The organism is Variovorax sp. WS11 (genome assembly GCF_010499245.1).
Classification (GTDB): domain Bacteria; phylum Pseudomonadota; class Gammaproteobacteria; order Burkholderiales; family Burkholderiaceae_C; genus Variovorax.
Map to the genome: position 1 here is coordinate 1 of NZ_JAAGOW010000002.1, position 897,235 is coordinate 897,235.

The 897,235-nt window shown below is 67.9% G+C and carries 824 protein-coding genes, 6 tRNA genes and 23 pseudogenes (1 of these 853 cut by a window edge); 397 read left to right on the forward strand and 456 right to left on the reverse strand.

Going from position 1 to position 897,235, the window contains the following annotated elements; all coding sequences use genetic code 11:
- Positions 1 to 329: 329 nt before the first annotated feature.
- A complete protein-coding gene (locus GXN78_RS20525; protein ID WP_146162955.1) occupies positions 330 to 1,184 on the forward strand; it encodes a hypothetical protein in 855 nt (284 codons plus the stop codon).
- Between the two features lie 111 nt (positions 1,185 to 1,295).
- On the opposite strand, the gene GXN78_RS20530 is transcribed toward GXN78_RS20525, so the two are convergent.
- Entirely contained in the window at positions 1,296 to 1,979 is a 684-nt protein-coding gene (locus GXN78_RS20530) for a nitroreductase (protein WP_106554244.1), read from the reverse strand.
- Positions 1,980 to 2,068: 89 nt separating this feature from the next.
- Positions 2,069 to 2,962, reverse strand: a complete 894-nt coding sequence (gene gcvA / locus GXN78_RS20535) for a transcriptional regulator GcvA (protein ID WP_106554243.1) — start codon at positions 2,960 to 2,962, stop codon at positions 2,069 to 2,071.
- A 159-nt stretch (positions 2,963 to 3,121) separates the two neighbouring features.
- Between gcvA and GXN78_RS20540 the strand changes: the two genes are divergently transcribed.
- Complete coding sequence (locus GXN78_RS20540; protein ID WP_146162954.1) at positions 3,122 to 4,225, forward strand: glycosyltransferase family 2 protein; 1,104 nt, start codon at positions 3,122 to 3,124, stop codon at positions 4,223 to 4,225.
- A 13-nt stretch (positions 4,226 to 4,238) separates the two neighbouring features.
- Here the strand turns inward: GXN78_RS20540 and GXN78_RS20545 are convergent, their stop codons facing one another.
- Positions 4,239 to 4,940: a GntR family transcriptional regulator gene (locus GXN78_RS20545; RefSeq protein ID WP_106554241.1), complete on the reverse strand. Its 702-nt coding sequence runs from the start codon at positions 4,938 to 4,940 to the stop codon at positions 4,239 to 4,241.
- A gap of 258 nt (positions 4,941 to 5,198) precedes the next feature.
- Here GXN78_RS20545 and GXN78_RS20550 point away from each other — a divergent pair, with 258 nt between their 5' ends.
- Genes GXN78_RS20550 through GXN78_RS20565 form a run of 4 tightly spaced genes read left to right on the forward strand, consistent with a single transcriptional unit; the run spans position 5,199 to position 10,195 of the window.
- Positions 5,199 to 6,524, forward strand: coding sequence for an MFS transporter (locus GXN78_RS20550; RefSeq protein ID WP_106554240.1), 1,326 nt, complete (start codon positions 5,199 to 5,201; stop codon positions 6,522 to 6,524).
- Complete coding sequence (gene hydA / locus GXN78_RS20555; protein WP_258186938.1) at positions 6,514 to 8,046, forward strand: dihydropyrimidinase; 1,533 nt, start codon at positions 6,514 to 6,516, stop codon at positions 8,044 to 8,046. The genes GXN78_RS20550 and hydA overlap by 11 nt, the downstream gene beginning before the upstream one ends.
- A complete protein-coding gene (locus GXN78_RS20560; protein ID WP_106554238.1) occupies positions 8,039 to 9,427 on the forward strand; it encodes an amidase in 1,389 nt (462 codons plus the stop codon). The genes hydA and GXN78_RS20560 overlap by 8 nt, the downstream gene beginning before the upstream one ends.
- Before the next feature lie 27 nt (positions 9,428 to 9,454).
- Entirely contained in the window at positions 9,455 to 10,195 is a 741-nt protein-coding gene (locus GXN78_RS20565) for an aspartate/glutamate racemase family protein (protein WP_106554237.1), read from the forward strand.
- Between the two features lie 12 nt (positions 10,196 to 10,207).
- On the opposite strand, the gene GXN78_RS20570 is transcribed toward GXN78_RS20565, so the two are convergent.
- The 11 genes from GXN78_RS20570 to GXN78_RS20620 all read right to left on the reverse strand — a co-directional run bounded on the left by GXN78_RS20570 (position 10,208) and on the right by GXN78_RS20620 (position 22,134).
- Positions 10,208 to 11,146, reverse strand: a complete 939-nt coding sequence (locus GXN78_RS20570; RefSeq protein WP_106554236.1) for an SMP-30/gluconolactonase/LRE family protein — start codon at positions 11,144 to 11,146, stop codon at positions 10,208 to 10,210.
- A gap of 13 nt (positions 11,147 to 11,159) precedes the next feature.
- Entirely contained in the window at positions 11,160 to 12,140 is a 981-nt protein-coding gene (locus GXN78_RS20575) for a branched-chain amino acid ABC transporter permease (RefSeq protein ID WP_106554235.1), read from the reverse strand.
- Positions 12,141 to 12,153: 13 nt separating this feature from the next.
- Positions 12,154 to 13,029: a branched-chain amino acid ABC transporter permease gene (locus tag GXN78_RS20580; protein ID WP_106554234.1), complete on the reverse strand. Its 876-nt coding sequence runs from the start codon at positions 13,027 to 13,029 to the stop codon at positions 12,154 to 12,156.
- Between the two features lie 36 nt (positions 13,030 to 13,065).
- Complete coding sequence (locus GXN78_RS20585) at positions 13,066 to 14,259, reverse strand: ABC transporter substrate-binding protein (RefSeq protein WP_106554233.1); 1,194 nt, start codon at positions 14,257 to 14,259, stop codon at positions 13,066 to 13,068.
- Positions 14,260 to 14,287: 28 nt separating this feature from the next.
- Complete coding sequence (locus GXN78_RS20590; RefSeq protein WP_106554232.1) at positions 14,288 to 15,481, reverse strand: ABC transporter substrate-binding protein; 1,194 nt, start codon at positions 15,479 to 15,481, stop codon at positions 14,288 to 14,290.
- Between the two features lie 32 nt (positions 15,482 to 15,513).
- A complete protein-coding gene (locus tag GXN78_RS20595) occupies positions 15,514 to 16,224 on the reverse strand; it encodes an ABC transporter ATP-binding protein (protein ID WP_106554231.1) in 711 nt (236 codons plus the stop codon).
- Positions 16,225 to 16,995 carry an ABC transporter ATP-binding protein gene (locus GXN78_RS20600; protein WP_106554230.1) on the reverse strand — a complete coding sequence of 257 codons (771 nt, stop codon included), beginning with the start codon at positions 16,993 to 16,995 and terminating at the stop codon, positions 16,225 to 16,227.
- 211 nt (positions 16,996 to 17,206) lie between these two features.
- Positions 17,207 to 18,766 carry a DHA2 family efflux MFS transporter permease subunit gene (locus GXN78_RS20605; RefSeq protein WP_106554229.1) on the reverse strand — a complete coding sequence of 520 codons (1,560 nt, stop codon included), beginning with the start codon at positions 18,764 to 18,766 and terminating at the stop codon, positions 17,207 to 17,209.
- A gap of 15 nt (positions 18,767 to 18,781) precedes the next feature.
- Positions 18,782 to 20,092, reverse strand: a complete 1,311-nt coding sequence (locus tag GXN78_RS20610) for an efflux RND transporter periplasmic adaptor subunit (RefSeq protein WP_106554228.1) — start codon at positions 20,090 to 20,092, stop codon at positions 18,782 to 18,784.
- Positions 20,093 to 20,123: 31 nt separating this feature from the next.
- Positions 20,124 to 21,566 (reverse strand): efflux transporter outer membrane subunit, encoded by a 1,443-nt coding sequence (locus GXN78_RS20615; protein ID WP_239142908.1) that lies wholly within the window; start codon positions 21,564 to 21,566, stop codon positions 20,124 to 20,126.
- A 16-nt stretch (positions 21,567 to 21,582) separates the two neighbouring features.
- The gene (locus GXN78_RS20620) at positions 21,583 to 22,134 is read right to left on the reverse strand and encodes a MarR family winged helix-turn-helix transcriptional regulator (RefSeq protein ID WP_106554226.1); all 552 of its coding nucleotides are present in this window, start codon (positions 22,132 to 22,134) and stop codon (positions 21,583 to 21,585) included.
- A gap of 75 nt (positions 22,135 to 22,209) precedes the next feature.
- Between GXN78_RS20620 and GXN78_RS20625 the strand changes: the two genes are divergently transcribed.
- Positions 22,210 to 23,994: an ABC transporter transmembrane domain-containing protein gene (locus GXN78_RS20625; protein ID WP_106554225.1), complete on the forward strand. Its 1,785-nt coding sequence runs from the start codon at positions 22,210 to 22,212 to the stop codon at positions 23,992 to 23,994.
- Between the two features lie 14 nt (positions 23,995 to 24,008).
- Here the strand turns inward: GXN78_RS20625 and GXN78_RS20630 are convergent, their stop codons facing one another.
- The 26 genes from GXN78_RS20630 to GXN78_RS20755 all read right to left on the reverse strand — a co-directional run bounded on the left by GXN78_RS20630 (position 24,009) and on the right by GXN78_RS20755 (position 48,336).
- Positions 24,009 to 24,452: a DUF1178 family protein gene (locus GXN78_RS20630; protein ID WP_106554224.1), complete on the reverse strand. Its 444-nt coding sequence runs from the start codon at positions 24,450 to 24,452 to the stop codon at positions 24,009 to 24,011.
- A gap of 7 nt (positions 24,453 to 24,459) precedes the next feature.
- Positions 24,460 to 25,053 (reverse strand): NUDIX hydrolase, encoded by a 594-nt coding sequence (locus tag GXN78_RS20635; protein ID WP_106554223.1) that lies wholly within the window; start codon positions 25,051 to 25,053, stop codon positions 24,460 to 24,462.
- A 1-nt stretch (position 25,054) separates the two neighbouring features.
- On the reverse strand, positions 25,055 to 25,360 hold the full coding sequence (locus GXN78_RS20640) for a DUF2818 family protein (protein WP_106554222.1): 306 nt from the start codon (positions 25,358 to 25,360) through the stop codon (positions 25,055 to 25,057).
- 4 nt (positions 25,361 to 25,364) lie between these two features.
- Positions 25,365 to 26,852 carry an NADH-quinone oxidoreductase subunit NuoN gene (gene nuoN / locus GXN78_RS20645; protein WP_106554221.1) on the reverse strand — a complete coding sequence of 496 codons (1,488 nt, stop codon included), beginning with the start codon at positions 26,850 to 26,852 and terminating at the stop codon, positions 25,365 to 25,367.
- Between the two features lie 14 nt (positions 26,853 to 26,866).
- Positions 26,867 to 28,345 carry an NADH-quinone oxidoreductase subunit M gene (locus tag GXN78_RS20650; RefSeq protein WP_106554220.1) on the reverse strand — a complete coding sequence of 493 codons (1,479 nt, stop codon included), beginning with the start codon at positions 28,343 to 28,345 and terminating at the stop codon, positions 26,867 to 26,869.
- A 27-nt stretch (positions 28,346 to 28,372) separates the two neighbouring features.
- Complete coding sequence (gene nuoL, locus GXN78_RS20655) at positions 28,373 to 30,406, reverse strand: NADH-quinone oxidoreductase subunit L (protein WP_106554219.1); 2,034 nt, start codon at positions 30,404 to 30,406, stop codon at positions 28,373 to 28,375.
- A gap of 9 nt (positions 30,407 to 30,415) precedes the next feature.
- A complete protein-coding gene (gene nuoK, locus GXN78_RS20660) occupies positions 30,416 to 30,724 on the reverse strand; it encodes an NADH-quinone oxidoreductase subunit NuoK (protein WP_106554218.1) in 309 nt (102 codons plus the stop codon).
- On the reverse strand, positions 30,721 to 31,368 hold the full coding sequence (locus GXN78_RS20665) for an NADH-quinone oxidoreductase subunit J (RefSeq protein WP_106554217.1): 648 nt from the start codon (positions 31,366 to 31,368) through the stop codon (positions 30,721 to 30,723). Before GXN78_RS20665 ends, nuoK begins: the two co-directional genes overlap by 4 nt.
- 38 nt (positions 31,369 to 31,406) lie before the next feature.
- Positions 31,407 to 31,925 (reverse strand): NADH-quinone oxidoreductase subunit NuoI, encoded by a 519-nt coding sequence (nuoI, locus tag GXN78_RS20670; protein WP_106554216.1) that lies wholly within the window; start codon positions 31,923 to 31,925, stop codon positions 31,407 to 31,409.
- An 11-nt stretch (positions 31,926 to 31,936) separates the two neighbouring features.
- The gene (gene nuoH, locus GXN78_RS20675; RefSeq protein ID WP_106554215.1) at positions 31,937 to 33,013 is read right to left on the reverse strand and encodes an NADH-quinone oxidoreductase subunit NuoH; all 1,077 of its coding nucleotides are present in this window, start codon (positions 33,011 to 33,013) and stop codon (positions 31,937 to 31,939) included.
- Positions 33,010 to 35,157, reverse strand: coding sequence for an NADH-quinone oxidoreductase subunit NuoG (gene nuoG / locus GXN78_RS20680; protein WP_106554214.1), 2,148 nt, complete (start codon positions 35,155 to 35,157; stop codon positions 33,010 to 33,012). Before nuoG ends, nuoH begins: the two co-directional genes overlap by 4 nt.
- 14 nt (positions 35,158 to 35,171) lie before the next feature.
- Entirely contained in the window at positions 35,172 to 36,515 is a 1,344-nt protein-coding gene (gene nuoF / locus GXN78_RS20685; RefSeq protein WP_181360459.1) for an NADH-quinone oxidoreductase subunit NuoF, read from the reverse strand.
- On the reverse strand, positions 36,512 to 37,042 hold the full coding sequence (locus GXN78_RS20690) for an NAD(P)H-dependent oxidoreductase subunit E (protein ID WP_106554213.1): 531 nt from the start codon (positions 37,040 to 37,042) through the stop codon (positions 36,512 to 36,514). Before GXN78_RS20690 ends, nuoF begins: the two co-directional genes overlap by 4 nt.
- 8 nt (positions 37,043 to 37,050) lie before the next feature.
- Entirely contained in the window at positions 37,051 to 38,304 is a 1,254-nt protein-coding gene (locus tag GXN78_RS20695) for an NADH-quinone oxidoreductase subunit D (protein WP_106554212.1), read from the reverse strand.
- 7 nt (positions 38,305 to 38,311) lie between these two features.
- A complete protein-coding gene (locus GXN78_RS20700) occupies positions 38,312 to 38,920 on the reverse strand; it encodes an NADH-quinone oxidoreductase subunit C (RefSeq protein WP_106554211.1) in 609 nt (202 codons plus the stop codon).
- A gap of 13 nt (positions 38,921 to 38,933) precedes the next feature.
- Positions 38,934 to 39,413 carry an NADH-quinone oxidoreductase subunit B gene (locus GXN78_RS20705; protein WP_021008163.1) on the reverse strand — a complete coding sequence of 160 codons (480 nt, stop codon included), beginning with the start codon at positions 39,411 to 39,413 and terminating at the stop codon, positions 38,934 to 38,936.
- Positions 39,414 to 39,425: 12 nt separating this feature from the next.
- On the reverse strand, positions 39,426 to 39,785 hold the full coding sequence (locus GXN78_RS20710) for an NADH-quinone oxidoreductase subunit A (RefSeq protein WP_106554210.1): 360 nt from the start codon (positions 39,783 to 39,785) through the stop codon (positions 39,426 to 39,428).
- A gap of 57 nt (positions 39,786 to 39,842) precedes the next feature.
- A tRNA-Leu gene (locus GXN78_RS20715) sits at positions 39,843 to 39,927 on the reverse strand.
- A gap of 158 nt (positions 39,928 to 40,085) precedes the next feature.
- Complete coding sequence (secG, locus tag GXN78_RS20720; RefSeq protein ID WP_106554209.1) at positions 40,086 to 40,508, reverse strand: preprotein translocase subunit SecG; 423 nt, start codon at positions 40,506 to 40,508, stop codon at positions 40,086 to 40,088.
- A 41-nt stretch (positions 40,509 to 40,549) separates the two neighbouring features.
- Positions 40,550 to 41,302, reverse strand: coding sequence for a triose-phosphate isomerase (gene tpiA / locus GXN78_RS20725; RefSeq protein WP_106554208.1), 753 nt, complete (start codon positions 41,300 to 41,302; stop codon positions 40,550 to 40,552).
- Between the two features lie 14 nt (positions 41,303 to 41,316).
- On the reverse strand, positions 41,317 to 42,315 hold the full coding sequence (locus tag GXN78_RS20730) for an NAD(P)H-quinone oxidoreductase (RefSeq protein ID WP_106554207.1): 999 nt from the start codon (positions 42,313 to 42,315) through the stop codon (positions 41,317 to 41,319).
- 79 nt (positions 42,316 to 42,394) lie between these two features.
- Positions 42,395 to 44,704 (reverse strand): polyribonucleotide nucleotidyltransferase, encoded by a 2,310-nt coding sequence (gene pnp / locus GXN78_RS20735; protein ID WP_106554206.1) that lies wholly within the window; start codon positions 44,702 to 44,704, stop codon positions 42,395 to 42,397.
- Positions 44,705 to 44,923: 219 nt separating this feature from the next.
- Positions 44,924 to 45,190, reverse strand: coding sequence for a 30S ribosomal protein S15 (rpsO, locus tag GXN78_RS20740; RefSeq protein ID WP_007837783.1), 267 nt, complete (start codon positions 45,188 to 45,190; stop codon positions 44,924 to 44,926).
- A 90-nt stretch (positions 45,191 to 45,280) separates the two neighbouring features.
- The gene (gene soxR / locus GXN78_RS20745; RefSeq protein WP_106554205.1) at positions 45,281 to 45,772 is read right to left on the reverse strand and encodes a redox-sensitive transcriptional activator SoxR; all 492 of its coding nucleotides are present in this window, start codon (positions 45,770 to 45,772) and stop codon (positions 45,281 to 45,283) included.
- An 88-nt stretch (positions 45,773 to 45,860) separates the two neighbouring features.
- Positions 45,861 to 47,027 carry a pyridoxal phosphate-dependent aminotransferase gene (locus GXN78_RS20750; protein WP_106554204.1) on the reverse strand — a complete coding sequence of 389 codons (1,167 nt, stop codon included), beginning with the start codon at positions 47,025 to 47,027 and terminating at the stop codon, positions 45,861 to 45,863.
- 25 nt (positions 47,028 to 47,052) lie between these two features.
- Complete coding sequence (locus tag GXN78_RS20755; protein WP_106554203.1) at positions 47,053 to 48,336, reverse strand: branched-chain amino acid ABC transporter substrate-binding protein; 1,284 nt, start codon at positions 48,334 to 48,336, stop codon at positions 47,053 to 47,055.
- A 119-nt stretch (positions 48,337 to 48,455) separates the two neighbouring features.
- Here GXN78_RS20755 and GXN78_RS20760 point away from each other — a divergent pair, with 119 nt between their 5' ends.
- Both GXN78_RS20760 and GXN78_RS20765 read left to right on the forward strand, forming a co-directional pair.
- Positions 48,456 to 48,827, forward strand: a complete 372-nt coding sequence (locus GXN78_RS20760; RefSeq protein ID WP_106554202.1) for an Hsp20/alpha crystallin family protein — start codon at positions 48,456 to 48,458, stop codon at positions 48,825 to 48,827.
- 215 nt (positions 48,828 to 49,042) lie between these two features.
- Positions 49,043 to 49,789 (forward strand): alpha/beta hydrolase, encoded by a 747-nt coding sequence (locus GXN78_RS20765; RefSeq protein ID WP_106554201.1) that lies wholly within the window; start codon positions 49,043 to 49,045, stop codon positions 49,787 to 49,789.
- Here the strand turns inward: GXN78_RS20765 and tsaD are convergent.
- Entirely contained in the window at positions 49,734 to 50,786 is a 1,053-nt protein-coding gene (gene tsaD / locus GXN78_RS20770; RefSeq protein WP_106554200.1) for a tRNA (adenosine(37)-N6)-threonylcarbamoyltransferase complex transferase subunit TsaD, read from the reverse strand. The genes GXN78_RS20765 and tsaD overlap by 56 nt on opposite strands.
- Before the next feature lie 99 nt (positions 50,787 to 50,885).
- Between tsaD and GXN78_RS20775 the strand changes: the two genes are divergently transcribed.
- The 4 genes from GXN78_RS20775 (at position 50,886) to GXN78_RS20790 (ending at position 55,494) form a co-directional block, all read left to right on the forward strand.
- The gene (locus GXN78_RS20775; protein ID WP_106554199.1) at positions 50,886 to 52,175 is read left to right on the forward strand and encodes a nitrate regulatory protein; all 1,290 of its coding nucleotides are present in this window, start codon (positions 50,886 to 50,888) and stop codon (positions 52,173 to 52,175) included.
- 331 nt (positions 52,176 to 52,506) lie between these two features.
- Positions 52,507 to 53,751, forward strand: a complete 1,245-nt coding sequence (locus tag GXN78_RS20780) for a CmpA/NrtA family ABC transporter substrate-binding protein (RefSeq protein ID WP_106554198.1) — start codon at positions 52,507 to 52,509, stop codon at positions 53,749 to 53,751.
- Between the two features lie 10 nt (positions 53,752 to 53,761).
- Positions 53,762 to 54,691 carry a nitrate ABC transporter permease gene (ntrB, locus tag GXN78_RS20785; protein WP_106554197.1) on the forward strand — a complete coding sequence of 310 codons (930 nt, stop codon included), beginning with the start codon at positions 53,762 to 53,764 and terminating at the stop codon, positions 54,689 to 54,691.
- The gene (locus tag GXN78_RS20790; RefSeq protein ID WP_106554196.1) at positions 54,688 to 55,494 is read left to right on the forward strand and encodes an ABC transporter ATP-binding protein; all 807 of its coding nucleotides are present in this window, start codon (positions 54,688 to 54,690) and stop codon (positions 55,492 to 55,494) included. Before ntrB ends, GXN78_RS20790 begins: the two co-directional genes overlap by 4 nt.
- A 21-nt stretch (positions 55,495 to 55,515) precedes the next feature.
- Here GXN78_RS20790 and GXN78_RS20795 read toward each other — a convergent pair whose 3' ends face one another.
- Positions 55,516 to 56,793 (reverse strand): type IV pili methyl-accepting chemotaxis transducer N-terminal domain-containing protein, encoded by a 1,278-nt coding sequence (locus GXN78_RS20795; RefSeq protein WP_106554195.1) that lies wholly within the window; start codon positions 56,791 to 56,793, stop codon positions 55,516 to 55,518.
- A gap of 269 nt (positions 56,794 to 57,062) precedes the next feature.
- Between GXN78_RS20795 and GXN78_RS20800 the strand changes: the two genes are divergently transcribed.
- Positions 57,063 to 58,340: an MFS transporter gene (locus GXN78_RS20800; protein ID WP_106554194.1), complete on the forward strand. Its 1,278-nt coding sequence runs from the start codon at positions 57,063 to 57,065 to the stop codon at positions 58,338 to 58,340.
- A 32-nt stretch (positions 58,341 to 58,372) separates the two neighbouring features.
- Here the strand turns inward: GXN78_RS20800 and GXN78_RS20805 are convergent, their stop codons facing one another.
- A complete protein-coding gene (locus GXN78_RS20805) occupies positions 58,373 to 60,079 on the reverse strand; it encodes a bifunctional protein-serine/threonine kinase/phosphatase (RefSeq protein WP_106554193.1) in 1,707 nt (568 codons plus the stop codon).
- Between the two features lie 64 nt (positions 60,080 to 60,143).
- On the opposite strand from GXN78_RS20805, the gene nirB reads away from it, so the two are divergent.
- From nirB to GXN78_RS20865, 12 genes are all read left to right on the forward strand, one after another.
- A complete protein-coding gene (gene nirB, locus GXN78_RS20810) occupies positions 60,144 to 62,576 on the forward strand; it encodes a nitrite reductase large subunit NirB (RefSeq protein WP_106554192.1) in 2,433 nt (810 codons plus the stop codon).
- Positions 62,577 to 62,599: 23 nt separating this feature from the next.
- Positions 62,600 to 63,379, forward strand: coding sequence for a type IV pili methyl-accepting chemotaxis transducer N-terminal domain-containing protein (locus GXN78_RS20815; RefSeq protein WP_106554191.1), 780 nt, complete (start codon positions 62,600 to 62,602; stop codon positions 63,377 to 63,379).
- Positions 63,380 to 63,389: 10 nt separating this feature from the next.
- Positions 63,390 to 63,815, forward strand: a complete 426-nt coding sequence (gene nirD, locus GXN78_RS20820; protein ID WP_106554190.1) for a nitrite reductase small subunit NirD — start codon at positions 63,390 to 63,392, stop codon at positions 63,813 to 63,815.
- A gap of 21 nt (positions 63,816 to 63,836) precedes the next feature.
- Entirely contained in the window at positions 63,837 to 66,632 is a 2,796-nt protein-coding gene (locus GXN78_RS20825) for a nitrate reductase (protein ID WP_106554189.1), read from the forward strand.
- Positions 66,633 to 66,730: 98 nt separating this feature from the next.
- Positions 66,731 to 67,645, forward strand: coding sequence for a DNA-binding protein YbiB (gene ybiB / locus GXN78_RS20830; RefSeq protein ID WP_106554188.1), 915 nt, complete (start codon positions 66,731 to 66,733; stop codon positions 67,643 to 67,645).
- Complete coding sequence (gene cobA / locus GXN78_RS20835) at positions 67,642 to 68,433, forward strand: uroporphyrinogen-III C-methyltransferase (RefSeq protein ID WP_106554187.1); 792 nt, start codon at positions 67,642 to 67,644, stop codon at positions 68,431 to 68,433. Before ybiB ends, cobA begins: the two co-directional genes overlap by 4 nt.
- A gap of 79 nt (positions 68,434 to 68,512) precedes the next feature.
- The gene (locus GXN78_RS20840) at positions 68,513 to 69,643 is read left to right on the forward strand and encodes a sterol desaturase family protein (RefSeq protein WP_106554388.1); all 1,131 of its coding nucleotides are present in this window, start codon (positions 68,513 to 68,515) and stop codon (positions 69,641 to 69,643) included.
- Positions 69,643 to 70,887: an NAD(P)/FAD-dependent oxidoreductase gene (locus GXN78_RS20845; RefSeq protein ID WP_106554186.1), complete on the forward strand. Its 1,245-nt coding sequence runs from the start codon at positions 69,643 to 69,645 to the stop codon at positions 70,885 to 70,887. Before GXN78_RS20840 ends, GXN78_RS20845 begins: the two co-directional genes overlap by 1 nt.
- A gap of 96 nt (positions 70,888 to 70,983) precedes the next feature.
- Entirely contained in the window at positions 70,984 to 71,196 is a 213-nt protein-coding gene (gene rpsU / locus GXN78_RS20850; protein ID WP_007833691.1) for a 30S ribosomal protein S21, read from the forward strand.
- A gap of 102 nt (positions 71,197 to 71,298) precedes the next feature.
- On the forward strand, positions 71,299 to 71,748 hold the full coding sequence (locus tag GXN78_RS20855) for a GatB/YqeY domain-containing protein (protein ID WP_106554185.1): 450 nt from the start codon (positions 71,299 to 71,301) through the stop codon (positions 71,746 to 71,748).
- 2 nt (positions 71,749 to 71,750) lie between these two features.
- The gene (locus tag GXN78_RS20860; protein WP_239142836.1) at positions 71,751 to 72,203 is read left to right on the forward strand and encodes an NUDIX domain-containing protein; all 453 of its coding nucleotides are present in this window, start codon (positions 71,751 to 71,753) and stop codon (positions 72,201 to 72,203) included.
- 134 nt (positions 72,204 to 72,337) lie between these two features.
- A complete protein-coding gene (locus GXN78_RS20865) occupies positions 72,338 to 73,066 on the forward strand; it encodes an alpha/beta fold hydrolase (protein WP_106554183.1) in 729 nt (242 codons plus the stop codon).
- Between the two features lie 3 nt (positions 73,067 to 73,069).
- Here the strand turns inward: GXN78_RS20865 and pmbA are convergent, their stop codons facing one another.
- Positions 73,070 to 74,440, reverse strand: coding sequence for a metalloprotease PmbA (pmbA, locus tag GXN78_RS20870; RefSeq protein WP_106554182.1), 1,371 nt, complete (start codon positions 74,438 to 74,440; stop codon positions 73,070 to 73,072).
- 66 nt (positions 74,441 to 74,506) lie between these two features.
- On the opposite strand from pmbA, the gene yjgA reads away from it, so the two are divergent.
- Both yjgA and mog read left to right on the forward strand, forming a co-directional pair.
- Positions 74,507 to 75,163, forward strand: a complete 657-nt coding sequence (yjgA, locus tag GXN78_RS20875) for a ribosome biogenesis factor YjgA (RefSeq protein WP_106554181.1) — start codon at positions 74,507 to 74,509, stop codon at positions 75,161 to 75,163.
- Positions 75,160 to 75,756 carry a molybdopterin adenylyltransferase gene (gene mog / locus GXN78_RS20880; RefSeq protein WP_106554180.1) on the forward strand — a complete coding sequence of 199 codons (597 nt, stop codon included), beginning with the start codon at positions 75,160 to 75,162 and terminating at the stop codon, positions 75,754 to 75,756. The genes yjgA and mog overlap by 4 nt, the downstream gene beginning before the upstream one ends.
- Before the next feature lie 13 nt (positions 75,757 to 75,769).
- Here the strand turns inward: mog and cysE are convergent, their stop codons facing one another.
- Together cysE and GXN78_RS20890 are read right to left on the reverse strand one after the other, a co-directional pair.
- Positions 75,770 to 76,543, reverse strand: coding sequence for a serine O-acetyltransferase (gene cysE / locus GXN78_RS20885; RefSeq protein WP_106554179.1), 774 nt, complete (start codon positions 76,541 to 76,543; stop codon positions 75,770 to 75,772).
- Between the two features lie 35 nt (positions 76,544 to 76,578).
- Positions 76,579 to 77,343 (reverse strand): RNA methyltransferase, encoded by a 765-nt coding sequence (locus GXN78_RS20890; protein ID WP_106554178.1) that lies wholly within the window; start codon positions 77,341 to 77,343, stop codon positions 76,579 to 76,581.
- Positions 77,344 to 77,465: 122 nt separating this feature from the next.
- On the opposite strand from GXN78_RS20890, the gene GXN78_RS20895 reads away from it, so the two are divergent.
- Genes GXN78_RS20895 through GXN78_RS20905 form a run of 3 tightly spaced genes read left to right on the forward strand, consistent with a single transcriptional unit; the run spans position 77,466 to position 81,828 of the window.
- Positions 77,466 to 78,491 carry an inositol monophosphatase family protein gene (locus GXN78_RS20895; protein ID WP_106554177.1) on the forward strand — a complete coding sequence of 342 codons (1,026 nt, stop codon included), beginning with the start codon at positions 77,466 to 77,468 and terminating at the stop codon, positions 78,489 to 78,491.
- Positions 78,491 to 80,722, forward strand: coding sequence for an FUSC family membrane protein (locus GXN78_RS20900; protein ID WP_106554176.1), 2,232 nt, complete (start codon positions 78,491 to 78,493; stop codon positions 80,720 to 80,722). Before GXN78_RS20895 ends, GXN78_RS20900 begins: the two co-directional genes overlap by 1 nt.
- On the forward strand, positions 80,722 to 81,828 hold the full coding sequence (locus tag GXN78_RS20905; RefSeq protein ID WP_106554175.1) for a mechanosensitive ion channel domain-containing protein: 1,107 nt from the start codon (positions 80,722 to 80,724) through the stop codon (positions 81,826 to 81,828). The genes GXN78_RS20900 and GXN78_RS20905 overlap by 1 nt, the downstream gene beginning before the upstream one ends.
- Here GXN78_RS20905 and pcaQ read toward each other — a convergent pair.
- Positions 81,811 to 82,770: a pca operon transcription factor PcaQ gene (pcaQ, locus tag GXN78_RS20910; RefSeq protein WP_239142837.1), complete on the reverse strand. Its 960-nt coding sequence runs from the start codon at positions 82,768 to 82,770 to the stop codon at positions 81,811 to 81,813. The two genes, GXN78_RS20905 and pcaQ, sit on opposite strands and share 18 nt — an antisense overlap.
- A 174-nt stretch (positions 82,771 to 82,944) precedes the next feature.
- Here pcaQ and GXN78_RS20915 point away from each other — a divergent pair, with 174 nt between their 5' ends.
- The gene (locus GXN78_RS20915; protein ID WP_239142838.1) at positions 82,945 to 83,940 is read left to right on the forward strand and encodes a tripartite tricarboxylate transporter substrate binding protein; all 996 of its coding nucleotides are present in this window, start codon (positions 82,945 to 82,947) and stop codon (positions 83,938 to 83,940) included.
- A gap of 35 nt (positions 83,941 to 83,975) precedes the next feature.
- Here the strand turns inward: GXN78_RS20915 and GXN78_RS20920 are convergent, their stop codons facing one another.
- Positions 83,976 to 84,473, reverse strand: a complete 498-nt coding sequence (locus GXN78_RS20920) for a MarR family transcriptional regulator (protein WP_106554172.1) — start codon at positions 84,471 to 84,473, stop codon at positions 83,976 to 83,978.
- A 116-nt stretch (positions 84,474 to 84,589) separates the two neighbouring features.
- On the opposite strand from GXN78_RS20920, the gene GXN78_RS20925 reads away from it, so the two are divergent.
- The 3 genes from GXN78_RS20925 to GXN78_RS20935 are packed head-to-tail and all read left to right on the forward strand — an operon-like array spanning position 84,590 to position 87,880.
- Positions 84,590 to 85,573, forward strand: a complete 984-nt coding sequence (locus tag GXN78_RS20925) for a tripartite tricarboxylate transporter substrate binding protein (protein ID WP_106554171.1) — start codon at positions 84,590 to 84,592, stop codon at positions 85,571 to 85,573.
- A gap of 11 nt (positions 85,574 to 85,584) precedes the next feature.
- Positions 85,585 to 86,553, forward strand: a complete 969-nt coding sequence (locus GXN78_RS20930) for a Bug family tripartite tricarboxylate transporter substrate binding protein (RefSeq protein ID WP_106554170.1) — start codon at positions 85,585 to 85,587, stop codon at positions 86,551 to 86,553.
- Positions 86,554 to 86,563: 10 nt separating this feature from the next.
- On the forward strand, positions 86,564 to 87,880 hold the full coding sequence (locus tag GXN78_RS20935) for a sulfatase-like hydrolase/transferase (RefSeq protein ID WP_106554169.1): 1,317 nt from the start codon (positions 86,564 to 86,566) through the stop codon (positions 87,878 to 87,880).
- Between the two features lie 13 nt (positions 87,881 to 87,893).
- On the opposite strand, the gene GXN78_RS20940 is transcribed toward GXN78_RS20935, so the two are convergent.
- Complete coding sequence (locus GXN78_RS20940) at positions 87,894 to 88,871, reverse strand: AraC family transcriptional regulator (RefSeq protein WP_106554168.1); 978 nt, start codon at positions 88,869 to 88,871, stop codon at positions 87,894 to 87,896.
- A gap of 71 nt (positions 88,872 to 88,942) precedes the next feature.
- Between GXN78_RS20940 and GXN78_RS20945 the strand changes: the two genes are divergently transcribed.
- The 8 genes and pseudogenes from GXN78_RS20945 (at position 88,943) to GXN78_RS20980 (ending at position 97,534) form a co-directional block, all read left to right on the forward strand.
- Entirely contained in the window at positions 88,943 to 89,500 is a 558-nt protein-coding gene (locus GXN78_RS20945; protein WP_106554167.1) for a PadR family transcriptional regulator, read from the forward strand.
- Between the two features lie 5 nt (positions 89,501 to 89,505).
- On the forward strand, positions 89,506 to 90,339 hold the full coding sequence (locus GXN78_RS20950) for a siderophore-interacting protein (RefSeq protein ID WP_106554166.1): 834 nt from the start codon (positions 89,506 to 89,508) through the stop codon (positions 90,337 to 90,339).
- A 117-nt stretch (positions 90,340 to 90,456) separates the two neighbouring features.
- Entirely contained in the window at positions 90,457 to 90,972 is a 516-nt protein-coding gene (locus GXN78_RS20955) for a hypothetical protein (protein ID WP_106554165.1), read from the forward strand.
- 150 nt (positions 90,973 to 91,122) lie between these two features.
- Positions 91,123 to 91,455: an XRE family transcriptional regulator gene (locus GXN78_RS20960; protein ID WP_106554164.1), complete on the forward strand. Its 333-nt coding sequence runs from the start codon at positions 91,123 to 91,125 to the stop codon at positions 91,453 to 91,455.
- Positions 91,456 to 91,537: 82 nt separating this feature from the next.
- Positions 91,538 to 94,162, forward strand: a complete 2,625-nt coding sequence (mutS, locus tag GXN78_RS20965; protein ID WP_106554163.1) for a DNA mismatch repair protein MutS — start codon at positions 91,538 to 91,540, stop codon at positions 94,160 to 94,162.
- Between the two features lie 5 nt (positions 94,163 to 94,167).
- Positions 94,168 to 95,016, forward strand: coding sequence for a proteasome-type protease (locus tag GXN78_RS20970; protein WP_106554387.1), 849 nt, complete (start codon positions 94,168 to 94,170; stop codon positions 95,014 to 95,016).
- A 342-nt stretch (positions 95,017 to 95,358) separates the two neighbouring features.
- Entirely contained in the window at positions 95,359 to 95,862 is a 504-nt protein-coding gene (locus GXN78_RS20975) for a hypothetical protein (RefSeq protein ID WP_106554162.1), read from the forward strand.
- A 395-nt stretch (positions 95,863 to 96,257) separates the two neighbouring features.
- Positions 96,258 to 97,534: pseudogene (locus GXN78_RS20980) on the forward strand (IS256 family transposase).
- 87 nt (positions 97,535 to 97,621) lie between these two features.
- Here GXN78_RS20980 and GXN78_RS41340 read toward each other — a convergent pair.
- A pseudogene (locus tag GXN78_RS41340) lies at positions 97,622 to 98,899 on the reverse strand (IS1182 family transposase).
- Positions 98,900 to 99,882: 983 nt separating this feature from the next.
- Here GXN78_RS41340 and GXN78_RS20995 point away from each other — a divergent pair.
- The 3 genes from GXN78_RS20995 to GXN78_RS40875 all read left to right on the forward strand — a co-directional run bounded on the left by GXN78_RS20995 (position 99,883) and on the right by GXN78_RS40875 (position 104,946).
- On the forward strand, positions 99,883 to 101,013 hold the full coding sequence (locus GXN78_RS20995; RefSeq protein WP_164255600.1) for a hypothetical protein: 1,131 nt from the start codon (positions 99,883 to 99,885) through the stop codon (positions 101,011 to 101,013).
- Between the two features lie 57 nt (positions 101,014 to 101,070).
- Entirely contained in the window at positions 101,071 to 101,760 is a 690-nt protein-coding gene (locus GXN78_RS21000) for a hypothetical protein (protein ID WP_146163233.1), read from the forward strand.
- Positions 101,761 to 102,390: 630 nt separating this feature from the next.
- The gene (locus GXN78_RS40875) at positions 102,391 to 104,946 is read left to right on the forward strand and encodes a hypothetical protein (protein ID WP_181360711.1); all 2,556 of its coding nucleotides are present in this window, start codon (positions 102,391 to 102,393) and stop codon (positions 104,944 to 104,946) included.
- A gap of 104 nt (positions 104,947 to 105,050) precedes the next feature.
- Here the strand turns inward: GXN78_RS40875 and GXN78_RS21010 are convergent, their stop codons facing one another.
- Entirely contained in the window at positions 105,051 to 106,205 is a 1,155-nt protein-coding gene (locus tag GXN78_RS21010) for a porin (RefSeq protein WP_106561365.1), read from the reverse strand.
- Between the two features lie 98 nt (positions 106,206 to 106,303).
- The gene (locus tag GXN78_RS21015; protein ID WP_164255602.1) at positions 106,304 to 106,471 is read right to left on the reverse strand and encodes a hypothetical protein; all 168 of its coding nucleotides are present in this window, start codon (positions 106,469 to 106,471) and stop codon (positions 106,304 to 106,306) included.
- A gap of 64 nt (positions 106,472 to 106,535) precedes the next feature.
- Here GXN78_RS21015 and GXN78_RS21020 point away from each other — a divergent pair, with 64 nt between their 5' ends.
- Entirely contained in the window at positions 106,536 to 107,192 is a 657-nt protein-coding gene (locus GXN78_RS21020; RefSeq protein ID WP_106561364.1) for a nuclease-related domain-containing protein, read from the forward strand.
- On the forward strand, positions 107,189 to 107,878 hold the full coding sequence (locus GXN78_RS21025) for a response regulator transcription factor (RefSeq protein ID WP_106561363.1): 690 nt from the start codon (positions 107,189 to 107,191) through the stop codon (positions 107,876 to 107,878). Before GXN78_RS21020 ends, GXN78_RS21025 begins: the two co-directional genes overlap by 4 nt.
- 29 nt (positions 107,879 to 107,907) lie before the next feature.
- Here the strand turns inward: GXN78_RS21025 and GXN78_RS21030 are convergent, their stop codons facing one another.
- From GXN78_RS21030 to GXN78_RS21055, 7 genes and pseudogenes are all read right to left on the reverse strand, one after another.
- Positions 107,908 to 108,732, reverse strand: a complete 825-nt coding sequence (locus tag GXN78_RS21030; RefSeq protein WP_106561362.1) for an undecaprenyl-diphosphate phosphatase — start codon at positions 108,730 to 108,732, stop codon at positions 107,908 to 107,910.
- A gap of 68 nt (positions 108,733 to 108,800) precedes the next feature.
- Complete coding sequence (locus GXN78_RS41345) at positions 108,801 to 109,769, reverse strand: autotransporter outer membrane beta-barrel domain-containing protein (RefSeq protein WP_239142839.1); 969 nt, start codon at positions 109,767 to 109,769, stop codon at positions 108,801 to 108,803.
- Positions 109,676 to 110,146, reverse strand: coding sequence for an autotransporter outer membrane beta-barrel domain-containing protein (locus GXN78_RS41350; protein WP_239142909.1), 471 nt, complete (start codon positions 110,144 to 110,146; stop codon positions 109,676 to 109,678). Before GXN78_RS41350 ends, GXN78_RS41345 begins: the two co-directional genes overlap by 94 nt.
- A gap of 44 nt (positions 110,147 to 110,190) precedes the next feature.
- A pseudogene (locus GXN78_RS42220) lies at positions 110,191 to 110,730 on the reverse strand (hypothetical protein); the annotation flags it as partial.
- A 421-nt stretch (positions 110,731 to 111,151) separates the two neighbouring features.
- On the reverse strand, positions 111,152 to 111,802 hold the full coding sequence (locus GXN78_RS21045) for an aspartate/glutamate racemase family protein (protein ID WP_106561433.1): 651 nt from the start codon (positions 111,800 to 111,802) through the stop codon (positions 111,152 to 111,154).
- A gap of 77 nt (positions 111,803 to 111,879) precedes the next feature.
- Positions 111,880 to 112,785: a transporter substrate-binding domain-containing protein gene (locus GXN78_RS21050; RefSeq protein WP_106561432.1), complete on the reverse strand. Its 906-nt coding sequence runs from the start codon at positions 112,783 to 112,785 to the stop codon at positions 111,880 to 111,882.
- A gap of 20 nt (positions 112,786 to 112,805) precedes the next feature.
- The gene (locus tag GXN78_RS21055; protein ID WP_106561431.1) at positions 112,806 to 114,146 is read right to left on the reverse strand and encodes an aspartate aminotransferase family protein; all 1,341 of its coding nucleotides are present in this window, start codon (positions 114,144 to 114,146) and stop codon (positions 112,806 to 112,808) included.
- 122 nt (positions 114,147 to 114,268) lie between these two features.
- Here GXN78_RS21055 and GXN78_RS21060 point away from each other — a divergent pair, with 122 nt between their 5' ends.
- Positions 114,269 to 115,141, forward strand: coding sequence for a MurR/RpiR family transcriptional regulator (locus GXN78_RS21060; RefSeq protein ID WP_164255606.1), 873 nt, complete (start codon positions 114,269 to 114,271; stop codon positions 115,139 to 115,141).
- Positions 115,142 to 115,241: 100 nt separating this feature from the next.
- Here the strand turns inward: GXN78_RS21060 and GXN78_RS21065 are convergent.
- From GXN78_RS21065 to GXN78_RS21080, 4 genes and pseudogenes are all read right to left on the reverse strand, one after another.
- Positions 115,242 to 116,399, reverse strand: a pseudogene (locus GXN78_RS21065) (efflux transporter outer membrane subunit); the annotation flags it as partial.
- Between the two features lie 272 nt (positions 116,400 to 116,671).
- Positions 116,672 to 119,929: pseudogene (locus GXN78_RS21070) on the reverse strand (efflux RND transporter permease subunit); the annotation flags it as partial.
- Positions 119,930 to 119,947: 18 nt separating this feature from the next.
- Positions 119,948 to 123,070 carry an efflux RND transporter permease subunit gene (locus tag GXN78_RS21075; RefSeq protein WP_106558719.1) on the reverse strand — a complete coding sequence of 1,041 codons (3,123 nt, stop codon included), beginning with the start codon at positions 123,068 to 123,070 and terminating at the stop codon, positions 119,948 to 119,950.
- Between the two features lie 13 nt (positions 123,071 to 123,083).
- The gene (locus tag GXN78_RS21080; RefSeq protein WP_106558718.1) at positions 123,084 to 124,370 is read right to left on the reverse strand and encodes an efflux RND transporter periplasmic adaptor subunit; all 1,287 of its coding nucleotides are present in this window, start codon (positions 124,368 to 124,370) and stop codon (positions 123,084 to 123,086) included.
- 234 nt (positions 124,371 to 124,604) lie between these two features.
- Here GXN78_RS21080 and GXN78_RS21085 point away from each other — a divergent pair, with 234 nt between their 5' ends.
- The 4 genes from GXN78_RS21085 to GXN78_RS21100 all read left to right on the forward strand — a co-directional run bounded on the left by GXN78_RS21085 (position 124,605) and on the right by GXN78_RS21100 (position 127,394).
- Complete coding sequence (locus GXN78_RS21085) at positions 124,605 to 125,126, forward strand: DUF6622 family protein (RefSeq protein ID WP_106558727.1); 522 nt, start codon at positions 124,605 to 124,607, stop codon at positions 125,124 to 125,126.
- Between the two features lie 65 nt (positions 125,127 to 125,191).
- Entirely contained in the window at positions 125,192 to 125,485 is a 294-nt protein-coding gene (locus GXN78_RS21090; RefSeq protein ID WP_106558717.1) for a 2TM domain-containing protein, read from the forward strand.
- Positions 125,482 to 126,555, forward strand: a complete 1,074-nt coding sequence (locus GXN78_RS21095; RefSeq protein WP_239142840.1) for a histidine kinase — start codon at positions 125,482 to 125,484, stop codon at positions 126,553 to 126,555. The genes GXN78_RS21090 and GXN78_RS21095 overlap by 4 nt, the downstream gene beginning before the upstream one ends.
- The gene (locus GXN78_RS21100) at positions 126,552 to 127,394 is read left to right on the forward strand and encodes a LytTR family DNA-binding domain-containing protein (protein WP_106558716.1); all 843 of its coding nucleotides are present in this window, start codon (positions 126,552 to 126,554) and stop codon (positions 127,392 to 127,394) included. The genes GXN78_RS21095 and GXN78_RS21100 overlap by 4 nt, the downstream gene beginning before the upstream one ends.
- Positions 127,395 to 127,463: 69 nt before the next feature.
- On the opposite strand, the gene GXN78_RS21105 is transcribed toward GXN78_RS21100, so the two are convergent.
- Positions 127,464 to 127,814 carry a hypothetical protein gene (locus GXN78_RS21105; RefSeq protein ID WP_106558715.1) on the reverse strand — a complete coding sequence of 117 codons (351 nt, stop codon included), beginning with the start codon at positions 127,812 to 127,814 and terminating at the stop codon, positions 127,464 to 127,466.
- A gap of 137 nt (positions 127,815 to 127,951) precedes the next feature.
- Here GXN78_RS21105 and GXN78_RS21110 point away from each other — a divergent pair, with 137 nt between their 5' ends.
- Positions 127,952 to 129,751 (forward strand): glutamine--tRNA ligase/YqeY domain fusion protein, encoded by a 1,800-nt coding sequence (locus tag GXN78_RS21110; RefSeq protein WP_106558714.1) that lies wholly within the window; start codon positions 127,952 to 127,954, stop codon positions 129,749 to 129,751.
- A 14-nt stretch (positions 129,752 to 129,765) separates the two neighbouring features.
- On the opposite strand, the gene GXN78_RS21115 is transcribed toward GXN78_RS21110, so the two are convergent.
- Positions 129,766 to 130,704: a succinylglutamate desuccinylase/aspartoacylase family protein gene (locus GXN78_RS21115; protein ID WP_106558713.1), complete on the reverse strand. Its 939-nt coding sequence runs from the start codon at positions 130,702 to 130,704 to the stop codon at positions 129,766 to 129,768.
- Positions 130,705 to 130,829: 125 nt separating this feature from the next.
- Between GXN78_RS21115 and GXN78_RS21120 the strand changes: the two genes are divergently transcribed.
- Positions 130,830 to 132,497 (forward strand): N-6 DNA methylase, encoded by a 1,668-nt coding sequence (locus GXN78_RS21120; RefSeq protein ID WP_106558712.1) that lies wholly within the window; start codon positions 130,830 to 130,832, stop codon positions 132,495 to 132,497.
- A complete protein-coding gene (locus GXN78_RS21125) occupies positions 132,494 to 133,909 on the forward strand; it encodes a restriction endonuclease subunit S (RefSeq protein WP_164255608.1) in 1,416 nt (471 codons plus the stop codon). Before GXN78_RS21120 ends, GXN78_RS21125 begins: the two co-directional genes overlap by 4 nt.
- A gap of 36 nt (positions 133,910 to 133,945) precedes the next feature.
- Here GXN78_RS21125 and GXN78_RS21130 read toward each other — a convergent pair whose 3' ends face one another.
- From GXN78_RS21130 to GXN78_RS21145, 4 genes are all read right to left on the reverse strand, one after another.
- Positions 133,946 to 134,233 carry a putative quinol monooxygenase gene (locus GXN78_RS21130; protein ID WP_164255609.1) on the reverse strand — a complete coding sequence of 96 codons (288 nt, stop codon included), beginning with the start codon at positions 134,231 to 134,233 and terminating at the stop codon, positions 133,946 to 133,948.
- Positions 134,234 to 134,319: 86 nt separating this feature from the next.
- Positions 134,320 to 135,489 (reverse strand): Fic family protein, encoded by a 1,170-nt coding sequence (locus tag GXN78_RS21135; RefSeq protein ID WP_164255612.1) that lies wholly within the window; start codon positions 135,487 to 135,489, stop codon positions 134,320 to 134,322.
- 58 nt (positions 135,490 to 135,547) lie between these two features.
- Positions 135,548 to 136,504: a ribosome biogenesis GTPase YlqF gene (gene ylqF / locus GXN78_RS21140; RefSeq protein ID WP_106558709.1), complete on the reverse strand. Its 957-nt coding sequence runs from the start codon at positions 136,502 to 136,504 to the stop codon at positions 135,548 to 135,550.
- A 60-nt stretch (positions 136,505 to 136,564) separates the two neighbouring features.
- Positions 136,565 to 137,455: a LytTR family DNA-binding domain-containing protein gene (locus GXN78_RS21145; protein WP_106558708.1), complete on the reverse strand. Its 891-nt coding sequence runs from the start codon at positions 137,453 to 137,455 to the stop codon at positions 136,565 to 136,567.
- Positions 137,456 to 137,596: 141 nt separating this feature from the next.
- On the opposite strand from GXN78_RS21145, the gene GXN78_RS21150 reads away from it, so the two are divergent.
- Together GXN78_RS21150 and GXN78_RS21155 are read left to right on the forward strand one after the other, a co-directional pair.
- Positions 137,597 to 138,778 carry an acyltransferase family protein gene (locus tag GXN78_RS21150; protein WP_106558707.1) on the forward strand — a complete coding sequence of 394 codons (1,182 nt, stop codon included), beginning with the start codon at positions 137,597 to 137,599 and terminating at the stop codon, positions 138,776 to 138,778.
- An 82-nt stretch (positions 138,779 to 138,860) separates the two neighbouring features.
- Entirely contained in the window at positions 138,861 to 139,451 is a 591-nt protein-coding gene (locus tag GXN78_RS21155; RefSeq protein WP_106558706.1) for a cell envelope protein SmpA, read from the forward strand.
- 4 nt (positions 139,452 to 139,455) lie between these two features.
- On the opposite strand, the gene GXN78_RS21160 is transcribed toward GXN78_RS21155, so the two are convergent.
- The 4 genes from GXN78_RS21160 to GXN78_RS21175 all read right to left on the reverse strand — a co-directional run bounded on the left by GXN78_RS21160 (position 139,456) and on the right by GXN78_RS21175 (position 141,751).
- Positions 139,456 to 140,394 (reverse strand): aminotransferase class IV, encoded by a 939-nt coding sequence (locus tag GXN78_RS21160; protein WP_106558705.1) that lies wholly within the window; start codon positions 140,392 to 140,394, stop codon positions 139,456 to 139,458.
- Complete coding sequence (locus GXN78_RS21165; RefSeq protein ID WP_106558704.1) at positions 140,391 to 140,864, reverse strand: MerR family transcriptional regulator; 474 nt, start codon at positions 140,862 to 140,864, stop codon at positions 140,391 to 140,393. The genes GXN78_RS21160 and GXN78_RS21165 overlap by 4 nt, the downstream gene beginning before the upstream one ends.
- Entirely contained in the window at positions 140,854 to 141,273 is a 420-nt protein-coding gene (locus tag GXN78_RS21170; protein WP_106558703.1) for a nuclear transport factor 2 family protein, read from the reverse strand. Before GXN78_RS21170 ends, GXN78_RS21165 begins: the two co-directional genes overlap by 11 nt.
- A 100-nt stretch (positions 141,274 to 141,373) precedes the next feature.
- A complete protein-coding gene (locus tag GXN78_RS21175; protein ID WP_106558702.1) occupies positions 141,374 to 141,751 on the reverse strand; it encodes a response regulator transcription factor in 378 nt (125 codons plus the stop codon).
- Between the two features lie 145 nt (positions 141,752 to 141,896).
- On the opposite strand from GXN78_RS21175, the gene GXN78_RS21180 reads away from it, so the two are divergent.
- Positions 141,897 to 142,913, forward strand: a complete 1,017-nt coding sequence (locus tag GXN78_RS21180; protein ID WP_106558701.1) for an ornithine cyclodeaminase — start codon at positions 141,897 to 141,899, stop codon at positions 142,911 to 142,913.
- Here the strand turns inward: GXN78_RS21180 and gshA are convergent.
- On the reverse strand, positions 142,908 to 144,485 hold the full coding sequence (gene gshA / locus GXN78_RS21185) for a glutamate--cysteine ligase (RefSeq protein ID WP_106558700.1): 1,578 nt from the start codon (positions 144,483 to 144,485) through the stop codon (positions 142,908 to 142,910). The genes GXN78_RS21180 and gshA overlap by 6 nt on opposite strands.
- 185 nt (positions 144,486 to 144,670) lie before the next feature.
- Between gshA and GXN78_RS21190 the strand changes: the two genes are divergently transcribed.
- Entirely contained in the window at positions 144,671 to 145,921 is a 1,251-nt protein-coding gene (locus GXN78_RS21190) for a DUF2252 family protein (RefSeq protein WP_106558699.1), read from the forward strand.
- Here GXN78_RS21190 and GXN78_RS21195 read toward each other — a convergent pair.
- Positions 145,884 to 146,576, reverse strand: a complete 693-nt coding sequence (locus GXN78_RS21195; RefSeq protein ID WP_275407606.1) for an alpha/beta hydrolase — start codon at positions 146,574 to 146,576, stop codon at positions 145,884 to 145,886. The two genes, GXN78_RS21190 and GXN78_RS21195, sit on opposite strands and share 38 nt — an antisense overlap.
- A gap of 176 nt (positions 146,577 to 146,752) precedes the next feature.
- Here GXN78_RS21195 and GXN78_RS21200 point away from each other — a divergent pair, with 176 nt between their 5' ends.
- Together GXN78_RS21200 and GXN78_RS21205 are read left to right on the forward strand one after the other, a co-directional pair.
- Entirely contained in the window at positions 146,753 to 148,090 is a 1,338-nt protein-coding gene (locus GXN78_RS21200) for an MFS transporter (protein WP_106558697.1), read from the forward strand.
- Entirely contained in the window at positions 148,077 to 149,183 is a 1,107-nt protein-coding gene (locus GXN78_RS21205) for a M14 family metallopeptidase (RefSeq protein WP_106558724.1), read from the forward strand. The genes GXN78_RS21200 and GXN78_RS21205 overlap by 14 nt, the downstream gene beginning before the upstream one ends.
- Before the next feature lie 10 nt (positions 149,184 to 149,193).
- Here GXN78_RS21205 and GXN78_RS21210 read toward each other — a convergent pair whose 3' ends face one another.
- Positions 149,194 to 149,583 carry a hypothetical protein gene (locus GXN78_RS21210; RefSeq protein WP_106558696.1) on the reverse strand — a complete coding sequence of 130 codons (390 nt, stop codon included), beginning with the start codon at positions 149,581 to 149,583 and terminating at the stop codon, positions 149,194 to 149,196.
- A gap of 95 nt (positions 149,584 to 149,678) precedes the next feature.
- The gene (locus tag GXN78_RS21215; protein ID WP_106558695.1) at positions 149,679 to 152,513 is read right to left on the reverse strand and encodes an autotransporter outer membrane beta-barrel domain-containing protein; all 2,835 of its coding nucleotides are present in this window, start codon (positions 152,511 to 152,513) and stop codon (positions 149,679 to 149,681) included.
- A 151-nt stretch (positions 152,514 to 152,664) separates the two neighbouring features.
- Between GXN78_RS21215 and GXN78_RS21220 the strand changes: the two genes are divergently transcribed.
- Both GXN78_RS21220 and mnmH read left to right on the forward strand, forming a co-directional pair.
- Entirely contained in the window at positions 152,665 to 152,883 is a 219-nt protein-coding gene (locus tag GXN78_RS21220; protein ID WP_106558694.1) for a hypothetical protein, read from the forward strand.
- Positions 152,883 to 153,932, forward strand: a complete 1,050-nt coding sequence (gene mnmH / locus GXN78_RS21225) for a tRNA 2-selenouridine(34) synthase MnmH (protein WP_106558693.1) — start codon at positions 152,883 to 152,885, stop codon at positions 153,930 to 153,932. The genes GXN78_RS21220 and mnmH overlap by 1 nt, the downstream gene beginning before the upstream one ends.
- On the opposite strand, the gene GXN78_RS21230 is transcribed toward mnmH, so the two are convergent.
- Positions 153,924 to 154,841, reverse strand: a complete 918-nt coding sequence (locus tag GXN78_RS21230) for a DUF808 domain-containing protein (protein ID WP_106558692.1) — start codon at positions 154,839 to 154,841, stop codon at positions 153,924 to 153,926. The two genes, mnmH and GXN78_RS21230, sit on opposite strands and share 9 nt — an antisense overlap.
- A 22-nt stretch (positions 154,842 to 154,863) precedes the next feature.
- Entirely contained in the window at positions 154,864 to 155,382 is a 519-nt protein-coding gene (locus GXN78_RS21235) for a GNAT family N-acetyltransferase (protein WP_106558691.1), read from the reverse strand.
- Between the two features lie 78 nt (positions 155,383 to 155,460).
- Between GXN78_RS21235 and GXN78_RS40880 the strand changes: the two genes are divergently transcribed.
- Positions 155,461 to 155,610 (forward strand): hypothetical protein, encoded by a 150-nt coding sequence (locus GXN78_RS40880; protein WP_181360615.1) that lies wholly within the window; start codon positions 155,461 to 155,463, stop codon positions 155,608 to 155,610.
- The gene (locus tag GXN78_RS21240; RefSeq protein WP_106558690.1) at positions 155,607 to 155,909 is read left to right on the forward strand and encodes a 2Fe-2S iron-sulfur cluster-binding protein; all 303 of its coding nucleotides are present in this window, start codon (positions 155,607 to 155,609) and stop codon (positions 155,907 to 155,909) included. The genes GXN78_RS40880 and GXN78_RS21240 overlap by 4 nt, the downstream gene beginning before the upstream one ends.
- Here the strand turns inward: GXN78_RS21240 and GXN78_RS21245 are convergent.
- Positions 155,906 to 157,210 (reverse strand): MFS transporter, encoded by a 1,305-nt coding sequence (locus GXN78_RS21245; RefSeq protein WP_239142842.1) that lies wholly within the window; start codon positions 157,208 to 157,210, stop codon positions 155,906 to 155,908. The two genes, GXN78_RS21240 and GXN78_RS21245, sit on opposite strands and share 4 nt — an antisense overlap.
- A 47-nt stretch (positions 157,211 to 157,257) precedes the next feature.
- Here GXN78_RS21245 and GXN78_RS21250 point away from each other — a divergent pair, with 47 nt between their 5' ends.
- Positions 157,258 to 157,899 (forward strand): RluA family pseudouridine synthase, encoded by a 642-nt coding sequence (locus GXN78_RS21250; protein WP_106558689.1) that lies wholly within the window; start codon positions 157,258 to 157,260, stop codon positions 157,897 to 157,899.
- A gap of 19 nt (positions 157,900 to 157,918) precedes the next feature.
- On the opposite strand, the gene GXN78_RS21255 is transcribed toward GXN78_RS21250, so the two are convergent.
- The 5 genes from GXN78_RS21255 to egtB form a co-directional block, all read right to left on the reverse strand.
- A complete protein-coding gene (locus GXN78_RS21255) occupies positions 157,919 to 158,356 on the reverse strand; it encodes a universal stress protein (RefSeq protein WP_106558688.1) in 438 nt (145 codons plus the stop codon).
- A gap of 107 nt (positions 158,357 to 158,463) precedes the next feature.
- Positions 158,464 to 159,207 (reverse strand): 2OG-Fe dioxygenase family protein, encoded by a 744-nt coding sequence (locus GXN78_RS21260; protein WP_106558687.1) that lies wholly within the window; start codon positions 159,205 to 159,207, stop codon positions 158,464 to 158,466.
- Positions 159,204 to 159,485, reverse strand: a complete 282-nt coding sequence (locus tag GXN78_RS21265) for a DUF427 domain-containing protein (RefSeq protein ID WP_106558686.1) — start codon at positions 159,483 to 159,485, stop codon at positions 159,204 to 159,206. The genes GXN78_RS21260 and GXN78_RS21265 overlap by 4 nt, the downstream gene beginning before the upstream one ends.
- Positions 159,486 to 159,521: 36 nt before the next feature.
- Complete coding sequence (gene egtD / locus GXN78_RS21270) at positions 159,522 to 160,508, reverse strand: L-histidine N(alpha)-methyltransferase (RefSeq protein ID WP_106558685.1); 987 nt, start codon at positions 160,506 to 160,508, stop codon at positions 159,522 to 159,524.
- Positions 160,508 to 161,758: an ergothioneine biosynthesis protein EgtB gene (egtB, locus tag GXN78_RS21275; RefSeq protein ID WP_106558684.1), complete on the reverse strand. Its 1,251-nt coding sequence runs from the start codon at positions 161,756 to 161,758 to the stop codon at positions 160,508 to 160,510. The genes egtD and egtB overlap by 1 nt, the downstream gene beginning before the upstream one ends.
- 168 nt (positions 161,759 to 161,926) lie before the next feature.
- Between egtB and GXN78_RS21280 the strand changes: the two genes are divergently transcribed.
- From GXN78_RS21280 to GXN78_RS21305, 6 genes are all read left to right on the forward strand, one after another.
- Positions 161,927 to 163,273, forward strand: coding sequence for an NAD(P)/FAD-dependent oxidoreductase (locus GXN78_RS21280; protein WP_106558683.1), 1,347 nt, complete (start codon positions 161,927 to 161,929; stop codon positions 163,271 to 163,273).
- 43 nt (positions 163,274 to 163,316) lie between these two features.
- The gene (locus GXN78_RS21285) at positions 163,317 to 163,694 is read left to right on the forward strand and encodes a nuclear transport factor 2 family protein (RefSeq protein WP_106558682.1); all 378 of its coding nucleotides are present in this window, start codon (positions 163,317 to 163,319) and stop codon (positions 163,692 to 163,694) included.
- A gap of 59 nt (positions 163,695 to 163,753) precedes the next feature.
- Positions 163,754 to 164,164, forward strand: a complete 411-nt coding sequence (locus tag GXN78_RS21290; RefSeq protein ID WP_106558681.1) for a VOC family protein — start codon at positions 163,754 to 163,756, stop codon at positions 164,162 to 164,164.
- Positions 164,165 to 164,227: 63 nt separating this feature from the next.
- Entirely contained in the window at positions 164,228 to 164,650 is a 423-nt protein-coding gene (locus GXN78_RS21295; RefSeq protein ID WP_106558680.1) for a GNAT family acetyltransferase, read from the forward strand.
- Positions 164,647 to 165,132 (forward strand): RidA family protein, encoded by a 486-nt coding sequence (locus GXN78_RS21300; RefSeq protein WP_106558679.1) that lies wholly within the window; start codon positions 164,647 to 164,649, stop codon positions 165,130 to 165,132. Before GXN78_RS21295 ends, GXN78_RS21300 begins: the two co-directional genes overlap by 4 nt.
- A 55-nt stretch (positions 165,133 to 165,187) precedes the next feature.
- Entirely contained in the window at positions 165,188 to 165,577 is a 390-nt protein-coding gene (locus GXN78_RS21305) for a lysozyme inhibitor LprI family protein (RefSeq protein ID WP_164255615.1), read from the forward strand.
- 18 nt (positions 165,578 to 165,595) lie between these two features.
- Here GXN78_RS21305 and GXN78_RS21310 read toward each other — a convergent pair whose 3' ends face one another.
- The 3 genes from GXN78_RS21310 to GXN78_RS21320 all read right to left on the reverse strand — a co-directional run bounded on the left by GXN78_RS21310 (position 165,596) and on the right by GXN78_RS21320 (position 168,206).
- Positions 165,596 to 165,886 (reverse strand): hypothetical protein, encoded by a 291-nt coding sequence (locus tag GXN78_RS21310; protein WP_106558677.1) that lies wholly within the window; start codon positions 165,884 to 165,886, stop codon positions 165,596 to 165,598.
- The gene (locus GXN78_RS21315) at positions 165,870 to 166,448 is read right to left on the reverse strand and encodes a type II toxin-antitoxin system HicB family antitoxin (RefSeq protein WP_106558676.1); all 579 of its coding nucleotides are present in this window, start codon (positions 166,446 to 166,448) and stop codon (positions 165,870 to 165,872) included. Before GXN78_RS21315 ends, GXN78_RS21310 begins: the two co-directional genes overlap by 17 nt.
- 66 nt (positions 166,449 to 166,514) lie before the next feature.
- Entirely contained in the window at positions 166,515 to 168,206 is a 1,692-nt protein-coding gene (locus GXN78_RS21320; protein ID WP_106558675.1) for a long-chain fatty acid--CoA ligase, read from the reverse strand.
- 187 nt (positions 168,207 to 168,393) lie between these two features.
- Here GXN78_RS21320 and GXN78_RS21325 point away from each other — a divergent pair, with 187 nt between their 5' ends.
- From GXN78_RS21325 to GXN78_RS21365, 9 genes are all read left to right on the forward strand, one after another.
- Positions 168,394 to 168,834 carry an OsmC family protein gene (locus tag GXN78_RS21325; protein ID WP_106558674.1) on the forward strand — a complete coding sequence of 147 codons (441 nt, stop codon included), beginning with the start codon at positions 168,394 to 168,396 and terminating at the stop codon, positions 168,832 to 168,834.
- A 42-nt stretch (positions 168,835 to 168,876) separates the two neighbouring features.
- A complete protein-coding gene (locus tag GXN78_RS21330) occupies positions 168,877 to 169,842 on the forward strand; it encodes a tripartite tricarboxylate transporter substrate binding protein (protein WP_106558673.1) in 966 nt (321 codons plus the stop codon).
- A 78-nt stretch (positions 169,843 to 169,920) separates the two neighbouring features.
- Positions 169,921 to 170,715: a GntR family transcriptional regulator gene (locus GXN78_RS21335; protein WP_106558672.1), complete on the forward strand. Its 795-nt coding sequence runs from the start codon at positions 169,921 to 169,923 to the stop codon at positions 170,713 to 170,715.
- Positions 170,712 to 171,503 carry a transporter substrate-binding domain-containing protein gene (locus tag GXN78_RS21340; RefSeq protein ID WP_106558671.1) on the forward strand — a complete coding sequence of 264 codons (792 nt, stop codon included), beginning with the start codon at positions 170,712 to 170,714 and terminating at the stop codon, positions 171,501 to 171,503. Before GXN78_RS21335 ends, GXN78_RS21340 begins: the two co-directional genes overlap by 4 nt.
- A gap of 12 nt (positions 171,504 to 171,515) precedes the next feature.
- Entirely contained in the window at positions 171,516 to 172,178 is a 663-nt protein-coding gene (locus tag GXN78_RS21345; RefSeq protein WP_106558670.1) for an amino acid ABC transporter permease, read from the forward strand.
- A gap of 9 nt (positions 172,179 to 172,187) precedes the next feature.
- Positions 172,188 to 172,841, forward strand: a complete 654-nt coding sequence (locus GXN78_RS21350) for an amino acid ABC transporter permease (RefSeq protein ID WP_106558669.1) — start codon at positions 172,188 to 172,190, stop codon at positions 172,839 to 172,841.
- A complete protein-coding gene (locus tag GXN78_RS21355) occupies positions 172,825 to 173,610 on the forward strand; it encodes an amino acid ABC transporter ATP-binding protein (protein ID WP_106558668.1) in 786 nt (261 codons plus the stop codon). Before GXN78_RS21350 ends, GXN78_RS21355 begins: the two co-directional genes overlap by 17 nt.
- A 30-nt stretch (positions 173,611 to 173,640) precedes the next feature.
- The gene (locus GXN78_RS21360) at positions 173,641 to 174,219 is read left to right on the forward strand and encodes a DUF1439 domain-containing protein (RefSeq protein ID WP_106558667.1); all 579 of its coding nucleotides are present in this window, start codon (positions 173,641 to 173,643) and stop codon (positions 174,217 to 174,219) included.
- A complete protein-coding gene (locus GXN78_RS21365) occupies positions 174,216 to 175,205 on the forward strand; it encodes a glycerophosphodiester phosphodiesterase (RefSeq protein ID WP_106558666.1) in 990 nt (329 codons plus the stop codon). Before GXN78_RS21360 ends, GXN78_RS21365 begins: the two co-directional genes overlap by 4 nt.
- Before the next feature lie 20 nt (positions 175,206 to 175,225).
- Here the strand turns inward: GXN78_RS21365 and GXN78_RS21370 are convergent, their stop codons facing one another.
- A complete protein-coding gene (locus GXN78_RS21370; protein ID WP_106558665.1) occupies positions 175,226 to 175,699 on the reverse strand; it encodes a Cd(II)/Pb(II)-responsive transcriptional regulator in 474 nt (157 codons plus the stop codon).
- A 55-nt stretch (positions 175,700 to 175,754) separates the two neighbouring features.
- Between GXN78_RS21370 and GXN78_RS21375 the strand changes: the two genes are divergently transcribed.
- Positions 175,755 to 176,405 (forward strand): cation diffusion facilitator family transporter, encoded by a 651-nt coding sequence (locus GXN78_RS21375; RefSeq protein ID WP_106558664.1) that lies wholly within the window; start codon positions 175,755 to 175,757, stop codon positions 176,403 to 176,405.
- Positions 176,406 to 176,498: 93 nt separating this feature from the next.
- Positions 176,499 to 177,527 carry a P1 family peptidase gene (locus GXN78_RS21380; RefSeq protein WP_106558663.1) on the forward strand — a complete coding sequence of 343 codons (1,029 nt, stop codon included), beginning with the start codon at positions 176,499 to 176,501 and terminating at the stop codon, positions 177,525 to 177,527.
- A gap of 117 nt (positions 177,528 to 177,644) precedes the next feature.
- On the opposite strand, the gene GXN78_RS41360 is transcribed toward GXN78_RS21380, so the two are convergent.
- The 9 genes and pseudogenes from GXN78_RS41360 to GXN78_RS21410 form a co-directional block, all read right to left on the reverse strand.
- The gene (locus GXN78_RS41360) at positions 177,645 to 177,857 is read right to left on the reverse strand and encodes a hypothetical protein (protein WP_239142843.1); all 213 of its coding nucleotides are present in this window, start codon (positions 177,855 to 177,857) and stop codon (positions 177,645 to 177,647) included.
- Positions 177,854 to 178,279: an Asd/ArgC dimerization domain-containing protein gene (locus GXN78_RS41365; RefSeq protein ID WP_239142844.1), complete on the reverse strand. Its 426-nt coding sequence runs from the start codon at positions 178,277 to 178,279 to the stop codon at positions 177,854 to 177,856. Before GXN78_RS41365 ends, GXN78_RS41360 begins: the two co-directional genes overlap by 4 nt.
- Positions 178,213 to 178,623 (reverse strand): hypothetical protein, encoded by a 411-nt coding sequence (locus tag GXN78_RS41370; RefSeq protein ID WP_239142845.1) that lies wholly within the window; start codon positions 178,621 to 178,623, stop codon positions 178,213 to 178,215. The genes GXN78_RS41365 and GXN78_RS41370 overlap by 67 nt, the downstream gene beginning before the upstream one ends.
- A 90-nt stretch (positions 178,624 to 178,713) precedes the next feature.
- Positions 178,714 to 179,103, reverse strand: coding sequence for an ATP-binding cassette domain-containing protein (locus GXN78_RS41375; protein ID WP_343231030.1), 390 nt, complete (start codon positions 179,101 to 179,103; stop codon positions 178,714 to 178,716).
- A 29-nt stretch (positions 179,104 to 179,132) separates the two neighbouring features.
- Positions 179,133 to 180,812, reverse strand: a pseudogene (locus tag GXN78_RS21390) (peptidase domain-containing ABC transporter); the annotation flags it as partial.
- 7 nt (positions 180,813 to 180,819) lie between these two features.
- Positions 180,820 to 182,097, reverse strand: coding sequence for an HlyD family efflux transporter periplasmic adaptor subunit (locus tag GXN78_RS21395; RefSeq protein WP_106558661.1), 1,278 nt, complete (start codon positions 182,095 to 182,097; stop codon positions 180,820 to 180,822).
- Between the two features lie 6 nt (positions 182,098 to 182,103).
- Entirely contained in the window at positions 182,104 to 182,805 is a 702-nt protein-coding gene (locus tag GXN78_RS21400; protein ID WP_164255617.1) for a hypothetical protein, read from the reverse strand.
- Between the two features lie 89 nt (positions 182,806 to 182,894).
- Positions 182,895 to 183,119 carry a hypothetical protein gene (locus GXN78_RS21405; RefSeq protein ID WP_106558660.1) on the reverse strand — a complete coding sequence of 75 codons (225 nt, stop codon included), beginning with the start codon at positions 183,117 to 183,119 and terminating at the stop codon, positions 182,895 to 182,897.
- A 73-nt stretch (positions 183,120 to 183,192) separates the two neighbouring features.
- Positions 183,193 to 184,008 (reverse strand): LuxR C-terminal-related transcriptional regulator, encoded by an 816-nt coding sequence (locus tag GXN78_RS21410; protein ID WP_164255619.1) that lies wholly within the window; start codon positions 184,006 to 184,008, stop codon positions 183,193 to 183,195.
- 131 nt (positions 184,009 to 184,139) lie between these two features.
- On the opposite strand from GXN78_RS21410, the gene GXN78_RS21415 reads away from it, so the two are divergent.
- Positions 184,140 to 185,462 carry a TAXI family TRAP transporter solute-binding subunit gene (locus tag GXN78_RS21415; RefSeq protein WP_164255747.1) on the forward strand — a complete coding sequence of 441 codons (1,323 nt, stop codon included), beginning with the start codon at positions 184,140 to 184,142 and terminating at the stop codon, positions 185,460 to 185,462.
- Here GXN78_RS21415 and GXN78_RS21420 read toward each other — a convergent pair.
- The 3 genes from GXN78_RS21420 to ettA form a co-directional block, all read right to left on the reverse strand.
- Positions 185,459 to 185,809, reverse strand: coding sequence for a hypothetical protein (locus GXN78_RS21420; protein WP_146163103.1), 351 nt, complete (start codon positions 185,807 to 185,809; stop codon positions 185,459 to 185,461). The two genes, GXN78_RS21415 and GXN78_RS21420, sit on opposite strands and share 4 nt — an antisense overlap.
- A 129-nt stretch (positions 185,810 to 185,938) precedes the next feature.
- On the reverse strand, positions 185,939 to 187,042 hold the full coding sequence (locus tag GXN78_RS21425) for a PQQ-dependent sugar dehydrogenase (protein ID WP_164255621.1): 1,104 nt from the start codon (positions 187,040 to 187,042) through the stop codon (positions 185,939 to 185,941).
- Positions 187,043 to 187,348: 306 nt separating this feature from the next.
- Positions 187,349 to 189,010 (reverse strand): energy-dependent translational throttle protein EttA, encoded by a 1,662-nt coding sequence (gene ettA / locus GXN78_RS21430; RefSeq protein ID WP_106561436.1) that lies wholly within the window; start codon positions 189,008 to 189,010, stop codon positions 187,349 to 187,351.
- 246 nt (positions 189,011 to 189,256) lie between these two features.
- Between ettA and GXN78_RS21435 the strand changes: the two genes are divergently transcribed.
- The 7 genes from GXN78_RS21435 to GXN78_RS21465 all read left to right on the forward strand — a co-directional run bounded on the left by GXN78_RS21435 (position 189,257) and on the right by GXN78_RS21465 (position 199,631).
- Complete coding sequence (locus GXN78_RS21435) at positions 189,257 to 190,477, forward strand: methyltransferase domain-containing protein (RefSeq protein ID WP_164255623.1); 1,221 nt, start codon at positions 189,257 to 189,259, stop codon at positions 190,475 to 190,477.
- 223 nt (positions 190,478 to 190,700) lie between these two features.
- Entirely contained in the window at positions 190,701 to 192,479 is a 1,779-nt protein-coding gene (locus GXN78_RS21440; RefSeq protein WP_239142846.1) for a DEAD/DEAH box helicase, read from the forward strand.
- Between the two features lie 917 nt (positions 192,480 to 193,396).
- Entirely contained in the window at positions 193,397 to 193,642 is a 246-nt protein-coding gene (locus GXN78_RS21445; RefSeq protein WP_164255625.1) for a hypothetical protein, read from the forward strand.
- A gap of 466 nt (positions 193,643 to 194,108) precedes the next feature.
- Positions 194,109 to 194,462 carry a hypothetical protein gene (locus GXN78_RS21450; RefSeq protein ID WP_164255627.1) on the forward strand — a complete coding sequence of 118 codons (354 nt, stop codon included), beginning with the start codon at positions 194,109 to 194,111 and terminating at the stop codon, positions 194,460 to 194,462.
- Positions 194,463 to 194,668: 206 nt separating this feature from the next.
- Positions 194,669 to 196,375, forward strand: a complete 1,707-nt coding sequence (locus GXN78_RS21455; protein WP_239142911.1) for a bifunctional metallophosphatase/5'-nucleotidase — start codon at positions 194,669 to 194,671, stop codon at positions 196,373 to 196,375.
- A 498-nt stretch (positions 196,376 to 196,873) separates the two neighbouring features.
- Positions 196,874 to 198,610, forward strand: a complete 1,737-nt coding sequence (locus GXN78_RS21460) for an IS1634 family transposase (protein ID WP_106561502.1) — start codon at positions 196,874 to 196,876, stop codon at positions 198,608 to 198,610.
- Between the two features lie 511 nt (positions 198,611 to 199,121).
- The gene (locus GXN78_RS21465) at positions 199,122 to 199,631 is read left to right on the forward strand and encodes a hypothetical protein (protein ID WP_146163248.1); all 510 of its coding nucleotides are present in this window, start codon (positions 199,122 to 199,124) and stop codon (positions 199,629 to 199,631) included.
- Positions 199,632 to 200,151: 520 nt separating this feature from the next.
- Here the strand turns inward: GXN78_RS21465 and GXN78_RS21470 are convergent.
- Positions 200,152 to 200,418 carry a hypothetical protein gene (locus GXN78_RS21470; RefSeq protein WP_164255629.1) on the reverse strand — a complete coding sequence of 89 codons (267 nt, stop codon included), beginning with the start codon at positions 200,416 to 200,418 and terminating at the stop codon, positions 200,152 to 200,154.
- Positions 200,419 to 200,724: 306 nt separating this feature from the next.
- Between GXN78_RS21470 and GXN78_RS41380 the strand changes: the two genes are divergently transcribed.
- Both GXN78_RS41380 and GXN78_RS21480 read left to right on the forward strand, forming a co-directional pair.
- The gene (locus tag GXN78_RS41380; protein WP_239142847.1) at positions 200,725 to 200,898 is read left to right on the forward strand and encodes a hypothetical protein; all 174 of its coding nucleotides are present in this window, start codon (positions 200,725 to 200,727) and stop codon (positions 200,896 to 200,898) included.
- Positions 200,879 to 202,930, forward strand: a complete 2,052-nt coding sequence (locus tag GXN78_RS21480; protein ID WP_106561492.1) for a recombinase family protein — start codon at positions 200,879 to 200,881, stop codon at positions 202,928 to 202,930. The genes GXN78_RS41380 and GXN78_RS21480 overlap by 20 nt, the downstream gene beginning before the upstream one ends.
- A gap of 34 nt (positions 202,931 to 202,964) precedes the next feature.
- Here GXN78_RS21480 and GXN78_RS41385 read toward each other — a convergent pair.
- Positions 202,965 to 203,966 (reverse strand): annotated as a pseudogene (locus GXN78_RS41385) (IS4 family transposase); the annotation flags it as partial.
- A gap of 54 nt (positions 203,967 to 204,020) precedes the next feature.
- On the opposite strand from GXN78_RS41385, the gene GXN78_RS21490 reads away from it, so the two are divergent.
- The 3 genes from GXN78_RS21490 to GXN78_RS21500 all read left to right on the forward strand — a co-directional run bounded on the left by GXN78_RS21490 (position 204,021) and on the right by GXN78_RS21500 (position 205,867).
- Positions 204,021 to 204,239 (forward strand): hypothetical protein, encoded by a 219-nt coding sequence (locus GXN78_RS21490; RefSeq protein WP_106561535.1) that lies wholly within the window; start codon positions 204,021 to 204,023, stop codon positions 204,237 to 204,239.
- Positions 204,240 to 204,350: 111 nt separating this feature from the next.
- The gene (locus GXN78_RS21495; protein WP_146163256.1) at positions 204,351 to 204,566 is read left to right on the forward strand and encodes a hypothetical protein; all 216 of its coding nucleotides are present in this window, start codon (positions 204,351 to 204,353) and stop codon (positions 204,564 to 204,566) included.
- Between the two features lie 171 nt (positions 204,567 to 204,737).
- A protein-coding gene (locus tag GXN78_RS21500) for an IS3 family transposase (protein ID WP_106561489.1) occupies positions 204,738 to 205,867 on the forward strand; the annotation gives its coding sequence in 2 pieces (ribosomal slippage) (positions 204,738 to 204,996 and positions 204,996 to 205,867; 1,131 coding nt in all).
- A gap of 398 nt (positions 205,868 to 206,265) precedes the next feature.
- Here GXN78_RS21500 and GXN78_RS21505 read toward each other — a convergent pair.
- Positions 206,266 to 207,213, reverse strand: coding sequence for an IS110 family transposase (locus GXN78_RS21505; protein ID WP_239142912.1), 948 nt, complete (start codon positions 207,211 to 207,213; stop codon positions 206,266 to 206,268).
- Between the two features lie 192 nt (positions 207,214 to 207,405).
- Between GXN78_RS21505 and GXN78_RS21510 the strand changes: the two are divergent.
- From GXN78_RS21510 to GXN78_RS21530, 5 genes and pseudogenes are all read left to right on the forward strand, one after another.
- Positions 207,406 to 208,645: pseudogene (locus tag GXN78_RS21510) on the forward strand (ISL3 family transposase).
- 457 nt (positions 208,646 to 209,102) lie between these two features.
- The gene (locus GXN78_RS21515; RefSeq protein ID WP_239142848.1) at positions 209,103 to 209,603 is read left to right on the forward strand and encodes a transposase; all 501 of its coding nucleotides are present in this window, start codon (positions 209,103 to 209,105) and stop codon (positions 209,601 to 209,603) included.
- Positions 209,587 to 209,874, forward strand: a complete 288-nt coding sequence (gene tnpB, locus GXN78_RS21520) for an IS66 family insertion sequence element accessory protein TnpB (protein ID WP_164255636.1) — start codon at positions 209,587 to 209,589, stop codon at positions 209,872 to 209,874. Before GXN78_RS21515 ends, tnpB begins: the two co-directional genes overlap by 17 nt.
- Positions 209,875 to 209,942: 68 nt before the next feature.
- The gene (locus GXN78_RS21525) at positions 209,943 to 211,535 is read left to right on the forward strand and encodes an IS66 family transposase (protein WP_164255638.1); all 1,593 of its coding nucleotides are present in this window, start codon (positions 209,943 to 209,945) and stop codon (positions 211,533 to 211,535) included.
- A 40-nt stretch (positions 211,536 to 211,575) separates the two neighbouring features.
- Entirely contained in the window at positions 211,576 to 212,181 is a 606-nt protein-coding gene (locus tag GXN78_RS21530) for a plasmid pRiA4b ORF-3 family protein (RefSeq protein ID WP_164255640.1), read from the forward strand.
- An 89-nt stretch (positions 212,182 to 212,270) separates the two neighbouring features.
- On the opposite strand, the gene ugpC is transcribed toward GXN78_RS21530, so the two are convergent.
- The 6 genes from ugpC to GXN78_RS21560 form a co-directional block, all read right to left on the reverse strand.
- Positions 212,271 to 213,341: a sn-glycerol-3-phosphate ABC transporter ATP-binding protein UgpC gene (ugpC, locus tag GXN78_RS21535; RefSeq protein ID WP_106555646.1), complete on the reverse strand. Its 1,071-nt coding sequence runs from the start codon at positions 213,339 to 213,341 to the stop codon at positions 212,271 to 212,273.
- A 121-nt stretch (positions 213,342 to 213,462) separates the two neighbouring features.
- Positions 213,463 to 214,314: a carbohydrate ABC transporter permease gene (locus GXN78_RS21540; protein WP_106555647.1), complete on the reverse strand. Its 852-nt coding sequence runs from the start codon at positions 214,312 to 214,314 to the stop codon at positions 213,463 to 213,465.
- Positions 214,311 to 215,180, reverse strand: a complete 870-nt coding sequence (locus GXN78_RS21545) for a sugar ABC transporter permease (RefSeq protein WP_106555648.1) — start codon at positions 215,178 to 215,180, stop codon at positions 214,311 to 214,313. Before GXN78_RS21545 ends, GXN78_RS21540 begins: the two co-directional genes overlap by 4 nt.
- A gap of 96 nt (positions 215,181 to 215,276) precedes the next feature.
- Entirely contained in the window at positions 215,277 to 216,653 is a 1,377-nt protein-coding gene (locus tag GXN78_RS21550) for an ABC transporter substrate-binding protein (RefSeq protein WP_106555649.1), read from the reverse strand.
- 61 nt (positions 216,654 to 216,714) lie between these two features.
- Entirely contained in the window at positions 216,715 to 217,461 is a 747-nt protein-coding gene (locus GXN78_RS21555; protein ID WP_106555650.1) for a FadR/GntR family transcriptional regulator, read from the reverse strand.
- 6 nt (positions 217,462 to 217,467) lie between these two features.
- Positions 217,468 to 218,427: a 2-hydroxyacid dehydrogenase gene (locus tag GXN78_RS21560; RefSeq protein ID WP_258186966.1), complete on the reverse strand. Its 960-nt coding sequence runs from the start codon at positions 218,425 to 218,427 to the stop codon at positions 217,468 to 217,470.
- A gap of 164 nt (positions 218,428 to 218,591) precedes the next feature.
- Here GXN78_RS21560 and GXN78_RS21565 point away from each other — a divergent pair, with 164 nt between their 5' ends.
- Genes GXN78_RS21565 through GXN78_RS21580 form a run of 4 tightly spaced genes read left to right on the forward strand, consistent with a single transcriptional unit; the run spans position 218,592 to position 222,652 of the window.
- A complete protein-coding gene (locus GXN78_RS21565; protein WP_106555652.1) occupies positions 218,592 to 220,328 on the forward strand; it encodes an IlvD/Edd family dehydratase in 1,737 nt (578 codons plus the stop codon).
- Positions 220,329 to 220,356: 28 nt separating this feature from the next.
- On the forward strand, positions 220,357 to 221,250 hold the full coding sequence (locus GXN78_RS21570; RefSeq protein ID WP_106555653.1) for a 2-dehydro-3-deoxygalactonokinase: 894 nt from the start codon (positions 220,357 to 220,359) through the stop codon (positions 221,248 to 221,250).
- Positions 221,247 to 221,888 carry a 2-dehydro-3-deoxy-6-phosphogalactonate aldolase gene (locus tag GXN78_RS21575; protein WP_106555654.1) on the forward strand — a complete coding sequence of 214 codons (642 nt, stop codon included), beginning with the start codon at positions 221,247 to 221,249 and terminating at the stop codon, positions 221,886 to 221,888. Before GXN78_RS21570 ends, GXN78_RS21575 begins: the two co-directional genes overlap by 4 nt.
- Positions 221,885 to 222,652: an aldolase gene (locus GXN78_RS21580; RefSeq protein ID WP_106555655.1), complete on the forward strand. Its 768-nt coding sequence runs from the start codon at positions 221,885 to 221,887 to the stop codon at positions 222,650 to 222,652. The genes GXN78_RS21575 and GXN78_RS21580 overlap by 4 nt, the downstream gene beginning before the upstream one ends.
- On the opposite strand, the gene GXN78_RS21585 is transcribed toward GXN78_RS21580, so the two are convergent.
- From GXN78_RS21585 to GXN78_RS21600, 4 genes are read right to left on the reverse strand one after another with little or no spacing between them, the layout of a single operon-like run.
- On the reverse strand, positions 222,634 to 223,335 hold the full coding sequence (locus GXN78_RS21585; protein ID WP_106555656.1) for an SDR family oxidoreductase: 702 nt from the start codon (positions 223,333 to 223,335) through the stop codon (positions 222,634 to 222,636). The genes GXN78_RS21580 and GXN78_RS21585 overlap by 19 nt on opposite strands.
- A gap of 40 nt (positions 223,336 to 223,375) precedes the next feature.
- On the reverse strand, positions 223,376 to 224,779 hold the full coding sequence (locus tag GXN78_RS21590) for an MATE family efflux transporter (protein WP_106555657.1): 1,404 nt from the start codon (positions 224,777 to 224,779) through the stop codon (positions 223,376 to 223,378).
- A gap of 13 nt (positions 224,780 to 224,792) precedes the next feature.
- Positions 224,793 to 226,052, reverse strand: coding sequence for an MFS transporter (locus tag GXN78_RS21595; RefSeq protein WP_106555658.1), 1,260 nt, complete (start codon positions 226,050 to 226,052; stop codon positions 224,793 to 224,795).
- Positions 226,045 to 226,509, reverse strand: coding sequence for a MarR family winged helix-turn-helix transcriptional regulator (locus GXN78_RS21600; protein ID WP_106555659.1), 465 nt, complete (start codon positions 226,507 to 226,509; stop codon positions 226,045 to 226,047). Before GXN78_RS21600 ends, GXN78_RS21595 begins: the two co-directional genes overlap by 8 nt.
- 57 nt (positions 226,510 to 226,566) lie before the next feature.
- Here GXN78_RS21600 and GXN78_RS21605 point away from each other — a divergent pair, with 57 nt between their 5' ends.
- Positions 226,567 to 227,106: a PaaI family thioesterase gene (locus GXN78_RS21605; protein WP_181360508.1), complete on the forward strand. Its 540-nt coding sequence runs from the start codon at positions 226,567 to 226,569 to the stop codon at positions 227,104 to 227,106.
- Between the two features lie 6 nt (positions 227,107 to 227,112).
- Here the strand turns inward: GXN78_RS21605 and GXN78_RS21610 are convergent, their stop codons facing one another.
- Positions 227,113 to 228,315: an iron-containing alcohol dehydrogenase gene (locus GXN78_RS21610; protein WP_106555661.1), complete on the reverse strand. Its 1,203-nt coding sequence runs from the start codon at positions 228,313 to 228,315 to the stop codon at positions 227,113 to 227,115.
- A 145-nt stretch (positions 228,316 to 228,460) separates the two neighbouring features.
- Between GXN78_RS21610 and GXN78_RS21615 the strand changes: the two genes are divergently transcribed.
- Entirely contained in the window at positions 228,461 to 229,276 is an 816-nt protein-coding gene (locus GXN78_RS21615) for an IclR family transcriptional regulator (RefSeq protein WP_106555662.1), read from the forward strand.
- Positions 229,277 to 229,283: 7 nt separating this feature from the next.
- Here GXN78_RS21615 and GXN78_RS21620 read toward each other — a convergent pair whose 3' ends face one another.
- From GXN78_RS21620 to GXN78_RS21645, 6 genes are read right to left on the reverse strand one after another with little or no spacing between them, the layout of a single operon-like run.
- Positions 229,284 to 230,267 carry a tripartite tricarboxylate transporter substrate binding protein gene (locus GXN78_RS21620; RefSeq protein WP_106555663.1) on the reverse strand — a complete coding sequence of 328 codons (984 nt, stop codon included), beginning with the start codon at positions 230,265 to 230,267 and terminating at the stop codon, positions 229,284 to 229,286.
- 31 nt (positions 230,268 to 230,298) lie between these two features.
- Positions 230,299 to 231,279 carry a tripartite tricarboxylate transporter substrate binding protein gene (locus GXN78_RS21625; RefSeq protein WP_106555664.1) on the reverse strand — a complete coding sequence of 327 codons (981 nt, stop codon included), beginning with the start codon at positions 231,277 to 231,279 and terminating at the stop codon, positions 230,299 to 230,301.
- 16 nt (positions 231,280 to 231,295) lie between these two features.
- The gene (locus GXN78_RS21630; protein ID WP_106555665.1) at positions 231,296 to 231,913 is read right to left on the reverse strand and encodes a 2-hydroxychromene-2-carboxylate isomerase; all 618 of its coding nucleotides are present in this window, start codon (positions 231,911 to 231,913) and stop codon (positions 231,296 to 231,298) included.
- A 24-nt stretch (positions 231,914 to 231,937) separates the two neighbouring features.
- Positions 231,938 to 232,666: an SDR family oxidoreductase gene (locus tag GXN78_RS21635; RefSeq protein WP_106555666.1), complete on the reverse strand. Its 729-nt coding sequence runs from the start codon at positions 232,664 to 232,666 to the stop codon at positions 231,938 to 231,940.
- Positions 232,667 to 232,702: 36 nt separating this feature from the next.
- Complete coding sequence (locus tag GXN78_RS21640; RefSeq protein ID WP_106555667.1) at positions 232,703 to 233,656, reverse strand: nitronate monooxygenase family protein; 954 nt, start codon at positions 233,654 to 233,656, stop codon at positions 232,703 to 232,705.
- A 15-nt stretch (positions 233,657 to 233,671) separates the two neighbouring features.
- The gene (locus GXN78_RS21645) at positions 233,672 to 235,231 is read right to left on the reverse strand and encodes an AMP-binding protein (protein ID WP_106555668.1); all 1,560 of its coding nucleotides are present in this window, start codon (positions 235,229 to 235,231) and stop codon (positions 233,672 to 233,674) included.
- A gap of 298 nt (positions 235,232 to 235,529) precedes the next feature.
- Between GXN78_RS21645 and GXN78_RS21650 the strand changes: the two genes are divergently transcribed.
- The 5 genes from GXN78_RS21650 to gloA all read left to right on the forward strand — a co-directional run bounded on the left by GXN78_RS21650 (position 235,530) and on the right by gloA (position 240,139).
- The gene (locus GXN78_RS21650) at positions 235,530 to 236,582 is read left to right on the forward strand and encodes a Fe(3+) ABC transporter substrate-binding protein (protein ID WP_239142850.1); all 1,053 of its coding nucleotides are present in this window, start codon (positions 235,530 to 235,532) and stop codon (positions 236,580 to 236,582) included.
- A gap of 47 nt (positions 236,583 to 236,629) precedes the next feature.
- Positions 236,630 to 238,228, forward strand: coding sequence for an iron ABC transporter permease (locus GXN78_RS21655; protein WP_239142914.1), 1,599 nt, complete (start codon positions 236,630 to 236,632; stop codon positions 238,226 to 238,228).
- Positions 238,225 to 238,899, forward strand: a complete 675-nt coding sequence (locus GXN78_RS21660) for an ABC transporter ATP-binding protein (RefSeq protein ID WP_106555670.1) — start codon at positions 238,225 to 238,227, stop codon at positions 238,897 to 238,899. The genes GXN78_RS21655 and GXN78_RS21660 overlap by 4 nt, the downstream gene beginning before the upstream one ends.
- A gap of 98 nt (positions 238,900 to 238,997) precedes the next feature.
- A complete protein-coding gene (locus GXN78_RS21665; protein ID WP_106555671.1) occupies positions 238,998 to 239,687 on the forward strand; it encodes a glutathione S-transferase family protein in 690 nt (229 codons plus the stop codon).
- Positions 239,688 to 239,728: 41 nt separating this feature from the next.
- Positions 239,729 to 240,139, forward strand: coding sequence for a lactoylglutathione lyase (gene gloA / locus GXN78_RS21670; RefSeq protein ID WP_106555672.1), 411 nt, complete (start codon positions 239,729 to 239,731; stop codon positions 240,137 to 240,139).
- A 6-nt stretch (positions 240,140 to 240,145) separates the two neighbouring features.
- Here the strand turns inward: gloA and GXN78_RS21675 are convergent, their stop codons facing one another.
- The 4 genes from GXN78_RS21675 to GXN78_RS21690 form a co-directional block, all read right to left on the reverse strand.
- Entirely contained in the window at positions 240,146 to 240,871 is a 726-nt protein-coding gene (locus GXN78_RS21675) for a haloacid dehalogenase type II (protein ID WP_106555673.1), read from the reverse strand.
- Positions 240,868 to 241,512, reverse strand: a complete 645-nt coding sequence (gene eda / locus GXN78_RS21680; RefSeq protein ID WP_106555674.1) for a bifunctional 4-hydroxy-2-oxoglutarate aldolase/2-dehydro-3-deoxy-phosphogluconate aldolase — start codon at positions 241,510 to 241,512, stop codon at positions 240,868 to 240,870. Before eda ends, GXN78_RS21675 begins: the two co-directional genes overlap by 4 nt.
- Complete coding sequence (edd, locus tag GXN78_RS21685; protein WP_106555675.1) at positions 241,503 to 243,341, reverse strand: phosphogluconate dehydratase; 1,839 nt, start codon at positions 243,339 to 243,341, stop codon at positions 241,503 to 241,505. The genes eda and edd overlap by 10 nt, the downstream gene beginning before the upstream one ends.
- Positions 243,342 to 243,456: 115 nt before the next feature.
- Positions 243,457 to 243,984, reverse strand: coding sequence for an OmpA family protein (locus tag GXN78_RS21690; protein ID WP_106555676.1), 528 nt, complete (start codon positions 243,982 to 243,984; stop codon positions 243,457 to 243,459).
- 111 nt (positions 243,985 to 244,095) lie between these two features.
- Here GXN78_RS21690 and GXN78_RS21695 point away from each other — a divergent pair, with 111 nt between their 5' ends.
- Both GXN78_RS21695 and GXN78_RS21700 read left to right on the forward strand, forming a co-directional pair.
- The gene (locus GXN78_RS21695) at positions 244,096 to 244,767 is read left to right on the forward strand and encodes a gamma-glutamylcyclotransferase (protein ID WP_106555775.1); all 672 of its coding nucleotides are present in this window, start codon (positions 244,096 to 244,098) and stop codon (positions 244,765 to 244,767) included.
- 2 nt (positions 244,768 to 244,769) lie between these two features.
- Positions 244,770 to 245,309, forward strand: coding sequence for a superoxide dismutase family protein (locus GXN78_RS21700; protein WP_106555677.1), 540 nt, complete (start codon positions 244,770 to 244,772; stop codon positions 245,307 to 245,309).
- 37 nt (positions 245,310 to 245,346) lie between these two features.
- Here GXN78_RS21700 and GXN78_RS21705 read toward each other — a convergent pair whose 3' ends face one another.
- On the reverse strand, positions 245,347 to 245,898 hold the full coding sequence (locus tag GXN78_RS21705; RefSeq protein ID WP_106555678.1) for an NTP transferase domain-containing protein: 552 nt from the start codon (positions 245,896 to 245,898) through the stop codon (positions 245,347 to 245,349).
- Positions 245,899 to 245,940: 42 nt separating this feature from the next.
- Here GXN78_RS21705 and pdxH point away from each other — a divergent pair, with 42 nt between their 5' ends.
- Positions 245,941 to 246,588 (forward strand): pyridoxamine 5'-phosphate oxidase, encoded by a 648-nt coding sequence (gene pdxH / locus GXN78_RS21710; RefSeq protein WP_106555776.1) that lies wholly within the window; start codon positions 245,941 to 245,943, stop codon positions 246,586 to 246,588.
- Between the two features lie 38 nt (positions 246,589 to 246,626).
- Positions 246,627 to 246,905, forward strand: coding sequence for a type II toxin-antitoxin system Phd/YefM family antitoxin (locus tag GXN78_RS21715; RefSeq protein ID WP_106555679.1), 279 nt, complete (start codon positions 246,627 to 246,629; stop codon positions 246,903 to 246,905).
- Here GXN78_RS21715 and GXN78_RS21720 read toward each other — a convergent pair.
- Entirely contained in the window at positions 246,902 to 247,849 is a 948-nt protein-coding gene (locus GXN78_RS21720; RefSeq protein ID WP_106555777.1) for an AEC family transporter, read from the reverse strand. The genes GXN78_RS21715 and GXN78_RS21720 overlap by 4 nt on opposite strands.
- A 122-nt stretch (positions 247,850 to 247,971) precedes the next feature.
- Between GXN78_RS21720 and GXN78_RS21725 the strand changes: the two are divergent.
- Positions 247,972 to 248,989 (forward strand): annotated as a pseudogene (locus GXN78_RS21725) (aldo/keto reductase).
- A gap of 30 nt (positions 248,990 to 249,019) precedes the next feature.
- Here the strand turns inward: GXN78_RS21725 and GXN78_RS21730 are convergent.
- The 4 genes from GXN78_RS21730 to msrA all read right to left on the reverse strand — a co-directional run bounded on the left by GXN78_RS21730 (position 249,020) and on the right by msrA (position 252,161).
- A complete protein-coding gene (locus GXN78_RS21730) occupies positions 249,020 to 251,071 on the reverse strand; it encodes a TonB-dependent receptor (RefSeq protein WP_239142915.1) in 2,052 nt (683 codons plus the stop codon).
- A 136-nt stretch (positions 251,072 to 251,207) separates the two neighbouring features.
- Positions 251,208 to 251,441, reverse strand: coding sequence for a hypothetical protein (locus GXN78_RS41390; RefSeq protein ID WP_239142930.1), 234 nt, complete (start codon positions 251,439 to 251,441; stop codon positions 251,208 to 251,210).
- A complete protein-coding gene (locus tag GXN78_RS41395; protein ID WP_239142851.1) occupies positions 251,419 to 251,586 on the reverse strand; it encodes a hypothetical protein in 168 nt (55 codons plus the stop codon). The genes GXN78_RS41390 and GXN78_RS41395 overlap by 23 nt, the downstream gene beginning before the upstream one ends.
- A 20-nt stretch (positions 251,587 to 251,606) precedes the next feature.
- On the reverse strand, positions 251,607 to 252,161 hold the full coding sequence (gene msrA / locus GXN78_RS21740) for a peptide-methionine (S)-S-oxide reductase MsrA (protein ID WP_106555683.1): 555 nt from the start codon (positions 252,159 to 252,161) through the stop codon (positions 251,607 to 251,609).
- A gap of 106 nt (positions 252,162 to 252,267) precedes the next feature.
- Here msrA and GXN78_RS21745 point away from each other — a divergent pair, with 106 nt between their 5' ends.
- The 8 genes from GXN78_RS21745 to GXN78_RS21780 all read left to right on the forward strand — a co-directional run bounded on the left by GXN78_RS21745 (position 252,268) and on the right by GXN78_RS21780 (position 261,362).
- Complete coding sequence (locus GXN78_RS21745; protein WP_106555684.1) at positions 252,268 to 252,945, forward strand: TetR/AcrR family transcriptional regulator; 678 nt, start codon at positions 252,268 to 252,270, stop codon at positions 252,943 to 252,945.
- Complete coding sequence (locus GXN78_RS21750) at positions 252,942 to 254,093, forward strand: efflux RND transporter periplasmic adaptor subunit (RefSeq protein WP_106555685.1); 1,152 nt, start codon at positions 252,942 to 252,944, stop codon at positions 254,091 to 254,093. Before GXN78_RS21745 ends, GXN78_RS21750 begins: the two co-directional genes overlap by 4 nt.
- A gap of 12 nt (positions 254,094 to 254,105) precedes the next feature.
- Positions 254,106 to 257,339: an efflux RND transporter permease subunit gene (locus GXN78_RS21755; protein ID WP_106555686.1), complete on the forward strand. Its 3,234-nt coding sequence runs from the start codon at positions 254,106 to 254,108 to the stop codon at positions 257,337 to 257,339.
- Positions 257,340 to 257,387: 48 nt separating this feature from the next.
- On the forward strand, positions 257,388 to 258,071 hold the full coding sequence (locus tag GXN78_RS21760) for a protein-L-isoaspartate O-methyltransferase (protein ID WP_106555687.1): 684 nt from the start codon (positions 257,388 to 257,390) through the stop codon (positions 258,069 to 258,071).
- The gene (locus tag GXN78_RS21765) at positions 258,071 to 258,409 is read left to right on the forward strand and encodes a rhodanese-like domain-containing protein (RefSeq protein WP_106555688.1); all 339 of its coding nucleotides are present in this window, start codon (positions 258,071 to 258,073) and stop codon (positions 258,407 to 258,409) included. The genes GXN78_RS21760 and GXN78_RS21765 overlap by 1 nt, the downstream gene beginning before the upstream one ends.
- A gap of 22 nt (positions 258,410 to 258,431) precedes the next feature.
- The gene (locus tag GXN78_RS21770; protein ID WP_106555689.1) at positions 258,432 to 259,955 is read left to right on the forward strand and encodes a TolC family outer membrane protein; all 1,524 of its coding nucleotides are present in this window, start codon (positions 258,432 to 258,434) and stop codon (positions 259,953 to 259,955) included.
- Positions 259,956 to 260,092: 137 nt separating this feature from the next.
- Positions 260,093 to 260,824 (forward strand): MBL fold metallo-hydrolase, encoded by a 732-nt coding sequence (locus GXN78_RS21775; protein ID WP_106555690.1) that lies wholly within the window; start codon positions 260,093 to 260,095, stop codon positions 260,822 to 260,824.
- A 37-nt stretch (positions 260,825 to 260,861) separates the two neighbouring features.
- Positions 260,862 to 261,362, forward strand: a complete 501-nt coding sequence (locus tag GXN78_RS21780) for a CDGSH iron-sulfur domain-containing protein (protein WP_106555691.1) — start codon at positions 260,862 to 260,864, stop codon at positions 261,360 to 261,362.
- Between the two features lie 34 nt (positions 261,363 to 261,396).
- Here the strand turns inward: GXN78_RS21780 and GXN78_RS21785 are convergent, their stop codons facing one another.
- The 4 genes and pseudogenes from GXN78_RS21785 to GXN78_RS21800 form a co-directional block, all read right to left on the reverse strand.
- Positions 261,397 to 262,038: a hypothetical protein gene (locus GXN78_RS21785; RefSeq protein ID WP_106555692.1), complete on the reverse strand. Its 642-nt coding sequence runs from the start codon at positions 262,036 to 262,038 to the stop codon at positions 261,397 to 261,399.
- A gap of 108 nt (positions 262,039 to 262,146) precedes the next feature.
- Entirely contained in the window at positions 262,147 to 262,512 is a 366-nt protein-coding gene (locus tag GXN78_RS21790; RefSeq protein ID WP_106555693.1) for a nuclear transport factor 2 family protein, read from the reverse strand.
- A gap of 88 nt (positions 262,513 to 262,600) precedes the next feature.
- A pseudogene (gene ycaC / locus GXN78_RS21795) lies at positions 262,601 to 263,215 on the reverse strand (isochorismate family cysteine hydrolase YcaC).
- A 91-nt stretch (positions 263,216 to 263,306) separates the two neighbouring features.
- Positions 263,307 to 264,173, reverse strand: coding sequence for a pirin family protein (locus GXN78_RS21800; protein ID WP_106555695.1), 867 nt, complete (start codon positions 264,171 to 264,173; stop codon positions 263,307 to 263,309).
- A gap of 125 nt (positions 264,174 to 264,298) precedes the next feature.
- Here GXN78_RS21800 and GXN78_RS21805 point away from each other — a divergent pair, with 125 nt between their 5' ends.
- From GXN78_RS21805 to GXN78_RS21825, 5 genes are all read left to right on the forward strand, one after another.
- Complete coding sequence (locus GXN78_RS21805) at positions 264,299 to 265,204, forward strand: LysR family transcriptional regulator (RefSeq protein ID WP_106555696.1); 906 nt, start codon at positions 264,299 to 264,301, stop codon at positions 265,202 to 265,204.
- Positions 265,205 to 265,404: 200 nt separating this feature from the next.
- Complete coding sequence (locus GXN78_RS21810; protein ID WP_106555697.1) at positions 265,405 to 265,896, forward strand: thermonuclease family protein; 492 nt, start codon at positions 265,405 to 265,407, stop codon at positions 265,894 to 265,896.
- Positions 265,897 to 265,927: 31 nt separating this feature from the next.
- A complete protein-coding gene (locus tag GXN78_RS21815) occupies positions 265,928 to 266,893 on the forward strand; it encodes a serine/threonine protein kinase (protein WP_106555698.1) in 966 nt (321 codons plus the stop codon).
- A gap of 28 nt (positions 266,894 to 266,921) precedes the next feature.
- Complete coding sequence (locus tag GXN78_RS21820) at positions 266,922 to 267,899, forward strand: hypothetical protein (RefSeq protein WP_106555699.1); 978 nt, start codon at positions 266,922 to 266,924, stop codon at positions 267,897 to 267,899.
- 10 nt (positions 267,900 to 267,909) lie between these two features.
- Complete coding sequence (locus tag GXN78_RS21825; protein ID WP_239142852.1) at positions 267,910 to 269,244, forward strand: adenylosuccinate synthetase; 1,335 nt, start codon at positions 267,910 to 267,912, stop codon at positions 269,242 to 269,244.
- 2 nt (positions 269,245 to 269,246) lie between these two features.
- On the opposite strand, the gene GXN78_RS21830 is transcribed toward GXN78_RS21825, so the two are convergent.
- Entirely contained in the window at positions 269,247 to 270,563 is a 1,317-nt protein-coding gene (locus GXN78_RS21830; protein WP_106555701.1) for a hemolysin family protein, read from the reverse strand.
- 24 nt (positions 270,564 to 270,587) lie between these two features.
- On the opposite strand from GXN78_RS21830, the gene GXN78_RS21835 reads away from it, so the two are divergent.
- Entirely contained in the window at positions 270,588 to 271,448 is an 861-nt protein-coding gene (locus GXN78_RS21835) for a symmetrical bis(5'-nucleosyl)-tetraphosphatase (RefSeq protein ID WP_106555702.1), read from the forward strand.
- Here GXN78_RS21835 and GXN78_RS21840 read toward each other — a convergent pair.
- The 4 genes and pseudogenes from GXN78_RS21840 to guaD form a co-directional block, all read right to left on the reverse strand.
- Positions 271,441 to 272,907, reverse strand: a complete 1,467-nt coding sequence (locus tag GXN78_RS21840; protein ID WP_106555703.1) for a DEAD/DEAH box helicase — start codon at positions 272,905 to 272,907, stop codon at positions 271,441 to 271,443. The two genes, GXN78_RS21835 and GXN78_RS21840, sit on opposite strands and share 8 nt — an antisense overlap.
- A gap of 97 nt (positions 272,908 to 273,004) precedes the next feature.
- Positions 273,005 to 273,883, reverse strand: a pseudogene (locus GXN78_RS21845) (neutral zinc metallopeptidase).
- 316 nt (positions 273,884 to 274,199) lie between these two features.
- The gene (dcd, locus tag GXN78_RS21850; RefSeq protein WP_106555705.1) at positions 274,200 to 274,766 is read right to left on the reverse strand and encodes a dCTP deaminase; all 567 of its coding nucleotides are present in this window, start codon (positions 274,764 to 274,766) and stop codon (positions 274,200 to 274,202) included.
- Between the two features lie 57 nt (positions 274,767 to 274,823).
- Positions 274,824 to 276,113, reverse strand: a complete 1,290-nt coding sequence (guaD, locus tag GXN78_RS21855) for a guanine deaminase (protein WP_106555706.1) — start codon at positions 276,111 to 276,113, stop codon at positions 274,824 to 274,826.
- A gap of 195 nt (positions 276,114 to 276,308) precedes the next feature.
- Here guaD and GXN78_RS21860 point away from each other — a divergent pair, with 195 nt between their 5' ends.
- From GXN78_RS21860 to GXN78_RS21875, 4 genes are all read left to right on the forward strand, one after another.
- Positions 276,309 to 277,454 carry a glycosyltransferase family 1 protein gene (locus tag GXN78_RS21860; protein ID WP_164255642.1) on the forward strand — a complete coding sequence of 382 codons (1,146 nt, stop codon included), beginning with the start codon at positions 276,309 to 276,311 and terminating at the stop codon, positions 277,452 to 277,454.
- The gene (locus GXN78_RS21865; protein ID WP_106555708.1) at positions 277,451 to 278,113 is read left to right on the forward strand and encodes a hypothetical protein; all 663 of its coding nucleotides are present in this window, start codon (positions 277,451 to 277,453) and stop codon (positions 278,111 to 278,113) included. Before GXN78_RS21860 ends, GXN78_RS21865 begins: the two co-directional genes overlap by 4 nt.
- Before the next feature lie 116 nt (positions 278,114 to 278,229).
- Entirely contained in the window at positions 278,230 to 278,532 is a 303-nt protein-coding gene (locus GXN78_RS21870) for a hypothetical protein (protein ID WP_239142916.1), read from the forward strand.
- A complete protein-coding gene (locus GXN78_RS21875) occupies positions 278,532 to 279,098 on the forward strand; it encodes a DNA-binding protein (RefSeq protein WP_164255644.1) in 567 nt (188 codons plus the stop codon). The genes GXN78_RS21870 and GXN78_RS21875 overlap by 1 nt, the downstream gene beginning before the upstream one ends.
- Here the strand turns inward: GXN78_RS21875 and GXN78_RS21880 are convergent.
- Positions 279,049 to 280,137, reverse strand: coding sequence for a BMP family ABC transporter substrate-binding protein (locus GXN78_RS21880; RefSeq protein WP_106555709.1), 1,089 nt, complete (start codon positions 280,135 to 280,137; stop codon positions 279,049 to 279,051). The genes GXN78_RS21875 and GXN78_RS21880 overlap by 50 nt on opposite strands.
- A gap of 196 nt (positions 280,138 to 280,333) precedes the next feature.
- On the opposite strand from GXN78_RS21880, the gene GXN78_RS41400 reads away from it, so the two are divergent.
- Both GXN78_RS41400 and GXN78_RS21895 read left to right on the forward strand, forming a co-directional pair.
- A complete protein-coding gene (locus GXN78_RS41400; RefSeq protein WP_239142853.1) occupies positions 280,334 to 281,152 on the forward strand; it encodes a DUF1266 domain-containing protein in 819 nt (272 codons plus the stop codon).
- Positions 281,153 to 281,206: 54 nt separating this feature from the next.
- Positions 281,207 to 282,136, forward strand: a complete 930-nt coding sequence (locus GXN78_RS21895) for a GntR family transcriptional regulator (protein WP_106555711.1) — start codon at positions 281,207 to 281,209, stop codon at positions 282,134 to 282,136.
- A 39-nt stretch (positions 282,137 to 282,175) separates the two neighbouring features.
- Here GXN78_RS21895 and GXN78_RS21900 read toward each other — a convergent pair whose 3' ends face one another.
- The 5 genes and pseudogenes from GXN78_RS21900 to GXN78_RS21920 all read right to left on the reverse strand — a co-directional run bounded on the left by GXN78_RS21900 (position 282,176) and on the right by GXN78_RS21920 (position 289,715).
- The gene (locus GXN78_RS21900) at positions 282,176 to 283,900 is read right to left on the reverse strand and encodes an ABC transporter ATP-binding protein (protein ID WP_106555712.1); all 1,725 of its coding nucleotides are present in this window, start codon (positions 283,898 to 283,900) and stop codon (positions 282,176 to 282,178) included.
- Positions 283,897 to 284,707: pseudogene (locus GXN78_RS21905) on the reverse strand (ABC transporter permease). The gene GXN78_RS21900 and the pseudogene GXN78_RS21905 overlap by 4 nt, the downstream one beginning before the upstream one ends.
- Positions 284,704 to 285,648: an ABC transporter permease gene (locus GXN78_RS21910; protein WP_106555714.1), complete on the reverse strand. Its 945-nt coding sequence runs from the start codon at positions 285,646 to 285,648 to the stop codon at positions 284,704 to 284,706. Before GXN78_RS21910 ends, GXN78_RS21905 begins: the two are co-directional and overlap by 4 nt.
- A gap of 10 nt (positions 285,649 to 285,658) precedes the next feature.
- A complete protein-coding gene (locus GXN78_RS21915; RefSeq protein WP_164255649.1) occupies positions 285,659 to 288,361 on the reverse strand; it encodes a C45 family autoproteolytic acyltransferase/hydolase in 2,703 nt (900 codons plus the stop codon).
- A 14-nt stretch (positions 288,362 to 288,375) separates the two neighbouring features.
- Positions 288,376 to 289,715, reverse strand: a pseudogene (locus GXN78_RS21920) (aspartate aminotransferase family protein).
- 217 nt (positions 289,716 to 289,932) lie between these two features.
- Between GXN78_RS21920 and GXN78_RS21925 the strand changes: the two are divergent.
- The gene (locus GXN78_RS21925; RefSeq protein WP_106555716.1) at positions 289,933 to 290,676 is read left to right on the forward strand and encodes an EAL domain-containing protein; all 744 of its coding nucleotides are present in this window, start codon (positions 289,933 to 289,935) and stop codon (positions 290,674 to 290,676) included.
- A 32-nt stretch (positions 290,677 to 290,708) separates the two neighbouring features.
- On the opposite strand, the gene GXN78_RS21930 is transcribed toward GXN78_RS21925, so the two are convergent.
- From GXN78_RS21930 to GXN78_RS21945, 4 genes are all read right to left on the reverse strand, one after another.
- On the reverse strand, positions 290,709 to 292,592 hold the full coding sequence (locus GXN78_RS21930) for an ATPase, T2SS/T4P/T4SS family (protein WP_106555717.1): 1,884 nt from the start codon (positions 292,590 to 292,592) through the stop codon (positions 290,709 to 290,711).
- Between the two features lie 115 nt (positions 292,593 to 292,707).
- Entirely contained in the window at positions 292,708 to 295,815 is a 3,108-nt protein-coding gene (locus GXN78_RS21935; protein ID WP_239142854.1) for a PAS domain-containing protein, read from the reverse strand.
- A gap of 40 nt (positions 295,816 to 295,855) precedes the next feature.
- Positions 295,856 to 296,692 carry a DMT family transporter gene (locus GXN78_RS21940; protein ID WP_164255651.1) on the reverse strand — a complete coding sequence of 279 codons (837 nt, stop codon included), beginning with the start codon at positions 296,690 to 296,692 and terminating at the stop codon, positions 295,856 to 295,858.
- Positions 296,693 to 296,705: 13 nt separating this feature from the next.
- Complete coding sequence (locus tag GXN78_RS21945) at positions 296,706 to 297,245, reverse strand: GNAT family N-acetyltransferase (RefSeq protein WP_106555719.1); 540 nt, start codon at positions 297,243 to 297,245, stop codon at positions 296,706 to 296,708.
- 257 nt (positions 297,246 to 297,502) lie between these two features.
- Between GXN78_RS21945 and GXN78_RS21950 the strand changes: the two genes are divergently transcribed.
- A complete protein-coding gene (locus GXN78_RS21950; RefSeq protein WP_106555720.1) occupies positions 297,503 to 297,889 on the forward strand; it encodes a hypothetical protein in 387 nt (128 codons plus the stop codon).
- Here the strand turns inward: GXN78_RS21950 and GXN78_RS21955 are convergent.
- Positions 297,886 to 298,812: a LysR substrate-binding domain-containing protein gene (locus GXN78_RS21955; RefSeq protein WP_239142855.1), complete on the reverse strand. Its 927-nt coding sequence runs from the start codon at positions 298,810 to 298,812 to the stop codon at positions 297,886 to 297,888. The genes GXN78_RS21950 and GXN78_RS21955 overlap by 4 nt on opposite strands.
- 78 nt (positions 298,813 to 298,890) lie before the next feature.
- Here GXN78_RS21955 and GXN78_RS21960 point away from each other — a divergent pair, with 78 nt between their 5' ends.
- Positions 298,891 to 300,054, forward strand: coding sequence for an MFS transporter (locus GXN78_RS21960; protein ID WP_181360510.1), 1,164 nt, complete (start codon positions 298,891 to 298,893; stop codon positions 300,052 to 300,054).
- Positions 300,051 to 300,671, forward strand: coding sequence for a pyridoxamine 5'-phosphate oxidase family protein (locus GXN78_RS21965; protein ID WP_106555723.1), 621 nt, complete (start codon positions 300,051 to 300,053; stop codon positions 300,669 to 300,671). The genes GXN78_RS21960 and GXN78_RS21965 overlap by 4 nt, the downstream gene beginning before the upstream one ends.
- 12 nt (positions 300,672 to 300,683) lie before the next feature.
- On the opposite strand, the gene GXN78_RS21970 is transcribed toward GXN78_RS21965, so the two are convergent.
- The gene (locus GXN78_RS21970; protein ID WP_106555779.1) at positions 300,684 to 301,616 is read right to left on the reverse strand and encodes a LysR substrate-binding domain-containing protein; all 933 of its coding nucleotides are present in this window, start codon (positions 301,614 to 301,616) and stop codon (positions 300,684 to 300,686) included.
- A gap of 81 nt (positions 301,617 to 301,697) precedes the next feature.
- On the opposite strand from GXN78_RS21970, the gene GXN78_RS21975 reads away from it, so the two are divergent.
- Entirely contained in the window at positions 301,698 to 302,963 is a 1,266-nt protein-coding gene (locus tag GXN78_RS21975; RefSeq protein WP_106555724.1) for an MFS transporter, read from the forward strand.
- Here the strand turns inward: GXN78_RS21975 and GXN78_RS21980 are convergent, their stop codons facing one another.
- From GXN78_RS21980 to GXN78_RS21990, 3 genes are all read right to left on the reverse strand, one after another.
- The gene (locus GXN78_RS21980) at positions 302,964 to 303,989 is read right to left on the reverse strand and encodes a GSU2403 family nucleotidyltransferase fold protein (RefSeq protein ID WP_106555725.1); all 1,026 of its coding nucleotides are present in this window, start codon (positions 303,987 to 303,989) and stop codon (positions 302,964 to 302,966) included. It lies immediately after the preceding gene.
- A gap of 57 nt (positions 303,990 to 304,046) precedes the next feature.
- Positions 304,047 to 305,108, reverse strand: coding sequence for an adenosine deaminase (locus tag GXN78_RS21985; RefSeq protein WP_106555726.1), 1,062 nt, complete (start codon positions 305,106 to 305,108; stop codon positions 304,047 to 304,049).
- Positions 305,109 to 305,188: 80 nt separating this feature from the next.
- Positions 305,189 to 305,992, reverse strand: coding sequence for an IclR family transcriptional regulator (locus GXN78_RS21990; RefSeq protein ID WP_106555727.1), 804 nt, complete (start codon positions 305,990 to 305,992; stop codon positions 305,189 to 305,191).
- 182 nt (positions 305,993 to 306,174) lie between these two features.
- On the opposite strand from GXN78_RS21990, the gene GXN78_RS21995 reads away from it, so the two are divergent.
- Genes GXN78_RS21995 through GXN78_RS22010 form a run of 4 tightly spaced genes read left to right on the forward strand, consistent with a single transcriptional unit; the run spans position 306,175 to position 309,661 of the window.
- The gene (locus GXN78_RS21995) at positions 306,175 to 306,942 is read left to right on the forward strand and encodes an ABC transporter substrate-binding protein (protein WP_106555728.1); all 768 of its coding nucleotides are present in this window, start codon (positions 306,175 to 306,177) and stop codon (positions 306,940 to 306,942) included.
- Between the two features lie 3 nt (positions 306,943 to 306,945).
- Positions 306,946 to 307,614 carry an ectoine/hydroxyectoine ABC transporter permease subunit EhuD gene (gene ehuD, locus GXN78_RS22000; RefSeq protein WP_106555729.1) on the forward strand — a complete coding sequence of 223 codons (669 nt, stop codon included), beginning with the start codon at positions 306,946 to 306,948 and terminating at the stop codon, positions 307,612 to 307,614.
- Positions 307,611 to 308,366 carry an amino acid ABC transporter ATP-binding protein gene (locus tag GXN78_RS22005; RefSeq protein ID WP_106555730.1) on the forward strand — a complete coding sequence of 252 codons (756 nt, stop codon included), beginning with the start codon at positions 307,611 to 307,613 and terminating at the stop codon, positions 308,364 to 308,366. Before ehuD ends, GXN78_RS22005 begins: the two co-directional genes overlap by 4 nt.
- 11 nt (positions 308,367 to 308,377) lie before the next feature.
- Entirely contained in the window at positions 308,378 to 309,661 is a 1,284-nt protein-coding gene (locus tag GXN78_RS22010) for an FAD-binding oxidoreductase (RefSeq protein WP_106555780.1), read from the forward strand.
- 154 nt (positions 309,662 to 309,815) lie between these two features.
- Here GXN78_RS22010 and GXN78_RS22015 read toward each other — a convergent pair whose 3' ends face one another.
- From GXN78_RS22015 to xdhA, 9 genes are all read right to left on the reverse strand, one after another.
- Positions 309,816 to 310,823 (reverse strand): aromatic ring-hydroxylating dioxygenase subunit alpha, encoded by a 1,008-nt coding sequence (locus tag GXN78_RS22015; RefSeq protein WP_106555731.1) that lies wholly within the window; start codon positions 310,821 to 310,823, stop codon positions 309,816 to 309,818.
- 59 nt (positions 310,824 to 310,882) lie between these two features.
- Positions 310,883 to 312,052 (reverse strand): BMP family ABC transporter substrate-binding protein, encoded by a 1,170-nt coding sequence (locus GXN78_RS22020; protein WP_106555732.1) that lies wholly within the window; start codon positions 312,050 to 312,052, stop codon positions 310,883 to 310,885.
- Between the two features lie 48 nt (positions 312,053 to 312,100).
- On the reverse strand, positions 312,101 to 313,021 hold the full coding sequence (locus GXN78_RS22025; RefSeq protein WP_106555733.1) for an ABC transporter permease: 921 nt from the start codon (positions 313,019 to 313,021) through the stop codon (positions 312,101 to 312,103).
- A complete protein-coding gene (locus GXN78_RS22030) occupies positions 313,021 to 314,175 on the reverse strand; it encodes an ABC transporter permease (protein ID WP_106555734.1) in 1,155 nt (384 codons plus the stop codon). The genes GXN78_RS22025 and GXN78_RS22030 overlap by 1 nt, the downstream gene beginning before the upstream one ends.
- Entirely contained in the window at positions 314,168 to 315,706 is a 1,539-nt protein-coding gene (locus GXN78_RS22035; protein ID WP_106555735.1) for an ABC transporter ATP-binding protein, read from the reverse strand. Before GXN78_RS22035 ends, GXN78_RS22030 begins: the two co-directional genes overlap by 8 nt.
- 82 nt (positions 315,707 to 315,788) lie before the next feature.
- The gene (locus GXN78_RS22040) at positions 315,789 to 317,135 is read right to left on the reverse strand and encodes an NCS2 family permease (protein WP_239142917.1); all 1,347 of its coding nucleotides are present in this window, start codon (positions 317,133 to 317,135) and stop codon (positions 315,789 to 315,791) included.
- Positions 317,136 to 317,227: 92 nt separating this feature from the next.
- Positions 317,228 to 318,181 carry a LysR family transcriptional regulator gene (locus GXN78_RS22045; protein ID WP_106555737.1) on the reverse strand — a complete coding sequence of 318 codons (954 nt, stop codon included), beginning with the start codon at positions 318,179 to 318,181 and terminating at the stop codon, positions 317,228 to 317,230.
- 82 nt (positions 318,182 to 318,263) lie between these two features.
- Complete coding sequence (gene xdhB / locus GXN78_RS22050; protein ID WP_106555738.1) at positions 318,264 to 320,690, reverse strand: xanthine dehydrogenase molybdopterin binding subunit; 2,427 nt, start codon at positions 320,688 to 320,690, stop codon at positions 318,264 to 318,266.
- 2 nt (positions 320,691 to 320,692) lie between these two features.
- A complete protein-coding gene (xdhA, locus tag GXN78_RS22055) occupies positions 320,693 to 322,291 on the reverse strand; it encodes a xanthine dehydrogenase small subunit (protein ID WP_106555739.1) in 1,599 nt (532 codons plus the stop codon).
- A gap of 189 nt (positions 322,292 to 322,480) precedes the next feature.
- On the opposite strand from xdhA, the gene GXN78_RS22060 reads away from it, so the two are divergent.
- Positions 322,481 to 323,170 (forward strand): alpha/beta fold hydrolase, encoded by a 690-nt coding sequence (locus GXN78_RS22060; protein ID WP_106555740.1) that lies wholly within the window; start codon positions 322,481 to 322,483, stop codon positions 323,168 to 323,170.
- A 9-nt stretch (positions 323,171 to 323,179) separates the two neighbouring features.
- Here the strand turns inward: GXN78_RS22060 and GXN78_RS22065 are convergent.
- The 5 genes and pseudogenes from GXN78_RS22065 to GXN78_RS22085 form a co-directional block, all read right to left on the reverse strand.
- Positions 323,180 to 324,468 (reverse strand): annotated as a pseudogene (locus GXN78_RS22065) (four-carbon acid sugar kinase family protein).
- A 2-nt stretch (positions 324,469 to 324,470) separates the two neighbouring features.
- Positions 324,471 to 325,739 (reverse strand): ribulose-bisphosphate carboxylase large subunit family protein, encoded by a 1,269-nt coding sequence (locus GXN78_RS22070; RefSeq protein ID WP_106555782.1) that lies wholly within the window; start codon positions 325,737 to 325,739, stop codon positions 324,471 to 324,473.
- 8 nt (positions 325,740 to 325,747) lie between these two features.
- Positions 325,748 to 326,287 (reverse strand): VOC family protein, encoded by a 540-nt coding sequence (locus GXN78_RS22075; RefSeq protein ID WP_106555741.1) that lies wholly within the window; start codon positions 326,285 to 326,287, stop codon positions 325,748 to 325,750.
- Between the two features lie 23 nt (positions 326,288 to 326,310).
- Entirely contained in the window at positions 326,311 to 328,197 is a 1,887-nt protein-coding gene (locus tag GXN78_RS22080) for a TRAP transporter large permease subunit (protein ID WP_106555742.1), read from the reverse strand.
- 2 nt (positions 328,198 to 328,199) lie between these two features.
- Complete coding sequence (locus tag GXN78_RS22085; RefSeq protein WP_106555743.1) at positions 328,200 to 329,219, reverse strand: TRAP transporter substrate-binding protein; 1,020 nt, start codon at positions 329,217 to 329,219, stop codon at positions 328,200 to 328,202.
- Between the two features lie 115 nt (positions 329,220 to 329,334).
- Here GXN78_RS22085 and GXN78_RS22090 point away from each other — a divergent pair, with 115 nt between their 5' ends.
- The 3 genes from GXN78_RS22090 to GXN78_RS22100 all read left to right on the forward strand — a co-directional run bounded on the left by GXN78_RS22090 (position 329,335) and on the right by GXN78_RS22100 (position 331,142).
- Complete coding sequence (locus GXN78_RS22090; RefSeq protein ID WP_106555744.1) at positions 329,335 to 330,390, forward strand: LacI family DNA-binding transcriptional regulator; 1,056 nt, start codon at positions 329,335 to 329,337, stop codon at positions 330,388 to 330,390.
- An 84-nt stretch (positions 330,391 to 330,474) separates the two neighbouring features.
- On the forward strand, positions 330,475 to 330,762 hold the full coding sequence (locus GXN78_RS22095) for a DUF1778 domain-containing protein (RefSeq protein ID WP_106555745.1): 288 nt from the start codon (positions 330,475 to 330,477) through the stop codon (positions 330,760 to 330,762).
- Positions 330,759 to 331,142, forward strand: a complete 384-nt coding sequence (locus tag GXN78_RS22100; protein ID WP_106555746.1) for a hypothetical protein — start codon at positions 330,759 to 330,761, stop codon at positions 331,140 to 331,142. The genes GXN78_RS22095 and GXN78_RS22100 overlap by 4 nt, the downstream gene beginning before the upstream one ends.
- On the opposite strand, the gene GXN78_RS22105 is transcribed toward GXN78_RS22100, so the two are convergent.
- Genes GXN78_RS22105 through GXN78_RS22120 form a run of 4 tightly spaced genes read right to left on the reverse strand, consistent with a single transcriptional unit; the run spans position 331,100 to position 336,859 of the window.
- Positions 331,100 to 332,047: a dihydrodipicolinate synthase family protein gene (locus GXN78_RS22105; protein ID WP_106555747.1), complete on the reverse strand. Its 948-nt coding sequence runs from the start codon at positions 332,045 to 332,047 to the stop codon at positions 331,100 to 331,102. The two genes, GXN78_RS22100 and GXN78_RS22105, sit on opposite strands and share 43 nt — an antisense overlap.
- 19 nt (positions 332,048 to 332,066) lie before the next feature.
- Positions 332,067 to 333,821, reverse strand: a complete 1,755-nt coding sequence (locus GXN78_RS22110) for an IlvD/Edd family dehydratase (protein WP_106555748.1) — start codon at positions 333,819 to 333,821, stop codon at positions 332,067 to 332,069.
- A 31-nt stretch (positions 333,822 to 333,852) separates the two neighbouring features.
- A complete protein-coding gene (locus GXN78_RS22115; RefSeq protein WP_106555749.1) occupies positions 333,853 to 335,865 on the reverse strand; it encodes a DUF4965 domain-containing protein in 2,013 nt (670 codons plus the stop codon).
- 1 nt (position 335,866) lies between these two features.
- Entirely contained in the window at positions 335,867 to 336,859 is a 993-nt protein-coding gene (locus GXN78_RS22120) for a tripartite tricarboxylate transporter substrate binding protein (RefSeq protein ID WP_106555750.1), read from the reverse strand.
- A 305-nt stretch (positions 336,860 to 337,164) separates the two neighbouring features.
- On the opposite strand from GXN78_RS22120, the gene GXN78_RS22125 reads away from it, so the two are divergent.
- Positions 337,165 to 338,163, forward strand: coding sequence for a Gfo/Idh/MocA family oxidoreductase (locus tag GXN78_RS22125; protein ID WP_164255755.1), 999 nt, complete (start codon positions 337,165 to 337,167; stop codon positions 338,161 to 338,163).
- On the forward strand, positions 338,163 to 338,873 hold the full coding sequence (locus GXN78_RS22130) for a GntR family transcriptional regulator (RefSeq protein WP_106555752.1): 711 nt from the start codon (positions 338,163 to 338,165) through the stop codon (positions 338,871 to 338,873). The genes GXN78_RS22125 and GXN78_RS22130 overlap by 1 nt, the downstream gene beginning before the upstream one ends.
- 86 nt (positions 338,874 to 338,959) lie before the next feature.
- On the opposite strand, the gene GXN78_RS22135 is transcribed toward GXN78_RS22130, so the two are convergent.
- From GXN78_RS22135 to folC, 9 genes are all read right to left on the reverse strand, one after another.
- Positions 338,960 to 339,036, reverse strand: a tRNA-Asp gene (locus GXN78_RS22135).
- Positions 339,037 to 339,106: 70 nt separating this feature from the next.
- Positions 339,107 to 339,182, reverse strand: a tRNA-Glu gene (locus GXN78_RS22140).
- A gap of 52 nt (positions 339,183 to 339,234) precedes the next feature.
- Positions 339,235 to 339,310, reverse strand: a tRNA-Ala gene (locus GXN78_RS22145).
- Positions 339,311 to 339,345: 35 nt separating this feature from the next.
- Positions 339,346 to 340,728 carry a glutamate--tRNA ligase gene (gltX, locus tag GXN78_RS22150; protein WP_106555753.1) on the reverse strand — a complete coding sequence of 461 codons (1,383 nt, stop codon included), beginning with the start codon at positions 340,726 to 340,728 and terminating at the stop codon, positions 339,346 to 339,348.
- A 4-nt stretch (positions 340,729 to 340,732) separates the two neighbouring features.
- Entirely contained in the window at positions 340,733 to 341,947 is a 1,215-nt protein-coding gene (locus GXN78_RS22155) for an O-succinylhomoserine sulfhydrylase (protein WP_106555754.1), read from the reverse strand.
- Positions 341,948 to 341,951: 4 nt separating this feature from the next.
- Positions 341,952 to 343,469: an amidophosphoribosyltransferase gene (gene purF, locus GXN78_RS22160; RefSeq protein ID WP_106555755.1), complete on the reverse strand. Its 1,518-nt coding sequence runs from the start codon at positions 343,467 to 343,469 to the stop codon at positions 341,952 to 341,954.
- An 18-nt stretch (positions 343,470 to 343,487) separates the two neighbouring features.
- Complete coding sequence (locus tag GXN78_RS22165) at positions 343,488 to 343,973, reverse strand: CvpA family protein (RefSeq protein ID WP_106555756.1); 486 nt, start codon at positions 343,971 to 343,973, stop codon at positions 343,488 to 343,490.
- Between the two features lie 6 nt (positions 343,974 to 343,979).
- Positions 343,980 to 344,849, reverse strand: a complete 870-nt coding sequence (locus GXN78_RS22170; protein WP_106555757.1) for an SPOR domain-containing protein — start codon at positions 344,847 to 344,849, stop codon at positions 343,980 to 343,982.
- Positions 344,850 to 344,912: 63 nt separating this feature from the next.
- Positions 344,913 to 346,220 (reverse strand): bifunctional tetrahydrofolate synthase/dihydrofolate synthase, encoded by a 1,308-nt coding sequence (gene folC / locus GXN78_RS22175; protein ID WP_106555758.1) that lies wholly within the window; start codon positions 346,218 to 346,220, stop codon positions 344,913 to 344,915.
- A gap of 34 nt (positions 346,221 to 346,254) precedes the next feature.
- Between folC and GXN78_RS22180 the strand changes: the two genes are divergently transcribed.
- From GXN78_RS22180 to argG, 4 genes are all read left to right on the forward strand, one after another.
- A complete protein-coding gene (locus GXN78_RS22180) occupies positions 346,255 to 346,608 on the forward strand; it encodes an ArsC family reductase (RefSeq protein ID WP_106555759.1) in 354 nt (117 codons plus the stop codon).
- A gap of 74 nt (positions 346,609 to 346,682) precedes the next feature.
- Complete coding sequence (locus GXN78_RS22185) at positions 346,683 to 347,225, forward strand: hypothetical protein (protein ID WP_106555760.1); 543 nt, start codon at positions 346,683 to 346,685, stop codon at positions 347,223 to 347,225.
- Between the two features lie 120 nt (positions 347,226 to 347,345).
- Positions 347,346 to 347,669 (forward strand): pyrimidine/purine nucleoside phosphorylase, encoded by a 324-nt coding sequence (locus GXN78_RS22190; RefSeq protein WP_106555783.1) that lies wholly within the window; start codon positions 347,346 to 347,348, stop codon positions 347,667 to 347,669.
- A 17-nt stretch (positions 347,670 to 347,686) separates the two neighbouring features.
- Positions 347,687 to 349,021 (forward strand): argininosuccinate synthase, encoded by a 1,335-nt coding sequence (gene argG, locus GXN78_RS22195; RefSeq protein ID WP_106555761.1) that lies wholly within the window; start codon positions 347,687 to 347,689, stop codon positions 349,019 to 349,021.
- A 66-nt stretch (positions 349,022 to 349,087) separates the two neighbouring features.
- Here the strand turns inward: argG and GXN78_RS22200 are convergent, their stop codons facing one another.
- The gene (locus GXN78_RS22200) at positions 349,088 to 349,888 is read right to left on the reverse strand and encodes a hypothetical protein (protein WP_164255653.1); all 801 of its coding nucleotides are present in this window, start codon (positions 349,886 to 349,888) and stop codon (positions 349,088 to 349,090) included.
- Positions 349,885 to 350,937 (reverse strand): UDP-N-acetylmuramate dehydrogenase, encoded by a 1,053-nt coding sequence (murB, locus tag GXN78_RS22205; RefSeq protein ID WP_106555763.1) that lies wholly within the window; start codon positions 350,935 to 350,937, stop codon positions 349,885 to 349,887. Before murB ends, GXN78_RS22200 begins: the two co-directional genes overlap by 4 nt.
- Before the next feature lie 44 nt (positions 350,938 to 350,981).
- On the opposite strand from murB, the gene GXN78_RS22210 reads away from it, so the two are divergent.
- Together GXN78_RS22210 and GXN78_RS22215 are read left to right on the forward strand one after the other, a co-directional pair.
- On the forward strand, positions 350,982 to 351,467 hold the full coding sequence (locus tag GXN78_RS22210) for a YajQ family cyclic di-GMP-binding protein (RefSeq protein WP_106555764.1): 486 nt from the start codon (positions 350,982 to 350,984) through the stop codon (positions 351,465 to 351,467).
- Positions 351,468 to 351,474: 7 nt separating this feature from the next.
- Positions 351,475 to 352,115: pseudogene (locus GXN78_RS22215) on the forward strand (TIGR02281 family clan AA aspartic protease).
- Here GXN78_RS22215 and GXN78_RS22220 read toward each other — a convergent pair.
- The 3 genes from GXN78_RS22220 to GXN78_RS22230 all read right to left on the reverse strand — a co-directional run bounded on the left by GXN78_RS22220 (position 352,112) and on the right by GXN78_RS22230 (position 354,285).
- Positions 352,112 to 352,465, reverse strand: a complete 354-nt coding sequence (locus GXN78_RS22220) for a RidA family protein (protein WP_106555766.1) — start codon at positions 352,463 to 352,465, stop codon at positions 352,112 to 352,114. The pseudogene GXN78_RS22215 and the gene GXN78_RS22220 sit on opposite strands and share 4 nt — an antisense overlap.
- 14 nt (positions 352,466 to 352,479) lie before the next feature.
- The gene (plsY, locus tag GXN78_RS22225) at positions 352,480 to 353,115 is read right to left on the reverse strand and encodes a glycerol-3-phosphate 1-O-acyltransferase PlsY (protein WP_106555767.1); all 636 of its coding nucleotides are present in this window, start codon (positions 353,113 to 353,115) and stop codon (positions 352,480 to 352,482) included.
- Positions 353,116 to 353,223: 108 nt separating this feature from the next.
- Positions 353,224 to 354,285: an aldo/keto reductase gene (locus tag GXN78_RS22230; protein ID WP_106555768.1), complete on the reverse strand. Its 1,062-nt coding sequence runs from the start codon at positions 354,283 to 354,285 to the stop codon at positions 353,224 to 353,226.
- Between the two features lie 86 nt (positions 354,286 to 354,371).
- Between GXN78_RS22230 and GXN78_RS22235 the strand changes: the two genes are divergently transcribed.
- From GXN78_RS22235 to GXN78_RS22265, 7 genes are all read left to right on the forward strand, one after another.
- Entirely contained in the window at positions 354,372 to 355,304 is a 933-nt protein-coding gene (locus GXN78_RS22235) for an alpha/beta hydrolase (RefSeq protein WP_106555769.1), read from the forward strand.
- A 57-nt stretch (positions 355,305 to 355,361) separates the two neighbouring features.
- A protein-coding gene (gene prfB, locus GXN78_RS22240) for a peptide chain release factor 2 (RefSeq protein WP_106555770.1) occupies positions 355,362 to 356,466 on the forward strand; the annotation gives its coding sequence in 2 pieces (ribosomal slippage) (positions 355,362 to 355,442 and positions 355,444 to 356,466; 1,104 coding nt in all).
- A 39-nt stretch (positions 356,467 to 356,505) separates the two neighbouring features.
- Positions 356,506 to 359,199, forward strand: a complete 2,694-nt coding sequence (pepN, locus tag GXN78_RS22245; protein WP_106555771.1) for an aminopeptidase N — start codon at positions 356,506 to 356,508, stop codon at positions 359,197 to 359,199.
- 24 nt (positions 359,200 to 359,223) lie between these two features.
- A complete protein-coding gene (locus GXN78_RS22250; RefSeq protein WP_106555772.1) occupies positions 359,224 to 360,231 on the forward strand; it encodes a class 1 fructose-bisphosphatase in 1,008 nt (335 codons plus the stop codon).
- Positions 360,232 to 360,242: 11 nt separating this feature from the next.
- Positions 360,243 to 360,318: transfer RNA gene (locus tag GXN78_RS22255), tRNA-Thr, on the forward strand.
- Between the two features lie 359 nt (positions 360,319 to 360,677).
- A complete protein-coding gene (locus tag GXN78_RS22260) occupies positions 360,678 to 362,897 on the forward strand; it encodes an AAA family ATPase (protein WP_106555773.1) in 2,220 nt (739 codons plus the stop codon).
- Positions 362,894 to 363,823 carry a hypothetical protein gene (locus tag GXN78_RS22265; protein ID WP_146162999.1) on the forward strand — a complete coding sequence of 310 codons (930 nt, stop codon included), beginning with the start codon at positions 362,894 to 362,896 and terminating at the stop codon, positions 363,821 to 363,823. The genes GXN78_RS22260 and GXN78_RS22265 overlap by 4 nt, the downstream gene beginning before the upstream one ends.
- 174 nt (positions 363,824 to 363,997) lie before the next feature.
- Here the strand turns inward: GXN78_RS22265 and GXN78_RS22270 are convergent, their stop codons facing one another.
- Positions 363,998 to 364,918, reverse strand: a complete 921-nt coding sequence (locus GXN78_RS22270) for a hypothetical protein (RefSeq protein ID WP_146163000.1) — start codon at positions 364,916 to 364,918, stop codon at positions 363,998 to 364,000.
- Positions 364,919 to 365,005: 87 nt separating this feature from the next.
- On the opposite strand from GXN78_RS22270, the gene GXN78_RS22275 reads away from it, so the two are divergent.
- Positions 365,006 to 366,001, forward strand: coding sequence for an IS30 family transposase (locus GXN78_RS22275; protein ID WP_106561524.1), 996 nt, complete (start codon positions 365,006 to 365,008; stop codon positions 365,999 to 366,001).
- Here GXN78_RS22275 and GXN78_RS22280 read toward each other — a convergent pair.
- The 5 genes from GXN78_RS22280 to GXN78_RS22300 all read right to left on the reverse strand — a co-directional run bounded on the left by GXN78_RS22280 (position 365,919) and on the right by GXN78_RS22300 (position 374,462).
- Entirely contained in the window at positions 365,919 to 366,542 is a 624-nt protein-coding gene (locus GXN78_RS22280) for a hypothetical protein (protein ID WP_146163055.1), read from the reverse strand. The two genes, GXN78_RS22275 and GXN78_RS22280, sit on opposite strands and share 83 nt — an antisense overlap.
- A gap of 104 nt (positions 366,543 to 366,646) precedes the next feature.
- Positions 366,647 to 367,342, reverse strand: coding sequence for a SprT family zinc-dependent metalloprotease (locus GXN78_RS22285; RefSeq protein WP_106557094.1), 696 nt, complete (start codon positions 367,340 to 367,342; stop codon positions 366,647 to 366,649).
- Positions 367,339 to 370,632 carry an HsdR family type I site-specific deoxyribonuclease gene (locus GXN78_RS22290; protein ID WP_106557095.1) on the reverse strand — a complete coding sequence of 1,098 codons (3,294 nt, stop codon included), beginning with the start codon at positions 370,630 to 370,632 and terminating at the stop codon, positions 367,339 to 367,341. The genes GXN78_RS22285 and GXN78_RS22290 overlap by 4 nt, the downstream gene beginning before the upstream one ends.
- Before the next feature lie 13 nt (positions 370,633 to 370,645).
- Positions 370,646 to 371,950 (reverse strand): restriction endonuclease subunit S, encoded by a 1,305-nt coding sequence (locus GXN78_RS22295; RefSeq protein ID WP_106557096.1) that lies wholly within the window; start codon positions 371,948 to 371,950, stop codon positions 370,646 to 370,648.
- Positions 371,943 to 374,462, reverse strand: a complete 2,520-nt coding sequence (locus GXN78_RS22300) for a class I SAM-dependent DNA methyltransferase (RefSeq protein WP_239142856.1) — start codon at positions 374,460 to 374,462, stop codon at positions 371,943 to 371,945. The genes GXN78_RS22295 and GXN78_RS22300 overlap by 8 nt, the downstream gene beginning before the upstream one ends.
- Before the next feature lie 77 nt (positions 374,463 to 374,539).
- Here GXN78_RS22300 and GXN78_RS22305 point away from each other — a divergent pair, with 77 nt between their 5' ends.
- A complete protein-coding gene (locus GXN78_RS22305) occupies positions 374,540 to 374,944 on the forward strand; it encodes a hypothetical protein (protein WP_106557098.1) in 405 nt (134 codons plus the stop codon).
- 245 nt (positions 374,945 to 375,189) lie between these two features.
- Here the strand turns inward: GXN78_RS22305 and GXN78_RS22310 are convergent.
- A tRNA-Arg gene (locus GXN78_RS22310) sits at positions 375,190 to 375,264 on the reverse strand.
- 456 nt (positions 375,265 to 375,720) lie between these two features.
- Here GXN78_RS22310 and GXN78_RS22315 point away from each other — a divergent pair.
- Positions 375,721 to 376,212, forward strand: a complete 492-nt coding sequence (locus GXN78_RS22315; RefSeq protein ID WP_239142857.1) for an AlpA family phage regulatory protein — start codon at positions 375,721 to 375,723, stop codon at positions 376,210 to 376,212.
- A 261-nt stretch (positions 376,213 to 376,473) separates the two neighbouring features.
- Here GXN78_RS22315 and GXN78_RS22320 read toward each other — a convergent pair whose 3' ends face one another.
- The 6 genes from GXN78_RS22320 to GXN78_RS22345 form a co-directional block, all read right to left on the reverse strand.
- Entirely contained in the window at positions 376,474 to 377,100 is a 627-nt protein-coding gene (locus GXN78_RS22320) for a hypothetical protein (RefSeq protein WP_146163057.1), read from the reverse strand.
- Positions 377,101 to 377,866: 766 nt separating this feature from the next.
- The gene (locus GXN78_RS22325; protein ID WP_146163058.1) at positions 377,867 to 378,070 is read right to left on the reverse strand and encodes a hypothetical protein; all 204 of its coding nucleotides are present in this window, start codon (positions 378,068 to 378,070) and stop codon (positions 377,867 to 377,869) included.
- A 117-nt stretch (positions 378,071 to 378,187) separates the two neighbouring features.
- The gene (locus GXN78_RS22330; RefSeq protein ID WP_106557102.1) at positions 378,188 to 379,555 is read right to left on the reverse strand and encodes a replicative DNA helicase; all 1,368 of its coding nucleotides are present in this window, start codon (positions 379,553 to 379,555) and stop codon (positions 378,188 to 378,190) included.
- Positions 379,542 to 380,402 carry a hypothetical protein gene (locus tag GXN78_RS22335; RefSeq protein ID WP_164255658.1) on the reverse strand — a complete coding sequence of 287 codons (861 nt, stop codon included), beginning with the start codon at positions 380,400 to 380,402 and terminating at the stop codon, positions 379,542 to 379,544. The genes GXN78_RS22330 and GXN78_RS22335 overlap by 14 nt, the downstream gene beginning before the upstream one ends.
- Entirely contained in the window at positions 380,399 to 380,719 is a 321-nt protein-coding gene (locus tag GXN78_RS22340) for a hypothetical protein (protein WP_106557105.1), read from the reverse strand. Before GXN78_RS22340 ends, GXN78_RS22335 begins: the two co-directional genes overlap by 4 nt.
- Positions 380,720 to 381,350: 631 nt before the next feature.
- The gene (locus GXN78_RS22345) at positions 381,351 to 382,691 is read right to left on the reverse strand and encodes a site-specific integrase (RefSeq protein ID WP_106557107.1); all 1,341 of its coding nucleotides are present in this window, start codon (positions 382,689 to 382,691) and stop codon (positions 381,351 to 381,353) included.
- Between the two features lie 444 nt (positions 382,692 to 383,135).
- Between GXN78_RS22345 and GXN78_RS41975 the strand changes: the two are divergent.
- Together GXN78_RS41975 and GXN78_RS42225 are read left to right on the forward strand one after the other, a co-directional pair.
- A pseudogene (locus GXN78_RS41975) lies at positions 383,136 to 383,804 on the forward strand (PAS domain S-box protein); the annotation flags it as partial.
- On the forward strand, positions 383,802 to 384,551 hold the full coding sequence (locus GXN78_RS42225; RefSeq protein ID WP_343231031.1) for an ATP-binding protein: 750 nt from the start codon (positions 383,802 to 383,804) through the stop codon (positions 384,549 to 384,551). The pseudogene GXN78_RS41975 and the gene GXN78_RS42225, both read left to right, overlap by 3 nt.
- Before the next feature lie 143 nt (positions 384,552 to 384,694).
- Here GXN78_RS42225 and GXN78_RS22355 read toward each other — a convergent pair whose 3' ends face one another.
- From GXN78_RS22355 to GXN78_RS22365, 3 genes are all read right to left on the reverse strand, one after another.
- On the reverse strand, positions 384,695 to 385,228 hold the full coding sequence (locus GXN78_RS22355; protein WP_106557109.1) for a hypothetical protein: 534 nt from the start codon (positions 385,226 to 385,228) through the stop codon (positions 384,695 to 384,697).
- 200 nt (positions 385,229 to 385,428) lie between these two features.
- Positions 385,429 to 386,799 (reverse strand): 3-deoxy-D-manno-octulosonic acid transferase, encoded by a 1,371-nt coding sequence (locus GXN78_RS22360; protein ID WP_106557195.1) that lies wholly within the window; start codon positions 386,797 to 386,799, stop codon positions 385,429 to 385,431.
- 19 nt (positions 386,800 to 386,818) lie between these two features.
- Positions 386,819 to 388,201: a phosphomannomutase/phosphoglucomutase gene (locus tag GXN78_RS22365; protein ID WP_106557110.1), complete on the reverse strand. Its 1,383-nt coding sequence runs from the start codon at positions 388,199 to 388,201 to the stop codon at positions 386,819 to 386,821.
- 113 nt (positions 388,202 to 388,314) lie between these two features.
- Here GXN78_RS22365 and GXN78_RS22370 point away from each other — a divergent pair, with 113 nt between their 5' ends.
- From GXN78_RS22370 to GXN78_RS22380, 3 genes are all read left to right on the forward strand, one after another.
- Complete coding sequence (locus GXN78_RS22370; RefSeq protein WP_106557111.1) at positions 388,315 to 389,862, forward strand: AlkA N-terminal domain-containing protein; 1,548 nt, start codon at positions 388,315 to 388,317, stop codon at positions 389,860 to 389,862.
- 17 nt (positions 389,863 to 389,879) lie between these two features.
- The gene (locus GXN78_RS22375; protein ID WP_106557196.1) at positions 389,880 to 390,377 is read left to right on the forward strand and encodes a methylated-DNA--[protein]-cysteine S-methyltransferase; all 498 of its coding nucleotides are present in this window, start codon (positions 389,880 to 389,882) and stop codon (positions 390,375 to 390,377) included.
- An 83-nt stretch (positions 390,378 to 390,460) separates the two neighbouring features.
- On the forward strand, positions 390,461 to 391,363 hold the full coding sequence (locus GXN78_RS22380; RefSeq protein ID WP_258187002.1) for a DMT family transporter: 903 nt from the start codon (positions 390,461 to 390,463) through the stop codon (positions 391,361 to 391,363).
- A gap of 3 nt (positions 391,364 to 391,366) precedes the next feature.
- Here GXN78_RS22380 and GXN78_RS22385 read toward each other — a convergent pair whose 3' ends face one another.
- Positions 391,367 to 392,149 (reverse strand): IclR family transcriptional regulator, encoded by a 783-nt coding sequence (locus tag GXN78_RS22385; protein ID WP_106557112.1) that lies wholly within the window; start codon positions 392,147 to 392,149, stop codon positions 391,367 to 391,369.
- A 135-nt stretch (positions 392,150 to 392,284) separates the two neighbouring features.
- Between GXN78_RS22385 and GXN78_RS22390 the strand changes: the two genes are divergently transcribed.
- Positions 392,285 to 393,304, forward strand: a complete 1,020-nt coding sequence (locus GXN78_RS22390) for a TRAP transporter substrate-binding protein (protein ID WP_106557198.1) — start codon at positions 392,285 to 392,287, stop codon at positions 393,302 to 393,304.
- 14 nt (positions 393,305 to 393,318) lie between these two features.
- Positions 393,319 to 393,762 carry a type II 3-dehydroquinate dehydratase gene (locus tag GXN78_RS22395; protein ID WP_106557199.1) on the forward strand — a complete coding sequence of 148 codons (444 nt, stop codon included), beginning with the start codon at positions 393,319 to 393,321 and terminating at the stop codon, positions 393,760 to 393,762.
- Here the strand turns inward: GXN78_RS22395 and GXN78_RS22400 are convergent.
- On the reverse strand, positions 393,759 to 394,391 hold the full coding sequence (locus GXN78_RS22400; protein WP_239142858.1) for a DUF1345 domain-containing protein: 633 nt from the start codon (positions 394,389 to 394,391) through the stop codon (positions 393,759 to 393,761). The two genes, GXN78_RS22395 and GXN78_RS22400, sit on opposite strands and share 4 nt — an antisense overlap.
- 55 nt (positions 394,392 to 394,446) lie before the next feature.
- On the opposite strand from GXN78_RS22400, the gene GXN78_RS22405 reads away from it, so the two are divergent.
- The 10 genes from GXN78_RS22405 (at position 394,447) to GXN78_RS22450 (ending at position 402,100) form a co-directional block, all read left to right on the forward strand.
- Positions 394,447 to 395,169 carry a c-type cytochrome gene (locus tag GXN78_RS22405; RefSeq protein WP_106557200.1) on the forward strand — a complete coding sequence of 241 codons (723 nt, stop codon included), beginning with the start codon at positions 394,447 to 394,449 and terminating at the stop codon, positions 395,167 to 395,169.
- A 5-nt stretch (positions 395,170 to 395,174) separates the two neighbouring features.
- Positions 395,175 to 396,449 carry a cytochrome c gene (locus GXN78_RS22410; protein WP_106557114.1) on the forward strand — a complete coding sequence of 425 codons (1,275 nt, stop codon included), beginning with the start codon at positions 395,175 to 395,177 and terminating at the stop codon, positions 396,447 to 396,449.
- A gap of 88 nt (positions 396,450 to 396,537) precedes the next feature.
- On the forward strand, positions 396,538 to 396,957 hold the full coding sequence (cueR, locus tag GXN78_RS22415) for a Cu(I)-responsive transcriptional regulator (RefSeq protein WP_106557115.1): 420 nt from the start codon (positions 396,538 to 396,540) through the stop codon (positions 396,955 to 396,957).
- Between the two features lie 55 nt (positions 396,958 to 397,012).
- Positions 397,013 to 397,420 carry a hypothetical protein gene (locus tag GXN78_RS22420; protein WP_106557116.1) on the forward strand — a complete coding sequence of 136 codons (408 nt, stop codon included), beginning with the start codon at positions 397,013 to 397,015 and terminating at the stop codon, positions 397,418 to 397,420.
- 121 nt (positions 397,421 to 397,541) lie between these two features.
- Positions 397,542 to 397,880, forward strand: coding sequence for a hypothetical protein (locus GXN78_RS22425; RefSeq protein WP_239142859.1), 339 nt, complete (start codon positions 397,542 to 397,544; stop codon positions 397,878 to 397,880).
- Entirely contained in the window at positions 397,877 to 399,292 is a 1,416-nt protein-coding gene (locus GXN78_RS22430) for a TolC family protein (protein WP_106557117.1), read from the forward strand. Before GXN78_RS22425 ends, GXN78_RS22430 begins: the two co-directional genes overlap by 4 nt.
- Before the next feature lie 24 nt (positions 399,293 to 399,316).
- Positions 399,317 to 400,732, forward strand: a complete 1,416-nt coding sequence (locus GXN78_RS22435; protein WP_106557118.1) for a copper oxidase — start codon at positions 399,317 to 399,319, stop codon at positions 400,730 to 400,732.
- A gap of 41 nt (positions 400,733 to 400,773) precedes the next feature.
- Complete coding sequence (locus tag GXN78_RS22440) at positions 400,774 to 401,268, forward strand: cupredoxin family protein (protein ID WP_106557119.1); 495 nt, start codon at positions 400,774 to 400,776, stop codon at positions 401,266 to 401,268.
- 71 nt (positions 401,269 to 401,339) lie between these two features.
- Positions 401,340 to 401,693 carry a copper-binding protein gene (locus GXN78_RS22445; protein WP_106557120.1) on the forward strand — a complete coding sequence of 118 codons (354 nt, stop codon included), beginning with the start codon at positions 401,340 to 401,342 and terminating at the stop codon, positions 401,691 to 401,693.
- A gap of 77 nt (positions 401,694 to 401,770) precedes the next feature.
- A complete protein-coding gene (locus GXN78_RS22450) occupies positions 401,771 to 402,100 on the forward strand; it encodes a four-helix bundle copper-binding protein (protein ID WP_106557121.1) in 330 nt (109 codons plus the stop codon).
- Between the two features lie 2 nt (positions 402,101 to 402,102).
- Here the strand turns inward: GXN78_RS22450 and GXN78_RS22455 are convergent, their stop codons facing one another.
- Both GXN78_RS22455 and GXN78_RS22460 read right to left on the reverse strand, forming a co-directional pair.
- Complete coding sequence (locus GXN78_RS22455; RefSeq protein WP_106557122.1) at positions 402,103 to 404,319, reverse strand: heavy metal translocating P-type ATPase; 2,217 nt, start codon at positions 404,317 to 404,319, stop codon at positions 402,103 to 402,105.
- Between the two features lie 142 nt (positions 404,320 to 404,461).
- Complete coding sequence (locus GXN78_RS22460) at positions 404,462 to 405,262, reverse strand: CHAP domain-containing protein (RefSeq protein WP_106557123.1); 801 nt, start codon at positions 405,260 to 405,262, stop codon at positions 404,462 to 404,464.
- 157 nt (positions 405,263 to 405,419) lie between these two features.
- Between GXN78_RS22460 and GXN78_RS22465 the strand changes: the two genes are divergently transcribed.
- The 6 genes from GXN78_RS22465 (at position 405,420) to GXN78_RS22490 (ending at position 412,269) form a co-directional block, all read left to right on the forward strand.
- Complete coding sequence (locus GXN78_RS22465) at positions 405,420 to 406,424, forward strand: tripartite tricarboxylate transporter substrate binding protein (RefSeq protein WP_106557202.1); 1,005 nt, start codon at positions 405,420 to 405,422, stop codon at positions 406,422 to 406,424.
- Between the two features lie 23 nt (positions 406,425 to 406,447).
- Positions 406,448 to 407,245 (forward strand): enoyl-CoA hydratase/isomerase family protein, encoded by a 798-nt coding sequence (locus GXN78_RS22470; protein ID WP_106557124.1) that lies wholly within the window; start codon positions 406,448 to 406,450, stop codon positions 407,243 to 407,245.
- Positions 407,242 to 409,335, forward strand: coding sequence for an acetate--CoA ligase family protein (locus tag GXN78_RS22475; protein WP_106557125.1), 2,094 nt, complete (start codon positions 407,242 to 407,244; stop codon positions 409,333 to 409,335). The genes GXN78_RS22470 and GXN78_RS22475 overlap by 4 nt, the downstream gene beginning before the upstream one ends.
- 29 nt (positions 409,336 to 409,364) lie before the next feature.
- Positions 409,365 to 410,354, forward strand: coding sequence for a tripartite tricarboxylate transporter substrate binding protein (locus tag GXN78_RS22480; RefSeq protein ID WP_106557126.1), 990 nt, complete (start codon positions 409,365 to 409,367; stop codon positions 410,352 to 410,354).
- A 17-nt stretch (positions 410,355 to 410,371) separates the two neighbouring features.
- Positions 410,372 to 411,349, forward strand: a complete 978-nt coding sequence (locus GXN78_RS22485; protein ID WP_106557127.1) for a D-2-hydroxyacid dehydrogenase family protein — start codon at positions 410,372 to 410,374, stop codon at positions 411,347 to 411,349.
- 74 nt (positions 411,350 to 411,423) lie between these two features.
- Entirely contained in the window at positions 411,424 to 412,269 is an 846-nt protein-coding gene (locus GXN78_RS22490) for a GNAT family N-acetyltransferase (protein ID WP_106557128.1), read from the forward strand.
- Here GXN78_RS22490 and GXN78_RS22495 read toward each other — a convergent pair.
- Positions 412,263 to 413,192, reverse strand: a complete 930-nt coding sequence (locus GXN78_RS22495) for an MBL fold metallo-hydrolase (RefSeq protein WP_106557203.1) — start codon at positions 413,190 to 413,192, stop codon at positions 412,263 to 412,265. The genes GXN78_RS22490 and GXN78_RS22495 overlap by 7 nt on opposite strands.
- Before the next feature lie 261 nt (positions 413,193 to 413,453).
- Here GXN78_RS22495 and GXN78_RS22500 point away from each other — a divergent pair, with 261 nt between their 5' ends.
- Complete coding sequence (locus GXN78_RS22500; RefSeq protein WP_106557129.1) at positions 413,454 to 414,236, forward strand: helix-turn-helix domain-containing protein; 783 nt, start codon at positions 413,454 to 413,456, stop codon at positions 414,234 to 414,236.
- Between the two features lie 192 nt (positions 414,237 to 414,428).
- Complete coding sequence (locus GXN78_RS22505; RefSeq protein ID WP_106557130.1) at positions 414,429 to 416,633, forward strand: LTA synthase family protein; 2,205 nt, start codon at positions 414,429 to 414,431, stop codon at positions 416,631 to 416,633.
- On the opposite strand, the gene GXN78_RS22510 is transcribed toward GXN78_RS22505, so the two are convergent.
- The gene (locus GXN78_RS22510) at positions 416,584 to 417,552 is read right to left on the reverse strand and encodes a LysR family transcriptional regulator (protein ID WP_106557131.1); all 969 of its coding nucleotides are present in this window, start codon (positions 417,550 to 417,552) and stop codon (positions 416,584 to 416,586) included. The two genes, GXN78_RS22505 and GXN78_RS22510, sit on opposite strands and share 50 nt — an antisense overlap.
- 121 nt (positions 417,553 to 417,673) lie before the next feature.
- Here GXN78_RS22510 and GXN78_RS22515 point away from each other — a divergent pair, with 121 nt between their 5' ends.
- The 9 genes from GXN78_RS22515 to GXN78_RS22555 all read left to right on the forward strand — a co-directional run bounded on the left by GXN78_RS22515 (position 417,674) and on the right by GXN78_RS22555 (position 427,894).
- Positions 417,674 to 418,867: a PQQ-dependent sugar dehydrogenase gene (locus GXN78_RS22515; RefSeq protein WP_181360554.1), complete on the forward strand. Its 1,194-nt coding sequence runs from the start codon at positions 417,674 to 417,676 to the stop codon at positions 418,865 to 418,867.
- Positions 418,864 to 419,514: a c-type cytochrome gene (locus tag GXN78_RS22520; protein WP_106557132.1), complete on the forward strand. Its 651-nt coding sequence runs from the start codon at positions 418,864 to 418,866 to the stop codon at positions 419,512 to 419,514. Before GXN78_RS22515 ends, GXN78_RS22520 begins: the two co-directional genes overlap by 4 nt.
- 16 nt (positions 419,515 to 419,530) lie before the next feature.
- Entirely contained in the window at positions 419,531 to 421,684 is a 2,154-nt protein-coding gene (locus GXN78_RS22525; RefSeq protein ID WP_106557133.1) for an indolepyruvate ferredoxin oxidoreductase subunit alpha, read from the forward strand.
- Positions 421,685 to 421,762: 78 nt separating this feature from the next.
- Positions 421,763 to 423,358: an indolepyruvate oxidoreductase subunit beta family protein gene (locus GXN78_RS22530; RefSeq protein ID WP_106557205.1), complete on the forward strand. Its 1,596-nt coding sequence runs from the start codon at positions 421,763 to 421,765 to the stop codon at positions 423,356 to 423,358.
- A 22-nt stretch (positions 423,359 to 423,380) separates the two neighbouring features.
- On the forward strand, positions 423,381 to 424,379 hold the full coding sequence (locus GXN78_RS22535) for a tripartite tricarboxylate transporter substrate binding protein (RefSeq protein WP_106557134.1): 999 nt from the start codon (positions 423,381 to 423,383) through the stop codon (positions 424,377 to 424,379).
- A gap of 7 nt (positions 424,380 to 424,386) precedes the next feature.
- Positions 424,387 to 424,800: an acyl-CoA thioesterase gene (locus tag GXN78_RS22540; RefSeq protein ID WP_106557135.1), complete on the forward strand. Its 414-nt coding sequence runs from the start codon at positions 424,387 to 424,389 to the stop codon at positions 424,798 to 424,800.
- Between the two features lie 117 nt (positions 424,801 to 424,917).
- Entirely contained in the window at positions 424,918 to 426,828 is a 1,911-nt protein-coding gene (locus tag GXN78_RS22545) for a galactose oxidase-like domain-containing protein (RefSeq protein WP_106557136.1), read from the forward strand.
- A complete protein-coding gene (locus tag GXN78_RS22550; RefSeq protein ID WP_239142860.1) occupies positions 426,828 to 427,298 on the forward strand; it encodes a hypothetical protein in 471 nt (156 codons plus the stop codon). The genes GXN78_RS22545 and GXN78_RS22550 overlap by 1 nt, the downstream gene beginning before the upstream one ends.
- Positions 427,295 to 427,894, forward strand: coding sequence for an SCO family protein (locus GXN78_RS22555; protein WP_106557137.1), 600 nt, complete (start codon positions 427,295 to 427,297; stop codon positions 427,892 to 427,894). The genes GXN78_RS22550 and GXN78_RS22555 overlap by 4 nt, the downstream gene beginning before the upstream one ends.
- Before the next feature lie 12 nt (positions 427,895 to 427,906).
- On the opposite strand, the gene GXN78_RS22560 is transcribed toward GXN78_RS22555, so the two are convergent.
- From GXN78_RS22560 to GXN78_RS22570, 3 genes are all read right to left on the reverse strand, one after another.
- Entirely contained in the window at positions 427,907 to 429,325 is a 1,419-nt protein-coding gene (locus tag GXN78_RS22560; RefSeq protein ID WP_106557138.1) for an 8-oxoguanine deaminase, read from the reverse strand.
- 104 nt (positions 429,326 to 429,429) lie between these two features.
- On the reverse strand, positions 429,430 to 429,849 hold the full coding sequence (locus GXN78_RS22565; RefSeq protein ID WP_106557139.1) for a surface-adhesin E family protein: 420 nt from the start codon (positions 429,847 to 429,849) through the stop codon (positions 429,430 to 429,432).
- Positions 429,850 to 429,927: 78 nt separating this feature from the next.
- Positions 429,928 to 430,413, reverse strand: coding sequence for a PTS sugar transporter subunit IIA (locus GXN78_RS22570; protein ID WP_164255660.1), 486 nt, complete (start codon positions 430,411 to 430,413; stop codon positions 429,928 to 429,930).
- A 314-nt stretch (positions 430,414 to 430,727) separates the two neighbouring features.
- On the opposite strand from GXN78_RS22570, the gene GXN78_RS22575 reads away from it, so the two are divergent.
- Both GXN78_RS22575 and GXN78_RS22580 read left to right on the forward strand, forming a co-directional pair.
- Entirely contained in the window at positions 430,728 to 432,449 is a 1,722-nt protein-coding gene (locus GXN78_RS22575; protein WP_239142861.1) for a tannase/feruloyl esterase family alpha/beta hydrolase, read from the forward strand.
- Between the two features lie 170 nt (positions 432,450 to 432,619).
- A complete protein-coding gene (locus GXN78_RS22580; protein WP_106557142.1) occupies positions 432,620 to 432,940 on the forward strand; it encodes a hypothetical protein in 321 nt (106 codons plus the stop codon).
- 30 nt (positions 432,941 to 432,970) lie between these two features.
- Here GXN78_RS22580 and GXN78_RS22585 read toward each other — a convergent pair whose 3' ends face one another.
- From GXN78_RS22585 to GXN78_RS22600, 4 genes are read right to left on the reverse strand one after another with little or no spacing between them, the layout of a single operon-like run.
- Positions 432,971 to 433,939 carry a tripartite tricarboxylate transporter substrate binding protein gene (locus tag GXN78_RS22585; protein WP_106557143.1) on the reverse strand — a complete coding sequence of 323 codons (969 nt, stop codon included), beginning with the start codon at positions 433,937 to 433,939 and terminating at the stop codon, positions 432,971 to 432,973.
- Between the two features lie 38 nt (positions 433,940 to 433,977).
- Positions 433,978 to 434,358 (reverse strand): VOC family protein, encoded by a 381-nt coding sequence (locus tag GXN78_RS22590; RefSeq protein WP_106557144.1) that lies wholly within the window; start codon positions 434,356 to 434,358, stop codon positions 433,978 to 433,980.
- A complete protein-coding gene (locus tag GXN78_RS22595; protein ID WP_106557145.1) occupies positions 434,355 to 435,344 on the reverse strand; it encodes a hydroxymethylglutaryl-CoA lyase in 990 nt (329 codons plus the stop codon). The genes GXN78_RS22590 and GXN78_RS22595 overlap by 4 nt, the downstream gene beginning before the upstream one ends.
- 11 nt (positions 435,345 to 435,355) lie before the next feature.
- Positions 435,356 to 436,516, reverse strand: a complete 1,161-nt coding sequence (locus tag GXN78_RS22600; protein WP_106557146.1) for a CoA transferase — start codon at positions 436,514 to 436,516, stop codon at positions 435,356 to 435,358.
- 121 nt (positions 436,517 to 436,637) lie between these two features.
- Between GXN78_RS22600 and GXN78_RS22605 the strand changes: the two genes are divergently transcribed.
- From GXN78_RS22605 to GXN78_RS22615, 3 genes are read left to right on the forward strand one after another with little or no spacing between them, the layout of a single operon-like run.
- Positions 436,638 to 437,585 carry a LysR family transcriptional regulator gene (locus tag GXN78_RS22605; protein ID WP_106557147.1) on the forward strand — a complete coding sequence of 316 codons (948 nt, stop codon included), beginning with the start codon at positions 436,638 to 436,640 and terminating at the stop codon, positions 437,583 to 437,585.
- 14 nt (positions 437,586 to 437,599) lie between these two features.
- Entirely contained in the window at positions 437,600 to 438,739 is a 1,140-nt protein-coding gene (locus GXN78_RS22610; RefSeq protein WP_106557148.1) for a patatin-like phospholipase family protein, read from the forward strand.
- 60 nt (positions 438,740 to 438,799) lie between these two features.
- Positions 438,800 to 440,566, forward strand: coding sequence for an adenylate/guanylate cyclase domain-containing protein (locus tag GXN78_RS22615; RefSeq protein ID WP_204162268.1), 1,767 nt, complete (start codon positions 438,800 to 438,802; stop codon positions 440,564 to 440,566).
- Between the two features lie 22 nt (positions 440,567 to 440,588).
- Here GXN78_RS22615 and GXN78_RS22620 read toward each other — a convergent pair whose 3' ends face one another.
- On the reverse strand, positions 440,589 to 441,464 hold the full coding sequence (locus GXN78_RS22620; protein ID WP_106557150.1) for a methyltransferase domain-containing protein: 876 nt from the start codon (positions 441,462 to 441,464) through the stop codon (positions 440,589 to 440,591).
- A gap of 110 nt (positions 441,465 to 441,574) precedes the next feature.
- Between GXN78_RS22620 and GXN78_RS22625 the strand changes: the two genes are divergently transcribed.
- The 5 genes from GXN78_RS22625 (at position 441,575) to GXN78_RS22645 (ending at position 447,698) form a co-directional block, all read left to right on the forward strand.
- Positions 441,575 to 442,264 carry a helix-turn-helix domain-containing protein gene (locus tag GXN78_RS22625; RefSeq protein ID WP_204162269.1) on the forward strand — a complete coding sequence of 230 codons (690 nt, stop codon included), beginning with the start codon at positions 441,575 to 441,577 and terminating at the stop codon, positions 442,262 to 442,264.
- Positions 442,265 to 442,406: 142 nt separating this feature from the next.
- On the forward strand, positions 442,407 to 444,239 hold the full coding sequence (locus GXN78_RS22630) for an FAD-dependent oxidoreductase (protein ID WP_106557151.1): 1,833 nt from the start codon (positions 442,407 to 442,409) through the stop codon (positions 444,237 to 444,239).
- Positions 444,240 to 444,298: 59 nt separating this feature from the next.
- Entirely contained in the window at positions 444,299 to 446,161 is a 1,863-nt protein-coding gene (locus GXN78_RS22635) for a 2-oxoacid:acceptor oxidoreductase subunit alpha (protein ID WP_106557152.1), read from the forward strand.
- Complete coding sequence (locus tag GXN78_RS22640; RefSeq protein WP_106557153.1) at positions 446,158 to 447,213, forward strand: 2-oxoacid:ferredoxin oxidoreductase subunit beta; 1,056 nt, start codon at positions 446,158 to 446,160, stop codon at positions 447,211 to 447,213. Before GXN78_RS22635 ends, GXN78_RS22640 begins: the two co-directional genes overlap by 4 nt.
- 44 nt (positions 447,214 to 447,257) lie before the next feature.
- The gene (locus GXN78_RS22645) at positions 447,258 to 447,698 is read left to right on the forward strand and encodes a CBS domain-containing protein (protein ID WP_106557154.1); all 441 of its coding nucleotides are present in this window, start codon (positions 447,258 to 447,260) and stop codon (positions 447,696 to 447,698) included.
- Between the two features lie 12 nt (positions 447,699 to 447,710).
- On the opposite strand, the gene GXN78_RS22650 is transcribed toward GXN78_RS22645, so the two are convergent.
- From GXN78_RS22650 to GXN78_RS22700, 11 genes are all read right to left on the reverse strand, one after another.
- Entirely contained in the window at positions 447,711 to 448,430 is a 720-nt protein-coding gene (locus GXN78_RS22650; RefSeq protein ID WP_164255662.1) for an aspartyl/asparaginyl beta-hydroxylase domain-containing protein, read from the reverse strand.
- Positions 448,424 to 449,197, reverse strand: coding sequence for a hypothetical protein (locus GXN78_RS22655; RefSeq protein WP_106557207.1), 774 nt, complete (start codon positions 449,195 to 449,197; stop codon positions 448,424 to 448,426). Before GXN78_RS22655 ends, GXN78_RS22650 begins: the two co-directional genes overlap by 7 nt.
- Positions 449,198 to 449,413: 216 nt before the next feature.
- On the reverse strand, positions 449,414 to 450,703 hold the full coding sequence (locus tag GXN78_RS22660) for a transglutaminase domain-containing protein (protein WP_106557156.1): 1,290 nt from the start codon (positions 450,701 to 450,703) through the stop codon (positions 449,414 to 449,416).
- Positions 450,704 to 450,773: 70 nt separating this feature from the next.
- Positions 450,774 to 450,995 (reverse strand): RHS repeat domain-containing protein, encoded by a 222-nt coding sequence (locus GXN78_RS22665; protein WP_106557157.1) that lies wholly within the window; start codon positions 450,993 to 450,995, stop codon positions 450,774 to 450,776.
- Between the two features lie 149 nt (positions 450,996 to 451,144).
- A complete protein-coding gene (locus GXN78_RS22670; protein WP_106557158.1) occupies positions 451,145 to 451,591 on the reverse strand; it encodes an SRPBCC family protein in 447 nt (148 codons plus the stop codon).
- A 97-nt stretch (positions 451,592 to 451,688) separates the two neighbouring features.
- Positions 451,689 to 452,072 carry a hypothetical protein gene (locus tag GXN78_RS22675; RefSeq protein ID WP_106557159.1) on the reverse strand — a complete coding sequence of 128 codons (384 nt, stop codon included), beginning with the start codon at positions 452,070 to 452,072 and terminating at the stop codon, positions 451,689 to 451,691.
- Positions 452,073 to 452,115: 43 nt separating this feature from the next.
- Positions 452,116 to 453,627: an efflux transporter outer membrane subunit gene (locus GXN78_RS22680; protein ID WP_106557160.1), complete on the reverse strand. Its 1,512-nt coding sequence runs from the start codon at positions 453,625 to 453,627 to the stop codon at positions 452,116 to 452,118.
- A gap of 13 nt (positions 453,628 to 453,640) precedes the next feature.
- A complete protein-coding gene (locus tag GXN78_RS22685) occupies positions 453,641 to 454,771 on the reverse strand; it encodes an ABC transporter permease (protein ID WP_106557161.1) in 1,131 nt (376 codons plus the stop codon).
- Positions 454,772 to 454,782: 11 nt separating this feature from the next.
- On the reverse strand, positions 454,783 to 455,904 hold the full coding sequence (locus GXN78_RS22690) for an ABC transporter permease (RefSeq protein WP_106557162.1): 1,122 nt from the start codon (positions 455,902 to 455,904) through the stop codon (positions 454,783 to 454,785).
- Between the two features lie 31 nt (positions 455,905 to 455,935).
- Positions 455,936 to 457,678: an ATP-binding cassette domain-containing protein gene (locus GXN78_RS22695; protein ID WP_239142862.1), complete on the reverse strand. Its 1,743-nt coding sequence runs from the start codon at positions 457,676 to 457,678 to the stop codon at positions 455,936 to 455,938.
- Between the two features lie 11 nt (positions 457,679 to 457,689).
- Positions 457,690 to 458,715 carry an HlyD family efflux transporter periplasmic adaptor subunit gene (locus tag GXN78_RS22700; RefSeq protein WP_106557164.1) on the reverse strand — a complete coding sequence of 342 codons (1,026 nt, stop codon included), beginning with the start codon at positions 458,713 to 458,715 and terminating at the stop codon, positions 457,690 to 457,692.
- Between the two features lie 108 nt (positions 458,716 to 458,823).
- On the opposite strand from GXN78_RS22700, the pseudogene GXN78_RS41410 reads away from it, so the two are divergent.
- A pseudogene (locus tag GXN78_RS41410) lies at positions 458,824 to 459,366 on the forward strand (TetR/AcrR family transcriptional regulator); the annotation flags it as partial.
- Between the two features lie 238 nt (positions 459,367 to 459,604).
- On the opposite strand, the gene GXN78_RS22710 reads toward GXN78_RS41410, so the two are convergent.
- From GXN78_RS22710 to GXN78_RS22730, 5 genes are read right to left on the reverse strand one after another with little or no spacing between them, the layout of a single operon-like run.
- A complete protein-coding gene (locus tag GXN78_RS22710) occupies positions 459,605 to 460,804 on the reverse strand; it encodes a CoA transferase (protein ID WP_164255666.1) in 1,200 nt (399 codons plus the stop codon).
- Positions 460,805 to 460,820: 16 nt separating this feature from the next.
- The gene (locus GXN78_RS22715) at positions 460,821 to 461,801 is read right to left on the reverse strand and encodes a tripartite tricarboxylate transporter substrate binding protein (protein WP_106557167.1); all 981 of its coding nucleotides are present in this window, start codon (positions 461,799 to 461,801) and stop codon (positions 460,821 to 460,823) included.
- 23 nt (positions 461,802 to 461,824) lie between these two features.
- Complete coding sequence (locus tag GXN78_RS22720) at positions 461,825 to 462,703, reverse strand: amidohydrolase family protein (RefSeq protein WP_239142863.1); 879 nt, start codon at positions 462,701 to 462,703, stop codon at positions 461,825 to 461,827.
- Complete coding sequence (locus GXN78_RS22725; RefSeq protein WP_239142864.1) at positions 462,700 to 463,707, reverse strand: tripartite tricarboxylate transporter substrate binding protein; 1,008 nt, start codon at positions 463,705 to 463,707, stop codon at positions 462,700 to 462,702. Before GXN78_RS22725 ends, GXN78_RS22720 begins: the two co-directional genes overlap by 4 nt.
- Before the next feature lie 51 nt (positions 463,708 to 463,758).
- On the reverse strand, positions 463,759 to 464,631 hold the full coding sequence (locus GXN78_RS22730) for a CoA ester lyase (protein WP_106557169.1): 873 nt from the start codon (positions 464,629 to 464,631) through the stop codon (positions 463,759 to 463,761).
- A gap of 113 nt (positions 464,632 to 464,744) precedes the next feature.
- Between GXN78_RS22730 and GXN78_RS22735 the strand changes: the two genes are divergently transcribed.
- Complete coding sequence (locus GXN78_RS22735; RefSeq protein WP_164255668.1) at positions 464,745 to 465,650, forward strand: LysR family transcriptional regulator; 906 nt, start codon at positions 464,745 to 464,747, stop codon at positions 465,648 to 465,650.
- 9 nt (positions 465,651 to 465,659) lie between these two features.
- Here the strand turns inward: GXN78_RS22735 and GXN78_RS22740 are convergent.
- From GXN78_RS22740 to xdhC, 4 genes and pseudogenes are all read right to left on the reverse strand, one after another.
- Positions 465,660 to 466,652 (reverse strand): annotated as a pseudogene (locus GXN78_RS22740) (substrate-binding domain-containing protein); the annotation flags it as partial.
- A gap of 2,627 nt (positions 466,653 to 469,279) precedes the next feature.
- Positions 469,280 to 470,608 (reverse strand): glycerate kinase, encoded by a 1,329-nt coding sequence (locus GXN78_RS22745; protein ID WP_106557173.1) that lies wholly within the window; start codon positions 470,606 to 470,608, stop codon positions 469,280 to 469,282.
- Positions 470,609 to 470,664: 56 nt separating this feature from the next.
- Positions 470,665 to 471,873, reverse strand: coding sequence for a urate hydroxylase PuuD (locus GXN78_RS22750; protein WP_106557174.1), 1,209 nt, complete (start codon positions 471,871 to 471,873; stop codon positions 470,665 to 470,667).
- Between the two features lie 183 nt (positions 471,874 to 472,056).
- On the reverse strand, positions 472,057 to 472,872 hold the full coding sequence (xdhC, locus tag GXN78_RS22755) for a xanthine dehydrogenase accessory protein XdhC (protein WP_106557175.1): 816 nt from the start codon (positions 472,870 to 472,872) through the stop codon (positions 472,057 to 472,059).
- A gap of 53 nt (positions 472,873 to 472,925) precedes the next feature.
- Between xdhC and GXN78_RS22760 the strand changes: the two genes are divergently transcribed.
- Complete coding sequence (locus GXN78_RS22760) at positions 472,926 to 473,459, forward strand: hypothetical protein (RefSeq protein WP_106557176.1); 534 nt, start codon at positions 472,926 to 472,928, stop codon at positions 473,457 to 473,459.
- On the opposite strand, the gene uraH is transcribed toward GXN78_RS22760, so the two are convergent.
- Complete coding sequence (gene uraH, locus GXN78_RS22765) at positions 473,444 to 473,806, reverse strand: hydroxyisourate hydrolase (protein ID WP_106557177.1); 363 nt, start codon at positions 473,804 to 473,806, stop codon at positions 473,444 to 473,446. The two genes, GXN78_RS22760 and uraH, sit on opposite strands and share 16 nt — an antisense overlap.
- Positions 473,807 to 473,880: 74 nt before the next feature.
- On the opposite strand from uraH, the gene GXN78_RS22770 reads away from it, so the two are divergent.
- The 7 genes from GXN78_RS22770 (at position 473,881) to GXN78_RS22800 (ending at position 482,425) form a co-directional block, all read left to right on the forward strand.
- Entirely contained in the window at positions 473,881 to 474,558 is a 678-nt protein-coding gene (locus GXN78_RS22770; protein ID WP_106557178.1) for a GntR family transcriptional regulator, read from the forward strand.
- A gap of 10 nt (positions 474,559 to 474,568) precedes the next feature.
- A complete protein-coding gene (gene puuE, locus GXN78_RS22775; RefSeq protein WP_106557179.1) occupies positions 474,569 to 475,522 on the forward strand; it encodes an allantoinase PuuE in 954 nt (317 codons plus the stop codon).
- Between the two features lies 1 nt (position 475,523).
- Positions 475,524 to 477,302, forward strand: a complete 1,779-nt coding sequence (gene uraD / locus GXN78_RS22780) for a 2-oxo-4-hydroxy-4-carboxy-5-ureidoimidazoline decarboxylase (RefSeq protein WP_106557180.1) — start codon at positions 475,524 to 475,526, stop codon at positions 477,300 to 477,302.
- A gap of 1 nt (position 477,303) precedes the next feature.
- Positions 477,304 to 478,539, forward strand: a complete 1,236-nt coding sequence (locus GXN78_RS22785; protein WP_106557181.1) for an ArgE/DapE family deacylase — start codon at positions 477,304 to 477,306, stop codon at positions 478,537 to 478,539.
- 97 nt (positions 478,540 to 478,636) lie between these two features.
- On the forward strand, positions 478,637 to 479,668 hold the full coding sequence (locus GXN78_RS22790) for a methionine synthase (RefSeq protein WP_106557182.1): 1,032 nt from the start codon (positions 478,637 to 478,639) through the stop codon (positions 479,666 to 479,668).
- A gap of 25 nt (positions 479,669 to 479,693) precedes the next feature.
- Positions 479,694 to 481,145, forward strand: a complete 1,452-nt coding sequence (locus GXN78_RS22795) for an NAD(P)/FAD-dependent oxidoreductase (protein WP_106557183.1) — start codon at positions 479,694 to 479,696, stop codon at positions 481,143 to 481,145.
- 353 nt (positions 481,146 to 481,498) lie between these two features.
- On the forward strand, positions 481,499 to 482,425 hold the full coding sequence (locus GXN78_RS22800; protein ID WP_106557184.1) for a hypothetical protein: 927 nt from the start codon (positions 481,499 to 481,501) through the stop codon (positions 482,423 to 482,425).
- A gap of 218 nt (positions 482,426 to 482,643) precedes the next feature.
- Here the strand turns inward: GXN78_RS22800 and GXN78_RS22805 are convergent, their stop codons facing one another.
- On the reverse strand, positions 482,644 to 482,952 hold the full coding sequence (locus GXN78_RS22805; RefSeq protein ID WP_106557209.1) for an acylphosphatase: 309 nt from the start codon (positions 482,950 to 482,952) through the stop codon (positions 482,644 to 482,646).
- A gap of 201 nt (positions 482,953 to 483,153) precedes the next feature.
- Here GXN78_RS22805 and GXN78_RS22810 point away from each other — a divergent pair, with 201 nt between their 5' ends.
- The 4 genes from GXN78_RS22810 to GXN78_RS22825 are packed head-to-tail and all read left to right on the forward strand — an operon-like array spanning position 483,154 to position 486,992.
- Positions 483,154 to 484,617, forward strand: coding sequence for an NCS1 family nucleobase:cation symporter-1 (locus GXN78_RS22810; protein WP_239142919.1), 1,464 nt, complete (start codon positions 483,154 to 483,156; stop codon positions 484,615 to 484,617).
- Positions 484,618 to 484,631: 14 nt separating this feature from the next.
- Positions 484,632 to 485,390, forward strand: coding sequence for an aspartate/glutamate racemase family protein (locus GXN78_RS22815; protein ID WP_106557186.1), 759 nt, complete (start codon positions 484,632 to 484,634; stop codon positions 485,388 to 485,390).
- 59 nt (positions 485,391 to 485,449) lie between these two features.
- Positions 485,450 to 486,208: a GntR family transcriptional regulator gene (locus tag GXN78_RS22820; RefSeq protein ID WP_106557187.1), complete on the forward strand. Its 759-nt coding sequence runs from the start codon at positions 485,450 to 485,452 to the stop codon at positions 486,206 to 486,208.
- A gap of 31 nt (positions 486,209 to 486,239) precedes the next feature.
- Positions 486,240 to 486,992, forward strand: coding sequence for a TSUP family transporter (locus tag GXN78_RS22825; protein ID WP_106557188.1), 753 nt, complete (start codon positions 486,240 to 486,242; stop codon positions 486,990 to 486,992).
- Positions 486,993 to 487,003: 11 nt separating this feature from the next.
- Here GXN78_RS22825 and GXN78_RS22830 read toward each other — a convergent pair whose 3' ends face one another.
- A complete protein-coding gene (locus GXN78_RS22830) occupies positions 487,004 to 487,525 on the reverse strand; it encodes a GNAT family N-acetyltransferase (RefSeq protein ID WP_106557210.1) in 522 nt (173 codons plus the stop codon).
- Between the two features lie 5 nt (positions 487,526 to 487,530).
- Complete coding sequence (locus tag GXN78_RS22835) at positions 487,531 to 487,989, reverse strand: GNAT family N-acetyltransferase (protein ID WP_106557189.1); 459 nt, start codon at positions 487,987 to 487,989, stop codon at positions 487,531 to 487,533.
- A gap of 115 nt (positions 487,990 to 488,104) precedes the next feature.
- On the opposite strand from GXN78_RS22835, the gene GXN78_RS22840 reads away from it, so the two are divergent.
- Positions 488,105 to 489,502 (forward strand): FAD-containing oxidoreductase, encoded by a 1,398-nt coding sequence (locus tag GXN78_RS22840; protein WP_106557190.1) that lies wholly within the window; start codon positions 488,105 to 488,107, stop codon positions 489,500 to 489,502.
- A gap of 395 nt (positions 489,503 to 489,897) precedes the next feature.
- Here GXN78_RS22840 and GXN78_RS22845 read toward each other — a convergent pair whose 3' ends face one another.
- The 3 genes from GXN78_RS22845 to GXN78_RS22855 are packed head-to-tail and all read right to left on the reverse strand — an operon-like array spanning position 489,898 to position 493,513.
- Positions 489,898 to 492,090, reverse strand: a complete 2,193-nt coding sequence (locus GXN78_RS22845) for an alpha/beta hydrolase domain-containing protein (RefSeq protein ID WP_106557191.1) — start codon at positions 492,088 to 492,090, stop codon at positions 489,898 to 489,900.
- Positions 492,091 to 492,128: 38 nt separating this feature from the next.
- Positions 492,129 to 493,094, reverse strand: a complete 966-nt coding sequence (locus tag GXN78_RS22850; RefSeq protein ID WP_106557192.1) for a tripartite tricarboxylate transporter substrate binding protein — start codon at positions 493,092 to 493,094, stop codon at positions 492,129 to 492,131.
- A gap of 50 nt (positions 493,095 to 493,144) precedes the next feature.
- On the reverse strand, positions 493,145 to 493,513 hold the full coding sequence (locus GXN78_RS22855) for a hypothetical protein (RefSeq protein ID WP_106557193.1): 369 nt from the start codon (positions 493,511 to 493,513) through the stop codon (positions 493,145 to 493,147).
- A gap of 428 nt (positions 493,514 to 493,941) precedes the next feature.
- Here GXN78_RS22855 and GXN78_RS22860 point away from each other — a divergent pair, with 428 nt between their 5' ends.
- Positions 493,942 to 495,153, forward strand: coding sequence for an IS110 family transposase (locus GXN78_RS22860; RefSeq protein ID WP_106561508.1), 1,212 nt, complete (start codon positions 493,942 to 493,944; stop codon positions 495,151 to 495,153).
- An 11-nt stretch (positions 495,154 to 495,164) separates the two neighbouring features.
- Here GXN78_RS22860 and GXN78_RS22865 read toward each other — a convergent pair whose 3' ends face one another.
- Complete coding sequence (locus tag GXN78_RS22865; RefSeq protein WP_106557644.1) at positions 495,165 to 496,547, reverse strand: acyclic terpene utilization AtuA family protein; 1,383 nt, start codon at positions 496,545 to 496,547, stop codon at positions 495,165 to 495,167.
- Between the two features lie 109 nt (positions 496,548 to 496,656).
- Here GXN78_RS22865 and GXN78_RS22870 point away from each other — a divergent pair, with 109 nt between their 5' ends.
- Positions 496,657 to 497,568 carry a LysR family transcriptional regulator gene (locus tag GXN78_RS22870; protein WP_106557643.1) on the forward strand — a complete coding sequence of 304 codons (912 nt, stop codon included), beginning with the start codon at positions 496,657 to 496,659 and terminating at the stop codon, positions 497,566 to 497,568.
- Between the two features lie 34 nt (positions 497,569 to 497,602).
- On the opposite strand, the gene GXN78_RS22875 is transcribed toward GXN78_RS22870, so the two are convergent.
- Positions 497,603 to 499,036: a PLP-dependent aminotransferase family protein gene (locus GXN78_RS22875; RefSeq protein ID WP_106557642.1), complete on the reverse strand. Its 1,434-nt coding sequence runs from the start codon at positions 499,034 to 499,036 to the stop codon at positions 497,603 to 497,605.
- Between the two features lie 246 nt (positions 499,037 to 499,282).
- On the opposite strand from GXN78_RS22875, the gene GXN78_RS22880 reads away from it, so the two are divergent.
- From GXN78_RS22880 to GXN78_RS22955, 17 genes are all read left to right on the forward strand, one after another.
- Positions 499,283 to 500,377: an ABC transporter ATP-binding protein gene (locus GXN78_RS22880; protein WP_106557641.1), complete on the forward strand. Its 1,095-nt coding sequence runs from the start codon at positions 499,283 to 499,285 to the stop codon at positions 500,375 to 500,377.
- 58 nt (positions 500,378 to 500,435) lie between these two features.
- Complete coding sequence (locus tag GXN78_RS22885) at positions 500,436 to 501,464, forward strand: ABC transporter substrate-binding protein (protein ID WP_106557640.1); 1,029 nt, start codon at positions 500,436 to 500,438, stop codon at positions 501,462 to 501,464.
- A 6-nt stretch (positions 501,465 to 501,470) separates the two neighbouring features.
- Positions 501,471 to 502,727, forward strand: coding sequence for an ABC transporter permease (locus GXN78_RS22890; protein ID WP_106557639.1), 1,257 nt, complete (start codon positions 501,471 to 501,473; stop codon positions 502,725 to 502,727).
- A 17-nt stretch (positions 502,728 to 502,744) separates the two neighbouring features.
- Complete coding sequence (locus GXN78_RS22895) at positions 502,745 to 503,563, forward strand: ABC transporter permease (RefSeq protein WP_106557638.1); 819 nt, start codon at positions 502,745 to 502,747, stop codon at positions 503,561 to 503,563.
- A 223-nt stretch (positions 503,564 to 503,786) separates the two neighbouring features.
- Positions 503,787 to 505,271, forward strand: a complete 1,485-nt coding sequence (locus tag GXN78_RS22900; protein ID WP_106557637.1) for a nucleobase:cation symporter-2 family protein — start codon at positions 503,787 to 503,789, stop codon at positions 505,269 to 505,271.
- Between the two features lie 262 nt (positions 505,272 to 505,533).
- The gene (locus tag GXN78_RS42230) at positions 505,534 to 505,761 is read left to right on the forward strand and encodes an RHS repeat domain-containing protein (protein WP_106557636.1); all 228 of its coding nucleotides are present in this window, start codon (positions 505,534 to 505,536) and stop codon (positions 505,759 to 505,761) included.
- Positions 505,762 to 505,842: 81 nt separating this feature from the next.
- On the forward strand, positions 505,843 to 508,875 hold the full coding sequence (locus GXN78_RS22910; protein WP_106557635.1) for a transglutaminase domain-containing protein: 3,033 nt from the start codon (positions 505,843 to 505,845) through the stop codon (positions 508,873 to 508,875).
- Positions 508,876 to 509,049: 174 nt separating this feature from the next.
- Positions 509,050 to 509,325 carry a hypothetical protein gene (locus tag GXN78_RS22915; RefSeq protein WP_146163073.1) on the forward strand — a complete coding sequence of 92 codons (276 nt, stop codon included), beginning with the start codon at positions 509,050 to 509,052 and terminating at the stop codon, positions 509,323 to 509,325.
- A 360-nt stretch (positions 509,326 to 509,685) separates the two neighbouring features.
- Positions 509,686 to 509,952 carry an RHS repeat-associated core domain-containing protein gene (locus GXN78_RS41415; RefSeq protein ID WP_239142865.1) on the forward strand — a complete coding sequence of 89 codons (267 nt, stop codon included), beginning with the start codon at positions 509,686 to 509,688 and terminating at the stop codon, positions 509,950 to 509,952.
- Positions 509,874 to 510,062 carry a hypothetical protein gene (locus GXN78_RS41420; RefSeq protein WP_239142931.1) on the forward strand — a complete coding sequence of 63 codons (189 nt, stop codon included), beginning with the start codon at positions 509,874 to 509,876 and terminating at the stop codon, positions 510,060 to 510,062. The genes GXN78_RS41415 and GXN78_RS41420 overlap by 79 nt, the downstream gene beginning before the upstream one ends.
- On the forward strand, positions 510,059 to 510,415 hold the full coding sequence (locus tag GXN78_RS22925; protein ID WP_164255670.1) for a hypothetical protein: 357 nt from the start codon (positions 510,059 to 510,061) through the stop codon (positions 510,413 to 510,415). The genes GXN78_RS41420 and GXN78_RS22925 overlap by 4 nt, the downstream gene beginning before the upstream one ends.
- A 127-nt stretch (positions 510,416 to 510,542) precedes the next feature.
- On the forward strand, positions 510,543 to 511,811 hold the full coding sequence (locus GXN78_RS22930) for a metallophosphoesterase (protein WP_106557632.1): 1,269 nt from the start codon (positions 510,543 to 510,545) through the stop codon (positions 511,809 to 511,811).
- Entirely contained in the window at positions 511,808 to 512,848 is a 1,041-nt protein-coding gene (locus tag GXN78_RS22935) for an effector-associated domain EAD1-containing protein (RefSeq protein WP_106557631.1), read from the forward strand. The genes GXN78_RS22930 and GXN78_RS22935 overlap by 4 nt, the downstream gene beginning before the upstream one ends.
- Positions 512,849 to 512,870: 22 nt before the next feature.
- Positions 512,871 to 513,833, forward strand: coding sequence for an effector-associated domain EAD1-containing protein (locus GXN78_RS22940; protein ID WP_164255672.1), 963 nt, complete (start codon positions 512,871 to 512,873; stop codon positions 513,831 to 513,833).
- Between the two features lie 26 nt (positions 513,834 to 513,859).
- Entirely contained in the window at positions 513,860 to 514,840 is a 981-nt protein-coding gene (locus GXN78_RS22945; protein WP_106557630.1) for a MoxR family ATPase, read from the forward strand.
- Positions 514,833 to 516,023, forward strand: a complete 1,191-nt coding sequence (locus GXN78_RS22950; RefSeq protein ID WP_106557629.1) for a VWA domain-containing protein — start codon at positions 514,833 to 514,835, stop codon at positions 516,021 to 516,023. Before GXN78_RS22945 ends, GXN78_RS22950 begins: the two co-directional genes overlap by 8 nt.
- A complete protein-coding gene (locus GXN78_RS22955) occupies positions 516,020 to 518,968 on the forward strand; it encodes an LON peptidase substrate-binding domain-containing protein (RefSeq protein WP_106557628.1) in 2,949 nt (982 codons plus the stop codon). The genes GXN78_RS22950 and GXN78_RS22955 overlap by 4 nt, the downstream gene beginning before the upstream one ends.
- Positions 518,969 to 518,978: 10 nt before the next feature.
- Here the strand turns inward: GXN78_RS22955 and GXN78_RS22960 are convergent, their stop codons facing one another.
- The 9 genes from GXN78_RS22960 to GXN78_RS23000 all read right to left on the reverse strand — a co-directional run bounded on the left by GXN78_RS22960 (position 518,979) and on the right by GXN78_RS23000 (position 526,874).
- A complete protein-coding gene (locus GXN78_RS22960; protein ID WP_106557627.1) occupies positions 518,979 to 519,836 on the reverse strand; it encodes an aldo/keto reductase in 858 nt (285 codons plus the stop codon).
- 92 nt (positions 519,837 to 519,928) lie between these two features.
- Complete coding sequence (locus GXN78_RS22965; RefSeq protein ID WP_239142866.1) at positions 519,929 to 521,161, reverse strand: type II toxin-antitoxin system HipA family toxin; 1,233 nt, start codon at positions 521,159 to 521,161, stop codon at positions 519,929 to 519,931.
- Between the two features lie 10 nt (positions 521,162 to 521,171).
- Complete coding sequence (locus GXN78_RS22970) at positions 521,172 to 521,495, reverse strand: helix-turn-helix transcriptional regulator (protein ID WP_239142867.1); 324 nt, start codon at positions 521,493 to 521,495, stop codon at positions 521,172 to 521,174.
- A 144-nt stretch (positions 521,496 to 521,639) separates the two neighbouring features.
- Entirely contained in the window at positions 521,640 to 522,707 is a 1,068-nt protein-coding gene (gene dmpG, locus GXN78_RS22975) for a 4-hydroxy-2-oxovalerate aldolase (protein ID WP_106557624.1), read from the reverse strand.
- The gene (locus tag GXN78_RS22980; RefSeq protein ID WP_106557623.1) at positions 522,704 to 523,663 is read right to left on the reverse strand and encodes an acetaldehyde dehydrogenase (acetylating); all 960 of its coding nucleotides are present in this window, start codon (positions 523,661 to 523,663) and stop codon (positions 522,704 to 522,706) included. The genes dmpG and GXN78_RS22980 overlap by 4 nt, the downstream gene beginning before the upstream one ends.
- Positions 523,660 to 524,445, reverse strand: coding sequence for a fumarylacetoacetate hydrolase family protein (locus tag GXN78_RS22985; protein WP_106557622.1), 786 nt, complete (start codon positions 524,443 to 524,445; stop codon positions 523,660 to 523,662). Before GXN78_RS22985 ends, GXN78_RS22980 begins: the two co-directional genes overlap by 4 nt.
- Positions 524,442 to 525,257: a 2-keto-4-pentenoate hydratase gene (mhpD, locus tag GXN78_RS22990; protein ID WP_106557621.1), complete on the reverse strand. Its 816-nt coding sequence runs from the start codon at positions 525,255 to 525,257 to the stop codon at positions 524,442 to 524,444. The genes GXN78_RS22985 and mhpD overlap by 4 nt, the downstream gene beginning before the upstream one ends.
- A gap of 85 nt (positions 525,258 to 525,342) precedes the next feature.
- Positions 525,343 to 525,867, reverse strand: coding sequence for a heme-binding protein (locus GXN78_RS22995; protein ID WP_106557620.1), 525 nt, complete (start codon positions 525,865 to 525,867; stop codon positions 525,343 to 525,345).
- A 32-nt stretch (positions 525,868 to 525,899) separates the two neighbouring features.
- On the reverse strand, positions 525,900 to 526,874 hold the full coding sequence (locus GXN78_RS23000; protein WP_106557619.1) for a tripartite tricarboxylate transporter substrate binding protein: 975 nt from the start codon (positions 526,872 to 526,874) through the stop codon (positions 525,900 to 525,902).
- Positions 526,875 to 526,993: 119 nt separating this feature from the next.
- On the opposite strand from GXN78_RS23000, the gene GXN78_RS23005 reads away from it, so the two are divergent.
- Positions 526,994 to 527,926, forward strand: coding sequence for a LysR family transcriptional regulator (locus GXN78_RS23005; protein ID WP_106557618.1), 933 nt, complete (start codon positions 526,994 to 526,996; stop codon positions 527,924 to 527,926).
- On the opposite strand, the gene GXN78_RS23010 is transcribed toward GXN78_RS23005, so the two are convergent.
- The gene (locus GXN78_RS23010; protein WP_106557617.1) at positions 527,923 to 529,149 is read right to left on the reverse strand and encodes a porin; all 1,227 of its coding nucleotides are present in this window, start codon (positions 529,147 to 529,149) and stop codon (positions 527,923 to 527,925) included. The two genes, GXN78_RS23005 and GXN78_RS23010, sit on opposite strands and share 4 nt — an antisense overlap.
- A 255-nt stretch (positions 529,150 to 529,404) precedes the next feature.
- Here GXN78_RS23010 and GXN78_RS23015 point away from each other — a divergent pair, with 255 nt between their 5' ends.
- Positions 529,405 to 530,457, forward strand: a complete 1,053-nt coding sequence (locus GXN78_RS23015; RefSeq protein WP_106557616.1) for a LacI family DNA-binding transcriptional regulator — start codon at positions 529,405 to 529,407, stop codon at positions 530,455 to 530,457.
- A 21-nt stretch (positions 530,458 to 530,478) separates the two neighbouring features.
- The gene (locus GXN78_RS23020; RefSeq protein ID WP_106557615.1) at positions 530,479 to 531,444 is read left to right on the forward strand and encodes a C-terminal binding protein; all 966 of its coding nucleotides are present in this window, start codon (positions 530,479 to 530,481) and stop codon (positions 531,442 to 531,444) included.
- Between the two features lie 42 nt (positions 531,445 to 531,486).
- On the opposite strand, the gene GXN78_RS23025 is transcribed toward GXN78_RS23020, so the two are convergent.
- From GXN78_RS23025 to GXN78_RS23075, 11 genes are all read right to left on the reverse strand, one after another.
- Positions 531,487 to 532,491: an aminoglycoside phosphotransferase family protein gene (locus GXN78_RS23025; protein WP_106557614.1), complete on the reverse strand. Its 1,005-nt coding sequence runs from the start codon at positions 532,489 to 532,491 to the stop codon at positions 531,487 to 531,489.
- Positions 532,488 to 533,615: an alcohol dehydrogenase catalytic domain-containing protein gene (locus GXN78_RS23030; protein WP_106557613.1), complete on the reverse strand. Its 1,128-nt coding sequence runs from the start codon at positions 533,613 to 533,615 to the stop codon at positions 532,488 to 532,490. The genes GXN78_RS23025 and GXN78_RS23030 overlap by 4 nt, the downstream gene beginning before the upstream one ends.
- A 92-nt stretch (positions 533,616 to 533,707) precedes the next feature.
- Positions 533,708 to 534,931, reverse strand: coding sequence for an amino acid ABC transporter substrate-binding protein (locus GXN78_RS23035; protein ID WP_204162271.1), 1,224 nt, complete (start codon positions 534,929 to 534,931; stop codon positions 533,708 to 533,710).
- 64 nt (positions 534,932 to 534,995) lie between these two features.
- Positions 534,996 to 535,526: a carboxymuconolactone decarboxylase family protein gene (locus GXN78_RS23040; protein WP_106557612.1), complete on the reverse strand. Its 531-nt coding sequence runs from the start codon at positions 535,524 to 535,526 to the stop codon at positions 534,996 to 534,998.
- Positions 535,527 to 535,546: 20 nt separating this feature from the next.
- A complete protein-coding gene (locus tag GXN78_RS23045) occupies positions 535,547 to 536,551 on the reverse strand; it encodes a VOC family protein (protein WP_106557611.1) in 1,005 nt (334 codons plus the stop codon).
- Positions 536,552 to 536,599: 48 nt separating this feature from the next.
- The gene (locus GXN78_RS23050) at positions 536,600 to 537,187 is read right to left on the reverse strand and encodes an NADPH-dependent FMN reductase (protein ID WP_106557610.1); all 588 of its coding nucleotides are present in this window, start codon (positions 537,185 to 537,187) and stop codon (positions 536,600 to 536,602) included.
- A 64-nt stretch (positions 537,188 to 537,251) separates the two neighbouring features.
- On the reverse strand, positions 537,252 to 538,544 hold the full coding sequence (gene eno, locus GXN78_RS23055; protein WP_106557609.1) for a phosphopyruvate hydratase: 1,293 nt from the start codon (positions 538,542 to 538,544) through the stop codon (positions 537,252 to 537,254).
- Positions 538,537 to 539,148, reverse strand: coding sequence for a cupin domain-containing protein (locus tag GXN78_RS23060; protein WP_106557608.1), 612 nt, complete (start codon positions 539,146 to 539,148; stop codon positions 538,537 to 538,539). The genes eno and GXN78_RS23060 overlap by 8 nt, the downstream gene beginning before the upstream one ends.
- On the reverse strand, positions 539,138 to 539,845 hold the full coding sequence (locus GXN78_RS23065; RefSeq protein WP_106557607.1) for an ABC transporter ATP-binding protein: 708 nt from the start codon (positions 539,843 to 539,845) through the stop codon (positions 539,138 to 539,140). The genes GXN78_RS23060 and GXN78_RS23065 overlap by 11 nt, the downstream gene beginning before the upstream one ends.
- On the reverse strand, positions 539,835 to 541,616 hold the full coding sequence (locus GXN78_RS23070) for an ATP-binding cassette domain-containing protein (RefSeq protein ID WP_106557606.1): 1,782 nt from the start codon (positions 541,614 to 541,616) through the stop codon (positions 539,835 to 539,837). Before GXN78_RS23070 ends, GXN78_RS23065 begins: the two co-directional genes overlap by 11 nt.
- Positions 541,607 to 542,455: a branched-chain amino acid ABC transporter permease gene (locus tag GXN78_RS23075; RefSeq protein WP_106557605.1), complete on the reverse strand. Its 849-nt coding sequence runs from the start codon at positions 542,453 to 542,455 to the stop codon at positions 541,607 to 541,609. Before GXN78_RS23075 ends, GXN78_RS23070 begins: the two co-directional genes overlap by 10 nt.
- A 240-nt stretch (positions 542,456 to 542,695) precedes the next feature.
- On the opposite strand from GXN78_RS23075, the gene GXN78_RS23080 reads away from it, so the two are divergent.
- A complete protein-coding gene (locus tag GXN78_RS23080) occupies positions 542,696 to 543,493 on the forward strand; it encodes a fumarylacetoacetate hydrolase family protein (protein ID WP_106557604.1) in 798 nt (265 codons plus the stop codon).
- A gap of 72 nt (positions 543,494 to 543,565) precedes the next feature.
- Here the strand turns inward: GXN78_RS23080 and GXN78_RS23085 are convergent, their stop codons facing one another.
- Both GXN78_RS23085 and GXN78_RS23090 read right to left on the reverse strand, forming a co-directional pair.
- Positions 543,566 to 544,618 carry a lysophospholipase gene (locus GXN78_RS23085; protein ID WP_106557603.1) on the reverse strand — a complete coding sequence of 351 codons (1,053 nt, stop codon included), beginning with the start codon at positions 544,616 to 544,618 and terminating at the stop codon, positions 543,566 to 543,568.
- Between the two features lie 137 nt (positions 544,619 to 544,755).
- Positions 544,756 to 545,673: a LysR family transcriptional regulator gene (locus tag GXN78_RS23090; protein WP_164255674.1), complete on the reverse strand. Its 918-nt coding sequence runs from the start codon at positions 545,671 to 545,673 to the stop codon at positions 544,756 to 544,758.
- 121 nt (positions 545,674 to 545,794) lie between these two features.
- On the opposite strand from GXN78_RS23090, the gene GXN78_RS23095 reads away from it, so the two are divergent.
- From GXN78_RS23095 to GXN78_RS23105, 3 genes are read left to right on the forward strand one after another with little or no spacing between them, the layout of a single operon-like run.
- Complete coding sequence (locus GXN78_RS23095) at positions 545,795 to 546,754, forward strand: tripartite tricarboxylate transporter substrate binding protein (RefSeq protein ID WP_106557601.1); 960 nt, start codon at positions 545,795 to 545,797, stop codon at positions 546,752 to 546,754.
- A gap of 17 nt (positions 546,755 to 546,771) precedes the next feature.
- The gene (locus GXN78_RS23100) at positions 546,772 to 547,806 is read left to right on the forward strand and encodes an alcohol dehydrogenase catalytic domain-containing protein (protein WP_106557600.1); all 1,035 of its coding nucleotides are present in this window, start codon (positions 546,772 to 546,774) and stop codon (positions 547,804 to 547,806) included.
- Positions 547,799 to 548,416 (forward strand): DUF4286 family protein, encoded by a 618-nt coding sequence (locus tag GXN78_RS23105; RefSeq protein ID WP_146163072.1) that lies wholly within the window; start codon positions 547,799 to 547,801, stop codon positions 548,414 to 548,416. The genes GXN78_RS23100 and GXN78_RS23105 overlap by 8 nt, the downstream gene beginning before the upstream one ends.
- Here the strand turns inward: GXN78_RS23105 and GXN78_RS23110 are convergent.
- Positions 548,391 to 549,704, reverse strand: a complete 1,314-nt coding sequence (locus tag GXN78_RS23110; RefSeq protein ID WP_181360573.1) for an FAD-dependent oxidoreductase — start codon at positions 549,702 to 549,704, stop codon at positions 548,391 to 548,393. The genes GXN78_RS23105 and GXN78_RS23110 overlap by 26 nt on opposite strands.
- The gene (locus GXN78_RS23115; RefSeq protein ID WP_106557598.1) at positions 549,704 to 550,702 is read right to left on the reverse strand and encodes a tripartite tricarboxylate transporter substrate binding protein; all 999 of its coding nucleotides are present in this window, start codon (positions 550,700 to 550,702) and stop codon (positions 549,704 to 549,706) included. Before GXN78_RS23115 ends, GXN78_RS23110 begins: the two co-directional genes overlap by 1 nt.
- Positions 550,703 to 550,811: 109 nt before the next feature.
- Here GXN78_RS23115 and GXN78_RS23120 point away from each other — a divergent pair, with 109 nt between their 5' ends.
- The gene (locus tag GXN78_RS23120; protein WP_164255676.1) at positions 550,812 to 551,708 is read left to right on the forward strand and encodes a LysR substrate-binding domain-containing protein; all 897 of its coding nucleotides are present in this window, start codon (positions 550,812 to 550,814) and stop codon (positions 551,706 to 551,708) included.
- 8 nt (positions 551,709 to 551,716) lie between these two features.
- On the opposite strand, the gene GXN78_RS23125 is transcribed toward GXN78_RS23120, so the two are convergent.
- The 3 genes from GXN78_RS23125 to GXN78_RS23135 form a co-directional block, all read right to left on the reverse strand.
- Entirely contained in the window at positions 551,717 to 553,345 is a 1,629-nt protein-coding gene (locus tag GXN78_RS23125; RefSeq protein ID WP_106557596.1) for an FAD-dependent oxidoreductase, read from the reverse strand.
- Between the two features lie 7 nt (positions 553,346 to 553,352).
- Positions 553,353 to 554,333 (reverse strand): tripartite tricarboxylate transporter substrate binding protein, encoded by a 981-nt coding sequence (locus GXN78_RS23130; RefSeq protein ID WP_164255678.1) that lies wholly within the window; start codon positions 554,331 to 554,333, stop codon positions 553,353 to 553,355.
- Between the two features lie 290 nt (positions 554,334 to 554,623).
- Positions 554,624 to 554,857: a DUF2789 domain-containing protein gene (locus tag GXN78_RS23135; RefSeq protein WP_106557594.1), complete on the reverse strand. Its 234-nt coding sequence runs from the start codon at positions 554,855 to 554,857 to the stop codon at positions 554,624 to 554,626.
- A gap of 13 nt (positions 554,858 to 554,870) precedes the next feature.
- Here GXN78_RS23135 and GXN78_RS23140 point away from each other — a divergent pair, with 13 nt between their 5' ends.
- The gene (locus GXN78_RS23140) at positions 554,871 to 555,146 is read left to right on the forward strand and encodes a hypothetical protein (RefSeq protein ID WP_164255680.1); all 276 of its coding nucleotides are present in this window, start codon (positions 554,871 to 554,873) and stop codon (positions 555,144 to 555,146) included.
- Entirely contained in the window at positions 555,143 to 555,718 is a 576-nt protein-coding gene (locus GXN78_RS23145; protein ID WP_164255682.1) for a nitroreductase, read from the forward strand. Before GXN78_RS23140 ends, GXN78_RS23145 begins: the two co-directional genes overlap by 4 nt.
- A 94-nt stretch (positions 555,719 to 555,812) precedes the next feature.
- Here GXN78_RS23145 and GXN78_RS23150 read toward each other — a convergent pair whose 3' ends face one another.
- Positions 555,813 to 557,027 carry an aromatic ring-hydroxylating dioxygenase subunit alpha gene (locus GXN78_RS23150; protein ID WP_164255685.1) on the reverse strand — a complete coding sequence of 405 codons (1,215 nt, stop codon included), beginning with the start codon at positions 557,025 to 557,027 and terminating at the stop codon, positions 555,813 to 555,815.
- 217 nt (positions 557,028 to 557,244) lie between these two features.
- On the opposite strand from GXN78_RS23150, the gene GXN78_RS23155 reads away from it, so the two are divergent.
- Complete coding sequence (locus tag GXN78_RS23155; protein WP_164255686.1) at positions 557,245 to 557,925, forward strand: TetR/AcrR family transcriptional regulator; 681 nt, start codon at positions 557,245 to 557,247, stop codon at positions 557,923 to 557,925.
- Here the strand turns inward: GXN78_RS23155 and GXN78_RS23160 are convergent.
- A complete protein-coding gene (locus tag GXN78_RS23160; protein WP_239142868.1) occupies positions 557,915 to 559,741 on the reverse strand; it encodes a sigma-54-dependent Fis family transcriptional regulator in 1,827 nt (608 codons plus the stop codon). The genes GXN78_RS23155 and GXN78_RS23160 overlap by 11 nt on opposite strands.
- 259 nt (positions 559,742 to 560,000) lie before the next feature.
- Here GXN78_RS23160 and GXN78_RS23165 point away from each other — a divergent pair, with 259 nt between their 5' ends.
- From GXN78_RS23165 to GXN78_RS23195, 7 genes are read left to right on the forward strand one after another with little or no spacing between them, the layout of a single operon-like run.
- Positions 560,001 to 561,476, forward strand: a complete 1,476-nt coding sequence (locus tag GXN78_RS23165) for a benzaldehyde dehydrogenase (RefSeq protein ID WP_106557590.1) — start codon at positions 560,001 to 560,003, stop codon at positions 561,474 to 561,476.
- 33 nt (positions 561,477 to 561,509) lie between these two features.
- Positions 561,510 to 562,277, forward strand: coding sequence for a coniferyl-alcohol dehydrogenase (locus GXN78_RS23170; protein ID WP_106557589.1), 768 nt, complete (start codon positions 561,510 to 561,512; stop codon positions 562,275 to 562,277).
- Positions 562,278 to 562,319: 42 nt separating this feature from the next.
- On the forward strand, positions 562,320 to 564,008 hold the full coding sequence (locus GXN78_RS23175) for a DUF1302 domain-containing protein (protein ID WP_106557588.1): 1,689 nt from the start codon (positions 562,320 to 562,322) through the stop codon (positions 564,006 to 564,008).
- Positions 564,009 to 564,030: 22 nt separating this feature from the next.
- Positions 564,031 to 565,389, forward strand: coding sequence for a DUF1329 domain-containing protein (locus GXN78_RS23180; protein ID WP_106557587.1), 1,359 nt, complete (start codon positions 564,031 to 564,033; stop codon positions 565,387 to 565,389).
- Complete coding sequence (locus tag GXN78_RS23185; protein WP_106557586.1) at positions 565,389 to 566,486, forward strand: YCF48-related protein; 1,098 nt, start codon at positions 565,389 to 565,391, stop codon at positions 566,484 to 566,486. The genes GXN78_RS23180 and GXN78_RS23185 overlap by 1 nt, the downstream gene beginning before the upstream one ends.
- Before the next feature lie 23 nt (positions 566,487 to 566,509).
- Positions 566,510 to 568,948, forward strand: coding sequence for an MMPL family transporter (locus tag GXN78_RS23190; RefSeq protein WP_106557585.1), 2,439 nt, complete (start codon positions 566,510 to 566,512; stop codon positions 568,946 to 568,948).
- Positions 568,945 to 569,934, forward strand: coding sequence for an alpha/beta hydrolase (locus GXN78_RS23195; protein ID WP_106557584.1), 990 nt, complete (start codon positions 568,945 to 568,947; stop codon positions 569,932 to 569,934). Before GXN78_RS23190 ends, GXN78_RS23195 begins: the two co-directional genes overlap by 4 nt.
- Before the next feature lie 36 nt (positions 569,935 to 569,970).
- Here the strand turns inward: GXN78_RS23195 and GXN78_RS23200 are convergent, their stop codons facing one another.
- Together GXN78_RS23200 and nac are read right to left on the reverse strand one after the other, a co-directional pair.
- Positions 569,971 to 570,699, reverse strand: a complete 729-nt coding sequence (locus tag GXN78_RS23200; protein ID WP_239142869.1) for an enoyl-CoA hydratase/isomerase family protein — start codon at positions 570,697 to 570,699, stop codon at positions 569,971 to 569,973.
- Positions 570,700 to 570,768: 69 nt separating this feature from the next.
- Positions 570,769 to 571,692 (reverse strand): nitrogen assimilation transcriptional regulator NAC, encoded by a 924-nt coding sequence (gene nac, locus GXN78_RS23205; RefSeq protein WP_106557582.1) that lies wholly within the window; start codon positions 571,690 to 571,692, stop codon positions 570,769 to 570,771.
- A gap of 89 nt (positions 571,693 to 571,781) precedes the next feature.
- Between nac and GXN78_RS23210 the strand changes: the two genes are divergently transcribed.
- Complete coding sequence (locus tag GXN78_RS23210) at positions 571,782 to 572,750, forward strand: LysR substrate-binding domain-containing protein (RefSeq protein WP_106557581.1); 969 nt, start codon at positions 571,782 to 571,784, stop codon at positions 572,748 to 572,750.
- Between the two features lie 3 nt (positions 572,751 to 572,753).
- Here GXN78_RS23210 and GXN78_RS23215 read toward each other — a convergent pair whose 3' ends face one another.
- The 10 genes from GXN78_RS23215 to GXN78_RS23260 all read right to left on the reverse strand — a co-directional run bounded on the left by GXN78_RS23215 (position 572,754) and on the right by GXN78_RS23260 (position 584,116).
- Entirely contained in the window at positions 572,754 to 573,458 is a 705-nt protein-coding gene (locus tag GXN78_RS23215; RefSeq protein ID WP_106557580.1) for an aldolase/citrate lyase family protein, read from the reverse strand.
- A gap of 15 nt (positions 573,459 to 573,473) precedes the next feature.
- Complete coding sequence (locus GXN78_RS23220; RefSeq protein ID WP_106557579.1) at positions 573,474 to 574,277, reverse strand: SDR family oxidoreductase; 804 nt, start codon at positions 574,275 to 574,277, stop codon at positions 573,474 to 573,476.
- Complete coding sequence (locus GXN78_RS23225; RefSeq protein ID WP_106557578.1) at positions 574,274 to 575,959, reverse strand: hydantoinase B/oxoprolinase family protein; 1,686 nt, start codon at positions 575,957 to 575,959, stop codon at positions 574,274 to 574,276. The genes GXN78_RS23220 and GXN78_RS23225 overlap by 4 nt, the downstream gene beginning before the upstream one ends.
- A 9-nt stretch (positions 575,960 to 575,968) precedes the next feature.
- Positions 575,969 to 578,059 carry a hydantoinase/oxoprolinase family protein gene (locus tag GXN78_RS23230; protein WP_106557577.1) on the reverse strand — a complete coding sequence of 697 codons (2,091 nt, stop codon included), beginning with the start codon at positions 578,057 to 578,059 and terminating at the stop codon, positions 575,969 to 575,971.
- Between the two features lie 36 nt (positions 578,060 to 578,095).
- Positions 578,096 to 578,839: an ABC transporter ATP-binding protein gene (locus GXN78_RS23235; RefSeq protein WP_239142870.1), complete on the reverse strand. Its 744-nt coding sequence runs from the start codon at positions 578,837 to 578,839 to the stop codon at positions 578,096 to 578,098.
- A 1-nt stretch (position 578,840) separates the two neighbouring features.
- Positions 578,841 to 579,614, reverse strand: a complete 774-nt coding sequence (locus tag GXN78_RS23240; protein WP_106557576.1) for an ABC transporter ATP-binding protein — start codon at positions 579,612 to 579,614, stop codon at positions 578,841 to 578,843.
- Positions 579,604 to 580,638, reverse strand: coding sequence for a branched-chain amino acid ABC transporter permease (locus GXN78_RS23245; RefSeq protein WP_239142871.1), 1,035 nt, complete (start codon positions 580,636 to 580,638; stop codon positions 579,604 to 579,606). Before GXN78_RS23245 ends, GXN78_RS23240 begins: the two co-directional genes overlap by 11 nt.
- 23 nt (positions 580,639 to 580,661) lie before the next feature.
- Positions 580,662 to 581,534: a branched-chain amino acid ABC transporter permease gene (locus GXN78_RS23250; RefSeq protein ID WP_106557574.1), complete on the reverse strand. Its 873-nt coding sequence runs from the start codon at positions 581,532 to 581,534 to the stop codon at positions 580,662 to 580,664.
- A gap of 34 nt (positions 581,535 to 581,568) precedes the next feature.
- Positions 581,569 to 582,777 carry an ABC transporter substrate-binding protein gene (locus GXN78_RS23255; protein ID WP_106557573.1) on the reverse strand — a complete coding sequence of 403 codons (1,209 nt, stop codon included), beginning with the start codon at positions 582,775 to 582,777 and terminating at the stop codon, positions 581,569 to 581,571.
- 130 nt (positions 582,778 to 582,907) lie between these two features.
- Positions 582,908 to 584,116, reverse strand: coding sequence for an aspartate transaminase (locus tag GXN78_RS23260; protein WP_106557572.1), 1,209 nt, complete (start codon positions 584,114 to 584,116; stop codon positions 582,908 to 582,910).
- A 201-nt stretch (positions 584,117 to 584,317) separates the two neighbouring features.
- Here GXN78_RS23260 and GXN78_RS23265 point away from each other — a divergent pair, with 201 nt between their 5' ends.
- Positions 584,318 to 585,319, forward strand: a complete 1,002-nt coding sequence (locus GXN78_RS23265; protein ID WP_106557571.1) for a D-glycerate dehydrogenase — start codon at positions 584,318 to 584,320, stop codon at positions 585,317 to 585,319.
- A gap of 16 nt (positions 585,320 to 585,335) precedes the next feature.
- On the opposite strand, the gene GXN78_RS23270 is transcribed toward GXN78_RS23265, so the two are convergent.
- From GXN78_RS23270 to GXN78_RS23285, 4 genes are all read right to left on the reverse strand, one after another.
- Entirely contained in the window at positions 585,336 to 585,911 is a 576-nt protein-coding gene (locus GXN78_RS23270; RefSeq protein WP_164255688.1) for a Crp/Fnr family transcriptional regulator, read from the reverse strand.
- A 111-nt stretch (positions 585,912 to 586,022) separates the two neighbouring features.
- A complete protein-coding gene (locus GXN78_RS23275) occupies positions 586,023 to 587,249 on the reverse strand; it encodes an acyl-CoA dehydrogenase family protein (protein WP_106557569.1) in 1,227 nt (408 codons plus the stop codon).
- Positions 587,246 to 588,916 carry an AMP-binding protein gene (locus GXN78_RS23280; protein WP_106557568.1) on the reverse strand — a complete coding sequence of 557 codons (1,671 nt, stop codon included), beginning with the start codon at positions 588,914 to 588,916 and terminating at the stop codon, positions 587,246 to 587,248. The genes GXN78_RS23275 and GXN78_RS23280 overlap by 4 nt, the downstream gene beginning before the upstream one ends.
- 96 nt (positions 588,917 to 589,012) lie before the next feature.
- The gene (locus GXN78_RS23285) at positions 589,013 to 589,906 is read right to left on the reverse strand and encodes an MBL fold metallo-hydrolase (RefSeq protein WP_106557567.1); all 894 of its coding nucleotides are present in this window, start codon (positions 589,904 to 589,906) and stop codon (positions 589,013 to 589,015) included.
- An 18-nt stretch (positions 589,907 to 589,924) separates the two neighbouring features.
- On the opposite strand from GXN78_RS23285, the gene GXN78_RS23290 reads away from it, so the two are divergent.
- The gene (locus tag GXN78_RS23290) at positions 589,925 to 591,307 is read left to right on the forward strand and encodes an MmgE/PrpD family protein (protein ID WP_239142872.1); all 1,383 of its coding nucleotides are present in this window, start codon (positions 589,925 to 589,927) and stop codon (positions 591,305 to 591,307) included.
- Between the two features lie 20 nt (positions 591,308 to 591,327).
- Here the strand turns inward: GXN78_RS23290 and GXN78_RS23295 are convergent, their stop codons facing one another.
- Complete coding sequence (locus GXN78_RS23295) at positions 591,328 to 592,113, reverse strand: IclR family transcriptional regulator (protein WP_239142873.1); 786 nt, start codon at positions 592,111 to 592,113, stop codon at positions 591,328 to 591,330.
- Positions 592,114 to 592,280: 167 nt separating this feature from the next.
- Between GXN78_RS23295 and GXN78_RS23300 the strand changes: the two genes are divergently transcribed.
- From GXN78_RS23300 to GXN78_RS23325, 6 genes are read left to right on the forward strand one after another with little or no spacing between them, the layout of a single operon-like run.
- Positions 592,281 to 593,735: an FAD-binding oxidoreductase gene (locus tag GXN78_RS23300; RefSeq protein WP_106557565.1), complete on the forward strand. Its 1,455-nt coding sequence runs from the start codon at positions 592,281 to 592,283 to the stop codon at positions 593,733 to 593,735.
- A 10-nt stretch (positions 593,736 to 593,745) separates the two neighbouring features.
- Positions 593,746 to 595,107 carry an adenylosuccinate lyase gene (gene purB / locus GXN78_RS23305; RefSeq protein ID WP_106557564.1) on the forward strand — a complete coding sequence of 454 codons (1,362 nt, stop codon included), beginning with the start codon at positions 593,746 to 593,748 and terminating at the stop codon, positions 595,105 to 595,107.
- 55 nt (positions 595,108 to 595,162) lie between these two features.
- A complete protein-coding gene (locus GXN78_RS23310; protein WP_106557563.1) occupies positions 595,163 to 596,152 on the forward strand; it encodes a tripartite tricarboxylate transporter substrate binding protein in 990 nt (329 codons plus the stop codon).
- A gap of 14 nt (positions 596,153 to 596,166) precedes the next feature.
- Positions 596,167 to 597,051, forward strand: a complete 885-nt coding sequence (locus GXN78_RS23315) for a sulfurtransferase (RefSeq protein WP_239142874.1) — start codon at positions 596,167 to 596,169, stop codon at positions 597,049 to 597,051.
- A 60-nt stretch (positions 597,052 to 597,111) separates the two neighbouring features.
- Positions 597,112 to 598,089, forward strand: a complete 978-nt coding sequence (locus GXN78_RS23320) for a tripartite tricarboxylate transporter substrate binding protein (protein ID WP_106557562.1) — start codon at positions 597,112 to 597,114, stop codon at positions 598,087 to 598,089.
- Positions 598,090 to 598,095: 6 nt separating this feature from the next.
- Complete coding sequence (locus GXN78_RS23325) at positions 598,096 to 600,405, forward strand: molybdopterin-dependent oxidoreductase (protein ID WP_106557561.1); 2,310 nt, start codon at positions 598,096 to 598,098, stop codon at positions 600,403 to 600,405.
- A 17-nt stretch (positions 600,406 to 600,422) separates the two neighbouring features.
- On the opposite strand, the gene GXN78_RS23330 is transcribed toward GXN78_RS23325, so the two are convergent.
- Together GXN78_RS23330 and GXN78_RS23335 are read right to left on the reverse strand one after the other, a co-directional pair.
- Positions 600,423 to 600,716 (reverse strand): GYD domain-containing protein, encoded by a 294-nt coding sequence (locus GXN78_RS23330; protein WP_106557560.1) that lies wholly within the window; start codon positions 600,714 to 600,716, stop codon positions 600,423 to 600,425.
- A gap of 258 nt (positions 600,717 to 600,974) precedes the next feature.
- On the reverse strand, positions 600,975 to 602,384 hold the full coding sequence (locus GXN78_RS23335) for a PLP-dependent aminotransferase family protein (protein WP_106557559.1): 1,410 nt from the start codon (positions 602,382 to 602,384) through the stop codon (positions 600,975 to 600,977).
- Between the two features lie 342 nt (positions 602,385 to 602,726).
- On the opposite strand from GXN78_RS23335, the gene GXN78_RS23340 reads away from it, so the two are divergent.
- From GXN78_RS23340 to GXN78_RS23375, 8 genes are read left to right on the forward strand one after another with little or no spacing between them, the layout of a single operon-like run.
- Positions 602,727 to 603,209 (forward strand): MSMEG_0572/Sll0783 family nitrogen starvation response protein, encoded by a 483-nt coding sequence (locus tag GXN78_RS23340; RefSeq protein WP_106557558.1) that lies wholly within the window; start codon positions 602,727 to 602,729, stop codon positions 603,207 to 603,209.
- A gap of 14 nt (positions 603,210 to 603,223) precedes the next feature.
- Positions 603,224 to 604,276, forward strand: coding sequence for a Nit6803 family nitrilase (locus tag GXN78_RS23345; protein ID WP_106557557.1), 1,053 nt, complete (start codon positions 603,224 to 603,226; stop codon positions 604,274 to 604,276).
- Positions 604,239 to 605,309 (forward strand): MSMEG_0568 family radical SAM protein, encoded by a 1,071-nt coding sequence (locus GXN78_RS23350; RefSeq protein ID WP_106557556.1) that lies wholly within the window; start codon positions 604,239 to 604,241, stop codon positions 605,307 to 605,309. The genes GXN78_RS23345 and GXN78_RS23350 overlap by 38 nt, the downstream gene beginning before the upstream one ends.
- Before the next feature lie 2 nt (positions 605,310 to 605,311).
- Complete coding sequence (locus GXN78_RS23355) at positions 605,312 to 605,872, forward strand: MSMEG_0567/Sll0786 family nitrogen starvation N-acetyltransferase (RefSeq protein WP_106557555.1); 561 nt, start codon at positions 605,312 to 605,314, stop codon at positions 605,870 to 605,872.
- The gene (locus tag GXN78_RS23360; protein ID WP_106557554.1) at positions 605,869 to 606,939 is read left to right on the forward strand and encodes an AIR synthase related protein; all 1,071 of its coding nucleotides are present in this window, start codon (positions 605,869 to 605,871) and stop codon (positions 606,937 to 606,939) included. The genes GXN78_RS23355 and GXN78_RS23360 overlap by 4 nt, the downstream gene beginning before the upstream one ends.
- Positions 606,932 to 608,137 carry an MSMEG_0565 family glycosyltransferase gene (locus GXN78_RS23365; RefSeq protein WP_106557553.1) on the forward strand — a complete coding sequence of 402 codons (1,206 nt, stop codon included), beginning with the start codon at positions 606,932 to 606,934 and terminating at the stop codon, positions 608,135 to 608,137. The genes GXN78_RS23360 and GXN78_RS23365 overlap by 8 nt, the downstream gene beginning before the upstream one ends.
- 12 nt (positions 608,138 to 608,149) lie before the next feature.
- Positions 608,150 to 608,434 carry an MSMEG_0570 family nitrogen starvation response protein gene (locus GXN78_RS23370; protein WP_106557552.1) on the forward strand — a complete coding sequence of 95 codons (285 nt, stop codon included), beginning with the start codon at positions 608,150 to 608,152 and terminating at the stop codon, positions 608,432 to 608,434.
- A 42-nt stretch (positions 608,435 to 608,476) separates the two neighbouring features.
- A complete protein-coding gene (locus tag GXN78_RS23375; protein WP_106557551.1) occupies positions 608,477 to 609,787 on the forward strand; it encodes an MSMEG_0569 family flavin-dependent oxidoreductase in 1,311 nt (436 codons plus the stop codon).
- Positions 609,788 to 609,805: 18 nt separating this feature from the next.
- Here the strand turns inward: GXN78_RS23375 and paoC are convergent, their stop codons facing one another.
- The 3 genes from paoC to paoA are packed head-to-tail and all read right to left on the reverse strand — an operon-like array spanning position 609,806 to position 613,607.
- Positions 609,806 to 612,016 carry an aldehyde oxidoreductase molybdenum-binding subunit PaoC gene (gene paoC / locus GXN78_RS23380; RefSeq protein ID WP_164255690.1) on the reverse strand — a complete coding sequence of 737 codons (2,211 nt, stop codon included), beginning with the start codon at positions 612,014 to 612,016 and terminating at the stop codon, positions 609,806 to 609,808.
- 2 nt (positions 612,017 to 612,018) lie between these two features.
- Positions 612,019 to 612,969 (reverse strand): xanthine dehydrogenase family protein subunit M, encoded by a 951-nt coding sequence (locus GXN78_RS23385; RefSeq protein ID WP_164255692.1) that lies wholly within the window; start codon positions 612,967 to 612,969, stop codon positions 612,019 to 612,021.
- A complete protein-coding gene (gene paoA, locus GXN78_RS23390; RefSeq protein WP_106560856.1) occupies positions 612,966 to 613,607 on the reverse strand; it encodes an aldehyde dehydrogenase iron-sulfur subunit PaoA in 642 nt (213 codons plus the stop codon). The genes GXN78_RS23385 and paoA overlap by 4 nt, the downstream gene beginning before the upstream one ends.
- Before the next feature lie 263 nt (positions 613,608 to 613,870).
- On the opposite strand from paoA, the gene GXN78_RS23395 reads away from it, so the two are divergent.
- The 6 genes from GXN78_RS23395 to GXN78_RS23420 all read left to right on the forward strand — a co-directional run bounded on the left by GXN78_RS23395 (position 613,871) and on the right by GXN78_RS23420 (position 621,973).
- Complete coding sequence (locus tag GXN78_RS23395) at positions 613,871 to 615,214, forward strand: C4-dicarboxylate transporter DctA (RefSeq protein ID WP_106560857.1); 1,344 nt, start codon at positions 613,871 to 613,873, stop codon at positions 615,212 to 615,214.
- Between the two features lie 8 nt (positions 615,215 to 615,222).
- On the forward strand, positions 615,223 to 615,921 hold the full coding sequence (locus GXN78_RS23400) for a GntR family transcriptional regulator (RefSeq protein WP_106560858.1): 699 nt from the start codon (positions 615,223 to 615,225) through the stop codon (positions 615,919 to 615,921).
- Between the two features lie 39 nt (positions 615,922 to 615,960).
- Entirely contained in the window at positions 615,961 to 617,028 is a 1,068-nt protein-coding gene (locus GXN78_RS23405; protein ID WP_106560859.1) for an AI-2E family transporter, read from the forward strand.
- 144 nt (positions 617,029 to 617,172) lie between these two features.
- Positions 617,173 to 617,583: a DUF2141 domain-containing protein gene (locus tag GXN78_RS23410; protein WP_106560860.1), complete on the forward strand. Its 411-nt coding sequence runs from the start codon at positions 617,173 to 617,175 to the stop codon at positions 617,581 to 617,583.
- 10 nt (positions 617,584 to 617,593) lie between these two features.
- Complete coding sequence (locus GXN78_RS23415) at positions 617,594 to 619,096, forward strand: carotenoid oxygenase family protein (RefSeq protein WP_106560861.1); 1,503 nt, start codon at positions 617,594 to 617,596, stop codon at positions 619,094 to 619,096.
- Positions 619,097 to 619,384: 288 nt separating this feature from the next.
- Positions 619,385 to 621,973 carry a galactose oxidase early set domain-containing protein gene (locus tag GXN78_RS23420; protein WP_164255694.1) on the forward strand — a complete coding sequence of 863 codons (2,589 nt, stop codon included), beginning with the start codon at positions 619,385 to 619,387 and terminating at the stop codon, positions 621,971 to 621,973.
- Positions 621,974 to 622,031: 58 nt separating this feature from the next.
- On the opposite strand, the gene GXN78_RS23425 is transcribed toward GXN78_RS23420, so the two are convergent.
- The 9 genes from GXN78_RS23425 to GXN78_RS23465 all read right to left on the reverse strand — a co-directional run bounded on the left by GXN78_RS23425 (position 622,032) and on the right by GXN78_RS23465 (position 631,543).
- Entirely contained in the window at positions 622,032 to 623,129 is a 1,098-nt protein-coding gene (locus GXN78_RS23425; protein WP_164255696.1) for a cupin-like domain-containing protein, read from the reverse strand.
- 111 nt (positions 623,130 to 623,240) lie between these two features.
- The gene (locus GXN78_RS23430; RefSeq protein ID WP_106560864.1) at positions 623,241 to 624,758 is read right to left on the reverse strand and encodes an aldehyde dehydrogenase family protein; all 1,518 of its coding nucleotides are present in this window, start codon (positions 624,756 to 624,758) and stop codon (positions 623,241 to 623,243) included.
- Between the two features lie 31 nt (positions 624,759 to 624,789).
- The gene (locus GXN78_RS23435; RefSeq protein ID WP_106560865.1) at positions 624,790 to 625,833 is read right to left on the reverse strand and encodes an ABC transporter substrate-binding protein; all 1,044 of its coding nucleotides are present in this window, start codon (positions 625,831 to 625,833) and stop codon (positions 624,790 to 624,792) included.
- 12 nt (positions 625,834 to 625,845) lie between these two features.
- Entirely contained in the window at positions 625,846 to 627,030 is a 1,185-nt protein-coding gene (locus tag GXN78_RS23440) for an FAD-dependent oxidoreductase (protein WP_106560866.1), read from the reverse strand.
- Positions 627,027 to 628,445 (reverse strand): FAD/NAD(P)-binding oxidoreductase, encoded by a 1,419-nt coding sequence (locus GXN78_RS23445; protein ID WP_239142875.1) that lies wholly within the window; start codon positions 628,443 to 628,445, stop codon positions 627,027 to 627,029. Before GXN78_RS23445 ends, GXN78_RS23440 begins: the two co-directional genes overlap by 4 nt.
- Positions 628,442 to 628,756 (reverse strand): (2Fe-2S)-binding protein, encoded by a 315-nt coding sequence (locus GXN78_RS23450; protein WP_106560867.1) that lies wholly within the window; start codon positions 628,754 to 628,756, stop codon positions 628,442 to 628,444. The genes GXN78_RS23445 and GXN78_RS23450 overlap by 4 nt, the downstream gene beginning before the upstream one ends.
- Positions 628,753 to 629,547 carry an ABC transporter permease gene (locus GXN78_RS23455; protein ID WP_106560868.1) on the reverse strand — a complete coding sequence of 265 codons (795 nt, stop codon included), beginning with the start codon at positions 629,545 to 629,547 and terminating at the stop codon, positions 628,753 to 628,755. Before GXN78_RS23455 ends, GXN78_RS23450 begins: the two co-directional genes overlap by 4 nt.
- Positions 629,548 to 629,552: 5 nt before the next feature.
- Positions 629,553 to 630,431 carry an ABC transporter permease gene (locus GXN78_RS23460; protein ID WP_239142921.1) on the reverse strand — a complete coding sequence of 293 codons (879 nt, stop codon included), beginning with the start codon at positions 630,429 to 630,431 and terminating at the stop codon, positions 629,553 to 629,555.
- A 23-nt stretch (positions 630,432 to 630,454) separates the two neighbouring features.
- Positions 630,455 to 631,543 (reverse strand): ABC transporter ATP-binding protein, encoded by a 1,089-nt coding sequence (locus tag GXN78_RS23465; RefSeq protein WP_106560869.1) that lies wholly within the window; start codon positions 631,541 to 631,543, stop codon positions 630,455 to 630,457.
- A 219-nt stretch (positions 631,544 to 631,762) separates the two neighbouring features.
- Here GXN78_RS23465 and GXN78_RS23470 point away from each other — a divergent pair, with 219 nt between their 5' ends.
- Positions 631,763 to 632,581 (forward strand): IclR family transcriptional regulator, encoded by an 819-nt coding sequence (locus tag GXN78_RS23470; protein ID WP_181360695.1) that lies wholly within the window; start codon positions 631,763 to 631,765, stop codon positions 632,579 to 632,581.
- 56 nt (positions 632,582 to 632,637) lie between these two features.
- On the opposite strand, the gene GXN78_RS23475 is transcribed toward GXN78_RS23470, so the two are convergent.
- From GXN78_RS23475 to GXN78_RS23485, 3 genes are read right to left on the reverse strand one after another with little or no spacing between them, the layout of a single operon-like run.
- Positions 632,638 to 632,952, reverse strand: a complete 315-nt coding sequence (locus GXN78_RS23475) for a type II toxin-antitoxin system RelE/ParE family toxin (protein ID WP_106560870.1) — start codon at positions 632,950 to 632,952, stop codon at positions 632,638 to 632,640.
- Positions 632,949 to 633,221: a YlcI/YnfO family protein gene (locus GXN78_RS23480; protein ID WP_106560881.1), complete on the reverse strand. Its 273-nt coding sequence runs from the start codon at positions 633,219 to 633,221 to the stop codon at positions 632,949 to 632,951. Before GXN78_RS23480 ends, GXN78_RS23475 begins: the two co-directional genes overlap by 4 nt.
- A 47-nt stretch (positions 633,222 to 633,268) precedes the next feature.
- Complete coding sequence (locus GXN78_RS23485; RefSeq protein WP_106560871.1) at positions 633,269 to 634,171, reverse strand: LysR family transcriptional regulator; 903 nt, start codon at positions 634,169 to 634,171, stop codon at positions 633,269 to 633,271.
- 111 nt (positions 634,172 to 634,282) lie between these two features.
- Here GXN78_RS23485 and gcl point away from each other — a divergent pair, with 111 nt between their 5' ends.
- The 4 genes from gcl (at position 634,283) to GXN78_RS23505 (ending at position 640,737) form a co-directional block, all read left to right on the forward strand.
- Positions 634,283 to 636,076: a glyoxylate carboligase gene (gene gcl / locus GXN78_RS23490; RefSeq protein WP_106560872.1), complete on the forward strand. Its 1,794-nt coding sequence runs from the start codon at positions 634,283 to 634,285 to the stop codon at positions 636,074 to 636,076.
- Between the two features lie 19 nt (positions 636,077 to 636,095).
- Entirely contained in the window at positions 636,096 to 636,875 is a 780-nt protein-coding gene (gene hyi / locus GXN78_RS23495; protein WP_106560873.1) for a hydroxypyruvate isomerase, read from the forward strand.
- A 37-nt stretch (positions 636,876 to 636,912) separates the two neighbouring features.
- The gene (locus GXN78_RS23500; protein WP_106560874.1) at positions 636,913 to 637,815 is read left to right on the forward strand and encodes a 2-hydroxy-3-oxopropionate reductase; all 903 of its coding nucleotides are present in this window, start codon (positions 636,913 to 636,915) and stop codon (positions 637,813 to 637,815) included.
- Positions 637,816 to 637,938: 123 nt separating this feature from the next.
- Positions 637,939 to 640,737 (forward strand): hypothetical protein, encoded by a 2,799-nt coding sequence (locus GXN78_RS23505; protein ID WP_106560875.1) that lies wholly within the window; start codon positions 637,939 to 637,941, stop codon positions 640,735 to 640,737.
- A gap of 178 nt (positions 640,738 to 640,915) precedes the next feature.
- Here the strand turns inward: GXN78_RS23505 and GXN78_RS23510 are convergent, their stop codons facing one another.
- Together GXN78_RS23510 and GXN78_RS23515 are read right to left on the reverse strand one after the other, a co-directional pair.
- Positions 640,916 to 641,236 (reverse strand): hypothetical protein, encoded by a 321-nt coding sequence (locus tag GXN78_RS23510; RefSeq protein ID WP_146163201.1) that lies wholly within the window; start codon positions 641,234 to 641,236, stop codon positions 640,916 to 640,918.
- 177 nt (positions 641,237 to 641,413) lie between these two features.
- Entirely contained in the window at positions 641,414 to 641,920 is a 507-nt protein-coding gene (locus GXN78_RS23515; protein WP_164255599.1) for a hypothetical protein, read from the reverse strand.
- Between GXN78_RS23515 and GXN78_RS41985 the strand changes: the two genes are divergently transcribed.
- The 4 genes from GXN78_RS41985 to GXN78_RS23535 all read left to right on the forward strand — a co-directional run bounded on the left by GXN78_RS41985 (position 641,860) and on the right by GXN78_RS23535 (position 645,212).
- Positions 641,860 to 642,225, forward strand: coding sequence for a DUF5372 family protein (locus GXN78_RS41985; protein WP_275407595.1), 366 nt, complete (start codon positions 641,860 to 641,862; stop codon positions 642,223 to 642,225). The genes GXN78_RS23515 and GXN78_RS41985 overlap by 61 nt on opposite strands.
- A 116-nt stretch (positions 642,226 to 642,341) precedes the next feature.
- The gene (locus tag GXN78_RS23525; RefSeq protein ID WP_239142877.1) at positions 642,342 to 642,851 is read left to right on the forward strand and encodes a helix-turn-helix domain-containing protein; all 510 of its coding nucleotides are present in this window, start codon (positions 642,342 to 642,344) and stop codon (positions 642,849 to 642,851) included.
- A 128-nt stretch (positions 642,852 to 642,979) separates the two neighbouring features.
- On the forward strand, positions 642,980 to 643,147 hold the full coding sequence (locus GXN78_RS23530; protein WP_164255698.1) for a hypothetical protein: 168 nt from the start codon (positions 642,980 to 642,982) through the stop codon (positions 643,145 to 643,147).
- Complete coding sequence (locus GXN78_RS23535; protein ID WP_164255700.1) at positions 643,137 to 645,212, forward strand: recombinase family protein; 2,076 nt, start codon at positions 643,137 to 643,139, stop codon at positions 645,210 to 645,212. Before GXN78_RS23530 ends, GXN78_RS23535 begins: the two co-directional genes overlap by 11 nt.
- On the opposite strand, the gene GXN78_RS23540 is transcribed toward GXN78_RS23535, so the two are convergent.
- A complete protein-coding gene (locus GXN78_RS23540; protein ID WP_106561516.1) occupies positions 645,189 to 645,833 on the reverse strand; it encodes a hypothetical protein in 645 nt (214 codons plus the stop codon). The genes GXN78_RS23535 and GXN78_RS23540 overlap by 24 nt on opposite strands.
- Positions 645,811 to 646,224 carry a type III secretion system chaperone gene (locus tag GXN78_RS23545; protein ID WP_146163249.1) on the reverse strand — a complete coding sequence of 138 codons (414 nt, stop codon included), beginning with the start codon at positions 646,222 to 646,224 and terminating at the stop codon, positions 645,811 to 645,813. The genes GXN78_RS23540 and GXN78_RS23545 overlap by 23 nt, the downstream gene beginning before the upstream one ends.
- 168 nt (positions 646,225 to 646,392) lie before the next feature.
- Between GXN78_RS23545 and GXN78_RS23550 the strand changes: the two genes are divergently transcribed.
- Positions 646,393 to 647,751, forward strand: a complete 1,359-nt coding sequence (locus GXN78_RS23550; RefSeq protein ID WP_164255346.1) for an IS701 family transposase — start codon at positions 646,393 to 646,395, stop codon at positions 647,749 to 647,751.
- Between the two features lie 100 nt (positions 647,752 to 647,851).
- Here the strand turns inward: GXN78_RS23550 and GXN78_RS23555 are convergent, their stop codons facing one another.
- The 3 genes from GXN78_RS23555 to GXN78_RS23565 all read right to left on the reverse strand — a co-directional run bounded on the left by GXN78_RS23555 (position 647,852) and on the right by GXN78_RS23565 (position 650,404).
- Positions 647,852 to 648,295, reverse strand: a complete 444-nt coding sequence (locus GXN78_RS23555; RefSeq protein ID WP_106560487.1) for an FHA domain-containing protein — start codon at positions 648,293 to 648,295, stop codon at positions 647,852 to 647,854.
- A 133-nt stretch (positions 648,296 to 648,428) separates the two neighbouring features.
- Positions 648,429 to 649,229, reverse strand: coding sequence for an alpha/beta fold hydrolase (locus tag GXN78_RS23560; protein ID WP_181360683.1), 801 nt, complete (start codon positions 649,227 to 649,229; stop codon positions 648,429 to 648,431).
- Positions 649,229 to 650,404: a DUF3182 family protein gene (locus GXN78_RS23565; RefSeq protein WP_106560488.1), complete on the reverse strand. Its 1,176-nt coding sequence runs from the start codon at positions 650,402 to 650,404 to the stop codon at positions 649,229 to 649,231. The genes GXN78_RS23560 and GXN78_RS23565 overlap by 1 nt, the downstream gene beginning before the upstream one ends.
- A gap of 154 nt (positions 650,405 to 650,558) precedes the next feature.
- On the opposite strand from GXN78_RS23565, the gene GXN78_RS23570 reads away from it, so the two are divergent.
- Positions 650,559 to 650,738 carry a hypothetical protein gene (locus GXN78_RS23570; RefSeq protein WP_106560489.1) on the forward strand — a complete coding sequence of 60 codons (180 nt, stop codon included), beginning with the start codon at positions 650,559 to 650,561 and terminating at the stop codon, positions 650,736 to 650,738.
- A gap of 5 nt (positions 650,739 to 650,743) precedes the next feature.
- Here GXN78_RS23570 and GXN78_RS23575 read toward each other — a convergent pair whose 3' ends face one another.
- The 5 genes from GXN78_RS23575 to flhB are packed head-to-tail and all read right to left on the reverse strand — an operon-like array spanning position 650,744 to position 658,082.
- Positions 650,744 to 651,481 carry an RNA polymerase sigma factor FliA gene (locus GXN78_RS23575; RefSeq protein ID WP_106560490.1) on the reverse strand — a complete coding sequence of 246 codons (738 nt, stop codon included), beginning with the start codon at positions 651,479 to 651,481 and terminating at the stop codon, positions 650,744 to 650,746.
- Positions 651,439 to 652,347 carry a flagellar biosynthesis protein FlhG gene (locus GXN78_RS23580; RefSeq protein ID WP_181360684.1) on the reverse strand — a complete coding sequence of 303 codons (909 nt, stop codon included), beginning with the start codon at positions 652,345 to 652,347 and terminating at the stop codon, positions 651,439 to 651,441. The genes GXN78_RS23575 and GXN78_RS23580 overlap by 43 nt, the downstream gene beginning before the upstream one ends.
- Positions 652,348 to 652,402: 55 nt before the next feature.
- Positions 652,403 to 654,853 carry a flagellar biosynthesis protein FlhF gene (flhF, locus tag GXN78_RS23585; protein WP_106560491.1) on the reverse strand — a complete coding sequence of 817 codons (2,451 nt, stop codon included), beginning with the start codon at positions 654,851 to 654,853 and terminating at the stop codon, positions 652,403 to 652,405.
- Complete coding sequence (gene flhA, locus GXN78_RS23590) at positions 654,850 to 656,946, reverse strand: flagellar biosynthesis protein FlhA (RefSeq protein WP_106560492.1); 2,097 nt, start codon at positions 656,944 to 656,946, stop codon at positions 654,850 to 654,852. The genes flhF and flhA overlap by 4 nt, the downstream gene beginning before the upstream one ends.
- Entirely contained in the window at positions 656,943 to 658,082 is a 1,140-nt protein-coding gene (flhB, locus tag GXN78_RS23595) for a flagellar biosynthesis protein FlhB (protein ID WP_106560493.1), read from the reverse strand. Before flhB ends, flhA begins: the two co-directional genes overlap by 4 nt.
- Positions 658,083 to 658,316: 234 nt before the next feature.
- Here flhB and GXN78_RS23600 point away from each other — a divergent pair, with 234 nt between their 5' ends.
- Positions 658,317 to 658,598, forward strand: coding sequence for a type II toxin-antitoxin system Phd/YefM family antitoxin (locus GXN78_RS23600; RefSeq protein ID WP_106560494.1), 282 nt, complete (start codon positions 658,317 to 658,319; stop codon positions 658,596 to 658,598).
- Positions 658,595 to 659,014: a type II toxin-antitoxin system VapC family toxin gene (locus tag GXN78_RS23605; protein WP_204162279.1), complete on the forward strand. Its 420-nt coding sequence runs from the start codon at positions 658,595 to 658,597 to the stop codon at positions 659,012 to 659,014. The genes GXN78_RS23600 and GXN78_RS23605 overlap by 4 nt, the downstream gene beginning before the upstream one ends.
- A 22-nt stretch (positions 659,015 to 659,036) precedes the next feature.
- Here the strand turns inward: GXN78_RS23605 and cheZ are convergent, their stop codons facing one another.
- The 19 genes from cheZ to fliE form a co-directional block, all read right to left on the reverse strand.
- Positions 659,037 to 659,690 carry a protein phosphatase CheZ gene (cheZ, locus tag GXN78_RS23610; RefSeq protein WP_106560496.1) on the reverse strand — a complete coding sequence of 218 codons (654 nt, stop codon included), beginning with the start codon at positions 659,688 to 659,690 and terminating at the stop codon, positions 659,037 to 659,039.
- A 1-nt stretch (position 659,691) separates the two neighbouring features.
- The gene (gene cheY / locus GXN78_RS23615; protein WP_106560497.1) at positions 659,692 to 660,090 is read right to left on the reverse strand and encodes a chemotaxis response regulator CheY; all 399 of its coding nucleotides are present in this window, start codon (positions 660,088 to 660,090) and stop codon (positions 659,692 to 659,694) included.
- A gap of 39 nt (positions 660,091 to 660,129) precedes the next feature.
- Positions 660,130 to 661,206 (reverse strand): chemotaxis response regulator protein-glutamate methylesterase, encoded by a 1,077-nt coding sequence (locus GXN78_RS23620; RefSeq protein ID WP_106560498.1) that lies wholly within the window; start codon positions 661,204 to 661,206, stop codon positions 660,130 to 660,132.
- Positions 661,203 to 661,817: a chemoreceptor glutamine deamidase CheD gene (cheD, locus tag GXN78_RS23625; RefSeq protein ID WP_106560499.1), complete on the reverse strand. Its 615-nt coding sequence runs from the start codon at positions 661,815 to 661,817 to the stop codon at positions 661,203 to 661,205. The genes GXN78_RS23620 and cheD overlap by 4 nt, the downstream gene beginning before the upstream one ends.
- A gap of 58 nt (positions 661,818 to 661,875) precedes the next feature.
- Positions 661,876 to 662,733, reverse strand: coding sequence for a CheR family methyltransferase (locus tag GXN78_RS23630; protein WP_164255702.1), 858 nt, complete (start codon positions 662,731 to 662,733; stop codon positions 661,876 to 661,878).
- Between the two features lie 60 nt (positions 662,734 to 662,793).
- Positions 662,794 to 664,101, reverse strand: coding sequence for an HDOD domain-containing protein (locus tag GXN78_RS23635; RefSeq protein WP_106560500.1), 1,308 nt, complete (start codon positions 664,099 to 664,101; stop codon positions 662,794 to 662,796).
- A gap of 18 nt (positions 664,102 to 664,119) precedes the next feature.
- Complete coding sequence (gene cheA / locus GXN78_RS23640) at positions 664,120 to 666,156, reverse strand: chemotaxis protein CheA (protein ID WP_106560501.1); 2,037 nt, start codon at positions 666,154 to 666,156, stop codon at positions 664,120 to 664,122.
- Positions 666,157 to 666,188: 32 nt separating this feature from the next.
- Complete coding sequence (gene motB, locus GXN78_RS23645) at positions 666,189 to 667,130, reverse strand: flagellar motor protein MotB (protein ID WP_106560502.1); 942 nt, start codon at positions 667,128 to 667,130, stop codon at positions 666,189 to 666,191.
- 18 nt (positions 667,131 to 667,148) lie between these two features.
- Positions 667,149 to 668,009, reverse strand: coding sequence for a flagellar motor stator protein MotA (motA, locus tag GXN78_RS23650; protein WP_106560503.1), 861 nt, complete (start codon positions 668,007 to 668,009; stop codon positions 667,149 to 667,151).
- A 46-nt stretch (positions 668,010 to 668,055) separates the two neighbouring features.
- The gene (flhC, locus tag GXN78_RS23655) at positions 668,056 to 668,721 is read right to left on the reverse strand and encodes a flagellar transcriptional regulator FlhC (protein ID WP_239142922.1); all 666 of its coding nucleotides are present in this window, start codon (positions 668,719 to 668,721) and stop codon (positions 668,056 to 668,058) included.
- A 92-nt stretch (positions 668,722 to 668,813) separates the two neighbouring features.
- Complete coding sequence (gene flhD, locus GXN78_RS23660; RefSeq protein ID WP_239142878.1) at positions 668,814 to 669,152, reverse strand: flagellar transcriptional regulator FlhD; 339 nt, start codon at positions 669,150 to 669,152, stop codon at positions 668,814 to 668,816.
- Positions 669,153 to 669,431: 279 nt separating this feature from the next.
- On the reverse strand, positions 669,432 to 669,728 hold the full coding sequence (locus GXN78_RS23665) for an EscU/YscU/HrcU family type III secretion system export apparatus switch protein (protein WP_106560506.1): 297 nt from the start codon (positions 669,726 to 669,728) through the stop codon (positions 669,432 to 669,434).
- Complete coding sequence (locus GXN78_RS23670; protein WP_106560507.1) at positions 669,725 to 671,026, reverse strand: flagellar hook-length control protein FliK; 1,302 nt, start codon at positions 671,024 to 671,026, stop codon at positions 669,725 to 669,727. The genes GXN78_RS23665 and GXN78_RS23670 overlap by 4 nt, the downstream gene beginning before the upstream one ends.
- Before the next feature lie 16 nt (positions 671,027 to 671,042).
- Entirely contained in the window at positions 671,043 to 671,372 is a 330-nt protein-coding gene (locus GXN78_RS23675; protein ID WP_239142879.1) for a flagellar protein FliT, read from the reverse strand.
- 32 nt (positions 671,373 to 671,404) lie between these two features.
- Positions 671,405 to 671,812: a flagellar export chaperone FliS gene (gene fliS / locus GXN78_RS23680; protein WP_106560508.1), complete on the reverse strand. Its 408-nt coding sequence runs from the start codon at positions 671,810 to 671,812 to the stop codon at positions 671,405 to 671,407.
- Positions 671,813 to 671,825: 13 nt separating this feature from the next.
- Positions 671,826 to 673,277, reverse strand: a complete 1,452-nt coding sequence (fliD, locus tag GXN78_RS23685; RefSeq protein WP_106560509.1) for a flagellar filament capping protein FliD — start codon at positions 673,275 to 673,277, stop codon at positions 671,826 to 671,828.
- Between the two features lie 28 nt (positions 673,278 to 673,305).
- Entirely contained in the window at positions 673,306 to 673,662 is a 357-nt protein-coding gene (locus GXN78_RS23690; protein ID WP_106560510.1) for a flagellar protein FlaG, read from the reverse strand.
- Positions 673,663 to 673,804: 142 nt separating this feature from the next.
- Positions 673,805 to 675,352 (reverse strand): flagellin, encoded by a 1,548-nt coding sequence (locus GXN78_RS23695; RefSeq protein WP_106560511.1) that lies wholly within the window; start codon positions 675,350 to 675,352, stop codon positions 673,805 to 673,807.
- A 172-nt stretch (positions 675,353 to 675,524) separates the two neighbouring features.
- Positions 675,525 to 675,848 carry a flagellar hook-basal body complex protein FliE gene (fliE, locus tag GXN78_RS23700; RefSeq protein ID WP_106560512.1) on the reverse strand — a complete coding sequence of 108 codons (324 nt, stop codon included), beginning with the start codon at positions 675,846 to 675,848 and terminating at the stop codon, positions 675,525 to 675,527.
- Positions 675,849 to 676,144: 296 nt separating this feature from the next.
- Here fliE and fliF point away from each other — a divergent pair, with 296 nt between their 5' ends.
- From fliF to fliJ, 5 genes are read left to right on the forward strand one after another with little or no spacing between them, the layout of a single operon-like run.
- Positions 676,145 to 677,845: a flagellar basal-body MS-ring/collar protein FliF gene (gene fliF / locus GXN78_RS23705; RefSeq protein WP_106560513.1), complete on the forward strand. Its 1,701-nt coding sequence runs from the start codon at positions 676,145 to 676,147 to the stop codon at positions 677,843 to 677,845.
- Complete coding sequence (gene fliG / locus GXN78_RS23710; protein ID WP_106560514.1) at positions 677,842 to 678,837, forward strand: flagellar motor switch protein FliG; 996 nt, start codon at positions 677,842 to 677,844, stop codon at positions 678,835 to 678,837. The genes fliF and fliG overlap by 4 nt, the downstream gene beginning before the upstream one ends.
- Before the next feature lie 2 nt (positions 678,838 to 678,839).
- Entirely contained in the window at positions 678,840 to 679,610 is a 771-nt protein-coding gene (gene fliH / locus GXN78_RS23715; RefSeq protein WP_239142880.1) for a flagellar assembly protein FliH, read from the forward strand.
- Complete coding sequence (fliI, locus tag GXN78_RS23720) at positions 679,610 to 681,016, forward strand: flagellar protein export ATPase FliI (protein WP_106560515.1); 1,407 nt, start codon at positions 679,610 to 679,612, stop codon at positions 681,014 to 681,016. The genes fliH and fliI overlap by 1 nt, the downstream gene beginning before the upstream one ends.
- Before the next feature lie 20 nt (positions 681,017 to 681,036).
- The gene (gene fliJ / locus GXN78_RS23725; protein WP_106560516.1) at positions 681,037 to 681,492 is read left to right on the forward strand and encodes a flagellar export protein FliJ; all 456 of its coding nucleotides are present in this window, start codon (positions 681,037 to 681,039) and stop codon (positions 681,490 to 681,492) included.
- Here fliJ and GXN78_RS23730 read toward each other — a convergent pair.
- Complete coding sequence (locus GXN78_RS23730; RefSeq protein ID WP_164255704.1) at positions 681,461 to 682,027, reverse strand: hypothetical protein; 567 nt, start codon at positions 682,025 to 682,027, stop codon at positions 681,461 to 681,463. The genes fliJ and GXN78_RS23730 overlap by 32 nt on opposite strands.
- Positions 682,028 to 682,497: 470 nt before the next feature.
- Between GXN78_RS23730 and GXN78_RS23735 the strand changes: the two genes are divergently transcribed.
- From GXN78_RS23735 to fliR, 8 genes are all read left to right on the forward strand, one after another.
- Positions 682,498 to 682,872, forward strand: a complete 375-nt coding sequence (locus GXN78_RS23735) for a flagellar hook-length control protein FliK (protein WP_164255706.1) — start codon at positions 682,498 to 682,500, stop codon at positions 682,870 to 682,872.
- 99 nt (positions 682,873 to 682,971) lie between these two features.
- Positions 682,972 to 683,463: a flagellar basal body-associated protein FliL gene (gene fliL, locus GXN78_RS23740; protein ID WP_106559862.1), complete on the forward strand. Its 492-nt coding sequence runs from the start codon at positions 682,972 to 682,974 to the stop codon at positions 683,461 to 683,463.
- Positions 683,464 to 683,469: 6 nt separating this feature from the next.
- The gene (gene fliM / locus GXN78_RS23745) at positions 683,470 to 684,471 is read left to right on the forward strand and encodes a flagellar motor switch protein FliM (RefSeq protein WP_106559861.1); all 1,002 of its coding nucleotides are present in this window, start codon (positions 683,470 to 683,472) and stop codon (positions 684,469 to 684,471) included.
- On the forward strand, positions 684,464 to 684,907 hold the full coding sequence (gene fliN, locus GXN78_RS23750) for a flagellar motor switch protein FliN (protein WP_106559860.1): 444 nt from the start codon (positions 684,464 to 684,466) through the stop codon (positions 684,905 to 684,907). The genes fliM and fliN overlap by 8 nt, the downstream gene beginning before the upstream one ends.
- Positions 684,904 to 685,392 (forward strand): flagellar biosynthetic protein FliO, encoded by a 489-nt coding sequence (gene fliO, locus GXN78_RS23755; protein WP_106559859.1) that lies wholly within the window; start codon positions 684,904 to 684,906, stop codon positions 685,390 to 685,392. Before fliN ends, fliO begins: the two co-directional genes overlap by 4 nt.
- On the forward strand, positions 685,392 to 686,147 hold the full coding sequence (gene fliP / locus GXN78_RS23760) for a flagellar type III secretion system pore protein FliP (protein WP_106559858.1): 756 nt from the start codon (positions 685,392 to 685,394) through the stop codon (positions 686,145 to 686,147). Before fliO ends, fliP begins: the two co-directional genes overlap by 1 nt.
- Before the next feature lie 18 nt (positions 686,148 to 686,165).
- Positions 686,166 to 686,435, forward strand: coding sequence for a flagellar biosynthesis protein FliQ (gene fliQ / locus GXN78_RS23765; protein ID WP_106559857.1), 270 nt, complete (start codon positions 686,166 to 686,168; stop codon positions 686,433 to 686,435).
- Between the two features lie 3 nt (positions 686,436 to 686,438).
- Positions 686,439 to 687,236 carry a flagellar biosynthetic protein FliR gene (gene fliR / locus GXN78_RS23770; RefSeq protein WP_106559856.1) on the forward strand — a complete coding sequence of 266 codons (798 nt, stop codon included), beginning with the start codon at positions 686,439 to 686,441 and terminating at the stop codon, positions 687,234 to 687,236.
- 227 nt (positions 687,237 to 687,463) lie between these two features.
- On the opposite strand, the gene GXN78_RS23775 is transcribed toward fliR, so the two are convergent.
- The 6 genes from GXN78_RS23775 to GXN78_RS23800 all read right to left on the reverse strand — a co-directional run bounded on the left by GXN78_RS23775 (position 687,464) and on the right by GXN78_RS23800 (position 693,483).
- Entirely contained in the window at positions 687,464 to 688,312 is an 849-nt protein-coding gene (locus GXN78_RS23775; RefSeq protein WP_146163153.1) for a hypothetical protein, read from the reverse strand.
- A gap of 99 nt (positions 688,313 to 688,411) precedes the next feature.
- Positions 688,412 to 689,290: a hypothetical protein gene (locus GXN78_RS23780; protein ID WP_146163152.1), complete on the reverse strand. Its 879-nt coding sequence runs from the start codon at positions 689,288 to 689,290 to the stop codon at positions 688,412 to 688,414.
- A 39-nt stretch (positions 689,291 to 689,329) separates the two neighbouring features.
- The gene (locus GXN78_RS23785; protein WP_146163151.1) at positions 689,330 to 690,679 is read right to left on the reverse strand and encodes a hypothetical protein; all 1,350 of its coding nucleotides are present in this window, start codon (positions 690,677 to 690,679) and stop codon (positions 689,330 to 689,332) included.
- Between the two features lie 54 nt (positions 690,680 to 690,733).
- A complete protein-coding gene (locus GXN78_RS23790) occupies positions 690,734 to 691,201 on the reverse strand; it encodes a hypothetical protein (RefSeq protein ID WP_106559852.1) in 468 nt (155 codons plus the stop codon).
- Positions 691,202 to 691,395: 194 nt separating this feature from the next.
- Positions 691,396 to 692,370, reverse strand: coding sequence for a hypothetical protein (locus GXN78_RS23795; RefSeq protein ID WP_106559851.1), 975 nt, complete (start codon positions 692,368 to 692,370; stop codon positions 691,396 to 691,398).
- A gap of 9 nt (positions 692,371 to 692,379) precedes the next feature.
- A complete protein-coding gene (locus GXN78_RS23800; protein WP_146163150.1) occupies positions 692,380 to 693,483 on the reverse strand; it encodes a hypothetical protein in 1,104 nt (367 codons plus the stop codon).
- A 273-nt stretch (positions 693,484 to 693,756) separates the two neighbouring features.
- On the opposite strand from GXN78_RS23800, the gene GXN78_RS23805 reads away from it, so the two are divergent.
- The 5 genes from GXN78_RS23805 (at position 693,757) to GXN78_RS23825 (ending at position 699,404) form a co-directional block, all read left to right on the forward strand.
- On the forward strand, positions 693,757 to 694,503 hold the full coding sequence (locus GXN78_RS23805; protein ID WP_106559849.1) for a protein-L-isoaspartate(D-aspartate) O-methyltransferase: 747 nt from the start codon (positions 693,757 to 693,759) through the stop codon (positions 694,501 to 694,503).
- A 7-nt stretch (positions 694,504 to 694,510) separates the two neighbouring features.
- A complete protein-coding gene (locus GXN78_RS23810) occupies positions 694,511 to 696,916 on the forward strand; it encodes an SAM-dependent methyltransferase (RefSeq protein ID WP_106559848.1) in 2,406 nt (801 codons plus the stop codon).
- 32 nt (positions 696,917 to 696,948) lie between these two features.
- On the forward strand, positions 696,949 to 697,890 hold the full coding sequence (locus GXN78_RS23815; RefSeq protein WP_204162273.1) for an aldo/keto reductase: 942 nt from the start codon (positions 696,949 to 696,951) through the stop codon (positions 697,888 to 697,890).
- Positions 697,891 to 697,893: 3 nt separating this feature from the next.
- Positions 697,894 to 698,523, forward strand: a complete 630-nt coding sequence (locus tag GXN78_RS23820; RefSeq protein ID WP_106559847.1) for a DUF6064 family protein — start codon at positions 697,894 to 697,896, stop codon at positions 698,521 to 698,523.
- 167 nt (positions 698,524 to 698,690) lie between these two features.
- Entirely contained in the window at positions 698,691 to 699,404 is a 714-nt protein-coding gene (locus GXN78_RS23825) for a carbonic anhydrase (protein WP_106559846.1), read from the forward strand.
- Between the two features lie 9 nt (positions 699,405 to 699,413).
- Here the strand turns inward: GXN78_RS23825 and GXN78_RS23830 are convergent, their stop codons facing one another.
- From GXN78_RS23830 to GXN78_RS41990, 11 genes are all read right to left on the reverse strand, one after another.
- The gene (locus GXN78_RS23830) at positions 699,414 to 700,214 is read right to left on the reverse strand and encodes an alpha/beta fold hydrolase (protein WP_239142881.1); all 801 of its coding nucleotides are present in this window, start codon (positions 700,212 to 700,214) and stop codon (positions 699,414 to 699,416) included.
- A 115-nt stretch (positions 700,215 to 700,329) separates the two neighbouring features.
- Entirely contained in the window at positions 700,330 to 700,677 is a 348-nt protein-coding gene (locus GXN78_RS23835) for a hypothetical protein (RefSeq protein ID WP_106559845.1), read from the reverse strand.
- A gap of 97 nt (positions 700,678 to 700,774) precedes the next feature.
- The gene (locus GXN78_RS23840; RefSeq protein ID WP_106559844.1) at positions 700,775 to 701,089 is read right to left on the reverse strand and encodes a cytochrome C oxidase subunit IV family protein; all 315 of its coding nucleotides are present in this window, start codon (positions 701,087 to 701,089) and stop codon (positions 700,775 to 700,777) included.
- Positions 701,090 to 701,101: 12 nt separating this feature from the next.
- Positions 701,102 to 701,809, reverse strand: coding sequence for a heme-copper oxidase subunit III family protein (locus GXN78_RS23845; protein WP_106559843.1), 708 nt, complete (start codon positions 701,807 to 701,809; stop codon positions 701,102 to 701,104).
- Positions 701,810 to 701,825: 16 nt separating this feature from the next.
- Positions 701,826 to 702,458 carry a bb3-type cytochrome oxidase subunit III gene (locus tag GXN78_RS23850; protein ID WP_106559842.1) on the reverse strand — a complete coding sequence of 211 codons (633 nt, stop codon included), beginning with the start codon at positions 702,456 to 702,458 and terminating at the stop codon, positions 701,826 to 701,828.
- A complete protein-coding gene (locus tag GXN78_RS23855) occupies positions 702,455 to 704,227 on the reverse strand; it encodes a cbb3-type cytochrome c oxidase subunit I (protein ID WP_106559841.1) in 1,773 nt (590 codons plus the stop codon). Before GXN78_RS23855 ends, GXN78_RS23850 begins: the two co-directional genes overlap by 4 nt.
- 98 nt (positions 704,228 to 704,325) lie before the next feature.
- The gene (locus tag GXN78_RS23860) at positions 704,326 to 705,462 is read right to left on the reverse strand and encodes a cytochrome c oxidase subunit II (protein WP_106559840.1); all 1,137 of its coding nucleotides are present in this window, start codon (positions 705,460 to 705,462) and stop codon (positions 704,326 to 704,328) included.
- A gap of 38 nt (positions 705,463 to 705,500) precedes the next feature.
- Positions 705,501 to 706,016 carry a DUF1269 domain-containing protein gene (locus tag GXN78_RS23865; RefSeq protein WP_106559839.1) on the reverse strand — a complete coding sequence of 172 codons (516 nt, stop codon included), beginning with the start codon at positions 706,014 to 706,016 and terminating at the stop codon, positions 705,501 to 705,503.
- 95 nt (positions 706,017 to 706,111) lie between these two features.
- Complete coding sequence (locus GXN78_RS23870) at positions 706,112 to 706,996, reverse strand: methylglyoxal synthase (RefSeq protein WP_106559864.1); 885 nt, start codon at positions 706,994 to 706,996, stop codon at positions 706,112 to 706,114.
- 87 nt (positions 706,997 to 707,083) lie between these two features.
- Positions 707,084 to 707,569, reverse strand: coding sequence for a histidine phosphatase family protein (locus GXN78_RS23875; protein WP_106559838.1), 486 nt, complete (start codon positions 707,567 to 707,569; stop codon positions 707,084 to 707,086).
- A gap of 102 nt (positions 707,570 to 707,671) precedes the next feature.
- Positions 707,672 to 707,806: a hypothetical protein gene (locus GXN78_RS41990; RefSeq protein WP_275407598.1), complete on the reverse strand. Its 135-nt coding sequence runs from the start codon at positions 707,804 to 707,806 to the stop codon at positions 707,672 to 707,674.
- Here GXN78_RS41990 and GXN78_RS23880 point away from each other — a divergent pair.
- On the forward strand, positions 707,805 to 708,155 hold the full coding sequence (locus GXN78_RS23880) for a hypothetical protein (protein ID WP_106559837.1): 351 nt from the start codon (positions 707,805 to 707,807) through the stop codon (positions 708,153 to 708,155). The genes GXN78_RS41990 and GXN78_RS23880 overlap by 2 nt on opposite strands.
- A gap of 141 nt (positions 708,156 to 708,296) precedes the next feature.
- Positions 708,297 to 709,037: a response regulator gene (locus tag GXN78_RS23885; protein WP_106559836.1), complete on the forward strand. Its 741-nt coding sequence runs from the start codon at positions 708,297 to 708,299 to the stop codon at positions 709,035 to 709,037.
- A 24-nt stretch (positions 709,038 to 709,061) separates the two neighbouring features.
- On the opposite strand, the gene GXN78_RS23890 is transcribed toward GXN78_RS23885, so the two are convergent.
- Positions 709,062 to 709,799, reverse strand: coding sequence for an SDR family NAD(P)-dependent oxidoreductase (locus GXN78_RS23890; RefSeq protein ID WP_106559835.1), 738 nt, complete (start codon positions 709,797 to 709,799; stop codon positions 709,062 to 709,064).
- 139 nt (positions 709,800 to 709,938) lie between these two features.
- On the opposite strand from GXN78_RS23890, the gene GXN78_RS23895 reads away from it, so the two are divergent.
- From GXN78_RS23895 to GXN78_RS23935, 10 genes are all read left to right on the forward strand, one after another.
- Positions 709,939 to 710,880: a LysR family transcriptional regulator gene (locus GXN78_RS23895; protein ID WP_106559834.1), complete on the forward strand. Its 942-nt coding sequence runs from the start codon at positions 709,939 to 709,941 to the stop codon at positions 710,878 to 710,880.
- Between the two features lie 146 nt (positions 710,881 to 711,026).
- Positions 711,027 to 711,740: an SDR family oxidoreductase gene (locus tag GXN78_RS23900; protein WP_106559833.1), complete on the forward strand. Its 714-nt coding sequence runs from the start codon at positions 711,027 to 711,029 to the stop codon at positions 711,738 to 711,740.
- Between the two features lie 24 nt (positions 711,741 to 711,764).
- Complete coding sequence (locus tag GXN78_RS23905) at positions 711,765 to 712,001, forward strand: 4-oxalocrotonate tautomerase family protein (RefSeq protein ID WP_106559832.1); 237 nt, start codon at positions 711,765 to 711,767, stop codon at positions 711,999 to 712,001.
- A gap of 113 nt (positions 712,002 to 712,114) precedes the next feature.
- Entirely contained in the window at positions 712,115 to 713,053 is a 939-nt protein-coding gene (locus GXN78_RS23910) for a LysR family transcriptional regulator (RefSeq protein ID WP_106559831.1), read from the forward strand.
- A gap of 235 nt (positions 713,054 to 713,288) precedes the next feature.
- On the forward strand, positions 713,289 to 713,849 hold the full coding sequence (locus tag GXN78_RS23915) for a thioredoxin family protein (protein ID WP_106559830.1): 561 nt from the start codon (positions 713,289 to 713,291) through the stop codon (positions 713,847 to 713,849).
- Between the two features lie 7 nt (positions 713,850 to 713,856).
- Positions 713,857 to 713,979, forward strand: coding sequence for a hypothetical protein (locus GXN78_RS41995; RefSeq protein WP_258187251.1), 123 nt, complete (start codon positions 713,857 to 713,859; stop codon positions 713,977 to 713,979).
- Complete coding sequence (locus GXN78_RS23920) at positions 713,976 to 715,274, forward strand: ATP-binding protein (RefSeq protein WP_106559829.1); 1,299 nt, start codon at positions 713,976 to 713,978, stop codon at positions 715,272 to 715,274. The genes GXN78_RS41995 and GXN78_RS23920 overlap by 4 nt, the downstream gene beginning before the upstream one ends.
- On the forward strand, positions 715,271 to 717,070 hold the full coding sequence (locus GXN78_RS23925) for a cytochrome c biogenesis protein CcdA (RefSeq protein ID WP_106559828.1): 1,800 nt from the start codon (positions 715,271 to 715,273) through the stop codon (positions 717,068 to 717,070). The genes GXN78_RS23920 and GXN78_RS23925 overlap by 4 nt, the downstream gene beginning before the upstream one ends.
- A gap of 119 nt (positions 717,071 to 717,189) precedes the next feature.
- Complete coding sequence (locus tag GXN78_RS23930; RefSeq protein ID WP_106559827.1) at positions 717,190 to 718,161, forward strand: cupin domain-containing protein; 972 nt, start codon at positions 717,190 to 717,192, stop codon at positions 718,159 to 718,161.
- A gap of 53 nt (positions 718,162 to 718,214) precedes the next feature.
- On the forward strand, positions 718,215 to 719,630 hold the full coding sequence (locus GXN78_RS23935) for a serine hydrolase domain-containing protein (RefSeq protein WP_106559826.1): 1,416 nt from the start codon (positions 718,215 to 718,217) through the stop codon (positions 719,628 to 719,630).
- 5 nt (positions 719,631 to 719,635) lie between these two features.
- On the opposite strand, the gene GXN78_RS23940 is transcribed toward GXN78_RS23935, so the two are convergent.
- The 3 genes from GXN78_RS23940 to GXN78_RS23950 all read right to left on the reverse strand — a co-directional run bounded on the left by GXN78_RS23940 (position 719,636) and on the right by GXN78_RS23950 (position 725,923).
- Positions 719,636 to 719,923 (reverse strand): hypothetical protein, encoded by a 288-nt coding sequence (locus GXN78_RS23940; protein ID WP_106559825.1) that lies wholly within the window; start codon positions 719,921 to 719,923, stop codon positions 719,636 to 719,638.
- Positions 719,924 to 720,142: 219 nt separating this feature from the next.
- Positions 720,143 to 720,430 carry a DUF3606 domain-containing protein gene (locus GXN78_RS23945; RefSeq protein WP_146163155.1) on the reverse strand — a complete coding sequence of 96 codons (288 nt, stop codon included), beginning with the start codon at positions 720,428 to 720,430 and terminating at the stop codon, positions 720,143 to 720,145.
- Positions 720,431 to 720,874: 444 nt separating this feature from the next.
- Positions 720,875 to 725,923 (reverse strand): non-ribosomal peptide synthetase, encoded by a 5,049-nt coding sequence (locus tag GXN78_RS23950; RefSeq protein ID WP_106559824.1) that lies wholly within the window; start codon positions 725,921 to 725,923, stop codon positions 720,875 to 720,877.
- Positions 725,924 to 726,294: 371 nt separating this feature from the next.
- Between GXN78_RS23950 and GXN78_RS23955 the strand changes: the two genes are divergently transcribed.
- Both GXN78_RS23955 and GXN78_RS23960 read left to right on the forward strand, forming a co-directional pair.
- Positions 726,295 to 726,510, forward strand: a complete 216-nt coding sequence (locus GXN78_RS23955) for a hypothetical protein (protein ID WP_106559823.1) — start codon at positions 726,295 to 726,297, stop codon at positions 726,508 to 726,510.
- A 226-nt stretch (positions 726,511 to 726,736) separates the two neighbouring features.
- Entirely contained in the window at positions 726,737 to 729,118 is a 2,382-nt protein-coding gene (locus GXN78_RS23960; RefSeq protein WP_106559822.1) for a galactose oxidase-like domain-containing protein, read from the forward strand.
- A 5-nt stretch (positions 729,119 to 729,123) separates the two neighbouring features.
- Here GXN78_RS23960 and GXN78_RS23965 read toward each other — a convergent pair whose 3' ends face one another.
- Entirely contained in the window at positions 729,124 to 730,362 is a 1,239-nt protein-coding gene (locus GXN78_RS23965) for a glycosyltransferase family 1 protein (protein ID WP_106559821.1), read from the reverse strand.
- Positions 730,363 to 730,487: 125 nt separating this feature from the next.
- Positions 730,488 to 730,910, reverse strand: coding sequence for a hypothetical protein (locus tag GXN78_RS23970; RefSeq protein ID WP_146163148.1), 423 nt, complete (start codon positions 730,908 to 730,910; stop codon positions 730,488 to 730,490).
- Positions 730,911 to 731,150: 240 nt separating this feature from the next.
- Between GXN78_RS23970 and GXN78_RS40895 the strand changes: the two genes are divergently transcribed.
- Complete coding sequence (locus GXN78_RS40895) at positions 731,151 to 731,807, forward strand: hypothetical protein (protein ID WP_204162274.1); 657 nt, start codon at positions 731,151 to 731,153, stop codon at positions 731,805 to 731,807.
- A gap of 1,600 nt (positions 731,808 to 733,407) precedes the next feature.
- Here the strand turns inward: GXN78_RS40895 and flgL are convergent.
- The 19 genes from flgL to flgB form a co-directional block, all read right to left on the reverse strand.
- Positions 733,408 to 734,619: a flagellar hook-associated protein FlgL gene (gene flgL / locus GXN78_RS23985; protein WP_106560162.1), complete on the reverse strand. Its 1,212-nt coding sequence runs from the start codon at positions 734,617 to 734,619 to the stop codon at positions 733,408 to 733,410.
- Positions 734,620 to 734,653: 34 nt separating this feature from the next.
- On the reverse strand, positions 734,654 to 736,612 hold the full coding sequence (flgK, locus tag GXN78_RS23990; RefSeq protein WP_106560163.1) for a flagellar hook-associated protein FlgK: 1,959 nt from the start codon (positions 736,610 to 736,612) through the stop codon (positions 734,654 to 734,656).
- A 106-nt stretch (positions 736,613 to 736,718) separates the two neighbouring features.
- Positions 736,719 to 738,296, reverse strand: coding sequence for a methyl-accepting chemotaxis protein (locus GXN78_RS23995; RefSeq protein ID WP_106560164.1), 1,578 nt, complete (start codon positions 738,294 to 738,296; stop codon positions 736,719 to 736,721).
- An 86-nt stretch (positions 738,297 to 738,382) separates the two neighbouring features.
- Positions 738,383 to 740,134 carry a methyl-accepting chemotaxis protein gene (locus GXN78_RS24000; RefSeq protein WP_106560165.1) on the reverse strand — a complete coding sequence of 584 codons (1,752 nt, stop codon included), beginning with the start codon at positions 740,132 to 740,134 and terminating at the stop codon, positions 738,383 to 738,385.
- Positions 740,135 to 740,159: 25 nt separating this feature from the next.
- Positions 740,160 to 741,725, reverse strand: coding sequence for a methyl-accepting chemotaxis protein (locus tag GXN78_RS24005; protein WP_106560166.1), 1,566 nt, complete (start codon positions 741,723 to 741,725; stop codon positions 740,160 to 740,162).
- Positions 741,726 to 741,756: 31 nt separating this feature from the next.
- Positions 741,757 to 742,281, reverse strand: coding sequence for a chemotaxis protein CheW (locus GXN78_RS24010; protein WP_106560167.1), 525 nt, complete (start codon positions 742,279 to 742,281; stop codon positions 741,757 to 741,759).
- Between the two features lie 52 nt (positions 742,282 to 742,333).
- A complete protein-coding gene (locus tag GXN78_RS24015; RefSeq protein WP_239142882.1) occupies positions 742,334 to 743,929 on the reverse strand; it encodes a methyl-accepting chemotaxis protein in 1,596 nt (531 codons plus the stop codon).
- Between the two features lie 39 nt (positions 743,930 to 743,968).
- Positions 743,969 to 745,990: a methyl-accepting chemotaxis protein gene (locus tag GXN78_RS24020; protein ID WP_106560168.1), complete on the reverse strand. Its 2,022-nt coding sequence runs from the start codon at positions 745,988 to 745,990 to the stop codon at positions 743,969 to 743,971.
- 16 nt (positions 745,991 to 746,006) lie between these two features.
- Positions 746,007 to 747,707, reverse strand: coding sequence for a methyl-accepting chemotaxis protein (locus GXN78_RS24025; protein WP_106560195.1), 1,701 nt, complete (start codon positions 747,705 to 747,707; stop codon positions 746,007 to 746,009).
- Between the two features lie 92 nt (positions 747,708 to 747,799).
- A complete protein-coding gene (locus tag GXN78_RS24030; protein WP_106560169.1) occupies positions 747,800 to 748,306 on the reverse strand; it encodes a chemotaxis protein CheW in 507 nt (168 codons plus the stop codon).
- Between the two features lie 25 nt (positions 748,307 to 748,331).
- On the reverse strand, positions 748,332 to 749,315 hold the full coding sequence (gene flgJ / locus GXN78_RS24035) for a flagellar assembly peptidoglycan hydrolase FlgJ (RefSeq protein WP_106560170.1): 984 nt from the start codon (positions 749,313 to 749,315) through the stop codon (positions 748,332 to 748,334).
- A 10-nt stretch (positions 749,316 to 749,325) separates the two neighbouring features.
- Complete coding sequence (locus GXN78_RS24040) at positions 749,326 to 750,408, reverse strand: flagellar basal body P-ring protein FlgI (RefSeq protein ID WP_275407599.1); 1,083 nt, start codon at positions 750,406 to 750,408, stop codon at positions 749,326 to 749,328.
- A gap of 165 nt (positions 750,409 to 750,573) precedes the next feature.
- Positions 750,574 to 751,263 (reverse strand): flagellar basal body L-ring protein FlgH, encoded by a 690-nt coding sequence (locus GXN78_RS24045; RefSeq protein WP_106560172.1) that lies wholly within the window; start codon positions 751,261 to 751,263, stop codon positions 750,574 to 750,576.
- A complete protein-coding gene (flgG, locus tag GXN78_RS24050) occupies positions 751,263 to 752,045 on the reverse strand; it encodes a flagellar basal-body rod protein FlgG (protein WP_106560173.1) in 783 nt (260 codons plus the stop codon). The genes GXN78_RS24045 and flgG overlap by 1 nt, the downstream gene beginning before the upstream one ends.
- Before the next feature lie 31 nt (positions 752,046 to 752,076).
- On the reverse strand, positions 752,077 to 752,823 hold the full coding sequence (flgF, locus tag GXN78_RS24055; protein WP_106560174.1) for a flagellar basal-body rod protein FlgF: 747 nt from the start codon (positions 752,821 to 752,823) through the stop codon (positions 752,077 to 752,079).
- A 22-nt stretch (positions 752,824 to 752,845) separates the two neighbouring features.
- Positions 752,846 to 754,057: a flagellar hook protein FlgE gene (gene flgE / locus GXN78_RS24060; protein ID WP_106560175.1), complete on the reverse strand. Its 1,212-nt coding sequence runs from the start codon at positions 754,055 to 754,057 to the stop codon at positions 752,846 to 752,848.
- 70 nt (positions 754,058 to 754,127) lie between these two features.
- Complete coding sequence (locus GXN78_RS24065; protein ID WP_106560176.1) at positions 754,128 to 754,808, reverse strand: flagellar hook assembly protein FlgD; 681 nt, start codon at positions 754,806 to 754,808, stop codon at positions 754,128 to 754,130.
- A gap of 33 nt (positions 754,809 to 754,841) precedes the next feature.
- Positions 754,842 to 755,258: a flagellar basal body rod protein FlgC gene (flgC, locus tag GXN78_RS24070; protein ID WP_106560177.1), complete on the reverse strand. Its 417-nt coding sequence runs from the start codon at positions 755,256 to 755,258 to the stop codon at positions 754,842 to 754,844.
- Positions 755,259 to 755,270: 12 nt separating this feature from the next.
- Complete coding sequence (gene flgB, locus GXN78_RS24075; RefSeq protein ID WP_106560178.1) at positions 755,271 to 755,678, reverse strand: flagellar basal body rod protein FlgB; 408 nt, start codon at positions 755,676 to 755,678, stop codon at positions 755,271 to 755,273.
- A gap of 162 nt (positions 755,679 to 755,840) precedes the next feature.
- On the opposite strand from flgB, the gene flgA reads away from it, so the two are divergent.
- The 4 genes from flgA (at position 755,841) to GXN78_RS24100 (ending at position 759,560) form a co-directional block, all read left to right on the forward strand.
- Positions 755,841 to 756,542, forward strand: coding sequence for a flagellar basal body P-ring formation chaperone FlgA (flgA, locus tag GXN78_RS24080; protein WP_239142883.1), 702 nt, complete (start codon positions 755,841 to 755,843; stop codon positions 756,540 to 756,542).
- An 80-nt stretch (positions 756,543 to 756,622) separates the two neighbouring features.
- Positions 756,623 to 756,919, forward strand: a complete 297-nt coding sequence (gene flgM / locus GXN78_RS24085) for a flagellar biosynthesis anti-sigma factor FlgM (RefSeq protein ID WP_106560179.1) — start codon at positions 756,623 to 756,625, stop codon at positions 756,917 to 756,919.
- Between the two features lie 5 nt (positions 756,920 to 756,924).
- Entirely contained in the window at positions 756,925 to 758,793 is a 1,869-nt protein-coding gene (locus GXN78_RS24095; RefSeq protein WP_239142884.1) for a flagellar protein FlgN, read from the forward strand.
- A complete protein-coding gene (locus GXN78_RS24100) occupies positions 758,790 to 759,560 on the forward strand; it encodes a hypothetical protein (RefSeq protein WP_106560181.1) in 771 nt (256 codons plus the stop codon). The genes GXN78_RS24095 and GXN78_RS24100 overlap by 4 nt, the downstream gene beginning before the upstream one ends.
- A 160-nt stretch (positions 759,561 to 759,720) precedes the next feature.
- On the opposite strand, the gene GXN78_RS24105 is transcribed toward GXN78_RS24100, so the two are convergent.
- Positions 759,721 to 760,830 (reverse strand): tripartite tricarboxylate transporter substrate binding protein, encoded by a 1,110-nt coding sequence (locus GXN78_RS24105; protein WP_106560182.1) that lies wholly within the window; start codon positions 760,828 to 760,830, stop codon positions 759,721 to 759,723.
- Positions 760,831 to 761,170: 340 nt separating this feature from the next.
- Here GXN78_RS24105 and GXN78_RS24110 point away from each other — a divergent pair, with 340 nt between their 5' ends.
- Complete coding sequence (locus GXN78_RS24110) at positions 761,171 to 761,437, forward strand: hypothetical protein (protein ID WP_106560183.1); 267 nt, start codon at positions 761,171 to 761,173, stop codon at positions 761,435 to 761,437.
- A 73-nt stretch (positions 761,438 to 761,510) separates the two neighbouring features.
- Here the strand turns inward: GXN78_RS24110 and GXN78_RS24115 are convergent.
- Positions 761,511 to 761,884, reverse strand: a pseudogene (locus GXN78_RS24115) (VOC family protein).
- A gap of 190 nt (positions 761,885 to 762,074) precedes the next feature.
- Between GXN78_RS24115 and GXN78_RS24120 the strand changes: the two are divergent.
- Positions 762,075 to 762,554 carry a VOC family protein gene (locus GXN78_RS24120; RefSeq protein ID WP_106560184.1) on the forward strand — a complete coding sequence of 160 codons (480 nt, stop codon included), beginning with the start codon at positions 762,075 to 762,077 and terminating at the stop codon, positions 762,552 to 762,554.
- A gap of 16 nt (positions 762,555 to 762,570) precedes the next feature.
- Here GXN78_RS24120 and GXN78_RS24125 read toward each other — a convergent pair whose 3' ends face one another.
- The 3 genes from GXN78_RS24125 to GXN78_RS24135 form a co-directional block, all read right to left on the reverse strand.
- Entirely contained in the window at positions 762,571 to 763,140 is a 570-nt protein-coding gene (locus tag GXN78_RS24125; protein WP_106560185.1) for a GAF domain-containing protein, read from the reverse strand.
- A 96-nt stretch (positions 763,141 to 763,236) separates the two neighbouring features.
- On the reverse strand, positions 763,237 to 764,007 hold the full coding sequence (locus tag GXN78_RS24130) for an MHYT domain-containing protein (protein WP_106560186.1): 771 nt from the start codon (positions 764,005 to 764,007) through the stop codon (positions 763,237 to 763,239).
- 141 nt (positions 764,008 to 764,148) lie between these two features.
- The gene (locus tag GXN78_RS24135; protein WP_106560187.1) at positions 764,149 to 764,898 is read right to left on the reverse strand and encodes a TerC family protein; all 750 of its coding nucleotides are present in this window, start codon (positions 764,896 to 764,898) and stop codon (positions 764,149 to 764,151) included.
- Between the two features lie 67 nt (positions 764,899 to 764,965).
- Here GXN78_RS24135 and GXN78_RS24140 point away from each other — a divergent pair, with 67 nt between their 5' ends.
- On the forward strand, positions 764,966 to 765,430 hold the full coding sequence (locus GXN78_RS24140) for a DUF995 domain-containing protein (protein WP_106560188.1): 465 nt from the start codon (positions 764,966 to 764,968) through the stop codon (positions 765,428 to 765,430).
- A gap of 13 nt (positions 765,431 to 765,443) precedes the next feature.
- Here GXN78_RS24140 and GXN78_RS24145 read toward each other — a convergent pair whose 3' ends face one another.
- Both GXN78_RS24145 and GXN78_RS24150 read right to left on the reverse strand, forming a co-directional pair.
- Positions 765,444 to 766,997 carry an amidase family protein gene (locus tag GXN78_RS24145; RefSeq protein WP_106560189.1) on the reverse strand — a complete coding sequence of 518 codons (1,554 nt, stop codon included), beginning with the start codon at positions 766,995 to 766,997 and terminating at the stop codon, positions 765,444 to 765,446.
- A 2-nt stretch (positions 766,998 to 766,999) separates the two neighbouring features.
- Positions 767,000 to 767,983, reverse strand: a complete 984-nt coding sequence (locus GXN78_RS24150; RefSeq protein ID WP_106560190.1) for a tripartite tricarboxylate transporter substrate binding protein — start codon at positions 767,981 to 767,983, stop codon at positions 767,000 to 767,002.
- A 137-nt stretch (positions 767,984 to 768,120) separates the two neighbouring features.
- On the opposite strand from GXN78_RS24150, the gene GXN78_RS24155 reads away from it, so the two are divergent.
- The 7 genes and pseudogenes from GXN78_RS24155 to GXN78_RS24180 all read left to right on the forward strand — a co-directional run bounded on the left by GXN78_RS24155 (position 768,121) and on the right by GXN78_RS24180 (position 774,568).
- Positions 768,121 to 769,032, forward strand: a complete 912-nt coding sequence (locus tag GXN78_RS24155; RefSeq protein WP_106560191.1) for a LysR family transcriptional regulator — start codon at positions 768,121 to 768,123, stop codon at positions 769,030 to 769,032.
- Between the two features lie 236 nt (positions 769,033 to 769,268).
- Positions 769,269 to 770,516 (forward strand): FAD-dependent oxidoreductase, encoded by a 1,248-nt coding sequence (locus GXN78_RS24160; protein ID WP_106560198.1) that lies wholly within the window; start codon positions 769,269 to 769,271, stop codon positions 770,514 to 770,516.
- Positions 770,517 to 770,535: 19 nt separating this feature from the next.
- Positions 770,536 to 770,847 (forward strand): hypothetical protein, encoded by a 312-nt coding sequence (locus GXN78_RS24165; RefSeq protein ID WP_106560192.1) that lies wholly within the window; start codon positions 770,536 to 770,538, stop codon positions 770,845 to 770,847.
- 178 nt (positions 770,848 to 771,025) lie between these two features.
- A pseudogene (locus GXN78_RS42235) lies at positions 771,026 to 772,165 on the forward strand (filamentous hemagglutinin N-terminal domain-containing protein); the annotation flags it as partial.
- 18 nt (positions 772,166 to 772,183) lie between these two features.
- Positions 772,184 to 773,545 (forward strand): hypothetical protein, encoded by a 1,362-nt coding sequence (locus tag GXN78_RS24170; RefSeq protein ID WP_308812447.1) that lies wholly within the window; start codon positions 772,184 to 772,186, stop codon positions 773,543 to 773,545.
- Positions 773,526 to 774,119 carry an EndoU domain-containing protein gene (locus GXN78_RS24175; RefSeq protein ID WP_164255710.1) on the forward strand — a complete coding sequence of 198 codons (594 nt, stop codon included), beginning with the start codon at positions 773,526 to 773,528 and terminating at the stop codon, positions 774,117 to 774,119. Before GXN78_RS24170 ends, GXN78_RS24175 begins: the two co-directional genes overlap by 20 nt.
- Before the next feature lie 5 nt (positions 774,120 to 774,124).
- Positions 774,125 to 774,568 (forward strand): hypothetical protein, encoded by a 444-nt coding sequence (locus GXN78_RS24180; protein ID WP_164255712.1) that lies wholly within the window; start codon positions 774,125 to 774,127, stop codon positions 774,566 to 774,568.
- Positions 774,569 to 774,830: 262 nt separating this feature from the next.
- On the opposite strand, the gene GXN78_RS24185 is transcribed toward GXN78_RS24180, so the two are convergent.
- On the reverse strand, positions 774,831 to 776,108 hold the full coding sequence (locus GXN78_RS24185; protein ID WP_106561513.1) for an IS256 family transposase: 1,278 nt from the start codon (positions 776,106 to 776,108) through the stop codon (positions 774,831 to 774,833).
- A gap of 231 nt (positions 776,109 to 776,339) precedes the next feature.
- On the opposite strand from GXN78_RS24185, the gene GXN78_RS24190 reads away from it, so the two are divergent.
- From GXN78_RS24190 to GXN78_RS24200, 3 genes are read left to right on the forward strand one after another with little or no spacing between them, the layout of a single operon-like run.
- Positions 776,340 to 777,251 (forward strand): hypothetical protein, encoded by a 912-nt coding sequence (locus GXN78_RS24190; protein WP_106559988.1) that lies wholly within the window; start codon positions 776,340 to 776,342, stop codon positions 777,249 to 777,251.
- 27 nt (positions 777,252 to 777,278) lie between these two features.
- Positions 777,279 to 777,698 carry a hypothetical protein gene (locus tag GXN78_RS24195; protein ID WP_146163159.1) on the forward strand — a complete coding sequence of 140 codons (420 nt, stop codon included), beginning with the start codon at positions 777,279 to 777,281 and terminating at the stop codon, positions 777,696 to 777,698.
- Between the two features lie 57 nt (positions 777,699 to 777,755).
- Entirely contained in the window at positions 777,756 to 777,974 is a 219-nt protein-coding gene (locus GXN78_RS24200) for a hypothetical protein (protein WP_106559986.1), read from the forward strand.
- A gap of 32 nt (positions 777,975 to 778,006) precedes the next feature.
- On the opposite strand, the gene GXN78_RS24205 is transcribed toward GXN78_RS24200, so the two are convergent.
- Positions 778,007 to 778,921: a DUF3883 domain-containing protein gene (locus tag GXN78_RS24205; RefSeq protein WP_106559985.1), complete on the reverse strand. Its 915-nt coding sequence runs from the start codon at positions 778,919 to 778,921 to the stop codon at positions 778,007 to 778,009.
- A gap of 152 nt (positions 778,922 to 779,073) precedes the next feature.
- Between GXN78_RS24205 and GXN78_RS24210 the strand changes: the two genes are divergently transcribed.
- From GXN78_RS24210 to GXN78_RS24225, 4 genes are all read left to right on the forward strand, one after another.
- On the forward strand, positions 779,074 to 780,369 hold the full coding sequence (locus tag GXN78_RS24210; RefSeq protein ID WP_106559984.1) for an acetyl-CoA hydrolase/transferase C-terminal domain-containing protein: 1,296 nt from the start codon (positions 779,074 to 779,076) through the stop codon (positions 780,367 to 780,369).
- Between the two features lie 397 nt (positions 780,370 to 780,766).
- Complete coding sequence (locus GXN78_RS24215) at positions 780,767 to 780,964, forward strand: hypothetical protein (RefSeq protein WP_106559983.1); 198 nt, start codon at positions 780,767 to 780,769, stop codon at positions 780,962 to 780,964.
- 24 nt (positions 780,965 to 780,988) lie between these two features.
- Positions 780,989 to 783,196, forward strand: a complete 2,208-nt coding sequence (locus tag GXN78_RS24220; protein WP_106559982.1) for a phospholipase C, phosphocholine-specific — start codon at positions 780,989 to 780,991, stop codon at positions 783,194 to 783,196.
- 234 nt (positions 783,197 to 783,430) lie between these two features.
- The gene (locus tag GXN78_RS24225; protein ID WP_106559981.1) at positions 783,431 to 784,426 is read left to right on the forward strand and encodes a hypothetical protein; all 996 of its coding nucleotides are present in this window, start codon (positions 783,431 to 783,433) and stop codon (positions 784,424 to 784,426) included.
- Positions 784,427 to 784,456: 30 nt separating this feature from the next.
- On the opposite strand, the gene GXN78_RS24230 is transcribed toward GXN78_RS24225, so the two are convergent.
- Positions 784,457 to 784,654, reverse strand: a complete 198-nt coding sequence (locus GXN78_RS24230) for a hypothetical protein (RefSeq protein WP_106559980.1) — start codon at positions 784,652 to 784,654, stop codon at positions 784,457 to 784,459.
- Between the two features lie 126 nt (positions 784,655 to 784,780).
- Positions 784,781 to 786,466, reverse strand: a complete 1,686-nt coding sequence (locus GXN78_RS24235; RefSeq protein ID WP_164255714.1) for a phosphatidylserine/phosphatidylglycerophosphate/cardiolipin synthase family protein — start codon at positions 786,464 to 786,466, stop codon at positions 784,781 to 784,783.
- 201 nt (positions 786,467 to 786,667) lie between these two features.
- Between GXN78_RS24235 and GXN78_RS24240 the strand changes: the two genes are divergently transcribed.
- Positions 786,668 to 789,643, forward strand: a complete 2,976-nt coding sequence (locus GXN78_RS24240; RefSeq protein ID WP_106559978.1) for a PAS domain S-box protein — start codon at positions 786,668 to 786,670, stop codon at positions 789,641 to 789,643.
- 19 nt (positions 789,644 to 789,662) lie between these two features.
- Here GXN78_RS24240 and GXN78_RS24245 read toward each other — a convergent pair whose 3' ends face one another.
- Positions 789,663 to 790,628 (reverse strand): hypothetical protein, encoded by a 966-nt coding sequence (locus tag GXN78_RS24245; RefSeq protein ID WP_106559977.1) that lies wholly within the window; start codon positions 790,626 to 790,628, stop codon positions 789,663 to 789,665.
- A gap of 146 nt (positions 790,629 to 790,774) precedes the next feature.
- On the opposite strand from GXN78_RS24245, the gene GXN78_RS24250 reads away from it, so the two are divergent.
- Positions 790,775 to 791,509: a response regulator gene (locus GXN78_RS24250; protein WP_106559993.1), complete on the forward strand. Its 735-nt coding sequence runs from the start codon at positions 790,775 to 790,777 to the stop codon at positions 791,507 to 791,509.
- A gap of 21 nt (positions 791,510 to 791,530) precedes the next feature.
- Here GXN78_RS24250 and GXN78_RS24255 read toward each other — a convergent pair whose 3' ends face one another.
- Genes GXN78_RS24255 through GXN78_RS24290 form a run of 8 tightly spaced genes read right to left on the reverse strand, consistent with a single transcriptional unit; the run spans position 791,531 to position 799,765 of the window.
- Positions 791,531 to 792,568, reverse strand: a complete 1,038-nt coding sequence (locus GXN78_RS24255) for an L-idonate 5-dehydrogenase (protein ID WP_106559976.1) — start codon at positions 792,566 to 792,568, stop codon at positions 791,531 to 791,533.
- A gap of 23 nt (positions 792,569 to 792,591) precedes the next feature.
- Positions 792,592 to 793,872 (reverse strand): TRAP transporter large permease subunit, encoded by a 1,281-nt coding sequence (locus GXN78_RS24260; RefSeq protein WP_106559975.1) that lies wholly within the window; start codon positions 793,870 to 793,872, stop codon positions 792,592 to 792,594.
- Positions 793,869 to 794,453 carry a TRAP transporter small permease gene (locus GXN78_RS24265; RefSeq protein ID WP_239142887.1) on the reverse strand — a complete coding sequence of 195 codons (585 nt, stop codon included), beginning with the start codon at positions 794,451 to 794,453 and terminating at the stop codon, positions 793,869 to 793,871. Before GXN78_RS24265 ends, GXN78_RS24260 begins: the two co-directional genes overlap by 4 nt.
- 8 nt (positions 794,454 to 794,461) lie before the next feature.
- A complete protein-coding gene (locus tag GXN78_RS24270) occupies positions 794,462 to 795,490 on the reverse strand; it encodes a TRAP transporter substrate-binding protein (RefSeq protein ID WP_106559974.1) in 1,029 nt (342 codons plus the stop codon).
- Between the two features lie 50 nt (positions 795,491 to 795,540).
- Entirely contained in the window at positions 795,541 to 796,689 is a 1,149-nt protein-coding gene (gene dgoD / locus GXN78_RS24275; RefSeq protein ID WP_106559973.1) for a galactonate dehydratase, read from the reverse strand.
- Between the two features lie 9 nt (positions 796,690 to 796,698).
- Entirely contained in the window at positions 796,699 to 797,946 is a 1,248-nt protein-coding gene (locus tag GXN78_RS24280) for an enolase C-terminal domain-like protein (protein WP_106559972.1), read from the reverse strand.
- 36 nt (positions 797,947 to 797,982) lie between these two features.
- Positions 797,983 to 798,951, reverse strand: a complete 969-nt coding sequence (locus GXN78_RS24285) for a tripartite tricarboxylate transporter substrate binding protein (RefSeq protein WP_106559971.1) — start codon at positions 798,949 to 798,951, stop codon at positions 797,983 to 797,985.
- A gap of 43 nt (positions 798,952 to 798,994) precedes the next feature.
- Entirely contained in the window at positions 798,995 to 799,765 is a 771-nt protein-coding gene (locus GXN78_RS24290) for an SDR family oxidoreductase (protein WP_106559991.1), read from the reverse strand.
- Between the two features lie 199 nt (positions 799,766 to 799,964).
- On the opposite strand from GXN78_RS24290, the gene GXN78_RS24295 reads away from it, so the two are divergent.
- Complete coding sequence (locus tag GXN78_RS24295) at positions 799,965 to 800,753, forward strand: GntR family transcriptional regulator (RefSeq protein WP_106559970.1); 789 nt, start codon at positions 799,965 to 799,967, stop codon at positions 800,751 to 800,753.
- Between the two features lie 19 nt (positions 800,754 to 800,772).
- Here the strand turns inward: GXN78_RS24295 and GXN78_RS24300 are convergent, their stop codons facing one another.
- Genes GXN78_RS24300 through GXN78_RS24310 form a run of 3 tightly spaced genes read right to left on the reverse strand, consistent with a single transcriptional unit; the run spans position 800,773 to position 804,291 of the window.
- Positions 800,773 to 801,915, reverse strand: a complete 1,143-nt coding sequence (locus GXN78_RS24300) for a zinc-binding dehydrogenase (RefSeq protein ID WP_106559969.1) — start codon at positions 801,913 to 801,915, stop codon at positions 800,773 to 800,775.
- A gap of 37 nt (positions 801,916 to 801,952) precedes the next feature.
- Positions 801,953 to 803,395, reverse strand: a complete 1,443-nt coding sequence (locus tag GXN78_RS24305; protein WP_106559968.1) for a coniferyl aldehyde dehydrogenase — start codon at positions 803,393 to 803,395, stop codon at positions 801,953 to 801,955.
- Positions 803,392 to 804,291, reverse strand: coding sequence for a sterol desaturase family protein (locus tag GXN78_RS24310; RefSeq protein ID WP_106559990.1), 900 nt, complete (start codon positions 804,289 to 804,291; stop codon positions 803,392 to 803,394). Before GXN78_RS24310 ends, GXN78_RS24305 begins: the two co-directional genes overlap by 4 nt.
- Positions 804,292 to 804,469: 178 nt before the next feature.
- Between GXN78_RS24310 and GXN78_RS24315 the strand changes: the two genes are divergently transcribed.
- Positions 804,470 to 805,390, forward strand: coding sequence for a LysR family transcriptional regulator (locus tag GXN78_RS24315; protein ID WP_106559967.1), 921 nt, complete (start codon positions 804,470 to 804,472; stop codon positions 805,388 to 805,390).
- 46 nt (positions 805,391 to 805,436) lie between these two features.
- On the opposite strand, the gene GXN78_RS24320 is transcribed toward GXN78_RS24315, so the two are convergent.
- The 6 genes from GXN78_RS24320 to GXN78_RS24345 all read right to left on the reverse strand — a co-directional run bounded on the left by GXN78_RS24320 (position 805,437) and on the right by GXN78_RS24345 (position 812,017).
- A complete protein-coding gene (locus GXN78_RS24320; protein ID WP_164255716.1) occupies positions 805,437 to 805,739 on the reverse strand; it encodes a hypothetical protein in 303 nt (100 codons plus the stop codon).
- A gap of 305 nt (positions 805,740 to 806,044) precedes the next feature.
- Complete coding sequence (locus GXN78_RS24325; RefSeq protein WP_146163157.1) at positions 806,045 to 806,353, reverse strand: hypothetical protein; 309 nt, start codon at positions 806,351 to 806,353, stop codon at positions 806,045 to 806,047.
- A gap of 37 nt (positions 806,354 to 806,390) precedes the next feature.
- Positions 806,391 to 807,107: a hypothetical protein gene (locus GXN78_RS24330; protein ID WP_106559965.1), complete on the reverse strand. Its 717-nt coding sequence runs from the start codon at positions 807,105 to 807,107 to the stop codon at positions 806,391 to 806,393.
- 190 nt (positions 807,108 to 807,297) lie between these two features.
- On the reverse strand, positions 807,298 to 808,221 hold the full coding sequence (locus GXN78_RS24335) for a DmsC/YnfH family molybdoenzyme membrane anchor subunit (RefSeq protein ID WP_106559964.1): 924 nt from the start codon (positions 808,219 to 808,221) through the stop codon (positions 807,298 to 807,300).
- Positions 808,218 to 809,102, reverse strand: coding sequence for a 4Fe-4S dicluster domain-containing protein (locus GXN78_RS24340; protein ID WP_275407600.1), 885 nt, complete (start codon positions 809,100 to 809,102; stop codon positions 808,218 to 808,220). The genes GXN78_RS24335 and GXN78_RS24340 overlap by 4 nt, the downstream gene beginning before the upstream one ends.
- Positions 809,099 to 812,017, reverse strand: a complete 2,919-nt coding sequence (locus GXN78_RS24345) for a molybdopterin oxidoreductase family protein (protein ID WP_106559963.1) — start codon at positions 812,015 to 812,017, stop codon at positions 809,099 to 809,101. Before GXN78_RS24345 ends, GXN78_RS24340 begins: the two co-directional genes overlap by 4 nt.
- An 85-nt stretch (positions 812,018 to 812,102) precedes the next feature.
- Here GXN78_RS24345 and GXN78_RS24350 point away from each other — a divergent pair, with 85 nt between their 5' ends.
- Positions 812,103 to 813,005: a LysR family transcriptional regulator gene (locus tag GXN78_RS24350; protein ID WP_106559962.1), complete on the forward strand. Its 903-nt coding sequence runs from the start codon at positions 812,103 to 812,105 to the stop codon at positions 813,003 to 813,005.
- A 3-nt stretch (positions 813,006 to 813,008) separates the two neighbouring features.
- On the opposite strand, the gene GXN78_RS24355 is transcribed toward GXN78_RS24350, so the two are convergent.
- Positions 813,009 to 813,968: a bifunctional enoyl-CoA hydratase/phosphate acetyltransferase gene (locus GXN78_RS24355; RefSeq protein WP_106559961.1), complete on the reverse strand. Its 960-nt coding sequence runs from the start codon at positions 813,966 to 813,968 to the stop codon at positions 813,009 to 813,011.
- A 20-nt stretch (positions 813,969 to 813,988) separates the two neighbouring features.
- Entirely contained in the window at positions 813,989 to 815,743 is a 1,755-nt protein-coding gene (gene xsc / locus GXN78_RS24360) for a sulfoacetaldehyde acetyltransferase (protein ID WP_164255718.1), read from the reverse strand.
- A 212-nt stretch (positions 815,744 to 815,955) separates the two neighbouring features.
- Here xsc and GXN78_RS24365 point away from each other — a divergent pair, with 212 nt between their 5' ends.
- From GXN78_RS24365 to GXN78_RS24395, 7 genes and pseudogenes are all read left to right on the forward strand, one after another.
- Positions 815,956 to 816,786 carry an IclR family transcriptional regulator gene (locus GXN78_RS24365; protein WP_106559959.1) on the forward strand — a complete coding sequence of 277 codons (831 nt, stop codon included), beginning with the start codon at positions 815,956 to 815,958 and terminating at the stop codon, positions 816,784 to 816,786.
- A 13-nt stretch (positions 816,787 to 816,799) separates the two neighbouring features.
- Positions 816,800 to 817,774 (forward strand): AAA family ATPase, encoded by a 975-nt coding sequence (locus GXN78_RS24370; RefSeq protein WP_106559958.1) that lies wholly within the window; start codon positions 816,800 to 816,802, stop codon positions 817,772 to 817,774.
- Between the two features lie 10 nt (positions 817,775 to 817,784).
- Positions 817,785 to 819,509: a cobalt chelatase gene (locus tag GXN78_RS24375; RefSeq protein WP_106559957.1), complete on the forward strand. Its 1,725-nt coding sequence runs from the start codon at positions 817,785 to 817,787 to the stop codon at positions 819,507 to 819,509.
- A 215-nt stretch (positions 819,510 to 819,724) separates the two neighbouring features.
- On the forward strand, positions 819,725 to 821,413 hold the full coding sequence (locus tag GXN78_RS24380; RefSeq protein WP_106559956.1) for a histidine kinase: 1,689 nt from the start codon (positions 819,725 to 819,727) through the stop codon (positions 821,411 to 821,413).
- 11 nt (positions 821,414 to 821,424) lie between these two features.
- On the forward strand, positions 821,425 to 822,111 hold the full coding sequence (locus GXN78_RS24385; RefSeq protein WP_106559955.1) for a response regulator transcription factor: 687 nt from the start codon (positions 821,425 to 821,427) through the stop codon (positions 822,109 to 822,111).
- A gap of 77 nt (positions 822,112 to 822,188) precedes the next feature.
- Complete coding sequence (locus GXN78_RS24390) at positions 822,189 to 822,713, forward strand: winged helix-turn-helix domain-containing protein (RefSeq protein ID WP_146163252.1); 525 nt, start codon at positions 822,189 to 822,191, stop codon at positions 822,711 to 822,713.
- Positions 822,670 to 823,254, forward strand: a pseudogene (locus GXN78_RS24395) (IS630 family transposase); the annotation flags it as partial. The gene GXN78_RS24390 and the pseudogene GXN78_RS24395, both read left to right, overlap by 44 nt.
- 261 nt (positions 823,255 to 823,515) lie before the next feature.
- On the opposite strand, the gene GXN78_RS24400 reads toward GXN78_RS24395, so the two are convergent.
- The 15 genes from GXN78_RS24400 to GXN78_RS24465 all read right to left on the reverse strand — a co-directional run bounded on the left by GXN78_RS24400 (position 823,516) and on the right by GXN78_RS24465 (position 835,359).
- Positions 823,516 to 824,172, reverse strand: a complete 657-nt coding sequence (locus GXN78_RS24400) for an isoprenylcysteine carboxylmethyltransferase family protein (RefSeq protein ID WP_146163117.1) — start codon at positions 824,170 to 824,172, stop codon at positions 823,516 to 823,518.
- A gap of 69 nt (positions 824,173 to 824,241) precedes the next feature.
- Positions 824,242 to 825,150 carry a type II secretion system F family protein gene (locus tag GXN78_RS24405; protein WP_106559037.1) on the reverse strand — a complete coding sequence of 303 codons (909 nt, stop codon included), beginning with the start codon at positions 825,148 to 825,150 and terminating at the stop codon, positions 824,242 to 824,244.
- 9 nt (positions 825,151 to 825,159) lie between these two features.
- Entirely contained in the window at positions 825,160 to 826,152 is a 993-nt protein-coding gene (locus GXN78_RS24410) for a type II secretion system F family protein (protein WP_106559038.1), read from the reverse strand.
- 9 nt (positions 826,153 to 826,161) lie between these two features.
- Positions 826,162 to 827,532, reverse strand: a complete 1,371-nt coding sequence (locus GXN78_RS24415; RefSeq protein ID WP_106559039.1) for a CpaF family protein — start codon at positions 827,530 to 827,532, stop codon at positions 826,162 to 826,164.
- A 15-nt stretch (positions 827,533 to 827,547) separates the two neighbouring features.
- On the reverse strand, positions 827,548 to 828,621 hold the full coding sequence (locus GXN78_RS24420; protein WP_239142925.1) for an AAA family ATPase: 1,074 nt from the start codon (positions 828,619 to 828,621) through the stop codon (positions 827,548 to 827,550).
- A gap of 94 nt (positions 828,622 to 828,715) precedes the next feature.
- The gene (locus GXN78_RS24425) at positions 828,716 to 829,174 is read right to left on the reverse strand and encodes a TadE/TadG family type IV pilus assembly protein (protein WP_106559041.1); all 459 of its coding nucleotides are present in this window, start codon (positions 829,172 to 829,174) and stop codon (positions 828,716 to 828,718) included.
- Positions 829,171 to 829,623 carry a TadE family protein gene (locus GXN78_RS24430; RefSeq protein ID WP_106559042.1) on the reverse strand — a complete coding sequence of 151 codons (453 nt, stop codon included), beginning with the start codon at positions 829,621 to 829,623 and terminating at the stop codon, positions 829,171 to 829,173. Before GXN78_RS24430 ends, GXN78_RS24425 begins: the two co-directional genes overlap by 4 nt.
- Before the next feature lie 13 nt (positions 829,624 to 829,636).
- Positions 829,637 to 830,908, reverse strand: coding sequence for a pilus assembly protein TadG-related protein (locus GXN78_RS24435; RefSeq protein ID WP_239142888.1), 1,272 nt, complete (start codon positions 830,906 to 830,908; stop codon positions 829,637 to 829,639).
- Between the two features lie 72 nt (positions 830,909 to 830,980).
- Positions 830,981 to 831,193, reverse strand: coding sequence for a Flp family type IVb pilin (locus GXN78_RS24440; RefSeq protein WP_106559043.1), 213 nt, complete (start codon positions 831,191 to 831,193; stop codon positions 830,981 to 830,983).
- Between the two features lie 114 nt (positions 831,194 to 831,307).
- The gene (locus GXN78_RS24445) at positions 831,308 to 831,586 is read right to left on the reverse strand and encodes a hypothetical protein (protein ID WP_106559044.1); all 279 of its coding nucleotides are present in this window, start codon (positions 831,584 to 831,586) and stop codon (positions 831,308 to 831,310) included.
- Positions 831,587 to 831,598: 12 nt separating this feature from the next.
- Positions 831,599 to 833,125 carry a type II and III secretion system protein family protein gene (locus tag GXN78_RS24450; protein WP_181360632.1) on the reverse strand — a complete coding sequence of 509 codons (1,527 nt, stop codon included), beginning with the start codon at positions 833,123 to 833,125 and terminating at the stop codon, positions 831,599 to 831,601.
- 25 nt (positions 833,126 to 833,150) lie between these two features.
- Positions 833,151 to 833,996, reverse strand: a complete 846-nt coding sequence (gene cpaB, locus GXN78_RS24455; RefSeq protein ID WP_106559046.1) for a Flp pilus assembly protein CpaB — start codon at positions 833,994 to 833,996, stop codon at positions 833,151 to 833,153.
- A gap of 36 nt (positions 833,997 to 834,032) precedes the next feature.
- Positions 834,033 to 834,617, reverse strand: a complete 585-nt coding sequence (locus tag GXN78_RS24460; protein ID WP_106559047.1) for an A24 family peptidase — start codon at positions 834,615 to 834,617, stop codon at positions 834,033 to 834,035.
- 56 nt (positions 834,618 to 834,673) lie between these two features.
- Positions 834,674 to 834,820 (reverse strand): hypothetical protein, encoded by a 147-nt coding sequence (locus GXN78_RS40900; RefSeq protein WP_181360633.1) that lies wholly within the window; start codon positions 834,818 to 834,820, stop codon positions 834,674 to 834,676.
- Between the two features lie 320 nt (positions 834,821 to 835,140).
- Positions 835,141 to 835,359, reverse strand: a complete 219-nt coding sequence (locus GXN78_RS24465; RefSeq protein WP_106559048.1) for a hypothetical protein — start codon at positions 835,357 to 835,359, stop codon at positions 835,141 to 835,143.
- Between the two features lie 266 nt (positions 835,360 to 835,625).
- Here GXN78_RS24465 and GXN78_RS24470 point away from each other — a divergent pair, with 266 nt between their 5' ends.
- The 5 genes from GXN78_RS24470 to GXN78_RS24490 all read left to right on the forward strand — a co-directional run bounded on the left by GXN78_RS24470 (position 835,626) and on the right by GXN78_RS24490 (position 840,952).
- Positions 835,626 to 836,423: an IclR family transcriptional regulator gene (locus GXN78_RS24470; protein WP_106559049.1), complete on the forward strand. Its 798-nt coding sequence runs from the start codon at positions 835,626 to 835,628 to the stop codon at positions 836,421 to 836,423.
- Positions 836,420 to 837,421 carry a tripartite tricarboxylate transporter substrate binding protein gene (locus tag GXN78_RS24475; protein WP_106559050.1) on the forward strand — a complete coding sequence of 334 codons (1,002 nt, stop codon included), beginning with the start codon at positions 836,420 to 836,422 and terminating at the stop codon, positions 837,419 to 837,421. The genes GXN78_RS24470 and GXN78_RS24475 overlap by 4 nt, the downstream gene beginning before the upstream one ends.
- 29 nt (positions 837,422 to 837,450) lie before the next feature.
- Positions 837,451 to 838,896, forward strand: coding sequence for an aldehyde dehydrogenase family protein (locus GXN78_RS24480; RefSeq protein ID WP_106559051.1), 1,446 nt, complete (start codon positions 837,451 to 837,453; stop codon positions 838,894 to 838,896).
- Positions 838,893 to 840,407: an AMP-binding protein gene (locus GXN78_RS24485; RefSeq protein ID WP_106559052.1), complete on the forward strand. Its 1,515-nt coding sequence runs from the start codon at positions 838,893 to 838,895 to the stop codon at positions 840,405 to 840,407. Before GXN78_RS24480 ends, GXN78_RS24485 begins: the two co-directional genes overlap by 4 nt.
- Positions 840,408 to 840,574: 167 nt before the next feature.
- The gene (locus GXN78_RS24490) at positions 840,575 to 840,952 is read left to right on the forward strand and encodes a helicase SNF2 (RefSeq protein ID WP_106559053.1); all 378 of its coding nucleotides are present in this window, start codon (positions 840,575 to 840,577) and stop codon (positions 840,950 to 840,952) included.
- A 164-nt stretch (positions 840,953 to 841,116) separates the two neighbouring features.
- Here GXN78_RS24490 and GXN78_RS24495 read toward each other — a convergent pair whose 3' ends face one another.
- Positions 841,117 to 842,649, reverse strand: coding sequence for an FAD-binding oxidoreductase (locus GXN78_RS24495; RefSeq protein WP_106559054.1), 1,533 nt, complete (start codon positions 842,647 to 842,649; stop codon positions 841,117 to 841,119).
- Positions 842,650 to 842,827: 178 nt separating this feature from the next.
- On the opposite strand from GXN78_RS24495, the gene GXN78_RS24500 reads away from it, so the two are divergent.
- Positions 842,828 to 848,686 carry an autotransporter outer membrane beta-barrel domain-containing protein gene (locus tag GXN78_RS24500; RefSeq protein WP_164255720.1) on the forward strand — a complete coding sequence of 1,953 codons (5,859 nt, stop codon included), beginning with the start codon at positions 842,828 to 842,830 and terminating at the stop codon, positions 848,684 to 848,686.
- A gap of 1 nt (position 848,687) precedes the next feature.
- On the opposite strand, the gene GXN78_RS24505 is transcribed toward GXN78_RS24500, so the two are convergent.
- From GXN78_RS24505 to GXN78_RS24525, 5 genes are all read right to left on the reverse strand, one after another.
- Positions 848,688 to 849,047: a hypothetical protein gene (locus GXN78_RS24505; protein ID WP_106559056.1), complete on the reverse strand. Its 360-nt coding sequence runs from the start codon at positions 849,045 to 849,047 to the stop codon at positions 848,688 to 848,690.
- Between the two features lie 77 nt (positions 849,048 to 849,124).
- Complete coding sequence (locus tag GXN78_RS24510) at positions 849,125 to 849,538, reverse strand: roadblock/LC7 domain-containing protein (RefSeq protein WP_106559057.1); 414 nt, start codon at positions 849,536 to 849,538, stop codon at positions 849,125 to 849,127.
- Between the two features lie 10 nt (positions 849,539 to 849,548).
- Positions 849,549 to 850,067, reverse strand: a complete 519-nt coding sequence (locus GXN78_RS24515) for a GTPase (RefSeq protein ID WP_106559058.1) — start codon at positions 850,065 to 850,067, stop codon at positions 849,549 to 849,551.
- A complete protein-coding gene (locus GXN78_RS24520; protein WP_106559059.1) occupies positions 850,064 to 850,705 on the reverse strand; it encodes a hypothetical protein in 642 nt (213 codons plus the stop codon). Before GXN78_RS24520 ends, GXN78_RS24515 begins: the two co-directional genes overlap by 4 nt.
- Positions 850,706 to 851,220: 515 nt before the next feature.
- Positions 851,221 to 852,066, reverse strand: a complete 846-nt coding sequence (locus GXN78_RS24525) for an IclR family transcriptional regulator (RefSeq protein WP_106559060.1) — start codon at positions 852,064 to 852,066, stop codon at positions 851,221 to 851,223.
- Positions 852,067 to 852,159: 93 nt separating this feature from the next.
- On the opposite strand from GXN78_RS24525, the gene GXN78_RS24530 reads away from it, so the two are divergent.
- The 3 genes from GXN78_RS24530 (at position 852,160) to GXN78_RS24540 (ending at position 855,979) form a co-directional block, all read left to right on the forward strand.
- Positions 852,160 to 853,803 (forward strand): choline dehydrogenase, encoded by a 1,644-nt coding sequence (locus GXN78_RS24530; protein WP_106559061.1) that lies wholly within the window; start codon positions 852,160 to 852,162, stop codon positions 853,801 to 853,803.
- A gap of 56 nt (positions 853,804 to 853,859) precedes the next feature.
- A complete protein-coding gene (locus GXN78_RS24535; RefSeq protein WP_106559062.1) occupies positions 853,860 to 855,194 on the forward strand; it encodes an MFS transporter in 1,335 nt (444 codons plus the stop codon).
- A 71-nt stretch (positions 855,195 to 855,265) separates the two neighbouring features.
- Positions 855,266 to 855,979, forward strand: a complete 714-nt coding sequence (locus GXN78_RS24540; RefSeq protein WP_106559063.1) for a glutathione binding-like protein — start codon at positions 855,266 to 855,268, stop codon at positions 855,977 to 855,979.
- Between the two features lie 28 nt (positions 855,980 to 856,007).
- Here the strand turns inward: GXN78_RS24540 and GXN78_RS24545 are convergent, their stop codons facing one another.
- Both GXN78_RS24545 and GXN78_RS24550 read right to left on the reverse strand, forming a co-directional pair.
- Complete coding sequence (locus GXN78_RS24545; protein WP_106559064.1) at positions 856,008 to 856,436, reverse strand: hypothetical protein; 429 nt, start codon at positions 856,434 to 856,436, stop codon at positions 856,008 to 856,010.
- The gene (locus GXN78_RS24550) at positions 856,433 to 857,266 is read right to left on the reverse strand and encodes an alpha/beta fold hydrolase (protein ID WP_106559065.1); all 834 of its coding nucleotides are present in this window, start codon (positions 857,264 to 857,266) and stop codon (positions 856,433 to 856,435) included. The genes GXN78_RS24545 and GXN78_RS24550 overlap by 4 nt, the downstream gene beginning before the upstream one ends.
- Positions 857,267 to 857,516: 250 nt before the next feature.
- On the opposite strand from GXN78_RS24550, the gene GXN78_RS24555 reads away from it, so the two are divergent.
- Complete coding sequence (locus tag GXN78_RS24555) at positions 857,517 to 858,542, forward strand: LysR family transcriptional regulator (RefSeq protein WP_106559066.1); 1,026 nt, start codon at positions 857,517 to 857,519, stop codon at positions 858,540 to 858,542.
- Here GXN78_RS24555 and GXN78_RS24560 read toward each other — a convergent pair.
- The 4 genes from GXN78_RS24560 to GXN78_RS24575 form a co-directional block, all read right to left on the reverse strand.
- Complete coding sequence (locus GXN78_RS24560; RefSeq protein WP_106559067.1) at positions 858,454 to 859,359, reverse strand: ABC transporter permease subunit; 906 nt, start codon at positions 859,357 to 859,359, stop codon at positions 858,454 to 858,456. The two genes, GXN78_RS24555 and GXN78_RS24560, sit on opposite strands and share 89 nt — an antisense overlap.
- Complete coding sequence (locus tag GXN78_RS24565; protein WP_106559068.1) at positions 859,352 to 860,140, reverse strand: ATP-binding cassette domain-containing protein; 789 nt, start codon at positions 860,138 to 860,140, stop codon at positions 859,352 to 859,354. Before GXN78_RS24565 ends, GXN78_RS24560 begins: the two co-directional genes overlap by 8 nt.
- A gap of 12 nt (positions 860,141 to 860,152) precedes the next feature.
- Positions 860,153 to 861,109, reverse strand: a complete 957-nt coding sequence (gene tauA / locus GXN78_RS24570; protein ID WP_181360634.1) for a taurine ABC transporter substrate-binding protein — start codon at positions 861,107 to 861,109, stop codon at positions 860,153 to 860,155.
- A gap of 189 nt (positions 861,110 to 861,298) precedes the next feature.
- Entirely contained in the window at positions 861,299 to 862,834 is a 1,536-nt protein-coding gene (locus GXN78_RS24575; protein WP_106559070.1) for a PLP-dependent aminotransferase family protein, read from the reverse strand.
- A 118-nt stretch (positions 862,835 to 862,952) separates the two neighbouring features.
- Here GXN78_RS24575 and GXN78_RS24580 point away from each other — a divergent pair, with 118 nt between their 5' ends.
- The 11 genes from GXN78_RS24580 to GXN78_RS42250 all read left to right on the forward strand — a co-directional run bounded on the left by GXN78_RS24580 (position 862,953) and on the right by GXN78_RS42250 (position 873,817).
- Positions 862,953 to 863,360: a nuclear transport factor 2 family protein gene (locus tag GXN78_RS24580; RefSeq protein WP_106559071.1), complete on the forward strand. Its 408-nt coding sequence runs from the start codon at positions 862,953 to 862,955 to the stop codon at positions 863,358 to 863,360.
- 21 nt (positions 863,361 to 863,381) lie between these two features.
- Positions 863,382 to 864,830, forward strand: coding sequence for an FAD-dependent oxidoreductase (locus GXN78_RS24585; protein ID WP_106559072.1), 1,449 nt, complete (start codon positions 863,382 to 863,384; stop codon positions 864,828 to 864,830).
- Positions 864,831 to 865,538: 708 nt separating this feature from the next.
- A complete protein-coding gene (locus GXN78_RS24590; protein ID WP_106559073.1) occupies positions 865,539 to 867,146 on the forward strand; it encodes an ABC transporter substrate-binding protein in 1,608 nt (535 codons plus the stop codon).
- 15 nt (positions 867,147 to 867,161) lie between these two features.
- Entirely contained in the window at positions 867,162 to 868,130 is a 969-nt protein-coding gene (locus GXN78_RS24595; protein WP_106559074.1) for an ABC transporter permease, read from the forward strand.
- Complete coding sequence (locus GXN78_RS24600) at positions 868,127 to 869,035, forward strand: ABC transporter permease (protein WP_164255722.1); 909 nt, start codon at positions 868,127 to 868,129, stop codon at positions 869,033 to 869,035. Before GXN78_RS24595 ends, GXN78_RS24600 begins: the two co-directional genes overlap by 4 nt.
- A gap of 2 nt (positions 869,036 to 869,037) precedes the next feature.
- The gene (locus tag GXN78_RS24605; protein WP_106559076.1) at positions 869,038 to 870,096 is read left to right on the forward strand and encodes an ABC transporter ATP-binding protein; all 1,059 of its coding nucleotides are present in this window, start codon (positions 869,038 to 869,040) and stop codon (positions 870,094 to 870,096) included.
- Positions 870,093 to 871,124, forward strand: coding sequence for an oligopeptide/dipeptide ABC transporter ATP-binding protein (locus GXN78_RS24610; RefSeq protein WP_106559077.1), 1,032 nt, complete (start codon positions 870,093 to 870,095; stop codon positions 871,122 to 871,124). The genes GXN78_RS24605 and GXN78_RS24610 overlap by 4 nt, the downstream gene beginning before the upstream one ends.
- A 52-nt stretch (positions 871,125 to 871,176) precedes the next feature.
- On the forward strand, positions 871,177 to 872,847 hold the full coding sequence (locus tag GXN78_RS24615; RefSeq protein WP_106559078.1) for an amidohydrolase: 1,671 nt from the start codon (positions 871,177 to 871,179) through the stop codon (positions 872,845 to 872,847).
- A gap of 1 nt (position 872,848) precedes the next feature.
- Positions 872,849 to 873,082 (forward strand): GTP-binding protein, encoded by a 234-nt coding sequence (locus GXN78_RS42240; protein ID WP_343231026.1) that lies wholly within the window; start codon positions 872,849 to 872,851, stop codon positions 873,080 to 873,082.
- 58 nt (positions 873,083 to 873,140) lie between these two features.
- The gene (locus GXN78_RS42245) at positions 873,141 to 873,302 is read left to right on the forward strand and encodes a hypothetical protein (protein ID WP_343231027.1); all 162 of its coding nucleotides are present in this window, start codon (positions 873,141 to 873,143) and stop codon (positions 873,300 to 873,302) included.
- A complete protein-coding gene (locus tag GXN78_RS42250; protein ID WP_343231028.1) occupies positions 873,299 to 873,817 on the forward strand; it encodes a GTP-binding protein in 519 nt (172 codons plus the stop codon). Before GXN78_RS42245 ends, GXN78_RS42250 begins: the two co-directional genes overlap by 4 nt.
- An 84-nt stretch (positions 873,818 to 873,901) precedes the next feature.
- Here the strand turns inward: GXN78_RS42250 and GXN78_RS24625 are convergent, their stop codons facing one another.
- From GXN78_RS24625 to GXN78_RS24640, 4 genes are all read right to left on the reverse strand, one after another.
- Positions 873,902 to 874,345 (reverse strand): hypothetical protein, encoded by a 444-nt coding sequence (locus tag GXN78_RS24625; RefSeq protein ID WP_106559080.1) that lies wholly within the window; start codon positions 874,343 to 874,345, stop codon positions 873,902 to 873,904.
- Positions 874,346 to 874,519: 174 nt separating this feature from the next.
- Positions 874,520 to 875,398 carry a YihY/virulence factor BrkB family protein gene (locus tag GXN78_RS24630; RefSeq protein ID WP_164255725.1) on the reverse strand — a complete coding sequence of 293 codons (879 nt, stop codon included), beginning with the start codon at positions 875,396 to 875,398 and terminating at the stop codon, positions 874,520 to 874,522.
- 502 nt (positions 875,399 to 875,900) lie between these two features.
- Positions 875,901 to 876,221 carry a DUF3761 domain-containing protein gene (locus GXN78_RS42000; RefSeq protein WP_106559082.1) on the reverse strand — a complete coding sequence of 107 codons (321 nt, stop codon included), beginning with the start codon at positions 876,219 to 876,221 and terminating at the stop codon, positions 875,901 to 875,903.
- 160 nt (positions 876,222 to 876,381) lie between these two features.
- The gene (locus tag GXN78_RS24640; RefSeq protein ID WP_106559083.1) at positions 876,382 to 876,612 is read right to left on the reverse strand and encodes a DUF3072 domain-containing protein; all 231 of its coding nucleotides are present in this window, start codon (positions 876,610 to 876,612) and stop codon (positions 876,382 to 876,384) included.
- A 138-nt stretch (positions 876,613 to 876,750) separates the two neighbouring features.
- On the opposite strand from GXN78_RS24640, the gene GXN78_RS24645 reads away from it, so the two are divergent.
- Positions 876,751 to 877,650, forward strand: coding sequence for a 1-acyl-sn-glycerol-3-phosphate acyltransferase (locus GXN78_RS24645; protein WP_164255727.1), 900 nt, complete (start codon positions 876,751 to 876,753; stop codon positions 877,648 to 877,650).
- Between the two features lie 139 nt (positions 877,651 to 877,789).
- Positions 877,790 to 878,692: an ABC transporter substrate-binding protein gene (locus GXN78_RS24650; RefSeq protein ID WP_239142926.1), complete on the forward strand. Its 903-nt coding sequence runs from the start codon at positions 877,790 to 877,792 to the stop codon at positions 878,690 to 878,692.
- Positions 878,693 to 878,698: 6 nt separating this feature from the next.
- Here GXN78_RS24650 and GXN78_RS24655 read toward each other — a convergent pair whose 3' ends face one another.
- The 4 genes from GXN78_RS24655 to GXN78_RS40905 form a co-directional block, all read right to left on the reverse strand.
- The gene (locus GXN78_RS24655) at positions 878,699 to 879,211 is read right to left on the reverse strand and encodes a hypothetical protein (protein ID WP_106559086.1); all 513 of its coding nucleotides are present in this window, start codon (positions 879,209 to 879,211) and stop codon (positions 878,699 to 878,701) included.
- Between the two features lie 12 nt (positions 879,212 to 879,223).
- Positions 879,224 to 882,460: a hypothetical protein gene (locus GXN78_RS24660; RefSeq protein WP_146163118.1), complete on the reverse strand. Its 3,237-nt coding sequence runs from the start codon at positions 882,458 to 882,460 to the stop codon at positions 879,224 to 879,226.
- Positions 882,461 to 882,531: 71 nt separating this feature from the next.
- On the reverse strand, positions 882,532 to 883,119 hold the full coding sequence (locus GXN78_RS24665) for a septal ring lytic transglycosylase RlpA family protein (protein ID WP_239142890.1): 588 nt from the start codon (positions 883,117 to 883,119) through the stop codon (positions 882,532 to 882,534).
- A 20-nt stretch (positions 883,120 to 883,139) separates the two neighbouring features.
- On the reverse strand, positions 883,140 to 883,292 hold the full coding sequence (locus tag GXN78_RS40905; RefSeq protein ID WP_106559088.1) for a hypothetical protein: 153 nt from the start codon (positions 883,290 to 883,292) through the stop codon (positions 883,140 to 883,142).
- Positions 883,293 to 883,454: 162 nt separating this feature from the next.
- On the opposite strand from GXN78_RS40905, the gene GXN78_RS24670 reads away from it, so the two are divergent.
- The gene (locus tag GXN78_RS24670) at positions 883,455 to 884,519 is read left to right on the forward strand and encodes an RNA methyltransferase (protein ID WP_106559089.1); all 1,065 of its coding nucleotides are present in this window, start codon (positions 883,455 to 883,457) and stop codon (positions 884,517 to 884,519) included.
- Here GXN78_RS24670 and GXN78_RS24675 read toward each other — a convergent pair.
- Together GXN78_RS24675 and GXN78_RS24680 are read right to left on the reverse strand one after the other, a co-directional pair.
- Entirely contained in the window at positions 884,509 to 885,585 is a 1,077-nt protein-coding gene (locus GXN78_RS24675) for a hypothetical protein (protein ID WP_106559090.1), read from the reverse strand. The genes GXN78_RS24670 and GXN78_RS24675 overlap by 11 nt on opposite strands.
- Before the next feature lie 43 nt (positions 885,586 to 885,628).
- The gene (locus GXN78_RS24680; RefSeq protein ID WP_106559091.1) at positions 885,629 to 886,645 is read right to left on the reverse strand and encodes an AraC family transcriptional regulator; all 1,017 of its coding nucleotides are present in this window, start codon (positions 886,643 to 886,645) and stop codon (positions 885,629 to 885,631) included.
- Between the two features lie 143 nt (positions 886,646 to 886,788).
- Between GXN78_RS24680 and GXN78_RS24685 the strand changes: the two are divergent.
- The 6 genes and pseudogenes from GXN78_RS24685 to GXN78_RS24710 form a co-directional block, all read left to right on the forward strand.
- Positions 886,789 to 887,622, forward strand: a pseudogene (locus tag GXN78_RS24685) (TauD/TfdA family dioxygenase); the annotation flags it as partial.
- Positions 887,623 to 887,715: 93 nt separating this feature from the next.
- A pseudogene (locus GXN78_RS24690) lies at positions 887,716 to 888,776 on the forward strand (3-keto-5-aminohexanoate cleavage protein).
- A 19-nt stretch (positions 888,777 to 888,795) separates the two neighbouring features.
- Positions 888,796 to 889,767: a tripartite tricarboxylate transporter substrate binding protein gene (locus GXN78_RS24695; RefSeq protein WP_106557312.1), complete on the forward strand. Its 972-nt coding sequence runs from the start codon at positions 888,796 to 888,798 to the stop codon at positions 889,765 to 889,767.
- Positions 889,768 to 889,836: 69 nt separating this feature from the next.
- Positions 889,837 to 890,808 (forward strand): quinone oxidoreductase, encoded by a 972-nt coding sequence (locus GXN78_RS24700; protein ID WP_106557311.1) that lies wholly within the window; start codon positions 889,837 to 889,839, stop codon positions 890,806 to 890,808.
- Positions 890,809 to 890,837: 29 nt separating this feature from the next.
- Positions 890,838 to 892,466: a 3-(methylthio)propionyl-CoA ligase gene (locus GXN78_RS24705; RefSeq protein ID WP_106557310.1), complete on the forward strand. Its 1,629-nt coding sequence runs from the start codon at positions 890,838 to 890,840 to the stop codon at positions 892,464 to 892,466.
- Positions 892,467 to 892,503: 37 nt separating this feature from the next.
- On the forward strand, positions 892,504 to 893,733 hold the full coding sequence (locus tag GXN78_RS24710) for a porin (protein WP_106557309.1): 1,230 nt from the start codon (positions 892,504 to 892,506) through the stop codon (positions 893,731 to 893,733).
- A gap of 50 nt (positions 893,734 to 893,783) precedes the next feature.
- Here the strand turns inward: GXN78_RS24710 and GXN78_RS24715 are convergent, their stop codons facing one another.
- From GXN78_RS24715 to GXN78_RS24730, 4 genes are all read right to left on the reverse strand, one after another.
- Positions 893,784 to 895,298, reverse strand: a complete 1,515-nt coding sequence (locus GXN78_RS24715; protein ID WP_106557308.1) for an ATP-binding protein — start codon at positions 895,296 to 895,298, stop codon at positions 893,784 to 893,786.
- Complete coding sequence (locus tag GXN78_RS24720) at positions 895,299 to 896,105, reverse strand: alpha/beta hydrolase (protein WP_106557307.1); 807 nt, start codon at positions 896,103 to 896,105, stop codon at positions 895,299 to 895,301. It abuts the gene before it with no gap.
- A 65-nt stretch (positions 896,106 to 896,170) separates the two neighbouring features.
- Positions 896,171 to 896,863 carry a hypothetical protein gene (locus tag GXN78_RS24725; protein ID WP_106557306.1) on the reverse strand — a complete coding sequence of 231 codons (693 nt, stop codon included), beginning with the start codon at positions 896,861 to 896,863 and terminating at the stop codon, positions 896,171 to 896,173.
- 43 nt (positions 896,864 to 896,906) lie between these two features.
- Positions 896,907 to 897,235, reverse strand: the 3' end of a protein-coding gene (locus GXN78_RS24730; RefSeq protein ID WP_106557305.1) for a potassium transporter TrkG. Its footprint extends 1,138 nt past the window's final position; 329 of the gene's 1,467 nt are visible here — the last part of the coding sequence; the start codon falls outside the window, past its right edge; its stop codon occupies positions 896,907 to 896,909.

An 897,235-nucleotide genomic window follows, 5' to 3' on the forward strand; every position in this document is an offset into this window, starting at 1 on the left:
GCTCGTGCTTGACCTGCTGCACCGAGTCGTCACGCTCTCCGTAGCGGTTCTCCAGTTCCGTCAGCAGATTCTTCAACTCGCAGAGGTATCGGGACATGTTCGCGCTCCTCGCCGGGGAAGGGCTGTGAACATACTGCAGTTACTCGAGGGGGTCGTAACCAAACCCATCGCGGGAGGAAGCTCGGTCTTCGATCCGGCCATGCAGGTGGCGGCCCCGCTACCGACCAAGCGAGTCGCCCGCTCCGGTCATCTCGATTCGTCAAGTAGCATCGGCCCGCCCCGCGTCGATTGGGGGATGGAAAGGTCAAATGCGTAGGTACATGCGGTGGGTGGCTCTGCAGGCCGTCATCATTCTTCTCGCGGGTTGCGAGGGCGTTGCGCCGAGGCATTTGCGCACAGCGACTTCAGCGCCCACGCTCGAACTGAAAGAGAGCTTCGATTGGGGCAAGGAGTACCTTTTCGGGAACCGTAGCGCCGACGGGATCGCCCGGGGCGTGTACCGCCCGGTGGGACAGGATGCCGGCGGGACTTTTTTCATGGGGCCTCGAGGCGCCATCACACAGAAGGCCGTCGCCACCGAAGGCGGAAAGCCGCTTGCGGACGCGCCGCTCGTTGCAATGGACGGTGGGATCTATCTGCCGAACGATTCCTCGCAACCGGCAAAGATCTTCATCGTGTTGGGCGCAGTCAGGATGTACAGGAACGGCACGGCCTTGCCGCCTGCAAGGCGCGAGCCCGGGCAAGATATCGACCTCATGTCCTCGCAAATCGCCATGAGCCCGAACCCCGTAGCCGCCGGCGTCGGGGCGGCCATCGGATACGGCATCGTCGCGGAGCTCGACCGGGCGTCAATGGGCAACTTCCGGATTCAGATGCACCAGCCCGATGGACATGCATTGCGCAAGGCCCTTTCGAGCGCAACCTTGCAAGCTGCGCCAGCGCCAGGCCCATCCCCCTCGGCACAGAGCACGCCTATTCCGATACCAACTGCCAGCACGCCCCTTGCGGCGGGCAAGGACACCTACAACGCGGAGAAGCTCGCAAGGTCAGGTAGCTGCAACACCCAGCCTCGCGCAACGATGATCGCAACGGGTCCGGGCTTCGAGACCTACAGCGTTCCATGCGCTGATGGGCGCGTTTGGCAGGTGCGCTGCGAGTTTGGCAATTGCAGTGTCGCGCCGTAGCTGCGCCGCAGCCGTCATGCACGTCTGCAGAAACTGCACAGATGATCAAGACGTTTCGGCGACAGTGGGAGCCGGTGGTGCGGAGGTCGGGCTTCGCACCCTGAGCGCAGTTCAGAGGCCGTGGAACCGAGCGAAGCCGGACACCGGCTCGCGTTCCGTACTGAGCTGGTTGGCCGGCGCGTCCGCATCGGGATAGCCAAGCGCCATGCCGCAGACCACGATCTCCGAAGCCGCGATGCCGAGGTGCTCGCGAACGATCCGGTGGTAGCGCGCAAAGGCCTGCTGCGGGCAGGTCGCCAGTCCGTGGCCCAGGGCAGCGAGCATCACGCCATGCAGGTACATGCCGAGATCCAGCCATGCGGCCTGCCCGTCCAGCGCGCGGTCGAGCGTGAAGAACAGGCCGACCGGCGCGCCGAAGAACTCGTAGTTGCGCCCGTACTGGCGGGCCATGGCCTCGCTGTCGCCCTTGGCGATGCCCAGCAGGCCGTACAGATCCTTGCCCACCTTCCTGCGGCGTGCGAGGTACGGGTCCTGCCACTGCGTCGGGTAATAGGTGTACTCCTCGGCGTGGCCCTCTCCACCGGCTTCGTGCGCCTCGAGGAAGGCGCGGCTGAGCCGGTCGCGTGCCTCACCCGCGCAGACGTGCACCTTCCAGGGTTGCGTGTTCGAGGCGCTCGGGCTGCGCGCCGAGTCGGCCAGCACGGCCTCGACCAGGCGCCTGTCGACAGGGTCGGACAGAAAGCTGCGGATGCTCCTGCGTGCATGCAGGGCGGCAATGACGTCCAGTTCGTTCATGACCGGATGATCATTGAATCCCGCGAGACGACAAAACGAGTTCTGGGCCGCTTTCGCTTGAGCAGAGCGCAAACGAGCGATCGGAAGGCTCAGCCCTTCCTGAACTGCTCCATCATCCAGAGCCTGAAGGTCTTCATGTGCGCCGGCTCGTCGCGATGGCTCGGCGTGAGCAGGTAGTAGGTGAAGTCGCCCATGTCGAGCGTCTTCTTGAAGGGCATCACCAGCCGGGCCTCCTCCAGGTCCTTCTCGACCAGGAAGAGCTGCGCCATCGCGACGCCCTGCCCTTCGATGGCCGCTGCGTAGCTCATGGCCGAACTCTCGTAGGTCATGCCGGCGCGCGGGTCGAGTTGGCTGGCGCCACCGGCCGCTTCCAGCCAGTAGGCCCAGTCGTCCGGCCGGGCGATGGTGTGCAGCAGCGTGTAGTGCGCCAGGTCGGCCGGACGCTTGAGCTTCGGCCCCTTCTTCAGCAGCTCGGGGCTGGCGACCGGCGCCAGGATGTTGTCGAGCAGCCGCAAGCTGTGGGTGCCGGGCCAGTTGCCGTCGCCCAGGCGGATCGCGCCGTCGATGTCCTCCTTGCGGAAGTCCACCGGCTCGAGCGAGGCCTTCAGCAGCACCTCGACGTCCGGGTGCGCGGCATGGAAGCCCGACAGCCGCGGGATCAGCCAGCGCATCGCGAAGGTGGTGTAGGCGCGGATCCTGAGCTGCTTGCGCTGGCTGCGCCGCTTGAGGCGACGGGTCGCGTCGCGCAGCGACTCGATCGCACGTGCCACCGCGCGGTAGTACTCGGCGCCCTGCCGCGTCAGGGAAATCTGCCGGTGCCCGCGCTTGAGCAGCTGCAGGCCCAGCGTCTCTTCGAGGCTCTTGATCTGCCGGCTGACGGCGCCGGGCGTGACGCTGAGCTCGTCGGCGGCCAACGTGATGCTCATGTGGCGTGCGGCGGCTTCGAAGGCGCGGATGGCGTTGAGGGGCGGCAGGCGATCCATGCCGGGACCTTAGTCTTCGATTGAGCTGCGCTCAATCGTGGAATGCCTCTATCACTGGGCCGTCCGTCCGTGCGCCGTACGCTGTAACACTTGCGATGCACTCGCCATCCGGAGGCACAATCCGGGACGCCGCCCTCGTGGCCCTTGGGGACGCCTTTCGTGAAAGCAGCAGAGATCCCGCCCGTTGCAATGTTCGCCATCGAGCCCATGGCTCTGAACGAGCTGCCGGCCGCGCCGCAGGTCAGCATCGCCATCATCTGCTTCAACTACGGCCGCTTCCTGCCCGAGTGCCTGGACAGCTGCCTGGCCCAGACCGCGCCGGCGGACCAGATCGTGGTGGTGAACGACGGCTCGACCGACGACACCGCGCAGATCCTGGACGGCTATGCCGCGCGCTTCCCACAGGTCCTGCCCATCCACCAGCTCAACGGCGGCATCTGCGTGGCCACCAACGCCGCTCTCGCGGCCTGCACCGGCGAGGTGGTGCTGCTGCTCGATGCCGACGACGCCATGGCGCCGGAACGCATCGAGAAGGTGCTGGATGCACTGCGCCGGCGGGTGGACGGGCATCTTCCGGGGTGGACGCACAACGGCATGCAGCGCTTCTCGGAGGGGCAACCCCATCTGGGGCACGCGCCGTACTATCCCGGCGGGCGCGCCCCCCAGGGCTGGCTGGCTGGCGAGACCTTGATGGCGGCCTCCTGCCCCGTGCTTTCGCTGACCTCGGGCCTGGCCTTCCGGCGCGAAGTCCTCGATGCCATCGGCCCCCTGGATGCCGACCGCATGATGTACCAGGACCTGCAGCTGTGCACCGCCGCGGCGCTGATCAGCCCGAGCGCCTGGATTCCCGAGCCGCTGACGCGCTACCGCGTGCATGGCGCCTCCGCGACCAAGGGCTCGATGGTGTCCGTGGAGCAGATCAAGGCAATGCGGCGGCGCGCCGCGCGCTTCGACGTGTGGTTGCGCGCGCAGCTCGAACGCCGCCGGCCCGGCGCCTCCGCGCTGTGGCGCCCCCTGGACGACCAGGGCGGCTATCTGTGGCTCAGCTTCCTCGAGCGTTGGCTGTCCGGCGAAGGCAAGGACCTCGGCCTGCTGCGGCGGGCGCTGCGCCACCCGGACACGCGCCAGGGGCCGCGGCAGTACCGCATCTACTACTACGGCAGCCTGCTGCTGACGCGCGGGCTGTTCGTCTCGTACTCGCGGCTGATCTTCGGGGCGAGCCCGCTGAAGACCGTGCTGCGCAGGCTGCTGCGGCGGGCCTGAGCCGGCGCGCCGCTCAGGCGAACACGGCGCGGAAGTCGATCTCCTCGTCCGCCGGCATCTCGAGACGCAGCGTGTTCTCGACGTGCGTCAGATGCTCGATCATCAGCATGCAGGCGCGTTCGGCATCGCCCTGTTCCAGCGCGTCGACGATGGCGTCGTGCTCGTGGTGCGGGCAGGCCGGCATGCCAGGTGCGTCGTAGAGCGCGATCACCAGGCAAGTCAGCGAGCACAGCTCGCGAAGGCACTTGTGGAGGTACGGGTTCTGGCCGAGTTCCGCGATCAGCAGGTGGAACTGGCCCGAAAGCCGGATGGTCGCGCGCCGGTCATTGCGCTCACGCGCCTCGCCTTCCAGCGCGATGTTCTTGCGCAAGCGCGCGAGCTGCTCGCGCCGCACGTGCCCGCACAGGTCGCGCAGGAGCGCCGGCTCCAGCAGGCGACGGGCGTTGAACACCTGGCGCGCCTGCTCGACCGTCGGGCTGGCGACGAAGGTCCCGCGATTGGGCTCGACGGTGAGGATGCTGTCGTGCGACAGCCTGCCGAGCGCCAGCCGGATCTTGGTGCGGCTTACGCCGAACACCTCCGACAGCTTCTCCTCCACCAGCTTGGTCCCGGGCGGCAGCCGATGCTCCCAGATGGCCAGGAGGATCCGCTCGCTGATCTCCTCGACGGAAAGTCCACCGGTGTTTTCTGTGTCTGTGCTGGCGATCTTGGCCATTGTCTCGATTCCTTTTGAACGTCAGGATTCGATGAATTGTATGGCGGTTTTGTGGCCAATCCCTCCTAGATTCGAATGCGATCACCTCCTACTTTCGCTGGAGACGTCAGGAACTTCGGGTTATCCATTAGACAAATCCGAAGAACATAAATGTTTTTTGCGATGTACAAATTTCTTCTTGATTGCACATCGGTTATCGCCTATCTTTCGGCCAGCGCCACCCATCCAGCCCCCTCAACCCATCACGGAGACAAGCGAATGCATGCAACCATGCCCATCGGCGGGACAGCCGAACGCGAAGCCAGCCCCTCATCCACCAAGCGCGTGGCGGCCGCCAGCCTGGCAGGGACGACGCTGGAGTTCTACGACCACTTCATCTACGGCTCGGCCGCGGCCCTGGTCTTTCCGAAGCTGTTCTTCCCGCAGAGCGAGCCCCTGGTGGCGACGCTGCTGTCCTTCGCCAGCTACGGCGTGGCCTTTGTCGCGCGGCCGCTCGGCGCGGCGGTGTTCGGGCACTTCGGAGACAAGCTGGGCCGCAAGTCCATTCTTTTCATCACGCTGCTGATGATGGGACTGGCGACCTTCCTCATCGGCTGCCTGCCCTCTTATGGCCAAGTCGGCATGCTGGCGCCCATCCTGCTGGTGGTGCTGCGCATCATCCAGGGCCTGGCGCTCGGCGGCGAATGGGGCGGCGCGGCCATCATGGTCAATGAGCTCGACCCCGAAGGGAAGCGACGCGGCCTGCTCGGGGCCGTGGTGCAGATCGCCGCGCCGATAGGCCTGCTGCTGGCCAACGGCGCCTTCGCGCTCGTCACTTGGCAGGTGTCGGACGAGGCCTTCCTGTCATGGGGCTGGCGCGTACCCTTCCTGATGAGCGCCATCCTCGTGGGCGTGGGCCTCTACATCCGCATGAACGTGGCGGAGTCCAAGGTCTTCGAGAAGGAGGCCAAGGGCCATGAAGAGCACGCGCCGATCAAGGAGGTGCTTCGCCACTACAAGCCGCAGCTCGCCATCGCCTTCTTCGCGCGGCTGGGCGGCGACATCGCCTTCTACGTGTTCACGCTGTTCCTGCTGTACTTCGTGCCGACGCAACTGGGCCTGCCCAAGTCCATCGCGCTCAATGCGGTGCTGCTGGGTGCGGTGGCGCAGATGATCTTCATCCCGGTGGCCGGCTGGCTGTCCGACCGCATCGGCCGCCGGCCGGTGCTCATGATCGGCGGCATCGGCGGCGCGCTCTGGGCCTTGCCGTTCATGCAGATGGTGCAGACGGGCAATCCCGTCGCCATCATGGCGGCGTCCTTCGTGGGGATGGTGCTGGTGTCCTTCATGTTCTCGCCGCTCGCCTCCTTCCTGCCGGAACTGTTCGCGACCCGTGTGCGGGTGACGGGCGCCTCGCTGGGCTTCCAGTTCGCCGGTGTCTTCGGCGGCGCGCTGGCGCCGATCATCGCCACCGGGCTGATCGCGCAGTTTCATTCGACCACGCCGGTGGCCATCTATCTCGCCGTCGTCTGCGCGCTGATCGCGGTGGCCGCCTTCGCGGCCCGCGAAACCGCCCGCATCGATCTCAAGGACGCTGGTCACTGAGTCGGGCTCCACAACCAAGGAAACGCAGATGCAAAGCTTCGACACCGTCATCCGCAACGGCCTGGTCGCCACCGCCTCGGAAACCATGCAGGCCGACATCGGCATCCGCGACGGCCGAGTGGTCGCCCTCGGGCAGGAGCTCGCGCGCGGCCGCGACGAGATCGATGCCCGGGGCAAGCTGGTGCTGCCCGGTGGCGTCGATGCCCACTGCCACCTGGACCAGCCGATGGACGAAGGCCTGCGGATGGCCGACGACTTCCTGAGCGGCACGCGCTCGGCGGCCTGCGGCGGCACCACCACCGTGATCCCCTTCGCGGCGCAGATCAAGGGCCAGTCGCTGCGCGCCGCGGTCGAGGACTATCACCGGCGCGCCGGCCGCAAGGCGGTGGTGGACTACGCCTTCCACATGATCGTGACCGACCCGACGGAGCAAGTGCTGCGCGAGGAGCTGCCGGCCCTGATCGCCGAGGGCTACACCTCGTTCAAGATCTACATGACCTACGACGACATGAAGCTGGACGACCGCCAGATCCTGCGTCTGCTCGCGGTGGCGCGCCGGCACGGGGCGCTGGCGATGATCCATGCCGAGAACGCCGACTGCATTGCATGGCTGACCGAGACGCTGGAGGAAGCCGGACACACGGCGCCGCTGTACCACGCCGCCTCGCGGCCGATGGCCATCGAGCGCGAGGCGACGCATCGCGCCATCACGCTGTCGGAGCTGGTCGACGTGCCGATCCTGATCGTGCATGTGTCGGGCCGCGAGGCCATCGAGCAGATCCGCTGGGCCCGCGGCCGCGGCATGCGCCTCTATGCCGAGACCTGCCCTCAGTACCTGTTCCTCAGCGCAGACGACCTGGGCGGCGGCTACGAGGGCGCCAAGTGCGTCTGCAGCCCGCCGCCGCGCGCCAGGGCCAACCAGCGCGTCGTCTGGGAGGGGCTGTCCGACGGCCTCTTCACCATCGTCTCGTCCGACCACGCGCCGTTTCGCTTCGACGACGCGCAGGGCAAGAAACCGGGCGGCAAGGAGGTGGCCTTCCGCCACATCCCCAACGGCATCCCGGGCCTGGAGACGCGGCTGCCGCTGCTGTTCTCTGAAGGCGTGCGCACGGGACGCATCACCCTCAACCAGTTCGTGAGCCTGACGGCCACCAACCCGGCGCGCCTCTATGGCCTGCATCCGCGCAAGGGCACGATCGCGATCGGCTCCGATGCCGACATCGCGATCTGGGACCCGAACAAGGAGGTCACCATCGAGAACCGAATGCTGCACCACGACGTGGACTACACGCCTTACGAGGGTATGCAGGTCACCGGCTGGCCCGTGACCACTCTCGTGCGCGGCGAGCGCGTGTGGGACCAGGGCCAGCCCTGCGCACCCTCGGGCCACGGCCAGTTCCTGCCTTGCGGCAAGCCCGAGATGGCTCGACCCAAGCCCGGCGAAGCGGCGGGCGACGGCCATTACGTAGGCAACCTGCCCGACGCGCTGGCCAAGCTCGCGAAGGCGGTCCCGCATGCTTGAGCTGGACGCAGCGCGGATCGCGCAGCAGGTGCGCGCCGGTGGGCTCGACCCGGCCGCGGTGGTGGCCGCCTTCAGGCAGCGCATCGAGGCACGCAACGGCGAGCTCAATGCCGTCGTGGGCGAGGTTCCCGCGTCACTCGACGCAGACATCGAGGCTCTGCGCACGCGCATCGCCCGCAGGGAAGCGCTCCCGCTCGCCGGCGTGCCGGTGGTGGTGAAGGACGTGATCTGGGTCCGGGACCAGCGGGTCACCCAGGGCTCGCTGCTCTTCAAGGACTTCGTCGCGCCGTGCGACGCGCTGGCGGTCGAGCGCCTGCGCGCCGCGGGCGCGCTGGTCATCGGCATGGCCAACAGCTCCGAGTTCGCCTGCAAGGGACTGACGACCAATAAGGTCTACGGCCTCACCCGTCATCCCATGGACCCGGCGCTGACGCCGGGCGGCTCCTCCGGCGGCTGCGCGGTCGCGGTGGCCGCGCGCATGGCGCCGCTGGCGCTGGGCACGGATGGCGGCGGCTCCAGCCGGCGCCCGCCCGCGCACGTGGGCGTGGTCGGTTTCAAGCCTTCCTTCGGCGCAATCCCCGACCCCTTCGGATTCCCGCATGCCTTCATCGGGCTGCAGTGCATGGCGCCGATCGCCCGCAGCGTGGGCGACGCCGCGCTGATGTTCGAGGCGATGGCAGGCCCCGATGCGCGCGATCCGGCATCGATGCTGATGTCCGAAGGCAACCCGCCGCGCGATGCGCGGCAGCTGCGCATCGCCTTCAGCCCACGCCTCGGCCTGGAGGCACCGGTCGACGAGGACGTGCAGGCCTGCATCGCGCGCGCCATCGATGCGCTGCGCTCGGCGGGCCTGAAGATCGAGGACGAAGACCCGGCTTGGCCCGAAGGCGCGAACGAGGACGCGCTGATGCCGCTGCAGCACACCGGCCTCGCCCATCTGTTCGGCGAAGCCTGGCGGCGCGACCCGTCCTTCTTCGACCCCGACATCGGGCGCCAGATCGAGCGCGGGCTGCAGTGGTCCGGCGCCGACGTGGCGCGCGCGCGGGCCGCGGGTGCCGCCATCGCCTCGACACTGGCCGGATGCCTGGCGCGTCACGACCTGGTCCTCTGCCCGACCGCGCCCTGCGTCGCGTGGCCAAACGACCGGCTCGGGCCCACCCACATCGGCGGCCAGGCCGTCGAACCGCGCGCCCACGCCGTCTTCACGCCCTTCGTCAACCATGCGATGGCCGCGGCCATCTCCATCCCCTGTGGCCAAGGCCGCGACGGGCTGCCGGTCGGCCTTCAGCTGATCGCCGCACGCGGTCGCGACCGCCAACTGCTCCACGCTGCGAAGGCCATCGAGGCGGTGCTGGCCGAGTCCGCCCTCGCGCCGGCATAGTCGCCCATCGATCTGAAGGAAACCGCCATGCGCATCCTCGTCCTCAATCCGAACACCAGCCAGGGCATCACGGACCGGCTGATGAGCGCCGCGCTGCCCGCCGCGGCCGCCGGCACGGAGCTGGTCCCACTGACCGCCCCGCGCGGTTTCCCCTACATCGCCACCCGCGCGGAGGCCCAGATCGGCGGCGCGGTCGCTCTGGAGATGCTGGCCGAGCACCATGAGGGCTTCGATGCGGCCATCATCGCGGCCTTCGGCGACCCGGGATTGTTCGGCGCGCGCGAGCTGTTCGACATTCCGGTGGTCGGCATGGCCGAGGCCGCGATGCTGACCGCCTGCATGCTCGGCAAGCGCTTCGCCATCGTGACCTTCGCGCAGGCGCTCGGCCCCTGGTACGAGGAGTGCGTCGAATCGCACGGCCTCACGGGCCGGCTGGCAGGCATCCGCATGCTCGAGGGCCGCTTTGCCTCCATCGCCGATGTGCAAGACGAGAAGGAACAGCTGCTGGTGGACCTCGCGAACCGCGCGGTCGAGGAGGACGAGGCCGATGTGGTGATCCTTGCCGGCGCGCCGCTGGCGGGCCTGGCCGACAAGGTCAAAGACCGGATCCCCGTGCCCGTGGTCGACCAGATGGCCGCCGCGGTGAAGCAGGCCGAGGCGCTGGCGACGCTGCGCGTACGCAAGGCCAGCGCCGGCACCTTCCGGCGGCCCGCGCCGAAGCCGGCTATCGGACTGTCGGAGGCGCTCTCGCGGCGCTTCAGCCCCTGAGACCGGGGTCGCTCACCCGCCGCGCACGCCCTGCGTGTTGACGTAGAGCGCGTAAAGCGACTGGCTCGCCGCCATGAACAGCCGATTGCGCGCCGGGCCGCCGAAGCAGACATTGGCGCAGCGCTCCGGCAGCGCGATGCGGCCGATGGGCGTGGCATCGGGCGCGAACACCATCACGCCGTCGCGGCCCTCGCCGGTGCCCCAGCCGGCCCAGAGGTTGCCGTCGACGTCGCAGCGGAAACCGTCGGGCGAGCCCTGCGGATCGGCCTGCACGAACACGCGGCCGTTCTTCAGGCCCTGGCCGTCTTCGCTCAGATCGAACACGCGGATGCGCCGCGGCGTGCTGCCCGACTCGACCACGTACAGCAGGCGCTCGTCGGGCGAGAAGCACAGGCCGTTGGGGCGCTCGATGTCGCTGCAGACCACGGTGGCCTTGCCTGTTTTTCCATCGACGCGGTAGACGTTGGTCGGCAGTTCGGGCTCCGCCGCGTGGCCTTCGTAGTGGCCGAGGATGCCGAAGGGCGGATCGGTGAACCAGATCGAGTCGTCCGACTTCACGACGATGTCGTTGGGCGAGTTGAGGCGTTTGCCCTCGAAGCAGTCGAGGATCACGGTGATCGAGCCGTCGTATTCGGTGCGCGTCACGCGCCGCGTGCCGTGCTCGCAGGAAAGCAGCCTCCCCTGCCGGTCGCGCGTGTGGCCGTTGGCGAAGTTGGAGGGCTTGCGGAAGTGGCTGACGGCGCCCGTTTCCTCGTCCCAGCGCAGCACGCGGTTGTTGGGGATGTCGCTCCACAGCAGGCAGCGGCCGTCGCCGAACCACACCGGCCCCTCGGCCCAGCGGAAGCCGGTCGCCAGGCGCTCGACCGCGGCGCTCGTCAGGCGGTATTTGGCGAAGCGCGGGTCGAGGATCTCGATGGCGGGGTCGGGGTAGCGCTGGGCAGGCTGCCACATGCGGGCCTCCGCTTCAGCGCCGGCGCGACATCAAGGCGATGATCTCCCCCATGACCCCGCGCCGGAAAGCCAGCACGCAGATCACGAAGATCAGGCCCGTGACCATGGTGACCGACTCGCCCAGCGTGCCGAACCACTCGATGGAGGTCAGGCTGGCCAGCAGGTGGCCGAACTCGCCGATCTTGTTCTCCAGCAGCACCACCACTGCCGAGCCGACCAGCGGGCCGGAGAGCGTGCCCAGGCCGCCCACCAGCGTCATCAGGATCACCTGGCCCGAGGCGGTCCAGTGCACGTCGGACAGCGTGGCGAAGCCCAGCACCAGGGTCTTGAGCGAGCCGGCCAGGCCCGAGAGCGCGGCCGAGATCACGAAGGCCAGCAGCTTAAAGCGACCCACGTCGTAGCCCAGCGAGAGCGCGCGCGGCTCGTTCTCCTTGATGCCCTTGAGCACCTGGCCGAAGGGCGAGTGGATGGTGCGCACGATCAGCAGGAAGCCGATGACCACGATCACCAGGGCCACGTAATACATGGTCAGGTCGTTCTGCAGATCCAGCACGCCGAAGAGCTTGCCACGCGGCACGCCCTGCAGGCCGTCTTCGCCGCCGGTGAACTTGGCCTGCAGGCAGATGAAGAAGACCATCTGCGCCAGCGCCAGCGTGATCATCGCGAAGTAGATGCCCTGGCGGCGGATGGCCAGCACGCCGAAGACCCAGCCCAGCAGTGCGCCGGTGAGCGTGCCGGCAATGAGGCCCAGCTCGGGCGTCAGGCCCCACGCCTTCATGGCCTCGCCCGCGATGTAGGCGGAGCCGCCCAGAAAGGCCGCGTGGCCGAAGGACAGCAGGCCCGTGAAGCCCAGCAGCAGGTTGAAGGCCGAGGCGAACAGCGCGAAGCACATGAGCTTCATCACGAACACCGGGTAGGCGCCGAGGAAGGGCGCGGCAATCAGCCCGAGCAGCAGCAGGCCGTAGAGGACGAGAGAGATGTTGTTGTTCTTCATCACGCGGGCCGCTTCACTTCTCTTTGCCGAACAGGCCGGCCGGCCGGATCAGGAGCACGATGACCATGATCACGAAGACGACGGTGGACGAGCCCTCGGGATAGAAGACCCTGGTGAACCCTTCGATCACGCCCAGGCCCAGGCCCGTGAGGATGGCGCCCATGATCGAGCCCATGCCGCCGATCACCACCACCGCGAAGACGACGATGATGAGGTTCTGCCCCATCAGCGGCGAGACCTGGATCACCGGCGCCGCCAGCACGCCGGCGAAGGCGGCGAGCGCCACGCCGAAGCCGTAGGTCAGCGTGATCATCAGCGGCACGTTGACGCCGAAGGCCTCGACCAGGCGCGGGTTCTCGGTGCCGGCGCGCAGATAGGCGCCCAGGCGCGTCTTCTCGATCACGAACCAGGTGGCGAAGCAGACCACCAGCGAGGCCACCACCACCCAGGCCCGGTAGTTGGGCAGGATCATGAAGCCGAGGTCGGTGGCGCTCGCCAGCGCATCGGGCGTGTCGTAGGGCAGGCCCGAGACGCCATAGACGGAGCGGAACACGCCCTCGATCAAGAGCGTGAGACCCAGTGTGAGCAGCAGGCCGTAGAGATGGTCGAGCTTGTAGATCCAGCGCAGCAGCAGCCGCTCGATGACCATGCCGAAGAGGCCGACGACGATCGGCGCCGCGATGAGCATCACCCAGTAGTTGATCCCGAGGTAGTTCATCGCCATCCAGGTCAGCACCGCACCCAGCATGAACAGGGCGCCGTGCGCGAAGTTGATGACGTTGAGCAGGCCGAAAATCACCGCGAGCCCGAGGCTCAGGATCGCGTAGAACGATCCGTTGACCAGTCCGAGGAGGAGCTGGCTCAGCAGGGCAGGCAGCGAAATTTGCATACGGGGAAGAACGATGAGCGGGATCGGTGGGTCAGCTTATTTCCAGAGGGCGCACTTGGACTCGGCCTTCGTCGTGAAGACCTGGTCGCCCGGCAGCTTGCTCACGACCTTGTAGTAGTCCCAGGGCTGCTTCGACTCGGCCTGGCTCTTGACCTGCACCAGGTACATGTCGTGCACGAAGCGCCCGTCCTCGCGGATCTGGCCCTTGGCGTAGAAGTCGTCGATCGGCGTCTTCTTGAGCTGCGCCATCACCTTGTCGGCATCGGTGCTCTTCGCGGTCTGAATCGCCTTGAGGTAGGTCATGGTGGCCGAGTAGTCGGCGGCCTGGATGTCGGTCGGCATGCGCTTGGTCTTCTCGAAGAACTTCTTGCCGAAGGCACGCGTCCTGTCGTCGAGGTTCCAGTCCCAGCTGGTGGTGAGCAACAGGCCTTCGGTGTTCTTCAGGCCCAGGCTGTGGATGTCGGTGATGAAGACCAGCAGTCCCGCCATCTTCATCGTCTTGGTGATGCCGAATTCCTTGGCCGCCTTGATCGCGTTGATGGTGTCGCCGCCCGCGTTCGCCAGGCCCAGGATCTGGGCCTTGGAGTTCTGCGCCTGCAGCAGGAAGGAGGAGAAGTCGGAGGCGTTGAGGGGATGCTTGACGCCGCCCACCACCGTACCGCCCTTCTCCTTCACCACCTTGGCGGTGTCGCCCTCGAGCGCCGCGCCGAAGGCGTAGTCGGCTGTCAGGAAGAACCAGCTCTTGCCGCCCTGCCCCACCACCGCGCCGCCCGTGCCCTTGGCGAGCGCGACGGTGTCGTAGGCGTAGTGCACGGTGTAGGGGCTGCACTGCTCGTTGGTGAGCGCCGAGGTGCCGGCGCCGTTGACGATGAAGACGCGCTTCTTCTCCTGCGCCACCTTCGCCATCGCCAGGCCGGTGCCGGAGTTGGTGCCGCCGAAGAGCATGGTCAGGCCGGCCGTGTCGATCCACTCGCGCGCCTTGGAGGCGGCGATGTCGGCCTTGTTCTGGTGGTCGGCCGTGAGCAGCTCGATGGGCTGGCCGTTGACCTTGCCGCCGAAGTCGTCGATGGCCATCTGGATGGCGGTTGCGCCGTTGCGGCCTTCGACGTCGGCATAGAGGCTGGACATGTCGGTGATGAAGCCGATCTTGACCTTGTCCTGGGCCTGCGCCGCGCCTGCGGCCATGGCGAGGCCGAGGACCACGGCCGATAGTGCGAATCTGTTCTTCATGTGTTCTTTCGTCGGCCGCGAAGCGCGGTCACTTCCAGAGGGCGCACTTGGACTCGGCCTTCGTCGTGAAGACCTGGTCGCCCGGCAGCGTCTTGACCACCTTGAGGTAGTCCCAGGGCTTCTTCGACTCGGACGCGGCCTTGACCTGCACCAGGTACATGTCGTGCACATAGCGGCCGTCGGCGCGGATCTGGCCCTTGCCGAAGAAGTCGCTGATCGGCATCTTCTTGAGCTGCTCCATCACCTTGTCCGCATCGGTGCTCTTGGCGGCCTCGACGGCCTTCAGGTAGGTCGTGGTGGCCGAGTAGTCGGCGGCCTGGATGTCGGTGGGCATGCGCTTGGTCTTGTCGAAATAGCGCGCGGCCCACTTGCGCGTGTCGTCGTTCAAGTCCCAGTACCAGCTGGTGGTGTGCAGCAGACCCTCGGTGTTCTTCAGGCCCAGGCTGTGGATGTCGCTCAGGAAGACCAGCAGGCCCGCCACCTTCATCGTCTTGCCGATGCCGAATTCGCGGGCGGCCTTGATGGAGTTGATGGTGTCGCCGCCGGCGTTGGCCAGACCCAGGATCTGCGCCTTGGAGTTCTGTGCCTGCAGCAGGAAGGAGGAGAAGTCGGAGGCATTGAGCGGATGACGCACCGTGCCCACCACCGTGCCGCCCTTTTCCTTGACGATGCGGCTGGTGTCGGCTTCCAGCGCGTGGCCGAAGGCGTAGTCGGCGGTCAGGAAGAACCAGCTCTTGCCGCCCTGCTCGACCACCGTGGCGCCGGTGCCCTTGGCGAGCGCGACGGTGTCGTAGGCGTAGTGCACGGTGTAGGGGCTGCACTGGTCGTTGGTGAGCGCCGAGCTGGCGGCGCCGTTGTTGAAGTAGACGCGCTTCTTCTCCTGCGCGACCTTCGCGGTGGCCAGCGCGGTGCCGGAGTTGGTGCCGCCGAAGATCATGGTCACGCCGGCCGTGTCGATCCACTCGCGCGCCTTGGAGGCGGCGATGTCGGCCTTGTTCTGGTGGTCAGCGGTGAGCAGTTCGATGGGTTGGCCGAGCGCCTTGCCGCCGAAGTCGGCGATGGCCATCTCGATCGCGGTGGCGCCGCCCTTACCCTCGAGGTCGGAGTAGAGGCTGGACATGTCGGTGACGAAGCCGATCTTGACCTTCTCCTGCGCCTGCGCGCCGGAAGCCAGGGCCAGGGCGCCGACGGCCAGCGCGATCGCGGTGAATGCAGTCTTCATGGTGTCTCCTTCAAGCAAAAAAATGAATGGGATCAGACGCCGAGCAGTTCGTGCAGCGTCGGCATCTTGGCGTCGAGCTCGGCCGCGCCGAATTTTTCGACGATGCGACCGTGCTCCATCACGTAGAACCGGTCGGCCAGCGGTGCGGCAAAACGGAAGTTCTGCTCCACCATGACCACCGTGTAGCCCTTGCCGCGCAAGGTGTGGATCATGCGGGCCAGGGCCTGCACGATCACCGGGGCCAGTCCCTCCGAGATCTCGTCGAGCAAAAGCAGCCTGGCGCCGGTGCGCAGGATGCGCGCCACCGCCAGCATCTGCTGCTCGCCGCCCGACAGGCGCGTGCCCTGGCTGTTGCGGCGCTCGGCCAGGTTGGGGAACATGGCGTAGATCTCCTCCACCGACATGCCCTTGTCCGCTCCCTTGAGTGCGGGCGGCAGCAGCAGGTTCTCTTCGGCCGAGAGGCTGGCGAAGATGCCGCGCTCCTCCGGGCAGTAGCCGATGCCGTGGTGCGCGATGCGGTGCGTGGGCATGCCGATGGTCTCGGTGCCGTGGACCTTGATGCTGCCCTTTCGCGCGCCGGTCAGGCCCAGGATGGCCCGCATCGTGGTGGTGCGCCCTGCTCCATTGCGGCCGAGCAGCGTGACCACCTCGCCGGGCTGCACGACCATGTCGACACCATGCAGCACATGGGATTCGCCGTACCAGGCGTGGAGGTCCTTGATTTCGAGTGCAGGAACGCTCATTCAATGGGCTCCCTGCAACTGGCCGTCGGTGGTGCCCATGTAGGCTTCCATCACCTGCGGGTTCCGCGAGACCTCGGCGTACGGGCCCTCGGCCAGCACGGCGCCGCGCTGCAGCACCGTGATGGTGTCGGCGATGGTGGAGACCACGCTCATGTTGTGCTCCACCATCAGGATGGTGCGACCGGCCGAGACGCGCTTGATCAGCTCGGCCACGCGGTGCACGTCCTCGTGGCCCATGCCCTGCGTGGGCTCGTCGAGCAGCATCAGCTCGGGTTCCATCGCAAGCGTGGTCGCGATCTCGAGCGCGCGCTTGCGGCCGTAGGGCAGGTTCACGGTCTGCTCCTCGGCCAGTTCCTCGAGGCCGACCTCGGCCAGCAACGCGCGGGCGCGGGCGTCGAGCGGCTTGAGCGTCTTCTCGCTCTTCCAGAAATGGTAAGAGGTGCCGAGCGCGCGCTGCAGGCCCAGGCGCACGTTCTCGAGCAGCGTGAGATGCGGAAACACGGCGGAGATCTGGAAGGAGCGGATGATGCCGCGCCGTGCGATCTGCGCGGGGCGCTCGCCCGTGATGTCCTGGCCGTTGAAGAGGATGGTTCCCGAGGTGGGCTCGAGGAACTTGGTGAGCAGGTTGAAGCAGGTCGTCTTGCCCGCGCCGTTGGGCCCGATCAAGGCGTGAATGGAGCCGCGCACCACCTTCAGATCGACGTTGCTGACGGCGGTGAAGCCCTTGAAATCCTTGGTGAGCTGGCGTGTCTCGAGAATGATGTCGCTCATCTCGCGCGGTCGCCCGGGTACTGGCAGGAAAGATCGGTCATGCGGTTCATCTGAGCGCGCCACCATGGCTGCGCGGAACGCATTGTTTGCAGCCGCAGCAACACTTGCCTACTGGGGCAAATGCCTATGCTGCACCGCAACCAGCGTCAGGCGCACGAAAGCCCGCCACGTCCGCGCAAGGACGTGGCGGGCGGACCTTGCCGCAAGGTGCTCAGTGCGCTCCGGCGGCAGCGTCCGATGCGCCGGTGCCGCGCGCGGGCTTCGCGAGCCACACGAAAGGAATCAGCAGAAGGAACAGCACCGCCGATGCATAGAACACATCATTGGCCGCCAGCATGAAGGACTGCTGGTCCACCATGCGGTTGATCTGGCCCAGCACCTGTTCGGCGGAGAAGCCGCTCGCACTCAGCCCGGCCATGGCGCTGTTGGCGGCCGCGCTTCCCGCGTTGACCGACTCGACCAGTTGCGCATGATGCAGCGCTGCGCGGTTCTCCCACAGCGTGGTCGCGATGGAGGTGCCCATCGCACCCGCGGTGATGCGCGCGAAGTTCGACAAGCCCGAGGCCGCCGCGATGCGGTCGGGCGCGAGGCCCGAGAGCGTGATCGTCACCAGCGGGATGAAGAAGAAGGCCATTGCCACGCCCTGGATCACGGTCGGGATCATGATGGTCCAGAAGTCGGCCTGGGTGTTGAAGTTCGAGCGCATCCACAGCACCAGCGCGAACACCAGGAAGGAGAAGGTCGCGTAGCGGCGCGGATCGATCTTGCCCACGGTGAGGCCGACCATCGGCGAGAACACGATCGCCAGCAGCCCCACCGGCGCCATGATCATGCCGGCCTGCGTGGCGGTGTAACCCATGAACTGCTGCAGCCACAGCGGCAGGATCACCACGTTGCCGAAGAACAGCCCGTAGGCCACCGCGGTGGCAAGCGCGCCGGACCAGAAGTTGCGCCGCTTGAAGAGCGACAGGTCCACCACCGGATGCTTGTCGGTCAGCTCCCACACCAGGAAGAAGGCGAAGCCGACCACCGCCACCACCGCCATCGCGACGATCTCGGGCGAATGGAACCAGTCGAGCTCCTTGCCCTTGTCGAGCATGAGCTGCATCGAGCCGACCCACAGCACCAGCAGCGCCAGGCCGATGCCGTCGATCGGCACCTTGCGCGTGCTGCTCTCGCGCTTGTGGAAGATGCCCCAGGTGATGCCGGCCGCGAGCAGGCCCACGGGGATGTTGATGTAGAAGATCCAAGGCCAGGAGATGTTGTCGGTGATCCAGCCGCCCAGGAGCGGCCCCATGACCGGCGCGACCAGCGTGGTCATCGACCACATCGCCATCGCGAGGCCGGCCTTGGCTTTCGGATAACTCGACAGCAGCAGCGTCTGCGACAGCGGGATCATCGGCCCGGCCACGAAGCCCTGCAGCGCGCGGAAGGCGATCAGCGTGGTCATGTTGGGCGCGAGGCCGCACAGCCACGAGCTGACGATGAACAGCAGCACGCTGGCCATGAACAGGCGTACCTGGCCGAAGCGCTGCGTGAGCCAGCCGGTGAGCGGCACCGCGATCGCGTTGGCAACGGCGAAGCTGGTGATGACCCAGGTGCCCTGCGTGGAGCTCACGCCCAGGTCGCCGGAGATGGCCGGCAGCGACACGTTCGCGATCGAGGTGTCGAGCACGTTCATGAAGGTCGCGGCCGAGAGCGCGATCGTGCCCCACAGGCGGGCCGAGCCTTCGAGCGGCGGATGGGCGGCGGGAGCCGCGGCGGTGGCCATCGTGCGCGCCTTCGCTCAGATCGGGTTCACGTGCGAGATGACCGAGCCGGCAGGGGGTGCTGCGCCGTGCGGCTGCTTCGCCGCGCCGGCGAGCGCCGGGGCGCGGCCCAGGTTGGCGGCGATGATGCGCTGCACCTCGGCGTCGGCGCCCTGGTCGAGCTGGCTGTAGACCTGCGTCTGGGCCAGCGCGGTCGCGCGCGGCGCATCGGCCAGCGTCTTGCCGCCCTTCTGCCGCACGTCGACCTCCACGTCCATCGACAGGCCCACGCGCAGCGGGTTGGCCTTGAGCTGCTCGGCGTCGAGCGCGATGCGCACCGGCACCCGCTGCACCACCTTGATCCAGTTGCCGGTGGCGTTCTGCGCCGGCAGCAGCGCGAAGGCGGCGCCGGTGCCCACGCCCAGGCCGGCCACGTGGCCGGTGTACTCGACCTTCTTGCCGTAGACGTCGGCCGTGAGCTTCACCGGCTGGTCGAGACGGATGCTGCGCAGCTGCACTTCCTTGAAGTTGGCGTCGACCCACACCTGGTTGAGCGGCACGATCGACATCATCGGCGTGCCGGCCGCGACGCGCTGGCCGAGCTGCACGGTGCGCTTGGCCACGTAGCCTTCGACCGGCGCCGGCAGCGCCACGCGCTGCGTCGCGAGGTAGGCCTCGCGCACCTTGGCGGCCGCGGCCTGCACGCTGGGGTGCTGCTCGACGGTGGTGCCTTCGGTCAGCGACTGGTTGCTGGCCAGCTGCTCGCGCGCCGCGATCACGCCGGCCTGCGCCGCGGCCAGCGCGCTCTTCGCGTTGGCCAGCGCAGTCTCGGCATGGTTGAGCTCTTCCTTCGACACTGCGCCGTTGCCCGTCAGCGCCTGGCGGCGCTTGAGGTCGTCCTGCGCGCGGGCGATGTCGCTCTGGGCCTTCACGATGTCGGCCTGGCGCAGCGAGACCTGCGCCGCCAGCGAGCCGTTGTTGGCATAGAGGGTGCGCACCTGGCGCACCGCCTGGCCGAGCGCCGCCTCGGTCTGCTCGAGGGCCACCTTGGCATCGGCCGGGTCGAGCTGCACCAGTGGTTGGCCGGTCTTCACCAGGTCGGTGTCGTCGGCCATGATGGCCATCACGGTGCCGCCGATCTGGGGCGTGATCTGGATCACGTTGCCCTGCACATAGGCGTTGTCGGTCGTTTCGTAGCGGCTGGCGACCAGCCATTCGTAGGCGCCCCAGCCGGCGCCGGCGACCACCACCGCAGCGGCGAGCGCGGTGAGCGCGCGACGGCGCTTGTTGTTGCCGGGGGCCGGTGCATCAACGGCGGCGGTGTTGGTGTTGGTGTTGCTGCTGTCCATGGGAATGTCCTTCGGATTCGCGCGTGGCTGTTCAGGGATGACGGGTCGCGGGCTTGGCTGCCGCGGCGGTCGTTTCGGTGTCGGGCTGCCAGCCGCCGCCCAGGGCGCGGGCGAGGCCAACCTGGGTCTCGAGGGCGCGTGCGGCCAAGTCGACGGCCTGGCGGCGTTCGGCGAGCACGGTGGTCTCGGCCGTCAGCACGTTGAGGTAGTTGCCGAGGCCGGCGCCATAGCGCTGCACGGCGATGTCGTAGGCCGACTCGGCGGCGCGTTGCGATGCGGCCTGCTCGGCCTGCTGGCGCGCGACCGACTGCACGCTGCTGACCTGGTCGGCCACGTCGCGCACCGCGCCGAGCACGGCGGCGTTGTAGCTCTCGATCGCGCCGTCGAGGTCGGCCGTCTTGCCGCGCAGGTTGGCGCGCAGCCGGCCGCCCTCGAAGATGGGCAGCCGCACGGCCGGGCCCACGCCCCACTGCTCGCTGCCCGACTTGGTAAGGTTGCCGAAGCCGAGGGCGGAGAAGCCGGCGAAGGCCACCAGGTTGATGTTCGGGTAGAACTGGGTCTTCGCGTTCGCCACGTCGCTGGTCGCCGCCTCGACGCGCCAGCGCGCGGAGGCGATGTCGGCGCGGCGGCCCAGCAGGTTGGCCGGGATGGTCGGTTGCAGCGCGATCGGGCGGATGCCGGCGAGCTTCGGCGCGGCCAGGCCCTGAGCGGTGCCGGGCTTGGCGACCAGCGCGTCCAGCGCGTGCTGGGCGATCTCGATCTGCTCGTTGAGCGCCTCGATCTGCTGGCGCGCCTGCGGCAGGCCGCCTTCGCTCTGGTATTGCTCGAGGCGCGTGTCCAGGCCGGCGGAGACGCGGTCGCGCACCAGCTTGAGGGTTTCCTCGCGCTGCGTGAGCGTGCGCTTGGCCACGGCGAGCTGGTCGTCCAGGCGCGCCCACTGGAAATAGGCGCGGGCCACGTTGCTGGCCAGCAGCACGCGGGCCGCATCGGCATCGGCCGCCGCGGCATTGGCGGCGCCGACCGCGCTCTCGATGGCGGTGCGGTTCTTGCCGAAGAAGTCGAGCTCCCAGCTCGCGTTGAGCTGCAGCGTGCCCAGCTCCTGGATCGAGCCGCCGAGCGGCGCGGGATAAATGGAGTTGCCGCTGAACTTCTCACGCGTGAGGTCGAGCTGGCCGTCGAGCTTGGGCTTGCGGGCGGCTTCGGCCACGCCGACCGCGGCCTGGGCGCGTTCGAGGCGGGCGCGCGCGACCTGCAGGTTGGGGTTGCCCTGGAGGGCCTGGTCGACCAGGGCGTTCAGCTGGGCGTCGCCGAAGCCCAGCCACCACTGGCTGTCGACGGTGGGCGCGGCCAGCTCGGCGGCCTGGCTGGACAGGCCCAGCGAATCGGCATCGCGCAATTTCGCGTGCGAATCGATGTGGCCCATGTCGGCGCAACCGGCCAGGAACAGCGCCGCCGCGGCGGCCATGGCGGTCATCGGGCGCCGTGCGAATTCAGGAAGAAGCGGGATCATTCTTTTCTCCACGGGCCGCAACGGCCTGGGCGTTGTCGAGGATGCGGTGCAGGAAGCCCTTAAGCTCTTGCCACTCTTCGCGGCTGAAGCCGGCCAGCACTTCGTTCTGCACGCTGCACAGCACATGGGGCACCTGGCGCGCGGCTTCGCGGCCCTCCTCGGTGAGTTCGATGTTGACCACGCGCCGGTCCGACAGGGAGCGCACGCGCCGGCATAGGCCCTTGGCTTCCAGCCGGTCGAGCAGCCGCGTCATGGCGCCGGTGTCGAGCTGGCATTCACGCGCGAGCTCGGCGACGGTCTCCGCATGGCCCAGGTAGAGCTTGAACAGGGGTGCCCACTGCGGGAAGGTTGGCCCGCTGGGCTCGGACATCTTGTTCGAGACGAGCTGGCCGACGATGGTCGTGATGCGGCGCATCATGTGGCCGACGCTTTGCTCGGCGAGGTAGCCCTCCGGCTTGTAGAAGTCGGGAATGGCCGGTGATCCCTCAGCGGGCACCGGCGCATCGGCTTCCGGACGTGTTGGCTGGGACATGTCGCGATATTAGTTGTCATGACAGTAATTGTCAAGGCGACCTTTGAAAGGGCAAGCGTTGATTAGAATCCGCTCATGGTTTCCCCTGCCTCGTCTTCGGCCGCCAAGGGCGCGCCCCGCTCGCTTTCCGGCCTGGCGCCCTTCCTGCGGCCTTACCGTGCCCAGATCCTCCTGGCGGCGGTGTTCCTGGTACTGGCGGCCGCCACCACTCTGGTGTTTCCGGTCGCCCTGCGCAGCCTGATCGACGGGGGCCTGATCGTGGTCGACCGCGGCGCGCAGACGATGGCGCTGCGCGACCATTTCCTCGCCCTCTTCGGCGTCGCCGTGGCGCTCGGGGTCTTCTCGGCGGCGCGCTTCTACACGGTGAGCTGGCTGGGCGAGCGCGTCACGGCCGACCTGCGCAACGCGGTCTATGCCCATGTGTTGCGCCAGAGCCCGGCCTTCTTCGAGACCACGCAGACCGGCGAGGTGCTGTCGCGGCTGACGGCCGACACGACGCTGGTGCAGACCGTGGTCGGCTCCTCGCTCAGCATGGGGCTGCGCAACGCGGTGATGGGCATCGGCGCGCTGGGCATGCTGGTGTGGACCAACCCCTACGTGATGGTGCAGGTGCTGGGCATCCTGGTGCTGGTGGTGCTGCCCAGCATGTGGTTCGGGCGCCGGGTGCGCCGGCTCTCGCGCGCCAGCCAGGACCGGGTTGCCGATTCGAGCGCCATCGCGGCCGAGGTGCTGAACGCCATCCCCGTGGTGCAGAGCTACACGGCCGAGGCGCGCGAGGCGGCGCGCTTCGACGCCTCCACCGACAGCGCCTTCCGCACCGCCGTGCGCCGCACCAAGGCTCGCTCGGTGCTGGTGGCCTTCATCATCATCGCCACCTCGGCCGCCCTGCTGTGGGGGCTGTACCAGGGCACGCAGGCGGTGCTGCGCGGCGACATCACCGCCGGGCACCTGGGGCAGACGGTGGTGTACGTGATCATCCTGGCCAGCGCGGCGGCGGTGCTGGGCGAGGTTTACGGCGACCTGCTGCGCGCGGCCGGCGCCACCGAGCGGCTGATGGAGCTGCTGCATGCCAGGCCAGCGATCGTGTCGCCGACGCGGCCCGCGCAGGCGGCGGTGCCGGTGGCCGGGAGCGCCGTGCGCTTCGAGCAGATCGGCTTCCACTACCCCTCGCGCCCCGGCACGCCGGCGTTGCGGGACTTCAGCCTGGACATCGCACCCGGCGAGACGGTGGCCCTGGTGGGATCGAGCGGCGCGGGCAAGAGCACGGTGTTCCAGCTGCTGCTGCGCTACTACGACCCGCAGTCGGGCCGCATCCTGCTCGACGGCGCGCCGCTGGCGAACCTCGCCCTCGACGCCCTGCGCACGCGCATCGGGCTGGTGCCGCAGGACGCGGTGATCTTCTCGGCCAGCGCCTTCGAGAACATCCGCTACGGCCGGCCCGAGGCCAGCGCAGAAGAGGTGTACGCCGCGGCGCGCGCCGCCTTCGCCGACGGCTTTCTGCGGGCCCTGCCCGAAGGCTACGACACCTTCCTAGGCGAGCGCGGCGTGCGCCTGTCAGGCGGCCAGCGCCAGCGCATCGCGATCGCGCGGGCCATGCTCAAGAACCCGCCGCTGCTGCTGCTCGACGAAGCCACCAGCGCGCTCGATGCGGAGAGCGAGCGCATGGTGCAGGCGGCGCTGGAATCGGCGATGGCGGACCGCACCACGCTGGTCATCGCGCACCGGCTGGCGACGGTGCAAAGGGCCGACCGCATCATCGTGCTCGACCACGGCGGTATCGTGGAACAGGGGACGCATGCCGCGCTGGTGGCGCAAAACGGTGTCTATGCGCGCCTGGCGGCGCTCCAGTTCGCTGCCTGAAGCAGCAAGCGCGACTACTGAAGCGTTTCCTTGAGCGCTGGCGGCAGGGGCAGCGAGAAGACCGAAATGCCTTCGTCGATCAGGTCCTTGGCTTCCTCGCGCGTGGCCTGGCCGCGGATGCCGCGCTCCTCGGCCTCGCCGTAGTGCATCTTGCGTGCCTCGGCGGCGAAGCGGTCGCCGACGTCCTCGGTCTTGGCCATCACTTCGCGCACGGCGCGCATCCAGCGGCCCTCGGGCGAGTCGCTTTGAACGACAGCGGGCACCGGGGCAGGCTCGGCGGGCGGCTTGGCGTTGCCGAGATTCAGGCGCGGCGCGGTGAGCAGCTTGGTGATGGCCGTGTCGCCACACAGGGGGCAGGACACCAGGCCGCCGGCGAGCTGCGTCTCGAAGTCGCCGTTGGACGCGAACCAGCCCTCGAAACCGTGGCCGTGCGCGCATTGGAGGTTGAGGACCTTCATGCGCGGATTATGGTCCGGCGGGCGGGAGGTCGGCGCTTTTCCAGTCGAGCGCCCATGCGCCGGACAGGACGTTCTGCAGCCAGACCGTGCAGGTCAGCGTCTTGGCATCCGACACGGTGCCGTCGCGGCACCAGTCCAGCAGTTGCGCAGGGGTGGCCGCGGTCAGCTCGACGAATTCCTCATGGTCGAGCTGCTGGCTGCCAACCGTGAGGCCGCGCGCGAAGTAGATGTGGATGATCTCGGTCGAATAGGCCACTGCCAGGTGCATGGCGCCGGCATGGGCCCACTCCCGTGCGGTGTAGCCGGTTTCCTCCTGCAGTTCGCGCAGGCCGCAGACCAAGGGGTCTTCGCCGGGGTCGAGCTTGCCGGCCGGAAACTCGGTCATGACCCGGTCGAGCGGATAGCGGTACTGGCGCACCATCGCCACGCGGCCGTCGTCGAGCAGCGGCACCACCACCACCGCGCCGGGGTGGACGATGTACTCGCGGGTCGCAGTCTTGCCGTCGGGCAGGCGCACGGTGTCGCGCTTGGCCTCCAGGAAGTTGCCCTTGAAGAGCAGCTCGCTGGCGATGCCCTCTTCCTTCAGATGCGCGTCGTCCATTTCATTTCCGATGCTTGAGGAGGTAGCGCCAGGTGAAGCCCGGGAACGCGAGCACGAGGAACAGCGCCCCGGTGACGGCGTAGAACTCCCAGCCTTGCGGCGCGATCTGGCCGGCGCGGCGCTCGAACAGGAGCCCGATGCCGCCGGCCGCGAAGTAGAGGATCACCAGCTCGCCCAGCCGCAGGGCCAGCGACTTGGCACGCGCCGCGAGCGGCACGATGCCGAGCAGGCGCTCGTTCAGGAAGGGCAGATTGGCCGCGAGCAGCGCGACGAGCAGCACCACCCAGACCGAGGCACCCTGCGACACCGCCTCAGCCGGCCAGCGTGGCCACGATGGCCCGGGCGCACAGCGACATGAGGCCGCCAGGCACGATGCCCAGGATCAGGATCAGCGCGCCGTTGACGGCCAGCACGGTGCGCACGTCGCGCGGCGCCGAGACGGTGGTCGCCGTCACCGGCGCGTCGAAGTACATCACCTTGACCACGCGGATGTAATAGAAGGCGCCGACCAGCGACATCACGACCGCGAACACCGCCAGCGCGATGTACAAGCCCTGGCCGGAGGCGATCAGCGCCTGCAGCACGGCCAGCTTGGCGTAGAAGCCGACCAGTGGCGGGATGCCCGCCAGCGAGAACATGGCGATGGCCATCACCCCGGCATAGAGCGGGCTGCGCTGGTTGAGGCCGGCGAGATCGGTGATCTCCTCGCTCTCGAAGCCCTCGCGCGCGAGCAGCAGGATGATGCCGAAGCTGGCCAGCGTGGTCAGCACGTAGGTCACGATGTAGAACATCGAAGCGCTGTACGCGAACTGCGCGTTGTAGGTGCTGTTGTTGACCACGCCCGCCACCATGCCCAGCAGCATGAAGCCCATCTGCGAGATGGTCGAGTAGGCCAGCATGCGCTTGAGGTTGGTCTGCGCAATGGCCGCCAGGTTGCCCACCAGCAGCGAGGCGATGGCCAGCAAGGCCAGCATCTGCTGCCAGTCGAACGCGAGCGGCAGCAGCCCCTCGACCAGCAGGCGGATGATGATGGCGAAGGCGGCCAGCTCGGGCGCCGCGCCGATCATCAGCGTGACGGCCGTGGGCGCGCCCTGGTAGACGTCGGGCACCCACATGTGGAACGGCGCAGCGCCGACCTTGAAGGCCAGGCCGGCGACGATGAACACCAGGCCGAAGACCAGCACCTGGTGGTTGACCTTGCGGCTGGCGATGGCCTTGAAGACCTCGGTGGTGTCGAGCGAGCCGGTGGCGCCGTACATCATCGACAGCCCGTAGAGCAGGAAGCCGCTGGCCATGGCGCCGAGGACGAAGTACTTCATCGCCGCCTCGCTGGCCACCGCGTTGTCGCGCCGCAGCGCGACCAGCGCGTAGCTCGACAGCGTGAGCAGTTCCAGGCCGAGGTAGATCACCAGGAAGTTGCTGCCCGAGATCATCACGAAGATGCCCAAGAGCGAGAACATGCTCATGGTGAAGAGCTCGCCGCCGCGCAGCATGCCGCGGTCGGCCGCGTAGGGACGGCCATAGACCAGCGTGACCATCAGCGCCACGGAGGCGAAGCACTTGAGCCAGTTGCCCATCGGGTCGCTCACGACCATGCCGCCGAAGCCGTAGTGGCTCGTGGCGTCGGTGGCCTGCATGCCGGTGAGGACGGCCACCACGGCCAGCGTGAGCAGGGTCAGCACGTAGGTGCGCGTGCGATGGGTGTCGGTCGTGGACAGATCCACCAGCGCGATGATGCAGGCCATGACCAGCAGCACCATCTCGGGGTAGACCGTCATCCAGCTGAGTTTGTCAATCATCTCGTATCTCTTGGTCAGCCTGGAATCTTGGACGTCTGCACGTGGCGCAGCAGCTCGCTCACCGAGGCGTTGGTCGCGTCGGTGAAGGGCTTGGGATACAGGCCCATCCACAGCACCGCGATCGCGAGCAGGGCCAGCATGAGGAACTCGCGGGCGTTGATGTCGTCCAGCTCCTTCACGTGGTCGTTGCCCACCGGGCCCAGGTAGACCCGCTTGTACATCCACAGCGTATAGGCCGCGCCGAAGATCAGCGCCGTCGCCGCGCCCACGCCCAGCCAGAAGTTGGCCTTCACGGCGCCGATGATCACCATCCATTCGCCGACGAAGCCGGCGGTTGCGGGCAGGCCGCAGTTGGCCATGGCGAACAGCAGCGAGAAGGCCGCGAACTTGGGCATGGTGTTGACCACGCCGCCGTAGTCGGCGATCTCGCGCGAATGCACGCGGTCGTACAGCACGCCGATGCAAAGGAACATGGCGCCCGACACGAAGCCGTGCGCGATCATCTGGACGATGCCGCCCGAAATCCCGATCTCGTTGAAGATGAAGAAGCCCAGCGTGACGAAGCCCATGTGGGCCACCGACGAATAGGCCACGAGCTTCTTCATGTCCTGCTGCACGAGCGCCACCAGGCCGACGTAGATCACCGCGATCAGCGACAGCGCGATCATGAGCCAGGCCCATTCGTGCGAGGCATCGGGTGCGATCGGCATCGAGAAGCGCAGGAAGCCGTAGGCGCCCAGCTTCAGCATGATCGCCGCCAGCACGGCCGAGCCGCCGGTGGGCGCCTCGACGTGCACATCGGGCAGCCAGGTGTGGACCGGCCACATCGGCACCTTGACCGCGAAGGCCGCGAAGAAGGCGAAGAACAGGAAGGTCTGCTCCCTGGCCGTCAGCGGCAGCTTGTGCCAGCTCAGGATGTCGAAGCTGCCGCCCGAGCGGTTGTACAGGTAGATCAGCGCGACCAGCGTCAGGAGGGAGCCGAGCAGCGTGTAGATGAAGAACTTGAAGGCGGCGTAGATCTTCTTCGGACCGCCCCAGATGCCGATGATCAGGTACATCGGGATCAGCGTCGCCTCGAAAAAGACGTAGAACAGCACGCCGTCCAGCGCCGAGAAGGTGCCGATCATGAGGCCCGAGAGGATCAGGAAGGCGCCCATGTACTGGTTGACGCGCTCGGTGATCACCTCCCACGCCGAGATCACGACGATCACCGTGATGAAGGACGTCAGCAGCACCAGCCACAGCGACAGGCCGTCGAGGCCGACGTGGTAGTGGACATTGAAACGTTCGATCCAGCTGCTCTTCTCGACGAACTGCATCGCGGCGGTGCCGTTCTGGAAGCGCGTGTAGAGCGGCACGGTGGCCAGGAAGCTCACGATCGAGCCGACGAGCGCGATCCAGCGCACGATGCTCGCGTGCTGGTCGCGACCGATGGCCAGCAGCACGGCGCCGAAGACGATCGGCACCCAGATGGCAAGGCTCAACAAACCCATTTTTGCTTTTCTCCAGTGGCGCGCGGTTTATCTGTTGAACCAGACGAAATACGTCATGAGGATGAAGATGCCCAGGAGCATCGCGAAGGCGTAGTGATAGATGTAGCCGGACTGCATCCAGCGGACGACGCCGGCGATGCGGCCGATCGCTTTCCAGGAGCCGTCGACGATGGCGCCGTCGATGATCCCCTGGTCACCGCCCTTCCACAGGCCCGTGCCCAGCGCGCGCGTGCCGCGTGCGATCAGGTGCTCGTTGATCCAGTCCATGTAGTACTTGTTCTCGAGCAGGCGGTAGACCGGGCCGAAGGCGCGCTTGATGGCCTCCGGCAGCGCCGGGTTGATCAGGTACATGTACCAGGCCAGCACCACGCCGGCCAGCGCCAGCCAGAACGGCGCCGCGGTCAGGCCGTGCAGGGCCATGGCCATGGGGCCGTGGAAGGCCTCGGCCAGTTCCTTCATCGCGTGATGCTTGCCGGCGTCGACGACGATCGCATCCTTGAAGAACTCGCCGAAGAGCATCGGCTGGATGGTCATGTAGCCGATCACCACCGAGGGAATGGCCAGCAGCACCAGCGGGAGCCAGACCACCCACGGCGACTCGTGCGGCGTGGAGTGATCGTCGTGGTGGCCATGGTCGGGCTCCGCGTCCGGCTCGTGATGGTGCGCATCCGGGTTCTGGTCGTAGCGCTCCTTGCCGTGGAAGACCAGGAAGTACATGCGGAACGAATAGAAGGCCGTCACGAACACGCCCGCCAGCACCGCCCAATAGGCGAAGCCGGCGCCCCAGAGGTGGCTCTCGTGCACTGCCTCGATGATGCTGTCCTTCGAGTAGAAGCCCGCGAACAGCGGCGTGCCGATCAGCGCCAGCGAGCCCAGCAGCGAGGTGATCCAGGTGATGGGCATGTACTTGCGCACCCCGCCCATCCAGCGGATGTCCTGGTTGTGGTGCATGCCGATGATCACCGAGCCGGCGCCGAGGAACAGCAGCGCCTTGAAGAAGGCGTGCGTCATCAGGTGGAACACCGCCACCGAGTAGGCCGAGGCGCCCAGCGCCACCGTCATGTAGCCCAGCTGCGAGAGCGTGGAGTAGGCCACCACGCGCTTGATGTCGTTCTGGATGATGCCCAGGAAGCCCATGAAGAGCGCCGTGATGGCGCCGATCACCAGCACGAAGGACAGTGCCGTGTCGCTCAGCTCGAACAGCGGCGACATGCGCGCCACCATGAAGATGCCGGCTGTCACCATGGTCGCCGCGTGAATCAGCGCCGAGATGGGGGTCGGGCCTTCCATCGAATCGGGCAGCCACACGTGCAGCGGGAACTGGGCGCTCTTGCCCATGGCGCCGATGAACAGGCAGATGCAGATCACGGTGATCAGCATCCACTCGGTGCCGGGGAAGCTCAGCTTGGCCAGTTCATCAGCCCTGGCGAAGGCCTCGCCGTAGTTCAGCGTGCCGGCATAGGCGGCGATCAGGCCGATGCCGAGGATGAAGCCGAAGTCGCCCACGCGGTTGACCAGGAAGGCCTTGAGGTTGGCGAAGATGGCGCTCGGCTTGTTGTACCAGAAGCCGATCAGCAGGTAGGACACCAGGCCCACGGCTTCCCAGCCGAAGAACAGCTGGAGCATGTTGTTGCTCATCACCAGCATCAGCATGGAGAAGGTGAAGAGCGAGATGTAGGCGAAGAAGCGGTTGTAGCCCTCGTCCTCTTCCATGTAGCCGATGGTGTAGATGTGCACCATCAGCGAGACGAAGGTCACGACGCACATCATCATGGCCGTCAGGCCGTCGACCAGGAAGCCGACCTCCATCTTGATGCCGCCGACCACCATCCATTCGTAGATGGTGGCGTTGAAGCGGGCGCCGTCGGCCACCACGCTCTTGAGCGTCATGGCCGAGATGACGAAGGCGATGAACACGCCCAGGATGGTCATCGAGTGCGCGGCGCGGCGGCCGAAACGGTTGCCGCCGAACTTGGTGCCGAACAGGCCGGCCAGCAGCGAGCCGACCAGCGGCGCCAGGGGAACCGCGAGCAGCGCGGATGCGGAGAGAGTTGCGCTCATGTGAATGCCCTAGCCCTTGAGCGCGTTGAGTTCGTCGACGTTGATGTTCGACTTGTTGCGGAACAGCAGCACCAGCAGCGCCAGCCCGATCGCGGACTCGGCCGCGGCCACGGTCAGGATGAAGAACACGAAGATCTGGCCGTGCATGTCACCCAGGAAGTACGAGAAGGCGACGAAGTTCACGTTGACCGCAAGCAGCATCAGCTCGATGCACATCAAGAGCACGATCAGGTTCTTGCGGTTCAGGAAGATGCCGATCACCGACAGCGCGAAGAGCATCGCGCCCAGCGAGAGAAAGTGTCCGAGCGTGATGGTCATGCCTTGGTCTCCCCGGCTGCAGGCGCTTCGTCGACCACGGGTTGCGCGGCCCGCGTCACGGGCATCTGCACGATGCGCACGCGGTCGCGCGCTTTCACGCGCACCTGGTCGGAGGGGTTCACGTACTTGCTGTCCTTGCGCGTGCGCAGCGTGAGCGCGATGGCGGCGACGATAGCCACGAGCAGGATGACGGCCGCGATCTCCAGCGGGTAGAGGTATTCGGTGTAGAGCAGCTTGCCGAGCTCCAGGGTGTTGGAGGTATCGGGGCCGGTGGCCATCGGACGGCGCGGCTCGGCCAGGCGGAAGCCGCCCATCAGCACCGCGGCCATCTCCAGCGCGATCAGCGCGCCGATGCCCGCGGCAAGCGGGAAATGCTTCCAGAAACCCTGCCGCAGCGCATCGACGTTGATGTCGAGCATCATCACCACGAACAGGAACAGCACCATCACCGCGCCCACGTAGACCAGCACCAGCGAAATCGCAAGGAACTCGGCACGCAGCAGCAGCCAGATGGCCGAGGCCTGGAAGAAGGCCAGCACCAGGTACAGCGCCGCATACACGGGGTTGCGCGAGGTGATCACGCGGAAGGCTGCAAACAGCAGCACCGCGGAGAACAGGTAGAACAGACCGGTCTTGACGTCCATGGATCGGTTTCGTTATTTGTTATCGGGCCAAGTCCGCCTCAGCGGTACTTGGCGTCGGCTGCCTTGTTGGCAGCGATTTCTTTTTCGTAGCGGTCGCCCACAGCCAGCAGCATGTCCTTGGTGAAGTACAGGTCGCCGCGTTTCTCGCCGTGGTATTCGAAGATGTGGGTCTCGACGATGGAGTCGACCGGGCAGCTTTCCTCGCAGAAGCCGCAGAAGATGCACTTGGTCAGGTCGATGTCGTAGCGCGTGGTGCGCCGCGAGCCGTCGTCGCGCACGTCCGATTCGATGGTGATGGCGAGCGCCGGACAAACGGCTTCGCAGAGCTTGCAGGCGATGCAGCGCTCCTCGCCGTTCTCATAACGGCGCAGCGCGTGCAGGCCGCGGAAGCGCGGCGAGAGCGGCGTCTTCTCTTCCGGGAACTGCACCGTGATCTTGCGGCTGAAGGCGTACTTGCCCGTGATGGCCAGGCCCTTGAACAGTTCGACCAGCATGAAGCTGGACAGGAAGTCCTTGAGAGAGAACGGCGCGGTCGACGTTGCGGTGTGCGCAGACATGGCGATTCCAGTTATTTCCAGATATTGAAGGGGGTCTGCATCCAGGCGCCGACCACCACCAGCCACACCAGCGTGACCGGGATGAAGATCTTCCAGCCCAGACGCATGATCTGGTCATAGCGGAAGCGCGGGAAGGTCGAGCGGACCCACAGGAACATGGTGACCACGACGAAGGTCTTGAGGCCCAGCCAGATCCAGCCGGGGATGAAGCCGAGGAAATCGAAGGGGGGTAGCCAGCCGCCGAGGAACAGGACCGCGCACAGGATCGAGACCAGCCACATGTTGGCGTACTCGGCCAGGAAGAACATCGCGAAGCTCATGCCCGAGTACTCGATCATGTGGCCGGCGACGATTTCCGACTCGCCTTCCACCACGTCGAAGGGATGGCGGTTGGTCTCGGCCAGGCCGGAGATGAAGTAGACGACGAAGATCGGCAGCAGCGACAGCCAGTTCCACGACAGGAAGCCGATGCCCATCGAGGCGAAGTGGCCCTTGCCCTGCCCCAACACGATGTCGGTCATGTTGAGGCTGGCGGAGACCATGAGCACGACCACGAAGCAGAAGCCCATCGCGATCTCGTAGCTCACCATCTGCGCCGAGGCGCGCAGCGCACCGAGAAACGCGTACTTGGAGTTCGAGGCCCAACCGGCAATGATCACGCCGTAGACCTCGAGCGAGGTGATGGCCATGACGAACAGCAGGCCGGCGTTGATGTTGGCCAGCGCGACCTCGGGGCCGAAGGGGATCACGGCCCACGCGGCCAGGGCCGGCATGATGGTCATGATCGGGCCCAGCAGGAACAGGCCCTTGTTGGCGACCGTGGGGAGGATGATTTCCTTGGTCAGCAGCTTCAGCGCGTCGGCAATGGGCTGCAGCAGGCCCAGCGGGCCGATGCGGTTCGGGCCGAGGCGGATCTGCGTGAAGCCGATGGCCTTGCGCTCCCACAGCGTGAGGTAGGCCACGGCGCCCATCAGCGGCAGCACCACGACGACGATCTTGATCAGCGTCCAGATCACCGGCCAGGCGACCGCGGTCCACCACGGGGCCGCGACCAGGCCAAGGCCAAAGCCATGCAGGGTGTCGATCATGCGAGCACCTCCTCGGCTTGCGCGGCGCGCGCATCGGCGGTGAGCTGCAGCGAAGGCGCGCGGCGCACGATCGAATCGAGCTGGTAGATGGCGGCGACGACCGGCGCCGCGGCGTCGGGGACGCGCTCGCCGTCGGGGCGAGCCGCGGTGGCGTTGCTCAGCCTGTCAGCCGGCACCAGGCCGGGGGCCAAGCCGGTGTCGGCCAGCACCTCGGTCGCCGACTCGAAGGAGAAGCCCGGCAGGCCCAGCAGGTTGGCCAGCACGCGCAGCACCTTCCAGGCGGGGCGCGTTTCGCCCAGCGGCTTCACCACGGCATGGAAGCCCTGCACGCGGCCCTCGGCGTTGACGAAGCTGCCGGGCGTTTCGCTGAAGGGCGCGATCGGCAGCAACACATCGCTGAAGTCGAGGTTGGCCTTGAAGGGGCTCAGCGTCACGACCATCTGGGCATGCGTGAGCGCATCGGCCGCCTTGGTGCCGGCGGCCGAATCGAAGACCGGCTCGGTGTTGAGCAGCAGCACCGCCTTGAGCGCACCTTGCAGCATCTCGCCGGCGTTCAGGCCGGCATCCATGGGCAGTGCACCGACCAGTTGGGCACCGACGGTGTTGGCGGCCTCGGTCAAATAGCCGACGGTGGCGCCGGTCTGGGCGCCGATCCAGTTCGCCAGCGCCAGCAGCGCGCGGGCTTCGACATGGTGGGCGGCCGCGTTGCCGAGCAGGATGGCCTTGCGCTCGCCGCCGAGCAGCGAGACAGCGATGGCCTTGGCCTGGTCGCCAGCTTCGGCAGAACGGGCGATCGGCGCCGCGGCGCCGGTCGTCGCGGCGACCGCGGAGGCGATCTCGGCGAGTGCATCGATCCAGTCTTGCGCCGGCACGCGCACGGCATTCGTCACGGGCATGGCCCAGGCTTCGTCGTCGGCCAGCAGTTCGGGCGAGGTGAGCGCACTGAGCGCCCCACCCTTGCGCACCGATTGACGAATGCGCTGCGCGAACAGCGGATGGTCCTTGCGCAGGTTGCTGCCGATCACCAGCACGCGCTGGAGCTGCGACAGCGACGCGACCGAGGTGCCCAGCCAGCGCACGCCCTCGAAGGCACCGAACTCGGCGTTGCGCAGGCGATGGTCGATGTTGGCGCTGCCCAGGCCCTGCATCAGCAGCTTGGCCAGGTGCAGCTCTTCCAGCGTGCTGTGCGGGCTCGCCAGCGTGCCGATGCTGTGCGCACCATGGTCGGCCTTGATCTGCTTGAGGCCGTTGGCCACGTACTCGAGCGCGGTCTGCCAATCGACCTGCTGCCACTGGCCGCCCTGCTTCAGCATGGGCTGCGTCAGGCGCTCGGGGCCGTTCAGGGCCTCATACGAGAAACGGTCGCGGTCGGCGATCCAGCACTCGTTGACGTCCTCGTTCTCCAGCGGCACCACACGCATCACGCGGTTGTTCTTGACCTGGACGATCAGGTTGGCGCCGGTCGAATCGTGCGGGCTCACCGACTTGCGGCGCGACAGCTCCCAGGTGCGGGCGCTGTAGCGGAAGGGCTTGCTGGTCAGCGCACCGACGGGGCAGATGTCGATCATGTTGCCCGAGAGCTCGGAATCGACCGAGCTGCCGAGGAAGGTCTCGATCTCGGCATGCTCGCCGCGGTGCGACATGCCGAGCTCCATCACGCCGGCCACTTCCTGGCCGAAGCGCACGCAGCGGGTGCAATGGATGCAGCGGCTCATCTCTTCCATGCTGATGAGCGGGCCGACGTCCTTGTGGAAAACCACGCGCTTCTCTTCCTCGTAGCGCGAGGAGGAGCCGCCGTAGCCCACCGCCAGGTCCTGCAGCTGGCACTCGCCACCCTGGTCGCAGATGGGGCAGTCCAGCGGATGGTTGATCAGCAGGAACTCCATGACCGACTGCTGGGCCTTGATGGCCTTGTCGCTCTTGGTGCGCACGATCATGCCCTGCGTCACCGGCGTGGCGCAGGCCGGCATCGGCTTGGGCGCCTTTTCGACGTCGACCAGGCACATGCGGCAGTTGGCCGCGATGCTGAGCTTCTTGTGATAGCAGAAGTGCGGGATGTAGGTGCCCGCCTTGTCGGCCGCATGCATGATCATGCTGCCTTCGACGATGTCGACCTTCTTGCCGTCGAGTTCGATTTCAACCATGTTTGTTTTCTCGCTCAGGCCTTGACCGGTGCCTTCGGGACGTAGCCCGGAATCAGCGCCTCGAACTCGTGGCGGAAGTGCTTGATCATCGCGCGCACCGGCATCGCGGCGGCATCGCCCAGCGCGCAGATGGTGCGGCCCTGGATGTTGTCGGCGACCGAGTTCAGCAGGTCCATGTCGGTGGGTTTGCCGTGGCCGTTGTGGATGCGGTCCACCACGCGCCAAAGCCAACCCGTGCCTTCGCGGCAGGGGGTGCACTGGCCGCAGGACTCGTGCATGTAGAAGTACGACAGGCGCTTGAGCGACTCGACCATCGAACGGCTGTCGTCCATCACGATGACGGCGCCCGAGCCCAGCATGGAGCCGGCCTTGGCGATGGAGTCGTAGTCCATCGTGCACTCCATCATGATCGCGGCCGGCAGCACCGGTGCCGAGGAGCCGCCGGGGATCACGGCCTTGAGCTGGCGGCCCTTGCGCACGCCGCCGGCGAGCTCGAGCAGCTTCGAGAAGGGCGTGCCCATCGGCACTTCGTAGTTGCCGGGCAGCTCGACGTCGCCGCTGACCGAGTAGATCTTGGTGCCGCCGTTGTTCGGCTTGCCGCACTCCAGATACGCCACGCCGCCGTTGTTGATGATCCACGGCACCGCGGCGAAGGTCTCGGTGTTGTTGATGGTGGTCGGCTTGCCGTAGAGGCCGAAGCTGGCCGGGAACGGCGGCTTGAAGCGCGGCTGGCCCTTCTTGCCTTCCAGCGATTCGAGCAGCGCCGTCTCTTCACCGCAGATGTAGGCGCCGAAGCCATGCGACGCATGCAGCTGGAAGCTGAAGCTGCTGCCCAGGATGTTGTCGCCCAGCAAGCCGGCCGCCCTCGCCTCTTCCAGCGCCTCTTCGAAGCGCTCGTAGGTCTGGAAGATCTCGCCGTGGATGTAGTTGTAGCCCACGCTGATGCCCATCGCGTAGGCCGCGATGGCCATGCCCTCGATCACGATGTGCGGGTTGAACTGCAGGATGTCGCGGTCCTTGCAGGTGCCCGGCTCGCCCTCGTCCGAGTTGCAGACCAGGTACTTCTGGCCGGGGAACTGGCGCGGCATGAAGCTCCACTTCAGGCCGGTCGGGAAGCCCGCGCCGCCGCGGCCGCGCAGGCCGGAGGCCTTGACCTCGGCGATCACCTGCTCGGGCGTCAGGCCTTCGCTGAGGATCTTGCGCAGCGCTTTGTAGCCGCCGCGCGCTTCGTAGTCGGCCAGGCGCCAGTTGGTGCCGTCGAGGCCGGCGTAGATCTGGGGCTCGATGTGGCGATCGTGGAAGCAGGTCTGGACGCCGGTGGCCTGGAACTGCGAGAGCACTTGCTCGGGCGTCATCATTGCGCGCCCTCCGTCTTGGCGCCGCGCAGGCCGTCGACCAGCTGATCGAGCTTTTCGTTGCTCATGAAGCTACACATGGTGCGGTCGTTGACCAGCATCACGGGCGAATCGGCGCAGGCGCCGAGGCACTCGCTCTGCTGCAGGGTGAACATGCCGTCGGCGGTGGTCTCGCCCATCTTGATGCCGAGCCTCTTCTCGAGGTGCGCCAGCGCGACCGCGCCGTCGCGCAGCTGGCACGGCAGGTTGGTGCAAACGTTGAGCTTGAACTTGCCCACCGGCTGCTGGTTGTACATGTTGTAGAACGTCGTGACCTCGTGCACCGCGATCGGCGCCATGCCGAGGTAGGCCGCGATCTCACGCTCGCGCTGCATGCTGACGTAGCCCTCGTCCTTCTGCACGATCGTGAGCAGGGCCATCACGGCCGACTGCTTGCCCGCGGGCGGGTACTTGGCGACCTCGCGCGCGAAGAGCGCCAGGGTGGCGGCCGACAGCGGCGCCTGGGTGCTGTGGGTGGTGTCGGGAGTCATTCGTTCGCTCACCTGTCGATTTCGCCGAAGACGATGTCCATGGTGCCGATCACCGCGACCGCGTCGGCGATCATGTGGCCGCGCGACATCTCGTCGAGCGCCGCCAGGTGCGGGAAGCCGGGGGCTCGGATCTTCAGGCGGTAGGGCTTGTTGGCGCCATCGCTCACGAGATAGATGCCGAACTCGCCCTTCGGGTGCTCGACGGCGGCATACGCCTCGCCCTCGGGCACGTGGAAGCCTTCGGTGAAGAGCTTGAAATGGTGGATCAGCTCCTCCATGTTCGCCTTCATCGATTCGCGCGCGGGCGCGGCCACCTTGTGGTTGTCGGTGATCACCGGGCCGGGGTTGGTGCGCAGCCAGGCCGAACACTGCTGGATGATCCGGTTGGCCTGGCGCATCTCTTCCACGCGCACCAGATAGCGGTCGTAGCAGTCGCCGGTCTTGCCGACCGGCACGTCGAATTCCATCTTGTCGTAGACGTCGTAGGGCTGCTTCTTGCGCAGGTCCCACTCGACGCCGGAGCCGCGCAGCATCGGGCCGGTGAAACCCAGGTTGAGCGCGCGCTCGGGCGTCACCACGCCGATGCCGACCGTGCGCTGCTTCCAGATGCGGTTGTCGGTGAGCAGGGTCTCGTACTCTTCGACCATCTTCGGGAAGCGCTTGCAGAAGTCGTCGACGAAATCGAGCATCGAGCCCTGGCGGTTCTCGTTGAGCTTCTCGATCGCCTTGGCGTTCTTGATCTTGCTGACCTTGTACTGCGGCATCGCGTCCGGCAGGTCGCGGTAGACGCCGCCCGGACGGAAATAGGCCGCGTGCATGCGCGCGCCCGACACCGCCTCGTACAGGTCGAACAGGTCCTCGCGCTCGCGGAAGCAGTAGATGAGCATGTTCATCGCACCGCAGTCGAGGCCGTGCGCGCCCAGCCACAGCAGATGGTTCAGCAGGCGCGTGATCTCGGCGAACATCACGCGGATGTACTGCGCGCGCAACGGCACCTCGAGGCCCAGCATCCGCTCGATGGCGAGGCAGTAGGCGTGCTCGTTGCTCATCATCGAGACGTAGTCCAGCCGGTCCATGTAGGGCAGCGACTGGATGTAGGTGCGGCTCTCGGCGAGCTTCTCGGTCGCGCGGTGCAAGAGGCCGATGTGCGGATCGGCGCGCTGGATCACCTCGCCGTCGAGCTCGAGCACGAGGCGCAGCACGCCGTGGGCTGCAGGGTGCTGGGGTCCGAAGTTCAGCGTGTAGTTCTTGATGTCGGCCATGTCGGTCTCAGTGCAATCCGCCGTAGTTGTCTTCGCGAATCACGCGCGGGGTAATCTCGCGCGGCTCGATCGAGACCGGCTGGTAGATCACGCGCTTCTGCTCCGCGTCGTAACGCATCTCGACGTGGCCGGAGACCGGGAAGTCCTTGCGGAAGGGATGGCCGATGAAGCCGTAGTCGGTCAGGATGCGGCGCAGGTCGTCGTGACCCTCGAACACGATGCCGTAGAGATCGAAGGCCTCGCGCTCGAACCAGGTCGCGGCGCTCCAGATGCCGGTCAGCGAATCGACCACCGGCAGGCCCTCGTTGGGCGCGAAGACCTTGAGGCGAACGCGCTGGTTGAGGCTCACGGACAGCAGGTGAGAGACGACGCAGAAGCGCTCGCCCTCCCATTCGCCTTCACGATAGTCGGAGTAGTCCATGCCGCAGAGGTCGATCAGTTGCTCGAACCTGCAACCGGGCGCATCGCGAAGCAGGCGCGCGGCCTCGAGGTAGTCGGCGGCAGGAACCACCACCGTCACCTCGCCGAGCGCCAAAGACACGCTCTTGGCCTTGGCGCCGAGCGTTTCCTGGATCTGCTTCTGCAGTGCCTCGGGAGCAATGGCAAAGTCGGTCATCGTCTCTCGCTTCTCAGGCACGTGCAATGGTGTTGGTCCGGCGGATCTTCTGCTGCAGCTGGATGATTCCGTAGAGCAGCGCCTCGGCCGTCGGCGGGCAGCCCGGCACGTAGACGTCGACGGGCACGATGCGGTCGCAGCCGCGCACCACCGAGTAGCTGTAGTGGTAGTAGCCGCCGCCGTTGGCGCAGGAGCCCATCGAGAGCACCCAGCGCGGCTCGGGCATCTGGTCGTAGACCTTCCGCAGGGCCGGCGCCATCTTGTTGCACAGCGTGCCGGCCACGATCATCAGATCGGACTGGCGCGGGCTCGGGCGGAACAGCATGCCGAAGCGGTCGATGTCGTAGCGTGCGGCGCCCGCATGCATCATCTCCACCGCGCAGCAGGCGAGGCCGAAGGTCATCGGCCAGAGCGATCCCGTCTTGGCCCAGTTCACCACCGAATCGTAGGTCGTGGTGACGAAGCCTTCCTTCATGACGCCTTCAATGGCCATCGTGGTTCCTTGTCATTCCCAATCGAGCGCACCCTTTTTCCATTCGTAGACGAAGCCCACGACGAGGATGGCGAGAAAAATCATCATGGCCCAGAAGCCGACCGGTCCGATCTGCTTGAGCGCGATCGCCCAAGGGAAGAGAAAGGCGATTTCGAGGTCGAAAAGAATGAAGAGAATCGCCACGAGGTAGTAGCGCACGTCGAACTTCATGCGCGCGTCTTCGAAAGCCTCGAAGCCGCATTCGTAGGGCGAGTTCTTTTGGGTGTCGGGCCGATTGGGGCCGAGGATGTAACCGAGAACCTGGGGCGCTACGCCAACACCCACTCCGACCAGGATGAACAACAGGACGGGGAGGTAGGAATCGAGGTTCATCGGGGTCTTTTACCGCTTAACGCCGACAGGAAGATGAAGCCTCCTGTCGGCGAGATTTGGTGCCGTCGGCGAGACTCGAACTCGCACAGCTTTCGCCACTACCCCCTCAAGATAGCGTGTCTACCAATTTCACCACGACGGCGGTGTTTGCATGTCCGGATGGCATGAGGAACCTGTGAGGTTTTGGCTTTCCGGACAGCTTTAGAGTTTACCCTGAAACGGAGCCGTTTTCTTTTGGTGACGCACTGAAAACGAGAAGGAACATCGAGTCGCTTATTCGCGCGGCCCAAAGGCACTGGCTCACTTGGTCGGGATCTGCGCGGCGCCCGAGGCCGGTGCGGCCGGCGCCGGTGCACCGGAAGCCGGCGCGGCAGGCGCATTGCCGGTAGGAATCTGCGATGCCGGGCCCGATGCGGCTGGTGCAGGCGCCGGAGCCGGCGTGCCAACCACGGCTCGCTCGATCAGGCTGCCGCCGCCGGTGGGGCGCGAATGGCTGAAGTAGGCCAGCAGCAGAGTGCACGCGAAGAAGACCGCGGCCAGCACGCCGGTGGTGCGCGAGAGGAAGTTCGCGCTGCCGCTGGCGCCGAACAGGCTGCCCGCGCTGCCGCTGCCGAAGGCGGCGCCCATGTCGGCGCCCTTGCCGTGCTGGATCAGGATCAGCCCGATCATCGCGAGCGCTGTGAGCATCTGCACGCTCACGAGGATGTTGAGGACCACGTTCATTCGTTCTAACTCCTAAGTTCGTTTTCGCGGCAGCGCTGTATTCAGCGTGCCGCAGCAATGATCTGCAGAAAGTCGGGGGCCTTGAGAGAGGCGCCGCCGATCAGGCCGCCGTCGATGTCGGGCTGGGCCAGCAGCTCGGCCGCGTTGGCCGCGTTCATGCTGCCGCCGTAGAGGATGCGGATACCGGCCGCGTGTTCGTTCGCGGCATGGTGCAGCTGCGCGCGCAGCAGCGCGTGCACCGACTGCGCCTGCTCGGGCGTCGCGGTCTTGCCGGTGCCGATGGCCCAGACGGGCTCGTAGGCGACCACGATCTCGCTGATGCAATGGCCGTTGACATGGATCACGGCCGCCAGTTGGCGCTTGACCACTTCCTCGGTGTGTCCCGCTTCGCGTTCGGCCAGTATCTCGCCGACACACACGATCGGCATGATGCCGTTGGCAAGCGCGGCGGCGGTCTTGGCCGCCACGAGCTCGTCGCTCTCGCCGTGGTACTGGCGGCGCTCCGAATGGCCCACGATCGCATAGCGCACGCCGAAGTCCTTCAGCATCGCTGCCGACTGCTCGCCGGTGAACGCGCCCTGCGGCTGGGCCGACAGGTCCTGCGCACCCAGCGCGATGGGCGATCCGGCCACCAGCGATTGCAGCTGCGCCAGGTACGGCGCCGGCACGCACACCGCGACCTCGCAGGCCGGCACGCCCACACCCTGCAGCAGCGCCTTCACCAGCGTCTCGTTGGCAGCCAGGCTGCCATTCATCTTCCAGTTGCCGGCGATGAGTTTCTTCTTCGTCGTCATGTCTTTTCCGTCGTTCACCAGGTCAGCACGATCTTGCCGATGTGCTGGTTCGTTTCCATCAGCGCGTGCGCCTGGGCGGCGCCGCTGGGCTCGCCGCCGGCCGCGAACACGCTGTGGATCACGGGCTTGACGGCGCCGCTCTCCAGCAGCGGCCACACCTTCTCGCGCAGGGACTTGGCGATCGCGCCCTTGAAGGCGACCGGCCGCGGCCGCAGCGTCGAGCCGGTGATCGTCAGCCGCCGACGCAGCACCAGGCCCGCGTTGAATTCGCTCTTGGTGCCGCCCTGCACCGCGATGATCACGAGCCGGCCATCCTCGGCCAAGCATTCGACCTCGCGCGGCGCATAGGCGCCTGCCACCATGTCGAGGATGACGTCGACTCCCTTGCCGCCGGTCAGGCGCTTGGCCTCCTCGGCGAAATCGGCTGTCTTGTAGTTGATCGCATGGTCGGCGCCGAGCTTTCTGCAGGCTTCGCACTTTTCGTCGCTGCCCGCGGTCGCGATCACGGTGGCCCCGAAGGCCTTGCCGAGCTGGATCGCAGTCACGCCGATGCCACTCGTGCCGCCCTGGATCAGCAGGGTCTCGCCCTTCTGCAGACGGCCGCGGTCGAACACGTTGCTCCACACGGTGAAGAAGGTCTCGGGCAGCGACGCCGCCTCGGCATCGCTCCAGCCCTTGGGCACCGGCAGGCACTGGGCCACCGGCGCTGTGCAGAGCTGGGCGTAGCCGCCACCGGCGATCAACGCGCAGACGCGATCACCGACCGCGAAGCCGGCCTCCTTCATGGCCGCGGCATCGCCCGAGACGATCTCGCCGGCGACCTCGAGGCCTGGCAGGTCCGAGGCGCCCGGCGGTACCGGATAGTTGCCGGTGCGCTGCAGCACGTCGGGGCGGTTCACGCCGCTAGCGGCCACGCGGATCAACACTTCGCCCGCACCGGCCACCGGCGCCGGCCGCTCAGCCTCGCGCAGCACCTCGGGTGCGCCGAAGGAAGTGATTTCAATGGCTTTCATGCTTTTCTCGGCTGAAACACCCGCCCTCGCGGGCGGGCGCAGGGTTGAACGACGGCAAGGGCGTCACCGCCCTCGCCTCTCAAGCCTGGCGGTCGCCGCCGTTGGGCTCTTGCGGACGCGAGTCCTGCTCGACCGCCACGGCCTGCTCGCCTGCCGGCTCGCCGCTCTCGGCACGGGGTGCGCGCTCGCCACGGGGCGGCCGGTCGCCGCGGTCACCGCGGTCACCGCGGTCGCCACGGTCACGGCGCTCGCCACGCTCCTCGCGCGGCGGACGCTCGCTGTACTCCATGCCGGCCGGACGCTCGGTCAGCGCCTTCATGGACAGCTTGACACGGCCCTTGTCGTCGGTCTCGAGCACCTTGACCTTCACGATCTGGCCTTCGCTCAGGTAGTCGGTCACCTTCTCGACGCGCTCGTGCGCGATCTGGCTGATGTGCAGCAGGCCATCCTTGCCGGGCAGCAGGTTGATCAGCGCGCCGAAGTCCAGGATCTTGGTGACCGGGCCTTCGTAGGTCTTGCCGATCTCGACTTCCGCCGTGATCTGCTCGATGCGCTTCTTGGCCTCCTCGGCTCTGGCCGGATCGGTCGAGGCGATGGTGATGGTGCCGTCCTCGTCGATGTTGATCTGGGTGCCGGTCTCCTCGGTCAGCGCGCGGATCACCGAGCCGCCCTTGCCGATCACGTCGCGGATCTTCTCGGGGTTGATCTTCATCGTGAACAGGCGCGGCGCGAAGCTGGACACCTCGGCCTTGGCCTCGCCCATCGCTTCCTGCATCTTGCCAAGGATGTGCATGCGCGCTTCCTTGGCCTGAGCCAGGGCGACCTGCATGATTTCCTTGGTGATGCCCTGGATCTTGATGTCCATCTGCAGCGCGGTGATTCCGTTGGTCGTGCCGGCCACCTTGAAGTCCATGTCGCCCAGGTGATCCTCGTCGCCGAGGATGTCGGTCAGCACGGCGAAGCGGTTGTCTTCCTTGATCAGGCCCATGGCGATGCCGGCCACGTGCGCCTTCATCGGCACGCCGGCGTCCATCATCGAGAGGCAGCCGCCGCAGACCGAGGCCATCGACGAGGAGCCGTTCGACTCGGTGATTTCCGACACCACGCGGATGGTGTAGGGGAACTCTTCCTTGGTCGGCAAGCAAGCGACGAGAGCGCGCTTGGCGAGCCGGCCGTGGCCGACTTCACGACGCTTGGTAGAGCCCATGCGGCCCACTTCGCCGGTCGCGAAGGGAGGCATGTTGTAATGGAACAGGAAGCGGTCTTCGTACTCGCCGGCCAGCGCGTCGATGCGCTGCGCGTCGCGCTCGGTACCCAGCGTGGTCACCACCAGCGCCTGCGTCTCGCCGCGCGTGAACAGGGCCGAACCGTGGGTGCGGGGCAGCACGCCGTTGCGGATCTCGATGGGGCGCACGGTGCGGGTGTCGCGACCGTCGATGCGCGGCTCGCCCGACAGGATCTGGCTGCGCACGATCTTCGACTCGATGGCGAACAGCAGGTCGCTGACCTTGCCCGCGTCGAAAGCCTCGCCGCTTTCCTTGAGCGACTCCATCACGCTCGCGTTGGATTCGCGCAGGGCCTGCGTGCGGGCCTGCTTGCTGCGGATCTGGTAGGCGGCGCGCAGCTTTTCCTCGGCCAGGCCGGTGACCTTGGCGACGAAGGCTTCGTCCTCGGCCGGCGGCTGCCAGTCCCAGACGGGCTTGCCGGCTTCACGCACGAGTTCGTGGATCGCGCTGATCGCGATGCCGGCCTGCTCGTGGCCGAACACCACGCCGCCGAGCATGATTTCCTCGCTCAGTTGCTGCGCTTCGGATTCGACCATCAGCACGGCCGCTTCGGTGCCGGCCACGACCAAGTCCATCTGCGACTCCTTGCGCGCGGTCTGGCCCGGATTCAGCACGTACTGGCCGTTGACATAGCCCACGCGCGCGGCGCCAATCGGGCCGTTGAAGGGAATGCCGGAAATCGACAGCGCGGCGCTCACGCCGATCATGGCGGCGATGTCGGCATCGACCTCGGGGTTGAGCGAGAGCGTATGGATCACCACGTGCACCTCGTTCAGGAAGCCCTCGGGGAACAGCGGGCGGATCGGGCGGTCGATCAGGCGCGAGGTCAGGGTCTCGAGCTCGCTGGGCTTGGCTTCGCGCTTGAAGAAGCTGCCGGGGATCTTGCCGGCCGCGTAGGTCTTCTCGATGTAGTCGACGGTCAGCGGAAAGAAGTCCTGGCCCGGCTTGGCGGACTTGGAGGCAACCACGGTGGCCAGCACGACGGTACCGTCGATGTCGACCACGACGGCGCCGCTGGCCTGGCGGGCGATTTCGCCGGTTTCCATGACGACGGTCTTGTCGCCCCACTGGAAGGTCTTGGTGACTTTGTTGAAGAGGCTCATGTCTAGCTCCTGTTTCTTGTGGGCGGATCGGCCTGCGGCGGTCGCAGGTTCCGCGGGGATGGAGCGCTTTTCAGAACACGATGCCATTCCAGGGAAGCTCAGGGAGAACTCCATTGGAATGACACAGCTTCGCTCTGTACGGCACTCCTGGTTCGATTCGCGAAGTAAAAAACGCCTGAGCTAGCGGACTAACCCAGGCGTTCCTTCATGCGAATCAGCTTACTTGCGCAGACCCAGCTTGGCGATCAGCGCGGTGTAACGGTCGGCGTCCTTGGACTTCAGATAGTCGAGCAGCTTGCGGCGGCGGCTCACCATGCGCAGCAGGCCGCGGCGACCGTGGTGGTCCTTGGCGTGCGTCTTGAAGTGCGGGGTGAGTTCGTTGATGCGGGCGGTCAGCAGTGCGACTTGCACTTCGGGGCTGCCGGTATCGTTGGCGGCGCGGGCGTTGTCCTTGACAACTTCGGCCTTGATGGAGGCTGCGATCATGTGATGAGTTTCCTGTTCCGGGATGTTTGACTTGCGGCGAGCACTGGAACTGCGCCCGCCGTGCGCCTTGCGGCATGCAAAGCCTTGGGATTATACATCGGCACCCCGCTCGGGCCGGGGCGGCTTGCCTGCGGCGGCCAGCCGGTGCGCCCCCGGGCCCAGCGAGCCGAGCTGATCCGCGGGATTGCGCAGGCGGCAGCGGTCGATCGACAGGCAGCCGCAGCCGATGCAATCGGAGAGCGAATCGCGCAGCATCTCGAGCTGGCGAATCCGGCCGTCGAGTTCCTCGCGCCAGGATTTGGACAGCCTAGCCCAATCGTCCCGCGTCGGCGTCCGGCCTTCGGGCAGCCGGGCCAGCGCCGCGCCGATATCGGCGAGCGGAATGCCCACCCGCTGCGCGACCCGGATGACGGCGATGCGCCGCAGCGCGTCGCGCCCATAGCGGCGCTGGTTGCCGGGCGTGCGCCGGCTGCGGATAAGGCCCTCGCGCTCGTAGAAATGGATGGCGGAGACCGCCACGCCGCTGCGGGCGGACAGCTCGCCGACGCCGAGCTCGCCGGCCAGCATGTGCTTTTCCTGCATCTTCGGATCCCCAGGGGCTGCGACCTCAACTAATGTTGAGATTCTAGGGCTGCACGCAAAGCCCCTGGCCGAGCCTGCACAAAGCTGCTCAGGCCCCGGCTTGCGCCGCCAACCATCTCCTCAGCCGCCCCACGCCCTGCACCAGCCGCTGCGGGTCCCTGGACGCGAAGCACCAGCGCAGCCAGCCCTGCGCTTGCGGGGCGAAGGCGTTGCCGGGCGCCAAGCCGAGCCCGGCCTCGGCCACCAGGCGCTTGGCCAGCGCCAGCGAGTCGTCGAACCCCTCGAGGCGGAAGAAGGCATACATGCCGCCGCGCGCCGGCGCGACCTGCACGCCGGGAAGCTCGGCCAGCAGGGGCACCAGGGTGTCGCGGCACGTCTTCAGGTGGGCGACCACGCGCGGCGTGATCTCGGCGCTGTGCGCCAGCGCCGCGATGCCCGCGCGCTGGGTGAACACGCTGGTGCAGGAGGTGTTGAACTCGATCAGCTTGCCCATGCCTTCCACCAGTGCAGGCGGCAGCACCAGCCAGCCCAGGCGCCAGCCGGTCATGAGGAAGCTCTTGGAGAAGCTGTGGACCACGACCAGCCGGTCGTCCGGCGCCGCCACGTCGAGGAAGCTCGGCGCGCATCCGTTGGATGTCGGCTCAAAGTAAAGCCGCTCGTACACCTCGTCGGCGAGAATCCAGGTGCCCGTGCCCCTGCAATGGTCGAGGATCGCCTGCTGCTCGGCGCGCGTCAGCGTCCAGCCGGTCGGGTTGTTGGGCGCATTGAGAACCAGCAGCTTCGTCGCCGGCGTCACCGCCGCGCGCAACGTGTCCAGGTTCAGCGTCCACTGCCCTGCACGCGGCACCAGCGCCACGCTGCGCACGCGCGCTCCCAGGATCGCGGGCTGCGCCGTCAGGTTGGGCCACACCGGCGTGACCGCCACCACTTCGTCGCCGGCGTCGACCAGCGCCTGCACCGCCAGCATCAGGGCGCTCACGCCGCCCGAGGTGATGGCGATGCGCGCAGCGTCGATGGCGGGGTGCAGCCCGCTCATGTAGCGCGCGACGGCCTCGCGCAGTTCCGGCAGCCCGAGGTTGTGGGCATAGAAGGTTTCACCTTGCTGCAGCGACGCGATGGCAGCCTGGCGGATCGGCTCCGGCGTCACCTCGTCGCCTTCGCCGAACCAGAAGGCCAGCACGTCGGCACGGCCCATGCCGGCATTGGCGACCTCGCGGATCTTGGAGGCTTCGAGGTTGTGGATGGCTTCGCGCATCTTGGGCTGTTTCCTTTTTTACGATTCAGGGGCGCTGCATCTTGCAGCTGGTGGGCATCTCGGCGCGCTCGGCAGGGATGGTGCGCACCACGCGGAAACCGTAGCCGGATCCTTCGACATCGAACTTGACGCCGGGACTGCCCTGCCGGTCCATCACGCCTACCACCAGGGACTGCTGGAACTGGTGATCGGCAGCACGCATGCGGCCGCTCTGCCCAGCCAGGCTGACCTCGGCCTTCTCGAGCGCACGGGCGACGGCCACGGTGTCGGTGCTGCCGGCACGCTCGAGGGCCTGCGCCAACGCCTCGACCAGGAGCTGCATCCGCATGTGCACATAGTCGTCGGCCGGCTTGGGGAAGCGCTCGCGGAAGGCGCGGTAGAAGCCCTCGGACTCGCGCGTCTGCACATTGGGCAGCCAGTCGGCCACCGCGACGACGCGTCCGATGCCGGCGTCGCCGATGGCCGCCGGCGCGCCGAGCGCATTGCCATAGAAGGTGTAGAAGCTGCCGTTGAAGCCCGCCTCGCGCGCCGCTTTCACCAGGAGCGTCAGGTCGTTACCCCAGTTGCCCGTGACCACGGCCTGCGCCCCGCTCGCAAGGATTTTACTCGCGTAGGGAGCGAAGTCCTTCACGCGGCCCATGGGATGCAGCTCCTCGCCGACGATCTGCACATCGGGCCGCAGCGCCGCGAGCTGGCGCTTCGACTCGCGCAGCACAGACTGGCCGAAGCTGTAGTCCTGGCCGATGAGATAGGCGCGCTTGAGCGCAGCGTCGTTCTTCATCACGTCCATGAGCGCGGTGACGCGCATGTCGGCATGGGCATCGAAGCGGAAGTGCCAGAAGCTGCAGCGCTCGTTGGTGAGCACCGGGTCCACCGCCGAGTAGTTGAGGAAGAGCACGCGCCGGGAGGCATCGCGCTCGTTGTTCTTCTCGACGGCGTCCACCAGCGCCGCGGCCGTGGCCGAGGAGTTGCCCTGGAGCACGATGCGCGCGCCGTCGTCGATCGCCGCGCGCAGCGCCGACAGGGCTTCCTCGTTCTGGCCCTTGCTGTCGTAGCGGTCCAGCTGCAGAAAGCGCGCACCGCCGGGCAGCTTGACGCCGCCGCGCGCGTTCACGCGCTCCACCGCCCACAGCAGGTTGCGGAACACCGCTTCGCCGGTGTTGGCGAAGGGCCCGCTCATGCTCTCGACCAGCGCCAGCCGGATCGGACTCGCGGACTGCGCTTGCACCGCAGGCACCGTGGCCGCGCATAGCGTCGCGGCCGCGAATTTCAAGGCCCTGCGGCGGCAAATAAACCTGGAAGAACGCATCTTGAAACGCCTCCCGCCGCGCCTAGATGAGACGGCAAGCGGCACTCTGTTGAAAGGCCGCGCAGTGTAAGGGACACACCTTTCTTGTCCCCATTGTGTTCATTCAGGAGTACCTCACCATGTTTTTCGAACCCGCCCTCCGCGCCACCCGCTTCGCCCCGCGCGCCTACGACCGCAGCTTCGAGCGCTTCGTCAACGACGCGTTCTCCGCAACGCGCCGCTCGGTCAACGTCGAACAAGACGAGAAGAGCTGGACCGTCACCCTCGACGTCCCCGGCTTCGCGCGTGAAGAGCTGACGATCGGCATCGAAGGTGCCGTCGTGCGCATCGAGAGCAAGGCCGACGCCAAGCGCAAGTTCAAGGCGGCCTACGAGCTGCCGCAGGACATCGACGTCGCGGCCAGCGAAGCCAAGCTCGAGAACGGCGTCCTGACCCTGAAGCTCGGCAAGCTGGTTCCAGTCAGCAATGTGTCCCAGCTCACGATCAACTGATCGGACACAAACGTGTTTCAGAAACACTGAAGGCGCAAGAAGCTGAACGGGCCGGTAACTTTTTGTTGCCGGCCTTTTTCATTTCTGAACACAAAATGTGTTCAAAGAACGTCACATTTGTGGCGTTTTTTCGATGCTTTCTTCCTCGTTTTGAGCGATTGGACCGCTCGAGCTGCGCACGCAGCAAAAGGTCACACGCGCTTGATGAAGCAACCATGAAAACGCACCTGAAACCTGCCAGTAACGAATCTCGCTCGGACACCCTGCTCGTCTTCCTGCCGGGCGCCTTCCTGAAGCCTGAAGAGTTCGAACGCGAAGGTTTCATCAGCGCAGTCCGGGAGCGTGACCTGGCGGCCGACGCCCTGCTGGTCGATGCCGACGTCTCCTACTACTACGACCAGACCTTCATCGAGCGGCTGCACCACGACATCCTCCAGCCGCAGCGCGCCCTGGGCTACAAGTCGCTGTGGCTGATCGGCATCTCGATCGGCGGCTTCGGCGCCCTGATTCACGAACTGGCCAAGCCCGGCGCCGTCGACGGCATCGTGGCGCTGGCGCCCTATCTGGGACGCCGCCCGCTCGGCGCCGAGATCCACAAGGCCGGCGGCCTGCGCGCCTGGAAGGCGCCTGAAGGCCCGCCGCCGGACCAGGAGGTCGATCGCAAGCTCTGGCCTTGGCTGCAGCAGTACGCCGCCGCCAAGCCGGCCACGGAACTGCCGCCGCTGTACCTGGGCTTCGGGCTGGCCGACCGCTTCGCGTCCAACCACCGCCTGCTGGCCGAGGCGCTGCCGGCCGGCCGCGTCTTCACCACCGAAGGCGGCCACGACTGGCCGCAGTGGTCGCAGCTCTGGCGCAAGATGCTCGACGTGCTGCCGCTGCCCGCGCGCAGCGCCCGCAGGAGCGTGCCTACCCGAACTGCGGCTCCGGCGCACCCAGCGACGCCAGTGGCCATCGCGGCTTGACGTCGAAGGCGTAGCGATCCGTCGCGGCCTGCAGGCCGGACTGCAGCCGCATCGCGGCGGCCATTGCGATCATCGCGCCGTTGTCGGTACACAGGTGCAGTTCGGGGTAGTGCACCCGCACCCCGCGCTTGGCGCAGGCCGCATCCAGTTGCTGACGCAGCTCGCGATTGGCGCCCACGCCGCCGGCGACCACCAGGCGCTTCAGGCCGCTCTGTGCGAGGGCCGCCATCGATTTCTTCAGCAGCACGTCGACGATCGCGGCCTGGGTCGAGGCCGCGAGGTCGGCCTTGCGCGACTCCAGCTCATCGCCGAGCTTGCGGGCCTGGGTCAGCACCGCCGTCTTGAGCCCCGCAAAGGAGAAGTCGAGGTCGCCGCTGTGCAGCAGCGGCCTCGGGAGCTTGAAGGCCCCGGCATCGCCCTGCTCCGCCAGCTTCGCGAGCCACGGGCCGCCGGGATAGGGCAGGCCCATCAGCTTGGCGCTCTTGTCGAAGGCTTCGCCGGCCGCGTCGTCGATGGTCTCGCCCAGCAACTCGTAGCGCCCTACCCCATCCACCCGCATCAGCTGCGTGTGGCCGCCGGACACGAGCAGCGCCACGAAGGGAAATTCCGGTGGATCGGCGCTGAGGAAGGGCGACAGCAGATGGCCCTCGAGGTGATGCACGCCCAACACCGGCTTGCCCAGGGCAGCCCCCAGGGCGCAGGCCACGCCCGCGCCCACCAGCAGCGCACCGGCCAGCCCTGGCCCGCGCGTGTAGGCGACGACGTCGATATCGGCCAGCCCGTGGCCGGCCTCCGAAAGTACCTGCTGGGCCAGCGGCAGCACGCGCCGGATGTGGTCGCGGCTCGCCAGCTCCGGCACCACGCCGCCGTAGGCCTGGTGCATCGCGATCTGGCTGTGCAGCGCATGGGCCGCCAGGCGCGGCAGGCCGCTGGCGCCCGACTCGACCAAGGCCACGCCGGTCTCGTCGCAGGACGATTCGATTCCCAATACAAACATGCGACGAGTGTAGGGGCCCGGATCTGCCGGGGCACGATTGTTGCTGCATGTCCTTAGGATGGGCCACCGGCCCGCCGCCCCGCCCCGCCCCACACCACGATGAAGTCCGGACTGAGTTTTCTGATCGCCGCGCTGCGTTGCGAGATCGACGAACTCGATCAGCTCGCGCGCACCAGCGCGCTCGTCGGCACCATCGGCCGCCTGGTCCATGCGCTGCAGCGCGAGCGTGGCCTCTCGAACGTGCTGCTGGCCTCGGGCGGGCGGCGCTTCGTGGCGCAGCGTGAAGCGCAGATGGCTGTCTGCCTGCGTGCGGAAGAAGCCGTGCGCAACACCTTCGACCGGCTCGACACCGAGGCGGTGCGCATCGGCAACGGCGCGCGCCTCTTCAGCCGCATCGCCTGGGTCCTGCCCGGCCTGGATGCGCTGCCCGAGCTGCGCCGCCGCATCGGCGCAATGGAGCTGTCGGCCGCCGACGCCACGGCCGCCTTCGTCAAGTTGGTCGCCGGCCTGCTGGCCGTGGTGTTCGAGGCCGCGGACGGTGCTACCGACCCGGAGATCTCGCGCCTCCTGGTGGCCATGTTCAATTTCATGCAGGGCAAGGAATTCGCGGGCCAGGAACGCGCCTGCGGCGCCGCGGCCTTCGCCTCCGGCCGCAACGACGGCGCGCGCCAGCAGCAATGGTTGCACCTGATCGAGTCGCAGGAGCGCTGCTTCCAGGTCTTCGCCGATTTCTCGGGCCCGGCGCTGGGGGAGCTCTGGCGCACCAGCCAATCCGCCCCGCAGCTGGCCGAGCAGGAACGCCTGCGGCGCATCGCCTGCGCGGCGCCGACGGGCGTGAGCCTGGACGCCGAGCTAAGCCAGGTCTGGTTCGACTGCTGCAGCCGCCGCATCGATGCGATGCAGGCCATCGAGGAGCGCCTGGCCGCCGACCTGCGCCTGCTCTGCGAACAGAAGACGGCGCGCGCCCGGGCGGAGCTGCACGCCCATGAAGCGCTGCTCGCCGAGCTGGCGGTCGAGCCCGGCGAGGCAGTTGCCGCATTCTTCGATGAGCTGCCTCCGGCCGACACAGAGGGCAGCCCGCCGCGCGCCCTGTCGGCGGCCGCGCCCATCGGACGCCAGCTGGAACGCTCGGTGCTGGAGATGGTGCAGGAACAGTCGCACCGCCTGCAGGCCATGAGCGACGAACTCGAGACCGTGCGCGCCGCGCTCAACGAGCGCAAGCTGGTGGAGCGCGCCAAGGGCCTCTTGATGGCGCACCGCCGGCTCAGCGAGGAGGAAGCCCACAAGATGCTGCGCCGGACCGCGATGAGCCAGGGCCGCCGGCTGGTCGAGGTGGCCGAATCGGTGCTCTCGATGGCCGAGTACCTGCCTGGCGATCCCGTGCGCTGAGCATCCCGGTCTGAATTGGTGCGCTGCACAACAAGGGTGCCAAACGGAGATCGGGAAGAGACAACCGCGCGCGCCTTTCCAGCTGAGCTTCTCGCGCTACCGATTCGATAGCAACCCGAGGCGCAACCTCACTGGCACGCGCCTTGCTTTGAAGAGCTTGCATAGGCCCGCAAGGGTCTTCAGGCAGGCGGCATCCAACGGCGGGTGCGGGCCACCACAACCGGACAAAGGCGTCCCCATCCCGCAAGGGCTCGTTCACGAGCGGCTCCTGCGTGGTGTGGACGCCTTTTTGTTTTTTGCCTTCTCGTCTTTCACCTTCGGAGTGCGCCCCATGAACGATCTGCTGAAACCGAAACTGAGCCGCCGCCGCATCCTGCAGGCTGCCGCCGTTGGCGCCGTCGGGCTCGACCCCGCCCTGCGCGCTGCCGTCTGGGCCCAAGGCTCCGACAAGCCCGAGAAGGAGGAGGTCAAGATCGGTTTCATCCCGCTCACCGACTGCGCCAGCGTGGTAATGGCCTCGGTGCTGGGCATCGACAAGAAGTACGGCGTGAAGATCGTGCCCAGCAAGGAAGCCAGCTGGGCCGGCGTGCGCGACAAGCTGGTCAACGGCGAACTCGACATGGCCCATGTGCTCTACGGCCTGATCTACGGCGTGCACCTCGGCATCAGCGGCCCCAAGAAGGACATGGCCGTGCTGATGACCCTCAACAACAACGGCCAGGCGATCACGCTGTCGAAGAAGCTGGCCGACAAGGGTGCGGTCGACGGCGCCTCGCTGGCCAAGCTGATTGCCACCGAAAAGCGCGAATACACCTTCGCCCAGACCTTCCCGACCGGCACCCACGCCATGTGGCTTTACTACTGGCTGGCCTCGGCGGGCATCGACCCCTTCAAGGACGTGAAGAACATCGTGGTGCCCCCGCCCCAGATGGTGGCCAACATGCGTGTGGGCAACATGGACGGCTACTGCGTCGGCGAGCCTTGGGGCCAGCGCGCCATCATGGACGGCATCGGCATCACCGCTGTGACCACGCAGGACATCTGGAAGGACCATCCGGAGAAAGTGCTGGGCACCACCTCTGACTTCGTCAAGAAGTACCCCAACACCGCACGTGCGGTGACGGCCGCGATCCTGGAGGCCGGCAAATGGATCGACACCGGCCTGCAGAACAAGAACAAGATGGCCGAGACCATCGCCGACAAGAGCTACGTCAACACCAGCGTGGACGCCATCAACCAGCGCATCCTGGGCCGCTACACCAACGGCCTCGGCAAGAACTGGGACGACCCCAACCACATGAAGTTCTACAACGACGGCGCGGTGAGCTTCCCCTACCTGTCCGACGGCATGTGGTTCCTCACGCAGCACAAGCGCTGGGGCCTGCTGAAGGAGCACCCCGACTACCTCAAGGTCGCCACCGAGATCAACCGCATCGACATCTACAAGCAGGCCGCGGCGGCCACCAAGACCTCCGTGCCCAAGGACGCGATGCGCACCAGCAAGCTGATCGACGGCGCGGTGTGGGACGGGAAGAACCCGAAGCAGTACGCCGATTCCTTCAAGCTGCACGTCTGAGGAGCAAGCCATGGTCAGTGCCGTCTTTCACTCGCCGCTCGAAGCCGCCGCCGGGCATGTCGCCGCCCCCGCGATCTCCAAGAGCATCGCCTCCGCGCCATTGGCCGCGGTGGCGCCCGTGCAGGAGGCGCCCGAGCGCACCCCGCGCACGCCGCGCGACTTCAGCTGGATCTGGCTGCGCGTGCTGCCGCCGATTCTGGGCTTCGGGCTCCTGGTCCTGGTCTGGGAACTGGTCGCGCTGAAAAGCACCAACGGCTTTCCGTCGCCGGGCACCGTCTGGCAACAGGCGCTGACCGTGTTCAGCGACCCTTTCTACAGCAAGGGCCCCAACGACCAGGGCGTGGGCTGGAACGTGCTCTCCTCGCTGCAGCGCGTGGCGCTGGGCTTTGGGCTGGCGGCGGCGGTCGGCATCCCGGCGGGCTTCGCGATCGGCCGCTTCAGCTTCCTCGCGCGCATGTTCAACCCGCTGATCAGCCTGCTGCGTCCGGTCTCGCCGCTGGCCTGGCTGCCGATCGGCCTGCTGGTCTTCAAGGGCGCCAACCCGGCCGCCATCTGGACCATCTTCATCTGCTCGATCTGGCCCATGATCATCAACACCGCGGTAGGCGTGCAGCGCGTGCCCAGCGACTACATGAACGTGGCGCGCGTGCTCAATCTCTCCGAGTGGAAGATCCTCACCAAGATCCTGTTCCCCGCCGTGCTGCCCTACATGCTCACCGGCGTGCGCCTGGCGGTCGGCACCGCCTGGCTGGTGATCGTCGCCGCCGAGATGCTGACCGGCGGCGTCGGCATCGGCTTCTGGGTCTGGGACGAATGGAACAACCTCAACGTCGCCAACATCATCATCGCGATCTTCGTGATCGGCATCGTCGGGCTGGTGCTCGAGTTCGCCCTGATCCGGATCGCCACGGCATTCACGTTCGAAGAGGTGAAAGCATGAGCGATTCGAAGTTCATCCAGATCGAGGGCGTGGAGCAGCGCTTCAAGACGCCCAAGGGCAGCTTCCTGGCGCTGCGCGACATCGACCTGCACGTCGCCAAGGGCGAGTTCATCACGCTGATCGGGCACTCGGGCTGCGGCAAGTCCACGCTGCTGAACCTGATCGCCGGGCTGGCCACGCCCACGCAAGGTGCGCTGCTCTGCGCCAACCGCGAAATCAAGGGCCCGGGCCCGGAGCGCGCCGTGGTGTTCCAGAACCACTCCCTGCTGCCCTGGCTCAGCTGCTACGAGAACGTCTACCTCGCGGTGGAGCGCGTGTTCGCGGCCACCGAGAACCGGGCGCAGCTCAAGGCGCGCACCGAAGCGGCGCTGGCGCTGGTCGGCCTCACGCCTGCCGCGCAAAAGCGCCCCGGCGAGATCTCGGGCGGCATGAAGCAGCGCGTGGGCATCGCCCGCGCCCTGTCGATGGAACCCAAGGTGCTGCTGATGGACGAGCCCTTCGGCGCCCTCGACGCGCTCACCCGCGCCAAGCTGCAGGACGAGCTGCTGGCCATCGTGCAGAAGACGCACAGCACGGTCGTGATGGTCACGCACGACGTCGACGAGGCGGTGCTGCTGTCCGACCGCATCGTCATGCTCACCAACGGCCCGGCCGCCACCATCGGCGAGGTGCTGGCGGTCGACCTGCCGCGCCCGCGCAACCGCGTCGAGCTGGCGGAAGACCCGGTCTACGTCCACGCCCGCAAGGCCGTGATCGACTTCCTCTACACGCGGCAAGCGCACGTGGAGAAGGCCGCGGCCTGACCCGCACCGCCGAACACCGGCTCAGGACATGATGACCTGCAGACTGTGTTCGTACGAGGCGGTGAGCCGGTCGAAGGTATCGGCGAGCACCTCCGTGGCGCGCACCAGGTCGGCGCGGCCCTCGGCCCGGTCGGCCTGGCGCACGCCGCGCACCAGCCGCAGCCACTCGTCGCGCGCGCCGCTGAGCGCGGCGCGGATCTCGGGCGAGCTCAGCGGCGCGCGTTCCAGCTCCAGCAGCGAGGCTTCGAAGGCGTCCATCGTCGATGCCAGCTGGGCGCTCCACGCCCCCTCCGGCAGCATCGAGGCAAGCAGCGCGTCCTTGGCCAGGCGCTGCGCCCGCATGCGCTGCCGGCCGCAGAGATTGACGATGCGCAGCGCCCGCCGGCCGGCCGAGGACTCCAGCACGTCCGTGAGCGCCTCGGCAGCGTTCAGCAAGGCCTCGGCACTGGCATCGATGTCGGTCAGCGCCGCAGGTCCGGGCCGCGCTGCCAGTGCCGCGTCCAGGGCCTCCCACGCCGAGCGCACCGCACCCAACGCCTGCATGCTGGTCGCGTCCAGCGGGAGGCCGGCGAGATGAGCGAGGTTGTCCTTGACCCGTTCGACCGACTCGGTGCGCAGCGTGCGGCTGCGGCGCGCATCCACGCCCGCGAGCGCCTGCGCCGCCAGGCGCACCAGCCGCTGCGAGAGCATGCGCAGCTGGCCGGCGCGGTTGATGGCCTCGGCCCACTGCGCGGCCTCGACCACCGAGCGCGAGAGCTCGCCGACGCGCAGGTTGGCATGCATCGCCGCGCCGCGCAGCAGCCCGAAGGCGGCGTCCTCGCCGATGCCGCGCGCCGTCATCAGAAGCCCCTTGGCGCGGTCCACCCACTTGCGCTCGTCGAGGTGTGCGAGCGAGCGCGCCAGTGTGTCGCGCAGCGCCGCCTCGCGCTGCCAGCGCGCCTGCGCACACGCGAGCACGGCGCGCAGGGTCGACGCATCCAGGGTGTCAGCGCACGACCAGGCCTGCACGCCCAACCCGACGAGTTCTTCATGCACCTGCGGCGGCAGCGGCTCGCTGACCACGACGACCGGCAGCGGCGGCGCGCCGGCCCAGGCCTGCAGCGCGGCCTGCAGCCCGGGGATCGATGCCGGCTCGTGAACCAGCACCTGCTGCGGCGCGAGCAAGGCAGCCTCCTGCACCATCGTGTCGCAGGTGGCCCATCCGATGGCCGCCGCATCCGCGTCCGCCAGGATCTGGCGCAGTGCTTTGGACGGCGCATCGGCAACGGGATCGGGCAGGACGAGCAGGAGTCGGTTCATGGGAGGTTGGCCTCAGGCGCTCGGAGCATAGGCGAAGCGCTGGGTGGGTGGCAGGCACGCGTCTTGCGTGTCAGAGGGCGTGGTGTAACGAAGCACCGCTTTGGTGAAGTCCTCGGCCAGCGCGCCGACCCGGATCCCGGCAGGGAGCCGCTCACCGCCAGTCCATCCCGCCGCAGCCCGGCGGGACACCCCCCTTTCATCGCCCATCCACGCAGCCGCGCCACGGTTGCGCGGATGCTTTTCGCATAGCCATCGCCACCGCCAACGCCATGTCCAGCTTCAAGTCCTTCCTGCGCTCCGGGCACGCACCCACCCTCTTCGCGGCATTTTTCTACTTCATGTTCTCGTGCTGCATCTGGGTGCTGAACGGCGCGATGGCGCCTTTCATCAGCGAGACCTTCCAGCTCACCCCCGCGCAGAAGGGCCTGATGTTGTCGATCCCGATCATCGCGGGCGCGCTGATGCGCTTCCCGCTCGGCATCCTGTCGCAGTACATCGGCCGCAAGAACGCCACGCTGGTGGAAATGGGCCTGATCGCGGTGGCGATGCTGTTCGGCTTCTTCATGGTGCACAGCTTCAACGACCTGCTGGCGATGGGCGTGCTGCTGGGCATCGCGGGCGCCAGCTTCGGCGTGGCCCTGTCGCTGGGCTCGGGCTCCTTCCCGCCGCAGAACAAGGGCCTGGCGATGGGCCTGGTGGGCGCGGGCAACGTGGGCACGGCGCTGTCGGTGCTGGTCGCACCGCCGCTGGCGCAGTGGCTCGGCTGGCAGGCCGTCTACGGCGTGGCGGCGGTAGCCATTCTGGTCCCGATGGCGGTGATGGCGCTCTTCGCGCAGGAGCCGCCGGACGTCGACAGCCACGCCAGCCTGCGCGAGCACATGGCCTGCCTGTTCGAGAAGGACGGCTGGGCCTTCAGCCTGATCTACGGCATCACCTTCGGCGGCTTCATCGGCCTCATCACCTTCCTGCCCTCCTACTACTACGATCAGTTCGGCGTGAGCAAGGTGCAAGCGGGGCAGCTGACGATGCTGGCGGCCTTCATGGGCGCCGCGGTGCGCGTGATGGGCGGATGGATCTCCGACCGCTGGGGCGGCGTCAACACGCTGACGCTGGTGCTGGTGGTGTCGGCCGTCACGCTGGCGCTCATCGGCTTCACGTCGAGCTCGCTGGCGCTGACCACGCTGCTGCTGATCGTCTGCTTCGCTGCGCTGGGCGCGGGCAACGGCGCACTGTTCCAGCTGGTGCCGCTGCGCTGGCCCACCACCACGGCGGTAGCCGGCTCGATGATCGGCGAGATCGGCGCCCTGGGCGGCGGCCTGGTGCCCAATGCGATGGGCCTGTCGAAGCAGTACCTCGGCAGCTACACCTGGGGCTTCGTGCTGTTCGCGGTGCTCGCCCTGGTGATGCTGGGCGTGATGCGGTTCATGCAGATCCGCTGGACCCGCACCTGGGCAGAAAAAGGCGGCCGCGCGCGCACTGCGCCGCACGCCGCGAACCACGAGGCCGATCGACCGGTGCGCCCCATGCGCCGCAGCGCCGGACGGTAGTGACCATGCGCCGCCCCTTCCCCCTCTCGCGCTCAGCGCGGCAGGAACAGAAGCCAGTAGACGAGCAGCGCGTTGAAGAGCAGCGACGCGGCCAGCCCGAGCTTCCACAGCAAGGCCGGATCGCGCCGCGCGAGCGGCGTGGCGGCCGGCGCGCCGACCGGGCGGGCGGCGCCGCGCTCCAGCGCGAGCAGCATCTCCTCGGCGGTCTCGAAGCGCTGCCGCTGATCGCGCGCCACCGCCTTGCGCACCAAGTGGTCGAGCCACATCGGCACGTCGGGCCGGATGCGCGACAGGGCGGCCGGATCGCGCCGGTAGCGCGCGCCCTGGTAGGGCTCGATCTCGCCGTAGGGCAAGCGCCCGCACAGCCACTGGTACAGCACCACGCCCAGCGCGAACAGGTCGCTGCCGGCATCGGGCAAGGCGCCCTCCCATTGTTCCGGGTTCATGAAGCTGGGCGTGCCCGCATGCAGCTCGCGCTGTGCCGCGCCTTCGCGGCCGGACAGCGCCACGCCCAGGTCGAGGATGCGCCAGTGCCCGTCCTCGCCCAGGTGCAGGTTGCCGGGCTTGATGTCCCGGTGCACCACGCCATGGCGGTGCAGCCGGCCGAGCGCCTTGCAGATCTGCGTCGCGGCCTCGACCACCTGCGCGACGCTCGGGCGGGCGCCCGCGCGCAGCATCTGCTCGATGGTGCGACCGCCATGCCAGTCGAACACGGTGTAGAGCGCGCTGGCGTCGTCGCCGCGCTCGTGCACGCGCACGAAGCCAGGCTCGCCGCGGGCGCCCACCCGCAAGCCCAGCCAGGCCTCGTGGGCGAGCATGGCGCGTTCTTCGGGGTCGCTGGCGCGCGAGGGGTGCAGGGTCTTGATCGCCACCAGCGCGCGGGTCTGCGCATCGCGGGCCTGGTAGAGGCGATGCACGCCGGTGTCGGCGACCAGCGCGGTGATCGCGTAGCCGTCCAGCACATCGCCCACTTTCAGCGCGACGGGCGGCGCCAGCCGCCGCGCATCGCCCAGCTCGTCGTGCAGCTGGCGCGCGTCCAGGCCCAGCACGCGGATGACCAGGGCCGTGGCGTTGTCGCGGGTGCCCGCGGCGATCGCGGCGTCGACCAGGGCATCGCTGGCCTGCTGCGCGCTGGTGGCCAGCGCGATCTCGGCCACGCGCGCGGGCTTCAGCACGCCATGCACCCCGTCGGTGCTGAGCACGAAGCAGTCGCCTACGCGCAGCTCGCCCTGCAGGTAGTCGACGCGCACATGGTCGTCCAGCCCCACGGCGCGCGTCAGGCGGCTGCGCAGGTCCGGATGGTCCAGCGCGTGGTCGACGGTCAGCGGCGTGGCCGCGCCCTCGCCCTTGCGCACGCGCCAGGCGCGCGTGTCGCCCACGTGGGCCAGCGTGTAGCTCTGGCCGTGCAGGGCCAGCGCCGTGAGCGTGGTCATGGCGCCGTCGTGGCGGCGGCGCCGGTTGTGGTCGGCCAGCCAGGCGTTCTGGGCGGCGATCAGCCGGTCCATGGCCACCGTCGGCTCCCAGGTGTCGGGCGTGGCGAAGTAGTCGCCCAGCAAGCCGATCACGGTGGTCTGCGCCGCCTCCAGCCCGTGGCCGCCGGACGAGACGCCGTCGGCGATCGCCGCGATCAGGCCGCGCGACTCCTCCCCGCGCGGCGCATGCACCGCGCCGGCGAAGTCCTCGTTCTGCGGGCGCGGCCCGCGATGGCTGCTGTAGCCGATTTCAACCTCGAAGCTCATGGCGCGCGATTGTCTACGCAAGCCATGGCCACCCAATTTGCTTGAGTCCAGAAAGGTCCACCCCATGAAGAAGATGAAACTCGTGATGGTCGGCAACGGCATGGCCGGCGTGCGCACGATCGAGGAGCTGCTCAAGATCGAGCCCGAGCTCTACGACGTCACCGTCTTCGGTGCCGAGCCGCATCCCAACTACAACCGCATCCTGCTGTCGCCGGTGCTGGCCGGCGAGCAGACGGTGGACGAGATCATTCTCAACAGCTGGGAGTGGTACGCCGAGAACAACATCACCCTGCACGCCGGCAAGAAGGTGGTGGAGGTCGACCGCGTCAAGCGCATCGTGCGTGCCGAGGACGGCACCGAGGCCGAGTACGACCGGCTGCTGATGTGCACCGGCTCCAATCCCTTCATCCTGCCGGTGCCCGGCAAGGACCTGAAGGGCGTGATCGCCTACCGCGACATCGCCGACACCGACTACATGATCGAAACCGCGAAGACGCACAAGAACGCAGTCGTCATCGGCGGCGGCCTGCTGGGCCTGGAAGCCGCCAACGGCTTGATGCTGCGCGGCATGAACGTCACGGTGGTGCACGTCATGCCCTGGCTGATGGAGCGCCAGCTCGACGACGTGGCGGGCAAGCTGCTGCAGAAGTCGCTGGAGGACCGCGGCCTGAAGTTCCTGATCGGCGCGCAGACGCAGGAGCTGGTGGGCAGCGAAGATGGCCGCGTGAAGGCCATCCGCTTCAAGGACGGCACCGAAGTCGCGGCCGACCTGGTGGTGATGGCCGTGGGCATCCGCCCCAACGTGGACCTGGCACAGAAGATGCGGCTGCACTGCGACCGCGGCATTGTGGTCAACGACACCATGCAGACCGTGACCGACGCACGCATCTACTCGGTGGGCGAATGCGCCGCGCACCGCGGCATCGCCTACGGCCTGGTCGCGCCGCTGTTCGAGCAGGCCAAGGTGGCGGCCAACCACCTGGCGCACTTCGGCATCGGCCGCTACTCGGGCTCGCTCACATCCACCAAGCTGAAGGTGACGGGCATCGATCTGTTCTCCGCCGGCGACTTCATGGGCGGCGAGGGCTGCGAGGAGATCGTGATGAGCGATCCCTTCGGCGGCGTCTACAAGAAGCTGGTGATCAAGGACGACAAGCTGGTCGGCGCCTGCCTCTACGGCGACACGGTGGACGGCAGCTGGTACTTCAAGCTGCTGCGCGACGGCCGCAGCGTGCACGACATCCGCGACAAGCTGATGTTCGGCGAGTCGAACATCGGTGACACCGGCCACGAGGGCCACAACAAGGCCGCCTCGATGCCCGACGACGCCGAGGTCTGCGGCTGCAACGGCGTCAACAAGGGCACCATCTGCAAGGCGATCAAGGACAAGGGCCTGTTCACGCTGGAAGAGGTCAAGAAGCACACCAAGGCCAGCGCCTCCTGCGGCTCCTGCACCGGCCTGGTGGAGCAGATCCTGATGTTCACCGCCGGCGGCGACTACTCGGCCACGCCGAAGAAGAAGGCCATCTGCGGCTGCACCGATGCCAGCCACCAGGACGTGCGCGACGCGATCCGCAAGGAGCACTGGCTCGGCCACGCGGAGGTCTACCGCGGCATGGGCTGGCGCACGCCCAACGGCTGCTCCACCTGCCGGCCGGCCATCAACTACTACCTGATCTCGACCTGGCCCAAGGAGGCCAAGGACGATCCGCAGAGCCGCTTCATCAACGAGCGCAGCCACGCCAACATCCAGAAGGACGGCACCTATTCGGTGATCCCGCGCATGTGGGGCGGCCACACCACGCCGGACGAGCTGCGGCGCATCGCCGACGCGGCCGACAAGTACAAGATCCCGACCGTCAAGGTCACCGGCGGCCAGCGCATCGACCTGCTGGGCGTGAAGAAGGAAGACCTGGCCAACGTCTGGAAGGACATCGGCATGCCCTCGGGCTTTGCCTACGCCAAGTCGCTGCGCACGGTGAAGACCTGCGTGGGCAGCGAGTGGTGCCGCTTCGGCACCCAGGACTCGACCCAGATGGGCAAGGACCTGGAGCGCGCGCTGTGGGCCATGTACTCGCCGCACAAGGTCAAGCTCGCCGTCTCGGGCTGCCCGCGCAACTGCGCCGAGGCCGGCATCAAAGACGTGGGCGTGATCGGAGTGGACTCGGGCTGGGAGATCTACGTGGGCGGCAACGGCGGCATCAAGACCGAGGTGGCGCAGTTCCTGTTCAAGGCCAAGACCGCCGAAGAGGTGATGGAGTATTCGGGCGCCTTCCTGCAGCTCTACCGCGAGGAGGGCTGGTACCTCGAGCGCACGGTGCACTACATCGGCCGCGTGGGCCTCGACTACGTGAAGAAGAAGATCCTCGAGGACGCCGAAGGCCGCAAGGCCTTGTGGGAGCGCCTGCAGTTCGCGCTGGACGGCGAGCCCGATCCGTGGTTCGAGTCGAGCCAGGCCTCGGTCGACGTGCGGCAGTTCACGCCGCTGACGGCGTGAAGACGGCGAATCGGAGAAACGGTTTGAAAAGACGCCTCTTCATCGCCTCTACCGCCCTGGTCGGCCTGGGTGCACGCGCCCAGGTGGCCGATCTCAACGACGCCATCAACAAGGCCGGGCGCCAGCGCATGCTGTCGCAGCGCGCGAGCAAGGCCTACCTGGCGCTTGTGCAAAACGTGGAGACGCGCAACGCCCAGCAGGTGCTGGAGCGCTCCATCGCCCTGTTCGACCGCCAATTGGTGGAGCTCAAGACCTTCGCGCCCACCCCCGCCATCCGCGGCACCTACGACGCGCTGGATACTGCCTGGAGCGACTTCAAGAAAGAACTGAGTGGCCCCGCGCCGAGCAGGAACGGGGCGGCAAGGATCGTCAAGCTGGACGCCGCCGTGCTCGGTCTGGCGCACCAGGGCACGACGCAGTACGAAGCGGCCTCGGGCAAGTCGGTGGGCAAGCTGGTCAACATCGCCGGCCGCCAGCGCATGCTGTCGCAGCGCATGGCGAAGTTCTACCTGGCCAATGCCCTGCAGATCGACCCGAGCGGCGGCGCGGCCGAGATCGGCAAGGCGCGCACGGAGTTCGTGGCTGCGCTGGAAACCTTGCGCACTGCGCCCGAGGCCACCGCGCAGATCAAGGAAGAGCTGGCGCTCGCCGACGCGCAGTGGGTGTTTTTCAACCACGGCCTTCAGCGCATGGAGGGCGATGGCGCATCGCCCAAGCTCATGTCCGACGTGTTCGTCACCAGCGAGAACCTGCTGACGATCATGGATCGCATCACCGGCCTGTACTCCAACCTCAAAACCTAGAGAGATCCCCATGAGCGAATGGAAAGCCATCTGCCGCGTCGACGACATCCCCGTGCTCGGCGCACGACGCGTGGCCCGGCCGGCGGGCATGGACGTGGCGGTGTTCCGCAACGCCGAGAACCAGGTCTTCGCCCTGCTCGACCGCTGCCCGCACAAGGGCGGGCCGCTGTCGCAGGGCATCGTGTTCGGCACCAGCGTGGCCTGCCCGCTGCACAACTGGGCGATCGGCCTGGACGACGGCTGCGCGAAGTCGCCCGACGAGGGCTGCACGCCGCGCTTCGCGTGCAAGGTCGAAGGCGAGCAGGTCATGCTGGACGCACGCGAGCTGACAACGCTGGCGCTCGACCTCTCTCCGCCTCGCGCGGGCCCCGGCGCTGCGACGGCCGGCAAGCTCGGCGACGAGAGCTTCGATGTGCAGGCACCCCACGGCATGTAGGCGCGGCAAGGCGTACGACCCATGAACGAAACCCGCTCCACCTGCCCCTACTGCGGCGTGGGCTGCGGCGTGATCATCGAGTCCGATGGCGCGCAGATCACCGGCGTGCGCGGCGACCCCGACCACCCGGCGAACTTCGGCCGCCTGTGCACCAAGGGGTCGACCCTGCACCTGACGGCTAGCGCGGCGGTCACGCGGCAGACGCGCCTGTTGCAGCCTATGCGGCGCGCCGAGCGCGGCGCAACGCCGCAAGCCATCGGCTGGGATGCAGCCCTCGACACCGCCGCCGACAAGTTCGCCCAGGTCATCCGCGAGCACGGCCCCGACGCCGTCGGCTTCTACGTCTCCGGCCAGCTGCTGACCGAGGACTACTACGTCTTCAACAAGCTCGCCAAGGGCCTGATCGGCACCAACAACATCGATACCAACTCGCGCCTGTGCATGAGCAGCGCGGTGGCCGGCTACAAGAAGACGCTGGGCGCCGACGCGCCGCCGGCCTGCTACGACGACTTCCAGCACGCGCAGTGCCTCTTCATCACCGGCAGCAACACGGCGTGGGCGCATCCGATCCTGTTCCGCCGCATCGAAGATGCGAAGGCGGCCAACCCGGCGATGAAGATCGTCGTGGCCGATCCGCGCCGCACCGACACCTGCGAGATCGCCGACCTGCATCTCGCGCTGCAGCCCGGCACCGACGTGATGCTGTTCCACGGCATGCTGCACCTGATGCTGTGGGAAGGCTGGACCGATGCCGCCTACATCGCGGCCCACACCACCGGCTTCGACGAGCTCAAGCGCACCGTGCGCGACTGCACGCCCGAGCGCGTGGCGCAGGTCTGCGGCATCTCCAAGGACGACCTGCTGGAGGCCGCGCGCCTCTTCGCCACCTCGCCGGCCACGCTGAGCCTCTATTGCCAGGGCCTGAACCAGTCGAGCTCGGGCACTGCGAAGAACGCGGCACTGATCAACCTGCACCTGGCGACCGGGCAGATCGGCAAGCCGGGCGCCGGCCCCTTCTCGCTGACCGGCCAGCCCAACGCGATGGGTGGCCGTGAAGTGGGTGGCCTGGCCAACCTGCTGTCGGCGCACCGCGATCTCGCCAACCCCGCGCACCGCGCCGAGGTGGCTGCCCTGTGGGGCGTTCCCGCAGTGCCCGAGAAGCCAGGCAAGACCGCGGTCGAGATGTTCCAGGCCGCGGCCGACGGCGAGATCCGCGCGCTGTGGATCGCTTGCACCAATCCGGCGCAATCCATGCCGGACCAGGCCACCGTGCGGCGCGCGCTCGAGCGCTGCGAGTTCGTGGTGGTGCAGGAAGCGTTCTCGACCACTGCCACCTGCGACTACGCCGACCTGCTGCTGCCGGCCACCACCTGGGGCGAGAAGGACGGCACCGTCACCAACAGCGAACGCCGCGTCTCGCGCGTACGCAACGCCGTGGCGCGCCCCGGCGAGACGCGTGACGACTGGCTGATCGCCGCCGACTTTGCGCGCCGGCTCGAAGCGCGCCTCGGGCGCACGGACACGCTCTTTCCCTATCCCGACGCCGAATCGGTGTGGAACGAGCACCGCGAATCCACCCGCGGCCGCGACCTCGACATCACGGGCATGAGCTACGCCATGCTGGAGGCCGCGCCGCAGCAATGGCCGCTGCGCGAGGGCGAATCCGCCGGCCGCGCGCGCCTCTACGAAGACGGCGTCTTCCCCACGCCCGACGGCCGCGCCCGCTTCGTCGACGTGGCCTACAAGCCGGTGGCCGAGCCGCGCGATGCTCGCCATCCCTTCTCGCTCACCACCGGGCGCCTGCGCGACCAGTGGCACGGCATGAGCCGCACCGGCACGTTGGGCCGGCTGTTCGGCCACGCGGCAGAGCCTTCGGTGCAGATGCATCCGCAGGACATGGCACGCCGCCAGCTGCGCGAAGGCGAGCTGGTGCACGTCACGTCGCGGCGCGGCTCCATCGTGCTGCCGGTGGCCGGCAGCACCGACGTGGGCCTGAGCCAGGCCTTCATCGCCATGCATTGGGGCGGCGAATACCTGAGCGGCCGCTCCAGCACCGGCGAGCGGCTGGCGGGCGTCAACGCGCTCACGACGCCGGCCTTCTGCCCCGATTCGAAGCAGCCCGAGCTCAAGCACGCGGCCGTCAAGATCCTCAAGGCCGAACTGCCCTGGACCCTGCTGGCCGTGGGCTGGCTGCCTGGCGATGCCGCCCTGCGCGTTCACGAGGCCTTGCGCGCGCTGATGCCCTCCTTCGTGTTCGCGAGCTGCGTGCCCTTCGGCGCCGGCGGCGCCCTGGAAGGCGGCGCAGCGGAACGCACCGGCGTGCTGTTCCGCGGCGCCGCCTACGAGGCGCCTCCGGACGAGGTGCTGGCCCGCATCGAGGAGCTGCTGTCGCTGCACGGCGCCGACAGCCTGCGCTACGCCGACAGGAAGCACGGCCAGCGGCGGGCGGCGCGGCTGGTGCGCGACGGCCAGGACGCGCACCTCGAAGCCTTCCTGCTGGCCGGCGACACCCGCGCCGAGGCCTGGATCAAGGCGCTGCTGCAGGACCGCCTGCCCGCCCAGGCTTACGGTCGCCAGCTGCTGAAGCCGGGCTCGACCGCCCCGGCCGGCGTTTCGGCGCGCGGCAAGGTCGTGTGCAGCTGCTTCGGCGTCACGCAGACCGCGATTGCCGAGCGGCTGGCGGACACGCCAGGCACGGACGGCGAGCGCCTTGCCGCGCTGCAGGGTGCGCTGAAGTGCGGCACCAACTGCGGCTCCTGCCTGCCCGAGCTCAAGCGCATGGTGCGTGCGAGCCCCGCCCTGGCGACCGCGCCATGAAGCCCGCGATGCACGGCGCATCCCTCGCCCCTGCTGCACGCCGGGGCATAAGCGACCGCGCCGTGCGGCATAAGCCTTGCGGGACAATCCGGGCACCCATGGGAATCAGCCACTACATCAAGGAAATCGGCCGCGGCGCGCGCGGCGCGAAGCCGCTGGACCGCGCGCAGGCCTGCGACCTGTTCGGCCAGGTGCTCGACGGCACCGTCACCGACCTCGAGACCGGCGCCTTCTGCCTGGCCATGCGCATCAAGGGCGAGACGCCCGAGGAGATGGCGGGCTTTCTCGATGCCACGCACGCGCGCTTGGCGCGCTTCCCGGCCACCGGCCGGCCGCTGGCGGTGCTGCCCAGCTACAACGGCGCGCGCCGGCTGCCGGTGCTGACGCCGCTGCTCGCGCTGCTGCTGGCGCGCGAGGGGCTGCCGGTGCTGGTGCACGGCGCGGCCACCGAGTCGACGCGGGTGCTGTCGTCCAACGTGCTCGCGGCGCTCGATGTGCAGCCGCTCGAGCACATCCGGCCCATCGCCGACGGCGAGGTGGTGTTCGCGCCGACCGCGCTGCTCAGCCCCGGCCTCAAGCGCCTGCTCGACGTGCGCCGCGTGGTGGGCCTGCGCAATCCCGGGCACAGCGTGGTGAAGCTGATGCAGCCCTGCGAAGGCGATTGCGTGGTGGTCGGCAGCTACACGCATCCGGCCTATGCGGAATCGATGGCCGCCACCTTCGAATTGATGGGCACGACCGCCCTGCTCTCGCGCGGCCTGGAAGGCGAGAGCGTGGCCGATCCGCGCCGCACCGGCCAGGTCGACGGCTTCGTCAAGGGGCGACGCATCGCGCTGCAGGCGCAGCAGCCCGGCACGCTGTCCGAGGTGCCGGGCCTGCCGGCCGACATCGATGTCCACACAACCGCCGACTACACGCGCCGCGTGCTGGCCGGCCAGGCGCCGGTACCGGACGCCATCGCGCAGCAGGTCCGCCACGTCCTGCAACTGAGCCACGACATGGAGCAAGCATGAGCCTTCTTTCCCTTCACGGCAGCTGCACGCTGGTCGGCGCCGGCCCGGGCGACCCCGAGCTGCTGACCATCAAGGCCGTCAAGGCAATCCAGGCGGCCACCGTGCTGCTGGTGGACGACCTGGTGAGCGAGGAGATCCTCGCGGCCTACGCGCAGCCCGGCGCCCGCATCATCCACGTGGGCAAGCGCGGCGGCTGCAAGAGCACCCCGCAAGCGTTCATCGAGCGGCTGATGATCACCGCAGTGCGCGAGGGCGAGACGGTGGTGCGCCTCAAGGGCGGCGACCCCTTCATCTTCGGCCGCGGCGGCGAGGAGGTGGAGCACCTGCGCGAGGAAGGCATCGAGGTGAAGGTGCTCAACGGCATCACGGCCGGCCTGGCTGCGGTCACCGCGCTGGGCGTGCCGCTCACGCACCGCGACCATGCGCAGGGCGTCGTCTTCGTGACGGGCCATGCCAAGACCGGGCATGCGGCCGCCGAGCATCCCACCGACTGGCGCCAGCTGGCGGCCACGGCGCGCGATGCACGGTTGACGCTCGTGATCTACATGGGCGTCTCGGGCGTGGCCCATATCCAGGAACAGCTGCTGCACGGTCTGCCCGGCGAAACGCCCGTGGCCGTGATCCAGCACGCCAGCCTGCCGCAGCAGCGCCATGTCGCGACCACGCTGGCGCACCTGCCGCGTGACGTGGTGGCCGCTGGGCTGGGCAGCCCGGCCGTGATCGTGGTGGGCGATGTGCTGCGCGGCCTGGCGACGGCAGGCCTGCCGGCCACGCGCTTCGGCACCTGAATCGGCCATTCGGCCGGCCCGATTGCAGGGCCCGCCGACCTAGAATCTTCGACCTGAAGAACAACGGGCGGAGATGGGCATGCTGGAACTCGAGAAACTCAACGAATTCGTCGAGAGCCACGGCGAGCTGCAACGCGGCCGGGGCCTGGTCACCGGGACGATCGCGTTCTCGCTGGCCGTCCTGTGCTTCCTGGGCGTGCTGGTCTTCCACTTCCCGCAGTACCTGAGCACGCCCGAGCTGCGCCGCAGCTACAACGTCGACGTGATGCGCCTCGTGCTGCTCACGGCCATGGTCATCGCCGGCGGAATGGCGCTGGTCAACATCATCTTCAACCGCTCGCGCTGGCTCTCGGCCTTCGCCTTCCTGCTGGTGGCGGCCGCGGCGCTGCTGGGCGGGCACAAGGTGCCGGTCAACGACTTCGCCGACAACACGCCCTACATCGGGCTGGACTGGTTCATCCTCGACCTGCTGGGCTCCTCGCTGATCTTCATCTTCATCGAGAAGCTGTTCGCGCACCGCAAGGAACAGCCGGTGTTCCGCGCCGAATGGCAGACCGACTTCCACCACTTCGTGGTCAACCACATGATCGTGGGCTTCGTGCTGCTGGCCACCAACTTGCTGGTGCACAAGCTCTTCGGCTGGGCCGCCAACGACGGCGTGCGCGGCTGGATCGCGGGGCTGCCCTTCTGGGCCGGGCTGCTGCTGATCATCCTGGTGGCCGACCTGGTGCAGTACTGGACGCACCGCGCCTACCACGAGGTGCCGCTGCTGTGGCGCCTGCACGCGGTGCACCACAGCGTGAAGAGCATGGACTGGCTGGCCGGCTCGCGCCAGCACATCCTCGAGCTGCTGATTACGCGCACGCTGGTGCTGGCGCCGATCTACGTGCTGGGCTTCAGCAAGGAAGTGATCGACGCGTACATCGTGGTGGTGGGCTTCCAGGCCGTCTTCAACCATGCCAACGTGAGCGTGCGCCTGGGGCCGCTGCGCTACGTGATCGTCACGCCCAACTTCCACCACTGGCACCACAGCCAGGACGACGAGGCGATCGACAAGAACTACGCCGCGCACTACGCCTTCCTCGACTATCTCTTCGGCACCGCGGTGAAGAGCACCCGGCTCTGGCCCGAGCGCTACGGCGTGGTGGGCGACTACGTGCCCAACGGCTTCTTCAAGCAGCTGAAGTTCCCGTTCTTGTGGAAGGGCTGATGGGGGCCGCGAGCGCATTCGACGCCATCGTCGTCGGCGCCGGCGCGGCCGGCCTGTTCTGCGCCGGGCTGGCCGGCCAGCGCGGCCTGAAGGTGCTGCTGATCGACCATGCCGAACGCATCGGCGAAAAGATCCGCATCTCCGGCGGCGGCCGCGCGAACTTCACCAACCGCGACCTCGACGTGCGCGCGCCGCAGCGCCACTTCATCGGCGGCAACCCGCATTTCTGCCGCTCTGCCCTGTCGCGCTACACGCCGCAGCAGTTCATCGACCTGGTCCAGCGCCACGGCATCGCCTACCACGAGAAGCACAAGGGCCAGCTCTTCTGCGACGGCGCCTCGCAGCAGATCATCGACATGCTGCTGGCCGAATGCGCGGCCGGCGGCGTGGCGCACTGGCAGCCCTGCAGCGTCGGCGAGATCGGCTTCACGCCGGGCGAGGGCTACCGGCTCCAGACCAGCCGCGGCGAGGCGCACGCCCCCCGGGTGGTGGTGGCGACCGGTGGGCTGTCCATTCCGCAAATCGGCGCCACCGACTTCGGCTACCGGCTGGCCACCCGTTTCGGCCTGCGCGTCGTCACGCCCCGCCCTGCCCTGGTGCCCCTGACCTTCGGCGGCGAGGCCTGGGCGCCCTACGCCGACCTGGCCGGCCTCGCCCTGCCGGTGCAGATCGCGACCGGCAGCAAGAAGGAGCGGACGGTCTTCCTCGAGGATCTGCTGTTCACCCACCGCGGGCTCTCCGGCCCGGCGGTGCTGCAGATCTCCAGCTACTGGCAGCCCGGTGCGCCGCTCGACATCGACTTCGCGCCGGGCGTGAACATGCAGGCCGCGCTGGCCGAAGCCAAGCAGCGCTCCCGCAAGCGCATCGCCAACGAGCTCGCCGGCCTGGTACCGACCCGGCTGGCCGACGCTTGGGTGGGGCAGGACGCCGCGCTGCAGCGCCCGATCAACGAAGCGGCCGACCGGGCGCTCGCGGCGCTGGCCGAGCGCATCGCCCGTTGGCAGATCACGCCCAGCGGCACCGAGGGCTACAAGAAGGCGGAAGTCACGGCCGGCGGCGTCGACACCCGGGACCTGTCCTCGCAGACCATGGAATCGAAGCAGCCCGGCCTGTATTTCATCGGCGAGGTGGTGGACGTCACCGGCTGGCTGGGCGGCTACAACTTCCAGTGGGCCTGGGCCAGCGCATACGCCTGCGCGCAGGCACTGGAAGCGAATGCCAATCACGCTATAATGCCCGGCTAACTTTGGCCACCCCTCAACGGCCCACCCTTTTCGTGTTGAGGAAACCCGGCCCGGGGCCGATCTTCCCCAGGCCAAATTCAAGCAACCGATTTTTAAATGACCACCATCCGCGTTAAAGAAAACGAACCCTTCGACGTCGCGCTTCGCCGCTTCAAGCGCACCATCGAAAAGCTCGGCCTGCTGACCGACCTGCGCGCCCGCGAGTTCTACGAGAAGCCGACCGCCGAGCGCAAGCGCAAGAAGGCCGCCGCCGTCAAGCGCCACTACAAGCGCGTGCGCAGCATGCAGCTGCCCAAGAAGCTGTACTAAGCTGGCACCCGCCGCGTCGGCCCACACCGACGCCCGTTCTGAGCCGCGCCAGGGACAACCTGCCGCGGCTCTTGTCTTTTCCGCCCTCTCGAAAGCAAAGCCATGAGCCTCAAGGACCAGATCACCGAAGACATGAAGACCGCGATGCGCGCCAAGGACTCGGAGCGCCTGGGCACCATCCGCCTGCTGCTGGCTGCCCTCAAGCAGAAGGAAGTCGACGAGCGCATCGAGCTGGACGACGCGATGGTCGTCGCCATCGTCGACAAGCTGGTGAAGCAGCGCAAGGACTCGGTCGCCGCCTTCACCCAGGGCGGGCGCACCGACCTCGCCGACAAGGAGGCTGCCGAAATCAAGGTGCTGGAGGCCTACCTGCCCCAGCGCATGGGCGCCGATGAGATCGCCGCCGAGGTCAAGGCGATCGTCGCCGAGCTCGGCGCCAAGGGCCCGGGCGATATGGGCAAGGTGATGGGTGCCGTCAAGACCCGGTTGGCCGGCAAGGCCGACATGGGCCTCGTCAGCGCCGCGGTCAAGGCCGCGCTTTCGGGCGGCTGAGCGTGCCGGCGCAACAGGTGCTCAAGGCCTGCGCCTGCCTGGTCGACGACCGGGACCGGCTGCTGGTGTTCCTCCACCCCGGCGACGCCGGCATGCAGTTGCCCAAGGGCACCGTCGAGCCCGGCGAATCGCCCGAGGACGCAGTCCGGCGCGAGTTGCTGGAGGAATCGGGCATCGTCTACGACGGCGAGCTGGTGCCCCTGGGCACGCTGGATCGCGAGTGCGAGGCCGGCATAGAAGGCAACCGGGAAAAGACCTCCCAACTCTGGCACCTGTTCCTGATGCGCGCGCAGGCGCCCCTGCCCGAACACTTCGAGCACACGGCCAGCGGCAGCCCCGAGGAACACGGGCTCGTCTTCCGCTTCAGCTGGCTGGCGCCCGATGCGCCGCTCGACGGCTTCACAGCACCCTACGTCCGCGTCATCGACAAGGTACGCGCCGCACTCGCGCAATAGTTGGCGGCCGACCGGGCACGCCCTATAGTTCGCTCGGCCGCACAGGCCGGAGTACGCGCATGGAGCCCCTCACCGCCAGCGGCCAGGCTCCGTCGCCGCTCCCTTGCAGCCCTTACAACCACGAGGAGATTGAAATGGCGGACACCTACGTTCTCGTTCACGGCGCATGGCACACGGGCGAATTGCTGGAGCCCGTGGCCGAGACCATCCGGGCCCAGGGCCACACCGTGCACTGCCCCACGCTGGCCGGCAACCGGCCGGGCGACTCGCGCGCGACCACCGGCCTGGCCGACGCGGTGCAGTCGCTGGCCGACTTCATCACTGAGCGCAATCTGCGCGATGTGCGCCTGGTCGGCCACAGCTACGGCGGCATGGTGATCTCGGGCGCGATGAGCCTGGTGCCGGAACGTGTGCGCCGGCTGGTGTACTGGAACGCTTTTGTGCCGCTTCGCGGCCAATCCCTGGTCGACCTGGTGCCGCCTCACTACAAGGCCATGTTCGACGGTATCGCGGCGCAGAACGACGGCGCGATCACGCTGCCCTTCCCGATCTGGCGCGACGTCTTCATCAACGACGCCGACCTGGCCACGGCCGAGCGCGCCTATGGGCTGCTCAACCCGCACCCCTACCGGACCTTCACCGATCCTCCAGCCCTGAACGCGGAACTGGCGGAACTCCCGGTGGGCAAGTCCTACCTGAACTGCCAGCAGGACATCGCGCTGCCGCACAGCCTGCCCTGGCATCCGCGCCTGTCGGAGCGCCTGGGCCTGTTCCGGCTGGTCGAGTGCCCCGGCAGCCACGAGCTGTGCTTCACCGATCCCGCGCTGCTGGCGCGCAAGATCATCGAAGCCGGGCGTGACTAGCGATCAGCTGCCAGCGACCTTCATCCGGTTCACCAGCAGCGAGCCGGTGGTCTTGGCGCCGTAGTTGTAGACATCGGCGCCAACTGCGTCGATGCCCATGAGCATGCTCTTCAGGTTGCCGGCGATCGTGATCTCCTGCACCGGAAATGCGATCTTCCCGTTCTCGACCCAGAAGCCGCTGGCGCCGCGCGAATAGTCGCCGGTCACGTAGTTGACGCCCTGCCCCATCAGCTCGATGACGAACAGGCCGGTGCCCAGCTTGGCGAGCATGGCCTCGAGGTCGTCGCCCTTCTTCGTGCGGCGCGAGCTCAGCGTGAGGTTGTGCGAGCCGCCGGCGTTGCCGGTGGTCTTCATGCCCAGCTTGCGCGCCGAATAGGTGCTCAGGAAGTAGCCCTCGAGCCGGCCGCCGTCGACCACCTTGCGCTTGCGGGTGGCCACGCCTTCATCGTCGAAGGCCGAGCTGCCCTTGCCGCGCAGGATGTGCGGGTCTTCCAGCACGTCGATGTGCGAGGGCAGCACCGGCTTGCCCAGCGAGTCGAGCAGGAAAGTGCTCTTGCGGTAGAGCGCACCTCCGCTGGTCGCCTGCACCAGCGCGCCCAACAGTCCCGCGGCCAGCGGCGACTCTAACAGCACCGGGCATTCGGTGGTCTTGATCTTGCGCGACTTCAGGCGGCTCAGCGCCCGCTCGGCGGCATAGCGCCCGACGGCCTTGGGGCTCGCGAGCTCCTCGGCCGAGCGCATCGAGCTGTACCAGGCGTCGCGCTGCATGTCGTCGCCTTTGCCCGCGATGGGCGCCACCGAGACCGAATGGCGCGAGCTCGCATAGCCGCCGCGGAAGCCGCGCGTGTGGGCGCTGAAGAAGTGGCTGTGTTGCGCCGAGACGCCGGCGCCCTCGCTGTTGGTGATGCGCTTGTCGGTCGACAGGGCCGCGGCCTCGCATTCCAGCGCCAGCGCGGCGGCCTGCTCGCTCGTGATGTCCCAGGGGTGGAACAGGTCCAGGTCGGGCTGCTCGGTCGCGATGTCGGCCTCGTCGGGCAGGCCGCTGACCGGGTCCTCGGCCGTGAAGCGCGCGATGTCGTAGGCGGCCTGGACCGTCTGGGCAATGGCCGCCTCGGAAAAGTCGGAGGTGCTGGCATTGCCGCGGCGGTGGCCCACGTAGACCGTGACGCCCAGCGACTTGTCGCGGTTGCGCTCGACGTTCTCGAGCTCGCCCTTGCGCACCGAGACGCTGAGGCCGCAGCCCTCGGACGCCTCCGCGCCGGCATCGGTGGCGCCGAGCTTCCTGGCGTGCGCCAGGGCCGAGTCGACCAGGTTTTCGAAGAAGGAACGGCTGTAGGCGAAGCCGGAGTCGGCGCGCGAGGAAGAGGTGCTCATGTGGCGGCTATGATACTTGCGCCCTCCGTTTTCGACGGAACGGCTTACGGCTTAACGATTGCCTCTATGCCCCGCAAACCCAAGAAAGGCTACTTCGTCCGCGGCACCTTTGTCGCCGAAGGCAGCGAACTCGATCTCGAGCTCAAGCGCGAGCTCAAAGGCAGCGACGCGGCGAGCAAGACCGACCTCAAGCGCGAGAGCGCCGAACTGCAGACGCTGGGCGAAGCCCTGCTGGGCCTGCGCGCCGGCCTGTTCGACAAGCTGGAACTCGGGGACAAGCTGCGCGACGCCATCGACGAAGCCAAGCGCATCACCAACTTCGAGGGCAAGCGCCGCCAGATGCAGTTCATCGGCAAGCTGATGCGCGGTCTCGACGCCGCCACGCTCGATGCCATCCGCGCGGCGCTCGACGAGCAGAACCGCGGCCCCGCGCAGGAAGCCGCCATCCTGCACGACGCCGAGCGCTGGCGCGACCGGCTGATCGCCGACGACGACGGGCTGGGCGGCTGGATCGAAACCCATCCCGGCACCGACGCCCAGCAGCTGCGCGCGCTGGTGCGCCAGGCGCGCAAGGACCTCAAGGAAGGCCCGCCCGGCGAGGCACCGCGCCAGGGCAAAGCCTACCGGGAGCTGTTCCAGCTGCTGCGCGCGCAGCTCGAAGTCCATGGCACCGCGGACCATGCGGCTGAAGCCGCGGCGCAGGCGCGAGAGGAAGACGCGTGAGCAACCCTCCCGACCCTGTTCGCATCGGCATCGTCTCGATCAGCGACCGCGCCTCCAGCGGGGTCTATGAGGACAAGGGCCTGCCCGCACTGCAGGAATGGCTGCAGCGCGCCTTGCGCAATCCCATCGAATTCGAGCCTCGGCTCATCCCCGACGAACAGGCAGCGATCAGCGCCGCGTTGATCGCACTGGTCGACGCCGGCTGCTCGCTCGTGCTGACCACCGGCGGCACCGGCCCGGCCCTGCGCGACGTGACGCCGGAGGCCACGCTGGCCGTCGCCCACAAGGAGATGCCGGGTTTCGGCGAGCAGATGCGGCAGATCAGCCTGCGCTTCGTGCCGACCGCCATCCTGTCGCGGCAGGTGGCGGTGATCCGCGACCAGAGCCTGATCATCAACCTGCCGGGGCAGCCGAAGTCCATCGCGGAGACGCTGGAAGGGCTGAAGAACCCCGACGGCACCCAGGCGGTGCCCGGCATATTTGCGGCAGTGCCCTACTGCATCGACCTGATCGGCGGGCCTTATCTGGAAACGGACGAGGCGGTGTGCAAGGCATTCAGGCCCAAGTCGGCGATCCGGCCTTCGACTCCCTGAGGGAGCCAGACAGTCACTTGCCGACCAGTTCGGTCAGCCGCTGCGCCTCGAAGCACTCCTTGGTCGCCGCCTCTCCCGGCACGCAATCCTTCTTCCCCGGCTGCGCCGACAGTGTCTCGATCGCCTGCCACAGCAGCGCAATCTGATGCTCCTGGCTCGACGCGTTGTCGATCAGGCTCCGCATGGCCAGCGACAGCGGGTCGTCTTCTTGCGTGATCCCGTAGGCCTCGAACTTCCTGCCGGTGCTACTCGAATCGCCAACGCTTGCCGTCCTGGCCGGAATGATGCGCGCCGGGATCCCGACGGCGGTCGCCCCCGCGGGCACGGGCTTGATCACCACCGCATTGCTGCCGATCTTGGCCCCGTCGCCCACCACGAAGCCGCCCAGCACCTTGGCCCCGGCGCTCACCACCACATCCTTGCCCAGCGTCGGATGCCGCTTCGCGCCCTTGTAGAGCGAGGTGCCGCCCAGCGTCACGCCCTGGTAGATCGTGCAGCCGTCGCCGATCTCGGCCGTCTCGCCGACCACCACGCCCATCGCATGGTCGAAGAACACGCGATCGCCGATGACCGCGGCCGGATGGATCTCGATGCCGGTGAGCCAGCGCGAGCCGTAGGAGACGAAGCGGCCCACCCACTTCAGGCCGTGGCCCCAGCACCAGTGCGCCATGCGATGCAGCACCAGGGCATGCAGGCCGGGGTAGAGGGTCAGCACTTCCCAGCGCGAACGCGCCGCCGGATCGCGGTCGAGGATGCACTGGATGTCGGAGCGCAGACGCGAGAACATGGATGTTCTTGTGATGACGATATGGGCTGCGCAGTCTAAGGGCTGGGGTCATCGCGCACCGGCGATGGGGTTTTGTAGCTCCCGCCCCCTGCCGCATCGGCCATGGCTTTGGCGATGCCGCGCAGGATATGGATCTCCTCCGGCGTCGGCTGGGCGCGGTTGAAGAGCTGCTGCAGCCGCGGCATCAGCTTCTTGGGTGCCTCCGGGTCCAGGAAGCCGATCTGCACCAGCGAGCGCTCCCAGTGCTCCAGCATGCCCGCCACGGCCCGTGCGTCGGCGGCCAGGACCGGCGCGGTCGTCTCGCGCACCCCGAAGCCGCCCAGCGCCAGCCGCCATTCGTAGGCGATCACCTGGATCGCGGCGCCCAGGTTCAGCGAGCCGAAGGCCGGGTCGGTCGGGATGCTGAGCGCCACATGGCAGCGGTACACGTCCTCGTTGCGCATGCCGAAGCGCTCCGAGCCGAACAGGAAGGCCACGTGCTGCTCGTCCCCCGCGGCCAGCGGCCCCAGGTGCTCGCGCGGCGTGCGCGTCGGCGGGCCGAAGTCGCGCGGCACCATCGCGGTGGCGCAGAGGTGGGTGACGCCGTCGAGCGCCTCGTCCAGCGTGTCGACGATGCGGGCCCGCTCCAGCACGTCCAGCGCTCCGCTCGCGCGCTGGATGGTTTCCTCCCGCCGCAGCACGTTGGCCCAGCGCGGCGCCACCAGCACCAGCTCGTCGAAGCCCATGGTCTTCATGGCGCGCGCGGCGGCGCCGACATTGCCGGCATGGCTGGTCTGGATCAGGATGAAGCGGGTGCGCATGAGCTGGCTGAAGAGGGAGCCGGCCGAAGGCCAGGTCCGACCCGGTAAAATCCGCAATTCTCGCCGCCCGCATCGCCGGGCCGCCTTCTCAGGGCCCCGCCCGCCGTTCTTCCCACAATCCGATGTCTTCTCCCAACCTGCACCCCATGCTCAACGTGGCCGTCAAGGCCGCCCGCGCCGCCGGCGCCATCATCAATCGCGCCGCGCTCGACATCGAGGCGGTGCGCATTTCGCAGAAGCAGGTCAACGACTTCGTGACCGAGGTCGATCACGCGAGCGAGCGAGCGGTCATCGAAACGCTGCTCGGCGCCTACCCGGGACACGGCATCCTCGCCGAGGAATCGGGCACCGAGCACGGTGCCAAGGATTCGGACTTCGTCTGGATCATCGATCCGCTGGACGGCACCACCAACTTCATCCATGGCTTCCCGGTCTACTGCGTCTCGATCGCGCTCGCGATCAAGGGCAAGGTCGAGCACGCCGTCATCTACGACCCGACCCGCAACGACCTGTTCACCGCCACCCGCGGCCGCGGCGCCTTCATGAACGAGCGCCGCATCCGCGTGAGCAAGCGCGTCAGGCTGAACGAGTGCCTGATCACGACCGGCTTCCCCTTCCGCACCGGCGACAACTTCAAGCAGTATCTGGCCATCATGGCCGACCTGATGCCGCGCGCCGCCGGCCTGCGCCGCCCCGGCGCCGCGGCGCTGGACCTGGCCTACGTCGCCGCCGGCTTCAGCGACGCCTTCTTCGAGACCGGCCTCAACATCTGGGACGTGGCGGCCGGCTCGCTGCTGGTCACCGAAGCCGGCGGACTGATCGGCAATTTCACGGGCGAGCCCGACTTCCTCGAGCAGCGCGAGTGCCTCGCCGGCTCGCCGCGCATCTACGGCCAGCTGGTGCCGCTGCTGGGCAAGTACTCGAAGTTCGCGAGCGTGGACGACAAGTTTGCCGCCAGCGAGCGCGTGCGCGCGGTCGATCCTTCGGCAGGCAGCGTCTACGCGCGCAGCACGGTGCATGCCGATACGGCTGTTGCCGAAGCAGCGGCCGAAGCCGCAGCCGCCGCCCCGGCACCGCGCAAGCTCACCCGCCTGCGCCGCGAAGAAAGCCCCGCAACGCCCGCCGCGGGCGACCCCGCCGCCGAGTGATGCAGGCGCAGCGCGCCGCCACCGAACGAGGCCGCGCCGCGCTGCGCGTGGCGCTCTCCCACTACGTCGCGAACGGGCTGTCGGTCGCCTTCGGGCTGCTGCTGATCTCGGGCGGCGTCCACCTCGCGCTGGGCGTTGCAGCTGCTGCCGCCGCCGGGGTCGGCGTGATCGTGACCGCGCCGCCCGACCTGCCCGGCCCGCGCCGCGGCAAGTTCTGGCAGATGGTGCCCTCCCCGTTGGTCGGGCTGCCGCTCTTCTTCTGCGTGCAGCTGCTGCATTCGGCGCCGCTGCGCCTCGGCCTGCTGCTCGTGCCCGCCACCTTCCTGGCCTTCGTGGCCATGGCCTGGGGCAAGCGCGGCATCCCGATCGCCATCGCGATCATGTTCTCGATGATCTTCTCCATGGCCACGCCGACGCCCACCGGCATGCACGAGGCCGTCGAGCGCACGCTGTACTTCGGCCTGGGCGCCGGGCTCTACGTGATCTACGCCCTGCTCGCGAACCACGCGCTCAACGGCCGCTACCGGGTGCAGGCGATGGCCGACCTGCTGTCCTCGCTGGCCGCGCTGATGCGCACCGAGGCGGGCCAGTTCAACCCCAGGGACGATTCCGGCGACGTGCGCGAGGTGCCCGCTCCGCTGCTGGGCCAGCTGCTGCGAGAGCAGGCGGCGCTGGCCGATCAGTTGCAGGCCACGCGCGACATCGTGCTCGAATCGCCGCGCACGCCGCGCCGGCAACGGCTCGCCGGCATGCTGGTCACGGTGCTGGAGCTGCGCGACATGCTGCTGGCCAGCGAGCTCGACCTCGATGCGCTGAAGGCGCACCCCGGCCATGCCGCCGCGCTGTGCGAGATGCAGCGCGTCCTCCTGGAGCTGGCCGACGAAACGGTCGCGCTGGCCGACGCTCTGCTGCTAGGCCGCCAGCCCGACCCCGCGCCCGACCGCCGCCCGGAGCTGGCGGCCATCCATCTCGAGGAAGACGCGGCGCACCCGCCCTTTTCCACCGGGCCCACGCCCGCCATGCTCGCGCGCGGGCTGGCCAGCCGCATCGGCCACATCAACGACGAGGTGCTGCGTCTCGTGGGCCTGGCGCGCGGCGAGCTCGAGCCCGATCTCGCGGTCGTGCGAGCTAACTGGCAGATGTTCGTGAGCCCCACCGACTGGTCGCTGATGCCCTTCCTCACGCTGTGGCGCTGGGACGCGCCGCCGCTGCGCCATGCGATCCGCGCCGCGCTCGCGGTGGCCGTCGGCTACGCGATCGCGGTCATGCTGCCCTGGGGATCGCACGACTACTGGATCCTGCTGACCATCGTGGTGGTGCTGCGCGGCAGCCTCTCGCAGACTCTGGAACGGCGCAACAGCCGGGTGGCCGGCACGCTGCTGGGCTGCGTGGTCGCCGTGGCGCTGCTGTCCACGCATCCCAGCGCACTGGGGGCGCTGATCGCGATGACCGCAGCGCAGGCCGTTGCGCACGGCTTCGCAGTGCGCAAGTATCTGATCACCTCGGTGGCCGCCACCGTGCTGGGCCTGCTGCAGGCCCATCAGCTCAACGTCGGCATGAGCCCCACCTTCGCGCTCTTCGAACGGGTGGCCGATACGCTGATCGGCGCCGGCCTGGCCTGGGCCTTCTGCTACGTGCTGCCCTCGTGGGAGCGCAGCCAGATCCCCTCGCTGGTCGCACGCACCCTCACGGCGCAGGCGCGCCATGCGCGGCTCGCCCTCGGCCTGGGCCAGCTGCGCGCCGTGCAGACCAGCCCCGAGCTCGAATGGCGCCTGGCGCGCCGCGAGGCCTACGACAGCCTCTCGGCGCTGGTCCAAGCCACGCAGCGCTCGCTCTCGGAGCCGCGCGCGGTGCAGCCGCCGCTGGAGCCGCTGGAGCACCTGCAGGCGCACAGCTACCAGCTGCTGGCCCAGTTGAGCGCGGTGAAATCCATGCTGGTGCTGCGGCGCGACCGGCTCACGCCGGCCGAGATCGAGGGCCCGCTGCAGCGCGCGGCCACGCGCATCGAGGCCAACATCGGCAGCACGCCCACCACCGGCCCGGTCATGCCCGAGAGCGCCGCCGCGACCACGGTGGCCGAATCCATCCCCCTGCCCGATCCCTTCGACAACGACGTCAGCCCCTGGCTGCTGCGCCGGCTCGATATGGCGATCGGCATCTCGGCGCAGCTGCGCGACGACGCGGCGCGCATTCTTCAACCCCCCATCCTCGACACCCCCAAGATCGCCTGATGAACAAGCAGATGCTGCTCGCCCATCCGTGGTTCGGGCCCTGCCTGGCCGCGCTCATTGCAGTGCCCCTGGCGCTGCTGGCCCACCGCATCGGCGGCATGGTGCTGCGGCGCCTGACGCGCCATGCCCCCGTGCTGCACGCCATGCTGGTCAAGATCCAGATCCCCGCGCGCTTCGCGCTGCCGCTGGTCGCGCTGCAGATGGTGTGGCAGGCCGCACCGGACGACCTGCGCTTCGTCGACAGCGTGCGCCACCTCAACGGCCTGCTGCTGATTGCGGCGGTGACCTGGTTGGCCGTGCGCGCCGTCAACGGCATCGCCGACGGCGTTTTGTCCAAGCATCCCCACGACGTGGAAGACAACCTGCAGGCGCGCCGCGTGCTCACCCAGACCCGCGTGCTGGCGCGCACCGCCGACAGCGTGCTGCTGGTGGCCGGCGCCTCGCTGATGCTCATGACCTTCCCCGGTGCGCGCCAGGTCGGCGCCAGCCTGCTGGCCTCCGCAGGCGTGATCGGCATCGTCGCCGGCCTGGCCGCCAAGCCGGTGTTCAGCAACCTGATCGCCGGGCTGCAGATCGCGCTGGCGCAGCCGCTCCGCATCGACGACGTGCTGGTGGTCGAAGGCGAATGGGGCCGCGTGGAGGAGATCACCGGCACCTTCGTCGTGCTGCGCATCTGGGACGACCGGCGCCTGATCCTGCCGCTGTCCTACTTCATCGAGAAGCCCTTCCAGAACTGGACGCGCAGCAGTTCGCAGCTGCTGGGCTCGGTCTTCATCTACGCGGATTACGGCATGCCGCTGGCGCCGCTGCGCGAGGAGGTCGAGCGCATCGTGAAGTCGGCGCCCGAGTGGGACGGCCGCTTCTTCAACCTGCGCGTGACCGACGCCACCGAGCGCACGATGCAGATCCGCGTGCTGTGCACGGCTGCCTCCTCCTCGCTCGCCTTCGACCTGCGCTGCACGGTGCGCGAGGGGCTGATCGCTTTCATGCAGCGCGATTACCCACAGTTCCTGCCCCGGCTGCGCGTCGAGGGTGATCCGCAGCCGCAGGCGGACGCCGCGGCGGATCGCTCCGCTCCGCGAACCGCCTCAGCGCGCGCCGGCTGAGCGGCGCGCGCGCCCGGGCCGGGCTGCGGCGGCCAGCGCTCCGGCGCGTTGCCGCACCACCTCGTGGATGGCTTCGATCAGGAGACGAGCGCCCTCGCTTGCATCACCGACGCGCCGCACAGTGAGCCCGACCGGGCCCTCGGTGCTCGCGGTGTCGATGGCCAGCCGGCTCAGTTCGCCGCGCGCAAGAAAGCCGTCGACGGCCCCCTGCGGCGCGAACCACACTGCATCCGTGCACTGCAGAAGGCCGAGCGCGAAGCTGGTGTCGGTCGCCTCCACCAGGCAGCGCGGGGGCGCCATGCCCTGCGCCACAAGGAAGGCATCGGCCGTGTGGCGGATCAGCGTGCCAGACACCGGCAAGACGAGCGGATGATCCGCCAGTGCTTCGAGCTTCGGTCGCCGCGGCGCCGCGAGCGGATGGCCGGGCCGCGCCACCAGCAGCAGCGGCTCGCTGTAGAGCTGCTCGAAAGCCAGGTCGGCCATTGCCGAGGCCTGGGCGAGGCGTCCCAGCACCAGGTCGATCTCGCCCTGGCGCAGCTGCGTCATCAGCTGCGCGTTGGTGCCGCTGGCCACGCGCACCCGCAGCGCCGGGGCCCGCGCATGCAGCGCCGCGATGGCCGCGGGCAACAGGTGGGCCGCCATGTTCGGCAGGGCGCCAACGGCCACTTGCAACTGGTCGAGCTCGGGCTGGTCCAGCGCCAGGCTCAGCCCTTCACGCAGCCCGCGCAACGCCACCACCGCGTGGCGCACCAGCACGTCGGCGGCCGCCGTCAGCTCGACGCCGCGCCGCCTGCGCAGCAGCAAACTGCGGCCGACGATGTCCTCGAGCTCGGCGATGGTCTTGGAGACCGCCGGCTGCGTGAGCGCCAGCGCCTTGGCGGCACGCACCAGGTTGCGCTCCTGGGCCACCACCACCAGGCACTGCAGATGTCGCAGCTTCAAGCGAGAAAAATTTATAGCTGACATGCACGGTTCCCCTGTTGCCGGAGATTTTAAATATAACCATCCGGAATAGCAGGCAGAACAGCTTTCAGTTGTGTGGCGATGCGAGCGCTCCTAGAGTCGACCTGTTGCGCCCCACGCCGCGTGCGGGCGCCCGAACCCGGAGACAAACACATGAACCGCCCTGCTTCCTTCGGCGCGATGCGCCGACTCGGTCTCGCGGCCGCCTGCGCCACGCTGGCCCTCGGGCTCGCCGGCCCGCCCGCCCATGCCGACACCGCCTACCCCGCCAAGCCGGTGAAGTTCATCACCAACTTCCCGGCCGGCGGCCCGCTCGATATCCTCGGCCGCGCGCTGGGCGACGCCCTGCAGAAGGATCTGAAGCAGCCCTTCGTGGTGGACAACCGGCCCGGTGCAGGCGGCAACATCGGGGCCGACGCGGCGGCCAAGAGCCCGGCCGACGGCTACACGGTGCTGCTGTCGATCGACACCACCTTCACCATCAACCCGCATCTCTACGCCACGATGCCCTTCGCGGCGAAGGACCTGAAGCCGCTGATGATCTTCAGTTCCTCGGGCCTCGCTTTTGGTGTCGGCTCCTCGGTGGACGCGAAGACGCTGCCCGATGTCATCAGCCAGGGCAAGGCGCAGCCCTTCACCTTCGCCTCTGCGGGCAACGGCAGCCCGGGCCACATCGCCGCCGAGATCTTCTCGAACGCGACCGGCGCGAAGATCACGCACGTGCCCTACAAGGGCAATGCGCCGGCCGTTATGGCGTTGCTGTCGGGCGAGGTGCAGGCCGGCATCCTCGCCACGCCCGGCCTGCTGCCGCAGCTGCAGGCCGGCAAGCTGCGGGCGCTGGCCGTCACGGGCCGCCAGCGCTCGCCGCTGCTGCCGCAGGTGGCCACCGTGGGCGAGCTCGGCCTCAAGGACCTGGAGTTCGAGGTGCTCTACCTCGCGATGGTGCCGGCGGCAACGCCCGAGCCGGTGATGCAGACCCTGCGCGGCGCGCTGCAAACCGCACTGGCCTTGCCGGAGCTCAAGAACCGCCTGGCGGCGCTGGACATGGTGGCGCTGGGCGAAACCGGCGCCGCCGCGCAGCAGCACCTGGACGCCAGTCGCGCGCGCTACGGCCGGATCGTCAAGGCCACCGGCATGAAGCTGGACTGACGCCGATGCACACGCAGCCCCAGCGGCACAGTGTCTCAGCCCGCGCCGCGCCGGCCGCGGTCGGCCTTCGGCAGCACCGCCTCGCCGGCGAGCTGCTCGGCGCGCGCCTGCAGTTGGCGCAGGGCCTCGTCCAGGCACGCCGCCTGGTTGGCGTCCAGTGCAGCCAGGAGGTCGGCGTTGATGCGCGTCACCAGCGGGTGCAGCTCGTCGTACACCGTCTGCCCGCGCTCGGTGAGTTGCAGCAGCACCTGCCGGCGGTCGCCGGCCGGATGCGTGCGCGACAGCAGGCCTTTCTCGACCAGGGAGCTCACCGCCTTGGACGTACGCGCCCGATCGAGCTGGGCATGCTCGGCCAATTGCGAGGAGCCCAGCCTGCCGCGGCTCGCCAGCGTGGCAATCAGCCGCCATTCGCGCCGCGTGATGCCGAAGCGGCCTTCACACAAGCGGATCACCATGCTGCCCGCCACGGACAGGAGGCGGGACAACCGGTACAGCAGCAGCTCGTCGAGGGATCTGCGCGCGGGGTCGCTCATCTAGTGGTTAGTCCGGGGAATGGTTGATTTGAACAATCGAATGCCCCGACTCTAAATTCGATCGATGCCGCCGCACGGCTGCGGCCGAACGAACAGAGAGACCGGAGACATCACCCATGCACACCTTCACCCTTCGTCGCCGCCGCGCACTCGCCGCCCTGGCCGCCGCAACGCTCGCCCCGCTCGCGCAAGCGCAGGCCTTCACGCCCGGCCAGCCGATCAAGGTGCTGATCGGCGTGCCCGCCGGCGGCACGCAGGACGTTCTGACGCGCGCCATCGCGCACGAGGTGCGCGACTCGCTGGGCCCGCTGGTGGTCGACAACCGCTCCGGCGCTGCCGGCCGCATCGCGGTCGAGGCGGTGAAGACCGCGGCGCCCGACGGCCGCACGCTGCTGCTCGGCACCGCCAGCATGATGACCATGTACCCTCATGCCTACAGGCAGCTTTCGTACGACCCGGTCAAGGACTTCGTGCCGATCGTCAACGCGGCGCGCTTCGAGCTGGCGCTGGTGGTCCACAAGGACGTGCCCGTCAACACGCTGCCCGAGTTCATCGCCTGGGCCAAGGCCCAGGGCGACAAGCTGAGCTTCGCCTCCTACGGCGCCGGCACGCCCTCGCACTTCCTCGGCGAGATGCTCAACGGCGCCGCCGGGTTGAAGATGGTGCACGTGGCCTACCGCGGCTCGACGCCGGCGCGCCAGGACCTGATGGGCGGCACAGTGCCGGTCTACTTCGACACCGTGGGCGGCGCGCTCCAGCTGCAGGCCACCGGGCGCGTGAAGGTGCTGGCCACCAGCGGCGACAAGCGCTCGCCGCTGATGCCCAGCCTGCCCACTTTCGTCGAGGCCGGCTACAAGGACGTGGTGGCCGCGGCGTGGTTCGCCTACTACGCCCCGCGCAACACGCCGCAGCCCATCGTCGACAAGCTGCGCGCCGAGTTCACCCGGGCGGTCAATGCGCGGGAAGTGCGCCAGCAGTTGCTGCAGAACGGCATGTACCCGGTGGGCGACGGACCCGAGGCGCTGCTGAAGACCATGCGCGAGGACACGGCGCGCTGGGGCGGCATCATGCGAGCCGTGAACTTCACTGCCAACGACTGAACAAGCACAACATGCTCCAACATCTTCTGCGCCGCCTCGCCGGCATCCTCACCCTCAGCGCGCTGGCGGCGACCGCCGCTTTCGCCCAAGCCCAGGACGGCCCGCTGCGCATCGTCGTGGGCTACGCGCCCGGCGGCGCCACCGACCGCGTGGCGCGCATCGTGGGCGACAAGCTCCAGGCCAAGCTCGGCGTACCGGTGGTCGTCGACAACAAGCCCGGCGCCGGCGGGCGCCTCGCGGCCCAGCAGGTCAAGGCCACGCCCGCCGGCCAGAACGTGCTGATGCTGGCCAACCCCGCCGTGATGGTGGTGGCGCCGCTGGTCTTCAAGGACAACGGCTATGACGCCGAGCGCGACTTCGTGCCGGTCTCGCATGTCAACGACTACGAGTTCGCGCTGTCGGTCTCGACCGCGGTGCCGGTGCGCGAGCTGTCGCACCTGCTGGCCTGGATGCGGGCGAATCCCGACAAGGCCAACGTCGGCGTGCCCGCCACCGGCAGCCTGCCGCACTTCTTCGGCCTGATGGTGGGCGAGAAGGCCAAGGTGCGGACCGAGGTGGTCGGCTACCGCGGCTCGGCGCCCCTGCTGACCGACCTGATCGGCGGGCAGGTGCCGATTGCCGTCGACACGTTGGACGTGGTCATCCCGCAGCACCAGTCCGGCAAGGTGCGCATCCTCGCGATGTCCGGCGCGAAGCGCTCGCCCTTCGCGCCCGAGGTGCCGACCTTCAAGGAGGCCGGGCTCGATCTCGTCGCGCTGGGCTGGAACGCCTTCTTCGCACCGGCGAGCATGCCGCGCGAGAAGGTCGCGCGCTACGCACAAGCCATCCGCGAGGTCATGCAGGACCCGGACACGGCCCGCCGCTTCAAGGATTCGCTGATGAGCCCGGTCGTCAGCACGCAGGAGCAGACCGCCGCCATGCTCAAGGCCTACCGCGCGCAATGGGCACCCGTGGTCCAGAAATCCGGCTACCAACCCTGACCCCCCTCACATGCAACGTCCCAACATCATCTTCATCGTCGCCGACGACCTCGGCTTCGCCGACCTCGGCTGCTACGGCGGGCGCGATGCCGCCTTCGGCCCCGTGTCGCCGGTGCTCGACGGCCTGGCCGCCAAGGGCGTCCGCTTCACGCAGGGCTATGCGAACTCGCCGGTGTGCTCGCCCACGCGCTTCGCGCTGATGACCGCGCGCTACCAGTACCGCCTGCGCGGCGCGGCGGAGGAGCCGATCAACAGCAAGAGCCGCGGCAGCACGACGCTGGGCCTGCCGCCCGCGCACCCCACCCTGCCTTCGCTACTGCGCGATGCGGGCTACCGCACGGCACTGATCGGCAAATGGCACCTGGGCTTTCCGCCCGCCTTCGGGCCGCTGCGCTCGGGCTACGAGGAGTTCTTCGGCCCGATGTCGGGCGGGGTCGACTACTTCACGCACTGCGACTCGGCCGGCCGCCACGACCTGTGGGCGGGCGAGGAAGACAAGCAGGAAGAGGGCTACCTCACCGACCTGCTCTCGCGCCGTGCGGTCGACTACGTGGAGCGCATGGCGAGCCAGCAGGCCCCCTTCTTCCTGAGCCTGCACTACACGGCGCCGCACTGGCCCTGGGAAACGCGCGAGGACGAGAGCCGCGCGCCGGCGGTGAAGAACAAGCTCTTCGACCTGGCCGGCGGCAACATCCATGTCTACCGCCGCATGATCCACCACATGGACGAGGGCATCGGCTGGATCATGGCCGCGCTGGAGAAGCGGGGCATCGCCGACAACACGCTGGTCGTCTTCACCAGCGACAACGGCGGCGAGCGCTTCTCCGACAACTGGCCGCTGGTGGGCGGCAAGATGGACCTGACCGAAGGCGGCATCCGCGTGCCGTGGATCGCGCACTGGCCCGCCGTCATTCGCGCCGGCAGCGAAACTGCCCAGCATTGCATGACGATGGACTGGTCCGCGACGATGCTCGAAGCAGCCGGTGCCCAGGCCGATCCGAACTACCCGCTGGATGGCGTGTCGCTGCTGCCGGTGCTGCGCGATGCGACGACAGGCTTCCGCCGCCCGCTGCACTGGCGCATGAACCACCGCGGCCAGCGCGCCCTGCGCGACGGCGACTGGAAGTACCTGCAGGTCGATGGCAACGAGTACCTGTTCAACATCCCCGCCGACGAGCGCGAGCGCGCCAACCAGGCCGGCCGCGAGCCGGAGCGGCTGGCCAAGATGCGCACGGCCTGGGAGGCATGGAACGCGAGCATGCCTGCCATCCCGGACGATGCGACGGTGAGCCTGGGCTACTCGTACAAGGACATGCCGCAGCGCTGAACACGAGACCGCGCTACAGCGGCCGCACCGGCATGCACAACATGCAGTTGAAGGCCCCCGTCTTCTCGTCCATCACGAAGTCGGGACCGTAAACCTCCAGCGGCGCGCCGTCGGCGGCCTGCCAGCCGCTGTCCGGCAGCCATTCGCACAGCCGCATCCAGGCGGTGTGGATCTCCGTCGGCGGGCCGATGAATTCGCAGCGGGCATAGCGCCCGCCAGGCAAGGTCTGCACGCCGATCTCGCCCGCGGGCCGGAAGCCCTCGTCGACCTCGATGCAGGCGTCGTAGCGGCAGCGCGCGGGCGGCGTGACGTCGTGGCTCACGCCGTACATCGTGCGGCGCGGCTGCATCAGCCCCTGTTCGCCGCACCAGGCGGCGAAGCGCTGCCACAGCCGCGTGATGTTCGAATCGCCATAGGGCCCGACATGGCGCATGTAGGCCACGCGCACCGCCGGCAAGGTCTTGAGTTCCACTTTCATGTCGCTGTCTCCGGGTTGGGGAACATGGCCCTGGGGCCAGGAACCCTCATCCTGGCGGAAGGCCGCCATCACGGCTTGCTGCGACTTGCGATCGGCTTGATGAATCTTGCTGAGCTCGACGCGATGGCGCTCGGCCCAGCCGCGGAAGGCGCCGCGCCGCCAGTCCGTGGGCGTCGCGCCGAAGCGCGCGCTGAAGGCGCGCGTGAACACCGGCGCCGAGCCGAAGCCCACGTCCAACGCGATGGCCAGCACGGGCTCGGGCGGCAGGCCGAGCAGGCGCGCCGCCGCCACCTCCAGGCGCCGCCGCCGCACGCAGTCGGCCAGGGTCTCGCCCGTCATCGCCTGGAACACGCGGTGGAAATGCCAGGCCGAGAAATGCGCCACCCCGGCCAGCGTGGCGAGATCCAGCGGGTCCGCCAGGTGGCCGTCGATGTGGTCGATCACGCGGTTGATGCGCGCGACATAGGTGTGGCGAGGGCCATTCACGGGCCACCCCACCGCGCGCAGGGCCATGCGCGCGCCTTGACTAAGACACTATTTAGATATATCTTTTCTAAATCCGATATACACATCCAACGACCCTCATGCGAGCATTTCGACACTTTCCACACGGCCATCCCCGCGGCGACCATGGCGACGGCCTGAGCGGCGGTCGCGGTGGCCGTGGTGGCGGCGGCCGAATCTTCGGCCACGGCGGCCTGCGCTTCGCGCTGCTGCAGCTGATCGCCAACAAGCCCAGCCACGGCTACGAGCTGATCAAGTTCATCGAGGAGCGCCTGGGTGGCCGCTACAGCCCGAGCCCGGGCATCGTCTACCCCACGCTGACGCTGCTCGAAGAACTGGGCCATGTCAGCGTCGACACCGCCGAGGGCGGCAGCCGCAAGCGCTACACCATCACCGAGGCCGGGCGCGAGTTCCTCGCCGCCAACCGCGAGATCACCGACGAGATGATGGCCCGCATGAGCGGCGGCGTCGACGGCGCCGGGCCGCGCGCCGGCCGGCCGCCGCAGGTGGTGCGCGCCATCGAGAACCTCAAGCTCGCGATGCGCCTGCGCCTCGCGCGCGAACCACTCACCGAACAACAAGCCCACGAATTCGCCGCGGTGCTCGACAGCGCCGCTCAACAACTGGAACGCATCTGAACCCTATGACTGATTTGCCCTCTCCCTCCTCCCTCCCCGACCGTCTGCCGCGCCGCGTGCGCCACGAGTTGCGCTTTCGCAAGCTCGAAGTGCGCGCCGTCCAGCGCGTGGCGCCGCACCTGGTGCGCATCACGCTCGGCGGCGAGGAACTCGCGGGCTTCACCAGCCCCGGCTTCGACGACCATTCGAAGCTCTTCTTTCCCGATCCGAAGACCGGCGCCCTGCTCCTGCCGACGGTCGGACCGGACGGCCCTTCCTGGCCCGAAGGCGCCAAGCCCGCCATGCGCGACTACACGCCGCGCCGCCACGACGCGGTGGCCGGCACGCTCGACTTCGACTTCGCCCTGCACGAGGCCGGCCCGGCCACCCGCTGGGCCGAGCAGGCCCGCGTGGGCGACGTGCTGGGCGTGGGCGGGCCGCGCGGCTCCTTCATCGTGCCGACGGATTTCGACTGGCACCTGCTGATCGGCGACGACACCGCACTGCCCGCGATCTCGCGCCGCCTGGCCGAACTGCCCGCAGGCGCGCGCGTGCTGGTGCTGGCGGAGGTGGACCACGAGGCCGACCAGATTCCGCTGCCGACCCGGGCCGACCTCATGCTGCATTGGGTGCATCGGCGCAACGCCGAGCCCGGCACCGGCAGCGCCCTGCTCGACGCACTGCGCGCGCTCACCCTTCCGGCAGGAGATTTCCATGCCTGGATCGCCTGCGAATCGGCCGTCGCCAAGGCCTTGCGAGCCCACCTGGTCGCGGAACGCGGCGCAAACCCGAAGTGGATCCGCGCCTCGGGCTACTGGCGCCGCGGCGCCATGGCCGCGCACGACACCATCGAGGATTGATGCGCCCGCGCAACTGGCCGAACGCGCTATGCCATGCCGCCGTTTGACACCTCTTCCTCGCGCGACCAGAATTTCAATTGAGTACTTAATGACTATTCGTCCGCGAGGGATTCAGAGATGGAGATCGGACTTGCCCAATGGCAGTTCCTGCTGGCACTGCTGACGGGCGCGCTGCTTCTGTTCGTCGTCATGTGGATCGCCTGGCACCGTGTCTCCGAGCGGCGCGAGGCCGAGCGCCGCATCGCCGCGGCGCGGGTTCGCTCCGGCCACGTGCCGCTGGAGATCCCGACCGTGCGCGGCGGACTGACCCACGCCGGCGATTCGGTGCCCGACACCCTGCCCGAGTGGTTCATCCAGGGCAAGGGCGAGCATTCCATCGTCGACGAGCAGCCGCGCATCCGCGTGCGCTTCGTCGACCCGCACGGCCGCAAGGCGGAGTGCACGATGCAGGTCGAGCACCTGGACCTGCAGAAGAAGATCCTCACCGGGCATAGCGAATTGCCCGGCGACACCTACCGCATTCCCCTGCACATGATCACCGGGGCGCGCATCGCCGAGTCGGGGCAGCGCTTCAACATCGACACCTGGGTGGATGCCGTGCGCGTTGCGCGGCGGCGGCGCGGGCAGATCTGACTGCGCGCCGACTCTTTCCCCTTTTCCCGTTCTCGCTCTGCGGCCTGCCGCGCTCGCCTTGGCGACGTGTCGGAGGCGTCTCGCTTGCATCATCCTTTGTATAAAATTTTGTACAGATGAAGCGGTTGTTGCCGCCGCAAGGACAAGAAAATGACGACCGATACCGAGATTCGCCATGTAACCCGGCCGGGGGCCAATCTGTTTCTGGAGCTGGGCTTTTCACCCGAAGAGGCCAAGCGCCTGCGCGCTGCCTCGCGCAAGCAGATCAATGACACGAGACTCCTGAAACAGCAACTGATGGACGAACTGTCCAACTGGATCGCGGACCATCACCTGAAGCAGGCCGACGCGGCCGAGATCCTCATGGTGTCGCGGCCCCGCGTGTCCGACGTGGTCAACAGGAAAACGGCCAAATTCACCATCGATACGCTGGTCGAAATGCTGAGCCGGATCGGCAAGCCCGTCAGGCTCGCGATCGGCTGATGCGAGGCCCGAGACACCCGCGCCCGTTCTTTATGATGCGGGCCCGGCCGCCTTTGTGGCCTCGCACCGACCCACTGCCCTGATGACCCTCCCCGCGACAGCGCCCCACACGCCCATGATGAGCCAGTACTTGGCTCTCAAGGCGGACCATCCCGACACCCTGTTGTTCTACCGGATGGGCGATTTCTACGAGCTGTTCTACGCCGACGCCGAGAAGGCCGCGCGCCTGCTCGACATCACGCTGACGCAGCGCGGCCAGTCGGCCGGGCAGCCGGTGGTGATGTGCGGGGTGCCCTTCCACTCGGTCGACACGTACCTGGCGCGGCTGATCAAGCTCGGCGAGTCGGTGGCCATCTGCGAGCAGGTCGGCGAGGTGGGCGCGGCCAAGGGGCCGGTGGAGCGCAAGGTGGTGCGCGTGGTCACGCCCGGCACGCTGACCGATGTCGAGCTGCTGCAGGACAAGAGCGACTCGCTGCTGCTCGCGGTGCATGCGGGCAGCCGCAACTTCTGCGGCCTGGCCTGGCTCAGCGTCACCGGCGCCGAGCTGCGCCTGGCCGAATGCCCGGCCGATGCGCTGGAAGCCTGGATCGCGCGCGTCGGGCCGAGCGAGCTGCTGTACAGCGCGGAGGTCACGCCCGGCTTCGAGCAGCGCCTGAAGGCAGCGCGCAACGGCGCGGCCTTCACGCTCTCGGTGCGCCCGGCCTGGCAGTTCGATGGCGGCCTGGGCGAGCGCAAGCTGTGCGAGCAGATGGGCAGCAACAGCCTGGCGGCATGGGGCGCGGAGGCGCTGGCCAATGCCCACGCCGCAGCGGCCGCGCTGCTGGGCTACGCCGAGCACACGCAGGGCCGCGCGCTGTCGCACGTGCAGCGGCTCGCGGTCGAGCGCGACGGCGAGCTGATCGAGCTGCCGCCCACCACGCGCCGCAACCTGGAGCTGGTGCAGACGCTGCGCGGCGAGGATTCGCCCACGCTGTTCTCGCTGCTCGACACCTGCATGACGGGCATGGGCAGCCGGCTGCTCAAGCGCTGGCTGCTGGCGCCGCGCCGCGACCGCAGCGAAGCGCAGGCGCGGCTGGAAGCCATCGCGGCGCTGCAGGCCGCTCCCCTGGGCAGCACTGCGGCGCCGTGGCGCCTGCTCCGCGACCGCCTCAAGAACACCAGCGACGTGGAGCGCATCGCCGCGCGCATCGCGCTGCGCCAGGTGCGCCCGCGCGAGCTGGTCGCTCTGCGCATGGCGCTGGCCAAGGCGCACGAGCTCGCACCGGCACTGCCCGACGCCTCACCGCTGCTCACGCGAATGGCCGAGCAGCTCGCGCCGCCGCCCGGCTGCGTGGAACTGCTGGTGGCGGCCATCCACCCCGAGCCCTCCGCACTGGTGCGCGACGGCGGCGTCATCGCCACCGGCCACGACGCCGAGCTCGACGAGCTGCGCGCCATCAGCGAGAACAGCGACGCCTTCCTGGTGCAGCTCGAGGCCAGCGAGCGCGAGCGCACCGGCATCTCGAACCTGCGCGTGCAGTTCAACCGCGTGCACGGCTTCTATATCGAGGTCACGCAAAGCGCGCTCTCCAAGGTGCCGGACAACTACCGCCGCCGCCAGACGCTGAAGAACGCCGAGCGCTTCATCACGCCCGAGCTCAAGACCTTCGAGGACAAGGCGCTGTCGGCGCAGGACCGCTCGCTGGCGCGCGAAAAATGGCTCTACGAGCAGCTGCTCGATGCGCTGCAGCCCTCGGTCGCTGCGCTCACGCGGCTCGCCGGCGCGCTGGCCGCGCTCGACGCGCTGTGCGCGCTGGCCGAGCGCTCGCATACGCTGCACTGGCGGCCGCCTTCCTTCGTGACGCACCCCTGTATCGAGATCGAGAAGGGCCGCCATCCGGTGGTCGAAGCCCGGCTGGCCGAAAAATCATCGGGCGCGTTCATTGCGAACGACACGCGCATGGGCCCCCAACAACGCCTGCAGGTGATCACCGGCCCCAACATGGGCGGCAAGTCCACCTACATGCGGCAGGTCGCGATCATCGTGCTGCTCGCCTCCATCGGCTCGCACGTGCCGGCCGATGCCTGCCGGCTCGGGCCCATCGATGCCATCCACACCCGCATCGGCGCGGCCGACGACCTGGCCAACGCGCAGTCGACCTTCATGCTGGAGATGACCGAGGCCGCGCAGATCCTGCACGGCGCCACCGCCCATTCGCTGGTGCTGATGGACGAGATCGGCCGCGGCACCAGCACCTTCGACGGCCTGGCGCTGGCCGCCGGCATCGCGGCGCAGCTGCACGACCGCACGCGCGCCTTCACGCTCTTCGCGACCCACTACTTCGAGCTGACCGAGTTCCCGGCCACGCACCATGGCGCGGTCAACATGCACGTCAGCGCCACCGAGGCGGGGCGCGACATCGTGTTCCTGCACGAGATGCAGCCGGGGCCGGCGAGCAAGAGCTACGGCATCCAGGTCGCGCGCCTGGCCGGCATGCCGGCCGCGGTGGTCAACCATGCGCGCCAGGCGCTCGAGGCCCTGGAGGCCCAGCAGCAGCAGGCTCGCGCCCAGGTCGACCTGTTCGCGCCGCCGCCCGCGGTGGAGGCGCCGCCGGCGAGCGCCGTAGAATCCGCGCTGACCGCGCTCGATCCCGACACCTTGAGCCCGCGCGAGGCGCTCGAAGCGATCTATACCTTGAAGAAACTCCACGCGCGCGAGCACGGATGAACCCCATGACTTACTGCGTAGGCATCAAACTCAACGCCGGCCTGGTGTTCCTCTCCGACTCGCGGACCAACGCGGGGGTGGATCACATCAGCACCTTCCGCAAGATGATCGTCTACGAGCAGCCGGGCGACCGCGTCATGGTGCTGCTGTCGGCAGGCAACCTGAGCATCTCGCAATCGGTGCGCGAGATTTTGCAGATCGAGGAACTGCGCGAGGTACGCGAAACGGGCGAGGACGGCGAGGACGGCCAGCCCATCACCATCTGGAACGCGAAGAGCATGTTCGACGCCGCGCGCGTGCTGGGCTCGGCCGTGCGCCATGTGTACGACCGCGACGCCGAGGCGCTCAAGCACGCCGGCCTGGAGTTCAACGTCTCCTTCATCTTCGGCGGGCAGGTCAAGGGCGAAGGCATGCGCCTGTTCCTGGTTTACGCAGCCGGCAATTTCATCGAAGCGACCACCGAAACGCCCTATTTCCAGGTCGGCGAGTCCAAGTACGGCAAGCCGGTGCTCGACCGCGTGCTGACGCCCGACACTCCGCTGGACGAGGCCGCCAAGTGCGCCCTGGTCTCGATGGACTCCACCATGAAGTCCAACCTCTCGGTTGGCCTGCCGTTGGACCTGGTGGTGTACGAGGCCAATCGCCTCCAGACCGACAAGGTGGTCTGCATCGACGCCGACAACCCGTACTACCGCATGGTTCACAACAGCTGGGGCCAGAAGCTGCGCGAGGTTTTCGACAGCATCGAGGACCCGGTCTGGGACGACACCTACGCCGAGCATCCGCTCAAGATGCCGGCCACGCGCCACAGCCCGCTGCGCAAGATCTCGACGCCGGAAGAAAAGCTCATCTGATCGGCTGACGAGCCGGCTGCGAGAGGATTAATCCGCACCGGGATCAACGATGGCGGGCCAATGGCCCAAGCTGTCAATGAACACATGATCCACGACAGCTAACCTGGGCAGGCACGCAGCAATTCGCCAGGAACCGGGCACGCACGCGGAGCCGGCGCGCGGCCTGAAGCGGGCCACACCCAGCACTCCGCGCCGTGAGCCACCGCGCGGCGGCGACTTGGCTCCTCCGGGCCTATCGACCTGACGAGCGAAAGACAACACTGAAGTCAAGCCGGTGATCGAGCGAGACCGATCCCGAGGCCAGATTCCAGAGTCGTCTCGCATCCGTTCAGGAGCTTCGCCGTGACAAGCACGACACTCGACACCGAACTCATGCAGCGCGCATTGCACGAGATCGACCAGTTGCTCTCAGCGCTCGAAGCGCCTGCCAGGGCGCATCAATGCCTGCCGCGCGACGAATTCTCCGCAGCACCTTACGAACAGCCGGGCGCCCGGCAGGCACCGACGCCGTCGGCGGTGTATTTCTGCCTGACCTCCGCGAGTGCGCTGCTGGAGGTGACCCGCTCATTGCTGAGCCACCTCGACGTACTTCCGGCGGACACCCGCCCGGCGAACTGGAGCTCGCTGAGCGCGGCGTCCAAGGCGGCCGGCCAGTCGGCCTTCCTGGCTTCCGTGATGCTGGCTGCCCCCCAGGCAAGCGATGCTGCACCGACCTCCCCGGACGACATGTGGGCACCTACGCGAGCCTGCCGCCCTGCTGCCGCGCCAGTGCCGCCAAGGGGCGCATCGGTCGGCATGAGCTTCAAGATGAAGCTTCGAAACCTGTTCGATGCAGTCGCCGCCTAGCAGGCGGAAGCCATCGATTCGCAGAGGCCCGTGAGGCCTTCCCACTAGCCCCTCTCCGGGACTAGGAGTCCGCGCGGCAGAAGTTTTTCTGCGCGGAGGTGAGCCCCGCGTTGAGTTCGTGCACGGCGAGGAAGGGTTGGCGCTGCGCCTTGGCTGTTCCTGAAGCTCCCGGACAGGGTCTATTTGGCCTGCCAGAGGCGAGGGGCACGCGTGTGCCCCCACTGTGGGCTTATCTGACCATCAAGGTGCTCATGCGCCGCAGGTTCAGCGCCAGGCACACGAGCTTGAACTCGGCCTTGACCTTGTTCAATCCCCGCAGGCGAGCCTGTCAAAAATTTTGTGTTCGAGGCATAGCATGACGACCAGGAGCATGTATGCCAGTAAGCAAGACGAAGATGAAGAACGCGGCGATCGCCGCCAAGATGGCGGCGCTGCCGTCGATTCCGAAGGAGTTGATTGACCAGTTCGTCACCGGCCCCATGACCGGTGACGCAGTCAATGAGGCGACGGCCGCGTTCAAGAAGGCGCTGATCGAGCGCGCCCTGGGTGCCGAGATGTCGCACCACCTGGGCTACCCGAGCGGCGCGAGCAAGCCCGAGGCCAGCGGTGGCAATCAGCGCAATGGCAGGAGTGCCAAGACGGTTTTGGCCGGTGACGGGCCACTTCGCATCGAGGTGCCGCGCGACCGCGAGGGCTCCTTCGAGCCAGTGCTCATCCCAAAGCACGAACGCCGGTTCACCGGCTTCGACGACAAGATCGTGGCCATGTACGCGCGCGGCATGACCATGCGCGAGATCCAGGGCTTCTTGATGGAGAGCTACGCGGTGGAGGTGTCGCCCGAGTTCATCAGCTCGGTCACCGACGCCGTCATGGCCGAGGTCGGAGCCTGGCAGGCCCGGCCGCTGGAGCCGATGTACCCGGTGGTTTTTCGACGCCTTGCGCGTGAAGATCAAAGAAGACGCGGTGGTGCGCAACAAGGCCATCTACTTGGCCTTGGGGGTGCTGCCCGATGGCACGCGCGACATCCTCGGCCGCAATGGATCGAAGGCACCGAGGGCGCCAAGTTCTGGATGAAGGTATTCAACGACCTGAAGACCCGCGGCGTGGTGACATCCCTCATCGCCGTCACCGATGGCTTGAAGGCATGCCCGAGGCGCTGGCGGCGGTGTATCCGGCTACCACGTTGCAGACCTGCATCGTGCACCCGATACGCAACTCGCTGGACTACGCGAGCTGGAAGGACCGCAAGCTGCTGGCCGCGGCGATCAAGCCAATCTACACGGCCGCGAGCGCCGAAGCGGCCGAGGCCGAACTCGATGCCTTTGCTCAAGGCCCCTGGGGTATCAAGTTCCCGACCGTGGTCGCGGCTTGGCGCCGTGCGTGGGATCGGGTGATTCCGTTCTTCGCGTTTCCGCCGTCCATCCGCCGGGTGATCTACACGACCAATGCCATCGAGAGCATCAACGCGCAGTTGCGCAAGATCATCAAGTCGCGCGGCCACTTCCCCAGTGATGACGCGGCCTCCAAGCTGATCTGGCTGGCGTTGCGCAACATCACGACCGACTGGGGGCGCGCGGCGCACAATTGGAAGGAGGCGATGAATCAATTCGCGATCCTCTACGAAGAGCGCTTCACGCACGCGGCCCAAGGCAACGCAAAATCAGGAGGTTGAACCATGAATACATGGCTCAACCGGGGCGCCTCCGGCGGCCTGGCGGGGGCCTGAAGACATAAGAAAAAACAATCGAGAACAAATCAATCAACCGGCCTCGAACACAAAAATCCTGACAACTCCCCGCAGGCTGAACTGCCGGAAGCCCAGCACGCTCTTGATCCACCCGTTGGGCGCCTCCACGATCCACTTCCTCTTGCGGTAGGCCGCTTGGCCTGGTGGCGTCTTCAGCCTGGCATCCATCGCTGCAGTGCGCGGGTATTGTTCGGCGTCGATGTCCAGCGCCTGCTTGCCCTCTCGGCCCAATGCCACGATCAGCTCGCTCGGGCTGTCCTTGAGCTGCTCGAACACGGCCTCCGAGCGGAATCCCGCATCCGCCAGCACCTGTCGGGCGTCCTCGCCCAGGTTGGCCTTCACCGCCGCCAACAGCACCGGCAGGCGGTCACTGTCGGCGGCGTTGTTGCTCAGCTCCGCGGCCACCACGAGTTGCGCGGCCTCGTCCACCGCGGTGTGGGCGTTGTAGCCGTAGTCGTAGCCGCCACCTGAGCGTTTCATGATCCGACTGTCCGTGTCGGTGAAGCTCTCCTGGGCGCTGTCCTTGGGAACACCGAAGTCGCGCTTGTAGCGCCCGCCTTTTGGGCTTGCCGTCCTTGTCACGGGTTTGCGCTCGTCGTCGGCGCTGCGCCCGCGGGCCGCATCGGCCTCGCGCTGGCGTTGCTCAGGCGCAGCTTGGCCTCGGTGATCGCCTTGAGCCGGTCCTCACGGCGCTTGATCTCCCCCGGGGATGTCCAGGTCGGGTTCGTTCTTCTCCAGGTCGTCGGCGGCACACGCTCGGTTGAGCAAGCCATCGATCTGCGCCTTGAGTTCGCCCTCGGCCTTGACCATCCTGTCATAGCTCACGGCCTTGTGGCGGCTCGCGTTGACCTTGAGCTTGGTGCCGTCCACCGCCACGGTGCCCAGCTTGACCAGGCTGCACTCGCGCGCCAGGCGCACCACCTGCACGAACAACGCCGCCAGTTCCTCCAGGTGCAGTGCCCGGAAGTCCGAGAGCGTGCGGTGCGCCGGGTAGTTCTCTGCACCCAACACCCGCAGCGCAACGTCTTCGTGCAGCTTGGCCGCGAGCTTGCGCGAACTGAAGGTGCCGGTGGCGTAGCCGTAGATCAGCACCTTGACCATCATGGCCGGGTGGAACGGCTGATTGCGCGGCCCACCCTTGGCGTATCGCGCATGGAAGGCGCTCAGATCCAGGCTGTCGACGCTGTCGCTGATGAAGTACGCCAGGTGCCCTTCGGGCAGCCAGTCTTGAAGTGCGTCAGGAAGCAGTCTTTGCTGCTGAGGCTCGTAGGGCAGGTAGCTGATGGGCATGCGCCCAAATCTATCAAGCATCTGCGCGCTCGTCACGCTTCTGCCGCGCAGGCTCCTAGCCCCCTTCCAAGTTTTCTTCGCCAAGTTCTTTGCGCCTCCGCATGGCGCAGGGAGACTTTTTTTTCATTTTTTCTACTAGGAGACACAGCTTGAAAAAGATAGACAAAAGCGCCCTTCTGCTACTGGTTGCAGCAGGAGCGCTCGCGGGTTGCGGGGGTGGAGGGAGCGGCCCGAGCGGCGGCTTCGTCCCATCGCAAGGCGCGGATGCCATGCCGGCTTCGACAGCTGCTGCGTCAGCTGACGCTACAGCCGCATCGGCAGTCGAGCCGGCCGCGGACAAGGAGGCAGAGGCGCTCAGCAAGCTCGACGCCTCGTGGATCAAGGTCGCCAACGAAGGCCAGACAGTCAGCCTGGCCACGTTGACGGTGGTGCAATACGGCGCGAACTCGTCCTGGACCAGCAGGAAGCTGTCCGGCACGGTGGCTTGCGACAACGCCACCTTTGGCGACCCGCTGCAGTTTGTGGCGAAGGCGTGCTATGTGCAAACGCCTGCGCCCGCTCCTGCCCCTGCTCCGGCTCCCGCACCGGCTCCGGCTCCCGCACCGGCCACTGGCCCAGCAGCAGGAACCGTGCTCTCCAAGGAAGGCTCCTCGTTCACGGTGCCTGCCCCGACACTCGTGAAGTACGGCGCCGACACTCGCTGGGTCACCAAGACTGTCACTGGAACAGCCGCTTGCACGAACGCATTCTTCGGCACCGACCCCGCGTTCATGACAGCGAAGTCATGCGTCGCTGTGGCCCCCCCGCCACTGCCCCTGCTCCCGCCCGGCGCCCGCACCTGCACCTGCACCTGCACCTGCACCTGCACCTGCTCCTGCACCTGCTCCTGCTCCTGCTCCTGCTCCTGCTCCTGCTCCTGCTCCTGCCCCCGGCTCCTGCCCCGGCCCCGGCCCCGGCCCCGGCCCCGGCCCCGGCACCTGGCAGTGCCCCTTTCTGGCGACATCGTGGACAGCGCCGGCACGGTGGTACCCAGCGCCTACGCGGCGATGGCCTACAAGTTCAACTCCGACGCGGGCGTGATCTACAAGTACGGGACGCCCGCGATCAAGAGCGGCGTGCAGACACTGCAAGAGCGCGCGGACGTCGGCACGATGAGCGGCATCGGCTCGGTCTACCAGTTGGGCCGCGAGGACTCGACGAACAACATGTACGTGTCGATCCACGCTGCCGCCATCGGCGTTCCCACCTCCGGCCAGAGCGTAGAGAGCTCCGTGGCCTGGCTCCAGAACTCGGCCACCGACCGGCGCACCTTCCAGCAGCGCCCGCAGTTGCTGTGGCAGCAGCGTCGGCTACTGCCGACCTCCATCGACGACTACGTTTCCACGGGCGTGCTGGCGAAGAACGATGCGGCCGACCTCCCGGTGTGCGAGCACCGCGGCGAGAACGCGGCGGACTCCCCCGCCACGCGTCTGTCCTTGGTGTGTACCCAGGGCAGCCCGACCAAGCCGGCCAAGCTGTACACGGTGGGCACTCTGACTGCACAGAACCGGGCCTCGACCTCGTTCAAGCTCGGCTTCGTGCCGACCGCCGTCACGGTCACCGGGGGTGGAGAATTCGCCCTGGTGTCAGGATGGGACGTGCCGAACACAAAGGGGCAGGTGGCCATCGTCTCCCTCGGCTCGGCCCCGCAAGACTGGAAGCCGGGACAGGCCCGCTACGACTGGTGGCACGGCTGGATGGACATGATGCACCCGGGCTTCCCCGACCAGGGCAACTACGTGTTCATGAAGGTCATCGGCTACGTCGATCTGCCTTCGGACATGAAGGCGCCCACCGCCATCGCCGCGACCACCGGCATTCACCCCTACACGTCGATGTTGAAGTACGACGCCAGCGGCAACATCTCCAACTTCCAGATGCTGAACTCGCCGATGGCGAACAACCGGGCGAAGATGCTGCCGGGCGGCGAGGACTACGAGCGCTATGCCAAGGGCGGCGTTGCCGTGGTGGTCTCCAAGAGCGAGAAGCGGGCGGCATTCATCGACCTGAGCCCGCTCTTCAAGTACACGAACGACATGTACCTGGGCAGCGCCGCCTCCAACCTGGAGACGTAGAACGTCGGTCTGGCCGCCAACCAGTGGCCGTACCTGCTGGCTGACAAGCCGCAGGCAATGCCGACAGTCGTGAAGACCTCCGCGCTGACCAAGCGCCCGACCGCCCTTTGGACCAGCGCCACCCGCAGCTACTGGAGCAAGGACGAGCAGCAGCGGATCCCCAACTACCCGTTCTGGCAGACCGTGCCGCAATACGCTCGCGCCGCCATCGCCGTCGAGGGCGGGGAGCTGCAGCTGTTCTCGCTCGGCCGCTACGCCGCAGGCGTCAAGCCGACGACGCCGGCGCCGGCGGACATCCAGCAGGTGGGCACGGTCACGGGCGTGGGGGACAACATCACGCACATGGCGGCCGCCAAGGACTACGGTGGCGTGGCCGATCCGATCAACGACCTGATCCTCTTCACCGACCGGGCCAACCGCCGCTGGGGCTGGGTCAAGCTCGCGAACACCGGCGAGACCGCAACCACGGGCAGCGTGCTGCGCACGATGGAGGACTCGCGGGTCGACCCGATCATGGTCACCATGGCCGACAACTACTCGACCCAGGGCAACGTCCTGACGGTTGCCGACTACGCGGGGGCGAGCATCGCCAACTACCGCTTCGGCGACATGATCTACCCCGACAAGAGCAGCGGCTTCTGCACCCAAGCGGGGGCCTGCCCGACGTACACATACCTGGGAGAGTTCGCCGGCAAGCTGGCGTTGCCGTTCAAGCCGACGTTGGTACACAGCTCGAACGTGCCGTGATGCGCTGAATTCACCGCCAATCCAAGGCCCCAGCTTCGGCTGGGGCTTTTTTTTAGCTATTTCAACTTATCGGAATTAAGTATTCATTGGGCGCGTGGAAGCGGCGCAACGTCTTTAAACTAATTTCTTAAGGAAATTGTTTCATCAGGCCGCTATTCGATATCCCGCGGCCACGGCGTGAACAAGTGCCTGTCTTGCCGCCTTTGATTTCGCGCAAAGAAGATCGCTGAATCGACAATAACGTCAATCCAGCAATTTACTGAAATTAAGGGCAACACCAGACGACGTGCAGTACATGCAGCTTACCTAAGTACTCAAAAGAACCGATGTAAGTCGGTTGCAGCTCTGACGATCGAATCGCAGTGGCACCGCGACGAGGAAAGGCGACACGTGGGCGTTCTCTTTGAAGAACGATAAGGCTGTCGCCGCGGTCCAGTTGGGTTCGATGTCCGGGGGCCTCAGGCCCCACACCACGCACAGGGTCGAGCACGAACAACGTGCCGCATCCCTCTAGCCCACGGGGCGATCAGCCTCTCCCGTTCCAGCAATTTCTTTAGCAATTTCTTTTGCGCCCTTTGCAGGCGCAAGGGATTTCTTTTTTTCGTCCACAGGTCGACCAGGAGATTCAGTGTGAAAAATATCAACAAAAGCGCGCTTCTGCTTTTTGTTGCAGCAGGCGCACTCGCGGGCTGCGGAGGGGGCGGAAGCGGCTCAGGCGGCAGCTTCGCTCTCCCCCAAAGCGCGGATGCGTCCACAGCTTCGCCGGCTGCAACGACGACTGCATCGGCAGTCGAGCCCGCCGCAGACAAGGAGGCAGCGCTCGGCAAGCTGCTCGACGCGAGCTGGGTCAAGGTCGCCAACGAGGACCAGGGGTTCAACCTGGCCGCGCCGACGGTGGTGCAATACGGCGCGAACTCGACCTGGACCAGCAAGCAGCTGTCCGGCGCAGTGGCCTGCAACAACGCCACCTTCGGCGACCCGCTGCCGTTTGTGGCGAAGGCGTGCTATGTGCAACCCGCTGCCGCGGGAACCTTGCTCGCCACCGAAGGCGCCTCATTCACGGTGGCTGTTGCGACACTGGTGAAGTACGGCGCCGACACGCGCTGGGTCACCAAGGAAGTCATCGGATCGGCGGCCTGCACGAACACGTTCTTCGGCAAGGACCCTGCGGTCATGACGGTGAAGTCATGCATCTCGGCCGGCCCTGCGACGGCTGCGGCTCCAGTGCCGGCTCCCGCTCCCGCTCCTGCTCCTGCTCCTGCTCCTGCTCCTGCTCTTGATCCCATTCCCAAGCCTGCTCCCGCGCCCTTACCCATCGCCGGCGACGTGGTGGACAGCTCCGGCGCGATCGTTGCAAGCGCCTACGAGAGCATCGCCTACAAGTTCGGCCTGCCGGAGGGCGTTGCGTACCGCTTCGGGCCGGCGGCCAGCAAGACCGGCGTCGGCACATTGCCTTTGCAAGCAGACGTGGGCGCGATCAACCACGGGCCAGGCAACGATCTCTACTACCAGCTCGGTGCGGAAAACAACGCCGCGTACAACTACTACGTGAGCATTCATGGCGCGGCGATTGGCACGCCCGCCAGCGGGAGCTCGTTGTCGAACGCGCTGGGATGGTTCCAGACGCAGGCGACCGACCGCGTGACCTTCATGCAACGCCCGCAGTTGTTGTGGCAAGACCGGCGACTGCTGCCGAGCGCGATCGATCAGTACTACGCCTCGGGCGTGTTGTCGCCGAACGACCCCGCAGACCTGCCCATCGTCGAAGACCGCGGCGAGAACGCAGCGGACAGCCCATCGACGCGCCTCTCACTGATTGCGACGCAAGGCAGCCCGACGAAGGCGGCGACGATCTTCACGGTCGGCACCTACACCGCGCAGAACCGCGCCAGCGTCAAGCTCGCCCTCGGCAAGGTGCCGACCGCCATTTCCGTGACCGGGGGCGGCGAGTTCGCCTTCGTCACCGTGTGGGACACCCTCAACCGCAAGGGCCAGGTCGCCGTGATCTCGCTCGGCGGCAGCTGCCAGGGCTGCACGCTCAATGGTCCCAAGTACGACTGGTGGCACGACTGGATGGACATGGTGCATCCCGGCTTCTTCAACCAGGGCAACTACATCTTCATGAAGGTGCTCGGCTACGTCGATCTGCCTGCCAACATGACGGCGCCGACATCCATCAAGGTGACGACCGGCATGCACCCGTATGCGGCCGTCGTGTACACCGGCAACGGTGGCTTGTCGGGCATGGCCAAGGAAGCCTCGCCGATGGCCAGCAACCGGGCCAGGCTCCTGCCCGGCGGCGAGTACTACGAGAAGTACGCCAAGGGCGGCGTGGCCGTGGTGGCCTCGAAGTCGGAGAAGACCGTGGCCTTCCTCGACCTCGGCCCGCTCTTCAAGTACACGAACGAGATGTACCTGGGCAGCGCCGCGAGCAACCTGGAGACACAGAACGTCGGACTCGCCTCCACCCAGTGGCCTTACCTGCTCGCAGATCGTCCGCAGGCCACACCGACGGTCATCAAGACGATCACGCTGGCCGACAAGCCGACGAGCGTGCTGACGACCTCGACCTACAGCCACTGGAGCAAGGACGATCGCCGTCGCATGGCGCCGCCGAACGACATGTACTGGGAATCGAATCCGCACTACCCACGCGCATGGGTTGCCACGGAGAACGGCAAGCTGCACATGTACGCCCTGGGGGCGTATGTGCAGGGGCCCAAGCCGGCGGCCGGCGCGCCCGCCGAGATCGCGGAAGTCGGCGTCGTGACAGGACTCGGCAGCAACGTCACGCACCTGGCGGCGGCCAAGGACTACCCGAACCAGACGGATACCCTCAACACGATGCTGATCTTCACCGATCGGGCCAATCGCAAGTGGGGCTGGGTGAAGTTCGCCGGCGACGGCAACAGCGGCACCATCCTGCGCACGATGGAAGACTCCCGCGTCGACCCGATCATGGTGACGATGTCCGACAACTACTCCACGCGGGGCAACATCGTCAGCGTGGCGAACTACAGCGGCCAGAGCATCGACAACTACCGCTTCGGCGACCTGGTCTACCCGGACACCAACTTCTGTTCCGCGGCGGGTGCCTGTCCGACGCTTGCATCCAACGGTGAGTACGCCGGCAAGCTGGCCCTGCCCTTCAAGCCGTTCGCGGTGCACGCGTCGAACGTGCCGTGACGCGCTGAGCCCGTAGCCACCAAGGACAGCAGCCGCCGATGCATGCGACGCATGCATCGGCGGCTGCACAAGACATGGCCCGCCGCAGCGGGCCATGCGCGCTATCAGAACGCGTGGCGGATGCCGAAGTCGTAGCCGGTGGAGCTGCGCGGCAGGCCCGCGCCGTAGCTCACGCCGCCGTAGCCCGTGGTGCTCGCGGAGACCAGGCTGCCCGTGTAGGCCGCGTCGTTCTTGTTGCTGACGCGAGCGACGGTGGCGTAGAGCGCGGTGCGCTTCGACAGGTTGTGGACGTAGCCGATGGCCAGCTTGTTCACGCGCGGGTCGTCGCCGGTGAGACCGTAGGCGCCCTCGTTGTAGCGCACGGTGGAGTACGACGCGCGGATCAGGCCCGGGCCCACCGGCATGGTGGCGCCGAGCAGGTAGCCGTTGTAGCTGTCGTGGTAGGTGACGGCCGGGATCTCGAACTTGTTCTGCACGCTGGAGAGCTCGCCGAACAGCTTGACCATGCCGAAGTCATACGAGGCGCCGAGGTTGACCGTCTGCACCTTGCGCGTCAGCGCGGTGGTGTCCACCGCAAGGTTCTGCCCCGCCGAGACCGCGATGTCGAGCGGGCCGTTCGCATAGCCGAAGCGGCCACCGATGTAGCGGCCGGCATTGGTGTTGGTGGTGGTCGTGGTCGACGAGGTGCTGGTGTCGGTGTTCTCGTGGAAGCTGTACTGCAGCTGGCCGTAGAAGCCGCCGAGGTTCGGCGGCAGGAAGTAGCCGATCGAGTTGCTGGCACGCACGTAGTTGGCGTTGTTGATGCCGGTGCTTCCGCTCACGGTGCTGATCACGTTGGTGCCCGAGCCGTTCGTGCCGAAGGGATCGAAGACCGTGTCGTTCCAGAAGGTGGGCGTGTAGTCGCGGCCCAGGCGCACTTCACCGAAGCCGCCGGAGAGGCTGACGGTGGAGCGGCGGTTGAAGGTCGAGACGCCGGTCGCGCCGTCGTCGTTGGTGATCGGCGCTTCGAGCCAGAAGCTGGCAGCCAGGCCACCACCCAGGTCTTCCGTGCCGCGGAAGCCGAGGCGGCTGGAGTTGTAGCCCGAGTTGGCGAGGCTCCATTTGCTCTGCGTGACGCTGACGCCGGTCGCGGCATTGCGCGAGGTGGCGGATTGATAGGTCACGCCCGCATCGACCACACCGAACAGGGTAACGGACGATTGAGCAGCTGCCAGGCCGGTCACGGCCAGAGCGGCGATCGCGGTCAGTGATTTTTTCATTCAGGGTTCTCCGGTTTCAAGCGATCCTTGCGCAGCGACGGAACCATGGCCCGATTGCCATGCCGAAGCCGCTCAAGGTGTCATGTCGCCGCTCTTCATCAAGCAGCTGAGGGCATGGTCTCGTTCAAATCCGGAGGAATCTGGTAGTTGCGGCCCGGCGCACATGAAGTGTTGCTTGCATGCAGCACACGCAGGCCATCGAGCCGGTTCAGCGCTTCATCGCCGCCTTCAAATTTCTCCCCATTCGACGGAAATGATTCCGTCATGATCAGCCTCAATCACACGACATCGCGTCCATCGCGGACCCCTCTGCCGGATGGCGAAGCGGGCATGAGCATCGTTCTGCCGCAACCCATGAAGACGGCAGCGGCATCGCTGGGCGTGCAGCAGATCGTCAGCGCGTTCAAGCCCGCCTTTCCGCATCTGCGCGTGCTGCGCGACCTCGTCATTCCGATGCCCGAGGGATGCGCCGTGCGCAGTGCGCGCATCGACGCAGTGCTGGTGTGCGAATCCGGCGTTTACCTGTTCGAGATCAAGAGCTGGCGCAACGCCTTCGTCTACCGCAAGCAGGCGGAGCCTGCGCCGCCGCGCTGGTTCCTGCGCCTGGACGGCTGCACCAAGGCACGGGAAATCGGAGACCCGGCATGGCAGGGCGGCCACAAGGCGGCGCGCCTGCGCAAGCTGCTGCCCGACGACCTGCGGCTGCAGTGCTTCGTGCTGCTGCCCTGCGACGGCGTCAAGCTCGAAGGCGCCATACCGGCCGCCATCCTCACCCGGCAGGACCTGCCCTACATCGCGCGCCTGGCCAGGAACAACGGACGGCGCAGCGCGCGACCCTGCCGACTGCTGGATACCGCGGGCATCGAACAGACGGTGCAGCGGCTCATCGACATCCAGGGCGAGCTGACGCTCGAGCAACACCTGCAGGACTGCCGCGAGCGATTCGAGCGCGCACCGGCGCTGTCCCGCGAAGGCGCAAGCCGATGAGCCGCATCCTGCTGGTGCAGGAAGGGCACGACGCCGCTTTGGCGCTGCTCGACGAACTGCAGCGCGCCGGGCACGATGTCGAGCCGGTCGAGGACGGCGCCGCGGCCCTGCATCGTATGCTGACTTCGCCGCCCGAACTCACCTTGCTCGGCATCGACCTGCCGCAGATCGACGGCCTGCGCATCCTCGAGACGGCGCGCAACAGCAGCGACCAGCCGATCATCGTGCTGACGGCGCGCAGGCAGGAGGCCGACCTGCTGCGCGGCTTCGAGCTCGGCGCTGACGACTATGTCTGCACGCCCTACTCGCCCAGAGAGGTGGCCGCGCGCATTCGCACGGTGCTGCGCCGCCGCGCGCAACAGCTCCGCGCGGCAAACCGGCCCGTGCCGATCGCCATCGGGAACCCTCCGGGGACCGTCGTGCTGGAGGGACAAGCGCTGCCGCTCACGCGCCGCGAGTTCCTGCTGCTGCGGGCACTCTCGCGGGAGCCCGGGCGGGTGTGCTCGCGATCGGAGCTGCTCGAGGCTGCGTTCCCCTATGCCCTGGAAACCAACGAGCGCACCGTCGACGTGCACATCAAGAATCTGCGCAAGAAGCTCACCGTCGTGTCGCCGGCGCACCGATGGATTCGTTCCATCTACGGCGTCGGCTTCGTGTGGGACGCGCCGGCGAGCGCCGATCATTGAGCGGCGGCACCCGCGCGACGGCCCAGCGCCTATTCCGCCCACACCACGGCCCCGCTCCACGCGGTGGCCAGCACCACGATGCCGAAGGCGATGCGGTACCAGGCGAAGGGCACGAAACTGTGGCTGCTGATGTACTTCAGCAGCCAGCGCACGCAGAGCCAGGCGCTCGCGAAGGAAAAGACGAGACCGACCGCAAACATCGGCAGGTCCGCCGCCGACAGCAGCGCCCGCTCCTTGTAGAGGCTGTAGGCGCCGGCGCCGATCAGCGTCGGGATCGCGAGGAAGAAGGAGAAGTCCGTCGCCGCCTTGCGCGACAGGCCCAGCAGCATGCCGCCGATGATGGTCGCGCCGCTGCGGCTGGTGCCCGGGATCATCGCGAAGCACTGCACCAGGCCGACCTTGAGGGCGTCCCAGGGCGTCATGTCGTCCACGTGCTCCACACGCACCGCGCCGGGCGGGCGCTTCTCGGCCCAGAGGATGATGAAGCCGCCGATGATGAAGGTGCTGGCGACCACCACCGCGGTGAACAGGTGCGCCTTGATCAGCTTGCCGAACAGCAGCCCCAGCACCACCGCGGGCAGGAAGCCGATCAGCACGTTGAGCACCAAGCGCTGTGCCTTGTGCTGCCGCGGCAGCGCCACCAGGGTGGAATGGATCTTCTGCCAGTAGACGATGATCACGGCGAGGATCGCGCCGGTCTGGATTGCGATGTCGAAGACCTTGGCCTTGTCGTCGTCGAAGCCCAGCAGCGAACCGGCCAGGATCAGGTGGCCGGTCGACGAGATGGGCAGGAACTCGGTCAGTCCCTCGACGATGCCCATGATGGCGGCCTTGGCCAGCAAAACGATATCCACGCGCGCTCCTTTTAAGAGCGCCGATTATCGCGAGGAGGCCGGTCAGGCTCCGTTCAGCACGCCTTGCTCTACCAGCGCACCTTGAGACCCACGGAACCGTTGAGCTGCGACTTCACGCGGGTGTCTCCTCCCGATGCCCACAGCTTGCCGAGCTCGCCATAGAGGCTGGTCGATTCGCTCAGGCGCAGCGTGAAGCCTGCGGCCAGCTCGGTGGAGGTGCTGCCGGTGCTGCTGGCGATGGCCGTGCTGGCGGCCGCGTTGATGAAGCGGGTGCTGTCGTTGCCGCCCGAGGCGCGGTACAGGTTCACCCGCGCATAGGGCTGCAGGCGGCCTGCACGCGTGGCGATGTCGCCCTTCACGCGCACGCCCACGCGGGCGAGCCAGTTGCCATCGCGCTCCTGGCGCACGCGGGCGCCGGTGATGTCGACGTCGTCGAGGTCCAGGCGCTGGTGCACCAGTTGGACCTGGGGCTGGATCTGCCAGCCTTCGCCGAGCGCGAAGGACTGGCCGATCTCCAAGGAAGTGCTCAGGCTGCTGCCCTTGCCCTTGGTGCGCAGGGTGGTCTGCGGCTTGACCTCGTAGCGGTGGCGTCCCGCCTGCAGCACGGCATCGGCGTAGAAGCCGCTGTCGTTGCTGTAGGTGGCGTAGCCGCCCAGGTACTGGCTGCGCAGGTCGTTGCTGCCGACGGCCAGGTTGTCGATGCCGCGGGCGAAGCCCTTGACCTGGAGCTCGCCGTCGAGCTGGCCGACGTAGAGGCCGGCGCGCCAGTTGGGGGCGGTCCACAGGTCGGTGCCGGCTTGCAGGCCGCTGAGGCGGCCATCGCTTTGAGGGCTGACGGTTCCGCTTTGCTGGATGTTGAGGCTAGTGCTGAGCACGCGGCCCCAGGCGCGGCGCTCACCGGTTGGGGAGGTTGCAGCGCCGCCTTGGGCGCCGGCAGCCGTCTTCACATCGTCGTCGCCGATGCGCTGATGCAGGTTGCCGAGCATGGCCAGGTTGCCCTGGCGCAGCTGCTCGGGCAGGGCTGCGAAGAGAGGCACTTCAGCACGGTAAGTGGGCACCTGGATGGGGGCCGCGGTTGGAGCCGGCGGTGGGGAAGGCGGAACCGCGGGTGCTGGAGGTTCCCGGGCGCCGGCGGGACCGGGGGTGCCGGGGTGCCGGGCGGGGCCGGCGGAATGATCGTGCTGGTGGAGCGCAGATACCAGTTCTCTCCTGCACCCGCGGCATCGCCAGCCTGCAGGCGGTATTCGTAGGCGCCCGCATCCACATGACCACCCTGCAGGGCGAAGGCATCTTGGTGCTCTGCGCGGTGGTGGTGGCGCCATTGAGGGCGCTCACGAGCTCGATGCCGTTGCCGCTGGTGAGGGGCACCCAGGCCGCCGAGATTGACGACCTGCACGGTAGACCGCGCCCGCATTGAAGGCCGTGCCGCCGGTGGTAGTTGTTGAAGCCCGTCAATATCAGCGTCCCTGCGCCGGTTTTGGTGAGGGCACCCGCGCCGCTGACGACGCCGCCGCTCGCGGTGAGATCGACATCGGTCTGAAGGGTGCCGCCGCCCGCGCCGAGGTTGACGCCGCGCGCGGTGGTGAAGGCACCGGTGGTGCGCAGGTGCCGCCATCGAGGTTCAGCGGGCCAGGGCTGCGCCCAGATTTTGATCTGCAGAGATCGACAGTGCGCCCCTGCGACGGTGGTGCCGCCTGCGTAGGTGTTGGTCCCCGTCAGCGTCAGCGCGGCAGTGCCGGTGCCGGTCTTGGTCAAAGAGCCGCTGCCGGCGAGGGAGGTCAAGGCTTGCATCGCCGGACTGATCGATGAAGAGTGCGGCGTTGTTGGTGATGGCGCCGCTGCCGAAGCTGGTGGCCCCGCCGCCACCGCCACCGTCGCCGCTGAGATCGCTCGATCCACCTGATGCATCTGGAACCGCCGACGAACCGCCCGGCGGCGACCCCGTCGCGCCCCCTCCCTCGCCCCCTTCGAGCCCCCCGAGACTGCGCGCCTGCGCATGCGCCGTTGTCGCGGCGCCCAGGGCCAGCACGACGATGCAAGCCCTCGCGATGCGTGAAGCGCTGCTGCTGCTGCATTTGCCGCGCGCGCGGGCGTTCTCGGGAGCAGCCACCCAGGCGCCCAGCGCGGGGTTCCAAAGACTGCGATACGTTCTGTTCATGGGCGGTCCCGGGTCGTTCTCGGGCCATCCGTGCGACACGCACGTGGTGGGCAACGCCGTCTGCGTAGCGACCCATGGCTCCGACCACGCGCCGGAAACTCAGGCCGCAGTTTGTAGAACCAAGGGGCAGGCGACCATGAAATGGTAGAAATGCCAGGCGGCGCAGTCAGGACAAAGCGAGAAAAAGCGAGAATTCATCCGCAATCCGGCCTGCCCGTCCGAGCACCGGCATCCGCACAGGGACCCGGAGGCCGACGCCTGTTATGAACGCCTTGTCAGGCGCGTGCGCAGGGCTCTCACCGCGCTGTCGACCGTGGTCAGCACCGGCAGCCCGGAAGCCGCCTCGCAGGCTGCACGGGCGCGTGCCATGCTGAACTGGGCAAGCGCAATGCGGGTACAGCCCTTGTCGCGCAAGGCATCGGCTTGCACCGCGATGCGCTCATCGTGCGTCCGGGTGTCGCCTGCGTTGAGCGCGTCGAGCGCCCCTTCGGCCAGCGCGAGCTCGAGCTCGACGTCGGCCGGAAATTCCGGCGGCATGGATTCGAGCGTTGGCCCGAAGGTGGCAATCAGCCCGAGCTTGCCAGCGCCGGCCGCTGCCTCCGCGATCATGGCCTCGTTGGGCTTGAGCACCGGAATCCCCGCATGCCGCCGCGCCACCGCCTCGATGCACGGCCCGAAGGCCGAGCAGGTGAAGAGAATGCCCTGCGCGCCGGTGTCGACCGCGTACTGCGCCAGCCGCTGAAAGCGCTCGTGCATCGCCGCGTCCAGCCCTCGCCCTTCGCGCGCCAGGTCGGCCGAGAGGCTGTCGTCGAGCAGGTTCATCCGCAGCGCCTCGGGCCAGTCACGCTCGAAGCCGGCGTTGATGGGAGCCACCGAGTGAGCGAGCGCGTGGATCAGGGCGATGCGGGTCACTGGAGTACCTTCGCTTTCAGCTTCGGTGCTATTCGCCTTGGGAGCGGCCCGGCGGCTCATGAGCGAGAGCTCCAGCCTCAGATGCCCTTCGACGACGGATTGGCAAAGCCCTCCTTCGTCTCGGCGTTGAGCGGGTAGTTGATGTTGATGTTCTTGGGCGGGATCGGCGACATGAACCACTGGTTGTAGAGCTTCTCCATCTCGCCCGACTTCATCATGCCACCGACCACACGGTCGACCAGCGCCTTCATCTGCGGATCGTCCTTGCGGAACATCAGCGCCTGGTTCTCGGTGCGCAGGCTCTCGCCGGTGATGATGAAGTCCTTGGGGTTGCGCGCATTGGCCATCTGCCCGGCCAGCAGGATGTCGTCGAGCACGAAGGCCTGGGCGCGGCCGCTCTCCACCAGCAGGAAGGAGTCGGTGTGGTCCTTGCCCGCGAGGTTGTTCACTTCCAGGTTGCGGCCCCTGTCGGCCTCGCGCAGCAGGCGAAAGGAAGTGGTGCCGGTGGTGGTGACCACCGTCTTGCCCTGCAGGTCCGCGATGCTCCTGATGCCCGAATCGGCCTTCACCAGCATGCGCACGTTGTAGCGGAAGATATCCGGCGAGAAGGCCACCTGCTTCTGGCGCTCGACCAGGTTGGTGGTGGAGCCGCACTCGATGTCCACCGTGCCGTTGGTCACCAGCGGAATGCGGTTGGCCGAAGTCACGGCCTGCCAGCGGACCTCGATGGCCGGCATCTTCAGCTCGGCCTTCATCGCCTCGACGATGCGCTTGCAGATCTCGATGCTGTAGCCCACCGGCTTGAGGTCGCTGTCCAGGTAGGAGAAGCCGAAGGAGGATTCGCGGTGCCCGATGGTGATGGCGCCGCTGGCCTTCACCTTGGCCAGCGTGCCGCCCTCCTGCGCGTGCGCCGCGCCCAGGGGCATCAGGGTGAAGGCGGCCGCGAAGACGGCGCCGGCGATCTGCAGGCGTGGGAAGGCCATGGAAAACTCCTCGAGGGTGGTTAGGAATTCGTGGTGGCGGCGCGCACGACGGCGTCGACGGACGCGGCCAGCCGCGTCGCGATCTCGCGCAGGTCGTCGCGGCTCGCGATGAAGGGCGGCGCGAGCAGCACGTGGTCGCCCAGCTTGCCGTCGACCGTGCCGCCGAAGGGGTAGCACAGCAGGCCCTGGGCCATGGCTTCCTTCTTGATCTGCACGTGCAGGTTCAGGGCCGGGTCGAAGGGCGCCTTGCTCGCGCGGTCGGCCACCAGTTCCACGCCCCAGAAGAAGCCGCGGCCGCGGATGTCGCCCACGTGGGGATGTGCGCCCAGCGCCTCGCGCAGCATGGCGCCGAAGGCCTCGCCGTCGCTGCGCACCTTGGCCAGCAGGCCGTCGCGGTGAATTACCCGCTGCACCGCCAGCGCGGCAGCACAGGCCACCGGGTGCCCCAGGTAGGTGTGCCCGTGCTGGAAGAAGCCGCTGCCCTGCGACATCGCCTCGACGATCTTCCCCTGCGCCAGCACCGCGCCGATCGGCTGGTAGCCGCCGCCCAGGCCCTTGGCGATGGTGACCAGGTCGGGCACCACGCCCTCCTGCTCGCAGGCGTAGAGCGTGCCGGTGCGACCCATGCCGCACATCACCTCGTCGAGGATCAGCAACACGCCGTAGCGGTCGCAGACCTCGCGCACCGCCTTGAAGTAGCCCGGCACCGGCGTCAGCACGCCGGCCGTGGCGCCGCCCACCGTCTCGGCCACGAAAGCGATCACGCTGTCGGGGCCCTGCCCCAGGATCGCCGCCTCGAGCTCGTCGGCGAGGCGCCGGCCGTACTGCTCGGGCGTTTCCCCGGCACGCTGCTCGCGGTAGGGATAGCAGGGCGAGACATGCGTGGCCGGCACCAGGATGGGCGCGAAGGGCGCGCGCCGCCAGGCGTTGCCGCCGACCGCCAGCGCGCCCAGCGTATTGCCGTGGTAGCTCTGGCGCCGGGCGATGAAGTGGGTGCGCTGCGGCTGGCCGATCTCGACGAAGTACTGGCGCGCCATCTTGAGCGCCGACTCCACCGCCTCCGAGCCGCCGCTCACCAGGTACACGTGGCTCATACCCGCAGGCGCGGTGCGGATCAGCTCGTCGGCCAACTGCTCGGCCGGCTCGCTGGTGAAGAAGCTGGTGTGGGCATAGGGCAGCTTGTCGATCTGCGCGTGCATCGCGGCGATCACGTCCGGGTGGCCGTGGCCCAGCGAGGACACCGCGGCGCCGCCCGAGGCGTCGAGGTACTCGCGGCCCTCCGCGTCGCGCAGGGTCATGCCGCTGGCGGCGACGGCGAGCCTGGGCGTGTGGCGGAGATGGCGGTGGAAGACGTGCGTCATGGCTGAACTGGCATGGAACTAATGTGTTGTTCGAATTATTGTTTGGAACATTTGTTCCGTCAACAGCATCATGCAACAGCGCTGTTCCATCCGGTACATTCGTTCCAACCGGAGACCAGACCATGGGCGTCAAAGACGATCTGCGCCAGCGCTACGAGAGCCTCAGCCCTGCCCTGCAGCAGGTCGCCAAGCATGTGCTCGACCACCCGAACGAGGTGGTCACCAGCTCGATGCGCAGCGTCGGCACGCGCGCCGGCGCCACGCCGGCCACGCTGGTGCGCTTTGCGCAGCACCTGGGCTACGCGGGCTGGCCGCAGTTCAAGGATGCGGTGGCGGCTGAGATGGGGCTCGGGACTTCGGACGCCTACGGCGCGCGCGCCAAGACCCTGATCGGCCGCGCCCAGGACCAGGGCCTGGCCGGCGAGATGTTCGAGGTGCAGCGGCGCAACCTGGACAACACCCACCGCCAGAGCGAGGCCGCGCTGCAGCGCGCCTGCGCGGTGCTGGAGAAGGCGAACGCGGTGCACGCGGCGGGCTTTCGCGCGTGCTTTTCGATCGCCTTCTCCTTCGTCTACGTGTACCGGATGTTCCGCGCCAGCGTGCACCTGGTCGACGGCCAGGGCGGCTCGCTGGAGATGCAGCAGCGCGCCTTTGCCAAGGGCGATGCGCTTCTGGTGGCGAGCTTCGTGCCCTACTCGCGCGAGGCGCTGCAGGTGGCGCAAGCGGCGAAGGCGGCGGGGCTGCGCATCGTGGCGGTTACCGACAGCATCGCGTCGCCACTGTCGCTGCTGGCGGACGAGACGCTGCTGTTCGCGATCGACAGTCCCTCGTTCTTTCCCTCGGTGGCAGCGGGGGTGGCGGTGACCGAGGCGCTGGTGGAGATGCTGGCGAGCCGGGCGGGGAAGCCGGTGATACGGCGGATCGATGAGGCGGAGGCCCAGCTGTTCGAATCAGGCGCCTACCTGCAGCCCGCCGCGCCTGCGGGGGGCGCTTGAGGTGCGCGACGTCTTGGTCGCCATCCACTCCGCCTGCCACCCCCCCACCCAATCCCTGGATCAACCCCACCGCCGCGTTCTGCCGGCTCACCTGCAACTGCAGCACCGTGCGCCGCGCATTGAGCGCCGATACCTGCGCCGTCACCACGTCGGTATAGCTCACCTGCCCCTGCCGGTAGCGATTGAGGAACTGCTGCTCGCTGAGATCCGCCGCCGCCGAAGCCTCGCGCCGCAATCCTTCCTGCTGCGCCAGGCTCGCACCCGCGGTGAGCTGATCCTCGACGTCCTGGAAGGCAGTGAGCACGGTCTGGCGGTAGCGCGCCACCGCGGCCCCGTGCGCCGCCTTGGCCTGGTCGACCTGCGCCCCGATGGCGCCGGCATCGAACACCGTCTGCGCCACCGACAGGCCCAGCGACCACAGCGTGTTCGAGGCGTTGAACAGATCGCCCACCCGGCTCGCGCTGCTGCTGAGCGCGCCGCTCAAACTGAAGCTCGGGAAGTAGGCGGTGCGCGCGATGCCGATCTGCGCGTTGGCCGCCGCCACCGCGCGCTCGGACGCGGCGATGTCGGGCCGGCGCTGCAGCAGCGTCGAAGGCACGCCGGCGGGAATGCCGGGCACGGTGGGCTTCCAGTCCGCCGCGGGCAGGCTGAACTCGGCCGGCGCCGCGCCGACCAGCACCGCGATCGCATGCTCCAGCGTGTCGCGGGTGCGCTTCAGCGCCACGCGCTCGGCCTGCGTGTTGACGTAGAGCGTTTGCGCCTGCAGCACGTCGGTCTGGGCCGCGATGCCGGCGTTGTAGCGGTTGCGCGCGATCTCCAGGCTTCGCTGGTAGCCCTCCAGCGTGACCTCCAGCAGCCGCAGCTCGGCATCGGCCTCGCGCAGCGAGAAGTAGTTGGTCGCGAGCTCGCCCACTGCCGACAGGCGCGCGGAGGCCAGGTCGGCCTCGCTGGCCTGCGCGCTGGCCTGGGCGCCGCCCACCGCCTGGCGCAGCCGGCCCCAGACGTCGGGCGCCCAGTCGGCCCGCAGCGCGGCGCCGGAGGCGGTGCTGGGCGAGGTATTGCGCGCGCCGGAACGGGTCGCGCTGCCGCTGGCCGAGACCGTCGGGAACAGCGCCGCGCGCTGCTCGCGCACCACCGCCTGGGCCTGCGCGTAACTGGCCACGGCCGCGGCGATGTTCTGGTTGGAAATCTGCACGCGCGCGGCCAGTTCGTCGAGCGCGGGGTCGCCGAAGAGCTTCCACCATTCGCCGCGGTCCAAGGCGTCGGCGGGGGCGGCGGGGAGCCAGCCTTCGGCGGCGGGGGCTTCCCTTCCACGCGGAGGGCGTGGCGGTGGAGGGGTTGCTCGTAGGTCGGACCGATGGCGCAGCCTGCGAGCGCGAGAGGGCCAGAAGCACGGCGGCAGCGCAGCGTGTGCGTCGGTCGAGCGAAAAATTCGGGGGCGGTCATGGGCGTTGCGAGGTCATCAGGGTCGGTGCCCTCACCCCAGCCCTCTCCGGGAGGAGAGGGAGCAAGAGAGGGGTCGGGGGCAAGCGAGGGGTCGGTCGCCTCGCGGCTCAGGTACTTCTCGTTGGCCGGGCGGCGGCGCACCTTGTCGAGCAGCACGTAGACCACCGGCGTGGTCAGGAGGGTCAGCAGCTGGCTGGCGATCAGGCCGCCGATGATGGCCACCCCCAGCGGCTGGCGCAGCTCGGCGCCCTCGCCGAAGCCGATGGCCAGCGGCAAGGCGCCCAGCGCGGCCGCCAGCGTGGTCATCAGGATGGGGCGGAAGCGCAGCAGGCAGGCCTCGCGCACCGCCTCCACGGCGCTCAGCCCGCGGGCGCGCTCGGCCTCGAGCGCGAAGTCGATGATCAGGATCGCGTTCTTCTTGACGATGCCGATCAGCAGGAACACGCCGATCAGCGCAATGATCGAGAACTCCATGCGGAACAGCAGCAGCGCCAGCACCGCGCCGACGCCGGCCGAGGGCAGCGTGGTCAGCACCGTGATCGGATGCACCAGGCTCTCGTAGAGCACGCCCAGCACGATGTAGATCACGATGAGCGCCGCGAAGATCAGGAACAGCTGCTGCGCCTGCGACTGCTGCGCCGCCAGCGCGGTGCCCTGGAAGCTGCCGCGCACGTTGATCGGCATGGCGATGTCGGCCTCGGCCTGGGCCACGACGCGGCGCGCGTCTGCGATGCTCACGCCGTCGGCCAAGCTGAAGGAGATGGTGCTCGCGAGCTCGGTGTCCTGGTGGTCGATCGAGCTCGGCACCGCGCGCTCGCTGAGCTTGGAGAAGGCGGCGAGCGGCACCATGGGCGTGGCGATGGTCGCGATCTGCTGGCCCGCGGAAGAGGTGCGCGAGGCCGGGTTGGCCGAGGTGGTGGTCGACGTGCCGGTCGTCGCGTCGGCGTCGAAGTCCACCGAGCTGACCGTGCTCGCGCCGCTCGCGCTGGTGACGGTGTTGAGCGTCGAGGGCACGTAGAGGTCCTTCAGCACGATCGGCGCGCGCTGGAAGCGGGGCGCCCACTCCATGATCACCGAGTACTGGTTGAGCTCGTCGTAGATGGTGGCGACCGAGCGCTGGCCGTAGGCGTTGTAGAGCGCGTTGTCGACCGCGCTCGAGGTGACGCCCAGGCGCGCCGCGGCGTCGCGGTCGACCTCCACGAAGGTCTCGACGCCGTTGGCCGAATCGTCGCTGTCGATGTCGGTCAGCGCGGTCTCCTGGCGCAGGCGATCGGCGAGCTTGGCGGTCCACTTGCGCAGGTCGTCCAGGTTGTCGCCCTTGAGCGTGTACTGGTAGCTGGAGTTGCTGGAGCGCCCGCCCATGCGCAAGTCCTGCACCGGGAACAGGAACACGCGCAGGCCCGTGAGCTGGTTGAGCTGCGGCCGCAGACGGTCGATGACGACCTGCGTCTTCTCGGTGCGCTGCGCAAGCGGCTTCAGGTTGACGAACATGAAGCCGCCGCCCGCGCGGCCGCCGCCCGAGAAGCCGACCACCGTGGCCACCGCCGGGTCCTTGCGGATGATGTCCACCGCCTGGCGCAGCTTGTCGGCGACGGCGGCCGAGGAGATGCTCTGGTCGGCGCGGATGCCGGCGTTGAGCTGGCCGTTGTCCTGCTGCGGGAAGTAGCCCTTGGGGATGGCGTTGAAGAGGTAGACGTTGAGTCCGATCACGGCCAGCAGCACCACCATCACCATGCCTTTGCTGGCGAGCGCCCAGTCCAGGCTATGGGCGTAGACGCGCAGCGTCCACTGCCAGGCGCCCTCGAAGCGCCGGCCCAGCCAGGTCCGCACGCGCCCGTGCTTCTTGCCCGGCCCCTCCTCCGCTTCGCTGCGCAGCAGCATGGCGCAGAGCATGGGCGTGGTGGTGAGCGAGATCACCAGCGAGATCAGCACCGAGGCCGAGAGCGTGACCGCGAACTCGCGGAACAGCCGGCCCACCTGCCCGCCCATGAACAGCAGCGGGATGAACACCGCCACCAGCGACAGGCTGATCGACAGCACCGTGAAGCCCACCTCGCGCGCGCCGCGCAGCGCCGCCTCGATGCGGTTCATGCCGGCCTCGACATGGCGCGCGGTGTTCTCCAGCACCACGATCGCGTCGTCGACCACGAAACCGGTGGCCACCGTCAGCGCCATCAGGCTCAGGTTGTTGAGGCTGAAGCCCAGCAGGTGCATCACGCCGAAGGTGCCGAGCAGCGAGACCACGGTCGCCACCGCCGGAATGATGGTGGCGCGCGCCTTGCGCAGGAAGAGGCCCACCACCAGCACCACCAGCACGATCGAGATCATCAGCGTGGTCTCGATCTCGCGCAGCGAGGCGCGGATGGAGTTGGTGCGGTCCGACGCGATCTGGATGTCGATGTCCTGCGGCAGCTGCGCGCGCAGCTCGGGCATCAGGTCGCGGATGCCGTCCACCGTGTCGATGATGTTGGCGCCCGGCTCCTGCGTGACCAGTATCACCACCGCGGGCTCGCCGTTGAACAGGCCCAGCGTGCGGGTGTTCTCGACGCTGTCGATCACCCGCGCCACGTCGCCCAGGCGCACGGGCGCGTCGTTGCGCCATGCGATCACCAGGTCGCGGTAGTCGGAGGCGCGGCGGCCCGGCGCGGGTGTGTAGATCTGCAGCCGGCGGTCGCCGCTCTCGATCGCGCCCTTGGGCCGGTTGGCGTTGTTGGCCTGGATGGCGGCACGCACGTCCTCGCTGCTGATGCCCATGCGGTTGAGCGAGAAGGGCTCCAGCTCCACCCGCACCGCCGGCAGCGAGCCGCCGCCGATCTCGACCTCGCCCACGCCCTCGACCTGCGACAGGCGCTGGCTCACGATGTTGGACACCGCCTCGTAGATCTGGCCCGGCGTTCGGGTCTTGGAGGTGAGCGCGAGGATCATCACCGGCGCCGAGGCCGGGTTGCGCTTGCGGTAGGTCGGGTTGCTGCGCAGCGTGGCAGGCAGGTCCGCGCGGGCGGCGTTGATGGCGGCCTGCACCTCGCGCGCGGCGCTGTCGATGTTGCGCTTGAGGTCGAACTGCAGCGTGATCCGCGCCGAGCCGTTGGAGCTGGTCGAGGTCAGCTCGTTGACGCCCGGGATGATGCCCAGCCGCCGCTCCAGCGGCGTGGCCACGCTGGAGGCCATGGTGCTGGGACTGGCGCCCGCGAGGCTGGCCTGGACCGAGATGGTCGGGTAGTCGACCTGCGGCAGCGGCGACACCGGCAGCACGAAGAAGGCGACGATGCCGGCCAGGGCGATGCCGATGGTCAGCAGGACCGTGGCGATGGGCCGTTCGACGAAGGGGCGGGAGAGGTTCACGCGCCGCCCTCCCGAAGCTCAAGCGGCGTGCGCGGCATCACGCTTCCCCCGGAACCTGCGCCCCATCCGATCGAAGGCCAGGTAGATCACCGGCGTGGTGAACAGCGTCAGCACCTGGCTCACGACCAGCCCACCGAAGATCGCCAGGCCCAGCGGCCGCCGCAGCTCCGCGCCCTCGCCCCATCCGAACATCAGCGGCAGCGCCGCGAACAGCGCCGCCAGCGTGGTCATCAGGATCGGCCGGAAGCGCAGCAGCGCCGCCTGGTGGATCGCCTCCTGCGGCGACTTGCCTTCATGCCGCTCGGCGTCGATCGCGAAGTCGATCATCATGATCGCGTTCTTCTTCACGATGCCGATCAGCAGGATGATGCCGATGATCCCGATCACGCCGAGGTCGTTGCCCGTCACCATCAGCGCCAGCAGCGCACCCACGCCGGCCGAGGGCAGCGTGGACAGGATTGTGAGCGGATGGATGTAGCTCTCGTAGAGCACGCCCAGCACGATGTACACGCACACCACGGCCGCCAGGATCAGCCACAGCTGGTTGGTCAGCGACTTCTCGTAGGCCCCGGCCGCGCCCAGGAAGTTCAGGCGCACGCTCGCGGGCAGGCCGATCTCCTTGGCCGCCGCGCGGATCGCCCAGACCGACTTGCCCAGCGCCACGCCGGGCGCGGTGTCGAAGCCCACGGTGGCGGCCGGATACTGCGCCACACGCGTGACCTGCAAGGGCGCCAGCTGCTCACGCACGGTGGCCAGCGCGGACAGCGGCGTCGGCGTGCCCGCGCCGGTGCGCAGCTGCAGGTTGCCCAGCCCCTGCGGCGAGGCGAGCGCCTCGCGCTGCGCCTCCAGGATCACGCGGTACTGGTTGGTCTCGGTGAAGATGGTGGAGACGATGCGCTGGCCGAAGGCGCTGTAGAGCGCATCGTCGACCGAGCTGGCCGTGACCGAGAGGCGCGAGGCGGTGTTGCGGTCGATGTCCACGTAGGCGGCCAGGCCCTGCGCGCCGGCATCGGTGGTGGCGTTGCGCACCTGCGGCGTGCTGCGCAGCTGCTCGACCAGCTTCCTCGCCCAGTCGTTCACCACGGTGGTGTCCACGCCCTCGAGCGCGACGCGGAACTCGGTCGGGCCGGTCTCGGCGTCGATGGTCAGGTCCTGCGTGGGCTGCAGGTAGAGCATCACGCCCGGCACCGCGCGCACCCGATCGCGCAGGCGCTGCATCACGCTGGCCTGCTCGTCGCGGTCCGAGCGCAGGTTGATCAGCATCCGGCCGGTGTTGAGCGCGGTGTTGTTGGCCGCATCCACGCCCACCACCGAGCTGAGGCTGCGCACGTCGGGGTCGGCCAGGATGGCCTCGGCCGCGGCCTTCTGCAGCTCGGCCATGCGCACGAAGGACACGTCCTGCGCCGCCTCGATGCGCGCCTGCAGCTGCCCGGTGTCCTGCGTCGGGAACAGGCCCTTGGGGATGGCGACGTAGAGCAGCACCGTCAGCGCCAGCGTCAGCAGCGCCACCACCAGCGTCGCCGGCTGGTGGCGCAGCACCCATTGCAGCTGGCGGTCGTAGCGCGCGATCACGCGCTCGAAGAAGTGCTGCACGCGCGCGCCGAAACGGCCGCCCTCCTCGGCCTGGGGCCGGAGCCAGCGCGCCGACATCATCGGCACGAGCGTGAGCGAGACCACGGCCGAGATCAGGATGGTGATCGCCAGCGTGACTGCGAACTCGCGGAACAGCCGCCCCACCACGTCGCCCATGAAGAGCAGCGGGATCAGCACCGCCACCAGCGACACCGTCAGCGAGATGATGGTGAAGCCGATCTGCGTCGCCCCCTTGAGCGCGGCCTTGAAGGGCGGCTCGCCCTCCTCCAGGTAGCGCGCGATGTTCTCGATCATGACGATCGCGTCGTCCACCACGAAGCCGGTGGCGATGGTCAGCGCCATCAGGCTCAGGTTGTTAAGGCTGTAGCCCAGCAGGTACATGATGCCCAGCGTGCCGATCAGCGAGATCGGCACCGCGATGCTGGCGATCACGGTGGCGCGCAGGCTGTGCAGGAACAGGAAAATCACCAGCACCACCAGCACCACGGCCAGCGCGAGCTCGAGCTGCACGTGATGCACCGAGGCGCGGATGCCGGTGGTGCGGTCGCTCAGCACCTCGACCTTCAGCGCGCCGGGCAGCGAGGCCTCGAGCTCGGGCAGCTGCTTCTTGATGGCGTCGACGGTGCCGATGACGTTGGCGCCCGGCTGGCGCTGCACGTTGAGAATGATCGCGGGATAGAGGGCTGCAGCGGCCTGGTCGTCCCTCGACTCCGCACGCGCCGCCGCCCAGGCACCCAGCTGCGTGTTCTCCGCCCCATCGACCACCCGCGCGACGTCGCTCATGCGCACCGGCGCGCCGTTCTTCCAGGCGACGATCAGGTTCTTGTAGTCGGCCGCGGCGACCAGCTGGTCGTTGGCGTTGATGGTGTAGGCGCGCTGCGGCCCGTCGAAGCTGCCCTTGGCGCTGTTGGCGTTGGCCGCGGCGATGGCCGTGCGCAGCGTGTCCAGGCCGATGCCCACCGAGGCCAGCGCGTTGGTGTCGGCCTGGATGCGCACCGCCGGACGCTGCCCGCCCGACAGCGACACCAGGCCCACGCCGGCCACCTGGCTGATCTTCTGCGCAAGCCGCGTGTTGACCAGGTTCTGCACCTCGGTCAGCGGCATGGTGTTGGAGCTCACGGACAGCGTGAGGATGGGCGCGTCGGCCGGGTTGACCTTGGCGTAGACCGGCGGCGCCGGCAGGTCGGCCGGCAGCAGCGAGCCGCCGGCGTTGATCGCGGCCTGCACCTGCTGCTCGGCGACGTCGAGCGTCTGGTCGAGCGCGAACTGCAGGGTGACGATGGAAACGCCGTTCGAGCTCACCGTGCTCATGCGGTCCAGCCCCGCCATCTGGCCGAACTGGCGCTCCAGCGGCGCGGTGACGGTGCGGCTCATCACCTCGGGGCTGGCGCCCGGGTAGAGGGTCTGCACCTGGATGGTCGGGTAGTCCACCTGCGGCAGGGCCGCCAGCGGCAGGAAGCGGAAGCCCACCAGCCCCGCGAGCACGATCGCGAGCATCAGCAGGGCGGTCGCCACCGGCCGCTCGATGAAGGGGCGCGATGGGCTCATCGGCGTCGCTCCTTCACTGCGGCGGCGCTTGCCGGCGGCGGCCCTCGCCGCGCGGCCCGCGCGGGCCCGAGGCGCCCTGGCGCGGGCCGGCCGCCGGCTTGTCGCCCTGCAGCAGCACCTGCGCGCCGTCCTTGAGGCGGTCGCCGCCTTCGGTCACCACCTTCTCGCCGGGCTCCAGGCCCTCGGTGATCGCTGCCAGCTCGACCGTCGACTCGCCGCGCTTGACCGGGCGCATCGTGACCGTGCGGTCGTCGTTGATCACGTAGACGTAGCTGCCGGTGGGCCCGGTGCGGACCGCGGTCACCGGCACGACGATCGCGCTGAGGGTGCGCAGGGTCATCTGCACGTTGACGAACTGGCTGGGGAACAGCGTGGTCTGGGCGTTGGCGAATCGCGCTTTGCCCCTGACCGTGCCGGTGCTGGTGTCCACCACGTTGTCGAGCGTGGAGAAGCCGCCGGTGTCCAGCGTGGTGCTGCGCGTGCGGTCCAGCGCCTTGACCGGCAGCGCCACGCCCTTGGCGAGCTGGGCCTGGATGTCGGGCAGGCGGTCTTGCGGCACGGCGAATTGCACGTCGATGGGATTCATCTGCGTGATCACCGCGATGCCGGTGCTCGCATTGGCCGTCACCGTGTTGCCGGGGTCGACGGTGCGCAGGCCGATTTTCCCGGCCACCGGCGCAGTGATGCGCGTGTATTCGACGTTGAGCCTGGCCGCGGCCTCGGCGGCGCGATCGGTGATCACCGTGCCTTCGAGCTGCTTGACCAGCGCGGCCTGGGTGTCGACGTCCTGGCGGGCGATGGAGTCCTGGGTCAGCAGCGTGCGGTAGCGCGCCAGCGTCACGCGCGCAGCCTCGAGCTGCGCCTCGTCGCGCACCCGCGTGCCCTGGGCCTGCATCAGCGCCTGCTCGTAGGGGCGCGGGTCGATGCGGGCCAGCAGCTGGCCCTTGGTGACCGTCTGGCCCTCGGTGTACAGCACCTCGGTGAGCACCCCGCCGACCTGCGGCTTGAGGGTGATGGTCGCCAGCGGCGTCACGGTGCCCAGTGCATCGATGGTCACCGGCAGCTCTGCACGACGTGCCACCGCATGGCCGACGGTGGAGCCGGGTGCGCCGGAGCCGCTGCGGCCGGCCACCGGCTCCCCCGAGCGCTTGATGAGATACCACGCCCCGCCGCCCAGGGCCAGCACGAGCAGCAGCGCGGCCAGGCTGCCCAGCCAGCGCCGCCGGCGCGACGGCGGCCGCGGCGCGGGCGGTTCGGCGAGGGAGGCGGTGGCAGCGGGCTCGGGGATGGGGGAAGACATCGGCAACAGGGCAGTTCGCAGGCAGCCCGTAGTGGAGCGCCGAATCGTAGCGCCCAGTTCTTACGGACCGTAAAGCCCCGGTAAAGCCGGCGTTGAGCTTTGCGTCCGGCGACAGCGGATTGCAACTCGCGCCGGCCGGCTGCAGCTCGTCGCAAGCGCGTGGCGGGGCCGCGGGCCCGCCGGCACAGTCCGCCCATCGACGCATCAACCCCTTCAAGGAGAAACAACATGCAGATGCTGACCCAGATCCTGACCCACACCCCGCGCTGGGTGTTCGCCCTCTTCGCCCTGCTCGTGTGGATGGGCGCCAGGCAGCTGCTCGCCGGCAGCGTGAGCCTGACCCGCGTGACGCTGCTGCCGATCGCCATGACCGGGCTGTCCTTCTACGGCATGCTCTCGGCCTTCGGCGACTCGCCGCTCGCCCTGCTCGGCTGGGCCGGCGCGGCCACCCTGCTGCTGCTGACGGTGCAGCGCTGGCCCCTGCCCGCCGCCGCGCGCTTCGACGCGGCGACCCGCACCTTCCACCTGCCGGGCAGCGCGGTGCCGCTGGCGCTGTTCATGGGCATCTTCTTCACCAAGTACGTGGTCGGCGTGCTGCTGGCGATGCATCCGGAACTGGCGCGCCACGAAGGCTTCGCCCTGGGCATCGGCACGCTCTACGGCGCCTTCAGCGGCATCTTCGCGGCCCGGACGCTGCGCCTGTGGAAGCTGGCCATCCGCGAGGACCGCGAAGCCCTGCCGGCGGCCGGTGTCTGAGCACGGAAACGCGACGCAGCCCTGTTCTTCCGCAAGAATCTCCTATCTCTTCAAGAGGTCTCACCATGAACGACGACGCCCTTTCCTCCAACGACCGCACCGAACGCCTCGCCCGCCGCCGTGCCGGCGCCAAGATGGGCTGGTACATCCATGCCACCGTCTACGTGCTGGTCAACCTGTTCCTCGTCATCCTGGCGAGCTCCCGCGGGCAGAACTGGGCCATGTACCCGCTGCTCGGCTGGGGCCTGGGGCTGCTGATCCACGGCGCGGTGGTGTTCTTCGTCGCGCCGGGCGGCAACTTCTACGACCGGCTGCTCGAACGCGAGCGCAAGGCGCTGCGCGGCGGAGACCGCGGGTGAGCGGCACCCTGTCGCGCAACTTCTCGCCGCAAAACCTCCGGCACGTGCTGCGCCACGGCATCTCGACCGCCGGCTTCTGCTGCGTCATCGCGGTGGGGCTGGCGATCTCGGGCCGTGGTGCCTGGGCACCGCAGTTCGTCTATTCGCTCTCGATCGGACTCATCAGCTGGCTGGTCGTCGACATCGGCCGGCTGCTGCTCGCGGGCCGAACCTCCAGGCCCTGGCCGCAAGGGTGGCGCGGCGTGGTGCTGGTCATCGTGGGCATCGTGGTCGGCTTCCTCGGCGGCAACGTGATCGGCGACGCCTGGACGGGCAAGCCCCTGCTGGAATTCCTGAGCTTCTCACGGGACAAGCTCGCCTCCACGGTGCTGATCACGGTGGTGGCCGGCGTCGTCATCTGCTACTTCTATTACAGCCTCGGCAAGAGCAAGTACCTCGAAGGCGAGATCGCGCTGGCCCAGCGCGACGCCACCGATGCGCGCCTCAAGCTGCTGGAGACCCAGCTCGAGCCGCACATGCTGTTCAACACGCTGGCCAACCTGCGCGTGCTGATCGCCACCGACCCGCCGCGCGCCGTGGCCATGCTCGACCGCCTCAACAGCTACCTGCGCGTGACCCTGAGCGGCTCGCGCGCGCTTGCACATCCGCTCGCGGCCGAATTCCAGCGGCTGGGCGACTACCTGGAGCTGATGTCCGTGCGCATGGGCCCGCGGCTCGCCTACCGGCTCGAGCTGCCCGATGAGTTGCGCGAGGTGCCGGTGCCGCCGCTGCTGCTGCAGCCGCTGGTGGAGAACGCGATCCGCCACGGACTGGAGCCGAAGGTCGAGGGCGGCGAGATCGCGGTCGGCGCGCGGCGCGACGGCCGGCGCCTGGTGCTCGAGGTGCGCGACACCGGCGTGGGCATCGCCATCGATCCGCACGACAGCACGCCGCGGCCCGACAGCGGCTTCGGCCTCTCGCAAGTGCGGGAACGCCTCGCCACCGCCTACGGCGAGCAGGACGGCCTGCAGCTGGCAGCAGGCCCGGCCGGCGGCACCTGCGTCACCATCAACCTCCCCCTCTCCGCATGAAGACCACCGCCCTCATCGCCGAAGACGAACCCCTGCTGGCCCAGGCCCTGCGCGCCGAACTCGCCGCCGCCTGGCCCGAGCTCGAAGTGCTCACTACCGTGGCCGACGGCCGCAGCGCAGTGCGTGAGGCGCTCGAGCTGCTGCCCCAGGTGCTGTTCTTCGACATCCGCATGCCGGGCCAGGACGGCCTGGCCGCCGCCGCCGAGCTGGCCGACGCCTGGCCGGCCGACGAGGCGCCGATGCCCCAGTTGGTCTTCGTGACGGCTTACGACGAATACGCGGCCCGGGCCTTCGATGCCCAGGCCATCGACTATGTGCTCAAGCCGGTGCAGCCCGAGCGGCTGCGACGCACTGTCGCGCGGTTGCAACAGGCGCTGGAGCCGCAACGCAACGGCGCCGTGTCCAGCGCCGAGGATGCGCTGGCGGGCACGCTCGCGCAGTGGCGCCAAGTGCTGGCCGCGGCCGCCGGCGCGGGGGCGCTTCCGGGTGCGGGCGGCACGGCGCCGCTCAAGCTGATCGCCGCCAGCGAGGCCGGCACCGCAGGCAGCACGGTGCGCATGGTGCCCATCGACGAGGTCCTGTACTTCGAGGCTGCCGACAAATACGTGCGCGTGCTCACCGCCGCCCGCGAATACCTGATCCGAACCCCCCTCAAGCAACTGCTGCCGCAGCTCGATGCGGGCGTTTTCTGGCAGGTGCACCGCGCCACGGTGGTGCGCAGTGATGCCATCGAGTCGGTGCACCGCGACGAGGCGGGCAAGCAGCACCTGATGCTGCGCGGGCGGGCGGAGAAGATCCCCGTCAGCCGCCTCTACGCGCACCTCTTCAAGGCTATGTGAGCCCCCATGAAAAAACCGGCCGAGGGCCGGTTTTTTCATGTGACAGCAGGCAATCGTGGCTGTCTGCGCTCAACGCCAGTGGCCGTGGCCGTGACCGTGACCGTGACCGTGGTGACGGTAGTAGCCGCGCGGCGGACCGTAGTAAGCGGGCGGCGCCGCATAGTAGACAGGGGCCGGACGGTAGTAAACCGGCGGCGGCGGGGCGTAGTAAACCGGGGCGGCCGGACGGTAGTACACAGGCGGCGGCGGTGCGTAATACACCGGAGGAGCCGCCACGCCGACAGCCACGCCGGGAGCGCTGATGCCGACCGACCAGCTCACGTCGCCGCGAGCATTGGCCGAAGCGGCAGTGAACAGGGCGCCCGCTGCGACAGCGCCGGCGGCAGCCCATTTGAAGAAGGTGGATCGGGTGAGGCTCATGGTGTGGATCTCCTTATTGAGGGGGACGCATGCGTCCATGTCCGTATTGAACGCAGCAAATGTCACCCCGGTTCACACTGCACAGTGAAGAACGTTGCAAAACGTAACGCCTCCAAGCTGCCACCTAGAATGAAGAGATGACTTCCGCTGCCGACCACGACACCTCCAAACCCAGCAATTTCCTGCGCCACGTCATCGAAAACGACCTCCAACAGGGCAACTACGCCGGCCGCCGCTGGGGCGGCTCCCCCGGCGACGCCGCGCACCACGCCCAGGGCATGCAGGACCCGGCCCGCGTGCGGCTGCGCTTTCCGCCGGAACCCAATGGCTACCTGCACATCGGCCACGCCAAGAGCATCTGGCTCAACTTCGAACTGGCCCGCGAGTACGGTGGCGTGTGCCACCTGCGCTTCGACGACACCAACCCCGAGAAGGAGGAGCAGGAATACGTCGACGCCATCCGCGATGCAGTGAAGTGGCTGGGCTACGACTGCAGCCTGGCCGACGATCCGGCCCGGCCCGGCCAGCCCAACGAGCACGTCTACTTCGCCAGCAACTACTTCGACTTCATGTACCGCGCGGCCGAGTACCTGATCGGCGCCGGCCTGGCCTACGTCGACGAGCAGAGCGCCGAGGAGATCCGCGCCACCCGCGGCGACTTCAACACGCCAGGCACCGACAGCCCCTTCCGCAGCCGCACGCCGGACGAGAACCTCGCGCGGTTTCGCGCCATGCGGGACGGCCAGCTGCCCGACGGCGCCGCCGTGCTGCGCGCGAAGATCGACATGGCCAGCCCCAACATCAACATGCGCGACCCGGCGCTCTACCGCATCCGGCGCGCGACCCATCACAACACCGGCGACACCTGGTGCATCTACCCGATGTACACCTTCGCCCACCCGATCGAGGACGCGCTGGAGCAGATCACCCACAGCATCTGCACGCTGGAGTTCGAGGACCAACGCCCCTTCTACGACTGGCTGCTGGACCGCCTGGCCGAGGGCGGCCTCATCGCCTCGCCGCACCCGCGCCAGTACGAGTTCGCGCGGCTCAACGTGACCCACGTGATCACCAGCAAGCGCCGCCTGCGCCAGCTGGTCGAGGAAGGCCATGTCGACGGCTGGGACGACCCCCGCATGCCCACCCTGGCCGGCCTGCGCCGGCGCGGCTACACGCCCGAGGCGCTGAAGCTCTTCTGCGAGCGCTCCGGCGTCACCAAGTCAGGCGGCTGGATCGACTATGCGAGCCTGGAGGCCGCCCTGCGCGACACGCTGGATCCGGCGGCGCCGCGCGCCATGGCCGTGCTCGACCCGGTCAAGCTTGTGATCACGAACTGGGACGAGCTGATGGGCACCGGCTTCCTCGACGAATGCACGGCACCCGTGCATCCGCACCACCCGGAAATGGGCAAGCGCAGCTTCAAGCTGGGCCGCGAGGTCTGGATCGAGCGCACCGACTACGAGGACGTGCAGCCCAAGGGCTTCTTCCGCTTGTTCCCAGGCAACAAGGTCCGGCTCAAGTACGGCCATGTCATCGAATGCACGGGCGGCACGCGCGATGCAGACGGCAAGCTCACCGAGGTGCAGGCCAAGCTGGTGCCGGACACCAAGAGCGGCACGCCGGGGGCGGACGCGATCAAGGTCAAGGGCAACATCACCTGGGTGGCGGCGGCCGATGCGGTGCCTGCTGAAGTGAGGCTGTACGAGCGCCTGTTCGCGGCGGCGCAGCCCGGTGCCGGCGAGGTGCAGGACGAGCTGAACCCGAGCAGCCTGGTGGTGACGCAGGCCTATGCCGAACCGGCACTGGCCAACGCCACCGCTGGCCAGGCCTTCCAGTTCGAGCGGCACGGCTACTTCGTGCCGGACAGCCGTCAGGGCGCAGACGCCCGATTGGTGTTCAACCGCGCGGCCGGCATGAAGGACAGTTGGGGAAAGTGATGAATTCGCGGCGGCTACAGCGGCCGCGTCAGATACACCCCTTCCCGCCCCACGATCGGCACCCTCGCCGGCATCAGCACCGTGCAGTCCTCGCACGGCGCGCGGATCTCCTCGTCGCCGTCGACCGCGATCAGCTCGCCCTTGGCAAACACTTCGAAGCCGACGAGCGGCCGCACGAAGCGGAATTCCGGCGTCTTGACCATGCGCGTTTCCAGCAGCTCGAAGCGCCGCTGCGGCCCGGGTGCCGGGGCGTCGGCCTCTCGCTCGACCAGCCCGAAATGAGCCAGGAAATCGAAGGTCACCCCCACCGCCGTATCCGCCGTGGCCTGCAGAAAATGCTGCCCGCACTCGGCCACCAGCGCCGCGCCGGCCGGCCCTTCGTCCTCGCCGTGGTGGCCGTGCTGGATCAGCGGCGTGCCCGAGCCCAGGCCCTTGGGCATCACCAGGTGCACCGACGGCCGTCCGATCGCCACCGCCACCGCCGCGTTGCGCGCGAAGGCCGGGTAGACCCAGAAGGGCACCACGTCCTGGCTGGTGGAGTGCAGGTCGAGGATGTGGTCGGCCGCGGCCACCACCGGCCGCAGTTCGCGGGCCCGGCGCAGCTCGGGACTGTCCTCGGCCCCCTCCAGCCATTCGTCGGACCAGATGCGGTTGAGGTTGTGCACCAGCTGCCGGTTCTCGAAGGGCTTCTCCGCGTCGAAGGCGTTGTAGGCCTCCACATGGGCGAAGCTCACCGTGAGCGTGCCGATCCTCGGGCGCACGCCCTCGTCGAGCAGCCGGGTGGCAGCCACCATCCCGCAGATCTCGTTGCCGTGCGTCAACGCGTTGATCAGCACATGCGGGCCCGGGTTGCCGGATTCGAAGCGGTGGACGTAGTCGACGCCGGTGTTGCCCTGGCGGTAGGCGGAGAGATCGCCCTGGGCGACTTCGAGGCGCGGGAGGATCGGGGGCATGGCGGACGGCGCTGCGGCCTTGCGATACGAAGCCTTTAGTTTGCTACAGCCGGGGGCAACGGAGACCTCCCATTTGCCTCGTAGACTCGCGACCCAAGCAAAATTATTTCGAGCCCCCTCCCCTCATGCCCCTGACTGCCGACATGCGACGGTCGATCGACCAGATTCGCGACTATCTCTTTGGTGGCGGCTACCCGGATCCCGTCGGCAACACCGAACAGCTCTGCTTCCTGTTCTTCTTCTACCTGGTCCAGGGCATCGACGCCGAAGCCTGCGCGCGCGCACGGGCACTCGACGTCCCGTTCCGCAGCCTGTTCGACGGCGAATGGGAGCTGCGCAATCCCGCCAACGCCCAGGTGCCGGCCGTGCGCGAAGGCGTGCTGCCGATGACCGTGCTGCACACCGGTCAGCCTTGCATCCCACGCGACCGCTTCCGCTGGTCCTGGTGGGCCGAGGCGCTGTCGGGTGAGGTGCTGGTGCGCTTCGTGCGCGACGAGGTCTTCCCCTTCTTTGCCGAGATCGGCGAGGCCTCGGCTCACGATTTCATGCGCGGCGCCCGCCTGGGCATCGACGAGCCGACGGTGCTGACGCAGGTCATCCGCCTGGTCGGTGACCTGCGCCTTGACCAGGCCGATGCCGACACCAAGGGCGACCTGTTCGAGCACGTGCTGCGCCAGATGAAGCAGGCCGGCGAGCTGGGCCAGTTCCGCACGCCGCGCCACGTGATCCGCGCCATCGTCGAGATGATCGATCCGAAGGTGGGCGAGACCGTCTACGACCCGGCCGCCGGCACCGCGGGCTTCCTGGTGGCGGCCTACAACCACATGCGGCTCGCGCACTCCTCGCCGGAAAGCATCGTGGAAGCAGAGCTCGAGGGCAAGACGCACCGCCGCGGCCTGGGCGACCAGCTCACCGAAGCGCAGCTCGCCACCCTGCAGCGCGGCAGCTTCTTCGGCAACGACGTCGACCCGAAGATGGTGCGGCTGGCCACCATGAACCTCACGCTGCGCGGCCTGGGCCATGTGCGCATCCTGCAGCGCAACGTGCTCACGACCCTCCTCGACGAGAAGGTCAAGACGCGGCTGGGCCTGCCCGGCGAAGGCTTCCACGTGGTGCTCGCGAATCCGCCTTTCTCCGGCCGCATCGACAAGGATCGCATCGTCGACGAGGTGAAGCTCGGCAGCACCAGCGCCACCGAGCTGCTGTTCCTCAAGTACATGCTCGACAGCCTGCGTCCCGACGGCCGGGCCGCGGTGGTGGTGCCCGAGGGCGTGCTCTTCGGCGCCACGCTGGCGCACCGCGAGCTGCGCAGCCAGCTGATCAACCAGCATTGCGTCGAGGCCGTGATGAGCCTGCCCGGGGGGGTGTTCCAGCCCTACTCGGGCGTGAAGACCTCGGTGCTCTTCTTCCGCCGCGGCGGCCGCACGCAGCGCGTGCAGTTCCTGCACGTCGAGGACGACGGCTACCGGCTGGATGCCAACCACGACACGCCCACCGAGTCCGACGACCTGCCCGCGCTGGCGCAGGCCTTCATCGGCCGCGAGGCGGCCTGGGCCCGCTGGCAAGCGCGCGATCCGGAGGCCGAGTGGCACGAGAAATGGTGGTTCGCCGACGCCGCGGCGCTGCGCGCGAACGACCTCAGCCTCTCGGCCAGCCGCTATCGGCCGATGAGTGCCTCGCAGATCCAGCACCAGGATCCGCGCGAACTCCTGGACGAGCTGGCTGCGATCGAGTCGGAGATCGAGAAGGAAATCGAGACGCTGCGCGCGCTGCTTGCGGAGATGGACCCATGAGTGATGCCCTGCCCCCCGAAGACGCGCTCGCCGCAGCCGCAGCCGCAGCCGCAGCCGCAGCCGCAGCCGCAGCCGCAGCCGCAGCCGCAGCCGCAGCCGCAGCCGAAGGCGAAGGCGAAGGCGAAGGCGAAGGTGCTCCCGCGAGCACCGCATGCCCGCCCGAAGACGCTCGCACTTCCGCGCGCAATTTGGAGCCTTTTCCGGCGAACCCTCCAGCCCGCAAGGCCACGCTGGGCGAAGTCTGCGAGATCAATCCCAGGCTGCCGAAGGACCACGGCCTGCAGGAGGACAGCGAGGTCGCCTTCGTCCCGATGGCCGCGGTGAGCGAGATCAACGCCGACATCGCCCAGCGCCTGACGCGGCCCTTTGCCGAGGTGAGAAGGGGCTACACCCCTTTCGCCGAGGGCGACGTGCTGTTCGCGAAGATTTCGCCCTGCATGGAGAACGGCAAGGTGGCCCTCGCGCGCGACCTGGCCGGCGGCCGCGGCTTCGGCTCCACCGAGTTCCACGTGCTGCGCGCTCGCGAGGCCGTGCTGCCCGAGTGGATCTACTACTTCCTGCGCCAGAAGCGCTTCCGCAACGCAGCGCGGCGCAGCTTCACCGGCACCGCCGGCCAGCAGCGCGTGCCGGCCGCGCACATGGCCGGCGCTGCCATTCCGGTGCCCGAGCTGGCCCATCAGCGCCGCGTGGTCGAGATGCTCGGCTGTTCCGACGGCATGGTGCGCCTGCAGCGCCGGTCGCGCGCGCTCACCGAGCTGGTGGCCCCGGGCCTGCTGGCCGACTGGTTCGGCGACCCGGCGAGCAATCCGATGGGCTGGCCGGTGGTGAAGCTGGGCGAGCTGCTCGACGGCATCGACAGCGGCAAGAGCCCGCGCTGCCACGACCGGCCGAAGACCGAGAACGAATGGGGCGTGCTGCGCTTGAGCGCGCTGAAGAACGCGCTCTACGACGAGTCCGACCACAAGACCCTGCCCGCGACCGAAGTGCCGGACACGCGCAACGAGGTGCGGGCCGGCGACCTGCTGATCAGCCGCAAGAACACGATGGAACTGGTCGGCACGCCGGCCTACGTGTGGGAGACCCGCGGCCGGATCCTGCTGCCCGACCTGATCTTCCGGCTGCGCCAGCGTCCCGACGCGGGGGTGCATCCGCTCTACCTGTGGGCGATGCTGCGGGCGCCGGCCGTGCGCAGGGGCTTGAAGCTGCTGGCCAGCGGGACCGCTGCCTCGATGCCCAACATTTCCAAGGAGCGGCTGCGCACGCTGCGGGTGATGGTGCCGTCGGCGGACCTTCAGGAGGCTTTTGCGCACCGGGTGGCTGGGCTGCATGTGGTCGCGCAGCAGCAGGACGCCGCGCTGATCCGTGCGAAAGCCATCTTCGAGGCGCTGCTGGCGCGCGCCTACGAATCGTAGCTGCCGCCCCGCTCTAGTCGTAGCTGCCGCCCCGCTCTAGAGAAGCCGGCTGTACGCCACGATTTCAGGCGCGCCCGCCAGAAGCGGGCTCGCCGCGGCGATCGCCGCGCCGACATGCAGGCTCTGCATGTGCGCCTCGGCATCGGCCCTGTCCTTCCACTGCTCCACGGTCTGAAAGATGTGCGGAGCTCCGGTCTGCTGGAACAGCTCGTAGCCCATGCAGCCGGCGTCCTGCCGCGACTTGGACGCCAGCTCGACGAGGATGCCTTTCGCGAGCTCGGCGACCTCGGGTTTGACGGTGATGCGTGCGAGGACGTAGTGCATGGGAGGCTCCACCCGGAATTGTTGTTGAGGCACATCTTGACCCGGCGCCGCGGCCACGTGGCCCGGAGTTTCCCGGTGCGATCGCCTCAGATGCGGTTCGAGTTCAAAGGCACCAGCGCATAACGCGTGCCACGCCCCTGTCCGCTTCGCTCCAGCAAACCGGCCTCGGCAAGCTGCGTGAGCTCCCGATAGGCGGTCGCACGCGACACGCAGGTGATCGCCGTGTATTTCTCGGTGCTCATGCCGCCCGCAAATCCCTGGGGCTGGGCATCGAAGAGCTTGTTCAGCACCTTGCGCTGGCTGGGCGTCAGCTCGGGATGAGTGGCCTGGAGTTCGAGCCAGAAGGCGCTCTTGCGCGCCGCCGTCTGCATCTGGTCCAGGGTGGCGAGACAGGCCTGCTCGACGCGCGCCGCGAACCATTGGACCCAGGGCGTCACATCCATGCCGGGACCGCGGCTCCCAGTCTGCAGCTGCGCGTAGTACCCCTGGCGATCCAGCCAGATCTGCTGCGATAGGCTGAACAGGCGCTGGCTGCTGCGCATGTCCTGGGCCAGCGCCAGGTCGCTCAGTGCCCTGCCGATGCGGCCGTTGCCGTCCTCGAAGGGGTGAATGGTTTCGAACCACAGGTGCGCCACGGCTGCGCGCACGATACCGTCGATGCCCGAGCGCACCTTGTCGTCGTTGAACCAGTCGATCAACGCTTGCATTTGCGACGGGACGTCCCGGGAAGGCGGTGCCTCGTAGTGCACGGTGTCGGGCTTGCCCAGCCTGGGCGTCACGATCTGCATGGGTTCGGGGTGCGTCCGGTACGCGCCGGTCACGATGCGGGTGATGCCGCTGCGGCCATTCGGGAACAGCGCAGCGTGCCAGTCGAAGAGACTGGATGCCGCGAGCGGCCCCGGCCATTGCGCCATCGCAGCCTCGATCACGTCCAGTGTGGCCTCGGCGCGGGGCTCACGCTGCGTCGGGCGCGCGCGGCTGCTCTGGGTAAGGCCGAGGCGGCGCGCGGCCGATGCGCGCACCGAATTGATCTGGAGCAACTCGCCCTCGATCTGCGCTGTGGCCACGGCTTCCAGCGCCCATTCCGTGAGTTGCAACTCGCCGAGATCGACCAGTTGCAGCCCGCTCGCCATGCCGAGCATGCGGCCCTGCGCCACGCGCGCAGATGCCAGAGCGGGCTGCAGCGCCTGAGCGTCGAACTTGAAATGGGGCCAATCGGCGCTTTGCCAGATCCACATGAAGCGCATCTTAGCCATTTGCGCTTCACATTTGAAGCGCAATTCATCGCTTTTCGCTTCCGCCCAGTAGCCGCGTTTAGGCCGCGTCGGGCGGCGCCTCCTCGCGACCCGGTGCGCGCTTCTTCCCTCGCCCTCGCGCCTCCTTCTTCGCCTGCCGCTCCGCATCCAGCAACTGCCCCGCCGCCAGCCATTGCCCGAACTCCTCCGGCGTCTCCAGCGTGATCCGCCCCAGGCTGGCGCTGCGGAACTCGTTCATCACGATCTCGGCGGCCTTCTGCAGGTTCACGCGGCCCTTGCCCAGCAGGGCGCCGCGCTGGCGGCCGATGGCCTCGAGCACTTCCTCATCGCCGAGGCCGGCGACCGCGTCGAGCTTGAAGCGGGCCTCGAGCAGCCCCGCGTAGTGCCGCTTCAGATACCCCAGCAACTCCAGCGCCACCAGCTCCTCGTCGAAGGCGTTGCGGCCGATGGCGCCGCTGGCCGCCAGGTTGTAGCCGCTCTGCGCCACGATGATGCGCGGCCACAGCATGCCGGGCGTGTCCCAAAGGTAGAAGCCGTCGGCCAGCACGATGCGCTGCTCCAGCTTGGTGACACCGGCCTCGTCGCCGGTCTTCGCCTTGCGGGTGCCGACCAGGGTGTTGATTAGCGTGGACTTGCCGACGTTGGGGATGCCGCAGATCAGCACGCGCATCGGCTTGGCCATGCTGCCGCCGCGCTGCGGCGCCAACTGGCGGCAGGCCTCGATCAGCTGGCGCGCCGGCGCTGTCTGGCTGGCATCGAGGCCGATGGCGCGGGTGGCAGGCTGCGCGTTGTAGTGGGCCAGCCAGAGCGCGGTGCGCCCGGGGTCGGCCAGATCCTGCTTGTTGAGCACCTTGAGGCCCGGCTTGTGGCCGGTCAGCTCGGCCAGCATCGGGTTGGCGCTGGAGCCGGGCAGGCGCGCGTCGAGCAGCTCGATGACCACGTCGATCTCGGCGATGCGCTCGGCGATGGCCTTCCGGGTCAGGTGCATGTGGCCGGGGAACCACTGGATGGCCATCGGGGACTTCTTTCTTGCTCGGGATCGGGGGAGCCGGCGATTGTCGCCGCTCGCCCCCTCTCAGGCGCGCAGCGCGTCGCGGTAGCGCCGGCTGCAGGGGATGCGGGTGCCGTCCTGCATCAGCAGGCGCGCATCGCCGCCGTCCAACGGCTCGATCTCGGCCACGCGGTCCAGGTTGGCCGCATAGCTGCGATGCACGCGGGCATAGCGCGCCGGGTCGAGCTGCGCGAGGAAGTCGGTCAATGTGGCGCGCAGCAGGTAATCGTGGCCCTTCACCCGCAGGCCGACGTAGTTGCCCTGGGCCTGCAGCCAGTCGATATCGCTGGCGGCAATCAGGAATTCGCGCCGCAGCTTGCGCACAAGAAAGCGCTCGGGCCGCGCCGGCGGCGGCTGCTCCGGCGCGGGCAGTGCGGTGCCGGCGGGCTCCTCCGGCGGATCGAGCACGCGTGCCTCGCCCTGCAGCCGCAGCATGAAGAGGCGGTAGCTCAGGATCGAGATCAGGAACAGCGCGTAGACACGCACGTCCTTGAGGTATTCGTACACCCACTGCTCGGCCCCGCCGAAGTCGTAGCGGCCGCCGGCCCAGGCATAGACGGCCTGGCGCAACACCACCATTCCCGCCACATGCAGCAGGCTGAAGACCACGCTGCCCACCAGGTGCCAGGGCAGGTTGCGGGCGAAGCCGGCAAAGCCGAGCGGAAAACGGCGCTCGAAGGCGACCACGGCCGGCACCAGCGCCAGCAGCACCAGGTGGCTGGACAGCTCCCAGGTCACCGGCTGCCAGGTCGGCAGCGCCCGGCCGGCGCGATCGGCGTCGATCACCGCGACCACGCAGTTGAAGGCGGCTTGCAACGCCATCAACAGCACCCAGAAGGCGACTTCGGCGCGCCGGCGGTAGGGCTGGTAGCGCTCGAACAGGTTCTTCGGGGTCTGGCCGGGGGTCGCGGGCATGGCGGCATTCTCCTGAATCCGGGCCCGGATTCGTCCCCGCGGGCCGCCGTTCGTCCCAAGAGCCCGGCGGATCGTCACTTCGGGGCCCCTCGAGGCACGGGCCGCGCCCAGCATGGCTGCCTTCGAACACCTGGAGCCACCATGACCCCCGAATCCCGACGCCACGACATCGATGCGCTGCGCGCGCTGGCCTTCGGCCTGCTGATCCTCTACCACGTGGGCATGTACTACGTGGCCGCCTGGCCCTGGCACCTCAAGAGCCCGTATGCGGCAGCCTGGCTGCAGACGCCCATGCAGGTGGTGAACATCTGGCGCATGGACCTGGTGTTCCTGGTCTCGGGCGTGGCGCTGGGCTTCCTGTTCCGCGGCCGGGACCCGTTGGCCCTGATCCGGCAGCGCGCGCTGCGCCTGATGCTGCCGCTGGTCTTCGGCATGACGGTGGTGGTGCCCTACCAGGCCTATGCCGAGGCGCTGGCCCGCGGCCTGGTGACGCCCGGCTTCGTCGACTTCATGCTGCGCTACCTGGCGATGGGCCCCTGGCCGAAGGGCGCCTTCGCCGGCTCGGACTTCGGCATGACCTGGAACCACCTGTGGTACCTGCCCTACCTCTTCTTCTACACCGCGCTGGTGGCGCTGCTGCAGCCCTTGCTGGGCTCGGCCGCCGGGCAGCGGCTGCGCGCCGCCTTCACCGGCTTGCGGCGCTGGCGGCTGCTGGTACTGCCGGCCCTGCCGCTGCTGCTGTACGCGCTGACGCTGGCGCCGCGCTTCCCGGCCACCCACGACCTGCTCCACGACGGCTACCTGCACCCGCTCTATTTCACGGTCTTCCTCTACGGCTACTGGATGGGCATCGATGCCGGCCTGTGGCGCGAACTGGAGCGCCTGCGCGGCTGGGCACTGGCGCTGGCGGTCGGCTTCGTGGCCGCCTACCTGCCGCTGCGCGCGGCGGGCGCCGAGGCCTGGCTGCTGCGCGGCCTGCGCGCCTTCTACCTGTGGACGGCGATCGCCGCCATCCTGGGCTTCGCCCGCCGCTATCTGGACCGTCCCTGGCCCTGGCTGCACTGGGCCAACGAGTCGGTCTACCCCTGGTACATGCTGCACCAGACTCTGATCGTGGCCGGCGCCGTGCTGCTCGCGCCCTGGCGGCTGGGCCCGGTGCTGGAGCCTGTGCTGCTGGTCGCCTTCACGGTGGGAGGCTGCTGGATTCTCACGGACGGGCTGATCCGCCGCATCGGCTGGCTGCGCCCCCTGTTCGGGCTCAAGCCGCGAGGCGCACCGCAACCCGAAGATCCGCGCCGATTTCGAGACTTTGTAGCGCGCTGAACATGTAACAAGCCCCCTAGAATCCCCGCGCTGCGCGCCGCACGGCCCGCAGCGCCCGACAACAACCAAAGAGAAAGTCCCGATGTTCCAGCGCTTCGCCCTGGCCGCCGTCCTGGCAGCCACCCTTCCCCTGTCCGCCGCCCATGCCCAGCGCCCTGCGCCGGCGCAAGGTCCCATGACCGACGGCTACCTGTGCTGCAACATGCGCAGCTACGGCAAGCAGATCAGCGACATCAACTACGACGAGCAGGGCATGAGCATCGTGGCCGTGGGCACGCGCGCACGCATCACGGGCTACGACTTTCGCTGGGTCGACTTGGACGTCGGCGGCCGCCCGCAGCGGCTCAAGAACGACTACAGCCGCGACCTCCCCAGCATTCCGTTCGGGCAGCGCTACGTCGTGGCCGAGGACCCGAAGATCAAGCTGGCCGGCTACCCTGAAAAGACGCGCGCAGCCATCGCCGCCATGAAGGTGACGCCCGGCATGACGCGCGAGCAGGTGCTGATGGCGCTGGGCTACCCCATCAGCAGCGAGAACCCGAAGCTGGATGCGCCCGTGTGGCGCTACTGGCTCGACACCTGGGCGGAATACCAGGTGGTGTTCGGCACCGCCGGCGTGGTCGACAAGGTGGTGGCCGACCCGGCCGTGCTCACGCGCGTCTCGCTGCCCTGACGGCTCAGCGGCTGCCGTAGTCGATGGGCTGGCTGTACGCGGGATCGCGGTGCCAGTCCCAGTAAGTGGCGAGCAGCTGCTGCGTGACCGGCCCGGGCCGGCCGGTACCGAGCACCTGGTCGTCCACCCGCGTCACCGGCAGCACGCCGCCGCCCGAACTGGTGAGGAAGGCCTCGTCGGCGCCGCGCAGTTCCTCGGCCGGCAGCGCGCGCAGTTCGAGCCGCAGGCCCAGCGAGCGGGCGATCTCGATCACGGTGCGACGCGAGATGCCCTCGAGCACGCCCTCCTCCGGCGTCACGAGCCCACCGTCCCTGACGCAGAAGATGTTGAAGCCGGGCCCTTCGACCACGTGGCCTGCGGCATCGCTCAGGACCACCGTGTCGGCGCCGGCATCGAGCGCGCCGAGCAGCCCCATCGTCAGGTCGTTCCAGTGGTAGTTCTTGGCCTTCGGGTCGACCGAACTCGCGGGAATGCGCTGCACCGCGCTCACCTTCAGGTGCAGGCCGCGCTCGCGCTGCGCCTCGTTGGCGATCCAGACGAAGGGCACCGCGAAGGCGTAGAAGCGGTTCACCGCCTGGCGCGGGTCGCGCGAGCCCCAGGGCGGCTGGCCGCGCGTGACGATCATCTCCACATAAGAACGGCGCAGGCCGCTGCGCCGCACGCATTCGGCCAGCACCTCGGCGATCTGCGCCGGCGCGAGGCCGGGGTCGAGGCGGAAGCGCTCGCAGCTGCGCATGAAGCGCTCCAGGTGCGCATCGAGCCGGAAGAAGGCGCCCTCCCACACCGTGACCACGTCGTAGGTGGCGTCGGAGCGCAGGAAGCCCCAGTCGGTGATCGGGATCGCGGCCTCGGCGATCGGGAGATAGGCGCCGCGCACATAGGCAACGCCGTCGGCCAGTGGATTGGGATCGGCAGGCACGTCTTGGAGCTCCTTCGGTTTCATGCGCGCTTCGCCGCCTTGCGGACGGACGAAGGCGCGGGCAGCGCGGGCTTGCGCACCGCGCGCGGAGTCTGTGCGGGGATGAGCGGCGGCCGCTGCCCGGTGTGCATCCAGGCATCGTAGAAGTCGATCTTCTTCTCGACCAGCGTCAGCGCGCGCTTCGACTCGGCGATGGTCGCGTTCACGCGCTCCCGGTGGGCGGCGAGCAGGTCGCGGCGCTGGCGCAGGCTGCGGCTGCCCTGCATCACCAGCACGGTGTACTCGCGCATCTCGGCGATCGACATGCCGGTGGCGCGCAGGCGCTCCATCAGGTCCAGCCAGCCCACATGCAGCTCGCCGTAGACGCGCCGGCCGCCCTCGTCGCGCGCCACGCCGGGCACCAGGCCCTGGGCCTCGTACCAGCGGATGGCGTGCACGCTGCGGCCGGTGCGCGCGGCCAGCTCGCCGATGCGCAGGCTGGGGCTAGCCGGCACGCGCAGGCGCCTCCAGCACGGCGTCGACCAAGGCAGTGTCGAGGTACTCCGTCAGCGACACGACCTTGCCGCCGGCCAGGCGGTAGATGAAGCAGTACTCGTTGTCATAGCGCTGCCCGGATTTCGTGCTCACCTCGCCGCGGCATTGCACGACGACCTGGTCGTCCTCGGCGATGAAGGACTCGGCGGTGTTGCGGTAACGGCCCTCGAACTGGGCGTACAGGGGCGTGAGCAGCCGGTCTTGCACCACCTGCCGGCCCTCGTAGGTGCCCGACCAGGCGGTGCGCCCCTTCATGATCCAGCGGAAGTCCTCCGCCAGGCTCTCGATGAAAGGCCTGCCGTTGCCCTGGGCGAGCTCGGCGTGGATGTGCTGGACGATCTGCTTGTTGCTATTGGCGCTGGCGTTCATGGCATGTTTCCTTTGGATGGACCGGACGACCCGGTTCATTCATTGGAAATGCTGGAGCGCACTCTAGGTCAAGCGCGCCGCGAACTCAACGCCGTGCGGCTCAATTCCTGCGGCTCAGCCGCTCGCAATAGTCGAGCAGCAGCTCGATCTCGGCCGACTTGTCGAAGAAGGCATCCGCGCCCAGCGCCTTGGAGCGCGCCCGCATATCGGGCGTGGCGTAGTTGCTCAGCACCACCACCTTCTGATGCGCGCTGCGCCGGCGCACGGCATCGACCACGCCGAGTCCATTGCCCTGCTCGAGGAACAGATCGACGATGGCCATGTCCCAGCCGTCGCGATGATGGGCCAGCCAGTCCACGGCCTCGCGCTCGCCGGCCGCGTGCGCCACCACGGTGGCGTCCGCAATGTCTTCCAGGAAGCCCACGAGGTTTTCCCGAATCACGGGGTTGTCTTCAACCAGGTAGGTCTTGAAAGTCATGGCGGGCGGAGAAGCGAAAGAGTTGTCGTCTGCTTTTTCTGGCTTGATGTCATGATGAACCGCAGCCGGCAGCGGCCGGTGGGTCATCGGGTTCAACGCGGGTAGGCAAAGGCCTACCTGACTAATACGAAGGTTTTGCTCAGGTATGGCAACAACACGTTTCGTCGATATCCAGGCGTTATCGGCCCTGGTTCGAACCATGGGAGTGCCGCGCTTCCTCGAGACGCTGGCCCAGACCCTTCGCGAAGATTTCCTGCGCTGGCCCGACTTCGACAAGTCGGCCCGTCTGGCCAGCCATTCGCCGCTGGGGGTGATCGAGCTGATGCCGGTGTCGGACGCCACGCACTATGCGTTCAAGTACGTCAACGGCCACCCCGCCAACACGGCCCGCGGCCTGCCCACGGTGATGGCCTTCGGCGTGCTGGCCGAGGTGGAGACCGGCTTCCCGCTGCTCCTTGCCGAGCTCACGCTGACCACCGCGCTGCGCACCGCCGCCATGTCGGCGCTGGCGGCGCAGGCGGTGGCCCGCCCGGGCGTGCGCAGCATGGCGCTGATCGGCAACGGCGCGCAGGCCGAGTTCCAGGCCCTGGCCTTCCACGCGTTGCTGGGCGTGGACGATCTGCGGGTCTACGACCTCGATCCGGCCGCCACCGACAAGCTGGAGCGCAACCTGGCGGCCTATCCGGCGCTGCGCGTGCAGCGCGCGGCCGGCATCGCCGAGGCCGTGCGCGGCGCCGACATCGTGAGCACGCTGACCGCCCGCAAGGCGCGCGCGACCATCCTCACGCCCGACATGATCGAGCCGGGCATGCACATCAACGCGGTCGGCGGCGACTGCCCCGGCAAGACCGAGCTGCACGTGGACGTGCTGAAGGCCTCGCGCGTGTTCGTCGAGTACGCGCCGCAGACGCGCATCGAGGGTGAAATCCAGCAGTTGCCGGCCGACTTCCCGGTGGTCGAGCTGTGGCGCGTGCTCGCGGGCGCGGAGCCCGGCCGGCAGGACGAAGTCGAGGTCACAGTGTTCGACTCGGTGGGCTTCGCGCTGGAGGACTACTCGGCGCTGCGCCTGGTCCACCGCCTCGCAATGGAGCACGGCCTCGGGCAGGACGTCGCGCTGGCGCCGCCGGACGGCGACCCCAAGGACCTGCTGCGCCTCTTATAGCGCCGCCGGCTGGCTGGCCATGTGCGGCGCGTCGATCCAGTGCTTGCGGAAGCCCAGGCGCGCCGGCGAGACGTATTGCTCGCGGTAGAGCTCGAAGGGCATGGTGTCGGCAGCCTCGATCTGCTTCTGCGCCTCGACGGAGTCCCGCGACGCGCGCTCGAACAGCGCCTGCTGCTCGGCGCTGAAGGGCAAGGCCAGCAGCGCGGCACGCGTCTCCTCGGAGCGCGCACGCACGAAGCCGACGAAGGAATCGTCGTGCGATTGCGCCATCGCCTCGAGCACCCGCGCCGAGGGCAGCCCGGCCGGCTCGGCCAGCGCCTTGCGGGCGGCGCGGATCGCCTCGGCGTGGCGGCTCCCGCCATGGGCCGCATCGAGCGCGTCGGCGATCGGTCCGAAGGCCTCCAGCAGCTCGGCGCCCCATTCGGTCAGCCCTTGCTCGCGGCCGCTGCGCAGCAGCTTCAGCCCCGGCTCGCGCCCGCGCGCGGCCGTGAGGTTCTGGTTGTGGGCCAGCTCGGCGATCTCGTCGCGGGTATCGGGCGGGCTGTCGGCCAGCAGGCAGTGCAGCAGGAACACATCCAGGAAGCGCATGGTGGAGGCGTTGATGCCGATGGGCTCGAAGGGGTCGAGGTCCATCAGCCGCACCTCCACGTACTCCACGCCGCGCTCGCGCAGCGCATGCAGCGGCCGCTCGCCCGGGAAGATCACGCGCTTGGGCCGGATCGTGCCGTAGAACTCGTTCTCGATCTGCAGCAGGCTGGTGGCGAGCTGGTTGTACTCGCCGCCCAGGTTCTGGATGCCGATCGTCTCGTAAGCCGACCAGGGCCGCGTCAGCGCGTCCTGCAGCGATGCGGCGTAGCCGTCGAGGCTGTTGTAGCTCACGGCCAGCGAGGCCTGGGCCTCGCTCTGGTAGCCCAGTCGTCCCATGCGCAGCGAGGTGCCGTGGGGCATGTGCATGCTGCCCTCGCCCAGCGGCTTCAGTTCGTGCGCGCGGCCGGCCACGAAGGTCGAGCACACGGCCGGCGAAGCGCCGAACAGGTAGAGCAGCAGGAAGGCATGGCGGCGGAAGTTGCGGATCAGCGCGAAGTACTGCTCGCTCGACACCTCCGGCAGCGACCAGTTGTAGTGGATGCCCGAGATGGTCTGCATGCGCCGCCCGTAGCGGTGGCTCAGGCCCATGCGGTAGACGCTCTTGGCGCGGCCCACGTTCGAGGAGCCGTAGCGGCCGATCGGGATGGTCTCGTCCGGCGGCAGGCCGCAGGGCATGCTCGACACCCACAGCCGCTCGTCGCCGGCCTCGGCCAGCACGCGGTAGGTGAACTGGTGGACCTGCGTGAGCTCGGCGAGGCAGGCCTCGACGTCGGCATGCACGCCGGTGATGAGCTCCAGCTGCGATTCGCTGAAGTCGGTGGTGATGTGGGGGTGGGTCAGGGCCGACCCGAGGGCGGCCGGATGCGGCGTCAGCGCCAGCTTGCCGTCGGGCTGGGCGCGCAGGCTCTCCTTCTCGATCCCTCGGCGGACTCCCTTCAGGCGCGCGGGTGTCAGCGCTCCCAGGCGCTCCTGCAATTTGCTCATGTCGTTATGACCCGTGAATCTTTGTGGGGCGGAAGGTAGCACGGCGGCAGACAGCCTGCTGACACCCGGTATTAAACGCCGGAACAGCCTTTCTGCTATAGCCGGGAACACCCAATGCTTCCTGCTGCGCGCCCCCTGCTAGCATGCGCCGGCGCCGGCACGCCGCCGGCAAGGAGGAGAGAGCCATGGTCGATGTGGTGCAGAGCGTCCTGTCGTTCAATGCGGGGCGCGACCCCGATCGCCTCCAGAAGAAGTACAAGGCCATGCGCAAGGACGCCTTCGTCTTCCTGCGCGGCAGCTGCCACCGCTTCTACGAAACCCTGGCTCCGGGCGCCCTGCCCGCCTCGCCGCTCGGCTGGGTCTGCGGCGACCTGCATCTCGAGAACTTCGGCAGCTTCAAGGGCGACAACGGGCTGGTCTACTTCGACATCAACGACTTCGACGAGGCCGCGCTCGCGCCCACCGCGTGGGACCTGGTGCGATTGCTCGCCAGCGTGCGCGTCGGCGCGGCCAGCATCTCGCTGCGCAAGCCCGAGGCGCAGCATCTTTGCCGGAGCTTCGTCGACGCCTATGCCGAGGCCCTGGCGCTGGGCGAGGTGCGCTGGGTCGAGCGCGACACGGCCAAGGGCCTGGTCGGCACGCTGCTGAAGGGGCTGCGCGAACGCAAGCTCGCGCGCTTCCTCGCCGATCGCACGCGGCTCAAACGCATCGACGGCAAGCAGGTCCGCCGCCTTGTCACCGACGACAAGGGCAGGAACAAGAAGCCCATGCCCGTCAGCGACGAGCAGCGCGAGCAGGTGAAGCAGCTGCTGCGCGCCTTTGCCAAGACCCAGCCGGACCCTCGCTACTACCGGGTGCTGGACGTGGCGCGGCGCGTCGCCGGCACCGGCAGCCTGGGCATGGAGCGCTACGTGATCCTGGTCGAGGGCAAGGGCTCGGGCGGCAGCCATGCGCTGCTCGACCTGAAGCGCACGAGCGCCTCCTCGCTGCTGCCGCACGTGGCGACGGCCCAGCCGGCCTGGCCCAGCGAGGCCGAGCGTGCGATCGCGCTGCAGCAGCGCGTGCAGGCGGTGTCGGCCGGCCTGCTGCAGCCGCTGCACATGAACGGGCGCAGCCTGGTGCTGCGCCACCTGCAGCCCTCCGAGGACCGGGTGACGCTGGACCGATCGGCGCAGTCGCTGAAGTCGATGGAGCAGGTGCTGCGCACCATGGGCCGCATGGTGGCCTGGGGTCAGCTGCGCAGCGCGGGCCGCCAGGGCTCGGCCATTGCCGACGAGCTCATCGCCCATGCCAGCGACCGGCGCTGGCGCCAGCCCCTGCTCGATGCCTCGCGCGCCTGCGCGGCGGAGGTGGAAACCGATTGGAAGACCTACCGCGAGGCCTACGACGACGGCGTCTTCAGGCTGTGGCCAGAACCCGAAGCAAAAAGCGGTTGAGGTCGGCGATTTCTTCCATGCACACCGAGTGCTCCATCGGGTACTCGTGCCATTCGACGGTGTAGCCCAGCGCGGCCAGCGCATCGCGCGAAGCGCGGGCGCGTTCGATCTGGACCACGCCGTCGCGCGTGCCGTGGCCGAGGAAGATCGGCGTCTTGTGGTTGGCCGCATGGCGCTCGGCGGCCGTGGTCGCCGCCAGCGGCAGGTAGCCGGAGAGCCCGACGATCCCGCCCAGCCGCTCGGCATGGCGCAGCCCGGTCAGCAGCGCCATCGCGCAGCCCTGGGAAAAGCCGGCGATCACGATGCGATCGGCGGCGATGCCGCGCTGCTTCTCGTTGGCGATCAGCGCCTCGATCGAGGCCTGCGAGCGGCGCAGGCCGGCGTCGTCCTCGCGCTTGACCAGATCGGCCGCGGCGATGTCGTACCAGGCCGGCATGCGGTAGCCGCCGTTGATGGTGACCGGGATCACCGGCGCGTTGGGGAACACGAAGCGCACCGCGCCGACGGCCGACAGGTCGAGCTCGTTGGCGATGGGCACGAAGTCATTGCCGTCGGCGCCCAGGCCGTGCATCAGCAGGATGGTGGCGGTGGGGTTCGGGCCGGTTTCGATTTCGATGGGGCGAGGGACATGGGTGGGTGAAGTTGCCTGGAAGATGCCGAGTGTGCCGCATCGGCCTCGGCGCAGCCCGGCGCGCAGGGTCCGCTCAGGAGCGCGTTGGGCTTCACAAGAACATATAGTTACCGACTTCGTTGAATTAATTGTCTTTGCATGAGCACGGCCAATGCCTAGCATCCCGGCGCGGCAGCCACCCCAGTAACAACAGGAAACAGATGACCTCGCAACTCTCGCCCATGAGCCGGCGCAAGACCATCGTCGCCACCACCATCGGCAACGGCCTGGAGTTCTTCGACTTCACCATCTACGGCTTTCTCGCGCTGGTGATCGGCAAGCTCTTCTTCCCCACGCTCGACGGCTACGGCCAGCTGCTGCTGACGGTGGGCACCTTCGGGGTCGGCTTCATCATGCGGCCGCTGGGCGGCATCGTGATCGGCGCCTACGCCGACCGCGCGGGGCGCAAGAAGGCGATGACGCTGACCATCTTCCTGATGGCGCTGGGCTGCGCCATGATCGGCTTCGCGCCCACCTACGCGCAGATCGGCGTCGCAGCGCCGCTCCTGATCGTGCTGGCGCGGCTGATCCAGGGCTTCTCCGCCGGCGGCGAGGTCGGCGCCTCCACCACCCTGCTGGTCGAGCACGCGACGCCGGCCAACCGCGGCTACATGGCGAGCTGGCAGTTCGCCAGCCAGGGCCTGGGCATCCTGCTCGGTGCGGCGGTGGCCGGCGGCCTGACCGCGGCGCTCGGCCCGCAGGGCATGGAAGCCTGGGGCTGGCGCGTGCCCTTCTTCATCGGCATGCTGATTGCGCCGGTGGGCATGTACATCCGCCGTCACCTGCACGAGTCGCTGGAAACCGCGGGCACGCCCGCCGCCTCGGCCGCGCGGCGCAGCAGCCTCGCCGAGGTCTGCGGCGAGCACGGCAGGACGGTGCTGGCGGCCATCCTCAGCGTGCTCGGCGGCACGGCCGCGGCCTATGTGGTGACTTTCTACATACCGACCTACGCGGTGCGCGAGCTGGGCCTGCCGCCGACGGTGGCGCTGTTCGGCGCCGTGCTCACGGGCCTGCTGTCCTTCGTGCTGTCGCCGCTGGTGGGCCTGGCCTCCGACCGCGTCGGGCGCAAGCCGCTGATCGTATGGGGCCGCATCGCGATGGCGCTGCTCATCTATCCCGGGTTCTGGTGGCTCAACGCCGCGCCCTCGGCAGCGGTGCTGTTCATCGTGGTCGGGCTGCTGAGCACGGCGCTGGTGGTGCAGACCGTGCCCACCATCACCATGCTGCCCGAGATGTTTCCCAAGCATGTGCGCGCCAGCGGGATGTCGCTGGTCTACAGCGTGGGCGTGGCGCTGTTCGGCGGCTTCTCTCCCTTCGTCAGCACCTGGCTGGTGGGCGCCAGCGGCAACAAGCTGGCGCCGGCCTGGTACCTGCTGGGAATGACGCTGGTGTCGCTGCTGGGCCTGCTCTGGCTCAAGGACTTCACCGGGCGCGACATCGACGATGCCGCGGCCCACCAGCCGGACGCCGAACCCTCTGCAAGGACTGCCCGTGCCTAGCAGCGCCGCCACCCGCCATTTCTCCGGCACCTACGCCGAGGCCCGCCGCAAGTTCCTCGAAGCGGCCGAGGCGCGCAGCGCGCGCATCGAGTCCTTCGTGCTCGAGGCCCACCGCGGCGCGCTGGGCGAGACGCTGGCGACCGACACCGCCTACATCGGAACGCCGGGCGCCGCGAAGCTGCTGATCGTGAGCTCCGGCACGCATGGCCCCGAGGGCTTCTGCGGCTCGGGCTGCCAGGTCGCGACCCTGCACGACGAGGACCTGCTCGCGCGCTTGGCCGCGGCGCAGGTCGGGCTGCTGCTGGTGCACGCGGTCAATCCGCACGGCTTCTCGCACCTGCACCGCACCAACGAGGACAACATCGACCTGAACCGCAACCACATCGACTTCGGCGCGCCGCTGCCGGTCAATGCGAGCTATGCCGAGGTCGAGCCGCTGGTGCTGCCGGCGCAGTGGCCGCCCAGCACCGAGGACGACGCGGCCATGAACGCCTACATCGAGCGGCACGGCATGCGGGCCTTCCGCGCCGCGGTCACCGCCGGCCAGTACGGCTCGCCGCACGGCCTGTTCTACGGCGGCACCGCGCCCTCGTGGAGCAACCGCACCATGCGCGGCATCCTGCGCCGTCATGGCACCGCCGCCACGCACATCGGCTGGATCGACATCCACACCGGCCTCGGCCCCTATGGCCACGGCGAGAAGATCTACCCGGGCCGCAACGCACCGGCCGACCTGGCGCAGGCGCGCGCCTGGTGGGGGGCCGACGTGTTCGCACCCTTCGACGGGCAGTCGGCCTCGGCCGACGTCTCGGGGCCGGCGGTCTCGGCCGTCTACGACGAATGCACGCAGGCCAGCGCGGCGCTGATGGGCCTGGAGTTCGGCACCCTGCCCGACCAGGAAGTGCTGCTGCGCCTGCGCGCCGACACCTGGCTGCGCAGCCATCCCGAGGCGCCGCAGGCGCTGAAGCTCGGCATCCGGCAGCAGTTGCGCGAGGCCTTCTACTGCGACAACGACGAGTGGAAAGGCATGGTGCTGGGGCAGGCGCGGGTGGTGCTGCTGCAGACCCTGCAGGGCCTGAAGCACGCGGCTTGAGGCGCGCCGCTCAGCGCGCCGCCAGCTCGCGGCACTTCTGCAGGTTGGCGTTGAAGCGGGCCGGCAGCCCGGGCTCGCAAGCATCTGCCGTGGTCATGATGCGGCACATGCCGACCACCAGGAAATCGGACACCGCCTCGGTGCACATCGGATAGCGGCCGAGGGCCGGGTTGTCCTGCGACCTGAAGCCCCAGCTGCCGGAGAAGTCGAGCATGCGGCCCATCGCCTCCTCGAAGTAATCGCGGTCGCGGGCCGCGATGGCCGCTTCCATCTGTGGCAGCTCGGTGCCGAGGAAGCTCATGGCGGCGGCGGGGAAGCGGTCGGCGGGCTGTTGCTGGGCGCCGGCCACGGAGGCGGCGAGGCACAAGGCGGCGAGAAGGCAATGGCGTGGGAGTCCCATGGTCTCAAGGTCTGCAATGGCTTCGAGGGTGGCCCGCCGGTCGGCGGGCGCGAAAGCGCTATTGGAACCCAAGACGGCCGGGACTCCGGCGAGGCCTACCAGCGCAGCTTTACACCGACCGAGCCCTGCACCGAGGACTTGACCCGCGCATCGCCGCCGATCGCGAACACGCGACCCAGTTCGCCGTACAGGCTGGCGGCCGGCGCCAGCGCCAGCGTGAAGCCGCCCGCCACCTCGGCCGCGCTGTAGCCGCTGGCGCTGGCGAAGCGGGTCGAGCCCGCCGGGCCCACGAACTCGGCGACGTCGGCGCCGGCACCGGCGCGGTAGAGGTTCACCCGTGCATAGGGCTGGAGCCGGCCCGCGCCGATGGCGAAGTCACCCTTGATGCGCACGCCCAGGCGGCCGATCCAGCCGGCGTTGCTGTCCTGGCGCACGACGGCGCCGGCGATGGACACGGCATCGAAGTGCGCGCGCTGGTAGATCAGCTGCGCCTGCGGCTCGACGGTCCAGCGCTCGGACAGCGCGAAGGACTTGCCGGTCTCGATCGAGGCCGTGAAGCTGTCGCCCTTGCCGGAGGCGCTGGGGTTGCCGTCGGGCCGCACGGTGTAGCGGTGGCTGCCGCCCTGGATCACGGCGTCGGCGTAGAGGCCGCTGGCGTCCATCCAGGTGGCGTAGGCGCCGAGGTAGCGCGAGCGCAGATCGTTGGAGCCGACGCGGCCGAAGGTTCCGCGCGCATTGCCGCTCACGTCGGCGCTGCCGTCCAGAAAACCGAGGTAGAGGCCGGCGCGCCAGTTGCCACTGGCCAGCAGGTCGGTGCCGGCTTGAAGGCCGCTCACTTGGCCGCGGCTGTGCGCATCGGCGATGCCGTCCTGGCGGATGTTCAGGTCGCTGTAGACCGCGCGCGCCCAGGCGCGGCGAGACGTCGGGTCGTTGCCGGCCACCGCCGCGTCCTCGTCGCCGATGCGGCGGTGCAGGTTGCCGAGCATGGCGAGGTCCGCCTGGCGCAGCTGCGCGGGCAGCGCGGCGAACAGCGGGACCTCGGCCCGATAGGTCGGCACCGCGACCGGCAGCACGGGGAGCTTGACGGTGGTGAAGGGGTCGGACGGGTTCTGCGGCTCCGCGGGGCTGGCAGGTTCCGCGGGACGGGCTGGATCGATGGGATCGGCCGGCGTGGCCGGCGTGGCTGGCGTGGCTGGCGTGGCTGGTGTCGCCGGTGTGGCCGGCGGCTGCACGGTGGTCGTCGAGCGCAGGTACCAGTTCTCGCCCGCGCCCTGCGCATCGGCAGCGTAGAGGCGGTATTCATAGGCGCCCGCATCCACATGGCCGTTGGCCAGCGTGAAGGCGTCGCGCGTGGTCTGGGCGGTGGTGGTGGCGCCGTTGCGCGCGCTCACCACCTCGATGCCGTTGCCCGTGGTCAGGGCGCCCAGGCCGCCGAGGTTGGCGATGCGCAGCGTGGTGTTGCCGCTGGCGCTGGCGCCCGGGCCGCTGAGCACCAGGCGATCGCTCAGGCTGTTGCTGCCGCCGAGCACCGTGCCCAGCTTCAGCACGCCGCCCTGGCCCACGTAGGCGCCGGTGACGGTGAGCGTGCTGCCGGCCTGGGTGCTCAGCAGATTGACGGTGCCGGCGTTGTTCAACGACGCCACGCGCTGGTCGAAGCCGGCCGTATCGAGCGTCGCGCCGGCGGCCACGCTGTGCGCGGAAGCGGCGCTGAATGTATTGGCGGCTCCCGCCTTCAGGGTCCCGGCCGCGACCGTGGTCGCGCCGGTGATCGCCTGCTCGCGCATCAGGGTCAGCCGGCCGGCCCCCGTCTTCTCGATGCCGCCCGTGCCGGAGAGCAAGCCGGTGTAGCTCGCGTCGTTCGGCTGCGCGAAGCGCACCAGGCCGTTGTCCGTGATCGCCAGCGGCGCGAACTGCGCGGAAGTCTGCAGCGTACCCGCCGCATCCACCGTCATGCTGCCCGTGTAGCTGCTGGCATCGGCGCCGAGGATCAGCGTGCCCGCGGCCACGCGGGTGCTGGTGATGCCGGAGCCCGGCAGCGCGTTGTTGAAGGTCCAGGTGCCGCTGTCCCGCTTCACCAGGGTTTGGAAGTTCGACAGCGTATGCGCGAAGGTGTCGGTGCCCGTGCCGTCGAGCGTCAGCAGGTTGCTGCCCCCGCCACCATTGATGGCGCCGGTGATGGACGAGCCGGTATGCACGTGCAGCGCGTCGTCGCCGTTGGCGAAGTTCAGCACGCCGATCAGGCTTCCCTGGTTCGTGAAGTCCACGGCCATCGTGCCCGACACGCCCAGGATGTTGCCCGCGCCGCCCTTGTACTCGATGACGCCGGTGGCGCCGTTGACCACCGTGTTCGAGCCGCTCGAGGCCTCCAGCCAGATGGCGGCGCCGCCGGCTTGCGAGCGAACCTCGCCGTGGTTGACGATGAGGTTGCCGGTGCCATGCGGGTTGATGGCTTCCGCGTTGTGCGCCGTGCCGTTGGAGAGCACCTTGGCGCCCTCCTCGATGGTCAGCGTGGTGTTCGAACGGAACTCGATGGTGTTGGCGCCCGTGCCGTAGTGGCCGTTGGCGCTGCCCGCGGCATTGTTCTGCACGGTCGCATTGCGCTGGACCCGGATCGTCCCGTTGTCGCCCATGCTGATGGCGGGCAGGTCCGTGGTGCTGATCACGGCGTTGGGCTGCACATCCACCGTGCCGCCGGGCGTGGCGTCGTAGCCGCCGATGACGACGAAAGTCTGCGGCGTTCCCGGCGTGCAGGTGATGGTGCCGCCGCTGGGGCCGCTGCAGTCGGCGGCCGCGCTTCCGGCCAGGCCCAGCAACGCCAGGGCCACGATCGGCGCCTGGGTGCTCGATTTGCCCAGCCCGCGTGCCATCTCGGAGGCCACCGTCCAGAGCCTTTGCGTCGGGTTCCAGACCACCCGGAAAACGCGATTCATACAATTCTTTCGTATTACATTGAATACTTAAGAATGTAGTTCTTAGGTTCACATCTTCTAAGGAAGTACTTCACAGAATCGGGGACGGATACTCGGGCTTGGTGCACTTCACGGCGGCAAGCTGTGCTACCCGGCCCCCGTAAACTCGGGCATGGCTTCCAGACCTTCCAGGGCCCCCCGCATGTTCGAGCGCGGCCTGTTGTGCATCTTCATCGGCGCGGCCGTCCTGATCGCGCCCCATTTCCTGACATCGCCGCACTGGCGAGACATGATCGCCGGCGCCAACGTGGTGGGCTGGTTCGCGCTGGTGCTCGGCATCGCCCTCGTGGTGGTGGACCTGGTCCAGCGCGCCAGGGGCAAGGCCCGCTGATGCGCGCACCGGCACCCGTTGGCGTGGAGGACCGCGATCGCTTCGATACGCTGATCGACGCGCGCTCGCCGGGCGAGTACGCCATCGACCACATCCCCGGCGCCATCAACTGCCCGGTGCTCGACGACGAGGAGCGCCGCATCGTCGGCACGCTCTACAAGCAGCAGGGTGCCTTCGAGGCGCGCCGCGTCGGCGGCGCGATGGTGGCGGCGAACCTCGCGCGGCACCTCAAGGAGCGCTTCGCCGATCAGCCGGCCGGCTGGAAGCCCTTGGTCTACTGCTGGCGCGGCGGCCTGCGAAGCGGCTCGATGGTCACCTGGCTGCGCCTGGTGGGATGGGACGCGCAGCAGTTGGCCGGCGGCTACAAGAGCTGGCGCCGCCACGTGATCACGCAGCTGGCCCTGCTCTGCCCGCAGCTCGACCTGCGCGTGCTGTGCGGCGCCACCGGCAGCGCCAAGACGCGCGTGCTGCAGGCGATGGCGCTGCAGGGGCAGCAGGTGCTGGATCTCGAAGGCTTCGCGGCCCACAAGGGCTCGCTGCTGGGCGCCTTGCCCGGCACGCCGCAGCCGTCGCAGATCGCCTTCGAGACGCGCATCGCCGAGCTTCTGGAGCGGATCGATCCGGCGCAGCCGCTCTACGTGGAGGGCGAGAGCCGGCGCATCGGCCGCCTCGACGTTCCGCTGCCGCTGGTGACGCACATGCGCGCCAGCCGCTGCATCGAGATCGAGGCCACGCCGGAGGCCCGACTGGCCTACCTGCTGCGCGACTACGCCTACCTGGGCGACGACCCCGAAGCGCTGTCGCGCCAGCTCGGGCTGCTGAAGGAACTGCACGGCAAGGCCGTGATCGGCCGCTGGCAGCAATGGGCCGCCGCGGGCGAGCTGCCGGCCCTGTTCGCCGAGCTGACGGCGCTGCACTACGACCCGGCCTACAAGCGCTCGCAGGCCAGCCATTTCGAGCGCTGGGCCGAACGGCAGGCCGTGACGGCCGACGATCTTTCCGATGCGGCCATCGACGCGCTGGCGCGCCGCGTGGCGGCGCTAGGCTAGGCTTTTCTTTCTCCCGAACGCCTTCTTGCCGACCTCGACCGCGGCCAGCACGATCGCGCCGGCCACGATGCCGACGCCGGCGTTGACGCCCATCGAGCCCAGGCTGCCCAGCAGGCTGCCCGCGCTCACCGCCCAGGCTTCGACCGCATGGCCGAGGGCCGGCACGCCGTGCACCAGGATGCCGCCGCCCACCAGGAACATGGCGGCCGTGCCGGCGATGGAGAGCGCCTTCATGAGCCAGGGCGCAGCCGCCAGGATGCCCCGGCCCAGCGCCTGCGAGGCGGCGCCTTCGCGCCGGCTCAGGTAGAGCCCGGCGTCGTCGAGCTTCACGATGCCCGCGACCAGCCCGTAGACGCCGATGGTCATGATCAGCGCGATGCCGACCAGCACCGACAACTGCGTGGTGAAGGGCTGGCCCTGCACCGTGCCCAGCGTGATGGCGATGATTTCCGCCGAGAGGATGAAGTCGGTGCGCACCGCGCCCTTGATCTTGTCCTTCTCGACCGCGACCAGGTCGACGGCGGGATCGGCCAGCGCCTGCTCGAGCTGCGAGACGTCGGCCGCATGCTCGTCCTTGTGCAGGAACTTGTGGGCCAGCTTCTCGCAACCCTCGAAGCACAGGAAGGCGCCGCCGATCATCAGGAGCGGCGTCACCAGCCAGGGCAGCCAGGTGCCGATGAGCAGCGCCGCGGGCACCAGGATGGCCTTGTTGATGAAGGAGCCCTTGCACACCGCCCACACCACCGGCAGCTCGCGCTCCGCCTTCACGCCGGACACCTGCTGCGCGTTCAGCGCCAGGTCGTCACCCAGCACGCCGGCGGTCTTCTTGGCAGCGACCTTGGTGAGGATGGAAACGTCGTCGAGGACGGTGGCGATGTCGTCGAGCAGGAGCAGAAGACTGGAGGCCATGAATGCGCTTGTTCTTGAGGGGTCAGGCGACGTTTCGCTTGAGGCGGATCTCTTCGATCTTCGTGCCGCCCAATGACGTCGTCTTGGCAGTCTTCATCTCGCGCTTGAAGCCGGCCAGCTCGTAGAAGCGCAGTGCGCGGTCGTTGCGCAGCGGCACCCAGACGGTGACCAGCGTGCAGCCCTCCTCCTCCAGGCCGTCGCGCGCGGCATCCCACAGCGCCACGCCCACGCCCTTGCCCCAGTGCTCGGGCGTCACGTAGAGGGCCCAGATCTCGCCGGTGGTCGAGGGCGTCTTGGGGTCGCGCGAGCGGTCGAAGCCGACGAAGCCCACCACCTCCTCGCCCAGCACGGCCACGTGCACCTGGGGCTCGCTGAACTCGATGGCCTCGCGCCATTTGGCCTCGCGCGTGGAGGGCGCCAGCGCGCGCAGCTGGTCTTCGGGAAGGATGTCCACGTATGCGGCACGGGCAGAGGCAACGTGGACGTCGGCGATGGCCTTGGCATCGCGCATGGCGGCGGGGCGAACTTCGTAGTCGGACATGAAAGCTGGGAAACGATCGATAAAGGGTTGTATTGTCGCTGCCTCGCTAAACTGATTCACCACTCATCGGAGGAACACATGCCCAAGGGACAGCAACGCAGCAACAAGGAATCCAAGAAACCGAAGAAGGACACGTCGCCGCCGAAGGCGCCGGCTGCCGGCTTCGAACCGGTCCGCACGGTCACGACGGCGGTCATTCCGCGCGGCAAGATCAAAAACAAGGAATGAGCGGCGGCGCGCCGCAGACCACGGCGCAGATCGAGCCCGGCGGCTTCCGCTTCGAGACCGAAGCGGGCCGCACCTTGCTGCAGTCCGCCGAATCCGCCGGCATCGAGCTGCCCAGCTCCTGCCGCAACGGCACCTGCCGCACCTGCATCTGCCGTCTGCTCGACGGCGAGGTGCGTTACCGCATCGAATGGCCCGGCCTCAGCCGGGAGGAAAAGGCAGAGGGCTGGATCTTGCCCTGCGTGGCGGAGCCGCTAGGCGACGTCAGGCTGGACGTGCCCTTGGCCTTCTCGCACTTCTAGGGGCTCTGGGAGCCCTGGGAGCCTTGGGAGCCCTGGGAGCCTTGGGAGCCCTGGGAGCCTTGGGTATCGGACCTGACCAGCCGATCGCGCGCCGCCAGCGACGGGAAGAGCCGGAACCAGGCCAGCGCCACCAGCACGGTGCCGACGCCGCCCACCACCACCGAGCCCACCGGCCCGAGCAGCGCCGCGGTCGCGCCCGACTCGAACTCGCCGAGCTGGTTGCTGGCGCCGATGAAGATCGAGTTGACGGCGCTCACCCGCCCGCGCATCGCGTCCGGCGTTTCCAGCTGCACCAGCGTCTGCCGAATCACCACGTTGACCATGTCGGCGCCGCCCGAGACGGCCAGCGCCAGCAGCGACACGATGAAGCTGCTCGACAAGCCGAAGACGATCATGCATACGCCGAACATGGCCACTGCGATCAGCAGCGCGCGGCCCACGTGCCGCTCGATCGGCCGCCGCGTCAGCAGGATCGAGGCAACGAGCGCCCCGACCGCCGGCGCGCTGCGCAACAGCCCCAGCCCCCAGGGGCCGGTGTGCAGGATGTCCTTGGCGAAGATCGGCAGCAGCGCGACCGCCCCGCCCAGCAGCACCGCGAAAAGGTCCAGCGAGACCGCGCCCAGCACCGGCTTGCGATGCCAGATGAAATTCACGCCCGCCAGCACCGTGGCCAGCGAGACCGGCTCGCGCGGCGGTGGCGCGTGGTCGTAGCGCACCTGCACCACCAGCAGGCTGCCCATGGCGAAGAAGAGCAGGCTCGCTGCATAGACCACGCCGGTGCCTCCCGCGAACAGCAGGCCGCCCAGCGCCGGGCCGCCGATGATCGCGCCCTGCATGCCGGCCGAGCTGAAGGCCATGGCACGCGGCAGCATCAGCGGCGGCACCAGCAGCGGCGTCAAGGCCTGCTGCGCCGGCATCTGGAAGGCCCGCACCGCGCCGAGCACCAGCGACAGCCCGAGCAGCAACGCGCGCGTGTCGTGGTGGCCATGGACGGACAGGAGCAGCGCCAGCGCGACCAGCCCCTGCACCGCGAAGCAGGCCGCGACGATGCGGCCGCGATGGCGGCGGTCGACCACGTGGCCCGCGAGCAGCGCCAGCAGAAGCGCCGGCACGAACTGGTAAAGCCCCACCAGCCCGAGGTCCCAGGCGCTGCCGGTCAGCTCGTACATGTGCCAGCCGATCGCAACCAGCAGCATCTGGCTGCCCGCGGTGCCGAAGAGCCGCGCGGTCCACATCCGCATGAAGGGCCGCTCGCGCGTGAGATCGGAAAAATTCGGCGAGGCGGCGGCGGGGACGGACATCGGGTCGAGGATAGCCCAGCCTCGAAGCCTCATAGACTCGCTCGGCCATGAATGCGCTCGCCGTGATCCACGAGGACGCTGACCTGCTGGTGCTCGACAAGCCCGCCGGCCTCCTGTGCGTGCCCGGCCGCGGCGAGGACAAGCAGGACTGCCTGAGCGCCCGTGCGCAGGCGCGCTGGCCCGACGCGCTGGTGGTGCACCGGCTCGACATGGCCACCAGCGGCCTGGTGCTGATGGCGCGCAATCCCGCCATGCAGCGCGCGCTCGGCGATGCCTTCGCCGGGCGGCGCGTGCACAAGCGTTACGAGGCGATCGTCGATGGATTGCTGCCGGTGTCCGACGCGTGGTCGCTGATTGACGCCCCGCTCATCGCCGACTGGCCCAACCGCCCGCTGCAGAAGATCGATGCGCAGAACGGCAAGCCCAGCAGCACGCGCTGGCGCGTGAAGCGGCTCCTGCCCGAGCGCGATGCCACGCATCTGTGGCTGGAGCCGCTGACCGGCCGCAGCCATCAGCTGCGCGTGCACCTGCTGTCGATCGGCCATCCGATCCTCGGCGATGCGCTCTACGGCAGCGAGGCCGTGCAGCGGCGCGCGGACCGGCTGCTGCTGCATGCGAGCGAACTCGAGTTCGCCCATCCCGCCGATGGCCGGGTGCTGCGCTTCGAGAGTGCGCCGCCTTTCGCCTGAGTGGTGTCTTGTCCGGTGCTCAGCCCTTGACCACGAGCACCGGCACCTTGGCGTCCTGCAATACGCGCTGCGTGACGCTGCCCAGCAGCAGCTTCTCGATGCCCGAGCGCCCATGCGAGCCCATCACGATCAAATCGGCCCCGATCGCATCCGCGGTGTCGACGATGCCTTCGTGCACCACATGGCCGTCGATCACGCGCTGGTCGCTGTGCAGGCCTTCGGCGGCCAGCGCGGCGACGCCGCGTGCCAGCGCCGCGTTGGCGCTGCTGGTGGCGGCCGCCAGGTATTCGTTCTGGCCCAGCGCATAGTCGGCGCCGACGCCGATGAAGGGGTAGTTGTCGACCACGTGGATCAGGGTGATGCGGCTGCCGAAGGCCAACGCGAGCCCGCTGGCCTTGCTGACTGCGAGCATCGACGTTTCGGACCCGTCGATCGGAACCAGGATGTGATTGAACATGACAGACCTCGTTTGTTCACATGACGGCTCGCAGCCGAACCGGGCCCTGAATGTACATCCAAGGAATGGAACCGGACGTAGGACTGCTACGGACCGGCAGGTGGTGCTCAATCGCCCTGGAAGGAGCCTGCGCGGCAGGTCACGACCAGGGTGTCGCGCCAGCCCGGCTGGCTGTCCACCAGCGGCTGGATCGGCGTCGATTCGTGGATCACGCGCGCATCGTCGATGACCATCAGCGTCCACGGCTCCGTCATCGTGAAGCGTTCGCCGCGGCGGCCCGCGGCCTCGAACACGCGGGTTTCGCCGCCTTTGATGTTGTGACGCCCGACCAGCGCCACCGCCACCAAATCGACACCGTCGCGGTGCGCGCCCTCGGGCGTCGGCCGGCCGATGCCCTCGGCCGTGTCGATGCGGAACTGGTGCGCTTCCACGTACCAGCGCTGCGTCCCGCGCAAGCCGTTCGCCACCTCGGCGAGGCCCTTGATGAGCGCCTGCCAGGCCGGCTGCACGAGCGTGCCGGATTCCATCGGCGCGAACCAGCGCTGCATGCCGCCATGCAGCGCGTTGTACTCGACCGGCTGCCAGTGCGCGCGGTGCGGGACCTGCTCGATGATCGCGTCCTCGACCGTGAAGCAGGCATGGCGCCGCGTACGGTAGCGGCCGCCGTCCTTCAGGTATTCGTCCAGCGGCAGCTGGTTCCAGTCGGCATGCAGCACTTCGAGCTGCGCGAGCGGGCTGCCCAGCCACTCGGCCACGCCCTGCGGGCTCAGCACCGCGTAGCCGTCCTGGCGCAATGCGGGAACGAGCCGGTCGACGGGTGTGAAGGGCGGGTCGAAGTTCCCTGCGCTCACTCCGACACCTTCACGCCCTTCCAGAAGGCGACGCGGTCGCGCACCATCTCGGCCTCGGGCTTGGGGTCGGCGTAATACCAGACGGCGTCGGTGTTGAGTTCGCCGTTGACCAGCAGCGAGTAGTAGCTGGCCGTGCCCTTCCACGGACAGGTGCTCTTGTGGTTGCTGAAGCTGACGTAGTCGCGGTTGAGCGCGCTCGCCGGGAAATAGTGGTTGCCTTCGACGAGCACGGTGTCGTCGCTCTCGGCGATGGTGACGCCGTTCCAGGTTGCTTTCATCCAGGTCTCCAAGGCCCGCCCGATGGCGGGACGGAGCTATTGTGCCGCGGGCGACTGCAGCCAGTGCACGCTGAAGAGTCGCTCGGGGTCGGTCCACACCGCCGCCGGCTTGAGCCCCGCCTTCACGGCCAGCGCATGCAGGCCCTCGACGGTGAACTTGTGCGAGTTCTCGGTGTGGATGGTCTCGCCCTCCTCGAAGTCGAAGCGCTGGCCGTCCAGCCTGACGCTCTGCGCGCGGCGGCTCACCAGGTGCATCTCGATGCGGCGCAGGGGCGCGTTGTAGAAGGCCGCATGCGTGAAGCCCTCGAGGTCGAAGTCGGTGCCGAGCTCGCGGTTGGCGCGGCGCAGCAGGTTGAGGTTGAAGGCCGCCGTCACGCCCTGCGCGTCGTTGTAGGCGGCATGCAGCCGCGCCGGGTCCTTGACCAGGTCCACGCCGAGCAGAAGGCCGCCGCCGCGGAGCAGGCGCTGCGCGAGCTGCAGGAAGGCCAGCGCCTCCTCGGGGCTGAAGTTGCCGAGCGTCGAGCCGGGGAAAAAGCCCACGCGCTGGCCCAGCCCCTCGCCGCGCGAAGGCAGCACCAGCGGCATGGTGTAGTCGGCCACCACGGGCTGCACCGCGATCTGCGGGTAGTCGGCACGCAGGCGCTGCGCTGCACCTTCGAGATGCTCGCCCGAGATGTCGATCGGCACATAGCGCCGCGGCACATGCAGCGCGTCGAGCAGCAGCCGCACCTTGGTGAGCGAGCCCGCGCCGAACTCGACGACGTCGGCGTTCGGTCCGATCTGCGCCGCGATCTCGGGCGCGCATTCGGTGAGGATGCGCATCTCGGTGCGCGTCGGGTAGTACTCGGGCAGATCGCAGATGCGGTCGAAGAGCTGCGAGCCGGCCACGTCGTAGAAGAACTTGGGCGAGATGCTGCGCGGGCTGCGGCTGAGGCCCTCGAGCAGCTCGCGGCCGAAGTCGGAGAGCGGCGCTGCGCGCTGTGCGCTGCGGAAGGCATGCAGGCTCAATGCAGGAATAGCCATCAGAGATCCTTCGCGAGCCGCAGCCCGGAAAACTGCCAGCGCGCGGCCGGCGGGAAGAAGTTGCGGTAGCTGGGCCGCGCATGGCCCGCGGGCGTGGCCACGCTGCCGCCGCGCAGCACCAGCTGGCCAACCATGAACTTGCCGTTGTATTCGGCGGCCACGCCCGACAGCGGACGGAAGCCCGGATAGGGGTCGTAGGAGGAGCGCGTCCACTGCCAGACCTGGCCGCTCATCTGCGAGATGCCGGGCGCATCGTGCGCGGCCTCCCACTCGAACTCGGTGGGCAGCCGCGCGCCGGCCCACTCGGCGTAGGCGGCGGCTTCGTAGAAGCTCAGTTGCGAGACCGGCGCCTCGGGCTCCAGCGGCCGCACGCCGTGCAGGCCGAAAACGTGCCAGCCTGCGGTCGCGCCGTGATGGACGAGGCGCGGATCGTCCGGCGCAAGCCAGTACGGCGGATGGCGCCAGCCCTGTGCCTGCACCGCGGCCCAGCCGTCGGAGAGCCAGAGCTCGGGCCGCTGGTAGCCGCCGTCGGCGATGAACTGCGCGTACTCGCCGCAGTTCACCGGCCGGTCCGCGATCGCGTGGGGCTGCAGCAGGGCCGCGTGGCGCGGCGTCTCGTTGTCGAAGCTGAAGCCGCCGACGGCATGACCGACCTCGACCACGCCGCCCGGCCGCGAGAGCCAGCGCATCGCCGGCGCCACCGAGGCCAGCCGCAGCGCCGGCGTGGGCGCCGCGCGGTAGGCCGGCAGCAGCGGATTGCAGGACAGCGCGTGCAGGATGTCGGTGAGGATCAGCTCCTGGTGCTGCTGCTCATGGTTCAGGCCCAGCTCGATGATCGGCGCAATCGCCTCCCAGTCCGTGTCCTCGCCGGCGCCGGCGAGCAGCGCATCGACCGCCTCGTCCACATGGCGCCGGTAGGCCTGCACCTGCTCGAGCGAAGGCCGCGTCAACAGCCCGCGCTGCGGACGCGGGTGGCGCGGCCCGAGCGCCTCGTAGTAGGAATTGAAGAGGTAGGCAAAGGCCGCATCGAAGACGCGGTAGCCCGTCGCATGCGGCTGCAGCAGCACGGTCTCGAAGAACCAGGTGGTGTGCGCCAGGTGCCACTTGGTCGGGCTGGCGTCGGGCATCGACTGGATGCACTGGTCCTCGGCCGAGAGCGGCGCCGCCAACGCAAGGCTGAGCGCACGCACCGATTGAAAACGATCGCGCAGCTCGTCCGCCGCCGGCCTGGCCGGCTGGATGAGGTTCATGGGGTCTCCATTGTGGATCGGAAGGTTTTTAGCCCATGCACGGAGGTCAGCGCCGTAGGACAAGGGCCCGCAGCGCGGCACCCCGACCGCAGCGCGTGGCCCCCGTCGAACGCGCCACTTTGGCACAAGACGCCGGGACGTGCACGGCGGCTGCGTATCATCCGGCGCATGAGCATGCCCCCCTCCCCAGGCCGCCCCAGGATCGTGATCATCGGCTGCGGCTTCGGCGGCCTCGAGGCGGCGCGCAAGCTGCAGCACGCGGCGGTCGACATCACCATCGTCGACAAGACCAACCACCACCTGTTCCAGCCGCTGCTCTACCAGGTCGCGACCGCCGGCCTGGCGGCGCCCTCGATCGCCGCGCCGGCGCGCCTGCTGTTCCGCAGCCAGCCCAACATCACCACCCTCCTCGGGGAAGCGACGCGGATCGATCCCGCCGCGCGCGAAGTCCATCTGGCCGACGGCACCCGCCTGCCCTGGGACCACCTCATCGTGGCCGCCGGCGCGACCCACAGCTACTTCGGGCACGACGACTGGTCGACCCTGGCGCCCGGCCTCAAGACCCTGGCCGATGCTTTCGAGATCCGGCGCCGCATCCTCATGAGCTTCGAGGCCGCCGAGGTCGAGCCCGACCCGGTGCGCCAGCGCGCCCTGCTCACCTTCGCCGTGATCGGCGCCGGCCCGACCGGCGTGGAGATGGCCGGCACGCTGGCCGAGATCGCGCGGCACACCCTCCGCGGCGAGTTCCGCCGCATCGACCCGCGCACGGCCGAGGTGCTGCTGATCGAGGGCGGCCCGCGCGTGCTGCAGGCCATGCCCGAGGTCCTGAGCCAGCGCGCGCTCGAGCAGTTGCAGAAGCTGGGCGTGCAGGTGCGCCTCAACGCCCGCGTGACGGCGGTCACGCCCGGCGGGCTGGAGGTGGAATCGCCCTTCAGCGACGGCGGCGCCGGCACCGGCACCCATCGCATCGCCTGCCATTGCGTGATCTGGGCCGCCGGCGTGGCCGCCTCGCCGCTGGGCCGGCTGCTGGCCGAGGCCACAGGCGCCGAATGCGACCGCGCCGGCCGCGTGAAGGTGCAGCCCGACCTCAGCCTGCCCGGCCATCCGGAGATCAGCGTGGTGGGCGACCTGGCCGCCGCCATGAGCCACCGGCCCCGCAAGGACCCGACGCCCGTGCCCGGCGTCTCGCCCGGTGCCAAGCAGGCGGGCCGCGCCGCGGCGACGAACATCCTGCGCCGCATCGCGGGCAAGGAGACGGTCCCCTTCCGCTACCGCGACTACGGCAACCTCGCCACCATCGGGCGCAACTCGGCCGTGGTCGACCTGGGCACGCCGCTCGGGCCGCTGCGCTTCTCGGGCCGGCTGGCCTGGCTGTTCTGGCTCTTCGCGCACGCCTATTTCCTGATCGGCTTCCGCAACCGCATCGTGGTGCTGATGGACTGGGCCAGCGCCTACTGGAGCTTCCAGCGGCATGCGCGGGTGGTGGCGGAAGTGCGGGGCCGGGGCGAGTCCTGAGCGAGCCGCATCAGTTTCATTGTGTCGAAGCGAAAGGAAGCTTATGAGTACGACGATGGAAGTGGCCAACAAGTTGGTCGCGCTGTGCAAGGAAGGCAAGTTCGAGGAGGTCGTGAGCACGCTGCTGGCCGACGACGTGGTCAGCGTGGAGGCCGCCGCCCCGCCCGGCATGCAGCGGGAAGCGAAGGGCCTCGCGGCCGTCAGGCAGAAGGGTGAATGGTGGACCAGCAACCACGAGGTCCACTCCTTCGAGGTCACGGGGCCCTGGCCGCATGACGATCGCTTCATCGTCGGCTTCCGCTTCGACGTCACCTTCAAGCCCGAGGCCAAGCGCTTCACCATGGACGAGGCGGCGCTCTACACGGTGAAGAACGGCAAGGTCGTGCGCGAGGAGTTCTTCTACGAGATGGGCGGCGTGTAGCGGCCGGTGATCTCGTTCGACGTCTCCCGTATGGGGCGCACGGTGACTGAGCGCACGCCATGATCCACATCCGCGACATCGACCACATCGTGCTGCGCGTCGTCGACCCCGACGCGATGATCCGCTTCTACTGCGACGTGCTCGGCTGCACGGTCGAGCGCCGGCAGGAGGCCATCGGCCTGATCCAGCTGCGCGCCGGACGCTCGATCGTGGATCTCGTGCCCGTCGATGGCGAGTTGGGCCGCGCCGGCGGCGCGCCGCCGGGCCGGGAAGGCCGCAACCTCGACCATTTCTGCCTTCGCGTCGACCCCTTCGATGAAGCGGCGATACGCGGCCATCTCGCGGCCCACGGCGTGCAGGCTGGACCGACCGAAGCGCGCTACGGCGCGGAGGGCCGCGGCCCTTCCATCTACCTCCAGGATCCGGAGGGCAACGTGGTCGAGCTCAAGGGTCCGCCCGATGGCGTCTGAACGGCTGCGCCGGCCTGCCGGCCAGGCGACACTCGCCCTCTTCCTGACTCGCCCTTTGTCCTGATGAAGATTCGCTCTTTCCAGCCCGCCGACGAAACCGGCGTGATCGCCCTCTGGCAGGCCTGCGGCCTCACGCGCCCATGGAACGACCCGCACCGCGACATCCAGCGCAAGCTCGGCGAGCAGCGCGAGCTCTTCCTGGTCGCCATCGGCGACGAAGGTGCGCTCCTCGGCTCCGCGATGGTGGGCTTCGACGGCCACCGCGGCTGGGTCTACTACCTCGCGGTCTCGCCCGGGCACCGGCGCATGGCCATCGGCCGCGCGCTCATGCACGAGGCCGAGCGCTTGCTCATCGAGCGCGGCTGCCCGAAGATCAACCTCCTCGTGCGCTCGTCGAACGCCGAGGTCGTCGCCTTCTACCGCAAGCTCGGCTACACGCAGGACGATGTGATCAGCCTCGGACGCCGTCTCATCCACGATACATGACACAGATCGAACGCAAGCTCCAGTCGCTCGGCCAGGCCCTGCCGCCGCCCCTGCCCATGCCCGCCGGCGTGGTGCTGCCCTTTCCCTGGGTACGCATCGTGGGCAACCGGGCCCTGGTCTCGGGCCACGGCCCGCAGAACGCCGACGGCTCGCTGGCCACGCCGCTCGGCAAGGTCGGGCGGGAGCTCACGCTGGAACAGGGCCACCAGGCGGCGCGCCTGACCGCGCTCGGCATCCTCGCGAGCCTGCAGCGCGCCCTCGGCGACCTGGACCGCATCACGGCCTGGGTGCGCGTGTTCGGCATGGTCAACGCGGCGCCGGGCTTCGACCGCATGCCGGCGGTGATCAACGGCTTCTCGGAACTGATCCTCGAGCTTTACGGGCCCGAAGTCGGCGCTCATGCGCGCAGCGCGGTCGGGCTGGCCGAGCTGCCCTTCGGCATTCCGGTGGAGATCGAGGCGGAGGTCGAATTCCAGCCGTAGTGGATCCGCCCGGCGCAGAATACGTGCTCCGACCCCAGCGATCGCGGAGTACAAAATGAAGAAGCTGTCCTGCCTCGGCACCGCCCTGCTCCTGCTTCCCGGCATCGTCTTCGCCCAGGAGCCGTGCAGGACCCGCAACACCGCCGAGATCAACCAGTGCGCCCAGCAGGCCCTGGCGCGAAAGGACAAGGAGCTCAACGCCGCCTACCAGTCGCTGATGAAGTCGCTCGAGTCCGACGGCAAGAACGACGCCGTCGACTACGCCGGCACCCGCAAGCTGCTGCAGCAGGCGCAGCGGGCGTGGGTCCAGTTCCGCGACAACGACTGCAAGGCCAAGTACATGCTCAACGCCGGCGGCACGGTGCGCGACATCGCCGCGCTCGGCTGCCAGATCGAGCATACCGAGCAGCGGACCAAGCAGCTGAGGGATTGGCTCAAGGCTTGAGGACGCCGGCAGGAGCCATCAGTCGCCCCGCCCAGATACGATTCGCTTGGGCTTCTTGGCTGGGTTCACTTTGGAGGCATCGACGGACATCGGGGCAAGCCTGTCGATCCTGGTTAAACCAACGGTCTTGACTCCGATGGCAGCGCCGGGAAGCCGTTGATCGTCTTGCCCCACTGAACCAATTCCAACCTGCAACTCGAAAGCGATCTCGTAAAAGCCTTCGTGCAAGTCGTGATGCTTGACGAGAATTTCCGCCAGCTCAGTCAGGCTATGCGTGTACCGCTCAACAGACTTAGTGGAGCTGGACATCAAGGCTCTCCCACCGAGTGGTCTGAGTTGAGCTGGCGATTCCCTCGCTCACGGGGGATTCCAGCACCAGGCGATGCAGATGTTCCACCTTCCGGGCTGACGTGCCGCGATCGTTCACGTAGCCGTGGAGAGCCTCGGCGACGATGGCATTCAGCGTGCGACCATCGGTCGCCGCCAACATGGCCAACGCCTTGTGGCACGCTGGCTCGATGCGGACATTGAACACGCCCGTGAACGATTTTTGAGGTGCCTTGCCGATCTGCTTGCAAGTATCGACATAGTCATCCACCGCGGCTTCGAACTCCTGCTGAAGCTTCTTGACCGTCGGAGCCTCGTACGTCACCAGATCCCCAATGAAGAGGATCTTGCCGCGCAGTACGCCGCGTTCCATGTCCAGATCGGCGCTCCCAGCGTAGTCCTTGTATTTGAGGATGGTCATTGTTGATCCTTGAAGCATCTCGTAGCCCACCGATGAAAGCACTGCACGCAACTCATCCCACTTCAGATTGGCGGGGGTCGGCGTTCGGCATAGTTTTTCCAGCGCTTTTTCTTGCTTCGACATGGGCTAGTTCATTGCGAGTCGCAGTGTAACTAGTTTTTAGTGACAAGTGTACCGCCCGCGCCCACGTCAGCCCTTGTTCTCCGCCTCCTGCAGCAACCGCCACATCACCTTCCCGCTCCCGCTCTTCGGCAGCACATCGACGAACTGCACGGCGCGCGGGATCTTGTAGACCGCCATGTTCTCGCGGCACCAGTCGATGATTTCCTGCTCGGTGGTGTTCTTGTGGCTGGCGCGCAGCACCACCACGGCCTTGACCGATTCGCCGCGGTAGGCGTCCTTGGTGGCGATCACGCAGGCTTCCTGGATCGCCGGGTGGCGGAACATCAGCAGCTCGACCTCGGCCGGCCAGACCTTGAAGCCGCTGGCGTTGATCATGCGCTTCAGGCGGTCGGTCATGAAGAAGTAGCCGTCCTCGTCCATGCGGCCCATGTCGCCGGAGCGGAAGAAGCGCTTGCCCTCGAACTCGACGAAAGCCGCCGCGGTCGCATCGGGGCGCTTCCAGTAGCCCTGGAACACCTCGGGTCCGTGGATGATGATCTCGCCCGATTCGCCGATGGGCATCTCCTTCAGCGTGTCGGGATCGACCACGCGCGCGTCGGTGCTCATGAAGGGGATGCCCAGGCACTGCTGCTTGGGGTTCTCGAACGGGTTGGTGTGCGAAGGCGCCGCGGTCTCGGTGAGCCCGTAGCCCTCCTGGTACTTGAGCCCGTACTGCTCGTACAGACGCTGCGCCACCGCCTGCGGCATCGCAGCACCGCCGCCGCCGATGTGGACCAGGCTCGTGAGGTCGAAGCTCGCGAAGTTGGGGCTGCCCAGCAGGTCGATCACCATGGTGGGGATGTTGGTCCAGCTCGTGACCTTGCGGCGCGAGATCAGCCGGCCCGCCACCTCGCGGTCCCAGCGCGGCATGACGACCAGCGTGCCCGCGCTGATGATCACCGTGTGCAGCACGCTCACCACGCCGGTGATGTGGAACATCGGCACCACCGCCAGCACCACCGTCTCCGACGAAGCCAGGCCCCAGAGCTGGCAGGCGTAGGCGTTGTGCATCAGGCTGGAGTGATGGTGGACGCAGCCCTTGGGCAGGCCGGTGGTGCCGCTGGTGTAGGGCAGCAGCGCCATGTCGTTCGCACCCACCTCATGCGCGGGCGGCGCGTGGCCGGCGGCCAGCGCATCGGTCCAGGCCATGACCTCGCCCCCGGCCAGCGCGGGCAGCGGGTGGCGCGTGAACAGCCAGTCGCGCCAGGCCGGCGGCGGCGCCTCGTCGCCCTGCGCCTCGGGGTCGAAGGCATCGGTGAACTGCGTGACGATCAGGTGCGCCAGGCGCTCGCCGGGGGCCAGCGCGTCGCTGGCCTTGGCGAGCTCAGGCGCCAGGTCGCCGGTGGTGATGGCCACCTTGGCCTCCGGATCGGTGATGTAGTGCTTGAGCTCCTCGGCCCGGTTCATCGGGTTGACCGGCACCACCACCGCGTTGGCGCGCAGGATCGCGAAATGCGCGACCACCAGCTGCGGGCAGTTCTGCATGTCCAGCACCACGCGGTCGCCGCGCTTCACGCCCAGCGCGTGCAGCGTGCCCGCCAGCCGCTCGGCCTGCGTCGCCAGCTCGCGGTAGGTGGTCTCGCGGCCGAAGAAGACCAGCGCCGTCTTGTCGGGAAAGCGCTCGGCAGAGGTGGCAAGGTTGTGCCACAGCGAGGTGGCGGGAACGGTGAGCGAGCGAGGCAGGCGCTGCGGCCAGAACTTGTAATGCGGACGATCCATACGGGCTCCAATGGGACGGGCAAGCCTACGATGTCACACGAGCCCGCCCCATCGGGGAAGCCCCGACGGCGTCACATCGGTGACTCCCCGCCGCGAGATGCTCTGTCCAGGCCGGCCGACAGACAGCCGGCCCGTTCTGCCGTACAACGGCGGATCCTTCTTCATCCCCCACCACCGAGGAGCTCACATGGCAGCAGACAAGCGCGCGAGTGTTCACTGGGAAGGCGCCGGCAAGACCGGCAAGGGCCAGATCAGCACCGAGACCGGTGCCCTCAAGAGCTATCCCTACGGCTTCAAGAGCCGCTTCGAGGACGACCGCACCGGCACCAATCCCGAGGAGATCCTCGGCGCTGCGCATGCGGGCTGCCTCACGATGGCCCTGGCCTTCGCACTCGAGGGCGCGGGCTTCACCGCCACTCGCATCGACACCCAGGCCGCGGTGCGCCTGGCCAAAGACGGCCCGGGCTTCAAGATCGACCGTATCCAGCTCGAACTGGAAGCGGTGATTCCCGGCATCGACGAGGCCAAGTTCCAGGAGCTGGCGGCCGGCGCCAAGGCCGGCTGCCCGCTGTCGAAGGCGCTGGCCAGCGTGCCCGAGATCACGCTGAAGGCCACGCTGAAATCTTGAGCAAACGCTGTTTATGATCGTCCGCCCACAGAGGAGACGAACATGAACAGCAGCAGCAAGACACTGGTCGCGGCCTGGTGCCTCGCCGCCTCGGCCGCGGCCCTGGCGGCCTTTCCTGAAAAGCCCGTCAAGATCGTGATCGGCTTTCCGGCCGGCGGCCCGCTGGACCAGCACGCGCGCCTGCTCAGCGACAAGCTGCAGGCCGTGCTCGGGCAGCCGGTATTGATCGACTACAAGCCCGGCGCCGGCGGCTCCGTGGGCGCCGACGCCGTGGCCAAGAGCCCTGCGGACGGCTATACCCTCATGCTCGCCAACACGGGCGTGGCGGTGATCAACGGCGCGCTCTACAGCAAGCTGCCCTACAACACCCTGCGCGACTTCACGCCCATCGCGCGCACTGCGATGCAGCCGCTGGCGCTGCTGGTCACGCCCAAGCTGCCCGTGAACAGCCTCCAGGAGTTCGTGCGCTATGCCAAGGCGCGCCCCGGGCAGATCAACTACGGCTCGGCAGGCAACGGCGGCATCAGCCACTTGGTGCCGGAGATGTTCAAGACCGCCACCGGTCTCTACATGGTCCACATCCCGTATCGGGGCAGCGCGCCCGCCTTTACCGACCTGATGGGCGGCCAGGTGCAGTTCATGGCCGAATCCATTCCGCAAGCGGCCAACTACCACAAGCAGGGCAAGGTGCGGGCGCTGGCCGTTACCAGCGCGGCGCGCAACCCCGCCCTGCCCGACATCCCGACCGTCATCGAGTCCGGCATCAAGGGCTTCGAGGTGGTTGGCTTCTACGGCTTTCTCGCGCCGGCCGGGACGCCGAAGGAGGTGGTCGCGAAGCTCACCGACGCCTTCCGGCAGGTGCTGAGCAATCCGGAGGTGCGCGAGCGCATGACCAGCCAGGGCGCCGACCCGGCCTTCCTGGGCAGCGAGGAGTTCGCTCGCTTCCTGGCCGCGGAGACTCCGCGTTGGGAGAAGGCCGTCAAGGCCTCGGGCGCCAGGATGGACTGATGTTGGGCATCCGGTGCGCCTGATTGGTGCACAGATCTTGCATACAAGCAGGCATGAAACCTGCTGGTATGCAGGCCCATGTCCATCACCGCTCCCGAGATCAGTGCACGCATCATCGAAGCGGTGATGGCGCAGAAGCTCGCCCCGGGCGCGCGCCTGGGCGAGCAGCAGCTCGCGATACTGTTCGACTGCAGCCGCACCATCGTGCGGGAGGCGCTCACGCGCCTGGCGGCGCGCGGTATCGTCACGGTGAGCGCCCGGCGCGGCTGGTACGTGATCGAGCCCTCGCAGGACGAGGCGCGCGAAGCCTTCGAGGCGCGCCGCGTGATCGAGTCCGGCCTGATCCGCAGCGCCGGCCGCATCGGCAAGGACGCGCTGCGCTCGCTCAAGACGCACCTGCAGCGCGAGAAGGCCGCGCTCAAGGGCAGCGACGTCGGAACGCGCAGCTACCTGCTGGGCGACTTCCACGTGTGCCTGGCAGAGTGCCTGGGCAATTCGCTGCTGGCCGACACGCTGCGCGACTTCACCGCGCGCACCACGCTCATCGCCATGCTCTACCAGTCCTCGCACGACGCCGCGCAGTCCTGCGAGGACCATGTGCGCATCGTCGCGGCGCTGGAGCGCGGCGACACCGCCGGCGCCGAGGCGCTGATGGTCGAACACATCGGCACCGTGCAATCGGCCCTGCGCGTGCAAGCCCAGGCCGACCCGCTGGCCCAGCTGCGCGATGCGCTCGCACCGCTTCAGGGCACGCCGCCCGGCGCCAAGCCCAAGGCACAGCTCTTGCGTAGCCGGGGCAAGACCAAGACCCAGGCCTCCGGCGCCACACCCTCACCCGACGACTCTTCGACTTACCTAGGAGCCCTGTTATGAAGATCTCGAAGCGCCAGTTCGCGCTGACCCTCGCCTCGGCCGCCCTGCTCGCCACCGGCGCCGCCCAGGCCCAGAGCGCGCTCGACAACGTGCTGAAATCCAAGACCCTCAAGGTCGCCATTCCCACCGACTACCCGCCCTACGGCTTCGTCGGTCCCGACATGGCGCCCCAGGGCCTCGACGTCGAGATGGCCAAGCTGATCGCCGCCAAGCTGGGCGTCAAGGCCGAGCTGGTGCCCGTCACCAGCGCCAACCGCATCCCCTACCTGCAGACCAAGAAGGCCGACCTCGTGATCTCCACGCTGGGCAAGAACGCCGAGCGCGAGAAGGTGATCGACTTCACCGCCGCCTATGCGCCCTTCTTCCAGGCCGTGTATGCGTCGAAGAACCTCAGCATCAAGGGCTTTGCCGACATGGCCGGCAAGAGCGTGGCCGTGACCCGCGGCGCGATGGAAGACCAGGAGCTCGCCAAGGTGGCGCCGGCCAACGTCGACTACAAGCGCTTCGAGGACAACAACGCCACCATCGCCGCCTTCGTCGCCGGCCAGACGCAGACCATCGCCACCAGCGCGGCCGTGGCCGGCAACATGATGCAGAAGAACCCGCAGCTGGGCGCCGAGTACAAGCTGCTGCTGAAGGACAGCCCCTGCTTCGTCGGCATCGCCAAGGGCGAGGACGCACTGAAGGCCAAGGTCAACGAGATCATCGCGGCAGCCAAGAAAGACGGCACGCTCGATGCCATGTCGAAGAAGTACCTCGGCAAGGAAGCCGGCGACCTGCCCCTCTGACACCGCACCGCCATGGGCATCGAGTTCGACTTCGGGGCCGTGCTCGGCCAATGGCCGCTGCTGGTCAGGGGCATCGTGTGGACGCTGGGCCTCACGCTCGTCGCCACGCTGATCGGCATGGCGGTGGGCATCGCCTGCGCCTGGGCCCGCGCGAGTGGGCCGGCCTGGCTGCGCTGGATCGTCGGCAGCTACGTGGAGCTGATCCGCAACACGCCCTTCATCGTGCAGCTCTTCTTCATCTTCTTCGGACTGCCGGCGGCGGGCTTCAAGCTCTCGCCCGAGGTGGCCTCGGTGATCGCGATGGTGATGAACCTCGGTGCCTACGCCACCGAGATCATCCGCGCCGGCATCGAGGCCACGCCGCGCGGGCAGATCGAAGCCGCCGTGAGCCTGGCGCTGAACAAGGTGCAGGTGTTCACGCGCGTGGTGCTGCCGCCGGCGCTGAAGACGGTCTGGCCCGCGATGGTGAGCCAGATCATCATCGTGATGCTGGGTTCGGCCGTGTGCAGTCAGATCTCGACCGAGGAGCTGAGCTACGCGGCCAACCTGATCCAGAGCCGCAACTTCCGCGCCTTCGAGGCCTTCATCATCGCGACCGTCATCTACCTGGCGCTGTCGGTGTCCGCACGGCGGCTGCTCAACTGGGCAGGGCCGAAGTTCTTCTTCGGTAAATAGGGCCACAGCATGGTCGAGTTCTCCCTCTGGGACATCCTGCGCAACCTGCTGCTGGCCTTGCGCTGGACGGTGGTGCTCTCGCTCATCGCCTTCGTCGGCGGCGGCGTGGTGGGCGGCTTGCTGCTGTTCCTGCGCTTGTCGGGCGGCCGTGTCGCCGAACGGCTGATCGGGCTCTATGTGCAACTGTTCCAGGGCACGCCGCTGCTGATGCAGTTGTTCCTCGCCTACTTCGGCATCGCGCTCTTCGGCATCGAGGTCTCGGCCTGGACCGCGGCTTCGGTGGCGCTCACGCTCTACACCAGCGCCTTCCTCACCGAGATCTGGCGCGGCTGCGTGGCCGCCATCCCCAAGGGCCAGTGGGAGGCCTCGGGCAGCCTGGCGCTGAGCTTCGGCGAGCAGATGCGCCATGTGATCCTGCCGCAGGCCACGCGCATCGCGATCGCGCCCACCGTGGGCTTCCTGGTGCAGGTGATCAAGGGCACGGCGCTGGCCTCGGTGATCGGCTTCGTCGAGCTGACCAAGGCCGGCAGCATGATCTCCAACGCCACCTTCAAGCCCTTCGTGGTCTTCAGCTGCGTGGCCCTGCTCTATTTCGCGCTGTGCTTCCCCGTGAGCCTGTACGCCAAGAACCTCGAAAGGAAGATCCATGGCGCTCGTCGCTGAAGCTCCCGTCGCTGCCGCAGAAACCGCGAGTCTCGCGCCCATTGTCCGCATCACCGCGCTGCGCAAGGCCTATGGCAGCAACGAGGTCCTCAAGGGCATCGACCTCGAGGTCAAGCGCGGCGAGGTCATCGCCATCATCGGCAAGAGCGGCTCGGGCAAGAGCACGCTGCTTCGCTGCATCAACGGTCTCGAAGCGTTCCAGGAAGGCTCGCTCACGGTCGACGGCAAGCCGCTGCTGCACGAGAGCGCGATGGCGATGCGCGAGCTGCGGCAGCACGTGGGCATGATCTTCCAGAGCTTCAACCTGTTCCCGCATCTCTCGGTGGGCCGCAACGTGATGCTGGCGCCGACGCTGGTGAAGAAGCGCAGCAGCCTGGAAGCCGCCTCGCAGGCCCGCAAGCTGCTCACCCGCGTGGGCCTGGAGCAGAAGTTCGACGCCATGCCCGACCAGCTCTCGGGCGGCCAGCAGCAGCGCGTGGCCATCGCACGCGCCCTGGCGATGGAGCCTGCCGTGCTGCTGTGCGACGAGATCACCTCGGCGCTCGACCCGGAGCTCGTGGGCGAGGTGCTGCGCGTCGTCGAGTCGCTCGCCGACGAGGGCATGACGCTCCTGATGGTGACGCACGAGATGAGCTTCGCGCGCAAGGTCAGCGACCGCGTGATCTTCATGCACCAGGGACGCGTGCACGAGATGGGGCCGCCGGCCGAGCTGTTCGGCAATCCGCAGACGCCCGAGCTGAAACAGTTCCTTTCGTCGCTTCACGATTGAACCATCGGGCTGTGGCAAGCTCGCAGCGGTATGCAGTACCGCTCCTTCTTGCCGCCGTCCCGCCGCCTTGTTCTGCGCGCCCTGCTCGGTGGCGCCGCATCCGCCCCCATCGCAGCGCTGGCGGGCTTCAACTTCTTCACCAGCGAATACACCGCGAGCCGCGAGGAGCTGCAGGCGCAGATCGCCAAACGCTTCCCGGTGCAGCAGCGCTATGCCGAGATCTTCACCGTCGCCTTGCGTGATCCGCAGCTGGGCCTGGACGCCCGCGCCAATCGTGCCGCGATCACGGCTGTGCTGAGCATCGCGAGTCCGCTCTTGCGGCCCTCGACCGTGGAGGGCGTGGTCTCGGTCAGCAGCGCGCTCAGGTACGACGTACCGGCCCGCGCGCTGCGGCTCGATCAGCCCAAGGCCGAGCGGCTCGAGCTGCAGGGCGTGACCGGGCGCGATGCCGAGCGCCTGCAGCAGATCGGCGCCGTGGTCGCGCAGGAGCTGCTGCGCGACCAGCCGCTGCGCACCTTCACCGCCGAAGAACTGACGGTGGGGCGCAAGACCTACGAGATCGGTGACATCACGGTGCAACAGGACGGCATCAAGGTTCAATTGAAATGAAGCTCATCCACTGCGCACCCTGGCTGCTCGCCGCATCGCTGCTCGCTGCATGCTCGGCAATTGCGCCCACGCCGACGCGCGACTTCGACCTCCAGGCCCACCGCGGCGGCCGCGCGCTCGCGCCGGAGAACACGCTGGCCGCCTTCGACAACGCGATGGAGTTGGGTGTGACCACGCTCGAACTCGACATCGGGCTCACCGCCGACGGCGTGGTGGTGATCTCGCACGACACGGTGCTCAACCCCGAGCACACGCGCGATGCGAGCGGCGCCTTCCTCACTGCCAAGGGCCCGGCAATCCACGCGCTGACGCTCGCGCAGTTGCAGGCCTACGACGTCGGACGCATCGACCCCGCCACCAACTACGGCAAGCAGTTCGCCCTGCAGGTGCCGCGCGACGGCGAGCGCATCCCGACGCTGGCCGCGCTCTTCGAGCGGGTGCGCGCACGCGGCGCGACGCAGGTGCGCTTCAACATCGAGACCAAGCTGGACCCGAGCCGGCCCGAGGAGACCGCAGCACCGGACCCGATGGTGCGCGCGCTGCTGGCCGAGATCGACAAGGCCGGCATGGGTCCGCGCGTGACCGTGCAGAGCTTCGACTGGCGCACGCTGGCCCTCGTCGGCCAGTGGGCGCCGCAGCTGCAGCGCGCCTATCTCACGACCGGCCGCACGCTCAGGGACCCGCGCTGGACGTCCGGCCTGCGGCTCGAGGACTTCGGCTCGGCGCCGCGCCTGGTGAAGGCCGCGGTCGGCAACAGCCCGGGCCCGGTGATCTGGTCGCCGGCCTTCGCCGACCTCACGGCCGCGCAGGTCCAGGAGGCGCAGGCGCTGGGCTTCCATGTCGTGCCCTGGACAGTGAACCAGCGCGCCGACATGGCGAAGCTGATGGACTGGAAGGTCGATGGCCTCATCACCGACGACCCGGCCCTGCTGCGCGACCTGATGCGCGAGCGACGCATGCCGCTGCCGGCGCCTGCGAAGCCCTGAGCGTTCTCGCGGCAGCGACACTAGACGTGGCGCGTGGCCCGGGTCCCGCGCGCCTCGCCCGAGGGCTGCGCGTCGGCGCGCGCATGCAGCGTCTCGATGATGTGGCATTGCGCATCGCTGCCGTCGCAGCAGTCGCGCAATGCGATCAGCTCCTTCTCGAGCGAGCGCAACTCGCGCAGGCGCTCGCGCACATGGCCCAGGTGCGTGTCGAGCGCCACGTTGGCGGCGGCGCAGTCGGCCTTGCTGCGCAGGTCCAGCCCGAGCAGCGCGCGCACCTCGTCCAGCGACATGTCCATGGCGCGGCACAGTCGGATGAAGCGCAGCCGGTGCACGTCGGCATCGGTGTAGAGCCGGTAGCTGTTGTCGCCGCGGGCCTGCGGTGCGACCAGGCCCTCCTTCTCGTAGTAGCGGATGTTGGTGGCGCTCAGGCCGCTTCGGGCCGCGGCATCGCCGATGCGGTAACCCTGATCTGAGGGCGGGATTGCGACAGGCATGGGTTGACCTTCCAGTGACTTCAAGCTTTCCAATGCTGCCATCACTGGAGAAACCATGTCTGCGAGCTGCTGCGAACACGATCACGACCACGAACACCTCACCGCCACCGACACCCCGCGCTACCGGCGCGTGCTGTGGGTGGCGTTGGCCCTCAATGCGGCGATGTTCGCGGTCGAGATCGGTGCCGGCTTCCGTTCGGGCTCGGTCTCGCTGCTGGCCGATGCGATCGACTTCTTCGGCGATGCGGCCAACTACGGCGTGACGCTCGCCGTGCTCTCGATGGGCCTCGCCTGGCGCGCTCGCGCGGCCGTGCTCAAGGGACTCAGCATGGTGGGCTTCGGGCTCTTCGTGGCCGGCAAGACGCTGTGGTCGGCGACGCAAGGCGTGCCGCCCGAGGCGGTGACCATGGGGCTGGTGGGCGCGCTGGCGCTGGGGGTGAACGTGGCGGTCGCCCTCATGCTCTACGCCTTCCGGGAGGGCGACGCCAACATGCGCAGCGTCTGGCTGTGCTCGCGCAACGATGCCATCGGCAACGTGGCGGTGATGCTCGCGGCCCTCGGCGTCTTCGGCACCGGCACGGCCTGGCCCGACCTGGCGGTGGCCGCGGTGATGGCGGCGCTGGCGCTCAGCGGTGGCTGGTCGGTGCTGCGGCAGGCACGCGGCGAGCTCGGCCGCGCTGATGCGGGCCGGGCGAAGCGCGCCTGAGCCGCCGGGCCGCTCCCCAGGCGAATAGCACCGCAGCCGAAGGCGAAGGTACTCCAGTGAGCCGCCGGGCCGGCGGTTCCATAATCGTCGGCGATGTCCCATCAGCCCTCCTCTCCTTCCTCTTCCCCGGCGCCGCGCGCGGGCGCCATCACCGACGTCGCCGGCATCGAGGTCGGCCATTTCAGCGACCCGCGCCGGCCCACCGGCTGCACCGTGATCCTGGCGCGCGAAGGCGCCGTGGCCGGCGTGGACGTGCGCGGCGCCGCGCCCGGCACGCGCGAAACCGACCTGCTCGCGCCCGGCAACTTCGTCCAGCAGGTGCATGCCGTAATGCTCGCGGGCGGCAGCGCCTGGGGCCTGGCGGCGGCCGAGGGCGCGATGCGCTGGCTGGAGGAGCGCGGCATCGGCCTCGACGTGCGCTTCGGCACGCTGCCGATCGTGCCGGCGGCCGTGCTCTTCGACCTGCCGCTCGGCGACGCGCGCATCCGGCCCGATGCTGCGGCCGGTTACGCAGCCTGCGAGGCCGCATCGGCGGCGGCGCCGGCCGAGGGCAATGTCGGCGCCGGCAGCGGCGCACTGGTGGGCAAGCTCTTCGGCGTGCACCGGGCGATGAAGGGCGGCATCGGCACCGCCTCGGTCACCGTCAATGGCGTGACCGTCGGCGCCCTGATCGCCTGCAACGCGCTGGGCGATGTGCTCGACCCCGACACCGCGCAGGTGGTGGCCGGCGCCCGCACCGAGGACGGCCGGTCGCTGCTCGACACCCGCCGCGCCCTGCTGCACGGCGAGCTGCCGCAGCCGCTGCTGGCGGGCACCAACACCACGCTGGGCGTGGTTGCCACCGACGCCCGACTCACCAAGGTGCAGGCGAACCGCCTCGCGGCCGTGGCCCACGACGGCCTGGCGCGCGCGATCAACCCGGTGCACACCATGAGCGACGGCGACACCCTGTTCGCGCTCGCCACCGGGCGCGTGCCGCTCGAGGGCGACGCGCCGGGGATGACGGTGCTGGGCACGATGGCGGCGGAAGTCGTGGCGCGGGCGACGCTGCGGGCGGTGCTGGCGGCGCGCACGGTGCGGGTTGCGGGGAGCGTGTTTCCGAGCGCGTCGGAGCTGGGTTAGACGCACTTCTCGACCGTCGGGCACGGCCGCAGGCCAGAAATGTGGCGGGCGGGGCAGATCCTCGCGATCACGCGCCGACGCAGTTCGCTCAACGGGCGCGCGAAACGGTCTTGGACTTCAGGGCCACACCGACGCGCCGTCCAGCCCGGCCGTCTCCGGTAGGCCGCACATCAGATTCGCGTTCTGCACGGCCTGGCCGGCCGCGCCCTTGCCGAGGTTGTCCACAACGCCCATCGCAATCACAAGCTCGCGCTCCGGATCGGCGGCGTAACTGACGAACGCAAGGTTCGAGCCGGTGGCCCATTTCGTGTGCGGCGGCTTGTCCGTCACGCGGACGAATGGCCGCCCGGCGTAGAACTGCCTAGCCGCGTCGAAGCATTCTCGCTCGTCACCCGGCCACGGCAGTAGATCGTAGCGAGGATGCCGCGGGTCATCGGCACGAGGTGGGGTGTGAACACCAGCCCGCCCGAGTTGCCCCCGCCGCTCAGGCGCCCGATCGTTTTCTCAATCTCGGGCATATGGACATGCTTGAGCAGGCCGTAGGGCGCCAAGTCCTCGTTCACATCGGCGTAGCCGAACTTGTTGTCGCCGCCGCCCCGGCCGGCGCCGGAGACGCCGGTCTTGACGTCGATCACTATGTTGCTCGGCTCGATCAGTTTGTCGGCCAGCAGCGGTGCCAGCGCGATCAGCGAGGCCGCGGGGAAGCAGCCGGGGTTGGCGATGCGGCTCCTGCCTTGATCTGCTCGGGCCACACGTCGGCCAAGCCGTAAGCCCAGCCCTCGGCGTAGCGATGGTCGCCACCGATGTCAACGATCTTCACTTCCTTCGGTACGCACGCCAGTGCGTCGGCCGAAGCGCCGGTCGGCAGCGACGCGAACAGCACGTCGAGCTTCGGCAGTGCGCTCGGGTCCCACTTCTCGATCACAAGATCGGCCAGCTTGGCCGGTGCGCCAGGAAAGCGGTCGCAAAGGCGGCTACCCGCACTGCCATCGCCAGCGGCATAGACCAGTTCGAACGACGGGTGGCTCGCGACGAGGCGCATCGCCTCACCGCCGCCGTAGCCGCTGATCCCGACGATGCCGACGCGAATACTCATGGTGCTGCTCTGTCGCTGGTATGAGCGGCAAAGTGTAGCGGGGCCAGTCACACCCAACGCAGCTGAGTCCGGCCGAAGATGGCTTCGACCTCACCCATGGAGACGATCGCAGTGGAGCAGATGGATCACACGCCCCATCGCTTCCAGGGTCTGCGGACGATGGGCGATCACGATGCGCGTGATATCCAGGTGCTGCACCGCGCTGTTGACCACGCTTTCGGTCGCAGTGTCCAGATGGCTCGTCGCTTCGTCCAGCAACAAAATCCGCGGGCGCTTGTAAAGCGCCCGTGCCAGCACAACCCGTTGGCGTTGACCACCCGACAAGGCGCTTCCCATGTCTCCGACGAGCGTGCTGTAGCCCATCGGCATGCGAGCAATCTCGTCATGCACGGAAGCCAGCTGCGCGACCTCTTCGATGCGAGCGTGATCGGGCTGGGCATCGAACAGGCAGATGTTCTCGGCGATCGAGCCGGCGAACAGGCGGTCGTCTGCATGACCACGCCGATCTGCTCACGGTAACGCCACAAGCCGAGCTGCCGAAGCGGGACGCCACCCACGCTGACGCTGCCCTCCTGCGGCTCCAGTTGTCCCAGCATGACCTTGAGCAAGGTCGTCTTCCCGCAGCCCGAAGGTCCAGCGATCGCCACCGATTCGCCGGGCTCGATCTTCAGGCTCACATCCTTCAGGATCCAGGGATCATCCGACGCGTACCGAAAGCTGACATTGCACAGTTCGATGGAAGCGGCAACGCCTTCCTGCGAACGATGAAGGGCAGCATCGCGCATTGATTCCCGCTCGGCCAACACGATGTCGGCGAGCCGCTCGGTTTGCAAGCCCAGCATCTTGAACGACAGGAGCTGGTCAACCAAGGCCGATGCCCGGCTGACGAACTGCGTCCTGTAGCCCAGGAACGCGATCAGCATGCCGACCGACAGCTGGCCACCCAGGACGAGCCGCGCACCCAGATACAACACCGCGGCGTTCTCCAGCACCATCAGCATGGCGTTGAGCGAACTGAAGGACATCATCTGCCGCTGTACCGCCAACCCGGCATTGGTGCTCGCGACCGCGAGGTTCATATACCGGCGCTGCCGGTCTTCCTCGCGGTTGAAGAGCTTGAGCACCTGAATGCCGCGCACGCTCTCCATGAAGTGACTCTGCTGCTTGGCCGAGCGCACGATCTGCTCCCCGCTGGCACTGCGAAGCGCGCCGTAGCGCAGGACGCGAATCAGGGTGTAGAGCAGAACCACGCCGCCGGCGACTGCCGCCAGTTGCGGGCTGTAGAACAGCATGACGATCAAGGTGATCGTAGCCATGATGCCGTCGACGACGACCCCCACCATGCCGCCGGTCAGCGCTTGCTGCAGTGCGCCGATGCTCCCGAAGCGCGAGACGATGTCGCCCAGGTGCCGCTTCTCGTACCAGGCCATGGGCAGGTGCAGCAGATGCGCGAAGCTGCTGCTCGTCCATTGCAGATTCAGTGTGGTCGTCAGGTGCAAGAGAACTCTTGCGCGCACCCAGCCGGCCGCAACCTGGAAGCTGCCCACGAGCACCAGCCCCGCGATCAGCACCGCGAGCAGGTCCGCATCGCCGGAGACCAGGACGTCGTCGATCACCCATTGCGAGAAGAAGGGCAGCACCAGGCCAAACGCTTCCAGCGCGGCTGCGAGAACGAGCACCTGCACCAGCGAGCGGCGCAGACCGCGCGCCTTTGCGAGAAGCGTACCGAGCCGCAGTTGCTGCCGCTCTTTTCGTGGCTTGAACGAGAGGCCCGGAACCATCTCCAACGCGATGCCCGTGAACGAGCGCCCCGCCTCATCGTGCTTCAGCGTTCGCGAGCCGTGTGCCGGGTCCAATATGTCGATGGACTCACGACGCACACGCTGGAGCACGACGAAATGCTTGAGGTCCCAGTGCAGGATGCAGGGTGTTTCCAGCTTGTCCAGATCTTCCAGGCCGAGCCGCAAGGGTCGGGTTTGAAACCCCAGTGCCTCGGCGATCTTCATCAACTGCGCCAGCGTCGCGCCCTTGAGAGAAACCGCGTACCTGGCACGCAAGCTCGGCAGATCCGTGTCGTAGCCGTGGTAGCCCGCCACCATCGCCAGCGAGGCCAGGCCGCACTCGGCGGCCTCGGTCTGCAGCACGAGACGCAGCTTGCGGCCGAAGCCGAACTGAAGACCTTCGAGCATCGATGGATCAGTGAATCCAGTTGCCCGAGATGGAGAACAGCGGCTCGAACACCCATTCGAGCAGAGTGCGCGTGTCGAGAATCAGGTTGGCGTCGAAGCCCATGCCCGGCTGAAGGGGTTCTTCCTTGCCATAGGCCGACACCGACTTCTTCGTGAGAGCGAGGCTCGCGATATAGAACAACTCGCTCGGCGCTGCAGCAGGTGGCGGGTACGGCAACTCGCTCCCGCTCACGGCGACCCGGGACAACTTGATCACGCGTGCCTCGTGGCTTCCGAACTTTTGATAGGGGAAGGCCTTGAACTGCAAAAGGGCTCGGGTTCCCAGGCGCACGAAGCCGGCCGCCCTGGAAGGGAGGTACACGTCCGCCTGCAGCTCCGATCCTTCCGGGATGAGGTTGAGCAAGGGCTGGCCGGGCACTGCCAGCTTGCCCCGGTCCGTCAGGATTGCGGTCACCACCCCAGCCTGGGGCGACTTCAGCAACAACTCGCGCCGGGACTCGTTCTCGACGCGATCCTGCTCGATCGAAGAAAGAGCGCGATCGTTCGCCGCCAGCGCGTTGAGGTGCTTCACAGGCAGCGCTGCCACGTCGGCCTCGACCGCGCCCGTGTCGCGCAGCAAGCTGGTCTCGTTGCGACGAATCGATTCGAGCGCTGCCAGATCGGCCATGCGCTCCTGTTCCTTCTGCTGCAACGCCATGTCGGAGACAAACTTCGCAGCGTGCAGTTCGCGCTGCCTGGCGAGCATCTGGTCGGTGAGGCGAATCCGTTCCTGTTGAAGCGACAAGGCCGTTCGTACCTGCGCCAACTCGGTCCGCAGGTTGATCAGCCGATCGCTGAGTGCTTTGCGCTGTTGATCGTGAAGTTCATCGAGCTTGGCCCGCTCCTGCCTCAACGACGTGCGGCGAAGCTGAAGTTGCTTGTCGATTTCGATCGACGCATCGCCGGCGCCCGTGAAGCGCTCGGAGTTCAGAACAGCCAATGTTTCGCCGAGCGCGACACCCTGACCTTCCACGACCGAGAGCCGCGTCACGATGCCGGCTTGCGAAGCCGTCACTTTGACGATTCCGGCATTGGGTACGAGATAGCCGCTGGCGCGAATCTTTCGGGTGTATTGACCGACAACCAGGTAGAGAAGCAAGCTCGCGGCAAGGACGGCAAAGCCAATGGAAAGTGCAACGAAGGAAAGAGGCCTGCTGACGACGATTTCTCCGAGCCATGCGTCTTGGCGCGCCGCAAAAACCTCTGAGCGAAAAAGCGGATTCTCAACGGACGAATGAGACTCCATGACTCCTTATCGTGAATCCAGAGTCGAGCCACCGACATGAGGGGGCGATGAGTTTTCAGAGATGAATTTCTCTTTTACTGCGCCCAAAAATTCTTCCACCACAAACGACTCAGTCAACCCGCAGCTGCCGCACACGCGAAGACGGTATCTAGGATTTTTTAGCCATTCCGCAAAACCCAGAGGCAACACGCTAGGAAAAATACCACCACCCGCGTTAACCTCTGTCAAATAATGATCACCACCCCCACAATTACGGCAATGACGCTTCAGTTCATCGGTCGGCATGTCACCTCTTCTTATAGATGCTTTTAGAAATTGAGGCCGATTCGGTCTCAATTGTTTTACGAAATATCGCTCACGGCCCGCCTGCGGGATCGCCCATTTGGTTGACTGAAGGCATGGATGATCCACCTTGGCCGCCCTGAGCACCAACTGAATTACCGAGCGCGTTGACTCCGGCTGCAATTGCGCCAAGCGCTGCAGCCATCGCGCCAGCCGGTGTCGCGGCCCCAGCCAATCCAATAGCTGCTCCGATTCCTCCGATCGCCGAAGCAATCGCTCCGAAGGGACTCGCACTGCTGGAAGAATCCGAGCAACCGCCGGTTCCACATCCTCCATCGCCGCAGCTCGAGCCGTCTCCAGCGCCGCAGCCTGCTTCACCTCCGTAGACGAGCAACAGTTCATCGTCGGTGAGATTTCGAATTCCACTGGATCTCGTCGCCATTTTTTTCTCTTTCCCTTGATTTCTCATGAAACAAATTTCTCATGAGATTTGACCGCAAAATTGCAACCAAATTTCAGTCACCCTCACTCATCAGTTTTACCTTCAGCGATTTGAAGAATGCACCCAGTGCAACCGCCACGATCACTCCAATTGCACCACTGCCGTAATGAGCAGCAAACTCCCACGGGAAGATAAACGGAAATATCCATTGACTCACCGCAACCATCGAACAACCCAACAACAGCAGCACCGCAATCGCCTTGAACAACAAGACTACTTTCGTGGCAAGACTGGTCATTGACCCCCTTCAGGTCGGCTGTCGGCGATGCATCGCCTCAAGACTCGGATTTGGCGCGAAATGCGCCGCGGCCTCAATCCCCCGATCGGGTTATTCGAAATGACCCGATCGGGTCAAAGCCGTTCACGCGCGAGGGCACCGATGGCTGCGCCGCGCCCAACGCCCCGCCGGCCAACACCCGGTGCGCCAACTCCACGCGGTTCCTCGCGTCGGTCCGTTTCATCAACACGGCGAGCTGCCGCTTGATGGTCTCGCCGCTCTTGCCGAGTTGCCGGCCGATCTCCTTGTTGGTCATGCCTTGCAGCAGCAAGTCGAGCACGGCGCGCTCGGCGAGCGTGAACGCCGGCAAACGGGCAACAGAGTTGGAGGGGGCGTGGGCCTGCTCACAGCGATAGAGGCTGCTGAGCGCGGCATGCATCGCCGGCATCACCCGCTGCTGCAGCGCATGGCGATCGGCAACCGCCTCCGGTCCCACGTCGTAGAAGGCGGCCGAAGTGAGCACGCGGTCGTTTCTCTCGCCCTCCAGATGCGAAAACGCCAGCAGGTTTCGCCAACCGGCGCGCCGGAAGGTCGTGCGCCACAAAGGGTCGATGTCAGCCCCTTGATCCTGCTCGACGTCGAAGAACTCGGGCCCGCCAGACTGGATCAGCCGCGTCAGGATCGGGCTTCGCACATTGCCGCCCACGCAAGCAATCGCGGCCTGGTAGGCGGGCGGCAAGCCGAAGCTCCAGGTCTGGATGGCCGAATAGCCGCCGGAATGCGGGACCGACTGCCCGCACAAAACCGCAGCGCTCGGCAAGACGGTGCTCAACAGCTCCTCGACCCACCACGTCAAGCTGTCGGCATCACTGATCAGCCGCGCGGCACTGGCCAGTACATCCCTGGACATTCGTGTTGTCATTTTTTGTATCCCTGAAATTCGTCGCGCTTTGTAACCGAGCCCGCCCAAAAAGCCAATCAGAAATGCTGCTGTAGCGCCCAGCCGAGTTCCTACCCGCCCACCGTGCCTCGCTCCGCCTCATCCTCCCTCCATTCGCGACCCGATCGTCTCCCACCGGCCCGGTGGTGTTCATCGTGATCGGCCTCCTGATCGCCGCCTACTGGTGGCTGGACCCGCAGCCGCCCAAGCACGTGACGCTCGCCACCGGCCCCGCGGGCAGCGCCTACGCCGAGTTCGGCAAGCGCTACGCGGCGGCCCTCAAGTCCAACGGCATCGAGGTCGTGCTCAAGCCCACCGACGGCTCGCAGGACAACCTGCAGCTGCTGCGCAGCGGCGGCGCCGACGTGGGCTTCGTGCGCGGCGGCAGCGCCGAGCCGGTGGCCGACGAGGAAGCGGGGCTGACTTCGCTGGGCAGCCTGTTCTACGAGCCGCTGTGGTTCTTCTACCGCGCCGACGCGGCTCACGCGATCGACCGCAAGACCGGGCGGCTGAGCTCGATCGCCCAGTTCAAGGACCTGCGCATCAACGTCGACAAGCCCGGCAGCGGCGTGCCGGAGATCATGGAACGGATGTTCCGTGCCAACCACATGGAGCCGCAGGCACTGCAGCTGTCCAACCTCGAGCAGACGCCGGCCACGGAGGCGCTGCAGGCCGGACTGCTCGACGTGATCGTGCTGGCCTCGGCACCGCAGTCGCCGCTGGTGCAGCGGCTGCTGCGCGCACCGGACATCCGGCTCATGGAGTTCGACCAGAGCGACGCCTACTCGCGCCGCTTCGCATTCCTCCAGCCCGTCACGCTGCCGCGCGGCGTGGTCGACCTGGCGACCGACCTGCCGCCGCAGGACAAGGCGCTGCTCGCGGCCACCACCTCGCTGCTGGCCAGCGAAAAGACGCATCCTGCGCTGCGGCAGCTCTTCGCGCAGAGTGCCCAGACGCTGCACAGCGGCGCGGGCTGGTTCAACCGCGCGCGCGACTTCCCGAACACCCGCACCAGCGAGCTGCCCGTCAGCCCCGAGGGCGACCGCGCCATCAACGGCACGCCGCCCTTCTGGCAGCGCTACCTGCCCTTCTGGGCCAGCAACCTGGTGGAGCGCATGTGGCTGGTGCTGGGCGGCCTGCTGGTGCTGATGCTGCCGCTCAGCCGCGTGGTGCCGCCGCTCTACCAGTTCCGCGTGCGGCGGCGCGTGTTCCGCTGGTACGCGCGGCTGCGCGAGGTGGAGCACAAACTGGAAGCCGGCAAGGGCGAGCGCGAGGCGCTCATCGAGGAACTGGACAACCTCGACCGCGTGGTCAACAAGGTGGCGGTGCCGCTGTCGTATGCCGAAGAGCTCTACGCGCTGCGCAACAACATCTATGCGGTGCGCAAGCGGGTGCTGGCCCGGATGCCGCAGCATGCCGGCTAGGCGGAGTCTGTGCGCGGCCGGCGCATCGCCTCGGGCACCGGCTGCATTTGCGCATGCGCGCGCCGTCGGCGGTACGCGATCCAGGTGACGACGCCGCAGCCGGCGAGGTTGATGAGCGACACCGCAACGAGAAAGGCATCCGCGACCACCAGGGTGCCGTACAGCAGTGCAGTGAGGTGCGACACGCTCCACGATCCCCAGGTCGTCAGCGAGATCGACTGCGCACCGTCGCGGCAGCGCCAGACCACGACGATCTGCGGCACGTAGGTCAGCACGCGGCAGGCGTTCGTGAGCAGGTAGGCCCAGCCGATGGCGGCCAGCCAGAAGTCCGGTGGCAGGTTCTTCACGATCACCCCCCTTCGACTGCATGTCGATCGATCGCAGTGGGTCGATGATGCGGATGAACGAGTGGGCACACATCCTCCCGCCAAGGGAGGGCGCCACGGCGCGGCGCCGGGCTATCGAATTCGCAGGGCTCAGCGCTCCAGCCGCAGCAGCTTGCCGTTGCTGCTGTCCGTCAGCAGGTAGAGCCAGCCGTCGGGCCCCTGCCGCACGTCGCGAATGCGCTCGCCGCGATCGGCCAGCAGGCGCTCGCGCGCGGTCACCGTGTTGCCGCTGAGCGTGAGCCGCCACAGCGCCGTGCCCGCCAGCGCGCCGACGAAGAGGCTGCCCTTCCAGTCGGGCAGCGCATCGCCGCTGTAGAAGGCCATGCCGCTGGGCGCGATGGAGGCCTTCTGCGTGCCGGGCGTCCAGGCCGAGCCGTCGATCTTCTCCCAGTAGCTCAGCGGCTGTTCCATGCCGGCCTTGGCGGTGCCTTCGCCGACCTGCGTAAGGGTGCCGTACTCCTGTCCGTAGCTGATGATCGGCCAGCCGTAGTTCCTGCCCGGCAGCGCGAGGTTGACCTCGTCGCCGCCCTGCGGGCCATGCTCGTTCACCCACAGCTCGCCAGTGGTGGGATGCAGCGCCGCGCCCTGGGCATTGCGATGGCCGTAGCTCCAGATCTGCGGCTGCGCACCGCCCACGCCGAAGTTGGGATTGCCCGGCGCCGGCGCGCCGTCGGTGCTGATGCGCATCACCTTGCCGTGGCCGCGCGTCAGGTCCTGCGAGAAGCCGCGCTGGTCGTTGTTCAAGCGCTCGCCCAGGGTGATGAACAGGTGGCCGCTGCGGTCGAAGACGAGGCGCGATCCGAAGTGCGCACTGCTCTGCGCCTTGGGCAGCTGGCGAAAGATCACGACCAGGTTGCTCAGGCTGCGATTCGCCGTGTCGAGCTCGGCGCGCGCGACCGCCGTGCCGTTGAAGCTGGCGTCGGTGCCGTCGCGCTCTGCATAGCTGAAGTAAATGCGGCGATTGGTGGCGAAGGCCGGGTCCACCGCGACGTCGAGCAGGCCGCCCTGCCCCACCACCTCGACCGCCGGCAGGCCGCTGACCTGGTCGGCCCCGCCGTTGACCGGCGTGCCGTCCGCATTGCGCAGGCGCAGCTGGCCGCTGCGCTGCGTCACCAGCAGCTTGCCGTCGGGCAGGAAGGCGAGGCTCCAGGGATTGGCGAATCCGCTGGCCAGCTCGACCACCTTGACATTCATCGGGCCGGGCACCGGCGCAGGCGCAGGTGCAGGTGCAGGTGCAGGTGCGGGCGCAGGTGCCGGGGCCGAATAAACAGCAAGGCTGGCGCCACGGCGCCGGTGCAGGAATTAGCCGACCGCTGACCCCGAAGGCGTTGATCGCCACGCTGCTTACCGCCGCCGCCTGCAAAGCCGCGAAGAAGGGTCACCGCCGTCATCTGCGCCGTGCTGCACCGCAATATGTCACTCCTTCAGGCACGTCCTGCGCGCCAGATTTGAAGTGTGGACGCCGGATTTCAAACCGGCGCTGTCAGCGCACGCCGTTTCTTACTTCAGCGCCTTGAACCGCATCCGATGCGGCTTGGCGCCTTCCTCGCCCAGGCGCTTCTTCTTGTCGGCCTCGTACTCCTGGTAGTTGCCGTTGAAGAAGGTCCATTGGCTGTCGCCCTCGGCCGCGAGGATATGGGTCGCGATGCGGTCCAGGAACCAGCGGTCGTGGCTGATCACGAGCACCGAGCCCGCGAATTCGAGCAAGGCGTCTTCGAGCGCGCGCAGCGTCTCGACGTCCAGGTCGTTCGAGGGTTCGTCCAGCATCAGCACGTTGCCGCCGGCGATCAGTGTCTTGGCCAGGTGCAGCCGGCCGCGCTCGCCGCCGGAGAGCGTGCCGACCTTCTTCTGCTGGTCGGCACCGTTGAAATTGAAGCGGCCGGCATACGCGCGGCTCGCCATCTGGAACTTGCCGACGTTGATGATGTCGAGACCGTTCGAGATGTCTTCCCACACCGTCTTCTCGTTGGCGAGCGCATCGCGGGTCTGGTCGACGAAGGCCATCTTGACCGTCTGGCCGACCACCACCTCGCCGCTGTCGGGCTTTTCCTTGCCCGCGATCAGCTTGAAGAGCGTGGACTTGCCGGCGCCGTTCGGGCCGATGATGCCGACGATGGCGCCGGCCGGGACCTCGAAGCTCAGGTTGTCGATCAGCAGGCGGTCGCCGAAGGACTTGCTGACGTTCTTGAACTCGAAGACCTGGTTGCCCAGGCGTTCCGCCACGGGGATGAAGATTTCCTGCGTCTCGTTGCGCCGCTGGTATTCGTAGTCGGACAGTTCCTCGAAGCGGGCCAGGCGCGACTTGCTCTTGGCCTGGCGCGCCTTGGGGTTCTGGCGCGACCATTCGAGTTCCTTCTTCAGCGCCTTGGCGTGGGCTTCCTCGCTCTTCTGCTCTTGCGCCAGGCGTTCGCCCTTCTGCTCGAGCCAGGTGCTGTAGTTGCCCTTCCACGGAATGCCACGGCCGCGGTCGAGCTCGAGAATCCACTCGGCCGCGTTGTCGAGGAAGTAGCGATCGTGGGTAATGGCCACCACGGTGCCCGGAAAGCGCTGCAGGAACACTTCGAGCCACTCGACCGATTCGGCGTCCAGGTGGTTGGTGGGTTCGTCGAGCAGCAGCATGTCGGGCTTGGACAGCAGCAGCCGGCACAGCGCCACGCGGCGCTTCTCGCCGCCCGAGAGCACGCCGATGTTGGCCTCCCACGGCGGCAGGCGCAGCGCGTCGGCGGCGATCTCGAGCTGGTGCTCGGAGTCGGTGCCGGCGGTCGCGATGATGGCTTCGAGTTCGGCCTGCTCGGCCGCCAGCGCGTCGAAGTCGGCGTCTTCAGCGCCGTAGGCCACGTACACCTCTTCGAGGCGGGCCTTGGCCGCGTAGACCGCGCCCATCGCTTCCTCGACCGACTCGCGCACGGTGTGCGCCGCGTTGAGCTTGGGCTCCTGCTCGAGGTAACCGATCGTGAGGCCGGGCATCGGCAAGGCCTCGCCTTCGATTTCCTTGTCGAGGCCGGCCATGATCCTGAGCAGCGAGGACTTGCCCGAGCCGTTCAGGCCCAGCACGCCGATCTTGGCGCCGGGGAAAAAGGAGAGCGAAATGTCCTTCAAGATCTGCCGCTTGGGCGGCACGGTCTTGCTGACCTTGTTCATGGTGTAGACGTACTGGGCCATGGCTATGTCCGTTCGATGATGGGAGCTGCTCGGGGTGGCCGGGAAACCTGGCAACGATCTTGCGCGAGGATCGATTGCGAGTCAGCCTTGCATGGCAGGCGCTTGCTGCTGCAGCGCGATTTCCGACCGGGTCTGCCGTCAAGTCTAACGCAGGCCCCTCGAAGGGGTGCTCGAGCCGCTGCTATTCTTTGGGCCGTCCGGGCCTGCGATACCGTCCGGCGCCGGCCATACCCTCTTCTCCATTCCATGAGCGCCACGCCCACCCACGACGCCTTCGAACAGGCCCGGCAGCTGTTCCTCCAAGGCCTGAAGGACTTCGAGGAAGGCCGCTTCGAGGCCGCCGAGCAGCGCTTCCGGTCTTCGCTGGCCCTGCTGCCGGGCCGCGTCTCGACCCTCGTGAACCTTGCCGCGACGCAGCTGAAGCTGGACCGCCCCCAGGATGCGCTGGCCACGGCGGAGCAGGTGCTGGCACTCGAGGCCGGCAACGCCGATGCCTGGTTCCACAAGGCCGGCGCCCTCGGGCAGCTGAACCGCCACCCGGAGGCCCTGCTCGGCTACGAGAAGGCGATCGCGCTGGCCCCGCAGGGTGCTGCTGAACTCTGGTTCCGCCATGGCCAGACTCTGCAGGCGCTGGACCAGCCCGTGCGCGCCCTCGCCTCCTACGAACGCGCGCTGGCCGCCAACCCCGGCCTGGCGCAGGCCTGGAGCAACCGCGGCGGCATCCTGCGCGAGATGAAGCGCAACGAGGAAGCCGCCGACGCCTTCCGGCAAGCCCTGGCGCACGGCGCCGATCCCGAATTGCACCAGTACTACCTGGCCTCCGTCTCGGCGCAGTCCGTTCCGCCGGTGGCGCCGGGCCACTACGTCGAGACGCTCTTCGACGACTACGCAGAGCAGTTCGATGCACACCTGGTGGGCACGCTCGGCTATCGGGCGCATGACACGCTGGTCAAGCATCTGGCAGCGCTGGGCCGCGGGCCTTTCCGCTGCGCCCTCGACCTCGGCTGCGGGACGGGCCTGTGCGCCACCTTGCTCAAGCCGATGACGCAAAGGCTCGAAGGCGTCGACCTGTCCAGCCTGATGCTGGACAAGGCACAGGCCCTCGGGCTCTACGACCGTCTCGTGCATGCGGACATCGTGGACCATCTGCAGGGCACCGAAGAGCGCTACGACCTGGTCACCGCGGCCGATGTATTCATCTACGTCGGCGACCTCGAACCGGTCTTCGCTGTGCTCGACCGCGCACTCGAAGCCAAGGGCGTCTTCTGCTTCTCGGCCGAATGCGCCTCCGGCGAAGCCGTCGACTTCGAGCTGCTGCCGAGCCTGCGCTATGCCCATTCCGAACGCTACCTGCGCGCGCTGGCTGCGCGGCACGGATTCGATCTGCTGCAGCTGATTCGTGCCCCCATCCGCGAAGACCAGCGCGAGCCCATCCACGGCATGTACGTCTATCTGGCACGCCGATGACCCCTGGATTTCGCTGGGCAAAGCCGAGTCGTGCGACAATCCGTGACGTTGCCGGGTCCAGTTGCCCGCAACACCGGCTCCCTGCCGGGGACGAAGAAGGCCCAACCCAGGCTCTCGCGCTCCACTCCTGACCCCTATCTGCCCCTACTGACCCCGCGTCAAAAGACATTTCGCGTGGGTGGGCCGGTACCACCGCGCCGTGGAAGGCGCTTGTCTGAACTCAATGAACTTTGACGATCTGAAGCTGGCTCCCGCCATCTTGAAAGCCGTGCACGAGCAGGGCTACGAAACCCCCACCCCCATCCAGGCCCAGGCCATTCCCGCAGTGCTCGAAGGCCACGACCTTCTGGGCGGCGCCCAGACCGGCACCGGCAAGACCGCTGCCTTCACCCTCCCCCTGCTGCACAAGCTCACGATGAGCCGCAGCGCCACCAACAAATTCGGCGGCACCGGCGTGCGCGCCCTGGTGCTCACTCCCACCCGCGAGCTCGCGGCCCAGGTCGAGGAATCGGTGCGCACCTACGGCAAGTACCTGCAGCTGAGCTCCACCGTGATCTTCGGCGGCGTCGGCATGAACCCGCAGATCAGCAAGCTCAAGAGCGGCGTCGACATCCTGGTGGCCACCCCCGGCCGTCTGCTCGACCTGCAGCAGCAGGGCATGCTCGACCTCTCCACCGTGCAGATGCTGGTGCTCGACGAGGCCGACCGCATGCTCGACATGGGCTTCATCCACGACGTGAAGAAGATCCTCGCGCTGGTCCCCGCCCAGAAGCAGAGCCTGCTGTTCTCAGCCACCTTCAGCGACGAGATCCGCGACCTGGCCGCCACGCTGCTGAAGGACCCGCAGAGCATCCAGGTCACGCCGCGCAACACCACGGTGCAGCGCATCGCGCAGGTGATCCACCCGGTGGGCCGCGGCAAGAAGAAGGCCCTGCTCGCCCACATCATCAACGAGCACGACTGGAGCCAGGTGCTGGTGTTCACCCGCACCAAGTTCGGTGCCAACAGCGTGGCCGAATTCCTCTGCAAGAACGGCGTCCAGGCGATGGCGCTGCACGGCAACAAGAGCCAGAGCGCGCGCACGCAGGCACTGGCCGGCTTCAAGAGCGGCGAGATCCGCGCCCTGGTGGCCACCGACATCGCGGCCCGCGGCATCGACATCGACGAGCTGCCGCACGTGGTGAACTACGAGATCCCCAACATCAGCGAGGACTACGTCCACCGCATCGGCCGCACCGGCCGCGCGGGCGCCAGCGGCGAGGCGGTGAGCCTGGTCTGCCTGGACGAAGAAGGCTTCATGCAGGAGATCGAGCGCTTCACCAAGCAGCAGATCCCGGTCAAGGTCATCGAGGGCTTCGGCCCCGAGGAAGGCGAGCGCGCCGAGCCCATCGCGATGGGCCGCCAGACCCTGTGGGGCGGCGCCGGCCGTCCGCCGAGCCGCGACGTGATGCAGGCGGCTGCCAAGGCGGCGCGCCAGGAAATGATGCAGCGCATCCGCGACAACAAGGCGGGGCAAGGCGAGCGCGGCGGTAGTGGTGGCAATGGCGGCAATGGCAACGGCAACGGCGGTCAGCGCCGCGGCGGCCAGGGCGCACCGGCGGGCCACGGCACGGCGGACAGGGGTCAGGGCCAAGGCCAGGGTCAGCGCGCCCAAGGCGGCCGTGGCCGGGCCGGCGCAGGCCCACGCGCCCCCACCATGCCCTCATCACGCAGAACCACTGCCACACGAAGAGCGCCAGCCCGCCGCCACGGCAGCGCACCACAGCCCCACGCAGGCCGACGCGCACTGGCGCACCAGCGTGCCGAGGCGATCGCCATGGCGCGGCAAGGCCAGCCTGATCGTTGCGCACCAGCGTCGACAGCTTCGGCGGTCGCGGGCGGTCGTGGCGGCGGTGGCGGCAGTGGTGAGCCGCGGTTGCTCTCCGGTGGCGGCGGCGGTCGCTCCGGCGGCGGCTGGCGGTGGCGGTGGTGGCGGCTGCGGCTGACGGTGGCCGCTCGCTGACCGCTGAGCCAGCGAGCCTGCGGGACTCCAGACTCCCACACCTGGGCGCTTCGGCGCCCTTTCGCTCGCGCGTGGAGTCGTCAGCGCTCACGCAGTGAACTAGCGAAAAGTTCTCAGTCACCACACCTGCGGCCTTTGGCCAGTAACCTGAAATCCAACGAGTTGGAGCGGCTCATGTGTTCCAAAATGTAGGCATGTTATTTACCCAATGCTTGTATTTGACCTATTAATGTAGGCATACACATCCATGTCGTGCCAGATCGTGGCTCACCGCCACCATTACCTGCGAAGGTCTACCGCGAGGCTCCAAGGTCAGCAAAGCGCACGTAGCCAATCTGTCGAACCTATCGGCCCGCGCAAAGATCGAAACCGCATTCGAGCAGCCCTGCGCGCGGCAGACGCGCCCCACACAGCCGCTCACGCAGTGCCAGGAGATCACCGTCGCGTTCACGTAGCCATATACGAAGCCGTTGGCGAGGCTATACTGGCAGCTGGGCTTCGCCTCGGTGCTACCTCCAAGCCCTGCCGCGAGCCGCGGTGACCCTAATTTGCCGCTGGTGGCCTCGCGCATCGCAACGCCGCAATACCAAGTTGGCCACCCGCGCTGGTATGCAACGCTGGCCGGGACTTCGGTATCGCCGACGCCGACGGGCGGCACCTGTACGCGGCGATGGACTGGCTGCTCGCGCGCCAGGCCGCGATCAGAAGAAACTCACCGCACGCACGCGTCGCCGAGGGGCTGGCCACGGCACCCTGGTGCCCAGCACGACCTATCGTCAGTACTGAGACGCTTATTTGCCCTCTGGCCAGGCCTCGGCTATAGCCGCGACAGCAGAAGGGCCTGCTGCAGATCCAGCACGTACCTGCTCCTGCCGATGCGCGAAACGCCCGCTGGCCGTGTCGGTGTACGGAGCAGTGTGGCCGACAGCCTGACCTTGCTGCCCGAGGTCAAGCGGCTGCGCGAGTTCGACGTCGAACAACTGGTGATGGTGGGTGACCGCGGCATGATCTCAACAAGGCGATCCGGAGATGCGCGCACGCCGCGGGTCGAGGGCGTGGGCTGGATCAGTGCGCTGAAAGGCGCTCGTCTCGATTCGCGCGCGCTTTGCTGGTCAGGCAGATTACCACCACGGCTTAGTTTGTTCGACGTGCAACCTGCTTGAACTGACTCGCCAGGACTACCCGGGCGAGCGCCTGGTGGCATGCCGCAATCCGGAACTCGCTGAAGCTGCGCACGCGCACCAAGCGCGGGACCACCTTTCGCCGCCACCGAGGACCAATCTGCAGTCAAGGCCGGGTGGTGCACTCAGGCTGGCTGGGCGCGACGAGATCAGCTTACGCGTGGGCAGGGTCGTCCAGCCAGTACAAGGTCGCATAAGCACTTCGAGCTGGTGATTGGCGACAACGCCTTCACCTTCACGCGCAAGACGAGACGCCATCGCTGCAAGGGCGGCACTGGACGGCGCCCCATCATCATCCGCACCTCGGTGCCAACGACGCAGATGGACGCGTCCCAGTGCGTGCCGCGCAACTACAAGGCGCTCGCCAACGTCAGGCGCGCGTTCCGCTCCACATCAAGACGATCGATCTGGTGCGCCCGATCCACACCACCGCACCACCGCTGATCGGGTGCGCGCGCACATCTTCCTGTGCATGCTGGCCTACTACGTCGAGTGGCACATGCGCGAGGCTTGGGCGCCGCTGATGTTCGCCGACACGGATCAACAGGCCAAGGCCGCGCGTGACCCGGTGGCGCCGGCTACGCGATCCAAGGCGGCGCTGGCCAAGGTGGCCCGCCACATGCTGGATGACGGCACGCCGGTGCATAGCTTCTCGACCCTCATGGCCGAACTCGCCACCATCGTGCGCAACACCTGTCGCACGCCCAACGCCGGGGCCGACGCGCCGACCTTCGAGGTGCTCACTACACCCAACGTGCAGCAGCAGCGAGCGCTCAACCTCATCCAGCAGATCCGGTTGTAGACAGAAGCCGGACTCCCGAACTCACGCCAAGTGCTTGTCGTGCAAAGGCAAACTCGCTCGACGGCTTCAGGAACTTCGGACTAGCATGCGCGCACAAGGAGCGGAGCCGTCCCATGCCCATCTCGCCGAAGCGCGCCGCACTCGCCTGCGCTGTCACCGCCGCCCTGCTCGCCGCCGTTGGCTGCGGCAGCCCCGGCGGCATCTCGATGCCCCCGTCCATCCCGACCGCGCCGGGACAGGTGCAGGTCAAGCTGATCGGCTTCAACGACCTGCACGGCAACCTGGAGCCACCCAGGCTCGCCATCAGCGCGCCCGCGGCGGGCGGCGGCACGGTCCCGGTGCCGGCCGGCGGGGCGGCCTACATGGCTTCGGCCATCGCCGCGCTGAAGGCGAAGAACCCGAACCACGCGGTGGCGTCGGCCGGCGACATGATCGGCGCCTCGCCGCTGGTCTCCGCCCTCTTCCTCGACGAGCCGACCATCGAGGCGGTGAACGAGATGAAGATCGACTTCAACGCCGTCGGCAACCACGAATTCGACAAGGGCCAGACCGAGCTGCTGCGCATGAAGAACGGCGGCTGCGCCAGGAACACGCCGCTCGCGCCCTGCCGCGTGAACAAGTCCTTCCCGGGCGCCAACTTCGGCTTCCTCGCGGCCAACACGGTGAAGCGCGACGGCAGCACGCTGTTCCCGGCCACCGGCATCAAGAGCTTCACGCAGGGCGGCGCGACCGTGAAGGTGGGCTTCATCGGCATGACGCTCAAAGGCACGCCGACCATCGTCTCGCCCGCGGGCGTCGCCGGCCTGAACTTCAAGGACGAGGCCGACACCGCCAACGCGCTGATCCCGCAGCTCAGGTCGCAAGGCGCCGACGCCATCGTCGTCGTGATCCACGAAGGCGGCATGACCTCCGTGGGCTACAACGACAAGCGCTGCACGGGCCTCTCGGGCGACATCCTGCCGATCCTCGAGCGCCTCGACGCGCAGGTGGACGTGGTGATCTCCGGCCACACCCATCGCGCCTACATCTGCGACTACGGCAGGATCAACGCCGCCAAGCCCTTCCTGCTGACCAGCGCGGGCCAGTACGGCACGCTCCTGACCGACATCGACCTCACGATCGACACACGCACGCGCAAGGTCACGGCCAAGTCGGCCAGCAATGTGATCGTGCAGGGCGAGGCCTTCACCAGCGGCGCCAACACGGTCGCGACCACAGACCAGTACCCGAGCTTCGCCAAGAACCAGACGATCGCCGCGCTGATCTCCAGCTACGCCGGCGTCGCCGCGCCGCTGGTGCAGCGCGTGGTGGGCCGGCTCGCGGCCACCGCCACGCGCACCCAGGTGGCTTCGCGCGAGAACGTGCTGGGCAACCTGATCGCCGATGCCCAGCTGGCCGCCACCGCCGCGCCGGCCAAGGGCGGCGCCCAGATCGCCTTCATGAACCCGGGCGGCGTGCGCGCCGACCTGGCGCCGGCGGCCAACGGCGACGTGAGCTACGGCCAGATCTTCACCGTGCAGCCCTTTGGCAACAGCCTGGTGGTGAAGACGATGACAGGTGCGCAGATCAAGGCCGTGCTCGAGCAGCAGTTCAACAGCGGCACGAACACCGTCGCGCAGCCGCGCGTGCTGCTGCCGTCGAAGTCGTTCAGCTACAGCTACGACCTGTCGAAGCCGGCGGGCTCGCGCATCAGGGCGATGGTGCTGAACGGCACCGCGATGAGCGATGCCGCCCGCTACCGCGTCGCGATGAACAGCTTCCTGGCGACCGGCGGCGACAACTTCACCGTGTTCACCCAAGGCACGGAGGCGCTGGGTGGGGATCAGGACATCGATGCGCTGGAGGCGTACATCGCGGCCAACAGCCCGTTGGCACTGCCGGCGGCCAACCGGATCACGAACCTGGCGCCTTGAATAGAGGAGCTGACCGAAGGCGAGGTGATGAGATATGAAGGCTATCGCGGGCTCGAAGATGCGGTAGGTGCTGCCTCCGCGCGCCCGCATTGACGTGAACTTTCTCCTGCTGTTGTGTTGCGGGGTGCTGGTTATGATCCGCGCCGAACAAATAGCAACACTTTGAAACGGGGGAATTCATGAGCTACCGCTGCGGCGCCGTAGTCGAAAAACATCGTGGTCAAGCTGGCGCGGCAGCGCGCAAGCGCCTGGGCAGTCTTGCGCTGCTGATCCTTTTGCTCGTTTCCCAGTGGCTCGCCATCCTTCCGGCACAAGCGGAAGTAGCGCCGGTCACCGAGTCGGAAATTAGACCGAAGTTCCCGCCCTCTGTAGTTACTCCAACTACGGCAAGTGCTTGTCGCTGCTGATGAATCCTCCTCTCTGGAGGATTTTTTTGGATGATACATGTAGTCACTAAATTGACTTGAAGTTTGATGATATGTGACTAGAGTTGTTTCCATGGCAGCCCGAACCGGTACCGCTCATGTCGTCACTACGACGCGCACCTACAAGGACCAGGTCTATCGCACCCATCTGCTGCGCCGCAGCTACCGCGAGGACGGCAAGGTCAAGAACGAGACCCTGGGCAACCTGTCGCACCTGCCCGATGAGCTCATCGAGATCATCCGGCGCTCGCTGCAGGGCGAGACCTTCGTGCCCGTGTCCTCGGCGTTCCAGATCACGCGCTCGCGTCCCCACGGCCATGTGCAGGCAGCAGGCGCCGCGATGGCCAGCCTGGAGATGGCCTCGCTGCTGGCCTCCAAGCCCTGCGCCGAGCGTGCGCTGGTGCTGGCCATGGTGGCCGCGCGCATCGTCGCCCCGCACACGAAGCTCGCCACCACGCGCTGGTGGCACACCACGACACTGGCCGAGGACTTCGGTGTCGCCGACGCCGATGAGGATGATCTGTATGCGGCGATGGACTGGCTGCTCGAGCGCCAGGATCGCATCCAGAAGAAGCTCGCCTCGCGCCATCTGAGCCCCGGTGGCCTGGTGCTGTACGACCTGTCCTCCAGCTACTTCGAGGGCAGTTGCTGTCCGCTGGCCAAGCTTGGCTACAGCCGCGATGGCAAGAAGGGCCTGCTGCAGGTCAACTACGGCCTGCTCACCGATGCGCGCGGCTGCCCGCTGGCCGTGTCGGTGCACGAGGGCAACGTCGCCGACAGCCAGACCTTGATGCCCGAGGTCAAGCGGCTGCGCGAGGACTTCGGCATCGAGCAGCTGGTGATGGTGGGCGACCGCGGAATGATCTCGAACAAGGCCATTGACGAGATGCGCGAGAGCGACGGCATCGCCTGGATCACGGCGCTGAAGAGCGTCTCGATCCGCGCGCTGGTCGAGCAAGGGCAGCTGCAACTGGACCTGTTCGACGAGCGCAATCTGCTCGAGCTGAGCTCGCCGGACTATCCGGGCGAGCGCCTGGTGGCATGCCGCAATCCGGAGCTTGCCAAGCTGCGCACGCACAAGCGCGAGGAGTTACTGGCGGCCACCGAGGCCAACCTCGAGAAGATCAAGGCCCGCGTGGACGCGGGCAAGCTCGCCGGGAAGGATGAGATCGGCTTGCGCGTGGGCAAGGTGATCAACCAGTACAAGATGGCCAAGCACTTCGAGTTGGCCATCGGCGACACCGCCTTTACCTTCGCGCGCAAGACAGACGCCATTGCCGCCGAGGCGGCGCTGGACGGCATTTACATCATCCGTACGTCGGTGCCGCCCACACAGATGGACTCGGCCGACTGCGTGCGCAACTACAAGGCGCTCGCCAACGTCGAGCGCGCGTTCCGCTCGCTCAAGACGATCGACCTAAAGGTGCGCCCGATCCACCACCGCACCGCCGATCGGGTACGGGCTCACATCTTCCTGTGCATGCTGGCCTACTACGTCGAGTGGCACATGCGCGAGGCTTGGGCGCCGCTGATGTTCGCCGACACCGACCGGCGCGCCAAGGCCACGCGTGACCCGGTGGCGCCGGCCACGCGTTCCAAGGCGGCGCTGGCCAAGGCAGCCCGCCACACCCTGGACGACGGCACGCCCGTGCACAGCTTCTCCACCCTGATGGCCGAGCTCGCCACCATCGCGCGCAATACCTGCCGAGCCCCACAGGCCGGCCCCGAGGCGCCGACCTTCGAGGTCCTCACCACGCCCAACGCCAAGCAGCAGCGCGCGCTCGACCTCATCCAGCAGATCCGCCTGTAGACAGAAGTCGGAACCCCGATCTCACGCCAAGTCCTTGTCGTGCAAAGGCAAACGCGCTTCGCGCTTGGGGGAATCTCGGATTAGAGCATGCGGCTTCAACAACACGCCGAGGTCCATGGACTGCTCGAGCTATGAGTCGGTGTTCAGTGCGGTGGACGCCTTCTGCAAAGAATGGTCGAACATGCAGGCGTATCTGGCTTATTCCACCTCCGGGTACTCCAACAATGGGCTCGTTGCCCACGATTAATACAAGATCAACTGTAGGAACTCACTCAACCCGCCGGGCGTCAATTCGGGTTGGGAAGGCGGATTTCTTCGGATTGAAAGAACCGCGCAATGCACAGGCAATGGGTGGCAGCTCGCCTTGCCGACGAGAGTTTGCACAAGGCCGGACACGGCGCGATCTTGCCGTCCTGGCGACGCGGGCAGCAGCACTCCTTTCCCCATACTTCCCGCCACTTCCGAAAAGTACCGCAACGAACTCGACTGGAGCGACAGCGGACCTGCGCCCTTGAACCCGATGATGCAAGAGAATAACGAGCGCGCCGAAGCCGAGCCTGCTGACGCTGTGACACGCGGAGTACTTCGTCGCGCGCTTGGGTTGCTCGTTCTTGCTCTGTTGCCAATCTCGATCGCCTCGTGTGGCAAGTCAGGCTCTCCTGCTGAAGACAACGTCCGGCAGCAGTTGGTCGGAACTTGGCTTAGCGAGATCGACTATGAGGGGGCCAAGATCCGCGCCGTCACTGATATGACCCAAGACGGCGCATTCCGTGAACTCGAGCGAGCGGTCGATTCAAAGGGGATGTCTACGGAGGCCTCGTATGGTGGAGAGTGGTCTTTCGATGGCATAAACTTCAAAAGAAAATACACAAGCAAAGATGGCCGGCTGCTTTCCAATTCCAAGTTCGAGTACGCAACTTACGCCGTCCGCATGTCCAAGAACAACGAATTTGTCGGCGTGGACAACGTTCAACAAAGAACTGTTCAGTTCGCTCGCACCAGCGCTGGCACGCGACCTTAACGTCGCGAGATCTGATTGTCTGGGACGGCTTCTCGCCCAACACCACCCGCACCTGGAACTGGGCTAGTACGGCACACCGAACCGCCTGTATGTGCATGGCGAACTCGACTTCTTCTATGCCTGCGACGAGGATGGAACGCTGCTTGGCGAGAGCGGCAAGGACGGCACGAACAGCAGCGGCGCGGCGTTCTACCTCTGAGTGCCGACTTCCAGCGGGCCGATCTCGGTCATGACTTGAAATGGAAACACAACTATGGTTTTTCTCGCAATCACGATCACTGGTCTCACAATACTGTTCGTTTATGGCATGAAGCTTCTGAATCGACGCGGTATATGGGAATCGGCTGGCTTGGGCCGGGGTCCAGGCGGGCCGATGATCTCGGGAGTGCAATCGATGGGCACGCGCGTCGGCGCGTGGTGGTCGAATGATGCGTAAGGCGAGTGGCGCCGCTTGACCATCCGCGGCGAGCGCTTGTTCAGCGTGCGGGTGGCGCGGATCCGGGCGCAGGCTTCGAGCAGTTCATTGAACCACCGTCGTCGACGCCTCGGGCGCGCTGGGGGGAAAGGCCCCGGAGCGGGGCTGTGCGCGGCGAAGCAGCTGCACATGCCCTGTGAAGGACAGCTCGGCGTGTGCCATTCGATGCCGTGTGGCGCCCTGATGCAGCAGCCAGCGCACCGAGTAGTGCGCCAGCACCCAACCATAGAACTCCTGGCGCACGAGCTCCGCGGTCTTGCTGCGCAGCACGCGGCGGCTCTGTCGCAGGTGCGTCTTGAGCTCGTCGAACAAGGGGGCGACATTCTGCCCGTCAACATCTCTCGCATGACATCGTAGTGCGCTACCGCTTCCACCCTCTTGTGGGTGGGAGCCTCGCGGTGGTCAGGGTGCACGACGTCTGCGGCGAGCCCTGCTACGTCATCCGGCGGCACGATGGCACGACGGTGTCCGTCCCCGCGTGGATGACCGAGCTTTCGGCGGGCGACGTGCAAATCGTCGAGCAATCGCGCTTGCCGCTTGCAACGCTGCTGGAGCTGCGCCGCTGGGTATCGACGTTCCTATCCTCACGGGTTTGCACAAACCCTACAGGAGAGCGCGATGCCGCCACGCCCGATGGCCCAGACAGTGCTGTTCGACGACGCCGAAGAGCAACCTCTGCCACAACTGCCGCAGGACGTTCAGATCCATCTGCTGCAGCAGATGGTGCAGTGGATGCGAGTCGTCGCCGTGGCGATCAACAAGGGAGAACGCGATGAACAAGATCACCGCTGAGCATCTGTCGCGGCGGGCGTGCGTGTATGTTCGCCAATCGACGCCGGACCAAGTTCACAACAACCTCGAGAGCCAGCGTCGGCAGTACGCGCTGGTCGATCGTGCTCGGCAACTGGGATGGGAGCGCGTGGAGGTCATCGACGACGATCTTGGCCGCTCCGGTTCAGGCACGCTGCGTCCGGGCTTCGAGCGTTTGCTGGGGTTGCTGTGCGACGGCGAGGTCGGCGCGGTGCTGAGCATCGAAGCGTCGCGCCTGGCGCGCAACGGGCGCGACTGGCACACGTTGCTGGAGTTCTGCAGCGTCGTGGGGACGTTGCTCATCGATGCGGATGGCATCTATGATCCCGCGCAGATGAACGACCGGCTGCTGCTGGGCATGAAGGGCACGATCAGCGAGATGGAGCTGGCCAGCTTTCGGCAGCGAGCGCACGAAGCAATGAAGCAAAAGGCCAAACGCGGGGAGCTTTTTATGGGCGTACCCATCGGCTACGTGCGCACCTTCGATGACCGCCTCGAGAAGGATCCCGACGAGCGCGTGCGCGCGGCCATCTATCTGGTGTTTCGCAAATTCGCCGAACTCGGCAGCGCCCGGCGCGTGTATTTCTGGCTGGGTAAGCAAGGCATCGAGATGCCGGCTGTGACGAGCGCCGGCGGCGCCGAACGAATCGTGTGGAAGGTCCCACGCTACCACAGCGTGCTGAGCCTGCTGCAGAACCCGATCTACGCAGGTGCTTACGCATACGGTCGCAGCAAGACCAGCGTGCGCATCGAGGATGGACGCAAGCGTGCCGTGCGAACCTCCCATCGCAAGCCCGAGGACTGGTCGGTGCTGATCCTCGATCATCACGAGGGCTACATCGACTGGGACGCGTATCGTGGCAACCAGGAGTTGATGGCTCACAACACCAATGGACGCGGCAGCGCGGTGCGCGGTTCGATCAGGAGCGGCAGCGCGTTGTTGTCGGGACTGCTGCGCTGCGGACATTGCGGGGCCAAGCTGTGCGTAGCCTATCCAGGCCCGACCAGCATCCGCTATCAATGCACCACGCGTATCCTCAGCCGCGACCATGCCTGCTGTGTCATGTTCGGCGGCCTCGGCGCGGATCGACTGGTGGGCGAGCAAGTGCTGCGCTGCCTGCAGCCGCTGGGACTGCAAGCGGCGCTGCAGGCCATCGATCAGCTGCAAAGCGTCGAGGACGAACGGCTGGCCCAGAAGCGTCTGGCGCTGCAGCGGGCCCGCTACGAGGTCGACCGTGCGCAGCGCCAGTACGATGCCGTGGACCCCGCCAACCGTCTTGTCGCTGGGTCATTGGAGCGGCGCTGGAACGACGCTTTGAGCGTGCAATCGCGGCTCGAGGCAGAGGTCGCGGAGTTGATGCAACAGCGCCCTGATGCGCTCAGCGACGAAACCAAGCAAGCCCTCATGTCGTTGGCCGAGGATGTGCCGCGGCTATGGGACCACCCGGACACCACGCCCGATGTCAGGAAGCGCATCGTGCGCACCGTGATCAAGGAGATCGTCGTGACCTCCGAGGGTGACTCGGTGCGCTTCATCGTGCACTGGCAAGGCGGTGATCACACCGAGCTGTGGTTGAAGAAGACGCCCACGGGTGCGCATCGCTACGTGACGAGCGCCGAGACGATCGAGCTGATCGCTTCGCTGGCTCGCCTGCAGCCCGACGAGCGCATAGCCGCCACCATCAATCGACTGGGCCACCGCACGGCGCACGGGCATACCTGGACCGCTACGCGCATCTGTTCGATCCGCAATGGCCACGGCATCGCGCCGTACCGCCAGGGCGAACGTCAGGAACGTGGTGAGCTGACCGTTGATGAGGTCGCCGCCGCTTTGCACGTCACGCCGACCACCGTGCTGCGACTGATCCGCCAGAAGGACCTTGCGGCCAAGCAAGCCTGCCGCAACGCGCCGTGGACCATTCGCCAGGCCGATCTCGATGAATTTCTCGCCGCCCGTGCCGAGCCAGGCCCGTCAACTCACGTCGCGGGCCAGCTGGCCCTTGATATTCAATGACATACGAAGGAGTGCAGTATGAAAGGCAGTCGAACACGCCCTCGATCTCCCAGCGCTGGTGGTACACCGCTGCCAGTTCCAACGCCGGGGCGACCTGCGGGTCCAGCAACGTGGTCAGCAGTCGGTAGCGCGGTTCTGCATCGGCCAGTCCCGGCAAGGCGTACTCGATGACGCGCACCACGATGGCTTGGCTCGTCGCCTCACTGCGGCTCACACCGGTGGGATGGATGGCACTGAGGTACGAACCATCGTCGAGCATGCGATGCACCGGCAACTGGCGGTTGCCCACGCAGCGCCAGAGCAACTGCGCGCCGGTGGCTTGCGCCTGCTGCCAGTGCTCGAAGCCGTTGAACCCCCGGTCGGCCAGGCACAGCATGCCCGGCCCCAGCCGGGGCAACAGCGGCTGGAACAGCTCCCACTCGCCGCTGCGGTAGGGCCCCAGGTTGGCGCCCAGGATCGCGTGCGTCGCGCACTCAACCAGCACCGCGCATCGCGCCTGCGGGTAGCCGGCATGGCCGATTCGGCTGCCCGGGTAGCCGAAATGCGCCGCGTTCTCGGCCTCGTCAGGCAGCTCGAAGGTGCTGCCGTCAATGGCGACCAGCCTCAGGCCGGCATAGAACGCGTGGGAATGAGCCTGAGCGTCAGCCATGGGCACACAGCAGCGCTCGACCAGTTCACGCATCGGCGCCGCGCCGATCTTGCTGCGCAAGCCGCTGATCGAGGACTTGGTCACCCGGGGTGGCTCGGCAGCCCCGGCGGCCCAGGCCAGGCCCTGCGACACGGCGGCGAACACTTCCTCGTACGCGGCCTCAGGGTACAGGCTCAGAGCCATGCAGTAGTACGCCCCTGCTACCGCCGGAAAGCTGCGCACGCGCTGCGAATTGCAGCCGTGAGCATCGAGCACCGCATTCACCACCTCGGCCGGCACGACCCGCGCCAGCAGGCTGGCACTCAGAAAGTCGGCCAGCCTTGCTCCACTTCCCAGGACCGCCTTGGTTCGCGCCATGCTCGACTCCGTCGTTGGGACGGCAGTCATTATGCATCAAATATCTCTATCCGAACAGTATTGGGTCTAGACAACGCTCTGCAAATGGCCGCAGCGACGGGAGTCTTCGTGTGGTGCGGTGCGGACGCAATATCAGAGCTTGACTATGCAAGCCGCAAATATCCAGGCTTGTCCCGATTCAACTACGAACTCACCGATAACGAGGCGGATGTCATGGCAGATGCATTGGAGACGATCGGTGAACACCATCCCGGTGAAACGGTTTGGATTGAGAGGATGCAGCCCAAGCAAGCCCAAGCTTGAAAGCAGCATCGTGTCAACGCCCCGATGAAGAAGCATCAATGGGCTTGCACAAGAACAGCGACGGTCAACTTCGCCGCATGCTTGATGCGGTCAGACCATAGGGGCACTTCGATGAAGGTGGAACTCGGCATTGGTGTCCTTGGCGTCCTCATTGGATTGGCCTTGATGCTGACGGGCCAACGCATGTGTCGAGGCACTTGCTGGATCGACGATGTGTTCAAAATGCTGCTTCCCTCTTCCTACGAGTCGTTGGCAGGCGGTTTACCGGCGCTCCTGGCTGGCTTGGCCATCATCGCCCATGCTCTCTACAAAGGTGCGAAGAAGTAGTGTTCAACTTCGCTCGTTCACCAGAGCTTCTGGGGCGTACGCGAGATCCAGGAATTTTGGTCTGGTGAGTCGTTCCAGAGGGCAGAGGTGGCGCCGGAAATCCGAACACACCGATAAGTGGTCAAACTGCGATATCACCCCGGGCCCGAGGCCCGAGAAAGCAGGAAGACCATGAGCAAGAGACCGCGTAGGAACCACTCACCGCTGTTCAAGGCCAAGGTGGCTCTGGACGCTATCAAGGGCGAGAAGACGCTGGCGGAGCTGGCCAAGCTGCACGATGTGCACCCCAACCAGATCGTCGATTGGAAGAACCAGTTGCTCGACCGAGCCGCCAGCGTGTTCGGTGCCGAGTCGGCACCGCAGCCGGCGATCGACCTGAAGGAGCTGCACGCCAAGATCGGGCAGCTCGCCCTGGAAAATGATTTTTTATCCGGCGCGCTCACCAAGGCCGGCATGCTGAGCGCAAAGCGATGATTGACCGCAACCATGCCCTGCCGATCAAGCGGCAAGCCAAGTTGGTGGGCATCAGCCGAGGGAACGTGTACTACCTGCCGCGTGGTGCCTCACAGGCCGATCAGAGGTTGATGAAGCGCATCGACGCGATCAACCTGGCGCACCCTTTCGCAGGCAGCCGGATGTTGCGCGACATGCTCAATCGCGAGGGCTTCGAAGTCGGGCGCCGGCACGTGGCCACGCTGATGCAGCGCATGGGCATCGAGGCGCTGTACCGCAAGCCCAACACGAGCAAACGGCACCCGACCCACAAGGTCTATCCGTACCTGTTGCGCGGGCTGAAGATCGAGCGTGCCAACCAGGTGTGGGCGACCGATATCACCTACATCCCGATGGCATGCGGCTGGGTCTATCTGTGCGCGATCGTGGACTGGGCAAGCCGGCGAGTGCTGGCGCACCGGGTGTCCATCAGCATGGACGCCTCGTTCTGCGTGGAGGCGCTCGAGGAGGCCTTCAGCAAGTACGGCAGGCCCGAGATCTTCAACACCGACCAGGGCAGCCAGTTCACGAGCGAGGAGTTCACCGAAGCGCTGAAGACTCGAGGCGTGCAAATCAGCATGGATGGCCGAGGGGCATGGCGCGACAACATCTTCGTGGAACGGTTTTGGCGCTCGATCAAATACGAAGAAATCTATCTGCATGCCTATGACTCGGTCGCCCAGGCCAAGGCAGGTATCGCGCGCTACATCGACTTCTACAATGTCCGGCGACCTCACTCGTCGCTGGACAAGCGAACGCCCGAAGAGTTCTACTTCGCGACGCTGCCGGCGATGAAGGAGGTTGCCTGATGGGTTGAACCATGAGTACATGGCTCAACCGGGGCGCCTCCGGCGGCCTGGCAGGGGCCTTCTATGAGGACTCAAATGTTGTCAAGCGTCGATGGCGGTCGGGCTGTTGTGGAACGGACTGAACGAGGCGAAGACGCGATCACGGGTCGGGGTCTGACGAAAGATTCCAGCCAACGCTGAAACAACCTTCTATCCGTGTCGGGCGTGTTGCCCGGCACCACATGCAACATGCGCGCCCTGCGCTTGGCTGACCCCTGTTACCGACGCTCCCCATCTGAAAGAACGGTCACTGCGTGGTGACCCAGCCCCTGCACGGGCGCGTCGAACCTGCGATCGTAGCGTGAGACGTCTCCTCCAATTCGTCGCGTCGAGGGAAGATCCTTCTCTGTTGCGGGGGTCTACACCGCCGGCTTGAGCGATGCACCGGCTGGAATCTCGCCGTGTTCGGTGTAGCGCCAGAGCGCCACCGCCAAACGGCGTGCCAGCGCGATGATGCCGATGCGTCGCATGCGCTTGCCGCCGCTGCCGAAGCGCCGCTTGAACCACTGGCTCAGGTCGCTGTCAGGCTGGTAGCGCAGCCAGCTCCATGCCAGTTCCACGAACAGGGTCCGCGCTCGCTTGTTGCCGGCTTTGCTGATGCCTTGCTCGATCTGGATGTCACCGCTGGCATAAGGGCTTGGCACCAAACCCAGACATCCCGCCACCTGGCGTTGATTGGCAAAGTGTCGCCAACCAAACAACTCCTTGACCAGGACCCAGGCCGTCGGGATGCCGATCGCGCGCAGCCTGGCCAGTTGCGCCACTTGCGGCTGCTCGTTATCGCTGACCTGCTTGCTCTGCACCGCTTGCAGTTCGCGTATCTGCTGCTTGACCACGACCAAGCGTGCGTACTCGCGCTCGATCTCGGCGCGCAGCGCCGCCGGCACCTGCTCGTGGTGGCTGCTCCACCAGCGGCTCCAGTCTCGTCCGCCGACGTGCTGCACTCGCAGGTTGTGCAGCATCAGTAGCGACCCGATGCGATTGGTGTGCGACGTGCGTTCGCTCGACAGACGCTGCAGTTCGCGGTGCAGGCGGCGATCGTCTTCCTGCTGAACCGTAGGCTCGTGCAACACCGACCACACCCGTGTCTCGCCAGCGTGCCACCGCTGCAGCATGCACAGCAATTTGTCGCCGTCGAGTCGGTCGGTCTTGGCGCGCCGGGCGCGCCGGTTGACCTCGATGCTGGCGGAGTCCACTACGATGTTGTCGACACCGTGCTCACGCAGCCTGCGGTGCAGCCACCAGCCGTCGCGGCCCGCCTCATAGCAGCTGTGCACCGCGGCTTCCGCACTCAGTCCGAAACGCATCTTGGCCTTGCCGATGCGTTCCAGCACCGCGGCCTCATCTCCGGCGGCCACCGTGCAGCGACTCGGTCGCTGGCTGCTGTTTCCGAGTGTCAACTTCCAGTGTTTGTCACCGAGCTCCAAGCTCAAGTAAGCCTCTCTTGAATTTCGAGTGGGTAAGATTTCGCCTGGCTGAACTCTGCGAGGGGTTGTGCGATGACTGCCAAGCTGTTCGAAGCGGCGCTCGGGATTGCTGCGCCCTGGTCGGTGAATTCGGTTGAGTTCGACGAAGGCGCCAAGCTGCTGACCGTGTTGGTCGACTTCGAACCCGGAACCCACTTCGCAGTTGCCGGGTATGAGGGTACGCACCCCGTGCATGACACGGTGGCAAAGACCTATCGACACCTGAACTTCTTCCAGCACGAGTGCCACCTGCACGTGCGCACGCCACGCGTCAAGCTGCCCAACGGCTCGGTTCGCCTGGTCGAGCCCGATTTCGCCGGACGCCTGTCGGGCTTCACGCTGCTGTTCGAGGCACTTGTCCTGATGCTGGCGCAGCAGATGCCTTTTGCGGCGGTTGCACGCATCGTGGGCGAGTCCGCCTATCGGGTCATGGAAGTTTGCAATCGCTACGTCGAGATGGCGTTGGGGCTGGCCGACTTCAGCGATGTCACTGCGCTGGCCATCGACGAGACCTCGCGTGCCCGGGGGCACGACTACGTGACCTTGGCCGCCGACGCAGTCGCCCGCCGAGTGCTCTTCGTCACCGAGGGCCGCGACGCCCAAGCCATAGCGGCACTGGCCTGCGATCTCGAGGCTCATGGCTGTCCGCCGCAGCAGATCAGCTCGGTGAGCATCGACATGTCCCCGGCCTTCATCAAGGGCGTGAGCGAGGAGTTGCCCAACGCTCAGATCACGTTCGACAAGTTCCACGTCATCTGGCACGCCAACACCGCAGTGGACAAGACACGGCGCATCGAACAGCGTACCGACAGGTCCCTCAAGGGCATGCGCTGGACGCTGCTCAAGGCAGCGCAGCTACAGCCTCACGCCCGAGGCCGCCGCCGATCTCTACGCATTGATCACACAGCCGAGCCTCAAACGCACGGCCCGAGCTTGGCTCTACAAGGAGCAGCTGCGAGAGATCCTGGAGCGCAGGCAGGTCAACGTGATGCGCGCCATGCTTCGGTACTGGAGCACCTGCGTCATGCGCTCGAAGGTCCAGCCGATGAAAGAAGTTGCCGCGCTCGTGCGCCGCCACATGGACGGCATCGTGGCCTGGTCGCAGACGCGTCAGACCAACGGCTTTCTCGAGGCCATCAACGGCCTGTTCCAGGCTGCCAAGCGTCGCGCCCGCGGCTTCGTGCGCCTGTCCACTATCAAGACGGTCATCTTCCTGATCGCCGGCAAGCTCGACTTCCAAGCCATCAACCCTCACGCTGGGCAACCCACTTGATTTTTAACAGAGCCTCAAGTAAAGATCAAATGCAGTCGGCCTATCCTTGCCTTGAAGGGCCGTCTCAGATGCAGTCATGTTGCGCTCCTTCGGTTCGTTGCCTGAGGACTCCCGTTCTAGCGCAGCAGGGCTCGCGTGTCGCAGGGAGTCCTCCATAGCATCTGAAGATTGAAAGATCAAACCCGCAGCCAATCCACTTATCTCAGGTCAAAGCGTGTTCAGACAACCGGAGCCGGCTCTGGCCGACGACGGAAACACGCCGTCCTACGATCTTGCGCGGCTCCTTGTCGCGCACGATCTAACGCAGCTGAGACATCAACGACCTTTCCGAAGCGGCGCCCCACCCGCATCAGCTTTGGCGATGGTGCGACGGGGCGAGGTATGCGTCCGGCAAAGTCACATTGAATTGGCATAGCCGGACGAGGATGCTTGTGTCCACGAACAAATGCGTGGACATATGGACACTTCTGAGATCGGACCCGAAGACGTAGCCGCTGCGGCCAGGCGCAGTTGGCGGCGGCATTCCGCGGAATTCAAGGCGCGGGTGATCGAGCTGGCGCGGCAGCCTGGCACCTCGGTGGCTGCCGTGGCACTGGCCAACGGCCTGAACGCCAACATGCTGCGTCGCTGGGTTCATGAGGCGGCGGCCGGCGGTGGTGCATCGAAGACCGTGGCACCCAGCGTTGCTCCGACCCTGGCGAGCTTCGTGCAGTTGCCGATGCGCGAGCCCGAGCTTCACCCCGCGCCCGACGCTCGCCCGGTGCAGCTGGCAATGAACGCTGCGGCCACGCAGCAGCCCGCCGACGTCACAGTGGAGATCCACCGCAGCGGCACCACCGTGCATGCCAGGCTGCCACTGGACGAGCGCAGCGCCGCGTGGCTGCGCGAGGTGCGGGTTGATCCGCGTCGATGCGGTGTGGCTGGCCGTGCAACCCCTGGACATGCGCCTGGGCACTGAAGCCGCGTTGGCTCGCGTGGTCGGCGTCTTCGGTGCTGCACATCCCAACCATGCCTACCTCTTCACCAACCGACGCGCCAACCGCATGAAGGTGTTGGTGCACGACGGCATCGGCGTGTGGCTGGCCGCCCGGCGGCTCAACGCCGGCAAGTTCGTCTGGCCCGCCGACACGGCCACCACACTGCAACTGACGCGCACGCAGTTCGACGCGCTGGTGCTCGGCCTGCCGTGGCAGCGGCTGGGCGATGCCGGGATCATCAGAGTGATCTGAACACGGCCGCTGGCAATTGCCGTATGTGCCGATGCGCCGGGCGCGGCGCTGCGGCACGATGACGCTCCATGATCGGTGCGCAGCAACTGGACGCCTTGGACCCGCAGACGCGGCAGGCGATGCTGTCGCTGATGGCTGAGCTGGCCGCCCGCGACGCGCAGCTCCAGAAGCGTGATCACGAGATCGCCTTCAAGCAGGCGCTGATCGACAAGCTCACGTACGAGATGGCGGTGCTCAAGCGGTTGAAGTTCGCCGCCACGAGCGAACGCTTCGCCAGCACTCTGTCGCCCGAGCAGAAGAGCCTGTTGGAAGAGACGCTGGACGCGGACCTGAGCGAACTGAGTCGAGAGATCGAGCAGCAGCGCGGTGACGGGGATGGCAAGGGCAAGGCCGACAAGAAGAGCCCCAAGCGTGCCCCATTGCCACCACACCTGCCGCGCCGCGACGTGCCGCACGAGCCGGCCGACACGAACTGCGGCTGCGGGCAGGCGATGCAGCGCATTGGCGAGGATGTGGCCGAGAAGCTGGACTACCAGCCGGGTGTGTTCACGGTCGAGCGGCATGTGCGCGGCAAGTGGGTATGCCGCTGCTGCCAGAAGCTGGTGCAGGCGCCGGTGCCCGCGCACGTCATCGACAAGGGGATCCCGACGGCGGGGCTGCTGGCGCAGGTGCTGGTGGCCAAATTCATGGACCATCTGCCGTTGTACCGGCAGGAAGCTGTCTTCGCGCGTGCCGGTCACCTGATCGCCCGCTCGACGCTGGCGCAGTGGGTGGGCGAATGCGGCGCGCAGCTGCAGCCCCTGGTGCAGGCCCTGGCCGACGAACTGCGGCGCCACCTGGTGCTGCACGCCGACGAGACGCCGGTGGCGATGCTCAAGCCCGCGCAGCTGCGAGACGGCAAGACGCATCGGGCCTACATCTGGTCGTACTGCACGCCGAGCACGAACCCGACCAGGGCGGTGGTGTACGAGTTCTGTGAGACCCGCAGCGGCGAGAACGTGCGCGAGTTCCTGCAACTGGACACCCCGCAGGCATGGAAGGGCACGCTGGTGACTGACGGGTTCAGCGGCTACTCGGCCTGCGTCGAAAAAGGCGTGACCTCAGCACAATGCATGGCACACGCCAGGAGGAAGTTCAACGACCTGTGGGCCAACCATCGCAGCGAAGTCGCCCGCTTGGCACTGCGCTACCACCAGTGCCTGTTCAGGATCGAGCGGGAGATCGAAGCGCTGCCCGGCGACGAGCGACGGCGGATCCGGCAGCGCAAGTCACGCCGGGTGCTGGCCGTCTTCCATCGCTGGCTGCTCGCGCAGCGGCAGTTGGTGCCGCCCGGCTCGGCCACCGTCAAGGCCATCGATTACAGCCTCAAGCGCTGGAAGGAGCTCACTCGCTTCGTCGAGGACGGCGACGTGCCGATCTCCAACAACTGGGTCGAGAACCAGATCCGGCCGATTGCCCTTGGCAGAGCGAACTGGTTGTTCGCCGGCAGCCTGCGCGCGGGCAAGCGGGCCGCGGCGGTCATGAGCCTGCTTCACTCGGCACGCATCAACGGGCACGACCCCTACGCGTACCTCAAGGACGTCCTCGAGCGACTGCCAACGCACTCGGCCAGTCGGATCGACGAGTTGCTGCCGCATCGCTGGACGCCGCCTGAGGGCTGAACGCGCCGGCGGCGCCAACCCCGCCTGCTACGCTGCGGCGATGGCCACACGCAAAACCGCTGCACGCAGGAAATCCAAGCCCAAGCACGCTTACCGACTGCTGGTGAAGCTCGAGGGCAGCGAGCCGACCGTCTGGCGGCTGATCAGCGTGCCCGGCCACATGACGCTGGCCGATCTGGACCGCATCATCCAGGCGGCGATGGGCTGGACCAACAGCCACATGCACCTGTTCGCCATCGACGGCAACCTGTACGGCCTCCCTGATGACGAGTGGATCGACGACAAACCCGTACTGCCCGACGATGAGTTCACCCTCGACGAGGTGGTGGGCACGACGGTCAAAGGCTTCCTGCACGAATACGACCTCGGTGATGGTTGGCACCACGACGTGACGGTGCAGGCGGTCGAGCTCCCTGACGAAGGGCGCAACAGCTGGCCGATGTGCTTGGCCGGCGCGAACGCCTGTCCGCCAGAGGACGTCGGCGGGCTCGGTGGCTATGAGGAGTTCCTGCAGGCCATCGGCGATCCGTCCCACGAGCAGCACGACGCAATGTTGCGCTGGTGCGGCGGTCCGTTCGACCCGAAGAGCTTCGACATCAACTCGGCCAACCGAGCTATCCGCGACTGGCTGTCCGAGCGCCTCTGAGCCGGCTCAGGCAGGAAGGGAGGCGTCAAGTGTGATGGCCGGACGGATACGGGGCGAGTGTCCTGCATCAACCCGCTCGCCGCCCCGCCTCAGTTCAACCGCCGCCCACTCTGCCGGTCGAACAGATGCGAGCTGTCGGGACGAATGACAAGACCGATCGTGTCGTCCGGCTCCGCCTGCACGCGCCCGTGCACCACCAGGCTCAGCTTGGCCTCCCCCACCTGCACCAGCAGTTCGGTCTCGTTGCCAGTGGGCTCCACCACGATCACACGAGCCGGCACGCCGCTGCCGGCATCGCCCAGCACGATGTCGCCGGGACGGATGCCGTAGTGCACCGCCTGGCCTTCCGCCGCCTGGCTCGCGGCCGGCGCCGGCCAGTGCGCACCGTGGGCCTCGACGCTGACGCCCGCGCCGTTGCGCCGAAGCACGCCCTCGACCACGTTCATCGACGGCGAGCCGATGAACTGCGCGACGAACAGGTTGTCGGGGCGGTCGTAGAGCTCCAGCGGCGTGCCGATCTGCTCGACGATGCCGTCGTGCATCACCACGATGCGGTCGGCCATGGTCATGGCCTCGATCTGGTCGTGCGTGACGTACACCGTGGTGGTCTTCAGCCGCTGGTGCAGCGCCTTGATCTCGGCGCGCATCGCCACGCGCAGCTTGGCGTCGAGGTTGGACAGCGGCTCGTCGAACAGGAACACCTTGGGATCACGCACGATCGCGCGCCCCATCGCCACCCGCTGGCGCTGCCCGCCCGAGAGCTCCCGCGGGTAGCGGCCGAGCAGTGCATCGAGGTTGAGGATCTTCGCGGCATTGGCCACGCGCTGCTCGGTGACCCCCTTCTCGGCATTGCGCAGGCGCAGGCTGAAGCCCATGTTCTCGCCCACCGTCATGTGCGGATAGAGCGCGTAGCTCTGGAACACCATCGCGATGTCGCGGTCCTTGGACTCGAGCTCGTTCACCACCCGGCCGTCGATCAGGATCTCGCCGCCGGTGATGTCCTCCAGGCCGGCCAGCATGCGCAGCAAGGTGGACTTGCCGCAGCCCGAAGGGCCGACCAGCACGACGAATTCGCCGTCGGCGATGTCGAAGCCCAGCCCATGCAGGATGTCGACCTTGCCATAGGACTTCTTGACGTTGTTGAAGGATACGGATGCCATGTCGATTTCTCTCTGGGTTACCTTCGGGAAACACCGCGGAACCGGCTTGGCCGGGCCGCTGGTGTTGCCCCCTCGCAGGGGGTTGGCGTAGCGACACGAAGTGCGCGGAGCCTAGGGGTGGTCAACTTTTTACGGCGCCGGCCGTCAGGCCACCGACCATGTAGCGTTTGAAAGCGTAGTAGATCGCTGCCGGCGGCAGCGCATAGACGAAGCCGGTGGCCATCAGCAGTTCCCAGGGCGAATCGTCGGCCGCCAGGAAGTTGCCCAACGCCACCCCGAGCGTGATGTCGGTTTCGTTGGACAGCAGCAGGAAGGCGTAGAGGTATTCGTTCCAGGCCAGGAGCAAGGCATAGGTGCCTACCGCCACCATCGAGGGCACCATCAGCGGCAAATACACCAGGCGAAACAGTTGCACCGGCGTGGCGCCGTCCATGCGCGCGGCCTCGTCGAGTTCGTAGGGCAGCTTGTCGGACGCCTGCTTGAGCACCCAGATGCAGTAAGGCGAGGCGATGGTGACCATCGCCAGGATCAGTGACCACTGGTTGTTGAGCAGCCCGTAGTTGGCCATGGTCTTGTACATCGGCACCGCCAGGAACGCGGCCGGGATGAAGTAGGTGAACAAGGCCATGTTGAGCACCGTGCGCCCGCCCCGCACCCGCAGCCGGCTGATGGCGAAGGCGGCGGTGGTGGCCACGATCAAGGTGATCAGGCCGACCGCGATCGCAATGATCAGCGAGTTGCCGAGTTGCTGCCAGAAGTGCGAGAGGTAGAAGTGCTTCTGCTGGAACACGGTCTCGAAGTTCTGCATCGTCGGGTTCTTGGGCCACAGCCGGCCCGAGGTCGCCGACTCGCGCTCCGAGATCGCGAAGATGAACATGTGGTAGACCGGGATGATGGTCCACAGGAACACCGGGATGCCGATCAGCAGCAGCTTGGCTTCGGCGGTGACGGAGCGAAGGGTCCATCGCTTCATTTGGACAACCTCTTCATCATGAAATACACGAGCGGCAGCACCAGCGGCAGCGCGACCACGATCGAGGCCATGGCCACATCCATCTGGTCGAGCCGCAGGTAGCGGATGCCCAGGGTGGCCAGCACGTGCGTGAGGTCGGCCGGCCCGCCGCCCGTGAGCAGGTAGACGCTGTTGAAATCGCCCAGCGTCCAGATCGCCGACAAGATGGTCGACGTGATGTAGAGCGTGCGCATCGCCGGCCAGGTGATGAAGCGGAATTTCTGCCAATTGCTCGCGCCGTCGACCGAGGCAGCCTCGTACTGCTCGCTCGGGATGGAGAGGCGCCCGGCCACCAGGATCAGCGTCCAGAACGGCAGCGACTTCCATATGTGCATCAGCATCGACAAGGACAGCGCCAGCGTCGGATCGTTGAGCCAGTTGGGGCCGTCCAGTCCCGTCAGGCGGAAGATCACCGAGTTGATGACGCCCCACTCCGGGTTGAGCATGAAGCGCACCGACAGGATGGTCGGGATCGAGGGCACCGCCCAGGGCAGGATGAACACCACCGACAGCGCCTTGATCCACCAGCGCGTCTTGATGAAGAAGCCCGACAGCACCAGCGCGGCGATCATCTTGAGATTGATCGCCACGATCAGGAACACGATGGTGTTGATGGCACTGCGGAAAAAGATCGGGTCATCGAACAGCTTGGTGTAGCTGGCCGGGTGCCGGGCCAGCCACAGGCCGTAGCCCACCGGGTACAGCACGAACACGATGAACACGAGCAGGTAGGGCACGACGAACAGGCGCCCCCAGAATTCCCAGCGGGACAGGCTGCGGGACGCCGGCGCCGCAACGTTCGGCAATGCGGTGACAGCTTGAGTCATGGTTCAGTTCACCCCGATGTCGTTCAAGCGGAAATGTGGATGGATGGATGGGACGGACGGCCGCGGCACCGAGCCGCGGCCGGACCACGCGAACGCTCAGCCCGCAACCGCCTTGATGCGCGCGATCATCTCGTCCACGGCCTTGTCCACCGGCACCTTCTCGTTGAGGATCCGGTTCGCCGCCTTGGCCCACACGTTCTCGTTGTTGAGCACCGTGAACTTGTAGTTCTTGGTGAACTCGAATGGCGACGTGCCGGCCATGAACTGGTTGTAGACGGCCGTGCGGTGCGGGTCCTGCTTCCAGAAGGCGCTTTGCTGCGCCGCCTTGGTCACCGGGAACCAGCGCCCGAGCGAGCCTTCGACATACGGCGTGAGATTGGCGTCGTCGAGCAGGAAGGCGACGAACTTCTTCGCGGCCTCCTTGTTCTTGGCGTCCTTGAAGATCACGCCGGTCTTCACGGCCGCGCGGTACACCATCTTGGAGCCATCGGGCTTGTTCGGGAAGCCTGCTGTCGCAATCTTCTCGGTGTAGTTCACCTTGGCGGCGTCGCGCTGCGCTTGCGTGAGAGATTGATTGTTCGAAGCGTCGAGTTGCGTGGCTGCAATCGAGATCGTCGCGTTGTGCGTGAGGATCGTCGTCTTGTTGGCAAAGGCGACGTTGTTGTCCGGATCCTTCCAGTTGGTCGCAGACGGCGGCGCGCAGCCCTTCGAATACACCTGCGTGTAATCGGTCAGCGCGTTGATCAGGCCCTGGCGCACCGCCGGATCATCGACCAGCAATTTGCCCGCGTCGTTGACCAGCTTGACGTTGTAGGCGTCCATGAACGTCAGGAACGAGAAGAACGAGTCGCTCGAGTCCACGCCCAGCGGCTGGCCGATCCCGAAGCTGCGGGTACCCGACTTTTGACGGTAGGCTGGTTGCACCTTGTCACACCAGAAGCTCCAGTAGCCTTTCCAGTCGGTCGGGATGTCGCTTTCCTTGAAGCCTGCCTCGGCCAGCATGTCCTTCCAGTACTGGATGTGCATGGTCTGCTGCTTGATCGGATACGCGTAGTAGGCCCGGCTCTTGGTGGTGTCGTTGTAGAGGAAGGTGGTGGCCAGCGCCGCGGGCTCGAACTTGGCGCGCATCGGGTCGAGGATGCTGGTCACGTCTTCGAGCTTGCCGTCGTAGGCCCACTTGGCCGTGACCTGGAAGTCGTAGACGTCGCCATAGGCCACATCGGGCGGATTGCCGGCGTCGAGCGCAGCCACCGACTTCGGAACCATTTCCTGAGGCGCGTAGAGCGACAGTTCGACCTTGATCTTCGGGTTCTTGGCTTCGAACTTCTTGATGGCGGAAAGCAGCGCGTCGTCTTCCGCCTTGTAGAAGCCCTTGCCCCACCAGACGGTGAGCTTCTCCTGGGCGGCCGCCTGGCCGGCGATGGCCAGCCCCAGCGCTGTCAGCGCTGGAATCACGAGTGTCTTGAGTTTCATGCTTTGTCTCCTCTTCGGTGGGATGCTCGATCCACGAGCGGGGGCTAAAAAATGGAAGGCCTCAGGCGGCCGCCTTGACCCGCGGCGGCGCGCGGCCGTGGCGCGGCGGGCTGCGGCGCAGGGAGAGCACCTCTTCGATGTCCTCGCGCGCGCCGTCGATCAGCTTGACGATGGCGCGCTCGGCGCGCCCCGGGTTGTGGGCAATGACGGCATCGAGCACCGCGCGATGCAGCGGCAGCGACAGGGCCGGCCCGTCCTTCTTGGCGGTGGAGAGCTCGAAGCTGGTGCGCAGCAGCGCGTCCAGCGCCTTGCTCATCTGCGCCAGCATGCGGTTTTGCGCGGCCGCCAGCAGGCCGTGATGGAAGCGCAGGTCGTTGGTGACGTAGTCGCCACCCTCGTCGATGGCCTGCTTCATGCCCGCGTAGGCCACTTCGATCTTCTCGATGTCGGCCGCACTGGCGCGCTCGGCTGCGAGCCGCACCGCCGCCGGCTCGACCACCCGCCGCAGGTCCAGCAGGTCGCGCAGGAATTCGGGCGTGAGGCCGGCGCGCGCCTGCCAGGTGATCACGTCGGGGTCGAACCAATTCCAGCGCTCTTCGGGCAGCACGCGCGTGCCGACCTTGGGACCGGTGACGATCAGGCCCTTGGCCACCAGCGACTTCACCGCCTCGCGCACCACGGTGCGGCTCACGCCGAACTCCTCGCACAGCAGGGGCTCCGCGGGCATCGGCGCGCCGATCGCATAGCGGCGCGACACGATGGCCTCGCCGAGCAGGTCGAGGGTGCGGCCGTGGATGTTCTTGCTCATACCTTCTCAGGCGCCGACGGGCGTCAGCAGGGGCGTGCCCGCGAAATGCGCGCGCAGGTTGTCGAAGGTCAGTTGCGCCATGGCCTCGCGCGTCTGCTTCGTGCCGCTGGCCATGTGCGGCGTGAGCACCACGTTGGGCATGGCGCGCAGCTCGGCAGGCACCGTCGGCTCGTTCGCGAAGACATCGAGCGCAGCGCCGGCGATGACGCCATTCGACAATGCCGCGATCAGCGCCGCTTCGTCGACCACGCTGCCGCGCGCGACGTTGATCAGGTAGCCCTGCGGCCCGAGCGCCTCCAGGACGCGCGCATCGATCAGCCCGCGCGTGGCCGCGCCGCCGGGCGTGATGACGACCAGGAAGTCGACCGCGGCGGCCAGCGCCACGGCGTCGGGGTGATACGTGTACTCGACGCCGGCACGCGGCGAGCGCGCGGTGTAGGCGATCTGCATGCCGAAGGCGCGGGCCCGGTGCGCGATGGCCTGGCCGATGCGGCCCATGCCGACCACGCCCAGCCGGGCGCCCGAAACCTTGCGGCTCAGCGGGAACGGGCCCTGCGGCCACTGCCCGTCGCGCACGAAGCGATCGGCCTGCGGGATGCGGCGCGCGATCGACAGCAGCAGGCCGATGGCGAGATCGGCCACGTCGTCGTTCAGTACCTCCGGCGTGTTGGTGACGGGCACGCCGCGCTCGTGCGCCGCGGGCACGTCGACGCCGTCGTAGCCGACGCCGAACACCGAGATCATTTCGAGCGCCGGCAGGCGCTCCATCAGCGTGCGCGGCACCTTGGCCTCGCCGTTCGCGACCACGGCACGGATGCGCGGGGCGGCGGCGGCGAAGGCGTCCGGGTCGTTCATGTGGATGCGGTCGTGCACGACGTACTCGCGTTGCAACGCCTCCATCAGGAAGGGCATCAGCGGTGCGACCACCAGCACCTCGGGACGTGCGTCGTTCAACGAATGGGGCACTGCCTTGTCTCCTGCTGGGGGTGGGCTTTCGGCGGCAAGTCCGCTCGAAAACCCTGCTTGTGTTTGCCTCTTGCGGCTTATCATATGATGATTGAAATAACGGTCCGGCAGGACAAACCCTGATTCGCCGAGGCCTCGATTGGCACCCCGCCGGAGACAACACGATGAGCAGTCCACGCCGCAAGCCCACCCACGAACTGCGCAGCCAGCAATGGTTCGGCCGCAACGACCGCGACGGCTTCATTTACCGCAGTTGGGTCAAGGGCAAGGGCGTGCCGCACGACCAGTTCGACGGGCGTCCGGTCATCGGCATCTGCAACACCTTCAGCGAGCTCACGCCCTGCAACTCGCACTTCCGCACGCTGGCCGAGCAGGTGAAGATCGGCGTCTACGAGGCCGGCGGCTTTCCGCTCGAGTTTCCGGTGATGTCGCTGGGCGAAACGCTGCTGCGCCCCACCGCCATGCTGTATCGCAACCTCGCCAGCATGGACGTGGAAGAGAGCATCCGCGCCAACCCGATCGACGGCGTTGTGCTGCTGATGGGCTGCGACAAGACCACCCCCGCGCTGATGATGGGCGCCGCCAGCGTGGACCTGCCCACCATCGGCGTCTCCGGCGGCCCGATGCTCTCGGGCAAGTGGCGCGGGCAGGAGCTCGGCTCGGGCACCGGCGTCTGGCAGATGAGCGAGCAGGTGCGCGCCGGCACGCTGAAGCTGCAGGAGTTCTTCGAGGCCGAGAGCTGCATGCACCGCAGCCACGGCCACTGCATGACCATGGGCACGGCCAGCACCATGGCCAGCATGGTCGAGTCGCTGGGCATCGGCCTGCCGGGCAATGCGGCCTACCCCGCGGTGGACGGCCGGCGCAACGTGCTGGCGCGCATGGCCGGGCGGCGCATCGTCGACATGGTGCATGAGGACCTGCTGATGTCGAAGATCCTCACCCGCGAGGCGATCGAGAACGCGATCAAGGTCAACGCGGCGATCGGCGGCTCGACCAACCTGGTGATCCACCTGCTCGCGATCGCGGGGCGCATCGGCGTGGAGCTCACGCTCGACGACTTCGACCGGCTGGCCTCCGATCTGCCCTGCCTGGTCAACCTGCAGCCCTCGGGGCAGTACCTGATGGAAGACTTCTGCTACGCGGGCGGGCTGCCGGTAGTGATGAAGGAGATCGCGCAACACCTGCACAGGGACATCGTCACCTCCACCGGCCAGAGCGTCTGGGACAACGTCAAGGATGCCGAGAACTACAACCCGCAGGTGATCCAGCCCCTGGCCAGCCCCTTCAAGGACAAGGCCGGCATCTGCGTGCTGCGCGGCAACCTCGCGCCCAACGGCGCCATCATCAAGCCCAGCGCTGCGACGCCCGAGCTGCTGGTGCACAAGGGCCGCGCGGTGGTCTTCGAGAACGCGGACGATCTGCACAAGCGCATCGACGACGAGGCGCTGGACATCGACGAGCACTGCATCATGGTGCTCAAGAACTGCGGCCCCAAAGGCTACCCCGGCATGTCCGAGGCCGGCAACATGCCGCTGCCGCCCAAGGTGTTGCGCAAGGGCATCACCGACATGGTGCGCATCAGCGATGCCCGCATGAGCGGCACCGCCTACGGCACCGTGGTGCTGCACACCGCGCCCGAGGCAGCGGCCGGCGGACCGCTGGCGCTGGTGCAGGACGGCGACATCGTCGAGCTCGACGTGCCGAAGCGCCTGCTGCACCTGCACGTGAGCGACGAGGAGCTGGCGCGCCGCCGCGCGCAATGGACGCCGCCGAAGCCGGCGCTGGACTCTGGCTACTGGAAGCTCTACGTGGACAATGTGCTGCAGGCCGACCAGGGGGCCGATTTCGGATTCCTGCGCGGCAAGCGCGGTTCCTTCGTTCCCAGGGACAATCACTAGGCTCAACTCTCGCTTTCAACGGTCCGGTATGCATCTGATCGCCATCGACTGGGGCACCAGCTCCTTGCGCGGCGCATTGCTCGACGGCAAGGGGCATGTGCTCGAGGAACGCAGCCACCCGCGCGGCATCCTCACGGTGCCGCCGGGCGGCTTTTCTGCGCTCTTCGAGGAGCTGTTCGGCGACTGGATGCGCCCCACCGGCAGCTTCTGTCTGATCTCGGGCATGGCCGGCAGCAAGCAGGGCTGGGTCGAGGTGCCCTACTGCCCCTGCCCCTCGGGCCGGGTCGAGGTGGGCAATGCCATCGTCGAGATCGAGCCGGGCCGCATTGCGGTCGTGCCCGGCATGAGCGACATGCACGACGGCGTGCCCGACGTGATGCGCGGCGAGGAGGTGCAGATCTTCGGCGCCATGGCGCTGGCCGGCCTGTCCGACGGCCTGTTCGTGCTGCCCGGCACGCACAACAAGTGGGTCACGGTCAAGCGCGGCCGCGTAACCGGTTTCCGCACCTTCATGACGGGCGAGTTCTACGCGCTGCTGAGCCAGCACTCGATCCTGGCGCGCACGCTGGACGCGCAGGCGCCGCTGGACGAAGTCGCCTTTCTCGAAGGCGTAACGCAGGCCGACAACGGCCAGGGCCTGCTGCACAACGCTTTCGGCGCACGCACGCTGGCGCTGTTCGACCGCATGCCGGCCGGCGAGCTGGCGAGCTATCTGTCCGGGCTGCTGATCGGCGAGGAGCTGCGCACCCAGTCCATCCACGCCGGCGACCTGGTGCTGATCGGCAGCCCCGCGCTGACCCAGCGCTACCTGCTGGCGCTGGAGATCTCCGGCAACACCGCGCGCACGCTGGGCGCCGAAGCCACCTGGGCCGGCCTGCATGCGCTGGCGGCTATTCATCTCTCGAACAAGGCAAGGTCATGACGCCTCCCTACGAGCAGTTTTCCACCGCCCTGCAGCAGCTGCCGCTGGTGGCCATCCTGCGCGGCCTGAATCCGGCCGAAGCGCCGGAGATCGGCGACGCCATCGTCGGCGCCGGCTTCCGGCTGCTCGAGGTGCCGCTCAACTCGCCCGAGCCGCTCAAGAGCATTGCGCTGCTGCGCGAGCGCTTCCCCGGCGCGCTGGTGGGCGCCGGCACGGTGCTCGACGCGCAGCAGGTGCGCGAGGTGCATGCCGCCGGCGGGCAGCTGATCGTCGCGCCCAACTTCAACCCCGAGGTGCTGGCGGAAGCGGCGCGCCTCGGGCTGGTGAGCCTGCCTGGCGTGATGACGCCCACCGAGGCCTTCGGCGCCCTCGCGGCCGGCGCCGCCGGGCTCAAGCTCTTCCCGGCCGAGATGGCCTCGCCGGCGGTCGTCAAGGCCCTGCTCGCGGTGCTGCCGCCGGGCACGCCGCTGCTGCCCGTGGGCGGCATCACGCCGGCCGGCATGCAGGCCTGGCGCCAGGCCGGCGCGGCCGGCTTCGGCATCGGCTCGGCGCTCTACAAGCCGGGCAAGAGCGCGGCCGCGGTGCGCGAGGCGGCGATGGAGTTCGTGGCGGCCTTCAATGGGAGCCTGCGGATATGAGTCCTGAAGCCGAGTACGCCAGCCCCGCCATCCGCACCTTGCGCGAAGACCTCGCCTTGGCGCTGCGCGCCGCCGCGCACCACGGCCTCTCCGAAGGCGTGTGCAACCATTTCAGCGTCGCCCTGCCCGGCGCACAGGACCGCTACCTGATCAACCCGCGCGGCCTGCACTGGAGCGAGATCGGCCCCGAGGACATCGTGCTGATCGACGTGCATGGCGAGGTGCTGGCCGGGCGCCACCGCGTCGAGCCCACCGCCCTCTTCATCCACGGCGCGGTGCACCGCGTGACCGGCCGCGCGGTGGTGCTCCACTGCCACATGCCCTACGCGACCGCGCTGACACTCACGACCGATCGCGCACTCGACCCGACGCTGAGCCAGAACGCGATGCGCTTCGTGGACCGCATCGCGATCGACGCGACCTACAACGGCCTGGCGCTGGACGACCGCGAGGGCGAGCGCATCGCGCACGCGATGGCGGGCAAGGACATCGGCTTCCTGGCCAACCACGGCGTGATCGTGGCCGGCACGAACATCGCGCATGCCTACGACGACCTCTACTACCTCGAGCGCGCTTGCCTGCACCAGGTGATCGCGCAATCCACCGGACGGCCGCTCGCACCGGTCGATGCGAAGCTGGCCGCGCAGGTGGCGGCACAGATCCAGGGTGAGCGCGAGCAGTCCGATCTGTTCTTCGAGGCGCTGCGCCGGCTGCTGCCCGCGCCGCGTACCGAGCGCCCTCTTCTTCAGCGCGCCGCAGCGTAGGCCGGTGGCGTCGCGACAAAGCCCTGCTTCACCTGCCGAGCCGTCGCATCCGCCAGCACCTCCGGCTCGCCCGCTTCCACCGCGGCCAGCGTCTGACGCGCCACATCGTCGGGCGAGGTCTTGTCGCCCGGCACATGGCTCGCCATGTCGGTATCCATGTACCCCACATGCACGCTGACGACCTGCGTGCTCTGCGCAGCGAGCTCGTTGCGCAGGCCGTTGCTCAGCGACCAGGCGGCCGACTTCGAGGCGCTGTAGGTGGCCACGGAGGGGAAGCTGATCCAGCTCAGCGCCGACAGCACGTTGACGAGGGCGCCGCCGCCGTTCTTCGCCAGGACTGGCGCGAAGGCGCGGCTCACGGCCCAGAGGCCGAAGAAGTTGGTGCCGAACTCGGCCCGCGCCGCTTCCAGCGCGCCCTCCGAGAGCAGCCCCGAACCGCGCGAGATGCCGGCGTTGTTGATGAGCAGCGTGACGTCGCCGCAGGCCTGCGCGGCGGCTTCGATCTGCGCCGGCTGTGTGACGTCGAGCGCAACGGGCACCACGCCTTCGAGCGCGATGGACTTCGGGTCGCGTGCCGCCGCATAGACCTTCTTCGCGCCGGCCGCCAGGGCCGCCTTCGCATAGGCCAGGCCCAGGCCTCGGTTGGCGCCGGTAATGAAAACGACAGCGTCCTTGATCTGCATGTAGAAACTCCAAAAGAATGAGAGGGGATAACGGAGGAAATCAGGAGGCCCCGACCCGCCGTAGCAGCCCGGTCGTGCTGCGCGGCCAGCCCACCGGCCCGAACCAGGAACCGCCCGCGATGGCCCCGGCGATGACGACTCCGTAGACCACCAGCGCCACGGCCTGGGCCATGAAGACGTGCACCAGCTCGCCGCTCCAGCGCAGCGCCAGCCAGCCGCCGAGCGCGGCGACTGCCAGCCGCGCCACATTGCCCAGCACCGGCCACAGGAGCCGCCCCGCGCCCTGCGAGGCGAAGTACAGCACCAGGCCGACACCGAAGAAGCCATAGAAGGGCCCCACGGCGCGCAAGTACTGCGTGCCGGCGTCGAGCATCGCTGGGTCATTGCCGAAGAGCATCAACCAGGGGCGCGGGAACAGCGCGGCCGCCAGGCCCACGGCCTCGGCCATCGCGAAGGCCATGACCACGCCGACCCAGGTGGCCCGCAATGCGCGCTCGCGCTGGCCGGCGCCGATGCAGGTGCCGACCATCGCCAGCAGCGGCGCGCCGAAGCCGAAGACCAGCGGCACCAGCAAGTACTCGAGGCGCGAGCCGGTGCCGTAGCCTGCGATCGCGCCGGCGCCGAACTGGCCCGTCAGCGCGGTGGCAACCGCGATCGAGAGGTTGACGCAGACGGTGGCGATCGAGGAAATCAGTCCCACGCGCAGGATGTCGCGGAACAGCGGCCAGCGCAGGCGCACGCCCGCGAACGAGAGCTTCAGGTAGCTGGCGCTCGAACGCAAATAGGCCAGCAGCGCCAGCGACCCCACGAGGTAATAAAGCAGCAGCGCAATTGCGCCGCCCGCGATGCCGAGCGCCGGGATCGGGCCCCAGCCGAAGATCAGCACCGGCGACACGGGCACGAGAAAGAACACGCCCCCCACCGTCACCCTGGCCGGCACCGCCATGTTGCCGGTGCCGCGAATCACCGCCGCCAGCGAATTGAAGAGCCACACCAGCACCGCGCCCGCGAACACCCAGTGCGAGTAGGTCACGGCCGCTTCCAGCGAAGCCCCCTCGCCGCCCATGCGCGCATAGAGCGCGCGACCGCCGACGAGCAGCACGGCGCTGAAGACCAGGCCGAAGCCCAGCGCGACCAGCATCGCGTGCAGCACCAGCGCGTTGGCATCCTCGCGTCGCTTGGCGCCGAGGGCGCGCGCAATGGAAGAAGCGATGCCGCCGCCGACGGCGCCGGCCGAGGTCATCTGCATCAGCATGACGATCGGGAACACAAGCGCCATGCCGGCCAGCGCATCGGTGCCCAGCTTACCGACGAAGTAGGTTTCGATGAGGCCGACCGCGGCCTGCGCGATCATCACCAGCACGTTGGGCAGGGCCAGGCGCAGCAGCGTGGGCGCGATCGGCGCCTCCAGCAGCAGGCGCGCGCGCGCATCGACGGTCGTCATGGCCGCCCGGCGCTCAGGCCGCCGCCTTGGCAGCACGCGATGGCAGGTGTGCCTCGCGGATCGGCAGGTTGACCAGCGCAGCGCCGGCCGCCAGCACGATGTCGATGTACCAGACCCAGTCGTAGCTGCCGGTGGCCTCGAAGATGGTGCCGCCCAGATAGGCGCCGAGGAAGCCGCCCACCTGGTGCGCCAGCATCACGATGCCGAACAGCATCGCCATGTTGGCGGGGCCGAACATCTTGGCCACCAGGCCCACGGTCGGAGGCACGGTCGAGAGGAAGGTCACGCCCATCACGGCCGCGAAGAGCAGCATGACCAGCGTCGTCTTCGGCGCCAGCAGGAAGATGAGCACGGCCAGGCCGCGCGTTGCGTAGAGCAACGCAAGCAGCGACTTCATGCGCCAGCGCCCCACCGCCCAGCCCATCGCGAGGCTGCCGACGATGTTGAAGAGGCCGATCATCGCGAGCGACCAGCCACCCACTTCCGGCGGCAGGCCACACGCCGCCACCACGCCCGGCAGGTGGGTCGCGAGAAATGCGACGTGGAAGCCGCAGACGAAGAAGCCCAGGCTCAGCAGGCGGAAGCCCGGCAGCGCCAGCGCTTGCCCGACGGCTTCGCGCGCGCTCAGGCGCTTGGTGCCCGAGGCCGCGGCGAGCGCGTTGGAATTGCCCTTGAGCACGAAGACCGCCGGCAGCGCCAGCAGGATCAGGAAGCCCAGCACCTGCATCGCGTTGGCCCACCCGTAGGCCGTGGTGAGGCCGATGGCGATCGGCGCCATCGCGAACTGGCCGAAGGAGCCGCCCGCGTTCACGATGCCGGTGGCCAGCCCGCGCTGCGCGGGCGACACCAGCCGCGCTGTGGCCCCCATCAGCACCGAGGGCCCGGCCATGCCGGCACCGCCCGCGGCCAGCACGCCGATCGCGAAGATCAGGCCGGCGGTGGTGGTCATGAGCGGCGTGATGATGGTGCCCAGCGCCACCAGCAGCACGCCGATGAAGATGACGCGGCCGGTGCCGATGCGATCGGCCACCGCGCCGGCGAAGGGCTGCGTGAGCCCCCACCAGAGCTGGCCGAAAGCGAAGGCCAGGCTGATGCTGGCGACGCCCAGACCGGTCGAGGTGTTCACCGCCGACAGGAACAGGCCCATGGTCTGGCGCACGCCCATGGTGAGCGCGAAGGTGCCGGCCGTGGCCAGCAGCACCAGCCACAGCGCGTAGTGGCGCACGGCGGGGCTGCCCGCGCTCGCGGCGGGCGTGGGATTGGAGTCACTCATCGTTGCCTTCCTCGTCTTTCAATCCGGCGCGCTGCAGCAGCGCAATGCTCTCGTCGATCAGCAGGTGCAGGGCCGCGACGCGCTCGACGCCGAGCATCTCGTTCAGCCCCACTTGCGCGGTGCGCCACAGGCGCTGGGCCTCGGCGCGCTTGACGCGGCCGGCCTCGGTGATGGCGATCAGGCGGCTGCGCGCATCGGGCCCCTCGGTCTGGGTCAGCCAGCCGGCGGCCAGCATGGGCTTGAGGTTGCGCGTCAGCGTGGAGGCCTCGACGTTCATCGCCTGCGCCAGGTCGACCGGCCGCAGTGGGCCCAGGCTCTGCACGTGCGAGAGCAGCGAGTACTGCGTGGTCTTGAGGCCGGCCGCGGCGACGTGCGCGTCGTAGTGCCGAGAGACCATGCGGGTCAGGCGGCGCAGCCTGAAACTGGTACAGCCCTGCGGCTTTGCGATAGCATCCATGGTCGAAGATTGTAGCTACAACCGTTGCATATGCAACCTTTATGTCGGAGAAAGACCTTGACGCAGAACACCACCCTTGAAGCCTGGCTTGCCGAAGAGCGCGAGATCCTCGCGCGCTTGGAGGCCGGCCCCGGTCCCGGCCTGGCCAGCCCCGAGCAGGTCGAAGGCAAGAGCGGGCTCGAGCTCATGCAGGCCATGCTGCGCGGCGACATCCCCTACGCCGCCATCGCCAAGACGCTGGACTTCACGATCCTCTCGGTGAGCCCCGGCGTCGCGGTGTTCCAGGGGACGCCGCTGCCGCAGCACCTGAACCCGCTGGGCACCATCCATGGCGGCTGGGTCGCCACCCTGCTCGACTCGTCGCTGGGCTGCTCGGTGCACACGATGATGCCGCCGGGCCGCGCCTACACCACGGCCGAGCTGAGCGTGAACTACGTCAAGGCCGTCACGCCCAAGGTGCCGCGGGTGCGCGCCGAAGGCAAGGTGATCCATTGCGGCCGCCAGCTCGCGACGGCCGAGGCGCGCCTCTTCGGGCCCGACGGCACGCTGTACGCGCATGCCACCACGACCTGCCTGGTGTTCGAGGCGAAGCGCTAAAGAGGCTCAGGCCGCCAGCCGCAGGATCTCCAGCACCTCGCCCGGCCCGGAGATCTTGCGCGCGTTGCCGTGGATGAAGAGCTCGCGCATGCTGGTGCGCGCGATCATCTCGAACTGGCTTTCATCGACGCCGACGTCGCGCAGCGTCGCGGGCAGGCCCAGCGTCTTCACGAGCTCGGCAAAGGCCTCGGCCGCAGGCAGCCCGGGCCGGCCCAGCGCCTGGGCCAGCTGACGCTGGCGCGCCGCGGTCGCGGGCTCCGACCAGCGCAGGATCGCCGGCATCATCACCGGCGTGCAGTAGTAGTGCGGCACGCCGCAGCTGCCGCCCAGCACATGGCCGATGGCATGGCTCGGGCCCATCATCACGCCGCCCCCGGGGCCGCGGCTGGACAGGCCGTAGGAACAGAGCCAGCTCGCCACCTGGCATTCGGCGCGCGCGGCCAGGCTGGCCGGCTCGGCCCGCCACGCCGGCAGCGCACGCGCCATGCGCGCGATGCCGTCGAGCACCACCGCGTCGGCCAGCGGCGTGGGCGTCGTGGACAGCAGCGCCTCGATGGCATGGTCGAGCGCGCGCGTGGCCGAGCCCAGCCACAGCGACTCGGGCGTGTGCAGCGTCAAGGCCGGATCGAGCACGACGGTGCGCGGCATCATGAGCGGGTGGAAGAAGGTCTGCTTGAGCTTGCGGCGCTCGTCGGTCACCAGGCAGCCGCCGTTGAACTCGCCGCCGTTGAGCGTGCTGGGCACCGCGATCATGCGCAGCGCGGGGCCGTCGAAGACGGGCCGCACGGGCTTGCCATCGTCCCCCAGCTTCACCTCGAAGCGGTCGAGCGCCTCCAGGTGCTCGTCGGTCATGCCGTGGCGCATGCACAGCAGCACCATCTTGGAGGCGTCGATGACGGAGCCGCCACCCACCGCCACCACCAGGTCGGCCTCCGCCGCCAGCGCCGCGGCCGTGGCACGTGCGACCCCGCTGCGGGTGGTGTGCTGCGGGATGCCGTCGAAGGTGGCGGCGTGCCGCTCGCCCAGCGCCTCCTCGATCGCGCGGATGACGCCGGTCTGCGTGCGCAGCGTGCGGCTTGCGACGATGAAGACCCGCCGGCTGCCCAGCCGCGTGGCCTCGGCCGCGATCACACCGGCCGCCGGCTGGCCGAAGACGACGCGCTCGATCGAAGCGAAGTTGTGGGCGCCGGTGGCGATGGTTTGCTCCATGGTCTGTCTCCTGCAAAGAGCACTGCATTTGTTTTGCAGTGCGGTTCATAATTCTGCAATTGTGGATTCGGCGACAGGGCTTCATAGGCCCCAATGCGTCGCGGCGCCCAGATCGATACCGCTGTGCAGAACGCAGGAGACCGTCATGAAGAATTCCCCCGCCTCCTTCGATCCGGACGTGCTGGACAAGGGCCGTGAAGACCGCCATTTCGTCACCGCCCTGGCGCGCGGCCTCGACGTGCTGCGCAGCTTCAAGTCCGGCGAGGAGCGGCTCGGCAACCAGGAGCTCGCGGAGCGCTGCAGGCTGCCCAAGTCCACCGTCACGCGCCTGACCTACACGCTGACCCGCTTGGGCTACCTGCATCACGTCGAGGAGTCGGGCCGCTACCGCCTCGGCATGGCCACGCTGATGCTCGGCGGCACCACGCTGGCGCGGCTGGACGTCAAGGAGATGAGCCGCCCGCTGATGCAGCAGCTAGCGATCGACACCGGCACGCAGGTCTCGCTCGGCCTGCGCGACGAGATGTCGATGCTCTACATCGAGAACTGCCGCGGCCATTCGATCGTGACGCTGCGGCTGGACATCGGCGCACGCATCCCGCTGGCCACCACCGCGATGGGCCGCGCCTACCTGGCGGCCGCGCCGGAGAACGTGCGGCTGGCGCTGGAGGAACGCATCCAGGCGCTCGACCCGATCGCCTGGCCGCGCATCGAGAAGGGCCTGCGCCAGGCCTGCGCCGACCTGGCCGAGAGCGGTTGCGTCGGCTCCTTCGGCGAGTGGCAGAAGGAGATCAACGGCATCGCCGTGCCCTTCCAGCCGGGCGGCGGGCTGCCGCTGATGGTGATCAATGCGGCGGGGCCGGCGCAGTCGATGTCGCGCGACACGCTGCTCGACGAGGTGCGACCCCAGCTTATCGCGATGGTGCGCGAGATCGAGCAGGGGCTGGGCGCGCGGCGCTAGGCGTTGCCTACTTCTCCCGAACGAAGCCGATGGCGTCGAGCATCTGCTTCTCGCGCTGCGTCGACTCGGCCGCGAACTGCTGGTAGCGCGCCGGGCTCATGTAGACCGGCTCCATGTAGTACTGCGCCAGCGCGTTGCGAAAGCCCGGCTGTTCCATCGCCTGCTTGAAGGCGTCGTGCAGCTTGGCCACCACCGCCGGCGGCGTGTTCTTCGGCACCGCCAGCCCCCAGGCGGCGGAAGGCGGCGGGATGTCGATGCCGGCTTCCTTCAGGGTCGGCACGTCCGGGAAGCGGCTCATGCGCTTCTCGCCGAAGGTGACCAGGAGGCGCAGCTTGCCGCTTTCCACATAGGGCCCCCAGCCCGAGGTCTCGGCCGCCGACATCACGTGCGCGCCCACCACCGCCTGCAGCGACTCGGCCGTGCCCTTGTAGGGCACGTGGCTCAGCTGGATGTTCTTGATGCGCGCGACCTGCTCCATCGCCAGGTGCTGCGCGAGGTAGGCGCCGGGCGTGGCATAGGTCAGCTCGCCGGGATGCGCCTTCGCGTAGGCCACGTAGTCGTCCATGCTCTTGATCGGCGAAGCCGCCGGCACCACGATGCCGTAGACGAAGGAGGTCAGGCCGATCACGTAGCGCAGGTCGGTGGCCGGGTTCCAGTTCATGGTGCCGGTGTAGGGCAGGCGGAACAGGTTGGCCGGGATCACGCCGACCGTGTAGCCGTCGGGCTGCGCGCCCTGCAGCAGCTGGGCCGGCATCAGGCCCGCCGCGCCCGGCTTGTTCTCGATCACGACGGGCTGCTTGAGGATCTTCGAGGCGTCCTCCGCCAGCACGCGCATCGGCGAATCGGTGGAACCGCCCGGCGGGAAGCCGAGCATGATCTTGATGGGCCGCGTGGGGAAGCTTGCCGCGTCCTGTGCCCAGGCCGCGGGAGCGCCGAGCGTATGCAGCGCCGCGAGGGCCGCGACTGCCAGAAATCGTCGTGTCGTCTTCATGCTTGTCTCCTTCTGGATGGGCGCTCGCCGTCTACTTGCGGCTCAGCCCGAGGGTCTCGAGGATGTCTTTCTCTCGCTTCATCGACTCGACCGCGAAGCGCTGGTACTGCACCGGGTCGCGGTAGTCGGGTTCCATGTCGAAGCGCGCCAGCGCTTCCTTGAAGGCCGGCATTTCCATGGCCTGCTTGAAGGCGTCGTGCAGGCGCGCCCGCACCTTGGCAGGCGTGCCCTTGGGCGCCACCAGGCCCCAGGGCGAGGTCTGGACGATGTCGATGCCCAGCTCCTTCAGCGTCGGCACCTTCGGAAAGCGCGCCATGCGCTTGTCGCTCCATACCGCCAGCAGGCGCAGCTTGCCGCTCTCGACGTAGGGCACATACGCCGAGGTCTCGGCGGCCGACTGCACATGGCCGGCCAGCAAGGCCTGCAGCGACTCGGCCGAGCCCTTGTAAGGCACATGGTTGAGCTTCACCCCGGCGGCGCGCGAGAACTGCTCCATCGTCAGGTGGTTGGTGGTGCCGACGCCGGGGCTGCTGTAGGTCAGCAGCTCCGGGTTCGCCTTGGCGTAGGCAATGTAGTCGGCCAGGCTGCGGATCGGCGAGGAGGCCGGCACCACGGTGCCGAAGGCATAGCCGCTGAGGCCGATCACGTAGCCGAGATCGGTGGCCGGGTTCCACTTGATATCGGTGGTGTAGGGCAGCCGGTAGACGCCCGCCGGCGCGATGGCCAGCGCGTAGCCATCGGGCGCCGCGGCCTGCAGCAGCTGCGTGGGAATTACGCCGGCAGCGCCGGGCTTGTTCTCGATCACCACCGGCTGCCTGAGGATCTTCGAGACGGCCTCGGCCAAAACGCGCATCGGCGTGTCGGTCGAGCCGCCGGGCGCGAAGCCGATCAGCACGCGGATCGGGCGCGAGGGATAGGCCGCGGGATCTTCCTCCGCGAAGGCCGTCGTCGCGGCCGCGGGATGTGCGAGGGCGAGCGCGCCCATGGCTCGCATGAGCTCACGTCTGTTCATGAAGGCTCCTATGAAGTTAGGCGGCGGCGCCCTGCCGCACGATCTCTTCCTCGACCTCGCGCAGCCGGTCCTTGCCGAAGAAGATCTCGCCGCCGACGAAGAAGGTCGGCGAGCCGAAGGCGCCGCGCTCGAAGGCGGCCTGCGTGTTGGCCAGGAGGAGGCTCTTCACCTCCGGGTCCTGCGTGCCGGCGTAGAGGCGCTGGCCGTCGAGGCCCGCTTCGTTCAGCGTTTGCACGATGACCTCCGGGTCCTCCATGTTGCGGCCCTCCTCCCACATGGCCACGTAGACGGCCTCGACATAGCGCTCGAAGCAGCCCTGCTTCTGCGCTGCCACCGCGCCGCGCATGATCTGCAGGGTGTTGACCGGCCAGAAGGGGTTGTGCCGGTATCGATCGAGCTGGTGCTTCGCGACGAAGCGCTTGATCTCCAGCTGGTCGTAGGCGCGCTTGTTCGGAATGCCCGCGAAGGCCTCGGCCGGGGAGCGGTTGCCGCTGAGCTTGAAGATCCCGCCGAGCAGGACGGGGACGTGCTCGAAGGCCACGCCGGTGCGTGCCTCGATCGCGGGAATCACGCGGTGGCACATGTAGGCATTGGGGCTGCCGAAGTCGAACAGAAACTGGACGGAGACTGTCATGGCGCTGCTCCTTGTTCGTTCTTCTCACCAGCTTTCCAACCAGGGGCGCAGCTCGGTCTCGTGCGTCCACGCGTTGCGCGGCTGCATGTGGATCTGCCAGTAGGCGTCGGCGATGCTTTCGGGCTGCAGGATGCCGTCCTGCTCCTTCAGCGCGTAGCGCTCGGGGAAAGTCGTGCGGATGAACTCGGTGTCGATGGCGCCGTCGATCACCGGATGCGCCACGTGAATGCCCTTGGGCCACAGCTCGCGCGCCATGCTCTGCGCCAGCGCGCGCAGCGCATGCTTGGCGCCCGAGAAGGCGGCGTAGCCGTCGCGGCCGCGCAGGCTGGCGGTGGCGCCGGTGAAGATGATGGTGCCGCGGCCGCGCGGCAGCATCGCCTTGGCGACCTCGCGCCCCATCAGGAAGCCGCCGAAGCAGGCCATCTCCCACACCTTGTGATACACGCGGGCAGTGGTCTCGGTGATGCCGAAGCGCACGTTGGCGCCGATGTTGAAGACCGCCACCTCGATCGGCGCGATCTCGCGCTCGATCTGCTCGACCAGGGCGACCATCTCCTCCTCCTTGCGTGCATCGCTGCCGAAGCCGTGCGCCTGGCCGCCCTCGGCCTTGATCTGGTCGACCAGCGGCCGCAGCTTGTCGGCCTGGCGCCGCGTGACGCAGGCGATGTAGCCCTCGCGCGCGAAGCGGCGCGCAATGGCGCCGCCCGTGGCGTCGCCGGCGCCGATGACGAGGATGGCTTTCTTGTCGCTCATGATTCAGTCTCCTTGGTGATTTCGAAAATCGTGCGCTCAGGCTGCCAGCTGCGCCAGTGCGCCTCGGTACTCGCGCGTCATGCGCCGCACCAGCTCTGCGGTGGGCAGCACTTCGTCGATGTTGCCCACGCCCTGCCCCGCGCCCCAGACATCCTTCCAGGGCTTGACGCGCGTATTGCCGAAGTTCATCGATGACTTGTCGGCCGTCGGCAGCTGCGCCGGGTCGAGTCCGGCAGCCGCGATGCTGCGCGTCAGGTAGTTGCCGTGCACGCCGGTGAAGAGCGGCGTGTAGGTCACCTCGGACGCGGCGCTGTCGACGATCATCTGCTTGTAGGCCTCCTGCGCATTGGCCTCGGGCGTGGCGATGAAGCGCGTGCCGACGTAGGCCAGGTCGGCACCCATCGCCAGCGCTGCGGCCACGTGCGCGCCCGAGGTGATCGAGCCCGACAGCGCGATCGGCCCGTCGAAGAAGCGCCGCACCTCGGCCACCAGAGCGAAGGGGCTCATCGTGCCGGCATGGCCGCCCGCCCCCGCGCACACCAGGATCAGCCCGTCGACGCCGGCCGCCAGCGCCTTCTGCGCATGCTTGACATTGGTGACGTCGTGGAAGACGAGGCCGCCGTAGGCATGCACCGGCGCGACGTAGTCGGTCGGCGCCGACAGGCTGGTGATGATGATCGGCACGCGGTGCTTCACGCACAGGTCCATGTCGTGGTCGAGCCGGTCGTTGGACGGATGGATGATCTGGTTGACCGCGAAAGGCGCGATGCGGCGCGCGGGCTCGGCCTCGCGGGCCGCGTCCAGCGTCGTCGTGATGTGCGCGAGCCATTCGTCCAGCAGTTCCTTCGGCCGCGCGTTGAGGGCCGGGAAGGAACCCACCACGCCGGCCAGGCACTGGGCCAGGACGAGATCGGGGTTGGAGATGATGAACAGCGGCGAGCCGATCAGCGGCAGCGAGAGCTTGTCTTTCAGGAATGCGGGCAGTGCCATGGGAGTCCTCGGGTTTCAGCTTGCAATGCGGCCCGGCAGGGCGGCCAGGGTCTTCAGTTCGCTCTTCAGAATCTTTCCGGTGGGTGCGGCCGGCAGCTGGGCGAGAAAGCGGATCTCGCTCGGCACCTTGTAGGGCGACAGCCGCTCGCGCAGGTACTGGCGCATCGCCTCCTCGCCCGGCTGCGCATCCGACACCAGCTCGACGAAGGCGACCACCTCCTCGTTGTGCTCCACCGTGCGCCCCACCACGGCCGACTGCACCACCGCCGGATGGCTGTTGAGCACCTGCTCGACCTCCACCGGGTAGACGTTGAAGCCCGAGCGGATGATCAGCTCCTTGCTGCGGCCCACGATGTGCAGCGCGCCGTCGGCGTCGCGGCGCGCCATGTCGCCGGTGTTGAACCAGCCCTCGGCGTTGACCGCCTCGCCCGTCAGCGCCTCGTTGCGGTAGTAGCCCTTCATGAGGTTGGGCCCGCGCACCCACAGCTCGCCGATCTCGCCGGCGGCCCGCTCGGCGCCCGAGGCCGCTTCCACGATGCGCGTCTGCACGCCGGGCAGCGCGAAGCCGACGGTGCAATCCTGCCGCGGGGCCTCGATGCGGGTCTGCGCCACGGTGGGCGCGGTCTCGGTCAGGCCGTAGCCGTTGTGCAGCGGCAGCCCGAGCGCGGCCTCGACGCCGGCCTTCAGGCTGGGCGTGAGCGGCGAGCCGACCACGCACACGAAGCGCAAGGCCGGCGCCTCGAGCGCCCGCCCCTTCTCGCGCGCCCAGTCCAGCAGCTTGGCGAACATCGCCGGCACGCCGGTGAAGGCGGTCACGCCCTGCTGCGCCAGCGCCTGCGCCAAGCCGGCCGGCGAGAAGCGCGCCTCCAGCACCAGCGCCGCCCCGCTCGCGATGCAGCCGAGGAACTGGGTCGAGAGGCCCACCACATGGGCCATCGGCAGTGCGCCGTAGATCAGGTCGCCGGGGCCCAGGCGCCGGATGTCGCGTGCGCTGACGGCAGCGAACATCAGGTTGGCGTGGGTGAGCATCACGCCCTTGGGCGCGCCCGAGGTGCCGGAGGTGTAGATCATCGCCGCCACCTGGTCCTTCGCTTCGGGCGCGCAGGGCTCCGGCTGCACCTCGCCGGCCAGCGGGCCGACCCAGAGGGTGCCAATCCCGTCCCAGGACTGCGCGACGGCACCATGCCGCTGCGCGTGCTTCTGCGCATCGGCCGACACATGACAGGTGTAGATGACGCGGCGAGCGCCGGCGTGCGCGATGAAGGTGTCGATCTCGCGCTCCGACAGCCGCGCATTGGCCACGATCGACCAGGCGTCCAGCCGGCTGAGGGCCAGCACGAGCACGCCGATGGCCGCGCAGTTCTCGCCCACCACCAGCACGCGGTCGCCGGCGCGCACCTGCAGCTCGGACAGTTGGCGGGCCGCCGATTCCGAGGCCTCCTTCAGGGCGAGGTAGCTCAGCGAGAGCTCGGCGTCCTTCAGCGCCAGCGCGTGGGGCTGGCTGTGCACCCAGCCGTCCAGCAGGTAATGAATGCGCGTGGGCGCGGCGGCGGGGCCGGGAGAAAGGCTCGTCATGTCTCCATCCTGTGGTGTCGCCTGGAGTGGCGGTTTTGCGGAATCTTATTCCGCTCAGCAGTTTTTGGAGGTCGAAATGACAGTTCGCTCAAAGGGCAGTGCTGCACAGCAGAACAACGATCGACGACGCCCGCGCGAGCCAGGTCCGGGGCCGAAGCAAGGTCGGTCCGGCGAGACGCCACCGACCTCTTAAGGAAATTCGCCCGCCGCCCCGGAGCAACATTGATAATGATTCGTATCAGCGCCCAAGAGGGCCGCCGATCACTGTCACCACATCCAGACCCCGGAGGACCACCCCATGAGCACCGTTTCGCGCGCCCGCCGCGCCCGCACCCTGGCCTGCATCGCCCTTGCCGGCACCGGCTGGCTCTGCGCACCGGCCTTTGCCGCCGAGGAAGTCACGCTCTACACCACGCGCGAGCCCGGCCTCATCCAGCCGCTGCTCACGGCCTTCAGCTCGCAAACCGGCGTCAAGGTCAACACGGTGTTCGTCAAGGACGGCCTGCTCGAACGCGTCAAGGCCGAGGGCGCCCGCTCCCCCGCCGACGTGCTGATGACGGTGGACATCGGCAACCTGATGGACCTGGTCGAGGGCGGCGTCACGCAGCCGGTGAAATCGGCGGCGCTCGAGTCCGCCGTGCCCGCGAACCTGCGCGGCGCCGACGGCCAGTGGTTCTCGTTGTCGATGCGCGCGCGCGTGCTCTATGCCGACAAGAGCCTGCCCCTCACCTCCTTCCGCTACGAAGACCTCGCCAATCCCAAGTACAAGGGCAAGGTCTGCATCCGCGCCGGCCAGCATCCCTACAACACGGCGCTGGTCGCCTCGCTGATCGCGCACGACGGCGAGGCCAAGGCCGAGCAGTGGCTGCGCGGCGTCAAGGCCAACCTGGCGCGCAAGGCCACCGGCGGCGACCGCGACGTGGCGCGCGACATCCTGGGCGGCATCTGCGACGTCGGCCTGGCCAACTCCTACTACGTGGGCCAGATGAAGAGCGCCAAGGAAGGCAGCGACGCGCGCAAGTGGGGCGAGGCCATCAAGGTGATCCGCCCGACCTTCGCCAACTCGAAGAGCGGCGGCACGCACGTCAACGTCAGCGGCGCCGCGGTCGCGAAGAACGCGCCGCAGCGCGCCAACGCGGTCAAGCTGATGGAGTTCCTGGTGTCCGAGCCGGCCCAGGCCTTCTATGCCGAGACCAACTTCGAGTACCCGGTGCGCAAAGGCGTGGCGCTCGACTCGATCACCGCCTCCAGCATCGGCGAACTGAAGGTCGACCCGCTGCCCCTCACCGAGATCGCCAAATACCGCAAGCAGGCCAGCGCGCTGGTGGACAAGGTCGGCTTCGATCAGTGACCGGTCTCAGACCGGTCGGACCGGTCTGGCGGGCAGCGTCGGTCTGCATTGCCCTGGGCGTCCTCGCGCCGGTGCTCAACCTGGCCTGGCTGGCCTTCGGCGCCGACCTCTCGCACTGGACGCACCTCGCCCGGCACGTGCTGCCGCAAGCCGCGCTCAACACCGCCCTGCTGCTGGCCGGCGTGGGCGTGCTGGTGCTGCTGATCGGCACCGGCTGCGCCTGGCTGGTCACGGTCTGCGATTTCCCGGGCCGCCGGGTGCTGCACTGGGCGCTGCTGCTGCCGCTGGCCATGCCGACCTACATCGTGGCCTTCGCCTACCTCGACCTGCTGCATCCCATCGGCCCGGTGCAGGGCGCGATCCGCTGGGCCCTGGGCTTCGACAGCCCGCGTCAGTTCCGGCTGCCGGACCTGCGCTCGATGCCCGGCGCCATCCTGGTGCTCGGCTTCGTGCTCTACCCCTACGTCTACATGACCGCGCGCGCCATGTTCATGACCCAGCCCGCCCACCTGATGGAGGCGGCCCGCACGCTCGGCGAGAACGCGGCCGGCGCCTTCTTCCGCGTCGCGCTGCCGCTGGCGCGGCCGGCGCTCGCCGTGGGCCTGAGCCTCGCGCTGCTGGAAGCGCTCAACGACATCGGCGCCTCCGAGTTCCTCGGCATCCAGACGCTGACGGTGGCGGTCTACACCACCTGGATCACGCGCTCCGACCTCGCGGGCGCCGCGCAGATCGCCTGCGCCATGCTGGTCGTGGTGGTGGCGCTTGTGCTGCTCGAGCGCCACGGCCGACGCCACCAGCGCTTCGGCTCGGCGCAACGCATGCGCGCCATCGAGCCGCGCCGCCTGCACGGCGCTGCCGCCTGGCTCGCCTGCATCGCGGCCGCGCTGCCGGTCGTGATCGGCTTCGTCGCGCCGGCCCTCTACCTGCTCTGGGAAACGGCCAAGCGGCTGCGCCTGGGCGGCGGCATCTCCGACGGTTTGCTCGCCAGCCTGGGCAACACCCTGGCCCTGGCCGCCGGCGTGACGGTGACCACCGTGGCCGCAGGCCTGGTGGTGGCCTGGGCGGTGCGCAGCCAGGGCTCGACCATCAACCCCGCGCGCTGGCAGGCGCGCGCCGCCACGCTCGGGTACGCGCTGCCGGGCACGGTGCTGGCCATCGGCCTCTTGACGCCGGCGCTGGGTTTCGACGCCCTGCTCGGCAGCCTGCTGCGCCAGGAAGGTCTGCCTTTGATGAGCGCCGGCATCGTGCTGGTGGTTGCCTGCGCGATCCGTTTCCTGGCCATGCCGGTGGGCGGCATCGAGGCCGGACTGGCGCGCATCCCGCCGGCCCTCGAACAGGCCTCGCGCCTCCTCGGCGAAAGCGCCGCCGGCACGCTGCGCCGTGTGCACCTGCCGCTGCTGCGGCCGGCGATCGCGGCCGGCGCGCTGCTGGTCTTCGTCGATGCGATGAAGGAGCTGCCCGCCACCCTGCTGCTGCGCCCCGCGAACTTCGACACCCTGGCGACCTGGCTCTACGCCGAGGCCGCGCGCGGCACCTACGAGGAAGGCGCGATTGCAGCGCTGGCCATCGTCGCCGCGGGGCTGCTGCCCGTGATGCTGCTGGCGCGCAACGGGCTGGGCGTGCGGGCCGAGGGCTTGCCGGAATGAGCGCCACCCTGCAGCTCGACGACGTGCGCCTGGCCTACGACGGCGCGCATGGCCTGCACACGGTCGTCGACGGCTTCTCGCTCTCGCTCGACGCCGGCCGCATCGGCTGCCTGCTCGGCCCTTCGGGCTGCGGCAAGACCACCGTGCTGCGCGCGATCGCGGGCTTCGAGCCCCTGCGTGCCGGCACCATCCGCCTGGGCGATCGGCTGCTGTCTTCCGCCGGCGTCCACCTGCCGCCCGAGGAGCGGCGTGTCGGCATGATGTTCCAGGAGTACGCACTGTTTCCGCACCTCACGGCGGCGCAGAACGTGGGCTTCGGCCTGCGGCGGCTGCCGCAGCCCGACCAGCGCGCACGCGTGGCCGAGATGCTTGCGCTGGTGGGCCTGGCCGAGTCCGGCGGACGCTATCCGCACGAGCTCTCCGGCGGCCAGCAGCAGCGCATCGCGCTGGCCCGCGCGCTGGCGCCCTCGCCTGCGCTGCTGCTGCTCGACGAGCCGTTTTCCAACCTCGATGCCGCGACGCGCGAGCGCCTCACCGTCGAGGTGCGCGAGATCCTCAAGGCGGCCGGCCAGACGGCGGTGCTGGTCACGCACAACGAGGCAGAGGCGCAGGCGATGGCCGATCACATCGGCCTGATGCACAACGGCCGGCTCACGCGCTGGACCACTTAGCACAACGCCCGTTTTTGACGATGAGCTTTTTTAGATAAGGTTTTCGAGCCTCGGAAGAATCGCGCTTCCCAACCCCTCCACCAAGACGGAAGCGAACGATGACCCAACCAACACTCACCCTCGTCAGCCACCTGCTGTGCCCCTACGTTCAGCGCGCTGCCATCGCCCTGCGCGAGAAGAATGTCCCCTTCGAACGCGTCGTGATCGACCTGGCCAACAAGCCCGACTGGTTCGTGAAGATCTCGCCGCTCGGCAAGGTGCCACTGCTGCGCGTGCCGCGGCCTGAGGGCGGCGAGAGCATCCTGTTCGAGAGCAACGTGATTTGCGAGTACATCGAGGACACGCAGCCCGGCCCCCGGCTGCATCCCGAAGACCCGCTGCAGCGTGCCGAGCACCGCGCCTGGATGGAGTTCGGATCCGCGATCCTCGCCGACCTGTGGGGCTACGAGACCACGCGCGACGCCGAGGTCTTCGAGCAGAAGCGCCAGGCCCTGGCCGCCAAGTTCGAACGCGTGGAGGCCACGCTGGGCGCAGGCCCCTTCTTCGCGGGCGAGCGCTTCAGCCTGGTCGACGCGGTGTTCGCGCCGGTGTTCCGTTACTTCGAGCTCTTCGACGCGTTGCATGACTCGCACGTCTTCGACAAGACGCCCAGGGTGCGGGCCTGGCAGCGGGCACTGCGGGAGCGCCCCAGCGTGCGCGACGCGGTGGCGCCCGAGTACCGGCAGCAGCTGCGCGCCTTCCTGGAGAAGCACGAGGCGCATCTGCTGACACTCGCGGGCCAAAACTGACACGACAATCCGGAGCCACGACAACTCTCCAACCCCACGACATGCGACTCCTCCACACCATGCTGCGCGTCGGCGACCTGCAGCGCTCGATCGACTTCTACACCCGCGTGCTCGGCATGCAGCTGCTGCGAACCTCCGAGAACCCCGAGTACAAGTACAGCCTGGCCTTCGTCGGCTACGAGGGCAATCCGGCGCAGGCCGAGATCGAGCTGACCTACAACTGGGGCACCGACAGCTACGAGCTGGGCACGGCCTACGGCCACATCGCGCTGGGCGTGCCCGACGCCTACGCGGCTTGCGACAAGATCAGGGACGCGGGCGGCAAGGTCACGCGCGAGCCCGGGCCGGTGAAGGGCGGCAGCACGGTGATCGCGTTCGTGACGGATCCGGACGGGTACAAGATCGAGCTGATCCAGCGTGCCAGCGAGGCCGCCGGCGCAGGGCTGCGTTGACGCCCCTCAGCAGCCCAGCAGATCCGCCAGCGCCCCGATGTCGCGCGCATGCAGCGTGTTGTCGGCGCGCGGCGAGACGTCCTTGGGCCGCTCCGGCCCGAACTCCAGCGGCCGCTCGATGTAGCCGGTGCGCAGGCCGCAGGTGCGCGCCGCGGCGAGGTCGTCGTGGTGCGCGGCCGCCAGCATGACCTGGCTGGGCGTCACGTCGAACACCGCGGCCACGCCGAGGTAGGTGCGCGGATCGGGCTTGTAGGCCTTGAAGACCTCGGCCGACAGCACGCAGTCCCAGGGCAGGCCGGCGTTCTTGGCCATCTCGGTCAGCAGCCCGATGTTGCCGTTCGACAGCGTGCAGATGATGTACTTGCGCTTGAGCCGCGCCAGGCCTTCGACCGCATCGGGCCAGGCCGGCAGCCGGTGCCAGGCCTTGTTGAGCTCGCGCTTGCGGGCGCTGTCGAGTTCGTCGATGCCGAAGTCGCGCAGCACGCCTTCGAGGATGCCCATGTGCAGCTCGTCCAGCAGCGTGAAGCCGCCCTCGCCCGCCGCCAGCCGCTCCATCACGCTCTTCATCGCCGGCTGGTAGCCGGCGCGCCATGCCAGCGCGAAGGCGCTGCCGTCGACGCCGGGCACGATGCGCTCGGCCTCGTCGGCAATGCCGCTGTACCAGTCGACCACGGTGCCGAAGACGTCGAAGGCGATGACCTTGAGCTCGCCCGGATCGAAGTCGCCGTTCATCGTGCCAGTTGGCTGGCCTCGCGCGCCAGCGCCTCGATGCGGCCCCAGTCGCCTGCGGCAATCGCATCGGTGGGCACGATCCACGACCCACCCACGCAGGCCACGTTGGCGAGCGACAGGAACTCGTGCGCATTGGCCGCGGTGACGCCGCCCGTGGGGCAGAACTTCACGTCGCCGAAGGGCCCTTGCCAGGCCTTGAGCATGGCGATGCCGCCGGCCTGCACGGCCGGGAAGAACTTGAGCTCGGTGAAGCCGTCTTCCTGCGCCATCATGATCTCGCTGCCGGTCGCCACGCCGGGCAGCAAGGGCAGGCCCAGGTCGTGGCAGGCCTTGCCCACGGCACGGGTGTAGCCCGGGCTCACGCCGAACCTGGCGCCGGCCAGCGCCGAGGCCTGGGCATCGGCCGCGCTGCGGATGGTGCCGGCGCCGGGCACGGCATCGGGGACTTCCTTGGCGATGATCTCGATGCATTCGAGGGCCTCGCGCGTGCGCAAGGTCACCTCGAGCATGCGGATGCCGCCGGCCACCAGCGCGCGCGCCAGCGGCACCGCGTCCTTGACGTCGTGCAGCACGATCACGGGGATCACGGGCGCATCGCGCATCACCTCGATGGCGGTGATGGTCTTGGTTTCTACAGCCATGTGCAGGCTCCTTCTTCGGCAGTCAAAGCATTGCGGCGCATGCCGGCGAACAGGTCGCGACCCAGGCCGTGGCCGTTGTCGCTGCGCTGCGCGTCGGGCATGGTCGCGGTTTCTCTCTCGGCCCACTCGTCGGCAGGCAGCAGCACCGCCAGCGTGCCGGCCACGGCATCGAGGCGGATCAGGTCGCCGTCGCGCACCTTGGCCAGCGGGCCGCCGGCCGCCGCCTCGGGCGAGACATGGATCGCGGCCGGCACCTTGCCCGAGGCGCCGCTCATGCGGCCATCGGTCACCAGCGCCACGCGGAAGCCCTTGCCCTGCAGCACCGACAGCGGCGGCGTGAGCTTGTGCAGCTCAGGCATGCCGTTGGCCTGCGGGCCCTGCCAGCGCACCACGCAGACCACGTCGCGCTCCAGCTCGCCGGCATTGAAGGCCTGCTGCAGCGCGCCTTGCGAGTCGAAGACGCGCGCCGGCGCTTCGATCACGTGCCGGTCGTCCGGCACCGAGGACACCTTGATCACGCTGCGGCCCAGGTTGCCGGCCAGCAGCTTCAGCCCGCCCGTGGCGCTGAAGGGCGCGGAGGCCGGGCGCGCCACGGCCTCGTTCTTCGAGGGCGCGGCGGGGTGCCACTTGAGCACGTGTTCCTCGGACGGCGCGCCGTCCAGGCTCGGGATGTTCGCGAACTCGCGCAGGCCGCCGGCACGCACCGTGAGCACGTCGCCATGCATCAGGCCGGCGTCGAGCAGTTCGCCGATGACGAAGCCCGGGCCGCCCGCGGCCTGGAACTCGTTGACGTCGGCGCTGCCGTTGGGATAGACGCGCGTCAGCAGCGGCACCACCTCGGAGAGCTCGGAGAAGTCGTTCCAGTCGATCAGGATGCCCGCCGAGCGCGCGACCGCGACCCAGTGGATCAGGTGGTTGGTCGAGCCGCCGGTGGCCAGCAGCGCGGCCATGGCGTTGACGATGCAGCGCTCGTCCACCATCTCGCCGATCGGCGGCATGGCGTAAGCCTCCTTCGCCGCGCGCCCGAGCACCGTGCGCACGGCTTCGCGCGTGAGCGCCTCGCGCATCACATCGCCGGGCTGGATGAAGGCGGTGCCCGGCACATGCAGGCCCATCGCCTCCAGCAGCATCTGGTTGCTGTTGGCGGTGCCATAGAAGGTGCAGGTGCCCTGCGCGTGGTAGGCCTGCATCTCCGCATCGAGCAGGCCCTGGCGGCCGACCAGCCCCTGCGCCGCCTGCTCGCGCACCTTGGCCTTGGCGCTGTTCGACAGGCCCGAGGGCATCGGGCCCGCGGGCACGAAAACGGTGGGCAGGTGCCCGAAGTGCAGCGCGCCGATCAGCAGGCCAGGCACGATCTTATCGCACACGCCGAGCAGCAGCGCCGCGTCGAACATGTCGTGCGTCAGCGCCACGGCCGTGCCCATCGCGATCACGTCGCGGCTGAACAGGCTCAGCTCCATGCCGGGCGTGCCCTGGGTGACGCCGTCGCACATCGCCGGCACGCCACCCGCCACCTGCGCGGTGGCGCCGAGGCGACGGGCCTCGTGCTTCACGATGTCGGGGTAGCCCTGGTACGGCGCGTGGGCCGAGAGCATGTCGTTGTAGGCGGTGACGATGCCGATGTTGGGGGCGCGCTCGCTCACCACCTTGAACTTGTCGCTGGCCGGGATGCCGGCCACGGCATGCGCCACGTTGGCGCAGCCCATGCGGTCGGAGCCGCGGTCGCGCTGGCGGATCTCGGTGAGGCGTTGGAGGTAGGCGCTTCGCAGGTCACGGCTGCGCGCACGGATGCGCTCGGTGACATCGCGGACGGTGGGGTGTGGGGTCATGGGTATGTCGCTCTGCCGGAGGCCGCAGCGGACGCGCGGCCCGAAGGGCGATGGTAACAAGCTCGAATGAAAAAGCCCGGACACGCCGGGCCTATATCTGCGCGGCGCAGTCGCCTTAGTCGACCAGCTTGACTTCGACGCGCCGCGCCTGCGCATCGGTGCCCGAACCGGCGGTCACGGCCGGCTTCTGCAGGTCGATCTTCGCGGCCGGCACGCCCAGGCCGGTGAGCACGTCCCGCACCATCTCCGCGCGCTTCTGCGCGAGCTGCTCGTTGAGGGCCGGGTCGCCGGTGGTGTCGTGGAAGCCCGAGACCACCGCCTTGCGGCCGCCCTCGACGCCCTTGATGACCACGGCCAGCGCCTCGGCGGCGCGCGGAGCCAGGTCGGCGCTGCCGGTGGCGAAATAGAAGTTCACCGTGCCGCCTTCCACGCGAATGCTCGCGCCGTCGGGGATCACCACCGCCACGGTCTCGGTCACCACCGCCACGACCGTCGCCGGCGCGGCGGCCGTGGCCGTGCGCGCCTTGTGGTTCTGGCTGTAGAGCGCGATGCCGATCACGAACAGGATCACCAGGGCGATCAACCCCAGCACGAACGCAAGAATGAAGTTCTGCTGGCTCTCGTCGTCGGCGGTAGCTGACATCGGTCGATCTCCGTAGCTGAGGGGCCGGTAAATAATGGTGCGGTGAACCATGACCGCGAAATTCTAGGCTCGGCTGCGTTGCAGCCCGGAGGCAACCCCGGCCCGCCCGGGCTGGACCCCATGCCAAAGCCCCTGCGCGACCCCAAGCCGATGCTCGATCGCGTGATCGAGGAATGGGGCGGCCACCAGGATCTCTGGCTGTTCGGCTACGGCTCGCTGATCTGGCGCCCCGAGTTCGGCTTCATCGAGCGGCACCCGGCGCGGGTTCACGGCTGGCACCGGGCGCTCAAGATGTGGAGCCGCGTCAACCGCGGCACGGTCGAGAACCCCGGCCTGGTGTTCGGCCTGCTCTCGGGCGGCAGCTGCCGCGGGATGGTGTTCCGCGTGCCGGCGGCGGACGGCCTGGAGACGTTGGGCCGGCTGTGGCTGCGCGAGATGCCCACCGGCGTCTACGACCCCAAGTGGCTCGACTGCACCACCCCGCACGGCTCGGTGCGCGCCCTGGCTTTCACGCTGTCGCGGCGCAGTCCGAACTTCACCGGCAACCTCGACGACGAGCGCTATCGCCATATCTTCGCCAGCGCGGTCGGCCGCTACGGCAGCTCGCTGGACTACGCGCAGCAGACGCTGCTGGAGCTGCGGCGCCATTCGATCCATGACGCGGCGCTCGCGCGCCTGATCAAGCTGGCGGAAGCCAGGTTGTCGGAGTCGCCCGATTGCGGCGGCGCGGCGGCTCCGGTATACCCTGCGGCACTTGCACCCAATTCAACAACCAAGGAGTAGCCATGTCCCGTCGCCTCATCGTCCCCGCCTTCGCCATTGCGGCCACCATCAGCCTGCTGGCGGGCTGCGGTACCCTGGGAGGCAAGGCGAGCGCCACCGCCAGCCTGGCGCCGACCGGGGCGATCTCGCCGAATCCGACCATGGGCAAGGTGACCTTCACCGCACTCGAGCATGGCCTGCGCGTGGCCGGCGAGGTGCGCGGCTTCGCGCCGGGCACGGAGCACGGCTTCCACATCCATGAAAAGGGCGATTGCGGCGACAACGGCAATGCGGCCGGCGGGCATTTCAATCCCGCCGGCGGCACCCATGGCAAGTTCGGCGCGCCCGGCAGCCACGCAGGCGAACTGCCCAGCCTGGTGGCCGATGCGAGCGGCACGGCGCGCTTCAGCGTCGACGTGCACTCGATCTCGCTGACCGACGGCGCTGCCAACAACGTGGTCGGCCGCGCCCTCGTCGTGCACCGCGACCGCGACGACTTCACCTCGCAGCCGGCCGGCAATTCGGGGCCGCGCGTCGCCTGCGCGCTGATCACGCGGAGCTGATTTTTCCGCCTCTCCCGCAAGCGGGAGAGGGAGCAAGTCAGCGTCGCGACAAGAGCAACGCCTCCGCCCGCGCGAGGTCGTCGAGCGTATCGATGTCCGTCACCACGCCGGCATCGTCGACCTCGACCTCCCCCACCGCATTCGTCGCGCGCAAGGCGCGCAGCACGGACACCGCGCCCACGGGCCCCGCCAGCGCCATGAGCGCTGCACCGTTCGATGCCGCGAAGCCCACCGGATGGCCGCGCGCCCCCGCATGCACCGGCTGCACCGCCTGCCATTGCGACAAGGCCAAGGCGATGCGCCGCATCGTCGCCGCCTGCACCAGCGGAAGGTCCGCCGGCAGGATCAGCCAGCCGCCCGCATCCGCCGTCGCGCGAACGGCCGCCGCGATGGAATCGCCCATGCCCGGATGGCCCACGTCCTCCAGGTGCCATGGCAGCCCGCTCTCGCGCACGGCCGCCAGCGTGTGTTCGAGCACCGGCCGCCCGCCCAGCAGGGCCGACAACTTGTGCGCCGTGCCGCCGGACGCGAGAAAGCGCTCTCCGCGGCCGGAGGCAAGGACGATCACGGTGGGTGGCGGCAATTCCATCCCCGCAGTATCCACGGCCGCGCCTGCGCAACAATGCGCCTCATGAGTTCCCCCAACGACACCCTGGCCGCGCTGCGCAAGAGCTACGAGCGCGCCGAGCTGGACGAGACGAGCAGCGCGCCCGACCCGCTGATGCAGTTCGAACGCTGGCTCGCCGAGGCCATCGACGCCCAGCTGCCCGAGCCCAACGCGATGACGCTGGCCACCGTCGGCGGCGACCTGCGGCCCTCGACCCGCATCGTGCTGATCAAGGGCTACGACGCGCGCGGCATCGTCTGGTACACCAACTACGACAGCCGCAAGGGGCAGGAGCTCGCAGGCAACCCCTGGGCCGCGCTGCAGTTCCACTGGGTGGAGCTCGAGCGCGTGGTACGCATCGAGGGCCGTGTCGGCAAGGTCGACGAAGCCGAGAGCGATGCCTACTACGCCAGCCGCCCGCTCGACTCGCGCGTCGGCGCCTGGGCCAGCCCGCAGAGCGAGGTCATCAGCGGGCGCGACGTGCTCGTGAAGAACGCGGCCATTCACGCCGCCAAGTACCTGCTCTCGCCGCCGCGGCCGCCGCACTGGGGCGGCTTGCGGCTGGTGCCCGACCGCTGGGAGTTCTGGCAGGGACGCAAGAGCCGGCTGCATGACCGGCTGCGCTATCGGCGCGAGGATGGGGCGTGGGTGCGCGAGCGGTTGGCGCCTTGAAGGGGCTCCGAAACACCGAAAAGCCAGGAGGATTTCGAATGAAAGTCTGGCCAGCCCACGACGTTGAAAACCGCTTCAGCGAAGTCCTCGACGCTTGCCTGTCTGAAGGCCCCCAGCTGGTAACAAGGAACGGCATTGAAGTCGCAGTGATTGTTCCTGCTGACCTTTGGCGCGCCTTCAATACCGGCAAACAAACATCGCTCAAGGACGTGCTGCTCAGCGAGGTCGGTCGGACCGAGGCACTTGTTCCCCCACGAGGCGCCCTTCGCCGTCGTCGCCCCGCAGCATTCGGCAAGGATCGGCGCTCGTCAACCTAAAGCAACCCCACCAGCGCCATCACGACCGACACCGTGACCAGCGCCAGCGCCGTCGACACCGCCACGCTTGCCGTCACCAAGTCCTCCGCGGTCTTGTAGCGCTGCGAGAAGAGGAAGACGTTGGCGCCGATCGGCAGTGCCGCGGCCACCACCATCACCTGCAGCGGCAAACCGCGCAGGCCCAGCAGCCAGCCGAGCAACGCGACCAGCGCCGGGTGCGCGAGGTTCTTGATCAGCGCCTGCGTCAGCGCAGCGCGCCATTGATGGCCGATGGCCGTGGACGCCAGCGTGATGCCCACCATCACCAGCGCGATCGGGCCGAAGGCCTGGCCCAGCCAGGCGATGGGCTTGTCGACGGACTCGGGCAAGCTCAGGCCGGTCTGCGCGAACAGCAAGCCCGCGATGATCGGCAGCGGCACCGGATGGACGATGGCGTTGTAGAAGGCGCGGCCCAGCGTGCGCAGGATCGGCGTGCGCTCGCCGCCCGGCTGGCGCGCCTGCTCGCGCGCCACCGCCAGCTCCAGCACCAAGGTCGCGCTGGTCAGCAGCACCAGCGAATGCAGCGAGATCAGCGTCAGCACCACCACCATGCCCTCGGGACCGAAGGCCAGGCCGATCAGCGGGATGCCGATCATCACGGTGTTGCTGAAGGTGTTGGCCAGCGCGATCACGGCCGACGTGCGGTTGAAGCCGCGCACCATGAGCGTGGCCGCGAAGATCAGCCCGGCCGCGAGAAAGTAGGCGGCCACCGGCCCCAGCTTCAGCTGCTCCACGTGCACCGTGCTCATGGTGCGGAAGAGCAGCGCGGGCGCCAGCAGCAGGAAGATCAGGTTGGAGAGGTCGCGCACCGCGCCGCCGGTAACCCAGCCCCGCCGCCCTGCCAGGAAGCCCGCGCCGATGAGCAGGACCACGGGCAGAAGCGAGGAAAGGACCGATGAATTCACCGCGCCGAGCATACAGGCGCCGAAGTGCGCGACGCCCGGGCGGGCAGCAGGTTTCGCACGTTCCCTGCGCGCCTGACCATGATGGCTCAGCTCCCCTCCGCCCTCCCCAGGACCCACCCAGCATGAGCTATCCCTCACCACACGCGTCTGGCCGGCACCCCCGTGGTCTCACCAGCCCGCGCCTCGCCCTCGGCACCATGACCTTCGGCCTGCAGACCGACGAGGCGGTCTCGTTCCAGGTCCTCGACAAGGCGACCGAGGCCGGCATCAACTTCCTCGACACCGCCGACGTCTACCCGCTCGGCGGCACGGTCGAGACCACCGGCCGCACCGAGGAAATCATCGGGCGCTGGCTGCAATCGAAGGCCCGGCGCGCGCAGGCGCTTCGTCATCGCGACCAAGGCCGTCGGCCAGGTCGGCCCGAACCCCTGGGACCAGGGCGCCTCGCGCAAGCACCTGCTCGATGCCATCGATGCCTCGCTCGCGCGCTTGCAGACCGACCACGTCGATCTCTACCAGCTGCACAGCGACGACCGCACGACGCCGCTCGACGAGAGCCTGGAAGCGCTCGACACCATCGTCCGCTCGGGCCGCGCGCGCTACATCGGCGTGTCGAACTTCCTCGCCTATCGGCTGGCGCGCGCCATCGGCGTTGCGGAGCTGCACAAGCTCACGCGCCTGGTGTGCGTGCAGCCGCGCTACAGCCTGCTGTTCCGCGAGATCGAACGCGAGCTGCTGCCGTTGGCCGGCGAAGAAGGCCTGGGCGTGATCCCCTACAACCCGCTCGCGGGCGGGCTGCTCACGGGCAAGTACAAGGCCGGCGCCAAGCCGGCGGACAACTCGCGCTTCACGCTCGGCACGGCCGGCTCGATGTACCAGGACCGCTACTGGAACGAGCGCAGCTTCGCGACCGTCGCGCAGTTGCACGCGCTGGCCGACGAGGCCGGCGTGCCGCTCGCAACGCTGGCGGTGGCCTGGGTGATGGCCAATCCGCTCGTCACCGCGCCGCTGCTCGGCGCGAGCCGGCCGGAGCAGCTCGACGCGACGATCGCGGCGGCCGCCTACCCGCTGGACCCCGCCCTCAAGCAGCGGCTCGACGAGCTGACCGCCGAGTACCGCAAGGGCGACGCGCCGCGCTGAAGAACAGCGCGGCGCATCCGCGGCCTTCGATCAGAAGGTCGCCCGCAGCCCCACCTTGAGGCTGCGCCCGGGCAATGGCGCGTCCGGGAAGGCCGTGGTGGTGAGGATCGAGGTCGCGCTGTAAGCCAGCTTGTTGGTCAGGTTGTCGATGCGCGCATACCAGGTGAGGTTGGCGCGCTGCACCTTCATGCGGTAGGTGATGGCCGCATTCCACAAGGTGAAGGCATCCGTCGGGCGCGCGCCGATGCTGGGCACGCGGCGCTGGGCCGCGTAGTGGTCGAAGCCCAGGCGCGCGGACCACGGGCCGTTGCCGTAGGCCAGCGTGGCCCCCACGCGCGCCGGCGAGATGCGCGGCAGCGGCTCGCCGGTGTCGGTGTTCTTCGCGCGCACCAGGTCGCCGCGCCATTGCAGGTCCAGCGTGGAGTCGTCGGCCGGCTTGGCGAAGCCATCGGTGCCCAGCAATCGCAGGTTGCCGCTGGCTTCGAGTCCGCTGAAGCGGGCGCGCACGCCGCGATAGACGTACTCGTCCACCACGTCGGGGAACACCAGGCCCTCCGCGGTTTCCACCGGGCCCGGGTTGATGTTGCCCTCGCTGTCGCGCACATTGCCCGAGGCCTCGAGCCCGATGTAGTTGCGAAAGCGCGTGACGTACGCGTTGACGCGCGCGTTGTTGGCGCCGGACTTCCATTGCGCCCCGAGGTCGAAGCCCACCGACTTCTCCATCTGCAGGTCGGGATTGCCCAGCTCCCACGCCGCGGTCGCCACGTGCGGCCCGTTGGCGAAGAGCTCGTAGTCCTTGGGCGCGCGCTCGGTGTAGGCGAGGTTCGAGGTGAGCTGCCACTGGGGCGTCAGGTCGACCAGCGCGCCGAGCGCCGCGCTGTGCGGATGGAAGTCGCGCTCGCCGACCGCGAAGCGCGTGATGTCCGGGTCGGGCGAGCCGAAGGACGTCACCTTCACTTGCTCGGTGCGCGCGCCGAAGCTCAGGCGGCCCCAGGAGGTGCCCAGCTCCTCGTGCAGGAACAGCGCGTTCGAGCGCGTGCGGCTGTGCGGTGCGAAGGCCTCCTCGCCGTCGGCCGAGAAGCGGCCGGTCTCGCTGCTGAAGCCGATCACGCCCTCCAGACCCGCAATCTTGCGGTGCCGTGCCTCGAGGCGGAAGTCGTGGCTCTTGTTGGCGAAGGTGGTGCCGGGCTCCTGGCCTTCGAACTCGGTATGCCGGTAGTCGGTGTAGCTGAATTTGCCGTGGATGCTGGTGAAGAAGCCGCCGGGCCGCCATTCGCCCTCGAGCGCATAGCGGTCGGACTTCATGTCGATGGTGACATCGTCCTCGGCCACCGTGCCGTAGTTGCTGCGGTAAGTGCTGGCCGAGGCGCCGATCCAGCCCTGGTCGAAGAACAGCGTGCCGCCGATCGCGCCGCCATCGGCCCGGTTGGCCGAGTTGCAGATCTTGCGCGCCAGCCCGGGCCGGCGCGGGTTCTCGCAGTTGAGTTCGATGGGCACCTTGGTGTCGTCCGCGTCGCGGCTGAAGGCGTCGACATGCAGCGCATAGCGGTCGTTGCCGCCTTCGAGCACGAGGCCGCCGCTCTTCTCGCGACTGCCCGTGGCATAGCCGGCATCGACCCGGCCGCCGAAGCCGTCCAGCGGCTCGCTGGGGATGCGGTTGTCGATCACGTTGACCACGCCGCCGACGGCGCTGCCGCCGTACTGCAGGGCCGAGGGCCCGCGCAGCACCTCGATGCGCTCGGTCACCAGCGCATCGACCGGCACCGCGTGGTCGTAGCTCAGCGCCGAGGCATCGGGCGCCGCGCCGCCGTTCTGCAGGATGCGGATGCGGTCGCCATCCTGGCCACGGATCGTGGGCCGGCTCGCGTTGGGTCCGAAGTAGGTGCTGCTGACGCCGGGCAGGTTGTTCAGCGTCTCGCCCAGGGTGGGCTGGGCGCGCAGCAGCAGTTGCTCGCCCGACACCGAGGTGGTGGGCGCGATCAACTCGCTGGCGCCCAGCGGATTGCCGGTGACGGTGACTTCGGGCAGCGCGGCGCCGCCAGTCGCGGCAGAGCTATCGGTTTGCGCCTCCAGGCAAGGCAGGACACGAGGGGAAAAACGGCAAGGCCGACGGCATTGCGCGCGAAATGGGATGATAAGCCGAACACCTGCTGAATCACGAAAGCGGCCGGGCTGCGGCCCTCGCAGGCGGCGCAGCAGCTCGGTCGAAAAGCCGGATTCAGCGAGCGGAAGGCGGGCCGCGCGCGTCGAAGAGCGCGACCCAGCGGGCGAGTGCCTCGCCCTCGAGGTACAGGAAGGTGGCGGCCGGCAGCAGGGCCGGCAGCACCAGGGCCGGCACGCAGAGCGCGGCCGGGCCGTGGGACAGTTGGTCGTAGAGCCGGCAGTCGGCGTCGGTGTGATCGCCGAAGAGCGCCGAGAGGCCGTGGGCGTCATGGCTCGCCCCTGCCCTCATCGACCACGGCGACCGCCCGCGTCTGCGCGGCCGCGGGGCCATGGATCGTGCGGTGCAGCAGCCCCCAGCGTGTCGCGAACCAGAGCGCGAAGGCCAGCACCGCACAGCAGTGCGCGGGCCTGGCGGGACGGGACGCGAGACGCATGAAAGGGGTGCGAGGCAGGCTCAGGCCTTCTTGAGCCTGGAAGCGAAGGTCTTCTGGAACTTCTCGACCTTGGGCCCGACCACGAAGGAGCAATAGCCCTGGTTCGGGTTGTTCAGGAAATAGTCCTGGTGGTAGGCCTCGGCCGCCGAATAGTTGGCCAGCGGCACGACCTCGGTCACGACCGGCGAACGGTAGGTCTTGCTCGCCACGATCTCGCGGATCACTTCCTCGGCCACCTGCTTCTGCGCTTCGTTGCCGTAGTAGATGCCGCTGCGGTACTGCGTGCCCACGTCGTTGCCCTGGCGGTTGGGCGTGGTCGGGTCGTGCACCACGAAGAAGATTTCCAGGATGTCGCGCAGCGTGATCTGCGCCGGATCGAAGACCAGCTTCACCACCTCGGCATGGCCGGTGCGGCCGGTGCAGACCTGCTCGTAGCTGGGTTTGACGGTCTCGCCGTTGCTGTAGCCGGACTCGACGTCCAGCACGCCCTGCACGCGGTCGAAGACCGCTTCCGTGCACCAGAAGCAGCCACCGCCCAGCACGATGGTCTCGGTATTCGGTGATGGCGTGGACATGGAATCTCTCCGGATGGGCTCGAAATTGGCGAACCCCGCATTGTCGCGGCTTGACGGGCCCAGGCGCGCTCACTACATTACTAACCCGTCAGTCATTAAGAAATCGATGCCCGCCTCCCGCTTCATCAGCGACAAGTTTCTGCCCGAGCGCGCGAAGCGCGAGCGCCGCAAGGAGGCGCGCCCCGGAGAGCTGCTGGAAGCCGCGTTGGACCTGTTCGTCGACAAGGGCTTCGCCGCCACACGGGCCGAGGAAGTGGCGGCGCGCGCCGGGGTCTCCAAGGGCACGCTGTTTCTCTATTTCCCGAGCAAGGAAGAGCTCTTCAAGGCGGTGGTGGTCGAGAACCTGTCCGGCCGCTTCACCGAGTGGAACGCCGAGTTCGAGGCCTTCGAGGGCAGCACCTCCGACATGCTGCGCTACTGCATGCGCATCTGGTGGGAGCGCGTGGGTTCGACCAAGGCCTCCGGCCTGACCAAGCTGATGCTGAGCGAGGGCCGCAATTTCCCCGACCTCGCCGAGTTCTATCGCCAGGAGGTGGTGCGGCCCGGGCATACGCTCCTGCGACGCATCATCCGCCGCGGCATCGACAGCGGCGAGTTCGCGCCGGTCGACGTCGACCACGCGATCTACGCCGTGATCGCGCCGATGATCTTCTTGATGCTGTGGAAGCACTCGGCCATGATCTGCGTCGACGGCCAGTCCGAGATCGACCCCGAGAAGTATCTCGAGATCCAGGCCGAGACCGTGCTGCACGGCCTCAGCATGCCGCCGAAGGCGGGCACATGAAACGCGCTTTGAAATGGGCCGCCGTGGCGCTGGCCCTGGTGCTTCTCGCCGCAGGCGTGCTGCGCGCGCTCGAGGCGCGCCGCGCGCAGCAGGCCGCGGCCGCCTCGACCGCGCCGGTCGAGACGGTGGTGCAGCTCGCACCCGCCGACGTGGTGCGCGCGGCGAAGCGCGAGCTGGCGCAGACGCTGGCGGTCTCGGGAACGCTCAGGGCCGTCGACTGGGCATTGGTCAAGGCGCGCGTGCCCGGCGAGCTGGTGGGCCTCGCGGTGCGCGAAGGCGACACGGTGAAGGCCGGCCAGGTGATCGCCCGCATCGAGCCCACCGAATACCACTCGCGCGTGCGCCAGGCCCAGGAACAGGCCGAGAGCGCCCGCGCCCAGGCCGAGGTCGCGCAGCGCACCTACGACAACAACAAGGCGCTGGTGGACCAGGGCTTCATCTCGCGCACTGCGCTCGACACCTCGCAGTCGAACCTCAATGCCGCGCGCTCCACGCATCGCGCGGCGCTCGCGGCTGTGGAGATGGCGCACAAGTCGCTCAGCGACACCGTGCTCGCGAGCCCCATCGACGGCCAGGTGGCGCAGCGCCACGCGCAGAACGGCGAGCGCGTCTCGGTCGATGCGCGGGTGATCGAGGTGGTGGACCTGAGCCGCATCGAGGTCGAGGCCACGATGTCCGCGGCCGACTCGGTCGCGGTGCGGGTGGGCCAGCGCGCGGCGCTGCAGATCGAAGGCAGCGGCGGGCTCGCCCCCGCGGGCGCCGAGCGCACCGTGGGCGCCAGCGTGGTGCGCGTGAACCCGAGCGCGCAGGCCGGCAGCCGCAGCGTCCTGGTCTACCTGCGGCTGGATCGCAGCGACGGCTTCCGCCAGGGCCTGTTCGCGCAGGGCACGCTGGACGTCGGGCGCACCGAGGCGTTGGCGCTGCCGCTGTCGGCGGTGCGCATCGACAAGCCCGCGCCCTATGTGCAGATGGTGATCGAGGGGCGCATCGCCCACCGCCAGGTGAAGACCGGCGCGCGCGGCCAGGTCGGTGGCCAGACGCTGGTCACGGTCCAGGGCGTCGACGAAGGCGCGGTGGTGGTGGCCGGCAGCGTCGGCCCGCTGCGCGAAGGCACCGCCGTGCGCCTCGCACCGGCCACGGCCCCCTGAGGGCTCACGACCATGTGGTTCACCCGCGTCAGCCTGAAGAACCCGGTCTTCGCGACCATGCTGATGCTGGCGCTGGTGGTGCTGGGCATCTTCTCGTACCAGCGGCTGCAGGTCGACCAGTTCCCCAACATCGACTTCCCGGTGGTGGTGGTGATCACCGAATACCCCGGCGCCTCGCCCGAGATCGTCGAGAGCGAGGTGACCAAGAAGGTGGAGGAAGGCGTCAACTCGATCGCCGGCATCAACGCGCTCACCTCGCGCAGCTACGAAGGCCAGTCGGTGGTGATCGTCGAGTTCCAGCTCTATGTGGATGGGCGCAAGGCGGCCGACGACGTGCGCGAAAAGGTGGCGGCGGTGCGGCCGCTGTTCCGCGACGAAGTGAAGGAGCCGCGCGTGCTGCGCTTCGATCCGGCTTCGCGGCCGGTGTGGTCGGTGGCCGTCCTGCCCGATGGCGGCAAGGGCACGCAGCCCAGCGCCGTCGAACTCACCAACTGGGCCGACCAGGTCCTGAAGAAGCGGCTGGAAAACGTGCGCGGCGTCGGCTCGGTCACCCTCGTGGGCGGCACCAAGCGCGAGATCAACATCTACCTCAACCCGCAGGCCATGGAGGCCTTCGGCGTCAGCGCGCAGCAGGTGGTGGAGGCGGTGCGCAGCGAAAACCAGGCGCTGCCGGTGGGCTCGGTGCGCTCGCTCGAGCAGGAGCGCGTGGTGCAGATCGACGCGCGCATGGAACGGCCCGAGGACTTCGGCCGCATCATCCTCGCGCGCAAGGGCGGCGCGCCGATCCGCATCGACCAGGTGGCCAGCGTGCGCGACGGCGCGCAGGAGATCGACAGCCTCGCCCTCTACAACGGCCAGCGCACGCTGCTGCTGTCGGTGCAGAAGGCGCAGGACGAGAACACCATCCAGGTGGTGGACGGCCTGCGCAAGGCGCTGGCGGACATCGGCCCGCAGCTGCCGCCGGGCATGAAGCTGGAGCCCATCGGCGATGCCTCGCGCCCGATCCGCGTGGCGGTCGACAACGTGCGCAAGACGCTGATCGAGGGAGCCCTGCTCACGGTGCTGATCGTCTTCCTCTTCCTCAACTCGTGGCGCTCGACCGTGATCACCGGGCTCACGCTGCCCATCGCGCTCATCGGCACCTTCTGGTTCATGGCCATGTTCGGCTTCACCATCAACATGGTGACGCTGATGGCGCTGTCGCTGTGCGTGGGTCTCTTGATCGACGATGCCATCGTGGTGCGCGAGAACATCGTGCGCCACGTGCAGATGGGCAAGGCGCCCTACCCCGCCGCACTCGACGGCACGCAAGAGATCGGCCTGGCGGTGCTGGCGACCACGCTGTCCATCGTCGCGGTGTTCCTGCCCATCGGCTTCATGGCAGGCATCATCGGCAAGTTCTTCCACGAGTTCGGCATCACCATCGTGGCCGCGGTGCTGATCTCGATGTTCGTGAGCTTCACGCTGGACCCGATGCTGTCGAGCGTGTGGCACGACCCTTCGATTCACACGCACGGGCAGCACGGGCAGCGCAAGGCCGGCCTCTACGACAAGACCATCGGCCGCGTCACCGGCTGGTTCGACCGCGCGACCGATCGCCTCGGCGAGGGCTACCAGTCGATCCTGCGCTGGTCGCTCGCGCACCGGCTCGCGACCGTGTTCACGGCCGTGGGCATCTTCGTTCTCAGCGTGACGATGGTTCCGCTGCTGGGCACCGAGTTCGTGCCCAAGGCCGACTACTCCGAAACCACCATCAGCTTCTACACCCCGGTCGGTTCCTCGCTGGAGGTGACCGAGGGCAAGGCCCGCCAGGTCGAAGGCATCCTGCGCGAGATGCCCGAGGTGCGCTACACCCTCAGCACCATCAATACCGGCGACGCGCAGGGCAAGATCTACGCGAGCATCTACGTGCGCCTGGTCGACCGCAAGGATCGCACCCGCAGCGTGGACCAGATGTCGACGGTGCTGCGCGAGCGCCTGCGCACCGTGCCCGGCATCACCGTCACCCACGTGGGCTTGCGCGACTCGGTGGGCGGCAACAAGCAGATCGAGTTCTCGCTGCAGGGCCCCGACCTGCAGGAGCTGGAGCGGCTCACGCAGCGGGTGATGGAGGCCATTCGCCCCATCCCCGGCCTGGTCGACCTCGACTCCAGCCAGAAGCCCAACAAGCCGACCGTGAACGTGGTGCTGCGGCGCGACGCCGCCTCCGACCTGGGCCTGGGCGTGGCACCCATCGCCGCCGCCCTGCGCACCCTGGTGGCCGGCACCACGGTGGGCAACTGGCGCGCGCCGGACGACCAGACCTACGACGTCAACGTGCGCCTCGCGCCCGAAGTGCGCAACTCGCCGGCCGACCTGGCGCGCCTGCCCTTCGTCAGCACGGCCATGGGCGCCAACGCCGACGGCTCCAGCCGCATCGTGCGGCTGCAGCAGGTGGCCGAGGTGCGCGAAGCCACCGGGCCCAACCAGATCAACCGGCGCGCGCTGGCGCGGGAGGTCAGCATCAACGCCAACGTCGCCAACCGCTCCGCGGGCGAGGTCTCGGCCGACATCCGCCAGGCGCTGGCCGGCATCGCCTTCCCGCCGGGTTACGGCTGGCAGTTCAGCGGCTCGACCAAGAACATGCAGGAGTCCTTCGGCTATGCGGTGTCGGCGCTGGCGCTGGCGATCATCTTCATCTATATGATCCTGGCCAGCCAGTTCAAGAGCTTCCTGCGGCCGCTGGCGCTGATGACGGCGCTGCCGCTCACGCTCATCGGCGTGGTGCTGGCGCTGATGATGTTCGGCTCCACGCTCTCGATGTTCTCGATCATCGGCATCGTGATGCTGATGGGGCTGGTGACCAAGAACGCGATCCTGCTGGTCGACTTCGCCATCCGCGCGCGCGAACCCGTGCTTGCCGCCGACGGCAGTACCGCGCCCGGCTTGCCGCGCGCCGAGGCCCTGCTGCTGGCCGCCCGCGTGCGGCTGCGCCCCATCCTCATGACCACGCTGGCCATGATCTTCGGCATGGTGCCGCTGGCCTTCGCGCTCAGCGAGGGCTCGGAGCAGCGCGCGCCCATGGGCCAGGCCGTGATCGGCGGGGTGATCACCTCCTCGCTGCTGACCCTGGTGGTGGTGCCGGTCGTCTATTGCTACATGGACGATCTTGCCCAATGGGCGAGGCGCATCTGGCGCGGCGAGAAGAAGCCGGCGCAGGGCACGGACACGAAAAGGCTGGCCCCTAAAATCGAAAGTTTGTCTTGAATCGACCCCCTACACCCCCACACACCCGATCGGCACGAGGAACACCCCATGAACGCCACCCACGACCTGGCGCGCCTGCGCTTCAACATGATCGAACAGCAGATCCGTCCCTGGGATGTGCTGGACCTCGAGATCCTGGACCTGCTCGCGCAGATCCGGCGCGAGGACTACGTGCCCAAGGCGCATCGCAGCCTGGCCTTCTTCGACATGGAGATCCCACTGGAAGGCGCCGCCCGCAAGGAGCCCGGCCAGTGCATGCTCTCGCCCAAGGTCGAGGCCCGCATGCTGCAGGACCTGCACGTGAAGAAGCACGAGACGGTGCTCGAGATCGGCACCGGCTCCGGCTTCATGGCCGCCCTGCTGGCGCACCGCGCCGCGCAGGTGCTGACGCTGGAGATCGACCCCGGCCTCGCGGCGGTGGCCGCCGAGAACCTGCGGCGCAACGGCGTGAACAACGTCGAGGTGCGCCAGGCCGACGGCACGGTACCGCTGTCCAGCGGCCCGACCTTCGACGTGATCGTGCTCAGCGGCTCGGTCGCGCGCTTGCCGCAGAGCTTGATGGGCTCGCTCAAGATGGGCGGCCGCCTCGCCGCCGTCGTGGGCGACGAGCCGATGATGCGCGCCCACTTCGTCACCCGCGTGGGCGAAGGCAAGTGGGACATCCTGCAACCCTGGGACATGGTCGCGCCGCGCCTGCTCAACTTCCCGGCGCCCTCGCGCTTTAATTTCTGATGATCGACCAGGTCGCCCCGGGCCGGCTGGCCGACTGGTTCGCGCTCGACGCATCCGCACCGCCGGTGCTGCTCGACGTGCGCGAGCCCTGGGAGAGGCAGACCGCGAGCGTCACGCCGCAAGGCTTCACGCTGGTCGCCATTCCGATGAACGAGATCCCCGCGCGCCTCACGGAGCTCGATCCGGCGCAGCGCATCGCCTGCCTGTGCCACCACGGCGCGCGCAGCCAGCGCGTGGCCGCCTTCCTCGCCCAGAACGGCTTTGCCGAAGTGGCGAACGTCGCCGGCGGCATCGACGCCTGGTCGACACAGCACGACCCCTCCGTTCCACGCTACTGATCCCGCAGATCAAGGACCCTTCATGCCCGTGCCCCGGCTTCTCCCCCTCACGGCGGCCATCGTCGCCGCGATCGCACTGCCGGCGCACGGCCAGAGCCTGATCGACCTCTACGACTCGGCCCGCGGCTACGACGCGACCTATCAGGCCGCCCGGGCACAGTACGACGCCAGCCTGGCGCGCGCCGCCCAGGCCAAGGCCGGCATCCTGCCCAGCGTCGGGCTGTCGGCCGGCGCCTCGCACACCGAGCTGGACGTGAACACACCGGCCGGCGGAGCCAACCGCGGCTTCAACACCCAGACCGCCGGCATCAACGCGACGCAGCCGCTCTACCGCCCCGCGAACTGGGCCACCTACGAGCAGGGCAAGCGCCAGGTCGACATCGCGCAGGCGGTGCTCACCATCGCCGACCAGGACCTGGTGGTGCGCGTGAGCCAGGCCTACTTCGACGTGCTGGCCGCGCAGGACACGCTGTCGCTGGTGCGCGCTCAGAAGGCCGCGGTGGCCGAGCAGCTGGCCGCGGCCAAGCGCAACTTCGAGGTCGGCACCTCGACCATCACCGACACGCGCGAGGCGCAGGCGCGCTTCGACCTGGTGGTGTCGCAGGAGATCGCGGCCGAGAACGACCTGCAGGTCAAGAAAATCGCGCTCGACCAGCTGGTCGGCCGCCCCGGCAGCGTGCCGGTGCCGCTGGCCGCGCCGGTGCAGCTGCCCGACGTGGCGCCGGCCGACATGAACGCCTGGGTGACGCAGGCCGAGGAGGTGCACCCTTCCATCCGCCAGGCACGGCTCGGCCTCGACGTGGCCTCGCTAGAAGTCGAGAAGGCGCAGGCCGGCCACAAGCCCACCCTCGACGCCAACCTGGGCTACAACGTCAGCAACAACCCGCAGGGGACCAGCACCACCACGACCAAGTCGCGCATCAACGCCGCGACCATCGGGGTGACCTTCAGCATGCCGCTGTTCGCGGGTTATGCGATCGAGAACCGGGTGAAGGAAACGCTGGCGCTGGAGGAGCAGTCCCGCTCGGTGCTCGAATCGACGCGCCGCAGCGTGACGCAGGCCACGCGCGCCGCCTACCTGGGCCTGGTCTCCGGCGCCGGCCAGGTGAAGGCGCTGGAAGCCGCCGAGTCCTCCAGCCAGAGCGCGCTCGACGCCAACCGCCTGGGCTACCAGGTGGGCGTGCGCATCAACATCGACGTGCTCAACTCGCAGAGCCAGCTCTACCAGACCAAGCGCGACCTGGCGGTGGCGCGCTACAACGTGCTGCTGGGCAACCTGAAGCTGCGCCAGGCCAACGGCACGCTGACGCCGGACAACCTGCGCGCCATCAACGGCACGCTGGCCACCGACGGCCGGCCTGCGGTGGACATGACCGTGACGCCGCCGCAGCCGCCGGCCTCGCAGCCGGTACCGGGCACGCGCCCGCCCGGCGCGCCGACAGCGATCCCGGTGGTGCCGCCGGTGCCGGTGCCGCCCTTCACGCCGCCACCGCCGGTGATGCCCTCGCCGCCTCCGCCGCCGGTGATCCTGCCGCCGACACGATAGCCTTCGGTCGGCGCAGCCACGCGGCCTTCGCCACGTTGATCCGGGACCCGAAGACCCGGCTGCGCCCGGCCGACGAATCGGAGTAAGGTGGTGCGCCTCGGCGACGCGGTCGCCGCACCACAGCGCAGGAGACACGCATGACCACCGACCCACAGGCTGGCACCAACGTGCAGGAAATCGCGGCCGGCATCTTCCGCATCAACACGCCGGTGCCGCTGCCCGACGGCCAGCTCTTCAGCTTCAACCAGTACCTGGTGATCGATGACGAGCCGCTCCTCTTCCACTCCGGGCCGCGCCAGCTTTTTCCGTTGGTGAGCCATGCCATCGCGAGCGTGATGCCCCTCGAGCGCCTGCGTTACGTCGGGCTGTCCCACGTGGAGGCGGACGAGTGCGGCGCCTTGAACCTGTTCCTGGCGGCTGCGCCGCAGGCCGTGCCCCTGTGCGGCAGCCTCGCGGGCATGCTCTCGATCGCCGACATGGCCGACCGCCCGCCCCGAACGCTCGCCGACCGCGAGGACCTCGTGCTCGGCAGCCACACGGTGCGCTGGTTCGACACGCCCCATCTTCCGCACGGCTGGGAGTGCGGACTGATGATGGAGACGCAGACGCGCACTTTCTTCTGCGGCGACCTCTTCACGCAGCCGGGCAACAGCGAGAAGGCGCTGGTCGATACCGACATCCTCGGGCCCAGCGAAGCATTCCGGCATCAGATGGACTACTACGCGCATGCGCCGCAAACCGCCGCCATGCTGGCCGGGCTCGCGCAGCAGGCGCCGCGCACGCTGGCGTGCATGCACGGCAGCGCCTGGCACGGCGACGGTGCATCGCTGCTGAGCGAGCTCTCGAACGCGCTGTCGGCTGCGCGCTGAGCCCTGCGAGGCCGCGTCGCGCCGGAAGGAGTTGCAAATGAAGCAGGAAACCGTCGCGCCCTTGTCGCGTGAGGCCGGGGGCCCATCCCCGCCGGACAAGCCGAGACCTCGCATCAGGCTGTCACGCGACGGCCCCTATCTGGTCACCATCGATGACCTGACGAACTCGAAAGGGGAGCGGCTGAGCGGCTCGCTCGGCATCGCGTTGTGCCGCTGCGGTGCGTCGCGCAACAAACCGTTCTGTGACAGCTCGCACATCCGGATCGGCTTCTCGGACGATCGACGCCCGGAGCGCACGCCTGCCGGCCAACCCGAGACAGGGCACGACCAGCCCGGCCTCCGTGCGGTGAGTGCGCCCAGCATTCGCATCTCACACAACGGCCCCTACGAGGTCCAGGGCTTCGATCTCGATACCGGGAACTGGCCCGAAGGCGCGTCGCGTGAGTGCTTCTTTCTCTGCCGGTGCGGCGGATCGAAGAACAAGCCCTTCTGCGACGGGACACACCGGCGCATCGATTTTCAGGACGACAGGAACTGACCCCGCGTCGCAAAGCATGCGCCCCCAGGAAGGCCTACCCGGCCCGGCAGCTCCCGAACTCGCAGCGCACGGCCATCGTCTGGCCGTTGCTGCAGGGGATGCTGTGGCGCTCGTAGCCGGGGCCCTTCTCGACCAAGGTGGCCATGGGCAGAACGCTGCAGCGGCGGGCCTTGGCGAACTGCTCGGCGCTGTAGGTGTCGCGCCCGGTGCTGCGCAGCGCGGGCTCGGCGGAGCGCTGGCCCGGCGGCACCCAGGTCACGCGCACGCTCGGGTCGGTGTTGACGTAGCCCTTCTGCGCCAGGCAGTTGAGCATGGAGGTTTCCTGCCTGGAATGCCAGACGCGGCGCTCGGGCGTGTAGACGGCCTTCTGGAAGGCATAGAGGCCGCCGACCACCGCGACGCCGCTCAGCGTCGGGATGCCGGCCATCCAGCCGACGCCGACCACGCCGGTGTCGAGCACGACGAGCGCATCGTCATGCTGACTGGCACGGAAGGGGATGCTGGCGGCCGAGGCGCGGCAGCGGGCCAAATCCTGTTCGTAGGCCGTCGGGTCGCCAGGTGCCTGCACGGCAGGAACGTAGTCCGCTCCGGAACCGGAACCGGGGCCCTCGTTGGGGCGGGTGGCGCAGCCGGCCGCCAGGGCGGCGATGCAGACGATGCTCAGCAGTCTTTTCATGGATGTCCTCGACGGTTCCTCTACTCCGCCGCCGATTGAAGCACACAAATAGTTACTTTCTCAAGCGACTTTTGGCACGCCGGGGCGTCGGCGCCACAGGGCGGGCCCTCAGCCGCGGGCCTTGCGCCACGAGTTCTTGAGCTGGATGCGGCCGTCGCGAAAAGTGAAGTGGTCGCAGCCGTTGGTCTCGATGCGCACGCCGTCGCTGGCCCGGGTGCCGACGAAAGTCCATTCGGAGACGCCCCGCTCGCCGGCAATGAAGTGCCGGGCGCCGAGCCACTGGGCGTCGGGGTGGTCGTGCCAGACGCGGCTGAAAGCTTCGCGTACCGCCTGCGGGCCGACATAGCGCGTGCCGCAGGGCTCGGGGCCGGCGCTGGCCTCGAAGACGCAGTCCTCGGTCATGAACTGCATCAGGGCGTCGATGTCGTGGCGGTTCCACGCGTCGGCGAAAGCCTGGAGGAAGGATTCGGTCATGGCGGTCTCCTCGTTCGGTCGGTCTCGATCCTACTGGCCAGCGGCCTGGCGCGGTTCATTCAGCCGCGCTGCGGGTGGCCGCATCCGATCACTTGGCCAGTTGGCTGTAGCTGGTCATGAGGTTGCGGTAGTCGGGGATGTGGTTGGAGAACAGCGTGCCCAGACCCTGTACGTCGTTGCGCCAGTCGCGGTGCAGTTCGCAGGCCACGCCGAACCAGGTCATCAGCTGTGCGCCGGCCGCGGTCATGCGGTCCCAGGCCGAGTGGCGGGTCAGCCCGTTGAAGGTGCCCGAGGCGTCGGTCACGACGAAGACCTCGAAGCCTTCCTCCAGCGCCGCCAGCGCGGGGAAGGCGACGCACACCCCGGCTCACGACGCCGGCGATGATGAGCTGTTTGCGGCCGGTGGTCTGGACGGCCTCGGCACGAATCCCCAGTTGTCCCAGGCGCTGACTCGCCCGCGGGGATGCACGGGGCCCGGGAAACTGCGCCTGAGCTCGCGCACCAGCGGGCCGTTCGCCGTTCTCGAAGCTGGCGGTCAGGACGTGGGCAGCTTGAAGTACTGCGCCAGGTCGGCCAGCGCGAGCACGTTGTTCTGGAACTTGTCGGGGTCGATGTCACGCACCAGCGACAACAGGCCGGTCTGGTGGTCCACGAAGAGGACGGCAGCCTGGTTCTTGTCGAGGCGGGCGTAGGGCTTGGACATGAGGAACTCCTTGGGATGGATGAGAAAAAGCCCCGCAGGGCGGTGCACCGGATCCAGGGCGCCCCGGCCACCCGGCCGGGCCGCCTGGACCTCAGTGAGGGACCGCGCCGAAGCGGCCGCGGTTGAAGTCCTCGACCGCCTGCGCGATCTCGGCTTCGCTGTTCATCACGAAGGGGCCGTAGCCGACGACCGGCTCGTCGATGAGCTCGCCGCCGAGCAGCAGCAGCGTCGCATCGGTGTCGGCCTCGATCTCCAGGCTGCTGCCCGCACGATCGAACTGCACCAGCTGCGCCTCGCGCACGGTCTCGCGGCCGTTCACGCGCACCGTGCCGCGCAGCACCACCAGCGCCAGGGTGCGACCCTCGGGCAGCTCGAAGCGGGCGGTGCTGCCCTGGTTCAGCCGCAGGTCCCAGAGGTCGATCGGCGTGAAGGTGCGCGCCGGTCCGCGATGGCCGTCGAATTCGCCGGCGATCACGCGCACGCGCCCGGCCTCGCCCGGCAATGCGACGCTCGGGATCTCGCGGTCCAGCAAGGTCTGGTAGCCGGCGTCAGCGCCCTTGTCGCGCGCAGGCAGGTTGACCCACAGCTGCACCATCTCCAGCGTGCCGCCCTGGCGGGTGAAGGCTTCCGAATGGAACTCCTCGTGCAGGATGCCCGAGGCGGCCGTCATCCACTGCACATCGCCGGGGCCGATGTGGCCGCCGGCGCCGGTGGAATCGCGATGGTCCACCTCGCCCTGGTAGACGATGGTCACGGTCTCGAAGCCGCGGTGCGGGTGCACGCCCACGCCGCGCGGCTGGGCGGCCGGCGCGAACTGCGCCGGCCCGGCGTAGTCGAGCATCAGGAAGGGGCTGAGGTGCGCCGCATGGCTCTGGTACGAGAACAGCGAACGGACCGGAAAGCCGTCGCCCACCCAATGCGGACGCGGGGCGCTGTAGACGCCGAGGATCTTCTTCATCACATCTCCTTCGAGCCGGGGAACGACAGGTCCCCCGATGCATGGATGAAGAGTAGGAGCGCGGAGCCCGTTCCGGTAGCGGGCAAAATTTGCCCGCACAGTCCTATGCGAGGAACGATGACGGCATGCGCGATCTGAACGATCTCTACTACTTCGTCCAGGTGGTCGACCACGGCGGCTTCGCGCCCGCGGGGCGGGCCCTGGGCATGCCCAAGTCCAAGCTGAGCCGGCGCATCGCGCTGCTGGAGGAGCGGCTGGGGGCGCAGCTGGTCATGCGGTCCACGCGGCGCTTCTCCGTCACCGAGCTGGGCCAGACCTATTACGGGCATTGCCGAGCGATGCTGGTGGAAGCCGAGGCCGCCGACGAGGCCGTCGCACTCACCCAGTCCGCGCCGCGCGGCATCGTGCGCATGACCTGCCCGATCGCGCTGCTCAATGCACGCATCGGGGACATGGTCGCCGCCTTCATGGTCGCGAACCCGATGGTCGAGGTGCACCTCGAGGAAACCAACCGCCGCGTCGACGTGATCGCCGAAGGCATCGACATCGCCATCCGGGTGCGGCCGCCGCCCCTGCAGGACAGCGAGCTGGTGCTGCGCGTGCTGACCGACCGCGGCCAGTGCCTGGTGGCCAGCCCCGTGCTGCTCGCGCGCCACGGCACGCCACAGGTGCCGGCCGACCTGGCCGGGCTGCCCAGCCTGGGACTGGGTGCGCCGCAGGCCGAGCATGTGTGGAACCTGTTCGGCCCCGAGGGCGCGCAGGTGGCCATCCACCACCGCCCGCGCCTGATCACGGGCGGCATGCTGGTCCTGCGCACGGCGGCGGTCGCCGGCGTGGGCGTGCTGCAGCTGCCGACCATGATGGTGTGCGATCAGATCGCCGCCAGCACGCTGGTGCGGGTGCTGCCGGAATGGGCGCCGCGGCGCGAGATCATCCATGCGGTGTTCGCCTCGCGCCGCGGGCTGCTGCCGGCGGTGCGGGCGCTGCTCGACTTCCTGGCCGAGCGCTTCGAAGAGCTCGAGGAGGACTGAGCCCGCACGGCACGCTAGTCAACTGAATCATTGAAATGGGCGGTGAGGGACGCCCGAGACGGGATGCGATGCAAGGCGCAAAGCGCAGCGATACCCGCAGGTATCGCGAGCATTTGCAACGCCGCAGCGCGCCCGTATCGGGTGGACAGCACCGACCGATTTCAGTGATTCAGTGGACTAGCATCGACGGCTTTGGTTTCATGCTTTCCGCCGCCCTCTTCTGCCTGGTCGTCGCCATCAGCGACGGCGACACCCTCAAGCTCCGCTGCGGCGAAGCCGGCGCCTTTCGCCAGCTCACCGTGCGGCTGCATGCCATCGACGCGCCCGAACTGAGCCAGCCCTTTGGCCGGCGCGCCAGGCAGGCGCTGTCGCAGATCGCCTACCGCAAGACCGCGCGCCTGGACTGCGAGGACGACGAGGACCGCTACCACCGCCGCGTCTGCCGGGTGAAGGTGGCCCCGAACTCGTGCACCGAGGCGCACTGCGCGAAGACGCTGGACGCGGGCCTGGCGATGCTCACCGTCGGCATGGCCTGGTGGTCGCGCGCCTATGCCGACGAACAGAGTCCCACCGAGCGCGGCCAGTACGCCTTCGCCGAGTTCGAGGCGAGGGGCAAGCGCGCCGGCCTGTGGGCCGATCGCCGCCCCGTGCCGCCCTGGACCTGGCGCGCCGCGCATCCGCGCACTCGCTGAATCGCACGGCATCGGATAGGCTTCGGCCCCAATGCCCGCCTTGCTCGCCCTGACCTGCCCCCAATGCTCGGCACCGCTGCCGCGGGCAGCGCGCTGGCGAACGGTGAACTGCGAATGGTGCGGCGCCACCGTCGTGCGCGGCGAGCAGACGGTGGAGCGCGAGCGCTTCCGCGCGGCGCTGCGGCGCGCACAGGCGCATGACGGCGCCGGGCGCCTGCTGCAATGGCGAGGCGCGCGCTATCGCGTGCTGGCCACCCTGGGCGCCGGCGAGCATGCCGAGGTGCTGCTGGCCGAGCGACTGGGCGCCCTGCCCGAACGCGTGACGCTGAAGCTGGCGCGCACGACCGCAGGCGCCGATGCGCTGGCGCGCGAGGCCGCGGCGCTCGCGGCCCTGCAAGCGCTTGCGGTCCCGGGTGCGGCCTACTTTACGCGGCGACTGCCGCAAGCCCTCGGCATCGGCTTGGCCGAGGGTTGGGCCGACGAAGCCCGTCAGGCGCTGGCGCTGCGCCACCCCACCGGCTTCTGGGGCAGCCTGCAGGCCGTGCGGGAGGCCAACGCCCGCGGCATCGATCCGCGCCACGCGGTCTGGATCTGGCGCCGCCTGCTGGACGTGCTGGCCTTCGTGCACGAGGCCGGCTGGACGCACGGCGCGCTGGCGCCCGAGCATGCGCTGGTGCACCCGCGCGACCATGGCGTGCTGATCGTCGGGTGGTCGCGCGCACGACAGCATGCGGGCACGGCCGCGGCCGCGCGCGACCTGATGCAGACGGCCTGGACGATCCGCGCGCTGCTGCACGGCCCCGCCGGCGATGCACCCGGACTCGGCACGCACACCCCGGCGCCGCTGGCCGCCGTGCTGCGCGAATGCAGCGAGGACGCACGCGCCTGCGAGCGCCTCGGCGCACGCGGGATCGAGGCCGCCCTGTCGGCAGCGGCGCGCGAATCTTTCGGGGCGCCGCAGTTCGTCCATTTCGACCCGGCGCCGCCGGGCGCCTGAACCGCTTCACCAGGAGAACGAGGACAGCATGGGCTACGGAAACTACTCGCATGCCGCGCACGCGGCGCTCGTGGCGGACCGCGCGACGCGCTCGGGCGCCGAGGTTTTCAGGCAGAGCGCGACGCACGCGCTGATGAACCCGCATGGCCTGCGGGTGCGCGAGTCGCGCGACAACGCCGACCATCCGAACTCGCTGGGCATCGCCTTCGCGCTCGACGTCACCGGCTCGATGGGCGACATCCCGCAGACGCTGGCGCGGCGCGAGCTGCCCACCTTCATGAAGCTGCTGACGGACTGCGGCGTGGCCGATCCGCAGCTGCTGTTCATGGCCATCGGTGATGCCACCTCCGACCAGGCGCCGCTGCAGGTGGGCCAGTACGAGAGCACCGCCGAGCTGATGGACCAGTGGCTCACCTGGAGTTTCCTGGAAGGCGGGGGCGGCGGCAGCGGCTCTGAAAGCTACGAGCTCGCCTTCTACGTGATCGCGCAGCACACCGACCTCGACTGCTGGGTCAAGCGCGGCAAGCGCGGCTACCTGTTCATGACCGGCGACGAGCTGCCCTACCCGGCCGTCTCCCGCCACCAGGTCGAGGCCCTGATCGGCGAGAAGCTGGACGAGGACATCCCGATCGAGGAGGCGATCGCCGCCGCGGCCGAGACCTGCCACCTGTTCTTCCTGATCCCAGACGCCCAGCGCCGGCGCAACTGCGAGCCGCGCTGGCGCGAACTGCTGGGCGATCACGTGATCTGCATGGATTCGCCCGACGATGCCTGCGCGGTGGCAGCCGGCATCGTGGCGCTGACCGAGAAGGCGGTGCCGGGCCTCGATGGCCTCGCGCAGGTGATGGGCGCGCACGGCATGCCGCGCGAGCGCGTCAACGCAGTCGCCCATGCGCTCGAAGGCTATGCCGCGCTGCTCGACCCAAACGCGCCGCGGCGCGTACACACCGGCGCCAACGGCCCGGGCACGGCGCGCAGCTCGTGGTGGAAGCGGCTGTTCGGTTGATCCGCGCCGCGTGAACACGCGCTACGTCTCGCTGCTGGGCCTGGGCTTCGGCGACTGCGGCAAGGGCCTCTACACCGACTTCCTGGCCCGTGCATGGGGCGCGCACACGGTGGTGCGCTTCAACGGGGGCGCCCAGGCCGGCCACAACGTGGCGCTGGCGGACGGGCGGCACCACACCTTCTCGCAGTTCGGCGCCGGCAGCTTCAATGCCGGCGCCTGCACGTTGCTGGCGAGCCCGGTCGTCGTGCATCCGACCGCGCTCCTGGTCGAGCACGAGGCGCTGCGGCACAGCGGCGTGCCCGACGCCCTGGCGCGGCTGCGCATCGATGCGCGCTGCCGCGTCACCACGCCCTTCCACCAGGCGGCGGGCCGGTTGCGCGAATGGGCGCGCGGGGCCGCGGCGCACGGCAGCTGCGGCGTGGGGGTGGGCGAAACGGTGCGCCAGGCGCTGGCCATGCCGGACACCGCCCTGCGCTACGGCGACCTGGCGCGGCCCTCGCACGCGCTGGAGAAGCTGGAGGCCGTCCGAGAGACGCTGCGGCGCGAGCTCGACGCGCTGCCGCTGCCGGCCACCGAGGCCGCGGCGCAGGAGCGGGGCATGCTGGAGGACCCTACGCTGGCGCGCCGCTGGCTGGCCGCGGTCGAGCCCTGTCTTCGCGAAGCACCGCCCGCCGGCCGCGACGCGATCGCCGCGCAGCTCGCGCGCCCGGGCACGGTGCTCTTCGAAGGCGCACAGGGAGTGCTGCTCGACGAATGGCAGGGCTTCCATCCGCACACCACTTGGAGCACGGTCTCCACCGCCGCCGTCGAGGCCGTGCTGGCCGATGCCGGCATCGCCGCGCCCGTGCGGCACCTGGGCGTGCTGCGCAGCTATCTCACGCGCCATGGCGCCGGACCGCTGCCGACGCAGGATGCCGCGCTCGACCGCCTGGCCGAGCCGCACAACGCCGACGCCGGCTGGCAGGGCCGCTTCCGCCGCGGCCAGCCGGATGCCGTGCTGTGGCGCTACGCCCTCGCGGCCGTGGGCCGGCTCGATGGGCTGGCAGTCAGCCATCTCGATGCGATCGGGCGCACCGGCGGCCTGCGCTGGTGCAGCGCCTACCGGGTGGCCGGCGAGGCGCAGCCCTTGACGGCCTTGCGGCGCGGCGCGGCGCCGGATCTCATGCACCAGGAAGGCCTGACCCGGCTGCTGGCGTCCGCCGAGCCCCTGTACGACGCCCTCGCGGTCGCCGCGCCGGCGGCGTGGATCGAGCGCATCGAGGCCTTGAGCGGCTGCCCGGTGCGCTATGGCGCTTTCGGGCCCGAGGCCGAGGCCGTCCAGGCCTTTCGTCCGCTCGATTTCTGAATTCAGGCGGCCGCGTCGTGCGGGGCCGCGGCGATCGATCGGGCCGTCACCCGGTCGATGCGCTTGCCGTCGAGCGCCACGATCCGGAAGCGCCAGCCCTCGCAATCGATCTCTTCCTCCACCTCGGGCAGGTGGCCGGACACGAAGATCAGCAGCCCCGCCACCGTGTTGTAGCGCCCGCGCTCCTCGTCGGGCAGCTCGCGGATGCCCAGGCGCGCGCGCAGCTCGGCCACCGGCATCAGGCCGTCGAGCTCCCACTCGCCGTCGGGCCGCTTGTGGGCCCAGGCGTCGGCCTGGGTTTCGGTCTGCAGCTCGCCGGTGATGGCCTCGAGCAGGTCGCCCGGCGTCATCAGGCCCTGCACCACGCCGTACTCGTCGACCACGAACACCATGCGCGCGGCGCGCGCGCGGAACTGCTCGAGCAGTTCCATGCCGGTCAGCGTCTCGGGCACGAAGATCGCCGGCTGCGCCGCCTCCTCGATGGTGCCGGGATGCGCCAGGCCCAGCGCCAGCAGCCTTCCCACGCTGATGGTGCCCACCACGTCGTCCAGCGAGCCCCGGCACACTGCATACCAGGAATGGACCTCGTCGCGCACCGCTTCGGCCGACACCTTCTGCAGGGCCTGCGCGACCGTGCCGGAGGCTTCCAGCCACTCGATGTCGGCGCGCGGCACCATCAGCGAGCTCAGGCGCCGGTCGTCGAGGTGGAACACGTTGCGCACCATCTGGTGCTCGTGCATCTCGATCACGCCGGCGTCGACGCCCTCCTCCAGGCTGGCCGAGATCTCTTCCTCGGTCACCATGCGGCCTGCGTTCAGGTCGATGCGCAGCAGCTTCAGCGTCGCGGCCGTGGCACCCGACAGCAGCAGCACGAAGGGCTTGGCGGCGGCGGCCAGCATGTGCATCGGGCGTGCAACGTGGCGTGCCACCGGCTCGGGATAGAGCTGGCCGATGCGCTTGGGCACCAGCTCGCCGAAGATGATGGTGAAGAAGGTGATGCAGCTCACCACCACGGCAGTAGAGACGAAGCTGGCCGTCCCCGGGCCCATGCCCGAGCGCTCCATCCAGGCGGCCAGCGGCCCGGCGAAGGCAGCCTCGCCGACGATGCCGCTGAGCATGCCGATCGAGGTGATGCCGATCTGCACCGTGGAAAGGAACTGCGTGGGCGACTCCATCAGGTCCAGCGCGGCTGCGGCGCCGGCATCCCCCGTCTCGGCCAGCGCGGCCAGGCGCGCCCGGCGGCTGGTGGAGAGGGCCATTTCGGACATTGCGAACGCCGCGTTGAGCGTGGTCAGCAAGGCCAGCAGAAAAACATCCATGGAGGGGGGCGAGAATGAGGACCCATGGCACTCTACCTGATCGGCGATGTGCAGGGCTGCGACGAAGCCCTGGCGCGCCTGCTCGACGACATCGCTTTCTCCCCCAGCCGCGACCAGCTCGTGCTGCTGGGCGACCTGGTCAACCGCGGACCCGATTCATTGGCCGTGCTGCGGCGCGTGCAGCGCCTCGACGGCGCCGCGCAGAGCGTGCTGGGCAACCACGACCTGCACCTGCTGGGCGTGGCCCAGGGCGCGCGCAAGAACGGCCGCAAGGACACGCTGGCCGAAGTGCTGGCCGCACCCGACCGCGAGGCCCTGCTCGACTGGCTGCGCCGGCAGCCGATGGCGCTGCACCGCCAGCTCGCCGACGGCGAACTGCTGATGCTGCATGCGGGCGTGCTGCCCCAGTGGAGCCTCGCGGACACGCTGGCACTGGCGGCCGAGCTCGAATCGGTGCTGCGCGGGCCCGCGCTGACCGAGTTCCTGCAGACCATGTACGGCAACGAGCCCGCGCAATGGAGCGATTCGCTCACGGGCAGCGCGCGGCTGCGCGTCATCGTGAACGCCCTGACCCGGCTGCGTTTCTGCAGCGCGGAGGGGGTGATGGAGTTCGAGACCAAGGACGGATCGGGCGCAGCGCCCGTGGGCTTCATGCCCTGGTTCGACGTGCCGGGGCGGCGCACGGCGGACGTCACCATCGCCTGCGGCCACTGGTCGACGCTGGGCTGGGTCTCGCGGCCCGACCTGATCTCTGCCGATACGGGCTGCGTCTGGGGCGGCTGCCTGAGCGCGGTGCGCATGGGCGCGACGAGCGCGGATCGCGAACTGATCCAGGTGCGCTGCGCGCAGGCGCAGAAGCCGGGCCGAACCGCCTCGCTCAGTTAGGCTGCGGGGCCGCTGCCTTGAACAGCGCGGGCACCTTGCGCTTGCTCTTGATGTTGCTCGAGATGCCGCGCGCGGGCGTGGCCTTGCCGGCCGCCTCCCAGGAGGGCGCGGCCTCGCGCTCGGGGCTTTCGTAAGGCTTCTCGAAGAAGGGATCGCGCGGTGCCGCCGGCGTGCGGTGCGGCCGCGTGTTGCGCCCGAAGCGGGCTTCGCCGTTGCGCTCGCGCGGCTGGTCGAGCACGTCGCGCGCGTCGCCGGCCTCGCCCTCATCGCGCCAGTGGCGGCGGCCATCGTTGATGCGGCCGCGCGGGCGGTCCTCGTCGAACTCCACCGGCTCCAGCTCGATCTTCTTCTTGATCAGCTTCTCGATGTCGGCCACCAGCCGCACGTCGTTGCCGCCGCTGGCGAAGCTCACCGCCAGGCCCGAGGCGCCGGCGCGGCCGGTGCGGCCGATGCGGTGCACGTAATCTTCGGCGTTGAAGGGGATGTCGAAGTTGAAGACTGCGGGGACGTCCTTGATGTCCAGGCCGCGGGCTGCCACGTCGGTGGCCACCAGCAGGTCGACCTCGCCGGCCTTGAAGGCGGCCAGCGACTTCAGGCGCTCGTCCTGGCTCTTGTCGCCGTGCAGCGCGGTGGTGTTGAGGCCTTCGCGCTCGAGCGAGCGCGCAAGCCGCGCGCAGCCCAGCTTGCTGTTGACGAAGACGAAGGCCTGCTTGAGGCCGCGCTGCCTCAGGATCTGCTTGAGCGCACGGCGCTTGTCGTCGTCGCTCACGCTGTAGAAATGCTGCTCGACGGTGGAGGCCGTTTCGTTCGGCCGCGCCACCTCGATGGTGACCGGGTTCTGCAGGTAGCTGCCGGCCAGGCGCCGGATCTCGGGCGAGAAGGTGGCCGAGAACAGCAGCGTGGTGCGCTGCTTGGGCAGGTACGAGAGGATGCGCTGGAGGTCGGGCAGGAAGCCGATGTCGAGCATGCGGTCGGCCTCGTCGAGCACCACGTACTCGACCTGGTTGAGCACTGCGTTCTTGGCCTCGATGTGATCCAGCAGCCGGCCCGGCGTGGCCACCAGGACCTCGACGCCCCTCTTGAGCTCCAGGGTCTGCGGCTTCATGTCGATGCCGCCGAACACCACCGTGCTGCGCAGGTTGGTGTGCTTAGCATAGAGCTTGACCTGCTGCGCCACCTGATCGGCCAGCTCACGCGTGGGCAGCAGCACCAGCGCCCGCACCGGGTGGCGCGCCGGCGAGGTCGAGCTGTTCTCGTGCTTGAGCATGCGTTGCAGGAGGGGCAGCGAGAAGGCCGCTGTCTTGCCGGTGCCGGTCTGCGCGGCGCCCATCACGTCCTGGCCTGCGAGCACCACCGGAATGGCCTGCTCTTGGATCGGCGTCATGGTCTCGTAGCCCATTTCGGCCACGGCCCGCGCCAAGGGCTCGGCCAGGGAAAGATTGGAGAAGGAACTGGTCATGAACCTTCTATTGTCGCACTGCGGCAAAAAACGGGGATGACAGTGCGGTGACTGGCCGTTTCGCTATGTTTTCAATAGCAACAGATCGGGGCCCGAACTAGAGGCTGCGCGCGGCGAACGTGTCGCAGTCCTGGACCTTGCCGCTCTTGTAGCCGGCGCCGAACCAGCGCTGGCGCTGGGCGCTGGTGCCGTGGGTGAAGCTGTCGGGCACCACCGCCCGGCCGGCCGAGCGCTGCAGGGCGTCGTCGCCGATCTTCTGCGCGGCGTTCATGGCCGCTTCGATGTCGCCCGGGTCCAGCCACTTCTTCGACTCCTGCGAATGGTGCGCCCAGATGCCGGCGAAGCAGTCGGCCTGCAGCTCGACGCGCACGCTCAGCGCATTGTTCTGGGTCTGGCTCAGGCGCCCGCGCATCTGGTCGACCTTGCCGGTGATGCCCAGCTCGTCCTGCACGTGGTGGCCCACCTCGTGCGCGATCACGTAGGCCTGGGCGAACTCGCCGGGCGCGCCGAGCTGGTTCTTGAGGGTGTCGTAGAAGCCCAGGTCGATGTAGACCTTCTTGTCGCCGGGGCAGTAAAAAGGCCCCATGGCCGACTGGCCGGTGCCGCAGGCGGTGGGCGTGGCGCCGCGGAACAGCACCAGGCGGGCGGGCGTGTAGCTGCCGCCGTTCTGCCGGAAGACGTCGCTCCACACCACCTCGGTGTTGCGCAGCACGGTCGAGACGAAGGCGTCTTGTCATTGGGTCGGCGGTTTCTGCGCCGGACCCTTCTGCTGCCGCACTGGCCGGCGGTTCGCCGCCGCTCATCATTCCCAGCAGCGTGAGCGGATTGATGCCGAAGATCCGACGATCCGCGATCACCGCCACCGCAATGGTGCTCAGTCGACGCTGTGCCCTCGCCGACGGCAGGCCGCCGAAGCCTCGCCCCTGGCGGTACGGTCCTCGACGTTGTCCGATTGTTCGTTGCCTTCCCATCTCATGACGCTCTCCTTGCCGCCCACCGACGGCTGCCGCTCCCGATGGTACGCGCTCGCTGCGGCGGCGCGTCCCGAAGCGCTCATCCTTCCGCGCGGGCGCCGCGCCCGGACGGCCCGTGCGGCGCGAGCGCTTGCAGGACAGCGCCGCGAAGTCGGTAGGTCCACTGAATCATTGAAATGGTCGGTGAGGGACGCCCGAGACGGGATGCGATGCAAGGCGCAAAGCGCAGCGATACCTCCGGTATCGCGAGCATTTGCAACGCCGCAGCGCGCCCGTATCGGGTGGACAGCACCGATCCGATTTCAGTGATTCAGTGGACTATGCCTTGGGCAGGGTCACGCCGCGCTGGCCCTGGTACTTTCCGCCGCGGTCCTTGTAGCTGGTCTCGCAGACCTCGTCGCTCTCGAAGAAGAGCACCTGGGCGCAGCCCTCGCCGGCGTAGATCTTGGCCGGCAGCGGGGTGGTGTTGCTGAACTCCAGCGTCACGTAGCCTTCCCATTCGGGCTCGAAGGGCGTGACGTTGACGATGATGCCGCAGCGCGCGTAGGTGCTCTTGCCCAGGCAGATGGTCAGCACGTTGCGCGGGATGCGGAAGTACTCGACCGTGCGCGCCAGCGCGAAGCTGTTGGGCGGGATGATGCAGGAGTCGCCGTGGAAGTCGACGAAGCTCTTCTCGTCGAAGTTCTTGGGGTCGACCACCGTGCTGTGGATGTTGGTGAAGACCTTGAACTCGGGCGCGCAGCGGATGTCGTAGCCGTAGCTCGAGGTGCCGTAGCTGATGATGCGGTGGCCGTCCTGCTCGCGGATCTGGCCCGGCTCGAAGGGCTCGATCATGCCGTTCTTCTCGGCCATGCGCCGGATCCACTTGTCGCTCTTGATGCTCATGTCAGGTCCTTCCTAGGGGCCGCTATTCTAGGCAGCGGCCTCCCCACTCGGCCGAGCTCAGGCTGCCAGCGCCTGGGAGATCACGGTGCGCTCGACCAGCCGGTCGTCGCCCAGCACGATCAGCGCGAACAGCAGCTCCTCCAGGCTGTCCGCCCGCGCCGTCTTGCGCGCGAGCATCGGCGTGGCCTTGGGGTCGAGCACCAGGAAGTCGGCCTCGCAGCCGGGCTGCAGGTTGCCGATGGTGCCCGCGAGCCCCAGCGCGCGCGCCGCGCCGCCGGTGTGGCGCCACCACAGTTGCGAGGGCGCGATGCTCAGGCCGGGCTTGGTCTGGCCCTCGCGGCCCACGTAGTAGGCGGCCAGCATGGTCGAGAAGGGGCTGAAGCTGGTGCCGCCGCCCACGTCGCTGGCCAGGCCGTAGGCGCAGCCGATGCGGTCGGCTCCCTCGAAGTCGAAGAAGCCGCTGCCCAGGAACAGGTTGCTGGTCGGGCTCACCGCGGCGGCGGTGCCGGTCTCGCGCATCAGGCGGCGGTCGTCGTCGTCGAAATGGATGCAGTGGGCATAGACGGCGCGCTCGCGCATCAGGCCGAAGCCGCGGTAGACGTCGAGGTAGGAACGGGCGCCGGGGAAGAGCTCGCGCGCCCACTTCACCTCGTCCTTGTTCTCGGCCACGTGCGAATGGATCCAGGTGTCCGGGTACTTCGCGGCCAGCTCGCCCGCGCCGCGCAGCTGCGCGTCGGTGCTGGTGGGCGCGAAGCGCGGGGTGATCGCGTAGCCCAGGCGGTCCACGTTGTGCCATTGGCGGATCAGCGACTCGGTGTCGATCAGGCTCTGCTCGGTCTGGTCGCGTACACCGTCGGGGGAATGGCGGTCCTGCAGCACCTTCCCCGTGATCATGCGCAGGCAGCGGCGCTGCGCCGCCTCGAAGAAGGCCTGCACCGAGGCCGGATGCGAGGTCGCGAAGGTCAGGGAGGTGGTGACGCCGTTGCGCAGCAGCTCGTCGAAGAAGACCTCCGCCACCTCGGCCGCATGGGCCGGCTCGGCGAAGCGGCTCTCGGCCGGGAAGGTGTAGTTCTCGAGCCAGGGCAGCAGCCCTTCGGAGGGCGCGCCGATGATGTCGGTCTGCGGAAAGTGGATATGCATGTCCACGAAGCCCGGGGCGATGATGCGGCCCGGCCAGTGCGTGACCGCCACGCCCGGATGGCGCGCCGCGACGCTGCCGAAGGCGCCGGCGTCCACGACCCGCTGCCGGCCGGCGGCATCCAGGCCGACGACCAGCAGGCCGTCCTCGTCGAAGACGGGCTGGCCGGCGGCATCGAATCGCAAAAGGGAGGCACGGTAGGCTTGCATGGGCTGGGAGGGCAAGGCAGGGAAGCCGGTACGGAATGTGCGAGCGCATAGTGGAGGCAGGGGCTAAGGTATGACAGCCCCGCCGTCCGTCCTGCCCATCCCGGGGTGCCCCTGGCGCTAGAACATAATTCTTCCTTCAACCCCAACAGGAACATCGATGACTTCACGCGACGCAGACCGCCGCGCACGTCCAGCATGAAAGTGCTCCTCATCGGGAACTACGTCCCCGACGGCCAGACCAGCATGCTGGCCTTCAAGCGCATCCTGGAGCGCGAACTTCCCCACGCCGGCTGCGAGCTGCGGGTGCTGACACCCCCGCGGCGGGTGCTGCGGGTCCCCACTTCCTCGCGCCTGTGGAAGTGGCTGGGCTATGTGGACAAATTCATCCTCTTCATCCCCTCGATGGCCCGCCATGTGCGCTGGGCCGACGTGGTGCACGTGACGGACCACTCCAACGGCATGTACATCCCCTGGGTCCGGTCGAAGCCCAACGTGATCACCTGCCACGACGTGATCGCGGTGCAGGCCGCCAAGGGCATGGTGGACGGCTGGGACGTGAGCTGGACCGGCCGCCTGTTTCAGCGGCTGATCGTCAAGGGGCTGGCGGCGGCCGACGTGGTGGCCTGCGTCTCGCACCTGACCCGGCGCGAGCTGCTGGCGCTGGGGCTTGCCGAGGAGCCGCGGGTCACCGTGGTGCTCAACGGGCTGAACGACGATTTCCGCCCGGTGCCGCCCGATGAGGCGCAGGCGCTGATCCGGCGCTTCGGCATCTCCACCGATGACAAGTTCCTGATCCACGTCGGTTGGGACCTGGCGCGCAAGAACCGCCGCAAGGTCCTGGAGGCCTTCATCGCGCTGCACGAGCGCGCGGCTGCGAGCGGGCGGCCCGCGCCGGCCGAGCAGCTGGTGTTCGTCGGCCCCGAGCTGGTGCCGGAGATGGCCGAGCTGGCGCGCGAGCACGGCGTGGCCGACCGGATCAAGACGGTGCAGAAGGTGTCGCACGAGGAGCTGCGCGCGCTCTACGCCAGCGCGACCGCCCTGCTCTTCCCTTCGCTGCAGGAGGGCTTCGGCTGGCCGGTGATCGAGGCCCAGGCCTGCGGCTGCCCGGTCTTCACCTCCGACCTGGCACCGATGAACGAGATCGGCGGCGAAGGCGCGGTCTACGTGGACCCCAACGACGCCGAGGCCATGGCCGCCGCCATCGAGGAAGCCGCGCCGCGCTTCGAGCAGATGCGGCGCATGGGCATCGAGAACGCCTCGCACTACACGGCGCACCGCATGGCCTCGAACTACGTGGCGACCTACCGGCGCGTGCTCGACGAGCGGAAGGTCCGCCTGTGAAGCGCCTGCTCGGGCTGCTGGTGGTCTTCCTGCCCTGGTCGCTGAAGCGCGCGCTACTGCGCCGCTACTGGGGCTACGAGATCGCCGACGGCGCGCGCATCGGGCTTTCCTACGTCTTCCCGGGGCACCTGGTGATGGGCGAAGGGGCCTACATCGGCCACTTCAACGTGGCCATCCACCTGGGCCGCCTCGAGTGCGGCGCGCATTCGGTGATCGACCGCTCGAACTGGATCACCGGCCATCCGCCGGCCGGCGCCCATTTCACGCACCGCACCGGGCGCGATCCGACGCTCTCGCTGGGCGAGCATGCGGCCGTCACCAAGCAGCACATCATCGACTGCACCGACCGCGTCGACATCGGCGCCTTCACCACCATCGCCGGCTACCACTCGCAGCTGATCACGCACGGCATCAACGCGGTGGAGAACCGGCAGGACTGCAAGCCCATCCGCATCGGCACCTACTGCCTGGTGGGCACGCGGGTGACGGTGCTCGGCGGCGCCGCCCTGCCCGATCGCTCGATGCTGGGGGCGGGGTCGGTGCTGAACAAGGCGCACGGGGAGGAGTACGCGGTGTATGCGGGGTCACCGGCGGTGCAGGTGAAGAAGCTGGATCCCGAGGCGGCGTACTTTCATCGGGAGCGTGGGTTTGTGCATTGAGGTGCGACGGTCTGCATGGTTGCTCCTCTGCAGCAAGGGAACGCGCGCCTCGTGATCGATTCCAAGGTTGTCACTTGACAACCTTTGACGACGACACTAGATTCACAGTAATTGAGATGGCACGCGCAAAACATCCAAACAAAGACGTCGAAGCAGCGATTCAGTATGCGGAGGACAACAAGTGGATCGTCAAGGCCGGAGGCCATTGGGGCTTTCTGTACTGCCCCTACAACGACATCGAGTGCCGATGCGGAACGCGTTGTAAGGCCGGCATCTGGGGCACCCCAAAGAACCCCGGAAACCATGCGAAGCAGCTCAAAGCGGTGGTCGACGGCTGCACCGCACGCGAGCAAGCGCAACAGGGAGCCACCGCGCGTACAGGGGACGAATACGGACCCGCAGGCACAGAGAGCAAATGATGGAATACGAGTTCAATCTCAAATTCAAGCTGGCGCCCGAAGACACGGACCATGACCAAGTCATGCAGCGCTTGGCCGAAGCGGACTGCACCGACGCCCTTGTCGGCTTGGGTGTGGCGGGCCACCTGGGTCTGGAATTCATCCGCGAAGCCGAATCGGCCGAGGCTGCCGTTCTAAGTGCGATCGACGACGTGAAGAAGGCCCTTCCGACGGCCCAGCTTGTCGAGGCCGGCCCGGATTTCGTGGGCCTGACTGACGTGGCAGACCTGGTCGGGGTCAGCCGCCAGAACATGCGCAAGTTGATGGTGAACAACCCTGCCGTGTTCCCGTCGCCGGTTCATGGGGGCAGCTCATCGATTTGGCATCTGGCCCAAGTTCTGCAATTCATGCATGAGCGTCAGTACGAGTTCGCGGAGTCGATGTTCGAGGTGGCCCGAACGGCCATGCACGTGAACATCACCAAGGAAAAGGCGCTCCTGGATTCCAAGGTCGGCGCGAGGCTGCGCCAACGGCTCTTCACCGCGCAATCCGCCCCTGCACGCCCTCGACCAGCCAGTCCATCATGAGGACCTGGTCGTCGCGCAGGCCCGTGCCCTTGGCGATGACGACCTTGCCCTCGTTGTCGCGCACGTCCTGCGCCGCGCGGAAGACCTGCAGCTTGCCGCTGGCGATGTCCTGCTGGCGCGCCAGCACCTCGTCCTGCACGGCCTTGGGCACCTTGGGGCCGAAATCGCCGACGCGGATCATCCCCTCCTTCACGCCGCCCCAGGTGTTGACCGGCTTCCAATTGCCGTCGAGCACCGCCTGCGCGCGCTGCGTGTAGTAGCCGCCCCATTGGTGAGTGACGGCGACGATCTGCGCATCGGGCGCGACCTTGCGCATGTCGGAGTGGTAGGCGACGGCCATCTTGCCGCGCTCCTGTGCCGCGGCCATCACGGCGGTGGAGCCGGTGTGGAAGGCGATCACGTCCACGTCCTGGTTGAACAGGGTCATCGCGGCGTCGCGCTCGCGCGGCGGATCGAACCAGGCGTCCAGCCACACCACCTTGACTTGCGCCTTGGGGTCGACGGAACGCATGCCCAGGGTGAAGGCGTTGATGCCCTGCAGCACCTCGGGGATCGGGAAGCCCGCGACGTAGCCCGCGACATGGGTCTTGCTCATGCGCCCGGCCGCGATCCCGGCCAGGTAGCGGCCCTGGTAGTAGCGGGCGTTCGCGGTCGCGACATTGGGCGCGGGCTTGTAGCCGGTGATGGACTCGAACTTCACGTCGGGGAAGTCGCGTGCCACCTTGAGCGTGGGCTCCATGTAGCCGAAGCTGGGCGTGAAGATCAGCTTGTGGCCCTGCTGCGCCAGGTCGCGGATCACGCGCTCGGCATCGGCGCCCTCGGGCACGTTCTCGACGAAGGTGGTCTTCACCTTGCCGGCCAGCGCCGACTCCACGGCCTTGCGGCCCTCCTCGTGCTGCCGCACCCAGCCGGCATCGGTGATGGGCGCGACGTACACGAAGCCGATCTTGAGCGGGTCCGCCCGTGCGGCGGACTGCGAGAAAGAAGGCGATATGAAAAAACAAGCGGCCGCGAACGCGGCGGCGAGGTTTTTGTACATGGTGTTCCTCTACATGGCCCCGGACCAAAAAAATTTGGCGCTGCGGGGCGCAGCGCCGGGGCGTATTTTACCGGGCAGCCCTGCCGCGGGCCCGGCCGGGATGTAAACCTTCTTCGGTCTGGTGCGGCGCCCGCCTGTCCGCATAGACTCGCGCCTCGTTGCCGCTGCGCCGCGGCCCCTCCAGGAGAACAAACACATGGGATTGATGGACAGCATCGGCCATGCGCTGATGGACAACGACAAGCTGCACTTCGCCCCCGAGCCCCGATGCTCGCCCGAGGAGCGATGGCTGGTGGCGCTGAGCGCGCCGCTGTCCGCCTACAACGGCAATTTCGTCAACGCCGTCGAGACCGGCCACACCCAGGAGATGCTGCGCGAAGGCGTGGCCGGCATGTGGGGCGTGCAGGACCGCAAGAGCTTCGAGGAGACGGCCCGCTGGATCACGCAGGAGGGTCACCGCCAGAAGTACCTGGGCACCTGGCGCAGCCTGGTCAAGCTCGACACCGCGCACCAGGCGGCCCCGCTGCTGCTGCGCGCGGTGGCTTCGGTGGTCTTCCCCGGCCTGTTCATGCTCAAGCTGCGCGGCGAGCTCGACTACGAGGCCTTCGCCAGCCAGACCGGCAAGAGCGTCGCCGACATCGCGGAGTTGATGGGCTCCTACAACGACTGGATGGGCGAGCTGCGCCAACCGCTGGGCGTCCAGCCCGCGGAGATCACGGACCTGGTCGTACGGGACGCCGTCCGGTTTCGTCAGCCTGTCGCGCTGGGCGGTGGAGCTGGGCTTTCACACGGAGCGCGGCGAGTTCGCGGGCTTCGCCTCGGGGCTGGCCGGGCCGGTGCGCACGGCGTACGGCAACTGGGCCAAGCTGAGCGCCGCCTATGTGGCGGCGGGCCTGATCTGGAACTACTCGGAAGCCCGGCAGGAAGCGCTGGTCCGCACGAACGCGATGCTCGTGAGCGATCCGCGAAGCCCCTACAAGAGCGTTCCCTTTCATTGAAGTTTCGGTCCCCGTGAGCGTGCGGCCATGCCCGCAGCCGGGTCCGCATCGCAGCGCGATAAGCTCCAGCGATGGCCACCGACGCCCCCGCCACCCGCCTTGCCTTGCTGGCCGCGCGCCGGATCCTCGACCAGGCGATCGCCGGCCGCGTCAAACCGGGTGACCGGCTGACCGAGCTCGCGCTGACCACGAAGCTCGGCATCTCGCGCACGCCGGTGCGCGCTGCCCTTGCCTTCCTGCATCGGCGCGGACTGCTGGACCACGCACCGAACCGCGGCTACTCGCTCGCGGCCCCGCCGTCCGAGCTGTTGCGGGTGCAGCGCACGCTGCCGCAGGATGAGGCCGACAGCTTCTATTACCAGCTGCTGCGCGAGCGCACCGCGGGCCACATCGGCGCACAGGTGACCGAGCGCGAACTCGAGCAGGCCTACGGCGTGCGCGCGACGCTGGTGCGCGAGGTGCTGGTGCGCATGCTGCAGCATGGCATCGTGCGCGGCCGGCGCGGCCAGCGCTGGGAGTTCGCCGAGGCGCTGGATGCCGACAGCGAGCGCGAGAGCTACCGCTTCCGGATGGTGCTGGAGTGCGCGGCCCTGGCCGAACCCGGCTTCCGCATGGACCCGGAACGCCTGGCCGCCTGCAGGCAGCGCCAGCAGGCGCTGATCCACCATGCGACGAAGCGATCGTGGCTCGACTTCTTCGAGGCCAATGCCGAGTTCCACGAATTGCTGGCAGCCTCTTCAGGCAACCGCTTCATGCTGAAGGCGGTCGAGGAGCAGAACCGGCTGCGCCGCATCAGCGACCTGTCGGACTACCCGCTGGTCAGCGTGGAGCGGCTGCGCGAATCCTGCGAGGAGCATCTCGCCATCCTCATGGCCATCGAGCGCGGCCGGCTCAAGGAGGCGGCGCAGCTGATGCGCGCGCACCTGCAGGGCGCGAGCGACATCCTCGAAAAGCGGGTGGCGGGAACGCTGGTCGCACCGGCACCTGCCGCACGCGCTTGAGCGGGGCGCACGCGAGCGCTCCGGCGCCGCGCGTTCGATTCAACCGCCTCGGCTCGCTCCTTGAACCAGTGCCCGGTCGCGCGGCCGTTCGATCGGGATCACGCTGGCGGCCGCCGGCACGGGCGTTGCCTGCGGCGCGCACGCATCGAGCACCGGCGCCGCCTGCAGCAGCGCACGGGTGTACTCGTGCTGCGGATGGTCGAAGATCCGGTCGCGCGTCCCCTGCTCCACGATTCTTCCCGCGGCCATGACCACCACGCGGTCGGCGATCTGCTCCACCGCGGCCAGGTCGTGGCTGACGAACATGCAGGCGAAGCCGTGGTGCTTCTGCAGGTCCTGGAACAGCGAGAGCACCTGGGCCTGGATGGTCATGTCGAGCGCCGACACCGGCTCGTCGGCCACCACGAAGGCCGGCCGGCGCACCAGCGCCCGGGCGATCGCGACGCGCTGTCGCTGGCCGCCCGAGAGCTCGTGCGGAAAGCGCCGGGCCAGCTGCGCCAGGCCCACCTCGTCCAGCGTCTCGCCCAGCCGGCGGCGCAAGGCGTCGCCCTGCAGCTCCGGCAGGTGGCGCAGCGGCTCCGCCACGATGTCGCCGACGCGCATGCGCGGATCGAGCGAGGAGTACGGGTCCTGGAATACCAGCTGGCAGGCCAGCCGGAAGCGGTGCAGCGCGGCCCCGCGGGCGCCCAGGACCTCCTCGCCGCGAAAGAGGATCTGCCCGCCGGCCGCCGGCACCAGGCGCAGGATCGCCCGGCCCAGCGTGGTCTTGCCCGAGCCGCTGCCGCCCACCACGGCGACGGTCTCGCCGGCGTGGATGTCCAGGTCGGTCGGTGCCAGCGCCTGGTGCGGCGGCTGCCGCTTGAAGAGGCCGGTGCGCGTACCCGGATAGACCACCGACAGGCCGCGCACCTGGATCAGCGGCTGGCCCGCACCGCGGCCCGGCTCGGCCGGACCACGGCGCGGCAAGGCATCCACCAGCTGCCGCGTGTAGGGGTCGGCCGGCGCGTAGAGGATCTGCCGCACCTCGCCGGTCTCGACCAGCCTGCCGCGCTGGAGCACGATGGCCCGCTGCGCATAGCGCGCCACCAGCCCCAGGTTGTGCGTGATGAGCAGCACGGCCGTGCCCTCCTCGCGCGCCAGCTCCACCATCAGGTCGAGCACCTCGCGCTGGGTGAGCGTGTCGAGCGCGGTGGTCGGTTCGTCGGCGATCAGCAGTCGCGGCCGCAGCAGCATCACGCTCGCCAGCATGATGCGCTGGCGCATGCCGCCCGAGAACTCGTGCGGGTAGGCCCGCAGGCAATGCTCGGGATCGCGGATCTGCACGCGGCGCAGCATCTCGATGCAGCGCGCGCGGATCTCGGCGGCCGACAGCTGCGTGTGCAGGCGCAGGCCCTCGGCCATCTGCTCGCCGACGCGATGCGCCGGGTTGAGCGACACCATCGGCTCCTGGAACACCATGCCGATGCTGGCGCCGCGCAGCGTGCGCAGGCGCTCCGAGGGCGCCTCGCCGAGGTCCTCTCCGTCGAGCAGCATGCGCCCGCCCGCGCGCCGGATGCCCGTGGGCAGCAGCCCCAGGATCGCGCGGGCCGCCATGGTCTTGCCGCTGCCGGACTCGCCCACGACGGCAAGGAACTCCCCGCGCCGCAGTTGGAACGAGAGGTCCTCGACCACGGCCTGGCCGGTGGCCTCCGTCTCGAGGCGCAGGTGCTGCACGCTCAGCAGTTCATCCTGCGGCGGGGGTGTGAATTCGGGCGTGGGGGTCATGCTTGCGCCATCCGCGGATCGAGGCGGTCGCGCACGGCGTCGCCCAGGAGGTTGATGCACAGCAGGGTCAGGGCGATGCACAGGCCGGGCGCGACGCCGAGCCAGACGGCGGACTCCATGTACGGCCGGGCGCCGGCCAGCATGTTGCCCCAGGTGGGCGCCGGCGGCGGCACGCCCAGCCCCAGGAAGCTCAGGGCGCTCTCGGACAGCAGCACCCAGCCGAACATGCTGGTGGCCAGCACCGCCACCGGCGCCACGCAGTTGGGCAGCACATGGCGGAACATGGTGTAGAGCTCCGAGTTGCCGATCATGCGCGAGGCCTCCACGTACTCCTTCTCCCGCAGCGACAGCACGGTGCCGCGCACCACGCGCACGACGGAGGGCGCATAGGCCAGGCCCAGCGCCAGCACGATGCCCCACTTGTTGGCCCCGACCACCACCATCACGCCCAGCGCCAGCAGGATGCCGGGAAAGGCCAGCAGCGCGTCGTTGACGGTCATCAGCACCCGATCGGTCCAGCCGCGCAGGAAGCCCGCGAGCACGCCGCCGATGCTGCCGAAGACGATGGCGAAGAGCACCGTGAGGAAGGCCACCGTCGCGCTGGCGGAGGCCCCGGCCATGACGCGGCTGGCGATGTCGCCGGAATTCGTCGCTGCCCAGCCAGTGGGACCAGGACGGCGGCTGCAGCTTGGCCCGCAGGTTGATGCCCTGCGGGTCGTAGGGCGTCCAGAAGACGGCGACCACGGCGACGATCACCACCAGGGCGATCAGCACGCCGCCGATGACGGAGTTGGCACGCAGCTTCATTGGATCGAGACCCGTGGGTCGAACAAGGGATAGCAAAGGTCGACCACGAGGTTGATGACCACGTAGATCACCGCCGTGAACAGCAGGCAGCCCTGCACCACCGGGTAGTCGCGGGCGAAGATGGCATCCACCAGCAGCCGGCCCAGGCCGGGCAGCGTGAACACCGTCTCCAGCACCGCGATGCCGCCCAGCAGATGGCCCAGCACCAGGCCGATGAGGGTCAGCGTCGGCGCGAAGGCGTTGGGCAGCACATGGCGCGACAGCACGCGGCGTTCCGAGGCGCCCTTGGCGCGCGCATGCGAGACGTACTCGAGCCGCAGCACCTCGATCGCGCTGGCGCGCGACATGCGCGTGAGGATGCCGGTCTCGATCATCGCCAGGGTGGCGATGGGCAGGATCACGTAGGTCAGCCCCTGCAGGAAGCCCTCGCCGAAGGACACGTAGCCCACCACCGGCAGCCAGCCCAGGTACAGGCCGAAGAAGAGCAGCAGCAGCAGACCGAGCCAGAAGCTCGGGACGGAGAGCAGCAGCGTGGCGCCGGCCACGATGGCCACGTCGAGCGGCTTGTTCTGCTTCCAGGCGGCCAGCAGCCCGGCGGGCACGGCGACCGCGGCGGCAATGGCGACGGCGACCAGCACGATGATCGCGCTGACCTGGAAACGCTCCAGCACCAGCGGCAGCACCGGCAGCCCGTTGGCGATGGACTCCCCCAGGTCGCCGCGCATCACCTGGCCGAGCCAATGGAAGAACTGCGCAGCCAGGGGCTGGTCCAGGCCCAGCTGCCGGCGCAAGGCCTCCAGCTGGGCCGCGTCGGCGCCGTCTCCCAGCATCAGCTGGGCCGGGTCGCCGGGGATCAGGCGGATCAGCGAGAACACTGCCACCGCGACCAGCAGCAGCGTGGGGATCGTCATCGCAATCCGGCGCAACACATAGGCGAACACGATGCGGCTCCTACTGCACGCGCACGTTCCAGAAGCGCGGCTTGTCGGCGGCCCAGGCCTTGTAGCCGACCACGCTCTTGCGCAGGCCCGCGGTGTCGGCGCCGTTGAAGAGCACCAGCATCGGCGCGTCGTCCAGCATGCGCCGATGCAGCTCGTCGAACAGCGCCTGCCGCTTGGCCTTGTCGGCCACGGTCATCGACTCGGCGAGCACGCGCTGCGCCTCGGCGTTGTCCCAGACCTTGCGCGGCTGCGTGCTCTTGGGCCCCGACACGGACTCGTAGCTCAGCGAAGGGTCGAGCCGCGAGGAATAGACGAAGGCCATGCTCTGGTACTGGCCGCGGTTGTAGCGGTCGAGCTGCGTGGCCCAGTCCAGCACCTCCAGCTCGATCTTGATGCCGGCTTCTGCTGCCATGGCCTGCACCGTCACCGCGGCATCGAAGCACACCGGGTAGCGCTTGTTGGTCAGCAGCTTGATCGGCTGCCCCTGGTAGCCGGCCTCGGCCAGGAGCTTCTTGGCCTGTGCCAGGTCGCGCTTGTAGCCCGACTTCTGGACCGCTCCGTAGTAGGGACTGGAGGTCGGCACCACCGAGTTGTTGGGCTTGGACAGCCCCTCGCTCACGGCGCGCGCGAGCTCCGGCGTGTCCACCGCCAGCGCCAGCGCGCGGCGGATGCGCACGTCCTGCAGCAGCGGGTCCTTGGTCTGGAACAGCAGGCCGACGATGTTCATCGAGGGCGAGACCTCGACCTTGACCTCGGGCCGCGCGCGCAGCTCGGGCACGTCGGCCGAGGAAGCGCCGGTGAATGCGTCGATCGCGCCGCTGTAGAGCGCCGTCTTGGCCGCCGAGGCATCGGGAATGACCACGTAGCGCAGCGTCTCCACCTCGGCCTTCTTGCCGCCGGTGAAGCCGTCCATGGGTTCGGCGCGCGAGGCATAGCCCGCGAAGCGCACCACCTCGATGAACTGCCCGCGCCGCCATTCCTTCAGCTTGTACGGGCCCGTGCCCACCGGCTCCTTCCACTTGCCGTCGGCACCGACCGAGCTGCGGTGCATGATGGCCGAGCCGCCGCAATCGGGGCGTGCCATGGTGGTCAGCAGCAGGCCGGTGGGGCGCTCCAGCTTGAACACCACCGTCTTCGGATTGGGCGCCTCCACCGACAGCACCTTGGTCATGCCGCGGCCGTCGAATTCGGGCAGGCAGCGCCAGCCGATGGCGGGGTCGAGAAAGCGCTTCCAGCTCCAGACCACGTCGTCGGCCGCGAGCGGCGCGTCGTTGTGGAATTTCACGCCGTCGCGCAGCGTGAAGGTGTAGGCCAGGCCGTCGGGCGCCACCTCCACCTTGCTCGCCAGCATGGGGCCGACGCTGGTGTCCTCGCGCAGCGCCACCAGGCCTTCGCCCATGTGCATCAGGACGGCATCGGTGTTGTCGTCGCGGTTGACGCCCGGCTCGGTCGAGCGCATGTCCGCGTTGAGTTGCACGCGCAGCGTGCCGGGCTGCGGCTGGGCATGCGCCGATGCCAGCGAGAGCGCCGCGAGGCAGGCGGCGAAGCCGAGGCTTGTGCTTTTCAGGCTTGTGCTCTTCATCTTGTGTCTCCTCTTTCGGTGCGCCCTAGAGCGAATACTCGGTGTAGATGTGTTCCTTGAACGGCGTCGGCGCGATGCGCATCCTTCGCGCAGCGGGGTCGATGACGATGGTCGCGACCGTCGCCGAGGTCGCGCCGCCCGGCCCCGCGCTCGGCGCACGGCAGACGGCGCGCGGCAGACGGCGCGCGGCGAACCGAAGCGGTCGGACAGCGCCTCGATCACGTCCTCCTCGCCCAGCCTGCCGGCGCGCTCGCCGAGGAACTCGCTCACACGCCGGTCGCGGTAGAGCGAATCGGGCGTGGTCTCCAGGCTTTTGTCGTGCACGCGCGCCAGCGCGCCCGGCGTCTTGAAGTGGTTGGCATGCACCAGCACGCCGTTCTCCGGCAGCTGCCAGAACACCTGCTGCGGGCAGGTCTCCAGGCTCACGGCCTCGCCGTCGGCGTGGCTCAGGATCATGTTGTTGGAGATGGTGCGCGCGCTGCGGAACACCACGCCCAGCGCCTGCGCATAGAGCGGGGCCTTGAGGATCGTGCGCCGGATCAGCGGCAGCGGCACGCCGGCCGTGCGGCCGTCCTCCGCACTCTTCAGGAAGTTGCCGGTGAGCGCGATGCCGTGCTCGTTGAGCCCCGCGCGCGCCAGCGTGCCGGCCTCGACGAAGGTGAGGATGGCCGGGCCGCTCGCCGGGCGGATGCGCAGGACCACGCCCAGGTCCACGCTCTCCACGCGCCAGTCCCAGTTCTGCGCATGGATGAGGCGGCCGTCGCGCGCGGCGGCAGGCATCACCACCACGCCGGTGCAGCCATCGGGCGGCTCGGTGGCTTCGAGCTGCTCGTGCGCATAGAGCAGCTCGCTGCGCGCGTTGAGCGCGACGATTTCCTCGGGCTCGACCTCGGCGCCGGCCGCGATACCCTCGATCTCGCGCATCGACTCGGCGTCGAAGGCCTCGATCTGCGGCACGAAGCGGCGCGCCAGCGCCTTGGTGCGCGACCAGTCCAGTCCCACCTTCTCGTAGGCGGCGCGGTAGGTGCGGATGGACAGCGCAATGCGGTCGCCGGCCGCGCGGCCGTACTGCATGCCGCGCTGTTGCGCGTCGCCCTCGATGTCGATCAGCGGGAAAGCGGTGAGCGTCATGGCAGCCGCCTCTTTCATTGAACGGGCGTCTGCGCGCGCATGACCGCGTTGCGCAGGCTGTCGACGATCTGGTCGACCTCGGCGCGCGAGACCACCAGCGGCGGCGACAGCGCAATGCTCTCGCCCACCGGCCGCACCAGCACGCCGGCCGCCATGCAGTCACGCTGCACGGCCTGCGCGCGGGCGCCCGGCTGGCCGGCCCAGGGCGCGAGCTCGATCGCACCCAGCAGGCCCAGGTTGCGGATGTCGACCACGCCCGGCAGCTCGCGCAGCGAATGCAGGCCTGCTTCGAAGTACGGTGCGATGTCGGCCGTGCGCTGCGCCAGGCCCTCCTCGGCATGCACGTCGAGCGTGGCCAGTGCGGCCGCGCAGGCCAGCGGATGGCCCGAGTAGGTGTAGCCGTGCGAGAACTCCACGCCGCTCTCGCTGCCGCGCATGAAGGCGTCGTAGATGCCCTTGCGCACCAGCACGGCCCCCATGGGCACCACGGCGTTGGTCAGGCCCTTGGCCGTGGTCGCGATGTCGGGCACGACGCCGAAGTAGTCGGCGGCGAAGTTCGCCCCCAGCCGGCCGAAGCCGGTGATCACCTCGTCGAAGATCAGGAGGATGCCGTGGCGGTCGCAGATCTCGCGCAGCCGCTTCAGGTAGCCGGCCGGCGGCGGCAGCACGCCGGTGGCACCGGCGACCGGCTCCACGATCACGGCGGCGATGGTGGCCGGGTCGTGCAGCGCGCAGATGGCTTCCAGCGCATCGGCATATTCCAGCCCGTGCGCCGGCTCGCCGCGCGAGAAGGCGTTGCGCTTCAGGTCATGCGTGTGCGGCAGGTGGTCCACGCCGGACAAGAGCGGCCCGAAGGCGTGCGGTGCTTGGCGATGCCGGCCACCGAGATGCCGCCGAAGCCCACGCCGTGGTAGGCGCGCTCGCGGCCGATCAGGCGCCAGCGGCCGGCATCGCCGCGGGCGCGATGGTAGGCCAGCGCCATCTTGAGCGCGGTGTCCACCGACTCCGAGCCCGAGTTGGTGAAGAACACGTGGTCGAGATCGCCGGGTGCCAGCTCGGCGATGCGCGCCGCGAGCTCGAAGGCCGGCGGGTGGCCGATCTGGAAGCTGGACGCATAGTCCAGCGTGTCGACCTGCTGCTTGAGCGCGGCCGAGATCCTCGGATGGCGATGGCCCGCGTTGACGCACCACAGGCCCGCGATCGCGTCGAGCAGCTTGCGGCCGTCGGACATCTGGTAGTGCATGCCCTCGGCGCCGACGATGAAGCTCGGGTCGCGCTTGAACTTGCGGTTGGCGGTGAAGGGCATCCAGTAGGCGTCGAGCCTGGTGGATTCGAGGGTGGCTGCTGCTTGCATGAACGGGTCTCTGGGTGTCGTCGTGCAAGGATCGTAGGCGGGTGAATTGTATTTTTCAATTCTCAAATACAAAAATACGAGGCTCAAAAATACAAAGCGGTGACAGCGGCACAGGCCTCTCGCGACGCACAACGCAGGCACGAAGGGTTAGCATTCACGCTCCGGCGCCGCCCGTTCGGGGCACCTGCCCATCACCGCCCGCGAGGTCCCTATTCCCGTGACTGCCCCCACCCGTGCCGACGCCGCGTCCCCAGGCGACGGCTCGGCGTTCACGATGGCCTTCCAGCCGATCGTGGACCTGGAGCGGCGGGAGATCTTCGCGCACGAGGCGCTGGTGCGCGGCACGACCGGCGAAGGCGCTTCCGAGGTGCTCGGCCGCGTCAGCCCGCAGGACCGCTTCGCGTTCCACGAGGCCTGCCGGGTGAAGGCGATCGAGATGGCCACCGCATTGGGCATGCAATCGAGGCTCAGCCTCAACGTGATGCCCAACGACGTCGCGGGCCAGGAAGCCTGCTTCCGCACCGCCATGGCCACGGCCCTGCGCTGCAACTTTCCCGTTCACCGGCTGATGTTCGAGATCACCGAGGGCGAGCGCGTCGACGACCTGCCCGGCCTCGCCGCCACCTTTCGCACCTTCAAGCGCTACGGATTCACTTCGGCGATCGACGACTTCGGCGCGGCCTATGCCGGCTTCGAGCTGCTCGCGGCCTTCCAGCCCGACGTGGTGAAGATCGACATGAGCCTGGTCCGCGGCATCCACCAGGACCCGGTCCGCATCACGATCGTGAAGGGCTTCGTGGCGACCTGCGACGAGCTGGGCATCCGGGTGATCGCGGAAGGGGTCGAGGCCTGGGATGAGGTCAACGTGCTGCGCGCACTGGGCGTGGAACTCTTCCAGGGCTTCCTGTTCGCGAGGCCCGCGATCGCCGCCCTGCCGACCGTGGCGTGGGACGCCGCCTGACCCTGGCCTGAGGCGGGCCTCGTGCCCCGCACTCAGACGTTGCTGGTCGCGCGCACTTCGTCGATCGTCGTCTGCCCGGAAAGCACTTTGGCGATGCCGTCCTGGCGCAGGGTGCGCATGCCCTCGCGCAGCGCCGCCTGCTGAATCTCCTCGGCGCGGGCGCCGCCTTGCACCAGGCGGCGCAGCCCCTTGGACATCAGCATCAGCTCGTGGATGCCGACGCGCCCTCTGAAGCCGGTGTCCTTGCACTGCTTGCAGCCGGCGCTCGAGAAGCTCATGAGCCGCCCGTCGCGGGCATGGCGGCGCTCCCAGGAAGCGACCACCCCTTCGCGATCGGACGGCGAGGCCTTCACCGCGTAGGCATTCAGGTAGTCGGACACCAGCTCGTCGATCTCCTCCGGGGTTAGGGGGCGGCTGCTGATGCAGTGGGTGCACAGGCGGCGCACCAGCCGCTGCGCCAGTACGGCCAGCAGCGAGTCCGCGAAATTGAAGGGGTCCATGCCCATGTCGAGCAGCCGCGTCACGGTCTCGGGCGCGCTGTTGGTGTGCAGCGTCGACAGCACGAGGTGGCCCGTCAGCGAGGCCTCGATCGCCATCTTCGCGGTCTCGTCGTCGCGGATCTCGCCGACCATGATCACGTCCGGATCGGCGCGCACGAAGGCGCGCAGCGCCTTGGCGAAAGTCCAGTCGATGCGGGGGTTGATCTGCACCTGCCGCAGGCCCGCCTGCGTGATCTCGATGGGGTCTTCCGCAGTCCAGATCTTGCGTTCGGGCGTGTTGATATGCATGAGCGCCGAGTGCAGGGTCGTGGTCTTGCCCGAGCCGGTCGGCCCGACGCACAGCACCATGCCGTAGGGGCGCTCGATGGCCTCGGTGAGCCGCGCCAGGTTGCGCCCCGACAGCCCCAGCGCATCCAGCGCGATGGGCTTGGCCGACGCCAGGATGCGCATCACCACGTCTTCCAGCCCGCTGGTGGTCGGGATGGTCGCGACGCGCAGCTCGATGCGGTGCTGGGGCGAGAACTTGGCGAAGTTGATCTTGCCGTCCTGGGGCTTGCGCTTCTCGCTGATGTCGAGGTCGCACATGATCTTCACGCGCGCGACGATCGCGTTGCGGTAGCTGGGCGGCAGCTCCAGGTAGGTGTAGAGGCGCCCGTCGCGGCGAAAGCGGATGCGGGTCTTCTCGCGCCCGGGGTAGCTCTCGATGTGGATGTCCGACACGCCCTCGCGGTGCGCTTCCTGGATCATGCTGTTGATCATCCGCACCAGCGAGTTGTCCGATTGCTCGATCGGCGCGTCCTCGTCGGCCGGCGCCCGGACCTCCTTCTCGAGGGTCTCCAGCAGCTCGCTGGTGCCGGCCAGGTCGAAGTCGATGCTCATCGGGTCGGCCGCCGCCGGGCGCCCCTCCGCCTGAGCACCGATCTTCTCGTACGCCTTCTGCAGCACATCGTCCAGGTCGCGGCACTGGCCGATCACCGGCACCACCTTCATCTGGCCGATGAACTCCACCTCGTCGATGGCCGCGTGCCGGCTGGCCGGGTCGTCGAGCGCGAGCACGAGGCGGCCCTCGTGGATCATCAGCGGCATCACCTGCAGGCGCCGCGCCACGCCATGGCTGATCTTGCGCAGGGCTTCGGCCGCGGGCGGGAACAGCTGCAGGTTGACCAGCGGATAGCCCATCTTGCGCACCAGCGCGAGCTGCAGTTGCGAGCGGCTCACCACGCCCATGCGCACCAGCGTCTCGCCCAACGGCACGCTGCGGTCGAGCTGCTGCTGCGCCAGCGCGGCCTCCAGCTGCTCTTCCGTGACCATGCCCAGCGAGACCAGCGCCTGGCCGATGCGCATGATCGGCATGCGGCCCTGGGCCTCGAGTTCCTTCAACAACTGATCCGGCGTGACGACTTCCGCAGACGACATGGCTTTGGCCTCTCTTGTTGGGTTTTTCTTGGGGAACTGCAGGGCTCCCAGCAGCGATTTCAGCACAGCTGCGCGGCCCGCACGAGGAGGGCCTCCGCCCTCACTACGAAAGTACTCAGCCTGGGGCGAAGGCGAAGGTGTTGCGCCCCGCCGCCTTCGCGGAGTAGAGCCCGGCATCCGCGCGCGCCAGCAGCTCGGACGGCGTGACGACCGCATCGGAGGGCGCATGGAAGGCGACGCCGATGCTGGTCGTGACCTCCAGCTCGCGGCCGTCGAGCCGGAACGCCGGCGTATGGATGCGCGCGACGATCTTGCGGGCCAGGGCCGCTGCCGCCTCCTGCGCAGCCAGGTTCTCCAGCACGATCACGAACTCGTCGCCGGCCAGCCGCGCCACGGTGTCGGTGCTTCGCACGCTGTCCTTCAGGCGCCGGGCGAACTCGGCCAGCACGCCATCGCCCACGGCATGGCCCAGCGTGTCGTTGATGCTCTTGAAATGGTCGATATCGAGGAACATCAGGGCGAGCGCGCATCCCGTGCCGTCGGCCTTCGCGATGGCTGCCGGCAGCAGCTCGTTGAAGGCCAGGCGGTTCGGCAGGCCCGTGAGGGTGTCCACCCGCGCCAACTCGATCAGCTTGCGCTCCACCGCCTTCAGCGCGGTGATGTCCAGGCTGAGCGAGAAGATGCCGTGCGTCGCGCCGTCGGGGCCGATGTCGGGCACGTAGATGATGTGGGTGACGCGATCGAAATCGCCCTTCTTGGTCGCCGCCTCGAACTCGACGCGCTCGCCCGCCAGCGCGCGCTCGATCATGGCCTTGCGCGACTCATACAGCTCAGGCCCCGCGATGTCGCGGATATGCAGCCCCGCCAGCTTGGCGGGGTCGAGCCCCAGCCACTCCCGGTAGGTGCCGTTCGCGAAAGTGACCTTCTGCTCGCGGTCGATGTAGGTGATCAGCGCCGGCATGTTGTCGGTGATGGTGCGCAGGCGCATCTCGCTCTCGGCCTGGCGCAGCTCCGCCTCCTTCAACGCGGTGATGTTGAAGGTCATGACGTAGAAGCCCAGGACCCGCCCCTGCAGGTCCTTGTCCGGAATCAGGTTGACCTGGAAATGGCCGGTCTTGCCGCGCAGCGGCGCCTCGACCGGGAAGCTCGTCGCCTCCCCCGCCAGCACCCTCGGAAGAAATGGCAGCTGCTGCGCGTACACCGCCTCGCCCACCGCGGAGCGCAGGGTCACGCCGTCGAGCGGGCCATCGCCCAGGCCGGCCATCTGCCGCGCCCGACTGTTGCCGTAGAGGCAGTTCTGATCGCGATCGAAATACCCCACCAGGGCCGGAATGCTGTCGGTGACGTCGCGCAGCCGCTTCTCCTGCTCGCTCAGGGCCTTGCGGATGTTGACCTCGTCGGTGATGTCGAAGGTCATGGCGAACACGCCCTGCACCATGCCGACGTCGTCCTGGTCGGGGATGTAGTGGGCCTTGTAGGTCCGGTCGCCGATGCCGAGCATCGGATCGCCGGCCTTCTCGAAGATCACCGTCTCCCCCGCGAGCGCGCGCCGGTAGTAGGGGGCGACGATCTCGAAGTCCTCCACGCCGCGCTTGTCGGGCATCCACTGGCCGACCATCGCGTCGTCATGGTGCAGCGCCCTCACCTTCGCATTGACGAAGGTGTAGTGCAGCGAGGCGTCGACATGCGACACCAGCGCCGGGATGTTGTCGGCGATGGTGCGGACCTGCGCCTCGCTGTGCGCGAGGCTGAGCTCGGTGCGCTTGCGCTCCGTCACGTCGGAGGTCATCGCGTAGTAGCCGCGGACCGCGCCCGCCCGGTCCAGGTCGGGGATGAGCTCGGTCTGGAAGAAGCGGGGTTCCCCACCGCGCCGGATGGACCCCCGACGCTCGAAGGTCACCGGCTCGCCGGCCAGCACCCGCTGGAGGTAGCGCTCGGGGATGGCGCTCTGGTCGGCGCCGTGCGCATCCCGTACCGGCTGGCCGAGCAGCTCGGCCGCGCTGCGGCCCAGCTTCTCGCACAGGCGTGCGTTCACGAAGGTATAGCGGCCTTGCGCATCAGCGTGCGACACCATCGCCGGCAGGTTGTCCGTGATGTCGCGCAGGAACTTCTCGCTGGCTCGCCGCTGCTGCATCAGCTCGTCGAAGGTCCGCCACAGGTCGCCGATCTCGTCGCGGCCATAGGCGCCGGGCGCCGCGACCTCCTCCGGCGCGGCCTGGGCATCGAGCATGCGCCGGTGCAGGTGCGACAACGGCTGCAGCTGGCCCCGCACCAGGGCCAGCGCGGCGGCCCCCGCCAGCACGGCCAGCACGAAGGCCCCGCCCCAGGCCACGCGCTCGATGGCATCGATGTGCGCGAAGGCCTCGCTGCGCGGGTACACCGCGCCCAGGATCCAGCCGGTCTGCCGGATGCGCTTGAACGCGTAGAGCGCGTGCGCCCCGTCGAGGTCCAGCCCTTCGCTGGTCCCTTCGAAGCCCGCGATCGCGCGCTGGATCTCGGTGTCCGCAGCACTGTCGGCGCCGGCGCGATTCAGCACAAGCGCCGCTCGCGGATGGTCGATCACGATGCCGTCGGCGGAAAGAATGAAGAGGTAGCCCGTCTTGCCGAACTTGACGTCGGCCAGATCCCCCAGGATGTTGCGCTCCTTCAGGTTGATCGAGCCCCAGACCACGTAACGCAGCCCCCCGGCCGCATCCTGAACCGGCTGCGTGATGGCCACCTGCGCCAGACCATTGATCCGGTTGAGGTACGGCTGCGAGATGACGCCGGCGCCGGTGGAGACGGTGTCCGCGAAGTACGAACGGTCCCGAACATTCACACGGCCGATCTGCTGCGCCCCGTTCAGGTTGGCGACGATCTCGCCGTCGAGACCGATGAGCGCGACGTTGTCGAAGGCCTCGCGCAGCGACTGGTGCTGTTCCAGCAGGCCCTGCAGCGGCGCGGTGTTCAGGAAGTCGTGCGACTTCACGCTGTCGGCAAAGGTCTTCAGCAAGGTCCGCCGGCCGATGAACTTCTGGTCGACTGCCTCGGCGATGGCGGAGACGCGCGCCAACTCCTCGCCGGCGATCGACGCCTCCATGCTGGCCTTGACGAGATGCAGTGCGACGGTGGCGATCGCGAAGGTCGCCGCCAGCACCACCGCGGCCACGGCGGCGCTCAAGCGCGTGTTCAGGCTGATGCGGATGTTGCGGAGACCTGGCGATTTCATCAGGATGGGCAGCATAAGCCAGTCGGGCGCACCGGCCGCCGGCCGGCCCGCCGGCTTAGCCTGCGCGAATCAGCATGGAGCCGGCCGTGGCGAGCACGACGGCAAGCAGCACCCGCCGCTCCAGCGGCTCCTTCAGGAACACGACGGCGATGATGGCGGCGAAGATCGCGCTGGTGTCGCGCAGCGCCGCGCTCAATGCGATGGGCGCATGCTGCAACACCCACAGGATCAGCAGGTACGACACCATCGCGGCCAGTCCGGCGGGCACGGCGCGCGGCCACTGCGCGCGCAGACTGCCGGGGGTGGCGCCGGCGCTGCGCTGCAGCCAGGTCCAGACGGCCGCGTTCGCGATGGTCAATGCGGCGCCGTAGGCCAGCGGGGATTGCGCGTGCCGCACGCCCTGCGCATCGCAGACGGCATAGCCGGCCGCGAAGGCCCCCGCGGCCAGGATCCAGCCCAGCGCCGGCCGCGTGAGCGCCCGCCGGCGGCCCGAGCCCAGGGCGAGCATCAACATGGCCGCACTCACCAGCGCGATGCCGAGCATGCCGGGCAGCGCCGGCCGCTCCCCCGCCACTGCGGCGGCCAGCGGCAGCACCAGGAGCACCGACGAGGCCCGCGCCATCGGGTAGACGATGCCGAAGCCCGCATGCGTGTAGCCGCGCAGCAGCGCTGCCACGGCGCCCATGTTCAGTGCCACGGAGCCGATCATCCAGGGCCAGGCTGGAGCGGCCGGCAGCCCGGCCCAGATCAGCGCGGGCACGGCCAGCAGCGCCGAGACCAGCATCTGCGCCGTCATGGCCTGGGCCGGATGCGCACTGGCCTTCACCGCGGCATTCCAGGCGGCGTGCAGGACGGCGCTGAGCAGGGCGGCGGCGACGTAGAGGTTGTCCATGCCGCCGCTGCGCTCAGTCGCCCAGCACGCGGTAGAAGAAGGTGGTGTCGCAGGGCCCGCCCTGCGGCCACAGCGCATAGCCCGGGATCGTTCCGCAGCGCTGCCAGCCACAACGCACATAGAGCCGCTCGGCATCGCCGCTCGCGGTGTCGAGCACCAGCAGCGTTTTGCCGGCCTCGCGCGCGGCCTGCTCGGCCGCTTGCATCAGGATCTCGCCCCAGCCGCGGCGCCGCGCGCGGCGGTGCACCAGCATCTTCGCGACATCCGCCCGGTGCGGCTGGTTCTCCGGCTGCTCGAGCACCAGCTGCACCGTGCCCACGATGCCGGCGGCGTCCTCGGCCACCAGCAGCACGCGCTCGCCGCGGCCCGCGCTTTCGGCCATGCGGCGCCAGAAGGCCAGCGCCTTCGGCATGGACAGCGGCTGCATGAAGCTCACCGAGGCGCCACCCTCCACGCAGTCGATCAGCAGCTCGGCCAGCTGCTGCAGCTGGTCCTCGCCGGCAGCGGCGAGGCGGCGAATGCCGGGGACGGAAGTCGAAGCTTGCAGGGACATGTCATCTCCGGGGCGTGGGCAGGCTGGTGATCGGCGGGGCAATTCCTCCATGGCGGAAGAAAGGTCCACCATACCGGATGGCCGGTCAAGCCGGCGCGAAGCCTGGCGTCGCGCGGCCGCCACCGCATCGATGCAAATGCGCAACTCCGCGTGCGCTCCGGGCAATAGTTCACGCACGTGCCATGCGGCCGTCGCGATGCAGCAGTACGATGCAGGCGACGAACCCCTCAGCGTTCGTGAAGCGGCAGGCAGGTCCTATGAAAGCGCGTGTTGAACTGGGAGCATTTCTAACGGCATCGGTCATCGGCATCTCCCTGCCGGTGGATGCACAGACCACGCGACAGTTCGCGGCGCCGACCGCCGCCGAGCAGCAGGAGGCCGACTTGCGCGTGATCGCGGCACGCTGCGGCACCCCGGCCTTCGAGAAAGGCTTCTTCAAGGACTCCAGGGCGGCCGTCGCGGCCGGGCTGGTCAACAAGCACCGGATGCCCGCCGACGTCGAGAAATCGGTCGAGGCGCTGCGGCGCAGCCCCTTCGTGCTGGTGGCGAGCAACGCGGACTGCCCGAACCAGCTGGCGCAGCTCAAGGAGCTGCAGAAGACACGCCAGGCGGCGATCCACTCCGGGCGCGGGCGCAGGCCCTAGCGCAACGCGTTCTTTTTGCGTTGTGCCGCCGGCGCAGCGCCGCGCAACATCGATTCGAACCACTCCGCCACGCACTGCGCTTGCGGGGCGGCTTCGGGTGCAAGCCCGTAGTAGTAGCGCGTGAGCGGCATACGCAGCGCGGGCAGGCCCGCTTGCAGCCGCCCCGAAGCCAGGTCGTGCGTCACCAGCGAGGTCGGCGCCAGCGCAAGGCCCAGTCCGTCGACTGCCGCCTGCAGCACGAAGTGGAGATGATCGAACTGCAGCCGCCCGGCCGGCTTGTTCCGCGGCGCGCCGAAGCGCCGACGCCAATCGTCCCAATCGCTCTTGCGCGTCCTGGCCGATAGCAGCACATGCGAGGACAGCGCGCGCGGCTCGGCCAGCGGCCGCGACGCGAGCAACGCGGGCGCGCCGACCACCAGCCCCTCGTCCTCGAGAAAGGGATGCACCTGCATCGAGGGCGGCCAGCCCTCGAGGCCGCGCCGCACCGCGATGTCGAAGCCCTCGACGTCTTGCGCCGGCGCCACGGTGCTGGTGACGACCTCAGGTTCGATGCCGGGATAGCGTTCGACGAAGTCCGGCAAGCGCGGAATGAGCCAGCGCACCGCGAAGGAAGGCCGCACGTTGATGCGCACGGCGCAGCGGCCCGATGAGGGTTTGCCCACGGCGCGCGCCGCGGCGGCGATCTGCTGCAGCGCGGGGCCGACCTCGGCGAAGAACTGCTGCCCCTCGGCCGTCAGCGTGACCTGGCGGATGCGCCGCTCGAACAGCGGCACGCCCAGAAACTCCTCGAGCAGGCGGATCTGCCGGCTCACCGCGCTGTGCGTGACATGCAGCTCGGCGGCAGCGCGCGTGAAGCTCAGCTGCCGCGCCGCCGCGGCGAAGGCACGCACGGCGTTGAGGGGCGGCTCGCGGGACGAGGACATGCGTGCGATTTTCTCACGCATGCCCGCGCGGGAATGTCGTTTGTCGAGCGCGGGGCGGCAGCGCACCATCGGAGCCCGATGCCGACAGCCCCCGCTCCCACCGACCTGAACTCGCGCCGCGCCGCGATCGCGCTGGCCCTCGCGCTGCCGGCGGACACCGTGCTCTATTTGCTGCTGCCGATGCACGCCGCCGAGTTCGGCCTGAGCCTCGCCGAGGCCGGCATCCTGCTGGCGGCCAACCGCCTGGTGCGCATCGCAGGCTATGGCTGGGTGGCGCGTTTCTACGCCCGCCGCGGCGACCGCCCCGTCTGCACGCTGGCGGTGGCAGCGGCTGCCCTCTGCGCCCTCGGCTACGCGCTGCTCTCGGGCTTCTGGGCCCTGCTGCCGCTGCGACTCCTGTGGGGGCTGTGCTTCGCGGCGCTCAACCTGTCGACGCAGGCGCTGGCGACGGCGGACCCGGTGGGCGCCGCCCGCCGCAGCGGTCGCTCGCGGGCCTTCATCGCGATGGGCCCGGTGCTCGCGCTGCCGCTGGGCGCGCTGCTCGCGCAGGCCACCGGGCCGCGGCCGATCTTCTTCGTGCTCGCGGCGGTGGCGCTGCTCGGCCTGGCCGTTGCACGGCAGCTGCCTTCGCTGCCGCATCCCGTGGCAGCGCCGGCGCGGCGCTTCCGGCGCCCCGGCAGCCTCGATGCCTGGTCCTTCATGGAAGGGCTCACGCTGGACGGGCTCTTCATCGTCGGCCTCTCCTACCTCGGCCGCGACCTGCTGCCCGGCGGCGCGGTGGTGGTGGCCGGCCTGCTGATGGCCCTGCGCTACCTGGCGGAGATCCTCTTGAGCCCGCTCGGGGGGCGCCTGGCCGACAAGCTGGGGGCCGAGCGCCTGCTGGTGATCCTGTCGTTGGTCACGGCGCTGGCGCTGGTGGGCTTCGGCGCGGGCTGGCTGTGGTCCTGCGCGGCCGCGATCGTGGTGCTGCGCGCGCTGCAATTGCCGCTGCTGCCGCCCATCGTGATGCGGCGCACGCCGGGCCCGGCGCGCGTCCAGGCGCTGGCGGCGCGCGCCGTGTGGCGCGACATCGGCGCCGGCACCGGCCCGCTGCTCGCGGGCCTGCTGCTGCCGCTGGCGCCGCCCCTGTGGCTCTACGGCATCCCGGCACTGCTGCTGGCGCTGGCCGCGCTCGCATGCGGCAGGACGCCTGCGCCCGCACCCTCTCTTCTTGCAACGCCTCCAGGAAAGCGATCCCCATGACCCGGCCTCACACCATCGACACCCTTGCCCAGCTGGAGGCGCTGTTCGGCCAGCCCGGCGAAGCATCGCTGCGCAAGGAAGTGGATTTCCTCCACCCGCATTACCAGGCCCTGATCGCCGCATCGCCCTTCGCCGTGCTCGCCACCTGCAACACCGGCCATCTCGACACCTCGCCGCGCGGCGATCCGCCGGGCTTCGTCGCCGTCCAGGACGAGAAGACGCTGCTGCTGCCCGAGCGCCGCGGCAACCATCGCATCGACAGCCTGCGCAACATCGTGGCGGACCCGCGCGTGGCCCTGCTGTTCCTGGTTCCCGGCGTGGGCGAGACGCTGCGCGTGAACGGCAAGGCTTGCATCACCGTCGCACCCGAGCTGCTGGCGCGCTTCGCGGTCGAGGGCAAGCCGCCGCAGTGCGTGCTCGTCATCCAGGTGGAGTCGGTGTACTTCCAGTGCGCCCGCGCGATCCAGCGCTCGAAGCTGTGGGCCCCGGTGCCGGCCGACGCGCCGCGCACGGTGCCGACGCCGGGCGCCATCCTGGCCGCGCCGACCGCCGGCGAGTTCGATGGCGCGACCTACGACCGCGAACTGCCGCAGCGGCAGAAGAACACACTCTACTGAAGGCGGGGCCGCTCAGGCCGCTTCGAGCCCGCCGCCGCAAACGGCGTCGCGCAGCAGATCGGCCAGCCGCGCGACCGGCGCCTCCGGCTGCGCCTGCGCGCGGTACATGGCCAGGGCCATCGAAGGCAAGGCCGGCAGGCCGGTGCCGGCACGATCCAGCACGCGCACGTGCGCCGGCAGGCCCAGGGCGGTGCGCGCCGACAGGCCCAGCCCGGCGGAGGTCGCGGCCCACAGCGCCGCCAGGCTGGCGCTGGTGAAGGCGTGGCGCCATGGAATGCCGGCGCGATCGAGCACGGCGGTGACGATCTCGCGCAGCGGGCAAGGCGCATCGAGCAGCACCAGCGGCAGGGGCTCGCGGCCCTTCTTCGCGCCGGGTCGCTTGCGCTCGGCCCACCACGGCGCATCGAGCGCCGCGGGCGAGGCCGGGCCCAGCCATTGCAGCGGCAGGCGCACCAGGCGCTCGCCATGGGCCTGCGAGAGCCGCCCCTCCGCTTCCCAGAGCAGCGCCAGGTCGAGCTGGCCCAGCTCGAGCTTCTCGCGCAGATCGGCGCTGCGCGCCACGCAGGCCTCGATGCGCACCTTGGGATGGGCGCGCGCGAAGCGACCGAGGACTCCGGGCAGCACGTGCTCGCCCAGGTCTTCCTGGAGCCCGAGGCGCACCCAGCCCTCCAGATCGACGCCGCGCATCGCGGCCGCCGCCTCGTCGTTGATCTCGAGCAGGCGATGCGCGTAAGCGAGCAGGGTCTCGCCCGCATCGGTGAGCACCAGGCCGCGCCCGGCCTTGCGCACCAGCGGCGTGCCGGCCTGCGATTCCAGCTTCTTGAGCTGTGCGCTGACGGCCGAGGTGGAGCGGCCCAGCCGGTCCGCCGCCCGGGCAAAGCTGCCGAGCGCGATGCCGGTGGAGAAGGTGCGCAGCACGTCGATATCGAACATCACCTGGGCCATGGAGACCATCCTGTTTCTTGGGACGATGGGTTGATTATTTTCTGATTTTCAAAAGCCTTGCAGCCGCCCAGACTGCGACCCATGCAAGCCGATCCTCACTCCCTGCCGCGTCACCGCTGGAAGGTTCTCGCCGCCGGCGTGGCCGCCAACGCCGCCTTCTCCGTCGCCTTCAGCGGCATTCCGATGACCGCCGTGCTGATGCGCTCGGGCTACCGCCTCGACAACGAGAGCCTCGGCCTGGTGCTGGGCCTCATGGGCCTGGGCATCGCAATCAGCGAACTGCCCTGGGGCCTCTTGACCGACCGCTGGGGCGACCGGCCCGTACTGCTGCTGGGCCTGGCCAGCACGGCGTTGGCACTCGCCGTCATGGCCTTGGTCGCCGCGCCCACGCCAGGCCACGTCCCCGGGCTGGGCTTGCTCGGCGCGGGGCTGCTGCTGGTGGGATTGCTGGGCGGCAGCGTCAATGGCGCCAGCGGTCGCGCCGTGATGACCTGGTTCGCCGACGGCGAACGCGGGCTGGCGATGAGCATCCGGCAGACTGCCGTGCCGCTGGGCGGCGGCCTGGGCGCGCTGCTGCTGCCGATGGTGGCGCTGCACGCCGGCTTCGCCGCGCTCTATGGGCTGCTGGCGGCGCTGTGTGCCTTCGGGGCCCTGTTGGCCTGGGCGTGGGTGCACGAGCCACCCGCACAGCCGGCCGCGCGGACAGCCACGCAGGCTGCGGGCACGCGCGAGGGGCCGCTGCGCGACCCGCGCGTGTGGCGCATCGTGGCCGGCATCGGCATCCTATGCGCGCCGCAGTTCGCGGTGCTGTCCTTCGGCACCGTGTTCCTGCACGACTTCGGCCACATCGGCCTCTCGGCAATCACCGCCACCATGGTTGCGGTGCAGGTGGGCGCGATGGCGATGCGCGTCTGGAGCGGGCGCTGGACCGACCGCCGCAGGAACCGCCCGGCCTACCTGCGCGCCTGCAGCGCGATCGGCGTGCTGCTCTTCGCCGGGGTCGGCGTCGCATCGCTCGCGAGGCTGGGCAGCGACTCGCCGGCCGGGCAGACCCTCTTGATGCTGCTGATGGCCGCGAGCGGCATCTGCATTTCGGCCTGGCATGGCGTGGCCTACACCGAGTTGGCGGTGCGCGCAGGCGCGGCGCGCGCCGGCACCGCGCTGGGCATGGCGAACACCAGTGTGTTCGGGGTGTGCTTCCTCACGCCGCTGGCGATCCCGCACCTCCAGGGCTTGCAGGGCTGGCCGCTGGTGTGGTTCGCCGCGAGCGGCTGCGCCCTGCTCGCGCTGCCGCTGCTCGCGCCGGCGCAAGAGGTCCGGGGCCAGCCGCGCGCACAGCCCCTGTGACTACCCGAGGAGTGCTTCGAACTGTTCGAGCGCCTGGGGGTGGGCCGCCAACGCGCGGCGCAACGCAGGCAGCCGCTTCTTCACGGTCTGCCGCACCGCGGCGGGCGCATCGCCAAACGAATCGGACAGCACTTCATCGTGCTGCTCGACCAGGACGGCCGCCAGGGTCGCGGCCTGCACCAGGTCTTTTTCCGCCTTCTCGGGAAAGCTCTGGCGCGATGCGCTGGAGAAGAGCTTGTGCCAGACGAATCGCTCGGGCTGCGGGAGCATCAGCGAGATGCAATGGCCGCCGGCAAGAAGTGCCGCCTGCCGAGGCTCGGCTAGAAGATACGCGTAGTGAGGCACCGTTTGCGCACTCCACATCAGCTGGGGGATCGCAACGGTCTTTCCCAATCTGTCGCCATGCGTCAGCACATCGACCCTCAGGCCGTCGCGTCCTTTTTGCTTGACCGAGGTGGAGGGCGACTGGCTGGGCATGCCGGGCACAGGCACGAAGTCGAGGCGCGTGGCATCCATCGCCTCGAGAAACGACGCCGGCACGCCCAGGGCCAGCTTCTGCCGCGCGGCCAGATCGATGTCCTGCGTCCGAGCGGAGACCGCCTTGGCGCCGAGTTCGTTGAGCCATGCCATGTAGCACAGCGTCCCTACCAGCGTCACGCCCGCGCGCAGGATGGCTCTGTTGTGAAGTTCGACCAGCACACCGGCGACGCCCTTGTCGGCGACCTGGAACTGGAGCTTTCGAAGATCGCGGACCTGGGCGGCGGTCCATTGCGCAAATTCGATCTGGCGTTCGAAGCCTTCAAGCGTCTCGACGTCCCCATCCCTGCCCACCAGTTGCTCGGCCTGCCGGCCCGGGACCGGGTAGTAAACCCTGTACCAGTACGCGTAGCCTGTCCCCTGTCGCTTGACCAGGGTGCCCGGCGTTCCTGCAAGCAGGACGTCCGCCGAGCCTGCACGCTCCTTCAGCTCGGCGTACTGCGTCCTGAATGCCAACTCCTGCGCGCGATACAAGGTGCCTGGTGACATGTCCGAGTTACCCAACAAAACTTAATTTTATTGGGTAAATCCGGCGACGGACTCAACTCAGGCGGCTTTGCCGAACTGCGCAAAGCGCTCGTCCAGCCGCTCCATCCAGCCCGCCTTGGTCGCCGCATCGACGAAGCTGCCCTCGAGGCTGTTGGCCGCCAGTTGCCACGCATGCTTCGCCGTCAGCCCGGTCGCCGCGAACGTCTGGATGAAGTTCTCGTTCATGTAGCCGCCGAAGTAGGCCGGGTCGTCCGAGTTCACGGTCGCGACCAGGCCGGCGTCGAGCAGTTGGCCGAGGTTGTGCTGCGCCAGGTCGGGAAACACGCACAGCTTGAGGTTCGACAGCGGGCAGACGGTCAGCGGGATGCGGTCCTGCGCCAGCCGCTTCATCAGCGCCGGGTCTTTGGTGCTCTGCACGCCGTGGTCGACGCGCTCCACCTTCAGCACGTCGAGCGCGCTCCACACGTAGGCCGGCGGGCCCTCCTCGCCCGCATGCGCGACGAGGTGGAAGCCCAGCTCGCGGCAGCGCGCGAACACGCGCGCGAACTTCTCGGGCGGGTGGCCGAGCTCGCTGGAATCGAGGCCCACGCCGATGAACTTGTCGCGAAAAGGCAGCGCCTGCTCCAGCGTGGCGAAGGCGTCTTCTTCGCTCAGGTGGCGCAGGAAGCACAGGATCAGCGCGGCGCTCACGCCCAGCTTCGACTTCGCGTCGACGCAGGCGCGGTGCAGGCCGTCGATCACCGTCTGCATCGCGACGCCGCGCGCGGTGTGGGTCTGCGGGTCGAAGAACATTTCGGTGTGGACCACGTTGTCGGCGGCGGCGCGCTCGAGGTAGGCCCAGGCCATGTCGTGGAAGTCCTGCTCCTTCAGCAGCACGCTGGCGCCGGCGTAGTAGATGTCCAGGAAGCTCTGCAGGTTGGTGAAGGCATAGGCGCGGCGCAGCTCTTCCACGCTGGCGTAGGGGATGGCCACGCCGTTGCGCTGGGCCAGCGCGAAGATCAGCTCGGGCTCCAGCGAGCCCTCGATGTGCATGTGCAGTTCGGCCTTGGGCATGGCGCGCAGCAGCGCGGGCAGGCGGTCGGGGGGGATGTCGTGGGTGAAGGGGCGCAGGTCGGTCATGGGGCGGTCGCGGGGAAGTGTTCGCGCACAGCATAAGCGCAGCCGGCCGGCTGGCGAACCCCCGCCCCGCGCAGGTGCGCTCAGCCGATGCCGCGCACCGAAGTCGTGAGCGAACGCGCGCACTGCAGCAGCGTCGGGGCCAGCTTGCGCACCGCCTCGTCCAGGGTCCAACGGCTGGTGGGCGCGACCAGGTGCACGGCCGCCACCGGCCGGCCCTGGCTGCCGATCACGGGCGCCGCCAGCGTCATGTCGCCCAGGAAGAGCTCCTCGCTGTTGGTCGCGTAGCCCTGCAGCCGGGTCTGGCGCAGCGCGTCCACGATGTCGTCGACCGCGGTGCGCGTGTGGGCGGTGTGGGCCACGCGCTCCGAGCGCTCGATCAGCGCCAGGGCTTCGTCCTCGGGCAGCGCGCTCAGGTAGGCCCGCCCGGAGGCCGTGCAGTACATGGGGATGCGGCTGCCGATGGGCATGTGCACCGGGACGAACTGCGAGCTGACGAAGCGCGCGACGTAGACCATGTCCAGGCCGTCGGGCTCGGTGAGGTTGGAGGTCTCCGTCGTGACCTTGGTCAGCTCGGACAGGAAGGGGTTGGCCACGTCGATCAGCGGATCGGCGGCTAGGTAGTTGAAGCCGATTTCCATGACCCGCGGCGTGAGCTGGTAGCGCCGCGTCTGAGGATGCTTACGCACATAGCCTAGGCGCTCCAGCGTGAAGACCATGCGCTGCGCGGAGCTCTTGGTGATGTCGGTGGCAGCGGCCACATCGGCCAGCGTCATGGTGCGCCGGCGGGCGCTGAAGGCGCGCAGCACGGCCAGTCCCTTCTCCAGCGACTGGTTGAAAAGCAGGCTGGGGCCGTCGTCGTCGGCGGGTTTCAGGGGGGCGTCCATGGCGGGGTCGAGTATAGCGGCATTGTCTTAAATAATCGCATATCGATACTATCGGTTCGAATAGCGGTTTTCATCTATTGATAAAAGCTTCACATACATCGAATACTGGCATGTCTATTGCATCCATCGAACCGTCCCCGTTTCGGGTCCTGCCCTTCGAATCTTCCTCAAGGAGTCTCTGCATGAATCGCTTCGTCCGTCGCCTTCATCGTTTTGCCGTGGGCCTGTGCGCCACCGCCGCCTTCGGCCTCTCTGCCGCGCAAGGCGCCGCGCCGACCTACAACGTGGGCGCCACGGCGACCGGTGTGCCCTTCACTTTCCTCGACGTGAAGACCAACACCATCCAGGGAATGATGGTCGACACCGTCACGGCCGTCGGTAAGGCGGGCGGCTTCGGCGTGAACGTGCAGCAGACGGTGTTCTCGGCGCTGATTCCTTCGCTCACCTCCAGCAAGATCGATATCGTGTCGGCGGCCATGCTGAAGACGCCCGCGCGCCAGCAGGTGGTGGACTTCAGCGACCCGGTCTACTCGTACGGCGAGGGGCTGATCGTCAAGAGTGACGACACGCGCCCCTACGCCTCGCTCGACGAGCTCAAGGGCGAGGTGGTGGGCGCGCAGGTGGGCACGGTGTTCCTCGACATGCTCAGCAAGAAGGGCATCTTCAAGGAGGTGCGCAGCTACGACTCGGTGGCCGACATGACGCGCGACCTCGCGCTCGGCCGCATCAAGGCGGGTCTCGGCGACCAGCCCATCATCGCCTACCAGCTGCGGCAGGGCACCTTCAACGGCGTGAAGCTGGTCGAGAGCTACAAGGCGGTCAATGTCGGCGACGTGTGCCTGGTGGTGCGCAAGGGCGACACCGAGACGCTGGCGCGCATCAACAAGGCCATCGCAACGATCAAGGCCGACGGCACGCTCGCGAAGATCGTCCAGAAGTGGGGCATCTGAGCGATGGCGGCAGCCGCATTCCTCCAGCATGCCCGTGACTTCCTGCCCATCCTGCTGCAGGGGGCGGTGGTCACGGTGCAGGTGACCCTGCTCTCCTTCCTGCTCAGCAGCGCGCTCGGCCTGGCGCTGGCGCTGATGAAGCTCTCGCCGGTGCGTGCCCTGTCCCTGACCGGCTCGGCGGTGATCAACGTGATCCGCGGCCTGCCCATCATCGTGCAGCTCTTCTACATCTACTTCGTGCTGCCCGAGTTCGGCGTGCAGCTCACGGCCTTCCAGGCAGGCGTGATCGGGCTGGGCATCGCCTACTCGGCCTACCAGGCGGAGAACTTCCGTGGCGGCATCGAGGCGGTCGACGCCGGCCAGCGCGAGGCAGCGCAGGCCATGGGGATGCGCTCGGCGCTGATCATGCGCCGCGTGATCCTGCCGCAGGCCTTCCGCATCGCGCTGCCGCCCTACGGGAACACGCTGGTCATGATGCTCAAGGACTCGTCGCTGGTCTCCACCATCACGGTGGCGGAGATGACGCGCGCCGGCCAGCTGATCGCCTCCTCCACCTTCCAGAACATGACGGTCTACACGCTGGTGGCGCTGCTCTACCTGCTCATGAGCCTGCCGCTGGTCTATGGCCTGCGCCGGCTGGAGCGCCGCTTCGGCGCCGGGAGGAAGCCATGATCACGGTCAGCCATCTCGAGAAGCGCTTCGGCGACCACCGCGTGCTGCAGGGCGTGAGCCTGAACGTCGATGCCGGCGAAGTGGTGTGCCTGATCGGGCCCTCGGGCTCGGGCAAGTCCACGGTGCTTCGCTGCATCAACGGGTTGGAGTCCTACGAAGGCGGCGAGGTGCGGGCCTTCGGCGAGCGGGTCGACCGCCACGGCAAGAACATCCACCGGCTGCGCAGCCGCATGGGCATGGTGTTCCAGCGCTTCAACCTGTTCCCGCACCGCACGGTGCTGCAGAACGTGATGGAGGGGCCGGTCTACGTGCTGCGCCAGAGCCCTGCGCAGGCGCGCGAGGAGGCGATGGCCCTGCTGGCCAAGGTCGGCCTGGCCGAGAAGGCGCAGGCCTGGCCGGCCCAGCTCTCGGGCGGCCAGCAGCAGCGCGTGGCGATCGCCCGCGCGCTGGCCATGAAGCCCGAGGCGATGCTGTTCGACGAGCCGACATCGGCGCTCGACCCCGAATTGGTCGGCGACGTGCTCGCGGTGATGCGCGCATTGGCCGACGAAGGCATGACCATGATCGTGGTCACGCACGAGATGGGCTTCGCGCGCGAAGTCGCCGACCGAGTCTGCTTCCTGCACAGCGGCAGCATCGTGGAGGAAGGCCCGGCCGCGCAGGTGCTGGGCGCGCCGCGCCAGCCGCGCACGCAGGACTTCCTGCGCCGCGTGCTCCATCCCTCGACCGCGCCCGCGGGGGCGGCGTCGTGACGATGGCTTCGATGGCGGCGACGCAGACGCTCCCTCCCTCGCTCTGGGCCGCGACCGCGCCGCCGGCACCGCCGACACCGCCGCTGGCATCCTCGCGCCGGGCCGACGTGCTGGTGGTCGGCGCCGGCTTCACCGGCCTCTCGACCGCGCTGCACTTGGCCGAGGCCGGCGCGCAGGTCTGCGTGCTGGAGGCGCACGAGCCCGGCTGGGGCGCCTCCGGGCGCAACGGCGGGCAGGTCAACCCGACGCTCAAGCACGACCCGGACGATCTGGTGCGCCTGTACGGCGCCGCGCAAGCAGAGCCGCTGATCGATGCCGTCTCCCGCTCGGCCGACCTGGTGTTCGAGCTGATCGAGCGCCATCGCATCGACTGCCAGCCGGTGCGCGGCGGCTGGCTGCAGGTCGCCTATTCGGCGCGCGAAGTCGCGGGCTTGCATGCCCGCGCCGCGCAGTGGGCACGGCGCGGCGTCGCGACGCAAGCGCTGGACCGCGCTGCGGTCGCCGCCCGCCTCGGCACACAGGCCTTTGCCGGCGGCTGGCTCGACGGCCGGGCGGGCGGCATCCACCCGCTGGCCTACACGCGCGGGCTGGTGCGCGCCGCGCAGGGCCTCGGCGTGGCGGTGCATGGCGAAACGCAGGTGACGGGCCTCGAGCGCCAGGGCGCGCAGTGGCACGCCACCACCTCCACCGGCGCAACCGTGATCGCGGACCAAGTGGTGCTCGCGACCAACGGCTACACGGGCCCCCTGTGGCCGGGGCTCGCGCGCACCCTCCTCGCGGCGAACAGCTTCATCGTCGCGACCCAGCCGCTCGAGGGACCGGCGGCCGACGCCATCCTGGCACGCGGCGAGACGGCCTCGACCTCGCAGCGCCTGCTGCTCTATTTCCGCAAGGATGCGCAGGGCCGCCTGCTGATGGGCGGGCGCGGCCATTTCGCCGACCCGCGCGGGCCCGAGGATTTCGCGCACCTGGAGCGCTCGCTCGAACTGCTGTTTCCGCACCTGGGGCCGCTGCGCTACGAATACCGCTGGGCCGGGCGCATCGCCGTGACGCACGACTTCATGCCGCACGTGCACACACCGGCACCGGGCGTCACGATGGCGCTGGGCTACAACGGGCGCGGCATCGCACTGGCGACCAGCATGGGGTGGCATCTGGCTGCGCGGCTGAAGGGCAGCACCGGCGACTTCCCGTTTCCGGTGACGCCGATGCAGCCTATTCCGCTGCACGGCTTGCAGCGTTTCTACGTCGCGGCGGGGGTGGCGTGGTACAGCCTGCTCGACCGGATGGCCTGATAGCCGGGCGGCGCCCAGTATCGGCTCAAGTATCGGCTCGATTTGTCAGTATCGGCCCAGCAATCGGGCCGATACCGGCAGTATCGGCTCGATAGCTTCGCTTCCGCACTCACGCCTTCAACTGCGCGCGTTACCGGCTCGGCATCAGGGAAACTCAGGCCTGGATTGACGAAGGGCGTACGCCGACCGTGATGCCGCGCTCGCGCAGATGGCGGCGGTAGAAGGACGAGGCCTTGTCCGCCGCGGTGTGCAGCTCGGCCCGCAGGTCCAGCGGCAGGCTGCGCGGGCGCTGCGATTCGAGCACGGGCTTGTCCTGCAGGAAGATGGTGTCCTGGAAGGCGCGCAGCTGCGCATCGTCGCGCTCGAAGTCGGCCGTGGCCATGCGGAACCACACGCGGCTGCGTTCGGCTTCCATCGGGCAGATGAAGAGCGCGATCGACTCCTGGTAGTCCTCGATGCCCACGCTTGCGGCATCGGGCACCTTGGTCAGCACCGCGGCATAGGGTGCCGTGACCTCGTAGCGGTACTCGACCTGCGCCGGTGCGGTGGAGTGAATGGTGGACTGCGGCTGCCAGGCCTTGCAGCCGGTGGCGAGCAGCCCTTGGGGCGTGGCCTCGACACGGTAGTCGTCGATCGCCGTCATGTCGCGCGCCCCGAGCCAGCCTTCGTGCACGAAGCCGAAGTGCGCCATGTCCAGGAAGTTCTCGACCAGGCGTGGGGCGCTGGTCTCCACGTCATAGGGCCCGCAGTTGATCTTGCGCAGCCGCGCGTCGTGTTCGGCCGCGAAGGCCGACAGCTCGCCGCCCTCGCCTTCCATGCGGACCCACACCAGGCCATGGGCCTCGCGGGCCGCATGGACGGTGGCGCGATGCGTCGGCGGCGGCACAAAGTCCGGCAGCGCCGGCACATGCACGCTGCGGCCGCCGGCGGCGAAGCGCCAGCCGTGGTACGGGCATTCGAGCGCCGTGCCGCCATCGCAGGGCACCACGCGCCCCAGCGAGAGCTGCGCGCCGCGATGCGGGCAGCGGTCGGTCCAGGCCTGCACGACGCCCGCCGCGTCGCGCCACAGCACGAGGCCTTCGCCCAACAGCTGCACCGCGAGCGGCGCCTGCGCGACCTCGTCGGCCAGCGCGACCGGGTGCCAGAGTTCTTTTTCGATCATCGTGCGAGTAAAAAGAAAAGGGTTGCCCAGGCAACCCTTCCAAGCGAAATCCGACCCGCTTACTTCTTGTCGCCGCCCGGCACCTTGCCTTCCACGCCCTTGACGTAGAAGTTCACACCCGAGAGGAACTTGTCATCGGCGGCAGCGCCGGCAGCCACCAGCTCCTTGCCGTCCTGGCCGACGATCGGGCCCTTCCAGATCGAGAAGCTGCCGTCCTTCAGCCCCTTCTTGACTTCCTCGACCTTGGCCTTGGTCTCGGCCGGCACGTCCTCGGCGATGGAGACGATGTCGATCGCGCCTTCCTTCACGCCCCACCAGGTCTGGCCGGTGGCCCACTTGCCGTCCAGCGCGTCCTGCACCGCCTTGGTGTAGTACGGCGTCCAGTTGATGACGGCCGAGGCCAGGTGCGCCTTGGGACCGTAGGCGGTCATGTCCGAGTCCCAGCCGAAGGCGCGCTTGCCCTTTTCCTGGGCGGTCTTGAGCACGGCCGGCGAGTCGGTGTTCTGGAACAGCACGTCGGCGCCGCCGTTGATCAGCGCGGTGGCGGCCTCGGTTTCCTTCGGCGGGCTGAACCACTCGTTGACCCACACCACCTTGGTCGTGACCTTCGGGTTGACCGACTGCGCGCCCATGGTGAAGGAGTTGATGTTGCGCAGCACTTCCGGGATCGGCACCGAGCCGACCACGCCCAGCGTGTTGCTCTTGGTCATCGCGCCCGCGATGATGCCGGCCATGTACGCGCCCTCGTAGGTGCGGCTGTCGTAGGTGCGCATGTTCTCGGCCGTCTTGTAGCCGGTGGCATGCTCGAACTTCACTTCCTTGCTGTCGTTCGCCACCTTGAGCATCGGCTCCATGTAGCCGAAGGTGGTGCCGAAGATCAGCTTGTTGCCCTGCCCCACCATGTCGCGGAACACGCGCTCGGCATCGGCCGACTCGGGCACGCTCTCGACGAAGGTGGTCTTGATCTTGGCGCCGAACTCCTTCTCGACTGCCTTGCGCGCGTTGTCGTGCGCGAAGGTCCAGCCACCGTCGCCAACCGGGCCCACATACGCCCACGCGACGTTCAGCGGAGCGGCCGGCGCAGGGGCCGCGGCCGTCGGGGCCGGAGCGGGTGCAGCGGGGGCCGGGGCCGGCGCTTCTTCCTTCTTGCCGCAGCCGATGAGAGCGGCCGAAGCGACCGCGGACATGGCAGCGAGCTTGAGCAGGGAACGCTTGTTCAGATCATTCATTGGGAGGAATCCTCGAAGGACGGTTGCTGGAAACAATTGTGAACGGAATTATGAGCCGGGGTAGAAGGGTTTCCCGATGGAAGCCGGCATGTTGATGCGGATGAAAGCCGGGTTGCGCGAGATCAGCGCCAGCACCACGATCGGCGCGATGTACTGCAGCATGCTGAGGAACTGGCTGGGCACGTTCACGCCCGTGCTCTGCAGGTGGAAGCCCAGCATCGAGACCCCGCCGAACAGGTACGCGCCCAGCAGCACTCGCACCGGCCGCCAGGTCGCGAAGGTGGTGAGTGCCAGCGCGATCCAGCCGCGGCCGGCCACCATGCCTTCCACCCACAGCGGCGTGTAGACGGTCGACAGATACGCGCCGGCCAGCCCGCACAGCGCGCCGCCCGCGATCACCGCCATGAAGCGGATGCGTCGCACCGGATAGCCCAGCGCATGCGAGGACTCCGGCGACTCGCCCACCGAACGCAGCACGAGCCCGGCGCGGGTGCGGTAGAGAAACCAGATCAGGCCGATGGTCAGCAGCACTGCGAAATACACCATCGGGTGATGGCGGAACAGGGCCGGCCCGACGAGCGGAATGTCGCCCAGGAGCGGCAACGCGTAGCTGATGCTCTCGGGCAGCTTGGCCTGCACGAAGTTGATGCCCGCGAAAGCCGAGAAGCCGACACCGAAGAGACTGAGCGCCAGCCCGGTCGCGTACTGGTTGGTGTTGAGCCAGATCACCAGCACGCCGAAGAAGGCCGCCAGCAGCGCCCCCGCTGCCATGCCGGCCGCAAAGCCGAGCCAGGTGTTGCCCGTGGTGACCACGGCGGCGAAGCCGGCGATGGCTGCGCACAGCATCATCCCCTCGGCGCCGAGGTTGACGATGCCGGCCTTTTCGTTGATCAGCAGGCCCAGCGCCGCGATTGCGAGCACCGTGCCGGCGCTGAGCGTCGAGCCGAGGAGGAGTGCGTACGATTCCATCAGATGGCTCCTTCCGGGGCTTGGGCTGTGACAGGCGCGTTCAGCGGCGTGCTGGCTTGCAGCGAAGAGGTGCCCGCAGGCGCGGCCAGCGGCTTGGGCGCCGACTTGCGGCGGATGCGGTAGGCGATCAGCGTGTCGCAGGCCAGCAGCGTGAACAGCAGCAACCCCTGGAACACGCCCGTCAGCGACTTGGGCAGCCCCAGCCGCGACTGCGCCAACTCGCCGCCGATGTAGAACATGCTCATCAGGATGGCAGAGAAGATCATGCCCACCGGATGCAGCCGTCCGACGAAGGCCACGATGATGGCCGCGAAGCCGTAGCCCGCCGGCACGTAGGGCGTGAGCTGGCCGATCGGGCCCGCCACTTCCAGCGCGCCCGCCAGGCCGGCCGCGCCGCCCGAGGTGAGCAGCGCGACCCAGATGGCGCGCCGCGCCGAGAAGCCCGCATAGCGCGCCGCCGCCGGCGCGAGGCCGCCCACCTGCTGCGCAAAGCCGGCCCGCGTGCGGAACAGGAACACCCACAGCGCCGCCGCACCCGCCAGCGCGATGATCAGCCCGATGCTCACGCGCGAGCCCTTGATGAGACGCGGGATCTGGGTCACCGCCTCGAAGGTCTTGGTCTGCGGGAAGTTGTAGCCCAGCGGGTCCTTCCAGGGCCCGTAGACCATGTAGCCCAGCAGCAGCGTCGCCACGTAGACCAGCATCAGGCTCACCAGGATCTCGCTGGCGTTGAAGCGGTCGCGCAGCAGGGCGACGATGCCGGCCCACACCATGCCGCCCAGGATGCCGGCCACGAGGATTGCGGCCACGATCCACCCGCCGGTGGTCTTGTCGGCCATCAGCGCCACGCCGCCGGCCGCGATGGCGCCGAAGACGAACTGCCCCTCGGCCCCGATGTTCCAGACGTTGGAGCGGAAGCACACGGCCAGCCCGAGCGCGATGATGAGCAGCGGCGTGGCCTTGACCATCAGCTCGCCCAGCGCGTAGCCGCTCTTGATCGGCTCCCAGAAGAAGACGAGCAGGCCCTTGACCGGGTCCTTGCCGAGCAGCGAGAACAGCACCATGCCGATCAACACCGTGACGGCCAGGGCCAGGATCGGCGAGCCGTAGCTCCAGAAGCGCGAGAGCTGCGGGCGGGGTTCGAGCTTAAGCATGGGCCACCTCTTCTTTCGTTGCCGCGTGGGGCTGGCCGCTCCACAGGCCGCTCATCCACTCGCCGATCTGCGGTACGGTGGCCGCGGCGCGATCGATGGAAGGCGACATCCGCCCCTTGGCGATGACGTGCAGCCGGTCGCTGATCTCGAACAGCTCGTCCAGCTCTTCGCTCACCACCAGCACGGCGCAGCCGGCGTCGCGCAGGGCCAGGATCTCCCCGCGGATCAGGGCCGCGGCGCCCACGTCCACACCCCAGGTGGGCTGCGAGACGACGAAGATCTTCGGGTTGGCGTCGATCTCGCGCCCGACGATGAACTTCTGCAGGTTGCCGCCCGAGAGCGAGCGCGCCGCCGCGCCCGGCCCACCGGCCTTGACCTTGAAGCGCTCGATGATGCGGCCCGCATGCTGCTGCAGCGCGCCGGTTCGAATCCAGCCGCCCCGGCCCACCGCGTTGCTGCGCGTGAGCAGCATGTTGTGCGCCAGGCTCAGCGTCGGCACTGCACCGCGGCCCAGCCGCTCCTCGGGCACGAAGTGCAGGCCCAGCGCGCGCCGCCGGCGCGGGCGGAAGTGCGCGGCCGGCTTGCCGAAGACCTCGATCATCCCGGCCTCGGCGCGCGTGTCTTCGCCGGAGAGCGCATACAGCAACTCCTTCTGGCCGTTGCCCGACACGCCCGCGATGCCCACCACCTCGCCGGCACGCACCTCGAGCGAGACGCCGTCGAGGTCGACCCCGAACTGGTCCTCGCGTGCCAGCGTCAGCTCCTTGACCTGCAGAGCCACGGCCCCTGCATGCACCGGCCGGTGCTGCAAGGGCGGTGGTTCCGCGCCGATCATCAGGCGTGACAGCGACTCGTTGCTCTCGTTCTGCGGATTGCACACCCCCGTCACCTTGCCGCCGCGCAGCACGGTGCAGGCGGTGCACAGCTCGCGGATCTCGTGCAGCTTGTGGCTGATGTAGAGGATGCTGCAGCCCTCGGCCGCCAGCTTCTTGAGCACCACGAAGAGCTTGGTCACGGCCTGGGGCGTGAGCACCGAGGTGGGCTCGTCGAGGATCAGCAGCTTGGGGTCGGTCAGCAGCGCGCGGATGATCTCCACCCGCTGCATCTCACCCACCGAGAGGGTGTGGACCGGGCGCGAGGGGTCGATGTCCAGCCCGTACTCGCCGGCCTTGGCCGAGATGCGCTGCGTGACCTCGGCCAGCGTGAGGCTCTTCTCGAGCCCCAGCCAGACGTTCTCGGCCACGGTGAGGGTGTCGAACAGGCTGAAGTGCTGGAACACCATGCTGATGCCCAGCGCCCTCGCCTCCTGCGGGTTGCGCACGTTGACCGGCTGGCCGTTGAACATCACGCTGCCCTCGTCGGGCTTGACGGAGCCGTAGATGATCTTCATCAGCGTGGACTTGCCGGCGCCGTTCTCGCCGAGCACGGCGTGGGTTTCGCCCGGCGCTACCGTGAGCGAGACGTCGCTGTTGGCGACGACCGAGGGGTAGCGCTTGGTGATGTTCGAGAGCTGGAGTCGTTGGATTGTCATGCCTGTGCCTGGCCTGTGGGTTATCGAATCGCCCTCAACCGCCCCGGCGTCTGGCCCAGGGCGATCGCATTATTTTCTGCCGTCAGTGTCCGCCGATGTAGATGAACTTGAAGAGGAAAACCCCGCCGATCAGCCACACCATCCAGTGCACCTGCCTCGCGCGGCCGGTGAACAGCTTCAGGACCGCATAGGTGATGAAGCCGAAGGCCAGGCCGTTGGCGATCGAGTAGGTGAAGGGCATGGCGAGCGCAGTGACCGCGGCCGGGATCACCTCGGTCGTGTCGTCCCAATCGAGCTCGGTGATATCCCTAAGCATCAAACAGGCCACGAAGAAGAGCGCGGGGGCGGTGGCGTATGCCGGCACGGCGCCGGCCAGCGGCGAGATCGCCAGCGCGGCCAGGAACAACACCGCCACCGTGAGCGCGGTCAGGCCGGTGCGGCCGCCGGCTTGCACGCCGGCTGCGCTCTCCACGTAGGCCGTGGTGCTGGAGGTGCCCAGCAGCGAGCCCGCGAAGATCGCGCCGCTGTCGGCCAGGAGCGACTTGTTGAGCCGGTCCATCTTGCCCGGCACCAGCAGGCCGGCGCGGCGCGCCACGCCCATCAGGGTGCCGGTGGCGTCGAACAGCTCGACCAGGAAGAACACCAGGATCACGTTCAGGATGCCGCCCGACAGCGCCGACTTGATGTCAAGCTGCAGGAAGGTGGGCGCGATCGAAGGCGGTGCCGAGAACACGCCGTGGAAGGTGTTGCCGCCGAAGAAGAAGGACAGCACCGTCACGCCGAGGATGCCGATCAGGATCGCGCCGGGCACCTTCAGCCGGTCGAGCACCACGATGGTGAAGAAGCCCAGCGTCGCCAGCACCACCTGCGGCGTGTGCAGGTCGCCGAGCGTGATGTAGGTGGCCTTGGAGGGCGCGACGATGCCGGCGCTCTTGAGCGCGATGATCGCCAGGAACAGGCCGATGCCCACCGTGATCGCCAGCCGTATGGACTGCGGGATGCCGCGGATGATCAGCTCCCGCAGCCGGAACACCGTGACCAGCAGGAACAGGCAGCCCGAGACGAAGACCGCGCCCAGCGCCGCCTGCCAGGTGAAGCCCATCTGCAGCACCACCACGTAGGCGAAATAGGCGTTGAGCCCCATGCCCGGCGCCAGCGCGATCGGGTAGTTGGCGTAGAAGGCCATGATCCCCGTGCCCAGCGCCGCGATCAGGCAGGTGGCGACGAACACGGCGTCCTTCGGCATGCCCGCGTCGCCCAGGATCGACGGGTTGACGAAGATGATGTAGGCCATCGTCAGGAAGGTGGTGAGGCCAGCCACGATTTCGGTGCGAACCGTGGTGTTGTGTTCCCTGAGCTTGAACATCCGCTCGGCCCAGCCGGTGGCCGGGGGTGCAGAGCTGGTGTCGTGCTCGCTGACATCGAGCATCTGTTGTGTGCGGTTCATCGCGTTGTCTCCGTCTCTCTTGTGGAATGGCGTTGGCAGATGTCGCGACGCCGGGCGCGAGTTGTGAAGGCCGGCTATCCGGAGCCGGTCGAAGAAGCGGCGGGCCTCAGCGAGGCCGCGACCGATTTGGTCCGCTCGCGCAGCCAGCGCGCGGAGCTGGAGGAATGGGTGCGCTCATGCCACAGCTGGTAGTACATGAGGCGCGGCAGCGCGATCGGGCACGGGAGGATCGTGACCGGCAAGCGGTCGAGGAAGCGCTCGCAGTACTGCCGCCCGGTGGTGAGCACCAGCAGGCTGGAGGCCACCATGTCCGGGATCAACCCGAAGTGCGCGCAGCGCGCCGTGATGTTGCGCTGCCGGCCCTGCTCGTCGAGCATCTGGTCGATGATGCCGCGCGCGCCCGGATGCAGCGCCGTCGGCGCCACGTGCTCGGCCGAGAGCCAGCTGTCCAGGTCCCAGCCGCGGCGCACCGCCGGATGGTCCTGGTTGACCAGGCAGACGATCTCGTCGCCGAAGAGCCGCGCCATGTGCAGGTCTTCCGGCGGCTTGAGCCAGTTGCCGATCACCAGGTCGACCTGGCCGAGCGACAGGTGCGCGTGGTAGTCCGAGTCGGACGACAGCGCATGGATCTCGATGCCGCACAGCGGCGCTTGCGCCTTGACCTGCGCGACCAGCATGGGCAGGAAGAGCGGGTCGAGGTAGTCCGAGGCGGCGATGCGGAAGGTGGTCTGCGCGGTCTGCGGATCGAAGCCGCGCGCATCCGAGAACAGCATCTCCGCCGCGCGCAGGATGCTGGCGGCCGGGTCGATCATGCGCAGCCCCGCATCCGTGGGCACCATGCCCGAGCCCGAGCGCACCAGCAGCGGGTCGCCCGAGAGCTCGCGCAGGCGCTTCAGCGCGGCCGAGACGGCCGGCTGGTACATGCCCAGGCGGATGGCTGCGCGCGAGACGCTGCGGTCGGTCAACACGGTATGAAGCACCCGGATGAGGTGAAGGTCGATCTTGTCCAGAAGCGCTTGGTCTCTCATGGGCTGCCCGCAGGGTGATGGGAACGTGCGGGCAGTTATACAGCGCAGCATTCACATCGGGCCCCTTGTTCATTGGGCAGATTCAGGCCGCGGCCGACTGCACGGCCGTCACGGCGCGCAGGATGGATTCGCTGGTGGCCGGCGCGGTCAGCGGCGGGTCCACGCGATGCTCGCCCACCGCCGACACCGCGTCGCGGATTGCGAAGAAGACCGAGAAGGGCAGCAAGAGCGGCGGCTCGCCGACCGCCTTGCTGCGGTGGATCGAGTCCTCGAAGTTCTGGCCCTCGAACAGGCGCACGTTGAAGACCGGCGGGCAGTCGTTGGCCGTCGGGATCTTGTAGGTGCTGGGCGCGTGGGTGGTGAGCAGGCCGGTCTTCGGATGCCACACCAGCTCCTCGGTGGTGAGCCAGCCCATGCCCTGGATGAAGGCGCCCTCGACCTGGCCGATGTCCACGGCCGGGTTCAGCGACTTGCCGGCGTCGTGCAGGATGTCGGCGCGCAGCAGCTTCCACTCGCCGGTCAGCGTGTCGACGATCACCTCGCTCACGGCGGCGCCGTAGGCGTAGTAGAAGAAGGGGCGGCCATGCATCTTGTCCTTGTCCCACGAGAGCCCCGGCGTGGCGTAGAAGCCGTCGGACCAGAGCTGCACGCGGTCGAGGTAGGCCTCGCCGACGACGGTGCTGAAGGACAGCGTGCGGCCGGCGACCTCGACCTGGTCGTTGGCGAAGCGCACCTCTTCGGCCTTGCCGCCGTGGCGCGCGGCAGCGCAGGCGGCCAGCCGCTCGCGGATCTGGCGTGCCGCGTCCTGCGCGGCCTTGCCGTTGAGGTCGGCGCCGGTCGATGCGGCGGTGGCCGAGGTGTTGGCCACCTTCTGCGTGTCGGTCGCCGTGACGCGCACGGTCTCGAAGCTCACGCCCAGCTCGTGCGCCACCACCTGCGCCACCTTGGTGTTGAGGCCCTGCCCCATCTCGGTCCCGCCGTGGTTCACCAGGATCGAGCCGTCGGTGTAGACGTGGACCAGCGCGCCGGCCTGGTTGAAGTGCTTGACGTTGAAGGAAATGCCGAACTTCAGCGGTGCCAGCGCGATGCCGCGCTTGAGCACCGGGCTCGCCGTGTTGAAGGCCGCGATCTCCTCGCGCCGCGCGCGGTAGGCGCTGGTGCCCTCCAGCTCGGAGACCAGCTCATGGATGATGTTGTCGGACACGACCTGGCCGTAGGGCGTGACGTTGCTCTCGCCCTTGCCGTAGAAGTTGACGCGCCGCACGTCCAGCGGATCGCGCCTCAGTTCGCGCGCCACGCTGTCGAGGATGTTCTCGATCGCGATTGCGCCTTGCGGGCCGCCAAAGCCGCGGAAGGCGGTGTTGCTCTGCGTGTTGGTGCGGCCGGAGTAGCCGTGCATCGCCACGTCGGGCAGCCAGTAGGCGTTGTCGAAGTGGCACAGCGCCCGCGTCATCACCGGGCCCGACAGGTCGGCCGAGTGGCCGGCGCGCGAGACCATGCTGATCTCGGCGCCGAGGATGCGGCCCTCGTCGTCGAAGCCCACCTCGTACTCGTACCAGAAGCAGTGGCGCCGGCCGGTGATGAGGAAGTCGTCGTCACGGTCCAGCCGCAGCTTGACCGGGCGCTTCAGCTTGTTGGCCGCCACCGCCGCCACGCAGGCGAAGAGCCCCGACTGCGACTCCTTGCCGCCGAAGCCGCCGCCCATGCGCCGGCATTCGACCTGCACCTCGTTAGCGTGCAGGTGGAGCGCGTGCGCGACCAGGTGCTGCATCTCGCTCGGGTGCTGGGTCGAGCAGTGTACGTGCATCGCACCGCCCTCCTTCGGGATCGCGTAGCTGATCTGGCCCTCGAGGTAGAACTGCTCCTGGCCGCCGACGTCGAGCGTGGCCTTGAGCCGGTGCGGCGCCTTGGCGATGGCGGCCTGCGCGCCGCCCTCATGGGTGCTGCGCACCAGGTGCATCGGCGGCAGCACGTACTGGCCCTTCTCGTGCGCCTGCTGCGGCGTGATCACCGGCGGCTCGGCCTCGATGTCCAGCGCGTCCTTGGCACCGGCGGCGGCGCGGCGCGCGGCGTCGCGCGTCTCGGCGATCACCGCGAACACGGGCTGGCCCAGGTAGCGGATGTCGCCGCTGCAGAGGATCGGGTCGTCGTGAACGATGGAGCCGCAGTCGTTGCTGCCCGGGATGTCGGCCGCGGTGAGCACCGCCACCACGCCGGGCATGGCGCAGATCGCCTCCAGGTTCATGTTCTTGAGCCGGCCGTTCGCCACCGGCGACAGGCCCAGCGCGCAGTGCAGCGTGCCCGCCAGTTCGGGGATGTCGTCGATGTAGGTGGCCTCGCCGGCCACGTGCAGGTGCGCCGATTCGTGCGGGCGGCTGATGCCGACGCGCGCGCCGCCGTCGTGCGCCTTGGCCTCGGCGCGCGCGTCGATGCGCGCGGCAGTGTTCTTCAGGTAGTCGGCGAAGGCTTCGGCCGATTGCAGCAGTGCGGGGTCGAGGGGCTTGTTCATGTTCAGACTCCTTCGGCGGTGGCGAGGGTGTGGGGCATCACGCTCCAGACGCTGGTGGCCTCCACCGGCAATGGATCCTTGGCGCGCGTTTCGAGCCACAGGCGCTGCAGCAGGTTCTGCGCCACCAGCAGGCGGTAGTCGGCGCTGGCGCGCATGTCGGTCAGCGGCTTGAAGTCCTGCGCCAGCGCGAGCTTGGCGGCGTTGACGCTCGCCTGGGTCCAGGGCTTGCCGAGCAGCGCGGCCTCGGCCTGCGCCGCGCGCTTGACGATCGCCGCCATGCCGCCGTAAGCCAGGCGCACGGCCTTGACGATGTCGCCTTCGAGCTCGATGGCGAAGCCGCCGCACAGGGCCGAGATGTCGCAGTCGAAGCGCTTGCTGATCTTGTAGGCCCGCACCTGGCGTTTCATTGCCGCCAGCGGCACCGCCAAGCCCTGCACGAACTCGCCGGGCTCCAACTTGTTCTTCATGTAGTCGACGTAGAAATCGGGCAGCGGCATGCGGCGCACGCGATCGCCACGGCGCAGTTCGATCTCGGCGTCCAGTGACATCAGCACCGGCGGCGAGTCGCCGATGGGCGAGCCGTTGGCCACGTTGCCGCCCATGGTGCCGGCATTGCGGATCGGCGGCGAGGCGAAGCGCAGCCAGACGTCGGTGAGGCTGGGCGCGCGCGCCGCCAGCGCGCGGAAGGCGTTCTCGAGCGAAGCGCCGGCGCCGATGTAGAGCTCGCCGTTCCCACCCTGGCCGCGCTCCTCCACCACCTTCATCTCGGCGACGTCGCCCACGTAGACGATGTCGCCCAGGTCGCGGAACTGCTTGTTGACCCACAGGCCCACGTCGGTGGAACCCGACAGCAGCTGCGCGGCCGGCTTGGCCTCGCGCAGCGCGGCGAGCTGGGCCAGCGTCGTGGGCGCGTGGAAATGGTCCATGCGCTGGCCCAGCGGCGCGGCGTAGTCGAAGCTGGGCTCGTGCTTCAGGCTCTGCAGCGCGGCCACCACGGGCTCGGTGTCCAGCCGCACGGCTGGCAGGTCGAACATGCGCTGCCCGGCATCGAGAATGGGACGGTAGCCGGTGCAGCGGCACAGGTTGCCCGAGAGATCGTCGGCCAGCTGCTGGCGTGTGGGCTGGGTGCCCGCGTCCTGGTGATGCTCGTAGGTGGACCACAGCGACATCACGAAGCCCGGGGTGCAGAAGCCGCACTGCGAGCCGTGGCAGTCGACCAGGGCCTGCTGCACCGGATGCAGGTGTATCGCCGTCTGTTTGTCGCGCGGCGCCCGGTCGCGCTGGCGGGTGCACTGGGCCTTGAGGTCCTCGACCGTGAACAGCGCCTTGCCATGCAGCGTGGGCAGGAACTGGATGCAGGCGTTGACGGTCGAGAGGCGCAGGCCGCCCACCGCCTCCTTCTCGCCCGCCTCGGCGAGCTCGCCGATCACCACCGTGCACGCACCGCAGTCGCCTTCGTTGCAGCCTTCCTTGGTGCCGGTGCAGCGCGCGTCCTCGCGCAGCCAGTCGAGCACCGAGCGGGTCGGATGGACGCCGCTCACGTCGACGATCCGGCCGCGGTGGAAGAAGCGGATGGGTTGGGTGTGGTCGGTCATGCTCATGCTCGTGGGGCGGTCTTCGTTGCGTTCAAGAATCGTGCCTTGCGAAGGTATTCCTTTGCGAGGCGCCAGGCATACGGACGTGCCCATACGGCCTATGTGGGGCTTGCTATATAACGCCCGGGAAAACCCTTGATTCGGGCTGTTTCGGCGCTACAAGCCGCACACTGGGCCCGCCCGATGGAATCCAGCATGAGCCTCCACACGCAACAAATCAACTTCCAGGTCGGCAGCCATGGCACCGTCTCGGGACTGGTGCAGTCGCCGGCCACCCCGGTTGCCTGCTATGTCTTCGCCCACGGCGCGGGCGCGGGCATGGGGCATTCGTTCATGAGCGCGGTGTCGGCAGGGCTGGCGGAGCGCGACATCGCCACGCTGCGCTTCCAGTTCCCGTCGATGGAGCAGGGCAAGAAGCGGCCCGATCCGCCGCCCGTGGCCCATGCCGCCGTGCGCGCGGCGGTGGCGCAGGCGGTCGAACGCTTCGGGCCGCTGCCGCTCTTCGCGGGCGGCAAGTCCTTCGGTGGGCGGATGACTTCGCAGGCGCAGGCGCTCGATCCGCTGCCGGGGGTGAAGGGCCTGGTCTTCATCGGCTTTCCGCTGCATCCGGCGGGAACGCCCTCGACCGGGCGCGCCGACCACCTTGCCGATGTGCAAGTGCCGATGCTCTTCGTGCAGGGCACGCGCGACGAGCTGGCGGACCTGGCCAGCATCCGGGGCGTGGTCTCGAAGCTGGGGGCGTCGGCAGCGCTGATGGAGATCGCCGAGGCCGACCACGCCTTCCATGTGCTGCGCCGGTCCGGGCGCAGCGACGAGGAGGTGTTGACGCAGCTGCTGGATGGCATGGCGGACTGGATGCGGGCCCTGCTGCGCGCGGCGGCCTGAGCGCAGGCCTCAGGCCGCGCCGTGGACCAGGCGCTCGAACACGTCCTCGCCGCCCATCTGCCCGCCCTTGAGCATGAGCTCCATGCCGTCCAGCGCCGGCGCATCGCTGTGCAGCCGGCACAAGGCAGTTCCCGGCCCCAGCGCAGCCAGGTAGGACAGGCCCCAGGCATCCAGCGCCTGGACCGCATGGCTGGACGTGTCACCGCCTGCGACGCCGATGCGCGCGAGCGGCACCAGAGCCAGCACCTGGGCCAGCAGCGCCCCCACCCGCCCGTGCGAGCGCCCGCGCTTCCACGGCGTCGTCGGCAGCGTCCGGGCGCCGCGTGCAGGCAAGGACATGGGAGTCCCGACGAGAGCAGGTCGGCGATCCGTCGCGCGACGGCGGCGCAGCCGGCGCCATCTACCAGCTGCAGCGGCTCGAGCCACACGATCTCGTAGGAGCGCGCGGCACGCATTTGGCCCTCCGTCACCGGCGACAGGCTGCCCGCCAGCACGAGCACCGGACCGCGCGCCGGGGCCACGGCTGCCGGTGCCTGCGGACGCATGGCGAGTTGGGTAGCGACGGCCTGCACGACGCTGCTCGGCCCCACGGCCAGCAGGGACCTCTCGCAGGCGCGTGGCCAGAGCGCGGCACCGAGGGCTTCGAGCTGGCTGTCGTCCGCGAGATCGAACAGCACGGCGTCCGGGCGTTCGTCGACCAGCGCCTGAAGCGCATCGTGCGTCCCACCCGGCGTGCCGTAGGCGGTGTACGGCAGGGACCGTACCTCGGCCAGGCCCTGCAGTGCCAGATGCCGTCGCAGGTCGGACTCGTGCATGGGTGTCACCGGATGCCGGCTCATGGTCGGATGGCGGTCGATGCGGTGCACCTCGCTGCCCGCGCCCGCGGACGCGAAGAGATGGCCGAACAGGCAATAGCGGCCGAGCGCGGGCTGGCCGCCGACGATGGCGGCCCAGGGCTGCGCCACGGCGCGGCGAAGCAGGCGCGCGGCCGCCCCGATGCTGCCGACTTCCGGTGCGCTGTCGAAGGTCGAGCAGGTCTTGTAGTGCAGCACGCGTGCGCCCAGCGTCTCGAACAGTTCGCCGACGGGTCGCAGTTCGGCGCGCATCTCGTCGGGGTTCATCGCGCGCGCCGCCCCGGCGATGCCGACGCAGTCCAACAGCCCCGCCCTTGCCAGGCGTGCCGCATCGGGCTGCTTCAGGAACAGCAGGGCGCGCAGGCCTGCGCGCGTGGCGGTGGCCAGCGTATCGGTGGCGCCCGTGAAGTCGTCGGCGTAGTAGAGGATGGCCGGCGCCGCCACGCTCAGGCCCGCCCGAAGAAGGACAAGGCCCGCGCGAGCTCCGGCGCCTCGCGCGCATGCGCCTCCAGCGTCATGCCCGCACGCGCCGCAGCCCAGGCCTGGCGGATGCTGGCCACGCCGGCGGCAGGGCCGTCCGGATGCGCCAGGATGCCGCCGCCGGCCATGAAGAGCAGGTCGTCGCTGCCCACCGCGGCCCAGGTCGCGGGCACGGTGCCGGCCCACTGGCCGGAAGAGAAGGCCGGCATCACGCGGTCGTCCACGCCCTCGGCCAGCGGCGCGAGGCAGTCGCGTGCGGACGCCACGACCTCCTCGTCGGCCTGCGCGAACTTGCCTTGCAGGCCATGCACGTGCATGTGGTCCACGCCGGCCAGCCGCCACAGGGTTTGGTAGGCCTGGAAAGAAATGCCCAGCAGCGGATGGCGCGACAGCGCGCCGAAGCCGTTGCGGTGGCCGTGCAGCGCGAGCGGCGTGTGGCGACGCAGCGTCTGCACGGCCGAGAAGCCGCACCAGTTGAGGCTGGCCATCACGCAGCTGCCGCCCTCGCGCTCCACCAGGTCGGCATGGCGGCGCATGGCATCGGCCTCGTCGCTGATGTTGAAGGCGACCATGACCTGCCGGCCGGTGCGCTCGCGGTGCGCGCGCACCACCGCCATCACCGCCAGCACGCGCTGCGCCAGCGGCGCATGCGCGGGATCGGCCGAGACCTCGTCGTCCTTGATGAAGTCGACGCCGGCCTCGCAGAGCCGGCCGACCAGCGCGGCGGTGTCCTCGGCCGACAACCCGACGTTGGGCTTGATGATGGTTCCCACCAGCGCGCCGCGCGCCACCCCGGTCGCCAGGCGCGTACCCTCGATGCCGGCGCGCGGCAGCTCGAAACGGCGCCGGTAGCTCGCCGGGAGTTGCAGCGACTCGAGGCGCAGCCCGGTCACTTCGCCGAGGTCGTACAGGTTGCCTGCGACCGTCGCCGCCAGCGTCGGCAGGTTGGCGCCGATGTTGTCGACAGGGAAGGAGATCTCGATCTGCGCGCGGCGCCAGGGCCCGCCTTTCCCCTTCCGCTCGAGCGAGGCATTGGGCAGCGAGGGGGTCTGCGCGGGCGCCAGCTCGGCGATCGATTCGACGCGCGCCCGCGCCCGCTCGCGCAGCGCATCGGTCTCGCCCTCCACCCGCACGAAGGTCCCGCTCGATTGCTCGCCGGCCATCACCTCGGCCACGGCAGCGGGATCGAGCGGCGTCTCGACGAGGTAGCGCGCGCGCAGGCGGTCGGGCGGCATGGCTGCGCTCACAACCGGCTCAGGTCGGGGAAGGCGCGCACCGGGTCGCGGCCGTCCCAGCCGCGCGCGGCGTCGCGGATCAGATCGAACATCCGGCCCTTGGGCCCGGCGACCTCCGACAGCTCGATCACCGTGCCCGGGTGGTACTCGGTGTCGAAGTAGACGAAGCGTCCGCGCACGCCGACCTCGCCGCTCATCACCGGCTTGAAGCCCTGGCCCTGCAGGCGCTCCAGGTCGGCGTCGTAGTCCTCGGTCCAGTAGGCCACGTGCTGCAGGCCGGTGCGGCCGGCTTGCAGGAAGTCGCGGTACATCGAGGGTACGTCGTTGCGCGTCTGGATCAGTTCCACCTGCACGAAGCCGGAGTTGGCGAGCGCCACGGAGTTGTGCGGCGCATGGGCCTCGCCGCGGTAGCGGTAGTTCTCGATGGGCACGCGCGGGTTGTAGAACCACGGGCCCACGCCCAGCGTGCGGCTCCAGTAGTCCATGGCGGCCTCGATGTCGGGCACGACGTAGCCCAGCTGGCGGATCTCGCCGAGGAATCGACTCATTGCAGAAAGCTCCGTAGGAAATGTCAGGTCTTGAGGAAGCCGGTCGAGATCCAGGGGATCGCGACCACCAGCACAAGGCCGGCGAGGAGCGCCAGCATGTAGCCCCCGATGTGGCGCAGCCCCTCGTCCGGGTTGACCTTGCTCACCGCGCAGGCGCCGTAGTAGCCCACGCCGAAGGGCGGCGCGAACAGGCCGATGCCCATGGCGAAGATGACCACCATCGCGTAGTGCACCTCGTGCACGCCGACAGCCCGGGCGATGGGAAAGAGCAGCGGCCCGAAAAGCACGATCGCAGGGATGCCCTCCAGCACGCTGCCCAGCACGATGAAGGCGAGGACCGACACCGCGAGGAAGCCCCAAGCCCCGCCCGGGATGCCCGCCATCCATCGCGCCAGGTCCTGCGAGAAGCCGGACTGCGTGAGGCCCCAGGCCATCGCGGTGGCGCAGCCGACGATGAAGATGATGGCGCCCGACAGCGAGGCCGTCTCCACCAGCATCGGGCGCAGCCGCCCCCAGTCGAACTGCCGATACACCAGCAGCCCGACCAGCGCCGAGTAGACGATGCCGATGGTCGAGACCTCGGTCGCTGTGGCCACGCCCTCCACCACCGCGGCCCGGATCACGAAGGGCAGCAGCACCGCCGGCAGCGCGATGGCGAACAGCCGGGCGATCTGCCGCTTGGTCTGCACCTCGACGCCGCTCAGGTCCTCGTGCCGGTAGCGCCACCACACGACCGCGCACAGCGCGATGCCCAGCACCACCGCCGGCAGCAGACCGCCGGCGAAGAGCGCCGCGATGGAAATGCCCGTGACCGAGCCGATGGTGATCAGCACGATCGAGGGCGGGATGGTCTCGGTCTGCGCGCCGGTGGCCGACAGCAGCGCCACCAGGTCGCCGGGCTTGGCGCCGCGCTTCTTCATCTCGGGGAAGAGCACGGGAGCGATCGCAGCCATGTCGGCGATCTTGGAACCCGAGATGCCGGACACCAGGTACATCGCGCCGATCAGCACGTACGAGAGCCCACCCCGCACATGGCCCAGCAGGCTGGCGAGGAAGCGGATCATCGCGCGCGCCATGCCGGTCATCTCGATCAGCGCGCCGAGGAAGATGAAGAGCGGCACCGCGAGCAAGATCAGGTGCGACATGCCCTCGTCCAGCCGCCCCACCATCACCAGCATCGGCGTGCGCGTGGTGAGCGCCAGGTAGCCGAAGGTGGCGAGCGCGAAAGAGAAGGCGATGGGCACGCCGGCGAACACGGTGGCCGCCACTACCCCCACGAAGAAGATGACGAGATTGAGCTTGCCGAGCGGCGCCAGCAGCGGCCCGGCCAGCCAGAAGACGCCGGCCAGGGCGGCCACGCCCAGCGTGGCGACGGCGATCTGGCCCCAGCTGCAGCTGCGCAGCAGGCGCAGCAGCACCATCGCGATCATCAGCCCGACGCCGGTGGGGATGGCCGCCGCGCGCCAGGCGTTGCTGATCTCCAGGGCCGGCGTGACGATGAAGGCTTCCTCCTGCGCGTATTCGAGCGCCGGCCAGGCCACCAGCAGCAGGAAGGCCAGCGAGGCCGCGAGCGCCAGCGCATCGAGCAGCGCGCGGGTGGACGGCGAGACGCGCTGCACCAGCGCCGTCATGCGCATGTGCTCGCCACGCCGGAGCGCGACGGCCGCGCCCAGCATCGACAGCCAGAGGAAGAGGATGGAGGCCAGCTCGTCGGACCACACCAGCGGCGCATGGAACAGGTAGCGGGCGGTGACGCCCGCGAACAGCACGCAGATCTCGGCGGCCACCAACAGCGCCGCCGCACTCTCGATCGCCAGGCCCAGCCAGCGGTCGGCGCGCTGCGCGAAGCCGCCGAGCGCCTGCGAGGGCGGGCCCAGGGGCGCCGAGTCCAAAGCCGTCAGTCCACTCATCGTCAGGCCAGCTTGCCGACGGTGCCTTCGAGCAGGGCCCAGGCCTCGGTGCCGAAGCGGCCCTTCCACTCGCCGTAGAAGCCCGAGTCGCGCAGCTTGGCGCGGAAGCTGTCGGAGCCGGGCCGGTTGATCGCGAGCCCCTTGGACTCGAGGTCGCCGACCACCGACTCGTTGAGCTTCTTGATGTCCTCGCGCTGCTGCAGGCCGGCCTCGTTGATGGCGCGCGCGACGATGGTCTTCAGGTCTTCCGGCAGCGCCTCCCAGGCGCGGCCGTTGGCAATGAACCAGTAGCCGTCCCAGATGTGGTTGGTGAGCGAGCAGAACTTCTGCACCTCGTAGAGCTTGGCCACCTGGATGATGGGCAGCGGGTTCTCCTGCGCATCGACGATCCTCGTCTGCAGGGCCGAGTACACCTCGCTGAACTGCAGGCTGGCCGGCGCCGCGCCCAGGCCCTTGAACATGGAGATGGACAGCGGGCTCACCGGCACGCGGATCTTCAGCCCGTCCATGTCCTTCGCCGAGGCCACGGAGGCCTTGCTGCTGGTGGTCTGGCGAAAGCCGTTGTCCCACATCTTCTCGAAGGCGTAGAGCCGCGACTTCGCGATGGCGGCGCGCACGTGCGCGCCCAGCTTGCCGTCCATCGCGCCCCACACCTGCTGGTAGTCCGAGAACGCGAAGCCGACCGCGTTGATGGCCGCCACCGGCACCAGCGTTGCGATCACCAGCGCCGAGGGCGTGAAGAACTCGATGCCGCCCGAGCGCACCTGGGCCAGCATGTCGGTGTCGCCGCCGAGTTGGTTGTTGGGGAAGATCTTGATCTCGACGCGGCCCTTGCTTTCCTTCGCGATGCGGTCGGCCGCTTCTTGCGCGCGGATGTTGAGCGGATGAGTCAGCGGCAGGTTGTTGCCGTACTTGTAGGAGAACTCGGCGGCCCGCGCGATACGCGGCAGCGCACTCGCGATGCCGGCGGCAGGAAGGGCGGACAGGCTGCGCAGGACGCGGCGGCGGCTCATCGAATGCATGTGTGTCTCCGGTTTCTGTTCTGATGCGATTTGATGCATCATCGGCTTCAATTTCCTCTGAACGATAGGAGACCTACCCCTCAGCGTCAAATCGCTGGATGATGGTTTTTGATGTATGCCGCATGCTGCACCCGCCCTGCCCGACGACCGCCGCGCCCGAGTGATCGACATCGCGCGCACTGCGAAGGTCTCGACCGCGACGGTCGACCGCGTGCTCAACCGGCGCCCCGGCGTGCGCGACGCCACGGTGCAGCACGTGCTCAAGGCCGCGGCCGAGCTGGACTACCTGCCGGGCAACGATCTCTATGCCGCGCTGGCGCCGCCGCCGCTGCAACTGGTCTTCCTGCTGCCGGCCGGCACCAACCGCTTTATCCGCATGCTAGGCGACATGGTGGGCTATTCGCAGGAGCACTTCGCGCCCTTCAACGTGCGCTGCCGCACGGAGTACATCGAGAGCTTCGACCCGAAGGCGCTGGCGGATGCGCTGCTGCGCCACGGCCGGCGCTGCAACGGCATCGCGGCGATGGCGCTCGAGCATCCGGCGGTGCGCGAGGCGGTGGGCGCGCTGGCGGCACGCGGGGTGCCGGTGATTACGCTGATCTCGGACCTGGCGGATTCGAAGCGTGCCGCCTACATCGGGCTGGACAACCGCGCCGCGGGCCGCACCGCCGCTTACCTGATCGGCCGCTTCATCGGACCGCGCGCCGCCAAGGTCGCACTCATCGCCGGCAGCCTCAGCTACAGCGCGCATCAGGAGCGCGAGGCCGGCTTCCTGCACCTGATCGACGAGATGTTCGCGCGCCTGCAGGTGGTGGGCCTGCGCGAGGGGCAGGACGACGCGCAGAAGAACTACCGCCAGACCCGCGCCCTGCTCGACCAGCACCCGGAACTGGCCGGCATCTACAACATCGGCGGCGCCTCCGATGGCGTGGCGCGCGCGCTCAAGGAGGCGGGCCGCGAGCACCAGGTGGTCTTCGTCGGCCACGGCCTGACGCCCGACACCCGCTCCCTGCTGATCGACGGCAGCATGGACGCGGTGATCACCCAGAGCCCGCAGGTGACCCTGATGAACTGCGTACGCATCTTCGCCAACCTGCGCGACGGGCGCGAGACGCTGGCGGGAGTGGAGAGCACGCGCAGCCAGGTGATCTTCAGGGAGAACCTGCCGTGATGCGTGCGCGAACTCTTGCACAAGCCTTTCCCTCTCGACCTTGTACGGCAATTCACCGTACATTCATCCAAAGGAAAGTTTCCAATGTCGACCAATACCACCCGAACCGAGCGTGTCGAAGCGCGCATTTCACCGGACGTACTGGCTGTCGTCCGGCGTGCCGCAGAGATCGAGGGACGCAGTGTCAGCGACTTCCTCGTCGGGGCCGCGCAGGAAGCCGCGCGTCGCACGATCGAACAGACGCAGTTCATCCGCCTGTCGATGGAAGAGCAGCAACGCTTCGCTTCGTTGCTGCTTGCACCGCCTGCGCTCCCGCCTGCGATGGCGCGCGCGGCGAAAGCCCACAAGAAGCTGATCGCTCCATCCCGGTGAGCGCGCGCTTCCGTATCGAAGCGCTTGCGCCGGCGCATGACCGCGCAGAGTTCGCTTGCAGGTACGAGGCGCTCGACAAGTATTTGCGGGAGCAGGCGTCACAGGACGTGCGACGCCGCACGAGCGCCTGCTATGTCGCCATCGATACGCAATCAGGCGCCATCGCCGGGTACTACACGCTGGCTGCCGGCAGCGTGCCACTCACGGATCTTTCCGAGACGATGACGAAGAAGCTGCCGCGCTTTCCCCTTGTGCCCCTTCACATCACTCAGCAGCAATCCATTGACCTTCGTCCTGCCCATCGCGACCCTCGCGAGGAAGAACTGAACACGCCCAATCAGGGACTGCGTTGCCGATGGCTGGATACGGCCCTCGGATAGCCCGGCATGTCGAACGCAATCGCCTCCAGTTCTGCTTCGACCTTGCGGCCGGTCGCCTCATCCAGCTCGACCAGCGGCGGGCGCACCCGGCGCCATTGCGCATCGCCTGAAAACCTGGCGACTGCGTGCTTCATCGCAGGAATCATGTAGCCACCCTGGAACACATTGCGGACGGCATCGGCCCGGGCCTGCAATTCCGGGCCTTCATGGCTGTTCCAGCCCTCGAACAGGCGATGGATGCCCGCCGGGTTCATGTTCACCGTGGCGCTGATGCAGCCCGCTGCGCCGATCGGCATGGCCGCAGAGAGAAACGATTCGCTGGCGGGGAACACGTCGAAGCCCCCGGCCGCAAAGTTGTCGATCATGGCCTTGGTATTGCCCCAGTCGCCCGAGGAATCCTTGGCGCCCGCGATCACCGTCGGGAAGCGCTTGAGCAGCCGCTCGATCAGACTGAGCGTGATGGGTACGCAGGTGAACTGAGGGATGTGATACAGATAGATCGGCGCGCAGCCGGCGCCGACGCGCTCGATGATCTCCGCGTAGTACGCGAACACGCCATCATCGGAGACGCCCTTGAGGAAGAACGGCGGCAGGATCAACAGCCCGGCGGCACCTGTCTTGCTGGCGTGGCGAGAGAGTGCGACAGCGTCGGGCAGCGCGCAGGCGCCGGTGCCCGGCATCATCCTCGCGGGCGGAATGCCCGCCTCCACCAACGCGTCCGTCAGGGCCAGGCGCTCGGACACGGAGACCGAAGCCGCTTCGGAGTTGGTGCCGAAGATGGCCAGTCCAGCCTTGTTGTCGACCAGCCAGCGGCAGTGCGCGATGAAGCGCGCGACGTCGGGCTCGAGTCGGTGATCGAAGGGAGTCAGTACCGGCGCCAGAACGCCGCGCAGTCTTGTCGTCATGAGCTTCTTTCTTGGAGCACTACCGGGGGACCTTGCCGAGCGAGTGCGGGGCGCGCAGGAAATCGAAATCCACACCCTGATCGGCCTGCGTCACGGACTGCAGGAAGAGCTTGCGGTAGCCGCGCTCGGCGGTCGGTGCCGCCACCGGCGACTCCTTCGCGCGGCGCGCCAGTTCCTCGTCGGACACCAGCAGCGCGATCTCGCGATTGGCCACGCTCAATCGAATGCGATCGCCGTTGCGCACGTGGGCCAGCGGACCTCCGATGGCGGATTCGGGCGTCACGTGCAGCACGATGGTGCCGAAGGCGGTGCCGCTCATGCGTCCATCGGAGATGCGCACCATGTCCTTGACGCCGGCGCGTGCCAGCTTGCGCGGGATCGGCAGGTAGCCGGCCTCGGGCATGCCTGGGGCGCCCTTGGGGCCGATGTTCTTGAGCACCAGGACGTCCTCCGGCGTGACGTCGAGCGCGTCGCTGTCGATCCGCTCGGCGAGGTCCTCGACGTTCTCGAAGACCACCGCGCGGCCTTCGTGCTCCATCAGCTTCGGATCTGCCGCCGATTGCTTGATGATGGCGCCGCCGGGGGCCAGGTTGCCGCGCAGCACCGCGATGGCACCTTGCGGGTAGATCGGCCTGCTGGCCGGCCGGACCACGTCCTGCGGAAACCCCGGGCCGGCGCGTTCGATCTCTTCGCCGAGCGTGCGGCCGGTCACGGTCAGTGCGTCGAGCTTGAGCAGGGGCTTGAGTTCGCGCAGCAGTGTCGCCATGCCGCCGGCCTTGTGGAAATCCTCCATGTAGTGCTGCCCGGAGGGCTTCAGGTCCAGGAGCACCGGGGTTTCGCGCCCCATCAAGTCCAGCGCGGCGAGGTCGATCTCGAGGCCCATGCGGCCGGCAATCGCCGCGAGGTGGACGATGCCGTTGGTCGAGCCGCCGATCGCGAGCAGCACGCGCATCGCGTTCTCGAACGCCGCGGGCGTCAGCACCTTGTCGATGCTCAGGCCGTCGCGCGCCATCTGCACCGCCTGGGCGCCCGTCTGCTCCGCGATGCGGATGCGGTCGGCCGTCACGGCGGGCGGAGAGGCACCGCCCGGCATCGTCATGCCCAGCGCCTCGGCAACGCAGGCCATGGTGCTGGCGGTGCCCATCACCGAGCAGGTGCCGACGCTGGCGACCAGCTGGTTGTTCACATCGACGGTTTCTTCCGCCTCGATGTCTCCGGCGCGGAACTTGGCCCAGTAGCGCCGGCAATCGGTGCAGGCACCGACGCGCTCGCCGCGGTGGCTGCCGGTCAGCATCGACCCGGTGATGAGCTGGATCGACGGGATGCCGGCCGAAGCGGCGCCCATCAGTTGCGCCGGCACGGTCTTGTCGCAGCCGCCGATGAGCACCACGGCGTCCATCGGCTGGGCACGCAGCATCTCCTCGGTGTCCATGGACATGAGGTTGCGCAAGTACATGCTGGTCGGCGCCGCGAAGCTCTCGTGGATCGAGATCGTCGGAAAGTCCATCGGCAAGCCACCGGCCAGCATGACGCCACGCTTCACGGCTTCGATCAACTGCGGCGCGTTGCCGTGGCAGGGGTTGTAGGCGCTGCCGGTGTTGGCGATGCCGACCACCGGCCGGTCCAGCGCCGCATCGGTGAAGCCCGCACCCTTGATGAAGGCCTTGCGCAGGAACAGCGAGAAGCCCTGGTCGCCGTAGCTGGTCAGGCCCTTGCGCATGCCCGAGGTGTCCTTTGGGTCATCGGGCTCGAACGGGAATTTTGGGGTGGGCATGGGTGTGTCTCAGGGGAAAATGCGCCGACGGTCAGTCGGCACGGAACTGGGCCAGCTGGTCGGCCAACAGCTTCATGAAGAAGCCGCCCACCACCGAGCGCGCCTGATTCGCCCGCCGCCTGCCGGTGTGCGCGAAATAGATGTCCGCAAGCGGTACGCGATGGGGCGTTTCGTCGACGTAGCGATGGATCGGCGCGATGAACTCCTTGAAGGTGGCCTTGGACTGCGCCATGGTCGCGACCCAGATCGCCCATTCGGGCTTGGCCGCAGGACTGCGACTGTCGAGCGGGGTTCCATAGTCCAGGCGCTGGGTCGCATAGAAGGCCAACTCCTTGCGCATCACTTCCTTCGGAAAGAGCTCGAGTCCGAAGACGCTGTCCCAGGCAAGGTTGTATTTCTGGCTCCAGGTGCCGGGCTTGTCGAAAGCGAGCCGGTAGTGATCGCCGTCGTCGGCCATGCGCTGCCAGCGTGCGGCGAAGTCCTCGGCGATTGCACGGTATTTGTCGCGGACGTCCTTCTTGCCCAGCATGTCGGCGAGCCTGGCATAGCAGGCGATCGCGACGACCGACTTCGCCGAGAGGTTGACGCTGTGTCCCATCATGCCGGTGAAGTCATCGGTGACCAGCTGGGCCTCCGGGTCCAGGCCATGCTCGACCAGATAGTCGGTCCATCGGCTCAACTGATCCCATTGCGCTGCCGCGTATTCGGCATGGCCTTCACGCAGACACACCGCGGTCGTGAGCGTGAGCATGTTGCCGCACTCCTCCACCGGCATCTGCGCGAGCCCGGTCTGCTCCGGCAAGTGGAAATTCTTGTAGACCTGGCCATTGGCCTTCGGATACAACCCCAGGTCATGTGCGGGAAACGGGTGGGTCCATCGTTCGCTTCGGCAATAGTCGAAGATCGGGTCGAGCATCCCTTTCATCAGCTCCGGGTTCGCGTAGAGGAACAGCGGGGCCGATTTGTAATTGACGTCGACGGTGCCCATGCACGCGTTGCTGAAGTTCTCCTTGGAGAAGAAGAAGGGCCGGCCGTCGGGTGCCGCCACCAGCTTGCAGGCACTGATCGCCTGGCGGTAGGCGAGCGCAACGAGGCTGGCGTACTGGGCGCCGCCGACGCGTTCCGCCTCGGCCAGCAGATGGGCGTCATACGTGTCGCAACGCTCGTGCACCGCGCTGCGGTCCGCGTAGGCGGCATCGAGCATGGACTGCGGCGAGGCGTCTGCATGGCGCCGCCACCAGGCCCGCAGCGGCTCGCCGAAATACTCCACCGAGTACTCATCGTCATAGCCGATCAGCACGACATCTTGGCCCTCACGCTGCACGCTGCACGACAGATCCAGCTTCACCGCCAGCACCGATTCGCCCCAGTAGGTCGACTTTCTCGGCATGGGCAGCAGGTGCTCGTCGCTGAGAACGCCGCGTTCCACGAATGCTGCGCGGCAGTAGTCGATGTCGCCGACGAGTGCCTCTGCATCGCGCGGGACGGCCAGGAGCGCCGTGCCCCAGTCGATGCGCAGATCGTCGCCCGCCTTCTGCAGGATCGCTTGCTCGACGCTGCGAAAGCCGAGGACCCGCAGCGCGTCCGTCTCCGTCTGCTGCCAAGCGACCTTCTGATGGGGCACGTTCACCGCCCACTGCGAGCTCATGTCGAGATAGACATCGACGCGATGTGCAGCGCCGTCGAGGGAGCGCGTGCGCAGGTGCACATAACTGGCAGGACGCGACAACAGTTCCAGATCGTCCAGCAGGAGTGGGCTCAGGAAGACTACCTCCAGCTCCACGGGCCCGGCCTCGAACCTGTAGACGGTCTGCGTCGGCCGAACCTCGAGCGACAGCTGCCTGACGCTGTCGGCAAGCACTTCCGGCCCGCCCATGAACCGCATGGGCTTGCCGTCGACACGCACCATGCCGCACAGCGCGAGCTCCGTGCCGGTCCAGTGCCTGGGCCATTGATCGTAGAGATTGTCGGCAAAGGACCAGCAACTGGTGTAGGGGTCGATGGTGATGAGGGGAACGGCTGGCGGCCGCAGCGGCGAGTTCATTTCAGTCAGCTTTCAGATTGAGTTTCTTGACGACCACAGCCCAGCGCTCGGTCTCTGCGTCGATGAACGCGGAGAATTCCGCTGGCGTGTTTCCGACGGGCACGATGTCCGACTTGGCGAGCGCTTCGATGACGACCGGGTCCTTCATGACGGCGCGCAAGGCCGTGGACAACTTGTCGACGATGGGTTGCGGCGTGCCGGCCGGGGCGAACACACCGTGCCAGGCACTGGCCGCAAAGCCCGGCAGGTAGTCGGCAATGGGCGGCAGTTCGGGCGCGCTCTTGAGTCGCATCGGCGTCGAGACGGCCAGTGCACGCACTCTGCCGGCGTGGGCCTGGGGCAAGGCCGTCACCGAGTTGTCGAACATGAGCTGCACCTGGCCCCCGATGACGTCGACCATGGCGGGGCCGCTTCCCTTGTAGGGGACGTGGGTCATGTCGGTCGCGCTCATCATCTTGAAGAGCTCGGATGCCAGATGGATCGAGGTCCCGGCGCCCGGCGTCGCGTAGAAGACCTTGCCCTGGTTCTTCTTCAGGTAGTCGATCAACTCGGGAACCGACTTGACCGGGAGCTCGTTGTTCACGACCAGCACGTTGGGCACCAGGCTCACCTGAGAGATGGCAACGAAGTCCTTGCGGTGGTCGTACGGCATGGTCTTGTACAGGGACGGGTTGATGCCGTGCGTCGCGACGGTGCCCAGCAGCAGCGTGTAGCCGTCGGGCGGCGCGATGGCCACGCCGGCGCTGCCGGTGTTGCCGCCGGCACCGGGCTTGTTGACGACGACGAAGGGCTTGCCGAGCCGCTCGCCCAGCTTCTGCGCGACGATGCGCGCGAGCACATCCGTCGGGCCGCCGGAGGCGAAGGGAACCACGAGCGTTACGGGGCCGCTCGGATATTTCGCGATGGCCGCGGCGGCGGAACTCTCCTGTGCCGCCGCATGCGACGCGCCGAAGCTCGCCATGAGGATCAGGGCCGACGAAATCAAGGCACGCATGGGTGTCTCCTGGGGGGTTGATGGGATCACGCCATCGTGCGGGCGTTGCCTAAATTATCGATAATCAAAACCACCAGGTCAACCAGATTCGACTTTTCCATCGCAATTCTCAGGGCAGATTCGTGAAACTCCGTTCGACGTACTAGTCCATATTATCGATAATTACCATCGCATTCCGTCCGCACCGCACGCCCCGCCACACACCCGTTGGAGATATTGATGAATCAAGCCCGCCCCCGCCCGATGCCCCGCCCAAATCGCCGAGGCCACACCATGGAGCCGCGGCCATTCGGTCAGCGCTCGCCATTGCGCGTCGGTTTGCGGGCGCGGGGTGGGTCACCCAGCATCACCTCGCCGGGTGGCATCAATGTCGAGATCGCGCCAGCGTGGTTGCCATTGCGGATCCAGATCGTGGGCAGGCAGAGCTTCGAGCGAGCGAGTACGGAATCAAGAGCGTGTTCGACAGTGCCGAGCGGATGCTCGACGACATCGAGCTCGATGCACTCGACATCGCCGCACCCCGTCAATTTCATGCGCAGCTCGTGCGCTTGGCGGCGGACCGGGGCCTTGCCGTCCTCTGCCAGAAGCCGCTCGCGCCTACCTTCAACGAAGCGCAGGCGCTGGCCGACGAGGTCGCATCAAAGTGCAGGCTGATGGTCCACGAGAACTGGCGCTTCCGTCCGCACTACCGCGCCCTTTCGCAGTGGCTCGGTGAGGGCCGCATCGGCGAGGTCGTGCAGGCGCAGATGAACTTCCTGACCTCCGGCCTCATCGCCGACGCCGAAGGCCAGTTGCCGGCGCTCGTGCGCCAGCCTTTCCTCGCCGGGCTCGATCGGGCGCTTGTGATTGAGATCCTCATCCACCACATCGATGCGCTGCGCTTTCTGCTGGGTGACCTGCGGTTGATGCATGCGCGAATCGGCCATGGCAGTGCGGCCGTGCTTGGAGAAGACCGCGCCTTCGCCTGCTTCGAAACTGCCACCGGGGCGCCTGTCGCCTTGATGGCCAATCTCGCGGTGCATGGTCGCGCGCCCGCGCCGCCCGATCGACTCACCCTGATCGGCACTCGCGGCACCATCGAACTGGCCGGAGATGTTCTTCGCTGCGCCGGCGAGCAGCCGTGCGAGCTACGATTCGACATGGCGGCCGGTTATCTGCAGTCCTATGCGTCGACGATTGCGCATTTCATCGATGGCCTGCAGGACGGCAGCGACTTCGAGACGGCGCCGACCGACAACCTGCGCACATTGGGACTTGTCGAGGCCATCTACGCGTCTGGAGGCACTCGAGTGGAGGATCGTTGATGACAAACCAGGCATTGCTGGACGAGCGGGAAGCCGCACCTGCGGAACTGACCGAACCGGCCGACATGGCCAAGCTGCTGGGCGAGGACATCATCTTCGGCCGGCTGGCGCCGGGTGCGCGCCTGACCGAAGACACTCTGATCGCGCGATTCAACGTGACGCGCCATTTTGTCCGTCAGGCCTTCGTGGCACTGGAGCGCACCGGCATCGTGGTGCGGGAGAAGAACAAGGGTGTGAGCGTGCGTTCGCTGAGCTCACGCGAGGTGAGCCAGATCTATGAAGTGCGAGAGCTGCTCCAGCGCCAGGCCGCTTTGCGAATCCCCTTGCCCGCACCGGCGCCCTTGATCGTGGAACTCGAGCGCCTGCACGAGGTGTACGGGCGCCACCTGCGCGCGCGCCACTTCCGCGGGGTGCACGAAGCCAACGACGCATTTCACCTCACGATGTTCGCCGCCTGCGGCAATCCGTACCTGGTGGAATCGATCAAGCACTACATGTGGCTGAGCCTGCCGGTGCGGGCGAAGAAGACGGCCGACTACGAACATGCGCTTGCGTCCGAGCGCGACCACTTCATCATCATCCAGCTGATGAAAGGAACCGACAGCTGGGCGCTCGCGCAGCTTTGCGTCGACCATCTCCAGGGCGCGAAGAAGGACTACCTGCAAACCGTTGCCAATCTTCAGAACTCGGCGTTGGCCAGGAGCGAGTGATCATCGTCGCGCCCCAACGCTGAGTTGAGCCCAGGGCCGACAAAGAAAAACGGCCACAAGCTAAGTGCTTGTGGCCGTTTAAGTTTTGGCGGAGTGGACGGGACTCGAACCCGCGACCCCCGGCGTGACAGGCCGGTATTCTAACCAACTGAACTACCACTCCTGGTAGGCTGCGTTCGCTCTGGATGGAGCCAAGTGCTGCCGACTTGTGCCTTCTTCACTTACGTGAAAACTGGCGACCCTACGGGGATTCGAACCCCGGTAGCCACCGTGAAAGGGTGGTGTCCTAGGCCTCTAGACGATAGGGTCATAAACCTAAGAACCGCGTTGCGATCAACGCTTGGTTTTCTCGACTCCCGAATGGTGGAGGTAAGCGGGATCGAACCGCTGACCTCTTGCATGCCATGCAAGCGCTCTCCCAGCTGAGCTATACCCCCTGTGGGTGTCGAGCCTCAAATTATAGCGTGGAAATTCACGACCCCTGTAGACGTTTCAAAATTTCTTCACGAGAGAAAAGCGCGAGCACGGCATCGAGCGACGGCGTCTGCGCCGTGCCCATCACGAGCACGCGCACCGGCATGGCCAGCGCGGGCATCTTGAGGCTCTGCGCGGCCAGCACTTCCTTGATCGCGGCGGTGATGGACGCCTTGTCCCATGCGACAGTTGCGAACTTGTCGGCCAGCGCGGCGATCGCGGGACGCACCACGTCCGTCACATGCTGCGCGCGATCGGCCTCGCTGGGCTGCACGTCCGCATAGAACGCCGCGGCCCAATCGGCCAGCGCCACCGTCGTGTCGCAGCGATCCTTGAACAGCGCGCAGATGGCCGGGAGCCGCTCGTCGGCGGCGATGCCGCGCTTGCTCAATTGCGCAGCAACCAGCGGTGCGAGTTCGGTATCGGGCTTGGCCTTGATGTACTGCGCGTTCACCCATGCGAGCTTGGCCGCGTCCCATTGCGCCGGACTCTTCGAGAGATGCGTGCCGTCGAACCAGCCCACCATCTGCTCGCTGGTGAACAGCTCGTCATCCCCGTGGCTCCAGCCGAGGCGCGCGAGGTAGTTGAGCATCGCCTCGGGCAGGTAGCCGCCGTCCTCGTAGGCCGTCACGCTGACGGCGCCGCGGCGCTTCGACAGCTTCTGCCCGTCCTCGCCGAGGATCACGGGCACATGGCCGAAGTGCGGCAGCGGCGCGCCGAGCGCGCGGAAGATGTTGATCTGCCACGGCGTGTTGTTGATGTGCTCGTCGCCGCGGAACACGTGCGTGATGCCCATGTCCCAGTCGTCGACCACCACCGCGAAGTTGTAGGTCGGCACGCCATCGGCGCGCACGATGATGAGGTCGTCGATCTCGCGGTTGTTGATGGTGATCGGGCCCTTGACGAGGTCGTCCCAGCTCACGTCGCCCTCGGGCGGGTTGCAGAAGCGGATCACCGGCGGCACGCCTTCCGGAATGGGCGGCAGCACCTTGCCCGGCGCGGGGCGCCAGCGGCCGTCGTAGAGCGCCTTCTCGCCGCGGGCGCGCTGCGCCTCCTTCATCGCATCGAGCTCGGCCGGCGTGCAGTAGCAGCGGTAGGCCGTGCCGGCCGCGAGCATCTGTTCGACGACCTGCTTGTAGCGGTCGAGGCGCTGCATCTGGTAGATCGGGCCCTCGTCGTAGTCGAGCCCCAGCCAGTGCATCGAGGCGAGGATCTGCTCGACCGATTCCTGGGTCGAGCGGGCGACGTCGGTGTCCTCGATGCGCAGCACGAACTGGCCGCCGTAGTGGCGCGCATAGGCCCACGAGTAGAGCGCGGTGCGCGCGGTGCCGAGATGGAGAAAGCCCGTGGGAGACGGCGCGATGCGGGTGCGAACGGTCATGGGGTCAGGTGGGTAGCGTGTCCAGGCCGCGCGAGAGGTCGGTCCGGATGTCGTCGATGTGATCGAGCCCGACCGCCACGCGGATCAGGCCCTGGCCGATGCCGGCGGCGTGGCGCTGCTCTTCGCTCAGGCGGCCGTGCGAGGTGGTGGCCGGGTGGGTGATGGTGGTCTTGGTGTCGCCGAGGTTGGCGGTGATCGAGAGCACGCGGGTGCTGTCGATCACATGGAAGGCGTTGGCGCGCGCCGCCTCGGGCGTGTCGCCATAAACGTCGAAGGAGACCACCGCCCCGCCCTGCCCTGCCTGCTGACGCATCGCGAGTTCGTGCTGCGGATGCGAGGCCAGGCCGGGGTAGTACACGCGCTTCACCCTGGGCTGCGTCTCCAGCCACTGCGCGAGAGCCAGGCCGCCGGCGCAATGGGCCTGCATGCGGATGCCCAGAGTCTCGAGGCCCTTGAGCACGATCCAGGCATTGAAGGGCGACAGCGCCATGCCTGCGGTGCGCACCACGGTGGCGAACACGTCGATGAGCTTCTGGGAGCCGCAGATGGCGCCGGCCAGCACGCGGCCCTGGCCCTCGAGGTACTTGGTGCCGGAATGGATGACCAGGTCGGCGCCGAACTCGGTGGGCCGCTGCAGCGCCGGCGAGCAGAAACAGTTGTCGACCGCCAGCAGCGCGCCCGCGCCGTGGGCCAGGTCGGCCAGCGCGCGGATGTCGCAGACGTCGGTCAACGGATTGGTGGGCGTCTCGGCAAAGAGCAGCCGGGTGTTGGGCTTGATCGCCGCCTTCCATTGCGCCACCTCGGTCTGCGAGACGAAGGTGGTCTCCACGCCGAACTTGCCGAACTCGCGGCCGATGAGGTTGAGCGTGGAGCCGAACACCGAACGCGAGCACACCACGTGGTCGCCGGCCTTGAGCAGCCCCATGCACATCATGAGGATCGCGCCCATGCCGCTGGCGGCGCCGATGGCGGCCTCGGTGCCTTCGAGCGCCGCGAGGCGCTGCTCGAAGCTGGCGACCGTGGGGTTGGAGGTGCGGGTGTAGGTGAAGCCTTCCTCGGTGCCGGCGAAGCGGCGCGCCGAGGTCTCGGCATCAGGCTGGACGAAGCTGCTGGTGAGGAACAGCGCCTCCGAGTTCTCGCCGTACTGGCTTCGCTCGAGCGCGGCGCGCACGGCGAGCGTGTCGCGGTGCAGGCCGGGAGGCAGGGATCGGTCGGTCACGTTCTCAGGTCTCGCTCAGGTTGGGCAGTGCGAGGCGCGAGGAATCCTCTTCGGTTTCCTCGATGCGCGGGCGGTTGCCGTTCATGCGCTTGATGGCCTCGGTGTCGATGTCGCCGGTCACGTACACGCCATCGAAGCAGGAGGCATCGAAGCCGTCGAGCTTCGGCCCGTTGCTTGGCGCGGCCTTGAGCACGGCGCGCTTCATCCCCTCGACGTCCTGGTAGATCAGCGCATCGCAGCCGATCAGCTCGCGCACTTCCTCGACGGTTCGGTCATGTGCCACCAGCTCGTCCTTGGTCGGCATGTCGATGCCGTAGACGTTGGGGTAGCGCACCGGCGGCGCCGCGCTGGCGAGGTAAACCTTGCGCGCGCCGGCCTCGCGGGCCATCTGCACGATCTCGCGGCTGGTGGTGCCGCGCACGATGGAGTCGTCGACCAGCAGCACGTTGCGGCCCTTGAATTCGCTGCCGATCACGTTGAGCTTCTGGCGCACCGACTTCTTGCGCACGCCCTGCCCCGGCATGATGAAGGTGCGGCCGACGTAGCGGTTCTTCACGAAGCCTTCGCGGTAGGGAATGCCCAGCAGATGGGCGAGTTGCGTCGCGCTCGGGCGGCTCGACTCGGGGATCGGGATGATCACGTCGATCTCGTTCGGCGGCAGGGTGGAGATCACGCGCTGGGCCAGCGTCTCGCCGAGGTTGAGCCGCGCCTGGTAGACCGAGATGCCGTCCAGCACCGAGTCGGGCCGCGCCAGGTACACGAACTCGAACATGCAGGGGTTGAGGCTGGGCGACTCGGCGCATTGCTGCGCATGCAGTTGACCTTGGAGGTCGATGAACACCGCCTCGCCCGGCGCCACGTAGCGCTCGAACACGTGGCCGGAGCCCTCGAGCGCCACCGTCTCGCTGGCCACCATGTAGGTACCGTCGGCGCCGCGCCCGATGGCCAGCGGCCGGATGCCGTAGGGGTCGCGGAAGGCCAGCAGGCCATGGCCGGCGATCAGCGCCACCACGGCATAGGAGCCGCGCAGCCGGCGATGCACGTTGCGCACGGCGGCGAAGAGCGTCTCGGAGTTGAGCATGCCGTCGCGCGTCGAGCGGTCGAGCTCGTGCGCGAGCACGTTGAGCAGCACCTCGGAGTCGCTGTCGGTGTTGGTGTGGCGGTGGTCGGTGGAGAACAGCTCGGCGCGCAGCGCGTGCGCATTGGTAAGGTTGCCGTTGTGCACCAGCACGATGCCGAAGGGCGCGTTCACGTAGAAGGGCTGCGCCTCTTCCTCGCTGAAGGCATTGCCGGCGGTCGGGTAGCGCACCTGCCCCAGGCCCACGCTGCCCGGCAGGGCCCGCATATTGCGCGTGCGGAACACGTCGCGCACCATGCCCTTGGCCTTGTGCATGAAGAACTTGCGCTCCAGCAACGTGACGATGCCGGCGGCGTCCTGGCCGCGGTGCTGCAGCAGCAGGAGCGCGTCATAGAGCAGCTGATTGACGGGTGCGTTGCTGACAACGCCGACGATTCCACACATGAAGCGATCCTTTTAGGCTCAGGGCAGGTAGCTTGCCAATTTTTCAGGCAGCGCGGGTTTCAGGCCCTGCAATGCCGCATCCAGAACAGTGGCGCTGCGCGATTCCTGCCACCAGGCCGCGTCGCTCAGCGCGAGCAAATGAACCATGACCGCCGCGGCCAACAGTGCGACCGCGCCGCGCGCCAGGCCGAAGACTGCGCCCAGCAACCGATCCACCGGCCGCAGGCCCACCGCAGCGATGAGCTTGCGCGTGAGCGAGGCCAGCAACCCCACGCCGAAAGCCACCGCCACGAACACCAGCACGAAGCCTGCCGCATAGCGCCAGCTGGCCGCCGGATCGCCGAAGGGCAGCCAGGCCCCCACATCACCGGCGAACCACTGCGCGCAGAAGAAGGCAGCCACCCAGCCGGCCAGCAGGATCACCTCGAACACCAACCCGCGCACCAGACCGAAGAGCATCGACACCACGAGCAGCACGATGGCGATCCAGTCGAGCGCAGTCACGTCCGACTACAAGCTGAGGACGGCGGCCGACAAAGACAAGCCCTTGACCCGGCCCGCTGCCTTGTCCGCCTCGGCGCGCGTGCTGAAGGGGCCGACGCGCACACGCGTGCGCTCGCCGTCGGCCGTCTTCGCGACATGGGCATAGGTCTTGAGACCGGCCTTCTCCAGCTTTTGCCGGACCTCGCGCGCCTTGTCGGCGTCGGCGAAGGCGCCGACCTGGACCACGAAGCGGCCGTTCTCGTCCGCCGCGGCGGTGGGCTTGGCGGCCGCGGCGGCGGTGGTCTTGCCGTCGAGCAGGGCGCGGGCCCGGGCGGCGTCGTCGGCAGCCTTGGCGGCGGCCTTGGTGTCGGGCTTCGCGTCCGCCTTGGCTTCGGCCTTGGGCTCCGGCTTGGGCTTGGGTTCCGGCTTCGGTTCGGGCTTGTGTTCAGGCTTCGGCTCGGGCTTGGCCTCCGCCACGCGCGGCGGCTTGGTCTCGGCCGGCGGCGCGGACGGCACCGGCTTGGACGGCTGGATTTCGGAGCCGTCCGCCATCTCGGTGATCATCTCGCTGCCCGAGGGCTTGGCGGCCACCGGCGGGCTCGACGGGGGTGCCGCCGTCGACGTGGCGGGCGCGGGCGCTGCAGGCAGGGGCAGCGGCTTGGTCTTGTTGCGGTCGGGGATCTCGATCGGGATGTCGACCGAAACCGGGCGCGGCTGGGTGTCGAACAGCAACGGAAAGCCGATCACGCCGACCAGCACCAGCACCGCGGCGCCCACCAGCCGGTGCCGGGCGCGGCGGCGCATCGCCTCGATGCTCTCGGCCGGCGCCGCCGCGACGCCGGTGTTTCGCCCTTCGCTGGCCTGCGGACCGCGGGTGCGGAACTTGAAGAACGCCATGAAATTCGATTCCCTGATGGAGTGCAGCGTGAGGTAGAAAAAAGGCGCCGGAAATCAGGCCAATCAGGAGTCCGGCGACAGGTGCCGGGCCCGCAGACGAGGTGTTCCGTGCTCGAGCACACCACCCACTGTGAAGAACGATCCGAAGACGACGATTCTATCAGCGGGGTCCGCGCGATCGATGGCCGCTTGCAGGGCTTCCATGGGGCCGGCATGCGCGCTCGCCGAGGCATCGGCGCGGGTGTTCTGCGCCTGCCAGCGCGCCTGCAGATCGGCGGCCTTGGCGGCGCGCGGGGTCGGCAGGTCGGTGAAGTACCAGCGGTCGATCATCGGGCCGATGCGCGCGAACATCGGCGCCAGGTCCTTGTCCGCCATCACGCCGAACACGCCGTGGGTGGTCGGGTAGAAGCCCATGGCGTCGAGGTTCTCGGCCAGGGCTGCCACGGCGTGCGGGTTGTGCGCCACGTCCAGCACCAGGGCCGGCTCGCCGGGCACGATCTGGAAACGCCCGGGCAGCTCGACCGAGGCCAGCCCGATGCGCACCGCCTGCGCCGTGACCGGCAGCCGCGGCCGCAGGGCCTCCAGCGCCGCCAGCACGCCGGCCGCGTTGACCAGTTGGTTGGCACCGCGCAGCGCCGGGTAGGCCAGCCCGCTGTAGCGCCGCCCGCGGCCGCTCCAGCCCCACTGCTGCTTGTCGCCCGAGACGTTGAAGTCGCGGCCCACGCGCCAGAGATCGGCGCCGATGGCCTCCGCGTGCGCGATCACGCTCTGCGGCGGCACCGGGTCGCTCACGATCACGGGGCGGCCTGCGCGCATGACGCCGGCCTTCTCGAAGCCGATGCTTTCGCGATCGGGCCCCAGGAACTCCATGTGGTCGAGGTCGATGCTGGTGATGATGGCGCAGTCGGCATCGACCACGTTGACCGCGTCCAGCCGCCCGCCCAGGCCGACCTCGAGGATCGCAACGTCGGGCTTGCTGGCAACCGTGCACAGCAAGAGAGCGAGCGTGGTGAATTCGAAGTAGGTCAGGGCCATGTCGCCGCGTGCCTGCTCGACCGCCTCGAAGTGCGCCGCCAGCGCCTCGGCCTTCACGGCCTCGCCCAAGAGCCGCAGGCGTTCCTCGAAATGCACCAGGTGCGGCGAGGTGAACACCGCCGTGCGGTAGCCCGCATGCATGAGGATGGACTCGAGCATGGCGCAGGTCGAGCCCTTGCCGTTGGTGCCGGCCACCGTGATCACGGGGCAGTCGAAAGCAAGGTCGAGCTTCTGGGCCATCGCGCGCACGCGCTCGAGGCCCAGCTCGATGTTCTTGGGATGCAGGTGCTCGGCGTGCGCGAGCCAGTCGGCGAGGCTTTTCATGGAGCCCGGAATTGTCGCCCACTCGCGGCGCGGGCATCATCGCGGGATGACCACGCTCTACGGCATCACGAATTGCGACACCGTCAAGCGCGCCCGCGCCTGGCTCGACGAACACGGCATCGCCTACCGTTTCCACGACTTCAAGAAGGAGGGCGTGCCCGAGGCCGAGCTCGACCAGTGGCTGCGCGCGCCCGGCTGGGAGGCCTTGGTCAACCGCCGCGGCACCACCTGGCGCAACCTGGACGAAGCGACGCGCGCCTCGGTGGTCGACGCCGCCTCGGCCCGCGCCGCCCTGCTCGCCAACCCCAGCCTGATCAAGCGCCCGGTGGTCAACTGGGGCGCGCGGACCGGCGTTACCACGGGGTTCGATGCCGCCGAGTGGAAAAGCCACACTGTGTAAACGGTTGAACCCGGGGTACCGGATCGCGTCGAACAGGTTCAGGGCCCTCGCGCCCCACCCTCAGGAGTCTTGACATGCGCACCCATCAAAAAACCATTCGCAGCATTGCCGCCCTTTCCCTGCTGGCCGCCCTCGCCGGCACCGCCTCCATGGCCCAGGCGGAACAGGTCTGGGCCCGCGTGGTCTCGGTCACGCCCTCGCACGAGACCACCGGCAACACCCGATACAACGTCACCTACGAGTACGCGGGCCGCCACTACACCACCGTCACCGACACCCGCCCCGGCGCCAGCATCCCGATCGAGCTTGGCGACTACGGCGTCGCCACCACTTCACCCGTCGCACCGCAGCCCGAGATCGCCGGCGGCCCGGTGGATGGCGGCCCCCGCCCCGAATGGAACAACGTGGCGCCCGAACAGGGCGTGGTGGTCTCCGGCGGCGGCGCCCCGGCGTATGCCCCGGCGGCGGTCTACGCGCAGCCGGCGCCCGTCTATTACCCGGCACCGGTCTATGTGGCACCGGCACCCGCGTACTACCCTGCCCCTTACGTCTATCCGCCGGTCGGGCTGTCGCTCAATTTCGGCTATTCGCGCGGCTGGCGCGGCCACTGGCGCTGAGCGCTGCGGGCGGGCCTGCGGGCCCGGCCTAAAATCTCCGGCTTTCCAACCATTGCACGGGTGCGCCTTTGCGAGGGCGCGCGGCCGGCGGCCGAACGCCGGCGCCAGGCCCTTTTCGAGATGAGCACTACCGAATCCCTCCAGAGCGCCACGGTATCGACCAAGGCCAACGTCTACTTCGACGGCAAGTGCGTGAGCCATAGCCTCACGCTGGCCGATGGCAGCAAGAAGTCGGTGGGCGTGATCCTGCCCTCCACCCTCACCTTCAGCACCGGCGCGCCCGAGATCATGGAAGGCACCGGCGGGCGCTGCGAATACCTGCTCTCCGGCAGCAGCGAATGGGTCGCCTCGGGCGCGGGCGAGAAATTCAGCGTGCCCGGCAATTCCAGCTTCCAGATCCGCGTGAGCGGCGAGCCGTACAGCTACATCTGCCACTTCGGCTGAACCGGGATTCGAACAACATGGCCACCATCCTTCAAAACATTCCCGCCGGCCAGAAGGTCGGCATCGCCTTCTCCGGCGGACTGGACACCAGCGCCGCGCTGCACTGGATGCGCAACAAGGGCGCCATCCCCTACGCCTACACCGCCAACCTGGGCCAGCCCGACGAGCCCGACTACGACGAGATCCCGCGCAAGGCCATGCTCTACGGCGCCGAGAAGGCCCGGCTGGTCGACTGCCGCACGCAGCTCGCATCCGAAGGCCTCGCCGCCCTGCAGGCCGGCGCCTTCCACGTGACCACCGCCGGCCTGACCTACTTCAACACAACGCCGCTGGGCCGGGCCGTCACCGGCACCATGCTGGTCGCGGCCATGAAAGAGGACGACGTCAACATCTGGGGCGACGGCAGCACCTACAAGGGCAACGACATCGAGCGCTTCTACCGCTACGGCCTGCTCACCAACCCGGCGCTCAAGATCTACAAGCCCTGGCTGGACCAGACCTTTATCGACGAGTTGGGCGGCCGCGCCGAAATGTCGGCCTTCATGCAGAAGGCCGGCTTCGCCTACAAGATGTTGGCCGAGAAGGCCTACTCCACCGACTCCAACATGCTCGGCGCCACGCACGAGGCCAAGGACCTGGAGCACCTGAACAGCGGCATGAAGATCGTGCAGCCGATCATGGGCGTCGCCTTCTGGAAGGACGAGGTCGAAGTCAAGCGCGAAGAAGTCACCGTGCGCTTCGTCGAAGGCCGCCCTGTGGCGATCAACGGGGTGGAATTCCCCAGCCTGGTCGAACTGCTGCTGGAAGCCAACCGCGTGGGCGGCCGCCACGGCCTGGGCATGAGCGACCAGATCGAGAACCGCATCATCGAGGCCAAGAGCCGCGGCATCTACGAGGCCCCGGGCCTGGCGCTGCTCTTCATCGCCTACGAGCGACTGGTCACCGGCATCCACAACGAAGACACCATCGAGCAGTACCGCGACCACGGCCGCCGCCTGGGCCGCCTGCTCTACCAGGGCCGCTGGTTCGACCCGCAGGCCATCATGCTGCGCGAGACGGCCCAGCGCTGGGTGGCGCGCGCGGTCACGGGCGAGGTCACCATAGAGCTGCGCCGCGGCAACGACTACTCGATCCTCAACACCGAGTCGCCCAACCTCACCTACAAGCCCGAGCGCTTGACCATGGAAAAGGGCGAATCGAGCTTCTCGCCGGCCGACCGCATCGGCCAGCTCACGATGCGCAACCTCGACATCGTCGATACGCGCGAGAAGCTGGGCATCTACACGCAGGTGGGCCTGCTCTCCGCGGGTCAGGGTGCCTCGCTGCCGCAGCTGAAGAACGACACGGACTGAAACTGGTCAGCCGTACGCAGAAGGCGCTGCGTCCTCTGCGTACGGATGATGTGCTCCGCGACCGTCTCAGTCGCCGCCTCCCCCGCAACCGCCCCCGCAGCCCGATCCGCCATCGCCGCCGCCGTCCCCACCACCGGACTCGTTGCTGCCGCCGAAGCTACCCGAGTCGCCCGAGCTGCCATCGCTCGAATCGCCGAAGCTGCTGCCGCAATGGGTGTCTGAACCGGCCTGCCGGTCGATGTCCTTGCAGTCGGGCACATAGCGGAATCCACCCTCGACCCCGAACTTCGCGTCCAGCGCGAACAGCAGCGGCAGCCGGGTCGGCGCGCGCGGATCGATGCTCTCCTCCTTGCAGGTCCAGTACCAGGTCCGGCGCAGCCCGTCGTTGCGGCGCGCGTCCCGCCCCAGCACCTCCGCCGGCGTGTGGTGCAGCAGGCCGCCGAAGGCTGCCGCGCACCAGCGCTGGTAGCCCTGGGTGTGCAGGATGAACTCGTGCCAGGCGGCGTCGACCAGCTTGGACGGCATGGCGACGAACTTGCGGTCGCTGCGCAGGTGCGCCATGAAGAACTGGCGCAGGCCACGCAGGACCAGATCGGTGTCGCGCTCCTGGAGCTGCGGATAGGCGGCGCGCAGCTTGGCGCCGAGGAAGCGCGGAAAGGTGGCCTCGCGCACAAACTGGCGGCGCGAGCTCATCTCCCAGGCCTTGAGTGCACCGCCCAGCACCACGCCGATCGCGATGGCGGAAAACAGCGCCCAGCCTGTGCGCCAGTAAAGCACGGCCACAATGCCCGCCCCCCACAGCAGCCGGCGGCCCCACAGCAACGCCTGGATGCGGCGCCGGAAATTGAGCTGCAGCAGCTCCGTCACACGACCACGGGCTCCGGCTCCAGCCGGATGCCGAATCGCTCGTACACGCTGGTCTGGATGGCCTTGGCCAGGGTCATGACCTCGCCCCCGGTCGCCGGGTGCGCCGGGCCGCCGCGGTTGACCAACACCAGCGCCTGCTTCTCGTAGACGCCAGCATTGCCGACGGTCTTGCCCTTCCAGCCGCAGGCGTCGATCAGCCAGCCGGCGGCCAGCTTGATGCTGCCGTCCGCCATCGGGTAGTGCACGATCTTCGGGTCGCGCGCAATGATGTCGGCGCATTGCTCCGGCGTGACGGTGGGGTTCTTGAAGAAGCTGCCGGCATTGCCGAGCACCCGCCAATCCGGCAGCTTGGCGCTGCGGATGGCGCAGATCCAGTCGAAGATCTCGGTCGGGCTGGGCGTGGAATTGCCGGTCTCGGCCATCTTGCGCTCCAGGTCCAGGTAGCCCAGCACCGGCTTCCAGGGCCGCGGCAGCCGGAAGCGCACCCGCGTGATCAGCGCCCGGCCCGCCAGGCCGAAGCCGTTGACGCCGCCGGCCGCATGCTTGAAGACCGAGTCGCGGTAGCCGAAGGCGCATTGGCCCGCGTCGAGGGTGAAGGCACGGCCGGTGACGAGGTCGATGGCGTCGAGCGAATCGAAGCGATCCTGCAGCTCGACCCCGTAGGCGCCGATGTTCTGCACCGGCGCGCCGCCCACGGTGCCCGGGATCAACGCCATGTTCTCGAGGCCGGGATAGCCCTGGTCGAGCATCCAGCGCACCGTGTCGTGCCAGACCTCGCCGGCGCCCGCTTCGATCACCCAGGCGCGCGGCGTTTCCTCGACCAGCCGGCGCCCCTTGATCTCCACCTTCAGCACCAGCGGCTTGACGTCTCCGGTCAGCACGATGTTGCTGCCGCCGCCGAGCACGAACTTGGGCGCGCCGCCCCAGGCCTCGTCGGCCAGCAGCGCGGCGACGTCCGCCTCGCTCGCGATGCGCACCAGGTGCTGGGCGCGCGCGACGATGCCGAAGCTGTTGTGCTGCTGAAGCGGTACGTTGTGCTCCACGATCATGGGAGAATTGTCGCATTCACACCGTGAGGTTCAGAGGAGAGTCCATGCCGTCTTTCGATACCGTCTGCGAACCCAACCTGCCCGAGGTCAAGAATGCCGTGGAAAACACGGCCAAGGAAATCGGCACGCGCTTCGACTTCAAGGGAACCGCGGCTTCGGTCGAGCTCAAGGAGAAGGAAATCACGCTGGTCGGCGATGCCGAATTCCAGCTCGTGCAGGTGGAGGACATCCTGCGCAACAAGCTGACCAAGCGCAGCGTGGATGTACGCTTCCTCGACAAGGGCGAGGTCCAGAAGATCGGCGGCGACAAGGTCAAGCAGGTGATCAAGGTCAAGAGCGGGATCGAGAGCGAGACCGCCAAGAAGATCCAGCGCCTCATCAAGGACAGCAAGCTCAAGGTGCAGGCCGCGATCCAGGGCGACGCAGTGCGGGTGACCGGCGCCAAGCGCGACGACCTGCAGGCCGCAATGGCGCTGATCAAGAAGGACGTGCCGGACATGCCGCTGTCCTTCAACAACTTCCGCGACTGAGCGCCCGATGAAGGCCCTCCTCCTCCCGATGCTGCTGGCCGCGGTAGGCGGCTTCGCGCAAGCCCAGTCCGTGATGCTCACCGGCACCATCGGCAGCCGCGCCATCCTGATCGTCGACGGCAGCGCGCCCAAGACGGTGGCGGTGGGCGAGACCTTCCAGGGCGTCAAGCTGCTGTCGCTGGCAGCCGAGCAGGCCACGGTGGAGGCCGGCGGCAAGCGCGTGGCGCTGCGCATGGACCAGCCCGTCAGCATCGGCGGCAACGGTGGGGGGGCGGCGGCGGGACGCGCATCGTGCTGCCGGTCTCGAGCGGCGGGCACTTCGCGACGCAGGGCGCGATCAACGGGCGCAGCGTCAATTTCATGCTCGATACCGGCGCCACCACCGTCGCGCTCTCGGCGGCGGACGCGCAGCGCATCGGGCTCGATTTCAGCAAGGGCCAGCCGGTGCGCGTGAACACCGCCAACGGCATCGCCCAGGGCTGGCGGGTGCGGCTGAACTCCGTGCGGGTGGGCGATGTCGAGGTCTACGACGTCGAGGCCATCGTGTCGCAGCAGCCCATGCCCTACGTGCTGCTGGGCAACAGCTTCATCAGCCGCTTCTCGATGCGGCGCGATAGCGACCAGATGGTCCTGGAAAAACGCTTCTAGGCCGCAGCCGCGGTCACGACGATCTCGATCTTGTAGGCCGCATTGGCCATTGCCGCCTGCACCGTGGCGCGCGGCGGCGTGTTGCCGGCGGGAATCCAGGCGTCCCACACCTCGTTCATCGCCGTGATATCGCCGATGTCGGCCAGGAAGATCTGCGTCATCAGGATGCGCGACTTGTCGCTGCCGGCTTCGGCCAGCAGGCGGCCCACCATCGCCAGCACCTGCGCGGTCTGGCCGCGGATGTCCTGCGTGGTGTCGTCGGGCACCTGACCTGCGAGGTAGATGGTGCCGTTGTGGATCGCCATCTCGGAGAGGCGCGGACCGACGTGGAAGCGTTGAAGTTGGGCCATGGGAGCTTTCTTTCTCAAGTCTTGGCTTTGGAGCCCAGCCGGGACTCCGTTCCGGCCGCCAGGCGGCGGATGTTTTCCCGATGCCGCCAGATCAGCAGCAGGCTGATCGCGATCAGCGCGAGCAGCACCTCGCGGGAGAGCGGCCAGGCGATGCCGCCGCCGATCAGGTAGTAGGCCGGCGCGAAGAAGGCCGCCACGATCGAGGCCAGCGAGGAATAGCGGAAGAAGACGGCGATGATCAGCCAGGTGGTGCCGGTGGCGAGCCCCAGCAGCCACTCGATGCCCAGCAGCGCGCCGGCCGCCGTGGCCACCCCCTTGCCGCCCTGGAAGCCGAAGAAGACCGGATAGAGATGCCCCAGGAAGGCCGCCAGCCCGGCCAGCGCCGCGGTGCCCGCCCCCAGTCCATAGGGCTCGCCCAGGTGATGGATCAGGAAGACCGGCAGCCAGCCCTTGACCGCGTCCAGCAGCAATGTCGCCAGCGCGGCGCCCTTGTTGCCCGAGCGCAGCACGTTGGTCGCGCCCGGGTTCTTGCTGCCGTAGCTGCGCGGGTCGGACATGCCGAGCGCCTTGCTGACGATGACGGCAAAGGACAGCGAGCCCAGCAGGTAGGACAGGACGATCGCGATCAACGAAGGCAGATAGGAACTCACGGTGTCTCCAGACGGGTCATGCGGCCGAGGGGCCGCCGGACCGGCCGGCTATTCTGCCAGCGCGCACTGCACCGGTTTCACGCCGAGCAGCCGCACGCAGACCTGTCTTCAGATCGCGGGGTCGCGCATCTCCCAGCGCAGCTTGTCGACTTCCGACAACACGTCGGGCGGCAGCCGCTTGTCCCAGCTGTCGAGGTCCTCCTCGAGCTGGGCCAGCGAAGTCACGCCGATGATGGTGCTCGCCACCTGCCACTTGCTGTGGCAGAAGGCCAGCGCGAACTGCGTGGGCGTCATGCCGATCGCGCGCGCCAGCGCGTTGTAGCGGCGCGCCGCCTCGAAAGACTCGGGCCGGCCCCAGCGCTGCTTGCGCACCGACTCGTAGCGCGCGATGCGCGCGCCCTTCGGCGCATGGGGCCCGGTGATGCCGCTCTCGTCGTACTTGCCGGTGAGGAGCCCGAAGCCCAGCGGCGAATAGGCCAGCAGCGAGACGCCCAGCCGATGCAGGGTCTCGTCCAGGCCGTTCTCGACGCCGCGGCTCAGCACGTTGTAGACGTTCTGCACCGTGGCCACGCGCGGCAGCCCGTGCTGCTCGGCCAGCCGCACGAATTCGTGCACGCCGTAGGGCGTCTCGTTCGACAGGCCGATGGCGCGCACCTTGCCCGCCTTCACCAGGCCGGCCAGCGCCTCGAGCTGCTCGTGGATGGGGGTGCGCGAGGTCTCGCGGACCGGGTCGTAGTACATGTTGCCGAAGGCCGGCACATGGCGCTCGGGCCAGTGGATCTGGTAGAGGTCGATCACGTCCGTCTTCAGGCGGCGGAGGCTGCCCTCGCAGGAGGCCGCGATGTCGGCCGCCGTCATGCCGTTGCCTTCGCGCACCCAGGGCATGCCGCGCGAGGGGCCGGCCACCTTGGTGGCGAGCACGACCTTGTCGCGCACGCCGGGGTTCTTCTCGAACCAGTTGCCGATGATCGTCTCGGTCGCGCCGAAGGTTTCCGCGCGGGCCGGCACGGCGTACATCTCGGCCGTGTCGATGAAGTCGATGCCGCGCTCGAGGGAGCGATGGAGGATGGCGTGTGCGGTGGGCTCGTCCACCTGCTCGCCGAAGGTCATGGTGCCGAGGCAGATCGGCGTGACGCGCAGATCGCTCTGCCCGAGTTGAATTTTTTGCATGCGAGGAATGCTAGCGACTACCGCGCCAGCCTGCTGTCCGCTGCCGGACTGCGCGGCCGGGGGCTCGTCCGTATCATCGATCGGCCATGTACCAAGCCCTCCGCCCCTCCCGCAGCGAGTTCGTCCCCATCCGCAACCTGCGCTACCACGTCCGCCTCTGGGGCACGCCTTCGCCGGCGCGCCCTCCCCTGGTGCTGCTGCACGGCTGGATGGACGTGGCCGCTTCCTGGCAGTTCGTGGTCGACGCACTGGTCGAGGAGCGCCAGGTGATCGCCCCCGACTGGCGCGGCTTCGGCCTGACCGAGGGCGGCGCGGTCGACAACTACTGGCTGCCCGACTACCTGGCCGACCTCGACTGGCTGCTCGACCACTATGCCGGCGACACGCCCGTCGACCTGGTCGGCCACAGCATGGGCGGCAATATCGCGATGCAGTACGGCGGCGTGCGGCCGACGCGGGTGCGCCGCCTGGTCAACCTCGAGGGCTTCGGCATGGCGCCCCTGCAGCCGGCCGAGGCGCCCGGGCGCTACGGCAAGTGGATCGACCAGCTCAAGCGCCTGCACCGCGGCGAGATGGCGCTGGCCAGCTACCCCGGGCCCGAGGGCGTCGCGCGGCGGCTGATGAAGACCAACCCGCGCCTCTCGCAGGACAAGGCCGACTGGCTGGCCAGCCACTGGTCCGTGGCGCGCTCCCAGGCCGAGGGCGGCGAGCGCTGGGAGATCCTGGGCGACCCGGCGCACAAGATCATCAACGCCAACCTGTTCCGCGTCGACGAGGCGCTGGCGCTCTACGCCGCCATCGCCGCGCCGGTGCTGGCCGTGGTGGCTTCCGACGACAGCCTGGACCACTGGTGGAAGGGCCGCTACACCCTGGCCGACTTCCAGGAGCGCCTGAAATCGGTGCGCGACGTGCGCCTGGAACGGGTGGAGGATGCCGGCCACATGCTGCACCACGACCAGCCGGGCCGCGTGGCGGCCCTGATCGAGGCATTCCTTGACGCCAGCAGGGCCGGGCGATAGGCCTGGCCGGGCGTGAGAAAATCCCCGGTTTTCCCCGAACACCGTCAGGATTTCCCCATGGATGCAGAGCAAATCAATCAAATCGGCGCAACCCTCGCGGACCTGAGCGCCCGGACGGTCGACTTACGGAGGTATCTTTGACTACGATGCCAAAGCCGAACGTCTGAGGACGGTCAACGCATCGCTCGAAGATCCCACCGTCTGGAACGACCCGAAGAAGGCCCAGGAACTGGGCAAGGAAAAGAAGGCGCTCGACGACGTGGTCGTCACGCTCGACCGGCTCACCAGCGGGCTCTCGGACAACACCGAGCTCTACGAGATGTCGAAGGAGGAAGGCGACATGGATGGCCTGCAGGCCATCGCCGATGACGCCGCCTCGCTCGAGGAAGACATCAAGCAGCTCGAGTTCCGCCGGATGTTCAGCAACCCGGCCGATCCGCTCAACGCCTTCATCGACATCCAGGCCGGTGCCGGCGGCACCGAGGCCTGCGACTGGGCCAGCATGCTGCTGCGCCAGTACCTGAAGTACGCCGAGCGCAAGGGCTTCAAGACCCAGATCGAGGACGAGACGCCCGGCGATACGGCCGGCATCAAGGGCGCGACCATCAAGGTCGAGGGCGACTACGCCTTCGGCCTGCTGCGCACCGAGACCGGCGTGCACCGCCTGGTACGCAAGTCGCCCTTCGACTCGTCGGGCGGGCGCCACACCAGCTTCGCCAGCATCTTCGTCTACCCCGAGATCGACGACTCGATCGAGATCGAGATCAACCCCGCTGACGTGCGCACCGACACCTACCGCGCGAGCGGCGCCGGCGGCCAGCACATCAACAAGACCGACTCGGCGGTGCGCCTCACGCACATCCCGACCGGCATCGTGGTGCAGTGCCAGGACGGCCGCAGCCAGCACAGCAACCGCGACGTGGCCTGGAAGCGCCTGCGCTCGCGCCTGTACGACCACGAGATGCGCAAGCGCCAGGAAGAGCAGCAGAAGCTGGAGGACAGCAAGACCGACGTCGGCTGGGGCCACCAGATCCGCAGCTACGTGCTGGACAACAGCCGCATCAAGGACCTGCGCACCAACGTCGAGATCTCCGCCACGCAGAAAGTGCTCGACGGCGACCTCGATGCCTTCATCGAGGCCTCGCTCAAGCAGGGCGTCTGATGCAGGCAGCACAACACCAAAATTCCCTGGAGACTCTCGATGCACTTGCGTGATGCCCAAGCCGAGCCCGTGGCGATCCGCCGCGAGGACTACCGCGCTCCCGCCTACTGGATCGACACCGTCGACCTGACCTTCGACCTGGACCCGGTCAAGACGCGCGTGCTCAACCGCATGCGCCTGCGCCGCAACCCGGACCTTGCGCCCGAGCCGCTGCGCCTGGACGGCGACGAGCTCAACCTCGCGCGCGTGCTGGTCGACGGCCAAGGCGCCTCCTTCCGCATGGAAGCCGACCAGCTGGTGATCGACAACCTGCCCGATGCCTTCGAGCTCGAGCTCTTCACCACCTGCGCACCCGCCAAGAACACCAAGCTCATGGGTCTGTTCGTGAGCGAGGACACCTTCTTCACCCAGTGCGAGGCCGAGGGCTTCCGCCGCATCACCTATTTCCTCGACCGTCCCGACGTGATGGCGAGCTACACGGTGACCCTCCGGGCCGCCAAGTCCGCCTACCCCGTGCTGCTGTCGAACGGCAACCTGGTCGAGCAGGGCGAACTGCCCGAGGGCCGCCACTTCGCCAAATGGGTCGATCCCTTCCGCAAGCCCAGCTACCTGTTCGCGCTGGTGGCCGGCAAGCTGGTGGCGCGCGAGCAGCGCATCAGGGCGCGCAACGGCAAGGAGCACCTGCTGCAGGTCTACGTGCGCGCCGGCGACCTCGACAAGACCGAGCACGCCATGGCTTCGCTGGTCAACTCCGTGACCTGGGACGAGGCCCGCTTCGGCCTGCCGCTGGACCTGGACCGCTTCATGATCGTCGCCACCAGCGACTTCAACATGGGCGCGATGGAGAACAAGGGCCTGAACATCTTCAACACGAAGTACGTTCTGGCCAACCAGGCCACCGCCACCGACGCCGACTACAGCAACATCGAGAGCGTGGTCGGCCACGAGTACTTCCACAACTGGAGCGGCGACCGCGTGACCTGCCGCGACTGGTTCCAGCTCTCCCTGAAGGAAGGCCTCACGGTATTCCGCGACCAGGAGTTCAGCCAGGACCTGTGCGCCGAGCCTTCCGCCCGCGCGGTCAAGCGCATCGAGGACGTGCGCGTGCTGCGCACCGCTCAGTTCCCCGAGGACGCGGGCCCGATGGCGCACCCGGTGCGGCCCGACAGCTACATCGAGATCAGCAACTTCTACACCGTCACCATCTACGAGAAGGGTGCCGAGGTGGTGCGCATGATGCAGACGCTGGTCGGCCGCCAGGGCTTCGCGCGCGGCATCACGCTGTACTTCGAGCGCCACGACGGCCAGGCCGTGACCTGCGATGACTTCGCGCAGGCCATCGCCGACGCCAACCCCGACTCGGAGCTGGCGCGCCTCCTGCCGCAGTTCAAGCGCTGGTACGGCCAGGCCGGCACGCCTCGCCTCGCGGCGCACGGCGTGTACGACGCGGCGCAGCGCACCTACACCCTGAGCTTCGTGCAGAGCTGCCCGCCGACGCCGGGCCAGCCCTTCAAGGAACCCTTCGTGATCCCGGTCAACGTCGGCCTGCTCGGACCCGACGGGCGCGAGCTGCCGCTGCAGCTGACCGGCGAGGAGGCCCCGAGCGCAGGCACGCGCACCCTGGTGCTGACGCGCGCGGGCGAGCAGTTCACCTTCGTCAATGTCGAGGCCGAGCCGGTGCCTTCGATCCTGCGCGGCTTCAGCGCACCGGTGATCCTGGAGTACGACTACAGCGATGCCCAGCTGCTCGCGCTCCTGGCCCACGACACCGATCCCTTCAATCGCTGGGAGGCCGCCCAGCGGCTGGCGCTGCGCGCCGCGATCCGGGCGATCCACGCGCCGGTCGCGGGCGCGAGCGAAGCGCCGCTCGATGAGGCCTACCTCGAGGCCATGCGCCGCGTGCTGCGCGATCCCGGGCTCGATGCCGCCTTCAAGGAACTGGTGCTCACGCTGCCCTCGGAAACCTACATCGCCGAGCAGCTCGAAATGGTCGATCCGCAGCGCGTGCACCTCGTGCGCGAGGCCATGCGCGCCCAGCTCGCCGCCGGCCTCTTCGCCGACTGGGAGCAGGCTTACGAGGAGCACCGGGAGACCGGGCCTTACAGCCCCGCCCCGCGCTCCTCCGGCCGCCGTGCCCTGGCCGGCCTCGCACTGTCCTACCTCTGCCTGGCCGCGCGAGCCACGGGCGACGCGGTCTGGCCCGGCAAGACGCTGCAGCGCTTCAAGGACGCGGGCAACATGACCGACCGCTTCAACGCGCTGCACGCGCTGGTGTCCTCCGGCCACGCGCTGGCGGCGCAGGCCTTGGCGCGCTTCCATGCCATCTTCAAGGACGAGGCGCTGGTCATCGACAAGTGGTTCTCGCTGCAGGCCGGCGCGCCCGACCGCGGCGGCGACATCCTGCCGCTGGTCAAGCAGCTGATGAAGCACCCCGACTTCTCGCTCAAGAACCCGAATCGCGCGCGCAGCGTGATCTTCAGCTACTGCAACGCCAACCCGGGTGCGCTGCACCGCCCCGATGCCGCGGGCTACGTGTTCTGGAGCGAGCGCGTCATCGAGCTCGATGCCATCAACCCGCAAGTCGCCGCCCGGCTCGCCCGCGCACTCGACCGCTGGAGCAAGCTGGCCGAGCCCTACCGCAGCGCCGCGCGCGAAGCCATCATGCGCGTCGCCGCCAAGCCTGATCTCAGCAAGGACACGCACGAGGTGGTCACCCGTGCGCTGGCTGCATAAACAATCCCCATCTGGAGTCACTGAATGCTCAAGAGCATTTCTCTCACCCGTTACCTGATCGAACAGCAGCGCGCCGACGGCCTCATCCCGGGCCAGTTGCGGCTCTTGCTCGAGGTGGTGGCGCGCGCCTGCAAGGGCATCAGCCAGGCCGTCAACAAGGGCGCCCTCGGCAACGTGCTCGGCTCGGCCGAGAGCGAGAACGTGCAGGGCGAGGTCCAGAAGAAGCTCGACATCATCGCCAACGAGGTACTGATCGAGGCCAACGAATGGGGCGGCCACCTCGCGGCCATGGCCAGCGAGGAGATGGACAGCATCTACGTCGTGCCCAACCGCTATCCGCAGGGCGAGTACCTGCTGCTGTTCGACCCGCTGGACGGCTCGAGCAACATCGACGTCAACGTCAGCATCGGCACCATCTTCAGCGTGCTGAAGAAACCCGAAGGCTCTCCCGGCGTGCAGGAGTCCGACTTCCTGCAGGCGGGCAGCAGGCAGGTGGCGGCCGGCTACTGCATCTACGGCCCGCAGACAACGCTGGTCCTGACGGTGGGCAACGGCGTCGCGATGTTCACGCTGGACCGCGAGCAGGGTTCCTTCATGCTCACGCAGGAGGACATCCAGATCCCGGCGGACACCAAGGAATTCGCCGTCAACATGAGCAACATGCGGCACTGGGATGCCCCCGTGAAGCGTTACATCGACGAATGCCTGGCCGGCAAGGACGGCCCGCGCGGCAAGGACTTCAACATGCGCTGGATCGCCAGCATGGTGGCCGACGTGCACCGCATCCTGATGCGCGGCGGCGTTTTCCTGTACCCCTGGGACAAGCGCGAGCCCGAAAAAGCCGGCAAGCTGCGCCTGATGTACGAGGCCAATCCCATGAGCTGGCTGGTCGAGCAGGCCGGCGGCGCCGCGACCAACGGGCGCCGGCGCATTCTCGACCTGGAGCCGGGCAAGCTGCACGAGCGCGTGGCTGTGGTTTTGGGGTCGAGGAACGAGGTCGAGCGGCTGACGGGCTATCACGAGCCGCTATAATCGCGGGCTTAGCCGGTGTAGCTCAGTTGGTAGAGCAGCTCATTCGTAATGAGAAGGTCGGGTGTTCGAATCATCTCTCCGGCACCAACACAGATAAGGCTCCGTAGCTATCAAATCGATAGCAACGGGGCCTTTTTCTATGGCGATGTAACGGCCGATGTAAGAGCGTTTTAGGTTGGCAGCAAAATTGCTTGAGATGTCAACAGTTCAGTCTATGCACTATTCACAAGCCGAGCTGCGGATGGTTTGCCTGCCAGACAACTTTGTTGCGTCAAAGTAAGCTGCCGTACCTACTGCTTCTCTGCAGATCTCATCCTCCGCATGTGTGCTGATCGCCGAGTCACTTGCTCAGCAGGCCCAGGTAACGTCCAATCGCACCCGAAGGAACACATCGGTCGGTCGATAGCCCAGAAGAAGCGACACCTCACAACTACTCATCAGCCTCAATGAGGCACGCCTGGATGCGAAAGATAAATCGAGAAATCGTTGACGCTCCGACCTCCCTGCGCACCGGCGCTGTGCGCGAAGCGAAGCTTGAACTACGGCGGCACTACAGGTTACCGCCAGAGCAGCGCCTCAATCGACGCGCCCCTTTCGACCTTGAACTGCTTCAAGCCGAAGACCTGGTGCTGGCCTTGCGTAGGGTTTTCGAGGATCGCTGCGCCTACTGCGAGTCGCAAATTCAAACCACAGTGCGTGGGCTCGATCACTTTCGTCCGATCGCCAGCGCCGCCAACCATTTCGACAAAGTCAGCCCTGACCACTACGGGTGGTTGGCATATGACTGGCATAACCTGCTCGTGTTGTGCCCTTCGTGCCAGAAGGCCAAGCGAAACCAATTCCCAGTTGAAGGGCCACGTGCACCGCTACTCTGCACCTGGAACGAAGCTGTCGCAGCAGAAAACAATCTCCTACTGAACCCGTGCAGCGACGATCCCTTGCGGCACTTCAGGATCCTTCCGGATGGCAGACTTTTTGCACGCACTGACACTGGTTCGTGCACTTTGGAGATAGTCGATCTAAACCGTCCCGCGCTGTGCGAAGCCCGCGGAAGGGTCATTCAGTCCATCCTGTCCGCCCTAAGCCAAGCACTCGACGCTGGCGATCCAATCTCCGAAATTGTCAACAGGACTCTTGCGCCGTCTGCGCCTCATTGGGGGGCGCGGCTTCTGCTCTATCGAAGCATCCGCGACACGTTTCCCGAAACCTACCGCGGCTCGTACTCGTCCTCGTCGGATCGCTTCATGAAGGATGTGGCAAGACTTTTTGACGCCGTTCCTTTGGCGATCATGCAAGAGGCAATGAGGGTCTACACATCCTTCTTGCCTGACAGCTTCGTTGATCTCGGCGAAATTCATTCCGAGGCTCCAGAAAGGCTGCTACAGATTGGCGATGCACCCTCCTCTGCGCGCATAACCGGCATCGCGGTCCGCAATTTCAAGGGGATCGACGACCTAACCATCGAGTTCAGCTCTGAAGGGGAGTCCAGCCGACGAGCGCCATGCGTAATGCTTGTGGGGGAAAATTCCACCGGGAAGAGCAGCGTGTTGCAAGCCATCAGCCTAGCCCTCATGTCGCCCAAGCAGCGCGCTCGATTGGGAGTCGAACCTGAGCAATTTATTAGCCGTGAACGGGCCAGTTGGCAGCTCATCGGTGATCGAGAGCCATACGTGACGGTCAAGCTTGACAGCGGCGCCAAAATTGCCTTGCATGTTCAGGCTGATCCGCCGAATTTTGTTGGCGAAGGCGTCCCGGGCTTAACAGTACTTGCGTATGGCGCGCGCCGCCTAGTCAAGTCGAGTCCCCATACCATCCGCAAGCACTCAGACGGAAAAACTCTGTTCGACCCGCTTGCCACCATCCCAGATCCCACAAGATGGCTCCAGCTTGTCAGCGATGACCACTTCAACGCAGTAGCGCGCGCTTTGAGAGAAGTGCTCGCGCTCCAATTCGACGACAGCATTTTCCGCGACCTTCTAGGGAACGTTCTCGTAAAAGCGCATGGTCGCGTGACGCCTATTGAACGCATGAGCGACGGCTACAAGTCGCTATTTGCAGTAGCGGTCGATGTGATGTGGCGGATGGTCGAGACGTGGGGAAATCTGGAGGACGCGCGAGGGGTTGTGCTGATCGACGAGGTTGAAACACATCTTCATCCGCGTTGGAAGATGCAGGTGATGACCGCTCTTAGAAGGGCAATGCCGCAGGTGCAATTCATCGCAACCACCCATGATCCTCTTTGTCTTCGGGGCATGATTAACGGCGAGGTGCAGGTGCTCGTCAGGGATGAAGATGACGCGATTTTCGCTCTGGAGGATCTTCCAAACGTGCAAGGTTTAAGGGCAGACCAATTGCTCACTTCCGACGTTTTTGGGCTCGCGACCACAACAGACCCTAAACTCGAACAATTGATCGAACAGTATGCAGATGAGGCGGGCAAGACGCAGTCTGATGGCGGCTCTACAAGGCGGCAGATCATTAATGGCATTGCTGCCGACATTTCTGACATGACGGTACTTGGAGACAGCGTTGCAAAGCAAATTGTAGCGGAGGCAATGACAAGATATCTTGCAGCGCGCGTGGAAAGACCAGTCCGAGCAGTCGAGTACCGCGAAGATGCGGTGCGGGCTGTAATTGCGGTCCTTACTCGCACTGACCTTAAATGAGGTACGTCGATCGGAAATCGGTTCCCGTCCCGAAGTCGCTGCGTGATAAAGGCTCTCCTGCCGAGAAAGAGCGAATCCTTGCGATCGAGCATTATGCTCAGCAACCACCCCCTAAGAAAGCATACAAGTTCAAGGTCTACAAGGCGAAAGACGTACAGGAAACACTAGCCCAGCTCTTTCACAACAAGTGCGCGTACTGCGAGAGCAGCTATGGAGCCACTCAACCAGTGGACGTTGAACACTATCGCCCTAAAGGGGCGGTGAAAGGAGAAGCGCATGCTGGCTATTGGTGGCTTGCCTCAAATTGGAACAACCTCCTGCCCTCCTGCATTCACTGCAATCGCGAACATCACCACCAAGCTGTCGAACTTGCTGCAGACGGCACTGCCGTCGTTGGCAGCAAGAAGGTGCTCTATGGCAAGAAGGACCGTTTTCCCGTAGCCGCGGCGAAGCGAGCAACAGGAGACGATGAGGCCAACCTCGCGGCCGAAGGCGCACTGCTGATCGACCCTTGTCGGGACCGTCCAGACTCACACTTGGCATGGCAATCATTTCACACTCACTTGCCGACCGTTGCTCCGGTTCGCCGTGGGGGCATCGAGGACGAGCGGGGCCGCGCAACTATAGACATTTTGGGCCTCAATCGGCATGGTCTCGTCAGTGAACGCGGATACCTAATTCTGGAGATTGCACTAGAGATCTCTCGTATTCGGGACGATCTTCTCCTGGCAATCGCGCAGCCCGCAGGTGAGCTTAGAAAACAGCTACTCGCCAGGGTAGCATCACGACTTGAAGATCTCAGCCGCCATGAAGCACCTGAAAGGCGGTTTTCCACTGCGGCAAGCGCCTACATCTCGGCCGCGAAAGAGACGTTATTGAAGGAATTTGAAGGGGAGCTCCTCCCCAAAACACAGGGCCAACTTTGAGTGTCGCTGAAGAAGCAGATCGATTCAAATTTGGCTCAACCCACAGTTGCACAGTCTCGTTCAAGGCTCATCCTGAACTGCGAAGTACCCTAGACGCGCTGAACCTCGCTACCGCGTGCTGCTAGCCATGCACTGCGTCTCACAGCGCCTCTGCGCGCTCACCCGCGCAAACTTCTAGGGATAGATTTCCCAATGTGCGCGATGAATCCCAGCAGTGTGCGGCGGGACAACCAGCCATTGAGGTACGTTCGCGATTTCTCCCATAGGCCCATACCACCACTGAACGGTTTCATCCACCTCCCAGGAGGTGTCTATCACTTCGTTGTATTGAATGGAGTGAACAAACACCGCCGCTACTGGCCGATCGACCTTGAACGCACCAAGCAAATCTCTGATCCTCTGGTCCCTCAATCGATCGGCCGCTCGTCCTTCATGGGTTTCTACGGCGATGTGAACTATTGATGTCTTGTCCTGTGGCAGTTGCCTCACGGCATCAACGAGCAGCCTTTTCACATCGCGAGCCTTTGCCGCAACCGCCTGGGGTGCGTCGCAGACTCTCGTGCCACCCATGGCCCAAGCTATGTCATCGACAAAACGACCGGATGGCAGCGCTTCGCAACCCGCCACTGTGGAGTACCGGGCCAGGAGCGCCATTGGGCCGTTTGAATTGCGTGGCGCCCAATCGCCTCCAAGCAATGAGCGAAGCATGGAGGAGTTGTGTTTGACCCTGTTGGATTTCATGTGCCTTGCGACGGCTTTGCGATCTATAAGCCTGACCCGAATAGTTGCGTGCTCATCGTCGAGAATGGTCTGCTCCCCCTGCCCAAGCGGGAGCGCACTAGCGAGCACCTCGGTCAAAAAGCTCTCCGGCAATCGAGTAATTTCCTGATGAAAAGCCATATCAATCCAGATCCATTGACCCGAGACTTCCCTGACTAGTGTGGGGATGCCTTCCCACATTCGCAGAAACGCTTGGTGTTCTCGGTCGCTGTAAGTCGGGCGCCGCGACTGACGCTTGCATTCGACATAGAACTCGATTCCATCACGACTTACCAATAGATCAGGCGATTTGGACGGTGGCTTTGCCTCGAGCATCCGTGGCGGCCTCAAATCTGAAGTGCAACACCTCACTCCATGTAAGGTGCTGTAGTGGAAGAAAGACGAGCAACGTACAGGCAGCTGATGCCTGAGGAACGAATGACGATCGCGAGCATGAAGTTGCAGGGCGCGAGCACGCGGGCGATCGCCCGCGTGCTCGCGCGGCCGGCCTCCACGGTCAGTCGCGAACTGCGGCGCAACAGCTGCGCTGAGCTCGGCTACGCGAGCGACACCGCCACGGCTCTGCAGGCGCGACGCCGCCGCACCGCCAGGCCGATGGTCAAGCTCGATGTGAGCAGCGTTACCTGGGGCGTCGTGCTGACCTTGCTGAGCTGGAAGTGGTCGCCCCAGCAGATTGCCGCTACGCTCAGGCGTGTGTACCCCGACGAACCTCAGCGCCACGTCTCTCACGAGACGATCTACACGGCCATCTACGCGCAACCGCGTGGCGAGTTGCGCCGTCAGCTCATCGCCTGCCTGCGTCAGGGCCGCAGTACGCGCTTGCCGCGCAGCCGCGGCACGGATCGGCGCGGCCAGATCCCGGACATGGTCAGCATTCATGTGCGCCCGCCCGAGATCGACGATCGGGTCATGCCCGGACACTGGGAAGGTGACTTCATCAAGGGCACAGGCAACAAGTCCTCGGTGGGCGTTCTCGTCGAGCGCAGCAGCCGTCTGGTGCTGCTCGCGCGCATGGAGGATGCCACCGCCGCCGCGGCGCTGGCCGGCTTCACGGTCAAGCTCAATGCAATCGCCGCGCCCCTGCGCCAAAGCCTGACCTACGACCAGGGCAAGGAGATGGCGCGTCACGCCGAGCTGGCGGCCAACACCGGCGTGCGGGTCTACTTCTGCGACCCGCACAGCCCCTGGCAGCGCGGCACCTGCGAGAACACCAACGGGCTGCTGCGTCAGTACCTGCCCAAGGGTACCGACCTGTCGGTGTACACGCAGCAAGAGCTCGACGCCATCGCCGATAGTCTGAACACCAGGCCGCGTGCTACGCACAACTGGCGCACACCGCTGGAGGTGTTCGCACAAACGCTGGCCAGCTCTCATAAGCCATCAACTTCAGTTCATTGACCCCGGTGTTGCGCTTCGGACTTGAAACCGCCCGTACATTCCATCCGTGCCCTGCGTAAGTCAACGCCACCAATATTTCAAACAGGACTCCGTCTGGCGAGTGCCGAAAGTCTCCGACCACCTCCTTGATCTTCTCGTCAAGCCTTTCAACACGTTCTCTATGCGCCAACGCCTTCCCGATCGCAGTAAGGAACGGCAATGTTCGAGCTGCCTGGTTGGTTTCTTGGCACAGCGGGTCGGTCAGTGCGAGTTCGGCGAGCATCAGATACCAACCGATCTCATCCTGTTGATCTCGAATCGGACGTGTAGCCCACAAAGTAGTGGCCTTAGTTGTTTCCAGGCGCTCAACAATCGCAGATTTGCGCGACTCCCACTCCCCTTCGTCAAGATGCGCTAGAAAAGCATCTAGAGTCGTCCGAAGAGCCTGATCTTCGGGGCTGGTTAAATTGATGCCCATTGCCCGATACAACTTTGCCTTGTCTCGCGCGATTGCTTCCTTGACGCGCTGCTCTGCTGTCCCGCGTCGCCGTGCTTCGCCCATACGCTTCCTTCTCCAGTGTTCACCTATTCGGCGAACAGTTTTCCAAACCTTCATCTGCCGCGTGGCTGGTTCGCAGCACCAAAGGCTAAAGCATTTCAGACGTGTTAGACGCCTTCAACGTCGCTCCCATGTACTGCGAGCCAGTTCTTTCGTTGCTCGTAGTCACGCATCACTCGCTCTATTCGTCTCCAAAACTCCGGCGTGTGGTGTGGCTCAAGCAAATGCGCCATCTCATGGACAACGACGTATTCGGCGATGCGCGCTGGCAGCAGGATCGTCTTCCAGTGGAAGTAGAGCCAACCTCCCTTGCCGCACGAGCCCCAGCGATAGCCGAGGTCCTGCACCCTGACGCCGGCTGGCGCGACCTCCATGCGTGCGACATAGTCCTCCACCTTGGCGGTGATCCAAGGCTGAGCGCGATCGCGATACCACCGAACCATGTGTTCGCGGCCGTCACGCGCCAAAGCTACCGGCATGACGAAGCGCCCTCCCGTGAGCTTTACCGCCGCATCTGCCTCCTTGGCCAACCGAAGGCGGTAGCTGCGCCCAAGGTAAGGGAACCCCTCGCCGTCGGTGAAGACCTTGCGTGGCGCCTCATGCCCGCGCGCATCCTTACGAGCCAGTTGCTTGTAGATCCACATGCGCTTGCGCAGAACGAAGTCACGCAGCCTGGCGTCCTCGACCGTTGGAGGCGCCGCCAGTATCAGGTCACCGGTACGGTCCACAGTGATTTCCAACGAGCGCCGAGCGCTGCTGCGGCGAACCTCGAAGCGAAGATCGTTGACGACCAGATTGCTCATGACTTGCTGAGCCGATGATGGTTGGCGCGCGCCAGCTCCATCAACTTGTCGACCAGCGCCTCGATCTGCGGCGTCGGCAACAAGCGCGAGTGCATCAACAGCTCGAAGAGGCGGCTGCCCAGCGCATCCTGCGCCGGCTGGCGGTTCGGCTTCCAGAAGTTGGGCGTGAGCTCCGCGACGATGGTGTCCACTACTTCGACGGTCAAGTCTGCCAGCTTCGTCTGCTCCGCAGGCGTGATGGCCCGATCCCCCGCGGCCGAGTCCACCATCAGCCGCAGGAACGGGCCGTACTGCTCCGGCAGATCGGGTAGCCGGTCGTCCTGGGCCACTTGCCCGGCCCGGATATCGTCGACCAGCCCCTGCAGGGCGGCAGTCAGCTCATCCCAATGTTCGCCGAGCTGCGCCAACAGGTCGCGCAGGCGCTCGCTGAGGTTGCGGTAGGCCACTGGGTCCTGGTCGGCGTTCTCGCGGATGTGCGCCCGGATGGCGTGCTCCATCTCGGAGGCCTTGGCGCGGTCGTTCGGCTCGCGGGCCACCTTGTCGCCGAAGTCGGCATCGGTCAACGACACCGGCGGGATCTTCGGGTCCACCCCCATCGACACCACATGGTCATCGATGAGCTTGCGCACCTTGGCCCCAACGTCCTTGCCCAGCACTGGCGTGTCGCGGTAGCGGTTGCGGGCTCGGGCGTAGATGAAGGCCAGCAGCTTGGCGTCCGGCGCGAAGGGCAACCCCTCCGCCCGAGGCAGTACCACGTCCAATGTGTCGAGGAACTGCTTGAGCTTGACCGCGAACTCGGCGCGCAGGCGTTCGTCGCCCAACACTTCGACGCAGGTTTCGTGGTCGGTGAGGTTCTCCACGCCCCGACTGCGGAACAAGTCGACCAACCGCAGATGACGGTCGCGCAGCACGGGGATCTCGTCCTTGAGGCTTTGCAGGGCGCCCTCGATGTCCTCGTCCGCATAGACGGCAAGCGCCTGCTTCAGATGGTGCGCCAGGCCGAAGTAGTCCACCACGATGCCGAACTTCTTGCCGAAGCCGGTGCGATTGACCCGCGCGATTGTCTGCAGCAGTTCCGCTTCGCGGATGGGCCGGTCCAGGTACATCACGCCTTCGACCGGGGCATCGAAGCCCGTCAGGAGCATCGACTTGACGATCAGGAAGGCCAGCGGGTCGGTCTTGGTCGAATCCGCGTGCCGCAGCGGCCGCTTGAAGCGCTGGATGCGCTGCTCCTGGGCGGCCGCATCGGTCCACTGCTTCCACGCCGGGTCGTCGTTGTTGCTGCCGGAGATGATGGGCGCGAACTCCAGGGCCCTGAGGAGATCGCGATAGCGCCAAGCCTGCACCTGCCCCTGCACCACAGGCGGGCGCCGGCACAGCGCTTCTTCGTCCAGCCCCTTGTCCTCGGGGCTCAAGGCTTCGGCTTGCGCCAGCAGCTCATCGCGGGCCAACATGAAGGCATCGAGATACCTCACCACCGCGAGCCGGCTGTAGGCCACCACCTGGGCCTTGAAGCCGTTGGGCAGGATGTTGGTCACGTAGTGGCGCAGCATGTCGCGCGCCTTGTCGGCGACGAGCGCGGGCGCCTCGAAGATCTGGCCCTTGGTCGCGTACTTCTGGCGGATGGCTTCCAGTTCTTCGGGGGTGTGCTCGCGGAACAGGTCCTCGAACAGCTCGTCCAGGCTGGCGCCGTCCTTCACGGCCCCGTGCGCGGTGCGGCCCTCGTACAGGATCGGGACGATGGCGCCGTCGGCCTCGGCTTCCCGGATCGTGTAGCGGTCGATGAACTCGCCGAAGATCTCGTGGGTGCGCTTCTTGTCCCCCATGAGGATCGGCGTGCCGGTGAAGCCGATGCGCGCACAGTTCGGGAGGCCCACCTGCAACGCCGCCTGCAGGTCGCCGGCCTGGCTGCGATGGGCCTCGTCCACCAGCACCAGGATGCTGTCGTCGTCGTTGAGCACGTCCAGCGGGCCCGGAGGCTCGCGCGCCTCGGCGCGATGTGGCAGGTCGGCCGCCGTCAGGGGGGGCTCGCCGGCGGCATCCCCACCGCGCTGCTTCTGGATCATGCCGAACACCAGCCCCGGCCCCTTACGGCGCAACAGGGCGCGAAGGGCCGCGGCCGAGGTTGCCAGCTCCACGGTCTCGCCGGTCAGCGCGGCGGTCCCTGAGAGCTGATCTTCCAAATCGGTCCGGTCGGTCACCACCACCACCTTGAAGCGGCGCAATGCGGGGTCGGTGCGCAGCTTGCGGATCAGGAACACCATGGTCAGGCTCTTTCCCGAGCCCTGGGTGTGCCAGACGATGCCGCCGCGCCGGTCGTGTTCGCCGTCCTGCAGCCGGGTCTTGCCGGTGCGCAGGCGTTCGATCGCGAGATGGACGGCGCGGAACTGCTGGTAGCGGCAGACCGCTTTCACCGTCTGGCCGTCGGCGGTCATGAACAGGGTGAAGTGCCGCACCACGTCGAGCAAGTTGGCCGGGACCAACAGGCCAGCGATCAGGCGTTCCTGCTCGGAAAGCGTGATCTTGCCAAGCGACGCGGCCACATCGGCCTCAGTGCGTGGCACGACGGTCTTCCAGGCCGCGTAGTGGCGCATGGCAGCGCCCACGCTGCCCACCCGCGCCTCATCGAAGCTCGTCGCGATCAGGAGCTGGTTGGTGTGGAACAGCGCCTCGTTGCCCTCGTTGTCATCGACCTCGAGGCTCACCTTGCGCTGGTTGGTGTAGCGGCGCAGTTGGTCCACCGCCTCGGCCAGCGGCTCCGGGCATGACGGGCTCTTGCACTCCACGACCACCAGCGGGATGCCGTTCACGAAGAGCACCAGGTCGGGCACGATAAAGGCCTTGCCTCGGTTGTAGCCGGGCGGGCAATCGATCCTGAACTGGTTGATGACGGTGAACTCGTTGCGCTCGGGGTGCGCCCAATCGATGAAGTGGATGGTCTGGCCGCGGCCGCCATCCCAGCCGGGCAGGCCTTCGACCGTGATGCCGCCCAGCAGCAGTTCGGTGGCGACACGGTTGGCCTCCATGAGGCGATGGGTGCCGATGCGGGTGATGGCGCCGACGGCTTGCGAGAGGCGCGCTTCATCGACCCAGGGCACCGGTTGCCCGTCGAGTTCACGCACGTTCAGTTCGTGCAGCTTGCGGCGCAGTGTGGCTTCCTGAATGACCTCGGTGAAGGCGGTGCGGCCGGTCGCGGCGGGATGATCCAGGTCGCCTTCGACGCAGCGCCAGCCGAGGCCGAGCAGTTGTTCGACGAAGGGCTTTTCTACAGTGTCGAGTTCCCAGCCCATGCGTCGGTCTTTTTCAGTCGAGGAGAGGCGCCACGCAGACGCGGCCGGTGAGGAGGTCGTCCATGAGGCCGGCCTTCTGCTCGCGAGATTTCAGCAGATATGCCACGTTCGTCGCCAACGTTCTGTCCAGGGACGCAAGCTTCGCGCAGGCACTTTCCTGCTCCTCGACTGGCGGCAGCGCGAGCACGATGCGCTTGAGGTTGCCGATGTTGACGCGCTGCATTGTTACCCCCTGCTCGAATCCCCGAATCTGTCGGCGAGCGACGGCCCCGTTCAAGCTGCGCATTACAAATGCTCCAATAGCGAGATCATTTCTCGGTCGCAAACGAAAGCAATCGGCCTTGTTTACCGCGGGAGGCAGGTCGTCGGGGTAGCAACAAGCACGCCCTACCGGATAGCGCGCATCTCCAAGTGCGGCAACCAGTACGTCGCCACCCGAGACTTCGTTCCGGTTAAGACTGGCTGCCTTCTGTTCGGACACGAAGGCGCGCTCGTTGTCGTCATAATTGCCAATGCCGATGTTCTGGAGCCGAACAACACGCACGCCGGGTAGATCGACGTAGTGCTCGGTTTTCAGGTTAGAGCCGAACGGGCCATCCACAATCGATTCAGACACCTGATCCACAGCTCGTGCCTCCCATTTCCTCGGAATCCATCCCAAGACCGACTCCTTGTAGAGATGCGGCGCTTCCTTCGGCCGCGGGCGCAGTTCGCCGTTGGCGTCGATGCCACGGGTCAGCAGGTCGTGCAGCAGGCCCTGCTTGACCTGTTCGAACTTTTGAATGATTGCCTCGGTCTGGCGGATGGTGATGTCAAGAGCGTCAAGCACATCGGCAATGGCCACTTGTTGGCCTCGCGGAGGAAGCGAGATTGGCAACAAGACCATATCGCGCTGGAAGATATGAGGGATTGAACTACCAGAAACCTTGTCATCAATTAGTCGCTTGAACTGACTGCCTCGAAGAACATGAAATAGATATCGGTAGTCCAACTGCTCTCCGGGGCGCAGCAGCATCATGGTGCCATTCAGAGTTGCTTTCCCCGGCAGGCAGTCGATGCGTGCAACGCGCCCTATGGTGCCGTCCTTCGTCAGGATCACGTCACCCGGTTCCAGGGCAATTTCCATCGACTCCCTGTAACGATATTCGGTGATGTGATCGCAGGAAGTCCAATCAACTTGGCCATCGCGCACATGCTTCCCGGCGACAAGAAGTGGACCGTCATCGGTGTATTCGGACGAAGCGAGGCCCCGCCAGCCGATCCTCGCCTTCACCTTAGTGTGCTTGCCGAGCGGCTCTACAGGCCAGAGATCAGACATAGCCGAGCGCTCGCAGGAATGAGTCCAATTCCGTCGCGGCACCTTTGCGATCCTGCTCGATGTCGTTCAACGTCACCCTGTATTTGTCCCACCAAGTCTCATACGTCTCAATAACCTGCCGCCGCTGCGCGGAAACATATCTATCCAGGATCGCCTGCATATCGTTGCGCAGGACAGCCAGAAGCAGCGTCGCCGCTCCAGCATCATCCAGAGCATCGACCGCGCCATCGAGCCGCTGCGCGAAGCCCTGTTCCTTGGCCTTGACCTCCTTTTTCAGCGCCACGAGTTGCCGCTTCCACTCCTTGAGCTGCGCGTCGTCTACTGCCAACTCGTCGTCGCTGGGCTCGGCCTCTTCGCCATCCTCACGCTCAACCTTGTCCGGCGTGGCCGCTTTAATTTGGCTGTCCAGTTCGGCCTTGCGCACTTCCAACTCGGCCAGCGCATCTACGAAATCGCCCATCAGGAGCTTCACAAGCTTGTGGCCCAACGGGTTCCCATTGCTTTGATCGTCGTCTATCCCGGTGCGGATGCTGATGCGCCAGGCGTCCACGACGCCCCTGGCGCCGCGCGCCATCAACGTCATGAATTCGTACTTGGCGTCATCCCAGAAGCCGGCCACGATCCCGCGCACCTGAAAGCGTCCAAGCACGCCTGTTGGCTCCAGCGCGGCGCTGAAACTGTGCAGGAGGTCGTTGCGCAGACCGACAAGGCCGGGAGCACCGGCCAGCGCAATGATGCGCGGACTGTGCACCTGCCACCAGGCGTCAAAGGCGTCGCGCACTTCCTGCTCGCGAGCCACGAGGCCGGGATAGGTCTCGATCGCATTCTTGACGGCCTGCCGCGTCGTCAGCTCGGAGCGGAAGTCGAAGTAGTAGGCATCGCGCTCGACAAGCAGCGCCAGCGCGTCCAGGCCGTGCGCCTTGAAGAGTGCAGCCTTGTTCTCCACCTCGGACTTGGGTACACCGCCGACCAGGTGCGCGCGCACGTCATGCGGCTCCGGCGGCGGCACGTTGTCGGCGTAACGCCGGATGTTGAGGTTGCAGTCGTTATCGCGAAGCTCGGCGTTGGAGACGATGGCCGAGAAGCCCGGCACCTCAGCGAAATTCTCGAAAGTGTTGGCGATCTTCTCGATGTGCTCGGGCAGCAGGTGGTTCTGAGCTCGGCCCTCGAAGTATTCGCGGTCGGCGTTGATAAAGAGGACTCTTCCTTGCCGCTCGGACGGCTTGCCGCTGTGATTGCCCTGGCGCTGGCGCATCACCAGCACGCAGGCCGGAATGCCCGTACCGTAGAACAAGTTTGCGGGCAGGCCGATCACGGCTTCCAACAAGTCGGCCTCGATCATGGCCGCACGGATGGCGCGCTCTTCGCCGCCGCGGAACAGCACGCCGTGGGGCATCACGGTAGCGAGTTGGCCGCCGTCCTTGAGCACGGACACCATGTGCTGCAGGAACATCAGGTCAGCCTTCTTAGCTCCCAGCGGTACTTCGCCGTAGCGGAAACGCTCGGCACGGAACTTAGGCGCCCACACCGCTTGACCGCCGCGGTTGGTGTCCGCGGTGCCCCAGTTTATGGAAAACGGCGGGTTGGAGAGCACGCGGTCGAAACGCATAAGCTCCCCGCCTTCGGCATGCTGCGGTTCGGCCAAGGTGTCCTCGTTGCGCAGGTCGGCAGTGCTGATGCCGTGCAGCAGCATGTTCATCTTGGCGATCGACCAGACGGTGCCGTTGGCCTCTTGCCCAAAGAGCTCGGCGCGATTACCGTCCTGGCCGTGTTCGTCGATGTACTCCTTGGCCAGGATCAGCATGCCGCCCGAGCCTACGCAGGGGTCATAGACGCTGTGGTGCTGTTCGGGTTTGACCAGGCGCACCATCATGCGTACGACCGATCGGGGCGTATAGAATTCGCCGCCCTTCTTGCCGGCCGAGTCCGCAAACTCCCCGATCAGGTATTCGTAGGCGGCGCCCAGCAGGTCGGGGAACTCGAAATCCTCGTTGCGCAGGCGGTAGGTACTGAAATGGCTGATCAGTTGGCGTAACTTAATGTCGGGGATCTTGCTCTGGCCCACTTTGCGTGAGAAGTCGATGTGTTCCAGCACCTCGGCCAAGCTCGAGTTGTTGCTCTCCAAGCCGCCAAGCGCACGATTGAGGAAACCGCCCACATCGACGTGAGCCTCGTTGACCAAGTATTTCCAGCGGGATTTGGGTGGTACGTAGAAGGACTGGCCATACCAGCGCTTGAGCTCTGCGCTCTCGCGGGCCTCGGCGTCAGTCTTGCACGCGGTCAACTCGCGCTGCATAACTTCCTCGCGACGCTGATCGAACACGTCGGAGCAGCGCTTGAGGAACAACATTCCGAAGATGTATTCCTTGAACTCGGAGGCGTCCATCTTGCCGCGCAAGATGTCGGCCGCTTTGAAGAGGTGGCGTTCGAGTTGGGGGAGGGTTAGCGGCATAGGGCAATAGTGGCCTCTCGCCCAAAAATCTTGAGTTGGGCGAGGGTAGCTGGTGATCATAGCGGCGCGCCACAGGCCATAGGGCAGCCCCCGATGCTGCCGTCGCTGGGCCCCTGTGCGTGATACGCGCACTCAGAATGCTGCCCGTGGGCGTCGGCCAGTTTTCGGAAGAGCGCATCGCCCAGAGACATTTCAGCTTCTACCCAGATCGGAGATTGGAAATGCGTCATGCCACCTGGATCGCCCAAGCCCGCGAGCACTGGAAGGAGCACCTTCCGAAGATGTACGCGCGCCTGGAGAAGACGGGCAAGCTCGAGCAGGCGCTGACGGAGGCCGCGGAAGCGACGTCCAACGGGATTCGAGCGCTGACGACGCAGGGCGCGACGTGGCAGGAAGCATGGGAGCAAGTGCGCGAGACGTACCTGTTCCCACCGGAGGAACCCGAGCAGAAGCCCCGGATGCGCAAGACGCAGGGCTACCTCGCGCACCGGGAGCTGATGATGGGGCTGTCCCGGATCGGGATGCCGGATGACGACGACTAAGCCCCCGTTGGGGGCGGGCAACGCGCCAGGGGAATCCAAGGAAGCTTGAGTGTCCCATCGCCCCCCTGCGCCAGAAGTGTGGGGTGCGCTTGGTGAATTCAGGCCGGGCTTGCTCCCCTCAAGGGGCGAAGCTCTTTTGGGGAGGCGCTTGTCACGCTGCGGCCCGAGCGGCTAATGGCAAAGAAGGTGGGGAGCCCTTACGTGCCCAAGGTGCGCTCGAGATGAGGTACTTCCGGCCTCGTATCTGGTCCCGCCGCCAGGAATCGAACCTGGATCTCAGCCTTCGGAGGGCCGAATTCTATCCGTTGAAATACGGCGAGAGGTCTGACCTAGGGGTCGACAGCTCTTGATTATCACCGATTGGCCGGCGGCTGCTACCGGCCGCCTTGAAGCTGGGCGAGCGGGGGGAGCGGAACGTGCGGCGCTCGATGACACCCCTCGTCGAACGAGGTCGGTCCCCATCACGCAGGTCTGCATCAGACGTTCCGCTCGAGCATCGTGGCACCGACCAGTTGCGTGGGCGATGCGTGGTCGGAGAGGTGCCCGCTGCCGTGCGCCGGTTGAGCGTTCAGGCTTTCTGGCGGGCTGCTGCTGTAAATCTGAGCTCCGTGCGCGAGGGCATGCATGCAAGCGCGTCGTCCTTCGGATCGGTTGAATTTACGTACGGGACAGCACCTTCCAGGGCGTCACGCGCCTCGAAAGCAGCCCAGTAGGCGTAGGGCACCCCGACATCGAAGACCTTCGGAACACGGACGGCGTTCGATGGCGATAGGCTCATGACGACACCGCAAAAGCGGCACCCATTTAATCTCACCAGCCCATTCTTGCATGAGGAATCGATGAACGGAAACGACAAGATTTGCGAGTTCAAGATCCAATTGTTGGAGCGCGAAATGGCTCGCTTGCGTCGCTGTCGTGCTCTCCTTGACCACGAAATTGAGGAGTGTGCTGGCGAAATTCGTAAGCTTGAAAGGGAGCGTGCCGCGATCAAGGAAGGGAAGCCAGTGTCTGACGCGCGGCCGGCTCTGGTGGTAGGCCAGTCTGCATGGTTCGATAAGCTTTCCGATGATGCATTTCTTCGAATATCAAATCTCGTCCGGAAACCGAGTCGGCGGACCGAGGAAGTACTCCTCCCTTTCTCTGCATCGGCGTTGTGGCGGATGGTTTCTGATGGTAGGTTTCCCCAGCCGATAAAGCTGAGCGCGCGAATCACGGCGTGGCGAGTTCGCGACATTCGCAGTTGGCTTCAGCGGTCCGATCTTCAATAGCGACGCGGGCAGTGCAGGGTGTTATGACATTCAGCAATCGTGCATGACAGGATTCTTGCAGTAGAGGTGCAGCGCAACCAGAGCCCGCTCATGGATGCTCACACCGTCGAGAAGACGCCTGACCGCTGGGTCTACAGCGGGTGGGAGCGCATCGACGAGAGGGGGACGGCAGTGGGTCCGACTTCGCGCAGACCTGGGTGCTAGTACCGGCGCGCGAAACCGTGGAGGGCTACCACGGCAGCGAGCAAGTCTGAGCTCTTTTTACGACGTCGCCGACCTCACACCTGGCTTGTCTTGCACGAGTTTCAATTCGCGCTCGGAAAGCCCCGGGAGCTCGGCAGATTCCATGATGATCTGTCCTGCGTCCATCACATGCTTCCAACTCGTCTCGATCTCGGCAACCAGCGCTGCATCTCGCGGCCGGTAGTTGCCACTCTCAACTAGTTTGCGGTGGCCAGCCGCGAAAATGTATGCCATGGACAGCGCTTGTCTCGCGGCCGGCTCCAAGTAGAGGCAGTTACTCACCCACCAATCTTGACAACCGATCACGACCGGGACCACATCTTCGGAATGGGCGCTGCTGACCAGCTTTTGCCACCACTTGAAGGCCTCCTGATGAGCCCCCAGACGCTTATCGAGAGCCGCCATACGGAGCTGGTGCTTGGCCTTGAATTGCTCCACCGTTATCGAAGTCTGCAACTTGACCTGCTCGACCAACTCGGTGATCTTCTTGATGTCTTCCTTGTCGGCTAGGTTCTTGCCCTTCGCGGTCAGATAGCTTGGAGAGTAGTGCTTCAGCAGCAGGTAGCCGATGCCAACCGCAATCAGAGCACCGTACCCGAGGCCGGTGACGAGGGTCTTGATGTAAGTGATGTCTTCGGGTGTCATGGGGACCATTTTGGCGCGGCGTCGTTGGCGGCCTCCATGAGGCTCCGGACGGTCACTGCCAGGGCGTCGGTCTCGTCCATCTTAATGATGAGCCACATGTGCCGGCGCCGTGCGGGCCGCCGTGGTTCCCCTGGAGGCGGCCCTTGCACATGGAAATGCAGGTGAACCACTGGCCTTGCTTGATATCTTGGGCATCGCTAGAAGCCCGAGCACGTCGACATCCCTGGGTGCGCCACCTCCCGACCTCCGCCAATGCACGCTCCACAGCTTCAGGGGACTGCTGATACGGCTCAACCGGGAAGCCGAAGTGCCCACCTCGCATGACGTGGGGTTGGCGAAGAGGGCAACGCACGCGCTGGCCGTCATCGCCGAAGTCTTGGGCGCGCGTGAGCAGCGCCGGACCGACGCCGCTCGGATCAAGGCGGGTCACGCACGGCGCCCGGCGGGGTCCGAGGAAATTCAGGCATGAGGGGCCTGGGGAAATCGTTGCCTGGCCCAATCGAGCCCGCCACAATGCACAAGATGTCGACCCCACCCCCTCCCCCAAAATCGGCGAGGACTTTCCCGGTATCTTGGACCGCGGAGGACATCGAGCTTCTGCCGGCCCCGCCCGGCTACACATGCGAGCGCAACCGCAAGACGGGCGAGGTGCTGTACTTCAGGAAGGCGCCACCCGGGTGCTTTTGCGGCGGCCCAGAAGTACCCTTCAATCTTGACCTGGACCAGTTCCTCCCGCCGGGGTCAAATTGAAGAGTAAGTGCCGCGACTAGGCTCGCTCCACGCGGTCCAAGTACGCACCGATCGCGTCTGCCCCGGCGCCCTTGGCAGCGAGAAGGCGCAGTTCCTGAACTATGCGCGCGCGAGCAGCAATTTCCTGGCGCAGGCCCTCGGCATGTGCGGCTTGGTTGATGCGGCGGCGAAGCTCACCGGAGATCGGGAGGGTGAGACGGGGAGATTTCGGGGATTTCATGATGACTTGTGAGATGTACGCGCACGGGCGTGTACGCGCGCGAGAAAAAAGGGTTGAATGCGGCCCTCTCGAACGCCGCGGCAAGGCTTCCAGGCACGCCCAAGGTCATGGCGAGGGTCACAGGTCACTCGTGTACTTTCGAGCAGGCGGGCCTTTTGCGACCACGGTCTCGCTCGACTGCTCCCATCGCTGTGTGGGGCCGTCGAAATGCAGAGCGAACTCGCCGGTGCGTCCCTGCCGGTTCTTCGGCACGTCGCACGCGATCAGTTTCGTTCCGTCCTGGCGCGCGTCGCCGGTCTTGTTCAACAGAATCACTACGTCTGCGTCTTCCTCGATCGCGCCCGATTCCTTCAGGTCGCTCAGCACGGCGCGTCCGCTCACGCGCTTCTCGACCTCGCGGTTCAACTGGCTGAGCAGCAGGATCGTGATGTCGAGTTGGCGGGCCAGCACCTTCGTGCCGCGGCTGAGCTCCTCGATCTGGTGATGGCGGCTCTCGCCAGCCTTGCCGGCGGCGCAGAGCTGCAGGTAGTCGATCGCGATCAGCTTCACGTCGTGCTGGCGCTTCAGCATCCGGGCCTTGGCAGCGATGTCCATGAGTGTCAGGGCGGGCTGGTCGTCGATGTGGAACGACAGCTTGCGCACACGCTCCATCGCATCGGTCAGTCGGCCCCACTCGTGGTCCGCCAGGCTGCCGCTCTGGATGTTGTCGAGCCCTATGCGCCCGAGGTTCGCGAACGCGCGCTGCGTCACTTCGAGGCTCTGCATTTCCTGGGAAAAGAACGCGCACGCCTGTCCATCGGCAGCGACGTTCAGGCAGATCTGCTGCGCGAACGACGACTTCCCTACCGACGGTCGCGCGGCCAGCACCACCTGGGCGCCCGGCTTGAGCCCGCCGCCAAGCATTTTGTCGAGCGCAGGGATGTGCGTCGGGATTCCCGGCTCGATCTTCCCTTCCGAAAGGTCGGTGAGGCGATCCAGAAACGTGACTGTCAGATCCTGGATCGGCACGGGCATGCGGCGGACGCGATGCACTTGGAGTTCCTGCAGCCGGGCCTGCGCCTTGTCGAGCCGCTCCGAGACGGGGACACCGGGCGTGACGGCGATGGAGCGCACATCATCGGCCGCCGCCATCAGGCCGCGCATCAGCGAGCGCTCCGCGACGATCTCTGCATGCCGGCGAACTGCGTGCGTGCTGCTGACCGACTGTTGGATCCGGTTCAGTATCGCCAGGTCGATGCCTTCGGCCTGTCCGCTGCTTTCCAGGTGCTCATGCACCGTGATGATGTCCACGGGCTTGCCGGTTAGCACCAGCGAAGAGATGGCGGTGAAGATGCGGCGGTGCACCTCGGCGAAGAACTGCTGTGCGATAAGGATGTCCCCCACGGAATCCCAGGCCGCAGAGTCCAGCATCAGGGCGCCCAGCACGCCGTACTCGGCCTCCGGCGACCAAGGCAAGGCATGGGTCGGGAGTTCATGCGGGTGCATGTTGGTCCTCCTCCTTCCGCACTTGCTCCGGCGGCTTCGACATCCGCATCTCGAGTACGCGGCGCTCCTGCACGCCCACCTTGGACCAGTCGGCGTGTCCCTCTTCGTTGACGTGCCAGAGGTGATACCAGCAACCCTTTACGCTGTTCGCGAATGCCATCGGCCAGTCGAGGTACTTCTTGGCCTTCTGGTTGCTCAGGTGGCGGTCCTTGAAGACCAGCCACGCAACCTCCAACATTTCGCTCGTGATGCCAGCGTCCTGGCAGTAGGCATGGATGGGGTGATCGGGCGAGATCGCCTTACGTTCCTCGGCCTTGCAATGGTCCAGGTATTCTGCGAGCGTGATTGCACGGCGGGGAGAGATAGCCCGCACCTTGCGCGGCTTCTTTTCGAGTTCCTTTGCCTCTGTCTCTGTCTCTGTCTCTGTCTCTGTCTCTGTCTCTGTCTCTGGGCTAGCAAGTTGCTGGCAGGCTGCTTTCATGGCGCTATCAGGCTGCAAGCGCACTGCTGGCGCCACGCTAGCAACCTGCTTGCATCCTGCTAGCAAGACGCTAGCGTCGTGCACTGCGGGGACGAAGAAGCCGGCGTCGAGCAGTGGTCCGAGGCCGGCTTGAATTTCGTCCTCGGACGTGCGGAGGCGGAAGGCCAGTTCTTCGACGCTGGCATCGAAGATGCCGTCAGCCGATTCGGCCGCGAGCAGCCACAGCATGGGCGCGAGTGCCCGGCTGGTCAGCGGCAGGCTTTGGTAGTGGCGGTCATCCAGCAACGTGCGGTGCAGCTTGATCCACGGCGGCGCGCGATCCTTGTAGTGCTGGAAGGAGGTCCAGTTCTTGGGGGCGAGCTTCACTCTGCACCCCGTTCAAGGCGATCTGCGAAGCGCTCAACCGATTTCAGGTTGGGGTGCTGGACCGAGTAAGGGCGGTCAGTGCGAAACACGCGCCACCAGTTGGGGCGCCGCATGTGGGGCTCCTGGTCGATCATGTAGCCGTGTTGCAGGAGGCGCGCCTTCAGTGCGGCCACTAGCGCCTGCGGCAGCAGTTCGGGAAAGAGGTCATCGTTCGCTGCCGCGCTAGCGGCACTCGCGACTTTTTGCTCATCGGAGAGAGCGAGATAGACACCCCGGTTGCCACCCCAGCGCTTGCGCTGAGCATTACCGGCGCTCATGCCTCGGCTCCCAGCAGGCGGCGGAGTTGTTCGACGGGCCACGCCAGGCGGCCGTTGATGCGGATGGGGCGCAGCGGGCCCGTGTCAAAGCAGGCCCAGGCGCGCAGGGTTTGCGGTTGACGAGCCAGATGGAAGGCAGCCTCGCGGGTGGGGATGGCCGCGCGAGTTTCTTGATCGAGAGAGGTAAAGGAAGTCCGAGCAGACACGCTAACGCCTTTCTATGAAGGAGTTCTTGGCGCGTCTTACGCCTGATTGAGGGAATCGTCGTTCTTAAACGACTACCTCAAACTCTACAACACGAAAAGCGAAAAACAACGGGGGTCCACGTCGGTCTACTGCGCGGCACTGCGCGGCGCCGCGCCTCGCGTGGCATCGCCCCAATCTGCACTGCGTGCTTCGTGATGCGCCCCCAGCGTCACCCCCGACAACGCAAGTGCGGACGGCGCCGGGCGCCGGTTGAATGCATCGGGGGGCAAGATGACCTTGCGCAAGCCGGGAGGCCGCAACCTGCCGCGCCATAGGGATGCCAGGTACGCGCCGAGGCAGCGAGTCGATGGATCTCGGGCGCGACATCGGTCGGTGGGGACCCCTGGTGTCTGACCGCCAAGCGGCGTTTCGCTTGCCAACGCCCTCAGGCAGCTTTTCTGGTGAACTGCACCACGTCGCCGTGGCGTTCCTCCTGCCCGGCGTCGAAGTCGAATTGGATGCCGGCCTTGGTGACGATGAAGCGTTCAACCTGCGCCATGTAGGTGCGGAGTTGCTCGATCGTGCGCGGCTTGTACTTCTCGCTCATGCTGCCGGGTCGATGGCCCATGATCTGCGCAATGGCGCCGGCGGGGCAGCCCGCGGCTTCGCCCATCAACGCGAATGTTCGACGCAGGCCATGAATCGTCACATGCGGGAGGCCTTCATGCGCCAGCGCTTCGGTGTGCGCACTGCGCGGGTCCGCGATGCGGCCTTTTATGGCAATCGCGGATGCGAAGACGTGCGGGTTCTTGTCGATGCGCGGGAGCCCTTGAAGCAGGTGCTGCAGGTATGGCGCGAGGGGTAGCGACCGCGTATCGCCCACTTTGTCCGCGATAGTGAGCCGGCCCCAGCGGAAGTCGATGTCGCTCCATTTGAGCGCGGCAAGCTCCTCCCGCCGCGCGCCTGTCAAAAGAAGTCCTTGCAGGTAAGCCGCGGCCGTCCGGTTTCGCAACTGGGCGACGCCGACGAACCATGCCATGAGTTGGCCTTCTTCCAGCGCGTCGGTGCGGCGATTTCCGGCGGCCGAAGGCAGTTGATCCTGCACCTTGGGGTCGCGCGCGGCCAAGGGGTCGACCAGCCCCTCGTAGGCGTCCTCTGTGCCGCACCACCGCAGGAAGCCGGACACGATCTGCACGGCCCGCGCGGCCTGCGCTTCGCCACGTTGGGCCTCCTTTGCGTGCCACGCACGCAGGGCCCGCGGGGTGAGGTCCTTCAGCCGCATGTCGAGCAGCGGCGCAATGGGGCCGGGAAGCGTGAGCCCCTTGCCCCGCTTCTTCGGCTCACCGCCGAGCGACGCCATCTTTTGCATGTCGGCAAGATACCGGGGCTTCCATGCCGCCTTTTTCTTGGGCTTGCCGCGCTTGATGTATTCGGCCCACGCCTCGCTCATCAGCGCAGACTCCCTCCGCTGTGCCACGCGCGCGGCGACATCCTTTGCCGCCGCCTCGGCCTTTACCGCCCGAGGATCGCGGCCTTCGTCGATGTGGCGCTGCAGTTCCCGCGCCTTGGCCTGTGCGTCCGGGATCCGCCACGCCTGGGCGTCGCCGATCGTTATGCGCAGGCTCTTGCCCTGATAGACGCTCTGGAAGATGAAGGCTGGCACGCCGCGAGGCGTGGCGCGCAGTCCGAGCCCGGGCGCCTTGCTGTCCCATAGGAATGCCTGCGCCTTGTCAGGCGGGCACGAAAAGCCGGCGACGCGCGGCGCGGTGAGTGCAATTTTGGCCATGCACCCATTCTCTTACATCGGCCCAGAAAGTAACGTCCGATGTAAGAGAATTTTTGAAATTCAGATCAACAAGGGAACATCGTTCACACCAGTTTTAAGATTTCTCCCTCTGCCGCGTCACTCGAAGATCAACAGGAATCAACCAACACGCATCCATTTATTCGCTCATTCTTAATGAGAAGGTCGGGTGTTCGAATCATCTCTCCGGCACCAATCACAGCAACGAAAGCCTGCTATCTTTACGATAGCGGGCTTTCTTGTTTTGGAGCCATGTAGCCACCATGTAGCCGCCGGTACAGATATCTGGTGCAGCTTGCGCACTCTCCAGCACGGAAGGCGCCCGCCACCACCGCCAGTGCTAGCCAAAACGCGGTTGCGAGGCATCGGCGCCGTCGGCCGCGATAGCGCCAACCGCCGCATGGCGAGCTCGACTGGGCAAGGGCTGCGCTGGAACAAAGCGCCGACGGCATCGAGGTGGTCGATCGCCTTTCGCTGCGCCTGGTCGATGTCAACGCCGCTGCCGCCAAACGCCTTGGCCGCACACGCGAAGAAATGCTCGGTACGCCGCCGTGGTCGTACATGGAAGGCAGCACGCAAGCCTCGTTCGAGGCCTTTTTCGACGAGGTCATCAAGGCGTTCCCGCATTCCCTGTCCAGCGAACAGCGTTACACGCTGCCGAACGGCACGCTGCTGGATGCGGAAGTCGTGCATACCGCCCTGCTGATTCGCGGTCAATGGCTGATGGTCGTTGCAACGCGGGACGTCACCGGGCGCAAGCAGCAGCAGACCCGCTCGACACTGCTGTCCAGTGCATTCGAGTCGAGCCATGATTGCATGCTCATCGTCGATCGCGAGAGCATGCGCCATGTCGATTGCAACGATGCGGTCTGCCGCTATCACGGCATGACCCGCAACGATCTTCTGCAGGATCCGCCATGGACGCTCTGGTCGGACGGCCGGGCGCGCGAAGACCTCGAACGCGAGTACGACGATGCGATCGCCGTGTCGCCGCTGCCGCGGCGCCGCATTGCGCCGACTGCCAGGTCGCGCGCGGGCACACGCGGCGTGATGGAAGAACAGCAGCAGGCCATTCACCTGGACGGCCGGTGGATGCTGGTCATCACCACGCGGGAGGTGCGCGAAGACGCCATCCAGCGGCAAGTCGCCGAACTCACGCGGTCCAACGATGAACTCAAGCAGTTTGCGTACGTGACCTCGCACGATCTCTTCGAGCCGCTGCGCATGATGAGCAGCTATTCCGAACTGCTGCGCCGCCGCTATGGCGACCAGATCGACAGCGACGCCCAGGATTTCATCGGGTACATCGCCGGCGGCGCTGATCGCATGAAGCGCCTGATCGACGACCTGCTCCTGTACTCGCGGGTGGAGCGCTCGGCTGTTCCGGCACAGCAGGTTCGGCTGGATCACGTGCTCGACGACGCGATGGCGAATCTTGCCAACGCGATCGAGCGCTCCGGCGCCGTCGTCGAGCGCGGCCCGCTTCCGGAGGTGACAGGGGAATCCTCGGGCCTGACGCAGGTTTTTCAGAATCTCATCGGCAATGCCATCAAATTCACGGCGCCGGGCACCCGGCCGCGGGTTCGCGTGCATGCGTCCGAAGACGAGGCGAACTGGATCGTCTCCGTGCGCGACAACGGCATCGGAATCGCGCCCGAGTCCTTCGAGCGCATCTTCGTCATTTTCCAGAGGCTCCATGCGCAGGAGCTCTACGAAGGAACGGGCATCGGCTTGACCATCTGCAAGAAGGTGGTCGAAAGGCATGGCGGCCGGATCGAGGTCGACTCCGCGCCCGGACAGGGCACGACGTTCACGGTCTGCCTTCCCAAGACAGCGGTGTAGACGCGCGAGGCCCCTGTCTTCGGGCGGCCAACCGCGCTAATTGCGCGGCCGCATGCTGGAGGTGATGTTGATGGTGCCGGCTTCCCGACGGCTTGCCCGCGGCGAGTGCCGCAGGGACTGCGAAGCGGAAGCCGACATGACAGTCACGCCGCCGGAGCCGCGGTCCTCGGACTGGCTTTCGGCGCCGATACGAAGGAAGGCGCAGCGGGAACGACGTGTGCATCGCTCGCTGCTACCTGCTTCGGCGCCGGCGTCACGCCCCGGGATTGCGCGGGCGCTTGGCCCTGCCAGCAGACATAGCCGAAGTACAGCACCGAAATGGTCGTCGTGACCCGGTACGTAAAGAGCATGGCGCTGGGCGGATGCTTTAGGGCGCGCTCGAACAGGTCATGAACATCGTCTTCGACCTGAGGCCAATCCTGAGAAGAGACGGAGAAGCGATAGCTCGCCTGCATCGAGATCGAGACTCGTGTCATCACCGTCGCCCTGTTCGCGACGAAGCCTGCGACGAAGCCTGCGTTGTAGCCTGGCTTGTGCGGCGCCGGAAGGGGCGAACCCAACATGAAACCGGCATGCAGGACGGTCGTGGTCTGCTTCGCCGAGATGGACACGAAAGCCTCGGAAGACACGGACATGAACGGGGAAGAGCCCCGAGGCTGCTGCTGAATAGCGGTCATTGATGTTTCTTTCTCAGGCCAGGTCCGCGGTAACCCTGTCCGCCTGGTGCTCGAACATCGGAGGGGTCCCCAGATGCCGAACGGCTGCGCAGGTGGCAAGGTGGCCCTTCAGGACATTGAGGACGCGCTCGCCGTTGGGTTCCAAATCGGAGCAGGTTGCGCGCCCGGTGAAGCGGCCGCTGCTGCCCGACGCTATGCGCTCAATCGAAGTTCGGCTCGGTCCGCTCTTCAGCGGCGGCGACCGGCACCGGCGCCGGCGCCGCCTCCGCGATCGAAAGCACCGCGGCCGCCGTGCGCTGCGCCGCGCCGCGATTGGCGTTGGCAAACGCCTGCGCCGCCTCCGCCATCGCCTCGCGCCGGTCCTGGTGCTCGACCAGCTTGAGGGCGGCGGTCACCGCGTGCTCCATGTCGCTCATGCGCAGCGAGGCGCCGGCCGCCAGCGAGAGCTCGGCGGCCTCGGCGAAGTTGTAGGTGGAGGGGCCCATGATCACCGGGCAGCCGCAGGCGGCCGCCTCGATCAGGTTCTGGCCGCCCAGCGCCTCGAAGCTGCCACCCAGCAGCGCCACGTCGGCCAGGCCGTAATAGAGCGCCATCTCGCCGAGCGAGTCGCCCAGCCAGATCTCGGACTCGGCCGGCGCGCCGGCGGTGCTGCGCCGCGCCACCGCGAAGCCGTGCGATTCGATCAGCGCCGCGACCTCGTCGAAGCGCTGCGGATGGCGCGGCACGATCATCCACTGCACGTCGTGCACGCGGCGGGCGATGGACTGCACCGCATCCTGCGCTGGCGGCACCGGCGCGAGCGCGCCGAAGCGCTTGAGCACCTCCAGCAACTGAGCCTCTTCGCCGTCGCGCGAGCTCGCGAGCATGACCACCGGCCGCGGCAGCTGGCCGCGCAGCCGGGCCGCGGTCGCGAGTTGGCGCGCATCGGGGGTGGCGTCGAACTTGAGGTTGCCGTACACGCCCTCGACCTTGGCGCCGAGCGAGACCAGCCGATGCGAATCGGCCTCGGTCTGCGCCCAGACCGCCGCCAGCGAAGAGTAGGCGGGCCGAGCCAGCCAGCCCAGGCGCTCGGCGGAGGCCAGCGAGTTCTCGTTCAGGCGCGCATTGGCCAGCACCAGCGGGATGCCGCGCTCGGCGCAGGCGGCCGTGAGCTCGGGCCAGACCTCGGTTTCCATCAGCACGCCGATGCGCGGCTGGAAGCGGTCCAGGAAGCTCGCCACCGCGGCCGGTGCGTCCCAGGGCTGCCAGACCTGCAGGTCGCCGGCTTCCAGCAGTTTGGCGCCCTCCTCGCGGCCGGTGGCCGTGCCGTGGGTGAGCAGGATGGGGATGCCCGCGTACTGGCGCCGCAGCTCGGCGATCAGGATGCCGGCGGCACGCGCCTCGCCCAGCGAGACGGCATGGACCCAGCACCAGCCGGTGCCGGCTGCGGCCTCGTCATACTGGCCGAAGCGTTCTTCGACCGCATGGGCGTAGCCGGGCTCGGCCACGGCGCGCCGACGCAGCTTGCGCCGCACCAGCGGCTGCGCAAGGGTGGTGAAAGCGCCGTAAAGGCGCAGCAGCAACGAACGCACGCTCGACCAGGAATCAGGATCAGTGCGCAGCTTCGGCGAGGGTCGCATCCGGCTTCACGCCCTTCAGCAGCGCGAGGAAGTCGTGCTGGATGCGGTCCAGCGCCGCCTGGGTCTGGCCCTCGAAGCGCAGCACCAGCACCGGCGTGGTGTTGGAGGCGCGAATCAGGCCGAAGCCATCGGGCCAGTCCACGCGCAGGCCGTCGATGGTCAAGACTTGCGCCGGTGCGTCGAACTTCGCCGCCTTCACCAGCTGATCGACCAGCGCATGCGGCTCGCCCTCGGCGCATTTGACATTGAGCTCGGGCGTCGAGAAGCTGGTGGGCAGGGCGTTGAGCGTGTCGCTCGCGTTGGGCGTCTTGCTCAGGATCTCGAGCAGCCGGCAGCCCGCATAGGTGCCGTCGTCGAAGCCGAACCAGCGCTCCTTGAAGAAGATGTGGCCGCTCATCTCGCCGCCCAGCGGCGAATCGATCTCCTTCATCTTGGCCTTGATGAGCGAGTGGCCGGTCTTGAAGATCATCGGCTTGCCGCCGGCGGCCTCGATCGCGGGCGCCAGGCGCTGCGAGCATTTCACGTCGTAGACGATGGTGCCGCCCGGCACGCGCGAGAGCACGTCCTGCGCGAAGAGCGTCATCTGGCGGTCGGGGAAGATGTTCTGCCCGTCCTTGGTGACGATGCCCAGACGGTCGCCGTCGCCGTCGAAGGCCAGGCCCAGCTCGGCGTCGCCGGAGGCCAGCGCCGCGATCAGGTCCTTGAGGTTCTCGGGCTTGCTGGGGTCGGGGTGGTGATTGGGGAAGTTGCCGTCGACCTCGCTGTAGAGCTCGGTCACCTCGCAGCCGATGGCGCGCAAGATGGCGGGCGCCGAGGCGCCGGCGATGCCGTTGCCCGAGTCGACCACGATCTTGATGGGCCGGGCGAGCTTGATGTCGCTGGCGATGCGCTGGGTGTAGGCCTCCATGACGTCGACCTTGCGCACGCTGCCGCCGGGGGCGAGCTTGGCGCTGTCGGCTTCCATCACGCGGCGCAGGCCCTGGATCTCGTCGCCGTAGATCGCACGGCCGGCCAGCACCATCTTGAAGCCGTTGTAGTCCTTGGGGTTGTGACTGCCGGTGACCTGGATGCCGCTGCTGGCCAGCGTGTGAGCGGCGAAGTAGAGCATGGGGGTGGTGACCGCGCCGACGTCGATCACCTCGACGCCGGTGGCCACCAGGCCGCGGATCAGGGCATCGGCCAGCGCCGGGCCCGAGAGCCGCCCGTCGCGCCCGACCGCCACCGCCTTCTCGCCGGCCGCGCGCGCCGCGCTGCCAAAGGCTTTGCCGAGCGCCTCGGCGACCTCGGCGACGAGCGTGGTGGGCACCACGCCGCGAATGTCATAGGCCTTGAAGATCGATGCACTGAGCTGCATGGGCTTCCTTTGGGGTGAGTTCGAAAATTGAAGACCATTGTAGGCATGCGCACTTGCCGGCAGATGTCCGGAAATGGCTACTCCTGCATGCTGCGCTCCGTATCATTCGAGACATGTCCCTGCCATCCGCCTCCCCCGCCGGGCTCGAGAGCGACGCCTGCTACCTGGCCATGAAGGCCCATGATGCGCGCTTCGACGGCTCCTTCTTCACCGGCGTGACCTCCACCGGCGTCTATTGCCGCCCGGTCTGCCGCGTCAAGCTGCCGCGGCGCGAGAACTGCCGCTTCTTCCAGCATGCGGCCCAGGCCGAGGCAGCCGGCTTTCGCCCCTGCCTGCGCTGCCGGCCCGAGCTGGCGCCGCGGGCGGCGAGCTGGTCCACCGAAGACGCCTCGCGCATCCTCGCGCTGCAGGCGGCCCGGCTGATCGACGAGCCCGATGCCTGGGACGACGACGGCCCCGGCGCCGCCCGCATCGCCGCACGCCTGGGCGTGAGCGACCGGCACCTGCGCCGCATCTTTGAGGCCCAGTTCGGCGTCTCGCCGCTGCAGTACCTGCAGACGCGCCGACTGCTGGCCGCCAAGCAGCTGATCGCCGACACCCGCCTGCCGATGACGCAGGTGGCGCTGGCCAGCGGCTTCGCCAGCGTGCGCCGCTTCAACGCGGCCTTCGTTTCGCACTACGGCCTCAACCCGAGTGCGCTGCGGCGGGCCGGCACCGCGGGCAGAGAGCACGGCGGCGGCTCGGTCGGCGTGCGCCTGGGCTACCGGCCGCCCTACGATGCCGCGGCCATGCTGGGCTTCTTCGCGCGCCGCGCGCTGGGCGGGGTGGAGGCCATCGGCGAAGCCGGCGGCACGCCCCAGCTGGCCCGCACGCTGCGCGTCGCGCAGGGCGAGCGCGTGCATGCCGGCTGGCTGCAGCTGCGCTTCGACGGCGAGCGCGAGCACGTGCTGCTGCAGGTCGGCGATTCGCTGGCCGCGGTGCTGCCGACGGTGATCAGCCGGGTGCGCGCCATGCTCGACCTGGATGCCGACCCGATGACGATCAACGGCGCGCTGCATGCCAGCTTCCCGCAGGGCGACGGGCTGCGCGTGCCGGGCACGGTCGACGGCTTCGAGCTCGCGGTGCGCGCCGTGCTGGGCCAGCAAATCACCGTGGCCGCCGCGCGCACGCTGGGCACGCGTCTGGTGCAGGCGCTGGGCGAGCCCATCGCGACGCCGGTCGCGGGGCTGGACCGGCTGTTCCCGACGCCCGCGGCCCTCGCGGCCGCGAGCGGCGACACGCTGGGCCAGCTGGGCATCGTCCGGCAGCGGCAGGCCGCGCTGATCGCGCTCGCGAAGGAAGTGCTGGAGGGCCGGCTGGCCCTGCATGCCGGCGCCGACGTGCCGGCCACGCTCGCCGCCCTGCAACAGCTGCCCGGCATCGGCGACTGGACTGCGCAGTACATTGCCATGCGGGCGCTGCGCTGGCCCGATGCCTTCCCCGCCGGCGACATCGCGCTGCAGAAGGCGCTGGGGGTGAGCTCCGCGCGCGCTGCGGCGGAGGCCTCGCAGTCCTGGCGGCCGTGGCGCAGCTACGCGGTCCTCCGGGCATGGCACAGTCCCCTGCCTCCCAGCGGGTCCGCGATGGCCGCGCCGCCCGCCCTCGAAAGCGTGTCCGCGTGAATGAGAAAGACAACATCATGAAATTCAGGAATGCCACCCTCCACAGCTGCACGATCGCGAGCCCGCTCGGCGCCGTCACGCTCGCGGCCACCGATGCCGGCCTGGCCGGTGCCTGGTTCGAACGGCAGCGCCACTGGCCCGACACCAGTGGCTGGCAGGACGATCCCGGGCATCCCGTGCTGCGCGAGGCCGCGGCCCAGCTGGCCGACTACTTCGCGGGGCGCCGCCAGCACTTCGACCTGCCGCTGGATCTTTCGCACGGCACGGCCTTCCAGCAGTCGGTGTGGCAGGCGCTGCTGGCCATTCCCGCGGGCCGCACCACCAGCTACGGCGCCATCAGTGCGGGCATCGGCAATCCCGCCGCGGTACGCGCGGTGGGCGCGGCCGTGGGCCGCAACCCGATCAGCGTGATCGTGCCCTGCCACCGCGTGCTGGGCACCGACGGCTCGCTGACCGGCTACGCCGGCGGCCTCGAACGCAAGAGCGCCCTGCTCGAACTGGAAGGTGCCTTGTGAGCGAAGGCGAGTGCACGGCCGCGAACACGGCGCCCCAACCCGTCGCTCCCGCGGCGCCCGCGCGTCCGGCCAGCAAGCGCTGGCTGGTCGACCTGGTGTTGCTGGGCATGCTGTGGGGCGCCTCCTTCCTCTTCATGCGCATTGGCGCGCCCGAGTTCGGCGCCTTGCCGGCGGCCTCGGTGCGGGTCGCGATCGCCATGCTTTTCCTGCTGCCGCTGCTGCTCGCGCGCGGCCAGTGGTCCAGCCTCAGGCAGTACTGGAAGCCGGCGCTGAGCATCGGCGTGCTCAATTCGGGACTGCCCTTCGCCTTCTTCTGCTTCGCGCTGCTCACCATCAACAGCGGCCTGGCAGCAGTCCTCAACGCCACGGTGCCGATGTTCGGCGCGCTGGTCGCCTGGGGCTTCTTCGGCGAGCGGCCCGACCGCTCGCGCAGCCTCGGCCTGGTGATCGGCTTCGCCGGCGTCGCGATGCTGGCCGGGCGCAGCGCGGGCCTGCAATCGGGCGCGGACGAAGCCGCGGCGCGCTGGGCCATCGGCGCCTGCCTCGCGGCCTGCATCTGCTATGCCTTCGCGGCCAGCCTGACGCGCAAGCACCTCTCGGGCGTGCCGCCGCTCGCCACCGCCACCGGCAGCCAGATCGGCGCCACGCTGGCCCTGGCACTGCCGGCCATCTGGCTGTGGCCGGCGCAGATGCCGAGCCTGAAGGCCTGGCTCGCGCTGCTGGCGCTGGGCACGGCCTGCACCGGGCTGGCCTACATCCTGTTCTTCCGCCTGATCGAGAGCGCCGGCCCGGCGCGTGCGCTGACCGTGACCTTCCTGGTGCCGGTGTTCGCGCTGTTCTACGGCGCCGTCTTCCTCGGCGAGCAGATCACGCAATGGATGTTGATGTGCGCGGTGGTGATCGTGTGCGGAGTGGCCTTGTCGACCGGGCTCGTGAAGCTCGGGCGACGGCCTGCGGCGACGACAGCCGCCGCGGGAAAGCCGTAGCGGCTAGGCGCGCTTTTTCAGCAGCGCGGACGCGCCGCTGGAATTGGCCACGTCCGCCGCAGTCGCCAGCAGCGCGGGGCCCAGGCCCAGCATGCGCGCCTGCGTCAGGCGGACCAGCGGTCCGGCGATTGTCACAACGCCGATCACCGTGCCGTCACCCAGGCGAACCGGCGCCGCCATCGCGGCCATCCCGGGCGCGAAGACCTCGGTGATCATCGCGAAGCCGAGCTTTCGCGCATTTCGCAAGTAGCCGAGCAGGGCCTTGACCGAGGTCACCGCCTTCGGCCCGAAGGCCTTGGGAGTGCCGAAGCCCTGCCTGGCGACGATCTGCAGCGCCTCCTCCTCGGGCAGGGTGGACAGCCAGGCGTGGCCGGCGGAACTGCAGGACAGGTTGACCGACAAGCCCATGTCCGGGTCGTAGCGCAACCCCCGCGTGGCACCCTGGGCCTTGGCCACGAAGATGAGCGCATCCCCGTCGACCACCGCCAGACGCACCAGTTCCCCCGACTCGGCCGCGAGGCGATCGAGCAGCGGCTGCGCCACGTCTACCACCCCGCTGTTGCTGAGGAAGCTCAGGCCCAGCGACACCAGCTTGATCGTCAGCGTGTAGCGCCCGTGGCTCTGGTCCTGCCGCACATAGCCGCAGCGCACCAGCTCTGACAGCAGGCGGTGCGTGGCGCTCAGGGGCATGTCGAGATCGGCCGCGAGCGCGGAGAGGGCGCGCCCTTCGGGATGGACGACCAGGTGCTCGAGAACTTTGAAGCTGCGTTCGACGATGGCGGTCATGACGGCGCAACTTTAACTCCAACGCTGCCAAGTGTTTTCACTAGTGGAAATGTTTTCCACTTCATCTCTATGATCGGCGCCTGCGCTTCGACCTCGCTGGCGGCGCGTCCACTTCCCTATTTCCTGGAGTTCATCTTGAAGTTCCTCCTCCGCACGCTCGCCGTGGCCGGCGCCACCCTCGCACTGGTCCACACCGCCCTGGCCCAGGACGCGCAGGAGCGCGTCATCCGCTTCGGCCATCTCAACAACCCCGATCACCCGGTCAGCTTCGGCGTCAAGCGCTTCGGCGAGCTGCTCGCGGCCAAGAGCGGCGGCAAGATGAAGGTGCTGGAGTTCCCGGCCTCGCAGTTGGGCAATGAGATGCAGCAGCAGTCGGCGTTGCAAGGGGGCGTGCAGCAGATGTCGGCCCCCGCGACGACTTCGCTCGCCGGCATCGTCAAGGAGTTCGGCGTGGTCGACTTCCCGTTCGCGGTCAGCTCCTTCGCACAGGCCGATGCGCTGCTCGACGGTCCGCTCGGCCAGGCACTGATCGCCCGGCTGCCCGAGAAGGGCCTGGTGGCGCTGGGCTACTGGGACCTGGGCTTTCGCAACGTCACCAACAGCAAGCGCGCCATCACGAAGCCCGAGGACCTGGAGGGCCTGAAGATCCGCGTCATCCCGAATCCGGTGTTCCTCGACACCTTCAAGGCCTTCAAGGCCAATCCGGTGCCGATGCCTTTCGCCGAGCTGTACGGCGCGCTCGAGGCGAAGGCCGTGGACGGCCAGGAGAACCCCTACTCGGTGATCCTCTCGAACAAGTTCTTCGAGGTGCAGAAGTTCCTGAGCGCCACGAACCACGTGTATGCCGCGAACATCGTGCTCGTCAGCAAGAAGTTCTGGGACACGCTGAGCCCCGCGGAGCAGAAGATGATGCGCGAGGCCGCCGACGAGGCACGCACCTACCAGCGCCAGGTCAGCCGCGCCGCCGCACAGAAATCCGTGGGCGAGCTGCAGGCCAAGGGAATCCAGTTCAACGAGCTCGCCGCCGGCGAGCAGGCCCGCATGCGCCAGATCGCCAAGCCGGTGGTCGAGCGCTTTGCGGCCAGCTACGACCCCGGCGTCGTCAAGCTCTACAACGACGAGCTCGCGCGCATCCGCAAGTCTTCGGCCCCCTGAGCATGTCCCACACCATGAAGTTTCTCATCCTGCACGGCCCCAACCTCAACCTGTTCGGTCGCCGCGAACCCCACATCTACGGCACGACGACGCTGGCCGAGATCGATGCCAGGCTGGCGGCGCTCGCTGCCGAGCTCGGCGTCGCGCTGGAGACGATCCAGTCGAACCACGAAGGCGAGCTGATCGACTTCCTGCACAAGAACATCGACGATGCGGCCGGTGCGCTCGTCAATCCCGCCGGCCTCACGCAGCACGGCGTGCCGCTGCACGACGCCATCAAGGCCATGCCCTTTCCGGTCCTGGAGGTCCACATGTCGAACATCGCCGCGCGGGAAACCTGGCGCGCGCATTCGATCATCTCGCCAGCGGTCAAGGGCACGATCCAGGGACTCGGCCCGCATTCCTATCTGGCGGGCCTGCGCGCGCTGGTCGAGATGCAGCGCGACGCAAAGGTCTAGATCGCGCCCGCCACCACGTTGATCGACAAGGCCAGCACCAGCATGTTGAAGGCGAAGGACAGCACGCTGTGCACGAGCGTGATGCGCCGCATCTCGCGCGAGCGCACCTGCACGTCCGACACCTGCGAGCACATGCCGATCACGAAGGCGTAGTAGAGGAAGTCGTAGTAGTCCGGGTCGAGCTTGCCCGGGAAGTCCAGGCCCGGATCGCGGCCCGGCTGCGCCTGGTAGTAGCGGTGCGCGTAGTGGAAGCCGTAGATCGTGTGGATCATGAACCACGAGCCGGCGAGCGCCACCAGCCCCAGCACGATGTGGCCGATGCGCTCGGCCCCGCCCAGCTGCCCGACCTGCTTGAGCAGCAGCGTGATCGCCACCACGCTGGCGGCGATGCCGCTCACCATCGTGGCCAGTATCAGCGCGCTGGGCTGGTCCAGCGATTGGGCGCGCGCCCGCGTGCTCCGGGCGTCGAAGGTCTCGGCCAGCCACCAGGCCGGCAGCAGGTAGACGGCTGCGCCGAAGCACCAGCCGAGCAGGAAGCGCGTCGCGCCTTCGAGCGGCCAAGCCAGCAGGCTCACCACGATGCCGAGCGCTGCGCCCAGCAACAGCCGCTGCCAGCCAAGCATATGCATGAAATGGATGCGCATGCGGGGCACTGTAGCGTGCGGCGACAATCGCGCACCCACCATGAAGACACGAACCCACTGGCGCGGGCTGCTGCTCGCCGCCTTCAGTCTCTGCGGCATGGCCCATGCCGCCTCCCCAACCCCCTCGCCCGCACGGGTGCCCGACACCATCGAGCAGCGCGTTGCCGCCTGCATCGCCTGTCATGGGCGCGAGGGCGCCAGCACCAACGCGGGCTACTTCCCGCGGCTGGCCGGCAAGCCCGAGGGCTATCTCTACAACCAACTGCTGAGCTTCCGCGACGGGCGCCGCTTCAACGGCGACATGGCCCACATGGTGCGGCACCTCTCCGATGCCTACCTGCGCGAAATCGCGCACTACTTCGCCGAGCTCGATCTGCCCTACCCGCCCGTCTCCACGCGCAGCGACGCCTCGGCACAGAGCCTCGCGCGCGGCAAGGCGCTGGTGTTCGAGGGCGATGCGGCGCGCGGCATTCCGGCCTGCGCGCAATGCCATGGCCAGGCGCTGACCGGCATCGCGCCGGCCATTCCCTCGCTGCTCGGCCTGCCGCGCCTGTACCTCGCTTCGCAGCTCGGCGACTGGCTCAACAACGGCCGCCATGCCCTGCCGCCCGACTGCATGGCGGAGGTGGGACGCAAGCTGAACTCGGAGGACATCAACGCCGTCGCGAGCTGGCTCGCGCTGCAGCCGGTGCCGGCCAACCCCAAGCCCGCGGCCGCACCGCCCGCACCGCTGCCGCTGCCTTGCAGCGCCATGGGGAAGTAACGGCCATGCGACGCACCCTCTACATCCTGCTCGCCCTCGCGGCACTGCTGATCGCGGCCGCGCTCGGGCTCGTGGCCCTCAACCTGCGCGGCGAAGAGCCACTGCCCGAGACGCCGGCCGCCTTCAACGCAACGCCGGCCCAGGTCGAACGCGGCCGCTACCTCGCGCTCGCCGGCAACTGCGCCGGCTGCCACACGACGCGCGGCGGCACGCCCTATGCCGGCGGCGTCGGCATCGAGACGCCCTTCGGCACGGTCTTCGCCGGCAACCTCACGCCGCACCAGGAGGCCGGCATCGGCCGCTGGAGCGCCGCGCATTTCTGGCGCGCCCTGCACAACGGCCGCTCGATGGACGGCCGCCTGCTGTACCCCGCCTTCCCCTACCCGAGCTTCACGCGCGTGACGCGCGAGGATTCGGATGCGATCTACGCCTACCTGCGCACCGTGCCGCCGGCGCCGACACCCAACACCGCCCACAAGCTGCGCTTTCCCTACGACACGCAGGCCGCGCTCGCGGTGTGGCGCGCGCTGTTCTTCGCACCCGGCAGCTTCGTCGCCGATCCTGCAAAGCCACCCGAGTGGAACCGCGGCGCCTACCTGGTCGAGGGCCTGGGCCATTGCATCGCCTGCCACGGCACGCGCAACGTGCTGGGCGCCACCGAGGAGAAGCTGGGCCTCTCGGGCGGGCTGATCCCGGTCGAGAACTGGTATGCGCCTTCGCTGAACGCGAAGCGCGAGGCCGGCGTCGCGGACTGGGACACGCCCCACGTCGTCGCGCTGCTCAAGAACGGCACCTCGCCGCGCGGTTCGGTGATGGGCCCGATGGCCGACGTCGTCTTCCGCAGCACCCAGCACCTGAGCGAGGCCGACCTGAACGCGATGGCGGTGTTCCTCAAGCAGTTGCCCGAAGCGAAGGCGGCGGACACCCCCGCCCCCGAAGCACCCGTGCGCCGCGACGCCGGCGTGATGGCGCGCGGCGCGAAGATCTACGACCAGCAATGCGCCTACTGCCATGGCGACGCCGGCCAGGGTGCCGAGGGTGCCTATCCCGCGCTCGCGGGCAGCCGCTCGGTCAACATGGGCTCGGCCGTCAACCTGGTGCAGGTGCTGCGCCATGGCGGCTTCCTGCCCGCCACCGCGGGCAATCCGCGGCCCTACGGCATGCCGCCCTTCGGCCATGTGCTCGACGACGACGGCATCGCCGCCGTGCTCAGCTTCATCCGCGGTTCGTGGGGCAACGATGCACCGCCGGTCACGCGCGGCCAGATCATACGGCCCTGAAACTCTGCGCGGGGCTTGACCTTGCCATGATGGTAGGGTTGAGACTTTGCCCTGGCCTTCGACAGTGCGAAGGCAAAAAGGAAGCCCAATGAGCCAGGCCCTCCCCGGCACGGAACCCTTCAACATCGGCGAGGCGGCGGCACGCTCCGGCGTCTCGGCCAAGATGGTGCGGCACTACGAGTCGCTCGGGCTGCTGCCCCGCATCAGCCGCACCGACGCGGGCTACCGCCAGTACAGCGACAAGGACGTGCACACGCTGCGCTTCATCCGCCGTGCCCGCGACCTCGGCTTCAGCATGGCCGAGATCGCCGAGCTGCTGAAACTGTGGCAGAACAAGCGCCGTGCCAGCGCCGATGTAAAGCGCATCGCCCTGGCCCATGCGGCGGACCTGCATCGCCGCATCGACGAGATGGCGGGCATGCAGCGCACCCTCGAGCGCCTGGCCGAGTGCTGCCATGGCGATCATCGGCCCGACTGCCCGATCCTCGACGAGCTGGCCGAGCGCTGATGGGCACGCCGCCGGAGCCTATGCGTTGAACCGCTCTCCGCCTAGAATTTCGCCAATGCCTCGCCTTCGCGCAATCCTGCTGTGGCTCATGATGCTCGCGGTCCCGTTCCAGGGATACGCGGCTGCAGCCATGGCGTTCTGCGCGCCGGAGCCGGCGCGGGTGAGCGCCGGCGTGACGCACGACCACAGCCACCACGACATGAGCTCGGCGACGGAGGCCGGGCACCATGGGGCCTCGGGTGCTGACGCCGGCACAGGCCACCATGCGGCTCAGAGCGCCCAGGACGACGCCTCCGGTTCGCTCCACAAATGCGGCAACTGCGCGGCCTGCCATTCCGTCGGCCTGATGCCGACGCTCGCCACCCCCGGTCTCGATGGCCTCCCGCAGGCCGATCTCGCAGAGCCCCTCCACGCCATGGCGACCGTCTCGCCGCGCGTGCCTCACAAACCTCCTCGCGCCTGACCGCGTTCGGCGCCCGGCGGCCTCGGCTGTCGGCGCTCGGACGCGCATGCATCGCTCGTGTCGCCGTGCCCCTTCGCGGGCTCGCTGACGGCACGCCGTTCATGAACATCGCGAGGATCCCATGTCCGCTTTCCTGCCGGCCCGTTGGCTGGCCGCCTTGCCCGCCCTGGCCGCCTTGGCGGCGGCCGCCCAGACCGCCCCTGCGCCAGCCCCCGCTGCCGCTGCACCTGCGGCACCACTTTCTTTCCGCTCGGCGATGGAGGGCTACAAGCCCTTCGCCGAGGAAAAGCCCATTCCCTGGAAACAGGCCAACGAGACCGTCCACCAGCGCGGTGGCTGGCGAGCCTATTCCAAGGACGACGCCGACACGACCGGCGACAAGCCATCCGGTGCAGCCGATCCGCATGCGGGCCACGCCATGCCGAAGCCCGCAGCTGAACCGCCGAGGGAGAAGCCATGAGGCGGCCGCTGCAGATCACCTGTGCCGCACTGGCCGCTGCATTCCTGGCGGGCTGCGCCTCCGTCGGAATCGACGACGCCCTGAAGGAGACGAATTCCTCGGCTTCGCAGTTCACGAGCGGAACGCTCGAACTCAGCCGCACGCAGGAACAGCGACACGCTCGCACGGCGCTCTCGAAGGAACTGCTGGCCAAGCCCTTGTCCCGTGACGACGCGGTGCGCCTGGCACTTGCGAACAGCCCTGCAGTCCAGGCGCTGGTCGCGCAGAGCTGGGCCGACATCGCGTCGGCCAACCAGACGAGCCGGCTCCCCAACCCGGTCTTCACCTTCGAGCGCCTGCGCCTGGGCGACGAACTCGAGATTGGACGCTTGTTGTCCTTCGGGTTGGTCGACCTGCTTCTGCTGCCGCAGCGAGCGTCGGTCTCCCGCAGCCAGGCCACCCTGGCGCAGGCGCAGCTGACCGGTGCGGTGGTGGACCAGGTGACCCAGGTGCGGCAAGCATGGGTCCGGGCCGTCGCAGCCCGGCAGTCGCTGCAGTACGCCGAGCTGGTCAAGGAATCGGCCGAGGCGAGTGCCGAGCTCGCGCGGCGCATGCAGCAGGTCGGCAACTTCAGCAAGCTGCAGCGCGCACGCCAGCAGGTCTTCTATGCCGACGCCACCACGCAGCTCGCATCGGCACGCCACGCCGCCACCGCGGCACGCGAGGAACTCGTGCGCGCCCTGGGCCTCGACGACGCACAGGCGGACACGCTGAAGCTGCCCGAGCGCCTCCCCGACCTGCCCAAGGCGCCGCGCGAAGCGCGTGACGTGGCGGCGACCGCCGGCGAGCAGCGCCTGGACGTCCAGCAGGCTCGGGCCCAGCTCGATGTCGCCGGCAAGTCCCAAGGCATCAACCTGTTGCCGACCTTCATCGACGTCGATGCCGGGGTGCGGCGGGACACCGTCTTCGACGGCGGTAGCCGCGACACGCGGCGCGGCTTCGAGCTCGACATCCGGTTGCCTCTCTTCGACTGGGGATCCGCCCGACGCGATGCGTTGAATGCGCAGGCGCTTGCAGCGGCGAGTCGCTACGACGCGACCGTTCGCGGTGCGACCTCCCAGCTGCGGGAAGGCTATTCCGCCTACCGCACGGCCTACGACATCGCGCGCCACTACCGCGACGAGATCGTGCCGCTGCGCCAGACCATGGCGGACGAGAACGTGCTTCGCTACAACGGGATGCTGATCGGCGTGTTCGAGCTGCTGGCCGAGGCCCGCGATCAGATCGCGAGCGTCAACAACGCCATCAACGCCCAGCAGCAGTTCTGGCTGGCCGACGCTGCGCTCGAGGCATCGGTGATCGGCAGGCCCATCGCCGCATCGGCCCCGACGGCCGCTTCGAGCCCTCGAGCGGCTTCCACCGCCGCCCATTGAGCGGCGCTTCAAGACACGAGCAACATGACAAACAGACGCAACTTCCTCGGCGGCGCCGGCGCCATCACGGGTGCCATCGCCGCGGCCTCGGTCGGCAAGGTGGCGATGGCCGCCCTGCCGGAGCCTGTGCTCCAGGACAAGCCCGACACCATGCCGCCGCTGGCGCCGCCCACCGGCCGCCCCTACAACCCCGTCGTCACGCTCAACGGCTGGACGCTTCCCTGGCGCATGAACAACGGCGTCAAGGAGTTCCACCTGGTTGCGGAGCCCGTGGTGCGAGAGATGGCGCCGGGCTTCAAGGCCCACCTGTGGGGCTACAACGGCCAGTCGCCCGGCCCCACCATCGAGGTGGTCGAAGGCGACCGCGTGCGCATCTTCGTCACCAACAAGCTGCCCGAGCACACCAGCATCCACTGGCATGGCCAGCGCCTGCCCAACGGCATGGATGGCATCACCGGCTTGACGCAGCCGGCCATCCAGCCCGGCAAGACCTTCGTCTACGAGTTCGTGGCACGGCGGCCCGGCACCTTCATGTACCACCCGCACGCGGACGAGATGACGCAGATGGCGATGGGCATGATGGGCTTCTGGGTCACCCACCCGAAGGCGAGGCACCCGCTGATCGACGACGTCGACCGCGACTTCGTCTTCCTGCTCAATGCCTACGACATCGAGCCCGGCAGCGCCACGCCGAAGATCATGACGATGCTGGACTTCAACCTGTGGTCCTGGAACAGCCGCATCTTTCCGGGCATCGATTCGCTCAACGTGCGGCTGAACGACAAGGTGCGCATCCGCTTCGGCAACCTGACGATGACCAATCACCCGATGCACCTGCACGGGCACGAATTCCTGGTCACGGGGACCGACGGCGGGCCGACGCCGAAGAGTACGCGTTGGTACGAAGTCACCACCGACGTCGCGGTCGGCCAGATGCGCCAGATCGAGTTCCTCGCCAACGAGGAAGGCGACTGGGCCTTCCACTGCCACAAGAGCCACCACACGATGAACGCGATGGGCCACGACGTGCCCACCATGATCGGCGTCGACCACAAGGACATGGTCAGGAAGATCAAGAAGCTCGTGCCCGACTACATGGTGATGGGCGAGCGCGGCATGGCCGACATGACCGAGATGGAGATGCCGCTGCCCGACAACACGGCGCGAATGATGGGCGGCGAAGGGCCCTTCGGCTCGGTCGAGATGGGCGGCATGTTCAGTGTCGTCAAGGTACGCAAGGGCCAGAAAGCGGGCGACTACTCGAATCCCGGCTGGTTCAAGCACCCCCAGGGCACGGTCGCCTACGAGCTGGATGGGCCGCTGCCCGACCCGCCTCGCTCCCGCAGCGCGGGCGCGGCCGCCATGCCCGCCCGGAACCTACCGGCCAGGAACATCGAGGTCCAGATCCGCAAGCCTCCCAGCGGTCATTCCGGCCACTGACCGATCCCTCTTCACTCAGCTCAACCCATCAAGGAAATCCCATGAACAAATCCATCGGCATCGCCACGCTCGCAGTGTTGACCACCCTCGCCTCGACGGCCGCACTTGCCGCCGGCAATCATGCCGGCGGCCACGACGACGCGATCGGCAAGCCCGGCGTCGCCTCGAAGGCAACGCGAACCGTCAACGTCGACATGACGGACGGCATGCGCTTCAACCCCTCCAGCATCGACGTGAAGCAAGGCGAGACCGTGCGCTTCGTCGTCACCAATTCCGGAAAGCTCAGGCACGAACTGGTGCTCGGCACCGAGAAGGAGCTCAGGGAGCACTACGAAGTCATGAAGAAGAACCCGGAAATGGAGCACGCCGATCCGAACATGGTGACGCTCGCCGCCGGCAAGACCGGCGAAGTCGTCTGGCAGTTCACGAAGCCCGGGAAGGTGGACTTCGCCTGTCTGCAGCCGGGTCACTACGACGCCGGAATGAAAGGCGCCGTGAACGTCGCCAGACCCACCGACAGATCGACGCGCAACTGACTGACCCTCGAGACCCGCTTCCAGTGGGTTGATGGGCCATCCACCCCGTTCAACGCTTCAGAGAAACACACATGATCGACAACCGCATCGCCCTTGCCGCTTCCCTCTTCGCCCTCGCCTTCTGCGGCGTGGCAGCCGCAGCACAGCCCGGCACCGGCGGTCCTGCCCCTTCCGCTGCCGCGGCACCCTCGGCTCACGCCGCCGAACTCGTCGACGGCGAGGTCCGCAAGATCGACAAGGACGGCAAGAAGCTCACGCTCAGGCATGGTCCCCTGAAAAACCTCGACATGCCCGGCATGACGATGGTCTTCCAGGTGAAGGACGCCGCCATGCTCGACCAGGTCCAGACCGGCGACAAGGTCCGGTTCCAGGCCGAGAAGATCGACGGCAAGTTCACCGTCACCCAGCTCGAAGCAGCGCGCTAGGCGGCGCGATGCACCGCCGGGGCGGCGGGTCCGCCCCATGCCGCCGGCTGGCGGCAGTCACCCGAAGGAGAACCACCATGTCCCATGAGAGATACGCCCAGTGCATCGCTGCCTGCAACGATTGCGCGGTGGCCTGCAACCACTGCGCCGCATCGTGCCTGGCCGAGGACGACGTGAAGATGATGACAGGGTGCATCGCGCTGGACATCGATTGCGCGGCGATCTGCCAACTGGCTGCCGCCGCGATGGCGCGTGGAAGCAGCTACGCCGGGGCCATCTGCAAGCTGTGCGCCGAGATCTGCAAGGCCTGCGGCGACGAATGCGCGAGGCACAAGGCCCAGCACTGCCAGGACTGCGCCGGCGCTTGCCGCCGCTGCGCCGAAGAGTGCCTGAAGATGGCCCGGTAGTCTCAAGCATTCCCCTTCCAGCGCCGCAGCAGCAGCGCGTTGCTCACCACGCTCACGCTGCTGAAGGCCATCGCCGCGCCGGCGATGACCGGGCTCAGCAGGCCGAGCGCCGCCAGCGGGATGCCGACCACGTTGTAGACGAAGGCCCAGAACAGGTTCTGCCGGATCTTGGCGTAGGTTCGGCGGGAGATGTCGATCGCGTCGCTCACCAGCGCCGGGTTGCCGCGCATCAAGGTGATGCCCGCCGCATGCATGGCCACGTCGGTGCCGGTGGACATCGCGATGCCGACATCGGCCGCGGCCAGCGCCGGCGCATCGTTGATGCCGTCGCCCACCATGGCAACGCGCCCTCCGCCGCTCTTCAACGAGCCGATGATGGCGGCCTTCTCCTCGGGCAACACCTCTGCCAGGACCGTATCGATGTCCAAGGCAGCGGCCACGGCCCGGGCGCTGCCGGCGTTGTCTCCGGTGATGAGCGCCGTGCGGATGCCCTGGGCATGCAGCTGGCGCACCGCCTCCCGTGCGCTGGCCTTGGGCGAATCGCCGAAGGCGAGCAGGCCGACGAGCGCAGGCTGCGCCGTCACGTCGGCCAGCCAGGACACGGTGCGGCCTTCTGCCTGCAGCTGTCCGGCCCGGGCCTGCAGGGCCCCGAGATCGACGCCGAGCTCGCCCATGTAGCGCGTGCTCCCCAGGCGCAGTGCCCGCCCGTCGACCCGGGCCGAGACGCCGCGGCCGGCGACGGCACGCACCTCGCTGGCCGTGGCCACGACGGCGCCCGCGCGCGAGGCCGCTTCGACCACCGCGCGCGCCAGCGGATGTTCGCTGCCGGACTGGATTGCGGCGCTTGCGCGCAGCAAGGCGCCGTCATCGCCGTTCGCCGCCTCGAAGGCCACGAGCTCCGGCCGGCCTTCGGTCAGGGTCCCGGTCTTGTCGAAGGCGACGACCTTGAGGTCGTGCGCGACTTCCAGCGCCTCGGCATCCTTGATCAGGATGCCGTGCCGCGCCGCAACGCCGGTACCGGCCATGATCGCCGTCGGGGTTGCGAGGCCCAGCGCGCAGGGACAGGCGATGACGAGCACCGCGACTGCATTCAGGATCGCGGCTTCCCAGTTGCCGGTGGCAAAGCCCCACCCGAGCAGGGTCAGCAAGGCGACGCCGATCACCACCGGGACGAACACGCTGCTCACCCGGTCGACCAGGTGCTGGATCGGTGCCTTCCCGGCCTGGGCGGATTCGACCAGGCGCACGATGCGCGCAAGCGTCGATTCGGCGCCGACGGCCGTGGTGCGGATCACCAGCAGGCCGGGTCCGTTCATCGAGCCGCCCGTGACGGAGGCGTTCTCCTGCTTCGCCACCGGCAGGCTCTCGCCGGTGATCAGAGATTCGTCGACCTCGCTCGTCCCCTCGACCACGACGGCGTCCACGGGCACGCGTTCGCCGGGCCGGACGACGACGAGGTCGCCGGGCCGGATCTGCCCGATCGGCACGTCCTGGTCGACGCCGTGCCTGCGCAGCCGCGCCTTGTCAGGACGCAGCGCTTGGAGCGCGCGGATCGCCGCCGTGGTCTGGCGCTTGGCCCGGGTCTCGAGCCACTTGCCGAGCAGCACCAGCGTGATGACGATGGCCGAGGCCTCGAAATACAGGTGCGGCATGCCATGGCCGGCATGGCGCAGGAGCAGATAGACGCTCAGGCCCCAGCCGGCCGAAGTCCCCAGTGCCACCAGCAGGTCCATGTTGCCGGCACCCGCCTTCAACGCCTTCCATCCGGCGCGGTAGAAGCGCGCACCGAGCCAGAACTGCACGGGCGTGGCCAGTGCCAGCTGCAGCCAGCCATCGAGCATCCAGTCCTCGCCGAGCAACAGCCCTGCCATCGGCAGCGCGAGCGGCACGGATAGCAGCGCTGCGATGGCGACCGGCCACCAGTCCGGCCAGCGGCGCGGGCTCGCCACCGCCGCGCTGCCCTCATCGGCCGGCCTGCGGGCCTCGTAGCCGGCCTTCCTGACGGCGGCGATCAGCGATTCCACGTCGACCTCCCCGCTCGCGAGCTTGACTTCCGCCTTCTCGGTGGCCAGGTTCACCGACGCGGAAAGCACACCCGGAACCTGGGAGAGCGCCTTCTCGACGCGCGCCACGCAGGATGCGCAGGTCATGCCCTCGATGGGCAATGACCAGCGCTGGTTTTCGAGTCCCGGCGCGGCAAGCGCAGCACTCCGATTCATGAGGGCTCCTCTGTTCGTGCATTCGATGCGGATGCCTCGAATGTCAACCCTCCCATCATGGGAGAGTCAAGCATGAACAGCGCCCTTCCTCCGCGAAGGGTCACCCGCCGTGCGCGCCGATGCCTGCGAGATGTCCGGGCGTTCAGCCCAGCGGTCCATAGTCGATGAAGCCCTTGTTGATTTCCCCGACCTTGCGGGCCAGCCGGTAGACGCCGCCGCCATCGCGCGTGCGGCTCGCGTCGGTGTTGCCTTCGATGGTGGCGAGGATGCCGGCCGAGACCGACTCGATCAGGCCGGTGTGGCCCGCGCCCCTGCCGTGGTCCATGATGAAGATCATGCCGGGCGCCAGCCGCGTGGGATCGGCCGTCGCCGCGGCCGCGGGGATGCGCGTCGCGCCCTTGGCCACGGCCTTGTTCCAGTGATCGAGGCAGCCCGCGGTGCGCACCATCGGATTGCCGGTGCGACCCAGCGTCTTCGAGGCTTCGTCGAAGCAGTAGTAGACGAAGGCGCAGCACCAGGGCAGCCCGGCCGGCACGCCGACGCGGGCCAGGTACTTCTCGACATCGGGGCCGCGGTTCGAGTTCATCGGCACCTCGCGCACCTTCTTCTCCTCCTCGCCCGCGGCGACCGCCAGCGCCTGCGCCAGCAGATCGGTGCCGGCATCGGCGCTCGCCGGCACGCTCTCGGTCCCGAAGATCGCGCCCCAGGTCAACGCGCCGATCTCGCCGTCCTGCTTCAGCGGACGGCCGGCCGAATCGACGTGGCGGGCCTGGAACAGCTTCACCACCCGCTTCATGCCGGCGTCGAAGACCATGCCCTGCGGATCGAGGCGCGCGGCCGGGTCGCTGTCGCCGCCCATCATCAGGCCGAGCTGGGTGCGCAGCGCCTGCACGACCGCGGCATCGGCCTCGCCGAGCTTGACGATGCGACCGGGATAGTCCATGGGCTTCTCCTTGGGGCTTGCGGTTCAGCTTAGGTCCGCGCGGGGGGAAAAGCATCTGGCGAACGGCTTATTCCAGAACGCCGGCGCACCGACCGCCAATTCCACTGGTTGGAATTGGGTGGCTGCGCAGGACGAGCATGCGACCTAAGCTTTGGCCATGCCTCGATCACTTCCATCCCCTCGCCTGCCGGCCTTGCGTCGCCGGCAATTCCATGGGCTCGCCGCAGCCGCGCTGTTCGCGCTCTCGGCGGCACCCGCCCTCGCGGCCTTCCCCGACAAGCCGCTGCGCATCGTCGTGCCCTTCGCGCCCGGCGGCGGCACCGATGCCATCACCCGCTCGCTCGCCATCGGCATGGCGCAGGCGCTGGGCCAGCCGGTGATCGTGGACAACAAGCCCGGCGCCGGCACCATCATCGGCAGCGATACGGTCGCCAAGAGCGCGCCCGACGGCTACACGCTGGTGATGGCCACCTTCGCGCATGCCGTCAACCCGGCCCTGCAGCCCAAGCTCCCCTACGACACGGACAAGGCCTTCGCGCCGGTCGCGCTGGTCGGCGTCTCGCCCAACGTGCTGGTGGTGCGCGCCGACCAGCCCTACAAGAGCGTTGCCGAGCTCGTCGCCGCGGCCAAGGCCAAGCCCGGCAAGCTGACCTTCGCCTCGCAGGGCAACGGCACCTCGGCGCATCTCGCGGGCGAGCTCTTCAAGAGCCTCGCCAAGGTGGACATCACGCATGTGCCGTACCGCGGCGCGGGACCGGCCATGACCGATCTGCTGGGCGGCCAGGTGGACATGATGTTCGCCACCGCGGCGGCGGCGCGTCCCTTCGTCAGCGCGGGAAAGATGCGCGCGCTGGCGGTCACCACGGCGCAGCGCTCGCCGGCCTATGCCGGCGTTCCCACCCTGGCCGAGGCCGGCGTGGCGGGCTATGCGGCCGAGAGCTGGTACGGGCTCTATGCCGCCGCGGGCACGCCCCGGGACGTGATCGCGCGCCTCAACGAGGCGGTGCGCCAGGCCGCGAAGGCCGAGGCCTTCGTGAAGCAGACGCAGTCGGAAGGCCTGGCGGTCGACGTCAGCGCCCCGGAGGCGCTTGAGCGCTACGTGCGGGCCGAGGAGGTTCGCTGGCGCAAGGTCGTCAAGGACGGAAACATCACGACGGATTGAAGCGACAGAAGGAACAACCCACCATGAACACAAGCACCCAGATCCGGCTCGATGTCGAATCCGGCATCGCCACCCTGACCCTCGATCGCCCCGAGAAGCGCAACGCGATCAGCGACGCGATGCGCACCGAGCTCATCGCCGCGCTGGAGCAGGTCGCGGCCGATGCAGGCATCCGCGCGCTGGTGCTGACCGGCACGGGCAAGGGCTTCTGCGCCGGCGGCGACGTGGCCGGCATGCAGCGGCGCATGGAAGCGCCGGCCGGCGCTGTCGGCTTCAACGGCTGGACACGTCAGCAGCGCGTACACCACTCCATCGCCCTGCTGCACACCATGCCCAAGCCGGTGATCGCGGCAGTCAACGGATCGGCCAACGGCCTCGGCGCCGACATGGCGCTGGCCTGCGATTTCGTGATCGCCTCGCAAGAGGCCAGCTTCGCGTGGAGCTACATCAAGCGCGGCCTGATCCCCGACGGCGGCGGCATGTACTTCCTGCCGCGGCGCGTGGGGCTGTCGCGCGCCAAGCAGCTGATCTTCACCGGGCGCAAGGTGGAGGCGGCCGAGGCGCTGCAGCTGGGCATCGCCGACCGAATCTGCCGCGCCGACGCGCTGTTGCCCGACGCGCAGGCGTGGGCGCGCGAGCTCTCGCAGGGCTCGGCCGCAGCGCTGGCGCTGGGCAAGTCCATCATCGACCGCAGCTTCGAGCTGCAGGCCGAGCAGGTCTTCGCGCAGGGCAGCCAGGCGCAGGGCATCTGCTACACGACGCAGGAGCATCGCGATGCGGTGCTGGCCTTCCTGGATGCAGGCAAGGAGAAGTCGGCATGAGCGCGGACGACCCCATCGCGCGCCTGCTCAAGCCGCGCAGCGTGGCGGTGATCGGCGCCTCGGCCGATCCGGCCAAGACCGCCGGCCGCCCCGTCGCCTACCTGCAGCGCCATGGCTTCGCCGGCGCGATCTACCCGGTCAACCCGCGCGCCGCCGAGATCGGCGGGCTCAAGAGCTACCCCGACGTGCCCTCACTGCCCGAGGCACCCGACGTGGGCATCGTGCTGCTGGGCGCCGAGCGTGCGCACGAGGCCGTGCGCGCCCTGGCCGAGCGCGGCAGCGCGGCCGCCATCGTGCTGGCCAGCGGCTACACCGAGGTCGGAGAGGAAGGCGCGCGGCGCCAACGGCAGCTGCTGGAGGCCGCTGGCACCATGCGCATCCTGGGCCCCAACACCATCGGCCTGGTCAACCTGACCGACGGCATCACGCTCTCGGCCACCGGCGCGTTGGAGATGGAAGGCTTCGAGGCCGGCTCCATCGGCGTGGTCTCGCAAAGCGGCGGCATCCTGGGCGCCCTGCTCTCGCGCGCGGCGGCGCGCGGAATCGGGCTGTCGAAGCTGATCTCCACCAGCAACGAGGTCGACCTGGACCTCGCGGACTTCGTGGACCACCTGGCGGACGACGAAGCCACCTCGGTCATCGCGCTCTACATGGAAGGCCTGCGCCATCCGGACAAGTTCCGCGCGGCAGCGCTCAAGGCCGCGCGCCGCGGCAAGCCGGTGGTGGTGTTCAAGGTCGGCCGCTCGGAGGCCGGCGCCAGTGCAGCCGTGTCGCACACCGGCGCGCTCGCGGGCGCGGATCGCATGTACGACGCGCTGTTCCGCGAGCTGGGCGTGATCCGCGCCCAGAGCTTCGCCGACCTGCTCGACGTCCCGGCCGCGCTGGCGACCCGGCGCGTGCCGCGCGGGCGGCGCGTGGCGGTGCTGACCTCGACCGGCGGCGCCGGCACGCTGGTGGCCGACAGCCTGGGCAGCGCCGGCTTCGAGACGCCCGCCCCCGACGCGGAGACGGCCGCGGCCCTGCGCGCGCTGCAGTCGGGCGAGCAGGCGGTGCTGGACCGCAACCCGATCGACGTCACCCTCGCCGGCCTGCAGCCGCAGCTGCTGCGCGGCGCGATCCGCGTGTTGCTCGCCAGCCCTTCCTACGACGCGGCGGTGGTGATCGTCGGTTCCTCCGGCCTCGCGATGCCGCAGCTGATGGCCGATGCGATCCACGACAGCTTGCCCGGCAGCGACAAGCCCCTGCTGGTCTACGTGAGCCCGCATGCGCCCGGCATCGCGAGCCAGCTGAACCAGCACGGCGTGCCGGCCTTCATGGCACCCGAGAGCTGCACCAGCGCCCTGGCCGCGATGCATGCGCTTGCGAGTTGGACTGCGCCGGTCGCGGTGCCCGAACGCCCGGCGCTGCCGCAGGTCGACGACCTGCCCGGCGGATCGCTGGACGAGGCGCAGGCCAAGCAGCTCTTCGCACGCTTCGGCGTGCCCTGCGCGCGCGAGATCGTGGTGGCCGACGCGCAGCAGGCACAGCAGGCCGCACGCGAGCTGGGCGGCGCGACGGTGCTGAAGATCCTCTCCGGCGAGATCACGCACAAGAGCGACGTGGGCGGCGTCGCCGTCAACCTCTCCGCCGAGCAGATCGGCCCCCGCCTCGAGTGCATGGCCGCCGAGGTGGAGACGCACACCGGCCTGCGGCCGCATCGCTTCCTGGTCCAGCAGATGGTGAGCGGCGGCGTGGAGCTGATCCTGGGCCTGCACCGCGACCCGCTGGGCAGCGCCGTGCTGCTGGGCATGGGCGGCGTGACGGCCGAGCTGCTGAAGGACACCGCGCTGCGCATGCTGCCGCCCGGCGGCCTCACGCGCGAGCAGGCCGCGGCGCTGGTGCGCGAACTGAAGACCTGGCCGCTGCTCGACGGCTTTCGCGGACGGCCTGTGTGCGACCTCGAGGCCCTGGTCTCGGCCATCGTGGCCTTCTCGCAGATGGCGGCTGCGCTGGGCGACCGGCTGGTGGAAGCGGAGATCAACCCGCTCTTCGTGCTGCCGCGCGGCCAGGGCGTGGTCGCCGCGGACGGCGTGGCCGTGCTCGCGGCCTGAGCATCACCCGACAACAAAGGAGACAAGTCATGAACCCGAAGCGCCTCTCGCGCCGCCATTTCAATGCCTCGCTGGGTGCGGGCCTCGCGCTCGCGGCCCTCGCGCCCACGGTACGAGCGCAGGCCTTTCCGTCCCGGCCGATCCGCATCGTCGTGCCCTTCGCGCCCGGCGGCCCCACCGACCTGATGGCGCGCGCCATCGCCAAGAACATGGCCACGAGCCTGGGACAGCCGGTGATCGTCGACAACAAGCCGGGCGGCGGCGGCGTGATCGGCATGAGCGAGGTGGTGCGCGGACCGGCGGATGGCTACACGCTCGTCTTCCCCTCCATCCTCGCCGTCACCAATCCGGCGCTGATGGCCAACTACCCCTTCGACACGCTGCGCGACTTCGCGCCGCTCACCGTGGTGGGCTTCATCCCGCATGCGGTGGTGGTGCGGCCCGACTTCCCGGCGAAGACGCTGGCCGAGCTGGTCGCGATGGGCAAGGCCAAGCCCGACAGCCTGTCCTACGGCTCCTCGGGCAACGGCACCTCGGCGCACCTGGGCGCGGCGCTGTTCGTGCAGCGCGCGGGCATTCGCGCGACCCATGTGCCCTACCGCGGCGCCGGCCCGGCGGTGCAGGACCTGCTGGGCGGCCAGATCCAGTTCATGTTCCTGGACATGAGCTCGGCACTCGCGCAGATCAAGGCCGGCAAGCTGCGCGCATTGGCGGTGGCGCCCAAGTCGCGCTTCGCCGGCCTGCCCGAGGTGCCGACGGTGGCCGAGCAGGGCTACCCCGGCTTCGACGTGCATGGCTGGTACGGCCTGCTCCTCAAAGCCGGCACCCCGGCGCCCGTGATGCAGCGGCTCCACGCCGAGGTCAAGCGCGCGCTCGACACGCAAGAGGTGCGCGAGATCTTCCAGGCCCAGGGCATCGAGCCCGGCGGCATGCCGTCGGCCGAATTCGCCGGCCTGGTGCGCGACGACCTGGCGCTGTGGAAGCGGACCGTCGACCAGTTGGGCATCACCCTGCAATGAGGAGCCATCGGACCGCCATGCGCATCGCCATCCCCGACGACTACCAGGACTGCGTCCGCACCCTCGCCTGCTTCGCCCGGCTCGAGGGCCACGAGGTCCGCATCTTCAACGACACGGTCAAGACCACCGACGAACTCGCGGCCCGCTTCGCCGATGCCGATGCGATCGTGCTCACGCGCGAGCGCACGCGCATCGACGCCGCCCTGCTCGACCGCCTGCCCCGGCTGCGCCTCATCAGCCAGACCGGCAAGCTGGCAGGCCATGTGGACCTCGAGGCCTGCACCGCACGCGGCGTGGTGGTGGCGGAGGGCCGCGGCGCCGGCGCATCGACCGCCGAGCTGACCTGGGCGCTGACGCTGGCGAGCCGGCGCCACCTGGTGCAGGAAGCTCAGCGCCTGCAGCAAGGCCTGTGGCAGGGGCACCTGGGCCAGCAGCTCGGCGGCCAGCGCCTGGGCGTGTGGAGCTATGGCCGCATCGGCCGGCAGGTGGCGGCCTACGGGCGCGTGTTCGGCATGAAGGTCTGGGTCTGGGGGCGCGAAGCCTCGGTGCAGGCCGCGCTGGCCGACGGCTTCGAAGCTGCGCCCACGCGCGAGGCCTTCTTCGCCGAGAGCGACGTGATCAGCCTGCACGTGCGCCTGAACGCACAGACCGCCGGCATCGTGCGCGAGGAAGACCTTGACCGCATGAAGCGCGACGCCCTGCTGGTGAACACCAGCCGCGCCGAGCTGATCGCGCCCAATGCACTGGAGCGCGCGCTGCGGCGCGGCCGGCCCGGCTTCGCGGCCGTCGACGTGTTCGAAGAGGAGCCGCTGCAGGGCGCCAGGCACCCGCTGCTGAGCTTGCCCAATGCGCTGTGCACCCCGCACATCGGCTACGTGGAGCGTGACAACTACGAGCGCTATTTCGGCATCGCGTTCGACCACATCAACCAGTTCGCCGACGGCACGCTCGCGGACATCGTCAACCCGGAAGCGCTGGTGTCCGCACGCCGCTGAGGGTCGCGCGGCAGCGCGCGCGAAGCGGTGCCATCATTGCCTGCATGTGCGTCACATGAGGTGCAGACAGGAACATGAAGCGTGCCGACATCGCCATCCTCCCCGCCGAGCAGCTGTCGCGCAGCGCGCTGGCCGGGCTCTGGAACCTGGCCTACGAGGGCTACTTCGTGCCGGTGGCCTTCGACGAGCAGCGCTTCGCGCGGCATCTGCGGCGCGCCAATGTCGACCTCGGCGTGTCGAAGGTGCTGATGGCCGGCGGCAAGCCGGCCGGCCTTTCGCTGGTGGGGCGGCGCGAGGCGCGCGCCTACCTCGCCGGCTTCGGCATCGTGCGCGCGCAGCGGCGCCGCGGACTCGCGCGGCTGCTGATCGAGGTGCAGCTCGCGGCCCTGCCCGCGGCGGGCGTGCGCGAGCTGGTGCTGGAGGTCATCGAGCAGAATCCCGCGCGCACCCTCTACGGCCAGGCCGGGTTCGAGGCGATGCGGCCCCTGGAGCTGCTCGAAGGCACGCTGGACACGCGCACCATCGCGGCCGTGGCGCTGGACGTGGCCGATCTCGCCGCCGTGCATCCCCGCTGCAGTGCCGTCGCGCGGCCGACCTGGCGCCGCGAGCTGCCCACCGTGCTGGATGCCCTCACCCACGAGAACGCCGCCGCGATCGGCGTGCGCCGCGGCGGCACCGTCGTGGCCTATGCCGTGCTGCCCGAGCCGGCCCGACACGACGGCACCCTGCTCGATGCCGCGGCCGTCGACGAGGCCGCCGCGCATACGCTGCTGGACATGCTCTCGTCCGCGCGCCCCGGCACCCGCTGGCGCCTGGTCGACGAGCCCGGCGACAGCCCTTTCTTCCACGCGGCGCATGCGCGAGGCCTGGTCCCGGTGATGCGCCAGATCGAGATGAAGCGCTACTTCCAGTGTCAGTAGTCCCAGTTGCCCGGTACCCAGCGAAAGACGTCGCCGGCGAGCGCCACCCGGCCGAGGGACGGGAACGACAGGTGCGTGGCCACCAGCGGCTCGCGGGTCGCCGCCAGCTCCCGCAAGAGCCGGATGCGGACGCGGACCGCCTCCTCGGGGTCGTGGTCGAAAGCGTTGTACCAGTCGGGCCGATCGAAATGGTCCGGAAACACGGCATCGCCGAGGAAGGTCAGCCGGTCGCCGCCGGACGCGAGGCGGACGACGCTGTGTCCGGGAGTGTGGCCGCCGGTGCGACAGACGACCACCCCCGGGGCCACCTCGTACTCCGCATCGAACGGCCTCAGCTGGCTGCGGTACTCGTCCAGGAACCGCTTGGCGGCCGATCGAAGCACATCCGGCATCCCGCCAAAGGTGTTGCGGGAGAAATCGGGCGACTCCCAGAACTCGACCTCGGCGGCCGCCACGTGGATCGGCACGTCCGGACGCAGCCGGCTCTTGAGCCCGTCGGCGAGCAGGCCGCCAACGTGGTCCACGTGCACGTGGGTCAGCACCACGTCGGTCACGGATGCGAGATCGATGCCGGCGTGCTCCAGTCGATGGGCCAGCAGCCCCCCGGCCCGCGGGAAGTCCGGGTACTCCTCCCCCATCCCGGAGTCGATGAGTATGGTGCGCCCGCCGCTGCGCACCACGACCACGTTCAGCGGCCACTTGTACACGTCCGACGGCTGAAGCTTGCCGTCCAGCCAGGCCGCCAGTTCGGCCGGGTCGGCATTGGTGGCCAAAGTCGTGGCCGGCAGCGGAAACACCCCATCGCTGATCAGCAGCACGTCGATGTCGCCGACCCGCAGCGCGTAACGGGACGGAACCAGCTCGTCGGGCATCTGGCCGGGGCTCTGGCTCCCGGATCGCAAGGTCTCATCTACGGAAAACATCATGGAATCTCCAATAAACGGCCCCCGGGGCCCAACCAGTCGGGCGACTGGCAGCAAGTCTCCGTTCAACACCCCGGGGTTGTCGGGCACGGATCACGGCAGAAGGCCGCATGTGTTTCATCGTAGAAACGGAGGGGCACGAGCGGTAGGCCTGCAAGCGGACGCGCCGTGGTGCCTGATACACACCAATCGGCACCATCGAGCGAATCGCGAAAAAACGTATTTCCGTGACAGGACACCTGGAAGCGCAGTGCCGCACGCATGACACCCCCGATCGACGAGAAGCCCGGACGCTCCCCGGCCAACCGCTCGCTGGAACGCGGCGTGGAGATCCTGCGTGCCTTCCGGCCCGGCTCCGAGCTGCTGGGCAACGCCGAGCTCGCGGATCGCACCGGCTTGTCGCGCTCCACGGTGAGCCGGCTCACGCAAACGCTGGTGGGCACCGGCCTGCTGCACCTGGATGCGCGCCGCCGCGCCTACCGGCTGGCACCGGCGGTGCTGAGCCTCGCGCATGCGATGCGCTCGGGCTCCACCATCCTGGGCATCGCCGCGCCGAAGATGCGCGCGCTGGCCGAGGCGCGCAGGATCAACGTGGGCCTGGCCGCACCCGACCGGGACGAGATGGTCTACCTCGAATCGATCCGCTACAACCGGCGCGTCTCGCTGCGCAGCGTGGTGTCGGGCCAGCGCGTGCCGATGGAGCTCACCTCGCTCGGGCGCGCCTACCTCGCCGCCGCGCCCGAGCCCAAGCGCAAGGCGCTGCTCGCGCTCTTCAGGAAGCGCCGCAAGGGCCAGTGGCCCGCGCTGGCCGAGGAGATCGAACTCGCGATGCAGAGCGTCTGGCAGCGCGGCTTCTGCGCCGCCGCCTGGCAGCCCGAGGTGGTCGCGCTCGCGGCGCCGCTGCGGTGGGAGGCCCAGCCGCGCTATGTGCTCAACCTCAGCGTCTCCACCGCGGAGACGGTGCAAAGCGTCGAGCAGGAGCTCTCCGGCGCGCTGCTCGCGCTGGCGGCCGACATCGAAGGGGCGCTTGCGAAGGAGGCGTGAGTGCATCGGCTCGAACGAGCCGGGAATTGCAAAGGCGAGCTCTCGAGAAGCAAGCGAAGCGCATTCGAAATGTCAACCCTGAAGCCACCAATCCGAGTCCCCTTCCGATGGGGTATGTTTGTTTGACAAATTGATGACATAAACCCCGTGTCCCCGTGTCCCCGTGTCCCCGTTTCCGAGGAGGAACGCGCGATGGACTCCTCGAATGCCGCGATGGCCTGCGATCCCGTGGTGGGCCGAGATCCCTGGACCTTGGCCTGGCGGGTGTTCGCGCCGCTCGCGGTGTGGCTGATGCTGGCCAAGACGCTGCTGGTGATGAGCGCCCTGCACGCAGCGCCTTACGCGGGTTCCGGCAGCGCCGCGCTGCTCCAGTGGCTCTGGTCCTTCACGCTGCTGCGCTTCGCGCTCGCCCTGCTGGCGGGGCTGGTCATTCAGCAACTGGCGTTTCCCAGGCATCGCTGGCTGGGCCTGCCGATCGCGGCGGGCTTCATGGTCGCGCTGGCCGTCGCGGCGAGCTTGACCCGGGCCAGCGCGAGCTGGCTGGACGCGCTGCAGCTCTGGTCCGGGACAGCCTGGGGTCAGCTGTGGGGCTTGGCAGCCTGCCTGTGGCGCGACGCGATCTCGCTGGCTGTCGGGGTGCTGGCGGCAGGCCTGGCGATCCGGCTCGTTCCGGCCCGCTCGCGAGTTGCCGCCGTGCGGGTGCTGCAGGCCGTGGTGGTGCTGCTGTGCGCGCTGGTGGGCATCGACCTGGCCTACGAGCTCAGCACCGGCCAGCCCGCGAGCCTGCGGGTGCTTCGTTTCGCGGCGACGCACTTGCGGGAGATGCTGCCGCTGATCCGCTCGGAGACCACGCCGCTGGGCCTGCTCGCCATTGCCGGCGGCATCCTGCTGGCAGTGGCCTGGGCATGGCGGGAGCGCAGACTGGCCTGCGCGCCCCTGGCCCGCGGAATGCGCAGCAACGCCATCGGCGCCGCCACGCTCGCACTGTCGCTGGCCTTTTTCCTGCCTGCACCCTCGCCGCTGCTGCTGCCGCTGCTGCGCCATGCAGAGAGCAAGCTGATCGACCTGGCAAGGAGCCTGCGGCACACGCCCAGGGACGAGGCGCGTAAGGACGTGATGCAGGCCTTCGAGCGCTCCCGCCGTCCACCCTGGCATGACGACCATCTGATCCTCCGACCCACACCGCAGGCCCGGGACAGGAACGTGGTGCTGGTGATGCTGGAGTCGGTGCGCGCGAAGTCCACGACGCTGCACGACCCCGGCCTGCCCACCACGCCCTTCCTGAAGGAGCTGGCCGACCAGGGCCTGCTGATCGAGGACATGAGCGCCGTCATTCCCAGGACGGCCGCGGCCTGGATGGCCATCCTGGGCGGCAAGTACCCGCTCGCGAACGAGCGCACCGCAGACTGGGTGCAGGCGCACGGCCGCGAGCCCGAGGCGCGTTCGCTCGCCTCGGCGCTGCGCGACATCGGGTACGCGACCGGCTTCTTCACGCCCACCGACCTGCGCTTCCAGAACGACGTCGAGATGATCGACGCCTTCGGCTTCGACACGGTGAAGACCGAGATCGAGCTCACCCGGCCCGGCGCCGAACGGGTCACCTATTTCGGCATCGCCGACGAGACGATGGTGCGGCCGATCCTGGATTGGTCGCAGGCGCAGCGGCAGGCGCAGAGGCCCTTCTTCGCGGCGATCATGACGAACGTGGGCCATCACGATTTCCGCACGCCTGCGAGCTGGCGGAAGATCCGCTTCGAGGGCGTTTCCAACCCTCAGCTCGAGGCCTACTACAACTGCCTGCTCTATGTCGACGGCATTCTGCGGCAGCTGGTGGACGGCTACCGCGCGCTGGGGCTGCTCGAAGACACGGTGTTCGTGTTCGTCGGCGACCACGGCCAGATGTTCGACGAGCACAACGCCAGGCAGACCTACAACGCGCTCTACCAGGAGGGGCTGCACGTGCCGGCGCTTATCTACGCGCCGGGGATGCCGCTACTGGTACCGGGGGTGGTGAAGGGCGCGCGCCTGCAGGTCGACATCCTGCCGACCATCGCCGAGCTGCTGGGCTACCGCATCGAGGGCGCGCAGTTGCCCGGCGTCTCGCTGTTGCAGCCCGTGGACGCGGATCGAAGGCTGTTCTTCTCCAGCAGCATCGACTGGACCTTCCTGGCGGCACGCCGTGGGTCGCGCAAGTACATCTACAGCTTCGACCGCAAGCCGATGGAAGTCTTCGACCTCGCGCGCGATCCCCGCGAAGCCCACCCGCTTCAGATCGGCAAGGAAGAACTGGCGCAAGTGCGCCTCGAGATGCTGCAGTGGCGCATGCAGACCACGCTGTCGATGATGGTCACGCCGATCGCGTCGGGCGAATGGGCGCTGACCGGGAACGGCCGGTGAGCACAGCCTGGGACTCGGCAAACAGCTCCCTGATCACCCCCCGCAGCCAGCTGTTCGCCGGATCCGCCTCGAAGCGCTTGCTCCAGTGCAGCGACACCGCGAAGTCGCGCAGCGGAAAGGCCGGCTCCACGATGGCGTAGCCGCCCTCCTCCGCGAAGCCGCGCGCGATGTTGCGCGGCATCACCACCGCCAGGTCGGTGGCGCGCACGATGGCCGGCAGCACCATGAAGTGCTCGGTGGTCAGGCGCACCCGATCCTCCAGGTTGAGCAGCTGCAGGATGCGCAGCGTCTCCGCGTGCGTGCGCACCGCCACGTACTCCAGCTTCTGCAGCGACTCCAGCAGCGCCTGGCCGCTGCGCCGCCCGCGCGTGAAGGGATGGCCCTTGCGCAGCAGCACGATGTAGCGGTCCTTGAGCAGGAGGATGCGCTGCGTGTCGCTCACCTTGGGCAGGAAGCCGAAGGCGAAGTCGACGCGGCCGCTGTCGAGCGCGGTCGCGATCTCGTCGAGCGCCAGCGGCAGGGTTTCCAGCCGCACCCCGGGCGCCAGCGCGCCCAGGCGCGCCATCAGCGCCGGCAGGAAACGGCCCTCGCCGATGTCGCTCATGTGGATGCGGAAGGTCTTGCGCGAGGCCGTGGGCTCGAAGCGGTCGGGCTCGCTGAGCGCCTCCTCCAGCGTGCCCAGCGCCGACTGCACCGCGGCGGCCAGCCGCTCGGCGCGCGGCGTGGGCGCCACGCCGCCCGGCGCGCGGGTGAAGAGCGCGTCCTGCAACAACAGCCGCAGGCGGCCCAGGCCATGGCTGGCGGCCGGCTGGGTGAGGCCCAGCGCATCGGCCGCGCGGCTCACGCTGCGCGCGCGGTAGACGGCGTCGAACAGGCGCAGCAGGTTCAGGTCGATGGTGTCTATATGCATGGCATTCATGTCGGATAGCACGATTATTTTATTGATACCCGGGGCTGCGGCTCGCACACTGCCAACCGGCGGCGCGGATGGCGCTATGCATGCCCCCCGCGGCTGCCGCACAACCAAGAAGGAGACAGCCATGCCCCAGTTCCGCCTGCATGCCACGCTCGCCGCCCTGCTGTGCGCCGCCACGGCCGCATCCGCCCAGCAGCCGCCCGCCGAAGAACCCGGCTGGGCCAAGGGCCGCCCCAAGACCGAAGCCGCCCAGCGCATGGCGCCGGTGCCGGCCTTCCCGATCCCGACCGCGGCCGACAAGCTGCCCACCGCCAAGTTCAAGCTGCCGCCCGGCTTCAAGGTGGAGACCTGGGTCTCGGGCGTGCTCGATGCGCGCGAGCTGCGCCAGGGGCCCGGCGACACGGTGTTCGTCAGCACGCTGTTCGTCGCCAACAAGGTCTACGCGGTCAGCCCCAAGGGCAACACGCGCGAGGTCAAGACCATCATCGACAAGATGGAGAAGGCCACCGGCATCGACTACCACAAGGGCAGCCTCTACCTGGCCACGCACAAGCAGATCCTGCGCTACGACAACATCGACTCGAAGCTCGACAACCCCGGCCAGCCGACGGTGCTCTACGACAAGCTGCCCGGCGGCGAGGACCACAGCTGGAAGTTCATCCGCATCCACAAGGACAAGCTCTACTTCCCGATCGGCGCGCCCTGCAACATCTGCGACCCCGGCGAGTACGCCAAGATCTACCGCATGAACCTCGACGGCAGCGGCATGGAGACCATCGCCAGCGGCGTGCGCAACACGGTGGGCTTCGACTTCGATCCCAAGACCGACCGCCTCTGGTTCACCGACAACGGCCGCGACTGGCTCAGCGAGGAGATCCCGAACGACGAGCTCAACGTCGTCACCGGCCCGAACCAGCACTTCGGCTACCCCTACTGCCACCAGGGCAACATCCCCGACCCGGAATTCGGCTGGGGCAAGTCGTGCAGCGACTTCCAGAAGCCTGCCGCATTTCTCGGCCCGCACGCAGGCTCGCTGGGCCTGAAGTTCTACACGGGCAAGATGTTCCCGGCCAAGTACCAGGGCGCGATGTTCATCGCCCGCCACGGCCCGTGGAACCGCACCAACAAGTACGCCGACGTGTCCGTCGCCTGGCCCGACGGCAAGGGCGGCGCGAAGGTCGAGCCCTTCATGACCGGCTTCGTCGAGAACAACAGCTACCTCGGCCGCCCGGTCGACTTCCTGATCCTGAAGGACGGCTCGCTGCTGGTGAGCGACGACCACGCAGGCGCCATCTACCGCATCAGCTACGGCAAATGACGAGGGGAGCACGCGCATTCGCATGGATCACGGCGGCGGCAGCGTGCTTCGGGCTCGCGACGCCGGCCGGCGCCCAGGGCGGCAAGGCTTCGCAGGGCCAGGGCGGCGCGGGCGCGCATGCGCAGCGCTTCGCCCAGCTGTGCGCGGCCTGCCACGGCGCCAACGGACGCAGCGAGATGCCGAACACGCCGGTGCTGGCAGGCCAGCATTCCTTCTACGCAATCACGCAGCTCTTCCTGTTCCGTGAGGGGCGGCGCGCCAACGAGGCGATGAGCGCGGTGGCCAAGGGCATGAAGGACGAGGACCTGCGCGGCTTCTCGGACTTCATCGCCACGCTGCCGCCGGTGCCCGCGCCGGCGCCTTCGGCGCCGCTCGATGCCGCGCGCATGAAGAAGGGCCAGGCGCTGGCGCAGGAGCACAAGTGCGTGTTCTGCCACGGCACCGATTTCAGCGGCGGCCAGCAGGTGCCGCGCATCGGCGGCCAGCGCGAGGACTACCTGCAGATGACGCTGCACGAGTTCAAGGCCGGCAAGCGCGTGGGCTACACGATGGCCATGGCCGAGGCGGTCGGCCGCATCCCGAACGAGGACCTGGACACCCTCGCCTATTACCTGGCCCGTTTCCCGGGCCAGCCCCCCACGAAGTAAACAGAGAGAAAGCGTCTTGGAAGTTTCATTCAGCAAGGAGATCGAGGCCCTGCGCCTCGGTGCCGGCGACACCTTTCACGGCGAGGGCATCCTCGCCATCACCAAGGGCCTGCTGCAGTCGGGTGTGGCCTACGTGGGCGGCTACCAGGGCGCGCCGGTCTCGCACCTGCTCGACGTGATGGTGCAGGCCAAGCCCTACATGGACGAGCTGGGCGTGCATGTGGAGGCCTGCTCCAACGAGGCTTCGGCCGCGGCCATGCTCGGCGCCTCGATCCACTATCCGCTGCGCGGCGCCGTCACCTGGAAGTCGATCGTCGGCACCAACGTGGCGGCCGATGCGCTGTCCAACCTCTCCTCGCCGGGCGTGAAAGGCGGTGTGCTGATCGTGGTGGGCGAGGACTACGGCGAAGGCGCCAGCGTGATCCAGGAGCGCACGCACGCCTATGCGCTGAAGTCCGGCATGTGCCTGCTCGATCCGCGGCCCGAGCTGGGCCGGATGGTCGACATGGTGGAGCACGGCTTCCGCCTCTCGGAGACCTCCAGCATGCCCTGCATGATGGAGCTGCGCATCCGCACCTGCCATGTGCGCGGCAGCTTCGAATGCCGGGACAACCTGCCGCCGCCGGTCTCCACCCGCGCGCTGATGGAGGAGCCGGCCGGCTTCGACTACATGCGGCTCGCGCATCCGCCGGTGACCTTCCGGCACGAGAAGCTCAAGGGGGAGGAACGCATCCCGGCTGCGCGGCGCTACATCGCCGAGCACGGGCTGAACGAGCTGATCCCGGGCAAGCATGAGGACCTGGGGCTGGTCGTCCAGGGCGGCCTTTACAACGCGCTGATCCGCAGCCTGCAGCAGCTGGGCCTCGCCGATGCCTTCGGCGCAACCGACATCCCCCTGCTGGTGCTCAACGTCACCTACCCGCTGGTGCCGGAGCAGGTCGCCGACTTCTGCGTGGGCAAGCGCGCGGTGCTGGTGGTGGAGGAAGGCCAGCCCGAGTACATCGAGCAGGAGATTGCGACGCTCTTGCGCCGGCGCGACATCCAGACGCCGCTGCACGGCTGCGACATGCTGCCGCCCGCGGGCGAACTGGGCGTCGAGGTGCTGGCGGGCGGTCTTTCGAAGTTTGCAGAGCGCTACCTGCCGCAGCATGCGCAGGACTCGGCGCAAGGCTGGCTCGCCGGCAACCGCGAGCGCCGCGCCGCAGTGGCCGCGAAGCTGGATGCGCCGCTGCCGGCGCGGCCGCCCAGCTTCTGCATCGGCTGCCCCGAGCGCCCGGTGTTCGCGGCGCTCAAGCTGGCGCAGCAGGACAGCGGGCCGGTGCACATCGCGGCCGACATCGGCTGCCATGCCTTCGGCACCTTCGAGCCCTTCTCCATGGGCCACTCGATCCTGGGCTACGGCATGAGCCTGGCGAGCCGCGCGGGCGTGTCGCCGATGATGCAGCGCAGGGCGCTGTCGATCATGGGCGACGGCGGCTTCTGGCACAACGGCTTGCTCACCGGCGTGCAGAGCGCGCTCTTCAACGGTGACGATGCGGTGCTGTTGATCTTCAAGAACGGCTACACCTCGGCCACCGGCACGCAGGACATCATCTCCAGCCCCGACGAGGAGCTGAAGGAGCGCGCGGTCGACAAGCAGCAGAGCCTGGTCGACAAGAACACCACCATCGAGTCGACGCTCAAGGGCCTGGGCGTGCAGTGGCTGCGCACGGTGCATACCTACCACGTCGACAAGATGCGCGCCACGCTCAACGAGGCCTTCACCACCGATTTCAACGGGCTGAAGGTGATCGTGGCCGAAGGCGAATGCCAGCTGGAGCGGCAGCGCCGCATCAAGCCCTGGATCGCCGGCCTGCTCAAGCGGGGCGAACGCGTGGTGCGGGTGAAGTACGGCGTGGACGAGGACGTGTGCAACGGCGACCACGCCTGCATCCGGCTGTCGGGCTGCCCCACGCTCACGATCAAGGACAACCCCGATCCGCTGAAGGTCGACCCGGTCGCGGTGGTGATCGACGGCTGCGTGGGCTGCGGGCTGTGCGGCGCCAATGCGCATGCGGCCACCTTGTGCCCCAGCTTCTATCGGGCCGAGGTGGTGCAGAACCCGAAGTGGTACGAGCGTCTGGTCCATTCGCTGCGCGGCGCGGTGGTGCGAGCGTTGCAACCCGCCTAGGCTGCGGGGACCGGACATGCGTACGCGAAGGGCGCAGCACCGCGTCCTGGAAATGAATTGCTGATTCCCACGATGAACATCCCTACGACACAACCCATCACCCTGCTCGTCTGCGCCCTCGGCGGCGAAGGCGGAGGGGTGCTCACCGAATGGCTCGTCGAGGTGGCCCGCCACGCGGGCTACGCTGCGCAGAGCACGTCCATCCCCGGCGTGGCGCAGCGCACCGGCGCGACCACCTACTACATCGAGGTGTTCCCGGTGCCGCAGGCCGAGCTCGGCGGCCGGCGGCCGGTGTTCAGCCTGAGCCCGGTGCCGGGGGCGCTGGATGCGATCGTCTCCTCCGAGCTGCTGGAGACCGCGCGGCAGATCGGCAACGGCATGAGCGCCCCGGCGCGAACCCTCGTCATCAGCTCCTCGGGGCGCACGCTGACCACGGCCGAGCGCATGCAGCTGGGCGATGGCCGCGCCGACAGCGACAGGCTGCTGGACGTGATCAAGGCCTTCAGCCGCGAGCATCACGTGTTCGACATGGGCACGGTGGCGCGCGACGCCGGCACGGTGGTCAGCGCCGTGATGCTGGGCGCGGTCGCGGGCAGCGGGCTGTTTCCCTTCCCGCGCGAGGCCTACGAGCACGTGGTGCGCGGCGGCAAGGCGCCCGACCAGGCCGGCAAGATGGCCGCGGCCAGCCTGCGCGGCTTCGCGCAGGCCTTCGAGATCGTGCGCGCGCCGCGCGAGCAGGCCGCGATGGTGAGCCGGCTGCTGGCCACCACCGGGCCGGACGAGCCCGCGGCGCACGCGCTGCCGGCCGCGGTCGCGCAGCTGTTCCCGCCGCAGGTGCAGGGCCTGCTGGCGCTGGGCTACGCCCGCGTGCTCGACTACCAGGACGCCGCGTACGCGCAGCTCTACATCGAGCGCCTGCAGCAGGTGCTGGCAGCCGAGCGCGCGGCCGACCCTGCCGGTGCCCACGGCTTTGCCATCACCCACGAGATGGCGCGCTGGCTCGCGCTGTGGATGGCCTTCGACGACATCGTGCGGGTGGCCGAGCTCAAGAGCCGCAAGAGCCGCACTGCGCGCGTGCGGCGCGAGGTGCGGGCCGGGGACGAAGACATCGTCAAGGTCTACGACCACTTCAAGCCGGGCACGCCCGAGTTCGCGGCGCTGCTGCCGCAATCCTTGGCCCATCGCCTCACGGCCTGGGACCGGCGCCGCAAGGCGCCCTGGGCCCTGCCGCTGAAGGTCGGCAGCCACGCGGTCTTCGGCATGGCCTCGCTGCGGCTGCTGGCCTCGCTGCGCTGGCTGCGCCGGCGCGGCAGCCGCTTCGCCGAAGAGCAGGCGCTGATCGGGCGCTGGCTCGCCGCCGTGCTGCAGGGCACGCGCAGCGGCTGGCGCCTGGGCCACGAGATCGCGCTGTGCGGCCGGCTCATCAAGGGCTACGGAAGCACCAACGAGCGCGGCAAGCAGAACCTGCTGCACGTGATCGGCCACCTGGCCGAGCTGCCCGGCGCCTCCGCCGCGGCGCGCGCCGAGGCCATCGCCTCGGCCCGGCAGGCCGCGCTGGCCGACGACGCCGGCAAGGCGCTCGACGCCGCGCTCGTGCAGCACGGCGCGCCGGCGCGGCCCGTCGTGGCCCAGCCGATCCGCTGGATGAAGCGCCGGCCCGCCGCCACCCCATGAACCAACGAGAAGGAGACCCGCGATGACAACGACAAGACCCCGCCACGCGATCCCATTGCGCCGCGCATTGCTGGCGCTGGCGCTGGGCGCCGCCGTGGTGCCGGCCGCCCAGGCGCAAGGCAGCAACTGGCCCAGCAAGCCCATCAAGGTGGTGGTGAATTTCCCGCCCGGCGGCGCGGCCGACACCATCGCGCGCGCGATCTCCCAGCCGCTGCAGGACGCCCTGGGCCAGCCGGTGCTGATCGAGAACCGCGGCGGCGCCAACGGCAACATCGGCGGCGAGAACGTGGCGCGCGCGGTGCCGGACGGCTACACGCTGCTGATGAGCTCGGGTGGCATGGTTTCGGTGAATCCGCACCTGTACCCGAAGATGCCCTTCGACCCCACCAAGGACCTGATCCCAGTGGCCGCCGCGGCGCGCATCCTCGTGTTCCTGGTGACCAAGCCCTCGCTGCCGCCGCAGAACGTCAAGGACTTCATCGCCTATGTGAAGGAGCGCCCGGGCAAGCTGTCCTTCGGCTCGCCCGGCACCGGCAGCTCGCCGCACCTGGCCGGCGAGATGTTCAAGAGCCAGACCGGCCTGTTCGCGGTGCATGTGCCCTACCGCGGCGCGGCGCCCGCGCTGCAGGACCTGCTCGCCGGCCAGATCGACTTCTCCTTCGATCCGGGCATCGGCCTGAACCAGGTGCGCGCGGGCAAGCTGCGCCTGCTGGCCGTGGGCAGCCCGAAGCGCTCGCCGCTGTTCCCGGAGGTGCCCACGCTCGACGAGGCTGGGCTCAAGGGCTTCGACGCCGACACGGTGTTCGGCTTCTACGCGCCGGCGCGCACGCCGCCCGAGGTCGTGACCCGGCTCAACACCGAGATCAACCGCATCCTGGCGACGCCGGCGGTGAAGGAGCGCATTGCCAACCTGGGCGGCGAAGCGGTGCCGGGCACGCCGGCGGCCTTCCACGACCGCGCCATGGCGGACTCGGCGCGCTTCGGCGCCATCATTCGGGAAAGAAAAATCCTTGCGGATTGATCACTGAATGAGCCCACAAGTCACCTACACCGTCCGCGTCGAATTCGGCGACTGCGATCCTGCCGGCATCGTCTGGTTTCCCAATTTCTTCCGCTGGATCGACGCGGCTTCGCGCCACTTCTTCGCCGAGCGCGGCGTGCCGCGCTGGGAGGAGACGGCGCAAACGCTGGGCGTGATCGGCACGCCGCTGGTCGACACCCACACCCGCTTCGTCAAGAGCGCGAGCTACGGCGACACGCTCACGATCGCGGTGGCGATCCCCGAGTGGCGCGACAAGAGCTTCCTGCAGACCTACCGCGTGAAGCGCGGCGAGGACCTGATCCTTGAATGCGAGGAGGTGCGCATCTTCGCGGCCAAGCGCGAGGGCGGCGGCATCCGCGCGGTGCCGATCCCGCCGGAGATTCGGCGGCTCTGCGAGTAGTCACGGCCCGCGCACCCTGGCGCTGGGTTTCGCGTTTTTTGAATACTTTCTTATTGTTTCTTGCGCGCGCGAGGACTAAGCTCCGCACACCTCGGTGGCAATAAAAAAGGGGGAGCGATGACCAGCGTTCCATCCGCGCGGGCCTTGCCCGGGCTCGCCTGTGCGTCCATGGTGTTCCTGGGTTGGTGCGGCGGCGAGGACGGAGGCGGCGGCAGAGCGCAGGTCACCGACAGGACCCTGAGCACGTCCGCGTCGAGCAACAAGCCGGCGCCACCGGAGGGGCAGCCGGCAATCCTGATCAGTCCGACGCCCGGCACCAAGTTCGCCAGCCGCAGCGCGACCTTCATCTGGACCAACACCGGCGCCAATCAGTACGGCTTCACGCTCCAGTCGACCTCCTCGGCGACACCGGTGGTCGACACCGTGACCAGCGCAACCACGCTGACGGTGACGAACCTGCCCATCAACGGTGCGGAGTTCGTGGTCCGGCTGCGCTCCCGATTCAAGGGGAAGTGGCTGACAGCCAACGAGTACCGCTTCACGGCCGCCGGCTACACCGCGGCGCAGTCCACCGCAGCCGTCAAGCCCTGGTCCGATCCGATCGCGCTTCCGCTCGTGCCCGCGTCGGCCGCCAACCTGCCGGACGGCAAGCTGCTGCTGTGGGCGGCCCGCTCGCCCACCAGCTTCAGCACGAGCAGCAGCGAGGCCTACACCTACACCTCGGTGTTCGACCCCGCCACGCGAACTTCGGGCCCGCTGACGGTCACGGCAACGGGCCACCAGATGTTCTGCCCCGGCCTCAGCATGCTGGCCGACGGCAGCGTGCTGGTCAGCGGCGGCAGCGATGCGGCGATGACCTCGATCTACGACCCCGCACTCGGCGGCTGGGCGACGGGAGCGAAGCTCGGGATTCCGCGTGCCTACCAGTCCAGCACGACGATGTCCGACGGCTCCGTGTTCACCGTCGGCGGTTCATGGAACGGCGGGCAGGGTGGCAAGAACGGCGAGGTATGGTCGGCCAGCACCAGGACCTGGCGCACATTGGCCGGCGTACCGGCCCACATGCCGGACGCGAGCAATGTCTCGAACCCGCCGCTGGCCGGCCCGGATGCGGCCGGGGTCTACCGCGGCGACAACCACATGTGGCTGTTCGGCGCCGCCGGTGGCTGGGTGTTCCACGCGGGCCCCGCCGCCGCGATGCACTGGATCGACACGCGCGGCAGCGGCGCCATCCTGCAGGCGGGCTTGCGCAGCGACGACCCCTACGCCATGACTGCCAGCGCGGTGATGTACGACGTCAACAAGATCCTCAAGCTCGGCGGTGCGCCCAACCACGACAGCGGCAACGCCTTCAACACCGCCTACGTCATCGACATCGGTGCGGGCCCGCCGAATCCGCCTACGGTGCGCAAGGTCTCGCCCATGGCCTATGGCCGCACCTTCGTCAACAGCGTGGTGCTGCCCAACGGCGAGGTGTTCGTGATGGGCGGCCAGACGCAGCCGGTGCCCTTCTCCGACTCCTACAGCGTGCTGGCCGCCGAGCTGTGGAGCCCGGTGTTCGAAAGCTTCATCACCCTGCCGCCGATGCAGAAGCCGCGCAACTACCACAGCGTCGCGCTTCTGCTGCTGGACGGGCGGGTGCTGGCCGGCGGCGGCGGGCTGTGCGCCTGTCCTGCCGACCACGCGGACGCAGAGATCTACACGCCACCCTATCTGCTGGCGCCCGATGGTTCGCCGGCGCCTCGCCCGGCCATCACGGCCGCGCCGGCCAGCGCCACGTGGGGCAGCCAGATCGCCGTGACGACCGACCGCGCGGCGGCCAGCTTCGCGCTGATGCGCATGGCTTCGGCCACCCACTCGGTCAACACCGACCAGCGCCGCATCCCGCTGTCCTTCACCGGCACGACAGGCAACTACCAGTTGGGCATTCCGGCCGATCGCGGCGTGGTGCTGCCGGGCAACTACATGCTGTTCGCGCTGGACGCCGGTGGCGTGCCCAGCGTGGCGCGCACGATCAACATCCGGTAGTGGCCGGCGCGCTTTGCAAGCTAGGGCTCCCGATGGCGCTGGCGCTCGCAACCGCACTGCCCGCGTGCCTCGCATCGGACCGGTCGCGCGAAGCCGCCGTGCCGGCCTCGGTGGCGCGCGGTGCGCGCCTGTTCGACGGCACCGAGCCGCTCGCCGGCACGCTGTCCGGGCACAGCACGCCGCTGCCGGTCGTGGCGACGCGCTGCATTCAGTGCCACAGCGGCCCTGGCAAGTCCACCACCGCGGCCTCCGATTTCGCGCCGCAACTGGACCGGCGCCAGCTGCGCGAAGCCCGCGCGCGCCGGGGCGGGCCGCCCATCGCGTACGAGCAGTCGTCCTTCTGCCGCACGCTGCGCACCGGCGTCGATCCGGCCCACATCGTGCTGCCCCGCGCCATGCCGCGCTTCGATGCCGACGATGCCCAGTGCGCGGCCTTGTGGGACTACCTGACGCGGGGGCCTGCCGAATGAGCGCGCATTGTTCCCTCGTCCCGTCCCGGCCGGCATCCCACGGGCGCCGGCACCTGCTGGCCGCCGGCGCCCTGGCGTGGCTGGGGGTGCTGCCGGCCGCCCGCGCCGACGCCGCCGTGGGCCCGGTGATGCCGGCCGTGACGGCACCCGCCTTGCCGCTGCGGCGCCACGACGGCGCCGCGCCGACACTCGCCGCGCAACTGCGCGGCACCCCCACCGCCGTCCAGTTGATGTTCACCGGCTGCAGCACGGTCTGCCCGATCCAGGGCGCCCTGTTCGCGGCGCTGCAGGCCGCCTTGACGGCCGAGCGCGATGCGACGCGCCTGCTGTCGCTGAGCATCGACCCGCTGGCCGACGACCCCGCCGCCCTCAGCGCCTGGCTGCGGCGTTTCGGCGCCGGGCGTGTATGGAGCGCGGCTGCGCCCGCCCCGGCGGCGCTCGACCTGATGCTCTCGCACTTCAGGGGCGGCGTGGCCGCGGGCGACCGCCACACCGGCCAGGTTTATGTGTTCGATCGCCAGGCCCGGTTGGTCTGGCGCACCAGCGAGCTGCCGCCGGCGGCCGAGGTCCTGGCGGCGCTCAGGCGCGTGGCCTGAGCGCTCACCCGGTCACCCGGCGTGCAGGTGCGAATGCCGCGCCCCTTCGTACAGGCTGCGCGCCAGCGCGCGATGCCGCGCCAATAGCGGCGGCAGTTCCACGTCCTGCAAGACCCCGTCGCGGATTGCCACCCGCCCGTTGATCACGCTCAGCGCCACATTGCCAGGCTGGCAGAACACCAGCGCGGCCACCAGGTCGTGCCAGGCTCCGGCGTGGGCCACGCCGCGCAGATCGAAGGCCACGAGGTCCGCCGACATGCCCGGCGCCAGCGCGCCGATGTCGTCGCGCCCCAGCACGCGCGCGCCGCCCAAGGTGGCAATCTCCAGCGCCTCGCGCGCCGTCATCGCCGCGGGGCCGTAACCCACGCGCTGCAGCAGCAGGGCCTGGCGCGCCTCGCCGAGCAAGTGAGCGCCGTCGTTGGAGGCGCTGCCGTCCACGCCCAGGCCCACCGGCACGCCGGCGCGGCGCATGGCACCGACGGGCGCAATGCCCGAGGCCAGCCGCATGTTGGAGCAGGGGCAATGCGCCACCCCGGTGCCGGTGCGGCCGAAGAGGGCAATGCCGGCCTCGTCCAGCTTGACGCAGTGCGCGTGCCAGACATCGCGCCCTACCCAGCCCAGGTCCTCCGCGTACTCGGCCGGCGTCATGCCGAACTTCTCGCGCGAGTAGGCGACGTCGTTGTCGTTCTCCGCCAGGTGCGTGTGCAGCGAGACGCCGCGCTCGCGCGCCAGCACGGCCGAGTCGCGCATCAACTCGCGCGAGACCGAGAAGGGCGAACAGGGCGCGAGCACGATGCGGCGCATCGAATGCCGGCTCGCATCGTGCCAGCGGTCGATCAGGCGCTCGCTGTCGGCCAGGATCGCGGGCTCGCTTTCCACCAGCTCGTCGGGCGGCAGCCCGCCCTGGCTCCTGCCCACACTCATGCTGCCGCGCGCGGCATGGAAACGCATGCCCATTGCCTCGGCCGCTTCGATCGAGTCGTCGAGCCGCGCGCCGTTGGGGAACAGGTAGAGATGGTCGCTGGTCGTGGTGCAGCCCGAGAGCATCAGCTCGGCCATCGCCGTCTGGGTAGAGACGCGGATCATCTCGGGCGTGAGGCGGGCCCAGAGCTGGTAGAGATTCGTGAGCCAGCCGAAGAGCTCGGCGTCCTGCGCCTCGGGCACGGCGCGGGTGAGGCTCTGGTACATGTGGTGGTGGGTGTTGACCAGGCCCGGCATCAGCACATGGCCCTGCAGGTCGACGGCATCGGCGCGGCCGTCGCGCAGGGCCTCGGCATAGGCGGCCGGCAGCTCGACGCTGGCGCCGACCCAGGCGATGGCCGGGCCTTCGACCACCACCGCGCCGTCAGCGATCTCGCGCCGCCCGGCATCCATGGTGAGCAAGACTTCGGCGTGCCGGAGGACCAGGGGGCGATGGGAGGGTGCGTGCATGGCGTGCGGCTCCGTGGGAATGGCGAGCGCCCATTCTGCCGCCCTGGGTGCCAAGCCCCTGCGAGCCTTGGCGCCGGTAAGGCCGCGCCCCAGGCGCAGCCCCGCTACTGGCCGCTGGCGTGGCAGGCTGCGCGGATGATGCGATCGGCGGGATTGGGTTCGATGCTGAGAAATCGCATCGGCCGCGGCTTCTCCGAATAATCGGTGGTCTTGTGCGCCTCGCCCTGCCACAGAGGTGCCATGTAGAAGCGCGCGAACAGGTACTCGCCCTTCTTTGCCCGGCAATCGAAGGCGACGCGGGCATCGTACGAACGGTAGGGCACGCCCTCCCAGTTGGCGCGGTCCTGCGAACGGCTCACGCGCAGGTTCATGATCCTGCGCTCGCCCGTGACCTTGATCGCCACCGGATCGACCTGGACCGTGTTCACCAACGAATCTTCAGGATTGCCGGTGACAGTGAACCACGCGGCCTCGGCCGCGACGCTGGCGCCCACCAGACCGAAGCACGCGAACCACCATCTCACGCCGGATATCCTTTGCAGTCGAAGACGAGCGAATTCTAGTGGCCCACCTGGCGAGGCCCGGCGCCGGTCACGCTAGGGCTAAGCGGCCGCCACGCGCGCGATCCCGGCCCGGAACACTTCCGCAGCAGCCGCCGCGTCCGGCGCGCCGTCGAGCTGCGCCCGAAAGCTGTGGTCGGTGAAGAGCCGGGCGACCAGCGCGAGCAACTGCAGATGATCGTCCCTGGCGCCCTCCTCCGGGACCATGATGGCCAGCAGCTGCGAGACCGGCTTGCCGTCCGGCGCATGGAAGGCGATGGCGCGGCGGGTGCGGATGAACAGGGTGGTCGGCTGTGAGATACCGCCGATGCAGGCGTGCGGAATCGCGAATCCGTCGCCGAGTGCGGTGGTGCCTGCCTGCTCGCGCCGCCACAGCGCGCGAACGACCGGCGCCGGGTCGAGCCCCCGAGCGCGGCAGATTGCCTCCGCCGCGACCTCGAGCGCATGAGGCCGGTCCCGGACGTCAACGTCAAACAGGATCTCCTGCGGTTGCAACCAGGCAGCGATCTGCGCGATGTCCTTGCTCATCCGGTCGTCCTCTCGTTGTGCCGGCGTCATTGTCGCTCCGACCGGATCGCCTCACACCCGACATTCCGGTCTGTAGGCTGCCGCCGCTCGCCAGCCGGCGGCACCGTCCTACTCATCGCACGCCGCTCGCGGCGCATGACGCCTTGGCGCTCAGCCGCCGGCCACGGCGGACAGCCGAGGACAAACGGGGGACGTCATGCGTAAAGACTGCCGGTTCGAGACATGGATGAAGACATGGGCCCGCGTGGCCTGCATCGCGGCGGCCGGCGGCTCGCTGCCTGCGGTGGCGGCGGTGGCGGGCATGGAGGCGCGGCGTGGTTCTGCCGCCACCGGGCCAGACCCGGCTTGGCTGCGACGACTCGATCAAATCCGGCTTCAAGCCCGACGCCAACACCAGCGTGCTGCTGGTCAAGTCCTTCAAGACCGGCGATCCGCTGCTGCTGACGGGCGCCCCGACGCCCTCCACGCCCACCGCCACCACCGACCTCTGCGTGGTGAAGCTGCTGGTGGGACCGGGCAACCCGGGCCCGACGGACGCGCCCTCGACCTCGCCCGGCATCGGCATCGAGGTCTGGCTGCCCGGCGAGGCGAAGTGGAACGGCCGCGTGCATGTGAAGGGCGGCGGCGGCTGGGCCGGCGGCGTGCACACCTCGCTGACGGCGCTGGCCGGCCTCACGGGCGGCAGCGCCGGCGCGCCGGCAGACGCCGCCATGGTGGAAGGCGCGGTCTCGGCCAGCACCGACACCGGCCATGCCAACACCGCCAACGGCGGCTCCTTCGCGATGAAGCCCGACGGCACGGTGAACACGGCGCTATGGAACGACTTCGCGCAGCGCGGCATCCACGAGATGGCCGTCAAGACCAAGGCGCTGGCGACCGCCTTCTACGGCACCGCGCCCCGCTTCTCCTACTGGAACGGCTTCTCCACCGGCGGCCGCCAGGGCCACATGGAGGCGCAGGCGAACCCAGCCGACTTCGACGGCATCCTGGCCGGCGCGCCGGCCATTAACTGGACGAAGTTCATCACCGCCGAGCTGTACCCGCAGATCGTCTACCAGCGCGACCTGGGCGGCGTGCCGCTGACGGCAGCCCAGCTGACGCTGATGGGCAATGCCGCCATCAACGCCTGCGACGTGGTGAACAGCCAGCACCTGGGCTACATCCCCGACCCCTCGCAATGCCGCTACGACCCGCAGCTGGACGCCGCCGTGCTGTGCCCGAGCAGCGGGGGCGCCGGGCCGGCCGGCAGCTGCGTCACGGCCGCCCAGGCCCTGGCGATGAACAAGATCTGGTACGGCCAGACCAGCAACGGCTCGGTGCCCTCCCCCTCGGCGGACAACGGCTTCGCGACCTCGCCTGCCACGTCGGCCAACCAGCGCTGGTACGGGCTGGCGCGCGGCACCAGCCTGACGGGGCTGGGCGGCACGACGCCCTTCACCATCGCGACCGACATGGTGGCGCTGGAACTGCAGGACCCGACCTGGGCCACGCCCTCCTTCATCAACGCGACGGGCAACGGCATCAACCGATGGACGACGCTGTCGTACGCGAACCTTTCCAACGCCTTCGACCAGGGCATCGCCCTGCAGGCCGCCTTCGCCAACATCAACACCGACGACCCGAACATCGACCGCTTCGCCGCGCGCGGCGGCAAGATGCTGGTCTACCACGGGCTCGCCGACACGCTGATCCCGCCGCAGGGCACCGTGAACTACTACACACGCCTGGCGTCCCGAGCGGGCGGCGATGCGGTGGTGCGCAACTATTACCGCCTTTTCCTGGTGCCGGGCATGGCCCACGGCTTCAGCAACGGCACCACCAATCCGGCCGCGAACCCGCCGCTGCCGACCAACGCCCAGCTCTACCTGGCGCTGACGCTGTGGGTTGAAAGCGGCAACTCGCCCGAGCGCATCGACGTCTCGGCGCCGGCCACCGGCACCTCGCCGGCCAGTTCGCGACCGCTCTGCCTGTATCCGACCAAGGCCACGCTGACCGGCGGCGATCCGCGGCTGGCGGCGTCGTACGTCTGCTCCTGAATGAGAACTTACGATTAATCCTTCAGCCTTATGCCGGATGATTTGTTGCACCCCGTGGCGACTAATGCCACAGTTTGGTGACCTTCCCGTCTACGGGAATCTCCTCTCCCACCATTTTTTGCGAGACCATTGGCGCCATCACATCACCGCTTCGTTCCACAAGCACTTCCATGGCCAAGATCACCTTCGCACAATCGCCCGCCACCGCCCCGCGCCGCGCGCCCCGCCTGGTTTTCCGGCCGGCCGATGCGCGCCGCCTGTTCCGGCGCGGTGACCTGGCGATGTGCGCGGGCGCTATCGTGGTGGTGTGCGAGTCCGAGCGTGACGAGGGCAACGCCAATCCCGAACTGAGCGTGCGCTCCACCCGCGGCATCGACGGCACGGCGCGGGCCAAGAGCCTGCAACTGCTGGCCGGCGTGGACACGCAGGAATTCGGCCCCGGCTACCACGACCTGCTGAAGTTCATCGCCGAAGCCGGCGCCGCCCTCTGATCATCGGCGGCCGCAGCGCCGCCTGAGTCTCTAGTCGGCCTTGATGTCGGCCGCCTTGATCACCTTCGACCATTTCACCAGTTCCTGGTCCACGAACTTGCCCAGCGCGGGCGGGTCCATGTAGACGGCGAAGGCGCCCTGGTCATCCACCTTCTTGCGGAAGCTCTCGCTCTCGACGATCTTGCGGATTTCGCCACTCAGCTTGGCGACGATTTCCGGCGGTGTCTTCGCCGGCGCGAAGACCGCGAACCACGAATCCACCTCGTAGCCGGGCAGCCCGGCCTCGGCCGACGTCGGCACGTTGGGCATCGACGGGTGCCGCTGGGTCCCCGTATAGGCCAGCGCCTTGAGCTTGCCGCTCGCGATGTGGCCGATCACCGAGGGCGGCGTGGTGATGAACATGTCGACGTTGCCCGCGATCAGGTCGTTGATTGCCGGGCCCGAGCCCTTGTAGGGCACATGGGTCATCGGCTGCTTCGCCTGGCGCGACAGCAGCTCGCCCGCGATGTGCTGGATCGAGCCGTTGCCGGAGGAGGCGTAGTTGAGGCCGCCGTCGCCCTTCTTCTTGCCGTATTCGATCAGCTCCTTCATCGAGTTGACCGGCAGCTTGCCGCTGACCGCCACCACGTGCGGCGCGCGCATCACCAGCGCGACCGGCACGAAGTCCTTGGTCGGGTTCCACTTGATCTGCTGGAACAGCGCGGGGTTGCCCACGTGGTAGCCGGAGTACTGCATGAGCAGCGTGTAGCCATCGGGCGCGGCGCGAGCCACGGTCTCGGTACCGATGTTGCCGCTGGCGCCCGGCTTGTTGTCGACCACCACCGGCTGGCCGAGCGCACGCGACAGTGGATCGCCGACCAGGCGCGCCATGATGTCGGTGGAGCCGGCCGGCGCCGTGGGGACGATGAAGGTGATGGGTTTCGAGGGAAAGGTGTCGGCGTGCGAGGCCATCACGGCGAATGCGGCGCAGGCCGCGAGCAGACGGGGGGCGAGTTTCATGTCTTGTCTCCTTTTCAAAAAAAAACGCGTACGGGTGCTCAGGCCTTCAACTCCGAGATCTCGATGAGGTTGAGATCCGGGTCGCGCACATAGACCGAGCGGATGCGCGAAGTCGCACCGGTGCGCATCACGGGGCCTTCGATGATGGGTACCTGCTTTTCTTGCAGGCGCGCGATCACGTCGTCCAACGGCACGGCGGCGATAAAGCAGAGGTCGAGCGCGCCGGGCATCGGCGCCTGCGCCTTGGGCTCGAACTCGTGGCCCTTCAGGTGCAGGTTGATCTTCTGGTTGCCGAAACGGAAGGCCTTGCGGCCCTCGCCGAAGGTCTCGAGCGCCATGCCCATGACCTCGACGTAGAAGCGCACGCAGGCGGGCTCGTCGGCGGTGGTCAGCACCAGGTGGTCCAGATGGTCGATCATGCTTGCGGCTCCTTTCTGCCTTCGCCACGCGCCTTTGCGCGCTCGACGATCTCGCTGAAATCCGCCGGCGGCGCATGGCGCGTGAGGCGGTGGCCGGCGCGGGAGACCTGAGCCGGCAGTTCGTGCTGCACCAGCGCTTCGAGCTGGGCCGCGGCGCCGATCAGGCCGTCGAGGTCCATGCCCGTGTCGTAGCCCATGCACTGCAGCATGTGGATCACGTCCTCGGTCGCGACGTTGCCGGTCGCGCCGGGCGCATAGGGGCAGCCGCCGATGCCGCCCAGCGACATGTCGAAGCGGCGCACGCCAGCCTCGACCGCCGCCACCGTGTTGACCAGGCCCATGGCGCGGGTGTTGTGGAAATGCGCGGTGAAGTCCAGCGCCTCGAAGCGCGCCAGCGCGCTCGCGCAGACCTCCTGCACCTGCGTCGGATAGGCCATGCCGGTGGTGTCGCACAGGGTGATACCGGCCACGCCCAGCGCGGCGAAGCGGTCGACCCAGCCCAGCACGCCGTCGAGCGGCACTTCGCCCTCCATCGGGCAGCCGAACACGCAGGACAGCGAGACGTTCACCGGCACCTTCGCCTGTCGCGCCAGCGCGATCACCTCGGTCAGCTGCGCGAAGGACTGCTCGCGCGTCATGCGCAGGTTGGCGAGGTTGTGGGTCTCGCTGGCCGACATCACGATGTTGAACTCGTCGACGCGGCTGTCCAGCGCGCGCTCGCCGCCGCGCAGGTTGGGCACCAGCGCGGTGTAGACCACGCCGGGGCGGCGCGCGATGCGGCCCATGACCTCCTCGCCGTCGCGCAACGCCGGGATGGCCTTGGGCGCGGTGAAGGAGGTGACCTCGATCTTGGCGTAGCCCAGGCCGCTCAGGCGGTCGACCAACGCGATCTTGTCGTCGGTGGGGATGAAGCGGCTTTCCATCTGGAAGCCGTCGCGGGTGGCGACCTCGTTGACGTAAAGGCGCGTGCCGTTTCCGGTGTTCATGCGAAGTCCTTTCAGTGGGTGCGCGCAGGCCAGCCGGCGCCGGGCTGCAATTGATCGTCGTGCTCGCCCAGTCGCGGCGCCGGATGCGCGATGCGGCCCGGCGTGGCGCTGAGCTTGGGAACGATGCCCGGCACCTTGAGCGTGCGGCCATCGGAGGTGGGCGCCTCGATGATCATTTCGCGCGCCAGGTACTGCGGATCGCTCGCGATGTCGGCCACCGTGTAGATGCGCCCGACCGGCACGCCGGCCGCATCGAGCGCAGCCAGCACGTCGTCGCGGCTGCGCTGCACGGTCCAGGCCTCGATGGCGGCATCGAGCATCTCGACCTGCGCCACGCGGCCGTCGTTGTGGCGCAGGGCCGGGTCGTCCTCCAGGTCGGGGCGCTCGATCACGCGCATCAGTCGGCGGAAGATGCTGTCGCCGTTGCCCGCCACCAGCACGTAGTGGCCATCGTTGCAGCGGTAGGCGTTGGTAGGCGCGATGCCCGGCAACGCGCTGCCGGCGCGCTCACGCACCGCGCCGAAAGCGTCGTACTCGGGCAGCAGGCTCTCCATCACGTTGAAGACCGACTCGTAGAGCGCCACGTCGATGAACTGCCCTTCACCGCCGTGGGCCGCGCGATGGTAGAGCGCCATCAGCACGCCGATCACGCCGTGCAGCGCCGACAGCGTGTCGCCCAGCGAGATGCCCACGCGCACCGGCACCCGGCCCGGCTCGCCGCTGAGATAGCGCAGCCCGCCCATGGATTCGCCGAGCACGCCGAAGCCGGGCTTGTCGCGGTAAGGGCCGGTCTGGCCGTAGCCCGAGATGCGCAGCATCACCAGCTTCGGGTTGAGCGCATGCAGCTGCTCCCAGCCCAGGCCCCAGCCCTCCAGCGTGCCGGGCTTGAAGTTCTCGATCAGCACGTCGGCCTCGAGCGCCAGGGCGCGCACCGCCTCCTGCCCTTCGGTGCTGCGCAGGTCCAGGCAGACCGAGCGCTTGTTGCGCGACTGCACTTCCCACCACACCGAGCTGCCGTCGCGCAGCATGCGCCACTTGCGCAGCGGGTCGCCGACCTCGGCGGGCTCGACCTTGATCACGTCGGCGCCGAATTCGGCCAGGGTCTTGCCGGCAAAAGGGCCGGCGATGAGCTGGCCGAGCTCCAGGACTTTGAGGCCTTCGAGTGCGTTCATGGCGTTGCGTTTGTCTCTTGAGTGGAATGGCCTCCACTGTAGAAAAGCGGCGGCCTTTGCGGAATTGCTTTGACGGCAGAAGGGCTTCGCAAAATGCGAAGGCCCTCCCTAGAATCGCCCCATGGTCCGCACCATCAACCCGGCCCGCATCGACTTCGTCACCCTGCGCCTGTTCTGCGCGGTGGCGCAATCGGGCAGCATCACCAAGGGCGCCGAGGCCTGCCACCTGGCGCTCTCGGCGGCGAGCCGGCGCCTTTCCGATTTCGAAAGCGCCACCGGCTCGAAGCTGCTGGAGCGCAGCGCCCAGGGCATTGCGCTGACGCCGGCCGGCCACGTGGCGATGCAGCACGCAATGCGCCTGTTCCAGGGCTTCGAGCAGTTCAGCAGCGAGCTGGGCGACTACGCGGCCGGGGTGCGCGGCCATGTGCGGCTGTGGGCCAACATGTCGGCGCTCACCGAGTTCCTGCCAACGGCGCTCGCAACCTTTCTGGAGCGGCATCCCGACATCCGCGTCGAGGTCGAGGAGCAGCTGAGCGGCGACATCGTGCGCGCCCTGGTCGACGGCCTGGCCGACGTCGGCGTGTTCGCCGAGAACACGCCGGCCTACGGGCTGGACATCGCGCCCTTCCAGACCGACGAGCTGGTGGTGCTGTGCGCCAGGCAGCATCCCCTGGCGCGCCTGAAGCGGGTCGATTTCAAGACCTGCCTGGGCTACGAGTTCGTGGGCCTGAACCGCAGCAGCTCGCTGCTGGAGCTGACCTCGCGCGCGGCCGAGCAGGCCGGCGTTCCGATGCGGCTGCGGGTGCAGGTGCGCAGCTTCGATGCGATGTGCCACATGATCGCGGCCGGCCTGGGCATCGGCGTGGTGCCGCTGGCGGCCTGCTCGGCGCAGGTCAGCGTGCTGGATCTGCGCGTCGTGCGGCTCAAGGACGCCTGGGCGGTGCGCCGGCTGCTGATGGCCACCAAGACCGGCGAGGCGCTGTCGCCGGCCGCGGGCCTGCTGCTGCGGCACCTCGCGGCCTCGGGCGACGACCACCGGCCCGGCGCGGAACGCGCGGCAGCGACCTGATCGGAGAAGGCGCCATGGCGAACACAAGAAGGCAACGCACGAACGCCCCGCCCGGGCCCGCGGCCAAGCGCACCCTGCCCGGCCAGGTGGTGCTGGTGTTCCAGGGCGGCGGCGCGCTGGGCGCCTACCAGGTCGGCGTCTACCAGGCGCTGCACGAGGCGGGCATCGAGCCCGACTGGGTGATCGGCACCTCCATCGGCGCCATCAACGCCGCGCTGATCGCGGGCAACCCGCCTGAGCGGCGGCTCGACCGGCTCGATCGCTTCTGGACGCAGATCCAGGCACTGACCGCCGGGCCCGAGCTGCCGGCATGGCCGGAGCTGGGCCGGCTGCTGTCGAACATGGCGACCCTGGTGCGCGGCATTCCCGACTTCTTCACGCCCAACCTGCACGCGCTGCGCGGGCCGGCCGCACCGCTCGGCATCGAGGCTGCTTCCTACTACAGCACCGCGCCACTGCGCGAGACGCTGAACGAGCTGCTCGACCTCGACTACCTGAACCTGTGCCGCATGCGCATGACGGTGGGCGCGGTGAACGCCCGCAGCGGCGAGATGCGCTACTTCGACACCCGCGACGAGCAGCTCGGCATCGAGCACGTGATGGCCTCCGGCGCCCTGCCGCCGGCCTTTCCGGCCGTGCGCATCGGCGGGCAGCCCTACTGGGACGGCGGCATCTACTCCAACACGCCCATCGAGGCCGTGCTCGACGACAAGCCTCGCCGCGACTCGCTCATCTTCGCCGTCAACATGTGGCAGCAGGCCGCGCCGGAGCCGCAGTCGATCCTCGAGGTGATGGCGCGCCAGAAGGACATCCAGTACGCCAGCCGGGCCGACAGCCACATCGCGCGCCAGAAGCAGATCCACCGGCTGCGCCACGTGATTCGCGAGCTGCAAAAGAAGATCCCGGCCGCGCGGCGCGCCGACCCGGAGGTGGTGGAGCTGGCCGCCTACGGCTGCGGCACCCTCATGCACGTCGCGCACCTGGTGGCGACGCCGCTGGGCGGCGAGGACCAGACCAAGGACATCGACTTCACCGCGGCGACCGTGCGGGCCCGCCGCGCGGCGGGCCTGGCCGACGCGCGGCGCATGATCGCGCAGGCACCGTGGGAGACAGCCGCGGTGGATCCGATCGAGGGCGTGATCGAGCACCGCTGAGCGCCCGCGAGGAGCGTAATATGCAGCGGCTCTGGTGTGTTCCCCATGGAGTTGGCATCGGTGAACTCGGCTGATCTCAAACAACGCCTGCTGGCCATCCTCGCGGCGGACGCCGTGGGCTATTCGCGCCTGATGGCCATCGACGACCGCGGCACCGTGGCCGCGCTCGATGCCGCCCGCGCGGTCTTCCGCAGCCGCATCGAGGCCGGCCATGGCCGCGTGATCGACATGGCCGGCGATTCGGTGCTCGCCGTGTTCGAGACCGCGGCAGGCGCGGTGACGGCCGCCATCGCCGTCCAGCAGCAGCTGGGCGCGTCCACAGGCAGCGTGCCGCAGGACCGGCGCATGCTCTTTCGCATCGGCATCCACATGGGCGACGTGATCGAGAAGGCGGACGGCACGGTCTACGGCGACGGCGTGAACATCGCCTCGCGGCTGTGCGCGGTGGCCGAGGCGGGCGGCATCGTCGTGTCCGACGCGGTGCACGGGGCCGTGCGCGACCGGATCGTCGCCAGCTTTGTCGACCAGGGCGAGCAGCCGATGAAGAACATCGCGCACCTGGTCCACGCCTTCCAGCTGAAGCCTGCCGAGCCGGCGCCCTCGCCCCCACCCTCGCGCTCGACCTCTCCGGCACTGCGCCTGCCGGACCGGCCTTCGCTGGCCGTGCTGCCCTTCACCAACATGAGCGGCGACCCGGAGCAGGAGTACTTCGCCGACGGCATCACCGAGGACATCATCACCGACTGCTCCAAGATCTCCGGCCTGTTCGTGATCGCGCGCAACTCGACCTTCACCTTCAAGAAGCAGAACGTCGACATCAAGGACGTGGGCGCCAAGCTGGGCGTGCGGCACGTGCTCGAGGGCAGCGTGCGGCGCCACGGAATGCGGGTGCGCATCAACGTGCAGCTCATCGATGCCGAATCCGGCGGGCATGTCTGGGCGGACCGCTACGACCGTGACCTCGAGGACATCTTCCTGGTGCAGGACGAGGTGACGCGCAAGATCGTGGAGACGCTGGAGGTGCGGCTCACCGGCAACGAGGAGGCGCGCCGGCACGATCGCGGCAAGGTCAACGGCGAGGCCTACGACTATCTCATTCGCGCGAAGAGCTGCATCGTGCAATTCACGGAACCGGCCCTGGTCGAGACGCGCGAGATGCTGGAGCGCGCACTGACGATCGACCCGGAGTTGGCGCAGGCCTATGCCTACCTGGCGATCGCCCGCGGCGTCGAGTACGCCAACGCCTGGAACGGCCGGACGGCGGACGACCTCGAAGAAAACCTGGCGATCGCGCGCAAGGCCTGCGAGTCGGACCCCGCCGAGCCCATGTCGCATCACGCGATGTCGAACGCGCTGATGTGGCTGCGCAGGCTGGACGAGGCCGAGAGCGCCGCGCGGCGCTCGGTGGCGCTCGACCCCAACTCCGCCCAGAGTCATGGGACGCTGGGCATCATCCTGGATTTCTCCGGGCGGCACGCGGAGGCGATCGAATCGCTCGCGAAGGCCCTGCGCCTCGACCCGGAGTTCAGCCTGTGGCGGCATGCGCAGGGGCGGGCTCAATTCGCCCTCGGGCACGACGCCGAGGCCGAAGTGAGCTTCAAGCGCCGCCTGATCCAGATGCCAGGGTCGGACGTCACGCGCGCCTACCTGGCGTCGCTCTACGGCCACATCGGCCGCCGCGACGAGGCCGGCCGGATCTGGCGCGAGCTGATGGCCCTGCATCCCGGCTACACGATCGAGCTCACGCTGCGCGTCCTGCCCTACACCAGCCCGGCGCCGCTCGAGCGCTTCGTGGCGGGGCTGCGCAAGGCCGGGTTGGTGGCTTGACCCGGCAGGGCGGCCGGGCCGTTCAGGACACCGTCCCCGCCCCCACCAGCATCTCGCACGGCCCTTCGAACCCTTCCGCGGTCTCGAAGCCCCGCAGCGCGACCTCGATCGCCTCCCAGGTCCGCGCCCGCTCCTCCTCGCCCAGCCCGATCATCATCTGGTGCAGTGCCCCGAAGGACTCCCGCTCGAAACGCACGCACTCCGCCGCACTCGGCAGCCGCACCGGCGAAGGCACCTTGCGCACCTCGATCTCCTGCAGCCCCGCCTTCGCGAAGGCGGCCTCGAGCACGCCCTCCCCGCCCAGCGAGAAAGGCCCGGGCTGCCCCGGCAGCGGCGGCGGCAGGCCGGCGCGCTCGCGGATGATCTTCACGGGGATCGAGAAGAAGGCGTTGCGCTCGGGCGTCGAGTACACGACCGCCGACACGCGCCCGCCCGGCCGCAGCGCCCGCCGCATGCCCGCCAGCGCGCGCTGCTGGTCAGGAAAGTAGATCAGGCCGACGCGGCTGATCACGGCATCGAAGCTCGCGGCCGGCAGGGTGTCGAGCGCCTCGCCGTCGAGTTCGCGGACCTCGAGGTTCGTGAGCCCGGCGGCCCGGGCATCGGCCGTGGCGCGTTCCAGCAGCGCAGGCGCGATGTCGGTGGCGAGCACGTGGCCCGACGCGCCCACGCGCCGCGCGGCGGCTATCGATTGCTCGCCGGCACCGGCCGCGACGTCGAGCACGCGCGAGCCCGGCCCGATGCGCGCGAGCTCGAACATGGTGTCGGTCGCGGCGCCGAGCCAGCGGCCGAGGAAGGGGCCCCAGCGATGCCAGGCCTCGGCCGCGGCCTGCCATTGCGCGCGGGTGGTGGTCTTGAAGGCGGCGGGATCGAAGACAGGCGGGGTGGCGACGGTGCTCATGGTGCTCTCCTTGAGGTGGGGTGATGCCGCAAGGATGGCCGCGCGGAGCTCGCGTCGCCAGTCCAGAATCTGTACTGGCCTCGGAGCGCGCAAGAAGCTAGATTGGCGCCATGATCGACTACGGCCAGTTCTGCACCGTCGCGCGCGGCGCCGAGGTGCTGTGCGAGCGCTGGACGCCGCTGGTGGTGCGCGAGCTGATGTGCGGCAGCACGCGCTTCAACGACATCCGGCGAGGGGTGCCGCGCATGTCGGGCTCGCTGCTCGCGCAGCGCCTGCGCAAGCTCGAGGAGGTCGGCGTGGTCAAGCGCGTCCAGGGCACGGGCATCTCGGCCGAGTACCACCTCACCGGTGCCGGCGAGGAGCTGCGCCCCATCGTGATGGCACTGGGCCACTGGGGCGCACGCTGGATCGGCAGCCGCCTCAAGCGCGGGCAGCTCGACGCGGGCTTCCTGATGTGGGACATCCGCCGCTTCGTGCACCTGGACAAATGCCCGGCCGGACGCTGCATCGTGGTCCACTTCCGCTTCACCGATGCGCCCGAGGGCGAGCGGCGCTGGTGGCTGGTGATCGACCAGGGCACGGCCGATCTCTGCCGCGACAACCCGGGCGACGAGCCGACGCTCGTCGTCGAATCGACCGTGCTCGCGCTGACCGAGATCTGGACCGGCGACCGCGAGGCGGAGGACCAGATCCGCGAGCGGCGGGTGCGTCTCACCGGCGGAGCGCGCGATGCCCGCGACCTGTGGCGCTGGCTGGGCCGCAGCGCCTTCGCCGAAACGCGGACCGCGGCGCGGGCTTGAGGCGCCCTTCGCTCGCCGCGGGACCATGACACGCTGAGGGCTTTCACCGAGCCCCCTTTGCGCCGCACGCGGCGCATACTGGCGGAAAAGCCCGCATCGGCCCACCCACGAGGGCCCCGGGCGGCAGCAAGGAGACAAAGCTTTGCAGCGAACCGATATCGCGAACCCGGCCTATTTCCACAAGGTCGTCGATTGCCAGTACGCCTGTCCGGCGCACACCCCCGTCCCCGAGTACATCCGACTGATCGCGCAGCGCCGCTACGGCGACGCCTACATGATCAATTGGGTGTCGAACGTCTTCCCGGGCATCCTCGGGCGCACCTGCGACCGGCCCTGCGAGCCGGCCTGCCGGCGCGGGCGGGTGGAAGAGAGCAACGCGCAAAAGCCCGAGCCGGTGGCGATCTGCCGGCTCAAGCGCGTGGCCGCCGACATGAAGGAAGACGTGCGCGCGCGCATGCCGGTACCCGAGCCGCGCAACGGCAAGCGCATCGCCTGCATCGGCGCGGGGCCGGCCTCGCTCACCGTCGCGCGCGACCTGGCGCCGCTGGGCTACGAGATGACGGTGTTCGACGAGGGCACGCAGGCCGGCGGCTTCATGCGCACGCAGATCCCGCACTTTCGCCTGCCCGAGTCGGTGATCGACGAGGAGACGGGCTACATCCTGGACCTCGGCGTCGAGTTCCGCGGCGGGGAGCGCATCGACTCGATGAAGGCCCTGATGGCGCAGGACTGGGACGCCATCTTCGTCGGCTGCGGCGCCCCGCGCGGGCGCGACCTCGACCTGCCCGGCCGACAAGAGGCCGCGGCCCGCATCCACATCGGCATCGACTGGCTGGCCTCCGTCTCCTTCGGCCACATCACGAGCATCGGGGAACGCGTGATCGTGCTGGGCGGCGGCAACACCGCCATGGACTGCTGCCGCTCGGCGCGCCGCCTGGGCGGCACCGACGTGAAGGTGATCGTGCGCAGCGGCTTCGAGGAGATGAAGGCTTCGCCGTGGGAAAAGGAGGATGCGCAGCACGAGGGCATCCCCATCATCAACTTCCACGTGCCCAAGGCCTTCGTCCTCGAAGACGGCAAGCTGGTGGGCATGCGGTTCGAGATCGTCCGCGCGCAGTACGACGCGCAGGGCCGGCGCTCGCTGGTGCCCACCGGCGAGCCCGAGGCTTTCTTCGAATGCGACGAGGTGCTGGTGGCGGTGGGCCAGGAGAACGCCTTCCCCTGGATCGAGCGCGATTGCGGCCTCGACTTCGACAAGTGGGGCCTGCCGGTGCTGGACAAGACGACCTTCCAGTCCTCCGTGCCGCATGTGTTCTTCGGCGGCGATGCGGCCTTCGGCCCCAAGAACATCATCGAGGCCGTGGCCCACGGGCACGAGGCCGCGGTGTCGATCGACCGGCTGCTGCACGGCGAGTCGATCCAGCTGCGCCCTGCCCCCATGACCAACCTGATGTCGCAGAAGATGGGCATCCACGAGTGGAGCTACGACAACGACATCACCAACGACCTGCGCTACAAGGTGCCCTGGGCCAAGGCGGAGATGGCGCTGGCCAGCATCCGGGTTGAGGTGGAGCTGGGCTTCGACGCCGCCACCGCCTTCAAGGAGGCCGAGCGCTGCCTCAACTGCGATGTGGAGACCGTGTTCACCGAGGTCGCCTGCATCGAATGCGATGCCTGCGTGGACATCTGCCCGATGGACTGCATCAGCTTCACCGCCAACGGCGAGGAGGCGGAGTTGCGTCAGCGGCTGAAGGCGCCGGCGCTCAACCTGGCGCAGGACCTGTACGTGTCCGGCGGGCTCAAGACCGGCCGCGTGATGGTCAAGGACGAGGACGTCTGCCTGCACTGCGGGCTGTGCGCCGAGCGCTGCCCCACCGGCGCGTGGGACATGCAGAAGTTCCTGATCAAGATGACGCCGGCGGGGCCGCAGTCTCGCGATGCGCGCGTTGCACCGAAGCAGGGGGTGCCGGCATGAGCGCCACACTTCCGCCCAGAGGCGCAAAGCCCCCGCTGGAGGGCCGCGAAGCCCACGAGATGGCGAGCGCGGCCGCCACGCCTTTCATCGAAGCCGTCAACGACTTCGTCATCAAGTTCGCCAACGTCAACGGCTCCGGCTCCGCCTCGGCCAACGAGCTCTTCGCCAAGGCCATCCTGCGCATGGGCGTGCCGGTGAGCCCGCGCAACATCTTCCCGAGCAACATCCAGGGCCTGCCGACCTGGTACGAGGTGCGCGTGTCCGAAGCCGGCTACATGGGCCGGCGCGGCGGCACCGACATGATGGTCGCGATGAACCCGCAGACCTGGGACGCCGACGTGGCCGAACTGGTGCCCGGCGGCTACCTGTTCTACGACAGCACGCGCGCCCTGCCTCCCTCGAAGTTCCGCGAGGACATCCGCGTCATCGGCATGCCGCTGACCGAGATCTGCAACGCGGTCTACCACGACCCGCGCCAGCGCCAGTTGTTCAAGAACATCGTCTACGTCGGCGCCCTGGCCATCCTGCTGGGCATCGAGCCCGAGGTGGTCGAGAAGCTGCTCGGCGAGCAGTACAGGGGCAAGGAAAGGCTGCTGGCCTCCAACGTGCAGGCCCTGCACCTGGGCTGCGACTTCGCGCGCGAGCACCTGAGCGCATCGGTGGGGCTGCGGGTGCGGCGCGCCGACCGCGTGGGCAAGCGCATCTTCGTCGACGGCAACAGCGCCGCGGCGCTGGGCTGCGTGTACGGCGGCGCCACGGTCGCGGCCTGGTACCCGATCACGCCCTCCTCCTCGGTGGCCGAGGCCTTCCAGAAGTACTGCGCCAAGTTCCGCGTCGACCAGTCCACCGGCCAGAACCGCTTCGCCATCGTGCAGGCCGAGGACGAGCTGGCGTCGATCGGCATGGTGGTGGGGGCCGGCTGGAACGGCGCGCGCGCCTTCACCGCGACCTCGGGCCCGGGCATCTCGCTGATGGCCGAGTTCATCGGGCTGGCTTACTTCGCCGAGATCCCCGTCACCCTCATCAACGTGCAGCGCGGCGGGCCTTCCACCGGCATGCCCACGCGCACCCAGCAGGCCGACATCCTGTGCTGCGCCTACGCCTCGCACGGCGACACCAAGCACGTGCTGCTGTTCCCCGAGGACCCGCACGAGTGCTTCGAGCATGCCGCCGCCGCGCTCGACCTAGCGGATCGCCTGCAGACCCCCGTGTTCCTGATGACCGACCTGGACATCGGCATGAACCAGCGCCTGTGCGCGCCCTTCGAATGGGACGAGAGCCGTGCCTACGACCGTGGCAAGGTCATGACGGCCGAGGAGCTGGAAGCCGGCCGCGACTTCGGCCGCTACAAGGACGTGGACGGCGACGGCATCCCCTGGCGCACCTTGCCCGGCACGCACCCGACCAAGGGCAGCTTCTTCACCCGCGGCACCACCCGCGACGCCTACGCGCGCTACTCGGAGCGCGGGCCCGACTACATCTACAACATGGAGCGGCTGCTGAAGAAGTTCGCGACCGCCGCTGCGATGGTGCCGCAGCCCGTGCTGAGGCCGGCCGCGCAGGCGAGCGAGCTGGGCGTGATCTATTTCGGCTCGACCAGCCCTGCCATGCACGAGGCGCTGGAAGCGCTCGAGGCCCGCGGCATCCACCTGGACGCGATGCGGCTGCGCGCCTTCCCCTTCCCGCAGAGCGTGGTGCAGTTCCTGGCCGGGCACCGGCAGGTCTTCGTGGTCGAACAGAACCGCGACGCCCAGATGCGCAGCCTGCTGATCAACGAGCTGGACATCGACCCGGCCCGGCTGGTGCGCGTGCTGCATTTCGACGGCACGCCCATCACGGCGCGCTTCGTCACCGAGGCGATCGCTGGGCATGTGCGCAAGCAGGCGCCGGGCGCCGGCAGCGACACCAAGGAGACTGCATGACCTACCTGGCCAAGCCCAAGCTGCGCCACCCCACGCTGGCCACCAACAAGGTCGGCTACACGCGGCGCGACTACGAGGGCAAGATCTCCACCCTGTGCGCCGGCTGCGGCCACGACTCGATCTCGGCCGCGATCATCGAGGCCTGCTGGGAGCTGGACATCGAGCCGCACCGCGTCGCCAAGCTCTCGGGCATCGGCTGCAGCTCCAAGACCCCGGACTATTTTCTCGGCGCCTCGCACGGCTTCAACACCGTGCACGGCCGCATGCCCAGCGTGCTGACCGGCGCCAACCTGGCCAACCGCGACCTGCTCTACCTGGGCGTCTCGGGCGACGGCGACTCGGCCTCCATCGGCCTCGGCCAGTTCGCCCACGCCATGCGGCGCGGCGTGCGGATGGCCTACATCGTCGAGAACAACGGCGTCTACGGCCTCACCAAGGGCCAGTTCTCCGCCACCGCCGACGAGGGCTCCAAGAGCAAGAAGGGCGCGATCAACACCGACAGCCCGGTCGACCTGGTGGGCATGGCGCTGCAGCTGGGCGCCACCTACGTCGGACGCGGCTTCTCGGGCAACAAGGCGCAGCTCGTGCCCTTGATCAAGGGCGCGATCAGCCACGGCGGTGCCGCCTTCATCGACGTGCTCAGCCCTTGCGTCGCATTCAACAACCACCCCGGCAGTACCAAAAGTTACGACTACGTGCGCGAACACAACGAAGCGGTGAGCCGCATCGACTTCATCCACAGCCGGGAGGAGATCAGCGTGGACATGGCGCCCGGCGAGGTGATGGATGTGCGCCAGCACGACGGCACCCTGCTGCGGCTGCGCAGCCTGCACGCGGGTTACAACCCCGGCGACCGCCATGCCGCCATGGCGTACATGCAGCGGCACCAGGAGATGGGCGAGGTGGTGACCGGGCTGCTCTACGTCGACCCGCTGGCGACCGACCTGCACACGGCGCTCAACACCAGCGCCCGGCCGCTCAACCAGTTGGGGCCCGGCGAGCTCTGCCCCGGCGGTGCGGCGCTTGAAAAACTCAACGCCTCCTTGCGCTAAGCGCGGCCTCGTCGCAACATGCCGCTTTTGCTGGAGGATGGGCCATGGCGGAAGAACGTACTGTGTTTCAGTCCATATCGCGCAAGCACGTGCTGAGCCTGGGCCCGCACGCCAGCGTGCGCGATGCGGCAGGCGTGATGACCCGCGCCAACTGCGGCAGCGTGCTCATCATGGAGCCCCCGGACATCCTGCTGGGCATCCTCACCGAGCGCGACCTGATGACGCGGGTGCTGGCCAGGGGGCTCGATCCGGATCACACCGCCGTGCGCGAGGTGATGACGCCGAATCCGATCTGCGTGTCGCCGGAGACGCTGGTGTCGGATGCGGTGGTGTTGATGCTCGAGCGGGGGTTCCGGCACCTGCCGCTGCTGTCGGGGAAGAAGATCCTGGGGGTGTTTTCGGTGAGGGATGCGCTGCCGAGGGAGATCGGCGTGGCGTTGGGGCAGGCGGAATTCAATGCGCAGGTGAATGACGTGTTGGGGTAGAGAGCGCCAGCGCTAGCTGTAGAACCCGTCTTCCCACCGCGCCTGGTTCTTCACCGCGACCTTCACGAAGGCCGTGCGTTGCATGACCTCCATCATGAGCTTGTTGACCAGGCGCGGCACGAGCGGCAGGGGCCGCAGGAAATCCACGAAAAGAACGATGCGCCAATGCGGCGTCCGGTTCCATGCCTCGTGCATGAAGGTGTCGTCGAAGACCAGCGACTCGCCTTCGGACCAGTTCCTGAGGATGCCGTTGACGCGAATGGCGCAAGTCTCGTCCGATGCCGGAACGCGCAGGCCGAGGTGATACCTGAGAACCCCGTTGTAGGGGCCCCGATGCTCGGGGATGACCTTGCCGGGGGCCAGGATGGAGAAGAAAGCCGTCTTCATGCCGGGAATGAGCGCCAGCGCCTCGGCGGTGCGCGGGCAGCGCTGCATGTTCTTCGGGAAGTCGACGCCGTAGCCTTTGAAGAAGAAGGTCTTCCAGCCGGCATCGCTGGTCAGCGTCGCCTGTTCCGGCGAAATGTCCTGGAAGCTCGGGAGCCTCTGGACGTCCTTGAGCAAGGCGTCCAGTTCGGCGCGGATCTCGGGGGTTCGGGCCTCCAGAAGCCGGGGCCAGGGCAGATCGCCGGACGCGAAGAAAGGTTTGTCGCCGAGCAGGGAATGACGCCTGTTCATGCGCTCGGCGGCCATGAGCGTGCGGAACAGGATGCGGGCGGGCAGGTTCCTCAGCATGGGCTTCTTGGAGTTGTGACTTTCATCGATCCGTTGGTTGAGAACCAGCGACCAGAATCCGGGCATACGCGAGCCTGCGCGCCGTTCAACCAGACCTGCTCTTCATCCAGTTGCAACGAGGTCGAAGGGTCGATGTCGAAGTCGACCCCAAGCACGCGCCCGACATCGGCATGTTCGACAGGAAGCTCCCAGGTCAGGAACACTTGGGTGCAATCCTGGTCAGGCCCGAAGTCGGCCACATCGAAGCTGCCGCTCTGGCGCCTGATGACGGCGTGCGGCTGGCCCGTATCGAAGATCACAGCGGTGCCCCTGGCAAGGGGAATTCGATGACCTGCGACGGGAAAGTGCAAGTCCAGTCCCTTGTCCTCGCTCAGGAAGAGATTGCAAAAGGCCGCGCCGCCGTAGTGCGCGCCGTCGTGGTGGTACTTCGCGCCGCGGCAAGCCATGAGGGCGACGTCGCTGGCGGCCAGCACCTCCTGCAGGCCGAGCGTGCGCGTCCAATCGGACGCCGCATGCACGCAGTGCCTGTAGTCCGGCCAACGCGCACGCGCTCGCGCCAACGGCAATGCCTCGACGTCCCCGGGCTCCAGGCCCAGGCGCATCGATGTCTCCCTTTCCCAATCCGCCAACAGCCTTGCAGGCGGCACAGGCACATCGACGGTGCCTGAGAGCACGACATCGCTCACGCTTCGACTGCGGATGTGATCGCCGCTCCAGAAGTAGGACACAAGGAGGTCTCGCGCATGCGGCGAAGGGGAAAGGGTCATCCGGTGCCTTAGCATGTTCTCGTACATCTCCCGGCCTGGGAAGCGAGCCTTGGCCTGCTGTTCGTGAGCTGGTGTCGAGCAACGCGTCCAAGCTACCCGCAAGCCGCGACCGGAAGTCCGATCATCAAAGATTGCGTGGGAGCACTTACGGTTCCGGCCAATTTAACACCCGCGCCCACAGCCGCACCCACCGTGGGATTCAACCCCTCCACGCTCTTAAGCGCGATGCCCGCGGGGGATTCGTTCTGGAACGCCGCCACTGAAGCGCTCCAGCCGCTGCTGATGGCGCTTCCCAGACCAGCGGCCAGTTCCATTGCTTCGCGGGCGATCAATCTGGAAGCGTCCGTCCCTGTTTGCCGGGTTGTTGTTGGTGCGGTTGATGTTCTGCACGTAGTCGGCCGCAACGGTGGCGCCGCTCTGGGCCGAGGCCAGGTGGTTGGCGGCGTTGTAGCCGGCGGCACTGGCAAGGTCGATGCCGGCCTTGAAGGTGTGGGGCTTGTAGCTCGGATCAAAGACGACCCAGCTGCCGTTGATCCTGGCCTTGACCCAGACGTGCTCGAAGGACACATCGGTGAGTGCGGCCACGGTGCCCGGGCAGCTGCCGGCGCTGGTGGCGTTGATCTCGTAGACGGGGATCTGGGCCTGGCCGAGCAGGGACAGGACGCCGCAGGCGTTGGCGGTGCTCACGCCCCACCACTCACTGAGCTGGGCGGCGCTGAGCTTGGCGATGCCGCGCACGTAGTTGGCCTCGAAGCCGGAGGCGCGCAGGAGTTCGACCATCAAGGCCGTCTGGTCGTGTGCCGTGGCTTGGTTGTCGAGGACGGCGCCGAGGGCTCCTTTTTGCGTGCCGTAGGTGGGGTAGTACTCGATGTTGTTGCGGACGTACTGGTAGATGAGGTCGGGGTGGTGGCGCAAGGAGCGGGCGAGCTCGGCGATGGAGGCCGGGCCCAGGGCGTTGCCATCGCCGGAGATCTTCATGACCGAAGTCGAGGTCGAGGTCTTGCTGGTCTTGGGGGCCGCAGTGACGCCTTGATTGACGTTGGCCGGAAGCACCCTCGCCTTCAGGACGCGCTGCGCGTCGGCGAAGGTGACCGGGGGCATGTTGGCGCGCAGGACGCCGGGGGCTGGGGCGAACTCGCCGGCGCCGGCAGCGCCAACTGCGGTAGCGCCGCGGGCGGGGAGAACGGCCGCCTCCTTCGCACCGTCCTTGACGGCCTCGCGCCGCACCGGGTCCTTGGCCGTGGGCAGGTCGTCCGGCAGGTAGCGCAAGGCGGGCTGGCCGCTGGCGAAGTTCAGGGAACTGCCCGAGCCCGCCGTGGCATTGGGGGACGAGCGCTGGCTGGCATTGCCCTTGACATTGGCACTTGCGACGGGAACGCCGAGGGCGACCGCAGGCGGTGCCGCCTTGCGAGCCGCACCGCTCTGAATCTGCGCGGCAGCGATGCCGCCTGCAAGCGATGTGGCAACGGCCACGACAACGGCGCAGGCGCGCGCGAGCTTGGACATGGGAACTCCCCGAGGATTTTTGTTGGAGAACTTGCTGCACGCATTCGGACGTGCAGCGAGAGCCGGCTGGCTACGGCGAAGTGGTCACCACCGAGGTGCGATTGCCCCCAGCGTCATACCCGTAGGTGATGGCGGTGACGGAGCTGCCGTTGCTGTAGACGGCACTGGCCAGACGCCCCAAGGCGTCATAGCCATAGCTCACTGTTCCGGCGTGGCTGGAACCGGCGCCCAGCAACAGAAGCCCGGCCAGGGCTGCTCGATGGACGTCGCGACGCGACGTGGATGGTTTCATGCGTTTTTCCCGTTGCTGTTGACGGGGCGCATTAGGCCTTGAATGGGTGCCTTGCGAAACTACCAAACTTGGTAGGACAGGCCTGTAAGACTTCTGCCTGCTTTCTGTTCGCTGGAGCACAAGTCCGAACTCGCACTCCTCCGCGCGGGTCAGTCGTTGATCTCTGGTTCGACCAGCCTCGCCAGGTTCAGCAGCGACTCCTGCCAGCCCAGATAGCACGCTTCCAGCGGAATCACGTCAGGCACGCCTTCCTGGACGATGGTCAGCTCGGTGCCCACCAAGACCTGCTTCAGCGTGACCGTGACGTGCATCTCTCCGGGCAGGTTCGGGTCGTCGAACACATCGGTGTAGCGCAACCGCTCATTCGGCACGAGCTCGCGGTATTCGCCGCCCCAGGAGTGGCTCTTGCCCGTGGTGAAGTTCGTGAACGACATCTTGTACTTGCCGCCCACCTTGGCGTCCATGCTGTGAACCTTCCCCGTGAAGCCATTGGGTGGCAGCCAACGCGCCTTGGCGTCGGCGTCGAGGAAGGCCCGATAGATCTTTTCCGGTTTCGCGGCAATGACTCGATGCAGTTTGACTGTGTTGGTGCCCATGAATTTCTCCTTTCGATTCCGAAAGTCTGGGAGCCTACGAATGATCCCACTGCAGCGCAAGGACCAGGAAGCCGCGAATCCTGCCAGAGGGCGCGCTTCACAGAGCCCGCCACTCATCGAGGCAATGCGCCGCAAGCGCCGTCACCCACAGCGGCTCATCCGGATCGAAGGCCAGGCCGAAGCGCGGGCTGACGACAAAGCCCGCGCGCTCGAACACCCCCGGATCCTCGCGCCGCACAAAGGACGCCAGCGCATCGAAGGGCACCGCGACATTGCCGAAGCTCACCACCCGCGCCTGCAAGGTGATCTCTTCCAGCCTCCCGCCGTCCTGGAACCGGTAGACCACCGACTGGTAGTCGAGCTCGTTCAGCCCGACGTCGTTCCGGCCGGTCCTCGAGGGCTGGCCTCGCATCTTCACGATCTCCTCGCGCGAGACCGAGAAGGGGATTCCGTCGACGCTGACGAAGGGGTCCAGGTTCATGCAAGAGGCAGCATGCCAGAGACCCGATTGCCCTAGTGGCCCACTAGGGCTGCGCTGGGTTCGGGTCCCCGGCCCCGCCCAGCGCCTTGGTCAGCATCACCAGATCCATCGCCAGCCGCCCTCCACTGTCCACCTGGTCCCGCTGCGCCTGCAGCAGCGTGCGCTGCGCGTCGAGCTGCACCAGGAAATCGGTCAGCCCATGCGCGTAGCGCACCCGCGCCAGCTCCCACGCATCCCGGCTCTGCCGCTCCTTGTCGGCGAGCTGCAGATGCCGCTGCCGCTCTGCGGCATAGGCGCTCAACGCATCGTCGATCTCGTGCCAGGCCTTCAGCACGGTCTGCTGGTAGGCCACGGCCGCTTCCTGCTGCTGCAGCTCGCGCAGGGTCACGGTGCTGCGGCGCCTTCCACCATCGAAGATCGGCAATTGCAGGCTCGGCCCGACGGACCACTGCCGGCTCCCCCACTCGCCGAAGTTGCGGCTCCCCACCGACTCGAAACCGAAATTCGCGCCCAGCGTGATGCGTGGATACAGGTCGGCCACGGCCACGCCGATGTTCGCGGTGGCCGCATGCAGTTGCGCCTGCGCGCGCCGGATGTCGGGGCGGCGCAGCGCCACCTCGGAAGGCAGGCCCGGGGAGAGATCGGGCAAGGCAGCTGCAGGCCCGTCGGCAGGCGCCGCGAGCTGCGCCTGCAGCGCGCCGGGCCGTTCGCCGAGCAGCAGTGTGATCTGGTTGCTGGCCTGCGCCTCCTGGCTCAGCAGTTGCGGCAGGCGCGCGCGCAGATCCGCCGCCTGGGCCGCCTGCCGCCGCACGTCGAGATCGGTCGTCAGGCCGCCGTCGGCGCGCGCCCGCACCAGCGTCAGCGTCTCCTCGCTGGCGGCGATGTCGGCGCGCGCGATGCGCAATTGCCGCTGGGCCGTGCGCAGCTCGAAGTAGTTGCGCGCCAGCTCCGACTGCACGGCCAGCTGCACCTGCGCGAGCATGGCCTGCGAGGCCACGACGTCGGCATCGGCCGCCTCGACGGCACGCCGCACGCGCCCCCAGAGATCGAGCTCCCACGAGGCATCGAAGCCGGCCTGGTAGAGGTTGTGCGGCTCGCTCAGCGCGCCGATCAGCTGCTCGCGGTTCGAGGGGTTGAGCGCATCGATCAGCCGCGTGCCGGAGCCGACCTCGCTCTGGCGCTGGCGCGCGACGGCGGCGCTGGCATTGAGCTGCGGGCCGCGCTGCCCCTCGGCCTGCTGCCGCTGTACGCGGCTCTGGGCAAAGCGCAGTGCGGCGGTCTGCAGGTCGTGGTTGACGGCGAGCGCCTTCGCCATCAGCGCATCGAGCACCGGGTCGCCGAAGGCCGACCAGCCGAGGGGCGTACCGGCTGCATCGCGCGCCTGCGCATCGAGCAGCTCGGCCGAGCCGCCGTGCCAGGCCGAGAAATCGGCCGGCGCCTCGGGCGCGGGCGCCTTGAAATCCGGCCCGACGGCGCAGCCGCCGGCCAGCATCAGCGCTGCGAGCAGGGGCGCGCAGCGGAACATCAAAGAGGAGGAGCGTTGCGGTTTCTTCATGTCGCGCTCTCTTTCATACAAGACGATGGCGGAACAGCCAGGCCGCCAGCGGCAGCGTGACGGCCGCGATGACGACCAGGGGGATGAGGTTGTGCCAGACGGTGAGCAGGCCCACGCCCTCGAGGTACACGCGCTGCACCAGGTCGATGGCGAAGCGCAGCGGGTTGGCGAGCGTTGCGATCTGCAGCGCCTCGGGCATGTTGCGCACCGGCGTGGTCAGGCCCGACAGCAGCATCAGCGGCATGATCAGCACGAAGGTGTAGAGCATGGCCTGCTGCATGTTGGCCGACACCGCCGAGATCGACAGCCCGATGCCGACGCTGGCGATGGTGAAGCAGAGCAGGCCCGCGTAGAGCGTGACGAAGGAGCCGGCCATCGGCACCTTGAACCACAGCAAGGTGACGCCCAGCACGATGGTGGACTGCACCAGCCCGATCAGCACCGGCGGCACGGCCTTGCCGATCATGATCTCGGTGGGCGTGAGCGGCGTGACCAGCAGCTGGTCGAAGGTGCCCTGCTCCCGCTCGCGCGCGACCGAGAGAGCCGTGAGCAGCAGGGTCTGCAGCATGCTGAGCGCGGCGATCATGCCGGGCATCAGGTTCCAGCGGGTCTCGAGGTTGGGGTTGTACCAGGCGCGCGAATCGATGCGCACCGGCGCCTGCGCACCGCCGTGCTGCGCGCGCCACTGCGCGTTGAAGTCGGCCACCACCGCGCTCACGTAGCCGGCGGCGGAGCCGGCGGTGTTGGAGTTGCGCGCGTCCACGATGAGCTGGACGGCAGCCTCTTCGCCGGCCTGCATCTGCTGCTCGAAGCGCGGGCCGATGTGGAGCACGAACAAGGCATCCTGCGCATCGATGACGCGCTCGATGTCCGCCGGCGTGCGCAGCGTCGCGGCGCGGTGGAAGATGCCGGTGCCTTCCAGCCGCACGACCAGCGCGGTCGAGGCCGCGCTGTGGCTCTGGTCGAGCAGCGCGTAGTCGGCCTGGTTGAGGTCGTAGGTGGCCGCATAGCCGAAGAGCAGGCTCTGCATGAGCGCGGGCACGATCAGGATGGCGCGGCTGGCCGGGTCCTTCAGCACAGCCAGGAATTCCTTGCGGCAGAGGTTGAGGATGCGCAGCACGGTGTCGATGAAGGAAGCATTCATGGCGGTCGGCCTCAGTCGAGTGTCTTGCGCGTGGTCGCGCGCGCCACGCCGAGCAGCAGCACGGCGTAGGCGATGAGGATGGCGCCGTTGCGCAGCACCAGCGGCCAGACGTCGCCGGCCAGGAAGATCGTGCGGATCAGCTCCATGAAGTAGGTGGCCGGCAGCACCTGCCCCACCACGCGCACTGCGGTGGGCACGTTGCGCAGGTCGAAGAGAAAGCCCGACAGCATCAGCGAGGGCAGGAAGCTCGCGAGCAGCGCAACCTGGCTGGCCAGGAACTGGTTGCGCGTGACCGCCGAGATCACAAGCCCGATGCCCACCGCCACCAGCATGTAGAGCATGGCGCACAGCACCAGCAGCGCGAGCGAACCGACCATCGGCACCTCGAAGAGGAAGCGCGCGGCCAGCAGGCACAGCGCCAGGCCGACCATGCCGACGCCGAAGTAGGGAATGATCTTCGCCAGCAGGATCTCGACCGGGCGCACCGGCGTGACGAACAGCGCCTCCAGCGTGCCGCGCTCCCATTCGCGCGCCATCACCAGCGCCGTGAGGAAGGCTCCGACCAGCGTCATGATCAGCACGATCAGGCCCGGCACCAGGTACCAGGTGCTGGTGTTGGCGGTGTTGAACCACAGGCGCTGCTCGACGCTCACGCGGCCGATGGCGGCTGCGGGCTGGCCGCGGTCGGCCTGGCGTTGGGCGTTCTGCTGCAGAGCGGCCGTCGCGTAGCGCAGCACGATGCTGGCGCGGCCGGCGTCGGCGCCGTGCACCAGCAGCTGGATGCGCCCATCGCCCGCCGCCAGCCGGCGCGAGAAGTCGCCGGGCACGCGCACGATGCCGTCGACCCGGCGCTCGCGCATCAGCAGCTCGGCATCGTGCATCGAGCCCAGCATCACGGGCGAGATGTAGGGCGTGAGCTGCAGGCCGGCGACGGCGTCCATCGCGGTAGGCGAGCTGTCCTCCATCACCACCGCCAAGGGTGCGTTCTTCACGTCCAGCGAGAGGCCGAAGCCGAAGATCAGGATCAGGATGATGGGCAGCAGGACGCCGATCGCGATGCTGGCCGGGTCGCGCAGCAGCTGGCGCGTTTCCTTGCGCGTGAGGGCGGCGAGGCGTGTATGGAATCCGCTCATTGGTCAGGCTCCCGTCCCAACTGAACGCTGCTCATGTCGCGGCCCTCCGTTCGCGCGACTGGGTCACGATGCCGATGAAGGCCTCTTCCATGTCCGGCGCGCGGCCCGCCTGCTGCCGCACCTCCTGCGGCGTGCCGATGGCGAGCAGCCGGCCGGCGTCCTGGATGACGATGCGGTCGCAGTACTCGGCCTCTTCCATGAAGTGGGTGGTGATGATCACCGTCACGCCGGCCTCGGCCAGCGCGGTGATGCGGCGCCAGAACTCGCGCCGCGCGAGCGGATCGGTGCCGCTGGTGGGCTCGTCGAGGAAGAGGATCTCGGGCTCGTGCAGCAGGCCGGTGGCCATCGCCAAGCGCTGCTTGAAGCCGCCGGGCAGCAGGCCGCTGGCGGACTGCTCCTGGCCCCGCAGCTCGAACTGATCGAGCACGGCCTGCATGCGCTCGCGCAGTCGCGCGCCGCGCAGGCCGTAGGCGCCGCCGAAGAACTCCAGGTTCTCCTGCACCGTGAGGTTGCCGTAGAGCGCGAATTTCTGCGAGACGTAGCCGATGCGCGCGCGCGCCTGCGCCCGCGCATGGCGCAGGTTGACGCCGGCCACCTGCAGGAAGCCGCTGCTCGCGGGCAGAAGGCCGCACAGCATGCGGAAGGTGGTGGTCTTGCCTGCGCCGTTGGGGCCCAGCAAGCCGAAGATCTCGCCGCGGCGCACGCTGAAGCTGGTGCTGGCGACGGCGGTGAAGTCGCCGAAGGTGCGCACCAGGTCCTTGACCTCGATCACGGTTTCGTCGGCATCGCCGGGCACCGTCACGCCGGCGGCCGTCGCGCTCGGTGCCGCGCTCTTCTGCTGCTGTTGGGCACGCAGCAGCACCATGAACCCGTCCTCCAGGCGCGCGGGCACGGGCTCGCAGGGGGCGCCGTCGAGCAGCGCGGCCAGCGCGTCGGTGTCGGCCGCGGGCTGGCGGATCAGGCGCACCTCGCCGCCCTGCGGCACGGCATCGATGATGGTGGCGGGCGCATCCAGCAGCTTCGCCTGCAGGGTGCGCGCGGGCATGCCCTGCGGCGGCTTCGCGATGAAGCAGAGATCGCGCGCGTTGTCGCGAAGCGCCTGCGGCGCGCCCTGCGCGAGCAGGCGGCCCTCGTGCAGCACGAAGACCCGTGAGCACCGCTCCGCCTCGTCGAGGTAGGCGGTGCTGACGATCACACTGAGCCGCTCGTCGTCGACCAGCTGCCGCACGATCTCCCACAGCTCGCGGCGCGAAAGCGGGTCCACGCCCACGGTGGGCTCGTCGAGCAGCAGCAGCTCGGGCGAACGCACCAGCGTGCAGGCCAGGCCCAGCTTCTGCTTCATGCCGCCGGAGAGCTTGCCTGCGGGGCGCGCGGTGAAGCGGCCGAGGTCGGTCATCTCCATCAGGCGCGCATAGCGCTCGGTGCGCTCCTTCTTCGGCACGCCGTGCAGGTCGGCGTAGAGGTCGAGGTTCTCCTGCACGCTCAGGTCCTCGTAGAGGCCGAAGCGCTGCGGCATGTAGCTGATGCGGTCCTGCACGGCCTGCGGGTCGGCCGCAACGTCGATGCCGAGCACCTGCAGCGTGCCCTGGTCGGCGCGCATCAGGCCGGCGGCGAGGCGCAGCAGCGTGGTCTTGCCGGCGCCGTCGGGGCCGACCAGCGCGCTGAGCGTGCCGGCGGGGATGTCCAGCGACACGTCGGCGAGCGCCTGCACCGTGCGCTTCGTGCCCTTGAGCTCGAAGCGCTTGTGCAGGCCATGGCCCACGAGCGCGGGCATGGCGGCGTTCATCAGCGCCCCGCGGCGACGGGCGTCGCGTTACCGTTCAGCGATAGGCGCACGGTGACCGGCATGCCCAGTCGCAGGCGATCCTCCTTGTCGTCGGCCAGCACGCGGATTTCGTAGACCAGGCTGCTGCGCAGCTCCTCGGTCTGCACGGTCTTGGGCGTGAACTCGGCGACGGAGGAGATGTAACCCACCTTGCCGGACAAGGGCTGCCCTGGCTGGCTGTCGATGCTCAGCGCGGCGGCCATGCCGGGCCTGACGCGGCCGAGGTCGGCCTCGGCCACATAGGCGCGCACCCATTTCGGGTCGGTGATGGCGAGCGTGTAGACGGGGCGCTGCGGCGAGGCCATGTCGCCCGGCTCCATCAGGCGGGCGCGCACCACGGCGTCGATGGGGGCGCGCAGCTCGGCCTCTTCGAGCTGGCGGTTGAGCAGCGCGAGCTCGGCGCGCGCCACCTCGAGCTGGGCCTGGGCTTGCGCGATGTCTTCCTTGCGCGGGCCGGTCACCACCAGCTGCTGGGCCTTGCGCGCGTTCTCCAGCTGCGCCTGCGCAACCTTGCGGCGGGCCAGGGCGCTGTCCAGGTCCTGCTGGCTGACGGCACGGCCGGCGGTGGTCTGGCGGATGCCCTGCAGGCGCTCCAGCTGTTGCGCGGCCAGGTCGGCATCGGCCTGGGCGGCGGCCACGCTGCCGCGGGCCTGAGCAACCTCTTCGGGGCGGCTGCCGCTCTTCAGGCGCAGCAGGGCTTGCTCCTGCACGCCGATCTGCGCCTGGGCCTGCGCGGCGCGCAGCTTCAGCGTGCGGGTGTCGAGCTCGCCGAGCACCTGGCCGGCCTTGACGCGGTCGCCCTCCTCCACGTTGAGCTTGCCGATGCGATCGCTGCCGTTGAAGGCCAGCGAGACCTGGCGCTGGTCGACGTTGCCGTACAGCACGAGGCTCGAGGCGTCCGCGGGTTGGCGGTTGAAGTACCACGCGGCCGCAACGAGCGCCGCCACGATCACGATGCCGCCGAGGATGAGGGGTTTCTTGTTCATGGATGGGCTTTCTCGCCAGGGTGTCGTCGATGCAGTAGACTGGATCTTAGCGAATTTGAATTTAAATTCAAACTAATCCCGAGTTCCGGGCGATCCCATTCCCTCGCCATGCCCACAGCCTCTCGAAAGAAATCTCCCGCCGCGCGCACGGCGCGCGCACCGCGTCCGGACGGCACCGCCACCCGCGCGCTACTGTTGCAGACCGCCGGCCAGGTGTTCGCCGAGCGCGGCTATGCCGACGCCACCAGCAAGGAGATCTGCGAGCGCGCCGGCACGCCGATGGCGTCGATCAACTACCACTTCGGCAGCCGCGAGGCCTTGTACGAGGAGGTGCTGATCGAGGCGCACCGGCAGATCGTGAGCGTGGACGAACTGGTCGAGATGACGCGCGCGCTCGGCGATCCGCGCGACAAGCTGCGCGCGCTGCTCGGGCACATGCTGGCGCCCTCTTCGCGCGAGAGCGCGCCCTGGGGCTTTCGCGTGATGCTGCGCGAGGTGATGTCGCCGGGGGCGCTGGCGCCGGCCTTGGTCGAGAAGGCGGTCAAGCCCAAGGCGAAGCTGCTGCTCGGGCTGATCGCGCAAATCCTGGAGCTGCCGCTGGACCATCCTGCCGTTCAGCGCGCGCTGGTGTTCTCGGTGCTGCCCTGCATCGTGATGCTGGTGGCACCGAAGGAGATCCCGCGCAAGGTGCTGCCGGCGATGGCGAAGGACGGCGAGGGAATGTTCGAGGACCTGATGCGCTATGTGCTCGCGGGGCTGGAGGCGCTCGCGAAGGCGCATCGGGCTGCGCCCTCTCCCGGGTGGAAAAGGAGGACAAAACCGGATCCGTTTGACTCCCTCCCCTTCCGGGGAGGGGCTGGGGTGAGCACCGGGCCTTCGAGAGGAGTCCCTACCCCATCCGCCCGGCAACACTCCAACGCCCGCAGCCGCGTCCATACCCATGCGCCGCGAGGATGTCCGCCGCATGCTGCCCGAACCCCGGCGACGCGAAGGCCTTCGGCCCCGGCGTGCTGCCGAACTTGACCGGCTTGTCGAACCCGCGATAGCCGCCCACCTCCGGATGGCTGAAGTGCGACACCATCTGCTCGGCCAGCACCTGCTCGTCCACGAACATGTCCTCGACCGCACGCGCCGCCGCGCAGGGCACGGCCTCGCCGAAGATCGCCTCCCACTCGAGCGCACTGTGCTGCTGCAGCGCGGCGCGCAGCTGCGGCACGATCTCCGCCGCATGCTGCGCGCGCTTGCGCACCGTGTCGTAGCGCGGGTCCGCGGCCAGCGCCTGCAGCCCGGTGCGCTCGCACAGCGCAGCCCAGAAATGCGCCGTGTTGGCCGACAGGTACAGGTGGCCCTCGCGCGTCGGGTGCAGCCCGGTCACGCCGCCCGAGCGCATGTCGCGCCCCACCTCGCGGCCCTCGCCGTCGGCCCACACCAGGCGCGCCGACTGCATTGCCAGCGCACTGCGCAGCAGCGACACGCCCACGTACTGCCCGCGCTCGCTGCGCGCGCGCTCCACCAGCGCGGCGCTCACGCCCATCGCAAGCATCGAGGCCGCGTAGTAGTCGACCACCGAGCCGTAGACGATCTCCGGCGGCCCGCCCGCCTTGCCCTGCATGGCGCAGATGCCGGTCATGCTCTGCAGCACCTGGTCGTAGCCGGCCTTGTCCTTCAGCGGGCCCTCCTCGCCATAGCCGGTGACGGCGCAGTAGACCAGCGCCGGATAGCGCTCGCGCAGCTGCTCGTAGCCGATGCCCAGGCGCGGCGGCACCGAAGGCCTGAAGTTGTGCACCAGCACGTCGGCCTTCGCCAGCAGCCGGTGCAGCACCTCCAGGCCCTCGGGCTTCTTGAGGTCCAGTGCCAGGCCCTTCTTGTTGCGGTTGACGCCGATGAAGGCGCGACTCTCGGCCTCCAGCGTGGACGGGTACTTGCGCAGGTTGTCGCCGCTGGGCGGCTCGATCTTGACCACCTCCGCGCCCATGTCGGCAAGCAGCGTGCAGCCGTAGGGCCCGGCGATGTAGGCGCTGAGGTCGAGCACGCGGATGCCCGTGAGCGGACCGCGCTGCGCCTCGTCTGCCTGGTTCGTCGTCGTCATGGGAATGTCCTCCGGTTCACTGGGGGGCGATGCGCGCATTCTTCGCTGCCTGGCCCCACTTGCCGATCTCGCTTGCGATGAAGCGAGCGAAATGCTCGCGCGTATCCGCCGCCGGCGTGAAGGACAACGCCTTCAGCCGCTCCTGCATCTCGGGCGTGGCCAGCGCGCGTTGCACTTCCTGGTTGAGCTTGTCCAGCACGGCGGGCGGCGTCTTCGCCGGTGCGGCCAGGCCGATCCAGCCCACGGCCTCGAAGCCCTTGAGCCCCTGCTCGGCCAGGGTCGGTGCCTCGGGCAGCAGCGGCGTGCGCTGCGCAGAGCCGACGCCGATCACCTTGAGCTTGCCGGCGCGCACCTGCGGCAGCACCGCCGGCAGCGCATCGAACATGAACTGCACCTGCCCGCCGATCAGCTGCGGCTGCGCCTCCGCCGCGCCCTTGAAGGGCACGTGCACGGCCTGCACGCCGGCCTGGTGCAGGAACATCTCGGTCGCCAGGTGCGAGGTCGAGCCGTTGCCCGCCGAGGCGTAGCTCATCGAGCCGCCCTTGGCCTTGGCGATGAACTGCTGCAGGTTGTCGAAGGGCGCCTCGCGGCTGGCGACCATCGTCTGGATCACCAGGCCCACGTTGGAGACCGGCGCGAAGTCGCGCACCGGGTCGTAGGGCAGCTTCGCGTAGAGCGCGGGCGCCGCGGCGAAGCCGGCGCTGGTGGCCATCAGCAGCGTGTAGCCGTCGGGTGCGGCCTTGGCGACGAAGTCGGTGCCGATCGTCGTGCCGGCACCCGCCTTGTTCTCCACCACGAAGGGCTGGCCCAGCGAGCGCGAGAGCTGCTCGGCCACCACGCGCGCGAGTATGTCGGTGGCCTGGCCGGCCGCGATGGGGACGATCAGGCGCACGGGGCGGTTGGGGTAGTCGGCCTGCGCGTGAGCGCGCGGGGCGAGCGCCAGCAGTGCGGCGCAGGACGCGAGTGCAAGAAGGCCATGGCGGCGGATGAGGGACATGGTGTCGGGATCTCTGTGAAGGTTCAGGCGAAACCGTAGAGGCGCGCCGGGTTGTGGGCCAGGATGGTGGTGCGGGTGGCGGTGTCGGGGACCCAGTCGCCGAGCAGATCGAGCAGCCGGGCATCGTCGGGCTTGTGCGTTTCCTCGGTGGCATGCGGCCAGTCGCTGCCCCACACCAGGCGCTCGGGGGCGATGCGCACCAGGGCGCGTGCGGTCTCGATGGTGTCGGCATAGCCGGGCGCGCCGCTGCGCGTGTTGAGGTAGGCGCCGCTGAGCTTGACCCAGGCACGCTCCTTCTCGAGCAGTTCCCGCACCAGCGCAAAAGCGGGCTCCGCGTGCTCGCCGCCCACCGGCAGGCGCGCCAGGTGGTCGAACACGATCGGACACGGCACCTGCCGCAGCACGTCCGCATGCGCCGCGATCTGCGCTGCCTGGAAGTGCAGCTGCAGATGCCAGCCCAGCGGCGCGATGCGCTCGGCCAGCGGCATCAGCATGTCGAAGCGCGTGGGTGCGCCGGCGGCGGCATGCAGCGTGAGTCGCAGGCCGCGGATGCCGCCGGCGTCGAGGCGGCGCAGCTCGGCGTCGCTGGCCTCGGGCGTCAGCACCGCGATGCCGCGCGTGTGGGCCGCGCCCAGCTGCTGGATCGCGTCCAGCGTCGCGCTGTTATCGGTGCCGTAGGCGCGCGGCTGCACCACCACCGCGCGGCGCGTGCCCAGGCGGCGTCGGATCGCGCGGTAGTCGGCGGCCGTGGCCTGCACGGGCGTGGCCGTCAGCTTCTCGCCGGGCGCCTCGGCGAAGCGCGCGTCGAACACATGGATGTGCGCGTCGCAGGCATCGTCCGGCAGCGCGTCGCGCGGCGGCGCGCTGCCGGACGAGTTGGGAAAGGCCTCGCTCGTCATCATTCGGTCGAGATGCCGGCGTCCTTGGCCACCTTCTGCCAGTACGGGATCTCGCGCTGGATCTGCGCGGCGAACTGCGCCGGCGTCAGGCCCGCGGGCTCGGCGCCCTCGCGCAGCAGGAAGGCCTTCATCTCCGGCCCTTCGACGATCTTGTTGATCTCGCTGTTGAGACGCTGAACCACGGCAGGCGGCGTGCCCGCCGGCGCCAGCATGCCCCACCAGATGCCGAAGCTGTAGCCGGGAATGGCCTGCGCCATCGGCGCCAGCTCGGGCGCGGTGGCCGACGGCTTCGCGCTGGTGATGCCGACCGCGCGCACCTTGCCCGAGCGCAGTGCCGGCTGCAGCGAGGGGCCGCTCGCGATCAGCACGTCGACATTGCCGCCCATCAGGTCGGTGGTCGCGGGCGCCATGCCGCGATAGGGGATGTGGGTGATGAAGACGCCGGCGCTCGACTTGAGCAGCTCGGTCGCGAACTGGTTGGTGCTGCCCGGGCCGGAGGAAGCGTAGTTGAGCTTGCCGGGCCGCTGCTTGGCCAGCGCCACCAACTCCGCGGGCGTCTTCGCGGGCAGGTCGGCGCGCACCGCGACCACGAAGGGACCCTGCGCCATCATGGCCACCGGCGCGAAGCTCTTCACCGGATCGAAGGGCAGGCGCGGCTGCACGGCGGCATTGGTGACGAAGCTGGAGGACACCGCCGCCAGCGTGTAGCCGTCGGCCGGCGCCTTGGCCACGATGCCGGTGCCCAGCGTGCCGCCGGCGCCGGGCTTGTTGTCGATGAGCACCGGCTGGCCCAGCACCTCCGCCAGGCGCCGGCCGATGGCCCGCGCGAACACGTCGTTGGAACCGCCGGCCGGATAGGGCACGACGATGGTGATCGGGCGCGCGGGCCAGGCCTCCTGCGCCGAGGCGCCGGCGCAGAAGGCCGCGGCGCCGAGCAGCGCCGCCAGTGCGCCCGCGACGCGGCGCATGCCGATGGGGGAGGAAAGGAAGGGGCCAGCAAAAGTCATGTCGTCTCCGGTTTGCTTGTGGTTCGAAATCGATCGGTGCGCTGTGCTCAGTCAGCCCTGGGGCAGCAGGCCCAGCCGCCGTGCGTCGGCGAGCACGGCCTCGGCGCCGCGCACGAAGGGGCCGTCCACCATGCGGCCATCCACCATGTACGCGCCCACGCCGCGGGCCTGCGCATCGCGCGCGGCCTCGACGATGCGCAGCGCGCGCTCGATTTCGGCCTGCGGCGGGCGGAACACCTGGTGCGCCAGCGCGATCTGGCTGGGGTGGATGCAGCTCTTGCCCAGGTAGCCGAGGCGGCGCGCCATCTCGGCCTCGGCCAGATAGCCCGGTGCGTCCTGCACGTCGGCGAAGGCCGCGTCGTAGGCGAACACATTGGCCTCCCCCGCCGCCATGCGCATCGCGAACATCGCCGCGTGTACGTTGGCCGTGTCGCGGCGCGCGATGCCCAGCGGCTCGAAGAGATCGCCGAATCCGAGCTGCAGGCCGGCCACGCGCGCATGCGCCTGCGCCATTGCGGCGGCCTCGCGCAGGCCGCGCGGTGACTCGACGTTGAGCATCAACCGCACCGGCCGGCTCACGCCGTTGGCACGCTCGGCCGCCTCCAGCGCAGCCGCGGCGGCGCGCACCTGCTCGACGGACTCGGCCTTGGGCAGGTTCAGCAGGTGCAGGCCCTCGCACACGACGGCCGCGACGTCGGCTTCGAAATGCGCCGTGTCGATCGCGTTGACGCGCACGATCAGCGTCTTGCCCGAGGCCTGCGCGGCCGGCGAGCGCAGCAGCTCGCCGATCAGGCTTCGCGCCTCGGCCTTGCGCTCCTCGGCCACGGCATCCTCGAGATCGAAGGACAGGGCATCGGCGGGGCCCGACAACGCCTTGGTGAAGAGTTCCGGGCGCGAGCCGGGAACGAAGAGCTTGCTGCGCATGCTTGTCTGTCTCCAGAAGATTTGCGGCCGAGTCTGCGCTCGCGTATCGAAAAGAAAAACCACCTGGTGCTATCTTCAGAAGGTAGTTTTTCTTCATGGTCCGGAGGCACGCCTTGAACACCGACTTCCTCAGGAGCTTCGTGGCCGTGGTCGAGCACGGCTCGATGGCCGAAGCCGCACGCCGGCTCAACCTCACGCCCGCGGCGGTGGGCCAGCAGGTGCGCGCGCTGGAACGGGAGATGGGCACGCCGCTCGTCAAGCGCCTGGGCCGCACGGTGACGCCCACCGAGTCGGGCGACCGCATCGTCGAGCGCGCCCGCGAGCTGCTGGGCCAGGTGGCCGACCTGCGCACGGTGGCCAACGACGCGACGCTGTCGGGCGACCTGCGCCTGGGCGCCGGCCCCAATGCGCTGCTGGGCATGGTGCCGGACATCCTGGCCGGGCTGGTGAAGCGCTATCCGGGCGTGAGCGTGTACGTGCAGCCCGGCTACTCGATGGACATGCACCCGGCGGTGCAGCGCGGCGAGCTCGATGCCGCCATCGTGCTGCAGTCGCCGGTGGCGCTTCCCAAGGCCCTGGGCTGGCAGCTGCTGCGCGAGGAGCCGCTGGTGGTGCTGGCGCCCGCCCGATGGGCCAACGCCGATCCGCACGAGCTGCTGGCGACCCAGCCGCTGATCCGCTACGACCGCACGCAGTGGGGCGGCCGGCAGGCCGAGCAGTACTTGCGCAAGGCCGGCATCAAGCCGCGCGAGCGCTTCGAGCTCAATGCGCTGGGGGCGATCGCGGTGATGGTGGACCGCGGGCTGGGTGTCTCGCTGGTGCCGGACTGGATTCGGCCCTGGCCCGAAGGATTGCGGCTGGCGCGGATTCCGCTTCCGCTTCCCTTCGAGCCGCGGCGCCTCGGGCTGATCTGGTCGCGGGCCTCGCTGCGGTTGCGGCTGGTGGAGGCGGTGCGTGGGAGGAGGCGATGGCCTTGTTTCCGGTGGGCTGCAGGGGGCGGCGAGGCGTGGGGGCGTTAAAATGCTCAGGAACGGGTAGGACCTGTAGGTGCTCTTGTCGGCGATCACGTCGGCCTTTCCGATGATCAGCAATCCGCCGCCTGCCCCCTTCTTGACGATCACCTTGTCGTAACCCGGCACGCCCAGGTCCATCCCGTCGGTGATGGGCTTCTTGTCCAGCAGCAGCTTTGCCACGCGGTTCATCGCCAGGCCGGCGTTCTTCGGGTCCCAGAAGCCGATGCCTTTCACCGCGCCCGATTCGAGCAGCTTGGCCGTCCGGCTGGGCAGGCCCGTGCCGTAGACGCATGTCTTGCCCTGCAGCCCGGCCTCTTCGACAGCGCGGCCGATGCCGATGACGTCGCTCGACGCCGAGCCTTGGAAGCCCTTGATGTCGGGGTGCTTCTTCAGGATTTCCCTGGCCTTTTCATATGCCTTGTCCGCGTCGTCGTTGGATTCGTTCAGGGCATCTACCAGAAGCATGCCTGCGTGCTTCCTGGCGTTGGCTGCACCGCCATCGGTCCACTGCACATGGGTGCGGCTGCCGCGTGTGCCGACGAAGGAGGTCCACTTGCCGGCGTGACCCATGCACTGGGCCATGCGCTCGTTCAGGCTGGCACCGAAGGCGGCGTTGTCGAAGGCTTCGATGTCGGCCATGGTGTTCTTCTGGTTGTCGGCCTCGTGGGTCACCACGACGATGCCGCTCTGCATGGCCCGCCTTGCCACTTCTTCGATGGCCGCCGGATCCGTGGGCACGATGGCGATCGCGTCGACCTTTCTGTCCACCGCTTCTTCGATCAACTTGAGTTGCGGTGCCGCGGCCGCTTCGGTCGGCCCGACCTGACTGGTGCTGACACCGGACGAAGATCCACCGAACGCCTTGACGCCCTCTTCCATCCGCTTGAACCAGGGGATGCCGCTCACCTTGACGATCGTGATGATCGTTTGCTTGTCTTGGGCGGATGCGCTGGCGGTGGCCATCATGAATGCCAGGGCCACGGCAGAACGGAAAGGTTTCTGGATCATCGATGTCTCTCCCATGTCGTTGCAAGGGCTCGAAGTCTAGGGCCTATTCACATGCAAATCTCAACGCGCCGAGCTCGAGGCGAGGAAGCATGCGGCTCGATCGTTATGGAACCAAAACGAATGAGCCGTCACCTACTTCGGGCTCGTGAGGCGCACAGCGGGGCCATCACGATGACCAATGAACGTCACGGACAAAACATCATGAACTCTACCCAAAGACAACTTACACCACCGAATGCGAGCACCTCGCGCCTGCCGCTCACGCTCGATCTGACACAGGCCAGCCCGCCACTACGGCCGGATTTGAAAGAGGTTCTTTCTCCTCGATTGGCCTTGTCGCCAAGGTCCGATAGACGCTTGCCGCGCATCCAGCCAAGCCAGCCATCCCAGCCGCTCAAGCCTCTGCAGAGTGAGGGCTGCGGCAATCGTTGGAAAGCTGTGCAGGAGTGCCTGACAGGGATCAAGGGCCTGGAAGTGCACGACACCGAGATCGTTGCAACGGCGCAGCTGGGCGCGACAGCGCTCGACTCCATTGCCAAAGCCATGGACTTCTTGCTGGACCTGTGCAACTTCACCGCGGCTGGCACGCTAATACGCATGTGCAGACCGATGGCGCTGCTGAAACTGTTCCAGGAATTCCCCGGTTTGATGGCCTGCGACGCGACGGAAGTTCGCGAAGCCATCGACGAGACGTTGGGCATAGGGGCAGGTGGTGCGTTGGCCCGCAAGGACTATTCTCGTTTCTTCACGCTACTGTCGTCTTGCTCACCAAAGGCAAGGCCACGCTTTCTGAGCGAGTTGTCGCCGCTCACCAAAAACATGTTCAAGGATTTGGACAACCCCCTGTTCATCGACGCCGTGCGCATGATGCGGAAACACATCGTGGCGCTGGGTGCGAATGCACGCGAAACAGGGCTGCGCTCGCTTCTGTCGATCGCTGGCGATCTTGATCCTGCCAAGGCGCTGGCGATGAAATGCCTTGTCTGGCCCGCCTTGACCACCCTGGATCAAAGTCATGGCGATCTCTTCAAGCTGGCACGGCTGCCGGTCATGACGAGGCGATTGCTTGAGGATTTACCGGGCAGCTTGCGAAGCAGGGTCCTGCGCGTCGCAGTGGACCAAGTGGTGGCGGAGCGCTCCGTCGAGAACGTGAATCGCCTGCGCGAACTTGCATCGCTGTCCAACGAAATCGACACACACCTCGCCATCAGGCTGAGATCGCGCATCACGCGGGCGTTGATTGGATTGCCCGGGCAGTGGGACGAAGCCGCTAGCGAAATTTGCGCGCAGATCGAGGTGGCCTTCAGCGTAGAACTGAGGTTCCAGATCGCACTGGACAAACTCTCTCCCGCTGATCAAAAGATTCAGCAAATGAGCAATGAGGCTCTGAAGGCCAACGCCAAGGCCCGGGATTTTCGGAACGCGATGCGCGCCGGGAACTTGCACGAAGCCGCAGAGATGATCCGTGATTCGCAGGACCTCGCGTTTCGCGCCGCGGCCTCAGCAAGACTGCTCGAGGTCGCCGTCGACAAGCTTGCAGAGGTCGGAATTCAGGTTCGCGAGCGCCAGAGGACAGAACCGGAAGATGACGAAGCAGCGAAGAAGCAGACCTCGGTGGCGCACGACATCGCGCTCATGCTCGTCGTGACCGGCGAGCCGCGCCACAAGGAACTCGCAGCGACGGTCAGCTCGCTGGTCGGGGCACCAAAGTTCATTTCAATGCTGCTTGAAAAACTTGAAGCTCCAGGCCACGACCTGCGCGGCCGGGTGGCCACTGCACTACCGGCGCTCTGCCATTCCGATCTTTCCTTCGAACTCGACTTCCTCCTGGGGACGGATCAAGGCCAACAATGGCTCGCACAAGCGGTGATCGACTACCTGTTGGGGGCGAACTTGAGCGACGCCACCACAGTCGTCCCGGTATTCAAGGCACTCGCGCATCGCGTCGATCTTCAGGCTGCCCTCCGGGATTCGAGGCGCCTGGAACAGCGAATGGCGAGTATTCGATTCGACCCTGAGCAGTTGCGTGAATGTGCGACGCATCTGCATCAATGGCTTCCCGGCTGGAGGCTGCTGTTGATCATGACGCCGGATTCAAGCCTCTTTCAGGACCGTGATCCGGATCTACGGCTCGCAGTCATGGCCATCGATGCCGTCGCTGCAAACGCCGAGCCAGGCGGTCCCATAGAGGGCATCGATGGCCTTGCGAGCGCCAGGCTGGACGGCTGGCTGATCCAGAAAGCCCTGAGTGCCATGCTGCAACGCCGCGTGACCGACAAACCCTTGTTGTCCGACGATGCGTTGAGCAACGTCATGCGCGCGGTTGTAAGGGACAAGGTACTGGCACAAAGCACGCTCGAGTGGATAGAGAAGTGCCCTCAGGAACAAGGCGTGAGGCTGTACACAGCGCTCGTCAGCCTTCCGCGTGAGAGTCCTCCAGCCGCGTTCAACGAAAAAGAGTGGGAACAACTATGGAACTTGGCGTCGACGAAGACGTAGATCTGATCCACAAAGATGGCCTGGCTCGTGTGAACGCGATTGCGCGCCGATACGGAGGCCCGGCGCCCTCACCCTAGCTCTCTCCCAGAGGGAGAGGGAACAAGGCGGGGTCGCAGAGAACAAGAGCGCTACAGCACCAGCAAGGCCCGGAAATCGTTGACGTTGGTATGCGTCGGCCCCGTCACGCAGAGATCCCCGATCGCATCGAAGTACCCGTAGGCATCGTTGCGATCCAGGTGGTCGGCCAGTTTGCGCCCCGCCGCTTCGGCGCGCGCCAGGGTGTCGGGCGTGACGAAAGCGCCGGCGTTGTCTTCCACGCCGTCGATGCCGTCGGTGTCGGCCGCCAGGGCCCACACCTTCTTCTGTCCCGCCAGCGCGCCCGCGAGACCCAGGCAGAACTCGCCAGCACGGCCGCCGCGGCCCTTGGCTTGGCCTGGCTGGCGCGGCCGGATGGTGACCGTGGTCTCGCCGCCCGACAGGATCACGCAGGGCTTGGCAAAGGGCGCACTGCGCAGCGCCACGGCGCGCGCCAGTGCGCCATGCACCTTGCCGACCTCGCGCGACTCGCCTTCCATTTCGTCGCTGAGGATGTGGGCCTCGATGCCGGCTGCACGCGCCGCCGCGGCCGCGGCTTCGAGCGACTGCTGCGGCGTGGCGATCAGGTGCGTCACATGGCCTTTGAAGATGGCGTCGTCGGGCTTGGGCGTTTCGAGCGCGCCGCTTTCGAGCTGCGCCCGCACGGCCGGCGGCACCTCGATGCGATAGCGATCGAGGATGGCCAGCGCATCGGCGCAGGTCGTCGCGTCAGGCACGGTGGGGCCGCTGGCGATCACGGCCGGGTCGTCGCCGGGCACGTCGCTGATGGTGAGCGTCACCACCTTCGCCGGCCCGCAGGCCGCGGCCAGCCGGCCCCCCTTGATGCGCGAAAGATGCTTGCGCACGCAGTTCATCTCGCCGATGTGCGCGCCCGATTCGAGCAGTTGCTTGTTGATGCGCTGCTTGTCCGGCAGCGTGAGCCCTTCGGCCGGCAGCGTGAGCAGCGCCGAGCCGCCGCCGGAGATGAGGCACAGCACCAGGTCGTCGGCCGTGAGGCCCTGCGTCAACGCAAGAATGCGCTCGGCCGCCTTCAGCCCGGCTTCGTCCGGCACCGGATGCGCGGCCTCGACGATCTCGATGCGCTTCGCCAGGCCCTCGGGCCGCGGCGGGATGTGGTCGTAGCGCGTGACGACCAAGCCCGAGAGCGCCGCATCGGCCGGCCACAGGGCCTCCAGCGCCTGCGCCATCGAGCCGCCGGCCTTGCCGGCGCCAAGCACCAGGGTGCGGCCCTTGGGCGGCTTGGGCAGGTGCTCGCCCATGCTGTCCAGCGGCAGCGCGCGCCGGACCGCGATGCGGTAGAGCTGTTCGAGGAAGTCGCGCGGCGCGGCGTGGGGATCGGGCAGGGCTTGGGATGCGTTCATGGGGTTTCGGTCTCCGTTGCCCGATTGTCCACGGCGAGCCGCGGCGCCCGAGCGTGCTAATTGGTCTTCGCGCCGCCCTCGAACCACTTGGCGATCAGGGCGCGCTCGGCGTCGGTCATGCCGGTGGAGTTGTTCATCGGCATGATCTTGGTGACCACCGCCTGCTGGTAGACGCCCTGCGCATGCGCGGTGACCTGGTCGGGCGTGTCGAGGCGCACGTTCTTCATCTGCACCTGGGCGCCGTGGCACATGTAGCAGCGCTGCTCCAGCACCTTCTTGACGTCGCCGAAGGCCACCTTCTGCGACGCGGCGGCGCTGGCCATCGGCGCGGCAGCGGGCTCGGGCCGCATCCAGACGATCGACAGGCCCAGCACCACGACGCCGACCATCGCGTAGGGCAGCGGGTTGCCCGCATTGCCCAGCTTGAAGCGGTGCCGCACCACGAAGAACTGCCGGATCGCCGCGCCGCCCAGCATGATCAGCAGCAGCACGATCCAGTTGTACTTGTGCGTGTAGGTGAAGCTGTAGTGGTTGCTCAGCATCGCGAACAGCACCGGCAGCGTGAAGTAGGTGTTGTGCACGCTGCGCTGCTTGCCGCGCGCGCCGTGGATCGGGTCGACCGGCCGGCCCTCGCGCAGCGCCTGCACGTTCTTGCGCTGGCCCGGGATGATCCAGAAGAAGACGTTGCCGCTCATGGTCGTGGCCATCATCGCGCCCACCAGCAGGAAGGCGGCGCGGCCGGCGAACCACTGGCAGGCTAGCCAGGTGGCGAATGCGATGAAGACCGCCACCAGCACGCCGACGATGGTGTCGCCGTTCTTGCGCTGGCCGAAGATCTGGCAGATGGCGTCGTAGACCATCCAGAAGACGACGAAGAAGGCCAGCGCCACGCCGATGGCGGCGCCGGGCTGCCAGTCCATCTTGGACTTGTCGATCAGGTAGGTGCTCGCGTTCCACAGATAGGACATCGTGAAGAGCGCGAAGCCGGTGATCCAGGTGGAGTAGCTTTCCCAGTAGGACCAATGCAGGTGGTCCGGCAGCTTCTTAGGCGCCAGCGCGTACTTCTGCATGTTGTAGAAGCCGCCGCCGTGCACGGCCCACTGCTCGCCGCCGACGCCCTTGTCGAGCGACTCCGGGTCCTGCGGCTTCTCGAGGCTGTTGTCCAGCATCACGAAGTAGAAGGAGGCGCCGATCCAGGCGATGGCGGTGATGACGTGGACCCAGCGCAGCAGCAGATTGGCCCAGTCGAGGTAGTAGCTTTCCATGTGCTCAACCTTGGTTTGGACTGCTCACCACTGCGGGCGCTGTAAGCAGAGAAAGGGCCGCGAACGCAGGCCCCTTGAAAGGCCTCGCTCCGCTGCGGCTTGTGGACTGGAGTGTATACACTTTCGGCGATGGATTCGAGGATTTTTTGCGGCGCAGGCTTGCAGGAAAACCCTGATCCGCCCTCACGCGCGGTACAGGCTCTGCAAAAGCTGTGCCGCCACGGCCACGGCGATCACCTCCGGCTCCTTGCCCGTGATGCCGGGCACGCCGATCGGGCAGGTGATGCGCGCCAGCTCCTCGGCCGTGAAGCCGCGCGCCTCCAGCCGATGGCCGAAGGTGGCCCACTTGGTCTTGCTGCCGATCAGGCCCACGTAGGGCAGGTCGTCGCGCGCGCGCAGGCGCTTGAGGCAGGCGATGACGATGTCCAGGTCCTCGGCATGGCTGAAGCTCATGATCAGCACGCGCGAGCCGGGCTCGAGCTGCGCCACGGCGTCCTGCACCGGGTCGGAATGCTCGGTCTCGATCTGGGCCGGCAGCGCATCGGGGAAGACACCGTCGCGGCTGTCGATCCAGCGCACCTTGAAGGGCAGCGTGGACAGGAGCCGCGCCAGCGCCGCGCCCACATGGCCGCCGCCGAAGAGGGCCACCGGTTCCAGGTGCGCCAGCAGTTCGGTCTGCAGCGCCTTCGCATCGGCCGCCGCGATGCGCTGGTACGAAAGAAAGACCACGCCGCCGCAGCACTGGCCCAGGGTCGGGCCCAGCGGGTAGCGGCGCACGCCCTCGATCGCCGCGCCGCCCGCGAGCCAGCCGCGCGCCTCGTCGGTCGCCTGGTACTCGAGCTGCCCGCCGCCGATGGTGGCGGTGAGGCCCTCGGCCCACACCGCCATCCAGGTGCCGGCCTCGCGCGGCGCCGAGCCCTGCGTGCGCACGACGCGCACCAGCACGCCCTCCTCGCCACGCGCGAGGCGCGCCAGCAGTTCGTCGACCAGGCCGTTCATCCGCGATACCTCCGGTTGCTCCAGGGCCATGCTGCCACGGTATAAATCCCGGCATGACCTTCACGCTGCTTGCCACGCCCCTTCGCCGCGCCTTCGCGGCCGCCTTGACCACAGCCCTGGGCCTCGTCGGCTGTGGCGGCCTTCCAGGATCGACGGGCTCCGTGCCCGGCCAGCTCAGCGACGCGACGGCCGCGCCGGCCCAGGGCGCCGGCGCCACCCCGCGCGCCTCCAACGCCGGCACCCCGCGCGAGTACAAGCAGGACGCCGCGCGCCATATCTACGCACGCAACGGGAACCGCATCTACGCCGGCAAGCTGCCGCCGCTGCTCTACGCCATCGGCACGCTCTCGGTCAGCCTCGACGCGAACGGCAAAGTGACCAGCATGCACTGGATGCGGGCGCCCAAGCACGCGCCCGAGGTGGTCGCCGAGATCGAGCGCACCGTGCTGGCGGCGGCGCCCTACCCGCCCGCCAGCCGCATCGGCAAGCTGACCTGGACGGACACCTGGCTGTGGGACAAGAGCGGGCATTTCCAGCTCGATACGCTGACCGAAGGACAGCTCTCGCAGTTTCAGGACCCGCGGTAAGTGGAGTAGCTCCACGGGCTGACCAGCAGCGGCACGTGGTAGTGCTGGTCGGCGTTCGCCACGCCGAAGTCCAGCGTCACGCGGTTCAGGAAATTCGGCTCGGGCAGCGTCACGCCGCGTGACTTGAAATAGCCCGCCACGTCGAAGACCAGGCGGTAGGTGCCCGTCTTCAGCGCGCCGTCGCCGTAGAGCGGGCCATCGCTGCGCCCGTCCGCATTCAGCGTGAAGCGCCTGACCAGCGTGGCGCGCGCGTCCTCGCCGGTGCCGTCGGTGGTGTAAAGCGCGACCTCCATGCCGGCCGCGGGGCCGCCGTGCATGGTGTCGAGGACGTGGGTGCTGAGGCCCATGGTGATGCTCCTTCAAGGCATTGGGGAAATTCCGGTCGACAAAAGTGTATACACTTCCCGGCTTTGGGTCTATCATGAAAACCATGGATTCGACCACCACCCGCGCGATCGTCGATGCGCTCACCAAGGCCATCGTGGAACACCGGCTGCAGCCGGGCAGCAAGCTGGCCGAGCAGAAGCTGGCCGATCACTTCGGCGTCTCGCGCACCCTGGTGCGGCAGGCGCTGTTCCAGCTCTCGCAGAACAAGCTGATCCGGCTGGAGCCCGCACGCGGTGCCTTCGTGGCGGCGCCCGCGGTCGATGAGGCCAAGCAGGTCTTCGCCGTGCGCCGCATGCTGGAGGCCGAGATGACGCGCGAGTTCGTGCGTAACGTCACGCCGGCGAAGATCAAGGCGCTCAAGGAGCACGTGGCGCTCGAAAAGGCCGCGGTCTCGGGGGAAGACATCTCGGGGCGCACCGAGCTGCTGGGCGACTTCCATGTCCGCATGGCCGAGCTGATGGGCAACCAGGTGCTGGCGCAGATCCTGGGCGAGCTGATCTCGCGCTGCGCCCTCATCACGCTGATGTACCAGAGCGCGACGGCGGCCGAGCATTCCAACGACGAGCACGCCGACATCGTGAAGGCGCTGGCCGCGAAGGACGAGGAGCGCGCGGTGCGGCTGATGACCGAGCACCTGCTGAACGTCGAGGCCAACCTCGTTTTCGACCGCAAGGTCCCCACCCATGACATCTCGGTCGCCCTGGCCGCCTGAGACCCCATCCATGAGCACCCTCTACGACACCACCCTGCCCTACCCGCGCGACCTGGTCGGCTACGGCCGCAACCCGCCCCATGCCCAATGGCCCGGGCGCGCGCGCATCGCGGTGCAGTTCGTCCTCAACTACGAGGAAGGCGGCGAAAACTGCGTGCTGCACGGCGATGCGGGCTCCGAGCAATTCCTCTCCGAGATGTTCAACCCGGCGAGCTTCCCGGACCGGCACATCAGCATGGAGGGCATCTACGAGTACGGCTCGCGTGCCGGCGTCTGGCGCATCCTGCGCGAGTTCGAGAAGCGCGGCCTGCCGCTCACCGTGTTCGGCGTCGGCATGGCGCTGGAGCGCTATCCCGAGCTCACGTCCGCCTTCAAGGAACTGGGCCACGAGATCGCCTGCCACGGCTGGCGCTGGATCCACTATCAGAACATGGACGAGGCCGGCGAGCGCGAGCACATGCGCCTGGGCATGGAAGCGATCGAAAAGCTCACCGGCGAGCGGGCCCTGGGTTGGTACACCGGCCGCGACAGCCCCCGCACCCGCCGCCTGGTGGCCGACTACGGCGGCTTCGAGTACGACAGCGACTACTACGGCGACGACCTGCCCTTCTGGATGAAGGTGCAAAAGACCGACGGCACGGTCGTGCCGCAGCTCATCGTCCCCTACACGCTCGACTGCAACGACATGCGCTTCGCGCTGCCCCAGGGCTACTCGCACGCCGACCCCTTCTTCCAGTACATGAAGGACAGCTTCGACGCGCTCTACGCCGAGGGCGACGAGGCACCCAAGATGATGAGCATCGGCATGCACTGCCGGCTGCTCGGACGCCCCGGCCGCATCACGGCGCTGCAGCGCTTCCTGGACCACATCGCGAAGCACGATCGCGTGTGGGTCTGCCGCCGGCTCGACATCGCGCGCCACTGGAAGGCCGCGCATCCTTACACCGACCAGAAGGGAGCCTGACATGGCCCTGAGCATCGAACAACTGAACGCCGCCACGCCCGACCAGGTCGCGGCCCTGCTCGACGGCACCTACGAGCATTCGCCGTGGATCGCGCAGCGCGCCGCCGCGGCGCGGCCCTTCCGCTCGCTCGCGCATCTCAAGCATGCGCTGGTGCAGGCGGTCTCCAAGGCCACGGACGACGAACAGCTGGGCCTGATCCGCGCCCACCCCGAGCTCGCGGGCAAGGCCATGGTCAGCAAGACGCTGACCGCCGAGTCGAACCACGAGCAGGGCAAGGCCGGCCTCACGGACTGCACGCCGGAGGAGTTCGCGAAGATCCAGCAGCTCAACGCCGACTACAACGCGAAGTTCGGCTTCCCCTTCATCCTCGCGGTCCGCGGGCCACGCGGCACGGGCCTTTCCAAGCGCGAGATCATCGACACCTTCGAGCGCCGGCTGCACCACCCGGCGGACTTCGAGCGCGGCGAGGCGCTGCGCAACATCCACCGCATCGCCGAGATCCGGCTGGACGACAAGTTCGGCGTGACGCCCGCGCTCGGCAACGATGTGTGGGACTGGCAGGAACAGCTGTCGCAGCACACCGACCCGGGCTACGCCGAGAAGGGCCAGCTCACCGTCACCTATTTGACCGAGGCGCACCGCGCCTGCGCGCAACAGATCGCGGGCTGGATGCGCGAGGCCGGCTTCGACAGCGTTCAGATCGATGCGGTCGGCAACGTGGTCGGCCGCTATGAAGGGGCCACACCGGGCGCCAAGACGCTGCTGACCGGCTCGCACTACGACACCGTGCGCAACGGCGGCAAGTACGACGGCCGGCTGGGCATCTTCGTGCCGATCGCCTGCGTGCGCGAGCTCAAGCGCCAGAACCGGCGCCTGCCCTATGCCTTCGAGGTGGTCGGCTTCGCGGAAGAGGAAGGCCAGCGCTACAAGGCCACCTTCCTGGGCTCGGGCGCGCTGACCGGTCACTTCGATCCGAAGTGGCTGGACCAGAAGGACGCCGACGGCATCACCATGCGCGAGGCGCGCGCAGCCGCCGGCCTGAAGGAGGAAGACATCCCGAAGCTGCAGCGCGACCCGTCCAAGTATCTGGGCTTCGTCGAAGTGCACATCGAGCAGGGCCCGGTGCTGACCGAGCTCGACCTTCCGCTGGGCATCGTGACCTCGATCAACGGCGGCGTGCGCTACGTGGGCGAGGCGATCGGCATGGCCAGCCACGCCGGCACCACGCCGATGAACCGGCGCCGCGATGCCGCCGCCGCGGTGGCCGAGCTGATCCTCTTCGCCGAGCAGCGCGCCGCAAAGGACGGCGATTCGGTTGCCACCGTCGGCATGCTCGAAGTGCCCAGCGGCTCGATCAACGTGGTGCCGGGTAGCTGCAAGTTCAGCCTGGACATGCGCGCGCCCAACAACCCGCAGCGCGACGCGCTGGCGGCCGACGTGATCGCCGAGCTCAAGGCCATCTGCGAGCGCCGCGGCGTGCGCTACACGCTGGAGGAAAGCATGAAGGCCTCGGCCGCGCCCAGCGCGCCGGCCTGGCAGCAGCGCTGGGAGCAGGCCGTCGACACGCTCGGCGTGCCGCTGTACCGCATGCCCAGCGGCGCCGGCCACGACGCGATGAAACTGCACGAAGTGATGCCGCAAGCCATGCTCTTCGTGCGCGGCATCAATTCGGGCATCAGCCACAACCCGCTCGAATCGAGCACCAACAACGACATGCAATTGGCGGTGGAAGCCTTCCAATTGCTGCTCGACAACCTGGCCAACGAGAAGGCGCACTGACATGACGACGACCACCGACTACGACAAGCTCGACGCCTGGATCGATGCCAACTTCGACGATGAGGTGCGCTTCCTCCAGCAGATGGTCCGCGTGCCCACCGACACGCCGCCCGGCAACAACGCGCCGCATGCCGAGCGCACGGCCGAACTGCTCGAAACCTTCGGCTTCGTGGCCGAGAAGCATCCGGTGCCGGCGCAGGAGGTGAAAGACTACGGTCTGGAGTCGATCACCAACCTGATCGTTCGCCGCAAGTACGGCGAGGCCGGTCCGACAGTGGCACTGAATGCTCACGGCGACGTGGTGCCGCCCGGCGAAGGCTGGACGCACGACCCCTACGGCGGAGAGATCGAGGACGGCCGCCTCTACGGCCGCGCCGCGGCGGTCAGCAAGAGCGACTTCGCGAGCTTCACCTTCGCGCTGCGCGCCCTCGAGGCGGTGGCGAAGCCGGCGAAGGGCAGCGTCGAGCTGCACTTCACCTACGACGAAGAGTTCGGCGGCCTCTTGGGCCCGGGCTGGCTGCTCAAGCAAGGCCTCACCAAGCCCGATCTGATGATCGCGGCCGGCTTCAGCTACGAGGTGGTGACGGCGCACAACGGCTGCCTGCAGATGGAAGTCACGGTGCACGGCAAGATGGCGCACGCGGCCGTGCCCACCACCGGCGTCGATGCGCTGCAGGGCGCGGTGCACGTCCTCAACGCGCTCTACGCGCAGAACACGCTCTACCAGCAGGTCACCTCCAAGGTCGAGGGCATCACGCACCCCTACCTCAACGTGGGCCGCATCGAGGGCGGCACCAACACCAACGTCGTGCCCGGCAAGGTGGTCTTCAAGCTCGACCGCCGCATGATCCCCGAGGAGCATCCGGCCGAGGTCGAGGCCACCATCCGCCAGGTGATCACCGACGCCGCGGCGCAGCTGCCGGGCATCACCGTCGAGATCAAGCGCCTGCTGCTGGCCAATTCGATGAAGCCGCTGCCGGGCAACAAGCCGCTGGTGGAGGCGATCCAGAAGCACGGCCACCAGGTCTTCGGCGAGCCGATCAAGGCCATGGGCACGCCGCTGTACACCGACGTGCGGCTCTACGGCGAGGCCGGTATCCCCGGCGTGATCTACGGCGCGGGGCCGCGCAGCGTGCTCGAATCGCACGCCAAGCGCAGCGACGAGCGCGTGGTGCTGGAAGACCTGCGGCGCGCGACCAAGGTGATTGCGCGCACGCTCAAGGACCTGCTGGCCTAAGGGGGTTTGCTCCCGGCCGGCACAGGGCCGGCGTGCCCCGATGCCGGACATCCGGAATTGGCTTACCCTCGCGGCGTCGTCCTCCGCGAGGTGCTTCATGTCCCGTCCCCTCTTCAGCTCCACCATCGCCGGCAGCCTGCCCAAGCCCGCCTGGCTGGCCGAAACCCGCAAGCTCTGGCCGACCTGGAAGGCCGAAGGCACCGAACTCGCCCAGGCCAAGGCCGATGCCACGCTGCTGTGGATCAAGGCCCAGGAAGACGCCGGCCTCGACGTGATCGGGGACGGCGAGCAGTCGCGCCAGCATTTCGTGCATGGCTTTCTCGAACGGGTCGAGGGCATCGACTTCGAGCACAAGGTGAAGATGGGCATCCGCGACAACCGCTACGACGCGATGGTGCCGCAGGTGGTGGGGCCGCTCCGCCTTACGGGCCGCGTGCATGCCGCGGAGGCGCAGTTGCTGCGCGCTCACACGCAGCGCCGCACCAAGTTCACCCTGCCGGGCCCGATGACCATCGTCGACACCGTGGCCGACCGGCACTACGGCGACCGGGTGGCGCTGGCGATGGCCTTCGCCGAGCTGCTCAACCAGGAGGCGCTGGCGCTCGAAGCCGACGGCATCGACATCGTGCAGTTCGACGAGCCGGCCTTCAACGTTTACCTGAAGGAGGCCGCGGACTGGGGCGTGCGGGCGCTCGAACGCGCCGCGCAGGGGCTGCGCTGCACCACCGCGGTCCACATCTGCTATGGCTACGGCATCCAGGCCAACATCGACTGGAAGGCCTCGCTGGGCGAGGAATGGCACCAGTACGAGGCCGTGTTCCCGGCGCTCGCGAAGAGCCGCATCGACCAGGTGAGCCTGGAGTGCTTCCACTCGCACGTGCCGCCGCAGCTCATGCGCCTGCTGGAGGGCAAGGACGTGATGGTCGGCGTGATCGACGTGGCGAGCGATGAGGTCGAGACGCCCGAGCAGGTGGCCGACACCATCGGCAAGGCGCTGCAGCACGTGCCCAAGGAGAGGCTGCTACCCTGCACCAACTGCGGCCTCGCGCCGATGGACCGGGCCATCGCGCTGAAGAAGCTGCAGGCGCTGGCCGAGGGCGCCGCGCTCGCGCGCCGGCGCTACGGCTGAAGCCCCGCGGCCCGGGAGCGCCCGCATGGCCGACGAGACCGTCGATGTACTGATCGTCGGCGCCGGCCTGTCCGGCATCGGCGCCGCCTGCCACCTGCAGAAGCGATGCCCCGACCGCAGCTTTGTCATCATCGAGGCGCGCCAGGCGCTCGGCGGCACCTGGGACCTCTTTCGCTACCCGGGCGTGCGCTCCGACTCCGACATGTACACGCTGGGCTACTCGTTCCGGCCATGGACCGGGGACAAAGCCATCGCCGAAGGGCCGGCCATCCTCCAGTACCTGCGCGACACCGCGCGCGAGCACGGCATCGAGGATCGCATCCGCTTCGGCCACCGGCTGCGCCGGGCCGCGTGGTCGTCCGCCGAAGCCGCCTGGATCGTGGACATCGAGCGCGATGCCGCCGAGCCGCTGCGCCTGCGCTGCGCCTTCCTGCTGATGTGCATCGGCTACTACGACGATGCCGAGGGCTACACGCCCGCATTCGAAGGCCGCGAGCGCTTCGCCGGCCGCATCGTGCATCCGCAGCACTGGCCCGCCGACATCGACTACGCCGGCCGGCGCGTGGTGGTGATCGGCAGCGGCGCCACCGCGGTCACGCTGGTGCCCGCGCTGGCCGATCGGGCCGCGCACGTGACCATGCTGCAGCGCTCGCCGAGCTACGTGCTCTCGCGGCCGTCGGCGGATCCGGTGGCGCGCTGGCTGCAGCGCGTCGCGGGCCCGGGCCCGGCCCATGCAGTCGCCCGATGGAAGAACCTGCTGATGGCCATGCTGGTGTTCCGCCTGTGCCGGCGCAGGCCGCAACAGGCCAGGGAGCTGATGCTCAAGCTGGTACGCCGCCAGCTCGGGCCGCACTACGACGTCGATCGGCACTTCACGCCCCGCTACGACCCCTGGGAACAGCGCCTGTGCCTGGTGCCCGACGGCGACCTGTTCAAGGCCATCCGCGCGGGGCGCGCGAGCATCGTCACCGACCGCATCGAGCGCTTCACCGAACACGGGCTGCTGCTCGCGAGCGGCGCGGAACTGGAAGCCGACCTGGTGGTGACCGCCACTGGCCTGAAGCTGCGTCCGCTCGGCGCGCTCGAGTTCAGCGTCGACGGCCGGCCGCTGGCCGGCTCGGAACTGGTTAGCTACAAAGGGCTGATGTTCGGCGGCGTGCCCAACCTGGTGTCGATCTTCGGCTACACGAATGCCTCGTGGACGCTGAAGGCAGACCTCGCCAGCGTCTTCGTGTGCCGATTGCTGCGGCACATGCGGCGCACCGGCGCACGGGAGTGCCGGCCGCGGCTCGACCCGAGCGCAATGCCGCTTGCCCCCTGGACCGATTTCTCGTCAGGCTACTTCCAGCGCGCGATGGACCAGCTGCCCCGGCAGGGGGCGAAGAGGCCGTGGAAGCTGAACCAGGACTATCTGTCCGACCTGATGAGCCTGCGCTTCGCGGCGTTGGATGATGGGGTGATGCGTTTCTCCCACTGAAGCCCCTGCTGCGCCGATGCGCGATCCTCGACGACCACGGCACCGCTTGGTCGTGGGCCGCGGCGTGGATGCCGATGCACCCTGCTCGTTTCATCCGATGTGGGGATGTGCAAAGGACAAGCGTCCGATACCGTTGGCTTCTGCACTGGTTCCCATCCAGGGCACTGACAAAGGGGTCTTGCGGCAGGCCGTCTAGATGCAACGCAGCGCCGCAACCGTTGTCGCTGCACCTCCCCAACAAGCGCAGCCCGCGGTGCTTTCGAACCATCGCGCTGCCCGTTTGCCGCTCGGCGGATCGGGACGGTCGACCGACGGCACGGATTGAATCGCATCAACCAAGTGGAGTCATCATCATGATCATCACAGTCCTCAATATGTCGAAGCAGATCGCGGACGCTGATCTTCAGCACGTCATCAGAGCGATCAATAGACAGATCAAGGAAGACTTTGAGCCCTACTGGAGTCTAGGCGCCCTTCTTCGCCTGGAAGGCAAGAGCGCAAGGGCCCCGGACAAGCTAGGCCTTCCGGATATGAGGGGCGATGCAGTCCTGTATCTATGGGACCAAGTCGACGTGCCCAACGCCCTCGGCTACCACGACGCGAACGCACGCGGCATCCCCTTCGGCTTCGTTTTCACCGAGCTCCAGGGGGAGCTCCACGAGGCATGGACAGTGACGCTTTCTCACGAGGCGCTGGAGCTGATCGCCGATCCACTCGTCAATCTACTGGTGGCCGGCCCGCATCCGACAGAGGATCGAACCGTGTTCCACTGGTACGAGATGTTCGATGCTGTTCAAGATGAGAGGTACCAGGTTGACGGCGTTGACGTCTCCAACTTCGTTCTTCCTCTTTACTTCACACCGACAGCCGAACAAGGGAGCAGAAACGACTTTCTCGGCAAGGCGTACGAGGGCGCGACGCTCGCATCGTTCGGCATCAACCCAGGTGGCTACATCGGGTTCTTCGACCCAAAGACTGAAAAACACGAGACGTACGCCATGGCGAACGACGAGACCGCAAAAAGGCGGCTCGCCGCGAAAAAGCAGCTTGCCACAGACGGACTCATGGCAGGGCGGCGCGCCTATCGTATTGGCGGATGGCCGCGGGAAAAGACCCTCGAAGATCAACCCTCGCCGCCGAAAGCTGCCGCGCGTTCGCCGGCCGTGCGGGCCGCCAGCAGCAAGAACATCAACATTCAAGCCGCAACACTCCAGGAGATGGCTCTCGCGGTTTCGCCAAAGGCTGGCCGCTCCTTTGTGATGATCGACAGCGAAGAATAGTTGCGCAGCGTTGCTTGCAATGCCCGGTTAGCGCAAGGCGTGTCGTGGAGCCGCGCGCTTGCGCCGAAGCGGCAGCGCTGGCCGTGAGCAGCCGCGCAGGCTCTTTCGGCAATGCCGAGGCGTTGGCGAAGGCCATCGTGGACGCGAGCGCGCAAGGACCCTGGAAGGTCTGGAATCCCAGGAGGGGGTTCGGCGCAATCTCGAGTTGAGAGAAAGGCTCACGCGGTCGGCAGCACGTCGAAGCCTTCCAGCGGCGGCGACGGTGCCGGCACAGCAGTCTGCTCCAGCGCATCGACACGCGCGCCCGGCACGCCGTGGCGCAGCCACTCGCACATCTGCGCCACCTGCTGCGCCGAGCCCTGCAGCAGCGCCTCGACCGAGCCGTCCCGGCGGTTGCGAACCCAGCCCGTGATGCCCAGCACCCGCGCGTGGCGCATGCAGCCGTCCCGGAATCCGACCCCCTGCACGATGCCGCGCACCCGCACCAGGCGGTGCTCGATCGCTCCGTTCTCGTCCTGTGAATCCATGCGCGCCTCTCGCTGATTCCGGGCGGCCATTGTCGACCTCCTCCGGGTAAACACCAACCCCATTCCCCAACTTCGCGCTTGATTGCACCCATTTTTTGTATACAAATATAGGGTGCAATCATCGAACCGGACAACCCGTCCGGACACCCGCCACCCGCCACGAGGAGACAACCCGTGAACACCGCCGTCAGCCAAGCCAGCGTGGAGCTACCGCTCGCCAGCCCTGCGCCGCATGCCCATGAATCGAACGCCCTCATCAAGCCGGGCTACGACCCTGCCCTCACCAACGAAGACCTCGCGCCCCTGAAAAAGCAGACCTGGGGCCAGTACAACATCTTCGCCTTCTGGATGTCCGACGTGCACAGCGTCGGCGGCTACATCACGGCCGGCAGCCTGTTCGCGCTGGGGCTGTCCAGCTGGCAGGTGCTGGTGGCGCTGCTGGTGGGCATCTGCATCGTGCAGTTCTTCTGCAACCTGGTGGCCAAGCCCAGCCAGGTGACGGGCACGCCCTACCCCGTGATCTGCCGCGCCTCCTTCGGCGTGCGCGGCGCCAACATCCCGGCCATCATCCGCGGCCTGATCGCGGTGGCCTGGTACGGCATCCAGACCTACCTGGCCTCGGCCGCCTTCATGGTGCTGGCGCTGCACCTGTTCCCCAACCTCGCGCCGTATGCCGACGTCAAGCTGCACGGCTTCGCCGGCCTGTCGACGCTGGGCTGGCTCGCCTTCATGGTGATGTGGGTGCTGCAGGCCTTCGTGTTCTGGCACGGCATGGAAGCGATCCGCAAGTTCATCGACTGGGCCGGCCCGGGCGTGTACGTGGTGATGACGATCCTGTGCGGCTGGCTGGTGTGGAAGGCGGGCTGGAAGAACATCGACCTCAACCTCGGCGGCGTCAAGTTCCAGGGCTGGGACGCGCTGCCGGTGATGCTGTCGGCCATCGCGCTGGTGGTGAGCTACTTCAGCGGGCCGATGCTCAACTTCGGCGACTTCTCGCGCTACGGCAAGAGCTTCGACGCGGTGAAGAAGGGCAACTTCTGGGGCCTGCCGATCAACTTCGTGTTCTTCTCGCTGCTGACGGTGATCACCACGGCCGCGACGCTGCCGGTCTTCGGCGAGCTGATCACCGACCCGGTCCACACCGTGGGCAAGATCGACAGCACCACCGCCGTCGTGCTGGGTGCGCTGACCTTCATGATCGCCACCATCGGCATCAACATCGTGGCCAACTTCGTCTCGCCGGCCTTCGATTTCTCGAACGTGGCGCCGCAGCACATCAGCTGGCGCACGGGCGGCATGATCGCCGCGGTGGGCTCGATCTTCCTCACGCCGTGGAACCTCTACAACAACCCCGAGGTGATCCACTACACGCTGGACATCCTGGGCTCCTTCATCGGCCCGCTGTTCGGCATTCTTATCGCGGACTTCTACCTGGTGCAGAAGCAGCACGTGGTGGTCGACGAGCTCTACACGCTGAACCCCAAGGGCCGCTACTGGTACACCAAGGGCTACAACATGAAGGCCGTGTGGACCATGATCCCCTCGGCGCTGATCCCGATCCTGTGCGTGCTCATCCCCGCGTGGCGCGGCGCCGCCAACTATGCCTGGTTCATCGGCATGGGGCTGGGCTTCGTGATCTACGCCCTCCTCAACCGCAAGCCCTGACTGACGACACTCCCATGCGCATCAAGATCATCAACCCCAACACGACCTGGAGCATGACCGAGAAGATCGGTGCCTGCGCGCGCTCTGTCGCGCGGCCCGGCACCGAGATCGTGGTGGTCAGCCCGGCGATGGGGCCGGCCTCCATCGAGAGCCACTACGACGAGGCGCTGGCCGTGCCCGGCCTGCTGCAGGAGATCGCGGCCGGCGAGCGCGAGGGCGTCGACGGCTACGTCATCGCCTGCTTCGGCGACCCGGGCCTGCAGGCGGCGCGCGAGCTGGCGCGCGGCCCGGTGGTGGGCATCGCGCAGGCGGCCATGCACGTGGCCAGCCTGGTGGGCACGCGCTTCAGCGTGGTGACCACGCTCGCGCGCACCATCGGCCAGGCCCGGCACCTGGCCGAGGTCTACGGCATGCAGCGCTTCTGCGCCAACGTGCGGGCCTGCGAGATCCCGGTGCTGGAGCTGGAGGCGCCGGGCAGCAAGGCGCGCGAGCGCATCGTCGACGAATGCCGGCGCGCGCTGGCGGAGGACGGCAGCGACACCATCGTGCTCGGCTGCGCCGGCATGGCCGACCTGTGCGCCCACATCGGCCAGGTGCTGGGCGTGCCGGTGGTCGACGGGGTGGCGGCGGGCACGCAGCTGGTCGAGTCGCTGGTGAACCTGCGCCTTTCCACCAGCAAGCGCGGCGAGCTGGCGCTGCCGCCGGCCAAGCCGGTCGCGGGCCTGCTGGAAGGCTTCACCCTGCAGGCGCCGGCGCTCAAGCGCGCCGCCTGAAGAAGGTGGGAAGGAGCCGCGGCACGCAACGCGCGCCACGGCTCGTCCACAATCGGGCCATGCCACGCGCGCCCAAAGCACCCGCCTCCCCGCTCCCGACGCCGAGCCCCGAACCCGAGGCGGCCGCCGCCGCACCCGACAAGAGCGCGACCATCGAAAGCATCGCCCAGGACATCGCCACCGCCATCGTCGAAAAGCGCCTGCCGCCCGGCACCTGGCTGCGCGAGGAGGCGCTGGGCCGTGTCTATGCGGTGAGTCGCACCAAGATCCGCGCGGCACTGCTGACGCTGTCGAAGGACAAGCTGATCGAGATGATTCCCGACAAGGGCGCCTTCGTCTCCAAGCCCAGCGTGCAGGAGGCGCGCGAGGTCTTCGGCGTGCGCCGCATCCTCGAGGCCGAGGTGGTGCGGCTCTTCGTCGCCAAGGCCAAGCCCGCCGACTACCGCGCGCTGGAGCAGCACATCCAGTTCGAGCGCACAACGCTGCGCGCCACCACGACCACCGGCACGGTGCGCGAGAAGCTGCTCGGCGACTTCCACGTCGCGCTGGCCGAGGCAACCGGCAACCACACGCTGGCCGAGCTCGTGCGCGAGCTGGTGGCGCGCAGCTCGCTCATTGCGATGCTGTACCACTCCTCCAACGACCCGCACTGCTCCTCCGACGAGCACTCGGACTTCCTGCGTGTCGCCCGCAGCGGCGATGCCGAGGCGGCCGTAGCCTGCATGACCGAGCACCTGCTGCGCATCGAGGCCAACCTGCAGCTCACGACGCAGGGCCCGGACCGGCAGCTGGATCTGGTCAAGGCGCTGCTGGCTTGACGCCCGGCTGCACAGCGAAGAGGCCTGCCGCATGACCGTGTGGCAAGGCGCGCTGTTCCTGCTCTGCGTGGCGCTCGCCACCGGCGCCCAGACACTGACGGGCTTCGCCTTCGGGCTCATCCTTCTGGGCCTGGTCGGCATGCTGCAGCTGATGCCGCTGGCGGATGCGGCCAACGTGGTGAGCGTGCTGTCGCTGGCCAATACCTTCGTGGTGCTGACGGGCTCGCGCCGCTCGCTCGACCTGCCGGTGCTGCGCGACACGCTGCTCGGCAGCGGCGTGGGCGTGGTGGCGGGCGTGTTGGTGCTGGACTGGCTCAGCGCCAACGTGGTGATGGTGTTGCGCGTGCTGCTGGGCATGACCATCCTGGCCTGCGCCGCGATCCTGGTGCTGCGCCCGAAGCCGCTGGCTGAACGCTCCTCGCGCGGCAGTTTCCGCGCCTTCGGCCTGGTCTCCGGCGTGATGGGCGGGCTGTTCTCGACGGCCGGGCCGCCGCTGGTGTACCAGTTCTACCGGCAGCCGATGGGGCTGGTCGCCATCACCCAGACGCTGGGCGCCGTCTTCGCCTTCAACTCCCTGCTGCGCCTGGCCATCGTGGTGCCGAGCGGGCAGTTCAGTGCCGGCTCGCTCTGGCTCAGCCTGCTGGCCATGCCGGTCGTGCTGGTGCTGACCTGGCTGCTCAAGCGCCATCCGCCCGCCTGGTCGCCGCAAACGGTGCGGCGGCTGGTGTGCGCGCTGCTCGTGCTGGCCGGGCTGAGCCTGGTGGCATCGGTCGTGACGCACTGAGCGCACGCGACTCAACCGTCGACCGGATGCGTCGGCGTCTCCAGCACCAGCTGCCAGAAGTCCACATCCAGCCATCGCCCGAACTTGAAGCCGGCCTGCCGGATGGTGCCCGCATGCTCGAAGCCGAGCCGTTGGTGCAGCGCGATGCTGCCCTTGTTGGCCAGGTCGATGGCGCCGACCATGACGTGGACCTCCTGCGCCCTGGCGGCCGCGATCAGTTCCTGCATCAGGACCAGCCCCAGGCCCTTGCCGCGATGGTCCTTGTGGACATAGACCGAATGCTCGACCGAGTACTTGTAGGCCGGCCAGGCGCGAAAGGTGCCGTAGCTCGCGAAGCCAATCAGTTCCCCTTTTTCGTCGACCGCGCCGATCACGGGAAAGCGCCCCGCCTCCTTGGTCTTGAACCAGCCGACCATGTTCTCTGGCGTGCGGGGCTTGTAGTCGTAGAGCGCGGTCGAGTTCACGATGGCGTCGTTGAAAATCTCGAGGATGGCGCCGGCATGGGCGTCGTGCGTGCAGGTGACGAAGTTCATGGCGCTCACAGCTCTTTCGTGTAGACGATGAATCCCAGGTGCTTCGCGAGCTTGTCGTAGAGCATCCGGCCGGCGGCGTTGGATTCGTGCGTCTGCCAGTAGACCCGTGAGGCACCGGCCGCCTTCGCCTGGTCGTACACCGCTTCGATGAGCAGACGGCCGATGCCGCGGCCCCGTTTCGATTCGAGCGTGTACAGGTCCGAGAGATAGCAGACGGGCTCGATGCGCGTCATGCTGCGATGAAACAGGCCGTGCGCCAATCCGACGACCTCGCCCTGCTCTTGCGCGACCAGCGCGAACATCGGCTCGCCCGGATCGAAGAAGCGCCGCCAGGTCGTCTGCGTGATGTGCTCGGCCAGCGCGGTCTCGCCCTGGCGGCCGTAGAAAGCGTTGTAGCCGTCCCAGAGGGGCCGCCAGGCGGCATGGTCGTCCTGCGCGACCGGGCGAACAAGAATGGAGTGCATCGGGAAGGATGGGGTTCGATGGCCATGGAGCGCCCCAGTTTGCACGGAAAAGCCCCCACCGCGCTCGCCAAGAGGCCGCCGGCCTGACACACTGCCCGCTTCGAAGGAGCTGCACATGGACGAGCAATTCGACGCCATCGTCATCGGCAGCGGCCAGGCCGGCCCCGCGCTGGCCGACCGCCTCTCGCAGGCCGGCTGGCGCGTCGCGGTGGTCGAGCGCCACCGCTTCGGCGGCACCTGCGTCAACAACGGCTGCATCCCGACCAAGGCGATGGTTGCCAGCGCGCACGTGGCGGCGCTGCTGCATCGCAGCGAGGACTACGGTGTCTCGATCCAGGGCAAGGCCGAGGTGGACTTTCCCGCGGTGATGGCGCGCAAGAGCCGGATCTCCGGCCGTTCGAGCGAGAACGTCGAGAAATGGCTGCGCGGCATGCCGGCCGTCACGGTCATCCAGGGCCATGCGCGATTCGAGGAACCCGGCGTGGTCCGCGTGGGCGAGCGGCTGTTGCGCAGCGAGCGCGTCTTCGTGAACGTGGGCGGACGCGCGAGCGAGCTGGCGCCCGAGATCCGCAACCGCGTCGATGTGCTGAACAACTCGTCGCTGATGGCGCTCGACCGCCTGCCCGAGCACCTGGGCGTGGTCGGCGGCAGCTACGTGGGGCTGGAGTTCGCCCAGATGTTCAGGCGCTTCGGCTCGCGCGTGACGGTGCTGCAGCGAGGCGCGCAGATCGTGCCGCGCGAGGACGCCGACGTGGCGCGCACTCTGCAGGAGATCCTGGAGCGCGAGGGCGTCGAGATCCGCACCGGGAGCGAGTGCTTCGCGCTGCGGCGCGAAGGCGAGCGCATCGCGGCACGCTGGCGCTGCGGCGATGACAAGGACGAGTTCGTCTGCACGCACGTGCTCAACGCGACCGGCCGCCGACCGAACACGGACGACCTGGGGCTGGACCGCGCCGGCGTCAAGGTCGACGAGCGCGGCTTCATCGAGGTCGACGACCAGCTGCACACCTCGGCGGCAGGCATCTGGGCGCTGGGCGAATGCAACGGCCGCGGCGCCTTCACGCACACCGCCTACAACGATTTCGAGATCGTCGCCGCCAACCTGCTGGACGACGACCCGCGGCGCGTGAGCGACCGCATTCCCGCCTATGCGCTCTACACCGATCCGCCGCTGGCGCGCATCGGCATCACGGTGGGCGAGGCGCTGGCCTCGGGCCGGCCGACGCTGATCGGCGAGCGGCCCATGTCCAGGGTCGGCCGCGCCGTGCAAAAGGGCGAGGAGCAGGGCTTCTTGCGCGTGCTGGTGGATGCGCAGACGAAGCACCTGGTCGGCGCAACGCTGCTGGGCGTGGAGGCCGACGAGGCGGTGCATACGCTGCTGACGCTGATGTACGCGCGCCAGCCCGTGTCGACGGTGCAGCGCGCCGTGTTCATCCATCCGACGGTGTCGGAGTTGCTGCCGACGGTGCTGGGCGCGTTGCGGCCGCTGGAGGCCGCGCCCGCGCGGACCTGAAGCTCGCGATTTCTGCCGAGAGGGGCAGCCGCCGCGAGAAATCAAGCCTGTGTCTTTGCTCGGTAACGCGCCTTGTCAGCCCGTGAATTATTTGTTAGCCGCGCATGTGGCTAAGTCCGGCCGCCGACCACCTTTGCGACGCGCTTCCAGAGGGAAATTTATCCCCCGGGCAGGTGGATAACGTTGTGGAAAAGTCCAAGAGCAACTCATCCGTGCGAGGCCCCATGCGTGCTCCGACGGAGTGCCCGTCAAACAGGCATCCGTGGTCCCCGAGCGACGTGAAAGGGCAAGGCCGCTGGCGCAGCCTCCCAATTCGAAAACTTAGGTACTAGCCGTCATTTACAAGCCGCGACAGAAGTACGTCCAGGAAACACCCAAAAGACGAGGCATCGGCCTCACGGCAGCACAGGATTCGCCTGCGCCCGCTGGATGCGCCGGTCTGCATCCCGTTGCAGCAGGAAGCGCTGCGCCACCAGACTGTCGGCCGCACTGGTCACCGCCGACAGGTAGCCGGCCTGCGTGCCATACAGCGACTCGATCGAAGGCCGCGTATCGCCGGCCGCGATGCGCGCCGCCTCGGTCTTGTGGAAGGGGATGAAACCGCCCGTCAGGTTGGCCAAGTCGATGATGCCGGGGGTCGCCACGTAGATGAACTCGAGGCTGGTGCCCAGTGGCGCCTGCACGTCGACGCTGCGGATGCCGGCCTTGGTGAGACCGGTGCCCGGATCGACCTGCGGTACCAGGATCGCGTAGTCCTTGCCCATGTAGGAAGGCGGCACGACGGTCGGGATGCCGGATTCGTCCTCCGGCCGGTACTGCGGCCCGTAGTCCAGCAGCGGAAAGCCGTTGTAGCGCGCGAGGTAACTGAAGGCCGGGATCGCCGAAGGCGTACCGCCAGCCGGCGGCCAGCTGAGGCCCGCGATGGTCGGGAACAGCAGCTGGCTGGGCCGCACCAGCGTGCCGTCGGCCACCTTGGGCACCTGGCTGGCGGGCGGCGCGGTGTTCTTCACCACCCAATCCTCCATGTCCATGAAGAGCGCACGGAATGTGTCGGCGAAGTCCACCATCGAGCCGGCCGGATAGACGGTGGCCGCCGGGTTGAAGTTGATGCCTGTCGCCAGCCCGCCGGTGCCACCGCCGTGCTGCGTGCTCCCGTAGTAGTAAATGCGCGCGTTGTCGGGCTGCACCAGGTCGGCGAAGCCGTTGGCATCGGTCAGCACCGGCGAGCCCTGCAGCTGCCAGAACTCGGTGCCCGAGAGCCCCAGGAAGAACCTGGGGCAGGTGGCGGTGGCGGTGCAGCGCTTCATCACCCCGCCGCTGCGGCCCGAGACGGCGTCGACGTAGTCGGCGGCGAGGCCGCGCGGCGCGGTCTGGCCGAAGGCACGGTGGTCGGTGCGCAAGCCCCCGCCGCCGCCCGGCACAGCGAAGCGCGTGTTGATGTTGGTCTGGCGCGCCGCCACGTGCGCGAAGATGCCGTCGAAGACCTTGCCGCCGTCCAGCCGCTGGTTGAAGCCCAGGTGCAGGAAGGTCTTCATCGCATTGCCCGACTGCGAGGTGCCCTGCCCGATGGTGTGGGCGATCTTCCCGGCGAGCGGGTTCGGCGTGCCGGCCGCATCGGCCGCTGCCGAGCGGAAGAAGCTGATGGTGTCGCGCAGCGCCGCGAGGCCCACGCCCATCACCTTCGGGTCCTTGGCGACGTACTGCAGCTCGTAGAGCTGGTTGGGCTGGAAGCCGCCCTTGAGGCACACGCGCGCCGGGTCGGCGGTGCCGGGGAAGGGGTTGGCGGCGGCGTCGCAGTTGGCGAACTTCCAGTCCGAGGGCGCAATGGCGATGCGCGGGTCGGTCTCGTTCACGCGCTGCGTCAACTGGTAGCCGGGCTGCGTGTTGTCCATGCTCGCCGGGGCGTAGGGGATCATGCTGCCGTTGAACACGCCGCCGGGCAGCGCGATCGAGGGCGTGGCCGCCGAGGCGATCAGCTCGGTGGCGTAGGGCCCGGTGATCGAGGAGCCGTCCTTGTGCTTCGCCACCGGTACCGTCACGGTGAGCCGCTGCGGCGTGCTCTTGGGCACGTCGCCCTGCCAGGCCGAGAACATCCACACATAGCCGCGCTCGAAGTACTCCGCGTCGCTGGGGTTCGACGCGAGGTTGGGCATCGTCAGGATGTTGCCGCGGTTGGGCGCGTCGTAGCGCAGCACGCCGTTGGCCTTGCTCATGTCCTTGGGCTTGAGCATCAGGAAGTCGGCGCTGTACTCGACCATGCCGCGGGCGTTGACGGGCGCGAGCTCCAGGTCCTGGATGATCGCGTTCTTGGGGTCCTTGGGATCGAGCTCGCCGGTAATCGTCCCGGTGAGCTGCTCGTACGCGCCGACGCTGCCGAAGCTGCCGGGGTAGTCGGCGGTGGCGCTCACGGTGAGCTTTGTCTGCGGTGTAGCCGCAGCCGGCGCCGGGGCCGTGGCCACCGGCAGGAATCCGGAAAAGCCGCCACCACCGCCGCCGCCGCCGCCGCAGGCGCTCAGCGTCAGTGTCGCGATCGCCCATGCGGCGGCGAAGAGTGCGCGCCGGCGGCGCGCCTCCTGGGTTTTTTGCATGCTTGTCTCCTGGTTGTTGTGCGAGAGAGTCCGGCCGCTTATTCGGCCTCGATGCCCGCCGCCTTCACGATGCGGCCCCACTTCTGCGACTCGCCGGCCTGGAACTTCGCGAGCTCCTCGGGCGTGCTGGTGAACACCTCGGTGCCGGTCGGGTCGTAGAAGGCGGTTTTCGTGGCCTCGCTCTTCGCAGCCTTCACCAGCAGCTCGTTGAGCCGCTTCACCACGGCGGGCGGCGTCTTCGCGGGCGCGTAGGCGGCGAACCAGTAGCCCATCTCGTAGCCCTTCACGCCAGCCTCGGCGATGGTGGGCACCTCGGGCGCGAGCGGCGAGCGCTTCGCGCCGGAGACGCCGAGCGCGCGCAGCTTGCCGGCCTTGACCTGCGGCAGGCCGGTCGCGGTGTCGGTGATCATCATGTCGATCTGGCCGCCCAGCAGGTCCGTCACGGCCAAGGGGTTGCTCTTGTACGGCACGTGCAGCAGCTTGATGTCGGCAAGCTGCTGCAGCAGCTCGCCCGCCATGCGGCTGGACGAGCTGCCGCTGCCGAAGCTGTGCTTGCCCGGGTCCTTCTTCGCGAGCGCGACGAACTCGGCCACCGTCTTCGCCGGAAAGTCGGGCCGCACGACCATGATCTGGCCGCCCTTGCCCAAGGCGGCGACGGGGGCGAAGTCCTTCACCGGGTCGTAGGGCAGCTTCTTGAACAGGTGCTCGTTGGCCGCGTGCGTGGTGTTGGTGGTGATCAGCACGGTGTAGCCGTCGGGCGCGGCCTTGGCCACCTGCTGCGAGGCAATGAAGCCGCTGGCACCGGCCTTGTTGTCGATCACCACCGGCTGCTTCGCCTCGGCCGTCACGCCATTGCCCAGCGCGCGGGCGATCTGGTCGGTCGCGCTGCCGGCCGCGAAGGGCACGACGAAGGTGATGGGCTTTTCGGGGTAGCCCTGCGCCGCGGCGCTGCCTGCGGCGAGCAGCGCGGCGAGGACCAGCGGAAGGGATGACGATCGGATCATGGTGGCTTGTCTCCAGGGGTCGTTGAAAGAGTGAAATGGAAATTCGACGCTCAGCCCTCGCGGGGACCGGCGAGGCGGTGCAGCAGTGCTTCAGGCACCTCGAGCGTCATATCCAGCAACAGGAAGGACAGCGCCTTGCCATGCGCATCGAGGTTGAGCGCATCGTTGACGCCGCCGTCGAGCACGCCGTCGAGCACGAAATTCATGGCATGAAGGCGCGGCAGCAGGAAGCGCTGCACCCCGCTGGGCGCGCGGTGCTGGAACTGCGCGGCCACGGCCTCGGGCGTGATCTGCTCGACCAGCAGTGGGTAGAGCTCCGGATGCCAGGCGATCACGCTGATGTTGGAGCGGTCGCCCTTGTCGCCGGTGCGGCCATGGGCGGCGCGGAACAACGGGACGCGATGGGATGGCAGCCGCACTGGAGTACCTTCGCCTTCGGCTACGGTGCTATTCGCCTTGGGAGCGGCCCGGCGGCTCACTGGACTACCCTCCGTTCAAAGCGTGGCTTACGCACCGTGCTGCGCAGGGTTGTCCACGGCGGCGGGCGTCGCTTGCGACGAACGCACGCCGCGGTGGGCAACCCGTGTTCAGCGGTGCGGAGTTGCTTGTTGACGCGCTCGGCTGGGCAGAGAGATGTTTCGTTGCGACTTCCGTGCCCTTGGGTTGACTGCTTCGGCGGCTGGCCTCTCGAAGGCTCGCATGAGACCTGCAGCCCCCAAGGTGCCGGAAGACCCAGACGGGCTACAGGATGTAGCGCCAAGGTTGATCGCCAGGAGCGCCTATCAGTGAGCGACCCGCGTGGGCTTCCGACACGGCAAGTCATACCGCAACTTGCAGGAGTTTGTCCATGACCAAGTACTTTGCCGGGCTGGATTGGGCCAGCCGAACCCATGCCGTGTGCGTCGTCGACGAGCGCGGCACCGTGCGATGCGAATTCGAAGTCAGCCACGACGCAGCCGGACTGGCCGAGCTGTGCCGGCGCCTGAAGGCCGCGCGCGTCACAGCCGTGGCGATCGAGCGGCCCTCGGGGCTGGTGGTCGATGCGCTGCTGGAGGCTGGCTTGCAGGTGGTGCCGATCCATCCCAATGTCGTGAAGGCCACTCGGCCGCGCTACCGCAGCCACGGCGGCAAGAGCGACGCCACTGACGCCTACCTGCTGGCGGACTTGCTGCGCACCGACGGCCATCGCTTCAAGCCGCTCGCGCCCCAAAGCGACGAGATCCGCACCCTGCGCGCCCTGGTGCGCGGGCGCGATGACCTGGTCGCCACCCGCGTGCAGCTGGCCAACCAACTGCGCGAGTTGCTTCAGTCGTTCTGGCCGGGCGCCGCCGAGGTGTTCGCCGATGTGGATTCGCCGATCGCGCTGGCCTTCATCCAGCGCTATCCCACACCCGAGTCGGCCAGCCGGCTGGGCCCCAAGCGCATGGCTGCCTTCTGTGCCCAGCACGCTTACAGCGGCCGCCGCGCGCCCGAGGAATTGCTCCAGCGGCTGCACCAGGCTGCTGCTGTCGCATTGGGCGAGCTCGAGATCGAAGCCAAGGGCGAGCTGGCATGCAGCCTCGCGCGCGTGCTCGAGCGCCTCGTCGAACAGATCCGCCTGCTGACCAGCCGTATCGAGCACGCCGTCGCCTCCAGCGAAGATGGCCAGATCATCATGAGCTTCCCGCGCGCCGGACGCATCTGCGCAGCCCAGATCCTGGCCGAGATCGGCAGCGTGCGCGAGCGCTTCGACAATGTCGAACGTCTCACCGCCGAAGCCGGCGTGACTCCGATTACCTACGAGTCCGGCAAAAGCAAGGCAGTGGCGTTTCGATGGGCCTGCAACCATCGCCTGCGCGCCGCCATCACCTGCCTGGCCGACAACTCGCGCCACGCCAGCGCCTGGGCCGCGCAGGTCTATCAAAAGGCCCGCGCTCGCGGCTGTGATCATCCGCACGCCATCCGCATCCTCGCGCGCGCCTGGCTGCGCGTGATCTGGCGCGCTTGGCAGAACCACCAGCCCTACGACGTGCAGCGACACACCGCCGCCATGCTCCACCTCGCCGCAACTGGGGGTTGACACAGGATGTCTCATGACTGCTCCTCCAGCATCTCGAAGCGCACCGGCACCTGCTCGCGCGGCAGCAGGCAGGAGCGGGTGTTGAGGCGCGGCGTGAGCGCGGTGCGCACGCCGCCGCCGCCGGCCGGGCCGCAGGTGTAGAGCGCCATCACCTCGCGCGTGAGCCGCTCGGCCTGCGCGCGCTCGTCGTGCACCGCGGCCACGCGCAGCCGCACGTCGCGCGCCTCGCCCGCGGGCGTGGCCGCCAGGGCGCGGCCGCCGTCATCGGCCAGGATGCTGAGGGCGCCGATCAGGTCCACGCGCAGCGCAAGCCCCGCGAGCCGGCTGCGCAGGATGTCGGCCGCCAGCCGGGCCCGCGCCTCGGCGCGCGCGCCGGCATAGGAAATCTCGCCTTCGGCCAGCCAGCCGCCCTCGTAGCAGACGTTGACCTTGTACTGCGCCGGCCGCGCATGGCCGCGCACGCCGGACAGCGCCACGCGGTCAGCGCCGGCGGTGCGCACCTCGGCCTCGCCGATGTCGGCCACCACGTCGGGCGTGAGGTAGGCGGCCGGGTCGTGCACCTCGTAGAGCAGCTGCTCCTTGACCGTGGCTTCGCTCACGAAGCCGCCGGTGCCTTCGGCCTTGCCCAGCGTGCAGCCGCCGTCGGCGTCGATCTCGGCGATCGGGAAGCCGATCGCATCCAGCCCCGGCACGTCCTTGTAGCCCGGGTCGGCAAAGTAGCCGCCGCAGACCTGCGCGCCGCATTCGAGAAGATGGCCGGCCATGGTGGCGCGGCCGAGGCGCGCCCAGTCGTCGGCGCGCCACCCGAAATGCGACATCGCCGGCCCGACGGTGAGCGAAGGATCGGCCACGCGCCCGCAGACCACGATCTGCGCGCCGGCATCGAGGGCCGCGGCGATCGGCTCCGCGCCGATGTAGGCGTTGGCGCTGACCACGCGCATGCCGTCCATCGCCGTGCCCAGCTGCTCGCGCAGCAGGGGGCGGTGTTCGTTGCCCGAGAGATCGTCGCCCTCCACCACCGCGATGCGCGGCGCGGGGGCTCCGAGCTCGCGGGCCAGGCGGGCGATGTGGCGCGCCGCCGCGCGCGGGTTGGCGGCGCCGAAGTTGCTGACGATGCGGATTCCGTGCGCGAGGCAGCGCGCCAGCACCGGCCGCAGCATCGCGTCGAGCAGCGGCTCGTAGCCGGCGTCGGGGTCGGCGCGGCGGCGCAGCTGGGCCAGGGCCAGCGTGCGCTCGGCCAGCGTCTCGAAGATGAGGAAGACGCGCTGTCCCGCAGGCCCGCCCGCGAGCCGGGCGATCAGGGTGTCCACCACGGGGCCGGCGGCATCGGTGCGGTCGCCGGAGAAGCCGGCGGCGCAGCCGATCAGCAGGGAGGATGCAGGCGAAGGGCTCATGCTTGTCTCGGGTTGTGATGCGAATGTAGGCATTCCGCAGTCATCCGTAAAATCGAAACTTCGGATCGGCTCATTCGAATTTCAGATCAATTCACAAAGTAGAAGACACATGGCAGCCACGGAGCTTTCCACCCGCCAGCTGCGCGCCTTCGTCGCGCTGGTCGACCTGCCCCACTTCACGCGCGCCGCGCAGGCCTGCCATCTGTCGCAGCCGGCCTTCAGCACGCTGATCCGCCAGCTGGAGCAGGAGGTGGGCACGCGCCTGTTCGACCGCAACACGCGCAGCGTGCAGCTCACGCCCGAGGGACGTCTGTTCGAAGCCTCGGCGCGCCGTCTGCTGGCCGATGTCGAGCGCGCCATCGGCGACCTGGGCGACCACGTGGAGCGCCGCAAGGGCCGCGTGCACGTCGCCGCCCTGCCCTCGCTCGCGGCGGGCTGGCTGCCCGCGCTGTTCTCGGACTTCCACGCGCAATGGCCCGGCATCGAGCTGGCGCTGAGCGACCAGCTGTCGGACGCCTGCATCGACCTCGTGCGCGGCGGCCAGGCCGACTTCGCGCTGGCGGCGGCCGGCAGCCGCGCGGCCGACAGCGCCGAGTTGCGCATGCGCGTGCTGTGCACCGATCGCTTCCATCTGGTGTGCCGGGCCGACCATCCGCTGGCGACCGAGCCCCGGCTCACGCTGCGCAAGCTCCAGCCCTTCTCCTTCATTCACATGACGCGCAACAGCAGCGTGCGCCAGGCGCTCGAGGTCGCGCTGCATCCGCTGGCGATGAACACGGTGCTCGAGGTCGAGCAGCTGGCCACCGTGATGGGCATGGTCGAGGCCGGCCTCGGCATCAGCGTGGTGCCCACGCTCACGCTCTACCAGTTCAGGCGCGAGACCATCGCGATCCGGCCGCTGCCGCTGCCCCAGCTCACGCGGCGCATCTACGTGGTGCAGCGGCGCGAGGGCAGCCTGTCGGCGGCGGCGCAGGGCTTGCACGACATGGTCGTGGAGCGGCTGGGGTCCCTGTCGATCTGAAGCCCCCTTCGCCAGGCGCTCACACCGACCGCATTCATCCCTCGACCTGCTGCGACAGCTCGCGGCACTGCTGCTGTTCGATGCTGCGGCCCAGAAAGCTCCAGAGCCGCTCGTCCTCGCTGAACGCGACATTGAAGCGCAGCCACCCGGTCGGACGCGGATTGACCAGGAACAACTGCCCCGGGCCGAGCATGATGCCCTCGGCGGCCGCCCGCGTGGACAGTTCGGCACTGTCGACGATGTCCGGATGCCGGGCCCACAGATACATCCCTGCCGATGCCTCATGGAACAGCTCGAAGCCCAACGCGTCGAGCCGGCGCGCCACGCCGGCCTGTGCCCGGCCCAGCCGGTCGCGCAGCGACTTGAGATGCTTGCGCCAGCGGCCGTCGGTCACGGTACCAAAGGCCAGCCGCTCGGTGATGTCCGAGGAGGTCAGTCCCGAGACCATCTTGAGCTGGGCCAGGTCTTCGAGCAGTTCGGGCCTGGCGACGACATAACCAACGCGGATGTTCGGCGAAATGGTCTTCGAGAAGCTGCTCACGTAGACGACCTCGCGCAACTGCCCCAGGCTGGCAAGCGAGGGCCGCATCGACGCGTCCATATCAGCGTAGATGTCGTTCTCGACCAGCATGAAATCGTGCGCCCGGGCGAGTTCCAGCAGCCGCACGAGCTGCGGCAGGGAAGCCGTCGAGCAAGTCGGGCTCTGCAGCCGCGGCTGCGTGAAGAAGGCCTTGGGCCGGTGCACCGCCAGCAGCGCCTCCAGTGCCGGGAGGTCGTAGCCGGTCGGCGTTCGCGGCACGCCGATGAGCTGGACGCCCAGGAAGCGCAGCATGAACATCAGGTTGGGATAGCCGGGGTCATCCACCAACACCGCTTCGCCCGGCTTCAGCAGCCGGCGAGCCACCAGGTCCAGCGCCTGGCTGGAGCCTTGGGTCAGCAGCACCTGCGCGGCGTCGACCACGATCTGCCGCTCCGAGAGCGATTCGGCCACCGCCATGCGCAGCGCCATGTGCCCGAAGGGCAGGCCGTAGCCGCCGATGTCGGTGCCGCCGGCGGACAGGTGACGCAGGCTGCGGCGCATGCCATCCTCGAACAGCCAGTCGTGCGGCAGCCAGCCGCAGCCCGGCTTGAGCTGCAGGTTGCGGTTCTCGAAGATCTGCTGCAGGTACCACCGTGCGTCGAAGCGCGGATCGGCGCGCGGCGTGCCGGGCGCACCGGCGGCGCCCTCCTCGCTGCGCCGCTTGACGAAGAATCCCGCGTTGGCGCGCGACACCAGCAGGCCCTGGGCCACCAGTCGGTCGTAGGCCTCGACCACGGTGAAGACGCTGACGCCGTGGGCGGCGGCGAAGGCGCGAATCGACGGCAGCTTGCTGTCGGCCTTGAGTCTCTGGGTGCCAATCAACCCGCGCAGCCCCTCCACGATCTGGCCGACCAGAGGTGTTGGAAGTTCGGGGCGAAGAATGAGCATCGGAGTAAGCCTGGGGCGGGCAGACCGATCTGCACCATATGGAGGAAAGTATGTACAGGATACAAGACCAGTACAGTCCGCCGAATGGGCGCTCCGGCTGTACATGGCCGCGCCGGCTTGCGAAACCTAAAGTGCCGCCATTCCCATTCCACCGACGGCATCCGACTTGCTAGTAGACGAAGACCCGGCGCCGCCGGCGGACAGTTTCGCCGCGCTGCGCTGATCGGCCCATCCTTGAACACCGCCATGACCCAAGAACCTCTGGTGCGCTTCCAGCGCGTCCAGAAAACCTACGACGGCGAACAGCTGGTGGTGCGCCAGCTCGACCTGGACATCCACCGCGGCGAATTCCTGAGCCTGCTCGGGCCTTCGGGTTCTGGCAAGACCACCACGCTGATGATGCTGGCGGGCTTCGAGTCGCCGACCTCCGGCGACATCCTGCTCGACGGCCGCCATATCACCGGCACGCCGCCGCACAAGCGGCACTTCGGCATGGTGTTTCAGAACTACGCCTTGTTCCCGCATCTCAGCGTGGGCCAGAACGTGGCCTACCCGCTCACGGTGCGCAAGGTGCCGAAGGACGAGCAACAGCGCCGCGTGAAACGCGCGCTCGAGATGGTGCAGCTGCGCGGCATGGACGACCGGCTGCCCGGCCGGCTTTCCGGAGGCCAGCAGCAGCGCGTGGCGCTGGCGCGCGCCCTGGTGTTCGAGCCGCAGCTGGTGCTGATGGACGAACCGCTCGGCGCGCTCGACAAGCAGCTGCGCGAACACATGCAGATCGAGCTCAAGGAATTGCATCGCCAGCTCGGCGTGACCTTCGTCTATGTGACGCACGACCAGGGCGAAGCCCTCACCATGAGCGACCGCGTCGCCGTGTTCAACGAAGGCGTGATCCAGCAGCTCGACACGGTGGAGCAGCTCTACGAGAGGCCGGCCAACCGTTTCGTCGCCGGCTTCGTCGGCGACAACACGGTGCTCAAGGGCGTGCTGCGCAGCGCCGGCAAGGTCGCCGAGATGGCGCTGCCCGACGGCCGCGTACTGACTGGCCTGAACGTGAGCGGCGCAGCCGCAGGTGCCCAGGTCGAGGCGTGCATCCGCCCCGAACGCGTGGTGCTGCTGCGGCAGGTCGAGGCCGCGGACCCCGAGGTGCTCGCGGCCGAGGTGGCACGCGTCATCTACTTCGGCGACCACCTGCGGCTGCTGTGCACCATCGGCGGCGGCCAGGCGGACGCCACGGTCAAGCTGCCGCTGAGCGGCCTGCAGGGCGCCGCACCACCGCAAAGCGGCGAGCGGGTCGGGCTCAGGCTCCCGGTCGACCACGTGCGCATCTATGCGGCTTGAGCGCCCTCGCTCCCTTTCTTTTTTCTGCCACCGCCAACCCACAAGGAATCTTCCTTCCATGAAAAAAACCCGCCTCGCCCTCGTCGTGGCCGCCGTGCTCGCGCTGCCGGCATTTGCGCAGCAGCAGATCACCGTCGTCAACTTCGGCGGCGCCAACGCCAATGCCCAGAAGAAGGCTTACTACGAGCCCTACGAAAAGACCGGCACCAAGGTCATCCCGGTCGAATACAACGGCGAGCAGGCCAAGATCAAGGCAATGGTCGAGACCAAGAAGGTCACGTGGGACGTGGTCGAGGTCGAATCGCCCGACGCTGCGCGCGGATGCGACGAAGGCCTGTTCGAGAAGCTCGACTACGCGAAGATCGGCAACAAAGCGGACCTCCTGCCGGCCGCCGTCACCGAATGCGGCGTCGGCGTGTTTGTATGGTCCACCGTCATGGCCTACAACGGCGAGAAGCTCAAGACGGCCCCTACCTCCTGGGCCGATTTCTGGGACGTGAAGAAGATCCCGGGCAAGCGCGGCATGCGCAAGGGCGCGCGCTACAACCTCGAGTTCGCGCTGATGGCCGACGGCGTGAAGCCGGCTGACGTCTACAAAGTGCTGGCCACCAAGGAGGGCGCCGACCGCGCCTTCAAGAAGCTCACCGAACTCAAGCCGAACATCCAGTGGTGGGAAGCCGGCGCGCAACCGCCGCAGTTCCTGGTGGCCGGCGACGTGGTGCTGACCACGGTTTACAACGGCCGCATCGACGCCGCCAACCGCGAAGGCCGCAACCTGAAGATCTTCTGGCCGGGCGGCATCTACGACCTCGATTACTGGGTCATTCCGAAGGGCGCGCCCAACAAGGAGGCCTCGCTCAAGTTCATCCAGTTCGCCATGCAGCCCGCGGCACAGGCGGTCTATGCGCAGAACATCGCCTACGGCCCGACCAACACCAAGGCCCTGGCGTCGCTCGACAAGAAGGTGCTGGACGACCTGCCGACCTCGGCCGCCAATGCCAAGGAAGCCATCCAGTTCAGCGTCGCCTTCTGGGCCGACCAGGGCGAGGCGCTCGAGAAGCGCTTCGCCTCATGGGCGACGCAGTAAGCGGCCATGCACGCGGCAACGCTCGCCTCCCACCTCCCGGCGGAGGCCCCGCCACGGGAGCTTCGGCGCGCCCTGGCGCGCGCCGAGGCGCGTCGCAAGTGGCGCGCGTTCGCACTCACGCTGCCGCTGCTGCTGTTCCTGCTGCTGACGCTGCTGGTGCCGATCGTGGCGCTGCTGCAGCGCGCGGTCGAGAACCCGGAAGTGGCCAATGCCTTGCCCCGAACGGTGCGCGCGCTCGACGGCTGGAATCGCCACGACGCCCCCGCGCCGCAGGCCTATGCCGCCATCGCGGCCGACCTCGGCCAGTTGCCCGACAGCGCCGACGCGGGGGCGCTGGCTCGCCGGCTCAACACCGAGATCGCCGGCGCCCGCTCGCTCGTGATGAGCACCTACCGCGCGCTGCCGATCGCCGGCACGCCGGAGGAAATCAAGGAACGCCTGCTGGGCATCGACCCGCGCTGGGGCGAGGCGCCCTACTGGCAGGCAATCGCCAAGAACGGCTCGCGCTGGACGCCCGACTACCTTCTGGCCTCGGTCGACCTGCGGCGCGACGCCTCGGGCAGCGTCGAGCGCATGCCGCCGGACCAGCGCGCCTTCGGCGGCATCCTCTTGCGCACCTTCGAAATCAGCGCCGTGGTCACCTTCTTCTGCCTGCTGCTCGCCTACCCGCTCGCGTGGTGGCTGTCGACGCTGCCGGCGCGCAAGGCCAACGTGCTGATGATCCTGGTCCTGGTGCCCTTCTGGACCTCCATCCTGGTGCGCGTGGCGGCCTGGATCGTGCTGCTGCAGTCCGAGGGGCTGGTCAACCGCGGCCTCATGGGCATCGGGCTGATCGACCACCCGCTGGCGCTCCTCTTCAACCGCACCGGCGTGATCATCTCGATGGTCCACATCCTGCTGCCCTTCATGATCCTGCCGCTGTACAGCGTCATGAAAAGCGTGCCGCCGACCTATGTGCGCGCAGCCGTCTCGCTCGGCAGCCCGCCGCTGGCGGCCTTCTTCCGCGTCTATGTGCCCCAGACCTATCCGGGGATCGGCGCCGGCGCGCTGCTGGTCTTCATCCTGGCGATCGGCTACTACGTGACACCGGCACTCCTGGGCGGCGCCGACGACCAGATGCTGAGCTACTACATCGCGCGTTACACCAATGTCGAAATCAACTGGGGCATGGCCTGCGCGCTCGGCGCCCTGCTGCTGGCCGCCACGCTGGTGCTCTATGCCGTGTACCGCCGCGTCGGCAAGGCCGACCTGAGCCTGGGCTGAGCACACGAAAGACAAGCATGCCGAAGCTTCCCGAATTTCCCGCCTACGCCACCTTCGCCGACAAGCTCGGCTGGTGGGCGGTGCGCGCCGGCTGCGTGGCGGTGCTCGCCTTTCTGCTGGCACCGATCCTGGTCGTGATCCCGCTGTCCTTTTCCGACAGCTCCTTCCTCGCCTACCCGATCCCTGGCTGGTCCCTCAAGTGGTACCGCAACCTGTTCGAATCGCCGGAATGGGCGCGGGCGGCGCGCAACAGCTTCATCGTCGCGCCCGCCGCGACGGTGCTCGCCACCGTTCTGGGCACACTCGCCGCAGTGGGCCTGTCGCGCACCGAATTCGCGTTCAAGGGCTTGCTCATGAGCGTGCTGATCTCGCCGATGGTGGTGCCCATCGTGGTGGTGGGCGTGGCCACGTACCTCTATTTCGCGCCCATCGGGCTGGCCGACAGCTACGTCGGCCTGATCGCGGTGCATGCCGCGCTGGGCGCGCCCTTCGTGCTGACCACCGTGCTGGCGACGCTGGCCGGCTTCAACCACAACCTGGTGCGCGCCTCTCTGAGCCTGGGCGAAACGCCATTCAACACCTTCATGCGCATCACGCTGCCGGTGATCGCTCCGGGCGTGATCTCGGGCGCGCTGTTCGCCTTTGCGACCTCCTTCGACGAAGTGGTGGTCACGCTGTTCCTGGCCGGGCCCGACCAGGTCACGCTGCCGCGCCAGATGTTCACCGGCATTCGCGAGAACATCTCGCCCACCATCGCCGCCGTCGCGACGCTGCTGATCCTGTTCACCACCAGCCTGCTGCTGGTGCTCGAATGGCTGCGCGGCCGCCGCCGCTGAACCAGCTTCACGCATGGACCTGAATACGTCGGGTTCGCCTGCCGCAGCGCACCCCACGCTCATTCCCTCGCCGCAGTAGCAAGGGCGGGACTCGCACCGGCCTCGGGTTTTCCGCCATACGGTTGCGTCCATAAACTGTATACAGTCTGGCGTACAGATGTGTGAGCCATCGGCCCCAGGCCCGTGCTCGCCCCCTTCGCCATCCGCGCCAGGAGCTCCCTGCATGACCGCTTCCTCTTCCTCCGTCCACCCCGTCGACGAGCGGCTGCCCGCCGGCAAGCTCACCGCACTCGGCCTGCAGCATGTGCTGGTGATGTACGCCGGCGCGGTGGCCGTGCCGCTGATCGTCGGCCGCGCGCTCAAGCTCAGTCCCGACGAGGTCGCGCTGCTGATCTCGGCCGACCTCTTCTGCTGCGGCATCGCCACGCTGATCCAGGCGCTGGGCGCCACGCAATGGTTCGGCATCAAGCTGCCGGTGATGATGGGCGTGACCTTCGCCTCGGTCGCTCCCATGGTCGCGATCGCCAACGCCAACCCGGGCCAGAACGGGGCGCAGCTGCTTTTCGGCGCCATCATCGGCGCGGGCGTCATCTCGATACTGATCGCGCCGCTGGTCTCGCGCATGCTGCGCTTCTTCCCGCCGGTGGTGACCGGCACCATCATCGCGGTGATCGGCATCAGCCTGATGCGCGTGGGCATCAACTGGATCTTCGGCAACCCGGTGGGACCGACGGCGCCCGCGCTGGTCGACCCGGTCTACGCCAAGTGGCTGGCCGAGGTCACCTCGCCGGGCAGCTCGGTGCCGCCCATCCCCAAGGGGCTGGCCATCGTGCCCTCGGTGCCGAATCCCAAGTATGCCGACCTGGGCGGCCTGGGCATCGCGGCGCTGGTGCTGGTGTCGATCCTGCTGATCGTGAAATACGCCCGCGGCTTCATCGCCAACATCTCCGTACTGCTGGGCATCGTGATCGGCGCCGTGGTCGCCACGGTCTTCGGCTTCATGACCTTCGAGAAAGTGGGCAAGGCTGCCTGGGTCGACGTGGTGCTGCCCTTCCACTTCGGCATGCCGCAGTTCGACCCGATCCTGATCCTCACCATGACGCTGATCATGATCGTGGTGATGATCGAGTCCACCGGCATGTTCCTCGCGCTCGGCGAGATGACCGGCCGCAACATCGGCCAGAAGGACCTGGCCCGCGGCCTGCGCACCGACGGCCTGGGCACGCTGATCGGCGGCGTGTTCAACACCTTCCCCTACACCAGCTTCTCGCAGAACGTCGGGCTGGTGGCGGTGACCGGCATCAAGAGCCGCTTCGTCTGCGTGGCCGGCGGCGTGATCCTGATCGTGCTGGGCCTCCTGCCCAAGATGGCGGCGCTGGTGGAGTCGCTGCCCACGGTGGTGCTGGGCGGTGCGGGCCTGGTGATGTTCGGCATGGTCGCGGCCACCGGCATCCGCATCCTCGGCGGCGTGGACTTCAAGGGCAACCGCCACAACGCGATGATCGTCGCGGTGTCGATCGGCATCGGCATGATTCCGCTGATCGCGCCCAACTTCAAGCAATGGATGCCGCATGCGATCCACTCGCTGGTGGAGTCGGGCATCCTCCTGGCGTCGATCGCGGCGGTGCTGCTGAATCTCTTCTTGAACGGCGCGAAGCAGGACGATGAAGCGGTGATTGCCGCGGCCAAGCAGGCCGAGGCACACTGAGGCGCTCCAAAGCTTCTGCTGCAGAAGCAGCAGAAGCTGAATCCGTGCGTTGCGCATAGCCTCGCCGGACACATTTGCGAGCGTGCTTTGAGGCGCGGGTCATGCTTGAAAGACCGAGCCGGTAACCTTTGCGCGACAAAAAGCGAGTATTTGATAGCTCCTGGCTCGGCTACAGTCCGCGCCACATCAAGAAGCCAGGGGCCCCATGAGAAAGAAAAATCCCGCTGCATTGCCAGCGCACGCATCGAGTTCGCGCACGTCGATGCCATCCGATCGCCGCGTATCGATCCGGATTCCGTTCCGCAACGTCCTCGCCGCTTGCCCGTGCGCCGCTGCTCTCGCAGCCCACGCCGGTTCCGTGAGCTACAGCTATGACGCCCTGGGCCGCTTGGCCAGCACCGTCTACAGCAACGGTGCTTCCTCCACCACGATCACCTACAGCTACGACCCCGCGGGCAATCGCACCTCGGTGGTGAACACCACGCCGTAGCTTCGGCGCGCTGTCGCAGCCCCGGGCCCGGAGGGCAGGGCTGCTCGTTTCCTTTTCCATCAAAACACTGGGGGAGTTCCCATGTCCAAGCTCGCGCGCGCCTGCGCCGTTGTCGTGGCCGTTGCCACATCGCTTGCAGGCGGCATCGCTGCTGCGCAGATGCAGAGCGGCGCGACTCGCAAGGCGGCACCGCCTTCCGTCGCCCTTGGCGTTCCCGCTGCCAGTGCCAATGCCAAGCCCAACATCAGCCAGCGTTCGTCCACCAATGCCACCGCGGGATGGGGCAGCTCATTGAACTTCGCCAGCGGCCAACCCGCCCTGCGCTACCTGCCGGACGATCTGCCCACGGCGAGGGACCCTGTACGGCGAGAGGCCGTCAAGGACGGTGCCAAGGAGTCCGGAGTCTCCACCCGCAGCGCCACCGCACCCGGCGCCGCCGGCACCGGCGAGTTCGCCCCGGCCCCCGGCGTGCTGCGCGCCAACATGCCCCCGGTCACCTTCGCCGACGCGCAGCGCGTCCTGAAGGCCAGGGTGCTTCCGGCCAACGTCAATCAAGGCGTCACTGCGGCCCCCAAGACCAACAAGACCTCGGCCTCGGCTTCGACATCGGTCATGAAGATCTCCGGCGATGGCAACGCCTTGGGCCCCGCCTCCATCGCCGAGCTCGCGCGCTCCTTGCGCCACCACCCCGATCTCATCTACCAGTACGTCCGCAACAACATCGAGTACTACCCTGTCTTCGGATCGCAAAAAGGAGCCCTTGGCTCGGTGCTGGACAACCAGGCCACCGCCCACGACCAAGCCACCTTGATGGTCGAGCTCCTGCGCGCCTCGGGCGTCGAGGCCAACTACGTGCGCGGCATCGCCAAGCTCAGCGCTGCGCAGCTCGGTGAGTGGTGGGGCGTGAGCACCGCCAACGCCTGCGGCGTCCTGTCCCTGCTCGGCCAGGCCCAGATCCCCGTCTACGAGATCAACGCCACCAGCGCCGGCAGCTGCCCCGGCACCGTGGCCGCCTTGACCGATGTGTCCTTCGAGCACGTCTGGGTCAAGGTCAAGATCAACGGCAGCTGGTATGCCTTCGACCCCAGCTACAAGCCCCACACCTTCAAGAGCGGCATCGACCTCGCCAGCGCCGCCACCACCGGCTACGACGCGGCAAGCCATCTGGCCTCCGCCCAGAGCGGCGCCACCGTCACTGGCGACTACGTCCAGAACATCCACCGGGCCAACATCCGCAGCAAGCTCGCCGGCTACGCCACCAACCTTGCCGGGTACCTGCGCGCCAACAAGCCCGCCGCCACGCTGGACGACGTCCTCGGCGGCAAGACCATCACCCCCTTCTACGGGGCGCTGCGCCAGAGCGCGCTGCCCTACCAGAACACCGCCTGGGGCAGCGAGGAATTGGCGGAGCTGCCGGGCTACATGAAGCCCACCCTGCGCATCCAGTACCAGGGCATCGACCAGACCTACACCTCCGACGCCATCTATGGCCGGCGTCTGACCCTCACCTACAACGGCGCCAATCAACCCGTGCTCAAGCTCGATGGCGTCGCGGTGGGCAATCCCGGCACGGCAGTGACCCCCGGCACCTCGACGGCGATCACCTTCACCGTCACCCACAACGCCTACGTCTCCACCTGGGCCAACCACAGCTTCACCCAGAAGATCAAGGGCGGCGGCACCAACACCTTCCTCATTGCCAACGGCTGGGGGCCCGCAGGCCGTGGCCCCGCGGAGAACTACCGCCGCATCCAGAGCGACCTCAAGGCTTCCGGCGCCGCCGATGCCTCCGAACCTTTGCTCGGCTCCACCCTCGCCGTCATGGGCGCCCAGTGGATCGCGCAGAACACCCACGCCGGCTCGATCACCGAGCGCATCGCCGACACGACTTTGCTGCACCAGCACCAGGTCGGCATCGTGGGCTACACCGGCAGTGCCTACGTCGACCTCCCGAGCAACGTGCTGGCCGTGGCCAACCTCGCGGGCAATGTCGACAAGGAGAGCGCGGCCTTTGCCAACTGGGGCATGCACGTGAGCATTCTCGAGTCCACCGCCGTGCAGCAGACCACCGGCGTGCCGGCCGTTTCCACCGTCAAGCTCATCGACCTGGCCTCGGCCGCCGGCCAGCGCATCTACAACGCGACATCCGCCAACTACGCCAGTGCCGTGCAGCCCAATCTGGTGAACTGCAGTGCGCACCTGGCCAACTTCAGCAACTACCTGGCCTCGGGCCTGCGCCTGATCCTGCCGGCGCGCTGCGACATCGCCGAGAACAGCTGGGCGGGGGCCGGTTACTTCACCGTGGGTTCCGGCCTCTACCTGGGCTCCGTCATCAGCAACGGCCTCTCGGGCGGCCACTCGACGTACGACCAGTCGGCCGGGGCGGCCAACCTGGCCAGCTACGCCTACGACGGCGTGGGCCGGCGCACCACGGTGACCTTGGGCAACGGCACCACCATCGAGCGCGGCTATGACGCCCACGGCGCCTTGGCCAACCTGAGGAACTTCCTGGCTTCGCCCTCCCAGGGGGTGCAGTACACGTACACGCGCAACCAGCTGCGCGAGCTCAAGAACGTGAGTTGGACCAACAACCTGTACCAGTGGAGCGGAGCCACGCCGGGGACCAGGAGCTACACCAGCAACGGGTTGAACCAGTACACCGCAGCCGGTGGCGCAGCCATGGGCTATGACGCCAACGGCAACCTGACGAGCGACGGCACTTGGAGCTACGGCTACGACCTGGACAACCGGCTGAAGAGCGCGAACAAGAGCGGAACGGCAGCGAGCCTCGCCTACGACGCCGAGGGGCGCCTGCGACAAACGGTGATCGGGGCCAGCACGACGAACCTGCTGTACGACGCTGCGGACCTGATCGCCAAGTACGACGCGGCGGGCACCACGCTGCAAAGGCGCTATGTGCACGGCCCCGGCACCGACGAGCCCATCGTCTGGTACGAGGGATCGGGCACCACCGCGAAGAACTGGCTGTATGCGGACCACCTGGGCAGCATCGTGGCCACGGCCAATGCGACGGGCGCGAGCACGGGCATCTACAGCTATGGGCCCTACGGCGACGCAAATCAATGGCCGCGACTTCTCTGGACATGCGCTTGATCAGATGCAAAACCGGGGCGTGATGCCTTCGATTGTCAAAAATGCGCTGAGCACTGGGACGCAGTTCACGACGCGAGCCGGTACGAACGGCGTCTACGATGCCGTCAACAATGTTCGGGTCATTGTGAATTCCGAGACAGGGCGGGTTGTGACGGTGATTCGAGGAGCGCCATGATGAGCGAAGCAGCAGAACGAGCACGGTACTTGCGTCAGAAGATCAAGGATGTGCTGCTTAACGAATGGGACCCGATAGGAGTTCAGGCAATACCTGAGGCGCAGGATGAATACGATGACTACGTCCCAAGGGTTTACTCGATGTTGATCGCGCGCAAGCCGATCAAGGAGGTATTTGAATACCGCTTGTGGGTTGAAAATGAACACATGGGTCTCACAGCAGACAGAAACCGAACGCAAAGCATCGCCGAGAGGCTGGTTGGCTTGGTCGTTTGATCTGAGTCGCCCGGCATTCTTAAAGAGGCCTACAGGTCTTCAACCGACAACGCGAAACCTCGCTGGCGATGCGCTCCCAGCGGAGTGTCATCTGTATGCCTACGGAGACAACAACCCGGCAAGCCGGACCGGCTCGCTCGCTCGCGAAGTAGTGGCACCGGTCGCAGGTCTCGAAAGAGCCATCAGCAATGCCTGGGGCACTTCAATGGCGCGATCCTGATCGCCGAGTACGACGCGGCGGGCACGACGCTGCAAAGGCGTTACGTGCATGGCCCCGGTACCAACGAACCCATCGTCTGATACGAGGGGTCAGGCACCACTGCGAAGAACTGGCTCTACGCGGACCACCTGGGCAGCATCGTGGCCACCGCCAATGCGACGGGCGCGAGCACGGGCATCTACAGCTATGGGCCCTATGGCGAGCCGAACACCACGACGGGGCCGAGGTTCAGATACATCGGCCAGCAGCTCATCGGCGAGCTCGGACTGTACTACTACAAGGCGCGCTTCTACTCGCCGAGCCTCGGCCGGTTCCTGCAGACCGACCCATGCGCTACAAGGACGACGTCAACCTGTATGCCTACGTGGGCAACACCCCGGCGAACAGGACCGACCCCTCCGGACTGAAAGCCAGCGACGCAGCGGCGCTGGCTGCTGGCGTTGGCGGAGCCCCGAGCCGCGGATCCGGCGCGGGGGACTACGTCATAGGCAGCGGCTCCGATCATCAAAAACCATGACACACATGCATCTGAGAGCCGGAATTTCCGATACCGAGTGGTTTCGCAGATCTCTATTCGAGGCGAGAACGGATCAAGTCGGAATGTGGCAGATGGTGAAAGCGGGACGAGAGGGATTCGGCTTGAGCGGCACTGTGCTCGCGGCTTTCGTGAGGCGCTTTATAGAGGAGATGGTTGCTGGCGGTGCCGAGCCGATCGTTGGCGACATGTCGGCGCCGTTTGGCTGGAGTCGAACGACCAAGTACGGCATCAGGCCCCTGGACATCGCAATTTCACTTGTTGACGAATGGACGAGATCTGGCGTTGATCCTGATGTCGACGGAGTCTGGTTTGCCTTTCCGTCAGCTTTTTGAAGGGGCAGATGGCAATGCTTGCCGGCCCGTGGGTGTGGTTCCGATTGACGCCGAGACCCTGCCTGCTATGCTGGCCCGCGATCAATAACGCGGTGCTCCCGCGCAGGAGCCCCTTCGAGGAGCTGCGATGGTCTCGAATGTCTCGGTCGCGATCTCTTCCGTGGCGCACGCGCTGACGCGCGCTCGCAACGAGGGCTTCGAATCCGCCAGCGCCGCCGACGTCGAGGAAGCCTGCTTCCTGGCCGAGCTCCGGCGCTGCCGCAGCAGCGCGGCGCAAGTGCAGCACCCGCCCGGCGTCTTCCATTCGGTCGACGATCACGTGATGTCGCTGCTGCAGACTTATCTGGCGCACGAAGCGAAGCAGGCCGCCAAGGGCAGCAGCCTGGTGCCGGCGAACCTGGCCACCGCCGAGGGCTACGAGGCCAAGTTCGACAACGTCGATCCCGGCTGGATCTGGAGCCTGCGCGACTGGATCAAGAAACTGCGCAAGCACGAGTTCCTCGACGCGGCGCCCGGCTCGCAGGAGATCGCGAACGACTACCGCCTCGCGCTGCTGAGCGACTGGGGCACCGGGCTCTACGGCGCACCGGTCTGCGCCCGCTCGATCGAAAGCGACAAGCAGGCCATCGACATGGTGCTGCACCTGGGCGACATCTACTACGCGGGCGACGCCGACGAGGTCGACGAGCGCTTCCTCGCGCACTGGCCCCGGCATCCGGGCGCCGCGAACCGCGCGCTCAACGGCAACCACGAGATGTACACCGGCGGCAACGCCTACTTCGACCGCATCCTGGGCAGCGCCGCCTTCGCGCAGCCGGCCAGCTACTTCGCGCTGCACAACGAGCACTGGCTGCTGGTCGGGCTGGACACCGCCTATGCCGAACACGACCTGTACGGCACGCAGACGGCCTGGCTGCGCGCGCTGGCGGATGCGCTGCCCGGGCACGGCATCCTGCTGTTCTCGCATCACCAGCCCTTCTCGGCCTTCGAGTCGCAGGGCCCGCTGCTGCAGCACAAGCTGATGCCGTTGCTGTCGACCGGCCGCGTCGCCGCCTGGTACTGGGGCCATGAGCACAGCTGCGTGCGCTACGACCGGCATCCGGGCTGGAAGATGCACGGGCGCTGCATCGGCCACAGCGGCTTTCCCTATTTCAGGCTGGTCAAGAACGGAGCGCGCAACGAGACGCGCTGGGTCCGCTTCGACGCCGCCAACTACCTGCCCGGCGGCGTGGTGTTGGACGGGCCCAACCCCTATGTGACCGAGAACCCCGCACGCTACGGACCCAACGGCTACGTGACGCTGGACCTCAAGGGTCGCACCGTCCACGAGACCTATTGGGCCCCGGACGGTGACCAGCCGCTCGACGAGTTCGATTTCGAGTTCGAGGCGCCATGAAGCGGCTCAGCCCGGAACAGCTGGAGGCCGCGCGCGATGCGCTGGTCGATGGCTACCGCAACTGGGCCGCGCTGAAACAACTCGCAGCCTTCGCACTCGACATCAATCTGGAGGCAAAGGTCGGCAAGGGCCCGCTGGACGACGTGGCCTTCGACCTGATCGAACTCACCGAGGCCCGGGGTTGGACCGAGATGCTGTTGCGCGACGCGGTCGCGCGCAATCCCGGCAATCCCATGCTGCAGGCACTCGCGCTGAGCCACGGCTTCGCGCCCGCACCCTTCACCGGGCCCCGGGCCGCCCAACTGGACGCCGGCTTCCAGGCCAGGATCATCCAGGCCTCAGGACTCGAATCCACCGGCCGCTGGCGGCAGCAGATGATCCAGCGCGAGCGCCGCGTCTGCCAGATCCGCGCCGGCGGCAATGCGGTCGGCACCGGCTTCCTGGTCGCCCCCCGGCTGGTGATGAGCAACTGGCATGTCTTCGAATCGCCGCGCGGCTCCGGCCAGCTCGGCGCTCCCGGCGGCTATTCGGCCTGCTTCGACTTCCGCGCCGCCGAAGGCCATGAGCCGGCCGACGCGGGCATCGACGTGCCCTTCGACGCCGCCGCGGGCTACCAGGACGCCAGCCACAAGCTGGAGCTGGACTATGTCCTGCTCCCCCTTTCGCGCGAGATCGGCAGCGAGCCCGTGGCCGGCGGCACGAAGCGCGGCTGGCTGGCCCTGGGCACGCGCGCCTTCGAGTTGCCCAAGGAAAGCTGCCTGGTGCTGCAGCACCCAGCCGGCCGCACGATCGAGGTGGCGCCCGGCGTGGTCACCCAGTGGCTGCCGGGCCACGAGCAGGCCATCTACGAGCACTCGGCCGAGACCGAAGACGGTTCCTCGGGCTCGCCCTGCTTTGCCGCGGACTGGGCCCTGCTGGCGATGCACCACCGGGTCGACCCCGAGACGCATGCCGCCAACCGGGCCATCGCGACGAGCGCCATCCTCCAGCGCATGGGCGCCATCGGCAAGCTGGGGCTCTTGCCCGCGCTGGACTGAGCGCCTTTCCGGAGAGAAGCACTTGGCGTACCGCGACCACATCGAAGCCTTCCGCGACGCCCTCATCGATGCCTTCACCACGCGCGCCGCGCTGGACCAGTTCGCGCGCGCGACCCGCCAGGTCAAGAGCCTCGCGGCCAATGTGGGCGAGGGCCCGCTGGCCGACGTGGCCTACGACTTCCTGAACCTGGTACAGGCTCAGGGCGGCGAGAGCGGACTGGCCGCGGCACTGGAAGTCGCGCTCGCGCGGCGTCCGCGCAACGACAGCCTGCTCGCCTTCGCCCGCCAGGTCGGCGCCGAGCGCGCCGGCAGCAGCGCCGAGCTGCTGCACACCCGCACCTTCGACCTGCGGCCGCTGGAAGCGATATGGCGCAAGGAGCTCGCCGTGCCGCGCAAGCGGCTGGTGGCGTTCGTCCTGTGCGGCGCCGAGCAGACCGTCGTCGGCAATGTGATCGAGCGCCTGCGCCTGCACCTGGGCGTGCCGGCCTCGACCAGCGCCTCGCGTCTGCGGCTGGACGAGAAGTTCACGCCCATCGACAAGACCATCGAGCTGCTCATCAAGCTCAAGGCCAGGCTGAAGGTGGAGCACGTGGTCTGCATGGTGGATGCCGACAACGCCCCGGACGAGGCGCTCGCGCTGCTGCTGGGCAGGCTCTTCGCCGCCTATGCCGAGGCGCAGAGCCATCACCTGGTGCTGCTGTTCAACACGCGCCCGGACGGCCAGTCGCCCGCGGGCTGCAGCCTGCTGCCGCTGCCGCAGTTCCAGGACACCGATCTCTACGAGTGGGTCGAGGACGTGACCCGCGACAAGGGCTGGCCCCTCGAACTGCGCGACGAGTTCAAGCTCTGGCTGTACCAGGTGGCCGACCAGGCGCCCGCCCCATCGACCGACGTCGCCTATTTCGCGCTCGAGACCGCCATCGCCCTGCTGCGCCAGAACCTGCCGCAGGCGGCGCTGCGCGAGCATTTCAAGTCGCCGCCCTGAGCGGACACATCGGAAGAGGACTGTTCATGAGCTCCCGCCACCAGATCGACCTGTCCCTGCGCTTCAACCGCCTCGCCAAGCTGCCGGACACCCGCAAGATCGAGGCGGCCGACCTCGACCCGGTGCCCGCCAGCCGCCCCGCCAAGGTGGAGGTGCAGCGCGAGGCCTACCTCGCCAGCGCCACGCTGGAGGAAGTGGTCAACCTGGCGATCGCGCTCGGGCGGCCGCTGCTGCTGCAAGGCGACCCGGGCTGCGGCAAGACCCGGCTGGCCCACGCGGTCGCCTATGCGCTGGGCCTGCCCATCGAGGAGAGCTACATCAAGTCCACCAGCAAGGCGCAGGACCTGCTCTACACCTACGACGCGGTTCGGCGCCTGCACGACGCGCAGCTGCCGCCGGCCGAGGGCGAGCGCCGCGGCGCGAACACGGTGGCCGACTACATCCGCTTCGGACCGCTGGGCCGCGCCATCATCCGCGCCCACCACGGCCGCCGCTCGGTGGTGCTCATCGACGAAGTGGACAAGGCCGACCTCGACTTCCCCAACGACCTGCTGCGCGAGCTCGACCGGCTCGAGTTCGATGTCGCCGAGGCGCCCAAGATCGGCTTCCGGGTACCGCAGGACCAGCCGGCCCTGCGCCCCATCATCTTCGTGACCCACAACGAGGAGAAGGCGCTGCCGACCGCCTTCCTGCGCCGCTGCATCTTTCACTACGTGGAGTTTCCCAAGGACGAGCTGGACGCGATCCTGTCCCGGCACAGCATCGACAGTGCCGCGCTGCGCAAGAAGGCCATCGAGGTGGTGAACACCTTGCGCGAGCGCCAGCTGCTCAAGAAGCCTGGCCTCTCGGAGCTGCTCGACTGGGTCGGCTACCTGCAGGCGCGCAAGATCAAGCCGGGCGAGCTGGACCGCCTGCCGGCGGTGCAGGCGCTGATCAAGAACGTCGCCGACCTGAAGCAGGCGCACGAAGCTTTCCCTTCGTCCATGCCGGCGGCGCGCCGTGTCTGAAGCGAACGCGTTCGCGCTGGTGCGCGAACTGTTCAGGCAGCTCCAGCGGCGGCGCCTCCCGATCGGCCCGCCCGACCTCGACGCGCTGCGCATGGCACTCACCGCCGGCTTCGGCTGGTCCTCGCAGGATGCGCTGCGCGACCTGATGGTCGCGCTGTGGGCCAAGTCGCCGCACGAAGCCGACATCGTGCGCGCCCTGTTCGCCCGGCTGGCCTGGCCCGAGGACTGGACGCCCGAGCCCGATGCCGCCGCGCCTGGGGCGATGGCCGCGCCCGGCCGGCCTGCGCACGCGGGCAGCGACGCGCAGGCCCCGCGCGAAGCGCCTGTGCCCGAGCGTGTCGAAGAGATCCAGATCAGCGTCAGCCGCAAGCCGCTCGGCATCCCGGAGCTCACGCTGGCCGGCGTGCAGATCGCGGATGTGCGGCTGGTGCTGGTCGAGCAGTACCCGCTCACGCACCGCGAGATCGCGCAGGCCTTCCGGCGCCTGCGCCGACCCATGCGCTTCGGCCCGCCCGCCGAACTCGACATCGACCAGACGCTGCGCCAGCGCCTGCGCACCGGCGTCGCGATGCCGCCGGTGCTGGTGCCGCGGCGTCGCAACGCCTCGCGGCTGGCGCTGTTCGTCGACGTGGAAGGCTCGATGGCGCCCTACGCACCCTTCGTCGAGGCCTTCTGCACCGCGGTGCGCGAGGCCGGCATGCTGCAGCAGACCTCCTTGCACTACTTCCACGACGTGCCGACCGAAGGCACCGACCGTTCGCTGCTGGCCGAGCTGGACGCCGGCGACTTCTTCCCCGCGCTCGACCCGGTGCTCTCGCGCATCGAGCCGCTGGACACAGGCCGGGTGTATGCCGACCCGCAGCTCGAGAAGGGCCTGCCACTGCGCGAACTTCTGGCAACGATGGCGCCCGGCACTGCGGCGCTGGTCGTCGGCGATGCCGGCGCCGCGCGCGGCCGCGCCGACCCGGCCCGCGTGCAGGACTCGCTGGCCTTCGTCAAGGCCTTGCGCCGCCGTGCCTCGGTCGTGGTCTGGCTCAACCCGGTGCCCCAGCCCTTGTGGGCTCACACCGTGGCGGCGCACCTGGCGCGGCACGTGCCCATGTATGCGCTCGACCGGCCCGGCATCCAGCTCGCGGTCAACGCGCTGCGCGGGCATCCGGTGAACCTGGAGCGCCCCCTGTGAGCGAGGACGCCGCCCGCCAGCTGGCCGAGCGGAGGCTGCGGCAGTTCGAACGCGCGCTGCACGCGGCCGCCGGGACGATGGGCGAGCCCGACCCGCAGGCCCTGGTGCGCTCCGCGCTCGACCTGGCGGCCCACGCCGCGCTGGCGGTAGCCTTCGATCCCGGCCTGCTGCACCTGCTGCGCATCAACTTCTTCTTCGAGCGCGAGCGTGTGCCGCACTGGGTCGAAGCCCGGCTGCTGCTGTCGACGCTGTGCCGCGATGCCGAGGGCAACGGCCTCTACATGATGGATGCCCCGGTGCGCGAGCTGCTGCTGATGCGCCTGGTCGCGCATCATGGCCCGGACCGGCTGCGCGCCGTCGCCACCCTGCTGTGGCAGTACGCGGAGCGCCGCACGGCATGGTTCGAGCGCTCGGAGCTGCGGCATGCGCAGCAGCTCACGGCCCTGAACTTCCTCGCGCCGGAACGCGCCCAGGCCTGGCTGGATGCGGCGGCGCACGGCAGCGGGCCGGCCAGCCTGTCGAAGAACTGGTTCGTGGCCATGCGCGGCGCCATGCCCGCCATGCCGCCGGTGCCCCAGGGCGGCAACCCGGCGGCAGTCTGCCGGGCGCTGCGGGAGCTCGACTTCGTGGCGCAGCGGGCGGCCCATCGCGACGCCCTGCGCCGATCCGACGGGCACGAGCTGCTCCTGATCCGGGGCCCGCGCGACCATGGCCACCGCTGGGTGCTGCTGCGGCTGCTCGGGCACTTCGAGCGGGCACCGGGCCTGCTGTGGCTGGCGGTGGACCCGGTCGCTCCAGGCTCGCTGCGCGCATCGCTCGCCCTCGCGCTCGGCCTGGAGGCGCAGGCGCCGTGGCCGCGCATCCGCAAGCGTGCGGCGTCGCTCGCCCGGTCGAGGCCGCTCGCCATCGCGATCGACGGCGTCGAGCGGCTGAACGAAGCACAGCGCACCGAACTGCGGGACCTGCAGGCCGCCGAACTCCCGGCCTCCCTGTACCTGCTGGATCGCGCCGAGGGTTCCGAAGCGGTGATCGGTGAAGGCGCGCTCGTCGGGGTGATGCTGCTCACCGGCTCCAGCGGCCTGCTGCCCGCCGTGGGCCGCATCGCGCAGGAAGACCTGCGCTACTGGATCGACCGGCATGGCGGCGAGGCAGGCCTCGATGGCCTTGGCCCCGAGGAAACGCGCGATGCCGCCGGGCTCGCCGACGAGATCCTGAAGGCCACCGGCGGCGTGCCGGAGCGGGTGCTCGAGCACCTGTGCGTGCGCTGCGGCGTGCGCTGGCCCGAGGTGCTGGCCGTCGCCGAAGCACCCTTTGCGCTGGCGCTGCCGCCGGCCGACGATGCCATCGCCGAGCCGGACGAGCAGCAGCGCGCCGGTGCCACCTTCCTGCCCCTGATGCCGCTGCGCGGCACGGTGATCTTGCCCGGTCGCATGGCGTCGCTGACGCTGACCCGGACCGAGTCCATGATGGGCCTGTTCAAGGTGCAGAACGGCAGCGACAACACCGTCTTCGCCGTGCTCGACGAGAGTGCTGGCGAGCGCTTCGATCCGCGCCGGCTGCGCGGGATCGGCACCATCGCTGCCGTGTCCGGCCACCGGCCGCGCGACGAAGGCGTCGAGGTCACGCTCTGGGGCATGGGCCGCGCCGTCGGCACGCCGATGCAGGACCCCGCCGAGGGCGGCGCCGTGCTCGCCCGCATGGACCCGCTGCCCGAGGCCACGGACCGAAGCACGCCGCCCGAAGCGCGCGAGGCCGTCGTCGATGCGCTGCGCGCGCTGGTGCGCCTCGGCGGCGTGGGCGGCAAGACGGTCGACCTGATGCGCGAAGCACCGCTGGTCGCGGCCTGCTACCAGTTGGCCGAGATGCTGTCCCTGGCGCCCCCGGACCGGCAGAAGCTGCTCGAAGCGGACGAGGCTTTCCCCATGTTGCAGCAGTTGCGCGCCGCGGTGATCGCGCGCATCGAGGACGGGCTCCCCAAAGATTTCGGCGAAGACGGCTGGGGCTTCGAGCGCCTCGGCGAATTGCTCCGCGCGGCATTCGACATCGCGCAACTGGGCGAGCTGTTCGAGACCCGGATCTCCGCCACGGCCGACCGGCCGGATGTGTTCACCGCACTCGCGAGAAGCACCGCCGCGAGCGGCCGGCTGCGCCGGATCATGGCGCACGCGCTCGCGCGCCGCCCCGAGGACGACGCCCTGTGGGAACACGTGGAAGCGATGACCCAGCAGCCCGAGCACCCGCAGGCTCCGCCCAAGCCCGCCGCCAGGCCGCCACGCGCGACATCCCTCAAGCTCTGGCCCAACGGCAGCACGCTGCGCGTCGCCTTCCTCGGCGGCGACGCGAAGCTGCGCCAGCGGGTGATGCGCTGCGCGGCGCAGTGGTTCGAGTTCGCCAACCTGCATTGCGAAGTGCTGCCTCGGGGCAGCAAGGAGACGGCCGACATCCGCATCGCATTCCAGCGCAACGAGGGCAGCTGGTCCTACGTGGGCACCGACGCGCGCACCATCCCGGCCAAGGAGCCCACGATGAACTTCGGCTGGCTCGACCACGACACGTCCGAGACCGAGTTCCAACGGGTCGTGCTCAAGGAATTCGGCCATGCGCTGGGTCTGTGGCAGGAACACAAGAACCCGACGGGCGGCATCGAATGGGATCGCGAGGCGGTGCTGAAGCACTTCAGCGGCCCGCCCAACGGCTGGTCGAAGGAGACGATCGACCACAACATCCTCAGGCCGAACCCGCCCAGCCGTCCGCCCTACCGGCCCTTCGACGCGCAGTCGGTGATGCTGCACGACTTCCCGGCCGAGCTCGTGCGCTCGCGCCAGCCGATCCAGGGCGGGAGCACGCTGTCGGCCTCGGACAAGGCCTTCATCGCCGCGCTCTATCCGCCCAGGACGGCCGTAGTGCGGCCGCTTCGCAAAGCGCCTGCGCGCAAGAAGCGCTAGGCGGGCTCCTTCAGATCATCGCCAACGCCTTCTTGCCCCGCGGCGGCGGATGCAGCCGGTCGATCTCCGCGAGGTCTTCCGCACTCAACCGCAGTTCCGCCGCAGCCAGGTTGTCGCGCAGATGCGCCTCGCGCACCGCCTTCGGAATCGCGACCACGCCGGGCTGCGCCACCACCCAGGCCAGTGCGAGCTGCGCCGCCGTGACGCCCAGCCGCTCGGCCATCTTCTTCAGCGCCGCGTCGCCGGCCAGCGCGCCCTGGTCGATCGGGCTGTAGGCCATCAGCGGCATGCCGCGCTCGCGCTGCCAGGGCAGCAGGCTGAACTCCGGCCCGCGCTCGCTCATCGAGTAGTAGACCTGGTTCGCCGCGCAGTCCAGCGGCTCGCCGCACACCGCCGCGAGCTCGTCCATGTCGTCGGTGTCGAAGTTGCTGACGCCCCAGCGGCCGATGCGGCCGTCATCCACCAGCCGGCGCATCGCCTCGCAAGTCTGGTCGAGCGGATGTTCGCCGCGCCAGTGCAGCAGGTAGAGATCGATGCGGTCCAGCCCCAGCCGCGCCAGGCTGCGCGCGCAGGCCGCGGGCGTGCCCTTGCGGCTGGCGTTGTGCGGATAGACCTTGCTGACGACGAAGAGCTCCTCGCGCCTCACATCGCCGGCACGCAACGCCTCGGCGATGGCCTGCCCCACCACTTCCTCGGCGCCGCCCTCGCCGTACATCTCGGCCGTGTCGATGAGGCGCAAGCCCATGGCGATGGCGGCGCGCACCGCGGCGACTTCGGCCTTGCGCGAGCCGGGCTCTTCGCCCATGCGCCAGGTGCCGAGTCCGAGGACCGGGATTTTTTCGTTTGCCGAAAGTTCGAGAGTGCGCATGCCGGGCCTTTCTTACGCTCGGCAATATAGGCTGGCCCGCGCGCAAGCGCAGCAAGAAAAATGTTTCGACCCGCCGGCGCGGCCGCACCGCCTCAGGCTCGGATGCGATCCGCCTGTTGCGCGACATAGGCCTTCATCCGCCGCGCCAGCCTGGTGTCGCCTCCGGCAGCGCGCACCGCACGGTAAGCCTGCTGGATCACGCTGTCACCGATCGAGGTGACGACCTCCTCTGCCGCGACCTTGCTCAGTCCGAAGTGGGGCGCAGCCTCGCGCGCGAGCTGCAGGCTGGAGTCGTTCCTGCCGGGAAGAATGGCCATCCCCTGCACGCCGACGTTCGCGTTGAGCTGGGGCACCACATCGAACGCCGGGGCCAGCCGCCAGAAACCATGACCCTGGTGCAGCACACCGTGGTTCTTGACATGGTCGTCCGTGTTGCCGACGCAGAGGTTGAAGACCAGCCGGCGAAACAGATCGTTCAGATCCTGCTCGGGCCGGGACGAGACGCGGCGCAAGGCCTGCGCCAGCTCGACATAGCTGCCCTGGTTCGATTCGTACGGGGCGTCGAGCAGCGCTGCAGCCGACAGATAGTGGAAGCGGGACTCCGATTGGACAGGGCCCGTGCGGTCGAACCTCTCGAGCAGCAGCGCATGGCCGACTGCCAAGGGTTGAATGAAGAAGCTGGAGGTCGAGATGCCGCAGGACATCGCCAACCCCAGCGTTGCCGCCTCGAGCACCTCGACGTCATGGTCGTCTCCACGCGAGGCGAACTTGGCGATGCAGCGCCGCCCCGCATGGATGAACGTGGCCTTGGGCCGCGCGCCGCCCAGGCTGCCACCGACCAGCAATCTCCGCATCGCGGGCGCCACGTCGAGTCCGGCTTCGATGCGGCGAGACGCCTCGGCCAGCGCGTCGATCGCCGGATACGAGTCGATGGGCAGTTCCGCGGCAATCGGGAGGCTTTCCGAAAACACCATCGCGCCGACGCGATCCTCGTTGGTCAGCAGCAAGGCATCGAGATCCTGCAGCGGACCGTGCTGCATCTCCAGGACCTTCCGACCCCAGCTGTCCGGAAGCGCATCCCTGAGTGTCAGCGGGAGCGCGCCACCGTCGCGCAGGCGTTTCTCCGGCAGCACGAACGGCGCATCGCGCAGTTGCAGATGGTCGGGATTGAGCGGCTGCGCGGCGGGGTCGCCCAGGTATCGTCGGCCGTACGCGAATTCGCCGGATTGCATGACGCCATGCTGGACGAGCTTCAACAAGCCCACCGCCTGCACGCCTTCGCTGACGTGGTTCGCCAGGCCGACATAGACCGAGCGCTCCTTCAAACCACCCTGTTCAGAAGTCGCGTTCATCGTCGCTGATGACTCCCTTTGCAGCTTTCCCGGCCGCTCTTCGGACACGCCTGTTGGCTGTCAGGCCGGTCGGCGCCGGGGCCACGAGATCGAGGGTGTCGACCTGGCCCAGCAACCACAGCGCATGCAGCAGCAGGCCGATGCTCGTGCCTGGCCGCCCGGCCTCGAGGGCCCGCAAGGTCGTTGGCGAACACAGCAGGCGCTCGGCTGCAGCGGCGATCGTCCAGCCTCGTTCGATCCGGTGGGCCCGCAACCGCTGGCCCAGCTCCCTTGCCTTTGCCAGCGCATGAGGAGGGATCGCGGCCAAGCTGTGGCTGCTCTTTGACATCAATTAATTGGCTATTAAAGCACTTAATAGCTAGTTTATTGACTTTTTCTCGGCCACGCAACCACTGCTCAGCGAGTAGCGCGCGCTCAAGCGCGCCCACGATGCCGCCAGTTCGGCGTTGCCTCACGAACTCCCGCTGGTTCGCATCGCGAGTCCCGCATGCCCACGCTCGTGCTCGAAGCGCCCCAGCAAGTCGAGCGCCACGTCGACGATCATGTCCTCCTGGCCGCCCACCATCTTGCGTGCACCCAGTTCGACAAGGATGTCCACCGTCTTCAAGCCGTACTTCTTCGCGGCCGCCTCGGCGTGGCGCAGGAAGCTCGAATAGACGCCCGCGTAGCCGAGCGCCAGCGTCTCGCGATCGACGCGCACCGGCCGGTCCTGCAGCGGGCGCACCAGGTCGTCGGCCGCATCCATCAGACGGTAGAGATCGGTGCCGTGACGCCAGCCCTGGCGCTCGGCCGCCGCGATGAACACCTCGAGCGGCGCATTGCCGGCCCCGGCGCCCATGCCGGCCAGGCTGGCATCGACGCGGTCGCAGCCCTCTTCCACGGCCACGATCGAGTTCGCCACGCCGAGGCTCAGGTTGTGGTGTGCGTGGATGCCGGTCTGCGTGTCGGCGCCCAGCACCTCCTTGAACGCGCGGAACCGGTCCCGCACGTCGTCCATGCCGAGTGCGCCGCCGGAGTCGACGACGTAGACACAGCTCGCGCCGTAGCTTTCCATCAACAGCGCCTGTTCGGCCAGCTTCCTCGGCGTGGTCATGTGGCTCATCATCAGGAAGCCCACCGGGTCCATGCCGAGCTCCCGCGCATATTCCAGGTGCTGGCGAGACACATCGGCCTCGGTGCAGTGGGTGGCGACGCGCACGATGCGCGCGCCTGCATCGTAGGCATTGCGCAGGTCGTGCGTGGTGCCGATGCCGGGCAGCAGCAGGGTCGCGACCTTGGCGGTCCTGACCGTCTCGGCCACCGCGGCGATCCACTCGACGTCGGTGTGCGCGCCGAAGCCGTAGTTGAAGCTGGAGCCTTCCAGCCCGTCGCCGTGCGCGACCTCGATGCTGTCGACGCCCGCGGCGTCCAGTGCCGCGGCGATCGCCTTGACCTGCGCGATGCCGTACTGGTGGCGAACGGCATGGCTGCCGTCGCGCAGGGTCACGTCGCTGATGTAGAGCTTTCTGCCCGGCGTCATGCAAGCTCCTTCAGGCCGCGGGCGATGCCGCTGTCGATGCGCCGCTGCGCCATCAGCTCCGCGCATGCGAGCGCGGCCGAGGTCATGATGTCGAGGTTGCCGGCATAGGCGGGCAAGTAGTGCGCGGCGCCCTCGACCTCGAGGTACACCGAGGTCTTGAGGCCGTGCCGCAAGCCGAGCCCGGGGATGTTGAGCGGCCGGTCGGCCGGGATCGGGTCGAACTGCACGCGCTGCTTGAGGCGGTAGCCGGGCACATAGGCCTGCACGCTCGCCACCATCCGCGCGATGCTGTCCTCCACCGCCGCCTGCTCGGCCACCTCGGACAGGACGAACACCGTGTCGCGCATGATCAGCGGCGGCTCCGCCGGGTTCAGCACGATGATGGCCTTGCCGCGCTCCGCGCCGCCGAGCTTCTCGATCGCGGCCCGGGTCGTTTCGGTGAACTCGTCGATGTTCGCGCGCGTGCCGGGGCCGGCGCTTCGGCTGGAGATCGATGCCACGATCTCGGCGTAGTGCACCTTGGCGACGCGCGACACGGCAGCCACCATCGGGATGGTCGCCTGCCCGCCGCAGGTCACCATGTTCATGTTGCCGGCGTTCTCCGCATCGAGGTTGATCGCCGGGATCACATAGGGGCCGATCGCAGCAGGCGTCAGGTCGATGACCTGCACGCCATGGGCCTGCAGCACCTCGTCGTGGTGCTTGTGGGCGCCGGCCGAGGTTGCATCGAACACGATGTCGATGTCGCGGAACACGCCGAGCTTCACCAGCCCTTCGATGCCTTCCGCCGTGGTGGCGATGCCGAAGCGCTCGGCGCGGGCCAGGCCGTCGGACGCCGGGTCGACACCCACCATCGCACCCATCTCGAGGTGCTTGCCGTTGCGCATGACCTTGATCATCAGGTCGGTGCCGATGTTGCCCGGGCCGATGATCGCGACCTTCAGTTTGTTCGTCACTTTGCTTCTTTCTCTCGAGTATCGACGTGGAAGCCTGCGGTTCCGAGGCGCTCCATCTCGATCGAGATGTACTGGCCCGGCTTGATCCATTCGGCCGGCGTGGCACCGCCCGCCATCACCACCCAGCCGGCCTGCAGCGGCTCGCCGGCTGCCGCCGACAGGCGCGCGGCGGCGACCAGCGAGCGCAGCGGATGGCCGAGGATGGCGGCGGTGGAGCCGACCTGCACCACGCGGCCGTCGATGCTCATCGTCAGGCCCAGGTTGCCGAAATCCTGCTGCGGGTCGCTCCACGCGCCGATCACGAAGCCGCTCGATGAGGCGTTGTCGGCGATCACGTCCGGCAGGCTGAACTTGAAGTCCTGGTAGCGCGAGTCGATGATCTCGAGCGCCGGCGCCACGGCCTCGACCGCGGCGAGCGCCTCGACCAGCGTGGCGTCGCCGGCCAATGGCTTCTTCAGCACGAAGGCCAGTTCCGGCTCGACGCGCGGATGCACGAAGCGCGCGAACTTCAAGGGCGCGCCCTCCTCCACCTGCATGCCGCTCGACAGGCGTCCCCAGATGACGTCGTCGATGCCCATCTGGACCATCTTGGCGCGGCTGGTGAAGCCCATCTTCACGCCGACGCGGCGCTCGCCGCGCGCCAGGCGTCGCTGGATCGACGCGGACTGGATCGCATAGGCATCGTCCAGCGAGCGTTCGCCGTGGGGGTCGATCTGCGGCACGGCCTTGGCGTGGCGGGCCGCGTCGTCCAGCAGGTGCGCGATTTCGAGGGCATGGCTCATCTCGATTCCTTTGCAACGGCAGCGGTTTCGAACACGGCCTTCACGTTCCCGAGGCCGTTGATGCGGGTTTCGAACACGTCGCCGGGCGCGACCGGCACCATCGGGCCGAGTGCGCCCGACAGCACCAGGTCGCCGGCGCGCAATGGCTGGCCGAGCGCCGCCATGGTGCGGGCCAGCCAGACCACCGCATTGACCGGGTGGCCCAGGCATGCCGCACCCGCGCCGACCGACACCGGCTCGCCGCGGCGGCTCATGACCATGCCGCACAGCCGAAGGTCCACGTCCCTGAGAAGCCGGGGGCTTCCGCCCAGGACGAAGGCACCGGACGATGCGTTGTCCGCCACCGTGTCGACGAAGCGAATGTCCCAGCCCGCGATGCGGCTGCCCACGACCTCGATCGCGGGAAGGACGTGGTCCACGGCCTTGATCACGTCCGCGTGTCCGGGGTTTTCCATGTCGAGGTCACGGCCGAGAACGAACGCAATCTCCGCCTCGACCTTCGGCTGGTCGAGTTGCTGCATGGGGATCGGTTCGGCGTCGCCGAAGCTCATGTCGTCGAAGAGGACGCCGAAATCCGGCTGATCGACGCCGAGCTGCGCCTGCACGGCGCGTGCCGTCAGCCCGATCTTGCGTCCGACCACGCGGCGGCCGCCGGCAAGCCTGCGCTCGGTGTTCGTCCGCTGGATGGCGTAGGCATCCGCAGCGTCCAGGCCGGGATAGCTCACTCTCAAGGGCTGCGTGTAGCGGCCGGTCCTGGCAGCGTCCCACAGGGCTGCGGCTGCTTCAGCCAGAACGGCTGGTTGGGAAGGCATGGGTTCTCCGTTGCCCGCGCGCGGCAGGCAGATTGAAATTCGGGGGGTGGGGATGGCGGGCCGGCTCGGCCGCCGGCCGCGGTGCTCAGAGGGCGCGGTCCTTCAGGCCGACCTTGCCGTAGATCTCGTTCACATGCCTCTTCACGCTTTCGGGCGTCGTGTCATCGACCGGCATGTGCGCCCAGCCGACCTTCGCGCGGGCGTACCGGCCGATCTCCTCGTCCTGGTCGCCCGTCGCTCCGCTGATGCCGTAGGCGCCGACCATCTCGTTGCCCTTGAACACGGGCGCACAGCCACCGGAGGCCACCACCTGGCCGTTGGTGAAGACCGATGCGTTCACCAGCATCTGCGGATTGCGCTCCTTGAACCACTGCTGAATGACCAGCCCGTCGCTGAAGCGCGGGCTCATCGAGCGGAAAGCGGCGACGGTGAACGCCTTTGCGCGGGCCGTGTCCGGCGTGATGAAGCCCGCGTCATCCATGCGCTCGAGCGCGATCAGGTGGCCTTCGGGCCCGACGATGGCCACGGAGATGGGCACGCCCATCTCGGCAGCCTTCTCGCTCACGGCAGCGATGAACTCGCGGCACTCGGTAGCGCACAGTTTGGACATCTCGGTATTCCTTTCTGAAAAATAGGCTTCTCTCACTCGGGCTTGATGCCCGTGTGCTGAACGAACTTCGACCAGCGCGCCGCCTCGTTGCGCAGGAAGCGCGACATCTCCTCGTCGCTGGTCTTCAGAACATCGATGGCCTGCGCCTTGTAGATCGCCTGGAGCTCGCTCGAATCGAGCGCCGCGTGGGCGGCAGTGCGCAGCTTGGCCGTTACGCTCGGCGGCGTCTGGGCCGGGGCCACGAGTCCCATCCACACCGAGGTGTCGAAACCCTTCAGCCCCAGTTCGTCGAGCGTGGGCAGATCCGGCGCGCCCGAGGTCCTGCGAGGGCTGGTGACGGCCAGCGCCACCAGCTTGTTCGCGCGCACGTGCGGCAGCACGGTCGAAGCCGGCGCGAACATGAGCTGCACCTGGCCGCCGAGCAGGTCCGTGACCGCGGGCGTGCTCCCCTTGTACGGGACGTGGACCATCTTGACGTCGGCCATCAGCGCGAACTGCTCGCCCGACAGGTGAGGCGAGGTGCCGATGCCGGACGACGCATAGGCCAGCGAGCCCGGCCTGGCCTTGGCGAGCGCGATGAGTTCGGCGACGTTCGTGACCTTCAGCGAGGGATGAACCACCAGCACGTTGGGAACGTTCCCGATGAGCGTGATGGGCTTGAATTCCTTCAGCGAATCGACTGCGTTGGAGCCGGGGAACGCGGCGTTGATGACGTTGGCGATCGTGATCGCGAAGACGGTGTAGCCATCGGGCTGCGCCGTGGCCACGGCCTTGGCGGCGATGTTGCTGCCGGCGCCGGGCCTGTTGTCCACGATGAAGGGCTGGCCCAGGCGCCTGGCCATTTGCTCCGAGACGGCACGCACCGCCACGTCTGTCGCGGTGCCGGGCGGGAAGCCCACCAGCACCTTGACGGGCGAGGCCGGATAGACAGGCTGCGCCGCGGTCCATGACGGCAGCGCGGCGGCAGCCAGTGCAGGCACGGCGGCGAGGAGTTCACGGCGTTTCATGTCTCGGGTCTTTCTGTGAAGGTGCAGCCCGGGTCTCCATCGGCCTGCATGCGGTGATTAGAAGATGCAGGAGGCTATGTTTCAATCGAGACTTTCCAATCGAATGAGTGGCTGCGCTCATGAATGTGACTCTCCGCCAGCTTCGGGCCTTCGTGCTGGTCGCGCGGCTCGGCAACTTCACCCGTGCCGCACAGGCGATGCATGTCACGCAGTCGGCCCTGAGCCTGCTCGTGCGCGAACTCGAGAGCGCCATCGACAGCCGGCTGTTCGACCGCACCACGCGAGCCGTGGCCCTGACGGCCGCCGGCAGCGACTTCTTCCCGCGCGCGGAACGGGTGCTGGCCGAGCTGGAGTCGGCGCTCGCGGGCGTCGACAAGCTCGTGGCGAGGGAACGCGGACGCGTGGTGGTGGCTGCGCCGCTGGTCCTGTCGAGCACCTATCTCCCGCCGATCCTGGCGGCCTTCGGCGCGAAGTACCCCGGCATCGAGATCGTGCTGCAGGACACGCTGCCCAATCAGGTGTTGCCGCTGGTGCGCGGAGGCGCGGCCGACGTCGGTATCGGCACCTTCGCCTCGGACGAGGCCGACATCCAGCGCACGCTGCTTTTCTCGGAAGCGATGGCGGCCGCATTCCCGGCCGGGCATCCCTTCGCCCGCCTGCAGCAACTGACCTGGGAAGATGTCGCGCAGGAGCCGGTGCTCGCATTGAGCCGCGGGAGCGTGTTCCGCGATCTCACCGAGGCAGGCTTTGCGGCAGCCGGGCTGATGCTGAAGCCCGCGAGAGAGGCCAACTATGCGGGCTCGCTCATCGGGATGGTGGACGCCGGGCTCGGCGTCGCGATCCTCCCCGGCTATGCGGTGAAGCTGGCAGACCCGGCGCGGATCGGATGGCGCCGCGTGGAAAACCCGCTGATCGACCGCGAGGTCTCGCTCGTGCAGCGTGCAGGCGTTTCGCTCTCGCACGCTGCGCAAGGCTTCGTTGATTTCATCGTGTCGCCGCAGGCGGCGCAGCAACCGGCACCGGCGAGGCGGGTACGAAGCAAGGCGCTCTAGAACGCATGGCGGATGCCGAAGTCGTACCCGCTCGAAGTTCTGGGCGCAAACACACTCGTGCTGATGAACGCCGGCCCGCCCACCGTCAGCGCAGCCCCATTCTTGTTGCTGACGCGAGCCACGGTTGCATAGAGTGCCGTGCGCTTGCTGAGGTTGTGCACGTAGCTGAGGCTCACCTTGCTGGCCGTCGGGTCGGGCACCGCGGACAAGGTCGCCGCGTTCAGGTCGTACTTGACGCGCGAATAGGCGGCGCGAATTAGGCCCGGCCCCACCGGGACGGTCGCGCCGATCAAATAGCCTTTGAGATCGGTGTCGGGCAATGCGATCAGCGGTGAGACCGCGTAGTCGCGCGTTCTGCTGACGCGAGACAGTTCGCCGAAGAGCTTCACGAAGCCGAAGTCGTACGACGCACCCAGGTTGGCCGTCTTGACGTTGTCGGTGGTGCCGGCGAAATAGTCGTCAGCCGCGGTGCTGCTGCCGTAGGCGAGCGCAACGTCCAGGGGACCGTTGGCGTAGCCCAGGCGGCCTCCCACATAGCGGCCGGCCCGGGTTCTTGCGACCGCACCGCTGTTGACCTGCCCGGTGAGCGGGTTCACCCCCGGCGGCGTCGCGGTGCCCGGGTCGTAACTGTCGTTCTCGTGCAGCGCATACATGAACTGGCCATAGAAGCCGCTCAGACCGGCCGGCAGGAAGTAGCCGATCGAGTTGCTGACGCGCAGGTAGTTGGCGTTGCCGCCGAAGGTGCCGGCACCCCCGGTGGGATTGAAGAGGCTGGCCGACGAGATCAGGTTGGCCCCCACGCCCACCGCGCCGAAAGGGTCGTACACGGTGTCGTTCCAGAAGGTCGGCGCAAAGTCGCGCCCCAGGCGGATCTCGCCGAATCCGCCCATGAGGCTCACCGTCGAACGCCGGCCGAAGTTCGCGAGGCCGGTCGCACCGTCGTCGTTGGTGATCGGGCTTTCGAGCCAGAAGCCGGCTGCGAGCCCTCCCCCCAGATCCTCCGTGCCCCGGAAGCCCAGGCGGCTGTTGTTGTAGGCCGAGTTCGACAGCGCCGTGCGACTGACGGTGCGCGAGCCCTGGTTCACGTAGAACGGCGAGGCGGGCGTTGCGGCATTCCGGTCCTCCGACTTGCTGGCGTAGTGGCTCACCGATGCATCGACGACGCCGAAGAGAGTGACCGAGGACTGGGCCCAGGCCGCACCGGCCGAGCCAAGGGCAAGCATGCCAAGCAATGCGTATCTCGATCGGTCTCCATGGCGTGCATGAGGGTTGCGCTTCACGTTGTCTCCTGTTTTTTCGTTGCGATCCGATGGGGGTTGCCGGGCGTGGATCAGTCGATCCGGCATGTTTGTGCTATCGTTAGCATAAATTCTAAAGGCGTGAACGCAAGAAAGTCAATGCTGATCCGAGGCAACTCGTCTTGGCAGGCAGCCCTCCGCCGTGCTATCGTTATTGCATCCCGGCATTCATCTCACCCCATGGTCACGATCAAAGACATCGCCGCGCGCCTCGAGGTCTCCGCTTCCACCGTGGGGCGCGCCCTGGCCGACGATCCGCGCATCAGCACTGCCATGAAGCAGAAGGTTCAGGAAGTCGCGAACGACATGGGCTATGTCGTCAACCGGGCGGCGCGGATGATGCGCGGCGTCTCCAGCAACCTGGTGGGCCTGGTCGTCCCGGACATTCGCAACAGCTTCTACTCGACCATCGCGCACGCCTTGTCGAAATGCCTGGAGAGCGCAGACCTGCAGCTCACGCTGTCCGAGACCGATGACGATCGCCTGGTCGAGCTGCGCCATATCCGCGAACTCACCAGCGTCAACGTGGCCGGCATCATCATCGTGCCGACCGCGCGACCGCATCCGGAGTCGGTGCGCCTGCTGAAGATGACGCCGTGCATCCAGTTGCTGCGCCGGCATGCCTCGCTGGGCGAGCATTGGTTCGGCATCGACGACACGCAGGCGCTCTTCCAGGCGACCCGGCACCTGGTCGAGCTCGGCCACCAGCGCATCGCCTACATCGGCGGCACCACCGACCTGCCCACCGGGGCCGCGCGCCTGCAAGGCTTTCACGGCGCCGTCGCCGGAAGCAAGGCGGCCGCGCATGTGCGCGAGGAACTCGGAGCCCCCGCGTCGACGGATTTCGGCCGCGACGCGATCCGGCGCCTTCTCGCGCTGCGCAGCCCGCCCACGGCGGTGGTGCTGGGCTCGGTCCAGAACACGCAGGGCGTGCTGGAAGAGCTGCATGCAAGCGGCGTCAGCGTGCCCGAAACGCTGTCCGTGGTCGGCTTCGGAGACGAACTGGGCTTCCGGTGGTGGGGCCCCGGTCTCACGACGATCAGCCTCCCCGTATCCGAACTGGCCACCGCCTGCGGGCTCTGGTTCATCCATCAGCTCAAGCAGAAGTCTGCCAACCCAGCGCCGTACAGCTCGGTCTCGCCGCCCACGCTCGTCGTGCGCGGCAGCACCCGCGCGGTGGAGGCGGTCAACGCTAGCCGCGCCCCGGCGCGCTCGCGCCAGCTCGCCGGCTGAGCATTCCATTTCATCCAGACCATGAACCACACTGTCCTGCTCACCGACTACGCCTGGCCCGACGACAGCATCGAGCGAAGCATCGTCGAAGCGGCCGGCATGCGCCTCGTGAGCGGCCCGGCGACGCCCTTGCCTTCGGATGCCATCGAAGCCCTGGCACGCGAGCACCAGCCTTCGGCCATCCTGACTTGCTGGGCGCCCGTGTCGGCCAACGCCATCGCCGCAGTGCCGGAGCTCCAGATCGTCGCAAGGCTCGGCGTAGGACTCGACAACATCGCGGTCGACGCGGCGACGCAGCGCGGCATCTGGGTGACCAACGTGCCGGACTATTGCGTGGAGGAAGTGTCCGACCATGCGGTCGGCTTCGCGCTCGCGTGGACCCGCGGGCTCCTTCGCTTCGACCGCGAGGTACGCGCCGGACGCTGGGACCCGGCGACGGCCAGGCTGCGCCGCCTTGCCGCGCTCAGCTGCGGGATCGTCGGTTTCGGGCGCATCGGCCGCGCGACGGCGCGCAAGCTGGGCGCTTTCGGCTGCCGGGTGCTGGCGCACGATCCTCATCCTGTCAACGACTGCGACGGCGTCGAGAGCGTCGATCTCGTCACCCTCCTCTCTCGCAGCGACATCGTGATCGTGCATGCGCCGCTGACGGAAACGACGCGGCACCTGATCAACCGAGAGCGGATCGCCCTCATGCCCCGCGGCGGTCTCCTGATCAATGTCAGTCGCGGCGCCGTCGTCGATACGGACGCGGTCATCGAGGCGCTCGGCACTGGCCAGTTGTCCGCCGCGGCCCTAGACGTTCTCGAGTCCGAGCCCGACGTGCCTGCCCCGCTACGCACCCATCCCGGCGCTATGCTCACGCCGCATGTCGCCTTCTCGTCGGACGCCTCGCTGATCGAGCTGCGCAGGCGTGCGACCGAGGAGGTCGTGAGGGTGCTGCGTGGAGAAGCGCCGCAGCAGCCGCGCAACGCCGGGCCGCGGCGATAGCCTTCGGCCCTTGCGCCGCCGGGCGCGGCGCATCCCGGCAACTCAGCGAGCCAAGGCCAGTCCCCACTCGCCCGCCACGAGCGAGAGAAGACTGACCGGACGAAGAACCAGCGGGAGAGCGAAGGCGCGCACCAACGCTCTTTGCGCCTCATCGCTCACGTACTCGACCGGCGACTTGCCGTCGATGCGGGCGAGCAGCAGCGCGGGCAGCAAGCGGGCGGCGCGCCCTTCCAGCTCCGCGCGCGGCTCCCAGCCGGCCCGGCCGAAGTAGGCATCGGCCAAGGCGGCGAAGGCCGCAAGCAGCGCCTCGCACTGGTCCGGCCGCACGAGGCACTTCAGCAGCAGGTGGTTCAGGCAGAAAGCCAGATCGAAGGCCGGATCCCCGTACCAGGCGCACTCCGCATCGAGCAGCACGGGCCCGCGCGGGCCGACGAGGATGTTCTTCGGGCTGACGTCGCCGTGCACGAGTGCGATGCGCAGCCCGGCCGTGCGCTCCGCCAGCGCTGTCAGCGGGGCAGAGAGCGCCGGGTGACGCTGCGCCGTCGCGAGGAGGTAGGGATCGAGGCGCAAGGCGCGAAAGTTGTCGGTGGTGTCGAATGCGGCAGCGAGCTCGGCCTTTCGCGCACTCGCCGCATGCAGTTCGCCGAGCACCTGTCCGACGGCGCGCGCCGTGCTCGTCGACACCTCGCCGGCCATCAACCGATCCTTCCAGACCGGATGATCTTCCGGCGAAAGAAAGGACATGGCGAAGAGGCCCGCCTCGGGATCATGGGCGAGCGGACGCGGCACGCTGTCGGGCGCGTGGCCTGCCGCGAACTGCATCCATGCCCACTCGTACGCGTTGCGCGACACCGGCGCCTGCCAATCCGCGGAGACCTTGAGCCTGGCGAGCGCGCGCTTGATGCACAGCGATCGGCCCGGGAGGTCGACGCGCCAGATGTCGGAGGACACCCCGCCCGCCAGCGCATGCCAGCGCGCCGGCTCCTGCGCGCTCGCGAGGCCCTGCGAGACCAGGAATGCGCCGAGCGCAGATTCCGGACCGTTCACGCCGCGTCCACGACCTGGGGAAGCACGACGTAGTTGCTGAAGCCGCCATCGCGGTCCTTCAGCCCGGAGATCGCCTCGTTCACGCGCGAGAGCGGGAAGGTGCGATGCTCCAGGTACGACAGGTCGAGCGTGCCCGTGCGGACCATCTCGGCCATCTCCTGGCCTTGTGCCGTTGTGAACCAGTTCGATCCGATCAACTGGATCTGCTCGTCCATCAGCCACTTCACATCGATGGGCAGGTCTTCCGCGACGCCGCCCACATTGACCACCTTGCCGCCGCGGCGCACGCCCTTCATCGAGTCGAGCATGGTCGACGCGGGCGCCTTCGCGCCCAATGCGCTGATGGTGAAGTCGGCGCCCTCGCCGCCCGTGAGCGACTTGGCCCATTCGCCGGTGGACCCGTGGCCGAGCTTCATCACCTGGATGCGCTCGGGCGCCAGCGCCTTGATCCTGGCGAGCAGCCGCTCGTCGCGGCCGGTGCCGAGAATCTGCGACAGGCCCATGGCCAGCCCGAGCATCGTGGCCGCGACCCCGAGCGTGCCGGTGATGCCGTCGATCAGGGCGACCTGGCCCGGGCCCGCGCCCGCGTTCTTCAAGGCGCCGTAGGAGGTCCCCAGATAGCCGAAGCGCCCTGCCTGCTCGAAACTCAGGTTGTCGGGGATGTCGACGATCGCGTACTCCGGCGCCGTCATGTACTGGCTGAACCCGCCGTAGGGATACAGGTCGAAGATGCGCTGGCCGTCACGGCTCGTGCTGAAGTAGCCGTTCAGCGTGAAGTAGCGGCAATGGCTGCGCTGGCCGGCGCGGCATGCCTTGCAGGAGCCGCAGGAGCGCAGCGGACTCACGTAGACGCGGTCCCCCGGCCTGGTGTTGATCACGGCCTCGCCGACCTCTTCGACGATGCCGACGGGGTCCAGCCCGAAGACGGCCGGAAAGCGGGGCAAGGGCTGGTGCGGGAACCAGCTCGGCCAGTTGTTGATGACGTTGGCCATGTTGGGGACGATGCCGCAGGCCATCACCTTCACCAGCACGTCCGTGGGACGGGGCTTGGGGATCGGGATCGTATCGAGCGACATCGGCGTGCCGAGCGCATGCAGCCTGGCTGCGATCATGGTTCTGTTCATGGGGACCTCTTTGCGTGAGCGGATCTTTCGCGCGCAGGCCGGCATCCGGCGAAGCCGGCTCGGCCTTGGCGCGAAAGCGTTCTGGGAAAACCTCAGGGTGCGGCGAACACCGCGCCCGAAGGGCGAAACTTGGGCGGCCAGACCGTGACCCATTTGCCGTTCTGGACTTGCTTGATCTTGGTGTCGGCGAGCCCGCTGTTGAACTTGCCGTCGAAGCGGCGCGTCCCCAGCACGGTGTCGACCGGATTGGCCCTGAGCCATGCGGCCATGGCCTTGTCGTCGAGGCGCCCGACGGCCTTTGCCGCAGCCTCCAGGATCTGCCAGGCTGCGTACTCCGCCGCGGCCTGGTAGTCGACGTGCGGCCAGGACAGCCCTGCCGCCTTCACGCGCTCGTTGTACGAGGCGATGAACTCCGCGGCCCCCGCGTTCTGCGTGAAGGGCGCGTGGTCCTCGAACCAGGTGAGCGTGGTCAGCCCCCCCGCCTGCGGATTCGACACGGTGGGCCCCGGCGCCGGAAACAGGTGGAACTGGCGCTCGGGTTGGTAGTCGATGCGCTTCATCGCATCGAGCAGCTGGGCCGCTTCGAGGCCCACCGCGCCCGACCACAGCAGGTCCGGCCTGGCGTCCTTGATGCGCGCAGCGATGCCGCCGAAATCGCGCGTTCCGAACTCGTACTCGAGCGACAACACCACCTTCAGCCCGCGCTGGGCCGCGACCACCTGTCCGCCCTTGGCGAGATCGAGGGCCGATGGGAACTTGCTGGTGACGAAGGCGATGGTCTTCGGCGGCGTCGGGGTGCTGGCGTAGGCATCGAGCAGCACCTCGGTATCGGCCTTTCGCGGCTCCGGCCCCAGGGGGAGCGCGGGAAACTGCAGCTCGTAGGGCGCCAGGCTCGGGTCGCCCAGGCTGCTCTGGACGAACAGCTTGCCGAAGCGCTGCGCCACCCCCATCGCCGCGATGATCGAGCTGGTGCCATAGGGCCCCATCAGCAGATCGACTTTCTCCCGCGTGATCAGGCGTTCGTACAGGGTGCGCGCGTTGCCCGGCTGCGACTGGTCGTCGAGCAGCAGGAACTCCACCTTCCGGCCCAGCAATCCGCCCCGCTTGTTCAGCGAATCGACAAAGGCCTCGGCCGCGACCTTGTGGATGCCGCCCACCGGCGCGAGAGGCCCGGTGAGGGGCAGCGTGCCGCCGACGCGGATCGGCTCCGTGCTGCCGCCCGCCTGCCCGTGCGCAGGCAGTCCATGGGCCAGCATCAGCGTGCCGGCGGCGGCCAGGAGGGTTCGGCGTTGTCGTTGAAATCCAGCAATGCTCATCGTGTGTCTCCTCGAGTTTTCAGATGACCGGCTCAGGCGATGCCGGCCGTGCGTGCGGCGGCGTTCACCGGTATCCGTCCTCGAGCTCGATGCCGAGCGCGCCCATGATGCGAACGCCGGAGTTGTACCAACCGATGGTGAGGACGAGTTCCACCTGCTCGCGCTCGGACAGGAACTCGGCAACCTTGCGCCACGTGGGTTCGCTCACATCGACCTTCAGGGTGGACTCGCGCGCCAGCGCCATGACGGCGCGTTCTTCTTCGTCGAAGAGCGGCGAGCTTTCGAACTCAGGCACGGCCCGCAGCTGTTCTGCGCTGATGCCGGCCTTCAGCCCATGGGACTGGTGATGCGCGATCTCGTAGGCCGACGCGGTGCAGTGCCCGACGGTGAGGATCGCCAGTTCGCGCAGCTTCGGGCTCAGCTTGGAGCCGCGCAGCGTATTGGCATAAGAGATGAACCCGTCCAGCACCTGCGGCGCATGCGCCAGCGCGCGGAAGATGTTGGCGGTGGGCACCTTGCGCTCGCGTTCCAGCCTGTCGAAGAGGGCCGGGTCGGCCTGGGCGTCCGAACGTTGGAGATACTTGACTCGTGCCATGGCAATGACCTTCCTCGTGCTTACTTCTGGGAGGAGAGCTTCAGCGCGTAGCTCTCCAGCGTTTCGGGATTGGGTTTCTCGGCCGGTTCGATGAGGGAGGTGCCGTCGAAGCGGGTCGCCTCGAAGTACCAGCGGGCCGGTGCGGGAATCCCCCAGCGCACGTTGGTGCTCAGCGAAGCCGCCTCCCACCGCACCGGCTCGATCTCGATGTCGATGGTCTGGTAGTGGCTGTTGAACAGCTCCACGCGGTGGCCATCCGGATCGCGCAGATAGACGAACAGCATGCCGCCCGGCCCATGGCGCCCCGGTCCCCGCTCCACCGAAGTGGCGTAGCCGTAGTTGCCCGCCAGGTCACAGGCGGTGAAGATGTTGTGCGATTCCGAAACCGTGTAGGCGAAGTGGTGCAAGCGAGGCCCTTCGCCATTCACGATCGCCAGGTCGAGGCAGGTTCCCTTGCGGTACATGAAGGCGCCCAGCAGCTTGTCGCCATGGGCGATGTACTCGGAGTTTCTAAAGCCAAGCCGGCTGTAGAACTCGCAAAGCGCATAGGTGTCGGGCGCCAGCAGCTGATAGTGATCGAGGCGCTGCGCATGCGCTCCCGTGAAGCTCTCGCACTTCAGATACATCCGCGGCAGCGTCTTCATCTGGGCGCAGAGTTCGATCTTGGTGCCGATCGGATCGTCGACATGGAGCGTGCGTCCTTGGTGCGGGACGTCGACCCATTCGGCGGCGAGGCCCTCGGCCCTGAAGAACTCATACGCACTGTCGAGGTCTTCCTCGAAGAAGACGCGAAAGCCGATCCGCTTGCAGGTCTGCTCGGTGCGACACTGCACCAGCACCAGGCTGTGATGGCAGGCTTCTGCGAGGCCTCGCAGGTAGCACACGCCGTCGCTCTCTTCGGAGACCACGAGCCCGACGATGTCGACGTAGAAGTCCCGGCTCTTCGCGAGGTCCGAGACATGGAGGACGACGTGGCTGGCACGCGTGATGTTGAAAGGCGGACGAAGATTGACGGCGGGCAGCATGAGGGACCTCGCGGGTGGGTTGTTGAAGCTGGAGATGGCCGGCAGGGCTCAGCCCTGGGCCGGTCGTGTTGCCGACGTTGGCGCCGCGCGGAGCAGGCCGATCTCGGCGATCAGGTCATGGATGGCCTCGAGCGCGAAGCCCAGGCTCGCGGCATCTGACAGCCGCCCGTTCTCGATCTTTCCGTTGACGCCGGCGATGACGACCTGCGGCCTGGTGATGACGCGCGACAAGGTGCCGCCCAGCGTCTCGCGCAGTTGCGCATGCGCGCGCACGCCGCCGGTGAAGGCCGGCGAGCTGGTCATCACCAGGACCGGCTTCCCCTTCAGTGGCGATGCGAATGCCGGCCGCGATGCCCAGTCGATGGCGTTCTTCAGCACGCCCGGCATGCCGAAGTTGTACTCCGGGGAGCACATCACCACGCCATCGCTCGCATCGACCGCCGCCTTGAACTCACGCACGGCATCGGGCAGGCCGGGCCCGTCGAGGTCCTGGTTGTAGAGGGGAATGCCGTCGAGCGGCAGCAACGTCATCTCCACGCCCGCAGGCAGCGACGCCTGGAGCGTGCGGAGGATGGCGGTGTTGCTGGAAGCTTGTCGCAGGCTTCCCGAAATGCCTGCGAGCCGGATCGTGTTCATTGCGAATGACTGCCTTGTGGTGTGGCTTGCGCCGTGTGGATGAAGAGAGGGGTGGAAGCGGCGTTCATCGCCCGCGATGCTTGAACGGCAACGCTGACCATCCGCTGAATACGGCGTCGCGGCCCAGCGACTCTTCGATGCGCAGGACCTCGTTCCACTTCGCCATCCGCTCCGAGCGGGAGAAGGAACCCACCTTGAGCTGGCCGGCGTCCCAGCCGACCGAGAGATGCGCGATGGTCACGTCCTCGGTTTCGCCCGAGCGCGCCGAGACGATGGTTCCGAAGCCCGCCTGCCTGCCGGCCGCCAGCGCCGCATGGGTCTCGGTGATCGTGCCGGCCTGGTTGGGCTTGATCAGCACCGCGTTCGTGTATCCCTCTGCGGCGGAGCTTGCAACGCGAGCCGCGTTCGTCACGAGCAAGTCATCGCCGATGATTTGGCAACGGCCGCCATGGGCTGCGGTGAACCGGCGGAAGCCGTCCTGGTCATCCTCGGCGAGCGGGTCCTCGATCGACAGGATCGGGTAGGCGTCGAGCCAGCCGCCGAGCATCGCGATCATTTCGCCGGTGTCGAGGCTGCGGCCGTCCAGCGCAAGCACATAGCGCCCGTCGCGTCCGAACTCGGAGGCGGCGATGTCGAGGGAAATGCCGACCTGCTCGCCCGCGCGCAGGCCCGCATCGGCGATGGCCCGCATCAGCATGTCCAGCGCCTGCTCGTTGCTGTCGAAGGCCGGCCAGTAGCCGCCCTCGTCGGCGACCCCTTGGAGCTTGCCCGCCTTCTTCATGAGGGCGCCGGCGGCGAGGTAGATCTCGGCGGTCCATTCGAGCGCCTCGCTGAAGCTGCCGGCCGCGGGACACATCACCATGAAGTCCTGCACATCGACGCGCCGCGCCGCATGGGCGCCACCGCCGAAGATCTGTACTTCGGGCAGCGGCATGCGCACCGGCCGCCCGTCGGCGAGGTAGCGCCACAGGGGCTCCCCCGCCGACGCCGCGGCAGCCTGCAGCACCGCCATCGATGTGGCCACGATCGCGTTGCCGCCCAGCCGGCTCCTGTTCGCGGTTCCGTCGAGAGCGACCAGGCGCGTGTCGATTCCCGCCTGATCGCGTGCGTCGAGGCCTTCGAGGGAAGACGCGATCTCTCGGATCGACGAAAGTGCCTTGGTCACATCCAGGCCGCCGAAGCGCGTCCCGCCGTCGCGTAACTCGAGCGCCTCGCCGCTGCCGGTGGACGCGCCGGCGGGCGCGATGGCGCGAGCCGTGACGCCGCAGGCCAGCGCGACATCCGCCTCCACCGTCGGGCGTCCGCGCGAATCCCACACACGGCGGCCTTGCAGCCGCGTGATCCTCGTATCAGTCATGAGTTTTTCCTGTGTCGAATGGCGTGTTGCTCCGTGCCGCGCCCGAGGCGCCGATCAGCACGAAGGCGAGGGTCGCCGGCCGCTCGCTCTTGTTTCGCCATGCGTGGCGGGTGCCGTTCTGCACCACCACGTCATGGCGGCGCAGGTGCGTCGAGCGCCCCTCGTCGAGCTCGAGCCAGATCTCGCCGTCGAGCACGATGCCGTAGTCCACGGTGTCGGTGGCGTGCATGCCATCGGGCTCGAAGCGCTCTGCCAGCCCCGGGCTGATGGCGAGGTTCTCCGCGGCAGCGGCTGCGGGATCGAAGTCCGGCGCCGAGAACACGCTGTCCGGCGGGAAGGTGACGATCAGGAAGCGCGTCGCGCCCGCAGCAGGCACGAAGTCGGCAACGGCAGGCGTCGGGTCCACGCCGTCGAAGGGCAAGCCGGCCGCCGGCGCACTCGCCCACACCAGGCGCGACACCATGCCGGGGATGTGCCGGAAGGCGTCCGAACGCGGAACGGCCGAATCGAGCACCAGCGCTGACGCGCCTGCACGATCGTGGCCGGTCACGACGCGGCGGATGACGAGCGGTGCGCCTTCGCGAGTCGAGGAATCAGACGCCAAGATAAGCCTCCCGGATGCGAGGGTTGCCGAGCAGCGAGTCCGGCTTGCCCGAGCTCACGATCCGGCCCTGCTCGATGACATAGGCGTGGTGCGCCATCTCGAGCGCCTTGTGGATGTTCTGCTCGACCAGCAGCACGGCCACGCCACGCTCGTTGATGGTGCGGATGATCCGGAACATGTCGTCGACCACGGCCGGCGAGAGGCCGAGCGAGGGCTCGTCCATCAGCAGCAGGCGGGGACGCGCCATCAGCGCGCGTCCGATCGCGACCATCTGCTGCTGCCCGCCGGACATCGAGCCGGCGATCTGATGGCGCCGCTCCTTCAGGATCGGAAAGAGGGAGAACACCTTCTCGAGCGAGCCCTCGCCCGAAGCGCGCGCATCGCTGCGGTAGCTGCCGAGCTCGAGGTTCTCGAGAACGCTCATGTGGGTGAACAAGCGCCGCCCTTCCGGGACGATGGCAATGCCGTGCTCGCACACGCGATGGCCCGGGATCTTCGCGATGTCCTTGCCGTCGAGCCGGATCTCGCCCTGTCGCGCGCGCAGGATGCCTGCGATGGTGTTGATCAGCGTGCTCTTGCCCGCGCCGTTGGGGCCGACCACGGCCACCACCTGGCCGGCGGCGACCTCCAGCGTCGCATCCCAGAGCGCGGGCGCATCGCCGTAGGAGACATGGAGGTTTCGTACTTCAAGCAGCATGGGCGGTCCCCAGGTAGGCGCCCACGACGCGGGGATCCTGCATCGTTTCGCGCGGTTGTCCGAGAGCGAGCAGCGCGCCCTGGTCGAGTACCGCGATGCGGTCGGCGAGTGCCACCACGGCGCGCATCAGGTGCTCGACGAAGACGATGGTCGTGCCGCCCGCCCTGATCTTTCGAATCATCGCGATGGCCTGGTCGACTTCGGTCGGGGTCAATCCGGAAAGCACTTCGTCGAGCAGGAGCAGACGCGGCCGAGCTGCCAGTGCGCGCGCGAGCTCGACGAACTTGCGCTCATGCAGATTGAGTGCGGGCGGCAGCAGATCCGCCTTGGCCTCCAGGCCGGTGAACGCGAGCCATTGGCGGGCCAGCGCTTGCGCATCGCCCTCCCCTGCCGACTCGCGCGACCCGCCGAAGAAGGCGCACAGGCGCACGTTCTCCAGCACCGTCAGGTGGTCGAAGAGGCGCGGGATCTGATAGGTGCGCGCGATGCCGCGGCGCGCGATCTCATGCGGTGCCAGGCCGTCGAGGCGCGCGCCCGCCAGCTCGATGGAGCCGGAGGTGAGCGAGAAGTGCCCGCTGATCATGTTGATCAGCGTCGACTTGCCGGAGCCGTTCGGCCCGACGAGCGCCAGGATCTCCCCCTCGTCCACCTGCAGATGAACGCCTTGCAAGGCCCGGATGCCGCCGAAGGACTTCGCGACGCCGCGGCAGACGAGCAAGGGCCGCCCGGTCGCGGCGTGGATGGCGGGCGGCTTCATGACCACCACCTTGGCCGGCTCCTGCGCAGCTGCGGACTCAGGCGCAGACGCAGGCACCGCGTCCTTGCGGCGGCCCCATCGCGCGAGCAGGCTGGGAGCGATCCCCTGCGGCAGGAGCAGGATCACGACCACGAGTGCGAGCGCAACGCCTGCACGGCCGATCTCGGCATGGCCCCCTCCGACGAAGAGGCTCAAGGCCACGGTAATGAGGGTGGCGCCGATGGCCGGCCCCGCCCAATGGCGGGCACCGCCGAGGATGCTCATGAGCACGACGTACAGCGGCACGGTGATCGAGAAGGTCTCCCCCACCGTCACGTAGCCGAGGTAGCCCGCCTGGATCGCCCCCGCCGCGCCGGCGATCGCCGAGGAGATGGCGAAGGCGACGAGCTTGTAGTGCAAGGTGGGCACGCCCTTGACCTCCGCCACGTCCTCGTCGTCGTGGATCGCGAGCAGGCCCGCCCCCAGGCGCGATCGGAGGATGCGGCGCGACACGGCGAGCGCGGCGAGCGCGAGCGCGAGTCCCAGCAGGTAGATGGCGCCCGGCACCGTCGTGCCGAACTGCGGGATGGCCACATTGCTCAGGTACACACCGCCACCCCCGTCGAGCGGCGTGTTGGAGATGATGGCCGCCAGCACGTAGGTCACCGACAGCGTCAGCAGCGCGAAGAACTCGGCGCGCAGGCTCTTGATGCGGAACACGACGAGGCCGATGCCGAGGGCCAGCGCGGCCGCGATCGCCGCCGCCGCCGGAACGGTCAGCAGAAAGGGCACGCCCCACTTACCGGCCAGCGTGGCCGCCGTGTAGACCCCGGCACCGAAGAATGCCGCGTGGCCGAAGCTCCAGTAGCCCGAATAGCCGCTCAGGATGCCCCAGCTGGTGGCCAGCGCGATCCAGAAGAAGACGACATAGAGGTACGACAGGTAGAAGTCGGCGACGCCTGCGTAGGGAAGTGCAATCAGCCCGGCCACCGCCGCCACGGTCGCCGCACGGGCACGTTGTAGTGTCAGAGCCATCTGGGCTTCCACAGAAGAAGGACGATCAGGATCGAGAAAGCGACCAGCGGCGCCCAGGCGGGATTGACCGCCGCCATGGTGATCGACTCGGAGACGCCGATCAGCACGCCGGCAGCCAGGGCGCCCAGCGGCCTGGCGAGCCCGCCGATGATCACGACCGCGAAGACGACGCCGATCCAGGCCTCGATCTGCGAGGGCGCGAGCGTCGAGGTCAGCGCAATGAACACGCCGGCAACGCCGGCCAGGGCGGCGCACAGGCCGGCCAGGAGGTACGACAGGCGCGTGGCATTGATGCCGAAGGCGGCCGCGATGGCCCCGTCGTGGGCGGCTGCGCGCAGTGCCTTGCCGAGCAAGGTCCGGTTCAGCCCTGCCCACGCGGCAATTGCAAGAAGCGCCGCGCAAGCGAAGGCGGCGAGTTCCAGCACCGGCACGAAGACGGTCCCGATCTGCAGGGACAGCTGGGCGTAGCCGGATTCGAACTTGCGATAGTCCGCGGACCAGATCCACTGGATCAGGGACTCGATCAGGATGGTGATCCCGAACGTGACCAGCATCGACGCGAACTCGTCGACCTTGAAGCGCACGAAGAGCGCGTGCAAGGCCATGCCGGCCACGAAGAACGCAGGCACCACCACGAGCGCCGAAAACCACGGCGCGATGCCGAACTGCGTGCCCAGCTGGTAGGTGAGATAGGCGCCCAGGAAGGCCAGGGCGAAATGGCTGAGGTTCACCAGGCGCAGCAGGCCCCAGCTCAGGCTGAGCCCGAGGGCGAGCAAGCCGTAAATGCCACCGAGCAACAAGCCGCCGATGGCCGATTGAGCGAGCAAGGTGAGGCTCATGGCGCGCGCAGGTCCGGCTCGCGGCCCCGCCCGGGTGATCGGTGTTGTTCGACTTTGCGCATGGTTCGATGTCTCCTTATGTTGTGCTAACGTTGGCATTGATTCTGCAAACGCACGAGCACGTTGTCAACGCCTTTTTTCATACCATCCTATGAATGGAGTCCTCGTTGACAGTCGGCGACTTGGAGGCTAACGTTCGCATCAACTCACCACCTCAACGGAAGAAAACGGAACTCCCCCATGCACATCGCCAGGTACGCGTTGGACGACTGCGTCCACTACGGAATCGTCGAGGACGAGACGACGATCGCTCGACTGGAGGGCTCGCCGCTCGACGGGATCAAGCGCAGCGGCGCCATCGATGCGCCGGCGGCCGTGCGCCTTCTCGCTCCCATCGAGCAGCCGCGCGTGTTCGGGCTCGGCTACAACTACGTCGCGCATTCCAAGGAGGCCGGCAAGGCCGTTCCGCAGCTGCCGGTGCTCTTCATGAAGCCGAGCACGAGCGTCATCGGCCCGGAAGCGTCGATCGTCTACCCGGACGACGGGCAGAACATCCACTTCGAGGGCGAGCTCACCGTCGTCATCGGCAAGCGGGCTCGCCACGTGTCCGAAGCGAATGCGCTGGACCATGTGTTCGGCTATACCTGCGGCAACGACGTGAGCGACCGGGTGCTGCAGCGTCGCGAAAGCGAGTTCGGCTGCCTGCTTGCGGGCAAGGGCTACGACACCTTCGCGCCGATGGGGCCGGTGATCGCCACCCGGCTCGACCCTTCCAGGCTCGGCATCGTCACGCGCGTCAACGGCGCCGTGCGCCAGAACGGCACCACCTCGAACCTTCTCTTCTCCGTGCCCGCGATCATTTCCTATCTCAGCCGGTACATGACCCTGCTGCCGGGCGACATGATCATGACCGGCACTCCCGCGGGCGTCGGCCCGATCCAGGTGGGCGACACCATCGAAGTCGAGATCGAGGGCATCGGCATCCTGCGCAACGATGTCGTGGCGGAGGATCGCAGCAGCGCAACAAGCGGATCGTGAGCGGCCGGTCCCGAGGCCGGCCGGAAAGCGGGTCGGCCTCTTCATCGCCATTGCCCCGCGGCAAAGGATGACTCAGCGCACCTGGTCCGCGATCCAGCGCAGGATGAAGTCGGCCACTTCCAGGTTGTTCCTGTCCTGCATCATCATGTGCGAGTTGCCCTTGAGGCCCACATCGGGAAGCCGCACCAGGGACGCCCTGCCCCCGTCGACGCGGTTGATCCGCTCGACCACGGCCTTGCGCGCCTCGTAGCGGGGCCGGCCCGTGAACACGGGAGCGTCCAGATGGTCCCCGAACAGTTCCAGCACGGGGACACCCCGATAGGCCGCGATCTGCGCGTCGGTGGGTGCAACCGACTGCGCGCCCTCGATGTTGACGACGGCCTTGACCAGCGCGGGACGCAGACCGACCAGGGCATCGGCAAAGGGCCCCGCCAGCGAGTGCACGACGATGATCGCGGGGCCGATGTCGTCCAGCAGGGCCGCGAGCGCCTGCGGGGCCGTGCCCATGCCGCCGCCGTCGAGCATGGCCTCGGCGAAGGGCACGCCCTGTGAAGCGAATCTCGGGAATGCCTCGACGGGAAACTGCGTGTCGGGAAACGCGGTGCCGTGGGAAGGCCCGAAGCGGAAGAGAGGCCAGGCGAGTTCGGCCGTCACCATCAACACGCTGGCGGGCAAGCCGGAAGCGCTCTCCGCCGCCTTGGCCCCGTTGATGGCGGTCGCGTCGAAACCGGAGCGCCCGCGCCCGGGTGTGTCGACCACGTAGACGGCATGCCCCTTGCGCGCGAGGTAGGTGGCCCAGCCCTCTCGTCCGTCGGGCGTGGTCTCGTAGCTCATGCCGGTCAACCCGCCGCCGTGCACCAGCACGATCGGGATGGCGCTGGTCCTGTTGGCCGGAATGCGGTAGTGCACGTACATCTGGTTGACCGTCACCATCCCCGGCTTGACCGGGCCGGCCGGCGAGACGCCCGGATGCTTCGAAGTGGCGGGCTTCCCGTTGACGAAGAACATGCCTTCGTCGGCGAGGTTCAGGGCTCCGCCGATCGAGGCGGCGGCGGCCCCGATGCACCCGCATCCGAGCACGAGCGCGCAAGCGGCGGCGGCGATCTTTCCGTACGTGTGAAGCATGAAGAGTCTCCGTCGTGTTCTGATGACGCACGAATTAGAGGCCCTCGGTTGGGGCGTGTCCAACGAGGAAAGCAAATGAATTCATTGGCTCGGCTCATCGACGAGCCGCCATGGCCGTCCGCGATGGCCTACGGCTTTCAATCGCCCAGCATGCCGGTCATGCGGCGTTGAAGGTCCGCAAAGTTCGCGCGTACTGCATCCGCCAACGCAGGCAACAAGGGATTCGGATCCGCCTTTCGCCTCAGAAGAACCAGCACCTCGTCTGCGGCTGGTCCTCGCAGGCTCAGGAATTTCGTTCCCGCAGCGCCGAGCAACGCGCACGAAGACGGCACCAATGCCACGCCGAGGCCCGCACCGACCAGGTCGAGCACGCCGTGCACCGTGCTCGCTTCGTAGCGGATGCGCGGGCTGAAGCCGGCCTTGGCGCACAGGTAGATCGACTGATCGAAGTACGCGGGCCCCCGGTGCCGCGTGAAGGCGACGAAGTCGTGGTCCGCGAAGTTGCGCAGTTCGACCGGGTTGCCGGCACGCCGTGCCTGCTGCGGCGTCAGCGCAAGGCAAAAAGGATCGGGCATCTGCGCCGCGACCGTCAGGCGCGGATGGTGCGGCTTGCTGCGTGCGATCCCTGCATCGAGATGCCCCGCGGCCACGGCTTCCGCCTGCTCGCTGCTGATCATCTCGCGCAGGTCGATATGCAGCGCCGGATGCTCCTTCCTGAGATGCCGCACGAGCTTCGGCAGCACCGTGCTGCTGGCCGAGGGCACGAAGCCGAGCGCCAGGTGGCCGCTGCTGGCGCTTCCCGTCACGGACTCCTTCATGCGCGCCGCACGGTCGAGCAGATAGCGCGCTTCCGGCAGCAAGGACTCGCCCGCCGTCGTCAGGCGTACGCCCTTGGGGTGCCGCACGAAGAGCACGGTTCCCATTTCCTCTTCGAGCTGCCGGATCTGCACCGACAGCGGCGGCTGCGCGATGAACAACTTTTCCGCGGCCCGGCTCAGGTTGCCGGTTTCGGCCACGGCCACGAAGTAGCGCAGGTGCCTGAGTTCCATGCTCATGAAATCTCCATATTCGACAGGTATGGAATCCATAGCTTATCGGTGTTTGGCATATCGAACGTCCGCCACCAGAATTCATCCATTCCAAGGCGCAAAGGCGTTATCACTGATGGAGACACGCATGAAGAAATCTCTCGCCCTGCTGATGGGTTGCGCTTTTGGCTTGGCCGCGTCTGCCCAAAGCTGGCCCACCAGACCGGTCAAGCTGGTGGTTCCGGCACCGGCCGGCAGCTCGCTCGACTTCATTGCCCGCACGCTGGGCGACAAGCTGCGCGAACGCTGGAAGCAGCCGGTCGTGGTCGACAACAAGGCCGGCGCCGGCGGCATGCTGGGCATGACCGCCGTTGCCAAGGCGCCGGCCGACGGCTACACCCTGGGCATCGGCTTCAACGGTCCGATCGCATTCGGGCCGCACATGTACAAGAAGATGGCCTACGACCCGGCCAAGGACCTGCTGCCGATCGTGCTCACCTCATCGCAACCCAATGTGCTGGCGGTCGCGGCCAGCAACCCCGCCAAGACCCTGCCCGAGTTCGTCGCCTGGGCGAAGAAGCAGGGCGGCAAGATGAACTACGCCTCGGTCGGCGCCGGCAGTTCTTCGCACCTGACCATGGAGCTGTTCAAGAGTGCGGCAGGTTTCGAAGCCACGCATGTGCCCTTCGCCGGCTCGCCGCCGGCCGGCATCTCGGTGGCGTCCGAGGAGACGCAGGCCCTGTTCACGGTCGCCCCTGCGCTGCTGCCGCTGATCCAGGGCGGCCGCATTCGCCTGCTGGCCGCCACCAGCCTCCAGCGCACCGAGACCATGAAGGATCTGCCGACGGTCGCCGAGGCGGGCTATCCCGGCTTCGAAGCCTTGGCGTGGAACGGCCTGTTCAGCGCCGCCGGCACGCCGCCGGAACTGGTGCGTCGCATCAATGCCGACGTCAACGAGGTGATGAAGGACAAGGGCGTGCGCGACGCCTTCGCCAGGCAGGGCTTGATCCTCGGCGGAGGCTCGCCTGACGAGTTCAAGACCTTCATCGCGGCCGAGAGCCTCAAATGGGGCGCCACCATCAAGAAGGTCAGCATCAGCATCGACTGACCTCGGAATCGAGCACCATGCAAGCTCTACGCAAGACACGCCCGGAAGCGGGCCTCGAACTGGTGGACATACCGGCGCCCGTGGTGGAGGCCGATTCCAGCGACGTGCTCGTGAAGGTCAGCGCCACCGGCATCTGCGGCAGCGACCTGCACGTGGACGACTGGACGCCCAGCTATGCCTTCATCACCCGGAGCATTCCCGTCACGATCGGGCACGAGTTCGTCGGGGTCGCGCAGACCGGCCCCATGGCCGGCCGCCGCGTGGTCGTTCGTCCCTCCGTCACGTGTGGCAGCTGCGCCGCTTGCGTCGCGGGCGACCACGATGGCTGCGAGAAGCGCCGCGGCATCGGCATGACGCGCGATGGCGCCTTCGCGCCCTGGGTCCGGGTTCCGTTGCGCAACTGCGTGCCCATGCCCGACAGCCTCAGCGACGAGATCGCAGCGCTCACGGAGCCGCTCACCATATCGATGCAGGCGCTTCGCATCGCCGGCGACGTGGCCGGCCAGCGCGTGCTGGTGATGGGCCCGGGCACCATCGGCCAGGGGATCGCCGCGCTGGCGCGCCGTGCCGGCGCGAGGCAGGTGGTGGTCAGCGGATTCGACGACGCAGCGCGATTCGACGCATTGCGCCGGATGGGCTTCGATGCGTTGGTCGATGTGGCAGCGCAGCCACTGGCCGAAGGCGCCCGGCCGCACACCGGCGGCGAGCCCTTCGATGTCATCTTCGAGGCGACGGGAGTGCCCGAAACCATCACGGAAAGCCTGGCGCTGTTGCGGCGCAATGGCATCGTGGTCGTCACCGGCATCCATGCCCGTCCGCTTCTGCTCGACCTGACGCCGATGGTGCGCAACCAGCAGCAATTGCGTGGTTCCTTTCGTCCGCCCGAATCCGATTGGCCCCTGGCCCTCGAACTGATGGGCGAGATGGATGCGGTCATACGCCCGATGGTCAGCCATGTCTTGCCCTTGTCGCAAGCCGGCGAGGGTTTTGCGCTGGCTCACGCGAAAGCGGCGAGCAAGGTGCTCCTGAAGCCGGATGCCCGCGATGAATGACGATCTGGCCGGCACGGGCGCCGTATTGGCACTATGGAACGACGTCACGCCCGAGGTGGAAGCCGAGTACAACGCGTGGCATGCCAACGAGCACGTGCCCGAGCGTTTGACGGTCCCGGGCATGCTGTGGGGCCTGCGCTATCGGCGCCTGGGCGATGGTGCCACGCCGCGCTACCTCACCCTCTATGGCATGCGCGACGCGCAGGTCCTGGAAAGCGCGGCCTATCGCCTTCTGCTGAGCCGACCCACACCGATGAGCGCGCGCATGCGCCCGCATCTGCGCAACGTATCGCGTTGGGTGTGCGAGGTTCGCGAGGCGCTGGGGTTCTTCGCATCGAGCCACCTGGCCGTGTGGACCTTCGATGCGGAAGACGCGGCTCGGTTGCGCGAGGGTGAATACACATCCAGCACCACTGACTTGCTGCTTGCCCAGCGATCGACGGCCGCGGCGCCGCTGCCCTGGCTGACGGACGGGCAGGCGCATGCGATCGAAGGAAGTTGGCTGTTGGCCATCGGAATGCCCGAGGAAGCGCTTGCAGCCTCGGAGGCGGCCCGCGGCGCAATGCTCTACGGCGCCCTTCCGGTCAGGCCAGCTTTGCACCGTCCCTGAGCAGTCGCTCGCGCAGCGCCGGCATCGGCACGGCGCGGACCTTCCCCTGCTGATTCGATTGCGCCGCCATCGCAGCCGCCGCGCCGGCGGCCTCGCCCACGGCCATCGAGATGGTCATGACGCGAATCGCCGCATGCGCGCTGTGCGTCGCCGAGACGCCGCGCCCCACCACCAGGGCGTTGTCGAAGCCGACAGGAATCAGGCTGCGGTAGGGGATCTGGTACGCGTGGTCGTCACCGAGGCCCTCGTAGCGCAGTTCGCCGCCGGCGGCCGGATGGATGTCGATCGGATACGCGCCGGCGGCAATCGCATCGGGAAACTGTTCCGGACGCAGCAATTCCTCGCTGGTCAGGATGTGGTCGCCGACGATGCGCCGCGTTTCGCGAACACCGACCTGGGTGCCGAACGCACGCAACTGGCCTGCCTCGCAACCCGGCACGCATTGCCGCAGGTACTGGGCCGCGCTCCAGGCCTGCCGCCGTCCCTCGATCTCGGCGGCGCCCAGCGCCATTGCGTCCGTGGCGTCGATGCCGAGGCGGCTGATGTTGAACCAGCCGTCGTTGCTGAAGGGATCACGGCTGGAATGCAAGGCGGCGCGCGCCAGCCGGCCCTCGTCGTAGCCGCGGCGCGCCAAGGCGGCGACCTCGGCCTTCGGCAGCGCGTCGAATCGCGCAAAGTCGATCGGTCCGAAGCGAAACATCATCGTGGCCGGCTGCAGCGCCTCGCCTTCGTCGAGCTCGAGGAAGGTGGCGCCGGCGCGTTGGAGCGCATCCATATCGCCGGAAGCGTCGATCAACACTTGCGCACGCAGCGCGACCACGCCACTCTTGGTCAGCACGTGCACGCCGTCGATGCGCCGATCGCTCACGCCCACGTCGAGCACACTGGCGTGCAGCAGCGGGCGCACGCCGGCCTCGTGGACCATATCGTCCAGCACCAGCTTGAGCACTTCGGGTGCGTATTCGACGCGGTCCATCTTGTGGCCGGTCGACATCACGAAGCTCGCGTGCTCGCCGGCCCCGCCGTACCGTCCAAGCCGCATCACGACCTCGTCGGCCAGCCCCGCAACCACCCGCCGGCCGTTGGCGGTCTGCCAGCTGTTGAACTGCGCGACGGCGCCGGCAGTGGCATTGCCGCCCAGAAAGCCGTAGCGCTCCACCAGCACCACCGAAGCGCCGGCGCGTGCCGCCGCGACTGCGGCCATCGCTCCCGCAACGCCGCCGCCGCAGACGATCACATCGGCGCTCATCGTGGAGGCGATGCGATAGCCGAAGGTTTCGCTGCTCATCACGAGTCGGCCTTGATGCCGCGCGCCTTGATCACCTGCTGCCAGCGGGCACCCTCGGCTTTCAGGTGCTGTGCCGTCGCATCGCGACCGCTGACGACCGGCTCGACGCTCAACGCGGCGAAGCGCGTCTTCACGGTATCGGTGCCCAAGGCCTGGATCAGCAGGGCCTCGAGACGGGCCAGGCCCTCCTTGGGAATCGTGCCCTTCGGCGCGAGGAGCGCGGCCCAGCCTTGCACCTCGAGGCTGGGTTGGCCCAGCGATCGCAGTGTCGGCACGTCGGGCAGTTCGGCCACCGGCGCAGGCGAGGACACGGCCAAGGCGCGCAGCCGGCCCGAGCGGATGTGCGCGATGACGCTTGGCAGGTTGAGGAAGCCGCACGACACCAGCCCTGCGATCAGGTCGGGCAGCAGGGCGCTTTCACCCTTGTAGGGAACACTGGTGATCGTGGTTTGCGTCTGGATCGAGAACAACTCGGCCGTCAGGTGCGCCAGCGTTCCGTTGCCGCTGTTGCCGGCGGTCAGCGTGCCGGGCCGCGCCTTCGCCTCGGCAACCAGGTCGACAAAGCTGGTGATCTTCGACGCCGCGGGCACGACCAGTACCAGCGGCTGCGCCGACACCATGCCGACCGCGTCGAAATCGCGGGCCACGTCGTAGGTGATCGAGGGATTGAGCACCGGGTTGATCACCATGCTGTTGCTGCCCATGAGCAGCGTGTGGCCGTCCTTGCTCTGCGCCGCGGCCATCACGCCGATGGCACTCCCGGCACCCGGCCGGTTCTCCACGATGACGCTCTGCCCCAGCTTCGGCGCCAGCACCTCGGCCAGCACGCGCGCCGAACTGTCGGCGCCGCCACCGGGAGCGAATGGAACGATGATGCGCACCGTCTTGCTCGGCCACGCATCCGCGGCCCAGCTGCGTCCTGCATGCACGGCGGCGAGGGCAAGCGCGGCGGCGGAAAGCACCGTGCGGCGGTTCACTCTGGCAATGGGCTGGTTCATTCGCGTGTCTCCAATGTGGGGTCGTTCGATCGATCATAGGAAGCGCCGCGTCGCTGCGCCAATACCAAGATCGGACGATCCCATAACATCGGGTTATCCGGAGGGCCGCATGAACTTGAGACAGATCGAGGTGTTCCGTGCCGTGATGCTGGCCGGCTCCGTCACGGACGCTGCGCGCTTGCTGCATGTCTCGCAGCCCGGCATCAGCCGGATGCTGGCGCACATCGAGCTGCAACTGGGCCTGCGGCTGTTCGAGCGCATGAAGGGCCGGCTGCTGCCGACACCGGAAGCGCAGGCCCTGTACGCCGAAGTGTCCGAGGTGTATGGCGGCATCCGGCGGGTGAGCGAACGCGCCGAGGAACTCAAGTCCGGTGCACGCCTGTCGCTGCGCGTGCTCGCCAGCCCGAGCACCGCCCTGGTCGCCGTACCACGTGCCGTCGCAGCGGCTGGCAAGCGAATATCCGGCGGCCAGGATCTACCTCGAGACGCCGCCGACGCGCGAGAGATGTTGAGCCGCCTGACCAGCTGCGAGGCGGACGTCGCGATCTCGACCATCCCGACCGACAACGCGCTGCTGGCATCGAAACAGATCGGACATTGGCGCCTCGTATGCGTGTTCCCCACGGGCCATGCGCTGGCGGCAAAACGCCTGCTGCGCCCACGCGACGTGCTGAACGAGCGTCTTGTCTCGTTCAGCCGCGACACGCCGCAGGGCCGCATCATTGCCGACTGGTGCGCCAGCAGCGGGGTCGAGGCGGCGTCATCGGTCGAGGTGCGCTCCGGGCAGATGGCCTGCGCGCTGGCCGCCTGCGGCGCCGGCGTCGCGATCGTCGACGACCTGACGGCGCGCGCCTGCCGCACCGACGACCTGGACTTCCGGCCCATCGTCGGCAGTCCGTCGCTGGACATCTTCGCGCTCACGCACCAGGGCTTCGCGCCTTCGGTGCTCGGCAAGCGGATGGTCGAACTGGCCGCTGCCTCGTTGAAGCAGGTCGTCCGCGACTGAACGCGGTGTCAACGCGCGGCGTGCTGGTACCCCACCCTTTGGGTCGGTGTCAGCGCGCCGAAGCTGGGCCATGCAAGCAGAACGCCTTGGCCTTCCAGCGTGCGCTGGAAGTCGCCGAGGAGGACATCGTCGGCGCGCACTGCACGCGGGAGGATCTTGCGCGCCAGGGAGAACGCGGCCAGGGTGCCGGCGGCTTCGCCGATGCTCCACTCGGTCGCATGCTCGCGATAGGCTCCGTTGGTGATACGCGTGGTGCCGAGGTTCTTGCAGGCCGGCAGCAGGTTGTCCACGCGCACCGGCAGCAGCGCGCCCAGCGGAATCTGGAACGGGTACGAGTCGATGTCGACCGTGTTGCGACCGCGCGTGCTCGGGTGCAGGTCGATGCGGTAGGCGCCGATGCCAACGCTGTCGGCAAAGCGCTCGGCGCCCTCCTTCCCCGGCCGCGCGGCAACACCGATGTGCTGTTCCAGCACCGTGAACTCGGCCTGGATGCGCCGCCCTTCCCGATAGTAGGCCTGCTTGGCCAGTCCGTCGGTGGCGCCCAGCACGTCGCCCCGCAGGCGCAAGCCCGCATAGCCTTGCCCGCCGTCATGCCGGGGTGCGTCGGTCTGCATCCAGTAGAAGAAGGCCAGGCTCAGCTGCCGGGACTCTTCCAGCGCAGCCGCCTGCAAGTCGGGCGCGACGCCGATGACCGGTTTTTCCCAGTAGTCCATCTGCGGCCAGTTGGCCAGCGTGATGTCGCTGGCGTAGCTGCCCGGCGTGAAATGCCGGCGGTAGGCGATGCGCCGCGCGTGCCACAGGTCGTACAGCGACTCGGCGTCGGTCGGCCCGACGAACAGCGGCCGCTCGCGTGGCTGATGGGTCACGAAATCGCTCAGGGTCCAGCTCAATTGCGGGCCGGGCCAGCAGTCGAGCTGCAGGGTCTTCAGGCGCTCGTAGCCGGCGGGTTTGTCGATGGTGTGGTCTTCGCCCGGCAGGTAGTCTGCCGCCAGGCACCAGGTGATGGCCTGCTGGTCGAACGGATCGGCTTCCGGCAAGGCGTGCAGCTCGTGGGTCTGCGATTGCGCCTCGGCGCCGAACACGTGCTCCACCCCCGCCATCTCCAGCAGATCGCCGATCTCGGTGGCATCGATGAAGAGCGGCGCGCTCAGCACACGGGTCAGGTCGCCTTCGATGTCGTGCACATGCACCGCGCGGATGCGGTCGCCGTCGGTTTCAACCTTCAGCGTGCGATGTTTCCGCAGCACCGTCACAGAGCCGGCGGCCACGTGCGGCGCCAACAGTTCGTCGATCGCCTTCACCGCGACCCACGGTTCGTGGCACAGCGAACTGACGTTGCCTTGTCCCGGGTTGAGCCGCACGCGCACGCGCGCTGCGTCCGTGAGGGGCATGTGGCACCGGTAGTACGCGCGGATCGTTTCGCGCAAGCTGGCGTAGCTCTGCGACGCGGTCAGGTACTCGATCCAGGGATATTCGTCGGGCGGAACAGCCTGCGAAGTCAGCTGGCCGCCGAACCAGTCGAGTTCCTCGACCAGCACGACTTTCGCGCCCAGCCGAGCGGCTGCCAGCGTTGCAGCCACCCCGCCCATGCCGCCACCGATGACGACGAGGTCTGCCGTATGTTCAGCGCCGGTCATGTGCGGCTCACTCTGCCTTGATGCCGAGCTTGCGGATCGCGTCGCCGTAGCGCTTCGTTTCGCTTTCGATCAGCTTGCCGAAGTCGGCGGGGCTGCCGGATGCGGCCTCGACCCCCAAGCCCTCCAGTTTGTTCCGGGTGTCCGGATCGCTCAGCAAGGCGTTGACCTCCTTGTTCAGCCGCGCGATCACCGCCGGGGGTGTGCCGGCCGGCGCCAGGATGCCGAACCAGCCGGTGACTTCGAAACCGGGCATGCCCTGCTCGGCAACGGTCGGCACGTCGGGGAGCACGCTCGATCGCGTCTTCGTGGTCACCGCCAGGGGCCGCAGCTTGCCCGACTTGATGTGCGGCAGAGCACTCGAGGGAATGTCGAAGCCCAGGTCCACTTCGCTGGACAGCAGCGCCGTGAGCGCGGGGCCGGATCCCTTGTACGGCACCATGACCATGTCGATCTTCGCTTCGCTCTTCAGGAACTCGGCTGCGAGGCTGGTGGTGGTGGCGCCGCCGCCGCCCGCTGCATAGTTGAGCTTGCCGGGATTCTTGCGTGCCGCATCGACGACGTCCTTCAGTTGCTTGTAAGGCGCCGACGCCGGAGCGACGATGACGACCGGGGAGGCGCCGACCTTCGCGACAGGGTCGAAGCTCTTTTGGGTGTCATAGCTCAGCTTGGGATACAGGGCGCTGCTGCCGGCGTGGCCACTGGTCACCATCAGCAGCGTGTAGCCGTCAGGCTTCGCTGCGGCGACCGCGGCGGTTGCGATCGTGGCGCCGGCACCCGGCCTGTTGTCGACGATGACGCTCTGGCCCAGCGTGGTGCCCAGCTTTTGCGCCACCAGCCGCGCCAGGATGTCGGCCGAGCCGCCGGGTGCGAAGCCGACGATCAGGGACACGGGCTTCGTGGGATAGCTCTGCGCGTGAGCGGTGCAGAGGGCGAGCGCGGCGCCCGCAACGAAAAGGCCCTTCAACAACGGGCGGATGAGCGGGTTCATGTCTTGTCTCTTTCTCGGGTAGTCGTCAAGTCCACTCCCACCCGGCACAAGGGTCGGAGGGGGCTGCTGCATTCAGGCTCGAATGCTACGGGTCGCACTTGATGCAGTCGAATACCAATGTTGGTCAAGGCCATAACACAGTGGTATGTGACTGGCGTTGACCAAGTGACCCAGACGCTCTTCCTTGCCGACGCCCAAGCACAGGGCCCTTTCGGGTACCGGCCTGTCAACGGCATCTTCCGGCGCGTTGTGGCCAGTGCGCCGCAATGAAACTCATGACTGCAGACCGGCTACGCGCGCAGCAACAGGTTCAGCTGATCCACAAGCTCGGCCCAATCGGCGTCCTCACCGACCTCTTCGCGCAGGAACTGCGCTTGCCCGGAATTCCAGAACGGAGCGTCTGCCAACTCGATGTCATCGCGCAGGGGTCGATGCCTTGCGATGAATGAATCGATCTCGGGCTGTGTGCTTGGCAAACCGAGTTGACGAAAGAGGTTCGGGAGGCTGTGGTCGGTGAGGTCCATTGGCAAATTCTCCATGAACGTTCGGTTCTTCCGCACGACTGTGCACCGTCACGATGGGCGTGGCAACCAACAATGGTCTCACGCCGGCATGGCCGATACCATAGCCCTCAATTGCGAGGCACTGGGGCGCAGCCTGACGGTCGGGCCCGACCGGATGTTCTCGACCTCCAACACCTACGGACCCTTCATGCGCCTCTACTACAGCCATTCATGGTCACCGGAGATCGAAGCGGCAGTGATCGAGCTCGATCCCCTGGCGGCGACGATGTCGGGCCGGAATGTGCCGTGACAGCGGACGCGCTGCTGTCGACGATGCTGGCCCGGCGCTCGGTCTCGCCGCGGCGCCTCGGACCACCGGCGCCGAGCGCGGAGCAGCTGGGCCTCATGGTGGATGCGGCGCTTCGCGCGCCGGATCACGGTCGGCTGCTGCCCTGGCGGCTCATCGAGTTCGGGGACGCGCAGCGGGCCGAACTGGCGCAACTGTTCGAGGACGAGAAGTGGCGCAGAACGCCTGATCCAACGCCGCAGGACATCGAGCGCGCACGCGCGCACGCGACGCAAACGCCGACCATGCTGGCCTTCGTCGTGCGGCCCGAATCCGATGGCAAGGTGCCTGTCCACGAACAATGGCTGGCCGCGGGCGCCGCGCTGGGCCAGCTGGTGCTGGCGGCGCACGCCATGGGCTTCGGCGCCATCGTCCTCAGCGGGGAGCGTTGCAAGGACTCGACCCTTCGCGCAGCGCTCGGCATCGCGCCTGAGGAGACGCTGGCCGGGTTCGTCAGCATCGGAACGATCGTTTCGCCACCGCCGCCCGCAGCACGCACGCCGCGGAGCCACGTCCTGTCGAGCTGGAAGCCCTAGCCTTCCACCCTATCGCTTCCTGTGCAGCAGTTCCAGGAACTGTTCTGCCGGCGTACTGAGCGGCCGGTCGCTGCGCCCTGACGCCGATGGCGGTCTAGCCAGAGCACGCTCCGCCGCCGGCGGGCACCAGCGTCCCGCCGATGGCATCGTCGATGCCGCGGTGAAAGCGCAACACCCCGTGTTCGAGCCGGCCCAGATGAAAGTCCGTGTTGGCACCACTGGTCAGGCCGCGCTGGATCGCCACCGCGGTGGCGATGTCCTCCTGCTGAAAGACCGTCTGCTCGATGAGCTGGAAGGTCTTCTCCCAATGGGCATTCCAGTCCTCGCCGGTGCGATCCGGCGGAATCAGCATGGTGTGAACCCAGCGGACCTGGTCCACCGCCGGCGAGAACATGCCGATCAGGCTCACGTAGTCGGGGTGCCAGATGAGGAAGGTGTTCGGAAACACGAGCTGTGTCGGCGTGGCCAGCTTGCACAGGGCGTAGCGGTCAGGCGGCGGCGAGAAGGCCTCGAAGGCGGCTCGCCGCGCCACCAGCGAGTCCTGGTGCGGCCCTGCGTGCAGGTTGACCGTGTACGCATCGGCAAAGAAGGGGTAGATCGTCTCGCGATGCAGCACGCGGATGTGATAGCCCTCCAGGAAGGCATCGACGGTCAGCTTCCAGTTCGCTGCGTACACGCGATCGACCTTGCGGAACACGGTCATCCCGGGCAGGCCCATCCAGTGCAGATGCGCGTCCAACCCCTGCAGGAAGGCCGCTGCCGAGAACGCCTCGCCGCGCGTGCGCTTGACGAAGATCAGCCCACCCGCCTCGTCGCAAGGCAACTCGACCAGGTTCAGCGTGGCCGGGTCGAAGCCCTCGAAGGTCTGCGCGTGCAGGCGATGCCGCAGCCGTCCGTCTAGCTCGTAGGTCCAGGCGTGGTACGGGCACACGAGCGCCTTGCAGGGCTTGGCCTTGGCCGGCTCGGGCCCGCCGGCGCGGACGAGGGTCATGCCGCGATGCCTGCAGACATTCAGGAAGGCACGCGCGCGGCCGTCCGCCGCCCGGGTCAGGACAATGGGGACGCCCAGGGCATCGAAGGGCAGCGCCGATTCTTTCGAAAGCTCCGAGCTGTGGGCCGCGACGATGGGCCACTGGCCGAACAGCGACGCCTGCTCTTGCTGCCAATGCGCAGGGTCCGTGTAGCGGCGAGTGGAAACCGTACCCACCTCTTCGCCCTCCTCTCGCGTGCCGGTGAGCCGGGCCTGGTCCAGACGATGGACCAGGTCGGCCAGCGTGGCGGGCATCGGGGTGGTGCTCGGATTGCTCATCTTGATCGCTTCATTCCCGTCATTCGATTGCCCCGTGGTCGCGGACGCCCGCATGGGTGAACCATGAGATGAGCATCAGCTTAGGCCGAATGCGTGCGAAGCGTGTTCAGGTTCTGCGCCGGAGGCGATTGCGGGGCGTATGCACGCGGGATGTTCAGGTTTGCGCACCCGTAGCGGACGGCTTGCAGCAGCCGCTGCGAACCCCGAAGATCCCTGCATGAATTCGATCGTCAAGCCTCGCCGCAGGCCCTTGCAGTCACGCGCCTGGATGACCACCGGCGCGATCCAGGATGCCTTCGTCCTGCTGCTGGTCGAGCGCGGCTACGAGAAGGTATCGATGCGCGACATCGCAGGCGTCGCGGGCGTGGGCCTGGGGACCCTGTACCTGTATTTTCCCGGGAAGGACTCCATTGCCGCGGTCACCGTTCGCAGCTGGATGCGCAAGCAGGCCGCGATCCTCGCGCAGGCGGCAGAGGCGCCGGCTCCACGCACGATCGAGCAGACAATTCGCGCGATGGTGGCAGCGCACGTGCACGACCTGCTCGGTCATGCCGACGAATGGCGTGCGCTCCTGTTCGTCGAGCGCCGCATCTCCTCACCCGAAAGCTATCGCGAGATCTACCGCGAGTTCGTGGGCCTGTTTCGCGATGCCCTCGCCGCGTCTTCCGACTTGCCGGCAGCGCTCGATCCGCGGCGCACCGCGTTCAACGCGTTTGCGATCATCGACGCCATCGTCGAGCAGGCCTTGCTGGTGCAAGACGTCTGCCCCGGCACGGAAGAACTGGTGCGCGACGTGGAGTGTGCGGTCGCGGGCTACATCCGGGCAGCGCAAGAGGGCGCCGTGATTTCCGGACGGACGGCACAGAACCAACAGGCGCGAGCGGTCGTCAGCTCGTGATGCCGCGCTTGCGCGCACGGTAGGCCAGCTGGGGACGCGTGACGCCCAGCACGCGCGCCGCCGCGGAGAGGTTACCCCCGCATTGCTCCAGCGCACGGCGTATCAGCGCCTCTTCCGCTTGCCCCAATGAACCGGAGCCGTTCCCGCCCTCTGGCACGGATCGGTTTGCAGGCATGGCCCGCGGGGGCGAGGCGCCGGCAGCGCCGGCCAAGTGGCCATCCGGTCGTACCGACAGCACGTTCTTGTCCAGCGTCTCGCCGCTGGTGAACAGGTGCTGAACTTCGATCAAGCCGCCCTCGGGAGCGACGATCAAGGCGCGCTCGATCAGGTTCTGCAGTTCGCGGATGTTGCCGGGGTAGTCGTAGTTCAGAAGCGCCTTGACCGCGGCTTGCGTGAAGCCGGCGACCTGCCGGCCGTGCTTGCGGCCGTAGTGCTTCAGGAAATGGCTCATCAGGAGCGGCACGTCATCGCGCCGCTCGCGCAGCGGCGGCAGGTGAATGGGAAAGACATTGAGCCGGAAGAACAGGTCGTCGCGAAACTTGCCCTCGCGCACGGCCTGGCGAAGATCGACGTTGGTGGCCGCGACGACGCGCGTGTCGACCCGGATGCTGCGCGTGCCACCCACGCGCTCGACCTCGCCCTCCTGCAAGGTGCGCAGCAGCTTGCCCTGGGCCGCGTAGCTCAGCGTGCCGATCTCGTCCAGGAACAGGGTGCCGCCATGGGCGCGCTCGAAGCGTCCCGGCCGCGCCGCGCCGGCGCCGGTGTAGGCGCCGCGCTCCACGCCGAACAGCTCGGACTCGACCAGCGTCTCCGGAATGGCGGCGCAGTTCACCGCGACGAAGGGCTTGTCGCGCCGCGGGCCGATGCTGTGCAGCATGCTGGCGAACTTCTCCTTGCCGACGCCGGACTCGCCGGTAAACAGCACGGTGGCCGTGGTCGGCGCAACGCGGTGCAACAGGTGGCAGGCCGCGTTGAATGCCGATGACGCGCCCACCATCGCGTCGCTTCCGCGCGGCGGCGTGGGCAACTCCGCGGCCTGAGGCGGCGCACTGCCGTATTGCGACACCCCGACGAAGTCGCGCGCACGCAGGTAGCGCATGTCTTCTTCCACGTCGTCCCAGCGCTCCGCCGACTTTCCGATCACCCGGCATTGGCTCTCGCCCATCGAGCGACAGGCGACTTCGCGGAACACCACCAGCCGCCCGAACAGCGTGCTGACGTAGCCGGTGGCATAACCCACCTGCATCCAGCAGGCCGGCGAGCCGCCGATGCCGTAGGCCGCGATGTGCTCGTCGTCCTCGCTCGAGTGGTGCCAGAGAAACTCGCCCTCGTAGTCCGAGGTCTCGGGGTCGTAGCGCGCATGCACTAGCTCGACCTTCACCAGGCCTTCCAGAGCATGAAGGCGAGTGCCGGCCATGGCGGCCGCGGCCGGCTCGGCCTCGGGCCAATGCTCGCGCACCAGTTGCGCGTCGCGCGCGCCGCTGACGTAGCCCGCGCGCGTGAACAGGCCGCGGGCCTTCTCCTGGCCCAGGCTGTCGATCAGCTCGCGCCGCAAGGAGCCCAGCGCCTCGGTGTGCAGCAGCACCATGCGCTGATCCTGCAGCCAGATGCGGCCGTCACCGGGCGAGAAGAACAGGCATTCGCTGATGTCGGCAATCGTCGGGTGCTCTTCGCTGCTCACATGCGAGGCATCGAAGCGGCTCATCGCACGCGCCACTTCGGCGCCGTCGAAACGGCCCAGTGCGGCGCCTGTGGCGCGCGCCACATCGGCCAGCGAGATCCGATCCGGGATGGGTGAGGCAGTGGCTTTGATCAATTCGGGCTCATCGTTTGGTGAAGGCAGTGATCAATTTTTTGATCATTTGGTGAAAGCGTCGATCCGGGTAAACCAGTTACTCGAGATAACCATAAAGACCCCGGGAATTCACCTAGTCCCCCAATGAAAACCGGCGTCGCGCAGCGGCGTCGGGCCACCCCGCCGCGGCGCCGCTGGTACGCCCGTTGCGAAAAGAAGGCGCGCCGCGGGCATTTGCACCCGCGGCCAGCCGATCAACTTTTTTCGCAAGGGGTGAGTCATGGGTGTTTCGGAGAAGCTGGCATTCCTGGACCCGGCGGTCTGGGCCGGCAAGGTGTTCAACGGCGCCTGGGTCGCGTCCGCAGGCGGTGTGCGCGAAGTCGTCGAACCGGCCACGGGCCAGGTGATGGCGGCCGTCGGCATCGCCGACGCGCAGGACGTGGGGCTGGCCACGGCCGCCGCGGCGCAAGCGCAGAAGAACTGGTCCCGAGTCGCGCCGCGCGAGAAAGCCGCCGTGTTCCAACGGGCCGCAGCCTTGTTCCAGCAGCACTTCGACGAGCTGGCGCTTTACGTCGCCCGGGAGACCGGCGCCATCCTGCCCAAAGGCCAGCACGAGGTGCGCGAGGCCATCACCCTGTGCCATCTGGCGGCGGCCATGCCTTTGCAGGCGCAGGGCCAGATCCTGCCGAGCGCGAGCGGCACCACCAGCCTGGCGCGGCGCGTACCGCGCGGCCTGGTGGGCGTGATCTCGCCCTTCAACTTTCCGCTCATCCTCACCCTTCGCGCCGTGGCGCCGGCCCTCGCGGCCGGCAACGGCGTGGTGATCAAGCCCGACTCGCGCACGCCGGTGAGCGGCGGCTTCATGATCGCCCGCGTGTTCGAGGAGGCAGGCCTGCCCGCCGGCCTGCTGCAGGCGCTGCCCGGCGACGCCGCCGCCGGCGAAGCCCTGGTGACCGATGCGCGCGTGCCGATGATCGCCTTCACCGGTTCGCCCGCCGTGGGCCGGCGCATCGGCGAGCTGGCCGGTCGTCATCTAAAGAAGGTGACGCTGGAGCTGGGCGGCGCCAACTCGCTGATCATCCTGGAGGACGCCGACCTCGACGTGGCCGCGAGCAATGCCGCCTGGGGCGCCTACCTGCACCAGGGGCAGATCTGCATGGCGACCAATCGCATCCTCGTGCACGAGAGCGTCGCCGCCGCCCTGACGCAGCGGCTGGTCGCGAAGGCCCAGCACCTGCCGGTGGGCGACGGCGCCAGCGGCCAGGTGGCCCTGGGACCGCTGATCGACGCCAGGCAGCGCGACCGCGTGCACGCCATCGTGCAGGACAGCATCGCCGCCGGCGCGCAGCTGCTGGCCGGCGGCAGCAGCGATGGCCTCTTCTACAAGCCCACGGTGCTCGCGGGCGTGAAGGCCGGCATGCGCGTGTACGACGAGGAAGTGTTCGGCCCCGTCGCCAACATCATCGCCTTCAAGACCGACGACGAGGCCGTGGCCCTGGCCAACGACCACCAGGGCAGCCTGGCGTCGGCGGTGATCTCGCCCTCGATCGGGCGGGCCATGGCGATCGCCGCGCAGTTGAACTCCGGCATGGTCCACATCAACGACCAGACTGTCAACGACGAGTGCGTCAACCCCTTCGGCGGCCCCGGCATCGCCGGCAACGGCAGCAGCGTGGGCGGCCCGGCCGACTGGGAGGAATACACCCAGTGGCAGTGGCTGACCATCAAGCAGGCGCCGCATCCCTATCCGTTCTGAGCTTTATCGACCGAACCCACGAGGAGACATCACATGCAGCTTCAAGGAAAGACCATCGTCGTCACCGGCGTGTCGTCGGGCATCGGCGCCGAGGTGGTGCGCATCGCGCGCTTTGCCGGCGCCCGCGTCATCGGCATGGACCGCAACGACCCCAGCCTCACGCTCGACGGCTTCGTCAAGGCGGACCTGAGTTCCGCTGCCGCCATCGACGCGGCCGTGGCGCAACTGCCCGAGCGCTTCGACGCGCTGTGCAACATCGCCGGCGTGCCCGGCACGGCGCCCGTCGAGCTCGTCGCCGACATCAACTACCTGGGGCTTCGCCATCTGACGGAACAGGCGCTGCCGCGCATCCCGCGTGGCGGCTCCATCGTCAACGTGGCCTCCATCCTCGGCGCCGAATGGGCGCAGCGACTGGCGCCGCACAAGGCCCTGGCCGCCGCGCAAGGCTTCGAGGCCGGCGCCCATTGGCTGCGCGACCACCCCGTGCCGCAGGAGACCTGCTACCAGTACTTCAAGGAGGCGCTGATCGTCTGGAGCGCCACGCAGTCGCAGAAGTGGTTTCTGCAGCACGGCGTGCGCATGAACTGCGTCGCGCCGGGCCCGGTGTTCACGCCCATCCTGGGCGACTTCGTGAGCATGCTCGGCCAGGAGCGGGTGCAGGCCGATGCGCACCGCATGCTGCGGCCCGGCTTCGCGGACGAGATCGCGCCGGTGATCGCGTGGCTGTGCAGCGACCAGGCGCGCTGGATCAGCGGCGCCAACGTCCCCGTCGACGGAGGGCTGGCATCGACCTACATCTGACCCGCCATCCACACAACAAATAGAGAGAGACGAGGAGACACAATGACATTCGCATCCCTTCCCTTCCGCCCGCGAGCGCTGGTGCTGGCCTGCTCCCTGGCTTGCGCCTTGCCGGCGCTGGCGATCGAACTGGAGTCCAGCGACCCCGACGCCAAGATCCGGCTGGACTTCACGCCCAAGTACAGCCTGGCGTATCGCTTGAAGAACCCTTCGCCCACGCTGACCTCACCCGCGGCGCGCGGCGACGGCGGCGTGGCCAACGAGAACGATGGCGACGCCAACTTCAGGAAGGGCGTGGTCTCCAACCGCTTCGACCTGCTCACCGAGTTCGACTACAACCACGGCAACTGGGGCCTGCGCCTGAGTCACGCGGCCTGGTACGACTCCAAGTACCTGGGCACCAACGCCAACGACGGCTCGCTGGGCGTGAGCAACCAGCCGGGCCAGGCGCCCAACGAGTTCCTTCCTGCCACGCGAAGCCAGCACGGCCGCAGCGACCAGTTCCTCGATGCCTTCGTCTATGCCAAGGGATCGCTCGGCGACATGCCCGCCTCCATTCGCATCGGCAAGCACGCGCTGCAATACGGCGAGAGCCTGTTCTTCGGCCAGAACGGCATCGCCGCGGCGCAAGGGCCGGTGGACATCGCCAAGATCGCCTCGGTGCCCAACTGGCAGTTCAAGGAAGTGCTGCTGCCGGTGGAGCAGATCTCCGGCACGCTGCAGCTGGCCGAGGGCCTGACGCTGGGCGGCTACTACCAACTCAAGTGGCGGCCCAGCAAGATCCCCGGGGTCGGCAGCTACTTCTCCAACCAGGACTACATCGGCGGCGGCCGCGTGTACTTCGGCCCGCCCCTGCCGCCGGTGCTGATCACCGACAACAGCAAGGACCAGAAGCCCGGCAACAGCAGCCAGTTCGGCGCGCAGCTGCGCTGGTCGCCGACCGGCAGAGCCTTCGAGTACGGCTTCTATGCGGCGCGCTACAACGACAAGACGCCGGCCGTGCCGGTGTTCGACCTGGTCAACGGCAACGCGCACACGGTCTACGCCAAGGGCATCAAGACCGTGGGCGCCAGCGTCACCTCGTCGATCGGCCAGCTGAACTGGGCCCTCGAAGGCTCGATGCGCGCCGACGCGCCGCTCACCAGCGACCCGGCCGTGCTGGGCGGCGCGCCCTTCATGCCGCCGATCAATTGCAATGGCATGGCGGCGAACCCGTGCTATGCCATCGGCAAGACGGCTCACCTGAACCTGTCGGGCATCTACGTGCTGAAGAAGTCCGGCCTGTGGGACGGCGGCGTGGTGCTGGCCGAGCTGGCGTGGAACCGCGTGATGAGCATCACCAAGAACCCGGGCACGACCGGCTTCGGCGGGCTGGACCCCAACACCACGCGTTCGGCCGCCGCCTTCCGCATGATCTTCGAGCCGCAGTACTTCCAGGTGCTGCCCGGCCTGGACCTGTCGATCCCGATGGGCCTGGGCTACAACTTCGGCGGCCGCTCCTCGGCGATCTTCAACTTCGCGGGCGGCGCCTCCAACGCGGGCGACGTGACGCTCGGCATCAAGGGCAAGTACCAGAACACCTGGAACATCGCCCTCAGCTACACGGCCTTCTTCGGCAGCGAGAACACCTTCACGGTCGCCGACGCGCGCACGCCCACGCGCATGTTGTCCTTTGGCCAGACGCTGAAGGACCGCAACTACCTGTCGCTCAGCGTCTCCCGCACCTTCTGACAAAAACCCATCGAGACACACCATGATGCAGACCGCAAAACAATCACTGCTGCTGGCCGCCCTGCTGGCGTCCGCCGTTTCGGCCCAGGCCGCCGTCAGCGCGGACGAGGCCGCCAAGCTCAAGTCCACGCTGACCCCGGTGGGCGCGGAGAAGGCCGGCAACAAGGCCGGCACCATCCCCGCCTGGGACGGCGGCCTGGCCAAGGCGCCGCCCGGCTACAAGAACGGCGACGTGCGGCCCGACCCCTTCGCGGGCGAGAAGCCCCTGCTGTCGATCGACGCCAAGAACATGGCGCAGTACGCCGACAAACTGACCGACGGCGTGCAGGCGCTGATGAAGAAGTACCCCGACTTCCGCATCGACGTCTATCCCACGCACCGCAGCGCGGCGGCGCCGCAATCGGTGTACGACAACACCTTCAGGAACGCGACGCAGGCCAAGACGGTGGATGGCGGCCACGGCGTGGAAGGCGCCTGGGGCGGCATTCCGTTCCCGATTCCGAAGGACGGCTACGAGGCGATCTGGAACCACCGCCTGGCGTGGAAGGGCGGCAACTACGCCATGCCCGTGCGCGTGTGGGTGGTGACCTCCGACGGCCGGCGTGCAATGGCTTCGGGCGGCGTGCAGACGGTGCGCCAGGCCTACTACGACAAGGACGGCAGCGCCGACAAGTTCGACGGCTACTACCAGTTCGGCAAGTTCCTCGTGACCGAGCCCGGCTCCAAGGCCGGCGAGGCCATCCTGGCGCACGACGGCATGAGCGAGTCGGTGCCACGCGGCCTGTGGCAGTACCTGGTGGGCCAGCGCCGCGTGCGCAAGGCGCCCTCGGTCGCCTACGACACGCCCGACTCGGTGACCTCGGGCATCGGCCTGTTCGACGAAGCCTTCAACCTGTTCGGCCCGATCGACAAGCACGAGCTGAAGCTGGTGGGCAAGAAGGAAATCTACATCCCCTACAACAACAACCGCGCAGCCGCGGCCAAGGTGGACGAGCTGGTCACGCCCAACACGCTCAACCCGGCGCAGGTGCGCTGGGAGCTGCACCGCGTGTGGGAAGTGGAGGCCACGCTGGCGGCCGGCAAGCGCCACGTCGTGCCCAAGCGCAAGTACTACATCGACGAAGACTCCTGGCAGATCGTGCTGTTCGACGGCTGGGACGCCAACGGCCAGCTGTGGCGCACCAACTATTCGCTGATGCTCACCGCGCCGGACATCCCGGCGGTGACCAGCTTCCTGCTGTGGGGCGGCTATGACATGCAGACCGGCGCCTACTACCTGAACATGGCCTCCAACGAGCTGCGCAAGCAGTACGAGGTGCTGCCGCCGATTCCGCGCACCTTCTTCAGCCCGGAAGCCCTGGCCAACGAGGGCGGACGCTGATGGCCGCTGCGGCATCCCTCGGGCTGACACGGCGCGCCGCCGCGGCGGGGCTGGCCGGTTGTGCGCTGCCCGCGCTGCTGCCGATGCGCGCCCGTGCCGCACCCACCGCATCGGCCGCGCCCGCTGTGCTGTCGTCGCCGGCGGTGCTCACCCCCAAGGCGCTGGGCGCCGCCATGCTGGCCGTGGGCCGTGCAGGCACACGCCTGGTGGCCGTGGGCGAACGCGGCACGGTGCTGCTGTCGGACGACCACGGCGCGCACTGGGCACAGGCCCGGGTGCCGCTGCAGGCCACGCTCACCAGCGTGTGCTTCGTCGATGAGCGCACCGGCTGGGCGGCGGGCCACCTGGGCACCCTGCTGCGCAGCGATGACGGCGGGCAGAGCTGGCAGATGCAGCTCGATGGCCTGGCCGCGGCGGCTTTGGTCGAAACGGCGGCGCAGCGCACGGGCGACGCTGCCGCCATCAAGCAGGCGCAGCAGTTGGTGCGCGAGGGCGCGGACAAGCCCTTCTTCGACCTCGAATTCACCGACGCGGAGCGCGGCTTCGCCATCGGCGCGTATGGCCTGATGTTCGCCACGGCAGACGGCGGCCGGCGCTGGGAGCCCTGGCTCGGGCGGCTGCCCAACCCCGGGAGCCTGCACCTGTACGGCGTGCGCGCGGCCGGCGGCACGCTGGTGGTCGCGGGCGAGCAGGGCCTGCTGCTGCGCTCCGTCGATGCCGGCGCCAGCTTTGTGCCGCTGCCTTCGCCCTACAAGGGCAGCTTCTTCGGCCTGCTGCGCACGCGTGGCGGTGCGCTGGTGGCCTACGGCCTGCGCGGTTCGGCCTTTCGCTCCGGCGACGATGGCGCGCACTGGGACAAGCTGGACAGCGCCACGCCCTTGACCGTGGCCGCGGGCACGGCCTTGCCGGGCGGCGGCTTCGTGCTGGCGACGCAGGCGGGCGATCTGCTGCTGGCACGCCAGGACACGGCCGCGCTGCGCCGCATCCCCTCGCGCGAGCCGATGCCGGTGGCCGGCATCGCCGTGGCCGCCGACGGCGCCCTGGTGCTGGCCAGCCTGCGCGGCATGCGCCGTCTGCCCGCGCCGGCGCTCGACTGAAAAAAGAACCGCTTCAACGCCCCATGCACACCGACTCCCCCTCCAGCGCGCAGACCGTCGTGGCGCGCATCGAAGACTTCGACGCGCGCTCCGGCTCGGCCATCGAGCGCGCCTTGTTCAATCACCGCCCCTGGGTGCTGGCCCTGTGCCTGTTGCTCACCGCGGCGCTGGGCTGGCAGGCGCTCAAGCTGCAGCTCAATGCCAGCTTCGAGAAAACGCTCCCCACCGGCCACCCCTACATCGTCAACTACCTGGCCCACAAGGGCGACCTGGGCGGCCAGGCCAACGCGATGCGCGTGGTGGTGCAGGCGCGCCAGGGCACCATCTTCGACAAGGCCTACCTCGATGCGCTGCAGAAGATCAACGACGAGATCTTCCTGATGCCGGGCGTGGACCGGCCCTTCATGAAGTCGCTGTGGACTTCCAACACGCGCTGGATCGCGGTCACCGAAGACGGGCTGGACGGCGGCCCTGTGATTCCCAACGCCTACGACGGCTCGCCCGCAAGCCTGGCCGAGCTGCGCGCCAACGTCGAACGCTCGGGCGAGATCGGCCAGCTGGTGGCCGCCGACTTCCAGTCCAGCATCGTGTTCGTACCGCTGCTGGACCGCCATCCGCAGACCGCCCAGGCCCTCGACTACGGCGAGCTGTCGCGCCGGATCGAAGCGCTGCGCGGCAAGTACGACAGCGATGCGCTGCAGATCCGCGTGACCGGCTTCGCCAAGGTGGTGGGCGACCTGATCGAAGGCCTGCACCAGGTGCTGCTGTTCTTCCTGCTCGCGTTGGCGATCTGCAGTGCCGTGCTGTACGGCTACACGCGCTGCGCGCGCAGCACGGCGCTGGTGGTGGCCTGCTCGCTGGTGGCGGTGGTGTGGCAGTTCGGGCTGCTGGCGCTGCTGGGCTACGAGCTCGATCCCTATTCGGTGCTGGTGCCCTTCCTGGTGTTCGCCATCGGCATGAGCCACGGCGCGCAGAAGATGAACGGCATCATGCAGGACGTGGGCCGCGGCACGCACCGGCTGGTGGCGGCGCGCTACACCTTCCGGCGCCTGTTCGTGGCCGGCCTCACGGCGCTGCTGTGCGACGCGGTGGGCTTCGCGGTGCTGGTCATCATCCGCATCAAGGTCATCCAGGATCTCGCCTTGATCGCCAGCATCGGTGTGGCCGCGCTGATCTTCACCAACCTCGTGCTGCTGCCGGTGCTGCTGTCCTACCTGGGCGTGAGCCCCAAGGCAGCTGCGCGCAGCCTGCGCCTGGAAACCGCGCCCGATGCGCAGCGCTCGCGCCTGTGGTCGCTGCTGGAGCGCTTCACCACGCGGCGCTGGGCCGTTGGCGCGGTCGCCGTGGGTGGGTTGCTTGCCGCTGGCGGTTTCGCGGTGAGCATGCATCTTTCCATCGGTGACCTGGACCCGGGTGCGCCCGAGCTGCGGCGCGAGGCGCGCTACAACCGGGACAACGACTACCTGATCGGCCACTATGCCGCCAGCACCGACATCCTCACCGTCATGGCCACCACGCCGGTGGACCAGTGCACGCGCTACGGCACGCTGGCGAAGATGGACGCACTGGCCTGGCGGCTGGAGCAACTGCCCGGCGTGGAGTCCACCAACTCCATGGCGGCCCTGTCCAAGCTGGCGATGGTGGGCTACAACGAGGGCAACCTCAAGTGGTACGACCTGCTGCCCAACGAGGGCGCGCTGGGCGGCGTGCAGACGCGCGCGCCGCGCGAGCTGTTCAACCAGAGCTGCTCGTTCCTGGCGCTGTACGTCTACCTGAAGGACCACAAGGCCGAGACGCTGTCACGGGTGACGGCCGAGGTCGAGCGCTTCGCCGCCGCCAACAACACGCCCGAAGTCAGCTTCAAGCTGGCCGCCGGCAGCGCCGGCATTGCCGCGGCCACCAACATCGTGGTGCACCAGGCGATGCGCGAGATGCTGCTGTGGGTCTACGCCGCCGTGGTGCTGCTGTGCTGGGTGACCTTCCGTTCCTGGCGCGCCGTGGTGGTGGCGGTGCTGCCGCTGGTGCTGACCTCGGTGCTGTGCGAGGCCCTGATGGTGGGCCTGGGCATGGGCGTGAAAGTCGCCACGCTGCCGGTGATTGCGCTGGGGGTGGGCATCGGCGTGGACTACGCGCTGTACGTGCTCAGCGTCACGCTGACGCGCATGCGCGAAGGCGCGAGCCTGGCCGAGGCCTATGCGCACGCGCTGCGCTTCACCGGCCGGGTGGTCATGCTCACCGGCATCACGCTGGCGCTGGCCGTGGGCACCTGGGCGTTCTCGCCCATCAAGTTCCAGGCCGACATGGGCATCCTGCTGGCCTTCATGTTCGTGTGGAACATGGTCGGCGCCTTGGTGCTGCTGCCCGCGCTGGGCTATTTCCTGTTGCGGCCGGGCGCGCCGTTGCAGCGCACGGGATTCGCACACCCGACAACTCTTCATCGACTTCATGGAACACAGCAATGACTGATCCGATCGCCGCCGTGCTCGAAACGGCCCCCCTGGACCCGGCTTTGGCCGGCTTCCTGGCACAGGCCGCTGCGCAGGGCAACCCGCCGCTCGAGACGCTGCCGCTGCCGGTGGCACGCCAGATCTACCGCGACCTGGCCGCCGGCCTGGGCCTGCCGGCGCCGGCCATCGCGTCGGCGAACGACCGTGTCATCGACGGACCCTGCAGCCCGTTGACGCTGCGCATCTACCAGCCCGATGCAGAAGGGCCGCTTCCCTTGCTGCTCTACGTGCACGGTGGCGGCTTCGTGATCGGCGACCTCGAGACCCACGACAAGGTGTGCCGCACCTTGTGCCACGACGTGGCCGCCGTGGTGGTAGCGGTGGACTACCGGCTGGCGCCCGAGCATCCCTTCCCGGCGGCGGTGGACGACGTGGCCTGTGCGCTGCGCTGGGTGGCTGCGCACGCGCGCAAGCTCGGCGCCGACCCGTCGCGCATCGCGCTGGCCGGCGACAGCGCGGGCGCGCAGCTCGCCACCGTGGCGGCGCTGCGTGCCGCCGGCGCGATCGCGCCGCGTGCGCTGGGCCTCATCTATCCCGTTGCCCAGCACTACAGCGAACCGAGCCCTTCGATGGTCGAGAACGGCGAGGGCAAGTTCCTCACCACCGGCGTCATGCAATGGTTCATCGACTGCTACCTCGGTGGGCGCCAGGCGCTGGCGCGGCACGCCGATTTCGCCTTGCTGCACGCGCAGGCACTGGACACGCTGCCGCCCACCTGGCTGGCCACCATGGGCCACGACCCGCTGCGTGACGAAGGCCACGCGCTGGCGCTGCGCATCGCGCAGGCCGGCGTGCCGACCGCGCACCGCCGCTATGCCGGCGCCATTCACGCCTGCATTCACTTCACCGCGGTGTCGCCGCTGGGCACGCAGGTGATGGCCGACCTGGCCGCGTGGCTGCGCTCGCAACTGGCGCTCCACTCCCACCCCGATCATTGTTAGATGCTCGACTGGGCGCAGGTCGACAACTTGGCGCGCCTACCGCTTGTGCATGATCTCTTGGCGGCGCCGATCCTGCGCGCGACGATTGCCTTCATCGCTCATACCGGCAGGCAGGTGCTCGTCCAGGCTCACCGTTCGCTCTGCAATCTGTTTCATCACGCCATCCTGTAGCGCCTTCTTGGACATGGCGTAGGCCGTGTTGCAGTCAGGCGTGATGCACTTGGCGTAGTCGATCGCGGTCTCAAGCAGTCGATCGGGTTCCACGACCTCGTGAAAGAACCCGAGGCGCTGCGCCTCTTCCAGCCCATAGAGCTTGCCACGCAGTGTCGCCAGAGCGCCGACCTGATCGCCCAGGGCGTACTTGATGATCTCGACGTAGGCCGCAGGCATCGGGATGCCGATGGGTACTTCGTTCAGTCCGAAGCGTGCCGGCTTTCGCGCGGCGATCCGGAAGTCGCAGTCCAGCGCGGTGATCAGCCCGCCAGCGATGGCATGTCCGTTCACCGCCGCGACCGTAGGCCTCGGATACTGAAAGATTCGCAGGTTGGTTTCCCGGTATGCCCGATACCAGTCGCGAACCTTCTCTTCGCTCCCGCTGCCAAAAATCTCGAAGCTGTATTTGAAGTCGATACCTGCAGAGAAGACATCGCCTTGGCCGGTGAGCACGACCGGCAGATCGCCGAACTCGCGTTCGAGCCGATCGAAGGCTACGTGCAGGTCCGCGAAGAACTGATCGTTCTGCACATTGACCTTGTTGGTATTCATGCGAACGACTGCGCAGTCGTCCACTACCTCGATAGCCCAAGCCATGCGGTCTCCTTTGTTGACGGTCCGTCAATGCAGCGTGTGCAGCCCGACGTCGAGCTCGAGCTGCCCCACCAGTTCGAGCAGGATGGCCTTGACGACCTGGGCCGGCTCGGAAAGCGGCAGATGGTCGGATTCGCACAGCGCCAGCGGCACCTCGATGGGCGGCGAGACGATGCGGTGCAGGTCCAGGTCTGCGCTCGCGGCGACCGCCCGGGCTGCCGACACCGGCAGGATCGTGGCGCCAACGCCGGAGCCGACAGCGGCAGCGAGCGTGTTCGACGATTCCATCTCCGCAACCACCCGGGGCACGACCTGCGCCGAAGCGAAGGCCTGGTCCACGTAGCGGCGCAGCTGGTTGTTCGTGCAGGGCAGCAGGAGATCCACACCGCCCAGGTCCGCGAGCGCCACGTCGCCGCCTTTGCGCAGCAGGCCTTCGGGCGCGACGACGAAGAGATCCTCGGTCAGCAACGGGTCGAAGGAAAGCCCTTGCATGGCGTGTCCGCCGCCGTACAGCACGGCCATGTCCATGCGGCCGTTGCGCACCACCTCGCACAGCGTGGTGCCGAAGTTCTCGTTGATGTGAAGCACGATCTTCGGATGGCGCCCCTGCACCGTCCTGAGCAACGGCAGGGCCAGCGCCGACGCGGCCGTGCCCGGCGCCATGCCCACCGATACCTGCCCCGACAGCGTGCGTCCGGCATTGAGGACGTCGGCCTGCGCCTGGTTGAATTGCCGCAGGATGATCTGCGCGTGGCGATACAGCGCCTTGCCGGCCTCGGTGGGCATCACGCCCTTTTGCGTGCGCAGCAGCAGCTGTTGCTTGAACTCCCCTTCCAGCGTTGCGAGCTGCTGGCTCAGCGCCGGCTGCGCGACATGGAGCACTTCCGCCGCTTGCGTGAGACTTCCAACGTCGACGATCTTCACGAAATACTTCAAACGCCTGAGATTCAAGGTGGCCTCGTCGATACTGCCTGGAAACGGATGAAGCAAGCATCGAGCCACCGGGCGGGGCCCGTCAACCGGGGTTACGATCAGCCGGGATGACAGTGAACTTCAAGACGCTCCGGAGCTTCGTGACGGCGGTGGACGCCAAGAGCCTGTCTGCTGCGGCGCAACAGCTGCGCGTCGCCCAGCCGGCGCTGAGCCAGCACATTGCCTCGCTCGAGGAGCATTTCAAGCACCGGCTGCTCAACCGCTCGAACGCCGGCGTCACGCCGACGCGCGTCGGCAGCGAGCTCTACCGGCACGCGCAGATCATCCTCAATCACCTCGAGCAGATGGAGCACGAGCTCGCGAACCGCAGCGAAGCCAGCTTCATCTCGGGCCCCGTGTCGGTGGGACTGGCGACCTACAGCACGGCCTCCATCCTCTCGATGCCGCTGCTGCAGGCCGTGCGGCGCGAGTATCCCGAGATCAACCTCTTCATCAACGACAACTTCGGCCTGGTGCTCAGCGAGATGGTGATGACCGGGCGCATGGACATGGCCATCATCTATGCGGCCGGACCGATGAAGGGCGTCACGCTGCAGCCCCTGCTCACGGAGGATCTGTGCCTGATCGCGCCGCCGGGCATGCAGCTGCCGGCGGGCAGCGAGCAGACCATCGCCCTCAGATCCATCGCCGAGATGGATCTGCTGCTGCCCAGCCGCACGCACTTCCTGCGCCGCCTGATCGACGAAGCCTTCGCGCGCATCGGCGTCACGCCGCGCATCACGGCCGAGATCGAGTCCGCCGCGACCTTGCGCCAGGCGATCGAAGCCGGCGTCGGCGCCACCATCCTGCCGTCGGCATCGGCGCATGAGCCGAGCGCTGCCGCGCCACCGCTCATCCGCCGGATCGTGGAGCCGGGCCTGCAGGCCACGGTGTCGCTGTGCGTGCCGGACCATCTGCCGATGTCCGACCAGGCGCGCGCGGTGCTCGACATCCTCAGGCGGCAGATCGACGACCTGTTCGTCGACGGGCGCCTGGTCGGCATCCGCGCGCCCGAGGCTGACGCGACGGCGCGCTGAAGCTCAACGTGCGCTGAGTTGGCGCATCGCGCCCACGCCTTCGGCGACGAAGGGATCGGCGTGGTAGTAGAGCAGCTGCGCGCCGACCGACACCAGGTGCGCCACGTCCTGCCGCACCACCAGCGTACCGGCCACCTTGCCCGCGGCCCGGATGCGCTGCAGCGTCTGGTCCACCAGTTCGAGCACCGGCGGCGGCCTGCGCTGGCCCGCCGCCACCGCGGGCGAATAGCCCATCGACTGCGACAGGTCGCCGGGCCCGACGAAGAACACGTCGATGCCCTCCACCGCCAGGATTTCGTCGAGGTTTTGCACGGCCTCGACCGACTCGACCATGCCGACCAGCAGCCGGGTCTGGTGGTCGTCCGGGCAGGCATAGCGGAAGGTGTGCACCACCTGGCGCGCGATCTCGGCGGTGTGGATCAGCGGCACCATCACGCCGTCGGCGCCGGCATTGAGGCAGCGCGTGATGGTCGAGCGCTCCTGGTTCTGCGGCCGCACGATGCCGAAGCCGCCCGCGTAGCGCGCGGCCTTGGCCATGTGGTGGATGTCCTCGAAGCTGGCCAGGCCGTGCTCGCAGTCGATGAAGACCGAGTCGGCACCCGAGCGCACCAGCTTCTCGCACAGCGTGGGGGAGACGTGGTTGGGGTTGACCATCAGCACGGAATCGCCGCGTGCCAGGCGTTCTTTCAATGAAGACGAAGTGCTCATCGCGTTGTCTCGGGTTCAAGGTTTGCCTGGCGTGCCATCGGGCGCGCCGAGCCAGCGGCTGATCTCGACATCGGGCCCCTGGTCGCGCGCCAGCGTCGGGCTGATGACCAGCTGCTCAATGGTGGTGCCCTGCGGCAGCGTGCAGGCCAGCAGGATGGCGCGCGCCACGTCGTCGGGCGCAACCATCGCGGCGCGCTCGGCGGCCGTGGGCGGGCGCACGCGCGTGTCCATGATCGGCGTATTCACCTCGCCCGGCAGGATGGTGGTCGAGCGGATGTTGTTGTTGCGGAAGGTGGCGTGCATGAAGCCCATCAGGTTGCTCACCGCCGCCTTGGCTGCGCCGTAGGGCGCTCCGCCGAGCAGGTTGGGACGCACCGCCGCGAGCGACGAGACGGTCACGATCGTGCCCGCGCCGGCCGCCAGCATGCCCGGCAGCACGGCCTGGATCAGCACGTAGACGGCCGTGAGGTTGACGGAGATCGCGGACTCCCAGTCGTCCGCCTCGATCCAGCGGATGTTGCGCACGCGGCTCGTCAGGCCCGCGTTGTTGACGAGGATACCGACCGCACCGACCTCGCCTTCGGTCCAGCGCACCAGCTCCTGCAGCTGCTCGCGGCTCTGCAGATCCGCCTGCCGAGCCCACGCCTCGCCGCCGGTGGCACGGATTTCGGCCACCACCGCGTCCAGCGGCTCCTTGCGGCGACCCATCACCACCACGCGCGCGCCTTCGGCCGCGAGCATCAGGGCGGTCGAGCGGCCGATGCCGGAGCCGCCACCGGTGACCAGGGCGACCTGGCCTGCCAAGACCCGGGCGGTCATCGCGCGGCCACCTTCGCCGGCTTGGTTGCGGCCTGGTAGCCGTAGTCCGCCCGCGCGCCTTCAGGACTGACCAGGCCCTGCTTCAGGTCGTCCTCGACCAACTCGCGCGAGCGCTCCTGCGCGTCGCCCCAGCCGCCGCCGCCGGGCAGTTCGATGGTCAGGCGTTCGCCGGGCGCCAGCACCAGCCGCCCCTTGGGAAACACCGGCCGATCGTCATGCAGCACGGCCCCGTTGCGGCCGGCCTGCCCGCCCAGCACGCCCAGGCAGGGGTGCTTCACATGCTCGGTGCTCAGGTAGATGTTCATCTCGCGGTCGGACAGGTTGCGGATCACGCCGCGCTGGCCCAGTCCGCCGCGGAACTTGCCGGGGCCGCCCGAGTCGGGAATGAGCTCCTTGCATTCGGTGAGCACCGGCACCGCGAGCTCGTACATCTCGATCGGCGTCACGCGGCAGTTCGACGGAAAGCTCAGCGTATCCAGGCCGTCCATCGACGAGCGGCCGCCCTGCCCGCCATGGAAGTTCTGCGCGCTGCCGTAGGCGGTGCCGTCGGAGCGCTGGCCCTGGCAGTTGATGCCCCAGATCGGAGCGCCGCCGCTGTCGCCCATCGCGCCCTCCGGCACCACGTTCTGCAGCGCCTTGAAGATCAGGCTCGGGATGCAGTGGCCGACCAGGTTGCGCGCCGCGCCCGCCGCATGCGGCCGCGGGTTGAGGATCGAGCCCGCGGGCGCGGAATCGGTCAGCGGCACCATGCAGCCTTCGTTGTTGGGCGTGTCCGGGTCGAGCAGGCACTTGAGCGCATACACGCTGTGGGCGACGCGGTAGTGCGGCACCACGTTGATGCCCCGCGCCACCTCGGGCGAGGTCCCGGTGTAGTCGACATGGATCGAATCCTTGCCCACCTCCACGCTGACGCACAGCTTCACCTCGGTCTCGAAGCCATCGATGGTCATGTCGGCCTTGTAGCTGCCCTGCGGCCAGGCCGCGATGGCCTTGCGCATGTGGCGCTCCGAGCGGCTGAAGATCGCTTCCCCAAGGGCCTCGCAGTCGTCGAGCCCGTACTCGTCCATGAAGCGGCTGAACTCGCGGCTCATTACCTCGTTGGCCGCCACCATGCTCTGGATGTCGCCACGCACCTCGTGCGGCAGGCGCACGCTGGCCTCGATCACCGAGAACACGTCGACGTTCGGCTGGCCGGCCTTGAACAGCTTCAGCATCGGGATGCGGATGCCTTCCTCGAACATGTCGGTGGAGTCCGGCGACTGCGGCCGCCCGCCGATGTCGGGCAGGTGCGCGATGCTGCCGGCGTAGGCCACGATTTTCCCGTTGCGGAAGATCGGCGTGAGCATGACCATGTCGGGCAGGTGCCCGGTGCCGATCACGGGGTCGTTGGTGGCGAGCACGTCGCCCGGCTCCAGCGACTCAGGCGGGAAGGCCTTGAGGAAGTAGTTCTGCGCGGCCATCGGCAGCGTCGTGATGAAGACCGGGATCGACCAGGTGCACTGCGCCAGCGCGCGGCCCTTGGCGTCGAGGAGCACGTTCACGTAGTCGTGGTTCTCGCGCACGATCGGCGAGAAGGCGGTGCGCCCGAGGGCCGTGTCGGCCTGGTCGGCGATGAAGACCAGGCGGTCCCACATCACCTGCAGCGTGATCGGGTCGTTGAAGTCGGGTTTCAGGAGGGACATGAATGGCCTTCAGGACAGAAGCATGATGAGGTTGTGCTGCTCGTCGAGCGAGGCGGTGGCGTTCGGCCCCATGACCACGGTCGACTCGCGCTGCTCGATGATGGCCGGGCCTTCGACCGGCACGCCGGGCAGCAGCGCGTACTGGTCGTAGACCGGCGTCTCCACGTACTTGCCGAGTTCCGGAAAAAAGACCGGTCGCGTTCCCTTGCGCGGGTCGCGCACCGCACCCGCTTCGCCGCGCAGCCCGGCCAGCGACACCGCGCCCTTGGGCCCGCTGGCACGGATGCGCCAGGTGATGACCTCGGCCTCGGTGCCCGTCACCGCGCGGCCGTAGAGCGCCACGTAGTTGGCATGGAAGCGCGCCATCAGCTCCGCGACGAAGCCCGGGTCCTCCGGATCGAGCTCCGGCAGCGCGACCGAGATCTCGTAGCCCTGGCCCACGTGGCGCATGTCCACGGTGTACGAGAACCGGATGCGCTCGGCCGGCACCTTGCTCGCCAGCACGACCTCGCGCCCCTGCTCCGCCAGCGTGGCCTTGACCACCTTGACCGCGCTGGGGTTCCAGGCCGAGATCCGCATCGGCAGGCTGGTCGACAGGTCCGCTGCCACCGGCGCACCCAGCAGGCCGATGGCCGAGGTCACGCCGGCGCCGATGGGGCAGATCAGCTTGCCGATGCCGAGCTTGCGCGCGACGCCATACGCATGCACGGGACCTGCGCCGCCGAAAGCGATGAGCGGCAGGGCGCGCGGGTCGACGCCGCTGTCCGTGGCCTGCATCGAGGCGGCCTCCGCCATGCTCTCGTTGACCATGTCGTGGATGCCCCAGGCGCAGCGCTCCCTGCTGATGCCGAGCTCCTTGGCCAGGCGGTCCATGGCCGCTTCCGCGGCGGGCCGGTCGAGCGCGAAGTCGCCGCCGAGGAAGGACTTCTCGTCGAGATAGCCCAGGAGCAGGTCCGCGTCCGTCACCGTCGGCTCGGTCCCGCCGCGGCCATAGCAGGCCGGCCCCGGCGCGGCGGCGGCGCTGCGTGGACCCACGCCCAGCAGGCCCAGCTTGTTGCGCGCCGCGATGCTGCCGCCGCCGGCGCCGATCTCGATCATGTGGATCGACTGGATCTTGAGCGGGAAGCCGCTGCCCTTGCGGAAGCGCTCGTGCCGCGCCACCTCCAGGTCGTTGGCCACCATCGGCTCGCCGTTCGGGATCAGGCACAGCTTGGCGGTGGTGCCGCCCATGTCGAAGGAGAGCACGCTCGCCTCGCCGGCCTGGCGGGCGTAGTCCGCGGCCGCCACAGCGCCGGCCGCAGGACCCGACTCGATCAGCCGCACCGGCGTGCGCGAGGCCGCGGAGCTCGGCACCACGCCGCCGCTGGAAGTCATCCAGAGCAGCTGCCCTTCCACGCCGCGCTGCGAGAGCTCGCGTTCGAGATGGTTGACATGGCCGACCATCATCGGCCGCGTGTAGGCATTGACGACGGTGGTCGAGGCGCGGTCGTACTCGCGCACCTCGGGACAGACGGTGGACGACAGCGACACCGAGATGCCCGGCGCCACCTCGGCGATCAGCTCGGCCACGCGCTTCTCGTGCTGGCCGTACTTGTAGGCGTGCAGCAGGCACACCGCGACCGATTCGACCTGGCGCTCCAGCAGCGTCCTCGCGATCCCGCGCACGCCCTCCTCGTCCAGCGCCTTGATCACCGTGCCGTCCGCCGCGATGCGCTCGTCGACGCCGAAGCACAGGTCGCGCGTGACCAGCGGGTCCGGGTACTGGATGCGCAGGTCGTACAGGTCGTAGCGCCCCTCGGTGCGGATGCGCAGCATGTCCTGGAAGCCGTCGGTGGTGATGAAGGCGGTCTGCACGCCGCGCCGCTCCAGCACCGCGTTGGTGACGACCGTGGTGGCACCCAGGATCTGCAGCGTGCCGGCACCCGATGCCTTGCCCGCGTTCTTCTCGCGCACCTTGGCCAGGAGCTCGTCGACCCCTTGCAGCACCGCTCGCGCCGGTGCATCGGGCGTGCTCAAGACCTTGTGCAGCAGGATGGTCCCGTCGTCCTCGGTCATCGCGAAGTCGGTGAATGTGCCGCCCGTGTCGAATGCCAGTTTCATGCCTTTCTGCTCCTTGAATGTTCGGTTTCGTTTCGATCAGGCCGGCTGCGCGTCGGAGGCACGCCGGCCCGTCATGAAGAGCTCGCCCAGGTCCGCGTTGCTCAGCTCGCCGACCGGGCTGTCCCAGATCACCTTGCCCAGGCGCAGCACCACGGCGCGCTCGGCCGCCTGCATCGCCTTGCGCGTGTTCTGCTCGACCAGCAAGATGGTTCGGCCGCCTTGGTGCAGGCGCTTCAGCTCGTTGAAGACCAGCGTGATCGCCTGCGGGGACAGGCCCACGGAGGGCTCGTCCACCAGCAGGATCTCGGGCCGGCGCAGCACCGCCATCGCCATTTCCAGCAACTGCTGCTCGCCGCCGGACATGTTCCCGGCCAGCTCGTTGCGGCGCTTGCGCAGGATCGGGAACAGGTCGTAGACGTACTCGCGCTCGCCCTTCAGGTCGCCGTCCTTGAGGGTGTAGGCGGCCATCTCGAGGTTCTCGTCGATGGTCATCAGCTGGAAGTTGCAGCGCCCCTGCGGCACGTAGGCGATGCCGTGCGCGAGCATCTGCTGCGGCCGAAGCCCGGCGATGTCCTTGCCCTTCCAGCGGATCGCGCCGCCCTTGTGCGTGGTCATGCCGAACAGCGACTTGAGCAGGGTCGACTTGCCGGCCCCGTTGGGCCCGAGCAGCGCGACGAATTCGCCGTGGCGGATCTTCAGGTCCACCCCGTGCAGGATGTCCAGGTGGCCGTAGCCGGCGTACAGCTTGTCGATTTCGAGTTCCATGGTCTTGTCTCCCATCTCAGCCTCCTAGGTAGGCCTCGATGACCTCGGGGTTGCGCACCACGGCTTCGGGCGTGTCGTCGGCCAGCTTGGCGCCCTGGTGCAGCACCACCACGCGGTCGCTCAGGTTCATCAGCACGTCGGTGTTGTGCTCGATCACGACGAAGGTCACGCCCAGTGTCTGATTGGCATGCGCTATGCACTGGATCACCTTCTCGATCAGCACCGGGTTGATGCCGGCCAGCGGCTCGTCCAGCAGGATCAGCTCGGGCTCGGGCATCAGCATCGAGGCGAACTGCAGCAGCTTCTGCTGGCCGCCGGACATGTGGCCGGCCGGCAGGTGCGCCACGCGCGCGAGACCCGACACCTCGATCAGCTCCCGGGCGCGTTCGCGCAGCGCATTCACGCGCCGCTTCGCGGCCGGCCCGACCCAGAAGGTGGACAGCACGCTCGGAAAGCGCGACATCTGCCCCGCCAGCACCAGGTTCTCTTCCGAGTCCAGCGTCGGGAAGACCACCGTCTTCTGGAAGCTGCGCAGGAACCGGCCTTCGCGCGCGATCCGGTTCATCGGCCAGCCGGTGATGTCCACACCCTTCAGCAGCACGCGGCCGGCGTCGCTTTTCTGCAGGCCGGTGCAGCAGTCGAACAGGGTCGACTTGCCGGAGCCGTTGGGCCCGATCAGGCCCATCACCTCGCCGCGCCGGACCTCGATGTCCACGCCCTGCAGCGCGGCCACCGCGCCGTAGTTCTTGCGCAAGCCTTCGATGCGCAGCATGACGTGCTCAGCGGACATCGCGCTGCTCCTTGCTGCCGCCCTGCCCGATGCGCGCGATGCGCTCGGCCGCGCCGTGGAAGAGCGGTGCCAGCCCCTGCGGGAACAGGAACACCAGGCCCAGCAGCACGAAGCCGTAGATCACCATGCGCAGCTCGGGCGTGATGCGCAGCGCCTCCGAGACCGCCACGAAGACGAAGCTGCCGATGATCGCGCCCGGCACTTTGCCGACGCCGCCGCCCAGCACGATGATCAGGATGGTGTTCGAGTAGTAGGCCTGGAACACGAGCGGGCTCACCACCGTCGAGAAGTGCGCATAGAGGCTGCCGCCGAGGCCGGCGAACACGGCGCTCAGCATGAAGACGATCAGCTTGTAGGTCCAGGTCGGCACGCCCAGCGATTCGGCCAGCGTCTCGTTGTCGCGAATCGCCACCATGCAGCGGCCGGCCGGCGAGCGGATCAGCGCGACGAAGGCCGCCACCGCGAGCGCGGCGAGCACCAGCACCAGGTAGAAGTACTCCGGCGCCCTGACGATGGTGAGCGCCATGTCGCCGAAGCCCAGCGTCGGCCGCGGCACGCCCGACAGGCCCATGTCGCCGCGCGTGAGATCGACCCAGTTCTTCGACACGACCTGGGCGATCACCACCATGCCGAGCGTGCACATCACGAAGGAGGTGTCGCGCAACCGCAGCGCCGGAATCCCCAGCGGCAGCGCGATCAGCCCAGCGAGCAGCCCGGCGCAGAGGAAGTTCACGAGGAAGGGCGTGCCGAAGTGGATCGCCATCAGCGCCGAGGCGTAGGCGCCGAGGCCGAAGAACACGCCCTGCGCCAGCGACAGCATGCCGGTGTAGCCGAGGATCAGGTTCAGCCCCAGGGCAGGCAGCAGGAAGATCATCGCGAGCACCATCGCGTGCAGGTAGTAGTCGCCCAGGAAGAGCGGCGCCGCCAGCAGTGCGGCCATCGCCAGCGCGCAGGCGCTCCAGTTCACCGTGGCCAGCCTGGCGGCGGGCAGGCGGGGCGTATCCAGCGTGGTGGTGGACATCATCGTGCGTTCCATTCGGTGGGGTATCAGAATCGGGCCTTGCTGCTGAACAGGCCGTGCGGCCGCAGCATGAGCATCAGCAGCAGCGCGATGAAGCCGACCGAGTCGCGGTACTGCAGGCCGATGAAGCCGGCCACCAGGCTCTCGACCACGCCCAGCAGGCAGCCGGCGATCAGCGTGCCGCGCACGTTGCCCATGCCGCCCATCACGATCACGGCAAAGGTCTTGAGCGTGATCGACTCGCCCATGCCGCCGTAGATGCTGACGTTGATCGGGCCGGTGAGGATGCCCGAGAGCGCGGCGATGGCGACGCCGATCAGGAAGGTTCGGCGCACCACCTGCTCGACGTCGATGCCGTTGACCTGGCAGCACTCGATGTTCTGCGACACCGCGCGGATCGAGCGGCCGAGCCGGGTACCGCGCACCATCCATTCGAGCGCGGCGAACACGGCGAGCGTGACCACCACCAGGATCACGCGCTGCTGCGACATGCCGAAATCGCCCATCTCGATCGGCTCGATCCAGCCGCCCGAGAACACCTTGTAGCCGCCGCCGAAGGCCAGGATGACGACGTTCTGCAGGATCAGCGACAGGCCGAGCGTGGCCAGCACGCCGGCCTGGAAGGGCTGGCCGATGAGGCGCTGCATCACGCTGCGGCCGATCAGCACGGCGATCAGCGACACGATCGCCACGCCGCCGACGATGGCCAGGCTGTAGTCGGCCGCCAGCTTCGACATGACCCACCAGGCCGCGAAGGTGCCCAGCATGTAGTACTCGCCGTGGGCGAAGTTGATGGCACGCAGCACGCCGAAGATCATCGTCATGCCGGCGGCCACCAGCGCGTACATCGAGCCGGTGATGATGCCGTTGACGATCTGTTCGAGGATGAAGGAGCTCACGTGGATGTCCCCGCAGGCGGATCAGGCAGACGCTTCACTTGGGCGCGGCGTAGTCGACCTTGGTGGTGATCGTTCCCTTGATCGCCGGCTTGCCGTCGGTGATCTCCAGCAGCACCATCGGCAGCACGGCCTGGTTGTGGTCGTCGAAGGTGACCACGCCCATCGGGCTGTCGTACTTGATCTTGGCGAGCGCGTTGCGCACGTCCTCGCCCTTCAGGCTGTTGGCGCTCTTGATGGCCTGCGCGACCAGTTGCAGCGTGTCGTAGTGGGTGTAGGCATGGTTGTTCGGCATCTCGCCGCCGTTGGCCTTCTGGTAGTCGGCGACGAACTGGAGGCTGCGCGGCGCCGGCACCTCGGGCAGCCAGGCGGCCGCTTCGACCGCGCCGTTCATGACCTTGGGCGCCGCGGCGATGGTCTCCTTGGTGTTGAACTCGCCGTTGCCCACCAGCGCCACCTTGCCGGCCAGGCCCAGCTCGAGCATCTGGCGCGCGATGATCGGCGTGGTGTCGGCCTGCCCGTAGAGGATGATGGCCTGCGCGCCGGAGCGGCGGATCTTGCTGAGCACCGAGCGGAAGTCGGTCTCGGAATCCTTGTAGTAGTCCTCGCTGAGGATCTCCGCGCCCTCGTACTTCGGCAGATAGCGCTTGGTGAACTTGATCGCGCCGCGGCCGTAGTCGCTGTCGACCGACAGCACGGCGTATTTCTTGAAGCCCTTGGTCTTGGAAGCGTACTCCAGCACCGTGGCCGCGCGCACCTCGTCGGTCGGGTAATTGCGGAAGGTCCACTTGAAGCCGCCGACGCCGGCCTTGTGGGTGATGTCGGGGTTGGACGAAGCCGCGTTGACCAGCAGCACTTTCGACTCCTCGACCAGGGGCTGCATCGCGAGCGTCACCGAGCTGCACACGTCGCCGATGATGATGGCCGTCTTCTCCAGGCTGATCATGCGCTGCGTCGCCGCCACGCCTTCGGCCGGCACGCACTGGCTGTCGCCGCTCACCAGCTCGATCTTCTTGCCGAGCACGCCGCCGGCCGCATTGATCTCCTTGGCCGCCAGCGCCGCGCCCTTGTTGGCGAAGGCGCCGTAGCGCGCATTCGGGCCGCTCATGGGGCTGATGATGCCGATCTTGAAGGTGTCTGCGGCCTGCGCATGCGCCGAGGTGAAGGCGCAAAGGCCGGACATCGCGACGAGGGCCATCCAGGCCGCGCCGCGCAGGGTCGTCGTTGTCGTGGGGTGGCTGCTCATCGCGTTGCTCCAGTCAATGAAAAGGGGGTTGAAAGAATGATAGGAAGGCGTTGCGCAGGCGCCCAATAGGGAATCCACCTTCGCGCATAAGCGTTCGTGATAGGCGGATGCGGGCGTCTCCCACCGCGGCTCAGCTCAGCTGCGCGACCGCGGCGGCGATGCGCCGGCAGCCCTCTTCGATCTGCTGGGCGCTGGTGGCGGTGGACATGCGGAAGTGCGGGGATACGCCGTAGGCGGTGCCCGCAAGCACCATCACCCCACCGGCCTCCAGCAGGTGGATGACCACGTCGTTGTCGGTCTCGAGCACCTTGCCCGCAGGCGTGCATTTGCCGATCAGGCCGCCGCAGTGGGGGTAAAGGTAGAAGGCCCCGCCCGGCGCGCGGGCGCGGATGCCGGGAATGGCGTTGAGCATCCGCACGGCGGTGTCGCGCCGCAGGCGATAGGTGGCGACCCATTCCGGCAGGAAGGCAGGCTCGGCATTCAGCGCCACCACGGCCGCCGCCTGGCTCACCGACGATACCCCGCTGGTGGACTGCGACTGCAGCATGTCCAGCGCGGCGATGATGTCCGAGGGCCCCGCCGCATAGCCGATACGCCAGCCGGTCATCGCATAGGTCTTCGAGACGCCGTTGACCACCAGGGTGCGCTCGCGCAGCGCCGGCTCGATCGCCAGCAGGTGCCGGGGCCGCGCGTCGTCGAAGCGGATGTGCTCGTAGATGTCGTCGGTCAGCACCATCACCTGCGGGTAGCGCAGCAGCACGTCGGCCAGCGCGCGCAGCTGGGCCTCGGTGTAGGTGGTGCCGGTCGGGTTGGTCGGCGAGTTGAAGACCAGCCAGCGCGTGGCCGGCGTGATCGCCGCCTCCAGCGCCTCGGGCGTGAGGCGGAAGTCGTCCTCCTCGCGGCAGGCCACGACCACCGGCGTGCCGTCGCAGGCCAGCACCATGTCGGGATAGGAGACCCAGAAGGGAGCGGGCACGATCACCTCATGGCCCGCCTCCACCGTGACCGACAGGGCATTGAACAGCGCGTGCTTGGCGCCGCAGGTGACGATGATCTCGCGCGGCCCGTAGCGCAGCCCGTTCTCGCGCTCCAGCTTGGCTGCAATGGCCTCGCGCAGCGCGAAGGTGCCCGCCACCGGGGTGTAGCGCGTCTCGCCGCGTTCGATCGCCGCGCAGCCGGCCTGCCGGATGTGGGCCGGGGTGTCGAAATCGGGCTCGCCGATCGCCAGGTTGACGATGTCCCGCCCTTCCCTGCGCAGCTCGGCGAATCGATCCGCAGCGGCGCTGCTCGGGGAGGGCTTGATGCGGCGGATGCGCGACGAGATGCGGGACGGGCTCACGGGAATCCTCTTCAGTGGCGACAAGCCCGACGGTAGGCCCGCGGCGGCGCCGAAGCCAAGACGGCTTTGCTCTAGGGGTGCCGCGTCCGCTTATGGGCCCACCGCCGCCGCATAAGCGTTGTCTATAGAGCCAGAGCGATCTCGTCTTGGTGGGCAAGCCCGCTTTGCGTACCGTCGGAGGCCCCTCAGGAGACACAACCGATGCGACCTTCCGTCCTGGCCACCCGCGCCACCTTCCCCGACATCGCCGCACGCTTGCGCGCGCATTTCGACGTCGAGGACAACCCCGCCGACACCGTATGGACCCCGGCCGAGCTGATCCGCCGGCTGCAGGGCAAGCAGGGGGTGATGAGCACCGGCAGCGAGCGCATCGACGCCGCCCTCCTCGATGCCTGCCCGCAGCTCAAGGCCGTCTGCAACGTCGGCGTGGGCTACAACAACGTCGACGTCGCGGCCTGCACGGCGCGCGGCGTGCTGGTCACCAACACGCCCGACGTGCTCACCGAGACCACCGCCGACTTCGGCTTCGCGCTGATGATGGCCACGGCGCGCCGCATCACGGAGTCGGAGCGCTTCCTGCGGCACGGCGAATGGACCAAGACCGGCATCTACGACATGTTCGTCGGCGGCGACGTGCATGGCGCGACGCTCGGCATCCTGGGCATGGGCCGCATCGGCCGCGCGGTCGCACGACGCGGTGCAATGGGCTTCGGCATGCGGGTGATCTACCACAACCGCTCGCAACTGGCGGCCGAGGCGGAGGCGGAATGCGGCGCCCGCTACGTCGACAAGGCCACGCTGCTGAAGGAGGCCGACCACCTGGTGCTGGTGCTGCCCTACTCGCCCCAATCGCACCACGCGATCGGCGCCGCCGAGCTGGCGCAGATGAAGCCCACGGCCACGCTGACCAACATCGCGCGCGGCGGCATCGTGGACGACGCCGCACTGGCGCAGGCGCTGCGCGCGGGGACGATCGCGGCCGCCGGCCTCGATGTCTTCGAGGGCGAGCCCGCCCTCCACCCCGATCTGCTGGCGGTGCCCAACATCGTGCTGACGCCGCACATCGGCAGCGCCTCGGTGCAGACCCGCCGCGCGATGGCGGCATTGACCATCGACAACCTGATCGCCGCACTCGGCTTCGGCCCGCGGGCCGGCAAGCCGCCGACGCCGGTCAACCCTGAAGTGCTGGCGTTGGCACGCTGACCCATGGCACCGAGGATCAGCCCTCGAATCGTCGCAGCCCCTCGAGATCGAGGATGGTGATGCCCTGGTACTCGGTCCGCAGAAGGCCCGCATCCCGAAGTCGCCCCAATGCCTGGCTGCAGCGCTGGCGCGACACGCCCGCCAGCGTGGCGACCTCTTCCTGCGAGATCTTCAGGAAGGTTTCCGTACCGGGATAGAGCTTGCGGTGAAAGAGGCCCGCGATGGACCGGGCCACCCGGCTGTCGACGGGCAACGAACGCTGCATCGCGTAGCTGGTCACGAACTGCTGCAACCGGTCGTTCAATTGCGCGATGAGGTAGTGGGCGAAGCCGATGTGGTGGTGATAGAGCCGAAAGAACGTGGCCGCAGGGACTGCCGCCAGCCTGCTGTCGCGCAAGGCCACGACGTCATAGCGAATCGGCTCTCCCCGCAGAACAGATCCTTCGGAAAACCATGCGCCGCGCGAGAGACCCGTGAACGTGATCTGCTGGCCATCGGGTTCGGTGCTGCACATCTTCAACAGGCCATCTGCGACGCCCCACCAGTACTCGGAAGGTGCGCCCTGCCGGAACAGGTAGGTGCCCTCGGCCACCTCGCGCCATCGAATCTGCGCAGCGACATCGGCCTGCTCCCTCTCCGGCAACTGCGCAAACCAGCCAGAAGCTTTCAGGAAGGCGTCCATAGGGCCAGCATAGCCGGGACCTCAGGCCGCGGCATCGGCAGAACCCATGAGCTCGCCTCGCGCCTGCGCGCGCGTGGCGAGGGACCGTCCGATCACGATGCGACGGATCTCCGATGTGCCGAACCCGAGCGTGAAGAACTGGGCGTCGCGGTACAGGCGGGCAGCGACGCTGTCCTCGGCGAAACCTGCGGCCCCCATCAACTGCAGTACCTCGCGGCTCGCGGCCATGGCCTGCTCGGCCGCGAACATCAGCAAGGCCGTGCCATCGCATGCACCGCCTCTTGCAAAGTCGCCGGCGACACCGGCCGTGTACGCGTAGCTGCGCGCCGCGTTGGTGCGGGCCACCATGTCAGCCAGCTTGGCCTGGATCAGCTGAAAGTTGCCGATGGCCTGGCCGAACTGCTGCCGCTCCACGCTGTGCGACAGTGCTGCATCCAGGCAAGATTGCAGCAGCCCCAGGGGACCGCCGCTGGCGACGAAGCGCTCGCGCTCCAGGCCATCCATCATCACGGCCGCGCCACCATCGACCTCGCCCAGCACGTCGGCTGCAGTGGCCCGGCAGTTGTCGAACACCACATCGCCGACCTGGCAGCCGCGCACGCCCATCGTGGCGCGCGGCGGCTGCGCAATGGCCCCGGCCCGTGGAAGCTCGAGCGCGAAGGCCGTCATGCCTTTGCCGCGGGCGTCGCGATCGGTGCGCGCGTACACCACCAACACGTCGGCACATGGCGCGTTCGCGATCCAGGCCTTGTGGCCGCTCAGGACAAATCCACCATCGATGCGCCCGGCCGTCGTCGCCATGGCGCCAAGTGCATCGGATCCTGCCTGCGGCTCCGTGATGGCCAATCCACCCACCCGGGTTCCGTTCACGAGATCGGGCAGGAGGCGCTCCTTCTGGGCGTCGGTGCCGTACAACGCGATCTGGTTCGTACAGGCGTGGGAATGCACCAGGTACGAAAGCCCCACCGCGGCGGACGCACGGCTGATCTCCTCCATCACGACCAGATGCTCCAGATAGCCCAGGCCGGCCCCGCCGAAGCGCGCCGGCACGGTGACCCCCAACAGCCCCGCTTCCCCGAGCTTGGGCCACAGGTCTGCAGGGATCCGTCCCTTGGCATCGATGTCCTGGGCGCGTGGAGCGATCTCGCGGTTCGCGAACGCGCGCGCCTCTTGTCGGATCTCCTCCGCCGCCGCCGGGAGCGGCACGCGCAGCAGCGCCCAGCTCGCGTCCGACTCGCCCGAACTCATTCGCCGGACCTCGCCGGTTCCGCCAGGCGCGTGATGGCAGCCTGACTTCCTGCGATCTCGCGCAGCTTGAACTTCTGAATCTTGCCTGTCCCGGTCTTGGGCAGCTCGGTGAAGACGACTCGCCTCGGGCATTTGAAGTGCGCCATGCGCTCTCGCGCGAAGGCGATGATTTCCTCCTCGGCCGGGTGCCGGCCTGGACGCAATTCGATGAACGCACAGGGCACCTCACCCCACTTGTCGTCGGGCATGGCCACCACGGCTGCGTGCAACACCGCCGCATGGGCATGCAACAGGTCCTCCACTTCCACCGACGATATGTTCTCGCCGCCCGAGATGATCACGTCCTTGGAGCGGTCGACGATCTGGAAGTAGCCGTCCGGATGCACCACGGCGACATCGCCGGTGCGGAACCAGCCGCCCTCGAAGGCGCGTGCCGTGGCTTGCGGGTTCTTCAGGTAGCCCTTCATGATCGAATTGCCCCGCAGCATCAGTTCGCCCGGGGTACGGCCATCGCGAGGCACGGGCACGCCCGTCTCCGGATCGGCGACCTGCAACCCTTCCAGTAGTGCTGCGCGAACGCCCTGGCGAGCCTGCACGCGTGCCCGGGCGTCGGCGTCCATCTGCGCCCACGTCGTCTGGGGAACGCAGCTGACGGGCGTGCCCAGCGCCTCCGTGATGCCGTACACGTGGTCGACCGAGAAGCCCAGCTCCGTGACGGCTTGCAGCACCGTCGCAGGCGGCGGCGAACCCGCGGTGAGAACCCGAACGGTGCGTCCCGCAGGCACCTGCACCCGTTCCGCCGCCAGACCCGCCATCACAGTGGGAGCCGCGCAGAAGTGGTCGACGCCATGCCGATCCAGGGCTTGCGCGACCTGTGCCGGAGCGACCTTGCGCAGGCAGACGTGTGTTCCTGCCGCCGCCGAGATCGCCCAGGTGAAGCACCAGCCATTCGCATGGAACATGGGGAGCACCCACAGGTAGGTCGGATGCCGCGGCAGCGGCCAGTTCGTCATCTGCAGCACACTCATCATGAACGTGCCGCGATGACTGGCCACCACGCCCTTGGGATCGCCCGTCGTCCCCGAGGTGTAGTTGAGCGCGATCGGCGCCTGCTCGTCCTCTGGCCAGACGCCCTCGAAGTCTTCATCGCCCTCGGCAAGCAACGCTTCGTACGCTTCGCAGTCGTGCGCTCCGACAGTTGGGCCGGTCGGCGCAAGCGCATCGGCGATGTCGACGACCAGCGGCCTGTGCGGCACCGTCTCCAGCGCCGCGGCGGCCAATGAAGCGAACTCGCGATCGACCAGGAGCACCTTGGCTTCACCGTGACGCAGGATGAAGGACACGGCATCGGCATCGAGCCGGACGTTGATCGCATTGATCACCGCGCCTGCCAGGGGAACGCCGAAATGCGCCTCCAGCATGGCCGGCGTGTTCGGAGCCAGCACGGCCACCACGTCCAGCGGCTTCACGCCGCGCCGCACGAGCGCGCTGGCCAGCCTGCGGCAGCGCTTGCGCGTTTCGCACCATGACTGCCGCATGTCACCGTGAACGATGGCAACGCGATCGGGAAAGACGTCGGCCGTGCGATCCAGAAAGGACAGCGGCGTCAGCGGTTCATGGTTAGCAGGGCTCGGCATCAAGCCCTGCGCAAACATCGATTGAGACATTGAAGGCTCCGGAGAGAGTCGAGATGGTCTCACTGCGCGCCGAGCAAGTCTGTCGTTGCAACGACAAAGGCCAGCGACCAACGCCCTGGCAGCGCGTCAAAGCAGATCGACGGGAATCTTGAGGTAAGCCACACCGTTCGCCTCGACCGGCGGCAGACGGCCGGCGCGGATGTTGACCTGCACGGAAGGCAGCATCAGCGCCGGCATCGCCAGCGTCGCGTCGCGCGCGCGGCGGCGTGCGACGAAGTCCTCTTCCTCCACGCCGTCACGCACATGGACGTTGTGCGCGCGCTGCTCGGCCACCGTGCTGCAGCAAGAAGCCTCGCGGCCGGCAGGCGGATAGTCGTGGCACAGGTAGAGCCGGGTATCGCTCGGCAATGCGAGCAGGCGCCGGATCGAGCGGAAGAGCCGGTGCGCATCGCCGCCGGGGAAGTCGCAGCGCGCGGTGCCGAGATCGGGCATGAACAGCGTGTCGCCGACGAAGACCGCCGAAGGGCCGCCGGCCGGGTCGTCGATGCGGAAAGCCATGTCCGCGGGCGTGTGGCCCAGCACGTGCAGCGCACAAGCCTGCAGGCGCCCGATGCCGAAGCGCTCGCCATCGGTGAACAGATGCTGGAACTGCGAGCCGTCGACCGCGAGATCGTCCGCATTGAAGATGCCGCGGAACGCGCGCTGCACCTGCGCGATGCCGGCGCCGATCGCAATCGTGCCGCCAAGGCGGCGTTGCAGGTGCAGTGCGCCCGACAGGTGGTCGGCATGTGCATGCGTCTCCAGCAGCCATTGCAGCGCCAGGCCGCGCTGCTCGATGCGCTGCGCCAGCGCGTCGAGCGGGCGCGCATCGGTACGGCCCGAAGCGGCATCGAAACCCAGCACCGGATCCACCACGGCGCAGGTGCCCGCACCGTCGTCGACGAGGTAGGAGAAGGTGCCCGTCGCGCGATCCAGAAAGGGCTCGACGGAGAGAGAGAAGTTGCCTGCCTGATGGTTCATATAATGAAAGACAGTTCATTGAATGAAATCATTATGGAGCATCTTCCCGAAGCGGCCCTGGTGCGCCATCTCGACGCGCTGCAGCGCCGGCCCATCCCGAGCGCCACGCGCGCCCGCCTCGCGCAGGCCCTGCTGGACTGGTTCACCGCCGGCTGGTCGGCGCTGGCCCTGCCCGCGGCGGACACGCTGCGCAGGCTTGCCGGCGACTGCATGCCGGGTGCGGGGCCGGCGCCGGTTTTCGGCGGTGCCGGCATGGCGGCGCCGGCAGCGGCATTCGCGAATGCCGGCATCGCCCATCTGCGCGAGATCGACGACGCGCATCGTGCCGCCATGCTGCATCCGGGCGTGGTCGCGGTCTCGCCGGTGCTCGCGCTGGCGGCGATCGAGCCGCTGACCCAGCGGCGCGTGGCCGATGCCGTGATCGCAGGCTACGAGGTGGCACTGCGCGTCGGCGAGGCACTGGGCACTCGGCATGCGGCCGGCTTCCACGCCACCGCGACCGCCGGCGCGGTGGGGGCCGCGGCCGCGGCCGGTGTCGCGCTGGGCCTGCCGCCGGCGGCGCTGCACCATGCCATGGGCATCGGCGCGACCCAGGCCGCGGGGCTGTGGCAGCTGGTGGACGACGAGGCGCACGAATCCAAGTCCCTGCATCCCGCCTTCGCGGTGCGCAACGGCATCGCGGCCGCCTACGCCGCACGCGCCGGACTGCCGGGCGCGCGCGCCTTCGTCACCGGCCGGCGCGGACTGCACGCCTTGCTCGGCGGCGACGGTCCGCTGGAGGCGCTGGACATCGGCTTCGAGGCAGCGGAGCGCATCAACACCGCCACCATCAAGGCCTGGCCCTGCTGCGCGCAGTTGTTCACGCCGCTCGATGCCGCGCGTGCGCTCATCGATGCCCACCAGCCGGTGCCGGAGCAGATCGCCTCGATCGAGGTGCTGATCTTTCCGCATGCCCTCAAGATCGCCGGCGTGGACTGGCCCGCCAAGCCTGCCGAGACCTGCTTCAGCCTGCGCTACGTGCTCGCGACGCTGCTGTTGAAGCAAGGCCTCGGCATCGAGGACATGGAATCGCCCGACCTGCGCTCGCCCGCCCTGCTGGCACTGGCGCGCAAGATCTCGGTGGCAACGGACGACGGCTTCCAGCGCGCGTTTCCGCAGAAGCGCCCGAGCCGCGTCACGATCACGATGCAGGACGGCCGCAGCTTCAGCGCCCTGCGCGAGCTGCGCCGCGGCGACCCCGAGGACCCGTTCGACTGGGACCAGCTCCAGGCGCGCATGCGCGCCTTCGCGCCCGGCATGGACGACGCGGCGGCGCGCCGCGTGAGCCACTGGTGCGCCGGCTTTGCCGAAGCCGATCGGGATGCGGACGTCGGCGCGCCGCCGGCGGCCCTCTTCGGCTGAGAGGGGTCTTGGATCGCGCCTCAGGCCGAAGGAGGACGCCAGCCCGCCGGCGCCCGGGTCACGAAGCCCTGCTCCGCCAGCTCGGAGCGCACCACTTCCACCGCCTTGCGCTGCGCCTGCGCGTCATGACGCGAGGCCAGCCCGATCACCACCAGCGCGCCCAGGAAACTGCCATCGCCCTCGAACACGGGCAGCGCGACCGAGGCCATCTCGGCGACCCGCTCGGAGCGCGTCATCGCATAGCCCTTCTCGCGGATCTCGGCCGCGTGCGGCGTCTTGCCGCCGGTGAAGAAGTTGAGCACGTGGGCCGAGGAGCCGCCGTCGGCGAGCCGGATGCGGGTGCCGACCTCGACGTGGTGCCGAACCTCCTTGGAGGTGTTCTCGCGGTAGAGGCAGACGCGCTCGTTGCCGCTGCGCACGTAGAAGGCCACCGTCTCGCCGGTCTGGCGCATCACGTTGTGCAGCACCGGCTGCAGGCGCGTGCCCAGGTCGAAGGTGCTGCGGTAGAGCATGCCCATGTGCAGCAGCGCCGGCCCGGGCGCATAGCTGCCGCTCTCGAAGCGGTGGACCATGCGCGCACGCACCAGCACGCCCAGCAGGCGCAGCAGCGTGGCCTTGTCCAGGCCGGTGCCTTCGGCCAGCTCGCGCAGCGACAGGCGCAGGCGCTCCTCGCTGAAGCACCCGAGGATCGAGATGCCGCGCTCCAGCACACCCACCGGCGGCTTGGGCCCGGCGGGCGTCGCGGCGTCCTCGGCTTCGGCGGCCGCAGCACCGGCATTCGGCGCTTTCTTGGGGCTGTTCTTCATCGTGCGGTATGGCTGGCGCCAGGGTCGGCTTGACACCCTTCCTGGCGGTCTCTATAGTTTCGTTTATTAAAATACATTTCATTCATTGAAATGAAGTGCCCCACAAGCCCAGGGCATCGCGCGCTGCGATGCCGGGGCCCACAGAGACAAGTGTCGCGCACCCTTCCATGCCAGCCCGCACCGATCCCGACGCCTTCCTGAGCCTGCTCGCCGATATCGTAGGCCCCGCCCACCTGCTCACGCGCGACGACGAGGTGGCGCGCTACGTCGCCGACTGGCGCCGCTGCTACCCGGGCGCCGCCCGCGCGGTGGTGCGGCCGGCCGGCACCGCGGAGGTCTCGCGCGTGGTGGCGGCCTGCGCCGCCCACGGCGTGCCGGTGGTGCCCCAGGGCGGCAACACCGGCCTGGTCGGCGGCTCCACGCCCGATGCCTCGCGCACGGAGGTGGTGCTGAGCCTCAGCCGCATGGCGGCCGTGCGCAGCGTCGATCCGCTCGACAACGCGATGACGCTGGAGGCCGGCTGCACGGTGCTGGCCGCACAGGAGGCCGCGGCTGCGCAGGGCCGGCTGTTCCCGCTCTCGCTGGCCTCCGAAGGCAGCGCCACCATCGGCGGCGTGCTCGCCACCAATGCCGGCGGCGAGCAGGTGCTGCGCTACGGCAATGCGCGGGAGCTCGCGCTCGGCCTCGAGGTGGTGCTGGCCGACGGCCGCGTGCTCCAGGGCCTGGGCGCGCTGCGCAAGGACAACACCGGCTACGACCTGAAGCAGCTCTTCATCGGCAGCGAGGGCACGCTGGGCGTGGTGACGGCGGCCACCTTCAGGCTGTTCGCGCCGCCGCGCAAGGTGGTGACGGCCTGGGTCGCAGTGCGCGATGCCGAGGCGGCGGTGCTGCTGCTCGCACGGCTGACCGAGGCGGTGGGCGAGCGCGTCACCGCCTTCGAGTTGCTCGGCCGGCAGGCGATCGACCAGGTGCTGGCGCACGGCGTGGCGGGCATGCGCGACCCATTGGGCGGCAGCTACCCCTGGGCCGTGCTGTTCGACGTCTCCGAGACCTCGGCGCGGCTCGATCCGGCGCCCGCCGTGGAAGAAGTGCTCGGCGCCGCGATGGAGGACGGCCTGGTCGCCGATGCGGTGGTCGCGGCCTCGGGCCCGCAGGCGCACGCGCTGTGGGCGCTGCGCGAGCACGTCCCTGAGGCGCAGCGCCTGGAGGGACCGTCGATCAAGCATGACATCTCGGTCGCGGTCTCGCGCATTCCCGCCTTCATCGCAGAGGCCGGCGCCGCGCTCGAGGCCCTGATGCCCGGCATCCGCGTGGTCTGCTTCGGCCACGTGGGGGACGGCAACCTGCACTACAACCAGAGCAAGCCGCCCGGCATGCCCGACGCCGAGTTCCGTGCCCGCGAAGAGGCGGTGCACGAGCTGGTGCACGCCGTCGCAGCGCGGATGCAGGGCTCGATCTCGGCCGAGCACGGCATCGGGCGCCTCAAGCAGGCCGCCTTTCTCCAGCACAAGTCGCCGGTCGCCCTGGAGCTGATGGCCCGCCTCAAGCGGGCGCTGGACCCCGCCAACACCTTCAACCCCGGGCGCGTGCTGCCGCGCGAGCGCCTTCTTCCCCTGCCCTAGGAATCCATCGATGTCCGTTTCCGTTTTCGACATGCAATCGCTCCAGCATCTGTGGAGCACCGACGAGCTGCGCGCCATCTTCTCGGAAGAGAACCGCGTGCAGAAGTGGCTCGACTTCGAGGCCGCGCTGGCCGCGGCCCAGGCCGAGCTGGGCATCATCCCGGCCGCCGCGGCGAAAGAGATCGGCGAGAAGGCCCGAATCGAGAACATCGACATCGCGCAGATGTCGGCCGAGATCCGGCGCATCAAGCACTCGCTGGTGCCGGCGCTGAAGCAGCTGCAGGCGCGCTGCGGCAAGGAGAACGGCGAGTGGGTCCACTACGGCGCGACCACGCAGGACGTGGTGGACACCGGCGTCGCGCTGCAGCTGAAGGAGTTCCACGCCGTCGCCCTGCGCGACCTGCGCGCCGTGGGACGGGAGCTCGCCCGCCTGGCCGCGGCCCACCGCGACACGCCCATGGCGGGCCGCACGCACGGCGTGCAGGCCCTGCCCATCACCTTCGGCCACAAGTGCGCACTGTGGCTCGACGAGCTGGGCCGCCATCACGAGCGCCTGGCGCAGGCCGCGCCGCGCGTGCTGGTCGGCATGCTGGCCGGCGCGGTCGGCAGCCAGGCCTCGCTGGGCGAGCAAGCGGCGCAGCTCGAGCGCCTGATGCTCGACAAGCTCGGTCTGGGCACGCCCGCCATCAGCTGGGCGCCGGCGCGCGACCGCTTCGCCGAATACGCCACCCTGCTCGCGATGGTCGGCGCCACGCTGTCGAAGATCGGCAACGAGCTCTTCAACATGCAGCGCAACGAGTTCGGCGAAGTCGAAGAAGGCTTCTCCGACGGCAAGCTGGGCTCTTCCACCATGCCGCACAAGCGCAACCCGACCTCGGCCGAGAACCTGGCGGGCCTGGCGCGGCCGCTGCGCTACAACGCCGCGCTGATGCTCGAAGGCATGGTGCAGGAAGGCGAGCGCGACGGCATCGCCTGGAAGATGGAATGGAAGGCGCTGCCCGAGTGCTGCCTCATCGCCGGCGCCATGCTGTTCCAGGCGAAGAACCTGCTGGCCGGGCTGAAGGTGAACGCCGACGCGATGGCGCACAACCTCGACCGGATGCGCGGCTATCTGCTGTCGGAACGCGTGATGCTGGAGCTCTCCGGGCGCGTGGGCAAGCAGACCGCGCACGAGTGGATCTACGCAGCCTCGATGCACGGCATCACCTCGCGGCTCGACTTCGCGGAGGCGATGCGCCAGCACGAAGGCCTGGGCCAGTTGCTGTCGGACGAGGAGATCCGCGATCTCACCGACCCCGCCGGCTACCTCGGCCAGTGCGGCGCCTCGGTGGACCGCACGCTGGCGCTGCACCAGGGCTGGCTCGAGGCCTGAGGCCGCGGCTGCCGCATCACCCCAAGAGACAAGACACAAGAGACAGGAGACAGACATGCCCCTCGCATTCCGCGGCAGCGTTCGGCGCCGTGCAGCGCTCGCACTGGCGGGCCTGCTGGGCCTCGGTGCGCTGCCGGCCTTCGCCGCCTATCCCGAGCAGCCCGTCAAGCTCGTGGTCGGCTTCCCGCCCGGCGGCGGCGGCGACCTCTATGGCCGCATGATCGCCAACGCCATGGGCAAGGCCCTCGGCCAGCCGGTGGTCGTGGACAACCGCGCCGGCGCGGGCGGCAACATCGCCGCCGACCTGGTCGCCAAGGCCAGGCCCGACGGCTACACCATCCTGCTGGCCATGAGCGGCAACCTCGCGGTCTCGCCCGCCATCAAGCCGCAGGCCATCCCCTACAAGGTGCCGGCGGACTTCGCGCCCATCGGGCTGATCCTGGAGGCGCCGCACGGCCTTTTCGTGGCCCACGGCTCGCGCTTCAAGAGCGCACGCGAGATGCTCGCGGCGGCCAAGACGCAGAAGCTCAGCTTCGCCTCCACCGGCACCGGCGGCGCCGCGCACATCGGCATGGAGATGGTGAAGCAGGCGGCCGGCGTGAGCATGCTGCACGTGCCTTACAAGGGCTCGGGCCCGGCGATCACCGACATGCTGGGCGGCCAGGTGGACAACTTCTTCGCCACTGCCTCGCCGCTGGTCGCCCAGGTGCGCCAGGGCCAGCTGCGGCTCCTGGCCATCACGGGCGACCAGCGCAGCCCTGCGCTGCCGGAGGTGCCGACCTTCAAGGAGATCGGCGTGGACGTTCCCGTCACGCAGTGGTATGGCCTGGTCGCGCCGGCCGGCACGCCCGAGGCGGTGCTGAAGCATCTGTCGACGCACCTGAGCCGCGCGCTCGCCACGCCCGAAGTGCGCGATGCCATCCGCCGCGACGCCGCCCTGGAGCACGACTTGCCGCTCGACGGCTTCGGCAAGTTCATCGCGCAGGACATCGCCCGCTACCGCGGTGCCGCCACGCCGGCGCTGCTGAAGGAAATTTCTCCCTAGACCCCTGAACCGACATGACCCATAACCCCGGCGCGATGCGCCACGACACCCTCATCTCCGTCGACCAGCTCGCCGCGGCCATCGCGCACGGCGGTGCTGCCGCACCGCTGGTGCTGGACTGCAGCTTCGAGCTGAGCGACCCCGATGCCGGACTGCGCGCCTACGTGGCGGGCCATCTTCCCGGTGCCTTCTACATGCATCTCGAGCACGCTTTGAGCGCGCGCAAGACCGGCCGCAACGGACGCCATCCGCTGCCGGAGCGCGAGCGCTTCGCCAGGCTCATGGCCGGGCTGGGTGCGAACGACGAGACGCAGATCGTCGCCTACGACAACGCCGGCGGCATGTATGCCGCGCGCCTGTGGTGGATGCTGCGCTGGGCCGGCCACGAAGCCGCGGCCGTGCTCGACGGCGGCATCGCGGCATGGAAGGCGGCCGGCCGGGCACTCGCCACCGAGGCGCCGGCTGCGCGCGCGCCCGGGCGGTTCACCCTGCGTCCGTCGCGCGTGTCCACGGTCGACTACGAAGCGCTGAAAGCCAATCTTGCCAATCCGTCGAAGCTGGTGATCGATGCCCGTGCGCCCGATCGCTTCCGCGGCGAGAACGAGACGCTGGACCCGATCGGCGGCCACATCCCCGACGCGCGCAACCGCCTGTTCCGCGACAACCTCGCGGCCGACGGCCGCTTCAAGCCCGCCGAGCAGCTGCGCCAGGAGTTCGATGCCGTCACCGGCGGCCGTGCAGCCGCCGAGCTGGTGAGCCAATGCGGCTCGGGCGTCACGGCCTGCCACAACCTGCTGGCCATGGAGATCGCCGGGCTGCGGGGCGCTGCGCTGTACCCGGGCTCGTGGAGCGAGTGGAGCGCGCAGCCCGGCGCGCCGATCGCCACCGGCACGGCATAGCCGTCACCGCGGCCGCGCCGAGCGCGGCGACACCGTTTTCCTTTGGACTGGAGACAAGCCATGCACAAACGTCTGTTCCTGCGCAACGCTGCGCGCCTGGTGGCCGCGGCCTGCCTCGCCGGCAGCGCGGCCGTGGCCGCCGCCGCGGACTATCCGGCCCAGCCGATCAAGCTGCTGATCGGCTTCCCGCCCGGCGGCGGCGGCGACCTGTACGGCCGCACCATCGCCCAGGAGCTGGGCAGGCACATCGGCCAGCCGGTGGTGGTCGACAACAAGGCCGGCGCCGGCGGCAACATCGCCGCGGAACAGCTGACGCAGGCCAGGCCCGACGGCTACACCCTGCTGCTGGCCATGAGCGGCAACATGGGCAGCGCGCCGGCGATCCGCAAGACCCTGCCCTACAAGGTGCCCGAGGACTTCGTCTTCATCAGCCAGCTCGTGGAGACGCCCTTCGGCCTGATGGTGAACGCCGATTCGAAGATCAAGACCATCCAGGACTACGTCGCCGCGGCCAAGGGCGGCAAGCTGAGCTACGCCTCCACCGGCGCCGGCGGCGCCGCGCAGATCGTGATGGAGATGGTCAAGCAGCAGGCCGGGCTCGACATCCTGCATGTGCCGTACAAGGGCTCCGGCCCTGTCATGACCGACCTCATGGGCGGCCTGGTGGACAGCTTCTTCGCGCCCTACACCCCGCTCATGGGCCAGATCAACGGCGGCAAGCTGCGCCTGCTGGCCGTGAGCAGCGCCAAGCGCATCCCCAGCATGCCCGACGTGCCCACGCTCAAGGAGTCGGGCATCGACGTGGTGATGACGCAGTGGTATGGCCTGGCCGCGCCGGCCGGCACGCCCAAGCCGGTCATCGACAGGATCACCCGCGCGGTCAAGGACGCCATGAAGCAGCCGGAGGTTTTGCGCGTCTACCGCGCCGATGGCGCGCAGGAATCGACGCTGACCGGCACGGCCTTCCGCGACTTCGTGGTGAAGGACATCGCCAACTACCGCCGCGGCGTGGAGCGCGGCCATCTTCAGCTGGACTGACCAGGCATGAGCGAACCCATCCTCCCGACCCTCGATACCGATGCGCTGCGCCCGCATAGCGCGCACTGGGGCGTCTTTCGCGCCGGCTGGAAGGACGGCACGCTCACCGTGCGGCCGCACCCGGACGACCCGGACCCGAATCCGCTGATCGAGAACCTCCCCGCGGCGCTGCGCCACCGCGCACGCGTGGCCGCGCCCATGGTGCGGCGCGGCTGGCTCGACGACGGCCCGGGGCCCGATGCCAGGCGCGGGCGCGACGAGTTCGTCAGCATGTCCTGGGACGAGGTGCTGGACCGGCTGGCCGCGGAGCTGCGGCGCGTGAAGGCGCAGCACGGCTGCGAAGCGATCTTCGGCGGCTCCTACGGCTGGTCGAGCGCAGGCCGCTTCCATCACGCACAGAGCCAGGTTCATCGCTTCCTCAACACCACGCTGGGCGGCTACGTGCGCTCGGTCAACAGCTACAGCGCCGGCGCCTCGGGCGTGATCCTGCCGCACATCCTGGGCCACATGGACGAGGTGGCGAGGCGCAACGTCACCTGGGAACAGATCGTCGAGCACACCGAGGTCGTGCTCGCCTTCGGCGGCATGGCGCTCAAGAATTCGCGCGTGGCCAGCGGCGGCATCAGCCGCCACGTCGAGCGCCAGTCGATGCGCGACGCCGCGGCGCGCGGTTGCCGCTTCGTCTCGGTCAGCCCGCTGCGCAGCGACATGCCCGAGGAAGCGCGCGCAGAGTGGCTGGCTGCCGTCCCGAACACCGACACCGCCATGATGCTCGGCATGGTTCACGTGCTGGTCAGCGAAGGCCTGCACGACCGCGGATTCATCGCGCGCTATTGCGAGGGCTGGGCGACATTCGAGGACTACCTGCTCGGCCGCAGCGACGGCACGCCGAAGACGGCCGCGTGGGCCGCGGCCATCTGCGGCGTTGCGGCGAGCACCATCGCGCAGCTGGCCCGCTCGCTGGCCGGCAAGCGCGTGCTCGTGGTGGTGGCGCATTCGCTGCAGCGCGCCGAACACGGCGAGCAGCCGGTATGGATGGCGGCGGTGCTGGCCGCCGCGCTCGGCCAGCTGGGGCTGCCCGGCGGCGGCTACAACTACGCGCTGGGGACGCTGGCGCACTACGGCAAGCGGACGAACGCGGTGCCTGCGGCCGCGCTGCCGCAGGGCGACAACGGCGTGAAGGCGTTCATCCCTGTCGCACGCATCGCCGACATGCTGCTGCACCCGGGCGAGCCCTTCGACTACAACGGCCGGCGACAACCCTACCCGCACATCCGGCTGGCCTACTGGGCCGGCGGCAACCCCTTCCACCATCACCAGGACCTCACCCGCCTCGCCCAGGCTTTCCGGCGCCTCGACACCTTCGTCGTGCACGAGATCGGCTGGACTGCCACCGCGCGCCATGCCGACATCGTGCTCCCATGCACCATGACGCTGGAGCGCGAGGACATCGGCGCCGCGCCGACAGACCCGCTGGCCGTCGCCATGCACCGGATCGCCGAGCCCTTCGGCCTGGCGCGCGACGACTACGAGATCTTCGCGGACCTGGCCGCGCGCCTGGGCCGGCAGCAGGCTTTCACCGAGGGACGCGACACGCGCCAGTGGCTGGCCCACCTGTACGAGAAGACCCGCGCCGGCCTGGAAGCGCAAGGATTGGATGCGCCCGACTTCGAGAGCTTCTGGCAGCGCGGCGAGATCGTGCTGCCGCAGAAACCCGACGATGGCGGCATCCTGCGCGCCTTCCGCGTAGACCCCGACGGTCACCCGCTGCCGACCCCCAGCGGCAAGGTGCAGGTGAGCTCGAGCGCCATTGCCGGCTTCGGCTATACCGACTGCCCCGGCCATCCGGCGTGGCTGCCCCCGTCCGAGATGCCGGACAGCGCCTATCCGCTTTGGCTGGTCGCCAACCAGCCCGCGACCCGCCTGCACAGCCAGCTCGACTTCGGCGGCCACAGCCAGAGCGGCAAGCACCGCGGTCGCGAAGTCTGCAGCTTGCACCCCGCCGACGCCGCCGCTCGCGGCATCCGGGAAGGCGACATCGTGCGCATCTTCAACCTGCGCGGCGCCTGCCTGGCCGCCGCGAGCCTGACCGAGGACGTGATGCCCGGCGTCGCGCGCCTGCCCACCGGCGCCTGGTACGACCCCGGCATGGACGCGCAAGGCCGCCCTCTGTGCATGCACGGCAATCCCAACGTGCTGACCAAGGACATCGGGACCTCTTCCCTGGCCCAAGGTTGTTCGGGCCAGCTCACCGTCGTGCAGATCGAGCGCTTCGACGAGCCGCTGCAGCCGATCAGGGCGTACGACCCGCCCTGAGAGGCTGTGAAGAACAGCTACGGAAGCTTGGCCAGGATCGCATCCATCTCGCTGGCCGTGAACGCGCGAAGCGTCTGAAAGCGCACGTTGCCCTGCATGGCCGTGGCGAGACTGAACGCCGCCAATGCCTGCTCGTCGTCTGCTTCGATGATGGAAACAAGGTCGTACTCTCCCAGAGTCCAGACCAGTTCCCGCAGATTGACGCCGGACTTCTTCGCGGCCTCCTTGGCGGCGGCCGCGCGCTTGGTCGTGTCCTTGACCGATTGCAGACCCTTGTCGGTGAAGCTCATCAAGCCAACGTAGGTGACCATGTCATCTCCTTCAGGTTCGACATAGGCGGCCGATGCCAACTGCCCTCGAAACCGACGCGACCGCCCAACGCCGTTCAAGCGCACTGGGAGTGAAATGATCTGCGAGTCATCTGCAAGGCGGGCACCGTGATGCAAGCGGGCCTCGCGCGGGCGGCAAAGGACTTCACTGAGAGATGCCGCCAGGATGCTACGCGCTTTCATGGCAATCACAAGCTTCGACCTGTCGGCCCGCTCGTTGCGCCATCCATACGGTGCGCCTCAACGGCCGAACCCCGCATCGCGCAGCGTCGCATGCGGATGCAGCGGATGCGTCAGCGTGTCGGCAATCAAGCGCAAGGCCTGATCGCACTGCTCGCGCGACATCGGCCCGCCCAGGCAGATGCGCACCGCATCGGGCGGGTCGCCGTCGGTGGAAAAAGCTGCGCTCGCCACCACGCCCACGTTCTGCGTGCGCAGGTACGACGCAAACTCCACCGGGCTCCACCCCGGCGTGAGCGGCAGCCAGGCATGAAAGCCTTCGGGATGCGCCTGCAGACCTCTGTCGCCGAGGTAGCGCGCCGCCAGCACCTGCCGCGCCACGGACTCCGCGCGCACGGCCTGCAGCATCTCTCCGGCCGTGCCGTCCTCGACCCACAGCGTGGTCAGCGCATTGGTGATGGGCGACGCCATCACGGTGGTCGCGCGCATCGCGCCGGCCAGGCGTCGCGACTGGACCACTGTGGGTGAACACACATACGCACTGCGCAGCCCCGCGCCGAAGCACTTCGAGAATCCGCTCAGGTAGTAGGTAAGCCCCGGCGCCAGCGTGGCCAGCGCGGCCGGGGATTGGCGCGGCAGCATGCCGTAGGCGTCGTCCTCGATGATCGGCACGGCATAGCGCAGTGCCACGTCGGCCAGCGCCTCGCGGCGAGCGCGCGACACGGTGGCGGCGGTCGGGTTCAGCAGCGTGGGGTTGCAGTACAGCGCCTTGGGCTTGAGCGTCTTGCAGGCATGCTCGAAGGTGTCGGCGATCGGGCCGTCGTCGTCCATCTGCAGCGCATGCAGCTGCACGCCCAGCTGCGCCGCGATGGCCTTCACGCCCGGGTAGGTGAGCGACTCCACGCAGATCAGCTCGCCCGGGCGCGCGAGCTGCGAGAACAGCGCGGTCAGCACGCTGTGGATGCCAGGGCACACGAGGATGCGGTCGACGCTCGCGTCAGGCACGAAGGGCCGCAGCCAGCGCATCGCGGCCTCGCGGTCCTGCGCGGTGCCGCCGAAGTCCTGGTAGCGCAGCAGGCCGTGAAGGTCGAGCTGCGCGAAGGCCCGGCTCGCGCTGTCATGCAGCCGCGCCATCAGGTGCTCGTCGTCGGGCTCGGGCGGCATGTTCATCGTCATCTCGGCGCCGCTGCCGCCGCGCAGGCGCAGGCTGGGGCTGCCGGAGCGAATGAAGGTGCCGGTGCCTGCGCGCGAATCGATCAGCCCGCGCTTGCGCGCCTCGGCATAGCCGCGCGCGACGGTCGTGTAGTTGAGGTTCAGGTCGGCCGCCAGCTCGCGCAGCGTGGGCAGCCGGTCGCGCACGCCCAGCCTGCCGGTCTTGATGTCGTCGGCAATCAGCTCGGCCAGCAGCAGGTAGGCCGGCTTGGCCGTGTTGCGCAATTGCTTGCGCCAGTGGGTGGTGATCGTGTTCATCGGCGGAGTTGATTGCATCTCTTGATCGCATCGTGCCGGCGATCGACACGCAGGAATCGCGCCTGCCCCGGCAAGGCTGAATGCTCCGATCAGGTGCGATCAACCCGATTGATCGGGTGCATTGATCGCATGAAGGATGCGTCGTCGCGGTGCGAAACCGGTGCGCCCGCCTCTTTCACCCTCGCCTTCCCGGTTTCCGGAAATTTTTCTATCCGCACGCGGCCCGCACCGCTGCGCGTTGATCGCAAGTTGATCGCGCACACCCCGCCAAACGCTGGCACATCGCCTGCAAAGAAACAGCACGCAAGACCTGCGTTCCAACCACCCCAACCGGAGTCCCTCATGCCCAAAGTCACCCGCCCCCGCAACGAAAAAGGCGAGTTCCTCGTCGACTACGAGGAGAAGGTGTTCGAAGACGTCAAGGCCGAGCCCGGCGAGAAGGCGCTCGTGACCTTCCACACCGTCGCCTTCGAAGGCTCGATCGGCTTCGTCAACCTGCTGCAGGCCACGCGCCTGAAGCGCAAGGGCTTCGAGACCTCGATCCTGCTGTACGGCCCCGGCGTGACGCTGGGCGTGCAGCGCGGCTTTCCCACGCTGGGTGACGAAGCCTTTCCCGGCCACCAGAACTTCAACAAGCAGATCGCCAAGTTCATCGAGGAAGGCGGCAAGGTCTACGCCTGCCGCTTCGCGCTGCAGGCGCTGTACGGCCATGGCGAAGGCGCGCTGATCGAGGGCATCCAGCCGATCAATCCGCTCGACGTGCTGGACCTGGTCCTGATCCACCGCAAGGCCAACGCCTTCATTCTGGATACCTGGACGCTGTAAGTCTGGACGCAGAGATGGCTTCCACACCCCGCACCGTGCGTGCCGCGGCGATTCAGATCGCGCCCGACTTCGACCGGCCCGACGGCACGCTCGAGCGGGTGTGCAGCGCCATCGACGAAGCGGCGGCCAAGGGCGCGCAGCTCGCTGTCTTTCCCGAGACCTTCGTGCCCTACTACCCCTACTTCAGCTTCGTGCTGCCGCCGGTGCTCCAGGGGCCTCCCCATCTGCAGCTGGCGGAGCGCGCGGTCGTCGTGCCCGGCCCGGTCACGCAGGCCGTGGCCGAGCGCGCCCGGGCACGCGCCATGGTGGTGGTGCTCGGCGTCAACGAGCGCGACCACGGCAGCCTGTACAACACCCAGCTCGTCTTCGACGCCGACGGAACGCTGGTGCTCAAGCGGCGCAAGATCACGCCCACCTACCATGAGCGCATGGTCTGGGGCATGGGCGACGGCGCCGGCCTCAAGGTGGTCGATACGGCGGTCGGCCGCGTCGGTGCGCTGGCCTGCTGGGAGCACTACAACCCGCTCGCGCGCTACAGCCTGATGGCGCAGCACGAAGAGATCCACTGCGCCCAGTTCCCCGGCTCGCTGGTGGGCCCGATCTTCGCGGAGCAGATGGAGGTGACCATCCGCCACCACGCATTGGAGTCGGGCTGCTTCGTGGTCAACGCCACCGGCTGGTTGACCGACGAGCAGATCCGCAGCGTGACGCCCGATGCCGGCCTGCAGAAGGCGTTGCGCGGCGGCTGCCACACCGCCATCGTCTCGCCCGAGGGCAAGCACCTGGCGCCACCGCTCACCGAGGGTGAAGGCATGGTGATCGCCGACCTCGACATGGCGCTGATCGCCAAGCGCAAGCGAATGATGGACTCGGTCGGCCACTACGCGCGACCCGAGCTGCTGTCGCTCGCCATCAACGACCGGCCGGCGCAAACCACGGTGCCGATGCACTCCACGCAAACCACCCCACTCGATCAGCGGAGCTCCGATCATGACCACGACCACGACACCGCCGGACAGCCGGCAACTGATGACGGAGCTCCAGTCCTTCGGGTTGCGGCTGGCTGACCCCAGCGCCGGTGCTGCGAGCCGGCGCGGCGGCGCCGGCCCCTCGGACCACAAGGCGGTGGTCGTGGACGGCCACACGATCATGGTGCCGGTCCACACCTCCACCGCCTGGCATTCGCCCTTCACCGCCGAGGCGCCCGATGCGCAAGGCGTGAGTCGCGTGATGCGCGGCAGCATCCCGATCGCCAGCATCTCGTTCCCGAAGCGGCCGCGCTTCTACGCGATGCAGACCTTCGACGGCGTGCCCTATTCGCACATCGCCACGCTGCACGGCAGCGATGTGCTCGCCACCACGGTGCTGCAGACCTGCATCCGCTACGAGAGCCGCAGGAAGAGCTGCAAGTTCTGCGCGATCGGCCAGTCGCTCGCGGCCGGCCGCACCATCGCGCGCAAGACACCCGAGCAGCTGGCTGAAGTGGCGCGCGCTGCCGTGCTGCTCGACGGCGTGAAGCACATGGTGATGACCACCGGCACGCCCAACGCCGCCGACCGCGGTGCGGCCATCCTGTGCGAGAGCGCCTTCGCGATCAAGGCCGCCGTCGACATTCCGATCCAGGGCCAGTGCGAGCCGCCCGACGACGACCAGTGGTTCCACCGCATGAAGGCCGCCGGCATCGACACGCTGGGCATGCACCTGGAAGTGGTCACGCCCGAGGTGAGGGAAAGGATCATGCCGGGCAAGGCGAGTGTTCCGGTCTCGCGCTACATGAGCGCCTTCGAAGCCGCGGTGGCGGTGTTCGGGCGCGGCCAGGTCAGCACCTACATCCTCGCGGGCCTGGGCGACACGCGCGAGGCGATCCTCGAGATCTGCGACCAATTGCTGGCGCGCGGCGTCTACCCCTTCGTCGTGCCCTTTGTTCCGATCAGCGGCACGCCGCTCGAAGACCATCCGGCCCCCACGCCGGAGTTCATGAAGTCGCTGCTGGCGCCGCTGGGCGAGCGCGTGGTGGCGGCCGGCCTACGCTCCGCCGACATCAAGGCCGGCTGCGGCAAGTGCGGCGCCTGCTCATCGCTGTCGGTCTACGAAAGCTGACCATGCTGTGCATCGACGACCTCAGCGAACTGGACATGCGCTATGCGCCCGTTGAATATCTGGTGCGCGAAGCCGCCCAGCAATGGGAACGCGACGAAGCCATGGCCCTGCGCCGGGCGGTGTTCTGCATCGAGCAGGGCATCTTCGCGCGCGATGATCGCGACGCGATCGACGACGAGGCGCAACTGCTGGTGGCGATGTCCTGCGCCGCCGGCATGCCGGACCAGGTAGTCGGCACGGTTCGCATCCATCGCGGCGAGGGCCCGCGGGAATGGTGGGGGTCGCGCCTCGCCGTGCATCCGGCATTCCGCAGCCAGGGGCACCTCGGCGTCACGCTGATCCGGCTCGCGGTGTCGCGCGCCAACGCGCTGGGGTGCGACACCTTCCTCGCGCAGGTGCAAATGCAGAACGTGCCGCTCTTTCGCAAGCTGGGCTGGCAGATGCTCGAGGAAACGGCGGTGCATGGGCGACCGCATGCGCGCATGCAGGCCGACCTCGGCTGTTATCCGCCCTGCCACGATCCGGTCAGCGGCTTCGTCACGCGCGCCAAGGTGGTGGCATGACGAGCGTTCGCGAGATCGCCGAAGCGTTGCGCGCCACGCGCGGCTTCGCCCACAAGCGCGACATCGGCGACGTCGTGTCGGCCCTGGGCCGCTCGCTGCCCGGCGGCCATGCCGCGCTGGCGCAGGCCGTGCCCATCGGCGACGACTGCGCCGCCATTCCCGATGGCCACGGCGGCTACCTGCTGTTCGCCATCGAAGGGCTGGTCGAGGACTTCATCGTGCGCATGCCCTGGTTCGCCGGCTATTGCGGAGTGATGGTCAACGTGAGCGACATCTACGCCATGGGCGGGCGCCCAACCGCCGTGGTCGATGCGCTGTGGAGCAGCGGGATGAGCGCCGCCCGGCCGCCCGAAGGCGCTCGGACCGCAGCCGAAGGCGAAGGTACTCCAACGCCCCCCGCCGACGACGTGCTGCGCGGCATGGGAGAGGCTGCTGCGCGCTATGGCGTGCCCATCGTCGGCGGCCACACCAACAATCGCAGCGAGCGGCCACAGCTCGCCGTCGCCATCCTCGGCCATGCGCGCAGGCTGCTCACGAGTTTCGATGCGAAGCCTGGCGACCTGCTGGTGATGGCGGTCGACCTGCGCGGCGCCTACGAGGAGCCGTTCCCTTACTGGAACGCCTCGACACATGCGCCCGCCGCACGGCTGCGCGCCGACCTCGAGCTGCTGCCGTCCATCGCCGAAGACGGCCTCTGCGGCGCAGGCAAGGACATCAGCATGGCCGGCGCGGTGGGCACGGCGATGATGCTGCTCGAGTGCTCGGGCGTCGGCGCGCGCATCGACGTCGACGCGATGCCGCGGCCCGCGGGTGTGCCGCTGCTGCGCTGGCTGCCTTCCTTTCCGAGCTACGGCTTCGTGCTCAGCGTGACGCCTTCGCAGGTGGCGCCGGTACTGGGCCGCTTCGCCGCGCGCGACATCGCCTGCGCGGTGGTCGGCGAGGTGGATGCCACGCGCCAGGTCCGCCTGAGCAGCGGCGGCGACGAGGCCTTGCTGTGGGACTTCGGCCGCGACGCCTTCATCCAGCCTGCCGCCAACGCCGAAATCGGGGAGGCGAGCTTTGTCTGAATACGATCGGCCCTTGCGCATCGGCCTGCTCACGCACTCCGTCAATCCCCGCGGCGGGGTGGTGCATACCCTCGAACTCGCGAAGGCGCTGCACGCAGCCGGCCATGCGGTGACCGTGATGGCGCCGGCCGCGCCCGGGCAGGTGCTGTTTCGCACGCCGCCTTGCGCCGTCGAGCTGGTGCCGGTCGACGGCACGCCGCGCGACACGGTCGGCATGGTGCGCTCGCGCATCGATGCCTTCGTGCAGCACCTGCAGGCACTGCTGCAGCGCCGGCCCTTCGACGTGCTGCACACGCACGACTCGATCGGCGGCAACGCGCTCGCGCAGTTGCAGGACGCCGGCCACATCGACGGCTTCGTGCGCACCGTGCATCACCTCGACACCTTCGAGGTGCCGCAGCTCACCCAATGGCAGCACACGGCCTTCGCGCGCGCCAGCCAGGTGCTGTGCGTGAGCCGCCTGTGGCGCGAGCACCTGGCACGGGAATACGGCGTCGAGGCGCACGAGGTCACGAACGGCGTGGATGCCGCGCGCTTTTCGCCGATCGCTGAAGCCCGCGATACGGCGTTGGCACAAAGGCTCGGCATCCGAACCGGCGCGCCGGTGGTCCTGGCCGTGGGCGGCGTCGAGGAGCGCAAGAACACTGCGCGGCTCCTCGTCGCCTTCGCCTTGCTGCGCACGACGCACCCGCATGCACAACTCGTGGTCGCCGGCGGTGCGAGCCTGCTCGACCACACGGCCTATGCGCAAGCCTTCCGTGCGCAGATGGAGGGCCTCGGCTTCGACGAAGGGCCGTGGCAGGCAGTGCGCCTCACAGGCCCCGTGGCAGACGAAGACATGCCCGCGCTCTACCGCCTCGCCGATGTCGTGGCGATGCCGTCCCTGCGCGAAGGCTTCGGCCTCGTGGTACCCGAAAGCCTGGCCAGCGGCGCACCCGTGGTCGTCTCGCGCATCGCGCCCTTCACCGAATACCTCGCCGAAACCGACGTGAGCTGGGCCGACCCGACGGACCCCACCGCCATCGCCGCCGCGTTGCGCCACGCCCTGATCACGCGCAACCCGAGCCATATCGCGCGCTCGGCCGCGCGCCTCGCTCAGCGCTTCAGCTGGGCCGCCAGTGCCGAACGCCACGTGGCGCTGTACCGCGCCGGGCTGCGAGCACGCGCTGCCCACACACCCATCGCGCAAGCCGCCTGAAGGACACACACCATGCCCGTGATGCATTTCCACGTGCGCTGGCCCGATGCCAGCGAAACGCGCTGCTACTCGCCCTCGCTGGTGGTGCAGGACTACCTCGCGCCCGGCCAGCGCTACGGCCTCGAAGAATTCCTGCGGCGCACGCGCGAGGCGCTGGGCATCGCCTCCGAGCGCGTGCGCGCCAAGTACGGCTTCGCGTGTTCACAGGCCATGGACCAGCTCGCCGAGATCGAGCACATCGCCACGCGCTTCGCCGGCACAGCGGACGCCGAAGTCACGGTGCTGGCCTTTGACTGAAAGCACGCCTCTTCCCCGAAACATCCGAGAAAGAAGATCCCCATGCCCCACCCCTATGGCGGACGCAGCCATTACGGCGTCATCATCGTCGGCGGCGGCCAGGCCGGACTCTCGCTGAGCCATTGCCTGCAGCAGCGCGCCATCGACCACCTGGTGATCGAGAAGCGCAGCCTGGTCCACACCTGGCGCACGCAGCGCTGGGACTCCTTCTGCCTCGTCACGCCCAACTGGCAATGCCAGCTGCCGGGCTGGCCCTACGCAGGGGCCGATCCGCACGGCTTCATGGTGAAGGACCAGATCAACGACTGGCTGGCCGGCTTCGTCGCGCATGTGAAGGCGCCGGCGATCGAGGGCGTGACCGTGGAGCGCGTCTGGCGCGCCGGCGAGGGCGAGCGCTTCAGCGTGCAGACCGATGCCGGCCTCTACACCGCGGACCAGGTGGTGGTGGCCTCGGGCGGCTACCACAAGCCGATCGTGCCGCGGCTGGCCGAGAAGCTGCCGGGCTCGGTGGCGCAATACCACTCCGCGCAATACCGCAACCCGGCACAGTTGCCCGAGGGCGCGGTGCTGGTGGTGGGCTGCGGGCAGTCGGGCGCGCAGATCGCGGAAGACCTTCACCTGGCCGGCCGGAAGGTCCACCTCGCGACCGGCAACGCGCCGCGCTGCGCGCGCTTCTACCGCGGCCGCGAGGTGGTGGACTGGCTGGCCGACATGCGCTACTACGAGATGCCGGTGACCGAGCACCCGCTGCGCGAGGGCGTGCGCGACAACACCAACCACTACGTGACGGGCCGCGACGGCGGCCGCGACATCGATCTGCGCCGCTTCGCGCTCGAGGGCATGGAGCTCTACGGCTTGCTGAGCGACTTTCACGAAGGCAGCCTCGAACTGCAGCCCAACCTGCGCGACAACCTCGACCATGCGGACCGCATCTACAACGGCATCAACGCATCGATCGACAAGCACATTGCCGCGCAAGGCATCGACGCGCCGCCGCCCTCGGTCTACACGCCCGTCTGGGAGCCACAGGAAGAGCGCACGCGGCTCGACCTCGCGGCGGCCGGCATCACCAGCGTGATCTGGTGCATCGGTTTCTCGCCGGACTTCGGGTGGGTCGATGCGCCGTTGTTCAACGGGCGCGGCGCGCCCGTGCACGTGCGTGGCGTGACGAACGAGCCGGGGCTTTACTTCCTCGGGCTGCCATGGCTGCACACATGGGGATCGGGGCGCTTCTCGGGTGTGGCGCGCGATGCGGAGTTTCTGTCGGATGCCATCGCGCGGAGAAAGGCAAGACTGCGCGACAACGCCAGCGTCGGAATGGAGGCGACGCCTCCCGCGCTACACGCTGCTTGAGGCTGCGTCTCACCCCAGTCACGCCACCGGCGGCAGGCGATCCAGCAGCTTGTCGAGCGTGACCGGATAGTCGCGCACGCGAATGCCGGTTGCGTTGTAGACGGCATTGGCCACCGCGGCAGCGACGCCGCACATGCCGAGCTCCCCCACGCCCTTGGCCTTCATGGGCGAGGAGATCGGGTCGGTCTCGTCCAGGAAGATCACGTCCTGGTGGGGGATGTCGGCGTGCACCGGCACCTCGTAGGCCGCCAGGTCGTGATTGACGAAGAAGCCGTTCCGCTTGTCGAGCGCCAGGTCCTCCATCAGCGCCCCTCCGACTCCCATCGTCATGGCGCCGATCACCTGGCTGCGGGCGGACTTGGGGTTCAGGATGCGCCCGGCGGCGCACACGGCGAGCATGCGCCGGACGCGGATCTCGCCGGTCGCGGCGTCGACGCCGACCTCCACGAAGTGGGCGCCGAAGGTCGACTGCTGGTACTTCTTGTCGAGGTCACCGTACTCGATGCCGTCCTCGGCCGCGAGGCCGTTCGTGCCGGCCGCCTCTGCGAGCGGCACCGCACGATCGCCGGCGCGCACCATGCCATCCGAGAACTCCGCGTCGCCCGGCGCGATGCCGAGCTTCTTCACCACGGCCTCGCGCAGCTTCATGCAGGCGGCGTAGACACCGGAGGTCGAATTGTTGGCGCCCCACTGCCCGCCCGAGCCGGCCGAGACGGGAAACGCCGAGTCGCCGAGGCGCACGAGCACTCGCTGCAACGGCACGCCCATCGTTTCGGCGGCGGTCTGCGCGATGATCGTGTACGTCCCGGTTCCGATGTCGGTCATGTCGGTTTCGACAGTGACCACGCCACGGTTGTCCAGGCGCACGCGCGCGGCCGACTTGGTCAGCAGGTTGTTGCGGAACGCCGCGGCAACCCCCGTGCCCACGAGCCAGCGCCCGTCGCGCTGCTGCCCGGGTCGTGCGTTGCGCTTGCTCCACTCGAAGCGCTCGGCCCCGGTGCGCAGGCACTCGATCAATTTGCGCTGCGAGTACGGGCGCTCGGGCTTCTCTGGGTCGACTTGGGTGTCGTTGAGGACGCGAAACTCGACCGGGTCGAGCCCCAGCTTTTCCGCCATCTCGTCCATGGCGATCTCCAGCGCCATCATGCCCGGCGCCTCGCCAGGCGCGCGCATGGCGTTGCCCTCGGGCAAGTCCAGCACCGCCAGCCGTGTGGTCGTCAGGCGGTTCGCGCCGGCGTACAGCAGCCGGCTCTGATTGACCGCGGTCTCCGCCTGCCCGCCCGGCAGGTCGCCGGACCAGCCCTCGTGGGCCATGGCGGTGATCTTGCCGTCGCGCGTGGCGCCGATGCGGATGCGCTGGATCGTCGCCGGCCGGTGCGTGGTGTTGTTCATCATCAGCGGCCGCTGCAGCGCCACCTTCACGTGCCGCCGCGCCGCCCGCGCGCCCAGCGCGGCGAGCACCGCATCCGCACGCACGAACAGCTTGCCGCCGAAGCCGCCGCCGATGAAGGGCGAGACCAGGCGGACATTGGCCTTCGGGATGCCGAGCGTCTTGGCCACATCGCCGACGCCCCAGGCGATCATCTGGTTCGATGTCCAGACCGTGAGCTTGTCGCCCTTCCAGCCCGCGACCGAGGCGTGCGGCTCCATCATCGCGTGCGACTCGTCGGGCGTGGTGTAGGTCGCATCCAGCTGCACCGGGGCCGCGGCGAAGGCGCCGGCGAAATCACCCGCCTTCGTTTCCGGCGGACCGGAGAATTCGTTCGGCTTCGGCATCTGCGCCGCATCCTTCTCTGCAACCAGGTCGAAGCGCCCGGGCGAGCGTGTGTACTCGATGCGCACCAGCTGCGCAGCGGCACGCGCCTGTTCGAAGGTGTTCGCGACGACGAGCGCCACTGCTTGATGGTAGTGGTCGATCTCGGGCCCGCCCAGAAGCTTGGCCGTGTTGAAGTCCCCCTTGCCGAGCTTGCCGGCGTTGCGGGCAGTGACGATGGCGAGCACGCCCGGCGCTGCGCGCGCGGCGGCCAGGTCCATCGAGGCGATGCGGCCTTTCGCAATGCCAGCGCCGACCACGTAGCCATAGGCCGCATCAGGCGCCACATCGTGACGCTCGTACGCGTAGGGTGCCGTGCCCGTGGTCTTGAGAGGGCCGTCGACGCGGTCGGTGGGCTTGCCGATTACTTTGAGCTGATCGATCGGGTTGGTCGTGGCGGGGGTGTCGAATTTCATGATCAGCTCCTCGCTTGCACCAGCGCGGCGGCCAGCGTGCGCTCGGCCAATGGCAACTTGAATGCGTTCTCGTGCGTCGGCTGGGCGCCGGCCAGCAACTGGGCCGTCACCGCCTTGGCGCCCTGCGGCATTGCGGCCTCCGCAGCCTCGAGGCGCCACGGCTTGTGGGCCACGCCGCCGAGCGCCACCCGCCCCGACCCGTCGCGCTGGACGATCGCCGCAACGGAAACGAGCGCGAAGGCATAGGAAGCGCGGTCGCGGACCTTGCGGTAGATGTGGGTGCCGCCGACGGGACGGGGGAGCGTCACGGCGGTGATCAGTTCGTCCCGCTCCAGCGCCGTCTCGATGTGCGGCGTGTCGCCGGGCAGCCGGTGGAAATCGGCAATCGGGATCACGCGCGTGCGGCCATCGGGGCGTACCGTCTCGACCGCCGCGTCGAGCACGCGCATCGCCACGGCCATGTCGCTCGGATGCGTTGCGATGCAGGCCTTGCTCCCGCCGATCACCGCGAGTTGGCGACTCACGCCACCGATCGCGCTGCATCCGCTGCCGGGCTGGCGCTTGTTGCAGGGCTGGTCCGTGTCATAGAAATAGGGGCAGCGCGTGCGCTGCAGCAGGTTGCCAGCGGTGGTTGCCTTGTTGCGCAACTGGCCGGAGGCGCCGGCCAGCAGCGCGCGGGACAGCACGCCGTAGTCGCGCCGCACGCGCTCGTCTGCGGCCAGGTCGGTGTTGCGCACCAGGGCGCCGAGGCGCAGGCCGCCCTCGGGCGTCGCATCGATCCTGTCCAGGGCAAGACCGTTCACGTCGACCAGGTGCGTCGGCGCCTCGATCTGCAGCTTCATCAGGTCCAGCAGATTGGTGCCGCCGGCGATGAACTTGGCACCCGGGCTCCGTGCGACAGCCGCCGCGGCTTGCGCCGGAGATTGCGCCCGCTCGTAGGTAAACGGCTTCATGTTCTGCTCCCCCCCACTTCCGTCATGGCGTCGACGATGTTGGAGTAGGCGCCGCAGCGGCAGATGTTGCCGCTCATGCGCTCGCGCAGCTCTTCGGCCGACAGGAGAGGACGGGCGTTGAGATCCGTGCTCACATGGCTCGGGACCCCGCGCTTGATCTCGTCGAGGACGGCGACCGCAGAGCAGATCTGACCGGGCGTGCAGTAGCCGCACTGGTAGCCGTCATGCTTGACGAAAGCGGCCTGCATCGGGTGCATGCGCTGCGGGGTGCCCAGCCCTTCGATCGTGGTGACCTGCGCGCCCTCGTGCATGACGGCGAGCGTCAGGCATGAGTTGATGCGCCTGCCGTCGACGATCACGGTGCAGGCGCCGCACTGCCCGTGGTCGCAGCCTTTCTTGGTGCCGGTCAGGTGCAGGTGCTCGCGCAGCGCGTCGAGCAAGGTCACCCGCGTATCGAGTTGGAGCGTACGAGCCTGGCCGTTGACGCTCAGCGAGAGCTTCATCAGCGGCACAGCAGCGGCGGAAGCCGCGGCCGGCGCGGCCGGTGCGGGCGCCGTAGACGACACCGCCGCGGCGGCTGCGGCGCCCGCGATGAGTGCGTCGCGTCGCGAGATCAAGGGAGTTCCGGGACTGTCCATGTCAGCTCCTGTGGTTCGTGGGGCGAGCGTGATACCAAATCGGGCAGTGTCCTCCCCTCGCGCCAGGGCCGTTTGTCGGAAATGCGCTCGTTCTTGCCCAAAGCTGCTGAGCTGTGTTCTGCGTCGGCGCGATGGGCAAAACCACAAATGCAAGCGCTGGCAACGACCACGGGTATACCCGCACAGAAAAACTCGCATCCTTGCCTACATTGCTTGTATTCAAGATCAACTATGTCTTGCATGCAACCATCACGGAGACAAGGATGCCCCGTTTCGCCAAATCACTTTTCGGTCAGGTGGTCATCGCGCTGGTACTCGGCGTGGTGGCAGGCCTGTTTTTCCCCGACTTCGCCGTCAAGCTCAAGCCCCTGGGCGACGCCTTCATCAAGCTGATCAAGATGATCATCCCCGTGCTGGTCTTCTGCGTAGTGGTGCATGGCATCGCCGGCGCAGGGGACCTCAAGCGCGTGGGCCGGGTCGGCGTCAAGGCGCTGATCTACTTCGAGGTGCTGACCACCATCGCGCTGGCCATGGGCCTGGTGCTGGCCTTCGTGTTCAAGCCCGGCGTGGGCATGAACGTGGACCCCGGCACGCTGGACTCCGCGGCCATGAGCGCCTACGCCTCCAACGCCGACAAGCTCACGAGCGGCGGCACGGTCGATTTCCTGATGAAGCTGATCCCGACCACGGTGGTCAACGCCTTCGCCACCGGGGACGTGCTGCAGGTGCTGCTGTTCGCGGTGCTGTTCGGCTGCGCGCTGGCGCTGCTGGGCGACCTCGGCAAGCCTGTGGCCTCGGTGGTGGACTCGCTCTCGCTGGTGCTCTTCAAGATCATGGGCATCATCATCAAGCTGGCGCCGCTGGGCGTGCTGGGCGCCATCGCCTTCACGGTCGGCAAGTACGGCGTGGGCTCGCTCAAGCAATTGGGCATGCTGGTGGTGCTGTTCTACGCCTCGGTGCTGATCTTCGTCTTCGTGGTGCTGGGCTTCGTGATGAAGCTCTCGGGCTTCAGCCTGATCAAGCTGCTGCGCTACCTGCGCGAGGAGCTGACCATCGTCTTCGCCACCACCTCGTCGGACAGCGTGCTGCCGCAGATCATGGCCAAGCTGCGCCACATGGGCATCCGCGACTCGACGGTGGGCCTGGTGATCCCGACCGGCTATTCCTTCAACCTCGACGCCTTCTCGATCTACATCACGCTGGCGGCCGTGTTCATCGCGCAGGCGACCAACACGCCGATCTCGATGTCGGACCTGCTCACCATCCTCGCGATCGCGCTGGTGACCTCGAAGGGCGCGCACGGCGTGCCGGGCTCGGCGATCGTGGTGCTGGCCGCGACGCTGCATGCGATTCCCGCCATTCCCGCGATCGGGCTGGTGCTGGTGCTCTCGGTGGACTGGTTCATGGGCATCGCCCGCGCGCTCGGCAACCTGATCGGCAACTGCGTGGCCACCGTCGCCATCGCGGCCTGGGAAGGCGACATCGACCGCGAACGTGCCCGTGCGGTGCTCGACGGCACCCACTCGCCGGAAGACGAGCCGCTGGCCGAGCCCGATTCGCCGGTCGCTGCCGCCCACGCTGCGCAGGCCGCACATCCGGCACACTAGCGCGCCATATGACGGACGTCACCCCCACCACCATCGCCGCGCGCGTGGTCGAGGCCATCCTCGCCCAGAAGCTCGCGCCCGGCGAGCGCCTCGGCGAGCAGCAGCTGGCAGAGAACTTCGGCGTCAGCCGCACCATGGTGCGAGAAGCGCTGATGCAGCTGCAGGCGCGCGGCTTCGTCGAGGTGCAGTCGCGCCGCGGCTGGTACGTGGTGGAGCCCTCGGCCGAGGAGGCGCGCGACGCCTTCGCCGCGCGCCGCATCATCGAGGCCGGCATCCTGGCCGAATCGGGGCGGCCGCTGTCGAAGGTGATCCGCAAGCTGCGCGAGCATGTCGCCGACGAGAAGCGCGCCATCGCCGGCGCCGACGCCGCCACCCGCGCCTTCCTGCTGGCGGACTTCCATGTGTGCCTGGCCGACCAGATGGGCCACCGGCTGCTGTGCGACGTGCTGCGCGACCTCACTGCGCGCACCACGCTGGCGGCCACGCTCTTCCAGTCCACGCACGAGGCCGGGCAGTCCTGTTCCGAGCATGCGGCCATTGTGGCCGCGCTCGAGGCCGGCGACATGAAGCGCGCCCGCCAGCTGATGCTGGACCACATCGGCAACGTCGAGGAAGCGCTGGAGGCCGAGGTGGCCGACAGCCCCGGCGCCGACGAGCGCCTGCGCGCCACACTCGCGCCGGTGGCGCTGCCACGGGCTTCCCGCTGACAGGGGGGTGCCCCCGGGCTCGGCTACAGTCGCCGGGCCATGAACTCACCTGATCTGCAGCGCACGGTCTTCCTCTTCCTGCTGGCGGCCGTCACGGCCGCCTTCTTCTGGATCCTGATGCCCTTCTTCGGGGCGGTGCTCTGGGCCATCGCGCTGGCCATCCTGTTCAACCCGCTCTACAAGCGGCTGCTGACGAAGATGCCGAAACGGCGCAACCTCGCGGCGCTGGCCACGCTCGCGATCTGCCTGGTGATCGTGATCATCCCGCTGGCGATCGTGACGGTCTCGCTGGTGCAGGAGGCCTCGCTGGTGACGCAACGCATCCGCACCGGCGAGATCAACTTCGCACGCTATCTGCAGCAGATCATCGGGGTGCTGCCGCTGTGGCTGGTCAACCTGCTGGACCGCTTCGGCCTGGGCAACATGGAGGCGATGCTGTCGCGCGTCGGCCAGGGCGCGGCCCAGACCGGCCAGCTGATCGCCACGCAGGCGCTCAACATCGGGCAGAACACCTTCGATTTCCTGGTGAGCTTCGCGCTGATGCTCTACATGCTCTACTTCTTCCTGCGCGACGGCGCCGCGCTGTCGAAGACGGTGCGCGAGGCACTGCCCATGGCGCGGCCGCACACGCACTTCCTGCTCAACAAGTTCACCAACGTGATCCGCGCCACCATCAAGGGCAATGTCGCAGTGGCCGCCGTGCAGGGGGCGCTGGGCGGCCTCGCCTTCTGGGTGCTGGGCGTGCAAGGCGCGCTGCTGTGGGCGGTGCTGATGGCCTTTCTCTCGCTGCTGCCGGCAGTGGGCGCGGCGCTGGTCTGGCTGCCGGTGGCGATCTACTTCCTGGCGACCGGCCATGTCTGGGAAGGGGTTGCGCTGATCGTCTTCGGCGTGGTGGTGATCGGGCTGGTCGACAACGTCCTGCGCCCCATTCTGGTGGGCAAGGACACGCAGATGCCCGACTACATCGTGCTGATGTCGACCGTGGGCGGCATGGCGCTGTTCGGGGTGAACGGCTTCGTGATCGGGCCGGTGGTCGCGGCGCTGTTCATGGCCACGTGGGATCTGTTCGCCTCGTCGAACGAAGAGGCCGAGGGGCCGTCGGTCTAGAAGGCGGACACCGGTTCCCGAATCCGCTGCGCTTCGCGCGCGCAGTTCGCATTTCGCGCGGCGATTTTGCATCTCGTCGCATCGCACTAGGCAGCGCGGCCTGCCTGCGCGATCGTCAGGCCTCCACTTCACGAAGAGGCCCTCATGCACAAGCTTTCGCTCGCTGCCGCCGCCCTGCTCGCCCCGCTGGGCGCCCTGGCGGCCGACCTTCAACTCAGCGTCGTCGACGGTCCTGCCGCGACGACACCGCTGTATGTCGCGCTCTTCGACAGCGCCCAGAACTACGACAGCAACAAGACGCTGGCCGCGCAGATCGTGCAGATGAACCACGGCACGGCCAAGCTCTCGTTTCCCGGCCTGGCACCCGGGCGCTACGCGCTGCGCGTGTTCGCCGACGAGAACGGCAACGGCAAGCTCGACACCAACCTGATGGGCATGCCCACCGAGCGCTACGGCTTCTCCAACGATGCCAAGGGCAACCGCGCGGCGCCCGGCTTCGACGCCGCCGCGCTCCAGGTCGACGCCAATGTGCAGACCGTGATCCACCTGCGCTGAGGAGCCCGCCATGCAACGACGCGAACTCCTGCGCCTGCTGGCCACGGCCGGCGCGACGCCCCTTCTCGCTCCCCTGCTCGCCCGGGCAGCAAGCGAGGACTCCAGCTGGCAGGCCGAATTCGAGGCCTCCAACGCCCCCTGGAAGCTGGGCTTCGCCACGCCGCCCGGCGACCTGCCGCTCGCGCCCGCCGAGGTGCGCGGGCGCTTTCCCGACGCGGTGGCCGGCACGCTCTATCGCATCGGCCCGGCCGGCCACGACCTGGGCGGCGAGCGCTACCACCACTGGTTCGACGGCGACGGCATGGTGCAGCAACTGGTCATCGAGGGCCGGCAGGTGCACCACCAGGGCCGCTATGTCGCCACGCCCAAGCGCGTCGCCGAAGTGCGCGCCGGCCGGCGGCTGACCGAGGCCTTCGGCACCGTGCCGCCGGGCGTCGAGCCGCCCACCTCGGCCGACAGCATCAACGTCGCCAACACCAGCGTGCTGCCGCTGCAGGGCGAGGTGCTCGCGCTGTGGGAAGGCGGCTCGGCCACGCGCATCGACACGCGCACGCTCGCCACGCTGGGCCTGAAGACCTGGCGGCCCGACCTCGCGGGCATGCCCTTCTCCGCCCATCCCAAGGTGGACCCGGACGGCACGGTGTGGAACTTCGGCGTGGGCAGCAGCCAGGGGCTGCTGGCGCTCTACGAGATCGCGCCCGAAGGCCAGCTGCGCCGCGCGGCCGTGGTGCCGGTGGCCGACCTGCCGATGGTCCACGACTTCGCCGTGACCGAGCGGCACCTGGTCTTCCTGATGCCGCCGCTGGTCTACGACGGCGCGCGCAAGCAGCCCGGCACGAGCTTCCTCGACGCGCACGTGTGGCGGCCCGAGCTGGGCATGCGCGCCCTCGTCGTCGACAAGAAGGACTGGGACAAGCGCCAGCTGCTCACGCTGCCGGCCGGCTTCCTCTTCCATGTGGGCAACGCGTGGGAAGAGGCCACGCCGAAGGGCGCGCGCATCCATGTCGACTACGTGCGCTCGGAGGATGCGAGCTCGGTATTCACCACCAACCGCGAGCTGATGCGCGGGCGCCGCGTGACGAGCCCCGAACCCCACCTGACCGTGGCGACGCTGGACCTCGGCACCGGCCGCGCCACGCAGCACGCCCTGGACTTTGCCGCCGAGTTCCCGCGCATCGACCCGCGCCGCGTCGGCCTGCGCCACCGCAGCGTAGTGCATGCGACGCAGTTGATGAAGGAGCGCCCGGGCTTCGGCGCGATCGCGCGCACGGATGTCGAGACCGGCCGCTCGCAGCGCTTCGTCTACGGAGCGCAGGCGATGGTGGAGGAGCATGTGTTCGTGCCCGACGGGCGGCGGCCGGGGTGGGTCCTGGGCACGGTGCTCGACCTGGCGCGGGGGAAGACGGTGCTGTCGTGCTTCGCGGCCGACGATCTGAAAGCCGGGCCCGTAGCGCAGGCCATCCTGCCGCGTGCCTTGCCGTTGGGATTGCACGGGGCGTTCGTTCCAGCCTAGGGGAATTTCTTAGGTCTTTGGATCTACACATATTGGTAGACGACGCTCCGAAGTTGCCGGCGTATAACCCCCACGTTTTCCATCTTTTGGGAGGGGAGCATGCCGAACACCTTGCCGCCGTTCCCACGTGCTTCGGGTTTCAGATGGATCGCCCTGTGGGCCCCGCTGGTGATCACCGCGTGCGGCGGTGGAGGCGATGGCGGGACGGCTTCAGGTGTCGCAGGCATTGGCGCCGGCAAGACCGGTACCGATGCCTCGGCCCCCGCTACAGGGACGCCTGAAGTCGGGATGGCCTCCGCTGCCGCCACCGGCGCCGCCGATGCCCCGGCACCCGCAGCCGCTACCACCGACGCCGAAGCCAAGACCTCGCCCGTCATGGCACGCAAGGCCGTCAAGACGCCCGCTGACATCGCCCGGCAGCGCGAACTGGAACGGGACCGCCCGGCTCCGATCGACCGCGGCGCCGGGATCTCCGGCCAGCCCACCGCGGCCGCGGCCGCGGCGGCCGCCGTGGCAGCCAATACCGGCGGCGAGTGGGCGGCGCCCATCAGCTGGCCGATCAATGCCATCCATGCCGTGCTGACGCCCGACGGCAAGGTCATGAGCTACGGCACCGACCCGAGCGGCGCCCAAGGCGCCCAGCTCTACTACGACGTCTGGACCCCGACCACCAACGCCCACAGCCTGCTGCAGCACACCGTGCGCACCGACCTCTTTTGCACCGCCCAGACCGTGCTGCCGTCCGGGCAGGTGCTGCTGGCCGGCGGCGACACCCGCGGGATCACGCCGAACCAGGTCAACGGCGGCGTGGCCGACGTCAACTTCTACGACCCGGTCTCCTCCACCATCACTGCCGGGCCACCGATGGCCTATGCGCGCTGGTACGGCAGCGCGGTGCCCCTGGCCGACGGCCGGGCGCTGATGCTGGCGGGCATCGACGGTGGCGGCGCCGGCTCCGGCGTGCCCGAGATCTACACGCCGGGCCAGGGCTGGCAAACGCTGGGGGCCATTCCCAACTGGCCGGGCGACTGGTTCTATCCCCGCGCCGTGCTGGCCCCCAACGGCCGGGTGGTGGTGGCTAGCAGCAACCAGTTGTTCAGCATCAACACGGAGGCGCCCACGCTCGGACCGGTCGGCACGATGCCGAAGTTCCTCAACTGGGTGCTGCCCTGGGCCATGTTCGACCGCGGCAAGATGCTGATGGTGGCCGACGACGGCAGCGCGGTGGTGGTCGACATCAACGGCCGCACGCCGGTCGTGAACGCCGTCGCAGGCCCCGGGCCCAATCGCGAATGGGGCACGGCCACCGTGCTGGCCGACGGCAAGGTGCTGGTCACCGGCGGCTCGGCCCAGGAGAACGAGCTGGTCGACACCGCGTTCACCGCCCTCATCTGGAACCCCGCGACGGGGCAATGGACCACCGGCAACGCAGCGCAGAAGCCGCGCCTGTACCACTCTACCGCCATGCTGCTGCCCGATGCCACCGTGCTGTCGGTCGGCGGGGGCTCGCCCGGGCCGGTGGTGAACCTCAATGCCGAGATCTACTCGCCGCCTTACCTCTTCAACACCAGCGGCCAGCGTGCGCCGCGTCCGATCATCAACACGGCGCCGGCCCAGCTCACCCTCGGCACCAACTTCCAGATCAGCGTGGCCTCGCCGCTCGCGATCCAGCGCGTCACGCTGGTGCGCACCGGCTCGGTGACGCATTCGACCGATTTCGGGCAACGCTTTCTCGAACTGCCTTTCACGCAGGCCGGCGGAAGCTCGACCGTCAACGTCACCCTCAACGAGAGCCCGAACATCCTGCCCGCCGGCTACTACATGCTGTTCGCGATCGACAGCGCGGGTGTGCCTTCCATCGCGAAGATCCTGAAGGTGCAGGGCAGTTGGACGAAAGTAGGCGACCAGGGACACACATTCACCCTGCCGGCCTCCACGGTCGTGCAGTTCGGCAACGGCGGGAACTGGACGCAGAAGACCGTCACCGGCAACGTGAGTTGCAGGAACGAGTTCTTCGGCATGAATCCGGCACCGAACGTCGCCAAGACCTGCCATGTGCTGGCGCCCAAAGCCGGCGGTGTGACGCCGGGAGGCCAGGTGACGAGCGCCGACCGCACCGTGGCTGCGCAGGGCGCCGCCTTCAACATGACCAGCGCAACGGTGGTGAGCTACGGCGCCGATTCGCGCTGGGTCGACAAGGTCGTGACCGGCGCCGGCACGTGCAGCACGGCCTTCTTCGGCGGCACCGATCCCGCGCCGGGCGCGACCAAGTCCTGCGTGGCGGACACGGGAGCGGCTGCTCCCGCACCTGCACCTGCACCCGCGCCCGCGCCCGCGCCTGCACCCGCCCCTGCGCCTGCGCCTGCGCCCGCGCCGCCGCCGTCCGGAGCGACGCTGGCCACCGAAGGCGGCAGCTTCACGGTGTCGAGCCCGACCCTGGTGGCTTATGGCGCCGACACGCGCTGGGTGCAGAAGACGGTCAACGACACGGTACCCTGCACCAACGCGTTCTTCGGCACTGACCCGGCGCCCTTCGTGGTGAAGTCCTGCAGGCTGGTGACCGCATCGCCACCTCCGCCACCACCGCCCGCACCAGCACCAGCACCAGCACCAGCACCGGCTCCTGCACCAGCACCAGCACCAGCACCAGCACCAGCACCAGCACCCGCTCCCGCACCCGCACCCGCACCACCACCCTCCGGCGCATTCCTCGCCAACGAGGGACAAAGCTTCACCGTCTCGGCACCGACCGTGGTGAGATACGGTGCCGACACGCGCTGGGTGCAGAAGACGGTCAACGGTACGGTGCCCTGCACCAATGCGTTCTTCGGCACCGACCCGGCGCCCTTCGTCGTCAAGTCTTGCCGCGTCGCCTGAGCCAAGCCTTCACACGCGGAAGCGCGCGCCCTGCGTCAGCCGCAGGGCGCGCTCTCGATCAAACATCCGGGACGGCACGCGGCACCGGGTCGAAGTAGATGAACTGGTTCGCCATCGGCAAAGCCAGGTTCGAGTAAGAGAAAGACAAGCTGATGTCCAGCGCGCGCACCTGGTGCCACCAGCCCAGCGGCAGGAAGATCGTCTCGCCCGGCCAGACCACGACCTCGAGCACGCGCACGCCCTCGAACAGGGGAAACTGCCTCAGGTCGATCGCATCCAGGTCGATGGGGCTGAAGACGCCGTTCGTGTTGTACAGCCGCTGCCCCTGCAGCGGCGAGATCAGGCGCCAGCGCTTGCGCCCGACGACCTGCGTGTGGAACAGCATCAGCGTGTCGTGGTGCAAGGGGGTCACGGTGCCTCCCGGCCCGAACCAGAACGAGGAACGCTCGGCCAGCTCCGCGCGAACGCAGCACGGCGGCAGGCTGCCGATGTCGTCCAGCAGAGGCGCGAAATCGGGCCGCCGCAAGGCTTCGTTGTTGGCGGTGAGGTAGTAGTCGTTGGTGTCGCCGCCGGCCAGCACCTGGTCGACGAAATCGCCCAGGCGGACGCTCCGCCGGTGCAAGGCCTTGTCTTCCTCGTAGCGAGGATTCGCCTGGCGTTCGGCCTGGACCTCGACATCGAGATGGCCGAAGCGTTCTTTCAGATAGTCCGGCGACCAGCGCCGCATCGCCGGCCAGTCCCGCGTATGGCCGGTGAGCACCAGGGGCCGGCAGCCCCGCACGTAGCGTTCGATGAATTCGTCCTCGCTGACCGACACGCGCTTGTCCACGATGCCGTACATCGGGTCGATCTCCCACAACAGCTGCAGGTTGGCCAGCGTGGACTCGAGCTTGCGCAGCTGCTGCGCCCGGCCTTCGGCGGCGACGAAGACCGCGTTGCCGGGCACCTGTTCGATCAACTCCGCGCTGGCTTGCGCGTCGAGGCCGGCAGCGGTCATGGTCGCCAGCACCGAGTCGGGCGTGCAGCCGCGCAGCAGCTGCTCGGTGACCCAGCGCAGCCACTCGGGCGTCAGCGCTGCGCCCGCCGGCGCCGGTGGCGCTTTTTCGGCCTGGCTCGCGGGCGGGCGTGGCGGAGCAGGCGGCTTGGGTGGCTTCATGCGGAGATCTCCTGCGTTCTCGGGCATGTGCATTGTGTGCCGAGCCGACCCGTCTGCGCAGTGTGAACGACCCGCAAACGCGGGGTCATTCACACCCCGTGAGGCGCTGCCTCAGACGTCGAAGCGCACGCCCTGCGCCAGCGGCAGCGAGCGCGAGTAGTTGATGGTGTTGGTGGCGCGCCGCATGTAGTTGCGCCACGCGTCCGAGCCCGACTCGCGCCCGCCCCCGGTCTCCTTCTCGCCGCCGAAGGCACCGCCGATCTCGGCGCCCGAGGTGCCGATGTTGACGTTGGCAATGCCGCAGTCCGATCCGGCCGCCGACAGGAATTGCTCGGTCTCGCGCAGGTCGTTGCCGAACACCGCCGAGGACAGGCCCTGCGGCACGTCGTTGTGCATCGCGATCGCGTCCTCGAAGCGCTCGTAGCCCATCACGTAGAGGATGGGCGCGAAGGTCTCGTGCCGCACGGTGGCCGTCTGCGACGGCATCTCGATGATGGCCGGGCGCACGTAGTACGCATCGGGCCAGGCCTCGGCGATGGCGCGCTCGCCGCCGTGGACCTTACCGCCCTCCTGCGCCGCCGCGCCCAGCGCCGACTGCATGGCCTCGAAGGCCGCACGGTCGATCAGCGGGCCCACCAGCGTGCCGGGCTCGCGCGGATCGCCGATGGGGAGCTTCTCGTAGGCCTTGCGCAGGCGCGCGACCAGGGTTTCGCGCACGCTCTCGTGCACGATCAGCCGGCGGGTGGTGGTGCAGCGCTGCCCGGCCGTGCCGGCGGCGGCGAAGAGGATGCCGCGCACCGCGAGGTCGAGATCGGCCGAGGGCGTGACCACCACCGCGTTGTTGCCGCCCAGCTCCAGCAGGCAGCGGCCGAAGCGCTGCGCCACCCGCGGGCCGACCTCGCGCCCCATGCGCGTGCTGCCGGTGGCCGACACCAGCGCGACGCGCGCGTCGAGGGCGATCGCCTCGCCGATGTCGCGCAGGCCGATCGTCACGCTCGACAGCCCGGCCGGCGCCTCCGCGCCGAAGCGCTGCGCCGCGCGCTCGAACAGAGCCTGGCAGGCCAGCGCAGTGAGCGGCGTTTTCTCGGACGGCTTCCACACCACCGCATCGCCGCAGACGACGGCCAGCGCAAAGTTCCACGACCACACCGCAACCGGGAAGTTGAAGGCGCTGATCACGCCCACCACGCCCAGCGGATGCCAGCTCTCCATCATGCGGTGGCCGGGCCGCTCCGACGCGATGGTCAGGCCGTGCAGTTGGCGCGACAGGCCGACCGCGAAGTCGCAGATGTCGATCATCTCCTGCACCTCGCCCAGGCCTTCGGTGAGGATCTTGCCGGCCTCCAGCGAGACCAGCGCGCCCAGCGCCTCCTTCTCGGCGCGCAGCTCCTCGCCCAGCAGGCGGATCAGCTCGCCGCGCCGCGGCGCCGGCACGTTGCGCCAGGCCAGGAAGGCGGATTGCGCCTCGCCGACCATGCGCGAGACGTCGTCCGCCGTGTGCACCGGGAGCTGGGCCAGCGCACTGCCGTCGATGGGCGAGCGCACGGCCAGCGGGCCGCCGCGCAGCGCCTCGGCGGGCACGCCCAGGCGTTCGAGCAGGCTGTGGGTCTGGGGGGCGGGAGCGTTCATGTCGGGTCCTTGTGTCTCGATCCGTTGCGCGTCATTTTTCGATCGTCTTGTTCCAGCGGGCGTTCCAGGCGGGGCGGTTCGCGTTGATGCTTTCCCAGTCGACCGTGACTGCATTCTTCATCCACTCGTTGATCTTCGCGACCTGCGCGCCGGCGTCGCCACTGGCCGGGGTCTTCGGGTTGGTCGGCAACTGGCTGCCGTACTGCAGCGCGGCGGCCTGCGCCTGCGGACTAAGCAGGAACTCCGCCAGCTTCTGCGCCAGCTCGGGCTCGCTGTTGTTGGCGATCACGCACTGGCCGACGGTGAGCACCACCGAGCCCTCCTTGGGCTGCGCGTACTCGACCGGGATGCCCTTCTCCTTGAGGGCCGCCACCGCGGTGGGCGTGAGCGGGAAGATCGCGGCCTCGCCGGTCTGCACCATCTCCGACAGCTTGGCGGAGCTCGGGATGTACTCCAGCACGTTCGGCCCGATGGTCTTGGCCCAGGCGTTGAAGCCGGGGTCGACGTTCTTGTCGTTGCCGCCCTGGATGCGGTTGAACATCAAGAAGCCGTGCAGGCCGAAGGAGGAAGAAGGCATCGACTGGAACACCACCTTGCCCTTGTACTTCGGGTCGGCCAGGTCCATCCACGAAGTGGGCGCGGCCCAGCCCTTGTCGGTGAACATCTTCTTGTTGTAGGCCAGCCCGGTCATGCCCAGGCTCACGCCGCTGGCTATGTCGCCCTTGAAGCGGGCCGCGGGATAGAGCGCGTCGAGCGCCGCGCTGGGGCGCTGCTTCTCGCACAGGCCCATGCCGATCGCGCGGTACATGATGCCGTCGTCGAGGAACATCACGTGCATCTGCGGCCTGTCCTTGTTGGCCTGCGCCTTGGCCAGGATGTCGGAGGAGGTGCCCGGCACCACCACCACCTTGGCGCCGGTCTGCTTCTCGAACTCGGGGAAGACGTACTGGGTGTACGTTTTCTCGAAGGTGCCGCCGTTCATGCCGATGTAGATCGTCTTGGACTGGGCGAAGGCGGTGCCTGCGGCGAGCAAGGCCGCGAGCGCGGCGGCGAGGGAAATCTTGGAGCGGTTCATGGGCTCTTCCTTTCAGCGAACGACGGAGGTGGGTTGGGGACGGGGTGAAGGGTTGGGCGCGTTCGCGGGCGAGGCTTCGAGAGCGCGCTCGAAGCGGTCGACCGCGAAGGCCTCGATGGGCGTGCTGCTGCGGCCATAGCAAGCCAGCTCGGCCAGCACCTCGCCGGCGGCGGGGCCGATCTGGAAGCCGGCGCCGGCAAAGCCGAAGCCGTGGATCAGGCCCGGCCTGCGCGGGCTTTCGCCGAGCACCGGCTGGCGGTCGGGCAGGTAGCCCTCGGTGCCGCTCCAGGTGCGGATGATGTGGGCATGGCGCAGCGCGGGCAGCAGCTCGATGGCCTGGCGGCTGATGCCGTCGATGGAGTCGCGCTCCACGCGGGCGCGCTCGTCGTCGAGCGCGAAGCCTGCGCCGCCGCCCATCACGACGTTGCCGCGTGCCACCTGCCGACAGTAGATGCCGCCGCCTTCGACGCCCAGGCTCCAGTCCATGAAGACCGGCAGCGGCTCGGTCACGGCCATGGCGGGATGGCCGGCGCGCAGCGGCAGCGCGTCGCCGAACTGCGCGGCCAGCGGGCCGGCCCAGGCGCCGGCGCAATTGAGCAGCACCGGCGCGCGCACTTCCAGGCCCGCCGCGATGCTTCGCAGTACGAAGCGCTGGCCGTCGTGCGCCGCCCCGTCGACGCGCGTGCGCTCCAGCACCTGCGCGCCGGCGCGCTCGGCGGCGCGCGCGAAGGCCGGCGACACCAGGCGCGGGTTGGCCTGGCCATCCTCCGGGCAGAAGGAGCCGCCCAGGGCCTTCGCGCCCAGCCACGAAGAACGCTCGCGCAAGCGCGCGCCGCTGATCATCTCGAGGCCGAGGTCGAACTCGCGGGTCTGTGCGCGGTAGTGCTCCAGCGCGGCGAGGTCGGCCTCGCTGCGCGCGATCTTGAAATGGCCCGAGCGAAGGTACTCGCCGTCGGTGCCGATGGTCCTGGCCAGCTCGCCCCAGATGCGGTGCGCGCGTTGCGCGAGCGGCAACTGGCTGATCGGCCGGCCCTGCCGGCGCACGCCGCCGAAGTTCACGCCGCTGGAACGCGAGCCGCACAGGTCGCGCTCCAGCAGCATCACCTGCCGGCCCATGCGGCGCAGTGCCAGCGCCGCGGAGGCGCCGACGATGCCGCCGCCGACGATGGCCACGTCGCAGTCGATGCGCCGCGTCATGAGGGCAGGCCCTCCTGCGCGGCGGCCAGCTGCATCGGGATCGGCTTGATGGGCGCCTGGCCGCGCAACCGCCCGACCTGCGGCAGTGGCCGGCCGCTGGCATGCGCCAGCAGCTCGGCCGCCGCCACGCCGCACATGCGGCCCTGGCAGCGGCCCATGCCGACGCGGCACAGGGCCTTCAGGCGGTTGATCTCGTCGGCGCCCGCCTCGCGCACGGTCTGGCGCAAGGTGCCGGCCGTGACGTTCTCGCAGCGGCAGACGACCAGCTCGTCCGGCGCGTGCGAAGCCCAGTCCTGCGGGAAGGGAAAGGCCCGCTCCAGGCCCGCGCGAAAGCCCGCGATGCGCGCCAGCTTGCGCTCGAGCGACTGCGCGCGCGCGGCATCGACCGGCACGCCGCGGTCCTGCAGCAGCGCCAGCGCGGCGCGCTCGCCGGCCCATTCGGCGGCATCGGCGCCCAGGATGCCGGCGCCATCGCCCGCCAGGTAGACGCCCGCCACGCTGCTGCGGCCGGCGGCATCGCGCTCGGGCAGGTGCGCGCGGTGCAGCGGCGCGTAGGCAAAGCGGCAGCCGAGCAGGTCCGCCAGCTGCGTCTCGGAGCGCAAGGCGTAGCCGAAGCCCACCGCGTCGGCCTCGAGCGTGCGCTCGGCATGGCCGTCGTGCCAGGCGACGCCTTCGACCCGATCCTTGCCCAGCACGCGCAATGGCCGCACGCCGCCGTGCAGCGCGACGCCATGGGTGCGCAGCCAAGCGACGTAGTAGAGGCCCTTGAGCAGCACGGCGGGCTGCGTGGCCATGGCCGGCAGCGCGGCGCACTGGTCCGCGAAACGCGCGGTGTCGAGCACGGCCGCGACCCGCGCGCCGGCCTTGGCGTACTGGTAGGCGACTAGGTAGAGCAAGGGCCCGGTGCCCATGAACACCACGCGCTGGCCGATCGCGCAGCCCTGGAACTTCAGGGCCACTTGCGCGCCGCCCAGCGTGTAGACGCCGGGCAGCGTCCAGCCCGGCACCGGCAGCACGCGGTCGGTCGCGCCGGTGGCGACGATCAGCCCGTCGAAGGGCACGCGGCGCGTGCGCTGGGTGGGACCGTGCAGCACGTCGAGCCGGTTGTCCTGCACGTTCCACGCGAGGCTGTCGGGTTGGTGCTCGACCTGCCCGCGCAGCGCGTCGAAGGCCTGGTGCAGCGCGTCGGCGCGCTCGGCCTCGAAGCCGTACAGCGTGCGGCTGCTGCGGCCGAACTGCGGCGGCTGGCGCCGATAGACCTGCCCGCCGGCGCGCGCGGCCTCGTCGATGACGACCGGCCGCAGGCCGTGGGCCGCCAGCGTCTGCGCGGCGCGCACGCCGGCCGGGCCGGCGCCGACGATCACCGGCGGGGGTGCTTCCCGCGTCATGCCGTTCACGCCTTCCACGCCGTTCATGCGGCCACCTCAGTGACCAGGCTCATGCCGGCCTGCACGAAGGTCGAGCAGGCCCGCAGGCGCGCACCCTCCCCCGTCTGCACCCAGCAGTCCTGGCAGGCGCCCATCATGCAGAAGCCGGCGCGCGGGGCGCCGCTGAACTCGTTGCGGCGCAGATGGCCGGCGTGGGTCAGCACCGCGGTGAGCACGGTATCGCCCGCCAGCGCGGTGCAGGCCACGCCGTCGAGCGTGAAGGGGATCGGGTCGCGGGCCGTCTCGGCCACGCGATGCAGCAGCGGCGCGGCCGCCGGGGTTCGGCTTGTCGACGTCATGCGCGGCCCACCAGAACGCGGTCCAGCCCGTACACCCGGTCGAGCAGCAGCATCGCGGCCGCCGTGACGGCGATCATCAGGGCCGAGACGGCGGCCATCAGCGGGTCGATGGACTCCGTCGCGTACATGTACATGCGCACCGGCAGCGTCACCGTCGAGGGCGCAGTGACGAAGATGGACATCGTGACCTCGTCGAAGCTGTTGATGAAGCCCAGCATCCAGCCGCCGGTGACGCCCGGCAGGATCATCGGCAGCGTGATGCGCCGGAACACCGTGGCCTGGCTGGCGCCGAGCGACAGTGCGGCCTGCTCCGCGCTGCGGTCGAAGCCCACCAGCGCCGCCAGCACCAGCCGCAGCGTGTAGGGCGTGACGATCACCGTGTGCGCCAGCACCAGCCAGCCGAAGCTGCCGGTGCCGCCGACCAGCGCGAACATGCGCAGCATGGCCACGCCCAGCACCAGGTGCGGAATGATGAGCGGCGACAGAAACAGCGCGTTGAGGAAGTCCCGCCCCGGAAAGCGATGGCGCGTGATGGCGATGGCCGCCGGCACCGCGAGCACGGTGGACAGCGTCGCCGAGCACAGCGCCAGCCGCAGGCTGTTCCAGAACGAGGACACGAAGTCCGAATGCGCGAACACCGCGCGGAACCAGCGCAGCGAGAACTCGGTGGTCGGGATGGTGAGCGTGTTGTGCGGCGTGAAGGCCACCACGCACACCACCAGCAGCGGTGCCAGCATGAAGCCGATGACGAGCGCGTTGAACGCGAGGGCGATGGGTCCGTTGTTGCGCATTCCGGTCACCCCAGCGCTTTCTTGTAGCGGCCTTCGACCATTCGGTTGAGGCTGAGCATGATCACCAGGTTGGCCGCCAGCAGCACCAGCGCCACGGTGGCGCCGAGCGGCCAGTTGAGCTCGTGCAGGTACTCGTCGTAGACCACGGTGGCGACCATCTTCAGCCGCCGGCCGCCGAGCAGGCCCGGGATGGCGAAGGAGCTCGCGCTCAGGCCGAACACGATCAGGCTGCCGGAGAGCACCCCCGGCATCACCTGCGGCAGCACCACGCGCCGCAGCGTGGTGAAGGGCGAGGCGCCGAGCGAGAGCGCCGCGTTCTCCACGCCGGCGTCGAGCTTCTGCAGCGAGGTCCACACGGCGATGACCATGAAGGGCATCATCACGTGCACCAGCGCCACCACCACGGCGATCTCGGTGTAGAGCATCTTCACCGGGCCGATGCCGAGGGCGCGCAGCAGCCCGTTGACCAGCCCCTCGGGGCCCAGCAGCATGCTCCAGCCGAATGCCCGCACCACCACCGAGACCAGCAGCGGCGCCAGCACCACCAGCAGCAGCACGGCGCGCCACGGGTTGCGCATGCGGCTGAGCACGTAGGCCTCGGGCGCACCGACGGCCACGCAGATCAGCGTGACCAACATCGAAATCCAGAAGGTGCGCCAGAAGATGGCGAGGTAGTAGTCGTCGCTGAAGACGTGCGCGTAGTGCTCGAGCGTGTACTGGCCGGCCTTGACGCCGGTGGCGGCGTCGTAGACGTTGAAGGACAGCACGGCGGTCAGCAGCAGCGGGGCGAGCAGCAGCGTCGCGAACAGGACGAAGGCCGGCGCGGTGAGCAGCCAGGGCACCGCGTTGCGCGCGGGAGCAGGTGCGGGCATGGCCGAAGGCATCGGCGTGGCCGCCAGACCGGCACTCATGCCAACGCCTCCTGCGCCGCCGGCACCTCGCCCGGCAGGAGGCGCGCGCAGTGGTCGGGCCAGTCGATGGCCGCGGCCTCGCCCACGGCCAGCGATTCGCGCCCGTCGTTCGGGCAGAGCACGGTCCAGTCGCCGGCATCGGTCGAGAGGCGGTAGAGCCATTGGCTGCCGAGGAAGAAGCGCTCCTGCACCTCGCCGTCCATCCGGCCCTGTCCGCAGGGCCGCAACTGCAGCTTCTCGGGGCGCACGCTGAACAGCGCGGTGGTGCCGGACGAGAAGTCGGCCGGGTTGTCGACCGCGACATCGAGGCGCAGGCCACCCAGCGCGACGCCCACGCGGGCGCCGACCTCCCCCACGCGCGCATCCAGCAGGTTGGCCTTGCCCACGAAGGTGGAGATGAAGCGCGTGCGCGGATGCTCGTACACGCGCTGCGGCTCGTCGACCTGCGTCACCACGCCGGCCTGCATCACGACCACGCGGTCGCTCACCGACATGGCCTCGCTCTGGTCGTGCGTGACCATTACCGTGGTGGTGCCGACCTTGCGCTGGATCTGGCGCAGCTCGAACTGCATCTCCTCGCGCAGCTTGGCATCGAGGTTGGACAGCGGCTCGTCCAGCAGCAGCACCGGCGGCTCGATGACCAGCGCACGCGCCAGGGCCACGCGCTGGCGCTGGCCGCCGGAGAGCTCGCGCGGGTAGCGCTGCGCATGCGCATCGAGATGCACCAGCGACAGCGCCCTGCGCACCCGCTCCTGCCGCTCGGCGCGCGGGAGCCTGCGCATCTCCAGGCCGAAGCTCACGTTGTCGGCCACCGTCATGTGCGGGAACAGCGCGTAGCTCTGGAACACGATGCCCAGGCCGCGGGTGTTGGCCTTGGCCCGCGTGATGTCGCGCCCGGCCAGGGTGATGGTGCCGCTGCTCACCGGCTCGAAGCCGGCCACCATCTGCAGCGTGGTGGTCTTGCCGCAGCCCGAGGGGCCGAGCAGCGAGACGAACTCGCCCTGCTCCACCGACAGGTTCATGGCCGAGACGGCGCAAGTGCTGCCGTAGAACTTGCTCACGTCGCGCAGGCTGAGAAATGACATGGGGCACTCCTGGTTCGAGAGCGGCGGCCGGTATCGGCTCGCCACCGAAGCGGGGCCGGCCGCGCTGTCTTTCAGTGCCGGCCGGTGCGTTCCACTCTATTGCAACAAGCAAGCCATCTCGCGCAGGGTATTCCATTAAACGGACTTTTTCTTCAAATTATTCCGTCCAATGGAATTTCATGGCGGTATAGTGCGCGGAAGATTTCGAAGAGCAAGATCATGACCCCCTCCGAAACCGCCACCGGCGCCGTGCCCCGCCTGTTCGCCCTGATCCGTGCGCTGGCGGATGCCCCATCCGAGGGCAGCCGCGTCACCCAGCTGGCAAAGAGCGTCGGCTTGACGCAGGCCACGGTGCACCGGCTGCTGCAGTCGCTGATGGCGGAGGGCGTGGTCGAGCAAGACCCACTCAGCAAGCTCTACCGCCTGGGCGTCGACTTCTTCGCGCTGGCCGCGCGCGCCGGCAATCCGGGCGACCTGCGCACCCTGTGCCGGCCCGCCCTGCTGCGCCTGTGCGGCAGCTTGGGCGACACGATCTTCCTGCTGGTGCGCAGCGGCTTCGACGCGGTCTGCCTGGACCGCAGCGAAGGCCCCTTCCCCATCCGCTCCTTCAGCGGCGACATCGGCGGGCGCATCGCGCTCGGCGTGGGGCAAGGTGCCATGGCCATCCTCGCCTTCCTGCCCGAGGCCGAGCGCGAGGAGGTGATCCGCTTCAACCTCTCGCGGGTGCGCGAGTACGGCGTCTTCGACGAGGTGTACCTGCGCACCGAGATCGAGCAGGTGCGCAAGTCGGGCTACGCCGGGCGCAACACCGGCCTGCTCGAAGGCATGGCCGGCGTCGCGGTGCCGATCCTCGACCGCGAGGGCCGGGCCGTGGCCGCCCTCAGCGTGGGCACCATCTCCGACCGCCTGAACCCCGAGCGCATGCCCACCGTGGTATCGCTGCTCAAGCGGGAAGCCGAGGCGATTGGCCCGAAGATCCACCCCTTCGATTCGACCCTGCGGCGGCCGGCACAGCGATTGTCGGGCGCGGCGACGTAGCGCGAAGACTTTATGCGCGGGGGACCGGGTCCGGCCGTTCTGCGTTCGGCGCGCGGTCAGTGATAGTCATCCTCGCGCTGATGCCTCACAGCCGCGATGGCGATTGAATCACTCGACTCGATCTCGAAGAGCGCGACGTAGCCGCTGGCGCCAAAGGGAATTACCAACTCGCGAATGAATGGGCTGTCCCCCGCCTTGCGGCAGGTGAAGGGCGAAAAGCTCAGCGTCGCGACGCCATTCTCGATCGCCTCGATGGCTCGCTCGGCAAGTGTCAAATCCCCGCCGCGCTCGAGCTCCCGGTCGATCACGAAGTCATACAGTCGCTCGAGATCTTTGGCAGCTTCACGGGTAAAGCGGACACGGTAGCTCACTTCCTAGACGATGCCTTTGCCGCGCTGAGCTTCTGGCGCAGGCGGCGCATGACTTCGTCTGCATCGAAGTATTCGCCGGACTTCTTCGCGCGCGCCAGCGAACTCAGGCCGCGCGCGACGAACTCGGATTGATCCTGGCGCCGGTGCACTGATGCACGGACCGCCGCCTCGACAAACTGCGACAGGGATTCGCCCTCGCCAAGGACGCGCTCGATCTGGTCTCGAAATTCCGGCTCTATCCGTACCGATGGGATCGTTGTGCTCTTCATCGAATCAGTGTATTGCATTTGCAATACAAAGAAGCCGAAAGCGGAGGCTACCGCTCCCACCACCCTTCCCCGAACCTCCCCTGCAGGAAAGCCACGAAGCTCGACACCTTCCCCGGCACCAGCTTGGGCGACGGAAAGACCGCGTGGATCTCCTGCTCCGGCAGCGCATGCCCCTGCAGCACTTCCACCACCTTCCCCGCGGCCAACGAATCGCTGGCCACGTAGCGCGGCATCAGCGCGATGCCCAGCCCCTCGCGCGCCGCGGCCAGCACGGCCGAGACATTATTGGAGCGCAGCCGGCCGGAGACCGGCACGGTCACAGGCTCTCCTTTGGGCGTGTGCATGCGCCAGACGTCGTCGCCCACCACGCTGCTGTAGATCAACGCCACATGCGCGCTCAGGTCCTGGGCGCGCTTGGGCGTGCCGTGGCTCTTCAGGTAGTCCGGCGCCGCCACCATGACCCAGGGGTTCATGCCGAGGAAGCGCGCGCCCAGCGATGAATCGGCCAGCTTGCCCATGCGCACCGCGACGTCGATGCCCTGGGCGATGAGGTCCACGTAGCGGTCCTCGAAGCTCAGGTCGACCTGCACCTGCGGGTGGCGCGCCATGTACTCCAGCGCCAGCGGCACCACCACCCGCCGGCCGAAGGCGACCGAGGTGCCGATGCGCAGCAGGCCCTGCGCCTGCGACTCGCGCCGCCGCACCACCTGCTCGGCCTCCTCGGCCTCGTGAACGATGGACTTGCACTTCTCGTAGTAGAGCGAGCCCGATTCGGTCAGGCTCACGCCGCGCGTGTTGCGGTTGAGCAGCCGCACCTTCAGCCGCGCCTCGGTGGCCGCGACCTGCTTGGTCACGGTGGGCTGGGTGGTGTTGAACTCGCGCGCGGCCTTGGAGAAGCTGCCGGTCTCCACCACGCGAACGAACATTTCCATTGCAAGCAGTCGGTCCATGCCGCAGATCGTAGTCACTTATTCCACGCTGGAATAGGTTTTATGGCCCTGCGCCGCCTTCTGCCGAAGCCCTCGAATTCCTACAGTCAAGGCATTCCCAAGGAGACTTAAATGGCAAAGATGTCCGCGGCCCAGGCCGCCGTTCTGGTGATGGAAAAAGAAGGCGTCACGCAGGCCTTCGGCGTGCCCGGCGCCGCCATCAATCCGCTCTACTCGGCACTGCGCAAGCAAGGCACCATCGGCCACATCCTGGCGCGCCACGTCGAGGGCGCCTCGCACATGGCCGAGGGCTACACCCGCGCGGTGGCCGGCAACATCGGCGTGTGCATCGGCACCTCGGGGCCGGCCGGCACCGACATGATCACCGGGCTGTACTCGGCCTGGGCCGATTCGATCCCAATCCTCTGCATCACCGGCCAGGCGCCGCGCGCCCGCCTCTACAAGGAGGACTTCCAGGCGGTGGACATCGAGTCCATCTCGAAGCCGGTCACCAAGTGGTCGGTCACGGTGCGCGAGCCGGGCCAGGTGCCGCAGGTGTTCCAGCAGGCCTTCCACCTGATGCGCTCGGGCCGCCCGGGCCCGGTGCTGATCGACCTGCCCTTCGACGTGCAGATGGCGCAGATCGAGTTCGACATCGAGACCTACCAGCCGCTCACGCCCTACAAGCCGGCCGCCAGCCGCGCCCAGATCGAGAAGGCCATCGCCATGCTGAACGCGGCCGAGCGCCCGCTGATCGTGGCCGGCGGCGGCATCATCAACGCCAACGCCAGCGACCTGCTGGTGCGCTTCGCCGAGGCCACCGGCGTGCCGGTGATCCCGACGCTGATGGGCTGGGGCACGATCCCCGACGACCATCCGCTGATGGCCGGCATGTGCGGCCTGCAGACCAGCCACCGCTACGGCAACGCCACGATGCTCGCCTCCGACTTCGTGCTGGGCATCGGCAACCGCTGGGCCAACCGCCACACCGGCTCGGTCGAGGTCTACACCAAGGGCCGCACCTTCGTGCACGTGGACATCGAGCCCACGCAGATCGGCCGCGTGTTCACGCCCGACTTCGGCATCGTCTCCGACGCCAAGGCCGCGCTCGAGCTTTTCGTCGAAGTGGCCGAGGACATGAAGGCCAAGGGCAAGCTGCCCAGCCGCCGCGACTGGGCCAGCGAGTGCCTCGAGCGCAAGAAGACCATGCTGCGCAAGACCAACTTCGACGACGTGCCGATGAAGCCGCAGCGCGTCTACCAGTGCATGAACCGCAACTTCGAGCGCGAGACCTGCTACGTCAGCACCATCGGGCTGTCGCAGATCGCGGCGGCGCAGTTCCTGCACGTCTACAACCCGCGCAACTGGATCAACTGCGGCCAGGCCGGCCCGCTGGGCTGGACCATCCCCGCCGCGCTGGGCGTGCGTGCCGCGGACCCGTCGCGCAGGATCGTCGCGCTCTCGGGCGACTACGACTTCCAGTTCATGGTCGAAGAACTGGCGGTGGGCGCGCAGTTCAAGCTGCCCTACATCCACATCGTGGTCAACAACTCCTACCTGGGGCTGATCCGCCAGTCGCAGCGCGGCTTCGAGATGGACTACTGCGTGCAGCTGGGCTTCGAGAACATCAACGCCACCGAAGAGAGCGGCGTGGAGCGCGAGTACGGCGTCGACCACCTGAAGGTGGTGGAAGGCCTGGGCTGCAAGGCGATCCGCGTCTACAAGCAGGAAGAGATCAAGCCCGCCATCGAGCGCGCCGAGAAGCTGATGGCCGAGTTCAGCGTGCCGGTGGTGATCGAGGTGATGCTCGAGCGCGTGACCAACATCGCGATGGGCACGGAGATCGACGCCATCAACGAGTTCGAGGCACTGGCCGAGAGCCTTGCCGACGCACCCAGCTCCGTCGCCGCCGCGATGCTGGACTGATTCCGAGGAGACAAACAAGATGCCGCGTTTCGCAGCCAACCTGACGATGCTCTTCACCGAACTGCCTTTCATGCAGCGCTTCGAGGCCGCTGCCAAGGCGGGCTTCAAGGCCGTCGAGTATCTGTTCCCCTACGCCTTCGACAAGAAGGAGCTCACCGCCGCGCTGCGCGCCAACGGCCTGCAGCAGGTGCTGCACAACCTGCCCGCGGGCAACTGGGAGACGGGCGAGCGCGGCATCGCCTGCCACCCCGACCGCGTGGGCGAGTTCCGCGAGGGCGTGGGCATGGCAATCGACTACGCCACGGCGCTGGGCTGCCCCAAGCTCAATTGCCTGCTCGGCAAGCTGCCGGACGGCGTGAGCGCCGGGGAGGCGCGCAAGGTGGCCGTCGAGAACCTGCGCTTCGCCGCCAGGGAACTGCAGACCGCGGGGATCATGCTGCTGATCGAGCCGATCAACCACTTCGACATTCCCGGCTTCTTCCTAACCCGCACCGACCAGGCGCTGGCCATCATCGACGAGGTGGGTTCGACCAACCTGCTGCTGCAGTACGACATCTACCACGCGCAGCGCATGGAAGGCGAGCTGGCCGCCACGATGAGCAAGAACATGGCCCGCATCGGCCACATCCAGCTGGCCGACAACCCGGGCCGCGGCGAGCCCGGCACGGGGGAGATCAACTACCCCTGGCTCTTCAAGCACATCGATGCCGCCGGCTACACCGGCTGGATCGGATGCGAGTACAAGCCGCGCGGCACCACGGTCGACGGTCTCGGCTGGTGCACCGCCCTCACGCAGTAACGACACACACAGACAGACAAGAGAAGGAATTCATCGCATGTCCACCACGGCATCCCAGAAGATCGGTTTCATCGGCCTCGGCATCATGGGCGCACCCATGGCCGGCCACCTGCTCGACGCCGGCCACACGCTCTTCGTCAACACGCAGGGCCCGGTGCCCGAGCCCTTCACCTCGCGCGCCACCGTGTGCAACACGGCCGCCGAGGTGACGAAGCAGGCCGATGTGATCTTCGTCATGGTCCCCGACACGCCCGATGTCGAGAAGGTGCTGTTCGGCGAGAACGGCGTGGCCTCCGCACTGACCAAGGGCAAGACGGTGGTGGACTGCAGCTCCATCGACCCAATCGCGACCAAGGGCTTTGCCAAGCGCATCGGGGAACTGGGCTGCGGCTACGTCGACGCCCCGGTCTCGGGCGGCGAGGTGGGTGCCAAGGCGGCCAGCCTGACCATCATGTGCGGCGGCGACGAAGGCGTCTTCGGCCGCGTGCGGCCCCTGCTCGAAAAGATGGGCAAGAACGTGACGCTCGTCGGCGCCGCCGGCGACGGCCAGGTGTGCAAGGTGGCCAACCAGATCATCGTGGCGCTCAACATCGCGGCCGTCGGCGAGGCGCTGGTGTTCGCCAGCAAGGCCGGTGCCGATCCGGCGAAGGTGCGGCAGGCGCTGATGGGCGGCTTCGCCTCCTCGCGCATCCTCGAAGTGCATGGAGAACGGATGATCAAGCGCACGTTTGCGCCGGGCTTTCGCATTGCGCTGCACCAGAAGGATTTGAACCTGGCGATGCAGAGTGCGCGCGCGCTGGGCGTGGCGCTGCCGCAGACGGCCGGCGCGGCGCAGCTGATGAATGCCTGCGCGGCGCTGGGGCATGGGCAGGACGATCATTCGGCGCTGGTGCTGGCGCTGGAGGCGTTGGCGCAGCATCCGGTGGCGCGCGAGGGCTGAGCGTGCATGCGGGGCGCGAGACAGCGCGCGCCTCCGATTTGCGACAATTTTGTGACAATTTTTGACTGCGTCGCCAGTTTTGGTTAGACATCGCCTTCCCCAATCAAACAGGAAGGTCGCCAGATGCAGCGAAGCAGCGGTTCCGTGTCGCCCTATGCAACGCCGAGGGTAGAGAAGCCGAATCCCAAGTCCCCGGCTCCTGACAAGCAAACCCCAGCGCTACGGCTCGATGTCCGTTCAATCAAGATCAGCGAGATCCAGGGGCGATTGATCGACCATCTGGCGCCTCCGCGCCCTGCTCTGGCCGAGACCGGGCGGTCGTCGACATTGCCGCTGATTGCTCGCATTTCCGAGATGGACGTGCCTCGCACGCTCAAGAAAGCGCGGAAGAAAATGCCTCGGGAGGCCGTCCAGGCAGCAGACACCATCATCGAGCGCGCAACCGGCCTCATCGATTCCGAAAGGAGCGACATTTCGGATGATTCACCCGATGGGGACGACGCCCTGACCGCCGACCTCGAACACCTGATGGCATGCATGGATGCGGCCGTGGCGGAACATCCAGGAGACACGCCCGATGCTCAGCAGCAGCGGCGCTTCGTGCTGATCGACTTTCTCGGCGCAGTCTTCCGCAACGAATGCACCAGTGACGCCGGCCGATGGGCCGCCAACGTCATCAATGTGGAACTGCGGACCGGCATCTTCGTGGCGATCTGCACGCTCATGCGCCACGCGATCGACTTCGAGCTGAGCAAACTCAACGAGCTCGGTGGCCACGAAGCGATGCTGAAGATCCTGGGCATTGCGGCGATTGCCATCGCACCCGCCATGAATTTGATCGGCGGCCTCGTATCGGTCATGCGGGGTACGGTCAACCACACCAGCATCCTTTGTCGCCTGGCCTTCGGCATCCTGAACCTGGGCGTGCTCCTGGCGTGCTACGAGGCGGGGAAGCTGGACTCGCTTGGCCGCGCATTGCCACGGGTCATTGCCGGCAACTTCGCGCGCGATCTATGCAACTGGATGCTTCCGCTCCAGGACAACCTACGATCGCTCCCGCCGCTCGGCGTAGTCGCATCGGGAACGATCTTTGGCTTTTTTCAATGGCTTGGCGGAATGGTCATGGACGTCGGAGCTCCCCGTTCGGGTGCTCACGGCCTTCCTCGCGCGACCGGCAATGAGACCATGCCACCGGAGCTTATTGCTGCCGCCCAGTGGAATTTTTCGGACTCCGCGGCCCATTCGCTAGTGAACGGCAGCTTGGAATTCAAGGATGACCTGGTATTGCCCAGTTGGTTGAAATTTTTCGAAAACAGAAAATATCTTCTGAAAGAAGCACGCAACATCCAGGACGAAACCGTTCATGCGCAGTACATGAATGAGCTGGGCGAGTTTGCCAGAAATCTGCTGCTTGTTCCACCGGACCGTCGGCAGCAATTGATCTCCAAATTTAATTTGGACTTATATCAGCGAGAACTGAAGCGGATGCAACGGCAGGACCGAAAAAAGCTTGATGATGCGCACAAGCAATACCTGGACAATATCCTGAAAGAGCTTCATCTGTACGAGAAGACCGGGAGGCTCCAAGGCTTGCTGCGTCAAACGGATCTCAGTGGCGCAGAAATTGAGCAAATCCGAGGCCTCGAGCAGGATCTAGGCGTCTACAGAAAAATAATAGAACTGAGGCGAATGAATATTAATAAGAACAAACTCGATGACGCCCAACTCAACTACCTGGAAAACCTGCGACTGGACGTCGAGCGGGATCGACGCCTCCTGAAACAGCTGGAGCGGGAAATTCTGAAGGGATATAAGGAGCGAATCAGACTCGCCAAAGCCGGCGAAGTCAATGAAATCTCCAATGAATTAAGTAGTTTCAATGCGCGTGCACTCAGTAATTCTCATGAATCCGACGATGGACTCGAGGAATCCCACGATGGACTCGAGGAATCTGACGGAGGACCTGAGGAATCCGATGAATTCAAGGAACTCGATGAACCTGATACCGTGGAACTCCTGAATACAATAGAAAACCTACGACATGAACTTGACGATCAAATTGACTTGCGGCCCGCGAGGCTGCGCCCGATGTCCAGTCTCGGAACCGACATCCAGGACACGCGGGATTTCACCACTTTCGATAGAGCGATAGATAGAAAACTCCGGCGGCACCCGGAACTGAAGGAGGATGAGGAGAAGCGGCAACAAATCGTGCAAGAGAAATTCGTGTACGAATTCCAGCGTCTCTATCTTCCGCTTCCGATTGTTACGCGCGTCGAAAAAGACACCCTCGCCTCGATCAGAAAGGAGGAGCCCGGCATTCTTCCATCTCAACTCACACAGAAATGGATCGAACGCACCGCACAGAAACGAGCAGATGACACCGAGGGAGTGCGCATCCGGCTCACTTTCCTCCCCACCAGCGTGCCGTCGTGGCGTGATGTGATTCAGCGCCTTGAAAGGCCGATTCTCGTCACCGACACCGCGCGCCAGAACGTGTGGTTCATTCTTCTGGCGCTGCTGTTCGTCCTGAGCGACTTGCTCAAGGACAGCGACGAAACGACGCAAAGTGTGCTGGGAAACCTCATAGCCGGGATGATCATCCAAGCGCTCTATCCATTGCTGATACTGGTACACACGGAAGGCGCGTCACCGGAGCAGCTGGTCGAGCGGCCGGGAGCCCAAGGCCTCTCATCTATTGTGGAGAACCCGCGCAAGATGGAAGAGGTCACGACACCAAGGGGGGCCGGTCCGCAAACACTGAGGGACGACCGAGACTACAGCGAGGGCGCGGCTCAATCCAGGCGAGGAGACGAATACGTCGAACTCCAGCAGAACGGAACGCCGCCAGATCTCAAGCAGGATGGAGCGCCCCGGGATCTGGAGCAGGGCGGACGCGCACCAAGCCTTTTGAACGAATAGACGCCCTTGCGCGGCTGGCGTGGGGCGACGTTGTGGCTGTGCTGCACTGTGCTGATTCCGCTCGAACATCTCGATGGTATCGTTGTCTCTTGAGGGTTAGACACTTCGGACTTCAAGCACAGTGGTCACGGCGCCCCATGGCAATTGCATCCAGCTCCGCGGCAATGCCGATGCGAATCTAAGCCTCAGGCGGCAGCACGATCCGCCGGCGCTTCTTGATCACGACCGGCACCGCCGACGCCGGCGGGCGGCGGAGATTCACGATCGGCTCGCCGGGCCGAGTCCCCGTCGCCGCACGCAGGGCGAACTCGATCCGGCTCTTGTTGATGACCTCGACGACATCGCCGTTGACCTGGGCATAGGTGCCGTCCGCCAACCTCGCAAGTGCGCCGATCTGCATGCCCCGCTGGACGGTCCCCAGCATGTGCATGCCCTCTCTTTCCTGGGCGAAGGCGGTCCAACGCTCACCGAGGACGATACGACAGGGTTCCTGGCTCATCGGAAGTGGGACGTGGCCTTCGCCGGAAAGGCGAGGCGGGATCTCAATAAGAACATGCCTTCATTATCCCGGCAGCGGCCCCCTGCCCCGTGACAGGGGCTGCCGGACGGCAGCGATATTGACTTGCCTGACGCGGCCATGCCGGACGGTTTCAGGAAAGCTGAAGCGACAACCCGGCTACAACTGCATCATCGCGGAGCGAAGCACGGCGAACACGTCCGCCGGGAGCATGCCGGCGAACAGGCCCTGCTCCGGTGCAGGTTTCGAATAGCGCTGTTCCAGCATCGAAAGCATGCTCTTTCTCATCGTTGCATCGCTGGTCCCGTCTGTTCGAACGACCTGACTCCAGCTCGTCAGGCAGCCCTTCCGCAATGGCTCCAGCGCGGGCGGCCAGGTGGCAGGAAGAAGGTCTGGAAACTCAATTACGAAATCCCAAGGAGGGCTGTGAAGGGTGAACAGAAACAGCAAGGCCACCAGTTGTGAAGCGGCTGGGTTCGTTTTCCTCCATTCGCGTGACGCTAGCAGCAGAAGGCGACTTTGGCCAGGTTCCCAGGTCTTGACGTACTCCACCATCAGCACGAGAGACTTCTTCGTCCGCAACGCGATCATGACGCCCGGAGGGCTTGGAGGCACCGCCTCTATCGAGCTTTCGGCTTTGCGTTTCTCGTAGGTCCAGAACTGCACGTGATGCAGCGTCTGGAGCGTCCATAGAGGTCGAAGTCACGCACCCTTTCCATCCGTGGAAGGGTCGGCGCCTGGTGCTTGCCACTCGCAAGCAGAACTGGGGCGAGGACCGCGTCATGTTCTTCGACGCCCATGGTCAGCTGCGCTCACTGCCGGCGGCGTGGACCGACGTTGATCCGCCAGATGCTCGAACCGATGCTGCAGCCGGGCGGTCGTTCTTCCGCGCGGACGACCTGTCGACGCTCGTGGCGCTGGTTGGCGAGATCAAGAGTCGGCATCACAGCAGGCGCAAGCGTGTCAAGTAAATTGCGCCGCATGTGTAAACGTATTAACGCCGCACTTGGTGCTGCCGGTAGACGCCTCTTAAATTCAACTGGCCTAATTCATTCAAGTTCATTGGATCAGAAGGAGCAAATCCATCTTGACGTTGCATGCAGTGCGGCATATTATGATTTACACAACAAGAACCACTGCGACCATGCCCAAGCCTGCCAACAAGCTCGACCGATTGCGCGAGGCGGGCATCCTCAACGTGCAGCCCAGTCGGGTTCAGGCCGACTGGTTCCACCCCGGCGGGTTCTTCGACGCCAACGACCTGGTGCAGGTCAAGTACGAGATGCTTCGCCACGCGCGGCAAGACGGCGTCACCAAGGCCGAGGCGGCCAGCTTGTTCGGCCTGTCGCGACCGACCTTCTACCAGGCCGAAGCCGCGTTCGAGCGCGACGGCGTTGCCGGGTTGCTGCCGCAACCGCGCGGGCCGAAGTCAGCCCACAAGCTCACCGCCGAGGTGATGGACGTCATCGAGTCGCACCACACCGGCAGCGGCCCGATGCACGCACGCGAGATGGCCAAACTGGTTCACACCCAATTGGGTGTCAAGGTGCACCCACGCAGCATCGAGCGGGCAATCGCTCGCAAAAAAAAACGCTGACACCTTCTTCGACGAACACCTCGTCGAGTCTGCCCAGCGATGCGGCCGCGGCCTACGAGTGCATTCGCGCCGACGTAGTGGCCGGTCGAGGCCGTCCAGACGCTCTGGGCGCAATCATCTTCCACGGCATGTGGCACGGCCTGCGGGTGTTGCGCGCCACCGCGGCACCCTCGACATCTTCAGTGATCGCGCCGCCGACATCGGCGGCACCCACCGGCACGCTCGATCGCCAGCTCGTGCGCCTGCTGGCCGACATGGTGCTGGCGACCCAGTTAGAGGTACTTCATGCCCAGTGATTCTGCCCTGAAGGTCGACGCCGACCACTTGCGCCGTGATGCGTTCCTGTACGTGCGGCAATCCTCGTTGCGCCAGGTGTTCGAGAACACGGAGAGCACCAAGCGCCAATACGCGTTGCGCGAGCGTGCGGTGGCGCTGGGCTGGCCGCTGGAGCACGTGATCGACAGCGACCTGGGCCTGTCCGGTGCGCAGGCACGCGACCGCGACGGCTTCCAGAGTCTCGTCACCGAGGTTGCGCTCGGCCACGCCGGCATCGTGCTGGGGCTGGAGGTCTCACGCCTGGCACGCAACAACGCCGACTGGCATCGCCTGCTTGAGCTGGCAGCCATGTCACGCACCCTCATCCTCGACGAGGACGGGGTCTACGACCCGTCCCACTTCAACGATCGCCTTCTGCTGGGTCTGAAGGGCACGATGAGCGAAGCCGAACTGCACATCCTGAAGTCACGCCTGCAAGGTGGCATCCTGAACAAGGCACGCCGAGGTGAGCTGGAGATGCCCTTGCCGATCGGGTTGGTGTACGACGGCGCTGGTCACGTCGTTCTCGACCCCGACCGCCAGGTCCAGGACACCGTTCGATTGCTGTTCGAGATGTTCAACGACCTCGGCTCTGCCTGCGCCGTTGTGCGGCGTCTGCGCAAACAGGAGGTACTGTTCCCGCGACGCATCCGTCGAGGAATCGGCAAGGGTGATCTGCTGTGGGGCCTGATCGACGTCTCGCGGGTATTGCAGATCTTGCACAACCCGCGCTACGCGGGCGCCTTCGTCTACGGCCGTTCGCGCATCTTCTGCAACGCGCAACTGCGGCCGGTGCAGCGAGACGTGGGGCAGCAGGATTGGAAGGTGCTGATCCGCAATGCCCATGCGGGTTACATCGATTGGTCGCAGTTCGAGCGCAATGAACTCAGGCTGCGGCAGAACCTGGGCTTCGCCCCCGGAGAGCGGGGACGCATGCCGCGCGAGGGCAATGGCCTGCTGCAGGGGCGCGTGTTGTGCGGCAAATGCGGGGCACGCATGCGGGTGCACTACGAGTCTCTCAGTGGCCAACTGCGTGCGTACTACCGCTGCTACGAAGAGGTCGTGCGCCGAGCCGGCAAGCCGTGTCAAGCGGTTCACGGACCGGCGGTCGACGCGGCGGTCAGCGCCTTGCTCCTGCAGACCGTGGCGCCGGCGGCGATCGAGGTCGCACTGGCCGTGCAGGATGAGATTGCGCAGCGCATCGAGCAGGCCGCCGCGCGGCGTCAGGCGCAGCTTCAGCGCACGCGCTACGAGGCCGAGTTAGCCCGCCGCCGCTACGCCAAGGTGGATCCGGACAACCGCTTGGTGGCCGATGCGCTCGAGGCGGAATGGAACCAACGCCTGCGCGAACTCGACACCTTGCAGCAACAGCACGAACGCCAGCAGCACGAGGATGAGGCTCAACTCGACGAGCCGGCGCGCAAGCGCATCGTCGACCTGGCGCGCGACTTCCCTCGGGTCTGGAACGACGCCAGGACCAGTGCGTTGGAACGCAAGCGCATGCTGGCATTGTTGATCGAGGACGTGACGTTGGTGGCCGGGCCGAGCATTGCGGTGCACGTACGCTGGCGCGGCGGACGAACGCAAAGCCTTTGCGTCGACAAGCCGCGGCCCATCGCGCAGATCCGCAAGACCCCGCCGGAAGTGGTCGCCCTCATCGACGAGTTGCTCGAGACCTCTACCGACCGGCAGATCGCCGTCAAGCTCAACGCGCTCGGGCATCGCAACTGGCGCGGCGAAGCGTTCACGATGAAGAAGGTCATCCTGGTGCGATACGCCTACGCGCTCAAGAGCCGCTTCGAGCGGCTGCGCGAGCGCGGCATGCTCACTGGCGAAGAGGTCGCCAAGCACCTCGGTGTGTCCTCGACGACCGTTCATCAACTCGGCCGTCTCGGCGTCCTCAAGCGCCACCTGTACGGCAACAATCATCGATGCTTGTACGAACCGCCCGGCAACGTCACACTGGTTAAAGGCGCCGGCAGCCGATACGGCGGTCGGCCCCCACGCCTTATTGCCGCTCAACTATCCGAACAAGGTGCAGTATGAAGTCCACGCCTTGACCTGGGGCCTGTCCTGCGACGCGAACAACTGCGCAAGGATTTCTTTCTGATCGTAGACCCGAACTTGCGGCGGAGGCTGCGTCGTGAAGCGATGCAAGTCGGCCAGATCCGCTTGCGAGATGTCGCCGGCAAATGGACGAGACCGCTTCGAAGGCGGAAGCTCGACCACGGCCTGCGCATTTGGTTCGGCGCGGGACTCATACATGTCGAGGTCCTCGGGTTCGTACGTGTCGAAGTCCTCGGGCACGTACGAATCGAAGTCCCCGGGCTCGTAAGAATCGACACCGATCTCTTCGTCAGACGTGGTCGCTGAGTCCGGTCGAATGAGCGGCTCGCACTGTGTCTGTGTCTGTGGCTGCAGCGGATGGACGATCGGGGCTAAGGGCAGGCCGGGTGGGAATCCAGGGTGCTGGCTCACCAGCTCCTGAATACTGGGTAGATTGACCGGGTAGGCATCCGCATTGATAGGAGGGTCTCCGGCACGCCCCCAGCCCAAATACACGGCCTCGTTCCTCTGGAGTGGAATACCGAAGGTCACCACGGGTTGGTAGTTGGTGTTGCTCGCCGAATGCATGGAGCCCTCGTCAATCAAGAAGAACGCCGTCATCCTGCGGCACCCGCAGCATGCGTTGCCAAAGGCGATGCCGCTCGGCATGGGCATTCAGTTCGTGGCCCAGCGTGACTTGATCGAGCGCTGCACGGGGCCAGGTCGCTGACAGGAAGACCTCGCGCGTACCCGGATTCACGATGAGCGCGCTCACGGCTTGCTCGTGTGCATGATGGGGCAGCACATGCGACCAAGCCTCGGTACGCTCGGCCAGCCAGGCGACTTCCTGCATCAATCCCGGGACGCTGTAGAGAGTGACCTCCTCACGGCTTTCATCTTCCTGGAGATGAATCAGGACATCCGTGCCGACGAGCAGCGTGCGGGGTGTACGGGCCGGCTGGCCGGCCTGCGCTCCAGGATCGGGACCCAGCAAAGATTCGATAGCGGACATGAAGTGGTGAAACGACTCCGCAAGGCGGTCGTCGTCTTCTGGGGTTATTGTTTTTGTCAGTAACCCTTGCCGACTCGCAGTTCCGCCCCGCCACTAATCTTACTGTGTTAGTAATTTGAGTGAAATCAAGGCATTATGCGCACTTCTTCAGGAGAAGGGCGAACCTTGATGGAAGACTTGCAGGAATTCGAGCGGTACATGGCCCATCTGAGCGAAGGCCTGGGACATTCAGATCGGCACGCCGGGCTGCGCGGGTACACCACGGGGCTGATGTCGCCGCTGCAGCGCAAGAGCGTGGAGCCGATGGCGGCACATATGGACCCGCTGAATGTGCGTTCGCGCCACCAGTCGCTGCACCACTTCGTGGCCGACGCGAATTGGTCGGATGAGCGCATGCTGCTGGGGATATGCCAGTGGGTCGTGCCTCTGATGGATTTCAGCGACGGCGGTTGGTGGATCATCGATGACACAGGATTTCCCAAGCAGGGGCGGCACTCGGTGGGCGTCGCGCGCCAATACTGCGGGATGCTGGGCAAGCAGGACAACTGCCAGGTGGCGGTGAGCGTGTCGCTGGCCTGCGCGGCGGCCAGCATTCCGGTGGCGTGGCAGCTGTACCTTCCCCAGGAGTGGGCCGACGACCAGGCCAGACGCGAGAAGGCCGGCGTGCCCGAGGCAATCGAGTTCGCCACCAAGCCTCAAATCGCGCTGCAGCAGATCGAGCACCTGGTGGCTCAGGGGGCGCCGAGGCACTGCGTGCTGGCCGACGCGGGCTACGGCGTGGACACGGCGTTTCGCGAACGCCTGGACGAGCTTGGATTGCGCTACGTTGTGGGGGTGACGGGCAGCGTCACGGTATGGCCGCCCGGGCACGAACCCCTGCCGCCCAAGCCTTACAGCGGTAGGGGCCGCGTGCCACGGCGGCTGCGCCGCGGCGACGCCACCGCCCCCGAGCACCGGCCCCGCACGGTCAAGGACGTGGCCTTCGACATCGAGCCCGACGACTGGCAAGAAGTGACCTGGCGCGAGGGCACGAACGCCGCGCTGCGCTCGCACTTCACGCGCGTGCGGGTCCGTGCAGCGCACCGCGACCAGCGGCGCAGCGAGCTGCGCGAGCCGCAATGGCTGCTCATCGAGTGGCCCGAGGGCCACGAAGAGCCGCTGAAGTACTGGTTGTCCACGCTGCCCGAGGACACGTCGCTGGAGCGCATGGTCTACGAGGCCAAGATGCGCTGGCGCATCGAGCGTGACTACCAGGATCTCAAGCAGGACCTGGGCCTTGGACAGTACGAAGGCCGGGGCTGGCGCGGCTTTCATCATCACGCCAGTCTCAGCATTGCCGCCTACGGCTTCCTGCTGGCGCAGCGGCTGCAGCACCCCGACGAGGTCGGGGGTAAAAAAAACTCCGCACGCCAAGAGCCTGCCCTACCCACGCATTACAAACCTCGGGGAAGCCCAGAGGGCGCAGCGCCACGTCCCATCCTCCATCACGAGCTTGCGATTGCGTATCGGCGCACTGCTGGCTCGTAACCTGCCCCGATGTCCCTGTTGTCTTCGGCACCAACGAGCCCTAAATATTTAACACAGTAAGACTAAGGGATTGCCCGCAGCGCTGCTGCAACGCCTGGGATCAACGGTAGCGCGCCACCGCTCCGTCGCGGCTGCTCGTCGTCCTGCTGCGCCGGAAGAAGGCGGCCCAGTCGCTGCGCTCGCGCCCCGCGTGCAAGTCGTGCAGATCGTCGACCCGCGTGACCAGGCGCAGCGCGTCCTCGCTGGGCAGCGCCTTCGAGCTGTAGAGAAAGCGCAGTTGGCATTCGCCCATGGCGATCGCATCGCCGTTCTTCAGCGGATGCTCCCAGACGCGCTCGCTGTTGACGAAGGTGCCGTTGAAGCTCTCCAGGTCGGTCAGCACGAAGCGGTCGCCCGTCCAGTGGATGGTGGCGTGGCGCCGGCTCACGCCCAGGCTGTCGATCTGCACGTCGCACTCGAGATCGCGGCCGATCATGGTGATGGCGCCCTGGATATTGACTTGCCTGACGCTGCCGTGCCGGGCGAGGATGATGAGTCTGGACATGTTGTGTGCTCGCTGTTTGATTGGCTCTGAGTGCTTTTCGGCTCAGTTCCGCCATTCCTGAAGGGCGCGCAGCAAACAGGCGTACTAAATATTTCGCGCTTCTCTCGCCGCCTCGCGCATGGCGCTCGATCGCTCAAACATTCGCGCTGGGCCAGGCCTCGTAGCGCTGCGCCTGCTGCTTCGGCCGCGCCTTCTCCTCGGCCTTGGCGGCCAGGCGCATCTCGGTCATCCAGGCCACCACGATCTGCACGTAGGCCTGGCGCCAGACCTTCTTCGACATCGCATGGTCGACACCGCCCATCACGCGGTGGCTCAGGGAGCGCGCGAACTTGAAGGCGGCCAGGTAGTTCTCGATCACCGGGTGCGGCACAATGATGTCGTTCTCCGATTCGACGATCAGCACGTCGCCGAAGAAGTCCTCGCAGGCGGCCAGCGCGCGGTTCTTCTCGGGCTCGATGGTGGTCTGGCGGTACAGCGTGAGGTCGTCGCCGTTGAGCCGGCGCTTGGGGCTTTCCCAGTTCTCGTCGCGGTAGATGGCGGGCACGCGCAGGCCCAGCCAGCGCACCGGGCGCAGCGAGCTCAGCACCGCCGAGAGGTAGCCGCCGTAGCTGCTGCCGATGACGGCGACGGCAGCGGGGTCGACCGCCGGATGGCCCACCAGCGTGTCGTAGGCGGCCAGCATGTCGCGCAGGTTGTCCTCGCGCGTGACGGCCTCGCGCTGCGCCACATGGCGCGCATGGCCGCGCAGGTCGAAGGTCAGGCAGATGCAGCCCAGGGCGGCGAGCTCGTGGGCCAGTGCGATGTCCTGCTGCTGGCTGCCGTCCCAGCCATGCACCAGCAGCACGCCGGGCACCATGGTCGAGGCCGCGACCAGCGTGCCGGCGATATGCACGCCGTCGACGGGGATGTCGATCAGGGCATGTCGGGTGGGCATCAGGGCTCGACCACGGTGTACTTCGTGATCGGGCCGATACTGGCATCCACGCCGCTGAAGTACACGCACGCATTGGGCGGCGGCACCACGCCGTCGCCATAGATCTCGAAGCAGGAGGCGTTGACCGCCGGGCGCTCGGGCTGCTCCTCGAAGACTTCGAGCGCCGCAATCTCGGCGCCGCTTGCGCCGCCCACGCGCCACGACTGCTCCAGCACGCCGGAGCACCAGCGTCCGGCGCTGCTGGCGCCCTGCGCCACGTCGTAGTTGATGCGCGAGGCGAAGAAGCCGGGGAACGAGGCAACGACCGCACGATGCAGGCTGCGCGCCTGCTCCACCGCCAGGCGGATCTCCTCGGGGAAGCTCAGCGCGAGCAGCGCATCGAAGCCGCCGCGCGCCACGGTGAGGTCCGAGCCTCCATAGACTTTGTGGCCCTGGTTGTCGGTGGTCAGGCGCTGCCAGCCGTAGTAACTGGCGACGGCCTGGCCCACGTGCACCTGGCCCACGCTGTAGGTCACGGGCTGCTCCAGGTTCTCTTCCAGCACCAGGCCGTGCTCGGCGATTTCCGCCGCGTCCATGGCCGCGAGGCATTCCTCCAGAGACCGCCGGTCGCGCACCACTTGCTGGCCGCGCCCGCCCGTGGCCCGCACCGGCTTGACGCGCACTGCGCCCTGCTCCAGCAAGCGCAGGCCGGCGCGGCTCGCATCTTCGCGGGCGAAGACCGAGAAGCCCTGCAGCACCGCGTGGGCGACCTGGCCGGCGAAGCCATGGTTCCACCCCACCGGCGCTGCGGCGGCCGGATCGATCAGCGGGTGCACCAGTGCCTTGGTCAGCACGAAGGGATGGGGCACCACCCCGCCGAACAAAGCGTGATGGCTCGCGATGCCGAGCGCACTCGGCAGTGCATCGCCGACCAGCGTGTCGCTGGGCACGAAGTACACCGGCGCGGCGTAGCTGCGGGCGCGGTCGTACTCGCCCTCGAAGCGGGACTTCTTGAGCCGGGCCAGCCGCCAGGCGAGCTGGGCGCGGGTCGCGCGCTCGTGCTCGCTGGCGTAGGCATGGTGGTCCGCCGTCAGCGCGACCACGGTTCCTTGGAGGCCGGGCTCGGCGAGCACGGCCCCATCACCGGCGAGCGTCTGGGCTCCGCCGGGCAGCGCGCTGAAGATGGGTGTGTCCATGGCCAATATGCTGGGTGATCGCGCAGCGGAAATCAAACTTTGGGGCACTGCTGGCGGCGTTTTCCTACATGCCGAGTGGGCGCCGGTAGGGTGAATGGACTCTCCGCCGGGCGCTACATGGAAACCTGTCCGTTCACTCCCAAGGAGAGCCCGCATGTCGAATTCGCAGAACGACCGGAAAGGCCAGACCGAGCACAACAAGGCCGGTCACCAAGCCGCCACCCAGCGCAATGAACCGAAGCGCACGCCGGAAAGCCGCAACGATCGCGAAAGCCAGGTCGGCGCCGGCAACCAGTCGCAAGCGCGCCGAGGGCCCGCACCCGGCGGGCACTGAAGTCTTTAGAGCAAATCCTTCAGCTTCGCCCGCAACCGGCTGATGGCCTGGCTGTGCAACTGGCAAACGCGCGACTGGCTGACCTCGAGGATCGCGCCGATCTCGCGCAGGTTGAGCTCCTCCTCGTAGTAGAGGTTGAGCAGCAGCCGGTCGCGCTCCGGCAGCTCGCCGATGGCGTCCACCAGCTGGTGGCGGAAGCCGCTTTCCAGCAGCTGCGCCAGCGGATCGTCGTCGCCGCCGCGCTCGCCGCGCGCCTCGCCGGCATGGCGGTCCAGGAAGGGGCTGTCGCCCTCGCCGTCTCCGGAGAAGTCCTCGACGTAGAGCAGCTGGCAGCCCTGGATCTCCTGCAGCAGGCCCTGGTAGGCCTCCAGCGTCATCTTCAGTTCCTTGGCGATCTCGCCCTCGGTGGGCGCGCGGCCCAGCCGATGCTCCAGCGTCTGGATCGCGCCCTCGACCTTGCGCGCCGACTGGCGCAGGCCGCGCGAGCCCCAGTCGTTGGCGCGCAGCTCGTCGAGCATGGCGCCGCGGATGCGCTGACTGGCAAAGGTCTCGAACTGCGCGCCGCGGTTGTCCTGGTAGCGCGTCGAGGCATCGAGCAGGCCGATCATGCCGGCCTGGATCAGGTCGTCGAGCTCCACGCTGGCGGGCAGCTTGGCCAGCATCTGCAGCGCCATGCGGCGAACCATCGGCTGGTGCTGCTTCAGCAGATGGGACTTTTCAATGGTTCCCTGTGCGGTGTACACGGTCGTCCTTCTTCCTTCTCCAAGTACTTTCGGCAGGCTGCGGCGGTGTTCGTGCCCTGCGTCGCGGGCACGGCTTGCGGCGCCAGGCTCGCGCCCGGGCGCCAGGGCCACTGGCCCATCTCGTCGGCGATGCGGCGGCAGTCCGCCGCCGCGGGACTGGCGGGATAAGCCTCCACCACGGTGCGGCGCAGGCGCGCGGCGTCGGCCATGTGGGGCTCGGCCCGCACCCAGCCGGCGGGCTGCAGCGAGACCGCGAGGTAGCGGCTGCCGGCCTGCGCCAGGTTGTGCGCGACTTGCTGCGCCGCCCCGGGTTCGGCCACGCCGTTGACCAGGAAGCGCAGCTGCCGCAGCGCATGCGCGTAATGCAATCGCTTGATGCCTGCATAGGTGGCGGTGATGGAGGCCGCATGCGGCTGCATCACCAGCACCAGTTCGTCGGCCGCCTGCGCCAAGGCGGAGAGCTGGCCTTCGCCATCGAGCACGGCATCGATCAGGATCACGTCGCCCTCCCACAGCATGCGCGGGTCGGGGCTGCCGGCCGGCGTGCGCGGCACGGCCGTCAGCACCTGCACGCCGCAGGGCGCGCGCGCGGCGGCGCCATGCAGGGTGAGCCGGCGGTTGGCAACGTCGGCCAGCGTGCCCAGCGGTTCGACGGCCCAGGCGGCCGAGGCCGTGCCGGCGTCGGTGCCGTGCTCGTCGAGCAGCAGCACTTCCCTGCCCTGGTACGCCAGGGCAGCGCTCAGGTTCGTCACCACCGTGGTGACGCCCAGCCCGCGCCCCATGCTCGCGAAGGCCAGCACGCGCGTGCGCGTCTGCGCCAGCAGGCGGCGCAGACCGTCGGCTTGATCTGCTACCAATTTGCTCACTGCGCAACCTCCGCGCTGCGCGCTGCGGTATTCGTCTCGGGAGCGGCCCATCGACTCATGAACCGAGTGCCTCCAGCAGCAGGAATAGCTTGGCCACGCCTTCGTAAAGCACGTTGCCGGAGGGCGCGCGGTCGGGCCGCAGGCGCCGCCCGGTCAGCTGGCTCAGCAGCACGCGCGTGCGGCCCGCCCATTCCCCCTGGGCGTGCAGCAGCCGCCACACGGTGGTGCTGGCCTGGCCGGCGATCAGCACGCGCTTCATCATCTGCGGGTCGCCCAGCTCGCCCAGGCCGCCCACCAGTTGCAGGCCCTGGCGGATCAGGCGGAAGCAGGGCTCGGCCTCGGCGGCCCAGGCCTGCCATTGCGCGAGCTGCGCCGCATCGACCTCGCCCCCGAGGTTCGACAGCAGGTAGCCCTGCGCGAGGATCTTGCGGGTCTTCGGCTCCATCACGCGCGTCACCACGCAGCGCAGGGCCGGCAGCCCGTGCTCGCCGCGCAGCTGCACCTCGGCATGGGCCTCGGCCTGCAGCGCCGGCTTGCCCTTGAAGCGCACGGCGTGCGGCTGGCCGAAGGCGAGCTCCAGCCGCGCCAGCGTGCTGCCGCGGCCGGTGCTTGCATCGGCGATGGCGGTCGAGCCCGGCGCACGCGCCAGCCATCCCAGCCCGCGGGCCTGCATGCCTCCCATGAATTCGACGGTGGGCAGGCGCGGCAGCACATGCACCACCGGCTTGCCGAAATCCTGCTGGGCCAGCCACTGCAGCTGGCGCTGGCCGGGCTTGCGCGCAGCCTCGCCGGCCGTGCGCGCGCCGGCGGTGGAGAGCCACTGGTTGGGCGCGGCCAGCGGCCGGCCATCGCGGTCCGACAGCAGCAGGCTGCTTTCGCAGGCGTAGGCGTCGCCGCCCTCGTTCGACTTGAGGCCGAGCTGCCCGCCGAGCGCCAGCACATGGCGGTCGCAGCCGGTGGCGATCTCGCTCCAGGCATGGGCCTTCAAGGACTGCAGCACGGACTTGTGCAGCACGTTCTCGTCGGCCGCCATGCGCCACAGCTCGCGTGCCGCGTCGAAGCCCAGGTCGGCATCGGCCAGCGCCTTGGCGGCCCAGGCCACCTCCTGCGCGTCGTGGGCCATGGCATGGATCAGCTGCTGGTACTTCAGCCGCAGGCGCTCGGTCTCGGCCTGCGCCTCGGCCACTTGCGATGCACCCTCGGCCGGGGCCGGCCGGTCCTGCAGGTCGCTCTCGCCGGGCACGAAGAGCGCGCTCGGCGCCTTGGCCTGGAACACGCTGTCGACCAGCGCGGCGCGATCGGCCGGCGCCAGGTTCTCCGGCACCTTCTGGCCACTGGAAACGTAGTGCACCGGCAGGCGGTGGCGGATCACGGTGTCGATGAGCGCGCCCGGGTGCGTGGCCTCGTCGACCTTCGTGAAGATGCAGCCGGCCAGCGCGTTGTCGCTGCCGCCGTGACGGTAGGCATGCACCACCTCGTTGAGGGTGTCGCCGTGGCTCGCGGCATTGAGCAGCAGCAGCCGCTTCACCGGCCGCGGGCTGCTGCCGAGCATGGCGATCTGCTCCGACACGGCGCGGTCGCGCTGGCTCATGCCCACGGTGTCGATCAGCACCATGTGCTTGTTGCGCAGGTCGTTGAGCACCAGCTGCAGGTCGGTCGCATCCTTCACCGCATAGACCGGCACGTTGAGGATCTGGCCGTAGATGCGCAGCTGCTCGTAGGCGCCGATCCGGTAGCTGTCGGTGGTCACCAGCGCCAGCTTGTCGGCGCCGAAGCGCATCACGCAGCGCGCGGCCAGCTTGGCGGTGGTGGTGGTCTTGCCGACGCCGGTGGGGCCCATCAGGGCGTAGACGCCGCCCTGGGCCAGCAGCGCATCCTCGTCCTCCATCACGGGCAGGGTGCGGATCAGCTCCGAGCGCACGAAGGCCATGCCCTGGGCGTAGCTCTGGTTGGCGGGCAGGTGCTCCAGCATGGCCTTCGCGAGGCGGGCGCTGAAGCCGGCGCCCAGCAGCGTGCGCAGCAGGCGCCCGCGCATCGGGTCGCGGCGCTGGCGGTCGTTCCAGACCACGGTGGCCAGCTGTTCCTCGATCATGCCGCGCATGGAGTGAAGCTCGCTGAGCACGGGGTCGGCGTGCGGTGCGACTGCAGCCGGCGCTTCGGCCGCGGGCGCGAAGGTCATGGCGGGCGCGGCGGGCAGGGCCGCCTGCTGCAGCAAGGGCGTGACGGGCACCGCCGGGCGCGAGGGCACGGAGGGCATGAAGGGCATCGGCGGCATCGAGGGCACCGGCATCGGCGCGGGCATCGCAGCAGCAGGCGCCGCGTGCTCCGCGACCTGCTCCATTTCCTCCGGCGCCATCGCGACGATCTCGACGCCCTCGGCGACGACGCGGTTGGTCAGGACCATCGCCTCCGAGCCGAGGGCTTCGCGGGCCAACCGCAGGGCTTCGCGGCTGGTGGCGGCGACGAACTTGCGTGCGGCGCTGCGCACGTCGGTGATGATGTTCAAACTCTTCCTCCAATGGTGGCGGTGATCTTGATGTGGCGGGAATCAGGGATCTCGGCGTGCGAGAGCACCTTGAGTTGCGGCAGGCTGCGCCGCAGGAATCGGGAAAGCAGCACGCGCAGCGGGTGCTGCACGACCAGCACCGGCGCCAGGCCCATCTGCTCCTGGCGCGCAATCGCGGCCTGGGTCTGCGTGAGCAGGTTGTCGGCCAGGCCCGGCTCGATGCCGCTGTTGCTGGTCATGGCCTGCTGCAGCATGCCGTCGAGCGTGGCGTCGAGCCCGAGCACCTGCAGCTCCGAGTCGCCCGGGAACAGCTGCTGCACGATGGCACGGCCCAGCGCCAGGCGGGTGAGCGAGGTCAGCTCGGTCGCGTCCTTCACGGTCGGCGCTTGCTCGGCCATCACGTCGAGGATGGTGCGCATGTCGCGGATCGGCACTTCTTCCTCGAGCAGGTTCTGCAGCACCTTGTGCAGCGTGCTGAGCGTGATCACCTTGGGCACCAGGTCCTCGGTGAGCTTGGGCGCGGTCTTGCCGACCTGGTCGAGCAGCTGCTGCACTTCCTGGCGGCCCAGCAGCTCGGCGGCGTGGGTCTGGATCAGGTGGTTGAGGTGCGTGGCCATCACCGTGCAGGCGTCGACCACCGTGTAGCCGAAGGCCTGCGCCTGCTGGCGCTGGCTGGCGTCGATCCACACCGCGGGCAGGCCGAAGGCCGGGTCCTGCGTGGGCGTGCCGGGCAGCGTGCCGGTCACCTGGCCCGGGTTGATCGCCATCCACTGATTGGGGTAGGCCTCGCCGCGGCCGATCGCCACGCCCTTCAGGCTGATGATGTAGCTGTTGGGCTGGATCTCGAGGTTGTCGCGGATGTGAACCACCGGCACCAGGAAGCCCAGCTCCTGCGCGATCTTCTTGCGGATGCTCTTGATGCGGCCCAGCAGCTCGCCCTGCTGCGACTGGTCCACCAGCGGGATCAGGCGGTAGCCGACCTCCATGCCCAGCGGGTCGACCAGGGCCACGTCGTCCCAGGTGGCTTCGGCCGCTTCGGGAGCGGGCACCGCAGCCAGCGCCTTGGCCGCGGCGGCCTGTGCGGCCGCCTTCTGCGGCGCGCGCAGCAGCAGCCGGCGGCCGAACCAGACCAGGCCGCCCGCGATCAGCAGGAAGGCCAGGTTCGGCATGCCGGGGATCATGCCCATCAGGCCGATGATCGCGGCCGTGAGGAACAGCACCTGCGGGTTGGAGAAGAGCTGGCCGGTGAGCTGGCGCCCCACGTCCTCGTCGGTGGTCACGCGCGAGACGATCACGCCGGCCGCGGTCGAGATCACCAGCGCCGGGATCTGCGCCACCAGGCCGTCGCCGATGGCCAGCAGCGTGTAGGTCTTGCCGGCGGTGGAGAAGTCCAGCCCGTGCTGCACCACGCCCACCACCAGGCCGCCGATGATGTTGATCACCATGATCAGCAGGCCGGCGACGGCATCGCCGCGCACGAACTTGCTGGCACCGTCCATGGAACCGTAGAAGTCGGCCTCCTGCGCCACCTCGGTGCGGCGCTTGCGCGCCACGTCTTCGCCGATCAGGCCGGCGTTGAGGTCGGCGTCGATCGCCATCTGCTTGCCGGGCATGGCGTCGAGCATGAAGCGCGCTCCGACCTCGGCGATGCGGCCCGCGCCCTTGGTGATGACCATGAAGTTGATCAGCACCAGGATGATGAAGACCATCACGCCGACCGCGAAGTTGCCGCCCACCAGGAAGTGGCCGAAGGCCTCGATCACCTTGCCGGCGGCGTCGGGGCCGGTGTGGCCGTGCATCAGCACCACGCGGGTGGAGGCCACGTTGAGCGACAGGCGCAGGAGCGTGGAGAACAGCAGCACCGCCGGGAAGGCCGCGAAGTCCAGCGCCTTCATGGTGTACATGCTGACCAGCAGCACCATCACCGACATCGCGATGTTGAAGGTGAACAGCAGGTCCAGCAGGAAGGGCGGCAGCGGCAGCACCATCATGCTCAGGATCATGATGATGAGGATGGGGCCGGCCAGGCCCTTCAAGTTGCCCCCGGAGAGGCTCTGCGGCGGCAGTCGCAGGAAGGTGGCAATCGCGTTCATGCGCTCTGCAGGTTGTATTCAAGGTCCTGGGGAATGGGCAGATCGCCCGGCGTGCGCGGCGCCTCGCCGCCTTCGGTCTGCCAGCGCTTGAGCTGGTAGACCCAGGCGAGCACCTCGGCCACCGCGGTGTAGAGTCCGGCGGGGATCTCGTCGCCCAGGCGGGTGTACTTGTAGAGCGAGCGCGTGAGCGGCGGCGCCTCGAGGATCGCGACCTTGTTCTCTTTCGCGATCTCGCGGATGCGCTCGGCCACGGCGTCCGTGCCCTTGGCCACCACGCGCGGCGCGCGCATGCTGTCGACGTATTTCAGGGCCACCGCGAAGTGCGTCGGGTTGGTGACCACGATGTCGGCCTTGGGCACCTCGGACATCATGCGGCGCCTCGCCATCTGCTGTTGCTGGCGGCGGATCTGCGCCTTGATGTGCGGGTCGCCCTCGCTCTCCTTGTGCTCCTGGCGCAGGTCCTCGCGCGACATGCGCAGCTTGCGGTAGTAGCTCCACAGCTGCCAGGGCACGTCCACCAGCGCGATCAGCAGCAGCGCGGAGGTGATGAGCGCGCAGTTGCGCGCCACCAGCAGGATCATCTGCGGCAGCGCGGCGCGCTCGGACTGGGCCATCAGCGCGTTGACCTCGTCCATGCCGTCCATGATCACCACCCAGGCCACGCCGCCGATCAGCAGCGACTTGGCCAGCGCCTTGAACAGCTCGGCCAGCGACTGGGTGGAGAACAGGCGCTTGATGCCCGCGATGGGGTCGAGCTTGTCGAACTTGGGGCCGATGGCCTGGGTCGAGAACAGCCAGCCGCCCAGCATCAGCGGCGCCACCAGCGCGGCCAGCACGAGCATGCCCATCAGCGGCGCCATCGCGACCAACGCCTGCATCGTCAGCAGGCCAGCCTGGGTCAGCATGAAGGAGGTGTCGAAGGCCGCGGCGCGCTCGAAGCGCAGGCCATGGCCGAGCGATGCACGGAAGTGGCTCCCCAGCGGCCCGGCCATGGCCCACAGGCCGGCGACCGCCGTGGCGAGCAGAACGAAGGTGACCAGCTCGCGCGAGCGGGCCACGTTGCCTTCTTCGCGCGCCTTCTCGAGGCGCCGCGGCGAGGCGGGTTCTGTCTTTTCGAGATCGCTTTCTTCAGCCATTCATGCTCCGGGAGAGCATCGGCGAACATCGCCGAGTCGTGGCTGATTATTGGATTCGGGGGCGCTGGACAATCCCTTGATCAGGGGGCGGATTGCCCTCCTGCTCGGGCGTTCGCTTACCGGCGGAGCGCTCGGCGATCAGGGCGTCAGAGTCGCTTTTGACGGCTTTGCTTGTATGTTCTAGCATTCACGTGCACCCGAGCACAACCGAATTGAAGCGATCGAGGTACAGACATGAGCATTCACACGATTTCAAGCCGCGACTTCACGCGCGACGTCGCCGCGGCCAAACAGTGGGCCGCCGAGGGCCCGGTGTTCATCACCGATCGCGGGCAGGCAGCGCATGTGCTGCTCAGCATCGAGGAGTATCAGCGGCTGACCGGCAAGAGGCGCAGCCTGGTCGACGCGCTCGCGATGGAAGGTGGTGACGACATCGTGTTCGAGCCAGCGAGGATGGATCTGCGATTGCGCGACGCGGAGCTCGGGACGGAGCGCGAGGACACGGGGCGGCCCTGATGTTCTTGCTCGACACCAACGTGATTTCGGAACTTCGGCACGGCACGAGGGCAGATGCGCAAGTACGCGCATGGGCTGCGGCGCACGTCGACGCACTGCTGTTCATCTCGGCGATCACGCTTCTGGAGCTGGAGCGTGGCGTGTTGTTGAAAGCGCGGCGCGACGCTCCGCAGGGTGAACGACTGGCAGCCTGGCTTCACAAGCAGGTGGTGCCGAGTTTCAACGGGCGGACATTGGCAGTGGACGGCGACGTGGCCTTGTGCGCCGCCAAGCTGCATGTCCCCGATCCGATGCCCGAACGAGATGGGCTCATCGCAGCGACCGCGCTGGTGCACGGCATGACCGTGGTCACGCGCAATATCGTGGACTTCGAGCGCACCGGGGTACGCCTGGAAAACCCCTGGGAAGCGAGATAGGGGACAACAGCCCCTGCGCGAGCTAGAACCCCAGGCTTTCCAACAGATCATCCACCTGCGCCTGGTCCGTCACCGCGTCCGGATTGTCAGCCTTGATCTGCGGCCCGTTCATCAGGCCGTTGCCCTGCACCACCGCGAGCTCCGGCCGCTTCTCCATCGGCGAGTTGTCGATCAGCACCTGCAGCAGCTGCGTCTCGACCTCGTTGACCACGTCCATCATCTTCTTGATGACCTGGCCCGTGAGGTCCTGGAAGTCCTGGGCCATCATGATTTCCATCAGCTGCGAGTTGATGGCGCTGGCACGCTCGGGCACCTGCTGCAGGTAGCCGCGCGTGTCCATCACCAGCTCGCGCGCATGGTCCAGCTCGATGGGGTTGGCGAACCATTGATCCCAGCGCCCGCTCAGGCTCTTGGCGCCGTTCGACAGCGCCTCCTGCATCGGCTGCGCAACGTCGATGGCATTGAGCGCGCGGTGCGCCGCCCGCTCGGTCATGGTGGCCACGTAGCTGAGGCGGTCGCGCGCATCGGGGATGGCCTGCGCGGCGCGCTCGACCTGCTTGTCCAGGCCCAACTCGCGCATGCCCTCGCGCAGTTGGCGCGTGAGGTGGCCGATGCGGCCGAGGAGCTCGTCGTGCGTGTTGCCTTTTCCTGCGGCGTCCGTCGTGCTGGCGCTCATCTCAAGCGCTCTCTTTCTGGAGTTTCTCGAAGATCTTGTTGAGCTTCTCTTCGAGCGTGGCAGCCGTGAAGGGCTTGACCACATAGCCGTTGGCACCGGCCTGGGCCGCGGCGATGATGTTCTCCTTCTTCGCCTCGGCCGTGACCATCAGCACCGGCAGCTTGGCCAGCTCGGGATCGGCGCGGATGGTCTTCAGCATGGTCAGGCCGTCCATGTTGGGCATGTTCCAGTCCGACACCACGAAGCCGAAGTCGCCGCCGCGCAGCTTCTCGATGCCGGCGGCACCGTCCTCGGCCTCGTCGACGTTGAGGAACTCCAGCTCCTTCAACAGGTTGCGCACGATGCGGCGCATGGTCGGGAAGTCATCCACGACCAAAATCTTGATGCTCTTGTCGATCACGGTTTCTCCAGCTTCAATGGTTCGGATTCAGGTTCGGCGTCACACCCGGTTGGTGCGTTCGCCGAAGGTGCGCAGGTGCGCGAGCACGCGGCGGGTCATCTCGTTCAGGGGCGCCACCTCGTCCACGGCGCCGAGCAGCACGGCCTCGCGCGGCATTCCGTAGACCACGCAGCTCGCCTCGTCCTGCGACAGCGTGTGGGCGCCGGCCTGCTTCATGCGCAGCAGGCCCTCGGCGCCATCGCGGCCCATGCCGGTGAGGATCATCCCGATCGCGTTCTTGCCCGCATGCCGGGCCGCCGAGTCGAACAGCACGTCGATCGAGGGCCGGTGCCGGTTCACCGGCGGCTCCTGGTTGAGCTGGGCCACGTAATTGGCGCCGCTGCGTCCCAGCGCCAGGTGATAGCCGCCCGGCGCGATGTAGGCATAGCCCGGCAGCACGCGCTCGCCCTGCTCGGCCTCCTTCACATGGATGCGGCACAGGCCGTCCAGGCGCTGCGCGAAGGAGCGCGTGAAGCCGGGCGGCATGTGCTGCGCGATCAGCACCGCCGGCGCGTCGGGCGGCAGCGGCTGCAGCACTTCGCGGATGGCCTCGGTGCCGCCGGTGGAGGCGCCGATGATGATCAGCTTCTCGGTGGACAAGAGCGGGCTGCGCAGCATCGGCTCCTGTGCGCTCTCGGCCGTCGCTCTCGCGGCGGCGGTCCGGGCGGGCAGCAGCCGCGCCTGCGCCGCCGCGCGGATCTTGCCGGCGATGAGCTCGGTGTATTGAATCAGCCCGTCGCGCACGCCCAGCTTCGGCTTGGTGACGAAGTCGATCGCACCCAGCTCCAGCGCACGCAGCGCGATCTCGGAGCCGCGCTCGGTCAGCGAGGACACCATCACCACCGGCATCGGCCGCAGGCGCATCAGCTTCTCGAGGAACTCCAGGCCGTCCATGCGCGGCATCTCCACGTCCAGCGTCAGCACGTCCGGGTTGGTCTGCTTGATGAGGTCGCGCGCCACCAGCGGGTCGGCGGCGGTGCCCACCACCGTCATGTCGCTCTGGCTGTTGATGAGCTCGGTCATCACGCTGCGGATCAGCGCCGAATCGTCGACGCACAGGACCTTGATCTTCTTCATGACAGGCACTTTCCCTTGTTCTTGTTGGCGACGGCAAGCCGGCGCAGCAGTTCGCCCTCCTCGCGCTGGACCGACTGCACCTCGCCCTGGGCACGCAGCTTGCGCACCACGGCCTTGCCGCTGTGCGGCAGCAGGCAGACGCGGCGCGCATGCGGGCCGCGCAGGTCCTGCGCGGCGACGGCGATGCGCTCGGTCTCGAGGTAGCGCAGCACGAAGTCGGCGTTGCGGTCGCCGATGTTCAGCGTAGTCATGTTGGCGAGCACGGCGGCGCCGCCGAAGACCTTGGCCTGCAGCCGGTCGCGCCGCGCGCCGGCGCGCAGCAGCTCGCGGATCAGCACGTCCATCGCATAGGCGCCGTAGCGCATCGACTCGGCCTGCCCGCGCGTGCTGCCCGGCTCGCCGTCCTCCGGCAGCATGAAGTGGTTCATGCCCGCCACGCCGGCGTCGCGGTCGACCAGGCAGGCCGCGACGCAGGAGCCCAGCACCGTGGTCATCACGGTGTCGGCGGCGGTGACGTAATACTCCGACGGCAGGAGCTTGACCGCCATGCGGTCGAAGTCGCGGTCGAAGTAGTGGTGGCTGGCGACGGAGCCCGGTACCGCCGCGTTCATTAGGCAACCTCCGCGCTATGCGCTGCGGTGCTATTCGACTTGGGAGCGGCCCGGCGTCTCATGATCTCGCCTTGCGATTCACTTCGTACACCGTCTGCCCGATCGCCTTGAAGTTCGGGCTGACCAGCGAGGCGTTCTCCGAATGCCCCGCGAACAGCAGCGCGCCGGGCTTGAGCAGCGGCTCGAAGCGGTCGAGGATGCGCTTCTGCGTGGGCTTGTCGAAGTAGATCATCACGTTGCGGCAGAAGATCGCGTCCACCGGCTCCTTCACGGGCCACACCGGGTCCAGCAGGTTGAGGCGCTCGAACTTGATCATGGCCGCGATCTCGGGCCGCACGCGCACCTTGCCGGCGTTGGCGCCCGTGCCCTTGTTGAAGAAGCGCCGCAGCCGCTCGGGCGGCAGGCCCTTGACCTGCTCCAGCGTGAAGACGCCGGTCGAGGCCTTGGCCAGCACGGCCGTGTCGATGTCGGTGGCGATCACGCGGGCCGTGGAGGCGCGCTCGCCCAGGGCCTCGACCAGCGTGATGGCGATCGAGTACGGCTCTTCGCCGGTGGAAGCCGCGGCGCACCAGATGGTGACCGGCTGCTTGCTGCGCTTCGCATGCTCGGCCAGCACCGGGAAATGGTGCGCCTCGCGGAAGAAGGAGGTCAGGTTGGTGGTCAGCGAATTGATGAAGGCCTGCCACTCCTCGCCGTCGTGGCTGGATTCCAGCATCTCGAGATAGCGCGAGAACTCGGGCATGCGCAGCTCGCGCAGGCGGCGCGACAGCCGGCTGTAGACCATCTGGCGCTTCTGCTCGCCCAGGGCGATGCCCGCGCGACGATGGATCAGCGTGCGGATCTTCGCGAAGTCGTGGTCGGTGAAGTGGAATTCGGAGTTCACGGTCGGAGCCGATGCCTGGCTTTCAATGTACATAGCGCTCGCCTTTTCCAATGCCTCGATCAAGTGCGCAAAAGCCTTGCATCTCGAATCCCCTCAGGCGGCCTCGGCCGGGCCGAGATCCTGCGCCCAGGCGAGTGCTGAGAGGTGCGCCGCGTTGACCTGGTCGGCGCTCATGAAGAGCGCCTCCGCCAGGCTCGCGGCGCGCGCGCCGTCTTCCTCGCAGCTCTCGGCCAGCGCCAGGAAAGGCCCGTAGGCACCCTCGCGCGCCAGGATGGCCTGATGCACCGCCTCGCTGAGCTGCACCTTGCCCAGCACCTCCCGCATGGGGACGCCGAGCAGCCGGTCGATCAGCGAGAACATGCCGACCACGAAGAGGTTGTCGGCATCCGAGGCGGGCAGCATCCCCTTGCCCATCAGCTCGACGAAGCGCCCGCGCATGACTGCCTTCTTCATCATGAAGGGCGGGCTGGCCTTGGCATTGCTCATGGCCAACAGCACGGAGAGCCAGCGGAACAGCGGCGCATAGCCGAGCATGGTCACGGCGTGGCGCATCGAATGGATCTCGACGCCGGCGCCGATGGCCGGCGAGTTGATGTAGCGCAGCAGCCGGTAGGTCAGCGCCGCGTCGCGCTTGAGCACGGCCTCGATCTCGCGCACGTCCTGGTTGCGCTGGATCATCTGCATCAGCTGCACGATCAGCATCGACGCGGGCTGCAGCGCGCCGTGCTTGGGCGCATCGTCCTCGCCGGGCTGGAGCCGGGGCCCGTCGACGAACACCTCCAGATGCTGCGCGGCGGCGGCATCGAAGTGGTCCCATTCGCTGATGCGCGTGACGATCAGCTGGAGCGGCGGCCGGCCCGGCTGGGCCTCGGCGCGCAGGCGCTCCACCAGCGCCCTGTCGCCTGCGCCCACATCGAAATGGGTCACGAGGCCGCGCAGCTCCTCGTCCTGCGGCAGCGCGTCGGCGCCGCAGAGCATGAAGTGGAAGCCCTGCTCGCGCAGGAAGAGCACGATGGCCCGCAGCTCCTCGTTCATGAGCAGGTCCAGCCCCACGCACAGCACGACGTTCTCGGCCGGCAGGAGCTGCAGCTCGCCGGTCACGATCGACTCGGCCGTGACGTCGACGAACAGCAGGGTGCGCCCCAGTGCCCATCCGGCCTTGGGGTCGTTGAGATGCTTGCCGGCGCAGCTCATGAGCGCCTTGAACTGCGCGACGGCATCCGCCGCGTTGTCCGGCGAGGCCGGGCGCCACGCGAGCCTGTAGCCCATGACCCGCTTGCCCGCATCGAGCAGCTGGGCGTAGGTCACGTAGCCGCTGGCGTCGGGTTCGTTGGCGGCGGGCGCCTGGCCGGGCGCGGCGCTGCCGCCGGATTCCTGGCGACGGAAGAAGTCGAAGCGCATGCGTGGGTCTCCGTGCTCTCAGGCCGCGATGGCGTCCATCCTGGAAGCGCCCGCCAGCGCGGCGGCGCTGATCGCCTGGGCCCGCTGGATGCGCGGCATGGCGCCCACGTCGATGATGAAGGCCACGCTGCCGTCGCCCAGGATGGTGGCGGCCGAGATGCCGGGCACCTTGCGGTAGTTGGTCTCGAGGTTCTTCACCACCACCTGGTGCTGGCCGAGCAGCTCGTCCACCAGCAGCGCGAAGCGCGCGTCGTCGGCCTGCACGATCACCAGGATGCCCTGCGTCGGGTTGGTCTGCGCGCCGGCCACGTCGAACACGCGGTGCAGCTCGATCAGCGGCAGGTATTCGCCGCGCACCTTGATCACGTGGCCGTCGGCGGTGATCGAGTGCAGATGCTCCGCCAGCGGCTGCAGCGACTCGATGACGTAGCTCAGCGGCAGGATGTAGGCCTCCTCGCCGACCTTGACCGACATGCCGTTGAGGATGGCGAGCGTCAGCGGCAGCACGATGCGGGTGGTGGTGCCGCGGCCTTCGCGCGAGCTGATCTCGACGTGGCCGCCCATCTCCTGGATGTTGCGCTTGACCACGTCCATGCCGACGCCGCGGCCGGAGATATCGGTGACCTGCTCGGCGGTGGAGAAGCCGGGAGCGAAGATCAGCTGCCACACCTCGTCGTCGGGCATGCTGTCGCTCACGGCCAGGCCCTGCTGGCGGGCCTTGGCGAGGATCTTGCCGCGGTGCAGGCCGGCGCCGTCGTCGCTGACCTCGATCACGATGTTGCCGCCGTGGTGCTGGGCCGACAGCAGCAGCTGGCCGGTGGCGTCCTTGCCCTTGGCCAGGCGCTGCTCGGGCGTCTCGATGCCGTGGTCCAGGCTGTTGCGCACCAGGTGCGTGAGCGGGTCCACGATGCGCTCGATCAGCCCCTTGTCGAGCTCGGTCTCCTTGCCGTAGGTGTCGAGCCGCACCTGCTTGCCGAGCTTGGCGCTGACGTCGCGGATCACGCGCGGGAAGCGGCTGAACACGTAGTCCATCGGCATCATGCGGATGGACATCACCGACTCCTGCAGGTCGCGCGCATTGCGCTCCAGGTGGCCCAGGCCGCTCAGGAAGCGCTCGTAGGCCACGGGGTCGAGCATGGTGGCGGCCTGGGTCAGCATCGACTGCGTGATGACCAGTTCGCCCACCAGGTTGATGAGCTGGTCGACCTTCTCCACGTCGACGCGGATCGAGCTCGACTCCTTGGCGTTCGCCGCAGCCGGCGCGCCCGCGGCGGGCGCCGACTTCGGGGCTGCGGCCTGCACGCTTTCCGCAATCGCGGCAGCCGGGGCTTCGGCGACGGAAGCCGCGGCTTCGGGCGCTTCCGCGTCGTGCGTGATCTGCGTGATCTCGATCTGCGATTCGTCGATGACGAAGCAGCACACGGCAATGATGTCGTCGGGGCTGCAGGTGGTCTCGAGCATCACGGTGAGCTGGTCGCCGGCGCGCGTGCGCGACAGCAGCTTGCCCAGGTTGCCGAGCTCGTCGGCGAGCAGGTCGCACTCGCTGTCGGACAGGCGCGAGAAGCGCACGCGCAGTGCGCCAGCCGGCACGGGCTCGGCGGGCGCAGGCTTGGCCGCCACGGGGGCCGGCGCAAGCGCAGGCGTGTGCGCCGACGCGCCCTCGGCGGCGCCGTTCTCCAGCGCCAGTTGTTGCAGCACGGCGCAGATGTGCGCCACCCTCTCAGGCTCCGGTTCTTTGCCCGCCTGGTAGGCCGTCAGTTGTTCTTGCAAGGCGTCCTTCGTTTCCAAAAAGGCATCGATCATCGGAGCGCTCAGGTTCAGCTGGCCATGGCGCGCCCGGTCCAAAAGGGTCTCCAGCAGGTGCGTGGTGTCGGTCAGGGCGGTGAAGCCGAAGGTGGCCGCGCCGCCCTTGATCGAGTGCGCGGCGCGGAAGATGGCGTTGAGCTGTTCGGCATCGGGCGAGGCGACGTCGAGCTCGAGCAGCAGCTGCTCCATCTCGGCCAGCAGCTCGACCGCTTCGACGAAGAATGCTTGTGTGAATTGACTGAGGTCCATGAGTGCTCCGTTTCCGGCTTCTTCGGGCCGGGTTAGTTCGCTTGCGGCGGGGCCTTGTAAGCCGTCACCTTGACGTTGTCGACCGGCAGCGGCGCGGGCCGCGGCAGGCGGCCCGCGCGGGTCGTTCCGCCGGCGCCGTCCCCGCTGTTCTCGCGCTCGATCTGCTGCTGCGTGTGGTGGTTGAGCACGATGATGCTGATGCGGCGGTTGATCGGGTTGCGCGGCTCGGCCTTGTCCAGGTGCATGCTGTCGGCCAGGCCGACCACGCGCAGCACCTTGGCTTCGGCCATGCCGCCCATCACCAGCTCGCGGCGCGAGGCGTTGGCCCGGTCGGCCGACAGTTCCCAGTTGCCGTAGGAGCGGTCGCCGTTGGTGTAGACGATGGCGTCGGTGTGGCCCGACAGCGTGATCCTGTTGGGCAGCTCGTTGAGCACCGGCCCGATCTCGCGCAGGATGCCGCGCACGTGCGGCAGCAGCCGGGCGCTGGCCAGGTCGAACATCGGGCGGTTCTCGTTGTCCACGATCTGCAGGCGCAGGCCCTCGGTCGTGATGTCGATGAGGATCTGCGGGCGGAACTGCTTGAAGACCGGGTTGCTCTCGATCAGGTCGTCCAGCCGCTTCTTCATGCTGGCCAGGCGGTCGGCGTCGGCCGTGTCCTCCATGTCGGCCTGGGCCAGGCGGACCTCGCCGTCGACATGCGTCGTCGGGTCCATGCCGCCGCCGGGAATGACGCTCGTGCTGGTGCTGCTCTTCTCGCCGCCGTTGATCGCCACTTTCAGCGGCATGCGGAAATGCTCGGCGATGCCTTCGCGCTGCTTGGGCGAGGCATTGGACAGCAGCCACATCACGAGGAAGAAGGCCATCATGGCCGTCATGAAGTCGGCGTAGGCGATCTTCCAGCCGCCGCCGTGGTGCCCGCCGCCGCCGTCACCGGCGACGCGCTTGACGACGATGCGTCCCTTGTCTGCGCTCATGGTGCGGTCCCGCTTCGCTCAGCGGGCCTTGACTTCGCGCACATGGCTGTCGAGCTCGGTGAAGGTGGGCCGCTCGGTCGAGAACAGCACCTTGCGGCCGAACTCCACCGCCAGCTGCGGCGCATAGCCGTTGAGGCTGGCCAGCAGCGTGACCTTGGCGCACTGGTACATCTTCATGCCCTCGGAAACCTTCTGCTCGATCAGCGAGGCCAGCGGCGACACGAAGCCGTAGGCCAGCAGCACGCCGAGGAAGGTGCCGACCATGGCGTGCGCGATCAGCGCGCCCATCTCGGCAGGCGGCAGGTCGGCCGAGCCCAGCGCATGCACCACGCCCATCACCGCGGCCACGATGCCAAGCGCGGGCAGCGCGTCGGCAATCCGCGAGAGGCTGTGGCTGGGCACCTCGGCCTCGTGCTTGATGGTCTCGATCTCGTGGTCCATCAGCGCCTCGATCTCGAAGGCGTCGGTGTTGCCGCTGATCACCAGGCGCAGGTAGTCGCAGAGAAACTCCATCATGCTGGGGTCGCTCAGGATGTTGGGATAGCGCGCGAAGATCTCGCTCGAAGCCGGGGCCTCGACGTCGCTCTCCAGCTTCATCATCCCTTCCTTGCGCGCCTTGGCCAGCAGCTCGTAGAGCAGGGCCAGCAGGTCCATGTAGAGCTGCCGGTTGTGCTTGGAGGAGCGCAGGAGCAGTGGCAGCTCCTTGATGGTGGCCTTGATGGTCTTGCCGTTGTTGCCGGCAATGAAGGCGCCGAGCGCGGCGCCACCGATCATCAGCAACTCCACCGGCTGGAACAGCACGCCGAAGTGGCCGCCCATCAGGGCATAGCCGCCGAAGACGGCCCCCACCACCACCAGATAGCCAACCAGAACCAGCACGCGCTTCCCCTTTGCCCTGTCAGGGCATCGAACTTAGAGCCTGCCTTCAGGGCAGGGCCGTCTGCAGGGCCCGTTCGATGGGCGCTACCTCCGGGTTATCGGCAGGAGAAGCCGGTTTCTGAAGGGTCGTTTCGCTCGAGGCGCCGGCGGCCGCACGCTTCGCGCCGCGGACCTTGCCGGCGCGCGAAGGCGGGCGGCACAGCACGCACACGTAGCCGTTCTTGCTGTCGTGGGCGTGCGCGACGAAGCGGCCGCCGCAGCGGCAGCAGGTGCTCAGCTGCAGCATGTCGCTGTCGAAAAAACGCACCATGGTGTAGGCACGTGTGAAATCCAGCACGATTTCGCCGCCTTGCGATTCAATTTGCTCGGAATAGAGGCGATAACTCTTGATCAAGGCCTGCAAACCGCTCTCGTCCGCGTGCGTCAACATGAATTGATACATGTTGTAAAACATTGACGAATGGATATTGGCCAGCCATGTCATGTACCAATCCGTGGAAAAAGGCAGCAATCCCTTGGGCGGCGAGACCCCCTTAAGTTCCTTGTAGAGGCGGATCAGGCGCTCGCGGCTCAGGTCCACCTCGGCTTCCAGGAACTGCAGCCGGGCACCGAGCTCGATCAGCTCGATCGCCAGTTGAACCTCGCGCACTTCGCGCAGCACGCTCTTCTGCGTGCGGCCCGCGGCCGTGTTCGTCGCAGTACCGTCTGTCACGTTGCAAATGCCTTCGTGAGACCGCGCGCCGCTCACTGGAGTACCTTCGCCTTCGGCTGCGGTGCTATTCGCCTTGGGAACGGCCCTGCGGCTCATGCGGTCGCGCCGGCTTCGCGCATCTGCAGCCGGCGTGCCGACATCAGGATCGACATGTGCGCTTGCTGCAGCGTCGTGTCCTTTTCCTCGCCGACGACGGCCGACATCGAGGGATGGTCGTCGATACGGAAGCTGCACAGCAGGAAGTTGGAAGCTGCCAGCTTGAGGATTTGGGAGAGCGACATCCCGGCCAGCATGTCGGCCAGTTCGCGGCTCACGCCGAGCTTGAGCATCGCGGCGGCCCGGTCGTGCTTGACGAGCTTTTGGGCCAGCAGCATGTAGGCAAGATTGATGTCGCCGATTTCTCTCGAAATGTCGCCGTTTGCCCCGTTCATCACCTTATCCATTTCCACTTTGCGCTCCGTTCAATCAATGCGTCGAGTGTATGCAGGCCGCTTATGATTTGTAACCTTTGTCGATTTCTGTCCGGGGAAGTGAGGAATAAATTACGGAAGATGTACGACCTGTCCTACAGAGCCCCACGGGGCTCCAGTGCACGTAAGAAGAACTCATGCATTTTCATAAAGACGGGGGCGTTTAATTCGATAGAAGAAAGTAGTAACTTTCAGTTACGAAAATAAGTCAATCGCAGGCGGAGCAACAAAAGTATTAAATTAGCTCCGCCTCGAATTGCGCGGAACGGCGGCTTCCTCGGCCTGCTCCAGCCCATGAATCCAGGCCATCACTTCGGCCACGGCGAGGTAGAGCTCGGGCGGGATCTGCTGGTCCAGGTCGATCTGCATCAGCAGGCGGATCAGGTCGGGCGAGGCATGGACGTAGAGCCCGTTCTCGCGGGCCTCGCGCATGATCGATTCCGCCACCACGCCGTAGCCCTTGGCCACCACGATCGGGGCACGGTTCTTGTCCAGGTAGGACAGGGCGACCGCGCGCGGGCGATCGTCCGGGGTCATGTGCCTCCCCCCTCGCTGACCTGCAGCGCTTGCAGCCGGAGACCGGCCGCCTCGAAGCGCTGCTCGAGCGCGGCTCCCTGCGAACGCATGCGCCCCGCGGTGGCGGCTTCGCTCGCCGCGAACTGCGCCTGGACCTCGGTGCCGGCGAGCGACAGGCGCAGCTCCACTGCACCCAGACGCGGCAGTTCCAGAGACAAGGTGGTGCTCCAGCGCCGCGGCGCCGGCTCCTGCGCGGCATCGCCCTGGCGGGCGCCCTCCTCCTGGATCGACCAGTCCATCGGGACCTCGGGCCAGGCCTGGCCGGTCCAGCGGAACATCGCGGTGGCCAGCAGGTCGAGCTGCTGGTGCACCACGGTGGCGGTCTGCGGATGGATCAGTTCGGCCCCCGACTGCGGCGCGGCTGCCGCGCCCGGCGCGGCAGCGCTTGCGCCATGCCTTGCGAGCTGCGTCTCGGTGCGCGGGTCGGGCGCCGCCTCGAAGCTCGCCACTGACGGCGCAGCCTCGCCCGCACGGTAGGCCGCGCGCACGCGCTGGGCATCGGAGGCCGGCAGTGCGTCGGCGGTGCCGGGACGGGGCGGCGGCATCTCCGGCACGGCCAGGGCCGGACCGGCCTGCGGCGGGCGCGGCACCGCGGGCACGGCGCCGTCCGCCCTGCTCGCTTCCGGCGCCTGCTCGGCGGGAATCGGCCACGAGGGCGCCGGCATCGCCGCCGCCGGCACGCCCGGACGCGCTGGCTCGGGCGCCGAGGCCACCGCCTGCGCGACGGCGGCCGGTCCCGCATCGCCGCGTGCCGGCAGCGCAGGCGCCCAGCGCGCCTGCGGCTCCTGCGCCATCTGCGCCAGCGTGCGCGCCCCCGCGGCGAACTGGACCAGATGCGATTCGTAGAAAAGCCCGCTGCGATCCACGGCCTGCGCCAACGCGCCCGCCAGTGCGGCGCCCGCAGGCGGCTTCTGCGCGGCGGGCCACACCGGCAGCGCTGCGCGCACCGGCCCCGCGTCCGGCAGCTCCGCCAGCAGCGCGCCGATCAGCCGTGCCGCCGCGGACAGCCGGGCCGCGCCGGGCGCCGCGGCCGCCGCCTCGCCCTGTGCCGCGGCAGCGGGCACGCCGGCCGGCAACTGCCGCTCGAGCGCGAGGTGGGAAGGCAAGCGGACATCATTGACGACTGGACTGACCTGGACCACCGGCCCGGCGGCCGCGTCGGTCGCGACCTGCCCCTGCTGCAACGCGACCAGCTCCAGCCGCGGCGCGAGCTTCGCGGCAAGCAGTGCGTTGTCGACCGGGGCGCCGAGCTTGTTCATGCCAGGAGATTGCGCCTCATCGGGATCCGTAAGCCCTGTCGAGCTCGTTGCGGTTCTGCAGATCCGCCATCGTCGCCACCAAACCTGCAAGCTGCGGCTTCACCAGCTCGCACACCAGCTGCTGGTCGGCGCGGATGCGCTGCAACAGGCGCTGCGCCTCGTTGACCTGCGCCGGGTCCAGCGACTCCTCTGGCGTGACGATCCGCAAGCGCTCGATCATCGCCGCGCATTGCATCTCGAGTTCGGGGAGCCGGTCCCACTCTTTCGCTCGCGCCAGTGCCGCCATCAGCGACAGGATCGAGGCGAGTTGGGCATAGCAATGGACGACTTCGCTCCTGGCTGCCATCTTTTTCTTTCGTTCTCTTCGTGCTTCGGTGATCAGTGCTCGATCTGGCGCCACGCGGACGCCACGCTCTCCAGCAGGGCCTCGGCCTCGTCGAGCGCGCGCGCGTCGTCGTGCAGGTTGGCCTGCAGCAGGCGGCGCACCACGTAGTCGTACAGCGCCGACAGGTTGGCCACGAGCTCCGCGCCGGCGGGGCCGGCCGCCTTCGCGTCGAGGCTGGCCTTCAGGCCGTTGGCGACGATGCCGACGGCCTTCGAGATCGCTTGCCCCTTGGCCGCGACCTCACCCTTCGCGATGTGGTGCCGCGCCATCCCGATGGCCGTGACGGCGCCGTCGAACAGCATGCAGATGAGCTGGTGCGGCGAGGCGCTCATGGCCTGCGTTTCGACGCCCAGGCGCGCATAGGCGCCGGCGCCGGTCCTGAAGTTGTGAGGTGTGTACATCGATGGCTTTCGATTACTTGCTGCTGCTGGTCGCGTTCATCGCGTCGAACTGCTGCGTGAGATAGGTCATGGTGTTGTTGAGGGTGTTGATCAGCACGTCGAGCTGGGTGAACTGGGCGCGGTAGCGCTCCACCGTCGAGTCGACCCGGGCCTGCACCGCGTTGTACTGGTCGCTCAGGTCTTCCAAAGTGGTGTTCACGCCGTTGGTGGCGGTCGTGAGCGCGCCGTCGCTGCCGGTCACTTCCGTCACGAGCGCGCTCAGCTGCTTGGCGTAGCCGCTGGTGCTGCCGGTGCCGCTGGAGAACAGGCCCGCCACGCCGCTCAGGCTCTTGCTCAGCGCGTTGGAGAGCTTGGACGCATCGACCGCCAGCGTGCCGTCCTTCTGGAAGCTCACGCCGATTTCCGACAGCACCTTCATGCCGCCGGAGTCGCTTTCCTGCGCCGCCGAGAGCGTCTGGCGCACCTCCGTCAGCAGGTTGCGCAGCGTCTGGTCGCCCATCAGGGCCGCGCCCTTCTTCGTGTCGGCGTCGTAGGCCGTGAGCTTGGACGCGGTGCTCTGCAGGCTGTTGTAGGCGGTGACGAAAGCCGCGATGGCCGTCGAGACCGAGGCGGTGTCGCTGGTCAGCTTGAGCGAGGTACTGCCGGTCTTCGCGAGCGTCAGCGTGGTGCCCTGGATGCCCTCCAGCACGGTGTTGCTGGCGCTGACGACGTCGATGCCGTTGATGTTGAGCTTGGCGTCCTGGCCGACCGCGGTCTGCTTCATGGTCTGCGTACCGGCGGGGTCGTACGCCAGCAGGTTCTGCAGCGCGGCATCGCCGGCCACGGAGATCTGCATGGTCGAGGCCTCGCCCGATTCGGTCGACACCAGCACCAGCCGGTTGGGCGTGCCGCTGCCGTCGTTCACCACGCTGGCGGTGACGCCGGCGTTCGCCTTGTTGATTGCATCGCGGATGCCCTCGAGCGTGTTGCTGCCCGTGCCGATGGTGATCTGCGCCGCGGTGCGGTCGGCATCGACATCGAAGCTCGCGCCCGTGTACTGGCCGGTGCCGGCGTTTAGCGTGCCGCCATGGATGGTGCCGAAGTTGATCGTGATGGTGCCGTTGCCGATCGCCGTCTTGGCGCTGGCCTGCCCGGCCGACACCAGCGACTGCGACTGCGCGAGCTGCGTCACATCGATGGTGTAGCTGCCGGCGACGGCCGTGTCGCCGGTGGTCACGCCCAGCACGTCGGCGTCGCTGATCGAGGCCTTCACGGTCTTGAAGAAGTCCGGATCGGCGAGCTTGTCGCTGGCGGTCTTCAGCACATTGAGCGCGCTCTGCACCTGCGAGTACGCCGACAGCTTCGTGGTGTAGCTGGTCGCCCGCGCCTGGATCGCGGCCAGGGGCTGGCTCTCCGCGGTCTCGAGGTTCGTGAGCAAGGTGGCCAGGTCGAGGCCCGAGCCGACGCCAATGCTGCTGACTGCCATTTGTTCTTTTCCTCTTCGCTTGTGTTGTTCAGGCCGACTCGCTCACCAGCGCACCGGGCACCTTGCCCAGCAGCTTCGCGATGCGCAGCACTTCCTCGGACGGGATTTGCCGGATCAGCTCGCCGCTCACCCGGTCGACCACCTTCACCACCAGCCGGTCGGTGTCGCCGTCGACCTCGAAGGGCACGCCGACCGACTGGCCCTGCATGGACGCGTTGATCTCGCGCACCGCGGTCTCGACGTCGACCGGGACCGCCTCGGTCGACGACGCGTCGCCGTCCGCGGCCTTGCCGGCCGCCGCAGCGGCACTGGCGTCGCCGGCACGGCTGACGAGCATCTGGGCTGCCCACGCGCGGTCTGCGGCAGGGCCGAGGGGAACTGACATGACACCGACTCCGGTTGTTCGCTTTTCTCTGCGGCCGCCACAGGGATGGCCGCAGGGAAAAGCGCAGACGCGCGGCCGGCGGGCCCCACGTCTGCGCCGCGCGCACCTGCCTTGCGGCAGATGAGTGGGCGCGATTTGCCGATCAGCGCAGCAGCGACAGGACGCCTTGCGTGGTCTGGTTGGCCTGCGCCAGGACGGAGGTACCGGCCTGTTGCAGGATCTGGGCGCGCGTCATGTTCGACACTTCCACCGCGTAGTCGGCATCTTCGATACGCGAACGGGCGGCCGACAGGTTGTTGGTCGTGTTGTTCAGGTTCGTGATGGTCGACTCGAAACGGTTCTGCACCGCACCGAGCTGGCTGCGCAGCTCGTCGACGCCGGCCAGGGCCTTGTCGATGGAAGCCAGCGGGTCCTGGTTGTACTGCTCGCCCAGCGTCACGGTGCCGTCGTTGGCCACGTTGGCCTTGTAGTACACGTCGGCGCCGTTCTTCTGGCCCTTCACCACGTAGCCGCCGGCGCTGCCGTCGGCGTTCGTGACCTTGTGCAGGGTCGGCGATGCGCCCACCGAAGCGGCCGGCAGGCCGGCGAGGTTGGCCGTGACGTCAGGCACTGCGACCGGGGGGACTTCGTAGCTGGTGATCGCGTCGGAAATACCGGTGGTCGGTGCCGCTTCGGTGGCGAAGTCGGCGCTGTCGTAGGTCACCTGGCCGGTCGTCGCATCGAAGGTCGCCGCGATGACGTTGGTGCCGCCGTCGCGCGACACGAACCAGTCGCCGTTCTGGTCGACGAACATGTCGATCGCGGCGGCGGCGTCGGTGTTGACTGCCACGACGTTGTCGACATTGACGGTGGCGCCGGTGCCGGTGGAGATTTCCTGGCCGGCGGCTGCCAGCGTGGCCGTCGGCGCGGCGCCCAGGGCGGTGGAGCCGTCGAAGCCGAGCGTGCCCGATGCGCTGTCGTAGGTGGCCGCGTAGAAGGTCGTGCCGCCGTCGTCGGACACGTAGAGCGTGTCGGCGTCTGCGTCGTCGACGTACACGGTGTACGAGCTGGCAGCGGCGCCGTCGACAGCCGTCAGGTTCACGGAGGTGGTCGCGCCGGTCGAACCCGGGGTCACCACGGTCGTCGCGGTCGCGTTGACGGTCGACAGGTCGAGCGACTTCTTCGTGATGTCCATGTTGCCCAGGCCGAGCGTCTTGGAGGTGATTTCCTGCAGGTTGATGTCGATCGTCTCGCCGTCGTTGGCGCCGACCTGGATGCTCAGCTTGCTGTCCTTGGCGAGCACGTTCACGCCGTTGAACTGGGTCTGGGCCGACACGCGGTCGATTTCGTCGAGGCGCTGCTTGATTTCAGACTGGATCGACGAGAGGTCGCTCGAGGAGTTCGTGCCGTTGGCGGCCTGCACCGACAGTTCGCGAACGCGCTGCAGGTTGTTGTTGATTTCGTTCAACGCGCCTTCCGTCGTCTGGGCGAGCGAGATGCCGTCGTTGGCATTGCGCGCTGCCTGGGTCAGGCCCTTGACGTTCGCGGTGAAGCGGTTGGCGATGGCCTGGCCGGCGGCGTCGTCCTTGGCGCTGTTGATGCGCATGCCGGACGACAGGCGCTCGATCGCCGTGTTCAGGGAACTCTGGGACTTGTTGAGGTTGTTTTGGGCAACCAGCGAGAGGCTGTTCGTGTTGATGACTTGCGCCATGTTCGACTCCTGATAAACAAAGGTTGTGGACTTCGGCCAAACCGGCCGCAACGCTGGACCCGCCTCCCACCGTGAGATTCAAGCCATCGTTGGTTCAGTTATCGGCAGGGGATTCCGAACATTTAGGCCGGCGCGCGATAAAGATGCGGGCGGCCTTCCACAACCTTCAGGGTCAGGCAGGCAGGCTCATCACTTCCTGGTAGGCGGCAACCAGCCGGTTGCGCACCTGCAGCCCGGTCTGGAAGGCCACGTTGGCCTTCTGCAGGTCGACCATGACGTCGTTGAGCGCGACGCCGGGGCGCCCGAGCTCGAAGGCCTCGGCCTGGCCGTAGGCCTTGGTCTGCGCGGTGTTGATCCCCTCGATCGAGCGCCGGAGCTCGGCGGCGAAGCCCCCCTGCGCGGCCGGCTCTCCGGCGGCGGGGCGCGGCGCGATGCCGGTCTGGAGCGCGGTCGCCCGCATCTGCTGCAGGACGGATTCGATGGCGGAAATGGACATGAAAACCCTTTTCTTACTTTCTGGAAGATGCCGGCGTTGCCTGGGCACTGCTACAGGAGCGCCATGGCACTCCCGCGTGTTTTCAGCGTAACAGCGGGCCCCTGAAAGAGAAGCGCCCAACTGACGGCAAAAACCCCGGCTGTTCGACCAATCGAATTCGCGAGCGCTGCCGAGAATCGATCGCGAAACAAAAAGGCTGCTCGCGACTTCAACGGCATGACTCCTCCTCAACGACTTCACTCGCTCCCCATGACCCCGGCCCACCTGGGCCGACCGGCCGTGACCGGAGCGCAAGCATGACGACGGCAGCGCCCGCAGGCGCCATGCCGGCGGCGCCGGCCGCAGTCCCGTTCATGGAACGGCTGCGCGCCCAACCCAAGCTGCCGCTGATCGTCGGCGCCGCCGCACTGGTCGCGGCCGCCGCGGCCTTCATGCTGTGGAGCCGCGCGCCCGACTACAAGGTGCTCTACACCAACGTCTCGGACCGCGACGGCGGCGCGATCATCGCGTCGCTGACGCAGATGAACGTGCCCTACAAGTTCGCCGAGGGCGGTAGCGCGATCCTGATCGCCGCCGACAAGGTGCCCGAAGTGCGCCTCAAGCTCGCGGCCCAGGGCCTGCCCAAGGGCGGCGGGGTCGGCTTCGAGCTGATGGACAACCAGAAATTCGGCACCAGCCAGTTCGCCGAGCAGGTCAACTACCAGCGCGGCCTCGAGGGCGAGCTGGCGCGCTCGATCGAATCGATCGGCACGGTCGAGTCGGCCCGCGTGCACCTGGCGCTGCCCAAGCCTTCGCTCTTCGTGCGCGAGCAGAAGAAGCCCTCGGCCTCCGTGGTGCTGAGCCTGCACCGCGGCCGCGGCATCGACGAAGGCCAGGTCAGCGCCATCGTTCACATGATCTCCAGCAGCGTGCCGGAGCTGGACCCCAAGAGCGTGACGGTGGTCGACCAGCGCGGCAACCTGCTGTCGGCCGCCAACGCCGGCGCGCGCGGGCTGGACGTGAGCCAGCTCAAATACGCTCAGGAGATCGAGCAAGGCTACATCCGCCGCATCGAGGCCATCCTGCAGCCCATCCTCGGCGCGAGCAATGTGCGCGCGCAGCTCGCGGCCGACATCGACTTCTCGGTGGTCGAGCGCACCGAGGAGAAGTTCGCGCCCAACCAGGACCCGCGTAACGCCGCGGTGCGCAGCGTGCAGTCCAGCGAGTCGAACCAGCTGGGCGCCACCCCGCCGGGCGGCGTGCCGGGCGCGCTGTCGAACCAGCCGCCGACGAATCCCAGCGCGCCGATCAACGCGCCGCGTCCTGCCAACGGGCCCGCCAACGGCGCCACCCCGCCGGGCGCCGCCACCACCACGACGGCTACCACCAGCACCGCCCCTGCCGGCCCCAGCAGCTCGCGCAAGGACTCGACCACCAACTACGAGCTCGACCGCTCGATCCGCCATGTGCAGCAGGGCGCCGGCGCCATCAAGCGCCTGTCGGTGGCGGTGGTGGTGAACAACCTGGCCGGTGCCGACGGCAAGTCGCGCGCCCTGGCGCCGGCCGAGGTCGAGCAGATCCGCAACCTGGTGAAGGAAGCCATGGGCTACAGCCAGGAGCGCGGCGACTCGCTCAACGTGCTCAACAGCGCCTTCGCCCGCGACGGCCAGGACGAGCCGCAGGCCGAGGTGCCCCTCTGGAAGGACCGCGACAACATCGAGCTGGCCAAGAGCATCGGCCAGTACCTGCTGCTCGGCGTGCTCGCCCTGTTCGCCTGGTTCGCCGTGTTCCGGCCGCTGCTGCGCAAGCACCTGGCGCCGCCGCCTTCGGCCACGCCCGAAGCGGCACCGGCGGCCGCCGTCGCCGCCGATCCGGACGACGAAGCCAGCGCCGCCCAGCTGAGCGCCCTCCAGCGCGAAGCCGAGCGCCGCCAGGCCGACCTCGACTACGTGCAGCAGACCGCCGAGCAGGATCCGCGGTTGGTGGCCACCTTGATCAAGCATTGGATGAACCCATGAGCGACGCTGGAACCCGCAAGGCCGCCATCCTCCTGATGTCCCTAGGCGAGGACCGCGCCGCCGCCACGCTGCACCACCTGCCCACCACCGAGGTGCAGGCCCTGGGCGCCGCGATGGCCAAGCTGACGCAGGTGTCGAAGGAAGAGCTGGCCGCCGTGCTCGCCGAGTTCCGCCTGGAGACCGAGCAGCTCTCCGCCCTGCACCTGGGCTCGGGCAGCTACATCCGCGCGGTGCTGCGCAAGGCGCTGGGCGACGACCGCGCCAGCAACCTGCTGGAAGACATCCTGCAGCCCGACGAGCCGCACGGCGGCATCGAGCGCCTCAACGACCTGGAGGCCGGCGAGGTGGTGGAGCTGATCCGCGACGAGCACCCGCAGATCCTCGCCACGCTGCTGATCCACCTGGACCGCAAGAAGGCCTCCGAGGTGCTGGAGAAGCTGCCGGTGCGCCTGCGCCACGACGTGATCATGCGCGTGGCCACCTTCGGCGGCGTGCAGCCCGCGGCGCTGGCCGAGCTGACCGACGTGCTGACCGAGATGCTGTCGGGCGAAGGCCTCAAGCGCAGCCGCCTAGGCGGGGTGCGTACCGCGGCCGAGATCGTCAACCTCATGAGCACCGCGCAGGAGGAAGAGGCGATCGCCCATGTGCGCGAGCACGACGAGGGGCTGGCGCAGCGCATCGTCGAGGAGATGTTCGTCTTCGAGAACCTGCTGGACCTGGAGGACCGCTTCATCCAGCGCCTGCTCAAGGACGTGGAGTCCGAGTCGCTCATCGTCGCGCTCAAGGGCTCGACGCAGGAGCTGCGCGACAAGTTCCTCAAGAACATGTCGCAGCGCGCCGCCGAGACGCTGCGCGAGGACATCGAGCTGCGCGGCCCGGTGCGGGTGTCGCAGGTCGAAGCCGAGCAGAAGGCCATCCTGCAAGTGGTGCGCCGCCTTGCCGACGCGGGCGAAGTCGTGATCGCCGCGCCGGGCACGGACGACTTCGTCTGATCATGACCCTGCACAAGAACGCTGCTTTCGGTTCCGGCGCGCGCCTGGCGACGGCCTACGCGCCCGCGCGTCCCCCCGCTGCGCCCAAGCCCGCCGCCAAGCCGGTGCTGTCGGCCTGGCAGCGCTGGGAAATGGGCACGCTGGAGAACGAGGATGCGCCGCGCGACAACGTGCAATCGCTGGTCGTTCCGCGCGTGGACCCCGAGGCCCTGGCACGCGACAACGAGCTCTCCCGCCTGCGCCTCGAGGCGCGTGCCCAGGGCCGGGCCGAGGGCCAGCGCGAAGGCCTGGCCAAGGGCCGTGCGGAAGGCCACGCGGAAGGCCTGGCCTCCGGCCTTGCCGCCGCCAGTGCGCATGCCGAGCAGCTGGTTGCGCTCGCCACCAGCCTGCCGGCGGCGCTGCGCCGCGCGGAAAGCGACCTGGCCGACGCCATCCTCACGCTCGCGCTCGACGTGGCGCGCCAGGTGGTGCACCGCACCCTGCGCGCCGAGCCCGAATGGGTGCTGCCGCTGGTGCAGGACCTGCTGCACGCCGAGCCCGCGCTGCAAGGCGAGCCGCGCCTGCTGCTGCACCCCGACGACGTCGCGCTGGTGAAGAACAGCCTGGGCAACGAGCTGCAGATCGCCGGCTGGCAGGTGCGCGCCGACGACACGCTGGCGCGCGGCGGCTGCCGCGTGCAGTCCGCCAGCGGCGAGATGGATGCCAGCCTGGAAACCCGGTGGAAGAGCGTCACCGCGGCGCTCACCCGCGATATCGGCGCCGCGGAGTTCTGATGTCGAACGCCGCCGCCAACCCGCATCTGCAGTCCTGGCTCGCCGCGCTCGCGCAGGCGCGCGTGGAGGTCAACCGCACCGCCGCCGCCGCCACCGTCACCCACTCCGGCCGCCTCACGCGCGCCGTCGGCCTGGTGCTGGAAGCCGTGGGCCTGCAGCTGCCCGTCGGCAGCGACTGCCTGATCGAACTGCCGCCCGGCTATCCGCAGCGCCATGCCGAGGCCGAGGTGGTCGGCTTCGCCGGCGACCGCCTGTTCCTGATGCCGCAGACCGAGGTGGCCGGCCTCTTGCCCGGCGCGCGCGTGTTCGCGCGCCCCGGCATGGCCGACAGCGGCGGCGACACCCACACCAAGCGCCTGCCGGTGGGCGTTGGCATGCTGGGCCGCGTGGTCGATGCCGTCGGCCGGCCGCTCGACGGGCTGGGGCCGCTGGACATCGCCCGCAAGGTGCCGCTCAGCGCCCCGCCCATCAACCCGCTGACCCGCGCCCCCATCGACTCGGTGCTCGACACCGGCGTGCGCGCGATCAACGCGATGCTCACCGTGGGCCGCGGCCAGCGCATGGGCCTGTTCGCCGGCTCCGGCGTGGGCAAGAGCGTGCTGCTCGGAATGATGGCGCGCTACACCAGCGCCGAGGTGATCGTGGTCGGCCTGATCGGCGAGCGCGGCCGCGAGGTCAAGGACTTCATCGAGAACACCCTGGGCGAGGAAGGCCTGGCGCGCGCCGTGGTGGTCGCCGCCCCGGCCGACAACTCGCCGCTGCTGCGCCTGCAGGGCGCGGCCTATGCGACCTGCCTGGCCGAGTACTTCCGCGACCAGGGCAAGGACGTGCTGCTGATCATGGATTCGCTCACCCGCTACGCAATGGCGCAGCGCGAGATCGCGCTGGCGGTGGGCGAGCCGCCGGCCACCAAGGGCTATCCGCCCTCGGTCTTCGCCAAGCTGCCCGCGCTGGTGGAGCGCGCGGGCAACGGCGCGCGCGACGCGCAGGGCCGCGGCGGCTCGATCACCGCCTTCTACACCGTGCTCTCGGAAGGCGACGACCAGCAGGACCCGATCGCCGACTCGGCGCGCGCCATCCTCGACGGCCATGTGGTGCTGTCGCGCACGCTCGCCGAGGCCGGCCACTACCCGGCCATCGACATCGAGGCCTCGATCAGCCGCGCGATGACGGCGCTGATCCCGCCCGCGCAGTTCGACACGGTGCGCCGCTTCAAGCAGATGCTGTCGCGCTACCAGCGCAACCGCGACCTGATCAGCGTCGGCGCCTACGCCGCCGGCCACGACCTGCAGCTCGACCAGGCCATCGCCCTCTACCCCAAGCTGGAGGCCTTCCTGCAGCAAGGGATGGACGAGCGCACCGACTACGCGGCCTCGGTGGCGCGCATGGCCGGCGTCTTCGCGTAGCCCGCCTCCAAGGAGTCCCCATGTCCAAGAAGCTTCCCCTCGACACCCTGCAGGAGCTGGCCCGCACGCAGAAGGAGGAGGCGGCGCGCCGCCTGGGCGTGCTGCAGAGCGCACAGGTCAGCGCGCACCAGAAGCTGGACCTGTTGCTGCAGTACCGCCACGACTATGCGCAGCAGCTGCAATCGCTGATGGCGCACGGCCTGCCCGCCTCGCAGTGGCGCAACTTCAACAACTTCCTGAGCACGCTCGACGGCGCCATCGAGCAGCAGCGCGCCATCGTCAAGCAGGCCGGGCTGCGCCTGGACCGCGGGCGCGGCGACTGGCAGCACCAGGCGCGGCGGCTCAACTCCTTCGACACCCTGGCCGATCGCCTGCGCCGCCAGGAGCTGGCCGCGCAGGCCAAGCGCGACCAGCGCGACAGCGACGAGCGCGCGGCGCGCAAGTTCATCGACCGCGCGGCCCAACCGAATTTCTGATCCTTCCCCCAGGAACCGCCATGCCCACCTTCATTCCTTCCGCAGCCCTCACGACGAGTCCGGCGCAACCGGCCGCCTCTTCCGGCGCGCGCGGCCGCCTTGGCGGCGACGATGCCGCTCGAAGCTTCGGCGCCGTGCTGGAGCGCTCGCGCGCCGGCGCGCGCCAGGCGCAGGACAGCGCGGATGCGGCCAGCGCCGAAGAAGCCTCGGCCACGCCGCAGAAGCCGGGCCGCCACCTCGGCAGGAAGGACGAGCCGGGCTCCGAGCTGCTGACCATCGCGCTGTTCGCGCCGCAGACCTTGGTCACGGCACCGGCAGCCGCCGCAACGCCCGCGGCCGGCGGCAGCGCAACGGGCGCGACGGCGCTGCCCGCGACCGACGCGGCCGTGCTGAAGGACGCATCGCTCGCCGCGACGGCTGCCGCCGCCTCCGGCACCGGCTCGGCGGGCGCGGCCGATGCACTCCCCGCCGCGGACGAAGGCGCGGGCCAGGACGCCAAGGCACCGGCAGCCGGCCGGGCCGTGGATACGGCCACGACGGCCGGCGCTTCTGCCCCACCCGCGGACAGAGGCTTCTGCTGCCAACGACGCTGGCGCCCGCCGCGAGCAACCGAGGCCATCGCGCAACCGGCCGTGGCCGCCGCATCGGCGGACGCCGCTGGCCGGCGCGCTGCCATCCCGCCAAGATGCCGGCGCCGGCGCCGCAACGGCTGCAGCCTCCACCGATACGAAGGCCCGCGCCTGCAACTGCGCTCGCCGCCGACTATGCCAAGCCCGCCGAAGCGTAAGCCGCCCTCCCGCAGCCGCGGCGGACACCGATGCCGCCTCCGCGCCCGCAACCTCCCCACCGTCTTCGCAAACAGCTTCCCGATGCAGCCGCGCTCGACCGCACGCCACGGGCCAGCCCTGCCCCGCACCCACCCTCCTCTCCCGCCCGTGGGCAGCGCCGAATGGGGCCCCGCGCTGGGCCACCAGATGCTGCGCATGAGCGCCGACGGACCAGCAGGTGGCCGAGCTCAACCTCAACCCGGCTGGCCTGGGCCCGCTCAAGATCACCCTCAGCGTCGGCGACAACCAGGCCCAGGCCATGTTCGTCTCCTCGCACGAGTCGGTGCGCAAGGCGGTCGAGGCGGCGCTGCCGCAGCTGCGCAGCACGCTGGCCGAGCAGGGCATCAGCCTGGGCCAGACCTCGGTCGGCGCCGAGTCGCGGCCCTGGGCCGGCGCGGGCGGCTTCGCCCAGCAGCAGGAGCAGCAGCGCCAGCCTGCGTCCGCGAATGGTGCGAGCTACCGCGGTGCCGCACGCAGCGAGTCCGCCGTCGCATCGCTGCCTGCGCGAGCACCCGCCCCATCGCGCAATACCGGCGTCGACACCTTCGCCTGAACAACGAAACGCCGATCTGAGGCCTTTTCCCCCGCTTGATCGGGGCTTCGTTTCGCCGCGCATCCACCAAAAATAAGACCAACCCAAACGTTGCTTTCCATGGCCACCAGTACCTCCCTTCCCTCCGCCGCCGCGGCGCCGCGCTCCTCGAAGCTGATGATCGGCCTGCTGGTCGCGACCAGCCTGGCCGCGCTGGCCGGCGGCGGCTACGCATTGAGCCGCAACGGCCTGTTCGCGCAGGAAGCGCCGGCCGCCGCGCCGCCCAAGCCGGCACCCAAGCCGATCTTCGTCACGCTCGAGCCGCTGACCGTCAACGTGCAGTCCGAGGGCCGCAGCCGCTTCCTGCACATCGGCATGGCGCTCAAGGTGAACGACGAGCTGGCCAAGGCGCAGCTGGTCGAGTTCATGCCCGAGCTGCGCAGCCGCCTGCTGCTGCTGCTGTCGAACCGCCAGCCCGAGACGCTGCTGTCCACGCAGGACAAGGCCAAGCTCGCCGAGGAGATCCGCACCGAGCTCAACCGGCCGCTCTCTGCCGGCGCACAGCCGCAGGCGATCGCCAGTGTCTCCTTCAACACCTTCGTGGTGCAGTGATCAGCCATGGCCTATGAGCAGGTGCTCTCGCAGGACGAGGTCGATGCGCTGCTGTCGGGCGTCACCGGCGGTGCCGTCGACCAGCGCCGCGCCCCCGAGCCCCGGGCCGAAGGTCTGCCCGTCTACGACCTCGGCGCGCCCGACCGCGTGGTGCGCGGGCGCATGCACACGCTGGAGGTCATCAACGACCGCTTTGCCCGCAACCTGCGCAGCGCCCTGCTGAACTTCATGCGCCGCAGCCCGGACATCTCGGTCGAGCCGATCCAGATCCAGCAGTACGGCGAGTTCGTGCGGCACCTGCCGGTGCCGACCAACATCAACATGCTGCACCTGAAGCCGCTGCGCGGCACGGCGCTGTTCGTGTTCGATCCGAAGCTGGTCTTCCTGGTGGTCGACAACCTGTTCGGCAGCGACGGGCGCTACCACGTGCGCGTCGAGGGCCGCGACTTCACGCGCACCGAGCAGCGCATCATCAAGCGCCTGCTCAACCTCAGCCTGCAGTGCTACGGCGACGCTTGGCAGCCGGTGTTCCCGCTGGCCTTCGACTACATCCGCGCCGAGATGCACGGCAAGCTGGCCAACATCGTGGCGCCCAACGAGGTGGTGATCACCACCACGCTGCAGATCGAGTTCGGCCCGGTGGGCGGCTTCCTGCACGTGTGCATCCCCTACTCGATGATCGAGCCGATCCGCGACCAGCTGTCCAACCCGGTGCAGGACGAGATCGAGGTCGACAAGCGCTGGGTCAAGCAGATGTCGCAGCAGATGCAGAGCGCCGACGTCGCGCTCACCGCCGACTTCGTGACCATCGACACCACCATCGGCGAGCTGATGCGCCTTTCGGTCGGCGACGTGCTGCCGATCGAGCTGCCCGAAACCGTGCTCGCGCGCGTCGACGGCGTTCCCGTGATGGAGTGCGGCTACGGCGTCTCCAACGAACGCTACGCGCTGCGCGTGCAACAGATGATCTCCCACCAAGACAGCGATCCGAAGAGCGACCATGACTGACAACACTTCCTCCGGCGGCGACATGGACGACTGGGCCAGCGCCCTGGCCGAGCAGACCGCGGCCTCAGCGCCGGCGCCCCAGCAGGCGAGCGCCCCCGCGCCCGTGGCAGCGCCTGCCGGCGCCCAGGTCTTCCAGCCGCTGCACAACACCGCTTCCGGCGCCGCCGGCTCGGTGGACATCGAGCGCATCCTCGACGTGCCGGTGCAGCTGATGGCCGAGATCGGCCGCACGCGCATCACCATCAAGAACCTGCTGCAGCTGTCGCAGGGCTCGGTGGTGGAGCTCGACGGCCTGGCCGGCCAGCCGCTGGACGTGCTGATCAACGGCTACCTGATCGCGCAGGGCGAGGTGGTGGTGGTGAACGAGAAGTACGGCATCCGCCTGACCGACATCGTCACGCCCTCCGAGCGCATGCAGAAGCTCAGCCGTTCATGAAGCTGCCCCGGCATTTCGCGCGCGGCGCGGCCGTGCTGACCGCCTGCGCGGCCACGCTCTGCGCGCATGCAGCCCTGCCCACCGTGCCCGCGCCCGCCGCCGAAGCGGCGCCGGCCGTCGGCGCCTCGGGCCTGCTGCAGGCCGGGCTCGGCATGGTGCTCGTGCTGGGCCTGATCTTTCTGTGCGCCTGGCTGGCGCGGCGCTTCGGCCTGCCGCGCTTCGGCGGCAGCTCGCTCGTCAAGGTGGTGGGCAGCGCGATGGTCGGCCAGCGCGAGCGCGTGGTGGTGGTGGAGGTGGGCGAGACCTGGCTGGTGCTGGGCGTCACCGCGAGCCAGGTCAACGCGCTGCATTCGCTGCCGGCGCAGGCGCTGCCCGCGGCATCCTCGGCACCGGCCGCCGCACTCGGCAGCGGCGCCAGGACCGTCGACCTGTTCGCGCAGAAGCTGCGCGAATCCCTCGGCATCCAGACCAAGCCGAGCGCCTGATGCAAAGCGCCTTCCGCCGCCACCTGCGCCGGGCGGGTCTGCTGCTCGCGCTGGCTCTGCCCGCGCTCGCCTTCGCGCAGGGCCTGCCGGGCCTCACCAGCACGCCCGGGCCGGGCGGCAGCCAGACCTGGTCGCTCAGCGTGCAGACGCTGGTGCTGCTGACCTCGCTCAGCTTCCTGCCGGCGCTGCTGCTGTCGATGACCAGCTTCACCCGCATCCTGATCGTGCTGGGCCTCTTGCGCACCGCGCTGGGCACACAGGCCTCGCCGCCCAACCAGATCCTGGTGGGCCTGTCGCTCTTTCTCACCTTCTTCGTGATGGCGCCGGTCTTCGACAAGGTCTACGACGAGGCCTACAAGCCTCTTTCCGAGAACAAGATCAGCACCGAGCGCGCGCTCGAACGCGGCATCGCCCCCTTCAAGACCTTCATGCTCAAGCAGACCCGCGAGAACGACCTTGCGCTCTTCGCCAAGCTGGCCAAGGTGCCGGCGATGGAAGGGCCGGAAGACGTGCCGCTGCGCATCCTGCTGCCCTCCTTCGTCATCAGCGAGCTGAAGACCGCCTTCCAGATCGGCTTCACCATCTTCATCCCCTTCCTGATCATCGACCTGGTGGTGGCCAGCGTGCTCATGTCGATGGGGATGATGATGGTCCCGCCCGCCTCCATCGCCCTGCCCTTCAAGCTGATGCTCTTCGTCATGGCGGACGGCTGGCAGCTGCTGATCGGCGCATTGGCGCAGAGCTTCTTCATATAGACAGACAGGAATCGTCGAATGACACCCGAATCGGTCATGTCCATCGGCAGCCAGGCCATCCACGTCTCCCTGCTGCTCGGCGCGCCGCTGCTGCTGGTGGCGCTGGTGGTGGGCCTGGTCATCAGCATCTTCCAGGCGGCGACGCAGATCAACGAGGCGACGCTGTCCTTCATCCCGAAACTGCTGGCCGTGTTTGCGGTGCTCGTGATCGCCGGGCCGTGGATGCTGGGGCAGATGCTGGACTACATCCGAACCTTGTTCTCGAGCATCCCGCAGCTCGTGGCGTAGGCCATGGGCGCCAGCGTCTTTTCCGTCACCTCGGCGGAGCTGAACGCCTGGATGGTGGCCTTCCTCTGGCCCTTTGTGCGCATGCTGGCGCTGGTCGGCACGGCGCCGATCTTCGGCGAGCCCAATGTGCCGCGGCAGCTGAAGGTCGCCATCGCGGCGGTGCTCGCCATCGCGCTGGCGCCTGCGCTGCCGGCGATGCCACAGGTGCCGGTGGTCTCGATCGGCGGCGTGTGGATCATCGTGCAGCAGGTGCTGATCGGCGCGGCCATCGGCTTCACCATGCGCCTGATGTTCGCCGCCGTGCTGGCCGCGGGCGAGTACGTGGGCCTGCAGATGGGCCTGTCCTTCGCCTCCTTCTTCGACCCGATGAGCGGCGGCGCGACGATGGTGGTGGCGCGGCTGCTGCACATGCTGGCGATGCTGATTTTTCTTGCGCTGGACGGCCACTTGCTGTTGGTGGCGGCGCTGGCCGAGAGCTTCCAGGCCCTGCCGATCGCCGACGCGCCGCTGGCGGCGCAAGGCTGGCTGCTGCTGGTGCGCGGCGGCGCGCAGATCTTCGCGACAGGCTTCATGCTGGCGCTGCCGCTGATCACCGCGCTGCTGACGCTGAACCTGGCGATGGGCATCCTGAACCGGGCCTCGCCGCAGTTCAGCATCTTTGCGGTGGGCTTTCCGCTGACGCTGCTGGCGGGGATCGGGATGCTGCAGTTGCTGATGCCGCAGATGGGGGCGTTCCTGGCGCCGCGCTTCGCTGCTGGGCTCGGATCAGTGATGGAGTTGGTGCAGGGGCTGCGGCCTTGATGTCGAGCGGGCAAGGCCGGCCCGCGCGCTGTTCCGATCGACGAGGCGAGCCGCTCAGAAACCCGACCCCGGTAACGACAGTATTCGCAGCAGATCAGAAGCGTTGGTCACCGGAGGGATAAGTGCCAAGTGTGAGTCCACGAAGCTCACCATGGTGGCCTTGTCCAAAGCCCCCACGCTGGCGGGCCATTCGAGCGCCCGAGCTTGCATGCCATCGAGCATCTGCCTCAAGCGAAGCAAGACTTTTGCGGGGGGTGCTGTATACCTTTCACCAGGTATCCACCCATCACGCACAGCGCCAGTTCGACGCGCGCGGAATCGACGCTGAGCTTGTCGAATGCGTTGATGAGCTCCACCAGTTCGTCGGGGCTGACGAATTCCAACGCATCGCGGTAACCATAGACGTCCTTTGCCAGCGAAAAGATGACGCACACCTGCAAGCTCCCGTCCGTGAGGCGAGCGTCGGGCGATGCCGCCAGCAGACGGTCAAACACCGCTGCCGTCGAAGCTCCGCCGGACTGCACAAAGGGAGGGAACGTCTGCCCGGAAGGTCTCATCGATGCCCGCGTGCGCTGCTGCACGGACAACCCTCGGTCGATGGGGCGCATCGTGAGTTCCTCCTCGGCAGGGAAACTGTAGACCTGAATCTGCGGCGGCACGCCCTGCATATACATGCCCGATGCCGGAACTTCGAGGTGTCGGGGCGAGTACCCGGCTTGTGGCGGCGGTTCTTTGCGCTTACGGATGGCCGGTTTCTCTGTGGCAAAGCTGGGCGCCTCGATGTCGTCGGGCTCCTCGAAAATTCGAGGGTCCTCGGCGGCAGCCTTCTTGTATGCGGCCAAGCGTTCCCGAATTCTTTCAGTCTCCGGAATATCGGGCACGACGGCCCGTTCCAGGATCCATTTCCGGTAGGGCAGCAACACCTCCGGGCATTCCGCCGGTAGCGCATCGGATACGGTCCTGATGATGTTGATTGTGCTTTCGTCGGAAGCTTTTTTTGGCAACCCGCAGAGGTGAATGAAAGCCAGTTCCTGGGCTGCGGAGGTGTACCCGCGTGCCGCCAACTGCCTGATCATGCAGGCGATATCTCTATACCCAAGCCGCTGGGAGCCGCCCGCACGTGACACCGCATGGGCAACAAGCCACACGACCTCGCCCAGCGAGTGGCACCTCGCCTATAGCGCGCTGGCACGGATTTTCAGGCCTGCCGCATGGATGTCGAGAAGAAGCCTGGAGTGCGCCCCGGATCGCTCACCGCCCGTCAGCGGTAGCATCTCCACTGTGTCTCGCGTTCGCGAAGGATCCTTGGCCGCTACGCGCGCATAGTCTCGGACTCGCTCTCTCAGCTCAGGATAGCTCTCGATCACCGGCAAAGCGCCATCGAGAATGACGTCTCTGTAGTCCAGTAGCGACTCCGGGAAGTCTTTCGGCAGGGATTTTGCGATGGTGTCGACGTAATCCTTAGCGTTCAGGCTGGTAGGCGGCGGGAGTTTCTTCAAGAGAAGCACCACGAATTCCTCCTTCGCCCCATTTTTCAAGAGCCTCGCTATACACACAATACTTCCCACGCGAACGCCACCGCCACCGCCATGTGATCCGACCGGATTGCATACGAGTATCAACACCTCGTCGACCGATTTGCACTGTCGGAACAGTTGTCTTATGTTGTCTGACTTTCCGGCACGTGGAAGCCCCCACAAGCCCGCCAAGAAGTCTAGCGCGGGCATCGCGGGCGCACTATCCGTGGCGACGCGGCCGGATGAGACAACGGGGGGAGTTGCCGCGCCTTCCTGCAGCATCTCGGCATGGTGAACGCCAAGCGCGGCGAAACTCCGCGGAGCGCCCGGAGCAGCGGTGTTGTGCACTGATTCGATCAAATTGCCGATGCCGAGGCTATCGAAGTCCGGCAGGTTGAAGTCGGAGTTGCCGAACCCGTCGAACGGCGCCTCCCAGCCCCAAAGCACATCGTCCTTTGTCGTCGATGGGCTGCATTGCGGCGGCGGGTCGTCAACTCGAATGACGGGCCTCGAGGTGGCAGAGGAACGAGGGGTCATGGGGATACAGGGAAACCGCGAGCCAAAATAAGGAAGCGCTCAGCTCTCTTGAAGTTCGTCCCACCGAGCCTGGGTGAGCAGCTTGAATCGATGACGGAGCAACGGCGGAAGCACGTCGATTTCTTGCCCCACGAGGTTCGGATCCTTCTCGATGCTGGGAGGCCATGCCACCGTGCTGTCGCCCTTCAGCGAGTCGGCCACGACGCGCGCCAGGCCTTCATCCGACATCGGCTTTTGTGCCATGGCGTGAGCACATACCAGCGCGAACGACAACTCGGCTGCGCGCGCCGGGTCGCTGCTTCGCAGATCGATCAGCAACTGCGCAAGGCCTTCCGCAGGCGCCAGGCGGATCGCCGACTGCAACGTCGTCAAGCTGTCGCATCTGGCCAGAAGTATCAAAGCCTTTGCCACCGACGAACCTGGGGACGAACCGGATTTCGCGAGCAAGGCCTGCATGCTGGTTTGCAAAGGCCAGGCGAGTCTGATCGCTTGCTCCTGGATGGGGGCAACTGGCTGCGATGCGGCGGCAAGAGGGCGTTGAAAAAGAATCGGAGGCTCCATGAAGGGGAATTGCCGCGGCTCGTACATGGAATGCAAATTCGATCGCCGCGCGGGCGGAATTCGGCTTGTCTCGTTGGTGCCATCGTCGACTGTCGATGCCGGACGTTTGCGTTGACGGCCAGCGGAGGCACCAAGGATCCGTTGATGCCATGTCTCGAGGACAAGCGACTTCCCATCGCTGGCGAGGAGCGCAGCAGGAAACCTGATTTCTGCCACGAGCTCCTCGGGCGAGGCGGTGACAAGCATCGTTTCGCCGCCATAGGCGTCGACCTTTTGGCGGATCTGATCGAAGACGACGTCAGCAGGCTGCCTCTCCAGTTGGAGGAGCGCTGCGGTGATCAGGACGTCGCGATATCTGGCCAGGGCGCTCGGAAATTTCTTCGGCAGCACCGGCGCCAACTCTGCCATTCGTTCGTACGGCGCGGTATTCGCCAGGCACAGAACGGCCAGCACTGGAACCTGATTCTTCACTCCCTCGGGACTGCTGGGCCCATTCATCTTGTCGAGCAATCCCAAGAGCGACTCCAGCCGCTTTGCCTTTCCGCGGCACGAAGCGACGGCAATGAGGCTGATCATCTCGCCGAACGAAGTGCATAGGTCCAGTAAACGTGCCGTTTTAAATCTGGGTGTAAATGAGCGGAGGGCCGTCTTGAAGCAGTCAAAGGCGCGTGCTTCTGCGCAGACCTCTTCACTGAAGCTTGACGCCGGCTGAATCGGCGTGTACCCCGATCCCGGCGTCCAGTTCGGCGAAGGCGTCAATTTTCCTGACTCCTGCCTCCGCGGCGCGCTGTTGTGCGGGCCCTTGACCATGTTTGTCGGGAGATGCATCAATGGCTCTTTTTATGGTGAATGACTCGAGCCGCAGAGACCATTCGCCATGTACTACTCAGGCAGGTCCTCATCCTCATCCTCATCTTCATCTTCATCGTTCTCGAACATGTCATCCTCCTCGGCGTCCCGCATCAGATGGGGCGACTCGAGAAGTTCGCGCCACTGCAGATGGCGTCGGGCATGGTCTTCCACCAGCGCTTCGAAAGTGTGCCGCTCGATCGCGTGGCGGTGCCATTCATCAATCAGTCGAAGGAGGCCCGTGCCGGGCGTTACGGCGATCGTGCTCGTCAATCCTGGGAACCGTGGGTGCGGTAGGCGATGGCGCCATTCCGACGCCGATAGGTTGGCGTAGTCTTCGGCGCTGCCCGGCGAACTCCCCAACATCAATTGCTCGTCGGAGCCGTCGGCGAGCAAGTGCAGCGTGACGCCGTCATTGCGGCACAGGACCCAGGGCTGGCCCGGTTGGGGAAATTCTGCGGAGGGAGAGAACGGGCCAATGAGATATTCGATGGCGTGCATCTGGCGACATGAAATTTGTACTGTGGACGATCACTGCCGAGTAAGTAACCGGCACGCCGATACGGTTCCAGCCAGCGTCGCCATTGCGGGAGCGTCGATGGCCCTGGCTCGCCTCGCCCCGATGCGACGTTTCCCAAGTTTGGACTTGCGGTCGTTGTTCTTGCGAGATGCATTCAAGGCTTTCTTTATGCGAATCACTGGCCGGGGAACGAACGTATGCGCAGCAGATGAAGGACCGAGGTCCTCGGTGCCAGGGATGCCACATGCTCTTCCACGAAGTTCAGGAGCGGAATCCAAGCCGGGATGCGCAGGGGCCAGTCAAGTGCCGGGGTTCGCATGCGATCGAGCATCTGCCTCAAGCGAAGCAGGATCTTCGCGGGGGGTGGTTGGTCGGGTTGCACCAACTGCCGCACACGTTGCTCCAGGTATCCGCCCATCATCCAGAGCGCCAGTTCGACACGCGCAGGATCGGTGCTGCGCGCCTCGTAGGCATCGATGAGATCGACCAGTACCTCGGGGCTGATGATCTCCAACGCATGGCCGTATGCAGTGAAGTCTGTCGCCAGCGAGAAGGTGACGCACGCCTGCAGCGTCTTGTCCCCACGCCAACCGTCCTTCCATTCCGACTTGAGGCTGTCGAAGACCTCCGCCGGCGAGGCTGCGGGGGCGTACACGGGGCGATCGGATGCAGGCAGCATCGACACCCCCATGCTCGGCAGATGAACATCGGGAGGTGCGGGCAAGTATCCGCGCTGCGGCTGCGGTTGCGGCTCTAAGGCACGCGGCCGCTCGGACCGGTTTGTCTCGTCGCTGGCATCGACGATCTTCTCGCGCTTTCTTTTGGGCCCGTGAAGGATCCGGTAGTGCAGCTTCGCGAGGGTGGCCGACTGCGTGCCGGTGCAGAGAAGCACAGGAATCCTGATCTCCTTCAAAACTTCATTGAGCGAGCCAGCGCCGGCGAGAGGTGACGTTCTCTTGCAATAAGCGTTGATCTTCGCGCGCAGGACATCCAAAGCGCCGCTGGCAGGATAGCGTTTCAACTCGCCGAGCGCTGCGGCGGTCAGGAAATCACGGTACCTATCCAGCTCGACCGGAAACTCATCCGGCAGCAGTGGCACCACTGTATTGACCACTACGCCCTTGAAGTTCGCCAGGCAGAGCGCGGCCAATATCCGGACCTATCCCTTGACGGCATCAGTTTTGGACTCGTTCATCAGCTGGAGCAGCCCCAAGAGTCCGTTCAGTCTGACTCTCTCGGTCACCCCCAGGTTTCGTGCTGGGCCATTGTCGGCGATGGCAATGAGCGCGATGACATTCCCGAACGAATCGCATTTATTCAGCACGGCGGCTATGCAGTTTGGTTCGTTCACAAACTCTTGGAGAGCGGTCTTGAAGCACTCGAAAAAATTCTTTTGCGTGGCGTCCTTTTCACCGATACCCGCATCTTCCACGCCCCGCGGCAACTCGGCGCCGAAAAGATCGGCGAGCATGAGCGGTCTTTTACCGTTGACGAGAAACGCAGGAATTCTGATTTCTTCCAAGAGTTCCCGATGCGAGTCACCGATAGGCACATCTTTCTCGCAATAGCCTTCGATCTTTGATCGTATGGTGCCAAAGCCGCCGTCAGGAGGCAGCGTTTCCAACTGGCTGAGCGTGACGCCGATCAAGGCACAGCGATATCTATCCAGCGCCTCCGGAAAGTCCTCTGGCAGCAATGGGGCCAAGCCGTCCATCCGCGCGGCCAGCTTGCGATTGGCCAGGCACAGAAGCGCCAGTATCGGCGCCTGCTCCTTGACGCTGCAATCGGTGGACGAGTGCATCTCTTGGGGCAGCGTCGAGATCGCCCCCAGGCGAACTCCCTGATTCAGGCCCGGCTTCCGCTTTCCGTTGAACTCGGCGATGACAATGACGGCGAACGCTTCGTCGAACGAATTGCATTGCCACAGCATGAGGGCCGCGCCACGCGTGAGAGTTGCTCGAGTTGCAACCAGCCGAAGCGCCGTCTTGAAGCGCTCGAAGTCGCGTCCTGGCGCGTTGTCCGCTTCATTGAAGCTCGCTTTGTCCAGAACCACTGGATACCCAGATTCCCAGTGCTGCAGGTTCATCAATGGCCCTGGCTCGCGTTCCAGGCCCGAACTCCCAAAGACCAGATGATCGACGACGGGCGGCACGCTCCACGGCTGCACCTGCTGGTGCTTCTTCTTCGATGTGTTGGCCTCGGTTTTTTTGTTGACTGGAGGTCGCGTCCCGAGTGACGACTTGGAGGAGGAAAAGGAGGCCATGGGTTGCAGCGAAACAATGGTTGACGGGGTGCTCAGCTACTTTTTAGATCGTGCCGGCGCGGTGCCGCGCGGACTCCTCGCAAGGCCCTGCTCGCGCGAGTCGTCTGGGGCGATGACTGCTGAGTAAGTAACAGGCAAGCCGGCGCGGTTCCACGCCACGGCGGCTTCATTGGGGTTACTTTCCGTGCAGGTTCCCCCGCGAACCGCTGGACTGCGCGCCACGGCTCGTCCATCATGGGACATCGCGCCTTCGGGCGCCATCGAGCGCAAGCGATGCCCGCCACTGCCTTCCGTCTCGCTGCAGCCGTCCTCCTGCTGCTCGCGGCACAGGGTGCCGCCCACGCTGCGGCTTCCGACGACCGCGCCGACGAACGCCAGCGCCTCATGCAAACCGTCGCCGCCCAGATGCGCGAGTCCGGCAGCGCGACCGGCCGGCCAGCGCTGTCCGAACGCGTGACGACGGCCCTGCGCCAGGTGCCGCGCCACGCCTTCGTCCCCGAGGACCAGCGGCTCTATGCCTACGTGAACCGCCCCCTGCCCATCGGGCACGGCCAGACCATCTCGCAGCCCTACATCGTCGCGCTGATGACCGAGCTCGCGCAGCCGCAGCCCGATCACAAGGTGCTCGAGGTCGGCACCGGCTCGGGCTACCAGGCTGCGGTGATGGCGCGCCTGGTGCGCACGGTCTACAGCATGGAGATCATCGAGCCGCTGGGCCTCGCGGCGCGTGAGCGGCTGCAGACGCTCGGCTATCGCAATGTCGAGGTGCGCCTGGGCGACGGCTACCACGGCTGGGAGGAGCACGCGCCCTACGACGCCATCCTCGTCACCGCCGCGGCCAGCCACATCCCGCCGCCGCTGATCCGCCAGCTCAAGCCCGGCGGGCGCATGGTGATCCCGGTGGGCGCGGCCTTCCTGGTGCAGCAGCTGATGCTGGTCGAGAAGAATGCCGACGGAACGGTCTCGACGCGGCAGATCCTGCCGGTGGCTTTCGTGCCGCTGACGGGCGGCGGACGCTAGGCCCCCCATGGCTTCGCACCGCGCTCCGGTCATTGCCGTGGCGCTGATCTCGGCCGCCGCCCTGGCCTACGAGATCCTGTTGATGCGGCTGTTCTCGATCAGCCTGTGGCATCACTTCGCCTACATGATCATCAGCCTCGCGCTGCTCGGCTACGGCGCGAGCGGCGCGCTGCTGACGCTGATGCCGCGTGCCATCGAGCGGCATTTCGTTGCGCTCTTCTGCGCCGCGGCCGCAGCCTTCGGGCTCACGGCCGCGGGCTGCTTCCTGCTGGCGCAGCAGGTGCCCTTCAATCCGCTGGAGATCCTGTGGGACGCGCGCCAGCCCGGCTGGCTGCTGGCGCTCTACCTCCTGCTCCTGCTGCCCTTCCTCTGCGCGGGCGCCTGCGTGTGCCTGGCGCTGGCGCGCTTTCGCGGTATGCAGCCTCGCATCTACAGCTTCGACATCCTGGGTGCGGGCGTGGGCAGCCTGGGCGTGGTGGCGCTGCTGTTCGTGCTGTCGCCGCAGGCCGCGCTCAAGCTGATCGGGGCGCTGGGCTGGCTGGCCGCGGCCACGGCCTGGCTCGAATGCGGCGGCAGGACGCGATGGCCGGCGGCGCTGCTGCTGGCGGGCGCGGGTGCGTCGATGCTGATGCCGGCAGCCTGGCTCGCGCCCACCATGTCGCCGTACAAAGAGCTCCCGCAGACGCTGCGCATCCCCGGAGCCCGCGTGGTGCTGGAACGCTCCAGCCCGCTGGGCCTGGTCAGCGTGGTCGAGAGCCCGCGCATCCCGCTGCGCCACGCGCCGGGCCTGAGCCTCAACGCAACGACCGAGCCGCCGCCGCAATGGGGCGTGTTCACCGATGGCGAGGGCATGAATGCGCTGAGCCGCTTCGACGGCCGGCGCGAGAGCCTCGCGCACCTGGACCAGATCAGCTCGGCGCTGCCCTACCACCTGCTGCAGCGCCCGCGGGTGCTGGTGCTGGGTGCCGGCGCGGGCGCCGATGTGCTGCAGGCCCACTACCACGGCGCGAGCCGCATCGATGCGGTGGAGCTCAACCCGCAGGTGGTGGAGCTGGTGCGCGGGCGCTTCGGCGAAGAGGCCGGCGGGGTCTATTCACGGATCGCGCAGGTGCACGTGGCCGAGGCGCGCGCCTTCCTGGCCGCCGGCGACGCGCGCTACGACCTGATCCAGGTCGCGCTGCTCGATGGCTTCAGCGCATCTTCGGCCGGCCTCCATGCGCTGTCGGAGAACTACCTCTACACGGTCGAAGCGCTGCAGGAGGCGCTGCGCCGCCTGCAGCCGGGCGGCCTGCTGGCGATCACGCGCTGGGTCACGCTGCCGCCGCGCGACACGCTCAAGCTCTTCGCGGCGGCCACCACGGCGCTGGAGCGATCCGGCGCCACCGATTCCGCGTCGCGGCTGGTGCTGGTCCGCAGCTGGAAGACCGCCACGCTGATGGTGAAGAACGGCAGCTTCGACGCCGCGGACATCGCGGCGATCCGGGCCTTCTGCAATGCGCGCTCCTTCGACCTCGGCTACTACCCCGGCATGCGGCCCGGAGAGGCGAACCGCTACAACGTGGTGGAGCGCCCCGACCTCTTCGACGGCGCGAGCGCGCTGCTGGGCCCGGGGCGCGAGGCCTTCGTGCGCGACTACAAGTTCAACATCGCCCCGGCGACCGACGACAAGCCGCACTTCTTTCATTTCTTCAAGTGGCGCTCGCTGCCCGAGCTGCTGGCCTCGAAGGGCCGCGGCGGCCTGCCGCTGCTCGACTGGGGCTACCCGGTGCTGGCGGCCACGCTGGTGCAGGCGACGCTGGCGAGCCTGCTGCTGATGGGGCTGCCCATGGCCTGGGTGAGCCGGCGGCGCTCGCATGCGCATGAGGCCCCACGCAGCGCAGGCGGCGCACGCGCCCGCATGCTGGCGTACTTCCTGGCGATCGGCTTCGGCTTCATGTTCATCGAGATCGCCTTCATCCAGAAGTTCGTGCTGTTCCTCGGCCACCCTCTGTACGCGGTCGCGGTAGTGCTGTTCTCTTTCCTTCTGTTCGCCGGCATCGGCAGCCGCGTCGCTGCGCGCCATCCGCCGGTGAAGGCGATTGTTGGGGCCATCGCGGCATCCGCGGCGCTGTGCCTGCTGCTGCTTCCGCTCCTGCTGCGGCATGCGATGGGCTGGCCGGACGCGGCCAAGATCCCGCTTTCCGCTGCGCTCATTGCACCGCTGGCCTTCTTCATGGGCATGCCTTTTCCGCTCGGCCTGGCGCGGGTGGAGGCGGTCGATGCCCGGCTGATCCCGTGGGCCTGGGGCATCAACGGCTGCGCCTCGGTGATCGCGGCGGTGCTGGCGACGCTGCTGGCGATCCACCTCGGGTTCACCGCGGTGGTACTGGCCGCGCTGCTCCTGTATGGGCTTGCGGCGGCGGCGCGTCCTTGACAACATGCGACTTGATCCAGAGGAAGCCAAGCATGCTTGCAGGCCAGCGCACCACGCCGACCCGCCGCGAGTTCCTGCAGGTGCTCGCGGCGGCCCTCCCGCCCCTGATGGCCACGACCGGCGCCGGCGCGCAGCCGCGGCCCTCGAGCCCGGCCACGCGCCCCATCCCCTCCACCGGCGAGCGCGTGCCCGCCATCGGCCTGGGCAGCTGGATCACCTTCAACGTCGGCAACGACCGCGCCGCGCGCGAGGGCTGCGCCGAGGTGATGCGCGCCTTCTTCGATGCGGGCGGTCGCATGATCGATTCGTCGCCGATGTACGGTTCCTCGCAGTCGGTCATCGGCGAAGGGCTGGCGCGCATCAGCCGCACGGCGGGCGTGTTCGCGGCCGACAAGGTCTGGATCGGCGCCGGGGCGCGCGGGCCCGGGCAGATCGAGGAGTCGCGGCGGCTCTGGCGGGTGCCGCGCTTCGACCTGCTGCAGGTGCACAACCTGCTCGCCTGGGAGGCGCACCTGCCGACGCTGTTCGCGATGAAATCGGCGGGACAGCTGCGCTACGTGGGCATCACCACCTCCGAGGGGCGCCGGCACCGCGAGATCGAATCGATCATGGCCAGCCAGCCGATCGATTTCGTGCAGGTCAGCTACAACCTGCTGGACCGCGAGGTGGAATCGCGCATCCTGCCGCTGGCGCGCGAGCGGCGCATCGCGGTGATCGCCAACCGGCCCTTCCGCGAGGGCGCGCTGCTGCGCACGCTGCAGCGCCATCCGCTGCCGCCGTGGGCCGACGAGATCGGCTGCGACGGCTGGGCGCAGTTCGCGCTCAAGTTCATCGTGTCGCATCCGGCGCTGACCTGCGCAATTCCGGCCACCCGCAGCGTGGCGCATGTGCAGCAGAACATGGGCGCCGGCCTGGGGCCCATGCCCGAAGCGGCGATGCGCCAGCGCATGGCGGCGCACGTCCAGGCGCTGTGATCGATGTCGGCGTGGTGGAGCTATCGGCCTTCGGACTTCCTGCTGTTCTCGGCGCGCACCTGGCATCGGCTCTTCGAGCTCTACAACGCGGAGATCTGGCCGGCGCATTTCTTCGCGGCTGCGCTGGGGCTGGCGCTGATGCTCGTCGCCCTGAAGGGGAGCGCGGGCCCGGCGGCGCGCGCCTGCTGCGCGATGCTCGCGGCCGGCTGGCTCTGGGTGACCTGGGCATTTCATCTGGAACGCTATGCGGCCATCAACTGGGCGGCGACCTGGTTTGCCGCGGCCTTCGCGATCGAAGGGCTGCTGCTGTTGGCCGCCGCGGGCGCGGGGCTCGAACTGCGTGTGCGGCGCGGCGGGCGCGAAGTGCTGGGCCTCGGGCTGCTGCTCTTCGCCATCTTCGTGCAGCCGTGGCTTGGCCTCGCGCTGTCCGGCCGGCCTTGGCGGGAAGCCGGACTCTTCGGGCTGGTGCCTGACCCGACCGCGGTGGGCACGCTCGGCCTGCTGCTGCTTCTGCGTGCGGTGCCTGCGGTGCGCTTCGCCCGGGTGCTCGCGGTCCTGCTGTGGCCGATCCCGCTGCTGTGGTGCGTGATCGGCGCGCTCACACAGTGGACGCTGCACGCTTCTCGAGGTTGACGCCGCGCGCCACCACCAGTACCACCACCCTCGGCCCGAAATCTGGTGATTTGTGCCGGCCGGCCATTCTGGTGGCGAGCAAAAAGAAGAATGGCCGACCGTCGCATTCCGCGACGGCCTGCCCTGCGTTCGACGGGGCAGTCTGCAACTCGAGGAGGAATCCATCCATGTGCAATTGCCCACCTTTCCCCACGGCCGCGTCGCGGCGCCGGTTTCTTGGCGGCGCGGCGGCCCTCGCAGCCCTGGCTTCCAGCGGCCGCGCGCTGGCCGCCGACACACCGCTTCCTGACAACCGCATCGGCGGCGACGCCGCACTCCAGCGTCTGGTACAGGGCAACGCCCGCTACGTCTCGGGCCAATCGACCCAACGCGATTTCTCGGTCCGCCGCGTGGCGCGCACGCGCGGACAGAAGCCCTTCGCCGCCATCCTCGGGTGCGCGGATTCCCGCGTCTCGCCGGAACTCGCGTTCGACCAGGGACCCGGCGACCTGTTCGTGGTGCGCCTGGCGGGCAATTTCGTGAACGACGATGCCCTCGCGAGCCTGGAGTTCGCCACCAAGGTCCTCGAGGTGCCCCTGATCATGGTGCTCGGCCACACCAGCTGCGGCGCCGTTGCCGCCAGCATCAAGGTGCTGCAGGAAAAGACCAAACTGCCGGGCCACCTGCCCAGCCTGGCCGAAGCCATCCGCCCCGCCGTCGAAGCCGCCGCGCGCCGGCAGCCCAAGGACCTGCTCGCGGCCGCCACCGCGCAGAACGTGCGGCACGGCGTGGCCCGGCTCACGACCTCGGCGCCCATCCTGGCCGAGATGACGGAGCGCGGCGCGGTCAAGGTGGTCGGGGGCGTGTACGACCTGGCCACCGGCAAGATCGGCCTGGTGTAGGGCCGCGTTTCAGGGACCGCTGCCCAGCAGGAACTCCGTCGCCGCCTGCCACCAGCGCGCGTCGACCTGCCCGGGCCAATCGTTGTGGCCGGCCTCCTCGATCGTCAGCAAGCGCTTGGGCGCCGGCAGCGCCTCGTGGAGCGCAACGCCCAGGCGCGAGGGCACGACGCGGTCGCGGCCCGCCACGACCACCAGCACCGGTCGGCCGAAGGATGCAAGGTGGGCGGCGCTGTCGTAACGGTCGCGCAGCAGCCAGCTCACGGGCAGCCAGGGGTAGTGGTAACTGGCGACATGCACGAGCCGGTCCCAAGGCGTGATCAGCATCAGGCCGGCGACCTGCTCGCGCGCCTGCGCGGCCGCTGCGGCCGCGACGCCCGCGCCCAGCGATTCGCCGATGACGAGCAGCGGCGCCCCGTGCGCACGATGCGCCAGCGCGAGGGTCTGCCGCGCGTCCTCGACCAGGCTGCGCTCGCCCACATCGCCGCCGCGCGGACCGTAGCCTGGGTACTCGGCCAGCAGCACGCGAAAGCCCAGGCGCGTGAGCGCCGTGGCGTAGTAGGCGCGGTGGCCGGCATGCCCGGCGTTGCCGTGGAAGACGATGACCGTGCCGCGTGCGGTGCCCATCGGCTCAGCGGCCAGACCACGAAAGTCCTGCGCCGATGGCCACGGCTGCAGCCCACCGGTGGCCACCTCGGCCACGGTGGCCGGCGCGGGAAAGTAGAGCAGGCGGTCCTGGAACATGGCGATGCCGGCCAGTCCGATCGCACAGGCCAGGGCGAGCTTGAGCATCGATGAGAGGACCGGGTTCATGGTGTGCTGCGGGGCATTGTCGCCTCGGAGCTCGAGGCCCTGTGGATGCGCCCGGTGCCCTCACCCTAACCCTCTCCCAGGGGGAGAGGGGATAAGACGGGAGCCCAATGCCGCGCTAGGGAATGTCCGGCCCGTAGTCGTGCGTCTGCGCGTCCGACACCGCCTCCGCGCCCGTCCACCTGTTGGCACGCCACCAGGCGAGCAGCCGCTCGAACTCGCCGCCGTAGACGCGGTGCTTGAGTTCCTCGCCGACCATCGAGCAATGCGCGGCACTCGCGAGGTCGAGCGGGGTGTTGGTCGCGACGCGGTCGCATTCGAGGTAGGTGCGCTGCAGCGCCTCGACGCTGGCCGAGGCCAGGTGCCGCCGGTCCGGGGCCTGACCCTGCGCGGGCGCCGGCACGGGCGAAGCGGCCAGCAGGACGAGCGCCGCCGCGACGGCGCCAAGCAATTGTTGCGATGCCATGTTCTTTCTCCCTTCGGATGCGCGCGACTGTTGCGTGCGATTCGAGTCTAGGAGTTCGAAGGCCCTTGTGAATCCCCCGTACAGGGGAGCGCACGCCTCAATTGAAGAAGAGCAATCGCGTGAGCAGGGTATGCCCCGCCTCCGCCGCCATCAGCCAGATCAGCACCAGCAGCGCCAGCGGCGGCAGCAGGATGGCGTACACCAGCGCCAGCCGCTCCCAGGCCATGTGCATGAAGACCGCGACGATCAGGCCCGCCTTCATGATCATGAAGGTCAGGATCAGCCCCCAGCGCAGATAGCCCTGGAGGTGCAGGTAGTCCACCAGGTACGAGAGCGTGCTGAGCACGAACAGCAGCCCCCAGATCTTCAGGTAGAGGCTGATCGGATGCTGCTGGCCGGTGCCGGGATTCATGGTCTTGTCTCCTCACCAGAGATAGAACAGCGCGAAGATGAACACCCACACCAGGTCCACGAAGTGCCAGTAGAGCCCGGCGATCTCGACGATCTGGTAGTTGCCCGTTCGCTCGTAGTCGCCGCGTATCAGCTTGAAGGCGACGGTCAGCAGGTACACCACCCCGCAGGACACGTGCAGCCCGTGAAAGCCGGTGATCATGAAGAAGGCCGAGCCGAACTGCGCCGCCCCCATCGGGTTGCCCCAGGGCCGCACGCCCTCCTCGATGATCAGCTTGGACCACTCGAAGGCCTGCATGCCGACGAAGATCTCGCCGCACACGGCAGTCACCAGGATCAGCGCGGCAGCGTTAGCGCGGTCGCCGCGATAGGCGAAGTTCACCGCCATCGCCATCGTCCCGCTGCTGCTGATGAGAACGAAGGTCATGATCGCGATCAGCAGCAGCGGCACGTCGGCGCCGGCCACATGGAGCGCGAACACCTCGCTGGGATTGGGCCAGGGCACGGTGGTGGAGACCCGCACCGTCATGTAGCCGACGAGGAAGCAGCTGAAGATGAAGGTGTCGCTCAGCAGGAAGATCCACATCATCGCCTTGCCCCACGAGACGTGGAAGGCTTCGCGGTCGGAGGACCAGTCGGCGATCAGCCCGCGCCAGCCGGCGACGGCGGTGGCCGGCGCCAGGATGGGTGGCGCGATCGGGGGGACGGCGGCGGTGTTCATCGCAGGAGCTCCTCGGTCAGGCGGTGCCGCAGATGAAGCGCGCCACTTCCGGCGTCAGCCAGCCCAGCATGGCGAAGAGCAGCACCCACACCGCCAGCAGGAAGTGCCAGTAGCGCGCGCACAGCCCGATACGCCAGCCCAGCCCGACCAGGTCCGCGGCAGGGTGCCAGGCGGCGCGCGCGGTCCAGGCCCAGGCCGCGAGGCCGCCGGCCACATGCAGCCCGTGTACCGCCGTCAGCAGGTAGAAGAAGCTGCCGCCCGGATTGCCCGCGGGCATGACCTGCGCCGACAGCAGCGCCGACCAGGCCCACAGCTGCACCAGCAGGAAGGCCAGCGCGCACAGGCCGCCGGCCAGCAGCAGCTTGCGCGTGCGGCGCATCGCCACGCCGCGTGCCGCCCTTGCGGAGGCCTGCAGCGCCGCGCTGCCGCCCGCGAGCAGCGCCGTGCTGAGCCCCAGCTGCCACGGCAGCGCGATCGCCACCGCGTCCTCGCCGCTCATGCGCATCACGTAGGCGGTGACGAACAGCGCGAACAGCACCGTGGCCACGCCCATGAACACCCACAGGCCGATGCTCGCCGACAGCGCGGCGGCGTGCGGGTCCGGACGCCGGCCGCCGTAGCCGGGGCGAAGCGCGGCACTGGTGTTCATGTCGTGGTCCCCCTGGGCCCGCCCTTGCCGGCCTCTTCCTCGGTCTCCAGCCCGCCGGCCTCGGGCGGCGCGTTCTGCGGGATGTAGTCCTCGCGCGCGCCGGGCACGCCGTAGGCATAGGCCCCGCGGTAGACCACCGGCAGCGCCGGCCCCCAGTTGCCGTGCACCGGCGGCGTCTGCGGCGTCTGCCATTCGAGCGAGGCGGCTTGCCATGGATTGCCGCCTGCCGCCCGCCCGTGCCACAGGCTCCAGACCAGGTTGAAGATGAACAGCACCTGCGCCACGCCGACCATCAGCGCCATCACCGTGATGAAGGTGTTGAGGCTGTAGGCCGAGTGCGGGATGAACTGGTAGTGGTCGAAGTTGTAGTAGCGCCTCGGCATGCCCAGCACGCCGAGGTAGTGCATCGGGAAGTAGATGAGGTAGGTGCCGAGGAAGGTGACCCAGAAATGCAGCTGGCCCAGCCGGTCGTCCAGCATGCGGCCCGTGACCTTCGGGTACCAGTGGTAGATGCCGCCGAAGACCACCAGCAGCGGCGCCACGCCCATCACCATGTGGAAGTGCGCCACCACGAAGTAGGTGCCCGACAGCGGGATGTCCACGCTCACGTTGCCGAGGAAGAGCCCCGTCAGCCCGCCGATCGCGAAGGTGCAGATGAAGGCCAGCGAGAACAGCATCGGCACCGACAGGTGGATGTCGCCGCGCCACAGCGTGAGCAGCCAGTTGTAGACCTTGATGGCGGTGGGCACCGCGATGATCAGCGTGGTGGTCGCGAAGAAGAAGGCGAAGTACGGGTTCATGCCCGCCACGAACATGTGGTGCGCCCACACCACCAGGCTCAGGCCGCCGATCGCCACGATGGCCCAGACCATCATGCGATAGCCGAAGATGCGCTTGCGCGCATGCACGCTGATGAGGTCGGACACCAGCCCGAAGGCCGGCAGCGCCACGATGTAGACCTCGGGATGGCCGAAGAACCAGAACAGGTGCTGGAACAACAGCGGGCTGCCGCCCTTGTACTGCGTCGCCTGCCCCAGCGACAGCAGCGCCGGCATGAAGAAGCTGGTGCCCACGGCGCGGTCCAGCAGCAGCATCACGCCGCTGACGAAGAGCGCCGGGAAGCCCAGCAGCGCCAGGATGGTGGCGACGAAGATGCCCCACACCGACAGCGGCATGCGCAGGAGCGTCATGCCCTCGCAGCGCGCCTGCAGCACCGTGGTCACGTAGTTGAGGCCGCCCATGGTGGTGGCAACGATGAAGATCAGCAGCGACACCAGCATCAGCACGATGCCGGCGTCGCTACCCGGCGTTCCGGGGAGGATGGACTGCGGCGGGTAGAGCGTCCAGCCCGCGCCGGTGGGCCCGCCGGTGACGAAGAAGCTCGCCATCAATACCAGCACCGACAGCAGGTAGACCCAGAAGCTCAGCATGTTGAGGTAGGGGAACACCATGTCGCGCGCGCCCACCATCAGCGGGATCAGGTAGTTGCCGAAGCCGCCGAGGAAGAGCGCGGTGAGCAGGTAGATCACCATGATCATCCCGTGCATGGTGACGAACTGGTAGTAGCGCTCGGGGGTGATGAACTCGAAGGCGCCGGGGTAGCCCAGTTGCAGCCGCATGAGGTTGGACAGCACCACGCCGATCACGCCCACGGTGATGGCCGTGCAGGCGTACTGCACGGCGATCACCTTGTGGTCCTGGCTCCAGACATAGCGGGTCCAAAAGCTCTTCGCTTCGTGGTGCGGTGCGGGGACGACGATGCTGGACATGGGGTTCCTTCACTCCTCGTGGATCGCGGCGCTCGCTCATAAACGAACCTCCGCGCTACGCGCTGCGGTGCTATTCGCCTTGGGAGCGGCCCGGCGGCTCATCGCTGCGCTTTCTGCTCGACTGGGGCCGGGGGCGGCGTGGGCCCGAGACTCTTGATATAGGCCACCAGTGCCGCGACCTCCTCATCGCTCAAGGGGATCTTCGGCATCACCGGCGCGAAGCCCTTGACGCCGCGCGCCTGCGGGTCGCGGATGAAAGCGCCCAGGTAAGCGTCGTCCACCAGCGCAGTGGAGCCGTCGCGCATGTTCTCGGTCTTGCCGAAGAGGCTTTTCCAGGTCGGGCCCACGCGCGTGCTGCCGTCGATGGAGTGGCAGGCCACGCAGCCCTTGCCGTTGGCCAGCGCGCGGCCCTGGGCGACCTGCCCGCCCTCGCCGGTCGGCGGCCGCTGCGTCACCGCGAAGCTTTCCTTGTCCTTCAGCCACGCCTGATAGTTGGCCGCATCCTCCACCACCACCACGGCGCGCATGTTCGGGTGCCCCACGCCGCACAGCTGCGAGCACATCGCCTCGAAGCGCCCGATCTGGGTGGGCGTGAACCAGAAGGTGCTGATCTGCCCCGGCACCATGTTCATGCGGGCGCGGAAGGGCGGCACGAAGAAGTCGTGCAGAACGTCGTGCGAGCGCAGGATCACGTGCACCGGCTTGTTCAGCGGCAGGTGGACCTCCTGCTCGGCGATGAGGATGTCGTCCTGGCCCGCCGGGTCGGCCGGGTCGAGGCCGAAGGGATTGGTCGGGCTGACATGGCGCGTCTCGCTCAGGCCCAGCTTGCCGTCGGCACCGGGCAGGCGAAAGCGCCACTGCCACTGCTGGCCCAGCACCTCCAGCACCGTCGCGTCCTGCGGCGGCTTCACGTAGCTTGCATAGACCACCAGGCCGGGCGCGAGCAGCGCCATGATGCCGACGGTGGTGATCCCGATCAGCCAGCGCTCCAGCGGCTTGCTCTCCGGCTCATGCGCCGCGCGCGGGCTGCCGGGGCGGTGGCGGTAGCGCAGCAGCGCATAGACCATGAACAGGTTGATGCCGACGAAGAAGATGCCCGTGATCACCAGGGTGATGGTCAGGGTGTCGTCCATGGCCTTCCAGTTGGACGCCAGCGGCGTGATCCACCAGGGATTGAGCAGGTGGAACAGCACCGACCCCACGACGATGAGCGCCAGCACGACAGCCATGATCATGTGCGGGCCCTTTCGTCCATGCGCCGCTCGGGCGCGTTTCAGGGAAAGACCGGAACCTGCCGCTCCTCGCCAGCGAAGCGGGCTTCGGGATGGGCGCTCTCGAGCAGCGCCTCGATGTCCGCCACGCGCGCGCGCGGCAGGTCGACCATCAGCAGCACTTGGCCCGAGGCGATCGCGCTCTGGAAGCGCGCCAGCCGCGGGCTGGGAATGGAAATGCCGATCATGCTGGAGGACCAGGCGCCGAACAGGCCGCCCAGCACCGCCAGCGCCACCGCCATCTCCCATTGCGGCGCATCGCCCACGATGGGGAACAGCAGCGCAGCCCCGAGGCCGACGACCACGCCCACGACGCTGCCGATCAGCAGGCCGCTTTCGGCGGCGTGCACGAGGTCGGAGGTCTGCCAGACGTTGGCCGCATGGAGCCCGCGCATGTCTGCGCCCTCGGGTCCTGCGAAATGGATGTGCGCGGCATCGACCCGCGCCTGCACCAGGTCATGCATCACCCGCCGGGCGCTCGCCAGGTCGGGCATCAGCCAGTAAATGCGTCTTTTCATGGCGCCCTCCTTTGCCGTCTTGAGGACGTAACAAGGAAACCACGCAACCCTTATATGTCAGGGCGAAAGGGTTATCAAGAGTACTCGTCCACCAATCAACCGAAGGCGGCCGCCCAGCGCTCGGCCATGGCGGGCGAGTTGAAGCAGGTGGTGTGGCGCGTCACGCTGCACACGGCACGCTCGAGCAGTTGGATGTCCGCCTCGTGCTGGCGCGCGACGTGCGGGTCTTCGAAGAAGATGGCCTTCTGGCAGCGCCGCTCGAGCACCAGCTCGGCGATCTGCGCGTCGCCACCCAGGGGACCGCTCTGGTAGCGCCGCACCCAGGGCCGATCCACCGGCCAGCCGCGCGCCCACGCCATGTCGTTGAGCCGGCCGCCGGTGGTGCCGGTGCCCACCCGCGCCTCGAAGCGGGACAGCAATTCGAAATGCTGCGATGCGAAGTCCACCATGCGGTCCTTCAACGCGTCATGCGCAATCAGTGCCACCGTCTGCGTTTCGATGACGCGCCAGCGGTCGGCCGCATCGGAAGCCGCAAGGCCGGCGCGCGCCGACTCCACCGCGATCCATTCCACGGCGCCGGCGACGGTGGAGACGAAGGGCTTGCCGTGCACCACGCACTGGCGCTTGAGCGCCAGCGACTCTGGGTACAGCGAGGAAGGGTCGACCGGGTCGATGAGGTAGATCACGCCGTCGAGCGCGTCCCTTGACTCCAGCCCGCCGGCAATGCGCGAGACCAGGCGCATCACGCCGCCCTCCCGGCCGCGGGGATAGGGCGCCAGGTTCGGATAGCCGGCCAGCAGACCCTGCTTCCGGATGGCCTCCCAGGTCCCGCCCACCGCATGGAGCTCGAGCCCGAGCGCGCGGATGTCGGCGTCGCAGGCACGCAGCCAATCCGCCAGTCCGCCTTGCGCGTCCTGGCGGTGCAGGCGGCTGGCGACGAGTCCGAAACGCAAGGGGGTCGGGGCGGTGGCGCTGGGCATGCGCGGCATGGTACGCGCCACGCGATGACTTCCAGCACTCCTGCGAGGGACGGCGCAGGCCTGTTCCTTCTTTTCCTTCTACTTCTTCTATTTCTTCGGCGTATCCAACTTCACCTTCACCGGGTCGAGCACCCCGATATCCGTCCAGGCGTTGGTGTCGAAGTGGAGCTCGGCGACCGCGCAGGTCGGCATTTCGGTGATCTCGGGCGCAAGCCGATGCGCAAGCTCGGTGAACTCCGGGTTATGGCCGAAGACCATCACGCAGTCCAGCTGGCCGTCGAGCCCGCGAATGATGGCGAGCAGGCGCTCCGGACTGCTCTCGTAGATGCTGTCGTCGATCGCGATGTCCTGGCGCGGGTAGCCGATGGCGTCCGCCACGAGTTGTGCCGTCGTCAGCGCACGCAGCGCGGGGCTCGATACGAGCCGATCGGGCTTCACCCCGCTCCTGCTGAGGCGCTGGCCCATCATGGGCGCGTCATGAAGGCCGCGGTCGTTCAGCGGCCGATTCCGGTCGGGCAAGGATGGATCGTCGCGGCTCGACTTCGCATGCCGGACCAGGAACAAGATTTTCATATGGGCCTTCCTTCCGTTATGCGTTATGCGGTTATGCGCTACCGGGAGCGCATAGAGTGAGACGCGGACCGGTCATTGCGCGTAGGAAGTTAACGCGAGCGCCTACCAGAGGCAATGGCCGATCGAGCCGGAGAGCACGGCATTGCCCTTCAGTTCGAGCCGGCGTATCGTGTCTGCCAGGAAGGAGCCGCCAATGCCTTCAAGAAAAATCCTCGCGTCCCACGAAGCGCGCAGCATGCACCCGATGCCTCCGAGCGCATTGGGCTACCCCGAAGCATTGGCACCGCCATCGGAAGCCGAGCTGTGCGAACGCGCAGTCCAGGCCATCTGGCACAGCCTGGATGAGCACGACCTCGTGGACGCACACGTCAGGCGCGATCTGGCAGCGGTCCTCGAGCCGCTGATCGCCATTGGCCTGGGGGAGCGTGCGCAGCGGCTGATCAAGACCCTGCGCATGCCGGACCCCATCGATGCCTCCAACCTGTATTGGCTCACGCGGCGGCTTCTCACCTTCGTGCCCGAATTGCAGGCAGCGGCGAGCGCATTCAGCCGGCAGGACGGCCGTCCGCCCCCGCCCCTTGCCTGACGGCGGCGCGGTTGTCATGCAGGGCGCGGTCTTGTACGCGCCTGTACGCCAGCCTCGCCAGATACACGGGCGTACAAGGCCGCGGTACAGAGCGCATACATTTGCGACTGCACCTCGCCCCGCCTGCCAAGCCGCGCTGCCATGACCCCGAAGAGCACCGATCACATCCTCATCGTCGACGACGACCGCGAGATCCGCGAACTGCTGACCACCTACCTGGTCAAGAACGGCCTGCGCGTCGCCGCGGTGCCCACGGGCCGCCACATGCGGGCGGCACTGGAGGAATCGGGGCCCTTCGACCTGATCATTCTCGACCTGATGCTGCCGGGAGAAGACGGCCTGTCCCTGTGCCGCGACCTGCGTTCCGGCAAGTACAAGGCGATCCCCATCCTGATGCTGACGGCCCGCAACGAGGAAGCCGACCGGATCCTCGGCTTGGAGATGGGGGCCGACGACTACCTGGCCAAGCCCTTCGCCGCACGCGAACTGCTCGCCCGCCTGCGCTCCGTGTTGCGGCGCACCCGGATGCTGCCCCCGAACATGCGATCGACCGAGGGCGCCACCAGGCTGGCCTTCGGCGAATGGCGGCTCGACACCACCGCGCGCCACCTCATCGACGCGGGCGGCGTGATGGTGGCCCTCAGCGGTGCGGAGTACCGGCTCCTGCGGGTGTTTCTCGATCATCCGCAAAGGGTGCTGAGCCGTGACCAGCTGCTGAGCCTCACCCAGGGGCGGGAAGCGGAACTCTTCGAGCGTTCGATCGACCTGCTCGTCAGCAGGCTGCGCGATCGCCTGCGCGACGATGCGCGCGAGCCGCGCTATATCAAGACGGTGCGCAGCGAGGGCTACGTTTTTTCAACGACGGTCGAGGGGGAGGACTGAGGCGTCGCGCGGAGCAAGACAGGCTCACCACTTGCCGGCGCCCATCCCGCCATCCACCGCCAGCACGATGCCGGTCGTGAATCCGGCGCCGCTCAGGTAGAGCACCGCGTCGACGATCTCCTGCGTCGTGCCGATGCGGCCGGCCGGCTGCAGCGTGTTGAGGAAGCCGTGCATGTCCTTCGTGTAGAGCGGCGTGTCGACGATGCCGGGCGCCACGGCGGTCACCTGGATGTTGTGCGGCGCCAACTCCAGCGCGAGTGCCCTGGTGGCGTGGTCGATGCCGCCCTTGACCAGCACGGGCAGCAGCGCCGGCACGCTCTGATTGGGCGCCGACGCAATGCTCGCGGTGATGCTGATGATGCGGCCCGCCTTGCGCTCGATCATGTGGCGGGCAGCGGCCTGCGACGGATAGACGAAGCCCTTCAGGTTGGTGTTGACCAGCGCCTCCAGTTCGTCGGGCGTGTACTCGACGAAGGGCTTGGCGTTGAAGATGCCGGCGTTGTTGATGAGCACGTCGACCTGGCCGAAGCGTTCGACGGCGCGCTGGACCAGCGCCGTGCCGACGGCCGGGTCGGCGACGTCGCCGGCGACGCCCAGGAAGTTGTCGGGCGAACCGAGCGACACGGCCGCCTCCTGCAGGCGCTCGGCGGTCCGGGCGTTGCCGACGACGTTGTCGCCGCGCTGGAGGAAGGCGCCGGCCAGCGCCAGGCCGATGCCGCTCGAAGCGCCGGTGATGACGATGGTCTTGGCTTGGGTCTTCATGGTGAATTCCTTTCGGGTGGTTGGGGCTGGGATCGAGGGGACTTGTGTTGCTGTTCCCTTGAGGCGTACTCTATTTGCTACCTTCGAGTTGATAAATACAGGCGGCGCCAATTTAGTTCTTACATCATGTAATCCCATCATGAATCGCCAATTCGATGACCTGATGCTGGGAAGCCTGGAGCTCTTCTGCCTGGCGGCCGAGCACGGCGGGTTCACCGCCGCTGCCAACTTCGCGGGCCTGACGCCCGCCGCCGTGAGCCGGACGGTGGCCCGCCTCGAGGAGCGCCTCGGCGTGCGCCTCTTCGTGCGCACGACCCGGCAGATCCGCCTGAGCGAGGCGGGGCAGGCCTACTACGCGCAATGCCGCCAGGCACTGCACCAGTTGGTCGAGGCCGAGCGCGAGGTCAGCGGCCAGCAGGTGACGCCGAGCGGCCTGCTGCGCATCAGCACCCCCACCACCTACGGGCACTATCGCTTGCTCCCGCTGCTGCCCGAGTTCAGGGCGCGCTATCCCGACATCCGGGTCGAGGTCCACGTCAGCAACCGCAACATCGATTTCGCCGCGGAGGGCTACGACCTCGCGGTGCGCGTTCGCGCGCCCGCCGATTCGACGCTGATCGCGCGTCATCTCGAGGATGCCGAGCTGGTGCTGGTCGCGACTCCCGATTACCTGCGCCGGCGCGGAGAACCCAAGACCCTGGAAGACTTGCCCACCCACGACTGCATCCAGTTCGAGCTGCCCAGCAGCGGCCGCACCATCCCGTGGCTGTTTCGCCGGGACGGGCAGGACATCGAGCTGCCCACCTCGGGTGGCTACGCCTGTTCCGACGACGTTCTTGCCGGCGTGACACTGGCCCTCCACGGCGCAGGGATCTTCCAGGCCTATCGATTCGTCGTCGAAGAAGACCTGCGCCAGGGGCGGCTGCTCGAAGTGCTCAAGCCCTTCGGCGGCCGCGCCCGCCCCTTCAACCTGCTCTATCCGCAGCTGCGCTTCGTGCCGCTGCGCGTGCGCACCTTCGTGGACTTCCTGATGAGCCACCGCGAAGATGGAAGGGCGGCGCCGCCAAGACCGGTCCCCTGAGGCATCCGGCCGCCGCGCGGAAGACTCTCTGCCGGCCGGCGGCCATTCCCCATTGCGGGTCGCGCACCTAGATTCGGACCACGGTCAGATCCTTGATCGAAGAGCGTTCGCCACTCACTCACCGGCGAAGAAGGTCACATCGAATCATGAGCCATCAGCAGCACAAAGTCGCCATCGTCACGGGCGCATCCCAAGGCATCGGCGCCGGTCTGGTCAAGGCGCTGCGCGAGCGCAACTACAGCGTCGTCGCGACCTCGCGGTCCATCCAGCCCTCCGACGACCCCGGCGTCCTGGCGATCGCGGGCGACATCGGTTCCGCCGAGACCGCGAAGCGCGTCGTCTCGGAAGGCCTGGCGCGCTTCGGCCGGATCGACTCGCTCGTCAACAACGCCGGCATCTTCATCGCCAGGCCCTTCACGCAGTACACCGAGGGCGATTTCGCTTCGAAGATCGCGACCAATGTCGCCGGCTTCTTCCACATCACCCAGGCCGCCGTCGAAGCGATGGAGCGCAACGGGTCCGGGCACGTCGTGAGCATCACGACCAGCCTGATCGACCATGCCAACGCCCAGGTGCCCTCGGTGCTCGCGTCGTTGACGAAGGGCGGCCTGAACGCGGCGACCCGGTCGCTGGCCATCGAGTACGCGGCCCGCGGCATCCGCTTCAATGCCGTCGCGCCCGGCGTCATCAAGACGCCGATGCATGCGCCCGACACGCACGCATGGCTGGGGGCACTGCATCCGGTGGGCCACATGGGCGAGATTGGGGATATCGTCGATGCGGTGCTCTACCTGGAGTCCGCGTCCTTCGTCACGGGCGAGATCCTGCACGTCGACGGCGGCCAGAGCGCCGGCCACTGACCCATCCCACACGAAGGAACCATCATGCCCATCGTCACCATTCAGGTCACCCGCGAAGGCACCAGGCCGGGAGCCGATTCGGTCACCGCCGAAGAGAAGGCCGCACTCATCAAGGGGGCCAGCGAGCTGCTTCGCGACGTGCTGAACAAGCCCTTCGAGAGTACCTTCGTCATCATCGAAGAGGTAGCCACCGACAACTGGGGATGGGGCGGCCTGCCCGCGCTGGAGTTCCGGCGACGGCGGGCGGAGCAGGCCAAGTAGCGGCGCCGCTCGGACGGCGGCGCCCCGGGCCGCAGTGCCCGGCGGCGCCGCGAATTGCCGCCCCGCGGACGAATGCCTATGCTCCCGGCATTCATTCACCCCGGGGAAGAGTCGTGGATCGCATCGACGCGATGAAGGTCTTCGTGGCAGCGCTCAACGAAGGCAGCCTGGCCGGCGCCGGACGCAAGCTCGGCAAGTCGCCGGCCGCCGTGAGCCGCGCCATCGCCTTCCTCGAGGCGCATGTCGGCGCAGAACTGCTGCATCGCACCACGCGGGCGATCAAGCTCAGCGAGGCGGGCGAGCGCTACGCCCTCGCATGCCGGCGCATCCTCACCGACCTCGAGGAAGCCGACATGGCCGCGGCCGGCGAGCGATCGGCAGCGCGCGGCATGCTCACGGTCACGGCCCCCGTCGCCGCGGGCGAGACCCTCCTGCGCCCGGTGCTCGACGCCTTCATGGACAAGTTTCCCGAGGTGTCCGTGCGGCTGGACATGCTCGACCGTCCCACCAACCTGGTCGAGGAAGGCATCGACGTCGCGCTGCGCATCGCCCACCTCCCGGACTCCACGCTGATCGCGCTGCGCGTCGGCGAAGTGCGGCGCGTCGTGGCGGCGTCGCCGCGCTACCTCGCGCGCCACGAGCCCATCACGCAGCCGTCGGACCTCGCCGGGCACCAGATCATCGCGATGACGCACTTCGGCATCGACTCGTGGAGCTTTCCGCCGGCCGACGGGTCGGCGGTCCCGCGAACCGTGCAGTTCAACCCTCGCTTCACCGTCAACAGCATCCGCGCGGCGGTGGCTTCGGCCGTGCACGGGCGCGGCGTCGTGCGCATGTTCTCCTATCACCTCGCCGATGCGGTGGCCGAGGGCACGCTGAAGATCATCCTGGCCGAGCATGAACACGCGCCCCTGCCGGTGCATCTGGTCTCGCCGCAGGGGCGCCTGTCGGTTCCGAAGGTGCGGGCCTTCGTGGACTTCGCACTGCCGGGGCTGCGCGAAGCCTTCGACGAGCGCGCCGCGTCCCTTCGCCCTTGCGGGTTTGTACTGTGACGCACGCCTTGCCTCACTCGAACTACGCATGAGTCCCGCAGCGGGCGGGTCCGCGCGTTCGCCCGGGCGCGCGGGACGGCCAGGAGGCGTCCACCCCAAAGGCTTGTGAAACGTAGTGTGTCGACTTTGTGCATCGATACACAGGCGTACCCCTTTCGCGCCAATCGGGGGCGACAGGGTCGAAGATCCGGGCATTCGTTCACCAACCCTCCTTTCCCCCAGGAGACCGACCATCATGAACATCCGTACCAGCGCTTCCCTCTTCGCCGTCGCCCTCGCCGCCTCGTTCGCCGCCCTCAGCTTCGCCAGCCCGCCGCAGGGCGGCAACATCCCGGTGGCCGGGCAGCAGCCGGCGCCCGAGTTCCGGGACATCGAGAAATGGCTCAACTCCCAGCCGCTGAAGCTGGAAGAGCTGCGCGGCAAGGTGGTCCTCGTCGACTTCTGGACCTACACCTGCATCAACTGCCTGAACCACCTGCCCTACGTGAAGGACTGGCATGCCAAGTACAAGGACAGCGGCCTGGTCGTGGTCGGCGTGCACACGCCCGAATTCGCCTACGAGAAGTCCACGAAGAATGTCCAGGACGCGATCAAGAAACTGGGTATCCAGCACGCGGTCGCCCAGGACAACAACTACGCAACGTGGAAGGCCTTCGGCAACCAGTACTGGCCTGCCGTCTACCTGATCGACAAGCAGGGCCGCATCGTCTACTCGCACTTCGGCGAGGGCCGCTACGGGGCGACCGAAAAGAAAATTCAGGACCTTCTGGCGCAACCGTCGCCCACCGGCTCCTGAGTTCGCCATGAAGAAGCTCTGGCTCGCCCTGCTGTTCTTCGCGGGCGGCTTCGCCCACGAAGTCCGCAACCCGGTGAACTGCCACCTCATCGCATCGCGCCGGGCCGGCAAGCCGGAGGACCGCCCATGAAACCCCGCTCCCTGTTCGCCCGCGTCACGCTCATCATCGTGGTGGGCCTCGCGATTGCGCAGCTGCTGACCTTCGCGGCCATCCGCTACGAGCGCGGCATGGCGCTTCGCCACCTGATGATGACCGGCATCGAACGCGACATCGCGAGCTCGATCGCCATCCTGGACCGCCTGCCCGCTGCCGAGCGCGAAGGCTGGCTGGCCCGGCTGGAGCGGCGCAACTACCGCTTCATGCTGGGCGACGGCATCTCGGGCCCGCCGCCCGAGTCGACCATTTCGCAGGAGTTCGCCGCCGCCATCGTCAATGCGCTGCACCCCTTCGAAGTCGTGAAGGTGGTACAGGCCGCCGCCGACGACCTTCGCATCCAGGTGAGGCTCGCGGACGGCAGCCCGGTGATCGTCTATGCGCGCCGCGTGGGCATGCCGGTGTCGAACTGGGTCCTGTGGGTGCTCGTGCTGCAGCTCGCGGTGCTCGCGGTCTGCGCCTGGTTCGCGGTCCGCCTCGTCACGCGGCCGCTGGCCCGCCTCGCCAAGGCCGCGGATGAACTCGGGCCCGACCTGAAGGGCCGGGAGCTCGAGGAAGAAGGCCCCTCCGAAGTGGCGCACGCGGCACGCGCCTTCAACGCCATGCAGCGGCGGATCGCGGGCTACATGGCCGAGCGCGTGGAGATCCTGGCCGCGATTTCCCACGACCTCCAGACGCCCATCACCCGGATGCGGCTGCGCACCGACATGATGGACAACGAGAAGGACCAGCTGAAGTTCCGGCAAGACCTCGATGCCATGCACGCGCTGGTCAAGGAAGGCGTCACCTATGCGAAGACGCTGCACGGCGCCACGGAGCCGCCCTGCCGCGTCGATGCCGACGCACTGCTCGAAAGCATGGTCGCCGACTACGAGGACGCGGGCCAGCAGGTGCACCTGGAGGGGCGAATCGGCGGCCCCATCGTGACGCGCCCGAATGCGCTGCGCCGGATCATCGTGAACCTGGTCGACAACGCGCTGAAATTCGGCAGCGAGGTGCGCATGCGGGTGCGCGTCGACGCCGGCCGGCTGGTCGTCGCAATCACCGACAACGGGCCGGGCATCCCCCCCGATCAGCTCGAAGCCGTTCTCAAGCCCTTCTACCGGGTCGAAAGCTCCCGCAACCGAAGCACGGGCGGCACGGGCCTCGGCCTGGCCATCGCGCACCAGCTTGCCACGGCGATGGGCGCCGAGCTGAGCCTGCACAACCGCGACGAAGGCGGCCTGGAGGCCCGAATCGCCATGACCCTCCAACAGGATCTCGCATCATGATCATCGTCGCGATCGCCTACCTGGGCGGCGTCCTCACCATCCTGAGCCCCTGCATCCTGCCGGTGCTCCCCTTCGTGTTCGCGCGCGCCGACCGCCCGTTCCGCTCGCATGGCCTGCCGATGCTGCTGGGCATGGCGGTTGCCTTTGCCGGCATCGCCACGCTGGCGGCCGTGGGCGGCGGCTGGGTGGTGGCGCTCAACGAGTGGGGGCGTTACGCGGCGATGGCCCTGCTCGCCTTGTTCGGCCTGACGCTGCTCTTGCCGGCATGGGCCGATCGGCTGAGCAGGCCCTTCGTCACCCTCGGCATGCGGCTGTCGCAATCGGGCGCAGGAGCGGAGCACCCATCCGCGCGCCCTTATTTCCTGTCGCCCCTGCTGCTGGGCATTGGCACCGGCCTGCTGTGGGCGCCCTGCGCGGGACCGATCCTCGGCCTGATCCTGACGACCGCCGCCCTCAACGGCGCCAGTGCCGGCACCTCCTTGCTGCTGCTGGCCTATGCCGCGGGCGCGTGCACCTCGCTGGCGGCCGCGCTGCTGTTCGGCGGCCGCGTGTTCTCGGCCTTGAAGGGGTCGCTGCGGACCGGCGAATGGATCCGGCGGGCCGCCGGTGCGGCCGTGCTGGCCGGTGTCGGCGCCATCGCACTGGGCCTGGACACCGGCCTGCTCAGCCAGCTTTCGTCTGCCGGCACGACGAAACTGGAGACGACGCTGCTGGAGAAGATCGGGCACAAGAGCCCGTCATCGCCGCTCTCGCAATCGGACACGGCCGCCGAAGCGCCCGTCATGCTGGCAACCGCGGCAGGCCGCGAACCGGTCGCGGCGCGGCTGCTGGGAACGCAGGGCATTTTCCCTTCGCTGGCCGGCGCGACCGAATGGATCAACTCCGAGCCGCTCGCGCCCGAGAACCTGCGGGGCAAGGTCGTGCTCGTCGACTTCTGGACCTACTCGTGCATCAACTGCCTGCGCACGCTGCCGTACCTGCGCGCCTGGGCCGACAAGTACAAGGATGCGGGCCTGGTGGTCCTCGGCGTGCATGCGCCCGAGTTCGCCTTCGAGAAGCGCCTGTCCAATGTGCGCAAGGCCACCCGGGATCTGGGCATCGGGTTTCCGGTCGCGGTCGACAACGACTTCGCCATTTGGCGCGGATTCGGCAACCGGGCCTGGCCCGCGTTCTACTTCATCGATGCGCAGGGGCGCATCCGTCATCACCAGTTCGGCGAGAACCAGTACGAGGAGGCGGAACAGGTCATCCAGCAGCTGCTCGCGGAGGCCGGGCAGAGCCGCATTCCGTCCGGGCTCGTCGCGCCGCAAGGCGAAGGCGTGCAGGCCGCGGCGCCCGCCACGGGCGCATTGTCCGAAGAGACCTACCTGGGCTACGAGCGCGCGCACAACTTTGCCTCGCCGGGCGGCGTGGCGCGCGATCGGGCGAACGACTACCGGGGTCCCGCTTCGCTGCGCGCGAACCAGTGGGCGCTGGCCGGCGACTGGACGGTCGAGCGCGAGCGGGCGGTGCTGAACCGCGTCGATGGACGCATCGCCTATCGCTTTCATGCGCGTGACCTGCACCTGGTGCTCGGGCCCTCGGCCGATGGCAAGCCTGTGCGATTCAGGGTGCTGCTGGACGGCAAGGCGCCGCTCGCGGACCATGGCTTCGACGTCGACGCGCAGGGCAACGGGGTCATCGACGGACAGCGGCTTTACCAACTGGTTCGGCAGGCGGCGGGCGGGAAAGATCGCCTGTTCGAGATCGAGTTCATGGACCCTGGGGTGCAGGCTTACGCGTTCACTTTCGGCTGAGCGGGCGCGGCGGGATAGCCACAACACCAATGTATTAATCCCCCTCCCGGCGCCTCCCCGGGACTATGATTTTCCATCTCGGAAAGCGCCGGTTCTCCCGAGCCGGACTGGAGGTTCCGATGTGCAGCATCAGCCAGCCTGCGATGCCCGGCAGCACGGGCACGTACCACCTTTGGGCCGACGATCCGGCCGCCTTCTCCACGCACCGGATCACCCCGCTGCACCACAACTTCCACGAGCATCCCCTGTTCCAGGTTGCCGAACTGATCAAGCTGGGCAAGGAGCTCGCGCCCCTCGAGCAATGCCGCTTCATGCGGCCGGGCCTGACCCCGGCGTCGGTCATCGCGCACGACAGCCGCCATCCCGACGGGCGCAGCATCGACGAGTTCTTCGAGCGGCTGGAAGAGCCGGCTTCCTCCGTCGCGCTCTACAACATCGAGGTCATCCCGCGCTACCAGGCGCTGCTGTGGGCGGTGGTCGGCATCATGCAGGACAGCGTCGAGGCCGAGCAGCCCGACGTGTTCCGGGTGAACGGCTTCGTCTTCATCTCGGCGCCGCCGTCGGTGACGCCCTTCCACATCGACCGCGAGAACAACTTCTGGCTGCAGCTGCACGGCCGCAAGATCATGAACGTCTGGGACCACCGTGACCGGCGCATCGTGCCGGCCGAGGCGGTGGAGGACTTCATCGTCACGCATTCGCTGCGCAAGGTCCGCTACCGCGAGGAGTTCCGCACCCACAGCCAGGAGTTCCATGCGCGTCCGGGCGACGGCGTGTACTTCCCGAGCACCTCGCCCCACATGACGCGTTCCGACCCGGACTGGACGGGCCCCGGCGATCGCGTCTCGATCTCGATCGGCGTGACCTTCTACACCTCGATCACGCGCAAGGTCGCGCGCGTGCACCAGGTCAACCGGGTCATGCGGCGATGCGGCCTGTCGCCCCGCTACCCCGGCGAATCGCCGAGGACCGATGCGTTCAAGGCGTCCCTGGGCGGGCTGGTCGGGTCGGCTCGCGCGAAGCTGATCGCACTCGACCCCTCGGCGCGGCGATTCAAGCTGGCGACCACGCCGCCGCCCGGGTCCTATTGAAGGAGGCAGGCACTACACTCCCAACCCCTTTTTCCACAGCGACGACGATGCCTATGAAGAAGAACGCCAAGTCCGCCTGGCTCCAGGCCGCCCTCGACTACATCCCCGGCTGGCTCGGCTTCCAGCTCGAACGGCATCAGCAGGTCGGCTGCAGCGTGGCGATCGCGCAAGGCCAGGAACTCGTCGCGGAATTCGCCCTCGGAAGCGCCGACCTGGGCACCGGCCAGGCGCTCACGCCCCGGCATCGCTTTCGCATCGCCTCGCACTCCAAGACCTTCACCGCCAGCGGCGTGATGCTGCTGCGGGAGCAAGGCAAGCTCGGCCTCGACGATCCGATCGGGCGCCACGTGAGCGGCCTGCACAAGGCGCTGGCGAAGGCCCGCGTCGGCGAGCTGCTGTCTCACGGTGCCGGCGTCGTGCGCGACGGTGCCGATAGCGGGCAGTTCCTGGACCGCCGGCCCTTCCTCTCCCGCGCCGAGCTGCGCGCGGAGCTGGCCAAGAAGCAGCCGCTCGCGCCCGGCCTCCAGCTCAAGTACTCCAACCACGGCTACGGATTGCTGGGGCTGATGATCGAGGAGATCAGCGGCACCGAGTACCCGGCGTGGGTCGCCCGCCATGTCGTCGAGGCGGCAGGCTTGCGCGAGACGGTGCCCGACATCCCGCAACTGCCTCGCTCGGTCCCCCTGGCCAAGGGGCACAGCACCGAATTCCCCTTCGGCCAGCGCCTGGTCGTGCCGGGCGACAACGTCTGCCATGCCATCGCGCCGGCCGGGGGCTTCGTCTCGACGGCGGCGGACGTGGTGCGCTTCTTCGCGCAGCTGGCGCCCGAGAGCAGGAAGAGCATTCTGTCCGCCGCCAGCCGGCGCGAGATGATCCATCGCCGTTGGCGCGACCCCTGCAGCGCCCAGGAATCGCACTACGGCTACGGCACGATGATGAGCGGGCCCGGGCCCAAGGAGTGGTACGGCCACACCGGCGGCCTGCAGGGCTTCGTGTCGCGCACGGCGCGCTTCCCCGAATCAGGCTTCACGGTCACGGTGCTGTGCAACGCACTGGACGGGTGGTCCTACCCGTGGGTGGACGGCATCCACGGCATTCTTTCCGCCTTCAAGCGCCATGGCGCGCCGGGACGCAAAGAGGCGGCCTGGAACGGCCGCTGGTGGAGCATGTGGGGCGCGAGCGACCTGGTGGCCATGGGCAAGGTCGTCTGCCAGGTCGCCCCGGCGATGAGCGTGCCCTTCGACAGCGCCACGACGGAGTTCGAGATCTCGGGCAAGGACAGCGGCGTCATTGCCCGGACCTCCGGGTACAACAGCCCGGGTCAGGCGGTGCGCCTGGTGCGCGATCGCAAGGGCCATCCGGCCGAGCTGTGGGTGGGCGGCACCCAGCTGCTGCCCAAGGAAGCCATGCTGGCCGAAGCCCGGCAGCGGTATCGCAAGTCAGCGGCCTCGGCCGGCCTGCCTGCCTGAGCTTCTCAGGCTGCGACGAAGCTGAGCCGCGCCTCGTGCGCCAGCCCATCGCGAACGATGGGGCGGGCGTCGTCGTCCGCGAAATCGAGAAGCGCGTCGGGAATCTCGTCCTCTTCGAGGGAGAAGAGGATCTCGATGGCGTCCTGCTGGGCCTCCGAGAACGTACCGGCCTGGATCAGCTGGTTGAACCTCGCAGCGGTCTCCTTCGGTGCCAGCTGGCACAGCTCGAGCAACTCGAGCACCAGCTCGATCTGCGAGGGGGTGAGGGGCTGAGGGGCGGCAGAACGCTTCATGACGTGGGATCCTTTCGGTGGAGCTCGGGACTTCTTCCTTTGCTGTGGAATCAGTCTCTTTGTCGATCCTTAAGCGTCGCTGAAGCGTTCGTAAAGAAGCATTGCTGGTCGTGAAAACTTTGTGTGGGCGTGAGGAAAGTCTCGTGTTGCCTGGTGGGGCGTTGTTCAAACGACACGGGTCTTGAACGGCTGCGCGGCAAGTTCGAACTATCCGGTGGGCTACACGTCGTTGAATTCTCCGGGCTTGAAGAGCGGGTCACCGGCGGCGCGCACCGCGTCCGGGTAACCGACTGCCTTTACGGCGGCGCGCAACTCGGCTTCGGTGCAGCCAAGACTCATTGCCCAATCGCAGATTTCATCATCGTGCTCGAGCGAGATGAGGTTGGCGACGGCCTTGACCGCCTCGCGCAGGTCCTGTTCCGTACAGCCGAGCCGCGTCGCCCATTCACGGACCTCACAGTCCTGCTCGAACGAGATGGACTCAGGCTCGCCGGTGTCCTTATCCATGGGATTCTCCGGTTTGTAAGAACGCTGGCTGTGACGGGACGCCGTGGGCTTTTAACAGTCGCGAATAGCACCGTGACCCACGGGTCACACCAGTGGAGTCCATCCCGACGGATTTTCATCCTCGCCTTGACATTCGCGGCGCGGACCGATCGCGCTGGTCTGACAGAGTCTGCGTAGTTCGTTGACGCCCTCGTGCAAGGCCTTTTCATAACTATCTGTCCCGCGAGGAGCCGAGTTCAAAAGGCGGAATTCGTCATGGTGAGGCGATCGCGACTCCAGCAAAACCCAGTAAAAATGCCCTGGGTCTGGCTCGTCGACCGTAACTGCAATGGATCGTAGAAAACTTGGCATCTTTTCAAGTGAAGTGTTGAGCACGCAGGCCCTTCCAAGGAGTCAGAGGGTGCTCAAAAGGCATGGCAGCACGGGCAGCGCCGTTCGAGATACTCAGGTGCTTCTGGTGGTCTTGCCCCAGGCAGAGAACATCCTGCCAAACAAGGTTCGTCCCTGCGGCGCTTTGCGTTTCGCGTTGCCGCCGCCCAGCACCTCGGCGAGAGTCGCCGCTGCCTCTCCGGAAGCAATCTGACTCAGGTTCTCAAAGACATACCTTGGCGGCGCCGTGCGGAAGCCCAAGCTTCGTTCTGCCAACTGGATCACGCGCATGGCGAGCAATGAATCACCGCCAAGGTCGAAGAAGTTGTCACTGGGCCGGATCTCGGAGATCTTGATCTTGAGCACGTCGGCCCAGATCTGCGCCAGCTGCAATTGACCAGGAACAAGCACCGTGGTGCTCGACGTTTCCGCAGCACCGTTCGCAGCACCCTCCGCTCGCTCGTAAGACGCACGCTCGTCGTTTCCACTACGCAACAAGCGCTGAAGGTACGCCGCGTCGGGCGAATCGCCGGCCGCAACCAAGGCGCCCAAGGTTTCTTGCGGGTGCTCCACCACCTGTTGCAGCAACTCGACATAGCGATTCCCCAAGGCCACAGCGGTTTCGCGCCGGTAGATGTCTGCGTTGTAGGTGAGTCCCCCCTCAAGACCGGCGCGCCCCTCGGCCAGCCACAAGCCGATGTCCTCGGTGGCGCCGCGCTGCGACAGCTGAATTTGACGATGCTCCAGCGGTCCAATGGCTGGCGCCCGCTCGCGCGTGTCCTCGAAGGAGAAGAGCACCTGGTAGAGGCCGACGCCCTTGGCTCGTCCAGAGAACTCGGGCTCGCTCGCAAAACGCTCGAAGGGAACCTGCTGGTTGTCCATCGCCGAGACCAGTCGATGCTTCAGGTATTGCACGAACTCGCCGAGCGTCTGCCGAAGATCGATCTCGAGGGGAAGCGGCAACAGGTTGCCAAACAGGCCCATCACAGTTTCGAGTTCCGGAAACTGGCGACCGCGGACCGGCGTTGCGACGACGAGCGAACGCGCATCGGCCACGCTGCTCAGCAGAAGGACGTAGATGCCGAGCGCGAGCATATTGAGCGTGACTTCATGGCTGCTCGCCACCGACCGCAGCTTTTGCGTGAGCACGCCATCGACCGCCATCCAGTACGTGCTGCCCTGGCCGGTCATGCCCGCTCTCCGCGGCCTATCGGTGCCCAATGCCTTCGGCGGCGGTGCGCCGGCGAAACAGGTTTTCCAGAAACTCAACTGTTCTTCGAATTGCGTCGAGGCCAGCCAGTTCACGTACCACTCGGCATAGTCGCCGTGCGTCACCGTCAGTGCTGGCAGGTCATGCGGCACTCCATCGAGCTGCGCTTGATAGATGACGGACAGTTCGTTGATGAGCAAATCGATCGAGCCGCCATCCCATACCAGGCGGTGCGGGACAAAGACGAACACGTGGTCGTCGTCGTCGATGCGAATCAGGGCGGCGTTGAAGAGCGGCGCATCACGAATATCGATCAACTCGTCGGCCACTTCCTGCAACTTCTCGACAAGTTCGGGCTCGCGCTGGTCGGCGGGCCATCCGCCCAGGTCGATGCGCAACATTTCGACCGGCACCTCGGCAGCGATCGATGCGACGAATTCGCCGGTCTTCGCGTCCTTGTGAAATGCGGTACGCAACGCGGGCTGACGACGCACGATCTCGCGCAGCGCCTCATGAAAGGCCAAGGCGTTCAAACGGCCCGTCAGCCGGTGAGCCGACGGCGTGTTGTAGACGGATCGGCCGGGATGCAGTTCTTCGAGAAACAGTATGCGTTCCTGCATCGGCGTGAGGGGCGCGCTGCGCCGCCCGGCGCGGTGCGGTATTCGCTCCACGGGAGAAACGCCTCCCGCCTGCAGTTCGCTCACGGCCGCCGCCAGGCGCTCTGCGGTCGGCGCTGCGAAAAGCGTGCGCAGGGGGATGGTCACGCCGAACTCCCGACTCAACAAAGTGGCAAGCCGCGATGCCAACAGCGAGTGGCCGCCCAGGGCGAAGAAGTCGTCTCGGATGCCCAGCGCCGGCAGGCTCAGCACCTGCTCCATGGCACGAAGCACGATTTGCTCGCGCCGGTCGCGCGGGGCAACGGTGTGGGTGGGTTGCACTGGCTTCGTGGTGTTTGGTTCGCCAGGTGCAGGCAGCGCCTTTCTGTCCGGCTTGCCGTTGGGAAGCCGTGGAAACGCGTCGAGCACGACGAGATGCTGCGGCAGCATGTACGGCGGAAGACGCGCACACAGCGCCTGCTTCACGACCGAGGTGTCGATCTCAGCACCGGCTGCCGCGACGAGATAGGCGACCAGACGCACGTCGCCGGGTTGGTCCTCACGCGCAACAACGAGGCTTGCACCCACCGCAGGCACGTCGTTGCAGCACGCCTCCACCTCTCCCGGTTCGATGCGATAGCCACGCACCTTGACCTGGTCATCGAGGCGGCCGAGGTGTTCGAGCAGGCCGTCGTTGCGCCAGCGGCCACGATCGCCGCTACGGTAAAGCCGGCCGCCTGCGTCGAACCCCGCGTCAGAAACGAAGAGCTTCTCCGTCAGCTCGGGGCGGTCGAAGTAGCCGATGGCAAGACCAGCACCGCCGATGCAGATTTCCCCCGGCACGCCGACGGGACATCGCTGTCCTTGCGCATCGAGGATCCAGACGCTGGTGTTCGCGATAGGTCGCCCGATGGAAACGCCATTGCGAACGACCTGCGCATCGTCCACGCGCCACAGGGTCGAGTAGACGGTCGTTTCTGTGGGCCCATACAAGTTCCAGAGCTCACCGCAACGCGAACTCAGAGCGAGTGCGAGGTCGCGGGACATGGTCTCTCCGCCGGACATTGCCTTCAGTCCCGGCTTGCCTTGCCACTGCGCGTCCAGCAATAGCCGCCAGGCGCTCGGCGTGCCCTGCAGCACCGTGACGTCCTCACCTTCGATCAGCTGGCGCATTGCCTGGCCGTCCTTCGCTGTCTCGCGAGCCACCAGCACTATTTCGGCACCGACTTCGAGCGGAACAATCAGCTCGAGCACCGCAATGTCGAAGCTCAGCGTGCTCACGGCCGCCACCCGGTCTTCAGGGCCTATGCCAAGCTCGTGGCGCATGCTTCGAAGCAGGTTGGCAACGGCACCGTGAGATATGGCCACGCCCTTCGGCTTGCCGGTCGAGCCGGAGGTGTAGATGAGGAAGGCCATGTCGCCGGATCTGGCGTCCTGCGGTCCCGGGGGCAGCGGGCTCGCCGGCGCTTCCAGCCATCGGGTTTCCGTGTCCAACCGGAGCACCTGTTTGTCAGGATCGTGGCACCAACTGCTGGGAGCGCTGGCGATGCCGGACGCGGTGATCAGCAGACCGAGCCGCGCATCCTCTGCCTGATAGTCGAGGCGCGCCTTGGGGAAATCCGGGTCCAGCGGCACGTAGGCTGCGCCGCATTTGAGTACCGCCAGCAGGGCAACCACCATGTCGACGTCTCGCGCCAGGCACAGGCCTACGCGTTCCCCGCGACCTACACCACGCGCGCGCAATGCATGTGCCAGACGGTTGGATCGCTCGTCCAGTTCACGGTAGGTCCAGCGCTGCCCGCTGTGCCGCAGCGCCACTCGATCAGGCTGCGCCACCGCAGTCACTTCAAAGCCTGCATGCATGAGGCCGCTGCTTTCGAGCGGCGTCGGTGCCGGCTGCAGCGCAAGAAGACGCGCCTCCTCGGCGGCAGTGAGGAGATCGACGCAGCCGAGCGCGGCGCGGGGATCGCGCACGGCGGCCATCAGGAGGCGTTCGTACATTCCCAGCCAGCGACGAATGGACTCCTCGTCGAACAGGTCGACGTTGTACTGCACCTCGTACTGCATGCCGCCAGCGACCGGCGTGAGATTGAGGAAGAGTTCGAAGTTCTCGTAGGCGCGCGGGATGCTGCGCAGTTGCGTCTGCAAGCCGGGAAACTCACCGGCCGCCCTCTCGGCGCCGGCGTCGACGTTGAAGAGGACGCTGACCAGCGGCAGACGACTCGGATCCCGTGGCACCAGGAGCTTCTTGAGAAGCGTCCCATAGGTGAGGTTCTGATGCTCGAACGCATCGAGCAACAGGTCGCGGCTCTGGCTTACCAGTTCGTGCAGAGCCGTCGAGGCATTCACCGAGATGCGCAGGGGCAGGAGGCTGACGCAATGCCCTACGAGCCGAGGCATTTCGCTGGCGAGCTGGCCGGCGGCGGCGATGCCGACGACCAGGTCCCCCTGCTCTGTCAGGCGGTGGAGGAGACCGGCGAAGGCACCGAAGAGTGCGGCGTAAAGGCTTGCACCCGATCCGGCGGCCAGCTTGCGAACCGCGCCGATCAGCTCGGCGTCGAGCAGTCCGTCCATGCGGCGCGACCGGAATGTCCGCGTCTGCGGTCGCGGTCGATCGAGCGGCAACTCGAGCATCGGCACGCTGCCGCCGGCGAAGCGCTCCAACCAATAGTCGACATGGGGCTGCATGCGCGGGCCGGCCATCTCGTGGGCCTCCCACTGCGCGTAGTCCGCATAGCGAGGCGCCGGCTCCAGCGACGAGCCCAGGCCCGATTCGAGTGCATAAAGGCGACCCAGCTCGCCCCAGATCACGCTCCAGGACCATCCATCGCAGACAGCATGGTGGGCGCTGATCAGGAGTGTGTGATCTTCTGGCCCGGTGCCATAGAGTCTTGCGCGAAAGAGCGGGCCCTGCTCCAGGATGAAGCGCTCGCAAACTGCAGTTTCGAAGGCCGCCGCGAGCCGGCGTGCTTGCTCCGCCGCATCGGACTTCGACAGGTCGATACGTTGCAGCGCGAAGGGCTGGGCTGCAGCAATGAATAGCTGCGTGCCATCTGCCGAAAAGGTCGCGCGAAGGCACTCGTGGCGCGCCAGCAAGCGGCCGATCGATCGCTGCAGCGCGCCTTTGTCGAGCGGGCCTGCAAGTCGCAGCGCGCTGGCTTCGTTGTACGCCAGGGCGGCCTCCGGACTTAGACGATCTCCAAGCCAAACCTCGCGCTGAGCCTCCGTGGTGGAAATGATCGCCTCGAGGTCGCCGAATGCGAAAGGATCGAAGGTATCTGAGTCGGATTTGTCAGCCCTCTGTAGTGCGTCTCTCACGAAGCAATCCTCACTGGGTGGGTGTATGTCGCGTGGGGTGTCGCGTGTGGTGTCGCGCGGACGCGGATCGGGCTGGCGAGCACGTAAGAATGTGAAAACTTCACAACCACGCTGGGTTGTCGTGTACTGCCAAATGGTTGGGTGTCGGACAGCGTCTCGCGGCCATGTGCGCAAACGCCCTGGCGAGTTCGAAGTTGAAGCCGCGGGCGGTTGTTGGTGCCCGCGCCGATTACCGAAGTCACAACTCGTGACCGCCAACGTCCACCGCCCTCTTGAGCGTCATTTCCACGACTTAGGATGGCCTCAGACCGGTGGAAGTCGCGTGCTCGGTGGCAGCGTGCTGACCACCGCCACTGAAACAAGGAGGAAAAATGACTTGGCAACAAGAGGTGCCGACGGCGATGCCCGGCGCGAACCTCGACCGCGGCCGCCAGTGGCAGCACGATTTCGTCGTCGAGTGGCACCGCCTCTCCGAAGGGTGCGCCGACATTGAGCAGACGGCCAACTTCGCCGTCGAGCTGTATGCGTTGCAGGGCACACGCAGTCCCGTCGAGGTCGCGCGCGAAGCGTGGGGCGTGGCGCTGTAGCGGTTACCTGAGTGGTCACCGGGCGGCCCACCTCGCCTGCAATTCGCCAATGACTTCATCGCGATGGCTCGACGGCACCGCGCACGCCTAGACCTAGAGCGTCGCGTATTGCCAACGCCGAAGTTCGCTGACAACGCGGCCTTCCGTAGGAGAACGTCGCAAGCGGCAGGTCATGCGAGGCCCTCAACATATAACCGCAAAGTACTCATGATTTTGCGGAGCGCCCATGTCTTGCAAGTGCCACGTCTTTCGCCTGACCCTTGTCGCCGTTTCCGTTGCGGCCTTGATATCGGGTTGTGGCGGCGGTGGCGGTGGGGCGGGTGGCCTGTCGGCGGCGGGCGCCGGGAAGGGAGCAACGAGCGACGGCAGCAGCAGCGGCACCGGCGCGCCTGAGGCGACCCGCAGCGACGCTGCCAAGCCCGGCAAGATCCGGCGTGCCGTGCGCACGCGCGACGACATCGAGCGCGAGCGTGAGCGCGAGCGCCAAGTGCCGGCGCCCATCGATCGGGGCGACGGCCCGAAGCGCAAGAGTTCCAACCTGCAGACCGGCACCATGGCCGGCCCCGAGATCCAGGGCCAATGGTCTTCCGCAAGCAGTTGGCCGCTCAATGCCATTCACGCCATCCTGACGCCGGACGGCAAGATCATGAGCTATGGCACCGACCCGGACGGGAACCAGGGTGCGCAGCTTTACTACGACGTGTGGAATCCGGCGACCAGCGCGCACAGTCTGCTGCAGCACGCCACGCGCACCGACATGTTCTGCAACGCGCAGGTGATGCTGCCGACCACCGGCCAAGTGCTGCTCGCGGGCGGCGACACCCGCGGCCTGAACGACGGCACGCCACCCAACCTGGGCGTGCGCGACACGAACCTGTTCGATCCGCTGCTGCTGGAACTGAAGGCCTCCGGCACGCCGATGCAGTACGCGCGCTGGTACGGCTCGCTGTACCCGCTGTCGGACGGCCGCGTGCTGACGGCCGCCGGCATCGACGAGAACGGCGCCGGCGCGGGACCGCCAGAGATCTACATGCCGGGCTCGGGCTGGAAGACGCTGTCGAAGATCGCGAACTGGCCGGCCGACTGGTACTACCCGCGCGGTTTCCTGGCGCCGAACGGCAAGGTCGTGATCGCCAGCGGCAGCAGTCTCTTCAGTCTGGATGTCGAGGCGGAGACGATGGACTCCATCGGCACGCTGCCCAAAAACACCGACTGGACGCTGCCCTGGGCGCTGTTCGACCGCGGCCGCATGATGATGGTGGACGACGAAGGCGGCGCGATGGTGGTCGACGTCAACGGCAGTACGCCCGTCGTCACGCCGATTGCCGGCCCCGGCCCCAACCGCATCTGGAGTACTGCGACGGTGCTGGCCGACGGCAAGGTGGCCGTCACCGGCGGCTCTTCGGAGGACAACGTGCTGGTCGACACCGCCTTCTCGACCCTGATCTGGGACCCGAAGACCAACGGCTGGACCACCGGCGCATCGGCTGCCAAGCCGCGGCTCTATCACTCGTCGGCGATCCTGCTGCCCGACGCGACGGTGCTCTCCGTCGGCGGCGGCTCGCCCGGCCCGGTGGTCAACCTGAACGCCGAGATCTATTCGCCGCCCTACCTCTTCGACAGCAATGGCCAGAAGCAGGCGCGGCCGATGATCAACTCCGCGCCGGCCAAGGTCGACCTCGGCTCGACTTTCGGCATCACGGTGGCGTCGGGCCGGGCGATCCAGCGCGTGACGCTGATCCGCACCGGCTCGGTGACCCACTCGACCAACTTCGAGCAGCGATTCCTGGAACTGCCCTTCACGCAGGAAACGGGCAGCTCGACGGTGAGCATCAAGCTGAACGAAGGGCCGAACACGTTGCCGATCGGCTACTACATGCTGTTCGTCATCGACAGTGCCGGCGTGCCCTCGGTGGCCAAGATCATGAAGGTCGACGCGAGTTGGTCCAAGGCCGCCGATCAGGGGCAGAGCTTCACCCTGCCGACGGCCACCACGGTGCGCTATGGCAGCGGCAGCTGGGTTCAGAAGACCGCATCCGGCGCCGTGGCCTGCAACAACGAATTCTTCGACGCCAATCCCGCACCCGGCCTCGCCAAGGCCTGCGAGGTACTCACGCCGCAAGCGGCGGGCGTCGTGCTGGGCAATCAGCCGCCTTCGGGGGACAAGCTGGTCGCCAACGAAGGCGGCAGTTTCAGCGTGGCCAGCCCGGCCTTGGTGAGCTTCGGCGCAGACACCCGCTGGATCAGCAAGATGGTCTCGGGCAGCGCCAGCTGTTCCAGCACCTTCTTCGGCCTGGACCCGGCACCGATGACTGTGAAGTCCTGCTTCGCTGACACGCCTTCCGCTCCTGCTCCTGCTCCTGCTCCTGCTCCTGCTCCTGCTCCTGCTCCTGCGCCGGCACCCGCACCGGCCCCAGCGCCGCCGCCCTCGGGCGCATTCCTCGCCAACGAGGGACAAAGCTTCACCGTGTCAGTGCCGACCGTGGTGAGGTACGGCGCCGACACGCGCTGGGTGCAGAAGACGGTCAACGGCACAGTGCCCTGCACCAATGCCTTCTTCGGCACCGACCCGGCGCCCTTTGTCGTCAAGTCATGCCGCGTCGCCTGAGCGCCTTACCGGCAGCCCTGCCGCGATGCGAGCACACGGCGATAAGCGGCCAGGTAGTTCGCCATCATCTGCGCAGCTGAGAACCGCTGCGCGTTCTCCAAGCCCAGGGTGCGCATCTCTTCGAGCCGTCCGGCGGCGTTCTCGATGGCTTCGGCCATGGCATCGGGGTTGTGTGGATCCAGGTAGCAAGCGCCTGGGCCACCAATCTCGTTCATCGGCTCCAGGTCGGAAGTGAAGACCGGGCAGCCGCAAGCCTGGGCCTCGATCAACGGCCAGCCGAAGCCTTCCTGCAGGGAAGGAAACAGCAAGGCCGTGGATCTGGCGTACAGCGCACAGAGCTCCTCGTGGGAAACATCCTGCAAGGTTCTGATCCGCTCGGCAACACCATGCTGAGATGCCAGGGCTGTCAGATTCGGATCCAAATGTGGGCCTACAAGAATCAAGTGTTGTACGAGAGCGGGGACACCATGTTCGGCAGCGCGCCGTTGAAGCGCGATGAACGTTTCGATGACCGCCCTGCGATTCTTGCGAGGCAAATCCAAGCCGACGTGAATGAGGTACTTGTCTTGTTCGCCAACTCCCAATCGCTTGATCAGCTGCTGGGCTTCCTGCGGCTGTACAAGTGAGAAGCTGTCGTTCAGGCCGTTGAGCACTGTCGTTACTCTGCGTTTATCCACAAATTGCAGATCGACAAGAGCGCGCTGAGTCGTGTGCGAAACACACGCGACCAGGTCGGCCTTCGCAAGTCCCGATGAAATCAGACGTTGGAATACGCGACCGCTCCATCCGACATTCCATCCCTCGACCATTCCTCTCGCGGCCTGGACCGCGATGACGTCGTGGCAGGTAACGATCGTCGGCCTGCTCTTGAGCCAGCGCACGTACATGCTGTTGGAGTGGTCGCAGATATGGACCACGTCCGCCCAGCGTGCTTGGGTCGCAAGGCCCGGAATGAAAAGAATGAATTTGTCTATGTAGCCAAGCCACTTCCACAAGCGCGAGGTGCGCGGCAAACGCTGAACCCGCTGCGGCGGAGTGATGACGCGCAGTTCGCAACCAAGCTTGGGCAGCTCGCGCTCGAGCACGCGCAAGAACGCTCGCATGCTGGTCTGATTGTCCGGCCCATAGTTGCCCACCAGCAGAATCTTCATCGATGAATGGCTTTCATCGCGGGCTTCAGAGCCCATGATTCTTGGAAGCTCGTGGCTCAGGAGATCACGGACTGCTTCGTTTGTCGTTGTCATGTTCAGATTTTCTCTTTCTGGGAGCAGCAAGTACCGGCTTGCTCTCTGCAGAGCACAGATTTTTAAAGAGATCTGAGCAGCCTCAGTGAGTCATGCACGTGAGCACCGAACGAGGCATCGCTGCATCAAGGCTTCTGAGCGGGTGTTTCTTCGATCGATGAAGTAGTGACTGCCCTCAGCGCGCGCAGGCGTTCGTTCGCGGGTTCGGTCGTGAGGGCCACTGTCCGCGCGTCCCCGCGGGTCCAACGCATTTTGGCTTCCTTGCGCGCTCTTCTCGCGTCGAGCCATTCCAACATTCCCGCGGTGCCCAGCCCGACGAACGAAGCAATGGCAACAATCAGCGAGCCGACCATGACCAGCAGTTGAAGGTCGCGTAAGCCGGAACCGGCCTCACCTACCCCGCCCGCGGAGAGCGCATAGGGCGGCGTGGCCTCGGGTGGGAAGACGAGTCCCAGGCCGAAGAGGCCGAGCACCAAGATCGTTGCGAACACGGCGGTCCGTGCGAAAAACCGCCGATACGTTCTGCGCGCCTTTGCTGGTGAGTTCATGCGATGAGTCATCCATTCGGAAACAGGAACACGGTCCCGCAGCTGGAGCACCTTGCCTGGCCAAAAGTACCGTAGCTTGGAAGCGGATCGAGCTTGGCCATCCTCCGCTCGAGAAAGCACTCTGGACACGGGATCGGTTCCCCGGCGCTAGTTTGGGCGTCGCGCCAAGCCTTCTCCCAAGCGCCAATCAGCGGTTGCTCGGCGCGCTTCGCTTGAAGATGGCTCAGCAATTCGCGGTGCATGCCTTCGAATGCCATTTCGTCGTCTCCACGCGTTACCTACCCGGACCGCCACCGCCACCCGGACCGCCGCCGCCACCTGGCCGCCACCGCCACCGCCGGGACCACCGCCACCGGGGCCACCACCGCCACCGCCACCGCCGGGACCACCGCCACCAGGGCCACCACCGCCGCCGCCACCGCCGGGGACCACCGCCACCGGGCCCCACCACCGCCGCCACCGCCGGGACCACCGCCACCGGGCCGCCACCACCGCCGCCACCGCCGGGACCACCGCCACCGGGGCCGCCACCACCGCCGCCACCGCCGGGACCACCGCCACCGGGGCCGCCACCACCGCCGCCACCGCTGGGACCACCGCCACCGGGGCCGCCACCACCGCCTGCTCCACCAGCACCAGGCCCACCGCCCCACCTGCGCCGCCAGCGCCGGCACCAGGGCCACCGCCTCCACCGCCAGCACCAGCGCCAGGACCACCGCCACCGCCACCGCCACCGCCTGCGCCACCAGCCCCAGGGCCGCCACCAGCGCCAGCGCCACCTGCGGCACTGCCCCCAGCACCACCACTGCCGGGCCCACCTGCCCCAGGACTACCAGCCGAGCCGCCGCCAGAGCCATCGCCGCCGGCAAAGAGCCAGTTGAGGCTGCCACCGCCTGAGCCTTTGGGGGGTGCCGCGCTTCCAGCCTGGCGCGAGCCGGTGAGGGTCGGCGATGGCTGCGCCACTCGCGCCGACGGAGCAGAGTTCAGACAGACCGCCTCGCCGTATGGGTTGTATCGATCGCAATGACCAGGCACTGCCGGCCGGGGCGCAGCGGTCTGGTATTGCGTGCCGGGAATCGGCCGAGAACGCGGCTCACCGACGCGAGGCGGTGCACTGGGAACGAACGAAGGTTGAGCGAGTGCGGGCAATGCATTGACCCTGTCCGGCGCGGCGACCTTCGCCGGCTCGACGGCTCTTGGCGCTTCGCGAACCACGGGCTGCTCACGGGCTTTCGCCGACCTTTCGACGCTCGCCGTCCCGATAGAAGCAGACCTGGTTCGCGGGCGCGCCGGTGGAGCAAGCATCGTTCCAGGCGGTGCAGGGTCGGGCGTCGCTGCGTTCCTGGCCGGCGCAGGAGAGTCGTCCTGGACAAGAGGAGTCTCATGCGATTGGGAGGCCTGGACCTCTTGCGCAGGCGACTGGGTGGGCTCGCTCTTCGCCTCGACCGTCATTGCTGGAGGCTCGCTTTCCGTCGGAAGAGCAGGCTCGCTCTTGACCTGATTCGCCGACGAAAGGGAAGGCTCGCTCTCAGCTTGCGCGGTGACAACCGGATCGGGTTGGGGAGGGACGATCGTTTGAGCTGGCCTTTCCGGTGCCGTCGCGGCCTTCCATGGGACCGCCGCCGGATCAGAGGGCGGTGCGACCTGCGTCGTCGAACGGCCGAGATACCAGAGCACGAAAGAGACATGCAAGAACGCCAGGCCGATCAGCAGCCAGACGATCGACACATCGACCCCTGCAGGCACTGGAATCCCGAGGACGCGTCGCGGAGCCTTGCTCCGGCGCTGTGCGCGCACCGGAGGCCATGAATCCACCGATGGGGACGAAACCCGCTGCGCGGCCGTGGAGTTCGTCAGCGTCCCTGTTGGCTCTTCGCCCTCCTGCGGCAGGAGCTTGCGCGCACAATGCCGGCAGTAGTGAGCGGTGTCCCTGTTGAGGGTCTGACACGCGCTGCAGACTCGGGTCAACTGGTGCGGCGGGATTGCCGGCCCTGGTGGCTGCCAATCCGTCCAGTTGGGCAGCGCCGACCTTGTCCTGGACGCAGCGGGATCCGGCGCTTGGAGCGGCTCATTCGCCGCATGGTCCAGCATCGGCTCGCTGTTCACCGTCTCGCCCGTGTCCGGCTTTACCTGGAGGACTGCGTCGCTCATGGCAGGTATCCGGCTCTGGGTTATACGACTGGGACCAGTGCTGTGATGCTAGAAGCCACGGCGTGTCGGGAAGAAGCGGTAGGCCAGCAGTTTCTCCATGCCGCCGCCTTCTTCTGGCACGTGACGAAATGCGACATTTCTTCTCCGACAAGTTGCAGCAAGACGTGGGAAATAATCACACGACTAATGCTCTTGTCTTACATTCACATGCGCCTGGCTGTAAGACGCCGGCTGATGTCGTTGTCCAGTTCGTAACTCGACGTTACCGTGCCATCCGCCAAGGGGAAACAGAATCTTTGGGCACGAAACGCACTGGATCGAAAAGCGCCCAGCGTGACGCCCCGGCTCAGAGGTAGTTGAACAACGCAATCCCATGCAGACGCGCAAAGGTCTGCTGCGTCGCCTGCAGCGAGGTCTGCCGCTGCAGAAACTCCGAGATCGCCGCCGCCGGGTCCAGGTCCTGCAGATCCGAGAGGTAGGCCTTGTCGATCAGGTCGCGCGAATCCCCCGCGGCGTCGAGCGCATCGATCTCGTTCATGCGCGAGCCGACGGAGGAGCGAACGGTCAGCACGTTGTCGTGCGCATTGGTGATCTTCACGTTGGCCGTCGAGAGCGCGTTCTGCAGCGCAGCCTGCGCGCCTGCGCCGCCGCCGGAGACCGGCTGGCGCAGCGCGCTCACCACGTCGCCGAGGGCCGCGAAGATGTCGGTGCCGGCGTTCCGAGCGGTGGCGACCTGGAAGGTGTCGCCGTCGGCCGGCGTTCCGCTCATGCTGATCTGCACGCCGCCGAAGCTGATCGGCGTGCCGGCCGTGAAGGCGCCGGTGGCGGCCACCACGGGCGGCGTGTCGTTGGTCGTCACCGTGTAGTTGCCGCCGGTGAAGCTGATGCTGAAGTCCTTGCCGTAGAGCGGCGCCGTGGCATCGGTCACGCCGACCGCGCCGAACACGCCCGAGCCGGTGTTGGCGGCGCTCGCGCTGGTGACGTAGCCCGCGCTGCCCTGCACCGACTGGAACACGCTGCGGCCGTCGTCGGTGATGGCCATCTGCCGCGAGACGTCGATCTGGATCAGGCGCTGCCCCTGGTCGCCCATGTACTGGACGCCGCCGCCGGTCTGCCCCACGAAGGGCGGGCTGGCGCTCTTGAAGCCGGCGAACAGGAACTGGCCGTTGCCGTCGTCGGCGTTGGCCACGTTCACCAGCTGGTCGATGTTGCTCTGGATGGCGGTGGCCAGCGAGGCGCGGTCGGCATCCGACAGCGTGCCGTTGCCGGCCTGCACCACCAGGGTCTTGACGTTCTGCAGGATGTCGGTGGCGGACTTGAGCGCGTCCTCCTCCCGCGACAGCGAGAGCGTCGCGCGGTCGCGGCTGGTCGCGTACTGCGAGGACTGCGCGAGCGTGTCCGAAACGCCGAGCGCGCGCGCCGCGGCCACCGGGTCGTCGGCCGGGGTCAGGAACTTGGTGCCGGCGGAGAGCTTCTGCTGGATGCGGAACAGCTGCTGCTGCTGCGAACCGATGCCGTTCATGCTCTGGTTGTAGAAGGATTGGGTGCCGATGCGCATCGCGACTCCTGGAAGGGTTGGGCCCGCGGCGCGCTTAGCCGCTGATGCCGAGAATGGCGGCGAACATGTCCGACGCGGTCTGGATGACCTTGGCGTTCGCCTGGTACATCTGCTGGTACATCAGCAGGTTGGCGGTTTCCTCGTCCTGGTTCACGCCCGAGATCGAATCGCGGCTGGCGCGGATCTGCTCCGTCACGCTGGTCTGCGTGGTCTCGGCGGTGCGGATCTCCATGGTGCGGTTGCCCACCGCGCTCACCAGCTGCGCAAAGGCACTGCCGAAGGTGGAGGTGCCGCCGTCCATGACGGCCTTCTTCTGCAGCGCGCCCAGCAGCAGCGCGTTGCTGCCGTCGGAGACGCCGCCGGCGTTCTTCTGGATGGTGAAGGTGTCGCCGTCGGCCGGGGCCCCGGTCATCTTGACGGTGATGCCGTCGAAGCTCATCGAGGCGCCTGCGGTGTAGGGCACGGCAGCGCCGGCCGCGTAGGTGGTCGACGTTCCGTCGGCCAGGGTCACGGTCACGGCGGAGGTCGCCGGAAAGCCGCTGAGCGTGCCAGCCGCGGCGTCGTAGCTCAGGGTCACCGGCGCCGCCAGCGGCGCGGCCAGGTAGCCAGCGTCGACCGTGGGCGCGCCCAGCGCGCCGCTGCCCTGGTTGCCGGCGGTGTTGGCCGCGATCAGCGGCGAGGCCGCAGCCACCTTGGCCGGATCGAGCACCAGCACGTCGACGTCGCGCGCGCCGGTGCGCGTGGGCTGCAGCAGGAAGCGGTCGCCGGCCTGGGCCGTGCCGCTGTCCACGCTGAGGCTCACTCCGTCGAAGCTGATGGGGAAGGTGGTGTAGTTGCCGATCACCTGCTTGTCGGTGAGCCGCGTCACGGAGTAGGTCAGGGTGCCCGCCACGTCCTTCACCTCCACCGAGTAGTCGCTGATGCTCAGCTGCGAGGGGTCGGTGATGCTGGCGCCGATCACCATGTCGCCGGTGTTGTGAGCGTTGGTGAACACGCCCGGTGCGGCCTTCGAGAAGAAGTCGGTGCCCAGCACGCCGTTGAGGTCGACCCCCAGCTTGTGTTGGTCGTTGAAGGTGCTGGTGAGCGCGATGGCCAGGCGGCCGATGGCGTTCTGCGACGTGCTGAGCGTCTCGTTGCGGAAGGCCATCAGGCCGCCGATCGAGCCGCCGCCGAACACGCTGTCGGCCAGCTCGGTGGCCGTGCCGTTGATGCCCACCAGCGACAGCGCCGTGCGCGTCGGGTCGGCCGCCGAGGGGCCGGCCTTGAGCGACATCGCCTGGTCGCCCAGCACCAGCGACTGGCCGTTGCCGATGAAGACGTTGTACTTGCCGCCGTCCTGCGCCAGCACCTTCACGTCCACCAGCTTGCCCAGCTCGTTGACCAGCTGGTCGCGCTGGTCCAGCAGGTCGTTGGGCGGCTGGCCGCCGGCCACGGCGCTCATCTGGCCGATCTGGTGGTTGAGGGTGGCGATCTGCTTGGCGTAGGTGTTGATCTCGCCCACGCTGCCCTGGATCTGCTCGTTGACCGAGGTGTTGAGGTCGCTCAGGTACTGGTCGGTGGCGCGGAACTTGTTGGCCAGCGACTGCGCGGAGCTGATGAGCTGCTGGCGCGCCGCCGGGTCGGCCGGCGTGTTGGCCACGCCCTGCACGCCGGCGAAGAAGCTCTGCATCAGCGGCGTGAGGCCGGAGGTCTTGTCGGCCAGCAGCGAGTCGATGCGGCTGATCTGCGCGTTGTAGCTGGCCAGCGCCGCGCCCGAGGCCTCGGCGCCGTTCAGCTGGGAGGTGAGGTACGCGTCGTAGCTGCGCGCCACCGTGGTGACGCGGGCGCCGGTGCCGACGAAGCCGGAGGCCAGGCCGATGGCGCTGTTGGTGGCGATCACCGAGGTCTGGCGGCTGTAGCCGGTCGTGTACACGTTGGCCGTGTTGTGGGCCGTGGTCATGAGCGCGCTGCGTGCCACGCTCAGGCCGGTCAGGCCGGTATAGAACATCGACATGGGGCTTTACCTGTAGAGATGTTTGTTCTGGACGGGGCGGCGGCGCGGTGACCGGGCCCTTTCCTGTTTATCGGCAGCGGCGGCCGAAGCTGAAGGGGCCTGGGCCTCAAGCAGCGAGCCTGAACACGCTCACGGCCTGCACCAAGCTGCCGGCCTGCTCCTGCATCGATTGCGCCGCGGCCGCGGCTTCTTCCACCAGGGCCGCGTTCTGCTGCGTCACCTGGTCCATCTGCGTGATCGCCTGGTTGATCTGCTCGATGCCCTGGGTCTGCTCGTGGCTCGCCGCGCTGATCTCTCCGACGATGTCGGTCACGCGGCGGATGCTGCCCACGATCTCTTCCATGGTCTTGCCGGCTTCGCCCACCAGGGCGCTGCCTGCATCCACCTTGCCCACCGAGTCGTCGATCAGACCCTTGATTTCCTTGGCGGCTGCTGCCGAGCGCTGGGCCAGGTTGCGCACTTCGGCAGCAACCACCGCGAAGCCACGGCCCTGCTCGCCGGCGCGCGCGGCTTCCACCGCGGCATTGAGCGCCAGGATGTTGGTCTGGAAGGCGATGCCGTCGATCACGCCGATGATGTCGACGATCTTCTTCGACGAGGCATTGATCGAGGCCATGGTGCTCACCACCTGGCCCACCACATCGCCGCCCTTCACCGCCACTTCGGAGGCCGACAGCGCGAGCTGGTTGGCCTGCCGCGCGTTGTCCGCGTTCTGCTTGACGGTGGAGGTCAGCTCTTCCATCGAAGCTGCCGTCTCCTGCAGCGAACTCGCCTGCTCCTCGGTGCGCGACGAGAGGTCCTGGTTGCCCGAGGCGATCTCGCCGGAGGCCGTGGCGATGGCATCGCTCGAATGCTTGATCTTGACCACCACCTCGGTCAACTGGTCCTGCATCTGCTTGATCGAGTGCAGCACGCTGCCTTGGCCGGCCTTGCGCGCCTCCACGCCCACCGTGAGATCGCCGTCGGCGATGCGGCCCACCACGTTCGCCGCATAGGCCGGCTCGCCGCCGAGCTGGCGCGACAGCAGGCGGGCCACCACCACGCCGAGGCCCACGCTGGCGACCAGGCCCACCAGGGCCATGGCCAGCATCAGCAGGCGCGAGGTCTTGAAGGTGCCCTCGGCGCTCTCCAGGCTGGCCTTGGCCATGCCGTCGCTGTAGGCCACCATCTGGGTGAGCACCTCTTCGACCGCGCGCGAATCCTTCAGCAGCTGCGCGCTGTCCTCGGACACGCGGCCGTCGAACTGCGAGCTGTCCAGCGACTGCTTCGAGATCAGCTCGACGAAGTCGCCCATGCGCTTGCGCAGCGGCTGCACCAGCGCCTCGTAGCGCTGGTAGAGCTTGCCGCCCTCCTCGCTCTCCACCAGCACCGGCTTGATCTCGGCCATGCGCTCGGCCAGCTCGGCACCGGCCTTCTTGAGCTCGGCGATGCCGGCATTGCGCTCGCCCTTGGTGGAGGCCGACAGCAGGCCCATCTGCGCCCGGCTGGCGTACAGCAGGTGGATATTGGCCGCCTGCGCCGCCTCGAGGGTGCGCATCTCGTGGTTGTAGAGCCGCCCGGTCGAGGCGTTGATCCGGCTCATGTGAAAGATGCCGAGCGCGCTGACCACGGCGCCCAGCGCCGCGACCGCCAGGAAGGCGAGGATCAGCTTCACGCTGACACGAAGTTCTTGGAACCACTGCATTTTTCTTCTTCCTTCATGGGCCCATGAAGTCGGGCCGGACCTGGGATTTATCGGCGGGCTGCGCCCGAACTTGAGGGCCGGCAGCCCTAGAACTCCGTCCAGTCGCCGGACGGTGCGGCGCTCGTGGCCTGCGCCGGCGGCGCATGGCGGGCCGGTAGCGCCTTGGGCGATGCGGCGACCGGCCTGGGCGCCGGCCCCTTCGGCGCCGGCACGGCGCGCTTCGGCGGCAGGGCCTCACGGCTCCTGGCCTGCGCCTGCACCTGCGCCAGCACCACCGCCGCGGCCTCGTCGTGGCCCAGCTTGAACACGCCCACCGCCTCGACCAGGCTGGCCGCCTGCTCCTGCATGGACTGGGCGGCGGCCGAGGCCTCTTCCACCAGCGCCGCGTTCTGCTGCGTCACTTGGTCCATCTGGCTGATGGCCTGGTTGACCTGCTCGATGCCCTGGGTCTGCTCATGGCTGGCCGCCGTGATCTCGCCCATGATGTCGGTCACGCGCTTGACGCTGTCGACGATCTCTTCCATGGTGCGGCCGGCCTCGGCCACCTGCTTGCTGCCCTCCTCGACCTTGTCCACCGAATCGCCGATCAGCGCCTTGATCTCCTTGGCGGCGGCGGCCGAGCGCTGGGCCAGATTGCGCACCTCCGAAGCCACCACCGCGAAGCCGCGGCCTTGCTCGCCGGCGCGCGCGGCTTCCACCGCCGCATTGAGCGCGAGGATGTTGGTCTGGAAGGCGATGCCGTCGATCACGCCGATGATGTCCACGATCTTCTTGGACGAGGCATTGATCGAGCCCATGGTGTCCACCACCTGCGAGACCACGCTGCCGCCCTTGACCGCCACCTCGGAGGCCGACAGCGCGAGCTGATTCGCCTGGCGCGCGTTGTCGGCGTTCTGCTTGACGGTGGAAGTCAGCTCCTCCATCGAGGCCGCGGTCTCTTCCAGCGAGCTGGCCTGCTCTTCCGTGCGTGAGGACAGGTCGTGGTTGCCCGCGGCGATCTGGCCCGAGGCGGTCGCGATGGTGTCGGTACCGGCGCGCACCTGCCCCACCACGCGCGCCAGGCTCTCGTTCATGTTCTTGAGCGCATGCATGAGTTGCCCGGTCTCGTCGCGCGACTGCACGTCGATGCGGGTGCCGAGATCGCCGCCGGCCACGGTCTCCGCCACCCGGACGGCCTGGCCCAGCGGCCGGGTGATGCTGCGCGCGATCAGGAAGGAGCAGATGCCGCCGATCAGCAGCGTGAGCGCGGTCATCAGGATGCGCAGGTTGAAGCCGCGCGCGTTCGCCGCATCGATGGCGCGGCTCATGTCGTCGATGGCCTGGCGCTCCAGCGCCAGCAGCGACAGCACCCGGCTCTCGTAGGCCTTGGCGGCCGGCTGGAAGACGTCCTTGAACACCGTCTCGGTCTCTTCCGCGTTGCCGCCGGCCTTGGCCTTCTGCACCGCGTCCTTGGCCGCCTGGTACTTGGCGCGCAGCTCCACGATGGATTTGAAGGTGGCCTTCTCCTCGTCGGTCACCAGCAGGGCCTCGACCTTGGCCATGGTCTCGCCGCCCTTCTTCACGCTGTCGGAGATGACGTCGGCGAAGGTGACGGGCAACGAGGCGTCGGTGGTCTTGGCGATCATCGCGGTGCGCGCGATGGCCGAGTAGGTCAGCACGTACCAGTCGGAAATCAGCCGCTCCTTGGCCAGCGGGCTCTGCATCATCTGGCGGGTGGCTTCGGCGTTCTTGCTGGCGCTGACCAGCGCGAACGCGGCGGAGATCAGGGTAAGGGCCAGCACCAGGCCGAAGCCCAGGGCGAGCCGCGTGCCGATGCGGAGGTTGGAAAGAAACTTCATCATGCAAATCCGGTAAGAGAAAAAGTCAGGCGAGGCTGGGCTCTGCGGCCTTCAGCCTGAATACGCTGACCGCCTGGACCAGGCTGCCGGCCTGCTCCTGCATCGATTGCGCCGCGGCAGCGGCTTCTTCCACCAGGGCCGCGTTCTGCTGCGTCACCTGGTCCATCTGCGTGATCGCCTGGTTGATCTGCTCGATGCCCTGGGTCTGCTCGTGGCTCGCCGCGCTGATCTCCCCGACGATGTCGGTCACGCGGCGGATGCTGCCCACGATCTCTTCCATGGTCTTGCCGGCTTCGCCCACCAGGGCGCTGCCTGCATCCACCTTGCCCACCGAGTCGTCGATCAGACCCTTGATTTCCTTGGCGGCTGCTGCCGAGCGCTGGGCCAGGTTGCGCACTTCGGCAGCAACCACCGCGAAGCCACGGCCCTGCTCGCCGGCGCGCGCGGCTTCCACCGCGGCATTGAGCGCCAGGATGTTGGTCTGGAAGGCGATGCCGTCGATCACGCCGATGATGTCGACGATCTTCTTCGACGAGGCATTGATCGAGGCCATGGTGCTCACCACCTGGCCCACCACATCGCCGCCCTTCACCGCCACTTCGGAGGCCGACAGCGCGAGCTGGTTGGCCTGCCGCGCGTTGTCCGCGTTCTGCTTGACGGTGGAGGTCAGCTCTTCCATCGAAGCTGCCGTCTCCTGCAGCGAACTCGCCTGCTCCTCGGTGCGCGACGAGAGGTCCTGGTTACCCGAGGCGATCTCGCCCGAGGCCGTCGCGATGGTGTCGGTGCCCTCGCGCACCTCGCCCACCACGCGCGCCAGGCTTGCATTCATGTGGCGCAACGCGTTCATCAGCTGGCCGGTCTCGTCCCGCGATTCCACCTCGATGCGGGCGCTGAGATCGCCGCTCGCCACGGTCTCGGCGACCTTGACGGCCTGACCCAGCGGCCGGGTGATGCTGCGCGCGGTCAGCCAGGCACACAGCCCGCCAAGCACCAGGGCCACGGCCGACAGCACCATCATCAGCATGCGGCCGCTCCGGTGGTCCTTCGCGATGCCGGCGGCAACCGCATCGATCTGCTCGCGCTCGTGCGCTGCGATCCTGTCCACCGCCTCTTCGTAGACCTTGAGCGCGGCGGAGAAGCGGGTGTCGGCGAGCTGGTTGGCGCCTGCCGCATCGCCGGCCGTCTTGAGCTTGACGATCTCGGCCAGGGTGTCGAGCACGACCTTGCGCGCATCGGCCACCTGGGCATAGAGCTTCTTCTCCTCCGGCACGCTCAGCAGCTCCTCCAGCTTTTTCTGCACCGGGTTGATGCGCTGCGAGGTCTCGAGGCGCGCCTTGGCGAAGTAGGCCTCGGTCGCGGGCTCGCTGGCCTTGACCATCGCGAAGGTCTGCACGATCGCGGGCCCCAGCAGCTTGGCCCATTCGCTGGCGAGGCGCTCCTTGACGAGGGCGCCGCGCACCATCTCGTCGGTGGCGTCGCCCACGCTCTGCAGGCGCAGCACGCCGATGCCGGAAATGGCGGCCAGCAACAGCAGCATCGCGGCAAAGCCGAGGCCCAGGCGCGTGCCGATCTTCAGGTCCTTGAGGTTCATGACGTTGTTTCTCGATTCGCGGCCGGCGATCTCAGGCCGCGATCTTCTCGACCAGGCCCATCTCGTCGCTCGACATCAGGCGGTCGATGTCCACCAGGATCAGCATCCGCTCCTCCAGCGTGCCCAGCCCGATCAGGTAGTCCGTGTCCAGCGACGACCCCATCTCCGGCGCCGGCTTGATCTGCTCCGCGCTCAGCGTGATCACGTCCGACACGCTGTCCACCACCATCCCCACCACGCGCCCGCCGATGTTCAGCACGATCACCACCGTGAACTGGTCGTAGGTCGGCGTGCCCAGCGCGAACTTGATGCGCATGTCGATGATCGGCACGATGATCCCGCGCAGGTTCACCACCCCCTTGATGAACTCCGGCGCATTGGCGATGCGCGTCACCGCGTCGTAGCCGCGCAGCTCCTGCACCTTCTGGATGTCGATGCCGTATTCCTCGTCGCCCAGCTTGAAGGCCAGGAACTCCGGCGGACGGCCGCCGGACGCGGCGGAGGAAGACGCGCCGTGGGCAGCGTGCTTGGGGGATTCGGTGCTTGTGCTCAACATGTCTGGGTCTCTCTGAAGGATTCGTGGGTCCGCCCTGCGGCGGTCCGGCTTGTCAATGGGAAATCGGGGCCAGCTGTGAGCCGCTGTCGAGCTTGAAGACGCGCACCGCCTCGACCAGGTTGCCGGCCTGCTCCTGCATGGATTGCGCCGCGGCGGAAGCCTCTTCCACCAGCGCCGCGTTCTGCTGCGTCACCTGGTCCATCTGCGCGATGGCCTGATTGACCTGCTCGATGCCGGAAGCCTGCTCCCGGCTGGCGGCGGTGATCTCGCCGATGATGTCGGTAACGCGCTTGACGCTCTCGACGATCTCCTCCATGGTGCGGCCGGCCTCGCCGACCAGCGCCGTGCCCGCGTCCACCTTGGACACCGAGTCGTCGATCAGGCCCTTGATCTCCTTGGCCGCCGCAGCCGAGCGCTGCGCCAGGCTGCGCACTTCGGCCGCGACCACCGCGAAGCCGCGGCCCTGCTCGCCGGCACGCGCGGCTTCCACCGCCGCATTCAGCGCAAGGATGTTGGTCTGGAAGGCAATGCCGTCGATCACGCCGATGATGTCGACGATCTTCCTGGACGAAGCATTGATCGAGCCCATGGTGCCCACCACCTGCCCGACCACGCCGCCGCCCTTCTTCGCGACTTCCGAGGCGGCGAGCGCGAGCTGGTTGGCCTGGTTGGCGTTGTCCGCGTTCTGCTTGACGGTGGATGTGAGCTCCTCCATCGAGGCGGCCGTCTGCTGCAGCGAGCTGGCCTGCTCCTCGGTGCGCGCGGACAGGTCGTGGTTGCCCGCGGCGATCTGGCCCGAGGCGGTGGCGATGGTGTCGGTGCCGCTGCGCACCTGGCCGACGATGGCGGCGATGCTGTTGCGCATGCCGGCGATCGCATGCAGCAGGCTGGCCTCGTCGCCCCGCTTCAGCTCGATGGCCACGGCCAGGTCGCCCTCGGCGATGCGGCGGGTGATGCCTGCCGCCTCCGCCGGCTCGCCGCCCAGTTGCCGGAGCAGCCCGCGCGACAGCGCCCAGCCGAAGGCGAACAGCAGCGCGGCCAGCCCCAGCGCGTAGACCGAGAACTCCGCCAGGCGGCCGAGGATCGCGGCCTCGACCTGGTCCATGTACACGCCCGAGCCGATGATCCAGCCCCAGGGCTTGAAGCCCTTGACGTAGGAGACCTTGGGCACCGGGTCCTTGCTGCCCGGCTTGGGCCACATGTAGGGGACGAAGCCCGCCTCCTGTGCCTTCACCATGTTCACGAACTCGACGAACAGGCGCTTGCCGGTGGGGTCCTTGTTGTCCGAGAGGTCCTTGTTCTCCAGCGCGGGGTTGATCGGATGCATCAGCATCCGCGGCGTCATGTCGTTGAGCCAGAGATATTCGTTGCCGCTGTAGCGCAGCCCGCGGATCGCCTGCATCGCCTGCTGCTGGGCCTGCGCCTCGCTCAGCTCCCCCTTGGCCGCCAGCGCGTGATAGTGGACCAGCAGGCCATGCGCGGCCTCGACGACCTGGCGCACGCCGGCTTGGCGATCCTCGAGGATCAGCTTGCGCTCGGACACCAGGAAGAGCGCGGTCAGCAGCAGGATGCCGGCGACGGCGCTGCAGGTGAAAAGGCCGAGCTTCTTCGCGATGCTCATCGCGCGGAGATTCGGTAGGTAGGACATGTTGGCTGTCTCCGGAACGGGTGTTGGTGCGGTGCTCGATCAGTTATCGGCAATTGCGCGCCGGTTTTGAGTCCCGCGTTCGAGAAGAAGGGTGGGCGCGTGGGCTTCCAGCTTGAACACGCTCACCGCGTCGACCAGCCTGCCGGCCTGCTCCTGCATCGATTGCGCCGCGGCCGCGGCTTCTTCCACCAGCGCGGCGTTCTGCTGCGTCACCTGGTCCATCTGCGTGATCGCCTGGTTGATCTGCTCGATGCCCTGGGTCTGCTCGTGGCTGGCTGCGCTGATCTCTCCGACGATGTCGGTCACGCGGCGGATGCTGCCCACGATCTCTTCCATGGTCTTGCCGGCTTCGCCCACCAGGGCGCTGCCTGCATCCACCTTGCCCACCGAGTCGTCGATCAGACCCTTGATTTCCTTGGCGGCTGCTGCCGAGCGCTGGGCCAGGTTGCGCACTTCGGCAGCAACCACCGCGAAGCCACGGCCCTGCTCGCCGGCGCGCGCGGCTTCCACCGCGGCATTGAGCGCCAGGATGTTGGTCTGGAACGCGATGCCGTCGATCACGCCGATGATGTCGACGATCTTCTTGGACGAGGCATTGATCGAGGCCATGGTGCTCACCACCTGGCCGACCACATCGCCACCCTTCACCGCCACTTCGGAGGCCGACAGCGCGAGCTGATTGGCCTGCCGCGCGTTGTCGGCGTTCTGCTTGACGGTGGAGGTCAGCTCCTCCATCGAGGCCGCCGTCTGCTCCAGCGCGCTGGCCTGCTCCTCGGTGCGCGAAGACAGATTCTGGTTGCCGGCCGAGATCTGGCTGGAGGCGGTGGCAATGGCATCGGTGCCCTGCCGCACGCCGCCCACCACGCCGGCCAGGCCCTGGCGCATGGCTTCCACGGCGCGGGTGATCACGCCCATCTCGTCGCGCCGGTCCGAATCCAGCTGCCGCGACAGGTCGCCCTGCCCCAGCGCCTGCACATGCACGCTCAACAGACCCAGTGGCCGCACGGTGCGGCGGATGAAGACGACCAGCGCGGCGCCCAGCAGCACGGCAGCCAGCGCAATGCAGCCGCCCAGCCAAGCCATCTGCCCGTAGAGCGCCGCCAGCACTTCGGCGGTGGGTACTTCCGCCACCACCAGCCAACCCGTCGCCTCGCTCCTCGCCACGGAGGCATGGCGCTGCCGGCCGTCCGCCGCTGCGAGCACGGCCCGTGCGTCGTCGATCCACAGGGCCTCCTTGGCCGAGAGCCGCTCCAGCCATGCGGCCGACTCGTCGCCCGGCAGGAGCTCGGCCAGCTTCTTGCCGGCCGCCGTCGGATGAAAGACCAGCGTCGCCGCGGCAGCGCCGCCCGCGGGGTTGACGATGTAGAGCCCGCCCGTTTCGAAGATCTGCGTCTTCTTCACGGCCTCGCCGAAGGCGGCCTGCTGCTGCGCGATGTCCAGTCCGATGTAGAGCACGGCGACCACGCGGCCCGCCGCATCGCGCACCGGCTCGTAGACCGTCATGAAGGGGCGCCCGAACAGCATCACACGGCCCACGAAGCGCTTGCCCTCGCGCAGGACCGGATAGGCGCCACTCTTGCGGTCGAGCAGGGTGCCGACGGCACGATCGCCGTTCTCCTTCTTGACCGAGGTGGTGATGCGGCGGAAATCCTCGCCCTGCGCGACGAACACCGTGGCGTTGGCGCCGGGGAAGTCGCGTGCGAAGGCGTCCACCTCGGCGATGCGCGCGGCGTCGATGGGCGTGCCGTCGATGCTCAACGCGCCCTGCGCGGCCGCGTCGAGCACGAAGCTGGCCGCGAACTGGCGCCGGAACACGCCGAAGGCGTTCTCCGCCGTGAGGCGCATGGTCTGGTCGAAGATGTCCAGCGACCGGGCGATGGCCTCGGCCTTGGCATTGGCGTACTGCGCGGCGCTGCGTTGCTGCTGCGAGGAGGCCAGCGCGTAGAAGACCGCCAGCACGAGCGCCGCCACCAGGAACATGCCTGCGGCGGCGCCGAGGGTCATGGTGCGGGTCAGGGAAACGAAGGAGGGGTCGCGCCTCGACGGATTCGCGGTGTTCATCTGGACTTTCCCCAACTCAGAACTCGGTCCAGTCGCCGGCCGCCGCGACGCGCGCGCTTGCCGCCGCAGGCCTGGCAAGCAGGCGCTCCTTCTTCTCGGGCAGGCTCGAAGTCGAAGTCGAAGTCGAAGTCGAAGTCGAAGTCGAAGTCGAAGGCGCGATGCGAATGGCCTGCGCGCCGGCATCGAGCCGGAACACGCTCACCGCCCGCACCAGGCTGCCGGTCTGCTCCTGCATCGACGCAGCCGCCGCGGCCGCCTCTTCGACCAGCGCCGCGTTCTGCTGCGTCACCTGGTCCATCTGGGTGATGGCCTGGTTGATCTGCTCGATGCCCAGGGTCTGCTCGTGGCTGGCCGCGGTGATTTCCCCGACGATGTCGCTCACGCGCTGGATGCTGCCCACGATCTCGTCCATGGTCTTGCCGGTCTCGCCCACCAGGGCGGTGCCCGCGTCCACCTTGCCGACCGAGTCGTCGATCAGGCTCTTGATCTCCTTGGCGGCGGCAGCGGAGCGTTGCGCGAGGCTTCGCACTTCGGAAGCCACCACGGCGAAGCCCTTCCCCTGCTCACCGGCCCGCGCAGCCTCCACCGCAGCGTTGAGCGCGAGGATGTTGGTCTGGAAGGCGATGCCGTCGATCACGCCGATGATGTCGACGATCTTCCTGGAGGACGCATGGATGGAGGCCATGGTGTCCACCACCTGGTTGACCATGCCGCCGCCCTTGACGGCGACTTCGGAAGCCGAGCGGGCCAGCTGGTTGGCCTGGCGCGCGTTGTCGGCGTTCTGCTTGACGGTGGAAGTCAGCTCTTCCATCGATGCTGCGGTCTGCTGCAGCGAGCTGGCCTGCTCCTCGGTGCGCGACGAGAGGTCCTGGTTGCCCGTCGCAATCTGCGTGGAGGCCGCCGCGATGGTGTCGGTGCCGCTGCGCACCTCGCCCACCACGCGCGCCAGGTTGGCGTTCATGCCCTGGAGCGCCTGCATCAGCAGGCCGGTCTCGTCGCGGGTCTTCACCACCACCTCGCTGCGCAGGTCGCCGGCGGCCACGGTCTGCGCCACCTGCACCGCCTCGTTGAGCGGGCGCGTGATGCTGCGCGTCAGCAGCCAGGCCAGCACCGCGCCCAGCGCCAGCGCGAGCACGGCCAGCACGATCACGTTGACGCGGCCCGATCGGTACAGCGCGTCGACGGAATCGGCCGCGCGGTCGATGCGCTCGGCCTGGTGCGTCAGCATGCCGCGGATGCTGGCGTCGTAGGCGTCGAGCATCGGGATCAGCTTTTCGTTGGTGATGCGCGCGGCTTCCTCCTGCCGGCCCTCGGCCTTGAGCTTGAGGATGCCGTTGCGCAGGCCGATGTACTCGGTGCGCTTCTTCTTGATGTCGGCGCTGATCGCCTGTTCCTCGGGCGTGTCCAGCATGTCCTCCAGCTTCTTCTGCGTCTCGGAGATGAGCGCGCTGGTCTTCGTCATGTTCTTCTGCAGGTAGTCCTGCACTTCGGCGTCGTTGCTCTTGACCAGCGCGAAGGTGCGCACGCTGTTGTTGCTGGTGTTCAGCAGCCAGCTCGCGGCCAGGCGCTCCTTCACCAGCGAACGCTGGACCATCTCCGCGGTGGCCTCGCCCACGTTCTGCAGGCGGAACACGCCGATGCCCGCGACGATGGCCAGCAATGCCAGCACCAGCGCGAAGCCGATGCCCAGGCGGGCGCCTATCTTCCAGTTCCTCATCTCCATCCCCCCGCCGGCTCACGGCCGGCTCCATATCAAGTCAATAGGAGCTCACATCCCAGGAACGAGATCGATCCTGGGGGAGCACTCGTTCAGGTTGCAATTTTTTCGATCAGTCCCATCTCGTCGCTCGACATCAGGCGGTCGATGTCCACCAGGATCAGCATCCGCTCCTCCAGCGTGCCCAGCCCGATCAGGTAGTCCGTGTCCAGCGACGACCCCATCTCCGGCGCCGGCTTGATCTGCTCCGCGCTCAGCGTGATCACGTCCGACACGCTGTCCACCACCATCCCCACCACGCGCCCGCCGATGTTCAGCACGATCACCACCGTGAACTGGTCGTAGGTCGGCGTGCCCAGCGCGAACTTGATGCGCATGTCGATGATCGGCACGATGATCCCGCGCAGGTTCACCACCCCCTTGATGAACTCCGGCGCATTGGCGATGCGCGTCACCGCGTCGTAGCCGCGCAGCTCCTGCACCTTCTGGATGTCGATGCCGTATTCCTCCTCGCCCAGCGTGAAGGTGACCACCTCCAGCCGGTTACCGTTGAGGGCAGGGACGTTGGCCTGCGGGCGCAGGCTTGCGATTTCAGCCATGGAGGTTTTCCTTAGGTGGATGGATTCAGGTGAACTTCTGCATGATGCGAACGAGCTTGTGCCCGTACTGCGGATCGGTGGCGTAGCCCGCCTTCTGCAGCCCGTGAGCGGCCGCGGCGGGGTCGTCGGTGGCCAGCACGTTGGCGTAGCGCGGATTGCGCGTGATGAACTTCGCGTAGTCGGTGAAGGCCTCCTCGTAGGAGCCGTAGGCCCTGAACTTCGCGCGCACCTTCTGCGGCTCGCCGTCCACGTACTCGGTGGTGGTGGTCTCGACCGTCGGACCCTTCCAGCTGCGGTCGGCCTTGATGCCGAACAGGTTGTAGCTCTGCGTGCCGTCGTCGGCGCGGATCTCGCGCTTGCCCCAGCCGGACTCGAGCGCGGCCTGCGCCAGGATCAACGGCGCGGGCACGCCGCTGGCCTCGCTCGCGGCCTGTGCCGAGGCACCCATGCGGTCGACGAAGGCGTCGACCTTGCCCTGCAGCGAATCCACCGTGGCCGGCGCACGCTCGACGTTGCTCTGGTAGAGGCTCAGGTCCGCGGCGCGGCGCGTCGCCGGCGCCGTGGCGGGCAGCGTTGCCGGCGTCGGTGCCGAACCCAGCGGGATGCCCGCCTGCGGCTTGAGCGCGAAGCCTGCCGGCGGCGCGAGCGACATGCCTTCGGCCTCGCCCTCACCCTCCGGCGCGGTGGATGGGAGGCTGCGGCTCAGCTGCGCGAGCATCGCCTCGGCCAGCCCGACGCCGCGCCCCGAGAGGTTCTGCGAAAGCTGCTGGTCGAACATCGAGAGGTAGAGCTTCTCGTTCTGGCTGTCCAGCAGGCCGCTCTGCGGCACCGCCTGGCGCATGCTCTTGAGCACCATGTTCATGAACAGCGCCTCGAACTGGCGCGAGACCTGCTTCAGGCCTTCCTCGGGCGAGGCGCGCACGGTGCGCCGCAGTGCGTCGACACCCTGCACGTCCAGCGCGAAGCGCTGGTCGAGTGCGGCGTTGCGCGTATCGGTGGTCATCGCCATGCGTGGGCCTTCAGATGACTTCCAGTTCGGCGCGCAGGGCGCCGGCACTCTTCATGGCCTGCAGGATGGACACCAGGTCCTGCGGATTCGCGCCCAGGCTGTTGAGGCCCTTGATCACATCCGACAGCGAGGCGCCGCCGCGCACCATCTGCAGCGCACCGCCGCCCTGCGTCACCGAGACCTGCGAGGTCTGGGCGACAACGGTGGAGCCGCCCGAGAAAGGACCGGGCTGGCTGATCACCGGCTCGGTGTTGATCACCACCGAGAGGTTGCCGTGCGCCACGGCGCAGTCGTTGACGCGCACCGCCTGGTTCATCACCACCGAGCCGGTGCGTGCATTGATCACCACGCGCGCCACCGCCTGCATCGGCGTCACCTCGATGTTCTCGAGTCGGGCCAGGAAGCCGACGCGCTCCTGCGCCTCCGGCACGCGCACGCGGATCATGCGGGCGTCGGCCGCGTCGGCGGTGCCGGGCCCGAGCTGGCGGTTGATGGCCTCGACCACGCGCTGCGCGGTGCCGAAGTCGGAGCGGTTGAGCTCCAGCGAGAAAGTGCCTTCGCCGCCCACCGGCGCGTCGACCGTGCGCTCCACCAGTGCGCCGGCCGGAATGCGGCCCGAGCTCAGCTGGTTGATCTGCACCTTGCTGCCGTTGGCCGAGGCGCCGGCGCCGCCGACCACCATGTTGCCCTGCGCGATCGCATAGGTCGCGCCGTCCACGCCCTTGAGCGGCGTCATCAACAGCGTGCCGCCGCGCAGGCTCTTGGCATTGCCCATGGAAGACACGGTGACGTCGATGGTCTGGCCGGGCCGCGCGAAGGACGGCAGCGTGGCCGTGACCATCACGGCCGCCACGTTCTTGAGCTGCATGTTGACGCCGGCCGGGATGGTGATGCCCAGCTGCTGCAGCATGTTGTTCAGGCTCTGCGTGGTGAAGGGCGTCTGCATGGTCTGGTCGCCCGTGCCGTCCAGGCCCACCATCAGGCCGTAGCCGATCAGCGGGTTGTCGCGCACGCCCTGGATGCTGGCCAGCTCCTTGATGCGCTCGGCATGGGCGGGAAACGTCAACACACAAAGCGCTGCAATCCCAGTCATCAAATACCGCGACAAACTCATAAACAAACTCTCTCTTTCAGAGCGGCACCGGAACGGGCCGCGTTCGGGGGACACCGCGGAACCGGCTTTGCCGGGCCGCTGGTGTCGCCCCCGGTGAGGGGGTGGGCGGCTACACGAAGTGAGCCAACCTGGGGGAGAGCCATATCAGAAGGGCATCACGTTGAGGAAGATGCGCTGCATCCAGCCCATGTGCTGCGCCTCGTCGATGTAGCCCTTGGCCGTGTATTCGATGCGTGCATCAGCCACCAGCGTGGAAGGCACGGTGTTGCTGCCCGAGACGGTGCGCGGGTTCACCACGCCCGAGAAGCGGATGTACTCGGTGCCCTGGTTGATGCCCATCTGCTTCTCGCCGGACACCAGCAGGTTGCCGTTGGGCATCACGTCCGTCACGGTGACGGTGATCACGCCGTTGAAGGTGTTGTTGGCGTTGGCCCCGCCCTTGGCATTGAGGATGTTGTTGCCGGACAGCTTGGCGTCCTGGTCGTCCAGCAGGCCGCCGAGCAGCTTGGGGATGGTCGGGAAGGCGGCCGTGAGGCTGCCCGAGCGGCTCGCGTTGGCGCCCGAATTCTTGCTCGCGTTGACCTTCTCGCTGATGACGATGGTCAGGATGTCGCCGATGTTGCGCGGCCGGCGGTCCTCGAAGAGCGCATTGCCGCCCGGCCCGTCGCGGAAGATCGCGCCGTTGGCGCGCGGCGCGGGCAGGGGCGCGTAAGCGTTGGCGCGCGCCGTCATCGGCTGGTGCACCAGCGGCTCGCGCGGGATCTGTGCACAGCCCGTGGCCAGCAGGGCCGCAAGTGTGCCCGCGGCCAGACGATGAAGACGAGCGCCGTCCATCACAGCTGCGCCAGGCGCTGCAGCATCTGGTCCGAGGTCTGCACAGCCTTGCTATTGATCTCGTATGCCCGCTGCGTCGCGATCATGTTGACCAGCTCCTCCACCACGTTGACGTTGGAAGCCTCCACATAGCCCTGGCTCAGGATGCCCGCGCCTTCGAGGCCCGGGTTCAGCTGGTTGGGCGCGCCGGAGGAGTCGGTCTCGGCATACAGGTTCTCGCCCACGCTCTGCAGGCCCGCGGGGTTGAGGAAGGTGGCCAGCTGCAGCTGCCCGACCTGCACGGTCGCGGTGCTGCCGGCCTGCGTGACCGAAACCATGCCGTCGCGGCCGATGGTCATGCCGGTGGCGTTCTGGGGGATGGTGATGGCCGGCTGCACCGGGAAGCCGCTGGCGGTCACCAGCTGGCCGTCGCGGTCGGTCTGGAAGGAGCCGTCGCGCGTGTACGAGGTGGTGCCGTCGGGCATCAGCACCTGGAAGAAGCCGGAGCCGTTGATCGCCACATCCTTCGGGTTGTCGGTCTTGGTCATGTTGCCCTGCGCATGGATGCGCTCGGTGGCCACGACGTGCACGCCGGTGCCGACCTGCAGGCCCGAGGGCAGGCGCGTCTGGTCGGAGGTCTGGCCCCCGACCTGGCGCAGGTTCTGGTACATCAGGTCCTCGAACACCGCGCGGCTGCGCTTGAAGCCGGTGGTGCCGACGTTGGCCAGGTTGTTGGAGACCACGTCCAGCTGGGTCTGCTGGGCATCGAGGCCGGTCTTGGCGATATAGAGCGAGCGCATCATGGCGATGGGTCCTTTGTGCTTTGAATGGGGATCAGCCGTAGGCGAGCAGCTTGTTGGCCGACTGCGCGTTGTCGTTCGCGGTCTGCATGGCCTTCATCTGCATCTCGAAGCTGCGGGCCTGGGCGATCATGGAAACCATGGCCTCGACCGGATTGACGTTGCTGCCCTCGACCGCGCCGCTGGTCACGGTCACGGCCGCGTCGGCCTCGGCCGGCGGCAGGCCCTCGCGCATGCGGAACAGGCCGTCGTCGCCGCGCACCAGGTCGGTGGTCGGCGGGTTGACCAGCTTGAGGCGGCCGACCTCGGCCACGCCCACCAGCGGATCGCCGGCGCCGCGCGCCGTGATGGCGCCGTTGGAGGCGATCTGCACCTTGGAGCCGGGTGGCACCACCAGTGCGCCGCCCTCGCCCACCACCGGGCGCGCGCCCATGGTGAGCAGCTGGCCGTCGGCACCGACCTGCAGGTTGCCCACGCGGGTGTAGGCCTCGCCGCCGTCGGGCGTCTGCACCACCAGCCAGCCGTCGCCGTGCACCGCGACGTCGAGGTCGCGGCCGGTCTGCGTCAGCGGGCCGTGGCTGAAGTCGGCGCCCGGCGTGGTGGCGACCACGAAGGAGCGGGTGGACGGCTCGTCGCCTCCCACCACCGGCACCGCGCGGAAGCTGTTGACCTGCGCGCGAAAGCCCGGCGTCGAGACGTTCGCCATGTTGTTGGCGACCGAGGCCTGCTGTTCCATGGCCTGCTTGGCGCCGCTCATGGCGACATAGAGCATGCGGTCCACTGGGTGCTACTCCTCGTGCCGCTCAGCGGATGTTGATGAGCGTCTGGACCACTTGGTCCTGCGTCTTCACCGTCTGTGCGTTGGCCTGGTAGCTTCGCTGGGCGACGATCAGGTTCACCAGCTCGGAGGTGAGGTCGACGTTCGACGACTCCAGCGCGCCCGATTCGAGCGAGCCCTGCTTGGTGCCTTCGCCCGGGGTGCCGGTGAGTGCAGGGCCCGAGGCCTGGGTCTCGCCCCAAACGTTGCCGCCCTTGGGCTCCAGGCCGTTCGGGTTGGCGAAGCTGGACAGCACCACCTGGCCCATCAGCTTGGTCTGCTCGTTCGAGAACTTGCCGGTGATGGTGCCGTCGGGGTTGATCGAGAAGGAGGTCAGCGTGCCGGAGGTGTAGCCGTCCTGCGACAGCTTGTTCATGCCGTTGGCATTGCCGAACTGCGTGGTGCCCGAGAGGTCCACCGCCATGTTCATCGCGGCCGAGCCGTTGCCGAAGTCCAGGTTCGCGATGTTGAAGGTGCCGCCGGCCGGAGCGGTCATGTTGCCGTTGGTGTCGAAGGTCAGGCCGGTGATCGCGCCGGCGCCGATGGCTGTGCCGTCGGCCTGGGCGTAGACGTCCCAGGCGTTGTCGCCGGTCTTCACGAAGTAGGCGGTGAGCTCGTGCGGGTTGCCCAGCGAGTCGTACACCGGGCCGATGGAGTTGGAGTAGTTGAAGGTGCCGGAATCGGTGGCATCGAAGGGCGTCTTGCTCGGCACGGCCAGGCGCGAGTCGAGGTTGAACTCCGCCTCCACGCCGGTGGTGGCGTTCGGGTTCATCGAGCTGGTCTGCACCTGCAGCGCGGTGGGCGTGCCGCCGGAGAGACCGCCGGCCGCCGTCACGCCGTAGCCGGTGAGGCGCAGGCCCTGGCTGTTGACGATGTAGCCGTCCTTGTCGCGGGTGAACTGGCCGTTGCGCGAGTAGGCCACCTCGCCGCTGGGGCTGGAGAGGCGGAAGAAGCCGTCGCCGTTCTGGATCGCCACGTCCAGCGGGCGGCTGCTGGTCTGCGTGACGCCCTGCGTGAAGTTCTGCACCACGCCCGAGACCGAGGCGCCCAGGCCAATGCGCGAGCCGGCATAGATGTCCTGGAAGGTGGCGGCAGCCGACTTGTAGCCCACCGTGCCCGAGTTGGCGATGTTGTTGCCGACGACGTCGAGGTTGGCGGCGGCCACGTTCAGGCCGCTGATGCCCTGGGAGAAACTCATGATCGATCCTTGTTGCTATGCGTGGAAGAAGCGACCCCCGCGCCGACGCGAGAGGCCCGAGGGAAAAGGTTCAGAGGTACATGCGCACGTCGTCGAGGCTGATGCTGCGGCCGTTGGCCAGCTCCAGCGTGACCCCGTTCGTACCCTGCTTGACGGCCGCCACCTGCGCGAAGGTGAGCGCGGTGGCTTCGACCGCGGTGCCGTCGTTGGTGGCGACCACGCTGAAGCTGTAGTTGCCGGCCGGCACGGCCGAGCCGTCGTCGGCCTTGCCGTCCCAGGTGACGGCGTTGACGCCCTCGGCCAGGGAGCCCAGCTCGAGGGTGCGCACGGTGCGGCCCGCGGCATCGACGATCTTGACCTGCACGTCGCCGGCCGTGCCGGGCAGCTGCACGGCGAAGGGCACCGTCGCCGGCTCCTCGCCGTCCTTGGGCGCGGTGGTGGCGATCTGGTTGCCGGGCGACAGCACGTTGTAGCCGATCAGCGAGGCGGCCTGCAGCACCTGGTTGCTGCCGGTCTGGCTGACCAGGCCGGACAGCGTGCTGTTGAGCTTCTCGATGCCGCTGACCGTGCTCATCTGCGCGAGCTGCGAGGTGAGCTCGGCGTTCTGCATCGGGTTGAGCGGATCCTGGTTGTTGAGCTGCGTCACCAGCAGCTTGAGGAAGCGCTGTTCGCTGTCGGAGCCGCTCACGCTGCTGCTGCTCGATGTCGAGCTGGTGCCGCCGAGGGAAGAGAGGGCGTCGTTGATGGCCATGTTCTGGAGGCTTGTGCTTGTTGTTGAACGGGGTTACTGGCCGACCGACAGCGTCTTGACCATCAGCGTCTTGGCGGTGTTGAGCACCTCGACGTTGGCCTGGTAGCTGCGCGAGGCGGAGATCATGTTGGTCATCTCCTCGACCACGTTGACGTTGGGCATGCTCACGTAGCCCTGCACATTGGCGTGCGGGCTCTTCGGGTCGTAGACCATCCTGGCGGGCGAGCTGTCCTCGACCACGCCGGCGACCTTCACGCCGCCGATGTCCTGCTGGCCGGAGGCCGCAACCTCGAACATGACCTGCTTGGCGCGGTAGGGCTGGCCGTCGGGGCCGGCCACGCTGTCGGCGTTGGCCAGGTTGCTGGCGGTCACGTTCATGCGCTGCGACTGCGCGGCCATCGCCGAGCCGGCGACGTTGAAGATGTTCATGGAGGCGCTGGGCAATGGCATCGCACGTGCTCCTTATTGCTGCGCCGCCGCCAGCAGCGACTTGATCTTGGCGCTCATAACGGTGAGGTTGGCCTCGTAGCGCAGCGCGTTGTCTGCGAAGGCGATGCGCTCGGCATCCATCTCGACGGTGTTGCCGTCGATGCTGGACTGCGTCGGCACGCGGAAGAGCAGGTCGGTATCGGGCATTGCCGAGGCGTCGCCCTGCAGGTGGCGCGCCGAGGTGGTGGCCATCGTGACCGACTGGCCGCCGCGGCCCTGCTCCACGGCCTGCGTGAGCCGGCTCGCGAAGTCGAAGTCGCGCGCCTTGTAGTTGGGCGTGTCGGCGTGGGCGATGTTGGCCGCCAGCACTTCCTGGCGCTGGGCCCTGAGGTTCAGGGCTTCGCGGCTGAATCGAAGCGCTGCATCCAGCTTGTCGATCATGAGGGCTCCATCTGTTGGCGTCGCGGCCAGGGGAAGGCGTGGCGACAGATGGAAAGCGAGTCTATGCACGAGCCGCTTTTGCAATGGGCCGAACAAAGGGGCATTTGGCGTGCACTTCGCACCTTGGCGCGAGGCCCCCTCTTCCTAGAATCTGGCACACCGATGATGGACAAGATCCGCTTCTTTCCCCACTTTCTGCCGGTCGTGCTGGCCATGGGCCTGGGCGCGCCCGCCTGCCTGGCCGCCCCGCCGGACGGCGGCGATGCGCGCGGCGTGGTCGAGCAATTCCTGAAGACGCAGACCGCCGGCCTGCCGGGCCAGGCCCGCATCCGGGTGACGCTGCCGGGCTCGGCCCTGCCGGCCTGCGAGGCGCTCGAGGCCTTCCTGCCGAACGGCGCCTCGGCCTGGGGCCGGGTCTCGGTCGGCCTGCGCTGCCCGGGCGAGCGGCCCTGGACGCGCTTCGTGCAGGCGCACGTCGCGCTCGAAGGCCGCTACCTGGTGGCCGCGCGCGCCCTCGACGCCGGCCAGCCCCTGGGGGCCGGCGACGTGGCGGCGCGCACGGGCGACCTGACGGCGCTGCCGAAGTCGGTCCTGGCGGACCCGGCCGAGCTCAAGGGCATGGTGACGGTCAACCGCGTCGCCGCCGGCGCGCCGCTGCGGCGCGAGCAGCTGCGCGGCACGGTCGTGATCCAGCAGGGCCAGACGGTGCAGGTGGTCGCCGAGGGGCAGGGCTTCACGGTCAGCACCGAGGCGCGCGCCCTGAACCGGGCGGAGATCGGCGCCACGGTCCAGGCCAAGACCCGCGATGGCCGGCTGGTCAGCGGGGTCGCCGACGAGGAAGGCCAGATCCGGCTGGCGCAATAGTTACAGACCATGAGCATGGATCGACCCTAAAGTTCGGGCCTGGACTGCCGATAAAGCGGTCAGCCCTTTGAGGAACCATCTTGAAAATCGACCAACCCGCCTCCTCGGCCACACCACTCTCCCGCACGGGCAAGGGCGCCAAGGCCCAGCCGGCCGCCGGCGCCGACGCCACCGAACAGGCCAAGGACTCGGTGCAGCTGTCCTCGGCCCAGGTCCATTCGCTGCCCAGCGACCCGAACACCGACTTCGATGCCGCGCGCGTCGCCGACATCCGCAAGGCCATCCTGGCCGGCGAGTACACGGTGCATCCCGAGCGCATCGCCGGCGGCCTGCTGAAGAGCGTTCGCGACCTTCTCGGCGGCAAGAGCGAGGGCTGAGAACGATGAGCGCCACGCTGCTGCCCCACCTGCTGGCCGAGAAGTCCTGCGTGGAAGAGTTCCTCGATCTGCTGGGGCAGGAGGAACAGGCCATGCAGGAGGGCCTCTTCGCCGACCTGACGCCGCTGACGGCGCGCAAGGCCGCCCTGCTCGACCGCATGACCGCGCTCGACCGCACCCGCGAATCGGCCCAGGTGGCGATGGGCTTCGAACCCGGCCGCGCCGGTGCCGATGCCGCCGCCACGGCCGCCGGCGCGGCCGCGCAGGAGGCCTGGGCTGCGCTGTTGCAGCTGGCCGAAAGCGCCAAGACCGGCAACCGCCGCAACGGCGCCATGGTCCACGGGCACCTCGACTTCACGCGCAACGCACTGCACTACCTGCAGGCGGCCGCACTGCCCTTCTACGGGCCGGATGGGATTCGCAAGGCGGAGGGGCGGGACGGGAACGCGGCTGGCGCTGGGTGTAGCCGCGGGGGCGGGCCTCGGCATTGCCGGCACTGGCATCAAAGCGGGCCTGCGCGGCGGGCAAATGATGCCGCATTGGTGCTGCTTGTACACCAGGTTGGTGAGCGGCTGGTGCCTACCGGGGCGACATCGGTCCGCCTAGCATCCCGGAACGCCACTTCCACCACCGAACCTGCAGGAGCTTCCATGCGCATCCTCATCGCTGCCACTGCCGCCGGCCTCAGCTTCGCCGCTTCCGCAGCGGGCGTCCAATCGGTCTCGCGCCTGGCCGCAGGCCCGGGCAACGTGCTGTTCATTGCCGACTGGAAGACGGCGCGCGTGCATGCCCTCACGCTGCCTAACGCGCCACAGAAGCCCGCCGGCACTGCGTTCAACATCCTCGACCTCGAGCCCTTGCTTTCCAAACAGGTCGGCGGCAAGAAGTTCACCGTTGAAGACATGGTCGCGAGGCCGGGGACGGGCGAGGTATACATCGCGCTGAGCCACGGCGCCGCGAAGACGCCGGCCCTCGTCGTCGTGACGAGCGACCGCAAGACGCGCCGCATCGACCTGAAGTCGGCCAAGACTACTTCGATCGCACTGCGCGACGCGCCTACCACCGGCTACAGGTTCTGGAAGGACACGCCCGAGCGCAGCTACACGGTCACCGACATGAAGTACCGCGACGGCGCGCTCTACGTTGCCGGCTTGTCCAATCAGGAATTTGCGTCGACGCTGCGGCGGGCACGCTATCCATTCGATGCGCAGCAGTCGGTCACCTCGGTGGAGATCTACCACACGGGTCACAACCTGATCGAGACGCGCGCGCCGATCCGCGCGATGAGCTTTGCGAGTTGGGGCGGCAAGCCCTATCTCGTCGCGGCATACACCTGCACGCCCATCGTCACTATCCCACTGGAGGACCTGAAGGACGGCGCGCACATCCGGGGCAAGACGATTGCCGAACTCGGCTACGGCAACACGCCGGCCGGCATGATTGCTTATACGAAGACCGAGCAGGGCAAGACACAGGAGTACCTGATGTTGCTCAACTTCGAGCGCGGAGCGAGCGCCATCCCTGTGTCCCAGGTTGAAGCCGCGAGTGTGCGGCCGGGCATCGAGACCTTGGTGCCATTCGGACAAATCACAGGTCTGGAAGCCACCTCGGTCCCACTGGCCGGCACGATGCGCCTGGACAACCTAGACGACCAGTCGTTCATTGTGCTGCGCCGCCGCCTGGAGAAGGACGCGCTGCAGCTCGTGACCATCAGCAAGGAACTGAGCTTCCGCCTCACCGACTTCATCTCCGAGTACGCATTCCAGGAGTACGGCTTCAAGGGCGACCCGTTCCAGCTGAAGAACATCAAGCCGCGACAGGACATGATGCTGACGCACGAAGGCTTCGCGGACCAGATCAAGCCGGCGCAATGACCGTGGCCCTGCAGCGCGTCCTCGACGCCGGCGCATTTCTGCTGGCGCTGGCACCGGGCTGTACGCGGGCCCACCCCCCCGTGCCTGGCGTCGTCTTCGTGCAGCCTTCGGGCCACGCCATCCCGGCCAACCTGCTCCGGGTGTCCATCCTCTTCGATGCACCGGTCGCCGAGCCGGTCCTGGGCAGGCTCACGCTCCGGCTCGGCGACGGCAGTTCCATCGCCGAGCCCTTCCTGGCCCAGGAACTCTGGTCCAGGGATGGCCGCGTGCTGACGGTGCTGCTGCATCCCGGGCGCGTCAAGACGGGCCTGAAGGCGCGGGACAAGCTCGGAGCGATCCTGGCAGCGGACGACGAGGTGACACTGCTCCTCGACGGGCATCCCATCAAGCGCTGGCGCACCACGCTTGACGATGACTCCGGGCCCATGCCGTCGGCCTGGACGTTGTCGAAGGTGCGTGCCGGCACACGCCAGCCTCTGGTGGTGTCGCTCGATGCGCCCATCGACGGGCGCGATGGCGACCATCTCGCGATCGCGGACTATGACAATCAACGCGTTGCCGGGCGGGGCCGTCTGAGCCGAGGTGAGAGTACGTGGACGTTCACGCCGGGCGCGCCATGGCGCGCCGCGACATACAAGCTTGTCGCACGAGGCACGCTCGAAGACCCCTCCGGCAATCGCCTGGGCAGCCGCTTCGGGACATCCATCGACGTGCCGCCCGGCCCGCCGTTGGACGCGGAGGTCCCATTCACCGCGGCACCTCCCTGAGGCGTGCGGCCAGCGCGGGCTGAGCATCGAACGGATGCCGGACCACGCCATCCGGGATTGGCGAACAGGCGATGTCGTGCCAGCATCAGTGCTACCCGTCCTCGCACTCCATGTCGCGCAGAGTCCAAATTCACGTTCGCCCCCTGATGAGGGCCTCGCGCTATTGAGGCCGAAGCTTTACCTTCTGGGCGATGCGACGGAAGCGCGCGATCTGCTGTGCAAGAAGCCATTCGGACTGTTCAAGGCTCATTGCCTCGCCCGGGGTGGAACCGGTCGCCAACTGTGCCTGTTGATACCCCACGTCGATTAGAGCGGCGCTGAGCGCTTCATTGAGGCGCAGAGCGAGTTCCGGTCGGACCCTGCGGTCCACGAACATGCCGCCCCATATCTCGTAGAAGAAGTCATGAAAGCGCGCACCCGCCGCGTCGGCAAAAGTAGGCACCTGCCCGAGCCGTTGGAGACGTTGAGCATCGGATACAGCGTACGCGTGCAGCTTGCCCTGCGTGACCAACTCGACCACGTTTCCAGCGGAAGGCAGGATCGACAAATCTAGATGGCCGCCTATGAGGTCCTGCACCATTGGCGCCACACCCTTGTAGGCTACGTGCGTCATGGTGACGTTCCAGCGCGAATTTAGGTCTTCGGCTACCAAGTGATAGAGGGAGCCGGGGCCTATGCTGCCGTATGTGAGGCCTGGCGCTTGAGCCTTGCGCGCGTATATGGCGAGTTGTTCCAGGGTTTTGGGCTCAAGGTGCGGACTGCCGACCAGAATCAGGGGCGAACGGCCAGTGATGCCGAGGAGGCGAAGCTGTTCGGGCTTGTGCCTGACCGCGGACAGAGTAATCGGGGCCAGGATCACGTCGCTGGCAGTCCCCAGCAGCATCGTGTAACCGTCCGGCGGCGCTGACAACAGCTTCTGGATGCCGATCGAGCCGCTCGCACCAGCCACGTTGTCCACCACCAGCGGTTGCCCCAGCGCTTTGCGCATCGCCGGTTCAAGCTGTCGCGCCTGCACATCAGCGGGGCCGCCTGCAGGATAGGGAACGATCATATTCAGCGATTTGTCAGGAAAAGCGCCAGCATGCACCCCGGTAGTGCCCAGAAGAGCGCTACCGGCGATGCTCAGGAAACGACGGCGATGCAGGGAGGGGGTCATGGCCGCGCCAGGCACCACTTGATCGTGGCAGGATGCAATGCTGAAGGTGCGCTGTGCGTCGTTCAAACTCGTCAACAAAGCAACCGTGGACCGAGGGAGTATGAGCGCCTGCATTGCGTCCACGAAAATTCAGTCAACTGTACCGTCTGGCGTGAGAGGAATGCGCCATTTGGAGCCAGCATATGCTTGCGCAGGGCCGCCCGGGAGACGTAAGGCATTGCCACCATCACCGCGGAGGCGGCCAGGACAAAATAGGCCACGACCCGGAGACCCTTGAGCTCTGGATATTCGTGCAGCATGCGAACGTAGGAGCCATAAGACTGGGAGCTTGCCGCCTTCACGCTTGGGACCGGCTAAATCCAGAGGTTTAGTCCGCTGGAGGGAGTGGAACTCTGCTGGGTTGCTAACATGGCTCGTTTGAATGGTTAACAGATAGAGAGAGAGCAGCAGCCGCATGCCGAATGAGTCCAACCGACGAGACGAACTGAAAAAGATGATGCTCTGCGCCTCGTGTGCCGGAATCCAGCGCAACTGGCGCCGCGCGCCCGGACACGCCGAACTCGTGCAGATGTCCAGCCGCAAGGCGGAGCGCAGCGATGGTGACAGCGGCGGTCGCACGGTCACCATCACCAGCTATCGCTGCGACGCCTGCGGCACGCGGTGGGAGTACGAAAACGACAAGACGAACCAGCAAGCCGGTTGGTCGATCGCAGGACAGTAGGCTCGCTGCCAGCAGGTCGAAGGTACGCTATTGGAGCTCCGCAAGTGAGCGAGCCCGTCCCTCGATGGACCGCTTAGGCCTCCGGTTCGTTGCAAACCACTTCGATGTTGTGCCCGTCCGGACCAATCACGAAAGCTGCGTAGTAGTTCGCGTGGTAGTGCGGGCGCAGGCCAGGCGCACCATGTCTTTACCACCCGCCTCCAGAGCCGCTCGATAGAAAGCCTCGACCTGCCGGCGATTCTCGGCCTTGAACGCCAAGTGAAGCCTTGCCGGCTTTTCCTCGGTTTGGTACAGACACAATGAAGCCTTGCCCTTTGGGCTGAGCTCGATTCCGTATGTCGGCGGCCCTTCCGAGACAACGGCAACGCCCAGCGGTTCGAGCGCCTTGAGGAAGAAGGCTTTGCTCGCCGCATAGTCGCTGACTCCGAATTTGACGTGGTCAAACATGAGTTCTCCTGAGGTGGGGGTCACGGTACACGAGCATAGGTTGAACCCGCGTCCGCCGCGAGCGCGCGCGACATCGACGCCCCTCCTACAACGGCGTCCCATCCGACAGACAAAAAGCCGGCGGTGAGAACACGATCGACGTTTTTTGCACGACGGTGAATGCCGTCCTCAACGCTTCAGGAGACATGAAATGACCAGCAAGAACACGATTTGTCTGTGGTACGACGGCACTGCCGTAGACGCCGCAAACTTCTATGCCAAGACATTCCCCGACAGCGCCGTCGGCACCATCCTCCGCGCACCGGGCAACTATCCCGATGGCAAGCAGGGCGATGTCCTGACGGTCGAGTTCACCGTCGCCGGCATCCCCTGCGTCGGGCTGAACGGCGGCCCGCACTTCAAGCACAACGAGGCCTTCTCTTTTCAGATCGCGACCGACGACCAGGCCGAGACCGATCGCCTGTGGAACGCGATCGTCGGCAATGGCGGCGAAGAAAGCGCGTGCGGTTGGTGCAAGGACCGATGGGGATTGTCTTGGCAGATCACGCCCCGCGCCCTCATCGCGGCGATCGCCGACCCCGATCCCGCGGCGGCCAAGCGCGCGTTCGACGCGATGATGACGATGAAGAATATCGACATCGCCGCGATCGAGGCGGCACGGCGTGGCTAGGGCCTGCTAACCGGTCCTAGGCGAGTGCAGGATCGGAAGTCGTGACTTCACGTCCATCCGCTCGGGCGAGAAGCCGGGCGGCGCTGGAGGCCGCAAGCTCCAGACGTCTGACGTCGCGCTCGTCCAGGTCGCTTTCGCCTTCGACGTTGAAGCCGCAGAGCATGCCGTAGACCCGCCCATCCGCCATCCGGACCGGCACGCCGATGTGCGTTCCCATTCCCTCGAAGTTGGCGGGCAGTCCCTGCTCTTCACGCACGCTCGTGACGCTCTGAATCAGATTGGGCAGGCGCCCGTCGAGGATGCGCTGGCAGATGGTCTGTTCGAGCGGTGCAGACTGGCCCCGCCGTATGCGCAGCACACTGCTCTGGGATTCGATATGTCGAAACACGCGCCTGCCGTCGACGAACTCGCTCACGAACACCACCTGCAGTCCCAGCAGTTCCCGAACGACGACCAGCAGATTCCCGATGGCGCGATCGACCGAAACTTCCCCGGAATGAAATTGAGCTTCCGCGGTGATGATGCCGAGGCGGGCCTCACGGCTTTCGTCGGCGGGAACTTGCGGTGTGCTTGGAAAAGTTTCCATATATAACGAGATTCAGGCGATCGTACGCGGCGTGCGACGGCCTTGGAAGTACATTTCGCACGCTCTCGGTGCAGCGTTCTTCTGCACTGCGACTCGTCAAGGCAGGTTGCCTCGCCCCTGGGCCCTGATGTTGTCGAGCCAGTCGTCGATCTCGATCCTGCTGAAAATGAAGATCAGCGCCACGGACGCGGTGTTGAAAACTGCCAGTCCTATGTTGCCGTCGCCCACCAGGTAGGAGGCGGCCGGCGCGGCGCTGGTGCAGACCATGGTGGCCGCCGTCATGCCGGTGTAATGCATTGCGCACACGGCCACACCCATCACCGCGGCCGCGATGAACTGGTGCGCCAGCTCCGTGAGGTTGAAGGCCAGCCACAGCGCCGTCGCCGCCGCGCCGATGGCGATCGCGACCGAGGCGGCCACGACGACCAGGTCGAAGCTCATGCTGGCACGCATGTTCATGGCGAACATGCCGATGTAGTGCATCACGCACACGCCGATGCCCGCCAGCAGGCTGCCGGCCAGCCAGCCGCCGCGGGTGAAGCGCTTGCCGCCGGCCAGGTACAGGGCGATGCCCGAGATGACGATCGCGGCGACCAGCGACAGGGCCGTCAGCGGCACGTCGTAGGCGATGGCCACGGGCAGCCGGTAGGCCGCCATGCCGATGAAGTGCATGGACCAGATGCCGATGCCGCCCAGCGCCACCGCGCCGCCGCCCAGCATGGGCAGGTCGAGCGTGCCGTCCTTGCGCACCATCTTGTGGGCGCACAGCAGGGCAAGCAGCGAGCCGAAGAAGGAGATCACATACGAGAGCGCGACGGTTCCGAGGTCGTAGCGCGGGGACAGCAGTTGGCCGACGATGGGATCCATGGGGTGTGATCGTAGGGTCGAGGGGCGAGACGGCCATGAAGGCCGGGGCGAGCTCTCGCTTGGAAACGTGCATTAGTTGGCCCATTCCGGCGCTTGCCCGCGCCTCGCCTCTCCCCAGGGCCAATGAAGCAAGCCTCGCCTTCAGTCGCCCGGGATGTGCGGCGGATTCAACGCCACGCGCTTGGCCGCCTTGGCGCGCATCCGGATGTTGAGCGCCTCCACGCCCAGAGAGAAGGCCATGGCGAAGTACACGTAGCCCTTGGGCACGTGGTGATCGAAGCCCTCCGCGACGAGCACGACGCCCACCACCACCAGGAAGGACAGCGCCAGCATCTTGATGGTGGGATGGTCGGAGACGAAGCGGCCGATCGCGGCGGCGAACAGCATCATCAGCAGCACCGAGGCGACCACCGCCGCGATCATGACGCGGACGTCGTCCACCATCCCTACCGCGGTGATGATGGAGTCCAGCGAGAACACCAGGTCGACCACCATGATCTGCAGGATGACGGAAAGCAAGGTGGCGCCGGCCGCGCCGCCCGTCTCCTCGTGGCCGCCTTCCAGCGACTGGTGCACCTCGGTCGTGCTCTTCCAGATCAGGAACAGTCCGCCGAGGATCAGGATCAGGTCGCGGCCGGAGATGTCCTCGCCCGCCACTGAGAAGAGCGGGGCCACCAGCCCGACGATCCAGGCCAGCACCAGCAGCAGGCCGACGCGCATGAACATCGCCATGAAGAGTCCCAGCCGTCGCGCGAGGTCGCGCTTGGCGGCGGGCAGCTTGTCCACCAGGATGGAAATGAAGATGATGTTGTCGATACCCAGCACGAGCTCGAGCGCGGTCAGGGTGGCGAAGGCAATCCAGGCTTGAGGATCCGTCAGGAGTTCCAGCATCGCAGTCCTTTTTTAAGCAGAGGCGCGAGGGGCCGCCCCACGCAGTTTTTTTCAAGGAGCGTCGATCATGCGTCAATTTGAAGGATGGTCCCCCACCGCGCTGCTCGTCTTGCTGGGGGCCGCCGCAACGGCGGCCCATGCAGCGGACGACATGGTGCTTCGCGATCTGGAATCGAAAAGCCCGAAGAAGCTGTCGAAGCCGGAGGCGACCGAACTGCTGACCGGCGCCAAGATGAGCCGGGTGAGCGGTCGCGGCAATGTGCACCACTGGAGCAACGATGCGGGCGGCAGCTTCGTCGTCTCCTCCGACAACCGGGGCGCGGGCGCCGTCGGCGCATCGGGCCGGCCCACCACTGCGCCGGGCAAGTGGCAGATCTCGGACGACGGGCGCTACTGCGTGCTGATCGAATGGAAGGGCGTGCCGACCGAGGAGTGGTGCCGCTACATCCTGCAGACCAGCGATGGCTACTACGCGGTGCGCTCGGATTCGGTGGGGACGGAGCGGGTCTACAAGCTGGAGATCAAGAAGTAGGCGCCACTCGCCCTTAGACCACCGAGGCCGACGCCGAATCCGAAGCGCCCGCAGCCCCCTGCGCATCGGGCGCGGCGGTCACGATGGATCGCAGCGGCGGTTGTGGCTGTGTCTTCAACAGCGCCTGCAGGTCCGGGCGCGGACGGCGCAGCTCGGCGCTGGACGCGAAGGCCCGCTCCATCGCGTGCGCGGCACCCAGCACCTGGTGGTCCGCCCTGAAGCCCCCGACGATCTGCAGGCCGAATGGCATGCCCGCATGATCGACGCCGCAGGGCAGCGAGAGCGCGGGATGCGTGACCAGCGTGACCACATAGGTCAGCGCCAGCCAGCGGTAGTAGTTCTCCTGCCTTTCCCCGTTGATCGTGTCCGCGTACAGCTGCGCCCACGGGAAGGGCGAGACGGGCGTGGTCGGCGACAGGATCAGGTCGACGTCGGCGAAGACGTCCTGGAACTTCCGGATCAGGCGGGTCTGCTCGGCCTGGGCCCAGGCGCTGTCGAGCAGGCTCATCCGCGCGCCCATCTCGTAGTTGGCGCGCGAGTTGGGGCCCAGGCTCATCGGGTCCTTCTCGTACGCGGCCTGCATGCCGGCGACGAAGGCCTCGGCACGCAGCACGTCGAAGCACCTGTGAACGTCGCCGAGGTCGAGCTCGATTTCGTCGCAGCGCTGGAAGAGGTGCCGCATGCCCTCGATCTTGCGGCGGAAGGTGGCGCGGATGTTCTGGTCCACGGCGCAGGCGCCGAAGTCCTCCGTCCAGGCGACGCGCAGCCGGCTCAGGTCGACGTCGGCCGGCTTCAGGAAGGACAGCGCATCGAGCGGATAGCTCAGCGGATCGCCGGCGTGCATGCCGGCCGAGGCGGCCATCTGCAGGCAGGCGTCCTCGACGGTGCGCCCCATGGGGCCGACGACCGAGATCGATGTCCAGCCCAGCAGCTTGCGCACGCTGGGCACGACACCGGGCGAGGGCCTGAAACCCACCACGCCGCACTTGGCGGCGGGGATGCGAAGCGATCCGCCGGTGTCGGAGCCGGTGCAGACCGGCAGCATGTCGCAGGCCAGCGCGGCAGCGGAGCCGCCGGAAGACCCGCCGGCATTGAGATTCGGATTGAAGGGGTTGCCGGTCGCGCCCCACACCTCGTTGCGCGAGTTGGCGCCCGCGCCCATCTCGGGGACGTTGGTCTTGCCGGCCACGATGGCCCCGGCCCGGCGCAGGCGCGCCACCAGCTCGATGTCCTCGGTCGGCACATGGTTGCGGAACAGGGGCGAGCCCCAGGTTGTGAGGAGACCCTGCGTCGGTTCGAGATCCTTCACGCCCAGGGGCAAGCCGTGCAGCAGGCCGAGCGGGCGCCCGGCCATGACGGCTTCTTCCGCGGCGCGCGCTTCAGCGCGCGCGCGCTCGAAGCAGGTGGCGGTGACGGCGTTGACGAAGGGGTTCACCTTTTCGATGCGCGCGATGCAGGCCTCCAGCAGCTCCACCGGCGACAGCGCCTTGGTGCCGATGAGGCGACGCAGCTCGACCGCCGAGGTCTCAACGAGCTCTCCGGCGACGGTATTGGTGGACGTGGCCATGTTCAATCCGCGGTGATGTTGGAGCGGGCCGCGACCGCACGCATCAGCGGCAGCTCCTTGTTGATCAGCTCGCTGGCCGCGGCCGCGTTGCTGAAGGCCGGCTCCAGGCCGGCCGCGACCAGTTTCGTCCGGGTGTCCGGATCGGCCATGGTCGCGGCCAGGGCCTTCTCGAGCCGCGCCTTGACGGCGGGAGGCAGGCCCTTGGGGCCCGCGAAGATCAGCCAGGTGTCCATGTCGATGCCAGGAAAGCCGCTCTCGGCCATTGCGGGCACGTTGGGCAGGAGCGCCGAGCGCTTGGCGGTCGTCACCGCAATCGCCTTGACCTTGCCGCCGGCGAGCTGCGGGATGGCGGCGCTCACCGTGTCGACACTGAAGGGGATCTGCCCGCCGATGAGATCGGTCATGGCCGGCGCACTGCCCTTGTAGGGGACGTGCGTCATCTTCAGCCCGGCGGCATTCAGGACGGTCTCGCCGGCGAAGTGCGCGGTCGTGCCGCTGCCGAAGGAGCCGTAGGCGTACTTGCCGGGGGAAGCCTTCACGTAGTCGACGAACTGCTTGAAGTTCTGGACGGGTACATCCTTGTTCGCGAGCAGGATGAGCGCGGTGCGGCCCGCGAGCCCGATCGGATCGAAGCCCTTGACGGGGTCGTAGGGCAGGTTGCTGCGGATCGCCGGGTTGACCGTGAAGGTGGTGCCCGAGCTCAGCAGCAGCGTGTGGCCGTCCGGCGCGGCCTTGGAGACGTAGGTCGCGCCGATGATGGTCCCTGCGCCGGCGCGGTTGTCGATCACCACCGGCTGGCCCAGCTCCTTGCCCAGGCGCGCGCCGATCACGCGCCCCAGCACGTCCGTCGCCCCGCCGGGCGGGAAGGGAATGATCAGGGTGACGGGCCGCGACGGAAAGTCGCTCTCGGCGGCGACGGCTGGCGCGCCGAACGCGCCGAGGGAGGACGCCAGCGCAAAGCCGGCCAGGACGGAGAGGGACTTCATCAGGGGCTCTTAAGAAAAGTGAAAGGAGGGTGAAAGAAGGGCCGCGCATCGGCTGTCACGAAATCGTAAGAGTCCCCATGGATTGCGGCAAGCGCCATGTTTAGAATCTTTCATTGCCAAAATCGCAATTCAAATCCATGGCCGGCTATTTGCTGCAGGAGACCGCCGTGCGCTACTTCCTCGAGGTCGTGCGCACCGGCTCGATCAAGGAAGCCGCCTTGAAGCTCAATGTGGCGCCCTCGGCGGTCAGCCGCCAGGTGGCGCGCCTCGAGCGGGAGATGGACAGCCTGCTGTTCGAGCGCCACGCCCGCGGCATGGTGCCGAATGCCGCCGGGGAACTGCTGGCGGCGCACGCCAAGCGAGCGCAGCAGGACAACGAGCGGGTGCTGAACGACATCGCCGCGCTTCGGGGTTTGCGCAGCGGCTTCGTGCGCGTGGTCAGCGCCGAGGGATTCGCCTTCGACTTCATCCCCACGCTCATCGCCCGCTTCCGGGAGAAGTACGAAGGCATCCGCTTCCACCTGGAGGTCTGCTCCCGCACCGATATCCCGCGGCGCATCCGCGACGGCGAAGCGGACGTGGGCGTAACGCTGAGCTCGGTGCCCGAGGCCGGCATCCAGCTGGAGCTGCGCCATCCGAGCCCCATCCTCGCCGTCATGTCCACCGAGCACCCGCTGGCCCGGCAGCGCCAGCTGTCCCTGAGCCAGGCGGTCGCGTACCCGCTGGCGCTGCCGCTGCCCAACAGCTCGGTGCGGCAGCTGCTCGACATCAGCTGCAGCCGGCAAGGCCTGCAGTACCGGACCGCCATGTCGAGCAACCATGCCGATGCGCTGGTGAGCTTCGCGGCCGCGGCGCCCGAGTGCATCGCCTTCTACGGCGAGCTGTCCATCCGGACCCGGCTTCTTGCCGGCACGCTGGTGGCGGTTCCACTGCGCGACCGGGAGATGAACGAACGCTACCTGGAGGTCGAGACGCTGGCCGGCCGGGGGCTGTCCGACGCGGCCAAGGGCTTCGTGCATTTCCTGACGGAAGCGATCCAGGCGGGATGAGCGGGCGCTCCAACACCATTGCCGCGCGCGCAACCGACAAATCGAATAATTGCGCGGCTGGCACACACGACCACGGCGATGCAGGCGCGACAATGACCGCCACTCATGGCTCTTACGATTCGCCCACTTCGATGACCCCCTCCCCTTCCTTCCGCCTCCCCTGAACTTGGCGCCACCCTGCGGACCGTGGGTCCTGTGAGCTCGACCCCGCTCACGATCCGGGAGTGAGCGGCTCGATGGCGCAGAAGCACAAGGAGGTCCTGGTCCTCGGCGCGGGCATCGTCGGCGTCAGCACGGCGCTGGCGCTGCAGCTGCGCGGCCATGCCGTCACGCTCGTCGACCGGAAGATGCCGGGGCTCGAAACCTCCTACGGGAACGCCGGCATCATCCAGCGCGAGGCGGTGCAGCCCTACGCCTTTCCGCGCGACATCGGGACGCTGCTGCGCGTCGCGACCGGGCGCAGCAACGACGCCCACTATCACCTGGATGCCTTGTGGCAGGTGTGGCCCCGGCTGTTCGCGTATTGGCGCTCGTCCGCGCCTTCGAGCTACGCCGAGATCGTCCCCGCGTACAGCCGGCTGATCGAGAAATGCATCGACGAGCACGCCTTCTGGATCGAGCAGGCCGCTGCCGGCGAGCTCATACACAAGGAGGGATGGCGGCAGATCTACCGCTCTCGCGAGGCCTTCGATGCAGCCGCGAGCGAGGCAACGGCCGCGGCGCGCGAGCACGGCCTGGGCTGTTCCGTGCTCGGCAGCGACGAGCTGGCGTCGGCAGAGCCGGGGTTGCAACGGGCGCTCGCCGGGGCCATCCATTGGACCGACCCCTGGAGCGTGCGCGATCCGGGCGACCTGGTCGCACGCTACGCGAAGCTCTTCGTCCTGCGCGGCGGCCGCTTCGCCTTGGGCGATGCGATGACGCTGCGGCAGCAAGGTGCCGGCTGGTCCGTCGATGCAGAAGGTGGCAGCGTTCAGGCGGAAGAGGCGGTCGTCGCGCTGGGGCCCTGGGCCGATGCCCTGCTCCGCCCCCTGGGTTACCGCCTGCCCTTGTTCATCAAGCGGGGCTACCACCGTCACTACGAAGGGCACGCCGGGCTCCGGCTGCCGATGCTGGACGTCGAGCGCGGCGTGATGCTGGCGCCGATGTCGCGCGGCCTGCGGCTCACCACCGGTGCGGAGTTCGCCCGCCAGGATGCGGCCTCCACCCCGGTTCAGCTCGGCCGCGCGGAACAGTCGACACGCGAACTCGTGCCGCTGGGCAAGCCGGTCGAGGCCTCGCCGTGGCTGGGCTCGCGCCCCTGCACCGTCGACATGAAGCCGGTGCTCGGCGCGGCGCCGCGCCACAAGGGCCTGTGGTTCAACTTCGGCCATGCGCACCAGGGCTTCACGCTGGGGCCCGTCACCGGCCGCCTCCTTGCCGAGCTGATCAGCGGCGAGCCCGCCTTCATCGATCCGGCGCCGTACCTCGCGAGCCGCTTCGGCTGAAGCGACCTTGGGGCAAGGTGTGGCGGACAAGATCGCGCTGAGGAATCTCATCGGCTTTGCCTTGCTGGGCATCGGCCTGGTGGGCCTGGAGAACCACCGATGCGCGCAGTTGCAAAGCCGGCGCACCGCCGAGCAGGCGCAATTGCTGGGCCAGCTCGCGTCCTTGAACCGCCCCGCGGTGTCTGAACTGATCGAGGATTGGCGCCTGACTTATCCCGAGCCCAACGAGGATCGGCTCAACGAGCTGCGCGACCTCGCCGCGCAGCTGAGCACGGACCCGGACGCGCTCGACAGGGGCATGTCCGCCTCAGAGCCAGCACAAAAGATCTAAGAAATCGATCGGCCAAGCCGTAGGCCGCGCCGGCGATCGCGCAAATCTGGTGTTTTCTGACGCCGCCGCCGCTATTGCGGAGGTGCGCACCAGAATGCGGCCCTTCAAAAACAAGAAGGGTCGATGTGATGAATGCCAGGGGAGGCTTCCTTCTGACGCCCAGGCCGGAAGGAAGAACATGAACAAGCACCTTCACAGGGTCGTCTTCAATGCTGTGCGCGGCATGCGCGTGGTGGTGCAGGAAACGGCCAGGAGCGCGGGCAAGGCCACGGGGGCGACCTCGGGCGTGCTGGCCACGGCGCTGGCCGGGCTCTTCGCCGTTTCGCCTGTACCGGCGCAGATTGTGGGCGCGCCCGGCGTGGCCCCGGGCCTGCGGCCCACGGTGCTGGTGGCGCCCAACGGCGTGCCGCTGGTCAACATCCAGACGCCCTCGGCCGCCGGCGTCTCGCGCAACCTCTACAACCAGTTCGACGTCCAGCGGGGCGGCGTCATCCTCAACAACAGCCGCAGCGATGTGCAGACCCAATTGGGCGGCTGGGTGCAGGCCAATCCCTATCTGGCGACCGGGCCGGCGCGGATCATCCTCAACGAGATCACGAGCGGCAACCCAACGCAGCTGCGCGGGGCCATCGAGGTGGGCGGCCAGCGCGCCGAGGTGATCGTCGCCAACCCCGCGGGCATCGCCGTCGATGGCGGCTCCTTCATCAACGCCAGCCGGGCGACGCTCACCACCGGCACCCCGCAGCTCAATGCAGCCGGCGGGCTGGACGGCTAGGTGGTGCGCGGCGGTACCGTCAGCATCGACGGCGCGGGCCTCGATGCCAGGAGCACCGACTACGCGGCCATCCTGGCGCGCGCCATCAAGGTCAACGCGGGCCTCTGGGCCAACGAGCTGAAGGTGGTCACTGGGGCCAACCAGGTCTCGGCCGATCAAGGGCAGATCAGCCCGACCGCAGGCACTGGCTCGACTCCCGTCTTCGCGCTGGATTCGTCGCTGCTCGGGGGCATGTACGCCGGCAAGATCACCCTGATCGGCACGCAGCATGGCGTCGGTGCGCGCAATGCGGGCACGATCATGGCCGCGGACGGATCGGGCCCGCTGGGCGGTGTCGGCGAACTGGTCGTCACTGCGGCCGGGCGGCTGGAGAACATCGGGACGATGCAGGCCGCGAGGCGTGCCGACATCGCGGCCCAGAGCCTCGCCAACAGCGGCCGCATCACGAGCGGCGGGGACCTCAAGATCGCCACCCAGGGGACACTCGGCAATGCGGGCACCCTCGAAGCGCAGAGCCTGCAGCTGGCAAGCGCCGGCGACATCGACAACCGCGGCGGCACCATGCGCCAGACCAGCGCCGCAGCGCTCACGGTGAATGCCCCGCGTCTGAGCAACACCGCTGGTGGCGTGATCGGGGCGGAGCCGGTGCCCGAGGCGCCGGCACAGCCGGGCACGGGGACCTCCGATCCGACGACGCCGGGCACTGGGACTGGCACCGGCACGAGTACGGGCACTGAGACCGGCACGGGCAGCAGCGGCGGCAGCACCGGCACGACCTCGTCGCCCAGCTACGTGGCCGCGCCCGGCACCATCACCGCCCCCGGCAGTGTCCTCAACGACGGCGGCCGCATCCACGCAGGCGGCGCCATCCAGCTCGACACCCCGCAAGTCAACAACAACGGCGGCGCCCTCACCTCGACCACCCTGGCCGCGAGCGGGCCGAGCTTCAGCAACGTGAGCGGCACCGTCAACGTCGCCCAGGCCTTCAGCGCCAGCGTCGATCGCTTCGACAACACCGGCGGAACCCTGCGCGCAGCCAGCCTGCAGATCGCCAGCACGGGCGAGCTGGTCAACACGGACGGCCAGCTCGAGAGCAACGGCGATGCGCACCTGAGCGCCGGCAGCGCCCTGGACAACACCCGCGGCACGCTGCGCGCGGGCCAGGACATCACCGTCGCCGTGGGTGGCCGGCTGAGCAACGACGGCAGCATCACCGCCGGGCGCAACACCACGATCAACGCAGCCAGCCTGCAGGGCGGCAGCACCGGCCCTTCGACGGGCTCAGGACAGGCCGTGCTCGGCGCCGGCATCCAGGCCGACGGCAAGCTCGGCAGTGTCGGCGAACTGCGCGTGACGACGACGGGCGCCCTCGTGGCGAATGGCACCAATCTCGCGGCCGGCAATGCGAGCTTGCAAGGCGCAAGCATCGACCTGTCCTCCAGCGCCACCAGCGCGGCCAACGTCGCGCTCACCGCGACCCAGGGCCACGTCACCACCAGCGGCGCGACGATCGCCACGCCCGGCACCTTGAGCGTGAAGGCCAACAGCCACGGCAGCCAGACGCTGGTCAACCAGGGCGGCAAGCTCAACGTGGGCCAGCTGGGCCTGGGCGTCTCCAACCTCTCCAACACGAACGGTGGCGAGATCGTGCAGACCGGCACGGGCGCAACGACCATCGCCACTTCGGGCGCCATCGACAACACCGAGGGCCGCATCGCCACCCATGGCCAGAACCTCACGCTGCAGGCCGCGAGCCTCACCAGCACCGGCGGCAAGATCGAGCACGCGGGCAGCGGCACCCTGAGCATCGCCGGCGGCAGCTACAGCGGCGCCAATGGCGAGATCGTCGGCAACGGCGCACTGGTCGTCGATGTCAGACGAGCTTGCTTCAGCAGTGACGAGGATGCAGAACGGCCGCTCTGACGAGAGCAATCCTGCCGATCAATATGTTCGGGACACGCTGGCGACCAGTCCCCCGCTCTTCGCAGCCATTCTTGGTGTCTCGCTGATCGATGGTGACGGAGGAAAAAGCGCGAGGAAGGGGCCGACGCCCGGTCAGCGGATGGGCGACAGCATCAATGCCTACTATGTGAGTCGCACCGATCAGGCTGCACTCGCGCAGATTGACATCGAGCACATTGCTCAGGGTCACATAAATCGCGCCGGCAAGGCGGTCGGCTTCCATCATGAGCCGAGCGCAGAAGGTGCCGCGCGCGTCAGCAGCCACACGAAACCGCCGGATGCGGATGGAGTCTATGAAGGCACAGTTCAGGTGCAGAATGCTGCGGGTCAGTGGGTTGACAAGAGCAAACCTTCAACGTTCTTCCCGCAAAGCTGGTCCGAAGCCAGACTCAACTATGAACTGACCGTCGCCTTCAACAACAAATCGCTTGCGCCGAACGGCCAATGGATTGGGAGAACAGACTCCGGAATAAAAGTGCAGTTCGTGCCGCCAACTACCAGCGCTCCACAATGGCGCGGATGGCCTTTGAGGTAAAGAAGATGAAGCTCAGAATGTTCAGAGTGCTCGAACCATGGCCTGATACCGATCACTACAACCGGCTAAGTCGCAAAGGCTTTCGTCCTCAGCGCCTTGATGGCTGCGAACTAGTCGAAAAGGATGGGGTTTCTATGGCAGGTACGCAAGGTGAACACCAGTACATGCCACACCAGTTCCGTGACGATGTGCGATCGGAAGCAGCTTGTCGTATCACGGAGAAGGCCATTGAAGATGTCGTCGCAGGTCGGATACCTAAATGGGAAGGGACTGGAAATGCCTGGACTACGATCATCCTTCCTGATAGCGTGATCTTTGAGTACTCCATCATGGATGGCGAACCAGGCGGCAAAGTTGGCTTGGAAACCTACCGCCGCGCACTCGAGGCCTGGCGGGACTTTCTTGCTGACGAAAGTTGCGATGAACGCATCGTTGAACTGCCAGATTGAGTCTTCGCGCAATTCGCCTCGGCAAGGTCATCATCAGCATCCGCGAAGGCGATCCGCACATCGCGAACGTCACCGTCCAAACCCTCGTCGGCAGGGGTCTCGACAACAATAATTCGTGGGCATCCTCTTCGCGCGAGTTGGAGTTGTCAGGATTTTTGTGTTCGAGGCCGGTTGATTGATTTGTTCTCGATTGTTTTTTCTTATGTCTTCAGGCCCCCGCCAGGCCGCCGGAGGCGCCCCGGTTGAGCCATGTATTCATGGTTCAACCTCCTGATTTTGCGTTGCCTTGGGCCGCGTGCGTGAAGCGCTCTTCGTAGAGGATCGCGAATTGATTCATCGCCTCCTTCCAATTGTGCGCCGCGCGCCCCCAGTCGGTCGTGATGTTGCGCAACGCCAGCCAGATCAGCTTGGAGGCCGCGTCATCACTGGGGAAGTGGCCGCGCGACTTGATGATCTTGCGCAACTGCGCGTTGATGCTCTCGATGGCATTGGTCGTGTAGATCACCCGGCGGATGGACGGCGGAAACGCGAAGAACGGAATCACCCGATCCCACGCACGGCGCCAAGCCGCGACCACGGTCGGGAACTTGATACCCCAGGGGCCTTGAGCAAAGGCATCGAGTTCGGCCTCGGCCGCTTCGGCGCTCGCGGCCGTGTAGATTGGCTTGATCGCCGCGGCCAGCAGCTTGCGGTCCTTCCAGCTCGCGTAGTCCAGCGAGTTGCGTATCAGGTGCACGATGCAGGTCTGCAACGTGGTAGCCGGATACACCGCCGCCAGCGCCTCGGGCATGCCCTTCAAGCCATCGGTGACGGCGATGAGGATGTCACCCACGCCGCGGGTCTTCAGGTCGTTGAATACCTTCATCCAGAACTTGGCGCCCTCGGTGCCTTCGATCCACAGGCCGAGGATGTCGCGCGTGCCATCGGGCAGCACCCCCAAGGCCAAGTAGATGGCCTTGTTGCGCACCACCGCGTCTTCTTTGATCTTCACGCGCAAGGCGTCGAAAAAGACCACCGGGTACATCGGCTCCAGCGGCCGGGCCTGCCAGGCTCCGACCTCGGCCATGACGGCGTCGGTGACCGAGCTGATGAACTCGGGCGACACCTCCACCGCGTAGCTCTCCATCAAGAAGCCCTGGATCTCGCGCATGGTCATGCCGCGCGCGTACATGGCCACGATCTTGTCGTCGAAGCCGGTGAACCGGCGTTCGTGCTTTGGGATGAGCACTGGCTCGAAGGAGCCCTCGCGGTCGCGCGGCACCTCGATGCGAAGTGGCCCGTCACCGGCCAAAACCGTCTTGGCACTCCTGCCATTGCGCTGATTGCCACCGCTGGCCTCGGGCTTGCTCGCGCCGCTCGGGTAGCCCAGGTGGTGCGACATCTCGGCACCCAGGGCGCGCTCGATCAGCGCCTTCTTGAACGCGGCCGTCGCCTCATTGACTGCGTCACCGGTCATGGGGCCGGTGACGAACTGGTCAATCAACTCCTTCGGAATCGACGGCAGCGCCGCCATCTTGGCGGCGATCGCCGCGTTCTTCATCTTCGTCTTGCTTACTGGCATACATGCTCCTGGTCGTCATGCTATGCCTCGAACACAAAATTTTTGACAGGCTCCGCGAGTTGGCCCCCAGCGCCACCGACAGCGCTATGCGATTGGGTCTCCGCTCTATCGGCGAATGTACTAGGCGCCGGGCATCTCCCCTCTCGAGGGGAAGCAACCCCCTCGCCTTGCCGGTACAACCCGGTACAGGCAGATAAACAAGGAGGTGCCATGAAATTCCTGACGTGCTTCACCCGTCGGATCTCGCTGCTCGCATGCATGCTGGTCGTTGCAGCGTGCGCCAACCTCGAAGCGGTGCGCGACTTCAGCGCGAGCTCCGCGAGCCTCACTGCATACAAGGACGTCACGGAGCGCTACCTGGCGAGCGATGACGTGGTGCTCGCGGAGCTGCCTGCATCGCCTGACTTCGCGCCCATCAAGACGGCGGTGCAAGCCCACAAGCAGGCCGTCGCGCAGGAGCAGGAGTCGCTGTTCAGGCTGCACAACGTCGCCACCGGCTACATGGCCGCGCTGGCCAACCTGGCCGGCGAGGGCGCCTTCGACATCTCGCAGGAGTTCGACCAAGTGACCGGCGCGATCGTCGCCGTACCGGGCCTCGGCCTCGACACCGAGCACGTGAAGGCTTACGCCAGCATCGCGCAGAGGGTCACCAGCTGGGCCCTGGCCGCCAAGCAGGCCCACGAGGTGAAGAGCCTGGTCAAGGAACATGGCCCGGCCATGGACACGCTGCTGCAGGCCATGGGCACCGTGACGGACGCCTACCAGGTCGAGCTCAAGAACGAGCAGGGGCGAATCGCGTCCTTCCAGCAGGCGCGCGAATTTGCCTGGAATGCCGACCTGTCGGCCGAGGCCGCCCTCGCGGGCGATGACCGCGCCATCACCATCGACCGCCGCGAAGCGGTGATCGCCTGGTCGCGGCGCGGCCAGGCGCTGCGCGTCAAGGAACAGGCCGGCGCCATCGTTGCGGCCCAGGAGGCGCGCAGCGGCATCGACATCGTGCGGCAGGGCCACGCCGAGATGCTGCGCAACGTGGACCACCTCAGCGACAAGCAGTTGATCGCCTTGCTGAGGAAAGCCACCGTGGACCTGATGGAGGTCCGCGCCAATCTCAGGAAGCTTTGACGTCGATGCAACCACAAGGGAGTGAACATGCCAAGAGTCTTAGTCCAGATGCTCGAAGACGCCGATGCCGTGGTGAAGGCCGCGGACCTGTTGCGGCAGTCAGCGGACGCCATGCAGGATCGTCGCCAGCAGGCCTTCGACAGCGGCGCGATCACGGCGCCGCAGGCCAGGAAGAACGTGCTCGAAGAGAACAACCTTCGCATTCACATCAGCGAGATGCTGCTGCGCGCGATCAAGCTGGTCGTGGATGGCGCAGGGCCCTCCCAGAGCGATCTGGAGGGCGCCATCGAGAAGGCGAACGAAGAGATCCGGAAGATCGAACAGGTGCGCCAGGCGCTGAAGATCTTCGCGTCCGTCCTCAACCTCGCCACCGCCATCCTCGGGCGGGACCCGGTGAGCATCATCGACGCGCTGAGCGCCGTGAAGAAGCACAGCGGCGCGGTCTGAGCAGGACCGCGCTCGCCTGCGACAGTCGTATTTTTCAACCGCACAGGGAGAGCAAACATGGCCACCACCCAGTCCATCGGCTGCGACATCATGAAGCGCGCCATCGCGCAGATGAAGCAGGAAATCAAGCGCAAGGGCGAGCGCATCCAGGCCCAGTCGGAGCAGATCGAGAAGCTCGGGCTCGAGCTCAAGTCGCTGGAGAACGAGCTTGAAACGGATCTGGCCCAGCTCAACGCATTCGAGGAGGAGTTTTCTGCCTCCTGCGGACCGGGCTGAGGCGCCGGCCGGGCCGCCCGCAAGATCGCTTGCTATTCAAGCAGCGGTTCGAGCCCAGGCGCCTGGTCGACCTCGGCAGGCTTGTAAAGCTTGTGCTGCGCCGTCGGGCCGGGGACGTCGGTGACCACCGCAAGGCGCCACGGGTCCCCCCGCTTGGCGCACGCACGCTCCTCGCCCGTGAGCTGGAAGCTGGCGGCTCCGGGCGCGGTGCCCTTCACCGCGAGCTTGAGCAAGGTGTTGCCCTTCTTGTCCGACACCTCGATGTCGTAGCCGAGCTTCTGGCCGGAGACGTTCTCGGCCTTGTACCCGTAGCCGGCGAAGTGACGCGTCAGGTAGTCCATCGCGGCCGCCTGCACCTCTTCCCGGGATGCCGGGCCGGACGGCGCCTCTTGCGACACGGCCGGGACGCTGCCCCGCGCCCGTGCGGCCTGCATGTCTTCCTCGGTCGGCAGCCAGTCGCGCGCGCCGCGCACCAGGACCGCCATCTTCTGATCGGGGTCCCACGTCGCGATGTGCCATTCCTGGTCGTCCGGCACCCGCGTCGACACCTTGGCAGACCTGTCGCTCTCCAGCTCGAGAATGGCGACCCGGTTCGTCTGCAGCACGGCCCTCAATCCCTGGCCCGCATCCAGCGAGCGCTTGAGCAGGTCGAGCCGGTTCTTGGCGCGCTGGACCTGCTGGGCGCTGCGGTCGCCGCCCCCGACCCGGCGCTGCACATCCAGGGACTCGAGATAGAACCATCGCCCGCCGGCGCCGATGGTCACGAACTCCGCCCACAGGGTGGCGATGACGTTGTCGCCCGTGGCCAGCCAGGCGTTTTCGGCCGCTTGCTGCCGGGCATCGAACACGCCCATCCGGGCGATGATCTCGACGGGAGTGCGCTTCTCCCCTGTCAGGCGCTTTTCATTGATGACCGCGAGGACCGCGGGGTCGACTTCTTTGTCCATGGAGCGATTGTGGCGCACCGCGGCGCCGCTCTCACGTCCTCGAGCAGCGCGCACGCCGCTCCCCTCGACAATCCGCTGAACATGCACGCCGCCGGATTGCGCCTATCCTTTCACTCCTGACGCGCAACACACTCACAACCTGGAGACGAGCGATGGCAGTCAACGAGCTTTATCGTCAGAAGCGATGCAGCGCCGCAGACACGGTTCGGCACGTTCGCAACGGTGACACCATCATCGTCCCCACCGGCGCCGGCGAGCCGCCGACCCTTCTCACGGCGCTGTCCGAACAGCGCCGCAGCTTGCGCGATGTCAAGGTCTGCCAGATCCTGGCCGTTCGCAAGTACGACTACATCGACCCGGAAACCGTCGAGTGTGTCCGCCACGTGGCGCTCTTCTATGGCAGCGCCACGCGCGCAGGAGGCCAGGCCGGCTGGATCGATTTCATTCCAAACTATTTCAGCGAGATCCCGGCCCAGATCGAGCGCGGACAGATCGGCGCCGAGGTGGTGTTCAGCCTCGCCTCGCCGATGGATGACCAGGGGTATTTCTCGCTGAGCATCGGCACCGACTACACCATGGCCGCCGTGGCCAAGGCCCGCGCCGTGGTGCTGGAAGTCAACCCGAACGTGCCGTATGCCTTCGGCAACTGCCGCGTCCACATCTCGCAGGTCGCAGCGCTGATCGAAAGCGAAGAGCCGGTGCTCGAAGTCGGCCTGCCTGCCATCGGCCCGGTTCAGGAAGCCATCGGCAAGCATGTGGCCGACCTGATCGAGGACGGCTCCACCCTCCAGATCGGCTATGGCGGTATTCCCGATGCAGTGGTGATGCAGCTCACCAACAAGCGCGACCTCGGCATCCACACCGAGATGATCGGCGACGGCATCCTGTCGCTGGTGGAAAGCGGCGCCGTCACCAGCCGCCGCAAGAACTACCTGCCGGGCAAGATCATTGCGACCTTCGCGCTCGGTTCGCAGAAGCTGTATCGCTTCATGCACCGCAACCCCGCGCTGGAGATGCACCCGGTCGACTTCACCAACGACCCGATGCTGGCCGGTCAGAACGACAAGCTGGTGTCGATCAATGCCACGCTGCAGGTCGACCTGCTGGGCCAATGCGGTTCGGAAAGCCTCGGCAGCTCGCCCTACTCGGGCACCGGCGGCCAGGCCGATTTCGTGCGCGCCGCCAACCGCTCGCGCGGCGGCAAGTCCTTCATTGCGCTGCCTGCCACCGCGAAGAACGGCACGCTCTCGCGCATTGCGCCCATGCTCTCGCCCGGCACGCATGTGACGACCAGCAAGAACGACGTCAATTACGTGGTGACTGAGTTCGGCGTGGCGCAGCTGCGCGGAAAATCAGGGAAGCAACGCGCGCAAGAGCTCATCGGCATTGCCCATCCGGCGTTCCGAGAGGAGCTCAGGAGCCAAGCGAAGGCGATGCATCTGATCTAGCACTCAAGGGGCGTTTGCTACGCAGCTGTTCACCCTTGCCTTCCTGGTGCCCGACGGCCGCGCCTACGACACCACCCAAGCCGAGTCCGAAGCCCGCGACCGTTGGGCGAGCCGACCAGTAGCGCGGATCGCATTTTCAAGGGCCGCGGTTCGTCGCACGGACGTCACCGCACCTTCACGGCGCTGACATCGCCGTTGCCTAGTCTTCCCTCCCACAGATGAGCGGCGCTCTCCCGGAGCGCCGAACGAACCCCATGAGAGCCCGGCCCTCCGGGACTTGGACCACAAGGAGCGAGGGACCCTGATGCCTTCATTGCCAGGCCGGCTTCGGCCATGCGCCGCCGCGCACGCCCTCGCCGCACCGATCCCCCTGATGACACCCCAAGGAGCATCCCCCATGCACAACATCGTTCTCCCCTGGCGCCCCGCGAGCGCCCTGATCCTGACCTGCGCACTGGCCGCCTGCGGCGGCGGCGACGGCGGCGGCGGCTTCGCCAGCCCCGCGGCAAGCGGCAGCACCACCGGCGCCCAGAAGACCGAGACCCCGGCGCAGGCCACCTCCAGCGACAGCGCCGAAGTGCGCTACGCGCCCTGAGCCACAGCGACGACGAGAAGAACCATGAGCTCGCGCCGCCAATTCATCCAGGGCACCGCCACCACCGGCATCGCCGCCGCCACGCTGGCCGCCTTCCCGCCCAGCATCCGCAAGGCACTGGCGATCCCCGCGCACCACGAGACCGGCACCGTCAAGGACGTCAAGCACGTCGTGATCCTGATGCAGGAGAACCGATCCTTCGACCAGTACTTCGGCACGCTGCGCGGCGTGCGCGGCTTCGGCGACCGCTTCACCATCCCGCTGCCCGGCGGACGCAAGGTCTGGCAGCAGAACAATGCCGCCGGCCAGCCGGTGCTGCCCTACCACCTGGACTTCACCAAGGGCAACGCGCAACGCGTGAGCGGCACGCCCCACTCCTGGAGCGACGGCCAGAACGCCTGGGACGGCGGCCGCATCGAGCAATGGGTGCGCTACAAGACGCCGGCCTCGATGGGCTACTACAAGGAAGCCGAGGTCCCCTTCCAGTTCGCGCTGGCCAATGCCTTCACCCTGTGCGATGCGTACCACTGCTCGATGCACACCGGCACCAATTCCAACCGCATGTTCATGTGGGCCGGCACCAACGGCCCGACCGGCGCCGGCGTGGCCACGGTGAACAACGAGTGGGACTCGATCGATTCCTCGGCCCTGGGCTACGACTGGAAGACCTACCCCGAGCGCCTGCAGGAAGCCAAGGTCAGCTGGATCGTCTACCAGAACATGCCCGACAACTTCGGCGACAACCCGCTGGCCGGCTTCCGCCAGTACCGCAAGGCCAACGAGGCCTCGGGCAAGCCGGTGAGCAACGACGCCCTCTCGCCGGCCTACGACCCGGCCAGCGACGACGCCGCCAATCCGCTGTACAAGGGCATCGCCAACACCATGCCGGGCCCGCTGGGCGACGCGAACGCGTATTTCGAGACCTTCCGCAACGACATCAAGAACGGCAAGCTGCCGCAGGTGTCCTTCGTGGTCGCGCCGGCCACCTACTCGGAGCACCCCGGCCCCTCGAGCCCGGTGCAGGGCGCCTGGTACATCCAGGAGACGCTGGACGCGCTGACCGCCGTGCCCGAGGTCTGGAGCAAGACCGTGCTGCTGGTCAACTTCGACGAGAACGACGGCTATTTCGACCACGTTCCCTCGCCATCGGCCCCCTCGCTCAACGCCGACGGCACGCCGGCCGGCAAGACCACGCTGCGCGAGTCCGACATCGACTTCGAGCGCTTCGTCCATCCCAGCCCGCCCGGCACCACCAGCCAGCCGCAGCCCGACGGCCGCGTCTACGGCCCCGGCGTGCGCGTGCCGCTATACGTGATCTCGCCCTGGAGCCGGGGCGGCTGGGTCAACTCGCAGGCCTTCGACCACACCTCGATCATCCGCTTCCTCGAGAAGCGCTTCGGCGTCAAGGAGCCCAACATCAGCCGCTATCGCCGCGCGGTGTGCGGCGACCTCACGACCTGCTTCAACTTCGAGCGGCCCAACAACGAGCCGCTGCCCACGCTGCCGGGCCGCAAGACTTTGAGCCAGGCCGACGCGCTGCGCGCCGCGCAGCAGCTGCTGCCGCAGATCGTGCCGCCGGCCAACCCGCTGCTGCCGGTGCAGGCCACGGGCACGCGGCCCTCGCGCGCCCTGCCCTACGAGCTGCACGTGAGCGCGCGCAGCAACGCGCGGCAGGGCACGCTCAAGCTGGTGTTCGCCAACAGCGGCGAGCAAGGTGCGGTGTTCCATGTCTACGACAAGCTGCACCTCGAGCGGCTGCCGCGCCGCTACATGGTGGAGCCCAACGAGCGCCTGGACGACGAGTGGACGGTGATGACCGACAACGCCGGCCTCTACGACCTGTGGGTGCTCGGGCCGAACGGCTTCCACCGCCACTTCAAGGGCGACCTCAACCGCCTGCGCGCGGGCAATGCACCCGATCCCGAGATCCGCGTCGGCTACAACGTGCGCCGCGGCGACCTGCACCTGAAGCTGAAGCTGCGCAACGAGGGCGAGCGCGCCTGCGTCTTCACGATCAAGTCGCGCGCCTACCGCAACGACGGCCCCTGGACCGTGCGCGTGCGCGGCGGCGACGATGTGGAACAGCAGTGGGACATCGAGGCCAGCGGCTGGTGGTACGACTTCGAAGTGAGCTGCGATGCCGACCCGGCCTACTACCGCCGCTTCGCCGGCCGGGTCGAGACCGGTCGGCATTCGGTGAGCGATCCGGCGATGGGGCAGCCGGATCTCTGAAGGCAGGATTCGCGGTCTGCCGGGCGAAGCGCCGGCAGGCGGGATTGGCCTAGCCCCAGTGCAGGTCGGAAAGCTGCACGAAGAAGAAGTTCTCGCTGGTCGAAGAGCGGGCTATGCCAGACGGCGTAGGCGCCCTCCGGCGGCGCGGATCGGCCCTAAACTGCAGGCCCTCCGGCCGCGACCCGGCCCTCCAGCCGTGTTCCCGATCGGTCCATTCCAGGCAAGGAAGGCGACATGGCAAAGATCCTGGTGGCGCTCTGGTCGCGCCCGACCAAGACCAAGCACGACCTGAACGCCAGCGTGCTCGGCCATCTGACCCGCGCGGTCAGCAAGACCAAGGTGATGGCCTCCACACGCGGCCTGGCCCCCGCGACCGGCAAGCTCAGGAGCGTATTCATTGCGCCCGAGTTCCTGTTCGCCCGGCCCAGCGCACACCGGCGCGTGCATGACACCACCGCAGTCTCGAAGGGCATGCGCGACTGGATCATCGACGAGCTGGCCGGAATCGCCCGCGGCGCCCCCAGCATGCTGCTGGTGCCGGGGACCATCGTCTTCAAGGACGCCCTGACGACGGAGACCGTGCCCAAGGCGATCGGCCGGTTGCAGCATGCGATCGCGCCCGGCCTGGTGCCCGGCACCAAGAGCGGCATGCAGATGAAGCCCTATCCCACCATGGAGGCCCAGGGTGCCAAGTACGCGTCGATGACGGCGTCGGACGGCTCGGTCGCCGTCTACCGCGACCAGATCGCGGAGCTCACGCGGGCGGAGAAGAACCTGGTCCTGCGGATGCCGCCGATGGTGGAGCGCTCCTTCCTGATCAAGAACAGGACCTATGTCTTCTTCGACGGCAGGAAGATGTTCTCGTACGGCAAGAAGAGCAATGCCGACGACTACCTGGGCGACCCCGCCAAGGGCATCTTCGTCCCGGGCAAGAAGGCGGGCGTCACGACCGTCGACGGCCTGCAGGTGGGCTTCGAGATCTGCGCGGACCACAGCGTGGGCATGCTCAAGGCCCACCTGGCCGGCGTGCCGCTGGACTTGCAGATCATCTGCTCGGCAGAAGTGCCCAATGACACCGCGATGTTCCGGACCAAGAGGACCGGCTACACCCTCCACGCCTCTTCCGATCCCACGCACAACAAGGTGTTCAAGCAGCGGGACGTCATGAAACCCTTCGACAGCGACACGGTGGACGAAGGGCCGCTCGACTTCTACGAGATCGAGCTGTAGGCCGGCCCCGCCGGCGCATCGAGCGCCCTGCTACGCCCGCGTCAGCACCGTCCGCACCGCATAGCCATTGCGGTACACGCCCTCGATCGTCCCCAGGACCGGGTCCTTGGGCGAGGCCGTCACGTACTTCTCGTCCGAGGTCCGGTAGACGATGACGGTGCGGTCGGCCTGCGCGCTGAGCGTGCGGGCGACGCCGGTGGCTTGGTTGAGCGTGCGGTAGCTGTTCATGAGTTCCCCTCTTTGGCGGGCGAATGCTAAACCGAAGGTACTCAATTCAGCTGGTTCCAGGCCCTGGCTGCGAGGCCGGATGCGGGAAAAAGGCCACACTTTGTTCGGCTATCTGTCATCGCACCGTCAAAGAAGCTCCTCGGCGATGAACAGCGACATCACCCCCAGCCGCAGCCGCTGCGCCCAGCCCACGCCGGGCTCGCGCGGATGCACCACCTCGCGCCCGGCCTCCCGTGCCACCCATTCGACGCTGCCCGCGTCGTGCGCCGCCGGGCGCAGGCGGTAGCTGCCGACGTCGCGGTCGCGCTGCAGGGTCTGCGTCACCTCGACGGCCAGCGCCGGGCTGTCGATCAGCAGGCCCAGCTCGGTGTTGGCGCGCATCGAGCGCCGGTCCATGTTCATGGAGCCGACCAGCAGCCGCCGGCCGTCGATCACTGCCAGCTTGGCGTGCAGCCGGCCCATCGAGGACGCGGATTCGCCGGGCGCCGCCGCCGCGGGGCGGCCCAGCGCCGGGCTGAGCTCGTGCAGCTCCACGCCCAAGCTCACCATCTCGGCCCGGTAGCGGGCATAGCCCCAGTGCACCAGCGGCTCGTCGGTGGCGGCCAGCCCGTTGGTCATGACGATCACGCGCAGGCCCTTGGCCCGGGCCCGCCGCATCAGCGCCAGGCCGCGCTCGCCCGGCACCAGGTAGGGCGTGGCGACCAGCACCTGCGAGCGCGCCTCGCGCATCGCCTGCAATGCCCCTTCGAGCGCGAAGGCCTCGGGCGCGGGGCGGCCTTCGGTTGCCGCCTTCTCCGGCCCATCGGCGAAGAGCCGCGCCGGCGCGAAATGCTGGGTCAGCCGCCCGGCGTCGAGCTCGTCCGCCACCGGGCGGTAGCCGAAGCGGTCCAGCGGCTCCACCGGCGGGTCGCCGCCCAGGCCCCGCAGAGCGTGCGCGAAGGCCGCGGCGCCGTCGCCCTCCTGCAGCAGCGTCTGCACCGGCCAAACCTGCTCGCTGTTCCAGAAGCGGTCGAACAGCGCCTCGAAGCCGCCCACCACCGGCCCGGAGCACAGCACGTCCATGTCGATGAAGTTCGAAGGCTCGCCGCGCTTGAAGTAGTCGTCGGCGATGTTGCGCCCGCCGATCACGGCCAGCGAGCCGTCGGCGATGAAGAGCTTGTTGTGCATGCGCCGGTTGATGCGCTCGAACTCGTGCATCGACAGGGCCACGCGGGCGCCCACGCCGCCGTCGCGCTGGGGCAGCGGGTTGAACAGCCGCACCTCCACGTTCGCCTGGGCCGCCAGGCCGGCCAGCAGCCGGCGGCTGTCGTTGGCGTACAGGTCGTCGACCAGGAGCCGCACCCGCACGCCGCGTGCGGCGGCATCGCGGAGCTCGCGCAGGAAGCGCCGGCCGGTCGCATCGGCCGCGACCAGGTAGTACTGGATGTCGAGCGAGACCTGGGCCCGGCGCGCCAGGGCGATGCGCGCATCCAGCGCCTGGTCGCCGTCGGCCAGCAGCCGGAAGCCCGACAGCCCCGGGTCCGCGTCCACGGCCGAGGCGCGCGCCACCTGCGCCAGGCGCGTATGGCCCACTGCCTCCAGCGCCGTCGAGCGCGAGCGCTCGGCGTCCGGCGGCGGCAGGCTGGCGCAGCCGGTGCTCAGCAGGGCCGCCAGCGCGTGGCCCAGCAGCGAGGCCATGCCGGGCCGCAGGCGGCGCAGCTCGCGCGCCAGCGGCGCGCGAGCCCGCCAGTGCAGCAGCACCAGCAGCGCGAGCAGCCGCTCGCGCAGGCGGACCAGGGCATCGACGGACGGGGCAAGCGGGGGCTCGGACATCACAACTCCTCGGGGACGCGGCGCCTTGTGGCGGGCCGATGGTGCAAGGATGGCCGGCGCCGGTATTCGATTCATTTCCCGCGGCCGCGCATCCGTAGCCGTTTCGCTGCAAGGCCGGGCCGCCGCAACCGCCATGTATCCGGCGTGTATCGAGCAGGCAATCAGGGCCACGGCACCGCCGCGCAGGCCTAGACTGGCGCCATGCAAGCCACTGCAGCGACCTCCAGCGACAGCGCGACGATCGCCGGCCTCTCGGCGCAACTGCAATCGCTGCGCCGCGTGGCGCTGGCGGTCGCGCACCCCGGCGGGCCGGGCCTCTTCGATGCGCTGGTGCGCGAGCTGGCCGAGGCGCTGGCGGTGCCCACCGTGTTCATCGCCGTGTTCTCCGACGACGTCTGCAGCCTGATGCAGACCCTGGCCGTGCGGCTGGACGGCAAGACCTTGCGCAACTTCGACTACGTGCTCCAGGGCACGCCCTGCGCGCACGTGGTCGGGCGCGAGTTCCGCTACATGGCGCGCGGCGTGGCGGCGGAGTTCCCGCGGGGCTCGCTGTTCGCCGCCAAGGGCATGGACGCCTACGCCGCCTTCCCCCTGCGCGACAGCCAGGGCGAGGCGCTGGGCCTGCTGGTGGCGATGGACCGCGTGCCGATCGCCGGCGGCAACGCCGAGCATGCCGAGGCGATGCTCAAGATCGTCGCCGGCCGCGCGGCCGCCGAGATCGAGCGCACCCGCACCGACGGGGCACTGCGCTCGGCCGCGCTCGCCGTGTCGGGCGCGCGCAACGACACGGTCTTCGACGAGCTGGTGAGGCTTCTCGCGACCATCCTGCACGTCGAGGTGGCCTTCATCGCGCGCCGCGCCGCCGACGAGCCCAGCCAGCTGACCATGCTTGCCATGCAGTACGACGGCCAGGTGTTGCACGACATCCGCTACGCCATCGCCGGCACGCCCTGCGAAAACGTGCTGGGGCAGCAGTTCCGCGCCTATCCGAACGACTTGCAGGCGCTGTTCCCCGACGACGAGGAAGCGAAGACGCAAGGTGCCGTCAGCTACGCCGGCTATCCGCTCCTCGCGCTCGACGGCACGCCGCTGGGCGTGGTGTCGGTGGCCTCGCGCCGGCCGCTGATGCAGGTGGACCGGGTGGAGTCGATGCTCAAGATCTTCGCCATGCGCGCCGCGGCCGAGGTCGAGCGCCTGGCCGCCAGCGAGGCACTGCAGCAGTCCGAGGCCAGCTACCGGGCCATCTTCGAGACGGCGGAAGACGCGATCTTCGTCCACGACTGGGACTCCGACCGCATCCTCGACGTCAACACCAAGGCCTGCGAGACCTACGGCTACACGCACGAGGAGCTGACGCGCCTGACGGTGGCCGACGTCAGCTCCGGCGTGCCGCCCTACACCACCGAAGACGCGCTGCGCTGGCTGGAGCTCGCCAAGCAGGGGCACTGCCCTTCCTTCGAATGGCAGCGCCGCAACAAGGACGGCAGCCTGCACTGGGACGAGGTGCGGCTGAAGCCGGTGAGCTTCAACGGCCGGCGCTACATCCTGGGCTTCGCACACGACATCACCGAGCGGCGCGAGCGCGAGCGCGCCCTGCAGCGCAGCGAGGCGCGGCTGCGGGCCACGGTGGAAGCGGCCTTCGACTGCGTGATCGGCATGGACGCGGAGGGCCGCATCGTCGAGTTCAATGCCGCCGCCGAGCGCGTGTTCGGCTACCGGCGCGAGGCAGTACTGGGCCGGCCGGTGGCCGAGGTGATCGTGCCCGAGCGCCGGCGCGAGGCGCACCGGCGCTGGATCCGCGAGTTCCCCATCACCGGCAGCAGCCCGATGCTGGGCCGGCTGGTCGAATCGACCGCGCTCACCGCCAGCGGCGAGGAGATCCCGGTCGAGCTCGCAGTGAGCGTGGCCGAGGCGCCCGAGGGCAACATCTTCGTGGGCCATGTGCGCGACATCAGCGCGCGCCGCGAGGCCGAGGCGGCGCGCCTCGCGCTCGAGGCCCAGCTGCGCCAGGCGCAGAAGATGGAGGCCATCGGCCAGCTCACCGGCGGCATCGCGCACGACTTCAACAACATCCTGACCAGCGTGATCGGCTACCTGGTGCTCGGCGAGGAGCGCGCCGAAGGCATCGGCGACACGGTGCTGCTGCGCCAGCTGGGCCAGGCCCACCTGGCGGCGCAGCGTGCGCGCGACCTGATCGCGCAGATGCTGGCCTTCGCGCGCCGCCAGCGCGGCGAGGCGCGCGTGCTCGACGTGGCGCCGCTGGTGCGCCAGACCCTGCGCCTGTTGCGGGCCACCCTGCCCTCCTCGGTCACGCTGGGCGGCAACGCCGGCGTCGACGACCTGGCCTCGCCGCTGTGCGTGGCGGTCGATCCGGTGCAGCTGGAGCAGGTGCTCTTCAACCTGTGCATCAACGCGCGCGACGCGCTGGACGGCGCCGGTCGCATCAGCGTGGACCTGCGCGCCCATGCGCACGAACGCTGGCAATGCGCCTCCTGTCGCGCGCCGGTGGACGGCGGCCCCTGGGTCGAGCTGAGCGTGGCCGACAACGGCAGCGGCATCGCGCCGGAGCTGCTGGAGCGCATCTTCGACCCCTTCTTCTCCACCAAGGCGCCGGGCAGCGGCTCGGGCATGGGCCTGGCGATGGTGCACGGCATCGTGCACGGGCACGGCGGCCACCTGCGCGTGCGCACCGCGCCCGGCACCGGCTCGGTGTTCTCGGTGATGCTGCCGCGGGCGGCGGCCGCACCCGCACCCTGCTCGGAGACGGCGCCGCAGCGCGCCGCCGTGGCCGAGGCGCCGGCCCTGCGCGGCAGCGTGCTGGTGGTGGAGGACGATCCGATGGTGGGCGACTTTCTGGTCGAGCGCCTGGCCAGCTGGGGCCTGCGCGTGCGCCTGCAGCGCGAGCCGCAGACCGCGGCGGACTGGCTGGCCGAGCCGGCGCACGAGGCCGACCTGCTGGTCACCGACCAGACCATGCCGCACATGACCGGGCTGCAGCTGGCGGCCCGCGCCCGCGCCCTGCGCCCGACCCTGCCGGTGGTGCTGGTGAGCGGCAATGCCGGCGGGTTCGATCCGCAGGAGCTGGCGCGCTGCGGCGTGCATGCGCTGCTGCGCAAGCCGATCGACGCCGAGCGCCTGCGCGCGGTGCTGCGCGAGGCGCTCGGCGCCGCCGGGTGAGAGGCACGGATCAGGCGGCTCAGGCCGCCATTGCTTCGGCCACGCCCGGCTGCTTCGGCATTGCATAGCCGAGCGGCGCGGTGGCGTTGCGGATGCGGGTGGCCTGCGCCGCATCCAGGCAGGAAAACAGGACCTTGTTGAAGCGCGGCTCCAGCAGGCCGGAGACGATGTACTGCCAGCGGTACGCCTTCAGCACCAGCGCATGGATGGCCGCGGCGCGCTCGGCATGCCCGGACTGTCCGGTGATCGTGCAGAAATAGCTCGCATCGGCGGCGGCCTGCGCCTGCACGGTGCCGTCGACCGCGCCGATCAGCGCGATCAACTCGCCGACCGCGGCGTCGCGCCCGGCGGCGTCGAGGCGGGCGTCCTCCTTCAGGAACTCCATCTCGTCGAGGATTGCGTGCTGCGACTCCTCGCGCCAGTGGTACAGGAAGACGTCCTTCCACAGCGGGCAGATGTGCTCGTCGGGCGCGATGCTGGCGCGGTAGTGGGCCTGCGAGAAAAGCTCGATGTAGAGCGTCAGCGCGAGCACGGCCCAGTTGCCGCTGCCGAGCACCGCTTGCGCGATGGCATCGGGATCGGCGCTCATCACGTAGCCGGCCGGCATCTCATGCTCCATCATCGACTCCAGCCGGCGAAACAGCTTCTGGTGCTTGAGCTCCTCGTCGGTCATGCGCACCAGCGCCTCCATGGCGACCTGGTCGCCCAGGGCCTGCGCGCGGCCCAGCTCCATCACCTTCGCGGCGATGAAGCGCTCGACCAGGCCGAACATGAAGGCGTAGCTGCGCCCCTGGACCTGGCTGAGCAGGCGCTGCTCCTCGCCGCTCAGGAAGGGCAGCTCGTCCACGAGCGACAGCCCGTCGGGCAGGAAGCGGCGGCCGTAGTCGAATCCGCGGCCGCGGATGATGTCGCGATCGATCTCCCAGCGCACCCGCTTGGAGACTTCGATGACCCTGGCGTAACGCTCGGTGCTGGTGCTGTTCATGGCTCGGTTCCTCAGGTTGGATATAGACACAGGGCCAATGCCTGACCCTGCCGCCAGTCTGGAAGCCGCTGGTAACGGGGGCGCTTCAGCTGTCACTGCCCGTGTTGCAGTTGTGTAGCGCCCGGGTGTCGCGCAGAATGCCGCGCATGGACGAGCCCACCCGCGTGCTCATCGTCGACGACGACGCCTCGGTACGCGCCATGCTGCGCGAGTACCTCGGCGGGCACGGCTTCGCGATGAGCGAGGCGTCCAGCGGCCCGCAGATGCGCGAATGCCTCGAGCGCGAGCCGCCGCACGTGGTGCTGTTGGACATCCGCCTGCCCGGCGAGGACGGCCTGAGCCTGGCCAAGTACCTGCGCGAGCATCACGACGTGGCGATCATCATGGTGACGGCCTCGGGCGACGTGATCGATCGCGTGGTCGGCCTGGAGATCGGCGCCGACGACTACGTCGCCAAGCCCTTCGACCCGCGCGAGCTGCTGGCGCGCCTGAAGAGCGTGCTGCGCCGCACCCGCGCGCGCACGGGCGCGCCCGAGCCGCCGGCCTCCGCGCCTGCACCGCTTTTGGGCGCGCGCCAGCGCTTCGGCCGCTGCGAGGTGGACCTGGACGCGCGCCGGCTGTTCGAGACCGGAGGCACGGAAGTCATGCTGACCGCGATGGAGTTCGAGCTGCTGCGGGTGTTCCTGGCCAACCCGAACCGCGTGCTTTCGCGCGACCAGTTGCTGGTGCACACCCGCAACCGCGAGTGGGAGCCCTTCGACCGCTCCATCGACATCCGCATCGGGCGCCTGCGGCGCAAGGTGGAGCCCGACCCGGCGGGCGAGCCGCGCTGCATCAGGACGGTGCGCAACGCGGGTTACATGTACGTGCCTGAACCCTGAGGCGCGGCGTCGCGCACCGGCTCAATCGAAGTTCAGCAGCACCTTCATGGCCTGCGAGCGGTCCGCGGCCAGCGCGAAGGCCCGGGCGGAGTCGCGGTAGGAGAGCGTGGCCGAGATCAGCGGCTTGACATCCACCAGCCCCTTGTTAAGCAGTTCCACCGCCGTGGCGAACTCCTGGTGGAAGCGGAAGACGCCGCGCAGGTCGAATTCCTTGGCCACGATGGTGTTGACCGGCAGACTCATGTCGCCGCCGGCGAGGCCCAGCTGCACGATGATGCCGCGCGGACGCAGCACCTCGAAGGCGCCGCGCAGCGCGCGCTCGTTGCCGCTGGCTTCGAAGAGCACGTCGAACTGGCCCTTGTCGGCCGCGAAGCGCGCCAGGCCCTCGGGCTCCTCGGCGACGTTGATGACTTCGTCGGCGCCGACCTTGAGGGCCTTGCCCAGCGGATGCGCCCCGACATCCGTCGCCACGATGTGGGTGGCGCCGGCGCGCCGGGCCGCGATGATGGCCAGGGCGCCGATCGGGCCGCAGCCGGTGACCAGCACCTTCTTCCCCAGCAGCGGTCCGGCCCGCTGCACGCCATGCAGCGCCACCGAGAGCGGCTCGGCCATCGCGCCCTCGCCGTCGCTCAGGTGGTCGGCCAGCAGATGCGCCTGATGCGTTTCGACGACGATCTGCTGGCGGAAGGCGCCCTGCACGTGCGGCGTGCGCATCGCGCTGCCGTAGTAGCGCATGTCCAGGCAATGGTTCTGCAAGCCTTCCTGGCAGAAGCGGCACAGCCCGCAGGGGCGGCTCGGACTGACGGCGATGCGCTGGCCGGCCGTGAAGCCGGTCACGCCGGGCCCGACGGCCTCGATCGCGCCTGCCACCTCGTGGCCCAGCACCATCGGCTCCTTGATGCGCACGGCGCCGAAGCCGCCGTGCTGGTAGTAGTGCAGGTCCGAGCCGCAGATGCCGCCGCAACGCACGCGCACGCGCAGCTGGCCGGGCCCGAGCTCGGGCGTGGGGACCTCTTCGACGCGCAGGTCGCCGGGGGCGTGGATGACGAGGGCTTCCATTTCGGGATCTTTCTTCAGGAGGGTCAGCGGGTCATCATCTTCAACGGCCACATCACGATCTCGGGGAACACCACCAGCAGCAGCATCACCACGGTCTGCGCGACCATGAAGGGCAGCACGCCGCGAATGGCCCCGCTCATCGGGATCTTGGCAACCCCGCAGACGACGTTGAGCACGGTCCCCACGGGTGGCGTGACCAGGCCGATCGCGTTGTTCATGATGAACAGCACGCCGAAGTAGACCGGGTCGATGCCGGCCTGCTTGAGCACCGGCATCAGCACCGGCGTCATGATCAACACCGTGGGCGTGAAGTCCAGGGCCGTGCCGACCACCAGCACCAGCATCATCAGCGCGAAGGTCAGCAGCATCTTGTTGCCCATCAGCGGCTCGACCAGGTCGGCCAGCTGCTGCGGGATGTTGGCCGTGGTGATGAGCCAGGCCGAGACACCCGCCGCCGATACCAGGAACATGATGATCGCCGTCGTCTCCGCCGCGCGGTAGAAGAGCCGGAACAGCTGGGCCGGCTTGATCTCGCGGTAGACCACCAGGCCGACGAACAGCGAATAGACCGCTGCGATCACGGCTGCCTCGGTGGGGGTGAACAAGCCGATCTTGAGCCCGCCGACGATCACGACGGGCAGCACCAGCGCCCAGAGCGCCTCGCGGGTCGCGGTCCGGCGCTCGGCCATGGTGCGCTTGGGCTCGGCCTTCACCTGGTCGCGCTGGATCGACCAGCGCCATGCCAGCATGATCGCCAGGCCCATCATCACGCCGGGCACGATGCCGGCGATGAAGAGCTTGGTGATCGACACGCCGCCCGTTACGCCGAACAGGATCATGCCGATCGACGGCGGGATGACCGGCGCGATGATGCCGCCGCAGGCGATCAGGCCGCAGGAACGGTTCACGTCGTAGCCGGCCTTGCGCATCAGCGGCACCAGCACCGCGGCCAACGCCGCCGTGTCGGCCACGGCCGAGCCCGAAAGCGAGGCCATGATGATCGCCGCGACCACCGCGACGTAGCCCAGGCCGCCGCGGATGTGGCCGACCCAGGACATCGCCATCATGATGATGCGCCGCGTCATGCCGCCCGCGTTCATGAACTCGCCGGCCAGCATGAAGAAGGGCACCGCCAGCAGCGGGAAGCTGTTCGCGCCGTCCCACATGTTCTGGACGACGATCTGCGGATCGGTCACGCCCATGAAGAACATCATGGCCAGGCCGCAGCCGATCAGTGCGAACGCGACCGGCATGCCCAGGGCCATGAAGCCCAGCAGGGAGCCGATGAAGACAAGGATGGTCATGGACGGGCTCCCACGCGGGCCTGCTGCTCGGCCATTTCGTGCTCGACCTCGATGGCCTCGCTCATGCCTTCCTCATGGACGTCGATGAGCTCGCTGTCCTCGACCTTGCCCGCAAGAAGGCGCACGAGGTTCGACAGGCAGATCAGCCCGATCGCCCCGCCGGTCAGGTAGCTCACGCCGAACACCCACAGCGTGCTGATCTGCGCCACCGGCGAGGCGGTGCCCGCGATGATGTCGTGCTGCAGCCAGGTGCCGTAGACGATGTAGCCGCAGCACACCAGCATCACCGCCTGGCTGATGCCCCAGCAGACCCGGCGCCCGAGCACGGGCAGCGCCTGCACCAGCATGTCCACGCCGAGGTGGGCGCGGCGCCGCATGCCCACGATCGCGCCGAGGAAGGTCATCCAGACGAAGGCGTAGCGCGGCATCTCCTCCGAGAGGTCGATGCCGGTGTTGAAGAAGAGCCTGAGCACGACGTTGCCGAACACCATCACCAGCATCACGACCATGCACAGGACCATCACGATCTCGAGCCCGCGCGTGAGCGCGTCGGCGATCGTCTTGAGGGGCTTGGCCATCATCAGCCGGCCTACTTCGCCGCGGCGCGTGCCTTGGCGATCTCGTCCTGGAAGCCCTTCACGAAGTCGTCGCCGATGATGGGTGCGTACTTGGCGACGACGGGCTTGACCTTCTCCTGGATGCGCGCGAGCTCGGCGGAGCTCACGGTGTTGACGGTCACCCCTTCCGCCTTGAACTTGGCGACCACGTCGGCATTGCCTTCGTCCAGCAGCTTGCGCTGGTAGAGGCCCGCTTCCACCGCGGCCTTGCGGATGCCGTCCTTGTCGGCGGGCGGGAGCGTGTCCCAGAACTTTTTGGAAGCCACCAGCGCAACCGGCGTGTAGACGTGGTTGGTGACCGAGATGTACTTCTGCACCTCCTGCATCTTGTTGGCGTACATGTGCAGCAGCGGGTTCTCCTGCCCGTCCAGCGCCTTGATCTCCAGCGCGGGGAAGACCTCGGCGAAGGCCATGGGCACGGCATTGGCACCGATGGTCTTCCAGGTGTCGAGCGCCACCGGGTTGGCCATCACCCGCACCTTCAGTCCGCTCACGTCTTCGAGCTTGCTGACGCTGTGCTTGCTGTTGGACAGGTTGCGAAATCCCATGCCGGTCCAGGTCAGGCCCACCAGCCCGCTCGGCTCGATTTTCTCGAAGATCTTCTTCGACGAGGCGCCGTCGAGCACGGCATACACCTCGCGGTCGTTCTGGAACATGAAGGGCAGATCCCACACCTGCACTTCCTTCACGCGCGTGGACAGCGGCGCGAGCGTGCCGATGTAGAACTCCTGCGTGCCGGCCTGCACGGCCTGCAGCTCCTTCTCGTCGCTGCCGAGCACGCCGCTCGAGTAGGTCTGGACCTTGACGTTGCCCTTGGTGTAGGTGCCTGCCAGCTCGGCGAACTTCTTCATCGCGATCGCCTGGGGATGGCTGTCGGGCATCGCGTGGCCGAGCTTGGCCTTGACCTCGGCGAGGGCTGCGGTGGAAGTCAGCGCGGCGGCGGCGAGCGCCACGAGGGCGACGCGACGCCAGGCCTGGAAGGAAGTGCGTTGGATGCTCATGCTGTGTCTCCGCTGGAAGGGGTTGCGAATCGTTGGCGAAAGGGGTCGGGCTACCACTCGGCCACGCTGCCGTCGGCATGGCGCCACACGGGGTTGTGCCAGTCGGGGGGATTGAGGCTCGCGTGGACGACGCGCTCCTCGTCGACCTCGACGCCCAGCCCCGGCTTGGGCAGGGCATGGATGTAGCCGGCGTCGATGCGGAAGTCGTCCTTGTTGATCACGTAATCCAGCAGCTCGGCGCCGCGGTTGTAGTGAATGCCCATGCTCTGCTCCTGCAGCACCGCGTTGTGGGCGACGAAGTCCACCTGCAGGCAGGCCGCGAGCGCCACCGGGCCGAGCGGGCAATGCGGCGCGAAGGCGACGTCGTAGGCCTCGGCCATGGCGGCGATCTTGTGGCACTCGGTGATGCCGCCCGCGTGCGAAAGGTCGGGCTGCAGGATGGCGATGCCGCCCTCCTCCAGCACACGCTTGAACTCGAAGCGCGAGTACATGCGCTCGCCGGCCGCAAGCGGAATGGAGGTGGCGGCGGCGAGCCGCGGGTAGTGCTCGGCCTGCTCGGCCAGCACCGGTTCCTCGACGAAGAGCGGGCGGAACGGTTCGAGCGCCTTGAGCAGCGGCTTGGCCATCGGCGCGGACACGCGGCCGTGGAAGTCCAGGCCGAAGCTCACCTGCATGCCCAGGGCATCGCGCACGCCCGCGATCTTGGCAACCGCCGCATCGACGGCGCGCGGCGAATCCAGCAGGCCCATCTCTTCGCAGCCGTTGAGCTTGAAGGTGTCGATGCCGCCTTCGAGCAGGCGCTGCATGTCCTGCACGATGTCGGCCGGCCGGTCGCCGCCGACCCAGCTGTACACCTTCATCCGGTCCCGCACGCGGCCGCCCAGCAGCTCGTGGACGGGCACGCCGAGCGCCTTGCCCTTGATGTCCCACAAGGCCTGGTCGATGCCGGCGATGGCGCTCATCAGGATCGCGCCGCCACGGTAGAAGTTGCCGCGGTACATGGTCTGCCAGAGGTCGTTGATGCGCGCCGGGTCCTTGCCCATCAGCGTCTCGCCGAACTCGTGCACGGCCGTCTCGACCGTGCGGGCGCGGCCTTCGATGACCGGCTCGCCCCAGCCACTGATGCCTTCGTCGGTCTCGATCTTCAGGAACATCCAGCGCGGCGCGACGCGGTAGGTGTGCAGGCGGGTGATCTTCATCGCTGCTTCCTACGGCGTCTGCAGCGTGCCGTCGGCCAGGCGCGTCTGCGTCCAGGTCGTCACCGTGTTCTCGCACGGGTACTTCCTCGCCTCGGCCTCGTCGAGGTCGACGCCGAGGCCCGGCTTGTCGTTCGCGTAGACATAGCCGTTGCTGAACTCCGGCAGGCCGGGGAACACGTCGAGCAAGGCGCCGCGTGGGCCCTTGAGCTCCTGGATCACGAAGTTCGGCGGCTCGATGCCCGACCACTCCTGCACGCCGAAATTGCGCGCGGCCAGGTCGATGTGGATGTTGGCGGCATGCCCCAGCGGCGACATGTCGCCGGGACCATGCCAGGCCGTCTTCACGCCGAACTGCTCGGCAAAGATCTGCAGCTTGCGCCCGGGCGTGATGCCGCCGATCTGGCTCAGGTGCACGCGGATGTAGTCGATCAGCTGCTCGGTGATCAGGAACTTCCACTCGGCGGGGTTGTTGAAGAGCTCGCCCTGCGCCAGCGGGGTCGTCGTCTTCTCGCGCAGCTGGCGGATCCAGGCGCCCTCTTCGAGCGGGATCGCGTCCTCGAGGAAGAACAGGTCGAAGGGCTCGAGCCCGCAGGCCAGGCGGATCGCATCGACGGGCTTGAGCCGCTCGTGCACGTCATGGCACAGCGCCACCTCGAAGCCGAGCTTGCTGCGGATGCCCTCGAAGAGCGCGATCGTCTCGCGCATGTACTTCTTGCCGTCGAGGTAGATGCCGCCGGCCGCGCCGCGCGGCGCGCCGGCCGGCGCCGGGCCGAAGCCGCCGCCGCCGTAGCCGCCGCTCTGGCAGCGCACATGGGTGATGCCCTGCTCGCGGTACTTCTGGATGTTGTCGCACAGCTCGCTCAGGCTGTTGCCGTCGGCATGGCGGTAGATCGGCACGCCCTCGCGGCACTTGCCGCCGAAGAGCTGGTAGAGCGGCATGCCGGCCATCTTGCCCTTGATGTCCCACAGCGCCATGTCGACGCCCGAGATCGCGTTGTTCTCGATGGGTCCGTTGCGCCAGTAGGCGTTCTGGTGCATGAGCTGCCAGAGCTCCTCGATCGCGCTCGCGTCGCGTCCGACGAGCAGCGGCCGCAGGTAGTCCTCGACCAGGCATTGCACGGCCAGGTGCCGGTAGGAGAAGGTCGCGCAGCCGAGGCCGAAGAGGCCGGGCTGGTTGGTCTCCACCTTCACGACGACGAGGTTGATACCTTCGGGCGCCGTCAGGATGACCTTGACGTCGGAGATCAGGGTTGACATGGTGTGTTCGTTCGCTCGCTGCTGTCCCGACGGGGGTCACTTCTGGATGTTCAGGCCGCCGAGCAGCTTCTTGAAATAGTCGGACTGGCTGTTCATGAAGGCCTGGAACTGCGCGCCGTCCAGGTAGGCGGGCTGCAGGTTGGCCTTCGTCAGCGCATCGCGAAAGGCCGGGTCCTCCGCGGTCTTGCGGGCGACGTCGCGCAGGATCTGCACGACCTCGGGCGGCGTGCCGAGCGGCACGCCCAGGCCGCGCCAGGTGCCGACCACGAGCTCGGTGCCCTTCTCCTTGAAGGTGGGCACCTTGTCGTAGGGCGCGGGGAGGCGGCGGTCCGCCATCGACACCAGCACGCGAAGCTTGCCGGCCGCGACGAAGGAACCGATCTCCGCCGGGCTCACCGTGATGGCGTCCACATGGCCGCCGACCAGCGCCATGACGCTCGGCGCCGCGCCTTGATAAGGCACATGGTTGAACTTGACGCCGGTCTTCTCCTCGACCGCGGCCGCCGCGAGATGCCAGATCGTGCCCGTGCCGGCGTTCCCCATCGTCACGGTGCCCGGCTGCTTGCGCGCCTGGGCGAGCAGCTCGTCGATCGACTGCCAGGGCGCTTCCGCGCGCACGGCGATCAGGCCCGGGTCGCCGTTGAGGCGTGCGATCGGGACGAAGTCGGCGGTCGTCACCTTCGTCATGTTGAGGTGCGGGATGATCGCGAGCTCGGAGATCAGCACGCCGACCTTGTAGCCGTCGGGTGCGGCGCGCTGGACTTCCGTCATCGCGATGCCGCCGCTCGCGCCGGGCTTGTTGCTCACGACGATCGGCTGCGCGATGTACTTCTTGGCCGTGTCGGCGAACAGGCGCGCCATCACGTCGGTGCCGCCGCCCGCCGACGAGGGAACGACCATCTCGATGGGTCGGCTCGGGTAGTCGGAAGCGGGTGCCGCGGTGGCGGCAGGCGCAGCCGTCACGAGCGCAAGAAGCCCCGGCAGCGCGATGCGCAGCAGTTTCATGGATGTCTCCGTGTGGGTGGGAAGAGGATCGAACCGAGCCGCGCTAGAGCACCGCGAGCATGCCGCCGTCGACGTAGAGGATCTGGCCGTTGACGTAGTCCGAGGCTGCCGACGCGAGGAAGATCGCCGTGCCGGCGAGCTCGTTCGGCAGGCCCCAGCGGCGCGCCGGCGTGCGCGACTTGACCCAGCCGTCGAAGTCCGGGTTCTGGATCAGCGCCGTGTTCATCTCGGTGGCCATGTAGCCCGGCCCGATCGCATTGGCCTGGATGCCGTGCGCCGCCCATTCGGCGGTCATGGCGCGGGTGAGCATCTTGATGCCGCCCTTCGCCGCGGTGTAGGGCGCGACGGTCGCGCGCGCCGCCTCGCTGGTGAGCGAGCCGATGTTGATGATCTTGCCGCCGCGCTGGCGCGCGATCATGCGGCGCGCGGCCTCGCGCCCGACCAGGAAGGCGCTGGTGAGGTTGGTGCGCAGCACCTGGTCCCATTCGGCAAGCGAGAGATCGACCAGCGGCTTGCGCAGCTGGATGCCGGCGTTGTTGACCAGGATGTCGACCGCGATGCCCGCGGCGTCGAGGCGGGCGAAGGCATCGCACACGGCGGCCTCGTCGGTGACATCGAAGGCGGCGGTCTCCACCGCGTGGCCCTTGGCGCGCAGCGCCTCGGCGCCATGGGCGAGCCGCTCCGGATCGACGCCATTGACGACGATGCGGGCACCGGCCTCGGCCAGCGCCTCGGCAATCGCGCGGCCGAGACCGCGCGAGGAGCCGGTCACCAGCGCGGTACGCCCGGAAAGATCGAAGAGGGGGTGGGACATGGTCGGTTCGGCGAGCTTCTTGAAGCGCAAGAATACTGTGATATTTCACCAAGATTCTCGGTATTTACCCTGCACGCAGGCAATCCAAGCCGCAGCCGCTTTCCCAATGGCATTCGCTTGAATATGCAGGGTTAAGGTGGCATATCAGGATATGCTTGCATCCGGATGCGACGATGCATTCGTACCTGGAGCAAAGAGAATGGCCTCGTCCACGCGACCCCGGCGGGCCCCCGCAAGCCCGGCGGCGCAGGAAGCGCCGCGCCGCAGCAGCAGCCCCGTCAACCTGTCCAACCTCGCCTACGAGCGCCTGGAGGAACTGCTGGTCTGCTGCGAGCTGAAGCCCGGCCGCTTCCTGGCCACGCACGAACTGCAGGCGATGGTGGGCTATGGCCGCACGCCGGTGCTGCAGGCCGTCAACCGCCTCGCGGCCGACACGCTGGTGGCCGTCACGCCGCGTCATGGCCTGCAGATCACCCCTGTCGACCTCACCCGCGACCGCGTGCTGCTGCGCCTGCGCCGGGACATGGAACGCTTCGTCATCCAGCTCGCGACCGAGCGATCGGGCGCCTCGCAGCGCAACCAGATGCTCCACCTCAAGCGCCAGCTCAGCGAGCACCGCGCCGACATCACGCTCGAGCAGTTCAACCTGGTGGACCGCCGCATCGACCAGCTCTTCCTGGCTGCGGCCGGCGAGCCCTTCGTCGAGAGCACGCTCCGGCCGCTGCACACGATCTTCCGGCGGATCGGCTGGATCTATCACATGCAGACCCAACAGGGCGTCGACCTGCACGACACGGTCGACGGTCACATTGCGGTGATCGATGCGGTCGCTGCCGGCAAGGCCGACGCGGCCATCGCCGCATCGGACCGGCTGATGGAGTTCGTCGAGGGCATGTTCGACGTGCTCGAGCGGGAGGTCGATCCCGCCCTGCTCGACTGCAGCCTCGGCGGGCTGGACGCGACCTTCCTGCGGTCGCCCGCGGCGTAGAACGAAGCGACCCGGGTGCTCAGCCGCGATTCGGGTTGAGCAAGTACTTCTCGCCGGTCGCCTGCTTGGCGTAGACCGCGATCTCCTCCAGCTTCAGGGCCTCGTGCAGCGACACCTCCCGCGTGTAGCGGCTGGCGAAGGTGGTCTTGAGCTCGGCCGCCACGCGCGCCTTGAGCTTCGCTGCCCCCTCCGGCCCGATCTTCTGCAGGAAGTGAAAGAGCAGCCAGCCTCCCATGCCCCAGGTCATGCCGAAGCCGCGCGTGAACTCGGTCGGGCCGCGGTCCAGGCCGCCGTAGATGTAGAGCTGCTTGTGCGTCATCGTCCCGTAACGGCTGTATTCGGTCGACTTTCGCGCGAGCGCGGCCTCCATCGCGTTCAGGATCTGCCCGGCCAGCTTGCCGCCACCGATCGCGTCGAAGGCCAGCGTGGCGCCGGTGGCGACCAAGGCCTCGGTCAGGTCCTCCATGAAAGTGGGCGCGCTGGCGTCGCACACATGCTTCGCGCCGATCGCGCGCAGGATGTCCGCCTGCTCCTTTCTGCGCACGATGTTGACGAGCGCGACGCCGTCCGCAAGGCAGATCCGGTTGAGCATCTGCCCGAGATTGGAGGCCGCGGCCGTGTGCACCAGCGCCTTGTGGCCTTCGCGCTTCATCGTCTCGACCATGCCCAGCGCGGTGAGCGGATTGACGAAGGCCGAGGCGCCCTCGGCGGGCGTCGTGCCCTCGGGCAGCGGCATGCACTGGGCCGCGGGGAGGCAGCGGTACTGCGTGTACATCGCGCCGCCGAGCATCGCGACCGTCTTGCCCAGCAGCGCTTGTGCCACTGGCGAGGCACCGGCTGCGACCACCACGCCGGCCCCTTCGTTGCCGACCGGCATGGACTGGTCGAGCCGACCGGCCATGGCCTTCATCACGCCTTCGGGCACGGGGGCGGTGATGACCGGCCGCTCGGGCGTGCCGCTCGCCTTGGCGGCCTTCATGTCGGCCGCGCCGAACAGCAGGCCGAGGTCGGAGGGGTTCATCGGCGCAGCCTCGACGCGCACGATCACTTCGTCGGGCTTGGGCTCGGGGATCGGCGCCTCGACGAGCGAGAGCTCCAGTTCGCCGCCGCGCTTGATCAGCGAGCGCAGTTGCAGGGCCGTGCGGGGGATTTCGGTGGGCATGGACGCGTCTCCTCGATGAGCGCGCCAGTATGTCAGCTCACGTGATGATCCGCAGCACCCGGCTCATGAGGTCGAAGGTGCGGCCATAGGGCGGCTGCAGCAGCCGCGTGCCGGAGAGCGCCGCCTGGCGGAACACGGGCTTGTGCTTGCTGAAGGTGCGAAAGCCGTACTCGCCGTGGTAGGCCCCCATGCCGCTCGCACCGATGCCGCCGAAGGGCAGCTCCTCCTGGCCGAAGTGCCACATGCAGTCGTTGAGGGTGACGCCGCCTGAAATGGTTCGGGCGAGCACCTTGTCGCGGTCCGCTCGGTAGGTGCCGAACCAGTAGAGCGCCAACGGACGCTCGTGCCGGTTGACGTACGAGATCACGTCCTCGATGGTGTCGTAGGCCATCACGGGCAGCAGCGGGCCGAAGATCTCCTCCTGCATGATCTTCATGTCGTCCGTCACGTTCAGGACGAGCGCGGGGCCGAGCTTGCGCGTGCCGCTTGCCGTGCCCAGTCCTTCCGGATGAAGCGGCACGACCCGCGCGCCGCGCTGGCGCGCATCGTCCAGCAGGCCCTGCAACCGTTCGAAGTGGCGGTCGCTCACGATGGCGGTGTAGTCCGGGTTGGCGTCGATCGCCGGGTACTGGCGCTCCACCTCGCGGCGCATCGCGTGGACGAAGGCATCGACGGCATGGCGCTGCACCGCCACATAGTCCGGAGCGATGCAGGTCTGGCCGGCATTGAAGAGCTTGCCCATCGCGAGCCGCGACGCCGCCTGCGCCATGTCGACCTGCGGGCTGAGGATGGCCGGCGACTTGCCGCCCAGCTCCAGGGTGACCGGCGTGAGGTTGGCCGCCGCGGCCAGGGCCACCTGCCGCCCGACGGCCGTGGACCCGGTGAACAGCAGGTGGTCGAAGGGCATGGCCACGAAGGCCGTGCCGATCTCGGCGCCGCCGGTGACGACCGTCAGTTCATCGGGGGCGAAGCTTTCGGCGACGGCCTGGCGCATGAGCTCGGCCACGCGCGGGGTCAGCTCGGAAGGCTTGATCATGACGCGGTTGCCGGCGCCGATCGCCGCGATCGCCGGCCCCATCGCCAGCTGGTACGGATAGTTCCAGGGGCTGACCACCCCGACCACGCCGATGGGCTGCGGCATGATGCGGTTCGATCCGGGCCGGAAGGCCAGCGCGGTGGGCGCGCGCCGCACCTTCATCCACGACTTCAGGCGCCTGCGCGCATGCTTGATGGCCGCCGTCACCATCATCACGTCGGCCAGGCGGGTCACATGCGCGGAGCGGTGGCCGAAGTCGGCGGAGACGGCCGCCTCGAGGGCCGGAGCGATGCGCTCGGTCATCGCGAACAGCCGGTCGAGGCGCTCCATGCGCACCGCATGCGAAGGATTCATGTCGGCGGCGAACGCGGCCCGCTGGCGGGCGAAGGCCTCGTGCATGCCGTCGAGCGACGGATCGGGGACCGTCTTCAGGATGGCGTTCATGGCTTGCCCCCGGCGGCTTGCGCTTGCTGCGCGGTGTTGGCGTCGGCCTCGGCATAAGCGCGCCCGCCGGGCACCAGCGCCGAATGCGCGCGCCGCGAATGAACGAGCGGGTAGAACATCTCCACGAACCAGCGCTCCTTGCCGAAGGCCAGGTCGTCGTGCAGGCCGACCTTAGCCGGGTAGCGGCGGGTGATCTTGGCGGTGCCGAAGATCAGGTCCCACACGAAGAGCAGGTTGCCGAAGTTTCCCTTGTAGTGGCCGATGTCGTCTTCGTTGGTGAGCGCGTGATGCGCCCAGTGGGTGGCCGGCGTCGACACCGTCCGCTCCAGCACCCAGGCCAGCGGATGCAGCCACTTCACGCGGTACAGCGGCGCATCCCATGGCACCGCGCAGTGCGCGCCCAGGATCACGGTGAGCTTGATCACGATGTAGACCAGATAGGCATTGCCGAAGCCCAGGTAGATCAGCACGCCGGAGGCCCACAGGCCCGGCATCATCAGGTAGTAGAAGAAGTTGTTGCGGTAGGTGATGCGGATGCTCATGTAGTGCGCCGTGTGATGCGCGCGATGCAGCGGCCACAGGAGCGGCGTGTGCGAGATGCGGTGCCACCAGTACTGCGTCATGTCGTCGGCGACCAGCAGGATCGCGCCCATGGCCCACCAGGGCAGGTGGGCCCATGCGTCGCGCTGCCCGGGCATCGCCAGCGCGGACAGCTTGCCCGTCACCCCGAAGATGAAGGGCTGCGACACCGCGAGCAGCGAGAGGAACATGAACAGCTCCAGCCGGGTGTCGTCGACGGTGGCGTGGAAGTGCTCGTGCTTGCGGGAGCGGATCTCCAGCAGGGCGAAGAAAAGAATGATCGTGACGAGCACGATGTTCTGGATGAGGTTCACCAGTTGTCTCCTGGGTGTCGATCGTGGGGCCCGGGTCCTGCGTCCGAACGCCGGGGCTGTCTGTCTGTCCGTGTTCTTGCGATGTCCGGCGCGATTGTTCCGGCCGGCCACGATTGAGTCCAATGCATATTCACGCCAGAATCAATGCACTGGCTGCAATCGCCGGGCAAGGAGCCTCCCCATGGATCTCAAGCGCTGGGCCCACATCGTCGCGGTCGCAGACCGTCGAAGCTTCATCCGCGCGGCGGAGCAGGTGCACCTCAGCCAACCGGCGCTGACGCGCAGCATCCAGGCGGCGGAAGCGGAGCTGGGCCTGCAGCTCTTCGACCGCGGCACGCAGGATGTGGCGGCAACGCCGGCCGGCGAATTCATCGTGGCGCGGGCGCGGCAGCTGCTGTTCGACAGCCGCTGCCTGCAACGCGATGTGGAGCTCTATCGCAGCCGCGGCCTGGGCGACACCGCGTTCGGCGTGGGGCCCTTCCCGGCTGCGACTTTCCTGTCACCGCTGCTGGCGGCGATGCGGCGGGAGTTTCCCGGTATCCGGCTGCGCGTGGAGATCAGCAACTGGCAGCTGCTGCTGAAGCGCCTGGTCGAAGAGGATGTGGAGTTCTTCGTGGCGGACACGCGGGACCTGCCGGCGGACCCCGGGCTGCAGGTGCGCGCCCTGCGCCATGAGCCGGGTCACTTCTACGTGCGTGCCGGTCACCCGCTGGCGGCGCGCAAGAGCGTCACGTTGCCGCAGGTGTGGACGCACGGCGTCCTGTCGGTTCGGCTGCCCGCCGACGTGCGTGCCGCGGTCTCACGCCTCCTGGGCCTGGCATCGCCGGACGAGCTCTCGCCGGCGCTCGAGTGCGACGATGTCGAGATCCTGAAGAAGGTCACGCTGAGCTGCGACTCGGTCCTGGCTGCGCCGCATGCCGCGGTGGCGCGGGAGGTCGAGGCGGGCACGCTTCACGCCCTGAAGGTCACGGGCCTGCCACCGCTCTCGGCGCAGATGGGGGTGGTCACCCTGCGCGGGCGCACGCCCTCGCCGATGGCGGAGCTCATCATGGGGCGGCTGCCGATGGCGCCCGGACGTGCGGCACGACGTCGCGGTGCCTGAAGATGCCCACGCACACCCCTATCGCTGCCTGGTCCAGGAGCGCGCATCACGGATGCTTCGGCATGGACTGAGGTGCATCCGGTGTTTGCACCGGGGGCACGGCAGGTCCGGTTGGCGGCTTGGGGACGGGCTCGGAAGCGGCGGGCAGCGGGTGCTTCATTCGCACCTCCATTGTCTGTGCGAGATCGCGCATATCTCGGTTGCCAGGGTTCTGGTCGGCGTGGCGACGAGCGATGGCCGCCAGCTTCTGCACCTGCGAATCCGGCGCAGCCTCCGCGAGCAGCTGCATCGCGTCCCAAGACGAAAGGTATGCCAGGACCTTGCGCGGATCGGTGCCCGGCTCGCTCAACCTGGCCACGATGATGTCGTCGATGTGGCGGCCCGTCTTCGCACTCTCGATGGTGGCGCTCGCGCGGAGCCAAGTGCAATAGCGCAGTCCATCCGTCCCGCCGTACAGGCCCGCCTCATAGCGGCCTCATCGAGCACGTGCTTGGTGTCCGGCAGATAGCCCAGAGTTGCGGACGGAGGGCGCCGAGCTAACGTCCGCTCGCAATCCAGCCTCCGGCGCTTCCGTCGCGAGCTTGTAGTAGAGGGCAAAGGCAGTCGCGAGACTCGCCATTCCCAGGAGGGTCCAATGAAGTTTTTTCATCCAACTTATCCCTTGAAGCCCTTCAGCTTTTGGAATACCGCCGCAGGAAGAATGCTGGCTATCAAGCTGGTTGTTTTGAACAAAACCCATCGCGCGTAAGGTGAGTCGGGTGCCACGGTTTGAATTGGGTTGCCGCGCGCGTCCACCAGCCCGCCTGCGGTGACGATGTTGTAGATATCTATCACAAATGTGTCACAGCGATAGACGCCCTTTTGCGCCTCGGTCGTTGCTGTTCTCGGCAGGGCGGCTGTGGCTGTCGCAAAAATTGTGTAATCAGCACCCAGTCTGAAAATCTGGAGTGCGCGCGCATTCATGGCTCGCCGGCTGTCTAGTACTTGCCTCGGCTTGTTTCTACAATCGGTCTCGAAACACCCTTTGACGTAGAAGCTCGGAATGTTCGGGTAACCTGCGCCCCAGTAAGCGTTTGGTCCCTGCGCTCGCACAGTTGATTTGAAGTTGTCGACTCACATACTGAACAACGAGCGGCTCCTTCATGACCTGATAGATGTTATTGCCATCGAAGTAGCCGACGTGCCCAGGCGCAGCAAGCCAGCCCACGAGTTCGCGGCCTACCCCGTCGCCGGGCTGCTTCGGCTCCGGCTTGTTCAGATCGGGATCGGACCCAATACCCCAGAGGGTTTGCCCGCTTGCTGCCACCACGACGAGGTTGCCATCGTCTTTCGGCATCAGATAGGCACCCGGATTCCCTGAAGTCGCGGAATACCAGGTTGGGTAGCGCGGCGGCGGCTGCTTGTAGTAAACAGGCTCGCCTTTTTGTACCGGGAGGGGCGGCGGGTCGTAGTAGGTGACGGCATTTCCATCGCCCTGCATGACCAGAAATCCACCCGGAAGATTCGATGTGCCGGTGTTCCAGCGCACTGCACCATCGGCGACCCGGTAATACACGAGATTCCCATCACCCTGCATGATCAGCACGTACTGCTGATTGTCTGAATAGATGCTTTGCCCTGGATACATGACCGACCCGGGTGCCAGGATCGCGGCGTTGGCAAGTCCGGCAACAAAGAACAGGGCCGCGGCGACCACCTTTGAAATCGACTCCCTCATTTTTTCCTTCGGCTGTTTAACCACCCCGGAATGGAGCGGCGGCCGATGCTAGGCGTTACCTATTCAATCGACAACTACCAGAGTTTGTAGTTGTGCCAAGTCTGGAAATTTGCTAGTGCATTCCATGCGTCGATATCAATGGACGCAAAAAAGCCGGCACGATGTGCCGGCTTTTTCTTGCCTGCGCCCCTCAGGACACGACCTGGTAATACAAGTTCTGCGGATGCCGCGCCTGCGCGAAGAAAAACCAGCGCTCGGCCATCAGCCCCGGCGCCTGCACCAGCAGCGCCAGCACGAAGGCGAGCGTCGACTGCGAGGCGATGCCCCACAGCAGCAGGAGGGCCGGCAGCGCGAAGCCCAGCACGATGAAGCCCAGCTTCACCTGCTTCAGCGCCGCACGGCTCGCGCCGTGGAAGAACTCGCGGGTGTTGAAGGAGCCGGCCGACATGCCCATGGACTTCTGCACCAGCTTGGGCGCACGGATGCCGGTGGCCGTCTGCAAGGTGGAGCGCGGCACCAGCGCGGCATTGCGGCGCAGCGACAGCATGCGCGTGCCCCAGGCGGCGAGCGTGACGGCAAGCGCGCAGGGCCCGCTCACGCGCAGCAGATCCGCCTCGCCGCCCAGCGCCGCCAATGCGCTGGCGAGGATCAGCCCCGAGGACAGCCCGATCAGCGCGAAGTTGACCAGCGTCAGCGGCTGCGCCCATTCCTGGATAAAGCGCAGGCAGGCGTAGATCATCGCGGTGCAGTACCAAAGCAGCGCCGCGACGGCGATCGCGGCCAGCGGCAGCCACGGCGCGTGGATACCGCTGCGCAGGGCCAGCCACCACAGCGCGACCACCGCGATAAAGGTGGGCAGCACGATCACCTCGCGCGAGAGCCACGAGGTGCGCCACATCAGCACCGCGCGCCAGGCGCGCTCGGGCCGGCCCAGGTGCCCGAAGGAGGCGCCCAGGCCGACCAGCAGCATCGCCTCGGCCACGATCAGCGACAGGCCCACAAAGCCTGGCGCGAGCGCCATGCCGGCCAGCGTCGCAAGCGCCAGCGTGATCACCAGGCCCTGCGCGGCGCCGGCCACGGTGGTGAAGACGACGACCGAGAACGCGGGATTCATGACATGCCTCCCAGCTTCGGCTGGACCTTGGTCGCACCGCCCGCTTGGTCGGTGACGCGCCGCGGCAGGTACTGATTGGCGGGGTTGGTTTCCCACTCCGGCATCAGCGAATAGCCGCCGCGCTCGCGGATCGCCTTCGAGACCTCAGAATCCGGGTCCTTCACGTCGCCGAACAGGCGCGCGCCGGTGGGGCAGGCCTTGACGCAGGCGGGCTTGCGGTCTTCCTTGGGCAGTTTCTCGTCATAGATGCGGTCCACGCACAGCGTGCACTTGGTCATGACCTGGCGCTCCTCGTCGAGCTCGCGCGCGCCGTAGGGGCAGGCCCAGGCGCAGTACTTGCAGCCGATGCACTTGTCGTAGTCGACCAGGACGATGCCGTCTTCCTTGCGCTTGTAGCTGGCGCCGGTGGGACACACCGGCACGCAGGGCGGGTCCTGGCAATGCAGGCAGCTCTTGGGAAAGTGGATGGTCTCGGTGCCGGGGAAGGCGCCGGCCTCGTAGGTCTGCACGCGGTTGAAGAAGGTGCCGGTCGGGTCGGCGCCATAGGGCTTCTCGTCGGCCAGCGGGCCGGCGCTGCCGGAGGTGTTCCATTGCTTGCAGGAGGTCACGCAGGCGTGGCAGCCGACGCAGACGTTGAGGTCGATCACCAGCGCGAGCTGTTTGGCCAGGGTCTCGCCGGGCTCGGCGCGCACGCTGTCGTGCCCGCTGCGACGTGCAGTGCTGCGTTGCGCGACGGGCGGCTCCAGTTCCGCTTCCCGGGCGGCGGTGGCGGCCGATTCGCAGCCGCAGCCCTCGCCACAAGCGCCGCCCGCCATTTCCAGCGCGGGCTCGCGCACCGGCTGCCCGGCGGACGCCAACAGGTCTTTCAGCCACTGCATCATTTCCTGCTCCTTCCCGCGAAATAGGTGAGCACGCTCGCCGCCTTGCCCAGCACGCCCGGCGCGGCCGGCATGGTGGCGATCTGCGGGAAGCTCTCGTGCGGCTCGTCCGCCTCGGCCGGCCGGATGCGCACCCGCACGTCGTACCAGCCGGCCTGGCCGGTGACCGGATCGGAGTTGCTGATGCGCTTGCCGTTGAAAGGCAATTCCTCCGAGATCAGGTGGTTGAGCAGGAAGCCCTTGCGCGCCTCGTCCGCACCCGGCGCCAGCTGCCAGGCGCCGTCGGCCTTGCCGATGGCGTTCCAGGTCCACACGGTGCCGGGCTCGACTGCCTCGCTGTAGCGCAGCATGCAGCGCACCTGGCCCCACTGGCTCTCGACCCAGCACCACCCGCCGTCGGCAATGCCGGCCGCCTTGGCGGTGAGCGGGTTCACATGCAGGTAGTTGTGGCTGTGGATCTGCCGGAGCCACGCGTTCTGCGAATCCCACGAGTGGTACATCGCCATCGGCCGCTGCGTGATCGCATTGAGCGGATAGGCCTCGAGCTCGGTCGCCGCCTCCTCGAGCGGCGGATACCAGAAGGGCAGCGGATCGAAGTAGGTGTCGATGCGCTCGCGCAGCGCGTCCGGCGGCTGGCGGCCGGCGCTCTTGCCCTGGGCCGCGAGGCGGAAGCTCTGCAGCGTGTCGGAGTACAGCGCGAGCTGCACCACGTCGTTCTTCTGGCGCCAGCCCTTGTCCTTGGCGAAGTCCAGGTACTCGCGGTTCCAGTTGCGCATGTAGTGCATCGTCTCCGGCATGTGGTACTGGAACACGCAGTTGTTCTGCGCGTAGGCCTCCCACTGCTTCGGATTGGGCTCGCCGCGCAGGTGCTGGTCGCCGTCCTTGCCGCGCCAGCCCATCAGGAAGCCGATGCCCGGCTGCGGCTGGAAGTTGACGACGAAGTCGGGGTAGTCCTTGAACTTGCGCTCGCCCTCGGGCGTGGTGAAGGCCGGGAATTTCATGCGCGAGGCCAGCTCGATCAGCACCTCCTGGAAGGGCTTGCACTGGCCGGTGGGCGGCACCACCGGAATGCGCACCGAATCCACCGGCCCGTCGAACTCGGAGATCGGCCGGTCCAGCATGCTCATCACGTCGTGCCGCTCGAGGTAGGTGGTGTCGGGCAGCACCAGGTCGGCGAAGGCCACGGTCTCGCTCTGGAAGGCGTCGCAGACCACCAGGAAGGGGATCATGTACTCGCCCTTCTCGTCCTTGCGGTTGAGCATCTCGCGCACCGCCATCGTGTTCATGCTGGAGTTCCAGGCCATGTTGGCCATGAAGATCAGCAGCGTGTCGATGCGGTAGGGGTCGCCCTTCACCGCGTTGGTGATCACGTTGTGCATCAGCCCGTGGGCCGAGAGCGGATGCTCCCACGAGAAGGCATGGTCGATGCGGATGGGCGAGCCGTCCGGGTTGATGGCCAGCTCCTCCGGGTTGGCCGGAAAACCCAGCGGTGCCGCGTTGAGCGGCGTGTTGGGCTGAATCATCTCCGGCGCATTGAAGGCGCGGTAGTTGGGCACGATGTGGCGCGGGTACGGCGCCTTGTGGCGGAAGCCCCCCGGCGCGTCGATGGTGCCCAGCACGCTCATCAGCACTGCCAGCGCGCGCACCGTCTGGAAACCGTTGGAATGCGCAGCCAGCCCGCGCATCGCGTGAAAGGCCACCGGGCGTGCCTGCGTGGTCGGATGCTCCTTGCCCCAGGCATCGGTCCAGGGGATGGGCAGCTCGAAGGCCTGCTGCAGCGCCGTCTCGCCCATCTCGCGTGCCAGCTTGCGGATGCGGATCGGGTCGATGCCGGTGATGGCCGACGCCCATTCCGGCGTGCAGCTCGCCACGCGCTCGCGCAGCAGCTGGAACGAGGGCGCGACACGCGTGCCGTCGGCCAGGGTGTAGTGGCCTTCGAGAGCCGGGTCGCAGCCCTCGGCGATGCCTTCCGGGTAGGCCGGCTTCACGCTGCCCGAGGCCTTGTCCCACACCAGCTTGTTGTGCGGGTTGCGGCCGTCGCCCGGCGGCCCGCGCTCGGGGTCGAAGGCGAACAGGCCCTGGCGGTCGCAGTCGTCCAGCACCACCAGCTGCGGCGCGTTGGTGAAGCGCTTCAGGAAGGCATGGTCGACCAGCTCGTTCGCGATCAGCTCGTGCAGCAGCGCCATGAAGAGCGCGCCGTCGGTGCCCGGCTTGATCGGGATCCATTCGTCGGCGATCGCGGAGTAGCCGGTGCGCACCGGGTTGATCGAGATGAAGCGCCCGCCATTGCGCTTGAACTTGGCGAGGGCGATCTTCATCGGATTGCTGTGGTGGTCCTCGGCGGTGCCGATCATCACGAACAGCTTGGCGCGATCGAGATCGGGCCCGCCGAATTCCCAGAAGCTGCCGCCAATGGTGTAGATCATGCCGGCGGCCATGTTGACCGAGCAGAAGCCGCCGTGCGCCGCGTAGTTGGGCGTGCCGAACTGACGCGCGAACAGGCCCGTGAGCGCCTGCATCTGGTCGCGGCCGGTGAAGAGCGCGAACTTCTTGGGGTCGGTGGCGCGGATCTTCGCGAGCCGCTCGGTCAGCAGCTCGAAGGCACGATCCCAGCTGATCGGCTCGAACTCCCCTGCCCCGCGCTCGCTGCCGGCCTTGCGCAGGAGCGGCTGCGTGAGCCGCGCCGGCGAGATCTGCTTCATGATCCCCGAGGAGCCCTTGGCGCAGATCACGCCCTGGTTCAGCGGGTGGTTCGGGTTGCCGTCGATGTAGCGCACCTCACCGTCCCGCAGGTGCACGCGGATGCCGCAGCGGCAGGCGCACATGTAGCAGGTGGTGGTCTTGACCTCGGTGTCCGCCGTCGGTGTAGGCGAAGCCAGCGGATCGTGGATCGGCTCGCGCGAAAGTAAGTTGAACAAGGCGCTGGCTCCGGTTGTCGTGGGGATTCGTCTACCCATGATAGGGTTGTGCTTCTGAACAAAAAAGCAGGTAATTCAGCTCACCATGACCGAAAAAATCGATCATCGCCTGCGCCTCACCCTGCGCCAGCTCGAAGTCTTTGCGGCCACCGCGCGCGAGGGCTCGACCCGCGCCGCGGCCGGCCGCGTGGCGCGCTCGCAGTCGGCCGCCAGCGCCGCGCTGGCCGACCTGGAGGCCGCCCTCGGCGCGCAGCTGTTCGACCGCATCGGCCGCCGCCTGGTGCTCAACGAGAACGGCCGTGCGCTGCTCGCCCGCTCGGTCTCGCTGGTGGACCAGGCGGCGGAGGTGCAAGCCATGTTCTTCACCGACCAGCAGACGCCGCTGCGCATCGCGGCCAGCTTCACCACGGGCGAGTACCTGCTGCCGGAGATCGTGCTGCGCTGGAAGCAGAACAACCCGCAGGCGCGGGCGCGGCTGATCATCGGCAACACTGCCGACGTGATCGCGGCGGTGGTCGGCTTCGACGCCGATGTCGGCTTCATCGAGGGCCGGCAGACGCACCCCGACCTGGCGGTGCGCCGCTGGCTCAGCGACGAGATGGCGATCGTGGCTGCCCCCACCCACCCCTTGGCGGGCAAGATGGTGGGCGCGCGCGAGCTGGCCGAGGCCGCCTGGGTGCTGCGCGAGGAAGGCTCGGGCACGCGCGAGGCCACGAACGACTGGCTCGGCCGGCGCCTCGGGCCGCTCAACATCGAGCTGGAGCTCGGCAGCAGCCACGCCATCAAGCGTGTGGTGGCCTCGGGCGTGGGCATCGGGTGCATGTCGCGCTACGCGGTGGCGGATGCGCTGGCCGAGGGCTCGCTGGTCGAGCTGAAGACCACGATGCCGAAGAACTCGCGCGCGCTCTCGATCGTGCTGCATCGGGAGCGGCGGCCGGGGCGCACGATGCAGGGTTTCATCGATTACTGCCTGGCCGGTGCGCGCTAGCCGCTAATTCGGGTCCTGCGCGCCGAGCACCGCCAGGGCCACCGAGGCGATGCGCGAAGGCAGCGAATCCGCCCGCGAGGTCAGCACGATCGGCACGCGCGCGCCCAGCACCAGCCCGGCGCATTCGCCGCCGCCGATGTAGGTGAAGCTCTTGTAGAGCATGTTGCCGGCGTTGAGGTCGGGCACCAGCAGCAGGTCGGCATCGCCGGCCACGCGCGACTCCATTTTCTTGATCTGCGCGGCCTGGGCGGAGATCACGTTGTCGAAGCCGAAGGGGCCTTCGACCAGCGCGCCGGGCCAGGCGCCGGCGCGTGCCATCGCCACCAGCGCCTGCGCGTCGACGGTGGCCGGAATGGCCGGGTTCACCGTCTCCACCGCGGCCACGATGCCGACCTTGGGCTGCGTGATCCCCAGCTTGCGCAGGAGCGCGATCGCGTTGCCCAGGATGTCGCGCTTGGCGTCCAGCGAAGGCGCGATGTTGACCACGCAATCGGCCAGCCCCAGCAGCTTGGGATAGCGCGGCAGGTCGAACAGAAAGAGATGGCTGATGCGCGTCTCGCCGCGCAGGCCGATGGTCTTGTCGACCACGGCCGACATCAGCTCGTCGGTGTGCAGGGAGCCTTTCATCAGCGCGCCCACCACGCCCTGGCGCGCCATCGCGACGGCGCGGTGCGCGCTCTGGTCGGCGGTGTCGCTGCAGTCGATGATCTCGAAGTCGTCGGCATCGACGCCGGCCGCACCGGCGGCCCGCAGGATGCCCTCGCGCGGGCCGATCAGCACCGGCTGCGCGAGTTCCTCGCCACGGATGCGCGCGGCTGCGTCGAGCGCCGCCGCATCGCACGGGTGGACCAGCCCGACGCGCACCCGCCGGCCCTTTGCCCGCTCGCGCGCCTGGGCGACCAGGGCGTCGAGCCGGGGGTGGGCGGGTTCTTCCGTCGCGAGCTGCAGTGCGGCTGAAGCCATGTCGCTGCTTCGGCCCGTGCTCAAACGAAGTCTTTGTACTTGTCGAGGTGGCGGATGGGCTTGGCCAGCGCATCGCGGCGGAACGGGTCGCCCAGCTCGCGCGTGCACATGACCTCGATCACGGTGGTCTTGCCCTGGTTCATCTGCATGTCCACCGCCTTCTTGAGCGCGGGGCCCACGTCCTCCAGCCGGTCGACCACGATGCCCTCGGCGCCCATCGCCTTGGCGATGCCCGCGAAGCTCTGGTTGTCGAGCTCGCCGGCGACGAAGCGGCGGTTGTAGAAGTCGACCTGGTTCTTCTTCTCCGCGCCCCACTGGCGGTTGTGGAAGACCACCGCGGTGACCGGGATGTCGTGGCGCACGCAGGTCATGATCTCGACCATGCTCATGCCCCAGGCGCCGTCGCCCGCGTAGGCGATGGCGGGGCGGTCGGGCGCGGCCAGCTTGGCGCCGATCATGGTGGGCAGCGAGTAGCCGCAGTTGCCGAAGCTCATGGGCGCGAAGAAGCTCCTCGGCTCCTCGAAGCGCAGGTAGCTGTTGGCCACCGCGTTGATGTTGCCGATGTCGGTGGAGACCATGGCGCGCGGCGGCATCGCCTTCTCGAGCTCGCGCAGCACCTGGCGCGGGTGCAGCCACTTGCCGCCTTCCTTCTCGGCCTCCTGGATCATGTCGAGGCTGTAGGGGTCGCGCTCATGCGTCCAGCCGTCGAGCTCCTTCTCCCAGGCGGCCTTCTCTTCCTTGATCTTCGCGGCGCGCTCGGCCTTGGTCGCGTCGCAGGCGAGCTTGCGGTCCGCCAGGCGGGCGAGCAGCGCCTTGGCCACGGCCTTGGCATCGCCGTGGATGCCGACGGTGATCTTCTTCACCAGGCCCAGGTTGGTGTGCTCGGCCTCGACCTGGATGATCTTGGCCTCCTTGGGCCAGTAGTCCATGCCGTGCTGCGGCAGCGTGCCGAAGGGGCCCATGCGCGAGCCCAGCGCGAGCACCACGTCGGCCTGCGCCATCAGCTTCATCGCGGCCTTGCTGCCCTGGTAGCCCAGCGGGCCGGCCCACAGCGGATGGCTGGCCGGGAAGGAGTCGTTGCGCAGATAGCCGTTGGCCACCGGCGCGCCCAGGCGCTCGGCCAGGGCCTTGCATTCCTCGACCGCATCGCCCATCACCACGCCGCCGCCCGAGAGGATGACGGGGAACTTGGCAGTGGCCAGCAGCTCGACCGCGGCGGCCAGGCTGTTCTCGCCGCCCGAGCCGCGCTCCACGCGCATGGGCTTCGGGATCTCGCACTCGACCTCGCCGTAGAAGTAGTCGCGCGGGATGTTGAGCTGGGTCGGGCCCATCTCGGAGATGGCGCGGTCGAAGCAGCGCGCGGTGTACTCGGCCATGCGCTTGGGGTTGTTCACGTGGCCCTGGTACTTGGTGAACTCCTGGAACATCGGCAGCTGGTTGGCCTCCTGGAAGCCGCCCAGGCCCATGCCCATGGTGCCGGTCTCGGGCGTGACGATCACCACCGGGCTGTGCGCCCAGTAAGCCGCCGCGATGGCGGTCACGCAGTTGCTGATGCCGGGGCCGTTCTGCCCGATCACCACGCCGTGGCGGCCCGAGACGCGCGCATAGCCGTCGGCCATGTGGCCGGCGCCCTGCTCGTGCACCACCGGGATCAGGCGGATGCCTGCGGGCGCGAAGATGTCCATCGCATCCATGAAGGCCGAGCCCATGATTCCGAACATGTCGGTCACGCCGTTGGCGACCAGGGTCTCGACGAAGGCCCCGGAGGGCGTCATCTTCTGCACGCCGGTAACGGGGTGCGGGCGGGCGTGTATGCGGGGTTGCTTGCTCTGCGAAGGTCTCTTGGGTCGGCGAAGGTCGCTGGGTTCTCGAAAGTTGGAACGAGTGGTTCCGGAATTCGTGTTGTCGAAATATAGGCCTCGGTTGGGCTTGCGTCAACAAATTTCAAAAATCGGTACGCTTTGTCCCGTTTTTTGTTGAAAGGACTATGATCCGGGCCATGAAAGTCGTCAATGGCCTGAACCCCGAGACCGCCGAGCTGAACGGCGACACGCCCACGATGCGCCTGTTCGCGCTGCTGGAGGTGATCGCCGCCAAGGACCAGCGCTATGCGCTGCAGGACCTGGTGGAAGCCACCGGCCTGCCCAAGCCCACGCTGCACCGCATGCTCCAGCAGCTGGAAAGCGCGGGCCTGCTGCAGCGCGCGGGCGACAGCCGGCTCTACGGCATCGGCACGCGGCTGCGGCGGCTGGCGGAGAACCTGCTGCTCAACGACAGCCACCACGGCGCGCGCCACACGGTACTGCGCCAGCTGGTGGAAGAGATCGGCGAGAGCTGCAATCTCACCGCCCTCTCCGGCAGCGAGGTGGTGTACCTGGACCGCGTGGAGACCGCGGCGCCGCTGCGCTTCTACCTGCATCCGGGCTCGCGCGTGCCGGTGCACTGCTCGGCCAGCGGCAAGGTCTTCCTGGCGCAGATGAGCCCGGCGCAGCGCCGGCGCCTGCTGGCCAACGCCAAGCTGGAGGCCTACACGCCCAAGACGCTGACCGGGCTCGACGCGCTGGAGCACGAGGTGCAGCGGGTCCGCAAGGACGGCTATGCCTTCGACAACGAGGAGTTCCTGCCCGGGCTGCTGTGCATCGCCGCCCTGGTGCCCAACGAGAGCGGGCCTTCCAACCTGTGCATCGCGGTGCAGGCGCCGGTGATGCGCCTCGATGCCGAGAAGGCGAAGAAGCTGCTGCCCGCGCTGCAGCGCGCCGCGCTCGCCCTGTCGCGCATCGATGCCGATACCGAAGGCGAAGACCGGGCACAGGCCTGACGAAAGCACCGACATGACCGACATCGCTTCCCTCAAACCCGAGCGCCTGCTGAGCGTGCGCGAGGTCTTCGGCATCGACAGCGACCTGATGGCGCCCGCCTTCGCCGAGCGCGACGACCATGTACCCGAGATCGACGCGGTCTACCGCTTCAACCCCGACGTGACGCTGGCCATCCTCGCCGGCTTCATGCGCGACCGCCGAGTGATGGTGCAGGGCCTGCACGGCACCGGCAAGTCGACCCACATCGAGCAGGTGGCAGCGCGGCTGAACTGGCCCTGCGTGCGGCTCAACCTCGACGGGCACATCAACCGCCTCGACCTGGTGGGCAAGGACGCGGTGGTGCTGCGCGAGGGCCAGCAGGTGACGGAGTTCCAGGAAGGCATCGTGCCCTGGGCGCTGCAGCGGCCGGTGGCGCTGATCTTCGACGAGTACGACGCGGGCCGGCCCGACGTGATGTTCGTCATCCAGCGCATCCTGGAGCAGGGTGGCAAGTTCACGCTGATGGACCAGAACCGGGTGCTGCACCCGCATCCCTCCTTCCGCCTGTTCGCCACCGCCAACACCGTGGGCCTGGGCAACCTCAACGGCCTCTACCACGGCGCGCAGCGGCTCAACCATGCGCAGATCGACCGCTGGAACATCGTCGCCTCGCTCGACTACCTGCCGGCCGAGGAGGAGATCGCGATCGTGCAGGCACGCGTGCCCTCGATGCAGAGCGAAGCCGGCCACGACAGGGTGCGCGCGATGGTGGCGGTGGCCGAGCTCACGCGCAAGGGCTTCGCGGCCGGCGACCTGTCGACGCTGATGTCGCCGCGCACCGTGATCACCTGGGCCGAGAACGTGGAGATCTTCCGCGACCCGGCGCTGGCCTTCCGCCTCTCCTTCGTCAACAAGTGCGACGAGGCCGAGCGGCCGCTGGTGGCGGAGTATTTCCAGCGCTGCTTCGACCTGGAGCTGAAGGAATCGCACCAGCTGTCGGGCTCCTGAGGCTCGCTCCGTGACCGACGCGCAACAGAAAGTCCGGCACGCGCAGCAGGTCGATGAGCTCTGCGCAGGCCTGGTGCGCGCCTTCAGCGGCGAGGGCGATCTGCATTTCCGCGGCCGTCGCCTGCACCGCGGCCGCCAGCCCCTGCCCTGGTACGCGCCGCACCTGCATCCCTCGCCGGAGAGCGATGACTTCGCCTCCTTCCGCGGCGCGGCCGACGGGCTTGCGCTGCGCCTGCGCGCATCGGACGCCGCCCTGCACGAGCGCCTGCGCCCCGAGGAGCCGGTCGAGCGCATGCTGTTCGAGATGCTGGAGCAGTTCCGCGTGGAGTCGCTCGCGCCCGAGGCCATGCCGGGCATGCAGCGCAACCTGCGGCATCGCCATGAACAGTGGTCCCTCTCCTTCCACCATTCCGGCCTGACCGATACCGCGCGCGGGCTGCTGCTCTATGCCGTTGCGCAGATCTGCCGCGCGCGCGTGACCGGCCAGCAGGTGGTGGAAGAGACCGAGGACATGCTGGAAGCCACGCGCTTCGCGCTCTCGCCGCTGATCGGCCATGCGCTCGCAGGCCTGCGCCGCGAGCGTGCGGACCAGGCCGCCTATGCCGTGCATGCGCGCGCCATCGCAGGCACCGTCGCTGCGATGCTGCATGCCGCCGGCGAGGGGGAGGAAGGCCAGGACGACTCCGATGCCGAGCCGGACGACAAGCGCAGCGTCTTCAGCCTCGTCGCCGACATGGACCGCGAAATCGTCGAGCGCTTCGCCACCGCCGACTCGGGCCGCAGCGCGCTGCTGGAGGGCGAAGGCGTTGTCTACCGCGTCTTCACCACTGCCTACGACCGCGAGCACGAGGCCGCATCGCTGGTGCGCCGGGAGCTGCTGGCCGAGCTGCGCGAGACGCTGGACCGGCGCGTCGCCGCGCAGGGCATCAACATCGCCCGGCTCGCGCGCGAGCTGCGCGCCCTGCTGGCCGAGCCGCAGCGCGAAGGCTGGGACGGCGCGCAGGAGGAAGGCCACATCGACGGCCGCCGCCTGGCCCAGCTGGTCGCCTCCCCCACCGAACGGCGGCTGTTCCGCACGGAGCGCCTGGAGCCGGTGGCCGACTGCGTCGTGAGCCTTCTCATCGACTGCTCGGGCTCCATGAAGGCGCATGCCGAATCGGTGGCGATGCTGGCCGACGTGCTGGCGCGCGCGCTGGAGCAGACCGGCGTGGCCAGCGAGATCCTCGGCTTTACCACCGGCGCCTGGAACGGCGGGCGGGCGCAGCGCGACTGGCTGCGCGCCGGCCGGCCGGCGCACCCGGGCCGCCTCAACGAGCGCTGCCACATGGTCTTCAAGAGCGCCGAGACGCCCTGGCGCCGGGCGCGCCCGTCGATTGCCGCCCTGCTCAAGGCCGACCTGTTCCGCGAAGGCATCGACGGCGAAGCGGTGGACTGGGCCTGCGCGCGCCTCGAGGCACGCGCCGAGGAACGCAAGCTGCTGCTCGTGCTCTCCGACGGCTCGCCGATGGACAGCGCCACGAACCTCGCCAACGACGCCCACTACCTCGACCACCACCTGCAGGACGTGGTGGCGCGGCACGAGCAGGCCGGTCGCATCGGCATCGCGGGCATCGGCGTGGGGTTGGACCTGAGTCCGTACTACAGCCGCAGCCATGTGCTGGAGCTGGCGGGGTCGGCGGGGAATGCGGTGTTCGGCGAGGTGATCGGGCTGATGGCGGGACGCTACCGAGGCTGAGGCAGCGGCTCCTCTTGCTGTCGAATGCACATCCATCGTTGTGCATTCGACATCGATGCACATCCAAACCGACGCCGCCCCCTGCGGCGTGTGATCTTTCGCACGAAACGCGTTACCAAGGGTTGGCCGCGTATGCATTTGCTTACCAAAGTAGTAACCTGCATGTGATCTTTTCACATTGAAACGTGGCGCATGCGCCGCGAGGAGAACAGCGGATGCGGGTAGCGGGGCAGGAAAAGAAGAACGAGATTGACACGAGCCTGGCGGCCGATGCCGCCGACGCCTGCATGGTGGCGAGGATGCGGCTGGTGCTCTCCGTCTCCGCGCTCCTCGTGGTCTTCGTCGATCCGGCCAGCCTGCGAGGCGTTGGCGGGTCCACGTGGCTGCTCTTCTGCAGCTACGTCCTGCACAGCCTGGTGGTGTACGTCTACTCCGAGCTGGAGGCGCCGCTCTCCCAAAGCCGGGTGATCCACTGGCTGGACATCTGCTGGTATGCGCTGATCGTGCTGCTGACGGACGGCGTCCACAGCCCCTTCTTCCTGTTCTTTTTCTTTGCCATCCTCACCTCCTCCTTCCGCTGGGGTTTCGAGGAAGGTGCGCGCGTGACCCTGGCCTCGGTCGCTCTTTTCGCGGCCTGCGGCATGGGCTCCGCCACGGCGCAGGACCTGCCCCGCCTGCTGCTGCGGTCCACCTTCATCCTGGCGCTCGGTTACATGATCATTTACTGGGGCCGCTCCAAGGTAGAGCTCAAGCGCCGGCTGGCGCTGCTGCGCGCCGTCAGCCGGCTGTCGAATCCGCGCTTCGGGGTCGACCACACCGTCACTGGCATCCTGGAAAAGATCCAGCGCTTTTTCCTGCACAGCAACACCTGCCTGCTGGTCGTGCGGGACAAGGAATCCGGCGCCTGCTCGCTGCGCACCATCCGCCAAGGCGATGCGCATCGTTCGCCTCAGGCCGCGCGGATCGCGCCGGAACTGGCCGCGCTCCTGATGGCGCTCGCGCCCCATCGAGCGGTGATCTACCGGCGCTCACGCTGGCCCCGTCTGCCGGCCTTCGGCGGCGCGGCGACCTACGACGGCGAGAAGGGGCGGTGGACGAAAGAGACGCACCCGGCATGCGACGGCCTGGCGGAGCTGCTGGAAGCCGGCGCCTTCATCAGCGTGCCCGTCCACCTGCGCAAGAGCGACGGCCGGCTGTTCGTCCTCTCCCGATGCGGCGCGTTCCGCCGCCCCGATGCCCTGTTCCTGGGGCACGTGGTCGCCCAGGCCTTTCCGGTGGTCGAGAGCATCGAGCTGCTCGACCGCATGGCCTCGGACGCGGCATCGCAGGAGCGGCTGAAGATCGCGCTGGACCTTCACGACACCGCCATCCAGCCCTACATCGGATTGAAGATGGGCCTCAGCGCGCTGCGCAACAAGGCCAGCGCCGACAACCCGCTGGTCGAGGACCTCGACAAGCTGCAGGACATGGCCGCCCGGGTCATCGGCGACCTGCGCCGCTACGCGGGCGCGGTGCGCAACGGGCTGGACCGGTCGGAACAGGCGGTGCTGATGGTGCTGCGGCAACAGGCAGCGCAGGTGCGCGACTTCTACGGCATCGACATCGCGGTCTGCGTCGAGGGCGAGCTCAACGTGAACGACCGCATGGCGGCGGAGATCCTGCAGATCGTGCGCGAGGGCCTCAACAACATCTGCAAGCACACCCTCGCGCACTGCGGCGCCGTCAGGCTGGCCTGCGCCGACGGCCTGCTCAGGGTGGAGATCGAGAACGAGGCCGACGGCACGCTCGCGATGGAATTCCTGCCGCGCTCGATCTGCGAGCGCGCCAGCGCCCTGGGCGGCAACGCGAGTGTCCAGCGCAGCACGGGCGGCGCCACATCGGTGCACGTCGAAATACCCATGTAAGGAGGCGGAAGATGCAACCAGCGACAAAACCGATCGGCGTCATGGTGGTGGACGATCACCAGACCATGCTGTGGGGCCTGTCCAAGCTGATCGACGGCGAGAAGCCGCGCATGCAGGTGGTCGGCACGGCCAGGAACTGCGAGGAGGCCCTGGAGCAGGTCGGGCAGCTGACGCCCGACGTCATCCTTCTGGACCTCGACCTCGACGGCAAGAGCGCCCTCGACATCCTGCCGGGACTGCTGTCGAACTCCGCGTCACGCGCCCTGATCCTGACCGGTGAACGTGGGCAGAAGACCCTGGACATGGCGGTCCTGCAAGGCGCCCGCGGTGTCCTGCGCAAGGATGCCTCCGCCGAGCAGGTGCTGCGGGCGATCGAGCGGGTCCATCGCGGCGAGCTCTGCATGGACGCCGAGACGATGAGCCGGGTGTTCTCGGAATTCATGGCGACCCGGCAGAGCCCCCGGCACGACCCGGAAGCGGAGAAGCAGGCCAGTCTGACATGCAAGGAGCGCAAGATCATCGTCGCGGTCGTTCAGGGCAGCGGCGCGTCGAACAAGGCGCTGGCGAACCAGCTCTTCATCACGGAGCACACGCTGCGCAACCACCTGACGTCGATCTATCAGAAACTGGACGTCACGAACCGCCTCGAGCTCTATTGCTATGCAGTAAAGCACCAGCTCGACCAACTGCCCAGCTAAACCGCGCTCTGTCTAATACCAACTCGCGTTCAATAGATTAGATATCATGTCATTCCACGAACTTCAAGGAGTCGTGGATGAAGACATTGATCGTGGGTGATAGGCCGACTGTTGAGCGCCTGGCGGAGCGGCTCAAGCGAGCCGGCAGTCATGCGGAGTACCAGCGCATCCAGTGCGTGCTCATCCGTGCGACGCTGGGCAGTTCAGCCGCGCAGATCGCCGAGTTGCTGGGCTGGTCCACAGCGACGGTGCATGTCTTGCACTCGCGCTGGTCGAAGGAGGGAGATGCCATCTTCGAGCTGCGCGGGCGTGGCGGCAGGCATCACCAACACCTCAGCCCAGAGCAAGAGCAGCAACTTCTGGCGCCATTCGTCAAGCGTGCCGAGGCGGGCGGCATGCTGACGGTGGCGGAGATCCAGCAGGCCTACCAGGAACAACTGGGCAAGCAGGTGGCCCCCTCTACGGTCTACCGGCTTCTGGATCGCCACGGTTGGCGCAAGGTGGTGCCGCGCCCACGGCACCCCAAGGCAGACGTGGCGGCGCAGGCCGCCTTTAAAAAAACTGCGCCGCACGGTACGCCAAGAGGTCGAGCGCCAGGCTGAACGTGGGCGCCAAGTGCGCCTGATGTTCCAGGACGAAGGCCGATTCGGCTTGTTGGGCAGCCCTCGGCGCTGCTGGGCACCTCACGGCACACGCCCGGTGGTCGGTGCGCGACTGGAGCGCAAGTACATCTACGCCTTCAGCGCCGTCAGCCCGCACGACGGCGTGCTGGACAGCCTCGTGCTGCCCTGGGTCAGCGCCGAGACAATGTCGCTGTTCCTGAGCGAGGTCGCGCAGCGCCACGCCGCGGAATTCATCGTGATGGTCATGGATCAAGCAGGCTGGCACATCGCCGGTGATCTCGCCGTGCCGCAGAACATGCGCGTGATCTTCCTGCCCCCGTACAGCCCGGAGCTGAACCCCGCCGAGCACTTGTGGGAGTCGCTGCGCGAGGACTGCTTCGCCAACCACGTCTTCGCCAATCTGGACGCCGTCGAGAGCACCCTGACCAACGGACTCGTCGCCCTCGAATCCAATCCTACGCGAACCCATTCAATGACCGGGTTCAAATGGATAACTTCTATATCTTTGAACGCGAGTTAGTATAAGCCTGTCGACGAGGATCGTGCGGATGACCTGGATCGCCGCCGGGCCGAGGATGACCATGAGCATCGACGGGAAGATGCCCAGCGCCAACGGCGAGCATTCTGGCCGGCGCTTTGGCCGCCAGCATCTCCACACTGGCTTGCACTTGCGACGCAAGTCATCCGAGACGTGCTGCCGAACAAGTGCTCAAGGTGATCGCGACTGTCCATCCATCACACGCTGGAGCTAACCAGTCCTAACTCCGGGATCATGCGGCTCTCACGCAAGGAATGGAATAAACCTCTTTGACACTCGCGCCATGTACTCGCGGTACGCGGCAGACTGCATCAAGACCTTCTCCTCGTTGATCATCCGGATGAATTGAAAAATGTACAGCAGCGTCAGTATGGAAAGGTTCCAGATTGAGAAGACATTGAGCAGATAGCCAACATGGGTGACAAAGTACCCAAGGTAAATGGGATGCCGCACCAATCGATAGGGGCCGTTTGTCACGACACCTCGAAGCGCTGGCAACAGGCCAAAGTTGCGTCCGAGGCAGATCTTCGCGGCGACTTGGAGGCCCATCCCGCTCAAAATGAGCGCCTCTGAAAGCCATCTGGGCACCAGCACAGTGCCACCTTCCAGTTGAATGAACAAGAAGTAGAACGTGGCGGCAAAGGTCGATGTCATTGCAGAGAGTGAATAGACACGGGTGTCCGTTCTTCTGCTGAAGATGATGAGTCCTAACGCTAACGTTTCGGCAATGAGCAATGTCGTCAGGACAATATTTGGCGTCTGGAGCTGGGCCGATACGATGCGATATACAAATACAGAATAGCCCAGTGCCGCAGCAATCCGCAATAACGTGTCCAGTACTATGTCTCGCTTGGTCATGGTGTCAGCTTTCCCAGCTTCAGAGAATTCAACAATGATCACGACGCTCCCGCCTGGGTCGAAGTGAAGTGATGCATCTAGCAGTCATCTGCTCTGCAATGGCCGATTGCTTCAGTTCGTACCTGTCATCATTGGCATCATTGTCCTGATGACTTGGATCACCGCCGGGCCGATGATCACCGCAAGGATAGACGGAAAAATAAACAGGACGAGTGGAAAGAGCATCTTGGTCGGGATCTTCGCCGCCAACTCTTCGGCGCGTACTTGGCGCTTGTGCCGCAAGTCGTCGGAAAACACCCGCAGCGAGTCACCAATGCTGGTACCGAACCGGTCTGCTTGTGACAGCATCGTGGCAAACGTCGCAATCTCTTCGACACCAGTGCGCAGCGCGAGATTGCGCAGCGACTTGTCCCGTTCGCTTCCCGCTCGCATCTCCAGGTTTGTCCAGTGCAACTCCTGAGCCAGCGCTTCACTCTTGATGCGAATTTCCTCCGTCACTTTCGTGAGTGCTGCGTCAAGACCCAACCCCGCCTCGACGCAGACCAGCATCAGGTCTGCAGCGTCCGGAAAGTTCTCGAAGATCTCGCGCCTGCGGGCCTTCGAGCGCAAGCGGAGGTAAGCGTTGGGCAGATAGCACGCAATGAGCGCGGCCATCATGGGCCAGAAGACCAAATTCATTCCCTCGGCCTGCCTGGTCGCGCGAACGACGATGAACGCAACGCCCGCAAAAAGCACCGGCAACAAGCTCTTCAACCCAAAAAAAATCAGGCTCGCATCGCGGTGCCGGATTCCGGCATTGAGGAACTTGAGCCGCAGCGGGCTCGCTTCTTCTTCGCCCGTCGGCGAGGAAAGCTGCGCGAACGGCCCGACGAGCTTCACGACTGTCTCGGTCCATGAAGTGTCGAGCGCAGGGGCCAGCGCCTGCAGCCGCCGCTCGGCCTCCGAGGGCATCCACCACAAGTACAAGCCTGCAAGGCCGAGTGTGACGGCCAGGAAGACCAGCGCAGACATGATCATCATGAGACGCTCCTAGACTCGAATGCGAACAATGTGCCGGAGGATGAGCGCGCCGATCGCCATCATCACAAGCATGTACTTGATAATCGTGATGCCGATCGGGTCCGTCCACAGGCTGGACATGAACTTTGGATTGAGCAGATTCAGCCCACCGGCGAGCGCGAACGGCAGCAGCCCGATGATCCAACCAGAGAGCCGTCCATCGGCCGAGAGCACGCGTACCTTGGCGTGCAACTTGAGGCGCTCTCGAATGAGACGGCTCAGATTGCCGAGTACCTCGGTCAAGTTGCCACCTGAATCGCGTTGAATCAGTACCGCAACAACAAAGTAGCGCAGATCCGTGATGGGAATGCGTTCGCTCAGGTTCGCCAAGGCCTGCGTCAGAGAAACACCGAAATTGACTTCGTCGTGCACGGTGCGAAACTCCGCCGCGATCGGATCGACCATTTCTTCGCCGATCATTTGCAGGCCCGAAGAGAAGGCATGCCCGGAGCGCAGCGCGCGTGTCAGCAGGTCAAGCGCATCCGGCAACTGCACCTCGAGGCGCCGCAAGCGGCGTGAGCGGCAGTGGCTTACATACGCAAGGGGTATCAAGGCAAACGCCACACCCGCCACCAGTCCGAACGCTTCAGGCTGATGCACCACTTTCACGACAACTGCAAACCCGATCACGCTCAGCGAGGCACAGCCGAGGAGCAGCTTTGAGACTGTCCACTCGAGGCCTGACTGCAGGATCAACCGGTCCAGCTCCCGCGCGCGGGGCACCCGCAGCAGCCAGCGCTGCAGCGCCGGCACCTCGCTGAGCATGCGCTCCTTGAGGAGCTTCGCCTGCTGCGTCGTGTCGCGCGAACCCGACAGGGCCCGTAGGCGCTTTTCGAGCTGCCGGGCCTCAGGGCCCTTATAAGACTTCCACATCAGATACAGGCCTTCGAGCAGCAGCAGCACCGCGACGAAGACCAGCACAGCGATCATGATGAACGAATTGCCTGTGATGGACTGTTGCATGGCCTGGCCTCACTGGTACTGCTTGGTCGGATCGAACAGCGCATCGGGCAACGCCACGCCGAAGGAGCGCAGCCGCTCGGTGAATTTCGGCCGCACGCCGGTCGCATGGAAATAACCTTCCACTTGGCCCTCTGCGCCGACACCGGTCTGACGGTAGGCGAAGATTTCCTGCATGCTGATGATCTCGCCCTCCATCCCGGTGATCTCCTGGATGCTCGTGATCTTGCGCTTGCCGTCCGTCATGCGCAGCGCCTGGACGACCACGGTGATGGCCGAGGCGATCTGCTGGCGAGCGGCCTTGTGCGGCAGGTTGAGGTTTGCCATGCCGATCATGTTCTCGAGCCGCGAGAGAGCGTCCCGCGGCGTATTCGCATGGATGGTTGTCAGCGAGCCTTCGTGGCCGGTGTTCATGGCCTGCAGCATGTCGACCGCCTCGGCGCCGCGCACCTCGCCGATCACGATGCGATCGGGCCGCATGCGCAGCGCGTTGCGAACCAGGGCGCGCTGCGTGATCTCCCCCTTGCCCTCGATGTTCATCGGGCGTGTTTCCATGCGCACCACATGCGGCTGCTGCATCTGCAGCTCGGCCGCGTCCTCGATCGTTACGACCCGTTCCGATTCCGGGATGTAGCCCGAGAGGATGTTCAGCAATGTCGTCTTGCCGGCGCCGGTGCCGCCCGAAATGATCATGTTGACCTTGGCCTTGCTCAGCCCTTCGAGCATCGAGGCCATCGCTGGTGTGAGACTCTTGAGGTCCTGCACCAAGTTGCTCATCTTGAGCGGCTTGTGGGCGAAGCGGCGAATCGACATCATTGGCCCATCGAGTGCCACGGGCGGGATCACTGCGTTCACGCGCGAGCCGTCGGGGAGTCGCGCATCCACCATGGGGCTCGATTCATCGATGCGTCGCCCCACGAAAGACACGATCTTGTCGATGATCCGCAGCAGGTGCTTCTCGTCGGTGAAGGTGATCGGGGTCAGCTCCAGCCGCCCGAGGCGTTCGACATAGATCTGGTCGAATCTGTTCACGAGGATATCGGACACCGTCGGATCGACCATCAGCAATTCGATCGGCCCGAAGCCGAGCATCTCATGCTGGATATCGCGGATCAGCGTACGCCGCTCGGCCTCGTTGACGGCGGCCTGATCTTCCTGCAGCAGGCGACCGACCATCGTCGCGATCTCCTGGCGCAGCGCGTCGGGCGCCAGAGTATCGAGCGAGGCAAGGTCGAACTTCTCCAGCAGCTTCAGGTGCAGGCGGCCCTTGAGAATCTTGTAGGCATCCGAGGTTCCGGCCAGGCCGGGATCGGCAGCGAGATGCAATGCGGAGCTTGCGGCTGCCTCGGCTGCGACCACGTTGAGTTTTTCGCGCAAGGACATGGTGTGCTTTCGAGGTCAGGCCCGGCCGAACAGCCGGTGGAAGAAGCTGGGGCTCTCCTCGTCCCGAGGCGCCAGTGCCGACGCCATCTCGGCGAGGCTTTTCACGATTGGGTTCGCGCGGGATATCTGCGCGAGTGGAGCGCCGCGATTGATCGCGGCGGCGACCTCCTTCGGTGAGTCCGGAATCGTGCGCTGCGCGATGCCGCCGAGCGACCGCCGCACCTCTTTCGAGCCGATCTCGCTGCTCTTCTCGAAGCGATTGACGATCAATTCGATCTTGTCCGGCGCGTAGCCGAGGGACTTGAAGACACCGAGCAGCTTGGCCGCATTTCGCAGGTCCGGCAGGCCGGCCTGCAGCACCGGGTAGATGCGGTGTGCGCGGTCGAGCGCGCGGATCGACAGCGTGTCGAGCGTCCGCGCCATGTCGAGCAGCACGAAGTCGTACTGCAGAACGGCGAGGTTCAGGATCGCATCGATGTGCTCCGGCTTCACTTCCATGGCATTCGACGGATCCTCGGGTGCCGCAAGCAGGCGGAAGTTGGGTGTGATTGCGACGGCGCTGGCTGCGAGGAACGAGGCATCGAGGCGGCCGATGTCGCGTGCGACGTCCGCGAGTGTGGAGTTCGGCTTCTCGTCACTCACGAAGGCCAGCGCATCGCCGAACTGCAAGTTCAGGTCGATAAGCAGCACCGAGCTGTGCTCGCTCAGCTGAAAGGCCAGGTTGGTCGCCAGGAAAGTCGCGCCGCTGCCGCCCTTGCACGGCACGAGGGCGAGAACTTTGCCGGTCGACTGCCCCTGCGCACCCGCGAGCTTGGCAGCCACGCGATCGATCGCGGCTTCGAGAGCGCTTGCTGTCGCAGGCGACGGGAGCACCTCACGCACACCCGCGCGCATCGAATTGAGCAGGAACTCGGGCGTGTGGCTCGCACAAAGCAGCACGACCGCGGTACGCGGGTGGTGCGTCGTGACGTGCTCGACCATCGTCAGTTCATTCGGATCGCAGCACATGCCGTCGACCAGCAAAAGGTCGGGCTGCTCCTGCTCCGCGACGGTCCGCATCCGGCTCTTGCCGCCGTCGAACAGCAACACGGTGTGCGCGCGGGCCCGGAGCACGCGGTCCATCTCGTCTAGATGGGTCCGATTGGGCGAGATGATGGCAATTTTCATGTTGATCTTTGTTGATTCAGGAGCAGACGGCCGCACTGCCTGGATCCTGGCCCATGATCTCGCGCGGCAAATAGGTGGAGAAGCCTGGCATCGGGATCGGTGCCCTCGCAGCCGCAGCTCCGGCGATCGGCGACACCCATTGATAGTCGAGGTTCACGATGCGGACGTTCACCGCGCTGCAGCTTGCGGAGGTGCAAGCGGCACTGACATTGCCGGCGGCGTCGTACCAGTCGACAACGACATTGGCGGCCGTCAATTGCGGAAGGAAGGTCTGCATTTTTGAAAGCACCACGCCCGCGCCGCGGTCGCAAACCACGGCAACTCGCGCGCCCCAGCGGGTGGCTTCATTGGCGGCGTTCCATGTCCAGAGCATGCGGGAGAAGTCGATGATTCCAAGCACGAAGGTCAGGTAGATCAAGAGGACCAGCGCAAACTCAACGATCGTGGCGCCCTCTTGCTTTTTGCGTGTCTTCATAGCGGTGCCCGCATCGTGGCGGTGATGTCGGCAAAGTTGATTTCTCCAATGGTCAAGCCGAACGCGCTCACGACCAGTGGCACGAACTTGTAGCAAGGCGGCGCCGAAGTGCCACAACCCGCAATGCGAACGGTGACGGTGTTGATCACGGGACTGGCGCCGGCCAATTGCCAGACGGGATCCTTCACCTGGTTCAGAGCGAGCCCGAAGGCGAGCGGGCTGCCGGTGTTCGTAAGGCTGCCGTAGACCACGAGATTCTTGGATTGGGCGATGCCGCTGCCCGGGTTCTGGACCGACAGATAGCGAGCGGCATCGCGCGCACCCTTGACCAGGGTGTTGTACTGGTACAGCGCGCGGCCAAATTCGGTCACGATGAAGGTCAGGATTAGCAGCAGGGGCAGCACGAGTGCGAACTCGATCAGTGCCACGCCTTTTTGTGCATTCTTCATTTCGTGTCCACTCCTACTGCACCAGGACCGGCACCAGAGGACCGCTGGCGCCACCCGCCAGTCCGCCACTGGTGCATGGGCTGCCGGGACTGCCGGCATTGCCGACGTATTCGAGGTAGACGGTGGTCTGAACACTGTCAATCGGGTGCAGCATCAACACGCACGCCCAGCCGTCAATCGGCCCCGACGAAGCCTCCATGACGGGCGCCATGACCAATCGGCGACTGCCACCGTAGGTGGCCAGGGCCCTCGGCCCCGCCGAGTAGGTTCCCATGTCGCCGTCCTTGTAGCCGCCCTTGATGTTTAGGCCCGTGATGGCGTCGCCGGCATTCACCGTGTCTACGGTGTTTCCGTACGAACGATGGGTGGCGCGCTTGGCGAGGAAATCGGATGCCGCACCTGATCGGCTCGGCCAATTCGTGGCCGTGTATGAATAGCCCGTCAGATCCGGCGCCGCGTCTGTGATCTTCGGGCTGCCGGCGCCATTCTTGTAGAGGCCGAAGCGGGAATTCCACTCGAGTGCCGCGGAGAATTTCGCACCTGTGGTGCTGAGGCCGGCGTCCGTCCTGATGCAAGAGCCGTTACCCAGAAGTTGGTCCTTGATCGCCTGGGCACTGGAACTGACGCCCGGATTGAGATTGACCCATCCGAAATGACCTGGTTCGACAGTCGCGCTGTTGCTCTTTTCGTCGTAGAGGGTGGAGATCCACTCGCCCGGCGTGAGGCCGAAGTTTGTCTTGTCGCTGGCGTCCCTTGGCCTGAGCCGAACTGGAATGGCGCAGGCACTCTGGGCTGAACTTCGTGTAGCGACGCCGACGGCGAAGGCACCCCGGGTCGCTCCGTAGGTCGAGTCTCCACTGAACGCGGTCAGTGCCCCCAACAACCAGGGCTCGACACCGGCTCGGGTATGGGTGCATTTGGCGTACTTGGCATTGGCGATGGGTGCAAACGTCTTGCTGTACGTTCCGTTCAGGGAATCGCTGAACGTCACTTCCGCGTCTGCCACCGCAGCGGTCTCGCCTTGGAAGTTGATCTTGTTGAGATTGCCTGCGACCAAGCCCGCGTTGGTCGCGCGCGTCAGTGCGTCCGATGCGCCGTCGAGTTCCTGTACCGCGGCCAGTGCGCAACTGTCAATCGAGGTCTGCAGTTCGGTCTTCAGGATGAAAAGACGGCCGAAGTCCAGAGCAAGTCCCATGAACCCGAGCAAGAAGAGAAGCAGGAGTGCCGTGGTGATGATCACCGCGCCACCTTGGCGGGATCTCATCGGAATGCGCGTGGACAACATGGCCGTATCCTTCGATGCAAAGTGAAGGCGACGTCGATTGCTATGGGGTGGTCGACATCGCCCTCTGTTACTTCAGCCGCCTGCCGGGGGGCATGTTCCGGTAGTGAGGCAAGTGCCGACGTTAGCAAGCCATGTGGTGAAAGCGCCTCCGTTTGCAAGGAGGCCGGTTTGAACCAGCAGAATGAGGCCGAGCGAAACTACCGCGACGATGAGCGCGTATTCGATGATTTGTGCGCCGTCTTCTTCAATCGCCAAACCGCGGAAAAAATTGCCAATGGATTTCATACATTCACCTATAAAAACAGTTAATCAAATGGTAATAGAAGGTTGTTTCCGACTTCTGTCCTCGATAATCAGACTCCTTTCGGTAGATGTTTGATGAATCAACGAACTCGGTGGCTAGCGGCCTCCGCCGATGGCACCGCCAATGTTGATAACGTTCACCGCGGGCGGCGGCTCCTTGAAGCTGTCCTGGTAGCGGATGACCGTCTGGCGGCCGGCCCGCCCGTCCATCCCGACCGCCATGTCGGAGTTCTTCTTCCCGGCATCCGGATCGATGGTCATCTTTCGCTTCGCATCGCGCACCGAGTCGCCGAAGCGCGCGTCGTAGTTCGGGGTCGTGGTCTGGCAACCAGCCGTCAGCACGACAAGCAGAATGGCGAGGGCCTGCGTCTTCATGATTTGCACTCCTTATTGCTGTGACAGGGGGGGCGGCGCATCGGCCGGCGGCGTCGCACTCTCGAGCGCGCCGTTGAAATAGACCTCGGCCCGACTCGGCACTACGTGGTTGTCCGTCGGCAGACGCGGCGATTCCGCTAGTGGCTTCACTAGCCGAGGCGTGATCACGAACAGTAGTTCCGTTTGGTCGTTCTGGAATTCGGTGCTTCGAGCCAGCGCGCCCACCACCGGCACTTCACCGAGCCCCGGAAAGCGCTTGATCGTTTCGGTGACGTTGTTCTTGATCAGTCCGGCGATGACGAAGCTCTGTCCGTCATTGAGCTGCACCGTGGTGTCGGCCCGGCGCACGGTGAGCGATGGCAGGACCGAGGTCACACCAGAGACAGTCGTGAAAGGTGAGCCCGTCTGCGACAGATCCGAAACCTCGGACACCATCTTCAAATTGACTCGGCCGCCGTTCAGCACCGTGGGCGTGAATTTCACCCCGATGCCGAACTCTTTTTCTTCTAGCGTGATGGTGGGGAAGCCGCCGATCTGGGTTTGAGACACAGGGATGAAGATCTTGCCGCCCGACAAGAAGCTGGCCTGCTGCCCGCTGATAGCCATGATGTTGGGCTCGGCCAGGACACGCACCAGGCCATCGTCTTTCTGGCCGTCGATCGAGATTGCCGTCTTGCCGACCCGGAGCGCTTCTGCGAATGCGCCACCGCCGCTGAGGAAGCTGGAGATCAGCGTATAGGTATTGGCGCCGCCATTGGTGAATCTGCGCGCGGCGATGCTCGACCCGAGTTTGTCAAGCAAGGTCTTGCTGACTTCGGCGATCTTGACTTCGAGCATGACCTGCTGCGGCGATGTGATACGCAGCAGGTTCACCACCTTCTTGCCGTCGCCGTAGGAGGTGGCCAGGCTCATCACGTCGTCGAGCTTCAGCGCGTCACTGATCTCGCCCGTGAGCACGATGGCGCGTTCGGCGCCCCGAACCTTGATTCGGTTTTCCTCGGGCATCAGTTCGGTCAGCTTCGCTTGCAGCGCGCCCGAATCGACCGTGACGATAAAGTCCTTGATGAAGCAGGCGCCCTGCGCGTTCTGCAGGATCACGTTCATGGATCCCGCGACCTTGCCCCTGAAGAACAGGTCGGTCGGGCTGAGCAGCATGACTTCCATGTCAGCCACGCCGTCATTCGCGTTCGCATGGGCTGCCGGTGCCGCATGCGCGGGCGCCGGTGCCGCCCCAGGCGCAGCCGCGGCTGGCGGCGCAGGGGCGCGCCCGGGCGGCTGCCCGCTCACCACGATGCGGGCGACCCGTACATCGAGCGGTATGACCGTGGACTTGCCGAGCGTCACGTAGGTCGGCCGTTCGTCCTGGACCACGGATGTGCAACGCTTGGTGCCGGAGCTCGCAGGACTGGCGGTGCTTGCAGCAGCTGCAGGAGCCGGGCCGGCGACTGCCGCCGCGACTACAGGATTGTCGGCCGCGATAGACGGCCCCGCCAACGCCAGCGCGATGAGCAGCGCCAGGGACTTGTGTTTGTGATGCACTTGAATTCTCCTCGTTGACGTGGCGTCAGAAGCAATTGAGGGCTCGGCCGGAGCTCTGGATGACTTCCACGCATTCCAGAGCTGGCGCTGTCATGGGCTTGCTGATGAAGGATCTCGGCTTGGCAGCGGCAAGGGCAGCGGGCGCAAGCGACACGGGCACGATCTCCTTCTCGCCGAAGAGCTGGCTCTTGGTGATCCCGGCGGTGACGACCTTTGCCTTGTCCACCTGATTTCGCAGCACCAGTGACAGGGTGCCGACGCTGCGGGCGAGGTCGAGCTTCTCGGAGTCCTCGAGCGACAGCTCGAGCGTCACGGCGCTGACAACCTTGGGCTTGGTGTCGTCGCGACCGGCCTCCTGTGCGACGGCCAGCACCAGCACGTGCTCGAGCACGGTCTTGCTGATCTGCTTTCCTTCTTCGCCCTTGGCCTTGTCCTGCTGGGCGTTCACCATGACATCGACGTAGTTGCCAGGCAGCGCGAAGCCGGCGACGCCGACGACGTCATTGACGCGCACCGTCATGGCCCGCTTGCCGTCCGCTATGACGGCCGAGAGACCGCCAAGCGTGCCCTTGGGCGCGAGCTTGCCTTCGAGCACCGCCTCGCCGCGCAGCACACCGACCTTGGCCACGCGGTCCTGCAGCTCCTGCACGTCCGAGAAAGTGCCGGGCGGAAGAGAGCCGCTCGGCCAATCGATAGCGCCCAGCATCTGCGCGTTGATGCGGCTGCCGAGTTCGATGTCGACGTTGGCGACCACCACCTTGTTGGATGCAATGCTGCCCTGGCTGGCAATCCAACCAGCCGCATAGACCGCGGCCGCGACGCCGAGCAGCACAGCTAGGATCATCAGACCGATTGCTTTGATGTTTCTCATGAGATGCCTCGCTAAAGAGATGACTCGGGTGTTGGTCTACGCGTAGCCCAGTTGCCGGCCCAACACATAGCCGATGGTTCCGACGCTGATGCACACGCCGTAGGGGAGCTTTCCGATGGACGGGGCGGCGTGCGCCCGGGTGGCGGGCCTGACGCCGACGAAGGCGGAGGTAGCCAGGCCGTAGATCACGTCCACGGCATTGCGCAGCAAACGGCTGACGTGGCCCTTGAGGAGCGCGAATCCGATTGCGCCCACGCCGCCGGCGACAAAGGCGAAGAGCACCGCTTGCAAGGTTTCGTCTACGCCCAGGAATGCACCGACCATCGCCATCAGCTTCACGTCCCCTGCCCCCATCGCATGCAGCATGTAGAGCGGCAGCAGCAGCAGGAATCCGAGAAACAGCCCCCCCGATGCCATCAGAAGGGCCGAGCCAGGCGACACGGCAATGACGGTCTTGTAGACCAGCGCGAAGGTGGCGCCACCGAAGGTCAGCCAGTTGGGAATGCGGTAGGTGCGGTAGTCCGTGATCCCTGCAATGACCAACAGTACGATGAGGACCGCGGTGCGCGGGTCGAACACCAGCATGGCAAGGAGCTCGAGGAGCGCGTGAAATTCCTGCATGGCGACTTCTCTCTCTTCCGATCGGACTTCGGTTCAGGAGACCCGGCGACCGGGCCTCATGTGTATTTGTTCCAGGCCAAGAGCAGCAACATGCAGAAGACGAGCACCAGCGACCCGACCAGCGCGCATTCCATGAAGGAAGCGCCTGCCTCGCTTGTCAGCAGCTCGAGCCCTACGGACGACAGTGATTCGCCGATTCGCATGCATCTCTCCAAGCCATTCCTCGGCAGCCCACCCGCCGGTCCTGCCGGTTAATGTCTTGCCTTGGGAATGACTGTAGATATGCAAACAAAGGTCTACATGAGCATGGTGTCCTGACTTGTGCAGGACAGATAGCCCGCAGCGGCGGGGCTGCAAGGCATGACAAAAAGCCTACTTAAGTATTCAGCCTCGGGCCAACACGGCAGCGCACAGCCTCGGCGCGACCGGCCGGTCGGAATGACGAGAAGGCAAGAGATGGGAGATGGCACCCGTGGGCATCGGGTGCAGGCCCCGCCCGTGCGGAGCCGCCTCGGCGGCGAGTTCAGCGAATGCTGATGCCGTACGTACGCGAAGGATGCGACCCGGCGTGACAGGGGTCGGCTTCCTCAAGCGCGGCGAGCAAGGTGGTCGACTCCTTCACCCGCTCGCTCATGCGGTCGTTCAAGGGTTTCCAGCCGCGGTACATCAGCGCGACCACCAGCCAGCCGATGCCGATCATGCCCACAAGGGCTCCCAGGTAATGCCAGTGCGTCATGTCCATGTGCGATCCCTCTGGTTCGCTCTTGGGCCCGGACGTCACCGGACGAGCGCGCGAGTGTGCCGGCTCTGCACCAGCTCGCACTACGACTTTGGTCGAATGACGGGGTCTTTCGACCTACAAACCCGCCGATTTCGAGAAGCTTTTCACAGTGCTCTTCGCGCAAAGATCATGGCTGCCCCGGTTGACAGCACCGCAGCAGGCTCCTAAAGTTGTTCCATATGTACGAACGTTGTTCCAATATTTAGAACAACCAATTCAGGAACCCCATGGACTCCACGCTTGCCAAGGGCCTCGCCGCCATCGAATGGATGGTGCGCCAGCAACGCGACTGCCGCGTGACCGACCTGGCCCAGGCCTTCGGGATGGCGCGCAGCAATGCGCATCGCACGCTGCAGACGCTGGTGGAGTGCGGCTGGGCGGTGCAGGACCCGGCTACCAGCGCCTACCGTCCGAGCCTGCGCCTGTTCGAGCTCGGCTCCCTGGTGGCCGAGGTGGCGGACATCGGCGCGCTGCTGCGCCCGCACCTCGCGGCGCTGGCGCAGGCCACGGGCGAGACCATCCACCTGGCGGCCCTCGACGGCGCCGAGATCGTCTACCTCGACAAGTTCGACAGCCCGCTGCCGGTGGCCGCCTACTCGCGCGTGGGCGGCCGGGCGGCCGCCTACTGCGTGGCCTCGGGCAAGGCGCTGCTCGCCGCGGCGCAGCTCGATGTGGCCGCGCTGCGCGCGCGCCTGGGCACACTCGTGCCGCACACGCCCAACAGCATCACCGGCTTCGACGCTCTCCACGCCGAACTCGAGCGCACCCGCGCGCGCGGCTATGCCGAGAACCGCGAGGAATGGCGGCTCGGCGTCTGCGGGCTGGGCGCGCCGGTCTTCAACGCGCGAGGCGAAGCGGTCGCCGCACTGGGCATGAGCGTGCCCTCGATCCGCTTCGCGCGCACCCAGGCACGCGGCCTCGCCGAGCAGGTCATGACCTGCGCGCGCGACGCCAGCGCCACGCTGGGCTACCGGGTTGGCCCGGCGCCGATGACGACCACCCCCAAGAGAAGGAGACTGGAATGAATCGCTTCGCCCCCTGGCTGCGCACCGCCGTCCTGACGGCGGCCACGCTCGCCGCGCCCTTCGCCGCGCAGGCACAAGGCAGCAACAGCAGCAACGGCCCCGACTACCCCACCAAGCCCATCAAGCTGATCGTTCCCTACCCGCCCGGGGGCGGCACCGACGTGATCGCGCGCATCGTGCAGGAGCGCTTCCAGGCCCAGCTGGGCCAGCCGGTGGTGATCGACAACCGCGGCGGCGCGGCGGGCTCGATCGGCACCGAGCTCGCGGCCAAGTCGGCGGCGGACGGCTACACGGTGCTGTTCACGCTCTCCTCGCACACCATCAACCCGGCGATCTACGCCAAGCTGCCCTTCGACACGCAGAGGGACTTCGAGCCGGTCGCGATGGTGGCCTCGCTGCCGCAGATCCTGGTGGCCAACGCCAGCTTCCCGGTCAACAACGTGGCCGAACTGGTGGCGATGGCCAAGGCCAAGCCGGGATCGCTGTCCTATGCCACCGTGGGCAACGGGTCGCCCGGCCACCTGGCCGGCGAGCTGTTCAAGCTGCGCACCGGCACCGAGCTGACGCACGTGCCCTACCGCGGCGGCGGCCCGGCCGTGACCGACGTGATGGGCGGCCAGGTGCCGCTGCTGTGGGTGTCCATTCCCGCGGCGGCGCAGTTCGTCAAGTCCGGCAAGCTCAAGGCGCTCGCGGTCTCCACCACCAAGCGCAGCGCCGCCTTCCCCGACGTGCCGACCATGCAGGAGGCGGGCGTCGCCGACTTCGAGGTCGACTCGTGGTACGCGATGTTCGTGCCCACGAAGACGCCCAAGGCCGCCATCGAGAAGCTCAACCGCGTGGTCAACACCGTCGTGCGCGAGCCGGAAATCCGCGACAAGCTGCTGGCCCAGGGCAGCGAAGGCGTGGGCGGCACGCCGGCCGAGCTCGGCAAGGTGGTGTCCACCGAACTGGTTCGTTGGAACAAGCTGGCCAAGGAAGCCAACATCCGAGTGGACTGAGCGCCCCCACCTCTTCACATCTCACGCATATGGCAAACAACGCAATTCCCGAAGCCACCGGCCCCATCGCCGAACTCGTGGCCCGCGCGCGCGCGGCACAGCGCATCAGCGACGGCTGGTCGCAGGAACAGGTGGACATGGCGGTGACCGCGGCCGGCTGGGCCATCATCGAGCCGAAGCGCAACCGCGAACTGGCCGAGCTGGCGGTGGCCGACACGGGCGTCGGCAACGTGGAGGACAAGGTCAAGAAGAACCACCGCAAGACCTTCGGCCTGCTGCGCGACCTGCGCGGCTCACGCTCGGTGGGGGTGATCTCCGAAGACCCCGCGCGCGGCATCGTCGAGATCGCGCGGCCGGTGGGCGTGGTGTGCGCGGTCACGCCCTCGACCAACCCGGGCGCGACGCCGGCCAACAAGATCATCAACGCGCTCAAGGGGCGCAACGCGGTGATCGTCGCGCCCTCGCCCAAGGGCTGGTCGACTGCGGCGCGGCTGATCGAGTTCATCCATGCGCAGTTCGACCGCATCGGCGCGCCGCGCGACCTGGTGCAGCTGCTGCCCTCCCCCGTCACCAAGCAGGCCACCGCCGAGCTGATGCGGCTGTGCGACCTGGTGGTGGCGACCGGCTCGCAGGCCAATGTGCGCGCGGCCTATGCGAGCGGCACGCCGGCCTTCGGCGTGGGCGCGGGCAACGTGGCGGGCATCGTCGACGAGACGGCCGACGCGGCCGCCGCGGCCGAGCGCATCGTGCTGTCGAAGACTTTCGACAACGCGACCAGCTGCTCCTCCGAGAACAGCCTGGTGGTCGTCGATGCGATGCGCGCCCCTCTGATCGCGGCCCTCGAAGCACGCGGCGCCGTGATGCTCGACGCGGCGCAGAAGAAGGCGCTGCAGTCGCTGATGTGGCCCGAGGGCAAGCTCTCGGCCGCGGTGATCGGCAAATCGGCGCGCGAGATCGCCGAGCGCGCGGCGGCGCAGGATGCGGCCGGGCGTGCCGGCTGGCTGGCGATCGCCGAGCGCAACCCGCGCATCCTGATGGTGGCCGAGGCCGGCGTGGGCCACGAGCACCCCTACTCGGGCGAGAAGCTGAGCCCCGTGCTCGCCATCTATGCGGCGCGCGACTTCGACGAAGCTGCTTCCATCGTCGCGCGCATCTATGCCTACGAGGGCGCGGGCCACTCGGTGGGGCTGCACAGCGCCGTGCCGGAGCGCGCGATGCGCCTGGGCCTGACGCTGCCGGTGTCGCGCGTTATCGTCGACCAGGCGCACTGCATCGCCACCGGCGGCAGCTTCAACAACGGGCTGCCCTTCTCGCTCTCGATGGGCTGCGGCACCTGGGGCAAGAACAACTTCTCCGACAACATGAACTACCGGCACTACCTCAACATCACGCGCGTGTCGCGGCCGATCCCCGAGCGCGTGCCGAGCCAGGAGGAGATCTTCGGCGAGTTCTTTGCCAGGCACGGTGCCGCGTGACCGCGCAGACCGTCCATGCCCTGATCGAGGCGCAGGCCGCACAACGGCCGCAGGCGATCTATGCGTTGTCGACCGAGGGCGGTTCGCCCCTGCCCTATGACGAGCTGGCGCGTGGCTGCCGCAGCGTCGCGGCCGTGCTGCGACAACACGGCGCAAAGCGCGGCGACACCGTATCGCTGGTCATGCCCAACGGCCTGCAGACCTTGCGCGTGCTGCTGGGCGCCATGCATGCGGGCCTGTGCGTGAACCCGGTCAACCTGCTCTCGCAAGCCGAGCAGATGCGCTACGTGCTCGCGCATTCCGACTGCCGCCTGGTCTGCGTCGCGCCCGATTGGGAGGAGCGCGTGCGCGCGATGCTCCAGGGCATCGAGCGGCCGGTGTCGCTGATGGTGGTCGATCCTGACGCCTCGGCCTTGCCCGGCGAGGCCGAGGCGCCCACGATCGCGGACACGCCGCCTCCCGCGCCCGAGGACCCGGCCCTGCTGATGTACACCTCCGGCACCACCGGCATGCCCAAGGGCGTGATGCTGAGCCAGCGCAGCCTCGCGGCCAATGCGAACGCCATCAGCGCCGAGCACGGCCTGGGCCCTGCGGATCGCGTGCTCGCGGTGCTGCCGCTCTATCACATCAACGCCTTCGCCGTGATCATGCTGGCGCCGCTGGCGCACGGCGGCAGCCTGGCGATGCCGCCGAAGTTCTCGGCCGGCCGCTTCTGGGAACAGGCCGCGCAGGCGCAGTGCAGCTGGATCAACGTGGTGCCGACCATGATCTCCTACCTGCTCGAAGGCGAGATGCCGCCGCCGGCGCAGACCGCGGGCATCCGCTTCTGCCGCTCGGCCTCGGCCGCGCTGCCGCCCGAGCACCACCGCGCCTTCGAGCAGATGTTCGGCATCGGCATCGTCGAGACCATGGGCCTGACCGAGACCGCGGCGCCTTCCTTCTCCAACCCGATGGAGCCCGCGAAGCGCAAGCTGGGCTCGGTGGGCCGCGCCTCGGGCTGCGAGGCGCGGGTGATCGACACCCAGCTGGCCGAGGTGCCCGACGGCACCACCGGCGAGCTCGCGATCCGCGGACCGAACGTGATGCTCGGCTACTACAAGAACGAGGAAGCGACGCGTGCCAGCTTCACGCCCGATGGGTGGCTGCGCACCGGCGACCTCGGACACCGCGATGCCGACGGCTTCTTCTTCGTCACCGGGCGCATCAAGGAGCTGATCATCAAGGGCGGCGAGAACATCGCACCGCGCGAGATCGACGAGGCGCTGCTCGCGCATCCCGCGGTGCGCGACGCCGCCGCCGTGGGCGTGCCCGACCGCCACTACGGGCAGGAGATCGGCGTCTGCGTGATCCTGCGCGAAGGCAGCACCTGCACAGAGGAAGAGCTGCGCGCGTACTGCGCGGGCGCGCTCGGGCGCTACAAGGCGCCGGGGCACTATCGATTCGTGGAGGAGCTGCCGCGCGGGCCCTCGGGCAAGGTGCAGAGGCTCAAGCTTCTGCCGCTTTTTGAGTAGAAACGTATTTCAATGTATTCGGGGGGTTCGCGAATACATGTGAGTTCAAAAGTGCCATCAGGTCGAAACATCGCCGATACACGCGCACGCTGCAATAGCGACACCCGCTTCGAAACGCGGGACCGACGATCCACCGACCGATATCCAAGCCACTTGAAGGAACTGACATGAAGACCTCGAAGATCATTGCCGCCGCCGCTCTCTCGCTGCTCGCTGCCGCCGGCGCACAGGCCGAAACCTACGAGGGCGTGCATGCGCCGGTCTCGGCCAACGCCCGCGCCGACGTGCGCGCCCAGGCCGTGGTCGCGGCACGCAGCGACAACCCTTATGCGGAAGCCGTCTCGTCGCGCGTCGCGCCCATCCTGACTGCCTCAACCGACCGCGGCATCGTGCGCAACGAGGCTGTCGCCGCGGCGCACAGCGCCAACCCCTATGCCGAAGGCTACGGCCACGGCGTTACCCGGGTGATGGCCGGCACCATCGACCGTGCCACGATCCGCGCTCAGGCGCGCGCCACGGCCCGCGGCGATCAGTTGCCGCTGTAAGCGCAACCGCCCCGTCTGGTCACCGTGGAGCCTTGGGGCGCCGCGGGATCGCACGGCCTGCGCCGCCAGCGCGGCGCCTGCGGTTGTGACCGGTGGCGCCCGGGATCACGGAGCGCCGCCCGTTTCGCGAGGGCGAGACGCCCTGGGCGATGCTCGTGCTCTGATCACGCCGCACGGATCGACAGCGCATGCCGGAACACATCGCGCGGATCCCAGCGCGCCTTGACGAGCTGCAGGCGCGGATAGCCCGCCTGGTAGTACAGCGTGTGCCAGGGCACGCCCGAGGTATTGAAGGCCGGGTCCGCGAGGTCGGTGTCGGGATGGTTGATGAAGGCGCCGTCGCAGGCCTCGTCCGGCACCGGGACGCCGCCGCTGTCGGCGAACAGATCGGCATGGAACGCCCGAACCCACGCCAGGTTGGCTGCCTCTTCGCGCGGATCGAGCCAGCCCGTGGTGCAGGCCATGTCGAGGATGGCCTCGCGCTGGGCAGAGGCCGTCGCATCGGCCGCGACGGTGTTGACCCACCCGCCGTAGCTCGCGAAGCCCAGCATGCCGCCCATCACGTCGAGGTCGCTGCGGGTCAGGTGCTCGTAGGCCACGCCGACTTGGCGATCGTTGAGGCGCTTCTTGAGCAGCGCGTCCTTCACCTTCACGCTCACGCCGCCCGGCGGCATGCCGAACAGGTCGGGAAAGGGATCGAGCGCGAACTCGAGCCAGGACATTCGCGCCAGCTCGCGGCCGCCCGGCGCGGGCAGCCCTTCGCTCAGCGCGGCCAGGAGCTCGTCCACCTGCCGGCCAGCGTCGGCATCGGCCGTGCTGACGCCGCGGATGATGATCTTGCCGAACTGCCGGCGATGGACCTCCAGCAGGGTCCAGAGCGATGCGTAGGAAGAATCGGCACTGCTGTTGCGCTCGCACCAGCTGCCGTGGTTGCGCAGCAGCTGCAGGAAGGACGCCGCGTCGATGTCGCGCCACTCCCACTCGGCCTTGAAGGTGGTGATCGACTCCGGCGCGCGCGGCAGCAGCTTCGCCGGGTCGTCGCCGAAGGCGCCGGGCGCGCGGAACCAGTAGCAGGTGACGACGCCGAAGTTCCCGGCGCCACCGCCGGTATGCGCCCACCAGAGCTCGCGATGCGGGTCGGAGATTTCGCGGGTCGCGATCACGGGGATCGCCCGCCCGTCCGGGCCCACCGTGACCACCTCGACGGCATAGAGGTAGTCCACGGCCAGCCCGAGCTGGCGGCAGAGAAAGCCGAAGGCGCCGCCGGGCACATGGCCGCCCATGCCGATCCCGGGGTACTCGCCGAGGGGCAGCACCACCCCCCAGTTGTCGAAGAGTGCCTTGAAGGTCTCGCCGACCGTGGCGCCGGCTTCCACGGCAACGGCGCTTCGCTCGACGTCGTGGTAGATGCGCTTCATCGGGGAGACGTCGATGATGACGCGCACCTCGGGGTCGGAGACGAAGCCCTCGAGGCAATGGCCGCCGCTGGTGACGGCGAGGCGCAGCCCCTCCCTGACTGCGTCTTCGACGGCCGCCATCACCTGCTCGGTGGAGCTGACGAGGCGGATGTAGTCAGGGCTCGCGGCGAAGCGCTTGTTGAAGCGCTTGTCGATTACTGCAAGGTAGCGTGGATCGTCGGGGGTGATCTTGAGGGGTTCGAGCTGCGTGGTGCCATCGGTCGTTTGGGGTATCGACATCGTTTGCTCCGGAGATCAGCATGCCGGGCACCGAACGGCGCCTGAGCAATTGAAACCTGCGATGAAGCCTCGAGTGCCCAGCGGTCGCCGGGCCAAGGCCGGCACAGCGTACATCATGGGGCGAATGTCCTGTAGCGCGCTCGGCGAGAAGGAACAACAACGAGGACGGAGTTGGCCAATGCGCTTGATCTTCACGACTGCTTCGTTGCTGGGCTCCCTGTTGTGGGCAGGCGGCGGCGCGAGAGGCGCGACGCTCTATTTCGATGCCGCAGGCGGAACCCGGAACTGGGATCAGCTCACGACCACGGCCTGGAGCACACTCCCGGGCGGGCCCTACGCGCTCACATGGAACGGGGGCCTGGGCACCGATGCGGTCTTCGAGGGCACCGGCGGCATCGTCAACATCCAGGCGGCGGCGCCCACCGCAGTGAGCTCGCTGTCCTTCGGCACCAATGGGGCGCAAGCCTACACGGTCGGTGGCGCGGGGCTGAATCTGGCGGCCGCGGCCGCGGTCACCACCAACACCAACGCGACGATCGCTTCGGTCATCTCGGGGGCTGGCAGCTCGTTCGCCAAGCGGGGCGCGGGAACACTCACCCTGACCGGTGCCAACACCTACGCGGGCGCCACCGCGGTGGAGGCCGGCACGCTGTCGGTCGGCAACGGCGGCACCGCCGGTTCCATTGCGGGCGGTTCCGCCGTGAGCGTCGCTGCCGGCGCAACCATGGCCTGGAACAACAACAACTTCACCGGCGGCAGGACCATTGCCAATCCGATCAGCGGCGCAGGCACCGTGCTCCTGCAGGGCCAGAACGCCACCACCGCCTTGCAGACCTCCGTCTATACGATGTCGGGCAACAACGCGGGCTTCACCGGCACCTGGCAGTTGAACCGCGCCATCATGTGGAACAACACCAGCCAGTCACAACTGGGCGCGGCCTCCACCGTGGAGATCCAGGACCGGGGCACGCTCGCCTTCAACGGCGGCACCTATGCGAACAACATCGTGGTGCAGCCGAACGCCGGCTGGCATCACAACGTCGGCGGCGATGTCGTGCTGGGCGCGATACGCCTGGAGGGCACCAACGTGCTCAACGGCAACATCGCGCTCAACAACACCAACCACATCGTCCTCGGCGACAACACGGGCGCCAATTCGACGGTGGGCGGGTACGGCAGCGGCGACCACACCCTCAACGGCGTGCTGTCGGGCGCGGGCGATTTCTCGATGAGCCGCTACACCGGATGGAATGGCGGCAGCCTCGCGGTCGTCAACATCCGACTGGCCGGCTCGAGCAGCAACACCTACACCGGCACCACCGTGGTCGACGGGCAGGGCGCGCTGGCCAGCCTGTGGCTGCAGAAGACCGGCGGAGCGGTGGCGATCGCGGGCGGGAACACGGTGCAATTCGGCAACGGCACGGGTGGCCAGGCCAACCTGCGCATGGGAGCCAACGAGCAGTTCGGGACCGCCAACGGCGGGGTGCTGATGAACTGGGTCACCGCCGCCGGCAACTGGGGCCGCTTCGACCTCAAGGGCACGACCCAGACGCTTGCAGGCCTGAGCAGCACCCCGGCCAACGCCTCCATGGTCATTCAGAACCAGGGCACCGACGCGGTCGATCCCGGGGCGAATGCCACCTTGACCCTCAACGGTTCCGGCACGTATGCGGCCTATGGCTATATGCGAGACCAGGACAACGGCGGCACCACGCGCAAGCTGAACATCGTCAAGAGCGGCACCGGCTATCAGGCCATCGGCAACCAGGCTCCCGCTTCGATCAGCTACAGCGGCACGACGGTCGTCAATGGCGGGACGCTGGCGCACGACACGACCTTGTCGTCCGCCAATGCCTGGAACTCGGCCGTCACGGTGAACCCGGGCGCCACCTTCGCCACCACCGGGACCCAGCCCAACCAGGGTGCCGCGGGCGGCACGATCACCTTGAACAACGGCGGCACGCTCACCCATGCCACCACAGCGGCGAATGCCTGGAAAGTCTGGTCGGGCGTACTGACCGTCAACGGCGCCGGCAACACGATCAACGTCGACAACACCAACACCGCCAGCAACAACCTGTACTTCGACGCCGGCATCGCCGGGTCGGGCGAGCTGACGGTCAGGACCACGGGCGGCGGAAACAATGGCATCGTGTTCCGCACGCAGCCGGGCGCCTACACCGGCAGGCTCACGCTCGACGGCGGAACGACCTTCATCAACGGCTCGGCCGGGCGCACGCTGCAGAACGCCGCCGTCAACCTGCAGAACGGCGCCACGCTCACTTCCAACGGCAACTGGGCCGGGAGCGCGCAGAACAACGCCTACTTCGGCGCCATCGACGGCGCCGCGGGAACCACGCTGGCACCGCAGTCGATCTTCCACATCGGCATGAACGGCGCCGACGGCAAGTTCTCGGGCGACACCGCCGGAGCCGGGAACATCAACAAGCTCGGCGCCGGGACCCAGGTGCTCAATGGCGCGTCTTCCAACACGAACGGGTGGCTGATGGCCTCCAGGGGCACGCTGGAACTGGCTTCCGGGTTCACACGAACCAGCAGCAACATCCTGTACGTGGGCGCCTTCGACCAGGCGACCTTCAACGACGGCGGCGCGCCGGGCGCCGGCATCATGCGCTTCACCGGCGGCTCCTTCACGACAACGGCCAGCGGCAACATTCCTATCCACATCGGGCGCAGTGCGGGCAATGCCGGGGTCCTGCAGATGGACGCAGGCGCCATCACCGCCACGGGGACCGGCAACGTGGCGGTCGTCGGCGACAACTCGGCAGGCACGCTCAACCAGACTGGCGGCAGCATCAATCTCGGAACGGCCGCCCTCGTCGTGTCCAACCAAGCCGGCGGCGCCGGATCGTCCGCCAACTTCAGCGGCGGCACTTTCACCACAAGTGGCATTTGGTACAACAGCGTGCGCAGCGCCGCCGCCACAACGATCAGCGGCAACGCCGATGTGTCCGCGGGGTCCTTCAGCTTCGGCCACCCGGGCGGCACGGCCGCTACCGGCACCCTCAACCTCAGCGGTGGCACGCTGAGCTCGACCAACGGCATGATCTACGGCCTCGGAACGCATTCCGCGAACCTGAACGGCGGCACCCTGCGCGCCGGCTCCAATGCCTTCGCCTGGGCCCACAACGCCAACGTGACGGCCACCATCGGCCCCGCCAACATCGGCTTCGACAGCCAGGCCTTCAACGCGAGCACGGCGCAGGTGCTGGGCGGCGTCGGCGGCATCACCAAGACCGGCTCCGGGACATGGACGCTGACCGGGACGAACGCCTACACCGGCCCGACCACCGTGAACGCCGGATCGCTTCGGGCCGGCGCTGCCGCGGGTGGGCAGGCCTTCGGCAACCTGTCTGCCGTGAGCCTGGCCGATGCGGCCGGTGCCAGCGTCGACCTCAACAACTTCAGCCAGCGCATCGGCTCGCTGGCCGGCGGCGGCGCGGCCGGGGGCAACGTGACGCTCGGCTCCGCCACTCTCACCACGGGCGGCGACAACACCAGCACGAGCTTCGGTGGCGCCATCAGCGGCACCGGCGGCCTGGTCAAGACCGGCGGCGGCACGCAGACCCTCACGGGCAACAGCAGCTACACCGGTGCGACCGCGGTCGATGCGGGCCGCCTGCGTGTGAATGGCTCGCTGGGCAACACGGCAGTCGCCGTCGCCGGCGGCGCGACACTCGAAGGCACCGGGCGCATCGCCGGCGCCGTCACGATCAACGCGGGCGGCACGCTCGGCCCCGGCAACTCGCCGGGCGCGATCACGCTCGGCTCGCTGACGCTGAACGTGGGCTCGCTCCTCGCCTACGAGTACGGCGCGCCCAACGTGGTCGGTGGTCCCGTGAACGACCTCACCCACGTCACCGGCAACCTCACGCTCGGCGGGACCTTGAACGTCACGGATGGCGGCGCCTTTGCCGCAATGCCGGGCAGCTACCGGGTGTTCAACTACGGCGGCACGCTCATTGGCAATGCCGCCAGCCTGGCGCTGGGCAGCACACCGGGCTACGGCCCGGGCGATTTGGCCGTGCAGACGGTCATCCCGCAGCAAGTCAACCTGATCGCTTCGCAGCCCGGCCTGCCCGTGACTTTCTGGGACGGCACCCAGCTTGCGAACAACGGCGCGATCGACGGCGGCACCTCGACCTGGAACAACGCCAGGAGCAACTGGACCAACACCACGGGCTCCATCAACCAGCGATGGATCCCGGGCATGGCGATCTTCACCGGCGCAGCGGGCACGGTCACGCTGGACGAGCACGTCGACGTGAAGGCAATGCAGTTCTCCAGCGACGGCTACGTGGTCACCGGCGGCGGCAAAACGATCGGCCTGCTGGGCATGCCCAGCGGCGCGCCTTCGCTGGTGCGCGTCGACCCGGGCGTGACCGCCACGATCGCCGCGCCGCTGGTCGGCACGGGCGGCCTGCAGAAGGCCGACATCGGAACCCTGGTCCTCTCGGGCGCCAACACCTACACGGGGGCGACCCAGGTGACGAGCGGCACGCTTCGCGCCGGCGCGGCCAGCGCCCTGAGTGCGGCGTCCGCTCACCGCGTGGATTCAGGCGCGACGCTCGATCTGGCCGGCTTCAGCCAGACGGTGTCCTCGCTGGCCAACAGCGGCACGGTCTCGCTGCTGGGCACGGTGCCCGGCACGACGCTGACCGTCACCGGCGCCTATGCGGGCAACAACGGCACGCTGCGCCTGGGCACCACGCTCGATGCCAGCGGCCCTTCCGACCGCCTGGTGCTCGATGGCGCGGCGGCCAGCGCAGGCGGCCGGACGATCGTGCAGATCGCCAACCTCGGCGGGCTCGGCGCCCGGACCACCGGCAACGGCATCGAAGTCATCAGCGCACGCAATGGCGCCACCACCACGGCCCAGAGCAGCAAGGACGCCTTCTCGCTGGCCGGCGCACACGTGGATGCCGGCGCCTTCGAATACCGCCTGTACGCAGCCGATGCGGCCGGTGCCGGCGAGAACTGGTACCTGCGATCCGAAGTGCCGGACCCCTCGAACCCCTTCGGGCCCTTCAACCCAGGAGCGCCGGACATCCTCACCTATCGCGCCGAGGTTTCGCTTTTCGCTGCCGTGCCGGGGCTGATGCGTCAGGTGGACACCGCCATGCTGGGCAACCGCCACCAGCGCCTGGGCGACGACGAGCCCGCGGGCGCGGGCATGCACGACAGCCGCCGCGACCGCCGCGCCTGGGGCCGCGTCATCGCCATCGACCCGGATCTGCGCCAGTCCGGCGCGGCGCGTCCTGCGACCGGGGGGCGCCTCACCGGCGTCCAGGCCGGAATCGACCTGTACGCCGATGCCGCCTGGCATGCCGGCGTCTACGTCGGCCAGCTCGACGGCGACGCCAGGACCAGCGGCTTTGCAGGGGGCCGATGGGGACCGGTCGGCAGCACCGACCTGCGCAGCCGCTACCTCGGCGCGTATGGCACCTGGATGGGCGAATCAGGGCTCTACGTCGATGTCGTGCTGCAGGGCGGACGCCACCGCTACACGGCTCAGCCCCTGTCGAACCTCTCGGCACCCGGCAAGGGGTCCAGTGTCCTGGCTTCGCTCGAGGCGGGGAAGTCCTTTGCGATCGGCGACGGCGGCTGGAAGATCGAGCCGCAGGTCCAGCTCATCCGTCAACACCTGAGCGTGGACGACGCCACAATCTCCGCCGCCCTCGTGCAGCAGGACCTCCATGACGGCTGGATTGCGCGTGCCGGCGTGCGCATCAAGGGCGAGCTGCGGACAGCCATCGGGACGCTCCAGCCTTACGGGCGCTTCAACGTCTACCGGGCAACGGGCGGCAAGGACATCACGCGCTTCATCGGCCCGGCAGCGGCCACCGACATCGCGACCCGCACCGGCTACACCTCGACCGAACTGGCGGGCGGCTTCACCCTTGCGCTGAGCCCGACGACAGGCGTGTACGGCGAGGTCGGCAAGCTGTTCGGGTCGGGCTCGTACAAGGTCAAGAGCGGCGTGCAGGGCTCCGCGGGGGTGAGGGTGCGGTGGTGAGCTACAGCTTCACCGCAGCCTCGACATCCTGCACCTTGCGCCGCGCCAGCGCGAGATTGGCGCGGGCCTTGTCCAGCACGACGTAGAAGAACAGGCCGGAGCTCGCCACCGACGGGCGGATGATGTGGTACTGCTTACCCAGCGTGATGAGGATGTCGTCGATGCTGTCGTTGAGCTTGAGCGAACTCATCGTGCGCAGCTTGGCGCGCACGACCTCGGTGTTGCCGGCGGCCGCCAGTTCCATGTCGACGCCGGAGCCCGCCTGGCCGAGGATCATGCCGGAGCCGCTGTCGACGAGGGCGCAGCACATGGCGCCGTCGATGCCCATGATGTTGGAGAGAGAGTCGTTGATGGACGCCATAGGAGCTTGCTTTCTTTCAGGTTGAGGAAATCGAGGAAATCGAGGACAGGGAGGATGCGGGGAATACGCCCCGCGGCTCAGCTGGACGCCAGCGCCTTGCCGATCTCGTCGGCAGACCACAGCGCCTTGGCCAGCACGCTCCCGGGCGACATCGCCAGGCACAGGACCAGGTCGCCCTCGGGGCCCAGGGGCTTGATGAGCAGGGTGCCGGTGCGGGATTCGATGAAGAGCCGGTCGCATGCGCTGTGGCCAACCTCGCGCCCGGCAGCGCCGGCCACGGCCAGCAGCGAGCTGGCCATGGCCGCCAGCTGGTCCGGCCGGAGGCCGGGCTTGACGCTCAGCGACGCGACCTGGATGCCATCGACCGTCGCAATCACCGCGGCGCTCAGGTCGACGGTGTCTTCCGTGCACCGGCGCAGGATCACGGTGTAGTGCAGGGCTCTGGCCTGGTGCGCGGCCAGCGCCTGCGTTCGGCTTTTCAGGGCGGGCATGGGGGGTACCTCAGTCAGGCAGGACTGCGACCAGCAGTTCCAGGGCGTTGAACATCTGGTCCGGTTCGCGGACGTCGACGGCCAGCACCGGTATGGCCATCCCGGCGTGGTCCGCCAGTTGGCGCGAAAAGCTCGTCAGCGTCGCCGGCGGCGCCGGCCGCGCCGACAGCACGACGGTGGCAGCGCCGGGCGCGAGGCGCTGGAACTGCGCGACGAGTCCGGCTGCATAAGGCAAGGCGTCGGGCTGATTGATGTCCACCAGCACCATGGTCCCGACGGCGGCGCTCAGCAGCCACTGGCGGAGAAAGCCGAAGCGCTCCTGCCCCGGGCTGCCGTAGACGTGGAGCTCCTCGTGGTTGGACAGGCAGACGATCCCGAACTCGGCCCCCACGGTGGTGGTCTCCTTGTGGTGGGCTCCGACGTCCAGGTTGGGCACATCGCAGTCGACGACGGTGTCGCCGCACAAGGCGCGGATGGCCGTGGTCTTGCCGATCCCCATGGGACCGAACAGAACGACACGAGGCGTCATCTCGGCACCGCCGCACCGGCAGTGGCCCGGCCTCCGCGCAGCCAATGCCTGAGACGAGACAAGAAACCAGCTTGCGCCCTCGGCGACGCCTGCAAGGCACGCGGCGGACCGCTGCTGCGCAGCGCGCCTCGAAGCTCGAGCCCGGCCAAGAGCGAATCCGCTTCGGGAGGACTCAGGCCGCCCACTGTCGTCATCCATTCCCGCGAGACCGGCCGCCGCGTCATCGCGGCGAGGGTGCGCAGGATCTTCATCGACGTGCGGTGGACGGGCACGTCCCAGTACTTGAGCTGGTACAGGCTTGCGCCTTGATCGGCAATTGAAACCTGCGCGGTGCGCACGGCCGAATCGCGACGATTGAGCACGCGCACGGCGGCCAGGTCCAGGGCTTGCATCAGCGTGGCGACAAGGAAGCCCCGCTCGATCGCCAGCGCGTCGACATCGGCGAGGAGTCCTCTCTCGTGCGTGATGCGCAGGCTCAGCCGGTCTCCCTGTTCCTGCAGCACGACGTCTGCGTCGGCCGTGTCGCAAAGCTCCCACTGCACGATGCTGCGCCCGGCGACCACGGGCAGCATGGCTTCGAAGCGCTCCTTGAGCAGGTGCGGCAGGGATGCCGGGCTGATCGAGACCGTTTTCTTCATGCGCTATCCAAAAAACCGAACACCCCTAGAGGCACGCAACAACTTCCAATGGAAGATTGATTTTTTCCAGAATAACGGCACGGTGCAGGTCTGAGTGGCAGAAATCGGCGCCGATCTGCCAAAGATTGCCTGACCGAGAAAAATTCCCGATTTACGCCTCGATCATTGCGCTTCCATATCTGGATTTTTCAGAAATCGGTGCGAGGGTTTGGGGATTTCAAATCGAGAGCAGATCAGAAGGATCTGCGGATATAGATGCTCATCACCTATGAGGAGACTGGCAGAAATCACTCCATCGACAGGAATTCAGCCAGAGCCTCAATTTCCACAAGACGTGATGCCGGTTTTTTATATTCAAGAATCCAACGTCAATCTGACGGCATGAAATAAATTCTCCAAATTCATTTCATGTAATATTTTTTATTCGAATCCACGCAATCCGAACACAACCTGCACGACTTTAGCTTTAAAAACAATGCATCGCGGTGACTCCGACAAAAAGCGAGAATCCTCTGTCATAGCAGCCCGCCCATTCTTTTCGCCGCCTCCCTCAACGCCCCGATCCTCTTCACCGCGTCCTCCATCGTCATGCGTGCTGTCGGCGCATGCACCGCCATCGCCGCGCGCGCCTTCCCCGCCGCATCCAGCACCGGCACCGCCACGGCGACCAGCCCCGCGATGAACTCCTCCCGATCGGTCGAGTAGCCCCGCTTCGCGATCGCCTCGCACTCGGCCCGCAGCGTGTCCGCATCGGTGATCGTGTTGGCCGTCATGCGCGTCAGCGTGATCTGCCCGATCACCGCATCGCGTTCCTTCTGCTCCATCTGCGCCAGGAACAGCTTGCCGCTCGCCGTGCAATGCAGCGGCACGTGCGAGCCCACGTCCAGCGTCAGCCGAAGCGGCCATTGCGCCTCGACGCGGTCGAGGTACAGCACCTGCACCCCGTCCAGCGTCGTGAAGTTGCAGGTCTCCCCCACCTGCCGCACCAGCTCCGACAGCACCTCGTGCCGCAGCCCGCGCACCACGCCGTGGTTCAGCGTGTCGAAGGCCAGCTGCCGCAGCGCGGGCCCGACGCTGAACACGCGCTCGTCCACGTCGCGCGCCAGGAAGCCCGTCGCCAGCAGCTGCGTGCAGATGCGATGCGCCGTGCCCTTGGGCAGCGACAGCTGCGCCGCCAGGTCGGCCAGCGACAGCGCGCGGCCCTCGTTGGCCAGCAGGGCCAGCAGGCGCAGGCTGCGCTCGGCCGATGAGCCCGTCGCCGGCTCCTCGGCCGGGGGCGCGGGCGCGGGGACGTGCGCCGCAGGGCGCTTCTTCGAGACAAGGGCAGGGGCAGCAGCGGATTTGCGCGCAGGAGACGTCATACGGGTAAACCTCTAAAGTGGAACGTTGCGTTCCGAAAATTCATCGCCTAGCATCGACGACCGAAGCGATTGTTCCATTGCCCGAAAGCCTGCATGCCTGTTGAAGAAGAGTTCGATTACATCGTCGTGGGCGCCGGCTCGGCCGGCTGCGTGCTGGCCGGGCGGCTCAGCGAAGACCCGGCAACGCGGGTGCTGCTGCTGGAGGCGGGGCCGGCCGACAACTCGCTGTGGATCCACCTGCCCATCGGCTACGGCAAGACGATGTGGAGCCCCACCTACAACTGGCGCTTCGAGACCGACCCCGACCCGAACATGAACGGCCGGCGCATCTACTGGCCGCGCGGCAAGACGCTGGGCGGCTCCAGCTCGATCAACGGCCTGATCTACATCCGCGGCCAGCGCGAGGACTACGACCACTGGGCCGCGCTGGGCAACACGGGGTGGGGGTACGACGATGTGCTGCCCTACTTCATCCAGTCCGAAGGCAACCAGCGCGGCGCGGACGCCTTCCACGGCGCGGACGGCCCGCTCAAGGTCTCGGACATCGGCGCGAAGCACGAGCTGATCGAGGCCTTCATCGAAGGCGCACAGCAGATCGGCCCCTTGAGCGTGAAGCGCACCGACGACTTCAACGGCGCCGAGCAGGCGGGCGCCGGCTACTACCAGCTCACCACACATCAGGGGTGGCGCTGCAGCACGGCCAAGGCCTATCTCGAGCCGGCGAAAGGCCGGAGCAACCTGCGGATCGCGACCGAGGCGCTGGCCACGGGCCTGATGTTCGAAGGCCGCCGCGCAGTCGGCGTGCGCTACACGCAAGGCGGCGCGGCGACGAGCGCGCGCTGCCGCGCCGAGGTGCTGCTCTGCGCAGGCGCAATCCAGTCGCCGCAGCTGCTGCAGCTCTCCGGTATCGGACCACGCGCGCTGCTCGAGAAACGCGGCGTTCCGCTCGTGCACGATTTGCCCGGCGTGGGCGAGAACCTGCAGGACCACCTGCAGATCCGCCTCGGCTACGAGTGCACGAAGCCCATCACCACCAACGACCAGCTCAACTCCTGGATCGGCCAGGCCAAGATGGGCCTCGAATGGCTGCTGCACCGCAGCGGCCCGCTGGCGGTGGGCATCAACCAGGGCGGCTGCTTCATGCGCGCGCTGGCCGATGCGAATGGGCAACCCGTGGCGGCTACGCCCGACATCCAGTTCCACGTCGCCACGCTGTCGGCCGACATGGCGGGCGGCAAGGTGCATCCCTGGTCGGGCTTCACGCTGTCGATCTGCCAGCTGCGGCCGGAGTCGCGCGGCCACCTCCGCATCCGCTCGCGCGACCCGGCCGAGCCGCCGGAGATGCAGCCCAACTACCTCGCGACCGAGCTCGATCGCGCGACCGCGGTGGCCGGCGTGAAGGCGGCGCGCGCCATCGCCGCCTCGCCGGCGATGCGGCCCTACGTCAAGCGCGAAGTCAAGCCGGGGCCCGACGCGACGAGCGATGCCGATCTGCTGGAGTTCTGCCGCAACAACGGCGCCACCATCTTCCACCCCACCGGCACCTGCCGCATGGGCAGCGACCCGCTGGCCGTGGTCGATGCGCGCCTGCGCGTGCATGGCATCGGCGGGCTGCGCGTGATCGACTGCTCGGCCATGCCCACGCTGGTGTCGGGCAACACCAATGCCCCGGCCGTGATGATGGCCGAGAAGGCCGTCGACCTGATTCGCGAGGACGCCACCGCCCTCGCCTGCTGAGTTCCGCCGCCCTCGCAGAAAGGGCATCCACAACAACACTTCACCGGAGACAAACAATGAGTGCAACGGACGAGAAGGCGATTCGACGGGTCGTGACCTCCGCGCTGGTAGGCGCCAGCATCGAGTGGTACGACTTCTTCCTTTACGGCGTGGTCGCCGGCATCGTGTTCAACAAGCTCTACTTCCCGGGCAGCGACCCGGTGGTGTCGACGCTGCTGGCCTACACCACCTTCGCGGTGGGCTTCGTCACGCGGCCGCTGGGCGGCGTGATCTTCGGGCACTTCGGCGACAAGATCGGCCGCAAGAGCATGCTGATCCTCACGCTGATGATCATGGGCGTGGCCACCTTCCTGATCGGGCTGGTGCCGACCTATGCGCAGATCGGCATCGCCGCGCCCATCCTGCTGCTCCTGCTGCGCGTGGCGCAGGGCATCGGCCTCGGCGGCGAATGGGGCGGCGCGGTGCTGATGGCCTACGAGTACGCGCCCAAGGAGAAGCGCGGCTTCTACGCCTCGCTGCCGCAGATCGGCCTGGCGATCGGGCTGTGCATGGCCTCGGGCGTGGTGGCGCTGTTGTCCTTCCTGCTGACCGATGAGCAGTTCCTGGCCTGGGGCTGGCGCGTCGCCTTCCTGCTGTCGGGCGTGATGGTGGCGGTGGGCATGTACATCCGCCTGCATGTGCAGGAGACGCCGGAGTTCGCCGCGGTGAAAGCGCGCAACGCCGAGCTGCGCATTCCCTTCATGGACATGCTCCGGCGCTACCCGGGCAACGTGCTCAAGGGCATGGGCGCGCGCTACATCGACGGCGTGTTCTTCAACATCTTCGGCGTGTTCTCCATCAACTACCTCACCACCACGCTCAAGATCAGCCGCACCGAGGCGCTGCTGGGCGTGATGGCGGCGGCGGTGGTGATGATCTTCACCATCCCCTTCTTCGGGCGCATGTCCGACCGGCTGGGGCGGCCCAGGGTCTACATGTGGGGCTCGCTGATCACCGCCATCGCCGCCTTCCCCGGCTTCTGGCTGATGACGCACAGCGGCGGCAACGTGCTGCTGGTGTGGCTCGCGATCATCGTGCCCTTCGGCATCCTCTACGCCTCGGTCTACGGACCGGAGGCCGCCCTCTTCTGCGACCTCTTCGATGCCAAGGTGCGCTACACCGGCATCTCCTTCGTCTACCAGTTCTCGGGCATCTTCGCCTCGGGCATCACGCCCATCGTCGCGACCGCGCTGCTCAAGTCGGGCGGGGGCGAGCCCTGGCAGATCTGCATGTACGTGCTGTTCGCGGGGGTGGTGTCGGCGCTGTGCGCCTGGCTGATCGGGCGCTCAGGGCCGGCGGGCGAGGCACAGGCCGAAGGACGCCCGCTCAGGGCGAGCGGGGCCGGCCGATAGGACTCGGGGGCGGCGCGGTTGAAGCGGAGGCAGAATCCGGCCTTGCGCCATTCACGAGCACAAGGACCCCCATGACCGACCTGTCCGCCTTTCCGATCACGAAGAAGTGGCCCGCCGCGCATCCGGACCGGCTGCAGCTCTACTCGCTGCCGACGCCCAACGGGGTCAAGGTCTCGGTCATGCTCGAGGAGACCGGCCTGCCCTACGAGCCGCACCTGGTCAGCTTCGAGACGCACGACCAGATGTCGCCGGAATTCCTCTCGCTCAGCCCCAACAACAAGATCCCGGCCATCCTCGATCCCGACGGGCCGGGCGGCAAGCCGCTGCCCGTCTTCGAATCCGGTGCGATCCTGATCTACCTGGCCGACAAGACCGGCCAGCTGATGCCCGCCGATCCTGCCGCCCGCTACGAGACGCTGCAGTGGCTGATGTTCCAGATGGGCGGCATCGGCCCGATGTTCGGCCAAGTCGGCTTCTTCCACAAATTCGCCGGCAAGCACTACGACGACAAGCGGCCGCTCGACCGCTACGTGGCCGAATCGCGGCGGCTGCTCGGCGTGCTCGAGAAGCGGCTTGCGGGGCGCGACTGGATCATGGGCGACGACTACACGATCGCCGACATCGCCACCTTCCCCTGGGTGCGCAACCTGGTGGGCTTCTACGAGGCCGGCGAGCTGGTGGAGTTCCACGCCTTCCCGCATGTGAAGCGCGCGCTCGAAGCCTTCGTGGCCCGCCCCGCGGTCGTGCGAGGCCTGGGCATTCCGAGCCGGACCGCGCCCGGCTGAGTACGCTGGCGGGGCAGGCCCTCGCTCCTCACTCCTCTTTCCACTCCTGCCCCGCCAGCGTCAGCGCTGCGCGGTAGGCGGCCCGGCCGGCCACCTTGGTTTCATGGATCAGCTCCTTCACCCGCTGCGCCCGCTCCTTCGGCGGCAGCAGGTGGGGCGGCTCGTCCGCCAGCTGGCGGGCGGCGGCCAGCAGCGCGTTGGCCGCGCTGACGCAGAACTGGATGGCCGCACGATCGCTGGCGGTCCCCTGCTCGTGCTCCAGGGCCAGTCCGGGCGGCAAATGAGGCAGGATGGGCCCATCGTTGCCGGCCTGGGCGTGGTCGGGCCAGGGCCCGATCATGGCCAGCCTGTCGTGCAGGCAATCCTGCGACGCCGTGTACGAGCAAAAGCCGTCGAACGCGCGCTGGGTGGTGTCGGACAGGGACTGTTCCATCGAATGCTGCTTCGTCATGCTCATGCGCGCGCCGCCAGTGCCTGCGGCGCCGGTTGTTGTTGCCAGGCCGGGTCCGCGGTGCCGGCCTCCTCGAGCCAATCCCGAAGCGTCATCAGCAAGGCCTCCGGCTGGTCCGCATGCACCCAGTGCCCGGCATGGGGGATGGTGTGCACGCGCGCCTGCGGGAACATGCGCGCGATGCCCGCATGCGACTCGGGCCGAACGTAGTCGGAATAGGCTCCCGCCAGGAACAGGGCCGGCCCCTCGTAGCACCGGCGCGACGGCCGCTGGAACTCGCACAGGTCCTGCATGCACATGGCCACCGCCAGCAGGTTGAGCCGCCAATCGAAGCGCTCGTCGTTGCGCCAGACCCTGGGCAGCAGGAAGTCCATCGGCGCATCGCCTTCGAGACTGCGGGCCAGCGCCGCGCTGGCCTCCTGGCGCCCCAGTGCCGCCGCCAGGTCCAGGCCCCGCATGGCCGTCATGTAGGGCGAGAACTGGTCGCCGTAGCGCTCGGGCGCGATGTCGACCACCGCCACGCCGGCAAGCGCCTGCGGGTGCTCCAGGGCCAGGGTCATGGCGGTCTTGCCGCCCATGCTGTGGCCGATCACGAAGGGCCGGCCCAGCCGCTCGCGCTCGATCAGCGCCAGCACGTCGCGTGCCATCTCGGCATAGGACATACCCTGGCCGCGGGGCGACGCCCCGTGGTTGCGGGCGTCGGGCAGGTAGACGCGATGGGTCTTGCCGAGCGCCTGGGCGATCCGCTTCCAGTTGCGTCCGGCCCCGAACAACCCATGCAGGATGATCACCGGGGGCCCGTCGCCGACGGCCTCACATGCCAAATCGATAGCCATGGCGCGCCTAGACCTGTTTCGCGTGCAGCCGCCCAAGCGGCGTGGATTTCAGCAATCTCTCCCTCTGGCGCACCGTCATCTGTCGAGTCTCCTGAATGGCGATTGGAATGGCGATAGGAATGGCGATTTGAAGTGAGGCGGAGCTTATGGGCGCCGGACCGGCCCGTAAAATGGTTTCGGTCGATGGGTCGCATTGATATGACGAATACCTGACACCCGCGACCAGGGTGTCGACGAGCGGAAGCCGGCCATGCACTTCAACAAGCTGGACCTGAACCTGCTGGTGGCGCTGGACGCGCTGCTCATCGAGGGCAGCATCAGCCGTGCGGCGGCGCGCGTGCACCTCAGCCAGTCCGCCATGAGCAACGCCCTGGCCCGGCTGCGGGCTTTTTTCGAGGACGATCTGCTGGTGCAGGTGGGCCGCACGCTGGAGCTCACGCCCCGGGCGAAGGCCCTCAAGGAAGCCGTGCGCGACGTGCTGATGCGCGTCGACAGCGCCATCGCGGCGGAGCCGCAGTTCGACCCCTCACGCTCCGACCGCACCTTCCAGCTGCTGGTCTCCGACTACACCACGGTCACCTTGATGCCGCACCTGCTCGCCCTGGCGCGGCGGCAGTCGAGCACCGTGCGCTTCCAGCTGTGCCCGCTGCCGCACCTGGACCAGCCGCAGCGCGCGCTGGGGCGCGGCGAGGCCGACATGATGGTGATCCCGCGCAACTACTGCTCGCCCGACCATCCGGTCGAGCCCCTGTTCGAGGAGGAATACGTGTGTGCCGTGTGGAACGGCAGCCGCTTCGCGCGCGCCGGCGCCGTGAGCGAGGCGGACTACGCGGCGGCCGACCACGTCGAGGTGCAGCCCTCCGGCGTGGGCCAGCCCACGCTCGACACCTGGTTCCTGGAGCGCAGCGGCATGGAACGCCGCATCGAGGTCAGGACCTTCAGCTTCATCGCCGCGCCCTTCCTGGTCCTGGGCACCGACCGCATCGCCACGATCCAGCGGCGCCTGGGCCGCATGGCGCAGCAGTTCCTGCCGCTGACGATCCTGGAGGCGCCCATGGCGCTGCCCCGGATGGCGCAGTCGGTGCAATGGCACAAGTACCGCAGCCGCGACCCGGGGCTGGTCTGGCTGCGCGGCCTGCTGCACCAGGCCGTCGAGGAAATGGACGCACGGCCGGAGGCAGCGCTCCCTACATCCGCCCCTTCCACGGCACCAGCCGCCGCTCCAGCCAGCGCATCAGCAGGTCGAACAGGTAAGCCACCACGCCGATCACGATGATCCCCATGATCACGATGTCGGTGCGCAGGAAGTTGGAGGCGTTGAGCACCATCTGCCCGAGGCCCATGTTGGCCGCCACCATCTCCGCCGCCACCAGCGTGGTCCAGCCGAAGCCGATCGCGATGCGCATGCCCACCAGGATGTCGGGCAGGGCCGAGGGCAGGATCACGTGGCGGATCACCTGCATGTAGCTGGCGCCCATCGAGTAGGCCGCGTTGATCTGCTCCTGCGAGGCGCTGCGCATGCCCGAGCGCGCGGCCAGGGCCAGCGGCGCGAAGCAGGACAGGAAGATCAGCAGCACCTTGGGCAGCTCGTCGATGCCGAACCAGATGATGATCAGCGGCAGATAGGCCAGCGGCGGCAGCGGCCGGTAGAACTCCAGCGGCGGGTCGAAGATGCCGCGTGCCACCCGGCTCATGCCCATGGCGATGCCGATCGGGATCGCCGTGACGCTGGCCAGCGCGAAGGCCGAGAACACGCGGAACATGCTGGCCAGGAAGTGCTGCCACAGCGGCTTGTCGTTGGCCTGGCCGGTGACGTATTCGTAGAACTGCTGCATCACCGCCTGCGGCGAGGGCAGGAAGAGCGGCTTGACCCAGCCCATGTTGGTGACGACGAACCACAGCGCCACCAGCACGGTCACGGTGACCACGCTGATGGTCGCGCTCGAGCCCGCGCCCGGCACCTTGAAGGCGCTGGTCTTCAGCTTGGTGCCGCCCTTCGCCGGCGCGGCCGCACCGGCCACGACGGCCGGCTGCGCGGGACTGTTGGCGGGTGGCGTCATGGCGACGGGCGAGGCGATGATGGCGTCAGGCATGAGCGGGCTCCCGATGGTGGATGATCGCCAAGACCTCTTCGCGCATGCGGATGAACTCGGGTTCCGACTTCACCTTGCGCGAGTCGCCATGCGACAGGTACTGGCGCGAAAACGGCACCCGGTCGTAGACGTGCGAGATGCGCCCCGGGCTCGGGCTCATCACGATCAGCCGGGTGGCGAGGAACAGCGCCTCCTCCACCGAGTGGGTGATGAAGAACACCATCTTGTTCGACTTCGACCAGGCCTTCAGCAGGATCTCCTGCACTTGCTCGCGGGTGAAGGCGTCGAGCGCGCCCATGGGCTCGTCCATCAGCAGCACGGCCGGGTCGCTGGCCAGCGCGCGGGCGATGCCCACGCGCTGCTGCATGCCGCCGGAGAGCTCGTAGACGGCGCGGCCGGCGTACTGCTGCAGGCCGACGAGCGCCAGCTTGTCCTCGGCGATGCGGTCGCGCTCGGACTTGCCCACGCCGGCCAGGCGCAGGCCCAGCGAGACGTTGTCGCGCACGTTGAGCCAGGGCATCAGCGCATGCTTCTGGAACACCACGCCGCGATCGGCGCCGGGGCCGGCGACCGGCTTGCCGTCGAGCAGGATCTCGCCGGTGGAGGGCGGCAGGAAGCCGGCGATGCAGTTGAGCAGCGTGGTCTTGCCGCAGCCGGAGGCACCGAGCGCGACCACGAAGTCGCCGTCGTGCATCTGCAGGTTGACCGGGGCCAGCGCCTGCAGCGTGCCGCCCGTGACGGCGTAGTTGACCGTGAGGTCGCGGATGTCGAGTGTGGGCATGGCGTGCTTTCCTTACTTCGCCATCGCCTTCTCGACGTAGGCCGTGGTCACGAAGCCGCTGTAGTCGGCCTTGACCTCCTGCACCCGGCCCTGTTCCTTGAGGAACACGGCCGTGTTGGCCATCGCCTTGGCCGCACCGCCGCCCAGCCAGGTGGGCGAGACCTGCTCGGCGAAGGTCGGGAAGCTGTAGAGCGCCATCGCCGCGCCCACGTCCTTGGGGTCGGCCTTGGTCCACTTGGCCATGGCCTTGGTCTGGGGCGAATCGGGCGTCCAGCTCTTGCCGGAGGCCTTGTACTCCTCGTTGGCGCGGTTGAGCGCCTTCACGAAGGCGACCATGAAGGGCTCGTTGGCGGCAGCCCACTTGGCATTCACCACGATGCCCTCGAAGGTGGGCGCGCCGCGCTTGCCGATGCTGCCGGAGGTGGCGATGGTCTTGCCGCCGGAGCGGATGCGCGACAGCACCGGGTCCCAGATGAAGGTCGCGTCGATGTCGCCGCGCTCCCAGGCGGCGGCGATCTCGGGCGGGCGCATGTTCATCACGTTGACCGTCTTCGGGTCCACGCCGTCCATCTTCATGCCGGCCATCAGCTGGTAGTGGGCGGTGGAGACGAAGGGCGTGGCGACCTTCTTGCCCTTCAGGTCCTTCATGCTCGCGATGCCGGACGCGTTGCGTGCGATCAGCGCCTCGGCGTCGGCGATGTCGGCCGAGATCCAGAACAGCTTGATGTCCTGGCCCTGGCTGGCCGCCGCGGTCAGCGGGCTGGAGCCCGTCTCGCCCATCTGCACGTCGCCCGAGGCCATGGCGCGGATCACGTCGCCGCCGCCGGAGAACATGCGCCAGTTGATCTTGTAGCCGGTGGCCTTCTCGACCTCGCCCGACTCCATCACGAGGCGCAGCGGGACCAGCATATCCTGATGGGCGAAGGTGAGCTCCTTGGTCTGCGCCTGGGCGGCGGTGCCGAGGGCCATCGCGGCACAGAAGGCCGCGCATGAGAGGGTGAAGCGGCGGGACATGTTCATTCGTTTCTCCTGGTGGTGAAGCTGAATGGACTTTGCACCCATCGCCGGGCAGCCGGAAGTGCCAGCCCTGAAGCGGGCATGGAGCCAGTGGATGGGGACTTACCCTTGTTCTGGTGCGGGGCGCACGAGGGCGGTGCGTCAGTGGGTGCGAGGCCCGGCGCTCAGGCTCTCCCCGCGCGCCTGCGCCAGCTCCTGCACCGCCATCCCCAGCGCCCGGATCCCCGCCGGAATCTGCGCCGCCGCGATCGACGACAAGCGCAGCCGGAAGAAGGGGCACGGATACGGCGGCTTGTTGAAGAACACATCGCCCGCCTCGATCAGCACCCCATGGCTGCGCGCCATCAGCGCCAGCTCCGCCGCATCCACCCACGACGGCGCCTGCACCCAGATCGAGGCGCCGCCCGAGGGCAGCTTGAACTCGAAGTCAGGCAGGTGGTCGCGCAGCGCCTGCGCCGCCAGCGCCAGGCGCTCCTGCATCGCATGGTTGACCCGCCGCGCATGCGACTCGTGATGCCCCAGCGAAAGAAACAGCGCATAGGCATGCTGCAGGAAGGCGCTGGGATGCCGCACCATCGCATGCCGGATCACCCGCAGCTCCTTGATCAGCGCGCGCGGCGCCACGATGAAGCCCAGGCGCAGCGCCGGCGACAGGCTCTTGGACACCGAGCCCACATAGATCACGCGCCCCGTCTTGTCCAGGCTCTTGAGCGCCGGCATCGGCGTGCCCTCGTACAGGTTCTCGGCCTCGTAGTCGTCCTCGATGATCACGAAGTCCTGCAGCTCGGCCTTGCGCAGCAGCCACTGCCGGCGCTCCAGGCTCAGCGTGGCGGTGGTGGGGCTCTGGTGCGAAGGCGTGCAGAACAAGTAGTCGGCGGCCGGCAGCGCATCGACCACCAGGCCCTCCTCGTCGACCTCGATCTCCACCCACTTCGGGTTGCGCATCGCGAAGCTGTTGCGCGCATGCGGATGGCCCGGCTCCTCCAGGCCGACGCGCGTGTGCTCGTCGAACAGCGCCTCGGCCAGCAGGTAGCACGCATGCTGGGCGCCGAGGGTGACCAGGATCTCCTCCTTCAGCGCGAACACGCCGCGCCGGGGCAGGAGGCGCGTGCGGATCTGCTCGATCAGGTCGGGCACGTCGTCGGTCTCGAAGTCGGGCGTCCAGTGCGGCAGCTGCGAGCGCGCCAGACTGCGCGCGCAGCATTCGCGGAAGTCCTCGGTGGGGAACAGCTGCGGGTCGTAGGTGCCGTAGACGAAGGGGTACGGGTAGTCGCGCCACCGGTCGGGCTTGGACAGCGTGGGCCGGTCGAGCTGCGAGCGCAGCACCCGCGCCGACCACTCCGGCGGCTGGCCCGACTGCCCGCTGCGCCCCACCAGCGGCTCGGCCAGCTCGGCGGTGAGCGGCCGCGCGTTGTGTGCGACGAACACGCCGCTGCGCGGGCGCGCCTCCAGGAAGCCTTCGTCCATCAATTGCAGGTAGGCCGAGGTCACGGTGTTGCGGCTCAGGCCCAGCAGCGCCGCCAGCTCGCGCGACGAGGGCAGCGGCGCGCCCGGGCTCAGCCGGTCCTCGAGGATGGCCTGCACCACCGCCGCGCGCAGACGGCCCTGCAACGGCAGGCCGGGTTGGTCGGGCAGCGCGAAGAGCTGCGCCCACTGGATGGCTCGGGAGTTGTGCATGGTGGGCAAAGTTTAGGCCGGTTGAAAGCGTCTGGCTCGGTCGAATCCCCGCATCTGGCTCTATCACCGCGCCCGCCGTCTCTCTACGCTCCGCTCATCGACCAGACAGGAGTTTCGCGTGACAACAACAGCATCGCCCGCCCCCGTGACCACCGCCACCCTGGAGGCCTTCAGCGACGCCTGGAACCGCCACGACATCGAGGCGCTGATGGGCTTCATGCACGCGGACTGCGTGTTCCAGACCGCCGCCGGCCCCGAGGCCTGCGGCACCCGCCACAGCGGCACGGCGGCGGTGCGCAAGGCCTTCGCCGCGGCCTGGGAGACGGTGCCCGACGCGCAGTGGATCAACGGCCGGCACTTCGTCGCCGGCGACTTCGGCACCTCGCAGTGGACCTTCACCGGCACCGCAGCCGACGGCAGCCGCATCGAGACCGACGGCATCGATGTCTTCAGCTTCAAGGACGGCAAGATCGCGCTCAAGAACGTGTTCCGCAAGACGCGGCCGAACCTGCCCGCGGCGAAGTAGTTCGCGGTTCGAGGAAACGCCATGACGATCACCGCAGGCACCGCCCAGTTCTCGACCGCCGGCCGGGCCGCGCCCGCGGCCAAGCCCTACGACCCGCGCTACGACCCGCTGGTGGCACCCGATCCGGGCGCCGGCCGCGCCTATGCGCCCACCTGGTGGGTCGCCAGCGCGGGCACGCCGCCCGAGGACGATGGGCCGGTTGTGCGCGACATCGACGTGGACGTGGCCATCATCGGCTCCGGCGCGACCGGCATGTCGACGGCGCTGTACCTCGCGCAGGAGCACGGCATCCAGGCCACGGTGCTGGAGGCCAACCAGGCGTCGTGGGGCTGCTCCAGCCGCAGCGGCGGCCAGGGCCAGAACGCCAGCGGCCGGCTCAAGCGCTCGCAGTGGATCCAGCGCTGGGGCCTGGACACGGCCCGGCGCCTCGACGCCGAGATCCGCGCCGGCTTCGAGAACTTCAGGCACCTGACGACGCAGATCGACTGCGACGCCTACGACGGCGGCCACCTCTACCTGGCCCACCGGCCCGAGAAGCTCGCCAGCCTCGAGGCTGAGGCGCGCGTGATGCGCGAGCAGTTCGGCTACGACACGCGCATGCTCACGGCCGAGGAAGTGCGGCGCGACTACTGCGACGAACGCGAGGCCGCGGGCGCGCTCTTCGAGCGGGAGGGCGTGGGCATCCATCCGCTCAAGTTCACCTTCGGGCTGATGCGCAAGGCGCGCGCGCTGGGCGTGAAGATCCACACCTCGAGCCCGGTGCAGGGCTGGCAGACCATCGACGGCGTTCACCACCTGCGCACCCCCGGCGGCATCGTGCGCGCGCGGCGCGTGGCGGTGTGCACGGGCGGCTACACGGGGCAGGCGCTCTCGCCGCTGCTCAAGAACAAGATCATGCCGATCCTGTCGAACTCGGTGGTCACGCGCCCGCTGACCGAGGCCGAGCTCCAGGCCACCAACTTCAAGTCGCTTACCTTCCTGACCGACACGCGCACGCTGCGCTTCTACTACCGGCTGCTCAAGGGCAACCGGCTGCAGCTGGGCAGCCGCAGCTCGGTCAGTGGCGCCGATGCCGAGGACCCGGTGCACCTGAAGCTGCTCACCGATGCGATCGCCCGCAAGTTCCCGCCGCTCGCCGGCATCCAGATCGACTATTCGTGGTGGGGCTGGGTGGACGTGAGCCACGACATGATGCCGCGCATCGCGCAGCCCGAGCCCGACAAGAAGATCTGGTACGCCGTGGGCTACGGCGGCAACGGCGTCTCCTTCTCGACTTGGGCGGGCAAGCGCCTGGCCGAGCGCATGGCCGGGCAGGACGCGGGGCGCGAGGTGTTCGAGCTGCCGATCTATCGCTCGCCGCTGCCCTTCCCCAACGTGATGGGGCTCGTGGAGTCGCCGGCTTTCGCGCCCTTCCGGCGGATGGGGCAGCGCGTGCTCTACAAGTGGTATTGGCTGCGGGACGAGAAGTAGGGCGGCATCTACTTCGCGCGGGTGCGCAACTCTTCGGCCGTGATGCGCACGAGCTTCTTGTCGCGCTCAACCACGATGGCCGTGTTCGTGGTCGCCGAGTGCGCGCCCGGCATGCACTGCGGGCCCGGCTCGAAGGTGTGGGGACGTTGCGTGCATCTCGAAGGCCCAGTGCCTCCCAGCCCTCCCCAGAGGGGGAGGGTAACTAGCCTGCGCGCGATGGAAGCGCTGCCCGCATCCTCCTTGCCCTCCCCCTCTGGGGAGGGCTGGGATGAGGGCACCGGACGCATCCACAGCAGCAGGCCTGTCCACGGAGGCGTGCGGCAGCCCTGGGCCGGCCGTTGAGGCGCCGCCGAGCAGCGCAGCGGCAGGCGGATCAGGGCTCGCGACTGTTTGAGCGAAGCGAGTTTGAGCAGACCGCCTGACGCGAGCAGCGCAGGGCAGCCGCGAAGCGGCCGGCGACGTCGGCCGGCCCAGGGCATGCCGCACGCCTCCGCACCCCCGCGCGATCAAAGCTCGGCACTTCGTCATGGCCCTAATTGGGGGCACGCGCATTGCCCTGGTGCGCCCCCGTAAAAACCCGCCCCTTCTGGCCCTTCAACTGGCCGACACGTGGATCTTCGCCGGCGCCCGCCCTGGGCCTATCTTCGGCATCGAGGCCGGCAACGGCCGCAGACGCTTTTCCCCCAGTCGACTTTCACGAGGTCACGCATGCCCACCTTCACGTTCACACGCCGAGCTGCCATGCTGTCGGCCACCCTGGCCGCCGCCGGCGCGCTGCTCGCGACACCCGCCGCAGCTGCCGCCGCCGACGAAGCCCCCAAGCGCGGCGGCACGCTGGTGCTGGGCAACACCCAGACCCCGCGGCACCTCAACGGCGCGGTGCAGTCGGGCATCGCGACCGCCGTGCCTTCGACCCAGATCTTCGCCAGCCCGCTGCGCTTCGACGACAAGTGGAATCCGCAGCCCTACCTGGCCGAGTCGTGGAAGCTGGCCGAGGACGGCAAGTCGCTCACACTCAACCTGCGCAAGAACGCCGTGTTCCACGACGGCAAGCCCGTCACCTCGGCCGACGTCGCCTTCTCGATCATGGCGATCAAGGCCAACCACCCCTTCACCACCATGATGGGCCCGGTGGAGAAGGTGGACACGCCCGACCCCCACACCGCCATCATCCGCATGAGCACGCCGCACCCGGCGATCGTGCTGGCGATGTCGCCGGCCCTCTGCCCCATCCTGCCCAAGCACATCTACGGCGACGGCCAGGACCTCAAGACCCATCCGCGCAACAGCACCGACATGGTGGGCTCGGGCCCCTTCAAGCTGGTCGAGTTCAAGCCGGGCCAGCGCATCGTGATGGAGCGCTTCGACAAGTTCTTCCTCCCCGGCAAGCCCTACCTCGACAAGGTGATCGTCAACATCACGCCCGACATGGCCAGCCTGATGCTCGGCCTGGAGCGCGGCGACGTGCAGATGCTGCCCTTCGCGAGCGTGCCCACCGACCTCAAGCGCCTGGCGACCAACCCGCAGGTCGCGCTCACGCCCAAGGGCTACGAGGGCATCGGCGCCCTCAACTGGCTGGCCTTCAACCTGACGAAGAAGCCGCTGTCGGACGTGCAGGTGCGCAAGGCCATCGCCACCGCGATCGACAAGAACTTCATCACCAAGGCACTGATGGCCGGCTTCGCGACGCCGGCCGACGGCCCCATCGTGGCCAGCAGCCCCTTCGCCGTTCCGGACCTGGTGCGCTACCCGGTGGACCTGAAGAAAGCCGCCGAGATGCTGGACGCCGCCGGCTACAAGGCCGGCGCGGGCGGCGAGCGCTTCAAGCTCACCATCGACTACCTGCCCGGCGCCGACGATCAGCAGAAGACGGTGGCCGAGTACATCCGCGGCCAGCTCAAGAAGGTCGGCATCGCGGTCGAGGTGCGCGCCTCGGCCGACTTCCCGGCCTGGGCCAAGCGCATGGCCTCGCACGACTTCGACATGTCGATGGACCTGGTCTTCAACTGGGGCGACCCCATCATCGGCGTACACCGCACCTACCTCTCGACCAACATCAAGCCGGTGGTCTGGACCAATACGCAGTCCTACAGCAACCCGAAGGTGGACGAGCTGCTCAACACTGCCGGCGGCATCATCGACCCGGTCAAGCGCAAGGCCTACTACGCCACCTTCGAGAAGATCGTGACCGACGAGCTGCCCATCGTCTTCATCAACCAGGTGCCCTATCACACGGCCGTGAGCAAGAAGCTGGCGAACGTGCCGGCCAGCATCTGGGGGCCGATGTCGCCCTACGACGAGGTGTACTTCAAGTAGGCAGGAGCGACGACCATGCCGCGCTACATCGCATCGCGCCTGCTGCAGGGCCTGGCCCTGGTGCTGGCGGTGGTGATCCTCAACTTCGTGCTGGTGCACGCCGCGCCCGGCGATCCGGTGGAGACCATCGCCGGCGCCAGCGGCGGCATGTCGCCCGAACTCATGGCGCAGCTGCGCACGCAGTACGGGCTGGACCGCCCGCTGCCGGTGCAGCTGGGCGTCTACCTCGGCAAGGTGCTGCAGGGCGACCTGGGCTACTCCTACTTCTTCAACCTGCCCGTCACCTCGCTGATCGCCGAGCGCGTGCCCGCCACGCTGCTGCTGGTGCTGAGTTCGGTGCTGCTGGCCTTTCTGGTCGGCACCGCGCTCGGTGTGCTGTCCTCGCGCAAGCCCAACGGCGCGCTGTCGCAGTTCATCACCGTGCTGTCGATGGTGGGCTTCGCGGCGCCGGTGTTCTGGGTGGGGATCATGCTGGTGATCCTCTTCGCCTCGATCCTGCCCATCCTCCCGGTGGCCGGCATGCGCTCGGTCGACGGCTCGGGCGAAGGCATCGCGGGCGTGTTCGACGTGCTGCACCACCTGGTGCTGCCGACGGTCACGCTGGGGCTGGTGTACCTCGCGCAGTACAGCCGGCTCGCGCGCTCCTCGATGCTCGACGTGCTGGGCGCCGACTTCATCCGCACCGCGCGCGCCAAGGGCCTGGCCGAGCGCGTGGTGCTCTACAAGCATGCGCTGCGCAACGCGCTGCTGCCGGTGGTGACGGTGCTGGGCCTGCAGTTCGGCAACGTGCTGGCCGGTGCGATCCTGGTCGAGACGGTGTTCAACTGGCCCGGCCTGGGCCGGCTCGCCTTCGACTCGGTGCTGCGCCGCGACTACCCGACCATCCTCGGCGTGCTGCTGTTCTCTTCCATCGTGGTGGTGGTGATGAACCAGCTCACCGACCTGTGCTACCGCCTCATCGATCCGCGGATCAAGTCGTCATGAACAAGAGCGCCACCCTGCAACACTCGGTCGCCGCGGCCCCGCCCGCGGCCCGCCTAACGCCGAAGGTCGAGCACCCGGCACGGAGGCGCTGCGCATGTTCCCTGCAACCCTCAGCCATCGCCGGCATGGCGATGCTGCTGCTGATCCTGCTGGTCGCGATCGCCGGCCCGTGGGTCTACCCGGCTGATCCCTTCGAGATCCGCTCCGCCCCGCTCACCCCGCCCTTCAGCGAGGAGGCCTGGCTGGGCAGCGACTACCTGGGCCGCGACGTCCTCACTACGCTCATCTACGGCGGCCGCGCCACGCTGCTGGTGGGCGCGGTGGCGGCGCTGCTGTCGGTGGCGATCGGCATCACGCTGGGCGCCTTCGCCGGCTACTACGGCGGCAAGGTCGATGCCGCCCTGATGCGCCTGACGGAGTTCTTCCAGGTGCTGCCCGCCCTGCTCTTCGCGATGGTGGTGGTGACGCTGTTCTCGCCCTCGCTGGTCACCGTGACGCTGGCCATCGGCATCGTCAGCTGGACAGGCACCGCGCGGCTCACGCGCGCCGAGTTCCTCAAGTACCGCGGCCTGGAGTTCGTGCGTGCGGAGCGCGCCATCGGCGCCGGCAACGCACGCATCATCTGGAAGGTGATCCTGCCCAACGCGCTGCCGCCGCTGGTGGTGTCGGCCACGCTCGCGGTGGGCGCGGCCATCCTGTTCGAGGCCGGCCTCTCCTTCCTGGGCCTGGGCGATCCCAACCAGATGAGCTGGGGCCTGATGATCGGATCGAGCCGGCAGTACGTGCTGTCCTGCTGGTGGGCGGTGGCCTTCCCGGGCGCGGCCATCTTCTTTACCGTGCTCGCGGTCAGCCTCATCGGCGACGGCCTGAACGATGCACTCAACCCCAAGCTGAGGGAGCGCTGAGCATGCCCGCACCTTCCTCCAACCAGCCCCTGCTGCGCGTGCAGGACCTGCACGTCGAGTTCAGGACGCGCCGCGGCCAGGCCCAGGTGCTCAACGGCGTGGACTTCGAGATCCGCGGCGGCGAGACCCTCTGCGTGGTCGGCGAGTCCGGCTGCGGCAAGAGCATGACCGCGCTGGCCCTGCTGCGCCTGATCCCCTCCCCGCCCGGCCGCATCAGCGGCGGCCGCGTGCTGTTCCAGGACGAGGACCTGCTCAAGGCCGGCGACGCCCGCATGCGCGAGGTGCGCGGCAACCGCATCTCGATGATCTTCCAGGAGCCGATGACATCGCTCAACCCGGTGTTCACCGTGGGCGACCAGATCGCCGAATCGCTGCAGCTGCATGCGGGGATGAACGTGCACGCGGCACGGCTGCGCGCCATCGAGATGCTGCGGCAGGTGGGCATCCCGGCGCCGGAGCGGCGCGTCGACGAGTACCCGCACCAGCTCTCCGGCGGCATGCGCCAGCGCGTGATGATCGCGATGGCCCTGGCCTGCCGGCCCGACATCCTGATCGCCGACGAGCCCACCACCGCGCTGGACGTGACGGTGCAGGCGCAGATCTTCGACCTGCTGCGCGAGCTGCAGCGCGAGAAGGGCACGGCCATCCTGCTCATCACCCACGACATGGGCGCGGTGGCCGAGATGGCCGACCGCGTGATGGTGATGTACGCCGGCCGCGTGATCGAGCAAGGCACCACCGCCCAGGTTCTGGGCGAGCCGAGCCACCCCTACACCCGTGGCCTGATCGAGTGCCTGCCCGAGCTGGGCAGCAGCACGGCCAGCGAGGAGCGCGAGGCCCTGCCCGAGATCGCCGGCATGGTGCCCTCGATCTGGGAGCTGGGCAGCGGCTGCGCCTTCCGCGAGCGCTGCCCGCATGCCATGGAGCGCTGCGCGACCGAGGTGCCGCCCATGTTCGAGGTGCCGAGCGCCGTCGTTCCCCTGCACGCGGCGATGCCGCATGGCGCGGCCTGCTGGCTGCACGCGGCGCCGCAGCCGCACAAGTTGAAGGAGGCTGCATGAGCTTGATGGATGCCGATACGCTGCTGTCGGTCAACGATCTCAAAGTCCACTTCCCGCGCGGCAAGGCCGGCTGGGGCCGCCCCGCCGAAGTGGTGAAGGCGGTGGACGGCGTGTCCTTCCAGGTCCGGCGCGGCAGTACGCTGGCCGTGGTGGGCGAATCGGGCTCGGGCAAGACCACCACCGCGCTGGCGGTGATGCGGCTCGCGCCCATCACCGGCGGCCACGTGCAGCTGGGCGACACCCAGCTCGGCACGCTGGAAGGCGAGGCGCTGCGCAAGGCGCGCTCGCGCATGCAGATCATCTTCCAGGACCCCTTCTCCTCGCTCAACCCGCGCGAGCGCGCCGGCGCCGCGGTGCGTGCGCCGCTGGACCTGATGAAGATCGGCACCCCGGCCGAGCGCACGCAGCGCGTGGCCGAGCTGTTCGAGGCGGTGGGCCTGCGGCCCGAGCAGCAGCAGCTTTTTCCGCACCAGTTCTCGGGCGGCCAGCGCCAGCGCATCAACATCGCGCGGGCCCTGGCCACCAACCCCGAGCTGGTGGTGTGCGACGAGCCGGTGTCGGCGCTGGACATCGCGATCCGTGCGCAGATCCTCAACCTGCTCGCGCGCCTGCAGCGCGAGCTGGGCCTGACCTACCTCTTCATCTCGCACGACATGGCGGTGGTGGAGCACATCTGCGATGACATCGCCGTGATGTACCTGGGCCAGATCGTGGAGCGCGCGCCGCGGCGCAGCTTCTTCGCGCGGCCGCTGCATCCCTACAGCGTGGCGCTGATGTCGGCGGTGCCCACCGTCAGCGGCGGGCGCCGGCGCGCGGCGCAGCGCATCAAGCTCACGGGCGACCCGCCCAGCCCGATCGATCCGCCCGCGGGCTGCCGCTTCGCCGGCCGCTGCCCAGTGGCCGAGCCGGCCTGCAAGGCCGAGCTGCCGCCGCTGCGCGAAGTGGCGCCCGACCACTGGGTGCGCTGCCGGCGCGTCGAGATCCTGCAGGGCCAGCCGCAGCCGCCTCTGCGCCTGCAGCCGGCCTGAAACCGGCACACCATTCGCTCCTCTTCCCTCTCATCCTTTCCCCACTTCTTTCATGAGCGCCACCACCGTCTACCCCGCCCGCAAGATCATCACCATGAACCCGATGCAGCCCGAGGCCACCCACGTGGCCGTGCGCGACGGCCGGGTGCTCGCGGTCGGCACGTTGGAGGACATGCAGGCCTGGGGCGCGTTCACGCTGGACGAACGCTTCGCCGACAAGGTGCTGATGCCCGGCCTGGTCGAGGGCCACTGCCACTTGAAAGAAGGCAGCATGTGGGACTGGACGTACCTGGGCTGGTTCGACCGCCGCGACCCCGAAGGCAAGGTCTGGAGCGGCCTGCGCTCGATGGAGTCCGTGGTGGAGCGCCTGGCCGAGGTCGATGCGCAGATGAAGGCCGCGGGCCGCCCCGAGAGCGAGCCCCTGATCGCCTGGGGCTTCGACCCCATCTACTTCGGCGGCGAACGCATGACCGTCGCGCACGTCGACCGCGCGAGCAGCACCCGCCCCATCGTCATCGGCCATGCCAACGGCCACCTGATGAACGTCAACAGCGCCATGCTGCGGCTGGCCGAGATCACCCGCGACAACGAGGTCGAGGGCGTGGTCAAGTTCGCCGACGGCGAGGCGGCCGGCGAACCCACCGGCGAGCTGCAGGAGCCGGCCGCGATGTTCCTGGTGCTGCGCAAGATCGGCAACGCGGGCCTGCTGGCGCCCATGACCGAAGACGGCGTGCGCTCCTTCGGCCGCCTGGCCTGCATGCAGGGCGTGACCACCGCCACCGACCTCGTCAACAAGCTCACCGAGCAAGACTGCCGCGTGCTCGAGACCGTGACCGGCGACGAAGGCTACGCCGTGCGCATCCTGCCCGCCTTCCAGGCCTTTCATGGCACGCACGGCGCGCCGGCCGGCGCCGAGCATGTGAAGAGCCTGATGCCGCGCAACACCGACCGCCTGCGCTACGGCCTGGTGAAGATGATGCTCGACGGCTCGATCCAGGGCTTCTCGGCGCGGCTGCGCTGGCCCGGCCATTTCAACGGCGCGCCCAACGGCATCTGGGTGACGGCGCCTGCGCAGTACGAGGCCGACTTCGAGGCCTATCACCGCGCCGGCCTCACCATCCACACCCACACCAACGGCGACGAGGCCAGCGAGGCGGCCATCGACGCCATCGAGCGCGTGCTGGCCTGCGCGCCGCGGCCCGATCATCGCCACACGCTGCAGCACGGCCAGATGATCGATGCGCCGCTGTTCCGCCGCATGGCCGCGCTGGGCTTGAGCGCCAACCTCTTCGCCAACCACATCTGGTACTGGGGCGACCAGCACTACGAGATGACCATGGGCCCCGATCGCGCCAACCGGCTCGACGCCTGCGGCAGCGCGCTCGCGGCCGGCGTGCCGCTGGCCATTCACTCCGATGCGCCGGTGACGCCGCTGGGGCCGCTTTTCACGGCCTGGTGCGCGGTCAACCGCGTGACGCCCAAGGGGCGCCTGCTGGGCGCGGCCGAGCGCATCAGCGTGCCGCAAGCGCTGCGCGCCATCACCCTCGGCGCGGCCTGGACGCTGAAGCTGGACCAGGAGATCGGCAGCATCGAATGCGGCAAGCGCGCGGACTTCTGCGTGCTGGAGGAGGACCCGCTGGCGGTCGATCCGATGAAGCTCAAGGATGTGCGTGTGTGGGGCACGGTGCTGTCGGGGCGGGTGTTCGAGGCGCGGCGGGGTTGAGGTGAAGCAGCGGCTGCCGCTCACCGTCATCGGCGGTTTTCTGGGCGCCGGGAAGACCACGCTGGTCAACCGATGGCTGCGCGAGGCCGAGGGAAAGCGAATCGCGGTGCTGGTCAATGACTTCGGGGCGCTGAACATCGATGCGGCGCTGATTGTGGGGGCGAGTGGGGACACGATTGCGCTGACCAATGGATGCGTGTGCTGTCAGATCGGGGACGATCTTTCTCGGCGCTGATCCAGGTGCTGGAGTCGGGGACGCGCTTCGATGCGGTGGTGATCGGGGCGAGCGGGGTGTGGATCCTTGGCGCATCGCGCAGATGGGGATGGCGGCGCCGGAGCTGGGGCTGGAGGGGGTGATCGTGCTGGTGGACGCGGCGGCGGTGATGGGGCAGCGCGGGATCCGCTGCTGGCGGATACGCTGGAGCGGCAGGTTCGGGCGGCCGATCTGGTGGTGATCAACAAGGTCGATGGCGTGACGGCGGATGAGTTGGCGCGGGTGCGCGAATGGGTGACGGCGGTTGCGGAGCGGACGCCGCAGTACGAGACTTCGCAGGCGGAGTTGCCGAGGGTGTTGCGGGAAGGCTTGTCGTTGGCGGAGGCGCGCGAGGGGCGCGGGTGTGCGCATGCGGGCTGCGGCCATGAGGATCATGCGGACCACGAGTCGCATCTCGATCACGGCGAGTTGTTTGACACTTGGTCCTGCCAGCCGGAGCAGATCTTCGACTCGGGGACCCTGCGCGCCTGGCTGCGCGATACGCCGGCCGGGTTGCTGCGACTTAAGGGGCTTGTGCGAACCGGCGAGGCCGAATGGTCGGAGATTCAGTTCGCGGGGCGGCATGGCACGCTGCGCAAGGCCGACGCGCCGGCAAACGGAGCGGCCGTAGTGACGATTGGTTTGCGGGGTCACCTGAACGTCGCTGCGCTGGAGAAGGCCTTCTTTCAAGGCGTCTCCGCCGGCACAGGCGCTTGAACCGCAACAAAACGCCACGGAGCCGCAAATGGGTGCCGCCGAAGACAAAGGCCCCTTCACGGGGCCTTTGTTCATCCAATCGACTCAGCGACCGTCGCGGTCGGAGTCACCAGGGATTGCGCGCTCGACCTTGTCGCTCAGGCGTTGCCAGGCATCGCGCGTGGCGTGCTTGGCGCGCTCCCATTCGAGGGAAGATCGGCCTCGGGCGGTTCCCCAGTCACGACTCAGTTCGGGCTCCACATCGTCGAACCTGCGCTCGGGGTAGCGCGAATAGGCGTCGACGCCATAGCGGTATGCCGGGGCGTAGTCGTCGTACGTTGACCCACTCTCGACGTAGGGGCGTCCGGTGTAGTTGTCGCGCCAATATGCGTCCTCCTCGGCCGGGTCTGCCTTGACCGCTCGGCCGGCGAGTGCCCCGGCCACCGCTCCAACTGCCGCTCCAACGGCGGCGCCTACGGGACCGGTCATGCCGCCGACAGCCGCTCCTGCGGCCGCGCCTCCCGCCACACCGCCGGCGACGCCACCCACGGCGGCGCCAACCCCAGTCGCGGTTGCCTTGTCTTTGGGTTCGTTCCGTTCAGCCGTTGAAGTCTCCTTGGGTTAATTGGGAGAACTCAGGGTCTGCTTGCATCGACGACAAACACAGGCTCTATCGCCTGATCGGATTGAAGGGTGTGAGCGCCGCGGCATGACGGCGCGTGCCTACATGGCTGTGCGACGCGTTTCGCGCAGCACCGCGTTGATCTCGGCGCCGAAGATCAGTGTGGTCGCGCTGATGTACAGGAACACCAGCGTCGCGACCACGCCGGCGAAGCTGCCGTACAGCAACGCCAGTTTGCCGGCGGTACGCAGCGTATACGACAGGGTGGCGGCAGCCGCGACCCACAGCGCCGCACCCACCACGGCGCCGGGCATCACGGTGAGCAGCCGCTGGCGAGTGTCGGGCAGCCAGCCGTACAGCAGCGCGTACAGCATCGTCAGCACCAGGAAAGCCGAGCCGTAGCGCACGCTGTTGCGCAGCCAAGGCGCCTCTTCCCCCGCTCCCACGTTGGTCTCTAGCAGCTGCCACAGGTGCGGCATGATGATCACCGAGCTGAACGCTGCCAGGATGCCGGTGCCCACGATCACCGTGAACAGCGTGACCTTGATGCGCGCCTTCCAGAACGGCATGCCACGCTGGATGCCGTAGGAGCGATTCAGTGCTGTGCGCACCCCTTGCATGCCCGACGATGCGGTCCAGAGGGTCATCACCACGCCGATGGTCAGCAGCGCCTGGTTGCGCTGGGCCAGCACCTGGTCGATGACCGGCTGTACTGCGTCGCGCACCACCTGCGGCGCGTAGCCCATCACGCGATCGGCCAGCGCCGCTGCGTCGCCAGGCTGCCCCATGAAGCCGGCGGCGGCGGACAGCAGGATCAACAGCGGAAACATTGCAAGCACCCACGAGAACGCCAGGCTCCCGGCCTGGTTGGCGCTCTGGTGCAGGATGTAGTTGCGGATGGCCAGCACGATGACGCGCAGGCCCGGCGTGGAGATCGCGGCGTGCTGCACGCGGTGCCAGGCATTGCTGAGGCGGCTCATGGGGTGTCTTGCCAAGGTGTTCTGCCTGCACGTGGAGCGAGGGAATCGGTCGGCATCGATGTTCACCTGGTTGGTGTCAGGACACGGCGCGCAGTTGCGAGGTCCGTGTTGCATAGAGGCGCGGGTGCACACACGCGGGCTACGGTCATGAGGGACGAGCTGGCCGATATCCTGAGTTGGGATATTTGCGGCCCCGTTGTACTTTCGCTCGCGTGTCGCGCAAACCCCTCACCCCACTCCACATTGCATTACTGCGTGGCATCGCGCTCGAATGCCTCCCCTTGATCATGACGGACGATCGCGATTTCGAGGTCGTCAGCCTTTTGGTGCACGCTGGCTTCCTAAGAGCAACCATGCAGGTCGTTCTGGATCCTGTGGGGGGTGGCCCGCAGGTAGGCCTTGTTGTTGGCGACATAACCCGGTCGGGCCGGATGGCACTACGGCGCAGAGGCCCGAGCAGTGCTTAGCTTGCGCCCGTGTCGACCCAGGTTCGTTCGGCTTGCTATTTCTTTTGCGTCCCTGATTGCGCAGGCTTCACCGGGTTTTCCGCAGTCGCCGGAGTCTTGGACGGCTCGCCCGTCATAGGCGCAGCGCCGGTCGCCGTCACTGCGGGAGACTGGGTCTGCACTGCCGCTGCAGCAGCTCCATACCAGGTCTTGACTCCCCGATGCCCGGCGCATGCGTCGGACCGCTTCGCGGCACTCGAATAGGTTCCGTCCTTGCATTGCGCCGTACTGCCAGCCGGCGCCTTCGCTGGCGCCTGTGCTTGCGCGGCGAAACAAAAAAGGGATGAGCAGATGAGAAGAACCGGTCGACAACGCATGACTGAACTCCTTGGCGCTTTCGGTGTGCGGTTCCTTCTTGCTCTGATGAGAAATCAGCGGCGACAGTCTTGCTTGCCGGTTCACGTAGGACATCCGGCAGGCCGCGAGGCTTCGAGTTCGATCCAACGCTTGCCCGGTGCGGTGAAAACCAGAAACGGTCTATCTCGCCTGCGGAGTGCCGCGTCCCGTCTTTGCCTGCAATTCGTCGATGCGCCGAGAAGCCTCGGCCTTGGTGAGCGTCTCGTCAAAGTCTTCCTTGGCTTCCTCCGACAGGGTCTTGAGATAGGAGCGCTGGGCCCCCGTCATCGGCTCGTCACCAGTCACCCAGTCCTTCGGGTCCTTCTCCATGTTGCTCTCTGCGGCGTGCGCCTGGATTGTCTTGTCCGTCATCTGCGGGCTCCTTGGAGGTTGAGGAAAGTGACTGTATAAAAAACCAGTTCTAGACCATGTCGGACGACTTCCCTACATTGCGCGAGCCCTGAAAGAATGGATGGCTACCCTCGGCCGTGCCAAGCCGACCACCGGCAGATGACCCTCACCGCGTCACCATCGGTCGAAACACTGACCGAACTCAACATCGTCGACCTGCTCGATTCGGCAGGCCTGTTGCGCCTCCGTGGCACGCCTTTGTCCCACTTGTTTCGCCCTGCAGCCCGCCGCTTCGCCCGGACTGCGCACGAGTTCGACACTCGCGTCGGCGAACATGGCCTTGCGCAGGGCAGCGCGTGGCTGATGAGCCGGATGACTGCCGGCATCGCCACCTCCGGCCTGGAACACGTTCCGCCGCAAGGCCCTGTGATCATTCTGGCCAACCACCCCGGCATGACTGACACGGTCGCACTCTTCACCAGTCTCGCGTCCCGCCCGGACCTTCGTGTGATTGCCTCGGATCGCCCGTTCCTTCGCGCCTTGCCCAACGTCGCGCGGCAACTGATCTTTCTGCCGGATGAGGAAAGCGGGCGCATGGCGGTCATACGAACCGCCGCCAGGCATTTGCAGGAAGGTGGCGCTCTGCTGACCTTCCCGGCCGGAGAGATCGAGCCCGACCCCGCCACCTTTGGTCCGCAGCGGGCAGCGGCGTCCTTGCAAACCTGGTCCAGCAGCTACACCCTGTTCGCCCGGCTGGCTCCCCGAACGCAGTTCGTGCCCGCGCTCGTGAGCCACGTCATCTCGCCGGATGCACAGAGGCATCCGCTCACGCTGTTGCGCCGCACGCCGCGCAACAAGGAGAAGCTCGCTGCAGCGTTGCAGGTGGCGCTGCCACGCTACCGCAATCGGGTCGCCAAGGTCACCTTCGGCAAGTCGTTGAACGCAGGATCAGACGGCGCGCAGGCGCTCGGCGCTTCCATCGCAGCGCAGATGCGCTGCCTCATCTTTGCGGACGAGTCGGGCCCATGGAGCTTGGCGCAAAATCCCATGCATGCTTGACAGGAGCGCATCTGCTGCAGCAGCGCACGAGCACCTTGCGCGCGCTGCAGAAAGGCACGACCGGCGGCACTGGATGCTCGCCCTCGTTGTCAGCGCGCTCGCTATCCCGCACGGCGCCGGCGCGCAAACCCGTGCCCGCATGCCACGGATCGGCGTTCTTTCGTACGCTGCCGCGCCTTCCGGCACCAGCCAGGACCCACGCTTCGTCGGCTTCACGCAAGGGCTGCGAGAACTCGGCTATGCGGAAAAGGCAAACATCCTGATCGAGCAGCGCTTCGCGGACAGTCGGCCCGAGCGCCTCGCGGCGCAAGCTGCGGACCTGGTGCAATTGAACGTCGACGTCCTGGTCGCGTTTGCCCCGGCGGCGCGCGAGGCTGCACGCAAGGCGACCAGCACCATCCCCATCGTGACGGTGTCCGGGAGCGACCCGGTGCGCGAAGGCTGGGCGCAGAGCTTGGCGCGCCCCGGTGGCAATGTCACCGGCTTGACTGTCGTTTACCCCGAGCTCGTCCCGAAGTGCCTCGAGGTTCTGAAGGAAGCTTTTCCGGCCGTCGTCCGAGTGGCCATGCTCATCGATCCCGCCGAAATCGTCGACGCCAAGGAGGTCGTGCAGGAGACGGAAGCCGGCGCCCAGCGACTGGGCCTGCAACTTCAAGTCATCGAGGTGCGTGGACCGAGCGACTTCGACGCGGCGTTCAGGCTCGCGCGAGAGCGCAACGCGCAAGCGCTCTTTGCGGTCGCGTTCGTGGCGCACCGCGCGCGCCTCGCAGCGCTCGCCCTGCACGACAAGCTGCTGTCGATCAGCGAATTTCCTTTGATGACGCAAGCGGGCTTTCTCATGTGCTACGGCGCGGACCTCAGCGACCTGGGTCGACGTTGCGTCGCGCAGGTAGACAAGATCCTCAAGGGAGCGCGCCCCGGCGACCTACCCATCGAACGGCCGACAAAGTTCCAGTTGAGCATTAACCTCAAGACCGCGAAGGCATTGGGCATCACGGTCCCGCGTGCGATCCTGCTGCGGGCCGATGAAGTGGTCGAATGACAGGACCTACGCTCGAGGCAACCCGTACTCCGCGGAGAGCGTCAGTTCGCCTTCGGCAATGAATTCGACGATCTCTTCGAGCGATGCCTTGACCGATCCGGACAACATCAGGCGCTGCTCGATGGTCACGGACGAGACGAGCATCTCCCGACCGCCAATGGACAGCGCGGGACGCACCCGCAAAAGTGCCGCGTCGATGACCGACGTGATGTAGTCGGAAAGACGATCGGTAATCGCATCCTTGACCGCCTTGCAGCGATCCACGAGCTCCACGGCGGCTTGCTTGAGCAGTGCGTCGACCTTCTGGACAAGTTCGGCAGCGGCTTGCCTGCCTTCCCGGCGTGCCTTGAGCAACGCGGCTTCGGTCGCGTCCCATACCTCATCGATCCAGCGCCGGACGTCGTCCGTCAAGGGAGCGCCAAGGCCGGTGGTGCCCGCGCCGACCGTCGTGCCCGACGCGTGCGCGGCTTCCAGGGCCCTCTCGAAAATGTCCTCGCCGAGGACGACCAGCATCTTCATGACGTATTCCTTTCAATAAAAACCCATGACATCCCACCCATGGCCGTGCTGCACGAAGAAGTTGCAGCCGCACGTTTCGAGCGCTGCGACGGCCTCCTGGACCAGGCCCTCATCGCCATCGCCGTGGGCCGTCTGGAACAGCGCGGTTGCAATGGTGCGCCGCTGATCGGGCGCCTCCGCGGTGAGCGACCAGAAATCGCTGCTGCTCAATCGCCGAGCCAGCGCTTCGTCGAAGAACACCGCACTCGCCAGCGCGCTCATGGCCTTGCGCCGTCGCTCCTGGTCGACGGACTCGGACACCAGGGCTTCGGCCATCGTCCGGACCTGCTCGACCACAGGCATCGCATCGACCGGTTCGCCGTCCAGTTCCCATTGCCTGGATTGGTCGATCCAGTCGATCGCCTGGCGCGCAGCAGGCCTGCCCGAGGCCATGTGGTCGCGCTCGGCGCGAACGAGGCCTTCAGGATAGAGCCGCATCCGCACGATTTCGGCCAGCTCCTTGGCCAAATCGGGACGAACGTCGAGCAAGGTCTGCACCTCCACGGTCGTTCCCCGCAGCTCGAACCAGTCGTCGCAACGCACCGCGAACAAGTGCCACCCCGACACGCCAAGCTCCTTCGTCGCAATTCCAGCAAGATCGATGATGCGCGTGACCTCCATGCGCGTCGGACCGCCACGCTCGACAAGGCCGGCCAGGTGTTCGGCCGACTCGCGGGACAAGGAGGTTCCCCAGACATTCATGCTGGAGCCGCCTTCCATGTGATGTTCCGTGGTGCGCAACAGGAGCAGGAGTCTTCCGCTGCCATTCACCGGGTCGATGCAGAGGTGAAAGCTCGCCTTCATCCGGCCGATGGGTAGAAAGCTGCCGAGCACCAGCAGCTGATTCGCGAAGCCCGCGAGCGTTCCGTGATGATCCGATGCCTTTGACTTCAAGGCCTCATCGATGCGCTTCCGCAGTTCGGCGATCACCCTGTCGCCGGTCGACTCGTCTTTCTCCGCAGGCCTCGGCCGGCCTTCGATCCAATGGATGGACGTCGCGTCGTTGTCGTCCGCACGAGCCTGGATGACGATCTCGATGTCGTCGGCGCTCAACGCCGACAGGCGCCGAACCCAATCCGCCATGCCCGCTGCCGCAGCTTCCGTGAAGTCCTGGAGGGGCAAGCCCAGGTTCGGGACGGAAGAGACGAGGTCATAACGGGTGGCGTGCAACAGGGCCCGGAAGATCTCGGTTCCGTTGATGCGACGCTTCAAGGTCTTCCTCCAGTTCGCGCACACCGCCCGAACAGCGAGGTAGCCCAGCAGGTAAGGCGTCTTGCCCACTCGAAATGCGGACAGAAGGCGCTCGGCACCGCGTTGCCGCACCGCCGCCGCCGAACGGGTCTGGAACTCGTCCAGAAGCTTGCGCCTGGCCTCCACCGTCTCGGCACCCGACTGCCGAAGCACCCGATGATCCTCACCCACGGAGCGTTCGAAATCGACGAGATTGAGGAGCGCATCGTTGACCGGGTCGATCAACCGATCGTCCTGCAACGGATCCGCGGACGTCTCGCCGAACACCGCCAGGCCTTCCAGCCAGGGCGCCCAGACATCCTGGACGACGCGAATCCTGGTTGCCAGTTCAAGCGAAAGCAAGACATCGAGCGAGGCGGCCGCATCGTTCGGTCGAAGCGGTGCGAGTCCGTGCCTCGCGAACAGGCTGCCGGCATCGGAGCCTTCGACCTCCGGGCTGGCATGCGGAAGCCAGGATGCCACGCCCATGATGAGTGCCGCGGCGCGCATGCTCGTCAACACGATGCCGATGCCGCCGAGGAAGCTCAGCACGTGCGTCACCTCATGGGTCAGGACCAGAAGGTTGAGGTCGAAATCGCGCTCACGCAAGAACGAACGGTGATGCGGGATCACGTGCCGATAGGCGTGGTGGTCAATCGTCCAATGGTTCCAGTCGGCGATCGCCTGTTCCCTGTTCCCCGCGGGCTCCAGTGCCGCCCTGGCGTCCTCGAGCTGTAACCACGGGCTTCCGGGGCCGTAGAGCAAGACGATTCGTTGCAGCCATTCATTGGCGGGCGTCCTCTGGACGCGCTTCTGCCAGACGCTTGGCGGGAGTTCTCCCGGCCTGGCGAATTGCCCCACGATCCGGGCCAGGGAGCCCATCATGGGCTGATCGTCGAATGCATCCATCAGGGTGCCCGCAATTCCCACGCGCTGGTCGGGAGGCAGGGCGGCCATGATCTCGATGGCATCCTCGACTTCGCCGAAGGCTTCCTTGAGGCGATCGGGTTCCGGGCCGGCGGCAGCGACGACGGCGCGTGCGTAGAGGGCGTGGCAAGCGGCCGTTTGCGCCGGGTTCCGCACTGCGGCAGCAAGCCGCATGCCCTCGATGGCGGTTCTCCGGGTTTCGGGGCTCGAAGGACGGCCGAGGCTCGCCGCGGCGTGCGCCAGGTTTGCGGCGAGACCCAACTGCGCCTTGATCTCCATGAGGCGCGCAAGCTCGCGCAGGGAGATCATCAGGTCGTCTATGTCCTCGTCCTCCCGATCCGGGAGCATCCAGCGGCTCAGCAGGAACAGGCAACGGACCGGCTCGACGATGAGGCGCCTGTCGTCGCCTTCGAGATCGAAGGGTAGCGTCTCCAGCAAGAGCGGGAGGGCCGTGACCGCGTCTGGCATTGCTCCGGTCTCTTGCCACTCGGCAACGATCTCGCTCAGCCAATTGCGCCAATTGCCTATGGGGATGCCGGCAGACGGGTTCGACTCGGGCGTCGAGACATCCTCGTTCTCGGGTAGCGACGGCAAGAAGGAAACGACTCTCGAGACGTTTTGAAGGATCAAGTCAGCAGTCATCGCCGCATCGAAGGCGCCAATCACGACAGGACGGATCCGCCGGTACCACAGCTCGATGAGCTTGCGGTCGGCCTCGGCCAGCTCTCCCTTGGTAACGGAGCCCTCCGCAAGTGCAAACTCAATGTCCATGCCGTCGCCGGCCAGACAAAAACGCGCCGGGGGACTCACAAGGAATCGAAAGGACAGGCACCCGGTGTGCCCGGGATGGCCGGCCCTCGCGCCGGGCTGGTCGGCTTCGCGTCGCATGGCGACCAGTGCCGCCAAGCAATCTTCGACCGTGCGCGCCGCATCGAGAAGGTGCTCGACGTCCGCTGACAACGTCACGAAGTTCTGATCGGATGGACCTCCCGGGGGAAATCGAAGCATTGGATCTTCCACGAAGAGCGACACCAAAGTATTGCTGAATGCCAACCTTTGCGCCAGCGGCCTGGCGTCCGCCGAGTGCCGAACTCACGGGGGAATCGTCTTCGCCCAGGATTTCGTCAACGCGTCGTCGTCCGGGCGGGCTTCGTTTCATCAGGCTCAGGTATCGACAACGGGGTCACCTCGACCTGCGCCAGCCCGTCTTCTCGCGAAAGCCCGATTTCGCGCGCCGTGGCAGGCGAAAGGTCGACGATGCGCCCCTTCACGAACGGGCCGCGATCCTGGATGGTGACCACCGCGCTGCGCCCCGTGTCGAGGTTGGTCACCCTGGCGGTGGTCCCGAGGGGCAGCGTCTTGCTGGCTGCGTTGTCGTTACGCGGGTTCATGCGGGTGCCGTCCGCCATCTTGCGGCCGGCGAACTTGTCAGCGTAGAAGGACGCCTTTCCGACCTGCTTGCTGCCGCTGCGGTCGAGTCCGGGCTTGGGGGCTGAAGATGGCTTCGGAGCCGGTGTCGGCGCAGCCGACTGCGGCGGAGCCGGCGGCGCAGCCGACTGCGGCGGAGCCGGCGGCGCCTCGCGTGACGAGTTCACATCCGGGGCGAAGTCTTGTGTAGATCGGTCCCGTGGCGTGGGGGCCATCGCGCAGCTGGAGACCACGCATGCCACGCAAAGCGCCGCAGCGCGTCGTGAGGAGAGGAGCGCGGACATGGCAGCGAGCCTCGTCGCATTCAGCCGTGCCGCTTGAAGTACTGCACCTCGCGCTCGTGCTGCTCGGCCTGCGAGCGCGTGTCGAAGGTGCCGAGGTTGCGCCGACGGCCGGTCTTGGGATCGACCTTGCGCGAATACAGGCGGTATTGGCCCGATGCCAGCTTTCGGATCATGGCGGCTCCCCTTGCAGACGCTGTGGATGCAGGCAGCATTTCCCGTCCAGCGCACGCCATGTGTCGGACGCCGCCGATTTGCCTGGCGGATTCCGCCGGGCAGGGGTGCGGGGCAGCGTCGATGCGCCGGGTGCGACACTCACGTGTCCAAAAAGGCAGCGCATGCGAATCCACGAAATCAAACGCCGACTACGGGAAGCCGGAGCGGGCCCCAGCCACGAGCAGCGGATCCTGCGGCTGTGGTCCCATGCCCTCCCCCGCAACAGCGGAAGGCGCCGGCCGGACAGCTTCTTTCCGTCGTCGCTGCTGGCCGCCCTGCCCTCCATCGAAGCCGAGCTGGCGGGCCTGGCGCGCATCCACGCGGTCCACCCGGGCGCCGATGGTTCCGAGCGGCTGCTGGTCGCCCTCGCGGACGGCCAGATGGTGGAAAGCGTGTTGCTGCCTCGGGACGGCCTGTGCGTCTCGTCGCAAGTGGGGTGCGCCGTCGGCTGCCGGTTCTGCATGACGGGCCGCGACGGCTTGCTGCGCCAACTGGGAAGCGCCGAGATCGTTGCCCAGGTCGCCCTCGCCCGCCTGCGCCGGCCGGTGCGCAAGGTGGTGTTCATGGGCATGGGCGAACCGGCCCACAACCTGGACAACGTGATGGAGGCGATCGACCTGCTCGGCACGGTGGGCAACATCGGCCACAAGAACCTGGTGTTCTCCACCGTGGGCGATCCACGCGCGTTCGAGAGGCTGCATCAGCAATCCGTCAAGCCCGGGCTGGCGCTCTCGTTGCACACGACCAAGGCCGAGTTGCGCAGAAGCCTCCTTCCGCGCGCGCCGAACATGACGCCCGAGGAACTGGTTGCCGCGTGCGAACGCTATGCCCGGGCCAGCGGCTACCCCATCCAGTACCAGTGGACGCTGCTGGAAGGCGTCAACGACAGTGAAGAGGAGATGGAAGGGATCGTGAAGCTGCTCTCCGGCAAGTACGGCGTGCTGAACATGATCCCCTTCAACGCAGTGGATGGCGTGGCGTTCAGCCGCCCCTCGCGAGAGCGCTGCGAGCAGATGGCCCGCACGCTGCATCAGCGCGGCATCCTGACCAAGCTGCGCTATTCAGCGGGCCAGGATGTCGACGGCGGGTGTGGGCAGTTGCGCGCGCGTTCGGCCGATATGCAGGTGCCGCTTCGAAGGGTCGACGACTGGCGCCAGGAATCCGGTGCGCGCTCCGTCACAGGGTGATGGTGACGGTATTCGCAGCCCGGCCCGTGCATTTGAGGTATTCCGCAATGGCGCGTTTCACGGTGTCGAAATGCCGCAGATGGATCTTTCCATATGACTTGTTGCTGTTCTTGTCATAGTTGTCCGTGTTGTTCATGATGCTGTCGGTCGTGAAACCCGGCTTGTCGTAGATGTCCGCGCGGTAGGGCGACGGGACATTCTCGAAGCTCTTGATGAAGTACTCGTCCGGATTTCCAATCATGTGGCCGAACTCGTGTATCACTTCCACGCGATCTTCCACATCCCATGTGCCCAGGTTGGCGCCGACGCCTCGCACCTCGGACACCTGGTCTCTCCACGCTTTCAACTCCGCCGGGTTCATGAGGTTCAATGGCTTGGGTGGAGGACCGATGGGCGTCGTCTTCGGCACGATGAGTTCACGGTAAGTGGTGCTTGGGTCCACCCAGGTCAGATCAAATTGCAGGTCTCTGGCTCTCCGACCGTCGCCGAGATCCACTTTGGCAACGTTCCAGAAGCTTTCAATCACGTTTTTCATGGATTGCTTGATTGACTGGCTCTTCGCACCGCCCGGGTCGTAGGCCGCAAAGACTCGAACAAGCACCACGGGGCCGTGCTCCGCCACCTCGAGGTAGGTTGACCACTTGTAAGTCTTCAACGCCTGGCTGGGCCATTGTTGCTCTTGCTTGATTTCATAGCTGATCTTCAGCGGCAGCTGCCCGCTCTTCAGAACGACAGCCCGTTGAGCGATCACTTTCTGCCCGAAATCGCTTCCCCTCGCGTTCACCGTGGCGCTACTCTGGTGATAGACACCCGCAGCCCACCTTTCCAGGGCAGTCACCGCCAGCCAGGTCTTGTCTGACGCGCCCGCGCCCGCATGCTCGCCGTGCCACCTGTCGATCATTTCCAGAAGAATCGACAGCCCGAGCTTCGAGCCCTGGTAGGTGCTCCAGAGCGCACTCAACGCACCGTCGATGTCGAGCAGCTTTCCTGAAAGGGCGGTCTTGCCGGCGGCCTTCAGATCGTCGGCCCACTTCTTTCTCATCTTTTCGCAGTCTTGAGACGTCATATCAACACCTCCGAAGAAAGTTGAAATCCGACAAGCGGCGCTGCTATGGAGAAAGCACCCTTGTCGAGGGTGCCGAGCGGGTGCGCCACGCTTCCGGAGAACAGCCGAACTGCGTGCCGAACCATCGGGTGAATGCGCTGTGCGTGGTGTAGCCCAGCATCGCCGCGACCTCGCCAAGGCTGTGGTGGGTGTTGGCGACATAGCGGCGGGCGAGTTCCTGCCGCACTTCATTGATCAAGGCCTTGAAGGTGAATCCATGTTCATCGAGCTCTCGCTGCAAGGTGCGCATGCTGACCCCCAAGCCGGAGGCGACGGATTTGCACGTCGCCCGGCCCGTCGGCAGCATGAGGTAGATGGCCTTGCGAACCTCCTGGTCGATGGAGCGCTGCCGATCGTCGGGCAGCGCCGCAATCATCTTCCTGGCATGTTCGGCCAGCACGGGATCGGCCGCCGAATTGGCCACATCCAGATCCGCGGCGCGGCACACCAGCCCATTGAAGGCGCCGTTGAACTCGACGCGGCATTTGAAGAAGCGGCGATGAAAGGCCAGGTTCGCCGGTGCCTCGTGCGCAAAGCTGACGCTCGTCGGTAGCCAGCGCTCCCGAAGAAGCACCTCGCCCATGCGGTAGAGAACGCCGATCGCCAGTTCGATGGACTGGCGGGCGGCCCCCGGAAGCAGCAGTTCCTCGCGCAGGACCACCCGATCGCCGACGTCCTCGACCTGGATCGCCAAGCGCTCGTTGAGCAGGTGCAAGTGCTCGATGAGCGTCAGCAGCACCTGCCGCAGCGTGGGTTGGTGAATGAGCAGCAGGCTGACCACGCCGAAGTTCGACAGCTGGCGCTGCGCTGCCATGCGCAGACCGAAGGATTCGCAGCCGGTGCTGCGGGCAGCGTCCTCGAACAGGCGCGCAACCCGATCCGCTTCGATCAGCTGGTCCGGCTGGCGGATCAGCTCGGCTCGCAGTCCCGCCCTGCGCAGCGCCGCGCCCGGATCGAATCCGAGCTCCTGTGCAACTTCAGAGAAGTTCGTCAGCGCGGCTGCGCGCACCAAAGCCGTCATCGTGAAGCCCTTCCGTGGGGAGGCGATTTTGGCACGAAATGTCAAGCGAAAGGCATCAATTGCAAAGCGCCAACACAGCGCGAATCCTACAGTTCGATCACTGTCCGAGCCCCCTGAAGCTCGAGGCAAAGAAGGAGACAAACATGAAGATCGAAGCGCTGACATGCGCCATAGGCGCGCAGCTCCAAGGCGTCAACCTTGCCGACGCAGTGCGCAGCGAGGACTTGTTCTCGGAGATCAAGGCTGCACTGCTGCGCCACAAGGTGCTGTTCCTGCGCGACCAGACCTTCAGCCGCGAGGACCACGTGGCCTTCGCTCGGCGCTTTGGCGAACTGGAAGACCATCCCGTTGCCGGCAGCGATCCCGAGCACCCCGGGCTGGTGCGCATCTACAAGACGCCCGATGCCCCCAACGATCGCTATGAGAACAGCTGGCACACGGACGCGACCTGGCGCGAGGTGCCGCCGATGGGCTGTGTGCTGCGCTGCATCGAGTGCCCGCCGGTGGGCGGAGACACCATGTGGGTGAACATGGCGCTGGCCTACGAAAAGCTGCCTGAGCACATCAAGACGCTGATCGCCCCGCTGCGGGCCCGCCACAGCATCGAGGCGACCTTCGGCGCGGCCATGCCGGCCGAGAAGCGGCTGACGCTCAAGGCACAGTTCCCGGACGCCGAGCATCCCGTGGTTCGCACGCACCCCGAAACGGGCGAGAAGGTGCTGTTCGTCAACAGCTTCACCACGCACTTCACCAACTTCCACACGCCGGCCAACGTGCGCTACGGGCAGGACTTCGTGCAGGGCTCGTCGTCGCTGCTGCAGTACCTGCTCGGCCAGGCCACGATTCCCGAGTACCAGGTGCGCTGGCGCTGGCAGCCGAACAGCGTGGCGATCTGGGACAACCGGGCCACGCAGCACTACGCGGTGATGGACTACCCGCCCTGCCATCGCAAGATGGAACGCGCAGGAATCATCGGCATCGCCGACCTTCTGAGCTGCCGCCCATCCCCCGCCGCCCTCCCCCTGCCGCCCCTCCCTGCCGCCTTCGACATTCCCCCGGAGCATTCAATAATGAACTTCCTCGACGGTCACCTGTTCCCCGAGAACCAGCGCAGCCGCTGGTCATCACCGCGGCGCCCTACGCGCCCTCGTGGGTGCCTTCCGATTTTCCCGGCGAGATCGCCGTGACGATGGAAGAGCAGATCCAGAAGGCGGTGGACTGCTATGAGGCCGGCGCCACCGTGCTGCACCTTCATGTGCGCGAGCTGGACGGCAAGGGCTCCAAGCGGCTGTCCAAGTTCAACGAACTGATCGCCGGCGTGCGCGACCGCGTGCCGGAGATGATCATTCAGGTGGGCGGCTCCATCAGCTTTGCGCCCGAGACCGACGGCGCAGCCGCCAAGTGGCTGAGCGACGACACCCGCCACATGCTGGCGGAACTGGACCCCAAGCCCGACCAGGTGACGGTGACGATCAACACCTCGCAAATGAACATCCTGGAGCAGTTCGACGCCCGGGACATCCAGGGCACTTCGATGGAGGACCCGGTCGTCTTCAATGCCTACAAGGAGATGACCGTGCCGGCCCAGCCCGGCTGGGCCGAGGAGCACATCCGCCGCCTGTCGGCCGCGGGCATCCAGAGCGCCTTCCAGTGCTACAACATCAACAGCTTCGAGTCGGTCGAGCGCCTGATGCGGCGCGGCATCTACAAGGGCCCGCTGGCCTTGAACTGGGTGGCGATCGGCGGCGGCATGGACGCGCCGAACATCTACAACCTGGCCAACTTCGTGCGGGCCGTGCCCGATGGCGCGATGTTGACGGTGGAAAGCTCGGTGCTCAACGTGCTCCCGGTCAACATGATGGGCATCGCCATGGGGCTGCATGTGCGCTGCGGCACCGAAGACAACCTCTGGAACCAGTCGCGCAGCGCAAAGATCGGCACCGTGGCGCAGATCGAGCAGCTGGTGCGCATTGCCGGCGAGTTCGGCCGCCCCATCGCGACCGCCCAGCAGGCGCGCGAGATCTGCAAGATCGGCGTGTTCTACGACACGGTCGAAGAGACGCTGCTGGCCAACGGCTTCGCACCCAATCGCAATGGCGGCCAGCAGGGCTTCCTGCGCAAGGCCGCCTGAGCGCGGCACAGGAGCATCCATGAAGCGCTTTTTCAGTCTCGGCCTGTGTGCCGCGCTCGCCGCCGCCGGGCTGCTGCCGGCTTCGGCATCTGCCTTCGCCGACAAGCCGGTCAAGATGATCGTGCCTGCCCCGCCAGGAGGCACCATCGACGTCATGGCGCGCATCGTGAGCGATCAGCTCTCGCGCGACATCGGCCAGCCGGTGGTGGTCGAGAACAAGCCGGGCGCCGGCGGCTCCATTGCGGTGAAGTACCTGCTCTCGCAGCCGGCCGACGGCCAGACGCTGATGGTGACGGCCAGCAACGTGCTCACCGAGGTGCCGCACGTGCTCAAGGGCGGCTTCGATCCGCTCAAGGACATCAAGCCCATCTCGCTGATGGCGCTCTCCTCCCTGCTCTTCATCTCTTCGCCGCAGTTCCCGGCCAAGGACGCGAAGGAGGCCATCGCCTACGTGAAGGCGCATCCCGGCCAGGTGTCCTATGCCTCCTACAGCGCGGGAACGGCATCCCAGTACGCCGGCGCCATCCTGAACAAGGCGGCGGGGCTGGACATGCAGCATGTGCCCTACCCGGGGTCGGCGCCGGCGCTGGCCCAGTTGATGGGCGGCCAGGTTCCGCTCATGTTCGACGGCGCCGTCACCTCCAAGAACCTGATTGCTGCGGGGAAGGTGCGGCTGCTGGCGGTCGCGACCAAGGCCCGCATGCCGGAGTTTCCCAACGTGCCCACGCTCACGGAGCTGGGCTACCCGGCGCTGAACTTCAGCAACTGGACGGGCGTGATCGCCTCGTCCCAGATGCCGGCACCGGTGGCCGAGAAGATTCATGCGGCGCTGCAGAAGGTCGCGGCGAATGCAACGGTGCGTGAGCGCCTGATCAGTGCCGGCTTCGAGCCGATGCCGGAACGTTCGCTGGCGCAGGCGCAAAGCCAGCTGCGGGAGGAATTCGACCGCAACGCCGACATCGTCAAGACCTTCAACATCAAGCTCGACTGAGCTTCGACGCCACCGCCGGAAGGTGCTGCATGCCGAGCGCCTCGACACCGAAAAAACAGGAGACATGACATGGCCAAAGCCATCCGCTTTTACGAGACCGGCACGCCCGAGGTGCTGAAACTGGAAGACGTCGAGGTCGGCGATCCCGCCCCCGGCCAGGCCCGCGTGCGCCACAGCTACATCGCGCTGAACTTCATCGACATCTATTTCCGGACCGGGCGCTATCCGCTCGCGCTGCCCAACGGGCTGGGCTCCGATGCGGTAGGCGTGGTCGAAGCCGTGGGCCCGGGCGTGACGGACATCCGGGTGGGTGACCGCGTGGGCTACCTCATCGGGCCGCAGGGCGCGTACTCGCAGGTGCGCGTGATGCCGGCCGAGGTGCTGATCCCGCTGCCCGACGGCGTGTCGGACCGCACGGCCGCCACCTTGATGATGAAGGGCATGACGGCGCAGTACCTGTTCCGCCAGGTGTTTCCGCTCCAGGGCGGCGAGACCATCCTCTACCACGCGGCGGCCGGCGGCGTGGGCCTGATCGCCTGCCAATGGGCGCGCGCCATGGGCGTGACCATGATCGGCACCGTCAGCACCGACGAGAAGGCCGAGCTCGCCAAGGCCAACGGCTGCGCCCACACCATCGTGACCTCGCGCGAGGACATCGTCCAGCGCGTCAAGGAGATCACCGACGGCAAAGGCGTGCCGGTGGTCTACGACTCGGTGGGCAAGGACACGCTCGCGGCCTCGCTGGATTGCCTGCAGCCTCGCGGCTCGCTGGTCAGCAACGGCACATCGTCGGGCCCGGTGGTGATCGACTCGCAGATGCTGGCCGCCAAAGGTTCGCTGTGGGTCACGCGGCCGGCGATGGTGCACTACATCCAGCCGCGTGCCCACATGCTGGACATGGCCCGCGAACTGTTCGACCACGTGCTGGCCGGCCGCATCGTCAGCGAGCCCAAGCAGGTGTTCCCGCTTGCGGATGCGGCCGAAGCCCATCGCGCGCTGGAGTCGCGCAAGACCACCGGATCGACCGTCCTCGTGCCCTGATCCACCTTCAACCTGAAAGCACACGTCCCATGAACGGTTTGATGATGGATCGGCCATTGCTGATCTCCAGCCTGCTCACGCATGCAGAGAGCCAGCACGGCGACCAGGAGATCGTGTCGCGCCGCGTCGAAGGCGACCTGCACCGCATGACCTACCGCGAACTCGGCCAACGGGCGCGCCGGCTGGCCAATGCCCTGGCCGCGCATGGCATCGGGCATGGCGAGCGCGTGGCCACGCTGGCCTGGAACGGGCACCGCCACATGGAGCTCTACTACGCCGTGTCCGGCTCGGGCGCCGTGCTGCATACGGTCAACCCACGCCTGCATGCCGATCAGGCGGCTTGGATCGCCGAGCACGCAGTAGACCAGATCCTGTTCTTCGACCTCAGCTTCCTCCCCCTGGTCGAGACGATCGCGCCCCGCGTGGCCTCCATCAAGGCCTTCGTCGCCATGACCGACCGGGCACACATGCCCGCCTCCACGACGATCCCGAACCTGCTGTGCTACGAGGAGTTGCTCGAAGCCCATTCGCCCGCGTTCGACTGGCCCGAGTTCGACGAGCGCTCGGCCTCGTCGCTGTGCTACACGTCCGGCACCACCGGCAATCCCAAGGGCGTGCTCTACAGCCACCGCTCCACGGTGTTGCACGCCTACGCCGCGGCGCTGCCGGATGCGCTCTGCTACTCCGGCAGCGATACCGTGCTGCCCGTGGTGCCCATGTTTCATGTGAACGCCTGGGGCATTCCGTACATCGCCTGCATGGTGGGCGCCAAGCTGGTGTTCCCCGGGCCGCGGCTCGACGGCCCGTCGCTGCACGAGTTGTTCGAGGCCGAAGGCGTCACGGTGTCCGCCGGCGTGCCGACCGTGTGGCAGGGCCTCCTTGCGCATGTGGAAGCCAACGGGTTGAAGTTCAGCACCATGCGCCGCACCGTCATCGGCGGTTCGGCCTGCCCGCCCGCCATGGTGCAGTCCTTCCAGGAGCGCCATGGCGTGCAGGTGGTGCACGCCTGGGGCATGACGGAAACCAGCCCGCTGGGGTCGGTGTGCAGGCTCCAGACGCGGCATCTGGAACTCGATGCGTCGCAGCGCCTTGCCATCCAGGCCAAGCAGGGCCGCGCGGTGTTCGGCGTGGAGATGAAGATCGTCGATGCCCACGGCGAGCGCCTGCCGAACGACGGACTGGTGACGGGCGAACTGATGGTGCGGGGGCCCTGGATCGCTTCCGGCTACTACCGCGGCGAAGGTGCCGGCCCCGTGGTGGACGGCTGGTTCCCCACCGGCGACGTGTCGACCATCGACGCCGAGGGCTTCATGCAGATCAGCGACCGCAGCAAGGACGTGATCAAGTCGGGCGGCGAGTGGATCGGCTCCATCGACCTGGAGAACATTGCCGTCGCGCACCCCGCGGTGGCGGCCGCCGCCTGCATTGCCGCGCGCCACCCCAAGTGGGACGAGCGACCGCTGCTGATCGTGGTGAAGAAGCCCGGGCATGAGCTGTCGCGCGACGAACTGCTCGGCTTCTACGAAGGAAAGATCGCCAGATGGTGGACACCGGACGACGTGGTGTTCGTCGACAGCATCCCCCTGGGCGGAACCGGCAAGGTGCAGAAGAACGTGCTGCGCGACGCGTGGCGCGACCACTTGCTGGCCCAGGCTTGAGAAACGCATGACCATTCACTGTGAGGAGAAACAAACCATGAAGAAAAACGTGCTGGCGCTGTGCGCGCTCGCCGCTGCGGGAACTGCCGCGGCGCAATCGTCCGTCACCATGTTCGGCGTCGTGGATGCCGGCATCAGCTACTACAGCGTCAAGAGCCGATCCTTTGGCCTGACGCCGCCGCGCGAGGTGACGCAGAGCCAGAAGGTGCTGTCGAGCTCGGGCTACAACTCCAGCAGGTTCGGCTTTCGAGGGAGCGAAGACCTGGGCGGCGGGCTGGCGGCGAGCTTCTGGCTGGAAGCGCCGGTGGCCAACGACTCGGGCGCCAGCGGCATCGCGAACTTCGGCCGCCGCTCCACCGTGAGCCTGTCCGGCCCCTTCGGCGAGATTCGGCTGGGCCGCGACTACACCGCCTCCTTCTGGAACGATGCCGTGTTCGATCCCTTCGGCGTCAACGGCGTCGGCACCAACCTGATCGCGGTCGTCAACAGCAACCTGGCCGCTTCACGGGCGCTGGCCACCGGCGGGGTTTTGGGCGGGGGGCTGTCTGCCGGGACCGACAGCTATCTGCGCACGAGCAATGCCGTCAGCTACTTCCTGCCGCCGGGACTGGGCGGCATCTACGGGCAGGTGCAGTACGCGCTTCACGAGAACGTGGACGTCAGCACCGCGCTCGCCGGGACATCCGAGCGCGGGCGCTATGTGGGCGGCCGCCTGGGCTGGACCGACAGCAAGGCCGACGTGGCGCTGGGCTACGGTGAAAGCACCTTGGTCAGCACCCTGCCCGGCGGCGAGAAGATCAAGAGCCTGAACATCGGCGGCTCCTACGACTTCGGGGTGGCGAAGGTCCTCGCCGAATGGTCGCGCGTGCGCGATGTGCGCGATGGAACCGCGACCCTCCCCGTCCGGCTGACGGACCGCTACGACGGCCTCGTCGCCGGCGTGAATGTGCCGGTGGGGCCGGGCGTCATCCGCGCATCGCTTGCGCGGGTCAACTTCAAGAACGGCAACGGCCTGCCGGACAGCGATGCCTCGGTCAACAAGCTGGCGCTGGGCTATGTGCACCACCTGTCCAAGCGCACGGCCTTGTACGCGTCAGTGGCGCGCATCCGCGTGCGAAACGGCCACAACAATCCGACGGTGATGGGCGTCACCCCGCTGGTGCTGAGTCTCCCGGCCATCCTGCCTCAGCCTGCCTATGTCAGCACCGGCGGCATGGAGCCTCGCAGTTCCTACGGCTACGACTTTGGCCTCCGGCACGCGTTCTGATCTTCCGAGGGCGGCTGCCGGCAGCACTGTACGCAACGGGGGAAGTCCGATCACCCCCTCGGAAAGCTGAAGCTGAAAGTCGTCCCACCGAGCCGCGACGAGCTCACGCGCACATCGCCTCTGTGCGCTCGTGCGACGGCACGCACGATGAAGAGGCCCAGCCCCACGCTGCGTGCGGCACTCCCCGCGGAGTCGCCCCGCACCATGGGTTCGAAGAGCGATGCCTGTACCTCTGGCGCGATGGGCTCGCCCCAGTTGTGCACGGAAAGACTGGCCGTTTCTCCCCGAAGCGTCGAGGTCACCGTCACGGTGCCGCCGGGCTCGCCGTAAGCCATCGCATTGCTCACCAGGTTGCCGAGGAGCTGCGCCACGCGGTCCGCGTCGGCGATGCAGTGGCCTGTGCCTTCGGCGCGGTGGACGATGGCGCGGTCGGGGAATGCAAGCGCGAGCTCCTCCACGATCTTTGCGGCCAAGGCATGCAGGTCGAGGCTCGCGGCGGCGACCGCCAGGCCGCGCCCCACTCGCACGAGCGTGAAGTCGAGCAGTTCCTCGATCAGGCGCTGGGCGCGCTGCGCCGAACTGTCGACATGGCCGAGCACGCGAAGCCTGTCGGCGGAGGTCTCGCCACGTGCGAGCAGCTTCGCGCCCATGAGGATGGCGGACAGCGGATTGCGCAGGTCGTGGCTGACGATGCCCACCATCTGCTCTGCGAAAAGGGCCCTGTCGTGGGCACGCGCGCGCTCACGGGTCGATTCGGTAATGTCGCTCAGCACGCCGATGAAGTAGGCCAGGCTGCCGTCATCGTTGAAGAACCCATGTCCCGTGGACGCCACGGTCCGTCGAACACCATCGACGCCATCGAGCCTGTAGGTGCAGTTGTAGACCTCCTCGGTGCGCCCCAGCGCGCATTCCATGGCGTGGCGCTCGCTCTCGCGGTCGTCCGGCACAACCGCCGCGGCATAGAGCGCGTCGCTCACGCGCCGTGACGACGCGTATCCGAGCAATCGCGCCACATCGTCTTCATAGCGACGCGCGCCCGTTGCCGCATCCACGTCCCAGAGGAAGAGATTGCCCAGCTTCAAGGCCTGTCTCAGCCGGGCCTGCGTCACCTTCAGTGCGGCCTGGGCTTCGCGTTCCTTCGTCACCAGGTCGTCGGCGCGCTTGCGCGCGGCGAGGAGCTCGCGCTCGTACTTGTTGCGCTCCTCGGCGACCACCATCGAGACCTCGTCGTAGCTGCCGGCCTCCGTGGCGCGCCGAATCGCGTTGAGCATCATCGGAAGGGTGTGTCCGTCCTTGTGGCGAAGGTCGAGCTTCACTTCGGACAGGGAGCCCTGCATGTCCAGGGTCGGCAGCCAGTGGGTCTGGTGGAAGATCCGGCCACCCATTGTGAAGAGTTCCTGAAGCCGCTTCTTGCCGACCAGCTCGTCGCGCTCCATGCCGAGCCAGGTGCAGAAGGTCTTGTTGACCTTCAGGATGGTGCCGGTGACGGTGGTGACGAGCAGGCCTGTCGGGAACTCATCGAAGAGTTGCTCGGCGTCCGGCAGTTCGGGAACGTGCTCGGCCATTCATCGAAGCCGCAGGGTCGCGAGGAATTCATCCACCGCGTCGGCGCTTGCGCAGGGCGCGCTCAGGTGCGGGCAGTGGCCGACGTTCTCCACGACGCGAAGCATGGCGTTCGGAAGATGTCGATGCATGTACTCGCCGACGGCGACAGGCGCAATGAGATCGTCGCTGGACTGAACGATCAGGGTCGGCGCGGTGAGCTTGGGCAGATCGGCCCGGTTGTCCGACATGAAGGTGACGCGCGCGAATTGCTTGGCGATGTCGGGGTCGGTGCGGCAGAAGCTGTTCGTGAGCTCGACACCCAGCTCCGGCTGCTCGGGCGCCCCCATGATGGCGGGCGCCATGCTGCTGGCCCAGCCCAGGTAGTTCGATTCCAGCGTGTCCAGCAGCGAGTCGATGTCTTCTTTGGTGAAGCCGCCGACGTAGTCTGCGTCGTTGATGTAGCACGGCGACGGCCCCATCATCACGTGGCCTGCAAAACGCTCCGGGGCGCGGATGCCGGCCAGCAGGCCGATCATGGCGCTCACGGAGTGCCCGACGAAGATGACCGGCCCATCGGCGAACTCGTTGACCAGCTCCAGCAGGTCGTCTGCGTAGCCGGACAGATGGTCGTACTTGACGCGGTTGTAGGCCGCGATCTCCGACTGTCCGGCGCCGACCAGGTCGAAGGTGACGGTGCGAAAGCGCGAGGCATACTGCGGCGCCAGGAAGCGCCACATGTTCTGGTCGCACCCGAATCCGTGCGAGAAGACCATCGTGGCAGGCCCGTTGCCAAGAACCTTGACGTTGTTCCGCTTCTTGAGCGACATGCCCTGTCCTTTGCTGGAGTGCCGGTTCGCCCCTTGGCCTTGGAGCAGTCAGCGGCAAAAGTCCATTATTCCCCAAGCCAAACGCGGCGCGTCGCCTTGCTTTCCGCCTTGTCGACAAGCCTTATCAGCAGGGTTCCGGGAACGAGAAAACCGAGGGTGACCAAGCTGCCCTGAAGCAGATGCGCCCAGGGTTCGTTCAGCCCCGCGACCTGCTTCATGGGCGAAAGCCAGGGTGACAGGCCGAGGAACAGGACGACGAGCACGATCGAAGGCCAGAACAGGCTGACCCCACGACGAGCGCTCGCGGCCCATGCGTATGCGAGCAAGGCCGCGGCGAACACACCTTCCAGAACCCACGATGCAGTGCCCAGCTTGCCCCACAGCCCATAGCCCCAATGGGTCTCGGCGTGTGGATACAGAGCCAAGTCGTCGTTGTGCACGGCCCAGTCCGCGACGAAGTGCGACAGGGACGCGACGAAGGCCAGGGCCGCAACCCGCCTGTCTCGCAGGAACAGCGCACCCCAGATCGCCGACCAGAACAACGCGGCCAGCAACGAGTGGTCCCAGTCGATGAAGGTGTTGTCGAAGAAGAGGTACGGGCCGGCGAGCAGGTTCGCCGTGACGCGATCCCAGCCCAGAACGATGAAGAGGCCATCGAGAATGTCCAGGAAGCCCGCGCCGAACACGATGGGCACGGCGGGCACCGCCGGATAACGCGCCTTCAAGGCCAGGCCGATGGCGAAATGACCGATGTACATGCGGGGATGTTAGAGCCATCGACCACGAGAGCCGGGCCCCTCCTCACTTGCGCCAGAACGAAGGCGTCAGCAGTGCGATGAAGCTCAGCATCTCGAGCCGGCCCAGCACCATCGCGAAGGTGCAGACCCACACCTGGAAATTCGTCAGGCCGGCGAAGTTGCCGGCCGGCCCCACGCTGCCGAGGCCCGGGCCGGTGCAGTTCACGCTCGCCAGCACGGCGCTGAAAGCCGTGACGGGGTCGAGGTCGGTCAGCACCAGCAGCATGCTCAGCGAGATCGTGGTCACGCCGTAGACCAGCATGAAGGCCAGCACCGAGAAGATCACGCGGTGGTCGACCACCATGCTGCCGAGCGTCACCGGCTGGACCGCGC

Excerpts from the sequence above, each read along its gene's own strand:
- GXN78_RS20650 (WP_106554220.1), bottom strand. The coding sequence starts at position 28,345 with ATGGGTTTGTTGAGCCTTGCCATCTGGGTGCCGATCGTCTTCGGCGCC.
- GXN78_RS21000 (WP_146163233.1), top strand. The coding sequence starts at position 101,071 with ATGCCGACAGTCGTGAAGACCTCCGCGCTGACCAAGCGCCCGACCGCC.
- GXN78_RS24200 (WP_106559986.1), top strand. The coding sequence starts at position 777,756 with ATGGCCACCACCCAGTCCATCGGCTGCGACATCATGAAGCGCGCCATC.
- GXN78_RS22455 (WP_106557122.1), bottom strand. The coding sequence starts at position 404,319 with ATGAATCGGAGTGCTGCGCTTGCCGCGCCGGGACTCGAAAACCAGCGC.
- GXN78_RS23035 (WP_204162271.1), bottom strand. The coding sequence starts at position 534,931 with ATGAGCATTGCTGGATTTCAACGACAACGCCGAACCCTCCTGGCCGCC.
- GXN78_RS24170 (WP_308812447.1), top strand. The coding sequence starts at position 772,184 with ATGCGCCAGACCAGCGCCGCAGCGCTCACGGTGAATGCCCCGCGTCTG.
- GXN78_RS21365 (WP_106558666.1), top strand. The coding sequence starts at position 174,216 with ATGAAGCTCATCCACTGCGCACCCTGGCTGCTCGCCGCATCGCTGCTC.
- gshA (WP_106558700.1), bottom strand. The coding sequence starts at position 144,485 with ATGAGCAAATTGCAGGAGCGCCTGGGAGCGCTGACACCCGCGCGCCTG.
- GXN78_RS21665 (WP_106555671.1), top strand. The coding sequence starts at position 238,998 with ATGACCCAACCAACACTCACCCTCGTCAGCCACCTGCTGTGCCCCTAC.
- GXN78_RS21250 (WP_106558689.1), top strand. The coding sequence starts at position 157,258 with ATGAATGCGCTCGCCGTGATCCACGAGGACGCTGACCTGCTGGTGCTC.
- GXN78_RS24250 (WP_106559993.1), top strand. The coding sequence starts at position 790,775 with ATGGACGAGCCCACCCGCGTGCTCATCGTCGACGACGACGCCTCGGTA.
- GXN78_RS22370 (WP_106557111.1), top strand. The coding sequence starts at position 388,315 with ATGTCCCTGCCATCCGCCTCCCCCGCCGGGCTCGAGAGCGACGCCTGC.
- GXN78_RS23020 (WP_106557615.1), top strand. The coding sequence starts at position 530,479 with ATGAACCACACTGTCCTGCTCACCGACTACGCCTGGCCCGACGACAGC.
- GXN78_RS24265 (WP_239142887.1), bottom strand. The coding sequence starts at position 794,453 with ATGATGGCCAAGCCCCTCAAGACGATCGCCGACGCGCTCACGCGCGGG.
- GXN78_RS22375 (WP_106557196.1), top strand. The coding sequence starts at position 389,880 with ATGAAATTCAGGAATGCCACCCTCCACAGCTGCACGATCGCGAGCCCG.
- GXN78_RS23140 (WP_164255680.1), top strand. The coding sequence starts at position 554,871 with ATGAACGTTCGGTTCTTCCGCACGACTGTGCACCGTCACGATGGGCGT.
- cpaB (WP_106559046.1), bottom strand. The coding sequence starts at position 833,996 with ATGAGAAACATCAAAGCAATCGGTCTGATGATCCTAGCTGTGCTGCTC.
- GXN78_RS23315 (WP_239142874.1), top strand. The coding sequence starts at position 596,167 with ATGACCCATAACCCCGGCGCGATGCGCCACGACACCCTCATCTCCGTC.
- GXN78_RS20665 (WP_106554217.1), bottom strand. The coding sequence starts at position 31,368 with ATGGACGTCAAGACCGGTCTGTTCTACCTGTTCTCCGCGGTGCTGCTG.
- GXN78_RS23925 (WP_106559828.1), top strand. The coding sequence starts at position 715,271 with ATGATCATCGTCGCGATCGCCTACCTGGGCGGCGTCCTCACCATCCTG.
- hyi (WP_106560873.1), top strand. The coding sequence starts at position 636,096 with ATGCCGCGTTTCGCAGCCAACCTGACGATGCTCTTCACCGAACTGCCT.
- GXN78_RS21360 (WP_106558667.1), top strand. The coding sequence starts at position 173,641 with ATGCAGTACCGCTCCTTCTTGCCGCCGTCCCGCCGCCTTGTTCTGCGC.
- GXN78_RS21595 (WP_106555658.1), bottom strand. The coding sequence starts at position 226,052 with ATGAGTGACTCCAATCCCACGCCCGCCGCGAGCGCGGGCAGCCCCGCC.
- GXN78_RS22120 (WP_106555750.1), bottom strand. The coding sequence starts at position 336,859 with ATGCGTGCCTTGATTTCGTCGGCCCTGATCCTCATGGCGAGCTTCGGC.
- GXN78_RS22910 (WP_106557635.1), top strand. The coding sequence starts at position 505,843 with ATGTCCAAGCTCGCGCGCGCCTGCGCCGTTGTCGTGGCCGTTGCCACA.
- GXN78_RS21775 (WP_106555690.1), top strand. The coding sequence starts at position 260,093 with ATGACCACCGACCCACAGGCTGGCACCAACGTGCAGGAAATCGCGGCC.
- GXN78_RS21230 (WP_106558692.1), bottom strand. The coding sequence starts at position 154,841 with ATGGCCTCCAGTCTTCTGCTCCTGCTCGACGACATCGCCACCGTCCTC.
- GXN78_RS22480 (WP_106557126.1), top strand. The coding sequence starts at position 409,365 with ATGAACCCGAAGCGCCTCTCGCGCCGCCATTTCAATGCCTCGCTGGGT.
- GXN78_RS21505 (WP_239142912.1), bottom strand. The coding sequence starts at position 207,213 with ATGCGTTTCGGACTGAGTGCGGAAGCCGCGGTGCACAGCTGCTATGAG.
- dcd (WP_106555705.1), bottom strand. The coding sequence starts at position 274,766 with ATGAGCATCAAGAGCGACAAGTGGATCCGGCGCATGGCCGAGAAGAAC.
- GXN78_RS22605 (WP_106557147.1), top strand. The coding sequence starts at position 436,638 with ATGGTCCGCACCATCAACCCGGCCCGCATCGACTTCGTCACCCTGCGC.
- GXN78_RS23100 (WP_106557600.1), top strand. The coding sequence starts at position 546,772 with ATGCAAGCTCTACGCAAGACACGCCCGGAAGCGGGCCTCGAACTGGTG.
- gcvA (WP_106554243.1), bottom strand. The coding sequence starts at position 2,962 with ATGGATCGCCTGCCGCCCCTCAACGCCATCCGCGCCTTCGAAGCCGCC.
- GXN78_RS21280 (WP_106558683.1), top strand. The coding sequence starts at position 161,927 with ATGAGCATGCCCCCCTCCCCAGGCCGCCCCAGGATCGTGATCATCGGC.
- GXN78_RS24725 (WP_106557306.1), bottom strand. The coding sequence starts at position 896,863 with ATGTACATCGGTCATTTCGCCATCGGCCTGGCCTTGAAGGCGCGTTAT.
- GXN78_RS20840 (WP_106554388.1), top strand. The coding sequence starts at position 68,513 with ATGCTGGAACTCGAGAAACTCAACGAATTCGTCGAGAGCCACGGCGAG.
- GXN78_RS22540 (WP_106557135.1), top strand. The coding sequence starts at position 424,387 with ATGAGCCCACAAGTCACCTACACCGTCCGCGTCGAATTCGGCGACTGC.
- fliI (WP_106560515.1), top strand. The coding sequence starts at position 679,610 with ATGTCGAACGCCGCCGCCAACCCGCATCTGCAGTCCTGGCTCGCCGCG.
- GXN78_RS22590 (WP_106557144.1), bottom strand. The coding sequence starts at position 434,358 with ATGATCGACCATCTGGACCACCTGGTGCTGACCACCGCCGACGAGCCC.
- uraD (WP_106557180.1), top strand. The coding sequence starts at position 475,524 with ATGGCCCTGAGCATCGAACAACTGAACGCCGCCACGCCCGACCAGGTC.
- GXN78_RS22230 (WP_106555768.1), bottom strand. The coding sequence starts at position 354,285 with ATGCAAAAAATTCAACTCGGGCAGAGCGATCTGCGCGTCACGCCGATC.
- GXN78_RS21625 (WP_106555664.1), bottom strand. The coding sequence starts at position 231,279 with ATGAACAGACGTGAGCTCATGCGAGCCATGGGCGCGCTCGCCCTCGCA.
- cheZ (WP_106560496.1), bottom strand. The coding sequence starts at position 659,690 with ATGAGCGCCAGCACGACGGACGCCGCAGGAAAAGGCAACACGCACGAC.
- GXN78_RS23350 (WP_106557556.1), top strand. The coding sequence starts at position 604,239 with ATGACGGAGCTCCAGTCCTTCGGGTTGCGGCTGGCTGACCCCAGCGCC.
- GXN78_RS24190 (WP_106559988.1), top strand. The coding sequence starts at position 776,340 with ATGAAATTCCTGACGTGCTTCACCCGTCGGATCTCGCTGCTCGCATGC.
- GXN78_RS21150 (WP_106558707.1), top strand. The coding sequence starts at position 137,597 with ATGACCCCCGAATCCCGACGCCACGACATCGATGCGCTGCGCGCGCTG.
- GXN78_RS23080 (WP_106557604.1), top strand. The coding sequence starts at position 542,696 with ATGCACATCGCCAGGTACGCGTTGGACGACTGCGTCCACTACGGAATC.
- GXN78_RS22715 (WP_106557167.1), bottom strand. The coding sequence starts at position 461,801 with ATGTCCCTCATCCGCCGCCATGGCCTTCTTGCACTCGCGTCCTGCGCC.
- GXN78_RS23225 (WP_106557578.1), bottom strand. The coding sequence starts at position 575,959 with ATGTCCCTCCTGAAACCCGACTTCAACGACCCGATCACGCTGCAGGTG.
- GXN78_RS21990 (WP_106555727.1), bottom strand. The coding sequence starts at position 305,992 with ATGGACGCCCCCCTGAAACCCGCCGACGACGACGGCCCCAGCCTGCTT.
- GXN78_RS22015 (WP_106555731.1), bottom strand. The coding sequence starts at position 310,823 with ATGATCGAAAAAGAACTCTGGCACCCGGTCGCGCTGGCCGACGAGGTC.
- GXN78_RS23965 (WP_106559821.1), bottom strand. The coding sequence starts at position 730,362 with ATGACAACGACAAACGAAGCAGTCCGTGATCTCCTGAGCCACGAGCTT.
- GXN78_RS22470 (WP_106557124.1), top strand. The coding sequence starts at position 406,448 with ATGAACACAAGCACCCAGATCCGGCTCGATGTCGAATCCGGCATCGCC.
- GXN78_RS22915 (WP_146163073.1), top strand. The coding sequence starts at position 509,050 with ATGAGCGAAGCAGCAGAACGAGCACGGTACTTGCGTCAGAAGATCAAG.
- GXN78_RS23320 (WP_106557562.1), top strand. The coding sequence starts at position 597,112 with ATGCACAAACGTCTGTTCCTGCGCAACGCTGCGCGCCTGGTGGCCGCG.
- GXN78_RS23815 (WP_204162273.1), top strand. The coding sequence starts at position 696,949 with ATGCTTGCAGGCCAGCGCACCACGCCGACCCGCCGCGAGTTCCTGCAG.
- GXN78_RS20545 (WP_106554241.1), bottom strand. The coding sequence starts at position 4,940 with ATGGCCAAGATCGCCAGCACAGACACAGAAAACACCGGTGGACTTTCC.
- GXN78_RS22960 (WP_106557627.1), bottom strand. The coding sequence starts at position 519,836 with ATGCGCACTCTCGAACTTTCGGCAAACGAAAAAATCCCGGTCCTCGGA.
- GXN78_RS24595 (WP_106559074.1), top strand. The coding sequence starts at position 867,162 with ATGCCGCGCTACATCGCATCGCGCCTGCTGCAGGGCCTGGCCCTGGTG.
- GXN78_RS21100 (WP_106558716.1), top strand. The coding sequence starts at position 126,552 with ATGAAGACCACCGCCCTCATCGCCGAAGACGAACCCCTGCTGGCCCAG.
- GXN78_RS24445 (WP_106559044.1), bottom strand. The coding sequence starts at position 831,586 with ATGAAGACGCAGGCCCTCGCCATTCTGCTTGTCGTGCTGACGGCTGGT.
- tpiA (WP_106554208.1), bottom strand. The coding sequence starts at position 41,302 with ATGACGACGAAGAAGAAACTCATCGCCGGCAACTGGAAGATGAATGGC.
- GXN78_RS22815 (WP_106557186.1), top strand. The coding sequence starts at position 484,632 with ATGCGCATCAAGATCATCAACCCCAACACGACCTGGAGCATGACCGAG.
- GXN78_RS23955 (WP_106559823.1), top strand. The coding sequence starts at position 726,295 with ATGACTTGGCAACAAGAGGTGCCGACGGCGATGCCCGGCGCGAACCTC.
- GXN78_RS20925 (WP_106554171.1), top strand. The coding sequence starts at position 84,590 with ATGCACACCTTCACCCTTCGTCGCCGCCGCGCACTCGCCGCCCTGGCC.
- GXN78_RS23155 (WP_164255686.1), top strand. The coding sequence starts at position 557,245 with ATGAATTCGATCGTCAAGCCTCGCCGCAGGCCCTTGCAGTCACGCGCC.
- GXN78_RS22660 (WP_106557156.1), bottom strand. The coding sequence starts at position 450,703 with ATGTCCAAGCTCGCGCGCGCCTGCGCCGTTGTCGTGGCCGTTGCCACA.
- egtB (WP_106558684.1), bottom strand. The coding sequence starts at position 161,758 with ATGAACCTCATCCAGCCGGCCAGGCCGGCGGCGGACGAGCTGCGCGAT.
- GXN78_RS22490 (WP_106557128.1), top strand. The coding sequence starts at position 411,424 with ATGAAGCGTGCCGACATCGCCATCCTCCCCGCCGAGCAGCTGTCGCGC.
- GXN78_RS22865 (WP_106557644.1), bottom strand. The coding sequence starts at position 496,547 with ATGAGCCCTTCGCCTGCATCCTCCCTGCTGATCGGCTGCGCCGCCGGC.
- GXN78_RS20960 (WP_106554164.1), top strand. The coding sequence starts at position 91,123 with ATGACGACCGATACCGAGATTCGCCATGTAACCCGGCCGGGGGCCAAT.
- GXN78_RS20705 (WP_021008163.1), bottom strand. The coding sequence starts at position 39,413 with ATGGCCATTGAAGGCGTCATGAAGGAAGGCTTCGTCACCACGACCTAC.
- GXN78_RS21350 (WP_106558669.1), top strand. The coding sequence starts at position 172,188 with ATGGTCGAGTTCTCCCTCTGGGACATCCTGCGCAACCTGCTGCTGGCC.
- GXN78_RS21010 (WP_106561365.1), bottom strand. The coding sequence starts at position 106,205 with ATGAAAAAATCACTGACCGCGATCGCCGCTCTGGCCGTGACCGGCCTG.
- GXN78_RS22250 (WP_106555772.1), top strand. The coding sequence starts at position 359,224 with ATGCTCAAGAGCATTTCTCTCACCCGTTACCTGATCGAACAGCAGCGC.
- GXN78_RS22035 (WP_106555735.1), bottom strand. The coding sequence starts at position 315,706 with ATGACAATCCAACGACTCCAGCTCTCGAACATCACCAAGCGCTACCCC.
- GXN78_RS24260 (WP_106559975.1), bottom strand. The coding sequence starts at position 793,872 with ATGACCATCCTTGTCTTCATCGGCTCCCTGCTGGGCTTCATGGCCCTG.
- GXN78_RS22085 (WP_106555743.1), bottom strand. The coding sequence starts at position 329,219 with ATGCATTCGATGAGCCGCCGCCGCGTCCTGCGCAGCCTGTCCGCCCTT.
- GXN78_RS24130 (WP_106560186.1), bottom strand. The coding sequence starts at position 764,007 with ATGGATCCCATCGTCGGCCAACTGCTGTCCCCGCGCTACGACCTCGGA.
- GXN78_RS23240 (WP_106557576.1), bottom strand. The coding sequence starts at position 579,614 with ATGTCCGCTGAGCACGTCATGCTGCGCATCGAAGGCTTGCGCAAGAAC.
- flgA (WP_239142883.1), top strand. The coding sequence starts at position 755,841 with ATGATGGACAAGATCCGCTTCTTTCCCCACTTTCTGCCGGTCGTGCTG.
- GXN78_RS21590 (WP_106555657.1), bottom strand. The coding sequence starts at position 224,779 with ATGACGACCGTCGATGCGCGCGCGCGCCTGCTGCTGGAGGCGCCGATC.
- GXN78_RS41370 (WP_239142845.1), bottom strand. The coding sequence starts at position 178,623 with ATGAGTATTCGCGTCGGCATCGTCGGGATCAGCGGCTACGGCGGCGGT.
- GXN78_RS21705 (WP_106555678.1), bottom strand. The coding sequence starts at position 245,898 with ATGGAATTGCCGCCACCCACCGTGATCGTCCTTGCCTCCGGCCGCGGA.
- GXN78_RS21075 (WP_106558719.1), bottom strand. The coding sequence starts at position 123,070 with ATGAGCCCATCGCGCCCCTTCATCGAGCGGCCGGTGGCGACCGCCCTG.
- GXN78_RS22925 (WP_164255670.1), top strand. The coding sequence starts at position 510,059 with ATGACACACATGCATCTGAGAGCCGGAATTTCCGATACCGAGTGGTTT.
- GXN78_RS23310 (WP_106557563.1), top strand. The coding sequence starts at position 595,163 with ATGCCCCTCGCATTCCGCGGCAGCGTTCGGCGCCGTGCAGCGCTCGCA.
- GXN78_RS24325 (WP_146163157.1), bottom strand. The coding sequence starts at position 806,353 with ATGAATGCGCGCGCACTCCAGATTTTCAGACTGGGTGCTGATTACACA.
- GXN78_RS21115 (WP_106558713.1), bottom strand. The coding sequence starts at position 130,704 with ATGCCCCCGATCCTCCCGCGCCTCGAAGTCGCCCAGGGCGATCTCTCC.
- GXN78_RS22260 (WP_106555773.1), top strand. The coding sequence starts at position 360,678 with ATGAGGCACGCCTGGATGCGAAAGATAAATCGAGAAATCGTTGACGCT.
- GXN78_RS21950 (WP_106555720.1), top strand. The coding sequence starts at position 297,503 with ATGAAAGCGCGTGTTGAACTGGGAGCATTTCTAACGGCATCGGTCATC.
- fliF (WP_106560513.1), top strand. The coding sequence starts at position 676,145 with ATGACGACGGCAGCGCCCGCAGGCGCCATGCCGGCGGCGCCGGCCGCA.
- GXN78_RS40905 (WP_106559088.1), bottom strand. The coding sequence starts at position 883,292 with ATGATCCGAAAGCTGGCATCGGGCCAATACCGCCTGTATTCGCGCAAG.
- GXN78_RS21335 (WP_106558672.1), top strand. The coding sequence starts at position 169,921 with ATGTCCATCACCGCTCCCGAGATCAGTGCACGCATCATCGAAGCGGTG.
- GXN78_RS22945 (WP_106557630.1), top strand. The coding sequence starts at position 513,860 with ATGAGCTCCCGCCACCAGATCGACCTGTCCCTGCGCTTCAACCGCCTC.
- GXN78_RS20900 (WP_106554176.1), top strand. The coding sequence starts at position 78,491 with ATGCAGGCGCAGCGCGCCGCCACCGAACGAGGCCGCGCCGCGCTGCGC.
- GXN78_RS21815 (WP_106555698.1), top strand. The coding sequence starts at position 265,928 with ATGCCCGCCTTGCTCGCCCTGACCTGCCCCCAATGCTCGGCACCGCTG.
- GXN78_RS20710 (WP_106554210.1), bottom strand. The coding sequence starts at position 39,785 with ATGAACCTCGATTCCTACCTCCCCGTCCTGTTGTTCATCCTGGTCGGA.
- GXN78_RS23230 (WP_106557577.1), bottom strand. The coding sequence starts at position 578,059 with ATGAAACTGGCATTCGACACGGGCGGCACATTCACCGACTTCGCGATG.
- GXN78_RS41350 (WP_239142909.1), bottom strand. The coding sequence starts at position 110,146 with ATGCGGGCGCGGTCTACCGTGCAGGTCGTCAATCTCGGCGGCCTGGGT.
- GXN78_RS22685 (WP_106557161.1), bottom strand. The coding sequence starts at position 454,771 with ATGAATGCTTCCTTCATCGACACCGTGCTGCGCATCCTCAACCTCTGC.
- GXN78_RS22835 (WP_106557189.1), bottom strand. The coding sequence starts at position 487,989 with ATGCACTCCATTCTTGTTCGCCCGGTCGCGCAGGACGACCATGCCGCC.
- GXN78_RS21835 (WP_106555702.1), top strand. The coding sequence starts at position 270,588 with ATGGCACTCTACCTGATCGGCGATGTGCAGGGCTGCGACGAAGCCCTG.
- GXN78_RS24435 (WP_239142888.1), bottom strand. The coding sequence starts at position 830,908 with ATGTTGTCCACGCGCATTCCGATGAGATCCCGCCAAGGTGGCGCGGTG.
- GXN78_RS21515 (WP_239142848.1), top strand. The coding sequence starts at position 209,103 with ATGGACACTTCTGAGATCGGACCCGAAGACGTAGCCGCTGCGGCCAGG.
- fliD (WP_106560509.1), bottom strand. The coding sequence starts at position 673,277 with ATGGCAGTCAGCAGCATTGGCGTCGGCTCGGGCCTCGACCTGGCCACC.
- GXN78_RS22235 (WP_106555769.1), top strand. The coding sequence starts at position 354,372 with ATGTACCAAGCCCTCCGCCCCTCCCGCAGCGAGTTCGTCCCCATCCGC.
- GXN78_RS22305 (WP_106557098.1), top strand. The coding sequence starts at position 374,540 with ATGCTGCCCGTGGGCGTCGGCCAGTTTTCGGAAGAGCGCATCGCCCAG.
- GXN78_RS21440 (WP_239142846.1), top strand. The coding sequence starts at position 190,701 with ATGAACTTTGACGATCTGAAGCTGGCTCCCGCCATCTTGAAAGCCGTG.
- GXN78_RS24655 (WP_106559086.1), bottom strand. The coding sequence starts at position 879,211 with ATGAAGATGCTGGTCGTCCTCGGCGAGGACATTTTCGAGAGGGCCCTG.
- GXN78_RS21875 (WP_164255644.1), top strand. The coding sequence starts at position 278,532 with ATGGAATACGAGTTCAATCTCAAATTCAAGCTGGCGCCCGAAGACACG.
- GXN78_RS22770 (WP_106557178.1), top strand. The coding sequence starts at position 473,881 with ATGAAAACCATGGATTCGACCACCACCCGCGCGATCGTCGATGCGCTC.
- GXN78_RS22275 (WP_106561524.1), top strand. The coding sequence starts at position 365,006 with ATGCCTGAGGAACGAATGACGATCGCGAGCATGAAGTTGCAGGGCGCG.
- GXN78_RS22300 (WP_239142856.1), bottom strand. The coding sequence starts at position 374,462 with ATGATCACCAGCTACCCTCGCCCAACTCAAGATTTTTGGGCGAGAGGC.
- GXN78_RS23265 (WP_106557571.1), top strand. The coding sequence starts at position 584,318 with ATGCGACCTTCCGTCCTGGCCACCCGCGCCACCTTCCCCGACATCGCC.
- GXN78_RS22485 (WP_106557127.1), top strand. The coding sequence starts at position 410,372 with ATGCGCATCGCCATCCCCGACGACTACCAGGACTGCGTCCGCACCCTC.
- GXN78_RS22745 (WP_106557173.1), bottom strand. The coding sequence starts at position 470,608 with ATGAACGCATCCCAAGCCCTGCCCGATCCCCACGCCGCGCCGCGCGAC.
- GXN78_RS24590 (WP_106559073.1), top strand. The coding sequence starts at position 865,539 with ATGCCCACCTTCACGTTCACACGCCGAGCTGCCATGCTGTCGGCCACC.
- GXN78_RS22440 (WP_106557119.1), top strand. The coding sequence starts at position 400,774 with ATGAACAAATCCATCGGCATCGCCACGCTCGCAGTGTTGACCACCCTC.
- GXN78_RS23285 (WP_106557567.1), bottom strand. The coding sequence starts at position 589,906 with ATGAACCATCAGGCAGGCAACTTCTCTCTCTCCGTCGAGCCCTTTCTG.
- GXN78_RS22450 (WP_106557121.1), top strand. The coding sequence starts at position 401,771 with ATGTCCCATGAGAGATACGCCCAGTGCATCGCTGCCTGCAACGATTGC.
- GXN78_RS24350 (WP_106559962.1), top strand. The coding sequence starts at position 812,103 with ATGACCGAAAAAATCGATCATCGCCTGCGCCTCACCCTGCGCCAGCTC.
- GXN78_RS20550 (WP_106554240.1), top strand. The coding sequence starts at position 5,199 with ATGCATGCAACCATGCCCATCGGCGGGACAGCCGAACGCGAAGCCAGC.
- GXN78_RS23875 (WP_106559838.1), bottom strand. The coding sequence starts at position 707,569 with ATGAAAATCTTGTTCCTGGTCCGGCATGCGAAGTCGAGCCGCGACGAT.
- GXN78_RS42225 (WP_343231031.1), top strand. The coding sequence starts at position 383,802 with ATGCTGGTCATCACCACGCGGGAGGTGCGCGAAGACGCCATCCAGCGG.
- GXN78_RS22585 (WP_106557143.1), bottom strand. The coding sequence starts at position 433,939 with ATGAAACTCGCCCCCCGTCTGCTCGCGGCCTGCGCCGCATTCGCCGTG.
- GXN78_RS22725 (WP_239142864.1), bottom strand. The coding sequence starts at position 463,707 with ATGACTTTTGCTGGCCCCTTCCTTTCCTCCCCCATCGGCATGCGCCGC.
- GXN78_RS22460 (WP_106557123.1), bottom strand. The coding sequence starts at position 405,262 with ATGGACTATCCCGGTCGCATCGTCAAGCTCGGCGAGGCCGATGCCGCG.
- GXN78_RS21380 (WP_106558663.1), top strand. The coding sequence starts at position 176,499 with ATGTCCCATCAGCCCTCCTCTCCTTCCTCTTCCCCGGCGCCGCGCGCG.
- GXN78_RS24520 (WP_106559059.1), bottom strand. The coding sequence starts at position 850,705 with ATGAAGAAAACGGTCTCGATCAGCCCGGCATCCCTGCCGCACCTGCTC.
- GXN78_RS22430 (WP_106557117.1), top strand. The coding sequence starts at position 397,877 with ATGAGGCGGCCGCTGCAGATCACCTGTGCCGCACTGGCCGCTGCATTC.
- GXN78_RS22075 (WP_106555741.1), bottom strand. The coding sequence starts at position 326,287 with ATGAGTCGATTCCTCGGCGAGATCCGCCAGCTGGGCTACGTCGTGCCC.
- GXN78_RS20730 (WP_106554207.1), bottom strand. The coding sequence starts at position 42,315 with ATGAAAGCCATTGAAATCACTTCCTTCGGCGCACCCGAGGTGCTGCGC.
- GXN78_RS24155 (WP_106560191.1), top strand. The coding sequence starts at position 768,121 with ATGGCCGGCTATTTGCTGCAGGAGACCGCCGTGCGCTACTTCCTCGAG.
- GXN78_RS22285 (WP_106557094.1), bottom strand. The coding sequence starts at position 367,342 with ATGAGCAATCTGGTCGTCAACGATCTTCGCTTCGAGGTTCGCCGCAGC.
- GXN78_RS24120 (WP_106560184.1), top strand. The coding sequence starts at position 762,075 with ATGACCAGCAAGAACACGATTTGTCTGTGGTACGACGGCACTGCCGTA.
- xsc (WP_164255718.1), bottom strand. The coding sequence starts at position 815,743 with ATGACGCCCTCCGGGGCCTTCGTCGAGACCCTGGTCGCCAACGGCGTG.
- GXN78_RS20600 (WP_106554230.1), bottom strand. The coding sequence starts at position 16,995 with ATGAGCGACATCATTCTCGAGACACGCCAGCTCACCAAGGATTTCAAG.
- GXN78_RS22405 (WP_106557200.1), top strand. The coding sequence starts at position 394,447 with ATGAAGACACGAACCCACTGGCGCGGGCTGCTGCTCGCCGCCTTCAGT.
- GXN78_RS23425 (WP_164255696.1), bottom strand. The coding sequence starts at position 623,129 with ATGAAGCCACCCAAGCCGCCTGCTCCGCCACGCCCGCCCGCGAGCCAG.
- GXN78_RS21785 (WP_106555692.1), bottom strand. The coding sequence starts at position 262,038 with ATGAAAAGACTGCTGAGCATCGTCTGCATCGCCGCCCTGGCGGCCGGC.
- GXN78_RS23375 (WP_106557551.1), top strand. The coding sequence starts at position 608,477 with ATGCCCCACCCCTATGGCGGACGCAGCCATTACGGCGTCATCATCGTC.
- GXN78_RS24010 (WP_106560167.1), bottom strand. The coding sequence starts at position 742,281 with ATGTTGAGCACAAGCACCGAATCCCCCAAGCACGCTGCCCACGGCGCG.
- ugpC (WP_106555646.1), bottom strand. The coding sequence starts at position 213,341 with ATGGCATCCGTATCCTTCAACAACGTCAAGAAGTCCTATGGCAAGGTC.
- GXN78_RS21565 (WP_106555652.1), top strand. The coding sequence starts at position 218,592 with ATGAGCAGTCCACGCCGCAAGCCCACCCACGAACTGCGCAGCCAGCAA.
- GXN78_RS24040 (WP_275407599.1), bottom strand. The coding sequence starts at position 750,408 with ATGACTGGGATTGCAGCGCTTTGTGTGTTGACGTTTCCCGCCCATGCC.
- GXN78_RS20950 (WP_106554166.1), top strand. The coding sequence starts at position 89,506 with ATGACTGATTTGCCCTCTCCCTCCTCCCTCCCCGACCGTCTGCCGCGC.
- GXN78_RS22020 (WP_106555732.1), bottom strand. The coding sequence starts at position 312,052 with ATGAATGATCTGAACAAGCGTTCCCTGCTCAAGCTCGCTGCCATGTCC.
- GXN78_RS20855 (WP_106554185.1), top strand. The coding sequence starts at position 71,299 with ATGAGCCTCAAGGACCAGATCACCGAAGACATGAAGACCGCGATGCGC.
- GXN78_RS22995 (WP_106557620.1), bottom strand. The coding sequence starts at position 525,867 with ATGTCCAAACTGTGCGCTACCGAGTGCCGCGAGTTCATCGCTGCCGTG.
- GXN78_RS22025 (WP_106555733.1), bottom strand. The coding sequence starts at position 313,021 with ATGGAATCGTACGCACTCCTCCTCGGCTCGACGCTCAGCGCCGGCACG.
- GXN78_RS22985 (WP_106557622.1), bottom strand. The coding sequence starts at position 524,445 with ATGAGCCATGCCCTCGAAATCGCGCACCTGCTGGACGACGCGGCCCGC.
- GXN78_RS22885 (WP_106557640.1), top strand. The coding sequence starts at position 500,436 with ATGAAAAAAACCCGCCTCGCCCTCGTCGTGGCCGCCGTGCTCGCGCTG.
- GXN78_RS21525 (WP_164255638.1), top strand. The coding sequence starts at position 209,943 with ATGATCGGTGCGCAGCAACTGGACGCCTTGGACCCGCAGACGCGGCAG.
- motB (WP_106560502.1), bottom strand. The coding sequence starts at position 667,130 with ATGAGCGCAGACAAGGGACGCATCGTCGTCAAGCGCGTCGCCGGTGAC.
- GXN78_RS24565 (WP_106559068.1), bottom strand. The coding sequence starts at position 860,140 with ATGCCCACACTCGACATCCGCGACCTCACGGTCAACTACGCCGTCACG.
- GXN78_RS22830 (WP_106557210.1), bottom strand. The coding sequence starts at position 487,525 with ATGAACTTCGTCACCTGCACGCACGACGCCCATGCCGGCGCCATCCTC.
- GXN78_RS23195 (WP_106557584.1), top strand. The coding sequence starts at position 568,945 with ATGACTGATCCGATCGCCGCCGTGCTCGAAACGGCCCCCCTGGACCCG.
- GXN78_RS24160 (WP_106560198.1), top strand. The coding sequence starts at position 769,269 with ATGGCGCAGAAGCACAAGGAGGTCCTGGTCCTCGGCGCGGGCATCGTC.
- rpsU (WP_007833691.1), top strand. The coding sequence starts at position 70,984 with ATGACCACCATCCGCGTTAAAGAAAACGAACCCTTCGACGTCGCGCTT.
- GXN78_RS21970 (WP_106555779.1), bottom strand. The coding sequence starts at position 301,616 with ATGGCCCAGGTGATGTTCGATATCGACGTGCTGCGCACCTTCTCCACC.
- GXN78_RS22045 (WP_106555737.1), bottom strand. The coding sequence starts at position 318,181 with ATGAGAGACCAAGCGCTTCTGGACAAGATCGACCTTCACCTCATCCGG.
- GXN78_RS21675 (WP_106555673.1), bottom strand. The coding sequence starts at position 240,871 with ATGAACGGCGACTTCGATCCGGGCGAGCTCAAGGTCATCGCCTTCGAC.
- argG (WP_106555761.1), top strand. The coding sequence starts at position 347,687 with ATGGCCACCATCCTTCAAAACATTCCCGCCGGCCAGAAGGTCGGCATC.
- GXN78_RS21790 (WP_106555693.1), bottom strand. The coding sequence starts at position 262,512 with ATGACCGAATCCTTCCTCCAGGCTTTCGCCGACGCGTGGAACCGCCAC.
- GXN78_RS23105 (WP_146163072.1), top strand. The coding sequence starts at position 547,799 with ATGAATGACGATCTGGCCGGCACGGGCGCCGTATTGGCACTATGGAAC.
- GXN78_RS22365 (WP_106557110.1), bottom strand. The coding sequence starts at position 388,201 with ATGCAGCTCAGTGCATCGATCTTCAAGGCCTATGACATTCGCGGCGTG.
- GXN78_RS21245 (WP_239142842.1), bottom strand. The coding sequence starts at position 157,210 with ATGTCCGTCCCCGCCGCCGCCTCGCCGAATTTTTCCGATCTCACGCGC.
- GXN78_RS22570 (WP_164255660.1), bottom strand. The coding sequence starts at position 430,413 with ATGAGCAAGGACATCGCGCAGATCGCTGCCTGGTTGCAACCGCAGGAG.
- GXN78_RS23940 (WP_106559825.1), bottom strand. The coding sequence starts at position 719,923 with ATGAAGCGTTCTGCCGCCCCTCAGCCCCTCACCCCCTCGCAGATCGAG.
- GXN78_RS20845 (WP_106554186.1), top strand. The coding sequence starts at position 69,643 with ATGGGGGCCGCGAGCGCATTCGACGCCATCGTCGTCGGCGCCGGCGCG.
- GXN78_RS41420 (WP_239142931.1), top strand. The coding sequence starts at position 509,874 with ATGCGCTACAAGGACGACGTCAACCTGTATGCCTACGTGGGCAACACC.
- GXN78_RS23530 (WP_164255698.1), top strand. The coding sequence starts at position 642,980 with ATGTGGCACGGCCTGCGGGTGTTGCGCGCCACCGCGGCACCCTCGACA.
- GXN78_RS22795 (WP_106557183.1), top strand. The coding sequence starts at position 479,694 with ATGGCCGACGAGACCGTCGATGTACTGATCGTCGGCGCCGGCCTGTCC.
- GXN78_RS24665 (WP_239142890.1), bottom strand. The coding sequence starts at position 883,119 with ATGTCCGCGCTCCTCTCCTCACGACGCGCTGCGGCGCTTTGCGTGGCA.
- GXN78_RS24675 (WP_106559090.1), bottom strand. The coding sequence starts at position 885,585 with ATGACGTCTCAAGACTGCGAAAAGATGAGAAAGAAGTGGGCCGACGAT.
- GXN78_RS22445 (WP_106557120.1), top strand. The coding sequence starts at position 401,340 with ATGATCGACAACCGCATCGCCCTTGCCGCTTCCCTCTTCGCCCTCGCC.
- GXN78_RS22180 (WP_106555759.1), top strand. The coding sequence starts at position 346,255 with ATGACCACGCTCTACGGCATCACGAATTGCGACACCGTCAAGCGCGCC.
- GXN78_RS21120 (WP_106558712.1), top strand. The coding sequence starts at position 130,830 with ATGCCCCTGACTGCCGACATGCGACGGTCGATCGACCAGATTCGCGAC.
- flhD (WP_239142878.1), bottom strand. The coding sequence starts at position 669,152 with ATGAACGGGGCAAACGGCGACATTTCGAGAGAAATCGGCGACATCAAT.
- GXN78_RS24215 (WP_106559983.1), top strand. The coding sequence starts at position 780,767 with ATGCACAACATCGTTCTCCCCTGGCGCCCCGCGAGCGCCCTGATCCTG.
- GXN78_RS21760 (WP_106555687.1), top strand. The coding sequence starts at position 257,388 with ATGAACGCCACCCACGACCTGGCGCGCCTGCGCTTCAACATGATCGAA.
- GXN78_RS21455 (WP_239142911.1), top strand. The coding sequence starts at position 194,669 with ATGCCCCCGTCCATCCCGACCGCGCCGGGACAGGTGCAGGTCAAGCTG.
- flgE (WP_106560175.1), bottom strand. The coding sequence starts at position 754,057 with ATGAGTTTCTCCCAGGGCATCAGCGGCCTGAACGTGGCCGCCGCCAAC.
- GXN78_RS23810 (WP_106559848.1), top strand. The coding sequence starts at position 694,511 with ATGGCTTCGCACCGCGCTCCGGTCATTGCCGTGGCGCTGATCTCGGCC.
- GXN78_RS22890 (WP_106557639.1), top strand. The coding sequence starts at position 501,471 with ATGCACGCGGCAACGCTCGCCTCCCACCTCCCGGCGGAGGCCCCGCCA.
- GXN78_RS23900 (WP_106559833.1), top strand. The coding sequence starts at position 711,027 with ATGAGCCATCAGCAGCACAAAGTCGCCATCGTCACGGGCGCATCCCAA.
- fliN (WP_106559860.1), top strand. The coding sequence starts at position 684,464 with ATGACTGACAACACTTCCTCCGGCGGCGACATGGACGACTGGGCCAGC.
- GXN78_RS24355 (WP_106559961.1), bottom strand. The coding sequence starts at position 813,968 with ATGGCTTCAGCCGCACTGCAGCTCGCGACGGAAGAACCCGCCCACCCC.
- GXN78_RS20595 (WP_106554231.1), bottom strand. The coding sequence starts at position 16,224 with ATGAGCGTTCCTGCACTCGAAATCAAGGACCTCCACGCCTGGTACGGC.
- GXN78_RS23960 (WP_106559822.1), top strand. The coding sequence starts at position 726,737 with ATGTCTTGCAAGTGCCACGTCTTTCGCCTGACCCTTGTCGCCGTTTCC.
- GXN78_RS24330 (WP_106559965.1), bottom strand. The coding sequence starts at position 807,107 with ATGAGGGAGTCGATTTCAAAGGTGGTCGCCGCGGCCCTGTTCTTTGTT.
- GXN78_RS23010 (WP_106557617.1), bottom strand. The coding sequence starts at position 529,149 with ATGCTTGCCCTTGGCTCGGCCGGTGCGGCCTGGGCCCAGTCCTCGGTC.
- GXN78_RS24530 (WP_106559061.1), top strand. The coding sequence starts at position 852,160 with ATGCCTGTTGAAGAAGAGTTCGATTACATCGTCGTGGGCGCCGGCTCG.
- GXN78_RS24240 (WP_106559978.1), top strand. The coding sequence starts at position 786,668 with ATGCAAGCCACTGCAGCGACCTCCAGCGACAGCGCGACGATCGCCGGC.
- flhB (WP_106560493.1), bottom strand. The coding sequence starts at position 658,082 with ATGGCTGAAGAAAGCGATCTCGAAAAGACAGAACCCGCCTCGCCGCGG.
- nuoN (WP_106554221.1), bottom strand. The coding sequence starts at position 26,852 with ATGATTGACAAACTCAGCTGGATGACGGTCTACCCCGAGATGGTGCTG.
- GXN78_RS20760 (WP_106554202.1), top strand. The coding sequence starts at position 48,456 with ATGTTTTTCGAACCCGCCCTCCGCGCCACCCGCTTCGCCCCGCGCGCC.
- GXN78_RS24525 (WP_106559060.1), bottom strand. The coding sequence starts at position 852,066 with ATGACGTCTCCTGCGCGCAAATCCGCTGCTGCCCCTGCCCTTGTCTCG.
- GXN78_RS21645 (WP_106555668.1), bottom strand. The coding sequence starts at position 235,231 with ATGACGAGCCTTTCTCCCGGCCCCGCCGCCGCGCCCACGCGCATTCAT.
- GXN78_RS22895 (WP_106557638.1), top strand. The coding sequence starts at position 502,745 with ATGCCGAAGCTTCCCGAATTTCCCGCCTACGCCACCTTCGCCGACAAG.
- GXN78_RS23935 (WP_106559826.1), top strand. The coding sequence starts at position 718,215 with ATGAAGAAGAACGCCAAGTCCGCCTGGCTCCAGGCCGCCCTCGACTAC.
- fliE (WP_106560512.1), bottom strand. The coding sequence starts at position 675,848 with ATGTCCATTTCCGCCATCGAATCCGTCCTGCAGCAGATGCGGGCGACC.
- pepN (WP_106555771.1), top strand. The coding sequence starts at position 356,506 with ATGCACTTGCGTGATGCCCAAGCCGAGCCCGTGGCGATCCGCCGCGAG.
- fliR (WP_106559856.1), top strand. The coding sequence starts at position 686,439 with ATGGGCGCCAGCGTCTTTTCCGTCACCTCGGCGGAGCTGAACGCCTGG.
- GXN78_RS24510 (WP_106559057.1), bottom strand. The coding sequence starts at position 849,538 with ATGCCCGCCCTGAAAAGCCGAACGCAGGCGCTGGCCGCGCACCAGGCC.
- GXN78_RS22080 (WP_106555742.1), bottom strand. The coding sequence starts at position 328,197 with ATGAGTGGACTGACGGCTTTGGACTCGGCGCCCCTGGGCCCGCCCTCG.
- GXN78_RS22185 (WP_106555760.1), top strand. The coding sequence starts at position 346,683 with ATGCGCACCCATCAAAAAACCATTCGCAGCATTGCCGCCCTTTCCCTG.
- GXN78_RS23370 (WP_106557552.1), top strand. The coding sequence starts at position 608,150 with ATGCCCGTGATGCATTTCCACGTGCGCTGGCCCGATGCCAGCGAAACG.
- GXN78_RS21355 (WP_106558668.1), top strand. The coding sequence starts at position 172,825 with ATGGCGCTCGTCGCTGAAGCTCCCGTCGCTGCCGCAGAAACCGCGAGT.
- GXN78_RS24720 (WP_106557307.1), bottom strand. The coding sequence starts at position 896,105 with ATGTCGCTCAAGAAGCGGAACAACGTCAAGGTTCTTGGCAACGGGCCT.
- GXN78_RS24460 (WP_106559047.1), bottom strand. The coding sequence starts at position 834,617 with ATGCAGGAATTTCACGCGCTCCTCGAGCTCCTTGCCATGCTGGTGTTC.
- GXN78_RS23110 (WP_181360573.1), bottom strand. The coding sequence starts at position 549,704 with ATGAGCAGCGAAACCTTCGGCTATCGCATCGCCTCCACGATGAGCGCC.
- GXN78_RS21660 (WP_106555670.1), top strand. The coding sequence starts at position 238,225 with ATGAGCGCCACCCTGCAGCTCGACGACGTGCGCCTGGCCTACGACGGC.
- GXN78_RS42000 (WP_106559082.1), bottom strand. The coding sequence starts at position 876,221 with ATGCGTTGTCGACCGGTTCTTCTCATCTGCTCATCCCTTTTTTGTTTC.
- GXN78_RS21985 (WP_106555726.1), bottom strand. The coding sequence starts at position 305,108 with ATGACCGACCTGCGCCCCTTCACCCACGACATCCCCCCCGACCGCCTG.
- GXN78_RS40880 (WP_181360615.1), top strand. The coding sequence starts at position 155,461 with ATGCCCAAGGGACAGCAACGCAGCAACAAGGAATCCAAGAAACCGAAG.
- ehuD (WP_106555729.1), top strand. The coding sequence starts at position 306,946 with ATGGCGGCAGCCGCATTCCTCCAGCATGCCCGTGACTTCCTGCCCATC.
- GXN78_RS24680 (WP_106559091.1), bottom strand. The coding sequence starts at position 886,645 with ATGACGGCTTTGGTGCGCGCAGCCGCGCTGACGAACTTCTCTGAAGTT.
- GXN78_RS23600 (WP_106560494.1), top strand. The coding sequence starts at position 658,317 with ATGAGCATTCACACGATTTCAAGCCGCGACTTCACGCGCGACGTCGCC.
- GXN78_RS20795 (WP_106554195.1), bottom strand. The coding sequence starts at position 56,793 with ATGAACCGACTCCTGCTCGTCCTGCCCGATCCCGTTGCCGATGCGCCG.
- GXN78_RS24705 (WP_106557310.1), top strand. The coding sequence starts at position 890,838 with ATGAACGGTTTGATGATGGATCGGCCATTGCTGATCTCCAGCCTGCTC.
- GXN78_RS24225 (WP_106559981.1), top strand. The coding sequence starts at position 783,431 with ATGGCAAAGATCCTGGTGGCGCTCTGGTCGCGCCCGACCAAGACCAAG.
- GXN78_RS22500 (WP_106557129.1), top strand. The coding sequence starts at position 413,454 with ATGACACCCCCGATCGACGAGAAGCCCGGACGCTCCCCGGCCAACCGC.
- GXN78_RS22650 (WP_164255662.1), bottom strand. The coding sequence starts at position 448,430 with ATGCTGAGGAACCTGCCCGCCCGCATCCTGTTCCGCACGCTCATGGCC.
- GXN78_RS22555 (WP_106557137.1), top strand. The coding sequence starts at position 427,295 with ATGAGCGCGCATTGTTCCCTCGTCCCGTCCCGGCCGGCATCCCACGGG.
- pdxH (WP_106555776.1), top strand. The coding sequence starts at position 245,941 with ATGAGTTCCCCCAACGACACCCTGGCCGCGCTGCGCAAGAGCTACGAG.
- GXN78_RS20635 (WP_106554223.1), bottom strand. The coding sequence starts at position 25,053 with ATGGACGACGCGCATCTGAAGGAAGAGGGCATCGCCAGCGAGCTGCTC.
- GXN78_RS23420 (WP_164255694.1), top strand. The coding sequence starts at position 619,385 with ATGGCCTCCGCTGCCGCCACCGGCGCCGCCGATGCCCCGGCACCCGCA.
- pnp (WP_106554206.1), bottom strand. The coding sequence starts at position 44,704 with ATGAGCCTCTTCAACAAAGTCACCAAGACCTTCCAGTGGGGCGACAAG.
- GXN78_RS23665 (WP_106560506.1), bottom strand. The coding sequence starts at position 669,728 with ATGACCCCGGACGATCGCCCGCGCGCGGTCGCCCTGTCCTACCTGGAC.
- GXN78_RS23635 (WP_106560500.1), bottom strand. The coding sequence starts at position 664,101 with ATGCGCTTCGACTTCTTCCGTCGCCAGGAATCCGGCGGCAGCGCCGCG.
- GXN78_RS23675 (WP_239142879.1), bottom strand. The coding sequence starts at position 671,372 with ATGGCAGCCAGGAGCGAAGTCGTCCATTGCTATGCCCAACTCGCCTCG.
- GXN78_RS24615 (WP_106559078.1), top strand. The coding sequence starts at position 871,177 with ATGAGCGCCACCACCGTCTACCCCGCCCGCAAGATCATCACCATGAAC.
- ylqF (WP_106558709.1), bottom strand. The coding sequence starts at position 136,504 with ATGGCCATCCAGTGGTTCCCCGGCCACATGCACCTGACCCGGAAGGCC.
- GXN78_RS23330 (WP_106557560.1), bottom strand. The coding sequence starts at position 600,716 with ATGGTCACCTACGTTGGCTTGATGAGCTTCACCGACAAGGGTCTGCAA.
- GXN78_RS24650 (WP_239142926.1), top strand. The coding sequence starts at position 877,790 with ATGCCACGGATCGGCGTTCTTTCGTACGCTGCCGCGCCTTCCGGCACC.
- GXN78_RS23125 (WP_106557596.1), bottom strand. The coding sequence starts at position 553,345 with ATGACCGGCGCTGAACATACGGCAGACCTCGTCGTCATCGGTGGCGGC.
- GXN78_RS24205 (WP_106559985.1), bottom strand. The coding sequence starts at position 778,921 with ATGGACAAAGAAGTCGACCCCGCGGTCCTCGCGGTCATCAATGAAAAG.
- GXN78_RS24575 (WP_106559070.1), bottom strand. The coding sequence starts at position 862,834 with ATGCACAACTCCCGAGCCATCCAGTGGGCGCAGCTCTTCGCGCTGCCC.
- GXN78_RS22655 (WP_106557207.1), bottom strand. The coding sequence starts at position 449,197 with ATGACCCTTTCCCCTTCGCCGCATGCGCGAGACCTCCTTGTGTCCTAC.
- GXN78_RS21200 (WP_106558697.1), top strand. The coding sequence starts at position 146,753 with ATGACCTCGCAACTCTCGCCCATGAGCCGGCGCAAGACCATCGTCGCC.
- flgL (WP_106560162.1), bottom strand. The coding sequence starts at position 734,619 with ATGCGCATCGGCACCCAATCCTTCTACAACCAGAGCATGAACGGCATC.
- GXN78_RS21780 (WP_106555691.1), top strand. The coding sequence starts at position 260,862 with ATGAAGCAGGAAACCGTCGCGCCCTTGTCGCGTGAGGCCGGGGGCCCA.
- GXN78_RS21240 (WP_106558690.1), top strand. The coding sequence starts at position 155,607 with ATGAGCGGCGGCGCGCCGCAGACCACGGCGCAGATCGAGCCCGGCGGC.
- GXN78_RS21765 (WP_106555688.1), top strand. The coding sequence starts at position 258,071 with ATGATCGACCAGGTCGCCCCGGGCCGGCTGGCCGACTGGTTCGCGCTC.
- puuE (WP_106557179.1), top strand. The coding sequence starts at position 474,569 with ATGAGCACCCTCTACGACACCACCCTGCCCTACCCGCGCGACCTGGTC.
- GXN78_RS21880 (WP_106555709.1), bottom strand. The coding sequence starts at position 280,137 with ATGTACAAAAACCTCGCCGCCGCGTTCGCGGCCGCTTGTTTTTTCATA.
- nuoK (WP_106554218.1), bottom strand. The coding sequence starts at position 30,724 with ATGACCATCACGCTCGGACACTTTCTCTCGCTGGGCGCGATGCTCTTC.
- GXN78_RS22935 (WP_106557631.1), top strand. The coding sequence starts at position 511,808 with ATGAAGCGGCTCAGCCCGGAACAGCTGGAGGCCGCGCGCGATGCGCTG.
- GXN78_RS23295 (WP_239142873.1), bottom strand. The coding sequence starts at position 592,113 with ATGAAGAACAGCCCCAAGAAAGCGCCGAATGCCGGTGCTGCGGCCGCC.
- GXN78_RS21480 (WP_106561492.1), top strand. The coding sequence starts at position 200,879 with ATGAACAAGATCACCGCTGAGCATCTGTCGCGGCGGGCGTGCGTGTAT.
- GXN78_RS22400 (WP_239142858.1), bottom strand. The coding sequence starts at position 394,391 with ATGCATATGCTTGGCTGGCAGCGGCTGTTGCTGGGCGCAGCGCTCGGC.
- GXN78_RS21215 (WP_106558695.1), bottom strand. The coding sequence starts at position 152,513 with ATGAATCGCGTTTTCCGGGTGGTCTGGAACCCGACGCAAAGGCTCTGG.
- GXN78_RS21530 (WP_164255640.1), top strand. The coding sequence starts at position 211,576 with ATGGCCACACGCAAAACCGCTGCACGCAGGAAATCCAAGCCCAAGCAC.
- GXN78_RS23440 (WP_106560866.1), bottom strand. The coding sequence starts at position 627,030 with ATGACGCGGCGCATCGACTGCGACGTGGCCATCGTCGGCGGCGGCATC.
- GXN78_RS22110 (WP_106555748.1), bottom strand. The coding sequence starts at position 333,821 with ATGCCCACCCCAAAATTCCCGTTCGAGCCCGATGACCCAAAGGACACC.
- GXN78_RS20805 (WP_106554193.1), bottom strand. The coding sequence starts at position 60,079 with ATGAGCTTCGAGGTTGAAATCGGCTACAGCAGCCATCGCGGGCCGCGC.
- GXN78_RS23865 (WP_106559839.1), bottom strand. The coding sequence starts at position 706,016 with ATGAAAAGACGCATTTACTGGCTGATGCCCGACCTGGCGAGCGCCCGG.
- GXN78_RS20940 (WP_106554168.1), bottom strand. The coding sequence starts at position 88,871 with ATGGCCCTGCGCGCGGTGGGGTGGCCCGTGAATGGCCCTCGCCACACC.
- GXN78_RS24425 (WP_106559041.1), bottom strand. The coding sequence starts at position 829,174 with ATGAAGACACGCAAAAAGCAAGAGGGCGCCACGATCGTTGAGTTTGCG.
- GXN78_RS23245 (WP_239142871.1), bottom strand. The coding sequence starts at position 580,638 with ATGATGTCCACCACCACGCTGGATACGCCCCGCCTGCCCGCCGCCAGG.
- GXN78_RS22845 (WP_106557191.1), bottom strand. The coding sequence starts at position 492,090 with ATGCAAAAAACCCAGGAGGCGCGCCGCCGGCGCGCACTCTTCGCCGCC.
- GXN78_RS24550 (WP_106559065.1), bottom strand. The coding sequence starts at position 857,266 with ATGGCTATCGATTTGGCATGTGAGGCCGTCGGCGACGGGCCCCCGGTG.
- GXN78_RS22060 (WP_106555740.1), top strand. The coding sequence starts at position 322,481 with ATGAGCCTCCACACGCAACAAATCAACTTCCAGGTCGGCAGCCATGGC.
- GXN78_RS22510 (WP_106557131.1), bottom strand. The coding sequence starts at position 417,552 with ATGAATGCCATGCATATAGACACCATCGACCTGAACCTGCTGCGCCTG.
- GXN78_RS21395 (WP_106558661.1), bottom strand. The coding sequence starts at position 182,097 with ATGGAGTCTCATTCGTCCGTTGAGAATCCGCTTTTTCGCTCAGAGGTT.
- GXN78_RS22600 (WP_106557146.1), bottom strand. The coding sequence starts at position 436,516 with ATGAACGCACTCGAAGGCCTCAAAGTCCTGGAGCTCGGCCAGCTCATC.
- GXN78_RS21550 (WP_106555649.1), bottom strand. The coding sequence starts at position 216,653 with ATGAAACTCAAGACACTCGTGATTCCAGCGCTGACAGCGCTGGGGCTG.
- GXN78_RS21175 (WP_106558702.1), bottom strand. The coding sequence starts at position 141,751 with ATGACTTTCAAGACCTACCTGGTTGAAGACAACCCCGTGATTCGGGAA.
- GXN78_RS24135 (WP_106560187.1), bottom strand. The coding sequence starts at position 764,898 with ATGCTGGAACTCCTGACGGATCCTCAAGCCTGGATTGCCTTCGCCACC.
- GXN78_RS21085 (WP_106558727.1), top strand. The coding sequence starts at position 124,605 with ATGCTGACCCAGATCCTGACCCACACCCCGCGCTGGGTGTTCGCCCTC.
- flgB (WP_106560178.1), bottom strand. The coding sequence starts at position 755,678 with ATGATCGACAAGCTGGATGCAGCGCTTCGATTCAGCCGCGAAGCCCTG.
- GXN78_RS23825 (WP_106559846.1), top strand. The coding sequence starts at position 698,691 with ATGTGCAATTGCCCACCTTTCCCCACGGCCGCGTCGCGGCGCCGGTTT.
- GXN78_RS23465 (WP_106560869.1), bottom strand. The coding sequence starts at position 631,543 with ATGTCATTTCTCAGCCTGCGCGACGTGAGCAAGTTCTACGGCAGCACT.
- GXN78_RS24140 (WP_106560188.1), top strand. The coding sequence starts at position 764,966 with ATGCGTCAATTTGAAGGATGGTCCCCCACCGCGCTGCTCGTCTTGCTG.
- GXN78_RS21170 (WP_106558703.1), bottom strand. The coding sequence starts at position 141,273 with ATGAACGCCAGCGCCAATAGCAACAAGCAGATCGTCCAGCACATCCAC.
- GXN78_RS40900 (WP_181360633.1), bottom strand. The coding sequence starts at position 834,820 with ATGCGAATCGGCGAATCACTGTCGTCCGTAGGGCTCGAGCTGCTGACA.
- GXN78_RS21315 (WP_106558676.1), bottom strand. The coding sequence starts at position 166,448 with ATGTCGAAGCAAGAAAAAGCGCTGGAAAAACTATGCCGAACGCCGACC.
- flgG (WP_106560173.1), bottom strand. The coding sequence starts at position 752,045 with ATGATGCGCTCGCTCTATATCGCCAAGACCGGCCTCGATGCCCAGCAG.
- GXN78_RS24630 (WP_164255725.1), bottom strand. The coding sequence starts at position 875,398 with ATGAGCCGCCTCAGCAATGCCTGGCACCGCGTGCAGCACGCCGCGATC.
- GXN78_RS23485 (WP_106560871.1), bottom strand. The coding sequence starts at position 634,171 with ATGGACCGACTGCTTGCAATGGAAATGTTCGTTCGCGTGGTGGAGACC.
- msrA (WP_106555683.1), bottom strand. The coding sequence starts at position 252,161 with ATGTCCACGCCATCACCGAATACCGAGACCATCGTGCTGGGCGGTGGC.
- GXN78_RS20700 (WP_106554211.1), bottom strand. The coding sequence starts at position 38,920 with ATGACCGACTTTGCCATTGCTCCCGAGGCACTGCAGAAGCAGATCCAG.
- GXN78_RS24295 (WP_106559970.1), top strand. The coding sequence starts at position 799,965 with ATGGCCTCGTCCACGCGACCCCGGCGGGCCCCCGCAAGCCCGGCGGCG.
- GXN78_RS24245 (WP_106559977.1), bottom strand. The coding sequence starts at position 790,628 with ATGAACAGCACCAGCACCGAGCGTTACGCCAGGGTCATCGAAGTCTCC.
- GXN78_RS21155 (WP_106558706.1), top strand. The coding sequence starts at position 138,861 with ATGTTCCAGCGCTTCGCCCTGGCCGCCGTCCTGGCAGCCACCCTTCCC.
- GXN78_RS23175 (WP_106557588.1), top strand. The coding sequence starts at position 562,320 with ATGACATTCGCATCCCTTCCCTTCCGCCCGCGAGCGCTGGTGCTGGCC.
- fliG (WP_106560514.1), top strand. The coding sequence starts at position 677,842 with ATGAGCGACGCTGGAACCCGCAAGGCCGCCATCCTCCTGATGTCCCTA.
- GXN78_RS22720 (WP_239142863.1), bottom strand. The coding sequence starts at position 462,703 with ATGATGACGAGCGAGGCCTTTCCCAACTCGTCCGGCAGCGCGCCGCCG.
- GXN78_RS22290 (WP_106557095.1), bottom strand. The coding sequence starts at position 370,632 with ATGGGCTGGGAACTCGACACTGTAGAAAAGCCCTTCGTCGAACAACTG.
- GXN78_RS20695 (WP_106554212.1), bottom strand. The coding sequence starts at position 38,304 with ATGGCCGACATCAAGAACTACACGCTGAACTTCGGACCCCAGCACCCT.
- GXN78_RS22545 (WP_106557136.1), top strand. The coding sequence starts at position 424,918 with ATGACCAGCGTTCCATCCGCGCGGGCCTTGCCCGGGCTCGCCTGTGCG.
- GXN78_RS24585 (WP_106559072.1), top strand. The coding sequence starts at position 863,382 with ATGACGATCACCGCAGGCACCGCCCAGTTCTCGACCGCCGGCCGGGCC.
- GXN78_RS21020 (WP_106561364.1), top strand. The coding sequence starts at position 106,536 with ATGAGCATCGTTCTGCCGCAACCCATGAAGACGGCAGCGGCATCGCTG.
- GXN78_RS21840 (WP_106555703.1), bottom strand. The coding sequence starts at position 272,907 with ATGACCAGTTCCTTCTCCAATCTTTCCCTGGCCGAGCCCTTGGCGCGG.
- GXN78_RS23210 (WP_106557581.1), top strand. The coding sequence starts at position 571,782 with ATGACAGTGAACTTCAAGACGCTCCGGAGCTTCGTGACGGCGGTGGAC.
- GXN78_RS21820 (WP_106555699.1), top strand. The coding sequence starts at position 266,922 with ATGGGCTACGGAAACTACTCGCATGCCGCGCACGCGGCGCTCGTGGCG.
- cysE (WP_106554179.1), bottom strand. The coding sequence starts at position 76,543 with ATGTTCTCGCGTCTGCGCTCCGACATCCAGTGCATCCTCGACCGCGAT.
- GXN78_RS22010 (WP_106555780.1), top strand. The coding sequence starts at position 308,378 with ATGGCGGCGACGCAGACGCTCCCTCCCTCGCTCTGGGCCGCGACCGCG.
- GXN78_RS22560 (WP_106557138.1), bottom strand. The coding sequence starts at position 429,325 with ATGCACGCACCCTCCCATCGCCCCCTGGTCCTCCGGCACGCCGAAGTC.
- GXN78_RS23545 (WP_146163249.1), bottom strand. The coding sequence starts at position 646,224 with ATGTCCGCTATCGAATCTTTGCTGGGTCCCGATCCTGGAGCGCAGGCC.
- GXN78_RS22395 (WP_106557199.1), top strand. The coding sequence starts at position 393,319 with ATGAAGTTTCTCATCCTGCACGGCCCCAACCTCAACCTGTTCGGTCGC.
- GXN78_RS22635 (WP_106557152.1), top strand. The coding sequence starts at position 444,299 with ATGGCGAGCGCGGCCGCCACGCCTTTCATCGAAGCCGTCAACGACTTC.
- GXN78_RS22505 (WP_106557130.1), top strand. The coding sequence starts at position 414,429 with ATGGACTCCTCGAATGCCGCGATGGCCTGCGATCCCGTGGTGGGCCGA.
- GXN78_RS20800 (WP_106554194.1), top strand. The coding sequence starts at position 57,063 with ATGTCCAGCTTCAAGTCCTTCCTGCGCTCCGGGCACGCACCCACCCTC.
- GXN78_RS22710 (WP_164255666.1), bottom strand. The coding sequence starts at position 460,804 with ATGACGACGACGAACCAGGCAGACGAGGCGCAGCGCGGTCCGCTCACG.
- GXN78_RS21755 (WP_106555686.1), top strand. The coding sequence starts at position 254,106 with ATGTGGTTCACCCGCGTCAGCCTGAAGAACCCGGTCTTCGCGACCATG.
- GXN78_RS20580 (WP_106554234.1), bottom strand. The coding sequence starts at position 13,029 with ATGCAAATTTCGCTGCCTGCCCTGCTGAGCCAGCTCCTCCTCGGACTG.
- paoA (WP_106560856.1), bottom strand. The coding sequence starts at position 613,607 with ATGGACAGTCCCGGAACTCCCTTGATCTCGCGACGCGACGCACTCATC.
- GXN78_RS20930 (WP_106554170.1), top strand. The coding sequence starts at position 85,585 with ATGCTCCAACATCTTCTGCGCCGCCTCGCCGGCATCCTCACCCTCAGC.
- mnmH (WP_106558693.1), top strand. The coding sequence starts at position 152,883 with ATGCGCGCACCGGCACCCGTTGGCGTGGAGGACCGCGATCGCTTCGAT.
- GXN78_RS22340 (WP_106557105.1), bottom strand. The coding sequence starts at position 380,719 with ATGAGCGCCGGTAATGCTCAGCGCAAGCGCTGGGGTGGCAACCGGGGT.
- GXN78_RS21160 (WP_106558705.1), bottom strand. The coding sequence starts at position 140,394 with ATGAAACCGAAGGAGCTCCAAGACGTGCCTGCCGATCCCAATCCACTG.
- GXN78_RS20905 (WP_106554175.1), top strand. The coding sequence starts at position 80,722 with ATGAACAAGCAGATGCTGCTCGCCCATCCGTGGTTCGGGCCCTGCCTG.
- GXN78_RS21080 (WP_106558718.1), bottom strand. The coding sequence starts at position 124,370 with ATGTCTTCCCCCATCCCCGAGCCCGCTGCCACCGCCTCCCTCGCCGAA.
- GXN78_RS21750 (WP_106555685.1), top strand. The coding sequence starts at position 252,942 with ATGAAACGCGCTTTGAAATGGGCCGCCGTGGCGCTGGCCCTGGTGCTT.
- GXN78_RS23550 (WP_164255346.1), top strand. The coding sequence starts at position 646,393 with ATGGAAGACTTGCAGGAATTCGAGCGGTACATGGCCCATCTGAGCGAA.
- GXN78_RS21810 (WP_106555697.1), top strand. The coding sequence starts at position 265,405 with ATGCTTTCCGCCGCCCTCTTCTGCCTGGTCGTCGCCATCAGCGACGGC.
- GXN78_RS22425 (WP_239142859.1), top strand. The coding sequence starts at position 397,542 with ATGTCCGCTTTCCTGCCGGCCCGTTGGCTGGCCGCCTTGCCCGCCCTG.
- GXN78_RS24365 (WP_106559959.1), top strand. The coding sequence starts at position 815,956 with ATGATCCGGGCCATGAAAGTCGTCAATGGCCTGAACCCCGAGACCGCC.
- purB (WP_106557564.1), top strand. The coding sequence starts at position 593,746 with ATGTCCGTTTCCGTTTTCGACATGCAATCGCTCCAGCATCTGTGGAGC.
- GXN78_RS23445 (WP_239142875.1), bottom strand. The coding sequence starts at position 628,445 with ATGAACGGCGTGGAAGGCGTGAACGGCATGACGCGGGAAGCACCCCCG.
- GXN78_RS22090 (WP_106555744.1), top strand. The coding sequence starts at position 329,335 with ATGCCGCATGCTGCACCCGCCCTGCCCGACGACCGCCGCGCCCGAGTG.
- GXN78_RS41990 (WP_275407598.1), bottom strand. The coding sequence starts at position 707,806 with ATGCTGCGCGCTTCGTGGGACGCGAGGATTTTTCTTGAAGGCATTGGC.
- GXN78_RS21690 (WP_106555676.1), bottom strand. The coding sequence starts at position 243,984 with ATGTCAGCTACCGCCGACGACGAGAGCCAGCAGAACTTCATTCTTGCG.
- GXN78_RS22700 (WP_106557164.1), bottom strand. The coding sequence starts at position 458,715 with ATGAACAAGAAACCCCTCATCCTCGGCGGCATCGTGATCGTGGCGGCG.
- GXN78_RS22595 (WP_106557145.1), bottom strand. The coding sequence starts at position 435,344 with ATGAACACCGGAAACGGCACGCGCCTTTACGTCAACGAGGTCGCCACC.
- GXN78_RS24710 (WP_106557309.1), top strand. The coding sequence starts at position 892,504 with ATGAAGAAAAACGTGCTGGCGCTGTGCGCGCTCGCCGCTGCGGGAACT.
- GXN78_RS24340 (WP_275407600.1), bottom strand. The coding sequence starts at position 809,102 with ATGATGCAGTGGCTGAAAGACCTGTTGGCGTCCGCCGGGCAGCCGGTG.
- GXN78_RS23860 (WP_106559840.1), bottom strand. The coding sequence starts at position 705,462 with ATGATCATGGCTGTCGTGCTGGCGCTCATCGTCGTGGGGTCGGTGCTG.
- GXN78_RS20560 (WP_106554238.1), top strand. The coding sequence starts at position 8,039 with ATGCTTGAGCTGGACGCAGCGCGGATCGCGCAGCAGGTGCGCGCCGGT.
- GXN78_RS23560 (WP_181360683.1), bottom strand. The coding sequence starts at position 649,229 with ATGCCCACCCGACATGCCCTGATCGACATCCCCGTCGACGGCGTGCAT.
- GXN78_RS22040 (WP_239142917.1), bottom strand. The coding sequence starts at position 317,135 with ATGCTCGATGTCAGCGAGCACGACACCAGCTCTGCACCCCCGGCCACC.
- GXN78_RS23775 (WP_146163153.1), bottom strand. The coding sequence starts at position 688,312 with ATGATCAGGCAGTTGGCGGCACGCGGGTACACCTCCGCAGCCCAGGAA.
- GXN78_RS24465 (WP_106559048.1), bottom strand. The coding sequence starts at position 835,359 with ATGGACATGACGCACTGGCATTACCTGGGAGCCCTTGTGGGCATGATC.
- GXN78_RS22515 (WP_181360554.1), top strand. The coding sequence starts at position 417,674 with ATGCCCCAGTTCCGCCTGCATGCCACGCTCGCCGCCCTGCTGTGCGCC.
- mhpD (WP_106557621.1), bottom strand. The coding sequence starts at position 525,257 with ATGCCTTCCCAACCAGCCGTTCTGGCTGAAGCAGCCGCAGCCCTGTGG.
- GXN78_RS20620 (WP_106554226.1), bottom strand. The coding sequence starts at position 22,134 with ATGTCCCAGCCAACACGTCCGGAAGCCGATGCGCCGGTGCCCGCTGAG.
- GXN78_RS21640 (WP_106555667.1), bottom strand. The coding sequence starts at position 233,656 with ATGGCACTGCCCGCATTCCTGAAAGACAAGCTCTCGCTGCCGCTGATC.
- GXN78_RS22210 (WP_106555764.1), top strand. The coding sequence starts at position 350,982 with ATGCCGTCTTTCGATACCGTCTGCGAACCCAACCTGCCCGAGGTCAAG.
- GXN78_RS23690 (WP_106560510.1), bottom strand. The coding sequence starts at position 673,662 with ATGTCAGTTCCCCTCGGCCCTGCCGCAGACCGCGCGTGGGCAGCCCAG.
- GXN78_RS22670 (WP_106557158.1), bottom strand. The coding sequence starts at position 451,591 with ATGGGCACCAACACAGTCAAACTGCATCGAGTCATTGCCGCGAAACCG.
- GXN78_RS23415 (WP_106560861.1), top strand. The coding sequence starts at position 617,594 with ATGCAACGACGCGAACTCCTGCGCCTGCTGGCCACGGCCGGCGCGACG.
- GXN78_RS24390 (WP_146163252.1), top strand. The coding sequence starts at position 822,189 with ATGAAGACATTGATCGTGGGTGATAGGCCGACTGTTGAGCGCCTGGCG.
- GXN78_RS22880 (WP_106557641.1), top strand. The coding sequence starts at position 499,283 with ATGACCCAAGAACCTCTGGTGCGCTTCCAGCGCGTCCAGAAAACCTAC.
- GXN78_RS21190 (WP_106558699.1), top strand. The coding sequence starts at position 144,671 with ATGGTCGATGTGGTGCAGAGCGTCCTGTCGTTCAATGCGGGGCGCGAC.
- uraH (WP_106557177.1), bottom strand. The coding sequence starts at position 473,806 with ATGGGCCTCAGCACCCACGTCCTCGACACCATGCACGGCGGCCCCGCG.
- GXN78_RS24370 (WP_106559958.1), top strand. The coding sequence starts at position 816,800 with ATGACCGACATCGCTTCCCTCAAACCCGAGCGCCTGCTGAGCGTGCGC.
- GXN78_RS22190 (WP_106555783.1), top strand. The coding sequence starts at position 347,346 with ATGAGCACTACCGAATCCCTCCAGAGCGCCACGGTATCGACCAAGGCC.
- GXN78_RS24125 (WP_106560185.1), bottom strand. The coding sequence starts at position 763,140 with ATGGAAACTTTTCCAAGCACACCGCAAGTTCCCGCCGACGAAAGCCGT.
- dmpG (WP_106557624.1), bottom strand. The coding sequence starts at position 522,707 with ATGACGCCGGGCAGAAAGCTCTACATCAGCGACGTGACCCTGCGCGAC.
- GXN78_RS24015 (WP_239142882.1), bottom strand. The coding sequence starts at position 743,929 with ATGTCCTACCTACCGAATCTCCGCGCGATGAGCATCGCGAAGAAGCTC.
- GXN78_RS23565 (WP_106560488.1), bottom strand. The coding sequence starts at position 650,404 with ATGGACACACCCATCTTCAGCGCGCTGCCCGGCGGAGCCCAGACGCTC.
- pmbA (WP_106554182.1), bottom strand. The coding sequence starts at position 74,440 with ATGAGCACCTCTTCCTCGCGCGCCGACTCCGGCTTCGCCTACAGCCGT.
- GXN78_RS21895 (WP_106555711.1), top strand. The coding sequence starts at position 281,207 with ATGGCCACCGACGCCCCCGCCACCCGCCTTGCCTTGCTGGCCGCGCGC.
- GXN78_RS24700 (WP_106557311.1), top strand. The coding sequence starts at position 889,837 with ATGGCCAAAGCCATCCGCTTTTACGAGACCGGCACGCCCGAGGTGCTG.
- egtD (WP_106558685.1), bottom strand. The coding sequence starts at position 160,508 with ATGGCTATTCCTGCATTGAGCCTGCATGCCTTCCGCAGCGCACAGCGC.
- GXN78_RS22690 (WP_106557162.1), bottom strand. The coding sequence starts at position 455,904 with ATGAGCGGATTCCATACACGCCTCGCCGCCCTCACGCGCAAGGAAACG.
- GXN78_RS23855 (WP_106559841.1), bottom strand. The coding sequence starts at position 704,227 with ATGTCCAGCATCGTCGTCCCCGCACCGCACCACGAAGCGAAGAGCTTT.
- GXN78_RS23385 (WP_164255692.1), bottom strand. The coding sequence starts at position 612,969 with ATGAAGCCGTTTACCTACGAGCGGGCGCAATCTCCGGCGCAAGCCGCG.
- GXN78_RS23835 (WP_106559845.1), bottom strand. The coding sequence starts at position 700,677 with ATGGCATCGCAACAATTGCTTGGCGCCGTCGCGGCGGCGCTCGTCCTG.
- GXN78_RS23235 (WP_239142870.1), bottom strand. The coding sequence starts at position 578,839 with ATGGGAGACAAGACCATGGAACTCGAAATCGACAAGCTGTACGCCGGC.
- GXN78_RS21870 (WP_239142916.1), top strand. The coding sequence starts at position 278,230 with ATGGCACGCGCAAAACATCCAAACAAAGACGTCGAAGCAGCGATTCAG.
- xdhA (WP_106555739.1), bottom strand. The coding sequence starts at position 322,291 with ATGAGCATGACCGACCACACCCAACCCATCCGCTTCTTCCACCGCGGC.
- GXN78_RS24405 (WP_106559037.1), bottom strand. The coding sequence starts at position 825,150 with ATGATGATCATGTCTGCGCTGGTCTTCCTGGCCGTCACACTCGGCCTT.
- GXN78_RS22610 (WP_106557148.1), top strand. The coding sequence starts at position 437,600 with ATGGCGAACACAAGAAGGCAACGCACGAACGCCCCGCCCGGGCCCGCG.
- GXN78_RS21055 (WP_106561431.1), bottom strand. The coding sequence starts at position 114,146 with ATGACGCACGTCTTCCACCGCCATCTCCGCCACACGCCCAGGCTCGCC.
- GXN78_RS21715 (WP_106555679.1), top strand. The coding sequence starts at position 246,627 with ATGAAAGTCTGGCCAGCCCACGACGTTGAAAACCGCTTCAGCGAAGTC.
- GXN78_RS22790 (WP_106557182.1), top strand. The coding sequence starts at position 478,637 with ATGTCCCGTCCCCTCTTCAGCTCCACCATCGCCGGCAGCCTGCCCAAG.
- GXN78_RS24095 (WP_239142884.1), top strand. The coding sequence starts at position 756,925 with ATGAGCGCCACGCTGCTGCCCCACCTGCTGGCCGAGAAGTCCTGCGTG.
- GXN78_RS21370 (WP_106558665.1), bottom strand. The coding sequence starts at position 175,699 with ATGCCTGTCGCAATCCCGCCCTCAGATCAGGGTTACCGCATCGGCGAT.
- GXN78_RS22785 (WP_106557181.1), top strand. The coding sequence starts at position 477,304 with ATGACGACGACCACCGACTACGACAAGCTCGACGCCTGGATCGATGCC.
- GXN78_RS21130 (WP_164255609.1), bottom strand. The coding sequence starts at position 134,233 with ATGCACTACGTCCTCGCACGCATCACCGTCAAACCCGAGGTCGCCGAG.
- GXN78_RS21310 (WP_106558677.1), bottom strand. The coding sequence starts at position 165,886 with ATGTCCAGCTCCACTAAGTCTGTTGAGCGGTACACGCATAGCCTGACT.
- GXN78_RS22625 (WP_204162269.1), top strand. The coding sequence starts at position 441,575 with ATGATCGACTACGGCCAGTTCTGCACCGTCGCGCGCGGCGCCGAGGTG.
- GXN78_RS23880 (WP_106559837.1), top strand. The coding sequence starts at position 707,805 with ATGCACCCGATGCCTCCGAGCGCATTGGGCTACCCCGAAGCATTGGCA.
- GXN78_RS23130 (WP_164255678.1), bottom strand. The coding sequence starts at position 554,333 with ATGAACCCGCTCATCCGCCCGTTGTTGAAGGGCCTTTTCGTTGCGGGC.
- GXN78_RS23460 (WP_239142921.1), bottom strand. The coding sequence starts at position 630,431 with ATGCCTTCGGCCATGCCCGCACCTGCTCCCGCGCGCAACGCGGTGCCC.
- flgK (WP_106560163.1), bottom strand. The coding sequence starts at position 736,612 with ATGTCGATGTTCTATACCGGCCTGACCGGCCTGAGCGTGGCACGCAGC.
- GXN78_RS24300 (WP_106559969.1), bottom strand. The coding sequence starts at position 801,915 with ATGCCCACCGAAATCCCCCGCACGGCCCTGCAACTGCGCTCGCTGATC.
- GXN78_RS24255 (WP_106559976.1), bottom strand. The coding sequence starts at position 792,568 with ATGGAAGCCCTCGTCATCCACGCCCCCGGCGACCTGCGCGTCGAAGAG.
- GXN78_RS21405 (WP_106558660.1), bottom strand. The coding sequence starts at position 183,119 with ATGACCAGTCTTGCCACGAAAGTAGTCTTGTTGTTCAAGGCGATTGCG.
- GXN78_RS21145 (WP_106558708.1), bottom strand. The coding sequence starts at position 137,455 with ATGCCCGCGACCCCCGGCCAGACCCCGAAGAACCTGTTCGAGCGCTAC.
- fliH (WP_239142880.1), top strand. The coding sequence starts at position 678,840 with ATGACCCTGCACAAGAACGCTGCTTTCGGTTCCGGCGCGCGCCTGGCG.
- GXN78_RS23005 (WP_106557618.1), top strand. The coding sequence starts at position 526,994 with ATGAATGTGACTCTCCGCCAGCTTCGGGCCTTCGTGCTGGTCGCGCGG.
- fliL (WP_106559862.1), top strand. The coding sequence starts at position 682,972 with ATGGCCACCAGTACCTCCCTTCCCTCCGCCGCCGCGGCGCCGCGCTCC.
- GXN78_RS23450 (WP_106560867.1), bottom strand. The coding sequence starts at position 628,756 with ATGACGTCGACAAGCCGAACCCCGGCGGCCGCGCCGCTGCTGCATCGC.
- GXN78_RS21285 (WP_106558682.1), top strand. The coding sequence starts at position 163,317 with ATGAGTACGACGATGGAAGTGGCCAACAAGTTGGTCGCGCTGTGCAAG.
- GXN78_RS23890 (WP_106559835.1), bottom strand. The coding sequence starts at position 709,799 with ATGAAGACCCAAGCCAAGACCATCGTCATCACCGGCGCTTCGAGCGGC.
- mutS (WP_106554163.1), top strand. The coding sequence starts at position 91,538 with ATGACCCTCCCCGCGACAGCGCCCCACACGCCCATGATGAGCCAGTAC.
- GXN78_RS20825 (WP_106554189.1), top strand. The coding sequence starts at position 63,837 with ATGAACGAAACCCGCTCCACCTGCCCCTACTGCGGCGTGGGCTGCGGC.
- GXN78_RS23045 (WP_106557611.1), bottom strand. The coding sequence starts at position 536,551 with ATGCTGCCCGCCGTCAATCTTCGTCCGCCTTTCAACATCACGCGTGCC.
- GXN78_RS22580 (WP_106557142.1), top strand. The coding sequence starts at position 432,620 with ATGGCCAAGATCACCTTCGCACAATCGCCCGCCACCGCCCCGCGCCGC.
- GXN78_RS23190 (WP_106557585.1), top strand. The coding sequence starts at position 566,510 with ATGCACACCGACTCCCCCTCCAGCGCGCAGACCGTCGTGGCGCGCATC.
- GXN78_RS22535 (WP_106557134.1), top strand. The coding sequence starts at position 423,381 with ATGACAACGACAAGACCCCGCCACGCGATCCCATTGCGCCGCGCATTG.
- GXN78_RS23340 (WP_106557558.1), top strand. The coding sequence starts at position 602,727 with ATGCCCAAAGTCACCCGCCCCCGCAACGAAAAAGGCGAGTTCCTCGTC.
- GXN78_RS23050 (WP_106557610.1), bottom strand. The coding sequence starts at position 537,187 with ATGAACACGATCCGGCTCGCAGGCATTTCGGGAAGCCTGCGACAAGCT.
- GXN78_RS20575 (WP_106554235.1), bottom strand. The coding sequence starts at position 12,140 with ATGAAGAACAACAACATCTCTCTCGTCCTCTACGGCCTGCTGCTGCTC.
- GXN78_RS22665 (WP_106557157.1), bottom strand. The coding sequence starts at position 450,995 with ATGAAACCATCCACGTCGCGTCGCGACGTCCATCGAGCAGCCCTGGCC.
- GXN78_RS23170 (WP_106557589.1), top strand. The coding sequence starts at position 561,510 with ATGCAGCTTCAAGGAAAGACCATCGTCGTCACCGGCGTGTCGTCGGGC.
- GXN78_RS22220 (WP_106555766.1), bottom strand. The coding sequence starts at position 352,465 with ATGGCCCAACTTCAACGCTTCCACGTCGGTCCGCGCCTCTCCGAGATG.
- GXN78_RS23070 (WP_106557606.1), bottom strand. The coding sequence starts at position 541,616 with ATGGCTCTGACACTACAACGTGCCCGTGCGGCGACCGTGGCGGCGGTG.
- GXN78_RS23200 (WP_239142869.1), bottom strand. The coding sequence starts at position 570,699 with ATGAATACCAACAAGGTCAATGTGCAGAACGATCAGTTCTTCGCGGAC.
- GXN78_RS23335 (WP_106557559.1), bottom strand. The coding sequence starts at position 602,384 with ATGAACACGATCACCACCCACTGGCGCAAGCAATTGCGCAACACGGCC.
- GXN78_RS21295 (WP_106558680.1), top strand. The coding sequence starts at position 164,228 with ATGAAGATTCGCTCTTTCCAGCCCGCCGACGAAACCGGCGTGATCGCC.
- gcl (WP_106560872.1), top strand. The coding sequence starts at position 634,283 with ATGGCAAAGATGTCCGCGGCCCAGGCCGCCGTTCTGGTGATGGAAAAA.
- soxR (WP_106554205.1), bottom strand. The coding sequence starts at position 45,772 with ATGCAGGAAAAGCACATGCTGGCCGGCGAGCTCGGCGTCGGCGAGCTG.
- GXN78_RS24175 (WP_164255710.1), top strand. The coding sequence starts at position 773,526 with ATGCAGAACGGCCGCTCTGACGAGAGCAATCCTGCCGATCAATATGTT.
- GXN78_RS21060 (WP_164255606.1), top strand. The coding sequence starts at position 114,269 with ATGGGCGTCAAAGACGATCTGCGCCAGCGCTACGAGAGCCTCAGCCCT.
- GXN78_RS23000 (WP_106557619.1), bottom strand. The coding sequence starts at position 526,874 with ATGAAACGCCGTGAACTCCTCGCCGCCGTGCCTGCACTGGCTGCCGCC.
- GXN78_RS23300 (WP_106557565.1), top strand. The coding sequence starts at position 592,281 with ATGCCAGCCCGCACCGATCCCGACGCCTTCCTGAGCCTGCTCGCCGAT.
- GXN78_RS23630 (WP_164255702.1), bottom strand. The coding sequence starts at position 662,733 with ATGTACATTGAAAGCCAGGCATCGGCTCCGACCGTGAACTCCGAATTC.
- fliM (WP_106559861.1), top strand. The coding sequence starts at position 683,470 with ATGGCCTATGAGCAGGTGCTCTCGCAGGACGAGGTCGATGCGCTGCTG.
- fliJ (WP_106560516.1), top strand. The coding sequence starts at position 681,037 with ATGTCCAAGAAGCTTCCCCTCGACACCCTGCAGGAGCTGGCCCGCACG.
- GXN78_RS23150 (WP_164255685.1), bottom strand. The coding sequence starts at position 557,027 with ATGAGCAATCCGAGCACCACCCCGATGCCCGCCACGCTGGCCGACCTG.
- GXN78_RS21460 (WP_106561502.1), top strand. The coding sequence starts at position 196,874 with ATGGCAGCCCGAACCGGTACCGCTCATGTCGTCACTACGACGCGCACC.
- GXN78_RS23845 (WP_106559843.1), bottom strand. The coding sequence starts at position 701,809 with ATGAACACCGCCGCCGTCCCCCCGATCGCGCCACCCATCCTGGCGCCG.
- GXN78_RS23800 (WP_146163150.1), bottom strand. The coding sequence starts at position 693,483 with ATGGCCTCCTTTTCCTCCTCCAAGTCGTCACTCGGGACGCGACCTCCA.
- GXN78_RS21745 (WP_106555684.1), top strand. The coding sequence starts at position 252,268 with ATGCCCGCCTCCCGCTTCATCAGCGACAAGTTTCTGCCCGAGCGCGCG.
- GXN78_RS24440 (WP_106559043.1), bottom strand. The coding sequence starts at position 831,193 with ATGAAATCCATTGGCAATTTTTTCCGCGGTTTGGCGATTGAAGAAGAC.
- GXN78_RS22645 (WP_106557154.1), top strand. The coding sequence starts at position 447,258 with ATGGCGGAAGAACGTACTGTGTTTCAGTCCATATCGCGCAAGCACGTG.
- GXN78_RS23430 (WP_106560864.1), bottom strand. The coding sequence starts at position 624,758 with ATGAACGCTCCCGCCCCCCAGACCCACAGCCTGCTCGAACGCCTGGGC.
- GXN78_RS22465 (WP_106557202.1), top strand. The coding sequence starts at position 405,420 with ATGCCTCGATCACTTCCATCCCCTCGCCTGCCGGCCTTGCGTCGCCGG.
- GXN78_RS20765 (WP_106554201.1), top strand. The coding sequence starts at position 49,043 with ATGAAAACGCACCTGAAACCTGCCAGTAACGAATCTCGCTCGGACACC.
- flgC (WP_106560177.1), bottom strand. The coding sequence starts at position 755,258 with ATGCCATTGCCCAGCGCCTCCATGAACATCTTCAACGTCGCCGGCTCG.
- GXN78_RS20775 (WP_106554199.1), top strand. The coding sequence starts at position 50,886 with ATGAAGTCCGGACTGAGTTTTCTGATCGCCGCGCTGCGTTGCGAGATC.
- GXN78_RS22420 (WP_106557116.1), top strand. The coding sequence starts at position 397,013 with ATGCCTCGCCTTCGCGCAATCCTGCTGTGGCTCATGATGCTCGCGGTC.
- GXN78_RS24470 (WP_106559049.1), top strand. The coding sequence starts at position 835,626 with ATGGACTCCACGCTTGCCAAGGGCCTCGCCGCCATCGAATGGATGGTG.
- GXN78_RS21330 (WP_106558673.1), top strand. The coding sequence starts at position 168,877 with ATGAACAGCAGCAGCAAGACACTGGTCGCGGCCTGGTGCCTCGCCGCC.
- GXN78_RS20935 (WP_106554169.1), top strand. The coding sequence starts at position 86,564 with ATGCAACGTCCCAACATCATCTTCATCGTCGCCGACGACCTCGGCTTC.
- GXN78_RS24045 (WP_106560172.1), bottom strand. The coding sequence starts at position 751,263 with ATGGACGGCGCTCGTCTTCATCGTCTGGCCGCGGGCACACTTGCGGCC.
- GXN78_RS22875 (WP_106557642.1), bottom strand. The coding sequence starts at position 499,036 with ATGCTCATTCTTCGCCCCGAACTTCCAACACCTCTGGTCGGCCAGATC.
- GXN78_RS22825 (WP_106557188.1), top strand. The coding sequence starts at position 486,240 with ATGACCGTGTGGCAAGGCGCGCTGTTCCTGCTCTGCGTGGCGCTCGCC.
- GXN78_RS23780 (WP_146163152.1), bottom strand. The coding sequence starts at position 689,290 with ATGACCCCTCGTTCCTCTGCCACCTCGAGGCCCGTCATTCGAGTTGAC.
- GXN78_RS23785 (WP_146163151.1), bottom strand. The coding sequence starts at position 690,679 with ATGCATCTCCCGACAAACATGGTCAAGGGCCCGCACAACAGCGCGCCG.
- GXN78_RS22270 (WP_146163000.1), bottom strand. The coding sequence starts at position 364,918 with ATGCTCGAGGCAAAGCCACCGTCCAAATCGCCTGATCTATTGGTAAGT.
- GXN78_RS22030 (WP_106555734.1), bottom strand. The coding sequence starts at position 314,175 with ATGCTTAAGCTCGAACCCCGCCCGCAGCTCTCGCGCTTCTGGAGCTAC.
- purF (WP_106555755.1), bottom strand. The coding sequence starts at position 343,469 with ATGTGTGGAATCGTCGGCGTTGTCAGCAACGCACCCGTCAATCAGCTG.
- GXN78_RS21300 (WP_106558679.1), top strand. The coding sequence starts at position 164,647 with ATGACACAGATCGAACGCAAGCTCCAGTCGCTCGGCCAGGCCCTGCCG.
- GXN78_RS22435 (WP_106557118.1), top strand. The coding sequence starts at position 399,317 with ATGACAAACAGACGCAACTTCCTCGGCGGCGCCGGCGCCATCACGGGT.
- GXN78_RS22325 (WP_146163058.1), bottom strand. The coding sequence starts at position 378,070 with ATGAAATCCCCGAAATCTCCCCGTCTCACCCTCCCGATCTCCGGTGAG.
- GXN78_RS22320 (WP_146163057.1), bottom strand. The coding sequence starts at position 377,100 with ATGACACCCGAAGACATCACTTACATCAAGACCCTCGTCACCGGCCTC.
- GXN78_RS23255 (WP_106557573.1), bottom strand. The coding sequence starts at position 582,777 with ATGAGCAGCCACCCCACGACAACGACGACCCTGCGCGGCGCGGCCTGG.
- secG (WP_106554209.1), bottom strand. The coding sequence starts at position 40,508 with ATGAACGTGGTCCTCAACATCCTCGTGAGCGTGCAGATGCTCACAGCG.
- GXN78_RS24695 (WP_106557312.1), top strand. The coding sequence starts at position 888,796 with ATGAAGCGCTTTTTCAGTCTCGGCCTGTGTGCCGCGCTCGCCGCCGCC.
- GXN78_RS23805 (WP_106559849.1), top strand. The coding sequence starts at position 693,757 with ATGCCCGCCACTGCCTTCCGTCTCGCTGCAGCCGTCCTCCTGCTGCTC.
- GXN78_RS24560 (WP_106559067.1), bottom strand. The coding sequence starts at position 859,359 with ATGCCTGACGCCATCATCGCCTCGCCCGTCGCCATGACGCCACCCGCC.
- gltX (WP_106555753.1), bottom strand. The coding sequence starts at position 340,728 with ATGACCGTTCGCACCCGCATCGCGCCGTCTCCCACGGGCTTTCTCCAT.
- yjgA (WP_106554181.1), top strand. The coding sequence starts at position 74,507 with ATGCCCCGCAAACCCAAGAAAGGCTACTTCGTCCGCGGCACCTTTGTC.
- GXN78_RS22170 (WP_106555757.1), bottom strand. The coding sequence starts at position 344,849 with ATGGCGTTCTTCAAGTTCCGCACCCGCGGTCCGCAGGCCAGCGAAGGG.
- GXN78_RS23895 (WP_106559834.1), top strand. The coding sequence starts at position 709,939 with ATGAATCGCCAATTCGATGACCTGATGCTGGGAAGCCTGGAGCTCTTC.
- GXN78_RS23830 (WP_239142881.1), bottom strand. The coding sequence starts at position 700,214 with ATGAACCCGGTCCTCTCATCGATGCTCAAGCTCGCCCTGGCCTGTGCG.
- GXN78_RS21105 (WP_106558715.1), bottom strand. The coding sequence starts at position 127,814 with ATGAGCCTCACCCGATCCACCTTCTTCAAATGGGCTGCCGCCGGCGCT.
- cueR (WP_106557115.1), top strand. The coding sequence starts at position 396,538 with ATGAGCCAGGCCCTCCCCGGCACGGAACCCTTCAACATCGGCGAGGCG.
- GXN78_RS24415 (WP_106559039.1), bottom strand. The coding sequence starts at position 827,532 with ATGTCCTTGCGCGAAAAACTCAACGTGGTCGCAGCCGAGGCAGCCGCA.
- GXN78_RS24410 (WP_106559038.1), bottom strand. The coding sequence starts at position 826,152 with ATGCAACAGTCCATCACAGGCAATTCGTTCATCATGATCGCTGTGCTG.
- GXN78_RS21570 (WP_106555653.1), top strand. The coding sequence starts at position 220,357 with ATGCATCTGATCGCCATCGACTGGGGCACCAGCTCCTTGCGCGGCGCA.
- GXN78_RS22385 (WP_106557112.1), bottom strand. The coding sequence starts at position 392,149 with ATGACCGCCATCGTCGAACGCAGCTTCAAAGTTCTCGAGCACCTGGTC.
- GXN78_RS22760 (WP_106557176.1), top strand. The coding sequence starts at position 472,926 with ATGACCTTCACGCTGCTTGCCACGCCCCTTCGCCGCGCCTTCGCGGCC.
- GXN78_RS21305 (WP_164255615.1), top strand. The coding sequence starts at position 165,188 with ATGAAGAAGCTGTCCTGCCTCGGCACCGCCCTGCTCCTGCTTCCCGGC.
- GXN78_RS22800 (WP_106557184.1), top strand. The coding sequence starts at position 481,499 with ATGATCATCACAGTCCTCAATATGTCGAAGCAGATCGCGGACGCTGAT.
- GXN78_RS20610 (WP_106554228.1), bottom strand. The coding sequence starts at position 20,092 with ATGGACAGCAGCAACACCAACACCAACACCGCCGCCGTTGATGCACCG.
- GXN78_RS23115 (WP_106557598.1), bottom strand. The coding sequence starts at position 550,702 with ATGAACCAGCCCATTGCCAGAGTGAACCGCCGCACGGTGCTTTCCGCC.
- GXN78_RS21615 (WP_106555662.1), top strand. The coding sequence starts at position 228,461 with ATGAAGAATTCCCCCGCCTCCTTCGATCCGGACGTGCTGGACAAGGGC.
- flhA (WP_106560492.1), bottom strand. The coding sequence starts at position 656,946 with ATGAACGCGATTGCCACCTTCCTGCGACTGCCGCCGCAGAGCCTCTCC.
- GXN78_RS22520 (WP_106557132.1), top strand. The coding sequence starts at position 418,864 with ATGACGAGGGGAGCACGCGCATTCGCATGGATCACGGCGGCGGCAGCG.
- GXN78_RS20865 (WP_106554183.1), top strand. The coding sequence starts at position 72,338 with ATGGCGGACACCTACGTTCTCGTTCACGGCGCATGGCACACGGGCGAA.
- GXN78_RS23395 (WP_106560857.1), top strand. The coding sequence starts at position 613,871 with ATGCCCCGTTTCGCCAAATCACTTTTCGGTCAGGTGGTCATCGCGCTG.
- GXN78_RS21770 (WP_106555689.1), top strand. The coding sequence starts at position 258,432 with ATGCCCGTGCCCCGGCTTCTCCCCCTCACGGCGGCCATCGTCGCCGCG.
- GXN78_RS24640 (WP_106559083.1), bottom strand. The coding sequence starts at position 876,612 with ATGACGGACAAGACAATCCAGGCGCACGCCGCAGAGAGCAACATGGAG.
- GXN78_RS23075 (WP_106557605.1), bottom strand. The coding sequence starts at position 542,455 with ATGAGCCTCACCTTGCTCGCTCAATCGGCCATCGGCGGCTTGTTGCTC.
- eno (WP_106557609.1), bottom strand. The coding sequence starts at position 538,544 with ATGACTGATACGAGGATCACGCGGCTGCAAGGCCGCCGTGTGTGGGAT.
- GXN78_RS20590 (WP_106554232.1), bottom strand. The coding sequence starts at position 15,481 with ATGAAGACTGCATTCACCGCGATCGCGCTGGCCGTCGGCGCCCTGGCC.
- GXN78_RS24220 (WP_106559982.1), top strand. The coding sequence starts at position 780,989 with ATGAGCTCGCGCCGCCAATTCATCCAGGGCACCGCCACCACCGGCATC.
- GXN78_RS23435 (WP_106560865.1), bottom strand. The coding sequence starts at position 625,833 with ATGAACCGCTCCAAGATTTCCCTCGCCGCCGCGCTCGCGGCCTTGCTC.
- GXN78_RS24335 (WP_106559964.1), bottom strand. The coding sequence starts at position 808,221 with ATGAATCCCGCGTTCTCGGTCGTCGTCTTCACCACCGTGGCCGGCGCC.
- GXN78_RS21345 (WP_106558670.1), top strand. The coding sequence starts at position 171,516 with ATGGGCATCGAGTTCGACTTCGGGGCCGTGCTCGGCCAATGGCCGCTG.
- GXN78_RS24290 (WP_106559991.1), bottom strand. The coding sequence starts at position 799,765 with ATGTCCCACCCCCTCTTCGATCTTTCCGGGCGTACCGCGCTGGTGACC.
- GXN78_RS23480 (WP_106560881.1), bottom strand. The coding sequence starts at position 633,221 with ATGAAGAGCACAACGATCCCATCGGTACGGATAGAGCCGGAATTTCGA.
- GXN78_RS24020 (WP_106560168.1), bottom strand. The coding sequence starts at position 745,990 with ATGAACACCGCGAATCCGTCGAGGCGCGACCCCTCCTTCGTTTCCCTG.
- GXN78_RS23670 (WP_106560507.1), bottom strand. The coding sequence starts at position 671,026 with ATGAACAAGCTCGGCGCCCCGGTCGACAACGCACTGCTTGCCGCGAAG.
- GXN78_RS23840 (WP_106559844.1), bottom strand. The coding sequence starts at position 701,089 with ATGAATCCCGGCACCGGCCAGCAGCATCCGATCAGCCTCTACCTGAAG.
- GXN78_RS23470 (WP_181360695.1), top strand. The coding sequence starts at position 631,763 with ATGACCCCCTCCGAAACCGCCACCGGCGCCGTGCCCCGCCTGTTCGCC.
- GXN78_RS23345 (WP_106557557.1), top strand. The coding sequence starts at position 603,224 with ATGGCTTCCACACCCCGCACCGTGCGTGCCGCGGCGATTCAGATCGCG.
- cheA (WP_106560501.1), bottom strand. The coding sequence starts at position 666,156 with ATGGACCTCAGTCAATTCACACAAGCATTCTTCGTCGAAGCGGTCGAG.
- GXN78_RS24270 (WP_106559974.1), bottom strand. The coding sequence starts at position 795,490 with ATGAGCATCCAACGCACTTCCTTCCAGGCCTGGCGTCGCGTCGCCCTC.
- GXN78_RS21580 (WP_106555655.1), top strand. The coding sequence starts at position 221,885 with ATGAGTCCTGAAGCCGAGTACGCCAGCCCCGCCATCCGCACCTTGCGC.
- GXN78_RS21630 (WP_106555665.1), bottom strand. The coding sequence starts at position 231,913 with ATGACAGTCTCCGTCCAGTTTCTGTTCGACTTCGGCAGCCCCAATGCC.
- GXN78_RS20530 (WP_106554244.1), bottom strand. The coding sequence starts at position 1,979 with ATGAACGAACTGGACGTCATTGCCGCCCTGCATGCACGCAGGAGCATC.
- GXN78_RS22675 (WP_106557159.1), bottom strand. The coding sequence starts at position 452,072 with ATGAACCTGGACCCCTTCGTCAGCGTCGACGGAATCCCCTTCTCGGTC.
- ntrB (WP_106554197.1), top strand. The coding sequence starts at position 53,762 with ATGGTCAGTGCCGTCTTTCACTCGCCGCTCGAAGCCGCCGCCGGGCAT.
- GXN78_RS24100 (WP_106560181.1), top strand. The coding sequence starts at position 758,790 with ATGACCGTGGCCCTGCAGCGCGTCCTCGACGCCGGCGCATTTCTGCTG.
- GXN78_RS21490 (WP_106561535.1), top strand. The coding sequence starts at position 204,021 with ATGGCCGCAGCGACGGGAGTCTTCGTGTGGTGCGGTGCGGACGCAATA.
- GXN78_RS24305 (WP_106559968.1), bottom strand. The coding sequence starts at position 803,395 with ATGAACGCCATCCTGAAGACGGTCCCCGATCCGTCGCTCGACGGCATG.
- GXN78_RS20605 (WP_106554229.1), bottom strand. The coding sequence starts at position 18,766 with ATGGCCACCGCCGCGGCTCCCGCCGCCCATCCGCCGCTCGAAGGCTCG.
- GXN78_RS24475 (WP_106559050.1), top strand. The coding sequence starts at position 836,420 with ATGAATCGCTTCGCCCCCTGGCTGCGCACCGCCGTCCTGACGGCGGCC.
- GXN78_RS21235 (WP_106558691.1), bottom strand. The coding sequence starts at position 155,382 with ATGTCCGACTACGAAGTTCGCCCCGCCGCCATGCGCGATGCCAAGGCC.
- GXN78_RS20790 (WP_106554196.1), top strand. The coding sequence starts at position 54,688 with ATGAGCGATTCGAAGTTCATCCAGATCGAGGGCGTGGAGCAGCGCTTC.
- GXN78_RS20690 (WP_106554213.1), bottom strand. The coding sequence starts at position 37,042 with ATGACTCCCGACACCACCCACAGCACCCAGGCGCCGCTGTCGGCCGCC.
- GXN78_RS23325 (WP_106557561.1), top strand. The coding sequence starts at position 598,096 with ATGAGCGAACCCATCCTCCCGACCCTCGATACCGATGCGCTGCGCCCG.
- GXN78_RS23280 (WP_106557568.1), bottom strand. The coding sequence starts at position 588,916 with ATGTCTCAATCGATGTTTGCGCAGGGCTTGATGCCGAGCCCTGCTAAC.
- GXN78_RS23040 (WP_106557612.1), bottom strand. The coding sequence starts at position 535,526 with ATGGCACGAGTCAAGTATCTCCAACGTTCGGACGCCCAGGCCGACCCG.
- GXN78_RS23535 (WP_164255700.1), top strand. The coding sequence starts at position 643,137 with ATGCCCAGTGATTCTGCCCTGAAGGTCGACGCCGACCACTTGCGCCGT.
- GXN78_RS21610 (WP_106555661.1), bottom strand. The coding sequence starts at position 228,315 with ATGGAGCAAACCATCGCCACCGGCGCCCACAACTTCGCTTCGATCGAG.
- GXN78_RS23185 (WP_106557586.1), top strand. The coding sequence starts at position 565,389 with ATGGCCGCTGCGGCATCCCTCGGGCTGACACGGCGCGCCGCCGCGGCG.
- GXN78_RS22730 (WP_106557169.1), bottom strand. The coding sequence starts at position 464,631 with ATGCGCAGCAAGCTCTTCGTTCCCGGCTCGCGCCCGGAACTCTTCACC.
- GXN78_RS20945 (WP_106554167.1), top strand. The coding sequence starts at position 88,943 with ATGCGAGCATTTCGACACTTTCCACACGGCCATCCCCGCGGCGACCAT.
- GXN78_RS22095 (WP_106555745.1), top strand. The coding sequence starts at position 330,475 with ATGTCGACCAATACCACCCGAACCGAGCGTGTCGAAGCGCGCATTTCA.
- GXN78_RS22070 (WP_106555782.1), bottom strand. The coding sequence starts at position 325,739 with ATGCCGCCCGACCGCCTGCGCGCGCGCTACCTCGTCGAGACGCCGCTC.
- GXN78_RS24185 (WP_106561513.1), bottom strand. The coding sequence starts at position 776,108 with ATGAAGAACGCGGCGATCGCCGCCAAGATGGCGGCGCTGCCGTCGATT.
- GXN78_RS24025 (WP_106560195.1), bottom strand. The coding sequence starts at position 747,707 with ATGAGGAACTGGAAGATAGGCGCCCGCCTGGGCATCGGCTTCGCGCTG.
- GXN78_RS22475 (WP_106557125.1), top strand. The coding sequence starts at position 407,242 with ATGAGCGCGGACGACCCCATCGCGCGCCTGCTCAAGCCGCGCAGCGTG.
- GXN78_RS21830 (WP_106555701.1), bottom strand. The coding sequence starts at position 270,563 with ATGGATGTTTTTCTGCTGGCCTTGCTGACCACGCTCAACGCGGCGTTC.
- GXN78_RS22130 (WP_106555752.1), top strand. The coding sequence starts at position 338,163 with ATGACAAACCAGGCATTGCTGGACGAGCGGGAAGCCGCACCTGCGGAA.
- GXN78_RS40895 (WP_204162274.1), top strand. The coding sequence starts at position 731,151 with ATGCCTTCGAATGCCATTTCGTCGTCTCCACGCGTTACCTACCCGGAC.
- GXN78_RS21265 (WP_106558686.1), bottom strand. The coding sequence starts at position 159,485 with ATGAAAGCAACCTGGAACGGCGTCACCATCGCCGAGAGCGACGACACC.
- GXN78_RS21975 (WP_106555724.1), top strand. The coding sequence starts at position 301,698 with ATGCAAGCCGATCCTCACTCCCTGCCGCGTCACCGCTGGAAGGTTCTC.
- GXN78_RS20970 (WP_106554387.1), top strand. The coding sequence starts at position 94,168 with ATGACTTACTGCGTAGGCATCAAACTCAACGCCGGCCTGGTGTTCCTC.
- dgoD (WP_106559973.1), bottom strand. The coding sequence starts at position 796,689 with ATGAAGATCACCCGCCTGCACACCTACCGCGTCGCGCCGCGCTGGATG.
- GXN78_RS22680 (WP_106557160.1), bottom strand. The coding sequence starts at position 453,627 with ATGAAGAAACCGCAACGCTCCTCCTCTTTGATGTTCCGCTGCGCGCCC.
- GXN78_RS21180 (WP_106558701.1), top strand. The coding sequence starts at position 141,897 with ATGGCAACAACACGTTTCGTCGATATCCAGGCGTTATCGGCCCTGGTT.
- GXN78_RS23275 (WP_106557569.1), bottom strand. The coding sequence starts at position 587,249 with ATGAGTTCGGGCGAGTCGGACGCGAGCTGGGCGCTGCTGCGCGTGCCG.
- GXN78_RS21555 (WP_106555650.1), bottom strand. The coding sequence starts at position 217,461 with ATGAGCAAGAACATCCACGGCCGCACCCTCGACCTGCTCGGCGAGGCC.
- GXN78_RS24180 (WP_164255712.1), top strand. The coding sequence starts at position 774,125 with ATGAAGCTCAGAATGTTCAGAGTGCTCGAACCATGGCCTGATACCGAT.
- GXN78_RS24715 (WP_106557308.1), bottom strand. The coding sequence starts at position 895,298 with ATGGCCGAGCACGTTCCCGAACTGCCGGACGCCGAGCAACTCTTCGAT.
- GXN78_RS24490 (WP_106559053.1), top strand. The coding sequence starts at position 840,575 with ATGAAGACCTCGAAGATCATTGCCGCCGCCGCTCTCTCGCTGCTCGCT.
- GXN78_RS24285 (WP_106559971.1), bottom strand. The coding sequence starts at position 798,951 with ATGAAACTGCTGCGCATCGCGCTGCCGGGGCTTCTTGCGCTCGTGACG.
- GXN78_RS21090 (WP_106558717.1), top strand. The coding sequence starts at position 125,192 with ATGAACGACGACGCCCTTTCCTCCAACGACCGCACCGAACGCCTCGCC.
- GXN78_RS24030 (WP_106560169.1), bottom strand. The coding sequence starts at position 748,306 with ATGGCTGAAATCGCAAGCCTGCGCCCGCAGGCCAACGTCCCTGCCCTC.
- GXN78_RS23090 (WP_164255674.1), bottom strand. The coding sequence starts at position 545,673 with ATGAGCATGGAACTCAGGCACCTGCGCTACTTCGTGGCCGTGGCCGAA.
- GXN78_RS21945 (WP_106555719.1), bottom strand. The coding sequence starts at position 297,245 with ATGTCCCTGCAAGCTTCGACTTCCGTCCCCGGCATTCGCCGCCTCGCC.
- GXN78_RS20955 (WP_106554165.1), top strand. The coding sequence starts at position 90,457 with ATGGAGATCGGACTTGCCCAATGGCAGTTCCTGCTGGCACTGCTGACG.
- tsaD (WP_106554200.1), bottom strand. The coding sequence starts at position 50,786 with ATGTTTGTATTGGGAATCGAATCGTCCTGCGACGAGACCGGCGTGGCC.
- GXN78_RS21585 (WP_106555656.1), bottom strand. The coding sequence starts at position 223,335 with ATGCAGATCAAGGACGCTGTCGTTTTCATTACCGGCGCCAACCGAGGC.
- GXN78_RS20630 (WP_106554224.1), bottom strand. The coding sequence starts at position 24,452 with ATGAAGGTCCTCAACCTCCAATGCGCGCACGGCCACGGTTTCGAGGGC.
- murB (WP_106555763.1), bottom strand. The coding sequence starts at position 350,937 with ATGATCGTGGAGCACAACGTACCGCTTCAGCAGCACAACAGCTTCGGC.
- GXN78_RS23180 (WP_106557587.1), top strand. The coding sequence starts at position 564,031 with ATGATGCAGACCGCAAAACAATCACTGCTGCTGGCCGCCCTGCTGGCG.
- GXN78_RS41380 (WP_239142847.1), top strand. The coding sequence starts at position 200,725 with ATGCCGCCACGCCCGATGGCCCAGACAGTGCTGTTCGACGACGCCGAA.
- GXN78_RS23820 (WP_106559847.1), top strand. The coding sequence starts at position 697,894 with ATGTCGGCGTGGTGGAGCTATCGGCCTTCGGACTTCCTGCTGTTCTCG.
- GXN78_RS22105 (WP_106555747.1), bottom strand. The coding sequence starts at position 332,047 with ATGACGACAAGACTGCGCGGCGTTCTGGCGCCGGTACTGACTCCCTTC.
- xdhC (WP_106557175.1), bottom strand. The coding sequence starts at position 472,872 with ATGAACGGCCTGGTCGACGAACTGCTGGCGCGCCTCGCGCGTGGCGAG.
- GXN78_RS21340 (WP_106558671.1), top strand. The coding sequence starts at position 170,712 with ATGAAGATCTCGAAGCGCCAGTTCGCGCTGACCCTCGCCTCGGCCGCC.
- GXN78_RS23570 (WP_106560489.1), top strand. The coding sequence starts at position 650,559 with ATGTCGAATTCGCAGAACGACCGGAAAGGCCAGACCGAGCACAACAAG.
- GXN78_RS24540 (WP_106559063.1), top strand. The coding sequence starts at position 855,266 with ATGACCGACCTGTCCGCCTTTCCGATCACGAAGAAGTGGCCCGCCGCG.
- GXN78_RS24110 (WP_106560183.1), top strand. The coding sequence starts at position 761,171 with ATGCCGAATGAGTCCAACCGACGAGACGAACTGAAAAAGATGATGCTC.
- GXN78_RS41995 (WP_258187251.1), top strand. The coding sequence starts at position 713,857 with ATGAAGAAGCTCTGGCTCGCCCTGCTGTTCTTCGCGGGCGGCTTCGCC.
- GXN78_RS21620 (WP_106555663.1), bottom strand. The coding sequence starts at position 230,267 with ATGAAGACGACACGACGATTTCTGGCAGTCGCGGCCCTCGCGGCGCTG.
- GXN78_RS24605 (WP_106559076.1), top strand. The coding sequence starts at position 869,038 with ATGCCCGCACCTTCCTCCAACCAGCCCCTGCTGCGCGTGCAGGACCTG.
- GXN78_RS21435 (WP_164255623.1), top strand. The coding sequence starts at position 189,257 with ATGAGCGCCACGCCCACCCACGACGCCTTCGAACAGGCCCGGCAGCTG.
- GXN78_RS24385 (WP_106559955.1), top strand. The coding sequence starts at position 821,425 with ATGCAACCAGCGACAAAACCGATCGGCGTCATGGTGGTGGACGATCAC.
- paoC (WP_164255690.1), bottom strand. The coding sequence starts at position 612,016 with ATGAAATTCGACACCCCCGCCACGACCAACCCGATCGATCAGCTCAAA.
- GXN78_RS21290 (WP_106558681.1), top strand. The coding sequence starts at position 163,754 with ATGATCCACATCCGCGACATCGACCACATCGTGCTGCGCGTCGTCGAC.
- GXN78_RS41395 (WP_239142851.1), bottom strand. The coding sequence starts at position 251,586 with ATGCGTCTCGCGTCCCGTCCCGCCAGGCCCGCGCACTGCTGTGCGGTG.
- GXN78_RS24230 (WP_106559980.1), bottom strand. The coding sequence starts at position 784,654 with ATGAACAGCTACCGCACGCTCAACCAAGCCACCGGCGTCGCCCGCACG.
- GXN78_RS24315 (WP_106559967.1), top strand. The coding sequence starts at position 804,470 with ATGGATCTCAAGCGCTGGGCCCACATCGTCGCGGTCGCAGACCGTCGA.
- GXN78_RS24105 (WP_106560182.1), bottom strand. The coding sequence starts at position 760,830 with ATGCAGGCGCTCATACTCCCTCGGTCCACGGTTGCTTTGTTGACGAGT.
- GXN78_RS23885 (WP_106559836.1), top strand. The coding sequence starts at position 708,297 with ATGACCCCGAAGAGCACCGATCACATCCTCATCGTCGACGACGACCGC.
- GXN78_RS24610 (WP_106559077.1), top strand. The coding sequence starts at position 870,093 with ATGAGCTTGATGGATGCCGATACGCTGCTGTCGGTCAACGATCTCAAA.
- GXN78_RS24280 (WP_106559972.1), bottom strand. The coding sequence starts at position 797,946 with ATGTCAACCCTGATCTCCGACGTCAAGGTCATCCTGACGGCGCCCGAA.
- GXN78_RS21325 (WP_106558674.1), top strand. The coding sequence starts at position 168,394 with ATGGCAGCAGACAAGCGCGCGAGTGTTCACTGGGAAGGCGCCGGCAAG.
- GXN78_RS23455 (WP_106560868.1), bottom strand. The coding sequence starts at position 629,547 with ATGCGCAACAACGGACCCATCGCCCTCGCGTTCAACGCGCTCGTCATC.
- GXN78_RS24545 (WP_106559064.1), bottom strand. The coding sequence starts at position 856,436 with ATGAGCATGACGAAGCAGCATTCGATGGAACAGTCCCTGTCCGACACC.
- GXN78_RS22850 (WP_106557192.1), bottom strand. The coding sequence starts at position 493,094 with ATGATCCGATCGTCATCCCTTCCGCTGGTCCTCGCCGCGCTGCTCGCC.
- GXN78_RS24145 (WP_106560189.1), bottom strand. The coding sequence starts at position 766,997 with ATGGCCACGTCCACCAATACCGTCGCCGGAGAGCTCGTTGAGACCTCG.
- GXN78_RS21965 (WP_106555723.1), top strand. The coding sequence starts at position 300,051 with ATGACCCGGCCTCACACCATCGACACCCTTGCCCAGCTGGAGGCGCTG.
- rpsO (WP_007837783.1), bottom strand. The coding sequence starts at position 45,190 with ATGATCGCAGCCTCCATCAAGGCCGAAGTTGTCAAGGACAACGCCCGC.
- GXN78_RS24195 (WP_146163159.1), top strand. The coding sequence starts at position 777,279 with ATGCCAAGAGTCTTAGTCCAGATGCTCGAAGACGCCGATGCCGTGGTG.
- fliO (WP_106559859.1), top strand. The coding sequence starts at position 684,904 with ATGAAGCTGCCCCGGCATTTCGCGCGCGGCGCGGCCGTGCTGACCGCC.
- GXN78_RS23405 (WP_106560859.1), top strand. The coding sequence starts at position 615,961 with ATGAACTCACCTGATCTGCAGCGCACGGTCTTCCTCTTCCTGCTGGCG.
- GXN78_RS23165 (WP_106557590.1), top strand. The coding sequence starts at position 560,001 with ATGGGTGTTTCGGAGAAGCTGGCATTCCTGGACCCGGCGGTCTGGGCC.
- GXN78_RS22410 (WP_106557114.1), top strand. The coding sequence starts at position 395,175 with ATGCGACGCACCCTCTACATCCTGCTCGCCCTCGCGGCACTGCTGATC.
- nirB (WP_106554192.1), top strand. The coding sequence starts at position 60,144 with ATGAAGAAGATGAAACTCGTGATGGTCGGCAACGGCATGGCCGGCGTG.
- GXN78_RS20895 (WP_106554177.1), top strand. The coding sequence starts at position 77,466 with ATGTCTTCTCCCAACCTGCACCCCATGCTCAACGTGGCCGTCAAGGCC.
- tnpB (WP_164255636.1), top strand. The coding sequence starts at position 209,587 with ATGCGCCTGGGCACTGAAGCCGCGTTGGCTCGCGTGGTCGGCGTCTTC.
- GXN78_RS24005 (WP_106560166.1), bottom strand. The coding sequence starts at position 741,725 with ATGAACCTCAAGGACCTGAAGATCGGCACGCGCCTGGGCCTCGGCTTT.
- GXN78_RS24535 (WP_106559062.1), top strand. The coding sequence starts at position 853,860 with ATGAGTGCAACGGACGAGAAGGCGATTCGACGGGTCGTGACCTCCGCG.
- GXN78_RS22005 (WP_106555730.1), top strand. The coding sequence starts at position 307,611 with ATGATCACGGTCAGCCATCTCGAGAAGCGCTTCGGCGACCACCGCGTG.
- GXN78_RS23915 (WP_106559830.1), top strand. The coding sequence starts at position 713,289 with ATGAACATCCGTACCAGCGCTTCCCTCTTCGCCGTCGCCCTCGCCGCC.
- GXN78_RS23555 (WP_106560487.1), bottom strand. The coding sequence starts at position 648,295 with ATGTCCAGACTCATCATCCTCGCCCGGCACGGCAGCGTCAGGCAAGTC.
- GXN78_RS21955 (WP_239142855.1), bottom strand. The coding sequence starts at position 298,812 with ATGTCCTCGTCCCGCGAGCCGCCCCTCAACGCCGTGCGTGCCTTCGCC.
- GXN78_RS23085 (WP_106557603.1), bottom strand. The coding sequence starts at position 544,618 with ATGCTTCACACGTACGGAAAGATCGCCGCCGCCGCTTGCGCGCTCGTG.
- flgJ (WP_106560170.1), bottom strand. The coding sequence starts at position 749,315 with ATGGCGATGACCACCGATACGCGCAACGCCGCACTCGACCAGCGCTTC.
- fliQ (WP_106559857.1), top strand. The coding sequence starts at position 686,166 with ATGACACCCGAATCGGTCATGTCCATCGGCAGCCAGGCCATCCACGTC.
- nuoL (WP_106554219.1), bottom strand. The coding sequence starts at position 30,406 with ATGAGCGCAACTCTCTCCGCATCCGCGCTGCTCGCGGTTCCCCTGGCG.
- GXN78_RS21255 (WP_106558688.1), bottom strand. The coding sequence starts at position 158,356 with ATGTTCAATCACATCCTGGTTCCGATCGACGGGTCCGAAACGTCGATG.
- GXN78_RS22315 (WP_239142857.1), top strand. The coding sequence starts at position 375,721 with ATGACGACACCGCAAAAGCGGCACCCATTTAATCTCACCAGCCCATTC.
- GXN78_RS21110 (WP_106558714.1), top strand. The coding sequence starts at position 127,952 with ATGACTTCCGCTGCCGACCACGACACCTCCAAACCCAGCAATTTCCTG.
- GXN78_RS23120 (WP_164255676.1), top strand. The coding sequence starts at position 550,812 with ATGAACTTGAGACAGATCGAGGTGTTCCGTGCCGTGATGCTGGCCGGC.
- GXN78_RS22620 (WP_106557150.1), bottom strand. The coding sequence starts at position 441,464 with ATGAGCACCGTCGCCACCCCGCCTGTCTTCGATCCCGCCGCCTTCAAG.
- GXN78_RS24380 (WP_106559956.1), top strand. The coding sequence starts at position 819,725 with ATGCGGGTAGCGGGGCAGGAAAAGAAGAACGAGATTGACACGAGCCTG.
- GXN78_RS24430 (WP_106559042.1), bottom strand. The coding sequence starts at position 829,623 with ATGAAGAATGCACAAAAAGGCGTGGCACTGATCGAGTTCGCACTCGTG.
- GXN78_RS23905 (WP_106559832.1), top strand. The coding sequence starts at position 711,765 with ATGCCCATCGTCACCATTCAGGTCACCCGCGAAGGCACCAGGCCGGGA.
- GXN78_RS23695 (WP_106560511.1), bottom strand. The coding sequence starts at position 675,352 with ATGGCGCAAGTCATCAACACGAACAGCCTCTCGCTGGTTGCCCAAAAC.
- cheD (WP_106560499.1), bottom strand. The coding sequence starts at position 661,817 with ATGAACGCGGCGGTACCGGGCTCCGTCGCCAGCCACCACTACTTCGAC.
- GXN78_RS20750 (WP_106554204.1), bottom strand. The coding sequence starts at position 47,027 with ATGCGCGAAGCCATCCACAACCTCGAAGCCTCCAAGATCCGCGAGGTC.
- GXN78_RS21935 (WP_239142854.1), bottom strand. The coding sequence starts at position 295,815 with ATGCTGCCCATCCTGATGAAATCGCCAGGTCTCCGCAACATCCGCATC.
- GXN78_RS23065 (WP_106557607.1), bottom strand. The coding sequence starts at position 539,845 with ATGCTGCTTGAAGTACGAAACCTCCATGTCTCCTACGGCGATGCGCCC.
- GXN78_RS21410 (WP_164255619.1), bottom strand. The coding sequence starts at position 184,008 with ATGTCCAGGGATGTACTGGCCAGTGCCGCGCGGCTGATCAGTGATGCC.
- GXN78_RS23920 (WP_106559829.1), top strand. The coding sequence starts at position 713,976 with ATGAAACCCCGCTCCCTGTTCGCCCGCGTCACGCTCATCATCGTGGTG.
- GXN78_RS23945 (WP_146163155.1), bottom strand. The coding sequence starts at position 720,430 with ATGGATAAGGACACCGGCGAGCCTGAGTCCATCTCGTTCGAGCAGGAC.
- GXN78_RS20920 (WP_106554172.1), bottom strand. The coding sequence starts at position 84,473 with ATGAGCGACCCCGCGCGCAGATCCCTCGACGAGCTGCTGCTGTACCGG.
- GXN78_RS20890 (WP_106554178.1), bottom strand. The coding sequence starts at position 77,343 with ATGCGCACCCGCTTCATCCTGATCCAGACCAGCCATGCCGGCAATGTC.
- GXN78_RS24555 (WP_106559066.1), top strand. The coding sequence starts at position 857,517 with ATGCACTTCAACAAGCTGGACCTGAACCTGCTGGTGGCGCTGGACGCG.
- GXN78_RS23995 (WP_106560164.1), bottom strand. The coding sequence starts at position 738,296 with ATGCAGTGGTTCCAAGAACTTCGTGTCAGCGTGAAGCTGATCCTCGCC.
- GXN78_RS22265 (WP_146162999.1), top strand. The coding sequence starts at position 362,894 with ATGAGGTACGTCGATCGGAAATCGGTTCCCGTCCCGAAGTCGCTGCGT.
- GXN78_RS21540 (WP_106555647.1), bottom strand. The coding sequence starts at position 214,314 with ATGAAGCGATGGACCCTTCGCTCCGTCACCGCCGAAGCCAAGCTGCTG.
- GXN78_RS22295 (WP_106557096.1), bottom strand. The coding sequence starts at position 371,950 with ATGTCTGATCTCTGGCCTGTAGAGCCGCTCGGCAAGCACACTAAGGTG.
- GXN78_RS21980 (WP_106555725.1), bottom strand. The coding sequence starts at position 303,989 with ATGTCACCAGGCACCTTGTATCGCGCGCAGGAGTTGGCATTCAGGACG.
- fliP (WP_106559858.1), top strand. The coding sequence starts at position 685,392 with ATGCAAAGCGCCTTCCGCCGCCACCTGCGCCGGGCGGGTCTGCTGCTC.
- nirD (WP_106554190.1), top strand. The coding sequence starts at position 63,390 with ATGAGCGAATGGAAAGCCATCTGCCGCGTCGACGACATCCCCGTGCTC.
- GXN78_RS24500 (WP_164255720.1), top strand. The coding sequence starts at position 842,828 with ATGCGCTTGATCTTCACGACTGCTTCGTTGCTGGGCTCCCTGTTGTGG.
- GXN78_RS22495 (WP_106557203.1), bottom strand. The coding sequence starts at position 413,192 with ATGTTTTCCGTAGATGAGACCTTGCGATCCGGGAGCCAGAGCCCCGGC.
- GXN78_RS22860 (WP_106561508.1), top strand. The coding sequence starts at position 493,942 with ATGACCAAGTACTTTGCCGGGCTGGATTGGGCCAGCCGAACCCATGCC.
- tauA (WP_181360634.1), bottom strand. The coding sequence starts at position 861,109 with ATGGCCCTCGGCACCGCCGCCCAGGCGCAGACCAAGGAGCTCACCTTC.
- GXN78_RS20915 (WP_239142838.1), top strand. The coding sequence starts at position 82,945 with ATGAACCGCCCTGCTTCCTTCGGCGCGATGCGCCGACTCGGTCTCGCG.
- GXN78_RS23400 (WP_106560858.1), top strand. The coding sequence starts at position 615,223 with ATGACGGACGTCACCCCCACCACCATCGCCGCGCGCGTGGTCGAGGCC.
- eda (WP_106555674.1), bottom strand. The coding sequence starts at position 241,512 with ATGGCTGTAGAAACCAAGACCATCACCGCCATCGAGGTGATGCGCGAT.
- GXN78_RS23015 (WP_106557616.1), top strand. The coding sequence starts at position 529,405 with ATGGTCACGATCAAAGACATCGCCGCGCGCCTCGAGGTCTCCGCTTCC.
- GXN78_RS22930 (WP_106557632.1), top strand. The coding sequence starts at position 510,543 with ATGGTCTCGAATGTCTCGGTCGCGATCTCTTCCGTGGCGCACGCGCTG.
- GXN78_RS23135 (WP_106557594.1), bottom strand. The coding sequence starts at position 554,857 with ATGGACCTCACCGACCACAGCCTCCCGAACCTCTTTCGTCAACTCGGT.
- GXN78_RS21635 (WP_106555666.1), bottom strand. The coding sequence starts at position 232,666 with ATGAGCGACAAGAAAGCCATCCTCGTCATCGGCGCCGGCGACGCCACG.
- GXN78_RS21915 (WP_164255649.1), bottom strand. The coding sequence starts at position 288,361 with ATGACGCTCACCGCTTTCCCGCTGATCGACATCGAGGGCGACGCGCAA.
- cobA (WP_106554187.1), top strand. The coding sequence starts at position 67,642 with ATGAGCCTTCTTTCCCTTCACGGCAGCTGCACGCTGGTCGGCGCCGGC.
- GXN78_RS21015 (WP_164255602.1), bottom strand. The coding sequence starts at position 106,471 with ATGACGGAATCATTTCCGTCGAATGGGGAGAAATTTGAAGGCGGCGAT.
- GXN78_RS22805 (WP_106557209.1), bottom strand. The coding sequence starts at position 482,952 with ATGGATTCACAGGACGAGAACGGAGCGATCGAGCACCGCCTGGTGCGG.
- GXN78_RS20755 (WP_106554203.1), bottom strand. The coding sequence starts at position 48,336 with ATGCGTTCTTCCAGGTTTATTTGCCGCCGCAGGGCCTTGAAATTCGCG.
- GXN78_RS41400 (WP_239142853.1), top strand. The coding sequence starts at position 280,334 with ATGGGATTGATGGACAGCATCGGCCATGCGCTGATGGACAACGACAAG.
- GXN78_RS23220 (WP_106557579.1), bottom strand. The coding sequence starts at position 574,277 with ATGACCGCCCGGGTCTTGGCAGGCCAGGTCGCCCTGGTCACCGGTGGC.
- nuoI (WP_106554216.1), bottom strand. The coding sequence starts at position 31,925 with ATGTCTGCGCACACCGCAACGTCGACCGCGCCGTTCTCTCTCAAGGAC.
- GXN78_RS21650 (WP_239142850.1), top strand. The coding sequence starts at position 235,530 with ATGAGCACCGTTTCGCGCGCCCGCCGCGCCCGCACCCTGGCCTGCATC.
- GXN78_RS24150 (WP_106560190.1), bottom strand. The coding sequence starts at position 767,983 with ATGAAGTCCCTCTCCGTCCTGGCCGGCTTTGCGCTGGCGTCCTCCCTC.
- GXN78_RS24210 (WP_106559984.1), top strand. The coding sequence starts at position 779,074 with ATGGCAGTCAACGAGCTTTATCGTCAGAAGCGATGCAGCGCCGCAGAC.
- GXN78_RS24480 (WP_106559051.1), top strand. The coding sequence starts at position 837,451 with ATGGCAAACAACGCAATTCCCGAAGCCACCGGCCCCATCGCCGAACTC.
- GXN78_RS21220 (WP_106558694.1), top strand. The coding sequence starts at position 152,665 with ATGGCTTCCAGACCTTCCAGGGCCCCCCGCATGTTCGAGCGCGGCCTG.
- GXN78_RS21700 (WP_106555677.1), top strand. The coding sequence starts at position 244,770 with ATGTCCCGTCGCCTCATCGTCCCCGCCTTCGCCATTGCGGCCACCATC.
- GXN78_RS21320 (WP_106558675.1), bottom strand. The coding sequence starts at position 168,206 with ATGGATCGTCCGCATTACAAGTTCTGGCCGCAGCGCCTGCCTCGCTCG.
- GXN78_RS20615 (WP_239142908.1), bottom strand. The coding sequence starts at position 21,566 with ATGACCGCCATGGCCGCCGCGGCGGCGCTGTTCCTGGCCGGTTGCGCC.
- GXN78_RS21575 (WP_106555654.1), top strand. The coding sequence starts at position 221,247 with ATGACGCCTCCCTACGAGCAGTTTTCCACCGCCCTGCAGCAGCTGCCG.
- ybiB (WP_106554188.1), top strand. The coding sequence starts at position 66,731 with ATGGGAATCAGCCACTACATCAAGGAAATCGGCCGCGGCGCGCGCGGC.
- GXN78_RS23360 (WP_106557554.1), top strand. The coding sequence starts at position 605,869 with ATGACGAGCGTTCGCGAGATCGCCGAAGCGTTGCGCGCCACGCGCGGC.
- GXN78_RS21960 (WP_181360510.1), top strand. The coding sequence starts at position 298,891 with ATGCCGACAGCCCCCGCTCCCACCGACCTGAACTCGCGCCGCGCCGCG.
- GXN78_RS24670 (WP_106559089.1), top strand. The coding sequence starts at position 883,455 with ATGCGAATCCACGAAATCAAACGCCGACTACGGGAAGCCGGAGCGGGC.
- GXN78_RS24645 (WP_164255727.1), top strand. The coding sequence starts at position 876,751 with ATGACCCTCACCGCGTCACCATCGGTCGAAACACTGACCGAACTCAAC.
- edd (WP_106555675.1), bottom strand. The coding sequence starts at position 243,341 with ATGACCCCACACCCCACCGTCCGCGATGTCACCGAGCGCATCCGTGCG.
- gloA (WP_106555672.1), top strand. The coding sequence starts at position 239,729 with ATGCGACTCCTCCACACCATGCTGCGCGTCGGCGACCTGCAGCGCTCG.
- GXN78_RS21425 (WP_164255621.1), bottom strand. The coding sequence starts at position 187,042 with ATGAATGTCAAGGTGGTCGAGCTGGCCAGCGGATTCGCCAATCCCTGG.
- GXN78_RS24600 (WP_164255722.1), top strand. The coding sequence starts at position 868,127 with ATGAACAAGAGCGCCACCCTGCAACACTCGGTCGCCGCGGCCCCGCCC.
- GXN78_RS21375 (WP_106558664.1), top strand. The coding sequence starts at position 175,755 with ATGTCTGCGAGCTGCTGCGAACACGATCACGACCACGAACACCTCACC.
- GXN78_RS22900 (WP_106557637.1), top strand. The coding sequence starts at position 503,787 with ATGACCGCTTCCTCTTCCTCCGTCCACCCCGTCGACGAGCGGCTGCCC.
- nuoH (WP_106554215.1), bottom strand. The coding sequence starts at position 33,013 with ATGATCGACACCCTGCATGGCTTTGGCCTTGGCCTGGTCGCGGCCCCG.
- GXN78_RS24065 (WP_106560176.1), bottom strand. The coding sequence starts at position 754,808 with ATGGCCATCAACGACGCCCTCTCTTCCCTCGGCGGCACCAGCTCGACA.
- GXN78_RS22870 (WP_106557643.1), top strand. The coding sequence starts at position 496,657 with ATGGCAGCCACGGAGCTTTCCACCCGCCAGCTGCGCGCCTTCGTCGCG.
- GXN78_RS22355 (WP_106557109.1), bottom strand. The coding sequence starts at position 385,228 with ATGACCGCTATTCAGCAGCAGCCTCGGGGCTCTTCCCCGTTCATGTCC.
- GXN78_RS23030 (WP_106557613.1), bottom strand. The coding sequence starts at position 533,615 with ATGAACAGAACCATGATCGCAGCCAGGCTGCATGCGCTCGGCACGCCG.
- GXN78_RS23540 (WP_106561516.1), bottom strand. The coding sequence starts at position 645,833 with ATGACGGCGTTCTTCTTGATTGACGAGGGCTCCATGCATTCGGCGAGC.
- GXN78_RS21860 (WP_164255642.1), top strand. The coding sequence starts at position 276,309 with ATGAAAGTGCTCCTCATCGGGAACTACGTCCCCGACGGCCAGACCAGC.
- GXN78_RS20570 (WP_106554236.1), bottom strand. The coding sequence starts at position 11,146 with ATGTGGCAGCCTGCCCAGCGCTACCCCGACCCCGCCATCGAGATCCTC.
- GXN78_RS22280 (WP_146163055.1), bottom strand. The coding sequence starts at position 366,542 with ATGGGCGAAGCACGGCGACGCGGGACAGCAGAGCAGCGCGTCAAGGAA.
- GXN78_RS22345 (WP_106557107.1), bottom strand. The coding sequence starts at position 382,691 with ATGGCCAAAATTGCACTCACCGCGCCGCGCGTCGCCGGCTTTTCGTGC.
- GXN78_RS41390 (WP_239142930.1), bottom strand. The coding sequence starts at position 251,441 with ATGAGGGCAGGGGCGAGCCATGACGCCCACGGCCTCTCGGCGCTCTTC.
- GXN78_RS23620 (WP_106560498.1), bottom strand. The coding sequence starts at position 661,206 with ATGAAGAAGATCAAGGTCCTGTGCGTCGACGATTCGGCGCTGATCCGC.
- GXN78_RS21805 (WP_106555696.1), top strand. The coding sequence starts at position 264,299 with ATGCGCGATCTGAACGATCTCTACTACTTCGTCCAGGTGGTCGACCAC.
- GXN78_RS42230 (WP_106557636.1), top strand. The coding sequence starts at position 505,534 with ATGCCATCCGATCGCCGCGTATCGATCCGGATTCCGTTCCGCAACGTC.
- GXN78_RS23930 (WP_106559827.1), top strand. The coding sequence starts at position 717,190 with ATGTGCAGCATCAGCCAGCCTGCGATGCCCGGCAGCACGGGCACGTAC.
- GXN78_RS23355 (WP_106557555.1), top strand. The coding sequence starts at position 605,312 with ATGCTGTGCATCGACGACCTCAGCGAACTGGACATGCGCTATGCGCCC.
- GXN78_RS21940 (WP_164255651.1), bottom strand. The coding sequence starts at position 296,692 with ATGGACAACCTCTACGTCGCCGCCGCCCTGCTCAGCGCCGTCCTGCAC.
- GXN78_RS21800 (WP_106555695.1), bottom strand. The coding sequence starts at position 264,173 with ATGAAGAAGATCCTCGGCGTCTACAGCGCCCCGCGTCCGCATTGGGTG.
- GXN78_RS23850 (WP_106559842.1), bottom strand. The coding sequence starts at position 702,458 with ATGAACACCAGTGCCGCGCTTCGCCCCGGCTACGGCGGCCGGCGTCCG.
- GXN78_RS23970 (WP_146163148.1), bottom strand. The coding sequence starts at position 730,910 with ATGAACTCACCAGCAAAGGCGCGCAGAACGTATCGGCGGTTTTTCGCA.
- GXN78_RS22820 (WP_106557187.1), top strand. The coding sequence starts at position 485,450 with ATGCCACGCGCGCCCAAAGCACCCGCCTCCCCGCTCCCGACGCCGAGC.
- GXN78_RS24000 (WP_106560165.1), bottom strand. The coding sequence starts at position 740,134 with ATGAAGTTTCTTTCCAACCTCCGCATCGGCACGCGGCTCGCCCTGGGC.
- GXN78_RS23500 (WP_106560874.1), top strand. The coding sequence starts at position 636,913 with ATGTCCACCACGGCATCCCAGAAGATCGGTTTCATCGGCCTCGGCATC.
- GXN78_RS22750 (WP_106557174.1), bottom strand. The coding sequence starts at position 471,873 with ATGGAAAGCTACTACCTCGACTGGGCCAATCTGCTGCTGCGCTGGGTC.
- GXN78_RS22330 (WP_106557102.1), bottom strand. The coding sequence starts at position 379,555 with ATGCACCCGCATGAACTCCCGACCCATGCCTTGCCTTGGTCGCCGGAG.
- GXN78_RS21930 (WP_106555717.1), bottom strand. The coding sequence starts at position 292,592 with ATGTCGTCTGCGGAAGTCGTCACGCCGGATCAGTTGTTGAAGGAACTC.
- GXN78_RS23410 (WP_106560860.1), top strand. The coding sequence starts at position 617,173 with ATGCACAAGCTTTCGCTCGCTGCCGCCGCCCTGCTCGCCCCGCTGGGC.
- GXN78_RS21025 (WP_106561363.1), top strand. The coding sequence starts at position 107,189 with ATGAGCCGCATCCTGCTGGTGCAGGAAGGGCACGACGCCGCTTTGGCG.
- GXN78_RS21900 (WP_106555712.1), bottom strand. The coding sequence starts at position 283,900 with ATGACCCCCACGCCCGAATTCACACCCCCGCCGCAGGATGAACTGCTG.
- GXN78_RS23870 (WP_106559864.1), bottom strand. The coding sequence starts at position 706,996 with ATGCCCAGCGCCACCGCCCCGACCCCCTTGCGTTTCGGACTCGTCGCC.
- GXN78_RS22695 (WP_239142862.1), bottom strand. The coding sequence starts at position 457,678 with ATGCCCGCGCTCGTGGGCCATGGCCTGCACAAGCGCTTCGAGCTCAAG.
- GXN78_RS23215 (WP_106557580.1), bottom strand. The coding sequence starts at position 573,458 with ATGAGCACTTCGTCTTCATTGAAAGAACGCCTGGCACGCGGCGATTCC.
- guaD (WP_106555706.1), bottom strand. The coding sequence starts at position 276,113 with ATGCAAGCCTACCGTGCCTCCCTTTTGCGATTCGATGCCGCCGGCCAG.
- GXN78_RS24495 (WP_106559054.1), bottom strand. The coding sequence starts at position 842,649 with ATGTCGATACCCCAAACGACCGATGGCACCACGCAGCTCGAACCCCTC.
- xdhB (WP_106555738.1), bottom strand. The coding sequence starts at position 320,690 with ATGAACAAGCCCCTCGACCCCGCACTGCTGCAATCGGCCGAAGCCTTC.
- nuoG (WP_106554214.1), bottom strand. The coding sequence starts at position 35,157 with ATGGTTGAAATCGAACTCGACGGCAAGAAGGTCGACATCGTCGAAGGC.
- GXN78_RS20585 (WP_106554233.1), bottom strand. The coding sequence starts at position 14,259 with ATGAAGAACAGATTCGCACTATCGGCCGTGGTCCTCGGCCTCGCCATG.
- fliS (WP_106560508.1), bottom strand. The coding sequence starts at position 671,812 with ATGTACACACCTCACAACTTCAGGACCGGCGCCGGCGCCTATGCGCGC.
- GXN78_RS21995 (WP_106555728.1), top strand. The coding sequence starts at position 306,175 with ATGAATCGCTTCGTCCGTCGCCTTCATCGTTTTGCCGTGGGCCTGTGC.
- GXN78_RS20780 (WP_106554198.1), top strand. The coding sequence starts at position 52,507 with ATGAACGATCTGCTGAAACCGAAACTGAGCCGCCGCCGCATCCTGCAG.
- GXN78_RS24235 (WP_164255714.1), bottom strand. The coding sequence starts at position 786,466 with ATGTCCGAGCCCCCGCTTGCCCCGTCCGTCGATGCCCTGGTCCGCCTG.
- GXN78_RS22840 (WP_106557190.1), top strand. The coding sequence starts at position 488,105 with ATGGACGAGCAATTCGACGCCATCGTCATCGGCAGCGGCCAGGCCGGC.
- GXN78_RS24505 (WP_106559056.1), bottom strand. The coding sequence starts at position 849,047 with ATGGCGTCCATCAACGACTCTCTCTCCAACATCATGGGCATCGACGGC.
- GXN78_RS23095 (WP_106557601.1), top strand. The coding sequence starts at position 545,795 with ATGAAGAAATCTCTCGCCCTGCTGATGGGTTGCGCTTTTGGCTTGGCC.
- GXN78_RS23790 (WP_106559852.1), bottom strand. The coding sequence starts at position 691,201 with ATGCACGCCATCGAATATCTCATTGGCCCGTTCTCTCCCTCCGCAGAA.
- GXN78_RS21135 (WP_164255612.1), bottom strand. The coding sequence starts at position 135,489 with ATGGCTAAGATGCGCTTCATGTGGATCTGGCAAAGCGCCGATTGGCCC.
- GXN78_RS21210 (WP_106558696.1), bottom strand. The coding sequence starts at position 149,583 with ATGGGACTCCCACGCCATTGCCTTCTCGCCGCCTTGTGCCTCGCCGCC.
- ettA (WP_106561436.1), bottom strand. The coding sequence starts at position 189,010 with ATGGCCCAGTACGTCTACACCATGAACAAGGTCAGCAAGACCGTGCCG.
- GXN78_RS23505 (WP_106560875.1), top strand. The coding sequence starts at position 637,939 with ATGCAGCGAAGCAGCGGTTCCGTGTCGCCCTATGCAACGCCGAGGGTA.
- GXN78_RS21050 (WP_106561432.1), bottom strand. The coding sequence starts at position 112,785 with ATGGCCTTCCCACGCCTGCAGATCGCCGGCGCCGTCTTCGCGGCCGCC.
- GXN78_RS21545 (WP_106555648.1), bottom strand. The coding sequence starts at position 215,180 with ATGACTCAAGCTGTCACCGCATTGCCGAACGTTGCGGCGCCGGCGTCC.
- GXN78_RS21600 (WP_106555659.1), bottom strand. The coding sequence starts at position 226,509 with ATGGATGCTATCGCAAAGCCGCAGGGCTGTACCAGTTTCAGGCTGCGC.
- GXN78_RS22640 (WP_106557153.1), top strand. The coding sequence starts at position 446,158 with ATGACCTACCTGGCCAAGCCCAAGCTGCGCCACCCCACGCTGGCCACC.
- nuoF (WP_181360459.1), bottom strand. The coding sequence starts at position 36,515 with ATGATGACGCCCGAGCAAGTGCTCTCGCAGTTCCAGGCCACCGGCGTC.
- GXN78_RS21495 (WP_146163256.1), top strand. The coding sequence starts at position 204,351 with ATGAAGGTGGAACTCGGCATTGGTGTCCTTGGCGTCCTCATTGGATTG.
- GXN78_RS22115 (WP_106555749.1), bottom strand. The coding sequence starts at position 335,865 with ATGAACTCGCCGCTGCGGCCGCCAGCCGTTCCCCTCATCACCATCGAC.
- GXN78_RS20565 (WP_106554237.1), top strand. The coding sequence starts at position 9,455 with ATGCGCATCCTCGTCCTCAATCCGAACACCAGCCAGGGCATCACGGAC.
- GXN78_RS24515 (WP_106559058.1), bottom strand. The coding sequence starts at position 850,067 with ATGACGCCTCGTGTCGTTCTGTTCGGTCCCATGGGGATCGGCAAGACC.
- GXN78_RS21125 (WP_164255608.1), top strand. The coding sequence starts at position 132,494 with ATGAGTGATGCCCTGCCCCCCGAAGACGCGCTCGCCGCAGCCGCAGCC.
- GXN78_RS23510 (WP_146163201.1), bottom strand. The coding sequence starts at position 641,236 with ATGAGCCAGGAACCCTGTCGTATCGTCCTCGGTGAGCGTTGGACCGCC.
- GXN78_RS20625 (WP_106554225.1), top strand. The coding sequence starts at position 22,210 with ATGGTTTCCCCTGCCTCGTCTTCGGCCGCCAAGGGCGCGCCCCGCTCG.